Source organism: Pseudomonas sp. NFIX49 (assembly GCF_900115915.1).
In the GTDB taxonomy this organism is placed as follows: domain Bacteria; phylum Pseudomonadota; class Gammaproteobacteria; order Pseudomonadales; family Pseudomonadaceae; genus Aquipseudomonas; species Aquipseudomonas pharyngis.
In genome coordinates, this window is the sequence record NZ_FOYE01000001.1 from 1 (window position 1) to 919,595 (window position 919,595).

Annotated in this window: 827 protein-coding genes, 11 tRNA genes, 1 other RNA gene, 10 pseudogenes and 2 riboswitches (1 of these 851 running past the window's edge); of the genes and pseudogenes, 499 read left to right on the forward strand and 350 right to left on the reverse strand. The window is 60.2% G+C overall.

Annotated features, from left to right (window positions below):
• The 9 genes from BMZ46_RS00005 to BMZ46_RS00045 form a co-directional block, all read right to left on the reverse strand.
• On the reverse strand, positions 1-266 hold a 266-nt coding region (locus BMZ46_RS00005; protein ID WP_139217031.1), incomplete at its 3' end, for a helix-turn-helix domain-containing protein.
• 105 nt (positions 267-371) lie between these two features.
• On the reverse strand, positions 372-1,472 hold the full coding sequence (gene ychF / locus BMZ46_RS00010) for a redox-regulated ATPase YchF (protein ID WP_007951727.1): 1,101 nt from the start codon (positions 1,470-1,472) through the stop codon (positions 372-374).
• A 22-nt stretch (positions 1,473-1,494) separates the two neighbouring features.
• A complete protein-coding gene (pth, locus tag BMZ46_RS00015) occupies positions 1,495-2,079 on the reverse strand; it encodes an aminoacyl-tRNA hydrolase (RefSeq protein ID WP_074690974.1) in 585 nt (194 codons plus the stop codon).
• A 171-nt stretch (positions 2,080-2,250) separates the two neighbouring features.
• The gene (locus tag BMZ46_RS00020) at positions 2,251-2,853 is read right to left on the reverse strand and encodes a 50S ribosomal protein L25/general stress protein Ctc (RefSeq protein ID WP_011335926.1); all 603 of its coding nucleotides are present in this window, start codon (positions 2,851-2,853) and stop codon (positions 2,251-2,253) included.
• 141 nt (positions 2,854-2,994) lie between these two features.
• Positions 2,995-3,936, reverse strand: a complete 942-nt coding sequence (locus BMZ46_RS00025; protein ID WP_003171603.1) for a ribose-phosphate pyrophosphokinase — start codon at positions 3,934-3,936, stop codon at positions 2,995-2,997.
• Between the two features lie 47 nt (positions 3,937-3,983).
• Positions 3,984-4,058: transfer RNA gene (locus tag BMZ46_RS00030), tRNA-Gln, on the reverse strand.
• A gap of 37 nt (positions 4,059-4,095) precedes the next feature.
• Complete coding sequence (gene ispE, locus BMZ46_RS00035; protein WP_074690975.1) at positions 4,096-4,947, reverse strand: 4-(cytidine 5'-diphospho)-2-C-methyl-D-erythritol kinase; 852 nt, start codon at positions 4,945-4,947, stop codon at positions 4,096-4,098.
• A 3-nt stretch (positions 4,948-4,950) separates the two neighbouring features.
• Entirely contained in the window at positions 4,951-5,568 is a 618-nt protein-coding gene (lolB, locus tag BMZ46_RS00040) for a lipoprotein insertase outer membrane protein LolB (RefSeq protein WP_074690976.1), read from the reverse strand.
• A gap of 3 nt (positions 5,569-5,571) precedes the next feature.
• Positions 5,572-7,296 (reverse strand): tetratricopeptide repeat protein, encoded by a 1,725-nt coding sequence (locus BMZ46_RS00045; protein ID WP_039766343.1) that lies wholly within the window; start codon positions 7,294-7,296, stop codon positions 5,572-5,574.
• A 182-nt stretch (positions 7,297-7,478) separates the two neighbouring features.
• Between BMZ46_RS00045 and hemA the strand changes: the two genes are divergently transcribed.
• The 6 genes from hemA (at position 7,479) to BMZ46_RS00075 (ending at position 12,839) form a co-directional block, all read left to right on the forward strand.
• Positions 7,479-8,765, forward strand: coding sequence for a glutamyl-tRNA reductase (gene hemA, locus BMZ46_RS00050; RefSeq protein WP_039766341.1), 1,287 nt, complete (start codon positions 7,479-7,481; stop codon positions 8,763-8,765).
• Entirely contained in the window at positions 8,762-9,844 is a 1,083-nt protein-coding gene (prfA, locus tag BMZ46_RS00055; protein WP_007951714.1) for a peptide chain release factor 1, read from the forward strand. The genes hemA and prfA overlap by 4 nt, the downstream gene beginning before the upstream one ends.
• A complete protein-coding gene (gene prmC / locus BMZ46_RS00060; RefSeq protein ID WP_074690977.1) occupies positions 9,845-10,675 on the forward strand; it encodes a peptide chain release factor N(5)-glutamine methyltransferase in 831 nt (276 codons plus the stop codon).
• The gene (locus BMZ46_RS00065) at positions 10,669-11,424 is read left to right on the forward strand and encodes a molybdopterin-synthase adenylyltransferase MoeB (protein ID WP_039766333.1); all 756 of its coding nucleotides are present in this window, start codon (positions 10,669-10,671) and stop codon (positions 11,422-11,424) included. Before prmC ends, BMZ46_RS00065 begins: the two co-directional genes overlap by 7 nt.
• Positions 11,417-12,208 (forward strand): glutamate racemase, encoded by a 792-nt coding sequence (gene murI, locus BMZ46_RS00070; protein WP_074690978.1) that lies wholly within the window; start codon positions 11,417-11,419, stop codon positions 12,206-12,208. Before BMZ46_RS00065 ends, murI begins: the two co-directional genes overlap by 8 nt.
• A 112-nt stretch (positions 12,209-12,320) precedes the next feature.
• Positions 12,321-12,839 (forward strand): acyloxyacyl hydrolase, encoded by a 519-nt coding sequence (locus BMZ46_RS00075; protein WP_039766327.1) that lies wholly within the window; start codon positions 12,321-12,323, stop codon positions 12,837-12,839.
• A gap of 57 nt (positions 12,840-12,896) precedes the next feature.
• On the opposite strand, the gene BMZ46_RS00080 is transcribed toward BMZ46_RS00075, so the two are convergent.
• The 12 genes from BMZ46_RS00080 to BMZ46_RS00135 all read right to left on the reverse strand — a co-directional run bounded on the left by BMZ46_RS00080 (position 12,897) and on the right by BMZ46_RS00135 (position 22,926).
• The gene (locus BMZ46_RS00080) at positions 12,897-13,202 is read right to left on the reverse strand and encodes a YkgJ family cysteine cluster protein (RefSeq protein ID WP_007951707.1); all 306 of its coding nucleotides are present in this window, start codon (positions 13,200-13,202) and stop codon (positions 12,897-12,899) included.
• 52 nt (positions 13,203-13,254) lie between these two features.
• Entirely contained in the window at positions 13,255-13,746 is a 492-nt protein-coding gene (locus BMZ46_RS00085; RefSeq protein ID WP_039766325.1) for a DUF2878 domain-containing protein, read from the reverse strand.
• The gene (locus BMZ46_RS00090) at positions 13,739-15,010 is read right to left on the reverse strand and encodes an SAM-dependent methyltransferase (protein WP_074690979.1); all 1,272 of its coding nucleotides are present in this window, start codon (positions 15,008-15,010) and stop codon (positions 13,739-13,741) included. Before BMZ46_RS00090 ends, BMZ46_RS00085 begins: the two co-directional genes overlap by 8 nt.
• Complete coding sequence (locus BMZ46_RS00095; protein WP_074690980.1) at positions 14,997-15,812, reverse strand: DUF1365 domain-containing protein; 816 nt, start codon at positions 15,810-15,812, stop codon at positions 14,997-14,999. Before BMZ46_RS00095 ends, BMZ46_RS00090 begins: the two co-directional genes overlap by 14 nt.
• Positions 15,809-17,056 (reverse strand): NAD(P)/FAD-dependent oxidoreductase, encoded by a 1,248-nt coding sequence (locus BMZ46_RS00100; RefSeq protein ID WP_074690981.1) that lies wholly within the window; start codon positions 17,054-17,056, stop codon positions 15,809-15,811. Before BMZ46_RS00100 ends, BMZ46_RS00095 begins: the two co-directional genes overlap by 4 nt.
• The gene (locus BMZ46_RS00105) at positions 17,053-17,835 is read right to left on the reverse strand and encodes an SDR family NAD(P)-dependent oxidoreductase (protein WP_039766318.1); all 783 of its coding nucleotides are present in this window, start codon (positions 17,833-17,835) and stop codon (positions 17,053-17,055) included. Before BMZ46_RS00105 ends, BMZ46_RS00100 begins: the two co-directional genes overlap by 4 nt.
• A complete protein-coding gene (locus BMZ46_RS00110; RefSeq protein ID WP_039766317.1) occupies positions 17,832-18,254 on the reverse strand; it encodes a nuclear transport factor 2 family protein in 423 nt (140 codons plus the stop codon). The genes BMZ46_RS00105 and BMZ46_RS00110 overlap by 4 nt, the downstream gene beginning before the upstream one ends.
• Complete coding sequence (gene phrB / locus BMZ46_RS00115) at positions 18,247-19,692, reverse strand: deoxyribodipyrimidine photo-lyase (RefSeq protein WP_170844874.1); 1,446 nt, start codon at positions 19,690-19,692, stop codon at positions 18,247-18,249. Before phrB ends, BMZ46_RS00110 begins: the two co-directional genes overlap by 8 nt.
• A gap of 20 nt (positions 19,693-19,712) precedes the next feature.
• On the reverse strand, positions 19,713-20,654 hold the full coding sequence (locus BMZ46_RS00120; protein WP_074690983.1) for a MerR family transcriptional regulator: 942 nt from the start codon (positions 20,652-20,654) through the stop codon (positions 19,713-19,715).
• Positions 20,654-21,616 carry a YbgA family protein gene (locus tag BMZ46_RS00125; RefSeq protein ID WP_074690984.1) on the reverse strand — a complete coding sequence of 321 codons (963 nt, stop codon included), beginning with the start codon at positions 21,614-21,616 and terminating at the stop codon, positions 20,654-20,656. The genes BMZ46_RS00120 and BMZ46_RS00125 overlap by 1 nt, the downstream gene beginning before the upstream one ends.
• Before the next feature lie 111 nt (positions 21,617-21,727).
• The gene (locus BMZ46_RS00130; protein WP_039766311.1) at positions 21,728-21,943 is read right to left on the reverse strand and encodes a TIGR02450 family Trp-rich protein; all 216 of its coding nucleotides are present in this window, start codon (positions 21,941-21,943) and stop codon (positions 21,728-21,730) included.
• Positions 21,940-22,926: an NAD(P)/FAD-dependent oxidoreductase gene (locus BMZ46_RS00135; protein WP_039766309.1), complete on the reverse strand. Its 987-nt coding sequence runs from the start codon at positions 22,924-22,926 to the stop codon at positions 21,940-21,942. Before BMZ46_RS00135 ends, BMZ46_RS00130 begins: the two co-directional genes overlap by 4 nt.
• 197 nt (positions 22,927-23,123) lie before the next feature.
• Between BMZ46_RS00135 and BMZ46_RS00140 the strand changes: the two genes are divergently transcribed.
• Both BMZ46_RS00140 and hemH read left to right on the forward strand, forming a co-directional pair.
• The gene (locus tag BMZ46_RS00140) at positions 23,124-24,026 is read left to right on the forward strand and encodes a TIGR01777 family oxidoreductase (RefSeq protein WP_039766308.1); all 903 of its coding nucleotides are present in this window, start codon (positions 23,124-23,126) and stop codon (positions 24,024-24,026) included.
• Between the two features lie 13 nt (positions 24,027-24,039).
• Positions 24,040-25,065: a ferrochelatase gene (gene hemH / locus BMZ46_RS00145; protein ID WP_039766307.1), complete on the forward strand. Its 1,026-nt coding sequence runs from the start codon at positions 24,040-24,042 to the stop codon at positions 25,063-25,065.
• Between the two features lie 159 nt (positions 25,066-25,224).
• Here the strand turns inward: hemH and BMZ46_RS00150 are convergent, their stop codons facing one another.
• Positions 25,225-26,499 (reverse strand): uracil-xanthine permease family protein, encoded by a 1,275-nt coding sequence (locus BMZ46_RS00150; RefSeq protein ID WP_039766305.1) that lies wholly within the window; start codon positions 26,497-26,499, stop codon positions 25,225-25,227.
• Between the two features lie 2 nt (positions 26,500-26,501).
• Positions 26,502-27,140, reverse strand: a complete 639-nt coding sequence (upp, locus tag BMZ46_RS00155; protein ID WP_007951682.1) for a uracil phosphoribosyltransferase — start codon at positions 27,138-27,140, stop codon at positions 26,502-26,504.
• Between the two features lie 164 nt (positions 27,141-27,304).
• Between upp and BMZ46_RS00160 the strand changes: the two genes are divergently transcribed.
• The 3 genes from BMZ46_RS00160 (at position 27,305) to BMZ46_RS00170 (ending at position 28,779) form a co-directional block, all read left to right on the forward strand.
• On the forward strand, positions 27,305-27,862 hold the full coding sequence (locus tag BMZ46_RS00160) for a hypoxanthine-guanine phosphoribosyltransferase (protein WP_007951681.1): 558 nt from the start codon (positions 27,305-27,307) through the stop codon (positions 27,860-27,862).
• Positions 27,863-27,948: 86 nt separating this feature from the next.
• Positions 27,949-28,428 carry a hypothetical protein gene (locus tag BMZ46_RS00165; protein ID WP_074690985.1) on the forward strand — a complete coding sequence of 160 codons (480 nt, stop codon included), beginning with the start codon at positions 27,949-27,951 and terminating at the stop codon, positions 28,426-28,428.
• Positions 28,429-28,491: 63 nt separating this feature from the next.
• A complete protein-coding gene (locus BMZ46_RS00170; protein ID WP_065261225.1) occupies positions 28,492-28,779 on the forward strand; it encodes a PA4642 family protein in 288 nt (95 codons plus the stop codon).
• 74 nt (positions 28,780-28,853) lie between these two features.
• Here BMZ46_RS00170 and mqo read toward each other — a convergent pair whose 3' ends face one another.
• Both mqo and BMZ46_RS00180 read right to left on the reverse strand, forming a co-directional pair.
• Entirely contained in the window at positions 28,854-30,362 is a 1,509-nt protein-coding gene (mqo, locus tag BMZ46_RS00175) for a malate dehydrogenase (quinone) (protein ID WP_074690986.1), read from the reverse strand.
• A 700-nt stretch (positions 30,363-31,062) separates the two neighbouring features.
• A complete protein-coding gene (locus BMZ46_RS00180; RefSeq protein ID WP_039766297.1) occupies positions 31,063-31,296 on the reverse strand; it encodes a hypothetical protein in 234 nt (77 codons plus the stop codon).
• 190 nt (positions 31,297-31,486) lie between these two features.
• On the opposite strand from BMZ46_RS00180, the gene BMZ46_RS00185 reads away from it, so the two are divergent.
• Entirely contained in the window at positions 31,487-32,071 is a 585-nt protein-coding gene (locus tag BMZ46_RS00185) for a YajG family lipoprotein (RefSeq protein ID WP_007951676.1), read from the forward strand.
• Positions 32,072-32,126: 55 nt separating this feature from the next.
• On the opposite strand, the gene BMZ46_RS00190 is transcribed toward BMZ46_RS00185, so the two are convergent.
• A complete protein-coding gene (locus BMZ46_RS00190) occupies positions 32,127-32,333 on the reverse strand; it encodes a hypothetical protein (RefSeq protein WP_039766399.1) in 207 nt (68 codons plus the stop codon).
• Positions 32,334-32,526: 193 nt separating this feature from the next.
• Between BMZ46_RS00190 and BMZ46_RS00195 the strand changes: the two genes are divergently transcribed.
• On the forward strand, positions 32,527-32,805 hold the full coding sequence (locus tag BMZ46_RS00195) for a hypothetical protein (protein ID WP_007951673.1): 279 nt from the start codon (positions 32,527-32,529) through the stop codon (positions 32,803-32,805).
• A 49-nt stretch (positions 32,806-32,854) separates the two neighbouring features.
• On the opposite strand, the gene BMZ46_RS00200 is transcribed toward BMZ46_RS00195, so the two are convergent.
• Positions 32,855-34,018: a 1-acyl-sn-glycerol-3-phosphate acyltransferase gene (locus tag BMZ46_RS00200; RefSeq protein ID WP_170844873.1), complete on the reverse strand. Its 1,164-nt coding sequence runs from the start codon at positions 34,016-34,018 to the stop codon at positions 32,855-32,857.
• 142 nt (positions 34,019-34,160) lie between these two features.
• On the opposite strand from BMZ46_RS00200, the gene BMZ46_RS00205 reads away from it, so the two are divergent.
• From BMZ46_RS00205 to BMZ46_RS00215, 3 genes are read left to right on the forward strand one after another with little or no spacing between them, the layout of a single operon-like run.
• Positions 34,161-34,343 (forward strand): CPXCG motif-containing cysteine-rich protein, encoded by a 183-nt coding sequence (locus tag BMZ46_RS00205; RefSeq protein ID WP_020799766.1) that lies wholly within the window; start codon positions 34,161-34,163, stop codon positions 34,341-34,343.
• Positions 34,344-34,352: 9 nt separating this feature from the next.
• Entirely contained in the window at positions 34,353-34,613 is a 261-nt protein-coding gene (locus tag BMZ46_RS00210; protein ID WP_011335895.1) for a putative signal transducing protein, read from the forward strand.
• 36 nt (positions 34,614-34,649) lie between these two features.
• On the forward strand, positions 34,650-35,273 hold the full coding sequence (locus BMZ46_RS00215; protein ID WP_074690988.1) for an SOS response-associated peptidase: 624 nt from the start codon (positions 34,650-34,652) through the stop codon (positions 35,271-35,273).
• Between the two features lie 150 nt (positions 35,274-35,423).
• On the opposite strand, the gene BMZ46_RS29685 is transcribed toward BMZ46_RS00215, so the two are convergent.
• Positions 35,424-36,266, reverse strand: a complete 843-nt coding sequence (locus BMZ46_RS29685) for a methyl-accepting chemotaxis protein (protein WP_371850996.1) — start codon at positions 36,264-36,266, stop codon at positions 35,424-35,426.
• Between the two features lie 15 nt (positions 36,267-36,281).
• A pseudogene (locus tag BMZ46_RS29690) lies at positions 36,282-37,625 on the reverse strand (HAMP domain-containing protein); the annotation flags it as partial.
• 203 nt (positions 37,626-37,828) lie between these two features.
• On the opposite strand from BMZ46_RS29690, the gene BMZ46_RS00225 reads away from it, so the two are divergent.
• Positions 37,829-38,647, forward strand: coding sequence for a M48 family metallopeptidase (locus BMZ46_RS00225; RefSeq protein ID WP_039766290.1), 819 nt, complete (start codon positions 37,829-37,831; stop codon positions 38,645-38,647).
• A 44-nt stretch (positions 38,648-38,691) separates the two neighbouring features.
• On the opposite strand, the gene BMZ46_RS00230 is transcribed toward BMZ46_RS00225, so the two are convergent.
• From BMZ46_RS00230 to BMZ46_RS00240, 3 genes are all read right to left on the reverse strand, one after another.
• A complete protein-coding gene (locus BMZ46_RS00230; protein ID WP_007956837.1) occupies positions 38,692-39,276 on the reverse strand; it encodes a TMEM165/GDT1 family protein in 585 nt (194 codons plus the stop codon).
• 88 nt (positions 39,277-39,364) lie between these two features.
• Positions 39,365-39,487, reverse strand: a riboswitch (yybP-ykoY riboswitch).
• 40 nt (positions 39,488-39,527) lie between these two features.
• Positions 39,528-40,526, reverse strand: coding sequence for a class I SAM-dependent methyltransferase (locus BMZ46_RS00235; protein WP_074690990.1), 999 nt, complete (start codon positions 40,524-40,526; stop codon positions 39,528-39,530).
• Positions 40,527-40,559: 33 nt separating this feature from the next.
• A complete protein-coding gene (locus tag BMZ46_RS00240) occupies positions 40,560-41,525 on the reverse strand; it encodes a 2-hydroxyacid dehydrogenase (RefSeq protein ID WP_074690991.1) in 966 nt (321 codons plus the stop codon).
• A gap of 91 nt (positions 41,526-41,616) precedes the next feature.
• Between BMZ46_RS00240 and BMZ46_RS00245 the strand changes: the two genes are divergently transcribed.
• From BMZ46_RS00245 to BMZ46_RS00275, 7 genes are all read left to right on the forward strand, one after another.
• Positions 41,617-42,246: a LysE family translocator gene (locus BMZ46_RS00245; RefSeq protein WP_074690992.1), complete on the forward strand. Its 630-nt coding sequence runs from the start codon at positions 41,617-41,619 to the stop codon at positions 42,244-42,246.
• A 156-nt stretch (positions 42,247-42,402) separates the two neighbouring features.
• Positions 42,403-44,085, forward strand: a complete 1,683-nt coding sequence (locus BMZ46_RS00250) for a fatty acid--CoA ligase (RefSeq protein WP_074690993.1) — start codon at positions 42,403-42,405, stop codon at positions 44,083-44,085.
• A 336-nt stretch (positions 44,086-44,421) separates the two neighbouring features.
• The gene (locus BMZ46_RS00255) at positions 44,422-46,311 is read left to right on the forward strand and encodes a DUF1302 domain-containing protein (protein WP_039766283.1); all 1,890 of its coding nucleotides are present in this window, start codon (positions 44,422-44,424) and stop codon (positions 46,309-46,311) included.
• A gap of 27 nt (positions 46,312-46,338) precedes the next feature.
• On the forward strand, positions 46,339-47,703 hold the full coding sequence (locus tag BMZ46_RS00260; protein ID WP_039766281.1) for a DUF1329 domain-containing protein: 1,365 nt from the start codon (positions 46,339-46,341) through the stop codon (positions 47,701-47,703).
• 187 nt (positions 47,704-47,890) lie between these two features.
• Positions 47,891-50,626, forward strand: a complete 2,736-nt coding sequence (locus BMZ46_RS00265; RefSeq protein ID WP_039766279.1) for a winged helix-turn-helix domain-containing protein — start codon at positions 47,891-47,893, stop codon at positions 50,624-50,626.
• A gap of 101 nt (positions 50,627-50,727) precedes the next feature.
• Entirely contained in the window at positions 50,728-51,372 is a 645-nt protein-coding gene (locus BMZ46_RS00270) for an MBL fold metallo-hydrolase (protein WP_074690994.1), read from the forward strand.
• Between the two features lie 114 nt (positions 51,373-51,486).
• Positions 51,487-52,218, forward strand: a complete 732-nt coding sequence (locus tag BMZ46_RS00275; RefSeq protein ID WP_007956806.1) for a YiaD family glycine zipper/OmpA-like lipoprotein — start codon at positions 51,487-51,489, stop codon at positions 52,216-52,218.
• A gap of 67 nt (positions 52,219-52,285) precedes the next feature.
• Here the strand turns inward: BMZ46_RS00275 and BMZ46_RS00280 are convergent, their stop codons facing one another.
• Positions 52,286-52,720 (reverse strand): Z-ring associated ZapG family protein, encoded by a 435-nt coding sequence (locus BMZ46_RS00280; protein WP_039766275.1) that lies wholly within the window; start codon positions 52,718-52,720, stop codon positions 52,286-52,288.
• Positions 52,721-52,864: 144 nt separating this feature from the next.
• Between BMZ46_RS00280 and BMZ46_RS00285 the strand changes: the two genes are divergently transcribed.
• The 3 genes from BMZ46_RS00285 (at position 52,865) to zapE (ending at position 56,059) form a co-directional block, all read left to right on the forward strand.
• Complete coding sequence (locus BMZ46_RS00285) at positions 52,865-53,494, forward strand: alpha/beta hydrolase (protein WP_039766397.1); 630 nt, start codon at positions 52,865-52,867, stop codon at positions 53,492-53,494.
• 24 nt (positions 53,495-53,518) lie between these two features.
• Positions 53,519-54,874 carry a tryptophan--tRNA ligase gene (locus BMZ46_RS00290; protein ID WP_074690995.1) on the forward strand — a complete coding sequence of 452 codons (1,356 nt, stop codon included), beginning with the start codon at positions 53,519-53,521 and terminating at the stop codon, positions 54,872-54,874.
• A gap of 90 nt (positions 54,875-54,964) precedes the next feature.
• Positions 54,965-56,059: a cell division protein ZapE gene (zapE, locus tag BMZ46_RS00295; protein WP_039766273.1), complete on the forward strand. Its 1,095-nt coding sequence runs from the start codon at positions 54,965-54,967 to the stop codon at positions 56,057-56,059.
• A gap of 62 nt (positions 56,060-56,121) precedes the next feature.
• On the opposite strand, the gene BMZ46_RS00300 is transcribed toward zapE, so the two are convergent.
• Positions 56,122-57,018, reverse strand: a complete 897-nt coding sequence (locus tag BMZ46_RS00300; protein ID WP_170844884.1) for a GlxA family transcriptional regulator — start codon at positions 57,016-57,018, stop codon at positions 56,122-56,124.
• Between the two features lie 246 nt (positions 57,019-57,264).
• On the opposite strand from BMZ46_RS00300, the gene BMZ46_RS00305 reads away from it, so the two are divergent.
• Positions 57,265-58,401, forward strand: coding sequence for an acyl-CoA dehydrogenase family protein (locus BMZ46_RS00305; protein ID WP_007956797.1), 1,137 nt, complete (start codon positions 57,265-57,267; stop codon positions 58,399-58,401).
• A gap of 50 nt (positions 58,402-58,451) precedes the next feature.
• Here BMZ46_RS00305 and BMZ46_RS00310 read toward each other — a convergent pair whose 3' ends face one another.
• Positions 58,452-59,492, reverse strand: coding sequence for an NADP(H)-dependent aldo-keto reductase (locus tag BMZ46_RS00310; RefSeq protein ID WP_074690996.1), 1,041 nt, complete (start codon positions 59,490-59,492; stop codon positions 58,452-58,454).
• A 244-nt stretch (positions 59,493-59,736) separates the two neighbouring features.
• On the opposite strand from BMZ46_RS00310, the gene rplM reads away from it, so the two are divergent.
• The 7 genes from rplM (at position 59,737) to BMZ46_RS00345 (ending at position 64,622) form a co-directional block, all read left to right on the forward strand.
• Positions 59,737-60,165 carry a 50S ribosomal protein L13 gene (gene rplM, locus BMZ46_RS00315; protein WP_003228062.1) on the forward strand — a complete coding sequence of 143 codons (429 nt, stop codon included), beginning with the start codon at positions 59,737-59,739 and terminating at the stop codon, positions 60,163-60,165.
• Positions 60,166-60,179: 14 nt separating this feature from the next.
• A complete protein-coding gene (gene rpsI, locus BMZ46_RS00320) occupies positions 60,180-60,572 on the forward strand; it encodes a 30S ribosomal protein S9 (protein ID WP_039766266.1) in 393 nt (130 codons plus the stop codon).
• A 268-nt stretch (positions 60,573-60,840) separates the two neighbouring features.
• A complete protein-coding gene (gene petA / locus BMZ46_RS00325) occupies positions 60,841-61,434 on the forward strand; it encodes a ubiquinol-cytochrome c reductase iron-sulfur subunit (protein ID WP_007917031.1) in 594 nt (197 codons plus the stop codon).
• Positions 61,434-62,645: a cytochrome b gene (locus BMZ46_RS00330; protein ID WP_007956792.1), complete on the forward strand. Its 1,212-nt coding sequence runs from the start codon at positions 61,434-61,436 to the stop codon at positions 62,643-62,645. Before petA ends, BMZ46_RS00330 begins: the two co-directional genes overlap by 1 nt.
• Positions 62,645-63,427: a cytochrome c1 gene (locus BMZ46_RS00335; RefSeq protein WP_074690997.1), complete on the forward strand. Its 783-nt coding sequence runs from the start codon at positions 62,645-62,647 to the stop codon at positions 63,425-63,427. Before BMZ46_RS00330 ends, BMZ46_RS00335 begins: the two co-directional genes overlap by 1 nt.
• A gap of 147 nt (positions 63,428-63,574) precedes the next feature.
• Positions 63,575-64,192, forward strand: coding sequence for a glutathione S-transferase N-terminal domain-containing protein (locus BMZ46_RS00340; protein ID WP_011335872.1), 618 nt, complete (start codon positions 63,575-63,577; stop codon positions 64,190-64,192).
• A gap of 16 nt (positions 64,193-64,208) precedes the next feature.
• Positions 64,209-64,622, forward strand: a complete 414-nt coding sequence (locus BMZ46_RS00345; protein ID WP_074690998.1) for a ClpXP protease specificity-enhancing factor — start codon at positions 64,209-64,211, stop codon at positions 64,620-64,622.
• Positions 64,623-64,673: 51 nt separating this feature from the next.
• On the opposite strand, the gene BMZ46_RS00350 is transcribed toward BMZ46_RS00345, so the two are convergent.
• The 4 genes from BMZ46_RS00350 to BMZ46_RS00365 all read right to left on the reverse strand — a co-directional run bounded on the left by BMZ46_RS00350 (position 64,674) and on the right by BMZ46_RS00365 (position 68,118).
• On the reverse strand, positions 64,674-65,252 hold the full coding sequence (locus BMZ46_RS00350) for a BON domain-containing protein (RefSeq protein ID WP_011335871.1): 579 nt from the start codon (positions 65,250-65,252) through the stop codon (positions 64,674-64,676).
• Positions 65,249-65,842, reverse strand: a complete 594-nt coding sequence (locus BMZ46_RS00355; protein WP_007928463.1) for a phosphoheptose isomerase — start codon at positions 65,840-65,842, stop codon at positions 65,249-65,251. Before BMZ46_RS00355 ends, BMZ46_RS00350 begins: the two co-directional genes overlap by 4 nt.
• 102 nt (positions 65,843-65,944) lie before the next feature.
• The gene (locus tag BMZ46_RS00360; RefSeq protein WP_039766259.1) at positions 65,945-66,307 is read right to left on the reverse strand and encodes a YraN family protein; all 363 of its coding nucleotides are present in this window, start codon (positions 66,305-66,307) and stop codon (positions 65,945-65,947) included.
• Positions 66,307-68,118 carry a penicillin-binding protein activator gene (locus tag BMZ46_RS00365; protein WP_039766257.1) on the reverse strand — a complete coding sequence of 604 codons (1,812 nt, stop codon included), beginning with the start codon at positions 68,116-68,118 and terminating at the stop codon, positions 66,307-66,309. The genes BMZ46_RS00360 and BMZ46_RS00365 overlap by 1 nt, the downstream gene beginning before the upstream one ends.
• Before the next feature lie 177 nt (positions 68,119-68,295).
• Between BMZ46_RS00365 and rsmI the strand changes: the two genes are divergently transcribed.
• The 18 genes from rsmI (at position 68,296) to lpxC (ending at position 87,849) form a co-directional block, all read left to right on the forward strand.
• Positions 68,296-69,201, forward strand: coding sequence for a 16S rRNA (cytidine(1402)-2'-O)-methyltransferase (gene rsmI / locus BMZ46_RS00370; protein WP_074690999.1), 906 nt, complete (start codon positions 68,296-68,298; stop codon positions 69,199-69,201).
• A gap of 73 nt (positions 69,202-69,274) precedes the next feature.
• An RNA gene (gene rnpB, locus BMZ46_RS00375) (RNase P RNA component class A) lies at positions 69,275-69,628 on the forward strand.
• A 403-nt stretch (positions 69,629-70,031) separates the two neighbouring features.
• Complete coding sequence (mraZ, locus tag BMZ46_RS00380; protein WP_007917012.1) at positions 70,032-70,487, forward strand: division/cell wall cluster transcriptional repressor MraZ; 456 nt, start codon at positions 70,032-70,034, stop codon at positions 70,485-70,487.
• Complete coding sequence (rsmH, locus tag BMZ46_RS00385; protein WP_074691000.1) at positions 70,484-71,431, forward strand: 16S rRNA (cytosine(1402)-N(4))-methyltransferase RsmH; 948 nt, start codon at positions 70,484-70,486, stop codon at positions 71,429-71,431. The genes mraZ and rsmH overlap by 4 nt, the downstream gene beginning before the upstream one ends.
• Positions 71,428-71,721, forward strand: a complete 294-nt coding sequence (ftsL, locus tag BMZ46_RS00390; protein WP_007956777.1) for a cell division protein FtsL — start codon at positions 71,428-71,430, stop codon at positions 71,719-71,721. Before rsmH ends, ftsL begins: the two co-directional genes overlap by 4 nt.
• Positions 71,721-73,460 carry a peptidoglycan D,D-transpeptidase FtsI family protein gene (locus BMZ46_RS00395; protein WP_170844883.1) on the forward strand — a complete coding sequence of 580 codons (1,740 nt, stop codon included), beginning with the start codon at positions 71,721-71,723 and terminating at the stop codon, positions 73,458-73,460. Before ftsL ends, BMZ46_RS00395 begins: the two co-directional genes overlap by 1 nt.
• Positions 73,460-74,923 (forward strand): UDP-N-acetylmuramoyl-L-alanyl-D-glutamate--2,6-diaminopimelate ligase, encoded by a 1,464-nt coding sequence (locus tag BMZ46_RS00400; RefSeq protein WP_039766252.1) that lies wholly within the window; start codon positions 73,460-73,462, stop codon positions 74,921-74,923. Before BMZ46_RS00395 ends, BMZ46_RS00400 begins: the two co-directional genes overlap by 1 nt.
• Positions 74,916-76,283 (forward strand): UDP-N-acetylmuramoyl-tripeptide--D-alanyl-D-alanine ligase, encoded by a 1,368-nt coding sequence (murF, locus tag BMZ46_RS00405; protein ID WP_074691001.1) that lies wholly within the window; start codon positions 74,916-74,918, stop codon positions 76,281-76,283. Before BMZ46_RS00400 ends, murF begins: the two co-directional genes overlap by 8 nt.
• Entirely contained in the window at positions 76,283-77,365 is a 1,083-nt protein-coding gene (gene mraY / locus BMZ46_RS00410) for a phospho-N-acetylmuramoyl-pentapeptide-transferase (protein WP_007956769.1), read from the forward strand. The genes murF and mraY overlap by 1 nt, the downstream gene beginning before the upstream one ends.
• A 5-nt stretch (positions 77,366-77,370) precedes the next feature.
• Positions 77,371-78,717: a UDP-N-acetylmuramoyl-L-alanine--D-glutamate ligase gene (murD, locus tag BMZ46_RS00415; protein ID WP_039766248.1), complete on the forward strand. Its 1,347-nt coding sequence runs from the start codon at positions 77,371-77,373 to the stop codon at positions 78,715-78,717.
• Positions 78,714-79,931: a putative lipid II flippase FtsW gene (gene ftsW, locus BMZ46_RS00420; RefSeq protein ID WP_039766247.1), complete on the forward strand. Its 1,218-nt coding sequence runs from the start codon at positions 78,714-78,716 to the stop codon at positions 79,929-79,931. The genes murD and ftsW overlap by 4 nt, the downstream gene beginning before the upstream one ends.
• Positions 79,921-80,991, forward strand: coding sequence for an undecaprenyldiphospho-muramoylpentapeptide beta-N-acetylglucosaminyltransferase (murG, locus tag BMZ46_RS00425; protein WP_039766246.1), 1,071 nt, complete (start codon positions 79,921-79,923; stop codon positions 80,989-80,991). The genes ftsW and murG overlap by 11 nt, the downstream gene beginning before the upstream one ends.
• Positions 80,984-82,444 (forward strand): UDP-N-acetylmuramate--L-alanine ligase, encoded by a 1,461-nt coding sequence (murC, locus tag BMZ46_RS00430; RefSeq protein ID WP_011335862.1) that lies wholly within the window; start codon positions 80,984-80,986, stop codon positions 82,442-82,444. Before murG ends, murC begins: the two co-directional genes overlap by 8 nt.
• Positions 82,441-83,415, forward strand: a complete 975-nt coding sequence (locus tag BMZ46_RS00435; protein ID WP_074691002.1) for a D-alanine--D-alanine ligase — start codon at positions 82,441-82,443, stop codon at positions 83,413-83,415. Before murC ends, BMZ46_RS00435 begins: the two co-directional genes overlap by 4 nt.
• Positions 83,416-83,419: 4 nt before the next feature.
• A complete protein-coding gene (locus tag BMZ46_RS00440; protein ID WP_039766241.1) occupies positions 83,420-84,286 on the forward strand; it encodes a cell division protein FtsQ/DivIB in 867 nt (288 codons plus the stop codon).
• 15 nt (positions 84,287-84,301) lie between these two features.
• A complete protein-coding gene (gene ftsA, locus BMZ46_RS00445; RefSeq protein ID WP_039766239.1) occupies positions 84,302-85,561 on the forward strand; it encodes a cell division protein FtsA in 1,260 nt (419 codons plus the stop codon).
• Between the two features lie 67 nt (positions 85,562-85,628).
• A complete protein-coding gene (ftsZ, locus tag BMZ46_RS00450) occupies positions 85,629-86,825 on the forward strand; it encodes a cell division protein FtsZ (RefSeq protein WP_007956754.1) in 1,197 nt (398 codons plus the stop codon).
• Between the two features lie 112 nt (positions 86,826-86,937).
• On the forward strand, positions 86,938-87,849 hold the full coding sequence (gene lpxC, locus BMZ46_RS00455) for a UDP-3-O-acyl-N-acetylglucosamine deacetylase (protein ID WP_007956752.1): 912 nt from the start codon (positions 86,938-86,940) through the stop codon (positions 87,847-87,849).
• Positions 87,850-87,910: 61 nt separating this feature from the next.
• Here lpxC and BMZ46_RS00460 read toward each other — a convergent pair whose 3' ends face one another.
• The 7 genes from BMZ46_RS00460 to BMZ46_RS00490 all read right to left on the reverse strand — a co-directional run bounded on the left by BMZ46_RS00460 (position 87,911) and on the right by BMZ46_RS00490 (position 97,801).
• The gene (locus BMZ46_RS00460) at positions 87,911-89,416 is read right to left on the reverse strand and encodes a sensor domain-containing diguanylate cyclase (RefSeq protein ID WP_074691003.1); all 1,506 of its coding nucleotides are present in this window, start codon (positions 89,414-89,416) and stop codon (positions 87,911-87,913) included.
• 108 nt (positions 89,417-89,524) lie between these two features.
• Positions 89,525-90,841: an OprD family porin gene (locus BMZ46_RS00465; RefSeq protein ID WP_074691004.1), complete on the reverse strand. Its 1,317-nt coding sequence runs from the start codon at positions 90,839-90,841 to the stop codon at positions 89,525-89,527.
• A 196-nt stretch (positions 90,842-91,037) separates the two neighbouring features.
• Positions 91,038-91,259, reverse strand: coding sequence for a hypothetical protein (locus BMZ46_RS00470; protein WP_039766234.1), 222 nt, complete (start codon positions 91,257-91,259; stop codon positions 91,038-91,040).
• Positions 91,260-91,502: 243 nt separating this feature from the next.
• On the reverse strand, positions 91,503-92,867 hold the full coding sequence (locus BMZ46_RS00475; protein WP_074691005.1) for a heavy metal sensor histidine kinase: 1,365 nt from the start codon (positions 92,865-92,867) through the stop codon (positions 91,503-91,505).
• Positions 92,857-93,534, reverse strand: coding sequence for a heavy metal response regulator transcription factor (locus BMZ46_RS00480; RefSeq protein ID WP_011335857.1), 678 nt, complete (start codon positions 93,532-93,534; stop codon positions 92,857-92,859). The genes BMZ46_RS00475 and BMZ46_RS00480 overlap by 11 nt, the downstream gene beginning before the upstream one ends.
• Positions 93,535-93,542: 8 nt before the next feature.
• The gene (locus BMZ46_RS00485) at positions 93,543-96,644 is read right to left on the reverse strand and encodes a multidrug efflux RND transporter permease subunit (RefSeq protein ID WP_074691006.1); all 3,102 of its coding nucleotides are present in this window, start codon (positions 96,642-96,644) and stop codon (positions 93,543-93,545) included.
• Positions 96,641-97,801 (reverse strand): efflux RND transporter periplasmic adaptor subunit, encoded by a 1,161-nt coding sequence (locus BMZ46_RS00490; protein WP_074691007.1) that lies wholly within the window; start codon positions 97,799-97,801, stop codon positions 96,641-96,643. Before BMZ46_RS00490 ends, BMZ46_RS00485 begins: the two co-directional genes overlap by 4 nt.
• 995 nt (positions 97,802-98,796) lie before the next feature.
• On the opposite strand from BMZ46_RS00490, the gene BMZ46_RS00500 reads away from it, so the two are divergent.
• The 4 genes and pseudogenes from BMZ46_RS00500 to BMZ46_RS00510 all read left to right on the forward strand — a co-directional run bounded on the left by BMZ46_RS00500 (position 98,797) and on the right by BMZ46_RS00510 (position 101,283).
• On the forward strand, positions 98,797-99,156 hold the full coding sequence (locus tag BMZ46_RS00500) for a DUF6124 family protein (RefSeq protein ID WP_074691009.1): 360 nt from the start codon (positions 98,797-98,799) through the stop codon (positions 99,154-99,156).
• A 135-nt stretch (positions 99,157-99,291) separates the two neighbouring features.
• Complete coding sequence (locus BMZ46_RS00505; RefSeq protein WP_039765632.1) at positions 99,292-99,519, forward strand: hypothetical protein; 228 nt, start codon at positions 99,292-99,294, stop codon at positions 99,517-99,519.
• Positions 99,520-99,666: 147 nt separating this feature from the next.
• Positions 99,667-99,948: pseudogene (locus tag BMZ46_RS29695) on the forward strand (PAS domain-containing protein); the annotation flags it as partial.
• Positions 99,949-100,155: 207 nt separating this feature from the next.
• Entirely contained in the window at positions 100,156-101,283 is a 1,128-nt protein-coding gene (locus BMZ46_RS00510) for a methyl-accepting chemotaxis protein (RefSeq protein ID WP_371855243.1), read from the forward strand.
• Here BMZ46_RS00510 and BMZ46_RS00515 read toward each other — a convergent pair.
• From BMZ46_RS00515 to norR, 5 genes are all read right to left on the reverse strand, one after another.
• The gene (locus tag BMZ46_RS00515; protein WP_074691011.1) at positions 101,253-102,002 is read right to left on the reverse strand and encodes a YkgJ family cysteine cluster protein; all 750 of its coding nucleotides are present in this window, start codon (positions 102,000-102,002) and stop codon (positions 101,253-101,255) included. The two genes, BMZ46_RS00510 and BMZ46_RS00515, sit on opposite strands and share 31 nt — an antisense overlap.
• An 87-nt stretch (positions 102,003-102,089) precedes the next feature.
• Positions 102,090-102,407: a hypothetical protein gene (locus BMZ46_RS00520; protein ID WP_007956738.1), complete on the reverse strand. Its 318-nt coding sequence runs from the start codon at positions 102,405-102,407 to the stop codon at positions 102,090-102,092.
• 61 nt (positions 102,408-102,468) lie between these two features.
• Positions 102,469-102,927, reverse strand: a complete 459-nt coding sequence (locus BMZ46_RS00525) for a GNAT family N-acetyltransferase (RefSeq protein WP_074691012.1) — start codon at positions 102,925-102,927, stop codon at positions 102,469-102,471.
• Between the two features lie 27 nt (positions 102,928-102,954).
• Positions 102,955-103,857, reverse strand: a complete 903-nt coding sequence (locus tag BMZ46_RS00530; RefSeq protein WP_011335848.1) for a chemotaxis protein CheV — start codon at positions 103,855-103,857, stop codon at positions 102,955-102,957.
• A gap of 147 nt (positions 103,858-104,004) precedes the next feature.
• Positions 104,005-105,561: a nitric oxide reductase transcriptional regulator NorR gene (gene norR / locus BMZ46_RS00535; RefSeq protein ID WP_074691013.1), complete on the reverse strand. Its 1,557-nt coding sequence runs from the start codon at positions 105,559-105,561 to the stop codon at positions 104,005-104,007.
• Positions 105,562-105,724: 163 nt separating this feature from the next.
• Here norR and hmpA point away from each other — a divergent pair, with 163 nt between their 5' ends.
• The 9 genes from hmpA to BMZ46_RS00585 all read left to right on the forward strand — a co-directional run bounded on the left by hmpA (position 105,725) and on the right by BMZ46_RS00585 (position 114,598).
• Positions 105,725-106,906, forward strand: a complete 1,182-nt coding sequence (hmpA, locus tag BMZ46_RS00540) for an NO-inducible flavohemoprotein (RefSeq protein ID WP_074691014.1) — start codon at positions 105,725-105,727, stop codon at positions 106,904-106,906.
• A 210-nt stretch (positions 106,907-107,116) separates the two neighbouring features.
• Complete coding sequence (locus BMZ46_RS00545) at positions 107,117-107,677, forward strand: ester cyclase (protein WP_039765648.1); 561 nt, start codon at positions 107,117-107,119, stop codon at positions 107,675-107,677.
• Positions 107,678-107,702: 25 nt separating this feature from the next.
• A complete protein-coding gene (locus BMZ46_RS00550) occupies positions 107,703-108,212 on the forward strand; it encodes a disulfide bond formation protein B (RefSeq protein WP_007956723.1) in 510 nt (169 codons plus the stop codon).
• An 825-nt stretch (positions 108,213-109,037) separates the two neighbouring features.
• Positions 109,038-109,979: a ubiquinol oxidase subunit II gene (gene cyoA, locus BMZ46_RS00560; RefSeq protein WP_074691015.1), complete on the forward strand. Its 942-nt coding sequence runs from the start codon at positions 109,038-109,040 to the stop codon at positions 109,977-109,979.
• Positions 109,980-109,982: 3 nt separating this feature from the next.
• Positions 109,983-112,013, forward strand: a complete 2,031-nt coding sequence (cyoB, locus tag BMZ46_RS00565) for a cytochrome o ubiquinol oxidase subunit I (protein WP_007956721.1) — start codon at positions 109,983-109,985, stop codon at positions 112,011-112,013.
• Positions 112,014-112,016: 3 nt separating this feature from the next.
• Positions 112,017-112,643 (forward strand): cytochrome o ubiquinol oxidase subunit III, encoded by a 627-nt coding sequence (locus tag BMZ46_RS00570; RefSeq protein ID WP_007956720.1) that lies wholly within the window; start codon positions 112,017-112,019, stop codon positions 112,641-112,643.
• Positions 112,643-112,978 (forward strand): cytochrome o ubiquinol oxidase subunit IV, encoded by a 336-nt coding sequence (cyoD, locus tag BMZ46_RS00575; protein ID WP_007956718.1) that lies wholly within the window; start codon positions 112,643-112,645, stop codon positions 112,976-112,978. The genes BMZ46_RS00570 and cyoD overlap by 1 nt, the downstream gene beginning before the upstream one ends.
• A 10-nt stretch (positions 112,979-112,988) precedes the next feature.
• A complete protein-coding gene (cyoE, locus tag BMZ46_RS00580) occupies positions 112,989-113,876 on the forward strand; it encodes a heme o synthase (protein ID WP_039765651.1) in 888 nt (295 codons plus the stop codon).
• Between the two features lie 230 nt (positions 113,877-114,106).
• Positions 114,107-114,598, forward strand: coding sequence for a RidA family protein (locus BMZ46_RS00585; RefSeq protein WP_074691016.1), 492 nt, complete (start codon positions 114,107-114,109; stop codon positions 114,596-114,598).
• 69 nt (positions 114,599-114,667) lie between these two features.
• Here BMZ46_RS00585 and BMZ46_RS00590 read toward each other — a convergent pair whose 3' ends face one another.
• The 4 genes from BMZ46_RS00590 to BMZ46_RS00605 all read right to left on the reverse strand — a co-directional run bounded on the left by BMZ46_RS00590 (position 114,668) and on the right by BMZ46_RS00605 (position 117,489).
• Positions 114,668-115,372, reverse strand: a complete 705-nt coding sequence (locus BMZ46_RS00590) for a hypothetical protein (protein ID WP_039765656.1) — start codon at positions 115,370-115,372, stop codon at positions 114,668-114,670.
• Positions 115,373-115,545: 173 nt separating this feature from the next.
• Positions 115,546-116,070, reverse strand: coding sequence for a hypothetical protein (locus tag BMZ46_RS00595; protein WP_074691017.1), 525 nt, complete (start codon positions 116,068-116,070; stop codon positions 115,546-115,548).
• 63 nt (positions 116,071-116,133) lie between these two features.
• Positions 116,134-116,538, reverse strand: a complete 405-nt coding sequence (locus tag BMZ46_RS00600) for a GNAT family N-acetyltransferase (RefSeq protein WP_074691018.1) — start codon at positions 116,536-116,538, stop codon at positions 116,134-116,136.
• A gap of 45 nt (positions 116,539-116,583) precedes the next feature.
• Entirely contained in the window at positions 116,584-117,489 is a 906-nt protein-coding gene (locus tag BMZ46_RS00605) for a LysR family transcriptional regulator (protein ID WP_039765662.1), read from the reverse strand.
• A 102-nt stretch (positions 117,490-117,591) separates the two neighbouring features.
• Here BMZ46_RS00605 and BMZ46_RS00610 point away from each other — a divergent pair, with 102 nt between their 5' ends.
• A complete protein-coding gene (locus tag BMZ46_RS00610; protein WP_074691019.1) occupies positions 117,592-118,764 on the forward strand; it encodes an aspartate aminotransferase family protein in 1,173 nt (390 codons plus the stop codon).
• Between the two features lie 8 nt (positions 118,765-118,772).
• Here BMZ46_RS00610 and BMZ46_RS00615 read toward each other — a convergent pair whose 3' ends face one another.
• The 7 genes from BMZ46_RS00615 to BMZ46_RS00645 all read right to left on the reverse strand — a co-directional run bounded on the left by BMZ46_RS00615 (position 118,773) and on the right by BMZ46_RS00645 (position 123,369).
• On the reverse strand, positions 118,773-119,027 hold the full coding sequence (locus BMZ46_RS00615; RefSeq protein WP_011335833.1) for a Txe/YoeB family addiction module toxin: 255 nt from the start codon (positions 119,025-119,027) through the stop codon (positions 118,773-118,775).
• Positions 119,024-119,278, reverse strand: coding sequence for a type II toxin-antitoxin system Phd/YefM family antitoxin (locus BMZ46_RS00620; protein WP_039765667.1), 255 nt, complete (start codon positions 119,276-119,278; stop codon positions 119,024-119,026). The genes BMZ46_RS00615 and BMZ46_RS00620 overlap by 4 nt, the downstream gene beginning before the upstream one ends.
• Positions 119,279-119,477: 199 nt before the next feature.
• Positions 119,478-121,397 carry an alkaline phosphatase D family protein gene (locus BMZ46_RS00625; protein WP_074691020.1) on the reverse strand — a complete coding sequence of 640 codons (1,920 nt, stop codon included), beginning with the start codon at positions 121,395-121,397 and terminating at the stop codon, positions 119,478-119,480.
• Between the two features lie 71 nt (positions 121,398-121,468).
• A complete protein-coding gene (locus BMZ46_RS00630) occupies positions 121,469-122,215 on the reverse strand; it encodes a hypothetical protein (protein WP_074691021.1) in 747 nt (248 codons plus the stop codon).
• A gap of 119 nt (positions 122,216-122,334) precedes the next feature.
• Positions 122,335-122,706, reverse strand: a complete 372-nt coding sequence (locus BMZ46_RS00635; RefSeq protein WP_074691022.1) for a hypothetical protein — start codon at positions 122,704-122,706, stop codon at positions 122,335-122,337.
• A 155-nt stretch (positions 122,707-122,861) separates the two neighbouring features.
• Entirely contained in the window at positions 122,862-123,191 is a 330-nt protein-coding gene (locus BMZ46_RS00640; RefSeq protein WP_074691023.1) for a hypothetical protein, read from the reverse strand.
• A gap of 93 nt (positions 123,192-123,284) precedes the next feature.
• Positions 123,285-123,369: transfer RNA gene (locus tag BMZ46_RS00645), tRNA-Leu, on the reverse strand.
• Positions 123,370-123,477: 108 nt separating this feature from the next.
• On the opposite strand from BMZ46_RS00645, the gene queA reads away from it, so the two are divergent.
• The 6 genes from queA to BMZ46_RS00675 all read left to right on the forward strand — a co-directional run bounded on the left by queA (position 123,478) and on the right by BMZ46_RS00675 (position 129,562).
• Positions 123,478-124,527, forward strand: a complete 1,050-nt coding sequence (gene queA, locus BMZ46_RS00650) for a tRNA preQ1(34) S-adenosylmethionine ribosyltransferase-isomerase QueA (RefSeq protein WP_074691024.1) — start codon at positions 123,478-123,480, stop codon at positions 124,525-124,527.
• Positions 124,528-124,541: 14 nt separating this feature from the next.
• Positions 124,542-125,657 carry a tRNA guanosine(34) transglycosylase Tgt gene (tgt, locus tag BMZ46_RS00655; RefSeq protein ID WP_161794909.1) on the forward strand — a complete coding sequence of 372 codons (1,116 nt, stop codon included), beginning with the start codon at positions 124,542-124,544 and terminating at the stop codon, positions 125,655-125,657.
• Positions 125,658-125,700: 43 nt separating this feature from the next.
• Positions 125,701-126,036, forward strand: a complete 336-nt coding sequence (yajC, locus tag BMZ46_RS00660; RefSeq protein WP_007956696.1) for a preprotein translocase subunit YajC — start codon at positions 125,701-125,703, stop codon at positions 126,034-126,036.
• Positions 126,037-126,100: 64 nt separating this feature from the next.
• Positions 126,101-127,969, forward strand: coding sequence for a protein translocase subunit SecD (secD, locus tag BMZ46_RS00665; protein ID WP_039765691.1), 1,869 nt, complete (start codon positions 126,101-126,103; stop codon positions 127,967-127,969).
• Positions 127,970-127,978: 9 nt separating this feature from the next.
• Positions 127,979-128,893: a protein translocase subunit SecF gene (gene secF / locus BMZ46_RS00670; protein ID WP_039765696.1), complete on the forward strand. Its 915-nt coding sequence runs from the start codon at positions 127,979-127,981 to the stop codon at positions 128,891-128,893.
• A 120-nt stretch (positions 128,894-129,013) separates the two neighbouring features.
• Positions 129,014-129,562 (forward strand): glycine zipper 2TM domain-containing protein, encoded by a 549-nt coding sequence (locus tag BMZ46_RS00675; protein WP_007956693.1) that lies wholly within the window; start codon positions 129,014-129,016, stop codon positions 129,560-129,562.
• A gap of 100 nt (positions 129,563-129,662) precedes the next feature.
• Here the strand turns inward: BMZ46_RS00675 and suhB are convergent, their stop codons facing one another.
• A complete protein-coding gene (suhB, locus tag BMZ46_RS00680) occupies positions 129,663-130,481 on the reverse strand; it encodes a type III secretion system regulator SuhB (RefSeq protein WP_007941397.1) in 819 nt (272 codons plus the stop codon).
• 145 nt (positions 130,482-130,626) lie between these two features.
• Between suhB and trmJ the strand changes: the two genes are divergently transcribed.
• The 21 genes from trmJ to BMZ46_RS00785 all read left to right on the forward strand — a co-directional run bounded on the left by trmJ (position 130,627) and on the right by BMZ46_RS00785 (position 149,415).
• Positions 130,627-131,397 (forward strand): tRNA (cytosine(32)/uridine(32)-2'-O)-methyltransferase TrmJ, encoded by a 771-nt coding sequence (gene trmJ, locus BMZ46_RS00685; protein ID WP_007956692.1) that lies wholly within the window; start codon positions 130,627-130,629, stop codon positions 131,395-131,397.
• A gap of 2 nt (positions 131,398-131,399) precedes the next feature.
• Entirely contained in the window at positions 131,400-132,176 is a 777-nt protein-coding gene (cysE, locus tag BMZ46_RS00690) for a serine O-acetyltransferase (protein WP_007956691.1), read from the forward strand.
• Between the two features lie 168 nt (positions 132,177-132,344).
• Entirely contained in the window at positions 132,345-132,836 is a 492-nt protein-coding gene (iscR, locus tag BMZ46_RS00695) for a Fe-S cluster assembly transcriptional regulator IscR (RefSeq protein ID WP_007956690.1), read from the forward strand.
• A 50-nt stretch (positions 132,837-132,886) separates the two neighbouring features.
• Positions 132,887-134,101 carry an IscS subfamily cysteine desulfurase gene (locus BMZ46_RS00700; protein ID WP_007956689.1) on the forward strand — a complete coding sequence of 405 codons (1,215 nt, stop codon included), beginning with the start codon at positions 132,887-132,889 and terminating at the stop codon, positions 134,099-134,101.
• A 101-nt stretch (positions 134,102-134,202) separates the two neighbouring features.
• A complete protein-coding gene (gene iscU, locus BMZ46_RS00705; protein ID WP_003227907.1) occupies positions 134,203-134,589 on the forward strand; it encodes a Fe-S cluster assembly scaffold IscU in 387 nt (128 codons plus the stop codon).
• Positions 134,590-134,623: 34 nt separating this feature from the next.
• Complete coding sequence (gene iscA / locus BMZ46_RS00710) at positions 134,624-134,947, forward strand: iron-sulfur cluster assembly protein IscA (protein ID WP_003227904.1); 324 nt, start codon at positions 134,624-134,626, stop codon at positions 134,945-134,947.
• Positions 134,948-134,955: 8 nt separating this feature from the next.
• Positions 134,956-135,477, forward strand: a complete 522-nt coding sequence (gene hscB, locus BMZ46_RS00715; RefSeq protein ID WP_039765708.1) for a co-chaperone HscB — start codon at positions 134,956-134,958, stop codon at positions 135,475-135,477.
• A gap of 51 nt (positions 135,478-135,528) precedes the next feature.
• Positions 135,529-137,394: a Fe-S protein assembly chaperone HscA gene (gene hscA / locus BMZ46_RS00720; protein WP_074691025.1), complete on the forward strand. Its 1,866-nt coding sequence runs from the start codon at positions 135,529-135,531 to the stop codon at positions 137,392-137,394.
• Positions 137,394-137,735, forward strand: coding sequence for an ISC system 2Fe-2S type ferredoxin (gene fdx, locus BMZ46_RS00725; RefSeq protein WP_007956685.1), 342 nt, complete (start codon positions 137,394-137,396; stop codon positions 137,733-137,735). Before hscA ends, fdx begins: the two co-directional genes overlap by 1 nt.
• 14 nt (positions 137,736-137,749) lie before the next feature.
• The gene (gene iscX / locus BMZ46_RS00730) at positions 137,750-137,950 is read left to right on the forward strand and encodes a Fe-S cluster assembly protein IscX (RefSeq protein ID WP_027619659.1); all 201 of its coding nucleotides are present in this window, start codon (positions 137,750-137,752) and stop codon (positions 137,948-137,950) included.
• Positions 137,951-138,038: 88 nt separating this feature from the next.
• The gene (gene ndk, locus BMZ46_RS00735; protein WP_039765715.1) at positions 138,039-138,464 is read left to right on the forward strand and encodes a nucleoside-diphosphate kinase; all 426 of its coding nucleotides are present in this window, start codon (positions 138,039-138,041) and stop codon (positions 138,462-138,464) included.
• 28 nt (positions 138,465-138,492) lie between these two features.
• The gene (gene rlmN / locus BMZ46_RS00740) at positions 138,493-139,641 is read left to right on the forward strand and encodes a dual-specificity RNA methyltransferase RlmN (RefSeq protein WP_007964428.1); all 1,149 of its coding nucleotides are present in this window, start codon (positions 138,493-138,495) and stop codon (positions 139,639-139,641) included.
• 12 nt (positions 139,642-139,653) lie between these two features.
• A complete protein-coding gene (gene pilW, locus BMZ46_RS00745; RefSeq protein WP_007956682.1) occupies positions 139,654-140,412 on the forward strand; it encodes a type IV pilus biogenesis/stability protein PilW in 759 nt (252 codons plus the stop codon).
• Positions 140,412-141,470 (forward strand): RodZ domain-containing protein, encoded by a 1,059-nt coding sequence (locus BMZ46_RS00750; protein WP_074691026.1) that lies wholly within the window; start codon positions 140,412-140,414, stop codon positions 141,468-141,470. Before pilW ends, BMZ46_RS00750 begins: the two co-directional genes overlap by 1 nt.
• A 3-nt stretch (positions 141,471-141,473) precedes the next feature.
• A complete protein-coding gene (gene ispG / locus BMZ46_RS00755; RefSeq protein ID WP_007956680.1) occupies positions 141,474-142,583 on the forward strand; it encodes a flavodoxin-dependent (E)-4-hydroxy-3-methylbut-2-enyl-diphosphate synthase in 1,110 nt (369 codons plus the stop codon).
• A gap of 22 nt (positions 142,584-142,605) precedes the next feature.
• Positions 142,606-143,895: a histidine--tRNA ligase gene (hisS, locus tag BMZ46_RS00760; protein ID WP_039765722.1), complete on the forward strand. Its 1,290-nt coding sequence runs from the start codon at positions 142,606-142,608 to the stop codon at positions 143,893-143,895.
• Between the two features lie 41 nt (positions 143,896-143,936).
• The gene (locus tag BMZ46_RS00765; RefSeq protein ID WP_011335807.1) at positions 143,937-144,578 is read left to right on the forward strand and encodes a tetratricopeptide repeat protein; all 642 of its coding nucleotides are present in this window, start codon (positions 143,937-143,939) and stop codon (positions 144,576-144,578) included.
• Entirely contained in the window at positions 144,571-145,722 is a 1,152-nt protein-coding gene (gene bamB, locus BMZ46_RS00770) for an outer membrane protein assembly factor BamB (protein WP_074691027.1), read from the forward strand. Before BMZ46_RS00765 ends, bamB begins: the two co-directional genes overlap by 8 nt.
• 136 nt (positions 145,723-145,858) lie before the next feature.
• Positions 145,859-147,331 carry a ribosome biogenesis GTPase Der gene (gene der, locus BMZ46_RS00775; protein ID WP_007956675.1) on the forward strand — a complete coding sequence of 491 codons (1,473 nt, stop codon included), beginning with the start codon at positions 145,859-145,861 and terminating at the stop codon, positions 147,329-147,331.
• A 156-nt stretch (positions 147,332-147,487) separates the two neighbouring features.
• Positions 147,488-148,636: a pyridoxal phosphate-dependent aminotransferase gene (locus tag BMZ46_RS00780; protein ID WP_074691028.1), complete on the forward strand. Its 1,149-nt coding sequence runs from the start codon at positions 147,488-147,490 to the stop codon at positions 148,634-148,636.
• Entirely contained in the window at positions 148,624-149,415 is a 792-nt protein-coding gene (locus tag BMZ46_RS00785; protein WP_074691156.1) for an amidohydrolase, read from the forward strand. Before BMZ46_RS00780 ends, BMZ46_RS00785 begins: the two co-directional genes overlap by 13 nt.
• 195 nt (positions 149,416-149,610) lie before the next feature.
• Here BMZ46_RS00785 and leuA read toward each other — a convergent pair whose 3' ends face one another.
• From leuA to BMZ46_RS00810, 4 genes are all read right to left on the reverse strand, one after another.
• Entirely contained in the window at positions 149,611-151,290 is a 1,680-nt protein-coding gene (leuA, locus tag BMZ46_RS00790) for a 2-isopropylmalate synthase (RefSeq protein ID WP_064599237.1), read from the reverse strand.
• Between the two features lie 367 nt (positions 151,291-151,657).
• Positions 151,658-152,479 carry a peptidoglycan DD-metalloendopeptidase family protein gene (locus BMZ46_RS00800; protein ID WP_039765736.1) on the reverse strand — a complete coding sequence of 274 codons (822 nt, stop codon included), beginning with the start codon at positions 152,477-152,479 and terminating at the stop codon, positions 151,658-151,660.
• 3 nt (positions 152,480-152,482) lie between these two features.
• Entirely contained in the window at positions 152,483-153,862 is a 1,380-nt protein-coding gene (gene xseA / locus BMZ46_RS00805; RefSeq protein WP_074691029.1) for an exodeoxyribonuclease VII large subunit, read from the reverse strand.
• A gap of 10 nt (positions 153,863-153,872) precedes the next feature.
• The gene (locus BMZ46_RS00810) at positions 153,873-154,760 is read right to left on the reverse strand and encodes a LysR family transcriptional regulator (RefSeq protein WP_074691030.1); all 888 of its coding nucleotides are present in this window, start codon (positions 154,758-154,760) and stop codon (positions 153,873-153,875) included.
• A gap of 100 nt (positions 154,761-154,860) precedes the next feature.
• Here BMZ46_RS00810 and BMZ46_RS00815 point away from each other — a divergent pair, with 100 nt between their 5' ends.
• The 4 genes from BMZ46_RS00815 to guaA all read left to right on the forward strand — a co-directional run bounded on the left by BMZ46_RS00815 (position 154,861) and on the right by guaA (position 159,602).
• Complete coding sequence (locus tag BMZ46_RS00815; protein ID WP_074691031.1) at positions 154,861-155,628, forward strand: sulfite exporter TauE/SafE family protein; 768 nt, start codon at positions 154,861-154,863, stop codon at positions 155,626-155,628.
• A gap of 163 nt (positions 155,629-155,791) precedes the next feature.
• Positions 155,792-156,340: a hypothetical protein gene (locus BMZ46_RS00820; RefSeq protein WP_011335799.1), complete on the forward strand. Its 549-nt coding sequence runs from the start codon at positions 155,792-155,794 to the stop codon at positions 156,338-156,340.
• A gap of 115 nt (positions 156,341-156,455) precedes the next feature.
• Positions 156,456-157,925 carry an IMP dehydrogenase gene (guaB, locus tag BMZ46_RS00825; RefSeq protein ID WP_011335798.1) on the forward strand — a complete coding sequence of 490 codons (1,470 nt, stop codon included), beginning with the start codon at positions 156,456-156,458 and terminating at the stop codon, positions 157,923-157,925.
• Between the two features lie 99 nt (positions 157,926-158,024).
• Positions 158,025-159,602: a glutamine-hydrolyzing GMP synthase gene (gene guaA, locus BMZ46_RS00830; RefSeq protein ID WP_064599229.1), complete on the forward strand. Its 1,578-nt coding sequence runs from the start codon at positions 158,025-158,027 to the stop codon at positions 159,600-159,602.
• Between the two features lie 83 nt (positions 159,603-159,685).
• Here guaA and BMZ46_RS00835 read toward each other — a convergent pair whose 3' ends face one another.
• Together BMZ46_RS00835 and BMZ46_RS00840 are read right to left on the reverse strand one after the other, a co-directional pair.
• A complete protein-coding gene (locus BMZ46_RS00835; RefSeq protein WP_074691032.1) occupies positions 159,686-164,053 on the reverse strand; it encodes a membrane-targeted effector domain-containing toxin in 4,368 nt (1,455 codons plus the stop codon).
• A 203-nt stretch (positions 164,054-164,256) separates the two neighbouring features.
• Positions 164,257-167,382 (reverse strand): membrane-targeted effector domain-containing toxin, encoded by a 3,126-nt coding sequence (locus tag BMZ46_RS00840; protein WP_074691033.1) that lies wholly within the window; start codon positions 167,380-167,382, stop codon positions 164,257-164,259.
• A 31-nt stretch (positions 167,383-167,413) separates the two neighbouring features.
• Between BMZ46_RS00840 and BMZ46_RS29275 the strand changes: the two genes are divergently transcribed.
• Genes BMZ46_RS29275 through tadA form a run of 3 tightly spaced genes read left to right on the forward strand, consistent with a single transcriptional unit; the run spans position 167,414 to position 169,453 of the window.
• Positions 167,414-167,566, forward strand: coding sequence for a hypothetical protein (locus BMZ46_RS29275; protein WP_158248865.1), 153 nt, complete (start codon positions 167,414-167,416; stop codon positions 167,564-167,566).
• 13 nt (positions 167,567-167,579) lie between these two features.
• On the forward strand, positions 167,580-168,956 hold the full coding sequence (locus BMZ46_RS00845) for a multicopper oxidase family protein (RefSeq protein WP_074691034.1): 1,377 nt from the start codon (positions 167,580-167,582) through the stop codon (positions 168,954-168,956).
• Positions 168,956-169,453, forward strand: a complete 498-nt coding sequence (tadA, locus tag BMZ46_RS00850) for a tRNA adenosine(34) deaminase TadA (protein ID WP_039765748.1) — start codon at positions 168,956-168,958, stop codon at positions 169,451-169,453. The genes BMZ46_RS00845 and tadA overlap by 1 nt, the downstream gene beginning before the upstream one ends.
• 134 nt (positions 169,454-169,587) lie before the next feature.
• Here tadA and cmoB read toward each other — a convergent pair whose 3' ends face one another.
• The 5 genes from cmoB to lon all read right to left on the reverse strand — a co-directional run bounded on the left by cmoB (position 169,588) and on the right by lon (position 175,139).
• Entirely contained in the window at positions 169,588-170,544 is a 957-nt protein-coding gene (gene cmoB / locus BMZ46_RS00855) for a tRNA 5-methoxyuridine(34)/uridine 5-oxyacetic acid(34) synthase CmoB (protein ID WP_074691035.1), read from the reverse strand.
• Positions 170,541-171,248 (reverse strand): carboxy-S-adenosyl-L-methionine synthase CmoA, encoded by a 708-nt coding sequence (cmoA, locus tag BMZ46_RS00860; protein ID WP_219736936.1) that lies wholly within the window; start codon positions 171,246-171,248, stop codon positions 170,541-170,543. Before cmoA ends, cmoB begins: the two co-directional genes overlap by 4 nt.
• 215 nt (positions 171,249-171,463) lie before the next feature.
• Positions 171,464-172,108 (reverse strand): lysoplasmalogenase, encoded by a 645-nt coding sequence (locus BMZ46_RS00865; RefSeq protein ID WP_170844872.1) that lies wholly within the window; start codon positions 172,106-172,108, stop codon positions 171,464-171,466.
• A gap of 2 nt (positions 172,109-172,110) precedes the next feature.
• On the reverse strand, positions 172,111-172,503 hold the full coding sequence (locus BMZ46_RS00870; protein WP_039765755.1) for a protease inhibitor I42 family protein: 393 nt from the start codon (positions 172,501-172,503) through the stop codon (positions 172,111-172,113).
• Between the two features lie 212 nt (positions 172,504-172,715).
• A complete protein-coding gene (gene lon, locus BMZ46_RS00875; protein ID WP_074691037.1) occupies positions 172,716-175,139 on the reverse strand; it encodes an endopeptidase La in 2,424 nt (807 codons plus the stop codon).
• Positions 175,140-175,601: 462 nt separating this feature from the next.
• Between lon and BMZ46_RS29655 the strand changes: the two genes are divergently transcribed.
• Complete coding sequence (locus BMZ46_RS29655) at positions 175,602-175,844, forward strand: hypothetical protein (RefSeq protein WP_166742311.1); 243 nt, start codon at positions 175,602-175,604, stop codon at positions 175,842-175,844.
• A 184-nt stretch (positions 175,845-176,028) separates the two neighbouring features.
• On the opposite strand, the gene BMZ46_RS00885 is transcribed toward BMZ46_RS29655, so the two are convergent.
• The 3 genes from BMZ46_RS00885 to BMZ46_RS00900 form a co-directional block, all read right to left on the reverse strand.
• Positions 176,029-176,403, reverse strand: a complete 375-nt coding sequence (locus BMZ46_RS00885; RefSeq protein ID WP_074688510.1) for a DUF6124 family protein — start codon at positions 176,401-176,403, stop codon at positions 176,029-176,031.
• Positions 176,404-176,815: 412 nt separating this feature from the next.
• Entirely contained in the window at positions 176,816-179,227 is a 2,412-nt protein-coding gene (locus tag BMZ46_RS00895; protein ID WP_039765764.1) for a glucose/quinate/shikimate family membrane-bound PQQ-dependent dehydrogenase, read from the reverse strand.
• Between the two features lie 135 nt (positions 179,228-179,362).
• Entirely contained in the window at positions 179,363-180,724 is a 1,362-nt protein-coding gene (locus tag BMZ46_RS00900) for a carbohydrate porin (RefSeq protein WP_074688505.1), read from the reverse strand.
• A 301-nt stretch (positions 180,725-181,025) separates the two neighbouring features.
• Here BMZ46_RS00900 and BMZ46_RS00905 point away from each other — a divergent pair, with 301 nt between their 5' ends.
• Both BMZ46_RS00905 and BMZ46_RS00910 read left to right on the forward strand, forming a co-directional pair.
• Positions 181,026-181,256 (forward strand): VF530 family protein, encoded by a 231-nt coding sequence (locus BMZ46_RS00905; RefSeq protein WP_007956650.1) that lies wholly within the window; start codon positions 181,026-181,028, stop codon positions 181,254-181,256.
• A 1-nt stretch (position 181,257) separates the two neighbouring features.
• Positions 181,258-181,896 carry a Pr6Pr family membrane protein gene (locus BMZ46_RS00910; protein WP_074688503.1) on the forward strand — a complete coding sequence of 213 codons (639 nt, stop codon included), beginning with the start codon at positions 181,258-181,260 and terminating at the stop codon, positions 181,894-181,896.
• 18 nt (positions 181,897-181,914) lie between these two features.
• Here BMZ46_RS00910 and BMZ46_RS00915 read toward each other — a convergent pair whose 3' ends face one another.
• Together BMZ46_RS00915 and BMZ46_RS00920 are read right to left on the reverse strand one after the other, a co-directional pair.
• Complete coding sequence (locus BMZ46_RS00915; RefSeq protein WP_074688501.1) at positions 181,915-182,700, reverse strand: siderophore-interacting protein; 786 nt, start codon at positions 182,698-182,700, stop codon at positions 181,915-181,917.
• Complete coding sequence (locus BMZ46_RS00920) at positions 182,697-183,272, reverse strand: PadR family transcriptional regulator (RefSeq protein WP_039765773.1); 576 nt, start codon at positions 183,270-183,272, stop codon at positions 182,697-182,699. The genes BMZ46_RS00915 and BMZ46_RS00920 overlap by 4 nt, the downstream gene beginning before the upstream one ends.
• Before the next feature lie 501 nt (positions 183,273-183,773).
• Here BMZ46_RS00920 and BMZ46_RS00925 point away from each other — a divergent pair.
• The 6 genes from BMZ46_RS00925 (at position 183,774) to BMZ46_RS00950 (ending at position 190,681) form a co-directional block, all read left to right on the forward strand.
• Positions 183,774-184,274 carry a CS1 type fimbrial major subunit gene (locus tag BMZ46_RS00925; RefSeq protein WP_074688499.1) on the forward strand — a complete coding sequence of 167 codons (501 nt, stop codon included), beginning with the start codon at positions 183,774-183,776 and terminating at the stop codon, positions 184,272-184,274.
• 83 nt (positions 184,275-184,357) lie between these two features.
• On the forward strand, positions 184,358-186,880 hold the full coding sequence (locus tag BMZ46_RS00930) for a CS1-pili formation C-terminal domain-containing protein (protein WP_039765779.1): 2,523 nt from the start codon (positions 184,358-184,360) through the stop codon (positions 186,878-186,880).
• A gap of 4 nt (positions 186,881-186,884) precedes the next feature.
• Complete coding sequence (locus BMZ46_RS00935) at positions 186,885-188,099, forward strand: hypothetical protein (RefSeq protein ID WP_039765781.1); 1,215 nt, start codon at positions 186,885-186,887, stop codon at positions 188,097-188,099.
• Positions 188,100-188,143: 44 nt separating this feature from the next.
• Positions 188,144-188,887 (forward strand): pilus assembly protein, encoded by a 744-nt coding sequence (locus BMZ46_RS00940; protein ID WP_039765783.1) that lies wholly within the window; start codon positions 188,144-188,146, stop codon positions 188,885-188,887.
• A 34-nt stretch (positions 188,888-188,921) separates the two neighbouring features.
• Complete coding sequence (locus tag BMZ46_RS00945; protein WP_052266521.1) at positions 188,922-189,422, forward strand: CS1 type fimbrial major subunit; 501 nt, start codon at positions 188,922-188,924, stop codon at positions 189,420-189,422.
• Positions 189,419-190,681 carry a hypothetical protein gene (locus BMZ46_RS00950; protein WP_254778404.1) on the forward strand — a complete coding sequence of 421 codons (1,263 nt, stop codon included), beginning with the start codon at positions 189,419-189,421 and terminating at the stop codon, positions 190,679-190,681. The genes BMZ46_RS00945 and BMZ46_RS00950 overlap by 4 nt, the downstream gene beginning before the upstream one ends.
• A 68-nt stretch (positions 190,682-190,749) precedes the next feature.
• Here the strand turns inward: BMZ46_RS00950 and BMZ46_RS00955 are convergent, their stop codons facing one another.
• On the reverse strand, positions 190,750-195,633 hold the full coding sequence (locus BMZ46_RS00955) for an NEL-type E3 ubiquitin ligase domain-containing protein (RefSeq protein ID WP_254778403.1): 4,884 nt from the start codon (positions 195,631-195,633) through the stop codon (positions 190,750-190,752).
• A 316-nt stretch (positions 195,634-195,949) separates the two neighbouring features.
• On the reverse strand, positions 195,950-199,093 hold the full coding sequence (locus BMZ46_RS00960) for a transglycosylase domain-containing protein (protein WP_074688493.1): 3,144 nt from the start codon (positions 199,091-199,093) through the stop codon (positions 195,950-195,952).
• Positions 199,094-199,407: 314 nt separating this feature from the next.
• Between BMZ46_RS00960 and BMZ46_RS00965 the strand changes: the two genes are divergently transcribed.
• The 5 genes from BMZ46_RS00965 (at position 199,408) to BMZ46_RS00985 (ending at position 207,985) form a co-directional block, all read left to right on the forward strand.
• Complete coding sequence (locus tag BMZ46_RS00965; protein WP_074688491.1) at positions 199,408-202,587, forward strand: dermonecrotic toxin domain-containing protein; 3,180 nt, start codon at positions 199,408-199,410, stop codon at positions 202,585-202,587.
• Positions 202,588-202,888: 301 nt separating this feature from the next.
• Entirely contained in the window at positions 202,889-204,310 is a 1,422-nt protein-coding gene (locus BMZ46_RS00970) for an amino acid permease (RefSeq protein WP_039765788.1), read from the forward strand.
• Between the two features lie 172 nt (positions 204,311-204,482).
• A complete protein-coding gene (locus BMZ46_RS00975; RefSeq protein ID WP_074688489.1) occupies positions 204,483-205,988 on the forward strand; it encodes a glucosyltransferase domain-containing protein in 1,506 nt (501 codons plus the stop codon).
• 108 nt (positions 205,989-206,096) lie between these two features.
• On the forward strand, positions 206,097-206,471 hold the full coding sequence (locus BMZ46_RS00980; protein ID WP_039765793.1) for a GtrA family protein: 375 nt from the start codon (positions 206,097-206,099) through the stop codon (positions 206,469-206,471).
• The gene (locus BMZ46_RS00985; RefSeq protein ID WP_052266524.1) at positions 206,468-207,985 is read left to right on the forward strand and encodes a glucosyltransferase domain-containing protein; all 1,518 of its coding nucleotides are present in this window, start codon (positions 206,468-206,470) and stop codon (positions 207,983-207,985) included. The genes BMZ46_RS00980 and BMZ46_RS00985 overlap by 4 nt, the downstream gene beginning before the upstream one ends.
• 38 nt (positions 207,986-208,023) lie before the next feature.
• Here BMZ46_RS00985 and BMZ46_RS00990 read toward each other — a convergent pair whose 3' ends face one another.
• Both BMZ46_RS00990 and BMZ46_RS00995 read right to left on the reverse strand, forming a co-directional pair.
• The gene (locus BMZ46_RS00990) at positions 208,024-209,643 is read right to left on the reverse strand and encodes an FMN-binding glutamate synthase family protein (protein ID WP_039765795.1); all 1,620 of its coding nucleotides are present in this window, start codon (positions 209,641-209,643) and stop codon (positions 208,024-208,026) included.
• Positions 209,644-209,679: 36 nt separating this feature from the next.
• Entirely contained in the window at positions 209,680-210,480 is an 801-nt protein-coding gene (locus BMZ46_RS00995; RefSeq protein ID WP_011335770.1) for a helix-turn-helix transcriptional regulator, read from the reverse strand.
• Between the two features lie 125 nt (positions 210,481-210,605).
• On the opposite strand from BMZ46_RS00995, the gene BMZ46_RS01000 reads away from it, so the two are divergent.
• Together BMZ46_RS01000 and BMZ46_RS01005 are read left to right on the forward strand one after the other, a co-directional pair.
• Positions 210,606-211,421: a carbon-nitrogen hydrolase family protein gene (locus BMZ46_RS01000; RefSeq protein WP_039765796.1), complete on the forward strand. Its 816-nt coding sequence runs from the start codon at positions 210,606-210,608 to the stop codon at positions 211,419-211,421.
• A 213-nt stretch (positions 211,422-211,634) separates the two neighbouring features.
• Entirely contained in the window at positions 211,635-212,960 is a 1,326-nt protein-coding gene (locus BMZ46_RS01005; protein WP_039765797.1) for an APC family permease, read from the forward strand.
• A 7-nt stretch (positions 212,961-212,967) separates the two neighbouring features.
• Here BMZ46_RS01005 and BMZ46_RS01010 read toward each other — a convergent pair whose 3' ends face one another.
• Genes BMZ46_RS01010 through BMZ46_RS01030 form a run of 5 tightly spaced genes read right to left on the reverse strand, consistent with a single transcriptional unit; the run spans position 212,968 to position 221,267 of the window.
• Entirely contained in the window at positions 212,968-214,371 is a 1,404-nt protein-coding gene (locus BMZ46_RS01010; RefSeq protein ID WP_074688487.1) for an ATP-binding protein, read from the reverse strand.
• Complete coding sequence (locus BMZ46_RS01015) at positions 214,368-216,182, reverse strand: DAHL domain-containing protein (RefSeq protein WP_039765801.1); 1,815 nt, start codon at positions 216,180-216,182, stop codon at positions 214,368-214,370. The genes BMZ46_RS01010 and BMZ46_RS01015 overlap by 4 nt, the downstream gene beginning before the upstream one ends.
• A complete protein-coding gene (locus tag BMZ46_RS01020; RefSeq protein ID WP_039765802.1) occupies positions 216,179-217,126 on the reverse strand; it encodes a cytochrome-c peroxidase in 948 nt (315 codons plus the stop codon). The genes BMZ46_RS01015 and BMZ46_RS01020 overlap by 4 nt, the downstream gene beginning before the upstream one ends.
• Entirely contained in the window at positions 217,123-218,997 is a 1,875-nt protein-coding gene (locus tag BMZ46_RS01025; RefSeq protein ID WP_074688485.1) for a putative bifunctional diguanylate cyclase/phosphodiesterase, read from the reverse strand. Before BMZ46_RS01025 ends, BMZ46_RS01020 begins: the two co-directional genes overlap by 4 nt.
• On the reverse strand, positions 218,994-221,267 hold the full coding sequence (locus BMZ46_RS01030) for a GGDEF/EAL domain-containing response regulator (protein ID WP_074688484.1): 2,274 nt from the start codon (positions 221,265-221,267) through the stop codon (positions 218,994-218,996). Before BMZ46_RS01030 ends, BMZ46_RS01025 begins: the two co-directional genes overlap by 4 nt.
• Before the next feature lie 256 nt (positions 221,268-221,523).
• Here BMZ46_RS01030 and BMZ46_RS01035 point away from each other — a divergent pair, with 256 nt between their 5' ends.
• Genes BMZ46_RS01035 through BMZ46_RS01050 form a run of 4 tightly spaced genes read left to right on the forward strand, consistent with a single transcriptional unit; the run spans position 221,524 to position 224,569 of the window.
• Positions 221,524-222,882: a response regulator c-di-GMP phosphodiesterase, NosR family gene (locus BMZ46_RS01035; protein WP_039765807.1), complete on the forward strand. Its 1,359-nt coding sequence runs from the start codon at positions 221,524-221,526 to the stop codon at positions 222,880-222,882.
• A gap of 57 nt (positions 222,883-222,939) precedes the next feature.
• On the forward strand, positions 222,940-223,374 hold the full coding sequence (locus tag BMZ46_RS01040; protein WP_039765809.1) for an NUDIX hydrolase: 435 nt from the start codon (positions 222,940-222,942) through the stop codon (positions 223,372-223,374).
• Between the two features lie 23 nt (positions 223,375-223,397).
• Positions 223,398-224,036: a LysE family translocator gene (locus tag BMZ46_RS01045; protein ID WP_039765811.1), complete on the forward strand. Its 639-nt coding sequence runs from the start codon at positions 223,398-223,400 to the stop codon at positions 224,034-224,036.
• 2 nt (positions 224,037-224,038) lie between these two features.
• Positions 224,039-224,569 carry a GNAT family N-acetyltransferase gene (locus BMZ46_RS01050; RefSeq protein WP_039765813.1) on the forward strand — a complete coding sequence of 177 codons (531 nt, stop codon included), beginning with the start codon at positions 224,039-224,041 and terminating at the stop codon, positions 224,567-224,569.
• Here the strand turns inward: BMZ46_RS01050 and metR are convergent.
• On the reverse strand, positions 224,553-225,470 hold the full coding sequence (gene metR, locus BMZ46_RS01055) for a transcriptional regulator MetR (protein WP_007953158.1): 918 nt from the start codon (positions 225,468-225,470) through the stop codon (positions 224,553-224,555). The two genes, BMZ46_RS01050 and metR, sit on opposite strands and share 17 nt — an antisense overlap.
• 111 nt (positions 225,471-225,581) lie before the next feature.
• Here metR and metE point away from each other — a divergent pair, with 111 nt between their 5' ends.
• Positions 225,582-227,894, forward strand: a complete 2,313-nt coding sequence (gene metE / locus BMZ46_RS01060; protein WP_074688482.1) for a 5-methyltetrahydropteroyltriglutamate--homocysteine S-methyltransferase — start codon at positions 225,582-225,584, stop codon at positions 227,892-227,894.
• Between the two features lie 62 nt (positions 227,895-227,956).
• Here the strand turns inward: metE and BMZ46_RS01065 are convergent, their stop codons facing one another.
• Complete coding sequence (locus tag BMZ46_RS01065) at positions 227,957-228,457, reverse strand: hypothetical protein (RefSeq protein WP_074688480.1); 501 nt, start codon at positions 228,455-228,457, stop codon at positions 227,957-227,959.
• Between the two features lie 246 nt (positions 228,458-228,703).
• Between BMZ46_RS01065 and BMZ46_RS01070 the strand changes: the two genes are divergently transcribed.
• Entirely contained in the window at positions 228,704-229,738 is a 1,035-nt protein-coding gene (locus tag BMZ46_RS01070) for an alpha/beta fold hydrolase (RefSeq protein WP_074688478.1), read from the forward strand.
• A gap of 1 nt (position 229,739) precedes the next feature.
• Here the strand turns inward: BMZ46_RS01070 and BMZ46_RS01075 are convergent, their stop codons facing one another.
• The 11 genes from BMZ46_RS01075 to BMZ46_RS01125 form a co-directional block, all read right to left on the reverse strand.
• Complete coding sequence (locus BMZ46_RS01075) at positions 229,740-230,069, reverse strand: GlpM family protein (protein ID WP_166742312.1); 330 nt, start codon at positions 230,067-230,069, stop codon at positions 229,740-229,742.
• A gap of 20 nt (positions 230,070-230,089) precedes the next feature.
• A complete protein-coding gene (locus BMZ46_RS01080; RefSeq protein ID WP_235375867.1) occupies positions 230,090-231,370 on the reverse strand; it encodes a two-component response regulator AauR in 1,281 nt (426 codons plus the stop codon).
• A 44-nt stretch (positions 231,371-231,414) separates the two neighbouring features.
• Positions 231,415-233,328: a two-component sensor histidine kinase AauS gene (locus BMZ46_RS01085; RefSeq protein WP_039765823.1), complete on the reverse strand. Its 1,914-nt coding sequence runs from the start codon at positions 233,326-233,328 to the stop codon at positions 231,415-231,417.
• A gap of 64 nt (positions 233,329-233,392) precedes the next feature.
• Positions 233,393-234,127: an amino acid ABC transporter ATP-binding protein gene (locus BMZ46_RS01090; protein WP_007953170.1), complete on the reverse strand. Its 735-nt coding sequence runs from the start codon at positions 234,125-234,127 to the stop codon at positions 233,393-233,395.
• On the reverse strand, positions 234,124-234,795 hold the full coding sequence (locus tag BMZ46_RS01095) for an amino acid ABC transporter permease (RefSeq protein ID WP_007953172.1): 672 nt from the start codon (positions 234,793-234,795) through the stop codon (positions 234,124-234,126). The genes BMZ46_RS01090 and BMZ46_RS01095 overlap by 4 nt, the downstream gene beginning before the upstream one ends.
• Complete coding sequence (locus BMZ46_RS01100; protein ID WP_074688475.1) at positions 234,795-235,541, reverse strand: amino acid ABC transporter permease; 747 nt, start codon at positions 235,539-235,541, stop codon at positions 234,795-234,797. The genes BMZ46_RS01095 and BMZ46_RS01100 overlap by 1 nt, the downstream gene beginning before the upstream one ends.
• Before the next feature lie 194 nt (positions 235,542-235,735).
• Positions 235,736-236,650 (reverse strand): glutamate/aspartate ABC transporter substrate-binding protein, encoded by a 915-nt coding sequence (locus tag BMZ46_RS01105; RefSeq protein WP_039765825.1) that lies wholly within the window; start codon positions 236,648-236,650, stop codon positions 235,736-235,738.
• 340 nt (positions 236,651-236,990) lie between these two features.
• Complete coding sequence (gene glpD, locus BMZ46_RS01110; protein WP_074688474.1) at positions 236,991-238,529, reverse strand: glycerol-3-phosphate dehydrogenase; 1,539 nt, start codon at positions 238,527-238,529, stop codon at positions 236,991-236,993.
• A gap of 328 nt (positions 238,530-238,857) precedes the next feature.
• Positions 238,858-239,613 carry a DeoR/GlpR family transcriptional regulator gene (locus BMZ46_RS01115; RefSeq protein ID WP_007953179.1) on the reverse strand — a complete coding sequence of 252 codons (756 nt, stop codon included), beginning with the start codon at positions 239,611-239,613 and terminating at the stop codon, positions 238,858-238,860.
• 239 nt (positions 239,614-239,852) lie between these two features.
• Positions 239,853-241,355, reverse strand: a complete 1,503-nt coding sequence (glpK, locus tag BMZ46_RS01120) for a glycerol kinase GlpK (RefSeq protein ID WP_039765827.1) — start codon at positions 241,353-241,355, stop codon at positions 239,853-239,855.
• A 78-nt stretch (positions 241,356-241,433) separates the two neighbouring features.
• A complete protein-coding gene (locus BMZ46_RS01125) occupies positions 241,434-242,285 on the reverse strand; it encodes an MIP/aquaporin family protein (protein WP_039765828.1) in 852 nt (283 codons plus the stop codon).
• Positions 242,286-242,645: 360 nt separating this feature from the next.
• On the opposite strand from BMZ46_RS01125, the gene ybaK reads away from it, so the two are divergent.
• Both ybaK and BMZ46_RS01135 read left to right on the forward strand, forming a co-directional pair.
• Positions 242,646-243,116, forward strand: coding sequence for a Cys-tRNA(Pro) deacylase (gene ybaK / locus BMZ46_RS01130; protein ID WP_074688473.1), 471 nt, complete (start codon positions 242,646-242,648; stop codon positions 243,114-243,116).
• A gap of 89 nt (positions 243,117-243,205) precedes the next feature.
• Positions 243,206-243,988 (forward strand): PhzF family phenazine biosynthesis protein, encoded by a 783-nt coding sequence (locus tag BMZ46_RS01135; protein WP_074688471.1) that lies wholly within the window; start codon positions 243,206-243,208, stop codon positions 243,986-243,988.
• 49 nt (positions 243,989-244,037) lie between these two features.
• Here BMZ46_RS01135 and BMZ46_RS01140 read toward each other — a convergent pair whose 3' ends face one another.
• Positions 244,038-245,147, reverse strand: coding sequence for an ABC transporter ATP-binding protein (locus BMZ46_RS01140; RefSeq protein ID WP_074688469.1), 1,110 nt, complete (start codon positions 245,145-245,147; stop codon positions 244,038-244,040).
• On the reverse strand, positions 245,144-246,064 hold the full coding sequence (argF, locus tag BMZ46_RS01145) for an ornithine carbamoyltransferase (protein ID WP_039765834.1): 921 nt from the start codon (positions 246,062-246,064) through the stop codon (positions 245,144-245,146). Before argF ends, BMZ46_RS01140 begins: the two co-directional genes overlap by 4 nt.
• A 406-nt stretch (positions 246,065-246,470) precedes the next feature.
• Here argF and BMZ46_RS01150 point away from each other — a divergent pair, with 406 nt between their 5' ends.
• The 3 genes from BMZ46_RS01150 (at position 246,471) to grxD (ending at position 249,437) form a co-directional block, all read left to right on the forward strand.
• Complete coding sequence (locus BMZ46_RS01150) at positions 246,471-246,761, forward strand: hypothetical protein (RefSeq protein ID WP_039765836.1); 291 nt, start codon at positions 246,471-246,473, stop codon at positions 246,759-246,761.
• A gap of 131 nt (positions 246,762-246,892) precedes the next feature.
• Positions 246,893-248,998 (forward strand): molybdopterin oxidoreductase family protein, encoded by a 2,106-nt coding sequence (locus BMZ46_RS01155; RefSeq protein WP_074688467.1) that lies wholly within the window; start codon positions 246,893-246,895, stop codon positions 248,996-248,998.
• Positions 248,999-249,095: 97 nt separating this feature from the next.
• Positions 249,096-249,437: a Grx4 family monothiol glutaredoxin gene (grxD, locus tag BMZ46_RS01160; protein ID WP_039765841.1), complete on the forward strand. Its 342-nt coding sequence runs from the start codon at positions 249,096-249,098 to the stop codon at positions 249,435-249,437.
• Between the two features lie 106 nt (positions 249,438-249,543).
• Here grxD and bfr read toward each other — a convergent pair whose 3' ends face one another.
• The gene (gene bfr, locus BMZ46_RS01165) at positions 249,544-250,020 is read right to left on the reverse strand and encodes a bacterioferritin (RefSeq protein ID WP_011335740.1); all 477 of its coding nucleotides are present in this window, start codon (positions 250,018-250,020) and stop codon (positions 249,544-249,546) included.
• A 199-nt stretch (positions 250,021-250,219) separates the two neighbouring features.
• The gene (locus BMZ46_RS01170; RefSeq protein ID WP_007953193.1) at positions 250,220-250,438 is read right to left on the reverse strand and encodes a bacterioferritin-associated ferredoxin; all 219 of its coding nucleotides are present in this window, start codon (positions 250,436-250,438) and stop codon (positions 250,220-250,222) included.
• Between the two features lie 291 nt (positions 250,439-250,729).
• On the opposite strand from BMZ46_RS01170, the gene BMZ46_RS01175 reads away from it, so the two are divergent.
• A complete protein-coding gene (locus tag BMZ46_RS01175; protein ID WP_007953195.1) occupies positions 250,730-251,332 on the forward strand; it encodes a peroxiredoxin in 603 nt (200 codons plus the stop codon).
• Positions 251,333-251,406: 74 nt separating this feature from the next.
• Here the strand turns inward: BMZ46_RS01175 and rnt are convergent, their stop codons facing one another.
• Together rnt and pyrC are read right to left on the reverse strand one after the other, a co-directional pair.
• The gene (gene rnt / locus BMZ46_RS01180; protein WP_007953196.1) at positions 251,407-252,081 is read right to left on the reverse strand and encodes a ribonuclease T; all 675 of its coding nucleotides are present in this window, start codon (positions 252,079-252,081) and stop codon (positions 251,407-251,409) included.
• A complete protein-coding gene (pyrC, locus tag BMZ46_RS01185; RefSeq protein ID WP_039765844.1) occupies positions 252,078-253,124 on the reverse strand; it encodes a dihydroorotase in 1,047 nt (348 codons plus the stop codon). The genes rnt and pyrC overlap by 4 nt, the downstream gene beginning before the upstream one ends.
• 160 nt (positions 253,125-253,284) lie before the next feature.
• On the opposite strand from pyrC, the gene BMZ46_RS01190 reads away from it, so the two are divergent.
• Positions 253,285-254,193 carry a flagellar protein MotY gene (locus tag BMZ46_RS01190; protein ID WP_007953200.1) on the forward strand — a complete coding sequence of 303 codons (909 nt, stop codon included), beginning with the start codon at positions 253,285-253,287 and terminating at the stop codon, positions 254,191-254,193.
• Between the two features lie 129 nt (positions 254,194-254,322).
• On the forward strand, positions 254,323-255,540 hold the full coding sequence (locus BMZ46_RS01195) for an argininosuccinate synthase (protein WP_007953201.1): 1,218 nt from the start codon (positions 254,323-254,325) through the stop codon (positions 255,538-255,540).
• 133 nt (positions 255,541-255,673) lie between these two features.
• On the opposite strand, the gene BMZ46_RS01200 is transcribed toward BMZ46_RS01195, so the two are convergent.
• Positions 255,674-256,255 (reverse strand): hypothetical protein, encoded by a 582-nt coding sequence (locus BMZ46_RS01200; RefSeq protein WP_039765847.1) that lies wholly within the window; start codon positions 256,253-256,255, stop codon positions 255,674-255,676.
• A 393-nt stretch (positions 256,256-256,648) separates the two neighbouring features.
• Between BMZ46_RS01200 and BMZ46_RS01205 the strand changes: the two genes are divergently transcribed.
• Positions 256,649-257,275 carry a response regulator transcription factor gene (locus BMZ46_RS01205; protein ID WP_007953203.1) on the forward strand — a complete coding sequence of 209 codons (627 nt, stop codon included), beginning with the start codon at positions 256,649-256,651 and terminating at the stop codon, positions 257,273-257,275.
• Between the two features lie 81 nt (positions 257,276-257,356).
• Here the strand turns inward: BMZ46_RS01205 and BMZ46_RS01210 are convergent, their stop codons facing one another.
• From BMZ46_RS01210 to metG, 8 genes are all read right to left on the reverse strand, one after another.
• Positions 257,357-257,536 (reverse strand): PA3496 family putative envelope integrity protein, encoded by a 180-nt coding sequence (locus tag BMZ46_RS01210; protein WP_039765850.1) that lies wholly within the window; start codon positions 257,534-257,536, stop codon positions 257,357-257,359.
• A gap of 107 nt (positions 257,537-257,643) precedes the next feature.
• Positions 257,644-258,282 (reverse strand): endonuclease III, encoded by a 639-nt coding sequence (gene nth / locus BMZ46_RS01215; protein WP_074688465.1) that lies wholly within the window; start codon positions 258,280-258,282, stop codon positions 257,644-257,646.
• Entirely contained in the window at positions 258,279-258,860 is a 582-nt protein-coding gene (locus BMZ46_RS01220; protein ID WP_074688463.1) for an Rnf-Nqr domain containing protein, read from the reverse strand. Before BMZ46_RS01220 ends, nth begins: the two co-directional genes overlap by 4 nt.
• Entirely contained in the window at positions 258,857-259,462 is a 606-nt protein-coding gene (locus BMZ46_RS01225) for an RnfABCDGE type electron transport complex subunit G (RefSeq protein ID WP_039765857.1), read from the reverse strand. The genes BMZ46_RS01220 and BMZ46_RS01225 overlap by 4 nt, the downstream gene beginning before the upstream one ends.
• Positions 259,459-260,442, reverse strand: coding sequence for an RnfABCDGE type electron transport complex subunit D (locus BMZ46_RS01230; protein WP_074688461.1), 984 nt, complete (start codon positions 260,440-260,442; stop codon positions 259,459-259,461). Before BMZ46_RS01230 ends, BMZ46_RS01225 begins: the two co-directional genes overlap by 4 nt.
• Complete coding sequence (gene rsxB / locus BMZ46_RS01235; protein WP_074688459.1) at positions 260,429-261,643, reverse strand: electron transport complex subunit RsxB; 1,215 nt, start codon at positions 261,641-261,643, stop codon at positions 260,429-260,431. The genes BMZ46_RS01230 and rsxB overlap by 14 nt, the downstream gene beginning before the upstream one ends.
• A complete protein-coding gene (locus BMZ46_RS01240; RefSeq protein WP_074688457.1) occupies positions 261,640-262,209 on the reverse strand; it encodes an electron transport complex protein RnfA in 570 nt (189 codons plus the stop codon). Before BMZ46_RS01240 ends, rsxB begins: the two co-directional genes overlap by 4 nt.
• Positions 262,210-262,340: 131 nt before the next feature.
• Positions 262,341-264,392, reverse strand: a complete 2,052-nt coding sequence (metG, locus tag BMZ46_RS01245; protein ID WP_039765864.1) for a methionine--tRNA ligase — start codon at positions 264,390-264,392, stop codon at positions 262,341-262,343.
• A gap of 155 nt (positions 264,393-264,547) precedes the next feature.
• On the opposite strand from metG, the gene apbC reads away from it, so the two are divergent.
• Positions 264,548-265,642 (forward strand): iron-sulfur cluster carrier protein ApbC, encoded by a 1,095-nt coding sequence (gene apbC, locus BMZ46_RS01250; RefSeq protein WP_064383825.1) that lies wholly within the window; start codon positions 264,548-264,550, stop codon positions 265,640-265,642.
• 67 nt (positions 265,643-265,709) lie between these two features.
• Here the strand turns inward: apbC and BMZ46_RS01255 are convergent, their stop codons facing one another.
• A complete protein-coding gene (locus tag BMZ46_RS01255) occupies positions 265,710-266,468 on the reverse strand; it encodes an SDR family oxidoreductase (protein WP_011335726.1) in 759 nt (252 codons plus the stop codon).
• A gap of 160 nt (positions 266,469-266,628) precedes the next feature.
• On the opposite strand from BMZ46_RS01255, the gene BMZ46_RS01260 reads away from it, so the two are divergent.
• The 4 genes from BMZ46_RS01260 to groL all read left to right on the forward strand — a co-directional run bounded on the left by BMZ46_RS01260 (position 266,629) and on the right by groL (position 270,149).
• Entirely contained in the window at positions 266,629-267,360 is a 732-nt protein-coding gene (locus BMZ46_RS01260) for a HugZ family pyridoxamine 5'-phosphate oxidase (RefSeq protein WP_074688455.1), read from the forward strand.
• 65 nt (positions 267,361-267,425) lie between these two features.
• Positions 267,426-267,902 carry an FxsA family protein gene (locus BMZ46_RS01265; RefSeq protein ID WP_064599125.1) on the forward strand — a complete coding sequence of 159 codons (477 nt, stop codon included), beginning with the start codon at positions 267,426-267,428 and terminating at the stop codon, positions 267,900-267,902.
• A 257-nt stretch (positions 267,903-268,159) separates the two neighbouring features.
• Complete coding sequence (locus tag BMZ46_RS01270) at positions 268,160-268,453, forward strand: co-chaperone GroES (protein ID WP_003227685.1); 294 nt, start codon at positions 268,160-268,162, stop codon at positions 268,451-268,453.
• 49 nt (positions 268,454-268,502) lie between these two features.
• The gene (gene groL, locus BMZ46_RS01275; RefSeq protein WP_039765873.1) at positions 268,503-270,149 is read left to right on the forward strand and encodes a chaperonin GroEL; all 1,647 of its coding nucleotides are present in this window, start codon (positions 268,503-268,505) and stop codon (positions 270,147-270,149) included.
• Positions 270,150-270,224: 75 nt separating this feature from the next.
• Here groL and BMZ46_RS01280 read toward each other — a convergent pair whose 3' ends face one another.
• Entirely contained in the window at positions 270,225-270,968 is a 744-nt protein-coding gene (locus tag BMZ46_RS01280) for a phosphatase PAP2 family protein (protein ID WP_074688453.1), read from the reverse strand.
• Positions 270,969-271,186: 218 nt separating this feature from the next.
• Here BMZ46_RS01280 and colR point away from each other — a divergent pair, with 218 nt between their 5' ends.
• The 5 genes from colR (at position 271,187) to BMZ46_RS01305 (ending at position 274,912) form a co-directional block, all read left to right on the forward strand.
• A complete protein-coding gene (gene colR / locus BMZ46_RS01285; RefSeq protein ID WP_007953224.1) occupies positions 271,187-271,870 on the forward strand; it encodes a two-component system response regulator ColR in 684 nt (227 codons plus the stop codon).
• Positions 271,860-273,134, forward strand: coding sequence for a sensor histidine kinase (locus tag BMZ46_RS01290; RefSeq protein ID WP_074688451.1), 1,275 nt, complete (start codon positions 271,860-271,862; stop codon positions 273,132-273,134). Before colR ends, BMZ46_RS01290 begins: the two co-directional genes overlap by 11 nt.
• A 161-nt stretch (positions 273,135-273,295) precedes the next feature.
• Positions 273,296-273,964, forward strand: a complete 669-nt coding sequence (locus tag BMZ46_RS01295) for a class I SAM-dependent methyltransferase (RefSeq protein ID WP_039765880.1) — start codon at positions 273,296-273,298, stop codon at positions 273,962-273,964.
• Positions 273,965-273,968: 4 nt separating this feature from the next.
• A complete protein-coding gene (locus tag BMZ46_RS01300; protein WP_039765881.1) occupies positions 273,969-274,682 on the forward strand; it encodes a lipopolysaccharide kinase InaA family protein in 714 nt (237 codons plus the stop codon).
• A gap of 2 nt (positions 274,683-274,684) precedes the next feature.
• The gene (locus tag BMZ46_RS01305; RefSeq protein WP_011335717.1) at positions 274,685-274,912 is read left to right on the forward strand and encodes a hypothetical protein; all 228 of its coding nucleotides are present in this window, start codon (positions 274,685-274,687) and stop codon (positions 274,910-274,912) included.
• A gap of 63 nt (positions 274,913-274,975) precedes the next feature.
• On the opposite strand, the gene BMZ46_RS01310 is transcribed toward BMZ46_RS01305, so the two are convergent.
• The 10 genes from BMZ46_RS01310 to BMZ46_RS01360 form a co-directional block, all read right to left on the reverse strand.
• A complete protein-coding gene (locus tag BMZ46_RS01310) occupies positions 274,976-278,005 on the reverse strand; it encodes a multidrug efflux RND transporter permease subunit (RefSeq protein ID WP_074688449.1) in 3,030 nt (1,009 codons plus the stop codon).
• 13 nt (positions 278,006-278,018) lie between these two features.
• The gene (locus BMZ46_RS01315; RefSeq protein ID WP_074688447.1) at positions 278,019-279,167 is read right to left on the reverse strand and encodes an efflux RND transporter periplasmic adaptor subunit; all 1,149 of its coding nucleotides are present in this window, start codon (positions 279,165-279,167) and stop codon (positions 278,019-278,021) included.
• Between the two features lie 147 nt (positions 279,168-279,314).
• Complete coding sequence (locus BMZ46_RS01320) at positions 279,315-280,415, reverse strand: DUF1513 domain-containing protein (protein ID WP_039765884.1); 1,101 nt, start codon at positions 280,413-280,415, stop codon at positions 279,315-279,317.
• Positions 280,416-280,429: 14 nt separating this feature from the next.
• Positions 280,430-281,494, reverse strand: a complete 1,065-nt coding sequence (locus tag BMZ46_RS01325) for an imelysin family protein (RefSeq protein WP_074688445.1) — start codon at positions 281,492-281,494, stop codon at positions 280,430-280,432.
• Between the two features lie 26 nt (positions 281,495-281,520).
• Entirely contained in the window at positions 281,521-282,948 is a 1,428-nt protein-coding gene (locus BMZ46_RS01330; protein WP_074688443.1) for a di-heme oxidoreductase family protein, read from the reverse strand.
• A 277-nt stretch (positions 282,949-283,225) separates the two neighbouring features.
• Complete coding sequence (locus tag BMZ46_RS01340) at positions 283,226-284,572, reverse strand: imelysin family protein (protein WP_074688440.1); 1,347 nt, start codon at positions 284,570-284,572, stop codon at positions 283,226-283,228.
• Positions 284,573-284,767: 195 nt separating this feature from the next.
• A complete protein-coding gene (locus tag BMZ46_RS01345) occupies positions 284,768-286,819 on the reverse strand; it encodes a putative bifunctional diguanylate cyclase/phosphodiesterase (RefSeq protein ID WP_039765890.1) in 2,052 nt (683 codons plus the stop codon).
• Between the two features lie 354 nt (positions 286,820-287,173).
• Positions 287,174-287,770, reverse strand: coding sequence for a superoxide dismutase (locus tag BMZ46_RS01350; RefSeq protein WP_003227660.1), 597 nt, complete (start codon positions 287,768-287,770; stop codon positions 287,174-287,176).
• A gap of 176 nt (positions 287,771-287,946) precedes the next feature.
• Positions 287,947-288,549 carry a LysE/ArgO family amino acid transporter gene (locus BMZ46_RS01355; protein ID WP_074688438.1) on the reverse strand — a complete coding sequence of 201 codons (603 nt, stop codon included), beginning with the start codon at positions 288,547-288,549 and terminating at the stop codon, positions 287,947-287,949.
• Positions 288,550-288,554: 5 nt separating this feature from the next.
• Entirely contained in the window at positions 288,555-288,956 is a 402-nt protein-coding gene (locus BMZ46_RS01360; protein WP_074688436.1) for an ACT domain-containing protein, read from the reverse strand.
• Positions 288,957-289,052: 96 nt separating this feature from the next.
• Here BMZ46_RS01360 and BMZ46_RS01365 point away from each other — a divergent pair, with 96 nt between their 5' ends.
• The 4 genes from BMZ46_RS01365 to BMZ46_RS01380 all read left to right on the forward strand — a co-directional run bounded on the left by BMZ46_RS01365 (position 289,053) and on the right by BMZ46_RS01380 (position 293,004).
• The gene (locus tag BMZ46_RS01365; protein ID WP_074688434.1) at positions 289,053-289,940 is read left to right on the forward strand and encodes a LysR family transcriptional regulator ArgP; all 888 of its coding nucleotides are present in this window, start codon (positions 289,053-289,055) and stop codon (positions 289,938-289,940) included.
• Positions 289,941-290,048: 108 nt separating this feature from the next.
• Positions 290,049-291,041: an NAD-dependent epimerase/dehydratase family protein gene (locus BMZ46_RS01370; RefSeq protein ID WP_039765898.1), complete on the forward strand. Its 993-nt coding sequence runs from the start codon at positions 290,049-290,051 to the stop codon at positions 291,039-291,041.
• Positions 291,042-291,157: 116 nt separating this feature from the next.
• Positions 291,158-292,033, forward strand: coding sequence for an ATPase (locus tag BMZ46_RS01375; protein ID WP_074688431.1), 876 nt, complete (start codon positions 291,158-291,160; stop codon positions 292,031-292,033).
• A gap of 122 nt (positions 292,034-292,155) precedes the next feature.
• On the forward strand, positions 292,156-293,004 hold the full coding sequence (locus BMZ46_RS01380; protein WP_074688429.1) for a cache domain-containing protein: 849 nt from the start codon (positions 292,156-292,158) through the stop codon (positions 293,002-293,004).
• A 44-nt stretch (positions 293,005-293,048) separates the two neighbouring features.
• On the opposite strand, the gene BMZ46_RS01385 is transcribed toward BMZ46_RS01380, so the two are convergent.
• Entirely contained in the window at positions 293,049-294,566 is a 1,518-nt protein-coding gene (locus BMZ46_RS01385) for an MDR family MFS transporter (RefSeq protein WP_074688427.1), read from the reverse strand.
• A gap of 79 nt (positions 294,567-294,645) precedes the next feature.
• Entirely contained in the window at positions 294,646-295,830 is a 1,185-nt protein-coding gene (gene pobA / locus BMZ46_RS01390; protein ID WP_371855244.1) for a 4-hydroxybenzoate 3-monooxygenase, read from the reverse strand.
• Positions 295,831-296,017: 187 nt separating this feature from the next.
• Between pobA and BMZ46_RS01395 the strand changes: the two genes are divergently transcribed.
• On the forward strand, positions 296,018-296,914 hold the full coding sequence (locus BMZ46_RS01395) for a helix-turn-helix domain-containing protein (RefSeq protein WP_039765907.1): 897 nt from the start codon (positions 296,018-296,020) through the stop codon (positions 296,912-296,914).
• A gap of 8 nt (positions 296,915-296,922) precedes the next feature.
• On the opposite strand, the gene BMZ46_RS29285 is transcribed toward BMZ46_RS01395, so the two are convergent.
• Together BMZ46_RS29285 and BMZ46_RS01405 are read right to left on the reverse strand one after the other, a co-directional pair.
• Positions 296,923-297,099, reverse strand: a complete 177-nt coding sequence (locus BMZ46_RS29285) for a hypothetical protein (protein ID WP_166225760.1) — start codon at positions 297,097-297,099, stop codon at positions 296,923-296,925.
• Between the two features lie 152 nt (positions 297,100-297,251).
• Complete coding sequence (locus BMZ46_RS01405; RefSeq protein WP_217634493.1) at positions 297,252-298,154, reverse strand: LysR family transcriptional regulator; 903 nt, start codon at positions 298,152-298,154, stop codon at positions 297,252-297,254.
• 115 nt (positions 298,155-298,269) lie between these two features.
• Here BMZ46_RS01405 and BMZ46_RS01410 point away from each other — a divergent pair, with 115 nt between their 5' ends.
• Together BMZ46_RS01410 and BMZ46_RS01415 are read left to right on the forward strand one after the other, a co-directional pair.
• A complete protein-coding gene (locus BMZ46_RS01410) occupies positions 298,270-299,148 on the forward strand; it encodes an MBL fold metallo-hydrolase (RefSeq protein ID WP_039765911.1) in 879 nt (292 codons plus the stop codon).
• Between the two features lie 46 nt (positions 299,149-299,194).
• Positions 299,195-299,809: an NAD(P)-dependent oxidoreductase gene (locus BMZ46_RS01415; RefSeq protein ID WP_074688419.1), complete on the forward strand. Its 615-nt coding sequence runs from the start codon at positions 299,195-299,197 to the stop codon at positions 299,807-299,809.
• A 174-nt stretch (positions 299,810-299,983) separates the two neighbouring features.
• Here the strand turns inward: BMZ46_RS01415 and BMZ46_RS01420 are convergent, their stop codons facing one another.
• On the reverse strand, positions 299,984-300,862 hold the full coding sequence (locus BMZ46_RS01420; protein ID WP_074688417.1) for a LysR substrate-binding domain-containing protein: 879 nt from the start codon (positions 300,860-300,862) through the stop codon (positions 299,984-299,986).
• Positions 300,863-301,001: 139 nt separating this feature from the next.
• Between BMZ46_RS01420 and BMZ46_RS01425 the strand changes: the two genes are divergently transcribed.
• The 6 genes from BMZ46_RS01425 (at position 301,002) to BMZ46_RS01450 (ending at position 308,303) form a co-directional block, all read left to right on the forward strand.
• Positions 301,002-302,639 (forward strand): 5-guanidino-2-oxopentanoate decarboxylase, encoded by a 1,638-nt coding sequence (locus BMZ46_RS01425; protein WP_074688416.1) that lies wholly within the window; start codon positions 301,002-301,004, stop codon positions 302,637-302,639.
• Positions 302,639-304,087: an aldehyde dehydrogenase family protein gene (locus BMZ46_RS01430; RefSeq protein ID WP_074688530.1), complete on the forward strand. Its 1,449-nt coding sequence runs from the start codon at positions 302,639-302,641 to the stop codon at positions 304,085-304,087. Before BMZ46_RS01425 ends, BMZ46_RS01430 begins: the two co-directional genes overlap by 1 nt.
• Positions 304,088-304,304: 217 nt before the next feature.
• Positions 304,305-305,408: an extracellular solute-binding protein gene (locus BMZ46_RS01435; protein ID WP_074688414.1), complete on the forward strand. Its 1,104-nt coding sequence runs from the start codon at positions 304,305-304,307 to the stop codon at positions 305,406-305,408.
• Positions 305,409-305,479: 71 nt separating this feature from the next.
• Positions 305,480-306,388 (forward strand): ABC transporter permease, encoded by a 909-nt coding sequence (locus BMZ46_RS01440; RefSeq protein WP_039765919.1) that lies wholly within the window; start codon positions 305,480-305,482, stop codon positions 306,386-306,388.
• Complete coding sequence (locus BMZ46_RS01445) at positions 306,385-307,233, forward strand: ABC transporter permease (protein WP_007960165.1); 849 nt, start codon at positions 306,385-306,387, stop codon at positions 307,231-307,233. Before BMZ46_RS01440 ends, BMZ46_RS01445 begins: the two co-directional genes overlap by 4 nt.
• A 14-nt stretch (positions 307,234-307,247) precedes the next feature.
• Positions 307,248-308,303 (forward strand): ABC transporter ATP-binding protein, encoded by a 1,056-nt coding sequence (locus BMZ46_RS01450; RefSeq protein WP_074688412.1) that lies wholly within the window; start codon positions 307,248-307,250, stop codon positions 308,301-308,303.
• A gap of 85 nt (positions 308,304-308,388) precedes the next feature.
• On the opposite strand, the gene BMZ46_RS01455 is transcribed toward BMZ46_RS01450, so the two are convergent.
• Positions 308,389-309,531 (reverse strand): IS481 family transposase, encoded by a 1,143-nt coding sequence (locus BMZ46_RS01455; protein ID WP_074688410.1) that lies wholly within the window; start codon positions 309,529-309,531, stop codon positions 308,389-308,391.
• Positions 309,532-309,809: 278 nt separating this feature from the next.
• Complete coding sequence (locus tag BMZ46_RS01460; RefSeq protein WP_039765922.1) at positions 309,810-310,739, reverse strand: AraC family transcriptional regulator; 930 nt, start codon at positions 310,737-310,739, stop codon at positions 309,810-309,812.
• 337 nt (positions 310,740-311,076) lie between these two features.
• On the opposite strand from BMZ46_RS01460, the gene BMZ46_RS01465 reads away from it, so the two are divergent.
• Together BMZ46_RS01465 and BMZ46_RS01470 are read left to right on the forward strand one after the other, a co-directional pair.
• Positions 311,077-311,430 carry a putative quinol monooxygenase gene (locus BMZ46_RS01465; protein WP_011335690.1) on the forward strand — a complete coding sequence of 118 codons (354 nt, stop codon included), beginning with the start codon at positions 311,077-311,079 and terminating at the stop codon, positions 311,428-311,430.
• Between the two features lie 43 nt (positions 311,431-311,473).
• A complete protein-coding gene (locus tag BMZ46_RS01470; RefSeq protein WP_007960172.1) occupies positions 311,474-311,716 on the forward strand; it encodes a hypothetical protein in 243 nt (80 codons plus the stop codon).
• A 4-nt stretch (positions 311,717-311,720) separates the two neighbouring features.
• On the opposite strand, the gene BMZ46_RS01475 is transcribed toward BMZ46_RS01470, so the two are convergent.
• Complete coding sequence (locus tag BMZ46_RS01475; RefSeq protein WP_011335689.1) at positions 311,721-312,350, reverse strand: flavin reductase family protein; 630 nt, start codon at positions 312,348-312,350, stop codon at positions 311,721-311,723.
• A gap of 125 nt (positions 312,351-312,475) precedes the next feature.
• A complete protein-coding gene (locus tag BMZ46_RS29660) occupies positions 312,476-312,751 on the reverse strand; it encodes a hypothetical protein (protein WP_074688408.1) in 276 nt (91 codons plus the stop codon).
• 348 nt (positions 312,752-313,099) lie between these two features.
• Here BMZ46_RS29660 and BMZ46_RS01485 point away from each other — a divergent pair, with 348 nt between their 5' ends.
• Positions 313,100-313,855 (forward strand): COG4705 family protein, encoded by a 756-nt coding sequence (locus tag BMZ46_RS01485; protein ID WP_074688406.1) that lies wholly within the window; start codon positions 313,100-313,102, stop codon positions 313,853-313,855.
• 129 nt (positions 313,856-313,984) lie between these two features.
• Here the strand turns inward: BMZ46_RS01485 and BMZ46_RS01490 are convergent, their stop codons facing one another.
• The 7 genes from BMZ46_RS01490 to BMZ46_RS01520 all read right to left on the reverse strand — a co-directional run bounded on the left by BMZ46_RS01490 (position 313,985) and on the right by BMZ46_RS01520 (position 330,508).
• Complete coding sequence (locus BMZ46_RS01490) at positions 313,985-315,304, reverse strand: MFS transporter (protein WP_074688404.1); 1,320 nt, start codon at positions 315,302-315,304, stop codon at positions 313,985-313,987.
• A gap of 295 nt (positions 315,305-315,599) precedes the next feature.
• Positions 315,600-316,928, reverse strand: coding sequence for a sigma-54-dependent transcriptional regulator (locus BMZ46_RS01495; RefSeq protein WP_074688402.1), 1,329 nt, complete (start codon positions 316,926-316,928; stop codon positions 315,600-315,602).
• Positions 316,928-318,688 (reverse strand): sensor histidine kinase, encoded by a 1,761-nt coding sequence (locus tag BMZ46_RS01500; protein WP_074688400.1) that lies wholly within the window; start codon positions 318,686-318,688, stop codon positions 316,928-316,930. The genes BMZ46_RS01495 and BMZ46_RS01500 overlap by 1 nt, the downstream gene beginning before the upstream one ends.
• 79 nt (positions 318,689-318,767) lie before the next feature.
• The gene (locus BMZ46_RS01505; RefSeq protein ID WP_254778402.1) at positions 318,768-321,530 is read right to left on the reverse strand and encodes an RHS repeat domain-containing protein; all 2,763 of its coding nucleotides are present in this window, start codon (positions 321,528-321,530) and stop codon (positions 318,768-318,770) included.
• A gap of 55 nt (positions 321,531-321,585) precedes the next feature.
• Positions 321,586-324,369 (reverse strand): RHS repeat-associated core domain-containing protein, encoded by a 2,784-nt coding sequence (locus BMZ46_RS01510; protein ID WP_052266525.1) that lies wholly within the window; start codon positions 324,367-324,369, stop codon positions 321,586-321,588.
• On the reverse strand, positions 324,366-328,745 hold the full coding sequence (locus BMZ46_RS01515; protein ID WP_368086113.1) for a SpvB/TcaC N-terminal domain-containing protein: 4,380 nt from the start codon (positions 328,743-328,745) through the stop codon (positions 324,366-324,368). Before BMZ46_RS01515 ends, BMZ46_RS01510 begins: the two co-directional genes overlap by 4 nt.
• Before the next feature lie 239 nt (positions 328,746-328,984).
• Positions 328,985-330,508, reverse strand: a complete 1,524-nt coding sequence (locus tag BMZ46_RS01520; RefSeq protein ID WP_007960181.1) for a fumarate hydratase — start codon at positions 330,506-330,508, stop codon at positions 328,985-328,987.
• Between the two features lie 367 nt (positions 330,509-330,875).
• Between BMZ46_RS01520 and BMZ46_RS01525 the strand changes: the two genes are divergently transcribed.
• Genes BMZ46_RS01525 through BMZ46_RS01535 form a run of 3 tightly spaced genes read left to right on the forward strand, consistent with a single transcriptional unit; the run spans position 330,876 to position 333,689 of the window.
• Positions 330,876-331,982: a GGDEF domain-containing protein gene (locus tag BMZ46_RS01525; protein WP_074688393.1), complete on the forward strand. Its 1,107-nt coding sequence runs from the start codon at positions 330,876-330,878 to the stop codon at positions 331,980-331,982.
• Complete coding sequence (locus BMZ46_RS01530) at positions 331,975-332,910, forward strand: iron-sulfur-binding ferredoxin reductase (protein ID WP_074688391.1); 936 nt, start codon at positions 331,975-331,977, stop codon at positions 332,908-332,910. The genes BMZ46_RS01525 and BMZ46_RS01530 overlap by 8 nt, the downstream gene beginning before the upstream one ends.
• 29 nt (positions 332,911-332,939) lie before the next feature.
• Positions 332,940-333,689, forward strand: a complete 750-nt coding sequence (locus tag BMZ46_RS01535; RefSeq protein ID WP_039765938.1) for an enoyl-CoA hydratase-related protein — start codon at positions 332,940-332,942, stop codon at positions 333,687-333,689.
• Positions 333,690-333,972: 283 nt separating this feature from the next.
• Here BMZ46_RS01535 and pyk read toward each other — a convergent pair whose 3' ends face one another.
• A complete protein-coding gene (gene pyk / locus BMZ46_RS01540) occupies positions 333,973-335,424 on the reverse strand; it encodes a pyruvate kinase (RefSeq protein WP_039765940.1) in 1,452 nt (483 codons plus the stop codon).
• Between the two features lie 235 nt (positions 335,425-335,659).
• Between pyk and BMZ46_RS28925 the strand changes: the two genes are divergently transcribed.
• The 3 genes from BMZ46_RS28925 (at position 335,660) to BMZ46_RS01550 (ending at position 337,034) form a co-directional block, all read left to right on the forward strand.
• Positions 335,660-335,950, forward strand: a complete 291-nt coding sequence (locus BMZ46_RS28925) for a hypothetical protein (protein ID WP_134334336.1) — start codon at positions 335,660-335,662, stop codon at positions 335,948-335,950.
• Positions 335,951-336,068: 118 nt separating this feature from the next.
• Positions 336,069-336,455, forward strand: coding sequence for a tetratricopeptide repeat protein (locus BMZ46_RS01545; protein WP_039765946.1), 387 nt, complete (start codon positions 336,069-336,071; stop codon positions 336,453-336,455).
• Between the two features lie 219 nt (positions 336,456-336,674).
• Positions 336,675-337,034 carry a PilZ domain-containing protein gene (locus BMZ46_RS01550; RefSeq protein WP_039766204.1) on the forward strand — a complete coding sequence of 120 codons (360 nt, stop codon included), beginning with the start codon at positions 336,675-336,677 and terminating at the stop codon, positions 337,032-337,034.
• Positions 337,035-337,192: 158 nt separating this feature from the next.
• Here the strand turns inward: BMZ46_RS01550 and BMZ46_RS01555 are convergent, their stop codons facing one another.
• Positions 337,193-337,594, reverse strand: coding sequence for a DUF6124 family protein (locus BMZ46_RS01555; protein WP_074688389.1), 402 nt, complete (start codon positions 337,592-337,594; stop codon positions 337,193-337,195).
• A gap of 480 nt (positions 337,595-338,074) precedes the next feature.
• On the opposite strand from BMZ46_RS01555, the gene BMZ46_RS28930 reads away from it, so the two are divergent.
• From BMZ46_RS28930 to BMZ46_RS01575, 4 genes are all read left to right on the forward strand, one after another.
• Positions 338,075-341,272: an Ig-like domain-containing protein gene (locus BMZ46_RS28930; RefSeq protein WP_139184853.1), complete on the forward strand. Its 3,198-nt coding sequence runs from the start codon at positions 338,075-338,077 to the stop codon at positions 341,270-341,272.
• Between the two features lie 134 nt (positions 341,273-341,406).
• Positions 341,407-345,012 carry a Tc toxin subunit A gene (locus BMZ46_RS01565; protein WP_074688386.1) on the forward strand — a complete coding sequence of 1,202 codons (3,606 nt, stop codon included), beginning with the start codon at positions 341,407-341,409 and terminating at the stop codon, positions 345,010-345,012.
• A 12-nt stretch (positions 345,013-345,024) separates the two neighbouring features.
• Positions 345,025-349,128, forward strand: a complete 4,104-nt coding sequence (locus BMZ46_RS01570; RefSeq protein WP_074688385.1) for a Tc toxin subunit A-related protein — start codon at positions 345,025-345,027, stop codon at positions 349,126-349,128.
• Positions 349,125-353,444 (forward strand): hypothetical protein, encoded by a 4,320-nt coding sequence (locus BMZ46_RS01575; RefSeq protein WP_074688382.1) that lies wholly within the window; start codon positions 349,125-349,127, stop codon positions 353,442-353,444. Before BMZ46_RS01570 ends, BMZ46_RS01575 begins: the two co-directional genes overlap by 4 nt.
• A gap of 8 nt (positions 353,445-353,452) precedes the next feature.
• On the opposite strand, the gene BMZ46_RS01580 is transcribed toward BMZ46_RS01575, so the two are convergent.
• Genes BMZ46_RS01580 through BMZ46_RS01605 form a run of 6 tightly spaced genes read right to left on the reverse strand, consistent with a single transcriptional unit; the run spans position 353,453 to position 360,172 of the window.
• On the reverse strand, positions 353,453-354,784 hold the full coding sequence (locus tag BMZ46_RS01580) for a DUF58 domain-containing protein (protein WP_074688380.1): 1,332 nt from the start codon (positions 354,782-354,784) through the stop codon (positions 353,453-353,455).
• Entirely contained in the window at positions 354,781-355,782 is a 1,002-nt protein-coding gene (locus tag BMZ46_RS01585; RefSeq protein ID WP_074688378.1) for an AAA family ATPase, read from the reverse strand. Before BMZ46_RS01585 ends, BMZ46_RS01580 begins: the two co-directional genes overlap by 4 nt.
• On the reverse strand, positions 355,779-356,945 hold the full coding sequence (locus BMZ46_RS01590; protein ID WP_074688376.1) for a DUF4350 domain-containing protein: 1,167 nt from the start codon (positions 356,943-356,945) through the stop codon (positions 355,779-355,781). Before BMZ46_RS01590 ends, BMZ46_RS01585 begins: the two co-directional genes overlap by 4 nt.
• Positions 356,942-358,486 (reverse strand): DUF4129 domain-containing protein, encoded by a 1,545-nt coding sequence (locus BMZ46_RS01595; RefSeq protein WP_074688374.1) that lies wholly within the window; start codon positions 358,484-358,486, stop codon positions 356,942-356,944. Before BMZ46_RS01595 ends, BMZ46_RS01590 begins: the two co-directional genes overlap by 4 nt.
• Positions 358,473-359,450: a stage II sporulation protein M gene (locus tag BMZ46_RS01600; RefSeq protein ID WP_074688528.1), complete on the reverse strand. Its 978-nt coding sequence runs from the start codon at positions 359,448-359,450 to the stop codon at positions 358,473-358,475. Before BMZ46_RS01600 ends, BMZ46_RS01595 begins: the two co-directional genes overlap by 14 nt.
• Positions 359,447-360,172 (reverse strand): RDD family protein, encoded by a 726-nt coding sequence (locus BMZ46_RS01605; RefSeq protein ID WP_074688372.1) that lies wholly within the window; start codon positions 360,170-360,172, stop codon positions 359,447-359,449. The genes BMZ46_RS01600 and BMZ46_RS01605 overlap by 4 nt, the downstream gene beginning before the upstream one ends.
• Before the next feature lie 180 nt (positions 360,173-360,352).
• On the opposite strand from BMZ46_RS01605, the gene sbcB reads away from it, so the two are divergent.
• On the forward strand, positions 360,353-361,783 hold the full coding sequence (sbcB, locus tag BMZ46_RS01610) for an exodeoxyribonuclease I (protein ID WP_074688370.1): 1,431 nt from the start codon (positions 360,353-360,355) through the stop codon (positions 361,781-361,783).
• 101 nt (positions 361,784-361,884) lie between these two features.
• Here the strand turns inward: sbcB and mvaT are convergent, their stop codons facing one another.
• Positions 361,885-362,262, reverse strand: a complete 378-nt coding sequence (gene mvaT, locus BMZ46_RS01615) for a histone-like nucleoid-structuring protein MvaT (RefSeq protein ID WP_007951234.1) — start codon at positions 362,260-362,262, stop codon at positions 361,885-361,887.
• Positions 362,263-362,601: 339 nt separating this feature from the next.
• Between mvaT and purU the strand changes: the two genes are divergently transcribed.
• Positions 362,602-363,450, forward strand: coding sequence for a formyltetrahydrofolate deformylase (purU, locus tag BMZ46_RS01625; protein ID WP_011335666.1), 849 nt, complete (start codon positions 362,602-362,604; stop codon positions 363,448-363,450).
• Positions 363,451-363,508: 58 nt separating this feature from the next.
• On the forward strand, positions 363,509-363,685 hold the full coding sequence (locus tag BMZ46_RS29290) for a hypothetical protein (protein ID WP_007951232.1): 177 nt from the start codon (positions 363,509-363,511) through the stop codon (positions 363,683-363,685).
• On the opposite strand, the gene BMZ46_RS01630 is transcribed toward BMZ46_RS29290, so the two are convergent.
• The 5 genes and pseudogenes from BMZ46_RS01630 to BMZ46_RS29705 all read right to left on the reverse strand — a co-directional run.
• Positions 363,669-364,667, reverse strand: a complete 999-nt coding sequence (locus tag BMZ46_RS01630; protein WP_074688366.1) for a glucosaminyl phosphatidylglycerol flippase — start codon at positions 364,665-364,667, stop codon at positions 363,669-363,671. The genes BMZ46_RS29290 and BMZ46_RS01630 overlap by 17 nt on opposite strands.
• Positions 364,664-365,440, reverse strand: coding sequence for an N-acetylglucosaminyl phosphatidylglycerol deacetylase (locus BMZ46_RS01635; RefSeq protein ID WP_074688364.1), 777 nt, complete (start codon positions 365,438-365,440; stop codon positions 364,664-364,666). Before BMZ46_RS01635 ends, BMZ46_RS01630 begins: the two co-directional genes overlap by 4 nt.
• Entirely contained in the window at positions 365,433-366,545 is a 1,113-nt protein-coding gene (locus BMZ46_RS01640; RefSeq protein ID WP_074688361.1) for an N-acetylglucosaminyl phosphatidylglycerol synthase, read from the reverse strand. Before BMZ46_RS01640 ends, BMZ46_RS01635 begins: the two co-directional genes overlap by 8 nt.
• A 287-nt stretch (positions 366,546-366,832) precedes the next feature.
• Positions 366,833-367,597, reverse strand: coding sequence for a methyl-accepting chemotaxis protein (locus tag BMZ46_RS29700; RefSeq protein WP_371855245.1), 765 nt, complete (start codon positions 367,595-367,597; stop codon positions 366,833-366,835).
• Positions 367,598-367,690: 93 nt separating this feature from the next.
• Positions 367,691-368,722: pseudogene (locus BMZ46_RS29705) on the reverse strand (cache domain-containing protein); the annotation flags it as partial.
• A 187-nt stretch (positions 368,723-368,909) separates the two neighbouring features.
• On the opposite strand from BMZ46_RS29705, the gene BMZ46_RS01650 reads away from it, so the two are divergent.
• Positions 368,910-370,397, forward strand: coding sequence for a helicase HerA-like domain-containing protein (locus BMZ46_RS01650; protein ID WP_039766209.1), 1,488 nt, complete (start codon positions 368,910-368,912; stop codon positions 370,395-370,397).
• An 11-nt stretch (positions 370,398-370,408) separates the two neighbouring features.
• Here BMZ46_RS01650 and BMZ46_RS01655 read toward each other — a convergent pair whose 3' ends face one another.
• On the reverse strand, positions 370,409-370,864 hold the full coding sequence (locus BMZ46_RS01655; RefSeq protein ID WP_074688359.1) for a DUF721 domain-containing protein: 456 nt from the start codon (positions 370,862-370,864) through the stop codon (positions 370,409-370,411).
• 307 nt (positions 370,865-371,171) lie between these two features.
• Here BMZ46_RS01655 and secA point away from each other — a divergent pair, with 307 nt between their 5' ends.
• The 4 genes from secA to BMZ46_RS01675 all read left to right on the forward strand — a co-directional run bounded on the left by secA (position 371,172) and on the right by BMZ46_RS01675 (position 376,889).
• A complete protein-coding gene (gene secA / locus BMZ46_RS01660; RefSeq protein WP_039765979.1) occupies positions 371,172-373,910 on the forward strand; it encodes a preprotein translocase subunit SecA in 2,739 nt (912 codons plus the stop codon).
• Positions 373,911-374,032: 122 nt separating this feature from the next.
• The gene (gene argJ / locus BMZ46_RS01665; protein WP_074688357.1) at positions 374,033-375,250 is read left to right on the forward strand and encodes a bifunctional glutamate N-acetyltransferase/amino-acid acetyltransferase ArgJ; all 1,218 of its coding nucleotides are present in this window, start codon (positions 374,033-374,035) and stop codon (positions 375,248-375,250) included.
• A 62-nt stretch (positions 375,251-375,312) separates the two neighbouring features.
• Complete coding sequence (locus BMZ46_RS01670) at positions 375,313-375,945, forward strand: glutathione S-transferase family protein (RefSeq protein WP_039765983.1); 633 nt, start codon at positions 375,313-375,315, stop codon at positions 375,943-375,945.
• Positions 375,942-376,889, forward strand: a complete 948-nt coding sequence (locus BMZ46_RS01675) for a Nudix family hydrolase (RefSeq protein WP_074688355.1) — start codon at positions 375,942-375,944, stop codon at positions 376,887-376,889. The genes BMZ46_RS01670 and BMZ46_RS01675 overlap by 4 nt, the downstream gene beginning before the upstream one ends.
• A 50-nt stretch (positions 376,890-376,939) precedes the next feature.
• Here the strand turns inward: BMZ46_RS01675 and BMZ46_RS01680 are convergent, their stop codons facing one another.
• Genes BMZ46_RS01680 through BMZ46_RS01690 form a run of 3 tightly spaced genes read right to left on the reverse strand, consistent with a single transcriptional unit; the run spans position 376,940 to position 380,527 of the window.
• On the reverse strand, positions 376,940-377,524 hold the full coding sequence (locus BMZ46_RS01680) for a cob(I)yrinic acid a,c-diamide adenosyltransferase (protein WP_039765988.1): 585 nt from the start codon (positions 377,522-377,524) through the stop codon (positions 376,940-376,942).
• Positions 377,525-377,527: 3 nt separating this feature from the next.
• The gene (locus BMZ46_RS01685) at positions 377,528-379,564 is read right to left on the reverse strand and encodes a sensor histidine kinase (protein ID WP_039765991.1); all 2,037 of its coding nucleotides are present in this window, start codon (positions 379,562-379,564) and stop codon (positions 377,528-377,530) included.
• Positions 379,565-379,609: 45 nt separating this feature from the next.
• A complete protein-coding gene (locus tag BMZ46_RS01690) occupies positions 379,610-380,527 on the reverse strand; it encodes a putative 2-dehydropantoate 2-reductase (RefSeq protein ID WP_074688353.1) in 918 nt (305 codons plus the stop codon).
• Between the two features lie 140 nt (positions 380,528-380,667).
• Here BMZ46_RS01690 and BMZ46_RS01695 point away from each other — a divergent pair, with 140 nt between their 5' ends.
• On the forward strand, positions 380,668-381,153 hold the full coding sequence (locus tag BMZ46_RS01695) for a YajQ family cyclic di-GMP-binding protein (RefSeq protein ID WP_011335651.1): 486 nt from the start codon (positions 380,668-380,670) through the stop codon (positions 381,151-381,153).
• Positions 381,154-381,290: 137 nt separating this feature from the next.
• Positions 381,291-382,130, forward strand: a complete 840-nt coding sequence (locus tag BMZ46_RS01700; RefSeq protein WP_007951217.1) for a mechanosensitive ion channel family protein — start codon at positions 381,291-381,293, stop codon at positions 382,128-382,130.
• A 123-nt stretch (positions 382,131-382,253) separates the two neighbouring features.
• Here the strand turns inward: BMZ46_RS01700 and BMZ46_RS01705 are convergent, their stop codons facing one another.
• The gene (locus BMZ46_RS01705) at positions 382,254-383,597 is read right to left on the reverse strand and encodes an OprD family porin (RefSeq protein ID WP_074688352.1); all 1,344 of its coding nucleotides are present in this window, start codon (positions 383,595-383,597) and stop codon (positions 382,254-382,256) included.
• A gap of 75 nt (positions 383,598-383,672) precedes the next feature.
• On the opposite strand from BMZ46_RS01705, the gene BMZ46_RS28935 reads away from it, so the two are divergent.
• From BMZ46_RS28935 to BMZ46_RS01715, 3 genes are all read left to right on the forward strand, one after another.
• The gene (locus BMZ46_RS28935; RefSeq protein WP_134334327.1) at positions 383,673-384,026 is read left to right on the forward strand and encodes a hypothetical protein; all 354 of its coding nucleotides are present in this window, start codon (positions 383,673-383,675) and stop codon (positions 384,024-384,026) included.
• Positions 384,027-384,494: 468 nt separating this feature from the next.
• Entirely contained in the window at positions 384,495-384,920 is a 426-nt protein-coding gene (locus tag BMZ46_RS01710) for an HIT family protein (RefSeq protein ID WP_039766001.1), read from the forward strand.
• 3 nt (positions 384,921-384,923) lie between these two features.
• A complete protein-coding gene (locus BMZ46_RS01715) occupies positions 384,924-385,130 on the forward strand; it encodes a SlyX family protein (RefSeq protein ID WP_039766003.1) in 207 nt (68 codons plus the stop codon).
• 84 nt (positions 385,131-385,214) lie between these two features.
• Here the strand turns inward: BMZ46_RS01715 and BMZ46_RS29665 are convergent, their stop codons facing one another.
• Positions 385,215-385,817 (reverse strand): cold-shock protein, encoded by a 603-nt coding sequence (locus BMZ46_RS29665; protein ID WP_039766005.1) that lies wholly within the window; start codon positions 385,815-385,817, stop codon positions 385,215-385,217.
• A 308-nt stretch (positions 385,818-386,125) separates the two neighbouring features.
• On the opposite strand from BMZ46_RS29665, the gene BMZ46_RS01725 reads away from it, so the two are divergent.
• The 19 genes from BMZ46_RS01725 (at position 386,126) to nadA (ending at position 401,232) form a co-directional block, all read left to right on the forward strand.
• Entirely contained in the window at positions 386,126-386,596 is a 471-nt protein-coding gene (locus tag BMZ46_RS01725; RefSeq protein WP_039766007.1) for a Dps family protein, read from the forward strand.
• Positions 386,597-386,837: 241 nt separating this feature from the next.
• Positions 386,838-387,179, forward strand: coding sequence for a ribbon-helix-helix domain-containing protein (locus BMZ46_RS01730; RefSeq protein ID WP_074688349.1), 342 nt, complete (start codon positions 386,838-386,840; stop codon positions 387,177-387,179).
• Positions 387,180-387,298: 119 nt separating this feature from the next.
• Complete coding sequence (locus tag BMZ46_RS01735; RefSeq protein WP_007951210.1) at positions 387,299-387,520, forward strand: FmdB family zinc ribbon protein; 222 nt, start codon at positions 387,299-387,301, stop codon at positions 387,518-387,520.
• A 108-nt stretch (positions 387,521-387,628) separates the two neighbouring features.
• Positions 387,629-389,404: an aspartate--tRNA ligase gene (gene aspS / locus BMZ46_RS01740; protein ID WP_039766011.1), complete on the forward strand. Its 1,776-nt coding sequence runs from the start codon at positions 387,629-387,631 to the stop codon at positions 389,402-389,404.
• Positions 389,405-389,528: 124 nt separating this feature from the next.
• Positions 389,529-390,275, forward strand: a complete 747-nt coding sequence (locus BMZ46_RS01745; protein ID WP_003227527.1) for a YebC/PmpR family DNA-binding transcriptional regulator — start codon at positions 389,529-389,531, stop codon at positions 390,273-390,275.
• Positions 390,276-390,415: 140 nt separating this feature from the next.
• Complete coding sequence (gene ruvC / locus BMZ46_RS01750; RefSeq protein WP_007962095.1) at positions 390,416-390,943, forward strand: crossover junction endodeoxyribonuclease RuvC; 528 nt, start codon at positions 390,416-390,418, stop codon at positions 390,941-390,943.
• A gap of 114 nt (positions 390,944-391,057) precedes the next feature.
• A complete protein-coding gene (gene ruvA / locus BMZ46_RS01755; RefSeq protein WP_007951205.1) occupies positions 391,058-391,666 on the forward strand; it encodes a Holliday junction branch migration protein RuvA in 609 nt (202 codons plus the stop codon).
• Positions 391,667-392,728, forward strand: a complete 1,062-nt coding sequence (ruvB, locus tag BMZ46_RS01760; protein WP_011335643.1) for a Holliday junction branch migration DNA helicase RuvB — start codon at positions 391,667-391,669, stop codon at positions 392,726-392,728.
• Between the two features lie 127 nt (positions 392,729-392,855).
• Positions 392,856-393,323 (forward strand): tol-pal system-associated acyl-CoA thioesterase, encoded by a 468-nt coding sequence (gene ybgC / locus BMZ46_RS01765; protein WP_007951203.1) that lies wholly within the window; start codon positions 392,856-392,858, stop codon positions 393,321-393,323.
• Positions 393,313-394,008 carry a protein TolQ gene (gene tolQ, locus BMZ46_RS01770; protein WP_039766018.1) on the forward strand — a complete coding sequence of 232 codons (696 nt, stop codon included), beginning with the start codon at positions 393,313-393,315 and terminating at the stop codon, positions 394,006-394,008. The genes ybgC and tolQ overlap by 11 nt, the downstream gene beginning before the upstream one ends.
• A gap of 23 nt (positions 394,009-394,031) precedes the next feature.
• Positions 394,032-394,484 carry a protein TolR gene (tolR, locus tag BMZ46_RS01775; RefSeq protein ID WP_162130475.1) on the forward strand — a complete coding sequence of 151 codons (453 nt, stop codon included), beginning with the start codon at positions 394,032-394,034 and terminating at the stop codon, positions 394,482-394,484.
• Entirely contained in the window at positions 394,484-395,563 is a 1,080-nt protein-coding gene (gene tolA, locus BMZ46_RS01780; RefSeq protein ID WP_064383749.1) for a cell envelope integrity protein TolA, read from the forward strand. The genes tolR and tolA overlap by 1 nt, the downstream gene beginning before the upstream one ends.
• 17 nt (positions 395,564-395,580) lie before the next feature.
• Positions 395,581-396,861: a Tol-Pal system beta propeller repeat protein TolB gene (gene tolB / locus BMZ46_RS01785; protein WP_166742344.1), complete on the forward strand. Its 1,281-nt coding sequence runs from the start codon at positions 395,581-395,583 to the stop codon at positions 396,859-396,861.
• 52 nt (positions 396,862-396,913) lie between these two features.
• Positions 396,914-397,411, forward strand: coding sequence for a peptidoglycan-associated lipoprotein Pal (gene pal / locus BMZ46_RS01790; protein WP_003178634.1), 498 nt, complete (start codon positions 396,914-396,916; stop codon positions 397,409-397,411).
• Between the two features lie 6 nt (positions 397,412-397,417).
• Positions 397,418-398,257, forward strand: coding sequence for a tol-pal system protein YbgF (gene ybgF, locus BMZ46_RS01795; RefSeq protein ID WP_074688345.1), 840 nt, complete (start codon positions 397,418-397,420; stop codon positions 398,255-398,257).
• A 165-nt stretch (positions 398,258-398,422) separates the two neighbouring features.
• Positions 398,423-399,070 carry a 7-carboxy-7-deazaguanine synthase QueE gene (gene queE / locus BMZ46_RS01800; protein WP_007951198.1) on the forward strand — a complete coding sequence of 216 codons (648 nt, stop codon included), beginning with the start codon at positions 398,423-398,425 and terminating at the stop codon, positions 399,068-399,070.
• A gap of 1 nt (position 399,071) precedes the next feature.
• Positions 399,072-399,764, forward strand: coding sequence for a 7-cyano-7-deazaguanine synthase QueC (gene queC / locus BMZ46_RS01805; protein WP_007951197.1), 693 nt, complete (start codon positions 399,072-399,074; stop codon positions 399,762-399,764).
• A 63-nt stretch (positions 399,765-399,827) separates the two neighbouring features.
• Positions 399,828-399,903: transfer RNA gene (locus tag BMZ46_RS01810), tRNA-Lys, on the forward strand.
• A gap of 270 nt (positions 399,904-400,173) precedes the next feature.
• Positions 400,174-401,232: a quinolinate synthase NadA gene (nadA, locus tag BMZ46_RS01815; protein WP_039766022.1), complete on the forward strand. Its 1,059-nt coding sequence runs from the start codon at positions 400,174-400,176 to the stop codon at positions 401,230-401,232.
• 56 nt (positions 401,233-401,288) lie between these two features.
• Here nadA and BMZ46_RS01820 read toward each other — a convergent pair whose 3' ends face one another.
• From BMZ46_RS01820 to arcD (BMZ46_RS01875), 12 genes are all read right to left on the reverse strand, one after another.
• The gene (locus BMZ46_RS01820) at positions 401,289-401,777 is read right to left on the reverse strand and encodes an RDD family protein (RefSeq protein ID WP_074688343.1); all 489 of its coding nucleotides are present in this window, start codon (positions 401,775-401,777) and stop codon (positions 401,289-401,291) included.
• Between the two features lie 97 nt (positions 401,778-401,874).
• On the reverse strand, positions 401,875-402,087 hold the full coding sequence (locus tag BMZ46_RS01825) for a cold-shock protein (RefSeq protein WP_007951194.1): 213 nt from the start codon (positions 402,085-402,087) through the stop codon (positions 401,875-401,877).
• A gap of 404 nt (positions 402,088-402,491) precedes the next feature.
• A complete protein-coding gene (gene gcvT / locus BMZ46_RS01830) occupies positions 402,492-403,616 on the reverse strand; it encodes a glycine cleavage system aminomethyltransferase GcvT (RefSeq protein WP_074688341.1) in 1,125 nt (374 codons plus the stop codon).
• 51 nt (positions 403,617-403,667) lie between these two features.
• Positions 403,668-405,044: an L-serine ammonia-lyase gene (locus BMZ46_RS01835; RefSeq protein WP_074688339.1), complete on the reverse strand. Its 1,377-nt coding sequence runs from the start codon at positions 405,042-405,044 to the stop codon at positions 403,668-403,670.
• Positions 405,045-405,164: 120 nt separating this feature from the next.
• Positions 405,165-408,017 (reverse strand): aminomethyl-transferring glycine dehydrogenase, encoded by a 2,853-nt coding sequence (gcvP, locus tag BMZ46_RS01840; RefSeq protein WP_074688337.1) that lies wholly within the window; start codon positions 408,015-408,017, stop codon positions 405,165-405,167.
• Positions 408,018-408,027: 10 nt separating this feature from the next.
• Entirely contained in the window at positions 408,028-408,411 is a 384-nt protein-coding gene (gene gcvH, locus BMZ46_RS01845; RefSeq protein WP_074688335.1) for a glycine cleavage system protein GcvH, read from the reverse strand.
• A 306-nt stretch (positions 408,412-408,717) separates the two neighbouring features.
• Complete coding sequence (locus BMZ46_RS01850) at positions 408,718-410,226, reverse strand: sigma-54-dependent transcriptional regulator (protein WP_039766033.1); 1,509 nt, start codon at positions 410,224-410,226, stop codon at positions 408,718-408,720.
• Between the two features lie 314 nt (positions 410,227-410,540).
• Positions 410,541-410,903: a DUF5064 family protein gene (locus tag BMZ46_RS01855; RefSeq protein ID WP_039766036.1), complete on the reverse strand. Its 363-nt coding sequence runs from the start codon at positions 410,901-410,903 to the stop codon at positions 410,541-410,543.
• Positions 410,904-410,965: 62 nt separating this feature from the next.
• Entirely contained in the window at positions 410,966-411,895 is a 930-nt protein-coding gene (arcC, locus tag BMZ46_RS01860) for a carbamate kinase (RefSeq protein WP_039766038.1), read from the reverse strand.
• 149 nt (positions 411,896-412,044) lie between these two features.
• Entirely contained in the window at positions 412,045-413,055 is a 1,011-nt protein-coding gene (locus BMZ46_RS01865; RefSeq protein WP_039766039.1) for an ornithine carbamoyltransferase, read from the reverse strand.
• A 69-nt stretch (positions 413,056-413,124) separates the two neighbouring features.
• Positions 413,125-414,381: an arginine deiminase gene (arcA, locus tag BMZ46_RS01870; protein WP_074688333.1), complete on the reverse strand. Its 1,257-nt coding sequence runs from the start codon at positions 414,379-414,381 to the stop codon at positions 413,125-413,127.
• A 34-nt stretch (positions 414,382-414,415) separates the two neighbouring features.
• On the reverse strand, positions 414,416-415,843 hold the full coding sequence (gene arcD, locus BMZ46_RS01875) for an arginine-ornithine antiporter (RefSeq protein ID WP_039766045.1): 1,428 nt from the start codon (positions 415,841-415,843) through the stop codon (positions 414,416-414,418).
• Between the two features lie 448 nt (positions 415,844-416,291).
• Between arcD (BMZ46_RS01875) and arcD (BMZ46_RS01880) the strand changes: the two genes are divergently transcribed.
• Positions 416,292-417,719 (forward strand): arginine-ornithine antiporter, encoded by a 1,428-nt coding sequence (gene arcD / locus BMZ46_RS01880; protein ID WP_074688331.1) that lies wholly within the window; start codon positions 416,292-416,294, stop codon positions 417,717-417,719.
• On the forward strand, positions 417,716-418,567 hold the full coding sequence (locus BMZ46_RS01885; protein WP_074688329.1) for a DNA-3-methyladenine glycosylase family protein: 852 nt from the start codon (positions 417,716-417,718) through the stop codon (positions 418,565-418,567). Before arcD (BMZ46_RS01880) ends, BMZ46_RS01885 begins: the two co-directional genes overlap by 4 nt.
• A 230-nt stretch (positions 418,568-418,797) precedes the next feature.
• Here BMZ46_RS01885 and BMZ46_RS01890 read toward each other — a convergent pair whose 3' ends face one another.
• The 9 genes and pseudogenes from BMZ46_RS01890 to gap form a co-directional block, all read right to left on the reverse strand.
• The gene (locus BMZ46_RS01890; protein ID WP_074688327.1) at positions 418,798-420,147 is read right to left on the reverse strand and encodes a CoA transferase; all 1,350 of its coding nucleotides are present in this window, start codon (positions 420,145-420,147) and stop codon (positions 418,798-418,800) included.
• 197 nt (positions 420,148-420,344) lie between these two features.
• Complete coding sequence (locus tag BMZ46_RS29710; RefSeq protein WP_371855246.1) at positions 420,345-421,100, reverse strand: methyl-accepting chemotaxis protein; 756 nt, start codon at positions 421,098-421,100, stop codon at positions 420,345-420,347.
• A gap of 102 nt (positions 421,101-421,202) precedes the next feature.
• A pseudogene (locus tag BMZ46_RS29715) lies at positions 421,203-422,561 on the reverse strand (HAMP domain-containing protein); the annotation flags it as partial.
• A 102-nt stretch (positions 422,562-422,663) separates the two neighbouring features.
• The gene (locus BMZ46_RS01900) at positions 422,664-423,059 is read right to left on the reverse strand and encodes a YbaN family protein (protein ID WP_039766063.1); all 396 of its coding nucleotides are present in this window, start codon (positions 423,057-423,059) and stop codon (positions 422,664-422,666) included.
• 168 nt (positions 423,060-423,227) lie between these two features.
• Positions 423,228-423,824, reverse strand: a complete 597-nt coding sequence (locus BMZ46_RS01905) for a biliverdin-producing heme oxygenase (RefSeq protein ID WP_074688323.1) — start codon at positions 423,822-423,824, stop codon at positions 423,228-423,230.
• Between the two features lie 111 nt (positions 423,825-423,935).
• A complete protein-coding gene (locus BMZ46_RS01910) occupies positions 423,936-426,521 on the reverse strand; it encodes a TonB-dependent receptor (protein WP_074688321.1) in 2,586 nt (861 codons plus the stop codon).
• Between the two features lie 122 nt (positions 426,522-426,643).
• Positions 426,644-427,609 carry a FecR family protein gene (locus BMZ46_RS01915; protein ID WP_074688319.1) on the reverse strand — a complete coding sequence of 322 codons (966 nt, stop codon included), beginning with the start codon at positions 427,607-427,609 and terminating at the stop codon, positions 426,644-426,646.
• 123 nt (positions 427,610-427,732) lie between these two features.
• Positions 427,733-428,251: an RNA polymerase sigma factor gene (locus BMZ46_RS01920; protein WP_039766069.1), complete on the reverse strand. Its 519-nt coding sequence runs from the start codon at positions 428,249-428,251 to the stop codon at positions 427,733-427,735.
• A gap of 101 nt (positions 428,252-428,352) precedes the next feature.
• Positions 428,353-429,354 carry a type I glyceraldehyde-3-phosphate dehydrogenase gene (gene gap / locus BMZ46_RS01925; protein ID WP_007951174.1) on the reverse strand — a complete coding sequence of 334 codons (1,002 nt, stop codon included), beginning with the start codon at positions 429,352-429,354 and terminating at the stop codon, positions 428,353-428,355.
• A gap of 220 nt (positions 429,355-429,574) precedes the next feature.
• Between gap and edd the strand changes: the two genes are divergently transcribed.
• From edd to BMZ46_RS01980, 11 genes are all read left to right on the forward strand, one after another.
• On the forward strand, positions 429,575-431,401 hold the full coding sequence (edd, locus tag BMZ46_RS01930) for a phosphogluconate dehydratase (RefSeq protein WP_074688317.1): 1,827 nt from the start codon (positions 429,575-429,577) through the stop codon (positions 431,399-431,401).
• Positions 431,398-432,351 (forward strand): glucokinase, encoded by a 954-nt coding sequence (locus BMZ46_RS01935; protein ID WP_074688315.1) that lies wholly within the window; start codon positions 431,398-431,400, stop codon positions 432,349-432,351. The genes edd and BMZ46_RS01935 overlap by 4 nt, the downstream gene beginning before the upstream one ends.
• 172 nt (positions 432,352-432,523) lie before the next feature.
• Entirely contained in the window at positions 432,524-433,255 is a 732-nt protein-coding gene (locus BMZ46_RS01940; protein WP_074688312.1) for a response regulator, read from the forward strand.
• 31 nt (positions 433,256-433,286) lie between these two features.
• Positions 433,287-434,714 (forward strand): ATP-binding protein, encoded by a 1,428-nt coding sequence (locus BMZ46_RS01945; protein ID WP_163976892.1) that lies wholly within the window; start codon positions 433,287-433,289, stop codon positions 434,712-434,714.
• Positions 434,715-434,891: 177 nt separating this feature from the next.
• Positions 434,892-436,151, forward strand: a complete 1,260-nt coding sequence (locus tag BMZ46_RS01950; protein ID WP_039766082.1) for a D-mannose isomerase — start codon at positions 434,892-434,894, stop codon at positions 436,149-436,151.
• Between the two features lie 118 nt (positions 436,152-436,269).
• Positions 436,270-437,571: an ABC transporter substrate-binding protein gene (locus tag BMZ46_RS01955; protein WP_074688308.1), complete on the forward strand. Its 1,302-nt coding sequence runs from the start codon at positions 436,270-436,272 to the stop codon at positions 437,569-437,571.
• A 109-nt stretch (positions 437,572-437,680) separates the two neighbouring features.
• Positions 437,681-438,589, forward strand: a complete 909-nt coding sequence (locus tag BMZ46_RS01960) for a carbohydrate ABC transporter permease (RefSeq protein WP_007951166.1) — start codon at positions 437,681-437,683, stop codon at positions 438,587-438,589.
• Positions 438,582-439,427: a carbohydrate ABC transporter permease gene (locus BMZ46_RS01965; protein ID WP_007951164.1), complete on the forward strand. Its 846-nt coding sequence runs from the start codon at positions 438,582-438,584 to the stop codon at positions 439,425-439,427. Before BMZ46_RS01960 ends, BMZ46_RS01965 begins: the two co-directional genes overlap by 8 nt.
• Before the next feature lie 2 nt (positions 439,428-439,429).
• The gene (locus tag BMZ46_RS01970) at positions 439,430-440,590 is read left to right on the forward strand and encodes an ABC transporter ATP-binding protein (protein ID WP_039766088.1); all 1,161 of its coding nucleotides are present in this window, start codon (positions 439,430-439,432) and stop codon (positions 440,588-440,590) included.
• Positions 440,591-440,722: 132 nt separating this feature from the next.
• Entirely contained in the window at positions 440,723-442,069 is a 1,347-nt protein-coding gene (locus tag BMZ46_RS01975) for a carbohydrate porin (RefSeq protein WP_074688306.1), read from the forward strand.
• A gap of 116 nt (positions 442,070-442,185) precedes the next feature.
• Positions 442,186-443,040 (forward strand): D-hexose-6-phosphate mutarotase, encoded by an 855-nt coding sequence (locus BMZ46_RS01980; protein WP_039766094.1) that lies wholly within the window; start codon positions 442,186-442,188, stop codon positions 443,038-443,040.
• 133 nt (positions 443,041-443,173) lie between these two features.
• Here the strand turns inward: BMZ46_RS01980 and BMZ46_RS01985 are convergent, their stop codons facing one another.
• Positions 443,174-444,034: a MurR/RpiR family transcriptional regulator gene (locus tag BMZ46_RS01985; RefSeq protein WP_169842436.1), complete on the reverse strand. Its 861-nt coding sequence runs from the start codon at positions 444,032-444,034 to the stop codon at positions 443,174-443,176.
• 226 nt (positions 444,035-444,260) lie between these two features.
• Between BMZ46_RS01985 and zwf the strand changes: the two genes are divergently transcribed.
• The 4 genes from zwf to BMZ46_RS02005 all read left to right on the forward strand — a co-directional run bounded on the left by zwf (position 444,261) and on the right by BMZ46_RS02005 (position 448,027).
• Positions 444,261-445,727, forward strand: a complete 1,467-nt coding sequence (gene zwf / locus BMZ46_RS01990) for a glucose-6-phosphate dehydrogenase (RefSeq protein WP_039766097.1) — start codon at positions 444,261-444,263, stop codon at positions 445,725-445,727.
• Positions 445,714-446,427, forward strand: a complete 714-nt coding sequence (pgl, locus tag BMZ46_RS01995; protein ID WP_039766099.1) for a 6-phosphogluconolactonase — start codon at positions 445,714-445,716, stop codon at positions 446,425-446,427. Before zwf ends, pgl begins: the two co-directional genes overlap by 14 nt.
• A 17-nt stretch (positions 446,428-446,444) precedes the next feature.
• Positions 446,445-447,110: a bifunctional 4-hydroxy-2-oxoglutarate aldolase/2-dehydro-3-deoxy-phosphogluconate aldolase gene (locus BMZ46_RS02000; protein WP_039766101.1), complete on the forward strand. Its 666-nt coding sequence runs from the start codon at positions 446,445-446,447 to the stop codon at positions 447,108-447,110.
• A gap of 200 nt (positions 447,111-447,310) precedes the next feature.
• Positions 447,311-448,027 (forward strand): intradiol ring-cleavage dioxygenase, encoded by a 717-nt coding sequence (locus tag BMZ46_RS02005; RefSeq protein ID WP_074688304.1) that lies wholly within the window; start codon positions 447,311-447,313, stop codon positions 448,025-448,027.
• Here the strand turns inward: BMZ46_RS02005 and BMZ46_RS02010 are convergent.
• Positions 448,024-449,205 (reverse strand): aminotransferase class V-fold PLP-dependent enzyme, encoded by a 1,182-nt coding sequence (locus tag BMZ46_RS02010; RefSeq protein ID WP_074688302.1) that lies wholly within the window; start codon positions 449,203-449,205, stop codon positions 448,024-448,026. The genes BMZ46_RS02005 and BMZ46_RS02010 overlap by 4 nt on opposite strands.
• 30 nt (positions 449,206-449,235) lie before the next feature.
• Complete coding sequence (locus BMZ46_RS02015) at positions 449,236-449,472, reverse strand: DUF3820 family protein (protein WP_003213031.1); 237 nt, start codon at positions 449,470-449,472, stop codon at positions 449,236-449,238.
• A gap of 204 nt (positions 449,473-449,676) precedes the next feature.
• Between BMZ46_RS02015 and BMZ46_RS02020 the strand changes: the two genes are divergently transcribed.
• The gene (locus BMZ46_RS02020; protein ID WP_039766107.1) at positions 449,677-450,144 is read left to right on the forward strand and encodes a PA2169 family four-helix-bundle protein; all 468 of its coding nucleotides are present in this window, start codon (positions 449,677-449,679) and stop codon (positions 450,142-450,144) included.
• 68 nt (positions 450,145-450,212) lie between these two features.
• Here BMZ46_RS02020 and BMZ46_RS02025 read toward each other — a convergent pair whose 3' ends face one another.
• Positions 450,213-450,683: a MaoC family dehydratase gene (locus BMZ46_RS02025; protein WP_003227420.1), complete on the reverse strand. Its 471-nt coding sequence runs from the start codon at positions 450,681-450,683 to the stop codon at positions 450,213-450,215.
• Between the two features lie 43 nt (positions 450,684-450,726).
• Positions 450,727-451,671 carry an alpha/beta hydrolase gene (locus tag BMZ46_RS02030; RefSeq protein ID WP_074688300.1) on the reverse strand — a complete coding sequence of 315 codons (945 nt, stop codon included), beginning with the start codon at positions 451,669-451,671 and terminating at the stop codon, positions 450,727-450,729.
• Positions 451,672-451,919: 248 nt separating this feature from the next.
• Between BMZ46_RS02030 and fadD2 the strand changes: the two genes are divergently transcribed.
• Both fadD2 and fadD1 read left to right on the forward strand, forming a co-directional pair.
• The gene (gene fadD2 / locus BMZ46_RS02035) at positions 451,920-453,608 is read left to right on the forward strand and encodes a long-chain-fatty-acid--CoA ligase FadD2 (protein WP_074688298.1); all 1,689 of its coding nucleotides are present in this window, start codon (positions 451,920-451,922) and stop codon (positions 453,606-453,608) included.
• 345 nt (positions 453,609-453,953) lie between these two features.
• Positions 453,954-455,651, forward strand: a complete 1,698-nt coding sequence (fadD1, locus tag BMZ46_RS02040; protein ID WP_074688296.1) for a long-chain-fatty-acid--CoA ligase FadD1 — start codon at positions 453,954-453,956, stop codon at positions 455,649-455,651.
• Between the two features lie 168 nt (positions 455,652-455,819).
• Here the strand turns inward: fadD1 and BMZ46_RS02045 are convergent, their stop codons facing one another.
• Positions 455,820-456,197 (reverse strand): hypothetical protein, encoded by a 378-nt coding sequence (locus tag BMZ46_RS02045; protein WP_007951149.1) that lies wholly within the window; start codon positions 456,195-456,197, stop codon positions 455,820-455,822.
• Positions 456,198-456,394: 197 nt separating this feature from the next.
• Between BMZ46_RS02045 and BMZ46_RS02050 the strand changes: the two genes are divergently transcribed.
• The 3 genes from BMZ46_RS02050 (at position 456,395) to def (ending at position 458,256) form a co-directional block, all read left to right on the forward strand.
• Positions 456,395-456,586 (forward strand): CsbD family protein, encoded by a 192-nt coding sequence (locus tag BMZ46_RS02050; RefSeq protein ID WP_064598911.1) that lies wholly within the window; start codon positions 456,395-456,397, stop codon positions 456,584-456,586.
• Between the two features lie 177 nt (positions 456,587-456,763).
• Positions 456,764-457,714, forward strand: coding sequence for a YihY/virulence factor BrkB family protein (locus tag BMZ46_RS02055; protein ID WP_039766115.1), 951 nt, complete (start codon positions 456,764-456,766; stop codon positions 457,712-457,714).
• Positions 457,715-457,716: 2 nt separating this feature from the next.
• Positions 457,717-458,256 (forward strand): peptide deformylase, encoded by a 540-nt coding sequence (def, locus tag BMZ46_RS02060; protein WP_039766116.1) that lies wholly within the window; start codon positions 457,717-457,719, stop codon positions 458,254-458,256.
• On the opposite strand, the gene BMZ46_RS02065 is transcribed toward def, so the two are convergent.
• Positions 458,257-458,676 carry a GNAT family N-acetyltransferase gene (locus tag BMZ46_RS02065; RefSeq protein WP_074688294.1) on the reverse strand — a complete coding sequence of 140 codons (420 nt, stop codon included), beginning with the start codon at positions 458,674-458,676 and terminating at the stop codon, positions 458,257-458,259.
• A 350-nt stretch (positions 458,677-459,026) separates the two neighbouring features.
• Here BMZ46_RS02065 and BMZ46_RS02070 point away from each other — a divergent pair, with 350 nt between their 5' ends.
• The 6 genes and pseudogenes from BMZ46_RS02070 to BMZ46_RS29725 all read left to right on the forward strand — a co-directional run.
• On the forward strand, positions 459,027-459,968 hold the full coding sequence (locus BMZ46_RS02070) for a fatty acid desaturase (protein WP_074688292.1): 942 nt from the start codon (positions 459,027-459,029) through the stop codon (positions 459,966-459,968).
• Positions 459,969-459,975: 7 nt separating this feature from the next.
• On the forward strand, positions 459,976-460,767 hold the full coding sequence (locus BMZ46_RS02075) for a phosphate/phosphite/phosphonate ABC transporter substrate-binding protein (protein ID WP_074688290.1): 792 nt from the start codon (positions 459,976-459,978) through the stop codon (positions 460,765-460,767).
• Positions 460,768-460,894: 127 nt separating this feature from the next.
• The gene (locus BMZ46_RS02080; protein WP_074688288.1) at positions 460,895-461,440 is read left to right on the forward strand and encodes a sigma-70 family RNA polymerase sigma factor; all 546 of its coding nucleotides are present in this window, start codon (positions 460,895-460,897) and stop codon (positions 461,438-461,440) included.
• Positions 461,437-462,450 (forward strand): ABC transporter substrate-binding protein, encoded by a 1,014-nt coding sequence (locus tag BMZ46_RS02085; RefSeq protein ID WP_074688286.1) that lies wholly within the window; start codon positions 461,437-461,439, stop codon positions 462,448-462,450. Before BMZ46_RS02080 ends, BMZ46_RS02085 begins: the two co-directional genes overlap by 4 nt.
• A gap of 588 nt (positions 462,451-463,038) precedes the next feature.
• Positions 463,039-463,809: pseudogene (locus BMZ46_RS29720) on the forward strand (PAS domain-containing protein); the annotation flags it as partial.
• A 120-nt stretch (positions 463,810-463,929) separates the two neighbouring features.
• A pseudogene (locus BMZ46_RS29725) lies at positions 463,930-464,358 on the forward strand (methyl-accepting chemotaxis protein); the annotation flags it as partial.
• A gap of 46 nt (positions 464,359-464,404) precedes the next feature.
• Here BMZ46_RS29725 and BMZ46_RS02095 read toward each other — a convergent pair.
• The 4 genes from BMZ46_RS02095 to BMZ46_RS02110 form a co-directional block, all read right to left on the reverse strand.
• Entirely contained in the window at positions 464,405-464,866 is a 462-nt protein-coding gene (locus BMZ46_RS02095; protein WP_074688282.1) for a hypothetical protein, read from the reverse strand.
• A 154-nt stretch (positions 464,867-465,020) separates the two neighbouring features.
• Positions 465,021-465,587 (reverse strand): hypothetical protein, encoded by a 567-nt coding sequence (locus tag BMZ46_RS02100; protein WP_074688280.1) that lies wholly within the window; start codon positions 465,585-465,587, stop codon positions 465,021-465,023.
• Positions 465,588-465,740: 153 nt separating this feature from the next.
• A complete protein-coding gene (locus tag BMZ46_RS02105) occupies positions 465,741-467,162 on the reverse strand; it encodes an MFS transporter (protein WP_074688278.1) in 1,422 nt (473 codons plus the stop codon).
• Positions 467,163-467,287: 125 nt separating this feature from the next.
• The gene (locus tag BMZ46_RS02110) at positions 467,288-467,728 is read right to left on the reverse strand and encodes a PACE efflux transporter (RefSeq protein WP_074688277.1); all 441 of its coding nucleotides are present in this window, start codon (positions 467,726-467,728) and stop codon (positions 467,288-467,290) included.
• A 121-nt stretch (positions 467,729-467,849) separates the two neighbouring features.
• Between BMZ46_RS02110 and BMZ46_RS02115 the strand changes: the two genes are divergently transcribed.
• Positions 467,850-468,722, forward strand: a complete 873-nt coding sequence (locus tag BMZ46_RS02115) for a LysR family transcriptional regulator (protein WP_074688276.1) — start codon at positions 467,850-467,852, stop codon at positions 468,720-468,722.
• A 127-nt stretch (positions 468,723-468,849) separates the two neighbouring features.
• On the opposite strand, the gene BMZ46_RS02120 is transcribed toward BMZ46_RS02115, so the two are convergent.
• Complete coding sequence (locus tag BMZ46_RS02120) at positions 468,850-469,881, reverse strand: HTH-type transcriptional regulator GntR (RefSeq protein WP_007951123.1); 1,032 nt, start codon at positions 469,879-469,881, stop codon at positions 468,850-468,852.
• Positions 469,882-470,098: 217 nt separating this feature from the next.
• Between BMZ46_RS02120 and BMZ46_RS02125 the strand changes: the two genes are divergently transcribed.
• Together BMZ46_RS02125 and BMZ46_RS02130 are read left to right on the forward strand one after the other, a co-directional pair.
• On the forward strand, positions 470,099-470,632 hold the full coding sequence (locus tag BMZ46_RS02125; RefSeq protein WP_011335582.1) for a gluconokinase: 534 nt from the start codon (positions 470,099-470,101) through the stop codon (positions 470,630-470,632).
• Between the two features lie 82 nt (positions 470,633-470,714).
• Entirely contained in the window at positions 470,715-472,067 is a 1,353-nt protein-coding gene (locus BMZ46_RS02130; RefSeq protein ID WP_011335581.1) for a GntP family permease, read from the forward strand.
• Positions 472,068-472,259: 192 nt separating this feature from the next.
• Here the strand turns inward: BMZ46_RS02130 and alaC are convergent, their stop codons facing one another.
• The gene (gene alaC / locus BMZ46_RS02135; protein WP_074688274.1) at positions 472,260-473,468 is read right to left on the reverse strand and encodes an alanine transaminase; all 1,209 of its coding nucleotides are present in this window, start codon (positions 473,466-473,468) and stop codon (positions 472,260-472,262) included.
• 139 nt (positions 473,469-473,607) lie between these two features.
• Between alaC and BMZ46_RS02140 the strand changes: the two genes are divergently transcribed.
• From BMZ46_RS02140 to BMZ46_RS02150, 3 genes are all read left to right on the forward strand, one after another.
• Positions 473,608-474,270, forward strand: coding sequence for a LysE family translocator (locus tag BMZ46_RS02140; RefSeq protein ID WP_039766147.1), 663 nt, complete (start codon positions 473,608-473,610; stop codon positions 474,268-474,270).
• Between the two features lie 68 nt (positions 474,271-474,338).
• The gene (locus BMZ46_RS02145; RefSeq protein WP_039766149.1) at positions 474,339-474,833 is read left to right on the forward strand and encodes a GyrI-like domain-containing protein; all 495 of its coding nucleotides are present in this window, start codon (positions 474,339-474,341) and stop codon (positions 474,831-474,833) included.
• 317 nt (positions 474,834-475,150) lie between these two features.
• Positions 475,151-475,639, forward strand: coding sequence for a GNAT family N-acetyltransferase (locus BMZ46_RS02150; protein WP_074688272.1), 489 nt, complete (start codon positions 475,151-475,153; stop codon positions 475,637-475,639).
• Positions 475,640-475,817: 178 nt separating this feature from the next.
• Here BMZ46_RS02150 and BMZ46_RS02155 read toward each other — a convergent pair whose 3' ends face one another.
• Both BMZ46_RS02155 and BMZ46_RS02160 read right to left on the reverse strand, forming a co-directional pair.
• A complete protein-coding gene (locus BMZ46_RS02155; RefSeq protein ID WP_074688270.1) occupies positions 475,818-476,423 on the reverse strand; it encodes a pyridoxamine 5'-phosphate oxidase family protein in 606 nt (201 codons plus the stop codon).
• Between the two features lie 17 nt (positions 476,424-476,440).
• Positions 476,441-476,926 (reverse strand): GNAT family N-acetyltransferase, encoded by a 486-nt coding sequence (locus tag BMZ46_RS02160; protein WP_074688267.1) that lies wholly within the window; start codon positions 476,924-476,926, stop codon positions 476,441-476,443.
• Between the two features lie 142 nt (positions 476,927-477,068).
• Here BMZ46_RS02160 and BMZ46_RS02165 point away from each other — a divergent pair, with 142 nt between their 5' ends.
• Genes BMZ46_RS02165 through BMZ46_RS02175 form a run of 3 tightly spaced genes read left to right on the forward strand, consistent with a single transcriptional unit; the run spans position 477,069 to position 479,116 of the window.
• Complete coding sequence (locus BMZ46_RS02165) at positions 477,069-477,494, forward strand: YybH family protein (protein ID WP_039766156.1); 426 nt, start codon at positions 477,069-477,071, stop codon at positions 477,492-477,494.
• Positions 477,495-477,534: 40 nt separating this feature from the next.
• Positions 477,535-477,879: a YciI family protein gene (locus tag BMZ46_RS02170; RefSeq protein ID WP_007951101.1), complete on the forward strand. Its 345-nt coding sequence runs from the start codon at positions 477,535-477,537 to the stop codon at positions 477,877-477,879.
• The gene (locus BMZ46_RS02175) at positions 477,872-479,116 is read left to right on the forward strand and encodes an RNA polymerase sigma factor (RefSeq protein WP_074688265.1); all 1,245 of its coding nucleotides are present in this window, start codon (positions 477,872-477,874) and stop codon (positions 479,114-479,116) included. The genes BMZ46_RS02170 and BMZ46_RS02175 overlap by 8 nt, the downstream gene beginning before the upstream one ends.
• Positions 479,117-479,311: 195 nt before the next feature.
• On the opposite strand, the gene BMZ46_RS02180 is transcribed toward BMZ46_RS02175, so the two are convergent.
• Positions 479,312-480,037, reverse strand: coding sequence for an SDR family oxidoreductase (locus BMZ46_RS02180; protein WP_064598864.1), 726 nt, complete (start codon positions 480,035-480,037; stop codon positions 479,312-479,314).
• Between the two features lie 111 nt (positions 480,038-480,148).
• On the opposite strand from BMZ46_RS02180, the gene BMZ46_RS02185 reads away from it, so the two are divergent.
• Positions 480,149-480,985, forward strand: coding sequence for a LysR family transcriptional regulator (locus tag BMZ46_RS02185; RefSeq protein ID WP_074688263.1), 837 nt, complete (start codon positions 480,149-480,151; stop codon positions 480,983-480,985).
• A gap of 1 nt (position 480,986) precedes the next feature.
• Here the strand turns inward: BMZ46_RS02185 and BMZ46_RS02190 are convergent, their stop codons facing one another.
• A complete protein-coding gene (locus BMZ46_RS02190; RefSeq protein WP_074688261.1) occupies positions 480,987-481,841 on the reverse strand; it encodes a LysR family transcriptional regulator in 855 nt (284 codons plus the stop codon).
• Positions 481,842-481,929: 88 nt separating this feature from the next.
• Between BMZ46_RS02190 and BMZ46_RS02195 the strand changes: the two genes are divergently transcribed.
• On the forward strand, positions 481,930-482,367 hold the full coding sequence (locus BMZ46_RS02195; protein WP_074688259.1) for a multidrug/biocide efflux PACE transporter: 438 nt from the start codon (positions 481,930-481,932) through the stop codon (positions 482,365-482,367).
• Between the two features lie 59 nt (positions 482,368-482,426).
• Here the strand turns inward: BMZ46_RS02195 and BMZ46_RS02200 are convergent, their stop codons facing one another.
• Positions 482,427-483,182: an SDR family NAD(P)-dependent oxidoreductase gene (locus tag BMZ46_RS02200; protein WP_074688257.1), complete on the reverse strand. Its 756-nt coding sequence runs from the start codon at positions 483,180-483,182 to the stop codon at positions 482,427-482,429.
• Positions 483,183-483,302: 120 nt separating this feature from the next.
• Here BMZ46_RS02200 and BMZ46_RS02205 point away from each other — a divergent pair, with 120 nt between their 5' ends.
• Complete coding sequence (locus BMZ46_RS02205) at positions 483,303-484,199, forward strand: LysR family transcriptional regulator (protein ID WP_039766172.1); 897 nt, start codon at positions 483,303-483,305, stop codon at positions 484,197-484,199.
• Between the two features lie 54 nt (positions 484,200-484,253).
• On the opposite strand, the gene BMZ46_RS02210 is transcribed toward BMZ46_RS02205, so the two are convergent.
• Positions 484,254-485,867, reverse strand: coding sequence for an inorganic phosphate transporter (locus BMZ46_RS02210; RefSeq protein WP_074688255.1), 1,614 nt, complete (start codon positions 485,865-485,867; stop codon positions 484,254-484,256).
• Positions 485,868-486,123: 256 nt separating this feature from the next.
• Positions 486,124-487,146 carry a transporter gene (locus BMZ46_RS02215; RefSeq protein WP_074688253.1) on the reverse strand — a complete coding sequence of 341 codons (1,023 nt, stop codon included), beginning with the start codon at positions 487,144-487,146 and terminating at the stop codon, positions 486,124-486,126.
• Between the two features lie 222 nt (positions 487,147-487,368).
• On the opposite strand from BMZ46_RS02215, the gene BMZ46_RS02220 reads away from it, so the two are divergent.
• A complete protein-coding gene (locus BMZ46_RS02220; protein WP_074688251.1) occupies positions 487,369-487,812 on the forward strand; it encodes a hypothetical protein in 444 nt (147 codons plus the stop codon).
• Positions 487,813-488,104: 292 nt separating this feature from the next.
• Here BMZ46_RS02220 and BMZ46_RS02225 read toward each other — a convergent pair whose 3' ends face one another.
• On the reverse strand, positions 488,105-488,410 hold the full coding sequence (locus BMZ46_RS02225) for a PepSY domain-containing protein (RefSeq protein WP_074688249.1): 306 nt from the start codon (positions 488,408-488,410) through the stop codon (positions 488,105-488,107).
• A gap of 138 nt (positions 488,411-488,548) precedes the next feature.
• Positions 488,549-489,676, reverse strand: a complete 1,128-nt coding sequence (locus BMZ46_RS02230; protein ID WP_074688247.1) for a glycerophosphodiester phosphodiesterase — start codon at positions 489,674-489,676, stop codon at positions 488,549-488,551.
• A 217-nt stretch (positions 489,677-489,893) separates the two neighbouring features.
• On the opposite strand from BMZ46_RS02230, the gene BMZ46_RS02235 reads away from it, so the two are divergent.
• On the forward strand, positions 489,894-490,220 hold the full coding sequence (locus tag BMZ46_RS02235) for a DUF2025 family protein (protein WP_039773311.1): 327 nt from the start codon (positions 489,894-489,896) through the stop codon (positions 490,218-490,220).
• A 56-nt stretch (positions 490,221-490,276) separates the two neighbouring features.
• On the opposite strand, the gene BMZ46_RS02240 is transcribed toward BMZ46_RS02235, so the two are convergent.
• Entirely contained in the window at positions 490,277-490,591 is a 315-nt protein-coding gene (locus tag BMZ46_RS02240; RefSeq protein WP_074688245.1) for an antibiotic biosynthesis monooxygenase family protein, read from the reverse strand.
• Positions 490,588-491,295 (reverse strand): CTP synthase C-terminal region-related (seleno)protein, encoded by a 708-nt coding sequence (locus tag BMZ46_RS02245; protein ID WP_074688243.1) that lies wholly within the window; start codon positions 491,293-491,295, stop codon positions 490,588-490,590. The genes BMZ46_RS02240 and BMZ46_RS02245 overlap by 4 nt, the downstream gene beginning before the upstream one ends.
• 42 nt (positions 491,296-491,337) lie before the next feature.
• Between BMZ46_RS02245 and BMZ46_RS02250 the strand changes: the two genes are divergently transcribed.
• A complete protein-coding gene (locus BMZ46_RS02250; RefSeq protein ID WP_371855242.1) occupies positions 491,338-492,252 on the forward strand; it encodes a LysR family transcriptional regulator in 915 nt (304 codons plus the stop codon).
• A gap of 6 nt (positions 492,253-492,258) precedes the next feature.
• On the opposite strand, the gene BMZ46_RS29730 is transcribed toward BMZ46_RS02250, so the two are convergent.
• The 4 genes and pseudogenes from BMZ46_RS29730 to BMZ46_RS02265 form a co-directional block, all read right to left on the reverse strand.
• Entirely contained in the window at positions 492,259-492,819 is a 561-nt protein-coding gene (locus BMZ46_RS29730; protein ID WP_371855247.1) for a methyl-accepting chemotaxis protein, read from the reverse strand.
• Positions 492,805-493,584, reverse strand: a pseudogene (locus BMZ46_RS29735) (PAS domain-containing protein); the annotation flags it as partial. The pseudogene BMZ46_RS29735 and the gene BMZ46_RS29730, both read right to left, overlap by 15 nt.
• Positions 493,585-493,753: 169 nt before the next feature.
• Complete coding sequence (locus BMZ46_RS02260; RefSeq protein WP_074688524.1) at positions 493,754-494,806, reverse strand: diguanylate cyclase; 1,053 nt, start codon at positions 494,804-494,806, stop codon at positions 493,754-493,756.
• 146 nt (positions 494,807-494,952) lie between these two features.
• Entirely contained in the window at positions 494,953-495,561 is a 609-nt protein-coding gene (locus BMZ46_RS02265) for a TetR/AcrR family transcriptional regulator (RefSeq protein ID WP_074688239.1), read from the reverse strand.
• A 213-nt stretch (positions 495,562-495,774) separates the two neighbouring features.
• On the opposite strand from BMZ46_RS02265, the gene BMZ46_RS02270 reads away from it, so the two are divergent.
• Positions 495,775-496,848, forward strand: coding sequence for an MBL fold metallo-hydrolase (locus BMZ46_RS02270; protein WP_074688237.1), 1,074 nt, complete (start codon positions 495,775-495,777; stop codon positions 496,846-496,848).
• A gap of 113 nt (positions 496,849-496,961) precedes the next feature.
• The gene (locus BMZ46_RS02275; RefSeq protein ID WP_074688235.1) at positions 496,962-498,479 is read left to right on the forward strand and encodes an amidase family protein; all 1,518 of its coding nucleotides are present in this window, start codon (positions 496,962-496,964) and stop codon (positions 498,477-498,479) included.
• A gap of 49 nt (positions 498,480-498,528) precedes the next feature.
• On the opposite strand, the gene BMZ46_RS02280 is transcribed toward BMZ46_RS02275, so the two are convergent.
• The 4 genes from BMZ46_RS02280 to BMZ46_RS02295 form a co-directional block, all read right to left on the reverse strand.
• On the reverse strand, positions 498,529-498,849 hold the full coding sequence (locus tag BMZ46_RS02280) for a helix-turn-helix domain-containing protein (RefSeq protein WP_039773303.1): 321 nt from the start codon (positions 498,847-498,849) through the stop codon (positions 498,529-498,531).
• A gap of 2 nt (positions 498,850-498,851) precedes the next feature.
• Positions 498,852-499,205 carry a type II toxin-antitoxin system RelE/ParE family toxin gene (locus BMZ46_RS02285; protein WP_074688233.1) on the reverse strand — a complete coding sequence of 118 codons (354 nt, stop codon included), beginning with the start codon at positions 499,203-499,205 and terminating at the stop codon, positions 498,852-498,854.
• A 42-nt stretch (positions 499,206-499,247) separates the two neighbouring features.
• Positions 499,248-499,565 (reverse strand): helix-turn-helix domain-containing protein, encoded by a 318-nt coding sequence (locus BMZ46_RS02290; protein WP_074688231.1) that lies wholly within the window; start codon positions 499,563-499,565, stop codon positions 499,248-499,250.
• A gap of 93 nt (positions 499,566-499,658) precedes the next feature.
• The gene (locus BMZ46_RS02295; protein ID WP_074688228.1) at positions 499,659-500,426 is read right to left on the reverse strand and encodes an AraC family transcriptional regulator; all 768 of its coding nucleotides are present in this window, start codon (positions 500,424-500,426) and stop codon (positions 499,659-499,661) included.
• Positions 500,427-500,538: 112 nt separating this feature from the next.
• Here BMZ46_RS02295 and BMZ46_RS02300 point away from each other — a divergent pair, with 112 nt between their 5' ends.
• The 3 genes from BMZ46_RS02300 (at position 500,539) to BMZ46_RS02310 (ending at position 503,413) form a co-directional block, all read left to right on the forward strand.
• Positions 500,539-501,354, forward strand: coding sequence for a sulfite exporter TauE/SafE family protein (locus BMZ46_RS02300; RefSeq protein WP_074688226.1), 816 nt, complete (start codon positions 500,539-500,541; stop codon positions 501,352-501,354).
• Positions 501,355-501,410: 56 nt separating this feature from the next.
• A complete protein-coding gene (locus BMZ46_RS02305; protein ID WP_074688224.1) occupies positions 501,411-502,130 on the forward strand; it encodes a DUF6933 domain-containing protein in 720 nt (239 codons plus the stop codon).
• An 86-nt stretch (positions 502,131-502,216) separates the two neighbouring features.
• Positions 502,217-503,413, forward strand: a complete 1,197-nt coding sequence (locus BMZ46_RS02310; RefSeq protein WP_074688222.1) for a hypothetical protein — start codon at positions 502,217-502,219, stop codon at positions 503,411-503,413.
• Positions 503,414-503,416: 3 nt separating this feature from the next.
• Here BMZ46_RS02310 and BMZ46_RS02315 read toward each other — a convergent pair whose 3' ends face one another.
• The 3 genes from BMZ46_RS02315 to BMZ46_RS02325 all read right to left on the reverse strand — a co-directional run bounded on the left by BMZ46_RS02315 (position 503,417) and on the right by BMZ46_RS02325 (position 505,868).
• The gene (locus BMZ46_RS02315; RefSeq protein WP_074688220.1) at positions 503,417-504,403 is read right to left on the reverse strand and encodes a hypothetical protein; all 987 of its coding nucleotides are present in this window, start codon (positions 504,401-504,403) and stop codon (positions 503,417-503,419) included.
• A gap of 171 nt (positions 504,404-504,574) precedes the next feature.
• A complete protein-coding gene (locus BMZ46_RS02320) occupies positions 504,575-505,081 on the reverse strand; it encodes a BRO-N domain-containing protein (RefSeq protein WP_074688217.1) in 507 nt (168 codons plus the stop codon).
• A gap of 322 nt (positions 505,082-505,403) precedes the next feature.
• Positions 505,404-505,868 (reverse strand): very short patch repair endonuclease, encoded by a 465-nt coding sequence (locus BMZ46_RS02325; protein WP_074688215.1) that lies wholly within the window; start codon positions 505,866-505,868, stop codon positions 505,404-505,406.
• Positions 505,869-505,896: 28 nt separating this feature from the next.
• Between BMZ46_RS02325 and BMZ46_RS02330 the strand changes: the two genes are divergently transcribed.
• The 5 genes from BMZ46_RS02330 (at position 505,897) to BMZ46_RS02350 (ending at position 514,977) form a co-directional block, all read left to right on the forward strand.
• The gene (locus tag BMZ46_RS02330; protein ID WP_074688213.1) at positions 505,897-507,513 is read left to right on the forward strand and encodes a DNA cytosine methyltransferase; all 1,617 of its coding nucleotides are present in this window, start codon (positions 505,897-505,899) and stop codon (positions 507,511-507,513) included.
• Positions 507,514-507,783: 270 nt separating this feature from the next.
• Positions 507,784-509,214: an ATP-binding protein gene (locus BMZ46_RS02335; RefSeq protein ID WP_256574382.1), complete on the forward strand. Its 1,431-nt coding sequence runs from the start codon at positions 507,784-507,786 to the stop codon at positions 509,212-509,214.
• Positions 509,204-511,942 carry a Z1 domain-containing protein gene (locus tag BMZ46_RS02340; RefSeq protein ID WP_074688209.1) on the forward strand — a complete coding sequence of 913 codons (2,739 nt, stop codon included), beginning with the start codon at positions 509,204-509,206 and terminating at the stop codon, positions 511,940-511,942. Before BMZ46_RS02335 ends, BMZ46_RS02340 begins: the two co-directional genes overlap by 11 nt.
• Positions 511,929-512,879 carry a PD-(D/E)XK motif protein gene (locus BMZ46_RS02345; RefSeq protein WP_170844870.1) on the forward strand — a complete coding sequence of 317 codons (951 nt, stop codon included), beginning with the start codon at positions 511,929-511,931 and terminating at the stop codon, positions 512,877-512,879. The genes BMZ46_RS02340 and BMZ46_RS02345 overlap by 14 nt, the downstream gene beginning before the upstream one ends.
• Positions 512,880-512,892: 13 nt before the next feature.
• Positions 512,893-514,977 (forward strand): AIPR family protein, encoded by a 2,085-nt coding sequence (locus tag BMZ46_RS02350; protein ID WP_139217032.1) that lies wholly within the window; start codon positions 512,893-512,895, stop codon positions 514,975-514,977.
• A gap of 168 nt (positions 514,978-515,145) precedes the next feature.
• Here BMZ46_RS02350 and BMZ46_RS02355 read toward each other — a convergent pair whose 3' ends face one another.
• Both BMZ46_RS02355 and BMZ46_RS02360 read right to left on the reverse strand, forming a co-directional pair.
• Positions 515,146-516,396, reverse strand: a complete 1,251-nt coding sequence (locus tag BMZ46_RS02355; protein ID WP_039772059.1) for a ribonucleotide-diphosphate reductase subunit beta — start codon at positions 516,394-516,396, stop codon at positions 515,146-515,148.
• A 555-nt stretch (positions 516,397-516,951) separates the two neighbouring features.
• Positions 516,952-517,212 (reverse strand): DUF2790 domain-containing protein, encoded by a 261-nt coding sequence (locus tag BMZ46_RS02360; protein WP_011335542.1) that lies wholly within the window; start codon positions 517,210-517,212, stop codon positions 516,952-516,954.
• 452 nt (positions 517,213-517,664) lie between these two features.
• On the opposite strand from BMZ46_RS02360, the gene acs reads away from it, so the two are divergent.
• The 7 genes from acs to argR all read left to right on the forward strand — a co-directional run bounded on the left by acs (position 517,665) and on the right by argR (position 525,422).
• Positions 517,665-519,620, forward strand: coding sequence for an acetate--CoA ligase (acs, locus tag BMZ46_RS02365; protein ID WP_007951065.1), 1,956 nt, complete (start codon positions 517,665-517,667; stop codon positions 519,618-519,620).
• A gap of 558 nt (positions 519,621-520,178) precedes the next feature.
• Entirely contained in the window at positions 520,179-520,952 is a 774-nt protein-coding gene (locus BMZ46_RS02370) for an ABC transporter substrate-binding protein (protein ID WP_011335541.1), read from the forward strand.
• Positions 520,953-521,043: 91 nt separating this feature from the next.
• The gene (locus BMZ46_RS02375) at positions 521,044-521,733 is read left to right on the forward strand and encodes an ABC transporter permease (protein WP_007951063.1); all 690 of its coding nucleotides are present in this window, start codon (positions 521,044-521,046) and stop codon (positions 521,731-521,733) included.
• Complete coding sequence (locus BMZ46_RS02380; protein WP_039772064.1) at positions 521,730-522,428, forward strand: ABC transporter permease; 699 nt, start codon at positions 521,730-521,732, stop codon at positions 522,426-522,428. Before BMZ46_RS02375 ends, BMZ46_RS02380 begins: the two co-directional genes overlap by 4 nt.
• A gap of 1 nt (position 522,429) precedes the next feature.
• Positions 522,430-523,542 carry a succinylglutamate desuccinylase/aspartoacylase family protein gene (locus tag BMZ46_RS02385; RefSeq protein ID WP_074688203.1) on the forward strand — a complete coding sequence of 371 codons (1,113 nt, stop codon included), beginning with the start codon at positions 522,430-522,432 and terminating at the stop codon, positions 523,540-523,542.
• Between the two features lie 23 nt (positions 523,543-523,565).
• Positions 523,566-524,330 carry an ABC transporter ATP-binding protein gene (locus BMZ46_RS02390; RefSeq protein ID WP_003227281.1) on the forward strand — a complete coding sequence of 255 codons (765 nt, stop codon included), beginning with the start codon at positions 523,566-523,568 and terminating at the stop codon, positions 524,328-524,330.
• 111 nt (positions 524,331-524,441) lie between these two features.
• Positions 524,442-525,422 (forward strand): transcriptional regulator ArgR, encoded by a 981-nt coding sequence (gene argR, locus BMZ46_RS02395; RefSeq protein ID WP_011335538.1) that lies wholly within the window; start codon positions 524,442-524,444, stop codon positions 525,420-525,422.
• A gap of 56 nt (positions 525,423-525,478) precedes the next feature.
• Here argR and BMZ46_RS02400 read toward each other — a convergent pair whose 3' ends face one another.
• A complete protein-coding gene (locus BMZ46_RS02400) occupies positions 525,479-533,437 on the reverse strand; it encodes a dermonecrotic toxin domain-containing protein (RefSeq protein ID WP_254778401.1) in 7,959 nt (2,652 codons plus the stop codon).
• Positions 533,438-533,505: 68 nt separating this feature from the next.
• Here BMZ46_RS02400 and BMZ46_RS02405 point away from each other — a divergent pair, with 68 nt between their 5' ends.
• The 7 genes from BMZ46_RS02405 to astE all read left to right on the forward strand — a co-directional run bounded on the left by BMZ46_RS02405 (position 533,506) and on the right by astE (position 541,212).
• Positions 533,506-534,726 (forward strand): aspartate aminotransferase family protein, encoded by a 1,221-nt coding sequence (locus BMZ46_RS02405; protein WP_074688199.1) that lies wholly within the window; start codon positions 533,506-533,508, stop codon positions 534,724-534,726.
• A 131-nt stretch (positions 534,727-534,857) separates the two neighbouring features.
• Positions 534,858-535,877 carry an arginine/ornithine succinyltransferase subunit alpha gene (gene aruF, locus BMZ46_RS02410; protein ID WP_064598807.1) on the forward strand — a complete coding sequence of 340 codons (1,020 nt, stop codon included), beginning with the start codon at positions 534,858-534,860 and terminating at the stop codon, positions 535,875-535,877.
• 51 nt (positions 535,878-535,928) lie between these two features.
• Positions 535,929-536,954: an arginine N-succinyltransferase gene (gene astA, locus BMZ46_RS02415; protein WP_027612638.1), complete on the forward strand. Its 1,026-nt coding sequence runs from the start codon at positions 535,929-535,931 to the stop codon at positions 536,952-536,954.
• Entirely contained in the window at positions 536,951-538,420 is a 1,470-nt protein-coding gene (astD, locus tag BMZ46_RS02420) for a succinylglutamate-semialdehyde dehydrogenase (protein WP_170844879.1), read from the forward strand. The genes astA and astD overlap by 4 nt, the downstream gene beginning before the upstream one ends.
• Positions 538,421-538,493: 73 nt before the next feature.
• Complete coding sequence (gene astB / locus BMZ46_RS02425; protein WP_064598800.1) at positions 538,494-539,840, forward strand: N-succinylarginine dihydrolase; 1,347 nt, start codon at positions 538,494-538,496, stop codon at positions 539,838-539,840.
• Positions 539,841-539,899: 59 nt separating this feature from the next.
• The gene (locus tag BMZ46_RS02430; RefSeq protein WP_074688195.1) at positions 539,900-540,190 is read left to right on the forward strand and encodes a topoisomerase II; all 291 of its coding nucleotides are present in this window, start codon (positions 539,900-539,902) and stop codon (positions 540,188-540,190) included.
• 11 nt (positions 540,191-540,201) lie between these two features.
• The gene (gene astE / locus BMZ46_RS02435) at positions 540,202-541,212 is read left to right on the forward strand and encodes a succinylglutamate desuccinylase (protein WP_007951052.1); all 1,011 of its coding nucleotides are present in this window, start codon (positions 540,202-540,204) and stop codon (positions 541,210-541,212) included.
• A 131-nt stretch (positions 541,213-541,343) separates the two neighbouring features.
• Here the strand turns inward: astE and BMZ46_RS02440 are convergent, their stop codons facing one another.
• The gene (locus BMZ46_RS02440) at positions 541,344-541,853 is read right to left on the reverse strand and encodes a 6,7-dimethyl-8-ribityllumazine synthase (RefSeq protein WP_039772077.1); all 510 of its coding nucleotides are present in this window, start codon (positions 541,851-541,853) and stop codon (positions 541,344-541,346) included.
• A gap of 102 nt (positions 541,854-541,955) precedes the next feature.
• Positions 541,956-542,127, reverse strand: a riboswitch (FMN riboswitch).
• Between the two features lie 197 nt (positions 542,128-542,324).
• Between BMZ46_RS02440 and ltaE the strand changes: the two genes are divergently transcribed.
• The 7 genes from ltaE to BMZ46_RS02475 all read left to right on the forward strand — a co-directional run bounded on the left by ltaE (position 542,325) and on the right by BMZ46_RS02475 (position 548,294).
• Positions 542,325-543,329: a low-specificity L-threonine aldolase gene (ltaE, locus tag BMZ46_RS02445; RefSeq protein ID WP_039772078.1), complete on the forward strand. Its 1,005-nt coding sequence runs from the start codon at positions 542,325-542,327 to the stop codon at positions 543,327-543,329.
• Between the two features lie 146 nt (positions 543,330-543,475).
• Positions 543,476-546,100 (forward strand): alanine--tRNA ligase, encoded by a 2,625-nt coding sequence (gene alaS, locus BMZ46_RS02450; protein WP_074688193.1) that lies wholly within the window; start codon positions 543,476-543,478, stop codon positions 546,098-546,100.
• Positions 546,101-546,190: 90 nt separating this feature from the next.
• Positions 546,191-547,432: an aspartate kinase gene (locus BMZ46_RS02455; protein ID WP_007951048.1), complete on the forward strand. Its 1,242-nt coding sequence runs from the start codon at positions 546,191-546,193 to the stop codon at positions 547,430-547,432.
• 187 nt (positions 547,433-547,619) lie between these two features.
• Positions 547,620-547,808, forward strand: coding sequence for a carbon storage regulator CsrA (gene csrA, locus BMZ46_RS02460; RefSeq protein WP_002554426.1), 189 nt, complete (start codon positions 547,620-547,622; stop codon positions 547,806-547,808).
• Between the two features lie 62 nt (positions 547,809-547,870).
• A tRNA-Ser gene (locus BMZ46_RS02465) sits at positions 547,871-547,961 on the forward strand.
• A gap of 107 nt (positions 547,962-548,068) precedes the next feature.
• Positions 548,069-548,145, forward strand: a tRNA-Arg gene (locus BMZ46_RS02470).
• A gap of 72 nt (positions 548,146-548,217) precedes the next feature.
• Positions 548,218-548,294: transfer RNA gene (locus tag BMZ46_RS02475), tRNA-Arg, on the forward strand.
• Positions 548,295-548,313: 19 nt separating this feature from the next.
• On the opposite strand, the gene BMZ46_RS02480 is transcribed toward BMZ46_RS02475, so the two are convergent.
• Positions 548,314-548,832: a SmpA/OmlA family hypothetical protein gene (locus BMZ46_RS02480; protein ID WP_039772082.1), complete on the reverse strand. Its 519-nt coding sequence runs from the start codon at positions 548,830-548,832 to the stop codon at positions 548,314-548,316.
• Positions 548,833-549,152: 320 nt separating this feature from the next.
• Between BMZ46_RS02480 and mgtE the strand changes: the two genes are divergently transcribed.
• A complete protein-coding gene (gene mgtE / locus BMZ46_RS02485; RefSeq protein ID WP_007960287.1) occupies positions 549,153-550,595 on the forward strand; it encodes a magnesium transporter in 1,443 nt (480 codons plus the stop codon).
• 113 nt (positions 550,596-550,708) lie between these two features.
• Here the strand turns inward: mgtE and BMZ46_RS02490 are convergent, their stop codons facing one another.
• Positions 550,709-551,035, reverse strand: a complete 327-nt coding sequence (locus BMZ46_RS02490) for an Arc family DNA-binding protein (protein ID WP_003178899.1) — start codon at positions 551,033-551,035, stop codon at positions 550,709-550,711.
• A gap of 389 nt (positions 551,036-551,424) precedes the next feature.
• On the opposite strand from BMZ46_RS02490, the gene phnN reads away from it, so the two are divergent.
• Entirely contained in the window at positions 551,425-551,994 is a 570-nt protein-coding gene (phnN, locus tag BMZ46_RS02495; RefSeq protein WP_074688191.1) for a phosphonate metabolism protein/1,5-bisphosphokinase (PRPP-forming) PhnN, read from the forward strand.
• On the opposite strand, the gene BMZ46_RS02500 is transcribed toward phnN, so the two are convergent.
• Positions 551,969-552,148 carry a PA3371 family protein gene (locus tag BMZ46_RS02500; protein WP_039772086.1) on the reverse strand — a complete coding sequence of 60 codons (180 nt, stop codon included), beginning with the start codon at positions 552,146-552,148 and terminating at the stop codon, positions 551,969-551,971. The genes phnN and BMZ46_RS02500 overlap by 26 nt on opposite strands.
• A gap of 20 nt (positions 552,149-552,168) precedes the next feature.
• Positions 552,169-552,396: a hypothetical protein gene (locus BMZ46_RS02505; RefSeq protein ID WP_039772088.1), complete on the reverse strand. Its 228-nt coding sequence runs from the start codon at positions 552,394-552,396 to the stop codon at positions 552,169-552,171.
• 284 nt (positions 552,397-552,680) lie between these two features.
• On the opposite strand from BMZ46_RS02505, the gene BMZ46_RS02510 reads away from it, so the two are divergent.
• Positions 552,681-552,757: transfer RNA gene (locus BMZ46_RS02510), tRNA-Arg, on the forward strand.
• 55 nt (positions 552,758-552,812) lie between these two features.
• On the opposite strand, the gene BMZ46_RS02515 is transcribed toward BMZ46_RS02510, so the two are convergent.
• A complete protein-coding gene (locus tag BMZ46_RS02515; RefSeq protein ID WP_074688189.1) occupies positions 552,813-554,453 on the reverse strand; it encodes a methyl-accepting chemotaxis protein in 1,641 nt (546 codons plus the stop codon).
• Positions 554,454-554,819: 366 nt separating this feature from the next.
• Here BMZ46_RS02515 and BMZ46_RS02520 point away from each other — a divergent pair, with 366 nt between their 5' ends.
• The 7 genes from BMZ46_RS02520 (at position 554,820) to BMZ46_RS02550 (ending at position 563,942) form a co-directional block, all read left to right on the forward strand.
• A complete protein-coding gene (locus tag BMZ46_RS02520; RefSeq protein WP_074688187.1) occupies positions 554,820-556,220 on the forward strand; it encodes a cytochrome c in 1,401 nt (466 codons plus the stop codon).
• Positions 556,221-556,223: 3 nt separating this feature from the next.
• The gene (locus BMZ46_RS02525) at positions 556,224-556,778 is read left to right on the forward strand and encodes a sugar dehydrogenase complex small subunit (RefSeq protein WP_074688185.1); all 555 of its coding nucleotides are present in this window, start codon (positions 556,224-556,226) and stop codon (positions 556,776-556,778) included.
• The gene (locus BMZ46_RS02530) at positions 556,775-558,409 is read left to right on the forward strand and encodes a GMC family oxidoreductase (protein WP_039772094.1); all 1,635 of its coding nucleotides are present in this window, start codon (positions 556,775-556,777) and stop codon (positions 558,407-558,409) included. Before BMZ46_RS02525 ends, BMZ46_RS02530 begins: the two co-directional genes overlap by 4 nt.
• Before the next feature lie 345 nt (positions 558,410-558,754).
• Positions 558,755-560,359 carry a tetratricopeptide repeat-containing response regulator gene (locus BMZ46_RS02535; protein ID WP_064598688.1) on the forward strand — a complete coding sequence of 535 codons (1,605 nt, stop codon included), beginning with the start codon at positions 558,755-558,757 and terminating at the stop codon, positions 560,357-560,359.
• On the forward strand, positions 560,356-561,048 hold the full coding sequence (locus BMZ46_RS02540) for a sensor histidine kinase (protein ID WP_074688183.1): 693 nt from the start codon (positions 560,356-560,358) through the stop codon (positions 561,046-561,048). Before BMZ46_RS02535 ends, BMZ46_RS02540 begins: the two co-directional genes overlap by 4 nt.
• A gap of 219 nt (positions 561,049-561,267) precedes the next feature.
• Positions 561,268-562,509 (forward strand): glutamine synthetase family protein, encoded by a 1,242-nt coding sequence (locus tag BMZ46_RS02545; protein WP_170844878.1) that lies wholly within the window; start codon positions 561,268-561,270, stop codon positions 562,507-562,509.
• A gap of 68 nt (positions 562,510-562,577) precedes the next feature.
• Positions 562,578-563,942: an MFS transporter gene (locus BMZ46_RS02550; protein ID WP_074688178.1), complete on the forward strand. Its 1,365-nt coding sequence runs from the start codon at positions 562,578-562,580 to the stop codon at positions 563,940-563,942.
• A gap of 60 nt (positions 563,943-564,002) precedes the next feature.
• Here BMZ46_RS02550 and BMZ46_RS02555 read toward each other — a convergent pair whose 3' ends face one another.
• The 4 genes from BMZ46_RS02555 to flgA form a co-directional block, all read right to left on the reverse strand.
• A complete protein-coding gene (locus BMZ46_RS02555) occupies positions 564,003-564,749 on the reverse strand; it encodes a flagellar brake protein (protein ID WP_039772106.1) in 747 nt (248 codons plus the stop codon).
• A 95-nt stretch (positions 564,750-564,844) separates the two neighbouring features.
• On the reverse strand, positions 564,845-565,312 hold the full coding sequence (locus BMZ46_RS02560) for a flagella synthesis protein FlgN (protein WP_074688176.1): 468 nt from the start codon (positions 565,310-565,312) through the stop codon (positions 564,845-564,847).
• Between the two features lie 48 nt (positions 565,313-565,360).
• The gene (gene flgM / locus BMZ46_RS02565; RefSeq protein ID WP_007960324.1) at positions 565,361-565,687 is read right to left on the reverse strand and encodes a flagellar biosynthesis anti-sigma factor FlgM; all 327 of its coding nucleotides are present in this window, start codon (positions 565,685-565,687) and stop codon (positions 565,361-565,363) included.
• Between the two features lie 206 nt (positions 565,688-565,893).
• Positions 565,894-566,655, reverse strand: a complete 762-nt coding sequence (gene flgA / locus BMZ46_RS02570; RefSeq protein WP_064598681.1) for a flagellar basal body P-ring formation chaperone FlgA — start codon at positions 566,653-566,655, stop codon at positions 565,894-565,896.
• Positions 566,656-566,737: 82 nt separating this feature from the next.
• Here flgA and BMZ46_RS02575 point away from each other — a divergent pair, with 82 nt between their 5' ends.
• From BMZ46_RS02575 to flgE, 6 genes are all read left to right on the forward strand, one after another.
• Positions 566,738-567,670: a chemotaxis protein CheV gene (locus tag BMZ46_RS02575; protein WP_011335509.1), complete on the forward strand. Its 933-nt coding sequence runs from the start codon at positions 566,738-566,740 to the stop codon at positions 567,668-567,670.
• A 47-nt stretch (positions 567,671-567,717) separates the two neighbouring features.
• A complete protein-coding gene (gene cheR / locus BMZ46_RS02580) occupies positions 567,718-568,545 on the forward strand; it encodes a protein-glutamate O-methyltransferase CheR (protein WP_007960327.1) in 828 nt (275 codons plus the stop codon).
• Positions 568,546-568,781: 236 nt separating this feature from the next.
• Complete coding sequence (gene flgB / locus BMZ46_RS02585) at positions 568,782-569,189, forward strand: flagellar basal body rod protein FlgB (RefSeq protein ID WP_007960328.1); 408 nt, start codon at positions 568,782-568,784, stop codon at positions 569,187-569,189.
• Positions 569,190-569,192: 3 nt separating this feature from the next.
• Positions 569,193-569,636, forward strand: a complete 444-nt coding sequence (gene flgC, locus BMZ46_RS02590) for a flagellar basal body rod protein FlgC (protein ID WP_007960329.1) — start codon at positions 569,193-569,195, stop codon at positions 569,634-569,636.
• 15 nt (positions 569,637-569,651) lie between these two features.
• Positions 569,652-570,380 (forward strand): flagellar hook assembly protein FlgD, encoded by a 729-nt coding sequence (flgD, locus tag BMZ46_RS02595; protein WP_039772111.1) that lies wholly within the window; start codon positions 569,652-569,654, stop codon positions 570,378-570,380.
• Positions 570,381-570,410: 30 nt separating this feature from the next.
• Positions 570,411-571,724 (forward strand): flagellar hook protein FlgE, encoded by a 1,314-nt coding sequence (flgE, locus tag BMZ46_RS02600; protein WP_039772113.1) that lies wholly within the window; start codon positions 570,411-570,413, stop codon positions 571,722-571,724.
• A 651-nt stretch (positions 571,725-572,375) separates the two neighbouring features.
• Here flgE and BMZ46_RS02605 read toward each other — a convergent pair.
• Positions 572,376-575,270 (reverse strand): ribonucleoside-diphosphate reductase subunit alpha, encoded by a 2,895-nt coding sequence (locus BMZ46_RS02605; protein WP_011335505.1) that lies wholly within the window; start codon positions 575,268-575,270, stop codon positions 572,376-572,378.
• 736 nt (positions 575,271-576,006) lie between these two features.
• Between BMZ46_RS02605 and BMZ46_RS02610 the strand changes: the two genes are divergently transcribed.
• Positions 576,007-576,729: a response regulator gene (locus BMZ46_RS02610; RefSeq protein WP_074688174.1), complete on the forward strand. Its 723-nt coding sequence runs from the start codon at positions 576,007-576,009 to the stop codon at positions 576,727-576,729.
• Positions 576,726-578,336 carry an ATP-binding protein gene (locus BMZ46_RS02615; RefSeq protein ID WP_039772898.1) on the forward strand — a complete coding sequence of 537 codons (1,611 nt, stop codon included), beginning with the start codon at positions 576,726-576,728 and terminating at the stop codon, positions 578,334-578,336. The genes BMZ46_RS02610 and BMZ46_RS02615 overlap by 4 nt, the downstream gene beginning before the upstream one ends.
• 6 nt (positions 578,337-578,342) lie before the next feature.
• Here BMZ46_RS02615 and BMZ46_RS02620 read toward each other — a convergent pair whose 3' ends face one another.
• Positions 578,343-579,068, reverse strand: coding sequence for a 4'-phosphopantetheinyl transferase family protein (locus tag BMZ46_RS02620; protein ID WP_039772897.1), 726 nt, complete (start codon positions 579,066-579,068; stop codon positions 578,343-578,345).
• Between the two features lie 210 nt (positions 579,069-579,278).
• Complete coding sequence (locus BMZ46_RS02625) at positions 579,279-580,070, reverse strand: dienelactone hydrolase family protein (protein WP_039772896.1); 792 nt, start codon at positions 580,068-580,070, stop codon at positions 579,279-579,281.
• A 142-nt stretch (positions 580,071-580,212) separates the two neighbouring features.
• Here BMZ46_RS02625 and BMZ46_RS02630 point away from each other — a divergent pair, with 142 nt between their 5' ends.
• The 3 genes from BMZ46_RS02630 to BMZ46_RS02640 all read left to right on the forward strand — a co-directional run bounded on the left by BMZ46_RS02630 (position 580,213) and on the right by BMZ46_RS02640 (position 582,943).
• The gene (locus BMZ46_RS02630) at positions 580,213-580,818 is read left to right on the forward strand and encodes a hypothetical protein (protein ID WP_064598671.1); all 606 of its coding nucleotides are present in this window, start codon (positions 580,213-580,215) and stop codon (positions 580,816-580,818) included.
• A 104-nt stretch (positions 580,819-580,922) separates the two neighbouring features.
• On the forward strand, positions 580,923-581,600 hold the full coding sequence (locus tag BMZ46_RS02635; protein WP_039772894.1) for a response regulator transcription factor: 678 nt from the start codon (positions 580,923-580,925) through the stop codon (positions 581,598-581,600).
• Positions 581,597-582,943 (forward strand): ATP-binding protein, encoded by a 1,347-nt coding sequence (locus tag BMZ46_RS02640; RefSeq protein ID WP_039772893.1) that lies wholly within the window; start codon positions 581,597-581,599, stop codon positions 582,941-582,943. The genes BMZ46_RS02635 and BMZ46_RS02640 overlap by 4 nt, the downstream gene beginning before the upstream one ends.
• Positions 582,944-582,947: 4 nt before the next feature.
• Here BMZ46_RS02640 and BMZ46_RS02645 read toward each other — a convergent pair whose 3' ends face one another.
• Complete coding sequence (locus BMZ46_RS02645) at positions 582,948-583,946, reverse strand: AraC family transcriptional regulator (protein WP_039772892.1); 999 nt, start codon at positions 583,944-583,946, stop codon at positions 582,948-582,950.
• Positions 583,947-584,299: 353 nt separating this feature from the next.
• Here BMZ46_RS02645 and BMZ46_RS02650 point away from each other — a divergent pair, with 353 nt between their 5' ends.
• Positions 584,300-585,634 carry a dicarboxylate/amino acid:cation symporter gene (locus tag BMZ46_RS02650; RefSeq protein WP_074688172.1) on the forward strand — a complete coding sequence of 445 codons (1,335 nt, stop codon included), beginning with the start codon at positions 584,300-584,302 and terminating at the stop codon, positions 585,632-585,634.
• Between the two features lie 145 nt (positions 585,635-585,779).
• Entirely contained in the window at positions 585,780-586,961 is a 1,182-nt protein-coding gene (locus tag BMZ46_RS02655) for a CaiB/BaiF CoA transferase family protein (protein ID WP_074688170.1), read from the forward strand.
• Between the two features lie 110 nt (positions 586,962-587,071).
• Here BMZ46_RS02655 and BMZ46_RS02660 read toward each other — a convergent pair whose 3' ends face one another.
• Complete coding sequence (locus BMZ46_RS02660) at positions 587,072-587,566, reverse strand: SprT family zinc-dependent metalloprotease (RefSeq protein WP_007957760.1); 495 nt, start codon at positions 587,564-587,566, stop codon at positions 587,072-587,074.
• A 160-nt stretch (positions 587,567-587,726) separates the two neighbouring features.
• The gene (locus tag BMZ46_RS02665) at positions 587,727-588,329 is read right to left on the reverse strand and encodes a Yip1 family protein (protein WP_007957761.1); all 603 of its coding nucleotides are present in this window, start codon (positions 588,327-588,329) and stop codon (positions 587,727-587,729) included.
• 289 nt (positions 588,330-588,618) lie between these two features.
• Here BMZ46_RS02665 and ttcA point away from each other — a divergent pair, with 289 nt between their 5' ends.
• Together ttcA and BMZ46_RS02675 are read left to right on the forward strand one after the other, a co-directional pair.
• Positions 588,619-589,443, forward strand: coding sequence for a tRNA 2-thiocytidine(32) synthetase TtcA (gene ttcA / locus BMZ46_RS02670; RefSeq protein ID WP_064598661.1), 825 nt, complete (start codon positions 588,619-588,621; stop codon positions 589,441-589,443).
• Positions 589,444-589,511: 68 nt separating this feature from the next.
• A complete protein-coding gene (locus BMZ46_RS02675) occupies positions 589,512-590,186 on the forward strand; it encodes a DNA-3-methyladenine glycosylase I (protein ID WP_074688168.1) in 675 nt (224 codons plus the stop codon).
• Positions 590,187-590,315: 129 nt separating this feature from the next.
• Here the strand turns inward: BMZ46_RS02675 and BMZ46_RS02680 are convergent, their stop codons facing one another.
• The 3 genes from BMZ46_RS02680 to arsC are packed head-to-tail and all read right to left on the reverse strand — an operon-like array spanning position 590,316 to position 591,689.
• Positions 590,316-590,741, reverse strand: coding sequence for a DUF2069 domain-containing protein (locus BMZ46_RS02680; RefSeq protein WP_074688166.1), 426 nt, complete (start codon positions 590,739-590,741; stop codon positions 590,316-590,318).
• A 1-nt stretch (position 590,742) separates the two neighbouring features.
• Positions 590,743-591,339: an NAD(P)H:quinone oxidoreductase gene (gene wrbA / locus BMZ46_RS02685; RefSeq protein ID WP_007957765.1), complete on the reverse strand. Its 597-nt coding sequence runs from the start codon at positions 591,337-591,339 to the stop codon at positions 590,743-590,745.
• Positions 591,336-591,689 (reverse strand): arsenate reductase (glutaredoxin), encoded by a 354-nt coding sequence (gene arsC / locus BMZ46_RS02690; RefSeq protein ID WP_011335489.1) that lies wholly within the window; start codon positions 591,687-591,689, stop codon positions 591,336-591,338. The genes wrbA and arsC overlap by 4 nt, the downstream gene beginning before the upstream one ends.
• Positions 591,690-591,803: 114 nt before the next feature.
• Here arsC and BMZ46_RS02695 point away from each other — a divergent pair, with 114 nt between their 5' ends.
• Positions 591,804-592,271, forward strand: a complete 468-nt coding sequence (locus BMZ46_RS02695; RefSeq protein ID WP_074688164.1) for a TlpA disulfide reductase family protein — start codon at positions 591,804-591,806, stop codon at positions 592,269-592,271.
• A 142-nt stretch (positions 592,272-592,413) separates the two neighbouring features.
• Here the strand turns inward: BMZ46_RS02695 and BMZ46_RS02700 are convergent, their stop codons facing one another.
• Positions 592,414-592,818, reverse strand: coding sequence for an META domain-containing protein (locus BMZ46_RS02700; RefSeq protein WP_007957769.1), 405 nt, complete (start codon positions 592,816-592,818; stop codon positions 592,414-592,416).
• Complete coding sequence (locus tag BMZ46_RS02705) at positions 592,818-593,252, reverse strand: hypothetical protein (protein ID WP_007957770.1); 435 nt, start codon at positions 593,250-593,252, stop codon at positions 592,818-592,820. The genes BMZ46_RS02700 and BMZ46_RS02705 overlap by 1 nt, the downstream gene beginning before the upstream one ends.
• A gap of 133 nt (positions 593,253-593,385) precedes the next feature.
• Between BMZ46_RS02705 and BMZ46_RS02710 the strand changes: the two genes are divergently transcribed.
• Complete coding sequence (locus tag BMZ46_RS02710; protein WP_074688522.1) at positions 593,386-593,826, forward strand: hypothetical protein; 441 nt, start codon at positions 593,386-593,388, stop codon at positions 593,824-593,826.
• A gap of 10 nt (positions 593,827-593,836) precedes the next feature.
• Here the strand turns inward: BMZ46_RS02710 and BMZ46_RS02715 are convergent, their stop codons facing one another.
• Positions 593,837-594,826 (reverse strand): 2-hydroxyacid dehydrogenase, encoded by a 990-nt coding sequence (locus tag BMZ46_RS02715; protein ID WP_039772878.1) that lies wholly within the window; start codon positions 594,824-594,826, stop codon positions 593,837-593,839.
• A gap of 83 nt (positions 594,827-594,909) precedes the next feature.
• Positions 594,910-597,663 carry a response regulator gene (locus BMZ46_RS02720; protein ID WP_074688520.1) on the reverse strand — a complete coding sequence of 918 codons (2,754 nt, stop codon included), beginning with the start codon at positions 597,661-597,663 and terminating at the stop codon, positions 594,910-594,912.
• Positions 597,664-597,879: 216 nt separating this feature from the next.
• Between BMZ46_RS02720 and BMZ46_RS02725 the strand changes: the two genes are divergently transcribed.
• The 7 genes from BMZ46_RS02725 (at position 597,880) to BMZ46_RS02755 (ending at position 606,181) form a co-directional block, all read left to right on the forward strand.
• Entirely contained in the window at positions 597,880-598,602 is a 723-nt protein-coding gene (locus BMZ46_RS02725; protein WP_074688162.1) for a response regulator transcription factor, read from the forward strand.
• Entirely contained in the window at positions 598,589-600,013 is a 1,425-nt protein-coding gene (locus tag BMZ46_RS02730; protein ID WP_074688160.1) for a sensor histidine kinase, read from the forward strand. The genes BMZ46_RS02725 and BMZ46_RS02730 overlap by 14 nt, the downstream gene beginning before the upstream one ends.
• Positions 600,014-600,153: 140 nt before the next feature.
• Positions 600,154-601,056, forward strand: a complete 903-nt coding sequence (gene cysM, locus BMZ46_RS02735) for a cysteine synthase CysM (RefSeq protein ID WP_039772872.1) — start codon at positions 600,154-600,156, stop codon at positions 601,054-601,056.
• A complete protein-coding gene (rlmD, locus tag BMZ46_RS02740; protein ID WP_074688158.1) occupies positions 601,056-602,441 on the forward strand; it encodes a 23S rRNA (uracil(1939)-C(5))-methyltransferase RlmD in 1,386 nt (461 codons plus the stop codon). The genes cysM and rlmD overlap by 1 nt, the downstream gene beginning before the upstream one ends.
• An 88-nt stretch (positions 602,442-602,529) precedes the next feature.
• The gene (gene relA / locus BMZ46_RS02745) at positions 602,530-604,773 is read left to right on the forward strand and encodes a GTP diphosphokinase (protein ID WP_007957789.1); all 2,244 of its coding nucleotides are present in this window, start codon (positions 602,530-602,532) and stop codon (positions 604,771-604,773) included.
• Between the two features lie 5 nt (positions 604,774-604,778).
• Positions 604,779-605,612: a nucleoside triphosphate pyrophosphohydrolase gene (gene mazG, locus BMZ46_RS02750; RefSeq protein ID WP_074688518.1), complete on the forward strand. Its 834-nt coding sequence runs from the start codon at positions 604,779-604,781 to the stop codon at positions 605,610-605,612.
• A 26-nt stretch (positions 605,613-605,638) separates the two neighbouring features.
• Entirely contained in the window at positions 605,639-606,181 is a 543-nt protein-coding gene (locus BMZ46_RS02755) for a DUF2058 domain-containing protein (protein ID WP_007957793.1), read from the forward strand.
• A 97-nt stretch (positions 606,182-606,278) separates the two neighbouring features.
• On the opposite strand, the gene BMZ46_RS02760 is transcribed toward BMZ46_RS02755, so the two are convergent.
• The 6 genes from BMZ46_RS02760 to BMZ46_RS02785 all read right to left on the reverse strand — a co-directional run bounded on the left by BMZ46_RS02760 (position 606,279) and on the right by BMZ46_RS02785 (position 613,695).
• The gene (locus BMZ46_RS02760; protein ID WP_039772867.1) at positions 606,279-606,467 is read right to left on the reverse strand and encodes a hypothetical protein; all 189 of its coding nucleotides are present in this window, start codon (positions 606,465-606,467) and stop codon (positions 606,279-606,281) included.
• A gap of 278 nt (positions 606,468-606,745) precedes the next feature.
• Complete coding sequence (gene fabB, locus BMZ46_RS02765) at positions 606,746-607,966, reverse strand: beta-ketoacyl-ACP synthase I (protein ID WP_007957797.1); 1,221 nt, start codon at positions 607,964-607,966, stop codon at positions 606,746-606,748.
• A gap of 11 nt (positions 607,967-607,977) precedes the next feature.
• Entirely contained in the window at positions 607,978-608,493 is a 516-nt protein-coding gene (gene fabA, locus BMZ46_RS02770; RefSeq protein WP_003227150.1) for a 3-hydroxyacyl-[acyl-carrier-protein] dehydratase FabA, read from the reverse strand.
• Between the two features lie 247 nt (positions 608,494-608,740).
• Entirely contained in the window at positions 608,741-610,642 is a 1,902-nt protein-coding gene (locus tag BMZ46_RS02775) for an ATP-binding protein (RefSeq protein WP_039772865.1), read from the reverse strand.
• Positions 610,639-611,571 (reverse strand): ABC transporter substrate-binding protein, encoded by a 933-nt coding sequence (locus tag BMZ46_RS02780; protein WP_039772863.1) that lies wholly within the window; start codon positions 611,569-611,571, stop codon positions 610,639-610,641. Before BMZ46_RS02780 ends, BMZ46_RS02775 begins: the two co-directional genes overlap by 4 nt.
• Entirely contained in the window at positions 611,572-613,695 is a 2,124-nt protein-coding gene (locus tag BMZ46_RS02785) for a TonB-dependent receptor plug domain-containing protein (protein WP_074688155.1), read from the reverse strand.
• Between the two features lie 196 nt (positions 613,696-613,891).
• Between BMZ46_RS02785 and BMZ46_RS02790 the strand changes: the two genes are divergently transcribed.
• The 9 genes from BMZ46_RS02790 (at position 613,892) to BMZ46_RS02830 (ending at position 621,765) form a co-directional block, all read left to right on the forward strand.
• Complete coding sequence (locus tag BMZ46_RS02790; protein WP_039772860.1) at positions 613,892-614,917, forward strand: NAD(P)H-dependent glycerol-3-phosphate dehydrogenase; 1,026 nt, start codon at positions 613,892-613,894, stop codon at positions 614,915-614,917.
• Between the two features lie 18 nt (positions 614,918-614,935).
• The gene (locus tag BMZ46_RS02795) at positions 614,936-615,283 is read left to right on the forward strand and encodes a DUF4389 domain-containing protein (RefSeq protein ID WP_039772859.1); all 348 of its coding nucleotides are present in this window, start codon (positions 614,936-614,938) and stop codon (positions 615,281-615,283) included.
• On the forward strand, positions 615,280-615,732 hold the full coding sequence (gene sixA, locus BMZ46_RS02800; protein WP_007957806.1) for a phosphohistidine phosphatase SixA: 453 nt from the start codon (positions 615,280-615,282) through the stop codon (positions 615,730-615,732). The genes BMZ46_RS02795 and sixA overlap by 4 nt, the downstream gene beginning before the upstream one ends.
• Positions 615,733-615,813: 81 nt before the next feature.
• The gene (locus BMZ46_RS02805; protein ID WP_074688153.1) at positions 615,814-617,469 is read left to right on the forward strand and encodes an AMP-binding protein; all 1,656 of its coding nucleotides are present in this window, start codon (positions 615,814-615,816) and stop codon (positions 617,467-617,469) included.
• A 31-nt stretch (positions 617,470-617,500) separates the two neighbouring features.
• Positions 617,501-617,944 carry a hotdog fold thioesterase gene (locus tag BMZ46_RS02810; RefSeq protein WP_074688151.1) on the forward strand — a complete coding sequence of 148 codons (444 nt, stop codon included), beginning with the start codon at positions 617,501-617,503 and terminating at the stop codon, positions 617,942-617,944.
• A gap of 118 nt (positions 617,945-618,062) precedes the next feature.
• Positions 618,063-618,869 carry an alpha/beta fold hydrolase gene (locus tag BMZ46_RS02815; protein WP_039772855.1) on the forward strand — a complete coding sequence of 269 codons (807 nt, stop codon included), beginning with the start codon at positions 618,063-618,065 and terminating at the stop codon, positions 618,867-618,869.
• On the forward strand, positions 618,866-619,720 hold the full coding sequence (locus BMZ46_RS02820; protein WP_074688149.1) for an alpha/beta hydrolase: 855 nt from the start codon (positions 618,866-618,868) through the stop codon (positions 619,718-619,720). The genes BMZ46_RS02815 and BMZ46_RS02820 overlap by 4 nt, the downstream gene beginning before the upstream one ends.
• Positions 619,721-619,847: 127 nt before the next feature.
• On the forward strand, positions 619,848-620,654 hold the full coding sequence (locus tag BMZ46_RS02825) for a DUF4892 domain-containing protein (RefSeq protein ID WP_007957816.1): 807 nt from the start codon (positions 619,848-619,850) through the stop codon (positions 620,652-620,654).
• Positions 620,655-620,724: 70 nt separating this feature from the next.
• The gene (locus tag BMZ46_RS02830) at positions 620,725-621,765 is read left to right on the forward strand and encodes an AI-2E family transporter (RefSeq protein ID WP_039772850.1); all 1,041 of its coding nucleotides are present in this window, start codon (positions 620,725-620,727) and stop codon (positions 621,763-621,765) included.
• Between the two features lie 695 nt (positions 621,766-622,460).
• Here BMZ46_RS02830 and xopAW read toward each other — a convergent pair.
• The 3 genes from xopAW to BMZ46_RS02850 form a co-directional block, all read right to left on the reverse strand.
• The gene (gene xopAW / locus BMZ46_RS02840) at positions 622,461-623,318 is read right to left on the reverse strand and encodes a XopAW family type III secretion system calcium-binding effector (protein WP_074688147.1); all 858 of its coding nucleotides are present in this window, start codon (positions 623,316-623,318) and stop codon (positions 622,461-622,463) included.
• A gap of 110 nt (positions 623,319-623,428) precedes the next feature.
• On the reverse strand, positions 623,429-624,478 hold the full coding sequence (locus BMZ46_RS02845; RefSeq protein WP_074688145.1) for a sensor histidine kinase: 1,050 nt from the start codon (positions 624,476-624,478) through the stop codon (positions 623,429-623,431).
• A complete protein-coding gene (locus tag BMZ46_RS02850) occupies positions 624,478-625,227 on the reverse strand; it encodes a response regulator (protein ID WP_074688516.1) in 750 nt (249 codons plus the stop codon). The genes BMZ46_RS02845 and BMZ46_RS02850 overlap by 1 nt, the downstream gene beginning before the upstream one ends.
• Before the next feature lie 295 nt (positions 625,228-625,522).
• Here BMZ46_RS02850 and pyrF point away from each other — a divergent pair, with 295 nt between their 5' ends.
• A complete protein-coding gene (pyrF, locus tag BMZ46_RS02855) occupies positions 625,523-626,221 on the forward strand; it encodes an orotidine-5'-phosphate decarboxylase (RefSeq protein ID WP_007960372.1) in 699 nt (232 codons plus the stop codon).
• Between the two features lie 52 nt (positions 626,222-626,273).
• Here the strand turns inward: pyrF and BMZ46_RS02860 are convergent, their stop codons facing one another.
• On the reverse strand, positions 626,274-627,278 hold the full coding sequence (locus BMZ46_RS02860; protein WP_039772847.1) for an NADP-dependent oxidoreductase: 1,005 nt from the start codon (positions 627,276-627,278) through the stop codon (positions 626,274-626,276).
• 228 nt (positions 627,279-627,506) lie between these two features.
• Here BMZ46_RS02860 and BMZ46_RS02865 point away from each other — a divergent pair, with 228 nt between their 5' ends.
• The 4 genes and pseudogenes from BMZ46_RS02865 to BMZ46_RS29745 all read left to right on the forward strand — a co-directional run bounded on the left by BMZ46_RS02865 (position 627,507) and on the right by BMZ46_RS29745 (position 631,938).
• Positions 627,507-628,268, forward strand: coding sequence for an SDR family oxidoreductase (locus tag BMZ46_RS02865; protein WP_007917441.1), 762 nt, complete (start codon positions 627,507-627,509; stop codon positions 628,266-628,268).
• A gap of 196 nt (positions 628,269-628,464) precedes the next feature.
• The gene (locus tag BMZ46_RS02870) at positions 628,465-629,865 is read left to right on the forward strand and encodes an aminotransferase-like domain-containing protein (RefSeq protein WP_039772846.1); all 1,401 of its coding nucleotides are present in this window, start codon (positions 628,465-628,467) and stop codon (positions 629,863-629,865) included.
• 987 nt (positions 629,866-630,852) lie between these two features.
• Positions 630,853-631,077, forward strand: a pseudogene (locus BMZ46_RS29740) (HAMP domain-containing protein); the annotation flags it as partial.
• On the forward strand, positions 631,075-631,938 hold the full coding sequence (locus tag BMZ46_RS29745) for a methyl-accepting chemotaxis protein (RefSeq protein WP_371855248.1): 864 nt from the start codon (positions 631,075-631,077) through the stop codon (positions 631,936-631,938). The pseudogene BMZ46_RS29740 and the gene BMZ46_RS29745, both read left to right, overlap by 3 nt.
• A gap of 616 nt (positions 631,939-632,554) precedes the next feature.
• Here BMZ46_RS29745 and BMZ46_RS02880 read toward each other — a convergent pair.
• Positions 632,555-633,313: a hypothetical protein gene (locus BMZ46_RS02880; RefSeq protein ID WP_011335462.1), complete on the reverse strand. Its 759-nt coding sequence runs from the start codon at positions 633,311-633,313 to the stop codon at positions 632,555-632,557.
• Positions 633,314-633,701: 388 nt separating this feature from the next.
• On the opposite strand from BMZ46_RS02880, the gene BMZ46_RS02885 reads away from it, so the two are divergent.
• From BMZ46_RS02885 to BMZ46_RS02900, 4 genes are all read left to right on the forward strand, one after another.
• Positions 633,702-633,777: transfer RNA gene (locus tag BMZ46_RS02885), tRNA-Glu, on the forward strand.
• A gap of 2 nt (positions 633,778-633,779) precedes the next feature.
• Positions 633,780-633,855, forward strand: a tRNA-Gly gene (locus tag BMZ46_RS02890).
• 104 nt (positions 633,856-633,959) lie between these two features.
• A tRNA-Glu gene (locus tag BMZ46_RS02895) sits at positions 633,960-634,035 on the forward strand.
• Between the two features lie 2 nt (positions 634,036-634,037).
• A tRNA-Gly gene (locus tag BMZ46_RS02900) sits at positions 634,038-634,113 on the forward strand.
• A 343-nt stretch (positions 634,114-634,456) separates the two neighbouring features.
• On the opposite strand, the gene BMZ46_RS02905 is transcribed toward BMZ46_RS02900, so the two are convergent.
• The 9 genes from BMZ46_RS02905 to BMZ46_RS02945 form a co-directional block, all read right to left on the reverse strand.
• Positions 634,457-636,022 carry a type VI immunity family protein gene (locus BMZ46_RS02905; protein WP_074688141.1) on the reverse strand — a complete coding sequence of 522 codons (1,566 nt, stop codon included), beginning with the start codon at positions 636,020-636,022 and terminating at the stop codon, positions 634,457-634,459.
• Between the two features lie 2 nt (positions 636,023-636,024).
• On the reverse strand, positions 636,025-636,903 hold the full coding sequence (locus BMZ46_RS02910; RefSeq protein WP_074688139.1) for a VRR-NUC domain-containing protein: 879 nt from the start codon (positions 636,901-636,903) through the stop codon (positions 636,025-636,027).
• The gene (locus BMZ46_RS02915; RefSeq protein ID WP_074688137.1) at positions 636,903-639,269 is read right to left on the reverse strand and encodes a type VI secretion system Vgr family protein; all 2,367 of its coding nucleotides are present in this window, start codon (positions 639,267-639,269) and stop codon (positions 636,903-636,905) included. Before BMZ46_RS02915 ends, BMZ46_RS02910 begins: the two co-directional genes overlap by 1 nt.
• A 25-nt stretch (positions 639,270-639,294) precedes the next feature.
• Entirely contained in the window at positions 639,295-639,552 is a 258-nt protein-coding gene (locus BMZ46_RS02920) for a PAAR domain-containing protein (RefSeq protein ID WP_074688135.1), read from the reverse strand.
• Positions 639,553-639,581: 29 nt separating this feature from the next.
• The gene (gene icmH, locus BMZ46_RS02925) at positions 639,582-640,403 is read right to left on the reverse strand and encodes a type IVB secretion system protein IcmH/DotU (protein ID WP_074688133.1); all 822 of its coding nucleotides are present in this window, start codon (positions 640,401-640,403) and stop codon (positions 639,582-639,584) included.
• Between the two features lie 517 nt (positions 640,404-640,920).
• A complete protein-coding gene (locus tag BMZ46_RS02930; RefSeq protein WP_074688131.1) occupies positions 640,921-642,660 on the reverse strand; it encodes a dipeptidase in 1,740 nt (579 codons plus the stop codon).
• A 196-nt stretch (positions 642,661-642,856) separates the two neighbouring features.
• Positions 642,857-643,495: a LysE family translocator gene (locus BMZ46_RS02935; RefSeq protein ID WP_011335460.1), complete on the reverse strand. Its 639-nt coding sequence runs from the start codon at positions 643,493-643,495 to the stop codon at positions 642,857-642,859.
• 1 nt (position 643,496) lies between these two features.
• Positions 643,497-644,267, reverse strand: a complete 771-nt coding sequence (locus BMZ46_RS02940) for a 2OG-Fe(II) oxygenase (RefSeq protein WP_007952184.1) — start codon at positions 644,265-644,267, stop codon at positions 643,497-643,499.
• A 90-nt stretch (positions 644,268-644,357) separates the two neighbouring features.
• Complete coding sequence (locus tag BMZ46_RS02945) at positions 644,358-644,984, reverse strand: serine-tRNA(Ala) deacylase AlaX (protein ID WP_039770710.1); 627 nt, start codon at positions 644,982-644,984, stop codon at positions 644,358-644,360.
• Positions 644,985-645,074: 90 nt separating this feature from the next.
• Here BMZ46_RS02945 and BMZ46_RS02950 point away from each other — a divergent pair, with 90 nt between their 5' ends.
• Positions 645,075-646,070 carry a LysR family transcriptional regulator gene (locus BMZ46_RS02950; protein WP_064598590.1) on the forward strand — a complete coding sequence of 332 codons (996 nt, stop codon included), beginning with the start codon at positions 645,075-645,077 and terminating at the stop codon, positions 646,068-646,070.
• A 53-nt stretch (positions 646,071-646,123) separates the two neighbouring features.
• On the opposite strand, the gene BMZ46_RS02955 is transcribed toward BMZ46_RS02950, so the two are convergent.
• A complete protein-coding gene (locus BMZ46_RS02955; protein WP_039770706.1) occupies positions 646,124-646,531 on the reverse strand; it encodes a PA2817 family protein in 408 nt (135 codons plus the stop codon).
• Positions 646,532-646,605: 74 nt separating this feature from the next.
• Positions 646,606-649,053 (reverse strand): acyl-CoA dehydrogenase, encoded by a 2,448-nt coding sequence (locus BMZ46_RS02960; protein ID WP_074688129.1) that lies wholly within the window; start codon positions 649,051-649,053, stop codon positions 646,606-646,608.
• 248 nt (positions 649,054-649,301) lie between these two features.
• Here BMZ46_RS02960 and BMZ46_RS02965 point away from each other — a divergent pair, with 248 nt between their 5' ends.
• The 4 genes from BMZ46_RS02965 (at position 649,302) to BMZ46_RS02980 (ending at position 652,470) form a co-directional block, all read left to right on the forward strand.
• Positions 649,302-649,961 (forward strand): transglutaminase-like domain-containing protein, encoded by a 660-nt coding sequence (locus BMZ46_RS02965; protein WP_039770701.1) that lies wholly within the window; start codon positions 649,302-649,304, stop codon positions 649,959-649,961.
• 43 nt (positions 649,962-650,004) lie between these two features.
• Positions 650,005-650,628 carry a glutathione S-transferase family protein gene (locus tag BMZ46_RS02970; RefSeq protein WP_039770700.1) on the forward strand — a complete coding sequence of 208 codons (624 nt, stop codon included), beginning with the start codon at positions 650,005-650,007 and terminating at the stop codon, positions 650,626-650,628.
• 133 nt (positions 650,629-650,761) lie between these two features.
• The gene (locus BMZ46_RS02975) at positions 650,762-651,694 is read left to right on the forward strand and encodes an ABC transporter ATP-binding protein (protein ID WP_039770736.1); all 933 of its coding nucleotides are present in this window, start codon (positions 650,762-650,764) and stop codon (positions 651,692-651,694) included.
• A complete protein-coding gene (locus BMZ46_RS02980; protein WP_007950763.1) occupies positions 651,691-652,470 on the forward strand; it encodes an ABC transporter permease in 780 nt (259 codons plus the stop codon). Before BMZ46_RS02975 ends, BMZ46_RS02980 begins: the two co-directional genes overlap by 4 nt.
• Before the next feature lie 54 nt (positions 652,471-652,524).
• On the opposite strand, the gene BMZ46_RS02985 is transcribed toward BMZ46_RS02980, so the two are convergent.
• Complete coding sequence (locus BMZ46_RS02985; RefSeq protein ID WP_064598575.1) at positions 652,525-653,043, reverse strand: DUF2062 domain-containing protein; 519 nt, start codon at positions 653,041-653,043, stop codon at positions 652,525-652,527.
• A gap of 136 nt (positions 653,044-653,179) precedes the next feature.
• Here BMZ46_RS02985 and BMZ46_RS02990 point away from each other — a divergent pair, with 136 nt between their 5' ends.
• The 12 genes from BMZ46_RS02990 to BMZ46_RS03045 all read left to right on the forward strand — a co-directional run bounded on the left by BMZ46_RS02990 (position 653,180) and on the right by BMZ46_RS03045 (position 664,632).
• On the forward strand, positions 653,180-655,423 hold the full coding sequence (locus BMZ46_RS02990) for a DNA internalization-related competence protein ComEC/Rec2 (protein ID WP_074688127.1): 2,244 nt from the start codon (positions 653,180-653,182) through the stop codon (positions 655,421-655,423).
• A gap of 78 nt (positions 655,424-655,501) precedes the next feature.
• On the forward strand, positions 655,502-656,137 hold the full coding sequence (locus BMZ46_RS02995; RefSeq protein ID WP_163976130.1) for a MotA/TolQ/ExbB proton channel family protein: 636 nt from the start codon (positions 655,502-655,504) through the stop codon (positions 656,135-656,137).
• On the forward strand, positions 656,134-656,562 hold the full coding sequence (locus tag BMZ46_RS03000) for an ExbD/TolR family protein (RefSeq protein WP_064383505.1): 429 nt from the start codon (positions 656,134-656,136) through the stop codon (positions 656,560-656,562). The genes BMZ46_RS02995 and BMZ46_RS03000 overlap by 4 nt, the downstream gene beginning before the upstream one ends.
• A complete protein-coding gene (lpxK, locus tag BMZ46_RS03005; protein WP_074688124.1) occupies positions 656,562-657,572 on the forward strand; it encodes a tetraacyldisaccharide 4'-kinase in 1,011 nt (336 codons plus the stop codon). Before BMZ46_RS03000 ends, lpxK begins: the two co-directional genes overlap by 1 nt.
• A 24-nt stretch (positions 657,573-657,596) precedes the next feature.
• Positions 657,597-657,782: a Trm112 family protein gene (locus BMZ46_RS03010; protein WP_003179363.1), complete on the forward strand. Its 186-nt coding sequence runs from the start codon at positions 657,597-657,599 to the stop codon at positions 657,780-657,782.
• Entirely contained in the window at positions 657,779-658,543 is a 765-nt protein-coding gene (kdsB, locus tag BMZ46_RS03015; RefSeq protein ID WP_074688122.1) for a 3-deoxy-manno-octulosonate cytidylyltransferase, read from the forward strand. Before BMZ46_RS03010 ends, kdsB begins: the two co-directional genes overlap by 4 nt.
• On the forward strand, positions 658,543-659,007 hold the full coding sequence (locus BMZ46_RS03020) for a low molecular weight protein-tyrosine-phosphatase (RefSeq protein ID WP_074688120.1): 465 nt from the start codon (positions 658,543-658,545) through the stop codon (positions 659,005-659,007). The genes kdsB and BMZ46_RS03020 overlap by 1 nt, the downstream gene beginning before the upstream one ends.
• Positions 659,004-660,023 carry a UDP-N-acetylmuramate dehydrogenase gene (gene murB / locus BMZ46_RS03025; RefSeq protein ID WP_074688118.1) on the forward strand — a complete coding sequence of 340 codons (1,020 nt, stop codon included), beginning with the start codon at positions 659,004-659,006 and terminating at the stop codon, positions 660,021-660,023. Before BMZ46_RS03020 ends, murB begins: the two co-directional genes overlap by 4 nt.
• 247 nt (positions 660,024-660,270) lie before the next feature.
• Positions 660,271-660,741 (forward strand): (2Fe-2S)-binding protein, encoded by a 471-nt coding sequence (locus BMZ46_RS03030; protein WP_039770687.1) that lies wholly within the window; start codon positions 660,271-660,273, stop codon positions 660,739-660,741.
• Positions 660,738-663,059: a xanthine dehydrogenase family protein molybdopterin-binding subunit gene (locus tag BMZ46_RS03035; protein WP_074688116.1), complete on the forward strand. Its 2,322-nt coding sequence runs from the start codon at positions 660,738-660,740 to the stop codon at positions 663,057-663,059. Before BMZ46_RS03030 ends, BMZ46_RS03035 begins: the two co-directional genes overlap by 4 nt.
• Complete coding sequence (locus tag BMZ46_RS03040; RefSeq protein WP_074688114.1) at positions 663,059-664,039, forward strand: XdhC family protein; 981 nt, start codon at positions 663,059-663,061, stop codon at positions 664,037-664,039. Before BMZ46_RS03035 ends, BMZ46_RS03040 begins: the two co-directional genes overlap by 1 nt.
• Positions 664,036-664,632 (forward strand): nucleotidyltransferase family protein, encoded by a 597-nt coding sequence (locus tag BMZ46_RS03045; RefSeq protein WP_074688112.1) that lies wholly within the window; start codon positions 664,036-664,038, stop codon positions 664,630-664,632. Before BMZ46_RS03040 ends, BMZ46_RS03045 begins: the two co-directional genes overlap by 4 nt.
• Before the next feature lie 67 nt (positions 664,633-664,699).
• Here BMZ46_RS03045 and rne read toward each other — a convergent pair whose 3' ends face one another.
• Entirely contained in the window at positions 664,700-667,924 is a 3,225-nt protein-coding gene (rne, locus tag BMZ46_RS03050) for a ribonuclease E (protein WP_074688110.1), read from the reverse strand.
• A gap of 699 nt (positions 667,925-668,623) precedes the next feature.
• Between rne and rluC the strand changes: the two genes are divergently transcribed.
• From rluC to sppA, 3 genes are read left to right on the forward strand one after another with little or no spacing between them, the layout of a single operon-like run.
• Positions 668,624-669,586: a 23S rRNA pseudouridine(955/2504/2580) synthase RluC gene (gene rluC, locus BMZ46_RS03055; RefSeq protein ID WP_039770677.1), complete on the forward strand. Its 963-nt coding sequence runs from the start codon at positions 668,624-668,626 to the stop codon at positions 669,584-669,586.
• The gene (locus BMZ46_RS03060; RefSeq protein ID WP_039770675.1) at positions 669,573-670,235 is read left to right on the forward strand and encodes an HAD-IA family hydrolase; all 663 of its coding nucleotides are present in this window, start codon (positions 669,573-669,575) and stop codon (positions 670,233-670,235) included. Before rluC ends, BMZ46_RS03060 begins: the two co-directional genes overlap by 14 nt.
• Before the next feature lie 24 nt (positions 670,236-670,259).
• Complete coding sequence (sppA, locus tag BMZ46_RS03065; RefSeq protein ID WP_039770673.1) at positions 670,260-671,249, forward strand: signal peptide peptidase SppA; 990 nt, start codon at positions 670,260-670,262, stop codon at positions 671,247-671,249.
• A gap of 47 nt (positions 671,250-671,296) precedes the next feature.
• Here the strand turns inward: sppA and BMZ46_RS03070 are convergent, their stop codons facing one another.
• Positions 671,297-671,875, reverse strand: coding sequence for a Maf family protein (locus tag BMZ46_RS03070; RefSeq protein ID WP_074688108.1), 579 nt, complete (start codon positions 671,873-671,875; stop codon positions 671,297-671,299).
• Between the two features lie 106 nt (positions 671,876-671,981).
• On the opposite strand from BMZ46_RS03070, the gene BMZ46_RS03075 reads away from it, so the two are divergent.
• The 27 genes from BMZ46_RS03075 (at position 671,982) to BMZ46_RS03205 (ending at position 696,602) form a co-directional block, all read left to right on the forward strand.
• On the forward strand, positions 671,982-672,509 hold the full coding sequence (locus tag BMZ46_RS03075) for a YceD family protein (protein WP_003204262.1): 528 nt from the start codon (positions 671,982-671,984) through the stop codon (positions 672,507-672,509).
• A gap of 13 nt (positions 672,510-672,522) precedes the next feature.
• Positions 672,523-672,705 carry a 50S ribosomal protein L32 gene (rpmF, locus tag BMZ46_RS03080; protein WP_003179396.1) on the forward strand — a complete coding sequence of 61 codons (183 nt, stop codon included), beginning with the start codon at positions 672,523-672,525 and terminating at the stop codon, positions 672,703-672,705.
• A gap of 4 nt (positions 672,706-672,709) precedes the next feature.
• Positions 672,710-673,720: a phosphate acyltransferase PlsX gene (gene plsX, locus BMZ46_RS03085; protein ID WP_074688106.1), complete on the forward strand. Its 1,011-nt coding sequence runs from the start codon at positions 672,710-672,712 to the stop codon at positions 673,718-673,720.
• Between the two features lie 125 nt (positions 673,721-673,845).
• Positions 673,846-674,784 carry an ACP S-malonyltransferase gene (gene fabD, locus BMZ46_RS03090; RefSeq protein WP_007950787.1) on the forward strand — a complete coding sequence of 313 codons (939 nt, stop codon included), beginning with the start codon at positions 673,846-673,848 and terminating at the stop codon, positions 674,782-674,784.
• 16 nt (positions 674,785-674,800) lie between these two features.
• On the forward strand, positions 674,801-675,544 hold the full coding sequence (gene fabG / locus BMZ46_RS03095; protein WP_007950790.1) for a 3-oxoacyl-ACP reductase FabG: 744 nt from the start codon (positions 674,801-674,803) through the stop codon (positions 675,542-675,544).
• A 196-nt stretch (positions 675,545-675,740) separates the two neighbouring features.
• Positions 675,741-675,977: an acyl carrier protein gene (acpP, locus tag BMZ46_RS03100; protein WP_003175607.1), complete on the forward strand. Its 237-nt coding sequence runs from the start codon at positions 675,741-675,743 to the stop codon at positions 675,975-675,977.
• 108 nt (positions 675,978-676,085) lie between these two features.
• Positions 676,086-677,330 carry a beta-ketoacyl-ACP synthase II gene (fabF, locus tag BMZ46_RS03105; protein ID WP_007908259.1) on the forward strand — a complete coding sequence of 415 codons (1,245 nt, stop codon included), beginning with the start codon at positions 676,086-676,088 and terminating at the stop codon, positions 677,328-677,330.
• Positions 677,330-678,145, forward strand: coding sequence for an aminodeoxychorismate lyase (gene pabC / locus BMZ46_RS03110; RefSeq protein ID WP_074688103.1), 816 nt, complete (start codon positions 677,330-677,332; stop codon positions 678,143-678,145). Before fabF (BMZ46_RS03105) ends, pabC begins: the two co-directional genes overlap by 1 nt.
• Positions 678,146-678,148: 3 nt before the next feature.
• On the forward strand, positions 678,149-679,330 hold the full coding sequence (gene mltG, locus BMZ46_RS03115) for an endolytic transglycosylase MltG (RefSeq protein WP_074688101.1): 1,182 nt from the start codon (positions 678,149-678,151) through the stop codon (positions 679,328-679,330).
• Positions 679,331-679,349: 19 nt separating this feature from the next.
• A complete protein-coding gene (gene tmk, locus BMZ46_RS03120; RefSeq protein ID WP_007950797.1) occupies positions 679,350-679,982 on the forward strand; it encodes a dTMP kinase in 633 nt (210 codons plus the stop codon).
• Positions 679,975-680,958, forward strand: coding sequence for a DNA polymerase III subunit delta' (locus BMZ46_RS03125; protein WP_039770660.1), 984 nt, complete (start codon positions 679,975-679,977; stop codon positions 680,956-680,958). Before tmk ends, BMZ46_RS03125 begins: the two co-directional genes overlap by 8 nt.
• Before the next feature lie 42 nt (positions 680,959-681,000).
• A complete protein-coding gene (locus BMZ46_RS03130; protein ID WP_039770657.1) occupies positions 681,001-681,357 on the forward strand; it encodes a PilZ domain-containing protein in 357 nt (118 codons plus the stop codon).
• Positions 681,358-681,372: 15 nt separating this feature from the next.
• Positions 681,373-682,158 carry a TatD family hydrolase gene (locus BMZ46_RS03135; protein WP_039770654.1) on the forward strand — a complete coding sequence of 262 codons (786 nt, stop codon included), beginning with the start codon at positions 681,373-681,375 and terminating at the stop codon, positions 682,156-682,158.
• Between the two features lie 341 nt (positions 682,159-682,499).
• Positions 682,500-683,138, forward strand: a complete 639-nt coding sequence (locus BMZ46_RS03140) for a TetR/AcrR family transcriptional regulator (protein ID WP_007950805.1) — start codon at positions 682,500-682,502, stop codon at positions 683,136-683,138.
• Positions 683,139-683,276: 138 nt separating this feature from the next.
• Positions 683,277-684,245 (forward strand): GTP 3',8-cyclase MoaA, encoded by a 969-nt coding sequence (locus BMZ46_RS03145; protein ID WP_039770652.1) that lies wholly within the window; start codon positions 683,277-683,279, stop codon positions 684,243-684,245.
• A gap of 121 nt (positions 684,246-684,366) precedes the next feature.
• The gene (locus tag BMZ46_RS03150; RefSeq protein WP_007950810.1) at positions 684,367-684,972 is read left to right on the forward strand and encodes a DUF4823 domain-containing protein; all 606 of its coding nucleotides are present in this window, start codon (positions 684,367-684,369) and stop codon (positions 684,970-684,972) included.
• A gap of 15 nt (positions 684,973-684,987) precedes the next feature.
• A complete protein-coding gene (locus BMZ46_RS03155; protein ID WP_074688100.1) occupies positions 684,988-685,548 on the forward strand; it encodes a DUF1285 domain-containing protein in 561 nt (186 codons plus the stop codon).
• Between the two features lie 102 nt (positions 685,549-685,650).
• Positions 685,651-686,367, forward strand: coding sequence for a FadR/GntR family transcriptional regulator (locus BMZ46_RS03160; protein WP_007950814.1), 717 nt, complete (start codon positions 685,651-685,653; stop codon positions 686,365-686,367).
• A gap of 25 nt (positions 686,368-686,392) precedes the next feature.
• Positions 686,393-687,268: an SMP-30/gluconolactonase/LRE family protein gene (locus tag BMZ46_RS03165; protein ID WP_039770647.1), complete on the forward strand. Its 876-nt coding sequence runs from the start codon at positions 686,393-686,395 to the stop codon at positions 687,266-687,268.
• 270 nt (positions 687,269-687,538) lie between these two features.
• Positions 687,539-688,357, forward strand: coding sequence for an SDR family oxidoreductase (locus BMZ46_RS03170; protein ID WP_074688099.1), 819 nt, complete (start codon positions 687,539-687,541; stop codon positions 688,355-688,357).
• Positions 688,358-688,500: 143 nt separating this feature from the next.
• On the forward strand, positions 688,501-689,505 hold the full coding sequence (locus BMZ46_RS03175; protein WP_074688098.1) for a substrate-binding domain-containing protein: 1,005 nt from the start codon (positions 688,501-688,503) through the stop codon (positions 689,503-689,505).
• A 56-nt stretch (positions 689,506-689,561) separates the two neighbouring features.
• Positions 689,562-691,106 carry an L-arabinose ABC transporter ATP-binding protein AraG gene (araG, locus tag BMZ46_RS03180; RefSeq protein WP_039770641.1) on the forward strand — a complete coding sequence of 515 codons (1,545 nt, stop codon included), beginning with the start codon at positions 689,562-689,564 and terminating at the stop codon, positions 691,104-691,106.
• A gap of 12 nt (positions 691,107-691,118) precedes the next feature.
• Positions 691,119-692,087 carry an L-arabinose ABC transporter permease AraH gene (gene araH, locus BMZ46_RS03185; RefSeq protein WP_011335422.1) on the forward strand — a complete coding sequence of 323 codons (969 nt, stop codon included), beginning with the start codon at positions 691,119-691,121 and terminating at the stop codon, positions 692,085-692,087.
• 284 nt (positions 692,088-692,371) lie between these two features.
• Positions 692,372-693,085, forward strand: a complete 714-nt coding sequence (locus BMZ46_RS03190; RefSeq protein WP_074688095.1) for a GntR family transcriptional regulator — start codon at positions 692,372-692,374, stop codon at positions 693,083-693,085.
• Positions 693,082-694,080, forward strand: a complete 999-nt coding sequence (locus BMZ46_RS03195) for an ADP-ribosylglycohydrolase family protein (RefSeq protein ID WP_074688093.1) — start codon at positions 693,082-693,084, stop codon at positions 694,078-694,080. Before BMZ46_RS03190 ends, BMZ46_RS03195 begins: the two co-directional genes overlap by 4 nt.
• 133 nt (positions 694,081-694,213) lie before the next feature.
• On the forward strand, positions 694,214-695,680 hold the full coding sequence (locus BMZ46_RS03200; protein WP_074688091.1) for a purine-cytosine permease family protein: 1,467 nt from the start codon (positions 694,214-694,216) through the stop codon (positions 695,678-695,680).
• Positions 695,673-696,602, forward strand: a complete 930-nt coding sequence (locus BMZ46_RS03205; protein ID WP_074688514.1) for a PfkB family carbohydrate kinase — start codon at positions 695,673-695,675, stop codon at positions 696,600-696,602. The genes BMZ46_RS03200 and BMZ46_RS03205 overlap by 8 nt, the downstream gene beginning before the upstream one ends.
• A gap of 60 nt (positions 696,603-696,662) precedes the next feature.
• On the opposite strand, the gene BMZ46_RS03210 is transcribed toward BMZ46_RS03205, so the two are convergent.
• The 4 genes from BMZ46_RS03210 to BMZ46_RS03225 form a co-directional block, all read right to left on the reverse strand.
• Positions 696,663-697,043, reverse strand: a complete 381-nt coding sequence (locus BMZ46_RS03210; protein ID WP_074688089.1) for a Rho termination factor N-terminal domain-containing protein — start codon at positions 697,041-697,043, stop codon at positions 696,663-696,665.
• A gap of 90 nt (positions 697,044-697,133) precedes the next feature.
• Entirely contained in the window at positions 697,134-697,388 is a 255-nt protein-coding gene (locus BMZ46_RS03215; protein ID WP_011335416.1) for a hypothetical protein, read from the reverse strand.
• Between the two features lie 52 nt (positions 697,389-697,440).
• Entirely contained in the window at positions 697,441-697,785 is a 345-nt protein-coding gene (locus BMZ46_RS03220) for a hypothetical protein (RefSeq protein ID WP_039770633.1), read from the reverse strand.
• Between the two features lie 82 nt (positions 697,786-697,867).
• The gene (locus tag BMZ46_RS03225; protein WP_092163853.1) at positions 697,868-698,530 is read right to left on the reverse strand and encodes an HD domain-containing protein; all 663 of its coding nucleotides are present in this window, start codon (positions 698,528-698,530) and stop codon (positions 697,868-697,870) included.
• Between the two features lie 117 nt (positions 698,531-698,647).
• Between BMZ46_RS03225 and BMZ46_RS03230 the strand changes: the two genes are divergently transcribed.
• The 10 genes from BMZ46_RS03230 to BMZ46_RS03270 all read left to right on the forward strand — a co-directional run bounded on the left by BMZ46_RS03230 (position 698,648) and on the right by BMZ46_RS03270 (position 706,999).
• Complete coding sequence (locus BMZ46_RS03230; protein WP_041475599.1) at positions 698,648-699,127, forward strand: GNAT family N-acetyltransferase; 480 nt, start codon at positions 698,648-698,650, stop codon at positions 699,125-699,127.
• 159 nt (positions 699,128-699,286) lie between these two features.
• Positions 699,287-699,949 carry a hypothetical protein gene (locus BMZ46_RS03235; RefSeq protein ID WP_074688085.1) on the forward strand — a complete coding sequence of 221 codons (663 nt, stop codon included), beginning with the start codon at positions 699,287-699,289 and terminating at the stop codon, positions 699,947-699,949.
• A complete protein-coding gene (locus BMZ46_RS03240; RefSeq protein ID WP_074688083.1) occupies positions 699,946-700,440 on the forward strand; it encodes a PAAR domain-containing protein in 495 nt (164 codons plus the stop codon). The genes BMZ46_RS03235 and BMZ46_RS03240 overlap by 4 nt, the downstream gene beginning before the upstream one ends.
• Positions 700,441-700,446: 6 nt before the next feature.
• Positions 700,447-701,187, forward strand: coding sequence for an alpha/beta hydrolase family protein (locus BMZ46_RS03245; protein ID WP_074688081.1), 741 nt, complete (start codon positions 700,447-700,449; stop codon positions 701,185-701,187).
• Positions 701,180-701,674 (forward strand): hypothetical protein, encoded by a 495-nt coding sequence (locus BMZ46_RS28965; RefSeq protein ID WP_074688079.1) that lies wholly within the window; start codon positions 701,180-701,182, stop codon positions 701,672-701,674. The genes BMZ46_RS03245 and BMZ46_RS28965 overlap by 8 nt, the downstream gene beginning before the upstream one ends.
• Before the next feature lie 148 nt (positions 701,675-701,822).
• Positions 701,823-702,812: a 2-dehydro-3-deoxygalactonokinase gene (locus BMZ46_RS03250; RefSeq protein ID WP_074688077.1), complete on the forward strand. Its 990-nt coding sequence runs from the start codon at positions 701,823-701,825 to the stop codon at positions 702,810-702,812.
• Positions 702,813-702,831: 19 nt separating this feature from the next.
• On the forward strand, positions 702,832-703,452 hold the full coding sequence (locus BMZ46_RS03255; protein WP_039770628.1) for a 2-dehydro-3-deoxy-6-phosphogalactonate aldolase: 621 nt from the start codon (positions 702,832-702,834) through the stop codon (positions 703,450-703,452).
• A 48-nt stretch (positions 703,453-703,500) separates the two neighbouring features.
• A complete protein-coding gene (gene dgoD, locus BMZ46_RS03260) occupies positions 703,501-704,649 on the forward strand; it encodes a galactonate dehydratase (protein WP_007950849.1) in 1,149 nt (382 codons plus the stop codon).
• Positions 704,650-704,824: 175 nt separating this feature from the next.
• The gene (locus tag BMZ46_RS03265) at positions 704,825-706,135 is read left to right on the forward strand and encodes an MFS transporter (protein ID WP_074688076.1); all 1,311 of its coding nucleotides are present in this window, start codon (positions 704,825-704,827) and stop codon (positions 706,133-706,135) included.
• Positions 706,136-706,195: 60 nt separating this feature from the next.
• Positions 706,196-706,999, forward strand: a complete 804-nt coding sequence (locus BMZ46_RS03270) for an IclR family transcriptional regulator (RefSeq protein ID WP_039770626.1) — start codon at positions 706,196-706,198, stop codon at positions 706,997-706,999.
• A gap of 4 nt (positions 707,000-707,003) precedes the next feature.
• Here the strand turns inward: BMZ46_RS03270 and BMZ46_RS03275 are convergent, their stop codons facing one another.
• Positions 707,004-708,056: an NAD(P)-dependent alcohol dehydrogenase gene (locus BMZ46_RS03275; RefSeq protein ID WP_039770621.1), complete on the reverse strand. Its 1,053-nt coding sequence runs from the start codon at positions 708,054-708,056 to the stop codon at positions 707,004-707,006.
• A 191-nt stretch (positions 708,057-708,247) separates the two neighbouring features.
• On the opposite strand from BMZ46_RS03275, the gene BMZ46_RS03280 reads away from it, so the two are divergent.
• Entirely contained in the window at positions 708,248-709,138 is an 891-nt protein-coding gene (locus BMZ46_RS03280) for an AraC family transcriptional regulator (RefSeq protein ID WP_074688074.1), read from the forward strand.
• 66 nt (positions 709,139-709,204) lie between these two features.
• Here the strand turns inward: BMZ46_RS03280 and BMZ46_RS03285 are convergent, their stop codons facing one another.
• Positions 709,205-710,869, reverse strand: coding sequence for an electron transfer flavoprotein-ubiquinone oxidoreductase (locus tag BMZ46_RS03285; RefSeq protein ID WP_074688072.1), 1,665 nt, complete (start codon positions 710,867-710,869; stop codon positions 709,205-709,207).
• A 525-nt stretch (positions 710,870-711,394) separates the two neighbouring features.
• On the opposite strand from BMZ46_RS03285, the gene BMZ46_RS03290 reads away from it, so the two are divergent.
• The 10 genes from BMZ46_RS03290 to BMZ46_RS03335 all read left to right on the forward strand — a co-directional run bounded on the left by BMZ46_RS03290 (position 711,395) and on the right by BMZ46_RS03335 (position 720,836).
• Positions 711,395-712,144 carry an electron transfer flavoprotein subunit beta/FixA family protein gene (locus tag BMZ46_RS03290; RefSeq protein WP_007950859.1) on the forward strand — a complete coding sequence of 250 codons (750 nt, stop codon included), beginning with the start codon at positions 711,395-711,397 and terminating at the stop codon, positions 712,142-712,144.
• Positions 712,145-712,146: 2 nt separating this feature from the next.
• Positions 712,147-713,076: an electron transfer flavoprotein subunit alpha/FixB family protein gene (locus tag BMZ46_RS03295; RefSeq protein ID WP_074688070.1), complete on the forward strand. Its 930-nt coding sequence runs from the start codon at positions 712,147-712,149 to the stop codon at positions 713,074-713,076.
• Between the two features lie 81 nt (positions 713,077-713,157).
• Positions 713,158-713,994 (forward strand): substrate-binding periplasmic protein, encoded by an 837-nt coding sequence (locus BMZ46_RS03300; RefSeq protein ID WP_074688068.1) that lies wholly within the window; start codon positions 713,158-713,160, stop codon positions 713,992-713,994.
• Positions 713,995-714,003: 9 nt separating this feature from the next.
• Positions 714,004-714,360, forward strand: coding sequence for a DUF4398 domain-containing protein (locus BMZ46_RS03305; protein ID WP_170844868.1), 357 nt, complete (start codon positions 714,004-714,006; stop codon positions 714,358-714,360).
• Positions 714,357-715,169 carry an OmpA family protein gene (locus BMZ46_RS03310; RefSeq protein ID WP_039770613.1) on the forward strand — a complete coding sequence of 271 codons (813 nt, stop codon included), beginning with the start codon at positions 714,357-714,359 and terminating at the stop codon, positions 715,167-715,169. Before BMZ46_RS03305 ends, BMZ46_RS03310 begins: the two co-directional genes overlap by 4 nt.
• A 201-nt stretch (positions 715,170-715,370) precedes the next feature.
• A complete protein-coding gene (locus tag BMZ46_RS03315) occupies positions 715,371-716,810 on the forward strand; it encodes an aminotransferase-like domain-containing protein (protein WP_039770612.1) in 1,440 nt (479 codons plus the stop codon).
• Between the two features lie 74 nt (positions 716,811-716,884).
• Positions 716,885-717,361, forward strand: coding sequence for a translation initiation factor 2 (locus tag BMZ46_RS03320; RefSeq protein WP_074688066.1), 477 nt, complete (start codon positions 716,885-716,887; stop codon positions 717,359-717,361).
• A 166-nt stretch (positions 717,362-717,527) separates the two neighbouring features.
• Entirely contained in the window at positions 717,528-717,782 is a 255-nt protein-coding gene (locus tag BMZ46_RS03325; protein WP_007950870.1) for a YkgJ family cysteine cluster protein, read from the forward strand.
• Positions 717,783-717,823: 41 nt separating this feature from the next.
• The gene (locus BMZ46_RS03330; RefSeq protein WP_074688064.1) at positions 717,824-718,429 is read left to right on the forward strand and encodes an START domain-containing protein; all 606 of its coding nucleotides are present in this window, start codon (positions 717,824-717,826) and stop codon (positions 718,427-718,429) included.
• Positions 718,430-718,742: 313 nt separating this feature from the next.
• Positions 718,743-720,836: an LTA synthase family protein gene (locus BMZ46_RS03335; protein WP_074688062.1), complete on the forward strand. Its 2,094-nt coding sequence runs from the start codon at positions 718,743-718,745 to the stop codon at positions 720,834-720,836.
• A 61-nt stretch (positions 720,837-720,897) separates the two neighbouring features.
• Here BMZ46_RS03335 and BMZ46_RS03340 read toward each other — a convergent pair whose 3' ends face one another.
• Positions 720,898-721,056, reverse strand: coding sequence for a DUF3309 family protein (locus BMZ46_RS03340; RefSeq protein ID WP_169432680.1), 159 nt, complete (start codon positions 721,054-721,056; stop codon positions 720,898-720,900).
• A 256-nt stretch (positions 721,057-721,312) separates the two neighbouring features.
• Here BMZ46_RS03340 and BMZ46_RS03345 point away from each other — a divergent pair, with 256 nt between their 5' ends.
• The 3 genes from BMZ46_RS03345 (at position 721,313) to csrA (BMZ46_RS03355) (ending at position 722,849) form a co-directional block, all read left to right on the forward strand.
• Positions 721,313-722,128 (forward strand): SDR family oxidoreductase, encoded by an 816-nt coding sequence (locus BMZ46_RS03345; protein ID WP_039770605.1) that lies wholly within the window; start codon positions 721,313-721,315, stop codon positions 722,126-722,128.
• Between the two features lie 64 nt (positions 722,129-722,192).
• Positions 722,193-722,525, forward strand: coding sequence for a YnfA family protein (locus BMZ46_RS03350; protein ID WP_007950874.1), 333 nt, complete (start codon positions 722,193-722,195; stop codon positions 722,523-722,525).
• Positions 722,526-722,663: 138 nt separating this feature from the next.
• Positions 722,664-722,849 (forward strand): carbon storage regulator CsrA, encoded by a 186-nt coding sequence (csrA, locus tag BMZ46_RS03355; protein WP_039770603.1) that lies wholly within the window; start codon positions 722,664-722,666, stop codon positions 722,847-722,849.
• 6 nt (positions 722,850-722,855) lie between these two features.
• Here csrA (BMZ46_RS03355) and BMZ46_RS03360 read toward each other — a convergent pair whose 3' ends face one another.
• The 4 genes from BMZ46_RS03360 to BMZ46_RS03375 all read right to left on the reverse strand — a co-directional run bounded on the left by BMZ46_RS03360 (position 722,856) and on the right by BMZ46_RS03375 (position 727,916).
• Positions 722,856-723,083 carry a YheU family protein gene (locus BMZ46_RS03360; protein ID WP_003192759.1) on the reverse strand — a complete coding sequence of 76 codons (228 nt, stop codon included), beginning with the start codon at positions 723,081-723,083 and terminating at the stop codon, positions 722,856-722,858.
• A 59-nt stretch (positions 723,084-723,142) separates the two neighbouring features.
• A complete protein-coding gene (locus BMZ46_RS03365; protein ID WP_074688060.1) occupies positions 723,143-724,333 on the reverse strand; it encodes an osmoprotectant NAGGN system M42 family peptidase in 1,191 nt (396 codons plus the stop codon).
• A 61-nt stretch (positions 724,334-724,394) separates the two neighbouring features.
• Positions 724,395-726,140: an N-acetylglutaminylglutamine synthetase gene (gene ngg, locus BMZ46_RS03370; RefSeq protein ID WP_074688058.1), complete on the reverse strand. Its 1,746-nt coding sequence runs from the start codon at positions 726,138-726,140 to the stop codon at positions 724,395-724,397.
• Between the two features lie 3 nt (positions 726,141-726,143).
• Positions 726,144-727,916 (reverse strand): N-acetylglutaminylglutamine amidotransferase, encoded by a 1,773-nt coding sequence (locus BMZ46_RS03375; protein ID WP_074688056.1) that lies wholly within the window; start codon positions 727,914-727,916, stop codon positions 726,144-726,146.
• A gap of 296 nt (positions 727,917-728,212) precedes the next feature.
• On the opposite strand from BMZ46_RS03375, the gene BMZ46_RS03380 reads away from it, so the two are divergent.
• Positions 728,213-733,045 carry an NEL-type E3 ubiquitin ligase domain-containing protein gene (locus tag BMZ46_RS03380; RefSeq protein WP_074688054.1) on the forward strand — a complete coding sequence of 1,611 codons (4,833 nt, stop codon included), beginning with the start codon at positions 728,213-728,215 and terminating at the stop codon, positions 733,043-733,045.
• Between the two features lie 18 nt (positions 733,046-733,063).
• On the opposite strand, the gene mnmC is transcribed toward BMZ46_RS03380, so the two are convergent.
• A complete protein-coding gene (mnmC, locus tag BMZ46_RS03385) occupies positions 733,064-735,043 on the reverse strand; it encodes a bifunctional tRNA (5-methylaminomethyl-2-thiouridine)(34)-methyltransferase MnmC2/FAD-dependent 5-carboxymethylaminomethyl-2-thiouridine(34) oxidoreductase MnmC1 (RefSeq protein WP_074688052.1) in 1,980 nt (659 codons plus the stop codon).
• A 172-nt stretch (positions 735,044-735,215) separates the two neighbouring features.
• On the opposite strand from mnmC, the gene pap reads away from it, so the two are divergent.
• Positions 735,216-736,730 carry a polyphosphate:AMP phosphotransferase gene (gene pap / locus BMZ46_RS03390; RefSeq protein ID WP_074688050.1) on the forward strand — a complete coding sequence of 505 codons (1,515 nt, stop codon included), beginning with the start codon at positions 735,216-735,218 and terminating at the stop codon, positions 736,728-736,730.
• 102 nt (positions 736,731-736,832) lie between these two features.
• Positions 736,833-738,017, forward strand: a complete 1,185-nt coding sequence (locus BMZ46_RS03395) for a thiolase family protein (RefSeq protein WP_074688048.1) — start codon at positions 736,833-736,835, stop codon at positions 738,015-738,017.
• A gap of 137 nt (positions 738,018-738,154) precedes the next feature.
• Here BMZ46_RS03395 and BMZ46_RS03400 read toward each other — a convergent pair whose 3' ends face one another.
• Positions 738,155-738,349, reverse strand: a complete 195-nt coding sequence (locus tag BMZ46_RS03400) for a DUF6316 family protein (RefSeq protein ID WP_074688046.1) — start codon at positions 738,347-738,349, stop codon at positions 738,155-738,157.
• Between the two features lie 213 nt (positions 738,350-738,562).
• Between BMZ46_RS03400 and BMZ46_RS03405 the strand changes: the two genes are divergently transcribed.
• A complete protein-coding gene (locus BMZ46_RS03405) occupies positions 738,563-739,522 on the forward strand; it encodes a DMT family transporter (protein ID WP_039770584.1) in 960 nt (319 codons plus the stop codon).
• A 36-nt stretch (positions 739,523-739,558) separates the two neighbouring features.
• On the opposite strand, the gene BMZ46_RS03410 is transcribed toward BMZ46_RS03405, so the two are convergent.
• The gene (locus BMZ46_RS03410) at positions 739,559-740,953 is read right to left on the reverse strand and encodes a class II fumarate hydratase (protein ID WP_074688044.1); all 1,395 of its coding nucleotides are present in this window, start codon (positions 740,951-740,953) and stop codon (positions 739,559-739,561) included.
• Between the two features lie 193 nt (positions 740,954-741,146).
• Between BMZ46_RS03410 and BMZ46_RS03415 the strand changes: the two genes are divergently transcribed.
• The 7 genes from BMZ46_RS03415 (at position 741,147) to BMZ46_RS03445 (ending at position 749,149) form a co-directional block, all read left to right on the forward strand.
• Positions 741,147-741,665 carry a DUF2059 domain-containing protein gene (locus tag BMZ46_RS03415; RefSeq protein WP_007950895.1) on the forward strand — a complete coding sequence of 173 codons (519 nt, stop codon included), beginning with the start codon at positions 741,147-741,149 and terminating at the stop codon, positions 741,663-741,665.
• 12 nt (positions 741,666-741,677) lie between these two features.
• Positions 741,678-741,977, forward strand: a complete 300-nt coding sequence (locus BMZ46_RS03420) for a BolA family protein (protein ID WP_007950896.1) — start codon at positions 741,678-741,680, stop codon at positions 741,975-741,977.
• A gap of 117 nt (positions 741,978-742,094) precedes the next feature.
• Positions 742,095-743,036 (forward strand): oxygen-dependent tRNA uridine(34) hydroxylase TrhO, encoded by a 942-nt coding sequence (locus tag BMZ46_RS03425; RefSeq protein WP_011335384.1) that lies wholly within the window; start codon positions 742,095-742,097, stop codon positions 743,034-743,036.
• A 35-nt stretch (positions 743,037-743,071) separates the two neighbouring features.
• Positions 743,072-743,674 (forward strand): DsbA family protein, encoded by a 603-nt coding sequence (locus tag BMZ46_RS03430; protein WP_170844877.1) that lies wholly within the window; start codon positions 743,072-743,074, stop codon positions 743,672-743,674.
• Complete coding sequence (locus BMZ46_RS03435) at positions 743,667-745,484, forward strand: ABC transporter ATP-binding protein (protein ID WP_074688040.1); 1,818 nt, start codon at positions 743,667-743,669, stop codon at positions 745,482-745,484. The genes BMZ46_RS03430 and BMZ46_RS03435 overlap by 8 nt, the downstream gene beginning before the upstream one ends.
• 361 nt (positions 745,485-745,845) lie before the next feature.
• Positions 745,846-748,308: an EAL domain-containing protein gene (locus BMZ46_RS03440; RefSeq protein ID WP_039770576.1), complete on the forward strand. Its 2,463-nt coding sequence runs from the start codon at positions 745,846-745,848 to the stop codon at positions 748,306-748,308.
• Positions 748,309-748,354: 46 nt separating this feature from the next.
• Positions 748,355-749,149, forward strand: a complete 795-nt coding sequence (locus BMZ46_RS03445; RefSeq protein ID WP_039770573.1) for an iron-containing redox enzyme family protein — start codon at positions 748,355-748,357, stop codon at positions 749,147-749,149.
• Between the two features lie 61 nt (positions 749,150-749,210).
• Here the strand turns inward: BMZ46_RS03445 and BMZ46_RS03450 are convergent, their stop codons facing one another.
• The 5 genes from BMZ46_RS03450 to BMZ46_RS03470 all read right to left on the reverse strand — a co-directional run bounded on the left by BMZ46_RS03450 (position 749,211) and on the right by BMZ46_RS03470 (position 754,096).
• Positions 749,211-750,137, reverse strand: coding sequence for a GGDEF domain-containing protein (locus BMZ46_RS03450; RefSeq protein ID WP_074688038.1), 927 nt, complete (start codon positions 750,135-750,137; stop codon positions 749,211-749,213).
• Between the two features lie 362 nt (positions 750,138-750,499).
• Positions 750,500-751,240 carry a YciK family oxidoreductase gene (locus BMZ46_RS03455; protein WP_039770568.1) on the reverse strand — a complete coding sequence of 247 codons (741 nt, stop codon included), beginning with the start codon at positions 751,238-751,240 and terminating at the stop codon, positions 750,500-750,502.
• Between the two features lie 89 nt (positions 751,241-751,329).
• Positions 751,330-752,001: an N-acetylmuramic acid 6-phosphate phosphatase MupP gene (gene mupP / locus BMZ46_RS03460; RefSeq protein ID WP_074688036.1), complete on the reverse strand. Its 672-nt coding sequence runs from the start codon at positions 751,999-752,001 to the stop codon at positions 751,330-751,332.
• A gap of 4 nt (positions 752,002-752,005) precedes the next feature.
• On the reverse strand, positions 752,006-752,704 hold the full coding sequence (gene ubiG / locus BMZ46_RS03465; RefSeq protein WP_039770564.1) for a bifunctional 2-polyprenyl-6-hydroxyphenol methylase/3-demethylubiquinol 3-O-methyltransferase UbiG: 699 nt from the start codon (positions 752,702-752,704) through the stop codon (positions 752,006-752,008).
• Positions 752,705-752,761: 57 nt separating this feature from the next.
• Positions 752,762-754,096 (reverse strand): TRZ/ATZ family hydrolase, encoded by a 1,335-nt coding sequence (locus BMZ46_RS03470; RefSeq protein ID WP_039770563.1) that lies wholly within the window; start codon positions 754,094-754,096, stop codon positions 752,762-752,764.
• Positions 754,097-754,204: 108 nt separating this feature from the next.
• Between BMZ46_RS03470 and mtnA the strand changes: the two genes are divergently transcribed.
• The 35 genes from mtnA (at position 754,205) to fabF (BMZ46_RS03645) (ending at position 795,912) form a co-directional block, all read left to right on the forward strand.
• Positions 754,205-755,281 carry an S-methyl-5-thioribose-1-phosphate isomerase gene (mtnA, locus tag BMZ46_RS03475; protein WP_074688034.1) on the forward strand — a complete coding sequence of 359 codons (1,077 nt, stop codon included), beginning with the start codon at positions 754,205-754,207 and terminating at the stop codon, positions 755,279-755,281.
• Positions 755,282-755,705: 424 nt separating this feature from the next.
• Positions 755,706-758,369, forward strand: coding sequence for a DNA gyrase subunit A (gene gyrA, locus BMZ46_RS03480; RefSeq protein ID WP_074688032.1), 2,664 nt, complete (start codon positions 755,706-755,708; stop codon positions 758,367-758,369).
• A gap of 64 nt (positions 758,370-758,433) precedes the next feature.
• Positions 758,434-759,519, forward strand: a complete 1,086-nt coding sequence (serC, locus tag BMZ46_RS03485; RefSeq protein WP_039770557.1) for a 3-phosphoserine/phosphohydroxythreonine transaminase — start codon at positions 758,434-758,436, stop codon at positions 759,517-759,519.
• Positions 759,519-760,613 carry a prephenate dehydratase gene (pheA, locus tag BMZ46_RS03490; protein WP_007950913.1) on the forward strand — a complete coding sequence of 365 codons (1,095 nt, stop codon included), beginning with the start codon at positions 759,519-759,521 and terminating at the stop codon, positions 760,611-760,613. The genes serC and pheA overlap by 1 nt, the downstream gene beginning before the upstream one ends.
• 12 nt (positions 760,614-760,625) lie before the next feature.
• The gene (gene hisC / locus BMZ46_RS03495) at positions 760,626-761,738 is read left to right on the forward strand and encodes a histidinol-phosphate transaminase (protein ID WP_074688030.1); all 1,113 of its coding nucleotides are present in this window, start codon (positions 760,626-760,628) and stop codon (positions 761,736-761,738) included.
• 28 nt (positions 761,739-761,766) lie between these two features.
• On the forward strand, positions 761,767-763,974 hold the full coding sequence (locus BMZ46_RS03500) for a bifunctional prephenate dehydrogenase/3-phosphoshikimate 1-carboxyvinyltransferase (RefSeq protein ID WP_239065558.1): 2,208 nt from the start codon (positions 761,767-761,769) through the stop codon (positions 763,972-763,974).
• Positions 763,971-764,660: a (d)CMP kinase gene (cmk, locus tag BMZ46_RS03505; protein WP_039770555.1), complete on the forward strand. Its 690-nt coding sequence runs from the start codon at positions 763,971-763,973 to the stop codon at positions 764,658-764,660. The genes BMZ46_RS03500 and cmk overlap by 4 nt, the downstream gene beginning before the upstream one ends.
• Positions 764,661-764,779: 119 nt before the next feature.
• The gene (rpsA, locus tag BMZ46_RS03510) at positions 764,780-766,465 is read left to right on the forward strand and encodes a 30S ribosomal protein S1 (RefSeq protein ID WP_039770554.1); all 1,686 of its coding nucleotides are present in this window, start codon (positions 764,780-764,782) and stop codon (positions 766,463-766,465) included.
• Between the two features lie 210 nt (positions 766,466-766,675).
• Positions 766,676-766,954, forward strand: a complete 279-nt coding sequence (locus tag BMZ46_RS03515; RefSeq protein WP_039770553.1) for a hypothetical protein — start codon at positions 766,676-766,678, stop codon at positions 766,952-766,954.
• A gap of 151 nt (positions 766,955-767,105) precedes the next feature.
• Complete coding sequence (gene ihfB / locus BMZ46_RS03520) at positions 767,106-767,396, forward strand: integration host factor subunit beta (RefSeq protein WP_039770552.1); 291 nt, start codon at positions 767,106-767,108, stop codon at positions 767,394-767,396.
• Between the two features lie 30 nt (positions 767,397-767,426).
• Positions 767,427-767,666, forward strand: coding sequence for a LapA family protein (locus BMZ46_RS03525; protein WP_039770550.1), 240 nt, complete (start codon positions 767,427-767,429; stop codon positions 767,664-767,666).
• Positions 767,667-767,890: 224 nt separating this feature from the next.
• Complete coding sequence (gene rfbB / locus BMZ46_RS03530) at positions 767,891-768,967, forward strand: dTDP-glucose 4,6-dehydratase (protein WP_074688026.1); 1,077 nt, start codon at positions 767,891-767,893, stop codon at positions 768,965-768,967.
• Complete coding sequence (gene rfbD / locus BMZ46_RS03535) at positions 768,964-769,857, forward strand: dTDP-4-dehydrorhamnose reductase (RefSeq protein WP_074688024.1); 894 nt, start codon at positions 768,964-768,966, stop codon at positions 769,855-769,857. Before rfbB ends, rfbD begins: the two co-directional genes overlap by 4 nt.
• Positions 769,854-770,774, forward strand: a complete 921-nt coding sequence (rfbA, locus tag BMZ46_RS03540; protein ID WP_052266588.1) for a glucose-1-phosphate thymidylyltransferase RfbA — start codon at positions 769,854-769,856, stop codon at positions 770,772-770,774. Before rfbD ends, rfbA begins: the two co-directional genes overlap by 4 nt.
• A 61-nt stretch (positions 770,775-770,835) precedes the next feature.
• On the forward strand, positions 770,836-771,798 hold the full coding sequence (locus tag BMZ46_RS03545; RefSeq protein WP_039770543.1) for a UDP-glucose 4-epimerase family protein: 963 nt from the start codon (positions 770,836-770,838) through the stop codon (positions 771,796-771,798).
• A complete protein-coding gene (locus BMZ46_RS03550) occupies positions 771,795-772,805 on the forward strand; it encodes an MraY family glycosyltransferase (protein ID WP_039770541.1) in 1,011 nt (336 codons plus the stop codon). The genes BMZ46_RS03545 and BMZ46_RS03550 overlap by 4 nt, the downstream gene beginning before the upstream one ends.
• A gap of 527 nt (positions 772,806-773,332) precedes the next feature.
• On the forward strand, positions 773,333-774,187 hold the full coding sequence (locus BMZ46_RS03555; RefSeq protein ID WP_074688022.1) for a dTDP-4-dehydrorhamnose reductase family protein: 855 nt from the start codon (positions 773,333-773,335) through the stop codon (positions 774,185-774,187).
• Between the two features lie 16 nt (positions 774,188-774,203).
• Entirely contained in the window at positions 774,204-775,214 is a 1,011-nt protein-coding gene (locus tag BMZ46_RS03560) for a polysaccharide biosynthesis protein (protein ID WP_039770539.1), read from the forward strand.
• Entirely contained in the window at positions 775,207-776,328 is a 1,122-nt protein-coding gene (gene wecB, locus BMZ46_RS03565) for a non-hydrolyzing UDP-N-acetylglucosamine 2-epimerase (protein WP_039770538.1), read from the forward strand. The genes BMZ46_RS03560 and wecB overlap by 8 nt, the downstream gene beginning before the upstream one ends.
• Positions 776,329-776,480: 152 nt before the next feature.
• Positions 776,481-777,638, forward strand: a complete 1,158-nt coding sequence (locus tag BMZ46_RS03570) for a methyltransferase domain-containing protein (RefSeq protein WP_074688020.1) — start codon at positions 776,481-776,483, stop codon at positions 777,636-777,638.
• Positions 777,635-778,849: a glycosyltransferase family 4 protein gene (locus BMZ46_RS03575; RefSeq protein ID WP_039770536.1), complete on the forward strand. Its 1,215-nt coding sequence runs from the start codon at positions 777,635-777,637 to the stop codon at positions 778,847-778,849. The genes BMZ46_RS03570 and BMZ46_RS03575 overlap by 4 nt, the downstream gene beginning before the upstream one ends.
• Positions 778,846-780,069: a glycosyltransferase gene (locus tag BMZ46_RS03580; protein WP_039770534.1), complete on the forward strand. Its 1,224-nt coding sequence runs from the start codon at positions 778,846-778,848 to the stop codon at positions 780,067-780,069. The genes BMZ46_RS03575 and BMZ46_RS03580 overlap by 4 nt, the downstream gene beginning before the upstream one ends.
• Positions 780,066-780,863, forward strand: a complete 798-nt coding sequence (locus BMZ46_RS03585; RefSeq protein WP_074688018.1) for an ABC transporter permease — start codon at positions 780,066-780,068, stop codon at positions 780,861-780,863. The genes BMZ46_RS03580 and BMZ46_RS03585 overlap by 4 nt, the downstream gene beginning before the upstream one ends.
• Positions 780,864-780,871: 8 nt before the next feature.
• Positions 780,872-782,254, forward strand: a complete 1,383-nt coding sequence (locus tag BMZ46_RS03590) for an ABC transporter ATP-binding protein (RefSeq protein ID WP_039770728.1) — start codon at positions 780,872-780,874, stop codon at positions 782,252-782,254.
• 7 nt (positions 782,255-782,261) lie between these two features.
• Positions 782,262-783,308 carry an acyltransferase gene (locus BMZ46_RS03595; RefSeq protein ID WP_081353093.1) on the forward strand — a complete coding sequence of 349 codons (1,047 nt, stop codon included), beginning with the start codon at positions 782,262-782,264 and terminating at the stop codon, positions 783,306-783,308.
• A 53-nt stretch (positions 783,309-783,361) separates the two neighbouring features.
• The gene (locus BMZ46_RS03600) at positions 783,362-784,165 is read left to right on the forward strand and encodes a glycosyltransferase family 2 protein (RefSeq protein WP_080770644.1); all 804 of its coding nucleotides are present in this window, start codon (positions 783,362-783,364) and stop codon (positions 784,163-784,165) included.
• A gap of 29 nt (positions 784,166-784,194) precedes the next feature.
• Positions 784,195-786,627 carry a hypothetical protein gene (locus BMZ46_RS03605; protein WP_074688014.1) on the forward strand — a complete coding sequence of 811 codons (2,433 nt, stop codon included), beginning with the start codon at positions 784,195-784,197 and terminating at the stop codon, positions 786,625-786,627.
• A 68-nt stretch (positions 786,628-786,695) separates the two neighbouring features.
• Positions 786,696-787,694 carry a lysylphosphatidylglycerol synthase transmembrane domain-containing protein gene (locus BMZ46_RS03610; protein WP_052266585.1) on the forward strand — a complete coding sequence of 333 codons (999 nt, stop codon included), beginning with the start codon at positions 786,696-786,698 and terminating at the stop codon, positions 787,692-787,694.
• Between the two features lie 49 nt (positions 787,695-787,743).
• Complete coding sequence (locus tag BMZ46_RS03615; RefSeq protein WP_074688012.1) at positions 787,744-788,766, forward strand: glycosyltransferase; 1,023 nt, start codon at positions 787,744-787,746, stop codon at positions 788,764-788,766.
• Between the two features lie 5 nt (positions 788,767-788,771).
• Positions 788,772-789,791 carry a glycosyltransferase gene (locus BMZ46_RS03620; RefSeq protein ID WP_039770527.1) on the forward strand — a complete coding sequence of 340 codons (1,020 nt, stop codon included), beginning with the start codon at positions 788,772-788,774 and terminating at the stop codon, positions 789,789-789,791.
• Complete coding sequence (locus BMZ46_RS03625; protein ID WP_039770525.1) at positions 789,788-791,014, forward strand: glycosyltransferase family 4 protein; 1,227 nt, start codon at positions 789,788-789,790, stop codon at positions 791,012-791,014. Before BMZ46_RS03620 ends, BMZ46_RS03625 begins: the two co-directional genes overlap by 4 nt.
• 147 nt (positions 791,015-791,161) lie before the next feature.
• The gene (locus BMZ46_RS03630) at positions 791,162-793,156 is read left to right on the forward strand and encodes a polysaccharide biosynthesis protein (protein ID WP_039770523.1); all 1,995 of its coding nucleotides are present in this window, start codon (positions 791,162-791,164) and stop codon (positions 793,154-793,156) included.
• A 110-nt stretch (positions 793,157-793,266) separates the two neighbouring features.
• Positions 793,267-793,602 carry a ComEA family DNA-binding protein gene (locus BMZ46_RS03635; protein ID WP_039770521.1) on the forward strand — a complete coding sequence of 112 codons (336 nt, stop codon included), beginning with the start codon at positions 793,267-793,269 and terminating at the stop codon, positions 793,600-793,602.
• 214 nt (positions 793,603-793,816) lie between these two features.
• Positions 793,817-794,611: an SDR family NAD(P)-dependent oxidoreductase gene (locus BMZ46_RS03640; protein ID WP_039770519.1), complete on the forward strand. Its 795-nt coding sequence runs from the start codon at positions 793,817-793,819 to the stop codon at positions 794,609-794,611.
• Positions 794,612-794,637: 26 nt separating this feature from the next.
• On the forward strand, positions 794,638-795,912 hold the full coding sequence (fabF, locus tag BMZ46_RS03645; RefSeq protein ID WP_074688010.1) for a beta-ketoacyl-ACP synthase II: 1,275 nt from the start codon (positions 794,638-794,640) through the stop codon (positions 795,910-795,912).
• On the opposite strand, the gene BMZ46_RS03650 is transcribed toward fabF (BMZ46_RS03645), so the two are convergent.
• Positions 795,909-796,466, reverse strand: a complete 558-nt coding sequence (locus BMZ46_RS03650) for a TetR/AcrR family transcriptional regulator (protein ID WP_039770515.1) — start codon at positions 796,464-796,466, stop codon at positions 795,909-795,911. The genes fabF (BMZ46_RS03645) and BMZ46_RS03650 overlap by 4 nt on opposite strands.
• Before the next feature lie 175 nt (positions 796,467-796,641).
• Between BMZ46_RS03650 and BMZ46_RS03655 the strand changes: the two genes are divergently transcribed.
• Positions 796,642-797,493: an urea carboxylase-associated family protein gene (locus BMZ46_RS03655; protein ID WP_074688008.1), complete on the forward strand. Its 852-nt coding sequence runs from the start codon at positions 796,642-796,644 to the stop codon at positions 797,491-797,493.
• Between the two features lie 45 nt (positions 797,494-797,538).
• On the opposite strand, the gene BMZ46_RS03660 is transcribed toward BMZ46_RS03655, so the two are convergent.
• Positions 797,539-797,706: a DUF2897 family protein gene (locus tag BMZ46_RS03660; RefSeq protein ID WP_064598378.1), complete on the reverse strand. Its 168-nt coding sequence runs from the start codon at positions 797,704-797,706 to the stop codon at positions 797,539-797,541.
• A gap of 119 nt (positions 797,707-797,825) precedes the next feature.
• On the reverse strand, positions 797,826-799,190 hold the full coding sequence (eat, locus tag BMZ46_RS03665; RefSeq protein WP_039770512.1) for an ethanolamine permease: 1,365 nt from the start codon (positions 799,188-799,190) through the stop codon (positions 797,826-797,828).
• Positions 799,191-799,492: 302 nt separating this feature from the next.
• Between eat and kdpF the strand changes: the two genes are divergently transcribed.
• The 6 genes from kdpF to BMZ46_RS03695 all read left to right on the forward strand — a co-directional run bounded on the left by kdpF (position 799,493) and on the right by BMZ46_RS03695 (position 807,698).
• Complete coding sequence (kdpF, locus tag BMZ46_RS03670) at positions 799,493-799,582, forward strand: K(+)-transporting ATPase subunit F (protein ID WP_007950940.1); 90 nt, start codon at positions 799,493-799,495, stop codon at positions 799,580-799,582.
• Positions 799,583-799,590: 8 nt separating this feature from the next.
• Entirely contained in the window at positions 799,591-801,285 is a 1,695-nt protein-coding gene (kdpA, locus tag BMZ46_RS03675; RefSeq protein ID WP_039770510.1) for a potassium-transporting ATPase subunit KdpA, read from the forward strand.
• A gap of 4 nt (positions 801,286-801,289) precedes the next feature.
• Positions 801,290-803,353, forward strand: a complete 2,064-nt coding sequence (kdpB, locus tag BMZ46_RS03680) for a potassium-transporting ATPase subunit KdpB (RefSeq protein WP_371855249.1) — start codon at positions 801,290-801,292, stop codon at positions 803,351-803,353.
• Between the two features lie 272 nt (positions 803,354-803,625).
• Positions 803,626-804,171 (forward strand): potassium-transporting ATPase subunit KdpC, encoded by a 546-nt coding sequence (kdpC, locus tag BMZ46_RS03685; RefSeq protein WP_039770506.1) that lies wholly within the window; start codon positions 803,626-803,628, stop codon positions 804,169-804,171.
• Between the two features lie 128 nt (positions 804,172-804,299).
• Positions 804,300-806,951: a sensor histidine kinase gene (locus BMZ46_RS03690; RefSeq protein ID WP_074688006.1), complete on the forward strand. Its 2,652-nt coding sequence runs from the start codon at positions 804,300-804,302 to the stop codon at positions 806,949-806,951.
• 48 nt (positions 806,952-806,999) lie between these two features.
• Positions 807,000-807,698 (forward strand): response regulator, encoded by a 699-nt coding sequence (locus BMZ46_RS03695; RefSeq protein ID WP_039770498.1) that lies wholly within the window; start codon positions 807,000-807,002, stop codon positions 807,696-807,698.
• Here the strand turns inward: BMZ46_RS03695 and BMZ46_RS03700 are convergent.
• Positions 807,695-808,732 carry a patatin-like phospholipase family protein gene (locus BMZ46_RS03700; RefSeq protein ID WP_011335324.1) on the reverse strand — a complete coding sequence of 346 codons (1,038 nt, stop codon included), beginning with the start codon at positions 808,730-808,732 and terminating at the stop codon, positions 807,695-807,697. The two genes, BMZ46_RS03695 and BMZ46_RS03700, sit on opposite strands and share 4 nt — an antisense overlap.
• Positions 808,733-808,949: 217 nt before the next feature.
• Between BMZ46_RS03700 and BMZ46_RS03705 the strand changes: the two genes are divergently transcribed.
• The 3 genes from BMZ46_RS03705 (at position 808,950) to BMZ46_RS03715 (ending at position 810,989) form a co-directional block, all read left to right on the forward strand.
• Positions 808,950-809,228, forward strand: a complete 279-nt coding sequence (locus BMZ46_RS03705) for a hypothetical protein (RefSeq protein WP_007950948.1) — start codon at positions 808,950-808,952, stop codon at positions 809,226-809,228.
• A 77-nt stretch (positions 809,229-809,305) separates the two neighbouring features.
• Positions 809,306-810,073 (forward strand): CHAD domain-containing protein, encoded by a 768-nt coding sequence (locus BMZ46_RS03710; protein WP_074688004.1) that lies wholly within the window; start codon positions 809,306-809,308, stop codon positions 810,071-810,073.
• Positions 810,074-810,194: 121 nt separating this feature from the next.
• On the forward strand, positions 810,195-810,989 hold the full coding sequence (locus tag BMZ46_RS03715; protein ID WP_074688002.1) for an acyl-CoA thioesterase: 795 nt from the start codon (positions 810,195-810,197) through the stop codon (positions 810,987-810,989).
• Position 810,990: 1 nt separating this feature from the next.
• On the opposite strand, the gene BMZ46_RS03720 is transcribed toward BMZ46_RS03715, so the two are convergent.
• The 3 genes from BMZ46_RS03720 to BMZ46_RS03730 all read right to left on the reverse strand — a co-directional run bounded on the left by BMZ46_RS03720 (position 810,991) and on the right by BMZ46_RS03730 (position 813,873).
• Complete coding sequence (locus BMZ46_RS03720; RefSeq protein ID WP_039770492.1) at positions 810,991-811,356, reverse strand: Mpo1-like protein; 366 nt, start codon at positions 811,354-811,356, stop codon at positions 810,991-810,993.
• Between the two features lie 120 nt (positions 811,357-811,476).
• Complete coding sequence (locus tag BMZ46_RS03725; RefSeq protein WP_039770490.1) at positions 811,477-812,958, reverse strand: methyl-accepting chemotaxis protein; 1,482 nt, start codon at positions 812,956-812,958, stop codon at positions 811,477-811,479.
• Positions 812,959-813,066: 108 nt separating this feature from the next.
• Positions 813,067-813,873 (reverse strand): TatD family hydrolase, encoded by an 807-nt coding sequence (locus BMZ46_RS03730; RefSeq protein WP_074688000.1) that lies wholly within the window; start codon positions 813,871-813,873, stop codon positions 813,067-813,069.
• Positions 813,874-814,108: 235 nt separating this feature from the next.
• On the opposite strand from BMZ46_RS03730, the gene BMZ46_RS03735 reads away from it, so the two are divergent.
• The 3 genes from BMZ46_RS03735 to BMZ46_RS03745 all read left to right on the forward strand — a co-directional run bounded on the left by BMZ46_RS03735 (position 814,109) and on the right by BMZ46_RS03745 (position 816,631).
• Entirely contained in the window at positions 814,109-815,530 is a 1,422-nt protein-coding gene (locus BMZ46_RS03735) for an MltF family protein (RefSeq protein ID WP_074687998.1), read from the forward strand.
• A 107-nt stretch (positions 815,531-815,637) separates the two neighbouring features.
• Positions 815,638-816,072, forward strand: a complete 435-nt coding sequence (locus BMZ46_RS03740; RefSeq protein ID WP_074687996.1) for a DoxX family protein — start codon at positions 815,638-815,640, stop codon at positions 816,070-816,072.
• 250 nt (positions 816,073-816,322) lie between these two features.
• Positions 816,323-816,631, forward strand: coding sequence for a hypothetical protein (locus BMZ46_RS03745; protein ID WP_011335317.1), 309 nt, complete (start codon positions 816,323-816,325; stop codon positions 816,629-816,631).
• Between the two features lie 3 nt (positions 816,632-816,634).
• Here BMZ46_RS03745 and greB read toward each other — a convergent pair whose 3' ends face one another.
• From greB to BMZ46_RS03760, 3 genes are read right to left on the reverse strand one after another with little or no spacing between them, the layout of a single operon-like run.
• Positions 816,635-817,132: a transcription elongation factor GreB gene (greB, locus tag BMZ46_RS03750; RefSeq protein WP_039770483.1), complete on the reverse strand. Its 498-nt coding sequence runs from the start codon at positions 817,130-817,132 to the stop codon at positions 816,635-816,637.
• Positions 817,133-817,166: 34 nt separating this feature from the next.
• The gene (locus tag BMZ46_RS03755) at positions 817,167-819,671 is read right to left on the reverse strand and encodes an ABC transporter permease (RefSeq protein WP_074687994.1); all 2,505 of its coding nucleotides are present in this window, start codon (positions 819,669-819,671) and stop codon (positions 817,167-817,169) included.
• Positions 819,671-820,354 carry an ABC transporter ATP-binding protein gene (locus BMZ46_RS03760; RefSeq protein ID WP_074687992.1) on the reverse strand — a complete coding sequence of 228 codons (684 nt, stop codon included), beginning with the start codon at positions 820,352-820,354 and terminating at the stop codon, positions 819,671-819,673. Before BMZ46_RS03760 ends, BMZ46_RS03755 begins: the two co-directional genes overlap by 1 nt.
• 10 nt (positions 820,355-820,364) lie before the next feature.
• Here BMZ46_RS03760 and BMZ46_RS03765 point away from each other — a divergent pair, with 10 nt between their 5' ends.
• From BMZ46_RS03765 to BMZ46_RS03775, 3 genes are all read left to right on the forward strand, one after another.
• Positions 820,365-820,970: an arylesterase gene (locus BMZ46_RS03765; RefSeq protein ID WP_007955652.1), complete on the forward strand. Its 606-nt coding sequence runs from the start codon at positions 820,365-820,367 to the stop codon at positions 820,968-820,970.
• Between the two features lie 57 nt (positions 820,971-821,027).
• A complete protein-coding gene (locus BMZ46_RS03770; protein WP_003226812.1) occupies positions 821,028-821,321 on the forward strand; it encodes a hypothetical protein in 294 nt (97 codons plus the stop codon).
• A 109-nt stretch (positions 821,322-821,430) separates the two neighbouring features.
• A complete protein-coding gene (locus tag BMZ46_RS03775) occupies positions 821,431-822,402 on the forward strand; it encodes a L,D-transpeptidase family protein (RefSeq protein ID WP_039770479.1) in 972 nt (323 codons plus the stop codon).
• A 123-nt stretch (positions 822,403-822,525) separates the two neighbouring features.
• On the opposite strand, the gene oprI is transcribed toward BMZ46_RS03775, so the two are convergent.
• Entirely contained in the window at positions 822,526-822,777 is a 252-nt protein-coding gene (gene oprI, locus BMZ46_RS03780) for an outer membrane lipoprotei OprI (RefSeq protein WP_025113130.1), read from the reverse strand.
• 637 nt (positions 822,778-823,414) lie between these two features.
• Between oprI and BMZ46_RS03785 the strand changes: the two genes are divergently transcribed.
• Positions 823,415-823,696, forward strand: a complete 282-nt coding sequence (locus BMZ46_RS03785; protein WP_007955658.1) for a GNAT family N-acetyltransferase — start codon at positions 823,415-823,417, stop codon at positions 823,694-823,696.
• A 68-nt stretch (positions 823,697-823,764) separates the two neighbouring features.
• Here the strand turns inward: BMZ46_RS03785 and BMZ46_RS03790 are convergent, their stop codons facing one another.
• Positions 823,765-824,841 carry a 3-deoxy-7-phosphoheptulonate synthase gene (locus BMZ46_RS03790; protein ID WP_007908583.1) on the reverse strand — a complete coding sequence of 359 codons (1,077 nt, stop codon included), beginning with the start codon at positions 824,839-824,841 and terminating at the stop codon, positions 823,765-823,767.
• A 130-nt stretch (positions 824,842-824,971) separates the two neighbouring features.
• Positions 824,972-825,415 (reverse strand): PilZ domain-containing protein, encoded by a 444-nt coding sequence (locus tag BMZ46_RS03795; protein ID WP_039770477.1) that lies wholly within the window; start codon positions 825,413-825,415, stop codon positions 824,972-824,974.
• Between BMZ46_RS03795 and BMZ46_RS03800 the strand changes: the two genes are divergently transcribed.
• From BMZ46_RS03800 to cysB, 5 genes are all read left to right on the forward strand, one after another.
• Positions 825,414-825,800, forward strand: coding sequence for a thioredoxin family protein (locus tag BMZ46_RS03800; protein ID WP_039770475.1), 387 nt, complete (start codon positions 825,414-825,416; stop codon positions 825,798-825,800). The two genes, BMZ46_RS03795 and BMZ46_RS03800, sit on opposite strands and share 2 nt — an antisense overlap.
• The gene (locus BMZ46_RS03805; RefSeq protein WP_074687990.1) at positions 825,800-826,753 is read left to right on the forward strand and encodes a putative 2-dehydropantoate 2-reductase; all 954 of its coding nucleotides are present in this window, start codon (positions 825,800-825,802) and stop codon (positions 826,751-826,753) included. Before BMZ46_RS03800 ends, BMZ46_RS03805 begins: the two co-directional genes overlap by 1 nt.
• 23 nt (positions 826,754-826,776) lie before the next feature.
• Positions 826,777-827,682 carry a 5'-nucleotidase gene (locus tag BMZ46_RS03810; RefSeq protein WP_039770472.1) on the forward strand — a complete coding sequence of 302 codons (906 nt, stop codon included), beginning with the start codon at positions 826,777-826,779 and terminating at the stop codon, positions 827,680-827,682.
• A 98-nt stretch (positions 827,683-827,780) separates the two neighbouring features.
• Positions 827,781-828,284: a universal stress protein gene (locus BMZ46_RS03815; protein ID WP_007955683.1), complete on the forward strand. Its 504-nt coding sequence runs from the start codon at positions 827,781-827,783 to the stop codon at positions 828,282-828,284.
• Between the two features lie 113 nt (positions 828,285-828,397).
• Entirely contained in the window at positions 828,398-829,372 is a 975-nt protein-coding gene (gene cysB / locus BMZ46_RS03820; RefSeq protein WP_003183769.1) for an HTH-type transcriptional regulator CysB, read from the forward strand.
• An 8-nt stretch (positions 829,373-829,380) separates the two neighbouring features.
• Here cysB and BMZ46_RS03825 read toward each other — a convergent pair whose 3' ends face one another.
• Both BMZ46_RS03825 and BMZ46_RS03830 read right to left on the reverse strand, forming a co-directional pair.
• Positions 829,381-829,863, reverse strand: coding sequence for a GreA/GreB family elongation factor (locus tag BMZ46_RS03825; RefSeq protein ID WP_074687988.1), 483 nt, complete (start codon positions 829,861-829,863; stop codon positions 829,381-829,383).
• A 2-nt stretch (positions 829,864-829,865) separates the two neighbouring features.
• The gene (locus tag BMZ46_RS03830) at positions 829,866-830,273 is read right to left on the reverse strand and encodes a hypothetical protein (RefSeq protein ID WP_039770468.1); all 408 of its coding nucleotides are present in this window, start codon (positions 830,271-830,273) and stop codon (positions 829,866-829,868) included.
• A gap of 124 nt (positions 830,274-830,397) precedes the next feature.
• On the opposite strand from BMZ46_RS03830, the gene earP reads away from it, so the two are divergent.
• The gene (gene earP / locus BMZ46_RS03835) at positions 830,398-831,540 is read left to right on the forward strand and encodes an elongation factor P maturation arginine rhamnosyltransferase EarP (RefSeq protein WP_039770466.1); all 1,143 of its coding nucleotides are present in this window, start codon (positions 830,398-830,400) and stop codon (positions 831,538-831,540) included.
• A 48-nt stretch (positions 831,541-831,588) separates the two neighbouring features.
• On the forward strand, positions 831,589-832,158 hold the full coding sequence (locus tag BMZ46_RS03840) for an elongation factor P (RefSeq protein WP_007955690.1): 570 nt from the start codon (positions 831,589-831,591) through the stop codon (positions 832,156-832,158).
• A 65-nt stretch (positions 832,159-832,223) separates the two neighbouring features.
• Here BMZ46_RS03840 and BMZ46_RS03845 read toward each other — a convergent pair whose 3' ends face one another.
• From BMZ46_RS03845 to BMZ46_RS03860, 4 genes are all read right to left on the reverse strand, one after another.
• Positions 832,224-833,237 (reverse strand): alpha/beta hydrolase, encoded by a 1,014-nt coding sequence (locus BMZ46_RS03845; protein WP_039770463.1) that lies wholly within the window; start codon positions 833,235-833,237, stop codon positions 832,224-832,226.
• A 33-nt stretch (positions 833,238-833,270) separates the two neighbouring features.
• Positions 833,271-833,690, reverse strand: a complete 420-nt coding sequence (locus BMZ46_RS03850) for an organic hydroperoxide resistance protein (RefSeq protein ID WP_034155242.1) — start codon at positions 833,688-833,690, stop codon at positions 833,271-833,273.
• A 271-nt stretch (positions 833,691-833,961) separates the two neighbouring features.
• Positions 833,962-834,426 carry a MarR family winged helix-turn-helix transcriptional regulator gene (locus BMZ46_RS03855; RefSeq protein ID WP_074687986.1) on the reverse strand — a complete coding sequence of 155 codons (465 nt, stop codon included), beginning with the start codon at positions 834,424-834,426 and terminating at the stop codon, positions 833,962-833,964.
• An 83-nt stretch (positions 834,427-834,509) separates the two neighbouring features.
• On the reverse strand, positions 834,510-835,466 hold the full coding sequence (locus BMZ46_RS03860; RefSeq protein WP_074687984.1) for a LysR family transcriptional regulator: 957 nt from the start codon (positions 835,464-835,466) through the stop codon (positions 834,510-834,512).
• A 112-nt stretch (positions 835,467-835,578) separates the two neighbouring features.
• Between BMZ46_RS03860 and BMZ46_RS03865 the strand changes: the two genes are divergently transcribed.
• Positions 835,579-836,328 (forward strand): sulfite exporter TauE/SafE family protein, encoded by a 750-nt coding sequence (locus BMZ46_RS03865; RefSeq protein WP_011335299.1) that lies wholly within the window; start codon positions 835,579-835,581, stop codon positions 836,326-836,328.
• Here BMZ46_RS03865 and BMZ46_RS03870 read toward each other — a convergent pair.
• Entirely contained in the window at positions 836,318-837,172 is an 855-nt protein-coding gene (locus BMZ46_RS03870; protein ID WP_170844876.1) for a LysR substrate-binding domain-containing protein, read from the reverse strand. The two genes, BMZ46_RS03865 and BMZ46_RS03870, sit on opposite strands and share 11 nt — an antisense overlap.
• 97 nt (positions 837,173-837,269) lie before the next feature.
• Here BMZ46_RS03870 and BMZ46_RS03875 point away from each other — a divergent pair, with 97 nt between their 5' ends.
• The gene (locus BMZ46_RS03875) at positions 837,270-837,485 is read left to right on the forward strand and encodes a DUF1127 domain-containing protein (protein ID WP_039770454.1); all 216 of its coding nucleotides are present in this window, start codon (positions 837,270-837,272) and stop codon (positions 837,483-837,485) included.
• A gap of 64 nt (positions 837,486-837,549) precedes the next feature.
• On the forward strand, positions 837,550-838,776 hold the full coding sequence (locus BMZ46_RS03880; RefSeq protein ID WP_074687982.1) for a winged helix-turn-helix domain-containing protein: 1,227 nt from the start codon (positions 837,550-837,552) through the stop codon (positions 838,774-838,776).
• Between the two features lie 127 nt (positions 838,777-838,903).
• Here the strand turns inward: BMZ46_RS03880 and BMZ46_RS03885 are convergent, their stop codons facing one another.
• Positions 838,904-840,250 carry a class II 3-deoxy-7-phosphoheptulonate synthase gene (locus BMZ46_RS03885; protein WP_074687980.1) on the reverse strand — a complete coding sequence of 449 codons (1,347 nt, stop codon included), beginning with the start codon at positions 840,248-840,250 and terminating at the stop codon, positions 838,904-838,906.
• Positions 840,251-840,400: 150 nt separating this feature from the next.
• On the opposite strand from BMZ46_RS03885, the gene BMZ46_RS03890 reads away from it, so the two are divergent.
• Positions 840,401-841,156 (forward strand): spermidine synthase, encoded by a 756-nt coding sequence (locus BMZ46_RS03890; protein WP_039770449.1) that lies wholly within the window; start codon positions 840,401-840,403, stop codon positions 841,154-841,156.
• A gap of 3 nt (positions 841,157-841,159) precedes the next feature.
• Here BMZ46_RS03890 and BMZ46_RS03895 read toward each other — a convergent pair whose 3' ends face one another.
• A complete protein-coding gene (locus BMZ46_RS03895) occupies positions 841,160-841,951 on the reverse strand; it encodes a crotonase/enoyl-CoA hydratase family protein (RefSeq protein ID WP_074687978.1) in 792 nt (263 codons plus the stop codon).
• Between the two features lie 422 nt (positions 841,952-842,373).
• Between BMZ46_RS03895 and BMZ46_RS03905 the strand changes: the two genes are divergently transcribed.
• Positions 842,374-844,047 (forward strand): DEAD/DEAH box helicase, encoded by a 1,674-nt coding sequence (locus BMZ46_RS03905; protein WP_007955707.1) that lies wholly within the window; start codon positions 842,374-842,376, stop codon positions 844,045-844,047.
• Between the two features lie 77 nt (positions 844,048-844,124).
• Here BMZ46_RS03905 and BMZ46_RS03910 read toward each other — a convergent pair whose 3' ends face one another.
• A complete protein-coding gene (locus tag BMZ46_RS03910) occupies positions 844,125-844,892 on the reverse strand; it encodes a DODA-type extradiol aromatic ring-opening family dioxygenase (RefSeq protein ID WP_074687976.1) in 768 nt (255 codons plus the stop codon).
• Between the two features lie 102 nt (positions 844,893-844,994).
• Between BMZ46_RS03910 and BMZ46_RS03915 the strand changes: the two genes are divergently transcribed.
• Positions 844,995-845,651: a thiopurine S-methyltransferase gene (locus tag BMZ46_RS03915; RefSeq protein ID WP_074687974.1), complete on the forward strand. Its 657-nt coding sequence runs from the start codon at positions 844,995-844,997 to the stop codon at positions 845,649-845,651.
• Between the two features lie 56 nt (positions 845,652-845,707).
• Here the strand turns inward: BMZ46_RS03915 and htpX are convergent, their stop codons facing one another.
• Both htpX and BMZ46_RS03925 read right to left on the reverse strand, forming a co-directional pair.
• A complete protein-coding gene (htpX, locus tag BMZ46_RS03920; RefSeq protein WP_074687972.1) occupies positions 845,708-846,595 on the reverse strand; it encodes a protease HtpX in 888 nt (295 codons plus the stop codon).
• A 303-nt stretch (positions 846,596-846,898) separates the two neighbouring features.
• On the reverse strand, positions 846,899-848,110 hold the full coding sequence (locus BMZ46_RS03925) for a pyridoxal phosphate-dependent aminotransferase (RefSeq protein WP_007955711.1): 1,212 nt from the start codon (positions 848,108-848,110) through the stop codon (positions 846,899-846,901).
• A 225-nt stretch (positions 848,111-848,335) separates the two neighbouring features.
• Between BMZ46_RS03925 and msrB the strand changes: the two genes are divergently transcribed.
• The 3 genes from msrB (at position 848,336) to BMZ46_RS03940 (ending at position 849,777) form a co-directional block, all read left to right on the forward strand.
• Positions 848,336-848,731 (forward strand): peptide-methionine (R)-S-oxide reductase MsrB, encoded by a 396-nt coding sequence (msrB, locus tag BMZ46_RS03930; protein WP_039770441.1) that lies wholly within the window; start codon positions 848,336-848,338, stop codon positions 848,729-848,731.
• A gap of 102 nt (positions 848,732-848,833) precedes the next feature.
• Entirely contained in the window at positions 848,834-849,319 is a 486-nt protein-coding gene (locus tag BMZ46_RS03935) for a glutathione peroxidase (protein ID WP_011335290.1), read from the forward strand.
• Positions 849,316-849,777: a MarR family winged helix-turn-helix transcriptional regulator gene (locus tag BMZ46_RS03940; RefSeq protein WP_039770440.1), complete on the forward strand. Its 462-nt coding sequence runs from the start codon at positions 849,316-849,318 to the stop codon at positions 849,775-849,777. Before BMZ46_RS03935 ends, BMZ46_RS03940 begins: the two co-directional genes overlap by 4 nt.
• Here the strand turns inward: BMZ46_RS03940 and BMZ46_RS03945 are convergent.
• Entirely contained in the window at positions 849,761-852,082 is a 2,322-nt protein-coding gene (locus tag BMZ46_RS03945; RefSeq protein WP_039770438.1) for a hybrid sensor histidine kinase/response regulator, read from the reverse strand. The genes BMZ46_RS03940 and BMZ46_RS03945 overlap by 17 nt on opposite strands.
• Before the next feature lie 165 nt (positions 852,083-852,247).
• Here BMZ46_RS03945 and BMZ46_RS03950 point away from each other — a divergent pair, with 165 nt between their 5' ends.
• Positions 852,248-853,138 (forward strand): ATP-binding protein, encoded by an 891-nt coding sequence (locus BMZ46_RS03950; protein ID WP_074687970.1) that lies wholly within the window; start codon positions 852,248-852,250, stop codon positions 853,136-853,138.
• Complete coding sequence (locus BMZ46_RS03955; protein WP_039770434.1) at positions 853,135-853,617, forward strand: GAF domain-containing protein; 483 nt, start codon at positions 853,135-853,137, stop codon at positions 853,615-853,617. The genes BMZ46_RS03950 and BMZ46_RS03955 overlap by 4 nt, the downstream gene beginning before the upstream one ends.
• On the opposite strand, the gene BMZ46_RS03960 is transcribed toward BMZ46_RS03955, so the two are convergent.
• From BMZ46_RS03960 to BMZ46_RS03995, 8 genes are all read right to left on the reverse strand, one after another.
• Entirely contained in the window at positions 853,618-856,560 is a 2,943-nt protein-coding gene (locus BMZ46_RS03960) for an HD domain-containing phosphohydrolase (RefSeq protein WP_074687968.1), read from the reverse strand.
• Between the two features lie 49 nt (positions 856,561-856,609).
• The gene (locus tag BMZ46_RS03965) at positions 856,610-860,254 is read right to left on the reverse strand and encodes a transporter substrate-binding domain-containing protein (RefSeq protein ID WP_074687967.1); all 3,645 of its coding nucleotides are present in this window, start codon (positions 860,252-860,254) and stop codon (positions 856,610-856,612) included.
• Between the two features lie 8 nt (positions 860,255-860,262).
• Positions 860,263-860,889 (reverse strand): response regulator transcription factor, encoded by a 627-nt coding sequence (locus BMZ46_RS03970; RefSeq protein WP_039770429.1) that lies wholly within the window; start codon positions 860,887-860,889, stop codon positions 860,263-860,265.
• A 359-nt stretch (positions 860,890-861,248) separates the two neighbouring features.
• Positions 861,249-862,577 carry a deoxyguanosinetriphosphate triphosphohydrolase gene (locus tag BMZ46_RS03975; RefSeq protein ID WP_039770427.1) on the reverse strand — a complete coding sequence of 443 codons (1,329 nt, stop codon included), beginning with the start codon at positions 862,575-862,577 and terminating at the stop codon, positions 861,249-861,251.
• Positions 862,578-862,645: 68 nt separating this feature from the next.
• On the reverse strand, positions 862,646-863,809 hold the full coding sequence (locus tag BMZ46_RS03980; protein ID WP_074687965.1) for an EAL domain-containing protein: 1,164 nt from the start codon (positions 863,807-863,809) through the stop codon (positions 862,646-862,648).
• Between the two features lie 123 nt (positions 863,810-863,932).
• Entirely contained in the window at positions 863,933-864,271 is a 339-nt protein-coding gene (locus BMZ46_RS03985) for a hypothetical protein (RefSeq protein ID WP_039770424.1), read from the reverse strand.
• A complete protein-coding gene (locus tag BMZ46_RS03990; protein ID WP_074687963.1) occupies positions 864,268-864,654 on the reverse strand; it encodes a phage holin family protein in 387 nt (128 codons plus the stop codon). Before BMZ46_RS03990 ends, BMZ46_RS03985 begins: the two co-directional genes overlap by 4 nt.
• Before the next feature lie 2 nt (positions 864,655-864,656).
• The gene (locus tag BMZ46_RS03995) at positions 864,657-864,971 is read right to left on the reverse strand and encodes an ElaB/YgaM/YqjD family protein (RefSeq protein ID WP_007955729.1); all 315 of its coding nucleotides are present in this window, start codon (positions 864,969-864,971) and stop codon (positions 864,657-864,659) included.
• A gap of 318 nt (positions 864,972-865,289) precedes the next feature.
• Here BMZ46_RS03995 and BMZ46_RS04000 point away from each other — a divergent pair, with 318 nt between their 5' ends.
• Entirely contained in the window at positions 865,290-866,498 is a 1,209-nt protein-coding gene (locus BMZ46_RS04000; protein WP_039770423.1) for an ammonium transporter, read from the forward strand.
• Here BMZ46_RS04000 and BMZ46_RS04005 read toward each other — a convergent pair.
• The gene (locus BMZ46_RS04005; protein ID WP_039770422.1) at positions 866,495-868,207 is read right to left on the reverse strand and encodes a cation:proton antiporter; all 1,713 of its coding nucleotides are present in this window, start codon (positions 868,205-868,207) and stop codon (positions 866,495-866,497) included. The genes BMZ46_RS04000 and BMZ46_RS04005 overlap by 4 nt on opposite strands.
• 190 nt (positions 868,208-868,397) lie before the next feature.
• On the opposite strand from BMZ46_RS04005, the gene BMZ46_RS04010 reads away from it, so the two are divergent.
• From BMZ46_RS04010 to BMZ46_RS04020, 3 genes are all read left to right on the forward strand, one after another.
• Positions 868,398-868,634 (forward strand): glutaredoxin family protein, encoded by a 237-nt coding sequence (locus BMZ46_RS04010; protein ID WP_007955734.1) that lies wholly within the window; start codon positions 868,398-868,400, stop codon positions 868,632-868,634.
• A gap of 164 nt (positions 868,635-868,798) precedes the next feature.
• Complete coding sequence (locus BMZ46_RS04015; protein WP_039770421.1) at positions 868,799-869,116, forward strand: transcriptional regulator; 318 nt, start codon at positions 868,799-868,801, stop codon at positions 869,114-869,116.
• 69 nt (positions 869,117-869,185) lie between these two features.
• Positions 869,186-870,079 (forward strand): pseudouridine synthase, encoded by an 894-nt coding sequence (locus BMZ46_RS04020; RefSeq protein ID WP_074687961.1) that lies wholly within the window; start codon positions 869,186-869,188, stop codon positions 870,077-870,079.
• Between the two features lie 81 nt (positions 870,080-870,160).
• On the opposite strand, the gene BMZ46_RS04025 is transcribed toward BMZ46_RS04020, so the two are convergent.
• Positions 870,161-870,382 carry a YgdI/YgdR family lipoprotein gene (locus tag BMZ46_RS04025; protein ID WP_039770418.1) on the reverse strand — a complete coding sequence of 74 codons (222 nt, stop codon included), beginning with the start codon at positions 870,380-870,382 and terminating at the stop codon, positions 870,161-870,163.
• A 78-nt stretch (positions 870,383-870,460) separates the two neighbouring features.
• Positions 870,461-871,063 carry a molybdenum cofactor guanylyltransferase MobA gene (mobA, locus tag BMZ46_RS04030; protein WP_074687959.1) on the reverse strand — a complete coding sequence of 201 codons (603 nt, stop codon included), beginning with the start codon at positions 871,061-871,063 and terminating at the stop codon, positions 870,461-870,463.
• Between the two features lie 81 nt (positions 871,064-871,144).
• Here mobA and moaB point away from each other — a divergent pair, with 81 nt between their 5' ends.
• On the forward strand, positions 871,145-871,684 hold the full coding sequence (gene moaB, locus BMZ46_RS04035; RefSeq protein WP_039770415.1) for a molybdenum cofactor biosynthesis protein B: 540 nt from the start codon (positions 871,145-871,147) through the stop codon (positions 871,682-871,684).
• Positions 871,668-872,894: a molybdopterin molybdotransferase MoeA gene (gene glp / locus BMZ46_RS04040; protein WP_074687957.1), complete on the forward strand. Its 1,227-nt coding sequence runs from the start codon at positions 871,668-871,670 to the stop codon at positions 872,892-872,894. Before moaB ends, glp begins: the two co-directional genes overlap by 17 nt.
• Before the next feature lie 56 nt (positions 872,895-872,950).
• Here the strand turns inward: glp and BMZ46_RS29295 are convergent, their stop codons facing one another.
• Entirely contained in the window at positions 872,951-873,259 is a 309-nt protein-coding gene (locus BMZ46_RS29295) for a hypothetical protein (protein WP_170844867.1), read from the reverse strand.
• 314 nt (positions 873,260-873,573) lie between these two features.
• Here BMZ46_RS29295 and yegS point away from each other — a divergent pair, with 314 nt between their 5' ends.
• Entirely contained in the window at positions 873,574-874,491 is a 918-nt protein-coding gene (gene yegS / locus BMZ46_RS04050) for a lipid kinase YegS (protein WP_039770721.1), read from the forward strand.
• Here yegS and BMZ46_RS04055 read toward each other — a convergent pair.
• The 3 genes from BMZ46_RS04055 to BMZ46_RS04065 form a co-directional block, all read right to left on the reverse strand.
• Positions 874,475-875,134 (reverse strand): response regulator transcription factor, encoded by a 660-nt coding sequence (locus tag BMZ46_RS04055; protein ID WP_039770409.1) that lies wholly within the window; start codon positions 875,132-875,134, stop codon positions 874,475-874,477. The genes yegS and BMZ46_RS04055 overlap by 17 nt on opposite strands.
• A complete protein-coding gene (locus BMZ46_RS04060; protein ID WP_039770407.1) occupies positions 875,131-876,024 on the reverse strand; it encodes a sensor histidine kinase in 894 nt (297 codons plus the stop codon). The genes BMZ46_RS04055 and BMZ46_RS04060 overlap by 4 nt, the downstream gene beginning before the upstream one ends.
• A 481-nt stretch (positions 876,025-876,505) precedes the next feature.
• Positions 876,506-876,976, reverse strand: a complete 471-nt coding sequence (locus tag BMZ46_RS04065; RefSeq protein WP_039770405.1) for a hypothetical protein — start codon at positions 876,974-876,976, stop codon at positions 876,506-876,508.
• A 453-nt stretch (positions 876,977-877,429) separates the two neighbouring features.
• Between BMZ46_RS04065 and BMZ46_RS04070 the strand changes: the two genes are divergently transcribed.
• Both BMZ46_RS04070 and BMZ46_RS04075 read left to right on the forward strand, forming a co-directional pair.
• Entirely contained in the window at positions 877,430-878,365 is a 936-nt protein-coding gene (locus tag BMZ46_RS04070; RefSeq protein ID WP_003226705.1) for a chemotaxis protein CheV, read from the forward strand.
• 90 nt (positions 878,366-878,455) lie between these two features.
• Positions 878,456-879,262, forward strand: coding sequence for an MOSC domain-containing protein (locus BMZ46_RS04075; RefSeq protein ID WP_074687955.1), 807 nt, complete (start codon positions 878,456-878,458; stop codon positions 879,260-879,262).
• Positions 879,263-879,333: 71 nt separating this feature from the next.
• Here the strand turns inward: BMZ46_RS04075 and BMZ46_RS04080 are convergent, their stop codons facing one another.
• The 9 genes and pseudogenes from BMZ46_RS04080 to BMZ46_RS04115 all read right to left on the reverse strand — a co-directional run bounded on the left by BMZ46_RS04080 (position 879,334) and on the right by BMZ46_RS04115 (position 888,625).
• Positions 879,334-879,618, reverse strand: a complete 285-nt coding sequence (locus BMZ46_RS04080) for a pyrimidine/purine nucleoside phosphorylase (RefSeq protein WP_007940055.1) — start codon at positions 879,616-879,618, stop codon at positions 879,334-879,336.
• An 80-nt stretch (positions 879,619-879,698) separates the two neighbouring features.
• Positions 879,699-880,241, reverse strand: a complete 543-nt coding sequence (locus BMZ46_RS04085; RefSeq protein WP_039770400.1) for a 3'-5' exonuclease — start codon at positions 880,239-880,241, stop codon at positions 879,699-879,701.
• A gap of 69 nt (positions 880,242-880,310) precedes the next feature.
• Positions 880,311-880,661, reverse strand: a pseudogene (locus BMZ46_RS29750) (acetyl-CoA carboxylase biotin carboxyl carrier protein subunit); the annotation flags it as partial.
• Positions 880,662-880,789: 128 nt separating this feature from the next.
• Positions 880,790-882,272 (reverse strand): annotated as a pseudogene (locus tag BMZ46_RS04090) (acetyl/propionyl/methylcrotonyl-CoA carboxylase subunit alpha); the annotation flags it as partial.
• 79 nt (positions 882,273-882,351) lie between these two features.
• Positions 882,352-883,149: an enoyl-CoA hydratase/isomerase family protein gene (locus BMZ46_RS04095; RefSeq protein ID WP_074687952.1), complete on the reverse strand. Its 798-nt coding sequence runs from the start codon at positions 883,147-883,149 to the stop codon at positions 882,352-882,354.
• Positions 883,146-884,303, reverse strand: a complete 1,158-nt coding sequence (gene atuD, locus BMZ46_RS04100) for a citronellyl-CoA dehydrogenase (protein WP_074687950.1) — start codon at positions 884,301-884,303, stop codon at positions 883,146-883,148. The genes BMZ46_RS04095 and atuD overlap by 4 nt, the downstream gene beginning before the upstream one ends.
• Before the next feature lie 29 nt (positions 884,304-884,332).
• Positions 884,333-885,949 (reverse strand): geranyl-CoA carboxylase subunit beta, encoded by a 1,617-nt coding sequence (gene atuC / locus BMZ46_RS04105; RefSeq protein WP_074687948.1) that lies wholly within the window; start codon positions 885,947-885,949, stop codon positions 884,333-884,335.
• 3 nt (positions 885,950-885,952) lie between these two features.
• Complete coding sequence (locus tag BMZ46_RS04110; protein ID WP_039770395.1) at positions 885,953-886,822, reverse strand: SDR family oxidoreductase; 870 nt, start codon at positions 886,820-886,822, stop codon at positions 885,953-885,955.
• A 12-nt stretch (positions 886,823-886,834) separates the two neighbouring features.
• A complete protein-coding gene (locus tag BMZ46_RS04115) occupies positions 886,835-888,625 on the reverse strand; it encodes an acyclic terpene utilization AtuA family protein (protein WP_074687946.1) in 1,791 nt (596 codons plus the stop codon).
• A gap of 194 nt (positions 888,626-888,819) precedes the next feature.
• Here BMZ46_RS04115 and BMZ46_RS04120 point away from each other — a divergent pair, with 194 nt between their 5' ends.
• From BMZ46_RS04120 to BMZ46_RS04135, 4 genes are all read left to right on the forward strand, one after another.
• Positions 888,820-889,443, forward strand: a complete 624-nt coding sequence (locus tag BMZ46_RS04120; RefSeq protein ID WP_007955773.1) for a TetR/AcrR family transcriptional regulator — start codon at positions 888,820-888,822, stop codon at positions 889,441-889,443.
• Positions 889,444-889,534: 91 nt separating this feature from the next.
• On the forward strand, positions 889,535-890,329 hold the full coding sequence (locus BMZ46_RS04125) for a substrate-binding periplasmic protein (RefSeq protein WP_074687944.1): 795 nt from the start codon (positions 889,535-889,537) through the stop codon (positions 890,327-890,329).
• A gap of 149 nt (positions 890,330-890,478) precedes the next feature.
• Positions 890,479-891,288: a carbohydrate binding domain-containing protein gene (locus BMZ46_RS04130; protein WP_074687942.1), complete on the forward strand. Its 810-nt coding sequence runs from the start codon at positions 890,479-890,481 to the stop codon at positions 891,286-891,288.
• Between the two features lie 89 nt (positions 891,289-891,377).
• Positions 891,378-892,391 carry a GNAT family N-acetyltransferase gene (locus BMZ46_RS04135; RefSeq protein WP_074687940.1) on the forward strand — a complete coding sequence of 338 codons (1,014 nt, stop codon included), beginning with the start codon at positions 891,378-891,380 and terminating at the stop codon, positions 892,389-892,391.
• 72 nt (positions 892,392-892,463) lie between these two features.
• Here the strand turns inward: BMZ46_RS04135 and BMZ46_RS04140 are convergent, their stop codons facing one another.
• Complete coding sequence (locus BMZ46_RS04140; RefSeq protein ID WP_011335256.1) at positions 892,464-893,018, reverse strand: RNA polymerase factor sigma-70; 555 nt, start codon at positions 893,016-893,018, stop codon at positions 892,464-892,466.
• Positions 893,019-893,398: 380 nt separating this feature from the next.
• Here BMZ46_RS04140 and BMZ46_RS04145 point away from each other — a divergent pair, with 380 nt between their 5' ends.
• The gene (locus BMZ46_RS04145; protein ID WP_074687938.1) at positions 893,399-906,400 is read left to right on the forward strand and encodes a non-ribosomal peptide synthetase; all 13,002 of its coding nucleotides are present in this window, start codon (positions 893,399-893,401) and stop codon (positions 906,398-906,400) included.
• A 159-nt stretch (positions 906,401-906,559) separates the two neighbouring features.
• Entirely contained in the window at positions 906,560-907,372 is an 813-nt protein-coding gene (locus BMZ46_RS04150) for an alpha/beta fold hydrolase (RefSeq protein WP_074687936.1), read from the forward strand.
• A 31-nt stretch (positions 907,373-907,403) separates the two neighbouring features.
• Here the strand turns inward: BMZ46_RS04150 and dsbG are convergent, their stop codons facing one another.
• Genes dsbG through dsbD form a run of 3 tightly spaced genes read right to left on the reverse strand, consistent with a single transcriptional unit; the run spans position 907,404 to position 910,752 of the window.
• On the reverse strand, positions 907,404-908,174 hold the full coding sequence (dsbG, locus tag BMZ46_RS04155; RefSeq protein ID WP_074687934.1) for a thiol:disulfide interchange protein DsbG: 771 nt from the start codon (positions 908,172-908,174) through the stop codon (positions 907,404-907,406).
• On the reverse strand, positions 908,150-909,022 hold the full coding sequence (locus BMZ46_RS04160; protein WP_074687932.1) for a TlpA disulfide reductase family protein: 873 nt from the start codon (positions 909,020-909,022) through the stop codon (positions 908,150-908,152). The genes dsbG and BMZ46_RS04160 overlap by 25 nt, the downstream gene beginning before the upstream one ends.
• Positions 909,022-910,752, reverse strand: coding sequence for a protein-disulfide reductase DsbD (gene dsbD / locus BMZ46_RS04165; RefSeq protein WP_074687930.1), 1,731 nt, complete (start codon positions 910,750-910,752; stop codon positions 909,022-909,024). The genes BMZ46_RS04160 and dsbD overlap by 1 nt, the downstream gene beginning before the upstream one ends.
• 153 nt (positions 910,753-910,905) lie before the next feature.
• Here dsbD and BMZ46_RS04170 point away from each other — a divergent pair, with 153 nt between their 5' ends.
• The 5 genes from BMZ46_RS04170 to BMZ46_RS04190 all read left to right on the forward strand — a co-directional run bounded on the left by BMZ46_RS04170 (position 910,906) and on the right by BMZ46_RS04190 (position 915,363).
• Positions 910,906-911,586, forward strand: a complete 681-nt coding sequence (locus tag BMZ46_RS04170) for a response regulator (protein WP_011335250.1) — start codon at positions 910,906-910,908, stop codon at positions 911,584-911,586.
• Positions 911,586-912,908, forward strand: a complete 1,323-nt coding sequence (locus tag BMZ46_RS04175; protein ID WP_074687928.1) for an ATP-binding protein — start codon at positions 911,586-911,588, stop codon at positions 912,906-912,908. Before BMZ46_RS04170 ends, BMZ46_RS04175 begins: the two co-directional genes overlap by 1 nt.
• A 107-nt stretch (positions 912,909-913,015) precedes the next feature.
• Positions 913,016-913,501 (forward strand): GNAT family N-acetyltransferase, encoded by a 486-nt coding sequence (locus tag BMZ46_RS04180; RefSeq protein ID WP_074687926.1) that lies wholly within the window; start codon positions 913,016-913,018, stop codon positions 913,499-913,501.
• 142 nt (positions 913,502-913,643) lie between these two features.
• Positions 913,644-915,056, forward strand: coding sequence for an aspartate aminotransferase family protein (locus BMZ46_RS04185; protein ID WP_074687924.1), 1,413 nt, complete (start codon positions 913,644-913,646; stop codon positions 915,054-915,056).
• Positions 915,057-915,138: 82 nt separating this feature from the next.
• Entirely contained in the window at positions 915,139-915,363 is a 225-nt protein-coding gene (locus BMZ46_RS04190) for an MbtH family protein (protein WP_038364139.1), read from the forward strand.
• Between the two features lie 105 nt (positions 915,364-915,468).
• Here BMZ46_RS04190 and BMZ46_RS04195 read toward each other — a convergent pair whose 3' ends face one another.
• The 6 genes in view from BMZ46_RS04195 to BMZ46_RS04220 are tightly spaced (at most 34 nt apart) and all read right to left on the reverse strand, a layout consistent with a single transcriptional unit that may run on beyond the window.
• Entirely contained in the window at positions 915,469-916,368 is a 900-nt protein-coding gene (locus BMZ46_RS04195) for a metal ABC transporter substrate-binding protein (RefSeq protein ID WP_039770373.1), read from the reverse strand.
• Positions 916,369-917,268 (reverse strand): metal ABC transporter permease, encoded by a 900-nt coding sequence (locus tag BMZ46_RS04200; protein ID WP_064598224.1) that lies wholly within the window; start codon positions 917,266-917,268, stop codon positions 916,369-916,371.
• Positions 917,268-918,011 (reverse strand): metal ABC transporter ATP-binding protein, encoded by a 744-nt coding sequence (locus tag BMZ46_RS04205; protein WP_074687922.1) that lies wholly within the window; start codon positions 918,009-918,011, stop codon positions 917,268-917,270. Before BMZ46_RS04205 ends, BMZ46_RS04200 begins: the two co-directional genes overlap by 1 nt.
• Positions 918,008-918,937, reverse strand: coding sequence for a metal ABC transporter substrate-binding protein (locus BMZ46_RS04210; RefSeq protein ID WP_074687920.1), 930 nt, complete (start codon positions 918,935-918,937; stop codon positions 918,008-918,010). Before BMZ46_RS04210 ends, BMZ46_RS04205 begins: the two co-directional genes overlap by 4 nt.
• A 34-nt stretch (positions 918,938-918,971) precedes the next feature.
• The gene (locus BMZ46_RS04215; protein WP_074687918.1) at positions 918,972-919,538 is read right to left on the reverse strand and encodes a DUF6162 family protein; all 567 of its coding nucleotides are present in this window, start codon (positions 919,536-919,538) and stop codon (positions 918,972-918,974) included.
• Positions 919,535-919,595, reverse strand: the 3' end of a protein-coding gene (locus BMZ46_RS04220; protein ID WP_039770363.1) for a hypothetical protein. 281 nt of this gene lie beyond the right edge of the window; the window shows 61 of its 342 coding nt (coding positions 282-342); its start codon lies beyond the right edge, outside the window; the stop codon is at positions 919,535-919,537. The genes BMZ46_RS04215 and BMZ46_RS04220 overlap by 4 nt, the downstream gene beginning before the upstream one ends.

Genomic DNA, 919,595 nt, shown 5'->3' on the forward strand with positions numbered 1-919,595 from the left:
TCAAGCTCTTTGATTCTCTGCTCGGGAGTTAAGGGCAAAGTGGGCTCGTCCATCGGTCGGTTCCTTTGGGAACGAATGGAGGCGCCTTGGCTCCAGTCTTGCCGACCATGCTTGCGTAACCAAACCAACACCGTCGACCGACCCTGAATTCCGTAGCGCCGTTGAGCCTCTTTATAACTCAACTCGCCTTTTTCGACTTGGTCGACAACCGACAATTTAAAAGTCAGCGTGTAATCGCGTTGACTGCGTTTTGCGCCCGAATCCATTGCACCCTCCTGATAAGAAGCCAGAAGGTGTAAACCTTATTCAGGACGAGACATCAGGCACAAAAAAGCCGCGTATCAAACGCGGCTTTTTCTTGGGTGCTGCTTTTACACGTTGAAGCGGAAGTGCATCACGTCGCCGTCCTTGACGATGTAATCCTTGCCTTCCAGACGCCATTTACCGGCTTCCTTGGTACCGGCTTCGCCCTTGTACTGGATGAAGTCGTTGTAGGCGATCACTTCGGCGCGGATGAAGCCTTTCTCAAAGTCAGTGTGGATCACACCAGCGGCTTGCGGTGCGGTGGCACCGACGCGGACGGTCCAGGCGCGGACTTCTTCGACACCGGCGGTGAAGTAGGTCTGCAGGTGCAGCATTTCGTAGCCGGCGCGGATCACGCGGTTCAGGCCAGGCTCTTCCAGGCCCAGGGCCTCGAGAAACATGTCTTTCTCTTCGCCGTCGTCCAGCTCGGCGATTTCCGCTTCGATCTTGTTGCAGACCGGAACAACCATCGCGCCTTCTTCTTCGGCGATGGCCTTGACCACGTCCAGGTGCGGGTTGTTCTCGAAACCGTCTTCAGCGACGTTGGCGATGTACATGACCGGCTTGGTGGTCAGCAGGTGGAAGCCCTTGATGATCGCTTTTTCGTCGGCGCTCATGTTCTTCATCAGGCTGCGCGCAGGCTTGCCTTCGCTGAAGTGCGGGATCAGTTGTTCCAGCAGAGCCTTCTGGGCCACTGCATCCTTGTCACCGCCCTTGGCGTTGCGCGCGACTTTCTGCAGTTGCTTCTCGCAGCTGTCGAGGTCGGCGAAGATCAGTTCCAGGTCGATGATTTCGATGTCGCGCTTCGGGTCGACGCTGTTGGAAACGTGGATCACGTTCTCGTCTTCGAAGCAGCGCACGACGTGAGCGATCGCGTCGGTTTCGCGGATGTTGGCCAGGAACTTGTTGCCCAGGCCTTCACCTTTCGACGCGCCGGCAACCAGGCCCGCGATGTCGACGAATTCCATGGTGGTCGGCAGGATGCGCTTCGGATTGACGATGGCCGCCAGAGCGTCCAGACGTGGATCCGGCATCGGCACGATGCCGCTGTTCGGCTCGATGGTGCAGAAGGGGAAGTTCTCGGCCGCGATCCCGGATTTGGTCAGGGCGTTGAACAGGGTGGACTTGCCGACGTTAGGCAGGCCGACGATGCCGCAATTGAATCCCATGGTGTTTCCCCTCGGATTAGAGTCAGGCCTTCTGGCTGTGCAGGTTTTTCATCGCGCGGTTCCATTCACCGGCGAGGATATCCGGCAGCACGCCGAGGGCAAAGTCGATGCTGGCATCGAGTTTTTCCTGTTCGGCGCGTGGCGCACGACCCAGGACGAAATTTGAAACCATACTGGCGACGCCCGGGTGGCCGATGCCAAGCCGCAGGCGGTGGAACGTATTCTGATTACCCAATTGCGCAATGATGTCGCGCAACCCGTTGTGACCGCCATGGCCGCCGCCGACTTTGAGTTTGGCGACGCCCGGAGGCAGATCGAGTTCGTCATGTGCCACCAGGATTTCTTCGGGCTTGATGCGGAAGAAACCGGCGAGTGCCGCCACGGCCTGGCCGCTGCGGTTCATGTAGGTGGTGGGAATCAGCAGACGAACATCCTGACCCTGATGCGAAAAACGCCCGGTCAGGCCGAAATACTTGCGATCGGCCACGAGATTCACGTTCTGTGCGTAGGCGATGCGCTCAACAAAAAGGGCCCCTGCGTTATGCCGGGTCTGTTCGTATTCAGCGCCTGGATTTCCCAGGCCAACGATCAGTTTGATGGCAGTCACGATAGGGGCCCTTCCTTTGAGTGGTGGATAACATCGCCGCGATCAGGGAAGGCGGCGAAAGTGGACGAAAAATGCTCATTTACCATGGATGTAAACTCCGCGTTCCCGCCCGCTTTCTCGCTACGTTCCAGTCCGCGATGTTACCTGCTCACTCAGGCATGACAGAGTGAATTACTCTGCTGCGCCTTCTTCGGTAGCTTCTGGAGCAACACGTGGAGCGTGGACGTTGGCAACAGCCTTGTCATCGCCGTGTGCCAGAGCAACGAACTCAACGCCTTTAGGAGCCTTGATGTCCGACAGGTGAACGATGGTGCCGATTTCAGCGTTAGCCAGGTCGACTTCGATGAACTCAGGCAGATCTTTCGGCAGGCAGGAAACTTCGATCTCGGCAACAACGTGCGAGATTTCGCCGCCTTTCTTCACTGGAGCAGCTTCGTTGATGAAGTGCACAGGAACGATAGCGGTCAGTTTCTGGCCAGCTACAACGCGTACGAAGTCAGCGTGCATCACGTGGCCTTTGGCCGGGTGACGTTGCAGGGCCTTGATGATCACGTTCTGCTTGGTGCCACCAACGTTCAGTTCGATAACGTGGCTGTAGGCAGCTTCGTTTTCGAGCAGTTTGGCAACTTCTTTGGCCAGCATGCTGATGGATTCAGGGGCTTTGTCGCCACCGTAAACAACAGCTGGAACCAGGGCAGCGAGACGACGCAGGCGGCGGCTCGCACCTTTCCCCAGGTCGGAACGCAGTTCAGCATTCAAAGTAAAATCGTTCATTTTGTATCTCCAAAATAGCCATGACCGAGTGGCGTTTGCGACCAGCGCCGAACACGGTATGGGCAAAAAAGCCCCGCCCCGGCAGGAATGCCGGGGCGGGGCGCTTTTCGTCAACGAGACATTTCGAGAAGGGCAGGGCCCTTAACGGAACATCGCGCTGATCGATTCTTCATTGCTGATGCGGCGAACCGCTTCGGCAACAACCGGTGCGATATCCAGTTGACGGATACGTGCACAGGCTTGTGCTGCAGCGGACAGCGGGATGGTGTTAGTGACCACCAGCTCGTCCAGCACGGAATTTTCGATATTCTCGATGGCCCGACCCGACAGCACAGGGTGTGTGCAGTAGGCAAAGACCTTGGCTGCGCCATGCTCTTTCAGGGCCTTGGCCGCATGGCACAGAGTGCCGGCGGTATCGACCATGTCATCGACCAGGATGCAGGTACGCCCTTCGACATCACCGATGATATGCATCACTTCAGAGTGATTGGCTTTCTCACGGCGTTTGTCGATGATCCCGAGATCCACGCCCAGGGATTTGGCAACGGCACGTGCACGCACGACGCCACCAATGTCCGGGGACACGATCATCAGGTTCTCGAAGCGCTGATCTTCGATGTCATCCACCAGAACCGGGGAGCCGTAGATGTTATCTACCGGAATATCGAAGAAGCCCTGAATCTGGTCAGCATGCAGATCAACCGTGAGAACACGGTCGATGCCGACTACGGTAAGCATGTCAGCAACGACTTTCGCGCTGATAGCCACACGTGCGGAACGCGGACGGCGATCCTGACGGGCATAACCAAAATAAGGAATAACAGCAGTGATACGAGTAGCCGAGGAGCGGCGGAAGGCATCAGCCATCACTACCAGTTCCATCAGGTTATCGTTGGTCGGAGCGCAAGTCGGCTGAATAATGAAGACGTCTTTACCGCGAACGTTTTCATTGATCTCGGCTGTAATTTCGCCGTCGGAGAATTTACCGACAGAGATGTCACCGAGAGGGATATGCAGCTGACGTACGACACGCCGAGCCAGATCGGGGTTAGCGTTCCCCGTAAAGACCATCATCTTGGACACGCGCAGTACCTGAAGGCTGAGGGTATACCTGGATGAGTATAGGAAAATGGCAGGGGCGGCTGGATTCGAACCAACGCATGGCAGGATCAAAACCTGCTGCCTTACCGCTTGGCGACGCCCCTGTATCTGTTGCTTGCAAGTGCCGGGCACTTGATTCCTTTAGAGCAGACTTTGCAGCTTGCGATGCAACATCGAAACGTTGCTTCCTTTTGCTACAAACCCTGTAAGGGTCTCTGTCAGAAGGGCCGAGACTTTATCAGCTTCAGCTTTGCTTGGGAAGCCCCCAAACACACAACTTCCAGTTCCGGTGAGTTTTGCTTCGGTAAAATTACCTAACAAATTCAATGCGTTACGTACTTCTGGATAACGCCTCGAGACCACCGGCAAGCAGTCATTTCGACTGTTTCCCTCGGGAACGGGGCGCACTTTAATGGGCGGCGTGTTACGTGTCAACAAAGGATCTGAAAAAATTTCTGCCGTACTAACAGAGACTTGCGGAACGAGCACGACGTACCACGGTTCGTCGGGCTCGACCGGGGTCAGTTTCTCGCCGACACCTTCGGCGAAAGCTGCGTGGCCACGCACGAACACCGGCACGTCCGCGCCCAGTGTCAGGCCCAGTGCAGCCAGTCGATCTTCATCCCAACCCAGTTGCCACAAATGATTGAGGCCGAGCAGGGTGGTGGCCGCATTCGAGCTGCCGCCACCAATGCCGCCGCCCATGGGCAGGATCTTGTCGATCCAGATATCCATGCCGAGCGAGCATCCGGATTGTTCCTGCAGTTTCTTCGCCGCGCGCACGATCAGGTTGCTGTCGTGGGGCACGCCATCGAATTCGGTGTGCAGGCGGATCACGCCGTCGTCACGCACGGCGAAGGTAATTTCGTCGCCGTAGTCGAGGAACTGAAAAAGCGTCTGCAACTCGTGATAACCGTCTTCACGGCGACCGAGAATGTGCAGCATCAGATTGAGTTTGGCCGGCGAAGGCAAAGTGAGGCGTGGAGCGGTCATGCGTTATTGCCCCAATTTGCGCGGTTGCCAGGTCTTGATGACCAGCGTCACGTCCAGATCGGTGCCGTGCAGCTTGATTCGCTCGGGCAGCCAGTAACCGTTCTGTTCGGCATAGCTGAGGTATTCGACCTGCCAGCCATCCTGATCCAGATTGGCCAGACGGCTGTTGCCATCCAGGGTCAGACGGCTTTTGCTGTCCGGTGCCGGGAGGCCGCGAACCCACCACGCCAGATGCGAGACCGGCAGTTTCCAGCCCAGTTGCTCTTCGACCAGTGCTTCCGGAGTCGGCGCTTCATAACGGCCCTGATTCGCCACTTCCAGCGACACCGCGCCCGGACGGCCGGTCAGTCGCGCCGCGCCACGACCCAGCGGGCCGGACAGGCGGATGTCGTAGTAATCCTGACGTTGCAGCCAGAACAACGTGCCGCTGCCCGAATCTTTCGGGGCGCGGATGCCGATCTTGCCGTCGATCTGCCAGGCGTCGAGGCCGGTCAGTTGTTGTTTGTGCTCGCGCCATTGGCCTGGATTGCCGTGGCCTTCGACCGATTCACGGGCGCCGAAGCCCGCGCAACCGGCGAGCAGGGCGATGAAGCTGAAAACTATGACGTGGCGCAAAAACATGAGTTAAAGAGTCTCGGATCCGGTCAGGCGCTTGATGGTGCTGCGCAGGATGGTGCTGTCAGGCTGGTCTTTGAGGAACTTGCCCCAGATTTGTTTTGCTTCGCGCTGTTTGCCCTTGGCCCACAGCACTTCGCCCAGATGCGCGGCGACTTCATGATCGGGGAAACGCTCGAGGGCCTGACGCAGGTATTTCTCGGCGTCTTCCAGATTGCCCATGCGAAAGTTCACCCAGCCGAGGCTGTCGAGCACTGCCGGATCTTCCGGGTTGATCTGGTGCGCCTGCTCGATCAGCGCCTTGGCTTCGGCGTAGCGGGTAGTGCGGTCGGACAGCGTGTAGCCGAGGGCGTTGAGGGCCATGGCGTTGTCCGGATCGCGCTTGATGATCAGACGCAGGTCTTTTTCCATCTGCGCCAGGTCATTGCGTTTTTCCGCCTGCATCGCGCGGGTGTAAAGCAGATTCAGATCGTCCGGGTACTGCTGCAAGGCTTGTTGCAGGACTTTCCAGGCCTTGTCGCCCTGATTATTGGCGGACAGGGTTTCGGCTTCGATCAGGTACAGCTGGATCGCGTAATCTGGCTGCTCGTCACGCTCGGCGGCCAGTTTGCTCTGGGCTTCGGCGGTCTTGCCGTTGTTCATCAGAATATCGGCCTGACGCAGTTGCGCCGGCAGATAGTCGTTGCCCGGGCCGACCTGGGCATACTCAATGAGCGCGCCTTGCGGGTCGTTGCGCTCTTCGGCGATGCGGCCCAGGTTCAGGTGCGCCGAGTCGACATGGCTTTCCCGGGCGATCAGGTCTTCCAGATAGCCCTTGGCCTCGTCCCAGGCCTTGGCTTCCAGGCAGACCAGCGCCAGGGAATAACGCAGTTCGTCGTCTTCCGGGTATTGCTGAACCAGGGTGGAGAACTCGACCTTGGCGTCGTCCATCCGGTCCTGTTCCACCAGCATCCGCGCGTAGGTCAGGCGCAGGCGCTTGTCGTCCGGATACTTCTTGATGCTCTTTTGCAGCAGCGGCAGCGCTTCGTCGCCGCGATTCAGCCCTTGCAGCAGGCGCGCGCGCAGCAGGATCGGGGCGATCTCGCCGTCTTCCGGCGGATGGTCTTCGAGCAGGGCAAGCGCACCTTTGGTGTCGCCATCCTGCTGCATCAGCAGGGCCTTGCCGAAAATCAGCTGATTGTTGTTCGGGTGACGCTGCAACAGGCGGTCGAAGCTTTTCATCAGGCCGTTGCGGGTTTCCTGATCGGTGTCGGCAGCCGACAGCGCGAGGAAGTCGAAATGGGTGTCGCCCTTGCCCTGCAGGACTTTCTCCATATAGACCATCGAGTCGTCATAGCGCCCGGCGCGGGCCAGTTGCACGGCGGCGGCGCGTTGCGCTTCGAGGTCGTCCGGGGCGTTTTTCGCCCAGATCAGCGCGGTATCGAGGGCCGGTTGGTCGGCGCCCAGGTACTCGGCGATGCGGAACGCACGCTCGGAAACGCCCGGATCCTGGGTGTTGATGGCCTGGGTCACGTAGTTGTCCAGGGCAATATCGAAACGATTGCGCTGGCCAGCGAGCTCGGCGCTCAGCAGGCTGAACACCGTCTCCTGGCTGAACGAGCTGTAAACCTTGGGCTTTTCAGGGGCCGGCGTGGTGTCTTCGACCGGTGAGGCACCGTCCTGCGGAACGGGGGCCAAGGCCTGGCAGCCGCTGAGGAAGACAAAAGCGAGGAGCAACGCGGAAGATCTATTCATATAGGAAGAGGACGACTAACCTGCGGTCGGATCATCATGACACAAGCCTTCGGCCAAACATAACCGAGTCTCGATTGTGGCCATTATAGGGGCCGGCAATTGGGACAATAGTCAGCGGTAGTTGTTCTGAATCTGACGAAGTAGGACAATTGCCGGCTTCACGTCACCATCAGCGACCTTGAATGGCCTTCCTTGCACTCGGTATCAACCACAAGACTGCTTCAGTAGACGTCCGCGAGCGCGTGGCCTTTACCCCTGAGCAGCTGGTGGAGGCCTTGCAGCAGCTCTGCCGACTCACCGACAGCCGCGAAGCTGCGATCCTCTCCACCTGCAATCGCAGTGAACTGTATATAGAGCAGGATCACGTGTCGGCGGACATCGTGTTGCGCTGGCTGGCCGAATACCATCAATTGAGCCTCGAAGAGCTGCGGGCGAGTGCTTATGTGCATGAAGACGATGCGGCCGTTCGTCACATGATGCGCGTCGCCTCCGGGCTCGACTCGCTGGTGCTGGGCGAACCGCAGATTCTCGGCCAGATGAAATCGGCCTACGCCGTGGCCCGCGAGGCCGGCACCATCGGGCCGCTGCTCGGGCGATTGTTCCAGGCGACTTTCAATGCCGCCAAGCAAGTCCGTACCGACACCGCCATCGGTGAAAACCCGGTATCCGTGGCGTTTGCCGCCGTCAGCCTGGCCAAGCAGATTTTCAGCGACCTGCAGCGCAGCCAGGCCCTGCTGATCGGTGCCGGCGAGACCATCACTCTGGTCGCCCGCCATCTGCATGAACTGGGGGTCAAGCGCATCGTGGTCGCCAACCGGACGCTGGAGCGCGCCAGCCTGCTCGCCGAGCAGTTCGGTGCCCACGCGGTGTTGCTCTCGGACATTCCGGCCGAACTGGTACGCAGCGACATCGTTATCAGTTCTACCGCCAGTCAGTTGCCGATCCTCGGCAAGGGCGCGGTGGAAAGCGCGCTGAAGCTGCGCAAGCACAAACCGATCTTCATGGTCGACATCGCCGTTCCCCGTGACATCGAGCCGGAAGTCGGCGAACTCGACGACGTTTACCTCTATAGCGTCGACGATCTGCACGAAGTGGTCGCCGAAAACCTCAAGAGCCGTCAGGGGGCAGCGCAGGCGGCCGAAGAGATGGTTTCGGTCGGCGCCGACGATTTCATGGTGCGCCTGCGCGAGCTGGCGGCGGTCGATGTGCTCAAGGCCTATCGTCAACAGAGCGAACGCCTGCGCGACGAAGAACTGCAAAAGGCCCTGCGCCTGCTGGCCAACGGCGGCAACGCCGAAGATGTGCTCGGGCAACTGGCCCGCGGCCTGACCAACAAACTCCTGCACGCCCCGAGCGTGCAGTTGAAAAAGCTTTCTGCCGAAGGCCGCCTCGATGCGCTGGCCATGGCTCAGGAACTCTTTGCCCTTGAGGGCTCACCGGATAGCTTTTCGGATAAAAAACCGCAATGAAAGCGTCACTGCTCAATAAGCTGGACATTCTCCAGGACCGTTTCGAGGAGCTGACCGCGCTGCTCGGCGACGGCGAAGTCATTTCCGACCAGACCAAATTCCGCGCCTATTCCAAGGAATACGCCGAACTTGAGCCGGTGGTACAAGGCTATAAAAAGCTGCTCGGCGTACAAAGCGATCTTGAAGGCGCACAGGCGCTGCTCAAGGACAGCGACCCGGACATGCGTGAAATGGCCGTGGAAGAAGTCCGCGAAGCCAAGGAGTTGCTGATCACGCTGGAATCCGACCTGCAACGCATGCTGCTGCCCAAGGATCCCAACGACGGGCGCAACGTGTTCCTCGAAATCCGCGCCGGCACCGGTGGCGACGAGGCGGCGATCTTCTCCGGCGACCTGTTCCGCATGTACTCGCGTTACGCCGAACGGCGTGGCTGGCGGGTGGAGATCCTTTCGGAAAACGAAGGCGAACACGGTGGCTATAAAGAAGTCATCGCCCGCATCGAAGGCGACAACGTTTACGGCAAGCTGAAATTCGAATCCGGCGCGCACCGCGTACAACGTGTACCCGCCACCGAATCCCAGGGCCGTATCCACACCTCGGCCTGCACCGTGGCGGTATTGCCCGAGCCGGACGAGCGTGAAGCCATCGAGATCAACCCGGCGGATTTGCGCGTCGACACTTACCGCTCCTCCGGGGCCGGTGGTCAGCACGTCAACACCACCGATTCGGCGATCCGCATCACCCACATCCCGACCGGCACCGTTGTCGAGTGCCAGGAAGAACGTTCCCAGCACAAGAACCGCGCCCGGGCGATGGCCTGGCTGGCGGCCAAGCTCAACGACCAGCAGACTGCTGCGGCGGCCAACGCCATCGCCAGCGAACGTAAATTGCTGGTGGGTTCCGGTGACCGCTCCGAGCGCATCCGCACCTACAATTTTGCCCAGGGCCGGGTCACCGACCATCGCGTCAACCTGACCCTGTATTCCCTCGACGAAATCCTCGCCGGTGGCGTCGAAGCGGTGATCGAGCCGTTGCTGGCCGAATACCAGGCCGACCAGCTCGCAGCGATAGGTGAGTAAATGACCATCATCGCCAGCCTGTTGCGCGCCGCCGAACTGCCGGATTCGCCTACAGCGCGTCTGGACGCCGAATTGCTTCTGGCCGCCGCGCTGGGCAAGTCGCGCAGTTTTCTCCACACCTGGCCCGAGCGCATCGTGCCCAGCGAAGCCGCACTGGTCTTCGCCGAGTACCTGCAACGCCGCCGCAGCGGCGAGCCGGTGGCCTACATTCTGGGCCAGCAAGGTTTCTGGAAGCTCGATCTGGAAGTCGCACCGCACACGCTGATCCCGCGCCCGGACACCGAACTGCTGGTGGAAGCTGCGCTGGAGCTGCTGCCGGCGACCCCGGCCAAAGTGCTTGACCTCGGCACCGGCAGCGGCGCGATTGCCCTGGCCCTGGCCAGCGAACGCCCGGCGTGGAAAGTCACCGCCGTGGATCGTGTGCTGGAAGCCGTGGCCCTGGCCGAACGCAATCGCCAGCGCCTGCACCTGAACAATGCGACGGTGCTGAGCAGTCACTGGTTCAGCGCCCTTGAAGGCAAGCGTTTCGAGTTGATCATCAGCAACCCGCCGTACATCCGCGCGGCCGATCCGCATCTGGTGGAAGGCGATGTGCGCTTCGAGCCGGAAAGCGCCTTGGTGGCCGGCATCGACGGGCTCGACGATCTGCGGCTGATCATCGCCCAGGCGCCGGCGCATCTCGAGGCCGGTGGCTGGCTGATGCTCGAACACGGCTATGATCAAGCCGACGCCGTGCGCGATCTGCTGCTGACGCAAGGTTTCGAAGAAGTCCACAGCCGCACCGATCTGGGCGGCCATCAACGGATCAGCCTGGGGCGCCTGCCGTGCTGAATGATCAGGAATTGTTGCGCTACAGTCGGCAGATCCTGCTGCAACACATCGACATCGATGGCCAGTTGAAGCTCAAGGACAGCCGGGTATTGATCGTCGGCCTCGGCGGTCTCGGCGCGCCGGTGGCGTTGTACCTGGCGGCGGCGGGTGTCGGTGAGTTGCATCTGGCGGATTTCGACACGGTCGACCTGACCAACCTGCAACGCCAGATCATCCACGACACCGACAGCGTCGGCATGACCAAGGTCGACTCGGCGCTCAAGCGCCTGAGCGCGATCAATCCCGAAATCAAACTGGTGCCTCATCGTCAGGCGCTGGACGAGGATTCCCTCGCCGCAGCCGTGGCGGCAGTGGATCTGGTGCTCGACTGCTCGGACAATTTCTCCACCCGCGAAGCGGTCAACGCCGCGTGCGTGACGGCGCGCAAGCCCTTGGTCAGCGGCGCGGCGATCCGCCTCGAGGGGCAACTCTCGGTGTTCGACCCGCGTCGCGCCGAAAGCCCGTGCTACCACTGCCTGTACGGTCACGGCAGCGAAGCCGAACTCACTTGCAGCGAAGCCGGCGTGGTCGGGCCGCTGGTCGGTCTGGTCGGCAGCCTGCAAGCGCTGGAAGCCTTGAAGTTGCTGGCGGGTTTTGGCGAACCACTGGTGGGCCGTCTGCTTTTGATCGATGCGCTGGGGTCGCGCTTCCGTGAGCTACGGGTCAAGCGCGACCCCGGCTGCAGCGTCTGTGGTTCGCAGCATGCGTGAAGCGCCGATCGCCGTATTCGACTCCGGCGTAGGTGGCGTGTCGGTACTGGCGGAAATCCAGCATCTGCTACCGAATGAATCGCTGCTGTACCTCGGCGACTGCGGCCACATCCCTTATGGCGAGAAAACCCCGGAATTCATCCGCCAGCGTTGTAGCGTGATGGCCGGTTTTTTCCGCGAGCAGGGCGCCAAGGCGCTGGTGATCGCGTGCAACACCGCCACCGTGGCCGGCGTCGCCGATCTGCGCCGGGATTTTCCTGACTGGCCGATTGTCGGCATGGAGCCAGCGGTCAAACCGGCCGCTGCCGCCACCCGCAGCGGCGTGGTCGGCGTACTTGCCACCACCGGCACCTTGCAGAGCGCCAAGTTCGCCGCGTTGCTCGACCGCTTCGCCACGGATGTGCGGGTTATCACTCAGCCGTGTCCCGGACTGGTCGAGCGCATTGAAAGCGGCGACCTGCACAGCCCCGAGTTGCGTGCATTGCTCAAGCACTACGTTGACCCGCTACTGGCCAACGGTTGCGACACGATCATTCTGGGCTGCACCCATTACCCGTTTCTCAAGCCGATGCTCAAGTCGATGATCCCCGAGAGCATCAGCCTGATCGATACCGGCGCGGCGGTAGCGCGGCAACTGCAGCGGCTGCTGGCCGAGCGTGATCTGCTCGCCGTAGGTCCGAACCGACCGGTCAGATTCTGGACCAGTGCCGATCCCGCGTCTTTACGCAACACCTTGGTCCTGCTGGGGCAGGCCGCAGGCGAAGTCGAAAAATTCACCTTGTAAAAAAAATGTGAAATAACTAAAAATTCAGCTGAACTTCTGACCAAGCGCAGATTTCTATAGCGCAGAGTGACCTAGAAAACCAAACGATCGTTCCGGAAAAGGAAGTTTCAAAGTGAAGCGACTATTCTGCTTGGCCGCGATTGCGGCTGCACTGATGGGGCAAAGTTTTACCGCACAGGCTGCTGGCGTCGAGTTTGCAGTGGGTGCTACCAGCGATTCGACCATGACTTATCGCCTGGGCATGAATTTCGACTGGGACAAGAGCTGGCTGCAAAGTGACGTCGGTCGTCTGACCGGTTACTGGAGCGGGGCCTACACTTATTGGGAAGGCGACAAGACGTCGAGCAACAACAGCCTGTCGTTCTCGCCGGTATTTGTTTACGAGTTTGCCGGTCAGTCGGTCAAACCGTATGTCGAGGCAGGGATCGGCGTGGCGCTGTTCTCCAACACCGAATACGAAGACAACAAGCTCGGCGGCTCCTTTCAGTTCGAAGACCGTATCGGTTTCGGCCTGCGCTTCAATGGCGGGCATGAGGTGGGGATCCGTGCGACGCACTATTCCAACGCCGGTCTGAGCAGCGACAACGATGGGGTGGAAAGCTACGCATTGCATTACACGATGCCGCTGTAAGCACCCGGAAAGTCAGTTCAAGAAAAAAGGAGCGCCAGGCGCTCCTTTTTTTTGTGCTCAGCGGTACGCCGTAGCAATCCCCTGGCGTTCGTCGATGCATTCCGGTGCGCCCATTTCAAACTCGCGACAGATCAGCGGGCGCTTCTCGTAAATCGTGCACATCATCGTGTCGCGATCCAGCGCCGCGCACCAGCCGTCGTCCAGACGCAGCATCACCTCACCACCCCAATCGTCGGTATCGATAAAACGCTCGGGTACGCCGGTGTCGGTGATCAGCATCACTTCAAGCTGACAGCAGCAGGCCGCACAGGTCGAGCAGGTGACCTCGGGCTCGGCAATTTGTCGATGGGGAATGGTTTTCATGGCGCCAGTGTACGGCAGTGACCGATGAGCGTGTGAAAGGCCTGACAGGCGTTTAACGCGCCAGCCGCCGGGACAACTGGTGCAGCAGCGGAAACAGCAACGCCCACAGCAGCGCGATGCCGATCAGGGTAGGGAGCTCACCGAACGGAAACTGCACGCCGGCCAGTCGTCCGCCGGCGCCATAGGACAGCGCGCCACCTGCCGCGCCGAGCAGACTGGCCAGCCACCACGGCGTCGCGCTCCATTGCAGACAATGACGCAAAGTCGTGGCAAACAACGCCCAGAGCAACATCAGCCATAGCGGAATCAGCGGCGACAGGTCCTTGAACTCGAATACCCCAAGGCCGCGCAGTACGCTGTCTACAGCCGTGCCGATGATCACCACACCGAGGATCAATCGACCTTCCTGCGCCCAGTTGCTGATCCAGCGCAGATGGATCACCAGCACCGCCAGCGCCAGCAGCAACCAAAGGCTGTCGCCACCGAGCACGCAGGCCAGCCAGCCGATCTGGAACAGCACCGCGTTGGCCAACCGTTCAAGCATCGAACCGGCCCAGCAAAGGCGCGGTCATCGCCGCCGGTTTGGCCAGCACCAGTTGTGCGGTGCCGATGGTGCGCTCGAGAAATCCACCCTCGCAGTAACACAGGTAGAACTCCCACAGCCTGAGGAAGTAATCGTCATAGCCCAGTTCGCTCAGACGGCCGTGAGCATGGCGAAAGTTCTCGTGCCACAGACGCAGGGTGCGGGCATAATGCAGGCCGAAATCTTCCATGTGCAACAGGTTCATGTCGGTTTCGCGGCCGACGATTTCGAGCATTTTCTGCACGCAGGGCAGGGCGCCGCCGGGGAAAATGTAGCGCTGGATGAAGTCCACGCCACGGCGCGCCTGTTCGTAACGCTGTTCGCGGATGGTGATCGCTTGTAGCAGCATCAGGCCGTTGCTCTTGAGCAACTGCGCGCATTGCTTGAAATAGGTCGGCAGGAAGCGGTGGCCGACCGCCTCGATCATTTCGATCGACACCAGTTTGTCGTACTGGCCGGTGAGGTCGCGGTAGTCCTTGAGCAGCAGCGTCACTTGATCCTGCAAACCGAGGCGTTCGATGCGGGCCGCGGTGAAGGCGAACTGCTCCTTCGACAGCGTGGTGGTGGTGACTTTGCAGCCGTAGTGCTGCGCCGCGTAGAGCGCCATGCTGCCCCAGCCGGTGCCGATTTCCAGAAGGTGGTCACCGGGTTTGAGCGCGAGTTTCTGGCAGATCCGCTCCAGTTTGTTCAGTTGCGCCTGCTCCAGGCTGTCGTCGGGGCTGAGAAACTGCGCGGCGGAATACATCATGGTCGGGTCGAGGAACTGCTCGAACAGGTCATTGCCGAGGTCGTAATGCGCGGCGATGTTTTTCTGCGAGCCCTTGCGCGTATTGCGGTTGAGCCAGTGCAGCCCGCGCACCAGCGGGCGACCGAGCCGGGCCAGGCCACCTTCCATTGCGTCGAGCACTTCAAGGTTGCTGACGAAGACCCGCACCACGGCCGTCAGGTCCGGCGAGCGCCAGTAGCCATGGATGAAGGCTTCGCCCGCACCGATCGAACCATTGCCGGCGACCAGGCCCCAGACGGCCGGATCCAGAACTTGAATCTCGCCCACCAGGGCGCTGCCCGGCGTGCCGAAGACGTGGCGCTCGCCGTCCTCGATGACGATCAGTTGACCCTGCTTGAGCTGCTCCAGCTGGCGCAGTACTCCCCGGCGCAGCAGCGAACCGCTCAGGCCGTGAGGGCTGAACAGGCTGGCTTTGGCCGAGACGCTAGTGGATTTCATGGTGGCGTTCCTCGGTCGGTACAGTGGCGGTTCGAAAACGGTCGTCGGCGCGTTGGTGGTCATACACCGGGGTGCGCTTGAGCAACAGGCGCAGCGCCTGCCAGTAGATCGCCAGCGCGGTTTTGGCAGTCATCCAGGGAAAGCGCCACAGATGCCGGTGCAAGTGGTGTCGATCAAGGGGTTCACGTCGCAGGTCGAGGGTGGCGTCGAACAGTTTTTGCTCGCCTTGCCAGTCGGCCATGTGCACACCCAGGACCTGCGCGGCAGGGCTGAAGCTCATGCGGTATTCCAGGTCCGGCGGCAGGAATGGCGAGACATGAAACGCCTTGGCCACGGCAAAATGCTGGTGGAAGTCCTGCAGATGGGGCGGCGCTCGAGCCGGCAGCACGTAGTGATAACGCTCGCGCCACGGCGTGTTGCGCACTTCGCAGAGAATCGCCGCCAGTTGGCCGTCGGCCTCGTGGCAATAGAAAAAACTCACCGGGTTGAACGACAGACCCCAGCTGCGCGGCTGGGTCAGCAGGCAGATCGAACCTTGCGGTGCATGGCCCACGGCTTCGCCGACCAACTGGCGCACCGCATCGCTCAGGCGCACGCCCCGGCCGGTGAAGGTTTTCAGGTAGTCGGTTTCGCGGAATGAAAACGGCGCAAAGCGGCTGGTGCCTGCCAGGCGGGACAGGCCCAGTACGGTCTCCTGTTCAGCCAGATCGAGATACAGCATGCCGATCCGATAACGAAACTCATGACGGCGCGGGGCAAATCGCCGATGGGCGATCCAGCCACTGTAGAGCGCGCTGTTCACAGGCTTTCTCCGAAGGCTGCGGCCACGCGCAGGGCGCTGACCACGCCGTCCTCATGAAAACCGTTGGCCCAGTAGGCGCCGCAATAATGCGTGTGTTGCGCGCCGTCGATTTCAGCCCAGCGCTGCTGTGCCGCCACGGCCGCGAGGCTGAATTGCGGGTGAGCGTAGGTGAAGCGCGCCAGCACCTTGGACGGCGTGATGCCAGCGCTCTGGTTGAGGCTGACGCAGAACGTGGTGCCGCTCTGCAGGCCTTGCAGAATGTTCATGTCATAAGTCACGGCCGCCCGGGTATGACCCGCTCCGCCGAGGCGATAATTCCAGCTGGCCCAGGCCCGTTTGCGCGTGGGCAGCAAGCGGGTGTCGGTGTGCAGCACCACTTCGTTGTCGGCGTAGGGCAGGGCGCCGAGGATTTCCCGTTCGACCTTGTCGGGGTTGCCCAGCAGTCGCAGGGCCTGGTCGCTGTGGCAGGCCAGCACTACTTTGTCGAAACGTTCGATACCGGCCGGGCTGTGGATAACCACACCGTGCGCATCGCGATCGATCCGGCCCACCGGGCAGTTCAGGCGGATGCGTTCCTTGAACGATGCGGTCAGCGGTGCGATGTAGGCACTTGAGCCACCCTCGATCACCTGCCATTGCGGACGGTTACTGACCGACAACAGCCCATGGTTCTCGAAAAAACGCACGAAGAACTGCAACGGAAAATTGAGCATTTCAGCCATCGGCATCGACCAGATCGCCGCGCCCATCGGCACGATGTAATGCAGGATGAAGCGCTCGCCGTAACCGCCGGCCTTGAGGTAATCGTCGAGGGTGGTGTCGGTGGCGATCCGCTGTTCGGCAAGGTCGCGCCGAGCCTCTTTGTTGAACCGCAGGATGTCGCGCAACATGCCCCAGAATCCGGGGGACAGCAGATTGCTGCGTTGGGCGAACAAGCTGTTCAGGTTGTTGCCGTTGTATTCCAGGCCGGAGTCCGGGTCGTTGACTGAAAAGCTCATTTCGGTGGGTTTGAACGTCACACCCAGTTGGCCAAGCAGACGAATGAAGTTCGGATACGTCCAGTCGTTGAACACGATAAATCCGGTGTCCACCGCGTACTCGCGCCCGTCCACGGTGACCGGCACCGTGTGGGTATGGCCGCCGATCCGGGCGTCGGCTTCGAACACGGTGATTTCGTGTCGGCGTGCGAGCAGGTACGCGCAGGTCAAACCGGCGATGCCGCTGCCGACGATGGCGATTTTCATGTCGCATCCCTTAGCGGCGGGCTGCTGCGCACCATGCGTTTGCCAATCGCCAGTTGTACGCGTGCAGGCATTTTCGACAGGGGCCACAGGACCGCCATGAACAACGCCGGAAAGGCGATTTCCAGTGGCCGGTCTTTCAGCTTGGCGAAGATATGCCGCGCGGCTTTATCCACAGGCCAGCTGAGCGGCATCGGGAAGTCATTCTTGGCGGTCAGCGGCGTGTCGACGAAACCGGGACTGATCACCGTGACTTCAATGCCTTCGTCCGCCAGATCTATGCGCAGGGATTCGAACAGATAACGCAGCCCGGCCTTCGACGCGCCATAGGCTTCTGCCCGTGGCAGCGGTACATAGGTCACCGAGCTGGCCATGCCTACCAGATGCGGTGCCGTGCCTTTGCGCAACAAGGGCAGCGCGGCTTCGATGCAATAGCTGCTGGCGAGCAGGTTGGTACGCACCACGTGCTCGATGATCGAGGCGTCGAACTGGTGAGCGTCGACGTATTCGCAGGTCCCTGCATTGAGGATGACGGTATCCAGCGAGCCCCAGTCCGCGGCTATCTGTTCGCCAATTTCGCGTACGGTCTGGCTGTTGGTCAGATCGCCGGGCACCACCAGAACCTGTCCCGGATACCGTTGTGACAGAACCTTGAGCGGCGCGACCTGGCGGGAACTGACCGCCAGCTGTGCACCGCTTTTGAGAATGTCTTCCGCGAGTGCTGCGCCGATGCCACTGCTGGCACCGGTCAGCCAATAACGCCGTGGAGCTGTACGACTCATCCCAATCTCCTTTTCAGCCAGGCAATCACCCGACCCAATACGGGTAAATGTTCATAAAGCAGCGCTCCGGCATCGAAATAATCCCGGTGGCGGTAAACCTTGTCGCGCCAGAGCAGATGCGAGCAGCCGGCGACGCGGATCAGTTGCCCACCGCTCAGACGCGGGTGGCGGTAGCTCATGACCCAACGCAAATAGCCTTCGCCTTCGCCGATCTGGTCGAAGCCGTGGAAATCGAAGCGCAGTTCGTTGACGTTGGCGTACAACTCGCTGAAGTAACCGCGCAATTGCGTCAGTCCCTGCACTTCATGCAGTGGATCGGTGAAGTGAATGTCCTCGCTGTACAGTTCGTCCAGGGTGCGCAAATTGTCTTTGTTCAACTGTGCGAACCGCTGGGCGAAACTGCGTAGAAATTCACTCATCACTCGCTCCTTGAGATGCGCGCGACGGCAGGTTCTTGAACGCTGCCAGCGCCCGCTCCCGTGATGCACTCAGATTAACGATCGGCGCCGGATAGTCGGCGACGCCGAACAACCCGCCAGCACTGGCCGGGTTGTGCACTTCTTTCTTGTTCAGCCCGGCCAGCTCCGGCAACCAGTGCTTGATGAACAGACCTTCGCTATCGAATTTTTCCGACTGGCTGAGCGGGTTGAAGATGCGGAAATACGGCGCCGAATCGGTGCCGGTCGAGGAACTCCACTGCCAGCCGCCGTTGTTGGCGGCCAGATCGCCGTCGATCAGGTGGCGCATGAAGAAACGCTCGCCTTCGCGCCAGTCGATCAACAGGTTCTTGGTCAGAAACATCGCCACTACCATCCGCAGGCGGTTGTGCATCCAGCCGGTTTCCAGCAGTTGGCGCATGGCTGCATCGATGATCGGCAAGCCGGTGCGCGCCTCTTGCCAGGCGGCCAGATCCTCCGGGGCGTCGCGCCAGGCCAGGGCTTCGGTTTCCGGACGGAATGCGCGATGCCGTGAAACCCGCGGATAACCGACGAGAATATGTTTGTAGAACTCGCGCCACAGCAGTTCGTTGATCCAGGTGACGGCGCCGACCTTGCCGCTTTCGAACTCGCCCTGATTGCTCTGCAGGGCAGCGTGCAGGCATTGGCGCGGCGAGATCACACCGGCGGCCAGGTAGGCCGAAAGCTGGCTGGTGCCGGGTTTGGCCGGGAAGTCTCGTTCGCTCTTGTAGTAGTCGATCTGTGCATCGGCGAACGTGTCGAGGCGACGCCGGGCTTCGGATTCACCGGCGGGCCACAGGGCGCGCAGGGATTCGCCGGGTGTCGGGAAACTTTTGATGGCTGCCGGGACCGGGTCGCTGGTGATATTCAGCGCCGATTGCTTGCCCGGCGGCTGTTTCAGCGACGGCATCGAGCGGTGCAGGCGTTCGTAGCAAACCTTGCGGAACTGGCTGAACACCTGAAAGTAAGTGCCGGTTTTGGTCAGCACGCTGCCGGGCTTGAACAGCAATTGGTCGAGATAGCTGTGGAAGGTGATGCCTGCCGCTTGCAACGCTTCGGCAACTGCCTCGTCGCGACGGCTTTCGTTGATGCCGTATTCCTCGTTGACATGCACTGCCTCGATCTTCAGTTGTCGGCACAGTTCGAGCAGCACGGCGGGTGCCTGATCCCAGTGAGGCGCGGTGCGGATCAGGAGCGGGATGTTCAGGTCGCCAAGGCTTTTGCTCAATTCACGCAGATTGCGCAGCCAGAAATCGATCTTGCACGGAGCATCATCATGTTCCTGCCATTGCTGCGGGCTCAACAGGTACACGGCGACGGTCGGGCCACGCTCGGCGGCGGCCGCGAGGGCGGTGTTGTCATGTTGGCGCAAGTCGCTGCGCAGCCAGATCAATTGCATGTCGGTCTCTGTCGAAATCATTAAATCAACCCACGCTCAATGAGTGCCCGATGTGCCGAAAGGGGGTCTTCGGCCAGGAACAGATCAGCGAGTTCGGAAGTCTTTGTGGACAGCTCGGCGTGGTGGATACACACCGTTGGTCCGACAATCAGTTTTGGGCAGCTGACACCGTTGAACAGTTTCGGTAGCTGCGCCAGGTTCAGGGCTTTGCTGGAATACAGCAGTACGCCACGGGCTTGCAGGGTATCGGTTGCCAACGCCAGTTCGCCGGCCGGCAGCGGCCAATCGAATACCTGCACCGGGCAATCGGCGCTGCTGATCAGCCAGGCGCAGAGCCACAGATGCGGCTCCAGTGGCAGGTCCGACTGGTTGATCAGCAGCAGCGGCGCGGTGCGCAACTGACGATTGTTATGGTAGATGCGTGCGCCGAATTTGCTGCGCAACCAGGCATAAAAGAACACCCGCTCCATCTGCGCGCCGAACTGGCCCTGCCAGCGCTGTTCAAGATCGCTTAGCAGCGGCAGCAGCAATTGCTCGCATAGAGTGCGTGGCGGATACAGCGCCATCGCCTGGTTGATGCCGTCGTCGAGGCTGCGCTCGTTCAGGTGGGTAACCGCCAGCAGGGCGGCCTGGCGCAGTGGATGCCATTCGTCCTGCGCCGGTTCGTTGAACGTCTGCGCGGTGTCGAGCAGCGGTTTGACCTGGCTGACCGCTACGCCACGGTTGAGCCAGGTAAGGATGTTCTGGATACGTTGCACATGCTCGGCGTTGTACAAGCGATGACCCTTGGGCGTGCGCTGCGGAACGATCAGCCCATAGCGCCGTTCCCAGGCGCGCAGGGTGACGGCGTTCACGCCGGTCTGACGGGCGACTTCGCGGATCGGCAGCCAGCCCTCGTCGAGGGCTTTCTTGAAGTCGGCGCCGAGGTCTTCACGGGCGCTGGTGTCGAGTGAGTCATTCATCAAATGGCGTTTCGCAGGCTGAGGTTTTCCGGATGCGGTTGCAGGTACACCTGCTGCGCAATGTAGGGATCCGGGTGGAGGCGAAAGTGATGCTTGAGCAGGGTCAGCGGCACCACCAGCGGAACGATGCCGTGCCGGTACTGGCCGATGATGTGCTGCACTTCCTGTTTGTCTTCAGGGCTGATCGCCTGTTTCAGGTAGCCACTGATGTGCTGCAGGACGTTGCTGTGGGTACGGCGGGTGGCGCATTTTTTCAGTGCCGCCATCAGTTCGCTGAAATAGCGCGGGCCCAGCTCGGCCGGGTCGGTCTGGCCCATGTTGCCCAGCAGATTGCCCAGCGCCTTGTATTGCACCGGGTTGTGGGCCATCAGCAGGTATTTGTAGCGCGAGTGAAATTCGGTCAGTGCACGGCGGCTCAAGCCCTGCTCGAGCACCTGCTGCCATTCGCGGTAGGCGAGCACGCGGGTGATGAAATTCTCCCGCAGCACCGGATCGTTGAGACGCCCGGCTTCTTCCACCGGCAGATCCGGATGCTGTGCACAGAACGCCTCGGCGTAAATGCCACGCCCACCACCATTCACCGGTGCGCCGTTGGCGTGGTAGACCTTGACTCGCTCAAGTCCGCAGGACGGCGATTGCTGCATGAAGATGTAGCCGCAGATGTCATTGAGCTCCCCGGCCATTTTCTCGCCGTAGGCGGCCAATGGCTGGGTGACGTTGATCGACGGATTGACGGTGCCGACTGCATCAGGCTTTTGCGGATCGCCCACCAGACGAATCGGCTCGCGGGGAATCCCCAGGCCAATCGCTACTTCAGGACAGACGGGAACGAATTCGAAATGCTCGGCCAGGGTGCGGCTGCACAGCCGCGATTCCTTGTGCCCGCCGTTGTAGCGCACTTCGGCGCCCATCAGGCAGGCGCTGATGGCGATTTTCGGTAGGGACGTCGATGAGTCGGACATGCAGCAACCTCGAATCTGAACCTGTACAGACAAATAGGTTTGTACACCATGCTTTCAGCATAGATTTATAGGTGTACAAGTCAAACTGTTTGTATAAGTTTTTTGAGGTTTTTAGCGCCAGCCCATTTTCCAGCGTGAATCATCCTGCAGGGCATGCCAGTCGCATTGCTCGGTACGCCGGGTCAGCACCGCCTGCAGTTCGATTTCCAGCACCGTGCCGTCCTCGTCGCGGAACAGTTCGGTCACCAGAAAATGCTTTTCACGGTTTTGCGGGTGAGCTGCTGTCCATTTCGACAGCAGCAATTTGCGCGGATTGATGCGATTCACTGCAGGTGTTCGTGCAAGCGTCTTGCCGCCTCCTGACCGCTGAGCCATGCCCCTTCGACCCGACCCGACAGGCACCAGTCGCCACAGGCATACAGGCCCAGGTCGGCGTCGGCCAGGGTGCCCCATTCATGACTGCTGGCCGGCCGGGCATAGAGCCAGCGGTGGGCGAGGCTGAAGGTCGGGGCCGGCATGGCGCTGTGCAACAACTCGGCGAAGGCACCGTGCAATTGTTCGATCACCGCTTCCTTGGGCAGATCGATGTGCTGCCGGCTCCAGGCACTGGTGGCGTGCAGGACCCAGGTGTCGCACGTGGTGTCGCGTCCCGGTTTGCTGCGGTTGCGAGCCAGCCAGTCGAGGGCGCTGTCCTGGACGAAGCAGCCTTCGATTGGCGTATCCAGCGGTGTATCGAAGGCGAGGGCGACGGCCCAGGTCGGGTCCATTTTCACGCCGGCGGCGGCACCGGCGAGTTTCGGTGCGGAGGCCAGCAGGGCAGTAGCCTGAGGCGCCGGTGTGGCGACCACCACGTGGCTGAACGGCCCGTGGGTGAAACCTTCGGCATCTTGCAGGTGCCAGTGTTCTTCGCCGCGATAGACCTCGGTGATCCGGCAGGCGAAATGCACTTCCAGGCCATCGAGCAGGCCCCGGGTGATGGCGCTCATGCGCGGCGTGCCGACCCAGCGGGTCTGTTCGTCCGGCGACAGGTTCAACTGCCCGCCATGAAAGGTGTAGAGCTGCGGTGCCCATTCGGCGACCCAGCCTTTGCTTTGCCAGCGCTGGACTTCGGTCACGAAGCGCCGATCACGGGCAGTGAAGTATTGCGCACCCATGTCCAACGAACCGGCATCGCTGCGCTTGCTCGACATGCGCCCGCCGCTGCCGCGACTTTTATCGAACAACTGAACGGTATGCCCGGCATCTGTCAGCGCCTGGGCGGCGGAGAGTCCGGCAATGCCGGTGCCAATGATTGCGATAGGTACAGTCATAGGGGCCTCGTTTACCTTTCTGTACAGACTACGCCGTGGATGAAACCTGTACAATTATGTTTTTTGGTATAACTTCCAGCGTTCTTGTTCTGACAGCTTGGCCTATGGTTAAACAATAGAGCCTGCCCGATAGAAAAGATCCCTGTTTATAAAAATAGACTAGTGATCGGGGTAAAACGCCACGCGAGGAAGAAGTCATGCACATATTGCTGACCGGCGGTACTGGATTGATCGGACGTCAGCTTTGCCGGCACTGGTCCGCACAGGGGCATCGCCTGACGGTCTGGAGTCGTCGTCCGGAAAAAGTCGCGAAAATCTGTGGCGCCCAGGTGCGTGGCATTGCGCGTCTGGAGGACCTTGGCGACGAACCGGTCGACGTGATCGTCAACCTGGCCGGCGCGCCGATTGCCGACCGGCCGTGGACCCATCGGCGCAAGGCGTTGTTGTGGAGCAGCCGGATCACGCTGACCGAAGCGTTGCTGGCGTGGCTGGAACATCGCGGGCAGAAACCGTCGCTGCTGATCTCGGGCTCGGCCGTGGGTTGGTACGGTGACGGCGGCGAGCGCGAGTTGACCGAGGACTCCCCACCGGTGATTGACGATTTCGCCAGCCAGTTATGCATCGCCTGGGAGGAAACCGCGCAACGCGCCGAAGCGATGGACATTCGCGTGGTGCTGGTGCGCACCGGGCTGGTGCTGTCGGCCGAGGGCGGCTTTTTGTCGCGCCTGCTGCTGCCGTTCAAGCTCGGGCTGGGCGGGCCTTTGGGCAACGGTCGGCAGTGGATGCCGTGGATTCATATCGATGACCAAATCGCCCTGATTGATTTTCTTCTGCACCGCGATCAGGCGAGCGGTCCTTATAATGCGTGCGCGCCGAAACCTGTGCGCAATCGCGAATTCGCCAAGACCCTGGGCAGCGTGTTGCACCGCCCGGCGTTCATGCCGATGCCGGCCCTCGCCTTGAAGGTCGGGCTCGGCGAGATGTCATTGCTGTTGCTGGGTGGCCAACGGGCCACGCCCAAACGCTTGCTGGAAGCGGGATTCACTTTCCGGTTCACGGATTTACGCGCGGCCCTGGACGATCTTTCCAGCCGCCTCTGAAATAGGACGTTGCATGACCGATCACGCCTTGCTTCTGGTCAACCTGGGTTCGCCGGCCTCCACTTCGGTGGCCGACGTGCGCCGCTATCTCAATCAATTCCTGATGGATCCTTACGTGATCGACCTGCCGTGGCCGGTGCGGCGTCTGCTGGTGTCGCTGATTCTGATCAAGCGCCCGGAGCAGTCGGCCCACGCCTACGCCTCGATCTGGTGGGACGAAGGGTCGCCGCTGGTGGTACTCAGTCGTCGCCTGCAACAGCAGATGAAGGCGCAGTGGACTCACGGTCCGGTTGAGCTGGCCATGCGTTACGGCGAGCCGTCGATTGAGACAAGCCTGTTGAAGCTGGTCGCGGCGGGGCACAGACGCATCACCCTAGCGCCGCTTTATCCACAGTTCGCCGACAGCACCACCACCACGGTGATCGAAGAAGCCAAGCGGGTGGTGCGCGAGAAAAAACTCGATGTGCAACTGTCGGTGTTGCAGCCGTTCTACGATCAACCGGAATACCTCGACGCCCTGGTGGCCAGCGCCAAACCGCACTTGCAGCAGGATTACGATCACCTGTTGCTGAGCTTCCATGGTTTGCCTGAGCGGCACCTGACCAAGCTCGACCCGACCGGCAATCATTGCTTCAAGAATGAAGATTGCTGCAAAAACGCCTCGGCTGCCGTATTGGCCACCTGTTATCGCGCCCAATGTCTGCGCACAGCGGCGTTGTTCGCTGAGCGTATGGGGCTGCCGGACGGCAAGTGGTCGGTGTCGTTTCAGTCGCGGCTGGGCCGGGCGAAATGGATCGAGCCCTACACCGAAGCGCGGCTGGATGAGCTGGCCAAAAGCGGCGTGAAGAAGATTCTGGTGATGTGCCCGGCGTTTGTTGCCGATTGCATCGAGACCCTGGAAGAGATCGGCGATCGCGGCAAGGAACAGTTCTGCGAAGCGGGGGGAGAGGAGCTGGTGCTGGTGCCGTGCCTGAATGATGACCCGCAATGGGCGAAGGCGTTGGCAACACTTTGTGAACGGGCGCCATTGGCCCTTTAATGATCGTCGATGATTGATCGTTCCCACGCTCCGCGTGGGAATGCAGCCCGTGACGCTCCGCGTCACTGGACGCGGAGCGTCCCCAGAGGCGTTCCCACGCAGAGCGTGGGAACGATCAGTGTGGGGTGATCCGCGCGGGAACGATCTTGAAGCCAATGCTTAGATCAGCGGCTCATCCGCCTTCTTCTGCTTCCAGCCATCATTACCCGGCAGCAGCAGGTTCAACGCAATCGCCACCACCGCGCACAGCGCGATGCCTTTGAGACCGAAGTCGTCGGGACCGGTGCCGGTGCCGACCAGCACGCCACCGATACCAAACACCAGGGTCACCGAAACGATCACCAGATTGCGCGCCTCACCCAGGTCGATCTTGTGACGGATCAAGGTGTTCATCCCCACCGCCGCGATCGAACCGAACAGCAGGCACAGAATCCCGCCCATCACCGGCACCGGAATACTTTGCAGCAGGGCGCCGAACTTGCCGATGAACGCCAGGCTGATGGCGAAGATCGCCGCCCAGGTCATGATTTTCGGGTTGTAGTTCTTGGTCAGCATCACTGCGCCGGTGACTTCCGCGTAGGTCGTGTTAGGCGGGCCGCCGAACAGGCCGGCTGCGGTGGTGGCGATACCGTCACCGAGCAGGGTGCGATGCAGGCCCGGCTTCTTCAGGTAGTCGCGACCCGTCACGCTGCCGACGGCAATCACGCCGCCGATGTGTTCGATGGCCGGGGCCAAAGCTACCGGGACGATGAACAGGATTGCCTGCCAGTTGAACTCCGGTGCGGTGAAGGCCGGCAGGGCGAACCACGGTGCCGCGGCAATTTTCGCGGTGTCGACTACGCCGAAGTAGAAGGACAGGGCAAAACCCACCAGCACGCCGGAAATGATCGGCACCAGACGGAAGATGCCCTTGCCGAACACCGCCACGATCAATGTGGTCAGCAGCGCCGGCATCGAGATCATCATGGCGGTCTGGTAATGGATCAGTTCCGAACCGTCGCCGGCCTTGCCCATCGCCATGTTCGCGGCAATCGGCGCCATGGCCAGACCGATGGAGATGATCACAGGGCCGATCACCACCGGCGGCAGCAAACGGTCAATGAACCCGGTGCCTTTGATCTTCACGGCCAGGCCGAGGAAGGTGTAGACGAAACCGGCCGCCATCACGCCGCCCATGGTCGCGGCGAGGCCGAACTGGCCCTTGGCGAGAATGATCGGGGTGATGAAAGCGAAGCTCGACGCCAGGAATACCGGCACCTGACGCCCGGTGACGATCTGGAACAGGATCGTTCCCAGACCCGCGGTAAACAGTGCCACGTTCGGGTCCAGGCCCGTGATCAGTGGCATCAGCACCAGGGCGCCGAAAGCCACGAACAGCATCTGTGCGCCGGACAGCACGGTGCGCCAGAGCGGATCGTTGAACTCTTGCTGCATGCTTACGCGTCCTTCTGCTTGGTGCCGAAGATCTTGTCACCGGCATCGCCAAGCCCAGGAATGATGTAGCCGTGCTCGTTGAGTTTCTGATCGATGGACGCGGTGTAGATGATCACGTCCGGGTGAGCTTTCTCGACAGCGGCGATGCCTTCCGGCGCGGCAACCAGCACCATCGCACGGATGTCCTTGCAACCGGCCTTCTTCAGCAGGTCGATGGTCGCAACCATGGAGCTGCCGGTGGCAAGCATCGGGTCGATGATCATGGCCAGGCGTTCGTCGATTTCCGGAACCAGTTTTTCCAGATAGGTGTGGGCCTGCAGGGTTTCTTCGTTACGGGCAACGCCGACGGCGCTGACCTTCGCACCCGGGATCAGGCTCAGCACGCCTTCGAGCATGCCGATGCCGGCACGCAGGATCGGCACGACGGTAATCTTCTTGCCGGCGATTTTCTCGACCGACACGGTGCCGCACCAACCTTCGATATCGTAGGTTTCCAGCGGCAGGTCTTTGGTCGCTTCATAGGTCAACAGGGCACCGACTTCCTGCGCGAGTTCGCGGAAATTCTTGGTGCTGATGTCTGCACGGCGCATAAGGCCAAGTTTGTGACGGATCAGCGGATGGCGGATCTCTTGGATGGACATGGGGAAAGGCTCCGGCGGCGGGCAAAAAAACCGGCCTAGATTAATCTATCCGAGGATGATGTCCTATAGGACATACAGTACGTTAGTCCACAAATGCTTGATTCGGCCCCGGTTGATGCGTACCTTTGCTCGCTTTTCCGAAACAGACCCCCCTGGAGAGCGCCATGTCCGCTGATCTCGAGCATATCCGTCAAATCATGCGAGAGGCTGACTGCCTGTACACCGAAGCTGAAGTCGAGGCTGCCATTGCCCGTGTCGGTGCACAAATCAACGAACAACTGGCCGACAGCAACCCGGTGGTGTTCTGCGTGATGAACGGCGGCCTGATCTTCTCCGGCAAACTGCTGACCCATCTGCAGTTTCCGCTGGAAGCGTCCTACCTGCACGCCACCCGCTATCGCAACGAAACCAGCGGCGGCGACCTGTTCTGGAAAGCCAAGCCTGAAGTCTCGTTCATCGACCGCGACGTGCTGATCATCGACGACATCCTCGACGAAGGTCACACCCTGGGCGCGATCATCGACTTCTGCCGTCACGCCGGCGCGCGCAAAGTGCACACCGCGGTGCTGATCGACAAGGATCACGACCGCAAGGCCCGTCCTGACCTGAAAGCCGACTTCGTTGGTCTGCCGTGCATCGACCGTTACATCTTCGGTTACGGCATGGACTACAAAGGCTACTGGCGCAACGCTAACGGGATCTTCGCCGTCAAAGGCATGTGAGAACCCCTGAAAGATCGCAGCCCCGGGCTGCGATCTTTTGCTTTAAAGGCTGCTAAAGTGCTCGGCCCCGCCCCCCGGAGCCTGTCATGAGCCTCTTGATCCGCAGCTGCGCCGCCCTGTTGCTGACCCTCAGCCTGCCCCTGGCCGCCGCCCCGATGCACAGTCAATTCCTGCCGCCGGACGACCTGACCCTGCGTGATGCGGAACCCGAGCAGCAGCAACTGTTGCAGGTTACCGACTATTCCGTGGTGGTCGGCGCCCAACGCCAGTCCAATCAGCAGCCAATCCCGGTGACCTCGGCGTTGATGATCCGCCTGAAGGGCAAATCCCTGAACAAGGGCGCGACGATCAATCAGGTGCTGGTCAACTTTGATGGCGAAAGTAAAAGCCTGAAAAAACCTGTGTATGACGACAAGAGCAAGACTCTCACGCTCTACTACCCGCTGGCCCAGTACCGGGTGGTGATCGATCTGTTGCGCAACGATACGGTCTACGTGCAATTTCTCAGTTACGCCAACGGCCACATCTGGGCCGATTTGCACACCGGCAGTACGCGCTCGCGTTGAGCCTTGTGCCTGCGCAGGGGTAAACTGCCCGCCCCGTGAAATGTCTGCGAGCTGGAGTCGGCAATGCGTAAAGATAAGAAGCAAGTGATTGGTGACGAGATCGGCGATGAGCAGATCAAGCTGTTCCTCGATTTTGAGCCGGTCGACGCCACTTCGCCGTCGCTGCACAAACTGGTCAAGGCCTACCGTGGCCTGCGCATCGACGATTTCGAGCGTTTCCTGACGTTCTTCGTCGAAGCCGGTTATGACGTCGATGGCAAGGACGAGCACGGCAAGACTTTCATCGACCAGATCCGCGATCAACGCAACGCTGCGGAATACATCGAGCTGATCGAGAAAGCGCGCGGCTGATATCCGCGGCGTTCCCAAGGCATAAAAAAACGCCCCGCACTCACTGAGTGCGGGGCGTTTTTTATGTCGCAATATCAAGCGAAGCTTGGGGTCTCGCTGCTTTCTTCCACCAGTTCAAGCGCAATGTTGTTCTGCGTGTTGATCTTGCGATACAGCGCAGCGTCGGTTTCCAGGACCTTTTCACGGGCCGGGAAGATTTCCGCCAGTTTGGCAGCCCATTCACCCTTGGCCTTGGCCGGGAAGCACTTCTCGATCAGTTCCAGCATGATCGATACGGTCACCGAAGCACCCGGCGAAGCACCGAGCAGGGCGGCGAGGGAGCCGTCCTTCGCGGCCACCAGTTCGGTACCGAACTGCAGGATGCCGCCTTTTTTCGGGTCTTTCTTGATGATCTGCACCCGTTGGCCGGCCACTTCCAGGCGCCAGTCTTCGGCTTTCGCCTCGGGGTAGAAACGGCGCAGGGATTCCAGGCGCTGTTCCATCGACTGCATCACTTCGCTGACCAGGTACTTGGTCAGGTCCATGTTGTTTTTCGCCACGGCCAGCATCGGCCCGATGTTGCTGGCGCGAACCGACAGCGGCAGGTCCATGAAGGAGCCATGCTTGAGGAACTTGGTGGTGAAGCCGGCGTATGGCCCGAACAGCAGGGATTTCTTGCCGTCGACCACGCGGGTGTCCAGGTGCGGTACCGACATCGGAGGCGAACCCACGGCGGCCTGGCTGTAAACCTTGGCCTGGTGATGCTTGACCACTTCCGGGTTGTCGCAGCGCAGCCACTGGCCGCTGATCGGGAAGCCGCCGAAGCCTTTGCTTTCTTCGATGCCCGAAGCCTGCAGCAGCGGCAGGGCCGCGCCACCGGCGCCGAGGAACACGAACTTGGCGTCGACTTCACGGCTGCTGCCGCTGTTGACGTCCTTGATGCTGACGGTCCAGCCATTGCCGTTACGCTTGAGGCCGGTCACGCGCTTGCAGTACTTGACCTGGGCATCGGGGGCGCTGGTCAGGTGCTTGAGCAACTGATTGGTCAGGGCGCCGAAGTTGACGTCGGTGCCGTTGATCACGCGGGTGGCGGCGAGTACCTGGTCTTTTGGACGACCCGGCATCATCAGCGGCATCCACTCGGTCATCTTCGCCTTGTCTTCGGTGTATTCCATGTCGGCGAAGGCGTGGTGCTTGCGCAGCGTATTGAAACGTTCCTTGAGGAACGACACGCCTTTCTCACCCTCGACGTAACTCAGGTGCGGCACCGGGCTGATAAAGGATTTGCACGAGCCGAACGTGCCTTTCCTGGTCAGGTACGACCAGAACTGCTTCGACACCTCGAACTGGGTGTTGATGTGCACGGCTTTCTTGATGTCGACGGTGCCGTCGGCAGCCTGCGGCGTGTAGTTCAGCTCGCACAGGCCGGCGTGGCCGGTACCGGCGTTGTTCCATGGGTTGGAACTCTCCGCGGCACCGGAATCCATCAGCTCGACGACTTCCAGCTTGATCGCCGGGTCGAGTTCCTTGAGCAGTACTGCGAGGGTGGCACTCATGATGCCGGCCCCAACCAGAACTACGTCGACTGCTTCGTTATGCGCCATTTAACGCGTCTCCAAAATCTGCAGCACCAAATTGTCGGCATGGCTGCCAGGCGTCCAGGGCAGGTCAGTTGAGCCCCGGGTATCCTTGGTCAGGTGTGCCATGTCCGAATCTTCGCAATTTTTCGCAACTTCGACGGATGCGTGCGGCCTGGCTTCAAGAGTCCCATGAACTCATTTCGGCACGGGGCTGGCAATTCGACTTATGGTCGAGACATCCGTTTGTGCAACCAAATCCGTAGCGGACAGGCTTCAGGCTCCGGTAGTCGAGGCGTTCCCGTTCCTGTGTCGTTGGGCTGTTTCAGACGCTAATGGTGCATGTTCAGACGCAAAACTATTCATTTGCTCGCCACACTCTTGTGAAGTTGTGAAAACCCGTTTTTTTCACGCTCTTTTGAAGACGTGAACCTCAAAAAGGGCTGTCCGGGGCTGGCACCGTGCCCGGAGGGGCAAACAACTCAGTGGCCGAGCGTCATGACAGCTCTGCAGATTCGCGAAAAGCGGGATTTGCCAGGGAAACAGCAAGCACGCCAGCTTCACTCGATCTGTGTGGGCGGCTCTCTGTGGGCGATTTGGATGCCAATGCAAGCGCATTGACGCTGTTGCGGGGCCCGATCAGGAGACGTCCTTATAATCGGGGGGAGATTGTATCGAAGAAATGCGCGGAGTTGGTCGAGTTTAATGACTTTTATTAGGCATCCGGTCAGATGCTCAACATCGCCTGAGCCCGTGCGCGTGGGCGCTGCTGTTCGACCCGGGCGCTGGCGGGCAGTGGCTGGTGCAGCCAGTTGAGACGGATTTCCTCGATTTCCACCCAGCCGTCACCCATTGGTTGCAGGCTGCATTGCTTGAAGGCCTGGCAATGGCCGTTGCGGTCGAGCAGGGCGAAGCTGCGGTGCAGTGGGCGTGGGGCGAACAACGAGATCAGATAGCGCATGGCAGTGCTCCTTTTGGGGATCTGTGAGGAAGATTGGCAAAGGGCCGTGACGCGCACGTGTATGGGGGGTGACGAATGTGTGACAGGAACCGCTGGCAGCGGGTTTTGTCAGAGATTTCAGTGCTGGTGACCCACAGTGGCCCACCGCTATACTGCCGGCCTGTCTGTGCCTGATTCTGGAGAGAAGAGCATGTTGCAACGCCTGTTGTTCGGTTTGATCACTGTGACCAGTTTGACCCTGGTTGGCTGCGCCCACAGCCCGCAACAACTGAGCCCGGAACCGAAGCTGACCACTCAGCTGGCACCGGTCGGCCATGGCCAGCCTGTCGTGGTTCGCGTCGTCGACGGTCGTCCGTCGCCAACTCTCGGCACCCGTGGCGGCCTGTACCCGGAAACCAGCGCCATCACCGTGCAGCGCGAGCAGATCCTGCCGAAGTTGCAGGCCCAGGCTGAAGCCGCCGTGCGTCTGCTCGGGTTCACCCCGACCAACAACGCGCCCAATGCACCGCAACTGACCGTGACCCTGGCCGAACTGAAATACCAGTCGCCGAAGGAAGGCATGTACGTGACCGAAGCCACCATCGGCGCCACCTTCCGCTCCGACGTGCAGAACGCCAACCGTCGCTATAGCGGCCGTTACGGTGCCTCGCTGGACCAGCGTTTCGGCATGGCGCCGAACCAGGAAACCAACACCAAACTGGTCAGCGATGTGCTGAGCGATGCGCTGACCCGTCTGTTCAAGGATCCGACCGTGGGTCAGGTCCTCGCCGAGTAAGTATCCGGTTGCTGTGAAAAAGCCCGGAGCCAGTGATGGCTCCGGGCTTTTTCGTTCAGGCGGCTTGTGAATAGAAGTCGAGAACGCTGACGCCGGTCAGCAAATCAGTCTCGGGCAAGTCCGCGTGCTGATGGCCGCCGAGGGCGCAATACACCAGCCAGTGGCGGTCCTGAACATTGAAGGCCAGGCTGCCGACGAGGGTTTGCTGCTCGTCGGACGGGGAGATGAGGTACAGGCGATCCTGGTTTTCAGCGTGAAGCATGTCGCGTTCCATGTCGGTTTCGAGGCGCGCAGGGTGACTGAAACTAATGACGATGCCGTGACACAGGACAGCCATCGGTCGATTGATGGGTTATTTGTCGTAAAGGGTAGGGCAGTCAGGGAGTGTTTCGGTAGAATCCGCGCCGCGGTCGTCGGTCTGGCGCTCGCCATACCGGTTTAGATTGAGGTCTGTGATGTCGCTGCACTTGATGACGCTGTTTACCGCCCATCCCGCCAAACTGATCAACCTGCTCGCCCTGCTGCTGGCCTTCCCCGGCAGTTGGTTGCTGCACGCGACCCGTCGCCGTGAACAACGGGCGATGGCCAGTATCGCGGCCCAGCGTCAGAGTCAGCCGAATCAGGAGCCGGTGCTCGATTGGGCGACCCTGCGCATGAACCGCTTCTTCTACCGCTTCGGTTTTGCCTGCCTGGGCCTGGCGCTGCTGGTGTCCTGGATCAGTACCCGCTTCTGAACGAAGAACGGCGCCCGAAGGCGCCGTTCTTGTATCCGGCCGACACCGCTTACAGCGGCAGTCCAGCCTTGACCCGGTATTGATTACGCACCGGCGTCGCATATTGCAGCACCAGATACGGACGATGTTCCTCGGGGCAGGCGTCCAGACGGCTCCGCCATTCTTCCTGGGCCTTGGCCAGTTCCTCGGCACCAAACACCTCGGCAGCCTTCGGCACGTTCAATTGCGGATCGGCATCCGCCCACTGCGCGTACGCCAGGTAATGCACCGGGAACAACCGGTAGCCGCCGAGAATCTGCTTGTCCATTTCGACCGCCAATTGCTTGGTGTCTTCGAACAGCTCGGTGATCGGCGCGGCGAAGTTCACGTGCACCCGGCCCTTGTAGCCGGTGATGCCCTTGGCGATGCTCACGTCATCTTCGCCCGGCGCCTTGCTGTAGGTGCCGGTGGTGGCGCGGATGTACAGCTCGCGGGCCTTGGCCTGGTCGCACGGGTCGTATTCATAGCTGATCGACACCGGGGTCAGGTTCAGCGACTGGATGACTTCGCCGAACGGCTCGTCCTTGCGACTCATGTGGAACATCTTGAGGATCGCAGACTCGGTACGGTCGTCGCCGTCCTTCGCGCGGCCTTCGGCCTGGGCGATCCAGATCGAGGCGCAATCGTTGCGGATCGAGTGGTTGATGTACGCCGACAGCAGTTGATACGCGGCCATTTTCTCGCGGCGCCCGGTGATCGAACGGTGCACGATGAAGCTCTTGTTCAGACGCATCAGATCGCTGACAAACGGCTTTTGCAGCAGGTTGTCGCCAATCGCGATGCGCGGCGTCGGCAAGCCGGCGTGGTACACGGCGTAGTTGACGAAGGCCGGGTCCATCACGATGTCGCGGTGGTTGGCGATGAACAGATAAGCGCTGCCGGACTTGAATTGCTCGACACCGGTGTAGGTCACGCCGTCGGTGGCGCGCTCGATGGTGTGATCGACGTAGAACTCGACCTTGTCCTGCAAAGTGGCCACGGAGGTCACGTCGGCAAACTCACGACGCAGCCGATGGGCTATAAGTGGTTTGAGCATCCAGCCGAAGGCACCGGCAAAACGCGGGAAGCGGAAGTGGGTGAGGATATCTAGAAACGCCTTGTCGCCGAGCAGTCGCGCCAGTACCGCAGGTACTTCGCTGTCGTCGTAAGGTCGGATGGCATCGAATTCGCCCATCATGCTCTCTTGTTGGAAACGGCTAGGGTAAGTAAAGGTTTTGATCGAAAACCAACGGGGCACGGTCTGAAAAAGTAGCCAGACAAAAATAGCCCTGCAAATAGACCGGCGATTATACGCACAAGTCACCCGGGAGACCGCGATGCTGGAAAGCGCACTATATGAATGTCCGTATTGTGGTGAAGAGGTCGAGACGACGGTGGATCTCTCCGGTGGCGACCAGACCTATATTGAAGACTGTCAGGTGTGTTGTCGGCCGATCACCTTTGTGTTGCAGGTCCATGGAGAGGACTGGTTTCTGGAAGTCTTCAGCGAAAACGAGTGAGGCGCGGCCATGCAGCGAATCTACGAACCGGAAAACCTGATGGAAGGCGAGATGCTCAAGGGTATGCTCGCCAGCGAGGGCATCGAGGCGCATCTGGTCGGGCGCGATCTGCTGGGCGGCACGGGCGAGTTGCCGATCTTTGGCCTGTTGGGCCTGTCGGTCGATAACGACCAGGCCGAATACGCCCGTGAGCTGATCAGTGCGTACAATGCCGCGCTGCCGCTGCCCGGCGATGAACCGGACAGCTATCCCGGGACGCTGGTCTGTTAGGCTGGCGTTCGTTTTATTTGTGAGTCGTGCTGCCCCATGTGTGGACGTTATGCCCTGTTTCGCTGGAACCGCGATTTCGCGAGCCTGCCAGGTTTTCCTGCCGATCAGCAGGCGCAGTGGAACATTTCCCCCAACGATTCGGTGTTGATGCTGCGCGCCGAACCCGGCGGCCAGCGCACGCTGGCCCGTGCCCGTTGGGGGCTGACACCGCCGTGGCTGACCGACATGTCGCGCACGCCGGCTCATGCCCGGGCCGAAACCGTCGCCGAACAGCCGATGTTCCGTGAAGCCCTGCGCTTGCGTCGTTGCCTGCTGCCGGCCAACGGGTTTTACGAATGGCGCGGCAACGTGCGCAAGCGGCCGTACTGGCTGACACCGGGAGAGGGGGCTTCGTTGTTTTTTGCGGCGATCTGGGAGGCGTATCCGGTGCAGGAACAAGTCTGGCTGAGCACGGCGGTGATCACTCAGTCGGCGGCCAGTCAGCGCCGGCCGTTGATTCTCGATGAGGCGGGGCAGGCGGCATGGCTTGATCCTGAAACGCCGTTGCATGTCCTGCAAGGCCTGCTCGCCAGTGAACCTGCCACCCTGCGCGAGCGGGTGCTGGCGAACCTGGTCAATGATCCGAAGCTCAACGGGCCGGAGTGCCTGACCCCGGCCTGATCGGTCAGACCTTCGATCGTTCCCACGCTCCGCGTGGGAATGCAGCCCGGGGCGCTCCGCGCCCCAGATCCAGAGCCGAACGCGGAGCGTCCGTTGAGGCATTCCCACGCGGACGGTTCGACGCCTCGACGTGGGAACGATCACTGTCGGCTAGACCTTGAACTGGTTGATCAACCGCCGCTGCTGCTCCGCCAGTTTGGTCAGATCCGCACTCGCCGAACTCGATTCATCCGCACCACCGGCCACCTCATTGGCCACCTGACCGATGTTGATCACGTTGCGGTTGATGTCGTCGGCCACCGCGCTCTGTTCTTCGGCGGCGCTGGCGATCTGGGTGTTCATGTCGTTGATCACCGAAACCGCCTGAGTAATCGTTTCCAGTGCTTCGGCCGCCTTGGCCGCGTGCTGCACGCTTTCGTCGGTGCGGTTCTGGCTGTCTTCCATGACCCGCACCACATCGCGGGTGCCCTGTTGCAGTTGCTGGATCATGCTCTGGATTTCTTCGGTGGCCTTCTGGGTCTTCTGCGCCAGGTTGCGCACCTCATCGGCCACCACCGCAAAACCGCGTCCTTGTTCACCGGCACGGGCCGCTTCGATCGCTGCGTTGAGGGCCAGCAGGTTGGTCTGCTCGGCGATTCCGCGAATGGCGATGAGGATTGCGTTGATGTTCTCGCTGTCCTTGGCCAGCGTCTGTACTACGTCCACAGCCTTGCCGATTTCCACGGCCAGTACGCCAATCGAGTTGGAGGTGTCGCGCACGATCTGCATGCCCTGGCTGGCCGCCTGATCGGCATGGCTGGCGGCTTGTGCTGCCTGGGTCGCGTTACGCGCCACGTCTTGCGCGGTGGCGGTCATTTCCTGCACAGCGGTGGCGACTTGATCGATCTCGGCCATCTGTTTCTGAATGCCGATATTGGTGCGGATCGCGATGTCCGCCGTGTGCTCCGAGGAATCGCTGACGCTCTGCACCGACGACACCACCTGCGTGATCATCCCCTGCAATTTGGCGAGGAAGGTATTGAAACCTTTGGCGATTGAACCGAGTTCGTCTTTGCGATCACTGGTCAAACGACGGGTCAGATCACCTTCGCCCTGGGCGATGTCATCGAGCATGGTCACCATCTGTTTGAGCGGACGGGCGATGCCGTGGCCCACCAGCCAGATCACCAGCAGGCCGAGGCCGGCAATGATCAGACCGACCATGGCCATGCCGAAGGTGTCGGATTTGCGCTGGGCGTCGAGGTCGCCTTGGAGCTTTTGCAGATCGGCCATCACCGCGTCGAGCGGCAGTTGCAGCATCAGCGTCCAGCGTGCGTCGGTCTGGCCGATGCCGAACGGCAGGTACAACTCGATCCGGCCTTGCTCTTTATTGACGGTGTAAGTCACTTCGCCGCGCTTGAGATTGGCCATGTTGGCAATCTGCTGGGCGTCGAGGATGTCGCTGACCTTCTCGCCGAATTTGCTCGTGTCCTTGGTGTAGGCGACGATCCGGCCGTTGCCGCCGATCAGGGCCATTTGCCCGGCGCCGCTGTACAGTTTCTGGTTGGCGCTCAGGAGCATTTCCTGGATGAAGTTCACCGACAGATCGGCGCCGACGATGCCCTGGAAGGCGCCGTTGAGCATGATCGGTTCGATAAAGGAGGCGAGCATGACGATCTTGTCGCCGACCTTGTACGGGGCCGGATCGATCACGCAGGATTTTTTGGTTTCTTTCGAGCACAGGTAGTACTCGCTGGCGCGCACGCCGGTGGACAGGACTTTCTGGTCGTCGACGTCCACCAGTTTGTCCAGGCCCAGGGTGCCGTCGTCATTGCGAAACCACCACGGCAGGAAGCGCCCGTTGCCAGGATCAATCCCGACAACCTGGGTGCCGACGTAGGCCGCGTCATTGTGATCCAGTGCGTTTTTTTCCCAGCCGATGTAAGTGCCGAGAATCTTCGGATTCTTCTCGACGTTTTCCTTGATCAGGCTGATCAGTTGCTCACGGTTGACGGTCAGTCGCGGCTGACCATCGGCACCCGGTGTGCCGAGCAGGGCGTTGACCCGCACCAGTCCGCCGGCAATCAGCAGCGGCGCTTCGAGTTCGCGCTGGATCTGGCTGACCTGAGTCTGCGCCAGCGAGGTCAGGCGCTGTTCGATGACTTGCTCGAACTGGGCCTGGGTCCGTTGCTGGACCATTTCCTGGGTGCGGGCACCGGAGAACAGCGCATACAGCACCAGCGCGGCGACCACGCTGAGCACGATGGCGCCGGCCAGGGCGGCCACGGAAAACTGGATCGACTTGAACTTCATGGGAGCTCCGCACGCGAGAGGACGTCTGCGCTGTTGTATCGGCAGCCACGATTGCGCCATGAGGTGCGGAGCAAGTGATTACAGCCGGATGTCGCAAATGGACCAGTGCACGACGCAGTTGCAGCGGGCTCGGCGGTGGATGTGAATTTTTTCCTGCAGGGTTGGCGGGCGTGTTCTGAAAACAGGTGCATCACGTCCGTTGTATCTGGCGCCGATACAATTACCCGCCTAGGATACGCGACAGGTTTTCAGGGAGCTTTTGAATGAACAAGACATTGGTTGTAAGTGCACTGAGCGCAGCGCTGTTGCTGGCCGGTTGTCAGTCGGTCAACACCACCAGCGGCGGTGCCGTGGGCGTGGAACGCAAGCAGTACATGTTCAGCATGCTGTCCTCGCAAGAGGTCGACCAGATGTATGCCCAGTCCTATCAGAAGACCGTGGGCGAGGCGTCCAGCAAAGGCGTACTGGACAAGACCAGCAACGATGCCAAGCGTGTTCAGGCGATTGCCAACCGCTTGATTGCCCAGGCACCGAACTTCCGTCCGGATGCGGCGCAGTGGAAATGGGAAGTGAATCTGATCAAGAGCGACGAGCTCAACGCCAACTGCGGGCCTGGCGGCAAGATCATTTTCTACACCGGGCTGATCGACAGCCTGAAACTCACTGACGATGAAATCGCCGCAGTCATGGGCCATGAAATCGCCCACGCCCTGCGCGAGCACGGTCGGGAAGCGATGTCCAAGGCCTATGGCATCGAAATGGCCAAGCAGGGCGCCGGTGCGTTGCTCGGCCTGGGTCAGGACAGCCTGGCGCTGGCCGACACCGTGGCCAACTACGGCATGACGCTGCCCAACAGCCGCGCCAACGAAAACGAAGCCGACCTGATCGGTCTGGAGCTGGCTGCACGTGCCGGTTACAACCCGAACGCCGCCATCACTTTGTGGGACAAGATGAGCAAGGCCTCTGAAGGCGCGCCGCCGGAGTTCATGAGCACTCACCCGTCTTCCAGCAGCCGCACGGCTGCGTTGCAGGCGGCGATTCCGAAGGTCATGCCGCTTTACGAGAAAGCGCCCAAGTCCTGAGGCCAGGATCGCTCCCGCACTCAGTGCGGGAGCAGTCTGCGGAATCAAACCCAGCCGCTGCTCTGCATCGCCTTGTATACAGCGACAATCGCCAGGATCAGGAACGCTGAGGCCGCCAGTCGACGAATCAGGGTCAGCGGCAGTTTTTCCGCTGCAAAATTACCCGCCAGTACCACCGGCACGTTGGCGATCAGCATGCCCGCCGTGGTGCCGATGATTACCAGCCACAGCTCCGGGTATTGGGCTGCCAGCATCACGGTGGCGATCTGAGTCTTGTCACCGATTTCCGCGAGGAAGAACGCAATCAGCGTGGTCAGGAATGGCCCGAACTTGCGGGCGGTGCTGGCTTCATCGTCATCCATCTTGTCCGGTACCAGCGTCCACAGGGCGGTGGCGGCGAAACTTGCGGCGAGAATCCAGTGCAGGACGGAATCGGAGAAGAAGCTGCCGAACCAGGCGCCGACCGCACCGGCTGCCGCGTGGTTGGCCAGGGTCGCAGCCACGATACCGGCGATGATCGGCCAGGGTTTGCGGAAGCGAGCGGCGAGAATCAGCGCGAGCAGTTGCGTCTTGTCGCCGATTTCGGCCAAGGCAACGATTGCGGTGGGAACGAGTAACGAGTCCAGCATCAGGATTTCCTAAGGGGCGGGTCGACACGGCTATGACACGTACAGCCTTCCCGCCCCGGGTAAGGTGTGCGTGTCATAGGTCTTGTCAAACCCTGCGATCCGTCTGCTGCGGACGCTTGGGTCGCATACGCCATGATCTGAGGATCAAGTATGTTGACGTATGCCGGACGAGCATGGCGCTCGTGGGAGACTACTCCCCTAGGACGGAGCGGATTCTGCCTAGGCGGAATCCATTCGGCAAGTGCTAATTTTCAGCCGCGCTTGGCCCGGTAAATCCGAAATCCATTACCTTCGGCCTTGATCGCACAGACCCCGAGATGCTCTTCGATCAGCGGTTGATATTTCAGGAAACTGTTGGCAACCAAGCGAAGTTCGCCGCCGTTTTTTAGATGTTTGGCCGCTTTTCGTAGCAAGTTTTCGGTAGCGAAATAGTCGGTATGCACACCGACATGGAACGGCGGGTTGCTCAGAATCGCGTTCAAACCCATCGGCGCGGCGTCGATGCCGTCACCGGTCAATACTTCGGCTTCCAGACCGTTGGCCGCCAGGGTCAAACGGCTGCTGGCGGCAGCGAAGGCATCAACGTCGAGCAACGTGACCTGATTGTGCGGGTAACGACGCTTGACCGCCGCGCCGAGCACGCCGGCGCCGCAACCGAAGTCCAGCAAATGACCGCTCGGCAGTTTGTCCAGATGTTCCAGCAGCAGGGCGCTGCCGCGATCCAGTCGGCCGTGGCTGAATACGCCCGGCAGACTGATGACTTTCAACGGGCCTTCGGCCAGCGGCAATTCGTAGGTCTGCGCCAGGCTTTCCAGCGGCTTGGCTTGCGGGGCGTTGGCCACGGTCACTTGCCACAACTGGCAATGGCGCGCGCTGTCGAGCTTGCGCGGCTTGCCGAACGGGTTGAGCTGTTTGGAGGCGCCTTCAATGCCGCTGCGTTTTTCCCCGACCAGATACACCTCGCGCCCGGCCAGGCGTGAAGCCACGGCATTGAGGATGTAATCGGTCAGGTCCTTGGCCTTGGGCAGAAACACCACGGCGTTGGTGAATTCGCGTTCCGGCACGTTCACGCCAAAATGGCTGCGGCCTTCGAAGCGGGCTTCGAGCGCGGCCTGATCGCCTGCGTGCCAGCACCAGCCAAACGCCTCGGGCAGGCGCCCCAGCAGATCATCGGCAGGCAAACCGGCCAGCAACACCGAACCCTGGAATAACTCGGCCTGACGAAGCAGTACTTCACTGCGCGGATCCATAACTGCTCCTGTGAAAAAAAGTGCCGCAGTTTATCAACTGACGACCCGCAGCGCCTTACCGCTGTAGAACGCCTGGGTGTTTTCCACCAGTTGGCCGACGATTCGCTGCCGCGCTTCGCGGCTGCCCCAGGCGTTGTGCGGGGTGATGATCAGGCGCGGGATGTCGGCGGCCAGCAGCGGATTGCCGTTGGTCGGTGGCTCGACGCTCAATACATCGGTGGCCGCGCCGCCCAGATGACCGCTGCGCAGGGCATCGGCCAAGGCCTGTTCGTCAATCAGCCCACCACGGGCGGTGTTGACCACGAACGCGCCAGGTTTCATCGAGGCGAGTTCGCGGGCACCGATGAAGTGCCGAGTGTGTTCGTTGAGCGGGCAGTGCAGGGTGAGAGCGTCGATCTGCGGCAGCAATTCTTCCAGCGGCAAGCGATCCGGACGGGCCGGTCGCCCCGGAATCTGCCCCAGCAACACGCGCATGCCGAAGGCTTCGGCCAGACGCGCGACCGCGCCGCCGAGTTCGCCGTGTCCAAGCAGACCGAGGGTTTTGCCTTCCAGCTCGACGATCGGGTAGTCCAGCAGGCAGAACTGTTTCGCCTGCTGCCAGCGTCCTTCGCCGACGGCTTTCTGATAATCGGCCAGGCGCGTGGCGAGATTGAGCAGCAGCATGATCGTGTGCTGCGCCACCGACGGGGTGCCGTAACCCTGACAGTTGCACACTGTGATCCCATGGGCGCGGGCGGCGGCCAGATCGACGTTGTTGGTCCCGGTGGCGGTGATCAGGATCAGCTTCAGCTGTGGGTTGGCGGCCATGGCGGCGGCGTCGATCAGGATCTTGTTGCTGATCGCCACGGTTGCACCTTGCAGGCGCTCGCTCACTTGCGCAGGCAGCGTCTGGGCGAACAGTTGCAGACCGCTGAAGCAGTCACGCAAAGGGCTCAGATCGAGATCGCCAAGATCCAGCGAAGGGTGATCGAGGAATACGGCGCGGTGGGCGTTCGTCATCAACTGTACCTGTCGTGCTTTGAAGGGAAGGCGTAATCTGCCGAGCCTACCAGATGAAACAACTCGTTACGCTTGGCCGAAAGGAGCCCCCATGTACTGGACCGAATTCTTGACCGTTGCCCTGATTCACCTGCTGGCCGTCGCCAGCCCCGGTCCTGATTTTGCCGTGGTGGTGCGTGAAAGCGTGACCCATGGTCGACGCGCCGGGACCTGGACCGCGTTGGGCGTGGGCACGGCGATTTTCCTGCACGTCGGTTATTCCTTGCTGGGGATCGGCCTGATCGTTTCCCAATCAATCGTGTTGTTCAACGCCCTGAAATGGGCGGCGGCCGCGTACCTGCTGTACATCGGCTTCAAGGCCCTGCGTGCGCAACCGGCGAAAACCGTGACCGATGATCTGCACAAAGAGGCCGGCGAGCGCACCGCACGTGGCGCGTTCACTTCGGGTTTCGTGACCAACGGCCTGAACCCGAAAGCCACGCTGTTCTTCCTGTCGTTGTTCACCGTGGTGATCAACCCGCACACACCGCTGACAGTACAGGCCGGTTACGGCATTTATCTGGCCGCCGCGACCGCCACCTGGTTCTGCCTGGTAGCGATGTTGTTCAGCCAGCAGCGCGTGCGCGCCGGTTTCGCCCGCATGGGCCACTGGTTCGACCGCACCATGGGCGCGGTGCTGATCGCCATCGGCGTGAAACTCGCGTTCACCGAGATGCATTGATCCTTCTGCGCTGTCATCTGTTTCGGCAAATGCTGGCGCAAAGCTAGCATTTGTACGGCTCTGCAAATCATTCCTTTGGCTGATTTGGCTGACGTATAACGGTTCTAGAGTACGAAACTCCAAAGCCAACACCGTGCAGTCAGAAAAGGGATTCTTATGTTGCAGACTCGCGTCATTCCGCCCGCCGAAGGGGCGTACCAGTATCCACTGCTGATTAAACGGCTGCTGATGTCCGGTGCCCGTTACGAGAAAACCCGCGAGATCATCTACCGTGACCAGCTGCGCTACAGCTATCCGACCCTGATCGAGCGGGTCGCGCGGCTGGCCAACGTACTGACGGCGGCCGGGGTCAAGGCCGGTGACACCGTGGCGGTGATGGATTGGGACAGCCATCGCTACCTGGAGTGCATGTTTGCGATTCCGATGATCGGCGCGGTGATCCACACCATCAACGTGCGCCTGTCGCCGGAGCAGATCCTCTACACCATGAACCACGCCGAGGACCGCTTCGTGCTGGTCAACAGCGAGTTCGTCGGGCTGTACCAGGCTATTGCGCCACACCTGTCCACGGTGGAGAAAACCCTGCTGCTGACCGATCTGCCGGATAAAACCGCCGATCTGCCGAACCTGGTGGGCGAATACGAGCAACTGCTGGCGGCCGCGAGTCCGCAGTACGACTTTCAGGATTTCGACGAGAACTCGGTCGCCACCACGTTCTACACCACGGGCACCACCGGCAATCCGAAAGGCGTGTACTTCACCCATCGGCAACTGGTGCTGCACACCATGGGCGTGTCGACCATCATGGGCGCCATCGACAGCGTGCGGCTGCTGGGCACCAACGACGTGTACATGCCGATCACCCCGATGTTCCACGTGCATGCGTGGGGTCTGCCGTATGTGGCGACCATGCTCGGGCTCAAGCAGGTTTACCCGGGGCGTTACGACCCGGAATTCCTGGTCGAGTTGTGGCGCAAGGAAAAGGTCACGTTCTCCCATTGCGTGCCGACCATCCTGCAGATGGTGCTCAATGCCAAGGGCGCGCAGGGCACCGATTTCGGCGGCTGGAAAATCGTCATCGGCGGCAGTGCGCTCAATCGCACGCTTTACGAAACGGCCAAGAGCAAGGGCATTCAACTGACGGCTGCTTACGGCATGTCGGAAACCGGGCCACTGGTTTCGTGCGCGCATCTGAATGATGAGTTGATGGCGGGCACCGAAGACGAGCGCACCACCTATCGGATCAAGGCCGGCGTGCCGGGGCCATTGGTCGAAGCGGCGATCGTCGATACCGAAGGCAATTTTCTCCCGGCCGACGGCGAGACCCAGGGCGAACTGGTACTGCGCGCACCGTGGCTGACCGAGGGTTACTTCAACGAACCGCAGAAGGGCGCCGAGCTGTGGGCCGGCGGCTGGCTGCACACCGGCGACGTGGCGACGCTCGACGCCATGGGTGTGATCGACATCCGCGACCGGATCAAGGACGTGATCAAGACCGGCGGCGAATGGATCTCCTCGCTGGACCTCGAAGACCTGATCAGTCGTCACGTCGCGGTACGTGAAGTAGCAGTGGTGGGGATCGCCGATCCGCAGTGGGGCGAGCGTCCGTTTGCCTTGCTGGTGGTTCGTGAAGGTCACGCCATCGGGGCGCGCGAGCTGAAGGAACACCTCAAGCCGTTCGTTGAACTGGGGCACTTGAGCAAGTGGGCGATACCAAGCCAGATCGCGCTTGTTACTGAAATTCCCAAGACCAGTGTCGGCAAACTCGACAAGAAGCGCATCCGCCTCGACATCACCGAATGGCAGGCCAACAACAGCACCTTCCTCTCGACGCTCTGAGCGTCCGCTGGCGCGCCGAAAACGGCGCGCCAGACCCACCAAGCAAGCGCTTGGCTTGTGAAATTCGAATTTTCAGCCATCCTTGCCGTGCCGACATGTGTCGGACTGGCGAAAGGACTGTTCCAGAGTGGCCGGCAGCTGCAAATCACACTTTAGAGGGATCAAGCAGTACCACCTGCTGGCTATAGTCCGCTCAAGGATTTTTAAGAACGGGGCACACGCACAAACGGGGCGATGCAACATTGAAGCGATTTCGGGAAGCCTCTGGCACCCGGTCCTTCAGGCGTTTTTAAAAGTACTCACTGCCATAACAATAATGCACATGGAGTAGCGTCGATGACCTCAGTAAACCAGTTCTGGCGCCGGGCAAAGCTGCCTCTGGCCGTCAGTCTTGCTTCTTCGCTCGCCGGGCCCGCATTCGGCGTCAGTTTCAACGTCGGTGAAATCGAAGGCCAGTTCGACTCCTCCCTGTCGATCGGTGCCAGCTGGTCCACCCAGAGCCCGAACAAGAACCTCATCGGCGTCAACAACGGCGGTCACGGTCTGTCCCAGACTTCCGACGACGGCCATGCCAATTTCAAGAGCGGCGAAACCTTCTCGAAGATCTTCAAGGGCATCCATGACCTCGAACTGAAATACGGCGACACCGGCGTGTTCGTCCGAGGCAAATACTGGTACGACTTCGAACTGAAGGACGAGAGCCGCGAGTTCAAGGACATCAGCGACAGCAACCGCAAGGAAGGCGCCAAGTCCGCCGGCGGTCAGATCCTCGACGCCTTCGTCTACCACAACTACGCGATTGCCGATCAGCCGGGCTCCGTGCGTCTGGGCAAACAGGTGGTGAGCTGGGGTGAAAGTACCTTCATCGGCGGCGGCATCAACTCGATCAACCCGATCGACGTTTCCGCTTTCCGTCGTCCGGGCGCCGAGATCAAGGAAGGCCTGATCCCGGTCAACATGTTCTACGTGTCCCAGAGCCTGACCGACAACCTGTCGGCCGAAGCCTTCTATCAGCTGGAGTGGGACCAGACCGTCGTCGACAACTGCGGTACGTTCTTCTCCCAGCCGGACATCATTGCCGACGGTTGCACCGACAACCTGCGGGTGCTGAACAAGCGCTCGCAGATCCCGGCCATTGCCCTGGGGCCATTGGCGGCCAACGGCGTCAACGTCAATGAAGAAGGCGTGCTGGTGCCGCGCGGCGGCGATCGCGATGCGCGCGACAGCGGCCAGTGGGGCGCGTCCCTCAAGTACATGTTCGAACCGCTGGACACCGAATTCGGTGCCTATTTCATGAACTACCACAGCCGGGCGCCGATCTTCAGTGCCACCGGTGCGCCGCAGTCGGTGTACAACACCGTAGCCGCATTGCCAGGCCCGTTTCAGGCGCTCGGGCCACTGTTGGTCGCGGGCAACTCGAAGTACTTCGTCGAATACCCTGAAGACATCCGCCTCTACGGTCTGAGCTTCTCCACCACCTTGCCTACCGGTACGGCGTGGAGCGGTGAGATCAGCTATCGCCCGAATGCACCGGTGCAACTGAACTCCACCGACATCCTGTTCGCCGGCGTGCGTCCGCTGGGTGGCCCTTACGCCAACGCATCGCTGCTCAATGGCGTGCCGGGTCAGGATCTGCATGGCTACGAGCGCAAGGAAATCACTCAACTGCAAACCACCTTCACGCACTTCTTCGATCAGGTCATGGGCGCCAGCCGTCTGACCCTCGTGGGTGAAGTGGGCATGACTTACGTGGGCGGCCTCGAAAGCCGATCCGACAAGCGCTATGGCCGCGATCCGGTCTATGGCCCGGGCGAGCTGCCAGCCACCGGTACCACCAATACCTGCGTCAACATCCTCAACAACGGCACCATCAACGGCGCCGGACCAGGTTCGCCGCAGAACAACCGCAGCCGCAATTGCGACAACGACGGTTTCACCACGTCGATGTCCTGGGGCTACCGCGGCCGTGCGATCTGGGAATACAACGATGTCTTCGCCGGTGTGAACCTCAAGCCGAACGTGGCCTGGTCCCACGACGTCAGCGGCTACTCGCCAGGCCCTGGCGGCAACTTCGAGGAAGGTCGCAAGGCCGTCAGTCTGGGCGTCGATGCCGAGTATCAGAACACCTACACCGCGAGCCTGGCGTACACCAACTTCTTCGACGGCAAGTACACCACCGTGGATGACCGCGATTTCGTGGCGCTCAGCCTCGGCGTGAACTTCTAAGCACTGCATTTCAGGACGAACGAATTTATGAAAATAACAAAGAGTCTGTTCCACGCCGGTGTTCTGAGCCTGTCGCTGCTGGCGACCGGCGTCATGGCGGCGGTGCCTGCCGCCGAAGCGGACAAGCTGGGCAAGAGCCTGACCCCGATGGGCGCCGAAATGGCCGGTAACGCCGACGGTTCGATCCCGGCCTGGAAACCGATGCCGAAGAATGCCGGCACCGTCGACAGCAAAGGCTTCCTGTCCGATCCGTACGCCAGTGAGAAACCGCTGTTCACCATCACCAAGCAGAACGTCGATCAGTACAAGGCCAAGCTCGCGCCGGGCCAGTACGCGATGTTCCAGCGCTATCCCGACACCTTCAAGATGCCGGTCTATCCGTCCCATCGCGGTGCCACCGTGCCGGATGCCGTGTTCGCAGCCATCAAGAAGAACGCCACCACCACGACCCTGGTGTCGGGCGGCAACGGCCTGGAAAACTTCGATACCGCCGTGCCATTCCCGATTCCGAAAACCGGTGTGGAAGTCATCTGGAACCACATCACCCGCTATCGCGGCGGCAGCGTGACGCGTCTGGTGACCCAGGCCACGCCGCAACCGAACGGCTCGTTCAGTCTGGTGTACTTCCAGGATCAGTTCGTGTTCCGCGACAAGATGAAGGATTACGATCCGGCGAACCCGGGCAACATCCTGTTCTACTTCAAGCAGAAAGTGACCGCGCCGGCACGTCTGGCCGGTGGCGTGCTGCTGGTGCACGAAACCCTCGACCAGGTGAAGGAACCGCGTTCGGCGTGGGTCTACAACGCCGGTCAGCGTCGTGTGCGTCGCGCACCGCAAGTGTCGTATGACGGCCCGGGTACTGCGGCGGATGGCCTGCGTACTTCCGACAACCTGGACATGTTCAACGGCGCACCGGATCGCTACGACTGGAAACTGGTGGGCAAGCAGGAGATGTACATCGCCTCCGACAGCTACAAGCTCGACGATCCGAAACTCAAGTACACCGACATCATCAAGGCCGGGCACATCAACCAGGATCTGGCGCGTTATGAACTGCGTCGCGTCTGGCACGTGACCGCGACCCTGAAGGAAGGTCAGCGTCACATCTACGCCAAGCGTGACTTCTTCATCGACGAAGACACCTGGCAAGCCGCTGTCATCGACCACTACGACGGTCGTGGCCAACTGTGGCGCGTCGCCGAAGCGCACGCCGAGAACTACTACGACAAGCAAGTGCCGTGGTATGCCCTGGAAACCCTCTACGATCTGCAATCCGGCCGTTATCTGGCGCTGGGCATGAAGAACGAAGAGAAGTCGGCGTATGACTTCGGCTTCACCGCCACCACCAGCGACTTCACCCCGGCCGCCCTGCGTCAGGATGGTGTTCGCTAAGCTCCTGTAAATCGAGGCCGCATCCTCGTGAAAACGCCCCGACTGGTTCGGGGCGTTTTTTTTGCTATCAGTTTTTCCGTAGGCTTTTTGTAGCCATTTGTAGCAACGACCTTCATAACCGCTCCGTTTAAGGCTAGTCTGCGGACATCTGCTACGCCGCCAACAGCCATACGAACAAGAGCCGGCCATGACTGATCTGTCCCCACTTCCGGGTCCCGCAAGCGTTGCCGTCGCGGCACTGGACGGGCGTTTTTTTCGCCCGCCGCTACCCGATGGCTACGTGCTGCGACCCCGTTTGTGCGAGCGCCTGAGTGCGGGGCTCGGAGGGCGCCTGTTGCTGGTCAGCGCTCCGGCCGGTTTTGGCAAGAGTTCGCTGGCGGTGGAGTTCTGCCAGAGTTTGCCGGCGCACTGGCAAAGTCTGTGGCTGGGCCTGAGCGCTCGCGACAGTGACCCGGGACGCTTCCTCGAGCGCTTGCTCGAGGGCCTGCAGGACTACTTTCCCGAACTCGGCAGCCGCGCACTCGGTTTGTTGAAAATGCGCCAGCGTCATCAGCCGTTCGCCTTCGAAGAATGGCTCGACGGCTTGCTCGATGAGCTGGCACTGCACCTGCTGCCGACCTCGCCGCTGCTGCTGGTACTCGACGATTACCACCTCGCCCAAGGGCCGGTCCTCGATCGTTGCTTGCAATTTTTCCTCAACCATTTGCCCGATGGTCTGCTGGTCATGGTCACCAGTCGGCAGCGCCCGGACTGGCACCTGGCCCGTCTGCGGCTGTCGCGCCAGTTGCTGGAGCTGCACGAGCAGGATCTGCGCCTGACCCACGATGAGGCCCTCACGTTACTCGATCGCCACAGCAGCTCCTTGCGCGGCGAAGCCCTGGAAAACCTGATCCAGCGCAGTGAGGGCTGGGTGGCGGGGTTGCGTTTCTGGTTGCTGGCGATTTCTGAAGCAGGTACCGAATCGGCGTTGCCGCAGGCTTTGAACGGCGGGGAAGGGCTGATCCGTGAATACCTGCTGGAGGAAGTCATCGACTGCCTGCCCGCCGAGGTGCAGGCGTTTCTTTATGACACCGCACCGCAGGAGCGCTTTTGCAGCGAGCTTTGCGATGCTGTGCGCGAAGCCCACGACAGTGCCGAAATCCTGCGTTTCCTGCTGGCGCATCAGGTGTTTCTGGTGCCGCTGGACGAGCACGGTCATTGGTATCGCTATCACCATCTGTTTTCCGATCTGTTGCGCAGTCGGCCGATCACCCGGGCGATAGTCCCGGCCGCCACGCTGCACTTGCGCGCGTGCCGCTGGTTCAATGCCCAGGGCCTGCTGGATGAAGCGGTGGAGCAGGCCCTGCGCGCGGGGCATCTGGATGTCGCAGCCAATCTGGTACAGAACCTGTCCGAGGAACAACTGCTGGCCGAGCAGAACGTCGGCATGCTGCTGCGCTGGAAAATGGACTTGCCTGACAGCCTGCTGATCAGCACCCCGCGCCTGATCGTGTTGTACAGCTGGGCGTTGGGGCTGGCCTGTCAACTCGACGCGGCCGAAGAACTTGCCAGTCACCTGAGCCGGTTTCTGCCGGCGCCATCGGCAACCGCCCAGAAGTCGATGCTCGCCCAATGGCTGGCGCTCAAAGGCATCATCGCCCGTGGACGGGGCCATCGCGAGCAGACCATCGAGTATTGCAGCGAGGCACTGGAAAGCCTGCCGGCCAAGCGTTACGGTCAGCGCCTGATGTGTCTGTCGACCCTGTCCAATCTTGCGATTGCCGATGGTGATCTGTGGCGTGCACGGGGCTTGAACCGTGAGTCGCTCGAACTGGCGCAGCGCGTCGGCAATCCCTTGTTCGAGGCGCTGGCGCACTATGATCGTGCCCGCGTCCTGCAGGCGCGCGGCGAAATCCTGCGCGCGCTCGATGAAGTGCACCAAGGGCTGGAGCGCCTGCGCGGATTGTCCGCACAGCGTTTGTACGCCGTGCGTGCGCGACTGACGCTGTATGAGGGTTTTCTGCTGGCCATGCGGCTGCAGCCGCAGGCGGCAAGGACGCGATTGCAGGCGGGTCTGACTGAAGCAAGGGCCTGTCGTGACATCAGCGTGCTGATCGGCCATTGCGTGATCGCCCGTCTGGACGGAAACAATGGAGATTTCGCCAAGGCCTTCGCCGAGCTGGCTGAGGCCGAACGTCTTATGCATATCTGGGACGTGCCGCCAATCTACTACCTGGCGATGATCACCCTGGTCAAATGCGAACTGTGGCTGGCCCAAGGGCGCATCGATCTGGCCGAAGCGTGGCTGGCGCGACTGGGCCAGACCTACACCGGTGAACGCGCGGCGGCACCGCCGGAATTTCATCCACAGCTGCCGCTGCACGTCGAACTGCAACAGGCGTTGCTGGACGTCATACAGGGGCAACCGATGCTCGCCGAAGGGCGATTGAACGTGCTGCTGGAGAACGGCCAGCAAACCGGACGGCAACTGCTCAGCGTGATGGCACTGACGCAAAAAGTGGCGTTGCTGCTGGCAGCCGGACGCGAGCCTGAAGCGCGCAAGGCGTTGAGTCAGGCACTGGAAGCTGCGTCCGGGGGCGTCCTGCAGCCTTTCGATGTGCTGGTCAAAGAGCATGCTGACTGGTTGCGCGGGCAACTGTCACTGACTGCACCGACAGCTGCCGGTCAGCAATTGCTGGAACATTTCCCCCAAGCGCCGGCTCGCCCTGCAGCGGAATCCACGACGACCGAATCGCTCAGCAGCCGTGAGCTCGCCGTCCTGAGGTTGATCGCGCAGGGCTGTTCGAACCAGGAAATCAGCGATCAGCTTTTCATCTCGCTGCACACCGTAAAAACCCATGCCAGTCACATCAACAGCAAGCTGGGTGTGGAACGGCGTACGCAGGCGGTGGCGCGGGCGAAAGAGCTGGGGGTGTTGAACTGAATCTGCTGTTTTGCGCTGTGTCGGCATCCTGCGAGCCAACAACGTAAAATGGCGGAAATCGGCCTCTGCGCGTTGTCTTCAATTTCTGTTCAGGATCCCCCATGACCGCTGCAAATCCCGCGCTCATCCGCGAAACCTTTCCCGTCGGCCCGCTCCAGTGCAACTGCACGATCATCGGTGACCCAGTTACCAAAAAAGCCATCGTCGTCGACCCGGGCGGCAACCCTGACCTGATCATGGCCCGGCTCGATGCTCTGGGCCTGAAAGTGGTCAGCATCATCCACACCCACGCGCACCTCGATCACTTCCTGGCGTCCGGGCAAATGAAAGAAAAGACCGGCGCGACCTTGCACCTGCACAAAGAGGATCAGTTCCTGTGGGACAACCTCGAGATGCAATGCCAGATGTTCGGCGTGCCCTACACCCCGGTGCCGTCACCGGATCGCTGGTTGAGCGACGACGAGGAGCTGGCCTGCGGCTGTGGCGTGGCGCTGCACACACCGGGGCATACGCCAGGTTCCATGAGCTTCTGGTTTTCCGAGGCTAAGCTGTTGATAGCCGGCGACACGTTGTTTCGTCGCGGAGTAGGGCGCACGGATTTGTGGGGCGGCGATCAGGCGACCATCGTGCGATCGATCAAGCAGCGGCTGTATACCCTGGATGAAGACGCGACCGTTGTGGCCGGGCATGGTCCGGATACGCGTCTGGGGGATGAAATGCGCGAGAACCCGTTTGTGCGTGCCTAAACATTTTGTCACGGGTGCCCAGTGGAATTTTTGTGCATTGTCATGATCCAACGCCCGCACGGGCCAGTTGCCAATGTCCGCTGCACCACAGAATGCAAAATGTAGGAGCACTCCATGTTCACCACGCGTCGTTTGATTATTGTCGCTACTGCCGTGGCCGTTTTGTCCGGCTGCGCCTCGCCCAACCCGTATGACAATCAGGGTCAGGCCGACGGTGGCTCCCAGGGCATGAGCAAAACCGCCAAATACGGTGGCCTCGGTGCTTTGGCCGGCGCGCTGGCCGGTGCCGCCATCGACCACAACAACCGCGGCAAGGGTGCGCTGATTGGCGCGGCCGTGGTCGGTGCCTCGGCCGCCGGTTACGGCTACTACGCCGACCAGCAGGAGAAAAAACTGCGCGCCAGCATGGCCAATACCGGGGTTGAAGTGCAGCGTCAGGGCGACCAGATCAAGCTGATCATGCCGGGCAACATCACGTTCGCCACCGATTCGGCGAACATCGCTTCCAGCTTCTATCAGCCGCTGAACAACCTGGCCAACTCGCTCAAAGAGTTCAACCAGAACCAGATCGAAATCGTCGGCTACACCGACAGCACCGGCAGCCGTCAGCACAACATGGACCTGTCCCAGCGTCGTGCGCAGAGCGTGGCCACCTACCTGACTTCGCAAGGCGTCAGCGGTGCCAACCTGAGCGCCCGCGGTGCCGGCCCGGATAATCCGATTGCCAGCAATGGTGACGTCAACGGCCGGGCGCAGAACCGCCGCGTCGAGGTCAACCTCAAGGCGATCCCGGGCCAGCAGTACGGTGGTCAGCAACAACCGGGCACGGTTCAGCAGTACCCGTAACCGTCAGGTACAAAAAAGCCCCCGGACAAGTGATTGTCCGGGGGCTTTTTGCTGGCGCGAAGGCTGATTACTTCTTCAGGCCGTAATGCTCATCAAGCATGCCCGGCGAGTTCGGGGTCTTCGGCGCGTAGTCACGCGGCGGTTCCTGATCCCGTGGTGGCGTCAGGCGTTCCCGTGGAGCCTGTGCTGCTTCGGAATGCAGCGAGGCCAGCAGACGCTGACGAGTCTGCTCGTCCAGGGCCAGGCGGTTGGCGCCCTCGGCGAGGTGATCCTGCACTTCCTGATAGCTCTGGGTCAGTTTCTTGACCAGATTGGCGGTGCTGTTGAAGTGGGTTACCACTTCGTTCTGATAACTGTCGAAACGTTCCTGAATATCGTCCAGTTGACGCTGTGTGCGGCTTGGCGCGGCGTTCGGCGCAACGCGAGCGATCAGGAAACCAATGGCGACACCCACAACCAGGGCAAGAGTCGGTAACAACCAAACTAAGAGCGAGTGTTCCACGAGTCCTTCCTCTATAAACGGCTTTGCTTTACGTTAACGGCTCGAACCTGCGCTGTATACCGCGATTCACTCGCAATAGACTGGCACAGACAATTTGCTAGACGAGTCGACCCGATCCGAGGTCACGGAGTTCCTTCCTTGCTGATGCGTGAAACCCCTGTAGTGATTGATGGCCCGGTGGGTCAACTTGAGAGCCTTTACCTCGACAACGAGCAGCCACGCGGCATCGCGTTGATCTGCCACCCCAACCCGGTGCAGGGCGGCACCATGCTCAACAAGGTCGTCTCGACCCTGCAGCGCACAGCACGCGACGCCGGCCTGATCACCTTGCGTTTCAACTATCGCGGCGTCGGTGCCAGCGAAGGCTCCCATGACATGGGCACCGGTGAAGTCGATGACGCCCAGGCCGCTGCCGCCTGGTTGCTGGAAAAGCATCCGGATCTGCCGCTGACCCTGTTCGGTTTCTCCTTCGGCGGATTTGTTGCAGCAAGTCTCGGCGGCCGTCTCGAAGCCCAAGGCATTCAGCTCAAGCATCTGTTCATGGTCGCGCCGGCGGTGATGCGCCTGAGCGAGCAGGATCAACTGCCGCAGCAGGGCGAGTTGACCGTGATCCAGCCGGAAACCGACGAAGTGATCGATCCGCAGCTGGTCTACGACTGGTCTGACAAACTCCAGCGCCCCCATGAGCTGCTGAAAGTGGCAGAATGCGGACACTTTTTTCATGGCAAGCTGACCGATCTCAAGGATCTGATCCTGCCGCGTCTCTCGAATTGATTGCAGTCTGACAAGCGATTACCCATGACGAACCGTACCCGCATCCTCACCGGCATCACCACCACCGGCACCCCGCACCTGGGCAACTACGCCGGCGCCATCCGCCCGGCGATTCTCGCCAGCCGCGACAGTAATGCCGATTCGTTCTACTTCCTGGCCGACTATCACGCCCTGATCAAGTGCGATGACCCGCTGCGCATCCAGCGCTCGCGTCTGGAAATCGCCGCGACCTGGCTGGCCGGTGGCCTGGATGTGGATCGCGTGACGTTCTACCGTCAGTCCGACATCCCGGAAATCCCCGAGCTGACCTGGCTGCTGACCTGCGTCGCCGCCAAGGGCCTGCTCAACCGCGCCCATGCTTACAAGGCTTCGGTGGACAAGAATGTCGAGACCGGCGAAGACCCGGATGCCGGCATCACGATGGGTTTGTACAGCTATCCGGTACTGATGGCGGCGGACATTCTGATGTTCAACGCGCACAAGGTGCCGGTCGGTCGCGATCAGATCCAGCACGTGGAAATGGCCCGTGATATCGGCCAGCGTTTCAACCACCTGTTTGGCCAGGGCAAGGAATTCTTCACCATGCCTGAAGCGCTGATCGAGGAAAGTGTGGCCACGTTGCCGGGCCTGGACGGTCGCAAGATGTCCAAGAGCTACGACAACACCATCCCGCTGTTCACCAGCGCCAAGGACATGAAGGACGCGATTTCACGGATCGTTACCGACTCCCGTGCGCCAGGCGAAGCGAAAGATCCGGACAACTCGCACCTGTTCACCCTGTTCCAGGCGTTCGCCACACCGGCGCAGGCTGACGAGTTCCGCAGCGAGCTGCTGGGCGGTCTGGGTTGGGGCGAGGCGAAGAACCGTCTGTTCCAGTTGCTCGACAACGAGCTGGGCGAATCCCGCGAGCGTTATCACCAGTTGATCGAACGTCCGGCAGATCTGGAAGACATCCTGCAACACGGCGCCAAAAAGGCCCGTGCGGTGGCGACGCCGTTCCTCAACGAGCTGCGCGAAGCGGTCGGCCTGCGCTCCTTCGTCAATCAGGTTCAGGTGGCCGCGACCACCAAGAAGAAAGCCGCGAAAGCCGCACGTTTCGTCAGCTTCCGTGAAGACGACGGCAGCTTCCGTTTCCGTCTGCTGGCGGCTGACGGCGAGCAACTGCTGTTGTCGCGCAACTTCGCCGACGGTAAAACCGCCGGTCAGGTGACCAAGCAGCTGCAATCGGGTCAGGCGCTGGATGTACGTAGCGAAGACCTGGGCTTCAGCGTGTGGCTGGAAGGCGAGTGCGTCGGCGACAGCCCGGCGTTCGCCGACGTGGCTGCGCGGGATGCGGCTGTCGAGGCGTTGCGGATCGCTCTGACACCGGTTCAGGAATAATCAACGGGCCGGCCCGACCAAGGGCCGATTGCCATTCCCACGGGCCATCGCTACAGTGACGGCCCGTTTTTGTTGCCTTGCTAACGAATTATGACGCCCCTAGAACGATATCAAGCTGATCTGAAACGCCCGGACTTCTTCCATGATGCGGCGCAGGAAACTGCCGTGCGTCATCTGCAACGCCTGTACGACGATCTGATCGCGGCCGAGCAGAACAAGCCGGGTTTGCTGGGCAAGCTGTTTGGCAAAAAGGATCAGACGCCGGTCAAGGGTCTGTATTTCTGGGGCGGCGTGGGTCGCGGCAAGACTTACCTGGTGGACACCTTCTTCGAAGCGCTGCCATTCAAGGAAAAGACCCGTACCCACTTCCACCGCTTCATGAAGCGCGTGCACGAAGAGATGAAAACCCTCGGCGGCGAGAAAAACCCGCTGACCATCATCGCCAAGCGCTTCGCGACCGAATCACGGGTCATCTGCTTCGATGAATTCTTCGTCTCCGACATCACCGACGCCATGATCCTCGGCACGCTGATGGAAGAACTGTTCAAGAACGGCGTGACCCTGGTCGCCACTTCGAACATCGTGCCGGACGGCCTGTACAAGGACGGGCTGCAACGCGCGCGCTTCCTGCCGGCCATCGCGCTGATCAAGCAGAACACCGAAATCGTCAACGTCGACAGCGGCGTCGACTACCGTCTGCGCCATCTCGAACAAGCGGAACTCTTCCACTTCCCGCTCGACGAAGCTGCTCACGAAAGCCTGCGCAAGAGCTTCAAGGCACTGACTCCGGAATGTACGGCGGCAGTGGAAAACGATGTGCTGATCATCGAGAACCGCGAAATCCGTGCCCTGCGCACTTGCGACGACGTGGCCTGGTTCGACTTCCGCGAACTGTGCGACGGCCCGCGCAGCCAGAACGACTACATCGAGCTGGGCAAGATCTTCCACGCCGTGCTGCTCAGTGGCGTGGAGCAGATGAGCGTCACCACTGACGACATTGCCCGACGCTTCATCAACATGGTCGACGAGTTCTACGACCGTAACGTCAAACTGATCATTTCTGCCGAAGTCGAGTTGAAAGACCTGTACACCGGCGGACGTCTGACGTTCGAGTTCCAGCGTACCCTCAGCCGTCTGCTGGAGATGCAATCCCACGAATTCCTGTCGCGGGCACACAAACCTTAAGCGGATTCGGCAAACAAAAAGGGCCTGCAGATGCAGGCCCTTTTTTGTGTCTGGTCGAATCGTCAGGCAGCTTGCTGGAACTGCTGTCGGTACTGGTTCGGCGACAGTTCGGTGTGCTGGCGGAACAGCCGTGCGAAGAAGCTCGCATCGTCGTAGCCGACTTCGTAGCTGATGGTCTTGATGCTCTTGCGACTGCCGGAGAGCAAGCCCTTGGCGGTCTCGATGCGCAGCCGTTGCAAATAGTGCAGCGGCTTGTCACCGGTGGCGGTCTGGAAGCGGCGCATGAAGTTGCGGATGCTCATGCCGTGCTCGCGTGCCACGTCTTCGAAGCGGAACTTGTCGGCGAAATGCTCTTCGAGCCAGTGCTGGATCTGCAGGATGATCACATCCTGATGCAGCTTCTGTCCGCCGAAACCAATGCGGCCCGGTGCATAACTGCGCTGCACTTCATAGAGAATGTCGCGAGCTACTGCCTGGGCCACATTGGCGCCGCAGAAGCGCTCGATCAGGTAAATGTAGAGATCGCAGGCCGAGGTGGTGCCGCCGGCGCAATACAGGTTATCGGCGTCGGTCAGGTGCTTGTCCTGATTGAGATAGACCTGCGGAAAACGCTCGGCGAAGGCATTGAAAAAGCGCCAGTAGGTGGTCGCTTCCTTGCCGTTGAGCAACCCGGCTTCGGCCAGCCAGAACACCCCGGTGGCCTCGCCGCAGAGCACTGCGCCCCGGGCATGCTGTTCGCGCAGCCACGGCAGGATCTGGGGATAACGCTGGCACAGGGTATCGAAATCGTCCCAGAAGGCCGGAAGGATGATGACGTCGGCGTTTTCCAGGCCGCCGTCCACCGGCATGATCACGTCACTGAAGCTGTTCACTGGTTTGCCGTCGGGGCTGACCAGGCGGGTTTCGAACGCCGGAGTCAGGCCGTGGCCCAGTTGTTTGCCGTAACGCAGGCTGGCCAGGTGGAAGAAATCCTTGGCCTGCATGAGGGTGGAAGCGAAAACCCGGTCGATCGCCAGGATGCTGACGCGCCGCAAGGGCGTGGAGACTTGCTTGGACATAATTCAACTTTTGTTTTTATAAGGGAAAGTGGTCACCAGACGGCTGGATCGTCTTATTTTTTGTCGGATGTGTCCAGTGTCCTGTATCGGAAGCGAGGCTTAGTCTCTGAAGGTCTGATCCCTCAAACAATAAAGAAAAGGTGACGCATGATTCCCAGAACCTTGTTCAGCTCCGAGCACGAATTGTTCCGCGACAGCGTACGAACATTCCTCGAAAAAGAGGCCGTGCCGTTCCATGGGCAATGGGAAAAACAAGGCTACATCGACCGCAAACTGTGGAACAAGGCGGGGGAGGCGGGGATGCTCTGTTCGCACCTGCCGGAGGAATACGGCGGGTTGGGCGCAGATTTTCTTTACAGCGCGGTTGTCATCGAGGAAGTGGGGCGGCTGGGTCTGACCGGCATTGGCTTCTCACTGCATTCGGACATCGTTGCGCCGTACATCCTGCATTACGGCAGCGAGGCGCTGAAGCAGAAGTACCTGCCGAAACTGGTGTCCGGCGAGATGGTCACCGCGATCGCCATGACCGAGCCGGGCGCCGGCTCCGACCTGCAAGGGGTCAAGACCACGGCGGTGCTGGATGGTGACGAGTATGTGATCAACGGTTCGAAAACCTTTATCACCAATGGCTTCCTGGCGGATCTGGTGATCGTCGTCGCCAAGACCGATCCCAAGGCCGGCGCCAAGGGCACCAGCCTGTTTCTGGTGGAGGCGAACACCCCGGGCTTCGACAAGGGCAAGCGCCTGGAGAAGGTCGGAATGAAGGCTCAGGACACGTCGGAATTGTTCTTCCAGGACGTGCGCGTGCCGAAGGAAAACCTGCTGGGTCAGGCCGGGGCGGGATTTGCCTATCTGATGCAGGAGCTGCCGCAGGAGCGTCTGACTGTGGCGATTGGCGGTCTGGCTTCAGCCGAGGCGGCGCTGCAATGGACGCTGGATTACACCCGCGAGCGCAAGGCGTTCGGCAAGTCGATTGCCGACTTCCAGAATACCCGCTTCAAACTGGCGGAAATGGCCACCGAGATTCAGATCGGCCGGGTGTTCGTCGACCGCTGTCTCGAATTACATCTGCAAGGCAAACTTGACGTGCCGACGGCGGCGATGGCGAAGTATTGGGGCACCGATCTGCAATGCAAGGTGCTCGACGAGTGCGTGCAACTGCATGGCGGTTACGGTTTCATGTGGGAATACCCGGTGGCCCGGGCCTGGGCGGATGCGCGGGTGCAGCGGATCTATGCCGGCACCAATGAAATCATGAAGGAGATCATTGCGCGGTCGCTGTAATGCAGTGTGATCGCTCCCACGCTGAGCGTGGGAGCGATCTTCGTCTTGGATCAAGGCGCCGGGTTCGGATGATCCTTGTGAATGGCTTCGATCCCTTCCAGCACTTCCTTCGACAGTTTCAGCTCGTAGCTGGCGATGTTGCTGTCCAGTTGCTCCAGCGTCGTCGCCCCGATGATGTTGCTGGTGACGAACGGTTGCTGGTTCACGAACGCCAGGGCCATTTGCGCCGGATCCAGACCGTGTTCCCGAGCCAGTGCCACATAACGGCTGCACGCCGCTTCCGATTGCGGGTTGAAATAGCGGCTGAAGCGGCTGTAGAGGCTCAGGCGGCCTTTCGGCGGACGCGCCCCACCTTCGTACTTGCCCGACAGGAAACCGAACGCCAGCGGCGAATAGGCGAGCAGGCCGCACTGTTCGCGGATGGCGATTTCCGCCAGGCCGATCTCGAAGCTGCGGTTGAGCAGGTTGTACGGGTTCTGGATCGACACTGCGCGCGGCCAGCCCCGGGCTTCGGCCAGAGCGAGAAAACGCATGGTGCCCCACGGCGTTTCATTGGACAGGCCGATGTGGCGGATCTTGCCGGCCTTCACCTGCTCATCGAGTGCTTCGAGGGTGTCTTCCAGCGGCGTCAGGTTGGCTTCGGTCTGGTGCTTGTAGCCCAGTTGTCCGAAAAAGTTGGTGCTGCGCTCCGGCCAGTGCAATTGATACAGATCGATGTAGTCGGTTTGCAGGCGCTGGAGGCTGGCGTTCACGGCTTCGGTGATGTGCTGGCGGTTGTGGCGCAGATTCTTGTCGCGGATGTAGTCGATGGTGTTGCCGGGGCCGGCGATCTTGCTGGCGAGGATCCAGTCGGCGCGGTCGCCGCGGCTCTTGAAGTAATTGCCGATGTAGCGCTCGGTGGTGGCGTAGGTTTCGGCTTTCGGTGGCACCGGGTACATCTCGGCGGTGTCGAGGAAATTGATCCCGGCCTCTTTTGCCCGTTCGATCTGGGCGAAGGCTTCAGCTTCAGTGTTCTGCTCGCCCCAGGTCATGGTTCCGAGGCAGATTGCACTCACGTTCAGGTCGGTACGGCCTAGCTGGCGATAGTCCATCGGGTGCTCCTTGGGCAAAACAAGCATAAAAGCAGGTTGAAATTTTTTTCGCAATCTGCATAATTGCCGACCTCTTTCTGCAGTGGAAGTGATGCCCCGCCGCCGAAGAATCTTGCCGTTGAACGGACGCGCCGACCCGAGCCCCCGAAAGCGTCTGTATCCGGCTGCCTTTGACTTGTCAAAGTACGCACTATTCAGTAAGATCCGCCGTCTTATTTACAGGCGGCCCCTGAGGCTATAAAGAATGAAAACTTTTACTGCTAAACCGGAAACAGTAAAGCGCGACTGGTTTGTCGTCGACGCTGCTGGTCAGACCCTGGGTCGTCTGGCCACCGAAATCGCGAGCCGTCTGCGTGGCAAGCACAAGCCTGAGTACACTCCTCACGTTGACACCGGCGACTACATCGTCGTAATCAACGCTGAGCAGATCCGTGTTACCGGCGCTAAAACCACTGACAAAATGTACTACTCCCACTCCGGTTTCCCGGGCGGCATCAAGTCGATCAACTTTGAAAAGCTGATCGCCAAGGCCCCTGAGCGCGTGATCGAGACCGCGGTTAAAGGCATGCTGCCTAAAAACCCACTGGGTCGCGACATGTACCGTAAGCTGAAAGTCTATGCGGGCGCTGCACACCCTCATACTGCTCAGCAGCCCCAAGAACTGAAGATTTAACGGAATAGTTCATTATGTCGGCGACTCAAAATTACGGCACTGGCCGTCGCAAGACCGCAACCGCACGCGTTTTCCTGCGTCCGGGTACTGGTAACATCTCCATCAACAACCGCTCCCTGGACACGTTCTTCGGTCGCGAAACTGCCCGCATGGTAGTTCGTCAGCCGCTGGAACTGACTGAGACTGTCGAGAAGTTCGACATCTACGTCACCGTCATCGGTGGTGGTGTAAGTGGTCAGGCTGGCGCAATCCGCCACGGCATCACTCGCGCTCTGATGGACTACGACGAAACCCTGCGTGGCGCTCTGCGCAAAGCTGGCTTCGTTACTCGCGACGCTCGTGAAGTTGAACGTAAGAAAGTTGGTCTGCGTAAAGCGCGTAAGCGTCCGCAGTACTCGAAGCGTTAATTTCGCTTCCACGTTCAAAAAGAACGCCCGATTCCTCACGGAACCGGGCGTTTTTTTATGCGTGCGATTTCTTGAATAATTGCGCTGTGACAACTTGCCACATTCGTAGACCCCCTATACTACAAGGCTTGAGGGCCAGCCCTCCGGGTAATTACCTTGTCAGAATTGGGGGTTTTCATTACCATTCGGCAAAATTTTTATAAGTACATAGTTTCAATTTAGTAGACGCCTGATTTAACAGGCCACAAAGCTGATGGGAGAGGACTGAATGAGCAATGACGGCGTGAATGCAGGCCGGCGTCGCTTCTTGGTAGCAGCCACATCCGTGGTGGGTGCTGCAGGAGCGGTGGGGGCTGCGGTCCCGTTCGTGGGGTCATGGTTTCCCAGTGCCAAGGCGAAGGCTGCCGGAGCACCGGTGAAAGTGAATGTCAGCAAAATCGAGCCAGGACAGCAGATGATTGCTGAATGGCGCGGCCAGCCGGTGTTCATTGTCCGCCGTACCGAGGAAATCCTGGGGAATCTCAAAAAGATCGAAGGCCAACTCTCCGATCCGACCTCCAAAAACTCCACGCAACCCACTTATGTCGACCCTGAAGTGCGTTCGATCAAGCCGGAAATCCTGCTGCTGATCGGGATCTGCACTCACCTGGGTTGCTCGCCGACCTTCCGTCCCGAAGTGGCACCCGCGGATCTGGGCAAAGACTGGGTAGGCGGTTATTTCTGCCCTTGCCACGGTTCCCACTACGATCTGGCTGGCCGCGTCTACAAGTCGCAACCTGCGCCTTTGAACCTGCCAGTACCCCCGCATTCCTATGAGACCGATGACCTGATTGTCATTGGCGTCGATACGGAGAAAGCGTGATGAGCAAGTTCATGGATTGGGTTGATGCACGCTTCCCTGCCACCAAAATGTGGGAAGACCATCTCAGCAAGTATTACGCTCCAAAAAACTTCAACTTCTTCTACTTCTTCGGCTCGCTGGCGCTGCTCGTTCTGGTCAACCAGATCGTCACCGGCGTCTGGCTGACGATGAGCTACACCCCGTCGGCGGAAGAAGCGTTCGCTTCCGTCGAATACATCATGCGCGACGTCGAGTACGGTTCGATCCTGCGCCTGCTGCACTCCACCGGCGCTTCGGCGTTCTTCATCGTGGTCTATCTGCACATGTTCCGTGGCCTGCTCTACGGTTCGTACCAGAAACCGCGTGAGCTGGTGTGGGTCTTCGGTATGTTGATCTACCTGGCGCTGATGGCCGAAGCCTTCATGGGTTACCTGCTGCCCTGGGGCCAGATGTCCTACTGGGGTGCCCAGGTGATCATTTCGCTGTTCGGTGCGATCCCGGTCATCGGCAACGACCTGACCCAGTGGATCCGTGGTGACTACCTGATTTCCGGGATCACCCTGAACCGCTTCTTCGCCCTGCACGTGGTTGCGCTGCCGATCGTAATTCTCGGTCTGGTGGTGCTGCACATCCTGGCGCTGCACGAAGTCGGTTCGAACAACCCGGACGGCGTGGACATCAAGAAGCACAAAGACGAAAACGGTATCCCGCTGGACGGCATTGCCTTCCATCCTTATTACACCGTGAAAGATATCGTCGGCGTCGTGGTGTTCCTGTTTATCTTCTGCTTCATTGTGTTCTTCTTCCCGGAAATGGGCGGTTACTTCCTCGAAAAGCCTAACTTCGAGCAGGCCAACCCGTTCAAGACGCCAGAGCACATTGCACCGGTCTGGTACTTCACACCGTTCTACGCAATCTTGCGGGCGGTCCCTGACAAGCTCATGGGCGTTATCGCCATGGGTGCCGCGATTGCGGTGCTGTTCGTCCTGCCATGGCTGGACCGCAGCCCGGTCAAGTCGATGCGCTACAAAGGCTGGATGAGCAAGATCTGGCTGGTGGTGTTCTGCATTTCGTTCGTGATCCTCGGCATTCTGGGCGTTCTGGCCCCGACGCCAGGCCGTACGCTGCTGTCGCAGGTCTGCACCTTCCTGTACTTCGCCTACTTCATTCTGATGCCGTTCTACACCAGGCTCGAGAAGACCAAACCGGTTCCGGAAAGGGTGACTGGCTGATGAAAAAGTTATTTTTTGCTCTGATTTTTGCTGCTCTGCCATTGCTGTCTTTCGCGGCCGAACACGGTGGTCCGGAACTGGAAAAGGTCGACATCGACGTTTCCGACAAGGCTGCCTTGCAGGATGGCGCGCGTACCTTCGCCAACTATTGCATGGGTTGCCACAGTGCCAAGTTTCAGCGTTACGAGCGTGTCGCCGATGACCTCGGCGTTCCGCACGAAATGATGCTGGAGAAGCTGGTGTTCACCGGTGCCAAGATCGGCGATCACATGAGCATCGGCATGCAACCGGCCGACGCCAAGACCTGGTTCGGCGCAGCGCCGCCGGACCTTACGCTGGTGGCTCGTGTTCGCGGCACCGACTGGCTCTACGGTTATCTCAAGTCGTTCTACGAAGATCCTGCACGCCCATGGGGCGTGAACAACAAGGTCTTCCCGAACGTCGGCATGCCTAACGTGCTGGTCGGCCTGCAAGGTCGCCAGGTCGTGGGTTGCAAACAGGTACAGATCGTCGAGGACGGCAAGAAGCAATATGACCCGCTGACCGGTACGCCTCTGACTCATGAAGCGTGCGATCAGCTGACCATCGTGCCGAAAACCGGAACCCTCAACGAAGAGCAGTTCGATGAGAAGGTCAAGAATCTGGTAACCTTCCTGGCTTACTCGGCTAACCCGGTTAAGCTGCAACATCAGCGCATCGGTACTTACGTCTTGCTGTACCTGGCGTTCTTCTTTGTGTTCGCCTACCTGCTCAAGCGTGAATACTGGAAAGACGTGCACTGATACGCTTCAAGCAATTGCTGTTAATCGCGCGCGCCCAAGGGCGCCTCTGAAAACGCAACGTCTGGTTCGCCAGCGGTTGCGGGAGGCGCCCTCTGGGCGCGCGCGTTTTTCCGGCTCCGACTATTTCAACAAGCGAGGAGGATCGCCATGGGCGTGACCAATCGGTTGGCCTGTTACTCCGACCCCGCCGACCACTATTCCCACCGAGTGCGCATCGTGCTTGCAGAGAAGGGTGTCAGCGCCGAAATCATTTTTGTGGAGGCTGGTCGTCAGCCGCCTAAACTGATTGAAGTGAACCCTTACGGCAGTCTGCCCACGCTGGTCGATCGTGACCTGGCGTTGTGGGAGTCGACCGTGGTGATGGAGTATCTGGATGAGCGTTACCCGCATCCACCGTTGATGCCTGTGTACCCGGTGGCGCGTGCCAACAGCCGTCTGCTGATTCATCGTATTCAGCGCGATTGGTGTGGTCTGGTGGATCTGATTCTGGATTCGCGCACCAAGGAAGCGGCCCGTGCCGTGGCGCGCAAGGAATTGCGTGAAAGCCTGACCGGCGTGTCGCCGCTGTTTGCCGACAAGCCGTTTTTCCTCAGTGAGGAACAAAGTCTGGTGGATTGCTGCCTATTGCCAATACTCTGGCGTTTGCCGATTCTGGGTATAGAACTGCCGCGGCCGGCCAAGCCGCTGCTTGATTATATGGAGCGTCAATTTGCGCGTGAGGCATTCCAGGCGAGTCTGTCTGGTGTCGAACGCGACATGCGCTAAGGCTTAAGGAGCCGCTATGAACTCCAGTCGACCTTATCTGGTCCGCGCGCTCTACGAGTGGATTGTAGATAACGATTGCACCCCGCACATGCTGGTCAATTCCGAGTACCCGGCGGTGCAGGTGCCACAGGGATTTGCCAGCGACGGGCAGATTGTCCTGAACATTTCGCCGAGTGCCGTACGGCACTTGCACATGGACAACGACGTTGTGACCTTCGAAGGTCGTTTCGGTGGTGTCCCGCACAGTCTGTACGTGCCGATTGCTGCAATCCTGGGCATCTACGCCCGGGAAAACGGTCAGGGCATGGTGTTCGATCTCGAGTCACCGATGGATGACGAGGACGAGATCGAGCATGACGACGACGTTCCGCCACCGGACAGCGAGCCGCCGCGCCCAAGCGGCCGGCCAAGCCTGAAAGTGGTGAAGTAATAAAAAAGGCGATCCGGTTGGATCGCCTTTTTTTTGCCTGCGAGTTGCGAATCAGTCGATGTATTCGAACAACTTCACAATCTTCTGTACGCCGGAAACGCCCTGCACCAGGTTGGTCGCCTGGGCGGCTTCCTGTTTGGTCAGCAGGCCCAGCAGGTAGACGATGCCGTTCTCGGTCACGACCTTGATCCGCGAGCCGGGAATGCTGGCGTCGGTGAGCATCTGGGTCTTGATCTTGGTGGTCAGCCAGGCATCGTTCTGGCGGGCCAGCAGGGAGGAGGGCTGCAGCACTTGCAGTTCGTTATGGACCTTTTTCACGCGCTGAACGTTGGCGGCGGCCTGTTCGGCCTTTTCCTTGAGGTCTGCGCGCGGGGTCTGGCCAGCCAGCAAAACGACGCCGTTGAAGCTGGTGACGACGATGTGCGAGTCGTTGTCCAGGGCCGGATCGGCCTTGGCCACGTTAACGCCGACTTTGGTTTCGATCAGCGAGTCATCGATCTTGCTGCCGAAAGTGCGGGTGCCGCGGTCGTCTTCGATCGGCGCTTCACGGCTGGCATTCACCACAGAGGTGCAGCCGCTGATGCCGAGGCACAGGGTCAAGGCCAGAAGGCCAAGGCGATTAGGGGTCATTCTTCACTCCCGAACAGTTGGCTGTCGATCAGATCACAAAGGCAATGGATCGCCAGCAAGTGGACTTCCTGAATACGTGCGGTGACGTTGGCCGGTACGCGAATCTCGACGTCTTCGGGCAGCAGCAGCGAAGCCATGCCGCCGCCATCGCGTCCGGTCAATGCTACGACAATCATTTCGCGATCATGTGCGGCCTGGATCGCCTGAATAATGTTCGCCGAGTTGCCGCTGGTCGAAATTGCCAGCAGCACGTCACCCGGCTGGCCGAGTGCGCGGATCTGCTTGGAGAACACTTCGTTATAGCTGTAGTCGTTGGCGATCGAGGTGATGGTCGAGCTGTCGGTGGTCAGCGCGATCGCCGGCAGGCTAGGGCGCTCACGCTCGAAACGGTTGAGCAGTTCCGAGGAGAAGTGCTGGGCATCGCCGGCCGAGCCGCCGTTGCCGCATGAGAGCATTTTCCCCTCGTTGAGCAGGGCGTTGACCATCACCTGGCTGGCTTGCTCGATGTGCGGTGCAAGTACGTCCATCGCCTGTTGCTTGGTGTCGATGCTGGCCTGGAAAAGCTGGCGAATTCGGGATTGCATGTCCATCTGTGTGACCTTAATTAGCGCGGCTGTCCGGCACGTGAATGTGCAGCCCGCAAAGCAAAGAGCAAAAATGTTGAGTGAAAGTGTCCGGGTCGGAGCAGGCGGTCAACTGTCGAACGCATTCTGCAACCAGTTCAGCTGACCCTGGTGGCTGTCGATGGCCACCACGTCGAAGCGGCAGGGGGAGTTGGCCCAACGCGACTCGCGCTGAAGAAAATACTGTGCGGCGAAAATCAGTTTCTGCCGTTTGCGCTCATCGATGCTGTCGAGTGCGCCACCCCATTGAGTGTTCTTTCGGTAACGGACTTCGACGAATACTACTGTATCGCCATCAAGCATGACCAGATCAAGCTCACCGCGTTTGCATAACCAGTTCTGCGCCAGCAGGCGCAGCCCCTGGTGTTGCAGATGCTCGAGCGCCTGGCGCTCGGCATCCTTGCCGCTTTGCAGGTGTGACCTGTCGGGCATCAGCGTGGAGTGTCCGGCAGGCGCTGGATCTGACCGCTGACGAACTGCGCCCATGGCAACTGACGTACGACCCGTTGGGACTGGGTCATGCCCAGGCTGCCCGACTGACCTTCGATACGGCTGTCCGGCAGTGCCTTGAGCTGATCCAGTCGTGGCGCCAGACGATAGGCATCAACGCCCATCGCGTACAGGCGGCCGAGGCTGCCGGCAGCTTGCGGCCATTGCGCGGTGACCTGCTGACGCAGCGGATCGCTGGTTTCCAGCAGCCACGGGGTTTCGCAGAAGCGCACGCCGTTCATGTCGTTGTACTGGTTCACGTCTCCGCTGGCGCTGAACACGTGGGAGGTCGCGTAGACCGGCACGTCACCGGCGTACTGGAAGTTCAGGGTAGGCTTGATCTGCTGCGCCTGCTGCGGAGTGGCGGCAAGGAAGATGAATTCGATGTCCTGGCGACGCGAAGGTTGAGCGGCAACGTTGGTGCCGACGGCGTTCTGCAGACTCTTGGCACGGGCTTCGCTCTGACGCAGTTGGAACATGTCGGCGATTTGCTGGGCCAGTTGTATTGGCTGGTCAACGCGTTCGGTGGCGACGATGCTGCCGCCATTCGCTTGCCAGTCCTGGCTGAAGGCGCGCAGGACGCGGTCGCCCCATTCGCCTTTCGGCACCATGATGGCGGCGCGGTGCAGGCCATCGGCACGGGCGCGGCGGGAGACTTCGCGGGCTTCGTCTTCAGCAGCCAGGCCGAACTGGAACAGCTGCGCCGGGCCTTGATCGCCTTCGCTGTAGTTCAGGGCGAGGGTGGTGATCGGCAATTGCGGGCGAGTGCTCAGCTGTTTGACCAGCGGCTTCTCCAGCGGGCCGACGACCAGTTGCACGCCATCGGCCTGGGCCTTGCGGTAGAACTCGTCGAGGTTGGTCAGTTTCGAGCTGTCATAGAACTCGATGGCCGGTGGTTTCTGGCCGGCTTGCTGAGCCTGATAGTGCGCGGCCATGAAACCGTCACGCAGGGCCTTGCCGACCGAGGCCAGTTGGCCGTCCTGTGGCAACAGCAGGGCGATCTTGCTCAGTGGCTGGCTGGCCAGCTCCTTGAGTTTGGTCAGGGGCAGCGGCAGGTTGATCGCGGCCGGGTGCTTTGGATGCTGGTTGCGCCAGTTGTCGATGGCGGCTTGCTGCTGTTCCAGGGTGCCGGCGGTTTTCACGGCCAGGGCCAGGCTCATCCAGCCGCCGAGGTCATCGGTGGTGTTCGCTTGCAGTTGATCGGCCGGCAGCGATGCAATCAGGGACCAGATCGCTTCATGGTTCTTGCTGGCGGCTTCGCCTTCCAGCATCGGCGCGATGAAGATGCGTTCGCGGGCGGCGGCCAAGGTCTGGCCGTCGGCTTCAAGGGCACGAGCGTGAACGGTGCCGGCGCGAACTTGCAGCGGTACGGACATTTCGCTCAGGCGTTGCAGGCTTGGATGGCTCAAGGCGGTCAGCGCGGCTTTCGGCTGATTGCGGGTCATGGCCAGTTCAGCAGACAGGGTGCTGGCGAATGCCTGCTGGCCCGGCTGGAGTTGTTCCATCGGCACTTGCTGCAGGATTTGCGCGGACTGTCCGGCATTGCCTTGGCGGTACGCCATGTCTGCCGCACTCAGGCGCAGCAGCGCAGCCTTGTCCGGCGATTTGGCCTGGGCAGCCTGTTCGAGCAGTTGCTCGATGGTGGCATCCGGGGTCCGTGGAAGTTCGCCAAGGCTGGAGGAAGGGGAGCTGGCGCAAGCCGCCAACAAGGCAGCGAGGCAGAGGGCAGTGAACAGCCGCAGGCAAGCGATCATGTAAGTGTTCCTGATACTCGATCAAATTAGCGTCGAATTGTACCCAAGCACTGGCCGGGGCGCGATGTTACTGGCGTGAAACCGTCAATTTAGCTGATACAAAGAGTGCGCAGCCTCACAATGGTGCGACAAACCGTGTCCGACCCGGACGCATCGTCCGGCGCACGACGCGCTACAATGGCGGCTTTTACCGATCATGAGGTGTGCGCTTTGACTGCTCCAGGTCCTTTGAATTCCGCTGCGGGCTCGCTTTATGTGGTGGCGACGCCCATCGGCAACCTGGATGACATCAGCGCCCGGGCGTTGAAGATCCTGCGCGAGGTGGCGCTGATCGCCGCCGAAGATACGCGCCACTCCCAACGCCTGATGCAGCACTTCGGCATTTCCACGCCGCTGGCAGCCTGTCATGAGCACAATGAGCGGGACGAAGGCAGTCGTTTCATCACCCGTCTTCTGGCAGGAGACAACGTCGCGCTGATTTCCGATGCCGGTACGCCGCTGATTTCCGATCCCGGTTATCACTTGGTACGGCAGGCCCGTGCCGCCGGGATCAATGTGGTGCCGGTGCCAGGCGCGTGCGCTTTGATCGCGGCGTTGTCGGCTGCCGGTCTGCCGTCTGACCGTTTTATCTTCGAAGGCTTTTTGCCGGCCAAGGCCGTGGGGCGCAAAGCGCGCCTGGAAGCGATCAAGGAAGAACCGCGCACGCTGATTTTCTACGAGGCACCGCATCGCATTCTTGAATGCCTGCAGGATATGGAGGCGGTGTTCGGCGCTGATCGTCCTGCATTGCTCGCTCGTGAGATCACCAAGACTTTTGAAACCCTCAAGGGATTGCCGTTGAGCGAGTTACGGGCGTTCGTCGAGGCGGACAGTAATCAGCAGCGCGGCGAATGCGTTGTGGTAGTGGCGGGCTGGACCGCGCCGGAATCCGAAGACGCCGTCAGCAGCGAGGCGATGCGCATCCTCAATCTGTTGCTGGAAGAGATGCCGCTCAAGCGTGCGGCGGCCTTGGCGGCGCAAATCACCGGTGAGCGCAAAAACGTGCTGTACCAGGTGGCGCTGGATCAGCAAAAAGACGCGTAACCCGTCGCGCAGACCGGTTTGCGGGCTATTAGCGCTTGTTCTTCGGCGGCTCTGCCGTTAACCTGCGCGGCGGAGAGTCGATCGGACAGTCGCTGCCCTCTATGAAAATTAGGGGGGGGAGGAAAGTCCGGGCTCCATAGGGCGAAGTGCCAGGTAATGCCTGGGAGGCGTGAGCCTACGGAAAGTGCCACAGAAAATAACCGCCTAAGCGCTTCGGCGCCGGTAAGGGTGAAAAGGTGCGGTAAGAGCGCACCGCACGTCTGGCAACAGTTCGTGGCTAGGTAAACCCCACTTGGAGCAAGACCAAATAGGGTCCCAAGGCGTGGCCCGCGCTGGGACCGGGTAGGTTGCTAAAGATGTCCAGTGATGGCCATCGTAGACGAATGACTGTTCAAGACAGAACCCGGCTTACAGATCGACTCTCCACCTTTTTCTTTTCCCTGCTTGAATTAAAGGCGACAGGGCTGTTTATTATCAGCAGGTCTGCGCTGGAAACCCGGCAGCGGCAAACGCTGTAATAGCCATTTCCCACCTTGCTTCAATCAACAGCAGAAGCGCTTTTGTAATACCGAAAAAATCTTACTCTTAACAAATTACTTTAACTTTCGAGCGCAGCTTTCAGTGCTGCTTCAAGTTATTGGATAAAAGCATCCGCCAGATTCTCGTTGCTCATCCTTTTATGCTCCTAAATCTCCGTTCTGTAAGGGTTTTCCTTTAATCCGCGCCTTGACGGTGTGGTGGGCGCATTCCTATAGTGTGCGCAAGTGGCGGAAAGTGGCATGAAGTGGGTTTTTTGAGCTCAAAACGATAAAAATTGGAGAAACGCAGACGTGTTTCGCGGAGCTAACGCTATCAGTCTCGATGCAAAGGGCCGTCTCGCCATGCCGAGCCGGTACCGTGACGAGCTCGATTCGCGCAGTTCCGGCCAGTTGATCGTGACCATTGATGCCGTTGATCCATGTTTGTGTGTCTACCCGCTCGATGAGTGGGAAATTATTGAAACCAAGTTGCGCGCGCTTCCTTCGCTTCGCGAAGAGAACCGTCGTCTGCAACGTTTATTGATTGGTAATGCCGTTGACCTTGAGCTCGACGGCAGTGGTCGTTTCCTGGTGCCGCCGCGCCTGCGCGAATACGCGAAGCTCGACAAGCGCGCGATGCTGGTGGGCCAACTGAACAAGTTCCAACTGTGGGACGAAGATGCCTGGAACGCGGTTTCTGCCGCTGACCTGGCTGCCATACAACAACCGGGCGCCATGCCTGACGAACTGCGTGATCTGATCCTGTGACTATTGATAGCGGCTTTAACCACATCACCGTACTGCTTGACGAAGCCGTCGAGGCTCTCGCCGTACGTCCTGATGGCTGCTATCTGGACGGCACGTTCGGTCGCGGCGGGCACAGCCGGTTGATCCTGAGCAAGCTCGGGCCGGATGGTCGGCTCATCGGATTCGACAAGGATCCTCAAGCGATTGCCACCGGGCAAACGCTAGCGGCCGAAGACGGCCGCTTTGTCGTTGTGCAGCGCAGCTTTGCCGAGCTCGGTTCGGTGGTTGCCGAGCAGGGCCTGGTCGGCAAGGTCAGCGGCATTCTGCTGGATCTGGGTGTGTCCTCTCCGCAGCTCGATGATGCCGAGCGCGGCTTCAGCTTCCTCAACGACGGTCCGCTGGACATGCGCATGGATCCGTCCCGTGGCATCAGCGCAGCCGAGTTCGTCAACACCGCGCCGGTGGAAGAAATCGCCCGTGTGTTCAAGGAATACGGCGAAGAACGTTTCTCTGGTCGCATGGCCCGTGCCGTGGCCGAGCGCCGTGACATCACGCCGTTCGAGCGCACCGCCGATCTGGCCGAAGTCCTGAAAGTCGCCAACCCGGCATGGGAAAAGGGCAAGAACCCGGCAACCCGCGCTTTTCAGGGCCTGCGCATTCACGTCAACAACGAACTGGGCGATCTGGAAGCGGGTCTTGAAGCCGCGCTCGAATGCCTGGAAGTGGGCGGCCGTCTGGTCGTGATCAGCTTCCACTCGCTGGAAGACCGTATCGTCAAACTGTTCATGCGCAAGCTGGTGAAAGGCGAAGCCGACAACCTGCCGCGCAACCTGCCGGTTCGCCACGTTGCGTTCGAACCGAAAATTAAAGTCCATGGCAAAGCGCAGACGGCCTCCGACGCCGAACTCAAAGCCAACCCACGTTCCCGTAGCGCCGTCATGCGCGTCGCGGAGAAGCTGCGGTGAGCAAGCTTTTCGCCAAGCCACTGCCCGGCGGCAGCTTCTTCATGCTGCTGCTGTTCATCGGCGTGCTCGTGTCGGCCATCGGCGTGTCTTACAGCGCTCACTGGAACCGGCAATTGCTCAACACCCTGTACAACGAACTGAGCGTGCGCGACAAGGCGCAGGCCGAATGGGGGCGCCTGATCCTGGAGCAAAGCACCTGGACCGCCCACAGCCGGATCGAAGTACTGGCCACCGAACAACTGAAGATGCACATTCCCGGCGCGGCTGACGTGAAGATGGTGGCGCCATGATGAAACTCGAGGGGGCTCTTTTCCCATGGCGTTTCCGTCTGATGGTGGCACTGCTCGGCGTGATGGTTGCGGCCATCTGCTGGCGCATCATCGACCTGCAAGTGGTTGACCGAGACTTTCTCAAAGGTCAGGGCGACGCGCGCAGTCTTCGGCACATTCCGATTCCGGCTCACCGTGGTCTGATCACCGACCGTAACGGCGAGCCGCTGGCCGTCAGTACGCCGGTGACCACCCTGTGGGCCAACGCCAAGGAAATGCAGACAGCGAAAGAAAAATGGCCGGCACTGGCCGCCGCGCTGGGGCAGGATCCGAAAGCCCTGGCCGAACGTCTCGAAGCCCAGGCCAACAAGGAATTCATTTATCTGGTGCGCGGGTTGACCCCCGAGCAGGGCCAGGCCGTGCTCGACCTGAAAGTGCCGGGCGTCTACGGCATCGAAGAGTTCCGCCGGTTCTACCCGGCCGGTGAAGTCACCGCACATATGGTTGGGTTCACCGACATCGATGACCACGGTCGTGAAGGTGTCGAACTGGCCTACGATGAATGGCTGGCCGGCGTGCCCGGCAAGCGGCAAGTCATCAAGGATCGGCGCGGACGGCTGATCAAGGATGTCCAGGTCACCAAGAACGCCAAGGCCGGCAAGCCCTTGGCGTTGTCGATTGACCTGCGCCTGCAATATCTGGCCAACCGCGAGCTGCGCAACGCGATCATCGAGAACGGCGCGAAGGCCGGCAGTCTGGTGATCATGGACGTGAAGACCGGCGAGATTCTCGCCATGGTCAACCAGCCGACCTACAACCCGAACAACCGTCGCAACCTGCAACCGGCGATGATGCGTAACCGCGCGATGATCGATGTGTTCGAACCCGGTTCGACCATGAAAGCGATCTCGATGAGCGCCGCGATCGAAACCGGCCGCTGGAAACCGAGCGACACCGTCGAGGTGTATCCGGGCTCCCTGCAGATCGGCAAATACACGATCAAGGACGTATCGAAGACCGAAGGTCCGGTACTCGACCTGACCGGCATTCTGATCAATTCCAGTAACGTCGGCATGAGTAAGGTCGCGTTCGATATCGGCGGCGAAACCATTTTCCGCCTCGCACAGAAAGTCGGCCTCGGCCAGGACACCGGCCTCGGCTTCCCGGGCGAACGTGTCGGCAACCTGCCGAACTACCGCGAGTGGCGCAAGGCCGAGACCGCGACGCTGTCCTATGGCTACGGTATCTCGGTGACCGCGATCCAGCTGGTGCACGCGTTCTCGGCGCTGGCCAATAACGGGCGTCTGGCACCACTGACCCTGATCAAAACCGACAAGGCGCCGCAGACCACCCAGGTGCTGCCGGAAGCTGTCGCCAAAACCATGCAAGGCATGCTGCAACAAGTGATCGAAGCCCCGCGCGGCGTGTTCCGTGCGCAGGTGCCGGCGTATCACGTGGGCGGCAAGTCCGGTACCGCGCGTAAAACATCGGTTGGCACCAAGGGCTATGCCGAAAACTCTTACCGCTCGCTGTTCGCCGGTTTCGGCCCGATGAGCGATCCACGCTATGCAATCGTTGTGGTGATCGATGAACCGACCAAGGCCGGTTACTTCGGTGGTCTGGTCTCGGCGCCGGTGTTCAGCCGCGTGATGTCGGGCACCCTGCGCCTGATGAACGTTACCCCGGACAACCTGCCGACCACACAACAGGCCAACGCCACCCCGGTCGTTCCGCTGAAAGCCAATGGAGGGCGCGGCTGATGTCTCTGAGTCTGAACAAGATTTTCCCCCACGCCGGCCATGATCTGTTGATCCGTGAACTGGCGCTCGACAGTCGCAATGTACGCGCGGGTGATCTGTTCCTCGCGGTGCCGGGCGGCAAGTTCGACGGGCGTGCGCACATCGCCGACGCCTTGCAGCGCGGTGCTGCTGCGGTGGCCTATGAAGTGGAAGGCGCCACCGTGCTGCCGATCACCGAAGTTCCGCTGATTCCGGTCAAGGGCCTGGCGGCGCAACTGTCTGACATCGCCGGGCGTTTTTACGGTGAGCCAAGCCATCACCTGAATCTGGTGGGCGTGACCGGCACCAACGGCAAGACCAGCGTGACCCAGTTGGTGGCGCAGGCGCTGGACCTGCTCGGCCAGCATTGCGGCATCGTCGGCACCCTCGGCTCCGGTTTTCATGGCGCGCTGCAAAGCGGCCTGCACACCACGCCGAATCCGATTGCCATGCAAGCGACCCTGGGCGACCTGAAAAAGGCCGGCGCCAAAGCCGTGGCCATGGAAGTTTCGTCTCACGGTCTGGATCAAGGCCGGGTTACCGCGCTGGCATTCGACGTGGCAGTGATGACCAACCTGTCCCGTGATCATCTCGATTACCACGGCACCATGGAAGCGTACGCCGAGGCCAAGGCCCGGCTGTTCGCCTGGAATGACCTGAAGTGCCGCGTGATCAATCTCGACGACGATTTCGGCCGGCAACTGGCCGCTGAAAAGCGCGAGTCACGTTTGATCACTTACAGCCTGCTCGACAGCAGCGCCTATCTCTATGTGCGTGAAGCGCAGTTCGACGACGAAGGCGTGCGCGCCACGCTGGTCACGCCGCAAGGCGAACGCCATCTGCGCAGCACGCTGCTCGGCCGTTTCAACCTGAGCAACGTACTGGCCGCCGTCGGCGCCTTGCTCGGTCTCGATTACGCCCTCGACGAAATTCTCAAGGTGCTGCCAAAGCTCGAAGGCCCGGCCGGTCGCATGCAGCGTCTCGGCGGCGGCACTCAGCCACTGGTGGTGGTCGATTACGCCCACACCCCGGACGCGCTGGAAAAAGTTCTGACTGCGCTTCGCCCGCACGTCAAAGGCCAGCTGCTGTGCCTGTTCGGCTGCGGCGGTGATCGCGATCGCGGCAAGCGTCCGCTGATGGCCGAAGTGGTCGAGCGTCTGGCCGACCGTGTGCTGGTGACCGATGACAATCCGCGCACCGAAGACCCGGCGGTGATTTTCGATGACATCCGCGCCGGTTTCACGGCTGTGGACAAGGTGACGTTCGTGGCCGGTCGTGGCCAGGCCATCGCGCAACTGATTGCCGGCGCTTCGGCGGATGACGTGATCGTTCTGGCCGGCAAAGGTCACGAGGACTATCAGGAAATCAACGGCGAGCGCCATGCATTCTCTGATCTGGTCGAGGCGGATCACGCCCTGACCGCGTGGGAGGTGGCCCATGCTTAAGGCCCTGAAACTCAGCGAGCTGACCAGCGCGCTCGACGCCCGCCTGATCAGCGCCGACGCCAGTTTTGACGGCGTGAGCATCGACAGCCGCGCGATCAAGGCTGGCCAACTGTTTATCGCCCTGACCGGCCCGCGTTTCGACGGTCATGACTATCTGAATGAAGTCGCCGCCAAAGGCGCCGTTGCGGCATTGGTCGAGCGCGAAGTCGCCGACAGCACGCTGCCGCAATTGCTGGTCAAGGACACTCGCCAGGCTCTCGGCCAGCTGGGTGCCTTGAACCGTGCCGCGTTCACCAAACCGGTCGCTGCGGTTACCGGCTCCAGTGGCAAGACCACGGTCAAGGAAATGCTCGCAAGCATCCTGCGCACACGCGGTCCGGTGCTGGCGACCCGTGGCAACCTGAATAACGATCTGGGTGCGCCGCTGACCCTGCTCGAACTCGCCCCGGAACACAGCGCGGCGGTGATCGAACTGGGCGCCTCGCGTCTGGGTGAAATCGCCTACACCGTGGGGCTGACCAAGCCGCACGTGGCAATCCTCAACAACGCTGGGACCGCCCACGTCGGTGAGTTCGGCGGGCCGGAGAAAATCGTCGAAGCCAAGGGCGAGATCATCGACGGGCTGGCGGCCGATGGCGTCGCCGTGCTGAACCTCGATGACAAGGCGTTTGGTATCTGGAAAACCCGCGCCGGCGCGCGCAAGGTGCTGACGTTTGCCCTGAGCAACACTCAGGCGGATTTTTACGCCAGCGACCTGGCCACCGATGCCCGTGGTTGCCCGGCGTTCAACCTTCACACTCCTGAAGGTGTGGAACGGGTTCAACTGAACCTGCTCGGCACCCACAACGTCGCCAACGCCATGGCCGCCGCCGCTGCCGCTCACGCCCTGGGCGTGTCGCTGTTCGGCATTGCCACCGGGCTTGGCGCGGTACAACCGGTCAAGGGTCGCACCGTCGCGCAACTGGCGAAAAACGGCATGCGCGTGATCGATGACACTTACAACGCGAACCCCACCTCGATGTGCGCGGCCGTTGATATACTCGCCGGCTTTTCCGGTCGCACCGTTCTGGTGCTCGGGGATATCGGCGAGTTGGGCGACTGGGCGGAGCAGGGGCACCGCGACGTGGGCGAATACGCCCGGGGCAAGGTTTCCGCGCTTTACGCCGTCGGGCCGAACATGGTCCACGCCGTGAACGCATTCGGTGAAGAGGCGCAGCACTTCGGCACACAAGCCGAACTGATCCAGGCCCTCGGCGCCGAGCAGGACACAAACACCACCATTTTGATCAAGGGTTCGCGCAGCGCAGCGATGGAAAACATCGTTGCGGCCCTGTGCGGGTCCAGTCTGGAGAAACATTAATGCTGCTGCTGCTAGCGGAGTATCTGCAACAGTTCTACAAAGGCTTCGCGGTCTTCCAGTACCTGACCCTGCGCGGGATCCTCGGTGTGCTGACCGCGCTGGTCTTGTCGCTGTGCTACGGCCCGTGGATGATCCGCACCCTGCAGAACCGTCAGATCGGCCAGTCCGTTCGTAACGACGGCCCGCAATCGCACCTGTCCAAATCCGGTACGCCGACCATGGGTGGCGCGCTGATTCTGTCTTCGATCGGCGTCAGCACCTTGCTGTGGGCTGACCTGAGCAACCGCTACGTGTGGGTTGTGCTGCTGGTGACCCTGCTGTTCGGCGCCATCGGCTGGGTCGACGACTACCGCAAGGTGATCGAGAAGAACTCCCGTGGTCTGCCGAGTCGCTGGAAATATTTCTGGCAGTCGGTGTTCGGCCTCGGTGCGGCGATCTTCCTTTATATGACTGCCAGCACTCCGGTGGAAACCACCCTGATCCTGCCGATGCTCAAGGACTACAGCATTCCGCTGGGCGCGGGTTTCATCGTGCTGACGTACTTCGTGATCGTCGGTTCGAGCAACGCAGTCAACCTCACCGACGGCCTCGACGGCCTGGCGATCATGCCGACAGTGATGGTGGGCGGTGGCCTGGGCATCTTCTGCTACCTGTCGGGTAACGTGAAATTCGCTGAATACCTGCTGATTCCTTACGTACCGGGCGCAGGCGAGTTGATCGTGTTCTGCGGCGCATTGATCGGTGCCGGCCTGGGTTTCCTGTGGTTCAACACCTACCCGGCACAAGTCTTCATGGGCGACGTCGGCGCACTGGCGCTGGGCGCGGCCCTGGGCACCATCGCGGTGATCGTCCGTCAGGAAATCGTCCTGTTCATCATGGGCGGCGTGTTCGTGATGGAAACCCTGTCAGTCGTCATTCAGGTTGCCTCCTTTAAGCTGACCGGTCGCCGTGTGTTCCGCATGGCGCCGATTCACCACCACTTTGAACTCAAGGGCTGGCCCGAGCCGCGCGTGATCGTCCGTTTCTGGATCATCACCGTGATTCTCGTGCTGATCGGCCTTGCCACCCTGAAGCTGAGGTAGAACGAGTGTCTCTGATCGCTTCTGACCACTTCCGCATCGTTGTCGGCCTCGGCAAGAGCGGCATGTCCCTGGTTCGCTTCCTGGCGAACCGGGGCGTGGCGTTTGCCGTGGCCGACACGCGGGAAAATCCACCGGAACTGGCCACGCTCCAGCGTGACTATCCGCACGTGGAAGTGCGTTGTGGCGAGCTGGACGTCGAATTCCTGTGCCGTGCCGACGAGCTCTACGTGAGCCCCGGCCTGGCGCTGGCGACCCCGGCCCTGCAAGCCGCCGCGGCCCGTGGCGTGAAGCTGTCCGGCGACATCGAGCTGTTCGCGCGCAACGCGAAGGCGCCGATCGTGGCCATCAGCGGTTCCAACGCGAAAAGCACCGTCACCACGCTGGTCGGCGAGATGGCGGCTGCGGCCGGCAAGCGCGTGGCCGTGGGCGGCAACCTCGGTACGCCGGCGCTGGATCTGCTCAGCGATGACGTCGAGCTGTACGTGATGGAGCTGTCGAGCTTCCAGCTGGAAACCACCGACCAGCTCAACGCCGAAGTGGCGACCGTGCTCAACATCAGCGAAGACCACATGGATCGCTACAGCGGTCTGCCGGCCTACCACCTGGCCAAGCACCGGATCTTCCGGGGTGCGAAGCAGTTCGTGGTCAACCGCCAGGACGCCTTGACCCGTCCGCTGATGGGCGAGGGCCAGCCGTGCTGGACCTTCGGCCTGACCAAACCCGATTTCAAGGCGTTCGGCCTGCGCGAAGAGAATGGCGAGAAATACCTGGCCTTCGAATTCCAGAACCTGATGCCGGTGCGCGAACTGAAGATTCGCGGCGCCCACAACCAGTCCAACGCCCTGGCGGCGCTGGCGCTCGGCCACGCGGTCGGGCTGCCGTTCGACGCCATGCTGGCGGCGCTGCGCACCTTCGCCGGTCTCGAACACCGTTGCCAGTGGGTACGTGATCTGGACGGCGTCGGTTACTACAACGATTCCAAGGCCACCAACGTCGGCGCTGCGCTGGCCGCCATCGAAGGTCTGGGTGCGGACATCGACGGCAAGGTCGTGCTGATCGCCGGTGGCGATGGCAAGGGTGCCGACTTCAAGGACCTGCGCGATCCGGTGGCGGCCCACTGCCGCGCCGTGATCCTGATGGGTCGCGACTCCGACAAGATCGGCGAAGCGATCGGCGATGCCGTACCGCTGATTCGTGCGACCACGCTGGTCGACGCGGTCGCCCAATGCCGCGCCGCCGCCCAGCCGGGTGACGTGGTGCTGCTGTCGCCGGCCTGCGCCAGTTTCGACATGTTCAAGAACTACGAAGACCGTGGTCACCAGTTCGTCCGCGCTGTGGAGGATCTGGCATGAGCTTGAGAAACATCATCAAGCCATACCCGTCGCCGCTCATTACCGGACGCGGAATCGACCTCGACTTCCCGATGCTCGCCGGTTGCCTGGCGTTGCTCGGTCTGGGCCTGATCATGATCGCCTCGGCATCGACAGAAGTCGGCGCGGCGCAGTCGGGCAGTGCTCTCTATTACATGACCCGTCACCTGATCTACGTGGTGCTGGGCCTCGGTGCCTGCATCGTCACGATGATGATTCCGATCGCCACCTGGCAGCGCCTCGGCTGGATGATGCTGATCGGTGCGTTCGGTCTGCTGGTGATGGTGATCATCCCGGGGATCGGCCGTGAGGTGAACGGTTCGATGCGCTGGATCGGTTTCAGCTTCTTCAACGTACAGCCGTCCGAGATCGCCAAGGTGTTCGTGGTGATCTACCTCGCCGGTTACCTGGTGCGTCGCCAGAAAGAGGTGCGCGAGAGCTGGATGGGTTTCTTCAAGCCATTCATCGTGCTGCTGCCGATGGCGGGCTTGCTGCTGATGGAGCCGGACTTCGGTGCCACCGTCGTGATGATGGGCGCTGCGGCGGCGATGCTGTTCCTCGGCGGGGTCGGGCTGTTCCGGTTCTCGCTCATGGTGGTGCTGGCCGTTGGTGCGGTGGTGTTGCTGATTCAGATGCAGCCGTACCGGATGGCGCGTCTGACCAACTTCGCCGACCCGTGGGCCGACCAGTTCGGCGCCGGTTATCAGTTGTCGCAAGCCTTGATCGCATTCGGTCGCGGTGAATGGCTGGGCGTTGGCCTGGGCAACAGCGTGCAGAAGCAGTTCTACCTGCCGGAAGCGCACACCGACTTCGTGTTCTCGGTGCTGGCCGAAGAGCTGGGCGCTGTGGGCTCGCTGTGCACCGTGGCGCTGTTCGTGTTCGTGTGTATTCGCGGCATGTACATCGGTCTGTGGGCCGAGAAAGCCAAACAGTTTTTTGCCGCTTATGTTGCCTACGGTCTGTCGTTCCTGTGGATCGGCCAGTTCCTGATCAACATCGGCGTGAACGTCGGCCTGCTGCCGACCAAGGGCCTGACCTTGCCGTTCCTCAGTTATGGCGGCAGTTCCCTGGTGATCTGCTGCGCCTGCCTTGGCCTGTTGCTGAGGATCGAGTGGGAGAGTCGGACCCACCTGGGCAGTGAAGAGATGGAATTCCATGAGAGCGACTTCGCCGAGGAGCCGAACCATGGGCGCTAACGTATTGATCATGGCCGGCGGCACCGGTGGCCACGTGTTCCCGGCGCTGGCCTGTGCCCGCGAATTCCAGGCGCGCGGCTACACCGTGCACTGGCTCGGCACGCCGCGCGGGATCGAGAACGATCTGGTACCGGCTGCAGGTATTGAACTGCACCGCATCAACGCCACTGGCCTGCGTGGCAAGGGCAAGCTGTCGCTGCTCAAGGCGCCGTTCATGCTGCTGAAATCGGTGTGGCAGGCGCGGGCGATCATTCGCCGCTTGCGTCCGGTGTGCGTGGTCGGATTCGGCGGCTATGTGACCGGCCCCGGTGGTCTTGCCGCCAAACTGGCCGGCGTGCCGGTGATCGTTCATGAGCAGAACGCCGTGGCCGGCACCGCCAATCGGTTGCTGGTGCCGTTCGCCGCCCGGGTGTGTGAAGCGTTCCCCGACACCTTTACCCTGTCGGACAGCCGCCGTACCACCGGGAACCCGGTGCGCAGCGAGCTGTTCCTCGAAACACCGCGCCCGGCCCTGGCCGGACGCAAGGCGCGTTTGCTGATCCTGGGCGGAAGCCTGGGCGCAGAGCCGTTGAACAAGTTGCTGCCTGAAGCCCTGGCACAAGTCGCTGCCGACTTGCGTCCGGAAGTGTTCCATCAGGCTGGCAGAAACCACGATGAAGTGACTGCAGAGCGCTACCGCGCCGCCGGCGTGGATGCGCAGGTGCAGCCGTTCATCAAAGACATGGCCCAGGCCTATGGCTGGGCTGACCTGGTGGTGTGCCGCGCCGGCGCACTGACCATCAGTGAACTGGCCGCCGCCGGTCTGCCATCGATGCTGGTGCCCTTGCCCCACGCGATCGACGATCACCAGACCCGCAACGCCGATTATTTGGCCCGTGAAGGCGCTGCCTTCCTGATGCCGCAAAGAACGACTGGTGCCGCGGACCTTGCCGCGCGCCTGACAGAGGTCTTGATGCAACCGCAACGACTCGAACAAATGGCCCAAGCGGCCCGCCGTCTCGCGAAACCCGAAGCCACCCGCAGCGTGGTCGATACCTGTCTGGAGGTGGCCCATGGTTGAGAATCAGAAAGCCATGCCGCAACCGGAAATGCGCCGCATCCGTCGCATCCACTTCGTCGGGATCGGCGGCGTGGGTATGTGCGGTATTGCTGAAGTGCTGCTGAACCTGGGCTATGAAGTGTCCGGTTCCGACCTGAAAGCTTCGCCGGTGACCGAGCGCCTGGAATCCTTCGGTGCGCAGATCTTCATCGGCCACCGTGCCGAGAACGCCGCTGCCGCCGATGTGCTGGTGGTGTCGAGCGCCGTCAACACCTCCAACCCGGAAGTCGCGACTGCGCTGGAACGCCGCATCCCGGTGGTGCCGCGTGCCGAAATGCTCGCCGAACTGATGCGCTACCGCCACGGCATCGCCGTCGCCGGTACCCACGGCAAGACCACCACCACCAGCCTGATCGCATCGGTGTTCGCGGCCGGTGGCCTGGATCCGACCTTCGTCATCGGTGGCCGTCTGAACGCCGCGGGCACCAATGCCCAGCTCGGCACCAGCCGTTACCTGATCGCCGAGGCCGATGAAAGCGACGCCAGCTTCCTGCACCTGCAACCGCTGGTGGCCGTGGTCACCAACATCGACGCCGACCACATGGCGACCTACGACGGTGACTTCAACAAACTGAAGAAAACCTTCGTCGAGTTCCTGCACAACCTGCCGTTCTACGGGCTGGCGGTGATGTGCCTGGACGATCCGGTGGTGCGTGAAATCCTGCCGCTGGTCAAGCGTCCGACCGTGACCTATGGCTTCAGCGAAGACGCCGACGTGCGCGCGATCAATGTTCGTCAGCAGGGCATGCAGACCTTCTTTACCGTGCTGCGCCCTGATCGCGAGCCTCTTGATGTGTCCGTGAACATGCCGGGCAACCACAACGTGCTCAATTCCCTGGCGACCATCTGCATCGCCACCGACGAAGGCGTCAGCGATGAAGCCATCGTCCAGGGCCTGTCCGGGTTCCAGGGGGTCGGCCGACGCTTCCAGGTCTACGGCGAGCTGCCGGTGGACGGCGGCAACGTGATGCTGGTCGACGACTACGGTCACCACCCGACCGAGGTCGCAGCAGTCATCAAAGCCGTGCGTGGTGGCTGGCCGGAGCGCCGTCTGGTGATGGTCTACCAGCCGCACCGTTACAGCCGCACCCGCGACCTGTATGACGATTTCGTCAATGTCCTGGCCGACGCCAACGTGCTGCTGCTGATGGAAGTTTATCCGGCCGGCGAAGAGCCGATTCCGGGCGCGGACAGCCGCAAGCTGTGCAACAGCATCCGCCAGCGCGGTCAGCTCGACCCGATCTACATCGAGCGCGGCGTCGATCTGGCGCCACTGGTCAAGCCGCTGCTGCGTGCCGGCGACATTCTGCTGTGCCAGGGCGCCGGTGACATCGGCGGCCTCGCACCGAAACTGTTGAAAAGCGAGTTGTTCGCCGGTGCCGTGGCGGCATCGGTCGAGGGGAAGTTGAAATGACTGCTGCCTACGCCAACCTGTTCTCCACCATCGCCCCGAAGGATTTCGGCCGTGTGGCCGTGCTGTTCGGTGGCCTGAGTGCCGAGCGTGAAGTCTCGCTGAAGTCCGGCAACGCCGTGCTCAGTGCGCTGCAAAGCGCGGGTGTGGACGCGTTCGGCATCGACGTCGGCGCCGATATCCTGCAGCGCCTGCTGAGCGAAAAGATCGACCGTGCGTTCATCATCCTCCACGGTCGCGGCGGTGAAGACGGCAGCATGCAGGGCCTGCTTGAAGTGGCCGACATTCCGTACACCGGCAGCGGCATCCTGGCTTCGGCACTGGCGATGGACAAACTGCGCACCAAGCAGGTCTGGCACACGCTCGGGATTCCGACGCCACGCCACGCTGTGCTGCGCAGCGAGGCCGATTGTATTTCGGCAGCGACGGAACTGGGCTTCCCTTTGATCGTCAAACCGGCGCATGAAGGTTCAAGTATCGGGATGGCCAAAGTGACTTCCGCGTCCGAGTTGATCGACGCATGGAAAGCGGCCAGTACCTACGATTCGCAAGTGTTGGTCGAGCAATGGATTCACGGTCCGGAGTTCACCATCGCCACCCTGCGTGACCAGGTGTTGCCTCCTATCGCCCTGGGTACGCCACACACGTTCTACGACTACGACGCCAAGTACATCGCCAACGATACCCAGTATCGGATTCCGTGCGGGCTCGATGCCGCCAAGGAAAAAGAACTCATGGACCTCACGGCGCAAGCCTGCGAGGCGCTGGGTATTGCCGGTTGGGGCCGGGCGGACGTGATGCAGGACGCCGACGGCAAGTTCTGGTTCCTGGAAGTCAACACCGCTCCCGGCATGACCGATCACAGCCTGGTACCGATGGCGGCGAAAGCGGCCGGTCTGGATTTCCAGCAGCTGGTCCTGGCCATTCTGGCCGCCAGTGTCGATGCCGATGGCAAGAAAGAGGCGCGAGGTTAAGACCATGCAAGGCGCTCATCTCAGACATCAGCCACCCGCACCCGGCCGCAAGCCGGTGCCGCGGGGTGCCAGCCGAATGGTGGCCAAAGAGCCGATGTCCGCGCGCCTGCCAAAAGCCAACTTCGGCTTTTTGAAAGGTCTGTTCTGGCCGGTGCTGCTGGTGGCTCTGGGGTTCGGCACTTACGAAGGCGCACAGCGTCTGCTGCCGTACGCCGACCGGCCAATCACCAAGATCGCGGTGCAGGGCGACCTGAGTTACATCAGTCAGCAAGCGGTGCAGCAGCGGATCGCCCCGTACGTGGCGTCGAGCTTCTTCACCATCGACCTGGCGAGCATGCGCACCGAGCTTGAGCAGATGCCGTGGATCGCCCACGCCGAAGTACGTCGGGTGTGGCCGGACCAGGTGGTGATCCGCCTGGAAGAGCAACTGCCGGTGGCCCGTTGGGGCGACGAGTCGTTGCTCAACAACCAGGGCCAGGCGTTCACGCCCAAGGAACTGGCGAACTACGAACACCTGCCGCAGCTGTTCGGCCCGCAGCGGGCCCAGCAGCAAGTGATGCAGCAATACCAGGTACTGAGCCAGATGCTCCGGCCATTGGGCTTCTCGATTGCGCGGCTGGAGCTGCGTGAACGCGGCAGCTGGTTCCTGACCACCGGTGCCGGCAGTTCCGGCCCCGGGATCGAGCTGCTGCTGGGACGCGGCAACCTGGTGGAAAAGATGCGCCGCTTCATTGCCATCTATGACAAGACGCTCAAAGAACAGATTACGAACATTGCGCGCATCGATCTGCGCTACGCCAACGGCCTCGCTGTTGGCTGGCGGGAACCAGTAGCGCCGACGACAGCCCAACCCGCTGTCGCAAAGAATTAAGAAGAGGCAGGACCCATGGCAAACGTGCAAAGCGGCAAAATGATCGTCGGTCTCGATATCGGCACCTCCAAGGTGGTGGCGCTGGTCGGCGAGGTTGCGGACGACGGCTCGCTGGAAATCGTCGGGATCGGCACTCATCCGTCCCGCGGCCTGAAGAAAGGCGTGGTGGTCAACATCGAGTCCACCGTGCAGTCGATCCAGCGCGCGATCGAGGAAGCCCAACTGATGGCGGGCTGCCGCATTCACTCGGCGTTCGTCGGCGTGGCGGGCAATCACATTCGCAGCCTGAACTCCCACGGCATCGTCGCGATTCGTGATCGCGAAGTCAGCTCGGCTGACCTGGAGCGCGTACTCGACGCCGCCCAGGCGGTGGCGATCCCGGCCGACCAGCGTGTGCTGCACACCCTGCCGCAGGATTACGTGATCGATAACCAGGAAGGCGTGCGCGAGCCGCTGGGCATGTCCGGCGTGCGTCTGGAAGCCAAGGTTCACGTGGTCACCTGCGCCGTCAACGCCGCACAGAACATTGAAAAATGCGTGCGTCGCTGCGGTCTGGAAATCGACGACATCATTCTCGAGCAACTGGCCTCGGCCTACTCGGTCCTGACCGACGACGAAAAAGAGCTGGGCGTGTGCCTGGTCGATATCGGCGGCGGCACCACCGACATCGCGATCTTCACCGAAGGCGCGATCCGCCACACGGCGGTGATCCCGATTGCGGGCGACCAGGTGACCAACGACATCGCCATGGCGTTGCGCACCCCGACCCAGTACGCCGAAGAGATCAAGATCCGCTACGCCTGCGCCCTGGCCAAACTGGCCGGTGCCGGCGAGACCATCAAGGTGCCGAGCGTCGGCGACCGTCCGCCGCGCGAACTGTCCCGTCAGGCTCTGGCCGAAGTGGTCGAGCCGCGTTACGACGAACTCTTCACCCTGATCCAGGCCGAGCTGCGTCGCAGCGGCTACGAAGACCTGATCCCGGCCGGCATCGTGCTGACCGGTGGTACGTCGAAGATGGAAGGCGCCACCGAACTGGCCGAAGAAATCTTCCACATGCCGGTCCGCCTGGGCGTGCCTCATGGCGTGAAAGGTCTGGATGACGTGGTACGCAACCCGATTTATTCCACTGGCGTTGGCTTGTTGATGTACGGCCTGCAAAAGCAGTCCGACGGGATCTCGTTCTCGGGCATCGGCAGCCGCGACAGCTACAGCAACGATGAGCCGCAGGCGCCGTTGCTGGACCGTTTTAAGAAGTGGATTCAAGGCAACTTCTAACGCTTTACCGCAGCACCGCAACAAACAGCAGTAGGCGAAAAAACTAGAGAATGTAAGGAGAGGGAAAATGTTCGAACTCGTAGACAACATCCCCGCAAGCCCGGTAATCAAAGTTATCGGTGTTGGCGGTGGCGGCGGCAACGCTGTCAATCACATGGTCAAGAGCAACATCGAAGGCGTGGAATTCATCTGCGCCAACACCGATGCTCAAGCGCTGAAAAACATCGGCGCGCGCACCATTCTGCAATTGGGTACCGGCGTGACCAAAGGCCTGGGCGCCGGCGCCAACCCGGAAGTCGGCCGTCAGGCTGCGCTGGAAGATCGCGAGCGCATCGCTGAAGTGCTGGCCGGCACCAACATGGTGTTCATCACCACCGGCATGGGCGGCGGTACCGGTACCGGTGCTGCGCCGATCATTGCCGAAGTGGCCAAGGAAATGGGCATCCTGACCGTTGCGGTCGTGACCCGTCCGTTCCCGTTCGAAGGTCGCAAGCGTATGCAGATCGCCGACGAAGGCATCCGCATGCTCTCGGAAAGCGTCGACTCGCTGATCACCATTCCGAACGAAAAACTGCTGACCATCCTCGGCAAGGACGCAAGTCTCTTGTCGGCTTTCGCCAAGGCTGACGATGTACTGGCCGGTGCCGTTCGCGGTATCTCCGACATCATCAAGCGTCCGGGCATGATCAACGTCGACTTCGCCGACGTACGTACCGTGATGAGCGAAATGGGCATGGCGATGATGGGCACTGGCTGCGCCAGCGGTCCGAACCGTGCACGTGAAGCCACTGAAGCGGCCATCCGCAACCCGCTGCTGGAAGACGTGAACCTGCAAGGCGCACGCGGCATCCTGGTGAACATCACTGCCGGTCCTGACCTGTCCCTGGGTGAGTACTCCGACGTGGGTTCGATCATCGAAGCCTTCGCTTCCGAGCACGCGATGGTCAAGGTCGGTACCGTTATCGATCCGGACATGCGCGACGAACTGCACGTGACCGTGGTTGCCACCGGTCTGGGCGCGAAAATCGAGAAGCCTGTGAAGGTCATCGACAACACCGTTCACACCTCGATGGCCGCTGCTCAGGTGCAGCAACCGGCACCCGCTCGTCAGGAGCAGCCAGCGGTGAATTACCGTGACCTGGACCGTCCGACCGTCATGCGCAACCAGGCTCAGGCCGGTGCTGCGACTGCCGCGAAGATGAATCCGCAAGATGACCTGGACTACCTGGACATCCCGGCCTTCCTGCGTCGTCAGGCCGATTGATGAAATGTATCAGGGGTATTCAGGTGATTGGTGTTCAGCAAAGGCTCGGTCTGCTATCATCGCCAGCCTTTGTTGATACCAGTTCGCAATTTGCGCTGAAGCGGCCCATGCCATGATTAAACAACGCACACTGAAAAATATTATCCGTGCCACCGGTGTAGGTCTGCACTCCGGGGAGAAGGTTTACCTGACCCTCAAGCCTGCACCTGTCGACACCGGGATCGTCTTTCGTCGTGCCGATCTCGATCCGGTTGTCGAGATACCGGCTCGCGCGGCCAACGTCGGCGAGACAACCATGTCGACGACGCTGGTCAACGGTGACGTGAAGGTAGACACGGTGGAGCACTTGCTCTCGGCCATGGCTGGCCTGGGCATCGATAACGCCTACGTCGAGCTCTCCGCGTCTGAAGTCCCGATCATGGATGGCAGCGCAGGACCTTTCGTATTCCTGATTCAATCGGCTGGCCTGGAAGAACAGGACGCCGCCAAGAAATTCATCCGCATCCTGCGTGAAGTGACAGTGGAAGACGGCGACAAGCGCGCCACTTTCGTCCCTTTCGAAGGGTTCAAGGTGAGCTTCGAGATCGATTTCGATCACCCGGTTTTCCGGGACCGCACCCAAAGTGCAAGCGTGGATTTTTCCAGCACTTCGTTCGTAAAAGAAGTCAGCCGCGCCCGTACTTTCGGTTTCATGAGTGACATCGAGTACCTGCGCAAGCACAACCTCGCACTCGGCGGCAGCGTGGAAAACGCGATCGTGGTCGATGCCGATGGCGTACTGAACGAAGACGGCCTTCGCTACGAAGACGAATTCGTGAAGCACAAGATCCTCGATGCGATTGGCGACCTGTACCTGCTGGGCAACAGCCTGATTGGTGAGTTCAAGGGCTTCAAGTCCGGCCACGCACTGAACAACCAGCTGCTGCGCAAGTTGATTGAGCAGAAAGATGCCTGGGAAGTCGTGACGTTCGAAGACGCCAGCACTGCACCAATCTCTTACATGCGCCCGGTTGCGGCGGTGTAAGTAAAAAACCTCTCTAGTTTTTTGAAGGCCACCTTTGGGTGGCCTTTTTTTATGCCTGTTTTCAGGCGACGACGACCCGGTTTCTCCCACCTTCCTTGGCTTGATACAACGCCTTGTCCGCCGCGAACAACAGCTGCTCCAGACTGATTTCGCTCGTCGACGTCCAGGTACTGATACCGACGCTCACGGTCATCGGTGACTGGTCTTGATTCAGGCTTGGCAATTGCTCCACCGCTGTACGAATGTGTTCGGCGATCTGCTGCGCCCCGGCACTGTCGGTTTCCGCGAGGATCACCGAAAACTCCTCACCGCCATACCGAGCCACCAGATCCGCCGGACGCCGCACATTGGCGGTGATCACCCTGGCCAGTTCACGCAACGCCTGATCTCCGGCCTGATGCCCGTGCCGGTCATTGAAGGCCTTGAAGTGGTCGGCGTCGATCATCAGCAATGACAGTGGCTTGCCCGAGCGCTGGGCGCGGAACCACTCGTGGCGCAGTGACTGATCGAGCATTCGCCGGTTGGCGACCCCGGTCAGGGCATCGGTCGCCGCGAGCTGCGCCAGTTCATGTTCGGCCCGCTGACGCAGGCGCAGCTCTCGGGCCAGCAGCCAGGTCAGCCATAGCAGACCGGCACACAACACGCCGGTGGCGCCGCTGATCAGGATCGCGGTGCGTCGCCACGCGCCGAACACTTCCTCGCTGGACAGGGCAACGATCACCGTCAGCGGCAGATTGCCGACCCGCGAATAGGTGTACAGCCGTTGCTGATAATCCATGCTCGAAGTGCTGTTGAAACTGCCATTGCCGTTGCTGTCGCGCAGAATCCGCACCACATTGGGCCGGGCGGCAAAGCTCTTGCCGATCGAATCGCTCTGCAGATAAGGCTTCTGCGCCAGCAGGATGCCGTCGTTGTTGATGATGTTGAGAGTGCTGTCGATGCCGATGTCGAGGCTGTTGAACAACTGATCGAAGTAATCCAGTTTCATCGACGCCACGGCCACGCCCAGAAACTCACCGGTGTCTGAAGAAATGCGCCGACTGAAACTGATCCGCCACTGGTTGGCGTCATCGCAGTCGCAGCGGGGTTTGAACGGACGGCTGATGAACATGCCGGTGTCGCGGTTGAAGGCGTGGGCGAGGAAGTAGTCACGGTCGGCGAAATTGCCCGGCAGCGGATCGACCCGCGAGGAGTCGGCAATCACCTCGCCATACTTGTCGAGCAACAGGATGTCGCCCTTGAAGCGCGCCGTGGTGGAGCGATCGAACAGTGCCAGATGGCGGATCTGCGGCGACACGTCTTTCAGGTCGTCACGCTGGGCGGCGGCGATCAGCCCTTGCAGCGTCAGGTCATACAGCTCGACGGTGCGCAGTACATCGGCGTCGATCAACTGGGCGATGGTGGTGGCGCCACGGGTGGCCGATTCCTGGGCGTTGGCGCGTTCACGGATCAGCAGGAACGTGACGATGCAGACAATCGCGATCACGCTCAGCAGGCTGCCTGAGATCAACAGCAGCTCGGAGCGTCCGGTCGTGCCGGGAACGGTAGGGGTGCGGCTCGCGATCATGGTCCGGTTTTCGGTTGGAGATTCTTCTAAGCGTAGTTGTACCCGCTCGCTGCCACAGGCAAGAAAAAGGCCAGCGCATCAGGCTGGCCTTTTATCGTGGTGCCGATCTTAGAAGACGTTGATCGGGTAGTCGATGATCACACGGTATTCATCGGTGTCCGTATCGATTGCGCCGTAACCGTTGCCGCCGCGGTTGGTCGCCCATTGCAGGCATACCGCCAGGTCTTTGGCCTGGCCGCTCTGCACCACGTATTTGAGGTCGATGTCGCGCTCCCAGTGTTTGGCGTTGCGGCCTTCGGCGCTGTACCACGAGGCGTAACCCTTGCTGTCCGGATCGGCCTTGGTCAGGTCCAGCGTACCGCGTGAGTAGGACAGCGACGAGGTCAGCCCCGGCAGGCCGACGCCGGCGAAGTCGTAGGCGTACTTGAGTTTCCACGAGCGCTCGTTCGGGCCGTTGAAGTCCGAGTACTGCTGCGAGTTGTCGAGGTAGACGCTGTCGCCCTGGCTGATGTAATCGAACGGCGTGTTGCCGTTGACCCGCTGATACGCGGCGGTAACGCTGTGGCTGCCGATGCCCACGGTGAAATGCAGGCTGTAGGTGTTGTTGTCGATGTTGCCCAGCAGCGCGTCGCCGGTGTCCTGGGTGTGATAGAAGTGCAGGCCCGGGTTGAGGGTCACCCGATCATTCAGCGCCCAGGTGTAGTCGAGGTCGTAGTAGTACTGGTTCCAGATGTCCTTCAGCTCGGAAGCGTACAGGCTGCTGGTCAGGCCTTCGACGCCGCTCCAAGCCACGCCGGCCCAGTTCAGGTGCTGGCTCTTGTCGTCGTCGGCGAGGGTGCCGTAAGAAGTGCCGATGCGTTTGTGACCGCTCTGGTTGTAGGGCTTGGTGAAGCTGGCCTGGCCGCCTTCGATCATCCAGCCGTCGAAGCTGTGGTTGGTCAGGCTGATGCCGCGAAAGGTCTGCGGCAGCATGCGCGTCTCGCCACCGGCGATCACCGGGTTGGCGAGGAACAGATCGCCGGCTTTCAGCTCGGTATCGAACGCGCGCATCTTCAGGGTGCCACCCGCCGTGGAGAACGAACCCGGCGCTTTGCCGCTGCCGTCACTGACCGGCAGGATGCTGGAGTTGTCCGTACCACCACCGCCGTCGAGTTTCAGGCCGAGCATGGCGTGCGCATCGAGGCCGAAGCCGACCGTGCCTTCGGTGTAGCCCGACTCGAATTTGCCGAGAAACCCCTGGCCCCACTCGATGTTGTCGTCCGTCTGCTGCAGGCGGTTGCGGTTCATGTAGTAGTTGCGGGCATTGAGGTTCAGGCTCGAGCCTTCGACGAAACCTTGCTGCTCGGCTTCGGCAGCATGGGCGGCGGGGGCAATCGTTGCGGCAATTGCAATGAACAGCGGGGTGAAGCGAACTGGGTAACGCACGTGCGGTAAAGCTCCTTGGGTCAACTGACACTTCAATGTCATGAGGTGCGGGATGTTTCCAGTTGTCAAAGACGTACCAGACAGCTTTCAGACCACAACGAAAAAAGGCCGCTGAAAATCAGCGGCCTGCAAGGACGACGGTTGAACGGGAAGAGCCAAACAACCGCGTCGAGGGAAACGTTGCGCAGTGCGCGACTCAGCTGTCTTTCTCGGAGGCTTGAGCCTGAGAATTTAAGGCCTGCGGGGCTTGCGTAGCGTCCTGAGCCTTGGCCATCACTTCTGCCTGATGCTGTTCGAATGCGTGAGCGCGAGCGGCGTTTTGCGCTACAAACGTCTGGGATTCTTCAGCCATCGCCATCGGCGACAGGATCAATGAGGACAAAACGAAAGCGCTGGCAATACCCATACTGTTGGACATCTTGAAAACCTTCTTGCTTGGCAAGTGCTGTTTGGTGCGGGCAAAGATAAGGTTGCCGGGCGTTGTGAAACAGCGTGATTTTCATAAATGACTGTTACAGCGGAAGCAAAGATCAACGGGTGATCATTCCAGGACTCGGCTTGGGAACACCTTGATGGAAGCTCTGTGTTCGGCTTTGGAGTGGAACGCGGAGCGTCCCGGGCTGCATTCCCACGCGGAGCGTGGGAACGATCGGGAGAGGGGTCAGACGGGGAGGTGGATTCCGAAGGTGTTCATCCCGCGATCACTGCGCACAAACACATCGCCGCCGTGCATTAACGCGATCGCCTTGACGATCGCCAGCCCCAACCCGTGATTGTTGCCACTGTTGCTGCGCGACGCATCGACCCGGTAGAAGCGCTCGAACAAGCGCGGTAAATGCTCGCTGGCAATCGGCGAACCGGGGTTGGCTACGCCGATGCTGACCTTATGTTCCTCGACCGCGATCTGCACCTCGATCACTTGTCCCGGCGCGGTGTGTTGCACTGCGTTGCTCAGTAGATTGATCAGGGCTCGGCGCAAGTGGGCGATCTCGATCTGCACCTGGGCATCGCCGCTGACGTGGACCTGGACCTGCGCATCCTCAAGGATGAAATCGAGGTATTCGAGGGTGGTCGCCACTTCATCGGCCAACGAAGTCGACGTCAGTTTGGTGGCCTTGCTGCCCTGATCGGCGCTGGCCAGGAACAGCATGTCGTTGATGATCGAGCGCAGGCGCTCCAGCTCTTCGAGGTTGGATTGCAGCACTTCGAAATAATGCTCGGCGGAGCGCCCGCGAGTCAGGGCGACCTGGGTCTGGCCGATCAGGTTGGTCAGCGGCGAGCGCAGTTCATGGGCGACGTCGGCGTTGAAGGATTCGAGCCGCGAATAGGCTTGCTCAACCCGCTCCAGCGTCGAGTTGAACGAGTCGACGAACTGCTCCAGTTCCGGCGGCAACGGCGACAGTCGCAGACGCCCGGCCCGCAACGGCGGTGCCAGCCGCTGGGCTTCGTGGGACAGTTTGATCAGCGGTTTGAGGCCGATTCGCGCCACCCAGTAACCCAACGCCGAGGCCAGCAGCACGCCGATCACCGCCAGACTCACCAGCGCGATCAGCAACTGATGCTGGGTCTGGTGAAAGGTCTCGGTGTCGATGCCGATCATGAAGCGCAGCGGGGGGCGTTGATCCTTGGCCGGCAGTTCGGTGAGCAGCACTTTCAGCGGATAGGGATGGTCGGGCAGTTGCAGATCGCGCATGCCCAGCGGGCCTTGGGCAAACGCGCGGATCAAGGCATTCGGCTCGCCAAACTCGTAGCCCGGATTGCCGCTGACCACCCAGAAACGGATGCGCTTGTCCTCTTCGCCGAGCAGCTTGAGCTTGGCGTTGATCTTCACCCAATGCTCGGGGGTGCCATAGCGGTTGAGCGCCGATTCCAGAACGCTGTAACGCGCATCGAGCTCCGCTTCCGGCAGCAGGCCCAGGCCTTTGTCCACTTGTTGATACAGCGCGCCGCCGATCAACAGAAACACCAGCAGCGCCACCAGCGTGAACATCCCGCTCAGGCGCAGGGCGATAGAGTTACTGGACACCACGGCTCTCCAGCACATAACCCATGCCCCGGATGGTGTGCAGCAGTTTCTCGTCGAACGGCCCGTCGAGCTTGGCGCGCAGGCGCTTGATCGCGACTTCGACCACGTTGGCGTCGCTGTCGAAATTAATGTCCCAGACCATTTCCGCAATCGCGGTTTTCGAGAGGATTTCACCCTGACGCCGGGCCAGCACGCTGAGCAGTGAAAACTCTTTCGCGGTCAGGTCCAGCCGAGTGCCGGCGCGGGTGGCCTTGCGGCTGATCAGATCGATCCACAGGTCGGCGATGCTCACCTGTACCGGTTCGTGGCCGCCGCTGCGGCGGGTCAGCGCTTGCAGGCGCGCCACCAGTTCGAGGAAGGAAAACGGTTTGCCGAGGTAATCGTCGGCGCCGTCGCGCAGGCCTCGGATCCGGTCTTCGACCCGCTCGCGGGCGGTGAGCATGATCACCGGCGTCTGCTTGCGCGCACGTAGCGCGCGCAATACGCCAAAGCCATCGAGGCCCGGCAGCATCACGTCGAGGACGATCACCGCGTAGTCGCTTTCCAGCGCCAGGTGCAGGCCCTCGACGCCGTCGCGGGCCCGATCCACGGTGTAACCCTGTTCCGTCAGGCCGCGGTGCAGGTAGTCCGCGGTTTTTTCTTCGTCTTCGATAATCAGAACGCGCATGACCCGCCTCAGTCTGTCGTTGCCAGCGCCGCGACGGGCGCAGGTTTGGGCTTGTGGAACAGCCGCTCGAGCCACAAGTATATGACCGGCGTGGTGAACAGCGTCAGCATCTGGCTGACCAGCAGGCCGCCCACCACAGCGATTCCCAGTGGCTGGCGCAGTTCGGCACCGGTGCCGTAACCGAGCATCAGCGGCAGGGCGCCAAGCAGCGCGGCGAGGGTGGTCATGATGATCGGCCGGAACCGCGTGATACACGCTTCGAAAATCGCATCCTGCGGCGATAGCCCGCGATGGCGCTGTGCTTCCAGGGCGAAGTCGATCATCAGGATGCCGTTTTTCTTGACGATACCGATCAGCAACACCAGCCCGATCAGCGCCATGATCGAAAAGTCCTGGCCGCAGATCCACAGCATGATCACCGCACCCAACCCCGCCGCCGGCAAGGTCGAGATGATCGTCAGCGGATGGACGAAGCTCTCGTAGAGCACGCCAAGGATGATGTACACCGCCACCAGCGCCGCGAGAATCAGCCACGGCTGACTTTTCAGCGAACTCTGGAACGCCTGGGCCGCACCCTGGAAGTTGCCGCTGATCGCGGTCGGCATGCCGATCTCGGCCTTGGCCTGATTCAGCAGAATCACCGCGTCGCCCAATGCCACGCCGGGCGCCAGGTTGAAGGACAGGTTGGCGGCCGGGAACATGCCGTCGTGGGCAATCGACAGTGGGCCGATGGTCGGCGCGTCGAACCGGGCCAGCGCCGACAGTGGCACCATTTCCCCGCTCAGCGGCGAGCGCAGGTAGAAATAGTTGAGGCTTTCGGCCTTGCCGCGCTGTTTGGTGTCCAGCTCCAGAATTACGTTGTACTGGTTGACCTGGGTCTGGAACTCGTTGATCTGCCGCTGGCCGAAGGCGTCGTACAGCGCCTCGTCTACATCACTCGCGGTCAGGCCGAAACGCGCGGCGGCGCTGCGGTCGATGCTGATATGGGTGATGCTGCCGCCCAGTTGCAGGTCGTTGGAGATGTCACGGAACGCCGGAATGCTGCGCAGTTTTTCGGTGAGTTTCTGGGTCCAGGTCGCGAGGGTCGGCCCGTCGTTGCTCTTGAGCACGTATTGGTACTGCGCACGGCTCGGGCCGGAGCTGAGGTTGATGTCCTGGCCGGCGCGCAGGTAAAGCACGATGCCTGGGACTTTCATCAGTTGCGGACGGATGCGGTCGATGAACTGGCTGGCCGAAACATCGCGGTCACCGCGTTTTTTCAGGGCGATCCAGAAGCGACCGTTGGCGATGGTCTGGTTGCTGCCGGACACACCGACCGAATGGGAAAACGCCTGCACGGCCGGGTCGGCGGCGACGATTTCGGCCATTGCCAGGTGTTTTTTCACCATGTCGCTGTAGGAAATATCGGCGGCGCCTTCGGTGGTGCCGAGGACGAAACCGGTGTCCTGCACCGGGAAGAAACCCTTGGGGATAAACACGTAGCCGCCAATCGCCAGCGCGACGGAAATGCCGAACACGCCGATCATCAATTTCTGGTGAGCGAGGGCGCGGCGCAGGCCTTTTTCGTACCAGCTGAGCAGGCGTTCGCTGAAGCCCGGTTTGTCATGGGCGTGATGCACCGGTTTGCGCATGAACAGCGCCGCCAGCGTCGGCGCCAACGTCAACGACACCACCACGGAAATCATGATGGTCGAGGTGGCCGTCAGGGCGAATTCCTTGAACAGCCGCCCGACCACGCCGCCCATGAACAGCAACGGAATGAACGCCGCCACCAGCGAGAAACTGATCGACACCACGGTGAAACCGATCTCGCCGGCGCCCTTGATCGCGGCGTCGCGCATGCTGTCGCCGGCCTCGAGGTGACGGTGAATGTTTTCCACCACCACGATGGCATCGTCGACCACGAAGCCCACGGCCACCACGATGGCCACGAGGGTCAGGTTGTTCAGGCTGAAACCGAGCAAATACATCAAGGCGAAACTGGCGGTCAGCGACACGCCGAGCACCGCCGAGACAATCATCGTCGCCGACAACTGGCGCAGGAACAGCGCCATGACCGCCACCACCAGCAGGATCGCGATCAGCAGGGTGATTTCCACTTCATGCAGCGAGGCGCGGATGGTCTGGGTGCGGTCGATCAGGGTTTTGACCTGCACCGAGGCCGGCAGCATGGCTTCGAGGCCGGGCAGGGCGGCCTGAATCCGGTCTACGGTTTCGACGATGTTGGCGCCGGGCTGGCGGGAGATCACCAGGTTCACGCCCGGCCGATCACCGGCCCAGGCCTGCACGTAGGCATCTTCCGAACCGTTGACGACTTTCGCGACATCCTTGAGGTGAACCGGGGCGCCGTCCTTGTAGGAAACGATGAGCTGGCTGTATTCCTCGGGGTGGAACAACTGGTCGTTGGTCGACAACGTGGAAATGCTCGATTCGCCGTACAGCGCGCCCTTGGCGAGGTTGAGGCTGGTCTGCTGGATCGCCACACGAATGTCGGCGAGGGTCAGGCCGATGGCCGCCAGTTTGTCGGCCGAGGCCTGCACGCGGATTGCCGGACGTTGCTGACCGGTGATGTTGATCTGGCCTACACCGTCGATCTGACTGATCTGACGCGCAAGGAGGGTTTCCACCAGGTCGCTGAGTTCAGTGCCGGGCATTTGCGTGGAGCTGACGCTGAGGATCAGCACCGGGCTGTCGGCCGGGTTGACCTTCTTCCAGGTCGGCAGGGTCGGCATGTCTTTCGGCAGTTTGCCCGCGGCGGTGTTGATCGCGGCCTGCACTTCCTGGGCGGCGGTGTCGATGCTCTTGTCGAGGGTGAATTGCAGGGTCAGCAACGTGGAGCCCAGCGCACTGCTGGAGGTCATCTGGGTCATGCCGGGGATGGCGCTGAATTGCACCTCCAGCGGCGTGGCCACGGATGAAGCCATGGTGTCGGGGCTGGCGCCGGGCAGTTGGGCGGAGACCTGGATCGTCGGAAATTCCGCTTCCGGCAGTGGGGCAATCGGCAGGCGCGGGAAGGCAATCACCCCGACCAGCACCAGCGCGATGGTCAGCAGAATCGTCGCCACCGGGTGATCGATGCACCAGGTCGAAACGCCTTTGTGCTGCTTCATGGCTTGGGCTCCGCTTGCACCACCTGCGGCGGTTCGCTCATGACCTGCACGGTCGAACCGGGCTTGAGCCGCGACTGGCCATCACTGACCAATACGTCGCCGGGCTTCACGCCTTTGATGATGTCCTGGCCGCTGCCCTGGTAAACCATTTGCACCTGCACCGCTTCAACCTTGTCGCCGTTGACCCTGTACACGAAGTGTTGATCGAGGCCGCGTTGTACGACGGTGGGCGGAACCACCAGCGCATCTTTATCCAGCGCTGTCTGAATCTTTACCGTCACCAGCAGGCCCGGCCAGAGTTTCTGGTTGGGGTTGTCGAACTCGGCCTTGGCGCGGATGGTGCCGGTGTTGGCGTTGATCTGATTGTCGATCAGGGTCAGGTGACCTTCGCCGAGCAGATTGCCGGTTTCGCCATCGGTGTCGGCGCCGATGTAGGCCTTGACCAGTGCGCGCTGCGGGTCGCTGATCAGGCCTTGCAGGGTTGGCAGCATTTGCTGGGGCAGGGAAAACTCGACGGCGATCGGGTCGATCTGGGTCACGGTGAACAGACCCTGGGTGTCGGTCATGCGCAGGAAGTTGCCTTCGTCGACCGTACGAATGCCAACGCGGCCGGTGACCGGGGAGCGAATCTGGGTGTAGGAAAGTTGTACCTGTGCCGCGTCAATCGAAGCCTGATTGCCCTGGGCGGTGGCCTTGAGCTGGTTGACCAGTGCCTGTTGCTGGTCGTAGGTCTGCTTCGATACACCGTCGTCGACGCTGAGCAGTTTGTAGCGCTTGAGGTTGACCAGCGCCACTTGCAGTTGTGCCTGGCTTTCGCCCAGTTGTGCGCGGGCCTGGTCGAGGCTGGCGCGGATCGAGCGGTCGTCGATGGTGGCGAGCAGGTCGCCCTGTTTCACCAGTTGCCCCTCTTTGACCAGGAGCTTGGTGAGGATGCCGTCGATCTGTGGGCGCACTACGACGCTGTGCAGTGAGAGGACCGAGCCGATGCCGCTGGTGTAGCGGGGGACGTCTTTTTCGCTGACGGCGACGACTCTGACCGGGATGGCGGTGGGGGCTGCCAGTTTGGCCGGGGCGGGTTTGTATGCGTACCACAGACCTGCGGCTGCGAGGGCGATCAACAGGGTGGCGAGCAGGGCCTTTTTCTTCTGGATTTGCATGCTTGTGGGGCGCCAGGGGGACGGGGTTTGGGCAGGTTTTGTCTTTATAAACTTGTTTGGGGGTCAGGAGGGTGACGGCTGGCTGACGGCGCTGTCAGTTTCGGCTTTTGACTTGGCGGCCTTTGGGCCGGCCAGGCTTTGGATGTTCTTTGTGAATATCCGTTTCTTCGGGTGCTGCGGCTGGCGGTTCCGCCCTTACGGCGGGTCACTTTGGCAAACGCCGGAATGCCGGCCCAGCCCAAAGTAACCAAAGGGCTTGGCCCCTGCGTTCGGCGCCTCGCTGTGGCTCGGCGTTCCTTCGTTACGGGATTCATCCGGGGGCATCGCCTACGGTTTGCTTCGCTGCACCTCCTCTCGATGCATGCGGCTTCGCCGCACGGTCGCTGCGCTCCCACCCCCGGATAAATCCCTCCACTCAGCCTGCCGATGGGGCCGGCAGGTCAAGAGCGGTACTCGAGCTAACGCTCATTGTGTTGAGTGGTGGGAAGCGAGAAGCAAATGCGGACTGCTTTTGCTTTGATCGTTCCCACGCTCCGCGTGGGAATGCCGCTCGGGACGCTCCGCGTTCCATTTTCGGATGTTTGGAAACGTGTCGGGTGTACCGATTGTTTTGATCGTTCCCACGCTCCGCGTGGGAATGCCGCCCGGGACGCTCCGCGTTCCATTTTCGAATGTTTAAAAGTTGTGTCTGTTTCGGCGATCCTTCCCACAACGTTTTCAGGTTGTCCGTCGGAAGTGCGCTCTCTAGTCTCTGGCTGTCGCTGCCAATCCAGCGAACAGGCGTGGAAACCTGATTTCAAGTAGTTGCAAAGCATCTCCCCGTAATCGTTGCCGATGTCTTCTTTCGTCTGCAAACTGCGTCGCGGCGGCTGTGCGCAGGCAGACTTCGGTCTGGCCGGTTGCCTACTTATCGGTTTTCCACCCTGCGTACAGCTGCCACCTCTTGTCGTGTGGAAACGACAAGGGATGGCTCCATAGCCAAGTAGGAGTTTTTCATGGACAAACTGATACCCGACCCACCCCTCGAATCACCCACCCCACTCGAAGAGGCCATGCGCGCCGAAGACCTCGCCCGTAACCGCGAAGCCATCAAACGCGCCCTCGACTACTACCTCTGCCCCAACCCCACCAAACCGCGCCCGAGCACGATGTATATGGTCACTCCCAACGTCGACACCGAAAGCCTGCTGGCCAATGCCTGCGAGTCCCTGGCGTCGGCCAGTACCATCGCCAGCAATTTCGCCAATGAGCTTTCGGGCCCGCAGCGCAGTACGGCACTGGGAATCCAGCAGATCGTCATGCTGGCCGAGCTGGCGGTGAACCGGGCGCTGGATCGGGTTGATCCGCAAACGTGATCCGCTAGTCGAAGAGTCCCGAAAAGGAACCGGTCGTACCCTTTTTGGGGCTCTTTAAAGTCCGCTCACGCAGGTATACTGCGCGCTTTCGCGGCTCGTCCACCGGGCCGGACTTTTTTGCTTCGCGGAGCTTTCATGACTTCCCCAATCGACAACGCTGTGAGCGATGTCCCGGCAGAGCTGGCCGAGGCCGGCGAATCCAAGCCAACCATTCCTGCGTTCAAGTTTCCGTTCAAGCCAGGTGAGCTGGCGGCGGCTAAAGCGGCCAAGCAGCCGCAATTCAAGGGCAAGGACGGTGATCGTCACGCCAAGATTCCGGGTGTGGCGCCTTCGGGTACTCGCCGTTCGATGGGCAAGCGCTGATTCATTCCCGCCTCGGCCATCACTGTGATTTTCGGTCACAGTGATGGCTAATTGCTCAGTTCCTGAGCCAGATCAACGTTTAACCAGTGAGTGCGCTTAGAGTCAGCAGCCCTGCCGACTCTTTCCAATAAAACGAGCGCGCTTTCCATGAAGATCAATCTCCCGGTGACCGGGCGCAATGTCGATGTTGCGCCGGATGCGAACATTCTCTCGACCACCGATCTGACCAGCGCGATCACCTACGCCAACGACGACTTCATCAGGATCAGCGGTTACAGCCGCGACGAGCTGCTGGGTGCGCCGCACAATTTGCTGCGTCATCCGGGCATGCCGGCGCAGGCGTTTGCCCATATGTGGCAGACGCTCAAGGGTGGGCGGTCGTGGATGGGGCTGGTGAAGAATCGTTGCAAGAACGGTGATCATTACTGGGTCAGTGCCTATGTCACGCCGGTCACGCAGAACGGTGCGGCGGTGGAGTATCAGTCGGTGCGCACGCGGCCGGATGCGCGGCAGATTGCGGCGGCGGAGCGGGCGTATGCGCAGTTGCGCGAGGGGCGGATGGCGCGGTGGCAGTGGCTGCCGAGCCTGAGTTTGCGGGCGAAGATCATGGCGTTGACCAGTTCGGTGCTGGCGCTGGTGCTGGGGATTGAAGCCTGGCTGCGGCCGGAGTCTCTGGGCATCGAAGCCGCTGCGCTGGTAGCCGGCAGTGGTGCGTGTGCGCTGGGCGTGGGTTGGTTATTGCGGCCGCTGGAGCGTCTGACCGAGCGTGCGCGGTTGATTGCCGACAACCCCTTGAGCCAGGGCATTTATACCGGGCGGCGGGATCAGTTCGGGCAGATCGAGTTTGCCTTGCAGATGCTTGAAGCGCAGGTCGGCGCGGTGGTGGGGCGGATCGGCGATGCGTCGCAGCGGCTGGCCGGGCATGCGGCGCAATTGGTGGATCATCTGCACAGCAGTCACACCAGCACCTTGGCGCAGCAGGCGGAAACCGATCAGGTGGCGGCGGCGATTCATCAGATGGCGGCCAGTGTGGCCGAGGTGGCCAGCCATGCGCAGCAGGCGTCGGTGGCGGCGGATATGGCGGGGACGGAAACCCGTGAGGGTCATCTGCTGGTGGGCGAGAGTCGCAGTGCGGTGTTGCGGCTGGCCGAGGAGTTGGGGCGGGCGACCGAGGTGATTCATCAGCTCGAAGGCCACAGCAGCGAGATTTCCGGGGTGCTGGAGGTGATTCGCAGCATCGCCGAGCAGACCAATCTGCTGGCGCTCAACGCCGCAATCGAAGCGGCGCGGGCCGGGGATGCCGGGCGTGGGTTTGCGGTGGTCGCTGATGAGGTGCGTGGCCTGGCCCAGCGCACTCAGCAGTCGACCAATGAGATTCAAAGGATGATCAGCACCCTGCAAAACGGCGCGCGGGATGCGGTGCTGGTGATGCAGCAGAGCAGCGAGCATGTGGATAACAGCGTCGAACAGGCGCAGCGTGCGGCCCGGGCCCTGGACGGGATCAGCGGGCGGGTCGAGCAGATTACCGAGATGAGTCTGCAGATTGCGGCAGCGGTTGAAGAACAGAGTGCGGTGAGTGAGGACATTAACCGCAACATCGTCAGTATTCGCACGGCGTGTGAGTTGACGGTGGATGAGGGGCGCCAGAGCCAGCTCAACTCACAGGATGTGGCGGGGCTGGCGGGGGATTTGCGTTCGCTGGCGCGGGAATTCTGGGGGCGGCGGCAGGGCGCTCAGGCTGCTCGCAACGAGATGAACGCGTAGGTCTGCGGCGGTTCGGACACCACTTGTGCCCCGGCCGCCCGTACTTGCCCGGCGATGTCGTCGCCGGAGACATGGAACAGCCATTCACTGGAAACTTCGCTCAATGGCTGCGCCGTGACCTGATCGATCACCGAGGCAAACGCGCCCATGTCCGGCAGATACGCGGTAAACCCGTCGCCCTTGAGCGCGGTGGTGCGGATGCCGAGCAGGCCGCAGATCACGTCCTTGGTCTGGATGTCATCCCGATCGGCCTGACGGGAGCGCTGGATCAGCGTCACCAGTTCCTGATCCACCAGTTCGCCGCCGACGATCAACTGCGGCCCTTGCTCCCACGATTCTGGCGGGCAGTCCTTGGCGGCAGGGTTCAGCGGGATGTGCGGATTGATTTCGGCGGGATAAATGCGGCACACCAGCGGTCGGCGCTCGTAGATGCGGCACAGCTTGTCTTCGTCAAGATTCCGGCAGGGACCGACGTTGTAGGCGGCGAAAGTGATCGCCACATGGGCGTCGGACATTCCGCTGCGTACTACCGCCGAACGCCGCTGAGCGTGTTCACGCTGCTGTTCCGGCAGGCCCAGGCCGTTGGCAAGAAACGCCTCCACCAGCACGATCACCTGACCGCCGTCAGCCGCCCACATGCGGGCTTCGGCCAGGGTCAGGGGCACATGATGATCGGTGCAGCATTTGCCGCAACCTACGCAGGAAAAGGTCGTATTCATTGAGCGGGCAATCTTCAATCAGGGTATGAATCGGCGACATAAAGCCGCCGTACAGGCCCGGAGTGAAGCAAGTTGTGCGCCATTCGCTCAGGGTTTGGCGGTGGGGCGGATCGAGTCCCATTCGGTGACGAACGCGGTTTTGGACTTTTTGTTGTACAGGCACAGCTCGGTGCCTTGCTGGCCCTTCATGTGTTTTTGCGGGTACTGGCCTTGCAGCAACAGCGCCGTGTAGCCGACACGGTCATCGAATTGCGCGGCGTTGCCGACCGGTTTGGCGTTTTTCAGGCCGCTGGCCTTGGTGCAGCTGGCGAGCACGGTTTTGTCGTAGGCCGCCCAGGCGTCGGGGCTGGAGGCGTGGGCCAACGGGGCGATGAGGCAAAGTACGGAGAGGGCGAGGCGTTTCATGGTTCGGGCATCCTTGGAAGTTGATCGCCAAGGTTGGAGTATGCCGCAGGATTTTAGTTTGTCAGTCCGGCACCCATTCCCGGCGAACCACATACATTCCAGACATTTCGTACAAGCGTTGCGCTCGCCGGTTGTCTTCCAGCACCTTCAGATCGACAAACCCTTCACGCCGATCCTGAAACGCCTTGAACGCATGAAGCAGCAACGCCCGACCCAATCCACGTCCCTGGGCGCGAGGGTGCACCACCAGATTCTTGATGTAGGAACTGGTCCAGCATTGCGCCACGCCAATGACGCCTTCGGCATCGCTGGCGATGAAACACAGTGCCGGATCGTATTCCGGATCGTTTTCGAACTGCTGTTGCCAGACGCCCAGCGCCGGCACCCGACCACCGCCTTCGCGGTAGCCGATCTGCATCAGTTCATGCACGGCGGATGCGCGTTCGGCGCTGTAAGTCGTGAGTTCGATGCCGTTCGGCCATTCGATGGTCGGCACGTCCTGGCTCAGGTCGCGCCGCATCAGAAAACAGAACGTCTCGCTCAAGACTCAGTGACCCTGGGCTGCGACGTGTTTGGCCGCTTCGATCAGGCAGTGGGTCAGCTCGGGCGAGGAGAACTTGGTCAGCACGCCGTTGGCCCCGGCGAGGCGAGCCTTTTCGCTGTTCATCGCGCTGTCCAGCGAGGTGTGCAGCAGCACGTAGAGGTGGGCGAAGTCCGGGGTTTCGCGCAGGGTACGGGTGAAGGCGTAACCGTCCATCTCGGACATTTCGATGTCGGAGACGATCAGGTTGATTTGCTGCGCCGTGCCTTGCAGGTCCAGCAGGCAGTCGATGGCTTCCTTGGCGCTGCGCGCGGTGTGGCATTGCAGGCCGAGGTTGCGCAGGGTGTGCACCGATTGCTGCAGCGCCACCTGGCTGTCGTCGACCACCAGAATCCGCGCGTTGCCCAGCACTTCGGCGTCTTCCATGCTCAGCTCGGTCGGGGCCATTTCGATCTGCGCCGGGGCGATGCCGTGGATGACTTTTTCAATGTCCAGCACCTGCACCAGCGTGCCGTCCACCGAAGTCACGCCGGTAATGTAGGCGCGCGAACCGCCGGAACCGAACGGCGGCGGTTTGATGTCGGTGGTCAGGCAATGCACGATCTTGCTCACCGCCTGCACATGCAGACCCTGTTTCGAACGGCTGACGTCAGTGACGATCAGGCAGCCGCCGTTCGGGTCTTCCAGCGGCCGCTCGCCGATGGCGCGGCTCAGGTCGATCACCGACAGTGAAGCACCGCGCAGGGTGGCGATGCCTTTGACGTGCGGGTGCGACTCCGGCAGCTTGGTCAGCGGCGGGCAGGGGATGATTTCACTGACCTTCAGCAGGTTGATCGCCATCAGCTTGCCGCTGCGCAAGGTAAACAGCAGAAGCGAAAGTGAATCTGCGCGGGCTTTGTTGGAAGACATAAAAACCTTCTGTGGAGAAAGGTGGGTGGGCGAGGGTGGCAGTCGCCAGAAACTATTGATGCCGGGTTATCGGCGTCAAAAGGTTGGGCTTTAGGTTAGTTGTCGGGTGGCGTTCCGATGAAGGAGCTTTTGAGCTTGAAGCACATTTCAGCTTTTCATCCCCAACCGCTTCGCCATCCGCCCCAGATTCGCCCGGTCCAGCCCCAGCTCCCGCGCCGCACTGGCCCAGTTGTCCCGATTGCGCTCAAGCGCTGCACTGATCAACTGCCGCTGATACTGCTCGGTGGCGGTGCGCAGGTCGCCGCTGATCAATGGCAGAGCGGCAGTCGCTTCGGACGGCGCCGATGAGTTATCCACAACCTCGCGCGGCAGATCGAGATCCAGCGCACTGAGGCTGAGAATCTTCGGCCGCACCTTGCAGTTGCCCAGCGCCTTCAGTGCGCTGCGTCCGATCAAGTGTTCCAGTTCCCGCACGTTGCCCGGCCAGGTGTAAGCCAGCAGTGCTTCCTGGGCGTCGCTGTTCAGGCGCAGGCTGTTGAGGCCCATGCGCGAGCGGTTCTGTTCCAGGAAATAACCGCTGAGCAACAACACATCGCGGCCCCGGTCACGCAGCGCCGGCACTCGCAACGGGTAGACGCTGAGGCGATGGTAGAAGTCGGCGCGGTAGCGGCCGCTGCGCACTTCTTCGGCCAGGTCGCGGTTGGTCGCGGCGATCAGGCGCACGTCGACCTGATGTTCCTTGTCCGAACCCAGACGCTGCAACTGACCACTCTGCAAAACCCGCAACAGCTTGGCCTGGACGGTCAGCGACAACTCGCCGACCTCATCGAGAAACAGCGTGCCACCGTTGGCCAGTTCGAACTTGCCGCGCCGGTCGCTGGTGGCGCCAGTGAAGGCGCCGCGCACGTGGCCGAACAGTTCGCTTTCCACCAGCGTGTCCGGCAGGGCCGCGCAGTTGAGGCTGATGATCGGTTTGTCGGCGCGCTTGGAGGCAGCGTGGATCGCCTGGGCCACCAGTTCCTTGCCGACTCCGGTTTCGCCAGTGATCAACACGGTCAGGTCGCTGCCGCCGACCAGATTGATTTCTTCCACCAGTCGTTTATGCGCCTTGCTCTGGCCGATCATTTCGCGGTTCTGCTGGCCGCTGGCCTGGCGATAGACCTCGGCGCGCTGGTGTTCGTCTTCGGCGCGGATCGCCAGACGTTCGATGCGTTCGGCGGCATTCACAGTGGCCGATGCGAGACTGGCGAAGGCTTGCAAGGCATCGAGTTCGATAGGTTCGAAGCGTTCGGGGTCGAGGGCGTCGAGGGTAATCAGGCCCCAGAGTTTTTCATCGACGAACAACGGACAGCCGAGGCAGTCGTGAACTTCGAGGTGGTCGTCGAGACCGTCGACCAGTCCGTCGTACGGATCGGGCAGATCGCTGTCGGCGGCAAAACGGGTCGGTCCTTCACCGGCCAGCAGCACTTCAAAGCGCGGGTGTTCGCTGACCTTGAAGCGGCGACCGAGGGTGTCGGTACTCAAACCGTCCACGGCCAGCGGCACCAGCCATTCACCATCTAGGCGCAGCAGTGCGGCGGCATCGCAGGGCAGCAGGGCGCGCATGGCTTCGAGCAGGCGTCGATAGCGCTCGCCTTCGGGCAGTTCGCGGGACAGGTCGGAGACCAGTGGGAGCAGGGCGGTGAGCAATGATTTGGCGGACATGGGCTTGTAGTCAAAGAGACACGTTGTAGTCGAAGCGACTATAGAGTGGCTTGTGTCGATCTGACTACATAATTTTCAAGCTATTGATTTATATGAAAAAAATAATTGGCACGAATACTGGAATGAACAAGGCACTTTTAGAGAAAGCTCAGGAGTCACCCTTATGCTTAGCGTCCAGGATCGTGCCATCGTCAAATCCACAGTACCTCTGCTGGAAAGCGGCGGTGAAGCGCTGATCACGCATTTCTACCGCATGATGCTCTCCGAGTACCCGGAGGTTCGCCCGCTGTTCAACCAGGCTCACCAAGCCAGCGGTGACCAGCCTCGCGCCCTGGCCAACGGCGTGTTGATGTACGCCCGTCACATCGATCAACTCGACCAGTTGGGCGATCTGGTGGCCAAGATCATCAACAAGCACGTTGCGCTGCAAATCCTGCCGGAGCACTACCCGATCGTTGGCACCTGCCTGCTGCGCGCCATCTCCGAAGTGCTCGGCGAAGAAATCGCCACCCCGCAAGTGATGAGTGCCTGGGGCGCGGCCTACGGTCAGTTGGCCGAGATCCTGATCGGCGCCGAAACCGCCATTTATGACCAGAAAGAGCAAGCCGTCGGCGGCTGGCGCGGGGCGCGGGAGTTCATTGTCGCGGCCAAGGTCGAGGAGAGTGCGGAAATCACCTCGTTCTACTTCGAACCGGCGGACAAGGGCCCGATTCTCGCAGCCGAGCCAGGCCAATACATCGGCATGAAGCTGATCCTCGACGGCGAAGAAATCCGCCGCAACTACTCGCTGTCGGCCCTGGCCAACAAAGGCCAGTACCGCATCAGCGTCAAGCGTGAACCGGGTGGTCGAGCTTCCAATTATTTGCACGATCAGTTGCATGTCGGTTCCAGCATCCAACTGTTCCCGCCATCGGGCGAATTCACCCTGACCGCCAGTGATAAACCGCTGGTGCTAATCAGCGGCGGCGTCGGTATCACGCCGACGCTGGCGATGCTGGAAGCGGCGCTGGAAACCGAGCGTCCGGTGTACTTCATTCACAGTGCGCGCAACGGCAGCGTGCATGCGTTCCGTGACTGGATCGACGGGCTGGCCGCGCGCCATCCGCAGCTCAAGCGCTTCTATTGCTACGCCGAAGATGACGGCGTGAGCCCGGCGGCGGACAAGGTCGGGTTGTTGAGCGAGGAGCAACTGGGCGAGTGGCTGCCGGCGGAGCGTGATGTGGACGCTTACTTCCTTGGGCCGAAAGGTTTCATGGGGGCGATCAAGCGTCACCTGAAGGCACTGGGTGTGCCGGAGAAGCAGAGCCGGTATGAGTTCTTCGGGCCGGCTGCTGCTCTGGAATAATCCGGAACCGGGTTGCCCTCATTCGCGAGCAGGCTCGCTCCCACATTGAAATGCATTCAAATATGGGAGCGAGCCTACTCGCGATTGGCCGTTACACGGCCCTGATTCTTAAATTCTGTTTAAAGGTTAATCGTTTCTTAACCGGTTTATCGTTTATTCACCGATGCTGATGATAGGCGCTCGTTCGTTTACATGATCAGGATCGTCCCCATGTCGCACTTCGCCTCTTCCCGTCGTTTCAGCCTGGCCACTTTGGGCCTGTCGGTTGTCTTGCTGTCCAGTCCATTCGCGTTCGCCGAATCCGCGTTGATCCAGCCGCAGACCCTGATCGTCGATCAGAGCCTGCCCAAGGCCAAGCGTGATGCGATGGAACTGGCGGCGCGGCGTTATGGCAGTTTCTGGAACACGGGCGAAGAGGCGTTGGCCACCGCTGCCCTGTCGCCGCAGTTCGTCGACAAGACCCCGCCGGAAGGCCGGGTACAGGGGCCGACCGGGCCGCTGCTGGCGTCGAAGTTCTTTCGCACGGCGGTGCCGGACTTGAGCTGCGAGATCGAGCAAATGATCGTCGCCGGGGATCGCGTGGTGGTGCACCTGCACTTTCGCGGGCATTTCACCGGCACGTTCAAGGCTCTCAAAGGGCAGGGCCAGCGTGTAGACTTCCGGGCAACCGATATTTATCAGATCGACAACGGTCGCATCGCGGCCAATTGGCATATCGAAGACAACATCAGCCTGATGGCGCAACTGCAAGCGCAGCCGCCGGCCAGCTGAACCATGGACATGAAAGGGAAACGCGATGAGCGAGGAAACGATTCGATTGGGACGTGAGCGGCGCTATCTGGTGTTGCTGGGCATCATCTGCCTGGCGCTGATCGGCGGCGCGCTGTACATGCAGATCGTGCTGGGCGAGGCGCCGTGCCCGCTGTGCATCCTGCAGCGTTATGCGTTACTGCTGATTGCGTTGTTCGCGTTCATCGGCGCGGCCATGCGCACCCGGCGCAGCATCACCGTGTTCGAGGTGCTGGTGGTGATTTGTGCCATCGCCGGCGCTGGTGTCGCCGGGCATCACGTGTACACCCAGTTCTATCCGGCGGTGAGCTGCGGCATCGATGTGTTGCAGCCGATCGTCGATGACCTGCCGCTGGCGAAGATCTTCCCGCTGGGCTTCCAGGTCGACGGTTTCTGCTCGACGCCGTACCCGCCGATCCTCGGCCTGTCGCTGGCGCAATGGGCGCTGGTGGCCTTCGTGCTGGTGGTGATCCTGGTGCCGCTGCTGACCTCGCGTAACCGAAAAGCGTTGCGCTGAATCAACTTTTCGGCGCGTGCGCCGATAAACCAAACGCCTCGATTTGCGGTGACGCAGATCGAGGCGTTTTGCATTTCAGGGTCTGTGTGAAAACACCGTGACGAACGGCAAGGAAGGGTGCGACAGGTGTGCGACATGTTGTCACACACGCCCTGTCGCAGCGCGTTTCACAGGTCCGGATTGGAGTGCTGTTACAAAAAAGGATTGGTCTGTTTCAGCGTTTTTCTGTTTTTGCACGCGTGTGCCGGATCAGGCAGTTTTAACAGACTCGGGCAGATGGCCAAAAGCCTTGGCATATCGGGCTTTGCGCGGATCGCGCCGTGGGAAAAAGCTTTCGGAGCTGTCTGAACTGAGGCCGATAGGCCTACATTTTTTGGTGTTTTTGTTGAGAATCGATTTCGATAACATGGGTCACTTTTGCAAAAAAAGCGATGGATTGTTGCTCAGAGCGATAAAAATTATTTCGGGATAAGACATGGTGTATAGGGCGCTACCTATCTACAATCGCCCGCACTGAATTCCCGGCACTGTTCAGCCTTTATTAAGGAGGCGAGCAGGAAGTCGGGTGTCGGGCAGCCGAGAGGCTTGCGAGACACCCAGGTGTCGGTGCCTTTCCAACTTTCCGCACCAAATGGAATTGGTCTGTAACAAGGCCTTTGACCACGAATTCGAATAAGAACTGACCGCTGTCCCAGGTTTTGTCGAGCGTCTGACGCGCGACGGGCGGCCCTTATTCAATCCAAAGAAAATGCCAACCCTTGGCAGGGTGAAGTGTTGGCGATCAAAACCCAACTGCATTGCGCAAGCTGCTTTAGAGGTCGTGAGATGAGTAAAAACAGGTACCCCAGATTACTAGGCCTAGTGCCGCTGCTCGGCACGTTGTTGCTGGGAGGCTGCAACATGACCTTGCTCAATCCAACGGGCCAGGTCGGCCTGGAACAGCGCAACCTGATCATCACCGCCACGCTGCTGATGCTGTTGGTCGTTGTGCCGGTCATCGTCATGACCTTCCTGTTCGCCTGGAAGTACCGCGCCTCCAACAAGAACGCCGTCTACACCCCGAAATGGTCGCACTCGACCAAGATCGAAGTGGCAGTCTGGACCATCCCGGTCCTGATCATCATTGCCCTGGGTTACATCACCTACAAGTCGACCCACTCGCTGGATCCGTATCGTCCGATCGAATCCGACGTCAAGCCGGTGACCATCGAAGTGGTCGCGCTGGACTGGAAGTGGCTGTTCATCTACCCGGAACAAGGCATCGCCACGGTCAACAAGATCGTGTTCCCGGCGCACACGCCAGTTAACTTCCGGATCACTTCGGACGCGGTGATGAACTCGTTCTTCATCCCGGGCCTGGGCGGCCAGATCTACGCGATGGCGGGCATGACCACCAAGCTGCACCTGATCGCTGACCGCAACGCTGAAATGGACGGTATCTCCGCCAACTACAGCGGCGCTGGTTTCACCGGTATGAAATTCAAAGCGATCGCAACTTCTCAGGAAGATTTCGTCGCCTGGGTAAGTGAAGTCAAAAAGGCACCTAAACAGCTTGAAGCCGCTGAATACGCAGCCCTTGCCAAGCCAAGCCAGAACAATCCAGTCGAGCTCTACTCCTCGGTCACGCCGAACCTGTTCCAGACCATCGTCGACAAGTACGAAGGCATGAAACCAGGCAAGCCGCTGAAGCACGAGAAGAAAGAGAAAGAAGTGGCGGCAACGGATATGGACTCGAATTCGCATTCAGCTGCCGGGGCAGAGGAGTAAACGATGTTTGGTAAATTAAGTTGGGAAGCGATCCCTTTCCACGAGCCGATCGTGATGGTCACCATCTCGATGATCGCGCTCGGTGGTCTGGCGTTGTTCGCTGCAATCACCTACTTCAAGAAGTGGACTTACCTGTGGACCGAGTGGCTGACGTCGGTCGACCACAAGAAAATCGGCGTGATGTACATCATCGTCGCCATGGTCATGCTGCTGCGCGGTTTTGCCGACGCCATCATGATGCGTACCCAGCTGGCCATGGCCACCGAGGGTTCGCCTGGCTACCTGCCACCTGAACACTATGACCAGATCTTCACCGCTCACGGTGTGATCATGATCATCTTCATGGCGATGCCATTCTTCACCGGCCTGATGAACCTTGCAGTGCCGCTGCAGATCGGCGCGCGTGACGTTGCGTTCCCGTTCCTGAACTCCCTGAGCTTCTGGCTGCTGGTGTCCGGCGTCGTGCTGATCAACCTGTCCCTGGGCGTCGGCGAATTCGCCAAGACCGGCTGGGTTGCCTATCCACCGCTGTCGGGTCTGCAATACAGCCCTGGCGTGGGGATGGACTACTACATCTGGGCGCTACAGCTATCGGGTCTGGGTACAACGTTAACGGGGGTTAACTTCCTCGCGACCGTGCTGAAAATGCGTACCCCTGGCATGAAACTGATGGACATGCCGATCTTCACCTGGACCTGCACCTGGGCAAACGTTCTGATCGTGGCTTCGTTCCCGATCCTGACCGCTACCCTGGCACTGCTGACCCTTGACCGTTACATGGATTTCCACATTTTCACCAATGAACTTGGTGGCAATCCAATGATGTACGTCAACCTGTTCTGGGCATGGGGCCACCCTGAGGTTTACATCCTGATCCTGCCGGCATTCGGCATTTTCTCGGAAGTCATCTCGGCCTTCACCGGCAAGAAACTGTTCGGCCACCACTCGATGATCTACGCCTCGGGCGCGATCTCGGTACTGGGCTTCATGGTTTGGCTGCACCACTTCTTCACCATGGGTTCGGGTGCCAGCGTCAACGCCTTCTTCGGTCTGGCGACGATGCTGATTTCCATCCCGACGGGTGTGAAACTGTTCAACTGGCTGTTCACCATCTACCAGGGCCGTCTGCGCTTCACCAGCCAGGTGCTGTGGACCCTGGGCTTCATGGTGACCTTCGCCATCGGCGGCATGACCGGCGTACTGCTGGCCATCCCGGGTGCTGACTTCGTTCTGCACAACAGCCTGTTCGTGATCGCTCACTTCCACAACGTGATCATCGGCGGTGCGGTATTCGGCTACATCGCAGGTTTCGGCTTCTACTTCCCGAAAGCGTTCGGCTTCAAGCTGCACGAAGGCTGGGGTAAAGCAGCGTTCTGGTTCTGGATCTCGGGCTTCTTCGTCGCGTTCATGCCGCTCTACGCTCTGGGCTTCATGGGCATGACCCGTCGTCTGAACGCCACCACCAACCCTGAGTGGGTACCGTACCTGTACGTTGCCATGTTCGGTGCGGTGATGATCGCTGTGGGTATCGCCTGCCAGCTGATCCAGCTGTACGTGTCGGTGCGTGACCGCAACAAGCCGGAAAACATGTGCGAACACGGTGACCCGTGGAATGCCCATACCCTGGAATGGTCGACCTCGTCGCCACCTCCGTTCTACAACTTCGCTGTACTGCCAAAGGCAGACTGCATCGATCCGTTCACCGAGGCCAAGGAAAACGGTACCGCGTACAAGGCCCCGGCCAAGTACGAACCGATCCACATGCCGAACAACACTGCCACTGGCGTGGTGATGGGCGCACTGCTGACCGTGTTCGGTTTCGCGATGATCTGGCACATCTGGTGGTTGGCGATCGCCAGCCTGGCCGGCACTGTCATCTACTTCGTGATCCACGCAGCACGTGACGATCAGGGCTACATGGTGCCGGTTGAAACGATCGAGCGCATCGAAGCCGAGCAGCACAAGCGTCTGGTAGCGGCCGGGAAGATCCCTGCTTCCGCAACCCGTGTTGAAACCAAGTTGGAACAGGCTTAAACAATGTCGAACTTAGTGACCAATGCTGGACACGCCCATGGTCATGACCATGGGCACGATGACCATCACCACGACTCGGGCGAGATGACCGTATACGGTTTCTGGCTCTACCTGATGACCGACTGCATTCTGTTTGCGTCGATCTTCGCGGTGTACGCGGTACTGGTAAACAACGTCGCCGGTGGCCCGTCGGGCCACGACATCTTCGAACTGCCATACGTGCTGGGCGAAACCGCTCTGCTGTTGTTCAGTTCGATCACCTACGGCTTCGCCATGCTGGCGTTGTACAAGGGTAAAAAGCAGCAGGTTCTGGGCTGGTTGTTCATGACCTTCCTGCTCGGCGCAGGCTTCATCGCCATGGAGATCAACGAGTTCCACCTGCTGATCTCCGAGGGCTTCGGTCCTAGCCGTTCGGGCTTCCTGTCGGCGTTCTTCACGCTGGTCGGTACCCACGGTCTGCACGTGTCCGCCGGTCTGATCTGGATGGGCATCATGATGTACCAGGTCAACAAGCACGGCCTGACGGCGACCAACAAGACCCGTCTTAGCTGCCTGAGCCTGTTCTGGCACTTCCTGGACGTGGTGTGGATCTGCGTATTCACCGTTGTTTACCTGATGGGGACCCTGTAATGGCTAATGCACACTCCCATGACAGCCATGATGCTGGCCACGGCAGCGTAAAGTCGTACGCCATCGGCTTCATCCTGTCGGTAATCCTGACCGTCATCCCGTTCGGCCTGGTGATGTTCCCGACCCTGCCGAAGTCGACGACGCTGGCAATCGTCCTGCTGTTCGCCGTGATCCAGGTGATCGTTCACCTGTATTACTTCCTGCACCTGGACCGTTCCATCGCTCAACGTAACAACGTGATTGCGTTCGTCTTTACGGCCATCGTGATCGTGCTGCTGGTCGGTCTGTCGCTGTGGATCATGTTCAGCATCCACACCTACATGATGGCGAAGTGAGGTAAACCCGATGTCGCTCAAGCACTTTATCCAAATCACCAAACCGGGGATCATTTTCGGTAACGTGCTTTCTGTGGCAGGCGGGTTCTTCCTGGCCTCGAAAGGGCATGTCGATCTGGCCGTGTTTCTGGCAGCCATGATCGGCACTTCCCTGGTCGTGGCCTCCGGTTGCGTGTTCAACAACTGCATCGACCGCGACATCGACCTGAAGATGGAACGCACCAAGAACCGGGTGCTGGTCCAGGGCTTGATCTCCCTGAAACTGGCCCTGGTCTATGCGACCGTCCTGGGTGTCGCCGGCGTTGCGTTGCTGTACAAGGTGGCCAACCCGTTGGCTGCCCTGTTCGCCGTGATCGGCTTCATCATCTACGTCGGCTTCTACAGCCTGTATCTCAAGCGCAAGTCGGTTCACGGCACGCTGGTGGGCAGTCTGTCGGGCGCCATGCCGCCGGTGATCGGTTACGTGGCCGTGACCAACAGCTTCGACATGGCCGCGCTGACCCTGCTGGTGATGTTCAGCCTGTGGCAGATGCCGCATTCCTATGCCATCGCGATCTTCCGCTTCAACGATTACCTGGCCGCATCGATTCCGGTGCTGCCAGTGAAGCGCGGAATCCAGGTGGCCAAGAAGCACATCCTGTTCTACATCCTGGCCTTCCTCGTGGCGACGTTGATGCTGACCTTCAGCGGTTACGCCGGCATGAGCTACCTCGCCGTCGCCGCGGCCATGGGCATGTACTGGCTGTACATGGCCTGGACCGGCTACAAGGCGGTGGATGACACGGTCTGGGCACGCAAGCTGTTCGTGTTCTCGATCTTCACCATCACCGCGCTGAGCGTCATGATGTCCCTGGACTTCAAGGTGCCGACCGAGCTGCTGCTGACGTACGCGCCGTAAGGTTCGAACGTTGTACGAGAAACCCCGTTCATCGAGAGATGAGCGGGGTTTTTTGTTGCTCGGATGATGGATAAACGACGTCCTTTGTCGCGAACAGACTCTCTCCCAAAAGGGTGGGGTAATCAGCCATTCCCTCGAAACGACTAGCTAGAAATCGACAGGTTGCGATCAACAGGCAAAAGTCCTAGATTCGGATCCAACTACATGCATCGATCAAGAGGCTGGGCGAAATGACTGAGAGGATGACCTGCGACGAGCGCTTCATTGCCCTGGCAAAAGAGCTGAACTACGACATCAATGGCGAGAACACGGTGGGTGGCAATTACGCGCCGTTGATCCGTCATCGCGATGAGATCTACATCAGCGGCATGGTGCCGCGCACCGAGGGCAAGATTCAGTATCCGGGGCGGGTGGGGCAGGAATTGACGCTCAAGGATGCGCAGGCCGCGGCGAGCATCAGTGCGATGCGGTGTCTGGCCTTTATCGTCGATGCAGTCGGTTCGCTGGACAAGGTCAGGGCGTTGTTGCGGGTCACGGTGTACGTGAAGTCCACGCCGGATTTTGTCGATCTCAGCGAAGTCGCCAACGGCGCCTCGGACGTATTCAGTTATGTGTTGGGCGATGTCGGGCGCCATACCCGCACTACCGTCGGCGTCTATCAGTTGCCGAAGAACGCAGCCATCGAAGTCGACATGATTGCCGCCGTGCATCCATCGGCATAACCGCCAATCTGCGGACAACAAAAAGCCCCGCCTGACATTCAGAGCGGGGCTTTTTCGTCAGCGCCGGTGTTACTGGGCGGCGATGCTGTAACCGTCGAACGCGGTCTGCTGTTGCAGGGCGGTGATGATGTTCTTGCGGTTGATTGCGTGCTCGGTGCCGGCATTGTCGACGAAGGTTTCGCCTTCGATTTCCGCCTCGTCGCCTTCGCCGACGAAGGTGAAACCGAGGAATTCAAGCGCCTCGCGATCCACGCTCAGACGCGAACGCGGTGTGCGCATTGGCAGGGTCACGCTGATGCCGTCCTTGCTGATGCTGAACACTTCGACGTCTTTCTTGGCGCGTGCGGCCTTGCTCTTGCCGCCGCTCGGGTTGCTGATCGCCTGATGGGTCTGGTTCAGAACCTTGAGGGCCAGCCCGTAGACGATTTCCTGGAACGCCGGATCGTCCTTGAAGCTGGACAGGATGCGGCTGATCGGGAATTTGCTGCTCAGATCTTCGAGGGCAGCGATGTCGGCAGCCTCAGCGTCCTTCAGGCGCTTGAGTTCGCCCATCAGCTCATAGGCCTGGTCGTCATCGAAGCGGTCGTGTGCCTGACGGATCGCGGCGCGCAGTTCGCGGATTTGATCGCTCTCGCGGCTCGACTGGAACGCGTCCAGCACCATCTCGCTGATGATCTTCGCCTGTGGGATATGTTGTGAAAGATTGATGGAGTTTTCGTATTCCGCTTTGGACGACAGAGTGACTACGGATTCAGCGGTGTTGAAATCGGACATTGAAATTTCACTACTTTTTTAACTTGAGATGAGACGAGAAAGCGCTGGGGGCTTTTTCAGGCCGACTAATTTAGGGGAGCGCAGCGGCGTTGTCACGGAGCAAGGGGCCGTTGGTGCCGATTATTTGTCCGGATGATTTGTGTTGAGCAACCTGGCACCGCGAGCGCTCTGCCTTATTCATTGGCGATGGCATTCCTCGGCAACCGCCGGGACGCCAGTGCACGCAGTGTCCAGTAGAACTTCAACGAGCGGGTGCCGATCAGGCCGCCCAGGAACCCCGAAATAATCGACTTGATCAACAGCATGTCCGGGGAGGCGGAACGCTCTGGATGCACGTCATGCTGGTAATTGAAGTAGTAGTTCGCAGAAAAGAACATCAGGTACATGATCAGGATTTTTACCGTGCCCGGCATGATCAGCCCTTTCGCAGAGTCGTCGAGCACCACGCCCCGGCGGGAGAACACCAGCCAGGCCGACAGGCTGCCCAGCAACAGCGCGGCGAACCAGGTGCTGAAAAACAGGCCGGGGTTGATCGTCAGGTTCAGTGAGTACAGCGACCATGCCAAAAACGCCGGGGGCGTTATCAGCATCGAGGCACGGCTCTCGCGTCGGGGAGAAAACGACTTGATGCCGAAATAAACCACCAGCAGAAAAATCAGGTAAACCCGTATCGGAGTGTTTTGCAGAATCGTGAGCATTGCGCAGCATCCATGCTGAAAAGGAGGAGGGTGGAGCATAGTCGGGGTCACGGTAATCGTCGGCTATTTCAGTCGCAAACGCTCCATCGCGATCACCGAGGTTTCAAACCCCAGGCTGGCAAAAAAAGCTTCCGCACCTTCGCGGCCGGCACGCAGAACCCAGGTAATGTCGGTGTTGTCGCCCATCACATGTTCCACCAGCGCCCGCCCGATGCCCGCGCGCCGATGTTGCCCGTCGACCACCACCATCGACAGGTAACCGTTGGAGATCTCATCGGTGATGCCACGGGCGAAGCCGACAATCTGCTGGCTGCTCAATGCAACGGCAGTGCGTTGGGAGTTCTGGATGAGTTGTGCGAAATGTTCGGCGGTGCCGGTGCGATGAGCCCAGCCGTGCCGCTCGAGAAACTGCCTTGCTGCCTCCACTTCCGTGGGCATGAGGTCGCGTATTGAAATGTCTTTGTTCATTTGTTCATCCCGTCCCTGGTGTATTTCCAACAGTAGTCGCGTTGCCTACGGCCTGCCCCACATCTGCATGGCGAACTCGACAAAGCGACGCAGTTTCGGCAGCCGATAGCGATCCGGCGCGTAGAGCAGATGCATCGGGCGATTCGGCGGCTGATAGTCCGGCATCACGACGACCAGTCTGCCGTCGCGCAGGTCCTGTTCCACCAGTGCGTCCGGCAGCATCACGATGCCCATGCCGGTGCGCGCGGCCTGATGCAGGCCGGCGGAGCTGTTGATCAGCATCGGGCCTTTGACGTCGACCATGATTTCGCCGTCCGGGCCGCTGAGGCGCCACTGCTTTTCCACCGATTGCCAGTCATCGCCGGCAGGGTAGGCGAAGGACAGACAGTCGTGCTGGCGCAGTTCTTCAGGCGTGAGCGGCATACCGCGTCGGGCCACGTATTCCGGGGAGGCGCAGACGGTCAGGGTGTAGTCGATCAGCGGGCGGGCGATCAGGTTGGATTGATCGAAGTGGCCCAGTCGGAAGGCCACGTCGAGACCGCTTTCCAACAGATCCGGGCGGCGATTGGTCAGGATCACGTCGAGTTTGACCTGCGGACATTGCAGGGAAAATTCGCTGAGCGCCGGGGCCAGGCGTTCGACGCCAAAGGTCAGCGGCGCGGTCACCCGCAGGATGCCGCGCGGTTCATCCAGCGTCTGTTCGGCGAGGCGTTCGGAGTCGGCGACCAGACCGAGCACTTCCAGGCAGCGCTGGTAGTAAACGCTGCCGAACTCGGTCAGCCGCTGGCGGCGGGTGGTGCGTTGCAACAGTTGCACACCGAGCCGGTGCTCCAGCGCCCGCAGGTGATTGCCCACCATGGTCGTGGACATTTCGCACTGCAGCGCGGCCGCCGTCATGCTGCCGGACTCCACAACCTTGACGTACACGCTCATCGACTGGAACAGATCCATTATCAAGTCCGGCTTTTAAATGATTGAAGTTTTGCCGAGTTTATCCAGTTCAGGTGGATAACCATACTGCCAGCACCTCTCACCTCGCTGGAGTTTGCCGACATGACCGCCGCCCTGATGAACACCTATCAACCGCTGGACCTGAGCTTCATCAAAGGCCTGGGCACCCGACTGTGGGATCAGGCGGGCCGCGAGTATCTGGACGCGGTGGCAGGCGTGGCGGTGACCAATGTCGGCCACTCGCACCCGCGCATCGTGTCGGCGATCAGCGAGCAGGCGGGTTTGCTGCTGCACACTTCCAATCTCTACAGCATCGACTGGCAACAATCGCTGGCGCAGAAGCTGACGCGGCTGGCGGGGATGGAGCGGGCGTTCTTCAACAACTCCGGTGCCGAGGCCAATGAAACCGCACTGAAACTGGCGCGCCTTTACGGCTGGCGCAAAGGCATCGAGCAGCCGCTGGTGGTGGTGATGGCCAACGCGTTTCACGGGCGTACCCTCGGCACCTTGTCCGCCAGCGATGGCCCGGCGGTGCGCCTGGGCTTCAATGAGTTGCCCGGGGATTTCGTCAAAGTGCCGTTCGGCGATCTTCAAGCGCTGGAGCAGGTGCAGCGCAAGCATGGCCAGCGGATCGTGGCGATTCTGGTCGAGCCGATTCAGGGTGAAAGCGGCGTGCAACTGGCACCGCCCGGCTACCTCAAGGCCCTGCGCGAGTTGTGCAACCGCCACGCCTGGCTGCTGATGCTCGACGAAATCCAGACCGGTATCGGCCGTACCGGCCGCTGGTTTGCATTCCAGCACGAAGGCATCGTTCCCGACGTCATGACCCTCGCCAAGGGCCTGGGCAACGGCGTGCCGATCGGCGCCTGCCTGGCACGGGGCCGGGCGGCGGATCTGTTCACCCCCGGCAGCCATGGCAGCACCTTCGGCGGCAATCCATTGGCGTGCCGGGTGGGTTGCACCGTGCTCGAGATTATCGAGGAACAAGGCCTGCTGGAAAATGCCAGGGTCCAGGGCGAGCGCCTGCTGACCCGCTTGCGCGCAGAGCTGGCGGACAATCCGAATGTGCTGGCGATTCGTGGGCAAGGGCTGATGATCGGCATCGAACTGAAACAGCCGGTCCGCGACCTGACATTGATTGCTGCACGGGATCATGGACTGCTGATCAACGTCACTCGGGGCAAGACGATCCGGCTACTGCCGCCGCTGACGATTGATGAGCGGGAGGTGGGGATGATTGTCAGAGGGGTTGGCCGTTCCCTGAGCCATGTCTGATCCCTCGGTCAGTAGTGAAATCTGCAAGTTATGACGCAGATTTCGCCGTCTACGATCGCGTAGACCAAGCGATGCTCGGCAGTTATCCGCCGTGACCAGAAGCCGCTCATGTTGTGCTTGAGCGGCTCCGGTTTGCCCAAGCCTTCAAAGGGTTGGCGCTGGATCGCTTTGATCAAAAGATTGATTCGTTTGAGACCGGCCTTATCGTTTTGTTGAAACCATAAGTAGTCTTCCCAGCCCGTTGGCGTGAACTGGATTTTCATTCTTCAATCAGTTGCCTGACTTTGGCTTTTCCAGCGCGCATTTCGCCAATTGATTTGATCAAGCGCTCGGCATTGGCCGGAGAACGCAGCAGATAAGCCGTTTCTTCCAGCGCGTTGTATTCGGCCAGAGACATCATCACTACAGGCTCGCCTTTTTGGCGGGTTACCAGAAGTGGGGCGCAATCTTCATTCACGCGATCCATGGTTTCAGCCAAGTGCGCACGAGCTGTGGTGTAGTTGATAGTGTCCATGTTGTAGTCCTCGCTTGATGCAAAGAACGTACAGAAATGAGTACAGGATGACAAGGCGATACCTATCAGTGGTTGTGCCACAGACGGGCTGCCTGCGGTGTGCTGAGTATCACCGAAGTCTCGTCGAGACGTTTCTGGGTCTTCTGTAAGCTGATTCCGACGAGCCTGCGATCCCTCTCACGGTCTACGTGAGATTTTTCTAATCAGGGTAGTCCGACAAATCCGGCGCCAGCATCCGGGTCTTCGGTGCGCCATTCGAGTTGTGCTGGATGATGTCTTTCGGCTGCCCCTGTTGATTGAAAAACACCTGACCAATCCCCGCCGAGTTCCACAACCGTTCACCCGCTTCGGCGTGTTCCGGCACGTACGGGACGATGCGCATGCTGCGGCGTTTGGTCAGCCAGTTGAGTGGCGAGCGCGGTGAATAGAGCCAGCGGTTGAGACGGTCGAACCATTCCAGCAGGGTAGGCGGGAATTCGTTCTTGATGCCGCTGCTGGTTATCTGCCAGATGCGCGGGCCGGCCTTGCGGTGTCGGATCAGGACTTCGTAGACGAAGGAATAATGCACGTCGCCTGACAGCACCACGTAACTGCCCGGTGTACGCGAGTGTCGGAAAATGTTCAGGATCACCTGGGCCGCGCCGCGATGGGCCATCCAGTTTTCCGCGTCCACCAGCAGCGGATAACCGCACCAGCTGAATACTCGCTGCACGGTTTCGATCAGCTTCACGCCGAAGATCGGTGCCGGCGAAACGATGATCGCTGAAGGATGGTCGAGCAGTTCCTGCTGCAGTTCGCTCAAGGCTTCCCAGTCCAGCAAACCCGACGGTTGCTTGAGCGCCATTTCGCTGCGCCAGCGTCGGGTGCGAGTGTCGAGCACCACCAGCGCCGGGCTGGTCGGCAAGACGAAATGCCATTGTTGAAAGCGCAGCAGTTCCTCAATCAATTCGTCCTGCACGGGAGCGTCGAGATAGTGATCGTCACCGCTGGCGCTCAGGCCGCGGGTTTTCTCCAGCACTGCGCTGAATGCATCCGGATTGTTGCCCCAGCCCTGACACAGCATGTAGGCGATCAGCGCGTTGCCGATGATGCGTTTGGAGAATGGGTGGCCGTAGGCCGTTTCCTCCCATTGTGCGGACAGGTTCCAGTCGTCGGTGATGTCGTGGTCATCGAAGATCATCAGGCTCGGCAAATGCGCCAAGGCCCGGGCCACCTGGCCGAGGCCGGCCTTGAACCCGTCGATGCGGGTCTGTTCGAGGGCATAGCGCTTGAGGCGGTCAGGCGTCAGTGCTGGCGGCTGCGGATTGACCAGTGCCCAGGGCGTAGGCGACCACACCAGCAAATACATAGCCATGACTTCGGCAAACGTCACGAGGTGATTGTCGGCGCTGCTGCTGGTGAAAATCGGCTTGCGTGCACCGCCGAAGAAACGCTCGCGCAGTGTCTCGTTGCTCTCGAGTGCCGGCAGTAAATCCGCGCGGTGGTAGTAGCTGGCGGGGTGTTCGTAAAGCTTCGCGCTGTCGCTGACCACCGCGCCTTCGAGGTGTTCACCGAACAGACCGAGGCGCTCGATCAAGGCATGAATCGCCCGCAACATCGGACCGGCCACATCGTCGGCGTAAACCTGATCACCGCTCATCATCAACAGCGCTGGGCGTTGCTGCGGATCGGTTTCAGCGGCCAGTAACCGGTCAACGCAAAGCAAACCGTCGGCGGCCGGATGATGGGGCTTGCGGCAGGAACCGTGGAGCAACTGGTCAATGCGCGAGCGCAGGACGAAGTTCGGGCTGGTGGCGTTGTCGTAGAGCAGGTGCGGCGCCCAGTCGGCGATCGGCTGCTGGCCATCGATCAACAGGTCGTAGTCGATGCGGGTGTCGCAGGGCAGGGCGGTTTCCAGCGGAACGTCGATCAGGTGAACAAACGCCCGGGTGCCTACCGGAATGACCGTGCATTTCCCGGCATCCAGTGGAATGTCTCCTACGCCTTGCAGACGCAAGGTCAACGACAGCTCGCGGCTGCCCACCAGCCAAAGCACTAAGCGCGTTGGTTCCAGCCGGCGCAGCAGTGGCCCGGCCAGAACAGCGGGCAACGGGCTCAGGTCATCAGGTGTCGGAGGCATCGGGGGAAAAGCTCAAGGCGCACAGGCCGGCGATGATAGCGCAGCCGGCGCCTCGAACCCTTAAATCAGGCTTAAGAGCCTGTTTTTTCCAGCTTCAGCGCCAACAGGCGCCATTCGGCAGGTGTCGCGTCGACGCTTGGCTGTTCCTGTACGGAACAGTCGAAGCGGTACGTCACATCGTCGCCATTCATGTTCCGCGCGGTGACGGTGTTGCTGAAGGAGTAAACCTGATCCTTGAAGCGCTGCGGCGTGAGGCTTTTGCTGTCAGCAAACCGGGCAGAGGCGGGGAAGCGCAAGGTGCTGGTCACGAACGGGCTGCACATGACATACGCGAGCATCGACTTGTCGCCCTGGGCGTCGGCGCGCAGTTTTTTGCTCAGCGCCGTCAGGGCCTTGCGCCCCTCATCATCACTCTGGTCGATCACGGATTGCACCGACATCGACTTCGGCGCGCGACTGGCATAGTTCGGCAACAACGCGGAATCCGCTGGAGAGGGCTTGTTGTCCGGCTCGATAGCGGCAAACACCGGCGCATCTTTCTGCGCAGCAGGGCTTGCAACCGCCTCGGCCTCCGGCAGCAACGAGGTCGGCTCGGCTTCCTGCTGTGCCACGACGTTTTCAGTCTGCGCGGCGTCGTAGCGATGCGCCGACGGGAACAGTGAAAAAGTGATCGCCAGCACCACCATCGAAACAATGAAACCGCCCGCGACACCGACCAGGTTGGCGTAAAACAGATTCCAGCTGCCGCGGTTTTTCACCACCCAGCGCCACATGAAACCCCAGGCCGCGACAAATGCCAGAAAACGCAGAAACTCCATTCGATCCTTTCCTTTTAACCTTTCGCAAAACCCGGAACACGACGGGGGCGTCAAGATACCAAACCTGGTGCATCGCGCCATCAACGCGTCGATCGTTACTCCATGGCATGGATATTCAGTCAAGCGCCTGGATAGATAAGTCGGGTGGTCAGTAGCAGGGCAATAGCTCCCGCCGCGGTCCCATAGACAGCCCCGATCAGATGACGGAGCAGACTGGACTCAGGTCGCTTGAGCTGTGCGGCCCACATCCACATGCCGACCAGTGCTCCCGCGCCGCTCATCACAATCAGCAGGCTGCGCGCCGGAATCGGTGGCATCGCCATATTCGCGCCAGCGAAGATCCACTGGTACAGGATCACAAACACCCAGCCTACGATCCAGCCGCTGATGAAGCCGGCGCAGTTCGCTACCAGCAAATTCCAGCGGCCCCTTTCGCCCACGACCCAGATCCAGGTCACAACGTGGACAAACATGAAAAGCCAAGCGTCCATTGCGATCTTTTTCCTGAAAGACATTTCACTTGAGAGGACGTCAGTGCCTCTATTTTCAATAAGGTCGCAAGATAGCAAAATAGTATCATGGCGCCACTATCTTCATCCTCCCCAACTGAAGTGCCAGATGCCACTGCCGGCATTTCTGTAAGGCCTTACAGTACGTCTTTCAAATAGCCCTTGAGTGCAAGGAGCGGTGCGTCCAACTGCTCCATCGAACGTGCCTGGTTGAAATCGGCGGACAGTTTGTGCAACTCCCGCCCCAACGGCTTTTCCAAACCGCCCAGGGCATCCATCGCCAGCGCCAGGCACTCATTCATCTTGAACTGGATCGTCTCGACATCACCCCGGCGCACCAGCAGTTCGAACACGTCTTTCTGATAGTCGCCCATGACCATGTCATCGCGCAGAATCGGGCTCAGGTCTTCTTCCTCATACGCGAGTTTGAGGGAGAACAGGGCGACGGTTTCCAGTGACGTTTCCATGGGGTGAACCTGTGTGAGATCTCGCCGGAGGGCCAGCGGCACTTTCCGACAGACGAAAAAAAAGGCCTTGCTAAGCAAGACCTTTTCTAATTTTGGTGCCCCGAGGGAGACTCGAACTCCCACTCCTTTCGAAAACGGATTTTGAATCCGCCGCGTCTACCAATTCCGCCATCAGGGCTCAATGGCGGCGAAGTATAGAGAGGTGCCTACCGTTGGTCAATCACGTTTCATGGTCAATTTTCGATATTTCCGCTAGACTTTCCGGCCCTGCTAGACGAACCCCATCATGCGCGTTGCTGACTTTACCTTCGAGCTTCCTGATTCGCTGATTGCCCGCCATCCTTTGGCCGAGCGTCGCGGTAGTCGCCTGTTGACCCTGGATGGGGTCAGCGGCGCCCTGGCACACCGTCAATTCACTGATCTGCTGGAGCATTTGCGCCCCGGCGATCTGATGGTGTTCAACAATACCCGGGTGATTCCGGCGCGCCTGTTCGGGCAGAAGGCCTCCGGCGGCAAGCTGGAAATCCTCATCGAACGCGTGCTCGATTCCCACCGCGTGCTGGCCCATGTGCGTTCCAGCAAGTCGCCGAAGCCGGGTTCGAAGATCCTGATCGACGGCGGTGGTGAAGCCGAGATGCTGGCGCGTCACGATGCGCTGTTCGAGCTGGGGTTTGCCGAAGAAGTGCTGCCGCTGCTTGATCGCGTCGGGCACATGCCGTTGCCTCCTTATATAGACCGCCCGGATGAAGGTTCGGATCGCGAGCGCTATCAGACCGTGTATGCCGAGAAGCTCGGCGCGGTGGCGGCGCCGACTGCCGGGCTGCATTTCGATCAGACGCTGATGGAGGCGATCGCCGCCAAGGGCGTCGAGACTGCGTTCGTCACGCTGCACGTTGGCGCCGGCACCTTCCAGCCGGTGCGTGTCGAGAAGATCGAAGATCACCACATGCACACCGAGTGGCTGGAAGTCGGTCAGGACGTGGTCGATGCAGTCGCCGCTTGCCGTGAGCGCGGCGGTCGAGTCATCGCTGTCGGCACCACCAGCGTGCGTTCGCTGGAAAGCGCCGCCCGCGATGGCGTACTTAAACCGTTCAGCGGCGACACCGACATCTTTATCTTCCCGGGCCGGCCGTTCCATGTGGTCGATGCGCTGGTCACCAATTTCCATTTGCCTGAATCCACGCTGTTGATGCTGGTTTCGGCCTTCGCCGGTTATCCGGAAACCATGGCTGCCTACAAAGCCGCGGTCGATAACGGATACCGCTTTTTCAGCTACGGTGATGCGATGTTCATCACCCGTAATCCCGCGCCGCGCGGCCCAGAGGAAACAGTATGAGTCGCACCTGTCGTATGTCTTTCGAGTTGCTTGCCACCGATGGCAAGGCTCGTCGTGGTCGTCTGACCTTCCCTCGTGGCACCGTCGAGACCCCGGCCTTCATGCCGGTGGGCACTTACGGCACGGTCAAGGGCATGTTGCCGCGTGACATCGTCGCCACCGGCGCGGAGATCATTCTGGGCAACACCTTCCACCTGTGGCTGCGCCCGGGTACCGAAGTGATCAAGGAACACGGCGACCTGCACGATTTCATGCAGTGGAAAGGCCCGATCCTGACCGACTCCGGCGGTTTCCAGGTGTTCAGCCTCGGCGCCATGCGCAAGATCAAGGAGGAGGGCGTGACCTTCGCCTCCCCGGTCGACGGCTCGAAAGTGTTCATGGGCCCGGAAGAGTCGATGCAGGTCCAGCGCGACCTGGGCTCGGACATCGTGATGATCTTCGACGAATGCACCCCGTACCCGGCTGACGAAGACGTGGCCCGTGTGTCCATGGAGCTGTCGCTGCGCTGGGCTCAGCGTTCGAAGAATGCCCATGGCGACAACACGGCGGCGCTGTTCGGCATCGTCCAGGGCGGCATGCACCAGGACCTTCGCATGCGCTCGCTGGAAGGCCTGGACAAGATTGGCTTCGATGGCCTGGCCATCGGCGGTCTGTCGGTGGGCGAACCCAAGCATGAAATGATCAAGGTGCTGGACTACCTGCCGGGCATGATGCCGGCTGACAAACCTCGTTACCTTATGGGCGTTGGCAAACCGGAAGATCTGGTTGAGGGTGTGCGCCGCGGTGTGGACATGTTCGATTGCGTGATGCCAACCCGTAATGCCCGCAATGGGCATCTGTTCATTGATACAGGCGTGCTGAAGATCCGTAACGCGTTCCATCGCCATGATGATTCGCCGCTGGATCCGACCTGCGATTGCTATACCTGCCAGAACTTCTCCCGCGCTTATCTGCATCATCTGGACAAGTGCGGCGAAATGCTCGGCAGTATGCTCAATACCATCCACAATTTGCGCCATTATCAGGTGCTGATGGCTGGTTTGCGCGAGGCTATTCAACAGGGTACATTGGCCGCCTTTGTCGATGCCTTCTACGCCAAACGCGGGCTTCCCGTTCCGCCTTTGGACTGAGTTTTCTGACCCCAAGATTCAACATTTGCAACTGGAGTGCTAAATGAGCTTTTTTATCTCTAATGCCATGGCTGACGCGGCTGCACCGGCTGCAGCGCCTATGGGCGGCGGCTTCGAGTGGATTTTCCTGGTGGGCTTTCTGGTCATCTTCTACCTGATGATCTGGCGTCCACAGGCCAAGCGCGCCAAAGAGCAGAAGAACCTGCTGAGCAGCCTGCAGAAGGGCGACGAAGTGGTCACCACCGGCGGCATCGCCGGCAAGATCACCAAAGTGGCCGATGACTTCGTGGTTCTGGAAGTTTCCGACACCGTGGAAATGAAGTTCCAGAAGGGCGCCATCGCCGCCACGCTGCCAAAAGGCACGCTGAAAGCGATCTAAGGTTCCAACTTCTACTCAATCGACGGGGCGCGCAAGGCGCCCCGCGTTCATAACGGGCGGCGTGATGCTGAACAAATATCCTCTGTGGAAATACATTCTGATCCTGGCGGTGCTGGCGATCGGTCTGATTTATTCCGCTCCGAATCTATACCCCGATGACCCGGCCATTCAGATCAGCGGCGCCAGCACGGCCCTGCAGGTCAACCAGGCCGATCTGGATCGCGTAAGCACCGCGCTCAAGGAATCCGGGATCAACGTCAAGGCTTCGAGCCTGGCTGCGAACGGCAAGGGCGGTCTGATCCGTCTGACCAAGGCTGAAGACCAACTGCCGGCCAAAGACGTTGTCCGCAAGGCATTGGGTGATGACTACGTCGTCGCGCTGAACCTGGCACAAACCACCCCGCAATGGCTGCGCAGCGTGGCCGCGCACCCGATGAAACTGGGTCTGGACTTGTCCGGTGGTGTGCACTTCCTGCTGGAAGTGGACATGGACAAAGCGCTCGACGCCCGCCTGAAAGTCTACGAAGGCGACGTCAAGAGCCTGTTGCGCAAAGAGAAACTGCGTTATCGCAGCCTGCCGCAACTCAATGGCGCCATTCAGCTGGGCTTCAGCGATGCTGACTCCCGCGAACAGGCCCGTGCGCTGATCCGCAAGAATTTCAACGATTTCGACATTGTTCCGGCCGACCTCAACGGTCAACCGGTGCTGCGTCTGGCGATGACCCCGGCCAAGCTGGCGGAAATCCGTGAATACTCCATCAAGCAGAACTTGACCACGGTACGTAACCGCGTCAATGAGCTGGGTGTTGCCGAGCCAATCGTCCAGCGTCAGGGTGCCAACCGTATCGTGGTTGAGCTGCCGGGCGTGCAGGACACTGCCGAAGCCAAGCGTATCCTCGGCAAGACGGCCAACCTCGAGTTCCGTCTGGCAGCAGAGCCGGGCGCTTCGAAAGCCACTTCCGAGACCTTTGAGTTCCGTGAGGGCAACCGTCCTCCGGCGCAGATCGAGCGTGGTCTGATCATCACCGGTGACCAGGTGACTGACGCCAAGGCCGGTTTCGGCGAGCACGGCACCCCTGAAGTGAACATCCGTCTGGATGGTCACGGTGGCGAGCTGATGAGCCGCGCGACCCGCAGCAACGTCGGTCGCAGCATGGCGGTGATCTTCATCGAGCAGCGTCCGGTCACCACTTACACCAAACAAGTGGTCGACGGCGTCGAGAAAGACGTCGCGGTGCAGACCTTCAAGGAAGAGAAGAAGATCATCAGCCTGGCGACCATTCAGTCGCCGCTGGGTGCGCAGTTCCGTATCACCGGCCTGAACGGCCAGGGCGAGTCGTCCGAGCTGGCGCTGCTGCTGCGTGCCGGTGGTCTGGCTGCTCCGATGTACTTCGCTGAAGAGCGCACCATCGGCCCGAGCCTCGGTGCGGACAACATCACCAAGGGTATCGATGCATCGCTGTGGGGCATGCTGTTCGTCTCGCTGTTCATCATCGCCATCTACCGTTTCTTCGGCCTGATCGCCACCGTCGCACTGGCGGTGAACATGGTGCTGCTGCTGGCGCTGATGTCGCTGCTGGGCGCCACGCTGACCCTGCCGGGTATCGCCGGTATCGTGTTGACCATGGGTATGGCGGTCGACGCCAACGTACTGATCTTCTCGCGGATTCGTGAAGAGATCGCCGCCGGCATGACCGTGCAGCGTGCAATCAACGAAGGCTTCGGTCGGGCATTCACTGCGATTCTCGACGCCAACCTGACCACCTTGCTGGTCGGCGGTATTCTCTTCGCCATGGGCACCGGCCCGGTGAAGGGCTTCGCAGTCACCATGTCCCTCGGGGTTCTGACTTCGATGTTCACGGCCATCATGGTCACCCGCGCGATGGTCAATCTGATCTTCGGCGGTCGTGACTTCAAGAAGTTGTGGATTTAAGGGGCTGCCATGTTACGTACAATCAACTTCATGGGCGTCCGCAACTTTGCGTTCGGCGTCACCGTATTCCTGACCTTGCTGGCAATCTTCAGTGTGTTCCACAAGGGCATGAACTGGGGTCTGGACTTCACCGGCGGTACGCTCATCGAGCTGACCTACGAGCGTCCGGCCGATGTCACCAAGGTGCGCGAGCAACTGGTTTCTTCCGGTTATCACGAAGCCGTGGTGCAGAACTTCGGCGCGACCACCGATCTGCTGGTGCGCATGCCGGGTGAAGACCCGCAGCTGGGCCATCAGGTGGCGGATGCGCTGCAGAAAGTCGGTGGCGACAACCCGGCGACCGTCAAGCGCGTCGAGTTCGTCGGCCCGCAGGTCGGTGAAGAGTTGCGCGACCAGGGTGGCCTCGGCATGCTGCTGGCGCTCGGTGGCATCCTGATCTACCTGGCTTTCCGCTTTCAGTGGAAGTTTGCGGTCGGCGCCATCGTGTCGCTGATCCACGACGTGATCGTGACCGTGGGTATCCTGTCGTTCTTCCAGATCACCTTCGACCTGACGGTGCTGGCGGCGGTACTGGCGATCATCGGTTACTCGCTCAACGACACCATCGTCGTGTTCGACCGGGTGCGTGAGAACTTCCGCGTACTGCGCAAGGCTACGTTGATCGAGAACATCAACATCTCGACCACCCAGACCCTGCTGCGGACCATCGCGACCTCGGTTTCGACCTTGCTGGCGATCGCGGCACTGCTGTTCTTCGGCGGTGACAATCTGTACGGCTTCTCCCTGGCGCTGCTGGTGGGTGTTCTGGCGGGTACCTACTCGTCGATCTACATCGCCAACGTGGTGCTGATCTGGCTGAACCTGTCGACGGAAGACCTGATTCCGCCGGTCAACACCGAGAAGGAAGTCGACGACCGTCCATAACGGCCATCGTTTTCCCGGCGGTCAGTCAAAAAAGACGCGAGTTGAACTCGCGTCTTTTTTTTTGCTCCAAGGCTGGGAGAAGCGCGGGCGCGTCCCGCATGTGATGGTCAGGAGGTTCATGTGAACAAGTCGTTGCTGGTTGGTGCGGTATTGGGTGCTGTCGGTGTGACTGCCGGGGGCGCTGTTGCCACCTACAGCCTGGTTAAAAGCGGCCCTGAGTATGCGCAAGTGCTGGCCGTAGAACCGGTCAAAACACAGATCAAGACTCCACGTGAAGTGTGCAAGGATGTGACAGTGACCCGGCAGGCGCCGGTGAAAGATCAACACCAGATTGCCGGCACCGTGGTCGGTGCGCTGGCAGGTGGTCTGCTGGGTAATCAGATCGGCGGCGGCACGGGCAAGAAGATTGCCACGGTGGCCGGTGCGGTCGGTGGTGGTTACGCCGGCAACAAGGTTCAGGAGGGTATGCAGGAGCGTGATACCTACACCACGACTCAGACTCGCTGTAACACGGTGAATGACATCAGCGACAAGGTTGTGGGCTACGACGTCCGGTATTCGCTGGATGGGAAGGAAGGCAAGGTGCGGATGGATCGTGATCCGGGCAACCAGATCCCGGTCGACAAGGAAGGCAAGCTGATCCTGTCGCAGAACGAGCCAGGCCAGTGATTGGTTGACGGCTTATAAGAAAAGCACCCTTCGGGGTGCTTTTTCATGCCCATAAAAAAAACACCCCGAAGGGTGTTTTTTTTTTGGTTTCGCGAAACGCTTAGCGCTTCAGCGAGGCCGGCAGGTGCGGCTGGATCGCCGTCAGAACTGCCTTGAAGCATTTGGTGTTGCCGGCAACGACGTGGCCTTTTTCAAGGAAGTCGTGACCGCCGGTGAAGTCGCTCACCAGGCCGCCTGCTTCCTGAATCAGCAGGGCGCCAGCGGCCATGTCCCACTCGGACAGACCCGACTCCCAGAACGCGTCGAAACGGCCGGCGGCTACGTAAGCCAGGTCCAGGCTTGCCGAACCGGCGCGGCGGATGCCGGCAGTCTGGCCAACCAGGGCGCGGAACATGCCCAGGTAGTTGTCGAGGTTGTCCATCTGGTCGTCACGGAACGGGAAACCGGTGCCGAGCAGGGCGCCGTCCAGGCTGGTGCGACCGCTGACACGCAGGCGACGACCGTTCAGTTGAGCGCCGCGACCACGGCTGGCGGTGAATTCTTCCTGGCGAACCGGATCCAGAACGACGGCGTGTTCCAGGCGACCACGGTATTTGCAGGCAATGCTGACAGCGAAGTGAGGAATGCCGCGCAGGAAGTTGGTGGTGCCGTCCAGCGGATCGATGATCCACAGGTATTCTTCGCCTTCGATGCCGGTGCCGGCGTGCAGGCCGGTCTCTTCACCCATGATCGAGTGATTCGGGTAAGCCTTGCGCAGGGCGTCGATGATTTTCTGTTCGGCGGCGCGATCGACCTCGGATACGTAATCCTTGGCGTCTTTTTCGTCGACCTTGATGGTATCCAGGCGCTCGATGGAGCGGAAGATCAGTTCACTGGCGCTGCGGGCGGCGCGCAGCGCGATATTCAGCATGGGCTGCATGGATGTGTCACCTAAGGTTGTTAAAGAAAGCCGCGCATTCTATCAGAACTTTTCTTCAGGTGAAGGTCGCTGTTCGCTTTCATAGCTTAACGGTAGGCTGTTCTGTAAGATTTGCACCCCTTTGCCGAGTCCGAGAGCGCCCGCCGTGCTGCAAAATATTCGTGTCGTCCTGGTCAACACCAGCCATCCGGGAAACATCGGCGGGACCGCGCGCGCCATGAAAAACATGGGCCTGTCGCGTCTGGTGCTGGTTGATCCGCGCGTCTTTCCGCATCACGAAGCCGATGCCCGTGCTTCCGGTGCCGGTGACATCCTTGAAAACGCGCAAGTCGTCGCCACCTTGGAAGACGCCCTGGTCGGTTGCAACCTGGTGCTCGGCACCAGCGCCCGTGACCGGCGCATTCCCTGGCCATTGCTGGATCCGCGCGAGTGCGGGACCAAAGTGGTCGAGGAGGCCGGGCAGGGCGCGGAAATCGCGCTGGTGTTCGGTCGTGAAGATTCCGGCCTGACCAATGACGAGCTACAGCGATGTCACTATCACGTGCACATTCCCTCCGATCCTGAGTTCAGCTCGCTGAACCTTGGGGCGGCGGTGCAGGTGTTGAGTTATGAGGTGCGCATGGCGTGGTTGGCCGCGCAAGGTCAGCCGACCAAGATCGAGAAGGAAGAAGTGGCCTCCGTGAAAAGCGCAGAGCTTGCGACCATGGATGAGCTGGAGCGGTTCTATGAACACCTGGAGCAGACTCTGGTGGCCATCGAATTCCTCGATCCGGAAAAACCACGGCACTTGATGGCGCGCCTGCGCCGGTTGTATGGACGCAGCTCGGTCAGCCGGGCGGAAATGAATATTTTGCGTGGCATCCTCACGGAAACCCAGAAAGCGGCCCGTGGCGAGCTCCTTAAGCGGAAGGATTAATGATGTTCGAGCGTTTGCGTGAAGATATCCAGAGCGTATTCCACCGAGACCCGGCGGCGCGTAACGCTTTTGAAGTCCTGACCTGCTACCCCGGCATGCATGCGATCTGGATTCATCGACTGGCCGGCATGCTCTGGCGCAACGATCTGAAATGGCTGGCGCGACTGGTGTCGAACTTCGGTCGCTGGCTTACGGGGATCGAGATCCATCCGGGTGCCAAGGTCGGTCGACGCTTCTTCATCGACCACGGCATGGGCATCGTGATCGGAGAAACCGCTGAAATCGGCGATGACGTGACGATCTATCAGGGCGTGACTCTGGGTGGCACCAGCTGGAATAAGGGCAAGCGCCACCCGACCCTCGGCGATGGCGTGGTGGTGGGGGCGGGCGCGAAGGTGCTCGGTCCGTTCACTGTGGGCGCCGGCGCCAAGGTCGGTTCCAATGCCGTGGTCACCAAGGAAGTGCCTCCGGGCGCCACCGTGGTGGGGATTCCGGGGCGTATCATCGTCAAGTCCGATGATGAGGCCGACGCCAAGCGCAAGGCGATGGCCGAGAAGATCGGCTTCGATGCCTATGGCGTCAGCGAAGACATGCCCGACCCGGTGGCGCGCGCCATCGGCCAGTTGCTCGATCACCTGCAAGCGGTGGACGGACGTCTGGAGGGAATGTGCGGCGCGCTGAAGGATCTGGGCAGCAATTACTGTGCGAAAGATCTGCCCGAGCTGCGTGAGGAAGACTTCGCCTGCGTCAAGGGCAAGGACGAATCCAAGCTCCACTGACGCACTTGCAGGGCTGCTGCCGACCGGTGTGCCATTAGGCCGCAGACCCTGCTATCATTCGCGCGCTCTTTTGCGGGTAAACCCGACTAAAGCACTAGGTCTTATAGTTGACTTAAATGCTCGGGAATTGCATACTCCCGCCCATTCCGAACTCCGTGGTAATTGTCCATGCGACTGACTACAAAAGGCCGATACGCCGTGACCGCCATGCTTGACCTGGCGTTGCACGCGCAACACGGGCCGGTGTCCCTGGCCGATATCTCCGAGCGCCAAGGCATCTCCCTGTCCTATCTCGAACAGCTTTTCGCCAAGCTGCGCCGCAGTAACCTGGTTTCCAGCGTTCGCGGTCCGGGCGGTGGCTACCAGTTGTCCCGCGACATGCAGGGCATCCAGGTGGCTCAGGTGATCGATGCGGTGAACGAATCGGTCGATGCAACAAAATGCCAGGGCCAGGGCGACTGCCACTCCGGTGACACCTGCCTGACCCATCACCTGTGGTGCGACCTGAGCCTGCAGATTCACGAATTTCTCAGCGGTATCAGCTTGGCCGACCTCGTAACTCGCCGTGAGGTGCAGGAAGTGGCCCAGCGTCAGGATCAGCGTCGTTGCAATGGCAAGGCGCCGCGCCTGGACAAGATTGAAGCGTCCGCCGTCGAATGACAGCCAGAGAGCTAGCGGCACGCCAGCCAGCCTGATTTAGGAGATAGTCCATGAAATTGCCGATTTACCTCGATTACTCTGCGACCACCCCGGTCGATCCGCGCGTTGCGCAAAAAATGAGTGAATGCCTGCTGGTCGACGGAAACTTCGGTAACCCGGCGTCCCGTTCCCACGTGTTCGGCTGGAAAGCCGAAGAGTCCGTCGAAAACGCCCGTCGTCAGGTGGCCGATCTGGTCAACGCCGACCCGCGTGAAATCGTCTGGACCTCCGGTGCCACCGAGTCCGACAACCTGGCAATCAAGGGTGCGGCACATTTCTACGCCTCCAAGGGCAAGCATCTGATCACCTCCAAGATCGAGCACAAGGCTGTCCTCGACACCATGCGCCAACTGGAGCGTGAAGGTTTCGAAGTCACCTACCTCGATCCGACCGAAGATGGCCTGATCACCCCGGCCATGATCGAAGCCGCGCTGCGCGAAGACACCATCCTGGTGTCGGTAATGCACGTGAACAACGAAATCGGCACCGTCAACGACATCGCCGCCATCGGCGAGCTGCTTCGTTCCAAAGGCATCCTGTTCCACGTCGACGCCGCTCAGTCCACCGGCAAGGTCGAAATCGACCTGCAGAAACTGAAAGTCGACATGATGTCGTTCTCCGCCCACAAGACCTACGGCCCTAAAGGCATCGGCGCGCTGTACGTCAGCCGCAAGCCGCGTGTGCGCATCGAAGCGACCATGCACGGCGGCGGTCACGAGCGTGGCATGCGTTCCGGCACCCTGGCGACTCACCAGATCGTCGGCATGGGCGAAGCGTTCCGTGTGGCCAAGGAAGACATGGCTGCCGAAAACGTCCGTATCAAGGCGTTAAGCGACCGCTTCTACAAGCAGGTCGAGCACCTGGAAGAGCTGTACGTCAACGGCAGCCTGACCGCCCGCGTTCCGCACAACCTGAACCTGAGCTTCAACTACGTTGAAGGCGAGTCGCTGATCATGGCGCTCAAGGATCTGGCGGTTTCGTCCGGTTCGGCCTGCACCTCGGCGTCGCTTGAGCCTTCGTACGTGCTGCGCGCCCTGGGCCGCAACGACGAACTGGCACACAGCTCGATCCGTTTCACCTTCGGCCGCTTCACCACCGAAGAAGAAATCGACTACGCCGCGCAGAAAGTCTGCGAGGCCGTTACCAAGCTGCGCGCTCTGTCGCCGCTGTGGGACATGTACAAAGACGGCGTCGATATCTCGAAGATCGAGTGGGCGGCACACTAAATATTGAAGCCGCCGGATACAGATCCTGTAGCGACGCGGCGGTTCACGCAGCGCAGTTGCAGGGTCTCAAGAGCGGCCCTGATGAGTGAGGATTGAGAATCATGGCTTACAGCGAAAAGGTCATCGACCACTACGAAAACCCGCGCAACGTCGGCAAGATGAACGCGGAAGATCCTGATGTCGGCACCGGCATGGTCGGCGCTCCGGCGTGCGGCGACGTGATGCGTCTGCAAATCAAGGTCAACGATCAGGGCGTTATTGAAGACGCCAAGTTCAAGACCTACGGCTGCGGTTCGGCTATCGCCTCCAGCTCCCTCGCTACCGAGTGGATGAAGGGCAAGACCCTGGACGAAGCTGAAACCATCAAGAACACTCAGCTGGCCGAAGAACTGGCCCTGCCGCCAGTGAAAATCCACTGCTCGGTTCTCGCTGAAGACGCCATCAAGGCCGCCGTTCGCGATTACAAGCAGAAGAAAGGCTTGATCTGACTTTCAAGATTTGGCGACGAGTAAGGAGTCAACGATGGCTATCAGCATGACAGAAGCGGCTGCTCGACACGTGCGGCGCTCCCTCGATGGGCGCGGCAAGGGTGAAGGGATTCGTCTGGGTGTTCGCACCACGGGCTGTTCCGGCCTTGCCTACGTGCTGGAGTTTGTCGACGAGGTGGTTGCAGAAGATCAGGTGTTCGAGAGTCACGGCGAGAAAGTGATCATCGATCCCAAGAGCCTGGCCTACCTCGACGGCACCGAGCTCGATTTCGTCAAGGAAGGGTTGAACGAGGGCTTCAAGTTCAACAACCCCAACGTACGCGGTGAATGTGGCTGCGGCGAAAGCTTCAACATCTGAGGCTTGTCGTGGGTATTCCTTGTCATTTCGCTTTATTCGAGTTGCAGCCGGGCTTCCGTCTGGATCTTGAGCAGTTGGCCACGCGCTATCGCGAGCTGGCGCGCGCCGTTCATCCTGACCGCTTTGCCGATGCTTCCGAGCGCGAGCAGCGGTCGGCGCTCGAGCAGTCTGCGCGGCTCAACGATGCCTACCAGACGCTCAAGAGTCCGGCCCAGCGTGCACGCTACCTGCTGACCATCAGCGGGCATGAAGTGCCGATGGAAGTCACTGTCCACGATCCCGAGTTTCTTCTGCAGCAGATGCAATGGCGCGAAGAGCTCGAAGATCTGCAGGACAGTGCCGACCTGGACGGTGTCGCGGCTTTCAAGCGTCGCCTGAAAACCGCCCAGGAAGAGCTCAACGAAAGCTTCGCAGCCTGTTGGGATGATGCAGCGCAGCGCGAACAGGCCGAACGCCTGATGCGGCGCATGCAGTTCCTCGACAAGCTCACCTACGAAGTGCGCCAGTTAGAAGAGCGCCTCGACGATTAACCCAGTGCCGCTCCGGTCGCACGCCTGATATACAGATAAGTCCTGATCACGATGGCCCTACTGCAGATCGCCGAACCCGGCCAAAGTCCTCAACCGCACCAGCGTCGTCTGGCTGTGGGAATCGACTTGGGTACTACCAATTCGCTGGTCGCTGCGTTGCGCAGTGGTCTTTCCGAGCCGCTGGCCGACGCCGAAGGGCGGGTCATCCTGCCTTCCGCCGTGCGTTATCACGCCGATCGCGTCGAAGTCGGCGAGTCAGCCAAGCTGGCCGCATCCTCCGATCCCCTGAATACCGTGCTGTCGGTCAAGCGCCTGATGGGTCGTGGTCTGTCCGACGTCAAGCAATTGGGCGATCAACTGCCGTACCGCTTTGTCGGCGGCGAATCGCACATGCCGTTCATCGACACCGTGCAGGGCCCTAAAAGCCCGGTCGAAGTCTCCGCCGATATCTTGAAAGTATTGCGTCAGCGCGCTGAGGCCACCCTTGGCGGTGAGTTGGTGGGCGCGGTGATCACCGTTCCGGCGTATTTCGACGATGCTCAGCGCCAGGCTACGAAGGACGCGGCGAAACTTGCCGGTCTGAACGTGTTGCGTCTGCTCAACGAGCCGACCGCTGCGGCGGTGGCATACGGTCTGGATCAGCATGCCGAAGGCCTGGTCGCCATTTACGATCTGGGTGGCGGTACCTTCGATATTTCGATTCTGCGCCTGACTGGCGGCGTCTTCGAAGTCCTGGCCACTGGCGGCGATAGCGCGCTGGGCGGCGATGACTTCGATCATGCGATTGCCGGCTGGATCATCGAGAGCGCCGGTTTGTCCGCCGACCTCGATCCGGGCGCACAGCGCAGCCTGCTGCAAACCGCCTGCGCAGCCAAAGAAGCCCTGACGGATGCCGACAGTGTTGAAGTTGCCTACGGCGACTGGAAAGCACAGCTGACCCGCGAAGCCTTCGACGCGCTGATCGAGCCAATGGTCGCCCGCAGCCTGAAAGCCTGCCGCCGCGCCGTCCGTGATTCCGGCGTCGAGCTGGAAGACGTGCACGCCGTGGTCATGGTCGGTGGCTCGACCCGCGTTCCACGTGTTCGCGAAGCTGTCGCCGAAGCCTTCGGTCGTCAGCCACTGACCGAAATCGACCCGGATCAAGTGGTGGCCATTGGTGCCGCAATCCAGGCCGATACACTGGCCGGCAACAAGCGCGATGGCGGCGAACTGCTGCTGCTCGACGTGATCCCGCTGTCCCTTGGGCTGGAAACCATGGGCGGCCTGATGGAGAAGGTGATTCCGCGCAACACCACCATCCCCGTCGCTCGCGCCCAGGACTTCACCACTTATAAAGACGGCCAGTCGGCCATGGCGATCCACGTACTGCAGGGCGAGCGTGAGTTGATCTCCGATTGCCGTTCCTTGGCTCGCTTCGAATTGCGCGGCATCCCGGCGATGGTGGCCGGTGCGGCGAAGATTCGCGTGACCTTCCAGGTCGATGCCGACGGCCTGCTCAGCGTCTCTGCCCGTGAACTGGGTTCGGGCGTTGAAGCGAGCATCCAGGTCAAGCCGTCCTATGGCCTGACCGACGGCGAAATCGCCAAGATGCTGAAAGATTCGTTCCAGCACGCCAATGACGACAAAGTCGCCCGCGTTCTTCGCGAGCAGCAGGTCGATGCCCAACGCCTGATCGAAGCGGTGCAGGGCGCTCTTGAGGCGGATGGCGAGCGCTTGCTCGACGCCGAAGAGCGCATGGTCATCGAGTTGCAAGTGCAGGAACTGACCGAACTGATGAAAGGTACCGATGGTTACGCCATCGAGCAGCAGACCAAGCGTCTGTCGCAAGTGACCGATGCTTTTGCAGCCCGTCGTATGGATCAGACGGTGAAAGCCGCTCTGTCCGGGCGCAATCTGAATGAAATCGAGGATATCTGATGCCGCAGGTCATTTTTCTGCCCCACGAGAAGTTCTGCCCTGAAGGCATGGTCGTTGACGCTGCGCCTGGCACGTCGATCCTCGAACTGGCTCACGAGCACCACATCGAGATGGAAAGCGCCTGCGGTGGCGTCTGCGCCTGCACCACTTGTCACTGCATCATCCGCGAGGGTTTCGACTCGCTGGAAGAAGCCGACGAGTTGGAGGAAGATTTCCTTGATCGTGCCTGGGGTCTGGAAGCCCAGTCGCGCCTGGCTTGTCAGGCTATCGTCGGTGAAGAAGACATCACCGTCGAAATTCCGAAATATTCGCTTAACCATGCGGCCGAAGCGCCGCACTGACTGGTAAGACTGTCATGAGCTACGGTTGGAATGATGTTCAACGTATTGCAGAAGAGCTGGCTGAGGCCAAGCCGGATGTCGATCCGCTTTCTGTCAATTTCGTCGACCTGCAGCGATGGATCATGGAACTTCCCGACTTTGATAACACCTCTGGCCGTGTTGGCGAGAAAGTGTTGGAAGCGGTTCAGGCTCTCTGGATCGAAGAAGTAGACTGATCGTCCTCGCAGGTTAGGCAATACCCAAGAACCCGCGTATAATTCGCGGGTTTAATTTTTCGCAAATTACCGTTTCTGGAGTTACACCATGGCTGTTCAACGTACTTTCTCCATCATCAAGCCTGACGCCGTTGCTAAAAACGTGATCGGCAAGATCACCACTCGCTTCGAAGACGCTGGCCTGCGCGTTGTAGCTTCGAAACTGAAGCAACTGTCCAAAGCCGAAGCCGAAGGCTTCTACGCTGAGCACAGCGCTCGTGGTTTCTTCGGCGACCTAGTTGCCTTCATGACTTCGGGTCCAGTTGTCGTTCAGGTTCTGGAAGGCGAAAACGCCATCGCTCGCAACCGTGAGCTGATGGGCGCTACCAACCCTAAAGAAGCTGCTCCAGGCACCATCCGTGCTGACTTCGCTGAATCGATCGACGCCAACGCCGTTCACGGTTCGGACTCCGAAGCCGCTGCTGCTCGCGAAATCGCTTACTTCTTCGCAGCTACTGAAGTAACCACTCGCTAAGCATTGGCTTAAGAGTGAAGGTGAATCCATGACGACATCGACTGTTAAAACCAACCTGCTGGGTCTGACCCAGCCGGAAATGGAAAAATTCTTCGACTCAATCGGGGAGAAGCGTTTCCGTGCCGGTCAGGTAATGAAATGGATTCACCACTTTGGCGTCGATGATTTCGACGCCATGACGAACGTCAGCAAGGCCTTGCGCGAAAAGCTCAAGGCTGTTGCTGAGGTCCGTGGTCCCGAAGTGGTCAGCGAGGACATTTCCAGCGACGGCACCCGTAAGTGGGTGGTGCGCGTGGCGTCCGGCAGCTGTGTCGAGACCGTTTACATTCCCCAGGGCAAGCGCGGCACTCTGTGCGTTTCGTCCCAGGCAGGCTGTGCCCTGGACTGCAGTTTCTGCTCCACCGGCAAGCAAGGCTTCAACAGCAACCTCACCGCCGCCGAAGTCATCGGTCAGGTGTGGATTGCCAACAAATCCTTCGGCAGTGTTCCGGCTACCATCGACCGCGCCATCACCAACGTGGTGATGATGGGCATGGGCGAACCGCTGCTGAACTTCGATAACGTCGTGGCCGCCATGCATCTGATGATGGATGACCTGGGCTACGGGATCTCCAAGCGCCGCGTGACCCTGTCCACGTCGGGTGTGGTGCCGATGATCGATGAGCTGGCCAAGCACATCGACGTATCCCTGGCGTTGTCCCTGCACGCACCGAATGACGCATTGCGTAACCAATTGGTGCCGATCAACAAGAAATATCCGCTTAAGATGCTGCTCGAGTCGTGCCAGCGCTACATGTCCGCCCTTGGCGAGAAACGTGTGCTGACCATCGAGTACACCTTGCTCAAGGACGTCAACGACAAGCTTGAGCACGCCGTGGAAATGATCGAGCTGCTCAAAGATATTCCATGCAAGATCAACCTGATTCCGTTCAACCCGTTCCCGCATTCCGGGTATGAGCGGCCGAGCAACAACGCCATCCGCCGGTTCCAGGATCAGCTTCACCAGGCCGGTTTCAACGTCACCGTGCGCACCACCCGTGGTGAAGACATCGACGCGGCTTGTGGTCAATTGGTAGGGCAGGTGCTGGATCGCACCCGTCGCAGCGAACGTTACATCGCCGTGCGTGAGTTGAGCGCCGACAGCGATCTGGCACAGAACGCCGCGAACACTAACTAAGAGAGGATCTCTATGTCCCTGCGCTTTGCGCTGCTGTTGCTGTTGGCCAGCCTGTGTGCTGGTTGTGTCCTGTCGGGCGATTACAACCCGATGAAGACCAGCAAGGGCCGTGACGAAGCGCGGGCTGCCTACGTGCAGCTGGGGCTGGGATACTTGCAGCAGGGCATGACCGAACGGGCCAAGGTTCCACTGAAGAAAGCCCTGGAGCTGGACGGTTCGGATCCCGACGCCAATGCCGCGCTGGGGCTGGTGTTTCAGGCCGAGATGGAACCTGCGCTTGCTGACGAACACTTTCGCAAAGCCTTGTCCTCCCGTCCCGCCGATGCGCGCATCCTCAACAACTACGGCAGTTTTCTCTACGAAGAACAGCGTTACAAGGAAGCCTACGAGCGTTTTGAACAGGCGGCCGCCGATACCCTGTATCCTGAGCGTTCGCGGGTGTTCGAGAACCTCGGCATGACGGCGGCGAAGCTCGGACAGCGTGATCTGGCGCAGCAGCAGCTGGAAAAAGCACTGCGTTTGAACCGTCAGCAGCCACGGGCATTGCTGGAAATGGCTGAGTTGTCATTCGAAGACAGGCATTATGTGCCCGCGCGTGACTATTACGACCGTTTCAGCCAGCTCTCCGAGCAAAATGCACGTAGTCTGTTGCTCGCCGTTCGGTTGGCAAAAGTATTTGAAGATCGCGACAAGGCCGCCAGTGCGGGCCTGCAATTAAAACGACTCTATCCCGGTACGCCGGAATATCAGCAATACCTGTCGGAGCAATGATGAAAGCGGCGCATCCCGAAGTTGTAGCAGCGAATCGCGTTAACCCCGGTGAGACCCTGCGCCAGGCCCGCGAAAGCAATGGCTGGTCGCTGGCCGAAGTGGCCCTCAAGCTCAACCTCACCGTGACTTCCCTGAGCAATCTTGAAGCCGGCGCATTCGACAAGTTGCCCGGGCATACCTTCGCTCGCGGCTACATTCGCGCGTACGCCAAATTGCTCGGCATGGATCAGACCGTTCTGGTCCAGCAATTCGACCAGTCCACCGGCACTGACTCCCAAGGCAGCAACGTCCACGCTCTGGGTCGTATTGAAGAGCCGGTACGGGTTTCCCATACCATTTTGCGTATCGTCAGCCTGTTGCTGCTGATTGCGGTCATCGGCGGCGGTTTCGTCTGGTGGCAGGATCAGACCTCGTTGCGTACCAAGGACCTGATCGGCCTGGCACCGGAGCACGTCGAAGTCGAAGGCGCCGACGGCACCACCCAGATTCATCCGCTGGACGAGCCGGAAGACCAGGCCGTCGCGGAAGGCGAAGCCGAGGGCTCGACCGCTCTGGCACTGCCTCAATCGGAATCCACGGCTGAATCGACCGGCGCCGAGACCGAGGCCGCAGCTCCTGCGACCGCACCGGTTGCTCCGGCACCTGCTGCGCCAGCCGCGACTCCGGCTGCACCGGCTCATACGCCAGCGCCTGTGGTTGCTGCTCCTGCAAATCCGGCACCTGCCGCTCCGGCCACGCCTGCACCGACCGTTGCTGCCCCGGCAGCTCCGGCCGTCGCGGCACCCGCGCCGACAGCGCCCGTAGCTCCGGTTGCAGGTCAAGGCCAGGTTCAGGTGCAGTTCATCGCCGATTGCTGGACTCAAGTGACCGATGGCAGCGGCAAAGTGCTGTACAGCGGCCTCAAGCGTAAGGGCGACAGCCTGTCTGTCGTCGGCAAGCCTCCGTTTGCCGTGCGTCTGGGCGTTGCCCGTGGCGCGCAGGTCAGCTACAACGGCCAGCCGGTCGATGTCGCTCCGTTCACCAGTGGCGAGACCGCTCGCCTGAAGTTGGGTCAATAAGTCATGCACGGCGAATCTCCAATCAAACGTCGCGAATCGCGCAAGATCTGGGTCGGTAACGTGCCCGTGGGCGGCGATGCCCCTATCGCTGTGCAGAGCATGACCAACAGCGACACCAATGACGTCGCTGCCACCGTCGCACAGATCAATCGTCTGGAAGCCGCCGGCGTCGATATCGTCCGCGTTTCGGTACCGGACATGGACGCCGCCGAGGCGTTCGGCAAGATCAAGCAACTGGTCAAGGTGCCGTTGGTTGCCGACATCCATTTCGACTACAAGATCGCTCTGCGCGTGGCCGAACTGGGTGTGGACTGCCTGCGCATCAACCCGGGCAACATCGGTCGCGAAGACCGTGTGCGTGCGGTGGTCGATGCCGCCCGTGACCGCGGGATCCCGATCCGCATCGGCGTCAACGCCGGTTCCCTGGAAAAAGACCTGCAAAAGAAATACGGCGAGCCGACGCCAGCTGCGCTGGTCGAGTCCGCCCTGCGTCACGTCGAACACCTCGAACGCCTGAATTTCCAGGACTTCAAGGTCAGTGTGAAGGCTTCTGACGTGTTCATGGCCGTTGAAGCCTACCGCCTGCTGGCCAAGGAAATCGTCCAGCCGCTGCACCTGGGCATCACCGAAGCCGGTGGATTGCGCTCCGGTACAGTGAAATCCGCCGTGGGCCTAGGTATGCTGCTCGCCGAGGGGATTGGCGATACTATCCGCATCTCGCTGGCGGCCGACCCGGTCGAGGAAGTGAAGGTCGGTTACGACATTCTCAAGTCTTTGCATCTGCGTTCCCGTGGCATCAACTTCATCGCCTGCCCGAGCTGCTCGCGGCAGAACTTCGATGTGGTCAAGACCATGAACGAGCTGGAAGGGCGCCTTGAAGACCTGCTGGTGCCGCTGGATGTCGCGGTGATCGGTTGCGTGGTCAACGGCCCCGGCGAAGCCAAGGAAGCCCATATCGGCTTGACCGGCGGCACGCCAAACCTGATTTACATCGACGGCAAGCCGTCGCAGAAACTGACGAATGACAATCTGGTGGACGAGCTGGAAAAGCTGATCCGCGAGAAAGCGGCCGAGAAGGTCGAAGCTGACGCAGCGGTTATTGCGCGCGGCTGATCGAACGAACTAAGGAATTTCTGTGAGCAAGTCTCTGCAAGCCATTCGTGGCATGAACGACATCCTGCCGGAACAGACGCCGGTATGGCGCTATTTCGAAGGCACCGTTTCGCGTCTGCTGGATAACTACGGTTACAAGCAGATCCGCATGCCGATCGTCGAGTTCACCGAGCTGTTCAAGCGCTCGATCGGTGAAGTGACCGACATCGTCGAAAAAGAGATGTACACCTTCGAAGACCGCAACGGCGACTCGCTGACCCTGCGTCCGGAAGGCACGGCCGCGTGCGTGCGTGCGGTGCTCGAGCACGGCATCACCGGCGGTGGCCAGGTGCAGAAACTCTGGTACATCGGCCCGATGTTCCGTCACGAGCGTCCGCAGAAAGGCCGTTATCGCCAGTTCCACCAGATCGGTCTGGAGGTGTTCAACCTCGACGGTCCGGACATCGACGCCGAACTGATCATCATGACCTGGCGCCTGTGGGGCGAGCTGGGCATCCGCGATGCGGTCAAGCTCGAGCTCAACAGCCTCGGCACCAGCGAGTCCCGCAGCCGTTATCGTGAAGCGCTGGTCGAGTATCTCTCGGCGCACCACGACAAACTGGACGAAGACAGCCAGCGTCGCCTGAAGACCAACCCGCTGCGGGTGCTCGACACCAAAAATGCCGACACCCAGGCCGTGCTGGTCGATGCGCCGAAAATGGCCGACTACCTGGATGACGAATCCCGTGCCCACTTCGAAGGCCTGAAGGCCCGTCTGGATGCCGTCGGCATTCCTTACGTGCTCAACCCGAAGCTGGTGCGTGGTTTGGATTACTACAGCAAAACCGTATTCGAATGGGTCACCGACAAGCTCGGCGCCCAGGGCACCGTCTGCGCGGGTGGGCGCTATGACGGTCTGGTCGAGCAGATGGGCGGCAAGCCGACCCCGGGCGTCGGTTTCGCCATGGGCATCGAGCGTCTGGTGCTGCTGCTGGAAACCCTGGAGCAGATCCCGGAAGAAATCTCCCGTCAGGTTGACGTCTATCTCTGCGCCTTCGGCGAAGAAGCGGAGCTGGCCGGTCTGGCCCTGGCCGAGCGGGTACGCGACCAACTGCCCAACCTGCGCCTGCAAGTCAATGCCGGCGCCGGCAGCTTCAAGAGCCAGTTCAAGAAAGCCGACAAGAGCGGTGCGCTGTACGCACTGATCCTCGGTGACGACGAAATGGCCCAGCAAGTGGTAGGTTTCAAACCCCTGCGTGGCCAGGGCGAACAACAAAGCATTGCCTGGGATGCGCTCGCTGCACACCTGGCCACCTGCGTCGTGCAGGGTTGAAGCTGTCCAAACAGCCGATTTAGCGATTAAGGAGTATTGGGGTGTCGAGTACCGAAGACGAACAGTTGGCGGATTTGAAGGACTGGTGGACACGCAACGGCAAACCTCTGGTCACCGGCGGCCTGTTGGCGCTGGTCATCGTGTTCGGCTGGCAGGCTTATCACAAGTATCAGAGCAACCAGTCGCAAGGCGCCTCGGTGCTCTATCAGCAATTGCTGGAAACCACGCTGACCCCGGATGGCAAGCCTGACGCCGCGCGTGTTGCGGATCTGGCCGGCAAGCTCAACAGCGAATTCGGCGGTTCTGCCTACGCGCAGTACGGCAGCCTGTTCGTGGCCAAGGTAGCTGTCGACAGCGGCAAGCTGGACGACGCGGCGACCGAACTCAAGGCCATCGTTGCCAAACCGGCCAACCCGGCGCTGGGCGAAATCGCCCGTCAGCGTCTGGCGCAGGTACTGGGCGCACAGAACAAGGCCGACGAAGCCCTGAAACTGCTCGAAGGCGATGCCGACAAGTCGTTCCTGGCCACTCGCGAAGAACTCAAGGGCGACCTGCTGGTACAGCTGGGCCGTACCGACGAAGCGAACGCGGCGTATCAAAAAGCCAAGGCGGCACTGTCGGATGAAGCGGCGGTCGGTGGCCTTCAAATCAAGCTGGACGACCTGGCCAAAGGGGATGCGTGACGTGATCCGTTGGAAGCATGCAGCATTGCTGGCTCTGGCCATTCTGGCCGCGGGTTGCAGCAGCAACAGCAAAAAAGAACTGCCACCGGCCGAGCTGACCGACTTCAAAGAAGAAGTGGTCCTGCACAAGCAGTGGAGCCGCTCGATCGGTGACGGTCAGGGCGAAACGTACAACATGCTGGTGCCGGCGATCGACGGTGACACCATCTACGCGGCCGACGTGACCGGTATCGTGATGGGCCTGGATCGCAGCAACGGCGACGTGAAATGGAAGAAAGACCTTGAACTGCCTGTGTCCGGCGCCGTTGGCGTGGGTTACGGTCTGGTCATGGTCGGCACCCTGCGCGGTGAAGTCGTTGCCCTCGACGCCATCAACGGCGAAGAGAAGTGGCGCTCGCGCGTCAACAGCGAAGTTCTCGCGCCACCGGCCAACAACGGTGACGTGGTAGTGGTACAGACCCAGGACGATCGTCTGATCGGCCTGGACGCGTCCACCGGCAACCAGCGTTGGGTGTATGACAGCACGCCGGCCGTACTGACCCTGCGCGGCACCAGTGCACCGATCGTCACCAACCGCCTCGCGGTGGCTGGCCTGTCGACCGGTAAAGTGGTCGCGCTCGACATTTCCAACGGCGTGCCGGTCTGGGAACAGCGGATCGCGATTCCACAAGGTCGTTCGGAGCTGGAGCGCGTGGTCGACATCGACGGCGGTCTGCTGCTGTCCGGCGGTACCCTGTACGTTGCCAGCTATCAGGGTCGCGTTGCGGCACTGGATCTGGAAAGCGGCCGTCAGCTCTGGCAGCGCGACGCGTCGAGCTACGCCGGCGTTGCCCAGGGTTTCGGCAACGTCTACGTGAGCCTGTCGTCGGGTACCGTTGAAGGCGTCGACGAGCGTTCCACCACAGCACTGTGGAGCAACGACTCGCTGGCCCGTCGTCAACTGTCGGCGCCGGAAGTCTTCTCCAGCTACGTTGCAGTCGGTGACCTGGAAGGTTACCTGCACCTGCTGAGTCAGGTGGACGGTCGTTTCGTCGGCCGCGAGCGCATCGACAGCGACGGCCTGCGTGCCCGTCCGCTGGTGGTGGGTGACACGATTTACGTGTATGGCAACAGCGGCAAACTGGAAGCCCTGACCATCAAGTAACAACTATGCTTGGGGTTAACTCCCCAGGCGGCCTTGCTTCTGCAGGGTTTGCAGCACCTACGGGTGTTGCCCCGAGCACCAGCCGCTGCCTCGCAGCGGCTTTTGTATTTTCTGAAATAACGAAGTGGAGAGCCGCATGGTTCCCGTAATCGCCCTGGTGGGCCGACCGAACGTCGGCAAGTCCACCTTGTTCAACCGCCTGACCAGGACTCGCGACGCCATCGTCGGCGACTTGTCCGGTCTGACCCGTGATCGCCAGTACGGTGAGGCCAAGTGGCAAGGGCGTTCCTACATTCTGATCGACACCGGCGGTATCTCCGGTGACGAGCATGGTATGGACGAAAAAATGGCCGAGCAGTCGCTGCTGGCCATCGAAGAAGCGGATGTCGTTCTGTTCCTGGTAGATGCCAAGGCCGGTTTCACCGCCGCTGACCAGATGATCGCCGAACACTTGCGCAAACGTAACAAGCGTTCCCACGTGGTCGCCAACAAGGTCGACAACATCGACCCGGAAATGGCCCGCGCCGAATTCGCCCCGCTGGGCATGGGCCACGCGATCCCGATCGCCGGCGCCCACGGTCGCGGCATCACGCAATTGCTGGAAGCCGCCCTGAGCGACTTCCCGCGCGATGATGACGAGCCGGCCGAAGGTGAAGAGGAAGAAGTGGTCGCCGAAGGCGAGGAAGCCAAGCGCATTCCTGGCCCGAGCGAAAAAGACGGGATCAAGATCGCCATCATCGGCCGGCCGAACGTCGGCAAGTCGACCCTGGTCAACCGCATGCTCGGTGAAGACCGGGTAATCGTCTACGACCAGCCCGGCACCACCCGCGACAGTATCTACATCCCGTTCGAGCGTAACGACGAGAAGTACACGCTGATCGACACCGCCGGTGTACGCAAGCGCGGCAAGATCCACGAAGAAGTCGAAAAATTCTCCGTGGTCAAAACCCTGCAGGCGATCAAAGACGCCAACGTGGTGATCTTCGTGATGGACGCCCGCGAAGGCGTGGTCGATCACGACCTCAACCTGCTGGGCTTCGCTCTTGAAGCAGGTCGTGCGCTAGTGATCGCGATCAACAAATGGGACGGCATGACGCCAAGCGAGCGCGACTTCGTGAAGGTCGAGCTGCAGCGTCGGTTGTTCTTCGTTGACTTCGCCGATATCCACTTCATCTCGGCACTGCACGGTACTGGCGTGGGCAACCTCTACGCCTCGGTGCAGAACTCGTTCAAGTCCGCGGTCACCCGCTGGCCGACCAGCCGCCTGACGCAGATTCTTGAAGACGCGGTCAGCGAACACCAGCCGCCGATGGTCAACAGCCGCCGGATCAAGCTGCGTTACGCTCACCTGGGTGGTGCGAACCCGCCGATCATCGTGATCCACGGCAACCAGATCGAGAAAGTGCCGAAGTCGTACGTGCGCTATCTGGAAAACACTTACCGCCGTGTACTCAAACTGGTCGGTACGCCGATCCGTATCGAGTTCAAGGGCGGCGAGAACCCGTACGAAGGCAACAAGAACACGCTGACCGACCGCCAGGTCAACAAGAAGCGTCGTTTGATGTCGCACAACAAGAAAGCCAGCAAGAAGCGCCGCGACAAGAAGTAAAAAGAGCAGCTGCGGGTTTCGAGCTGCAAGCTTCAAGTTAAAGCGTGGAAGTAAAGAAGGGCTCTGTTCAGAGCCCTTTTTTGTGGGCGATGGATTGATGCTTGAAACTTGTCGCTTGCAGCTTGAAACTTGCAGCTCACCTGCAAGGGGCTCCCGATGATCACCAGTAAGCTGCCGAATGTCGGCATCACTATTTTCACGCAGATGTCTCAGCTCGCGGCGCAGACCGGAGCGATCAACCTTTCCCAGGGTTTTCCCGATTTCGACGGCCCGCAGGCACTGCGCGACGCGGTCGGTCGACACATCGCCAGCGGCCACAACCAGTATTCGCCCATGACCGGCTTGCCGGCGCTGCGCCAGCAGATCGCGGCGAAAATCGCCCGCAGTTATGGCGCGAACGTTGATGCCGATACCGAAGTAACCGTGACCCCCGGCGCGACCCAGGCGATCTTCTGCGCCATCCAGGCGGTTATCCACAGCGGCGACGAAGTCATCGTGTTCGACCCGGCCTACGACAGCTATGAGCCCGCAGTAGAACTGGCCGGCGGACGCTGCGTGCATGTGCAACTTGGGCTGAAGGATTTCTCCATCGACTTCGACAAACTCAGCGCAGCCCTGAGCCCGCGAACGCGGATGATCATCCTTAACACCCCGCACAACCCGAGCGGTGCCTTGATCAGTCGCGCCGAGCTGGATCAGTTGGCGGCGTTGATCCGAGATCGCGACATCTACGTGATCAGCGACGAAGTCTATGAACACCTGGTGTTTGACGGCGTGCCGCACGTCAGCGTGCTGGCCCATGAAGAGCTGTATCAGCGCGCCTTCGTGGTCAGCTCGTTCGGCAAGACCTATCACGTCACCGGCTGGAAAACCGGTTACGTCGTGGCGCCGCCGGCCCTGACGGCGGAGCTGCGCAAGGTGCACCAGTACGTCAGTTTCTGCGGCGTGACCCCGTTGCAGTTTGCTTTGGCCGATTACATGGCCGAGCATCCGGAACACGTCGAAGAGCTGCCGGGCTTCTATCAGGCCAAGCGCGATCTGTTCTGTGATCTGCTGGCGCCGTCGCGATTCAGTTTCACCCGTGTCACCGGCACCTATTTCCAGTTGGTCGATTACTCGCAGATTCGCCCTGATTTGAACGATGTCGAAATGGCGATGTGGATGACCCGTGAGCATGGCGTGGCGAGTATTCCGGTGTCGGTGTTCTACCAGAATCCACCCGAAGGCCAGCGCCTGGTGCGCCTGTGCTTTGCCAAACGTGAGGAGACGCTGCGGGAAGCGGCGGCCAAGCTATGCGTGATCTGAGTGCGTTGCCCGACCTCAATCTGGCGCTGATCCAGACCAGTCTGGCCTGGCATGACCGTCAGGCCAATCTCGAGCATTTCGATGTGTTGCTGGAGCAGGCGCGCGGTGCCGATCTGATCATCCTGCCGGAAATGTTCACTACCGGATTTTCCATGGAATCCGAAACCCTGGCCGAAGCCGAAAACGGTCCGACCAGCAAATGGCTGCGGGCCCAGGCAGCGAAGCTGAACGCAGTCGTCACGGGCAGCGTGATCATCCAGGCCGCCGACGGCAGCCACCGCAACCGCTTGCTGTGGGCGCGGCCGGACGGCGAAGTGCTGCATTACGACAAACGCCACCTGTTCCGCATGGCCGGCGAGCACAATCACTACACCCCCGGCGAGCGCCAGGTGCAGTTCGAGCTCAAGGGCTGGCGGGTGCGTCCGCTGATTTGCTACGACTTGCGCTTCCCGGTGTGGAGTCGCGACGCTCAGGACACCGACCTGCTGCTGTACACCGCCAACTGGCCGGGCGCACGGCGTCAACACTGGAACCGGTTGCTGCCGGCCCGGGCCATCGAAAACCTGTGCTATGTGGCGGCGGTCAACCGGGTGGGTACCGATGGCAAGGGTTTCGCGTATACCGGCGACAGTCAGGTGCTGGATTTCCAGGGCGAGACGTTGCTGGCGGCGGGGGAGGCTGACGGGGTGTTCAAGGTGGTTCTGGAAGCGGCTTCGCTGGCGGCTTACCGCGAGCGGTTCCCGGCGAATCTGGACGCGGACACCTTCGAGTTCACCTGATAGCCCAGATCACCTAGATCGTTCCCACGTCGAGGCGTCGAACCGTCCGCGTGGGAATGCCTCAAGGGACGCTCCGCGTCCAGTGACGCAGAGCGTCACGAGCTGCATTCCCACGCAGAGCGTGGGAACGATCAGATAGAAAATAAAAAGGCCCCGGAGTTCGCACTCAGGGGCCTTTTGCATTGCAGCGGTCAGTTACGCCGCTTTCGCTTCCGGCTGGCTCAGCGAGCGGTTCAGCGCGCTGAACAGGGCCTTGAAGCTGGCGGTGGTGATGTTTTCATCGATGCCCACGCCGTGCACCGCACGCTCGCCGTTCACACGCAGTTCGATGTAGGCCGCCGCCTTGGCGTTGGTGCCCGCGCCGATGGCGTGTTCGTTGTAGTCCATGATCTCCACCGGAATCGGCAGACCGGCCACCAGCGCTTCCAGCGCGCCGTTGCCCTTGCCGCGCCAGTGCAGATTGGTTTCGCCCTGACCCTTGCTCGCCACTTCCACTTCGACGGCGCTGTTGCCGTTTTCTTCCTGCAGGCGATGGCTGACCAGCGCGTACGGGGTGTTGGCTTGCAGATATTCGCTGTGCAACAGCGCGTGGATTTGCTGGGCAGTCATTTCCAGACCCAGGCGGTCGGTTTCACGCTGCACGACCTGGCTGAATTCGATCTGCATGCGACGTGGCAGGCTGATGCCGTATTCCTGCTCCAGCAAGTAGGCGATGCCGCCCTTGCCCGACTGACTGTTGACGCGGATCACCGCCTCGTAGCTGCGGCCGATGTCGGCCGGGTCGATCGGCAGGTACGGTACTTCCCACAGTGCGTCGGATTTCTGCTGGGCGAAGCCCTTGCGGATCGCGTCCTGGTGGGAGCCGGAGAACGCGGTGTGCACCAGGTCGCCGACGTATGGGTGGCGCGGGTGAACCTGGATCTGGTTGCACTCTTCAACGACTTTGCGCACGCCGTCGATGTCGGAGAAGTCCAGTTGCGGGTCGAGGCCCTGGGTGTACATGTTCAGTGCCACGGTCACGAGGTCGACGTTGCCGGTACGCTCGCCGTTGCCGAACAGACAGCCTTCGACGCGGTCGGCGCCGGCCATCAGGCCCAGCTCGGTGGCGGCCACGCCGGTGCCACGGTCGTTGTGGGTGTGCAGGCTGATGATCACGCTGTCACGACGGTTGATGTTGCGGTGGAACCACTCGATCTGGTCGGCGTAGACGTTCGGCGTCGCGCATTCAACGGTGGCCGGCAGGTTGAGGATGATCTTGTGCTCAGGCGTCGGGTTCCAGACCTCGATCACCGCGTCACAGACTTCCTTGGCAAATTCCAGTTCGGTGGCGCTGAAGGTTTCCGGCGAGTACTCGAAGGTCCACTCGGTGTCCGGCTGCATGGCGGCGTATTTGACGAACAGCTTGGCGGCGTTCACGGCGATGGCCTTGATCCCGTCCTTGTCCTGGTTGAAGACGATGCGACGGAAAGAAGGGGAGGTGGCGTTGTACAGGTGAACGATTGCCTTCTTCGCCCCGCGCAGGGATTCGAAGGTGCGCTCGATCAGGTCTTCACGGCCCTGGGTCAGCACTTGAATAGTGGTGTCGTCCGGGATGTGGCCGTCTTCGATCAAAGTGCGCACGAAGTCGAAGTCGGTTTGCGAAGCGGCCGGGAACGACGCCTCGATCTCCTTCACACCCACCTGCACCAGGGTTTTCCAGAAGCGCAGTTTTTTCACCGCGTCCATTGGCTCGATCAACGACTGGTTGCCGTCACGCAGGTCGGAGCTGCACCAGATCGGCGCGGCATTGATGGTTTTCGACGGCCAGGTACGGTCCGGCAGGTTGATCACAGGAAACGCGCGGTATTTCGAAGACGGGTCTTTGAGCATGCTCATCGGGAAATTCCTTATTGTCTGGGCCGAAAAGAGGCGGCCTGCCGGTGGAACGAACGTTCTTGGAAAAGCGTGGGACGAGGCGCAGCGATTCAGCCCGGCAGTCGTGCGCTGACGAGGCACAGGCTGCGGTGCTGGCGAAGCTGAATGAGGGTGTGAGAGGTTTTCATGCCCTCAACCCTAACCGCGAGGGATGAGGATGGCAAGCAGTCGGAAAAAATTGAGAGGAATACCCGGAAAGTGGTTTTTTCCGAGATTTTATTCTCTGAATCAAAGTGAATGTTTGCAGAGATTGCGCAGTCCGTTCGTCGTGCGCAATCCCTGTGGGAGCGACCTTGCTCGCGATGGGGCCAGTCGCTTCACCCACAAATCAAGGCTGGAATGCCCCAATGAAAATCGCCGGATCGACCCGCGCATCGTTCAGGCTGACGTTCCAGTGCATGTGCGGCCCGGTCGCCCGACCTGTAGCGCCAACCTTGCCCACCACCGCACCGCGCGCCAGTTGCTGGCCGTTCTGCACATCAATCTTCGACATATGGCAGAACATGCTGATGAAGCCCTGGCCGTGGTCGACGAACACTGTGTTGCCATTGAAGAAGTAGTTGCCGATCAGAATTACCTTGCCCGCTGCCGGGGTCTTGATCGGCGTGCCGGCCGGCACTGCGAAGTCCAGACCTGCGTGCGGATTGCGCTCTTCACCGTTGAAGAAACGGCGCACGCCGAACTTGCTCGACAGCGGTCCGTTGACCGGTTTGTCCAGCAGCAGATTGCTCGGCGTGTTCGGACTGAAACTGCGGTAGGCCTTGATCTGCTCGGCCAGTTCGCCCTCGATGCGCTTGAGGTTGGCGGGGTTCGGATTGACCTGCTGGGTATTCTTCAGGGTGATGTGCTGTTCCGGGTATTTCTTGTTGCCGACATTGAAGTTGAGGTTACGGCCGCCACTGCTGATCTGCTGAACGCCGGGTTTGACGGTCAACGGAACACCGACAATCGCCAGCCAGTTGTTCTGTTCCTTGACCACCAGCACCGGTTTGCCCTGATACGTGGCTTTCGGCGCTTGCGCAGCGGTCCCCAGATCGACGACAGCCACGCCGCCCGGCACCGGTTTGTTCAGCAGGCGGGTGATGTAACTGTCGGCGTGGGCGTTGAAGGTCAGGCACAGCAACAGCAGCGGAGCAAGAAAACGCGGCATGGATCAGTCCAGTAAAGAAAGGGTGACAGGCGTCAGGTGATTGTCCTCGACGCGCACTTGCAGTTCGCCTTCGCCCAGTCTGGCCTTGAGGCGCTGGCCGGTGTGGGTCTGCGCGGCGTTACGAATCGCGTTGCCGCGCTCATCCAGCAGAATGCTGTAGCCACGACCGAGGGTCGCCAGCGGGCTGACCACGTGCAGGGTCTGCATCTGGCTTTGCAACTGAAGTCGACGGCGTTTCAGACCTTCGTTCATGGCGCGTGGCAGGCGTTCAGCGAGACTGTCGAGGCGCTGGCGCAACAGGGCCAGCTGGCGTCCCGGATGTTGCCCGGCGAGGCGGGTTTCCAGACGAATCAGGCGTTCGCGGCGGGTATTGAGCTGGCGCTCGAAGGCGCGGCGCATGCGCATGTCCAGATCATCCAGACGTTGTGCCTGTTGGCGCAGACGTTCGCCGGGATGGCGCAAGCGGCGGGTCATGCCTTCAAGGCGCAGGCGATCGCGCATCAGGCGGTCACGCATGCGCATCACCAACCGGCGATGCAGGCTTTCGACCTGCCGGATCAGGTGGCTGGAATCCGGGGCAAGCAGTTCAGCAGCGGCGGACGGCGTCGGTGCACGCACGTCAGCCACGAAGTCGCTGATCGACACATCGGTTTCATGGCCGACCGCACTGACGATCGGCGTGACGCAGGCATCTACCGCCCGGGCCACCGCTTCTTCGTTGAAGCACCAGAGGTCTTCCAGCGAGCCGCCGCCACGGGCCAGGATCAGCGCGTCGAACCCACGGGCATCCGCCAGTTTCAGGGCGCGGACGATCTGCGCGGTGGCTTCGCGGCCCTGAACGGCGGTGGGAATCAGCGTCAGTTGCACTTGCGGCGCACGGCGGCGGAACACGCTGATAATGTCGCGGATCACCGCGCCAGTCGGTGAACTGATGATGCCGATGCGCTGCGGATGTGCCGGCAGCGGCACTTTGCGCTCGGCACTGAACAGGCCTTCGGCGCTGAGCTTTTCCTTCAAGGCATCGAAGGCCAGGCGCAGGGCACCGTCACCGGCCGGCTCCACGGTGTCGAGGATCAACTGATAGTCGCCACGCCCTTCGAACAGCGAGACCTTGCCGCGCACCTTGACTGCCAGGCCATCCTTCAGCGCCTGACGCACCCGCGCCGCATTCTGCCGGAACAGCGCGCAACGCACCTGCGCACCGCTGTCCTTGAGCGTGAAATACACGTGGCCTGACGCCGGGCGGGCGAGGTTGGAGATTTCGCCTTCGACCCAGATGTTGCTGAACACGTCTTCGAGCAACACCCGCGCGCGGCCGTTGAGTTGGCTGACGGTCAGGATTTCGCGGTCGAGGCCGAGTCTTGCAAAGGGATCTTTAATCATGGGGCGCAGTTTAAAGGCATTCGCCGGTGAATGTCTGGAGGAAGTGTTGCTCCAGAGGTGTGGGATTTTGCCGAGAAGCGAGGGCGACGGTGCTCTGGCAATCGCCGGTCAGCGGCAGAAATCTCACGCCGGCGGGCGCGATGTCCTGCATTGAATCCGGCAGCAGAGCGATGCCGAATCCGGCCTGGATCAACTGCAATTGCGTGGTCTTGCGCGACATCACCCGTGCAGGCTGAGGAAAAAAGCCGTGACGCATGCACAGGTCGGCGCACAAATAACTCAGCCCGCCGCGCTGTGGGTGCGGGATGGAAATGAATGCTTCGTCCTTCAATTGCGCCAGATCGACTGCCTCCGTCGACGCCAGTCGATGATCCGCCGGCACAGCAAGCAGCAGACGTTCGGTGTAGAGCGGCACAATCTGAACACCCTCGCGCTGGCGCAGCACCGGCAGACGCAGCAGGCCGATATCGAGCCGGCCCTCGGCCAGTTCTTCAAGTTGCGCCTCCGAGGAGAGCGTGCCGATGTCCAGCGAAACGCCGGGTTGTTGCTCCAGGTATGCGCTCATGTCGCGCAACAATTGGCCGCTGATCGGCACGGTGCTGGAGTGACAAAGGCGCAAGGTGCCGCGCTGCCCTTGGCCGATTTCCGTGGCCAGGGTGCTGGCCTTGTTCAGTTCATTGAGCAGATTTTTCGCCCGGGGCAGGAACGCTTCGCCAGCGGCGGTGAGCCGGGGCTGGCGCGCGGTGCGTTCGAACAGCGGCGTTTGCAGGCGGGTTTCCATGTCCTTGATCTGCCGGCTCAGCGCCGACTGAGCAATGAACAGCCGTTCGGCTGCCGCGCTGAAGCTGCCGCTCTCTACGATTTCCACGAAGTAGCGCAATTGACGGGTTGAAAGCACGAGGCATGCCTTTTCGAGATGGCTTGGCGGTTTCGAAGATATTAGTCGCAACCCTCGGCGCTGGCTAAAGTCATCGCAGGCTTATAAAGGAAGCGAACGGATGAGCGTGGCGGGGTTGTTGAGCGAATGGTCGTGGGGCGCCCAGGGCTGGGTGGTGATCGGATTGGCCATCGCGCTGGCCTACATCGTGTTCGGGATTGCCGGTTTTGGCACGGCGCTGGTGGCGGGGCCGATTCTGATTCTGTTCATGCCGCTGTCGAAGATCGTGCCGTTGCTGGTGCTGCTGGATTTCGTCGCGGCGTTCGGCAATCTGCTGCCGTCGCGGCGAGATGTAGCGAAACCGGAATTGCTGCGGCTGCTGCCGTGCATGGCGGTGGGCTGCACGCTGGGGGTGATTTTCCTGCTTAACCTCAAGTCCGATCTGCTGTTGCTGTTGATGGGATTGTTCATCAGTGCTTATGCGATCTACAGCTTGTGGATCAAGGCTCGGCCGGCGCAGTTATCTGCTGGGTGGGCGTTGCCGATGGGCACCGTGGGCGGGCTGTTCGGGGCATTGTTTGGCAGCGGCGGCTTTCTTTATGCGATCTACCTCAACAGTCGATTGCCCAAGGACGCGGCGCGGGCCACGCAAAGTGCGCTGATCAGTTGCAGCACGGTGGTGCGTTTGAGCCTGTTCGCCATCGCCGGGGTGTATGCCGAGCTACCCTTGTTGATGCTTGCGCTGTGCCTGTTGCCGGCCATGGCGTTGGGCTTGTGGGTCGGACGGCGCTTGACCATGCGCCTGTCCCGCGAGGCCTTCGTGCGGCTGGTGACCTGGCTGGTGCTGGCGAGCGGGATTGCGCTGATCGGCCGCTATTTAAGCACTTGACCGGATTGTCTCAGGGATTAAGCTGCCGGCCTTTAGGGCCTCTTCGCGGGCAAGCCCGCTCCCACAGATTTCTCAGATGTACACAGGATGTGTGAGCGACTGAGAACCTTGTGGGAGCGGGCTTGCCCGCGAAGGCGTCAGAAGCCATACCGCAGGACTTTTCATGAATTCGCAGAGCATCATCGTCCCGAAAATTTCCAACCTGCCGGTGCACGAGCCCCGGGCCCGGGCGATCCTGCGCTGGCTGGTGCGCAAGAACATCGTCAAGGAAGAGCTGAGCACCTGTGGACGCACTGGCAATCGCATGGCCTACGCCATCGCCGATGGTGCCCGCGCGGTGGTGCTGCATCCCGAGGCGCTGCCGTTCGGTGAGCCGATCAATGGGCTGGAAGTCATCACCAAACGCTGCATCTACACCCCGGCCAAGGGTTTTCTCGAAGAGGCCGGTTGCGCCGAGTGCCGGCAGGAGATCGGCGAAGCGCTGTTCGAAAGTCTGGAAGACTGGATGCCGGGCCGCACCGACAACTTCACCTGCCCCGAATGCGGGCATGAAGACGATATCAACGGTTTTCTGTATTTACAGGAATGCGGGTTTTCCAACCTCGGTTTCATCTTCAACAACTGGCTGGAGGCGGGGTTCAAGCAGAGTTTCATCGACGAATTCGCCGACTGGCTGGATCAGCCGGTGAGCTGGGTCAAGGTCGAGCTGTAAGGGCAACTTTTCCCGTACATCAGCAACATTGATATAAGACAAGTTTTACATTGAGCCCGGTAGGGTGTCTGAGTATAATGGCGCGCTTCCATTTTCCCGCTCGGGAGCCCCCGCGATGCTGCGTATCAGCCAAGAAGCTCTGACCTTCGACGACATTCTCCTAGTGCCCGGTTATTCCGAGGTGCTTCCTAACGAAGTCAGTCTGAAGACCCGCCTTACCCGTGGCATCGAGCTGAACATTCCTCTGGTTTCTGCCGCCATGGACACCGTCACCGAAGCCCGTCTGGCAATCGCCATGGCTCAGGAAGGTGGCATCGGCATTATCCACAAGAACATGACCATCGAGCAGCAAGCTGCCGAAGTTCGCAAGGTCAAGAAGTTCGAAGCCGGTGTGGTCAAGGACCCAATCACCATCGAGGCTGACGCCACGGTTCGTGATCTGTTCGAACTGACCCGCATGCACAACATTTCCGGCGTTCCGGTGCTGCACGATGGCGACCTGGTCGGCATCGTCACTTCCCGTGACGTACGTTTCGAAACCCGTCTGGATGCCACCGTTCGTGAAGTGATGACGCCGAAAGAGCGTCTGGTCACTGTTCGCGAAGGCGCCGACAAGAACGAAGTCCGCGAGCTGCTGCACAAGCACCGCCTGGAAAAAGTCCTGATCGTCGACGACAAGTTTGCCCTCAAAGGCATGATGACCGTCAAAGACATCGAAAAAGCCAAGGCCTACCCGCTGGCCAGCAAGGACGACCAGGGTCGTCTGCGCGTTGGCGCTGCGGTCGGTACCGGTAAAGACACCGGTGACCGCGTTGCAGCCCTGGTCAATGCCGGTGTGGACGTGGTGGTGGTCGACACCGCGCACGGTCACTCCAAGGGCGTGATCGACCGCGTTCGCTGGGTCAAAGAGAATTTCCCTGAAGTGCAGGTGATCGGCGGCAACATCGCCACCGGCGCAGCCGCCAAGGCCCTGGCCGAAGCTGGCGCCGACGCGGTCAAGGTCGGTATCGGCCCTGGCTCGATCTGCACCACCCGTATCGTCGCCGGTGTCGGCGTTCCGCAAATCAGTGCCATCGCCAACGTTGCCGCTGCCCTCGAAGGCACTGGCGTTCCGTTGATCGCCGACGGCGGCATCCGTTTCTCCGGTGACCTGTCCAAGGCCATCGTTGCCGGTGCGTCCTGCGTGATGATGGGCTCGATGTTCGCCGGTACCGAAGAAGCGCCGGGTGAGATCGAACTGTTCCAGGGCCGTTCCTACAAGGCTTATCGCGGCATGGGTTCGCTGGGCGCCATGTCCCAGGCTCAAGGTTCTTCCGACCGTTACTTCCAGGACTCCTCGGCAGGCGCCGAGAAACTCGTTCCGGAAGGCATCGAAGGCCGTGTTCCTTACAAGGGCACCCTGAGCGCGATCATTCACCAGTTGATGGGCGGTCTGCGTTCCTCGATGGGTTACACCGGCAGCGCCAACATCGAAGAAATGCGCACCAAGCCCGAGTTTGTGCGGATCACCGGTGCCGGCATGGCCGAGTCCCACGTTCACGACGTGCAGATCACCAAGGAAGCGCCAAACTACCGCGTAGGTTGAGGCTTCAAGCAAAACGTTAAATGACCGGGGCTGTTTTATTCAGCCCCGAGTTGTTTCTGAATCAAGACTGTTTCTGAATTACTTAGACGAGACTGAATCATGGCCCTCGACATTCACGCTCACCGCATCCTGATCCTCGACTTCGGTTCGCAATACACCCAACTGATCGCCCGCCGCGTGCGCGAGATCGGTGTGTACTGCGAACTGCACCCGTTCGACATGGACGAAGATGCGATCCGCGAATTTGCGCCAAAAGGCGTGATCCTCGCCGGCGGTCCCGAGTCCGTGCACGAAGCCAACAGCCCGCGCTGCCCGCAAGCGGTGTTCGATCTGGGCGTACCGGTCTTCGGTATCTGCTACGGCATGCAGACCATGGCCGAACAACTGGGCGGCAAGGTTGAAGGCTCCGAGCTGCGTGAGTTCGGTTACGCCCGCGTTGACGTGGTCGGCAAGAGCCGCCTGCTCGACGGCATCGAAGACCATATCGACGCTGACGGCCTGTTCGGCCTCGACGTGTGGATGAGCCACGGTGACAAGGTCACCAGGATGCCGAGCGATTTCCACATCCTGGCCAGCACCCCGAGCTGCCCGATCGCCGGCATGTTCAACGACGAGCGCGCCTACTATGGCGTGCAGTTCCACCCGGAAGTGACCCACACCAAGCAGGGCGGTCGCATCCTGTCGCGTTTCGTTCTCGACATCTGCGGCTGTGAAGCCCTGTGGACCCCGTCGAAGATCGCCGAAGACGCCATCGCCAACATCCGCGCACAGGTCGGTACCGACAACGTGCTGCTGGGTCTGTCCGGCGGTGTGGATTCCTCGGTGGTTGCGGCGCTGCTGCACAAGGCCATCGGTGATCAACTGACCTGCGTCTTCGTCGACAACGGCCTGCTGCGTCTGCACGAAGGCGAGCAAGTGATGGCCATGTTCGCCGAGAACATGGGCGTCAAGGTGATCCGCGCCAACGCGGAAGACCAGTTCCTGAACAACCTGGCCGGCGAAGCCGATCCGGAGAAGAAGCGCAAGATCATCGGCCGTACCTTCATCGACGTGTTCGATGCCGAATCCTGCAAGCTGGACAACATCAAGTACCTGGCTCAGGGCACCATCTACCCGGACGTGATCGAGTCGGCTGGCGCGAAAAGCGGCAAGGCCCACGTGATCAAGTCGCACCACAACGTGGGCGGCTTGCCGGAAGAGATGAACCTGAAACTGGTCGAGCCACTGCGCGAACTGTTCAAGGACGAAGTCCGTCGTCTGGGCCTGGAACTGGGCCTGCCGTACGACATGGTCTACCGTCACCCGTTCCCGGGCCCGGGCCTGGGCGTGCGCATCCTCGGCGAAGTGAAGAAGGAATACGCCGACCTGCTGCGTCGCGCCGACCACATCTTCATCGAAGAACTGCGCAAGGCCGACTGGTACCACAAGGTCAGCCAGGCCTTCGTCGTGTTCCAGCCGGTGAAATCGGTTGGCGTGGTCGGCGATGGCCGTCGTTACGCCTGGGTCGTGGCCCTGCGTGCCGTGGAAACCATCGACTTCATGACCGCACGTTGGGCTCACCTGCCTTACGAACTGCTGGAAACCGTCAGCGGCCGCATCATCAATGAAATCGAAGGCATTTCGCGCGTGACTTACGACGTGTCGAGCAAGCCGCCGGCGACCATTGAGTGGGAGTGATCCCGCTTAAGCCCTGAAGGCATAAACGCACCCAATACAAAAAACCGTGTGAATCAGTGATTCACACGGTTTTTTGTTTTTGATTACAAGGGTTTTGACCAGCCGGCCAGCTTCATGCCGCGTTGATCAAGTGCCTTGAGCAGTGCATGGATGCTGTCGAAACGTTTTTCATGGAGGTTGGGCCATGAGGGACGCTCGATGAAAAAGCGACCGGATTCGAATTCGATCGGAGTCAGCACCATCCGGTTCTCGCGGGATCGGTGGCAAAGGAAGGTTTGCCGAGGTTCTCGCTTCAAGGTGTAGAGCCCAGGTCGGGCCAGCAGTTTTTCCAGTTCCGGTCTCGTTTGCGCATACCAGGGCGTCTCCACCTGCAGCCGCAGGTCGCCCTTGGCCAGGCCGGCGGAGGCGCCACTGTGGTCGAGAAACGTTCTGCCCGGATCGGGCTCGATGCCGTTTGAGTGCCCTTGGGCAACATCCTCGACGCGCAAACCAATGGCACCCTCCAGTTCACTGACTCCCGCAACGCCCTCAAAGGTATTGGAATGAGAGTTCCCCATCAGCGCCACCCACCGGTGCGTGCCTCTTGTTGTCTGGTCGGCGCTTATCACTGTCCGGGCGTGGAAGTTCATCATTTTTTGCCGGATCGCCAGTTCGTAGGTCTGCATGCCGTCCAGTTTGTAACTGGCCATGCAGTCTATGGCCTGAACCCGGATGCCATGCTTGTTTGACTCCAGCACCAGATTGAGAAAGGTATAGCGTCCGGATGGATCGGTCAGATGCCCGAGGTCCTGACTGATCAAATACCACTCAAGATTCCGGGGCATTACCGATGTCCTGGCAAAGTTGTCCAGAGCCGCCTGGTGAAAGTCTGTCAGCAGATGTTCCAGATAGATGGTTTTTACACCGTGTCTGGCCAGGGTTTGCATATTGTCGATGAGAAACTGTTTGGCGCCGATCTCTGAATGGCTCTCGCCGACGACCAGTCCCGAAAACTCTTCGAATAGCCGGGCGATGATTGTGGGACCCGACGAGGCGGGGTCCAGCGGCGTAGCGACCGGGCGCTGAGGCAGGCGCAGATCCGCGTAGAAGCGTATGGCATCCTGTAGCAGTCGTTTTCTCAGGGCTTTGAAGTTCGCATAGGCCTCGGCGGATTCACTGACCGTAAACTCGTCTGACAGCAGGCGAGGTTCATGGCCGATGACCGCTTCTGTCAGGGCCTGACGGTGTTGAGGCAGGATGTCATACGGCGAAGTGACCTGCGGAGTATCCGTTACGGTGGATGACGGGAAAGGCATCCTCTGCGCGCTGCTTGCCGACACAGAAGGAATGGGCGGCTCGCCGATGGCTGGTGATTTGCCAGGTATGGCTTTGGGATCGATACGCACCCGCCTCAGACTCAGGCCTTCATCTTCAAGGGCTTCGGACAGTGCTTGAATGCTCTCGAAATGACGACCCGTGACAGAAGTCCAACGTGGTCGTGTCACGAAAATGCCACCTTCATCTCGCTGGACAGGGGTGTTCACCAGTTGGCCGTTGCCACTGCGGTGGACCAGCATCAACTGGCCGCGCTCGACCTGAACCATGAACATGCCTTTGCGTGGCAGCGCTTCATCGAGCGTGCGCGCGGTGGTTGTCGCGGCAGTGGCATGCAGTTGAAGGCGCAAGTCACTCTTTATCAGGTCGACAGGCCGTTGCAGCAAATCGAATACTTTTTTACCAGGGTCGACCGTGATTCCGCGAATCGGATCCAGAGAAACTGCCTCGACACGCAGCGATGCAGCGCCTACCAGTTCACTGAGCCCGGGAACGTTTTCGAAGGTGCTGGCGCGTTCCTGATCCACCAGCGCGACCCAGCGATGAGAGCCCCTTGCTGCCTGATCGGCCCGGATCACGGTATCGGAAAAGTAGTTCATCATTTTCCGGCTACTGATATCGGATGTTTGCTCCATGAGCGGAAAGCGCCGGCTGGCCATGCAGTCGAGGGCCTGCACGCGGATATGATTCTTCTGTGCGCTCCTGACCAGTTCAGTGTACGTGTGGGCAGAAGCTGGATCTGTATCGAGCCGTGAATCCAGAAGTTTCAGATAATCCTCCAGCGCGGGAGACATCTTGCCGGTCTTGTGGAAGGCATCGAGATCCACCTGATGAAAATCGGTCAGCAGATGATCCATGTACAAGGTCTTGACCTTCTGTTTGCTCATGACCTTCAGGTTGTCGATCAGCACTTGCCGGGCGCCGGTGGTGTTGTCCTGGCCGATTACCAGTCCGGGCGTTTCCTTGAGCACGCGCTTGCTCATCTCGGAAAAGGACGTGCCGGACTTGAATGCAGGCAGGGGTGGACGTGGGGGCTGATTCGGGGCGGCGTAGAAGTTGATGGCGTCGTCATAAAGATTGCGGCGTGTGGATTTGAACGTCTGATACAGGCGGTCACTCCCGTTGACGCTGTCCAGCGGAAAGTCATCGACACGGGCTTCTGCCAAGGGCTGCATCGTCGTTCTGGAGGCGCCGGGGACATCATAGGGCATCGGTTCTGTCGATACTTCGGGCAGCGGATCGGCAGTGTGCCCCCAGGGCCACTCACCGAAAATTTTCATGCCGCCTCTGAGTCCGGGCCGAGCGACAGGCTCCCACTGGCGTGCTTCGTTCAGGCGCACCGGCACGTTGCGATAGAACGAGTAGGGATTGGCCGGATCGATGATGACCCAACCCCGCAACTGCCCGACATAGCGAACCTGATAAAAGCCGTCGCCCGAGGCGCGGCGCATGTAGATGTACTGTTTACCGGAGGGCGTACGAATAATTTCCTTGAATTTTGGATTGCCGGCCTCAATCCGCGAAGCCTCGGTGGGCACGGTCTTGAATGAAGCGAGGAAATCCTCGGGCTGCGCAGGTAGAACCTGTTTCGGTGCGATCTCTGCCAGTTCAGGCAGTGGCGAACGGATAGCGGCCGCTGCGGAAAGTTTTTCTTCTGTGGTAATGGACAGTCCGGTTTCAGCAATGGACTCTTGCGACGCGATGACGGTATTGGTCTCGGCGATCTCCGGCAGTCGACCACTGCCCTTGATAAAGGTGGCGTTGAACAGCGTATCGATGGCAGAGAATATCGCTCCGGTCACGGCGGCCTTTCGCGCCTGAGGCGTTTTGCCATTCACGGCCTGATCGATTTGCAGACCGACGCTGGCAATGCCGGCGCCAACGACCGCCAGCGCCACTGGCCAGCCAACGGCAGCCAATGGGCCAAACATCCGGTTGAATGCGCTGAGATAACCGATCCACAGCTTTTTGCGCAGGTCGCCATTGGAATGCATCATGAATTCCGCATCGCTGATCATCCGCGCCTGCGTTGCCGTCGACAGGAAGGAAAAAATGTCCTTGTCCAACGCTTCGCCGGTATGGGCAACCAGCGTGTGATCGTTGCTGTCCCAGGTACTGACCAGCAGATCCAGGACATGGCTGAGCCCGACATTTTCGATATGCGGGGCGCGCCAGAGCTCCGAAACGATGCCTGCCAGAGGCCCCAGTACCCAGAGCCAGCGGCGATTGGCGACCGCACGCCAGGAGGTATCTTCCATGATGTCGTGATCGGCAACCTGGAAATGCGCCATGAAGCGTTTTCGATCCGAAGGCTTTCTGATCTGCGACAGCACCCACCAATGCAGGTCGCGAGCGTTCTGCAAGGCGTGCACGCCCCAGATTTCTCCCGGTACGTACAGGATGACGCCGCCCTTTCCATCGCTGATGCACAGGATATCGGTCGCAACGAAGCCGCCGATTTTCAGCAGACCCACGCGCAGGCCATCGGGCGGCAGTACCTCAACCTCAAGCATTTTGCGCGTGACCGGCCAGCTCACATTGCCGGCGATGGCTTTGACTGCCACCCTGAAATTGTCATCCGACAGTCGACCGCTTTCACGATCCTCCATCGCCTTGGCCAGGAAGGTGCATTTGGCCAGTGTCCGGAATGTCGTGCCGTGTTTGCTCCAGAAAGAGTCCACCTTTTGCCGGTAGCGGTCAGCGAAATTGATCGCCCAGAACGCCTTTAGTACATCGCTGCTGTGCAACCGGACTTCGTTGGTTTCGTTGTAGGTGCCGGCATCCGGTCCGGCGCTATAGAAACCGGCATCGGAATCCAGCAGGTCGGCGTTGTCCTGGTCGTGCACGCTGAATCGCTGGATCACCAGTTGCGGCAAGGTCATCGATTCGCGCGGGACTTCGAACAGGTGTTCCCAGCCGGTGAAAGTTCGGGGGCTGCTCTGGGCGGCCCGGAATCGATGCCAGTAAACCTGCTCCGGCTCCAGTCCTCTGATGCCATGACGATCAAGAATGTCCCTGGCAATCGCGCAGGCCATTTCGTACATGTCGGGGCAGGCCTCGACCAGTGCCGGGACCAACGCCCTTAGCGCTTTTCGGTCGTCGGAGTTGGGCAGCGTGATGTCGTTGGTTGTGTCCACAGTCTTTCCTTGAGCGTGGTGGTTGAAAAAAACACCGCGATCATTTCAAGCCAAGGCGTGATTTGTCTGTCAGACGCCGGGACAGTTTGTTGTCGTATCAAGTCAAACGGCAGACAGGAAAATTCCGCAACGAAGTGATCCTGACCCGGGCAGGCCGGATGAGGCCTGTCCGGTGTCGGGAAAACCATCGACACAGCGTTCGATCAGTTTGGAAGGCGGCTTTGGAGCTGCAGTCCCATTTGTTTCAACGCGCTGGATAACTGTTCAAGATTGTCGAAAGGGACACGATGGATTGAGCCCCAGGTTGGCCGATCTATGTAATACCGTCCATCAGCGAACGTCTCGATCGGGGTTTGCACCAGCTCTCCATTAACGCTGCGGTGAAACAACCGATAGGTGCCTTGAAAGCGCTCAAACATATACATGCCGGCGCGATAAAGCAGTTGGTGTATTTGCAACTCGCTTCGGCTCACAGAGGGTGCTTCCATTTTCAGAAGCACATCGGCGTACAGGGGATCGGAATTTCCGCCCATCATGGTTGGCAGCGGGTATGGGCCTCGCTCGATCTCAATACCAGGGTCTGTCGTCAACCGTTCGCCTTGTCCCGGATCCACCTCTTCGATTCGCACCCCGATGCCGCCCTCCAGTTCGCTGATACCGGCAAAGCCTCTGAAGGTGTTGGTGTTTTCTGCTCCGGTCAGCACCACCCATTTACCGACCACATTCAGCGACTGGTCCATGAACATGATGTCGGTTGTGAGATGGTTGGTCGCGATCTGCTCTTCGGGGCGCGGGAGAGATACGGGTCTTTTATATACTGCCGCACAGTCGGTAGCCTGGACTCTGATCCCGTTCTGCCGGGCGCTTTTCACCAGCGCCAGTTCGTCAAACTGCGCTGCCGGGTCGGTGCCGAGCCGGCTTAGATACTTTTCCAGGTCTTTGGACATGACCCCGGACTGGAAGTAACTGTTCAGGTCGGCCTGGGCGAAATCGCTGAGCAAACGGCGCACGTAGAGGGTCTTGACCCCTTGGCGAGCCAGAGCGGGCATGTTCTGAATCATCAGGCGCATGCTGGTGATGCGGCCCGGGGTTTCGCCGATCACCAGGCCTGGCGCTGCTTCAAGTGCCTGGGCACTGAAGTCCGCGAAGGTCGTTGAGGCGGTGACAGCCGGTATCGCCGGGCGGGGCGGCAAGGTCGCCCAGGAAAGATTGTGGAAGAAACGTCTCGCGGAAATCAGCAGTGCTCTGGCCTTCTCGGCGAAATGGGGGGCGTATCGATCCGCTGCGATCAACGTACCGTCCGGACCGACCTGCATCTGAATATGCGTTTCGCGCAGTTGCATGGCCCAGCGTTTCAGTTCTTGCCGGCGTACGGTGTCGACGTCGTAAGGTGTTCTGACGAGGCGGATGTCGTTCGAAGCCGGGGCCGGGGCCGAGGTTGAAGTCGAAGGCAGAGGCTCGGTGGTCAGTGGCGTCTGCGGATCGGATTGCGCGGGGAGCTGTTCCGGTTCTTCGGGTGCGGGCTCGCGTGCGTCGAGTTCCATGGCCACCTCCAGGGTGCATTGCTTGCCGAGACACTGCCCCCCGCCCTTGAGCCCCAGTTGAGTCATCCGCTCCCAGACGCCTTCACTGTTCAATCGCACCGGCAATGCATGAACCAGCTGGTTAGGTTTGACCGGGTCGACGATCGCCCAGAATCCGCCACCTTGTGAATCGTTGAAGTAGCGAACGTAATAAGCGGTGTCATTCATCACGATTGCACAGGAAGGCTCGGTGTTCAGTCGGTAAATCCCCTGATACTTGCCGGGCTCCGAGACTGGCGTCAGTCCGTCCAGCACTTCGTTGGACTGATACTTCTGCGGGATCCTCGACCCCGGCAGGTTTTCGGACGGGGCTGGCGACAATTCCTCCACGGCTGAAACAAGTTCGTTCGGCTGTTCCGACTCCAGTTCCGATGCCGTGCCGGCTTCAGGCATTTCGCTTGCTTCGATCGCTTGCGAAAATTCACCAGACTCCGTCTCCGCCAGTGCCCCGGTTCCCTTCAAGAATGGAATATTGAGCAGCGCATCGATGCCACTGAGCACCGCTGCGAGAACGCCCTCCTTGCGCTCGCCGGCAGTTTTGCCGTTGACTGCCTTGTCAATGTTCAGCCCCATGTTGGCCAGGCTGGCACCAATCACCGGTAATGCAACAGGCCAGCCCACGATGGCCATCGGTCCGAACACTTTCAACCCGGCACTGAGGTAGCCGATCCACAACTTTTTGCGCAGATCGCCATTCGAAGTCAGGGAAAAGTCGGCCTCGGCGAACATCGCATCGCGAGTGGAATCACGAAGCCAGGTGAACGCATCCTCTGTTATCGCCCGATCTGCGGCATTGACCAGGTGATGGTCTCCGTGGCTCCAGGTGCTGACCAGTCGATCTGTCAGATCGTTGATGTTCTCGCTGATCGAGTGTCGGTCAGCCAGCTGGAAATGGCCGAGAAAATGTTCACGGGGCACATTCTCTTTCAACTGTTGCAGGGCCCACCAGTGCAGGTCGGCGGGCGTGTCCAGTACATGGAATGCTTCGCTGTCTCCGGGTACATAAACGATCTGCCGTCCCTGCGAGTTGATGATGCGCAGGAGGTTGGTAGCGACATGACCGTCGATCTCCAGCATGCAGACCCGAAGGCCATGACCGGGTTCGAATTCGCTCTGCAGGGCGTGCAGGTCGACAGGCCAGGTCAGAGAGCCGCACAACGCCGTTATCACTGTCTGAAAATCTTCGTCGTTCAGATGACCGAGTTCCCGCGCTTCAACGGCCTTATGGAGGAAGTTGCATTTGGCCAGGGCACGGAACTCGCTGGCGTGGCTGCTCCAGAAGGTGTGTAGCTCGTTGCGGTAGCGCTCGCTGAAGTTGATGTGCCAGAAGTCGTTCAAAACCTCGTTGCCGTGCAGGCGCACTTCGTTGGTTGCATCGAAATTTTCGGTGTCCGGCCCTGCGGTGTAGAAACCGCCGTAGAGATCCAGCAGGTCAGCGTTGTCCTGATCCGTGGCGCGGAACCGGTGAATCACCAGTTGCGTCAGGGTCAGGCTCTCATAGGGTTTTTCGCCGTAGTGCTGCCAGCCGGTGAAGGAGACGGACAGGCTCTGTGCGGTTCTGAACCGGTGGTAATAGACGTGATCGGGGTCGAGGCCGGTGATGCCGTGTCTGGTCATCAGCTCTGTGGCGACCTGACGGGCCGTGTCGTTCAGGCTCGGGCAAGCGGTGACGACCTGCGTGGCCATGTGCCGGAGGGCGGCCTTGTCGGCGGCGTTGGGCAGTGTGCGGGTTTCTGCTGGGTTCATTGGCTCTGATCCTTGAGAAGAGAGCCCGAGAATGAGCCGTTCGTTCGAGGACAGTGCGGTACATATGTACCACCCGCAGGTGAGCGAATCTGCGGCCATCCGCCGCGTCACCCTTACTGTTTCCCAGGCGCAGGTGTATCGTATTCGCCTTTTGCGGGCGTCCCGGCCTGCGGCTGATCTGTGAGGTAGTTGTGTCCATGTCCTTTTCCCGTCGACAAATCCTCGGTGGCCTGGCCGGTCTGGCAGTGGTTGGCGCGGGAGCCGGTGGTGCGACGCGTTACTGGCTGGGCAAGGTGGCCGACGCCGATGCGGGGCATGATTATGAGTTGATCGCCGCGCCACTGGACGTCGAGTTGGTGCCAGGGCACAAGACTGAAGCCTGGGCCTTCGGCCCGTCGGCACCGGGCACCGTATTGCGCGTGCGTCAGGGTGAGTGGCTGCGTGTGCGCTTCATCAACCATCTGCCGGTGGCGACGACCATTCACTGGCACGGCATCCGTCTGCCGCTGGAAATGGACGGCGTGCCGTACGTTTCGCAATTGCCGGTGCTGCCGGGCGAATACTTCGATTACAAATTCCGGGTGCCGGATGCCGGCAGCTACTGGTATCACCCGCATGTCAGCAGCAGCGAAGAACTCGGTCGCGGGCTGGTCGGGCCGCTGATTGTCGAAGAGCGCGAGCCGACCGGGTTCAAGTACGAAAAGACCCTGAGCCTGAAAAACTGGCACATCGATGATGAGGGCAACTTCGTCGAATTCAGCATCCCGCGCGAAGCGGCCCGTGGTGGTACGGCGGGTCGGCTGTCGACCATCAACGGCGTACCTACGCCGGTGATCGAGTTGCCAGCCGGGCAGATCACCCGCGTACGCCTGCTCAACCTCGACAACACCCTGACCTATCGCATCAACATTCCCGGCGTCGAAGCGCAGATCTATGCGCTGGACGGCAACCCGGTCGAGCCGCGCCCATTGGGCAAGGAATACTGGCTTGGCCCGGGCATGCGCATCTGCCTGGCGATCAAGGCACCGCCGGCCGGCGAGGAACTGTCGTTGCGCAACGGCCCGGTTCGCCTCGGCACTTTACGTTCGGTGGCCAACAATGACGCGCCAACCGACTGGCCGAAAGCGCTGCCGGCCAACCCGGTGGCCGAGCCGGACCTGGCCAATGCCGAGAAACTCAACTTCAATTTCGAATGGGTCGGGTCGGTGTCGGTGAATGTCGACAACGGCAAGCCGCCGAGCCTGTGGCAGATCAACGGCAAGGCCTGGGACATCACCGACAAGACCTGCGCTGACCGGCCGATCGCCAGCCTGAAACTGGGCCAGAGCTATATTTTCGAACTGAAGAACATGACCCAGTACCAGCACCCGATCCACCTGCACGGCATGAGCTTCAAGGTGATTGCGTCGAACCGGCACAAGATCGTGCCGTACTTCACCGACACTTATCTGCTGGGCAAGAACGAGCGTGCGCAAGTGGCGCTGGTGGCGGATAACCCGGGGGTATGGATGTTCCACTGCCACGTGATCGACCACATGGAAACCGGCCTGATGGCCGCCATCGAGGTGAAGTGATGCGCCAGATTCGCCCCGCGGCGATCATCGACCGCAGCCGTGATCGCGACTTCATGCGCGAGGCGCTGGAGTTGGCGGCCCAAGGCGCAGCCCTCGGCGAAGTGCCGGTGGGCGCGGTGCTGGTGCAGGATGGCGAAATCATCGGGCGCGGCTTCAACTGCCCGATCAGCACCAGTGACCCGAGTGCTCATGCGGAAATGGTCGCGATCCGCGCCGCCGCTCAGGCTGTGAGCAACTATCGACTGCCGGGCAGCACGCTCTACGTGACGCTGGAACCGTGCAGCATGTGCGCCGGGCTGATCGTGCATTCGCGGATTGCGCGTGTGGTGTACGGCGCGCTGGAGCCGAAGGCCGGGATTGTGCAGAGTCAGGGGCAGTTCTTCACTCAGGGCTTTCTCAACCATCGAGTGTTGTATGAAGGGGGAGTATTGGCGGAGGAGTGTGGTGCGGTGTTGACTGAGTTTTTCCGGGCGCGGCGCGCGAAACCGGCAGACTGAAGAACAACATCAAACCCTGTGGGAGCTGGCTTGCCAGCGATGGCGTCGGCACATCAAGCATTGATGTGGACTGATCCACCGTTATCTCTGGCAAGCCAGCTCCCACAGTTTTTTGCAGTGTCTGGAAGGGATCGTTACTTCTTCGCGACAATCACCGCCCGCATCGGCGCCGGCAGCCCTTCGATCGTCTTGCTGTGATCATCCGGATCAAGGAAGTCGCTCAACGACTGATACTTCATCCACTCGGTCCCGCGCTGTTCTTCAACGGTGGTGGTGCTCACATCCACGCATTCCACATCGGTGAAACCGGCACGACGCAGCCACAATTCCAGCGCCGGCACCGACGGCAGGAACCACACATTACGCATCTGCGCATAACGGTCTTCCGGCACCAGCACTTGATGTTTGTCGCCTTCGACCACCAGCGTTTCCAGCACCAGTTCGCCACCCTTCACCAGGCAATCCTTCAGTGCCAGCAAATGCTCGATCGGTGAGCGGCGGTGATAGAACACGCCCATGGAAAACACCGTGTCGAAGCCTTCCAGATTCGGCGGCAGGTCTTCGAACGGGAACGGCAGGTGCCAGGCATTCGGCTCTGACAGATAACGCTGCACTGCCTGGAACTGGCAGAAGAACAGCCAGTTCGGATCGACGCCGATCACGCTGTCGGCGCCGGCACCGAGCATGCGCCACATGTAATAGCCGTTGCCGCAACCGACATCGAGGATGCGTTTGCCCTTCAGATCCAGATGCGGGGAGACCCGCGACCACTTCCAGTCCGAGCGCCATTCGGTGTCGACGTGCACGCCGAACAGATCGAACGGCCCCTTGCGCCACGGCGACAGGCCCATCAGCGCGGTGCGCATCTGGGCGCGGGTTTCGTCGTCGCAATCGGTGTCCAGCTTCAGGCCGTCGAGCAGGTCGACTTCGGTCGGCTGGATCTTCGGCAGGGCGTCCAGCGCACTTTGCCAGCGCTCCAGATCGCCGTGGCCTTTTTCCATTTTCTTGTCGAGCTGCACTTGCAGGGTGTTGGCCCATTCGGCCAGCGGCGTGCCGGCCAGACGGCGGGCGAGGGGGGACAGATCAATCATGGCAAGGCAATCAACGAGGCAAAGTTAAGACACTGGAACCACGGCACGACTTTCGAGAACCCGGCGGCCAGCAGGCGCTCGCGGTGTTCTTCGAGGCTGTCGGGCTTCATGACGTTTTCGATGGCGCTGCGCTTCTGGGCGATCTCCAGTTCGCTGTAGCCGTTGGCGCGTTTGAACGCGACGTGCAGGTCGGTCAGCAGCGCGTGTTCTTCGGCATCGTTGAAACGCAGCTTCTCCGACAGAATCAGCGCGCCGCCCGGCAGCAACGATTGGCGAATGCGCGAGAGCAGCGCCGTGCGCTGATCCGGGGCGATGAATTGCAGGGTGAAGTTCAGCGCCACCACCGAAGCTGGTTTGAAATCGAGGGCGAGGATGTCGCCTTCGATCACTTCGACCGGCAGCAACTCCTGGAACATCGAATCCTGACCGTTGAGGTATTCGCGGCAGCGCTCGACCATGGCGGCCGAGTTATCCACCGCGATCACCCGGCAACCGTCGGTGCGCACATGGCGACGCAGGGCTTGGGTCACCGCACCGAGCGATGAGCCGAGGTCGTAGAGCACGCTGTTCGGTTGGGCGAACTGCGCTGCGAGCACACCGAGGTTTTCGACGATGGTCGGGTAACCCGGCACCGAACGCTTGATCATGTCCGGGAACACCCGCACCACGTCTTCGTTGAAGGCGAAGTCAGGCACCTGGGCCATCGGCTGGGCGAAAATGCGATCGGGTTCTTTGCTCACGGCGGTTCCGGCGGTGTCGATGAAAAGGCCGGCATTTTAGCCAAACTGACGCGCAGATGCGCGGGTTGTCTGATAAACCGCTTTGCAGCGGGTGATCGTTCCCACGCTCCGCGTGGGAATGCATCCCGTGACGCTCTGCGTCACTTACGCAAAGACGCAGCGCGTAGTAACGATCGGTTTCAGAGGTCGGGACGTTTGGTTTGGGAGAACGCCGATGCCGCAATCCCCCACTGCCCCAGCCAGTAGCTGAGGATGATGATGTAAGGCGCCGCATTGAACGGTGACACGAACCGGTTGATGCCGATCACGCTATCGGAGAACACGAACGCCACCGCGCCGCCCGCCGCCAGCAACGCCGAACGCTGAGGTACGCCGCTGCCGAGCCGGGCCAGGGCGCGCCAGAGCATGGCGCTGATGGCCGTTCCGTAAACGATCACCGGCACGGTCAGCGGCCCCAATCCGCTGGAGATCAGGATGCCCAACAGCACAGCGCCGACACTGAGCGCCAGGATCAGCGGCAGCAGGGCCAGGCGCCGGCAATCGCTGAGGTAAGCCTTGAGATACGCCAGATGCGCGACCAGAAACGCACCCAGGCCAAACACGAACAAATCCCCCGGCCACGCCAGCAGCACATCGCCGATCAACGAGAAAATCAGACCGAGGCTGATCCAGCGGCGATAGTCGCTGGGCGACGCATCATGCAACCAGCCAAGCAGGGCCAATACCGGCAACGGTTTGACCAGCAGACACAGCAGCGCCGCATGGGTGCTGAGGCCATAGAGAAAGGTCACTGCGCCCATCAGCGCGAGGATCAGCCAGCCCACGATCAGTTCACCGAAATGGCGCAGTCAAAGGTCTCCACCGGCAACACTTCCGGCGCCCAGGGTTGCTGCGAAGTCAGGCGCAGACGCCCGGTGCCAGGGGCGAAAGCCTGGAAGCGCCAGGTCGAGAGACCGGCCGCGCCGACCACGCCGGCATCTTCCGGATTGCTGTAGACCTCGGGGCTGAGGGCGCGCAATACGCCGCCGGCGGAATCCTGGATGGCCCAACGGTAGCCGGTGGTGGGGTTGCTCGGGAGCATGACGATCAGGTTCTGCCCGTTGGTCAGCCGCACCGGGCATTGGCTCTGTTTTTCCACGGTCACGTTGGTTTTCGGTTGCGTGGCGCAGGCGGCCAGCAGAGCGATGGACAGCGGGACAAACAGGCGAAGGGGGGACATGGATTCAGTGGCTCCGGCGTTGGCGACGAACGGCGAGCATAACTGAAGATGAGACAAAGTGTGACAACGCCAGGCTTGGCGTGATCGTTCCCACGTCGAACCGTCCGCGTGGGGATGCATCCTGTGACGCTCCGCGTCACGCTTGTGAAGGGACGCAGAGCGTCCCGGGCGGCATTCCCACGCAGAGCGTGGGAACGATCAGCAGGGGAGCGTTAGAAAAGCACCTTCGCCACATCCGCAAACTTCTTGGCGAAATGCACGGTAATGCCTTCCTTCAGGTAGTCCGGCAACTCTTCAAAGTTTCCGCGATTCGGCTCCGGCAGAATCAACTCGAAGATCTTCTGCCGCCGCGCCGCAATCACCTTCTCGCGCACCCCGCCAATCGGCAGTACATGCCCGGTCAGCGTCAGCTCGCCGGTCATCGCCACACCTTTTTTCGGCGGCTGGTTACGGGCGAGCGAGAGCAGGGCACTGGCCATGGTCACGCCGGCGCTCGGGCCGTCTTTCGGTGTCGCACCTTCCGGCACGTGCAGGTGAACGAAGGCTTCGTCGAAGAATTTCGGATCGCCACCGAAGGATTTGAGGTGCGAGCTGACGTAGCTGTAGGCGATCTCCGCCGACTCCTTCATCACATCGCCCAGTTGCCCGGTGAGTTTGAAACCGCGATTGAGCGTGTGAATCCGCGTGGCTTCGATCGGTAAGGTCGCGCCGCCCATGCTGGTCCACGCCAGACCGGTAATCACACCAGTGCCGGACAGCACTTGCTCGTTGCGAAACACCGGATGGCCGAGGGACGCTTCGAGGTCTTTCGGGCCAATCTTGATCACGGCTTTCGGCTCGTCGATCAGCTTCATCACTGCTTTGCGCACCAGTTTGCCCATCTGCTTTTCCAGCTGACGCACGCCGGCTTCACGGGCGTAACCGTCGATCAAGGCTTTGAGGGCGGTGTCGCTGATGCTCAGGCTGCCCTTGGACACGCCGGCCTTTTCCAGCAGTTTCGGCCACAGGTGACGCTTGGCGATGGCGACTTTTTCTTCGGTGATGTAGCCCGAGAGGCGAATCACTTCCATCCGGTCCAGCAACGGGCCGGGAATCGAATCCAGGGTGTTGGCGGTGCAGACGAACAGGACTTTCGACAGGTCCATCCGCAGGTCCAGATAGTGGTCGAGGAATTCGACGTTCTGTTCCGGATCAAGCGTTTCCAGTAGCGCCGAGGCCGGGTCGCCCTGGTAGCTCTGGCCCATCTTGTCGATCTCGTCGAGCATGATCACCGGGTTCATCACTTCGACGTCTTTCAGCGCCTGCACGAGTTTGCCCGGCTGCGCGCCGATGTAGGTGCGACGGTGGCCCTTGATTTCGGCTTCGTCGCGCATGCCGCCGAGGCTGAAGCGGTAGAACGGCCGGCCGAGGGATTCAGCGATGGATTTACCGACGCTGGTTTTACCCACGCCCGGCGGGCCGACCAGCAACACGATGGAGCCGCTGATTTCGCCTTTATAGGCACCGACCGCGAGGAATTCGAGGATCCGGTCCTTGATGTCCTCGAGCCCTGCGTGGTGCTTGTCCAGCACCTTGCGCGCGTGCTTGAGGTCAAGCTTGTCCTCGCCGTACACGCCCCATGGCACCGAGGTCGCCCAGTCGAGGTAATTGCGGGTGACCGCGTACTCCGGCGATCCGGTTTCGAGGATCGACAGTTTGTTCATCTCTTCTTCGAGGCGCTTCTGTACCTGCGTCGGCAGGACCTTGCCTTCCAGGCGCTGCTCGAACTGTTCGAGGTCGGCGCTGCGGTCGTCCTTGGTCAGGCCGAGTTCCTGCTGGATGACCTTGAGCTGTTCCTTGAGGAAGAACTCGCGCTGATGCTCGCCGATCTTGCGGTTCACTTCGGCGGAGATTTCTTTCTGCAGGCGTGCGACTTCGACTTCCTTGCGCAGCATCGGCAGGACTTTTTCCATGCGCTTGAGCATTGGCACGCAGTCCAGCACTTCCTGCAGCTCATTGCCGGTCGCCGATGTGAGGGCGGCGGCGAAGTCGGTCAGCGGCGACGGATCGTTGGGGCTGAAGCGGTTGAGGTAGTTCTTCAGCTCTTCGCTGTACAGCGGGTTGAGCGGCAGCAGTTCCTTGATCGCGTTGATCAGCGCCATGCCGTAGGCCTTGACCTCGTCGGTTGGCTCGGTGGGCTGGTGCGGGTATTCGACTTCAACGAGATAGGGCGGGCGGTGGTGTTTGAGCCAGGTCTTGATGCGTACGCGGCTCAGGCCCTGGGCGACAAATTGCAGTTTGCCGTTTTCGCGGCTGGCGTGGTGCACCTTGACCAGGGTGCCGTATTGCGGCAACGCCTTGGTGTCGAAGTGGCGCGGGTCTTCCTGGGGCGTGTCCATGAAGAACAGGGCCAGGGAGTGGTGTTCGGATTTGCTGACCAGTTCGAGGGTTTCGGCCCAGGGTTCTTCGTTGACGATGACCGGCAGGACCTGGGCCGGGAAGAACGGGCGGTTGTGGATCGGGATGATGTAGACCTTGTCCGGCAGGTTCTGGCCGGGCAGGGCGAGGCCTTTGCCGGGGACGTGGTGTTCGATGTGTTCGGCGTCGGTTTCGGTGATGTCGTCGGGGTTCTCGGGGAATTCTTGCTGGTCGCTCATGGGGCACCTGCGCAATTGGGTATGGCTGTTAGATGGGGCAGGGGTTGGGTGGTTTCAATGGGGGTGGGTGTTTCTGCTTGTGTGTTCAGGGTTTTGACAGGGTTTTGGGGGGTGGGCTTGGCGGCCTTTGGGCCGGCCATGCTGTATTGGGGTTGTGTGCATATCCGTTTCTGCGGGTGTTGCGGCTGGCGGTTCCGCTCTTACAGCGGGTCACTTTGGCAAACGCCCCAAAGTAACCAAAGGTCTTGGCCCCTGCGTTCGGCGCCTCGCTGTGGCTCGGCGTCCCTTCGTTCCGGGATTCATCCGGGGGCATCGCCTACGGTTTGCTTCGCTGCACCTCCTCTCGATGCATGCGGCTGCGCCGCACGGTCGCTGCGCTCCCACCCCCGGATAAATCCCTCCACTCAGCCTTCCGATGGGGCCGGCACGTCAAGAGCTTTACTCGAGCTAACGCTCATCGTGTTGAGTGGTGAAGAGCAGGGGAGAAAGGAGAAGGTGGTGGTGGTGGTGGTGGTGGTGGTGGTGGTGGTGGTGGTGGTGGTGGTGGTGGTGGTGGTGGTGGTGGTGGTGCGAAGAGGAGGGAGTCGATTGGGGGCTTTAAAACCTGAGTGCGACTCGGTTTTTCACGTCGGCGTACCTCTCCCAAACAACGCGGTCAGTCCCCTCTCCCTCCGGGAGAGGGCTAGGGTGAGGGCAGCGTCATGACTGACTCACCACAAGCCTGACTCCCGCAGAGACCTCATCAGCATTTATGCCGGATATCGACTGACCTCGACGTTATTGATCGTTCCCACGCTCTGCGTGGGAATGCAGCCCGGGACGCTCTGCGTCCCAATCGATCTGCCAGCGAATGCGGTCTGTGGCTGGCAGTCGATTTTGTCAGGGTCGCTTAGCTGGGTGTTGGGTAACGTTGTACTTCGACGTTATCCAGCACCCGATTCACCGCCAGTTCCGCCAGCATGATCACCTGCTGAATCCCGAGGATCCGATGTCGCTGCGGCGTATCGACAAAAGCCGCTACATCACTGGCCATGACGCTTGCTGTAGCCAGGGACTCACAGGCATGGGCCAACAGGCTTTCATCGTCCATGTCTGGCGAGATCTGGAACATCTGGCTCGGTCGGCGACCGGGGCATTTTTTGGGGATGGGATTGAAATGGTGGTCGAGCGCGCGTTCGGCGGCTTCGTGGAGTTTCTTTGAATCAGGGGATTCGTAGGGCGAGGTGTCGTTTGATTCGGGGGGATTGGGTGTTGGTTTTTTCATGGTGGAACTCCAAGTGACAAATTGAGCTACCACGAATCGCTGCGAAACGATGGAGGGTGGCAGCTGTGCGCGGGTTCGCAGACCGGATCACTCGGAAAACTCCGGCATACCCGAAGGTATCCCGCGCACAGCCACCATAAGCAAACGAGAAATACCGAAGCACTCCAGTTTGGGGTGGCGATTATGCACCAAGTGAACTGCACGGACTGCGACGCCCGTTCGCTGAATGTTTCAGCGACCCCCAAAGCCTATCCACCCCATTTCCGAGCCACAACCGACGCGACATGTCAGAAACATCCCCTGCAAACACCCCGTCTGTAGGACATAAACACCCCGTTTAAAAAAACGCAGCCCACAAAAAAAGGCGACACCCCTCACAGGGCGTCGCCTTTCCTTTTACCGCCGTTACAACTTACTCCGGCAGTTTGTACGCGATCACATAGTCACCCATCTTGGTGCCCAGCGAGCCGTGACCGCCCACCACGAGCAGGACGTATTGCTTGCCGTCCTTGCCGGTGTAGGTCATCGGGGTCGCTTGGCCGCCGGCAGGCAGACGCGATTTCCACAGTTCCTTACCGGTGTTCACGTCGTAGGCGCGCAGGTACTGGTCGAGGGTGCCGCTGAGGAAGCCGACGCCGCCGGCAGTGACGATCGAGCCGCCCATGCTTGGTACGCCCAGGGTGAAGCCGATCGGGATTGGCGAGCTGTCGCGGCTGGTGCCGTTTTTGCGTTTCCAGACGACTTTGCCGGTGGTCAGGTCGATACCGGCGACGTAGCCCCAGGCCGGGGCCTGGCAGGGTACGCCCAGTGGCGACATGAACGGGTGCATGATCACCGCGTATGGCGCGCCGGTGTTCGGTTGCACGCCAGCGGTTTCGCTCTCGCGTTTGCTGCCGGCCGCGACTTTTTCGCGAGGCACCATTTTCGAGACGAAGGCCATGTAGTTCGGGCTGGTGAACAGCATCTGGCGAACCGGGTCGACCGAGACGCCGCCCCAGTTGAACACACCGACGTTACCCGGGTAGATCAGGCTGCCCTGTTCCGACGGAGGCGTGTATTGGCCTTCGTAGCGCAGTTCCTTGAACTGGATGCGGCACAGCATCTGGTCGAACGGGCTGGCGCCCCACATGGCTTTTTCGGTCAGTTCCGGGGCCAGCAGGTTCAGGTCCGAACGGGCCTGGGTCGGGGCGGTGTGGTCGCCTTTCACGGCGCCTTGGGGAACCGGGATTTCCTTGATCGGAATGATCGGCGTGCCGTCACGACGGTCGAGGACGTACAGGCTGCCCTGTTTGGTCGGGGCGATCAGCGCAGGTTTGATGCCATCGGCGGTTTTCATGTCCAGCAGGGTTGGCTGACTGCCGACGTCCATGTCCCACAGGTCATGGTGGGTGAACTGGTAGTTCCAGCGCACTTTACCGGTGGCCAGGTCCAGAGCCACGACGCCGGCGCTGAATTTCTCGGCGCCCGGGGTGCGGTCGGCGCCCCATTGGTCCGGGGTCTGGTTGCCCAGTGGCAGGTAAACCATGCCGAGTTTCTCATCGACGCTGGCCAGCGACCACATGTTGGCCGAGTTGCGGCTGTAGGTTTCGCCTGGCGCCAAAGGCTCGGTGGCGTCTGGCTTGTCGCTGTCCCAGTTCCACACGAGGTGACCGTCACGCACGTCGAAAGCGCGGATCACGCCGGACGGCTCGTTGGTCGATTCGTTGTCGGTGACGTGGCCGCCCATGATCACCAGATCACGGGTGATCGCGGCAGGCGAGGTGGAGTAGTAGCCACCGGCGGTGAACGGGCCGATACCCTGGGTCAGGTCAACCACGCCGTTGGTGCCGAAGCCTTCGCAGATCTTGCCGGTGTCGGCGTTCAGTGCGATCAGGCGTGCATCGGCGGTCGGCAGGTACAGGCGACGCGGGCAAGCCTGGGCGACGGCTTTGCCGGCCTCGGAGATGACGGCGGACGCCGCGTTTTCAGACTTGGCGTAAGCGGCTTCGTCGTAGTACGACACGCCACGGCAGGTCATGTGGGCGAAGCCCTTGAAGCCGACCGGACTCTTGATCTGCGGGTCGAAACGCCACAGTTCCTTGCCGGTGTCCGGGTCCAGCGCCAGCACTTTGCTGTGGGCGGTGCAGGCGTAGAGCATGCCGTTGGCTTTGAGCGGGGTGTTTTCGTTGGTCAGCTCGACCGGGTCATCGGCGGTCGGCAGGTCGCCGGTCTGGATGCGCCAGGCTTCCTGCAGTTTGCCGACGTTGGCCGGAGTGATCTGCTTGAGTGGCGAGTAGCGGTCACCGAACTCGGTGCGGCCATAGGCCTGCCAGTCGCCATCAGGCATGGCTGGCGCGGTGCTGGTGGTGTCGGCGGTGTCGCGACCCAGTTCGCCAAAGATTTCGCCCGGGTGGGTGAAGAGGCTGGCCAAAGCGGTGACGCCGGCCAGAATCACAGCCACGGTCAGGCCGCCGGTGCCCATCGGCGCAGGGCCTGCGAGCAGCAGCGGACGACGGAACCACGGCAGCAGCATCACAAAACCGAGGACAAACCACAGCGCCAGACGCGGCACCAGTTGCCACCAGTCCAGGCCGACTTCCCACAGCGCCCAGACAGTGCTGGCGAACAGCACGATGGCGTACAGGCCCAATGCTGCGCGACGACGCATCAGCATCAGAATGCCGGTCAGCGTGATGCCGATACCGGCCAGCAGGTAATACAGCGAGCCGCCGAGCGTACTCAGCTTGATTCCCCCGGCCAGCATGGCCAGGCCCATCAGCAGAAGCAGAATGCCGAGCAGGTTCGGCAGAAGACGGCTTCGACTCGAAGCACCTTCAGTGCTCATAGTGTGATTCTCCGTGACGTTTATGTAGTCCCGCGCTGTAGTCACTTTAGATGACGATTGGGCGCAGGCATGGTTCAGATAAAAACTTGTCTTGCTATCGAATTTCTTTCGCAGGACTGAGCCGCGTGCGCTGGATTAGAACGACGACTGGATCTTGATCCCGCCGATCAGCGCGTCGTCGACCTTGTCCACACCGCCCGGATGGCGGATGTATTGCAGGTTCGGGCGCACGGTCAGCCAGTTGGTGACGTGCACGCCGTAATAGAGTTCGGCGCTGTATTCGGTGTCCTGTGGTGGCAGGAAGGACGGATCGTCGTAGTCGTAGACAGCGCGGGCCTGATTGGTCGCCTCGGCGTTCTTGCGGTAGGCCGGGTTGACGTGAACGCGGGCAAGGGCGAAACCGATGTCATCTTTTGCACGGGCGTCGAACAGGCCTTTGTAGACCACGCCGGCCTGGACGTAGTTGTCGATGGCGTTGGTCTTCTTGTCGTGCATCGTGCCGTTGGCAAACACGCTCAGACCACGGGAGTTGTCGCTGGCCACGCTGGTGATCTGCTGCTGCACGCCGAGCCACACGCCATGCTTGCTCGAAGCGCTGCGATAGGCTTCGCCGCTCAGGGCAGCGGGCTGGCCGTTGCTGTCTTTATAGGCATCGGTGGCCTTGGCGTTGCTGTAGTAGTAACCGGCGCGGTATTCGCCCAGCAGGCCGTTGAGCTTCGGTTTCCACACCAGTTCGATCGGCAGGATCGCGCCCTGGGTGCCGCTGCCACTGAGCTTGAAGCCGTTGCCACGATCAAGGTTCGACGGGTTCTGCTCATAGGCGCCGACTTGCGCGTACAGCTCTGGCGTCAGGTGGTATTTGACGCGCAGCGCCCATTGACTGACCGGCCAGTTGTACCAGATGCCGCCGACCCAGTTGCCGACCTGCGAACCGCAGAACGCCAGGTTCTGGAAGTCGCACGGGAAGCTGTTGAAGTCTTCGCCTTCACCGAAGCGGCCGACCTTGATGTCGAGCTTCTGGTCGAAGAATTTCTGCTGGTACCACATCTGCGTCAGGCGGGTGGTCTGGCCACGGCCCCAGACCTCCTGGGCCGAGGTGAAGCCACCGACGCGCGGGTCGTTGATGCGGTCGTTGCTGATGTTGTTGCCGCTGCGTTTGGTCACGGTCAGCTGAAATTCAGCGTCGTTCCAGCCCAGCAGTTTTTGCAGGTCCAGATGGGTGCCGAGGCCCCATTGGTCGCTGTAGCGCGCGGTGCGGTCGTGGTCGTAGCCGCCGTGCAGATTGCTGCCCATTTCGCCGGTGTAGTCGAGCTTGAAGTCGATACCTTTTGCCGCGAGTTCGCTGCGGGTGCCGTTCCAGTCACCAAGCATCCACGGTGATTCACTGTCGAAGGCCGGGGCGGCCTGGGTGCAGGTGGCGAGGCCAAGGGCGGTGCAGCCGCCGATCAGGCGCAGGGTGGAGATAGCGCTGTCTCGGGAGAACGGAAAATCGGGCATGAATAGGGTCTTTCTTGATCTTTTTGGGGGATAAGCTGGCCGCTACGATTTGACGCAGGCAGTGAAGCGGTTCAGCAGAAGGGCGGCAGGATAATGTCCTGTTACAAAAACACAAAGGGCTTTTGCAGACATGAACCCTTTCGGATTCGGTAACAGTGCGGCAATACAGCGCATTGCGGGCATTGGCGCAGACCTGCGATCTTCTCCGGTTGGCCTACATTTAACCCAAGGCCTTCCACCCGCCCATGCCCTCGGCTAAGGTGCGCGGCTTCTGCATTTTCACTTCGCCCAAAGGCCCGGCATGAACGACCACAATCCCGATCCGCTGCACGGCGTGACCCTCGAACAGATCCTCAATGCACTGGTGACCCACTACGAATGGTCGGGCCTGGCCGAGCGCATCGACATCCGTTGCTTCAAGAGCGATCCGACCATCAAGTCGAGCCTGACCTTTTTGCGCAAGACGCCATGGGCGCGGGAGAAAGTCGAGCGGCTGTACGTGAAACTGATGCGCACCAAGCGACCACTCTGAGATGGACGCCGTATTGCGGCGACGCCTGATTACTTCGGCTGCGGTGCTGGGCTGGGCCGGGCTGGTGATTCAGCTGTACCTGATTTTCTTCGCCCGGCTGAGCGTCGGCGCCAGTCTGCTGGGCGGGCTGGTGAGTTTTTTCAGTTACTTCACCGTGCTCACCAACACCCTGGTGGCGGTGGTGCTGACCTGCGCGGTGACCGAGCGCGAATCCGCTGCGCGGCGCTGGTTTCTGCAACCGTGGGTCAGCAGCGGGATTACCGTCAGCATCGCGGTGGTGGGCCTGGCTTACAGCATTCTGCTACGACATCTGTGGCATCCGCAGGGTTGGCAATTTATCGCCGACGAATTGCTCCACGACGTGATGCCGCTGCTGTTTCTGGCTTATTGGTGGTTGTGCGTGCCGAAGGGCAGCTTGCGTCTGAAGCACCTGCCGCTGTGGCTGATTTATCCGCTGGTGTACTTCGCCTATGCGCTGTTGCGCGGGCATTTGCTGGGGGCTTACGCGTACCCGTTCATCGACGTGGCGCTGTTGGGTTATCCACAGGTGTTCGTCAACGCCGGGGGGATTCTGCTGGGGTTTGTGCTGATTGCGTTGCTGGTGATTGGCATCGACCGCTGGCAGGGGCGGCGCCTTTAGCAGCGCCGCCGCTCGTATTCACTCTTCTTCGGAGCCTTCTGCGCGCCAGTAACCGACCGCTTTGACGAACTTCTCGTCGAGTCCGTGCTCATCGAGCAGCACCCGGCGGATCTGCCGCGAAACCTTGGTCTCGGTCGCCACCCACGCATACAGATTGCCCTTGGGCACCTGCAATTGTTTGACGGTGGTCAGCAGATTGTCCTTGCCGCCCTCGCGCAGTACCCAGATCACATTGACCTGCGCCGCGCTTTCCAGGGGTTGCTGCTCCTTGCCGTTTTCCACTTCGATCACCACCAGCGCCTTGCGATTGGTCGCCAGGCCTTCGAGGCGGCGGGCGATGGCGGGCAGGGCGGTTTCGTCGCCGATCAGCAGGTAGCTGTCGAAAATGTCCGGCACGATCATCGAGCCACGCGGGCCGCCGATGTGCAGGAATTGCCCGGGCTTGGCCTGTTCCGCCCAGGTCGAGGCAGGGCCGTCGCCGTGCAGGACGAAGTCGATGTCCAGCTCAAGCTTGTCGAGGTCGTAGCGGCGCGGGGTGTAGTCGCGCATTTCCGGCATCGGCACGTCGCTCTTGCCGGCGCCGAGCACCAGGGTTTCCAGCGCCGCAGCCTGTTCGGCGTTCTGCGGGAACAGCAGTTTGACGTGATCGTCAGTACCGAGGCTGATGAAGCCGGTCAGTTCCGGCCCGCCGAGGGTGATGCGACGCATGCGCGGAGTCAGGTCGACGACGCGCAAGACTTCCAGGCGACGACGTTTGATTTCATGCATGACGCGGTGAATGGTTTGGGTATCGACTGCGGTCATTCGGCTTTCTCCGGGGCAGATTGAACGGCGGGGCCGTCGACGATGGCTTTGGCGGTGTCATTGAGCAGGTCGCGCACCCGCAGGATTTCTTCCGGGCTCCAGCGTCCGTGGTGCATCTGCAGGGCATGGCGCAGGTTGTGCACCGCTTCATGGATTTCCGGCGGCCGGTCGTGGCCGCGTAGCGAGCGCTTGCTGACGTCGATGCGCATGCGCACGCCGTCCAGGGCCACCGCCTGTTCGCTCAGGGACTGGCGACCGGCATCGGTCACGGCGTAGCGTTTTTTCCCGCCCTCGGCATCGCCGCTGATCATTTCGCTTTCTTCAAGGAAGGTCAGGGTCGGGTAGATCACGCCGGGGCTGGGGCTGTAGGCGCCGTCGAACATGGTTTCGATCTGGCGGATCAGGTCGTAGCCATGGCAGGGCTGTTCGGCGATCAGCGCCAGCAACAGCAGTTTCAGATCGCCGGGCGCAAACACCCGTGGTCCGCGACCGCCGCGTTCGCGACCGTGGCGTTTTTCGAAGCCGTCACGGCTGTCGCCATGCTCGCGGTGGGGGGAATGATGGTCTCTCATCTCAGTCTTCTCTCGTCATATTTAGATACAACGTAAGATATATCTTTAGGTTGCGGCAAGCGTTTTTTTCACATCGCGCTTGCGCCCTGACGAGTGGCTGCCCAGCCTCAAGAGCTTTTTCGCGAGCCCACGAAGCGAGTGGCTTTCTGTAAACGCAATGACCACAAAGTTAAAGTTGTCACTCTATAAATGATTGAGCATATGCTCTAGAAAGTGCCATTATCGCCGGGTTTGTTAGTTGCAATTGCTGTATGGTTTTTTATCAGAAAGTGTATGTAGGGTCTGGCTTACAGTTAGTGACATGAATATTTGAAAATGCGCGTTTTTTCTTTCTGGATGTGAGCATGTTTAACTACATGTTCGTGGGAAGTTGCCTGCTTACTTTCCGGTGATAACCGTCGATCATGCCCCGGCGTTGAAAGTTCAAACCGGCACGAACCGTCCGGGCGAGCGTTGTTTTGAACTTTCAATGCTCCATCCTTTTAAAAAGACAGGGTATGAATGATGTTCAAGAAAATCGCAATGGCTGCTCCACTGGCTGCACTGGCACTGGGTTCTTCCATGGTATTTGCCGCCGGTGAAGCGCGTCACTCCATCAGCCTGGTGGCCCACGTGCCAACCAACGGTTTCTACGTGGTGCCGGTCGACCCTGACCTGGTCAGCAAGGATCAGGACATGAGCTTCAGCCCGATTACCGGCACCATGAAACCGGTCAACGGCTTCTTCGATGTGCGCAACAACAACGGCTCGGTACACGGTTCTCTGGAAGGTGTACCGAAACTGGTCGGTGGTTCGAGCGTTATCGATCTGGAAGTCAAGTTCAATAATGTGGTGCTCACCCAAACTCCGCAAATGGTCGTCGGTGAAGCCGAGTCCAATGTGAACTATCGTGCACCGGTAAGTATTACCGCCAAAGGCACTAACTACACTCCGGGTGACTACACCGGTTCGGTGACCATGATGTTTGACGCTGTTACTCCGGTGGCCGGTGTCAAGCTCTGACTTCTGAAAAGTAACGAAAGCCGACTGACAGAACTTTCTGTCAGTCGGGCTTCCTGTGTGTTTTGTAATCAGAGTAACTGTTCATGTTTCCGATGACGCCCATCGCGGCTGCGCTTGCGTTGCTGTTTTGTGCCGCAGCTGTGGCGGCACCTGCGGCTTCCGGTACGACACCGCGAAGCCTGTTGGCTCAGGCCAAAGGTTTGCCGACGGATTTTGAAGAGCACTTTTTTGATGTTCCCCTGGCCGTGCGGGTGGAGCTCGATCAGCAACCGCTGGGCGAGGCCATGGTGGTCTTGTCCCGTGACGATCGCCTGACACTGCTGGAATTCACCGATACCCATGACAGTCGTTTCAGTGCTGCAGAACGCGACGTCTGGGCCAGCTACCTGAAACCGGGGGTTGCCCTCGGCGCCTGCACCGGGCAGTGCCCCGAACAGATGCTGGCGGTGCACTACAACCTGGAGAGCTCGCTGGTATCGATCGTCACCGAAAACGCCGAGCGCGACACCGAGGCCAAGCGCTTCTACGACCAGCCCGACGGCGGCAGCAGCGGTCTGATCGTGCGCAACCAGCTCAATCTCAATGGTGGCCAGGAACAGGATCTGGGCGGGCGTTTCGGCCTGGAAGCCAGCGCCAGCCTCGGGAACTGGAGCCAGACATTCAACATGCAGCTGGCCCGTCTGGGCGGACCGGATGACCAGCTGTATCACGCCGTGCATGAACTGCACACGCAGCGTGAGCTGCAGGGCAGTTTCGTGCGTCTGGGCTACTTCACGCCGGCATCCGAAGGCCTGACCCGTCAGCCCCGCACATTTGGTACAAGTCCTGATACGACCGTGGGCGTGATGTACGGCAGTTCGGACAGCCTGGCGATCAATTCGCCAAAGCCGAGCATCTATCCCATCTATGTGACGGCCAACCGTCAGGCATCGGTGGAGGTCTATCGCGACGGGCTGTTGATCAATACGCAGTCGGTGCCGGCAGGCTTGCAGACCCTCGACACCCGGCCGTTGCCCGGCGGAATCTATGAAGTCGAAGTGCGCCTGATCGAGGATGGCCAGACCACCTCGACCACCCAGGAGCTGGTGTACAAGCCGAACAACTGGCGCAACCTCGACGAGCGCTGGCGCTACAACCTGTTCGCGGGGCAGGAAGCCAAGCTGCTCAGCAACTGGGACCGCCAGGCCAGCGGCGACCCCACGGCGGGGGCGTCGATCAATTACCTGTGGCACCCACGGGTGATTCTCGGACTCTCGGCTCGCCAGATCCGCGAAAAGCTGCAATACGGCACCTCCATCGACTGGACGCTGGCCAACAGCGTCAGCCTGTACGCCAACGTTTACCAGACTGAAGACCACGGCACCGGTCTGGACGTGCAGGGGCTTTACAACTACGGCGCCGGCAGCCTTGTGATCAGCCATAACCGCAGTTGGCTGGATACCACCGACATCTATGACACGCTGCCTGACGGCACGCGAGTGCGTCAGCGCAATGTGTTCATCGGCCAGACCAGCAATTCATCGCTGGCACTCAATCACCGGGTCAGCAGTAAAAGCTCGATCAATGCCCGTGTGTCCCACAGTGAAGGCAACACCGAAGGATTCGGCGTGGATCTGGGCTGGACTCAGCGCACCGTACTGTTCGGCAGCGATGCCAATTGGCGGCTTTCGCTGTTCGATCGTCCCGGCAGCTTCAGCAGCGGCGATGCGCGCAATCGCGGGGTCGACCTGAGCCTGAATCTGGCGCTGGGCGGGCCGGGTCAGCAGATCACCGGCAGCATCGGCTCACGCACGGCGCGAGAGGGTGGGCGCGACAATAATGCATCCCTCGGCTGGCGCATGAATCTGCAGGATCACGTGCTGCAAAACGTCTCGGTGACCGCGCTCAGCGACACTTATGGCCTCGGCCTGTCCAGCCTGGCGAGCTTTCGCACGGACTCGGTCAACGGTGACGGCTTCGTGCAGCGCTCGTCGTACAACGGCAATTTCACCGGCGGTCTGAACCTGGACAGCACACTGGTGATGGGCGGCGAGCGGATGGTGCTGACCAGCCAGCATGACATGCGCGGCGCCGGCATGATTGTCGACGTCGAGTCCGATATCGATGACATCGCGCTGCGTGCCGATGACTACAGCGGCGGCAGCGCACCGCTGCGACCGGGCCGCAACTTCATCCCGATCACGGCCTATCAGAACAGTTCGGTGAGCTTCGACTTCGAGGGCAATACCGTTCCGGCCGCCACGATCGAGCCGGCTCGCACCCGCTATCACATGAACAAGGGCGGCGTGGAGTACCGCAAGGTGCGCGTGATGAGAACCATGACCGTGCTCGGGCGGCTGGTCGACGCCCAGGGACGTCCGCTCAAGGGCCATCATGTGATCAACCACGCCAGTCGCGGGGTGACAGAGGTCGACGGTTTCTTCTCGATGGAAATGAACGCCGGCTCCCCCACGCTGGAGGTGCGTCAGGGGCAACAACTGCTCTGCCAGTTCCGCCTCGACGCCGATCGCCACCGCAGCGAAAACAATGTGTTGATGATCGGTGATCTGCGTTGCACGCCCGATACGTTGGCCGATGTCAACGCAACCGATCAGAAGGCAGGTTGAATCCATGAAAAAGTCTACATGGTGGCTCGGGTTGCTCGCAGCGGCGAGCACCTTTCCTGCAGGTGCCGTGAATCAGGAGATCCGCGCCCTGTTTCAGCCCGATCCGGCGCATCCGAACAAGAACGTGTTCATCAACAAGACGCCGAGCAGCGGTTATTGCGCCATCTATCCCGAACAATGCGCCGACAACCAGGTGTTCAGTATCGAGTTGCCCGTGCGTTTCACCTCCAGCCGCTTCATGACGGCCGGCTTTCCACTTTCACTGAAAGTGCCCGCCAGCTGGAGACAAGTGACGGTCACCAATCAGGACACCCGGGAAACCGAAATTGTCGAAATGCGGGTCACGGGCATCGGCTCCCGGTTCGAGCTGAGCGACAGCGCCGCCAATCTGGTCGGTGTATCGGACATCCTTGAAGGTCATCAAAAACTCTGGACCACCAGCAGTTGGGTTTATGCACCGGCTCCGTGTCAATACAGCGGCGTGGGTGCTTACTCGCCCACTGCTTATCGGTTCTTCTGGAAAACCCCCGTGGAAGCTGCCTGTACCAAGGTGGCGGCTTACCTCATTCCCGGGATGGTTTTCCCAACCCTGGATTTCGCCTATGAACTGCGCACACCCAATCCGCTGCGCATGTCATCCGGGCTCTACACCGGGTCTTTGAATTACACCCTTGGGCCAGGAGGGGACTTCGACGTCGGCTCGCAAATGTATCCGGATGACAGCCTTCTTACGCTGGATTTCGTCCTGGACGTTCAACACACCCTGAAGGTCGATCTGCCACCCGGTGGCAACAAGGTGTCCCTGGAACCTGCCGGCGGCTGGCAGAGCTGGCTGGAAAGCGGTCGCCGACCGAGCCGGATCTACCGCGACCAGCCGTATTACCTGTCGGCCTCGTCACGTTTCAAAGTGATGATGCAATGCAACTCTCTGGGCGGTACGGAATGCCATATGGGCAGTCCGACGGGACGCAGTGCCAGGGTGGAAACGACGATGACGGTACCGCCGGGGATCTCCGGCCCCGGTGGTGCCGACGGCTGGAGCGGCAGATTGCAATACAACACCTGGATTGGCCCGTTCCAGCCTGTTCAGTACGTCGATCGCAAGGCGGGCAACCTGCGTTTCGAGATACCCGAACGATATTTCTACAGTTTTCTGCAACCCGGGGTCAGCGACACGCTCACGGGCCATATCACCATTATCTGGGATTCGGAAATCTGACGAGCCGGATCGATCTCTTTTCATTTTCAAAAGGGTTGAAAACGATGACACGCCTGTTTCTGCTTTTACTGCTCGGTCTGCCTGGCGGGCCCGTACTGGCCGGGCCGCAAATCAATGTCGGCACGGTGTATGACTACCTGGACGGCAACAAGAGCACCTATCTCAAACGTGTGTTCAACAGTGGTGACAGCACGGCGTTCGTCAAGGTCAACGTGCTGGAAATCGTCTACGACGCCGAAGGCAAACCGCAGGAAGTCCCGTTGGAAAATGCAGCCGACGGAGGCTCTCGCGATGGCGTGATGGCGAGTCCGGCGCGTTTGATCGTTCCGGCCGAGGGCATGCAGGGAACGCGGCTGCTGTACATGGGCGAGCGGACACGCGAGCGCTACTTCCGTGTGCGTTTCGTACCGGTGGTGCCGGAAAAGGAAGACGCCTTCGTGGTGGGGGACGAAGAGCGCGAGGACTATGCCAAAAGCATGTCGGCAGGGGTGAACCTGATGACCGGCTTCGGCACGATTCTGTTCGTGCGCCCCAAGGACACTCGCTTCCAGACGACCGTGGAGGAAAACGACCGCCGTTACGAACTGCGCAACAACGGCAACTCCGTGGTGATCGTCGATGAGTTCAAGAGCTGTTCGCTGAGCAATGACACCGATTGCGGGGCGGTGACCAAACACCATGTCCTGGCTGGCAAGTCGTTCGGGTTCGACAAGGAGAAGGGGCGTGAATACCGCTTTTTTCTGATCGAGGGTGACAGCAAGAAAGCACTCAAGGTCGCGAGTCGATGATCCGCCCTCCAAGGACGCAGCAGGTAACAAAGACATGAACAAACAATGCGCGCGCCTGGCGCTGATGGTCGCCGGCAGTCTGATGAGTGCTCTGGCCGGTGCGGCCCGGGAAGAACACGTCTTCGAAGTGTCGCTGACGATTCCGAGCCGGCCGTTCTACATCATTCCCAGCGAACCGGACTGGGTGCATCGCACGCAGCAACTGCACTGGGACTATCCCTCCGAAACTCTGAGCACCCTGAGCAAGCATTTCGACGTGCGGCACGACACCAGTGCAATCGAGGCGCGTCTGGACAGCCCCGCCTACCTGTCGAACGGCCGCTCGGGTGAAGAGATCTGGCTCAAGGTCAGTTTCAATGGCGTTGTGTTGGGACCCGAGGTGCCCCCGCGAGAAGTGGTCTCGAAGGAAGACGCGGCCATCGGTAAACGGGTCCTGCTGGAAATCGAACCGGTGAAGCCTGCCGGTGGGTATCGACCAGGAGACTACAGCGGCAATGTGATGCTGCTGTTCAATGCACGGGCACCCGGCGCATGAACATCACCCGACTCCCTTTATTGTTCGGCCAAAGATTTTTAACGATGAATAGATCCACAGCAGGGATAGGCCTGGCTGCGCTGCTGGGTATGTCAGTGACGCACGCTGCGAATCAGGAAATCCGGGCGGTGTTTCAACCCGACCCTTCCAAACCCGGAAAAAACATGTTCATCAACACGACGCCGAACAGCGGCTATTGCGCGGATTATCCCGCGCAATGTGCGGCCAATAAAATGTTCAGTATTCGTACGCCGCTGATTTTCCAGGCCATTCGTTCTCTGATGCCCGGAGATGAGGTGTCGCTGCGTGTCCCTTCCAACTGGCGTCAGGCGGTGGTGACCAACCGGGATACACAGGAGACAGCCATCGTGGAGGTGCGCATGATGGGTGTCGGTTCCCAATACTATCTGAGCGATCCGGCGACCAGTCTGGTCGGGGTTTCTGACCCGGCTGAGGCCCATGGCTTGCTGTGGGGGACTAACTGGGCCAACGCAGCCCCCCCCTGTCAGAATTCCGGTGTCGGTTATTACACCGCCACGACCTTCGGCTTTTTCTGGAAAACGCCGGTCGAGGCAGCCTGCGTCAAAGCCGCTGCCTACCGGATTCCGTCGATGGCGTTTTCCACACTGGATTTCGCCTACGAGTTGCGTACACCCAATCCTCTGACAATGTCCACCGGGCAATACACCGGCTCGATACCTTATATCCTTGGCTCGGGTGGACAAATCGACTTCGGCCCTTTGTTGAGGCCCGTGGACAGCCACCTGATGCTGGACTTTGTTCTGGATGTGCAGCACACCCTTAAAGTCGACCTGCCACCGGGCGGAAACAAGGTCTCGCTGGAGCCTCAGGGTGGCTGGCAGCGCTGGCTCGCCAACGGCAGCCGTCCTGCGCAGATCTACCGTGACCAGAATTTTTTTATCTCCGCCTCCGCCCCTTTCAAGGTCATGATGAAGTGTGATTCCTTCCAGGTTTTCGGACCCGATTGCCGCCTGGTCGGAGAGTCGGGCGCCACCTGGGTTCACACACTGCTCAGTCTGCCCGGCGGTATTACCGGGCCTGGCGGAGTACCGGTCAGGAATGTGCAGTTGATGAACAATGCCTGGGTGGGGCCGTTCCAGCCCGGCCACTACGTGGAGCGCAAGTCGGGCAACCTGCGGTTCGAGATGCCTCAGGAGGCCATGGATTTCATGTTTCGTCCCGGCGTCAAGGGTACGTACAAGGGGGACATCACCGTCATCTGGGATTCGGAAGTGTAGGCACAGGGTGTTGCCCCGGGAAGGCCTTGGCAACCGGGCCTTCCGGAGGCTGGGCGGGCTGACGTGTATCAGATGCCAGCCCGGGCCATCGCTTCACGCGTCAGTTGTCTGCTCAGTTCCCGTTCCTGATAACCGATGTCCCGTTGCCGGCTTTCGAACTCTTCCTGACTCATCTCCTCGCCGGTCAGCACTTCATCCAGCGGGACGGACAGTTTTTCGGCCAGTTTGACAAGCCGCTTGAGCACGTCCGTCGGTTCCTGACCCTGGCTTTGCGCTTCCTGCCACTCCTTCGTCAGGGACAATAATTCCAGCTTGTCCTGATGAAGCTCGGTGTTGCGAGCGAAATCACTCGGATATTGCTTGCGCAGGTATTGCTCCCAGAAGGGTTGCTCGATCATCTGGTTGACCAGACCGTCGCCCGCTTCCGCGTCGATGATCGTAGCGTATGCCTGATCGATGGTTTTATCCGTGACGCCGGCTGTCGGGCGAAAGTTCATGGCTTCGGATTGCCATGGCAGTTCCAGGCGTTTGGCCAGCCCGGTTTCATAAGCCAGGTGGACCTCGACCTCATCGGGATTGCCTCCTCTTTGCCGGATATCGGCCCGTGCAATCCCGGTGACTTGCTCAAGGCGGGCGGAGCCTTTGGCCAGTTTCACCAGCTTGCCTTCGACTTCGTCAGCGCTGACTGAAAAGTGCCGGGCCTCCGAAGCCAGCACCTTCACCCCCATGTTGTTGAAGAGCTGCGCACCGGCATCTGCGCAACCTTCGGGTTCGGTGGACATGAGGAACAGTTCTTCGCGTAACGGGGTGTCGATTTCAATGGCATTGACCATGCGCCAGACACGATCGGTGAGTTGCGCTTTCGCACGGCCTCCCTGCTTGTAGTCGGCCGATCGAGTAAGTCCTTCCAGCACGGTGAAGAAGCCGAGGGAATCGGGTTCGTTCACCAGATAGTGCCAGGCCTCCGGTCGATAGGCACCGGTACCGGGAGATTCGCTGTACATCGATGCATCGCTGGGCGGTATCCACATCAACATCAGATCTTCGGCGGGCTGCTGATACCTTACCCTGGGACTCATCCCCACTGATTCGCGGTACAGTCCGTACGACTTGCGTACCTCTGGCGTAAGCTTTGTCCGATCGACCCGGGTGCGGGCAATGAGAAAGGCCTTGTCCGAGCCCGGGGCAACTTCGGGAATCGAGTGGAGCCGGTTTTTCAGCAGATCGAGGAAAAAGCCCTTGGGCCTGGGATGGCTGAACAGCCCCGCCGGCCAGGCGGTGATATTCGTATTGGCCAGGTTCAGCACCTTGAGTTTCGGCATATGCTGAATGGGCGGCGAGTCGCCCAGGGGATTGTTGTCCAGCCTCAGGGTTTCCAGATGCTCGAGGTTCTGCAGCTGTTCGATGGCGGGCGGAGTCAGTTCGATCATGTTGTCACTCAGGCGCAGGGTTCTGAGCTGACGCTGTTGGCCGATGCTGTCGGGCAGCGTTCTCAAACCGCAGTTTCTGGCGCTGAGCTGCTGCAGATTGGGGAAGTCCTTGAGCAGGCCGCTTGGTCCGGGTGAGAACTGCTGGCGATCCAGATTCACCGTAGTGACTTGTTGCAGAAAGGGTTTGAGATCATTCGGCATCTGTTTCCACCAGCGCTCGAGGTCGCTTGGCAGGACTTCCGTGGACAGGTCAAGGGCATACCCGTCTTCCAGACTGGAGCTGCGTTCACCGAAAACCTCGGACTTTCGGTCGAAACACTCCATCAGGCGCTCCGCGATGAGCCTGCCACCCTTGCGCTCGTAATCCCAATAGGCGTCCGGCAAGCGTCCGCCGTCATCCGGGTCATAGTCCTCCAGATAGCGCTGGCGCCAGTTCTCGAGTTTTTGCTTCAGCTCCTCGCGCTCCTGTTTCAGGCGTGCGATTTCCTGATGCGGGTCGCCTTTGGCATGCAGTGAGCGGGTGAATGCGGCCACCTCGTTTTCATCGAAGTGCGGATACATCTCCTGCACTTTGGTTTCGACGGTTTTTTCCGCGAACGGCCAGACCTTCGACAATCCCGGACCTCGTACCAGCAACTCGGTGTCCCGTGGCACAACGGCGCGCAGGGGGGGGCGGGCGAGCAGAGTCCGACGTTCGGTCGGGGGGGCGGTTTTGACCGTGACCCATTGTCTGAACATTTCTCCCTGGTCAGTGCGATAGCCCAGCGCAGCACGTTTGTCTTCGGGCAGGGCCAGCAGGACAGCTTGATAGAAATCATCGGCGTCATGCTGCTTTCGCTGAGCGGCATCCAACACTTCGTAGCGGCCGCGATCGTCTCTGATCAGCGTGCGCACGGTGCCCGCTTCTTCGGGGCCGGTACTGGAACGTAGTGGCCCGTCAGGGGTTCCGTCCCGGACTTCGATACGCAAGTCGCCGAAGGTGTCGGTGTGAATCTTCAGGGTATTGAGGATGAGCCGTTCGGTATCCGGTACCAGCAGCGCGGGTTCGTGCAGGCCCTCGACGGCGCGCGTCGCACGGGTTTCGAAAGCGCTTTCACGGGCCATGTTCTTCACGCGCAGCGGAATACGCTGTTGTTCGGCGATGATTTGCCGCTCGCCATCCGTTGCCCGTTCCAGCAATGGACGCGCCACCGAGGACGGCAGTTGTGGAAATTCGCTTTGCAGCAGGTGCACCTGTGGATCGTCGGAGCGGTCCTGAAGACGGTATTGGTAATCGAAAATCTCGGGTGTCCGGGTTTCCACGGCGTGCGCCAGTTTGTCCCGCAAAGCCTGGACCTGCCGGTCGCGGGGATAGGGACTGCCCAGCAGGGCAGTCATGTCCTGTTCACTCAAAAACGCCGTCAGTCGCTCCGGCAGTCGGCCGCTTGTCATGTCCGCCAGGCTGATGTTCAGGGTGTTCTCAGGCGTGACGCCTGAATGACCGTACTGGCGAAAGGCGCCACTGAGGTCCGCGTTTTCATAGACTCTCAAGCCCTTCTCGACGGGCCATCCCGGCAAGCTTGGGGCAATGGTCTCGAACCAGAACGAACCGGCGGGCAGCGGCTGTCCGGTGCGCACCAGGTGGCTCAAGCCACGGGTACGTTCCCAGGTCTTGAAGCGGGTGAGGGTGTCTGCCAGCAACGGAGGCGGGGCGGCGTTTTCGACGTGCATGCGACGCAGCGAGTCGTCGGAGGTACCGCTGATGCTGCGCAGCTTTTCCAGTTCGGCGGGGTTATAGCCCTCGGTGGAGTGCCCCAGACGCTGCATCAGTCGCGATCCCTCCCAGTCTTGCGGCTTTTCGCCTTCCAGAGTCCAGGCCCCCTGGCCGTTATGCCGGGCTTCGGGCCAGTAAGCCTGGGCGCGTGTCGGGTGAACGATGCGATGCGTCTCGCCCTGCGGGTCGAGTTGCACTTCGTAGTGTTTGCCTTCGATGGGCAGGAAGGTCTTGCCCGAATGACGATGCAGGCCAAGTGCATCGGGTTTTGATGTCTCTGGCAGCGCCAGGCCCGGTTGCTCGTAGGGCGTGAGGTCGGGGTGCCACAGGCGCGTCTTGCCGTCGATCGAACGCACCGGTTTCATATTCTCGACCAGGGGCGACAATTTGAGCCGGAATGCACTGCCGATGTCCGAGCCGGCGTGGAATGCCGCCAGTTGCAGGATATCGGTGATCACACCCAGCACATGCTCGCCGAATTCGGCGTAGTGCCCCTGAATCAGATCCCCTACCCCTTCGATCGCTTCGTTGATGATTTGAAACGCGGTATAGGCCAGCATGGCTTCGCCCAGCAATGGCACGAAAGGGGTCACGACCAGCAACGCTACACTGAAGATGTCGGAAGCGATTTTCTTGAAGTTTTCCCACCAGGCCCAGCGTGCGCGGCTGTCTGCGTCCGCTGTGGACACGGCGATGACTCGGGCGTCGTTGAGGATCTTGTTGAGTTGTTGCTGGTAGAGGTAAGTCCACAGCGGTTCGGTGATCGGGGGCGCGCTGAATTGCAGTTGTGGTTTGTCCACAGGCGTTTCACGCCAGGAGGGGCGGGGATCGCCTCGTTCCTTTGGATACCATTTGATGTAAGTGAGCCGCTGTTGAAGGTCGGCGAAGAAATGGCCGCGCTGTTCGTGATCGACGAACTGACTGAAAAACTGGCGATACGTGATACCGCTGGACTGCGCGGTCTGGTTGTCTCTCAACTGGCGGCTCAGTTCTTTCATGAATTCGATCGTCGAGGGGTACTCCTTGAGCGGGTGTTCGGGATCCTGTGGCACGTAGGCGATCATTGTCTGCGAGTGCTGCTTCTGATCGGGATCGGGCCGGATGATCAGGATCCCGGTGAAGTTCAGGTCCATCATGCCCAGCTCGCATACCTTCATGGCTTGCTCGCCCAGCTTCAGGTGCTCCTGACCTTCGAGCAGGTCTCGAATGAGTAAATGGGCCTGCCGGCCGATATCTTTTTTGGCCAGCGCAATGTGCGCGGCAGCCTTGAGCGCCGCTTGCTGGCTGCGCTGGACTTGCAGTTTCAGAAAAGCCTGGGCGACCGGCTCCCTGTTGAGCAGATGTTCTTCGAGGTGGGCCTTGTATTGCGCACCGATATCCAGCTCCCGACACAGTGACTGGAACTGGCTCACACTGATGATTTTGTCGATCGGTGAAATATCGAACAGCTCACGGGCCGCATCGGTCTTTTCCAGGAACGCGGAGTGTTTCTCGAATGTTTCGTCGTAGGCAAAGTTGTGCAGTGCTGCATCCAGCAATGAAACTGTTCTTGCGGTATAGCCGGGTATAACTTGAATGACCCACCAGCTGCTTTCCCGGGAAACGTATAACCGCAGATAAGTATTTTTTACGTCGACATCGATGTTGAATTTTTCAAGCAGCTTTGCCTTCAGCAACGGTTCGGCGAAAGCCTGAATGTCCTTCAGTTTTGCGAGCGTATGGTCGATTGTGTTCTGTGCACTCCAGGCTTTCCTGTTGGCGCTGCTCATGCGTTCGAGGTGCTTGGGATTTGCTTCGCTTATCCACTTTTCATTGCGCAGGGGCACTCGCCTCAGTACGTGACTTCGATGCAATTGCATATCGAGAAAAACGGAGTCGATGTTCGACTTAATCAAGTCGTAATGTTGCCCTTTGTTTTCAATTGTTGCGGTCATTGCTAAAGCCTTGAGTCAGTCGGAAGTTTCAAGGCTAACGTTCGGGGGCGGGAATGATTAGTTTAAAAGCTGGTTGTACAAGTGCGGTTTTAATAGCGGGTCCGATTGAATATTGGAATGTTTAAAACATATAAATAACACCCGGGCGTTTTCAATCCGGCACAGAGGCGCGCGCATTCAGGGAAGCCACTCTCGATGCCTCGGGCGGCAGACATTGCGAGTCGCTGCCCGGTTGCAGATAGGGCATCAGAATCGGCGCCATGCCCTTGAGCACCTGCACCGGCAGGGCCGAGGTGAATTTGAAGTTCTCCGCCGAGCGCCCCGGCACGAACGCGGTGAGCGTGCCGAAATGGTGGTCGCCGATGTAGAACACGAAGGTCGCGGTGCGGTTGATCGACTTCGAGCTGAGAATCCGCCCACCGGAGCCGATCGCCTCGATCCGGTTGTCGCCGGTACCGGTCTTGCCACCCATGACCAGCGGTGTTCCATCGTTCAGTTTGAAACTGCCGGAAACACGTTTGGCGGTTCCCGAGTCCACCACTTGCGACAGCGCTTCGCGCATCGCCGTGGCGACTTCGGACGGCATCACCCGTTTGCCCACATGAGGGTCATTGACCAGTTTGGTTTCGTAAGGCGTGCCGGCGGCAAAGTGCAGGCTGTCGATGCGCAGTGTCGGCATGCGCACACCGTCGTTGAGGATGGTGCCGATCAGCTCTGCCAGTGCGGCGGGGCGGTCGCCGGAGCTGCCGATGGCGGTGGCCAGCGACGGCACCAGATGATCGAACGGATAGCCGACTTTCTGCCAGCGCTGATGGATCTCGAGGAACGCCTCGATCTCCAGCATCGTGCGGATCCGGCTGTCACGGGCACCCTTGTGCCTGCTCTTGAACAGCCAGCTGTAGACTTCCTGACGCTCGAACTGGCTGGCCTTGACGATGTCCTTGAAGGTCGCGTCGGGGTGGTTGAGCAGGTAGCCGATCATCCACAGGTCCAGCGGGTGAACCTTGGCGATGAAGCCCTGATCCGGCAGGTCATAGGTGCCGGGGCCGTAGGCCAGGTAGAGCCGTTCCAGGCGTTCGTCGGTGAGTTTTTCGGTGAGCTTGGCGCCTTTCAAATGCGAACGCACGAAGCTGTTGAAATCCTCCTGGCTGGCGTTGGGCAGCAGGTAACGGTGCACGGCAGCCATGCGGATCGGGGTCGGGCGCATGCTGTCGAGGAAGGTGTCGAGCCGGGCCTGGGTGTCCTTGTTGCGGTACTTCTTCCAGAACTTGAGCAGGAACGAAGTGCCTTCGCGGTCGGCGAACGAGGCGAGGTATTCCTGACGTCGCGGGTCGCGGTCGTCCTTGAGCAGCTCGGCGCTGTTGTTGGGGCCGGAGTAGGTGGTGTAACGCACCAGGTCACGCATCAGACGAATGAACGGCAGGTTGATCGACTCACGCAGGGCATCGCGCAGGGTCGGCAGGCGGCCGTTGTCTTCCTTGCGAAAGTTATGGAACGTGTGCAGCCCGCCACCGGTAAAAAAAGCTTCGCCGGGACTGGCTGAGTATTTGCGATCAAGGGCTGCGCCGAGCAATTTCGACAGGTCGCGATCCTTGTTCTGGATCAGGTAATCGACCACCCACCGGCTCAGGCGATCCTGTTCCGGCACGTCGACTTTTTTCAGTTCCTGCAAGGTCATGGCGCCGTACTTGTCATGCAGCTCGGCGATGATTTGCAGGTAGGTGGTCAGCACCCGCATCTTGGCGGTGGAGCCCAGTTCCAGCTTGCTGCCCTCGTTGATATCGAACGGTTGGTCAGTGCTGTCGGTCTGCACCCGCACGCGCGAGCCGTCCGGCGTCAGCTCGAACAGGGTGAAGCTGTAGCGCACCTGAGTGGTGCTGGTGGGCGTCAGCAGGCGTTCGCCCATCAGGCCGACTTCGGTCGCATAGGCCGGGTCGGCCAGTCGTTTCAGATAGGCGGTGGCCTGGGTTTGCAGTTCGCCTTGCAGGGTGCTGGTGGCGGACAGGTCGAGGCGGTCGAGGTCATACAGCGGACGGTTGAGCATCGACGCCAATCGACTGCGGGCGACACTGATGCCTTTGTTGGTTTCGATTGGCTGGATGGTCGGTTGGGTCTGCCAGTCGCGATAGCTGATGGTGCTGGCCAGCGCCGCATCGGCCAGGGCGGCGTCGATCACGCCGTTCTGTTTGAGCAGGCGCAGGTGGCTGTTGGTCAGTTCGACCAATTCTTCGCGGCCCTTGGTCAGGTAATGCGAAGGGCGGCGCTGGGCGATCATCAGCGAGAGCATTTCGCGCAGAGCCAGGCCCTTGTCCGCCATGGACTGCGGATCGGTCGCCGAGCTGGAGAGTTTGCGGTTGGCCTCGTTGAAATCGGCGCCGTACCAGACCCGCAGGCCCTCGGCCATGCCGTGCACTTCGCCATGCCCCGGCACGGCCGACAGCGGCACGCTGTTGAGGTAGTCACGAATGATGTTCTGCCGTGCCGGCAAGGTGTCCGGGCCGCCCTGATAGGCGCGCACGCTGGCGGAAATCATCTGGCGGATCTTCTCTGCACCGGACACCGTCAGACCATCGGGCGAGTGGCGGTATTTCTCAAGCTGGGTGGCCAGGGTACTGCCACCGGCCGACTGCCCCGGCAAGTGCAGCAACTTGGCGACTTGCGACCACGCGGCCATGCCGAAGCGCGGCCAGTCCACCGCCGGGTTGGCCAACGGTTGTTTTGGATCGAGCAGAAAACGGTTTTCGATGAACAGCAGGCTGTTGACCACCACCGGTGGAATCGACTCGAAACTCGCGTACAGCTGTTGCGGATAGTTGTACTGATAGAGCGGCGCGGCGCGGCAATCGGTGATCGACAGGCCGGCCTGGATCTTCTCGGAATAGGGCACGAACAGGCCCTTGTCGGTGTAGTTGAGCAGGGCCGGAGAGAAGCGCGTCTGCTCGGTGATCACGTAGTTGCGCTTGATCAGCCGTGGCAGGAACTCGTCCAGCGAGCTGTACCCCAGACGCAGGTCGAACGGCCCGTTGCCCGGATAGCGGATCGCTTCGCTGGGCCCCGGCTGCAATTCGTATTTGAGTTTGGCGGCGTACTGGCTGACCTCGCGGGACTGGAAACGCGAGGTGCGCATTTCCTTCATCGCGGCCAGGCCCACGACAATCGCGATGATCACCACCAGAAGCCAGAAAGCCTTCCACCCGTGCCGGTTACGACGGGGTTTCTCAGGTACAGGCGCTTCATCCACACGTTCAGTCGGAACCACTTTTTCACTCGAATCGGTTTGCCACAAAGCGCCCATAGTCGATTGATCCATTCACGCAGATTGATCGGACTTGACTGAAGCTTAGTCGCTGGTTGGCGTCGGTGAAAAAATTGTGAAGGTCATCGAGCGGAGACGGGATCGAGCGACGGGGCGGTGAGGATCCGAGGCGCACAGGTATCGTCGCGTCTGTATCGGGAAACATAACAAGCTGAGCAAAAAGTTTCTGACTGACGCTCGCCAATCTGGAAAAAAGTTGTCTGGATTTGCAATTAATTGATGTGTTTTTCAAGTGTCAAATTCAAGTTGGGTGTTGTTTATTAAATGCTCATTTCTTAAGTTGGAGTTTCATCGTGGGTACGTACTTCCGGTCTTTTGCACGCTTCGCGCCTGCAGTAATTAATAATGTTGAAAGTTTAACCGATGAGTATTCGGAAGTGGTCCTGGCAGCAATTCCACCCGCGCTTGTTAATATGTCGAAGTCCAATCTTGAGATGTTGAAAAAGATTACACCGTCGACACCTGATTGGCTGAAAAGCGCTTCGCCTCAACAACGGGCGGAGGCACGCAGGGCCATAGAGGAAAGCGTGGCCGCGCACACTGCATTCAGTGCCCTGATGGACCAGGTCAAGTCCCCGGAGGCGTTCGCCGAGCCACTGCTCAGGGCGAAGCTGAAGGACGAGACGGGATTTGATATTGAGCTGCAGAACTTTTGGCTGGCATTCTCTCCTTCTTCGATCCCCTCTTCGCATCCTCCGACTGAACGTTACACGTTTTTGCAAGCAGCCCTTCACAACTTCGATGAAGAAGAAACGGACTTCAGGTCATTTTCCCGTATCGGTTGGGAAGCCTATCAACCGACCGATATGCGGATCAGTGCACTTCGTTTCATCGAATTGTGTCGAGAGCTGGATGTCGGCCAGCTTTATCAGGCCCATATCCGGCAAGCACTGAAGCTGGATGATGCGACGGGTCTTAAAACGCTGAGTGATGCCTTCACTGCTTATCAGAGCGCTTCGTTGAAAGCGTCAAGTCATGTTGCTGTGCTCAAGGGCGATATTGAGGCCAGACATCATCGGGCCCTGCTTGAAGTAGCTGACGGCAAAAAAGATGTGAAGGTTGACGGCAAGTCTCTCTGGTATCGCGGCATTAGCTTCATGAATATGCCATTGGAAGGTTGCGCGATTTTCGAGATTGCCGATCCGGAAGACGATAGCGTTCTCGATAAATTGCTGCCAACTGTTGATGGATTCTGGCCAAACGACTTGATCGTCTGGATTCCTGATGATCCCGATCATCCGCTGAAACTTTATCCGAAGCTAACGGCACTCAAGTCTCAACTTGTCAGCCAGTTTGTGCGCAAGCCCCAGGATGAAGAGGCCGACCCGCAAGCACCGACCGACTATCAGGTGTTTTTTAGCCGCTTCGTAAAACATAAAGACCGGCCGAAGTTTTTTTCCAGCTTTACCGAACTCGTCACTGCGAACGGTCCGAAAATCCGTCGTCAAAAAAAGGAGCCGGACTTTCTCCTGCAGGAGCTGATAGTGAGCCCTTCAGGCGATCGCTGGGATACGAGCCTCGACATCTGGCAGGTATCTTTCAGACGCTTCAGGCATCGATTATTGGCTGATGCACGCAGTGCCGCTGTGCCTACCGCTGACGCTGATGCTCGCGGGCGCCGTGCCTGGCTTTCACAACTCCTGGACATTGGTTTGATGGCGTTGAACCTGGTGTCTTTCGTGGTGCCCGCAGTCGGGGTTCTGATGCTCGGCGTCACGGCGATTCAGCTCATGGATGATGTTTTGGAGGGAATTGAGGATTTGAGCCTCGGCGACCGGGAAAACGGTTGGCAGCTCATCCACGGGGTTCTGGTGAATCTGGCGATCATGGGGGCCGGGGCCGCGTTGATCGGGAAACTTGCATCGGGAGGCCGCACGGAGTTTTTGCCGATCGAACTGGAAAATGGACAGAAACGGCTCTGGAAACCAGACCTGGCGGCTTACCGGAGCAAAGTGTCGCTGGCCGATGTCGAGCCCAATGCTCGCGAGCAGTTTCTCGTCGCGAACAAACTGTATGTACGCGTCGAAGGACACGTTTATGAAAAACGTTTCGATCCAGTAACCAACGCTTGGCGCATCGTCCATCCTCGCAACCCCAACGCTTATCAGCCTTTGCTTTCCGAAAGTGCAAACGGCTGGAATCACGGCCCGCACCGCCCCGTACCGGCACTGTCGCCCGAACTCCCCCCCGTTGCGCCCGTTGACGGGCACGTTCTAACGGGCGAAGGGGCTTCGCTTGACGTCGCTCCCGCACATCCCCCGGCGGTGTCGGGCATCGATAACCGAGTCAATGCCCGATACGCAGTCGAGGAGTCGCTGATTCTTGGACTTCAACCGGCCAAAGGTGTTTATCGCAGTGTCGACGGGCAATGGTGCTACATCCGCAACATCGACGATGCCGGCGTCGTCTCGGTGTATCGGATCCGTGATTCGTTCAATCTCAACGCCGAGATCATGGACGTCAACATTGTTGATCCGCAGAGTAATCGTGCGACAGAGCTGCGCCTGCGCGAGGTCGCGCCCGATCAATGGCAACCTCTGTCGTTGAGAGGGGGGGCCAGGCCTGACAACTTACTGGCTAAAATAGCTGCTTTCGAGCGCAAGCAACTGCCCAACGGTCTATGGGAGCCGAAAATCCTAGTGGTTTCCCTGTCCGACACGAGGTATTTGCCAAGTGATTGGGGGCCCATGCATGAGCTTCCGTTTTCCATCGAACCGACCAGCATTCACCAGGCACTCGAGATGTCCGAGTTGGGTCGACTGCCTGTTGCAACCGACTTGATGGAAGGCCCCACGGGGAAATTGTCGCCGGGAATCGCGTCGCAGCTCGACATGCGAGAGGGAGGGGGCAGCTTCCTGTTTACCATGCAGCGCATGAAGTATTCCGGTGCCGTCGAAGGGGAGTTCAATGCACTCAAAGTCATCGACCTTGAGGCGGGCGAACGCCCTGAGGGTACGAATGCGATTTCTGCGTATTGGTCGCCGCAGGGAGGCTACGTCGATGTCCCCATTCACCCTGGATGGGGGCAACCGGATCATGTTTTCACACCCGGTTTCAGCGGTTGCTCCCTGGTGGTGGAACAGATGGATGAAAACCTGCTTCGGGTCCGGCATGTCGAGGCCAGCCATGAAGCTGCCCAATACGTCGATCTGGCCCCGCAAGAGCATGGATGGGGGCTGAGTGCCGCCATGGAGCTTCCGGACTACGGACTCCGTCTGGACCAGAACGGCAATCCCGACTCGATACTGACGGGCTTCGCCTTCATGAAGTACGACCGAACGGCTCGCGTCTGGAAACTGCACTATCAATCCAATCAGGGGGCGACCGCCATTGGCCAATATTCGAAGGAGCAACCGGGCTGGTTTTCCCGTCCCAATACGGTGGTACGAGTCTATGGCCGGACGAAAGTCTTGAAGGTCGATACCCGGCCAGTGACGACCATCGAAAGGTCTGTCGCACCGGCCGGCCTGTGACGTTGCACCATTGCTGTGCAATACTCGCCGGCCATTTGCGCGGTGAATAATCCTCGAAATGCAGGATGGTTTGTCTCGTAAACCTCGTATTTGACGAGGTTTACGTCTGAATCAGATGCCTTATAGAGTGAAAAAACCTGTCGCAAGCTTTTTATACTGCACGCCCCGCTGATCCCGCAGGTTGCTTCTGCGGGACGGTTCTGCCCACGAAGCAGGGCCGGTTCTACCCCAGGCGCAGGCTTATCGGCCGACGCTTGAACACTCGGTGGTCACATCCAATAACAAGACGAGGAAGTCCCCCATGCCAGTCGGCAATCACCCGCCCCATGGCGAAACCGCTCAAGGCGGCCCGCTCAAACGCGAACTCGGTGAACGGCATATTCGCCTGATGGCGCTCGGCGCCTGCATCGGTGTCGGTCTGTTTCTCGGTTCGGCCAAGGCCATCGAAATGGCCGGCCCGGCGATCATGCTCTCGTACATCATTGGCGGTCTGGCGATCCTGGTGATCATGCGCGCCCTCGGCGAAATGGCCGTGCACAATCCGGTGGCCGGCTCCTTCAGCCGCTATGCACAGGATTACCTCGGCCCTTTGGCGGGCTTTCTCACCGGCTGGAACTACTGGTTCCTGTGGCTGGTGACCTGCGTCGCCGAAATCACCGCGGTGGCGGTGTACATGGGCATCTGGTTTCCCGATGTGCCGCGCTGGATCTGGGCGCTGGCGGCGCTGGTCAGCATGGGCTCGATCAACCTGATCGCGGTGAAGGCCTTCGGTGAATTCGAGTTCTGGTTCGCCCTGATCAAGATCGTCACCATCATCGCCATGGTGCTCGGCGGCATCGGCATCATCGCTTTCGGTTTCGGCAACGACGGCGTGGCGCTGGGGATTTCCAACCTGTGGGCCCACGGCGGCTTCATGCCCAACGGCGTGACGGGCGTGTTGATGTCGCTGCAGATGGTGATGTTCGCCTACCTCGGTGTGGAGATGATCGGCCTGACCGCCGGTGAAGCGAAGAACCCGCAGAAGACCATCCCGAATGCGATCGGCTCGGTGTTCTGGCGGATCCTGCTGTTCTACGTCGGCGCGCTGTTCGTGATCCTGTCGATCTACCCGTGGAATGAAATCGGCACCCAGGGCAGTCCGTTCGTGATGACCTTTGAACGTCTGGGCATCAAGACCGCCGCCGGCATCATCAACTTCGTGGTGATCACTGCGGCGCTGTCGTCGTGCAACGGCGGCATCTTCAGCACCGGGCGCATGCTCTACAGCCTGGCGCAGAACGGCCAGGCGCCGGCCGGTTTCGCTCGCACCTCGAGCAACGGCGTACCGCGTCGGGCGTTGCTGCTGTCGATCTTCGCGCTGCTGCTGGGCGTACTGCTCAACTATCTGGTACCGGAAAAAGTCTTCGTCTGGGTGACTTCGATTGCCACCTTCGGCGCGATCTGGACCTGGGTGATGATCCTGCTGGCCCAGCTGAAATTCCGCAAAGGTCTGAGCGCCAGCGAACGGGCCGGCCTCAAATACAGAATGTGGCTGTATCCGGCCAGCTCGTATCTGGCACTGGCCTTCCTGGTACTGGTGGTCGGCCTGATGGCGTACTTCCCGGATACCCGCGTGGCACTTTATGTGGGCCCGGCGTTCCTGGTGCTGCTGACCGTGTTGTTCTACGTGTTCAAGCTGCAACCGAGCGATGCGTCCCAGGGCGCGGTGCGTTCGGCTTCGTAATTCGTTGTTGTGGAACCCTGAAAGCCCCGGTCGAAAGTCCGGGGCTTTTTCGTTGGGGGCAAGGTTGAGGCCGCTGGTCTGAAAACGCCGCAAAAAACGACTTCTGATTCAGAGTCATGTTCGAAGGTTTAGCTGCGTTGTTTCCAGCGCAGCCGTGAACAGAGGCGCGGGTATGAGGATCAGCGATTTTCTCGTACGAGAACTCGGCCGCCGTCAGGTCGTGCTGTTCTTCCTGCTCGCCACGCTGCTGTACATCCTGCCGCTGATCCTCGCCGACTTCCCCTACATCGACGACAACTGGCGCACCCTCGCTGCCGGCAACGCCTGGGCGGGGCAGGGGCGGTTGTTCATGGACTGGCTGTATCAGGCGCTGAGCGTCACCGGCGCTGCGCCGAATATTTTCCCATTGCCGCTGTTGCTCGCCACGGTCGCCATGTCGTTCGCGTTGACCCGGCTGACCTTCCACTATTTTCCCGAACCGACCCTGGCCTGTTGTCTGGTGGTGTTGCCGCTCTGGTACAACCCGTTCCTGTTGCAGAACCTGTCCTATCAATATGACGGCGCCGGCATGGCCCTGAGCCAGGTCACGGTGATTTATGCGATCACTTTTTATGGCACTTCACGCATTCAGCGTTGGCTGGTGCCGTCGGTGCTGCTGGCGCTGGCGATCGGGTTGTATCAGATCAGCCTGAATGTGTTTCTTGGGTTGTGCTGCCTGGAATTGCTCAGGAATGTTCACCGGCGAGTGCCATGGAATGAACTCTGGCACCGGTCGGGCTGGCGGCTGGCGCAACTGCTGCTGGCGGTGTTGATCTACAGCGTCACGGCCTATCCATTCACTGACGCCGGACGCACGCAATTGCTGAATGCGAGCGCCGATCCGTTGCTGCAGATCGGCATCAATATCGGTCGGGTGATGGAGAAGGTTGCGCTGCTGTTTCACGGCGGCTACACGGCAATTTTTATTGTGCTGGTGCTGTGTGCTGTGTTCGGCGCCGTGCAGTTGGGGCGGCAGATTCGCGAGCGCAACCTGTCGCGCGCCAGGGCTTTGCTCCTGGGCTCCAGCTGCCTGCTGGCATTGCCGCTGATTGCGCTGCTGGTGCCGGGCATGACGCTGCTGTTTCGCGATTTCAACGAAGGTGCACGCACCCTGATGGGGTTCGGCGTGCTGTTGATGTTGCTGTTCTATCTGACCTGGCTGGGTTTGATGCCGCTGCACCAACGGTTGCCTTTGATGCTGGGGATTCCGCTTCTGGCCACGCTGTCGCTGTCCTTCGCTTATGGCCGGGTGCTGACGATGGAAAAAACCTTCGCCAGCAGTGCGCTCTACAGCCTGAGCCACGACATCTCGTCCCATCGCGAATTGCGCGAAGCCAAACGGATTTATATCTCGGTGACGTACTCCGACCGCTGGCTGGCGGGAGCGGTGGGTACGTTCAAGCAGTTGCCGGTGCTGCAATACCTGCTGAATATCGACTACTTCATGCTCGCCGAAAACCTGCCCTCGGCGGGCATCACCAATGTGGTTGCAGAACGCGAGCGACGCAACGCGACCCATGTCGGCCTGATGGGCTATCCACCCTTGGTGGACAGCCTCTATTACCGCCTCTACCTGATCGGTGATTACGGATTCATCGTGATGAAAGAACCGCCCCATGGCCGGCTGTTGCAATGGTAACCGTTAGTCAGAAACCAGCGCCTACCTGTAATTTCTGACAGTAGACCGCACCCGTACCTTGCCCTAGCGTGAAAGCTCCGCCCGTTGCAGTGACAGCAAGGATTCACGATGAGGATCTTGTGGAAAGGATTTCCCGCCCAAACGGCAATCGGCCTCGCCGCAACGCTGGTCCACTGGCAGGTTTTTTTCGTACTGACCAGTGCGGTTCAGCTCGATCAGGCGGCCAGCAACTTCGCTGCGTTTTGCATCGCCGCATCCTTCGCGTTTTACATGAACGCGCTCTACACGTTCGAGACCGGAACGTCGGTGCTGGCGTACCTGATATTTATCAGCGTGATGGGGGCGTTGAGTTACGGCACAGGCGTGATCGCCGATGCACGGAGTCTGCCGGGGCTGGTGACGGTGTCGGTGTTTTCACTGCTGGATCTGTTGCTGGGGTACTGCTTTTTCCGGTTTGTGTTGTTTCGGGGGCGGCAGTCATGAAAAGCGCTTCTGCTAATGCGAACGAACACTTTCTGAGCAGGCCCTGGAGCGCACAGGAAATCTATTTCTTTTTTCAGATAGCAACCTTGCTGCATGTTTTTCCCATTTTGTTCGCCGACTACTTGTACATCGATGACCAAGGGCGATCGATGCTCGGAATCAAGGGCTGGACTGAAGACGGCCGACCGTTGGTGGAGTTGCTGTATTCCGTTCTGACATTTTCCTCATCGTTGAATATTTTTCCATTACCGTTACTCATTGCCACCGTTGCCATGTCTTTTGGACTGAGGCGACTGGTCACTCACTATTTTTCTACTCCGGGGTTTGTTGAGTGCCTAGTGGTTTTACCCCTGTGGTTCAGTCCGTTTTATTTACAGAACCTTTCATATCAATATGACGGGCCGAGCATGACGTTGGGCCTGGTTGCAGTGATTTATGCAATCACTTCAAATCCGGCATCGGCTGTGGGGCGGGTAGTACTCTCCGCGATATTGATTGCTCTGGCGCTTTCTTTTTATCAGGTGTGTCTGAACGTTTTTATCGGTCTGGCGTGTATCGATGTCTACCGCTGCATGATCTCTGGTACAGCGTCTGAAGTGCGGAAGGAACTCTTGCTGAGAACCGGACAATTGGCAGGGGGATTGCTTGTTTACTGCTTGAGTTCGTATCAGTTGATAAGCGGTAGCCGTCAGGGATTTGTCGAGATTGATAATTCCACGGTGAGAGAGTTGCTCATGCGAATTGATACTTTCAATCAGCACATGTTTCTTCTATTCAATATTGGCAATGTTTGGTTTTTTTCGTTGCTCATCTTTGTTGCAGCTTTGTGTTTTGTGCTCACGGGGTATCGTTGTGTCGCTCGACAGGAGGGCGGCTGGGCCAAGTCGAACACGTTGGTGTTGTACCTGATGACATTGCTCGGGGCTGTGTCTGCGATTTATGGCATCGGACTTCTCGTGCGCTATCCAAACTTTGGTGCGCGGAATCTGATGGGGTTTTCTTCTATGTTGGTTTTTTTGATGTTTTTGAACCGACAAGGATTGATGCAAGTAAACCGATACCTGACATACCTGTTGGTCATTCCGATTGCTTTTATGCTTAGCTTCTCTTTTTCCTATGGTCGGGTCATGGTGGCGAAAAAACAATTCGAACAAGTTGTCGTTCAGAACCTAAACTATGACGTTGTTTCTCATGCAAATCTTCGAGCTCTGGAGCGGATCAATTTAATCGCCGATACCCGTTATTTGTGGATTCCTGGTGCAAAAAAAACAATTGATGCTTCACCTGTGCTTCCTTACATACTTGGTCTGGATTTTATCTTGCTGCCAGAAAATATGCTCAGGGCTGGACTGACAAATGTTTTTGGCGGTGTAAAAGACGAACGCGATACAGTGGGGTGTGGGACGTGTCAGCAAGTTCTAAGTAATCGCTATTACGACATCTACATATTGGACAAAACCGGTTATGTGTTTATGAAACGCTGGAATGAGGTGAAAGATTCCGATCACCTCTGATCCAGCGTTTTACCTTGAAGGAAGGTACATAGATTCGGCTACGCAGCCATTCCATCCTGCGGCTCAAAACTGTCCGCCCGCGCCATCTGCCACATCCGCGAATAGAACTCGCCGTTCACCTCTCCGGTGAGCAATTCCCCCGGTTTCAGGAACACATGCAGCTGCGAGAACAGTTTGATTTCAGTGGCCGACATGCGCCGCACCAAATGCTTGGCCGACAGTTGCGACGGATGGTCGAGGCCGGCGGCAGCGAGCATTTCTGCCAGGGCCTTGAGCGTATTGCGGTGGAAGTTGTAGACCCGCTGGGCCTTGTCCGGCACCACCAGCGCGCGCTGGCGCAGGGTGTCCTGGGTGGCGACGCCGGTCGGGCATTTGTTGGTGTGGCAGCTTTGCGACTGGATGCAGCCGATGGCGAACATGAAGCCCCGCGCGGAGTTGGCCCAGTCGGCACCGATGGCCAGCACGCTGGCGATATCGAAAGCGCTGACGATCTTGCCGCTGGCGCCGAGCTTGATCTTGTCCCGCAGATTCAAGCCCACAAGCGTGTTGTGCACGAACAGCAGACCTTCGCGCATCGGCACGCCGATGTGGTCGGTGAACTCCACCGGCGCGGCGCCGGTTCCGCCTTCCTTGCCGTCGACCACGATGAAGTCCGGCAGGATGCCGGTTTCCAGCATGGCCTTGGCGATGCCCATGAATTCCCACGGATGGCCGAGGCAGAACTTGAAGCCCACCGGTTTGCCGCCGGACAGTTCACGCAGTTGCTGGATGAAATGCATCATCTCGATCGGCGTGGAGAAGGCGCTGTGGCGCGATGGCGAGATGCAGTCTTCGCCCATCAGGATGCCGCGGGTGTCGGCGATTTCCTGGGTCACTTTGTGCTTGGGCAGAATCCCGCCGTGGCCGGGTTTGGCGCCCTGGCTCATCTTTATTTCGATCATCCGCACTTGCGGGGTCTGCGCCTGGGCGGCGAAGCGTTCCGGGTCGAAGCGGCCGTCGCTGGTGCGGCAGCCGAAATAGCCGCTGCCCAGTTCCCAGGTCAGGTCGCCGCCATGTTCGCGGTGATAGGGGCTGATGCTGCCTTCGCCGGTGTCGTGGGCGAAGTTGCCGAGTTTCGCACCCTGGTTCAGCGCGCGGATCGCGTTGGCACTGAGGGAGCCAAAACTCATGGCCGAGATGTTGAACACCGACGCCGAGTACGGCTGGGTGCATTGCGGGCCGCCGACGGTGACGCGGAAACTGCTCGGGTCGCTCAGCGGCGCCGGGCGCATTGAGTGGCCGATGAATTCGAAGCCGGACTGATAGACGTCGATCAGGGTACCGAACGGTTTGTCGGCGGTTTCATTCTTGGCCCGCGAATACACCAGCGAACGCTGGGCGCGGGAGAAGGGCAGGGCGTCGCTGTCGGATTCCAGCAGGTACTGGCGGATTTCCGGGCGGATGCCTTCGACCAGATAACGGATATTGCCCAGGATCGGATAGTTGCGGCGCACCGCGTGCGGGCTCTGCAGCAGGTCGAACAGACCGATCAGGCTCAGCACCCCGGTGACGGCGGTGATCGGCCACAGCCAGTCATGTTCGAGAAAGGGCAGGCTGGCGAGGGTGAACATCACGCAGACGGCAAAGAAGGCGTAGCGGCTCAGGAGTGACAGGCTCATACGGTTTCCTTGGTTCGGATGGTTTTTTTGCGGCAGTCAGGCGTTCTGCGCCTGTAGAAAGATCGAAAACAGCTCCGACTGGGATTTGATCCCCAGCTTGCTGTACATGTGTTTCTTATGGACTTTCACGGTTTCAACAGAGATTTCCAGCTTACGGGCGATTTCTTTACTGGAGCAACCGCTGAGCATCAGGCGCCCGACATCCAGTTCCCGGGCGGTCAGTTGCGCGCCCTTGAGCTGCTGCACCGACGCTTCGAGCTGCACCCGCCAGTCCGGTTGCGCAGGCGCCGGGGCCAATGCCACGGTTTCGTTGATTTCATAAGGCAGGCGCTGGCGCAACAGGCCGAGCACCCACGGCTGGATCAGTGACAACAGGGCAATCTGCTCGCCGGTGAAGCGTTGCTGGCTGCCCAGCGACAGGCACAGCGTGCGGTCGCCCTCGAGCTGGCAATTGAACTGGATTTCGTCGGCCACCACATTCAGACGAAAGTATCGCTGGTAATACTCGGTCAGTTCGAAGTGCTCCGGCGCGACCTCCGACAGGCGATACAGCCCGGTGCGCGATTGTTCGCGGCAGGCGATGTAGAACGGGTCGAGCAGGTACAGACCGCGCAGGTAGTCCTGAAACAACTGGTCAGGACTGCCGTCTGCGCCGGGGCATTCGGCGAACACCTGCGGGTGGCGGTCGGCGCTGAACAGCAGCGCCACCCAGCTATCGAACGGCACGTACTGGTCGAGCAGGCGCACCAGTTGCGCCCAGAAATTCGGCTTGTCGAGGGCGTCGATCAACTGCCCGACGGCGCGGTGCCAGGTGATGTCGTCAAACGAAAGAGTCATGCCTCTACCCCTATCGGGTTACCCCGGCCGCGTAATTCCCTGGCCGGTCGAATGCGAAGCATACTGGCCCACAGACAGCCGCCGGGCAATCTTTCGGCACCCGGCGCCCATAACAAGGACTGCCCATGAAAGTCGAACTCGCCCAACTGGCGGGCCGTGACAAAGACACGGCGTACAACCTCGAACGCGCCCTCGCGGCGATTGCGGCCTGCGCCGCCGACACGCAATTGATCGTGTTCCCCGAGACCCACCTGATGGGCTTCCCGACCGCCGACACCGTGGCGCAAATCGCCGAGCCGCTGGACGGCCCGACCGTCAACGCCGTGCAGGCCGCCGCCCGCGAACGCAACCTCGCCGTGGTGATCGGCATGGCCGAGAACGACAACGGCCGCTTCTACAACACTACGCTGCTGATTACCCCTGAAGGCATCGCCCTGAAATACCGCAAGACCCATCTCTGGGCTTCGGATCGCGGTGTGTTCGAGGCCGGCGACCGTTACGCCACCTGCCTGTGGAACGGCGTGCGGGTCGGTCTGCTGATCTGCTACGACATCGAGTTCCCGGAGTCGGCCCGGGCCCTGGCGCAATTGGGTGCGGAGTTGCTGATCGTGACCAACGGCAACATGGACCCGTACGGGCCGACCCACCGCACCGCGATCATGGCCCGGGCCCAGGAAAATCAGGCGTTTGCGCTGATGGTCAACCGCGTGGAAGCCGGGGATGACGGGTTGATGTTCGCCGGCGGCAGTGCGCTGGTGGATCCGCTGGGCACGCTGCTGTTCGAAGCCGGGCGTGAGGAAGGGCGGTTCAGTGTCGAGCTGGATTTCGGCCAGCTGGAACTGGCGCGCAAGGATTATCGGTATCTGGATGACCAGCGGTTGAGGTTGCCGGGGGAGGTGGTTGAACACGCCTCGGGAGTACGCGAGCTGCTGATCCCTTGACCCGTTGTACCCGATCGTTCCCACGCTCTGCGTGGGAATGCAGCCCGGGACGCTCTGCGTCCCAAGAGCGGACGCGGAGCGTCCATTGAGGCATTCCCACGCAGAGCGTGGGAACGATCAATCTCCAGTCGAACAAAAAAACAAGCAACACCCGAAACATTCGCCGAACTCGGCCTCTGCCATAAATCCAATAAAATCCGGAGTAAGTCGCCCATGGCTCGTTTGCAACGCACCCTTTCGCTGGGGTCGGTGGTGCTGTTCGGCATCGCCTACATGACGCCGATCATTGTTCTCGGCACGTTCGGCATCCTCGCCCAGTCCACCGCCGGCATGGTGCCCGCCGCGTATCTGGCGGCGCTGGTGGCGATGTTTTTCACCGCCATGAGTTACGGGCGCATGGCCGCCGCGTTCCCGGTGGCCGGCTCGGCCTACAGCTATGTGCGCAAGGCCATCAGCCCGAAACTCGGCTTCATCGCCGGTTGGGCGGTGCTGCTCGATTATCTGTTTCTGCCGATGGCGATCTGGCTGATCGGCGCCGCGTACCTGGCTTCGGCGTTCCCGTCGATTCCGCAGTGGATCTGGGTGCTGGCGTTCATCGGCATCACCAGCGCGATCAATATCATCGGCCTGAAACTGGCCAACGGCATCAACGCCTTGCTGATGCTGGTGCAGTTTCTGGTGCTGATCGCCTTCGTCGCACTGTGCGTGCATTACGTCGGCGGCGATGCCAGCACGCCGTTGTGGTCGATCAAACCGTTCTTCAACGGCGACATGCAGATGCCGCTGATCATGAGCGGCGCGGCCATTGCCTGCTACTCGTTCCTCGGCTTCGATGCAGTCAGCACCCTCACCGAAGAAACCCGCGATCCGCGCCGCACCATCCCTCGGGCAATCATGCTGATCACTCTGATCGGCGGGCTGATTTTCGTCGGTGTCTCGTACTTCGTGCAGATCGCCCATCCGTCGTTCCAGTTCGACAGCGTCGACTCGGCGGCCTACGAAATTGCACGCAACATCGGCGGTGATCTGTTCGTGTCGATCTTCCTGATCGGCCTGATCGTCGGTCAGTTCGCCTCGGGCCTGTCGGCGCAGGCCAGCGGTTCGCGTTTGTTGTTTGCGATGGGCCGTGACGGTGTGTTGCCAAAGTCGTTCTTCGGCACCCTGCACGCGCGCTTCGGCACACCGGTCAACAGCATCCTGCTGTGTGCCGTGGTGGCGTTGCTGGCGCTGAAACTCGACGTGACCACCTCGACCTCGTTCATCAACTTCGGCGCGTTCCTGGCGTTCAGCCTGGTCAATCTGTCGGTGATTTTTCACTACTGGATCGGCGGGGATAAAAAAGGTCTGCGCGAACTGGTGCTGTTCCTGGTCTTCCCGTTCATCGGTCTGCTGGCGGACTTGTGGCTGATGGTCAGCCTCGATCACCTGGCGGTGTATCTGGGCCTGAGTTGGCTGGCGATTGGTGTGCTGTATCTGGCGGTGCTGACCGGTGGCTTCCGTCGCCAACCACCGGAGATGGACTTTCAGGAAGCGGCCTGATCAGGCATCAGGCCGCCGGCCGGGTTTGGCGCAACGGCAGTTGCACGCGGAACGTCGTACCGAATCCCGGTTTGCTGCTGACGGAAATGTCACCGCCGTGTTTTTTTACAATGCCATAGGACAGGGACAGGCCCAGGCCCGTCCCCTGGCCGACCGGTTTGGTGGTGAAGAACGGGTCGAAGATCTTTTGCAGGGTTTCGGGTGCAATGCCCGAGCCCGTATCGGCGACTTCGATGACTGCCGATTCTCCCTGCACGCCAGTGCGCAGGGTGATGGTGCCGCGCTCCGGACCCATGGCCTGCGCCGCGTTGACCACCAGGTTCATGATGACCTGATTGATTTGCGAGGGCAGGCATTCGATGTCCGGCAGCTCCTGATATTCCTTGATCACATCGGCCTTGTACTTGAGCTCGCTGGCGACAATGTTCAGGGTCGATTCGATGCCCTGTTGCAGATTGGCCCATTGCCATTCCTGATGGCTGTCGACCCGGGAGAAATCCTTCAGGTCCCTGACGATCTGGCCGACCCGAGCGATGCCTTCCTTGGATTCCCTGATCAGCACCGGAATGTCTTCGAGCAGAAAATCCAGTTCGAGGTCCTCGCGCAATTGCTGCAACTGCCCAGCCAGTTCGGCGGGCAGGGTTTGCCCGGCGGTGTGATAGGCGCCGAGCATGGTGAGCAGTTGCTGGAAATAGCCGTCGAGCGTGCCGAGGTTGGAGGAAATGAAACCGATCGGATTGTTGATTTCATGGGCGACGCCAGCGGCCAGTTGCCCCAGCGAAGCGAGCTTCTCCGATTGCACCAACTGGCCTTCCAGCTGTTTGCGTTCGTCGATTTCCCGCTGCAAGGCTTCGCTGGCCTGCTTGAACTGGGCGGTACGCTGATCCACCAGATGTTCCAGGTGATGCATTTGCAGCGACGCGCGCTCGGTCATCTGCCATTTGGTCAGAAGGGTGTTGGCCATCTGCTGGACTTCGATGTTGTCGAAGGGTTTTTTCAGAATCAGCAGCCGGTCATGGGCGTGCAGACGATCCAGCAATTCGTCCCAGGAATAGTCGGAATAGGCGGTACAGACCACCACCTGCAACTGCGGATCCTGCTGCCACAGCGCTTCGATGGTTTGCGCCCCGTCCCAGCCGTCGGGCATGCGCATGTCGACGAACGCCAGGGCGTAGGGACATTGTTCCTGCAAGGCCAGGTTGAGTTTGGCCAGGCCTTCTTCCCCTCCGTAGGCCGAGTCCAGTTCGAAAACCGCTCGCCGGGGTCTGGCGGTTTCGCCGAACAGCGCGGCTTCCATTTCGTCCATCTCTGCGGACTGCGCTGAAGCCGGGGCGAGGATCTTGCGAAAGTCTTCGTGGATCGACGGCATGTCATCGATCAGCAGAATGCGGCGGTTCGACAATTCGCTCATGCGTTCTCCGTTACCGCGATCAGCGGAATCTGCAAGGTGAACAGGGCGCCCTGGCCAGGTCCGTCGCTGTGGGCCGTGAGGTGGCCGTTCATCTCGATGGCCGCCAGGGCGCAACTGTGCAGGCCGAAGCCGTGGCCCTCTTTGCGGGTGGTGAAACCGTGGGCAAAGATCCGCGTCATGTTTTCCGGGGCGATACCTTCGCCATCGTCCTTGACGCTGATTTCCAGATAATTCCCGTCGACGATTTTTACGCCCAGGGTGATGGTGCGCGGGCGGTTGCTGAGGTCGGACATCGCGTATTTGGCGTTGCTGATCAGGTTGATCAGGATCAGCAGCAAACGGTGTTTGTCACCCATCACCTGCGGCACTTCGGCGTAGTCCTTGACCACTGTGACGTGGTGCCGGGTCAGGGCTCCGGCGTTCATGCGCAGGGCGTCTTCGAGCAGTTCGCTGATGTACAGCGGCTCGGTCAGGCTGCTGGCCCCGGCATAGGATTGCTGGGTGGCGACGATGTCCTTGATGTGATCGACACTTTTGTTCATCTGGTTCAGTTCGTCGACCATTTCCTGCTGTTCCTGGGCGATGGCAACGACCAGTTGATTGAGATAACCGGGCAGCAATTTGCCCTTGGGGTCTTCGCTGAGGAACTGGCCGAGGTCGTCGGGGTGTTCGTTGATCAGCTGCATGGCCTTGCCCAGCCCCAGGGTCTTGCTGTTGCGTAACTTGCGCGCGATCAGGTCGGAGGAAATGTTCACGCTGTTGAGCACGTTGCCGACGTTATGCAGCACGTTGGTCGCGATCTCGGCCATGCCGGCCTGGCGTGCGGCGTCGAGCAGTTCGCTCTGGGCGTTCTTGAGCTCCCGGGTGCGTTCCTCGACCCGTTGCTCCAGAACATCGTTGGCGGTTTGCAGGGCTGCGTTGACCCGGTTGATCTCGGCGAAACTGCGGATCAGACGGATGGCCAGCCACAGCAGCGACAGCATCAGCAGGACCGAGAACAGCAGCAGATAGAAGTGATATTTCCTGTCGATTTTTTCGACCCGCTGCTGATCCCGGTTGAGCATGTTGGTGATGTTGTCCAGGCGCTCGGCCACCGGAACCGCCTCAATCTCCTCGAGCAAGCGGTTGACGATCGGCTGCTCGCGCAGGATCAGGCTGATGTGATTGCTCAGGATCCTGATCGGGGCTTGAAAGTCCTGGGGCAGGCGTTGCGCGTTCACCGCCAGTTTGTTCAGGCCCAGGACGATATCGGCGGCCTTGTCGTCGGAGGTGACCTGAGAGAACTCAAGTGCGCTGAGCAGCAGGTCATAGGTATCGGTGGCGATGTTCTGCACCTGAATCTTGTCGAGATCGGACAGGCCGGCCAGTTGTGCCTGAATGTCATCTTCGGCGGTCGGCAGGAACGCCAGAGAGTTGCGCAGCAAGGCGTTGTGCGACTTGAACTGCTCCACCAGCCGGGTCTTTTCCTGCATCGCCTTGAGAAAACTCTCGTGGGCTTCGTCCCATTGTGTCGAGTCGTTGCGCCCGTGCCCGGACTCCATGGTGTCGAAGCGTTCCCACAGGCGGTTCATCTCGCTCATCGGCGAGACCAGCGGGTCGTAATTGTGGGAGATCGCCACCCGGGCCTTGAGGATTTCGTTTTCCCACAGCGAGTCCTGCTGCTTGATCTGGCGGATCAGGTCCCGGGATTCGGTGTAGGCCGTCGTCTGCTCGGTGCTGGACTTGAGGTAGAGAAACACCAGGATCGAGGCCAGCAGCACGGCGACGAGCCCGATCAACATCAGGCTGACACGGCGTGAAACCTTCATCATGGCTGGCCCTCCGGATGGCCGGTCAGGGTCTTGAGAAACAGGATGATCAGGGTCTTGTCTTCTTCGCTCGGCATGCGCCCCAACTGATACTGGAACATCACGTCCACGGCCCGTTCGAGGGTGGGCGCCGAGCCGTCATGGAAGTACGGTGCGGTCAGCGCGACATTACGCAGGCTCGGCACCTTGAACACGGCGCGGTCGGCTTCGTCGCCGGTCACGTTGAAACGGCCCTGGTCGGCCACCGTCGGGTTACCGCGATCGGCGATGTAGTCGCCGAACACGCCAAATTTCTGGAACATGTTGCCGCCGATGTTGACGCCCTGATGGCAGGCAATGCAGCCGTACTCCTTGAAACGCTGATAGCCGTATTTTTCTTCGAGGGTCAGGATATCGGTATTGCCCAGCAGGTACTGATCGAAACGGGAGTCGGGGGTCAGCAGCGTGCGCTCATAGGTGGCCAGCGCATTCTGGATATTGGCCCGGTTCACGGCATCGGGGTAGGCGGCACGAAAGCTTTGACCATAGGCTGCGTCGTCAGCGATCCGTTGCACGACGGTGTTCCAGTCGCTGCCCATTTCGTGGGGGCTGGTGATCACGACGTTGCTTTGTTCTTCCAGGGTTTCGACGCGGCCGTCCCAGAACTGGCGGAAATTGAGGCTGGCGTTGAATACGGTCGGCGTGTTGACCGCCACCGGTTGCCCATCGAAGCCGTTGGAGAAGGCGCGGGTGTCGGCGCCGCTTTTATCCAGTTGATGGCAGCTGGCGCAGGACAGCGTGTTATTGATCGACAATCGCGGGTCATGGAACAACTGGCGCCCCAGCTCGACCCGCCTGGCATCCAGGTGCGGCATTGGCGGCAAAGGTTTCAGCGGCTCGTCCAGCGGTGCGGCGATGGCATTTGCGCACAGACCGAGCAGTAGAACCAACGACCCCGGGCGATTCATGAAACACCCCACGTGCCAGGCTGAGCAGACTCCAGCAACCGGGCGAAGGCCTCTGCCGGCAAGGCCTTGCTGAAATAAAAGCCCTGGCCCTCCTCGCAGTGGTGAGCCCTGAGAAACTCCAACTGTTGTGCTGTTTCCACACCTTCGGCAATGACGTTGAGGTTCAGGCTCTTGCCCAGGCTGATGATCGCGCCGACCAGGGCGGCATCACCGCTGTCATGGCTCAGGCCGCGAATGAACGACTGATCGATTTTCAGCACATCGATGGGAAAGCGGCGCAGATAGCTCAGGCTGGAATAACCGGTGCCGAAGTCATCGATGGCCAGCCGAACCCCCAGCGCCTTCAGCCTGCCCAGCGCGTTCATCGTTGCATCGACGTTCTGCATCAGCACACTTTCGGTGATCTCCAGTTCCAGCAGACGGGGATCGAGCCCGGTCTGTGCCAGTACCTGCTCGATGCCCTCGACGAAATGGCGCTGGCGAAAGTCGATGGCCGAGGTGTTGACCGACATGCGGATCGGCGGCAAGCCCGCCTGTTGCCAGTCCCGGGTCTGCCGACAGGCTTCGCCCAGCACCCATTTGCTCAGCGGCACGATCAGGCCACTGTCTTCGGCCACCGGTATGAAATCCGACGGATAGACCCAGCCATGTCCCGGTTTTTGCCAGCGCACCAGTGCTTCGGCGCCGACCACCCGGCTACTGACCAGGTCGATTTTCGGCTGGTAGTGCAGGACGAATTCGTGCCGCTGCAGGGCCTGGCGAATGCCCGTTTCGATGCCTTGCTGTTCCCGGGCACGCTGGTTCATCGCCTCGATAAAGAAAGCGATCTCGCTCGGCCCGGTTTCCTTGGCGTTGCGCATGGCCGTTTCAGCTTTTTTGATCAGTTCGATGGCTTCGAGCCCGTCGTCGGGATAGATGCTGATGCCCAGACTGGCCGTGATGCTCACGGGATGCCCGACAATCGTCTGTGGAATACGGATGGCGCCCAGCAGTTTCTCGGCAATGCTGCGGGTCTGCTGCGGGTGGTTGATGTCGCTGAGCATTACCACGAACTCGTCGGAGCCATAACGAAAGACCGAATCCGATTCGCGCACGCAGGCGAGCAATTGCTGGCCGACCCGTTTGAGCATCTCGTCGCCCGCCGGGTGGCCCAGGGCATTGTTGATGCGCTTGAAGCGATCCAGCCCGAGAAACATCACCACCAGTTGTTTGTCATGGCGCCGGCAGGCGGCCAGCGATTGAGTCAAACGGTCACCGAGCAAGGTGCTGTTGGGCAGGCCCGTGAGGCTGTCGTACTGCAACAGGTGCGAGACCTTGAGCAATTCATGCACGCGGGCTTCGATGGTCTGCTCGAGACTGAGCATTTTCAGCGCCGCATCCTGGGCCAACTGCCATTTCCAGGTCAGGGCATTGGCCATCTGGCGGATTTCCAGGGTGTCGAACGGTTTTTTCAGGATCAGCAACTGATCGCCGAATTCCAGTCGTTCGGCCATGGCCTCCCAGCTGTAGTCGGAATAGGCGGTGCACAAGGCGATTTGCAGATTCGGATCGACCGCCCACAGTTTTTCGATGGTTTCCAGACCGTCCCAACCGGGCGGCATGCGCATGTCGGTGAACGCGAGGGCATAAGGCCGGCCTTCTTCCACCGCATGCTGCACCAGTTTCAGCGCTTCCTGCCCCTGATAGGCGGAGTCGAGCTGGAACGTCAGGTGCGATGATTGCCGGGTGCCGAACAGCGTTTGCTCGAGCGTATCCAGGTCTGCTGCACCGCTGGTGTCCGGGGTCAGTATCTTGCGAAAGTCATCATGGATCGCCGGGGTATCGTCGACGATCAATATGCGCCGGTTGGTCTGCGCAAAAGGTGTTTTCATCCCTCGTCCTCCCTGGGCAGCGGGGCGGTCGCGTTCCCGTCCTTCAGCAGGCGGGCCGCCTGTTCGGGGCTGACAGCCTCCCTGAAGCAAAGGCCTTGCACGTTTTTCAGCGGGACCGAAGAGGCGAGGGCGTCATCCCGATCTGTGGGCTGGACGCTTTCGGCGCTGATGTCGATCGCCAGATCCCGGGCGAAATTGACGATCGCTCGCAGGGTATTGGCGCTGCCTTCATCCTGGGCTGCACTGTCGATCAGGGATTGGGCGAGTTTGAGGTGATTGACCCGGTAGGTTTTCAGGTAATCGAACGATGAGTATTCGGTGCCGAAATCGTCGATGGCGATCTTTACCCCAAGCTCACTGAGGCGCGGCAGCACATCGTTGTGGGTCCATTTGGTCTGGGCCAGGGTCGCTTCGGTGACATCGAAACGCAGATCCCACGGTGCCAGTTCCCAGCGGGCGGTGGTGCGCAGCACGTCATAGATGAGTTCCGGGCCGCTCTTGAGTTGCGCCAGGGAAATCCTGATCGCCATCACCGGAGGCGCCACTCCCTCGTTTTGCCACTGGCGCATCTGCCAGCAGGCGTGATCCAGGATCCAGCGACCGAGCGGGATGATTGCGCCGGTCTTTTCCGCTGCCGGTACGAAGGCCGACGCCGGCAGCAGACCAAGCCTGGGATGTTGCCATTTGACCTGCGCGGCCATGCCGAGAATCTTGCCGCTGTGCATGTCCACTTCCGGCGTGTAGTCGAGCTTCAGTCCTCCCCGAGTCAGGGCCGTCATCAACTCCTCGGCCAGGGTCATGCGCTCGGCGACTTCGCGAGTGATTTGCTCGGAATGGAACTGGTACTGATTGCGCCCCGTTTCCTTGGCGCGGTACAGCGCCATGTCGGCGCCGGCCAGCAGACTGTCGGCATCCAGACTGTTGGCGCGGTACAGGCAGATGCCGATACTGACGGAAATGCGCAAGGCATTGCCTGCCAGTTGGTAGGGCTCCAGCAGCGCATCGCGGATCTTGGTCGCGATGGCAGCAGACTGGGTCGGGTCGCTGACGTCCAGTTGCAGGATCGCGAACTCGTCTCCGCCCAGCCGTGCGACCACGTCATTTTCCCGTACATTGGATTTGATCCGTTGCGCCACTGCCTGCAACAACAGATCGCCGACCGGATGACCGAGGGTGTCGTTGATCCGCTTGAAGTGATCCAGATCCAGGTAAAACACCGCAAAAGGTGCCGCTCCCCGACGCGCGGCGGCGAAGGCCTGATGCAGACGCTCGATCAGCGTGGCGCGATTGGCCAGTCCCGTGAGACCGTCGGTGCGGGCCAGCAGGTTCATCTTTTCTTCGGCCAGCCGGCGTTCGGTGATGTCAAGAATGATCCCCTCGACTTCCAGCAACCGGCCGTCGTGATCGCGCACCGGGATGTAGCGGTTTTCCACCCAGCGCCAGTCGCCCGCGCCGGTACGCAGGCGAAACTCGATGGAGGCGCCTTCGGCATGCCGATCGAGCACCCGGCCCATGGCGGTATCGACACTGAGCTGATCGTCCGGGTGAATCAGCGTCTGCGCCCAGTGGGCCGAACCCACCAGATCAGCCGCGACATGGCCGTAGCGGGTGATGTTGTGGGAGATGTACATCAGCGGAAACGACGGTTCACCGCGCAACCGGTAGAGGATGGTCGGGCTGTTCTGCACGATGATGTTGGCGTCGGACAGTTCCCGGGTACGCTCCTGAACTGCCTGCTCCAGCAGGTTCATCTTCATGGCGGCGTCTTCGGTCATTTGCCACTTGACCGTCAGGGCGCTGGCCATCTGCCGGATTTCGATCGCGTCGAAGGGTTTTTTCAGGATCAGCAGGCGATCGGTCAGGGCCAGCCGCCGGTCGATGTCTTCCCACGAGTAATCGGAGTAGGCGGTGCACAGGGCCACCTGCAGCTTGGGATCGACCTGCCACAGCCGCTCGATGGTTTCCAGGCCATCCCAGCCCGGCGGCATGCGCATGTCGATGAAGGCCATGGCGTACGGGCGCCCGGCGGCGAGTGCGGCTTCGACTTTGTCCAGCGCTTCGCGGCCCTGATAGGCCGAGTCCAGTTCGAAACGGTCTTTCGGTGCGACGGGGGCGGAGGACGCATCGCCGAACAGCAGGCTTTCCGTTTCATCCAGGCTGTCGGCTTCAGCCGTGGCCGGTTTGAGGATCTTGGCGAAATCGTCATGGATCGACGCGGTATCGTCGACGATGAGCACGCGGCGGTTGGTGTGTCCGGGTTGCGCACTCATGACGCAATACCCGTGTGTTCACGCACATTCGTCATCGGGAGCATCCTTTTCCCCTCATCACATGCCTGCGCGCAGGTCGATGGTGTCGTCCAGCGACTTGAGCATAGTTGCCAGGGCGCAACTTTGCCTGGCGTGGTGTAACAGGGGATTTACACGCGCCCTGCGAAAATCATCTAGCCTGTGATTCAAGCGCGGGCAAGCAGGGGAGGTCTGCCGGCGCGGCAGTCATGTCCAACGTTTTTCACGAGGCTTCGCCATGGAAGAGCCGTCCGCCCCGATTTCGCCGCCCCGGCCCAAAGTGCTGCTGGTCGATGACGAAGAACCGATCCTCAACAGCCTGCGCCGCCTGTTGCGCGGTCAGCCTTATGACGTCTTGCTGGCCACCAGCGGTGCCCAGGCGCTGGAAATACTCGAACAGCAACCGGTGAATCTGGTGATGAGCGATGCGCGCATGCCCAACATGGATGGCGCCACGCTGCTGGCGCGCGTTCATGAGCTGTACCCGGCGACTGCGCGGATCATGCTCACCGGCTACGCCGACCCTTCGGCGATCATCAAGGCCATCAACGAAGGGCAGATCCACCGTTACATCAGCAAACCCTGGAACGACGAGGAAATGCTGCTGACCTTGCGTCAGGCCCTCGAGCATCAGCATCTGGCACGCGAGCGCGAACGTCTGGAAAAACTGACGCGAGTGCAAAACGAACAATTGAAATTGCTCAACAGCACCCTGGAAAAACACGTCGCCGCCCGTACCGCCGAACTGCAGCAGACCGCCGACATGCTCGACCTCGCCTACGAGGAGCTCAAACACAGTTATGTGACCGGCACCGAAGTGTTCTCGCTGCTGGCGAATTTGCGTCTGCCGCCGGCCAAGCAGACCAACCGGCAGATCATCGAGCTGGTACGCGGCTACTGCAAGGTTCATCGGCTGGACGAAGCCGCCAGCCGCGACCTGACCATGGCGGCGGCGCTCTACAACATCGGCAAACTGAGCTGGACCGACAGCATGATGACCACGCCCTCGGACCTGCTGCACTCCACAGAGCGCGACCGCTATCGGGCTTATCCGAAACAGAGCGAATCGCTGTTGATGACCCTGGATCCGATGAAGGATGCCGCGCGGCTGATCCTGCACCATCAGGAACACTGGGACGGCACAGGCTTCCCCGACCGTCTCAAGGGCGAAGCCATTCCCATGGGCTCGCGCCTGTTGAAACTGGCGGTGGATTTCGTCGAATTGCAGCGCGGGTTGATTCTCGAACGGCAGATGAACAGCGATGAAGCGCTGTTGTACCTGCGCCAGTACGCCGGCAAAGTCTATGATCCCGAGCTGATCGAGGACTTCGTCAAGGTGTGTGCGACGGTCAGCGATATCACGCTGACCGATCCGAGCGTCAGGGTGCTGGGCACCCGGGAGCTGGCGGCCGGGATGATCCTGGCGCGCAACCTCAATGCCGACAACGGCATGTTGCTGCTCAACGCCGGCAAAGTGCTGAGCGCTCCGCTGGTTGAAAAACTGATCAGTTTCGAGGCCATGGAGGGCGGCAAATACAAGGTATTCGTAAAGGTGCCGCAAGAGCCTGAGACGACGCTTGCGGCCCAGGGTGGATGACGCTGGCGCGGCCGGCATGGGATCCTTGCGGCTTTTCTCAAGGCCGGTGGCTGACCCATGACTTCTGTATCCGCAGTTCCCCCCCGCATCATCCGTATCGCCGCCGCGCTGCTGATCGGTCCCGACGGCCAGACCCTGCTGGTGCGCAAGCGCAATACCACGGCGTTCATGCAGCCGGGCGGCAAGATTGAAGCCGATGAACTGCCGGTGCATGCGCTGGCCCGTGAGCTGGAGGAAGAACTGGGACTGGTGATCGATCCGGCGCAGGCTAGCTTTCTCGGCCAGTTCTCGGCACCCGCTGCCAACGAGCCGGGATTCGTTGTGCAGGCCGAACTCTTTCAACTGACCATCGACGCCGGGGTGTCTCCGGCCGCCGAGATCGAGGAGGTGATCTGGATCGACCCGGCCACCGACGGCGATGTGGTTCTCGCCCCATTGACACGCGACCTGATCCTGCCGTTTTATCGAGCCTCGCTGACTGCGATCGCCTGATCATTCGTGCAAAGGACTTCGTCATGATCCCGCTTCAAGACCTGTTGATTTTCGCCGCCGCCGCCCTGCTGATGGTACTGACGCCGGGGCCGAACATGATCTACCTGATCTCGCGGTCGATCTGCCAGGGACGTCGCGCCGGGGTGACCTCGCTGCTCGGCGTGGTGGCGGGGTTCTTCGTGCATCTGTTCGCGGCGGCCGCCGGTTTGACCGCGGTGTTTCTCGCCGTGCCGATGGCCTATGAAGTGTTGAAGTGGGCCGGCGCGCTGTACCTGTTGTGGCTGGCCTGGCAGGCGGTGAAACCCGGCGCCCGCTCGCCGTTCGAGGCGCAACAGTTGCCGGCGGATTCTTCGCGCAAACTGGTCACCATGGGTTTTCTCACCAGCGCACTGAACCCGAAAATCGCGGTGTTCTACCTCTCGGTATTCCCGCAGTTCATCACCCCCGAGCACGGCTCGGTGTTCACCCAGAGCCTCATCCTCGGCCTGACCCAGATCAGCGTCAGTTTCAGCGTCAACCTGTTGATCGCGCTGTTCGCAGCGGGGATCGCTTCGTGGTTCGTCAACAATCCGACCTGGCTGGCGGCGCAGCGTTATTTCATGGGCTTCGTGCTGGGCGGCCTGGCCGTGCGGCTGATGCTTGAACAGCGCAAGGCCGCCTGAACATGTGGATCGAGCGGCTGGACGCCAGTCATGCGCTGGCCTATCGCGAATTGATGCTGGAAGCCTATGACCGGCATCCGCAGGCGTTCACCTCCAGCGTGCGCGAACGTGCAGTGATGCCGTTGAGCTGGTGGGAATCACGCCTGACCAGCAAGCTCGACGCAGTGTTTGGCGCGTTCGAAGAGGGCCGGCTGGTGGGGATCGTCGGCCTGGCGTTCGAGCCTCGGGAGAAGGCCCGGCACAAGGCAACGGTGTTCGGCATGTATGTGTCGGCCGAGTTTCGTCAGCGCGGGCTGGGGCTGAAATTGATGGAGGCGGTGCTGGGGGAAGCGCAGCAGCATCCGGCGCTGAAAGTCATTCAATTGACCGTCACCGCCGGTAATGACGCGGCGTTTCATCTGTACCAGCGCTGCGGCTTCATCCAGTTCGGCCTCGAGCCGATGGCGGTGCGGGTCGGCGAGGACTATTTCGACAAGATCCACATGTGGTCCCAGCCTTTCGTGCCAACCGCCAGTCTCAACGAACCGCGCTGACCCCATCCAGGGTCGAGAACGAGGTGTCCTTGGCCGTCAGCAGGAAATCGCGCATGTACGGCGCGTCCAGCATGTCGGCGCGGATCGCCGCGTACAGCGTCGCGAACAGACCTTTCTCGCCCAGCCGCTTGCCCTTCACGTAACCGCGCGAGCTGTATTCATGCAGCGCCCAGTGCGGCATGCCGCACACGCCACGGCCGCTGGCTACCAGCTGCATCATCATCACCGTCAGTTCCGAGGTGCGCACCTGCGCCGGCTCGATGTCGGCCGGTTCGAGGAAGCGGGTGAAGATGTCCAGCCGGTCGCGTTCGACCGGGTAGGTGATCAGGGTTTCGGTCAGCAGGTCTTCGGGGACGATGTACGGTTTGCTCGCCAGCGCATGCTGATTGGCGACCGCGAGCATGGCTTCGTAGGTGAACAGCGGCACGTAGGTGATGCCGGCGATTTCCAGCGGGTCGGACGTCACCACCAGATCCAGGTCGCCGCGAGCCAGCGCCGGCAGCGGGGCAAACGAGAAACCCGAAGCGAGGTCGAGTTCGACTTCCGGCCAGGCATCGCGGAACTGGTCGATGGTCGGCATCAGCCATTGGAAGCAGCTGTGGCATTCGATGGCCATGTGCAGACGCCCGGCGGTGCCGCCGGCCAGGCGCCCGATATCACGCTCGGCGGCGCGCAGCAGCGGCAGGGTCGCGTCCGCCAGTTGCAGCAGGCGCAGGCCGGCGCTGGTGAAGCGCACCGGTTTGGTCTTGCGCACGAACAACGGCATGCCCATGCGTTCTTCCAGCTCCTTGAACTGGTGGGACAACGCCGACTGGGTCAGGTGCAGGCGGTCGGCTGCATCGACCAGGCTGTCGGCTTCGCGCAGGGCATGCAGGGTTTTCAGGTGACGGATCTCAAGCACTGCAGGCTCCATGAGGAAAATTTGTGATCAACACGAAAAGGTTGAGTTTGTCTCATGTTGCCCTGGCTGTCGACAATGGCGCCATCTTTTACGCAATGGAGAACACTCGACATGGCCGTGGCACACACCCTGGGTTTCCCGCGCATCGGCGCCGACCGCGAATTGAAAAAAGCCCTCGAAGCCTGCTGGAAAGGCGATCTCGATCAGGCCGCTCTGAATCAGGTCGGCCGCGAGCTGCGCGCCAGGCACTGGCAATTGCAGAAGGACGCCGGCATCGACCTGCTGCCGGTCGGCGACTTCGCCTGGTACGACCAGGTGCTGACCCACTCGCTGACCTTCGGTGTGATCCCCGAGCGCTTCGACGGTGTGCGTGACGAACGCGGTCTGCCGACCCTCGACACCTTGTTTGCCATGGCCCGTGGCGCCACGTCTTCCTGCTGCGGCGGTGAGCACGGCAAGACCCAATACGCCCAGGAACTGACCAAGTGGTTCGACACCAACTACCACTACCTGGTCCCGGAATTTACCGCCGACCAGCCATTCAAGCTGAGCTGGGAACAGCTGTTCGATGAAGTCGAAGAAGCCAAAACCCTCGGTCACAACGTCAAACCGGTGATCATCGGCCCGCTGACTTATCTGTGGCTGGGCAAGGCGAAAGGCAACGATTTCGACAAGCTCGATCTGCTTGAGCGCCTGCTGCCGGTGTACAACCAAATCCTCGGTCGCCTCGCCGCCCAGGGCGTGGAGTGGGTGCAGATCGACGAGCCGATCCTCACTCTCGACCTGCCGCAGGCGTGGAAAAGTGCCTTCGAACGCGCCTATCACATCCTTCAGTATTCGCCGCTGAAGAAACTGGTGGCGACCTATTTCAGCGGTCTGCAAGACAACCTCGGCCTGGCCGTCGGTCTGCCGGTGCAAGGCCTGCACATCGACGCCGTACGTGCGCCCGATCAGCTCGGTCAGGTGCTGGATCGTCTGCCGACCTACAAGATTCTCTCGGTCGGTCTGGTCAACGGTCGCAACGTCTGGCGCTGCGAACTGGAGCAGGCGCTGGCGCAACTGCAGCCGGCGCAGGAGCGTTTCGGCGACAACCTGTGGGTCAGCAGTTCCTGCTCGTTGCTGCACAGCCCGGTGGATGTCGAGCGTGAAGACAAGCTCGATCCGGAACTGAAAAGCTGGCTGGCATTCGCCGTACAAAAGTGCAGCGAAATCTCGGTGTTGCGTGATGCGCTGAACGACCCGCAAGCGCCGAACGTGCAAAACGCACTGGCCGCAAGCCGCGCGATTCAAGAGAGCCGCGCCCGCTCGCCGCGTATTCACAAGGCCGACGTGCAAGCGCGGATCGAGGCGATCAATGCCAGCGACAGCCAGCGCCATTCGCCGTTTGCCAAACGCATCGCCGCACAGCAGGCGCGTTTGAAATTGCCGAAGTTCCCGACCACCACTATCGGTTCTTTCCCGCAGACTGGATCGATTCGTCTGGCCCGTCAGGCGTTCAAGCAGGGCAAGCTGTCGGTCAACGACTACCACGATGCCATGCGCAGCGAAATCCGCCACGCGGTGCAGGTGCAGGAACGTCTGGGCCTCGATGTACTGGTGCACGGTGAAGCCGAGCGCAACGACATGGTCGAGTACTTCGCCGAACAGCTCGACGGTTATCTGTTCACCCGTTTCGGCTGGGTCCAGAGCTACGGTTCCCGCTGCGTCAAACCGGCGGTGATTTATGGCGATCTGTCCCGTCCGAACGCCATGACCGTGGACTGGATCACCTATGCCCAGAGCCTGACGGACAAGGTGATGAAAGGCATGCTGACCGGTCCCGTGACCATGCTGATGTGGTCGTTCCCCCGCGAAGACGTGTCGCGCAAAGTCCAGGCGCAACAACTGGCGCTGGCCCTGCGGGACGAAGTGGTGGATCTGGAAAACGCCGGGATCAGGATCGTGCAGATCGACGAAGCGGCGTTCCGCGAAGGCCTGCCGCTGCGCCGTGAACAATGGCAGGAATACCTCGACTGGGCGGTGCAAGCGTTCCGTCTGACTGCGTCGGGTGTGAAGGATGAAACCCAGATCCACACCCACATGTGCTACAGCGAATTCAACGATGTGATCAAGGCGATCGCCGACATGGATGCCGACGTGATCACCATCGAAACCTCGCGTTCGGACATGGAATTGCTCGAGGCCTTCGAAGCGTTCGACTACCCGAACGACATCGGCCCGGGTGTCTACGACATTCACTCGCCGCGTGTGCCGGACACCGCCGAGATGGTCAAACTGATGAGCAAAGCCGTGAAGCGCATTCCGGCGCAGCGTCTGTGGGTCAACCCCGATTGCGGCCTGAAAACCCGCGCCTGGCCGGAGACCGAAGCGGCACTGGTCAATATGGTCGCCGCGGCGCGGCAGTTGCGCAGTCAGTTGGCGTAATACCTCAGAACCGGCTCACATCGAAAAACCGCTGAGGCTCTGCATTCAGCGGTTTTTTTCGCTCAGCTCCAGCGTTGGGGGAGAGTCTGCCCCGGTGTGTAAATCACATTGTCGATGTAAAGCGAACCTTTGTTTTTATAAGGATCTGAGGGACCCGAGAATCGAACTTCGACCCTCTTTACGTCAGCCGGCATATTGCCGCTGTAGTTAAAGACTGTATCCGTGGGTTGCAGCGGCGCCAGGCCAAAGTCCGCCTGAATCAATTGACCGCCTGCGTCGAAGCCCGAAATGAAATAAACCAGGAACGGGTGAGTAACGTAATCAAATGGAGGCAGGTAGTACTGGGCAGTGGGTGCGGATGCACTGAAACTCAGGGTAAAAGACCCGGAGGGGGCTTCGAACTGGGTATAGAGCAAGATGCCGTCATCCACTCCAGGGTGCAGTTGCGCCTGGTAGCTGCGGTTGTGATTGACCACGTCGGCTTTGCCGTGAAGAGCCTGTGCGATCCATGGGGTAAACCTGCCCGACTCGAAATCCCCGTTTGTAATGAGATTCGCGCTCATATTGCCTCCCTGATGCGTTGATGGCCGCCTGTCGGCCGAGAATTCATGCTGTGTCAAAGGCAGTTTTTTAACGACTGTCAGATCTGACAGTCCCGACAAGCGGTAGGTGCCACAGGCAGTTGCTGGACTCTCGCCGATTCGACCGCTCGGCACTCTTCATCAAACTGTCATCGAACTGTGGCAGCGCGCTTGAACAAACTTCATCAGACTCGCGTTCTACTGGGGTTCTGCGTTTCGGTGTTTTTCATGTTCAAGGGATTTTTTGCAATCGCGGCGTTGTTGGCCGCGGTTTTTTGCGTTCCGGCGTCCTACGCGGCGTCGCGTTGCGACGTCAATGTACCGACCGAACGGGTCGATCTGGATCAGGTGAGCCTGGCGTACCAGAGCATCGGCCGTGCGTCGGATCCGGCGCTGTTGCTGGTGATGGGCCTGGGCGGCCAGTTGATCCACTGGCCGGATGAAGTGGTGGTTGCGCTGTGTCAGCAGGGCTTTCGGGTGATCCGTTATGACAACCGCGATGTCGGTCTGTCGACCTGGCGCCAGACGCCGGTGGAAGCCAACCTGACCTTTGAAGTGCTGCGCTACAAGCTCGGCCTGCCGGTGGCGGCGCCTTACAGCCTGACCGACATGGCCGACGATGCGCTGGGCCTGATGGATGCGTTGCACGTCGAGCAATTCCACGTGCTCGGCGCGAGCATGGGCGGGATGATCGCCCAGCACATGGCGGCGATGGCGCCGCAACGGGTCGAAAGCCTGACGCTGATCATGACCAGCTCCGGTGCCGAAGGGTTGCCGGCGCCGAGCGCGGCGCTGGTGCAATTGCTGTCACGGCGCGGCGCGCCCAATCGCCAGATTGCCCTGGAGCAACAGGCCGATCTGCTGGCCGCACTGGGCAGCCCTTCGGTCAGCGATGACCGGCAGGCCTTGCTGCATCAGGCGGCGCTGTCCTATGACCGGGCGTTCAATCCCGAGGGCGTGAAGCGCCAGATCATGGCGATCCTTGCCGAACCGAGCCGGGTGGCGTTGCTCAATCAACTGCGCGTCCCGACCCTGGTGGTACACGGCACGGCTGATCCGTTATTGCCGGTGATGCACGGCGTGCACCTGGCGGCGCATATTCGCGGCAGTCAGCTGCGGCTGATTCCGGGGCTGGCGCACCGCTTTCAGGAAGCGTTCAAGGAACCTTTGCTGGCGGCGGTGTTGCCGTATCTGCGCGAGCATCGCGAAGACACGTCGCACTGGGCGCAGATCGAACCGGTGGCGGAACACAACCTGCTCTGACTCAGGCGTGCAGCCGCACCCACACCGACACCAGCAGCGTCGCTGCCATCAACCACGCCACCGCCGCCACCGCCAGCGAAGCTTCGAGGCGCATGCGGTCGACCATCACGTACAGCGTCGCCAGATACACGAAGTACGGAATGATCGACCACATGCCGAAGACGATGGTGGTCTTCAGGTCGTCTATCGAACGGCCCTTGCCGACGATGTAGTGGGCGATCAGGGCGAAGGTCGGGAACAGCGGCACCAGCCCTGCGATGTAGTAGTTTTTGGTCTTGGCCAGCATGGCGAGGATCACCACCACGGCCGCGCCGAGCATTGCCTTGAAAATCAGATCCACATCGTTCTCGCTTAATGGCTCAAGCCGTATTTCTTCACTTTGTCGAACAGCGTGGTCTTGGCCATCCCCAGTTCCAGGCTGGCCTGGGTCAGGTTGCCGCCGCTGCGTTGCAGGGCATCGCTGAGCAGGTTGCGTTCGAACGCTTCCACTGCTTCGGCGAATGCCAGACCCTGGCCCGCGCTACCCGCGCCGGTTTTCTTGAACGCTGGCAGGCCGAGGGCAAAACGCTCGGCGACGTTACGCAGTTCGCGCACGTTGCCCGGCCAGTCATGGCTCATCAGGCTCGACAACGTCTGGTTGTCCAGCTCCGGCAGCGCCCGGTCGAAACGCAGGGCCGATTGCTGGGTGAAGTGTTCGAACAGTTGCAGGATGTCTTCGCGGCGCTCGCGCAGGGGCGGCAGTTCCAGCGTTACCACGTTGAGGCGGTAGTACAAGTCGCTGCGAAATTCCCCGGCCTTGCTTGATTCGTCGAGGTCGGACTTGGTGGCCGCAATCACCCGGCAATCCACCGCCACGCTCTGGTTCGAGCCGAGGCGTTCGAGGGTGCGTTCCTGCAACACCCGCAGCAGTTTGATTTGCAACGGCAGCGGCATGCTTTCCACTTCATCGAGGAACAGCGTGCCGCCGTCGGCGTGTTCGATCTTGCCGATCCGCCGTTTGCCGGCGCCGGTGAAGGCATTGGCTTCGTGGCCGAAGATTTCGCTTTCGAACAGGTTTTCCGGCAGCCCGCCACAGTTCAGCGCAACGAACTGTTTGCTGTGACGGCGGCTGAAATCATGCAGGCAGCGGGCGACCAGTTCCTTGCCGGTGCCGGTTTCGCCTTCGATCAGCACATTAGCCGAGGTGTCGGCGACGTTGGCGATCAGTTCCCGCAGGTTCTGCATGGCCGGCGAGCGCCCGATGATCCGTCCTTCAAGTGAGTCGCGCTCGGCCAGTTGCCGGCGCAGGGACGAGACTTCGCGATTCAGGCTGCGTTGCTCCAGCGCACGACGGGCCACATCGACCAGACGCTCGGGGGAGAACGGTTTTTCCATGAAGTCATAGGCGCCTTTCTGCATCGCGCCGACCGCCATGGAAATATCGCCGTGGCCGGTGATCAGCACCACCGGCAGGCTGCGGTCGCGTTGCTTGAGTCGGGTCAGCAGTTCCAGGCCGTCGATGCCCGGCAGGCGAATGTCGCTGATGACGATCCCGGCGAAATTGTCACCGACTTGCTCCAGCGCTTCTTCGGCACTGCCGACGCCGATGCAGGGAATGTCTTCCAGCGTCAGCGCCTGCTGGCAGCCGAGCAGGACATGGGGGTCGTCTTCGACGATCAATACACTGAGGTCGTTGTTCATATTGGCTCGGCAGGAGTAGGGCTTACCAACGGTAAACTGAGGACGAAGGTGGTACCACCGCTGGCCGGGTGTTCGACACCCAGATGCCCGCCGGTGGCGGCGGCGAGGCTGGCCGACAGGGTCAGGCCGAGGCCCAGGCCCTGTTCGCCGGGCTTGGTGGTGAAGAACGGTTCGAACAGATGCTTGCGCGCTTCGGCGTCGATGCCGTGGCCGTTGTCGCGCACGCGCAGGCGATATTTGCCGTTGAATTCTTCGCCTTCCAGCCACAGTTCCGGCAGCGGTTGCGCCTGCATGGCGTCGAGGGCGTTGCCGATCAGGTTGACCAGAATCTGTTCCAGGCGCGTCTGGTCGATCTGCACCTGCACATCGTCGAACTGGCGATGCACTTTCAGGGCGGCACTTTCCACACGGGCGCCGAGCACTTGCAGGGCGGCGTCCACTGCTTTGCCGAGGCTGGCGCGGCCCTTGTCGTCGCCACGTCGGGCAAAGGAGCGCAGGCTGGCGGTGATCCGGCCCATGCGGTCGATCAGGTCGTTGATGGTCTTGAGGTTGGTGCTGGCGACATCGAGCTGGCCGCGCTCAAGGAAGCGAATGGTGTTGCCCGACAGCGTGCGCATCGCCGCCAGCGGCTGGTTCAGTTCGTGGGCGATGCTGGTGGACATCTGGCCGATGGCGGCGAGTTTACCGGCCTGCACCAGTTCGTCCTGGGCGCGGCGCAGAGTCTCTTCGGCCTGACGCCGTTCGCGGATCTGGCTCTTGAGCCGGTCGTTGCTGGCGCGCAGGTCGGCGGTGCGTTCGGTAATCCGACGCTCCAGCTGATTGTTGGCTTCCTGCAAGGCTTCGCGGGCGGCGAGGCGGGTGGCGATGACCTTGCGCCGTTCGTTCCAGGCGATCAGCAGGAATGCCACCAGGGCAAACGCCACGGCCACCAGAATCCCCTGATTGATTGCCTCGCGCCGCAGATCCTGCAACGGCGTGAGCAGGGTGAAATTCCACGGGGTATCGCTCAACGGTCGGGTTTGCGCCAGGTAGCTGATGTTTTCTTCATCGCCATCCTGTTGGCTCGGCACTTCGCTGTTGGCCGGGAAGGTGAGTTTTTCCACGCCTTCGGATAGGGTTTCCCGGGCCAGCGGTTGCAGCTCGTTCAGCGGGAACCAGTAGTACTGCAAGCTGCGGGCGAGTTTTTCCTTGGTCTCGTCGCTCAGCGGTATGACCGATTTCAGGCGCCGGGCCGGATCGCTGGACAGAATGATGATGCCGTTTTCATCGCTGACGAAGGCTTCGAGACGCGCCCGTTGCCAGCGTTCTTCCATGGCTTCCAGGCGTACCTTGACCACGGCGACGCCGATGATCTTGCCGTGCTCTTCGAGGCCGTGGGCCAGGTAATAACCGGGTTCGCCGTTGGTGCTGCCGATTCCGTAGAAACGTCCGGGCTGGCCGCGAATGGCGTTCTGGAAGTAGGCGCGGAACGACAGGTCTTCACCAAGGTAGCTGTCGACGTCGCGCCAGTTGCTGGTCGCCATGACGCGGCCGGTGGTGTCCATGACGTAGATGGCCCGACTGCGGCTGCGTCGGTTCAGGCCTTCAAGGTAATCGTTGACCGTTTGCCGGTGTTCCGGGGTCGGGTCGTCCAGCAGCTGCGAAACGCTCGATTCGAGCTCCAGCAGGCTGGGCAGGTAGGTGTATTTGCTGATCTCGCTTTCGACCGCGCGGGCGTGCAGTTCCAGTTGGCGCTGGCCGTTTTCGCCGAGGCTGCGGATGCCGAAATGTTCACTGGTCCAGAAGCCGATGTAACCCAGTCCGATCATCAGAGCGATGACCAGCGGCGGCAGGAACAGGTGGCGGATCAGACGGGGTTTCACGGCAAGTGATGGCGGCGTGGCGCGATAGAGAGTGGGGTCGCATTTCATCACAGATGCCTTGGGTCAACCACCTGCATTCCCCGACAGTGGATGTCGGGGAATGCAGCAGTTTTTAGTGCTGCAGGATTTTCTCGAGGAAATGCTGCGCGCGTTCGGAGCGTTGGCTGATGTCGCCAAAGAACTCTTCTTTCTTGCAGTCTTCGATGATCTTGCCGGCGTCCATGAAGATCACGCGGTCGGCCACTTTACGGGCGAAGCCCATTTCGTGGGTCACGCACATCATGGTCATGCCTTCGTGGGCCAGCTGCACCATCACGTCGAGCACTTCGTTGACCATTTCCGGATCCAGCGCCGAGGTCGGTTCGTCGAACAGCATGACGATCGGGTCCATCGCCAGCGCACGGGCGATCGCCACGCGCTGTTGCTGACCACCCGACAGTTGCCCCGGATGCTTGTGGGCATGAGCCGACAGGCCGACGCGCTCGAGCAGTTGCAGACCCTTTTTGGTCGCCTCTTCCTTGCTGCGGCCCAGCACCTTGATCTGCGCGATGGTCAGGTTTTCGGTGATGGTCAGGTGCGGGAACAGTTCGAAATGCTGGAACACCATGCCGACGCGCGAGCGCAGTTTCGGCAGGTTGGTCTTCGGATCGGCAATCGACGTGCCGTCGACCACGATGTCGCCTTTCTGAAACGGCTCCAGTGCGTTGACGCACTTGATCAGGGTCGACTTGCCCGAACCGGACGGGCCGCAGACCACGATCACTTCACCCTTTTTGACCTCGGTGCTGCAATCGGTCAGCACCTGGAAGTCCCCATACCACTTGTTGATGTTTTTGATAGAGATCATACGGCGAACCTTTTTTGCAGACGCTTGACCAGCACCGAGGCGGCAAAGCTGATGGTGAAGTACACGAGACCTGCGAAGATCAGGAACTCATTCGAGCGGCCAATGATGTCGCCACTGGCGCGCGAGGCGTTGAGGAAGTCCACCAGGCCCACGGTGTAGACCAGCGAGGTGTCCTGGAACAGGATGATGCTCTGCTGCAGCAGCAGCGGGGTCATCTTGCGGAACGCCTGGGGCAGGATGATCAGGCGCATCATCTGGCCGTAGGTCATGCCCAGTGCCTGCGCCGCGCCCATCTGGCCTTTCGGGATCGACTGCACGCCGGCCCGGACGATTTCGCAGAAGTACGCCGCTTCGAACATCATGAACGCCACGATGCACGAGGTGAACGCGCCGATCGGGGTGTCTTCGCCGGTGATCCAGCGCAGCACGAACGGCACTGCCAGATAGAACCAGGTGATCACCAGCAGCAGCGGGATCGAACGGAAATAGTTGACGTACGCACCGGCGATGCTCGACAGCAGTTTGCTGTGGGACAGGCGCATCAGCGCGAGGATGGTGCCGAGGATGATCCCGCCGACCACGCCCAGCGCCATCAGCTTGAGGGTCATCAGCATGCCGTTCCACAGGCCGGGAATGGCCGGAACGATGCCACTGAAATCGAATTCCATTATTTACCCCCCACGGAGATCAGGCCGGGCACGGCGACTTTCTTCTCGACCATGCGCATCAGCAGCATCAGGCTCATGTTGAGGGTGAAATAGATCAGGGTCGCCAGGGTGAAGGCTTCAAACAGGTTGGCCGAGAATTCGGCGGTCTGTTTGGTTTGCGCCAGCAGCTCCATCAGACCGATCAGGGACGCCACGGAGGAGTTCTTGAACACGTTCAAAAATTCCGAGGTAAGCGGCGGAATGATGATCCGGTAGGCCTGGGGCAGCAGCACGTTCCAGTAGATCTGCGGCAGCTTGAAACCCATGGCGCGGGCGGCGGATTCCTGGCCGCGTGGCAGCGCCTGGATGCCGGTGCGAACCTGTTCGCAGACACGGGCGGCGGTGAACAGGCCCAGGCACACGACAACGCTCAGGTAGGCCGAGGTGGTCGGGTTCAGGTCCTGCTTGTACCACTCCTGCAGATCCGGCGGCAGCAGATCGGGCACCAGGAAGTACCAGATGAACAGCTGAACCAGCAGCGGCACGTTACGGAACAGTTCGACGTAGCAGGTCGCGATGCCCGACACGATGCGGTTCGGCACGGTGCGCATGATGCCCAGCAGCGAGCCGAGTATCAGGGCGATCATCCAGGCCACGATGGCGATGGCGATGGTCCAGCCCAGACCGGAAATGAACCAGTCGAGATAGGTCTCGCTGCCCACGCCGGTGGACTTGAAGAACACGCCCCAGTCCCAGTTGTAATTCATTAGGGTCTCCCCTCGATTCGATCGATGTACAAGTGCCCGCCTGGGGAAGCTCCGTTCCCGCCCTGATTGTGAAAATCAGGCACACGCGATCGGCTCGACAGCCACCGGTTCGAGTGTTTCCAATAAGTGCCAGCAGGGAGTGACCATCCCCTGAAAAGGCAGGCGCCTCCTCAGGGGATAAGGTTAGTCAGAAATCAGGATTTCTTGTCGTCAGCCGCTTTGTCGGTCGGATTGGCGATCAGGGCCTTGAGCTCGTCGCTCATCGGGAAGTTCAGGTTCAGGCCTTTTGGCGGAATCGGCTGCATGAACCATTTTTCGTAGATCTTGTTGATCTCGCCCGACGCGTAGGTCGCCTTGATGGCGTCGTCGACAGCCTTTTTGAACGGCGCATCGCCCTTGCGCATCATGCAGCCATAGATTTCGTACGACTGTGGAGTACCGGTCACGGCCCAGTCGGAGGCTTTCTTGGCTTTGGCGGCTTCGCCGGCCAGCAGGGCATCGTCCATCATGAACGCAACGGCACGACCCGATTCCAGCATCTGGAAGGACTCACCGTGGTCCTTGGCGGAAATCACGTTCATGCCCATCTGCTTGTCAGCGTTCATCGCCTTGAGGATACGCTCGGAAGTGGTGCCGGCGGTGGTCACGACGTTCTTGCCTTTCAGATCGTCGAAATCCTTGTACTTGGAGTCAGCCTTGGACAGCAGACGGGTACCGATTTCGAAGATGCCGACGGAGAAGTCGACCTGTTGCTGACGCTCGACGTTGTTGGTGGTGGAGCCGCACTCGACGTCCACGGTGCCGTTCTGCACCAGCGGGATACGGGTTTGCGAAGTGACGAGGTTGTATTTGACCTGCAGGTTTGGCAGGTCCAGGTCTTTCTTGATCGCTTCGACGATGGCCAGCTGGATATCGTGGGAGTAGCCGACCGGCTTGCCGGAAGCGTCAGCGATGTAGGAGAAAGGAATGGAAGCGTCACGGTGGCCCAGGGTGATGACGCCGGACTCTTTGATCTTCTTAAGGGTGCCGGTGAGTTCGGCAGCGAAAACTGGTGTGCTGATCAGAGCGGCAGCAATGGCTGCGCCCAGGATATGGGGAACGATGCGCATCAAATTTTCCTCGACATTGTTTTTTTTATGGAGCCGGTTGAGCGGGCCCTTTTGAGCTTCGAATGCCTGACGGCTCCTGTTGTGTTGGCGCAACAGGCATTCGTCGAAGGAGTGTAGAGCATGAGTCGTGCCAGACCAGTCGCTACACGTTAATGCATTGATTTATAACGTTATTAAAGTTTTGTGATGGTGTTTTTCCGTGGATCTGATCCGGTTAACCGAATTGACCGTCAGGTCGCGTTCGGAAAACCGAACGTCTGCGACACGCCTTGTTTCAGCCTGAATGCAAAAAGCCCCTGAATCTTTCGATTCAGGGGCTTTTTGTTCAGCGACGAACGAATCAGGCCGCTTCGATCTTGCTGCGGTTCTGTTCGACCTTGTTCAGGTACGCCGCCAGTCGCTCTTGCTCGGCCGGTGTGGTGAACAGGCCCAGTTTGCTGCGACGCCACAGGATGTCGTGCGCGGTGGTGGCCCATTCTTCGGTGCACAAGTAATCGACTTCACGGGTATAGAGGCCGCCGCCGATGTGTTCGCCCAGGTCGGCGAGGGTGTCCACGCCTTCGAGCATGCGCCAGGTGCGGCTGCCGTAGGTAGTGGCCCAGCGACGGGCAATTTCGGTCGGTACCCAGTCGAACTTGTCGCGGATCTGCGCGCTCAAGGCCTGTGGCGTGGTCATGTCTTCGCCGCCGGGCAGGGTGGCGGTGGCCGTCCAGCTCGGGCGCATCTGGGTGAAGAACGGCATCAACTGCGCCATCGCCGACTCGGCGAGCTTGCGGTAGGTGGTCAGCTTGCCGCCGAACACCGACAGCAGCGGCGCTTCTTCGGTACTGCCGGACAACGCCAGGGTGTAGTCGCGGGTCACGGCCGACGGGTTATCGGATTCGTCATTGCACAGCGGACGCACGCCTGAATAGGTGTGCAGGATGTCGTCACGGCTGATCTGCTTCTTGAAGTGGGCGTTGACGACTTTCAGCAGGTAATCGGTTTCGCCATCGGTGATCGCCACGTTGGCCGGATCGCCGGTGTACTCGCGGTCGGTGGTGCCGATCAGAGTCAGGTTGTTCAGGTACGGAATGGTGAACACGATGCGCTGATCTTCGTTTTGCAGGATGTGCGCGTGATCGCCTTCGTACAGTTTCGGCACGATGATGTGGCTGCCCTGGATCAGGCGGATGCCGTACGGCGATTCCATCTTCAGGTCATCACGGATGAACTTGGCGACCCACGGACCGGCGGCGTTCACCAGCGCTTTGGCGGTGATCGAAAACAGGCTGCCGTCGGCGCGTTCCAGGTTCAGGTGCCACAGGCCCTTGGCGCGGCGGGCACTGACGCAACGGGTCTGGGTGTGAATGTGCGCGCCTTTTTCACGGGCAGCCATGGCGTTGAGAACCACGAGGCGGGCGTCGTCGACCCAGCAGTCGGAGTATTCGAAGCCTTTGCTGATTTCGCTTTTCAGTGCACTGTCGGCGCCGAACTTCAGGCTTTTCGAGCCCGCCAGTTTTTCGCGCTTGCCGAGGTGGTCATAGAGGAACAGGCCTGCGCGAATCATCCACGCCGGACGCAGGTGCGGGCGGTGCGGCAGCACGAAACGCATTGGCTTGACGATGTGCGGGGCCTTGGCCAGCAGCACTTCGCGCTCGGCCAGAGCTTCGCGCACCAGGCGGAATTCATAATGTTCGAGGTAGCGCAGGCCACCGTGGATCAGCTTGCTGCTGGCCGACGAGGTGTGGCTGGCCAGATCGTCCTTTTCGCAAAGGAACACCGAAAGACCGCGACCGGCGGCATCCGCTGCGATCCCCACGCCATTGATCCCGCCGCCGATGACGGCGATGTCGTAGATCTCGGAGATAGGGGGCGTACGCAAGGTAGATGTGGACATCGGCTGGCCTCGGGCTCTTTTGATTTTCTGTCTTGGAAATCGAACATGAATGTTCATTTGCGAAAATGGTAGCCCATAAAGACGCGCGCAGCCAGTCGACTTCGATTGAAAAAACTCATCGAAGGGTCGAGAAAGGAAAATATTCGAACATGAAATGCGCGTTAGAGTACTGATCGTTCCCACGTCGAGGCGTCGAACCGTCTGCGTGGGAATGCATACATTGACGCTCTGCGTCGGCTTCTGAATGGGACGCAGAGCGTCCCGGGCGGCATTCCCACGCAGAGCGTGGGAACGAGAATTCGCCGGGAGGGAGTTATGCGGGAGAGGGTTAAACGACTTCCAGACGAATCTTGTGCTGGCTCAGCAGTTGCGCCAGGGCCGGCACCGGCTGCTGATCGGTGACCAGGCAATCGATCAGGCTGATCGGGCCGAGGCGGATCATCGCGTTACGCCCGAACTTGCTGGAGTCCGCCGCCAGGATCACCTGCCGGGCATTGGCGATGATCGCCTGGGACACCCGCACTTCCTGGTAATCGAAGTCGAGCAGGCTGCCGTCTTCGTCGATGCCGCTGATACCCACCAGCGCAAAGTCGACCTTGAACTGGTTGATGAAGTCCACGCTCGCCTGACCCACCACGCCGCCGTCGCGACGCACGTTGCCGCCGGTCAGCAGCACATCGAAATCATCCTTGGCGCTGAGCATCGAAGCGACGTGCAGGTTGTTGGTGATGATCTTCAGGTGGCTGTGATTGAGCAGGGCGCGGGCAATCGATTCGGTCGTCGTACCGATATTGATGAACAGCGAGGCGTGATCGGGAATCTGTGCGGCGATGGCTTCGCCGATGCGTTGCTTTTCATCGCGCATCTGATCGGCGCGCATCGCGTAGGCGGTATTTTCGACGCTGGAATCATAGGCGGCGCCGCCGTGGTAGCGACGCAGCAGATTGGCTTCCGCCAGTTGATTGATATCGCGGCGGATGGTTTGCGGGGTAACAACGAACAGCGTGGCCATTTCCTCGATGCTCACATAGCCGCGTTCGCGGACCAGCTCGAGGATTTGCTGCTGACGGGGAGGCAGATTCATGGGGCTTCCTTTGGGCTGCCGTGCAAAATTTGCCCATGATGACGCAGGAATCCGCTCCCTACCAGTTTCCAAACAACGTGAAAGCTACTGCGCTCGGCAATCCTGCGTTAAAAACAGGCTCGGACTGCTCATTTACAAACCCGTAAACTCCGCGTCCTCGCCTGTTTTTGCCTTGTCTTGCCTTCGCTCGCTACGCTTTCACGCTGTTTGGACCAGCCTTAGTCAGTCCTCAGACTGGCTTATTCAGCGTCTTCACGTTCCCAATCACGGGTACGGCTGACGGCTTTTTTCCAGCCTTTATAGAGCTTCTCTTTGGCCGCTTCGTCCAGGCTCGGTTCGAACTCGCGCTCGATCACCGCTTTGCCGCGCAGTTCTTCCAGGCTGCCCCAGAAACCGCAAGCCAGGCCAGCCAGATAAGCTGCGCCGAGCGCCGTGGTTTCGCGCATTTTCGGACGTTCGACTTGAGTGCCGAGGATGTCGGCCTGGAACTGCATAAGGAAGTTGTTCGCCACCGCGCCGCCGTCCACACGCAGGGCCTTGAGGCGTTCGCCGGAGTCCTGTTGCATGGCGTCGAGGACGTCGCGGGTCTGGTAGGCAATCGATTCCAGCGCAGCGCGGATGATGTGATCCACACGCACGCCACGGGTCAGGCCGAACAGGGCGCCACGGGCATACGGGTCCCAGTAGGGCGCGCCGAGGCCGGTGAAGGCTGGCACCAGATACACGCCGTTGCTGTCCTTCACTTTATTGGCGAAGTATTCGGTGTCGTGGGCGTCGTTGACGATTTTCAGTTCATCGCGCAGCCACTGCACGGTCGAACCGCCGTTGAATACCGCGCCTTCCAGGGCGTAAGCCACTTCGCCGCGCGGGCCGCAAGCGATGGTGGTGAGCATGCCGTGCTGGGATTTCACCGCTTTGTCGCCGGTGTTCATCAGCAGGAAGCAACCGGTGCCGTAGGTGTTTTTTGCCTGGCCCGGCTCGACGCACATCTGACCGAACAGCGCAGCCTGCTGGTCGCCGGCGATACCGCCGATGGCGATGCCGCTTTTGGTACGGCCGTAGATTTCCGAGGAGGCTTTGACTTCCGGCAGCATCTCGCGCGGGATGTCGAGGATCTCCAGCATCTTCGCGTCCCACTCCAGGGTGTGGATGTTGAAGAGCATGGTGCGCGAGGCGTTGGTGTAGTCGGTGACGTGAACCTTGCCGCCGGTGAATTTCCAGATCAGCCAGCTATCGACAGTGCCGAACAGCAGTTCGCCGTTACGTGCGCGTTCACGGCTGCCTTCGACGTTGTCGAGGATCCACTTCAGTTTGGTGCCGGAGAAGTACGGATCGGTGACCAGGCCTGTGGTGTCGCGGATGTAGTCTTCATGACCGTCGCGCTTGAGCTGCTGGCAGATCTCGGTGCTGCGGCGGCATTGCCAGACGATAGCGTTGTACACCGGACGGCCGGTGGTCTTGTCCCAGACCACGGTGGTTTCACGCTGGTTGGTGATGCCGATGGCTGCGACCTGGTCATGGTGCAGGCCGGCCTGGGCCAGTGCTTCGACCATCACCGCGCTCTGGGTGGCGAAGATTTCCATCGGGTCGTGTTCGACCCAACCTGCTTGCGGGTAATGCTGGGCGAATTCCCGTTGTGCGGTGCAGACCACGTTCGCGTCGCGGTCGAAAATGATCGCGCGGGAGCTGGTCGTACCCTGATCGAGGGCAATGATGTAGTTCTTGTTCTGAATGTCGGTCATGTCGATTGCCTTGGACGAAATAAGGGAGAGTGGGCCGTGGCGCGGGCTCTATAAGGGCAGGAGCCCGCGCCGACTGTTTCAAGAAGTTCTTGGTTTGCCGTCAATGGCCGGTTCTGCATCCTTTGTAGCAGGTGTGACGCCGGTCAGGTGACGGGCAATCAGCCCGCGATACCCGGCAGCGCCGAGGCAGGCACCGACAATCGGTGCAAAAATCGGAATCAGGAAGTACGGGATTTCACGTGCGCCAGTGAAGGAAATTTCACCCCAGCCGGCGAAGAAAGTCATCAGTTTCGGACCGAAGTCCCGGGCCGGGTTCATCGCGAAACCGGTCAGCGGGCCCATTGAGCTGCCGATCACGGCAATCAGCAGACCGATCAGCAGCGGCGCCAGCGGGCCTTTCGGCAGGCCGTTGTTATCGTCGGTCAGGGACATGATCACGCCCATCAGGATCGCGGTGATGATCACCTCGACCAGGAACGCCTGGGCAGTCGATAGCGCAGGGTTCGGGAAGGTGGAGAACACCGACGCCAATTCCAGGCTGGCTTCAGTGCCACGAACCATATGGTGAGTTTGTTCGAAATCGAAGAACAGGTTGCTGTACAGCGTGTAAACCAGCAGCGCGCCGCAGAAGGCACCGGCGATCTGGGCCAGAATGTAGAACGGCAGTTTGCGCTTTTCGAAGTCGGCAAAAATGCTCAGAGCAATACTGACGGCGGGGTTCAGGTGCGCACCGGAAACGCCGGCGGTGAGGTAGATCGCCATGCTAACGCCGACGCCCCAGATGATGCTGATTTCCCACAGACCGAAACTGGCGCCCGCGACCTTGAGCGCGGCGACGCAACCCGTACCGAAAAAGATCAGGAGTGCAGTGCCCAGAAACTCGGCCAGGCACTGGCTCGAGAGCGATGGTTGCTGTAACGCAGTTGTCATTGAAAACCTCGGTTTTTGTTGTTGTCTGGCGCGTTGCCGACAGGGCAAGGCGCGATTTTCGCCGAGGCAGGATCCCCATCCTGTTCCCGGTTTACTGCTGGGTGCTGCGATGACGATAATTCTTACATTATTCAGATTCGAAAAAATATAGACAAGAAACAAACCTGTCAAAGGTCGAAAGTGAACCGCCAGTCACAAATAAACTATCAGTCACGTGAATGATCCTGCGGGTCACCCGGCCTGCGCGGTTGTTACTGGCCTGCAAACCCCGGGAAACGTGGCGCGTGGTAGAGCCTTTTGCCCAACGATGGCCTAAAATCCGCCGCAGGATTTTTTGCCACTGCCGAGCCCGGAGCTGCCATGACCCCTGCGTTGGACTTGTTGAAAAAAGTTCGTGCCGAACATCGCGTGCACAGTTACGAACATGACCCGAAGGCCGCGTCGTATGGCCTGGAGGCCGCGGAAAAACTGGGGCTCGATCCGGCGCAGGTGTTCAAGACGCTGCTGGCAGCCAGTGAGAAGGGAGAGTTGCTGGTGGCGGTGGTGCCGGTCGTCGGAAGTCTCGACCTCAAGGGGCTTGCTCACGCCGCCGGCGTGAAAAAAGTCGAGATGGCCGACCCGGCCGCCGCGCAGCGTTCCACCGGTTACCTGCTGGGCGGCATCAGCCCGCTGGGGCAGAAAAAACGCCTGCGTACCTTCATCGATAATTCGGCCCAGCCTTTTGCGAGCATTTATGTCAGCGCCGGTCGGCGCGGGCTGGAAGTGGAGCTGGCGCCGGCGGTTTTGGCAGAGCACACCCAGGCGAAATTTGCCGACATCGGTCGCCCTTGATGTCTGTATGAAGAAAATTGGCCGGCACTGTCACTGGCGCGGATCCGGCCGGCGCTGCATGCTCGTTCGACTGACACAGGGAGAAGGTTATGCAGCTCGAGTTTCATCAGGTCGACGCGTTCAGTGATCGGCCGTTCAGTGGCAATCCGGCAATGGTCTATCGGCTCGACGCGTGGCTCGCGGACGACCTGATGCAGAAGATCGCCGCCGAGCACAATCTGGCGGAAACCGCGTTTCTGGTGCGCGAGGGGCAGGCATGGCACATCCGCTGGTTCACGCCGACCACCGAGGTGCCGCTGTGTGGTCATGCGACCCTGGCCAGCGCCTACGTGCTGTTCGAGATCTATAAGGAAAACGCCGAGCGTCTGGACTTCACCTGCAAGTCCGGGTCGTTAAGCGTCAGCCGCGAAGGCGGCCGGTTGTGGCTGGATTTCCCGGCCATCGAAGCGGTTGAGAAAGGTGTCACCGTGGAGATCGAGCGGGCGCTGAATGTTCAGGCGGTGGACGTTCTGAGTTCCAACGAGCTGTTTGTGGTGCTGGAGTCCGAGCAGGCGGTGCTCGATTGCCAGCCGGACATGGTCGCCCTCGCCAAGCTGCCGTGGTTGGGTGCGATCGTCACCGCCCGGGGCAATCAGCATGATTTTGTCTCGCGCTATTTCGCTCCGGCCATCGGTATCAATGAGGACCCGGTGACCGGTTCGACCCACTGCAGCCTGATTCCGTACTGGTCGAAACGTCTGGGCAAATCCAGCCTCACTGCATGCCAGCGCTCGGCGCGGGGCGGCGAGCTGTTTTGTCGGCTGGAAGGCGAGCGGGTGAAGATCGGCGGCAATGCGACGCTGGTGGCCAGCGGCACATTGATGCTGGGCTGAGAGCAAAAAATAAGGGAGCCATCAGGCTCCCTCGTTGTTTGTGTGCAGATCAGTGCGCAGTACTGTAACGGCGAACGCCGTTTTCCAGCGCCGGAATCTGCGCAGCGGTGCTGCCGGAAGCCTGGAACAGCACCAGATGTTCCGCCGCCACACGAATCCCGACATCCGCTCCCACCTGATGATCGGCGTGGCTCGGGAAGATCGATTCCAGCTGTGCGCCGGTCGGCAGTTGCAGGCGATACAGGGTCGAAGCGCCGAGGAAGGTCTTGCCGACGATCCGCGCTTTCAGCGAACTGTCCGGCGCGTAAACGATGTCGTCCGGACGCAGCAGCACATCCACCGCGCCACCGATCGGCCAGGTGTAGGCGCGATTGCCGCGCAGTTCACCGAGTTCGGTCTGCACCGACTCCGGGCTGCCGAGCTGGCCGCGAATGAAGTAACCCTGACCGATAAAACTGGCCACGTACGGTGTCGCCGGCTCGTGATAGAGGTTGTACGGCGTGTCCCACTGCTCCAGCCGGCCTTCCTTGAATACACCGACGTGATCGCTGACGGCGAAGGCTTCTTCCTGATCGTGAGTCACCAGAATTGCACTGGTGCCACGGGTCTTGAGGATGTCGCGCACTTCGTGGCTGAGCTTGCGGCGCAACTCGCCATCGAGGTTGGAGAACGGCTCGTCGAGCAACAACAGTTGCGGCTCCGGCGCCAGGGCGCGGGCGAGGGCGACACGTTGTTGCTGGCCGCCCGACAGCTCATGGGGGAAGCGTTTGCCGAGGTTCTTCAGGTTGACCAGTTCCAGCAGCTCCTCGGTCACGCGCTCCTTGTTCGGGTGTTTGCGGATACCGAAGGCGATGTTGTCCGCGACACTCAGGTGCGGGAACAGCGCGTAGTCCTGGAACACCATGCCGATCCGGCGTTTTTCCGGGGCGAGGGTAAAACCGGCGCTGGAGATGACCTCACCGCCGAGAGAAATTTCCCCTTCGTGCACCGGTTCGAAACCGGCAATCGCACGCAGGGTGGTGGTCTTGCCGCAGCCGGAGGAGCCAAGCAGGCAGCCGATGTCACCGGCGTTGAGGTGCAGATTGAGGTTCTGCACCACACGTTGATCTTGATAGCCGCAAGCGAGGTTGCGCAGGTTCAGCAGTAATTCATGACTCATGCGTGGTGATATGCCGGTTCGACAAGGAACTCGAGCAGGGCCTTCTGTGCGTGGAGACGGTTTTCTGCCTGATCCCAGGCGACGGAGCGCGGGTCATCGAGCAGGTCGAGGCTGATTTCCTCACCGCGGTGAGCGGGCAGGCAGTGCATGAATAGCACGTCATCGGCTGCCAGGTCGAGCAGGGCACGGTTGACCTGAAACGGCGCAAACAGCTTCAGGCGCTTGGCGGTCTCCTCTTCCTGGCCCATGGAGGTCCAGACATCGGTGCTGACCAGGTGCGCGCCGCGCACGGCGTCTTTCGGGTCGCGGACGATGGTCACGCGGTCACCGGCCTTGGCCACGAATTCAGGATTCGGCTCATAGCCTTCAGGGCAGGCCACGCGCAACTGGAAGTCGAACTGGATCGCCGCTTCTATATAGCTGTTGCACATGTTGTTGCCGTCGCCGATCCAGGCCACAGTCTTGCCCTGGATCGAGCCGCGGTGTTCGAGGAACGTCTGCATGTCGGCCAGCAACTGACACGGATGCAGGTCATCGGACAGGCCGTTGATCACCGGCACGCGGGAGTTGGCGGCGAATTCGGTCAGGGTGCTGTGGGCAAAGGTACGGATCATCACCGCGTCGAGCATGCTCGACATGACGATGGCGCAGTCGCCGATCGGCTCGCCACGGCCCAGTTGGGTGTCGCGCGGCGACAGGAAGATCGCCTGGCCGCCGAGCTGGATCATGCCGGCTTCGAAGGAGATGCGTGTGCGGGTCGAGGACTTCTCGAAGATCATCCCCAGGACGCGGTTTTTCAGAGGCTCGAACAGTACGCCGCGGTTACGCAGGTCCTTGAGCTCAACGCCTCGACGGATCACGCTGACCAGCTCTTCGGGCGTGCAATCCATCAGGGAGAGAAAGTGCCTTGCGCTCATCATTGACTACCTTTTTGCTACAAACCGCAGATGCTCAAAGCCTTGTTTATCGGAACAACGGGCGAGACCTGCGGCGTAAGCCGCACGGGGGCGACGAAATAGGGGAAGGCGCGATATTGACACTAAATGTCGCGTTTTTCCAATAGGCTACGGTTTTTGCAGAAATGCGCCGGGATGTCAGCAGTGCGAACACTGTGATTTCCGGTCAGTTTTCGAGAGGGCAGCGAGGTATTTGTACACTGGCCCCACCGGGCTTGGCAATCCGGCGCGGCGGGGATGGCAGCGCTCTGGTCGGTTTGCGACCGGTGAGGCACCGGTTCGCTTGGTCGGATGCGCAGGTTGAAACATTTGCTAAAGCAAAGTGCTGGGTTATAAATAAATCACGAGCGACGCAGGAAGCCTCCGCATGGAATCGAAAGAAAAACTGTTAATGGAACTGCTGGGCCACACGGCACGCTCATTGACCCACCTCACCGCCTCGATGACCTCGATGTCCTTCGAACTGATGCGCAGCGAAGACGACGTGGTCAAGGCCGCCAGTCGACAGATGATCGACCGTATGGCGACCATCAGCGCCGGGCTCGACGAGCATTGGCGACTGATCGGCGAACTCACCGGCGTCCACATCGCCCACGAGCAGATAGAGACCATCCAGGAAATCCAGCTGGCCGCACCGCCACAGCTTCCGGCGAACTGACGCGGGTCTATCGGCCGGCCTGATGGCCGCCGATTCACAAGACGAACGTCGCTGGCGCTGCATCGGGCTGCGGGCCATAGTTTTGTTCCCGCAGGCGTGATTGCCTGCCCAGAACAAGACAGAGACTGGCCATGACCAAGACTCTCCATCACCGTGCCTGCCACCTGTGTGAAGCCATCTGCGGCTTGACCATCGAAACCACCGAAACTGACGGTCAGGTGCAAATCACCTCGATCAAGGGCGATGCTCAGGACACGTTCAGTCGTGGGCACATCTGCCCCAAGGCCGTGGCGCTGCAAGACATCCAGAACGATCCGGATCGCCTGCGCCAGCCGATGCGCCGGGTCGGCAGCGAATGGTTGCCCATCGAGTGGGACGAAGCGTTCGAGCTGGTCGCCGAAAAACTCTCGGCGATTCAGGAGCGTCATGGGCAGAACGCGGTCGCCGTGTATCAGGGCAATCCCAGCGTGCATAACTACGGGCTGATGACCCACAGCAATTACTTCCTCGGTCTGTTGAAAACCCGCAACCGCTATTCGGCGACGTCGGTCGATCAGCTGCCCCATCACCTGACCAGCTACCTGATGTACGGCCACGGCCTGCTGCTGCCGATTCCGGACATTGATCACACCGATTTCATGCTGATCCTGGGCGGCAATCCGCTGGCATCCAATGGCAGCATCATGACCGTGCCGGATGTCGAGAAGCGTCTGAAGGCGATTCAGGCCCGGGGCGGCAAAGTGGTGGTGATCGATCCTCGGCGCAGCGAGACGGCGGCGATGGCTGATCAGCATCTGTTCGTGCGTCCGGGTGGCGACGCGGCGTTGCTGTTTGGTGTGCTCAATACTCTTTTCGCCGAGGGCCTGACTTCGGACAGTCATCTGCCGGTGGACGGTATGGACGAAGTCCGCGCGGCGGTAGCGGGTTTCACCGCCGAAGCCATGAGCCCGTTGTGCGCCGTTCCCGCCGAACAGATCCGCCAACTGGCCCGGGACTTCGCCGCCGCGCCAAGCGCTGTTTGTTATGGCCGGATGGGTGTTTCCACTCAGGCCTTTGGCACGCTGTGCCATTGGGTTGTGCAGTTGATCAATCTGGTCACCGGCAACCTGGACCGCGTCGGCGGTGCCTTGTGCACCGAGCCTGCGGTGGATCTGGTGGCGTCGACTTCGGGCGGGCACTTCAATAAATGGCAGAGCCGCGTGTCCGGGCGTCCTGAATACGGCGGCGAGTTGCCGGTCTCGGCGCTGGCCGAAGAGATGCTCACCGAAGGCGAGGGGCAGATTCGCGCGTTGATCACCGTGGCCGGTAACCCGGTGTTGTCCACGCCCAATGGCCGGCAGCTGGAGCAGGCCCTGGACGGGCTGGAGTTCATGGTCAGCGTCGACCTGTATATCAACGAAACCACCCGTTACGCCGACCTGATCCTGCCGTCGACTTCGGCGCTGGAAAACGATCACTACGACACCACCTTCAACCTGTTCGCCGTGCGCAACGTCAGCCGTTTCAACCGGGCAATCCTCGCCAAACCCGAGGGGGCACTGCACGACTGGGAGATCTTCGTCGGCCTGGCCAAGGCCTTTGCCGCGAAGACCGGCAAGGAGCTGAAACCGACGATGCCGCCGGCGAAGATGATCGATATGGGATTGCGCATGGGCGCCTATGGCGATGCGTCGGAGTACAAATTGTCGCTGGCGACGCTGTTTGATCATCCGCACGGCGTTGATCTGGGAGCACTGAAGCCCAACCTGACACCGCGATTGAAGACCGCCAATCAACGAGTTCAGGCGGCGCCGCCGGAAATCCTCGCCGACCTGGCGCGCTTCGCCGCGTTGCAGGCGCCGGCCGCCGATGAGCTGTTGATGATCGGCCGCCGTCATGTGCGCAGCAACAATTCGTGGATGCACAATTACCATCGATTGGTGAAGGGCAAGCCGCGTCATCAGTTGCTGATGAACCCGGCCGATCTCGCCAGTCGCGGGCTAAGTGACGGGCAGCTCGTGCGGGTCAGTTCACGGGTCGGGCAGATCGAGGTCGAGGTGCTGGGCAGTGCCGACATGATGAAAGGCGTGGTCAGCCTGCCGCACGGATGGGGCCACGCCCGTCCGGGTGTGCAGATGGCGATTGCCAGCGGCCAACCCGGCTCCAGCGCCAATGACCTGACCGATGAATGCCAGCTCGACGAGCTGTCAGGCAATGCGGCGCTCAATGGTGTGCCGGTGACGGTGGCGGCGGCTTGAGCAAGTCTGTCGGGGAGACCGAGCAGGGCGCTCGGGATTCCGTTACAATGCGCCACCGTGCCGACCCATGAGTCGGAAAGTTCAGCCGAGGTGCTCCATGGATATCATCGAAACGATTAAAGAGCAGATTGCCAACAACACCATTCTGCTTTACATGAAAGGCTCGCCGAATGCCCCGCAGTGTGGCTTCTCCGCGAAAGCTGCGCAGGCTGTGATGGGCTGTGGCGAGAAGTTCGCCTACGTCGACATCCTGCAGAACCCGGAAATCCGCGCCAACCTGCCGAAGTACGCCAACTGGCCGACTTTCCCGCAGCTGTGGGTAGCCGGTGAACTGGTCGGCGGCAGCGACATCATGGCTGAAATGTTCGCCAACGGTGAGCTGCAGACTCTGGTCAAGGAAGCATCCGCCAAGGCTGCTGCGGCCAAGTCCGAAGCCTGATTGGCTTCTGCCCGGATTTCGGCGAGTCTGAAGTCCGGGCAATAAAAAGCCCCGCCTCTCGAAAGAGGGCGGGGCTTTTTAGTGTCTCGAGTTTAGCGCTGGCTGATTACTCGTCTTCGCCCATCTGCGATTGCAGATAGTTCTCAAGACCTACTTTATCGATCAGGCCCAGTTGGGTTTCCAGCCAGTCGATGTGTTCCTCTTCGGATTCGAGGATGTCTTCGAGCAGTTCGCGGCTGCCGAAGTCACCGACGGATTCGCAGTGGGCGATGGCGGCCTTGAGGTCGGCATGGCCGGTCTTCTCGATACGCAGGTCGCACTCCAGCATTTCCTTGGTGTGCTCGCCGATGTGCAGCTTGCCCAGATCCTGCACGTTCGGCAGGCCTTCAAGGAACAGGATGCGCTTGATCAGCTTGTCCGCGTGCTTCATCTCGTCGATGGATTCGTGGTACTCGTGTTTGCCGAGCTTGTTCAGGCCCCAATCTTCATACATGCGTGCATGCAGGAAGTACTGATTGATCGCGACCAGCTCATTGGCAAGGATCTTGTTGAGATGCTGGATGACTGTTACGTCGCCTTTCATGATGGGAGTCCTGCCCTAAGTAACGGTATATAAGGCAGAGTTTGAGCTTGGTATTTATAAGTGTCAAACCTAAGTTATTGAATAATAAATGAAAATTAATCGGAATAAGAATGTTTGTGTTCCGCGTCTGGGCGCTAAGCAATTGATTTTCAGGCATAAAAAAACCGGACATAAGTCCGGTTCTTCAAATTCGGGATAATTACGCGGCTGTAAATTCTGCCGGGTAGGGGATCGCAGCCTGGGCGGTTTGCAGCTTGGTCAGGGTTTCGCGAACCACTTCCTTCGCCAGGCACGCGCATTTGCCGCATTGGCTGGCGACGCCGGTGGCCTGACGGACTTCTTTATAGCTGCAGCAACCTTCATAGATCGCTTCGCGGATTTGTCCGTCGGTGACGCCAGTGCAGAGGCAAACATACATAAGTGAGAACCGTCGCTGGTTGTGACTCAATTGCGATGGATCTTAATGTTAACGAGAATGATTGTCAAAGTGCTTTCCGAAGGGTTTTCATCGCCAACGGCTGTGACTGACGAACGGTGGTACATGGCTGAATGCCAGCCGGGATTTCGCGAAAAACCTTTAAGGACAGTCGAAAAACGCAGTGTATGATGGTCGGCCCTTGCGAAGGGGGTTCGTGTCACAGGGCTGTCGCCTGAGGGTGGCAGGCTGGCCCGAACCCTGAACTTCAAGTTTCTACACCAGGAGATATCAATGAGCGTACTCGTAGGCAAACAAGCCCCTGACTTCACCGTCCCGGCCGTACTCGGCAATGGCGAGATCGTTGACAGCTTCACCCTGTCCTCGGCCATCAAAGGCAAATACGGCCTGGTGTTCTTCTACCCGCTGGACTTCACCTTCGTCTGCCCGTCCGAGCTGATTGCTCTGGACAACCGCATGGCCGACTTCAAGGCTCGCAACGTTGAAGTGATTGCCGTGTCGATCGACTCGCACTTCACCCACAACGCCTGGCGCAACACCCCGGTCAACAATGGCGGCATCGGTCAGGTGAAATACACCATGGCTGCCGACATGAAGCACGACATCGCCAAGGCCTACGACGTTGAGTCCGAAGGCGGCGTGGCTTTCCGTGGCGCGTTCCTGATCGACGACAAAGGCGTTGTCCGCTCGCAGATCGTCAATGACCTGCCGCTGGGCCGTAACATGGAAGAGCTGATCCGTCTGGTTGACGCGCTGCAATTCCACGAAGAGCACGGCGAAGTCTGCCCTGCCAACTGGAAAAAAGGCGACAAAGGCATGAACGCTTCGCCAGAAGGCGTTGCGGCTTACCTGACCGAGAACGCTGCTGCCCTGTAAGGCGCAACGTCGAGGTACAAAAAAACCGGCTCTTGAGCCGGTTTTTTCATGTGCGGGATTCAACCCGGCGACCCTCAGTCGTCGAAGTCTTCCCAGCCGCCCATCTGTTTCCAGCGGTTGACGATGCCGCAGAACAGCTCGGCCGTCTTCTCGGTGTCGTAACGCGCGGAGTGCGCTTCACGGCCGTCGAAGTCGATGTCGGCGGCCTGACAGGCCTTGGCCAATACGGTTTGACCGTAGGCCAGGCCGGCGAGGGTTGCGGTGTCGAAGCTGGAGAACGGGTGGAACGGATTGCGCTTCATGTCCAGCCGCGCGACGGCCGCGTTGAGGAAGCCCAGATCGAAGCTGCTGTTGTGGCCGACCAGAATCGCCCGTTTGCAGCCGTTGGCCTTCAAGGCCTTGCGCACGCCACGGAAGATGTCGGTCAGCGCCGTTTCTTCGCTGACGGCCATGCGCAACGGGTGATCGAGCTTGATCCCGGTGAACTCCAGTGCCGCCGCTTCAACGTTGGCGCCTTCGAACGGCTCGACGCGGAAGAAGTAGGTGTGATCCGGGTAGACGAAACCCTTTTCATCCATGGCGATGGTGGTCGCGGCAATCTCCAGCAGAGCGTCGGTGGCCGAGTTGAAGCCACCGGTTTCTACGTCGACGACAACCGGCAGGTAGCCGCGAAAGCGTGCTGCCATTGGGTGGCGCGAACCGCCGCCACCTTGACCGTCCAGTTCGTCGTCGAAATGGTCTTCACTCACGCGTGTTCCTCCAGCAGGCGCCAGCGCAGTTTTTCACCGGCGCGCAGCGGAATAACGGTCAGCTCGCCGAAAGGCAGGCTGGTCGGGGCGGTCCATTCGTCACGAACCAGGGTGATGCGATCGGTGTTTGCCGGCAGGCCGTAGAAACGCGGGCCGTTGAGGCTGGCGAACGCTTCGAGCTTGTCCAGCGCATTGCGCTGTTCGAAGGCTTCGGCATACAGCTCGATGGCGGCGTACGCGGTGTAGCAGCCGGCGCAGCCGCAGGCGGCTTCCTTGGCGTGCTGGGCGTGCGGCGCCGAGTCGGTGCCGAGGAAGAACTTCGCACTGCCGCTGGTGGCGGCGTCGAGCAGGGCTTCCTGGTGTGTGTTGCGCTTGAGGATCGGCAGGCAATAGAAGTGCGGCCGGATCCCGCCCACCAGCATGTGGTTGCGGTTGTAGAGCAGGTGATGCGCGGTGATCGTTGCGCCGACGTTTGCGGACGCCTCGTTGACGAACTGCACGGCATCGCCGGTGGTGATGTGTTCGAACACCACTTTCAGTGTCGGGAAACGCTCGACCACGCGGCGCATGTGCTCGTCGATGAAGATTTTTTCGCGGTCGAACACGTCGACGTCGCCACGGGTGACTTCACCGTGGATCAACAGCGGCATGCCGACTTCGGCCATGGCTTCCAGCGCCGGGAAAATCTTGTCGATGCTGGTGACCCCGGAATCGGAGTTGGTGGTGGCGCCGGCCGGATAAAGCTTGGCGGCGTGCACGAAACCGCTGGCCTTGGCCTCACGGATTTCTTCGGGCTGGGTGCGGTCGGTGAGGTACAGCACCATCAGCGGCTCGAAACGACTGCCGGCCGGGCGGGCAGCGAGAATCCGCTGGCGATAGCCGTCGGCTTCAGCGGCGTTGCGCACCGGAGGTACCAGGTTGGGCATGATGATGGCGCGACCAAAGGTGCGCGCGACATCCGCAACGGTATTGGTCAACACGGCACCATCGCGAAGATGAATGTGCCAGTCGTCGGGACGCAGCAGGGTCAGGCGGTCGGACATGAGGGGATTCCAGGCGGGTCAAACTGAGGCGAATGCTACCGGAAAAGACTCTTGCAGGCACTCGCTATCAAGTTTTGCGACGAGCGTCCGATATCCCATAGGTATGCCGTAAAGATGTATGTCTCGGTCTTTTTCGTTGTAGAAGCCAATGGAGCCTCCCGTGCGCCAGCGATATTTAGCCTTGCTCAGTGTGTTTGCCAGCCTTCCCGCGATGGCACTGACTTACCAGACCCGTCTGGAGAACATTGAGTGGACGGTCGAGGGCGACAAGTTCGAGTGCCGTCTGACGCAGCCGATCACCGACTTCGGCTCGGGGCAATTCGTGCGCAAGGCCGGCGAGCAGGCGACCTTTCGCCTGAACGCCTACAACGCCATGCTTGGCGGCGGTTCGGCGACCTTGCTGGCGGCGGCTGCGCCGTGGCAGCCGGGTCGTGGCGATATCAATCTGGGCACGGTTCGACTGGGCAGCGGCAACGTGCTGTTCAACAGTTCTCAATCCCAGGCCGGGCAACTGATCAGCGGTTTGATGGACGGTCGCAGCCCCGTGGTGCGCCGGGCCTCGGGCGATGGTCGGGTGTCTGAAGTGCGCCTGCTGCCGGTCAAGTTCAGCAAGGCTTTTAATGACTACCAGACCTGCGTGGCGAAACTGCTCCCGCAGAATTTCGATCAGGTCAAACAATCGCAAATTGGTTTCCCCGGCGAAGGCATCGAACTGGACGCCGCCGCCAAGGCCAAGCTGCAAGTGATGCTCGAGTACATGAAGGCCGATCCGACGGTCAATCACATCGAACTCGATGGCCACTCCGATAACAGCGGCAATCGCCTGACCAATCGTGAATTGTCGCGCCGCCGTGCGCTGGCCGTGGTTGATTTCTTCAAGGCCAATGGCATTCAGGAATCGCAGATCACCGTGCGTTTCCATGGTGAGCGCTACCCGTTGGTGCCGAACACCAATGCCGCCAACCGGGCCAAGAACCGCCGGGTCAACGTGCACCTGGCGCGAGTGGCACCGACCACTGCTCCGGCGCCCCAGGCCAGCACGCCTGCCAACACGGCGGCGACTTCCTGACCTTCCGGTCATCGTCGCCCTCTCGACAGATTCTGTCGCTTTGTCGTCTTAAGCTGTCGCGCCTCTGTAAATTATCGCGTTTGAGCGGTAGACTCCTCGGCTTTCCGTAGAACCCCGTGGAGTGATGGCATGGCGGACGTAAACAAGGTCGTTCTGGCGTATTCCGGCGGCCTGGACACTTCGGTGATCCTCAAGTGGCTGCAGGATACTTATAACTGTGAAGTCGTGACCTTCACCGCTGACCTGGGTCAGGGCGAAGAGGTCGAGCCGGCTCGCGCCAAGGCGCAGGCCATGGGCGTCAAAGAAATCTACATCGACGACCTGCGCGAAGAATTCGTGCGTGACTTCGTGTTCCCGATGTTCCGCGCCAACACCGTTTACGAAGGCGAGTACCTGCTGGGTACTTCCATCGCGCGTCCGCTGATCGCCAAGCGTCTGATCGAAATCGCCAACGAAACCGGCGCCGACGCCATTTCCCACGGCGCCACCGGCAAAGGCAACGACCAGGTGCGTTTCGAACTGGGTGCCTATGCACTCAAGCCAGGCGTGAAAGTAATTGCTCCATGGCGCGAGTGGGACCTGCTGTCCCGCGAGAAGCTGATGGACTACGCCGAGAAGCACGCGATCCCGATCGAGCGTCACGGCAAGAAGAAATCCCCGTACTCGATGGACGCCAACCTGCTGCACATCTCCTATGAAGGCGGCGTGCTGGAAGACACCTGGACCGAGCACGAAGAAGACATGTGGCGCTGGACCGTCTCCCCGGAGAAGGCTCCTGACACTCCGCAATACCTGGAACTGACCTACCGCAACGGCGACATCGTCGCGCTGGACGGCGTCGAAATGACCCCGGCCACCGTACTGGCGACCCTGAACAAGATCGGTGGCGAGCACGGCATCGGCCGTCTCGACATCGTCGAGAACCGTTACGTCGGCATGAAGTCCCGTGGCTGCTACGAAACCCCGGGCGGCACCATCATGCTGCGCGCTCACCGCGCCATCGAATCGATCACCCTGGACCGCGAAGTCGCTCACCTCAAAGACGAGCTGATGCCGAAATACGCCAGCCTGATCTACACCGGCTACTGGTGGAGCCCTGAGCGTCTGATGTTGCAACAGATGATCGACGCTTCCCAGGTCAACGTGAACGGCGTTGTGCGCCTCAAGCTGTACAAGGGCAACGTGATCGTGACCGGCCGCAAGTCCGACGATTCGCTGTTCGACGCCAACATTGCGACCTTCGAAGAAGATGGCGGCGCCTACAACCAGGCCGATGCGGCGGGCTTCATCAAGCTCAACGCATTGCGCATGCGCATCGCAGCCAACAAGGGCCGCAAGCTGTTCTGAGTCATTCGGTCCGGATGTGAAACAAAGGCCTTGTCGTAAGACAAGGCCTTTGTGTTTCTGGGTACTCCCTTCTTCAAACTGATCCGGATAAATATTATCGCTGCTTTTGCTGTGCCCGCTTCCTGCGGCGCGTTCAAACCTTTTCCACCTGGATCATGCTCATTGAATCCACGTCGTAAGAAATGCAGTAGGTAGTTCCGGCGCCTTTCTTTCCCTGTTTAAACGATTTGAAGACGTCTTCTGTTAATGGAGTGTCCGGTATCGAGTGGATCAGGAACAGGAATATTCTGAGTGAATGCTTGGAGGGGGGCGGGATTTTTTCCAATAGCGCGGCTATGTCAAGTTCGACATTTCCTCCCCTGATATCCAAGATATATAGCGTAGTGAACGACTTGTGTATTTTTACTGTGTGTAATTCTATACCGGGCTGTGTGGTTGTTCCCTGCAAGTGGGATGAAGTTTCCTCGAATGCCTTTAAAAAATTGTTGTCGTTTTCAAAGTCTGATGGTGCATAAAGGGAGCGATAGTTGAAGTTAAGAGTTATGAAGAACAGGAACGCCAGGAAGAAAGGAAAGCTGATCAGAAGCCAGATGTAGATCTTCCGCTCTTCGTTATCGAGAAAGGGCAGGGAGACCGCTGCCGAGGTCTCGGTTATCAATGCAAATATGGCAATGACGCTTATAGGGTTGGTGATCTTTCTTTTGGTTTTTAACATGTGTTCTACTCATGAAGTTGCTGTTCTCGTCGTGGGGGTTTCTAGTGGTTTGTATAGCTGGGTGTTAGATTGATGATGCTGCGCTAGTTAGCTGGTGTTTATCTGAAATATGGTTAAATTAATACAGGTATGTTGTTTCAGGTTTTTATTTTTTTGGTGGGTTGTTTTTGATAGCTTGTCAAAGTGTTGTCACGTTGCGAACGGTGGGTGCGGGCTTTAGGTTCTCACCAGGCTGTAATTTTTTCCGGTGGTCCTTTTCTGTAGGAATAATCTTTATTGGCTGTAGGAGGTGTCTTTTGATGCCGGTGTGAATGAACTTCTCCATGCCATGAGTGAAATGACTGCGTTATTGTGCCGGTTCTAAAAATTCGAACAGCGAAACTGGACTTGCCCATGAATAAAGTGCTGATCGTGGATGATCACCCCGTCATTCGTCTTGCGGTGCGTATGCTGATGGAACGTCATGGCTACGAAGTCATTGCAGAAACCGACAATGGAGTGGATGCATTACAACTTGCCCGTGATCAGATGCCGGATATCGTAATACTGGATATCGGCATACCGAAACTGGATGGACTGGAAGTCATTGCGCGCCTTACGACAAGCGCGATGCCGTTGAAAGTACTTGTGCTGACATCCCAGTCGCCTGGGCACTTTTCCATGCGCTGCATGCAGTCGGGGGCGGCGGGTTATGTTTGCAAACAACAGGACCTGACAGAGTTGTTGAGCGCCATCAAGGCGGTTCTGTCCGGATACAGTTACTTTCCGAACCAGGCGTTGCATACCGTGCGGACCAGCCTGGGAAATGCCAGCGAGGCCGATATGGTCGATCGTCTGTCGGGGCGGGAAATGATGGTTTTGCAGCAACTGGCGCGCGGCAAGACCAACAAGGAAATTGCCGACGGGATGTTCCTCAGTAACAAGACCGTGAGTACCTACAAGACCCGATTGCTTTTAAAGCTCAATGCGCGCTCGCTGGTGGATCTGATCGAACTGGCGCAGCGCAACGGCCTGGTCTGAGGTTTTCAATGGCTGACGGATCATGGGCGGATCGGAATCAGCGAGTAGGGAAAAGCCTCCGTTTCGGGAGGCTTTCAAATGTCAGAGATCAAAATCGTAATCGGCCAATTGCTTCTGCAGTCGGCGCTCCTCAAGCAGGTTGTCGATGGTTCGGCGCTTGCTGAGATTGGTCTTGGCAACTTCAACCACCGGTTCGGCGTCTTCGGCTTCGGCAGCGATGAAATCGTCGTCTACATCCAGTTGTTCTTTGCTGTCAGTCATAAGGTCAACTCCAGGCTAAGACTGCCTTTGGCGCCCCTTATATCGATATTCCAGCAGATGGTAAAAAAGATTTTTTCAATCGATAAATCAATAACTCCAATAGCCGCTCAATCGTCGGAAGTCTTGTGCTTGTACTCGCACAAATCTTCGATCCGACAGCTGCCACAGCGGGGCTTGCGTGCCAGACACACATAGCGTCCGTGAAGAATGAGCCAGTGGTGCGAGTCGAGCAGGTATTCCTTTGGCACGAACTTCATCAGCTTCTTTTCCACCTCGACCACATTTTTTCCCGGTGCAATGCCGGTGCGGTTGCTGACCCGGAAAATGTGGGTGTCAACGGCCATGGTCAACTGTCGGAACGCAGTGTTGAGCACGACATTGGCGGTTTTGCGGCCAACGCCCGGCAAGGCTTCCAGTTCTCCGCGAGTCTGCGGGACTTCGCCATTGTGCAGCTCGACCAGCAGGCGGCAGGTCTCGATCACGTTTTTGGCCTTGCTGTTATAGAGGCCGATGGTCTTGATGTATTCGGACAGACCTTCAACGCCTAACGCGTGAATGGCCGCCGGCGTATTCGCCACCGGGAACAGTTTGGCCGTCGCCTTGTTCACCCCGACGTCAGTCGATTGCGCGGACAGAATCACTGCGATCAACAGTTCGAAAGGCGAAGAATAGGCCAGCTCGGTCTTGGGTTCGGGGTTGTCCTCGTGAAACCGGCGGAAGATCTCCAGACGTTTTGCGGCATTCATGGGTGATGCGTTTCCTCGGGTAGGTCGGCAGGGCGAGCCCAGGCCTGACGGGCAGCCAGTAACAGTCCAAGCAATATGAAGGCGCCGGGCGCCAGCGTCGTGAAATGCAGACCGTCGCCGAACAGAATCAAACCTTGCCAGTGTTCCGACAAATGATGGCCGATGCTGCCCTGACCGATCAGCTCACGCAACATCGCAAGCGCAATCATCAGCGCGACAAACAGCCCGCACTGTTTCAGACGTTCACGTACAGGCTGGCGAAAAAATCCATTGTGCTCCAGCACAACGCACTGCAAGCCAATCAACCCGGCATAAAGACTGATCAATTGATGCCACTGCAGCGCAACGCGTTGCAGAACAATATCGGCGCAGCCCGCCAGGGTCGCGGCCAGCACCAGGCTGACCGGCAACAGGCTCTCGCTGCTCAGGCGCGAGCGCAGCGGTGCCATGCACAAACCGTAAACGCCCACGATAACGGTGAACATCAACAGAGTCGCCAGCGCAGCCGCCACGGAGTCGGTGGTGCCGATCAACAGCACCAGCATCATTGAGTTCGACAGAGTCGCTGACGTATTCATGGCGCGCTCCCGAGCAGAGTCGTCCGGTGTTCATCGAAGTAACGCAGGGCATCGTGGATGGCATTGATCGCCGCGCGAGACGTAATGGTTGCGCCCGCGATCTGGTCGAATTGCCCCTGATCCTTCTTCAAGGCCCATCCGGCGTCCGTCGGTTGGTTGCTCGATTTTCCGCTAAAGCGCTGAAGCCAGCCGTTTGGCCAGTCACCGATATGCCCACCCAGCGAAGGTGTTTCGTTTTGCTCAAGAGTTTTCACGCCGAGCAATCGGCCTTTGGCGTCGATGGCAATCAGCAACTCGATATTGCCGGCATAACCTTGGGTCTGGCTGCGCAGCAGCACCGCCACGGGTTGTCCGTTTTTGCTCGCCCGATAAGCGCCCGGCAACTGACTGTGGCTCAGGTTGATGTCGGTCAGCGCCAGAGGTTGTTCAAGCGGCTGATTGTCGTAACTGTCGGCCGGCAGGACGTCCAGCAGCTTGCGACTTTCAAGCAGACGCTGTTCGGCGGCGATCTGCGGCGCATTGCTGCGTTGCACCAGCCATGTCACGCCGAAACCAAGCGCGCCAATCAACGCCAGTGTGATCAGGCTGCTCGTTCGGTTCATGGCGTCACCTGCGTCTGACGGGCCATCGCGAAGCGCTCCAGCGCCGGCACGCACAGGTTCATCAACAGCACCGCAAACGCCACGCCGTCGGGGTAACCACCCCAGGTGCGAATCACGTACGTCAGCAGCCCCACGCCGATGCCGAACAGCAGGCGGGCGAGCGGACTCTTCGCCCCCGACACCGGTTCAGTGATGATGAAGAACGCCCCGAGCATGGTCGCGCCGCTCAGCAGGTGAAACAGTGGCGAGCCGTGGGAGTCCGATCCCGAACCGTTCCAGCACAACAGGCTGATCACGAACAGGCTGGCGAGCATGCCGACCGGCGCGTGCCAGCCAAACACTCGACGCTGCAACAAAAACAGTCCACCGGCGAGGAACGCCAGATTGATCCATTCAACGCCGTGCCCGCCAAAGCGACCGAATGCCGGATTACCGGCAAACAATTCATCCATGGTCAGGCTTTTATTGATGCGCACACTGTCCAGCGCGGTGGCCTGAACCCAGGCATCCGGCTGGGCGCCAAGATTGAACACCTGGCCAAAAGCCGCCGTCAGCTCCATGCCGTGGGCCGGCCAGTGGGTCATCGGTTGAGGGAACATCACCATGGCCAAGGCGAAGCCGAGCATGGCCGGATTGAACGGGTTTCGGCTCACACCACCGTACAGATGTTTGCCCAGCAGCAGGCCGGAGGCGATGGCCGTGACCGTCAGCCACCACGGGCAATAGGGCGGCAGCGCGATCGCCAGCAGCGTGGCGCTGACCACCGCGCTGCCATCGGTCAAGGTGAATTGCAGCGGTTGCTGGCGCAGATGAGCCACAGCGGCTTCGACACCCAAAGCCGTGACGACGGACAGGACCAGGTTGATCAACACGCCCCAACCGTAAAACCAAAACAGCGCCAGCAACCCCGGCAATGTCGCCAGCAAAACCAGCTTCATTGCCTGTTGCAGGCGTTCGTCTCTGGTTTCAAGGGATGACATGGGCTTGTACCTGCCGCTCTGCTTCTTGCAGGCGGGCGCGGGCCTTTTCGAGGATGTCGGCGGGCGTGCCGTCGCGCCGTTGCAGTTTGTCAAGGTCGGCGCGAGCGTAAGCCAGTTCGGTTTTCAGCTGACGAAGCTGGGCGTCGATCGGACGTTTCTCGACACGCACCAGCTCGGGCGCCGGTTGATCGCTGGTGGCTTCGGCATTGTGCAGCGCCCGTTCGGCGTCATGCAGCGCTTGCTCCAGCGCGGCGATCTCGGCTGGCGTGGCCTCTGCGGTTTGTGCCTTTTTCAGCTCGGCGCGGCGCATCGCCAGCTGGATTTTTGCCCGTTTCAGATCGGCGTCCTTTGCCGGGGCGGCCACGACGGGTGCAGGTGCCGCGTTGCTTTCCAGCTTCGCCAGTGCCTGTTCGGCCGCTTCGAATTGCTGTTGCAGGACGATCAATTGCGATTGCTGATCGAAGGTCGGCGGATGACCGAATGCCTTGAGCGACTTGTTCAATTGCGCCCGGCTCATGGCCACGTCGATCTTGGCTTTTTTCAGCGCAGCATCGGCGGTCGCGGCTTTTTGTGCGCGGACCCGTTCCAGCGCCGCCTGCACCGGATCGAGCGTGGTGGCGGCGACTTCGACCTGGGCCGCGCGCTGCGCCCGGGCTTCGCGTTCGGCCTGCTTCTGCTGTTCTTCGCGTTGCAGGCGAGCGTTGCGCCGTTCGAAGCGCTGGCGGGCGTGATCACGTTTGGCTGCACGAGCCTGTTGTTCTTCAAGGCTGGTGGCCAGGCCACCCACTACCGGCAGCGTGCCCAGCGGCAGTGGATGCATCTCGATGCAGTCGACCGGGCATGGCGCCACGCATAGATCGCAGCCGGTGCATTCGTCGATGATGACCGTGTGCATCAGTTTTGCCGCGCCGACGATGGCGTCGATCGGGCAGGCCTGGATGCACTTGGTGCAGCCGATGCATTCGGCCTCGCGGATATAGGCCACTTGCGGCGGCGCCGAACCGCGACTGATGTCCAGCTCCAGCACCGGGATTTTCAACAGTTCGGCCAGCGCCGCGATGGTTTCGTCGCCACCCGGCGGGCACTTGTTGATCGGCTCGCCGTTGGCGATGCCCTCAGCGTAGGGTTTGCATCCGGGATGGCCGCACTTGCCGCATTGGGTCTGCGGCAGCAAGGCATCGATGCGTTGAATCAGACTCATGTTTTGATCAGTCCACTGAATCCGAGAAAAGCCACGGCCATCAGTCCGGCGCCGATCAACAGGATCGGCAGGCCACGAAAGGGCAGGGGAATATCGTTGTCGGCCGTGCGCTCGCGCAAATCGTTGAACAGGCTCAACACCAGCCAGAAACCCAGACCGGCGCCAAGGCTCAGCGCTGTCGCATGCAACAGACCCGTGTCCGCTTGCGCGTTGATCAGCGTCAGTCCCAGCACTCCGGCATTGCCCAGCAGCAGCGGCCACAAACCATCGAATGGCAGCGCGGGGAGCCAATAAGCCAACAGCTTCAGCAACGGCGTGATCAGCAAGATGCTCAACGGCATAAACACAAACAGGCGCAGGAATTCCAGTTGCAACGGCACCAGCAGCCAATGCCAGAGCACGTAACCCGCCACACCGACAAGCAGCATCAGACACAACGTCGCCAGCCCCAGCGCGTGCACCTGACGGCGTTCGCCCGCCATCAGCGGATCGACGCCCAGCGGCCAGTGCAACACGAAGTTGTTGATCAGCGCAGCACTGAAGAGCGTAAGCACGAGTTCGGTCATGGGTCTGCCGGTGGAAGCGGGCGTGTGTCATTTAAGGTTAGGCATTATCCGGCAGCCGTGAAGGGCGGGCCAGATATGAAAAATCCCACAGGCGCACGGAGCACGCCTGTGGGATTTGTCAGGGCAGAATCTTACTTGATGCGCTGACCCGGTTTGGCGCCGCTGTCCGGGCTCAGCAGGTAAATTTCTTCACCGCCAGGGCCGGCCGCCATCACCATGCCTTCGGAGATGCCGAACTTCATTTTCCGTGGCTTGAGGTTGGCGATCATCATGGTCAGGCGGCCGTCGAGCTTCGACGGATCCGGGTAAGCACTCTTGATCCCCGAGAACACGTTGCGTTGCTCGTCACCGATATCCAATGTCAGGCGCAGCAGCTTGTCTGCCCCTTCAACGTGTTCGGCCTTGACGATCAGCGCGACGCGCAGGTCGACGGCGGCGAAGGTGTCGAAGTCGATTTCCGGCGACAGCGGATCCTTGGCCAGTTCGCCATTGCCGGCAGGCGCGGCGGCGCCGGTGTCGGTCTGGCTGGCGGTCAGGTCTTCTTTCGAGGCGTCGGTCATGGCTTGCACTTTTACCGGGTCGATGCGGGTCATCAACGGCTTGAATTCGTTCAACTGGTGGTTGGCCAGCAGGGTGGTATGGTCGTTCCAGGTCAGCGGGGCGACGTTGAGGAACGCCTCGGCATCGGCGGCCAGCACTGGCAGCACCGGTTTGAGGAAGATCACCAGCTGGCGGAACAGGTTGATCGCCGTGGCGCAGACCGCCTGGACTTCATCCTGCTTGCCTTCCTGCTTGTTCAGCGACCATGGTGCCTTGTCGGCGATCCAGGCGTTGGCGCGGTCGGCCAAAGCCATGGTTTCGCGCATGGCACGGGCGAAGTCGCGGGCCTCATAGGCGTCGGCGATGCTCGGCGCGGCAGCCAGGAAGGCTTCGGTCAGTTCCGGTGCGGCGTTGGTGTCCACCAGCAGACCGGCGTTGCCCTTCTGGATGAAACCGGCGCAACGGCTGGCGATGTTGACGACTTTACCGACCAGGTCGGAGTTGACCTTCTGCACGAAGTCTTCGAGGTTCAGGTCGAGGTCGTCCACGCCACGGCCCAGTTTAGCCGCGTAGTAATAGCGCAGGTATTCCGGCGACAGGTGATCCAGGTAGGTACGGGCCTTGATGAAGGTGCCGCGGGACTTGGACATCTTCTGACCGTTGACGGTCAGGTAGCCGTGCACGTTGATCCCGGTCGGCTTGCGCAAACCCGCACCTTCGAGCATCGCCGGCCAGAACAGGGCGTGGAAGTTGACGATGTCCTTGCCGATGAAGTGGTACAGCTCGGCGGTGGAGTCCTTGCCCCAGAACGCGTCGAAGTCCAGCTCCGGCGTGCGGTTGCACAGGTTCTTGAAGCTGGCCATGTAGCCGATCGGCGCGTCCAGCCACACGTAGAAGTACTTGCCCGGCTCGCCCGGGATCTCGAAACCGAAGTACGGCGCATCGCGGGAGATGTCCCACTGTTGCAGGCCAGCGTCCAGCCATTCGGCGATCTTGTTGGCCACGGCGTCCTGCAGGGTGCCGCTGCGGGTCCAGGCCTGGAGCATTTCCTGGAAGTCCGGCAGCTTGAAGAAGAAGTGCTGGGAATCCTTGAGCACCGGGGTGGCGCCGGAGATGGCCGACTTCGGATCCTTCAGGTCGGTCGGCGCGTAGGTTGCACCGCATTTTTCGCAGTTGTCGCCGTACTGGTCTTCGGTGCCGCATTTCGGGCAGGTGCCCTTGATGAAGCGGTCGGCCAGGAACATTTTCTTTTCCGGGTCGAAATACTGGGTGATCGAACGTTGGGCGATGTGCCCGGCGTCACGCAGTTTCAGGTAGATCTGGCTCGACAGCTCACGGTTTTCTTCGGCGTGAGTGGAGTGGAAATTGTCGAAGTCCACCAGGAACTCGGCAAAGTCGGCGCTGTGTTCAGCCTGGACGTTGGCGATCAGTTGTTCCGGGGTGATGCCTTCCTTTTCCGCGCGCAGCATGATCGCCGAACCGTGGGCGTCGTCGGCGCAGACATAAATGCACTGATTGCCGCGATGCTTCTGGAAGCGCACCCACATATCGGTCTGGATGTATTCCAGCATGTGGCCAAGGTGGATCGAACCGTTGGCGTAGGGCAGGGCGCTGGTGACGAGAATCTTGCGTGGTTCGGACATGTGGGGCTTCGCTACTTGATGAAACGGAGGTCGGCCACTATAAAGCGCCGGGAAAGATATTTCACCTCTGCAAATCGTTGCCGGGCATGCCGTCCGGAGGACAGAAGGGGTAGGATACCCGCCATCTTTTCCCAGTCTTGTTATCGGAGTTGCCCATGAGTGCCGTCACTCGCGCAGCGGTGGAAGCCGTCCTCAGCCAATACACCGACCCTTACCTGAACCAGGATCCGGTCAGCGCCGGTTGCGTGCGCAACATCGAAATCACCGGCGATCGCGTCAGCGTACAGCTGGAAATCGGTTATGCCGCCGGTCTGTTCAAGAGCGGCTGGGCGCAATTGCTGCAACTGGCCATCGAAAACCTCGACGGCGTGGTGACTGCCAAGGTCGAGGTCAACAGCGTGATCGCCGCGCACAAGGCCCAGGCGCAGATTCCGGGGCTGGCCAATGTCAAGAACGTGGTCGCCGTGGCATCGGGCAAGGGCGGGGTGGGCAAATCCACCACCGCCGCCAACCTGGCACTGGCGCTGGCCCGTGAGGGCGCGAAGGTCGGGATTCTCGACGCCGATATCTACGGCCCGAGCCAGGGCATCATGTTCGGCATTCCCGAGGGCACCCGCCCGCAGGTCAAGGATCAGAAATGGTTCGTGCCGTTGCAGGCCCACGGCGTGGAAGTGATGTCGATGGCGTTCCTGACCGACGACAACACGCCGATGGTCTGGCGCGGGCCGATGGTGTCGGGCGCGCTGCTGCAACTGGTCACGCAAACCGCCTGGGGCGACCTGGATTATCTGGTGATCGACATGCCGCCAGGCACCGGCGACATCCAGTTGACCCTGGCGCAGAAAGTGCCGGTGGCTGGCGCCGTGATCGTCACCACACCGCAGGATCTGGCGCTGCTCGACGCACGCAAGGGCGTAGAGATGTTCCGCAAGGTCAACATTCCGGTGCTGGGCGTGGTGGAAAACATGGCCGTGCATATCTGCTCGAACTGCGGTCATGCCGAGCATCTGTTCGGTGAGGGCGGTGGAGAGAAGCTGGCGACCCAGTTCGGCGTCGAGCTGCTGGCTTCGTTGCCGCTGTCGATGCTGATCCGCGAACAGGCCGATGGCGGCAAGCCGACGGTGATTTCCGAGCCGGACAGCCAGATCGCCATGGTCTATCAGGAACTGGCCCGCCACGTCGGCGCGCGGATCGTGTTGCAGGAAGCAGCGTCGCCGGCAATGCCGAACATCACCATCAGCGACGATTGATGCCTGCGGTTTAAACAAAAACGCCCCGGTGCCTGTGCACCGGGGCGTTTTCATTGCGTGGCAGGGGTCAGATACGCAACCCGCCGTCCATCTCCAGAATCCGGCCGGTGTAGTAGTCGTTCTCGAAGATGTACGCCGCCGAATGGGCGATCTCTTCCGGTTTGCCCATGCGCTTGAGCGGAATGCCCGAGGTCATTTTTTCCAGCGCTTCTGGCTTCATGCCCAGGGTCATCTCGGTTTCGATGAAGCCCGGTGCGATGCCCGCCACGCGAATGCCGTAGCGCGCCAGTTCCTTGGCCCAGGTCACGGTCGCCGCAGCGACGCCGGCCTTGGCGGCGGAGTAGTTGGTCTGGCCGACGTTGCCCGCACGCGAGATCGACGAGATGTTGATGATCGCGCCGCTGTTCTTCAGCTCGACCATTTTCGCCGCCACTTCACGGGTGCAGAGGAACACGCCGGTCAGGTTGACGTCGATCACCGCCTGCCACTGGGCCAGGCTCATCTTGGTCATCTCGCCGTCCTTGACCTTGAGCAGCAGGCCGTCGCGCAGGATCCCGGCGTTGTTGATCAGGCCGTGGATCGCGCCGAAGTCTTCGGCGACCTGGGCAACCATGTGCGTCACCTGCTCTTCGTTGGCGACGTTGCACAGGTAGCTGCGCGCCTCGACACCCTTGGCCTTGCAGGCCGCGACCGCGTCGTCGAGTTTTTCCTGGTTCAGGTCGACCAGCGCCAGCTTCGCGCCCTTGCCCGCGAAATACTCGGCCATCGAGCGGCCCAAGCCTTGGCAACCGCCAGTGATAATGATTACTTTGTCGTTGAGTTGCATTCGCATGCCCCCGAGAGCAGGTCAGAGTGGTCCTTACAGGTAGCCTCTCGATCTGCACCGGCCAGCAGCCTGTTGCACATGAGAACTGCCCGATGGCGAGTGGGACAAAACCCATGCGCCTGTCCGTTTTGTCGACGGATTCTATTTAAGGAGTCATAAATTGAGCGTTGAAGCGGCTAAGAATGCCCGAGAATTGCTTCTCAAGGAATACCGTGGCGTGCTGTCGACCCACTCCAGATCGATGCCCGGTTTTCCGTTCGGCTCTGTGGTTCCCTACTGCCTGGACGACCAGGGCCGGCCGCTGATCCTGATCAGCCGCATCGCCCAGCACACTCACAATCTGCAGAAAGATCCGAAATGTTCGCTGCTGGTGGGCGAGCGCGAGGCTGACGATGTGCAAGCCGTTGGTCGCCTGACCTATCTGGCCGAGGCGGAAAAACTCGAAGACGCTGCCGCCATCGAAGCCGCCGCCGAGCGTTACTACCGCTACTTTCCCGATTCGCAGAATTACCACAAGGCCCACGATTTCGATTTCTGGGTGCTCAAACCGGTGCGTCATCGCTACATCGGCGGTTTTGGCGCGATCCATTGGGTCGACCAACTGACCCTGGCCAACCCGTTCGCCGGCAAGGCCGAAATCAGCATGGTCGAGCACATGAACAGCGACCACGCCAAGGCCATCGCGCATTACGTGGACCTCGCCGGTCTGCCGAAAACCGTACCGGCGCAACTGGCCGGGATCGACACCGAAGGCATGCACCTGCGCATCGGTCAGGCGCTGTACTGGCTGCCGTTTCAAGCGCCCTGTCATACGCCGATACAAGTGCGCGAGGCCTTGGTTTCTCTGGCTCACGCCGAGGTCTGGCCAAAAAATGCGCTGGCCGACGCTTGAATTCACGAAAGGGCGACGTCATCTAAGGCTTACTGCAAGGCATTTCTTGCGTTGAGGAAACTTTGATGCGCCCTTTTTTGTTGCTCTTTCTGCTGTTCCCGGTGTTGGAGCTGTTCGTATTCGTCAAAGTGGCAGGGGCTATCGGGTTTTTCCCGGCCCTGCTGCTGATCATTCTCGGCTCGATGTTCGGCGTGTTCGTGCTGCGCGTCGCCGGGCTGGCCACCGCATTGCGTGCCCGTGAAAGCCTGAACCGCGGCGAGCTGCCTGCGCAAACCATGCTCGAAGGCCTGATGCTGGCCTTGGCCGGCGGTCTGCTGATCCTGCCGGGCTTCATCAGCGACGTGGTCGGTCTGGTGTTGCTGTTGCCGTTCAGTCGTCGACTGGTCGCCAACAAAATGCGCCAGCGCGCCGAGGAACAGGCCATGCGCCAGCGCGCGTTCGCCGATGACCTGCAACCGCGCGGCGGTCCCGCGCCGCGCCAGCCTCTTGGCCGCGAAGGCGATGTGATCGAAGGCGAGTTCGAACACCGCGACAGCAAGTAAATTCTGCATCGACACGGCACCTTCGGGTGCCGTGTTCGTTTATGGCACGAATTCATGCAGCCGCATGAAAATTTTTTGTCCCCAGCCCTTGTAATAAGCTTATGCGCCCTTATGTATCGGTCACCGCAAGGTTCCGGCATATGAGTCGGACAGACTTTCGCGGCTCGCTCGACGAGCCGCAACCGGCGCAGGCCGGATTCGTTAAACCCGCCGGGACTACACCGGCCGATGAAAACCACAATTAGGAGAGATCGACAATGAAGCTTCGTCCTCTGCATGACCGCGTCGTTATCCGTCGCAGCGAAGAAGAAAAGAAAACCGCTGGCGGTATCGTCCTGCCAGGTTCGGCTGCTGAAAAGGCCAACCACGGTGTGATCGTCGCTGCAGGTCCAGGCAAGACTCTGGAAAACGGTGAAGTGCGTGCGCTGGCCGTTAAAGTCGGCGACAAGGTTGTGTTCGGTCCTTACTCCGGCAGCAACACTGTGAAAGTCGACGGCGAAGACCTGCTGGTAATGGCTGAGAACGAGATTCTCGCTGTACTGGAAGGCTGATACCCCGCTCATTTTCCCGCTACTACAAAGTATTTAAGGAATATCGATCATGGCTGCTAAAGAAGTTAAGTTCGGCGATGCCGCTCGCTCCAAGATGCTCAAAGGCGTCAACGTTCTGGCTGACGCGGTAAAAGCGACCCTGGGCCCGAAAGGCCGTAACGTGATCCTCGAGAAGAGCTTCGGCGCTCCGACCATCACCAAGGACGGCGTTTCCGTCGCCAAGGAAATCGAACTCGAAGATCGCTTCGAAAACATGGGCGCGCAGCTGGTCAAAGACGTTGCCTCCCGTGCCAACGATGACGCCGGTGACGGTACTACCACCGCTACCGTTCTGGCTCAGTCGATCGTCAACGAAGGCCTGAAAGCCGTCGCTGCCGGCATGAACCCGATGGACCTGAAGCGCGGTATCGACAAAGCGACCATCGCGATCGTCAAAGAACTGAAAGCCCTGTCCAAGCCATGCGCTGACACCAAGGCCATCGCTCAGGTCGGCACCATCTCCGCCAACTCCGACAACTCCATCGGCGACATCATTGCCGAAGCCATGGAAAAAGTCGGTAAAGAAGGCGTGATCACCGTTGAGGAAGGCTCGGGCCTGGAAAACGAACTGTCGGTTGTAGAAGGCATGCAGTTCGACCGTGGCTACCTGTCCCCGTACTTCGTCAACAAGCCGGACACCATGGTCGCCGAGCTCGACGGCCCGCTGATCCTGCTGGTCGACAAGAAGATCTCGAACATCCGCGAAATGCTGCCAGTACTGGAAGCCGTAGCCAAAGCCGGCCGTCCACTGCTGATCGTGGCCGAAGACGTTGAAGGCGAAGCCCTGGCGACTCTGGTTGTGAACAACATGCGTGGCATCGTTAAAGTCGCAGCCGTCAAGGCTCCAGGCTTCGGCGACCGTCGCAAGGCCATGCTGCAGGACATCGCCGTTCTGACCGGCGGTACCGTGATCTCCGAAGAGATCGGCCTGAGCCTGGAAAGCACCACCCTGGAGCACCTGGGCAACGCCAAGCGCGTCACCCTGTCCAAGGAAAACACCATCATCGTCGACGGTGCTGGCGTTCAAGGCGACATCGAAGCCCGCATCGCTCAGATCCGTGCCCAGGTTGCCGAAACTTCCTCGGACTACGACCGTGAAAAACTGCAAGAGCGTCTGGCCAAGCTGTCCGGCGGCGTTGCAGTGATCAAGGTTGGCGCTGGTTCCGAAGTCGAAATGAAAGAGAAGAAAGCCCGCGTTGAAGACGCCCTGCACGCAACCCGCGCAGCCGTTGAAGAAGGCGTGGTACCTGGCGGTGGCGTTGCGCTGATCCGTGCTCTGGAAGCCCTGACCGAACTGACCGGCGACAACGCTGACCAGAACGTCGGTATCGCTGTGCTGCGTCGCGCTGTCGAAGCGCCGCTGCGTCAGATCGCTGCCAACTCCGGTGACGAGCCAAGCGTAGTCGTCAACGAAGTCAAGAACGGCAAAGGTAACTTCGGTTACAACGCTGCTTCCGGCGAATACGGCGACATGATCGAAATGGGCATCCTGGACCCAACCAAGGTCACCCGTTCGGCTCTGCAAGCTGCAGCCTCCATCGGCGGTCTGATCCTGACCACCGAAGCAGCTGTTGCTGACGCACCGAAGAAAGAAGGTGCAGCTGGCGGCGGTATGCCAGACATGGGCGGCATGGGTGGCATGGGCGGCATGATGTAAGCCAGCCTTACCCCTGTAACGAAAAACCCCGTCTGCGTGAGCAGACGGGGTTTTTTATTGCCCGCGTTTCAGGATTCAGGCGTTGACCGGCCGGGCCTGTGTTGCTGTTTCAGCCTTTACTGCCGGTCGATACAGAATCCAGTAATACGACCCCAGACAGATCAGCCAGCAGAAGATCGCCGTCCACACGTTGTGGGAAAAGAAGTGCGCGCCCTGCATCATCCGGCTGATCGAAAACACCGAACCCAGTGCGAAGGCAAAGATGAATGCCTGGCGTGCCAACCGTGGGCGACGATCACGCAGCACGAAGAACAGCGCAAACAACGTAAAACCGGTGGCCGCATGACCGCCGGGCCAGCAACGACCGGGCTTGTCGGTCGGCGGGCGATGCTCCAGCAGTTTGCTGTAGGTTTCGTGGCCGCCGAATTGTTCGAGACTCCAAGGGCATTGCACCGCTGTCACCGCTTTCACCGGCGTGACGAAAGAGGTGGCCAGACCCAGCGACAACACCAGGCAGCCCAGCTCACGCTTGAACGGTTTGAGCCGCTCGATAAAAAACGCGCCGATGAACCCGAGGATGGCAAACACCGAAAAGGCGATCACCACTTGTTTAGCGCGGTCGTGGAGGATGTCTTCGAGAAAATAACTGTGCCGGCCGATGAAGTCGCCCGCGACCGGATCGTAAAACAGCCGGGCCAGATCCATGTCCAGATCGGTCAGCTCCAGCAACACCAGAATGACCGCCGCAACGGCGGGAATACCCAGGCAAAGCCATAAATTCAAAGGCCTTGAAGCAGGGCGGGCAGAGATTGAAACCATGGCAATTCCTTCATCGGTAAGGTCTTCAAAGAAGCACAACCGCGTGAGTCTGCGCCCGGTTCTGTCGGCGATTTGTCGGCCGCTCGTGAAAAACTCGTCAAGTCCGGCGATCCGTGCAATTAAGTCAAATCAACCTGCCCAGCGCCTAGCCGTGAGCCACACTTGGCCGTAAGCTGCGCGGGCCAAGACGGCCGCTACCGTGTACGGAGGAGGTGCCCATGCGAATTCTATTGGTCGAAGACAACCGCGATATCCTGGCCAATCTGGCCGATTACCTGGGGCTCAAAGGCTACACCGTCGATTGCGCCCAGGACGGTCTGTCGGGGCTGCATCTGGCCGCCACCGAGCATTACGACCTGATCGTGCTCGACATCATGCTGCCGGGCATCGACGGCTACACCCTGTGCAAGCGCCTGCGCGAAGACGCCCGTCGTGATACGCCGGTGATCATGCTCACCGCCCGCGACCAGCTAGATGACCGCTTGCAGGGCTTCAAGTCCGGGGCCGACGATTATCTGGTCAAGCCGTTTGCGCTGTCGGAACTGGCGGCCCGGGTCGAAGCCGTGATGCGCCGCACCCAGGGCGGCGGCCGTCGTGCCCTGCAGGTCGGTGATCTGAGCTACGACCTCGATACCCTCGAAGTGACCCGCGAAGGCAAGTTGCTCAAGCTCAACCCGGTCGGCCTCAAATTGCTGGCGGTGCTGATGCAGAAGAGCCCGCATGTCCTGCGTCGGGAAATTCTCGAAGAAGCGCTGTGGGGCGATGACTGCCCGGACAGCGACAGCCTGCGCAGCCATGTCCACCAATTGCGTCAGGTGATCGACAAACCGTTCGCCAAGCCATTGCTGCACACAGTGCATGGCGTGGGCTATCGCTTGGCCGAGGGCCGCGATGGAGTTTAAGCAAAGCCTTGCCCAGCGGATCATCATCGCCTTTGCGCTGATGAGCGCGCTGGTAGCCGGGGCGTTCGCCATGGGCATCGTCGCGACCGTGCACCTGGTCGAGGAAAAACTGATTTCCGCCGGGCTGGGGGGCGACCTGCAACGCCTGCTGTTGATGGACAACGTCTCGGACTGGAGCCATCGACCAGAACCGGATCAGTTGTTTTATTTCAGTGGCGGGCCGGGCGATTTCGAGCTGCCCAAGGACCTGCGACACCTGGATTCAGGTTTCCATGAAGTCTTTCGCGAGCAGCTGTCGTATCACGCAATGGTCGAGATCGTTGATGGTCGGCGTTATGTGCTGCTGCAGGATCAAAGCGATTTTGAAGAGCGTGAGCGAGTGCTGTTCGCCGTGGTGCTGGTGGGCTTCGTGCTCAGTCTGGCACTGGCGGTGTTCCTCGGCTGGGTGCTCGCCCGCAAGGTGATGGCCCCGGTGGTGCGGCTGGCCCGCCAGGTACGTCATCGCGATCAGTTGCTCGGACTGGCGCCTCCGCTGGCGCCGGACTACGCGGCGGACGAGGTGGGCGAGCTTGCGGTGGCGTTCGATGCGACCCTTGGACGCTTGCGACAGGCGCTGACGCGGGAGCGACTGTTCACCAGCGACGTCAGCCACGAATTGCGTACACCACTGATGGTGTTGGCCAGCTCCTGTGAACTGCTGCTGGAAAACCCGGGTATCGATCAGCGCGGCAAGGCTCAGGTTCAGCGCATTGCGCGGGCCAGTGAGGAAATGCGTGAACTGGTGCAGACCTTCCTGATGCTGGCACGGGCCCAGCGTGAAGATGCAGGCGCAGCCCCTCAGCAAAACCTGTCGCAGGTGGCCGACAGCTTGCTGTGCCTGTGGCGCGAACCCATCGAATCCAAGGGTTTGCAGCTGATTTTCGAGCCGGGAAATCCGCCCGACACCCGTTATAACGCGACGTTGCTCAATGCCGTGATGGGCAACTTGTTGCGTAACGCCTTGCACTACACCGAACACGGATTCATTCGCTTGACCCTCAATGCCAACGGATTCGTGGTCGAGGATTCGGGCGTGGGCATTCCCGAGGAAAAGCGCGAAGCCATGTTCCAGCCTTTCGTGCGCGGCAACGAAAAGCGCGGCGAGGGCCTTGGTTTGGGCCTCTCACTGGTTCAACGCATTTGCGAGAACCAGGGCTGGAGTGTCACTTTGAGCACGATGGAACCCAATGGCTGCCGTTTCGAGGTGGATCTGGGCAAGCGCTAAGAGCGTTGCATCTGACGCGAGAGTGCCTCCAATCTGTCTAAATCCTGTATAACCTTGAAATAGTTTGCCGATTTACATGACGTTTTTTTCACAAAGGGATGACCTGACGCTGACACGCCGCTGCTTAAGGTGGCGTCATCAGTAATTCAGGAGTTCTGGTGATGGCCGGCCCGATCAAGCTCGATTTTTCCGAAAAGTACGACGACAAGCATGCGCAGAAGTACCTGCGTAAACATCAGGACGGTTTGGGGCGTCGTTTGTCCAATTGGCGAGATCAGCAGTTGGCCCGCAAGGCATTGACCCTTGTTGGCGAGCCGGGCCTGGTACTGGACCTGCCCTGCGGTGCTGGACGTTTCTGGCCGCTGCTAGCGGAAAAGCCCAACCGGGTGATCATCGGGGCGGACAACTCCGAGTCGATGATCAAGACCGCCATGCAGGCACAACCGGCGGATGTGGTGAAACGGGTACAACCCTTGCACACGTCTGCGTTCGACATTGCCTTGCCTGATAACGCCGTCGACAGCATTTTTTGCATGCGACTGCTGCATCACATTGGCGAAGCCGAGCACCGCCGGGCGATTCTGCGCGAGTTCGAGCGTGTCACCCGGGACAGCGTGATCATTTCGCTGTGGGTGGACGGCAATTTCAAGGCCTGGAAACGCAAGCGTGCCGAGCGCAAGCGTGGGCAGGAGGGTTACCAGAACCGGTTTGTGTTACCGGCAGCAACAGTTGAAAAGGAATTCGAAGAAGCAGGATTTCGGATCCAGGAACAACTGGACTTTATTCCGCTCTATGCCATGTGGCGAGTTTACGTATTACGCAAGAGGTAAGAGGATGGCAGTGCAATTTGCAGCAGAAGGGGAAGTCGCTCCCGAGGATCGCTTCGACTACTACTGGAACCAGCGTGGCGAGTGGGTCGAGGAACCCAATGTCCGCCGTGGTGGCGAAAGTGGTGTGCAACGGGTCGTGGGGCGCGATGGCCAGCTGCTGTATGCCAAACGCCAGACCGGACATATTTATCGCAGTTGGCTGCACCCGTTCGGGCGGCCGACCGTGTTGCGCGAGCTGGATGCATTGACCGGGGTTTCCCGTCTCGGGGTCCGGGTGCCCGAAATCGTGTTCTGCGGTGCCCAGCCCGATCCGAAATTCAAATGGCGTGCGCTGTTGGTGACCAAGTCCCTCGATGGCTTTCAGGAGCTTGAACATTGGGAAGCCGGTGGCGGTCGCGAGCAATATGGCGAAGCAGTCTATGAGCGCGTGCTCAAGGACCTCGCCGAAAATCTGGCACGCATGCACAAGGGCCGTTGGCAGCACAGCTGCATCTACATCAAACACGTGTTTGTGCGGGTGACGGGCGAAGGTGAATCGGCGAAGGTCGAAGTCGCCCTGATCGATCTGGAAAAATGCCGTCAGCGTCTGACCGCTCATCGCGCGGCCGCCCATGACATGAAGCAACTGCGCCGCCACTCGTCGTTCAGCGCTACCGACTGGAAAAAACTCGTCTACTTTTATGAGACGGCGTTTGGCAGCGCTATCAAAGGTTTATAGCGATGAAACTAGAAATTGCACGAGGTTTGTTTCTGGTAGGAGCCTTGGCAGTTGCATCATTGGCGGTGGCGGCCTGGGAACAGCCACGCATGCAGGTCATTGGCGCATCGGCCAGTGATCCGCATTGCCCGATGCCACGGGTGGCGAAAGCTGCCGTGGCCACACAACCCGATCATGATCTATTGCTGTTCATGTTCGGACTTTCTCAAGGGATGAGGCCGCAGAGTTGAATCGATTGAAATCTCTTTCACAAGAGCCAAAGGCCTCGTTGATGCGAGGCCTTTTTTATTGCGTCATTCCTTGGGGTCGGGTTTCGCCAGCACGGTGTAAACACACGGCAGGACAAACAGCGTAAACAGCGTCCCGATCGACATCCCCGTGGCAATCACCGTCCCGATGTCGAAGCGGCTGACGGCACCGGCGCCGGTGGCCACGATCAGCGGCACCATGCCGAACACCATAGCCGCCGTGGTCATCAACACCGGGCGCAGACGAATCGCTGCCGCTTCTTCCACCGCCTCGCGAGGTGTCAGGCCTTTCTCCTTGCGTAACTGGTTGGCGAACTCGACGATCAGGATCCCGTGCTTGCTGATCAGCCCGATCAGCGTCACCAGCCCGACCTGGGTGTAGATGTTCATGCTCGACCAGCCGAGAAACAGCGGAATCAGCGCCCCGCAGATCGACAGCGGCACGGTCACCAGAATCACCAATGGATCGCGGAAGCTTTCGAACTGCGCCGCCAGCACCAGGAAAATGATCGCCAGGGCCAAGGCAAAAGTTACCCACAGCGCACTGCCTTCCTGGACGAACTGCCGCGATGCGCCGCCGTAATCGAAAGCAAAACCGGCCGGGGCTTCTTCCCGGGCGATCTGCAACACGCTGTCGATGGCTTCGCCCATGCTCACCAGCGGGAACCCGGACAGCTTGGCCGCGTTGAGTTGCTGGAACTGGTTGAGCTGTCGCGGTCGCGCACGGTCGGTCACGGTGATCAGGGTCGACAGCGGCAGCAGTTCGCCCTGGGTGTTTTTCACGTAGTAGTTGTTCAGCCAGTCCGGGTTGTCGCGGTAGGCCCGTTCGACCTGGGCGATGACCTTGTAGCTGCGGCCTTCGATGGTGAACCGGTTGATCTCGGCTTCGCCGAGCAAGGTCGCGAGGGTGCCGCCCAGATCCTGCATCGACACGCCCATCTGCGCAGCCTTGGCGCGGTCGATGTCGACCACGACTTCGGGTTTGTCGAAAGCAAGATCAAGGTCGACGAAGGCGAACTTGCCCGACTCCATGGCGCGCTTCTTGATCCGGTCGGCCACTTGCAGCAACAGCTCGTAGTCATTGGCGGTGTTGATCACGAATTCGAACGGCAGGCCTTCACCGGTGCCGGGCAGGGACGGCAGGTTGAAACCGAAGATCTGCAGGCCCGGAATGTCCTCGAGTTTGCCCTGTACCTCGGGGAGGATTTCCATTTGCGTGCGGCTGCGCTCGTTCCAGGGCTTGAGCAGGAAGCCGCCGATGCCGCTCTGCACGCCGTTATAGCCGTTGATCTGGAACGATGAGTAGTACTCCGGGAACTCCTTGAAGATCTTGATGAACTCGTCGGTGTAGGTGTTCAGGTAGTCGAGGTTGGTCGGCTGCGGGGCGTTGGCCATCATGAAGATGATGCCCTGATCCTCGTCCGGCGCCAGTTCCGACTTGGTGAACTTGAGCAGCACCGGAATCAGGCACAGCACGATCACCGCAAACACCAGCACCACCGGCCGGGTATTGAGCGTGCCGTGCAGCATGCTCTGATAGCGCCGCTTGAGGCTGTCGAAAATCCGGTCGAGGCGGTGGGCCAGGCCCGTGGGGTTTTCATCGTGGCGCAGCAGCATGGCGCACATCATCGGCGACAGGGTCAGGGCGACGACGCCGGAAATCACCACCGCCCCGGCCAGGGTCAACGCAAACTCCTTGAACAGCGCCCCGGTCAGCCCGGTCAGGAAGCCGATCGGTGCGTAGACCGCCGCGAGGGTGATGGTCATCGACACCACCGGCATGGCGATTTCCCGGGCGCCTTCGAGTGCGGCCTCCAGTGGTGTCTTGCCTTCCTCGATGTGCCGGTGGATGTTTTCCACCACCACAATCGCGTCGTCCACCACCAGCCCGATGGCCAGCACCATCGCCAGCAGGGTCAGCAGGTTGATCGAGTAGCCCATCATCTGCATGAAGAACATCACGCCGATCATCGACAGCGGAATGGTCACCACCGGAATCACCACCGAACGCAGCGCACCGAGGAACAGGAACACCACCACGATCACGATCAGCACCGCCTCGAACAGGGTTTTCACCACTTCGTCGATGGAGGCCTGGATGAACAGCGTGGCGTCGTAGGCAATCTCGCTCTTGAGGTTGGGCGGCAGCTGGGCTTCCAGCTCCGGCATGATCTTGCGTACTTCCTTGATCACTTCCAGCGGGTTGGCCCCGGGCGTGGCCTTGATCCCGATGTACACCGAGGGCGTGCCGCCGAACGAACTGATCGAGTTGTAGTTTTCCGCGCCCATCTCGACCCGTGCCACATCGCTGAGCAGCACCCGGCTGTCGCCGCTGACCTTGAGCGGAATCTTGCCGAAGGCTTCGGCGGACTTCAGTTCGGTGTTGGCGTTGATGCTGGTGACCACGTACTCGCCTTTCACTTCGCCGGCGGCGGAGAGGAAGTTGTACTGGCGCACCGCATTGGTCACGTCGCTGGCACTGAGGCCGAAACCGGCGAGTTTCACCGGGTCGATCCACAGGCGCATGGCGAACACCTGGTTGCCGAGAATCTCCGCCTCGGCCATGCCCGGCAGGGTCGCCAGTTTCGGCTGGATCACCCGCGACAGGTAGTCGGTGATCTGCGGGTTGCTAAGCTCCTTGCTGAAGAAGCTGATGTACATCAGCGCCGAGGCGTCGGCGGCTTCCTTGCTCAGCACCGGATCTTCGGCGTCCTGAGGCAGCTTGTTCTTCACCTCGTTGGCCTTGGCCAGCAGTTCGGTGAACAAACGGTCGCTGTTGGAGCCGATGCGCGCGTAGATCGAAATCACCGAGAAGTTCTGGCGACTGACCGAGGTCATGTAGTCGATGCCCTCGGCGCTGGCCAGGCTCTGTTGCATCGGCTGGGTGATGTAGCCCTGAATGGTTTCGGCGTTGGCCCCGGGGTACGCGGTGGTCACCGTGATCAGGGCGTTTTCCATTTGCGGATACTGGCGCAGCGGCAGCTTGCTCCAGGCCTGGAAGCCCAGCAGCACAATCAGCAGGCTGACCACGGTGGCGAGCACCGGGCGGCGGATGAACGGATCGGTAAAGGCCATGGGGTTTCCTTGATCAGTCGGCGCGGGGCGGACTGTTCTGCTCGCCGAGGGTCTTGTCGTCGCTGATGGCAATGTGGGCGCCGTTGTCCAGTTTGATCTGGCCGGCCGTCACCACCTGTTCGCCGCTCTGCACGCCCTTGTTGATCATCACCTGGCCATCGCGGCGTTCGCCGGTCTCGACGAACCGACGCTCGGCGATCAGCACCGATTGGCCCTTGTCGTCTTTCTCGACGGTGCCGTCTTCGGCTTTCTTCTGGGTGACCACGTACGTCGAGTTGCCGTAGAGGGTGTAGGTGATCGCGCTTTCCGGGACCACGATGTGTTTCTGCGGATCCGGCAGCAGCACCTCGATGCTGGTGAACATGCCCGGCAGCAACTTGCCATCGGGGTTGGCCAGGGTGGCGCGCACGAGGATGTTACGGGTGGTGCTTTCGACGATCGGGTTGATGGCGCTGATGGCGCCGGTGAAATGCTGGCCGGGATACGCCGCGACCGTGATCTGTACCGGTTGACCGATAGCCAGTTTCGGCACCGATTGTTCGGGCACGTAGAAGTCGGCGTAGAGACTGCTCAAATCCTGCAGGGTGGCGATCTTGGTGCCGCTGGCGAGGTAGTCGCCGATGTCGACGAGGCGGATGCCGATGGTGCCGCTGAAGGGCGCGACGATGCGTTTTTTCGCCAGCGCCGCATTGAGCTGATTGACCGTGGCCTTGTTCTTTTGCAACTGGGCCGAGAGCCGGTCGAATTCGCCTTTGGAGATGGCGCTGCTGCCGACGAGCTGGCTGCCGCGACCGTAATCCAGCTGCGCGAGGCCGAGATCGGCCTTGGCGGTTTCGAGGAAGGCGGCTTCGACGGCGCTGTCCAGTTGCAGCAAGGGCTGGCCGGCCTTGACCTTCTGCCCCGATTCGAACTTCAGCTCGGTGACGGTGCCGGCGTTCTCCAGACTCAGGTCGACGCCTTGCAGCGCCTTCAGCGTGCCGACGGTGGGCAGACGCATCTGCCACGGGCGCTCGACGGCGGTGGCCACGGCGACGCTGATCGGCGGCTTCGGTTTGGAAAAGCCCTGGATCATCGTATAGATCGAGAAGGCCTTGTAACCGGCGAGAAGCAGAACGATCAGCAGTACAACACCCAACATGATCAGCATGCGGCGACGCAGCATATTTCCAGTTCCTTGGAGAAAATCAGGCGAGACAGGCGGGCACATTACCCCGAGTCCGGCAGGGATTCCAACTGCCAGTTTTTACCGGGTGTAAGGGAAGAAGGTGGAGAAAAGCGGGGCCGCCGACCGAACGGTCGGCGGCGAATTTCAGGCCATCAGATGAAGATGGTTGTCCCAGAGCCCTGCGGGCAAATCCAGCGGTTTGGCCAGCAGATCGTCCTGACGGCAATCGTAGTAGCGGCAACGTCCCTGACCGGAGGTCACGACAAACCCGTCCTTCACCGCACCGACGCCGGCGCAGTCGGGCAACGGGGCGTCGAGGCGCACTTCGCCGCTGTCCAGATCCCAGATGAAGAAGCGGTTGCCGCGCGGTGCGGTCAATGCCACCAGACGCAGGTCGCTGTGCACGGCGACGCTGGCGGTGTAATGACCCATCGACTGCAACTGATGGTCCGGCACCGGGAACGCCACGAATGGCTGACCGGGACGTTTGATCGCCAGCAGCTCCGAACGCTCGTGGGAAGGCCCCATGAATTGCTGGCCGGCAACGATGGTACCGTCGCTGGCAATCCCCAGGTGGCGCACGCTGTTCATCTGCTGGGCGAGGGTTTCCTTGCTCAGCAGAGTACCGTCGCGTTGCATCAGCACCAGGCTCGGCTCCATGGCGTCGAGGTTCATGTCGACCCGGCTTTCGGCCTCGGTGCGGATCCCGCCGTTGGCCACCACCAGGGTTTCACCGTCGGGCATCCACGACACCTGATGCGGGCCGAGACCGTGGGTGGAAAGCTCGCCGCTGTGCACCAGCCGTTCGCCTTCGAATTTGTACACTCCGAGCAGGCCACGGCCCGGATCGGTGGTGTCGTTTTCGGTGGCGTACAGGTAATCGCCGCTGTGATGGATCACTGCGTGGCCATAGAAATGCCGGTTCGGCTGCGACGTCACGGTTTGCAGCAATGCACCGCTGCGCAGGTCGATCAGGTAGCTCTCGGTGCCCGGCCGGCGAGCGACGAACAGCGCGATCGGCAGCGTCGGGTGATTGATGATGTCGTGGCAGCGCTGGCCGACTTCCGTGGCGAACACCTGGGTGCCGTCCAGCCGATAGCCGACGGCGTAATGCTTGCCGTCGGTGTCGTCCCGCGCCGACAGCAGCAGCGGGCTTTGGTCCTTGCGTTTGAACAGCGTCCAGCCGCCCAGCGTCACTGCTCCCAGCAGCAAACTACCTAAAGTCAGAGCCTGGCGTCGCAGCATGGCACGTGCCCTCATCAGTCACCGTCGTTGGCGTTGAAGCCCAGTTGGATGCCCAGCGCCTTGGCCAGCTCGCCTTCGTGCAGGCGGTGGACGACGTTGAGGCTGTCGTAGATGTCGTTGAGCTGCTGGCGACCGGCGTCATCGTTAAGCATTTCGGTCAGCGAGCGCTGGGTACTGCCGAACAGTTTGAGCGACGCCGCGTAGGCTGCATCGATCTTGTCCGCCAGCGGCTTTTGCTCAGCCGGCAGCAGGCCGCGCAGGCCTTTGTTGTCGACGCCTTCCCAGACGGTTTTGGCCGCTGCGAGGCTGGCTTCCAGCGCCTCCATGGACGACTGGCTGCGCCATGCGTCAGCCTGGAACGGCTGAGGCACGCCCTTGCTCTGGCGACCCATCGGCGTGCCAAGTTTTTTCTTCAGGGTGTCGAGAGCGGTGACCTGTACCCGCAGCAGATCGGCGATCGCTTCGTGGGAGTCGGCGTAGCGCTGGTTGGGGAACTTGCTCATCTGCGCGAGCATGCCGTCGGTGTTGTTCCAGCTGCTGAGGATCTCTTCGGCCAGTTGTTTCTGACGCTCGCCGATGGCCACCAGCAGTGGGCAGTATTTGGCTTTCTGCGCGTCGTTGGCGACGTCAGGTTTGGCGTCGAACAGGATGTACTCGTAAGCGGACAGGCCTTGAACCACGACGCTGGACTTGGCCAGTGCGGCGGCGTCGATCTGCGGCTGCGCGGTAACCAATTGCTCGACCTGACGGCCGACCAGGTTTTTCTTGTCCGGCCAGAACTGCACCTGCCAGGAACGGTTGCCCTCGGCCAGCGGGCCGATCAGCAGCGGTTGCAGCTCGGCCCAGGCTTTCTGCGCGTGCAGGAAGTCGGCGCGGGCGGTGTCCAGCGACTCTTTGCCCTGGCAGTAGGCGAGGGCACTGACGGCCAGTTGCTTGTCGGCTTCGACCCAGCGGGTGTAGGTCGGCAGGATCACCGATTTGGCGATGGCCGCCGAGGTGACGGCTTGCGGATCCTGCGGCGAGCACGCGCCGAGGGCCAGTGCGGCAAGGCTGGTGAACAACAGCTTGGGACGGAACATGTCGGGCTCCCGATTCGTTCAAGTGTTTAAAGTGAGTTCAAGAACGCCAGCAGCGCGGCACGCTGCTCGGCGTTGAAAGACAAAACCTGTTGCTGCGCCGCTTTCGCTTCGCCGCCGTGCCAGAGCACGGCTTCGAGCAGGTTGCGGGCGCGGCCGTCATGCAGAAACTGGGTGTGGCCGCTGACCGTTTGCGTCAGGCCGATGCCCCACAGCGGCGGGGTGCGCCAGTCGCGGCCGGAGGCCTGGAATTCGGTACGGTTGTCCGCCAGGCCTTCGCCCATGTCATGGAGCAGCAGATCGCTGTACGGACGAATCACTTGATGGGCCAGTTCAGGTTCGGCTGCGTTGGCGGCGGTGGTGTATTTCGGCGTGTGACAGGACTGGCAACCCGCCTGGAAAAACAGATTCTTGCCGGCCAGCACTTGCGCATCGTTGACGCCACGGCGGGCGGGAACGGCGAGGTTGCGGCTGTAGAACAGCACCAGGCGCAGGATGTTGTCGCTGACTTCAGGTTCGCCGTCCGGGCCGTTGCCGTTCGGCGCCTGTTTGCAGGCGGTTTGCGCGTCAGTGCAGTCATCAAACGGTCTCAGGCTGGTCGTGAGGCCCATATCACCAGAAAACGCGTGAACATTTTGTTGATTGAGGTTCGGTTGGCCGGCTTTCCAGCCAAATCGGCCCATGACGGTCTTTTGCTGCTCATCGTCCCAGACCCGGTTTGGCCGGCCGTTGATGCCGTTGTTCTCTTTGGCCTGTGCGGCGGCGTTGGCGAGGATCGCTTCTTCCGGGATCGCTTCGAGCAGGCCGAGACCGATCATCTGCGGCGCAACGCGGGCCGAGAAACGTGTGTCCGGGTGCATCGGGCCGTAGCCGAGCTGGGTGATCTGCAGGACCGGTTTACGCAGCTCGACCTCGGTGCCGTCCTTGAAGCGGACCGGCACTGGCGTGTAATCGACCCGCACCTTGCCTTCCGGCGCGACACCGGGGACGGCCATGTCCTGGAACTGGCCACCGTAGACCGGCTCGGGCACCACGCCCACTTGCTCGATGACCTTGGCATAGGCCGGTGCATCGGGAATCGACAGGCGCACCAGCATCGACACCGCATTGGCCGCATCCGGCGTCGGCGGATGGCCGCGGCCGTCCTTGATGTGGCAGTTCTGGCAGGCGTTGGTGTTGAACAGCGGGCCGAGGCCATCGCGGGCGGTGGTAGTCGACGGTGCGATAACCCACGGGCTGCGAAAGAAGCTGTTGCCGACGCTGAAGTCCACCCGGCGCGATGGCGGCAGATTGGCCGACGGCAGGGAAAACGCGTTCTGATCGCTCTTGCGCACGGTCGCCGCACCGCCGGAACGGGCCTCACCCGGCTCGGCCTTGGTGAAACGCGGGGCGTCATCGCAGGCACTCAGGCCCAGGGCCAGAAACAGTGCGGACAAGCGAAGAGGCAGCGAGGGCATCAGACTTCCTGCAAGAGGGGCGAATTTAAAGGCGCAAAGTCTAACAGGGCGAGGGGGATTGAATAAGAGGAATTATCGTTTGCTTGATGCAGGGCAGGAGGTTCACAAAACTTTGATCGTTCCCACGCTCTGCGTGGGAATGCCTCAACGGACGCTCTGCGTTCGGCTTTTGATTTGGGACGCAGAGCGTCCCGGGCTGCGTTCCCACGCAGAGCGTGGGAACGATCAGCGAAAAAAGGCGACCCGAAGGTCGCCTTTTTTAACGCGGACGCTGTGATCAGAACTCGTGATCGGCGTTGTCCGGGTTCAGGTCGCTGATGCCGAGCTTGCCGGCAGCGGCTTCGATCGAACCGGTCTGCTTGACCAGCGAAGCGATGGCGTCGCGGACGATCTGGTTGCCGGCGGTGTTGCCGGCCGCGATCAACTGGTCGTAGTGCTCACCCTTGTTGGCGTGATCGACCATGACCTGAATCCTGGCTTCGGTGGCGGCCAGATCGGCTTTCAGCGCGGTGTCGGCAGCCGGGTCGACCTTGGCCACCAGCGACGACAGGCTGGCGCCGGTCAGTTTGGTGCCGTCGACGCGGGTGTACTCGCCCAGGTAAACGTTGCGAATGCCCTTGGCATCGTAGAAGTGCGAGTTGTGGGTGTTGTCGCTGAAGCAATCCTGTTCGTCTTCCGGGGAGTTCGCTTCCAGGGACACCTTCATGCGCTCGCCAGCCAGTTCGCCCAAGGACAGGCTGCCCATGCCGAACAGCATTTTGCGCAGGCCGCTTTCAGCCGGTTCGGCTTCCAGGGTGGCGCGGTAGTTATCGGCCACGTTCGGCTTCCAGTTGGCGACCATTTCTTCCAGGTCGCTGACCAGCAGCTGGGTCACGGCTTTCAGGTAGGCACGACGACGGTCGTTGTGACCGCCGGTGGCGTCTTTGCCTTCCAGGTAGTCCGACGGTGGACGGTTGCCGGCGCCAGGGCCGGTGCCGTTCAGGTCCTGGCCCCAGAGCAGGAATTCGATGGCGTGGTAGCCGGTGGCAACGTTGGCTTCAGAACCGCCCAGCTCGTTCAGGCTGGCGAGTTTTTCCGGGGTAATGTCCTTGACGTCGACCTTGTCTTCGCCGACCTGTACTTCGGTGTTGGCGATGATGTTGGCGGTGGCGCCCGGGTTGCCCAGTGCATGCTCGTAGGATTTGTCGACGTAGTCGATCAGGCCTTCGTCCAGAGGCCAGGCGTTCACCTGACCTTCCCAGTCGTCGATGATGGTGTTGCCGAAGCGGAACACTTCGCTCTGCAGGTAAGGAACGCGGGCGGCGACCCAGGCAGCCTTGGCGGCTTTCAGGGTGTCGGCGTTCGGCTTGGCGAGGAATGCGTCGATGGCGGTTTGCAGGGTTTTCGCGGTGGATTCGGCATCGCTGTAAACGGCGAAGACCATGTCGGCATAGTGCGAGACAACGGCTTTGCCGGCGGCCTCGTCGACTTTACCGGCAGCAGCAGGCGCAGCCGGTGCAGCGGTGCTGGCAGCCGGAGTCGGCGCAGGAGCGGCGGCCTTTTCTTTGTCTTTACCTTCGCCGCAACCGGCGAGGGAAATAGCGATGGCCAGCAGACTGGCGGTAGCCAGAGGCATACGAATCATGGCGAACATCCTGCTTCGGTGATTGAGTGGACAGGCGCGGGGGGGCGCAAAACTGCGACATAATGCAAATCTTTCGCATTATGTGTAAAGGGTTGTAGCTGGAAATATTTCTTATTTGCGCGGGGTCTGCGCTGGATCAACAGCGAGGTTGATGCCCGGCAGAACCCGGGTTGCGTCGGGCCTGGCAGGCACGTTTCAAAGGATGGCCGCGTTGCTGCGCTGGGCCTGCTTGAGATAAATGCCCAACTCGCGCGCCGGCAGCGGTTTGCTGTAGTGGTAGCCCTGACCTTCGTGGCAGCCTTCGGAAATGATGTAGGTTTCCTGTTCGGCGGTTTCCACGCCCTCGGCGATCACCTGCATGCCCAGGCTCTTGCCCAGTTGGATGATGGCGCGAACGATGGTCGCATCATCGTCGTCATCCAGCAGGTCCTGAACGAAGCTCTTGTCAATCTTGATCTTGTCCAGCGGCAGACTCTTGAGATAACTCAGCGAAGAATAGCCGGTGCCGAAGTCGTCGATAGCGATCAGTGCGCCGGAGCGGCGCAGGCTCAGCAGGTGCTGCGCGGCGGTGCTGATGTCTTCCATCAGGCCGGTTTCGGTGACTTCCAGCTCCAGGCTGCGTGGCGGCAGGCGGTACATCTGCAGCAGGTTGTTGACCACCCGTGGCAGCTCGGCGTGGTGCAGTTGCACGGTGGACAGGTTGACTGCCATGCGCAGGTCGACGAAGCCCTGATCGTGCCAGTCGCGCAGTTGCTTGCAGGCCTGATCCAGCACCCATTCGCCGATGGCGATGATGGTGCCGTTCTGCTCGGCCAGCGGGATGAACAGGTCCGGCGGCACCAGACCGTGTTCCGGATGTTGCCAGCGGATCAATGCCTCGACCCCGACCACGCGATGATCGCGGTAGCTGATCTGCGGCTGATAGACGAGGTAGAACTGGTCGCGTAACAGCGCGTCGCGCAGGTCTTTTTCCAGCTCGCGACGGCGGCGCATCTCGCTGTCGACGCTGGCGATATAGAACTGATAGCGATTGCGCGAGCGGGTCTTGGCCAGGGTCATGGTCTGCTCGGCTTTCTGCAGCAGCTTCTCGGTGCTGTCGCCGTCTTCCGGGAACAGGGTGATGCCGATGGTCGCGCGCAGGCGGATTTCCTGATGATCGAGGGCGAACGGCGCTTCCAGGTCATCGAGGATGCTTTGCGCCAGCTCCGCCGCTTCGTAAGGCTGTTCGATATCGGCCTGCACCAGCGCGAACTGGTCGCCACCGAGACGGGCGAGGGCGCCGAGGCGACCGCTGTGGGCGCGAAGCCGGTCGGCGAGGGCCAGCAGCAACTGGTCACCGGTCTGGTAGCTGAATTGTTCGTTGATGCCTTTGAAATCGTCCAGACCTACGCAAAGGACGGCGACCCGCCGTTGCAGCTTGCCGGCATCCACCAGAATCTTGTCCAGCTGCTGCTGCAATTGCTGGCGATTCGGCAGGCCGGTGAGGAAATCGTACTGGGCCATGCGCAGCAGGCTGTTTTCCGCTTCATGGCGCAGGTGGGTATTGCGTTCGATGGATTCGAGTAGCTGGTTGGCGGTGTTGATCCAGATCCCCAGTTCGTTTTTTTCGTGACCCTTGAGCTGCGGAATCTTGTGTTCGCTGGGGCGGTCCGGGTTGATCTCGGTGAGGTGTTCGATGATCCGCGACAGCGGTTTGGTCAGCAGCCAGTGATAGACCAGATACAGCACCAGGCCCATGGCCAGGGCGCGCAACACACCGGAAATGAAGATGATCACCGAACTGACAATGAAACCCTGACCGTAGGTGGCCGTGTCGAGGGTGATGCTCAGGTCGCCGTAATATTCGCTGTACGGCCCGCGCCCCACCAGTTGGGTGGTGAACGTGCGTTCCTGGCCGAGGATCAGGTCGGTCAGCCAGCGGCTGTTGGATTGCTGCAGCTCACGCGACTTTTGCGCGAGCATCGCTTCGTTGGGGTGGCCGATGGAGGCCTGACGCACGGCGTCGTCCTGGAACAGGCCTTCGATCACCTGCATGCCCATCTCCCGGTCCAGGCTGTAGACCGCCTGGGTGGAGGGATCGCGGAACATGTCGAGGATGCGTTCGGCGTCGCCGGCGACGGCCTGACGCGTTTTATAGGCATCGAACACGATCTGCGCGCAGCTCAAGACCACGCCGACGATCAATGCCGACAGGAGCACGACCCGGAGCAACTTCACCGACAAGCTGTTCTTGAGTTCCAGCTTCAAAGGGTTATTCCTTGTTCCGTGCGGGTAGCGTCAAGTTGCCATGAGTATTGGCAATCCCGTGTTGGCAGTCAAAGGGACAATCGAGCCGCGGAAAATTTGTCCGTGGCCTTGGCCGATATGCTGCTGTTTGGAGTATTTGCCCTGGTTGTACTGTGTCGGTAGTTTCGGTCTCCAACTTGAGGGACGTCGGACAATTTTTCCTCTTTTGATGTTAGTTCGCCGTGGCTTGGGAGCAAGGCGAGAAGGGCTGCTTCATGTGTGGGAAAAAGCCTTGTTTGTGATGCAACGCACTCACGATTATTCCCGCAGGTATAAAAAAACCCGGCAAAGCCGGGTTTTTGTCTGGCGTGCAGCTTAAGCGGTGAAGGTCTTGCCTTCGAACTGCTCGGCCACGAACTTCCAGTTGACCAGGTTCCAGAACGCCTCGACGTATTTTGGACGCAGGTTACGGTAGTCGATGTAGTAAGCGTGTTCCCAGACGTCGCAGGTCAGCAGCGGGGTGTCGCCGCTGGTCAGCGGGTTGCCGGCGCCGATGGTGCTGGCCAGGGCCAGGGAACCGTCAGCCTTTTTCACCAGCCAGCCCCAGCCGGAACCGAAGGTGCCGATTGAGGTTTTGCTGAACTCTTCCTTGAACTTGTCGAACGAACCGAAAGCCGCGTTGATGGCTTCAGCCAGTGCGCCGGTTGGTTGACCGCCGGCGTTTGGCGCCAGGCAGTTCCAGTAGAAGGTGTGGTTCCAGACCTGAGCGGCGTTGTTGAAGATGCCGCCCGAGGAAGTCTTGACGATTTCTTCCAGGGTCTTGCCTTCGAACTCGGTGCCTGGCACCAGGTTGTTCAGGTTCACGACGTAGGTGTTGTGGTGCTTGTCGTGGTGGAATTCCAGGGTTTCCTTGGAAATGTGCGGCTGCAGGGCATCGTGTGCGTAAGGCAGCGGCGGCAATTCGAAAGCCATGATGATTCTCCTAATCAGGTCTGTTGCGGTGAGCGCAAGGCCGATCACGGGCGGCCAGAAATGCACCGGCGAGTTTTTACTCTTTGCGGCGCAGGGTTCGGATCATAGCACCGGGGGTGCGGCTTAACCACGCAACAACTGTGTGGGATAGAGGTTCCAGAGCTGTTTGGAATAAATCATGAAGCCAATATCAATTGCCCCGCCACCGTGAACATCATCATCGCCACCAACAGATCGAGAATCCGCCACGTACTCGGCCGTGCCAGCCACGGGGCGAGCCATGCCGCACCGAACGCCAGGGTGAAGAACCACAGCAGCGAAGCACTTGCTGCGCCCACGACATAGGCGCCGGGCACCGACTGTTGTGCGCCGAGAGAACCGATCAGCAGAACGGTGTCGAGATAGACGTGCGGGTTGAGCAAGGTCACCGCCAGTGCGCTGAGCATCACCGCCCGCAGCGAACGTACGGTCTGGTTTTCACCCTGTTGCAGGCTCTGTTTCGAAAACACCCTGCGCAACGCCTGGCTGCCGTACCAGATCAGAAACACCGCGCCGCCCCAGCGGGCGACCGCCAGCAACGTCGGGTTCTGCGCCAGCACCGTGGCCAGACCGAACACACCGGCCGCCACCAGCAACGCATCACAGGCGACGCACAGCGCGGCGACCGGCAGGTGATGTTCACGCCGCAGGCTCTGCGCCAGGACAAAGGCATTCTGTGTACCGATCGCCATGATCAGCCCGAACGCCACCAGCAAACCGTTGGTATAGCTTTGCCACATGACGATTACTCCGCGTTGGCTGCGAGATCGCGCAGCACTTGCATGGCACGTTCGGCGTCGGCCTGACCGACGAACAAATGGTCGTGGTAGTAGCCGGCAATCACGTTGCAGTTGATCCCGGCCTTGCCCAGTGCGGTGGCGAAGGCGGCGGTCAGGCCGACGGCTTCCAGTGCCGAATGCACGTTCAGCGTGATCCACGCCGCGACATAGTCGAAGCTGAACCCGGCGCGCTCGGCGTGGGAGCGTTCGAGAATCACCGTCAGGCCTTCCTGTTCACGGAAACTGCCTACGACTTCCAGGCCGCTCGGCAACTCGCCGTCGGACAAGGTGCAGAACACGAATTCGCCGGCATTGAGCTGCGGGCTCATGCTCCGCAGCAGGGTGGTCAACGAGGTTTCGCCAGCCATGGGGGTGATCCTTGATAAAGAGTGCTTGCTGGCTATTCTCCCGGTTGACGCTGTATAAGAAAAACCAATAGTGCTGATCGCTCATTAGGAAAACTGATGTTTGACTACAAATTGCTTTCCGCTCTGGCCGCCGTGGTCGAGCAGGCCGGATTCGAACGGGCGGCGCAGGTGCTGGGCCTTTCGCAATCGGCGATTTCCCAGCGGATCAAACTGCTGGAAGCGCGGGTCGGCCAGCCGGTTTTGGTGCGTGGCACACCGCCGTCGCCGACCGAGATCGGTCGGCGCCTGCTCAACCATGTGCAGCAGGTACGTCTGCTTGAGCGAGATTTGCAGACGCTGGTGCCGGCGCTGGACGAAGAAGGCCTGCCGGAGCGTCTGCGCATCGCGCTGAATGCCGACAGCCTCGCCACCTGGTGGGCCGAGGCGGTGGGCGACTTCTGCGCCGAACAACATCTATTGCTCGATCTGATCGTCGAAGACCAGACCGTCGGCCTCAAACGCATGCGCGCCGGTGAAGTGGCCGGTTGCCTGTGCGCCAGTGAGCGTCCGGTTGCAGGCGCGCGCAGTGTGTTGCTCGGAGCGATGCGCTATCGGGCGCTGGCCAGCCCGGCGTTCATCAAGCGGCATTTTCCCGACGGCGTGCGGGCCGAACAATTGCCGCGCACCCCCGCATTGGTCTTCGGCCCGGACGATTTTCTCCAGCATCGATACCTCGCGTCCCTCGGCGTCGATGGCGGTTTCGAACATCACCTTTGCCCGTCGTCCGAAGGTTTTATTCGCCTGACCGAAGCCGGGCTCGGCTGGGGGCTGGTGCCGGAATTGCAAGTGCGCGAGCAACTGGAGCGCGGCGTGCTGCGCGAACTGTTGCCAGATAAACCGATCGACGTGCCCTTGTACTGGCATCATTGGCGCAATGGCGGTCAGTTGCTCGGGCTGTTGACCGAGCAATTGGTGCGCTCGTCGGCGCAATGGCTGGTGGCCTGAAAGCAGTTGTGAGCGTCAAGCTGCAAGCGGCAAGTAAAGCGCTTGCGTACTGTTTTTACCTTGCAGCTCGAAGCTCGAAGCTTGCAGCTGGTTTTGTTGGAGCTCTACATGAAAATTCTGGTCACCGGCGCAAGCGGCTTCATCGGCGGACGCTTTGCGCGTTTCGCCCTGGAGCAGGGCCTGGACGTGCGGGTCAACGGTCGCCGGGCCGAGGGTGTCGAGCATCTGGTGCGTCGCGGTGCCGAGTTCGTTCAAGGCGATCTGAGCGATCCGGATCTGGTGCGGGAATTGTGCAATGACGTCGAAGCCGTGGTGCATTGCGCCGGCGCGGTCGGCCTTTGGGGCCGCTATCAGGACTTCCATCAGGGCAACGTGCAAGTCACCGAAAACGTGGTCGAAGCCTGCCTGAAGCAGAGGGTTCGGCGGCTGGTGCATCTGTCGTCGCCCTCGATCTACTTTGACGGTCGCGACCATCTCGGCCTGACCGAAGAGCAAGTGCCCAAGCGCTTCAAGCATCACTACGCCGCGACCAAATACCTGGCCGAGCAAAAGGTCTTCGGCGCCCAGGAATTCGGCCTCGAAACCCTCGCCCTGCGACCGCGTTTCGTCACCGGCGCCGGTGACATGAGCATCTTCCCGCGCTTGCTGAACATGCAGCGCAAGGGCCGTCTGGCAATCATCGGCAATGGTCTGAACAAGGTCGACTTCACCAGCGTGCACAACCTCAACGAAGCGTTGCTCAGCAGCCTGCTGGCCGACGCTTCCGCGCTGGGCAAGGCCTACAACATCAGCAACGGCGCCCCGGTGCCGCTGTGGGATGTGGTCAATTACGTGATGCGCAAGATGGAAGTCCCGCAGGTCACCAAGTACCGTTCCTACGGTCTGGCCTACAGCGTGGCGGCGCTCAACGAAGGCGTGTGCAAGCTCTGGCCCGGGCGTCCCGAGCCGACCCTGTCGCGCCTGGGCATGCAGGTGATGAACAAAAATTTCACCCTCGACATCAGTCGCGCCCGGCATTATCTGGACTACGATCCGAAAGTCAGTCTGTGGACGGCCCTCGATGAGTTCTGTGGCTGGTGGAAGGCTCAGGACATTCGTTGATACGAATCTGCCGGCCGGCACTGAACCGCGCTACGGCTTGAGGGTCAACCCCAGCGGCCGCGGGGTTTATACTTCGCGCCAATCTGCCATCACCGCGTTTCACAAAGGTTGCCTCAATGTCCATGCGTAACGATGCCCACGACGATTTCGACGATGTACCGAGCCTGCGCGCCGATACCCTCGATGACGACGATTTTCCGGTCACCGCCCGCACCACCGTGCATTCGCGCACGCCGCCGGTGGTCAAGGTCAAGGCCGCCAGCACCGGGCCGTTATGGGCACTGGTTGGCGCGCTGTTCTTCGCATTCATTGGTCTGGCCTGGTGGAGCTTCCAGCAGATTTCGCTGATGGAGCAGCAACTGGTGGCGACCCAGGAAAGTTTCGCGCGCATCAGTGAGGAAGCGGCGGGGCGTCTGCAGGACATTTCCGGCAAGGTCGTGGCCAGCCAGACCAACGTCACCACCGACAGCGAAGCCCTGAAGCTGCAGATCAAACAGCTGCAAAGCGCGCTTCAGGATCAGAGCAAACAGCAGCAGGGCGTGGCCGGGCAGGCGACGGACCTGGACAAGCGCCTGGCGCAGATGACCGCCCAGACCACCGAACAGCAGAACGCCAACACCCAGTTGCAGGCACAGGTCAAAGCCCTGAGCGCCGAACTGGCCACGCTGAAAAGCACCCCGGCCGACACCAGCAAGGTCGACGCCCAGCTCAAGAACTTCGATGCCCAGGTGAAGGGGTTCGATGCGCAGTTCAGGAGCCTCGGTGCCGACATCACGGCCTTGAAAAAACAAGGCAATCCGAGCGCCGCCATCGACCGTCTGGAGCAGGAAATCGTCATCCTCAAGAGCGAGCAGGACAACCGTCCGGCTGCTGCGCAGGGTGGCACCAACACTGCCGAGTTCGACGCGTTCCGCGCGCAGATGACCCGCAACATCAACACCCTGCAAGCGCAGATCCAGAACCTGCAACAGCAACTCAACGCGCGTCCGTAAGCCTCTTGTGTGGCGAGGGCGCGCGCCCTCGCCACAGCAACATTCAGAAGCTTTCTGAATATCCATACATGCCTTCAGGCCGTCTACGCTCTTGAAACACCAACAAGAACGAGGGATGCGTCATGGGGTTTGTGCACAAGCTGGCCTGGCTCGGCGCGGTGCTGCTGTTGAGTTTCGGTCAGGCCAATGCGGCCACCACGGAAAAAGACGACAGCAAGGCCGCCATCGCCTTGCTGGAAAAGGCTCTGGCCTATTACCACGACAACGGCGACAAGGCGTTTGCGGCGTTCAGCCGTCAGGGCGAATTCGTCGACAAGGATCGCTATGTGTTCGTGGTCGATACCAGGGGCGTGATGCTCGCCAGCGGTGGGCCGTCATCGGCGTTGATCGGGCGCGACGTCAGCGAAGTGCTCGGGCCGGACTTGCAGAAGTCCTTCAAGGACGCCTTGAAAGTGCCGGAAGGCAACGGCATCCAGCAGGCCGAATACCGCTGGCAGAACTGGTCCGACGGCAAGGTCGAGCGCAAGCACGTTTACTATCAACGCGTCGGTCAGCGGATTCTGGCGGTGGGTTATTACCTGCCGCGCGCGTCGGCGGAACAGGCAAAAGCGTTGCTCGACAAGGCTGCTACCGATTTGACCAAGGATGAGAAGGGCACGCTGTCCGCGATCAACTCGCTCAAGGGCGGTTACCTGCAGGACGACCTGTATGTGTTCGTGGTCAATCTCGACAACCACCGCTACGTCGCCCACGGCACCAATCTGCGGTTGATCAACACCGATTTCGCCAAGGTCGACGATCCCGAAGGCAAACCGGTGGGCGAACCGATTCTGGCGCTGATCGGCAAACAGGATGAGGGCGAGTACGAGTACCGCTGGAAAAACCCGGTGACCGGCAAGGTCGAGAACAAACATGCCTACCTGAAGAAGGTCGGGAACATGCTGGTGGCGGTCGGTTATTACAGTGCTTGATTGCTGAAAGCTCCCACGCGGCGCGTGGGAGCGATCGGCATCAATCAGCGGGCGCCGTGCTCACGGCCCCGCAGCAACCGGTTCGGCATCGCAATCGCCGCCGCCAGCCCGAGCAGCGAGACCGCCGCGCTGACCATCAGCAAATGCCGGAACGTCACCAGCAATTCGGCACGCAAGGCGTTCTGCGCATCGCCGGGCGCCGCGTTCAGGCCATCGAGCAGCACGTTGCCGGAATGCCCTTCGCTCATCAGCGAGCTGCCGGCCAGGTGGGCGAAACTGGAGTCCTGCAACAACGCCAGCAACAGCGCCGACATCAACGCCACGCCTACCGCACCGCCCAGGGAGCGGAACAGGTTGGTGGTGCTGGTGGCGACGCCAATGTCCTTTTGCTCCACCGAATTCTGCGTACCGACCAGCGAGGTCGGGAACTGCATGCCGCCGGCGATCCCGCTGAGCAACATGAACAGGCTGCTGAGCAGCGTCGCATCCGGCGGGCTGAAGGCCATGCCGAGGATCGAGATCGGCATCAGCAGCGCGCCGGTCAGAATCTGCGGTTTGTAGCGCCCGGTAATCGAGGTGCGACGTCCGGCGAAATACGCGCCGATCGGCAAACCCATCGCCAGCGGCAGCAAGTGCAATGCCGCGCTGTCGGCCCCCGCGCCGGTCACGCTCTGAAAGCGCAGCGGCATCAGCACAATCAACGAAATCGCCTGGAAGCTGCAAAAGAAAATCGTGCACCAGCACAGCAGAGCGCTGCGGTTGGTGAACAGGTGCATCGGCAGCAACGGCTCCCGGGCGCGCCGCTCATGCCAGACGAACACCGCCAAAACCGCCACCGCGCAAGCGAACAGCCCGAGCACTTCGCTGCTGCGCCACGCGTAACCCTGGCCGACCTGAGTGATCGCCAACAACAGCGCCGTCAGACCGATGATCATCAACAGTGTGCCGAGATAATCGATGACCGGTTTGCGCTGGGGAATCGGCAGGCCGATCAGGTTGCGTCGCGCCACCCAGTACGCGCCGAGGCCCAGCGGCAGGTTGATCAGGAACACCCAGCGCCACGACAGGTACTCGGTCATGTAGCCGCCGAGCACCGGGCCGGCAACGCTGGCCACCGCGTACATGCTGGAGAAATAGCCCTGATAACGCCCGCGTTCGCGGGGCGGCACGATGTCGCCGATGATCGCCTGACTCACCGAAATCATCCCGCCAGCGCCGATGCCCTGGAAAATCCGCGCCAGCACCAGTTGCTCCATGCTCTGGGCCATGCCGCAGAACAGCGAGGCGAGGGTGAACAGGCCCATGCCGAACAGCATCAGTTTGCGCCGCCCGTACAGATCGCCGAGCTTGCCGTAGATCGGCACCGCCACGGTCATCGCCACCATGTAGCCGGAAATCACCCAGGCCAGCAGGCTGACGTCCTTGAACTGTGCGGAAATGGCCGGCATGGAAACGGCGACGATGGTCTGGTCGAGCGCGCCGAGAAAGATCGCCATCATCAGCGCGACCAGTACGCTGCGAATGGCCGGTTTGGGCGTTTCGGGATGGTTGAGATTGGTCACGGGCAAAACCTGCGGGCAGTGAGGGTCCCGCAGATCGCCAGGCGAGCGGGGATGCTCGCCAGTGTAAGTCGGTAGGAAGCTATTCGATAGCCTCATAAGGAAGCCCGACGTAATTTTCTGCAATGGTTTTTTGACCGGCCTCCGAGCTGACAAAGTAGTCCAGTTCCGAAGCACAGATCCGCTGGCTGAAATCATCGTGCTCGTCGAAGCGGTGCAGCATCGAAGTCATCCACCAGGAAAACCGCTCGGCTTTCCACACCCGGCGCAGGCAGATCTGCGAGTATTTCTCCAGCAAGTCAGTGCGACCTTCGCGGTAAACCTTCAGCAAAATCCTGAACAGCGTGCTGACATCGCTGGCCGCCAGATTCAGCCCCTTGGCGCCGGTCGGCGGAACGATGTGCGCCGCGTCCCCAACGAGAAACATCCTCCCGTATTGCATCGGCTCGACCACAAAGCTGCGCAGCGGCGCGATGCTCTTTTCAATCGACGGGCCGGTCACCAGCTTCTGCGCCAGATCCTCCGGCAGACGCTTGCGCAGTTCATCCCAGAAACGCTGATCCGACCAGTCGTCGACGTTTTCCTCGGCCGGCACTTGCAGGTAATAACGGGTGCGGGTCGCCGAGCGCATGCTGCACAGGGCGAAGCCGCGCTCGTGGCGGGCGTAGACCAGTTCATCGTGAATCGGTGGCGTGTCGGCGAGAATCCCCAGCCAGCCAAACGGATAAACCCGTTCGAAGACTTTCAGGCAATCCTCGGGAATCGACTGCCGGGCCACGCCGTGGAAACCGTCGCAACCGGCGATGTAATCGCAATCGACGCGCCAGGTTTCGCCGTCCTTTTCGAAGGTGACATAAGCTTCGTCGCTTTTCATGTCACAGGGAACGACATGGCTGGCTTCGTAAATTGTCTGCCCACCGGTCTCCCGACGAGCGGCCATCAGGTCGCGAGTGACCTCGGTCTGGCCATAGACCATCACGGTTTTTCCACCGGTCAGGGCTTGCAGGTCGATGTGGATCCGGCGCCCGTCGAGGGCCAGTTCGAAACCACCGTGCACCAGCCCTTCGGCGTCCATCCGCTGACCCACGCCAGCCTCGCGCAACAGCTCTACCATGCCTTGTTCAAGCACGCCGGCGCGGATTCGGCCGAGCACGTAGTCAGGTGTCTGGCGCTCCAGAATCAGGGTGTCGATGCCGGCGTTGTGCAGCAGTTGGCCGAGCAATAATCCGGACGGACCGGCGCCGATGATGGCGACTTGGGTTTTCAGCGTTTTCATTGTTTTTATGACTCGCAAGCTTCACGCGACAACGGCCGGTGAATGAGTTTCAGGATTCGAGTGCTTGCATTTTTCCCTTGCGGGTCTGTCAATTGAAGGTGAAAACTGAGCCGATACCTGTACATTCTGCCAATCGGTGCGATTATCGCCCGCAAACCTCGAGGCCTGGATTGAAGTGATGAACAAGCCTGACCTGCCTTCGATTCCGGTGTTCAAGCTCTACGGTGAAAGCCTGGACTGGCCGACCCCTGACTTGCTGCACTGTGAAACCATTTCCAAACGCAGCCGCGAACACCAATGGGAAATCAAACCCCACCGCCACGCCGATTTGTGCCAGTTGCTCTTCGTATTCAAAGGTCAGGCAGAGCTTGAAATCGAAGGCCAACGCACGCAACTGAACGAAGCCGCGATCCAGATCCTGCCGCCGTTATCGGTGCATGGATTCCGTTTTTCCGAGGACGTCGAAGGATTCGTCGTCACCCTCGCCACACCGTTGATCAACCATTTGCAGGCGCAACTGGGCAGTTCGGTGCAGGCCCTGGCCCAGGCCGAAAGCTATCCGGCGGGCAAGGACGCGGAGTACCTCAACAGTCTGTTTGCCGCGTTGCAGGCCGAGTACAACGGCCATCAACCGGCGCGGGAAATGCTCATGCATTCGCTGGTCAGCGTGATCATGGTCTGGGTCAGCCGCCAGGCGATCCACCGTCACAACGCCACGCAACGCCCGCAGCGTCAGCGCGAATACCTCAACGGGTTCATTCAGCTGGTGGAAGAAACCTACCGCCAGCACGTCAAGGTCGAAGACCTGGCCCATCGGCTGGGGATTTCCGTCTCGCACCTCAACGGCACCTGCCGCGAACTGGCTGGGCAACCTGCGTTGCAGATCATGCATGAACGTCAGCTACTGGAAGCCAAGCGCCTGCTGACTTATACCAGCATGACCATTTACGAGATGTCCGAGGTGTTGGGGTTTTCCGATCCGACCAACTTCACGCGCCTGTTCCGGCGCCGGGTGGGGATCTCGCCAAAGGCGTTCCGCGACCGCTTGAAGGCCGAGCAGAACGACGACGCCTGAACCTGGTATCAGCGCAGGGCGTTGAGGGTGGCGTTGTGAGGGATGCAGCGCTCGAAGTTGCAGCTCGCGTACTCACGGGGCAGTTGTCGCAACTGCTCCACGCGCCATGCCGCGGTGCCGTACAGCGCCAGCGTGGCCGCACAGGTGATGAAAATCGCGAAGTATCTTCTTGTTCTGGTGTTCATGGCGTTGACCTCTGAACGAATACCCTTGGGTACTACTTTCAGCATAGGCCACGGCAGAGCAGCTGCAAGCTTTGAGCTTTGAGCTTCAAGAATGAAGCAGACTCTCCGCTTGCAGCTTGCAGCTTGCAGCTTGCAGCTTGCAGCTTGCAGCTTTATAGCTGATCCCATTGCGGGTTTTCGGGAAAACGCTGCACCAGAAAGTCCAGCATGCAGCGCAACGCTGCCGGCATGTGCTTGCGTGAGGCATAGACGGCGTAGATGTTCATCTGCCGGGGCTCGGCGTGGGGCAGCAGGCGAACCAGTTCGCCGCTGTGCACATGCACCCCGGCCTGATAGGTCGGCAGCATCGCCACGCCAGCGCCGGCCAGGGTCGCGCGCAGCAGGGTGCTGGCCTCGTTGGCGCTGATGTTGCCCTGCACCGGCACCGAAACCGGTTCGCCATCTTCCTCGAAATGCCACAGGCTCTTGCCGAAATAGGAATGGGTCAGGCAGTTGTGCCGGCTCAGATCTTCAACCCGCTGCGGCTGCGGATGTTCCCGCAGATAGGCGGGTGCGGCGCAGACCACCGAACGGCAGACCGTCAGGCGCCGGGCGATCAGGTTGGGGTCGAGGTCGTTGCTGGTGCGGATCGCCAGGTCGATGCGTTCGTCCACCAGGTTCACCGTGCGATCGAGCATTTGCAGGTCGATGCTCACCCCCGGATACGCTTTGACGAACGCCGCCATGGCATCGGCCAGTTGCGCCTGACCGAACGAGGTGCTGACGCTGATCCGCAGCAAACCCCGTGGCGCATCGGCGGGTTCGCTGACGGCGGCCTGCATGTCACCGGACAGCTCCAGCATCTGCCGGCAGCGCGGCAGGATTTCGTTGCCGGCGGCGGTCAGGCTCAACTTGCGGGTGGTGCGGTGCATCAGGCGCGCGCCGACCCAGTTTTCCAGTTCCGCCAGATAGCGCGACACCACCGGCCGCGACAGGTCCAGGTGATCGGCCGCTGCCGACTGACTGCCCAGATCCACTACCGTGACGAATACCCGCATTGCTTGGAGACGATCCATGATTTGCCCGCTTTCAGAAACAAACTATGTTCAAGCATCGCATTTTTTGTAACGAGTCTGGCAACTAAGCTCTGTCCCCATCGCCAAGCACGGCATTCGAACAGCGGAGCAACCCATGATCGGCTTCACCACCCTCAAGCGCGTTTTACTGGCCACCGCCACCCTCGGCTTTGCTGCCCACGCAGCGGCCGCGAATCTGACCCTCGATGTCTACAACCCGGGCACCCACGCGATCTTCCCGGTGACTTCGGTACTGGTCAGCGGCGAGAAGGACGCGATTCTGGTGGACGCGCAGTTCGGCAAATCCCAGGCCGAGCAAGTGGTGGAAAAGATCCGCGCCAGCGGCAAGCAACTGACCACCATCTACATCAGCCACGGTGACCCGGATTACTACTTCGGTCTCGACACCCTGACCAAGGCATTCCCGGATGCCAAAGTGCTGGCCTCGCAACCGACCGTTGATCACATCAAAAAGACCGTCGACGGCAAACTCGCCTTCTGGGGTCCGAAAATGGGCGCCGACGTGCCGGCCAAAACCATCGTGCCTGGCGTACTCAAGGGCGACAGCCTGATGCTCGAAGGGCAGAAATTGCAGGTGGTCGGCCTGGACGGCAAACAACCGGATCGCAGCTTCGTGTGGATCCCTTCGTTGAAAGCGGTGGTCGGCGGTGTGGTCGTCGCCGAGAACATCCACGTGTGGATGGCCGACACCCAGACCGCGCAATCCCATGCCGACTGGCTGCAAACCCTGCACTCGATCGAAACCCTGAAACCGAAAACCGTGGTGCCGGGTCACTACCTGGGTGACAGCGCCCGTTCGCTGGCAGCGGTGAAATTCACCGCCGACTACATCAAGGCGTTCGACGCAGAAACTGCCAAGGCCAAAGACTCTGCCGCGCTGATCTCCGCGATGAAAAAACGCTACCCGTCACTGGGCGAAGAAAGCTCGCTGGAGCTGAGCGCCAAAGTCGCCAAGGGCGAAATGCAGTGGTAACCCGATTCTGAAAAACGCAGCACTCTCAAGCCAACTGGAGAATGTCATGAGCAAGATCGCAATCATTGGTGCCACCGGCCGTGCCGGCAGCCAATTGCTGGAAGAAGCCCTGCGTCGCGGCCACAGCGTCACCGCCATCGCTCGGGATACCTCGAAGATCGGTGCCCGCGCCGGTGTGGTCAGCAAGAATGTCGACGTGCTGAATGCAGCCGCGTTGCAGGACGCCGTCGCCGGTCACGATGTGGTCATCAGCGCCGCGCATTTCGCCACGGTGCCGGCCAGCGCGCTGATCGGTCCGGTGAAACAGGCTGGGGTGAAACGTCTGCTGGTGGTCGGCGGTGCCGGCTCGCTGTTGCTGCCGGACGGCACCCGCGTGATCGACAGCGCCGGTTTCCCGGCCGAGTACAAGGCTGAGGCCAGCGCCGGTGCGGCGTTCCTTGAGGCCTTGCGTCAGGAAAAGGAACTGGACTGGACGTTCCTGTCGCCGTCGGCGCTGTTCTTCGAAGGCGAGCGCACCGGTAAATTCCGCGTGGGCAAGGATGACTTGCTGGTGAGTGCTGACGGTCAGAGCTCGATCACCTTTGCCGATTACGCGATTGCGCTGATCGACGAAGTGGAAACGCCGAAGCACTCGCGTCAGCGGTTTACGGTCGGTTACTGACCGTATGATCGTTCCCACGTCGAGGCGTCGAACCGTCCGCGTGGGAATGCCTCACTGGACGCTCCGCGTCCGCTTCGGCATGGGACGCGGAGCGTCCCGGGCTGCATTCCCACGCGGAGCGTGGGAACGATCAAAGAAGGGGTGCGTGGAAACGATCATCAAGTGAGGGCGGGCTCAGCGGGTATGAGCCTGTTCCACCAACCACCCCATCAATTCCTGCAACTTCGCCGAAGGCTCCGACGCCGGCGCGACGATGTAATAGCCCAATCCCGTCTTCACCTTCAGATCGAACGGCATCACCAGTCGCCCGGCGTTCAAGTCGTCGCCGATCAGTGACCAGTCGCCGATCGCCACCCCTGTCCCGTGGGACGCCATCGACATCGCCTGATCGAGCGTTTCGAAATGCTGACCGCTGGCGATATTGCTCAAGTGCAGTTCGGCGGCTTCAAGCCAGAGTGTCCAGTCGTCATCGGTGTGAGTCGGGTGCAGCAGCAGATGCTGTTGCAGATCTGCCGGTGTGTGCAGGGCCGGCCCGCCGTTGAGCAGCGTCGGTGAGCAGACTGGCGTCAGTTGTTCATCGAACAGATGCAGGGTCGCAGGAGAGTCGTGTGGCGCGGTGCCGTAGATCACCGCCGCGTCGAACTGCTCGCGATGAAAATCCACCCCGTGTTGCAGCGACGCCGTGAGTTTCACCGGCACGTCCGGACGCTCGCGCTGCCATTGCAGCAGGCGCGGCAACAGCCAGCGCATCACGCAGCTCGGCGCCTTGAGCTGCAGGGTCTCGCGTTTGGCGCCGATCTGCTCCACCGAATCGCCGATCAGGCTGAACACCTGCTGCACCCGTGGCAGCCATTCGCGACCTTCGGCCGTCAGCTCCAGGCCCCGGGCCAGGCGAATGAACAGCTCATAACCCAGATGTTCCTCCAGCCCGGCGATCTGCCGGCTCACCGCACCCTGGGTGATGTGCAACTGCTCGGCGGCCCGGGTGAAGTTGCAGCACTGCGCGGTAATCAGAAACGTGTGCAGGGCGGGCAGGGGAGGCAGTCGTTTCATGTGGATCCAAGGTATGACGTGAGGACATGGCTAGTATGAGCTTTTATCGATTGTTGCGGCTACGGGTCGCCCGTTTCAATGAGGCCAATCACCGGTTCCTTTAAAGCCCGGTGCCTCAACGAACAAGAAGGGCAAAGACATGGCGACGTGTGGCGAAGTACTGGTCAAGTTACTCGAAGATTATGGGGTCGAGCAGGTGTTCGGCATTCCCGGGGTGCATACCGTGGAGCTGTATCGCGGGCTGGCCCGTTCGAGCATCAACCACGTCACCCCGCGCCACGAGCAGGGCGCCGGCTTCATGGCCGACGGCTACGCCCGCACCAGTGGCAAACCGGGTGTGTGCTTCATCATCACAGGTCCAGGCATGACCAACATCACCACCGCCATGGGCCAGGCTTACGCTGATTCGATCCCGATGCTGGTGATTTCCAGCGTGCAGTCACGCAGCCAACTGGGCGGCGGACGCGGCAAGCTGCACGAACTGCCGAACCAGAGCGCACTGGTCGGCGGCGTGGCGGCGTTCTCCCACACGCTGATGTCGGCGTCCGAATTGCCGGGCGTATTGGCCCGTGCTTTCGCGCTGTTCCAGGCCGGGCGTCCGCGTCCGGTGCACATCGAAATTCCGCTGGATGTGCTGGTCGAAGAAGCCGACGAACTGCTGACCAGCGTGCCGGTCAACATCGACCGCGCCGGTGCTGCGCCGGCCGCCGTGAGCCGCATGACTGAACTGCTGGCCGGCGCCCAGCGTCCGCTGATTCTCGCCGGCGGCGGCGCCATCGACGCAGCTGCCGAGCTCACCGAACTGGCCGAGCTGCTCGATGCACCGGTGGCCCTTACCATCAACGCCAAAGGTATGTTGCCGTCCAGCCATCCGCTGTTGATCGGTTCGACCCAGAGCCTGGTGGCGACCCGCGCCCTGGTGGCCGATGCCGACGTGGTCCTGGCGATCGGCACCGAACTGGCGGAAACCGACTACGACGTCACCTTCGCCGGCGGCTTCGAAATCCCCGGCAAGCTGCTGCGCGTCGACATCGATCCGGACCAGGCCGTGCGCAATTACCCGCCGCACGTGGCGCTGGTGGCCGACTCGCGCAACGCGGCGCAAGCGCTGCTCAGTGCGCTGTCGCACAAACCGCTGGCCGAGCGCCGCAACGACTGGGGTCAGGTACGCGCCGCGCGTCTGCGTGAAGACCTGGCCGCAACCTGGGACGCGCCGACTTTGGCCCAGACCCGTTTCCTCGAAACCGTGCTGCACGAATTGCCGAACGCGGTGTTCGTCGGCGACTCCACGCAACCGGTGTACACCGGCAACCTGACCTTCAACCCGGAGCGTCCGCGCCGCTGGTTCAACTCGTCCACCGGTTACGGCACCCTCGGTTACGCCTTGCCGGCGGCGATTGGCGCATGGCTCGGCGGCTCTCTGGAACATGGCGCGCGTCCGCCGGTGGTGTGCCTGATCGGCGATGGCGGTCTGCAATTCACCCTGCCGGAACTGGCCAGCGCCGTGGAAGCGCGCACCCCGGTGATCATCCTGCTGTGGAATAACCAGGGTTACGAAGAGATCAAGAAATACATGGTCAACCGCGCCATCGAGCCGGTGGGCGTCGACATTTACACCCCGGACTTCATCGGGGTAGCCAAAGCCCTGGGTTGCGCGGCGCAATCGATCAGCTCCGCCGAACACCTGCGCGGTGCACTGCGCGCCGCCACCGATCGTCAGGGCCCGACCCTGATCGAAATCGACCAGACCCAATGGATGAAGGCGGTGGCCCAATGATGAATTTCCCGACCACACTCGACGGCCTGTACATCAACGGCCAATGGTCCGCCGGGCGCGAACACCTGCGCGTGATCAACCCGGCCACCGAAGCACTGCTGACCACGGTCAACGGCGGTGACGAAAGCGCTGTCAATCAAGCGGTAACGGCGGCGACCGAAGCCTTCAAGGGCTGGTCGAAAACCACCGGTGCCGAGCGCGGCGCGATCCTGCGCAACATCGCCAATGGCGTGCGCAACGGTCGCGAACATCTGATGAAGTTGCAGTCGAGCAACAACGGCAAACCGCAGTTCGAAGCGGGCATCGATGTCGATGACGTGATCGCCACCTTCGAATACTACGCCGAACTCGCCGAAGGCCTCGATGCGAAACAGGACAGCAACGTGCCGCTGCCCAGCGACGACTTCAGCGCACGTCTGCGCCGCGAGCCGTGCGGTGTGGTCGGGCTGATCGTGCCGTGGAATTTCCCGATGGTCACCACCGCGTGGAAACTCGCCCCGGCCCTGGCCGCCGGTTGCTGCGTGGTGCTCAAACCGTCTGAAGTCACGCCGCTGCCGGAGCTGGAGCTGGCGACCATCATCGCCGAATCCGGTTTGCCCAAAGGCGTGTTCAACCTGGTGTGCGGCACCGGTCTGGCAGTCGGCGCGCCGCTGTCGGCGGACCCGCGCATCGCCAAGGTTTCCTTCACCGGCAGCAACGCCGTGGGTGTGCAAGTGATGCAGCGCGCCGCTGAAACCGTGAAGGGTGTGAGCCTGGAACTGGGCGGCAAGTCCTCGCTGCTGATTCTGGAAGATGCCGACCTGGATCTGGCGGTGGAGCTGGCTTGCGGTGGCGGCTTCTTCAATGCCGGGCAGATGTGCTCGGCCACCAGCCGGGTGCTGGTCGCCGATGAACTGGCCGATGAGTTCCTGATTCGTCTGAAGGCCCGCGCGGAAAAAATCCGTGTCGCCGATCCGTTCGATCCTGACGTCGAGATGGGCGCACTGGTCAATCAGGCGCAGTACCAGCGTGTGCTCGGTCATATTGACCGTGGCCTCAGCGCCGGGGCCAAGCTGATCTGTGGCGGCAATCGTCCCGCCGATCTGCCGCGCGGCTATTTCTTGCAGCCGACGATCTTCACCGAAGTGCCCCTCGACAGTGCGCTGTGGTGCGAAGAGATTTTCGGCCCGGTGATCTGCGTGCGCAGTTTCGCTTCGGAAGCAGAAGCGATTGCCCTGGCCAACGACAGCCAGTTCGGTCTGGTCGCCAGCGTGGTTACCCGTAATGCCGAGACCGCGGATCGGGTCGCCAACGCCTTGCAGGCGGGGCTGGTGTGGCTCAACGCGCCGCAGGTGATCTTCCCGCAGACGGCGTGGGGTGGCTACAAACAGAGCAGCATCGGCCGCGAGTTGGGGCCGTGGGGCCTGGCGGCATTTCAGGAAATCAAGCACGTGATCCGCGCGCTCTGAATGCCCGAAAAAGGTCAGCGCATGCTTCGCAACGAGGCATGCGCCGGCGTCATGGCTCCAATGAGTTTTTATCGATAGTCAGGTGTTTTGCACGACCTCAGGATGAACCCGCAGACCACGCTCAAGCCCTTTGAAACCGGGCGCTTGAGCAATATCGGTCAAGCAGATGCAAGGGTTGCGATCAATCTCATACTTACAAGAATAATGGGAGTCCCAAATGGGCGAGCACGATCTGAACAGGCGTCAATTCATCAAAACCGTCGGCGTGGCTTCGGTGGCTGCGGCGGCCATGAGCATGCCCTTCATCCGGGCCAGTGCCAGCGACACCCGCTTTGCCGGCAAGACCCTGCGCCTGTTGACCTGGTCCGATGACACGGGCCTGGCTGCACTGCGCAACATCGCTGCAACGTTCGAAGCCAAGACCGGCGCCAAAGTGATTGCCGACCGCACCGGCAGCACCTCGGAAATGGTCGCCAAACTCAAGGCCGGCGGTGACCGTCCGCAGTACGACATCATCACTCTGGCTGGCGTTGGCGCCGAAGGTCTGGCCGCTGCCGGACTGCTGGAAAAACCCGATCTCAACCGCATTCCCAACCTGGTCGACGTCCCGGAAAAATACCGCACCGGCGCCAACGGTCACGGCATCGGCTACCTGCTGTGGTGCAACAGTCTGGTCTATAGCACGCGCACCCAGAGCACCGCGCCGGACAGCTACGCGGCACTGTGGGACGCCGATCTGGCGCCGAACATTTTCCTGCCGCCGCCGAACTGGACCGAAGCGATGGACCTGATCATCATCGCCGCGAAACTGGCCGGTGGTGACGAGCACAACATCGAACCGGGCTTCAAGAAACTCGCCGAGCTGAAAGACCGCGTAGTGACCCTGGGCGAAAACCCCAACCAGATCGCCGAGCTGTTTCGCACCGGTTCCCTGGACATGGGTGGCCTCTACGCCCCGGCTTTTTTCCCCAAACAGATCCGCGACCCGAACTACGGCCTGGGCGCCACGTTCGGCATGAAGGAAGGTTTCTACACCGACCTGATGCTCTCGGTAATGCCGAAGAACCGTCCGGGCGAAACCGACCTGGCCTACGCCTTCATCGATCACTCCCTCGACCCGCTGGTGCAGGGCAAGATGGCCGAAGACATCTTCAACGGCCCGGTCAACGCCAAGGCGATCATCTCCGCCGAAGCGCGCAAGAGCCCTTTCATCCTCACGCCGGAGCAGATCGCGGAGAAGGCGATCATGCACGACAACGCCTTCCTGGCGACCGTGCATGACCAGTGGATTCGTCGCTACACGGAAATTTTTTCTTCCTGACGCCGACCTTCCGGGGCCCCGCATGATCGGGGTGCCCGGGAGATTCGTTTTCCATTGACGAGATCATTGCTATGGAACATCAATCCCTGACCCAACCGGTCGGCACGGGTGACGTGCGCCCGGCGCGCGGTGTTTCGCCGACGGCGCGGGCGTGGTTTTTCCTCACGCCGTCGATGCTGTTTCTCGGCGTGCTGATTGCCGCCAGCCTGCTGGTGCTGCGCATGAGCGTCGGCACCAAGGGTGCGGAGTGGTCCGGTTTCAGCCTGGCCAGTTACGCGCAGTTGCTCGAACCCTACTACCTCAAATCGTTGCTGCTGACCTTGCGTCTGGCGCTGATCAGCGCGGTGATCGCCGTGGTGCTGGCGATCCCGGTGGCGTACACCATGTCGCGCCTGACCTCGCCATTCGTGCGGCGGATTTTTCTGGCGGCGGTGCTGTTGCCGTTGCTGGTCAACCTGCTGCTGCAAAGCTATGGCTGGCTGGTGATCCTCGGCCCCGGCGGCATGCTCAACCAGACCCTGATGGGCCTGGGTCTGATCAAGCGCCCGATCATGTTGCTGTACAACCAGAACGGCGTGTTGATGGGCCTGGTGCAGACCGCGTTTCCGCTCGCCGTGCTGCCGATTGCCAGCGCCATGCGCGGTGTCGCCCGCAGTTACGAAGAAGCTGCCGCGACCCTCGGTGCCAGTCGTTTTCAGGTGTTCCGTCAGGTGGTGCTGCCGATGAGCCTGCCGGGAATCATCACCGGCGCGACCCTGGTGTTCGCCTACAACGCCAGCAGCTTCGTGGTGCCGTTGCTGCTCGGCGGTCGGCGCGTGCCGATGCTCGCGGTGATGGTGCATGACCAGATCGCACCACTGATGAACTGGCCCGCCGCATCCGCCGCCGGGGTGGTGCTGATCGTCACCACGCTCGCCATCATGACCTTGTCCGAATACATCACCGGCCGCCGTCGCCGTCTGCTGGAGGCTTCGCAATGAGTGCGCTGATCAAGAAGCGTCAGTCGCTGTTGCCGGGCGACACCGGCAAGTTCGCCGGCATTCTGTCCGGGATCATTTTGTTCCTGGCCGTGTTGCCGATTCTGACCATGATCGTGATGTCGTTCAGCGGCGCGTCGAACCTCGATTTCCCGCCGAGCAGCTACAGCCTGCAGTGGTACAAGGCGGCGTGGCACACCTTCGTCTCGCCGGACGCCAGCGATGTGTTGAGCCTCGGCCAGGCCATGGGCACCAGCTTGCTGGTGTCGTGCCTGACGATGATTTTCGCCACGCTGATCGCGGTGCCGGCGGCCTATGCGCTGACCCGCTGCGAGTTCCGTGGCAAGGGCGTGGCGCTGCAATTGATGTCGCTGCCGCTGGTGTTCCCGATGGTGGTGCTGGGGCTGGCCTTGCTGCTGGTGTTCGACAGCCTGCCGTTCCACATGACCACCTCGCGGCTGGTGATCGCCCACGTGATTCTGGCGCTGCCGTTTGTGGTGAAGAACTGCACGGCGGCCATGCTCTCCATCGGCAGCGAAGTCGAAGAGGCGGCGCAGATGCTCGGCGCTTCGCCGCTGCGGGCCATCGTCGATGTGGTGGTGCCGTTGATGAAGTCGGGGATTCTGGCGGGGATGCTGCTGGCGTTCATCGTCTCGTTCAACGAATTCACCGTGACCTATTTCCTCTACACCATCGACGTCATGACCGTGCCGATCTGGATGTACAGCCGTACCGTGTCATCGCTCGACCCTACCGTGTTCTCGTTTGCCGTGCTGATCGTGCTGATCGACTTCGTCCTGATCTGGGCGCTGGAGAAGCTGGTCGGTGAGGGCGGCGTTTCCTTTTGATTGTGAGGTGCAATATGACTGGACTGATTCTGGAAAACGTCGAGAAACACTACGGCTCGGCCTGCGCGGTAAAAGACGTCAACCTGCATTTGCCCGAAGGCAAACTGGTGTGCTTCCTCGGCCCGTCGGGCTGCGGCAAGACCACGTTGCTGCGGATGATCGCCGGGCTGGAAACCCTCACCGGCGGCGAGATCCGCCTGGACGGCGAGGACATCGGCCACACCCCGGCGCACCTGCGCAACTTCGGCATGGTGTTCCAGTCGCTGGCGCTGTTTCCGCACATGACCGTGGGCGAAAACATCGCCTATCCGCTGAAACTGCGCGGTGTGAGCAAGGCCGATCAACAGGCGCGGGTGGTGGAGTTGCTGGAACTGATCCAGCTGCAGCCGATGATCGATCGCCCGGTGGCCAAGCTCTCCGGTGGTCAGCGTCAGCGAGTGGCGATTGCCCGGGCGATTGCCTCGCACCCGAAAATCCTGTTGCTCGACGAACCGCTGTCGGCGCTGGATGCCAAGTTGCGTGAGTCGATGCAGGTGGAAATCCGTCAGCTGCAACAACGCCTGAACATCACCACAATCATGGTTACCCACGATCAACGCGAGGCCATGACCATGGCCGATATCGTGGTGGTGTTGGGTGAACATCGGGTGCAGCAGGTGGGTACGCCGATTGAAATCTATCGGCACCCGGCCAACGAATTCGTCGCGGACTTTATCGGCTCCGGCAATATCTTCCCGGCCACCGCGCTGGGCGATGGCAAGGTCGTGCTGCCGGGGGGCGATGCCCTGCAAGTGCCGATCTGCAGCAGCATCGTGATCGGGCAGAAAGTGAAAATGCTGATCCGCCCCGAAGACCTGCAACTGTCGGCGCCGCAGGCCACGGCGGGCAATCGCCTGCTGGGCAAGGTGACGTTTGTGCGGGATATCGGCGCGACCATCGAGACTACGGTGGAGTGTTCAGGGGTGACGTTCACGGCGCTGAGCACGCCGTGTCAGGGCTTCGGTCTGGGGATCGGGCATCCTGTTTCGGTGACGTTGCCGAGTGAGGCGTGTCGGGTGCTCGGCGCTTGATACGGACTTGCCCCCTCACCCCAGCCCTCTCCCTGTATGTACCTGAGACATGGTGAACACATGTTCGGAGACATGGTGGACGGTTTTAGATCCTCTTACCTGCCGTAACAATCTGCAAGTTCAAGTCGATTCGGGCGATACGATGTCTACTCCAGTAGACATCGTGGATGCCATCCTCCGCTGTTTCCCTGATCGCTATCGACAGCCCGTAAAACGCTTTTCCGATTGAGTATTCACGGTTCCTCCAGTAGATCTCGCCCTTCACCTGGACCTTTCTGACCACATCTCCGTCGGCATATTCCGGCGCCGTTTGCTGCTCCTGATACTCCCGAGGGCTGCTGCTGTAGCGAGTCGCCGGTACCTGCATATCCAGCGCTTGATGAGGACGTTTCTGGTTGTAGACATCACGCCAGATATCAAACGCCTGTTGTGCGCTGTTGAGGTCCGTGAAGTGCCGACCTTGCAGGACTTCACTCTTCAGGCTGCGGTGGAAACGCTCCAGCTTGCCCTGGGTCTGCGGATGATAAGGCCGGGAGTGACCTACCTTGATGCCCTGACTCATCAGCCAGACTTCCAGCGCGGTATAAACCCCAGTCTGGTCACCCCAGGGCGAACCGTTGTCCATCGTCATGCGCAAAGGCAGGCCGTAACGCCGAAAGACCCGGATTAGATGCTCCTGGACGGTGTCGCGCTGCTCGTTGGCGCACGCGGCGATGCACATCGAAAACCGCGAGTGATCGTCCAGTATCGTCAACGGATGGCAACGCCCCTGACTCAGGCCGAAATGGCCCTTGAAGTCCATCTGCCAAAGATCGTTGGGCGCTTCATGCTCGAACCGGATAAACGGTTTGATCTCGGCAGCCTTTGGATCAACGCGCGAATGACGCTGTAAAACTGCATGCACGGTGCTGACGGAAGGCATCACTAAACCCTTGTCTTCCAGCACGCGTTTGAGCTTGCGAGCGCCCCAAGCCGCGTACTCCTGACTCACGGTCAGAATCTGCTTCTCCACCTCGTCAGCACAACGTTTGGGTGACGTCTTGGGTCGTCGCGACTGATTGCTCAGCCCCTCAGCCCCTGATTTTTCAAACCTGCTGAGCCATTTGTAGGCAGTGCTAGGGCTGATGTTGAATCGACGGCAAAGCTGCCGAACATTGGCCCCTTCTTGCCGAGCCAAAAGCACGAATTCTGTACGAAGCTGCACGGTAGACACCTCTTGCCAAGACACAGGCCATCTCCTTCGTGATGAGCAATGTGTCTATTTAAAAGTGTCCACCATGTCTCCGAACACCTGTCCACCATGTCTCCGGTACATACACTCCCCGAGGGAGAGGGAGCCGACCGAGGTGTCTGGCGCTGTCCGTCGACCTGAGAGATCGAGTCGATTATGGATTCGGTAAAGTAATTTCAGGTCGGTGTATTTCGTGAATATCCCCCAATCGGTTCCCTCTCCCTCCGGGCGGTCCGACGTTTCGGGAGGGCTAGGGTGAGGGGGAGCTTTTGAGTTCACACCGAAAGCCGCAACCGCGCCAGATCCCTCAACGGCGGCGCCCCAAATAACCGGCTGTACTCACGACTAAACTGCGACGGACTTTCATACCCCACCCGATACCCCGCCGCCGACGCTTCCAGCCCCTCAGCCAACATCAAACGCCGCGCCTCTTGCAGGCGCAGCTGCTTCTGATACTGCAACGGGCTCATCGCCGTCATCGCCTTGAAGCGGTGATGCAAGGTCGAGACGCTGAGGTTCACTTCCTTCGCCAGGTCATCAATGCGCAGCGGCTGTTCGAAGTTGCCGTTGAGCCATTTGATCGCCTGGCTGATGCGGTGGCTCTGGCTGTTGGCGATGGCGATTTCGTATAGCCGATGGCCCTGCGGACTGCGCAACAGGCGATAGAGAATCTCCCGGCGGATCAGCGGCGCGAGCATGGCGATGTCTTTCGGCGCGTCGAGCAGACGGGCCAGGCGCAGCACCGCATCGAGCATGGCGCTGTCGATCTTTTCCACATACAAACCGCGCCCGGTCGGCCGGGTCGGCACGCCCATCGGGCCGGCATCGGCGATCAGCGCAGTGATCTCCGCCGGATCGATGTCCAGGCGCACGGCGAGGATCGGTTCCTCCGGCGAGACATTCACCACCCGACCGCTCAACGGCATCGAGACCGACACCACCAGATAATTGAGCGGGTCGTAATTGAAGAACTCATCCGCCAGCCGTACCTCTTTGCGCCCCTGGGCCATGATGCACAGCGCCGGTTGCGCAAGCACCGGGGCGAAGTCATGGGACTGGGTGTGGCGCGACATGAACAGCGAACCGACGGCAGTGGCATAACTGCCATCTTCGGACGTGTTGCGGCGGATGATCGCCGCCAGTTCCGCGCGCTGCTTTTCCATGTCGGCATCGGGTGGCGCTTGAAAACGATCGAATGACGTCACGTGCGGCATCCTCGGCAAAGTCGGTGGGAATGGAGCAGAGCATAAGTTTGTGCAAGCCAGGGCGGTAGACACATCCTGCGAAATGCTTGCCTGATCCTGCATTGGGTTGTTGGCCCATCCAGCCATAGCAGGACGCAGGTGGTCAGAGTTGCCCGAAACCGGTGTGACAGGACGGTGACAGGAATTTACGACCTGTTACAGGTCTGCAAGACAGTCTCGCAGGATTGTGCAACTCGACGGCAGGAATCGACTAACGGCGAACGGGGGGCGGCCCTTAACCTTGAATCCTGTCGCAGCCCGTCCCCGGCTGCCACGCGACTCCCTGGGAGGGTTGAACATGTCCAAGCAGATTCCCGTCAGTCATATGGCCTTCGTTCGAGCGCGTGCCGGACGTTCGGCGGAACTCGGCATGCGCCTGAGCGCCCTGATCGAACCGTCTCGCGCCGCCCCCGGTTGCCTGAGCTTTGCCTTACAGCATTCGCAGTGTGATCCGGATTTGTGGCTGGTTTCCGGTTTCTGGAGCAACCAGCAATCGATGACCGCTTACTTCAGCAGCCCGTCGATGGAAATCTTTGCCGAGCTGGTGCAGGACCTGGTGGTCAACAGCCTGGATTTCCACACGTTCAAGGAAGTCTCGGCTGCACAGGCCGTAGGGCAATGCACTGCGCCGATACACAAACTCGCCGGTTGAATGTTTAATGTCCGGCTTATCTGACTGAGCCAGGACCTGCGATATGGCACGTAAAGAGTTCGAACACTTCGAAGCGGTTTCCGCTGTAGTCCCCGTCGAGTTGGGCGGCAACAAGGGTTATCACGCGGCGATTGCCGTCAAGGCCCTGGTCGACGGCGGCGCACCGCGTTTTCACAAACTGCTGAACGATCAGGTTTTTCCCGGCGCCATCGCCGCCGATGAAGCCGCGATCAACGAACTGGACAAGCTCAAGGGCGTCACCGACGACGCCGAGCTGATCTGGTAAGCGCTTACTTCGTCGCCCCCGGGCGCCACATCTTGAACAACGCCTCCGGCCCCAGCTGGAAATAGTCCGCCGGCCCGCCGCCCCGCAGTATCGGTTCGGCGGCGGCGGTGTCGTAGATCCCGTCCTTCAACAGCCATTTGGCAATGTGCACGGCAACCACTTCGCCGAGCACCAGCCAGCTCGGCACGGTCTCGCCGTCGGCGCGCTGCAACTGAATGATCTGGGTGACCTTGCACTCGAAGGACACCGGGCTTTCGGCCACGCGCGGCACGGCAATCACCTTCGACGCCACCGGCGTCAGCCCCGCCAGTTCGAATTCGTTGACCTCGGGCCCGACCATCGCGCAGCTCTGATTCATCTGCTCGGCCAGCGGGCGGGTGGCGAGATTCCAGACGAATTCGCCGGTCTGCTCGATGTTGTTCAGGCTGTCTTTGCGACCGACGCTGGAGAACCCGATGATCGGCGGAATGTAGTTGAATGCGTTGAAAAAGCTGTAGGGCGCCAGGTTCAGCCGGCCCTCGGCATCCTGCGACGAAATCCAGCCGATGGGACGCGGGCCGACGATGGCGTTGAACGGATCGTGCGGCAGGCCGTGGCCGTTGGCCGGTTCGTAGAAATGGATGTCATCGGGCATGGCGGGTGTTCCTGGAAACGGCTGTCAGAGAGCGGCCATAGTGCAAGGACGGGCGGCTGATTTCCAGCCCTCCAGACATGACTAAGCCCGGCCGAAGCCGGGCTGTGGTGTGTGCATCCTGCCGATCAGCTGATAGCAGCGGCAGTACCGGTTTTATCGAAACCGTCTGCGGCGATAGCGTTGGCAGTGCCGGTCTTGTCGAAACCATCAGCAGCAACGGCTTTGCCGACGTTGGTCTTGTCGAAGCCGTCGGCAGCGTAGGTGCCGGTGTGGCTGGTTTCGATGGCGGCGCTGGCGCCGGAAATGAAGTCGGCGGATTTGGTTTTGTCCGAACCGTCGGCGGCAAAGGTGTTGGCGGCCAGTACGGACAGGGTCAGGGCGAGGATCAGTTTGGTTTTCATGGTCGTTCTCCAGATTCGAAATTTGTTGGCGATGTGTTTCGCATGGGGTTCATGCTACGCCAACTAAATTGATTAAAAAGCGCAAAATAATGCTAAAAACAATCGATTAAATTGATATTAAGGGCGGCGCATTCAATTCGCTTCCGTCGTCGGAGCGAGCGTCGCGCAGTTAATTGATCAGGTAGGGGAAGGATGCGGCAGGGGCATTAACCGGTGATTAATCGCCGTTTTTGGCGTGTGTGACAGATTTTTCATGGATTCCCGACCGGTTTTTCACCCGCGCAACGCCAGTCTGCCCACGGCCATAAAGCCAAAAACCGGCCGTCACACACTGGAGCGTTGCCTGCGATGAACAAACTGCCTCAAATCACCCTGGCCTTCTGGGTCATGAAAATCTGCGCGACGACCCTGGGGGAAACCGCGGGGGATTTGTTGTCGATGACCCTCAATGTCGGTTACGCCATCAGCTCGCTGATCCTGATCAGCGTGTTTGTCCTGACCCTGATCACGCAATTGATGTCCAAGACCTACAAGCCGCTGCTGTACTGGATCGTGATTCTGTCGACCAGCACCGCCGGCACCACCATGTCGGACTTCATGGACCGCACGCTGGAACTGGGTTACGCCACCGGTTCCATGATCCTGATCGCGATCCTGCTGGCGATCTTCGCGGCATGGCGCCTGAGCGGCGACTCGCTCAACGTCACCAAGGTGCAGAGTTTTCGCGGCGAGATGTTCTACTGGATGGCGATTTTGTTCTCCAACACCCTGGGCACCGCGCTCGGCGATTACCTGGCGGACGACTCGGGTCTGGGCTTTGCCGGTGGCGCGCTGTTGATCGGCTCGGCGATTGGCGTAGTCGTGCTGCTCAAGTACTTCACGAAGATTTCGCCGGTGGCGCTGTTCTGGGTGGCGTTCGTGCTGACCCGGCCGTTTGGCGCGACCTTGGGCGACTTGATGACCAAGTCCCATGAGAAGGGTGGGCTGGACTTTGGCACCATCGGTTCGTCGGCGGTGCTGGCGGGGATTCTGCTGGTGATGATCGTCGGGGCGTCGTATGCGCAGAAGCGTTATGGCAAGCCGCAGGTTGCCGAGTCGGCATGAGACCGAGTTGACGTCAATCGCGAGCAGGCTCGCTCCCACATTGGATCGGCGTAAATCTGATCCTGTGGGAGCGAGCCTGCTCGCGATGGGGCCAGAACAGCCACCAGTGCAGTGGCTGAATAAACCCGGTCAGTCAGTGACGATCCGCGAATGTTTCTGCGTGTCTTTCATGGTGATGTACACCAGCAGGGACACCGCGATGCACGCGGTCACGTACCAGTAGTAACCGGTTTCCATGCCGATGCTCTTGAACCACAGCGCGATGTATTCGGCGGTGCCGCCGAAGATCGACACGGTCAGTGCGTACGGCAGGCCGACGCCCAGGGCGCGGATTTCGGTCGGGAACAGTTCGGCCTTCACCACCGCGTTGATCGAGGTGTAGCCGCTGACGATGATCAGCGCCGCCATGATCAGGAAGAACGCGCCCCACCAGGTCTGGATGGTGTGCAGGGTCATCAGGATCGGCACGGTGAAGATCGTCCCGAGCACGCCGAAGGCGATCAGGATCGGCCGACGACCGATTTTATCGGACAGGCCGCCGATGATCGGTTGCAGGCACATGAACAGGAACAGCGTGGCGGCGGAAATGGTGGTGGAGTCGGAGATGCTCATGCCGACGGTGTTCACCAGGTATTTCTGCATGTAGGTGGTGTAGGTGTAGAACGCCAGCGTCCCGCCCATGGTCAGGCCGACCACGGTCAGCAGTTCCTTCGGATGGCGCAGCAAGGTGCGCATCGCGCTTTCCCTGGACTTTTCCTTCTTGGTGAACGACTCGGTTTCTTCCATGCCACGACGCAGGTACAGCGCCACGATTGCGCACAGCGCGCCGATGGCGAACGGAATACGCCAGCCCCACGCGTACAGCTCTTCGGTGGTCAGGAACTGTTGCAGCACGATCAGCACGCCCAGCGCGATGAGCTGGCCGGAAATCAAAGTCACGTACTGGAAGCTGGAGAAGAAGCCGCGACGATCCCTGGTCGCCATCTCCGACAGGTAGGTCGCCGAGGTGCCGTATTCGCCACCGACCGACAGGCCTTGCAGCAGACGGGCGAACACCAGCAGGATCGGCGCGCCGACACCGATGGTTTCATAGCCCGGGCTCAGGGCGATGATCAGCGAGCCGAAGCACATCAGGTAAACCGAGGCCATCAGGGCTTTTTTGCGTCCGACCTTGTCGGCGTACAGGCCCATCAGCCAGCCACCGATCGGGCGCATCAGGAAGCCCACGGCGAAGATCGCGGCGGTGTTGAGCAGTTGGGCGGTGGTGTCGCCTTTGGGGAAGAAGGCTTTGGCGAAGTACAGCGAGAAGGCGGCATAGACGTACCAGTCGTACCACTCGACCATGTTGCCGACGGAACCGCTGAAGATCGACTTGATGCGACTGGCGGTGGTTCGTTCTTTGGCCGGCACGGCAGCCGACCCAAGGGGCAGGGCGTTGGAGTTATCCATTGAAGGATCCTTCGTTTAATTGTTTTTGTGGAGCGCGTTGGAACGCAGCCTGCGAGGGCTATAGCAGGAGCTGTGCCAACGGGGGGAGGGCCGGTTTAGAGGGGCTGGGGAGATGGGTTGAGCGGGATTTTGCCGATGATCCGGAATGAATGAGCGGATTTCCGCTCATTCAGCGTGATCGTTCCCACGCTCTGCGTGGGAATGCAGCCGGGGACGCTCTGCGTCCCAAAGCGGACGCAGAGCGTCCATTGAGGCATTCCCACGCGGAGCGTGGGAACGATCAATCATCAAGCGATCAGTCGGGTACGAACATCTCCCGGGTCAGTCCATGGCGCTGCATCTTTTCATTGAACGTGCGGCGCGGCAGTTGCAGCTCTTCCAGCACGGCTTTCACATCCCCCTTGTGCCGGGTCAAAGCTGCCCGCAAACACTGCGCCTCAAACGCCTCCTGCTGCGCCGCCAGCGACTGGCCGGGATCGATACCCTGCACCGGTTCATCCAGCCCCAACACCTGACGTTCGGCCACGTTCGCCAACTCGCGCACATTACCCGGCCAGTCATGACTCAGCAGGTGACTCAACTGCGCACCACTGAGCGGCGGGAACGTCCGGCCCAACCGCTGGGCGGCGCTCTGGGCGAAGGACTCGAACAACAACGGAATGTCTTCGCGACGATCACGCAGCGGCGGCAGGCGCAATTCGGCGACGTTCAGCCGATACGCCAGGTCTTCACGAAAACGCCCGGCCCGCGCTTCATCCAGCAAATCGGGTTTGGTCGCCGCGACGATCCGCAGGTCCACCCGAATGCTCTGGTTCGACCCCAGCCGCTCCAGTTTCTGTTCCTGCAACACCCGCAGCAGTTTCACCTGCTGGGCCAGCGGCATGCTTTCGATTTCATCGAGAAACAGCGTGCCGCCGTCGGCGTATTCCAGCTTGCCGATGCGCTTGCCCGAGGCCCCGGTGAACGCGCCGCTCTCGTGCCCGAACAACTCGGCTTCGAACAGTTGCTCGGGGATCGCCGCGCAGTTCAGCGCCACGAACGGCTTGTCGGCGCGCGGGCCGAAGTCGTGCAGGCAGCGGGCGACCAGTTCCTTGCCGCTGCCGGTTTCGCCACGGATCAGCACGTTGACCGGCAGCGTCGCCAGGTCCAGCACCTGCCGGCGCAAGGTCTGCAAACCACGGGATACACCGAGCAACGTCGCATCCAGCCTGGCGCGGTTGTCGGCCTGTTCGTGCAGGGCGCGGTTTTCCAGCACCAGCCGACGCTTGTCCAGCGCCCGGCGCAGGCTGCCGAGCAGGGTCTCGGGGCTGAAAGGTTTTTCCAGAAAGTCGTAGGCGCCGTCGCGCATCGCTTCGACCGCCATCGGCACATCGCCGTGGCCGGTGAGCAGAATCACCGGCAAATCGGCATCCCGGCGCTGCACCTCGGCCAGCAGCTCAAGACCGCTCAGCCCGGGCATGCGCACGTCGCTGACAATCACCCCGGCAAAATGCGCGGGCAGCGCCGCCAGGCATTCCTCGGCACGGCTGAACAGCTGCACCTCGAACCCGGACAGGCTCAGCCATTGCTCGACGGCATTGCGAATGCTGCTTTCGTCATCGACCACCATCACCGAATTGAGCATCAGATGTGCGCCTCCAGATCGATCGGCAAGGTCAGGCTGAACACCGCGCCATTATCACCATTCTCGGCGCACAGGCGCCCGCCGGATTCATGGACGATGGCGAACGATACTGCCAGCCCCAGACCCAGCCCGTCACCCACAGGTTTAGTGGTGAAGAACGGATCGAACACCTGACCCAGATGTTCTTCGGCGATGCCGCCGCCGTTGTCGATGACGCTCAGGCGCCACAGTTGCTCGTCGGCTTCCAGACGGATTTCCAGACGTTTGCACGGCTTGCCTTGCATGGCATCAAGGGCGTTGCGCAGCAAATTGATCAGCACTTGTTCGAGGCGGATCGCATCGCCGCGCACCCACGCCGGGCGGGTCAGGTGCAGCACCAGACTGACCTGTTCATCGCGCAGACGCGCATCGAGCAATTGCAGGGCCTGATCGACCACTGTCGCCAGGTCCAGCCGTTCGCGCAAGCCGCTGGGGCTCTTGCGGGCGAAGGTTTTCAGGTGGCCGGTGAGGGCGGCCATGCGCGTGAGCATTTCATCCACCGGTTTGAGCGCCTTGTAGGCGTCATCAACCCGGCCATGATCGAGCAGCAGACGCAGGGTCGCCAGTTGCATGCGCTGGGCGGTCAACGGCTGATTGATTTCGTGGGCCAGCGCGGCGGACATCTGCCCCAGTGCCGCCAGTTTCGCTGATTGCACCAGACCGTCCTGCGCCGTGCGCAAATCCCGGGTGCGTTCCTCGACCAGTTGCTCAAGCTCTTCGCGGCTGCGCTGGCGCATCTTCGCCAGACGCCAGCGCTGGTTGAGGAACAGCAACAGGAACACCAGCGCCAGCCACACTCCGGCGGCGGCGAGCCCGGCATTGCGCTGGTCTTCAAAGGACAGTTGCGGGCGGCGCAGCAGATGCAGGGTCCAGCCTTCGGCGGTCAGCGGGAGCGATTCCCACAGGTAATCCGCCGTGCCTTGCGGGCCTTCGACGCGGCGCAGATCACTGTTGTTATCGAAGCTGCGCAGCGCCAGATGTGTCAGCGGCACCAGCGACTGTTTGTCGTATTGGCGGGTAGTCTTGATCTCGCGGTAATCGGCCGGGCTCAGCGGGTGCAGCAGGCGATAGCGCCAGCCGGGCTGGTTGGCGATGAAGATGATCCCGCGCGCATCGCTGACCAGCAGGGTGTCACTGCCCTGGCTCCATTCGCGTTCGAGTTCGGGGAATTCGAGCTTGACCACCATCGCCCCAAGGAACTCGCCGTTGTCGCCGAGCACCGCGCTGGACAGGAAATAACCGGGAATCCCGCTGGTCACGCCGACCGCGTAGAAACGCCCGGTGCCCTGGGTGCGGGTCTGACTGAAATAGGGGCGAAAGCCGTAGTTGTGACCGACGTAACTGCTGGGCAGACGCCAGTTGCTGGCGGCCACCGCGAGGCCGGTGCGGTCGAGCAGTTCAAGGGTCGAGGATTGGGCGGCGCCGTTGATCTTTTCCAGCTTCAGGTTGAGCGCTGCCTGCTGTTCGGCGCTCACGGGACCGGCCAGCGCCGCACGCAGCTGCGGGTCCAGTGCAAGCACGGCGGGCAGGGCGCGATAGCGGTCGATCAGGGTGTGCAGCGAGTTGGCATACAGCGCCAATTGCTGATTGGCCCGAGCCGCGTCTTCTTCAAGCGCCTGACGCTCGGCGTGGCGGATCGCGAGCGTCGCGGCGAGCGCGGCACCGGCGATGATCAGCAGGGTGTACAGCATCAGACGCAATGGGCGGGAAGTCGTGAGCATAGGGGTATCAGGCGCTGGACGGGCGAGCACGATAGCACGCACATGTACTGCTTGAGGTGCCGGGCGTGGCGACACGCGATCATGCAGCCCTGATCAGGTTCTGAGTCCGTCTCAGTTGCGCGATAGTGTGTCCCGTGGCGTCCGCCAGACTGGCCATCGAGTCTCCGGGAGCGCTGCCGAACACCTTATTCAGCGGTCGGTAAGTATGGATCGACTCGCGATTGGCGTTTGCGAAATGGTTCTGAAGCTCGCCGAGCGAGGCATTCAACACATTGACCATTCCGTCGATGTTAGCGTCCGCGTTGGCTTTTTTCTCCGGACTCAGTGGCTCTCCCGCCCCGGCGACTTCATGGAGTATCTCGAAAGTGCCCGCGATCGTGCTTAGAGCGGCACTGATCTCACTGGCAAAAGGTGTTTTGGTAATTTTCATGACAACGCTGGCAACGACAGGCCCCACTTCCTTGCCGCCCCGGAGCCAGCCTTTTCTGTTCATGGCAATCATGCCCTGGACGATGGCTCGGAACTTGTTCAGGACGTAAGAACCGTAGTTCATGGTCTTGTACTCGCCTTTTTTCACGATCCGGGCCGAGCTCAGCTTACTCGACTTGAATTTGACCGAGGCGCTCAGGCCCATCCTTTCCGAGACAAAGTCCAATCCCATGCTTACCGATTTTTTGACGACGAATCCCAGGAAAATGCCCAGCGCTACGCCGACCGGTCCGGCGACACTGCCCATTACCGCGCCGACAGCACCCAGGCCGATACCCGCCCCATAGCTGAGTGTCTGATTACCGAGATGCGTGGCTGTACGAATAGCGGCAGACTTGCCATGCGCTTGCGCAGACTGGTGGTTGAGAATCTGTTGTTCGGCTTCCTGAGCCCTGCGTGTCGTGAGCTCGAGGATCTTTTTATGTCGGTCGACCGCCCGTGACAACGTCATATTGGCTTGATATTGGGCCTGTTTCGCCGCACTCGCAGCCTTTCTGGTATCGCGTTGTTCAGACGTTTCGATAGCCGGGAAGCTGAGCCAGGTCTGTCCGTCGGCATCGACACGGGCTATGGGGTTGTTACCTACGAACGCATACATATTCAATCCATCCACCGCATAGGCCGGATCGGCGCTGATCCAGCGTCCCAGCCACGGTGCGTAGTACCGGGCGCCGTAGTAGTACAGGCTGGTGGCATCCATTTCCTTGCCTGAATAACGTACGGTTTTGTAACCGACCTCGATGGCGGAACGCTTGGTATAGAACGCTGTTACTCCGAACGGCCGATAGCCTTCCTCGCTGATCAACTGCGCCTGAGCATCCAGCTCCTTGACCGCCGACCCCAAGTGATCGGCCAAGGTGAATCGCAGCTGATCAGCGCCGATGTTCGCCGGATCTTTCTCCCAGTGCAGGCAGCGTGCGCCGCCTGGGCCGATGTCGAGGATGATGACGTGCAGTTCTTCGCCATTGTCTTTGGTGCGGATTTCCAGTTCCGGCAGATAGCGCACTTCGTGGAAGTGGCTGACTTTCGTAGTGTGGGTCTCGTGGCGTTTGTAGATCCGTTTGCCCAGGCTGTAACCGTAACACTCTTCGTCGTTGGCGCTGCTGCCGTTGCGGTCGACCAGGGTGACTTTTTCCAGTTCACCGTGAAGGTTCCACTGCATGGGCTGGCCGGGTTGCAGGGTCAGCAGATTGCCGGCCGGGTCGAACAGCTTGGCGAATTCAGGTGGTGGATCACCGGGTTTCCAGCGCACGCCATGGTTGCTGGCGGGATCGATGCTCGTCTCGAAGGTATGGTTGGCACCGTCGCGCACATGGGTGGTCTTGACGAGATTGTCGCCAGGACCGTAATCGTAGGTTTCGATGAAATTGCGCCGGTCGTTGGGATCAGTCGGTTGTGGCCGGCCGGGGTTGTCCTTCGGTGGAGCATCGCTGTAACCGGTGGCGCGGATCAGTCGGTACAGCGAGTCGTAGCTGAATTCACGATGGCCATCGACCAACTGGTTGCGAAAAAACGTCGGGATGTAGGCGTGATCGAGAATGCGGGTGATGTTGCCCACCGCGTCGTATTCGTACTCGTAATCCTGAAGTTTTTCCCCAGACGACTTTTTCGCGTAATGGCGATGCAGGCGGCCATCGGCGGCGCGGTAGTTCCAGCGGCTGATGACGCCATTGCCGGCGTGTTGCTCGGTGATCTGTCCGTCGGCGTTGTATTGAGCACTGTTCAACACGGTGTGCCAGTTGAGCTGGCCGTTGGTCTGGAGCCGGGTGTGTATGAGCTGCCCGGCAACGTCATAAGTCGGTTGCTGCTTGTGGCCAGCGGCGTCGATCGTCTCCAGTACCGTGTTCAGCGGGCTGAAAGTGCGTCGGCTGACAAAGGCTTTGTCATCGTGAAAGGTGCGGGTTTCTCGCAGTGCCGGGCCGGTCAGTGCGTAGCTGTGAAACTTCAGCGAGCCCGACGCGTCTTCCAGCTCGATCATCTGTCCGCGCAGGTTGTGACCGGCATCCTCGGTGGCATCGGCGTAAGTCATCTTTTCTACGCCGGCCATCGCGTTTACATCGCGCCTCACCGCCCGCAATTGATCATCGTATGTTGTACGCCAGTGATTGCCTCGCGCATCCCAGCGCTGCTGTTCCTCTCCGGCAAGCCCTGGCAAGATCACACCAAGACCGGCATCGACGCTGTCGATCTTGAGAGGCTGATCACTCAAGCCGAATACATTCACGAGGTTGGGCACGGACAGCCGCGGGTCCTGCTGTTCGACCAGTCGCCCGGCGATGTCGTGGCGCAGGCGGGTGACGAGCGCTTCCACGGGGACGTCGGCGACCGTGCGCAGATAGGCGACCTGGCGCACGGGCAGGCCTCGTCCGTCATTCACGGTGAGCGAAGGGGTGTTTCGGTGGATTGAGCTATCTGCCGCCATTGTTCCACCAGTGGACTACTTTGTTGCTTGGAGCGCGATGGGATAAATTTATGCTCGCATACTGGCGGTACCGTTTGACGGTAGTGCGGGTTTCGTGAAGGCTGTTCAGTGCCTTTTCCCGATATTTTTTTATATCGGATCGACTGACCGCTCTGCTATCGGTTGCCCCCACTTTGCTGAGACCGATATCAATCAAGTAATCCAGATCGTTCGCATAAAATTGCCCGACGCCCATTTCGTTAAATATGGCCTCGGCGATGTCTGCCGCTTGAACAATCGATTTTTCGAGGTTGTCGAGTAACGAGTCATAGGCATCCAACTCTATCGCGGTCAATTGCTGTTCGGCCTTGGTTGCGTCCTTGGCTACGCGCATGAGTTCGAAAATTTCTGATACCCCAGGCAATATCGCACCGCCTCCGGAGTCTCGAACGATGCTGAACAAAGTCCTGATATTCTCCGACCGTTCTTCCCACGTTCCCGGATTGACTGTGAATCTATCAAGTGGTCCGGGAGACGTTCCGCTGCTTTGATCCCGGATAGAGCCAGGTTCCAGATTCGCATGCCTTGGCAAAATCGGTGCGTTCATCTTGAGTGGGGCCATTATTTTTTCGTAAGCCCCGACGGCGCTGTCAGCCGTGAAGTTTCCCAATGACAGCCCTTGCAGTTCGCCAGGAATTGTACTTTCTTTGAACGCATGACCGGTTACTGCCCAGGCAGAGAAGAAACCAACGGTAGCCCGGCCAGCGAGAGAAATGAAGTTTTTGAGTACCTTCAATCGAAACTTTGCCGGCGAAGTCAGATCGCCAAACTGTTGGTTTACCTCGTCCAGGTTCTGTTGCGCAGTGGATAAATAAGCTACTTGGTCATTGATCATCTGACGTTGCTCTGAGGGTTTTCTTTGGGTGCCACCGTTATCGAAATAAGTGATCGGATTGTTCCCGACAAACGCATACCGGTTCAGCCCGTCGTTATCTCCCGCAGGATCGCTGCTGATCCAGCGACACAACCACGGCGCGTAATACCGTGCTCCATAGTCGTACAGACCGGCGATATTCATTTCCTTGCCCGAGTAGCGGATGAACTTGTAATCCACCTCAATCTGCGAACGTGCCGCCAGCGTAGCCGTAGCACCGTAGGGGGTGTAGGTCTCCTTGCTGATCATCTGCGCTGAATCATCCAGCTCCATCACAGACGAGTTCAATGGGTCTGTCAGGGAGTAGCGCAGCTGATTGTTGGTGATGCCCACCGGCTGTTTGTCCACCCAGTGCAGACACGTAACGTGTCCGACGCCGGTCGCAACGGTGATGAGATGCAGGAGTTCGCCGTTTTCCTTGCTGCGGACCTGCAGGTTCTGCAAGTAGCGAACGTCCACGAAGTGGCTGACTGTGCCGCTGTAGGTTTCCAGCCGTTTGTGCACGCACACGCCCTGGCTGTATCGATATTGCTCGGTGTCTGGCGGTCCGCTGGCGTGTTCGACCAGGGTTACCGATTGCACCTGATTGCGGCTGTTCCACTGGATTGGCTGGCCCCGCTGCAGGGCTTTCAGGTTGCCGGCGGAATCGAACTCGACGTCGAAGTCCGGAATCCGATCGCCTTCTTTCCATCGCACCGCGCGATTGCTGCCAGGGTCGACGAACATCTGGCGATGGTAGGTTTTGCCGTCGCGGACATGGGTCACGCAGGTCAGGTTTCCGCCTTTGTCCACGTCATAGGTCTGGACATAATTGCGCCGGTCATTGGGATCTGTTGGCTGCGGCAGGCCCGGATTGTCCCTGGGCGGCGCATCGTCATGGCCGGTGGCACGGATCAGACGTGACAGGGAGTCATAATCGAACTCGCTAACGCCGTCGACCCGCTGGTTGCGGAAGTAGGTCGGTGTGTAGGTGTGGTCACGAATGACGGTGATGTTGCCAATCCGGTCGTGACGGTACTCGTCATCCTTGAGAGTCTGCCCCGAAGCTTTTTGCGCGTAGTGCCGACATAGCCGTCCGTTGGCATCGTTGTAAATCCAGTGGCTGGTGACGCCGTTTGCGCTTTGTTGCTCGATGACCTTGCCTTCGGCGTTGTATTGCATGTCATTCAATATGGGCTGCCAGGCTTGCCCGCTGATTTGCAGTTGCACTTTGGTGAGCTGTCCGGCCGCATCGTATGTCGATTGTTGCCGGTGACCACCTGCATCGATGCTCTCGAGCAATGCACCGAGCGGGCTGAACAGCAGCCCGCTGGTGAACGTCCGGGCATCCTCGAAGGTGCGGGTTTCGCTCAATAGCTGGCCGGTCAGTGCGTAGCTTCTGAATTCGACCGTGCCGGCCGGATCTTTCTGCTCGATCAAGTTTCCGCGCAGGTTGTATCGGGGATCGGCAGTCGCGGCGGCATAGCTGTTTTTTTCGATATCCGCTGCGCCATTCTCTTCAAGACTGACCAGACGCAGCTGTGGATCATGACTCATGCGTCGATGATTGCCACGGGCGTCCCAGGTCTGCCGGGGTTCCCCGGCCAGTCCCGGCAGCGTGATGTTCACACCGGCATCGACGTTGATCGTGTTCAACGCCTGCCCGTTCAGTGCAAACACGGTCCGGGTATTGGGCGTGGGCAGGCGCGGGTCGCGTTGCGCCACCGCGCGGCCGGCCACGTCATGCTGTTGGCGGGTGACAAGCGCCTGAACGGGGCCGTCCGCGACCTTGCGCAGGTATTCGACCTGTCTGATGACCTCGCCGCGCGGGCCGATGACAGCCACCGACGGTGTGTTCCGGTGCACGCTGGCGTTCATGGCTTGACCTTCTTCGCCGGTTTGGCAGGCTTCGCAGGCTTCGCAGGCTTCGCAGGCTTGGCCGGTGGCGGTTCTTCCGTGTCGTTGAAGTCATAGCTGAGCGTGAACCACGGGTGCAGGATGTCGAACGCCAGATGGCCCAGCGCATTGATCGTCTGGATCGGCCGGCCCAAGGCGTCGTAGAACATCCGGTCGTGGTAACCGTGCTCGCGCATTGAGCTGTCATTGATGTAGCTATGGGTATCGAGGAAATAGGCGCGATAGACGCGGATGGTTTCGCCTTTGTGGTTGTATTCCACCCGCCCGCTGACTCGCCAGCGCGGATCGGCCGGTGCCGTGCGCGGCTGGCCACGGTCCAGCGCAAGGCTCTTTCCGGGCGTGGCCACAAACGCATCGCCCGGCGGGACGAGTTGTTTGCTTTGCAGCGGGCGGCCGAAGCCGTCGATGTAAGCGATGACCATCTGAATCAATTGCAGCAGATCGGTGTGGTAACGGTCGGCAACCAGGCTGAGGCTGTGTACCGGCTGCCGTGGGCCCGTGCGGATGATTCCGAGCAGGGTCTGTTCGCTGGCCGTGCGTTGTTTTCGCTGGTTCAGCCAGCGCAGGGCCGAGGCGCGGATATGTCCATCGGGCAGAATCAGCCCCTTGGCGATCCATTCCTTTCTTTTGCGCGGCAGCGTTCCGGGCGGCAGCACTGGCATCCAGCTGAACAGGTCGGTGCGCACCACGCTAGCAGCGCACTTCAGCACTTCCTCAGGGTTGGCAAGCGCATATTCGACACTCAGATTCTTCTGTTCGGGGTACTCGGCCAGTGGCTTGAAGCCGGCCGGTTTGCCGTCTTCGGTGCCATGAAAACTGTGCACCATGGGCTGGCCACCCGGCTCATAAAGCACTTCCTGGATGTTGCCGTTGGCGTCCGTGATGCTCAGGGGCAGGAGCGTGTGAGGGTCATGAACGATCGTCGTCGTGCAGCCATCCGGGAGGGTAATGGCAATGGTGAAGAGGTGATTGTCGTCCCAGGTGATGTGCGTCTCGCCATGGCTGGCGGTTTGTTGCACAGCGGTGATGTGGTAGAAACCCGTGGCATCGGTGTAAGTGAAGAATCCGCTTTCGGCCGACCACAGGTTTTTCAGTTTGTCCTCTTCCGAATCTTCTGGGAAAAACAGATTCATCGGCTCATAGCCGATCTTGCGCAGCTCATCCCGAATGACAATCGGGGTATCGGCGTAGGCCTCCAGCGCCTTCTTGTCGAACACGGCCTGTTTCGTCGGTCCTGCCAACGGTGGGTAAAGCATCTCGCCGGCGGCCTTCAGATAGGAATGTTGCGACAGCGAGGTCAGTTCGCGTTCGGCTTTCCACTTGGCGCTGTCTTTATGCCGATCGAAATTTTCGAAACTGATGTCCGCTGCGCGCAAACCGTCCGGCAGATCGCCTTTGGGCAGCTTCATCGCATTACCGCGCTGGCGGCTGGGCAAGCCGAGCAGCCAGTGGCCGTCAGTGATCAGGTTGATGTATTCGGCAAGTGTCTCTGTCAGATAAAAAAATTCCTGTTGCTCATCATGGCTGTCCATCCAGGCGAGCTGTTGATCCTCCTGCTCGAAGGGCGGAGGGTCATTTTTCGTGCGGCGGCGTGCACAGGCCACTGTGAAACCGTGAGTCAGTCGACCGTACTTGTCCCATGCCATGTTGACCACGTGCTGGCAGGTCGGGTCGTTCATGACGCGTTCGTATTGATGGCTGCGGGTTTCCTGCTCGAGCACCTGCAGGCAGGCCGGTTTGCCCACGATTTGCCGAACCCGGTAGCGACACTCGGTCAGGGAAAACAATCGGACGGGCGGGGAGTCATCAGCCTGGGACACTTCGCTGCGCAGCAGTTGTCCGCTGAGGGCACGAGCGATTTCATTTTCTTCGACGGGGTAGGGCTTGCGAATTACGTCAGTGCCTTTTACCGCGTTTAAACGCGAATACACGGTGGCACCCAAGGGGGTGGCCTCTGTATCCAGCTCACAGATGTTCCTGAGTATCGGGTTGATGCATTGGCCGGTATGAAACCAGTGCGTCACGCGCGTCGGCGCCGTATGGCCACTTTCGGCCTTGCCCGGTTCGAGTTCGCTGTCGATCTGACAGACCCGGCCGAAGCCGCGAAACTCGCGTTCGATACCGTCGTAGTAACCCTCGAAGTATTCAAAAAACTGGCTCAGTAGATTGCCGGTGATTTCATCCAGTTGTTGCAGGCACTGGAGCACCATCTGCGGAAACGGCAGCCGACACACCGGTTTTCTGCATGCCTCCAGCTCCGACTGTTTTTCATCCAGCCAGAATTGCGCACTGCTGCGGTGTTTGAGCGTGGCGCTGTAGCCCATGTTGTTGTTGCAGCCGGTAAGCAGGTACGGCCGTTCGCTGGTGAAGTGATACACAAAGTGCTGCGGTTTCATGTGCGGCACGGTCAACAGCAGGCTGGCGCAGCCAATGCCTTGCAGGTCGGCGAAAGTCACCTGGCAGTGGTTGTCGTAGCGCACGCCTCGGGGCCATGGAACGCACACTGGCGTCGAAGCCAGACCATTGCCGCCATGGTTGAACCAGATTTCGAAGTGGTCCGAGCACAGGTAAATGAAGGCCGGGGCACCGGAACCGTCCAGATCGGCGATGCGAACCCGGTCGGCATTGAATTCGCCGTAGTCGAACTTCAAACCGCTCAGCTTGAACCCCTCTGCAAACCGACCATGACCCAGGCTGATCCAGCAACGGATTTCATCATGGCGGATCCGGCACAGTTCCATGCCGCTGGCGCCCATCCCGCTGAACGACACCAATTCGTTACGGGCGTCGCTGAACAGCGGCAATCTGTCCGGGGTATGGGGCATATTCTGGCCGTGTGCAAAGCCTTTTTCCCGCAGGTTGGCATAAACCCGGACGCTGTTCGGGCCTATCAGTGCGAGGTCGTCCAGACCGGCGCCGCTCAAGTCGCCCATCTGTGCCAGTTGATGGAAAAACTCCACGGGGAACTGGCTGAACGGTTTGAACAACGACCAGGTGCCGTCCGGACCAAGCGTGTAATACCCACTGCCGCCGGGATGGGCGACGACCCAGTCCAGATGGCCATCACCCGTGAGGTCGGTGAGGATCTGCACCAGCGGTTTGTTGCTGTCGGCGTTCGGAATCAGCGGCAGCAGGGTCCAGGGGCCGTAGACGATTTCGTCCGTGCCGGGAGTGCCACGCAGGGGTTCGCGGTAGTACCAGGCGTTGTCGTATTGGCAGAGAAAACCGGGCAGGCCTTCGCCGTAAAGATCGACGCAATGGTAAGGCTGACCGTCATTGAGGCCTGGCATGTGGTCGAGTGCCAGAAAGGCCTGGGGGAACGTGTTGAGTTCGAATGGCTTGTAGCAGTACTCGATTGGAGGGGAGTGTTTGACGCGGCCCTCAGCGTCGTAACTCATGTAATGTGCCGCTGTCAGGTGGTTGTATAGATGCGATGTCGGTTTATGTTCCAGCAATAGACGATTGACCAGCACCCGCTTGGAGCCAATGTTGTTGAACAACAGAGTTTGCTTGCACAGGCGCCGGGTGCCGACTGGAAAACCGTAGCGATGCATGCGAAACGGATCACTGCGCAGCGACCATTTTTTTCCGTCTGGTTCGTCAAACGGTGGTACGTCATCCAGTCCGACGGGACGTTCGCCATAGTCAATGATCAGGTGGAAAAACCAATCCAGAATCTCTGGTTTTTCATGTTTGAGGCACAACAGTTCGTCACTGGCGGTCTTGTTGCCATAACAGACCTGACACAGGTAACGCTGGGCCGAATAGTCGAATCGCGGATCAGGGTCTGTATCGTCAGTCTTGTACTTGTAAAAGATGTGCTCACCCAGGGCATTCATGATTTCCACCAGTAACCACACGGCAATGTGGGTCGGGGCGTCAGGATCGTGAATGCACGAATCCAGAGTGTTGCCGTAGCAGTGCTGTGAGCCGTCGGCGTGCAGGACTATCCAGAAGGCGTGGCCGTCGTCACCGGTCCAGAGCTCGTAGCGGGCGAAGGTACTTTCCAGACGAGGGATATAGCGCACCACCGAAAACTTTCTGGCCTGCCGGCCTTTGCCGCGTGTACGGCGGGTCGACTTGATCTTGCCGCGCGTCGTCCGTTCGGGCTGCAGGTCGGTGCCGTCAGCATGCATGACGTCGCCGTCCGTATATTCAGGTACGCCCTTGCTGGTCTTGTGCGAGATGACTGCATACGGCAGATCCCAGCCAAGTCCGTACGTGCTGTTGCCCCCATTGCCGTCATAAACCAGTTGCAACTCGGGAACCAGCGTGCGGCCGGGGGCAGACAGTGATGGCAGCGGCAAGGTGTGAGAGCGCTGCCCGGTCTCACCCATCTCACTCCAACTGCGCCCATTCGTTGCAATGGACGCTGTCTTGGCGATGGACGGAGGAGTGACGAGCGCATCTGCATCAAGGGCCATGGCACCGCAACCTGTAAACGTCGAGGTTCCACGCTAACAGAGGGCATAGGGCGTGACACCTGTCAGATCTGACAGGTGCCGACTGACGGCAGGCGAAAAAAAACCGGGCGGTCATCGCTGACCGCCCGGTTTTTTACAAGCAGATGAAGCGCTTACTGCACTTCCACCGCCAGGCTTTCGCTGATCTTCTGTTGCCAGATCGCAGGACCGGTGATGTGTACCGATTCACCTTTGCTGTCCACCGCTACGGTGACCGGCATGTCCTTGACCTCGAACTCGTAGATCGCTTCCATGCCCAGCTCGGCGAACGCCAGAACCTTGGACTTCTTGATCGCCTGCGCCACCAGGTAAGCGGCACCGCCGACGGCCATCAGGTACACAGCCTTGTTGTCCTTGATCGCGTCGATCGCGGTAGGGCCGCGCTCGGACTTGCCGATCATGCCCAACAGGCCGGTCTGCTCGAGGATCTGACGGGTGAACTTGTCCATCCGCGTGGCGGTGGTCGGGCCCGCCGGGCCAACCACTTCGTCACCGACCGGATCAACCGGGCCGACGTAGTAGATGAAGCGACCTTTCAGATCAACCGGCAGGGTTTCGCCCTTGTTCAGCATCTCGACCATGCGCTTGTGCGCGGCGTCGCGACCGGTGAGCATCTTGCCGTTGAGCAGGACGGTTTCGCCCGGCTTCCAGCTCTGCACGTCTTCCGGGGTCAGAGTGTCGAGGTTGACGCGACGGGCCGACGGGCCGGCTTCCCAGACGATTTCCGGGTAGGCGTCCAGCGGTGGCGCTTCCAGCGAGGCCGGGCCGGAACCGTCGAGCACGAAGTGCGCGTGACGGGTGGCGGCGCAGTTCGGGATCATGCACACCGGCAAGGAGGCGGCGTGGGTCGGGTAATCCATGATCTTCACGTCGAGCACGGTGGTCAGGCCACCGAGACCCTGGGCGCCGATGCCCAGCTGGTTGACCTTCTCGAACAGCTCCAGACGCATTTCTTCGATGCGGTTCTGCGGGCCACGGGCTTTCAGCTCGTGAATGTCGATGGATTCCATCAACACTTCTTTCGCCATGACGGCGGCTTTCTCGGCGGTGCCGCCGATGCCGATGCCCAGCATGCCCGGCGGGCACCAGCCGGCGCCCATGGTCGGAACGGTCTTGAGTACCCAGTCGACGATCGAGTCGGACGGGTTGAGCATGGCCATTTTCGACTTGTTCTCGGAACCGCCGCCCTTGGCCGCCACGTCCACTTCCACGGTGTTACCCGGAACGATGGAGTAGTGGATGACCGCCGGGGTGTTGTCCTTGGTGTTCTTACGCGCACCGGCCGGGTCGGCCAGGATCGAAGCACGCAGGACGTTTTCCGGCAGGTTGTAGGCGCGGCGCACGCCTTCGTTGATCATGTCGTCCAGGCTCATGGTCGCGCCATCCCAACGCACGTCCATGCCCACCCGCACGAACACGGTCACGATGCCGGTGTCCTGGCAGATCGGCCGGTGGCCGGTGGCGCACATGCGCGAGTTGATCAGGATCTGCGCCATCGAGTCACGGGCCGCTGGCGATTCTTCGCGCAGGTAGGCTTCGTGCATCGCCTGGATGAAGTCCACGGGGTGGTAATAGGAAATGAACTGCAGGGCGTCGGCAACGCTCTGAATCAGGTCGTCTTGCTTGATCACGGTCATGAGTCGCGCTCCTCTAAAAGACGGGAACATTCTTTAAGGGCAGCTGAAAGTCGCGAGCTTCGAGCGGCAAGCTGAAGCAGTGTGTACTGCTTTGAACTTGCCGCTCGAAGCTCGGAGCTCGAAGCTGCCCTTCAGGGTCGGCACGCCGGGGCTGCTGGCGCGACGCTAAAAAGGCGCGGCAGTATACCGCGCCTCGGTGGCGGGCACATCTGCCGGGAGTTATTCGTTGGTCGCATGGCTGCAGGTTTTTGACGCCAAATACCCGGCCCGAAAATCAATGGTCATTTATCGACTACGCCACTAAAGTGGCAGCCGGTCTGTGGAGTAGGACACTCGGTCAGCCTCTTATCGCACGGTGAGTCAACGATTGACCCATAACGCCATTCAACGTCTTTTGCTCAAACGCTTCGCCCTCGCTGCAGCCACCTATGGATTGGCTTTGCTGCTGCTGTGGCTGGCGTATTTCACCGGTCACTACAACGACTCGCTGGCCGGTGTCGCCGTCGGCAGTGCGCTGGTGGTGATCAGCCAGGCGATCCTGTTCGCCCTGTTCTTTTCCGGCTGCAACCTGCGCTTTTCCGACCCTAGCCTGACCGAAGCCCAAGTGCTGCTGGGCCTTGGCTGGCAGACGTGGCTGATTGCTCATCTGGAGGAGGCCCGGGGCGAGTTTCTCGTTTTCTATGTGCTGGTCCTGCTGTTCGGCCTGTTCCATCTGTCACAGCGGGCGTTCGTACGCTGCGCCATGCTGGTGTTCTTCAGCTTCTGCGCCATCACGCTGTGGGACGGTTACCACTTCCGTCTGCACGATCCGGCGCTTTCCGCGTTGCAGGCCTGCATCCTGCTGATCGTGCTGGCCTGGCTGGTGATCTATGCGCGCTTCGTCCAGACCTCCCGGCAACGCATGCGCCAGCGGCGGTTCGCCTTGCAGGCGCATCAGGACACCCTGCGCGGGATGATGCGCCAGCTCGAAGACCTGGTGGCCACCGACGAACTGACCGGGCTGTTCAATCGCCGGCATTTCCTGCGCCTGGCCACCCGCGAGCTGAATGCGATGGAGGCCGACGTGGTGCACGGACTGGCGCTGATCGACCTCGACCACTTCAAACGCATCAACGACATTCACGGCCACGCCGCTGGCGATCAGGTGTTGCAGGCTTTCGCCGGAGTCGCCGGGGCCTGTCTGCGCGACGGCGACGTGCTGGCGCGTTATGGTGGTGAAGAGTTCGTGGTGCTGCTGCCCGATTGCAACGCCGAGCGCCTGACCGCCTGTTGCGAACGCCTGCGCATCGCCTTCACCGACGTTGAACTGGTGGGCCTGAATGTGAAAAACCTGAGTCTGTCTGCCGGCATGACCCTGCTGGAACTGGGCGATGATCTGGACGAGGCCTTGCAGCGTGCCGATCAGGCGCTGTACCGGGCCAAGCGCGACGGCCGCAATCGCTGCGCGGCGGCGTGGGAGAACGTCGATGCCTGAACTGCGGGTCGGTGAACGACAGTGGTCGGTGGCGGCGGGCAGCAACCTGCTCGATGCCCTCAATCAGAACGGTGTGGCGGTGCCTTACAGCTGCCGCGCCGGCAGTTGCCACGCGTGTCTGGTGCAATGCGTGCAGGGCTTGCCTGCTGACAGTCGCCCCGATGCCTTGAGCGCCGAGCAACGTGATCAGGGCTGGCGGCTGGCCTGTCAGTGCCAGGTAATCGAAGACTTGCAGGTGCACACCTTCGATCCCGTCACCGACGGTCGCCCGGCCACGGTCGAGGCGCTGGACTGGCTCGGCGACAGTGTGTTGCGTCTGCGCCTGACACCCCAGCGGCCGTTGCGCTACAGCGCCGGTCAGCATCTGGTGCTGTGGGCCGGCCACGTTGCGCGGCCGTATTCGCTGGCGAGCCTGCCGGAAGAAGACCGTTTTCTTGAATTCCATCTCGATTGCCGCCAGCCCGGCGAATTCAGCGATGCCGCGCGACGCTTGCAGATCGGCGACCCGATCCGTCTCGGTGAACTGCGTGGCGGCGCCTTGCATTACGACCCGGACTGGCACGACCGGCCGCTGTGGCTGCTGGCTGCCGGCACCGGGCTCGGTCCGTTGTTCGGCGTGTTGCGCGAAGCCTTGCGCCATGATCACCGGGGCGCCATCCGCGTCATTCACCTGGCCCATGATGCCGACGGGCATTACCTGGCCAAACCCCTTGAAGCACTGGCCGCGCAGCGGGAAAACCTCAGTGTGGAATTGTGGACGGCGGCCGAGTTGCCGGGCGCTTTGGCGCAACTGCGCCTTGTTTCCCGGCAAACCCTGGCCTTAGTCTGCGGCTCGACGGCCAGCGTCGACGCGTTTGCCAAGCGTCTGTTCCTGGCCGGACTGCCGCGCAATCAACTGCTGGCCGATGTCTTCCTGAGCCGTGGTTGAGCGCTGATTCTTCAGACGCGAGACACGCCATGACCGACGCCATCCTGCTGCACCGCGAACGCGGTTTGCTGACCCTGCGCCTCAACCGCCCGGACAAGAAAAACGCCCTGACCCGCGCCATGTACAGCCAGTTGGCCGACGCGCTGAAACAGGCTGACAGCGACCCCGAAATCAACGCCGTGCTGATTACCGGCAGCGCCGAGTGTTTCACCGCCGGCAATGACATCGCCGACTTCATCCAGCAACCGCCGAGCGACCTCGACAGCCCGGTGTTTCACTTCATGCTCAATTTGCTGGAGTGCCGCAAACCGGTAGTCGCCGCCGTGGCCGGGGCGGCGGTGGGGATTGGCACGACGCTGTTGCTGCATTGCGATCTGGTGTACGTGGCGCGGGATGCGCGGCTGCGTATGCCGTTCGTCAATCTCGGTTTGTGCCCGGAGTTCGGTTCCAGCCTGATCCTGCCGCGTTTGCTCGGGCAGGCCAAAGCGTCGGAGTTGCTGCTGCTCGGTGAGGGCTTTACCGGTGAGCAGGCGGCGCAATGGGGGATCGCAACCGAGGCGCTGGGCAGTGGCGAAGCCGCGTTGGCCAAGGCGCGGGAGATGGCGCTGCGGTTTGACGAGTTGCCGGCCGAGGCGGTGCGCATCAGCAAGCAGCTGATGCGCGCGCCGGATCGCGAATTGATTCGCAAGGTGATCGAGGAGGAGGGCGCACTGTTCACCCAGCGGCTGCGCTCGCCGGAGGCGTTGGCGGCGTTGACCGGGTTCATCAAACGCCATTGAGATATCCGCCGACCGCTCCGCGCATCGATCGCCCCCGCACTCCCGCGCATCGAACGCGGCCACACTGCGCGCACGGACCGCCGCCGCACTCCGCGCACCGATCGTTCCCACGCTCCGCGTGGAATGCAGTCCGGGACGCTCCGCGTCCCATGCCGAAGCGGACGCGGAGCGTCCATTGAGGCATTCCCACGCAGAGCGTGGGAACGATCAACAACGATCAGTCTGAAATGAAAAAGCCCCGCCATTCACATGGCGGGGCTTTTCGTTTTCAGCAGCCGGTCACTCAGACCTGCGGGTCGCCCACGTGCAGGATTTTCATGCCGTTGGTGCCGCCGGTGGTGTGGTAGCTGTCGCCCTTGGTCAGGATGACCCAGTCGCCTTTCTCCACTACGCCGCGCTTGACCAGTTCGTCGATGGCCTTCTGGCTGACTTCGTGCGGTTCCAGCGAAGCCGGGTCGAACGGTACGGTGTACACGCCACGGAACATCGCCGCGCGAGCCTGGGCTTCACGGTGCGGGGTGAAGCAGTAGATCGGCACCGAGGAGCGGATACGCGACATGATCAGCGGGGTGTAGCCGCTTTCGGTCAGCGCGATGATCGCCTTGACGCCCGGGAAGTGGTTGGCGGTGTACATGGTCGCCAGCGCGATGCTCTCGTCGCAGCGCTCGAATTCCTTGCCGATGCGGTGGCTGGAAGTTTTGCTGGTCGGGTGCTTTTCAGCGCCGACGCAGATGCGCGCCATCGCCTGCACGGCTTCCAGCGGATAAGCGCCGGCAGCGGATTCGGCAGACAGCATCACGGCATCGGTGTAGTCGAGCACGGCGTTGGCCACGTCGGACACTTCGGCGCGGGTCGGCATCGGGTTCTGGATCATCGACTCCATCATCTGGGTCGCCACGATCACCGCCTTGTTGTGGCGGCGTGCGTGCAGAATGATTTTCTTCTGGATGCCCACCAGTTCAGCGTCGCCGATTTCCACACCCAGGTCACCACGGGCAACCATCACAGCGTCGGAAGCCTTGATCAGACCGTCGAGGGTTTCGTCGTCGGCCACGGCTTCGGCGCGTTCGATCTTCGCCACCAGCCAGGCGGTGCCGCCGGCTTCGTCGCGCAGTTGACGGGCGTAGTTCATGTCGGCAGCGTCACGCGGGAAGGACACGGCGAGGTAGTCGACTTCCATTTCAGCGGCGAGCTTGATGTCGGCCTTGTCTTTTTCAGTCAGGGCCGGAGCGGTCAGGCCACCACCGCGACGGTTGATGCCTTTGTGGTCGGACAGCGGGCCGCCGATGGTCACCACGCAGTTCAGCTCGGTCGCGGTGGCGGTTTCAACGCGCATGACCACGCGGCCGTCGTCGAGCAGCAGCTCGTCGCCCACGCCGCAGTCCTTGACCAGGTCCGGGTAGTCGATGCCGACCACTTGCTGGTTGCCTTCGGTCAGCGGATGGCTGGTGGAGAAGGTGAACTGGTCACCGATCTTCAGCTCGATGCGCTTGTTGGCGAATTTGGCGATACGGATTTTCGGGCCTTGCAGGTCACCCAGCAGGGCGACGAAGCGGCCGTGCTTGGCAGCGAGGTCACGCACCAGCTTCGCGCGAGCCTTGTGCTCGTCGGGGGTGCCGTGGGAGAAGTTCAGACGGGCGACGTCCAGGCCAGCCAGAATCAGCTGTTCGAGAACTTCCGGCGAGTTACTGGCCGGGCCAAGGGTAGCGACGATTTTGGTACGACGGACGGACATGCAAAGACTCCTCAGGTTCAAGCGCCAGCGAAGGCTACTATGCTCGAAGGGTGTAGTCATTGTTCGTTTGCACTACTTATTGGTTTCTTTATTGAAACGAACATTTTTGAACATTCGGCCGGCGTAGGCCTACCGCTCGTCGAGACTGTTATTTCTAACAGGTGGCGTGCATTTTTCGGATCGATATAAGAAGACCGAACTCGTCAATGGTTGACGAGCCCATGAGGTGATGGATATGAGCGCAGCCAACAGTTCACCGGTAACACCGGTGGTAGATGTTCCGCAAGATGGCAGCAAAACGGGGCTCTTCGTTAGATTCGAAGGCACGGGAACTCCTGGAAACTCTGTGCGTGTTTACAGCACGAAGGATTCCTTGAATCCATTATTTTCACAGGTAGTCAGCCCGTTGGGTTCGTGGCTGAACCATCAGGACTTTTCCTCATTGAGTTTTTATGCGGTCGAAGTGTCAGCTGACGGAAAGGATATTTCGCCTCCCTCACCCATCGTGAACATCTCGCTGACGTAAATCTCGTTGAGCACCCAACATGGCGCCGAGCCTCAGCCCTCGGCGACCATTACACTGCAATGGTGATTGAAGATTTTGTGCACGGGGTCGATACAGAGCACAAGACAGGAGAACCCCCATGCGATTCGTGCCCATTGCCGCCCTTGCCCTCAGCGTCCTCGCCGCTTCGGGCTGCACCCGTTGGTCGATGAACCATCATTTGAACAACGCCTACAGCGCCTATGACCGGGGCAATTGCGAGCAGGTGATGCTTGAACTGTCCAAGGTCGAACGCGCCAGCCGCGCCCGCCCTTATGTGTGGCCGGAAGTGTCGATGATGCGCGGCCAGTGCCTCGAACGGCAGAAAATGTTCGTCGATGCGGCGCAGACCTATCAGTTCATCATCGCCTCGTACCCCGACAGCGAATACGCCTACCGCGCCCGCGCACGTCTGGAAACCCTGCAGAGCCTGGGTCACTACCCGACTCGCAGTGCCGCCGCCGTGGTGCGTCCAACCCGGTTCTGATGGCGGTCGTCATACAAAGTCTGGCTGGTTGTACAAGGTGAGCTATAGTCCAAGGACACCGGTTTAGAGCCAGAACTCCAGATCGGCGCAACACCTGCGACTGGCATGTGAAGTACGTGGCAAGCGCCACACCGGGAGCGGGGAGAGCGGGCCTGAAGATCAGGTTCGTTCCGAAGCACAATGCGGCCCGGGCATCGGGCCATGCATGGCGATACGTTCATGTTTACCGACCGTCGAATCGAACGGCACCAGCTGCCGTATTTTCTGCGAGTGTTCAACAGCGTCACCGATAAACCCGTCGGGTTTCTGGGCAACGTCTCTGAAGACGGTTTGATGCTTATCAGCCAGTTGCCGATGATGATCGGTGCGGAATTCAATCTGCGCCTGAAAATTCCCCTGGGGGAGGGCCGCCAGCAGGTCATCGACCTGACGGCGTGCTGTCTGTGGTGCCACGAAGACGCGACCCCTCAGCATTACGACGCCGGCTTCAGCCTGTACCGCACGCCGCCCGAGTATGGGCAACTGGTCGAAGCGTTGAAGCAGTACTTCAGCTTTCAGCCGCTGCCGGCCTCGGCCTGACTCGAAACCTTCAAAAACATCGTCGGAACGCCGCCCGGAGCAAGCCCGCTCCCACAGTTCCTGCGGCAGTCACAATTTTTTGTGAATGACACGAAACCCTGTGGGAGCGGGCTTGCCCGCGAAGGCGCCAGTACTGACACCGCCTATTTGACGGCTGGCTAGCCGATAGCAATCGCCCGCTCGTTATCCAGCGTCCTCTCCGCCAGCAGCAATCCCATCTCGCTCAACTGATAGATCGCCATCGCCAGGTGCCGCGGCTTGTCGTCCAGGCTGTCGGCCAGATCCAGCAACAGAATGCTGACCGAGGAAAAGGTCTCGTAGGTCTGGATGGCAATCGCCTCGGGGTTGATCTCGGGATCGACCTTGAACATCTGCATGCCGCGATCCACCGAGTTGCGTGGCTTTTCAGGTTTGGGATTGAGGTAGAAGTCGAGAGCCTTGTGGGCGGCGTCGTGGAGTTTTTTCGAGTCGTTGGAGGTGTAGGGGGAGACCGGGTCGGATTGATCGGTCGGGTCCTTTGGATCGGTGTCCAGCGGTGGATTTGGAGTTGCTTTGAACATGCCTAACTTCCTTTTAAGTTGGGCCGCCACCTCGTCGCGACTAAACGAGGGGGTGGCAGCTGTAAGCAGGTTAGTCGACCGGGGAAGTAAGGCTTTTTCCGGCGCGTCCGAGGACGCCCTGCTCACAGCCACCATCGAGTGCGGGGATAGGGAGTACCCGACTTTATGGCGCGTTTGCAAACCTTACCTTACCCCGGGCGACTAAACCCGGCCGCTGATTGGCAGCGACGGGAGTCAAGTTACGGGGCAACGCCAAGGCGCACAAGCCGGCGGATTCTGAGGGATTTGTAGGCAATGGCACAAGGTGTCGTAGCCCGCTGTTACGACTTGCAGGACGCTGCCGGACCGGGTTGTGGGAAGAGTTACCGTTTGTCGGGACTGTCAGATCTGTCAGGTGTGGGAGTACAAAAAGTTGCCATTAATGAGTGAGCCAATTTTTCGCATGCACCGGCACCTTCCTGAACCGTGTTGGAGAAGATCATGGATACCGACGACGAAAAAGATGTTCCTGACAGCGGGGTGGAACCAAAGAGCAAGGACGACGATGATTTCGAATCCTCGGGACCCGATGAAAACCGACTGTTTGTCGCCAAAACGTTGAGGGCCGAGAAGTCAGGACTCTGGGCAGAGCTTAAAGTCGAATATTTTTGGAATGCCAATGGCACCTCGTTTGATTGCCGAGCAAAACAATATCGTGCCAAGAACGGCGGTACTAGCGGCAGGCTTTGGTTTTCTCTCTACCAGAGCCCTCCAGGATCGACTGAAGGTTACTCAACGAATCAGAATGCTTCACAGAATGGCAGCTGGATGAATTTGAACTTGGGAGCCGATATACCCATTAGCACACGGAAAGCGCGAATAGGTTTTACTTTTACTTATCGGGATACATCGTCCGGGATTGAAATTCCAGTCGATTTGGAAACTGCCGAATATATTACTTGGACACCTCCAACTCCACCCCCGACACCGGTGATTGGCTCCCGGAACTTCGCTAATTCAACATTTGATGTCACTGGAACGCAAGGTCTTGCCGGGGCCCTTATGGTACTTGATCACGGAGGTGGAACGTTGGCAGCGCGCGTTCAGCCAACCGGCGGAGAATGGTTAGTGCCGCTGACTGTTGCGGACAACAGAAACTCTCAGAAGATGGTGGCGTATCAGCAAGTTGAAGGTGTAAATTCGCCTCGTAGTGAGTTGACATACATGTATCGAGCAAAACTGACCTACCCAACGGCTGGAGCCGTGGTGCCAATGAAGGACCTTGTCTATAAAGCCATCGGTGCACCAGGGTCGGCAATGCTCGCATTGAATGCTTCGAATATTTATGAAAGTTGGGCAAATCGAGATCTAATTGATCCGTCCGGATTATGGGCAGGCCCCTCTATCAAAGTCTTGCCCTCTGGCGACGCAGTGGTAAAAGTCCGTTTCTACGACGATCCAGCCAACAATCGCTATGGCTACACCGAGTCAGTTGCATTCAAAGTACTGGGCTATCCGCGAATTACTCTCCCCACAGCGGCTTCGACTCAGAACCCAAACTTTGATCTCAGTGGCGATAATGGTTTGGCTCAAAGTAAGGTCGCTGCCTATTACGATCTGACGAACGATTCTGTCGGTGAAAGTCAGGTGAGAAGTGACGGTACCTGGACCATACCTGTGACAGTCAGATCGGGTCCGGTTTCATTGGTGGTCGAACAATCTTTTGGAGGCAAGAGTTCCGGACGCGGTAATTTGCGCACGTTCAAGATACCCCCTCCAACACCGACCAAACTGACGGTACAGGTCGATGCCCAAAGCAATGTGACCCTCGGAGGTGTCGGATATATCGGGGCGACGTTCCATCTCTACGTTCAGAGCAACATGACGGCTTTCCACTCTTTTCCCGTAACAACTTCGCCCTGGACGGTTCTCTTTCCCGATTGGTTGCCGGGTGATTCGCTGATCGGCGGTCGACAAAGTCTGCCCGACACTACAGGGCAGCCGATCTATTCGGATTGGGCGCCGGAGAACACCCGGGTCGTGGTGCCTGTACCCCCTCCGACCTTGACTTTCAGCGTCAGCCCGAACGGCATTCCCAGGTTCTCCGGTACGGGCAGGAACTGGTCCGATCAACCGCGCTCCCTTGTAGAGGTCCGGTTGGTAGGCGGCAGTTCTGCGAACGTGCCAATCGCCGAGGTTGGCACGGATACGCGATGGTCCGCCACGGCAACCGCACGCTGGGCTCCCGGTACGTATGCGGTTACGGCCATTCAGAGGTTCAAGGCGCTGCAATCAGAACCGGTTGATCCTGTTTCCGTGGTCATCCCCGCGCCCCTTGCCGTTATCGAAAAAGTGATCCCGAAGGGTTTGTTTGCAGAGGTCGTTGGCCAATGCTGGCGGGGAGCCGAGTTGACGATCACGTTCAGCGACAATCCTGCCTTACATACGGTTGTGGATACGGACGAAAACGGGCAGTGGGAGTTCCAGCGCTCCACGGCGTTTCGCCCCGGCAGGCACACGGTCTCAGTCAAGCAGACTTTCGGTGGGGAAACCTCCAACCCGGTGTCCATGCCCTTCGAGATAGCGGTGAGCGTACCGGTAATCAATCCGCCACCCGGTGGGCAGACGGATCATTTGCCGGTGTTGCACGGCACCGGCGGGATCGACGGTTTCACGATCATGGTTTTCGATTACGTGACTCGAGAGCCGCTGGGAGAGGCGATCGCAACAGGGGATGTCTGGTCGGTACCGCTCAAGGAACTCGACTATCTGACATACGCCGTTTTCGCCATACAGGTGCAGGGTGACCTGCGATCGCCACCCAGTAATCCGGTCGATTTCACAGTGGTGTTGTTTGCACCAAGGATCACCTTTCCAGAAACAGGCAAATCGGTCCCCCAGACATTTACGGTAGAAGGCTCTGCCAGAGCGGGAAATGGATTCGACCGGACTGAGGTCAATGTGTACGTCGACGGCGTTCCCCATCCTGTTTATCCGCATTTTGACGATGGATATTTCAACAAGGTTTTCACACTGCCTTTGGGGTCATGCGTACTGAACGCCAAGCAGTACTTCAAGGATCAGGAGTCGCCGCTTGGCCAGGATGTAGTTGTCACTGTTGTTCCTGACATGGCACTCATTGAAACACCAGGCACCGATGAGGGTGTCGGACAGATTGTGGTGGTCTGTGGATTCGGATATCCGGGATATATAGTCGTGGTTGCCTTGCCTGATGGTACGGAGTTGGGGCAGACCGAGGTTCAGGAGGACGGGACGTGGTGCTGTCAGGTCGAGCTTCCTGGAACCGGCACCGAGTTTTCAATCGTTACCGAGCAGCGCCAGGGCGAATTCCGCTCGGGTTGGTCTGATCCCAGATCCGTGCAGCGACTTGAGGCCGCACCCACATTCAATGAACCGTCAGAGGGCGAATGGAAGAGCGCAACACCCGAATTTGCGGGCGGTGCTCGGGCGGGCTCGAAGGTTGATGTGGTCGCCTGGTACGACCCCGACAAGAAACATGTCAACGCTCTTGTGACCGACGGTGAACATTGGGCCGGTGTATCCGAGCGAAATCTGCCTGGCGGCCCGCACTGGGCACGTGCCGTGCAGGTCGTGGGTGGAAAACGCTCCATGCCCGCTGACAGCAAACGATTCGAAATATCTGACGAGCCGTCAAGCCTTCATCCGAACCCCGAGTGATCCGACCAATGGTCGCGTCTACTGTCAGTTCTGACAGTAGACGCCGCCCGTGCGATGGCGCCAAATCCGTTGCAGGCACTATGCGAAATGCGCCGTTCCTTCACTGGAAACGGTTCGGACCCAGGAGCATCAACATGAACCGCTCTCCCGCTCAGATCGCTCAGAAGATGTTCACGCAAGCGGTCGGTAAACCCAAACGCTCGTCCACGACGGCACTGACACGTTTTTTCAAGGCGGGGGGATCGGTCGCCGTACTGGCGCAGAAAGGCGTCGACGGGTTGATGCACGACTATGGCCTGACCCGGCAACAGGCCGGCGAGTTCCAGCAGCGCCTCAATGTGCTGTCGACCGCGGTATTGCGGCAATTCATCGAGCACCAATTGACCGCGAAAGACTCCCGGCCCGCTGCGCGCAAGGGGCTCAATAACGGTCCGACTTACGCCTTGTTGTTCAATCCGAACTTCGACAACTTGTGCCCGCCGGGAGCGATCGAAGCCATTCACTCGCCTGCGGCGTATCTGACAACCCTGTTGCATTGGGCGTTGCATCGACTGGGCATGACCGATGGCACGGACTTTCCGCTCGTTGGCCGGCGTACGGACCTCGAAAATCTGTTGATCGATGTCAAGGCCGTCCATGGTGTAGTGTCGTCGGTGGAAGTGATCAGCCACATCATGGAGCGCTTCATCACCGCCACGCTGGGGTCTATTCAAAACCTCGACGAGGCGTTGAGCCAGAAGGCATTTCCCCGTGAGCTGCCCTTTCACTGGCCCTGGGTCAACCTCGATCATGTACTGAAGGGGCATGGCGAATCGGTGGGCAGCGTGGTGCGTCTGTGCGATTTGCAGTATCCGTACTTGCTTCGTTCGACACCGTGGAGCGACAAGTCGGATGACGCCCTCGTTCAAGCTTCACGGTTGAGTCCATCACAGCGGACAATCCTGACCGAGGCGAGTCATTTTCCAGACGGGGCAGACGAGTTCTACCTGAAATACCTCGGTCTCAAGGACATTTCGGTGGGCAATCTAAGGCTCGTCGCCGTTTTCAACGAACGAATGAAACTGGGTACGCCGGCGCTTGAGGCATTGCTTTCGATTGAAGGTTTTGCTCCCGCCCTGTCCGAAAATGCGCCGCGTTCCCCGATGAGCCCTGGCCCATACCCTGTAACAGGCCGGGATCATGGGTCTGTGTTCATACATGAGGCCAAGTCCCCTCACATCAGCATCGTCAATACCGGCGTGGACCTGCTCAACCGTTTCGAGGATATGGAGCCCGACCGAGTTGACCGTGCCAATCGTATAGTGCGACTGACTGACTGGTTGCAGTTGGCCAGTCACGAAACCGATCGACTGATCGTTGCGGCAATGCTCGCCGAGGAGCCCTCGCCGTCCCCCTCTCGCTATTGGATTACTGCCAATACGCTGCGAGCTCTCGGGCTGTTCCAGGAACTTCGGGAGATTTTTGGATGCCCCGCAGAAGACTTCGCCGCCTTTCTCGGGCCGCTTTCCGTTTTCGGGCGCGGTACGGAGCGTGCCCAATACGATCGAATTTTCAACAGTGGTGCCGCCAGTTCTCGTCCTTTGGTACTGGATGACCGATCCTTCCCGGTGATTCCCGAGACCGCTGCCGACCTGCTTACGGTCAAGCAACTGTGCGCAGGCCTGGGCATTGATCTGGAAACCTATTTTTACCTTGCCAACCTGATTGCCGCCGCTCACGGTCTGACGGATCTCCAATGCAGCTTGCCGATCGTCTCCAGTTTTCATCGCATGGTCCGGCTGCCCCGGTTATTGGGGATCACTCCGATCGAGGCGGTCCTGTTGTTGAACCTGATGGGAGGGCAGGCGTGGGTGAACACGCTGGCCGGCGTGCCGCAGATCAACAACCAACAATCAGCCGAGACGCCGGACGTACTGAGTGTGATGCATGCCCTGATGGATTGCGTGCAATGGGCGCAAACCGCAGAGTTGCCGGTGCACTGGGTGGTGCAACAAGCATCGGTCTGGCCACCGAGTCGCCCCGATGAAAGACAACTCGCGCTGTTCGATCAATTGCGTCGGCAGGTCCCGGTGGCTCGGGTGACGGAAGAAGTACTGAAAATGGCCGGTATCGAACCTTTGTCGAACAATCGCCAGTGGTTGCGGGCGCTGGCGGCGTTGGTTGACGAACAGGGACTGATTCGTGATTTTGTTGAATCAGCGGATAAGAGCTACGAAGACCATGCCCGGGAAATGACGGAGCGGGCCGTGGTGTCGGAGACGGGAAGCCTCGATACAGGTCTGGTGGAGCTGATTCTGGCGGTCGTGCTGCGTTGCCGAGCCAGTCAGAACAGCATGGTGCAGGAAGGGTTGGCTGCGTATAGCGGTCTGAAGCCGGATATGGTTCTGCAGGTGCTTGGCTGGTCCGGTGCAAATGTGCATTTTGTATTGGCTCAAGTGCTCGCATTGCCGGAAGCTTTCGAGGACAGCGGCACTATGCTGCGGCGGGAAGACCCGCCGAGCGATCCTGTTCTGCAGGTGTTGGCCGAGTTCTCGAGACGTAGTGCCGTGGTCGCGAGGCTGGAACTCAGCAGTGAATTCCTGAATCACTTCATCGCGACCGGGTATCGCGAATGGTTCGGTCTCAATTCGGTCGACGCATTCGACCTTTCAGCGCTGTATTACCTGACAGTCTACAAACGTGCCCTGGGCATGAGCGATCAGCCGGAAACGAGGCTGGTTGACTATCTGCACCGCATAAACGCGTTACCGGCCAACCTCAGCAATCACGGTCTTGAGCTGGTTCAGGAGCGTGCCGCGAAGAGGCTCGCCGAGCTGTTCAACTGGAGCGTGGATGAAGTGCGCATCTGCGCCGCCCATGTGAACCCGTCGAAAGGCCTGGTCGTGACCCTGCAACAACTCGATGTGCTGACACGCATTCGCTTGTTGGCCAAAAAGACCGGTCAGAGTGCCAGGACACTCCTCGAGCTCGCGACGCTGTCACCGGACAGCAAATATGCCGACTATGAGCACGCCGCAGACCTTTTCAGAGCCAGCCTGACGACCACGACCGAACCGACTTATGCTGACGACGTCATGGCCGTGGAACTGGACGTGATCGTGCGCTGGACGACGGAGCCCGATCCCGTCAGGTTGATCGCCAACAAACCGGACGAATTTGCCGAATTTACCGTAACGGTAAAGAACCGCGAAGACCAGGCGCGATTGAACGTCAATGTTCATTGCGCCACCACGCTGGGCCGGTTTGAAACCTCAATGATCACCACCGACAGTAACGGCACGGCGAAAGTGAAGTTTTTCCCGGGCAGCCGGATGGGCAGCGTCACTCCCGTTTTCTGGCTGGATCTGGGTGAGCAAACGGCCGCAGCGAGGGTCGAGATCGGGCCGGATATGGCCTCACTCCATTTGAAATCCCAAAACTCTTTCCCCGTGCCCGACAGCACGGTGCTGATCGGAACGCCGGTGACCTACCGCGCCATCGCTCTGGACGACTACGACAACCCCATCGCAGGCACATTGGTGGCCTGGATACTCGATCCACCGACGAAGGGTGTGATCAAAACTGTTACTGACCAGCAAGGACGCACCGAGTTGACGTTCACCAGAGGCGAGCCGCTTACCGTGGGGGTTAAAGCGAAGGCTGAAAACTCGACGACCGTTACGTTCCGCGATGTGACGTTTGTCGCAGCCCTTCCCGCGCGCCGACGAGTACCGGCGCCCCGCAAACAACGCAAACAGTGACAGGAGACGGTGATGCTCAATAAAATTTCAGGTGAGCTGTCAGCCCTGCGTCGCAATGCGTTGATTGATTTCTGTCTTCACGCAAAGCATGACAAGGCCAATCATCCCTTTCCGATGAATACCCAATCGGCGGATGATCTCTGGGAATGGCTGCGCTCCGACCCGCTGGACAGCGATGAGATTGAAACCTCATGGGTAGCGGAGGCCGTGAGCTGTTTGCAGGCTTACATTCATGCGGTGTTCCAGAAACTCGAACCGGGGTACGACGGGCGGGAGTTCGAGCCCACCCTTCTGGAAGAGTGGGAGCTGGCCGGCAGTTACGGGTCGTGGTCTGCAATGATGCTGCTGTTGTGCACACCTGAGGATTACATCACGCCCTATGTGCGCATCCGTAAAACCGAGTTGTTCAGAGCTCTTGAAAGTCATGTGAATCAGACCTCGATCACTGACGACTCGGTGCTCAAGGGCGCACAGCGCTATTTACGCAGCTTCGAAGAAACCTGCAATCTGAACGTACTGAGCGGATATCTGGATGGTGCCAATCCGCTGGACACACGTTATTACCTGGTGGGCAGGGAACGCGTTGCACCTTATGGCTGGTTCTGGCGTGAGGCCAATATCAAACTCGCGGTCGACTCGCCATCGGTCAACCCGACTGACTGGCGAGAATGGAAATCTGCCGACATTCCCACCGATGACACCGTGCTGGACTGTCGGATGGTCTTTTGGGAGGGCCGGTCATGCATGGTCTGGCTTCAATGGCGCCCGGGTCTTTTCGATAAAACAGGTGAGATGCAGCGCCCCCATGAGCTGGAACTCAGGGTGGCGTTTATCGCGCTGGACGACAGCTGGTCGCCACCCATTCGCTTGCATCTGCTGCAGACGGACAAGGACGTGTCGAAGGGGTGCCGGTTGGTCGCGGTGATCTTGCGCGACGAGATCGATACCTCGTATCCCAAGGGCAGGCTGGCGGTGCATGTGACCAATGCCCAGCCCAAGGCACTGACGTCGTCAGCGCGGTCTGTCGCGATTTATGAAACCCGTGACTCGCTGTTTCGCAAAGTGAAGGATGAAACGGCGGTCATGGATTACCTGGCCAATCACCTGTTTGTCGATCCCCATACGCTTCAGCAAAAGATGCAGCCGAAGCTGTTTCCTTCCGTTGACAGCCAGATCACCAAACCCGGCACGCTGGCCGAGTACCTTGGGATCAAGGCTTATATCGTGCGTAACAGCCCTACCGGGTACTCGCTCTGGGTTCAGGGCTATTGTGCTCATGTCTCATATGGCGATGGCACTGGGATAGATTTCACGCTGACCGTCAAGGGTTCCACCGGTGATGACCCGGAGCTGCCTACCGACAAGTATCCGTCCTCCGGCGGATGGGCAACGAAATGGCTGGAAATCAAACGGACGGCGTTCAACAGCAGCACGATCACCGTGACGCTGACAGGCGCCGCAGACAATGGTGAGCGAACCCTCGTCCTGAGGGTCCCCGCCAAGCTCGGTGAGCATGGACCTCTGCCGTATATCCATGACACCGATGCGCAGGGCGCCCAGTTTCTGGCCTTCAATCAACCGTCGAGTGTTCTCAAGCTGAAATACGTCCGGCTCAATACGTTGATCGGGCACGAACTGGTGCTGCAATCCAGTGTATCGATCGGGGCGTTGCTGGACTGGGCGACGCAGTTTCCGAAGGAGCCGCCTTTGCCCGAGGGCCAGGTCGAGCCGAACGGTCCGTTCGATGGCGCCAACGGTCTGTTTTTCTGGGAGCTGTTTTTTCACTTTCCGCACCTGATTGCCGCCCGGCTGCGTGACGAGAACCGTTTTGAAGCGGCCCAGCGATGGCTGCATTACATATTCGACCCTCAGTCGCCTGCGAAACCGGCGGACGGTCATGTCCCGCCAAAACCACCATACTGGAATTGCCGGCCTCTGGACGCGGAAAAGCCCGACATCGCCTGTGAAGTCTTCGCACCGGGGGATCCGGATGCTATCGCCTATTCATCGCCCTGGCATTACCAGGTCGTGATTTTCCTCGACTACGTGAACAACCTCATCGCCTGGGGCGACTGGCTCTTTCGCCAGATGACGCGAGACAGCCTGACGGCTGCCAAGCTGCAGTATGTTCGGGCCAGATCGCTGATGGGGGCCAGGCCGGATACCCGTAGCGTCAATCGCTGGTTTGCAAAGGAGCTTGGTGAACTTGTGGGAGAGATGCAGACCCGACCGGCCCTCGCGGATTTTGAAAAGACACTGCAGCTGCGAGCAGAGGATTTACCTGTCAGGGCTGCGCGTACTCAGCATTTGGGTGTCTACGGCACGCGTTCTTTCAAGATGCCGGTCAGCCCGCGCTTGCTGACGTTCTTTGACCTGCCTGATCAGCGTATCGCCAACATTCGTCATGGTCGGACAATTGACGGCAAGCTTGCATCCATCCCTCTTTTTACCGCCATGGATCCAAGGGAGTTGTTGAGCCGCCTGGCAGCCGGTAACGCGGGACCGGTGCGACCGATGGGTGGGCAGTTACGAGTGGCAGTCTATCGCTGGAACGTACTGTTCGATGCAGCGTTGCAGATGGTGCAGCACTTGCAGGAGCTGGGGAACGAAGTGCAGCGCCTGCTTGAACAGCAGGATCGTGTCCAGCAGGAGACGATGCAGCAACGCCACTTGACTGAGTTGGGCGAATTCGCTCGTCGGGCACAGGAAGAATCCATCGCACGTGAGGTCGAGAGTCTTACGGCGCTGCAGCACAGTAGAGCCATGGCCGAGGAGCGTGAACTGCATTACGCCGATCTGTACGACAAGCACATTTCTCCCGATGAGTTCAAAGTCATGGAGCATGTTGAAGCTGCTTCGGGCTTGGCTTCTCTGGCCACCGGCTTTCAGATGGGGGCGGCGGTTATCCATGCGTTCCCCAACATTTTCGGAGTGGGCGCCAATGGCGGTCATCAGCCAGGTCACCTGGTAAGCGCCGTGGGGTTTGGTTTCCAGATCGCTGCAGACGTGCAGCGCGCCAATGCCGACAAGACGGCTACCTCCGAAAGCTATCGTCGCCGCCGAGAGGAATGGCAGTTGCTGCGCAATCAGGCGATTACTGAAAAAAATGCGATCAGTGCCCAGATTGCGGGCCAGGAACGGGCGATCAATGCAGCAAGGATCAATCTGGAACACACCCTGGCCGTGAATAGTCAGGCGCTCAAACTGTTCGAGTTCCTGCAGACCCGGGCGACCAACCTGGAGCTCTACCAGTGGCTGATGGGGCAACTGCAGACCCTGCACTTTCAGGCGTATGACGCCGCTGTTGCACTGTGCCTGAGCGCTCAGACAGCCTTGCGAGCGGAAACCTGTGAGTTCGATGCCTATCAACTGGACACCTATGTCTGGCGCGACCAGCGGCGCGGCTTGACGGCTGGCGCGACATTGCAGTCCGGACTGTTGCGAATGCGGTCGGAATATTTGCAACGCCATGAGCGACGCCAGGAGATCGTCAAGACCGTTTCGCTGCAACGGTTGTTCGACGATCCGGCGACCCGGCCCAAGGGTTATGACAACTGGACTGATGCGCTGGGGCAATTGGTGGATAAGGGCATACTGGATTTCGAGCTGATTCAGCTGCTGTTCGACCGCGATTACCACGATCATTACTGCCGCCAGATTTTACGCGTTGAAGTCACTCTGCCGGTGCTCACGGGGCCGTTCGAAAATGTGGTGGCGAACCTGATGCAGGTCGGCAGCTATATCGCCACAAAACCGTCGACCGAATCGCTGGAGTATCTGCACTCCGGTGAGGGCGTTGCGCCTGTCGACGTGCTGATCAATCTGAGCAGTGGGCAGCAGGTTTCCCTGTCCTCTGGTTTGGACGACATGGGCATTGTCTCTCTGAGAGCTGACGAAGGCATGACGCTGCCGTTTGAAAACACTGGTGCCGTCTCGCGCTGGCGGATCGTGTTTCCCTGGCATTTGAAGCAAAAGCCGATGCTGTTATCGCTGACCGATATCGTGCTCAAGGTGTTTTACACCGCCAAGGTCGGGGATCTGGCGTTCTCCAGAAAAGTACAGGAACTGGTTAACGAAGCTGAGCGCAAGGTCGAGACCAAGGGAACGCAATCATGAGCGAAAGAGATATCGACACGGAATATAACTTCGTTAAGAACGGCGACATGACTCAGGGCTATGCCCACTGGGTCGATGTGGTCAATCCGGGAGGTGTTGGTATTCGGGAAGACACATGGGGAGACGACATCGTATCGATCATGACGCTCACCCACCGCGCTGCGGTTCGGCAAAGGATGATCGTGCCGATCGGACAGCAGGAGGAGGCCCGGTATAGCCTGCGTTTTCTCTACGAGAACACCTATTCGTCATCGCCCGGGCTAGTGGTGCTCAATAAAAGAGGGAGTGTAGAAAAGTTTGAAATCGAATTGCCGGTGAAGGCGAGGGTGCAGGATGCCGATCCTTTGGCGGTTGATCTGACCGAGATGCGCGAGGATTTGCCGGACAGTCTGGGTTTACAAGCGGGTGATGAGCTGGAGATCAATTTGAGCAGCCCGGCAAGGGGTGTGGGCGAACCCAGCTCTGTGGAAATTCGTCTGACCGGGATAGAGGTAAAGCTGATTCTTCCGGCGCTGGCGTTGGAGGCAGTCATCAATGATGGCAAACGTTTCGTCGCGGGCAGCGTCCTGCCGATCTGCCTGGGGGCTACCGGGGATCAGCGTCACAGGGTTTCTTTTGAGGTTGACCCGCAGAGTGTCTGGAAAAATCTCGAGGCCAGCCTGTGGCTTGAGGGCAACCCGCAAGAGGCCATTACCGCTGAGCCCGAGTTGGGAAAAGCTCAGCCCATCAGTCTGGACTGGCTGCTGGATTGTCCGGAGCCGTCAGGCAAAGAACCTCATGAACTGAAAGCGAAGATCTACAGCAAATACTCGGCGCCACCTTGTACGCTGTTGGTTTCCTGGGGGCATCATCTGTTGGAGCTGCTCGCGCTCAAAGAGGCCGAGACGTACCCGGTCGTCGAGTACAACCAATCGGTGGAACTGCAGGTTCGGGTCAGATCTCTCTATACCCAAGACCCGGTTGCGAGTGAGGTGGTCTGGCGAGTAGAGGGTGAGGCGGGGAAGGTTCTGCACCGGGCACCCACCGATGCTCAAGGCCGTGCGACGTATCTTTACACTCCAACCGAGGAGGGGGTGAGCTGGGTTACCGCCTCGGTTGCCAGTCTTTTGTCCGACGATGGTGAAGCGACGCATACCTTCGAGGTTCGGGCGTTTGCCACTGATCCATTCAAAACCTTGCAGGCCCGGTTCAATGGAGGGACTCCGGCCGTCTGGGGAGCGCAAACCCGCTATCCGGAGCGCGGCGAGCGCTTCCTCGTCAATCTGGACATGCCTGCGGAGCATCCTTTGAGCGCTGCCCGGTTTTTTCTGATCTGGGCAAAAGGTGATTCTCAAGCGGACGTGGGGGCAACCGCTCAACCGGACTTCGGGGCGCCAGCGCCTGTTGTTGACGGTACAGTCCTCTGGACAACGACCTTCGAGGACAAGCGCGACGGCCAATTTGACTGGGCCCTCGGTTGTTCCAGGTTGCAGCATTTATCGCCAGGCAATGCCCTGTCGCTGGCGTACAACAGAGTCAAGATCGGCGGGATCTGGGGACCGAACAAGTCGCCGGTGGTGGACGAAGGCGACATCGTCACCTGTATGGTGAAAGTGCAAAGGAGTGATGGACTACCGATCGGCAATGTCGAGGTCGAGTTTAATACACAGACCGGGACGGTCAGATCACTGACGGGCGTGGATGGTTGGGCAAGTGTGGATCACCAGCCAATCGATTCCAATGACTACTCAATTACTGCGCGGATACAGCGCCACGAAGACGCGCCAGTGGAAGAACATTCATTCGCCGTCAAGCCTCTGCTCACCAACGCATGGAAAGGGCAGGTCAACGTGTTTTTGGACGGGAAGCCGGTCGATCCACTGATTCAGGGCGTGGTCTGTTGGCGTGGCAGAGCGCGCAAGCTGCGTATTGATCCCGTTGCGAACAGCAGCTTTATCGGCAAGCCGATTTTACTGGCGTGGAATGGGAATACGCCCCCTTTGCCGGGACTCCAACTGAGTCCGGAAGCCGGTGTCGCTCGAGTGATGAGCGCTGACGGTCTTGAGTGGGACATCATTGCTGACCCGGACAAGAGTGGACTCTCGACCCTGGCGTTCCGCAGTTCCCATTTGCAGGAAGAGTACGAGTTTCCCGTTCGGCTGCTGGACAACAATCTCGCCACTGAGATCCAGGCGATGCTCGACCATGTTCCAGCTGAATCGGGTAAGGACACGTTGTATCCCTGCCTGGGGGCGACTCACCAGTCGATACTCATGCCGCGTGGGCTCAGCGCTTTACATGGATTGCCAGTGAAGTCGGCTATCACACCATTGGCACCGGGAATGGTGGTCAAGCCGCCACTGATTGACGATGTCTTTATGACGGCGGGGGGCGCGGAAAGGCAACTGGACTTCACCAGTAGTGCCGTCGGTGTCGAGATGACTCAGACCACTACCATCGTGATCGATGGAGAGTCGCTGACGACAAGGACTCAATTGAAACTGGGCCATAACAAACTCAAGATTCTTGCCAGGCGCGGTCCGGCGGTTTATCCCGTCATGAGCAAAGGCGAGCGTGCCCGGATCGAGGTTCGGCTGGGTTCGTCGTTCAATGATCAGCCGGTCGAGGGTGCAGAAATCGTGATGCAGATCGGGAGTTCCGAGCCGGTTTTCTTACGGACAGACACCGATGGCTGGGCGCGGCATGATGCCCTGCCGAATCAGGCGGGTGTAAGTCGTGTCACCGCTGTCGTCACAAACCCTTACGATGGTTCAACGGCCCAAACCAGTGCTGAACTCAATGCCTTGGCAACGGATCCTTGGCGGGATCTCTTGATAGCCATCAACGATTCAGAGCAGCATGCGTGGGCCGGAAGGTCACTCTTTCCAAGGCGCGGTGAAGAGTTCGGTTTTCGCCTTCTTGCCAATGATGGCAGCCCTTTGCGCGATCAAATGTTGGCGCTCGGTCTGGTCAAACCCGGCAGGAGTGAGCTCGGGCTTGAATTCAACCGGCCGTTGGGTGAGTTCCACCCGTTGAGTGAGTCGGGGCTGGAGTTTCGGTTCAAGGATGGAGATGTGAAGGATGCCAGTGTGTCTTTTCAGTTGGCAGCCTCTTGCTTGCTGGAACGATCTTCTGTTCAGCACCTGTCTTTGGGAAATCGAGCCTTTGTCGCCCGGATTACCGCGACCAGTAGTGTTCATGAGGTCGTTGATTGGGGAGCAGCAGTGAAGGCTGAAGTCACCGTAAAGCATGCGTTGACCGGAAAGGCCATGAGAGGTTTACCGATCCGGTGGGAGTTGTCGGAGCAGGAATCGCGGGTAACTTCCACCAACTATTGGGGTGTCGCTCGGATCAGCTTTGTTCCCGAAGTAGCAGGGGCCGGTTTCATCACCGCTACGGTTGCGGGCGGCGCTGATTCGGCGTCAGTCAACTTTCGTTATTCAATGAGCGAACCGTGCCGGATTAAAGAGTTGGTCGTTGATTCGCCAAGTGGTCATCCCGGGCAATCAGTGTCGGCGCATGTATTGGTGGTTTCGGCCCTCAGTGAGAAGGCGCTGTCGGGAATCGAAGTGAGGTGGCAACACGGCGGTCAAACATTGCCTTCGACGTTCACCGATGCGCAAGGCAAGGCAACGATCGAGTTCTGGAGGGTGCCAGGTGAAACCCGATTGATCGCATCGGTTCAAAGCGGTTTGGTCGGTAGCAATGTGAAGTCGTTGATGGTGTCTGCTCCGCAGGATGAATTGGTCGTAGCAGAGTTGACCAGTGAAAAAACCAGTTTTTGGCTGGGAGATACCATGACAGCACAAGCCCTGGTGCACTATGAGCAACACGGGGGAGTCGCACCCGGCGTACCGGTGGTTTGGCACTTTCCGCATTTGCAGTCGCGCACGTCCATGACCAATGAAAACGGGCTGGCAAAGGTGGAGGTGACTGCTGCGCATGTTGGCTTGCATCAGTTGGCTGCCCATGTCCGCGAAGGTGCCGCCGGATCGAAGACTCTGGGTTATGAGGTTCTGGATCCACTTGATTCTCCTGATCATGCGGATATCGAGTCAGTGACTGCTTCGATCAGTCCGGTACTTATTAACACATACACCACAATGACCGCGCTGATCGTGGGAACGAAGTCCCGACAACCCATGGCCAACAGGAAAATTTTCGTTTCCAGAAATGGGCAAGCAAGCCAGGAAGCGCGCACTGACAGTCAGGGCAACTTCTCGCATTCCTGGTCGCCGACTTCAACCTCCGAGCAGGTTTCTCTCTGGGTAACCCTGGAAAACCCCGGCGGTAGTTCGGTCAGCAAGGGGGTGACTGTGCCTGTTGTGGAACGTTGATCCGGCAGTCACAAGACTTCGCTTTTTTTCCAGGCCAGATATCGCGCCACCAACTCGGCGCCCAGTTCCGAGGGTCGGGCATTGATGATCGGTACTCCGTGAGTCCTCAACTGCTCGTGGAGTCTTGCCGTGCCGTTCAAGTAATCCACCGTTGCACAATAGGCCAGCGCATCCGTCAGCGATTGAACCGGAGTCAGCCGCACGTCTTCGAGCCTTTCTTCGTACAGGCTGGCGATGAGTACGCGGTGTTGCTTGCCCAGTTGTGTCATGGCACTCAGCAGTTCTTCATTGCTCTCATCCCGCACATTCGTCACCAGCACCACCAGCGCCCGACGCTTTTGCCTTATCAGTAACTGATTCACCGCCGCCGTATAATCCGCAGAACGTCGTGTGCTATCCAGATCGTAAACACCGTTGAGCAACACCTTGAGCTGCCCCGCACCTTTGACCGGTGCAATAAACCGCGACTGCTCGCTGGCGAAGGTGTACAAGCCCACCGCATCCCCCTGCCGCAACGCCACATAACTCAACAGCAGACACGCATTCAACGCATGATCAAAATGCGACAGCTCCCCATCCTGACTGCGCATCTGTCGCCCGCAATCGAGCATGAAAACAATCTGTTGATCCCGTTCGTCTTCGTACTCCCGGGCAATCGGTGTGCGATGGCGGGCGGTGGCTTTCCAGTCGATCTGGCGCAGGCTGTCGCCTTCGCGAAATTCCCTGAGCTGATGGAATTCCATTCCCAGGCCACGACGCTGGCGCTGACGCACACCGAGCTGGCTGAGCCAGTTGTCGACCGCCAGCAACTGGCCGCCGTAGAGACGGGCGAAGTCGGGATAGACGCGGGTGTGGTCGGTGATGGTCAGCAGGCGTTTGCCGGACCACAGGCCTAAGGGGCTCGGCAGGTTGAGTTCGCAGGTTTCGAAGGTGTAGTGGCCGCGTTTGAGCGGGCGCAGGCGATAGCCGATCAGGCTGCGCTGGCCGGGTTGCAGCTCGGTGGAAAGCGGCAGGTTTTCGTGGCTGAGGCCATCGGGTACATGGTCGAAGAGTTGAATGGTCAGTGGCTGGGCGAAGTCGTGTTCGACGTCCAGCCGGATTTCGCTCCAGCGACCGAGGGCCAGGCTGCCGGGCATCTGTCGTTGCACGCGGGGCGAGGGCAGGCGCTTGAGACGCAGCGCGTCCAGCAGGCTCAGCGCAAACAGCGCCAGCAACAATCCCCAGTTGATCGAGAGCAGGCTGGCGGGTACGTCGAAGTTCAGCGCCTGCAACGTGCCCAGCACTATGCTGATGGTCAGCAGGATCGCCAGCCAGATCAACAACAGGCGCGAGGGTTTCACAGGCGCGGCGCCGGTACTTGGTCGAGCAGTTGCTGAAGGACTTGATCGATTTGCAGCCCTTCGATGTCCAGCTCCGGTGCAAGGCGTACGCGATGGCGCAACACCGCCAGTGCGCAGCCCTTGATGTCGTCCGGGATCACGAATTCGCCGCCGCGCAACAGGGCTCGGGCGCGGGCACAGCGCACCAGTGCAATGGAGGCGCGTGGCCCGGCGCCGAGGCTCAGCCCCGGCCAGGTGCGGGTGCTGCGCGCCAGACGCACGGCGTAATCGAGCACCTGATCGTCCAGCGGCAAATCGCTGGCGATGCGCTGCAGGGCTTGCACGTCCTTGGCCTGCAGCACGGTGCGCAGCGGTTGCACATCGAGCATGTCGGCGCGAGTCGAGCGGCTGACCTGCCGCACCATGTCCAGCTCCTGATCGGCGTCGGGGTAATCCACGCGCACCTTGAGCATGAAGCGATCGAGCTCGGCTTCCGGCAGGGGATAGGTGCCTTCCTGTTCGATCGGGTTCTGCGTGGCGAGCACCATGAATGGCTGGGCAATCGGCAAGGCCCGGCCTTCGAGGGTGACCTGACGTTCCTGCATCGCTTCGAGCAGGGCGGCTTGGGTCTTGGCCGGGGCGCGGTTGATCTCGTCGGCCAGCAACAGGTTGGTGAACAGCGGGCCCTTGCGCAGTTTGAACTGCTCGGTCTGCAGGTCGTAGACCGCGTGGCCGGTGACGTCGCTGGGCATCAGGTCCGGGGTGAACTGGATGCGCGCGAACTCGCCGCCGAAGCACTTCGCCAGGGCGCGTACCAACAAGGTTTTGCCGAGGCCGGGAACGCCTTCGAGCAGCACGTGGCCGCCGGCGATCAGCGCGGTCAGCACGTCGTCGATCACCGGGTTCTGGCCGATCAGCGCTTTTTGCAATTCGCCGCGCACGGCCTGGGCCAACTGGCTGGCGCGCTGGCGTTGCTGGGCCACGTGGCTGGGCGAGCCGGGTTCGATGTGTTCGGTCATAGCGTGTTCCTCAAGGCTTGCAGGTGGGCGACCTGACGGCAGAATTCGGCGCTGGACAGGCGCCGCTTCGATGCCGGGCTCAGGGCCTGGCTGATGGCACGGGTCGGTTGGCGGGTCAGGCGCGACAGCACCAGCCATTGTTCGGCGACATTCAGTTGGTCGAAACCGGGATGTCGATGACGGGCGCGGCGCAGAACGTCCTGCTGCAACGCTTGCAGCAAGGTCTGCTGGCCGTTGTGACGCAGGATGAAATCGCCACTGGCGCGCAGGTGTTCCATCAACTGTCGACGACCACTCGGAGACGGCGCCTGCACCGGGCCGTGACGCACGCCGACATGCCACAGCCACAGACCTATCAACGCCAGCAGGGCGACGATGGCTTGCGGGAAATAGCGCCAGAGCAGGGTCAGTAGATTGTCGTGTTCAGTGTTGTACAACAAGGTCACGGCCGTGTCGGCGCTGAGGTACCAGAGCAGCCAGGCATTGTCGTGTTGCGCAATGGCCGGGGTTTTCCACAGATCGGCATCGGTGACCACGGTGATCGTGCCGAGGCCGAAAGCCAGTTGCATCATGTGCGTGGCTTTCGCGCTGTTGGCCCAGGCCTGGGCGAGGTTTTTCGGGTCCTCGAGATGGAAGGCGGTGTCGAATCCGGCGTAGGCGGGTGCGTCCTCGTCTTCCAGATAGAGTTTAGTCAGATTCGGGAACGGGTCTTCGGCGTCATCCGGCGGCGGATCCTTGAGATCCTTGCTGAAGAGTTGATGCAGTTGCACGCGGTCGAGCAGCAGGTCGTTGCTCTGGCCGGTCTTTTCATCCCAGATCGACTCGGCGACAAACACCAGCCTTCCGCCGGCCCGGGCCCAGTTCAGAACCTGATCGACCTGGCGTGGAGTCATTTTCGAGCGGTCGTTGAACATCAGCAGCGTGTGCTGGCGCGGATCGATGTCGGGCAACACGGCAAGGCTTTCGGCATGACTGACGTCGATCCCGCGCTCGCGCAGAAACATCTCCGCTGCCAGATAAGGATTGGCTTGCGCAGCGGGGGACGGGCCGTGATCGACTTCGGCCTGGTACGGCGTGGCCTTGAGGTACAGATAAATGCCCAGCGCACCGAGCAGCGCGACGATCAACGCGCCGCCCAAAAGCCAGAGTGCGCGCCGGTTCAACGGGCAACTCCGTGGCCGAACAGGGACCGCCAGCCATCACACAATTCCTGTTGCAGATGCGCCGCCGGCACGCGGTGCCCGTAGGCCATGTTCTGCCAGTGACCGGTGAGGTGACGGCTATAAGTGAGCAGATCCGGGCGCTGCAACTGTTCGATCCGGGCCAGCACTTCGTTTTCGGTATCGGCGGGTTTCAAGGTCAGGTTGAAGTCGTGCAATAGATGACTGAGCAATGCCCGGTACAGCAGACCCAGTGCCGCGCGCGGCTCGGTTTGCCAGAGCTGTTCCGCGTGGCTGGCGATGTCATCGGGCAGGCTTTGCTTTTGCAGGTCCAGACCGAAGGCCTGTTGCGGCAAGGGTCTTTTGTTCGGTTCGGGCAAGCGCGGACGACGGCCGACGAAGGTTTGCAGAAGATCTCGATAACGCCAGACCAGCCAGCCGAGCCCGGCGATCACCGCGCCCCACAGCACGACTTCGATCGCCTTGGCCAGGCCGTCGAGGTGTCGACCGTCAAGCCACTTAAGCAGGGTTTTCAACCATTGTGGTGCCTCGCCTTCCTTGGGTTTTTCGGCAGCAGCGGGATCTTCGCCAAAGCGATAACGGGTAACGGTTTCCTTGTTCTTGAACGGCGGTTGTTCGAGCAAGGCCTTGATGCTGTCGCGTGATGCCTCGCTGGTCAGCGGCTGGTTCAACAGACGCGGTGCATCTGGAGCCGTGGCAGGTTCGGCAGCCCAGGCTGAGGGCAACCCCGGCAACAGCAGACACACCACCAGCAGTAAGCCGATTGCGCTGCTGTTCAAACGCTGGCGCAAGCGGCGGAATACCAGTTCGATGTCCCAGGCTTCGAGGACGGTGCGGCGGTTCAGATACAGGCTGAATCCGCAGGCGACATATACCGGCTCCCAGATCACCAGAATCAGCGCATAGAACGCGTTGGTCAGATGCTCCAGCCAGCGCCATTCGTAGTCGGCCGCGAAGATCAGGCTTTGCCAGTCCCAATCGGTTTCGACCTGTTGCGGCAGCAGCAGATAGAACAACACCATCAGCCCGATCCACAGCGCCGTTTCAAGATGCACGCCGATGATCGTCAGCCACTGCGCGGCGCCGGCATTGCGTTGCAACAACACCTGCAAACGCTGCTGGCGGGCCGTGCCGTCGAGGCCTTCGAGTTGCAGCACGGGCAGCAGGAAGCTGCGGCTCAGGCTGAAGCGGCGCCAGGTCAGGCTGGTGAGCAGTTGCGGCTTGAGCAGGCGCGGCCATTGGCGCAAGGCCTGTTTCAAAGTGGGCGTTTCGCCGAACAGCGCCTTGGACAGGATGTACAGCGGCAAGCGTTCGTAGGCCGGTTTCAGCCACCAGAAGATGAACACGGCGATTGACGGCGAATCCCACAACAACAGGCTGAGCACCGCGAACAGCGGCAGGGTGACGATCGCCCAACTGGTCATCAGCAGGCGCCGGTGCTGCTGGCTCATGAGCACGCCCAGATCCATGGCTTCCCAGGTGGTGCGCGGACGGATCGCCACGGTGGCGTCACTCAGGCGCATGACGGGTCCTTCCGGCGAACAGCAGATAGATCGCCACGCAAATCCAGAGCCCGGCGCCGACCAGGTATTTGGTCTGCGGCGTGACTCCGGTACGCGACGACCAGTAGGCTTCGATAAACGCGGCGATCAACAGAAACAGCATCACGCCGCAGATCAGCAGGATGCTCTGGAGCGCCGCAATCTGCAGGGCTTCGATTCGTGTCAGGCGTCCCGGCGCGATCAATGCCCAACCCAGTTTCAGTCCTGCCGCGCCGGCCAGAGCAATGGCGCTGAGTTCGAACGCACCGTGTCCGATCACGAACGACCAGAAGGTCTGGCCGAAGCCGATTTCACTGAGATGCCCGGCCACCGCGCCGATGATCAGCCCGTTGTAGAACAGGAAAAACGCACTGCCCACCCCCAGCAGCAAACCGCTGGCGAAGGTCTGAAAGGCGATGCCGATGTTGTGCATGATGTAGTAGCCGAACATCACCCAGTCTTCGCTCGCCGCGCGCTCGGCCGAACGCCCGAGATGGCCGGCGGCCGGGTCATACATGCTCTGCATCTCGCGCACCTGATCGGCGGGAATCAGGTTGTAGACCAGCTCCGGAAACAGGAAAACCAGGACACCGAAACCGATCAGGCTGCCGAAGAACAGCAGTGCGGCGACCAGCACGAAGCGCCATTCTGCGCGGACTAATCGTGGAAAACCGGCCAGGATGAAACCCAGCACGTTAGCGCCGAGCTGGCTGCGATGACGGTAAAGCTGTTGATGGCCGCGCAGTACTTGCTGTTGCAGGGAGTCGACGAGAAAGCTGCTGTAACCGCGTTCCTGTGCCAGGGCCAGATGCTGGCAGAGTCGCCGATAAGCCTTTGGAAATTCCGCAACCTGCGAAGTGTCCTTGCCGCGTTCAAGTCGTTCGAGGGCGAGGCTGAAACGCTCCCATTCGGCCTTGTGGCGGGATTCGAAAAGGCTTTGCTTCATGTCGGACCCAACAGGCCGCGAGCGATGCCGTTGAGTTCACCAACGGCTTTCGGTGCGCTGATGTGCAGTGGCTGAGCAAGCAATGCAGCGAGTTCGTTGACCCGCGCCGTCGACAGTTCGCCCTGGCGTTCGGCGAAGGCGAGCAGGGCGCGTTGTTCAGTCAGGGTCAGCGGGATCGGCGAGCGGCGGGGTTCGGCATCGGGCAACTGCGGGCGCTTGAGAGGGCGTTCGCTGTAGATCACCAGCGTGCCGGCCGCGATGTCGCCGAGGCGTTTGAAGGTCGGGTGTTGCAGGCAACTGATCGCACCGAGGAAATAGCCGAACGGCATCAGGTCGACAAAACGCAGCAGGTTGCGCAGCAGCGACGCCGACCAGCCGACCGGTGTGCCGTCGTCGTGCACTACTCGCAAGCCCATCCATTGCTTGCCCGGCGAACGGCCCTGACGCAGCACTTCGAACAGCACCATGTACCACCAGCTCACCACGAACAGCAGCAGTGAGCCCAGGCCGATACCGAGTTTGCCGAGCAGCGCCAGCACCATGAGCAGCAGGCCGAGGATCAGCCCGCGCAACCCCAGATCGATGGTGAACGCCACGGCGCGCACCATCAGGCCGGCGGGACGCAGCGGCAGGTCGATGCCTTCCGGCGTTTCGACCTGATGCCGTGTGTCCAGTGGCGGGGCCAGCGGTGCTTTCCTTGGCGGTGCTGTGGTCTCGAGCATGGGCTACCTGATGTTGCCGGATCGGGATGCAAGTGCGTCCGATGCTAGCAGTCTCTCGGGGGGAAACGACATAACTATGTCATACACATCTTTCAACCAAAGGTGACTGAATGATGCGGTGCTGGCCGCGACAGCAGTCGAACGCCTAGACTTTGCCGATCTTCAGTTCAGGAACCGCCCGTGACTTCCATTTTCTGGTACGACTACGAAACCACCGGCATCAATCCCCGATGCGACCGCCCGTTGCAGGTGGCCGGGATCCGCACCGACCACGAACTCAACGAAATCGACGCGCCGGTCAATCTCTACTGCCAGCCCAGCGAAGACATCCTGCCGCACCCGGCGGCGTGCGCAATCACCGGCATCACCCCGAGTCGCCTCGCCGAACAGGGCTTGAGCGAAGCCGACTTCATGACCCGGGTCCACGCCCAGCTCGCGGCTCCCGGTACCTGCGGCGCGGGTTACAACACCTTGCGCTTCGACGACGAGATGACCCGCTACAGCCTGTACCGCAACTTTTTCGATCCCTACGCCCGTGAATGGCAGGGCGGCAACAGTCGCTGGGATCTGATCGATGTGGTGCGCGCCGCCTACGCATTGCGCCCGGACGGGCTGGTCTGGCCGACCGACGACGAAGGCAAGGTGACGCTCAAGCTCGAACGTCTGACCGCCGCCAACAACATCGACCACGGCAATGCTCACGAAGCGTTGTCGGACGTACGCGCCACCATCGCCCTGGCCCGGTTGATCCGCGAGAAGCAGCCGAAGCTGTATGACTGGCTGTTCCAGCTGCGCAGCAAACAGAAGGTCATGGACCAGATTCGCCTGTTGCAGCCGATGGTGCACATTTCCGGACGCTTCTCCGCTGCGCGCAGTTATGTCGGCGTGGTGCTGCCGCTGGCCTGGCATCCGCGCAACAAGAACGCGCTGATCGTGTGTGATCTGCACCTGGATCCGCAGGGTCTGCTCGACCTGGATGCCGAAACATTGCGTCAGCGCCTGTATACCCGCCGTGACGATCTGGCCGAAGGCGAGTTGCCGGTGCCGCTCAAACTCATCCACATCAACAAGTGCCCGGTGGTGGCGCCGTTGGCGGTGCTGCGTGCTGAAGATCAACAGCGTCTGGGTCTGGACATGGCGTTGTATCAGGCGCGTGCATTGCGACTAAGTGACGCACAACAAGTTTGGAAAGATAAAGTCTCGGCGATTTATGCCAGCGAAGATTTCGCCTCGAGTGAAGATCCCGAACAACAGTTGTACGACGGATTTATCGGTGATCGCGATCGTCGTTTATGTGAGCAAGTGAGGGCGACCGATCCTGCTCAATTGGCGCGAGAGCAATGGCCGTTCGATGACGAACGTTTGCCCGAATTGTTGTTTCGATATCGAGCACGTAACTTTCCCGATACGTTGAATTTCGAAGAGCAAGAACGCTGGAAAATCTTTTGCCGGCAACGCTTGTCCGCGCCGGAGTGGGGCGCTCCTAATACCTTGCAATCTTTTGCCGAGGCCATGGAGCAATGGCTGCTTAGTGCTGCGCCGATGCAGGCCGAGGTGTTGGTTGAATGGCAGAACTATGTCCAGGCATTGCGCAAACGTTTGGATCTTTGAAATCGAACATGTCCGGCGCTTGAATGCCGGGCATAAAAAAACGCCAGCATTCGCTGGCGTTTTTTTGTGTCACAGAAGCGCTCTGCGACAAGGGTTGCGGCTTAGCCCAGCAGGGTAGCCCAGCCTTCAACCACGTCACCGCCCCACTTGGCTTTCCACTCTTTCAGAGTTTTGTGGTTGCCACCTTTGGTTTCGATGACTTCGCCGTTGTGCGGGTTTTTGTATTGTTTAACTTTGCGAGCACGCTTGGTGCCGGTAGTTTTGGCTGCGCCGCCACGTGGAGCCTTGGTTTTGGACTCTGGATCCAGCAGCGCGATGATGTCGCGCAGGGATTTGGAATATTCGCCCATCAGTGTGCGCAGTTTGCCTTCGAATTCCAGCTCGGCTTGCAGTTTGTCGTCTTGCGACAGGTTCTTCAAACGGGCTTGCAGCTCTTTGATAGCTTCTTCGGTGGCACGATATTCGTTGATCAAGGACATGATTACTACCTTATGTGGGAGTGCGCGATGGCAGGGGACAGTGCGGCAATAATAGTCAGGCTGTTTCATCAAGTAAACATTTAACCGGGGTTTTTATTTGAATTAGTTACGTTGAAAAGCCCTGAATTGAATGTTCAGTTAAATATTGTGATGGAGTCTTCACAGATATTCACACAGCTCCGTTCAAGCATGGCTATTGCAACGCCATCATTCTGGCGTTTACGCGCGTCAAAAAAGCTGCGACGGGCTGCCGTGAGGCTCCGAGGGTCATCAATACTGCAGTTTTCCCGCGCAGTCGCTAGAATGGCGGCCTTTGCGAAGTTCTGGAGTTTCCCCCTCATGCGCACTTTTCGGTTGGTGATTTCTTGCCCGGACCGCGTTGGCATCGTTGCCAAAGTCAGTAACTTTCTGGCGGCCCACAATGGCTGGATCACCGAAGCGAGCCACCACTCGGATAACCAGGTCGGCTGGTTCTTCATGCGTCACGAAATCCGTGCCGATTCCCTGCCTTTCGGTATCGAGGTGTTGCGCGAGAAGTTTGCACCGATCGCCGAAGAGTTCTCGATGGACTGGCGCATCACCGACACCGAGCAGAAAAAACGCGTGGTGCTGATGGCCAGCCGCGAATCCCACTGCCTGGCTGATCTGCTGCACCGCTGGCACAGCGACGAGCTGGATTGCGAGATCTCCTGCGTGATTTCCAACCACGACGACCTGCGCAGCATGGTCGAGTGGCATGGCATTCCTTATTACCACGTGCCGGTCAATCCGCAGGACAAGCAACCGGCCTTCGACGAAGTGTCGCGTCTGGTCAAGCAGCACGATGCCGAAGTGGTGGTGCTGGCGCGCTACATGCAGATCCTGCCGCCGGACATGTGCCGCGAATACGCGCACAAGGTGATCAACATTCACCACAGCTTCCTGCCGTCGTTCGTCGGTGCCAAGCCGTACCACCAGGCTTCGATGCGCGGCGTGAAGCTGATCGGTGCGACCTGCCACTACGTGACCGAAGAGCTGGACGCCGGCCCGATCATCGAGCAGGACGTGGTCCGCGTCAGCCACAGCGACAGTATCGAAGACATGGTGCGTTTCGGCCGTGACGTCGAGAAGATGGTGCTGGCCCGTGGCCTGCGCTATCACCTGGAAGACCGCGTGCTGGTGCACGGCAACAAGACCGTGGTGTTCTGATTCAGGTTCGCTCCCACGCAGAGCGTGGGAGCGATCCATGGACCGTGAGGAATGACCGATGAGCGATCCACTGGACAAAGCCACTTCCAAGGCACCCGCCACCTTGGGCGAAGGCTGCTTGAGCCGCTATGACCCGGATGACCTGAGCCCGGAGGACGGCACGGAGTTTCCCGGTGCTGCCGAACTGTGGGAACAACTCAAGGACGAAGAGGATGACCTCAAGAAGCCTGTCTGACGCTCAGCAGTTTTTTCAGCAATGGCCGGCCCAGCATCAATAGAAACACCGGGCCACCGACCAGAAGATAGAAGTAATACGTCACCACCCGCCAGATCAGGATCGCCGCCGCCGCGGTCGATTTGCCGACCATTGGCGCCAGCAGCGCCGCCGAGGTCAATTCCGCTGCACCGGCACCGCCCGGCAACAGGCTGAATTGCCCCGCCCCCAGCGAAAGCATCTGGATCAGAAACGTCCAGGCCCACTGCACATCCGCCCCCAGACCGCGCAACGCCAGATACAGCACGCTGTAACGCAGCGACCAATGCACGCAGGTCAGGACGAACACCTTGATCAATGTCGCCCAGGGCAACTTCAGCGCATCGGTGAAAGCTGCCAGAAAGTGCAGTAACTGCCGCGCCCAGCGCCGTCGAGTTCGCGGTTCGATGTTCATCCCGGCCAGCAGTCGTCCGCTCAAGCGGATCAAACGGCGGTGATAGCGCGCAACCAATATGCAGCTCAGCAAGCCCCCGGACAATGACACGGCGCTGACAATCAGCAGCCATTCCATACGATCACTCAGATGCTGGAACAGCGCGTAGATCAGAATTCCGCTCAGGGCGCAGAGAAAAAACAGCAGATCGCTCAACTGATCCATCGCAAACACGGCGCTGCCCCGGGCCGGGCGCACGCCGCTGCGCGCCAGCAGCGCCATGATCGTCAACGGCCCTCCGCTGCCGCCGGGCGTGGCGCACCAGGCGAATTCGGCCGCCATCACCACTCCGAGGCTTTTCACGGGCGTGACCCGGTCACGCTGATCGCCGAGCAGCAGCCGCAGGCGCAAGGTGTTGATGCCCCAGCACAGCAGCACCATGGCGAACATGATCAACAGCCAATTCAGCGGAAAAGCCTGCAAGCGCTCCCAAGTCTCGCCGCCGCCGAGCAGGACGGGCACCGCCACGGCCACCAACAGGCCGATCAGCAACAGAATGCCGCGACTCAAGCGGCACGCTCGGCTTGAGTGTGCTGGCGTGTCAGCCAGTCGATTTTGGTCATGGGCACGCGTCCGTCCGCCAGCAGTCGTTCAAGGGTGCGCCACCAGTAATCCCGGGAAAAGCGGTGACGCATGTCCACCGGGTGCAAGCCTAGACGAATCACCGGCGCCTGACGCCAGCGCTGCTCACGCTGTTCGCTGACGATCTTCGACACCCCGCGACGCCAGGCACTGCGCGCGCTCCACACCAGTCCGGGGGCCTCGACCGCCGCGAAATCCGGCAAGTGATAAAGATGCTGCGGATCGCTGGTGTAGCGTAGCGGCAATTCGCGCAGTGCCTCGCGCGTGCCTGCGCTCATCAACCAGGCGGGGGCGACGAAACCGTGCAGCGGCCAGCCGTGGCGCCGAAACAGATCGATCCCGGGACGCAGGCGGGCGAGGGCGGCTTCCTGGGACAACTGATAGAACTCGCCTTCATGGGTGTAGACCCGCCGCATGAACCAGTCGCGAGCGGTGCGCGGGCCGGGCTCGGTGTCCTCATGAAAGTGGCCGTGCAGGGCCAGTTCATCGCCGCGGGCGACGCGCTCGTCGAGCATGCGACAGAACTCCGGGTGGGCCTCAAGGGCATCGTGGCGATGGAAGTCCGGGACCACCAGCCACGTCATCGGGACGTTGCCCAACCGGTCAACGGCTTCGACAAACTCTCGATAATCGGCCCACGTGGAGGGTGCCACGTCATGCAGCACCAGCATTACCGCCGGGCGCTCGTGTGATTCAGCCATTGGCCACCCGAGGAACCGAATCGCCGAGTACCGCGTGGTAATGGCTCAGCAGGCTGTCGACCACCGTGTCCCAGGCGTAATGCCGTTCGACATGTTGGCGTGCCTGTCGACCGATTACGTCAGTCCCGCGACTGAACAGTTCGCGCACGGCATTGGCCATGGCTTGCGAATTGTTCGGCGCGCAGAGCAGCCCGCAACATTCGCTGACGATTTCCTCGAACGCCCCGGCTGCCACCGCCACCACCGGAATGCCACAAGCCATGGCCTCCAGGATCACCAGACCGAAGGTTTCCTGATCGCCTGCATGGATCAGCGCGTCGGCACTGGCCATCAACCGCGCGACCTGTACGGCAGGGCAGAACCGGTCGATCACGCTGACATTGTCCGGGACGGACGCCGGCATCGACGAGCCGACCAGCAACAAGTGATAACGCGGGCCCAGACGTTTCATGCAGTCGAGCAGCACCGGCAGGTTTTTCTCCTTGGAACCGCGACCGGCAAAGATCAGCAGGCGCGTGTCCTCGGCGATCCCCAGTTCGGTGCGTACCCCGTCGTCGCGGGCATCCGGATGGAAGGTTTGCAGGTCAACGCCCAACGGCTGCACATATACGTTGCGCACCCCCAGTCTGCTGAGCTTGTCGGCCATGACCTGGCTGGGTGCCAGCACCCGGTCGAAATTGCCGTACAACTTGCGCACATACGCATCGACATTCGGCGTGACCCAATGGCCCATGCGGTTACCCACCAGCAGTGGCAGGTCCGAGTGGTAGAAACCGATCACCGGCACATCCAGTTGTCGCCGTGCATCGAGCGCGGCCCAGGCGGTGAGGTACGGGTCGCCGACTTCGATCAGATCGGGTTGCAGATCCTGCAAAACGTTTCGCCAAGGAGCCAGGCGCAGGGGAAAACGATAGCCCTTGCCGAAGGGCAGGGCAGGGGCGGGAACCGTATAAACGCCGTCAGACTCACCAAAATCCGCCCCGGGGATCAGCAGGCTGTGGCGGATGCCGGGCTTGACCCCCAGCCGACGGTGCTTGGCATCCAGATAGGTGCGCACGCCGCCGCTGGCCGGGGCGTAGAACATGGTGATGTCAGCGATATGCACGGTGAACGTCCCTCCGCAGTGATCTCCCTTGGTTGACCTTTATCAAGAATAGATGTTCGGTCGGGGTTTCGCGGTGGGGGGCGGCAGGGGGATTTGTGCTGGGGTTGAGGGCGTCAGGCCCTCACCCTAACCCTCTCCCAGGGGGAGAGGGGACTGACCGAGGTGTTTGGTCGTGATACATCGACCTGAAAGTTTCGCGCCGAGCTCAGGACCTGAAAACCCTGAAGATCTGCTCCCTTTCCCCCTCGCCCCCTTGGGGGTGAGGGGGTAGGCTTTTGATCTTGATCTTAGATCCGGAAACTACCCACCAACTGCTTCAGTCTCGAAGCCTGCTGCTCCAGATCCGAACAGGCACGCAACGTCGCCTGCAAGTTCTCGACGCCTTCCTGGTTCAGCGTGTTGATCTCGGTGATATCCACGTTGATCGACTCGACCACCGCCGTCTGCTCTTCCGTCGCGGTCGCCACCGACTGGTTCATGCCGTCGATTTCACCAATGCGCTGGGTCACGCTGTTCAGGCGCTCGCCGGCGAGGTTGGCGATGTCCACGCTGTCCTGGCTGTGGCGCTGGCTGTCGCTCATGGTGCTGACGGATTCGCGGGCGCCGACTTGCAGTTCCTCGATCATGGTCTGTACCTGTTGCGCCGATTCCTGGGTGCGGTGGGCGAGGTTGCGCACTTCGTCCGCCACCACCGCAAATCCGCGCCCGGCTTCCCCGGCACGCGCTGCCTCGATGGCCGCGTTGAGCGCCAGCAGGTTGGTCTGCTGGGAAATGCTGGTGATCACTTCCAGAATCTGGCCGATGTTCACGGTCTTGCTGTTCAGCGATTCGATATTGCTGCTGGAGGCGCTGAGCATGCTCGACAGTTGGTTCATCGCCTTGATGCTGCGCTCCACCACTTGCTGACCGTCTTCGGCCAGGCCACGGGCGTCGCTGGCCTGGGTCGAGGCCTGGGCGGCGTTGCGGGCGATTTCCTGGGCGGCGGCGCCGAGCTGGTTGATCGCCGCCGCCACGCTGTTGGTACGCGAGGCTTGCTGGTCGGAGTTGTACATCGACGAGTTCGAGGCGGCGACTACCCGCAAAGCGACTTCGTTGACCTGGCCGGTGGCCGACGACACTTCGCGAATCGAGCCGTGAATACGCTCGACGAAACGGTTGAACGCGGTACCAAGCACGCCGAATTCGTCCTGGTTCTGGATGGTCAGGCGCTTGGTCAGGTCGCCTTCGCCGTCGGCGATGTCTTCCATGGCGCGAGTCATGACATGCAGCGGCTGGATCAGGATGCGGATCAGCATGCCGAGCAGGGCAATGATGATCGCCACTGCAATCACGGTCGCGATCACGGCCGAGGTGCGGAATTCGCTGAGCATCGAGAAGGCTTTGTCTTTGTCCACCGACAGGCCGATGTACCAGTTCACCGACGGCAGGCCTTTGATCGGGGTGAAGTTGACGATGCGGGTCTGGCCGTCGACGGTGACTTCAGTGAAGTCACTGCTGATGCGCGGGGTGTCCTGCGGATAGGCTTCCTTCAGGGACTTCATCACCAGGGCCTTGTCCGGGTGCACCAGGATCTTGCCGTCGGCGCTGACCAGGAACGCGTAGCCCATGCCGGAAAAATCTCGGGCGCTGAGGGTGTCGATCAGGGTTTGCAGGCTCAGGTCGCCGCCCACCACGCCCACGCTCTGGCCGGCCTTTTTCGCGGCGGTGGCGATGGAAATGATGGTCTGGCCGGTGGCCGCGTCGATGTACGGTTCGGTCAGGGTCGAAGAACTGCTGCTTTCGGCACCCTTATACCAAGGGCGAACCCGTGGATCGAAACCGTCCGGCATCTTCGCATCCGGGCGGATGGTGAAGTGCCCGGTGGCATCGCCCAGGTAGGACGCCATGAAGGTCGACGTCAGGGCTTTCTGTTCCAGCAGGCTGGCGACGGCGGCAGGCTCGGGATTGATGGCGATGTTCTGCGCCGCGTTCTCGATCAGCAGGATGCGCCCGCTGAGCCAGGTCTGGATGTTGTCGGCGGTGACCTCGCCCATCTCGTTGAGGTAATTGTCCAGGTCCTCGCGGATCGCATTGCGTTGCAACCAGTCGTTGTACAGCGTGAACGAGGCGAAGGCGGCGATGACGATGAGGGCGGCGGCAAGCAAAATTTTATGGCTGAAACGCAGATTTTTGTTCATGGCTTGGGGTTCCGCTAAGGTCTTATTATTCAGGGCGTGCTTCTATAGATGCTCGCTAGGTGGGCTTGATGGGTACAAGCAGGTATTTCCGCTTCTCCTTAGGGAAATCTCCGATGCGGATGTCAGTCGCATCTGTCACCTTTAGCTATCGGCCATGCTCGACAAAGATTAACCATTGGGTGACCAAATGCCTGACTCCTTGCAACTCGTAATCGGCGCCGACCTCGCCGGGCAACCGATCGCCCAGGCCATGCGCCTGGCCAACCGTCACGGGCTGGTGGCCGGGGCCACCGGTACCGGCAAGACCGTCACCTTGCAGCGCCTGGCCGAGGCGTTCAGTGACGCCGGCGTCGCGGTGTTCGCCGCCGACGTCAAGGGCGACCTGTGCGGCCTCGGTGCTGCCGGCAATCCCCAGGGCAAGATTGCCGAGCGCATCGCCGGCATGCCGTGGCTCAATCACAAGCCTCAGGCGTATCCCGTGACCTTGTGGGACATTCACGGTCAGTCCGGTCATCCGTTGCGCACCACGCTGAGCGAAATGGGCCCGCTGCTGATCGGCGCCCTGCTGGAGCTGACCGACAGCCAGCAATCGGCGTTGTACGCCGCTTTCAAGGTGGCGGATCGCGAAGGCCTGTTGCTGCTGGATCTCAAAGACCTGAAAGCGCTGCTCAATCACCTCAAGGACAATCCGCAGCTGTTGGGCGAAGACGCGGCGCTGTTCACCACCGGCTCCAGCCAGGCGCTGTTGCGGCGTCTGGCGACGCTGGAGCAGCAGGGTGCCGAGGCGTTGTTCGGCGAGCCGGCGCTGCAACTGGAGGACATTCTGCAGCCGACCGCCGATGGTCGCGGACGCATTCATCTGCTCGACGCCAGTCGTCTGGTACATGAGGCGCCGAAGGTCTACGCGACCTTCCTGTTGTGGCTGCTGGCCGAGCTGTTCGAGCAACTGCCTGAACGCGGCGATGCCGACAAACCGTTGCTGGCGCTGTTTTTCGATGAGGCGCATTTGTTGTTCGGTGACACGCCCAAGGCGTTGCAGGAACGCTTGGAGCAAGTGGTGCGGCTGATCCGTTCCAAAGGTGTGGGCGTGTATTTCGTCACTCAGTCGCCGGGCGATCTGCCGGACGACGTGCTGGCGCAACTGGGGCTGCGGATCCAGCACGGCCTGCGCGCGTTCACCGCCAAGGAGCAGAAATCCCTGCGGGCGGTAGCGGATGGCTTCCGGCCGAATCCGGCGTTCGATGCATTGTCGGTACTCACCGAGCTCGGGATTGGCGAGGCACTGGTTGGCACGCTGCAAGAGAAGGGCACACCGGAAATGGTTCAGCGAGTGCTGGTGGCGCCGCCGCAATCACGAATCGGGCCGTTGACCGAGACCGAACGCACGATGCTGATTGCCGGTTCGCCGTTCAAGGGCCGTTATGACAAGCCGATCGATCGCGAGTCGGCCTATGAAATCCTGATGGGTCGCAAAGGACTGGCGCCGGAGGCGGAAGCGGCACCGGGCAAACCGGCCGCTGAAGAGCCGAGCCTGGCGGACAAGGCTGGAGAATTCCTCGGGACGGCGGCGGGGCAGGCGCTCAAGTCGGCGATGCGTCAGGCGGCGAATTCGCTGGGTAAACAGTTGGTGCGTGGTCTGATGGGGTCATTGCTCGGGGGCAGCAAACGCCGCTGATCAACCAAGGCTCAGGATTTGGGTTTGGCGTGGGCGGCCAGTCGTTCCAGTGCCGCTCGCAGATTCGGATCGCTGATCCCGTCGGCGGTGGCCTGGATGGTCGCCGCCGCATCCGTCGACAGGTCGATCGTCGGCCCGTTCGCCTCGCGCTGGAGGGTCGGTGGGCGCACGGCGAACCTGATCCGCGTCAGATTGGCGAACTCATCGAACATCTGCAGTTGCCGTTGCAGGCGTTTCTGCTGATAGCGCAGACGTGTGGCCCAATGGCCGTCGGTGACGATCAGCAGCAGCTCGCCTTCACGCCACTTGGCCACGTGGCAGTGCGCGCGGGCGGCAGGTTGCAGCTGGCTTTCGAGCAGACGTTGCAGATGGGCCAGACGCTGGGCATGACCGAGGATGGCTTTCAACGGCCTGGCTTCGCGTAGCAGAACGGCGGGCGCTCTGGCTGTGAGAGGGCGAAATGCCATGATCTAGAACCTGAAGTGACAGAGGCGCCATGGTAGCAGATGGCACCCATTTCACTCGCCCATTGCTTTTGTCCCTGCTTTGCCCATTAAATCAACGACTAACTTCTTCCCTGTACGGCTTGAAGTTGAGCAAAACGCCCCTATTTTAAGTGAGCCCCGTCAAAGCGCAGTGCCAGCATCGTGGAATATCCCCACTTTCCTCACCACCGTTTCCGGGTAGAATGCTCGTTCGCATGCGGCCATGAGGGCTGCACGGGCGACTCACGGGGCCGCCCTCCATCCCTTTAGTGTGGAAGATCCTGCCGATATGTTTGCGCCTTTGTTAAAGAAACTTTTTGGAAGCAAGAACGAGCGTGAAGTCAAACGCATGCTCAAGACGGTGCAGCTCGTCAATGCCTTCGAAGAGAAGATGGTCGCCCTCTCGGACGATCAACTGCGCGCCAAGACCGCAGAGTTCAAGGACCGCATTGCCAAGGGGGAGACCCTCGACAAGCTGTTGCCGGAAGCCTTTGCGGTCGCCCGCGAAGCCGGCAAGCGTGTCATGGGCATGCGCCACTTCGACGTCCAACTGATCGGCGGCATGACCCTGCACGAAGGCAAGATTGCCGAAATGCGCACCGGTGAAGGCAAGACCCTGGTGGGTACCCTGGGCGTTTACCTCAACGCGCTGTCCGGCAAGGGCGTGCACGTTGTGACCGTGAACGATTATCTGGCCCGCCGCGACGCCAACTGGATGCGTCCGCTGTATGAATTCCTCGGTCTGAGCGTCGGTATCGTGACGCCGTTCCAGCCGCCGGAAGAGAAGCGCGCCGCCTACGCTGCCGACATCACCTACGGCACCAACAACGAATTCGGGTTCGACTACCTGCGCGACAACATGGCGTTCAGCATGGAAGAGAAATTCCAGCGCGAACTCAACTTTGCCGTGATCGACGAAGTCGACTCCATCCTCATCGACGAAGCGCGTACTCCGCTGATCATTTCCGGTCAGGCCGAGGACAGCTCCAAGCTGTACATCGAGATCAACAAGCTGATCCCGAAACTCAAGCTGCACGTCGAAGAAGTCGAAGGCGAAGTCACCCAGGAAGGCCACTACACCGTTGACGAGAAGACCCGTCAGGTCGAACTCAACGAAGCCGGTCACCAGTTCATCGAAGACCAACTGACCAGCATTGGTCTGCTGGCCGAGGGCGAGAGCCTGTATTCGGCGCACAACCTGAGCCTGCTGACTCACGTCTATGCCGGTCTGCGTGCGCACAAGCTGTTCCATCGCAACGTCGAATACATCGTGCAGGACGGTCAGGTCGTGCTGGTCGACGAACATACCGGTCGTACCATGCCCGGTCGTCGTCTGTCCGAAGGCCTGCACCAGGCCATCGAGGCCAAGGAAAACCTGAACATCCAGGCCGAGAGCCAGACCCTGGCATCGACCACATTCCAGAACTACTTCCGCCTCTACGAAAAGCTGTCCGGCATGACCGGTACCGCCGACACCGAAGCGTTCGAATTCCATCAGATCTATGGCCTGCAGGTCATCGTGATCCCGACCAACAAGCCGTTGGCCCGTAAGGACTACAACGACCTGGTGTTCCTGACCGCCGAAGAGAAATACGCGGCGATCGTCAATGACATCAAGGAAAGCATGGCCGCCGGCCGTCCGGTGCTGGTGGGTACTGCGACTATCGAAACCTCCGAGCACATGTCCGCATTGCTCGAGAAGGAAGGCATCGAACACAAGGTTCTGAACGCCAAGTTCCACGAAAAAGAAGCTGAAATCATCGCGCAGGCCGGTCGTCCGGGCGCACTGACCATCGCTACCAACATGGCCGGTCGTGGTACCGACATCCTGTTGGGCGGCAACTGGGAAGTTGAAGTCGCGTCGCTGGAAAACCCGACCCCTGAACAGATCGCCCAGATCAAGGCCGACTGGCAGAAGCGTCACCAGCAAGTGCTGGAGTCCGGCGGTCTGCAGGTGATCGCGTCCGAGCGTCACGAATCCCGTCGTATCGACAACCAGCTGCGTGGCCGTGCCGGCCGTCAGGGCGACGCCGGTTCCAGTCGCTTCTACCTGTCGCTGGAAGACAGCCTGATGCGCATCTTCGCCTCCGACCGGGTGAAGAACTTCATGAAAGCCCTGGGCATGCAGCCTGGCGAAGCCATCGAACACCGCATGGTGACCAACGCCATCGAGAAAGCGCAGCGCAAGGTTGAAGGCCGCAACTTCGACATTCGCAAGCAGCTGCTCGAGTTCGACGACGTCAACAACGAACAGCGTAAAGTGATCTATCACATGCGTAACACGTTGCTGGCTGCGGACAACATCGGCGAAACCATCGCTGACTTCCGCCAGGACGTGCTGAACGCCACCGTCAGCGCGCACATTCCACCACAATCGCTGCCAGAGCAGTGGGACGTGGCCGGTCTGGAAGCGTCGATCGCCAGCGACTTCGGCGTGAAGCTGCCGATCCAGCAATGGCTCGACGAAGACGATCACCTGTACGAAGAAACCCTGCGCGAAAAGCTGATGAACGAGCTGATCGCCGCGTACAACGAAAAAGAAGACCAGGCTGGCGCCGAGGCCCTGCGCTCGTTCGAGAAGCAGATCGTGCTGCGCGTTCTGGACGACCTGTGGAAAGACCACCTGTCGACCATGGATCACCTGCGTCACGGCATCCACCTGCGTGGTTATGCGCAGAAAAACCCGAAACAGGAATACAAGCGCGAGTCCTTCACGCTGTTCTCCGAGCTGCTGGATTCGATCAAGCGCGACTCGATCCGTGTGCTGTCGCACGTTCAGGTTCGCCGCGAAGATCCGGCCGAGGAAGAGCAACGCCTGCGTCAGGAAGCCGAAGCACTGGCCGCCCGCATGCAGTTCGAACATGCTGAAGCGCCAGGTCTGGATCAACCGGAAGCACTGGTCGGTGAAGAGGTCGACGTGGCCCTTGCCACCGCCCCGGTGCGCAACGAGCAGAAGCTGGGCCGCAACGAACTGTGCTACTGCGGTTCGGGCAAGAAATTCAAGCACTGCCACGGGCAGATCCAGTAAAACCCGTTTCAATCGCTGAAATACCCGCGCCGCGACCGGCACCAGCCGTCGCGGCGTTTTGCCATTTACACCACCGTCACTACGCTTGGCGGTGCTGACATCATTGAGTAAGGAGCGCATTCATGGCTGTTGGTCTTGGTCCTTTGCCAACGTTGCACCCGGTTGCCGGTTTTGAACTCGGTATCGCTTCGGCCGGCATCAAGCGCCCGGGGCGCAAGGATGTCGTCGTGATGCGTTGCGCCGAAGGTTCCACCGTGGCGGGCGTGTTTACGTTGAACGCTTTCTGTGCAGCGCCGGTGATCCTGGCCAAGAAACGCGTGCAGAACGCTGTGCGCTACCTGTTGACCAACACCGGCAATGCCAACGCCGGCACCGGCGAACCGGGCCTGGCTGCCGCCGAGCGCACCACCGCCAAACTGGCTGAACTGACCGGCGTGGATGCCAGCCAGATCCTGCCGTATTCCACTGGCGTGATCGGCGAGCCGCTGCCGGTCGAGAAGATCGAAGGCGCCCTGCAGGCCGCGCTGGACGACCTGTCGGAAAACAACTGGGAAGCCGCCGCCACCGGGATCATGACCACCGACACGCTGCCGAAAGGCGCCAGCCGCCAGTTCCAGCATGACGGCGTGACCATCACCGTCACCGGCATCAGCAAGGGCGCGGGCATGATCCGTCCGAACATGGCGACCATGCTCGGTTACATCGCCACCGACGCCAAAGTCTCCCGCGACGTGCTGCACAACCTGATCCTGGACGGCGCCAACAAGTCGTTCAACCGCATCACCATCGACGGCGACACCTCGACCAACGATTGCTGCATGCTGATCGCCACCGGCAAGGCTGCGCTGCCGGAAATCACCCGTGCCGAAGGCGAGCTGTTCACCAAGCTGAAACAAGCCGTGTTCGAGGTGTGCATGGACGTGGCCCAGGCCATCGTGCGTGACGGCGAAGGCGCGACCAAGTTCGTGACCGTTGAAGTCAACGGCGGCGGCAATCACCAGGAATGCCTGGACGTCGGCTACACCGTGGCCCACTCGCCGCTGATCAAGACGGCACTGTTTGCGTCCGACCCGAACTGGGGCCGAATCCTCGCTGCCGTTGGTCGTGCCGGCGTGCCGGGTCTGGACGTGAGCAAGATCGACGTATTCCTCGGCGAAGTGTGCATCGCCCGCCGTGGCGCCCGCGCCGCGACCTACACCGAAGCCCAGGGCTCGGCGGTGATGCAACAGGAAGAAATCACCATCCGTATCGAACTGGGTCGCGGCGATTGCAGCGAAACCATCTGGACCACCGACCTGTCCCACGAGTACGTGAAGATCAACGCCGAATACCGCACCTGATCCCTGCCGAAGAAGGAGGTCTGCGGACCTCCTTTTCTTCTGTCCCATGAAAGGACCCGAACATGAGCCTTCACCTGATCATCGGCGACAAACTGCTTTCCTCCTGGTCCCTGCGCGCGGCGCTGGCGCTTGAACTGACCGGCGCGCCCTACACCGAAGAACTGGTCAAACTCGGCAAGCCCGACACCCGCGAGCGGTTGCTTACCCATTCGCCGACCGCCAAGGTGCCGCTGCTGAAAACCGCCCGCGGCACCATTGCCGATTCGCTGGCGATTGCCGAATACCTGGCCGAACAGTTTCCTTCCGAGCAACTCTGGCCGACCGATATCTTCGCCCGAGCCCAGGCGCGATCCGCCTGCGCGCAGATGCACAGCGGCTTTTTCGCCATGCGCAATCACATGCCGTTCAATCTGAGCCATGACGCGCCGCTCAACCCGGTGCCGCCGGAAGTGAAGGTCGACATCGAACGCATGCTCGCGCTGTGGGCCGAATGCCGTGCTGCCGCGACCGAGCCTGGCCCTTACCTGTTTGGTCGGGTGTCGCTGGCCGATGCATTCTTCGCCCCGATTGCCGTGCGTCTGCGCACCTATCAGGTGAAGCTGCCGGCCGACGATCAAGCCTATGTTGAAACCGTCTACCAATGGCCAGCCTTCAAGGCCTGGCAAAAGGCCGGACTGGAGGAATTGCAGTCGTGAAACGTGTACACGTCGCCGCCGCCGTCATTCGTGACGACAGCGGCAAGATTCTGATCGCCCGGCGTGCCGATACCCAGCATCAGGGCGGCCTCTGGGAATTTCCCGGTGGCAAGGTCGAAGCCGACGAGTCGGTGCAAACCGCGCTGGCTCGGGAGCTGCACGAAGAGTTGGGCATCGTCGTCGGTGCCGCCCGGCCGCTGATCAAGGTGCGTCATGATTACCCGGACAAGCAGGTGTTGCTGGATGTCTGGGAGGTCTCGAGCTTCACTGGCGAACCCCATGGCGCCGAAGGCCAGCCATTGGCCTGGGTTTCGGCCAAGGAGCTGACGGATTACGAATTCCCGGCAGCCAACCAGCCGATCGTCGCGGCGGCGCGTTTGCCTGCCGAATACCTGATCACCCCGGAAGATCTGGAAACCCCGGCCTTGCTGCGCGGCATCCAGAAGGCAATCGCCGGTGGCATCAAGCTGATCCAGCTGCGCGCGCCCAATGGTTATGACCCGAAGTACCGCGACCTCGCGGTAGACGCGGTCGGCCTGTGCGCCGGCAAGGCGCAGTTGATGATCAAGGGCCCGTTCGAATGGCTGGGCGATTTCCCGGCCGCTGGCTGGCACATCACCTCGGCGCAGTTGCGCAAGTACGCGGCAGCGGGGCGTCCGCTGCCGGCAGATCGCTGGTTGGCGGCTTCCTGCCATAACGCTGAAGAACTGGCACTGGCCGAGCAGATGGGCGTGGATTTCGTCACCCTGTCGCCGGTGCAGCCGACCCTGACTCACCCGGATGCGCAGCCGTTGGGCTGGGAGCAGGCATCGACGCTGATCGAAGGTTTCAGCAAGCCGGTATTTCTGCTGGGCGGAGTCGGTCCGGCTGAACGCGAAAAAGCATGGGATGCCGGAGCTCAGGGTGTGGCGGGGATTCGGGCGTTCTGGCCTGAGGCTCTATAAGAGGCTCAGGCCTCATCGCTGGCTTGCCAGCGATGACTGACTTAGAGGCGCTACACCTCTGTGGGTTTCGCCGCCGGTTGCCACAGAATCTCGGCAATACCCTGGCGCCGGGCGATCAGCCTGGCCGCCACAAACAACAGATCCGACAAGCGATTGATGTACGCCAGACCAACTCCGGCCAACGGTTCGATCGCATTCAAATGCTGGCAACGCCGTTCGGCACTGCGCGCCAGGCTGCGACAGACATGGGCCTGGGCAATCAGCATCGAACCGCCCGGCAGAATGAAATTCTCCAGCGGCCCCAATTCCTCGTTCCATACATCAATGGCGGCTTCCAGCCGTTCGATTTCCGCCGTGTTCAGCGCCTGATATTCCGGCATCGCCAGTTCACCGCCTAAGTCGAACAACCGATGCTGGCAGGGCGCCAACACGTCGATCAGTTCATTCAGTCCGGGGCAGGTTTCGCGCTCGGCGATCAACCCGGCCAGTAGCACACCGACCTGACTGTTCAGCGTATCGACCTCGCCAATGGCCTCGATGCGCGGGTGATCCTTGGGCACCCGGCGGCCGTCGCCGAGTCCGGTTTCGCCCTTGTCGCCGGTGCGGGTGTAGATCTTCGACAAGCGAAAGCCCATGGTTTACCTCGGTAGTTGATTGGTTTCGGCGGCGATGGGCGCCGGTTGCGCCAGCGGCAGACGCAGGGTGAAGCAGGTGCCTTGCCCCGGCGCCGACTGTACTTCCATCTGGCCTTTGTGGTTGTTGGTGATGATGAAGTACGACACCGACAGCCCGAGGCCCGTGCCCTGGCCGATTTCCTTGGTGGTGAAGAACGGCTCGAAGGTGCGCTTGCGTACGTTCTCGCTCATGCCGATGCCGTTGTCCTCGACCTGAATCTCGGCCCATGGCGGATTGAGCCGGGTGCGCAGGGTGATTCGCCCTGGCTCGCTGTCATCTTCGCGCTGGTGGATCGCCTGCGCGGCGTTTTTCAGCAGGTTCAGCAGCACCTGTTCGAGTTCGTTGGCAGTGCCGGGCACCGGGCCCAGCGCCGGGTCGAACTGGCGAATGATCGCCTGCCCCTTGAAGTCGAAGCCGATGGCCAGGTCGAAGTCGTTGCCGGCGATCTCCACGGCTTGATCGATCAGGGCCGGCAAGTCGCACGGCGCCATCTGGCGGTTGCTGCGACGGCTGAAACTGAGCATGTGCGTGACAATTTTCGCCGCCCGGGCACCGGCCTGCTGGATGCCGTCGAGCAGTTGCGGGACTTCCCGACCTTGCAGGTAACGGTTCACGGTATCGAGTTCGATGCCCAGTTGCTCGGCCTGCTCGAGGTTCTTCGGCAGGTCTGGCGACAGGCGTCGGCGGATGTTCTGCACGTTGTGCAGGATCGCCCCCAGCGGGTTGTTGATCTCGTGGGCCATGCCGGCGGCGAGGCCACCGACCGACAGCATTTTCTCCGACTGCACCATCATTTCCTCCAGCGACAGGCGCTGAGTGATGTCGTCGATCCGGATTACCACGCCGCGCCCGGCGCCGCCCATCAGCGGGTAAAAGGTGAGGGCATAGTGCTTGGGCTCGTCGTCCTTGAACCACGTCACCCGTTCGATTTTCGCCACCGTGTGTTGCTCTACGGTCTGCTTGAGTTGCGGCAGGAACGGCTTGAGCGGCTCGAAGGCGAGGAAGATTGGCTGGTTCAGCGCTTCGTCCAGTCGTGTGCCGGAAAGCGCGCTGGCCTCCTGGTTCCATTGGGTGACATAGAGCTGTTCGTCGAGGGCGATCAGCGCCGAGGGCATGGAGTCGATGATGCTGTTGAGGTAGTTCTGGAACCCGGTGAGTTTTTTCTCGATCTTGCTGCGCACCTGGACTTCCAGTTCCAGCTTGCGGTTGGTGTGGCGGGTTTCTTCAGCCAGACCCTGGGCCTGATCGTAGGCCGCCTGGGAGTCGTCGCGGGCGCGCTTGAGTTGCTGCTCCCGGGCCTCGATGCGCGAGAGCATGGTGTTGAACGCTTCCGCCAGACTGCCGATTTCGTCATGGTTACCCCGGGAGGCGCGCAAGGCGTAGTTCTCTTCGCGGGTGACCTGGCGGGACAGTTCTTCGAGCTGATGGATCGGCCGGGTGATCAGGCGCTTGATCTGCCGGGCGATGACCAGCCACAGCAGCACACTGAAAATCAGGATCCCCAGACTGGCCGTGAGGGTGCCGGTGTAGAACGCCACCGGCAGCTCGCTGCTGGCCACCAGTAACAGATGGCCTGGCGCAGTGCCGGGGCGGGGCAGGGTGATGAGTTGGTTGCTGCGAAACTCGGTCAGTTGCCAGGCTTCGATGTGCCGGTAGCGTTCCGGCAGGTTGAGTTTGTCGCCATGCTGCAACTGCGCCAGACGTTCGCCTTTGCCGTCGTACAGAGCCGCGGCGCGCAGCGGGGAATAGCTGTCGAGTTCCTTGAGCAGACGTTCGGCGCTTTGTGGCGACTGTAAGGCGTCGGCCACCAGGCTCGGGTTCGACACCAGCCGGCCGATGGTCTGCAACGCCTGGGGCGCCATGCTTTCCTGGGAAATGTAATAGGCGGCGCTGATAAAGGTCAGGTTGGCGACCAGCAACACAGTGGTCAACAGCACCAGCAGGGCGGCCAGCAGTTTCTGGCCGACCGGCAGGTTTTCAAGACGCTGGCGCAATGGCATCAGGTTTATCGCAGCAAAGGAACAAGTGGCCAGCGTAGCCGCTGCTCAGTCGACGGGCAATCCGAGACTGTGCAGATGAGCGCTCAGGCGCTGCTGCAATTGCTTAAGATGCGGAAGGTTTAACTGATGACGTTCTGCAACCTTGCAGGCATGTCCAAGCAGATAGCTGATCTCGGTGCGGCGCTTGCTGGCCACGTCCTGATACATGGACGAGAAATTCGCCGCCGTGGCCTGGATCACCCGTTCGACTTCCTGTTGCAGATTGTCCGCCGCGGCCGGTTGCCCGCAGCGTTCGAGCAGTTCGGTCAGTTCGCCGCACAGGGTGGCGACTTCGCAGTGATGTTGCTGCAAGCCGCCATTGCGGCAGTCGTGCAGCACCGTCAGCGGATTGATTGCACAGTTGAGTGCCAGCTTGCGCCACAGACGGGTGAGGATGTCGGCGCTCCATTCATGGGGGATTTTCGCCGCCTCGAGATCGTCCAGCCAGATCGGTGCTACCGGATGACCGGCGTCCCCTAGCCAGGTGTAGCCATGGCCGGCGAACACCACGCGCCAGTCGCCGTCGCGGAAAGCGCCTTCGGTGCTGGAGGCGCTGATACAGCGGGCTTGCGGGACTCGCGCGGCGACCGCTTCCTGGCTGCCGAGGCCGTTCTGCAAAAGGATCAGTTCGGCGTCCGCTGCCAGACGGTGGGCAAGTCCGGCCACAGCCGCTTCGGCGTCGTAGGCCTTGCAGGCCACCAGCAGGCGGCGGATGGGGCCGGGACTGTCCGGGGTTTCGCCGGGGATGGCGTAGCTGCTGGCCACGCCTTGTTCGACGAGAGTCAGGCCGCCTGCTGTTGCATAGTCGTGCAAGCGGTCAATGTCGCGCAGGATCAACCGAACCGGCAGGCCGGCACGGGCCAGGCGTGTGGCCCAGAGCGTGCCGAGACTTCCGGCGCCCAGGACATGCCAGGGGGTGGACATCAGTTTTTCACTCGGTAAGGTACAGGCATGCAAGGCTCGCCGTGTCGGTGGGAAAAGACCCGTTATAATGAGCCCGATTTTAACCGCAAGCCAAGCGCGCCGCGTCCCGTACGAGCGCGCCTTTTTATTGGAGAACTTACATGCCGTCGTTCGACGTGGTATCCGAACTGGACAAACACGAACTCACCAACGCGGTCGAGAACGCCGTGAAGGAACTCGATCGTCGTTATGACCTGAAAGGCAAGGGCAGCTTCGAATACAAGGAAAAGGACTTGACCGTCCACCTGACCGCTGAAGCCGATTTCCAGCTGGAAGCGATGATCGAGATTCTCAAGCTGGCCCTGGTCAAGCGCAAGATCGACGTGCAGTGCCTGGAAGTCAAAGACTCCTTCGCCTCGGGCAAGCTGATGAAGCAGGACGCCGTCCTCAAGGAAGGCATCGACAAGGAACTGGCGAAGAAAATCGTCGGCCACATCAAGGAAGCCAAGCTCAAGGTGCAGGCCGCCATCCAGGGCGAGCAGGTGCGTGTGACCGGCAAGAAGCGTGACGACCTGCAGGAAGCCATCGCGGCCCTGCGTGCCAAGGAATTCGGCATGCCACTGCAGTTCAACAACTTCCGCGACTAAGCTTTTCGGTCGGGAACCTCTCGGCGTTTAATGCGTCCGAGGCCCAAGCAACGGCAGAAACGATTGAGCCCTGTTCGGTTCGGTCTTTCTGCCGCTGGTTTTTACAGCCCGGGAAGCCGGCAATCAGGAGATAAAACATGGATTTGAATGCTGAGGTGGACAACCTGGTCAAGGCATCCCAGGCGTGGATTCCGATGATCATGGAATACGGCAGCCGTGTGCTGCTGGCGGTGATCACCCTGGCCATCGGCTGGTGGCTGATCAACAAGGTCACGCAAAAGCTCGGCGGCCTGCTGGCCCTGCGCAATGCCGACCTGGCGCTGCAAGGTTTCATCAGCAGCCTGGCCAACATCATTCTCAAGGTGCTGCTGATCGTCAGCGTGGCGTCGATGATCGGCGTCGAGACTACCTCGTTCGTCGCGGCAATCGGTGCGGCCGGCCTGGCCATCGGTCTGGCGTTGCAGGGCAGCCTGGCGAACTTCGCCGGCGGCGTGCTGATTCTGTTGTTCCGTCCGTTCCGCATCGGTGACTGGATCGAAGCTCAGGGTGTGGCGGGTACCGTCGACAGCATCCAGATTTTCCACACCGTGCTGCGCACTGGCGACAACAAGACCATCATCGTCCCGAACGGCAACCTGTCGAACGGCATCATCACCAACACCAACCGTCAGCCGACCCGCAAGGTTGTGTTCGACGTAGGTGTGGATTACGAAGCCGATCTGCAAAAGGCCCGTCAGGTGCTGCTGGATCTGGCCAAGGATGATCGCGTGTTGCAGGATCCGGCACCTCAGGCCGTTATTTCGACACTGGGTGACAGTTCGATCACTGTTTCCCTGCGGGTATGGGTTAAAACTGCGGATTACTGGGATGTGATGTTCATGTTTAACGAACAGTCCCGTGATCGTTTAAAAACTGCCGGCATTGATATTCCTTTTCCACAACGAGTGATTCGTGTGGTTCAGGAATCGGCAGTGTAATGATAGGTTGCTAATTAATTGCCTGACTTATCGGTCAGGCATCTATTACAAGTGACAGGCAATAAAAAAGGCCCATCCGAAGATGGGCCTTTTTGTTTTGTTACCGCAACTAACTCGGTGCGATTACAAAAGCGACAGCGGGTAGTCGACGATCAGACGGAACTCTTTGATGTCGCCTTCGCCTTGGTCAGCGTTCGCGTTATGCCATGCTTGACGAACGCGGAAGGAGAGATCTTTGGCCGGGCCGGACTGAACAACGTACTTGACTTCCAAGTTGGTTTCGTTGTGTTTGCCATCAGCGCCGTAGAGTGGATCACCGTTGGATTTACGGTAAACACTGTTGGCGGCCAGACCGGTACCATCGATATCCCAGCCTTTAACGTAACGGGTCATGAAGCTCAGACCAGGCACGCCGTACTCGGCCATTTTCAGGTCATAACGGATCTGGGCGGATTTTTCTTTCGGACCGTTGAAGTCAGAGTACTGGATGGAGTTGGCGAGGAAGATCGAGTCGCCGCCACGGTTGTTCTTGCCCACACCGACGTAGTCGAATGGCGTGTCACCGTTAACTTTCTGGAAGGCCAGAGTAATGGTGTGCGCCTTCAGGAAGGAGAGTGCGGTTGCCAGGGAGAAGGTGGTGTTGCTGATGTCGCCTGCTTCCTTGTCACCGGTGTCGGTGGTGCGGTAGATGTTGAAGTCAGTGTTCAACGAAGTGTCGCCACCGAATGGGGTGGTGAGGTTCACGTTCGCGTAGTACTGATTCCAGACGTCTTCCAGCTTCGCGCCATACAGGGACGCGGTCAGGTTGTCGGTAATGCCGTACTTGCCGCCGAAGTAGTCGATGGTGTTGGCTGTAACGCCAGCATAGTTGGCCCACAGGTCGCCTTCACGGGAGTTGCGATCCTGGCTGGTCGACGAGTAGAAGTGACCGGCTTCGAGGTCAAGATCTTTGACTTCGCTGCTCTGCAGTTGGAAACCGCTGGCAGTTTGCGGGAGGATACGGGAGCCGCCTACAGCGAATACCGGAGCGGTGCTTGGCTGCATGTCGCCGACTTTCAGCTCGGTTTTCGATACGCGGAATTTCACGGCTGCGCCGGCTTTGCCCTGGCTGTCGTTGACGTGACCGTCAGCGTCGCGGCTCATGTTGCCGGTACCGCCGGTGCCATCACCGCCGTCCAGTTTGATTGCCAGGTAACCGAAAGCGTCAACGCCTACACCCACGGTGCCCTGAGTGTAACCGGAGCTGAAGTTGCCCCAGATACCCTGAGTCCAGTCTTTCTGGTCGTTGCCGCCGTCTTTGTTATTGCGGTTGAAGTAATAGTTGCGAATCAGCAAGTCAGCTTTCGCGTCTTCAACGAAGCCTTTCGCTTCAGCCTGGTCACTTACAAACGGGGCGGCCGTAGCCATTTGAGTACTGGCTGCTGCAGCAACTGCCAGTGCGATCATGCTCCACTTCATCACGCGCATCGTGATTTGCTCCTTTGGTTTTAGAAGAGTACTGCCGTCCCACCTGTTTTATTATCTGGGCGGCTCTTTCTTTTTGTGTCGGCGCAAACTTATATCACGCCGACCATGTTGGCGATACTTGCGAATCCAACCTTTCAGCTTCTTTACGAGCGTGTCGCAAACGGCTTGGTAGATGTCGCAAATTTACAGTCCAAATGCAATGGGACTGACAACTTCAGCGCTGTTTTACAGAGCTTGAGCATCGGTAAAAAAGAGTCCCTTGGCAAAACGCTTGAATCTCCATCGGGCAACCCTGCCACTGTTTTTATGGGGCTCAAGGCATCCACTTCTTGTGGTGCGCTTATAGTCCATATGGGTATGAATGCAACAAGCGTGCACAAACCGCTGAATTGTTCCGGTTTTTTTCAAGGTGCTCGTCCGGTGCTGTAAAAACCTCATAAAACCGGGGGCTTCGAGGGCCTTTCAAACAGGCTTGACGCCATCCTTCGCATGGTGTTGCTCCCTGAAAGTCGCAGCGCGACAACCAAAAACGTTACCGGTTCACCCCGTCAGTGAGTATTCGGCGGATGCCCGACGCACTGAGCGTAGACGTGCTGTGCGGTTTTGGTGCAAAAAATTTCAATGGCTGTACTGAATTCATACAGTTGAGCCGTCGATGGTGCGTAAACGTTGCTTCCTGAACCGGTCATTTCCCGCGTTCGAATACAGTGCTGGTTCTGTTCTGGTGCGCTCGTGCCACAAATGTCACTTTGCAGGGCGCGTAAGATTCCTTGCCGTGGCGCATTCGCCGTGAAGGGCACGTCAATCGCAGGTATGCTGCCGTCCAGTCGCTTGGCGCAGCGCATTCACAGCGGGGCGCTAAGCTGAAAACAGGTCATTTCGCCGGGAGTGCGCGCAGTGTTTGCTTTAGATCCACGACTTCAACAGGACACGCTGACCATCGGCGATTTCCCGCTTTGTCGACTGCTGTTGTCCAACGACGCCAACTACCCGTGGTTCATCCTGGTGCCTCGCCGCGACGATATCAGCGAGTTGTTTCAGTTGGATGTCGCCGACCAGCAGCGCTTGTGGCAGGAAACCACGGCCCTGGCCGAGGTGCTCAAGGATTCCTTCGACGCCGACAAGATGAATGTCGCGACTCTGGGCAACGTGGTCAGCCAGCTGCATATGCATGTGATCGTGCGTAAACGGGACGATGCCGCCTGGCCGGCGCCGGTCTGGGGCAAGCACCCCGCCAGGCCTTACAGTGCCGAGCAAGTGGCTGCGATCCGCGAGCGCCTGCGTCTGGTGCTGGACGAAGATTTCACCTTTCTGGAGGGCTGAGTGATGAGCCTCGAACAACGTGTTACCGAGCTGGAAAGTCGCCTGGCGTTTCAGGATGACACCATTCAGGCATTGAACGATGTGCTGGTGGAGCAGCAGCGGGTGGTTGAGCGTCTGCAATTGCAGATGGCAGCTGTACTCAAGCGTCAGGAAGAGATGGTCGGCCAGATCGGGTCTTTTGAAGAAGACGCGCCACCGCCGCACTATTGAGAGGTCTGTGGGCATGCTCCCGTGAATAAAAAAACCGCGAACAGCCAGGCTGTACGCGGTTTTTTTATTGCCGGGAAGCGTGAATCAGCGACGCGGCAGGGCGGCGATCACGTCTTCGGCCTGCAGGCCCTTGTCACGGTTCATCACCGAGAACTCCACGCGCTGGCCTTCGACCAGGACGCGGTGGCCTTCGCCACGGATGGCGCGAAAGTGCACGAAAATATCATCGCCGGAATCCCGGGAGATAAAACCGAAGCCCTTGGAGGTGTTGAACCACTTGACGGTGCCGGTATCGCGGTTGCTCATGTCGTAGCTTTGCGTGGCGGCGGTCGGTGAGGATTTGTAGAAGCTGACGGCCAGGTGCAAAACCACAGCGACCAGTGCGATCACCAGGCTGAACAGCACGGCTGGCTGGCCGGCGATGACAGGCATCGGCGCGATCAGGGTCAGGGTTTGCAGGACGACGGTCAGGACCAGCAAGGCGCTGACCAGGTTTTGCAGATGCTGGCGCGGACCTTTGTTCCAGTAAGGGATGACTGGCGCAAGGATCAGGTTCAGCAGGCCGAAAAAGGCCAGGTAAAGTGCATCGGGTTGTTGCAGGTAAGGTACCGCTTCGGACTTCAGGCTAGGTATGAAGGACAGCAGCAAGGCTGCTGCGCCCATTAGCAGGTGGACGATTTTCAACATTTTTATTGACTCACGTTATGACGGCTCACAAGGAAGAGCTGAAGGCGCACGGTTCGCTTCGGAACAATAAAGAGGCGTTGGACACGTACCCGGCATCAGCCTATGCGCAGGCCCGGAAAACGGGGCGTAGCGACACACTGCCTATTTAACAGCAAAGCCTGCGGGTACTCAAATTACGCCGGCCAGCGGCAGGCGTCGGACGATTTGTCGCGTCTATCGGGGTCATGCGGGGGCTGCGGGGCTGGGGTGGCCTTGCTACAGTGGAGCGGCACCTGTTGGATGAATTCAATCGCCTTTAGGGGGTAAACATGGCAATCGATATCGGTATCAGTGAAGAAGACCGCAAATCCATCGTCGAAGGGCTCTCGCGCCTGCTGTCGGACACCTACGTGCTGTATCTGAAGACCCACAACTTCCACTGGAACGTCACCGGGCCGATGTTCCGGACCCTGCATCTGATGTTCGAGGAGCAATACAACGAACTGGCTCTGGCGGTCGATTCGATTGCCGAGCGCATCCGCGCGCTGGGTTTTCCCGCGCCGGGTGCCTATGCGACTTACGCCCGTCTGTCTTCCATTAAAGAGGAAGTCGGCGTGCCAAGTGCCGAAGACATGATCAAGCAGTTGGTGGAAGGCCAGGAAGCCGTCACCCGAACCGCACGAGGCATTTTCCCTCTGCTGGACAAGGTCAGTGACGAACCTACCGCCGATCTGCTGACCCAGCGCATGCAGGTGCACGAGAAAACCGCCTGGATGCTGCGCGCATTGCTCGAAGCCTGATAACAGGAAGCGCATGAACCCCGGTTCGTGCGCTTTCCTCTTTTCTCCTGGAAATATCTTTCCCTTCTGTAGGAAACAGGGAGGACGATCCACCGCTCCATGATCCTCCTTGTCGCGTTGGCTTATCCTACATGGATGGTCAAAAAGTCATCTGGAACTGCCTTTGCACCTGCGCTTTTAATGAGTTCACAGGATGTTGCCTTGATAACAGGCGCAGAAATGACAAAGGAGTGTCAACGATATGGAAGATGGAGGCAGGCGAAGAGAGATCGCAGTCGGTACGCAGCGAGAGAGCGCCACGGAGCCCTTGCTCGGCGGGTTCGACATGGCGTTGATCCGGCCGTTATCCCGCTCGGTGCGTTTGAACGGGTTCGCGACCTGTATGCGGCTGGAACAGGTTTACTGGAATATTTTGGGCCGGATGGCCGAAGACAATTGCTGTTCGGTCGGCACGCTATTGTCCCGTGTCGATCGTGAAGTGCACCTGCGTCATGGCGGGGTGAAAAACTTCAGCGGTCTGGTGCGGGTTGTGTGTGTGATGCATGGCCTGCGGGATTCTCCGGGGGTGCATGGCGCGGGATGACACTGACGAGACGGCCTGTGCAGTCTTCCGGCTGCACAGGCCGCATTTAATGGCTATAATCCCGCCCTTTCGCCGCACAGCCCTGCGCGTGCTGGCAATCTGATTGCCGAGACAACCCCATGCCGATGTACGATTACCAATGTGCTTCCTGTGGTCATCAGTTGGAAGCCATTCAAAAGATCAGCGACGCACCACTGGTCGATTGTCCTGCCTGTCAGGCACCGGAACTCAAGAAGCAGCTGTCGATGCCGGGCTTTCGCCTCAGCGGCAGCGGCTGGTACGAAACCGATTTCAAGACCGGCGCGAAGAAGAATCTGGCCGGTGGCGACAAATCTGACTAGGGTTCAAGCCCAGGTCGAACGACACGCGCGAGTTTCCACAGGTTGCACAGTGCTTGAGTGCAGCGGGATCTCCACCGAATTTCGAATTACGAGAAGCGAACCACTACCATGATGCGCAGCCATTATTGCGGCCAACTGAACGAAAGCCTGGAAGGCCAGGAAATTACCCTTTGCGGATGGGTTCACCGTCGTCGCGACCACGGCGGGGTGATTTTCCTCGATATCCGTGATCGTGACGGTCTGGCTCAGGTAGTGTTCGATCCGGATCGCGCCGAGAGCTTCGCCGCCGCCGATCGCGTGCGCAGCGAATACGTGGTGAAGATCACCGGCAAGGTGCGTCTGCGTCCGGCCGGTGCCACCAACGCCAACATGGCGTCGGGCATGATCGAAGTCCTGGGCTACGAGCTGGAAGTGTTGAACGAAGCGGAAACCCCGCCGTTCCCGCTGAACGAATACTCCGACGTCGGCGAAGAAACCCGCCTGCGCTATCGCTTCCTGGACCTGCGTCGTCCGGAAATGGCCGAGAAGCTGCGTCTGCGTTCGCGCATGACCACCAGCATCCGTCGCTACCTCGACGAAAACGGCTTCCTCGACGTCGAAACGCCGATCCTTACCCGTGCCACGCCGGAAGGCGCGCGCGACTACCTCGTACCGAGCCGTACCCACGCCGGTTCGTTCTTCGCGTTGCCGCAATCGCCACAGCTGTTCAAGCAACTGCTGATGGTCGCCGGCTTCGACCGCTACTACCAGATCGCCAAGTGCTTCCGCGACGAAGACCTGCGTGCCGACCGTCAGCCTGAGTTCACTCAGATCGACATCGAGACCAGCTTCCTCGACGAAAAAGACATCATGGGCCTGACCGAAGGCATGATCCGCAACCTGTTCAAGGAAGTGCTGGATCTGGAATTCGGCGAATTCCCGCACATGACGTTCGAAGAAGCCATGCGCCGTTACGGTTCCGACAAGCCGGACCTGCGTAACCCGCTGGAGCTGGTCGACGTGGCCGATCAGCTGAAAGAAGTGGACTTCAAGGTCTTCAGCGGCCCTGCCAACGATCCGAAATGCCGTATCGCCGCACTGCGCGTTCCAGGCGGGGCGAGCATGCCGCGCAAGCAGATCGACGACTACACCAAGTTCGTCGGCATCTACGGTGCCAAGGGTCTGGCGTACATCAAGGTCAACGAGCGTGCGGCCGGTGTTGACGGTCTGCAATCGCCGATCGTGAAAAACATCCCGGAAGCCAACCTGAACGTGATCCTCGATCGCGTTGGCGCAGTCGACGGCGACATCGTGTTCTTCGGCGCCGACAAGGCCAAGATCGTCAGTGAAGCCCTGGGCGCGCTGCGTATCAAGCTCGGTCACGACCTGAAGCTGCTGACCTGCGAATGGGCGCCGATGTGGGTCGTCGACTTCCCGATGTTCGAAGAGAACGACGACGGCAGCTTCTCCGCTCTGCACCACCCGTTCACCGCACCGAAGTGCTCGCCGGAAGAGCTGGAAGCCAACCCGGCCGGCGCTCTGTCCCGTGCCTACGACATGGTGCTGAACGGCACCGAGCTGGGTGGCGGTTCGATCCGTATCCACCGCAAGGAGATGCAACAGGCGGTATTCCGTCTGCTGGGCATCAACGAAGCGGAACAGGAAGAGAAGTTCGGCTTCCTGCTCGACGCCCTGAAATACGGCGCGCCGCCGCACGGTGGTCTGGCCTTCGGTCTGGACCGTCTGGTGATGCTGATGACCGGCGCCCAGTCGATCCGTGAAGTGATTGCCTTCCCGAAAACCCAGAGTGCTGCCGACGTGATGACGCAGGCGCCGGGTGTCGTGGATGCGAAGGCATTGCGCGAATTGCACATCCGTTTGCGCGAAACGCCAAAGGCCGAGTAAGACGGGCCTGAAGGCGCATCTTCGGATGCGCCTTTTTTCTTTCTGCAGTGATTGAAAACAAGATTTTTTTGCTGGCCGATGCATCTGCATGGCGGGCATTGTTCAAGAGAATTCGGAGCGAGTTATGGCAGGTCATTCCAAGTGGGCGAACATCAAGCACCGCAAAGAACGCCAGGATGCCAAGAGAGGCAAGATCTTCACCAAGTGGATCCGCGAGCTGACCGTGGCGGCCCGTCAGGGCGGCGGTGATCCGGGCTCCAACCCGCGTCTGCGTCTGGCGCTGGACAAGGCGCTGGGCGCCAACATGAGCCGGGACATCATCGACCGTGCCGTGGCCCGTGGCGCCGGCGCGACCGAGGCCGACAACGTTGAAGAACTGACCTACGAAGGTTACGGCCCGGGCGGCGTGGCGGTGATGGTCGAGTGCATGACCGACAACCGTAACCGCACCGCAGCAGCTGTTCGCCATGCGTTCAGCAAGTGTGGCGGCAACCTCGGTACCGACGGTTCGGTAGCCTATCTGTTCGAACGCAAGGGCCAGATCAGCTTTGCCCCGGGCGTTGACGAAGACGCGCTGACAGAGGCCGCGCTGGAAGCCGATGCCGACGACGTGGTCAGCCACGAAGACGGCTCGATCGATGTGTTCACCTCGTTCACCAGTTTCTACGCGGTACGCAATGCCCTGGAGGCCGCCGGTTTCAAGGGTGATGACGCGGAAATCGTCATGCAGCCGACCACCAGCGCCGAGCTGGATCTGGAGGGCGCCGAGAAGGTGCTCAAGCTGATCGACATGCTGGAAGACCTGGACGACGTGCAGAACGTCTATTCCAACGCGGACATTCCGGAAGACGTGGCCGCTCAGCTCGGTTAAGAGCGACTAGGCTTCAATGTGGGAGCTGGCTTGCCAGCGATGGCGTCGGCACATCAGGTAATGATGGCGCCTGACACACTGTCATCGCTGACAAGCCAGCTCCCTCATTTGTTTTTGTGTTTCTTCGAACCAGCAGGCTTATGACTTTAATTCTTGGTATCGACCCCGGTTCGCGCATTACCGGTTACGGCATTGTTCGCGATACCGGACGTGGCGGCTGCATCTATGTCGCCTCGGGTTGTATCCGCACTGGAGCCGGCGAGCTGCATGAGCGTCTGCAGATCGTTTATCGCGGCGTGCGCGAAATCATCCAGACCTACGGTCCGGTCACCATGGGCATCGAAAAGGTGTTCATGGCAAAAAACGCCGATTCGGCGCTGAAGCTCGGGCAGGCCCGGGGGGCCGCTATTGTTGCCGGCGCCGAAGAATGCCTGGAAATAGCCGAGTACACGGCCACCCAGGTCAAGCAGGCCGTGGTCGGCACGGGTGCCGCTAATAAAGAGCAGGTGCAGATGATGGTCATGCACATGCTCAAGCTGACCAGCAAACCGCAAATCGATGCATCGGATGCCCTGGCCATTGCCATTTGTCATGCCCACACACGCTCGAGTCTGTTACCGCACGGCTTGGGAACGGCACGCAGTCGTGGCGGGCGCCTGCGTCTCTGATAGCATCAGCAGTCATTTTTACGGAATGTGGATTTCGTGCCTGGGTTGTCGGCCGTGAATCCATGCTCTGTCAGTCGCCAGCCCACGGCTGGCCAACGCTCAAGGATCTGAAACGTGATTGGACGCTTGCGCGGCACTCTGGCTGAGAAACAGCCGCCGCACCTGATTCTGGATGTAAACGGCCTCGGGTATGAGTTGGAAGTGCCCATGACTACCCTTTATCGCCTGCCGTCGGTCGGTGAACCGCTGACCCTGCACACCCATTTGGTCGTACGCGAAGACGCGCAGTTACTCTATGGTTTTGCCGGCAAGCGTGAGCGAGACTTTTTTCGCGAGTTGATCCGTCTCAATGGTGTAGGGCCGAAACTGGCCCTGGCCTTGATGTCGAGTCTGGAAGTCGACGAACTGATCCGCTGCGTGCAATCGCAGGACACCTCGGCGCTGACCAAGGTGCCGGGCGTGGGCAAGAAAACCGCCGAGCGTCTGCTGGTCGAACTGAAGGATCGCTTCAAGGCCTGGGAAACCTCGCCGGCCATGTTCGCCCTGGTGCCGAACCAGCCGGACGGCCCGGCGCCGGTCAACACCGCCGAGAACGATGCGGTCAGTGCACTGATTTCCCTGGGCTACAAGCCACAGGAAGCGAGCAAGGCGATTTCCGCGATCAAAGAGAAAGGCCTGAGCAGCGAAGACATGATTCGACGTGCCCTGAAGGGAATGATTTAAGTGATTGAAGCTGATCGTCTGATCGCCGCCACGCACAGTCCGCGTGAGCGCGAAGAAGTCCAGGATCGGGCGATACGTCCCGTCAGCCTGGCCGAGTACATCGGCCAGCCGACCGTTCGCGAGCAGATGGAACTGTTTATCCAGGCCGCCCGTGGCCGTAGCGAATCCCTCGACCACACCCTGATCTTCGGTCCGCCGGGGCTGGGTAAAACCACGCTGGCCAACATCATCGCCCAGGAAATGGGCGTGTCGATCAAGAGCACTTCCGGTCCGGTGCTGGAGCGTCCGGGGGATCTGGCGGCGCTGTTGACCAATCTTGAGCCGCACGACGTGCTGTTCATCGATGAAATCCATCGTCTGTCGCCGATCGTCGAAGAAGTACTGTACCCGGCCATGGAAGATTTCCAGCTCGACATCATGATCGGTGAGGGGCCGGCGGCGCGTTCGATCAAACTCGATCTGCCACCGTTCACCCTGGTCGGTGCAACCACGCGGGCGGGCATGCTGACCAACCCTTTGCGTGACCGTTTCGGTATCGTCCAGCGCCTCGAGTTCTACAGCACCGCTGACCTGGCGACGATTGTCAGCCGTTCGGCGAATATCCTCGGTTTGCCGCTGGATCCGGAAGGCTCTTTCGAGATTGCCCGCCGCGCCCGTGGCACGCCGCGGATCGCCAACCGTCTGCTGCGCCGGGTGCGGGATTTCGCCGAAGTCCGGGCCAAGGGCCATATCACCAAGTCCGTCGCAGATCTGGCGCTGAACCTGCTGGACGTCGACGAGCATGGTTTCGATCATCAGGACCGACGTCTGCTCTTGACCATGATCGAGAAGTTTGACGGCGGCCCGGTGGGCATCGACAGTCTGGCGGCGGCGATCAGCGAAGAGCGCCACACCATTGAAGATGTGCTTGAGCCGTACCTGATTCAGCAGGGCTACATCATGCGTACGCCGCGGGGCAGGGTGGTGACCCGCCACGCGTACCTGCATTTTGGTTTAAACATCCCGACACGAATGGGCGAAATGCCCGTGGTAGACGAGTTTCTCGATGCCGTGGACGATTGATACACATTTATTGTCGATTTATTCAGCGTTTGTACTGTCACAGGACGGTACTTTTGCGGTAAAGCCTTCCAACAATGAAAAACAGTTGCCTGGCTGGATTGGCAACCCGAGGAGTAAGCACTAGAGTATGCGCGCGCAAAACGGGCTTGAGCCGTTCGCACATCGTTGTCGCGTTTATTACGAGGACACCGATGCGGGCGGCATCGTGTATTACGTTAATTACCTCAAGTTTATGGAACGGGCTCGAACCGAACGGCTCCGGGAGCTGGGCTTTGCTCAGTCGGCGCTGGCCGGGGAGGACCTGTTGTTCGTCGTGCATTCCAGCGAAGCGCGTTATCACGCGCCGGCGCGACTGGACGACGAGCTTCTGGTAAGCGCTGATGTAATCGAATTGAACCGTGCCAGCCTGCGCTTCCGACAGCAGGTCAGGCGGGCAACGGATAATGTGCTGCTCTGCGAAGGGCAGTTTCTGGTGGCCTGTGTGCGCACTAACAGTTTGAAACCCCGGGCCCTTCCCGAAGACCTGCGTGCGGCCTTTGCCGACGCGGTCGGCACGGGTACACACTCAAAGCAGGAGATAAAGCGTGGAAGCTAACGTCGTCGACCATTCCTCCATGTGGAGCCTGGTCAGCAATGCCAGCATCGTGGTGCAGTTGGTAATGTTGACTCTGGTGGCCGCATCGGTGACCTCATGGATCATGATCTTTCAGCGCAGCAATCTGATACGCGCCGGTCGACGTGCCCTCGAGAGCTTCGAGGAGCGCTTCTGGTCGGGTATCGACCTGTCCAAACTCTACCGTCAGGCCGGCAGCAACCCGGATCCGGATTCGGGTGTCGAGCAGATCTTCCGTGCCGGCTTCAAGGAGTTCTCTCGTCTGCGTCAGCAGCCAGGCGTCGATCCTGAAGCGGTGATGGAAGGTGTGGCCCGTGCCATGCGCGTCGCCATCTCCCGCGAAGAAGAAAAGCTCGAGCAGAGCCTGCCGTTCCTCGCCACCGTCGGTTCGGTCAGCCCGTACATCGGTCTGTTCGGTACCGTCTGGGGGATCATGAACTCCTTCCGTGGTCTGGCCAGCGCCCAGCAGGCCACCCTGGCCACCGTGGCACCCGGCATCGCCGAAGCCCTGATCGCCACCGCGATCGGTCTGTTCGCCGCGATCCCGGCCGTTATCGCTTACAACCGTTTCTCTGCCCGCAGCGAAACCTTGCTGAGCCGCTACTACACCTTCGCCGACGAGTTCCAGGCGATCCTGCACCGCAAAGTGCACACCAGCGAAGAATAAGCAGGTATTTCCCGATGGCTTTAATCACTCGAGCCCGACACAAGCGCAAGCCGGTCGCCGAGATGAACGTAGTGCCTTACATCGACGTGATGCTGGTGCTGCTGGTCATCTTCATGGTGACTGCGCCAATGCTCAATCAGGGCGTGAAAGTGGATCTGCCCAAGGTTTCCAGCGAAGCCTTGCCGCAGGACAACAACACCCAGGTGCTGACCATTTCGATCAAGTCGGACAAGACCTACTACTGGAACCTTGGCAGCGAAGTCGACACCGAGAAACAGCAGGACCGGGCCATGACCCTGCCACAGATGACCGACGCGGTGACCAAGATCATTCGCGCCGGCACTGAAGGTGGCAAGCGTACCCAGGTCTTCATCCGTGGCGACAAGTCCGTCGATTATGGCTCCGTCATGGGTGCCATGGGCGGGTTGCAGAAAGCCGGGGTCGGTAACGTTGGCTTGATCACCGAGGCGCCCTGATGCAGCAACAGCGAGAGCCGTCCGCCTCGGAAAGCTACTTCTGGCCTAGTGTCTGGGCGATTGGCTTGCACGTGCTGGTGTTCGGCATGCTGTTTGTCAGTTTCGCGCTGACCCCGGAGCTGCCGCCAGCCAAGCCGATTGTTCAGGCGACCCTGTACCAGCTGAAATCGAAAAGTCAGGCAACCACTCAGACCAATCAGAAGATTGCGGGTGAGGCGAAGAAATCCGCCGCGCGCCAGACCGAAGTCGAGCAGATGGAGCAGAAAAAGGTCGAGCAGGAAGCGGTGAAGGCTGCGGAACAAAAGAAAGAAGAAGCGGCTCAAAAGGCCGAGGAAGCCAAGAAGGCCGATGAGGCGAAGAAAGCGGACGAGGCGAAGAAGGCTGATGAAGCCAAGAAAGCCGACGACGCCAAGAAAGCCGCCGAAGCCAAGAAGGCAGAAGAGAAACAATTGGCTGATATAGCCAAGAAGAAAGCCGAAGAAGAAGCCAAAAAGGCTGCTGAAGAAGAGGCCAAGAAAGCGGCCGCTGAAGAAGCCAAGAAGAAGATCGTCGAAGACGCGAAAAAGAAAGCCGCCGAAGACGCCAAGAAGAAAGCTGAAGCTGAAGAGGCGAAGAAGAAAGTCGCCGAAGACGCGAAGAAGAAAGCTGCTGCCGATGCTGCGAAGAAGAAAGCGCAGGAAGCGGCACGTAAATCCGCCGAAGACAAAAAGGCTCAGGCCCTGGCAGATTTGCTTTCCGACACGCCGCAGCGCCAGCAGGCCTTGGCCGATGAGCAGGGCGACGAAGTCGCGGGCAGTTTCGATGACCTGATTCGTGCGCGGGCAGCAGAAGGCTGGGCGCGTCCACCTTCAGCACGCAAAGGCATGACGGTTGTGCTGCAGATCGGCATGTTGCCGGACGGTACGGTGACCTCGGTCAGCGTGGCCAAGTCCAGTGGCGACGGTCCGTTCGATGCGTCAGCAGTGGCAGCGGTCAAGAATATTGGACGTTTGACGGAAATGCAGGGAATGAAGCCGAGCGATTTCGCTCCGTATCGTTCATTCAAGATGACATTCACACCTGAGGATCTAGCCTTGTGAGAAACCTTCTTCGAGGAATGCTGGTCGTGATCTGCTGCATGGCAGGGATCGCGATGGCGGATGAAAAGAACATTCTGGTCACCAGCGGCAGCGATCGGGCGACTCCGATCGCCGTCGTACCGTTCGGCTTCCAGGGCGGTGCCGTCCTGCCGGATGACATGGCTGAAATCATTGGTAACGATTTGCGTAACTCGGGCTATTACTCGCCGATTCCAAAGCAAAACATGATCAGCCAGCCAAGCCAGCCGAGCGAAATCATCTTCCGTGACTGGAAGGCGGTGGGTGCACAATACATGATGGTCGGCAGCATCGTGCCGGCCGGTGGCCGTCTGCAGGTGCAGTGGGCTCTGTTCAACGTCGCCACCGAGCAGAAAGTGGCTGACGGCAGCGTGTCCGGTACCACCGAACAGCTGCGCGACATGGCGCACTACATCTCCGATCAGTCGTTCGAAAAACTGACCGGTATCAAAGGTGCATTCTCGACTCGCCTGCTGTACGTCACGGCCGAGCGTTTCTCCGAGAAGAACACCCGTTACACCCTGCAGCGTTCGGACTATGACGGCGCCCGTGCCGTGACCCTGCTGCAATCCCGTGAGCCGATCCTTTCGCCGCGTTTTGCACCGGACGGCAAGCGTATCGCCTACGTGTCGTTCGAACAGAAGCGTCCGCGCATCTTCATGCAGAACATCGACACCGGTCGCCGCGAGCAGATCACCAACTTCGAAGGCCTGAACGGCGCGCCAGCCTGGTCGCCGGACGGCAATCGCCTGGCGTTCGTGCTGTCGAAAGACGGTAACCCGGACATCTACGTGATGAACCTCGGTTCGCGTCAGATCACCCGCGTGACTGCGGGTCCTGGCATCAACACCGAACCGTACTGGGGCAAGGATGGTTCGACCATCTACTTCACCTCCGACCGTGGCGGCAAACCGCAGATCTACAAGACCAGCGCTGGTGGCGGCGGTGCCGAGCGTGTGACGTTCGTGGGCAACTACAACGCCAACCCCAAGCTTTCGGCGGATGAAAAGACCCTGGTGATGATCCATCGTCAGGACGGTTTCACCAATTTCAAAGTGGCGGCTCAGGATTTGCAGCGCGGAAGTGTAAAAATCCTCACTGATAGCACTCTGGACGAGTCGCCTACTGTTGCGCCCAACGGCACCATGGTAATCTACGCCACCCGCCAGCAGGGCCGGGGAGTCTTGATGCTCGTGTCCATTAATGGACGCGTGAGGCTCCCGCTTCCTACCGCTCAAGGCGAAGTCAGAGAACCGTCCTGGTCCCCTTACCTGAACTGACGCGGCGCTTTACGTTTTACTTAACACACTGGGGTTCATTAGGAGTTTCACGATGGAAATGCTGAAGTTTGGTAAATTTGCTGCGCTGGCTCTGGCCATGGCTGTAGCTGTAGGTTGCTCGTCCAAAGGCGGCGACAACGCCGGTGAAGGCGCTGTTGATCCAAACGCTGGTTACGGCGCAAACACTGGTGCAGTTGACGGTTCCCTGAGCGAAGAAGCTGCTCTGCGCGCAATCACCACCTTCTACTTCGAATACGACAGCTCGGACCTGAAGCCAGAAGCCATGCGCGCTCTGGACGTTCACGCCAAAGACCTGAAAGCAAACGGCGCTCGCGTTGTTCTGGAAGGCAACACCGACGAACGTGGTACTCGTGAGTACAACATGGCACTGGGCGAGCGTCGTGCGAAAGCCGTTCAGCGCTACCTGGTACTGCAAGGTGTTTCCCCAGCTCAGCTGGAACTGGTTTCCTACGGCGAAGAGCGTCCAGTTGCTACCGGCAACGACGAGCAGTCCTGGGCTCAAAACCGTCGCGTCGAACTGCGTAAGTAATTCGATATGCGAACGTGCCGTCGTGCTGTAACTGTTCTGGCTCTCAGCCTCGCGCCGCTTGCGGCGTGGGCTGCGGTTCCTGTGGTCGATGACAACTCCGGTTATAACAATAGCGGGAGCAGTTATCCGCCTGCAGGTTACGGTACGAACGGCGCCTATGCCGGGGGAGCGGCTTCGGCCCCTGCCTCGGCACAAGGCATGCTGTTCAACCAACTGCAACAAATGCAGGATCAGATATCTCGCCAACAAGGCGTGATCGAAGAACTGCTGAATCAGGTTGCGCGCATGAAGCAGGAATCCCTGGAGCGATACCAGGATCTTGATCGGCGCATAGGATCCGGCGTTGCACCAGCCGCGACTCCCGAGAATTCTTCTGCCGGTGGCGATGCAAGTGCTGCTGCCGGTGCTGCTGCTGGAGCCGGCGCCGCTGCTGCCGCCCAGGCACCTGCCGCAGGTAGCGAACCGGCTGATCCGGCCAAGGAAAAGCTGTATTACGATGCCGCTTTCGACCTGATCAAGGCCAAGGATTTCGACAAGGCCAGCCAGGCGTTTGCCGCATTCCTGCGTAAATACCCGAACAGCCAATACGCAGGCAACGCCCAGTACTGGCTGGGTGAAGTGAACCTGGCCAAAGGCGATCTGCAAGGTGCAGGTCAGGCTTTCGCCAAGGTTTCGCAGCTGTATCCCAAGCACGCCAAAGTGCCGGATTCGCTGTACAAGCTGGCTGACGTGGAACGCCGCCTCGGTCATACCGACAAGGTCAAAGGCATTCTGCAGCAGGTGGTGGCCCAGTATCCGGGCACGTCCGCCGCTCAGTTGGCCCAGCGCGATCTGCAACGCATGTAAAAGCGTTTGACCCGTTTGGAAGAAACCCGCGCTTGTCGCGGGTTTTTTCGTTAGAATTCACGCCCTTTTATGAAACACGCTTTTGGTGATCTACGCGTTGGCGGGGTTGCCAGAGGTGCCTGACGGAGGCGGACAGCCTGTTTAGCTGTTACGCCCGTGGCGACTATGCAAGACACATTGAGAATCACCGAAGTTTTCTACTCGTTGCAGGGGGAAACGCGGACTGCCGGGCTGCCCACTGTTTTTGTGCGCCTGACCGGTTGCCCATTGCGTTGCCAATACTGCGACAGCGCCTACGCGTTCAGCGGTGGCACGATCCGCACCCTCGACGACATCCTCGAGCAAGTGGCCGGCTTTCGCCCGCGCTACGTCTGTGTCACTGGCGGTGAGCCGTTGGCACAACCCAATGCCATCCCTTTGCTCAAGCAGTTGTGCGATGCCGGCTACGAAGTCTCGCTGGAAACCAGCGGCGCCCTCGACATCTCGGCGGTTGATCCGCGGGTCAGTCGGGTGGTCGACCTGAAGACGCCAGACTCCAAAGAAGCCCATCGCAACCGTTACGAGAACATCGAACTGCTGACGCCCAACGATCAGGTGAAGTTTGTCATCTGCTCGCGGGAGGACTATGACTGGGCGGTATCGAAGCTGATCCAGTACGGTCTGGAACGACGTGCGGGTGAAGTGCTGTTTTCTCCAAGTCACCACGACCTGAATGCTCGGGATCTGGCGGACTGGGTGGTGGCGGATAACCTGCCAGTGCGCCTGCAACTGCAGCTGCATAAATATCTATGGAATGATGAGCCGGGGCGCTGAGATGACTGAACAACTGAACACTAGCCAAAAACGTGCGGTAATCCTGCTGTCGGGTGGCCTGGACTCGGCCACTGTCGTGGCCATGGCCCGCGCTGAAGGCTACGCCTGCTACACCATGAGTTTCGATTACGGTCAGCGTTCCCACGCCGAGCTGCATGCTGCTGCTCGCGTTGCCCGCGATCTGGGCGTGGTCGAGCACAAGGTGATCGGCCTGAACCTGAACGGCATGGGCGGTTCGGCCCTGACCGACACCAGCATCGATATCCCGGAAGAGCTGGGCGAAGGCATCCCGGTGACTTACGTGCCGGCGCGCAATACAGTTTTCCTGTCGCTGGCCCTGGGTTGGGCTGAAGTGCTCGGCGCCCGTGACATCTTTATCGGCGTCAACGCGGTGGATTACTCCGGTTACCCGGATTGCCGTCCCGAGTTCATCGAGTCGTTCGAGCGCATGGCCAATCTGGCGACCAAGGCCGGGGTGGAAGGCAATGGTTTCCGCATCCAGGCACCGCTGCAGAATCTGAGCAAGGCGCAGATCGTCCAGGCGGGGGTGAAGCTTGGCGTTGATTACGGGCTGACTGTTTCCTGCTATCAGGCTGACGATGACGGGCGTGCTTGTGGTAAATGCGACAGCTGCCGACTGCGTGCAGAAGGCTTCGCGGCGGCCGGAATCAGCGACCCGACACCTTATTTTTGATTTTTTTCAAATTAGGTGTTGAATAGTCCTTAAAAATCAGTATTATACGCGCCACCACACAGCGGGTCGTTAGCTCAGTTGGTAGAGCAGTTGGCTTTTAACCAATTGGTCGTAGGTTCGAATCCCACACGACCCACCATTTTTGCTGTTTTAAAAGTCTGGAAGGCCCACGAAAGTGAGGATTTCCGGATTTTTTTTTGCCTGCGATTCAGGCATGCCTCCCTTCGTTTCTTTCCGCCGTGACGCAGGTCAGAATCATCTTTTGTATCAACGGGATATTCTGTAGCCTTGCGCAGCTTCATTGCTGTCCGTGCCTGATAATACTCACTTTCCCGGCGGTACCCTCAAGCGGTCCGGAGCCGGGTGTATACTCGACTTTCGCGCGAACGCGCCTGCAGGTCTTGCGAACATGACGCAGATTTCCGAACGCCTTCTGGTACAAGCCCACCTCGACGCCAAGCAGCCCAAGCCGCTGACAGCCGAGGAAGAGGCTTATTACCGTTCTGCCATCGCCGCCGAGCTCAAGGCTCAGGACGCGGTGCTGGTTGCCCACTTTTATTGCGATCCGATCATCCAGGCCCTCGCCGAAGAAACCGGCGGATGTGTTTCCGATTCCCTGGAAATGGCCCGCTTCGGCAATGCCCATCCGGCCAAGACCGTGGTGGTTGCCGGCGTGAAATTCATGGGCGAGACCGCGAAGATTCTCAACCCTGAAAAACGTGTGTTGATGCCGACCCTGGAAGCCACCTGCTCGCTGGATCTGGGTTGCCCGGTGGATGAGTTCTCGGCGTTCTGCGATCAGCATCCGGAACGCACCGTGGTGGTATACGCCAACACCTCGGCCGCCGTCAAAGCCCGGGCCGACTGGGTGGTGACCTCCAGTTGTGCACTGGAAATCGTCGAAAGCCTGATGGACAACGGCGAAACCATTATCTGGGGTCCGGACAAGCACCTGGGCACCTACATCCAGCGTCAGACCGGCGCCGACATGCTGCTCTGGGATGGTGCATGCATCGTCCACGAAGAGTTCAAGTCCAAGCAGCTGGAAGACATGAAAGCGCTGTACCCGGACGCCGCCATTCTGGTGCATCCGGAGTCGCCGACCTCGGTGATCGAGTTGGCGGACGCCGTCGGTTCCACCAGTCAGCTGATTGCCGCCGCTCAATCGCTGCCGAACAAGACTCTGATCGTCGCTACCGACCGCGGCATCTTCTACAAGATGCAGCAGCTGTGCCCGGACAAGGTCTTCATCGAGGCGCCAACCGCCGGTAACGGCGCGGCATGCCGCAGTTGCGCACATTGCCCGTGGATGGCCATGAACACCCTTGAACGCACGCTGAAGTGCCTGAAGGAGGGCTCGAACGAGATCTTCGTCGACCCGGCCCTGATTCCTCAGGCGATTCGTCCGCTCAAGCGCATGCTCGATTTCACTCAGGCCGCGCGGATGAAGCTGGCCGGCAACGCCTGACCTTGAGGCAAACAAAAACGCCCCGATTGGATCGGGGCGTTTTTGTATCTGGAGGATTATTTGGTTTTCTTCGGAATTCGCACGAGCTGTGTGTCGGAGTAGATGTCATGCCAGGCGCGTTTCTGTTTGTCGAACAGCGACCAGAAGAATCCAAGGCCCAGGCACAGCCACGACGCAATCGACACCATGAACCGCAGCAGCGCCTGCCACAGGCTGATCGCAGTGCCATCGGCGTTCTGCACGCGAATGCCCCAGACCTGCATGCCCAGGGTCTGCCCGGCGTGGGTCCAGAATTTGGCAAAGAAGCCAAACAGCACCAACAGCAACACCGTGGAGTACAGCGGATCGCCATCCAGCTGCCCGGCGTCGGTCATGGCGCGCAGGCGCTCTTCGCCGATGATTGCCGCCTGGATCAGCTTGTAAACAAAACCGGTCACGATCAGCAGAGCGGTGCACAGCAAAAAGTCATAGAACATCGCTGCCAGACGACGACCCAGGCCGACGGCGGGGAAATCGCCCTGGGGGGTGAGCAGGTGTTTCGACATGGCAGCCTCTGGACGGAAAGTGAAGCGCCATTTTACGGATTTGCGCCCACAAAAAAGCCCCTGATATCAATATCAGGGGCTTTTTCGTTACAGAAAATCAGGCTTCTGCGATGACTTCATCAGCTTGCATGCCTTTCTGGCCCTGCACAGCAACGAAGGTCACTTTCTGGCCTTCTTTCAGGCTCTTGAAGCCGTTGCCCTGAATGGCGCGGAAATGCACGAACAGATCCGGACCGCTTTCTGGAGTGATAAAACCAAAACCTTTCTCGTCGTTAAACCACTTGACGGTACCGCTCTGACGTGTGGACATTTCTTATTTCCTTTGACGCAAAAATTGATGACAGTCTCCTTCTCATGAAAGAGTACTGGGGCTGGTTGCAGGAGAGTAAGAAGACGTCGAACGGGATGTAGCTAACTTGTAGGCTACTGCCCAGGTCACGATTCCAAGCTGACCCATGCAAACACAGTGGACAAACTCTACGCCAACTACGGGAGAAAAAACAAGCCCCGCGAAGGCCCCGGTTTTCCTGCGCTTGCTGGCACTTAGTCGATTCACTAGTCCGGCTTATACGATTAGCCTGTTCAATTGTTTTCGAACGTTATAAGCCAAGTTCAAATTCGAATCGTATGTAAGTGGAGTGCACTGTTTTATGGCGATTGCGTTACACATTAGTGCACGCACAATGCAATCGCGTTACTTATAGAAACAGTCGATCAACCGCGATAGTAGCGTTGTGGAACAAATGGCATTTTGCTTACAAGCAATGGCACCTTTTTCCCACGAACAATTGCCCAAACGGGCGTATCGAGTGCGACGTAAGCGCTGTCCAGGTAACCCATGGCCAACGGACCGCCCAGGGTCGGGCCGAACCCGCCGCTGCACACGCTACCGACGATTTCGCCAGCGTCGTTGACGATTTCTGCACCTTCACGGACCGGCGTACGCTCTTGCGGCAGCAGGCCGACGCGTTTGCGCGACACGCCGTTTTGCTGTTGAGCGAAGACTTGCTCCGCACCCGGGAAACCACCGGCGCGGGCACCATCGGCACGCCGAGGTTTGGAGATTGCCCACAGCAAGCTGGCTTCGATCGGCGTGGTCTCGGTGTTCATGTCGTGGCCGTACAGGCACAGGCCGGCTTCCAGGCGCAGCGAGTCACGGGCGCCGAGACCGATGGCGGCGACTTCCGGTTCGGCCAGCAGGGCGCGGGCGAGTTTTTCCGCATCGGCTGCCGGAACCGAGATTTCGAAACCGTCTTCACCGGTGTAGCCGGAACGGCTGACAAAGCAGTCAACGCCCAGCAGCTTCACGCGGGTGAATTGCATGAAAGTCATTTTCGCCACTTCCGGCGCCAGGCGTGCCAGCACGGTCACGGCGGCCGGGCCTTGCAGGGCGAGCAGGGCGCGTTCTTCGAACAGTGGCTCGATCTTGCATTGATCGCCGATGTGTTTTTGCAGATGGGCCAGGTCCTGGTCCTTGCACGCGGCGTTGACCACCAGGAACAGCTCGTCATTGCCGAGGTTGGCGACCATCAGGTCATCGAGAATGCCGCCGGTTTCGTTGGTGAACATCGCGTAGCGCTGCATGCCGACCGGCAGGTCGATGATGTCTACCGGCACCAGGGTTTCCAGTGCTTTGGCGGCATTGGCGCCGGTCAGGCGGATCTGGCCCATGTGCGATACATCGAACAGCCCGGCCTGCTCACGGGTGTGCTGGTGTTCCTTCATCACGCCCAGCGGGTATTGCACCGGCATGTCGTAGCCGGCGAACGGCACCATGCGGGCGCCGAGTTCGAGGTGCAGAGCGTGCAGCGGGGTTTTCGACAGTTGTTCGGTGGACATGCGTGACTCCTTGATTCACACCAACCCTTTCCCGGAGGAAGAGGGGGCTAATTAACACTCGATAATGTTGACCGCCAGACCGCCGCGGGCGGTCTCCTTATATTTGCTTTTCATGTCGGCGCCGGTCTGCCGCATGGTGCGGATGACCTTGTCGAGGGAGACGAAGTGCTGCCCGTCTCCGCGCATGGCCATGCGCACGGCGTTGATCGCCTTGACCGAACCCATGGCGTTGCGCTCGATGCACGGCACCTGTACCAGCCCGCCGATCGGATCGCAGGTCAGGCCGAGGTTGTGTTCCATGCCGATTTCAGCGGCGTTTTCCACTTGTTGCACGCTGCCGCCGAGGACTTCGCACAACGCCCCGGCCGCCATCGAACAGGCCACGCCGACCTCGCCCTGACAGCCGACTTCGGCGCCGGAAATCGAGGCGTTTTCCTTGTACAGAATGCCGATGGCTGCCGCGGTCAGCAGAAAACGCACCACGCCGTCATCGTTCGCGCCGGGAATAAAGCGCATGTAGTAATGCAGCACCGCAGGAATGATCCCCGCTGCGCCATTGGTCGGTGCCGTGACCACGCGCCCGCCATTGGCGTTTTCTTCGTTGACGGCCAAGGCGTAGAGGTTGACCCAGTCCAGCACCGACAGCGGATCGCGCAGCGACGATTCCGGGTTCTTGCACAGTTGCCGGTGCAGCGCCGCCGCCCGCCGCTTGACCTTCAGGCCTCCCGGCAGGATGCCTTCGTTGCGACAGCCGGCGGCCACGCAGTCCTGCATCACTTGCCAGATTCTCAGCAGGCCGGCGCGGGTTTCCGCTTCCGGGCGCCAGGCGCTTTCGTTGGTCAGCATCACCTGACTGATCGACAGACCGTAGGTGGCGCAGTGACCGAGCAAGTCCTTGGCACTCTTGAACGGGAAGGTCAGCGCGGTGGCGTCTTCGACGATACGGTCGGCGCCAGCCGCATCTTCGTCGACCACGAAACCACCGCCGACCGAGTAGTACTCGCGGCTGCGGATCTGCAATCCCGCCGCATCGAAGGCACGGAAGATCATGCCGTTGGGGTGATAGGCCAACGGCTTGCGGATCATTGCCAGGTGTTCTTTCTCGTTGAACGCAATGCTGTGTTCGCCAAGCAGGTTCAAACGCCCGTTGCCACGAATCTCCGAGAGACGGGTGGCGACGGTTTCGGTATCCACGGTGTCCGGGTGTTCACCTTCCAGGCCCAGCAGCACGGCCTTGTCGCTGCCGTGGCCCTTGCCCGTGGCGCCGAGGGATCCATACAACTCGACCCTGACGCTGGTGGTGGCCGACAACAAGTTCTCCCGGCGCAGGCCTTCGGCGAAGCGCGCAGCTGCGCGCATCGGGCCGACGGTGTGGGAGCTGGAGGGGCCGATGCCAATCTTGAACAGGTCGAACACGCTTAACGACATGAGAGGCTCCTGCGGAGCAGTTGTAAGCGGCAAGCTTCAAGCTGCAAGCAAGAGCGGTCGGCTTTTGACTTGTTGCTTGAAGCTTGCAACTTGAGGCTTGAAGCTTATAGCTGCTTCTTTTTAAGCGTAGCTTTCGATCGACGGGCAGGCGCAGACCAGGTTGCGGTCGCCGAACACGTTGTCGACGCGACCGACCGGCGGCCAGTACTTGCCTTCGATCAACGACGCCACCGGGTACACCGCCTGCTCGCGGCTGTACGGGTGAGTCCACTCGCCAACCAGTTCCGCTGCGGTGTGCGGAGCGTTCTTCAGCGGGTTGTCGTCCTTGTCCAGGGTGCCGTTTTCCACTGCGCGGATTTCTTCGCGGATGCGGATCATGGCGTCGCAGAAGCGGTCCAGCTCTTCCTTGGATTCGCTTTCGGTCGGCTCGATCATCAGCGTGCCGGCCACCGGGAACGACATGGTCGGGGCGTGGAAGCCGAAGTCGATCAGACGCTTGGCGACGTCATCGACGCTGATGCCGCTGCTGTCTTTCAGTGGACGCAGATCCAGGATGCATTCGTGCGCCACCAGACCGTTGCTGCCGGTGTACAGCACTGGATAGTGCTCTTCCAGGCGACGGGAAATGTAGTTGGCATTGAGGATCGCCAGTTGCGAAGCGCGCTTCAGGCCTGCGCCACCCATCATGCGAATGTACATCCAGGTGATCGGCAGAATGCTCGCGCTGCCGAACGGTGCTGCGCAGACCGCGCCTTCCTTGCGTTCCATGTGGCCGTGGCCTGGCAGGAACGGAGTCAGGTGCGATTTCACGCCGATCGGGCCGACGCCCGGGCCGCCACCGCCATGCGGGATGCAGAAGGTCTTGTGCAGGTTCAGGTGCGACACGTCGCCGCCGAACTTGCCTGGTGCGCAGAGGCCGACCATCGCGTTCATGTTGGCGCCGTCGATGTACACCTGGCCGCCGTTGTCATGAATGATGCCGCAGATTTCGCGGATGCCTTCTTCGAACACGCCGTGGGTCGACGGGTAGGTGATCATCAGTGCGGCGAGGTGTTCGCGGTGCTCGATGGCCTTGGCGCGCAGATCTTCGATGTCCACGTTGCCACGGGCGTCGCACGCGGTCACGACCACGCGCATGCCGGCCATTTGTGCGGTCGCCGGGTTGGTGCCGTGGGCGGACGACGGGATCAGGCAGATGTCGCGACGGTCTTCGCCGCGGCTCTGGTGATAGGCGCGAATCGCCAGCAGACCTGCGTACTCACCCTGGGAACCGGCGTTCGGTTGCAGGGAGATCGAGTCGTAACCGGTGGCGGCGCAGAGCATCGCTTCCAGCTCGTCGGTCAGTTGCTGGTAACCGGCGCTTTGCTCGGCCGGGGCGAACGGGTGCAGGGCACCGAATTCGGCCCAGGTCACCGGGATCATTTCGCTGGCGGCGTTGAGTTTCATGGTGCACGAACCCAGCGGAATCATGGTGCGATCCAGTGCCAGGTCTTTGTCCGCCAGTTTGCGCAGGTAGCGCATCAGCTCGGTTTCCGAGTGATAACGGTTGAACACCGGGTGGCTGAGGATCGGCGACTGACGCACCAGTGCGGCTGGAATAGTGCTTTGCGCGGCAGCGGCGAGAGCCGCGAAATCCGGCAGGGTCTTGCCGTCGGCGAACAGGCCCCACAGGGTTTCGATGTCGGCCTGGGTAGTGGTTTCGTCGACCGACAGGCCCAGACGCTGAGCGTCGATCACACGCAGGTTGATCTGTTGAGCGCGAGCCTTGTCATGCAGCGCGGCGGTTTGCGCGCCGGTGGCCAGGGTCAGGGTGTCGAAGAAGCTCGCTTGCTCGACGGTCACGCCCAGTGCGCTCAGGCCCTTGGCCAGAATCGCGGTCAGGTGATGCACGCGGTTGGCGATCCGGGTCAGGCCTTTCGGGCCGTGGTACACGGCGTACATGCTGGCGATGTTGGCCAGCAGCACTTGCGCGGTGCAGATGTTCGACGTGGCTTTCTCGCGGCGGATGTGTTGCTCGCGGGTCTGCATCGCCAGACGCAGGGCCGGTTTGCCGAAACGGTCAACCGAAACACCGACCAGACGGCCCGGCATGTCGCGCTTGAACGCATCTTTAGTCGAGAAGTAAGCCGCGTGCGGGCCACCGAAGCCCAGCGGCACGCCGAAACGCTGGGCGCTGCCGATCGCCACGTCCGCGCCGAACTCGCCCGGCGGGGTCAGCAGGGTCAGGGCCAGCAGGTCAGCGGCTACCGCGACCAGTGCGTTGGCGGCGTGGAAGCGTTCGGTCAGTTCGCGATAGTCGAACACATCACCATTGCTGGCCGGGTATTGCAGCAGCGCGCCGAAGAACGGCGTCACGTCGGTCAGCTCACGCTCATCGCCCACGACTACGTCGATGCCCAGTGGCTCGGCACGGGTGCGCAGCACGTCGAGGGTTTGCGGATGGCTGTGGATCGAGGCGAAGAACTGGTGGCTGCCCTTGTTCTTGCTCAGGCGTTTGCAGAAGGTCATGGCTTCGGCAGCGGCGGTGGCTTCGTCGAGCAGGGAAGCGTTGGCGATCGGCAGGCCGGTGAGGTCGCTGATCAGGGTCTGGAAGTTCAGCAGCGCTTCGAGACGGCCCTGGGAAATTTCTGGCTGGTACGGGGTGTAAGCGGTGTACCAGGCCGGGTTTTCCAGCAGGTTGCGCAGGATCGGCGACGGCGTGTGGCAGTTGTAGTAGCCCTGGCCGATGTAGGTCTTGAACAGTTGGTTCTTGCCGGCGATGCCTTTGATCATTGCCAGGGCATCGGCTTCGCTCAGGCCGTCGTCGAGGCCGAGCACGCTGGTGCCCTTGATGCTTTCCGGGATGACGCTGGCGCTCAGGGCTTCGAGCGAGTCGAAGCCGAGGCTGTTGAGCATGGCTTGCTCGTCACCGGCGCGCGGGCCGATGTGACGGGCGATGAATTCGTTGGCGGTGCCGAGATTTACTTGGGTCATGTCAGGTTCCTCAGGCTTCGGCTTGGGCTTTGATCAGGCGGTCGTAGGCGTCCTGATCCAGCAGCTTGGCGACGGCCGAAGCGTCGGCCGGCTTGAAGCGGAAGAACCAGCCTTCGCCCAGCGGATCTTCGTTGACCAGCTCAGGGCTGTCTTCCAGGGCCGGGTTGGTGGCCAGGACTTCACCGTCCAGCGGCATGTAAACGCCGCTGGCGGCTTTTACCGATTCCACGGTGGCGGCTTCGGCGCCTTTGTCGTACGCCTGCAATTCAGGCAGTTGCACGAACACCACGTCGCCCAGGGCGTTCTGCGCGAAAGCGGTGATGCCAACGGTGACAGAACCATCGGCTTCGGCGCGCAGCCATTCGTGATCTTCAGTAAAACGCAACTCGCTCATGGAATCTCCTAGGGGCCAGACTCGTCTGGTGGACGCGGTGGAATACTCGGGCGGCAATGCCCTGATTTTATGAGCGGTTACTTAGCAAGAACGCGGCCAACGTAAAAATATCGTTATAAATCAATTGCTTGATGGTTTTTCGGGCGAGCGCAAATACGTTGGCTGTAGCGAAATCGCTACAGCGTGGGGCGAAGAAAAAAGCTGAACCGGATCAAAGCCTTGCACAGCGGTGATCGGAGGAGGGTGTAGCGATATCGTTCCGCTGTAGCGCTTTCAGTACAGATGGAGGTCGCTTTTGGGGCGAAGTCAGGGTTTGTTGGGGATGCCGTATTTGCGCAGTCGATGCGCGATTGCGGTGTGCGAGGTCTGCAGGCGGCTGGCCAGTTGGCGGGTCGAGGGGTAGCTGACGTAGAGTTTTTCCAGCAGCGATTTCTCGAAGGCTTCCACCGCTTCTTCCAGGCTGTCGACGTCGGTGTCGGTCTGGCGTGCCACGGAGGTGCCGGCGATGTCGAGGTCGCCGATGTCCACCAGGCTGCTTTCGCAAATGGCGGCGGCGCGGAAGATCACGTTCTGTAATTGCCGCACGTTGCCCGGCCAGCGGTTGCCGAGCAGCGCCGGGTAAGTGCCCGGAGCGAGGCGGCAGACCGGTCGCTGGATCTGCGCGCAGGCCTGCTGCATGAAATAGCGCGCCAGCAACAGAATGTCCTGACCGCGTTCACGTAGCGGCGGTACTTCGACGTTGAGCACGTTGAGGCGGTAGAACAGGTCTTCGCGGAACAGGCCTTCGCTGACCATTTTCTCCAGGTCGCGGTGGGTCGCGCTGAGAATCCGCACGTTGACCTTCACCTCACGGTCACCGCCAACCCGACGGAAGCTGCCGTCGTTGAGAAAACGCAGCAGTTTGGCCTGCAAGTACGGCGACATCTCGCCGATTTCGTCGAGGAACACCGTGCCCTGGTTGGCCAGCTCCATCAGCCCCGGTTTGCCGCCGCGTTGTGCGCCGGTGAAGGCGCCGGGGGCGTAGCCGAACAGTTCGCTCTCGGCGAGGTTCTCCGGCAGGGCCGCGCAGTTCAGTGCGAGGAAGGGTGCGCTGTGCCGGGCGCTGATGGCGTGACAGGCGCGGGCCACCAGTTCCTTGCCGGTGCCGGTTTCGCCCTGGATCAGCAGCGGCGCATCGAGGGCCGCTACCCGTTGGGCGCGGGCCTTGAGGGTGCGGATTGGCGGCGATTCACCGAGCAGCGCATCGAAACCTTCGGCATGGTCGTGATGCAGCGCCGACAGTTGTTCGCCGATGCGGTTGGGTTGATACAGCGTGAGCAGGGCGCCGGCGTCGGTGATCGGCGTGGCGTCGAGCAACAGGGTCTGGCCATTGACGGTGATTTCCCGCAGCGGCAGGCGGAAGCCTTGTTCGAGCAAGGTTTCGAGCAGACCCGGATCGTTGAACAGTTCCGAAACGCTTTCGCCCGCCGGCTCGCGACCGTACAGGGCGATCAGCGCCGGGTTGGCCAGCAGCACCTTGCCGGCGCTGTCCAGCGCCAGTACCGGGTCGGTCATCGCCGCGAGCAACGCATCGAGCTGCAAGTGCCGACGCTGGCCGGGGAGGATGTCGACCACGGTCACTGCTTCTACACCACGCACGCGAAACAGCGCATCTTTGAGTTCTTCGAGCACTTGCGGGCTCAGGGTCGGGGCGTCGATGTAGACGTTGGGCGGGATCATCTCCACTGCATCCAGATTGAGATTGCGCCCGCCGAGGATAGCCAGGACTTCCTGGGTGATGCCGACGCGGTCGATGAAGCTGACGTGGATACGCATGGGGCGGTTCTGGGTTCTGGAGTGCGGAGGGGGGCAAGTATGCCTTGATGGGGGACTGGGGTGAAATCTTGAGATCGGCGTCGTGCTCGAAAATCACCCCTCACCCCAGCCCTCCCGAAGCGTCGGACCGCCCGGAGGGAGAGGGAGCTGACCGAGGTGTATTGCGTGATACATCGACCTGAAGAATCGAGTCGATTATGGATTCAGCGAAGAGCTTTCAGGTCGGTGTAACCCTGAAGCATCCCCGGATCAGTCCCCTCTCCCTCCGGGCGGTCCGACGCTTCGGGAGGGTTAGGGTGAGGGGGCTTTTGGGGTTACTCGAAATGCTCGGGATTGACCGGATCCCCGGACTGCATATTCAGCTGCTTGCGGATGTCCTCAAACATCAGGTCGTAATGCTTATGCACCGAGCCGATCTGGCTGTGGCTCTTGGGAATGCCGTACTTTTCGGCAATCTGCGTCACGTTGCGAGCGAAGTTGTAGGCTTCCTCCTTGGGCAGAAAGAACGGTTCGTTGACCTCTTTGCCCTGCATGCTGCCATGCAGGGTGAACTGTATCCCTTTGCCTTTCTGGGGATCGGTGAACACTTCATAGTCGAGGTGCACGTTGTAATTGACGTCGTCGTCAGTCAATGCATGCCGCTCGATATGCAAATGACCGGGTTCGAACTGGGCCATGGTTTTCTCCTTTCAAGGCATGGGAGAAGGGCAGACCTGAGGTCTGCCCCCGGAGTTTCTTTTTATCGGTAGGTGATGCCCGGCGCTGCCGTGCTGACCCGCGTACCGGCGGTACCCTGGACGATGGCTTCGATGTCCGAGAGCGAACCGATCACCGCGACCTTGCCAGTATGGCGCGCAAACTCGCAGGCTGCCTGCACCTTCGGCCCCATGGAACCGGCGGCGAAGCCCAGGCGTTCGAGTTCGTCCGGGTGGGCCTGGGCAATCGCTTTCTCGGTGGGTTTCTTGAAGTCGATGTACGCCGCGTTGACGTCGGTGGCGATCACCAGTAAGTCCGCCTCCAGCTGTTCGGCCAGCAGCGCCGAGCACAGGTCCTTGTCGATCACCGCTTCGATGCCTTTGAGATTGCGGTGCTCGTCGTACATGGTCGGAATCCCGCCACCGCCGGCGCAGATCACGATGCTGCCCTTGTCCAGCAGCCACTTGATCGGGCGGATTTCAAAGATGCGTTTGGGCCGGGGGCTGGCCACCACACGGCGGAACTTGTCGCCGTCCGGGGCGATGGCCCAGCCTTTTTCGGCGGCGAGTTTTTCTGCTTCGGCTTTCTCGTAGACCGGGCCGATCGGTTTGGTCGGGTTCTTGAAGGCCGGGTCGTTGGCATCGACTTCGACCTGGGTGAGCAGGGTGGCGAACGGGACTTCGAAGTCCAGCAGGTTGCCCAGTTCCTGTTCGATGATGTAGCCGATCATGCCTTCGGTTTCGGCACCGAGCACGTCCAGCGGGTAAGGGGTGACGGAGGTGTAGGCCGCCGCTTGCAACGACAGCAGGCCGACTTGCGGGCCATTGCCGTGGGCGATGACCAGTTGGTTGCCGGGATGGATCTTGGCGATTTGCTCGGTGGCGATGCGGATGTTGGCGCGCTGGTTGTCAGCGGTCATCGGCTCGCCACGGCGGAGCAGGGCGTTACCGCCCAGGGCTACGACGATACGCATGGTGCATGTCCTTTTCGTGTTGATCGCTGATCGTTCCCACGCTCCCGCGTGGGAATGCATCCCGTGACGCTCTGCGTCACAGCGGACGCGGAGCGTCCGGGGGCGGCGTTACCACGCGGAGCGTGGGAACGATCAGTGCCAAAGCCGGGTTACAGATCAGCCAAAGTCGACACCAGAATCGCCTTGATGGTGTGCATGCGGTTTTCCGCTTGCTCGAAGGCGATGCAGGCTGGCGACTCGAACACGTCGTCGGTCACTTCGATGCCGTTTTTCAGGTGCGGATACTGTTCGGCGATCTGTTTGCCGACCTTGGTATCGCTGTTGTGAAACGCCGGCAGGCAGTGCATGAACTTGGTGCGCGGGTTGCCGGTGGCTTTCATCAGCTCGGCGTTGACCTGATACGGCAGCAGTTGCTGGATACGCTCGGCCCAGGCTTCCACCGGCTCGCCCATTGATACCCAGACGTCGGTGTGGATGAAGTCCACGCCTTTGACCGCCGCTTTCGGATCTTCGGTCAGGGTGATGCGCGCGCCGCTTTCCTCTGCGTACTTCTTGCAGCGATCCACCAGGTCGTCATGCGGCCACAGGGCTTTCGGCGCGCAGATGCGCACGTCCATACCGAGTTTGGAGCCCACCAGCAGCAGCGAGTTGCCCATGTTGTTACGCGCGTCGCCCAGGTAGGCGTAGCTGATCTCGTGGATCGGCTTGTCGGCGTGCTCACGCATGGTCAGCACGTCGGCGATCATCTGGGTCGGGTGATATTCATCGGTCAGGCCGTTGAACACCGGCACGCCGGCGAACTTGGCCAGCTCTTCGACGATTTCCTGTTTGAAGCCACGGTACTCGATGGCGTCGTACATGCGACCCAGCACGCGGGCGGTGTCTTTCATGCTTTCCTTGTGGCCGATCTGCGAAGAGTTCGGGTCGATGTAGGTGACGTTGGCGCCCTGATCATAGGCGGCGACTTCGAATGCGCAGCGGGTACGGGTCGAAGTTTTTTCGAAGATCAGGGCGATGTTGTTGCCCTTCAGGTGTTGCTGCTCGGTGCCGGTGTATTTGGCGCGTTTGAGGTCGCGGGACAGGTCGAGCAGGTAGCGCAGCTCACGTGGGGTGTGGTGTTCCAGGCTGAGCAGGTTACGGTTGTGAATATTGAAAGCCATGATGGATCTCCTTGGGTTTCGGTTATCCCCCTGGCCGCGCTGGATCAGCGCCGGCCAGGGCTCAAAGGTTTAGTAGTCGATTGGGTCGCGCACGATCGGGCAGGTCATGCAGTGGCCGCCGCCACGGCCACGGCCCAGTTCGCCGGCGCTGATGGTGATGACCTCGACCCCGGCCTTGCGCAGCAGGGTGTTGGTGTAGGTGTTACGGTCGTAGCCGATGACCACGCCCGGCTCCACGGCCACCACGTTGTTGCCGTCATCCCATTGCTCGCGTTCGGCGGCGAAGCTGTTGCCGCCGGTTTCGACGACGCGCAGTTTCGGCAGGTTGAGGGCTTTGGCCACGACGTCGAGGAACGTGCCTTCTTCGCGACGGATGTCGATGCCGCCCTGTTTGCTTTCGTCAGGGCGCAGGGTGAAGGCGACGATCTGGTTGACCACTTCCGGGAAGATCGTGACCAGGTCGCGGTCGCAGAAGCTGAACACGGTATCGAGGTGCATCGCTGCGCGGGACTTCGGCAGGCCGGCGACGATGACTTTTTCCACGGCCTTGTTCTTGAACAGGTTCAGCGCCAGTTGGCCGATGGCCTGACGGGATGAACGCTCGCCCATACCGATCAGCACCACGCCGTTGCCGATCGGCATCACGTCGCCGCCTTCGAGGGTGGAACTGCCGTGATCCTTGTCCGGGTCGCCGTACCAGATCTCGAAATCGGCGTTGGTGAATTGCGGATGGAATTTGTAGATGGCGGTGGTCAGCAGGGTTTCCTGACGGCGCGCCGGCCAGTACATCGGGTTCAGCGTCACGCCACCGTAGATCCAGCAGGTGGTGTCGCGGGTGAACTGGGTGTTCGGCAGCGGCGGCAGAATGAAACTGGAGTGGCCGAGGAAGTCGCGGAACATCTGGATGGTCTTGCCACCGAAGCTGTCCGGCAGGTCATCGGCGGACACACCGCCAATCAGGAATTCGGCGATGTGTCGCGGCTCCAGGCTTTTCAGCCAGAATTTGACTTCGTTGATCAGGCCCAGGCCCACCGAATCGGCAGTGACCTTGCGTTCGAGGATCCAGTCCAGCGCTTCAGGGATGGCGACGATGTCGGTCAGCAGGTTGTGCATTTCCAGCACGTCGATCCCGCGCTCACGCATCTTGGTCACGAAGTCGAAGTGGTCGCGCTTGGCCTGGGCGACCCACAGCACGTCGTCGAACAGCAGTTCATCGCAGTTGTTCGGGGTCAGCCGCTGATGGGCCAGACCTGGGGAGCAAACCATGACTTTGCGCAGTTTGCCGGCTTCGGAATGGACGCCGTACTTAGCTTTTTCCGTGGTCATTTCAGTGATCCTCCAGAGTGAAAACGTTGGGCAATTACAGAGTCAGGAAGCCGTCATACAGTCCGTAGGCTGCCACCAGGGCGCCCACGACCACTGCGGCGAAAATCAGCTTCTCGACGTTGGTGAAAACCGGTTGTTTGAGTTCGAGCTTGGCCTTGGCGAACAGGATCGCGCCGGGGGCATAGAGCAGGGCCGAGAGCAGCAGGTACTTCACGCCACCGGCGTAGAGCAGCCACACCGCATAGATCAGGGCGATACCGCCGATGATCAGGTCCTTGCGCCGTTCGGCCGCGAAGCCTTCGTAACTTTCGCCGCGCACCGCCAGCAGCAGGGCGTAGGCCGCCGACCACAGGTATGGCACCAGAATCATCGAAGTGGCGAGGTAGATCAGCGACAGGTAAGTGCTGGCCGAGAACAGGGTGATGATCAGGAACAGCTGCACCATCGCGTTGGTCAGCCACAGGGCGTTGACCGGCACGTGGTTGGCGTTCTCCTTGCGCAGGAACTCCGGCATGGTGTGGTCCTTGGCGGCGGCGAACATGATCTCCGCACACAGCAGCACCCACGACAGCAACGCCCCCAGCAGCGAGATGATCAGGCCGACGCTGATCAGCACCGCACCCCAGTGACCGACCACGTGTTCCAGCACGGCGGCCATCGACGGGTTCTGCAGTTTGGCCAGTTCCGGCTGGGTCATGATGCCCAGCGACAGCACGTTCACCAGCACCAGGAACAGCAGCACGGTGATGAAACCGATCACGGTGGCCTTGCCGACGTCCGAACGTTTTTCCGCCCGGGCCGAGAAGATGCTCGCGCCCTCGATGCCGATGAACACCCATACGGTGACCAGCATCATGTTGCGCACCTGGTTCATCACGCTGCCCAGATCCGGGTTTTTCACGCCCCAGATGTCGGCGGTGAAGATGTCCAGTTTGAAGGCGAAGATCGCGATCAGCACGAACAGCAGCAGCGGCACGACCTTGGCGACGGTGGTCACCAGGTTGATGAACGCCGCCTCCTTGATCCCGCGCAGCACCAGAAAGTGCACGCCCCACAACAGCACAGAGGCGCCGATCACTGCGGCAACGGTGTTGCCTTCCCCAAAAACCGGAAAGAAATACCCGAGGGTGCTGAACAGCAGAACGAAGTAACCGACGTTGCCCAGCCAGGCACTGATCCAGTAGCCCCAGGCCGAAGAAAAGCCCATGTAATCGCCGAAACCGGCCTTGGCGTAGGCGTAGACACCGCCGTCCAGGTCAGGCTTGCGATTGGCGAGGGTTTGAAAGACGAAAGCGAGGGTGAGCATGCCGACAGCGGTGATGGCCCAGCCAATCAGAACCGCGCCGACGTCGGCACTGGCGGCCATGTTTTGTGGCAAAGAGAATATCCCGCCACCGATCATTGAGCCGACTACCAATGCAACCAGTGCACCTAGTCGTAGTTTTCCGGGAGCTTCAGACATTGCATGACTCCATTGCAGGAGAGAAGAGTTCACAGCGTAGTTCTGTTAGCTATTCAAACAGCTGACTTAGATCAGTGCATGGTCACATTCCATTGTTAATGAATGACTTATGAAACCTCTGATGGCATAAGGCTTCTGCCTGTGAGGCCTGTCCTAGAGGCTTTCGGCATATGTAGTTGGGAACTTTTCCTATTACTTTCGAGTTATCACGCTAGTCCGTTTTCAAGGTTTGGCAAATTTTTCACCTCTGTTTTCAGTACAGAATCGAATTATCAGGATTCGCACACAAAACTGCCTATCCGTGCTAGGCATTAGTGCCATCCGCTATATATAAAAGGCGTTGATTGGCGTTATTCAATAAACGTACTTACGCTCTAACCGTTTGGTTAATACCGGTTACATCACCATGGGCGGCCAATGCCGACCTCGGGAACCTGGAGACGCTGGAATGTCGCAACCGACGCAAAAGCTGCGCCTTGGCGCACTGATCGCCCTGGTGGTGGGTTCGATGATTGGCGGGGGGATTTTTTCCCTGCCGCAAAACATGGCAGCCCGGGCCGATGCCGGCGCCATTCTGATCGGCTGGGGCATCACGGCGATCGGCATGCTCACCCTGGCTTTCGTGTTTCAGACCCTGGCCAATCGCAAACCGGAACTGGACTCCGGCGTGTATGCCTACGCCAAGGCCGGGTTCGGCGACTACATGGGCTTTTCTTCGGCGTGGGGTTACTGGATCAGTGCCTGGCTGGGCAACGTCGGGTATTTCGTGTTGCTGTTCAGCACCCTCGGCTACTTCTTTCCGGTGTTCGGCCAGGGCAACACGCCAATCGCCATCGGTTGCGCCTCGGTGTTGCTGTGGGCCGTGCATTTTCTGGTGATGCGCGGGATCAAGGAGGCGGCGCTGATCAATCAGTTGACCACCGTGGCCAAGATCATTCCGCTGATCATGTTCGTGGTCATTGCCGCCGTGGCGTTCAAGGCCGAGATTTTTACCCGCGACATATGGGGCCGCAGCAACCCGAATTTCGGCGGCGTGATGGATCAGGTGCGCAACATGATGCTGGTCACCGTGTTCGTGTTCATCGGTATCGAAGGCGCCAGCGTTTACTCGGCCCGGGCGGAGAAGCGCACCGATGTGGGCCGTGCCACGGTGATCGGTTTCCTCGGTGTGCTGGCGCTGCTGGTGCTGGTCAATGTGTTGTCGCTGGGGATCATGAGCCAGCCGGAACTGGCGACCTTGCAAAACCCGTCACTGGCGGCGGTGCTGGAACACATCGTCGGGCCATGGGGCGCGTTGCTGATCAGCGTGGGCCTGGCCATTTCGTTGCTCGGTGCGTTGCTGTCGTGGGCGCTGTTGTGCGCGGAGATCCTGTTCGCCACCGCCAAGGACAATACGATGCCGGCGTTCCTGAAGAAGGAAAACGCCAACCATGTGCCGGTCAACGCGTTGTGGCTGACCAACGTGATGATCCAGATTTTCCTGCTGATCACGCTGTTTTCCGCCGGCACCTATACCAGTCTGATTTACCTCGCCTCGTCGATGATTCTGGTGCCGTATCTGTGGTCGGCGGCCTATGCGGTGCTGTTGAGCGGGCGGGGAGAAACCTATGAACATGCCTCTGCCGAACGCACCAAGGATCTGCTGATCGGCGGCATCGCGCTGTGTTACGCGGTGTGGCTGTTGTATGCCGGCGGGGTGAAATACCTGCTGTTGTCGGCGCTGTTGTATGCGCCGGGGGTGATCCTGTTCGCCAAGGCCAAGCATGAGCAGGGCGAGCCGTTGTTCACCACGCTCGAGAAGGGGATTTTCACCTGCGTGATCGCCGGGGCCGGGCTTGCGGCGTATGGGTTGTACAGCGGCGTGTTGTCTCTGTGAGGTTACGGCTCGACTATCACGGATCTTGCGACTGGCCGGCGATGCTCCGGTTTCTCGCGGCCCGCGCGGTGGCGGGGATGGAGACAGTAGTCGATGGTGTGTATTCGCGCAGCATCGGGCTGAATGGGTTTCACGGCAGGGTTTCGGTCTGGCCCGGTGACGGTGATGCGCTGGAGGTGGAACTGGATTTCCCGGATCCGTCGGCGGTTCCCGAGATTGTTGCGCGCTTGCGACGGATGTTTGATCTGGATGCGGATCTACCGACGATGCAGCAGCATCTGGCGACGGATCCGCTGCTGGCGCGGCTGATCGCCGAGCGTCCGGGGTTGCGGGTGCCGGGGGCGTGGGATGGTTTGGAGTTGGCGTTTCGCGCGGTATTGGGGCAGCAGATCACCGTGGTCGCGGCGATTCGGCTGGCGGGGAAACTGGTGGCGCAGTATGGCGAGCCATTGCGTTCTGTAGTGCAGGGCCTGACTCACGTTTTTCCTCAGGCAGAGGTTTTGGCGAACGCTGATCTGGCGGCGCTGGGCATGCCGAAAAGTCGCGGGCGCACCTTGTCCGGGGTGGCGCAGGCGTCATTTGACGATCCGCTGCTGTTTGCCTCCGGGACGGCGCGGTTGCTGGCGCTGCAAGGGATTGGCGACTGGACGGCGCAGTACATTGCCCTGCGGCAGTTGCGGGACATGGACGGGTTTCCGACCGGGGATGTGGGGTTGCTGCGGGCGCTGGAAGTGCTGGAAGGCGTGCGGATGACGGCGCGGGAGTTGTCTGTTCGGGCAGAGGCCTGGCGGCCATTTCGGGGGTATGCGGCGCAGGTGTTGTGGGCGTCTTGGAGTCGCTTTGACTGAGTCTTTCGTTTCCGACTTGAAACCGCTGCCCTCACCCCAGCCCTCTCCCGGAGGGAGAGGGAGCCGATTGGGGGATATTTGAGAAGTACATCGACTTGAACGTTCTGCATCGAATCCAAAATCGACTCGATCTCTCAGGTCGATGCATGGCGCCAGACAACTCGGTCGGCTCCCTCTCCCCCTGGGAGAGGGCTGGGGTGAGGGCAGCGATCTCAAACCATGCACAAATCTCAAAACCACTGCGGACGATGCGACCCTAACTCAGTCGCCGGCAAAGCCCACTGCAACGGCGCTCCAGCAATACGCAGCGGCGCTTGAAGCCGACGTGCCGGCCCCCATGGCGTGTGTTCCATCTGCAAGCTCTGGTCCTTTGCCTCCTCCGGACGCAACGCTTCGTCAGTCCCAGCCCCATGCTCAACCAACAGCTTCGCCGTCCGCGCCAGCGACAACCGTGCCGATCCACCTCGACCACTGCGTAACCGTTCAGTCAGCAACCGAATCACACTCGCCGCCATCAGATACCCCGTCGCATTATCCAGCGCCTGCACTGGCAACGGCGTCGGTTTGTCAGCCTGCTTCCAGCGCTGTCCGGCCTCGGCGATTCCGCTGCTCATCTGCACCAGACTGTCGAAGCCCCGACGGTTCTGCCACGGGCCGCTCCAGCCGTAGGCGTTGAGGCAAACGTCGATCAGCCCCGGCGCGAGTTGCCGGCGACGTTCAACGCCGAAGCCGAGATGTTCAAGGGCGTCGGCACGATAACCGTGCAGAAGAATGTCGGCATCCTTGAGCAGGCTTTCAAACACTGTGCGATCTGCCGGCACATGCAGATCCAGTCGCGCACAGCGTTTGCCGAGGGTCACTTCCGGCACCACACCGGGTTCGTTCCAGGTCGGCGGGTCGATGCGCAGCACATTGGCGCCGAGCCCCGCGAGGAAGCGGCTGGCGGTCGGGCCGGCCAGTACGCGGGTCAGATCGAGCACCTTGAGCCCGGCCAATGGCCGCGCCACCGAGCCTTGCCAGGGTTGATGGTTTTCTTCTTTCCCATTCCCGAAATGCACCAAGGGTTCGGCATTCACCGCCAACCCTTGCGGATGTTTTTGCCACTGTTCCCAACTGCGCATTTCAGCCGCACAACCCTTGGCCTCGACCACCGCTCGCTCCAGATCGGCACTGGCCCATTGCGCGACTTTCGCCGCCATCGCCGCGCGGTCGGTACAGGCGCCGAGCACGCGTTCAGCAGCGGCGCGGTGATGCGGGGCGTTGGTGTGCAGGCGGATCCAGCCGTCTCGGGTTGCGTAGTCGCCGGCCACCGGATCCCACAGCGGCGGCACTTCCCAGCCGATCGGTCGCAGCGAGGTGGCGAACCAGAACGAGGCGAGGCGGCGGTCGACTACTACCGTGGGCAAGTGGCCGGTTTGCTGCTGAAGCAGTTCGGCGACGGCTTGCCCGGCAGCGGCAATGCTCGCGCAGGCCAGGTCGGTGACGGCGAACGCCGAGGGCAGGGCGCCCTCGCCGGTGAACGGAATCGGCGTGGGGGACAAGCCGAGCGCGGCTTGAATGGACGTGAGCAGATCGGTCATCGAAGGCCCTCCGGAAGAGGGCCTGATCATAGTGCAAAAGAATATCGAGTTAGATGAAAACCCTAATCTCCCTAGTCAACACAAATCCCTGTGGGAGCTTGCCTGCAAGCGATAGCGGAGTGTCTGCCGATAGATGTCTCGACTGATCCACCGCCATCGCTTGCAGGCAAGCTCCCACAAGGGATGAAAGTGATGTTCTAGACGCGGAACTGATCCATCAATTTCATCTGCTGGCTGGCCAGGGCGTTGAGCTGGCTGCTGATCGCCGCCGATTCGTTGGCCTGTTCGGTCAGGGTTTCGGTGACGGTACGGATCGCCGAGACGTTGCGGTTGACCTCTTCGGCCACCGCGCTTTGCTGTTCGGCGGCGCTGGCGATTTGCAGGTTCATGTCGCTGATCACGGTGACCGCGTCGCTGATCTTGCCGAGGGCGTCCACGGCCTGACGGATCTGCCCGGCGTTGTTGTGGGCCTGGGTCTGGCTCGAGTGCATGGTCGCGACCACGCCACGGGTGCCGGTCTGGATGCGTTCAATGACCACGCGAATTTCTTCCACCGAATCCTGAGTACGCTTGGCCAGGTTACGGACTTCGTCGGCCACCACCGCAAAACCACGACCGCTTTCACCGGCACGGGCTGCTTCGATCGCGGCGTTCAGCGCCAGCAGGTTGGTCTGCTCGGCAATGCTGCGGATCACTTCCAGCACCGAACCGATCTGCTCGCTGTTGACCGCCAGCTCTTCGACCTCGGTCACCGCTTTGCTGACTTCGTCCGCCAGTTGATTGATGTCGCGGGTACTGCGCTCGATGATCGACATCCCGTCCTTGGCCGACTGGTCGGCGCCCTTCGCCGCGTTGGCCGCGTTCGAAGCACTGTTGGCCACGTCGTGAGCGGTGGCGCTCATTTCGTTGGAGGCGGTGGCCACCTGATCGATCTCGCGGAATTGCACCTGCATGCCTTCACTGGTCTGGCGGGCGATTTCCGACGATTGATCGGCGGTGCCGCGAGCCTCGGTGATGCTCTGTTTGATCTGGGCGATGGTCGGTTGCAGCTTGTCGAGGAAGCGGTTGAACCAGTTCACCAGTTCGCCCAGTTCATCCTGCTTGGTGTAGTTCAGGCGCTGGGTCAGGTCGCCTTCGCCGCTGGCGATGTTCTTCAGCATCTCGGCAACGCTGTTGATCGGACGGGTCACACCGGAGGCGGTGAGCCAGATCAGCAGCAGGCCGATCAGACCGGCGATCACTGCAACTGCGAGGGCGGTAATGGTGCCGGTTTGCTGCGCGTCGTCGAGCACTGCCTGGAGCTTGACCGAGTCGGCCAGCAGCACTTGTTTCGGCAGGTCGATGACCACGCCCCAGGCCTTGGAGTCGGCAATCGGGTTGACCGGATACACGGCGCGGATCAGATCGCCCCGTTCGAGAATCTTCGGTGTGCCGGCACTCAGCAGTTGCAGCACGTCCTTGCCCTCGGCGCCGAGGGTGTCGCCGATGCTTTTGCCGACCTTGCCGGCATCCGCGCTGTAGGCACCGAGCACGCCGCTGCCGGAGACGATCAGCATGTGCCCGGCGCTGTTGAACAGGTCACGCTGAGAGTCCACGGCCGCTGCTTGCAGGGCGTCGAGGGCGATGTCGACACCGACCACGCCGATGGCCTTGCCGTCCACCAGCAGGGGCACGGAAATGGTGGTCATGAGCATTTCCTTGCCGCCCACGGTGTCGGCGTAAGGGTCGAGCAGGCAGGTGCGTTTGTTGTCGCGAGGGCAGGTGTACCAGCTGTTGTAAGGCGTGCCGCTGACGCTGAGGGTGGTCTTGTTCATGTCGTCTTCGACCATGATCGTGTTCAGCGACGGACCCGCAGCACGGCTCCAGTAACTGGCGAAACGTCCCGCCTCGTTGGACTGACGCGCGGCATCGTTGGCGAATTCGCTGTCCTTGCCGTCCAGTCCGTTGTGTTCGAACGCCAGCCAGATGCCAAGCACCTTGCTGTTGCGCTCGAAGGCGGTTTTCAGGCTCTGGTTCAACTCTTCACGCAGGGCGCCGGCGTCCAGCGAACGCTTGGCGGCCATCACTCGCATGTCCTTGATCTGGTCGGCCAGCGCGGTGATCGCCAACAGGCTCTCGCCGAAGGTTTTCTGCACCCGCACCGCTTGCTCGGCAGCCTTGGCCTGCAACAGGTTCTGCACACTGGCGGTGAGCATCTTGCTGCTGGAAGCACTGACCAGTTCGTCGTTCTGGTTGGTCTGGTAAATGTTGATGCCAACGATCAGCGCCACCACACCGAGCAGGCACAGGCCGGAGAGCAGGACGATTTTCAGGCGGATGGACAGAGAGTCGAACATGGGACGTTCTCGCGAATGGATGAGCTGTTGGCTAAGGGGCAGGAAGGTGCCGGGTTCGCCAAATCCATTCAGCGCCATTCAATGCTCATCGGCGCGAGGCGCAGAGGCATGAACTACCAGCCGACGAGCGGTCACGGCTAAACGTTTGCGCGGGTAAATACCCTGAAAACAAGAGAAAAATCAGGAAATCTTCGGCAACGCTTCCGGTCGCGACCAGATCCACAGGTTGCCCAGGGTCATCCCGGCAATCGCCAGATAAATCGGCCAACCGTGATCGAGCATCACCAGCATCAGCGTGGCGCACAGCAGCATGCTGACCGTAGCGCTGACCTTGGCCTTGCGGGCGATGATCTTGCCGTTGCGCCAGTTGCTCAGGATCGGGCCGAACAGTCGATGGTTTTCCAGCCAGCCACTTAGACGCGGCGAACTGCGAGTCGCGGCCCAGGCGGCGAGCAGGATGAACTCGGTAGTCGGCAGGCCGGGCACGACGATGGCGATCAGGCCGATGCCGAGGCTGACATAGGCGAGCAGGCCAAACAGCAGGCGGGCGAGTCGGGAGGCGGCGGGTTGGGGCATGGGCTCAGCGAGAGGCTTATGTGACAAGGTGGGAATCTTACAGACTTACGCAATTCCTTGTGGGAGCTGGCTTGCCAGCGATAGCGTCCGGTCAGTCGACAGGGATGTTGTCTGACGCGCCGTCATCGCTGGCAAGCCAGCTCCCACAGGGTTTTACAGTGGTCAGGATCAGGCCGGCTCGGCTTCTGTGGCGTAAGCCTGTTCCAGCAGCACGGTGAAGCGGTTGAACGCATCAATCGCGCCTTGCTCCACTTCGGCTTCTTCTTCAGCGCTGAATTGCAGTGAATCGAGGGTGCGCACAAAGCTCTTCCAGCCTTCTGCACGACCGCCTTCAGGTTCGCCCAGGTGGCGGGCGCCGAAGGTTTCGCTCAGGTCCAGCGCGACAGCGCGTTTGATCAGGAACGCGGCGCCGAGCTTGGAGCCCTCGGAGACGAAGATCCAGCCCAGGGCGCGGGCCTTGCTCGGGTTTTTCACCGCGCCGGCGACTGGCGCAGGCACTTCGGTGTCGAGGTCGGCGAGGTCGGCCATGGCGGCTTCGGCGCGGCAGCGGGCCGGCAGGTCAGGGACGATGGCGGTCAGTTCGGCATCGTTGTACAGCGACACCAGTTCCGACTGGAACAGGTACTGCGCGACCACGAAGCGGGCGAAATTGGCGCGGGTCTCGAACGGTGCGTGGGCCTTGACCAGTGCATCGAGCTTGCTGTGCGGCTCGTGGGTGATCTGGTTCAGGCGTTGCGAACGCAGGGCTTTTTCCGGGGTGCTCATGAGATGTCCTTGAAAAGAAGAGGCGCTTGATAACGAGACGTACGGGCAAGCGCCGGACAGTAAAAAAACCTCACGGCGCGGCAATGCATGCGCGCCGTGAGGTCATCCGGATCAGATATCCCAGACCAGGTTGATCGCGAAATTGCGACCCGGCTGGGTCAGGCGATCAAGGTTGGCCGGTTGTGTCACCGACGCTTCGCCGACGCTGTCGTAACCGCGCACGTCATCCCACAGCCAGTATTTCTTGTCGGTCAGGTTGTAGATGCCGCCGCTGACGGTGACGTCGTCGGTGACTTTGTAATAACCGGCCAGATCGAGAATGCCGAAGCCCGGCGACTTGAATTGACTGCTGACACCGTCCGGCGATTTGAAGTTGCTGTCGTCGACGCGATCCTTCTTCTTGACCACGGTCCAGCTCAGCAGGCCGCCGTAGTTGTCCTGGTCATAACCGAGGCCGAATACGCCGGTCAGCGGGTTGACGCTGTTCAACGGTTCGCCGTTGTCGTTGTTGCGTCCGTAGGCGTAAGCAATCGAGCCTTGGGTGTACAAGCCTTGCGGCGCGCCGAAGGAATCGAGGTTCAGACGACCTTTGACTTCGGCACCCTTGATGGTGGCGTGCTTGATGTTGCTGGACTGGAACGTCAGCTCGCTGTAGCCCGGGGTGACGGCGTCTTCGTTAATGAAGTCGCGGTACTTGTTATAGAACACCGCCACGTCGAACGAGCCTTGCTCGAAGTTGCCGCGCAGGCCGGTTTCATAGCTTTTGCTTTTTTCCGGTTCCAGGTCCGGGTTCGGCGCCACGTTGTAGCCGGTGGTGCTGTTCTCGAAGCGCCCATACAGCGCTTTCGCGGTCGGGGTGCGGAAGCCTTCGGCGTACTGACCGTACCAGGTGTAGTTTTCGGTCAGGGCGTAGGTCAGGCCGAATTTCGGCGAGACTTTGTGCCAGGTTTTGTTCGAATCGCTGACCGTGCCCTGGCCGTCGGCGGCCACGGTGTTAAGGAACTCCTGGGTGATGTGTGGCTTGAGTTGGGTGTAGTCGTAGCGCAGGCCCGGCAGGAAGGTCCAGTTGTTCCAGTTGATCTGATCCTGGGCGAACAGGCTGTAGGTGTTGATGGTCGGGTCCGGGAAGTCGCTGGACTTTTTCAGCACGTCAGCCGCGCTGGTGGCGCCGATGGCGGTGCAGCCGCGACCGACCGCCAGGCACTTGCCGTCGCCGCTGCGCGATCCGGTGACTTTCTGCTGCTTGATGGTGGTGCCGTAAGTCAGCACATGATCGGTGTCACCGATGGCGAATGCCTTGTCCAGTTGCGCGTCGAAGACCCACTGTTTCTCTTCGTAAATCGTGTCGCGGGTGCGCAGCACTTTGCGGGTGATCGGGTAGTAGAACTCGTCGGTGCTCTGATCGGTCTTGGCGGTCTGGTGGTTGAGGCTCCACTTCACGTTGTCCGCCAGCAGGCTGTTCAACTCGAAGCTGTGCTCCAGGCCGAAACGCTCGCGGGTGATGGTGTCGTTGCCGGTGCGCCACTGGTACATGCCGCCGGGCAGCACGCTGTCCGGGATTGTCGGGGCACCGTTGAAGTAAGGGCCGCCGTAAGCGCTTTTCTGATCGGTGTCGCGATCATCCTTGTACTTTTCGTAGGTCAGGCCCAGGCGCGAACCTTCGTTGTAGTTCCAGCCGATCTTGGCCAGCACGTTGGTGGCTTTCACGTCTTCCGGGTTGGCGGCGGTGCGTTCAAGGCCGGTGCCGTTGTTGCTGCCGTAGGAATCGGTTTCGTGACCGTCGCGCTGGCTGTAGTGCAGCAAGCCGTCGAACTGGTCGGTGCGACCGGCGACGGTGGCGGATTTCAGCCAGCTCTCGTCGGCGGAGCTGTAGCCGGTCTTCAGGCGGGCGCCGACGTCTTTGCCGGGCTTGATGATGTCGTCCGGGTCGAGGGTGTAGTAACTGACGGCGCCGCCGATGGCGTTGCTGCCGTACAGCACCGAGGCCGGGCCACGAAGGATTTCGACGCGTTTGACGATTTCCGGGTCGACGTAATTGCGCTGGGTCTTGGCGTACGGGCCGTTGAAGAAACCGTCCGGCACTTCGACGCCGTCGACCTGGGTCAGGATGCGGTCGCCGTCGATGCCGCGAATGTTGTAGCCGCTGATCCCGCCGCGCTGGCCGGCGCCGCCGACGGAGACGCCCGGCTCGTAGCGCACCAGATCCTTGATGGTATTGACGTTGTTGCGGTCCAGATCCTCGCGGGTCTGCACGCTGACGGTGGCCGGCACGCTGTTAATCGACTGTTCCTGACGGGTGGCGCTGATGGTCACCTGATCAAGATTGAGTGCGCCGCCGCTGGCGCGTTTTTCCAGCACGACGTTGTTGTTGCTCAGTTTGCGGAAGCTCAGGTTGGTCCCCACCAACAGGCGCTCCAGGGCTTTTTCCGGTGGCAGCGAACCGCGCACGCCCGGCGACGACACGTCTTGACCCAGTTCCGCCGGCAAACCGACCTGCCAGCCGGTGACAGCGGTGAACGCGTTGAGCGCCGACACCAGCGGCTGCTGGGCAATGGCGAACGAGTAGTCGCCCATGTTGCGCGTCGGCTGTTCGGTGGCGGCCATCAGCGGCGCGGTGCCGGCCATCAGGATGGCGGCGGTCAGCAGCGACAGCACGCGGGAAGGGGAAGAAGTCTGGCGGGTAAGGCGTGAGGACATCGATAGCGCTCCGTGTCGCACGAATCTTTATAGGTGCTGATTGATCTCGCGAGATGCGAATCAATTGCATTGGCTATAACGAGACGAGCGAGCTTCGGCTATCGAGTAAAAATAATTCTCATTTAGTTCAAGATCACCAGCGCCGGGAATTCCCGAAGCTTGGCCGAGGTGATGTGAGCGAGCGAACGCACCACATCCAGCGGCTGGTCGAGACGGTAATTGCCGGTGACGGCGACGTCGGCCAACTGTTCGTTGGCGTTGATGATGAAGCCCGGGTAGTAGCGGCGCAGTTCGGCCAGCACCTGGTTCAGCGGGCAGTTTTCGAAGATCAGCCGACCTTGCACCCAGGCCAGATCGGTGGCGGCGTCGACCTTGGCCGGGCGGTCGAAACCGTTCGGGCCGATGCGGATGCTTTCCCCGGCGGACAGCCGCACCCGCGCATCATCACGGGTCGCCCGCAGATCGACATCGCCGCGCTGCACCCGCACCTGCGCCACGCCGTCCAGATAACGCACGGCGAATGCGGTGTCGCGCACGCTGGCCTTCACCGGCCCGGCGTCGATTTCCAGCGGCTGGCTGCGGCTGGCCGGGATCTCGAAAAACGCTTCGCCCTGATACAGCCGCGCGACTCGCTGCTGATCGTTGATCGTGCTGGAGAACGCGGAATTGGTGTTGAGCAGGACTTTCGAGCCGTCCTCGAGCTGCAGGCGCTGACGCTCGCCGACCACGGTCAGGTGATCGGCCTGCAGACGCATCGGCAGGTTGCTGAAACTGAACAGCCCGAGCAGCAGAACGGCGGCGGTGGCCAGCGGTTTCCAGTGCGGGCGCAGGCGTGTGAGGACGGTGACTTTCTTCGGTTTGGTCGCGAGGTTCTGTGCGCACTGGGCGATCTGCGGGCCGTCCCAGATTGCCTGGGCCTTGGCGAACGCCTCGGCATTCAACGGGTCGGCCGCCAGCCAGGCATGGAATTGCCGGGTCTGCTCCTCGTCCGGACTGCCGAGCACGATGAGCCAGTCCAGAGCCTGGTCCATTGCGCTGGCGGCGTCCTGCGCCGATGAAGGCGAAGGGGAGCGGTGGATGTCCGTCACGGTGGTTCCTCGGCAGTGTCTGTGCACGGCTGTTTTTTAGTGAAGCGTAAAAGTCGGGCAAGGGTAACAAAGCCCGATGATCAGTGCAGTCGATCCTGAGGTTTACAGAAAAGTCCTACTGCATCAGTCGCCGTTCAAGCGTTCGGCGACACCGATGCAGATGGTCATGATCAGTTTGAGTTCTTTCTGCACCGTGCTGAGGGACACGTTCAGTTCTGCGGCGATTTCCTGATAGCTGCGCCCGTGCAGGCGGCTGAGGATGAAAATCTGCTGTTGGCGGGGGCTGAGTTCAGCGAGACTCACGTTCAGGCGCTCCAGCAATTGTTCGGCGTGAGCGGCGTCTTCGGCACTGCTGGCGGGGGCGGCGACGCTGTGCACCACCTCCTGCGGCACGTCGTCGACCATGGTGCGCGAATGAATCTTGCGCGCGCGCAAATGGTCCAGCGCCAGATTGCGCGCGGTCTGGAAGACAAAGGGTTCAAGGTGATCGATGGCCCGTTCGCTCAGCGCCCGGGTGACGCGCAGGTAGGTTTCCTGCAACAGGTCTTCGGCGGTGCTGTGGTTGTTGACCATCCGTTCCAGGGTCCGCAGCAGCGAAGTGCGCTGGGCGAGGAAGACGTGATTGAAGTGTGATTGACTCACGGGATGACCTGATCCATTTCGGGCGAATGATAATGCTTATCATCCGCCCGAGTGGTCAAGTGTTGATTTCAGATTGAAATCAAACCTGTGGGAGCAGGCGTTTATTCCGCGTTGCACAGCGCCAGGCAGTTATCGAGCATGCGGTTGGAGAAGCCCCACTCGTTGTCATACCAGGCCAGCACTTTCAGCAGTTTGCCGCTGGATTTGGTGTGGTTGGCGTCGAAGATCGACGACAGCGGGTTGTGGTTGAAGTCGCTCGATACCAGCGGCAGGGTGTTGTAGCCGAGAATCTTCGAGTGCTGGCTCGCGGCTTTCATCAATGCGTTGACTTCATCGGCCGAGGCTTCGCGCTTCAACTGCACGGTCAGGTCAACCAGTGACACGTTGATTACCGGCACGCGCACGGCCATGCCGGTCAGCTTGCCAGCCAGTTCCGGCAGCACCAGGCCCACGGCTTCGGCAGCGCCGGTCTTGCTCGGGATCATGTTCTGGGTGGCGGAGCGGGCGCGGTACGGGTCGGTGTGATAAACGTCGGTCAGGTTCTGGTCGTTGGTGTAGGCGTGAATCGTGGTCATCAGACCGCTTTCGATGCCCAGTTCGCGGTGCAGCACTTGGGCCACCGGGGCCAGGCAATTGGTGGTGCACGACGCGTTGGAAATGATCTGGTGCGACTGGCGCAGGATGTCGTGGTTCACACCGTAAACGACGGTAGCATCGGCGCCTTTGGCCGGGGCCGAGATAATCACTTTGCGTGCCCCGGCGGTAATATGCGCAGCGGCTTTGGCGCGGTCGGTGAACAGACCGGTGCATTCGAACACCACGTCAATCTTTTCCGCGGCCCATGGCAGGTCGGCCGGGTTGCGGATGGCGCTGACCGAAATGCGGTCTCCGTTGACGGTCAGGCTCTCGTTGTCGTGAGCCACTTCGGCGTCGAATGTGCCATGAACGGTGTCGTATTTGAGCAGATGCGCATTGATCGCGCTGTCGCCCAGATCGTTGATGGCGACGATCTGCAAATCCTGACGATAGCCTTGGGTATACAGTGCGCGCAGGACATTACGGCCGATGCGGCCAAAACCATTGATTGCGATTCGAAGAGTCATTGAACAGCGCCGCCGTCGTTTTGTTGTTGGAATTACAAGATTATTCGCATAAAAATAGAAAACAAGCCTTTTTAGTGGCAATATTTTGTTTTATCTACAACGAGTGACCTGAATCAACTGGTCCGAATGATCAAGAAAACCGTTCGTCATCCCACGCGAACGGGCTTTTGATCAGCATAGACAATCAGGTCGCCACATCCGTTAGCCTGGAGTTCTACACATGCATCCCCGCGTTCTTGAGGTCACCGAACGGCTTATCGCCCGCAGCCGCGCCACGCGTCAGGCTTACCTTGCGCTGATTCGCGGCGCCGCCACCGACGGGCCGATGCGCGGCAAACTGCAATGCGCCAACTTCGCCCACGGCGTGGCCGGGTGTGGCAGCGAAGACAAGCACAGCCTGCGGATGATGAACTCGGCGAACATCGCAATTGTTTCGTCATATAACGACATGCTTTCGGCGCACCAGCCGTACGAAGTCTTCCCGGAACAGATCAAGAACGCCCTGCGCGAAATCGGCTCGGTCGGCCAGTTCGCCGGCGGCACGCCTGCGATGTGCGACGGCGTGACCCAGGGCGAGCCGGGCATGGAGCTGAGCCTGCCGAGCCGCGAAGTGATCGCGATGTCGACGGCGGTGGCGCTGTCTCACAACATGTTCGATGGCGCGCTGATGCTCGGCATCTGCGACAAGATCGTGCCGGGCCTGATGATGGGCTCGCTGCGTTTTGGTCACCTGCCGACGATCTTCGTACCGGGCGGGCCGATGGTCTCGGGGATTTCCAACAAGGAAAAAGCCGACGTGCGGCAGAAGTACGCCGAAGGCAAGGCGACTCGCGAAGAGCTGCTGGAATCGGAAATGAAGTCCTACCACAGCCCGGGCACCTGCACTTTCTACGGCACCGCCAACACCAACCAGCTGCTGATGGAGGTGATGGGCCTGCACTTGCCGGGCGCGTCCTTCGTCAACCCGAACACACCACTGCGCGACGCCCTGACCCGCGAAGCCGCGCACCAGGTCACGCGCCTGACCAAACAGAACGGTAACTTCCTGCCGATCGGCGAAATCGTCGACGAGAAGGCGCTGGTCAACTCGATCGTCGCGCTGCACGCCACCGGCGGTTCGACCAACCACACCCTGCACATGCCGGCCATCGCCATGGCGGCGGGCATTCAACTGACCTGGCAGGACATGGCCGACCTCTCCGAAGTCGTGCCGACCCTGAGCCACGTCTATCCGAACGGCAAGGCTGACATCAACCACTTCCAGGCGGCGGGCGGCATGTCGTTCCTGATCCGCGAACTGCTCGAAGCCGGCCTGCTGCACGAAGACGTCAACACCGTGCTCGGCCACGGCCTGAGCCAGTACACCAAGGAGCCGTTCCTCGATAACGGCAAGCTGGTGTGGCGCGAAGGCCCGACCGACAGCCTCGACGAAAACATCCTGCGTCCGGTGGCCCGTGCGTTCTCGGCAGAGGGCGGCTTGCGCGTGATGGAAGGCAACCTCGGTCGCGGCGTGATGAAGGTGTCCGCCGTCGCGCTGGAAAACCAGATCGTCGAAGCACCGGCCATGGTGTTCCAGGATCAACAGGATCTGGCGGACGCCTTCAAGGCCGGTTTGCTTGAAAAAGATTTCGTCGCGGTGATGCGCTTCCAGGGCCCGCGCTCCAACGGCATGCCGGAGCTGCACAAGATGACGCCGTTCCTTGGTGTGCTGCAGGATCGCGGCTTCAAAGTGGCACTGGTGACGGACGGACGTATGTCCGGCGCATCCGGGAAAATTCCGGCGGCCATTCATGTCAGCCCCGAAGCTTATGTCGGCGGCGCTTTGGCGCGCGTGCAAGAGGGCGATATCATCCGCGTCGATGGCGTCAAAGGCACTTTGGAACTCAAGGTGGACGCCGCCGAATTCGCAGCGCGCGAACCTGCCAAAGGCCTGTTGGGCAACAACATCGGCAGCGGTCGCGAACTATTCGGCTTCATGCGTTTGGCCTTCAGCTCGGCGGAGCAGGGCGCCAGCGCCTTCACTTCTGCCCTGGAGACGCTTAATTGAAACTGGCTTTGGTCGGTGACATCGGAGGCACCAACGCGCGGTTCGCGTTGTGGAAAGATCAGCAGCTCGAATCGGTTCAGGTGCTGGCCACGGCCGACCACGCCAGCCCGGAAGAGGCGATCAGCCTCTACCTCGGCGGGCTCGGTCTGGCGCCGGGCGCTATCGGCTCGGTGTGCCTGTCGGTGGCGGGGCCGGTGAGCGGCGATGAGTTCAAGTTCACCAACAACCACTGGCGCCTGAGTCGCAAGGCGTTCTGCCAGACCTTGCAGGTCGAGCAGTTGTTGCTGATCAACGATTTCTCGGCGATGGCGCTGGGCATGACCCGTTTGCAGCCCGGCGAATTCCGCGTGGTTTGCGAAGGCACGCCGGAGCCGTTGCGTCCGGCAGTGGTGATCGGCCCGGGCACTGGCTTGGGCGTCGGTACGTTGCTTGATCTCGGTGAAGGGCGGTTTGCCGCGTTGCCGGGAGAGGGCGGTCACGTCGATCTGCCGCTGAGCAGTCCGCGTGAAACCCAATTGTGGCAGCACATCTACAACGAAATCGGCCACGTCAGCGCGGAAACCGCGTTGAGCGGTGGCGGCTTGCCGCGGGTCTACCGGGCGATCTGCGCGGTGGATGGTCATGAGCCCAAGCTCGACACGCCGGAAGCCATCACTGCGGCAGGTCTTGCAGGCGACCCGATCGCCCTGGAAGTGCTGGAGCAGTTCTGCTGCTGGCTCGGTCGCGTGGCCGGCAACAACGTGCTGACCACGGGCGGCCGTGGCGGGGTGTACATCGTGGGTGGCGTGATTCCGCGTTTTGCCGATTTCTTCCTCGAAAGCGGTTTCGCCCGCAGCTTCGCCGACAAGGGCTGCATGAGCGATTACTTCAAGGGGATTCCGGTGTGGCTGGTGACAGCGCCGTATTCCGGTCTCGTCGGTGCAGGAGTGGCGCTCGAACAGGAAGGCTGAAGAGCGTTCCCACGTCGAGGCGTCGAACCCTCTGCGTGGGAATACAGCCCGTGACGCTCCGCGTCACTGGACGCGGAGCGTCCCTTGATACATTCCTACGCAGAGCGTGGGAACGATCGGTCTACACATCAGGCATAATCCGCCCAATTCCAACAACAAGGATGCCTTCGAAGTGAGCTCAGTCAACAAGTCGATTTTGTTGGTCGATGACGACCAGGAGATACGCGAGTTGCTGGAAACCTACCTGACCCGCGCGGGTTTTCAGGTACGGGCCACGGCGGATGGCGCCGGTTTTCGTCAGGCGCTCAATGAAGCGCCGAGCGATCTGGTGATCCTCGATGTGATGCTGCCCGATGAAGACGGCTTCAGCCTGTGCCGCTGGGTGCGCCAGCATCCGCGTCAGGCCCAGGTGCCGATCATCATGCTCACCGCCAGTTCCGACGAAGCCGACCGGGTCATCGGCCTGGAGCTCGGCGCCGACGATTACCTCGGCAAACCTTTCAGCCCTCGCGAACTGCAAGCCCGGATCAAGGCCCTGCTGCGTCGCGCCCAATTCGGCCAGGATCGCGGCGGCAGTGAAGTGCTGGCGTTCGATGAATGGCGGCTGGACATGGTCAGCCATCGGCTGTTTCACGCCGACGGCGAGGAAGTGATTCTGTCCGGCGCCGACTTCGCCCTGTTGAAACTGTTTCTTGATCATCCCCAGGAAATCCTCGACCGCGACACCATCGGCAACGCCACCCGTGGCCGCGACCTGATGCCCCTCGACCGGATCGTCGACATGGCCGTCAGTCGTTTGCGCCAGCGTCTGCGCGACACTGAAAAACCGCCACGCCTGATCCGCACCGTGCGCGGCAGCGGCTACCAACTGGCAGCCAATGTGGTTGCCGGCAATGGTCACTGAGTTCCTGCGCACCACCGCGCGCAAAGTGCCGATGCCGCGTTCGCTGCTCGGGCGGATGCTGCTGCTGACGTTGCTCGCGGTGTTGTTCGCCCAGACGCTGTCCAGCGTGATCTGGGTGTCCCAATTGCGTGCGACGCAGCTCGAAGGGTTGGTCACCAGCGCCCGCAGCCTCGCCCATTCGATGACCGCCAGCGTCAGTTATTTCCGCTCGTTGCCGGTGGCCTATCGGCCGCTGGTGCTCGATCAATTGCGCAGCATGGGCGGCACGCGTTTTGTGGTGACGCTGAATGACAAACCGCTGGGCATGGAAGTGCTGCCGGTGACGCCGCGCAAGGCCGCGGTACTGAAAGCGGTGGATGAAGTGCTGCGTCAGTCGCTGGGCCAGGACACCGACATTCTGGTGACCTTCGTCAGCCCCGATGACTTACGGATCTTCAACGCCGGGTTGAAACTCGATGAGTTGCCGCGTTCGTGGGCGCATTACGCACTGACCCTGGAACCGGTGAATCCGCCGGTGCTGGTGACCCAGATTCAGTTGGCGCCGGGTGAATGGCTGTACATCGCCTCGCTGCTGCCCGAGCCCTACACCAGTCTCGAAGAGCAGGGCCTGCCGACCCAACAGGTGTGGTTCATCGTCTTCACCAGCGGTTTTCTGTTGTTGTTCATCGGCCTGCTGGTGCACTGGCAGAGCCGGCCGCTCAAGCGTCTGGCACGGGCCGCGCGGGACTTGTCGCTGGGCGCCGATGTCGAGCCGGTGGCCGAGGGCGGCGGTAGCGAAGTGGTCGAAGTGGGCCGCGCCTTCAACACCATGCGCGAGCGGATCAGCCGTTACCTGACCGAGCGCAGCCAGTTGTTCAGCGCGATTTCCCATGACCTGCGCACACCGATTACGCGACTGCGCCTGCGGGTCGAACTGCTGGAAGACGAAACGCTGCAGACCAAGTTCGGCCGTGATCTGGATGAGCTGGAGCTGCTGGTCAAAGGCGCGCTGCAATGCGTTAAGGACACCGACATTCACGAAAACATCGAGCCGGTGGACCTGAACCATGTGCTCGACTGTCTGGTGGAGCCGTATCTGGCGCCGGCCGGCAATGGTCGCGTGACGCAGCAGGGGCGGGCGTTGGCGGCGTATCCGGGCAAGCCGCTGGCGCTCAAGCGTTGCATCGGCAACCTGATCGACAACGCGTTGAAGTACGGGCAGAACGCCCACCTGCACATCGATGACGATGATCGCGCGTTTGTGCTGCATGTCGACGATGAAGGGCCGGGCGTGCCGGAGCAGCGGCTGGAGCAGGTGTTCGAGCCGCACTTCCGCTTGGCGGGACAGCAGCAGGGTTACGGTCTCGGTTTGGGGATCGCCCGCAACATTGCCCATAGCCATGGCGGTGAAGTGACGCTGCAGAACCTGCGCGAAGGCGGATTGCGCGTGACCCTGCAATTGCCGCGTTCGGCGGATTAGTCAAAAGCTTGCCTTCACCCCAGCCCTCTCCCTCCGGGAGAGGGCTGGGCGGGCGGCGTTCCGATGAGGGCTGGCTCTTTGTCACGAGCCGGTGACAAAACCCGCCCCCTTCGTTACAAGCCCCTCCCGGCCCGTTGTTTAGACTGCCCGCAGTCATAACAACAAAAAAGGCCACCCATGGATCATTTCAATCCGGGCTTCAGCAGTTGGCTGAACGCCCCTGCCCACCAGCAATGGCTCGCCGATGAAGGCCTGCGCCTGCTGGCATTTGCCAAGGCTTCACGGCTGCCCGAAGGGTTTGGCAATCTCGATGAGCGCGGCCAGCTTCAGGCCGGCGCGCAAGCCGAAACCATGAACACCGCACGCATGACCCACAGCTTCGCCATGGCCCACATTCAGGGCCTGCCGGGGTTCGCCGAGCTGGTCGATCACGGCATCGCGGCCCTGCGCGGCCCGTTGCGTGATGCGATGCACGGCGGCTGGTTCGCTGTCGCCGAACACCGTGACGGCAACACCGGCAAGAACGCCTATCTGCATGCTTTCGTCGCCCTCGCGGCCAGTTCCGCTGTGGTCGCCCAGCGTCCCGGCGCGCAGGCGTTGCTGGATGACGCCATCGACATCATCGACACCTATTTCTGGAGCGAGGAAGAGGGCGCCATGCGCGAGTTCTTCAACCGCGACTGGCGCGAAGAAGAAGCCTATCGCGGCGCCAACAGCAACATGCACGCCACCGAAGCCTTCCTCGCCTTGGCCGATGTGACCGAAGACCCGCGCTGGCTGGTGCGTGCGCAACGCATCGTCGAGCGGGTGATTCACGGGCACGCCGCAGCCAACGATTACCTGGTGATCGAGCATTTCGATCGCAACTGGCAGCCGCTGCGCGACTACAACCATGACAATCCCGCCGATGGTTTCCGTCCCTACGGCACCACGCCGGGCCATGGTTTCGAGTGGGCGCGGCTGTTGCTGCACCTCGAAGCCGCGCGGGTCCAGGCCGGCATGCTTACGCCCGGCTGGCTGGCCACCGATGCGCAAAAGCTGTTCGAACAAAACTGCCGTTATGGCTGGGACGTCGATGGTGCGCCGGGCATCGTCTATACCCTCGACTGGAACAACAAAGCGGTGGTGCGTCATCGCCTGCACTGGACCCACGCCGAGGCCAGCGCTGCCGCCAGTGCGTTGCTCAAACGCACCGGCGATGCGCAGTACGAAACCTGGTATCGCCTGTTCTGGGAATTTTGCGAAATGTATTTCATCGACCGCTGCGACGGCAGTTGGCACCACGAACTTGATCCGCAAAACCGCCCGAGTGCCGATATCTGGGCGGGCAAACCGGATCTGTACCACGCCTGGCAGGCCGTTCTGATTCCGCGTCTGCCGCTGGCACCGAGCATGGCCAGTGCTCTGGCACACCTGTCTCGAAGCGTTCCTGTGTAACCATGTGGTGACATTCGCGCGTCCCTTCGTTACCTGCGGGGGGAAACGCTCTGTTTAAACTCGTGTGCAGCGCAAGCACCAGACTTGCATGCATAACAACAAGAAAGGTACATCTCAGATGAATGCGATTTCTCGCCTCGCTACTGTCATTTCTGTCGCCTCCCTGTTCCCGCTCGCTGTGCTGCCCCTGAGTGTTTCCGCTGCCGAATCCAAAGGTTCGGTGGAAGTCGTGCATTGGTGGACGTCCGGTGGCGAAAAAGCTGCCGTCGATGTGCTCAAGGCACAAGTCGAGAAAGACGGTTTCACTTGGAAAGACGGCGCTGTCGCCGGCGGTGGCGGTGCGACTGCCATGACCGTGCTGAAAAGCCGCGCAGTAGCCGGCAACCCGCCAGGCGTTGCCCAGATCAAGGGCCCGGACATCCAGGAATGGGCGTCGACCGGTCTGCTCGACACTGACGTGCTGAAGGACGTTTCCAAGTCCGAGAAGTGGGACAGCCTGCTCGACAAGAAAGTCTCCGACACCGTGAAGTTCGAAGGTGATTACGTGGCCGTGCCGGTGAACATTCACCGCGTGAACTGGCTGTGGATCAACCCGGAAGTCTTCAAGAAAGCCGGTATCGAAAAAGCCCCGACCACCCTCGAAGAATTCTACGCCGCCGGCGACAAGCTGAAAGCGGCGGGCTTCATCCCGCTGGCCCACGGCGGTCAGCCATGGCAGGACAGCACCGTGTTCGAAGCGGTCGTGCTGTCGGTGATGGGTGTTGATGGTTACAAGAAAGCCCTGGTCGACCTGGACAACGCTGCCCTGACCGGTCCGGAAATGGTCAAGGCCCTGACCGAGCTGAAGAAAGTCGCGACCTACATGGACCCGGACGGCAAAGGCCAGGACTGGAACCTGGAAGCGGCCAAGGTCATCAACGGCAAGGCCGGCATGCAGATCATGGGTGACTGGGCCAAGTCCGAATGGACCGCCGCCAAGAAAGTCGCCGGCAAGGACTACGAGTGCGTAGCGTTCCCGGGCACCGACAAGGCGTTCACCTACAACATCGACTCGCTGGCCGTGTTCAAGCAGAAGGACGCGGGCACCGCGGCCGGTCAGCAGGACATCGCCAAAGTCGTGCTGGGTGAAAACTTCCAGAAAGTCTTCAGCATCAACAAGGGCTCGATCCCGGTGCGTAACGACATGCTCGCCGACATGGGCAAGTACGGTTTCGACTCCTGCGCCCAGACCGCTGCCAAGGACTTCCTGGCAGACGCCAAGAGCGGCGGCCTGCAACCGAGCATGGCGCACAACATGGCGACCACGCTGGCCGTGCAGGGTGCGTTCTTTGATGTCGTGACCAACTACATCAACGACCCGAAAGCCGACCCGGCCGACGCTGCCAAGAAACTCGGCACTGCCATCAAGGCTGCCAAGTAAGCGGTAGCGACGAGCTGCGAGCTACAAGCTGCGAGACAAGAGCGCTGCTCTGCTGGTCTTGCAGCTCTCAACTCGTAGCTGCTCTTCTCTTTTTTTATTGGATCTTCCCATGAGTTCTGTTGCTGTGTTCAGCAAGGCCTCGCCGTTCGACGCATTGCAGCGCTGGCTACCGAAACTGGTGCTGGCGCCGAGCATGTTCATCGTTCTGGTGGGCTTCTATGGCTATATCCTCTGGACGTTTGTCCTGTCGTTCACCACGTCGACGTTCCTGCCGAACTACAAGTGGGCAGGCCTGGCGCAATACGAGCGTCTGTTCGACAACGACCGCTGGTGGGTGGCGAGCAAGAACCTGGCCGTGTTTGGCGGCATGTTCATCGGCATCACCCTGGTAATCGGCGTGACACTGGCGATTTTCCTCGACCAGAAAATCCGTCGCGAAGGCTTTATCCGCACCATTTACCTGTACCCGATGGCGCTCTCGATGATCGTGACCGGTACTGCGTGGAAATGGCTGCTCAACCCGGGCATGGGCCTGGACAAATTGCTGCGGGACTGGGGCTGGGAAGGCTTCCGTCTCGACTGGCTGATCGACCCGGATCGCGTGGTGTATTGCCTGGTGATCGCGGCGGTCTGGCAAGCCTCGGGCTTCATCATGGCGATGTTTCTCGCCGGTCTGCGTGGCGTTGATCAGTCGATCATCCGTGCTGCCCAGATCGACGGCGCGAGCATGCCGCGCATCTACTGGAAAGTGGTGCTGCCAAGCCTGCGTCCGGTGTTTTTCAGTGCGGTGATGATCCTGGCGCATATCGCGATCAAGAGCTTCGACCTGGTGGCGGCCATGACGGCCGGCGGCCCGGGTTATTCCTCCGATTTGCCGGCGATGTTCATGTACTCGTTCACCTTCAGCCGTGGACAGATGGGCATGGGCTCGGCCAGTGCAATCCTGATGCTCGGTGCGATCCTCGCGATCATCGTGCCTTACCTGTACTCCGAGCTGAGGACCAAGCGTCATGACTAGTCTCGCCTCCAAACCAGCCATCAGCCTGAGTCGCATCGCGATCTACGCGGTGCTGATCCTCGCGGTCCTGCTGTATCTGGTACCGCTGGTGGTCATGCTGCTGACCAGCTTCAAGACCCCGGAAGACATTTCCACCGGCAACCTGCTGAGCTGGCCGACCGTGGTCAGCGGCATCGGCTGGGTGAAAGCCTGGGCGACCGTTGACGGCTACTTCTGGAACTCGATCAAGATCACCGTTCCGGCCGTGATCATCTCCACCGCCATCGGTGCGTTGAACGGTTATGTGCTGTCGTTCTGGCGCTTTCGCGGTTCGCAGCTGTTCTTCGGTCTGCTGTTGTTCGGCTGCTTCCTGCCGTTCCAGACCGTGCTGCTGCCGGCGTCGTTCACCCTCGGCAAGATGGGCCTGGCGAGCACCACCACGGGCCTTGTGTTCATCCATGTGGTCTACGGTCTGGCGTTCACCACGCTGTTCTTCCGTAACTACTACGTGAGCATTCCGGATGCGCTGATCAAGGCGGCGCGCCTCGATGGCGCGGGCTTCTTCACGATCTTCCGCCAGATCATCCTGCCGATGTCGACGCCGATCATCATGGTCTGCCTGATCTGGCAGTTCACCCAGATCTGGAACGACTTCCTGTTCGGCGTGGTGTTCTCCAGCGGTGATTCGCAACCGATCACGGTGGCGCTGAACAACCTGGTCAACACCAGCACCGGGGCCAAGGAATACAACGTGGACATGGCGGCGGCGATGATCGCCGGGCTGCCGACCCTGCTGGTCTATGTGGTCGCAGGCAAGTATTTCGTGCGCGGGCTGACGGCCGGCGCAGTCAAGGGGTAATCATGGCTACGCTCGAACTTCGCAATGTAAACAAGACCTACGGTGCCGGCCTGCCGGACACCCTGAAGAACATCGAACTGTCGATCAAGGACGGTGAGTTCCTGATCCTCGTCGGGCCTTCGGGCTGCGGCAAGTCGACCCTGATGAACTGCATCGCCGGCCTGGAAACCATCACCGGCGGCGCGATCATGATCGGCGACCAGGACGTCAGCGGCATGAGCCCCAAGGATCGCGACATCGCCATGGTGTTCCAGTCCTACGCGCTGTACCCGACCATGAGCGTGCGCGAGAACATCGAGTTCGGTCTGAAGATCCGCAAGATGAGCCAGTCGGCGATCGACGAAGAAGTTGCCCGCGTGGCCAAGCTGCTGCAGATCGAGCACCTGCTCAATCGCAAGCCGGGCCAGCTCTCCGGCGGTCAGCAACAGCGCGTGGCGATGGGTCGTGCGCTGGCGCGTCGGCCGAAGATCTACCTGTTCGACGAACCGCTGTCCAACCTCGACGCCAAGCTGCGCGTCGAGATGCGCACCGAAATGAAACTGATGCACCAGCGCCTGAAAACCACCACGGTCTACGTGACCCACGACCAGATCGAAGCGATGACCCTGGGCGACAAAGTGGCGGTGATGAAGGACGGGATCATCCAGCAGTTCGGTACGCCGAAAGAGATCTACAACGACCCGGCCAACCTGTTCGTGGCGAGCTTCATCGGTTCGCCGCCGATGAACTTCATTCCGCTGCGCCTGCAACGCAAGGACGGCCGTCTGGTGGCGCTGCTCGACAGCGGCCAGGCCCGTTGCGAATTGCCGATGGCGATGCAGGACGCGGGTCTCGAAGACCGCGAAGTGATCCTCGGCCTGCGCCCGGAGCAGATCGCGCTGGCGAACGGCGAGGGCAATGGCCTGCCGAGCATCAAGGCTGAAGTGCAGGTCACCGAGCCGACCGGTCCGGACACCCTGGTGTTCGTCAACCTCAACGACACCAAGGTCTGCTGCCGTCTGGCGCCGGATGTGGCGCCGCAGGTGGGCGAAACCCTGACCCTGCAGTTCGATCCGTCGAAAGTGCTGCTGTTCGACGCCCAGTCCGGCGAACGCCTGGGGATTGCGGGCCTGCCGAAAACCGAATCGCACAGCGCCAACGTGGCCCAGTTCAAGGGTCGCTGATGAACACAGGCGGGAGCGGGCAGGCCCGTTCCCGCAGGGAGCACGCGGTGCGTGGCCTGTCGCGCGCCGCATCCGATGTAAACCGCGTTAAATAAGAAGAATAGTTAATAACAATAAAACGAGGATGTAGGGATGAAGAAGAACAACAACGCTCAGCGAATCGGCCAGTTGTCAGCAGTTGCGGCAATGATGCTGGCCGGCAGCGTCCACGCGGCTGACGCGTTCAGCTCCGATTCGGAGTGGATGACCGGGGACTGGGGTGGCGAGCGGACCAAGCTGATCGAGCAAGGCATCGACATCAAGATGGACTACGTCGGTGAGGTGGGCGGCAACCTTCACGGCGGCTACAACAACGACAAGACGGCGCGTTACTCCGACCAGTTCGGTCTGGGCGTGGCGCTGGACCTGCAAAAACTGTGGGGCTGGGACAACACCCAGGCCAAGATCCAGCTGACCAACCGTAATGGCGAAAACATTTCCAACGACCGTGTTGGCGATCCGCGTGCCGGCACACTCAGCTCCTCGCAGGAAGTCTACGGTCGTGGCCACATGGTGCGTCTGACCCAGTTGTGGATCAAACACCAGTTCTTCGACAACAAACTCGACATCAAGGCCGGTTACTTCGGCGAAGGCGAAGACTTCAACACCTTCCCGTGCGAGTTCCAGAACCTGGCGTTCTGCGGTTCGCAAGTGGGTAACTGGGCGACCAACATCTGGTACAACTGGCCGGTCAGCCAGGCGGCCATTCGCGTCAAATACAACATCAACGACGAACTCTACGCACAGATCGGTGCGTACAACCAGAACCCGTCGCAGCTGGAACACGGCAACGGCTTCAAGTTGAGCGGCAGTGGCACCAAAGGCACCGTATTGCCAGTGGAACTGGTCTGGTTGCCTAACCCGAACAGCCTGCCGGGCGAATACCGTGTCGGTTACTACAAGAGCACGGCTGATGCCGACGACGTTCGCGAAGACGTCAACGGTTTCGACGCAGCGACCACCGGTGATGCCTACCGTACCCACAGCAGCAAACACGGTTACTGGTTCGTTGCGCAACAGCAACTCACCAGCCATAACGGTGACAAGAGCCGTGGTCTGAGCATCGCTGCCAACGCCACGTTCCACGACAAGGACACCAACTTCATCGACAACTATCAGTCCGTGATGTTTGTGTACAAAGGCCTGTTCGATGCGCGTCCGAAGGATGACTTCGGTATCGGTGCTGCGCGTATTCACGTCAACGATGACGTGAAGAAAAACGCCGAGCTGCTCAACGTCTCCAACGGTGTTTCGGACTACGACAATCCGGTGTTCTCGCCGATTCGCGAAACCGAATACAACTACGAGATCAACTACGGCTTCCACGTGACCAACTGGCTGACCGTGCGCCCGAACCTGCAATACATCACTCATCCGGGCGGTGTGGATGAAGTGGATAACGCTTTGGTCGCTGGCCTGAAAATTCAGTCTACGTTCTGACGCGTCTGCGATAAGCTCCTCTCTATGTGCGCATATTTGCGGACAGCCAAGGCTGTCCGCTTTTTTTTGGACAGGGGTGTCGCAGCCCATGAAAGTTGAATCTGGAACCGTGGCCCATGCATGAGCATCCGCTGCAACGCTTCTTCAAATCCTTGCGTGAACGACCGGTGTTCGCCTGGGAGCGCTATCAGATGCGCGATGTGCTGGTGATCGATCATCCGCTGTGTCAGGCGGTGTTCAGTCGCCAAGGCGCGCAATTGCTGCATTTTCAGCCGCGCGGGCAAAAACCGTGGTTGTGGTGCGCGGCGAAATGGCCGCATGTCGGCGCGATTCGTGGCGGCGTGCCGGTTTGCTGGCCATGGTATGGCCGTCACCCGAGCGAAAACGCGTGGCCGTCTCACGGCTGGGCGCGACTGCTGGACTGGAAACTGCTCGACAGCAGCACCGGCGATGACGGCGTGCGCCTGCATTGGCAATTGCAGTTGTGCGATTGGCAGGTGGACCTGCACGCGCACCTGGGCGAACGCATGGAATTGCGCCTGAGCACCGAGCATCAGGACGACATGCCGTGCCAGTTGAGCCAGGCTTTGCATGCTTACTGGCGTATTGGCGATGTGAGTGAGATAGCGCTGTCTGGGCTCGAAGGGGCGCAGGGTTACGACCAGTTGAACCGTGAGATTTGTCAGCAGGAAGGCGAGTTGCGGGTCGATGGCGGCTGTCAGCGGGTGTTCCAGCATGACGGCGAATTGCAGCTCAAGGATCACGCCTGGCAGCGCGAGTTGTGCATCGATACCGGCGACAGCGCGGACACCGTGGTGTGGCATCCGGGGACGCGGCCGTTGCTCGGCGTGACCTGGGATGAGATCTCGGAGTTTGTCTGTGTTGAAGCGGCGGCGGGTGGCACCGACAGTCTGCATCTGGCGCCGGGGGAGAAGGCGCATCTGAGTTTGCAGGCGTGGGCTGCTGCGTAATGATCGCTCCCATGCAGAGCGATGATCGTTCCCACGCTCCGCGTGGGAATGCAGCCCGTGACGCTCCGCGTCACTGGACGCAGAGCGTCCCTTGAGGCATTCCCACGCAGAGCGTGGGAACGATCAGCGCGAACTAGTTGAACTCGTCACCCACCGGATACCGGCTCGCATTCAAGCTCTCTTTGATCTTGCGCAGATGCGGCTGGAAATCCACCCCGCGACGCAAGGTCATCCCCGTCGCCAGTACATCCAGCACGGTCAACTGAATGATCCGCGAAGTCATCGGCATATAGATGTCGGTGTCTTCCGGCAGCGGAATATTCAGGCTAAGCGTACTGGCCTTGGCCAGCGGCGAGTTCTCGGCGGTCAGGCCCAGCACCGAAGCGCCGTTCTCCCGGGCGATGCGCGCCACTTCCACCAGTTCGCGCGTGCGGCCGGTGTAGGAAATGATCACGAACAGCTCGCCGGTGTGCGCCACCGAGGCAATCATCCGTTGCATCAGCACATCGGCGTGGGCGGTGACTGCCAGGTTAAAGCGGAAGAACTTGTGCTGCGCATCCAGCGCCACCGGCGCCGAAGCACCCAGGCCGAAGAAGTGGATCTGCCGGGCCTGGATCAACAGGTCGACGGCGCGGCTGATCAGGTTCGGGTCCAGTGCCTGGCACGCGCTGTCCAGGGAGGCGATCGCACTGCCGAAAATCTTCTGCGTATAGGCCTCGGGATTGTCGTCAGCTTCCACTGCGCGGCTGACATAGGCCGCGCCGCTGGCCAGGCTCTGCGCCAGTTGCAACTTGAGTTCGGGGTAGCCGCTGACGCCGAACGAACGGCAGAAACGGTTGACCGTCGGTTCACTGACCGACGCCGCCTGGGCGAGGGCGGCGATGCTGAAGCGGGTGGCCTGCTGTGGGTTGAGCAGGATCACTTCGGCGACTTTGCGTTCGGCCTTGTTCAGCTCTTCAAGGCGACTCTGGATCTGTTCCAGTAAATTTCGCACGCGGTCCATAAGAATTCCTAGATTCACCGGCGCCGATAAGCGCGCGGCTATGCAAATTGGGCCTTTGATGTGGCCCGTGACGGTGGCCTATCCTACTGATGGCTCCGACCGACCACCACTCGGAATCTGTATTTTGCGAAAATGTTGTGGTTATTACTACATTTTCCCTTGAGTGATGCCTTGAAAAAAGGTATTTGTAGCTTAACTTGATAAAAGAACAAACATCATGCCTTCGATTACGGTTGAACCGTGCACCTTCGCCTTGTTCGGCGCCTTGGGCGATCTGGCCCTGCGCAAGCTGTTTCCTGCCCTTTATCACCTTGATGGCGCCGGCCTGTTGCACGAGGACACGCGCGTTATCGCACTGGCCCGTGAGACGGGCACCGAGCAGCAACACCTGGCGTTCATCGCCGCCGAGCTGCGTCGTTATGTGGGCAAGGAGCTGGACGAGGCCGTGGCCGAGCGCTTTCTGGCGCGCCTGACCTACCTGCACGTCGACTTCCTCAAGGCTGAAGATTACGTGGCGCTGGCCGAACTGGCCGGCAGCACGCAACGCATGATTGCCTACTTCGCCACTCCGGCGGCGGTGTACGGCGCGATTTGCGAGAATCTGGCGAACGTCGGTCTGGCGGAAAACACCCGCGTGGTGCTGGAAAAACCGATCGGCTCCGACCTCGAATCCTCGCGCAAGGTCAACGACGCCGTGGCGCAGTTCTTCCCGGAGAACCGCACCTACCGCATCGACCACTACCTGGGCAAAGAGACTGTTCAGAACCTCATCGCCCTGCGTTTCGCCAACAGCCTGTTCGAAACCCAGTGGAACCAGAACTACATCTCCCACGTGGAAATCACCGTGGCCGAGAAAGTCGGTATCGAAGGCCGCTGGGGTTACTTCGACAAGGCCGGCCAGTTGCGGGACATGATCCAGAACCACCTGCTGCAACTGCTCTGCCTGATTGCCATGGATCCGCCGGCCGACCTGTCCGCCGACAGCATCCGCGATGAAAAAGTGAAAGTGCTCAAGGCCCTGGCGCCAATCAGTCCCGAAGGCCTCACCACGCAGGTGGTGCGCGGCCAGTACATCGCCGGGCACAGCGAAGGCAAGTCCGTGCCGGGCTACCTCGAAGAGCCGAATTCCAATGCCCAGAGCGATACCGAAACCTTCGTTGCCCTGCGTGCCGACATTCGCAACTGGCGCTGGGCCGGCGTGCCGTTCTACCTGCGCACCGGCAAGCGCATGCCGCAGAAACTGTCGCAGATCGTCATCCACTTCAAGGAACCGTCGCACTACATCTTCGCCCCCGAACAGCGCCTGCAGATCAGCAACAAACTGATCATCCGCCTGCAACCGGACGAAGGCATTTCCTTGCGCGTGATGACCAAAGAGCAAGGCCTGGACAAGGGCATGCAACTGCGCAGCGGTCCGCTGCAACTGAATTTTTCCGACACCTGGCGCAGCGCTCGGATCCCCGATGCCTACGAGCGGTTGTTGCTGGAAGTGATGAACGGCAATCAGAACCTGTTTGTCCGTAAAGATGAAATCGAAGCCGCGTGGAAATGGTGTGACCAGCTGATCGCCGGGTGGAAAAAATCCGGCGACGCGCCCAAGCCGTATGCGGCCGGGTCGTGGGGGCCGATGAGCTCCATTGCATTGATCACGCGGGACGGGAGGTCGTGGTATGGCGATATCTGATGTGAAACTGCCCGAGGGCGTGAATGCCCGCGAATTCAAGAGCCCGGTGCTGCTCGCCGAAGGCCTGGCGCTGAATGTCGCCAAGCAATTGAGCGAAGCGCTGGCGGCACGTGGCAATGCGGTGCTGGTGGTGTCCGGCGGTCGTAGCCCGGTGGCGTTTTTCCAGCACCTGGCCAAGCAGGAACTGGACTGGTCGAAGGTCGTCGTGACCCTCGCCGACGAGCGCTGGGTGCCGGTCGAACATGCCGACAGCAACGCCGGTCTGCTCAAGCAATATCTGCTCAGGGGCCCGGCGGCCAAGGCTCAGTTCCTCAGCCTCTACAGCGCGGCGGCCAACGTCGAGCAGGCTGCGGAGCAGGCTGATCGTTTGCTCGCCGAATTGCCGCCCATTGACGTGCTGGTGCTGGGCATGGGTGATGACGGTCACACCGCATCACTGTTCCCGGACAGCCCGAACCTGGCCGAAGCCCTGCAAGCCGACGGCACCCGTCGCTGCTGGCCGATGCTCGCACCAAGCGTGCCACGCCAGCGCCTGACCATGAGCCGGGCGCTGCTGGCGTCGGCGCGGCACAAGATTCTGTCGATTTCCGGTCAGTCGAAACTGACCACCCTGAATGCCGCACTGGCATCCAACGACGTCGCCGCCATGCCGGTTCGCGCGTTTCTGCAACCTACGTTAGAGATTTACTGGTGCCCATGAGCCAAGGAACAGCCGCTATGAAAATTCCATCCCCGACCGTTTCCATGGCGGACAAAGTTGCCCTGATCGACAGCCTCTGCGCCAAGGCGCGGATCCTGCCGGTGATCACCATCGCCCGCGAACAGGACGTGCTGCCATTGGCCGACGCCTTGGCCGCCGGTGGTCTGACCGCGCTCGAAGTCACCCTGCGTTCGCAGTTCGGCCTCAAGGCGATCCAGATCCTGCGCGAACAGCGCCCGGAACTGGTGACCGGTGCCGGCACCGTGCTCGACCGCAATATGCTGGCCGCGGCCGAAGCTGCCGGTTCGCAATTCATCGTCACCCCGGGCATCACCCGTGATCTGCTGGAAGCCAGTGTCGAAAGCCCGATCCCGCTGCTGCCGGGCATCAGCAATGCCTCCGGCATCATGGAAGGTTATGGCCTGGGTTATCGCCGCTTCAAGCTGTTCCCGGCGGAAGTCAGCGGCGGCGTGGCTGCAATCAAGGCACTCGGCGGCCCGTTCGGCGAAGTGAAATTCTGCCCGACCGGCGGCGTTGGCCCGGCCAACATCAAGAGCTACATGGCGCTGAAAAACGTCATGTGCGTGGGCGGTAGCTGGATGCTCGATCCTGAGTGGATCAAGAACGGCGACTGGGCCCGCATTCAGGAATGCACCGCCGAGGCGCTGGCGCTGCTGGACTGATACTTTTCAATTAGTTGCAACCCTACACTTCGTTGTGTGTTCTACGGCTTTAACGGTGCGCTTGGTCGGTGCGCCGTTTTTTTTTGCCCGCAAAAAGCTTTTGTTATTTCGAGAAACGTTATTTCGAGATACATAGTTACCGCACCAAGCTTCGAATGTGGCGTTAACCTGCGTTCATCTTATGGAAGAGAGAACGCGTCATGGACAACCAGCCTTCAGCTCCATCGGTTTATCAACTGGCCCCCGAGCAAGTCGCGGGGCCCTATTTTCGCAATCCCAAACTGCTGCGCCGCAACATCAGCGAAGGCGCCGAGGGCCTGCCGTTGCTGCTGCGCCTGACCATCGTCGATGCCATGACCGCCGAGCCGGTCAGCGGTGCGCTGGTGGATATCTGGCACTGCAACGCCCGCGGCGCGTACTCCGGCTGGAGCCGGGTGAACCCGGATCTGGAAGTCGACGTCGAGGACATCGGCTCGATCCCGCGAACCGACGACGACACCTATCTGCGCGGCGGTCAGTTCAGCGACCACAAGGGCAGGGTGCGCTTCACCACGATCTATCCGGGTTTCTACGCCGGGCGAGCCCTGCACATTCACGTGGCGGTGCGTATCGTCTGCGGTAATGAGTATCTGGATGAGCGCAATGTGGCCTGGGTCGGCCAACTGTATTTCCCGGAGGTGGTCTCCCGCGGCGTGCTCAACAACAAGGCCTATCGCGGGCGAGGCTCGGCGCCGGTGTGTAACGCCGACGATGCCTACTACACCACTATGGGCGGAGAAGCATCGACCCTGACCGTCTGGCCGATCGGCCGCGACTCGCACGAGGACGGCTACTTCGGCCACCTCACGATCGGCATCGACACCTTTGCGGTATCGTCGCAGATCAAGCCCGAGGACTTCGACAAGTACACGGTTTAACGCAGTTCGTTCAGCGCCTGAACCAGGAGCTGGATTTCCGCCGCCGTGGTGGTCAGCGACGGCGTGATACGGATACATGGCCCACAGGCCGAGCCATTGCGCACCACGGTGAACAGGTTGTAGTCGTTGAGCAGGCGTTCGACCATCACCTGCTGGTCGGCATGCCGGGTAAAGCGTAGCGAGGTGATGCCGCAATAGAGACGCGGATCGTCCGGGGTCGTGACTTCGATGCCCGGCAGATTGCGCACGGCGCTCACCCACAGGTTGCGCAAGTAATTCATCCGCGCGCCTTTGGCGGCCGCGCCACCCAGTGCGCGGTGTTCCTCGAACACCAGTGGCAAGGTCATCAACGCCGGAATGTTCGGCGTGCTGTAAGGCGTGCGCGAACGGATGTCGTCAGCCGAAAAATGCATCTCGCCCATGTCCGGGTCGATGTCGGCCAGGCGCTGCGGGGCGATGTAGATAAAGCCGAGGGTCAGCGGCGAGCCGATCCACTTGTGCAGGTTGTACCCGGCGAAGGCGATGCCCAACGCTTCGAGGTCGAACTCAATCTGCCCGATCGCATGGGCGCCATCAAGGATGATATCGACGCCATGCTCCCTGGCCAGCGAGGCAATGGCCTGCACCGGCATTACCAGCCCGGTGCGGTGGGTAACGTGAGTCAGCGCCATCAGCTTGAGCTTCGGATAGCGGGTAAAGGCTTCGCGGTAAGTCGCCAGCAGGCTGTCGAAGCTGGCCGGGTGGGCGTGCTCGATCTCGATCACTTCGACCCCGCGATGCTGCGCCAGCCAGCGCATGGCGCCCTTGACCGTGTCGTACTCCAGGTCGCAGATCAGCACCTGGTCGCCCGGCTGCAGGCGGTTGTAGTTGCGGATCAGAGATTGCAGGCCGGCAGTGGCGTTGTGGGTGAACGCCACGCTTTGCGCGCGGACGCCGATCAGCTCGGCCAGTTGCGCGCGGATATCGAGGCTGTCGTGCTGTTCGAAACGCTGGCGAACGTAGATCGAGTTGCTGTTGTTGATCAGCTCGATGTTGCGCTGGTACTCCTCGACCACGGTGCGGGACATCCGTCCGAAGTAACCGTTCTCCAGGTTCACGGGGCCGGGATGGCGGTCGTATCGGTCAGCGAAGGTTTGCCAGAAGGCTTCGTCTCGGGCGCGGCGGGTGTTATCGGGCATGGTCGACTCGACTCGGATCAGGGTGACGCCTCAGTGGCGCGGGGCAGGTTTGCCATGTTTGGCGCGCAGCGGTTCGAGCAGTTCCGACAGGCCGTTGTGATCGATTTCCTGCATCAGGGCCAGCAGCCCGCCCAGTTCGCCATGGGGAAATCCTTCCCGGGCAAACCAGTTCAGGTACGGGCCCGGCAGGTCGGCAATGATCCGGCCCTTGTACTTGCCGAAGGGCATTTCGCGGGTGATCAACAGTTCGAGCTTTTCGGGGTTCATCGTTGGAATCGTCTGGGTTGGAAAACACGTTGGAAAATACAGGCATTCTGCATGCAGGCCAAATGACAGATCATGCAAATAACAGGCATACAGATTTTCGTTTTATTTATAACTTATTGAAAATTAACGATTAATTTCTTTTCGAAAAGCTGGCACGACCACTGCAACACTCCTTGCATCTTTCACCACGCAAGGAATTGAAAAATGACTGACATGAATAAAGAAGCCATCTCCGTCCTCAACGACCTGATCGAAACCAGCAAGGACGGTCAGGAAGGGTTCAAGACCTGCGCTGAAGACATCAAGCACCCTGAACTGAAAACCCTGTTCACACAGCGCTCCGCCGATTGCGCAACGGCTGCGGCCGAGCTGCAAGCCGCCGTGCGTTCGATGGGCGGCGATCCGGAAACCTCGACCAGTGTCAGCGGTGATCTGCACCGTCGCTGGGTCGACGTCAAAGCAATGTTCACCGGCAAGGACGAAGAAGCGGTGCTCAACGAAGCCGAGCGCGGTGAAGACCACGCCCTGAAGGCTTATCGTGAAGCAATCGAGAAGATCAACAAGCACAACCTGGTCGGCATCCGTGATCTGGTCGAACGCCAATACCACGGCGTGCAACGCAATCACGATCAGGTGAAGGCGCTGCGTAACCAGGCTCGCGCACGCTCGTAAGCGTTCGAGGCCAACAAAAACGCCAGATGGTCTGGCGTTTTTTTGTGCCCGGATTTAACCGAGGACGATCAGCCGATGCTGATGGCCGGCAACGTCGGGAGGGTTACGGTCTGTTGCTTGCGCGGCGCCAGGATCTCGGCCTCGCCGTCCACCACCAGCTCATCGCGCTGGTTGAATACGCGCGTGGCGATGCGCACACGGAATTTCGGCAGTTTCTCGAGGATTTCCAGGCGTACGGTCAGGGTGTCGCCGATCTTCACCGGTTTCTGGAAGCTCATTTGCTGGCCGATATAAATGGTGCCCGGCCCAGGCAGCTCGCAAGCCACTGCCGCACTGATCAGCGCGCCGCTGAACATGCCGTGGGCGATACGTTCCTTGAACATGCTGGCGGCGGCGAACTCGGCGTCCAGGTGCACCGGGTTGTGGTCGCCGGACATCGCGGCGAACAGCTGAATGTCGCGTTCCTCGACAGTCTTGCTGTAGCTCGCGGTCTGGCCCACTTCGAGGGCTTCGTAAGGGATGTTGGTAACCTGGGTCATGGGTCTGAATTCCTGTGACGGATGAAATGAATCCACAAAAAAATTATTCGCTGCGGTGCGGCCGGCGATGGCTCAGGGCCTGTTCGATCCAGGCCAGCACATCGGCGGTCACTTCGTCGCGGTTGCTCTCGTTGAACAATTCGTGCCGCGCCTGCGGGTAGATCGTGAGTTGCAGGTTCTGGCTGCCGGCCGCGCGCAAGGCATTGGCCAGATCAGTCAGACGCTTGCCTTCGCTCACCGGATCACATTCGCCGCCGATCACCAGCAGCGGCAGGCCCGGATCGATCTGGGCGAGATTGGACGCTTTGCTGATTTGCTGCAACCCGCCGAGCAGGTCGATCCATAGTTGATTGGTGCAGCGAAAGCCGCACAGCGGGTCGGTGGCGTACTTGTCGACCTCGGCCGGGTCGCGACTGAGCCAGTCAAACGCGGTGCGCGCCGGTTTGAATTTGTTGTTGAACGAGCCGAACGACAGCCACTCGATCAGCGCGCTGCGACCCTTGGCGCCTTGGCGCAGCTTTTCGAACCGGGCGATCTGCCGGGCCGCACGGTACAGCGAAACCGGCTGGAAATTCGAGCCGCTGAGAATCGCGCCGTGCAGGCTGGCGCTGTGATGCAGCAGATAAGCCTGGGCAATGTAGCTGCCCATGCTGTGCCCGAGCAGCACGATCGGTACTCCCGGATGGCGCTGGCCGATGTGCTGGTTGAGGCTGGCCAGATCGCCGACCACCTTGCACCAGCCATCGTCATCGGCGAAATGCCCCAGAGTCCCATGATCGGCGGTTTTGCCATGCCCGCGCTGGTCGGGTGCGTACACACCGTAGCCTTCGGCGCAGAGCGCCTCTGCCAGCCGAGCGTAGCGTGCGCTGTGTTCCGCCATGCCGTGGGCCAGCAGAATCACCGCCTTCAGCGGCGTGTTCGGCAGCCACAGGTTGACGAAGAGGCGGCTGCGGTCACTCGCGTCCAGCCAGAAGGTGTCGTGGATCATGGCGATTCCTTTTGCGGCCTGTTTTTGCTCAAGCGTCTTGCAGAGGTTGCATTGTATAGCGCGTCCGATCAGCTCACGCCACGGCAGGAAGATTCACACGATCAATGACGACCTTGCCCATATTTGCCTGATTGACCATAGCTGCTAGTGTCCGTGAAGCCCCGCTTTTTGCTCTCGGCTTTTTCACGGACGGAAAGAAATGACAGCGAAGCGGCCCCGGATCGGCTCAGGTAAAGAGGACAAGAACAATGCAACCTGATTTCTGGAATGACAAACGCCCGGCGGGCGTACCCCTGGACATCGACGCGGGTGAGTTCAAGTCGGTGATCGAGGTGTTCGAGCGTTCCTGCAAGAAATTCGCTGATCGCCCGGCGTTCAGCAACATGGGCGTGACCCTGACCTACGCCGAGCTGGAGCGCCAGAGCGCCGCGTTCGCCGGTTATCTGCAAGCCCACACCGATCTGGTGCCGGGGGATCGCATCGCGGTGCAGATGCCCAACGTCCTGCATTATCCGATCGCCGTGTTCGGAGCCCTGCGCGCCGGGCTGATCGTGGTCAACACCAACCCGCTGTACACCGCGCGGGAAATGCGTCACCAGTTCAAGGACTCCGGCGCCCGGGCGCTGGTGTACCTGAACATGTTTGGCCAGAAAGTTCAGGAAGTGCTGGCGGACACCGACATTCAGTATCTGATCGAAGCGAAGATGGGCGACCTGATGCCTGCCGCCAAGGGCTGGCTGGTCAACACCGTGGTCAGCAAAGTGAAGAAGATGGTGCCGGCGTATTCGCTGCCCCAGGCGATTTCCTTCAAGAGCGCTCTGCGCATGGGCCGGGGCCTGGGCATCAAGCCGCTGAAGGTCGGCCTGGATGACATCGCCGTCCTGCAATACACCGGTGGCACCACCGGCCTGGCCAAGGGCGCAATGCTGACCCACGGCAATCTGGTGGCGAACATGCAGCAGGTTCGCGCCTGCCTTGGTCAGTTCGGCAGCGACGGCCAGCCGCTGTTGCGCGAAGGGCAGGAGGTGATGATTGCGCCGCTGCCGCTGTACCACATCTATGCGTTCACCGCGAATTGCATGTGCATGATGGTATCGGGCAACCACAACGTGCTGATCACCAACCCGCGGGACATCGGCGGCTTCATCAAGGAACTGAAGAACTGGAAGTTCTCGGCGCTGCTGGGGCTCAACACCCTGTTCGTCGCGCTGATGGATCACCCGGACTTCAAGACCCTGGATTTCTCCACCCTCAAGCTCACCAACTCCGGCGGCACCGCGCTGGTCAAGGCCACGGCCGAACGCTGGGAACAGATCACCGGTTGCCGGATTACCGAAGGTTACGGCCTGACCGAAACCTCGCCGGTGGCCTGCACCAACCCTTACGGCGAGCTGTCACGAATCGGCACGGTCGGCCTGCCGGTGCCGGGCACCTTGTTGAAAGTCATCAACGACGACGGCGTCGAGCAGCCGCTGGGCGAGCGCGGCGAGCTGTGCATCAAGGGCCCGCAGATCATGAAGGGCTACTGGAACAAACCCGAGGCCACCGCCGAAGTGCTGGATGCCGAGGGCTGGTTCAAGTCCGGCGACATTGCTGTGATCGACCCGGACGGTTTCGTGCGCATCGTCGACCGCAAGAAAGACATGATCATCGTCTCCGGTTTCAACGTGTACCCGAACGAAATCGAAGACGTGGTGATGGCCCACCCGAAAGTTGCCAACTGCGCAGTGATCGGCGTGCCGGACGAGCGTTCCGGCGAGGCGGTGAAGCTGTTTGTGGTGGCGCGGGAAACCGGGGTGAGCCTGGAAGAGCTTAAGGCCTACTGCAAAGAGAATTTCACGGCGTACAAGGTGCCGAAACACATCGTGCTGCGTGAGTCATTGCCGATGACGCCTGTCGGGAAAATTCTGCGCAGAGAGTTGCGCGATATCGCATAAAAGAATTGCGCTTCACTCTATCGCGAGCGGGTTCGCTCCCACAGGATCATCAGTGAACCTGTGGAAGCGAGCCCGCTCGCGATTTTTTGTTTCAAGGCTCCGAAAACCGGGACTTTCAAGGTGTTATAGGATTTTTGCTCTAAAATGACTGCCAGTAGTTCTTGAGTCATTAAAATGACTGTAGGGGCCGCTTTTGGCTCTAGTCGACCCTTGGCAAAGCTGCTACTCTCGGCGCGCTTTGTGACTTCTCGGCCTTGTAAAAAGCCAGACTCACCAATAAACAAACACCAATAATAATCGCATCAAATGCGGTGCTGAATTCGCGTTGCTGAGGAGTGGGCTTCCATGATCGAAGACTTTTGGAAGGATAAGTACCCCGCTGGAATTGCTGCCGACATCAATCCAGACGAGTACCCGAATATTCAGGCAGTGTTGAAGCAATCCTGCCAACGCTTCGCCGACAAACCGGCGTTCAGCAACCTGGGCAAGACCATCACCTACGGTGAACTGTACGAATTGTCCGGTGCGTTTGCCGCTTATCTGCAACAGCATACCGATTTGCAGCCCGGTGATCGAATCGCCGTGCAACTGCCCAACGTGCTGCAGTACCCGGTCGCCGTCTTCGGCGCCATCCGCGCCGGGCTGATCGTGGTCAACACCAACCCGCTGTACACCGCGCGGGAAATGGAGCACCAATTCAACGACTCCGGTGCCAAGGCGCTGGTGTGCCTGGCGAACATGGCGCACCTGGCCGAAGCCGTGGTGCCGAAAACCGGCGTCAAACACGTCATCGTCACCGAAGTCGCCGACCTGCTGCCGCCGATCAAGCGCCTGCTGATCAACAGCGTCATCAAGTACGTGAAGAAAATGGTTCCGGCCTACCACCTGCCCAAAGCCGTCAAGTTCAACGACGTGCTGAGCAAGGGCCAGGGCCAGCCGGTGGCTGAAGCCAACCCGGACAGCGGCGACGTCGCGGTGCTGCAATACACCGGCGGCACCACCGGCGTGGCCAAGGGCGCGATGCTCACCCATCGCAACCTCGTCGCCAACATGTTGCAATGCAAGGCGCTGATGGGCTCCAACCTCAATGAAGGTTGCGAGATCCTGATCACGCCGCTGCCGCTTTACCACATCTATGCATTCACCTTTCATTGCATGGCGATGATGCTGATCGGCAACCACAACATCCTGATCAGCAACCCGCGTGACCTGCCGGCGATGGTCAAGGAACTGTCGAAGTGGAAGTTCAGCGGTTTCGTCGGCCTCAACACGCTGTTCGTGGCCCTGTGCAACAACGAAGGTTTCCGCAAGCTGGATTTCTCGGCGCTGAAAGTCACCCTGTCCGGCGGCATGGCCCTGCAACTGGCCGCAGCCGAGCGCTGGAAAGCGGTCACCGGTTGCCCGATCTGTGAAGGTTACGGCATGACCGAAACCAGCCCGGTGGCCACGGTCAACCCGATTCAGAACATTCAGATCGGCACCATCGGCATTCCGGTGCCGTCGACCCTGTGCAAAGTCATTGACGACGCCGGTGTCGAGCAGCCGCTGGGCGAAATCGGCGAGCTGTGCGTCAAGGGCCCGCAAGTGATGAAGGGCTACTGGCAGCGTCAGGAAGCCACCGATGAAATGCTCGACAGCGAAGGCTGGCTGAAGACCGGTGACATCGCGCTGATCCAGCCGGACGGCTACATGCGCATCGTCGATCGCAAGAAAGACATGATTCTGGTGTCCGGTTTCAACGTGTATCCGAACGAACTGGAAGACGTGCTGGCGGCCCTGCCGGGCGTGTTGCAGTGTGCGGCCATCGGCGTTCCGGACGAAAAATCCGGCGAGGCGATCAAGATCTTCATCGTCGCCAAACCGGGTGTCACCCTGACCAAGGAACAGGTGATGGAGCACATGCGCGCCAACGTCACCGGCTACAAGGTGCCGCGCTCCGTGGAGTTCCGCGATGCGTTGCCGACCACCAACGTCGGCAAAATCCTGCGTCGCGAACTGCGTGACGAAGAGCTGAAGAAGATCAAGGCGAAGAACGCCGCGTAAAACAAAAAGCCCCGCAGATGCGGGGCTTTTTGTTGGTTTACCGCTTGATCGTTCCCACGCTCCGCGTGGTAACGCATCCCGGGACGCTCTGCGTCCCTGCCGTGCTGGACGCGGAGCGTCCTGGGCGGCATTCCCACGCAGAGCGTGGGAACGATCAGCTTGAGTGTCTTATTGGCGGAACGGCGCGAAGTTCACATTGGTGCCCGCCGGGCGCATGTCCTGCAGGTACGAGTCCTTGTCGGCGCTCAGTTCCAGGCTCAGGGCAGCCTTGCGTTTGCCTTCGTTTCGGATCACCAGGCCTTCGAGCTTCTCGCGCAGGAACACGGTCGGCACTTTCAGGTGCAGCAGTTCGTCGGTGGCCGGGGTGTGCATCAGCAGGTGGATCCACTCGTACTGACCGATCGCCAGGCGCGACACCGGCAAGTCGAACCACCAGATGTTGCGGTTGCGGTTCAGTTCGGCGAAGTGGCAGTTGTTGGTGCCGAGCACGGCACCGCCCAGTTCCTGGTTGCGACGGGCGATGGCCTGCTTTTTATCGAGTTTCATAACATTCCTGCGGGATCGGTTCTGTGGCGCCTGGCGCCCTTATGGAGGGCATTCTCGGGGCAACGCTCGCAAACATAAAGCCCAACCTGCACGCCGCGACGAAATGAAGCCCTGAAAATAAATGAAACTTGGCGCAAACCGAGCCAGTCAATCTTTACGTACTGACTTTCCCCGTTAATGTTCCAAGGAGAATCACCATGGGTAGCACGAGCGATAAAGTGAAAGGCATGGCCAACGAAGCGGTCGGCAACGTCAAGCAGGGTGTCGGCAAAGCCACCGACAACACCAAACTGCAAGCCGAAGGCAAAGTGCAAGAGAAGAAGGGCGAGGCCCAGCAAGCAGTGGGCAAGGCCAAGGATGCGGTCAAGAAGGGCGTCGACAAGGCCTGATCCGGCCTTGAACGAAACAGCGAAGCGGCCATCCAAGGATGGCCGTTTTCGTATCCCGCTCACATGCGGTCACGGATCACAGTGTTTCAAAGTCGCCAAGTAAGCTACTTTGATGAGAGAAAAACGGCCCCTGAGTCGCCACGACTTCAACCTGTTCTGCGGCGAAAGGAGACGCGAATGATTTTTCCGGACATGAAAGGTCTGCCCCTGCACCGGGTGATGGTGCGCACGGTCACCGAATTCGTCGACGACGAGATGTCGACCTATGCCTCGGCACTGGCCTACCAGATGCTGTTTTCGCTGTTCCCGTTCATTCTGTTCCTGATTGCCCTGATCGGTTTTCTGCACCTGCCGGACTTCTTCTCCTGGCTGCGCCTGCAATCGGAGCTGGTGTTGCCGCCCCAGGCGCTGGAGCAGGTCAACCCGGTGATCGATCAACTGCAGCAATCCAAGGGCGGCCTGCTTTCGGTGGGTATCGTCATCGCCCTGTACACCGCGTCTGCCGGCGTGCGCCTGATGATGAGCGCAATGAACGCCGCCTACGACGTGGTCGAGGGCCGGCCTCTGTGGAAGCGGTTTCCGCTGTCGATCATCTACACCGTCGGCATCGCCGGCATGTTGCTGGTGGCCGCAGCGCTGATGGTGCTCGGCCCGCAGGTGATGGGGTGGATCGCCGCGCAGGTCGGTCTCGAAGAAGTGATCGTCACCCTGTGGACCATCGCCCGCTGGCCGGTGATCGTGATTCTGATGATGGTGGCCGTGGCGCTGATCTATTACGTGATGCCCGACGTCAAACAGGAATTTCGTTTCATCACCCCCGGCTCGGTGCTGGCGGTGGTGGTGTGGATCATCGCGTCCTTGGGCTTCGCGTTCTACGTCAAGACGTTCGCCAACTACAACGCCATGTATGGCAGCATCGGTGCAATCATCGTGCTGTTGCTGTATTTCTACATTTCCGCCGCCGTGTTGTTGCTCGGTGCGGAGATGAATGCGGTGATCGAACACATGTCCAGCGAGGGCAAGGATTCGGGCGAGAAAGTCCCCGGCGAACTCGATGAACATCCCAAACAACACGTTTCCGGCCTCGGGCGCGATCATTCGCTCAAGCCGAACACTGACGAAGCCTGATCATGATCCGTGAAATCCTGAAGATGGGCGACGAACGCCTGCTGCGCATCGCCCCGCCAGTGCCCGCCGAAATGCTCGACAGTCCCGAGCTGTGGCAATTGATCGACGACATGTTCCAGACCATGGAAAGCGTCGGCGGCGTTGGCCTGGCCGCGCCGCAGATCGGTGTCGATCTGCAACTGGTGATCTTCGGTTTCGAGCACAGCGAGCGTTACCCGGACGCCGAAGCAGTGCCGCAGACGATCCTGATCAACCCGCTGATCACGCCGCTCAGTCCGCTGATGGAGGAGGGCTTCGAAGGCTGCCTGTCGGTGCCGGGTCTGCGGGGCGCGGTGGATCGATACCAGCGGATCCGTTACGAAGGCGTCGACCCCAAGGGTGAGCCGATCTCGCGGGAGGCCTCAGGGTTCCATGCGCGGGTGGTACAGCATGAATGCGATCACCTGATCGGGCGCCTGTACCCGTCGCGCATTACCGATTTCAGCAAGTTCGGTTTTACCGAAGTGATGTTTCCGGATCTCGATCCCAACGCTGACGACTGACTAGCCCGCGCGCGGTGCCAGTTCCATGGCAATCATCGGCTTGCTCCGCGCATACCGGCTCAAGCGCTCGGCCATGGCCTGGGGCAGGTCAGGATCGAAAGTGAAGCCGCGCCGCTCGTAGAATTCGCGCAAGTCCGGGTGGCAGAACAACCACACCGGCCCCTCGACGTCCTTCACCGCTTCGGCAATCAGCTGTGCGGCAATGCCTTGCTCGCGGCAGGCCGGATCGACGAACAACCCGGTCAACCAATGTCCGCCGAACACCGGCCGCAGGCACAGCGCCGCCACGATTTCCTCCCGCCGCGCCACCCATAATTGCGCCTCGCGCACGGCTTTCATCGACGATTGATGCTGGCGGTAGAACTTGTTCATCAGAGGCCAGGACAGGTCGTCGAGCTGGCTGTAACGGATGTCGGTCATGAATCGGACTGCCGGTGCAAAAGCTGCGGATTATAAAACAACGTGCCCGCCGGGATAGGTGTATACCTGATCTCACATCCCCTCTGAGTGGAGTACGCATCATGTCCAAAGGTATGGATTCGAAAAAAGCCGCGAAGAAGAAACCGGCCAAGACCGCCATCGAAAAACGCCACGAGAAGAGGGCGAAAAAAGTCGACATTTTTGGCCATTGATCACGCCGTACGGGAGCCCGGATCCGGGCTCCTGTCTTGTCCTTGAAATCAGCGTCCTTAAAAAAACCGCAAAAATAATCTGCAAGATTTCCCGTTGGTGTTGCACAGAACGATCAGACCCTCGTTCCGAGCCACGCCATGCCCCACTATTTCGACGATGCCCATCGCCAACAGATCGAAACCCTGCGCCAGCGCTTCACCGCCCGCACCGAGTGGCCGACCTGGCTGCTGCTGATCGGCGTGTACGGCGGCTGGTTCGCGATTGTGCTGGGCAGTGAATGGCTCGGCCTCGGGTGGAGCACGCTGCTGCTGATTCCGTTACTGGTGCTGTGGCTGTCGGTGCAGCACGAATTGCTCCACGGTCATCCGACGCGCTGGACCTTCGTCAACAAAATCCTCGGCTATGCGCCATTTGCGGTGTGGTATCCCTACACGCTCTATCGCGACAGTCATTTGCAGCACCATCGCGACGAAGACCTGACGATTCCCGGCGTCGATCCCGAAAGCCGTTACCTGAGCGCCGAGCGCTGGCAGGGCCGTTCGTTGTTCGAACGCAGTCTGCACTGGCTGAACAAGACCGTATTGGGCCGCTTCATTCTTGGTGCGCCGCTGGCGTTGCTGGCGCTGGCCGGTGAAGAACTGCAACGTCTGAAAAGCGGCGAGCGCCAGGCTTGGCTGATGTGGTTGACCCACGGCGCCTTGACCGTGCTGATGCTGTTCTTCATCGCGCGCTACAGCGTGTTGCCGGTGTGGCATTACCTGTTTTTGATCAGTGTGCCGGCGCTGTCGATCGCGATGGTCCGCTCCTACTATGAACACCGACCGCACGAGAGGCCGGAACAGCGCACGGTACTCAACGAAGCCGGATGGCCATGGCGCTGGCTGTTCCTGAACCTGAATTTCCATCTGGTACACCACGACTTGCCGAAGCTGTCATGGTACGACTTGCCCAAGGCCTATCGCATGCGCCGGGAGCAATGGGTGGCGCGCAGCGGCGGGTTTCTGGTGCAAGGTTATGGGCAACTGTGGCGCCGGCACGGCATCAAGCCGATCGACAGCCCGCAGCATCCTTTTATTTGAGGCCAGCATGACGTCAGGTTACGCAGAACTGTTGATGTACATCGCACCCGAGCCGATTCGCGCGGCGAACGAGCAGTGGCTGGCGCGGATTCTCGAACACCTGGGCCGTTCGCGGCTCGATGCCGAAGGCCTGTCGCTGCTTGAACTCTGGCGTTCGCCTGAGTTGCTGCTGACCCAGACCTGCGGCTATCCGCTGATGACCGCGCTGCGTGGGCAGGTCAGGATTGTCGGCCGTCCGCGCTACGAATTGCCCGACGCCAGCGCCGGCAACCATTGCAGCCTGATCCTCGCCCGCGCCGAGGATCCGCGCCGCAATCTGGCGGAGTTCTTCGACAGTCGCGGGGTGATCAACAGCGAGGACTCCAACAGCGGCATGAACCTGTTGCGTCAGCGTTTGGCGCCGCTGCATCGGGACGGTCAGTTTTACGCCTCTGTGGGCATCAGTGGCGGGCATCGCGAAAGCCTGCGCTGGTTGCGCGAAGACCGCGCCGATCTGGCAGCCATCGACAGCGTGACCTTCGCGTACCTGGCGCAGTACGCCGCCGCAGAGGTCAGCGGCTTGCGGGTGGTGGCACGCAGTGCGTTCAGCCCGACCTTGCCCTTCATCACCGCTGCCAGCACGACGGACGAACAGATTGAACACCTGCGCCGGGCGATGAATCGCAGCCTTCAAGACCTGCCCGATGTGGCCCGCATCCTCGGTTTGCCCGAAGTCCTGCCCGCCAGTGAAAGTGATTACCTCGTCCTGCTGGATTATCAGCGCGAGGCCGAAGAACTGGGTTATGGTCGCTTGCGCTAGCAGTCTCTTGTAATTCACTAATGGAATATAAAAATTCTTTTTAAGTATTTTTAACGCATAAGGCGCCTTGCTAGGATCGCGCCACCGGACGACCGGACATTCAGCGACCCTTGACCAAGGAGCCCCCATGTCCGGCGCCGACTCATCCCATCGCAATCATGTGCACACGTTGTTTGGCGACCATTACCAGTGGTTGTGCACACGTCTGCGTCGGCAATCGAATGATGCGGCCACCGCCGAAGACATCGCCGCCGAAACCTTCGCGCAACTGCTCGAAGCCCCGGGCCTGACCGCCATCCGTGAACCCCGCGCCTTGCTCACCACCATCGCCCAACGCCTGCTGTACGAGCGCTGGCGGCGGGGCGATCTGGAGCGTCGACATCTGCACCAACTGCAACAGGGCGACCTCGATCACCCGCCGTCTCCCGAAGAACTCGCCGACCTGTCGCAAAGCCTCAAGCATTTGGACCGCACGCTCCAGCGCCTGCCGGGCAAAGTCCGCTCGACCTTTCTGCTGGCGCGCATTGACGGCCTGACCTACCCGCAAATCGCTGCCGAACTGGGCATCTCCCAGCGTTCGGTGAGCCTGTACATGACCCGTTCCCAGGCACTGTGCAACCGCCACAGCGCCAACCAAACCCTGATTTCCTCCCAGAACAAGAGGTCCGCATGAGATCGCTCAAAACCCTGCTCGGCAGTTCGCTGCTGGCCCTGACCCTGACTGCCGGCCACGCCGTGGCAGCGGAAAAAACCGCGCCGATTCACTTCGGTGACATCACTTGGGAAAGCGGCAGCTTCATCACCGAAGTGCTGCGCCTGATCGTCGAGAAAGGCTACGGCTACCCGACCGACACCCTGCCGGGCAGCACCGTCAGCCTGGAGGCGGCGCTGGCGAAAAACGACATTCAGGTGATCGGCGAAGAGTGGGCAGGGCGTAGTCCCGCGTGGGTCAAGGCTGCCGCCGAGGGCAAGGTGTTTGGCCTCGGCGACACGGTGAAGGGCGCCACCGAAGGCTGGTGGGTGCCGGAATACGTGATCAAGGGTGACCCGGAGCGCGGGATCAAACCGCTGGCGCCGGAACTGAAATCCGTGGCCGATCTGCCGCGCTACAAGGATGTGTTCAAGGACCCGGAAGACCCGAGCCGCGGGCGCTTCCTCAACAGCCCGACCGGCTGGACCTCTGAAATCGTCAACAGCCAGAAACTCAAGGCGTATGCGTTGAACGACAGTTACGTCAACTTCCGCACCGGCTCCGGCGCGGCGCTGGATGCCGAGGTGGCGTCGTCGATCAAGCGGGGCAAACCGGTGCTGTTCTACTACTGGTCGCCGACGCCGCTGCTCGGTCGCTTCAAACTGGTGAAGCTGGAAGAGCCACCGTTCGACGCCGAAGCCTGGAAAACCCTGGCCGATGCCACCAACCCCAATCCGAGAGGCACCCGCTCGATGCCGGCGAGCCTGGCGATTGGCGTGTCGGCGCCGTTCAAGGCGCAGTATCCGGAGCTGGTGACGTTCTTTGAAAAGGTCGACTTGCCGATCGATCTGCTGAACCAGACCCTGGCCGGGATGAGCGAAAAACGCCAGCAGCCACGCCAGGTGGCCGAAGCGTTTCTGCGCGATCAACCGCAAGTGTGGAAACCGTGGGTGCCAGGTGAAGTGGCGAACAAGGTGAGCGGCAGCCTGTAGTTCTTTCCTGATATTCCTGTAGCGTCTGTTACTCCGTCTTCGCGAGCAGGCTCGCTCCCACAGGTGTTGCGCCACTTTGAATATTGCGCAGGATCCTGTGGGAGCGAGCCTGCTCGCGAAAGCGATAGATCAAACAAGCCGAATTCGCTGAACCGTTTCTCGTCCGCTTCCTGTCCGAACTCCCGCATTACTGGCCGACTAGTGGCCTTGCGCAAGGCCTTGCGCTGTCTATGCTCATTCATAACTAACTATGTCGACCGCCATTCAAAGCGCTCCGACGGCAATCGGTTAGCCGTGAACAAAGCTGCCAGAGTGCGCAATCCAAGGCACCGACACTTGACCGACAAGGAGCTGTTTTTTAAATGGAAGTTCTTCTGCATGTTAGGAATGGCCCGCCCGCGGGCTATCAAGAAAAGGATGTCTTGATTAGAGCGTCGCTGCATGGACTCTTTGATTAATCATCGTTTATCACCTGACAACTTCCTCCCGTGGAGGAAGGCGTGTGCCTGTTCTGTGGAACGTAGTGGTGGATTCTGAAAGACCTGAACTTTCATCAAATCAAAAGAACGCGCGGAAGGTGATAGAGACATGTTCAACCTACATCACAAGGCTGATCTGCAGGAAATCGAACGTTTCAGCTGTGCCCTGACCGAAGCCAACGCCAAGCTGGCGGCGATCAGCCGTTCGATGGCAATGATCGAATTCACCCCCGAGGGCATCGTTCTGGATGCCAATGAGAACTTCTGCAAGACCATGGGCTACAGCGCCGATGAAGTGCGTGGCAAACATCACCGGATCTTTTGTGAAGAGGCGTTTTACCGCAGCGAGGAATACGCCAAGTTGTGGCGTGACCTGGCCCGTGGCGAACCCATCAGCGGGACTTTCCTGCGCTTGAACAAGAGTGGGCGGGAGATCTGGCTCGAAGCCAGTTACATGCCGGTGTATGGCCCGGACAAACAGGTCCGAAGTGTGATCAAAGTGGCGTCGGACATAACGGCGCGCGTGAACAAGGAAAAGGAAGAAGAAAGCATGCTCGCTGCCATCGGCCGTTCGATGGCAGTGATCGAGTTCACCCCGGAAGGCAATGTGATCACGGCCAACGACAACTTCCTCAAGACCATGCAGTACTCGCTCAACGAGATCGTCGGCCATCACCACAGCCTGTTCTGTCATCGGGTCGAAGCCGAATCCGCGCAATACAAGGCGTTCTGGGCATCGCTCAATCGCGGCGAATATCACTCGCACCGCTTCGAGCGCAAGAACAAGTCCGGGCAAACCGTTTACCTGGAAGCGTCGTACAACCCGCTGTTCGACGCCAAGGGCCGCTTGTACAAAGTGGTGAAGTTCGCCAGCGACATCACTCACCAGATGACTACCTTGCAGACCGCTGCGGAATCGGCCCACAGCACTTCGGTACAAAACGACGCCTGCGCGCAAAAAGGCTCACAGGTCGTGCAGCAAACGGTGCAGATCATTCAGGACATTTCCCGCGACCTCAACGAAGCGGCGCTGAGCATCGATGCAGTCAGCAAGCAGTCGGACATCATCGGCACCATCGTCCAGACCATTCGCGGGATTGCCGACCAGACCAACCTGCTGGCGCTCAACGCCGCCATCGAAGCGGCGCGCGCGGGTGAACACGGGCGTGGTTTTGCGGTGGTGGCGGATGAAGTGCGCAGCCTCGCGGCGCGAACCAGCCAGGCGACCGTGGAGATCGTCGACGTGGTGCGCAAGAACCATGAGCTGTCACTGAGCGCAGTGTCGAGCATGCAGTCGAGCCTGAGCCGCACCGGGCTCGGGGTGGAACTGGCGAACGAGGCGGGGGATGCGATTCGGGAGATTCAGCAGGGCTCGCGGCATGTGGTGGATGCGATCAGTCAGTTCAATGAGACGTTGAGATTAGAGTAGCGACTTGGGAATTGCCCCTCTGTATAGAGGGGCAAAATTTTCTCGATCACTCTTTTTCGGTCAAGGAAAAGCTACCAATGGCATTTGCATAATTGGACGCGTTGTCACGCTCTTCTGCCCTGAACTTGAAGGTTCCTCTTGCAAACCTTTTCGTAACGTCTACTTCCAGAATTGTTATTTCCCCGCCCTCTGTAACTGCAGGCCAAGAGCTGACCAATCCGCTTTGATTATAAAAACCAGTGACGCTAAGGTCCTTTGTGAAGGGATATGTGCCAGTTTTGATCTCACCATTGATGTCCACTTGGGCACCTCGTAACCCGTTGGGACCTACTTGGAAACCGCCGACACGTAGCTTTTTTGAGGTGACGATGAAAAAGAGCTCAGTAGTGGTGATGGTTTCTTCCGGGCCACCGTTTTCGCTCACTTTTAAACCAAATAGCCCAACTGCGTTGTTTTCCACGTTCATTTTTAATTCCTTTTCTTGGCTGAGCTGCTGGCGGAGCGGCATTGCTCCTTCACGGTTGATGTTGTTTCAGCTTTGATGGGGAGGACAACTGTCAGAACTTACAGGTATCGACTCTCGGGAGTAAGAAATCGACTAGCGGTAACCGGACGGTGAGGTCAGAGTCTCGAGTGAGACTCTGCTGAGGGAAGGGATCTTCTTAGAGCGAAGCGAGGAACTTGTCCGCCGACTCGTCGCTGATCTTCGCCGAGTTGGCGTCTTGCTTGTTCTGCTTCTCGGCTTCGGCCAGCTTCATCTTGTCCTGCAGTCGCTCGGCGATTTCTTTGCCGATGGCCAGTTGTTTCTCCGGCGGCATGGCTTTGATGTCGTCCTCGGTCAGGCCCATTTCCTGGAGGATACTGTCGCGCAGACGCTGTTCCGGCGTTTTGCTCATGTAGTCCTTGAACTCATCCATAGCCGATGAGCCCGTGGATTTGCTCGGCGAAGTATCGGAGGTTTGCAGGGCGACACGGGTCTTGGCGAACGCTTCGTCGACGTTGTCGCTGATACGCGTGGCTTCGCTGACTTGCTGGGTCGCCAGTTGGGTGGCTGATTCCTGCACTTTGGCGTTGGCTTCGGCGGTTTGCGCCTGGGCCTGGTTTTGCAGGGTTTGCAGCATCGCCCCGTGCAGTCCGCCTTGCAGTCCGGCTGCGGCGGTGGCGGTGGCGTCATCATTCAACTGCTTGGGCAGATGAATGATTTGTTGTTGTTTTGCACTGACCAACATGATGAGAGAACCTGTAGGTAATGACTGTCAGTCCTTGGCAGCAAATACCGTGCCCATCAAATAAGTCCTTTTATTTCAAATGCTTGTGATTTTTCGTGAGCAGGCAAAGCGGTCATCCCTTGCCGGTGGGCGGCAGAGGATGACCGTTGTCCGTCAGCGATGGGCGATGTTTTCCAGCGCCAGATTGCGGGTGCGGGGGCCGAAGTAGCCGATGGTCAGCATCACGATCAGCATGCTGGCGACGATGAACGCCAATACGCCCGGCGTGCCGAAATGATCGAGGAACAGACCGATCAACAGGCTGCTGAACACCGTCGACAAACGACTGAACGAATAGCAGAAGCCCACCGCCCGGGCGCGGATGTTGGTGGGGAACAGTTCGCTCTGATAGGAGTGATAACTGAAGCTCAGCCAGGCGTTGCAGAAGGTGATCATCACCCCGCAGAAGATCAGGCCGAAGGCGCTGGTCTGCAACGCGAACAGGGTGCCGAAAGTCATGGCGCCGAGGGCCGAGCCGACGATCTGCCACTTGTTCTCGAAGCGGTTGGCGAATTTGACGAACAGCAACGGCCCGAGCGGGTAGGCGAGGGTGATGATGAAGGCGTACATCAGGCTGTGAGTGACGCTGACACCCTGACCGGAGAGCAACGCCGGCAGCCAGTTGCCGAAGCCGAAGAAACCGATGGCTTGGAAGATGTGGAAGACGATCAGCATCAACGCGCGGCGGCGATAGGGCGGTTGCCAGATATCGGCGAAACGGCCCTTGCCTTCAACGTCGACGGCTACCGCTTCCGGCGCATCCAGTGCCTGACGGTGATCCTTCTCACAACGCGCCTCGATACCGTCAAGAATCCGGTTCGCCTCATCGAAACGGCCATGCTGGGCCAGCCAGCGCGGTGACTCCGGCAGACGCTTGCGCAGCCACCAGATGAACAGCGCAAACACCGCACTGGCCAACACCACCCAACGCCAGCCGGAAACCCCGAACGGCGCCTGTGGCACCAGCCACCAGGACATCAGCGCCACCGCTGGCACCGACAGGAACTGCACGAAAAACGCGAAGGCAAACGCCGAACTGCGCATGCGTTTGGGCACCAGTTCCGAGAGGTAGGCGTCGATGGTCACCAGCTCGATGCCGAGGCCGATGCCCACCAGAAAACGCATGCAGATGATCCCCAGCGCCGAACTCTGCACGCCCATCAGCACCGTGGCCACGGTGTACCAGACCAGCGCGAAGGTGAAGATCGCGCGCCGCCCGAACCGATCCGCCATCGGGCTCAGCAGGCTGGCGCCGAGAAACAAACCGAGGAACGTTGCCGAGGCGAACGCGGCCTGATCGGAGAAACCGAAAACGCCCTGATTGCCGGTGGCGAAAATGCCGTCGCGGATCAGGCCGGGGCTGATGTAGGCGGTCTGGAACAGGTCGTACAGTTCGAAGAAACCACCGATCGACAGCAGCGCCACCAGCCGCCAGATCGTGGCGACTGCCGGGAGGCGGTCGATGCGGGCGGAAATCTCGGCGGCGCGTATCGGGTCGATGCCGTCGCGTTGCGCGGCGGGGGCGTGTGCAGTCATGGGCAGATCCATTTTTTATTGATGGAAAAGCTTAGCCTGCTATCGGAAATCAAGGATTGTTTATATCGGCGGTTGGTGAGGGAAAACCGCCGATTTCTTGCAATATCCGCTTACCAATTAACGATTTATGTCGCGGGCTGCGGATCCGGTAGTGCCGACGCCGGAAGGCCGAACACCTTATCGAACAGCCAGTTGAACGCGAAGGTGTAGCAAGGGATGAACACGATCAGCGCCAGATCCAGCAAAAAGGCCTGCACCAGACTGATGTTCATCCACCACGCGATCAGCGGAATCAGAAACACGATCAGCGTCAGCTGGAAGCCGACGGCGTGGGCGATGCGCCGTTTCACCGTGCGGGTGCGCGACACCTGGCGGCTTTCCCAGCGCTCGAACAGCAAGGTGTAAATGAAATTCCAGGTCACGGCGATGCTGGTGATGATCACCGCCAGCGGGCCGGTGCTGCCGGGCGAGGTGCCGGACAACAAGGCCAGGCCCAGGGCGGAGAAGGTCATGCCGATCACTTCATAGAGCGACACATAGACCAGTTTGCGTTTGACGCCTTGCATGGGGAATTGCCTCTTTCTTGCGACTTGTGGCCAGTGGGGCTGGCGAAGGCGACGAAAGATAGCTTCAATGCAGGTGACAGAAAAAGTCAGTAGCTTTCAGTTTTATTGATAGGTGTGTGAAGTGAATTTCAACAGTGAAAGCATCGAACTGTTTCTCGCCGTGATTGAGCGCGGCTCGTTTTCCGCAGCGGCCAGGGCATTGGGCAAAGTCCCGTCGGCGGTGAGCATGGCCATCGGCAATCTGGAGGCCGAACTCGGTTACTCGTTGTTCGACCGCAGCCACCGCGAACCGCAACCGACGGCAATGGCGCTGTCGCTGGTGCCCCATGCGCGGCTGATCGCCGATCAGCTCAAGCAATTGCAGGTGCATGCGGTGCAGTTGTCGCTGGGGCTGGAGAGCAAGTTGTCGATAGGTGTGGCGGCGGATATCGACCGCCGACGTTTGCTGACAGCGATCAAGGACATCAGCGAGCGTCATCCGCTGCTCGACATTGAAGTGCTGACTGCACCGCAAGATGACGTGCTGGCGATGCTTCACAGTGGTCGAATCAGCGTGTGTCTGGCGTTCGCCGGGTTGAGCGTGAATGTGCTGGAGCGTTTTCAGTTCGTCGGCAGTGAACGGATGATCGCCACGCTGGCGGCGGACAGCCCTTTGTTGCAGGGGCAGGATCTGTTTCTCGAGGACTTGGTGCATGTGCGGCAGATCGTCGTCGGCAGTCGTGATTTGCCGATCAGCGAAACCCGGCCACTGGTGGCCGAATCCCACTGGCGCACCGACAACCTGGAAACGGCGCTGGAGATGGTCGAGGCAGGGTTGGGCTGGGGCAATTTTCCGCTGTCGGTGGTGCAGCCCTGGTTTGATAGCGGACGGCTGAAACGCCTGAATTTCCGCAACATCGAAAACGGCCTGGTGCTGCCGGTGCATGCGGTATGGCTCAAGAGCCAGCCGCTACAGAAGGGTGCGGCGGCATTGGTTGAAATACTCGGACGGTGATCGTTCCCACGCTCCGCGTGGGAATGCCTCAATGGACGCTCTGCGTCCGGCTCTGGAAGGGACGCGGAGCGTCCCGGGCTGCATTCCCACGCGGAGCGTGGGAACGATCAAACAGAAGGCTCAGAGCTCAGGTGCTCTCGCGGATTTTGAGTTCGAAGCCCATGTCTTCGACCGGCCGCGCCACGCTGTTGCCCGCCATCAATGTCAGCATCTGTTCCGCTGCACGCTTTCCGATCGCTTCGCGGGGCGTGTTGATGCTGCTCAGGCGCGGCACCATGTGCTCGGACATCGGCAAGTCGTTGAAACCGAGAATCGCCACCTGCTCTGGAATCTTGATCCCGTTGCGCAGCGCTTCGAGCAAGGCGCCCTGAGCCAGGTCGTCATTGCCGAAGAAGATCGCATCGACATCCGGATGCGCCGCCAGCAATTGCAGGAACAACTCGCCACCCAGACCTACGGACGATGAACGCGGGGTCAGCACTTCCAGATCCGGGTCGTAGCGCCCGGCCTTCTGCAACGCCTTGCGAAAGCCTTCACCGCGCAGCAGGGTGCGCTGATCGAGTTGCGCACCGATGTATGCCAAGCGCTTGCGGCCACGGGACAGCAAATGTTCGGCAGCCGTTTCGCCGGCGCTGAGCTGCGAGAAGCCGACGCAGTTCACCCCGGCGGCGCTGTCCAGTTCCATCATGTAGACGCAGGGAATGTTGCTGGCCTCGATCATCCGCCGCGAACTTTCGGTGCGGTCGAAACCGGTCAGCAGCAAACCGCGTGGCTGATAGGCCATGTAGTTGCGCAGCAGGTTTTCTTCTTCATCGCGGGAATAGTGGAAGTTGCCGATCAGCACTTCGAAGCCCTTCGGCGTGAGCACCCGATGAATGGCTTCCAGGGTGTCGATGAACAGCAGGTTGGACAGCGAAGGCACCAGAACCACCACCGAATGGCTCTGGGCCGAGGCCAGAGCGCGGGCGGCGGGGTTGACCACATAGTTGAGTTCCAGCGCGGCTTTCTGCACTTTTTCCACCAATTCGGTGGCGACCGTGCTGACCCCACGCAGGGCGCGGGAGGCGGTAATCGGGCTGACGCCGGCCAGGCGGGCGACTTCATTAAGGGTGGGACGGCCGGTGGTGCGGGTGTTTTTATCGTTTTTAGGGGTGGTCATCGGGCGGCTTGCCAAACAAAAATCAAGGCACTAAGGTAGCGCTGTCCTTATGCAGCTGCAAATGCGTAAGCGAGGTCCTGCCTGATCCTCGCTTTTTGGCGTACGGACAAAACCTGCTGCAACCCAAAAAAAACGACAAGAAGGCGTCGGCAACTTCTGCCTGTGCACTAGAGTCATAGCTAGCAAAGGTAGCGCTGTCTGCGCGCTGAGGTGTTACATGAATCATCCCATCACCGCCCTGGTCATCATGGGCGTTGCCGGTTGCGGCAAGACGTGCGTCAGCGAGGCCCTGTGCCAATTGAGCGGCGCCACTGCCATTGAAGGCGATACTTTCCATCCGGCCGCGAACATCGAAAAGATGAGCGCGGGGATCCCCCTGAACGACGAAGACCGTGCCGGCTGGCTCGACAGCCTGTGCGATGAACTGCGTCGCGTCGATGCCCTGGGCGAGCGCCCGGTGCTGACTTGCTCGGCCCTCAAGCACAGTTATCGCGAAGTGCTGCGCAGCGCCTTGCCGGGCCTGGGCTTCGTGTTCCTCGAATTGACGCCTGAAGTGGCCGCCGAACGTGTGTCCCACCGTCCGGGCCACTTCATGCCGGCCACCCTGATCGAAAGCCAGTTCGCCACTCTCGAGTCGCCCAAGGGCGAGCCGTTGACCCTGGCTCTGAATGCTTCGATCCACAGCGTTGAAGAACTGGCGGCGCAAGCCCACGTCTGGTGGCAGGCCCATGGCCTGAAACAGGCGGTATGAGTGTGATTGCGAAGATAGCGCTGTCCTTTCGACTTCTGATTAAACCGCTTTAATAACAACAACAAACCAGGAGACACCCCCAATGTTTGGCATGTCCCATGACGCCTACCTGCTGCTCGATGCAGTGGTCACGGTGATCGGACTCATCGTCCTGATCACCAAATTCAAGATTCACCCCTTCATTGCCCTGACCATCGCCGCCGCGTTCCTCGGCCTGACCTCCGGCATGCCGATCGGCACCATCATCAAGGCGTTCCAGGACGGCTTCGGTGGCGTGCTCGGTTTCGTCGGCATCATCCTCGCGCTGGGTACGATGCTCGGCAAGATGATGGCCGAGTCAGGCGGTGCCGATCAGATCGCCCAGACCCTGATCCGCGCGTTCGGCAAGGACAAGGTCCAGTGGGCGATGATGTTCGCGGCGTTCCTGGTGGGCATTCCGCTGTTCTTCGAAATCGGCTTCGTGTTGCTGATTCCGCTGGTGTTCATTGTGGCTCGCCGCACCGGTGTGTCGATCATCAAGATCGGCATCCCGCTGCTCGCCGGCCTGTCCGCCGTGCACGGTCTGGTGCCGCCGCACCCGGGCCCGCTGCTGGCCATCGGCGTGTTCGGTGCCGACATCGGCAAGACCATTCTGTACGGTCTGATCGTCGCGCTGCCGACCGCCATCATTGCCGGTCCGATCTTCGGTACGTTCATCGCCAAGCACATTCCCGGTACGCCAAATCAGGAACTGGTCGATCAACTGGCCCGTGAAAACGATTCGGCCAATCTGCCGAGCTTCAGCATCACCCTGGTCACCGTGCTGCTGCCGGTGTTCCTGATGCTGCTGAAAACCTTCGCTGACGTGGCGCTGCCGGACGGTCATTTCTTCCGCACCTGGATGGACATGATCGGTCACCCGATCTCGGCACTGTTGCTGGCATTGCTGCTGTCGCTGTACACCTTCGGTCACAAGCAGGGCATCGGTTCTCAGCAGATGCTCAAATGGCTGGATGCGAGCCTGGCGCCGACCGCGGCGATCATCCTGATCATCGGTGCCGGCGGCGGATTCAAGCAGATGCTGGTGACCAGCGGCGTGGGCGACGTGATCGGCCACATGGCGGTCAGCGCGCAGATCTCGCCGATCCTGCTGGCGTGGCTGGTGGCGGCGGTGATCCGCATCGCGACCGGTTCGGCCACCGTGGCGACCATTACTGGCGCGGGCATTGTGGTGCCGGTGGTAGGGATGATTCCGGGCGTGAACCGTGAGCTGCTGGTGCTGGCCACCGGTGCCGGCTCGCTGATCCTGTCCCACGTCAACGACGCCGGTTTCTGGCTGGTGAAGCAGTACTTCAACATGACCGTCGCCGAGACCTTCAAGACCTGGACCGCGATGGAAACCATCCTGTCGGTGGTGGGTTTGGGCTTTATTCTGTTGCTGTCGCTGTTCGTTTAACCTCGAACGCAAGACACAAAAAAACCGCAGCGATGCGGTTTTTTTGTGGGTGCAATTCGCGAGTGATCGTTCCCACGCTCCGCGTGGGAATGCCTCAATGGACGCTCTGCGTCCGCTTTCGGCAGGGACGCGGAGCGTCCCGGGCTGCATTCCCACGCGGAGCGTGGGAACGATCAGGTGGGGAGGAGGCAGTTACTTAGTGCCCAGGCCATCAGCCCGAAACATCCCGCGAATCCCGCGTACGGCCTGACGAATCCGATCCTGGTTTTCGATCAGCGCAAAGCGCACGTGATCGTCGCCGTACTCACCAAAACCGACACCCGGCGAGACGCAGACCTTGGCCTCGGCCAGCAGTTTCTTGGCGAATTCCAGCGAGCCGAGGTGCGCGTAGGCGTCGGGAATCTTCGCCCAGACGTACATCGAAGCTTTCGGGTTCTCGACCATCCAGCCCAGCTCATGCAGGCCTTTGACCAGCACATTGCGGCGCTGGCGATATTGCTCGGCGATGTCGCGCACGCATTGCTGATCGCCTTCCAGCGCAGCAATCGCGGCCACCTGCAGCGGGGTGAAGGTGCCGTAGTCGTGGTAGCTTTTGATCCGTGCCAGCGCGCTGACCAGTTCCGGATTGCCGACCATGAAACCGATCCGCCAGCCCGCCATGTTGTAGCTCTTGGACAGGGTGAAGAACTCCACCGCAATGTCCTTGGCGCCCGGCACCTGCATGATCGACGGGGCTTTCCAGCCGTCGTAGACGATGTCGGCGTAAGCCAGGTCGTGCACCACCAGCACGTCGTACTGTTTGGCGAGAGCAATCACCCGCTCGAAGAAATCCAGCTCCACGCACTGCGCGGTCGGGTTCGACGGGAAGCCGAGGATCATCATCTTCGGTTTCGGGATCGAGCCGCGAATCGCCCGTTCCAGCTCGGCGAAGAAATCCACGCCCGGCACCAGCGGCACCGACCGCACCTGGGCGCCGGCAATCACGGCACCGTAGATGTGAATCGGGTAGCTCGGGTTCGGCACCAGTACGGTGTCGCCCTGATCCAGGGTCGCCAGCATCAGGTGCGCCAGGCCTTCCTTGGAACCGATGGTGACGATGGCTTCGCTTTCCGGGTCGATCTCGACCTCGTAGCGTTCCTTGTACCAGTTGGAAATCGCCCGGCGCAGGCGCGGAATGCCCTTGGACGTGGAGTAACCGTGGGTGTCTTCGCGTTGTGCAACCTGCACCAGTTTTTCAACGATGTGCGGCGGCGTGGCGCCGTCGGGGTTGCCCATGCTCAAGTCGATGATGTCTTCGCCGCGACGTCGGGCAGCCATCTTCAGCTCGGCGGTGATGTTGAAAACGTAAGGGGGGAGTCGATCTATGCGCGCAAAGCGGCGCGGCGAACCTTGTTCAGCCATTGTTGCCTCGGATAACGTAAGCGCCCGGAACCGTCCGAGCGACGCTGGTCACTGCGGTGACCTGTGGCGGACGATAAGGGCAGCGATGGCAGACTGTCCAGCGCATTTGTAAACAAATTTTTCCCAAGGAAATCGGTTAATGGAATTCACCAGCGGCTTCTTGCTGAGCCTTTCGCTGTGCCTGGATATCGGCGTGGCCAACATCGCGATGATCACCCTGGCGATGCAGCGCGGCTATTTTCAGGGCTTCGCGCTGGGTCTCGGCACCTGCGTCGGCGACCTGATCTACGCGGTGCTGGCGCTGGCCGGAATGACCGTTCTGCTGCAATACGAAACCGTGCGCTGGGTGCTGTGGATCGGTGGTTCAGCGCTGTTGATCTACTTCGCGGCGAAGATGATCTATTCGGCGATCCACCACGAGGCGCAATTGGCGGCGACCGCCGAAGTCGGCCAGAACTCCCATCGCAAGGAATTCTTCCGTGGGATCTTTCTCGCCATGTCATCGCCGAGCGCCATCCTCTGGTTCGCGGCCGTGGGCGGCACGTTGATCGCCCGTTCCGGTGGCGGCGGTCCTTTGAGCTCGGCGCTGTTTCTCGGTGGTTTCCTGTGCGCCGGGCTGCTGTGGTCGGCGGGACTGTGTTTTGCCGCGAGCCATGGCGGCAAGTTGCTGGGCGACAAACTGCTGCGCTATTCCTACATGGCATCGGCAGCGATCTTCTGCTATTTCGCGGTCTACGTGATCGTATCCGGTTATAACGAGTTCGTCGGTTCCGGCGCCGCCGAGGCCCTGCATACGCTGTAAATGTGCGAATCGGGTTTGGCTTCTATACTCCCAGCCGAACCCACTTTTTTCGTTCAAGGAGTCGAGTCATGGATGAGCAAAAACGCGTCGAAGTGGCTGAACCTCGCTTCGAACATGGACACTTCCTGCTGATTGCAGGATTTCGCGATCGCTTCACCAAAGAGACCGTTCGGGACATCTCTGCACTGTGGGAAAAACTCATCCCGCACATCGGGCATATTCCGGGGCAGAAGAGCGAAGTGACTTACGGTGTCTGCAGCAATTTCGACGGTAATGGCGGTTTTGACTACATGGCCGGGGTCGAGATCAGCAAGCTCGATGAGTTTCCACAGGAAAAGTATCCGTGGATCGAAATCCTGCCACGCCAGTACGCGGTGTTCGAACACAAGGGTTCGCTGGATCAGCTGCCGCAGACCATTGACTACATCTACAACACCTGGCTGCCGAATTCCGAATACAAAGGGCTCAACGCCCCGGAGCTGGAACGCTACAGCGCCGATTTCAATCCAAAAACCAATACCGGCAAGCTGGAAATCTGCGTCCCGGTGGAAAAGAAAACCTGACGAATAACCGGCAGCGCGAACCCGCTTCGCGCTGCCGATCAGGCTTTATTTGCCCTTGATCCGTCGTGCCCGCAACAGGTCGATGCCCAGAGTAATAAAGCCGAAGAAGCTGATGCCCAACACCATCAACAAACCGATTTCCACGCTGCTCATAAACGGTTCCCCCCTCGGGTGATCAGAGACAGGCACCAGAAATAGACCGTCCCGAATCCGAAGAAAAGCGCTTATACGCAGGCTTTACGCCGCCCGTGCGGATCGATATGAACACCTTATTCCTTTATCCTTGGCGGCCTTGTTTCCTCTGATTTCGAGTCGCCATGAACGCCGTCATCCGCCACGTCACCGCCGCCGACCTGGACCGCTGCTACGCCATCGAAACCCTCGCCTATGAAGGCGACGAAGCCGCGACCCGCGAAAAGATCGCCACGCGCATCGCCACCTGGCCGGACGGTTTCATCGTCGCCGAAGTGGACGGGCAGGTAGCCGGCTTCATCAACTCCGGCGCGGCATTTGACGTGCAGATGTCCGACGAGGCGTTCAAGGAACTGATCGGCCACGACCCGGCGGGGCCGAACGTGGTGATCATGTCGGTGGTGGTGCACCCGGACTATCAGGGCCAGGGCCTGGCCAAGCGTCTGCTGGGCGAATTTATCGAACGCATGCGCGAGCAGGGCAAGGCGACGATTCATCTGATGTGCAAGGAGCGGCACATCCCGCTGTACGCCGGATTCGGTTTTGCCTACATCAAACCGTCCGAGTCCGACCACGGCGGGATGGCGTGGCACGAGATGATCCTGCCCCTCTGAAGAAGAACCCCTGACCTGATCGTTCCCACGCTCTGCGTGGGAATGCAGCCCGGGACGCTCCGCGTTCCTGCCGCACCACTGATGCAACGCCTGGCACCGTCGTGACGCAGAGCGTCAAAGTCTGCATTCCCACGCAGACGGTTCGACGCCTCGACGTGGGAACGATCGGTGGGCGGGGTCAGTAGAGGGTGTCACGTACTCTGGCCGGGGCCTCGCGATCATAGGCCTCGGCATCAAACTGCCCATCATTCAGACGCTTGTGAAACGCACCCGCCGTCGGCAGCGCCGAGCGCGGTAAGTGGGTTTGCGGATTCCACGCATCCGAACGCACGAATGCCTTGGAGCAATGAAAAAACGCCGCCTCCACCGTCACCAGCAACACCGTGCGCGCCGGTTTGCCGTTCACCGCGAAGCTATCCAGTAACTGCGGATCAGCGCTGATGGACGCGGTGCCGTTGACCCGCAACGTCTCGCCAATCCCCGGAATGATGAACAGCAGCGACACCCGCGGATCGTGCAGCACGTTGCGCAAGGTATCGATGCGGTTGTTGCCCGGGCGATCCGGCAGAGCCAGAGTGCGCTCGTCGATGATCCGCACAAACCCCGGCGTATCGCCGCGCGGAGAACCGTCGATGCCATCAGCGCCAACCGAGCTGACAATTACCAGCGGCGAAACCCGGACCATCGCCTGATAGTCCTCGTTGAGAAAGCCGATCTGCTTGCGCACCGCCCGTTCGTGGGGCAAGCCGTAGATGGCTTCCAGCGCTTCGATTGAATCGATCATCGTTGCTCCCTCGACGATTAGAAGAACAGCCCCATGCGCCGCTCGTAACCGATGCGGCCCTTGTACGCTTCGCCGCTGTCGACGAAGCCGTACTTGGCGTACAGCGCAATCGCAGCGTCATTGTCGGCGTCCACCGACAGTTCCAGCCCTTTGATCTCCGGCCAGGCCTGACGCGCAACTTCCGGCAACGCCAGCAGGCAAGCCTTGCCGTAACCCTTGCCCTGGGCGCGGTGATCGACCTGCAACGCATGCAGGGTGGCGCTGTGTTCATCGGCCCATTCCGGCAACACCGGCGGGCGTTTGAGCAGCAGGAAGGCCACTGGCACGTCTTCGGCCAGCAGCGCAAAACCCTTCACGCCGGGGCCGGGCTTCGACAGCAGGGTGTGCAACGCACCGTGGATGTCGCCGGAGAACTTGATCTGCTCGGCGTGGATTTCAATGGCCTCGACCTGTTGGCGTTGGGTGGCGTTCAGGCTTTCGTAAGGCACGAGTCGGGCTGACACGGGAATTTCCTTTTTCCTACAAAGATGAGCCTCGGATTCTAGCGAGTTTGTCTTCTCCGGAATTTTTTTGTTTCAACTGTCGATCCGGCAAATCGCCGAACGACTAAGGGTGTCTTCACAACAAAAACCAGGGAGAAACACCATGAGTACGCAAGCGCAGATTCAAAGCCTGATCGATACCTACCGCGAGGCGGTGATGACCAAGGACGTGGAAAAAGTCATGGCCCTGTACGCCGACGACATCGTTTCCTTCGATGCGATCAAGGCCCTGCAATTCAAGGGCAAGCCGGCCTACCGCGCGCACTGGGTGGATTGCATGGAAATGTGCCCCGGCCCGCACATTTTCGAGTTCCACGAAATCGCCATCGAGACCGCCGACAACATCGCCTTCGCCCACTGGGTCGCTAATTGCGGCGGGACCAATGAAAAGGGCGAAACCCAGAGTTGCTGGATGCGCGTCACCGCCTGTTACCGGCAGGTCGGCGGGGCGTGGAAGATCGCCCACGAACACTGGTCGGCACCGTTCGATCCGATGACCGGCGCGACCCTGTTCGATGCGAAACCCTGATCTTCAGCCATAGTTGATCCGTCCGATTCAGGAGAACGCCATGAAGTATTTATGCCTGGTCTACAGCGATGAGCGCCTGCTGCATTCATCGCCCGACAGCCCGGAAGATGCCGAGTGCTGGGCCTACGCCGAGTCGATTCAGGGCAGCGGCCGGATGGTCGCCGCCGAAGCGCTGGAGTCGGTGCAGACCGCCACCACGGTGCGCATGCGCAACGGCAAGCTGTCGATCACCGACGGCCCGTTCGCCGAGACCAAGGAGCAGTTGGCCGGTTTCTACCTGATCGACGCGCGGGACCTCAACGAAGCGATTCAGGTCGCCGGCAACATTCCGGCGGCCCGGGTCGGCAGCGTCGAAGTGCGTCCCGTGCGCCAGTTGAATGTCTGAAGTCAGGGCGCGGGTCGAGCAGGTCTATCGCGAAGACTCGCGGCGGATCCTCGCGACCCTGATCCGCCTGCTCGGCGATTTCGACCTCGCCGAAGAAGCCTTGCACGAGGCGTTCTTCGTCGCGGTCGAACGCTGGCAGCGTGACGGCGTGCCGGACAATCCGCGGACCTGGCTGGTCTCTACCGGGCGCTTCAAGGCCATTGACGTGTTGCGCCGTCGCGCGCGGTTCAAGGCCTCGCAGCCGTTATTGCTGGCGCAACTGGAAGAACTGGAGCAGTCCGAATGGGACGCCGAAGACGTGGAAGACGATCGCCTGCGCCTGATCTTCACCTGCTGCCACCCGGCGCTGGCGGCGGACGCGCAGGTGCCGCTGACCCTGCGTGAAGTCTGCGACCTCACCACCGAGGAAATCGCCCGCGCATTCCTCTCGGCCCCGGCGGCGATTGCCCAGCGCATCGTGCGGGCCAAGGCGAAGATTCGCGATGCGAAAATCCCTTATCAAGTTCCAGCCCTCAGCGAATTGCCCGAGCGCCTCGACAGCGTGTTGCGGGTGATTTATCTGGTGTTCAACGAAGGCTATTCGGCATCCGGCGGCGCCCAGGTGACCCGCGAAGACCTGACCCGCGAGGCGATCCGTCTCGGGCGGTTGCTGCTGGAGTTGTTGCCGGATCCGGAAGTCATGGGCTTGCTGGCGTTGATGTTGTTGCATGAATCGCGGCGTTCGGCGCGCTCTTCGCCTGATGGTGAACTGATTCTGCTGGATGATCAGGATCGCGGATTGTGGAATGCCGAGTTGATTGCCGAAGGCTGCGATCTGGTGGAGCGGGCGCTGAGCACCGGACGCTTCGGGCCGTACTGCCTGCAAGCGGCGATTGCGGCGGTGCATGCCGAAGCGCCAACCGCTGTGGAGACGGACTGGGCGCAGATCGTCGGGCTGTATGACGTGTTGCTGCGGGCGGTGCCGTCGCCGGTGATCGAGTTGAACCGGGCGGTAGCGGTGGCCAAGCGTGACGGGGCGCTGGCGGGGTTGACCCTGGTTGAGGGGATTTTGAGGCGCGGGGATTTGCAGGATTACCACTTGGCGCATTCGGCGCGGGCGGAGTTTTGTCGGCAGTTGGGGCGGGTTGAGGAGGCGCGGGCGGCTTACCGGCGAGCCTTGGAATTGACTCGGCAAGAGCCGGAGCGGCGGTTTATCGAGGGGCGGCTTTCGGCTTTGGACCGCTTGCCCTCACCCTAGCCCTCTCCCAGAGGTAGAGGGGACCGATCCGGGGATATTGGGGATATACGCCGACCTGAACGGTTCGCTGTGAATCCATAATCGACCAGATCTTTCAGGTCGATGTATGACGTAAGACACCTCGGTCAGTCCCCTCTCCCTCCGGGAGAGGGTTAGGGTGAGGGCGCTTTTGATTTTGCCTTTCGCCTTTAGCTTTTAGGCCTGCTGCCGAGTCGCAGCCATCACAATCTCCCGAATACAAACCCCCTGCGGCTGCCCATACGCATAAGCAATCGCCGTCGCCACATCCTCAGCACTCAACACCGTGCCACCCATGTCCTGCTTCCAGGCCTGATACCCGGTCTTGATCGCCTCATCCGTGGTGTGGCTCAGCAACTCGGTCTCCACCGCACCCGGCGCAATCGTGGTCACCCGCACGTTATGCGGCGACAGCTCTTCACGCAGATTCTCCGACAGCCCATGCACCGCAAACTTGGTCCCGACATAGGCCACATGGTTGGGGAAGGTCTTGCGCCCGGCCACCGAGCTGACGTTGATGATGGTGCCATGCTTGCGCTCGATCATCCCGGCCACCACCGCGTGCACGCCGTTGAGCAGGCCCTTCACGTTGACGTCGAGCATCTGGTCCCACTGCGCCGGATCCTGTTTGCTCATCTCGCCCAGCAGCATCACCCCGGCGTTGTTGATCAGTGCATCGGCCGGGCCAAATTGCGCTTCGGCCTCGGCAACGGCGGCCAGCAAAGCGCCGCGGTCAGTGATGTCGACGCGGCGGCTGAGGGTGTTCGGCAGGGCCAGTGCTTCGAGGCGTTCGATGCGCCGGGCCAGCAACAGCAGCGGATGGCCGGCAGCGCTCAAGCGGCGGGCGGTGGCTTCGCCGATGCCCGAGCTGGCGCCGGTGATGATGATCAAGGGCTTGCTCATGGTTGAACTCCTGAGATAAGAAAAACAAATAACCAGATTCGTGACGCAGTATATTTAGCCCGCTGGAGGCTGAAAAATGCCTTATTCCTCTGTCTGCTATCGGAATTTCCTATGGATATCCGCCATCTCAAAGCCTTCCTCGCGGTGTTCGAGGAACGCAACATCACCGCTGCCGCGCAACGGCTGTTCATCAGTCAGCCCACGTTGTCGGTGACCATCAAACAGCTGGAAGAGGAGCTCGGCGCAACGCTGTTTGTGCGTCAGCCTCGTGGTGTGGACGTCAGCGACGAAGCGCGACTGCTGTACCCGCAGGCACGCCGGATGGTGGCCGAATCCGAGGCGCTGAGCCGGATGTTTCGCGGCCGCGAAAATCGCGCACCGCTGACCCTCGGCATCGAGGGCGACATCGCCGCCAGCCACATCGAAGCCTTCGTGCGGATGGCTCATCAGGCGATGCCCAATCTGCTGCTGACCCTGGAGGAGGGCTGTCATGGCGACGGTCGGTTGGCGGTCGAGGAAATGTGCTGCGAGGACGAACTGTTCCTGCCGCTGTGGGAAGAGTCCTATGTGATGGCGCTGCCTCTCGATCATCCGATGGCAAACGCGCAAGCAGGCTGGGCGCCGATCGAGGACTGGATCACCTGCCCACAGCATCCTTCACATCAGCGGTTGATGGCGCTGTACGGACGCTCGCCGGAAGCGGTGGCGGGACATGCCGGTTCACTGCAACAGGCGTTGCACATGGTGGCGGCGGGTGTCGGCGTGGCGATGTTGCCGCAGTCGCTGGTGAGCGGGCACGAGCGCATCGTCGTGCGCGCGCTGCACCTGCCGGCGCCGACCCGGCGGGTGGGATTGTGTTACGCGGCGCAGGCGCTGGAGTTGCCGACGATGCGCGGGTTGCACGAGTATTTTCAGGTGAACCGCCCGGCAGCGATCGAGGCGGCCTGAGCTACTCCAGCATCTTGCTCAGCAACCAGCTCCCCGCCGGCCCCGGCGGGTACAGCCGCGACCACAGGGCATCGACGAACACCGGTTTCGGCCAGCCACGCACCTTCAGTTCCACCAGCAAGTCATTGCCGAAACGCTCCACCAGCCAGCGCGGCAGCGGCGCCCAGCCGAAGCCTTTCTCGGCCATTTCCAGCAACATCAGATAACTCGGCGCCGACCACACCCGGCCTTTGCCGCGACTGTCATAGGGATTGACGATGGTCGCCAGGCGCAGCTCGCGATGCTGTTCAAGGATCGTTTGATCGATGGATTCCTGTGTCGCCAACGGATGGCCGCGCCCCACGAACAAGGCGATTTCCGTACGCTCGGCGACGGTCGCGCTCGCCAGATCCGGTGGGTAGTTGTCCTGCATCTCGGCGAACGCCAGGTGCGCCCGCCCGCGCTGCACCAGTTCGATCAAGTCATCGCATTCGGCGATCAGGCATTCAAGCTCCAGGTCCGGATAACGTTGTTCGAAGCCCACCAGTGCCGCTTCGAAACGGTCGGACTGATAAGTGTCGGAAATCGCCACCGTCAGTTTCGGCTCGACGCCCTGAGCCAATTGCCGGGCGGTCATTTCCAGGCGGCTGGTGGCCGCCAGAATCGCCTCGGCCCGTTGCAGCATCACGTGCCCGGCCGGGGTCAGCGTCGGTTTGCGGCTGCTGCGGTCGAACAGCACCAGATCCAGATCAATCTCCAGACTCGCCACCGCCGCACTCACGGTCGACTGACTGCGCCCGAGCTTGCGCGCTGCCGCTGAAAACGAGCCTTGAGTCGCCGCCTGGACAAACGCCAGCAACACTTCCTGAGAAGCCATGAACTATCGCCTTGATCGATGGTTATTGGTTATGAAGTATCGGTGTGGTGCTGGATCGTGGCAACCATCTTCACAGAGGACTTCGGCCATGACTGCCAACAAATCCATCACTGAACGTATCTTCCAGGCCATCGGTTTCGAATTGCTGGCGATCCTGATCTGTACCCCGTTGCTGGCGTGGATCATGGGTAAACCGCTGGTGGAAATGGGCGCCGTCACCATCGCCATCGCGTTGCTGGCCCTGGGCTGGAACGTGGTGTTCAACGGCTTCTTCGACCGGATGCTCAAACGCTGGAACATCGCCCACAACGCCTGGGTGCGGGTGGCGCACGCGCTGCTGTTCGAGGGCGGGTTGATCGTGATGGGCGTGCCGCTGATTGCCTGGTGGCTGTCGGTCAGCCTGTGGCAGGCGTTCCTGCTCGACATCGGCGTGCTGCTGTTCTTCCTGCCATACACCTACGTTTATCACTGGGGTTATGACGTGGTGCGCGAACGGCTGGTGATGCGCAGCGTTTGCCAGAGCTGAAAACAAAAAATCGCCGCCTGTGAGGGCTGCGATTTTTTTTGTCCGGACTTTGTGCAGGTTTAGAGAAACATCCCGCCCGACGCTTCAATCCGCTGACCGTTGATCCACTGCGCTCCCGGCGACAGCAGCAGCGCCAGCGCACCGCCAATGTCATCCGGCTGCCCGGCACGGCCCAGTGCGGTGTTACTGGCGACCATCGCGTTCAGCCCCGAATTGTCGCGCACCGCGCCGCCGCCGAAGTCGGTTTCGATGGCGCCCGGTGCCAGGATATTCACCGCGATCTGCCGCGCCCCCAGCTCCTTGGCCTGATAACGGGTCAGCACTTCCATCGCGCCTTTCATCGCAGCGTAAGCGGCATAACCCGGCAGGGTGAAACGCGCCAGACCGCTGGAGATGTTGATGATCCGCCCGCCATCGTTGATCAGCGGCAGCAGTTGCTGAGTCAGGAAGAACGGCCCTTTCAACTGCACGTTCATCAGCAGGTCGAACTGCTCCGGCGTGGTGTCGGCGAACGACGCATGCACACCAATCCCGGCGTTGTTGATCAGGAAATCGAAGCGCGGACGCTCCAGCTGTTGCAGCGCCTGCTCGACTCGCACAGCGAAATCGGCAAAGCCTTCGCTGCGGCCGACATCCAGTTGCAGCATCACGGCGTTGGCGCCGAGTGTTTGCAGTTCCTGCACCAGCGCCTGGGCTTCATCGGCGCGGCTGTTGTAGGTGCCGATGATGTCCACGCCTTGCGCGGCGAGGTGCAGGGCGGCGTTCTTGCCCAGGCCACGGCTGGCACCGGTGATCAATGCGATTTTGCGGTTCATGGGTTTTCCTCGATGGCGGTGACGGTTGATGGGGCAAAGTTTATTTATCCGCCATGAGGTGATAAACAGACTGAAACCGGAATCACTGGTCGAACTGTCCGAACAATCAATGGGTGGCCCATGAACAAACTGGAACTGCTGCGCACCTTCGTCCGGGTCAGCGAATTGTCGAGTTTTACGATGGCGGGGGAGAGTCTCGGGCTGCCGCGCTCGACGGTGTCCGAGCAGGTGCAGGCGCTGGAAAGCCTGCTCGGCACGCGCCTGCTGCAACGCACCACGCGCAAGGTCCAGGCGACTCAGGACGGCCTCGCGCTGTATGAGCGGAGCAAGGATCTGCTGTCGCACATGGACGAAATCGAAAACCTGTTCCGTCAGGACGAAGCGTCGCTGACCGGGCGGATCCGGATTGACATGCCGAACATTCTGGCGCGGCGGCTGATCATGCCGAAGTTGCCGGAATTCATGGCCCGTCATCCGAACCTGGAACTGGAAATCAGCAGCACCGATCGTCGGGTCGACCTGCTCGCCGAAGGTTTTGATTGCGTGCTGCGCATCGGCGCGCAGCCCGATCAATCGGTGGTGGCGCGGCATCTGGGGGATTTCAGCATGATCAACTGCGCCAGCCCCGCGTATCTCGAGCGTTACGGCGTGCCGCAGACTCTGGAAGACTTGGCGCAGCATCGGCTGGTGCACTACGTCGGTGTGCTGGGTTCGCGTTCGGAAGGGTTTGTCTACGAGCAGGACGGACAGGTCCACCGAGTGCCGATGGCCGGCAGTGTGACGGTCAACAGCACCGATGCCTACGAGTCGGCATGCCTTGGGGGCTTCGGTCTGATTCAGGTGCCGCGTACCGGGATGAACACCTATCTGGATACCGGTGAGGTGGTGACGGTGTTGCCGCAATACACCGCGCCGGCGATGGGCATATCACTGTTGTACGCGAGGCAGCGGCATCTGCCATTGCGGGTGCGGGTGTTCATGGACTGGCTGGGGGATTTGATTCGTTCGACGCTCTGATTCCTGCCGCAAATCCCTGTGGGAGCAAGGGCTCTCACAGGGATTTGGGGTGGATCAGAAAATCTGGGTAAACAGCCAATACAGGCTGCCCGACAACAGAATCGCCGCCGGCAACGTCAGTACCCACGCCATCAGCAGATTGCGGATGGTCTTCATCTGCAAACCGCCACCGTTGGCGACCATGGTCCCGGCCACACCGGACGAAAGCACATGAGTGGTCGACACCGGCAGACCGAACATGTCGGCAGCGCCGATGGTCAGCATCGCCACGGTTTCCGCCGAGGCGCCCTGGGCGTAGGTCAGATGGGTCTTGCCGATCTTCTCGCCGACCGTGACCACGATCCGCTTCCAGCCGACCATGGTGCCCAGCCCCAAGGCAATCGCCACGGCGATCTTCACCCACAGCGGAATGAACCGCGTGGCGTTGTCGATCTGCTGTTTGAACAGTTGCAGCTTGCCGCTGGTGTCGGCGTCGAAGCTGCCGACATTGTTCTTGTCCATCAGGCGAATGGTTTCGCTGGCCAGGTACATGTCGTTACGCACGTTGCCCATGGCCTCGGCCGGGACTTTCGCCAGCGAGCCGTAGCCTTTGACTTCTTCACCGATGTGCCCGGTCAGGACGGCGAGGGCGGGGATCAGTTGCGGCGTGGCTTCCTTGCTTCGCACGTAGTCGGAGAGCACGGCGCGTGGATCGGCCGGTGCCGGCAGTGGCGCACTTTTCACCAGCGCTTGCTGGGTCACTTGAGCGACAGCGGCGAATTGCAGCGATTGTTCTTCCGGCATGGTGCGGTTCAGTGCATAAGCCATCGGCAGGGTGCCGACCAGAATCAGCATGATCAGGCCCATGCCTTTCTGGCCGTCGTTGGAGCCGTGAGCGAAGGACACGCCAGTGCAGGTCAGGATCAGCAGACCACGAATCCACCACGGCGGCGGGGTGTTGCCTTCCGGTGCCTTGTACAGCGAACGGTTCTTCACGAACGCGCGCAGCGCCAGCAGCAACAGCGCTGCGCAACCGAAACCCACCAGCGGCGACAGCAGTAGCGCGTAACCGATCTTGGTCGCCTGGGCCCAGTCCACACCGCTGGTGCCGTCGCGACCATGCATCAACGCGTTGGCCACGCCGACGCCGATGATCGAACCGATCAGCGTGTGCGATGAAGAAGCCGGCAGGCCCAGCCACCAGGTGCCGAGGTTCCACAGGATCGCCGCGATCAGCAGGGCGAAGATCATCGCGAAACCGGCGGACGAGCCGACTTGCAGAATCAACTCTACTGGCAGCAGCGCAATGATGCCGAATGCGACTGCACCGCTGGACAGCAGCACGCCGAGGAAGTTGAAGAATCCCGACCACACCACGGCCACATTCGGCGGCAGAGAGTGGGTGTAGATCACCGTGGCCACGGCGTTGGCGGTGTCGTGGAAGCCGTTGACGAACTCGAAGCCCAGTGCAATCAACAGCGCTACGCCGAGCAGCAGGAATGGGGTCCAGGTGGTGACCACCGTGCCGAGTTCGTGCATGTCGTGCATCAGGCTGTAGGCGGTGAACAGCATTCCCATGGCCAGCACGGCGAAGAACACCACGTAAGTGAAGGGGCCGGTTTTTTTGTCGAGCGCCGGCCTGCCACTGGCAGCGGAGGCCGGGCTGGCGGTCAGGGAGGGAGTAGCCATGGGCGGACAATCCTGAGCGGGGGAAGGAGTGTTGCCCATGATCGTTGCTAAATATTACAGAGAGGCTGCGACAGATCAGTGTTTGGCGGATTAGCCGCGCCGCTGGTCTTCTGACTGAAGACGGTGATCGTTCCCACGCTCTGCGTGGGAATGCATAAGGTGACGCTCCGCGTCACAGGGACGCGGAGCGTCCCGGGCGGCATTCCCACGCAGAGCGTGGGAACGAGCGTGCGACTGTAGCGGCGCTGAAGAAAGGTCAGTAATCCCGGCGCTTGCGAAACGCCCAGCGCCCGGCAATCACGGTGAACGTCGCCACCAGCGCCACCAGAATCCAGAACCCTTCCGGATCGGTGGCCAGCGGCACGCCGCCAACGTTCATGCCGAAGAAACCGGCAATGATGTTGATCGGCAGCGCCAGCACCGTGACCACGGTCAGAGTGAACAGCGTGCGGTTGCTCTGTTCGTTGAGGTTGGCGGCGATCTCTTCCTGCAACAGCTTGATTCGCTCGCCCAGAGCCGTGAGGTCGTTGATGATCAGCGCGAACTCCTCGGTGGATTTGCGCAGCTCCTTCACGTCTTCCTTCTGCAACCAGGGCGGCGGCCGGTTGAGCAGGCGCAGCAGCGAACCCGGTTCCAGCGCCAGCAGCCGTTGCAGGCGCACCAGCACTCGCCGGTTGGCGCCGAGTTCGGCGCGGTTGGTCGACAGTCGCGAGGACAGCAATTCGTCTTCGACCTGATCGACACTCATGCTGGTCTTGCGCACGATCTGGGTCAGCACTTCGCCCTGGTCGCGCAGCAGGTGCACCAACAGTTCCGACGGCGAACGAAAGCACTCGCCGGCCTTCACCGAAGAACGCAGCTTGTCCACCGAGTGCAGCGGTTGCAGACGCGCACTGACAATCAGTTTGCTGCGCACGCAGACCCACAGCGTCGACACGTCCGACGACACCATGCTGCTGAGGTTGAACACCACATCGTTGACCACCGCCAGCAACGCCGAATCGACATGCTCGATGCGGGTCGAACGCGAACCTTCGTGCAGCGCTTCGAAAAATTCCTCGGGCAATTGCAGATGGCTTTTCATCCAGCGCTCGCACGCGGCGTGGGCCAGGTTCAGGTGCAGCCAGAGAAACTCATCGCTGTCGCTATCGTCTTGCAGGCAGCGCAGGGCGGTGGCCGAATCCACCTCGCGCCCGCGTTCGCCGGGGCGAAACCGAAAGCCGTAAAGCAGGCCGAACAGGTCAGGGTCACGATGACTGATATCGAGGCTGTGGTTCATGAAGGCTCGCTGCGAGGAGGCGTCTGTCGCGGGATTTGCAGATTCACCTGAGCCGCATCATCGCAATGTCACATGACGCTTGTGTGACGGCAGGGTGACGTGAAATCTGACCGGCCAGGGACTGTGTACCGGTTCGGATACCGAGTCGGTACACAGTCGATCTCAATTCGTGCAGGCCGCCGCCGATGCCCGGTTATCTATCACCGGCATTGGAGATTCCCCATGGTCAGCATCACGTCTGTTTCGATCAATCAGACCGTCACCACGCCCACCAGCAAAACCTCGATTGCCGACACCGGTGACGACACCTCGACCACCGCGGCGGCCAGCACCGGCGTGAAAGCCGACACCAGCAAAGTCACGGCGGGCGGTGGTGCGGCGCCGGCGGGCGACAGCAGTTCCAGCAGCGATGAATCGGATACGGTGAAGGAACTGCGCAAGCAGATCGCCGAGTTGCAGAAGCAGTTGCAGGAAGAGCAGCAGGCGTTGCAAGCGGCTCAGGCCAAGCAGGAAAGTCAGGACGCCAAGGCTGCGGATGTCGCGGCTGCGCAATCGCAGATCGCGACGACGTCGGCTTCGTTGCAGACGGCGACGGCGGCGTTGTTGGCGGCTTTGCAGGATTCGGACAGCGGTACTTCCGGTTCGTTGGTCAGTACGACCGCGTGAAGCCTTTTCCCCTCATCGGAACGCCGCCCGCCTAGCCCTCTCCCAAAGGGAGAGGGGACTGACGGAGTTGAATGTTCGAGTTACACCGACCTGACAGTTCTGAGTCGAACTCAGGTTTGAACAGCATGAAGATCGGCTCCCTTTCCCCCTCGCCCCCTTGGGGGCGGTCCGACGTTTCGGGAGGGCTGGGGTGAGGGGATGGTTCTCACAGGCGAAACCGGAGTTTCGTCAAACGCCAGACACAAAAAAGCCGCACAACCCAAAAGTCGTGCGGCTTTGTCTTATCAGCCAATCAAGTGTCTTGCTTGTTGCTCAGCACCTTGCCGGTGGTCGCATCGAAGTCCACATCGAACTCCTTGCCATCAGCAGCACGCAGTTCAACTTCATACTCATAACCATTGAAGTGGTTATCCAGATCCGTGTCGGTAATGGTCGCGCCCGGATGCAGTTTCAGCGCTTCTGCGTTCATCGACTCCAGCGATTTGATCTTGCCGGACTTGACCAGCTCAGGGATCTGGTCAACGCGAACGTCAGCCTGAGCCAGGCCAGCGGTGAGGGTCAGGGCGGCAGCGGTAAACAGGGCAGTCAGGGTTTTCATCGGTTATTCCTTTGGGTGATTCGTTTAAGTGAGTTCAGGTTAATCACCGCAACTTAATTCACCCTTAAAACGCAGCGAGCAGGCCGGACTCCCCGAGGGAGCGAGCCTGCTCGCGATACTGACGCCCGAATTTGCAGATCAGAAGCCGTTGTTCTTCAACACCTGATCCACACTGGCGGCGGCCGGGCGTTTGTAGAACTTCAGCAGCTCGCTGGCGCGGTTGGTGAAGATACCGTCGACGCCAGAGGCCATGACTTTTTCGAAGTCCACCGGCTCATCCACGGTGTAGACGTGCACCAGCAGGCCCTGATCGTGGGTGTATTTGTTCATCCATGGCTGCACCAGATCCGAATAGCTCTGATCGCCGCCGTGGGTCAGCTTCGCCGAAGGGCCGGTGCCGATTGCACCCTGTGCCTTGGCGTAGTCGATCCACTGCTTGAACTCGGCTTCGGATTTCGGCTCTTGCTTGCCGTAGAACGCGTTCTTGTCCTTCTCGCCGGATTCGGCAAAGGTCACTTTGGATTTCGGCTCGATGCTGCCTTCGCCGACCCACAGCAACAGGATTTTCGGCACCTGCGGCATTTCCTTCTGCAGCATTTCCAGGCTGCTCTTCTCGAACGTTTGCAGGATCACCTTGCCGTTGCTCTCGCCGACGCTGGCGACGTTTTTAGCCTGTTTGGCGCCGGCCGGTATCAGCCAGCCGCGGGCCTGGAGTTTTTCCTTCAGGTCATGTTCGATCCCCGGGAACAGCTTCGGCTCCTTGGTTTCGATGTACAGACCCGGCTTGTGCTTCGGGTTGGCCTGGGCGATGTCGATGATTTCATCGAGGGTCAGAATCTTCAGGCCGACGTAGGACGGGCGGGCGCGATCCGGGTACTTGGCGTTGTACCAACTGCCGGCGTCGAGGGTTTTCAGTTCGGCCATGGTGAAGGCATTGGCCGGGCTGTCCTTGCGCTCCGGGAACTTGGTCGCGACGTCGGTGGTGCGCTGCAGGTTGTCGTCGTGCAGGGCGAACAGCACGCCGTCCTTGCTGCGCTGCAAGTCCATTTCCAGGTAATCGGCGCCCAGGTCGCGGGCCAGTTTGTAGGACGCAGCGGTGGATTCCGGGGCATCGAAGGACGCGCCACGGTGGGCGATCACCGCCGGGTGCGGAATGCCCTCGGAGGCAGCGAGCGCAACCGGGGTTGGCTGGCCGGCGGCGTGGGCCTGACCGAGGCCGAGCATCAGGCTCAGCAGCAGTGCGCTTTTGGTGAACGTGGCGGGCATGTCGAGGTCCTTTCGCAGGTATTTTCGAAGATGTACCTTTTAGCAACTCAAACGAAAACGTGCTATCGCGAGACCGACATAAACGTACTGAAAGCGAAAATTTGCGCACTTTTGTGCGTTCGTTTGCAGTACGCTTGTGCACGGCAACCGCCCCGGCAGAGGGCGCGCCACGCATTGCCCTGCGTGTAGACCATCGATCCTTTTCGTGAGGTTTACCATGCGCATCACATCGCAACTCATCTGCCAGGCCGCCGACGACCTCAAGGGCTTCGTCGGCCTCAACCGCAAGACCGGCCAGTACATCGTGCGCTTCAGTGAGGACTCGTTCGGCATGGACGTGGCCGATGACGGCATCATTCCGTGCAGCGAATTCGTCTGGGCACCCACCACCGAACAGACCATGACCCTCAAGCGCGAACTGATCCAGTTGCTGCTGGACCAGAACATCGATGACCGGATCAACATTACCGAGCCGTTGCGCGTTTATATGAGTAAACGCGAAGTGCCGGAGATTGAGGCGGTGCGTAGTCTGGTGAAGGGCTGAGATGCTTCGGTGAATCATTTGCCGCCATCGCCAGCCTGCTGACGATGGCGCAATATTCATTTCCCGAACCGATACTCCCGCTCCACCCGACACACCCGCGTATGAAACGCCGAATACCACTCGGCCCGTCCACGCGCCTGAATCACCCGGTGCTCCGGATGCTCGCGCCACGCCAGAATTGCCGCCTCACTCTCCCAGTACGAAACCGTAATCCCCGCCCCGTCCGCGCCCCGGATCGAATCGATGCCGAGAAAACCCGGTTGCTCGGCAACCAATTGCATCATGCGCTCGGAGGCCTCGGCATAGCCGTTGTCGCCCTCGGTGCGGGTCGACGTGAAGATCACGGCGAAACACTCAGTGTCCGGTTTCATCGACAGTGCTCCGAGCAGGCTTCGACAAACGCCCGCACCAGCGGTGGCAAGTTCCCCTTGAGCGCCGCACGTTCCGGCTGGAACAGCGTGGCGACAAAGAACACATGGTTTTTCAGTTCGATGGCGCGCAGATCGCCTGCCGAATCGTGACCCACGGCGTGTAGTTCATGGGTCAGCAACTCCCGTTCGAACTGCGGATTCACACCGTAGCGGCAGCGATAACCTTCGCGAATTACCGACGTTTCGTACGCCCTGGCGATCAACGAACCGGGCACCAGATGAATGCTGTCCACTGCTTCCACCAGCGAGCAGGTCAGCGGTGTGAGCACTGCGCGGCTCGAGTCAGGCGAAGTTTCGCCATGCTCGGCGTCGGCCCAGCCCAGCACGTTGCGGGAAAACTCCAGCACCGCATGCTGAAAACCGCCGCAGGTGCCGAGGAAAGGGCGCTGCTGCTCGCGGGCAAAGCGGATGACCCGCAGGGCGCCGTCTTCACTTTTATAGGGGCTGGCCGGCACACACCAGAAACCGTCGAATGGTTCCAGCGGCGTCTCGGGCAGGATTCGGTCGGTGGCCAACCATTCGAATTCGACCGGACGGCGAAGGTGTTCCGCCGCCAGTCCAAGGGCGACCGGGATGGCCTGGTGGGCGGTGACTTGCGGATCGTAATCACCAATCAGGGCGATGCGCAGGGCTCTGGATTCCATGAGGACTCGCTGTGCTTGTTGAGGGATGACGCTCACTATAGATTGGCGTTCACGCACTCTAAATTGGCGTTTGCCCAAGTGATCAATGCAGCCGCGCAATACCAACTGGATTTCCCGGATCTGGCCCTGATTCTCGCCTTAGTGCGCGGCGGCTCTCTGGCCCGGGCCGCGCAGTTGTTGAAGGTCGATGTGTCGACGGTGTTTCGCGCCGTGCGCCGACTGGAAGCATCACTCGGCCAGCAACTGTTCGAAAAAAGCCGCGCCGGTTACCTGCCCACCAGCCTCGCGCAGACCCTGGCCGAGCAGGCCGAACGCGCCGAGCAAGCTTTGGAAGCGGCGCGAATCGGCGTGGAGCAGGGCGGTGAAGTGGTCAGCGGTACGGTGCGCCTGACCTGTACCGATTCGGTGTTGCAAGGTCTGCTGCTGCCGGCGCTGGCGCAGTTCATGCCGAACTATCCGGCGCTGACCATCGAGCTGAGCACCTCAAACGATTTCGCCAACCTCAGCCGCCGCGATGCCGACATCGCCCTGCGCCTGACGCGTACACCGCCGGAGCATCTGGTCGGACGTGAGCTGGCGAAGATTTCCTACCGTGTCTGCGCCAGTCAGCGTTATCTACAAAAGGTTGAAGCGACCGATCTGGCGGCACTGACCTGGATCGCCCCGGACGACTTTTTGCCTGATCACCCGACCGTCGCCTGGCGCCGTCAGCAGTTGCCCGGTGTGACGCCGAGCTATCGCTGCAACAGCATGTTGTCGGTGACGGAACTGGTCCGCGCCGGACTGGGCGTGGCGGCGTTGCCGGACTTTCTGATCGATGATGGTCTTCAAGCCCTGAGCGAACCCTTGCACGGTTACGACACCGCGCTGTGGCTGCTCACCCGCCCGGACTGCCGCGCATTGCGCTCGGTGGTCACGCTGTTCGATGAACTGGGGCGGGCGCTGCGGTTGCCGTGATCGCGTTTAACCCGGCGCCCGGTCATTGGCGAACATGCTCACGGCTTCCACCGCTTCGCTGGCGCCGTCACGAATCTGCAAAATCACCGTACCGGCCTGATCCGCCAGTTCGACACCCTGCGCCGCGCGACCACGGGTGCCGTCCATGCTCTTGATCGCCTGACGGGTTTCGGTCTGGATCAGGCCGATCATGTTGGAAATTTCCGCTGTCGAGCCGCTGGTGCGTGCCGCCAGTTGCCGAACTTCATCGGCTACAACGGCAAAGCCACGACCCTGCTCGCCGGCACGCGCAGCTTCGATGGCGGCGTTCAGGGCCAAAAGGTTGGTCTGATCGGCAATAGCGCGGATGGTGTTGACAATGGCGGTGATCTGCTCGGAGCGCTCGCCGAGTTGCGCGATCAGGGTTGAGGATTCGGCGATGTCGTCGGCAATTTCGCGCATTTCACTGGCCGCTTGCTGAATCACTTGCGTACCTTGCTCGGCAACTTTTCGGGTGGTCACCGAGATGTGATAGGCGGCGCTGGCACTGCGCGCATCCTGCTCGTGCTGCTCGACCCGAGCGGTCACGTCCGACGCGAACTTCACCACTTTGCACAAGCGGCCGGCAGCGTCATAGACCGGGTTGTAGTTGGCTTCAAGCCACACGGTCTGCCCGCGTTTGTCGACGCGTTCGAATTGGCCCTGAAACAGTTCGCCCTGATTCAATCGGCGCCAGAAATCCTGGTAGGCGCTGCTGTTGACCAGTTGCGCGGGGCAGAACAAACGGTGATGTTTGCCTTTGAGTTCGGCGAGGGTGTAGCCCATGCGCGTCAGAAAATTCTGATTGGCAGTGAGAATATTGCCGTCGAGATCGAATTCGATCACCGCCATGGCGCGGTCGATCGCCTGCAATTTCGCATTGGCTTCGCTTTCCTGCTGCACTTTGGCGGTGACATCCATGGCGTACTTGACCACTTTCACCACGCGACCCGAGTCATCCTTGATCGGGTTATAGCTGGCTTCGAGCCAGATTGGTCGGCCCTGGCTGTCAATACGTTCAAAGGTGCCGGACTGGAACTGGCCGCTTTTCAATCGCGACCACAACTCGGTGTACTGATTGCCACGGGCAAACTCGGGATAACAGAAATGGCGATGGGGCTGGCCGACTACCTGTTCACGGGTGTAACCCATGGTTTTCAGGAAGTTGTCGTTGGCGCGCAGAACGACACCGTCGACATCGAATTCGATCACTGCCATGGAGCGGTTGATCGCCTCCAGCAGGCCGGCTTGTTGGTTGATGGTGTTTTGGAGATCGACGAGGGCAGTCTTGTGGCGGTTGAAAATCATGTTCATGGCACTCTGGAAATAGGACTGAAGGTGGGGTCCCTGTTTCCGCGTCAGCCAGCCAGATATCTCGATGGCTGGAAGCAGTGTGCCAGCATCCCGGCTGGCGGATTAACTTATACAAAACTTTATAAACTTGTACAAGAAATCGATTTTTCTCAATTTTGTACAAGTTTTTTCAGGCGGGTGATCGGCTCAACGCTACGCTGATTGTGTTACGTCCCGTGTGCTTGGCCGTGTACAGCGCCTTGTCGGAATCTTCGAACCACTCAAGGGCATCGGCGTAAGAGGTTTGATAGCGAGCAAGCCCGATACTCAGGCTGACTCGCAGCTCGGGGACGTCGGGATCGCGGTATCGATCCATTCCCTGACGCAGTTGCTTCATCAGCGCTTCGGCCTTGCTCAGGGGCAGGTTGGGCAGGATCACGCAGAATTCGTCGCCGCCGTATCGTCCGGCCAGCTCGCTTCCGTCGAGCACGAACTTCAGCTCGTGACTCAATTGCCGCAGCACCGCATCGCCGACGATGTGTCCGTAACTGTCGTTGATCGACTTGAAATGATCGATGTCGATCAGCGCCAGAATCGCTTGGGAATTGTGCTGCCGGCACTGCTGGAACTTGAGATGCAGCAGGTCTTTCCAGGCGCCGTGGTTGAGCAGGCCGGTCAGGCTGTCGGTGCGGCTCAGGGCGCTCAGAGTGCGTTTGTGTTCGGCGAGTTTGATCGCCAACCGATAGCAAACCATTCCCAAAGCCAGCGGATAAAGCGTCAGCATCGGCAGGCAGGCCCAGACTTGAGTCTGCGTGGCCGTCAGAGTGAACTTGACCCCGAACATTGACCAGCCCAGCAGCACGCCAATCACCTGGGCGAGCGCGCCAAGCCAGAACAGGCGCACGCCACCGGCGGCCACGTTGTTCATGGTCATCATCGACAGAATGGTCACGGTGGTCAGTGGGTTGAACTGGAAACAGGCGGTCCAGAAACCGCCGAACACCGAGTCATAGAGCAGGTTGCGGCGTTCGGCGCGATAGGGAAAGGCCGAGCGGGTCGACCATTGATAGGCCACATGCGGCCAGAGAAAGCCGTTAAACAGCAACAAGGTCCAGAGCCAGGACGGCATGTTCAACGGATACACCGCGGCGCCCACACTGAAGAAGCCGATGCCCAGCCCGATGGCTCGCGGCAGGTAAATGCGTCTGGCGAATGACAAGCCTTTGCCGCGTTGGTTTTCCATGGTGTTCTGCGCCAGATTCATTCTGAAACACTTTGCAGTGTAATTCTTCAGCGTGACCGTTCATCGGCCAATGGCAGGCATTGTCATTTATTCCAGCGGGAAAATTCAGTGTCCTTGTGAGCCATTTACCGTGGCGCAGGCCTGATCTAGAGCTGATAGCAGGCCAGGAACATGTCGATTGCAGAATCGACCACGGCATTTTGCATCGTGCTCTCGAGCGAGGGCTGGCCCAGGGAGATCTGCGGCCAGAAGGCAAAGGTTTTCAGCAGCCCCTGCACTTGATGGGCGGCGAACTCTGGATCGACCGGTTTCAATCGACCATCCGCCTGGGCGGCACGGATCCACACGGTCACGCTTTCCTCACGTTCGCCCATGCGCGCCACCATGTTCTGCGCGCGTTCCGGCGAGTGGATCGCAGCCGCGATGGCGACACGGGCCAGATTCATGAAGTTGTCGTCCGCCATCATTTGCAACTTGGCCAACAGCATCGTTCGCAACTGATCCCGCAAGGGCTGATCGGCCTGATACGACACGGCCTGCTCGGTGCTGATCCGTGCCCACAACTGGTTGAGAATTTCGGCGAAAAGCTCTTCCTTGCTGGGGAAATGGTTGTACACCGTACGCTTTGATACCCCGGCCGTGGCCGCGATCTTGTCCATGCTGGTGACCTCAAACCCGTTGGTTCGGAATTCGGCGATCGCGGCCTGGATGATGGCTTCGCGTTTACGGTCGGTGAGGCGCGTTGGAGCTGTCATAAATTCGATTCGGCAGAAAAAGGTGAAATTACACTCGGCAGTTTACTTGTCACCGGGTTTGATGCAACCTAGAAAGTACACCGATCAGTGTAATGTTGCCTTAATCGGTACAACCTAAAACCAGATGTCCGGCTGATGCGTGCGTGCCTTGGCCATTTATCGTCCCACCGTGGAAAGCCGTGAATTGCGCGGTGTTTCCGGAGTCATTCAGTCATGGCCAAATCCATTGCTTCTGCGGGCAGTCAAACCCCTGAACCTTCGCGTCAGGCCGATGGTGTGTTCCGTAACCACGCGCCGGTGCAGCGTGAAGGCTTGCGCAAAATGCTGCGGATCATGTGGAACATGATCTTCCACAAACCACGCAACACTCGGCCGGCGGCAGCCATTCCGGTGCAGCCACTGACCCGCGCTGACCTGATCGCGGCCCCCAACCACAGCGTTTATCGCCTCGGCCACTCGACCTTGCTGCTGAAGCTGCAAGACAAGTTCTGGATCACCGACCCGGTGTTTGCCGAGCGCGCTTCGCCTGTGCAATGGGCCGGCCCGAAACGCTTCCACCAGCCACCGATCAGCATCGACGAGTTACCGCCGATCGAAGCGGTGATCCTGTCGCACAACCATTACGACCACCTCGACTACGAGGCCGTGTTGAAACTGGCAGACAAGGTCAACGTGTTCCTGACCCCGCTGGGCGTCGGCGACACCCTTATCAAGTGGGGCATCGATGCCGACAAGATTCGCCAGTTCGATTGGTGGCAGGGCACAGAAGTCGCCGGCATCCGCTTCATCGCCACTCCGTCGCAGCACTTCTCCGGTCGTGGCCTGTTCGATGGCAACCAGACCCTGTGGGCTTCGTGGGTGATCATCGATGGCGACACGCGGATTTTCTTCAGTGGTGACAGCGGTTATTTCGACGGCTTTAAACGCATTGGGGAACAGTACGGCCCGTTCGACGTGACCCTGATGGAAACCGGCGCCTACAACGTCGAATGGCCCCACGTGCACATGCAGCCGGAAGAAACCCTGCAGGCCCACATCGACCTCAAGGGCCGCTGGCTTTTCCCGATCCACAACGGCACATTCGACCTGGCGATGCATGCCTGGTATGAACCGTTTGATCGCATTCTTGCGCTGGCCTGGGAACGCAGCGTGTCGATTACCACGCCGAAAATGGGCGAGGCGTTTAACCTGATGCAACCGCAACGTGGGGACGCGTGGTGGTTGGAAATGGAACAAGAGGTGTCAGAAAAGGGGCGCGTTGCTTGTAGCGGCTACAAGGCTGGGTGAGTTTTCCTACCAGCACTGGTTCTTGTTGCTGACAGCCGTTTCCTTCGGCTTCGGTAGGCTTGGTCGCGAGTGAAATGACTCACTCGTGATTGGCTTAAACAAGGATTAGAAAAATGAAATTCCGCTTTAAACGCAGCATGAATACGCTGGCGCGAACCATCCTGCTTTCGCTGACCAGCAGCGTCGCCCTCGCAGCGCCTTCCAGTGCAGCACTTGAATACGCAAGCGCCAGCGAGCTGAGTGCAATGATGGTCAACAACGAATTGACCTCGGTCGCATTGGTTCAACACCTCATCACACGCATTGCGGATATGGACAAGCAAGGCCCGTCCCTCAATGCCATTATCGAAATGAATTCCCAGGCTCTCGACATCGCAGCCGCGATGGACGATGAGCGTGCGCAAGGCAAGAGTCGTGGCCCGTTGCACGGTATCCCGGTGCTGTTGAAGGACAACTTCGATACCGCTGACGGCATGCAAACCAGTGCCGGCTCGTTGGCCATGGTCGGACAACCGGCGGCTCAAGATGCTTTCACGGTTAAACAACTGCGCGATGCCGGCGCCATCCTGCTGGGCAAGGCCAATATGAGCGAGTGGTCGGGCATGCGTGATATGTCTCTGCCCCTGGGGTGGAGCGGGCGTGGCGGTCAGGGGAAAAATCCTCATGTGCTGAGTGAAAGCACCTGTGGTTCCAGTTCCGGACCGGCGGCTGCGGTAGCCGCCGGTTTCACCCCACTGGCGTTGGGGACTGAAACCAATGGTTCGATCAGTTGCCCGGCGTCGGCCAACGGTGTGGTTGGCGTCAAACCGACGCTGGGTTTGTTCAGTCGCTCCGGCATCGTGCCGATCACCCGCCTGCAGGACACGCCGGGCACGCTGACCCGTACCGTGCGCGATGCCGCGCTGCTGTTCAACGTCATGCAAGGCATTGACGTTTCGGACAGCGCCACTGCCGACGCGCCCACTGGCGTCGACTACACCGCACTGCTTTCCAGGAACGCCTTGCGAGGTAAACGGATCGGTTATCCGATCGCGTACACAGGGTCCCACGATACGAAGCTGAGCCCGAGTCTGGAGATGCTGGTGGCTATGGCAACTCTGGAGGAGCAGGGCGCCACGCTGGTCCCGCTGACTGTGCGTCTTCCGGATATCGATGACTACATCGATGGCCTGATGGGCGGGATGAAGCATGAACTGCCCGAATATCTCGCCAGCCGCCAGGGGATGCCGATCAATTCATTGCAGGCATTGATCGATTTCAACCAGGCCATCCCCGGTGAGGAGCAACACGGCCAGCAGATGCTGGAGGCCATCAACGCGTCGGCGCTTTCCCACCAGGAGGCGAGCGTACTGATTACCACCATCAGCCAGAACTTCAAAGACGCTATCGATGAGCAGGTGCGTGAGCACAAACTGGATGCCCTGTTCGCCGAATCGGACGGCTTTTCCCAGTTCTCCGCTGCGACCGCAGGCTACCCGGCAATCACCTTGCCCTCGGGCATGAGCGATGACGACACGCCGACCTCCGTGTTCTTTTACGGCCAGCCGTGGAGCGAGCCACAGTTGTTTGCCATGGCATACAGCTACGAACAGGCTTCGATGGAACTGCGGTATCCGCGGTTCAAGGAGTAAACACCTTGTTGGCAGTGCGTTGTCTTCGACTATTTGGAGCACTGCCGTATCAAGCGAACACCACCTCAATTCGGCCCTCTTTGCGAGAGCGGGGGGCCGGTTTGACCACAATCTGCACATCTCGGCCGAGGTGGGAAAGGCATTCCATCATCTTGGCCTCACTGATGCCGCGGAATTTTCCTCTCAGCATTTCGGATAGCTTGGGTTGTGATAACCCCAAGATTTCAGAAGCTTGAGATTGAGTGAGATGACGCGCTTTGATGATTTCACCGATCTTTGCGGCGAGTTGAGACTTGACCTGCATTTCACTGGCGTCGGGCAAGCCGAGGTCTTGATAGACGTTGCCGCTGCCTTCTTCGATTTCAATCATTTCTAAGTTCCTTTCGCGTGGTCCTGAGCGGCTTGAAGTCTCTTTCGGATCAGATCGACATCGCACTGCGCGGTTTTTGTACCGGTGGTCGACTTTTTCTGAAAACAATGCAGGACGTAAATTGCATTGCCAAAACGGACCGTGTAAACGGCGCGGTAGGTATTCGTATCAAAGTCCTCAATCAACTCGAGGACACCCGCGCCTCCAAACCCCTTCAGAGGTTTTGCATCTGGATGTCTGAGACCGCTTTGGGCCAAATCCAGTGCGTAACCAAAAACATCCTGTACATCAGTGGGCATCTGCTTGAGATCTTTCTTGCTACTGCTAACCCACAGGAGTGGCTTCCTTGTACTCATGCGAAAAATATACCTATATTGGGATAATCTCAATCAATTGGTTCAGTCAGCCATCGCATAATCTCCATGACTCGCTGATTCCGGCATCGCACTTCTGACATTTCCCCCACGCCCCGGCGCAAACCCCGGAAAGAACACCAACCCCTGCGCCTCGAACCGATAGGTCAACGCCAGCCGCACCGCATCCGCCACGTCCTGCTGCGCTTCGAATCGCTGTATGTCGTCTACTGAAACCTTGGCCTCTCGCGACAACTGTTCAACGCTCCAGCCCAACATCCCTCGGGCCTGGGCGCAATGGGTGGGGGTGAACTGGAAAAGGGCGATACGTTCGAGGATGAGGTTCATCGCTGAAGAGGCCATGGTGTGCTCCGGGCTCGAGAGTGCTGATGGAAAATGTACTGTGTTTTTGTACAGTTGTTTTCGGCCGGGATCAAATGCATTTTTTGATTTGCCCTAGTTCGCCGTCTCCAACCAGACGGACGGTGCCTGACCGAGGATCCGGCGGAACATCGTCGAGAACGCCGCCGGGCTGTCATAGCCGAAATCCAGGGCAATCCGCGTCACTGCTTCACCCGCCGCCAGCCGTGCCAGTGCCAATACCACGCAGGCGCGCTGGCGCCATTGACTGAAACTCAGGCCGGTCTGCTGACGAAACAGTCTGTTGAAGGTGCGTAAGCTTACGTGCAGCTGATCGGCCCAATGCTGGGGTGATTGGTGAGCATTCGGCTGATGCAGAAAGGTCTGACACAATTCGAGCAGTCTTCCGTCAGACGGCAGCGGGATATGCAACGGTAACGGTGCACTGCGCACCAATTCATGCAGCAACAGATCGATCAGCACTCCGTCGCGCCCGGTCAGGTCATAGGCCAGCGGCAGCTCCACTGCTTCCATCAGCAAGTGCCGCATCAACGGCGACACACTGATCACCTGACAACGCTCGCCCAGATCCACCGCCCCCGGCTCGATATACAAACTGCGCGTGCTGACCCCCAGCATCAACACCTCATGCGCCACACCCGGCGGAATCCACACCGCTCGCTGCGGCGGCACCACCCAGTTGCCATCATGCGTGCTGACCTGCATCACCCCCGTCGCGCCGTACAACAATTGCGCCCGTCGATGCGTATGACGTGGCAACAGATAGCCGTGGGAATAATCCGTACCGATCGCCACCACCGGGCGTGGCGTGTCATCCAGCAGATTGATCGAAACATTGCGCATCGAGCGGCACCCGGCAGTTGGCGTAAACGCGAACATTATTGGCTGACTTGCTGAAGCAGGCCAAGCACCGACGCTCTATCGTCGACCGCTCCCCAACCACGGACGACGCGCCATGTTCTACCTCTTGCTGACACTTTTCGGCTGCCTGACCGGCATCACCGCCGTGCTCTTCGGCTTCGGCGGCGGCTTCGTCGTCGTGCCGCTGCTGTACCGCATGCTCACCGCGAGCCACGGCGCCGACGACCCGATCAACCAATCCGCCATGCACATCGCCGTCGCCACCTCGACCTGCGTGATGATCGTCAACGCCCTGGTCGCCACCGGCAAACATCGCCGTGCCGGCAACCTCATCCGTGATTACCTGTGGCCCTTGGGCGGGTTCATCGGGTTGGGCGCGGTCGTTGGCGCAATCGCAGCGGTGTGGGTCAGCGGCGAAGTCATTCGCTATGCCTTCATCGCTTATCTCGGCGTAACGATTGTCGATTGTCTGCTGCGACGCGGCTTTCTTACGCAATCCGAAGGCGTTATCCCACGGCGACTGGGAACGCTGGAATCGTCCGGCGGCGGTGTAGGCATCGGCGCCATCGCAACCTTTCTCGGTGTAGGAGGAAGCGTCATGACCGTGCCGTTGTTGCGGCGTTGCGGGTTGAGCATGTCGCAGGCGACTTCGATGGCCAATCCATTGAGCGTGCCTGTGGCATTGGCGGGGACGCTGACTTACATGTTGTTGGCGGGGTTCAGCGAGACAGAAATCGGGCCATGGTTTGTCGGGTATGTGGATCTGCTGGCGTTTGCGGTGCTGACGCTCGGATCGTTGCTGGGGATTCGACTGGCCACGCCGTGGATCGGGCGGATACCTGATCGGGTGCATGCTTGGGTTTATATTGGATTGTTGGTTATTGTGATGTTGGGAATGTCGGCGAAGTAGTTCGCAAGTCGACATTCCATCAATCGACCACTTCCAGTATTTATTAGAGATCAAGGATGCTGATCTTCAATTGCACCGAAGCTGCCAGCAAGTTCTTCAGTCGTGTCCACCAGGGCAAAAAGATCACCCCGGTGGATTTCGCCCCGCCGTCATCAACCATCGAAGATGATGAGAGGGACAGTGGTGTCGAACAGTGGCTGGTGCACGTGATCACCGTGCAACGAAAGCATGTACTGTTCGCCATGCATATCAAGACTCGCTATTGCATGGTTTTCGCCGACATGAAAAAGGCGGATCTGGATGCATTTGTGGGGCAATTCGCTGATCGCTGGTTCAACGGTGTAATGCTTCATGCAACCCATCACGGGCTCTCCGAGTGGATTGATATCGAACCGTTGATTGAGCGATTCCAGTGGATGTGTCGACCGCAGCAGTTCTATCGCCGCAGCCATCGCAGCGCACAAAAACACATCGATGAAATTGCCTGGGTCTTCCAGGACAAGGCCGCAGGGGCCGGTTGTTTACCGCCTCATGAAGTCGCAGCCATGGTGTTCGACGCGCAGATGAACGACACCCCGAGAAACAGCAAGGGCGCCAAGGGTTACTACTACCCGGATGAGGAGATGACCGTTCATTGGCTTCGTCGTTATTGCGCTCTGGATGAGGACGAAGTTCAAGCGGCAAAGACGCGCCGCATGCAAGTGTATCGGGAGATAGCAGCAGTCGAGCGCGAAGCCTGGCTGGAAGAGTACAACCGACAAAACTCGATTACTTAAGCCACCCCCGCCATAATCCGCCCCGCATTCACTAGCGCCGGCACTCACGTCCCGGCGCGACCTCCGACTCACTCAGGGATCGATCCATGCTCAAGGGACTGTTGCGCCTGGCGCCATACGCCGCCGTGCTGTTTTCACTGCTTTCCACCGCTCAGGCTGACGACGGCAGACGTGTGTTCACCGGCACGCTGGGCAAGACGCCGATTGTGGTTGAGCTCAATACCCAGCAGCAGGACGAAGTGACCGGCCGTTACTTCTACGAGAAGTACCACCGCGATCTGCCCCTCAGTGGCGCGTTGCAGGACAGCACGCTGACGTTGGTCGAGGGCAACAATCGCTACGGCGATGACAAGCCTTTGCCGACCCTCAAGCTTGAAGAAACCGCCAACGGTTGGCAGGGTGAATGGCAAAGCCCTCAGGGCAAAAAGCTTGCGGTGCAACTCTCCGAGGCGAAACTCGCGGCGCCCACCTCTACCACGTTGCCCTTCATCGCCACGCTGCCCGCCAGTGAACCGTACGAATATCTGCGGCTACAGGGGCTCAAGCTCAAAGCCATGAAAAAAGAAGATTTCATGGGCTACACCCTGCAATGGTGGACGGAGCCTGAGTCGAAGATTGCTTTGTTTACCGTGGAGTCCGGCCTGCCGAAAGATGACCTGCAGCGGGTCAACCAACAGTTGCTCGGGCGCTTGTGGAGCGAGGTCATCAGCTATCACGGCTGCCAGTTGCAGGGCGGAGAAAACGTCGAGTTCATGCAGCAGGCCCAACCGCAACTGATCTCGCCGGCCGTGGTCAGCCTGAATATTTCGACCAGTTATTATTGCGGCGGCGCGCATCCGGACTTCGGCGATTCGCCGCTCAACATCGACGTGAACACCGGCCATCCGTTGTCGCTGGAAGATGTGTTGTGGGTAGGCGAGGGCAAACCTTTGCTGCACGCCGAGCGCGACAGCTTGGGCGATCAGCCGCTGAACGAAAAAGAAAGTGCAGCGCGCTCGACTTACCAGCGCGAAGTGCTGGTGCCGTGGCTGATCAAACAACTCACCGCGCTCTACCCAGATGAAATGAAGAAACCGGCGGAGAGCGATGAAGACAGTTGCGACTACACCGATGAAAGCATCTGGGGTTATCCGTCCTGGCACTTCACCCCGAAAGGCCTGTACCTGGGCGCCTACTTCGCTCGCGTCGCCCGCGCCTGCGATGCGCCGGAGTGGTCGATCCTGCCGTACTCCCTGATCAAACAACACCCCGGCGCCGTCAAACTGCAACTTCCCCAAGGCTAACCATCACGCCAGCCCCGGCGCTTCACGAATGATGAAGTGATCCAGGTTCTCGATATTGGCATTGAAGACCTCGAAAGGCTTTTCGGGGTTCTTCTTGCCCGGCACCTGCTTCAACTCCGGCGTCACACCATAGAAGAAGCAGAACAACTCCTTGTCACTGTCGATCGCGTGCTTGATCTCTTCGAGAAACGCCTTGCGCTTGCGGTAGTTGTCGATCAGCTTCTTGTTGAGATAGACACTGACCGGATAAGGCTTCTTCTTGCTGTCATCCGGCTTCTTGAACCAGACCTTGTCCTCGAAATCGATCCGGAAACTGGCGCTGTGAAAGTCCTCGATCTTCTTGATCCGGCCCCAGTAAATCAGCCCCTTGTTGTCCATCAAGTACTCGATCTTCTTGAAGAACGAACTGTACGGCGCCGTATGCTCGCCAATCTTCAACGGCATGCGCTTGAGCAAATCCTTGTCCGCGAAGTTCGACACAAAACACTCCACGGGGTGAGCGAAAACACTGGTCTTGTCCGGCGCCGTCTCCCGACTCGGCGCTTCTTTTGAGGGGGAGGTCGCCACCCGCACCGGATCATCCCGCAACACATCCGCCGTCCCCGCTGGCGCAGCAGGCTTGCGCACATACTCACGGCGCGTCAGCAACAACTCCGACGGGAAATGCTCCTCCCGCCCGTCATCCGTTTCCCCATCCGCCGCCTCAACCCCAGACGCCGACGTCTTCAAACTCACATACGGACAACCCGCCACATGCTGCGTACCGGGCAGATTCTTGAAGTGCGGCGTGCGCACGTAATTCACATTCTTGGCGTTGAACGTACCCAACTCGTTGGACGCATCGAACGCCGCACGACAGGCGTCGTTGGGGCACTGGAAATGTTCCTTCGCAGAATCGAACGCCACCGTCTCATCGAAATTGAGATCGCGAACGTCATAGATCGACAGTTTGTCGTCGAGGCTGAGGCAGTAGGCGAGGTCGAATTTCATGGTGGGGCTCGGGTCCTTGAGTGGGGGAGGGGTATTAATAGCGGGTGGTGGGGTGGGTTGCACTGATTGTTTTCAGAATGATGCGGAATCAGTCTGCTGACGATTGTCTTCTCAGGAACTACGGGCCATAAAAAACCGCTGCTTGAAAACTCAAGCAGCGGTTTTTTGATGTCAGCTACGCACCATTCGTGAAGCTTTACGCCACCAGGATTCCTGACGATTAAACGGATCCTCCGCCAGCAAACATGGCATATCCCTTAGCCGAATCCACGGTTCATCCTGCCAGTGCAGTGTGCTCAACGACATCTTGGGCCAGCTCAAAACACTCAGTATCGGACGCTCAACCGAGCGCATCGGACGGGCATCTCGCAGCGCAGGAACAACCTGATGTGTCACCCACTCCCGAAGCTGCCGATATTCGGGACAGTAGTGATAGATCAGCAGCGCATACACACCTGACTCGCTCACCATCAGATGTTCTCCGGGCTCGCCGTAGATCTCCACGCACATCATCTGCCGCTGATCGGCGTCGAGTTTGCGCAGCTGTCGCTCATCCAGATATTTGCCCATCAGTCGCCCCAATTCATGGACGCAGAACCAGGCTTGGTTCTCCACCAGAAGGGCATGCAGGTGGGTTTTGTTACGGACAAATCGAGTTGGAATAAGTGGTTCAGACATGGCGTGCCTCCCGAGTCGGGAGCACGGGAATCGAACGGCGGGTACAGCGATTCGCCTTCATCGTGAAGGCTGAGTAGTCAGGCATTTCCATTTACCTCTGGCTGCTTTCTTAGGGCATTCGTTAAGGGTGTCGGGAGCTAAGAAACCCACCAGAGACGGGCCGGACATATTCCCCTTTCGGGTCTTGTATTCGCCCACTCCCGACATAACGGGACTTTTCGCAGGCGTAGAGAAACCGCAGACGAAAAAAAGCCGCATGACTGTCGGGTGCGGAGGACCGCTCTGGTTTGTAGAGTTTCTTAGGCTCGTCTGAAGGGTAGAATTAACCAGAGAACGCGTCAAGCTGAGCTTTTTTGGTGGGTCGCTGGACGTTTTTTTTGATAGCCTCGAGCTCATTCGAGAGGTTTAGCAAAGCAGATCCGGCACCTTTTAGCTCGCACTCCCACACGATTAATACGATCCAACCCATAGCTTCAAGGGACGCCCGATGCCTTGCATCCCGATCAACATTTTTCTTGAATTTCTCATTCCAAAATTCAGAACGAGTTGAAGGATATGTTGAATATCGGCAACCAGGATGTCGGTGCCAGAAGCAACCATGTACAAATATACAGGTCATCAATTTGGGCAGTACAATATCTGGCTTTCCAGGGAGGTCTTTTCTATGAAGGCGGAACCGATAGCCAAGAGCGTGCAAAAAACGTCGAACTTTGAGTTCAGGCTGCGTGTTTTTTCCATGAATACCAGACATCATTCTCGAACGTGTCACTTGATCCACGACATCCATCTTGATTACTCCTTTGCAGAATCATCATATGAATACTAAACAACCTTTGCAGGTCGTCGACCTTTTTGCTGGGCCGGGCGGATTAGGCGAGGGTTTTTCTTCCCTCAACGAAGGGCGTAGCTTTCAAGTAATAGTGTCCGCAGAAATGGATTCTAATGCTAGGTCGACATTACGACTTAGGGCTTTCTACAGGGCTTTGAGAGAGAGAAACCCCGAGGCTTTAAGCGACTACTATAATTACTGTGAATCTTCTGAGGTTAGCCAGCCTTGGTCGGAAAGAAGCCGAGCTCAATGGATTGAGGCCGATAATGAAGCTCGACAAATTCGTCTAGGGAGTCCGGAAGGTAATGCAGAGCTGGACTACATTCTTGAAAAAAAGCTAGATACTAGTCGCCCTTGGGTTCTGATCGGTGGGCCTCCTTGCCAAGCCTATTCAATAGTAGGTCGTGCTCGGAACAAGGGTAATTCCGAATATAAAGCAGAGGATGACCAACGGCATTTTTTATATCGTGAATACTTGAGGATAATCCAGAGTAAGCGTCCTGCAATATTTGTGATGGAAAACGTAAAGGGGATTTTGTCATCCCAAGTCGGTGGTAAAAAAATATTTCCCCAAATTCTCAGAGATTTGGCTGATCCTGATTTGGCACTGGGAATTGTAGGTTCTAATAAACCAAAGTACAAAATTTGCTCGTTGGTCAGTGAAGATGTCTACGAAAGTGGCACTGATCCGCTTTCGCTAAATTTAAACAACTTTGTTATTAAGTCAGAGGATTATGGTATTCCTCAAAATAGGCATCGGGTGATACTTGTCGGTGTTTCTGAGGAGTTTTCAGGGCAGCTAAATGGGTTCAAGCTTAAAGCTAAGAGCAGTCCTTCGGTAAGTCAGATGATTAAAGGACTGCCAAAGTTAAGGAGCACTCTGTCTAGAGGAGGGGATACAGCTGATTTATGGTGCGGCGAGGTGATATCTCATCTAGATGATCTCTATCGCACACTTGTAATGAAAGGGGTTGATCCTCTACTAGAGAAAAAAATTAAAATAGTAAGAAATTCATTTGCTGGCGCCAGATATACTAATGGTGCATTGCGATTAAGCAAGGGGATAGAGAGTGGCCAAGAGTTTGAAGATCCATCGCTTGAGAAGTGGTTCAATGATAAAAAACTAAATGTTTGGCTGAATCATGAAGCCCGCGGTCACATGACTTCTGATCTTAAACGATACTTATACGCGTCTATTTTTGCAGATGCACACAAGGCTTCTCCGAAGGGGCATAAAGAGTTCAATCTGCCTGGTCTCGCTCCAGACCATAAAAATTGGGAAACGGGAAAATTTAGTGATCGCTTTAGAGTGCAGGTGAGAGATAAAACTTCGTCGACCATAACTAGCCATATTTCTAAGGATGGGCACTATTTTATTCATTATGATCCCCATCAATGTAGAAGCTTGACTGTGCGTGAAGCTGCTCGACTTCAAACTTTTCCAGATAATTATTTTTTTCTAGGAAATAGGACTCAGCAATTTCACCAAGTTGGGAATGCTGTTCCACCCCTTCTTGCCCAACAAATAGCTGAGGTGGTGGAACGAATGGTCAACGGAAGCCCCGAGCAGGAGTCAAAGCGAGTCCAAGATAATTTTTCTTAAAAAATAAGAACTTGTCGCATAATCGATAAATAGATCTTGGAGTGATGACTCTGCAATGAGGGAGCCATGTTCAATTGACTACTTGATCTTTTTTTTTGGTTATGCACAAATGATGGCTTAATCATGGCGCGTAATCATGGCGCCATTAGATTTGCAAATGAAACAAGGAGTGTTGATGCGTTTTTTTTATTTGGAACTGCGCTTTCTTAGAGATGTAAGGAAATGAGGGAGATTGAGCACCCCCCTCACGCCGCGTCATTGCTAGAGTCAATGAGGTCTATAGGGTATACATTAGAGTCTGCATTGGCGGACATTTTGGACAATAGTCTATCCGCGAATGCCAAGAATATAGATATCCAATTCCGACCACATGATGATCCGTATCTAGCAATTATTGATGACGGGGACGGTATGTCGCCTTCCGTTCTTCAGCAAGCTATGCGTCACGGCAGTACCAATCCGTTGGATAAACGTGCCGCCGATGACATGGGCCGTTATGGCCTAGGGTTAAAAACCTCTTCTCTATCACAGTGCAGAAAAATGACGGTTATTTCCAAGCAGGATTCTACCGTAACTGGTTTGTGTTGGGATTTAGACGTTGTAATAGATCGTCAGTCGTGGGTGATTTTGGAACTAGAGGATGAAGATCTTTCGAGTGTTCCGCATATGGAAATGTTGATTAAAAGAAAGAGCGGTACTTTAGTTTTATGGCAAAAGTTAGATAAGTTAATTGCCGGAGAAGTTTCTGCTGAAGCCGCTTTGGTAGGGAAGATGAGTCATGTGTACGACCATTTATCTTTGGTTTTTCATAGATTTCTATCGAAAGAAGATAAAAAAGCGCGGGTTAATATTTCTATAAATGGAAGGGATCTTCCGCCCGTCGATCCGTTCTTAGTAAATCATCAGGCAACTCAGCAATTGGAACAAGAGTCTTTTGCCATAGAGGGCGAAAAGGTTATTGTAAAGCCATTCATTATTCCTCACTACAGCAAGCTATCTGTAAAGGAAATTGAACAAGCGGGAGGGACGGATGGTATTCGCAATCACCAAGGCTTTTACATTTATAGGAATAGGCGTTTAATCATATGGGGTACTTGGTTTCGGCTTGCAGGTAAGGATGAGTTGAGTAAGCTGGCTCGCGTTAGAGTTGATATACCAAATGCGTTAGATCATTTGTGGACTCTTGATATTAAGAAGTCTGCGGCTCATCCGCCAGAGGCAGTCCGTAGAAATCTAAAAAGAACTATAGATAGAATCAGGGCTGTAAGTGGTCGAACAATAACATTTCGAGGTCGGATTTCGGAAAAGTCCGAATTTACCTCGACCTGGAACGAGGTGGTAGATAGGAGTGGTGTTCGATTTGACATAAATCGAGAACATCCTCTTATAAAAGAGTTTCAAACTGTGCTGCCGGGAAAGTATGCAGAACAATTGTTTGAGATGATTCTAAAAGTTATTGAAGGATCTTTTCCTGCGGACGCGCTGTATTCTCGGATGGCTTCTGATATGAAACCCGGGTTTAATGGCGAATATTTAGAAAGTCAGCTTAGAGAAATGGCTACAACGCTATTTGAAGGAATGGCTCTTGAATCTCCTGTTCGAGCCCATTTGCTAAGTACATTACATGTAATAGAACCCTTCAATCTTTACCCCGCGCTTACAAAAAAAATTGTAGAGGAGCTGAAAAATCTTGAACAGTAAACCCGAAGATTTCCTTTCTGTTAATGCGCAACGGCTTGAAGTGGCAGTATCTACATCTCTCACCGTGGATCGTGTACCCACAGAAAGCGAGATATTAGACTTGGCAAGCGCATTGCGAAAAATGGAAATTTATAGTGTTTCGGATCAAGAGTTTGAAATAGTAATTAAAAAGCTTCACGTGGCCTTAGCATTGGATATGGGGCTAGGTAGTTACGTAGTAAATGAGCACGACCCATGGCTACAAGCAAGGAAAGCACAGATAAACCCGTTCTATTGGAGTCGATATAGGACGGATCTAATTAAACAGGGGTGGGGGGCAAAGGTAGTTACATCACTTGATAAAGTAACTGATGAGATATTAGATTTGATGGGGAATCCGGCAGGGAAGACTGGCTGGCCTCGTCGCGGGCTTGTGATGGGAGATGTGCAATCAGGTAAGACTTCAAATTATACCGGTTTGATATGTAAAGCAGCAGATGCGGGATATAAGCTAGTAATTCTCCTGACAGGAACTTTGGAAAGTCTACGTAGACAGACACAGGAGCGGTTAGATTCAGGTTTTGTAGGGTTGGACAGCTCGGGTGTTGTGAATAGTGACAGCCGAAGTCGTAGGCGAAAAGAAATAGGCGTAGGCTTAATAAATGCTACGAGGAGTGCGGGCGTTTTTACCTCCACGGTAGGTGATTTTAAGGCAATTACTGTAAACCAACTTGGATTCAAGTTGCGAGACTATAATGAGCCCGTGTTGCTGGTGGTTAAGAAAAATAAAAGAATTATAGAAAATTTAACGGAGTGGTTGATAAATTTTAACGCAGAGGCTTCGGGAAAAATCGATCTGCCATTGCTTCTCGTTGATGATGAGGCAGATAACGCGTCAATCAATACCAGTCCAAAAAAAGCAACCGCCATCAATAGCGGAATTCGTACTCTTCTGAATATTTTTCCAAAGTCAAGTTACGTTGGGTTTACCGCTACGCCATTTGCGAACGTGTTTATTAATCCTGAAACTACTAATGAAATGGAGGGGGATGATCTCTTTCCGCGTGATTTTATTTATGCCCTGGACGCTCCTACTAACTATTTAGGTGCGTCGGCCATTTTTGGGGATGATCCACGGATTGATTGTCTCGAAGAAGTCTCTGATGCGGAGGGTTCATTTCCAAAAGGTCAGAAGTCAGATGGTTTCATCGATGAAGTTCCAGATTCACTTATGGAAGCTGTTAAATGCTTCTTAGTTGTCAATGCAATAATGGATCTTCGATCGGGAATGCCCAAGCATAGATCGATGTTAATCAATGTAAGTCATTTCACTCTCATACAAGATCAAGTAAAAGATATTGTCGACTTTGCTATTAGGGGAATGCAGGAAGATATTAGGAGCTATTCGTCGCTAAGAGTAGAAGAAGCCGTAAAAAATAAAACAATTGGTGAGTTGCGTGCTGTCTATGAGAAGTATTATGGTGATAGTGGTTGTACTTGGGAGCAGGTTCAGCGCGAGCTAGTTACTTCGGTGTTGCCAATTGAAGTCAGATCTGTAAACCAAAAGAGTGGCGGCGCTAGTTTGAATTATGCGCTATACAAAGAGAATGGTCTCAGAGTTATCGCTGTAGGGGGAAATAGTCTCGCCAGGGGGCTCACGCTAGAGGGGCTTTGTGTAAGCTATTTTTATAGATCGACACAGATGTACGATGCTCTGCTGCAAATGGGGCGTTGGTTTGGATATAGAACCGGCTACGAGGATTTGATGAAAATCTGGATGCCACGAGAAACAATTAACTGGTATTCATTGATTTCCGAGGCTACCGACGAATTGAGAGGCGAAGTTCGCCGCATGCAGCTTTCTCGTCTGAAGCCAATAGATTTTGGGCTGCGAGTACGTTCTCATCCAGAATCACTGATAATCACTGCCAGAAATAAAATGCGTGATTCCGAACAGATTGTTCACACGCTTTCTATCAGCAAGGAAAGTCTCGAGTCTGCACGGTTACTCAGCGATGCTAACGCTATATCTTCTAACCATAAGGCTGCGCAAGCACTAGTTAAAAAAGTTCTATCTTCTAATTTTAAAGTGGATCAAGCGCATAATTTTCCTGTTTGGGTTGGTGTGGATAAGAGTGTTGTTGTTGATTTCTTGAACAGCTTTATAAGCCATCCACTTAATCTAAGACTTCAATCTAAAGATCTCGCGGATTTCATAGAAAAAACTGATGATCCTAGACTGGAGAATTGGTACGTCGCTATCCCGAAAGGTAGCGTGAGTGCCTACGAGATAGTTCCGGGGCTTTTGGCATCTCGCAGAAGTCGAAAAATTGAAGTTGATCTAGAAAAGCAGTCGCTATTAGTCAATGAAAAGAAAATGAGGGTTGGATCTGCTGCGGACGAAAAAATTGGTCTGACGGTAGAGGAAATTAAAGAAGCTGAACGAATTTTTCGAACGATTCCTGATAATGCAGATAAGAAAAACGTGCCGGGTAAGGCTTATAACGAAGTTAGAAGAAACCCTTTGCTGCTTGTTCATTTGGTGAGTCCAGAATTTGGCGACCAAAAACACGTGCCCTTACTAGCAGACGGTTCGTTGGTAGCTATCGGTTTGAGTTTTCCCGAACTTGCTGTAGGTAGCCAAAAAATGACCTACCAGATTAATATGGTTGAGTTGAGGACGCTTCTTACAAAAGAGGTGGAAAGCTTCGAAGGTGATGAAGGTGAAGATGAAAATGTCGACGAATAAGTGTTTGTCAATATGGCAATCTTTAAAGCCAGAACCCCCACAATCTATATTTAAGCGATTCGATGCCACACACCCTTTGGATTTTTACTTGGGTTTAGATGGCGAAGGGCGACATCTATTGTTATTCGTTTGTTCGGAAGAACCTCCTCACCTGATGGATATGAGGACAATCACATTAAAGAAAAGTCTTCGAGATGACGGTAGATGGGCTTTGCTATGGATTCTAGAGGATTTTGTGCTTCTAGAAATGTTTTCTTTACTTAGTGAGGATTTGATTGAGCATTCCAGAAATATTGACGGAAGAATTAGTCCTTTGAACTTTGTGCTTCGGCGGCTAAGTAGTTGGCGCAGTTTACTAGATCGCGCCTCTGATAATATTTTGTCTATGACTAGTATTAGGGGGTTGTGTGGCGAGTTAGTTTTTTTGGATCAGCTCATTGACCAGCTTGGAGGCAATCAAGCAGTCATGTCATGGGTCGGCCCCTTTGGGGCCGATCAAGATTTTCAATTTGGTAGTGCTGGGTGGGAAGTAAAAACAATAAGGCCTGATGCTGAAAGGTTAATGATTTCCTCAGAGCGACAGTTGGATAGTGCCGATAAAAACATACAACTAATGGTCGTTGAGATTGCTGACGTTAGCAGTAGCTCGGATGGTATGTTTACTTTGAATATTCAAGTTTCAAAATTGCGAAAAAAATTATCAAGTTGTTATGAGGCTTTGCTCGAATTTGATAATAGGTTATTAATTGCTGGGTATGTAGCTAGAGAAGAGTATGGAAGTGTTTTTTTCAAGATCCGCGGCTTGGCTAGTTTTACTATAGCTGAAGGCTTTCCTCATGTTAGCAGAGAAATGGTACCTGCCGGGGTTGTGAATATCTGCTACGAAATTGAACTGAAAGAATTAGAAAGTTTTTTGATAGAACGAGTCGCTTATTAATCGGAGGTGTGTCGTGACGCTGCAAGAGTTTCATCGGGAGTTTCTTGAGTCCGTCCGATCTCGCGCAGAGTCTGCTCGAGATTTTCTGAGCGCTAGTTTTATTGATGAATGTGGCTATAGACTGACTGAATCAGAGCAGTTTTCTAGTTTTGAAAGTTGCAGATTTGAAGGGGTGAGTAATAAGAAAAAGCTGCGCGTTGATGGCTATTATTTGGATGACGCAGATAATTCGGTATCATTGTTGATTGGGAGCTTTTCAAATGAGGATGAAATTTTAACGTTTAATACCGATGAGGTAAAAAAAGCATTTCTTACGGTTAAGAACTATGTTCAAGAATCTCTAGATGGTTTTGTTACTGACGGTGCGTTTGACGAAAGTCAACCAGGATACGGCTTGGCATGCGATTTGATGGACTGGCAATCTAAAATCACAAAGTTTAGATTTTATTATGTATCCGATGGGCAGTTGAAGTCGCGTTTGAAAGATTGGCCAGAGGATACTATAAGTGGCATCCCTACGGAATTTCACATCTGGGATGTTGCGAGGTTTCACGTTGCTTATGTTTCTGCCACAGGTCGAGATGAGCTTGTGGTGAGTTTTGAGGGCTCCGGACAGAGTGGGTTGAGCTGTCTTGCTGCAGCCGAATCTGATGGTGATTATAAAGCTTATCTCTGCATGATTAGCGGTGATATGTTGGCGGATATCTACGAGGATTATGGTAGCCGGTTATTAGAAGGGAACGTTCGTACATTTTTAAGTGCAAAAGGTAAAGTTAACTCAAAAATTCAGCATACCATCAAGACTCAGCCAGAAATGTTTTTTGCATTCAATAATGGTATTGCTGCTACCGCAGAGAACGTAGTTTTGAAAGCGGAGAGTGGTGGTACTAAAATAATTAGTGCAACAAACTTACAAATAGTAAATGGTGGGCAGACTACTGCATCGCTTGCTTTGGCTAAGCGAGGTAGTTCAGGAAAGAAAGATGGCGTAGATTTGTCTAGAGTCATGGTCCAAATGAAACTGTCTGTGTTGCCTCCAGAAAAGGCTGGGGAATTAACTCCTGAAATAGCTCGCTATGCCAACAGCCAAAATAAGGTCAGCGATGCGGACTTTTTTTCTAACCACCCTTATCATGTAAGGCTGGAGGAGTTTTCTCGACGAATTTTTGCACCCTCCACTGGTGGCGCGCAGCATGGTACTCACTGGTTCTATGAGAGAGCTCGTGGTCAATATTTAAATGAGCAAGCTAAACTGGCCGGCGCAGATAAATCGAAATTCATCTTACAAAATCCACGTAAACAGTTATTTTCTAAAACGGATGTAGCGAAGCTAGAGAATACTTGGCGGGAGCTGCCTCATAAAGTCAGTATGGGAGCTCAGAAAAATTTTATGGTTTTTGCAGACGTCATTGCTAAAGCATGGATGTCTGATGGGAAAGCGTTTAATGAAGATTATTATAAAAATATAGTGGCATTGGCAATTATTTTTAAACAAACTGAGAGTCTTGTGTCTCAGCAAGAATGGTATCAAGGCGGCTATCGAGCAAATATCGTAACGTACTCACTGGCTAAACTTCATAATATGGTTGCTGAACAAGCCTTGGGTAAACAGCTGAATCTTCGCAGTACGTGGGATAAGCAATCCGTAGTTGGGCCGTTGTTGCAGCAGATCGAACAAATTGCTAAAAGAGTGTTTGATGTTCTCACTGATCCCGATCGACCTAAAGAGAACGTAACTGAATGGGCAAAAATGCAGGCTTGTTGGGAACAAGTGAAAGATTTGTCGATTGATTTTGTTCCGGGGTTTGTTGATTCTCTACAAGATTTGCGGAATAGTGCTGAGGAAGCTATTACTTCCAAAGAGTTGCAAAAGACAGACAATGGAATTGCGATTCAAATTTCCGTGATTGAAACACCTTCTTATGAATGGTCTCGAATGCTCACGTGGGGCCTAAGAGGGGCAAGGCTCACTCCAAAGCAAGAATCCCTCCTGAAAGTTGCTATACAAATCCCTAATAAACTACCTACGGAAAAACAATGCATTGAGATCTGGAGGATTAGAGCCTCACTTATCGATCAGGGATATATTTCTTTGTGAGGGTACAAGGTGGTTAGCGATTAAGTTTAAGTTGTCTTGATTTTTCATTTGGTTCATGTTTGGTTTTTTGCACTTTTCAGTGTTAAGTTCAGAGGTGCAAAAAAAAGCCCCGAATTATTCGGGGCTTTTTTGGTGATATCCTTTTGTCGGCTTAAGTATTAGCAGATATCAATCCCAGCTCAACGCCCCACCAGTCTGATACTCAATAACTCTCGTCTCAAAGAAATTCTTCTCTTTCTTCAAGTCCATAATCTCGCTCATCCAAGGGAACGGGTTAGTCGTCCCTGGGTACTCTTCCTTCAAACCGATCTGCGACAGACGACGGTTAGCGATGAACTTCAGATAGTCCTCCATCATCGCAGCATTCATACCCAACACACCGCGAGGCATGGTGTCGCGGGCGTATTCGATTTCCAGTTGAGTGCCCTGCAGGATCATCTGCGAAGCTTCTTCCTTCATTTCGGCGTCCCACAGGTGTGGGTTTTCGATTTTGATCTGGTTGATCACGTCGATGCCGAAGTTCAGGTGCATGGATTCGTCGCGCAGGATGTACTGGAACTGCTCGGCGACGCCGGTCATTTTGTTGCGGCGGCCCATGGAGAGGATCTGGGTGAAGCCGCAGTAGAAGAAGATGCCTTCCAGAACGCAGTAGTAGGCGATCAGGTTGCGCAGCAACTCTTTGTCGGTTTCGACGGTGCCGGTGTTGAATTCCGGGTCGGAGATGGCGCGGGTGTATTTCAGGCCCCAGGCGGCTTTTTTCGCGACCGACGGGATCTCGTGGTACATGTTGAAGATCTCGCCTTCATCCATGCCCAGCGATTCGATGCAGTACTGGTAGGCGTGGGTGTGGATCGCCTCTTCGAAGGCCTGGCGCAGGATGTACTGGCGGCATTCCGGGTTGGTGATCAGGCGGTACACGGCCAGGGCCAGGTTGTTGGCCACCAGGGAGTCGGCGGTGGAGAAGAAGCCGAGGTTGCGCATCACGATGCGGCGCTCGTCGTCGGTCAGGCCTTCCGGGTTTTTCCAGAGGGCGATGTCGGCGGTCATGTTGACTTCTTGCGGCATCCAGTGGTTTGCGCAACCGTCCAGGTATTTCTGCCAGGCCCAGTCGTACTTGAATGGCACGAGCTGGTTGAGGTCGGCGCGGCAGTTGATCATGCGCTTTTCGTCAACGGCGACACGGGCGGCGGAGCCTTCGAGTTCGGCGAGGCCTTCGGCGACGTCGAGGGAATCCAGTGCAGCCTTGGCGCGGGCCACGGCGGCCGAGTCTTCGGCGGTCACGGCGCGGGCTTCGAGGGCGGCGGCACCGCCGGCGGTGTCGAGGCGGTCCATGTTGGCTTCGCTAGCGTGGCCGGCATTGGCGCCTTTCACTGCTGCTACTTCACTGTCTTCTTTGTCGAATTCGTCCCAGCTCAGCATGACGTGTCGTCTCCTGCGTGAGGGCCTGTGCCCGTGTGAAAACTGATTGGTTGGTTTTTCACACGGCCGTACAGGCCGCGTTGGATGTCGTTTTTTGCAGCGGTGCTACGCAGGCAATAAACAGAAAATTTTTACGGGTTTCCGAGAGCCTCTGACGGGCGCAGGTCAGCGTTGTCGCTGCTGCGGGGCTTCAGAATGGCTTTGATCCCTGTAAGGGAATATTGCTGACCCGATTAGGGCGGCATTATAGGGAAAAAAACACGGGCGTGGGGGAGGGCGAAACAGCGCAGGGCGGTCGAGCGCGCGGGTGATTTCGATCGGAGCGAGGGTTTACAGGGCTTTCGCCGGGATTGGCCCCGGAGAATTTTTTTTCATTAATTTTTTGGCGTGTGATTGATTGCTCAAAAAACGAGCAAAAAAACGCGTTTTTCACTATATCTTGTGTTTTGCAACCCTTTTGCGCCGCTTCAAACACAACTGAGCCCGACCGAAGCCGGGCTGGAATCGACCCTCGATGTTGCGCTGAGTGATCCGATTCGGTGCAGTCTCAACGCATCAATTGGTGCAGCCGTTGCCCATGATGCTGTAACGCAGAATGTGACGCTGACCCTTGGAGTCGTCGTATTCCATTTTCGCCGGAACAACTTCGCAGACATTCGGAACTTCGCTCATGGAAACAACTTTGGCGATGTCCAGGTGAGTGGAGTAAGTGTATTCCTCGATAGCCGGTTGTTGCTGGGCGACATCAGTCGGAACCTCGTCTGCCATGGCGGTTGCGCACAGACTGCTGAGGGCCAGAACCAATAAAGCTTTCATTTGAAATTTACCTTCTTGAGGTCGAGTGGGGTCACGCAACCTTTGTGGGGTTGCGTGTGGAACTTCATCGTTTTGCTTTGTTACTTCAGAACTGGATTAACGGCCTTCGTGGGGGCTGTAACCTTGTTAATCGCTTTGCCTTGTCGGCGAGGTGAATTTTAGGGAGGCGGGGCAGGGGTAAACAGACCCGGTTTTGATAAACACCTTTGGCAGATTTGGTAACAATCCTTGGATGCGGTGTTACCGGCGCTGCGGCTTTCCCGGGAAACCGGGTCGTCCGAATCGCTGGCAGGCCAGCTCCCACAAGGGTTGCGGGGTTTGCTTCAGGGGTGTCTGTGGCATTTCTGGATGTTTTGTAGGGGCTTGTTACTACCATCGTCGAATGGTTCTATACGGGCGCCCCGGCTACAACAGGGTCATACAAAAACAACTATTACACCGAGGTAGGAAAGATGAGTGCGGCTTCCCTGTATCCCGTTCGTCCCGAGGTTCTGGCCAATACGCTGACCGACGAGGCGACCTACAAAGCCATGTACCAACAGTCGGTCGTCAACCCTGACGGCTTCTGGCGTGAACAAGCCAAGCGCCTCGACTGGATCAAGCCTTTCACCACGGTGAAACAGACTTCGTTCGACGATCACCATGTCGACATCAAGTGGTTTGCCGACGGCACCCTGAACGTTTCCTACAACTGCCTCGACCGTCATCTGGCCGAGCGCGGCGATCAGGTCGCCATCATCTGGGAAGGCGACGATCCTTCCGAAAGCCGCAACATCACCTATCGCGAACTGCACGAACAAGTGTGCAAACTCGCCAACGCCCTGCGTGGCCAGGACGTGCACCGCGGCGACGTGGTGACCATTTATATGCCGATGATCCCCGAAGCCGTGGTCGCCATGCTGGCCTGCACCCGGATCGGCGCGATTCACTCGGTGGTGTTCGGCGGTTTCTCGCCGGAAGCCCTGGCCGGTCGCATCATCGACTGCCGCTCGAAAGTGGTGATCACCGCTGACGAAGGCATCCGTGCCGGCAAGAAAATTTCCCTCAAGGCCAACGTCGACGACGCGCTGACCAACCCGGAAACCAGCAGCATCCAGAAAGTCATCGTGTGCAAGCGCACCGGCGGCGACATCAAGTGGAACCAGCATCGCGACATCTGGTACGAAGACCTGATGAAAGTGGCGGGCACTGTCTGCGCGCCGAAAGAGATGGGCGCCGAAGAAGCGCTGTTCATTCTTTATACCTCCGGCTCTACCGGCAAGCCGAAGGGCGTGCAACACACCACCGGCGGCTACCTGTTGTACGCAGCGATGACTCACGAGCGCGTATTCGACTACCGTCCGGGCGAAATCTACTGGTGCACTGCCGACGTCGGCTGGGTCACTGGCCACTCCTACATTGTCTACGGCCCGCTGGCCAACGGCGCGACCACGCTGCTGTTCGAAGGCGTGCCGAACTATCCGGACATCACCCGGGTGGCGAAGATCGTCGACAAGCACAAGGTCAACATCCTCTACACCGCGCCGACCGCGATCCGCGCGATGATGGCCTCCGGCACCGCCGCTGTTGAAGGCGCGGACGGCAGCAGCCTGCGTCTGCTGGGTTCGGTGGGCGAGCCGATCAACCCGGAAGCCTGGGACTGGTACTACAAGAACGTCGGCAAGTCCCGTTGCCCGATCGTCGACACCTGGTGGCAGACCGAAACCGGCGGCAACATGATGAGCCCGCTGCCGGGTGCTCATGCGCTGAAACCGGGTTCGGCCGCACGTCCGTTCTTCGGTGTGGTGCCGGCGCTGGTGGACAACCTCGGCAACATCATCGAGGGCGAGGCCGAAGGCAATCTGGTGATTCTCGATTCGTGGCCGGGTCAGGCGCGCACGCTGTACGGCGACCACGACCGTTTCGTTGACACCTACTTCAAGACCTTCCGTGGCATGTATTTCACCGGGGACGGCGCCCGCCGTGATGCCGATGGTTACTACTGGATCACCGGTCGTGTGGACGACGTGCTCAACGTCTCCGGCCACCGCATGGGTACCGCCGAGATCGAAAGCGCGATGGTCGCTCACCCGAAAGTCGCCGAAGCGGCAGTGGTCGGTGTGCCGCACGACATCAAGGGGCAGGGCATTTATGTCTACGTCACCCTGAAAAATGGCGAAGAGCCGAGCGAGCAACTGCGTCTGGAGCTGAAAAACTGGGTGCGCAAGGAGATCGGGCCGATCGCTTCGCCGGACGTGATCCAGTGGGCGCCGGGGCTGCCGAAGACCCGTTCGGGCAAGATCATGCGCCGCATCCTGCGCAAGATCGCTACGGCTGAATACGAAGGGTTGGGCGACATCTCTACCCTGGCCGATCCGGGTGTGGTGCAGCATCTGATCGATACGCACAAGACCATGAACGTCGCGTAAGCGGCGGGTCTGAAGGCTGAAAAGCCCCGTCCGGCATTGCGCCGGGCGGGGCTTTTTGTTTTCCAATAATTATCGGTTTCATCCGTCAGACACTTCCTACTGTTACCCGTCCGCCTTCAAGTAACTGAATGTGTAACCGCCCGCTCCGCAACGGGGCATCCGGAAACGCATCGCCCCGTTTTAGAGCCTCAAAACACCCGGTGAAAAATAAGACATAACCCCGCGCTTGCCGGATTAGAAGGGTTTGCGAATAATAGGCCCGCAATTTGCAGCATAGATCGGTTCACTGTCTTTCGCTCTTGCATGAAATTGCAGGGCTGTCAATGTGCTCAAGCGGGTTTCTCGGTGCATCTGTAATTAGTTGTCGCATTGAAGAAATATCGGCTTCGGGCCTGTCGTTAGAATGCCGATCACTCGCTCGTCGTGGCTTGCGTTGAAGCCGTCGCGGTTTTGACTGGAACTGTCCCACGCACGCAGCAACCGATTTCGTTACACCCATTCGCATATTGGGCTGTCGCTCACTCTGCCGTTTTTGCCCTTTACCGATGGAGTCCCAAGATGAAGAAACTTGTGCTGCTTGGCGCCCTGGCACTGTCCGTGCTGTCCCTGCCGACATTCGCCGATGAAAAGCCTCTGAAAATCGGTATCGAAGCGGCTTACCCTCCATTCGCCTCCAAAGCGCCGGACGGCAGCATCGTCGGTTTCGACTACGACATCGGCAACGCGCTGTGCGAAGAAATGAAGGTCAAGTGCCAGTGGGTCGAGCAAGAGTTCGACGGTCTGATCCCGGCACTGAAAGTGCGCAAGATCGACGCGATCCTGTCGTCCATGTCCATCACTGACGACCGCAAGAAGTCCGTGGACTTCACCAACAAGTACTACAACACCCCGGCCCGCCTCGTGATGAAGGAAGGCACTCAGGTCAGCGAAGGTCTGGCTGAGCTGAAGGGCAAGAACATCGGCGTGCAGCGTGGTTCGATCCACGAGCGTTTCGCCCGCGAAGTCCTGGCCCCGCTGGGTGCCGAGATCAAGCCGTACGGCTCGCAGAACGAAATCTACCTCGACGTGGCCGCCGGCCGCCTCGACGGCACCGTGGCGGACGCTACGCTGTTGAATGACGGCTTCCTGAAAACCGACGCCGGCAAAGGCTTCGCGTTCGTCGGCCCGGCGTTCACCGACGTCAAATACTTCGGCGACGGCGTTGGTATCGCGGTACGCAAGGGCGACGCCCTGAAAGACAAGATCAACACCGCCATCGCGGCCATCCGCGAGAACGGCAAGTACAAGGCAATCCAGGACAAGTACTTCGACTTCGACATTTACGGCAAGTAAAGACGTCGCTCGACCCGTCCGAAATGGCGCAAGCAACAGGATCTCTGCGGTTTGCGCCATTTTTTCATCCCAACTTTCGAGGACCTGAATCATGTTGAAAGGCTACGGGGCTGTCATCCTCGATGGCGCTTGGCTGACGCTTCAGCTCGCCTTGTCGTCCATGGCCCTGGCCATCGTTCTCGGGCTGATCGGCGTCGCGTTGCGCCTGTCGCCGGTGCGCTGGCTGGCGTGGCTGGGCGATCTGTATTCCACGGTGATTCGCGGGATTCCCGACCTGGTGCTGATCCTGCTGATCTTCTACGGCGGTCAGGACCTGCTCAACCGCGTCGCACCGATGCTCGGCTATGACGACTACATCGACCTGAATCCGCTGGCCGCCGGTATCGGCACCCTCGGTTTCATCTTCGGAGCGTACCTGTCGGAAACCTTCCGCGGCGCGTTCATGGCGATCCCCAAAGGTCAGGCCGAAGCCGGCATGGCGTACGGCATGAGCAGCTTCCAGGTGTTCTTCCGGGTGCTGGTGCCGCAGATGATTCGTCTGGCGATTCCGGGCTTCACCAACAACTGGCTGGTATTGACCAAGGCCACCGCGCTGATTTCCGTGGTCGGTCTGCAGGACATGATGTTCAAGGCCAAGCAGGCGGCCGACGCCACCCGCGAGCCTTTCACCTTCTTCCTCGCAGTGGCGGCGATGTACCTGGTGATCACCAGTGTCTCGTTGCTGGCGCTGCGTCACCTTGAGAAGCGCTACTCGGTAGGCGTAAGGGCGGCTGATCTATGATCTTCGACTACAACGTCATTTGGGAGGCCCTGCCGCTGTACTTCGGCGGTCTGGTCACCACCCTCAAGTTGCTCGCGCTGTCGCTGTTCTTCGGTCTGCTCGCGGCCCTGCCGCTGGGGCTGATGCGTGTCTCCAAGAACGCTGTGGTCAACGGCGCGGCGTGGCTCTACACCTACGTGATTCGCGGCACGCCGATGCTGGTTCAACTGTTCCTGATCTACTACGGTCTGGCTCAGTTCGAAGCGGTGCGTGAAAGCTTTCTCTGGCCGTGGCTGTCCAGCGCAACGTTCTGTGCGTGCCTGGCGTTCGCGATCAACACCAGCGCCTACACCGCCGAAATCATTGCGGGCAGCCTGAAGGCCACGCCGAACGGCGAGATCGAAGCGGCCAAGGCCATGGGCATGTCGCGCTTCAAGATGTACAAGCGCATCCTGCTGCCATCGGCCCTGCGCCGGGCGCTGCCGCAGTACAGCAACGAAGTGATCATGATGCTGCAGACCACCAGTCTGGCGTCCATCGTGACCCTGATCGACATCACCGGCGCGGCCCGTACCGTCAACGCGCAGTTCTACCTGCCGTTCGAGGCGTACATCACCGCCGGCGTGTTCTACCTGTGCCTGACCTTCATTCTGGTGCGCCTGTTCAAGCTGGCCGAGCGTCGCTGGCTGAGCTACCTGGCCCCGAGGAAGCACTGATATGGAACGCATCGACCACGTTCTACCGTGGAGCCACCTGGGCAGCGAGCGCCGGATTTCGGTTTTTCGCTTCGGCAGCGGCGAGCGCAAGGCCTACATCCAGGCCAGCCTCCACGCTGACGAACTGCCCGGCATGCGCACCGCCTGGGAACTGAAAAAACGCCTCGGCGAACTCGAAGCCAAGGGCCTGCTCAACGGCATCATCGAACTGGTGCCGGTGGCCAACCCGCTGGGTCTCGGCCAGTTGCTGCAAGGCAATCATCAGGGCCGTTTCGAGGCCGGCAGCGGCAAGAATTTCAACCGTGATTTCGTCGAGCTCAGCGTGCCAGTGGCCGCCAGGCTGGAAGGACAGCTCGGTGATGATCCGCACGCCAACATCCGTCTGATCCGTCAGGCAATGGCCGATCATCTGGCCGCATTGCCCGAGGCCAGCAGCCAGTTGCAAGGCATGCAGCGCATCCTGCTGCAACACGCCGCCACCGCCGATGTGGTGCTGGATCTGCATTGCGACTGCGAAGCCGCGCTGCACATGTACGCCTTGCCGCAGCACTGGCCGCAGTGGCGTTCGCTCGCCGCGCACCTGGATGTGAAAGTCGGCCTGCTGGCGGAAGATTCCGGTGGCAGTTCGTTCGACGAGGCTTGCTCGTTGCCGTGGCTGCGTCTGTCGCGCCTGTTCCCGGACGCGCAGATTCCACTGGCGTGCCTGGCGACCACCGTTGAACTCGGCGGTCAGGCTGACACCACGCCGACGCAGGCCGAGGCTTGGGCAGAAGGCATTCTGGCGTTCCTCGCCGAGCAGGGCCTGATCCGTGGCGAGTGGCCGAACGCGGCGCACGAGCCGTGCGAAGGCATGCCGTTCGAGGGCACTGAATTGCTCCTGCCGCCGCATCCCGGCGTGGTGAGTTTTCTGCGCAAGCCCGGCGAGTGGGTTGAAGCCGGTGACAAGATTTTCGAAGTGATCGATCCGCTGTCGGATCGGGTCAGCACGGTGTGTGCTGGTACGTCCGGGGTGCTGTTTGCCATTGAGCGGCTGCGTTACGCCCAACCCGGTTTCTGGCTGGCCAAAGTGGCGGGGCGCGATGCGCTGCGCGACGGCCCTTTGCTCAACGACTGACTGTTTTTGTGAGAACCGACCGCATGTACAAACTTGAAGTCCAAGACCTGCATAAACGCTATGGCAGTCACGAAGTGCTCAAGGGCGTTTCCCTGAAAGCGGCCGCCGGCGATGTGATCAGCATCATCGGCTCCAGTGGCTCCGGCAAAAGTACTTTCCTGCGCTGCATCAACCTGCTCGAGCAGCCGCACGCGGGCAAGATCCTGCTCAACAACGAAGAGCTGAAACTGGTGGCGAACAAGGACGGCGCGCTGAAAGCCGCTGATCCGAAACAGCTGCAACGCATGCGTTCGCGCCTGTCGATGGTGTTCCAGCACTTCAACCTGTGGTCGCACATGACCGCGCTGGAAAACATCATGGAAGCGCCGGTTCACGTGCTGGGCGTGTCCAAGGCCGAAGCCCGCGAGAAAGCCGAGCACTACCTGAACAAGGTCGGCGTGGCTCATCGTAAGGACGCGTTCCCGGGGCACATGTCCGGTGGCGAGCAGCAGCGTGTGGCGATCGCCCGGGCGCTGGCGATGGAACCGGAAGTGATGCTGTTCGACGAACCGACTTCGGCCCTCGACCCGGAACTGGTCGGCGACGTATTGAAAGTCATGCAGGCCCTCGCTCAGGAAGGCCGGACCATGGTGGTGGTGACCCACGAAATGGGCTTCGCCCGTGAAGTGTCGAACCAGCTGGTGTTCCTGCACAAAGGCGTCGTGGAAGAAAGCGGCAACCCGCGTGAAGTGCTGGTCAATCCGCAATCGGAACGTTTGCAACAATTCCTCTCGGGCAGCCTCAAGTAATCGCTCCCGTTATGCACCAGATTAGGTCATGCTGCGCAGCGCGCCAGATGGTCTAATTTGGTTGCAGCCGATTTCGGTTTTTCCCTCTGTTTACGTTTCGGATCGCCCGCCATGACTGCCCATCGAATTGGTTTCCTGATTTGGCCCAGCACTAAAGCTCTGACTTTGGCGCTGGCAGAGGAGGCCTTGCGTGTTGCCCAGCGTGTGCATCCGGACGTGGTTTACGAGTTGTCGTTCCTGCAGGCCGAAGCACCGGCCGAAGGTGAATGGCAACTGCCCGGCGAACCTTGGGCGGGCAAGCTCGAAAACTTCCAGAAACTGTTCCTGCTCGCCGATGAACCACCGACCACTTTGGCGCCGGCACTCAGCAGCGCGCTCAAGCAACTGGTGCGCGCCGGTTGTGTGATCGGCGGTCTGTCGGCCGGTGTGTATCCGCTGGCGCAACTCGGTCTGCTCGACGGTTACCGCGCCGCCGTGCACTGGCGCTGGCAGGACGATTTCGCCGAGCGATTCCCGAAAGTCATCGCCACCAGCCATCTGTTCGACTGGGATCGCGATCGTCTGACGGCGTGCGGCGGCATGTCGGTGCTCGATTTGCTGCTCGCTGTTTTGGCCCGTGATCACGGTGCTGAACTGGCCGGTGCGGTCTCGGAAGAACTGGTGGTCGAACGCATCCGCGAAGGTGGCGAGCGTCAGCGCATTCCATTGCAGAACCGTCTCGGCTCCAGCCATCCGAAGCTCACCCAGGCGGTGCTGCTGATGGAAGCCAACATCGAAGAGCCGCTGACCACCGACGAAATCGCCCAGCATGTGTGCGTGTCCCGTCGCCAGCTGGAGCGGATCTTCAAGCAATACCTCAACCGCGTGCCGAGCCAGTACTACCTGGAACTGCGCCTGAACAAGGCCCGGCAGATGTTGATGCAGACCAGCAAGTCGATCATCCAGATCGGCCTGTCGTGCGGGTTCTCCTCGGGGCCGCATTTCTCCAGCGCCTACCGCAACTTCTTCGGCGCCACGCCGCGGGAGGATCGCAACCAGAGGCGCAGCAGCAGCCCTTTCGAATTGTCCTCGGTGCCACCCGAGCGCGGATGACCCGCAAGACCAACGCCATGGATTCCGATTCCATGGCGTTGTCGTTTTCAGGGCTTTCAATCTTCCATGGCGACACCGGGACGAGTTACAGGAGCCTGCTGTCCGACCACGTTGTCGACATTCAGCGTATGTCCCGTTTCCTGGTAATACATACGAATGCGGTTCATGGCCTCGGCGGAGAAGGGGTTGCCGCGCAGGTCGTAACGATCACCGATGTAGGCCGGTACTTCCAGAAGTTCGTCCGGAACTTCGGTGATTTCATTGCCTGACAGGTCGATTTCCATCCAGTTGTGATTTTCGAGCACGCCCCTGGGGATTTCGCGGATGCCGGTGGTGCTCAGGTCGAGATCGCTCAGGCGCTGCAGATTGCTCAGGTCGGGCGTCAGTGTCAGGGGGTTGTCCTGCAGATGCAGGAGCTCAAGCGAATGCAGCCCGGCCAGCCCGTTGACTTCATGCGAGGTCAGGGTGATACGGCAGGCGGGCAGACTCAGGGTGGTGAGCCGGTTCATCCTGAAGATGGCCTCGGGCACCGTGCCGAGGTCGTAGCCACGGATATCGACATGTTCAAGGTTGGGAAACGCGTCCAGGAACCGGCCGAGGCGTGGCCAGTGGTCGGCGGTATTGACCAGGTAAAAGTCCGACACATGGCTGAGCTCGACCTGCAATGTCGGCAGTTCACCCCGAACCGAAACGGTCGAGGTGAATCGATGCTCGGCAACGCTCCCACCCTCCACCGGAATCTTGCGCCAGCACATCAACAACCCTTCCGCGAGGAGCGCCCTGTTGTATTCCTCTTGCAGGCGCTCCTGCGTGCTCAGCGGCAGTCCGGTCAGCGGATGGTCGGGAATGTCGGCTTCCCATGCAGCGAGATTTCCCCGCAGCGTTTCGAGCTCTGCTTCCAGGCGCGTCAACTCGTTTCGGCCGTCCGCCAGCGTGCCGTCCAGACGATAGACGAAAGTGCTGGCGTGCTCATCGTCCAGCGCCGGATAGAGTGTGCGGGCGCGGGCGATATCCGCCGGCTCGGCCAGCACGCCCAGATCCTCGCCGTTGCGACGAAAGTAATCCTTGATGCGCTCACGAGTGCCGGCGCTCAGCGGGTTGTCCCCAAAGTCGTAGCCGGCGCCTGCAGTGGCTGGCAGTTCGAAGACGCCCACGGGAATGTCAGTGATTTGATTGTTGTTGAGTACCACGGTCTCGATGTTCGGCAGATCCAGCAGACCCTCGGGCAGTTCGCGGATGCCGGTGCTGGCCAGATCCAGATACTCAAGGGCTGTCATGCGTCGCAAATCGGGCGCCCGGCCCAGCGGATTGCGGTAGAGATCCAGGCTGGTGAGTCGGGTCAGCGCCGAAAGAGCCGTCCGGCCCTCGTTGTCCAGTACCAGGTCGCAATTGCTTAACACCAGCTCTTCAAGTGCAGGCATCCCGGTGATCGCTCGCGGAAACTGTCCCAGTCCCAGGTCGCGTAACTCCAACGCCTTGAGCCCGCTGAAACACTGGAGAAACCGGTCGTTGACCCGCAGTTGCGTATTGCCCGTGAGCGACAGGCTCAGCACATGGCTGAAGTCTGTGCGCAATGGAGGCAGGTCGCCGACAAACCCAATATTCAGGTTCAGCGTCTGTGACCTGATCTCGGGCTGTTCTTGCGACCGTTCACGCCAGAACGCTTCGAGTTCCCGGCAGAACGTTTCGCGATCCGCCTGTTCTGCCAGTCGCAGATCGTTACTCAGCAACTCACCGGTGGCCGGGAAGCGCTCGGGTACATCGACAACCCAAGCGGTGAGATCTTCGTCAAGTTGTTGCCACTGCGTTTCCAAGTTCGCAATCTGCATCCGGCCGTCCTCAAGCGTTCCCGGCAACAGATACAGCACGCGATTGGCATCCTCGCGATCCAGGTCTGGAAAGAGCGACAGGGTCCGGTCCAGATCCTCTTGAGGCATGAAGACTCCAAAATTCTGCCGTTTCTCCTGGAAGTAGACCTTGATGCGTTCGAGGCTGGCCGCACTCAGCGGATTACCGGTCAAGCTCAGTTGCGCGGGGTGTGGTGACGGGATATTGAACACGCCATCGGGCAGCTCGCTGATCAGGTTGTTGTCCAGGATGGCGGCACTCAGTCGTGGGTGATCGAACATGCCGTCCGGCAGGCGGGTGATTGCCGTGTCTGTCAGTCGCAAATGCACCAGTGCCGTCATGCCCGACAGCGAGGGCGGGGCGCCCAATGGGTTGCGGCTCAGGTTCAGGTATTGCAGCCGGCTCAGGGAGGAAAGGCTGGCCTGTGTCTGCGGGGTCAATGTCAACGCACAGTTTTCGATGATCAGGCGCTGCAACGACGGCATGCGTTCACAGGCCGGGGGAAGTTGATTGAAGGAGAAGTCATGCAGTTCCAGATGTCGCAGTCCGCTGAACGAGTCGAGGAAGGTGTCCATTGCGTTCAGTGCATTGTTGCCTCTGAACGAGAGGTCGGAAACGTGACTGAAGTCCGCCGACAGGGCAGGCAGGTCACCGATGAGCGCAACGTTCAGGATCAGTGTGTCGTTCCTTTGCCTGGGGGTGTCCGGTGTTCTCGCACGCCAGAACTGTTCCAGTTGCCGGGCGAATGTCGTTCTTTGCGTGTGCTCCGCGAACATTTGCGCCGGACTCATCGTCTCCCCGGTAATCGGGTGTCTGGTCGGCGTCGCATTGATCCAGTGCGCGAGGTCCGACGAGAGCTGTTCAATCTCCGCCTGCCAGTGCCTGAGCCGGGAGCGGCCATGCTCGATATCGCCAGGCAAGCCATAGAACACTTCACTGGCTTCTTCATCGTCCAGACCGGGGAACAACGATTTGGTGATGCCAATGTCCGTCGGGTCGGCGAGGACGCCGAAGTCCGGGCCGTGCTCGCGGGAATAGGTCTTGATTCTTTCCCGCGTCTCGGCGGTCAACGGGTTGCCGGAAAAATCGAGCCCTTCGCTGGCGCGGGCCGGGAGCGAGAAAAAGGCGTCGGGAATTTCTGTTATGCGGTTTTCGCTGACGATGGCGGTTTTCAGTTTCGGATGACCCGCCAGGCCGGGCGGCACTTCCACTATGCCGGTATTGGACAGATCAAGGTAAGTCAGTTCGCCCAGTTCACTCAGATCGGGTGCGCTGCCAAGCGGGTTGTCAGGCAGTTCCAGCAGTTCCAGTTCGGGCATCGCTGCCAGTGCCGCCTGGATTTCGGCGGTGAATTTCAAGTCGCAGTTGTTCAACGTCAGCGTTGTCAGAGCGCTTTGCTGCGCCAGGGACTGGGACGCACCTTCGAGTGTGAAGTCCTGAAGAATCAGACTGGTCAGGCGTGGGAAGGTGCGCAGAAAGGCGCCGATGCTGCTGATGCCCTTGTTGCCGGTCATGGACAGCGTGGTGATGTGGCTGAAATCGGCCGTGAGCTCGGGCATCTCCCCCCTGAACGTCGCTTGAGCGGTGAACACTTCCGCCCTCATCAGTGAATGCGCTGTCGAGCGATGACGCCAGAGCCGTTCCAGCCGCCCGGCGAACACGTCTCGCGCCGAGTGCTCGGCGAGTCGCTCATCGAAGCTGAACAGTTCGCCCGTGAGCGGGTTGCGGTCGGGTATGTCCCTGACCCAGGCGGCCAGGTCGGCGGTCATCTGTGCAATCTCGGTTTCCCAGCGAGTCAGCTGGATCTGCCCTTGAATGAGCGACCCCGGCAATCGATAGACCAGCTCACTGGCCTGACGATCATTGAGATCGGTGAACAGGGCCTTGGTCCGGTCGATCTCCGATTGTGCGGCCCGCACGCCCATGTGGTTGCCTGTCCGGTTGAAGTAGACCTTTATCCGTTCCCGCGTGACGCTGGAAAACGGGTTGCCGGAAAAATCGTATCCAGCGGTGGTGCCGGGGGAGAACTCGAACATGACCTCGGGAAGAGCGGTGAGCCGGTTGTTGGCAAGCCAGACACTTTTGATCCGTGGGTGAGCCAGCAAGCCGTGGGGCAATTCGGAAATTCCGGTATCGGTCAGGTTGAGGTGATGCAGTGCCGACAGGGCATTGACGTCCATCGTGATGCCCAGGGGATTGCCTTGCAGGTCAAGGGCGGTCAGCTCATTGAGCGATGACAGCAGCAACTGGTTTTGCGGAGTGAGAGTAATGCCGCAATGGCGCAGCCTCAGTTGTCGCAGCGAGGTCATGGTGGTGATCGGGTGCGGCAGGTCATCCAGGTCGAAGTGATTCAATGCCAGTCGTCGCAGGCGTGTGAAACCTTGCAGGAATCGGACGATCTGGCCATTGCTGTCGGAGCCTGTCAGCTCAAGGCTGGTGACATGATCGAAATTCGCGCTCAGGACCGGCAGTTCGCCCGTCAGAGGCTCTGCAAACTGCAATCGGAAACCGCCCGGCTCCGACGTTTCCCTGCGCCAGCAGCGACGCACTGCATGGGCGAATTGTTGGCGGTCGCGCTGGGCGGCTGCGTGTCGGATCGGTGAAAGGGCCTGTCTTGTGTCCGGATCGACCCGCGGAGTATTGATCGTCCATTGGGTCAGGTCGCTGTCCAGTTGTGCGTACTCGAGCTGAAGGCGCGACAGTTCCGCGAGCGGGCCGTCAGGGTGATTTCGAAGGTGCTGCACCATGGCAGGCATATCGTCGTCCGCCATGCCTGGATAAACCTGCCTGATGCGGTTTTCCAGGGTGCGCGGACTTTGCGGGTTTTCCCGGGCATAGCCTTGTGTACCGACCAGTCGCAATGTGTCGACGACCTCTGGCTGCTGGGGGATATCGGAAATCGTCAGGCGCAGGTCGTTCCGATTCACTGGATTGTCACGAATGGCTTGCCTGAGTTTTGTGCCTTCGCCGATCTGCAGGTTCAGGGCCTGTCGTTGCGCATCCGGCAATGCCTGCAACACGCAGGTGTAGAAATCGGTGGGCGCGTGCAATTCCAGCCCTTGATCATCAAACGGTTGCCAGTGGCCATCGGTTCTGCGCACCAGCACTTTCCGGACAGCGGCCGATTGCGGACCGGTGCTGTCCAGCAATGCTCCCTCGGGGGATCCGGCCCGGACTTCGAGTCGGACATCCTTCGACCATCCCGACAGCCTTTTGAGACTGTGCAACGCCAGCGTATCGGTATCCGGGTTGTGCACCGAGTCCAGCTCCAGGCCTTCATAGGCACGGGCGATGCGCAGTTCGTGGGTCGCGGCGGTGGCAAGATGTTGTTGGCGCTCCGGCCATTCTCCGGCGTCGATGGCCAGCAGTTCGGTACCCGTGGCCGTGTGCAGCAATTCTTCGGTGAGCCTGGCGGGCAGGTGCGGCTCCTTCACTGCAACCTTTTTCACCAGCGCATCTTCGCGATGTTGAAGCGCCTGATAGCGTGCCTCGAACAATGCCGTACGGCGCGATGTCGCGATCTGCGCGATCCGGCTTCTCAGTTGGCGAGTGCGGGCATCCAGGGCGATCATCTGGCCGAACTCTTCCGCCAGCAGGGCGTTGATGTCCTGTTCGCCGAGCGACTGCAGCAAGGTCTTGAGCAGGTCGCCGTCGACCAGTCGATCCTGGGGAAGGTCAATGATCGGCAGATGTTCATCGGCGGAGGATTGCCAGAGAACTTCTCCTTGCCCATCGATCAGGCGCAGGCGTCGGGTGCCAGGCAGCAGCTTTTGATCATTGAGCAGCTGGAGCTGCAGCAGCGGATCGGCACGAAGGTAATCCTCGGCCTGGTCGCTGGCCATCCTGCTGATGAAATCCTGCAGATCCTGATCGATCCGAAAGCGCTGGATCGTGTCGGCCAGCAGCGGGGGGACGCGCTCGTGATCGACGTGCATCCTGCGCAAGGCATCTTCGTGGCAACCGCTGACCTTGAGGATCTGTTCGCGACGGGTGGGGGAGAACGGCTCGATGTTCGGACCCAGACGCTGCAATGCAACCGCCTTATCCCATTCCAGCGGTCGATCGAGTTCGGTATGAAAGGCGCCTTCGCCATTATGAAAGACGACCGGGCGGTAAGCATCCGGTCGGGTCGGGTGTTCGATCTGCAACTTGTCGGGATGGGCGTGATCGCTGACCGCGTAATGCTTCTGATCGACCGGCATCAGTTTTTTGCCCTGATGCCAGTGCAACCCTTGCTGGTCGGGTGCGGCACCTTCTGGGGGCACGATCGGGCTTTCGTAGGGTTTGAGGTCCGGTTTCCAGTACAGGGTCTTGCCGTTGCGCAATTTGACGGGCTGGAACCGGTCAGCGAATGAGACGACGCTCGGTGGCAGTACCTTGGGCAGCTCCGTCATGGCGATGCCGCCGCCGATGGCGAAGGCTCCCAGTTGAACCAGCGATTCGAGGGCGCTGAACAATTGTTCACCGGCCTCGGTGACGGCCCCCTCGGCCCAGTCGACAATGCCTTCGAAGACCTCGTCGAGAAATTGCCAGGCCATGTAAGCCATCATCATTTCGCCCAGGAACGGCACGAAGGGCAGCACGACAAACGAGGCGATCTGGAGGATCGAGGAGGCTATGTCGACGAGGGAATCCCAAAGCGCCCAGCGCGCTTTTCGGTCGGCGTAGGCAGTCGGGACGGCAAGGGTGGCCGCGTCGTTGAGTATTTTATTCAGTTTGCGTTGGTAGAGGTGTTCCCAGAGGTCTCCGGTGATGGGCGAGACAGCCAGTTGCAGCTTGGGCTTTTCGATCGGTGTGTCTCGCCAGGGGGGCAGTTGGCTGCCTGACTCCGGTTTATGCCATTTCACCTGGCTCAGGCGCCGGTTCAGATCGGCAAGGAAATGCCCTCGTTGTTCGTGGCCGACGAACTGGACAAAAAAGCGTTGGTACTCCGGCGAACGCAACTGGCGGGCCAGTTCCTTTTCCATGTCCGCACTCGAGGCGTACTCCTTGATCGGGTGTTCCGGGTCGCCCGGTATGTAGGCCACTACTCCGAGTGCGACCCTCGCCTGTTCCAGATCCGCCGCGAAAACCACGATGCCGGTGAGGGGGGCCGACATCATCGTCAAATCCTGGCAGCGCAAGGTGTGACCGTTGATGCGCATGCCCTGTATGCCGTCGAGCATCCCGTTGATCAGCCGCAACCAGTTCTCGCCGATGTCTCCGTTGATGCGTGCCAGTTGCAGGGCCGCTTTCAGGGCGGTTTTCTGACTCTCCCTCAGCCTGTCGGGCAGGATGGCGGCAACGACCGGGTTGGAGATGCCCAGACAGTCTTCAAGATAGGCCTTATAGCTGGCGCCGATATCCAGCTCCCGGCAGAGGCTGATGAAGGCGGGAATGCTGATCTTCGCGCGGATCTGCGGCAAGGTTTCGAACTGGCCGGTCTGGGACGGGCGAGTGATGAAACCGGAGTCCGTGTCGTAGGCCTCGTCCCGGGTCTCGTCCTTCTGGAAGTTGTGCAGTGCGGCATCGATCAGGGAAACCGTCCAGCTGCGCACACCTGTCCTGATGCCGAAAATGGGCGTGGTGGCAGGTAGATAGAGGCGCAGGAAGGTTTCCTTCACGTCCAGCTCCAGGCCGAATCGTGACTTGAGTGCCGCCTTGAGCAGGGGCTCGGCATAAGCGCTGGCGTCCTGCACTTGCTCAAGTCTCTGGTCGATGCCGTTTTGCACCTGCATATGCCCGGCAATCGCGGCGCGCAATTGATCGTGCTGTGCCTGGGGGGCTTTCCTGATGCTGTCGGTGACGGCGCGCCGGTTGTTCTTCAATGCCGCGCGCCGGCTGGAAGAGGCCTGGCTCAGCCATTCGGGGATCGCATCCACCAGAAGTTGATAGTGTGAGGGGGAATTGCCGGGTATGACGCCCGGTTGTGGTTCGGTCGGTGATTGCATGGGATTGCGCCTTGGCGTCTGGAAATGAGCCAAGCAAATCAAAAAGTCCCGAGCGGGGTGCGGTATATAGATATGACCTCGCTGTGGCCTGCAATTGATATCTTCTCGGGCCTGCTGCAATTGTCGTCGACGGTTTAAACTGCGCCTTTGCGACGGTATATGTCGCATTGCCGTAAACCCGGGAAAATCCGGGGTTTGCGCTATAAGAAGTTGTCGCTTGGCGACAAGGCCGGGCACAAAACTGTCCTTACAATCCCCCCATCGCTCGCCAGTTTCAGGCGGGTGGCCCTCATCAGGAGACTCCGATGTCCGTTGAGCACGCTGCGGTACAACGCGCCGATTTCGACCAGGTTATGGTTCCCAACTACGCGCCTGCCGCTTTCATTCCGGTGCGTGGCGCCGGTTCCCGCGTCTGGGATCAGGCCGGCCGCGAGCTGATCGACTTCGCCGGCGGTATCGCCGTCAACGTATTGGGTCACGCGCATCCGGCGCTGGTCGGTGCCTTGACCGAGCAAGCGAACAAGCTGTGGCACGTGTCCAACGTGTTCACCAACGAGCCGGCCCTGCGTCTGGCGCACAAGCTGATCGACGCCACCTTTGCCGAGCGCGTGTTCTTCTGCAACTCCGGCGCCGAAGCCAACGAGGCGGCCTTCAAGCTGGCCCGTCGCGTCGCGTTCGACCGTTTCGGCACCGAAAAATACGAAATCATCGCCGCGCTCAACAGCTTCCACGGCCGCACCCTGTTCACCGTGAACGTCGGTGGCCAGTCGAAGTACTCCGACGGTTTCGGCCCGAAGATCACCGGCATCACCCACGTGCCGTACAACGATCTGGCGGCGCTGAAAGCCGCTGTTTCGGACAAGACCTGCGCGGTTGTTCTGGAGCCGATCCAGGGCGAAGGCGGCGTGCTGCCGGCCGAGTTGGCTTACCTGCAAGGTGCCCGTGAACTGTGCGACGCGAACAACGCGCTGCTGGTGTTCGACGAAGTGCAGACCGGCATGGGCCGCACCGGCAACCTGTTCGCCTACCAGCATTACGGTGTGGTCCCGGACATCCTGACCAGCGCCAAGAGCCTGGGCGGCGGTTTCCCGATCGCCGCGATGCTGACCACCGAAGCGCTGGCCAAGCATCTGGTTGTCGGCACTCACGGCACCACTTACGGCGGCAACCCGCTGGCGTGCGCCGTGGCCGAAGCGGTAATCGACGTGATCAACACCCCTGAGGTGCTGAACGGCGTCAACGCCAAGCACGACAAGTTCAAGACCCGCCTGCAACAGATCGGCGAGAAATACGGCCTGTTCACCCAGGTGCGCGGTCTCGGTCTGCTGATCGGTTGCGTGCTGAGCGATGCCTGGAAAGGCAAGGCCAAGGACATCTTCAACGCCGCTGAACAAGAAGGCCTGATGATTCTGCAGGCCGGCCCGGACGTGATCCGTTTCGCCCCGAGCCTGGTGGTTGAAGACGCGGACATCGACGCCGGTCTGGATCGCTTCGAACGTGCTGCGGCGAAACTGACGCAAGCCTGATTCATGCAAGACCGCCCGGCGTCTGTCGTGATCGACAGGCGCCGGGACCATTTTCCTGTGCCGGGCCTGCCCGGCATTTTTTTCCCGAGTCGGCGCTTTCGCCGACCTGAAGTAGAGAAAGGAGTGACACCATGCTGGTGATGCGCCCCGCGCAAATGGCTGATCTGGGCGAGGTACAGCGTCTGGCTGCGGACAGCCCGATTGGTGTCACTTCCTTGCCGGATGACGTTGAACGCCTGAGCGACAAGATCGCTGCGAGCGAAGCCTCGTTTGCCGCCGAGGTGAGCTTCAACGGCGAGGAGAGTTATTTCTTCGTCCTCGAAGACACTGCCACCGGCAAATTGGTGGGCTGCTCGGCAATCGTCGCGTCGGCCGGTTACTCCGAGCCGTTCTACAGCTTTCGCAACGAGACCTTCGTGCATGCTTCCCGCGAGCTGAAGATCCACAACAAGATCCACGTCCTCTCGCAATGCCACGACCTGACCGGCAACAGCTTGCTGACCAGTTTCTACGTGCAGCGCGAGCTGGTGGGTTCGCCGTGGGCCGAGCTCAACTCCCGTGGCCGTCTGCTGTTCGTCGCCAGCCACCCTGAGCGGTTCGCCGATTCGGTGGTGACCGAGATCGTCGGTTACAGCGACGAGAACGGCGACTCGCCATTCTGGGATGCCATCGGTCGCAACTTCTTCGACCTGAACTACGCCGAGGCCGAGCGCCTGTGTGGCCTGAAAAGCCGGACGTTCCTCGCCGAGTTGATGCCGCATTACCCGATCTACGTGCCGCTGCTGCCGGACTCCGCTCAGGAAGCGATGGGCCAGGTACACCCGCGTGCGCAGATCACCTTCGACATCCTGATGCGTGAAGGCTTCGAGACCGATCACTACATCGACATCTTCGACGGTGGCCCGACCCTGCATGCGCGTGTTTCGGGGATCCGTTCGATCGCCCAGAGCCGTGTGGTGCCGGTGAAGCTCGGCGAGCCGGTCAAAGGTGCCGGGCGCCAGTATCTGGTGGCCAACGCCCAGTTGCAGGATTACCGCGCGGTATTGCTTGAGCTGGATTACGCGCCCGGCAAACCGGTGACCCTGGATCTGGAAGCGGCCGAAGCCCTGGGCGTCGGTGAAGGTGCCAGCGTGCGCCTGGTGGCGGTTTAACGCCTTAGCGAGTTTCACGGGTGGCCACGGCGGCCCGTTTGAGGAGATAGCATGATTGTTCGTCCCGTACGCAGCAGCGATTTGTCCGCTCTGATCGACCTGGCCCGCAGCACCGGCACCGGCCTGACCACCTTGCCGGCCAACGAAGAGCGCCTGACCCACCGGGTCGGCTGGGCCGAGAAGACCTTTCGCGGTGAAGCCGGCCGTGGCGACGCGGACTACCTGTTCGTGCTCGAAGACGACAACGGTCGCGTGGTGGGGATTTCCGCCATCGCCGGCGCCGTCGGTCTGCGCGAGCCTTGGTACAACTTCCGCGTCGGCCTGACCGTCAGCGCCTCGCAGGAGCTGAACATCTATCGCGAGATCCCGACGCTGTTCCTGGCCAACGACCTGACCGGCAACTCCGAGCTGTGCTCGCTGTTCCTGCACGCCGATTACCGCACCGGCCTCAACGGCCGCATGCTGTCCAAGGCGCGGATGCTGTTCATCGCCGAATTCCCGGAGCTGTTCGGCAACAAGATCATTGCCGAGATGCGCGGTGTATCCGATGAAGCCGGCCGTTCGCCATTCTGGGAAAGCCTGGGCCGTCACTTCTTCAAGATGGAATTCAGTCAGGCCGATTACCTGACCGGCGTCGGCAACAAGGCGTTCATCGCCGAACTGATGCCGAAATTCCCGCTGTACACCTGCTTCTTGTCGCCGGACGCGCGCAACGTCATCGGCCAGGTGCACCCGGATACTGAGCCTGCGCTGGCAATGCTCAAGAGCGAAGGCTTCAGCTATCAGGGTTACGTCGACATCTTCGACGCCGGCCCGGCCATCGAGTGCGAGACCAGCAAGATCCGCGCGGTGCGTGACAGCGAGGCGCTGGTGCTGGCCATCGGCACGCCGGGCGACGACGCCACGCCGTTCATCATCCATAACCGCAAACGCGAAGATTGCCGCATCACGGCTGCGCCGGCCCGTCTGGCCGCCGGCACCCTGGTGGTCGATCCGCTGACCGCCAAACGTCTTCAACTCAACGCTGGCGATCAGGTTCGCGCCGTGGCGTTGTCCGCTGCCCGGGAGTCGAAATAATGAATTCGCTATACATCGCAGGTGAGTGGCTGGCCGGTCAGGGCGAGGCCTTTCAATCGTTGAACCCGGTGACCCAGCAAGTGCTGTGGTCGGGGGAGGGCGCCACCGCCGCTCAGGTCGAGTCGGCCGTGCAGGCTGCGCGTCAGGCATTCCCAAGCTGGGCCCGGCGTACCCTGGAAGATCGCATCAGCGTGCTCGAAGCGTTCGCCGCTGCACTGAAAAATCACGCTGACGAACTGGCCCGCACCATCGGTGAGGAAACCGGCAAGCCGCTGTGGGAAGCCGCGACCGAAGTCACCAGCATGGTCAACAAGATCGCGATCTCGGTGCAGAGCTACCGCGAACGTACCGGCGAGAAGAGCGGCCCGTTGGGCGACGCCACCGCCGTATTGCGCCACAAGCCCCACGGCGTGGTCGCGGTGTTCGGCCCTTACAACTTCCCTGGCCATTTGCCGAACGGCCACATCGTGCCGGCGCTGCTGGCCGGTAACAGCGTGCTGTTCAAGCCAAGCGAACTGACCCCGAAAGTCGCCGAGCTGACGGTCAAGTGCTGGATCGAAGCCGGTCTGCCGGCCGGTGTCCTGAACCTGCTGCAAGGCGCCCGCGAAACCGGGATCGCTCTGGCAGCGAACCCGGGCATCGACGGTCTGTTCTTTACCGGTTCGAGCCGTACCGGCAATCACCTGCACCAGCAGTTCGCAGGTCGTCCGGACAAGATCCTCGCGCTGGAAATGGGCGGCAACAATCCGCTGGTGGTCGATCAGGTCGCCGACCTCGACGCAGCGGTGTACACGATCATTCAGTCGGCGTTCATTTCCGCCGGTCAGCGTTGCACTTGCGCCCGGCGTCTGCTGGTGCCGGAAGGCGCGTGGGGCGACAGCTTGCTCAAGCGTCTGGTGGAAGTCAGCTCGACCATCGAGGTCGGCGCGTTCGACCAGCAGCCGGCGCCGTTCATGGGCTCGGTGGTTTCCCTTGGCGCGGCAAAAGCCTTGATGGATGCCCAGGCGCATCTGCTGGCCAATGGTGCGGTGTCGTTGCTGGCGATGACTCAGCCGCAGGCGCAGTCGGCGCTGCTGACTCCGGGCATCGTTGATGTGACGGCGGTTGCCGATCGTTCCGACGAAGAACTGTTCGGTCCGCTGCTGCAAGTGATTCGCTACACCGATTTCGAAGCCGCGATTGCCGAAGCCAACAACACCGCGTTTGGCCTGGCCGCTGGCCTGCTGTCGGATTCCGAACAGCGCTACCAGCAGTTCTGGCTGGAAAGCCGTGCCGGGATCGTCAACTGGAACAAGCAACTGACGGGTGCCGCGAGCAGCGCACCGTTCGGCGGTGTCGGCGCTTCGGGCAACCATCGCGCCAGCGCCTACTACGCGGCGGATTACTGCGCGTACCCGGTGGCCTCGCTGGAAACCCCGAGCCTGGTGTTGCCGGCGGCCCTGACGCCTGGCGTGAAGATGGTGTGAGGCGCGTCGCGCCTCGATTGCACTCGATTGTTATTTGATGCCTATAAAAACAGATTCTCGTGGAGCCTCGCTGATGAAATCCTATGAAGTCAATTTTGACGGTCTAGTGGGGCCGACCCATAACTACGGTGGTCTGTCCTACGGCAACGTTGCGTCCCAGAGCAACAGCCAGCAGTCTTCGAACCCGAAGGAAGCGGCGCTGCAAGGCCTGGCGAAAATGAAAGCGCTGATGGAAATGGGCTTTCAGCAGGGCGTGCTCGCACCGCAGGAGCGCCCGGATGTGGCTGCTCTGCGCCGCCTGGGTTTCAGCGGCACCGACGCTCAGGTGATCGAGCGCGCCGCCAAAGAAGCGATGCCGCTGCTGGTCGCCAGTTGCTCGGCGTCGAGCATGTGGGTGGCCAACGCCGCCACGGTCAGCCCGAGTGCCGACACCGCTGATGGTCGCGTGCACTTCACCGCCGCCAACCTGAACTGCAAATATCACCGCAGCATCGAGCACCCGACCACCAGTCGCGTGCTGGGCGCGATGTTCGCCAACCAGCAACACTTCGCTCACCACGCCGCGTTGCCGGCGGTGGCGCAATTCGGTGACGAAGGCGCAGCGAACCACACGCGTTTCTGCCGTGAGTACGGCGAGGCTGGCGTTGAGTTCTTCGTGTTCGGTCGCAGTGCGTTCGACACCCGCTATCCGGCACCGCAAAAGTATCCGGCGCGCCAGACCCTCGAAGCGTCGCAAGCAGTCGCTCGTTTGCACGGCCTGCGTGACGACGGCGTGGTCTACGCGCAGCAGAACCCGGCGGTGATCGATCAGGGCGTGTTCCACAACGACGTGATCGCGGTGGGCAACGGCGAGGTGCTGTTCTATCACGAGGACGCGTTCCTCGACACCGATCAGATGCTGGCCGAACTGCAAGCCAAACTGGCCAAGGTCGGCGGCAAGTTCCAGTCGGTCTGCGTGCCGCGTTCGGCGGTCACCGTGGATGACGCGGTGCGTTCCTACCTGTTCAACAGTCAGTTGCTGTCGCGCCCTGACGGTTCGATGCTGCTGATCGTGCCGGAAGAGTGCCGTGGCAACGAGCGCGTATGGAATTACCTGCAAGGCCTGACCAGCTCCGGCGGCCTGATCCGTGAAGTGAAAGTCTTCGACCTCAAGCAAAGCATGCAGAACGGCGGTGGCCCGGCGTGCCTGCGTCTGCGCGTCGCGCTCAACGAAACCGAGCTGGCGGCCGTCAACCCAGGGGTTATCATGACCGCCCCGTTGTACGGTTCGTTGACCGCATGGGTTGAAAAGCACTACCGCGACCGCCTGACCGAAAGCGATCTGGCGGATCCGCAGTTGCTGCTTGAATGCCGGACGGCACTGGATGAACTGACGCAAATCCTTAAACTGGGCGCGGTTTATCCATTCCAGATCAATTGATGACCGATACTCCGCCTCGTCGCGGCGAACGGTTCCATCTCCCCAAGAGAGCGTAAAACATGAGCGATTCCCTGCAGCTGATCCTTGAAGACACTGACGGCACGCAACTGCAAACTTCCTGCACCCGCGTCGCGGTCATGTGGCAAGGCAAAGAGCTGTGGATCCAGCAGGACGGCCGCGGCCAACTGTTGATCGGCGTGGACGTCGAAGAGGGCGACGAAGAGTACGCCAACCTGCTGTTGCGCCCATTGGCGACTAATCTGGTAAGTCTGCAACTGGAGATGGAACCGGCTGACCTCGGTGACGATGAAGGCCACGTGCACGGCCCGGATTGCAATCACGACCACTAAGGAAACGCTCTATGCTCGCCCTCGGCAAACTGCTTGAACTGACCCTCGCCGGCCGCGAACCGGCGGAGAAGACTCAACTGACTGTCGAAGGCGTGCGCATGCGCTGGTTGAGCGAGGGGGCGCTGGAAGTCCGGCCACCCGAAGCGCGCGACAATGGCCTGGACCTGCTGCTGTCGGCAGGCATCCACGGCAATGAAACGGCACCGATCGAACTGCTCGACCGGCTGCTGCATGACATCGCTCGCGGCGATCTGAAGCCGCGCGCACGTATTCTGTTCCTGTTCGGCAACCCGGAAGCGATTCGCAAGGGCGAGCGTTTCGTCGAGCAGGACGTCAATCGGCTGTTCAATGGCCGTCACGAACAAAGCAGCGGTTCCGAAGCCCTGCGTGCCTGCGAGCTGGAACGGCTGGCGGCAAGTTTCTTCAGCCTTCCTGATCGTCAGCGCCTGCACTACGACCTGCACACGGCGATTCGCGGTTCGAAGATCGAGCAGTTCGCTTTGTATCCGTGGAAGGAGGGTCGCCAGCATTCCCGTCTTGAACTGGCCCGCCTGCGCGCCGCCGGCATGGAAGCGGTGCTGCTGCAGAACAAACCGTCGATCGTGTTCAGTTCCTACACCTACGACAAGCTCGGGGCCGAGTCCTTCACCCTGGAACTGGGCAAGGCGCGGCCATTCGGGCAGAACGCCGGGGTCAATGTGTCGCTGCTGGAAACCCGCCTGAAGCAGATCATCGAAGGCACCGAACCGGAGATGGCCGAGCAGGGCCTGGACGGTCTGCAACTGTTCAGCGTGGCCCGGGAAATCATCAAGCACAGCGATGCGTTCCGGCTGAACCTGCCGGCGGACATCGAAAACTTTTCGGAACTGGATGTGGGTTATGTGCTGGCCGAAGATCTGGCCAATACCCGCTGGATCATCGAAGAGCAGGGCGCACGGATCATCTTCCCCAATCCCAAGGTCAAGAACGGCCTGCGAGCGGGCATTCTGATCGTGCCGACCACTGACGAAAATCTTGCCTGATGATCGTTCCCACGCTGCGCGTGGGAATGCAGCCCGGGACGCTCCGCGTCCCAAAGCGGACGCAGAGCGTCCATTGAGGCGTTCCCACGCAGACTGTTCGACGCCTCGACGTGGGAACGATCATTGTGGGGTCAGACCGCTACAGCACGCGGCTCGGTGCGGCGCAACGCTCGCACCTTCTGCAGCGTATCGGCGCAGGTCTTCGCCGCTTCCTGACCCTTGTGCACGAAATGCTCGAAGAAGAACTTCTGGTGCTCTTCGCCGGCATGGAAGTGGTGCGGGGTCAGCGACACCGAGAACACCGGCACTTCGGTTTCCAGCTGCACCTGCATCAGGCCGCTGACCACCGACTGGGCGACGAACTCGTGACGGTAGATCCCGCCGTCCACCACCAGGGCCGCCGCGACGATACCGGCATAACGACCGGTCTTGGCCAGCAGCTTGGCGTGCAGGGGCATTTCAAAGGCGCCGCCGACTTCAAAGAAATCGATGTCCGATTCCTGATAGCCCTGAGCGATCATTTCGGCGAGGAAGCCTTTACGGCTCTGGTCGACAATTTCCTTGTGCCAGCAGGCCTGGATGAACGCGACGCGCTCGCCGTGAGGGTGTTTGCTTTTGCTGTCGATAGCGGTGGGTTGCATGTTCTGACTCCTGTTTGTGTGAAAAACAGGGCGTTATGAATCGAAAGGGATTCAAGGGTACGCACGCTCGCGCATACACGGCGGACGGCCCTTTGGCGTCAATCCCGTTCTCTCTTCATCCGGACTGTGACCGTCGGCCCCGGAATCACACCGGGTCTGCTGACCTTGCCGCCGCTCACGGCTTTTGCCGTGTCCGTCACCAAGCGCTCGCGGGCTATGCGCATTGCGCGCAATTACCGCCGGTGGGGAATTGCACCCCGCCCTGAGAACGTTTCGCCGCCCTTTATCGGGCGGCGCAGCGTTTTTAACACAGATTGCCAGGCCGTGCATTGCGCCTTTGTGATGATTGCCATCTGATTATTCGAAGCGTGAAAACGACTTTTCCTTGCGCAAGGGTTGATTAATCCGCGCCATGCCCGCAGTAATTCGTCTTCGAAAAGGGATTTTCCCTGCTGACTTGAGGCCAGGTTCATGAGCGTTATCGATCTTCGCAGCGACACCGTCACTCAACCGACCCCCGCCATGCTCGACGCGATGACCCGCGCCGACACCGGCGATGACGTGTATGGCGAAGATCCGACGGTCAATCGTCTGGAAGCGGAACTGGCAAAACGACTGGGTTTCGCCGCCGCGCTGTTCGTCCCGACCGGCACCATGAGCAATCTGCTGGGCTTGATGGCGCACTGCGAGCGCGGTGACGAATACATCGTCGGTCAACAGGCGCACACCTATAAGTACGAAGGCGGCGGCGCAGCGGTGCTCGGTTCGATCCAGCCGCAGCCGCTGGAAGTGCAGGCCGATGGCTCGCTGGACCTGGATCAGGCGGCAGCGGCGATCAAGCCTGATGACTTCCACTTCGCCCGCACCCGCCTGCTGGCGCTGGAAAACACCATGCAGGGCAAAGTGCTGCCGCTGGAATATCTGGCCCGGGCCCGTCAGTTCACTCAGGACAATGGCCTGCAACTGCATCTGGACGGCGCGCGGCTGTATAACGCGGCGGTCAAGCTCGGAGTCGATGCTCGGGAAATCACCCAGTATTTCGATTCGGTCTCGGTGTGCCTGTCCAAAGGCCTCGGCGCGCCGGTCGGTTCAGTGCTGTGCGGTTCGTCGGCGTTGATTGCAAAGGCCCGGCGCCTGCGCAAAATGGTCGGTGGCGGCATGCGTCAGGCCGGACTGCTGGCGGCGGCGGGGCTGTATGCGCTGGATCACAATGTGGAGCGTCTGGCCGACGACCATGCCAACGCGCAGTTGCTGGCCGAAGGCCTGCGCGAGGCCGGTTTCAGTGTCGAGCCGGTGCAGACCAACATGGTTTACGTGCAGATGGGCGACCGCGCCGAGGCGATCAAGGCCTTTGCCGCCGAGCGCGGGATCAAATTGAGCGCTGCCGCCCGTCTGCGGATGGTCACGCACATGGACGTCAATCGCTCGCAAATCGAGCAAGTGATCGCGACATTCGTCGAGTTTTCGCGCAAGTGACAGCGTTAGCGGCCCAATTGACCGTTTCTATCGTATAAACACGCTGTACCCCGCGCGCAGGGCCGATATAATGCGGCCCTTTGCCGTCGTTTCGTCTGTTGACGTTTCGTACAGGCCTTTGGCCGCAGCCTCCGTGGAAGAACCTAATGAAAAGCGCAGAAATCCGTGAAGCCTTCCTTCGCTTCTTCGAAGAGCAAGGCCACACCCGTGTAGCCTCCAGCTCTTTGATTCCGGGCAACGACCCCACCCTGCTGTTCACCAACGCGGGGATGAACCAGTTCAAGGACTGCTTCCTGGGCCAGGAAAAGCGCGCGTACACCCGCGCCGTCTCCAGCCAGAAATGCGTGCGCGCCGGCGGCAAGCACAACGACCTGGAAAACGTCGGTTACACCGCCCGTCACCACACCTTCTTCGAAATGCTGGGTAACTTCAGCTTCGGCGACTACTTCAAGCGTGATGCCATCACCTACGCCTGGAACTTCCTGACCTCCGAGAAGTGGCTGAACCTGCCGAAGGAAAAGCTGTGGGTCACCGTCTACGCCAGCGATGACGAGGCCTACGACATCTGGACCAAGGAAGTCGGTGTGCCGGCCGAGCGCATGGTGCGCATCGGCGACAATAAAGGCGCGCCTTACGCGTCCGACAACTTCTGGACCATGGGCGATACCGGCCCGTGCGGTCCTTGCACCGAGATTTTCTACGATCACGGCGCCGACATCTGGGGCGGCCCACCGGGCTCGCCGGAAGAAGACGGCGACCGTTACATCGAAATCTGGAACAACGTGTTCATGCAGTTCAACCGCACCGCCGACGGCGTGTTGCACCCGCTGCCAGCCCCGTCGGTGGACACCGGCATGGGTCTTGAGCGGATCAGTGCCGTGCTGCAGCACGTTCACTCGAACTATGAAATCGACCTGTTTCAGAGCCTGCTGGCCGCATCGGCCAAGGCCATCGGCTGCAGCAACGACAACCAGGCGTCCCTGAAAGTCGTGGCGGACCACATCCGTTCCTGCGGCTTCCTGATTGCCGACGGCGTACTGCCGTCCAACGAAGGTCGCGGTTATGTGCTGCGCCGGATCATCCGTCGCGCCTGCCGTCACGGTAACAAGCTGGGCGCCAAGGGCAGCTTCTTCTACCAGATCGTTGCCGCTCTCGTGGCCGAGATGGGCGAAGCGTTCCCGGAACTGAAATCCCAGCAGGCGCACATCGAACGCGTACTGAAAGCCGAAGAAGAGCAATTCGCCAAGACCCTGGAGCAGGGCCTGAAAATCCTCGAGCAGGATCTGGCCGAGCTCAAAGGCGACGTGGTGCCGGGCGACGTGGTGTTCAAACTCTACGACACCTACGGTTTCCCGATGGACCTGACCGCAGACATCGCCCGCGAGCGCAGCCTGACCATCGACGAAGCCGGCTTCGAGCGTGAAATGGAAGCCCAGCGCGTCCGTGCACGTTCCGCCAGCTCGTTCGGTCTGGACTACAACAGCCTGGTCAAGGTTGACGTCGACACCGAGTTCACCGGTTATCACGCCACCAGCGGTTCGGCGAAAGTCGTTGCTCTCTATAAAGATGGCCAGTCAGTGGACGTCTTGAGTGAAGGGCAGGGAGGCGTTGTGGTGCTGAACCAGACGCCTTTCTACGCCGAATCCGGCGGCCAGGTCGGCGATTGCGGTTACCTGCAGGCCGGCAACAGCCGTTTCGACGTGCGCGACACCACCAAGACCGGCGGCGCGTTCCTCCACCACGGTGTACTGGCGTCGGGCAGCCTGATCGTTGGCGCACCGGTGGAAACCCACGTCGAGGCCGACGTGCGTCACGCCACTTCGCTGAACCACTCGGCCACTCACTTGCTGCACGCTGCGCTGCGCAAAGTGCTGGGCGACCACGTTCAACAGAAGGGCTCGCTGGTCGACAGTCAGCGCCTGCGTTTCGACTTCAGTCACTTCGAAGCGATCAAGCCTGAGCAGATCAAGGCGCTGGAAGACATCGTCAACGCCGAGATCCGCAAGAACTCCGCCGTTGAAACCGAAGAAACCGACATCGAAACCGCCAAGCAGAAAGGCGCGATGGCACTGTTCGGCGAGAAGTACGGCGACAACGTGCGCGTGCTGAGCATGGGCGGTGATTTCTCCGTCGAGCTGTGCGGCGGTATCCACGCCAACCGTACCGGCGACATCGGCCTGCTGAAAATCATCAGCGAAGGCGGTGTGGCATCGGGCGTGCGTCGTATCGAAGCGGTCACTGGCGCTGCGGCGCTGGCTTACTTGAACGCTGCTGAAGAACAACTCAAGGAAGCGGCCAGCCTAGTCAAGGGCAGCCGCGACAACCTGATCGACAAGCTGTCGGCGGTGCTGGAGCGCAACCGTGCGCTTGAAAAGCAGCTCGAGCAGTTGCAGGCCAAGGCCGCTGCCGCTGCCGGCGACGATCTGTCGGCTTCGGCTGTGGACGTCAAGGGCGTGAAAGTGCTGGCCGTGCGTCTGGATGGTCAGGACGGCAAGGCGCTGCTGGCGCTGGTCGATCAGCTGAAAAACAAACTCGGCCGCGCAGTGATCCTGCTCGGCAGTGTCCATGAGGAAAAGGTCGTACTGGTTGCAGGTGTAACCAAGGACCTGACTGGCCAACTCAAAGCCGGTGATTTGATGAAACAGGCTGCTGCGGCAGTGGGCGGGAAGGGCGGTGGTCGTCCGGACATGGCGCAGGGCGGCGGTGTCGACGCCGGCGCACTGGATGGCGCACTGGCGCTGACCGTTCCATTCGTCGAGCAGGGTTTATAAGACGGCCCGTCGGGCCCGCAGTCTAGTGGCGGGCCCGGCGGCTGTTCGAGTGATTATTGGGCGCCCTTCATGGGCAGAGGCGGCTTTGAAATGGCTTTGATCGTACAGAAATTTGGAGGCACCTCGGTCGGCACTGTCGAGAGAATCGAGCAGGTCGCCGACAAGGTTAAGAAATTCCGCGATGCCGGCGATGACCTGGTGGTTGTGCTGTCTGCAATGAGCGGCGAGACCAACCGTCTGATCGATCTGGCCAAGCAAATCAGTGGCGAAGATCAACCGGTTCCGCGTGAACTGGACGTGATCGTTTCCACCGGTGAGCAGGTGACGATCGCCCTGTTGGCCATGGCGCTGATCAAGCGCGGTGTGCCGGCGGTGTCGTACACCGGCAACCAGGTGCGGATCCTGACGGACAGCGCGCACAATAAAGCGCGTATCTTGCAGATCGATGACCAGAAGATTCGCGGTGACCTGAAAGCAGGTCGCGTGGTGGTGGTCGCCGGTTTCCAGGGCGTCGACGAGCACGGCAACATCACGACCCTGGGTCGTGGCGGTTCCGACACCACCGGCGTGGCGCTGGCCGCTGCGCTGAAGGCTGATGAGTGCCAGATCTACACCGACGTCGATGGTGTCTATACCACTGACCCGCGCGTGGTATCGGTTGCTCAGCGTCTGGACAAGATCACCTTCGAAGAGATGCTGGAAATGGCCAGCCTCGGTTCCAAGGTGCTGCAGATCCGCGCGGTGGAATTCGCCGGCAAGTACAACGTTCCGCTGCGCGTACTGCACAGCTTCAAGGAGGGTCCGGGCACCCTCATTACTATTGATGAAGAGGAAACCATGGAACAGCCGATCATTTCCGGCATCGCTTTCAACCGCGATGAAGCCAAGCTGACCATCCGTGGCGTGCCAGACACCCCGGGCGTGGCGTTCAAGATTCTCGGCCCGATCAGTGCCGCGAACATCGAAGTCGACATGATCGTGCAGAACGTCGCGCACGATAACACCACCGACTTCACCTTCACCGTGCACCGCAACGACTACCAGTCCGCGCAAACCGTGCTGGAAAACACCGCTCGCGAGATCGGTGCCCGTGAAGTGGTGGGTGACACCAAGATTGCCAAAGTCTCGATCGTCGGCGTCGGCATGCGTTCCCACGCAGGCGTGGCCAGCCGCATGTTTGAATCCCTGGCAAAGGAAAGCATCAACATCCAGATGATCTCGACCTCGGAAATCAAGGTTTCCGTGGTGATCGAAGAGAAGTACCTGGAACTGGCCGTGCGCGCCCTGCACACGGCTTTCGAGCTCGACGCTCCGGCCCGTCAGGGCGAGTGATGCGTTGTCTGAAGGGCGCGGTCTGACCGCGCCCTTTATTTTTTGAATGGCGCGAGCCCCCGAACTGTTCTTTTGCTCGCGCTGGTCAATACTCAGGCATGTAGGGCTACGATCGCTCCGGTTGTAGGTCGGGTGCCTTTTTTTTGCAGACTGTTGTCCCTGAAATGATTCGCGTGAGGAGAAAGGTATGCTGATTCTGACTCGTCGGTGCGCAGAAAGCCTGATTATCGGTGATGGCGAAATCACCGTGACCGTGCTCGGCGTCAAAGGAAATCAAGTGCGTATCGGCGTCAATGCCCCGAAAGAGGTGGCCGTGCACCGTGAAGAAATCTATCTGCGTATAAAGAAAGAGAAGGACGAAGAACCAAGCCATTAATTTTTATCGATTTTTATGTTTGCAAACGGGGAAGAAGGTGGTTAATATACGCCCCGTGTTGCGGAGAGCTGGCCGAGTGGCCGAAGGCGCTCCCCTGCTAAGGGAGTACACCTCAAAAGGGTGTCGGGGGTTCGAATCCCCCGTTCTCCGCCATTATTTGCTTAGTACGTTGTAATCTGGCTTTTTCTGTAAGTTGTTGAATTTATTAGAAAAAGTGGTTGGAATAGAGATTAGACGGGCTATAATGCGGCGCAACAAATGCACTCGTAGCTCAGCTGGATAGAGTACTCGGCTACGAACCGAGCGGTCACAGGTTCGAATCCTGTCGAGTGCACCATTTAAGAGTCAATTACAGCGATGTAAATGACTCGGCTTCAACCAGTTGTGATCTGGTCTAAAAACACAAAATGCACTCGTAGCTCAGCTGGATAGAGTACTCGGCTACGAACCGAGCGGTCACAGGTTCGAATCCTGTCGAGTGCACCATATACCGAAAAGCCCGCGTTTAACGCGGGCTTTTTGCTGTCCTGGATTTGGCTTTTCCTGTCACGCATCCTTTTTCATCAAAATCGATTTGAGCACTGCGCCCTCGCTTGAGGTCGTAACGATAACTCGTTGCCGAATTGCGGATGCTCACCTTGTCGGGTTTGCCCAAAGCGCTTTCAACATCCTGTTGGCTCATGCCGGCGATGATTCGTTGATTGATGATTGCTTCACGCTTTTGTCGCGCGTCGATCAGATCTCCGCATTTGTCCTGGGTGCGCCCGACGACGGCCATTTCTCGCTTTCTGATATTCATACCGGATATTTCTTCATGCCGGGCTTCGGGTATCAGGGTGACTGTCGAGCCAGGGGAGTAGGGGTGAACTTCCTGCAATGAAAGGTGCTCATCGTTCGCGCAGCTCAATGTGGTGAACGTGACGCTGCCATCGGAAGCTTCGCAGCGATGAAGTGTCGTTGCGCTCCCGATGGTGGGCAGGCAGAGCAGGGCGGTCAGCATGAATCGGGATGTTTTCGATGGCATTCGGCGTCCTCCATGACGATCCTTCTCAAGCGTAGCTGGCAGTTTTTTCAGCGCCGGTGTGTTTTCTTTTCAGAATGAGTCGTCGCAGTGTGAAGGATCAGGACAGTGCTTAGCTTTGTCTCGCAAGCGCTTGTTTCAGCCACGATTTTTTAACGTTTAAAACCGTCAGGCGGTGTATCATTGCGCCCGTCAGCCCCGCCGGGGCTTATGGAAAACCTCCATGGACTTACCCAGTAGTTATTCAGTAACCCGTTTTACCAATCATGAATTGACTGATTGATCCTTCCGGCGTGCCCCGCTGCTGGGAGTGGAGTTCGCCTATGTCCGAAATCGAAGTAAAGAAAACACAGGAAAGCCTGCAGGATCGCCTGGCTCAGGTCGTCGAGCTGCTGCAGCGCCAGCGGGTCGTCGAAGACCTGACTCATCGCCAGGAAGGCCCGCATCATGATCGGGTCGAGAACCTGGTCCACCGGCAAAACCTCGTCGAGCTGCAACGCAAGCTCGATGATCTGCACTCCGCCGACGTCGCCTACATTCTTGAAGCCCTGCCGCTGGACGATCGTCTGACGCTCTGGCAACTGGTCAAGGCCGATCGCGACGGCGACATTCTTCTCGAAGTATCCGATTCCGTCCGTGAAACGCTGATCGCCGACATGGACGATCACGAGCTCCTGGCTGCCGCCAAGGACATGGATGCCGACGAACTTGCTGACCTGGCCTCCGAGCTGCCGCGAGACGTCGTCCATGAGCTGATGGAGACTCTGGACCAGCAGCAACGCGAACGTGTGCGTTCGGCTCTCTCCTATGACGAGGAGCAGGTCGGTGCGCTGATGGACTTCGAGATGGTGACCATCCGTGAGGATGTCAGTCTTGAAGTGGTTCTGCGTTACCTGCGTCGTCTGAAAGAGCTGCCGGGCCATACCGACAAACTGTTCGTGGTCGATTACGACGGTGTGCTCAAGGGCGTGCTGCCGATCAAGCGTTTGCTGGTCAATGATCCGGAGAAACAGGTTTCCGAAGTCATGGCGAGTGACCCGGTGAGTTTTCACCCGGACGAAGACGCCTACGACGCCGCTCAGGCGTTCGAACGTTACGACTTGATCTCGGCCCCGGTGGTCGACAAGAACGGCAAGCTGATCGGCCGTCTGACCATCGACGAAATGGTCGACCTGATTCGTGAGGAGAGCGAAAGCGAAGTCCTCAATATGGCGGGTCTGCGTGAAGAGGAAGACATCTTCGCCTCCGTCTGGAAGTCCCTGCGCAACCGTTGGGCGTGGCTGGCGATCAACCTGATCACGGCGTTCGTCGCATCGCGGGTGATCGGCCTGTTCGAAGGTTCGATCGAGAAGCTGGTGGCCTTGGCAGCGCTGATGCCGATCGTGGCGGGCATCGGCGGTAACTCCGGCAACCAGACGATTACCATGATCGTTCGCGCTATGGCCCTCGATCAGGTCAGCACCGGCAATACCTCGCGCCTGATGCGCAAAGAGCTGGCCGTTGCGTTGATCAACGGTTTGGTCTGGGGCGGGGTGATCGGTGTGGTCGCTTACTTGCTCTATGGCAGCTGGTCGCTGGGTGTGGTCATGACGGCCGCCATGACATTGAACCTGCTGCTGGCAGCGTTGATGGGGGTGTTGATCCCGATGACCCTGGCCAAGATGGGGCGCGATCCGGCGATGGGCGCCAGCGTGATGATCACGGCCATGACCGACAGTGGTGGCTTCTTCATCTTCCTGGGGTTGGCGACGATCTTCCTGCTCTGACCGACAGTATTGAAACAGCCCGCCGATTGGCGGGCTTTTTTTCGTCCATGAAAAGCCGAATTGCGGGCAAAAAAAAGCCAGCATTCATGCTGGCTTGAGGTGTTCGGTGTGGCTCAGGATGCGTCTGCGGCCATTTCGGCGTCGTGGGCGATCAGAGAAACCAGTGCGTTCTGCTGGCGATGGGAGAGTTGGCGGAAGCGTTGCAGCAACTCGCGTTCGTGCAGCGACAGCTCCGGGCTGTCCAGGCGCATGCTCAGCTCTTCGCCCAGTGCACCTTCCTGAATAAGACTCTGCTCAAGGCGCGCAATGATCTCGGAGTTCATGCTGCGATGATGATTGCGAGCCACCTCGGCAATGCGTTCACGCATTCCGTCTGGCAGACGTACGACGAACTTGTCAGCCGTACGGCTGGAATAAATTGCCTGTTTCAATGGGCGCATATATTTAACCGGTTAGTTCAGGGGAGCGGTTCTCGGGATTGGCCGCAGGATGTGTTCTAGGACAAGCATCCGCGCCAAATGGTTCAACCTGAATTGTTAAGAGGCGCGCATCATGCCTCAAAATTGCCAGATCATTGGCGTCAATTCTGTGACAAATATTGATCCGGGTAAAGGCGTAATGCCAGCACCAATTATCAGAAATGCGGACTGGTTTGAAAAGAAAGCATCTGCCCGTATTGCTGACCGCGTCCTGAAACACGTCGTCTGATGCCCGAAGACGTCAGAACGTGCATGCTATGCAGGTTGAATCGTTGTTCCTTACCTTGTACAGGATAGTGGCAAATGGCCGATTTACTAGGGGCAAATGTCCGCCGGAGGGCGTTTTCAGGATGGATGGCAGGCTGATTTACCTCATGGGACCTTCCGGCTCCGGCAAGGACAGTCTGATCGAGGCAGCGCGTGAGCCTTTAAGGGCGTTGAACTGCGAAATCATCAGGCGAGTGATCACCCGTTCGGCCGAATCCGTGGGTGAGGATGCAATCGGTGTGGCGCCGCAGGAGTTCGAGCGACGTCAGCGTGCCGGCGAGTTTTCACTGGCGTGGCAGGCTAACGGTCTCGCCTACGGCATTCCGGTGGAAATGGATCAATGGCTGAAAACCGGCAAACACGTCCTGGTAAACGGCTCTCGGGCAAACCTTCGACAAGCGCTGGAAAGTTACCCGACTTTGGTGCCGGTGTTGCTGACAGTTCGGGAGGATGTTCTGCGTGAGCGCCTGCTCCGGCGTGGCCGGGAGACGCTTGAACAGATCGATGCGAGGCTGGCGCGCAATACGCTGTTCAAGGACAGGCGTTCAACTGATAGTCCTGTGCACCTGATCGACAACTCGGGCGCTCTGGCCGATGCAGTCAATCATCTGCTGGAGCTGGTCAGGTTCAGCGCAATACCGGATCAAACTTGATCTTGCGCCCGGCCACCAGTGCCAATACGAACAGCGCCGAAAAGACGCCGCAACCGATCAGGGCCAGGGATATTTCGGTTTCCTCGAACAGCGAAAAATGCCCGAGGCCACTCAATAAGGCGAGGATCAGAAATCCTGCAGCTGACTTGGACATGCTGTACTCCTGAAGATATTTCAAAAAACCAGACGTTCAGTCGAATGCGTCGGCAACGCCTGTTCAGACTCGCTGACTGCTTGCGGGGCAAAGCTCTTATCGCTCAACACCGCCCATTGCGGCGCCTTCTGCACTTGCAGGTAGTGCGGCATGCGTCCGGCCACTTTTTCGTTATCCGTGGGGGCGAAGTGAAAGCCGACCAGGACGGCCAATGCGATTGCATTTGCGAACACGAGGGCGCTGTTCATGAGACGAGTCTCCGATTGTTCTTGTATAAGAACCGGTAAAGCAGCCGTCGTGCCAATAGTCTAACCGCTGTTAAGTCCTTTAAAAACAAGCATTTAACAGGGTTTTTCGGATGTGCCGCATTGCATTTTGCAATGGTGGCTTTTTGCGGCGATGCAAATTGCACGGTAAAACGTCCGGCACCCTTGCAAGGCGCCTGCCTACACTTAAAAAGCCCTGCGGACGACATGACAAAACAGGGCCCGGCCGTTAACATGCACGCCGTCTGTCGCACCGACAGATTTGTGTCCCAGTAGCTCAATTGGATAGAGCATCCCCCTCCTAAGGGGAAGGTTGGCAGTTCGAACCTGCCCTGGGACACCATCTATTGAAAAAGCCCCGCGCAGAGTGATCTGGCGGGGCTTTTTTTGTCGCGAGTTTACAAGCGGAAGCGACTGACCAGGGTGTTGAACGACGCCGCCAGGTTGGACAGTTCCTGGGTCGAGGCGCTGGTCTGATGCGCGCCTGCCGCCGTCTGGGTGGAGAGATCCTGGATGTTGACCAGATTTCGGTCCACTTCCCGAGCTACGTGTGCCTGTTCTTCCGAGGCTGTGGCGATGACGAGGTTGCGATCATTGATCTGCGAGATGCCGTCGGCGATCAGCTCCAATGCCTGGCCGGTCGCTTGCGCCAGTGACTGGGTTTCGCTGACCAGCGCCTGGCTTTTCCCCATGGCGCCGACGGCTTCGTCTGCACTGTTGCGAACGTCGTTGATCATGCCTTCGATTTCCCCTGTCGAAGCCTGGGTTCTTGCCGCCAGGGCTCGTACCTCGTCGGCGACCACGGCAAAACCTCGACCTTGCTCACCCGCGCGCGCAGCCTCGATGGCGGCGTTAAGCGCCAGTAGATTGGTTTGCTCGGCAATCCCCCGGATCACATCGAGAACTTTGCCGATGTCTCGAACTTTCTCCGCCAGATCCTTGACCATGGTGGTGGAGGTGGCGATTTCCGTGGTTGCATGGTTGATCGCGGCAACGGCGTTTCGCGCTTGATCGCGTCCGTTACTGGCTTCCCGGCTGGTGGTCTGGGAGGCCTCGGAGGTGGATACCGCATTGCGCGCAACTTCCTCCACGGCGGAGGTCATTTCCGTGACAGCCGTCGCTGCCTGCTGGATCTCGTCGTTCTGACGAATCAGTCCGCGGCTTCCATTGTCTGTGACGGCGGTGAGTTCTTCGGCAGCGGAAGCCAGTTGATCCGCCGCGCTGGCGATCTGCTGAATAGTGCTTTTCAGACTGCCCTGCATCTCGGCCAGGGCCGTGAGCAACTGGCCGGCCTCGTCGCGGCCGGTGCTGACGATGTTTTGAGTCAAGTCGCCCCCAGCGATGCTTCGGGCGCTTTCAACGGCTTTGGAGATGGGGCGGCTGATCAGTCGGCTGATGAACAGGCCAAGCAAAATCGCCGCGACGAAGGCCAGCACGATGCCGATGTACAGCGAGGTCTTGGCGGAGGACTCCGTCAGAACCGATCGTTTTGCGGCTTCGCTGACCTGCATGTCGTTGGAGTTGGTCATGATGGTCAATTCGTCCATGACGACGCGATAGTTTTTCTGCAGGTCGCCGAGCAGCAGTTCGCGGCCATTTTCCAGGTCGCCGGCCTTCATCAGGCCCAGATACCTTTGCACGATCGCTTGGTAAACGGGCCAGGCTTTCTCCATCCGGTCACCGGCTGCACGTTCGTCGTCGGCAAGCTCGGTTTTCCGGTATTCGGCAAAGGCTTTTTCACTCGCCACCTGGTTGGCGCTCATCGAGGCGAGAAATTCGTCTTTGGTGTTCTGGGGCAGGTTGGCGGCAGTGGCGACGTAAAGCCGATACATGTCACGGGTCTGTCCGACAGCCTTGATTTTGGTCTGCGCGATGTTGGCGACGGCGACGAGGTTGTTGCCGAACACCGATCTGAGGCTTGTCGAGAGTTCGGTCACTCCCCGGCTTCCCAGCAGGCCCACCCCCAGGGTGATGAAGGCGCACGCCGCGAAGGCCGTGATCAATTTCGTGGAAAGTCTTGCGTCATTCAACCAACTCATAAGGGGCATCCTGCTGACATGTGGGGGCGGAGCAATATCGAGCGCAGCTCGTAAGCAAATGGCTTGTCGTCGTACATCTTTCGGCTGCGGAGTCCACAACTGTAGGGTTACCAGTTGTTTGTTATTTAAATATATTCCGCATTAAACACCCTTGTAACCAGCGTTTTAGAGCATTCAGCACATACATACAAAAGATGGCACTTGGCCTTTTCTATTTATTGCAAAGTGTTACATTGTGTGGAATATTCCAATAAATACGTACGACATCGTACCTCTTCGTCCTTGTCGCTCAAGATGACGAGGACGCTGTGTTCGTGATTTCCAGAACCGTGAAAAAAAAGAACGAAGCAGCCTAGGGTAGGACTCATGTCGCGTCGCATTGATAAAGGGAAACGCAGGGGGTACGCCTCTGCCGGATTGGTTACGCTGCTGATCGCCATAGCTGGCACCGCGTACGGCGAGGCGCTCGACAGCACCGCGTCGGTGGGCAAGCGTCTGGCGGTAGCCGCTGACTGTGTGGCTTGTCATACGGCACCAGGCGGCAAGGCTTTTGCGGGCGGCTATCCGCTCAGTTCACCGATGGGCACGATCTACTCGACCAACATCACGCCTTCGAAAACGGCGGGCATCGGCAATTACACGTCTGAGCAATTCGCCCGTGCGGTCCGTGACGGGGTGGCGGCCGATGGCACTCGGCTGTACCCGGCGATGCCCTATACCTCTTATTCGAAGATGACCGACAGCGACATTGCTGCGCTCTACGACTACTTCATGCATGAAGTGGCGCCGGTCGATACGCTGAACCAGAAAACCGCTCTGGATTTCCCGTTCAATATCCGCGCATCGATGATTGGCTGGAACGCGCTGTTCCACAGCAAAACACGCTTCACGCCGGATCCGGCCAAGTCTGCCGAGGTCAACCGTGGCGACTATCTGGTCAACGGCCTGGCTCACTGCGATACCTGCCATACACCGCGCAATGTCCTGATGGCTGCCGACAGCGCAAAACCGTTGGCCGGCGGATCACTGGGCAGTTGGTATGCCCCCAATATCACTTCCGACAAAGTCAGCGGCATCGGTGCCTGGTCGAGCGACGAGATCGTGGCCTATCTGCGTACCGGTCACGTCGAGGGCAAGGCCCAGGCGGCAGGCCCAATGGCCGAAGCGGTGGAGAACAGTCTGCAGCATCTGAGCGATGTGGATCTCAAAGCCATCGCGGCCTATCTGTTGCAGACCACGCCGATCAAGACCGGGGAGAGCAAGGCCCGGCACGAGTACGGTCAGGCCTCGGTCGATGAATTGACGCTGCGCGGAGGCAAACCGGGGGATAACCCGGGCTGGCACATATTCAGTGGCACTTGCGCCAACTGCCATCAGCCGAACGGTCAAGGCACGCGGGAATACCCATCGCTGTTTCACAACACCGCCACCAGTCGCAGCGACAACCTGATCGCGACCATCGTGTACGGCGTGCATCGTGAAGTCGACGGTGTGGCCATCGACATGCCGGGTTTCGGCCCTGACGCGCTGTTCACCGACCGCCTGAACGACCAGCAGATTGCCGACGTCAGCAACTACGTGCTGTCGCGCTACGGCAATGCCGACACGGTTGTCACCGCCGCCGATGTGGCACAGCTACGCAACGGTGGGCCCCAGGCGCCACTGGCAGTGATGGCGAAGTTTACGACCCCGGTCATCATTCTCGTGTGCTTGTTGATCGGCCTGGGCGCATGGGCCTTGATTGCACGTCGGCGCAAGGAGGCCTGAGCAATGGACACTTCAATGACGCAAAAACACGAAAAAACTCAAACCGAAAGCTCGGCCGGGCTCACTCGCCGCAATCTGTTGCGCGGTTCCGTGACGCTGGGCCTGGCCGCGATGATCGGCAGTGCGCTGCCCTGGCAGTCGGTGCTGGCAGCCCAGGTATCGAGCGACGATTTCATTGCGCTGTCGCAGTTTCTGGTCAGCCGTGCGGTCAATCCGGTTCTGGCCGCTCGTTATTACGCCGCGCTGGACAAGCGCGCGCCGAATTTCTCGACCAACGTGATTGCCTTGAAGCAATTGATCGGCGCACAGGGTTACAAGCATGTCGATGAATACCTGGCGCAGCCGAATCCGGATCCGTCGCTGCGGGCCACGGCCACCAGCATCATTTCTGCCTGGTATCTGGGCATCGTCGGTGAGCCGGCGGATGCGGAGCTGATCAGCTATTCCCTCGCCATGATGTATCAGCCCACTCACGGCATTCTCATCATTCCAACCTACGGTGGCGGCCCGGATTCATGGGGTCCCAAACCAGCAGTCATTCAGGACTCGACAGTATGAGCAGCGATCAATTCGATGCCGATGTGGTGATCATCGGTTCCGGTGTCATGGGCGGTCTGATCGCCACGGGCCTGGCCAAAGCGAACAAGTCGGTGATCGTGCTCGAGGCCGGTCCCCGGGTGAATCGCCGTGATGTGGTGGAAACATTCCGCAATGCCCCGGTAAAACTCTCGCTGGCCAATGCCAAGCTGCAGGGCGCCGGGTCGCCCTATCCGAGCCTGCCTCACGCGCCCTCTACCTATGGCGACTATCTGCAGCAGGTAGGGCCAGTGAAATACAACACTTCTTACTTGCGTGTGGTGGGCGGCACCACCTGGCACTTCGGTTCCTCGCTGTGGCGCATGCTGCCCAACGATTTTCGTCTCAAGTCGTTGTATGGCCGTGGTCGTGACTGGCCGATCAGTTATGACGAACTGGAACCGTATTACGCTCGGGCTGAAATCGAACTGGGCGTTTCCGGTGTCGACGGCCAGGACGAAAGCGGGCAGGGCGGGGACGCCTATCCGCCGCGCTCGATTCCCTATCCGATGGAGGGCCTTAAACCGAGCTACATGTTCAAGCGCCTTTCCGAATTGCTCAGCAAGGGTGGGTATAACCCGATCCTCGAGCCGAATGGCCGGGCGACCCGTCCCTATGGCAAACGGCCTCCCTGTGCCGGCAACAACAACTGCAACCCGGTGTGCCCGATTGCAGCCAAGTACGACGGTTCGATGCATATCGATGAGGCCGAGCGCCATGGCGCCAAGGTGCTGGACAACTCCGTCGTCTACAAGATCGAGGCGGGCGACGACGGCAAGATCACCGCGATCTGGTACATGCGTCCCGACAAGTCCAAACACAAACTGACCGCCCGGGCCTTTGTACTGGCGGCATACGGTATCGAGTCGCCGAAGCTGCTGTTGATGTCGACCTCGGAAAAGTACCCGAACGGGATTGCCAACTCCTCGGATCAGGTCGGGCGCAACCTGATGGACCACACCGGCATCAGCATGAACGTCATGACCAAGGAAGACATGTGGCCGGGCGAAGGGCCGACGCAATTGCTGGTCTATCTGAACAGCCGCGATGGTGCGTTTCGCAACGATTACCCGAGCTACAAGATCAAGGTGCGCAACACCGTGCCGACGTCGCAGATCACTTCGAACCTGATTGCCAAAGGCGTGCTGGGCTCGAAGCTCGATGAGCAGATCCGCCTGCAATCGGCGCGCTCCCTGAACTGGGCTGTCGACTTCGAAACCCTGCCACTGCCGGAGAATCGGGTCACCCCGAGCAAGACCAAGTTCGACGCCATCGGTCTGCCGGTTCCCGAGATCTACTACAGCGTTCCCGACTACTGGCACGCCGGCAAAGAGAAGGCTCTGGAGGACTTCAAACAGTTTGCGAAACTGCTCGACGCCGACATCCTCAGCACCGACACGGGCTTCCAGAATCGGCAGCACATCATGGGCACCACCATCATGGGCGATGATCCGAAAGACTCGGTGGTAGACCGCGATTGCCGCAGTCACGACCATTCCAACCTGTTCATCGCAGGCACGAGCGTCATGCCATCGTCCTCCTGCGTGAACCCGACGCTGACAGGTGCGGCGTTGAGTATTCGGATTGCCGATGTGTTGGTGGCGGAGGTCTGAGAAGCGCCCTGAAGTACAAAGCCCCACGCAGAGAAATCTGGTGGGGCTTTTTTGTTTTTGGTGCAGTCCAGTCTGGCGGTTGGAGCGAGCAGGTTAAATGCAAGCTTGCAGGCCGACACGATTCAGCATTCCTTGATGTACCCGCGTTCGAAGTTGAGAACCGCCGCGCAATTAAGTCACTGCGCAACGAATCTTGAACCCCCGCTTCAAGAGAACCACTGATCCGGCCGATAACCCGTTCGGTGACTACAGAGTCGCGCGAAATCGCTTGATAGCATTTGGCCGGCAGCTATCATCTGCGCGCCTGGAAATGGTCCATCTTCTTCAATTGCCTGGAAATCCTCGATGCTGTCGTATCACCAAAAGAGTTTTCTGATCGTCGATGATTTCTCGGATTTCCGCAGTTCCGTGCGTTCGATGTTGCGCGAGTTGGGTGTCAAGGATGTGGACACCGCCGACACGGGTGAGCAGGCGCTGAAAATGTGCGCGCAGAAGTCCTACGATTTCATCCTTCAGGACTTCCACCTCGGTGACGGCAAGAAGAACGGTCAGCAGGTGCTGGAAGACCTGATGATGGAGAAGCTGATCAGCCACGAAGCGGTGTTCGTGATGGTCACGGCCGAGACCAGTCAGGCGATGGTGCTCAGTGCCCTGGAGCACGAGCCGGACGCGTACCTGACCAAGCCGTTCAACCGTTCCGGCCTGGCTCAGCGCCTGGAGCGTCTGGAGCAGCGCAAGACCCTGCTCAAGCCGATTCTGCAAGCCCTCGACCGTGGCAAACCGATGGAAGTGCTCAACGCCTGCATCGCCCTGTGCAAACAGGACATCCGCTATTCGCCGCTGTGCCTGCGTTATCGCGCCGATGCGTTGCGCGACATGAACCAGAACGAAGCGCTCGAGCGCCTTTACGACAGCATCATCGCTGACCGGCCGTTGCCGTGGGCGTTTGCCGGGTTGGGCAAGTTGCTGTTCAAGCGTGGGCAGGTCAGTCAGGCCAAGGGCGTTTACGAAAAAGCCCTGAAGGTCTTCCCGATGATGCCGGCGCTGTATGACGGCATGGCTGACGTGCTGGTCGCCGAAGGCGATACCAAAGGCGCGCAGCAAGTGCTGGAGGAAGCGATTCGCCTGTCGCCGCTGGCGGTGCGCCGTCAGGCATTGCTGGGCAAGCTGGCGATGGCCAACGAAGATTTCGACACCGCTTCCCGGGCTTATCGCCAGGCGGTGAATCAGGGCGCGCAATCGCGCTTCAAGGATCCGGAAAGCAATCTCGGCCTGGCCCATGCCTTGATCAGCAAAGGCAGCGAGCGCGGGCTCGATACCCGAACGCGTCTGGAGATCAACACCACCCTCAGCGCCGTGGCCAAGGAAAACCCGACCGATCCGGGCCTGCAGATTCGTGCGCGTCTGATGAAGGCTACGAGCCTGTTGCTCAACGATGCCGAGACCGCCGAAAAACTCACCGAACAAGCGCTGATGCGCCTCGACGGCATGGAGCAATTCATGAGCCCCGAGGCCGCGTTGCTGGTGGCCAAGCAATTGCAGATGCTGGGTCAGGCCGAGGCGGGCACTTCGATGCTCAAGAGCTGTGCGGAAATCTACGGCGATGACCCGACGGTGATGAAAGACATCGCCAAGCTCACCGACGACCCGACTATTCTCAGCTCCAGCAACGCCGCCGCCGACCTCAACCGGCAGGGCGTGCGCGTGTACAAGACCGGCAACCTGGTGGAGGCCCGCGAGGTGTTCCGCAAGGCGCTGAAGATGCAACCGAAGAACATCAGTATTGCGCTGAACATGGCCCAGTCGCTGCTGCACGGCACCGACACCAATGTGCCGTCGGCGGAGCTGGAAGAATGTCGGGCCTGCCTGAAACTGGTGGGCATGATGCCCGATACCGACGCGCGTTATCCGCGTTATCAGAAGCTGAAAAGCAAGGCGTTTGGCGAATGAACCAAGACGAGCAGGCACTGGATTTTTCCACGGTGATCGCCTCCACCGTGCACGACATGAAGAACTCTCTGGCGATGCTGATGCAGGCCCACAGCCAATGGCTGGCACGCTTGCCCGCAGCGCAGCGCCAGGGGCCGGAGCAGGGCGTGATCGACTTCGAGTTCGCCCACCTCAACGGCATGCTGGTGCAGCTGCTCGGGCTGTACAAGCTCGGGGTCAATCAGATGCCGTTGCAGCCGGCCTATCACGAGCTGGACGATTTCATCGAGGCGCAACTGGCGGCCCATCAGGAAGTGTTCGCCAGTCGTGGAATCATTGCCACTTACGAAGTCGATCCGCTCAGTCCGCTGGGTTTCTTTGATCGCGAACTGATCGCCTCGGTGCTGGGCAACTGCATCAACAACGCCATCCGCTACGCCCGCGAATCGCTGCTGATCACCGTCAGCGATGAGGCGGGGCAACTGGTGTTGAGCATCAACGATGACGGCGACGGTTACCCGGCCGAAATGCTCGAGCGCCAGTCCGATTACGTGCAGGGCATCAACCACAGCAGTGGCAGCACCGGCCTCGGTCTGTACTTCGCCGGACGCATCGCCGCGCTGCATCAGCGCAACGGTGTAGGCGGTCGGACCGAGATCCGCAATGGCGGCCCGTTGGGCGGCGGCGTGTTCAGTATTTACCTGCCCTGAATCACCGATTCATCGACCGGAATTCTTTTTGTTGGCTGCTGCTTGATATTCCGAACAGCCGAAGCCTATTTTGTCCGGGTCGCCGTTCGCGGCTCGCACAATAACAAGGATTGCGTCATGACAACCGATGGCCAGCGTTCACTCGCGCAGCGATTGACGGGCATTGATGAGATTGAATGTGTCACGCCGGATTTGAACGGCGTGCCACGGGGCAAGGTAATGACCGCCGAGGGCTTCCTCGAAGGGCGGCGTCTGCAGTTGGCCCGGGGGGTGCTGCTGCAATGCATCATGGGCGGTTATCCTGCCGCGAAATTCTATGGCAGCGATGACGGCGATCTGGCGCTGGTGGCCGATCCTGCGCAGATCCATCCGTTGCCATGGAGCGAAGAGCCACGGGCCTTGGCAATCTGTGATGCCGACGAACTGACCGGCGAAAGCTCCAACCTGTCGACCCGTGGCCAGCTCAAAAAAGTCATTGCCCGCTACGCGGCCCTCGGTCTGGCGCCGGTGGTGGCAACCGAACTCGAATTTTTTGTGTTCGCTCCGAACACCGACCCGACCCAACCGTTCCAGCCGCCAGTCGGTCTCGACGGGCGTCGCGAGGACGGGCATTCGGCGTTCAGCGTCAGTTCCAACAACGGTCTGCGACCGTTCTTCAGTGAAGTCTATAAATGCATGGCGGCTCTGGGCCTGCCACGCGATACCTTCATGCACGAAATGGGCGTCAGCCAGTTCGAGATCAACCTGCTGCACGGTGATCCGCTGCTGCTGGCCGACCAGACCTTTCTGTTCAAGCATCTGCTCAAGGAAGTCGCGCTCAAGCACGGCCTGACCGTGGTGTGCATGGCCAAGCCGCTGGCGCACACGCCGGGCAGTTCGATGCACATTCACCAGAGCATCGTCGAGATCGACAGTGACAAGAATGTGTTCAGCGACACCGACGGTCAGCCAACCGCGATGTTCCGCCACTTCATCGGCGGGCAGCAGGCGGGCATGGCCGACTTCACCGCGCTGTTTGCGCCGAACGTCAATTCGTATCAACGGCTGTGCCATCCGTTTGCCTCGCCGAACAATGCCTGCTGGTCCCACGACAACCGCGCCGCCGGCCTGCGCATTCCGGCCAGTTCGCCGGTTGCGCGTCGGGTCGAGAACCGTTTGCCGGGGGCCGATGCCAACCCGTACCTGGCGATTGCCGCAAGCCTGGCCGCCGGCTTGTACGGCATCGAGCATGAACTCGAGCCAAGCGAAGCGATTCAGGGCGAGTTCGACGTGCCGGACAATCTTTCGCTGCCGTGTACCTTGCACGCGGCGCTCGAACGTCTGAAACGCAGCCAGCTTGCAAAGGAACTGTTCGGCACGGAGTTCATCGAAGGCTACATCGCTTCGAAGACCATGGAGTTGACCAGCTTCTTTGATGAAATCACTCCCTGGGAGCGCCGTGTTCTAGCAGCCCAGGCCTGACGAAATGTCGCCGTCGGGCTATCGTTTGATAGCCCGATACTTACTGCAAGGAGCCGCTCGGAACGCCGATGCGCCAAATCTGGAAATCCTTTCGAGCGCTGTATTTCGCCTCGCTGATGATGTTGATCGGCTCGGGCCTTCTTTCTACTTATCTGGCTTTGCGTCTGGCTGCCGACCATGTCGACGGGTTGTGGGTCGGTGCGTTGATGGCAGCCAACTATTTCGGTCTGGTGCTGGGCGGCAAGATTGGTCACCGGCTGATTGCCCGGGTCGGGCATATCCGCGCCTACTCGGCGTGTGCCGGGATCGTCGGCGCGGCGGTGCTTGGACATGGTCTGGTGGACTGGCTGCCGGCCTGGCTGGTGCTGCGGACCATTGTCGGCCTCGGCATGATGTGCCAATACATGGTCATCGAGAGCTGGCTGAACGAGCAGGCAGACGCCAATCAGCGCGGTCTGGTGTTCAGCGGCTACATGATCGCGTCGTACCTGGGGCTGGTACTCGGTCAGCTGATTCTGGTCATGCACCCGGGCCTTGGTCTGGAACTGCTGATGCTGGTCGCGTTGTGTTTTGCCCTGTGTCTGGTGCCGGTGGCACTGACGCGGCGGATTCACCCGGCACCGCTGCATCCGGCGCCGATGGAGCCGCGCTTCTTTATCAAGCGCGTGCCGCAGTCGCTGAGTACGGTCCTCGGGGCAGGGCTGATCATCGGTTCGTTCTACGGTCTGGCGCCGCTGTATGCCTCGCAGCAGGGGCTGTCCACCGAACAGGTCGGTCTGTTCATGGGTAGCTGCATTTTTGCCGGGCTGGTGGTGCAGTGGCCGCTGGGCTGGTTGTCCGACCGCTATGACCGGGCGCTGTTGATCCGCTGTTTCGCGCTGTTCCTCGCGGTTGCTTCGTTGCCGCTGGCGATCCTGCCGCAAGTGCCGCTGGAGATACTGTTCGTGGTCGGCTTCCTCTGTTCGCTGGTGCAGTTCTGCCTGTACCCGTTGGCGGTGGCGTTCTCTAACGACCACGTCGAAGGCGAGCGTCGGGTGTCGCTGACGGCGATGCTGCTGGTGACTTACGGCGTGGGGGCGAGTATCGGGCCGCTGGCGGCCGGGGTGCTGATGAAGCTGTTCGGGCCGCAGAGTCTGTACGCGTTCTTCACCTTTTTCGCGCTGGTGCTGGTATGGCGGATCCGGCCGAAAGCCGTGACCAATCTGCACCAGGTCGATGATGCGCCGCTGCATCACGTGGCGATGCCGGACAGCATGTCCAGTTCGCCGCTGGTGGCAGCGCTTGACCCGCGGGTTGACGAGCAGGTGGTGCAGGAGCAGATGCAGAATACGGTCGCTCCGGAGCCTGAACCTGAACCCGAGCCAGAACCTGTCGCGTCAACCGACTCGACAATCGAAGGCGAAGGGCCGGACATCAGCCCCGCCAGGCCGTGATTCAGGCATAAAAAAACGGGCAGTCACCGCAGTGACTGCCCGTTTTTTCATGCATGCCGATCAGAGGTCGTCTTTATCGAACCGACGCGCTTCGCGTTGCAGTTGATAAACGAAACGCTCGACGTTGCGCGCCGCCGGGCCGCTGATGTTGTGAAAGCGCAGGCCGGCGAAGGTGATGTTGAGTTTTTCTTCGAAGTGCAGGTAACGCAGCTCGACCGAAGTCGGCTGGTTGCCGAACAGCGGCGCGGCGATCAGGCGATCATAAACCTGGCCCAGTTGCAGGCGGTCGGTGATGTCGCCTTCGAAGCGCAGTTTGCAGCCGGTGGCGGAGATATCCAGCAGTTTGCCGCCGATAGGCGACTTGAGCTTTTCGCCGCCCAGTTCGACGCTGACCAGGTCGGTCAGCTTCAAAGCGGCGCGGAACGCATTGCGGCGCTGGTGATAAACCACTTCGGTGGGCAGGTCGCCGGTGTAGAAGCGATCGCCACTGGATTCTTCGATGTTCAGCGTGCCGTTGCATTCCCAGGCAATGCGCACGCCGTCATGAAAACCTTCGACCTTGAACGGCTCGCCGGCGAGCAGGAAGCGTTCGCCATCGCGCGGGATCATCTCGTCCAGGGCAATCGTGGCGGTTTCCCGGTCAACCTTGATCAGGTAGCTCTGGAAGCGCTGGCTGCGCTCGTGGAAGGTGATGATCAGAGGATCATGGCTTTCTTGCAGCTGGCGCAGGTTGCTGGAGATTTCCAGAGGTGTAGTGAGCACCTTTGGGGGCTGCGGAGCATCATCCGCGCTGAGGACGTTGGACACGTTAAATCAATCTCCAGACAAAATTTGACTACGGCTGGCCAGTATTTTGCCAGCATGTTTCGCACGTTGATAGGGCGCAAGCATAGAAGAAAGCATCACGCCTGGCTGAGCGCGCGCGGTTTCTGCAGTTTGGAGAAGGTGCCACTGGCATCGTAGAGCGCGGGTGGCTCGCCGCCGGTGAGGATTTTCAGCTGATTGGCCGTGGCGGCCTGTTGCATGATGATCGACTGGCCATTCCTGGCATTGGCTGCCTGGCACTGGGCGATCAGATCGGTCAGGACATCGCTCTGGCTGAGCAACTGGTCGCCGATGCTCGACTGGCTGGCCAGTTGTTCCAGGCCGGCGCGGTCGAGCGACAGATTGAGACTGGCGAGGATTTCGCTGCGCTTGCGGCCATGCTGTTCGAGCAGAATGATCAATGCCTGCTTGTTCGCCAGAATTTCTTCCAGCAGAGGCATGTCGCGACCGTGCAAGGCGAGGGACTCGGTTTGCAGTAACTCCAGCAATTGTTGAGCTGGAGCAAAGTCGTCGATGATCAGTTGCAATAAATAAGTGTCGTGCATGGCTGGCCTTGGGTTTTAAGCGTCCAAAAGCCTGGCGCTGACCGAGGCCTAGCGCTGGGCTTCGAAATTGAGCAGTTTGCTGGCTACACGGTTGCTGTCGACTTTATAGCTGCCATCGGCAATCGCTGCTTTCAACTCGGCCACGCGGGCCTTGTCGACGGCAGGCTGATCACGCAGCTTGTCAGTGACCTTCTGCAACTGTTGAGCCTCATTGCTGAGGTGTACCGATTCCCCGCTTTTTGCGGTACTGGCCTGTTCGGCCGGGGTATTCAGCGGCGCGGAGGTGCCGGTTTCGGCGGTTTCCTTGGCGTTGCTGGTACGTGTACTGCCCGTAAGTGACGAGGAGCTGTTCAAACGGCTGAAATCGATGACCATGTTAAAAACCTCTGGGAATTTGGACGCTTGCCATGTTCTCGGCCATCCCCTGGAAAACTTTAGGCCCATTTAGCAATGAGCTTGCATGCGCCGTTGCAGATCCTGCTGCGGCACAGTTTAGGGAACAGCTCTGGCCAGCGCCAGTTTTCTGCCAAACGCTCAGGGGCTTTTCAGATATCCGTTCATGCCGCCGCTCACATCGCCGCTTACATGGCCACTTCCACCTGGCCGGGCGCTACAACCTGCGCCTTGATGACCCGTTGGGAGTTGAGGTTCTTCACTCGAATCTGTTCTTTCAGGCCGCCGTTGGCCAGCGCTTCGCCCGGCATCCGGACGGCGAGGGTACCGCTGCGGGCGGTGATCACCACTTGATCGCCCTTGCGAACCACTTCCGCCTGTTCCAGATGCACCAGGGTAATGACTTGATCGGCTACCGTTGGTCGGGTCAATTTCTGGCCGATGGCTTCATCCACCGACGTCAGGAAACCCTGATTGATCGTGCTGACGTCGCGCTCGCGCAAGGTCACGTCCTGCGGCTCGATGATGCCGGCGCGCTTGAGTGGCCGCGTGGTGGTGACAATCTCGCGAAACAGGCGGACTTGAGCGGGCACGAACACCGTCCAGGGGGAGGCGCCTTCGCAGCGGACCTTGACCGTGACACGGCCCAGAGGACGTGCCGGACTCTCCAGTGTCGCTGTCAATTCCTTGTCGCACATAGGCATGCGCATGCGTGGATCGAGCTGGTTGACCTCGATTTCATATCGGCCTTCCGTTTGACTGGTGGCGAGATAGTCTTCTACGGTGAATTCAAGAAAGCCCTGAGTGACGCCGATAAGCATGTCAGGCATGGTAACCGCATCAGCAACGGCAGGGCTGCCAGCGAAAGACAGGCAAACGGCGGACATCGCGCAAAGCCCTCTGCGGAGGGGAGATGTCAGGCGTCGGAAAAATGTCGTTTGAGCGTTCATACGAGTTAAAAAGCAAGCGCCGTGCCGTTTAGCAATGAATGTGCGTCGCAACAACACTTGGCGTTGGTGTAGGAGTCTGGGCATGGCTGGTGTAATGGATTCGGTGAACCAGCGCACGCAACTGGTGGGGCAGAATCGCCTGGAGCTGTTGTTGTTCCGTCTCGACGGCCAGCAGCTCTACGGGATCAACGTGTTCAAGGTTCGGGAAGTGCTGCAGTGCCCGCAACTGACGCTGATGCCCAAGTCCAGTCCTGTCGTGTGCGGGGTGGCGAATATCCGGGGGGCGACCATTCCGATCCTTGATCTGGCGATGGCGACCGGCTCCGGTGCTTTGAAAGACAAGAACAGTCCGTTCGTGATCATCACGGAATACAACACCAAGACCCAGGGTTTCCTGGTGCGCTCGGTGGAACGTATCGTGAACATGAACTGGGAAGAGATTCATCCGCCGCCCAAGGGCACCGGACGCGATCACTACCTGACCGCTGTGACTCGGGTCGACAATCAGTTAGTCGAAATCATCGACGTCGAGAAGGTGCTGGCGGAAGTTGCGCCGACACCGGAAGCGATTTCGGTCGGCGTGGTGGATGTCGAGACCCAGAGCAAGGCGTTGTCGCTGCGGGTGCTGACGGTCGATGACTCGTCGGTGGCGCGCAAGCAGGTGACGCGTTGCCTGCAGACGGTCGGTGTCGAAGTGGTGGCGTTGAACGACGGCAGGCAGGCGCTGGATTACCTGCGCAAGCTGGTCGACGAGGGCAAGAAGCCGGAAGAAGAGTTCCTGATGATGATCTCCGACATCGAAATGCCGGAGATGGACGGGTACACCCTGACGGCCGAGATCCGCAGCGACCCTCGCATGCAAAAGCTTCATATCATCCTGCATACTTCGTTGTCGGGTGTGTTCAATCAGGCGATGGTCAAGAAAGTCGGTGCCGATGACTTCCTGGCCAAATTCCGTCCTGATGACCTGGCATCCCGGGTAGTCGACCGGATCAAAGCAGCAGACATCAGCTAAGGGCCTTCTGCCCCTGGCGTTCAACACGATTTAAGAGGCGGCATCATTTGTCTACGGGTAATTTGGATTTCGAACAGTTCCGGGTTTTCCTGGAAAAAGCCTGTGGCATTTTGCTCGGTGAAAACAAGCAGTATCTGGTCTCGAGCCGTCTCAACAAACTGATGGAGCAGCAAGGCATCAAGTCCCTGGGTGAGCTGGTTCAGCGCATCCAGACCCAGCCACGCAGCGGTTTGCGCGAGCAGGTGGTCGATGCCATGACGACCAACGAAACCCTGTGGTTTCGCGACACCTATCCGTTTGAAGTCTTGAAGAACAAGGTACTGCCCGAGGCGATCAAGGCCGCTCCCAACCAGCGTCTGCGGATCTGGTCGGCGGCCTGCTCGTCGGGTCAGGAACCCTATTCGCTGTCGATGTCGATCGACGAGTTCGAGCGGACGAACATCGGTCAGTTGAAGATGGGCGTGCAGATCGTCGCCACGGATCTGTCCGGCAGCATGCTGACCAACTGCAAGACCGGCGAGTACGACAGCCTGGCGATCGGTCGCGGTCTGTCCGCTGATCGTCTGCAGCGCTACTTCGACCCGAAAGGGCCGGGGCGCTGGGTGATCAAGGCGCCGATCAAGAACCGGGTGGAATTCCGCTCGTTCAACCTGCTCGACAGCTACGCAAGCCTGGGCAAGTTCGACATCGTGTTCTGCCGCAACGTGCTGATCTATTTCTCCGCCGAGGTGAAGAAGGACATCCTGTTGCGCATCCACAGCACGCTGAAGCCGGGCGGTTATCTGTTCCTTGGCGCTTCCGAGGCGCTGAACGGTCTGCCGGATCATTACCAGATGGTTCAGTGCAGCCCGGGGATCATCTACCAGGCGAAGTGAAACACCGGCGCCACAAGAAACGGGAGTCCTCAGGGGCTCCCGTTTTTTTATGCCTGAAGGTTTTGCCGGTGGCAGGCGGCAGAAAAGCGGCATCCGGCGGAAACCGGTTGCCGCTTTTCTGGCATTGCCGCTTTGCCGATTGCGTGCAAAGCCCCGTAATCCGGGGCTTTCTCAAACTGGCACGCCGCTTGCTACAACCCAGTTACGAAAAATCCGGTCACCTGAAGGTTCCCGACATGAGCATCAGCTTCGATAAAGCGCTCGGCATTCACGAAAAGGCTCTGGGCTTCCGCGCCCAGCGTGCCGAAGTGCTGGCCAACAACATCGCCAACGCCGACACCCCGAACTACAAGGCGCGGGATCTGGAGTTCTCCAAAGTGCTTGAAGCACAGAGCCAGAAGAACGCCAACGGCACCATCGCCCTGAACATGACCAACAGCCGTCACATCGAAGCTGAAGGCCTGGGCAATGGCGACGAGTCGCTGATGTATCGCACGCCGATGCAGCCGTCGATCGACCAGAACACCGTGGACGCCCAACTGGAACAGTCGAACTACGCGGAAAACGCCGTCGGCTTCCAGGCCAGCTTCACCCTGCTCAACAGCAAATTCAAAGGGCTGGTCTCAGCCCTGCGCGGAGAGTAATCCATGTCCCTGTCCAGCGTTTTCAACATTGCCGGCAGCGGCATGAGCGCCCAGACCACTCGCCTCAACACCGTGGCTTCGAACATCGCCAACGCCGAGACCGTCTCGTCGAGCATCGACCAGACTTATCGCGCCCGTCACCCGGTGTTCGCCACCATGTTCCAGGGCGGCCAGAGCGGCGGCAGCAATTCGCTGTTCCAGAACCAGGACGCGGCCGGTCAGGGCGTGCAGGTGATGGGCGTGGTCGAAGACCAGAGCAACCTCGAAGCGCGCTACGAGCCGAACCATCCGGCGGCCGACGCCAAGGGCTACGTCTACTACCCGAACGTCAATGTGGTGGAAGAGATGGCTGACATGATTTCCGCGAGCCGGTCGTTCCAGACCAACGCCGAAATGATGAACACCGCCAAGACCATGATGCAGAAGGTACTGACCCTCGGTCAGTGATAAGGGGCGACTGCCATGAGTGTTACCGATACCACCAGCAGCCTGACGATGAACGACATACTGGCCAACTCTTCGAAGAAGACCAGTAGCACCACCACCGGCGGCATCGCTTCGGCCACCAACAGCTCGACCGGCGGCCAGGCCCTGGGCAAGGACGCGTTCCTGCAACTGCTGGTGACCCAGCTGAAGAACCAGAACCCGCTCGACCCGCAGGACAACAGCGCATTCGTTGCCCAGCTGGCGCAGTTCAGCAGCCTCGAGGGGATCACCACCCTCAACAGCACCGTCAGTTCGCTGGCCGGCAACTACAACTCGTCGCAAGCCCTGCAGGCTTCGTCGCTGGTGGGTCGCAATGTGATTGTGCAGACCAATACGGTTCAGCTGGACGATCCGAGCAAAGGCATGACCGGTTCGGTCACTGTTCCGTCGTCGATTGCCGGCGGTACCGTCACTATCACCGACAGCAGCGGCGCCACCGTTCGCACCATTGATCTGGGCAGTCGCGCCGCAGGCGATGCGAGCTTCACCTGGGACGGCAAGGACAAGGACGGCAACCTGGTGAAAACCGGTACCTACACCGTCAAGGCCAACGCCTCGATCAACGGCACCGCGACCGACCTGGCGACCTATCTGCCAGCCACGGTCACCAGCGTGACGATCAGCCAGACCGGCGGCGAGCTGATGCTCAACCTGTCCGGCAAGGGCACCGTCGCTCTGTCCAAAGTACAAACCATTGGTATATAGAGCCGACTAACCGGCACAAAGGAGTGGAATATGTCTTTCAATATCGGCCTTAGCGGTCTCTATGCAGCCAACAAGCAACTGGACGTGACCGGCAACAACATCGCCAACGTCGCGACCGCCGGTTTCAAATCGTCCCGCGCAGAATTCGAAGACGTCTACTCGGCGACTCGCCTGGGCAGCGGCAGCAAGGTCATTGGTAACGGTGTGCGTCTGGCCAACGTTTCCCAGCAGTTCACCCAAGGCGACATCAACAACACCGGCAACGTGCTGGATATGGGGATCAATGGTTCGGGCTTCTTCACCCTGAGCAACAACGGTTCGATCTCCTACACGCGTGCCGGTACGTTCAAGGTCGACAAGGACGGCTTCATCACCAACACTGACTACACCTCGCGTCTGCAAGGCTACGGTGTGGACTCCAACGGCAAGATCATCAACGGCGTGTTGACCGATCTGAAGATCGACACCTCGAACCTGGCGCCGAAGTCCACCTCGCTGGTGACCTCGACCATTAACCTGAACTCGACGGCTCCGGTGATCGACGACACAGTAGCGGCCGGCAAGTTCGACCCGACCAACCTCGCGACCTACACCAAGTCGTTCAGCACTCCGATCTATGACAGCCAGGGCAACTCCCATGTCATGGATCAGTACATGGTGAAGACAGGCGCCAACACCTGGAAGGTCTACACCCTGGTGGACGGTCGCAACCCGGATGCTACCGGCAGCGATCCGAAAGTCACTGCGCCTGTCGCATCGACCATGACCTTTGACTCCACTGGCAAGCTGACTCAGGTCAGCACTCCGCCTGCCGTGATCAGCAGCGACCTGAAACTCACTGGCTGGGTACCGGGCACTGTCACCAACGGTGTGTGGACGGCCAACGGTGCTTCGGCTAACCCGGCCGGCATTACCATTTCGATGGCCAAGACCACTCAATACAACGCTGACACCGCGCGTTCGATCCCGACTCAGGATGGTTACGCCACTGGCCAGATCACCAACCTGACCATCGACGGTACCGGTACGCTGTTCGCCAACTTCAGCAACAACCAGAGCAAGGCCATCGGCCAGGTTGCGCTGGCGAGCTTCACCAACGAGCAGGGCCTGCAGCCGATCGGTGGTACCAGCTGGAAAGAGACTTTTGCTTCGGGTATTCCGGGCTACGATGCGCCGGAGACCGGTACGCTGGGGTCGGTGGTTTCGAATTCGCTGGAGGAGTCGAACGTTAACCTGACCAATGAGCTGGTTGATCTGATCAAGGGCCAGAGCAACTATCAGGCGAACGCCAAGACCATTTCGACTCAGAGCACTATCATGCAGACCATTATTCAGATGACCTGATTTCTGGGTTTTGGCTGGTTAAGGAGCCCCTCTTTTTGAGGGGCTTTTTTTTGGCTGCGGTTTGGGGTGTTTATCCGTTTCTGCGGGTGTTGCCGCTGGCGGTTTCGCCCTTACGGCGAGTCCCTTTTGCAAACGCCCAAAAGGAACCAAAACGCTGGGCCCCGGCGTTCGGCACCTCGCTTTGGCTCGGTGTTCCTTCGTTACGGGATTCATCCGGGGGCATCGCCTACGGTTTGCTTCGCTGCACCTCCTCTCGATGCATGCGGCTGCGCCGCACGGTCGCTGCGCTCCCACCCCCGGATAAATCCCTCCACTCAGCCTTCCGATGGGGCCGGCACGTCAAAAGCGGTACTCGAGCTAACGCTCATCGTGTTGAGTGGTGGAGGCAAAGGCAAAGGCAAAGGCAAAGGCAAAGGCAGGCGCGGGATGTTTGCTTTTTAAGGCTTGAGTTCAGCTCGGTCTTTCACGTCGGCGTATCTCTCCCAAACCCCTCGGTCAGTCCCCTCTCCCTCTGGGCGGTCCGACGTTTCGGGAGGGCTAGGGTGAGGGCCGCTTTTGCTTTTATCGCGGGCAAAAGAAAACCCCCGACAAACCAGAAGTCTGTCGGGGGTTCTCGGGTCAGGCGTTTTGCAACGCCCGATTCAGCTCAGCTTATTGGCAAGCTTCGCAATCCGGCTCGTCGATGGCGCAAGCCTTCGGTACTGGAGCAGGGCCGGCAGGGGCTGCCAGGACCGAGTCGTCGCCGTGGTTGCCGCCGCTGGAAACAGCGTTCAGCTTGCCGGTGTTGATGGTCGACTTCTCGGTGCTGGTCGCGGCCAGGGCACGGAGGTAGTAGGTGGTTTTCAGGCCACGGTACCAGGCCATGCGGTAGGTCACGTCCAGTTTCTTGCCCGATGCGCCGGCGATGTACAGGTTCAGCGACTGGGCCTGGTCGATCCACTTCTGACGACGGCTGGCGGCGTCAACGATCCACTTGGTGTCCACTTCGAACGCGGTTGCGTAGAGCTCTTTGAGTTCTTGCGGGATGCGCTCGATCTGCTGAACCGAACCGTCGTAGTACTTCAGGTCGTTGATCATGACCGAGTCCCACAGACCGCGAGCCTTCAGGTCGCGAACCAGGTACGGGTTGATCACGGTGAATTCGCCCGACAGGTTCGATTTCACGTACAGGTTCTGGTAGGTCGGTTCGATCGACTGCGAGACGCCGGTGATGTTGGCGATGGTCGCGGTCGGTGCGATGGCCATGATGTTCGAGTTACGGATGCCTTTCTGTACACGGGCGCGAACCGGGGCCCAGTCCAGGGACTCGGTCAGGTCGACGTCGATGTACTTCTGGCCACGTGCTTCGATCAGGATCTGTTGCGAATCCAGCGGCAGTACGCCTTTGGACCACAGCGAACCCTGGAACGTCTCGTACGAGCCGCGCTCGTCGGCCAGGTCACAGGAAGCCTGGATCGCGTAGTAGCTGACCGCTTCCATCGACTTGTCGGCGAACTCGACGGCAGCGTCGGAACCGTAAGGGATGTGCTGCAGGTACAGCGCGTCCTGGAAGCCCATGATGCCCAGGCCGACCGGACGGTGGCGGAAGTTGGAGTTCTTCGCCTGCGGTACCGAGTAGTAGTTGATGTCGATCACGTTGTCGAGCATGCGCACGGCGACGTCGATGGTGCGCTTGAGCTTGGCGGTGTCCAGCTTGCCGTCGACGATGTGGTTCGGCAGGTTGATCGAGCCCAGGTTGCAGACCGCGATCTCGTCCTTGTTGGTGTTCAGGGTGATCTCGGTGCACAGGTTCGAGCTGTGAACCACGCCGACGTGCTGCTGCGGGCTGCGCAGGTTGCACGGGTCCTTGAAAGTCAGCCATGGGTGGCCGGTTTCGAACAGCATCGACAGCATCTTGCGCCACAGGTCTTTGGCCTGGATGGTCTTGAACAGCTTGATCTTGCCCGGGTATTCGGTCAGAGCTTCGTAGTACTCGTAGCGCTCTTCGAAGGCCTTGCCGGTCAGGTCGTGCAGGTCCGGTACTTCGGACGGCGAGAACAGGGTCCACTTGCCGTCATCGAAGACACGCTTCATGAACAGGTCAGGGATCCAGTTGGCGGTGTTCATGTCGTGGGTACGACGACGGTCATCACCGGTGTTCTTGCGCAGCTCGATGAACTCTTCGATGTCCATGTGCCAGGTTTCCAGGTAGGCACACACAGCGCCTTTGCGCTTGCCACCCTGGTTAACGGCGACGGCGGTGTCGTTCACCACCTTCAGGAACGGAACCACGCCCTGCGACTTGCCGTTGGTGCCCTTGATGTACGAGCCCAGTGCACGAACCGGGGTCCAGTCGTTGCCCAGGCCGCCGGCGAATTTCGACAGCATGGCGTTGTCGTGGATCGCGTGGTAGATGCCCGACAGGTCATCCGGCACGGTGGTCAGGTAGCAGCTCGACAGCTGTGGACGCAGGGTACCGGCGTTGAACAGGGTCGGGGTCGAAGCCATGTAGTCGAACGAGGACAGCAGGTTGTAGAACTCGATCGCACGGTCTTCTTTCTGCTTCTCTTCGATCGCCAGGCCCATGGCCACGCGCATGAAGAAGATCTGCGGCAGTTCGAAGCGCACGCCATCCTTGTGGATGAAGTAACGGTCGTACAGGGTCTGCAGGCCCAGGTAGGTGAATTGCTGGTCGCGCTCGTGGTTGATCGCCTTGCCCAGTTTTTCCAGGTCGAAGGAGGCCAGCACAGGGTTCAGCAGTTCGAACTCGATACCTTTGGCAACGTAGGCCGGCAGGGCCTTGGCGTACAGGTCGGCCATTTCGTGGTGAGTGGCGCTCTCGGCCACGCCCAGGAAGCCCAGGCCTTCGGCACGCAGGGTGTCCATCAGCAGGCGGGCGGTCACGAACGAGTAGTTCGGCTCGCGCTCGACCAGAGTACGCGCGGTCATCACCAGCGCGGTGTTGACGTCGTTCAGGGCCACGCCGTCGTACAGGTTCTTCAGGGTTTCGCGCTGGATCAGGTCGCCGTCGACTTCGGCCAGGCCTTCGCAGGCTTCGGTGACGATGGTGTTCAGGCGGCCCATGTCCAGCGGCGCAAGGCTGCCGTCGGCGCGGGTGATGCGGATCGACGGATGCGCCTGTACCGGAGCTTCGGCGGTGGTGCGGGTGGCGCGTTCCTTGGAGCGGGCGTCACGGTAGATCACGTAGTCGCGAGCCACTTTCTGCTCGCCGGCACGCATCAGGGCCAGTTCGACCTGGTCCTGGATTTCTTCGATGTGGATGGTGCCGCCCGACGGCATGCGACGCTTGAAGGTCGCGGTGACCTGTTCGGTCAGGCGGGCAACGGTGTCGTGGATTCGCGACGAAGCGGCAGCGGTGCCGCCCTCAACTGCGAGAAACGCTTTGGTGATAGCGACGGTGATCTTGTCATCGGTGTAAGGAACGACAGTGCCATTACGCTTGATCACGCGCAGTTGGCCAGGCGCGGTGGCAGCCAGATCCGAATTCGAATCGGCGGCCTGCGGCAAGGTGCCCTGCGGGTTCTCGCGAGTTGTGTCGGTTTGCATGGGGGGTGATCTCCACATTCTCTATGTTTGTTTGGGCACCATCATGGTGCTCACCGTTCTGGTCCGAAGCACTACAACCGACGGGCGTCGGGCATAACAACTTCGGACCAGTAGGAAAAAGGCTAATGACGCCGCATCCTTGCCGAAGTTTTCGGCCACGAGCCAAGGCTCGAGCCGGATTACTTCCAGGGTGACAGTAATGACTGCAACACCCGTACCGTTCCGGTCGTTGCCAACCTGAAAAACGGTGCCATCCGCGAGTGCGGTTTGGGCTTTGAAAAACTTGCTTGGTTCAACCGGAAACCGGCAATAAAGCACTTGAGTTTCAGGTCCGAAATGTGGTTGGGCTCTGGAATGGAAAACCCTATATGTAGGGTCTGTCCTCGCGCCGTGCTACAAGATAATGCGTTTCGAGGGGGCTTGCAACGTACGAGCTGTGGATAAACCTGTGCGTAAATTGTGTAAGAAACCAGGAATTCCCGTGTAGGCCGCGAACCTGCTGAGCTAGACCGTCTGTCACTGTTTTTCACCGCAAAAAAATGCCGCGGCGGAATTTTGAGGGCGCGAACCCTATCACAAAAATCCGCCTTGTCCGAACGCATTTACCGACTTGTGTTCTGGCTGTACGCCGTTTATACAATCGGCCCATGCGCACGCATTCTTATCCTCCTTAAAGATGACAAAAAGACGGGAGGATCCTTCCTTTATAAGCAGTTTCGGCAAGCAGAGGTCACCCGTGGAGCAAGAAGCCTGGCAGGTATTGATCGTCGAGGATGACCAGCGTCTGGCTGAACTGACCCGTGAATACCTGCAAGCCAACGGATTGCGCGTGGACATCGAAGGCAACGGTGCGCTGGCGGCGGCACGGATCATCAAGGAGCAGCCGGACCTGGTGATCCTCGACCTGATGCTCCCCGGTGAAGACGGCCTGAGCATTTGCCGCAAGGTGCGCGATCGCTACGACGGGCCGATCCTGATGCTAACCGCGCGTACCGATGACGCCGACCAGATCCTAGGCCTCGACCTCGGCGCCGACGACTACGTCTGCAAACCGGTGCGCCCGCGGCTGTTGCTGGCGCGCATCCAGGCATTGTTGCGCCGCAGTGACACACCGGAGCCGGCGGCAGGCAATCCGCGTCGGTTGCAATTCGGTCCGCTGGTGGTGGACAACGCGTTGCGCGAAGCCTGGCTCAGCGACAGCGGCATCGAGCTGACCAGTGCCGAATTCGATCTGCTCTGGCTGCTGGTGTCCAACGCCGGACGGATCCTGTCCCGGGAAGAAATCTTCACCGCGCTACGCGGCATCGGCTACGACGGCCAGGACCGCTCGATCGATGTGCGCATCTCGCGCATCCGCCCGAAGATCGGCGACGACCCCGATCACCCGCGTCTGATCAAGACCGTGCGCAGCAAAGGTTACCTGTTCGTGCCGGAAGCCTGCGTAGAACTGCCGCTGTGAATTCGATCTTCCTGCGCATCTATGGCGGCATGTGCGCGGCGCTGATTCTGGTGGCAGTGCTCGGCGTGCTGGCGCTGCACCTGCTCAATCAGGTGCGCAGCGAGCAATACCGCGAGCGTCTGGCCCACGGTACGTTTTCGCTGATGGCCGACAACCTGCAACCGATGAACGAAACCGAGCGCCATCGCGCCTTGCTGGTATGGGAGCGGCTGCTCGGGATTCCGCTGGCAGTGAAAACCTTTGCCCAGACCGATCTCGACCTGACCCAGCGCACCCGGGTGCAGCGCGGGCAGGCGCTGGTCGAACAGACCGGCCCACACGCGGCCAAGGTCTATCGCCTGGTCAGCGACAAGGAGCAACTGGTGCTGGTGGGTGAGGTGCAGCAGATCAGCGAGCAACTGGCCCGGGCGACCATTTATCTGTTGGCCGATGAACTGGTGCGGGTGCCGGTGGGCGAGCAGCCCAAACGACTGGCGCAGCTGAAAGAAGACAAAGGCTTCGGCTTCGATTTGCGGTTGGTCACGGTCAGCGATGCCGACATGGACGAAGACCAGAGCCGTCGGGTGTCCGAAGGCGATACGGTGATGGCGCTGGGCAAGGGGGGCGATTCGATCCGGGTGTTCGCCGGTATGGTCGGCACGCCGTGGGTGCTGGAAATCGGGCCGCTGTATCAGATGAACCCGTACCCGCCGGAATGGCTGGTGCTGATCGCCGCCCTTGGCCTGACTCTGATCGGCCTGATCGTCTATTTATTGGTGCGTCAGCTTGAACGGCGTTTGCGCGGACTCGAAGCTGCCGCTACGCGCATCGCCAAAGGCAGCCTGGAAACCCGGGTGCCGGCCCGGGGTGCCGACTCGGTGGGCAAACTGGCGGCTGCGTTCAATGGTATGGCCGAGCACTTGCAGCAGTTGCTCGCCATTCAGCGTGAACTGGTGCGCGCGGTGTCCCACGAATTGCGCACGCCGGTGGCGCGCCTGCGTTTCGGTCTGGAGATGATCGGTTCGGCGACCACCCCGCAGGCGCTGGAAAAATACCGCGAGGGCATGGACCACGACATCGAAGATCTCGACAAACTGGTCGACGAAATGCTCACGTACGCCCGGCTGGAACAGGGCTCGCCGGCGTTGACCTTCCAGCGCATTGACCTGGATGCGCTGGTCAATCAGGTGATCGAAGAGCTGGCGCCTCTGCGTGCAGAAGTCACGGTGCAACGCGGCTTGTGCCTGTCGGCGGCGGATTGCGATGACGCCTGGGTCGAGGCCGAGCCGCGTTACCTGCACCGCGCCTTGCAGAATCTGGTGAGCAACGCCATGCGCCATGCGCGTTCGAAGGTCACGGTCAGTTATCAGGTCGGGCAGATGCGTTGCCGGGTGGATGTCGAGGACGACGGCCCCGGTGTGCCGGAAACCGCCTGGGAGAAAATCTTCACGCCGTTCCTGCGCCTGGACGACAGTCGCACCCGGGCGTCCGGCGGACACGGCCTGGGCCTGTCGATCGTGCGGCGGATCATTCACTGGCACGACGGCCGGGCGCTGATCGGCAAGAGCAAGAGTCTGGGCGGAGCGTGCTTCAGCCTGAGCTGGCCGAGGAATCAGGAGCGGCGCTAAAAAACTTCAGGCAGGAATGCTGACCAGACTCAGCAACTGCCCGTCCTGCACGCCAAATTGCGCATCGAGTTCAGTGCCGTTGCGCCATTCGCCGGACAGGTCCGTCAGCAGCCGCAGCCGCACCTGACCTTGTTCATTCCACTCCAGCACCTCGGCGTGTTCGAAGTAGAAGCGCTGCTGCACGATCGGGTACAGCGCCTTGAACAGGCTTTCTTTCACCGAGAAGGTCAGGGTCACCCACAACGCAATCTGATCTCGGGAGCCGGCGGCCATGCGCTGCATTTCCGGCGGGGTCAGGATCTCTCCGGCCAGTCGTTCGGCGCGTTCGGCGTTGAGCAGGTTTTCCAGGTCCATGCCCAGTCCGCGCCAGTGCTGCTTGTTGGCGACAATCGCCGCCGCACGGCCGGTGCTGTGGGTGATCGAGCCGCAGATGTGTGCCGGCCACACCGGAGCACGATCTTCGCCGATCGGCGGAACAGTGCTTGAGCCTTCCAATTGCTGCAACGCGGCCCGGGCGCAAATCCGCCCGGCAAGGAATTCCGCCTGCCGCTTGGCCACCGAACGCTGAATGCTTGGCGGCGGCTCGATGGCGCTGCGGCGGAAGTCATCGCCGAGCAGTTGCGACGGGTCGAAATGGGTGGTCAGCAGCACGGTGTCGGGCAACACCGTCGGCAGCGGCCAATGGGCATCGAGCGGAGTGCAGCAGGCGGGGAGGAAAGGGCTGGCAGTCATGTCGGGCATTTTGCCGGGTTGTCTTCGGGCTGGATAGTGCCGACATGATGATCGTTCCCACGCAGAAGCCTGGAGCCATGATCGTTCCCACGCTCTGCGTGGGAATGCATACAGTGACGCTCTGCGTCACACCGCGAAGGGACGCGGAGCGTCCCGGGCTGCATTCCCACGCAGAGCGTGGGAACGATCAGCGCGAGGGGGCGACCGGGTTCAGCCGAAAATCTTCTTCAAGAACGCCTGCATGTCCGACCAGGATTTTTCATCGGCGGCCTTGTTGTAGCCGATATCCGGGCCACCGTGATCGCCGTGGCTCAGGCGATCTGCGTCAGGATTGCTGAACCCGTGCTTGGCGCCGTCGAGGCTGACGAATTGATAGTCGGCGCCGGCCTTGTCCATTTCCGACTTGAACGCCGCGACGTTGTCCGGAGTGACCATGCTGTCCAACGCGCCATGTTCGACGAGGATTTTCGCCTTCACAGTGCCAGGCGCAGCCGGGGTCTTGGTGGCCAGCGCGCCGTGGAAACTCACCACGCCGGCCAGCGGCACACCCTGACGCGCGGCATTCAGCACTACGCCACCGCCGAAGCAGTAACCGATAGCGGCGATTTTATCCTTGTCGGTCTGCGGCTGTTTCTTCAACAGATCCAGCCCGGCCTGAAAGCGCTTGCTGGCCGCATCGGCGTTTTGCGTGGCCGCTTGCATGAACGCCATCGCGTCTTTCGGGTGCTCGGTGTTCTTGCCCTCACCGTACATGTCGATGGCCAGCGCGCTGTAGCCGAGCCCGGCGAGATCCCGGGCGCGGCGCTTGGCGTAGTCGTTCAGTCCCCACCATTCATGCACCACCACCACGCCGGGGCGCGGGCCCTTGATCGCGTCGTCGTAGGCGTAGTAACCGATCAGCTTCGTGCCGTCGGCGCTCTGATAGGGGATTTCCTCGGTCTTGATCGCAGCCTGGCTGAGGCTGCTGAAGACGAGAAGGGCGAGGGTCAATAGCAGGCGCATGATCGGGTCTCCTGACAATAAAGGGTCAAAACAGCCTAGTTCATTTCATTCAGGCCAGGTTCAGAGAGCGTTCAGGGGCGGTACAGGGGGGCCTCAGTAACCTTGCGCCATACCCAAACAGCACTGTGAAAGAGGAAACTCCATGACTCGTTTAAATAAACTGCTGCTGGCTTTTACCGTAATGAGCGCCAGTATCGCGGCCCACGCCGACACCACCAGCAACTTCGCCGGCCTGACCTTTGGCCAGACCAGCGACAAGATCAAAAAATCCAACGCCCTGAACGACAACCTCGGCCACCCGGATGCCACCGCGGCCATCGACGGTAACAACACCTACGGCCTGCGTCTGGGTCAGCAAAACAGCCAGGGTCGCTACTACGCCACCTACGACAACGTGTCCGGCTCGCACAATGGCATTAAACTGCGCCAGGAAAACCTGCTGGGCAGCTACGATCTGTTCTACCCGGTGGGTGGCAGCACCAAATTGTTCGGCGGTGCCACGGCGGGTCTGACCAAGCTGACCCAGGATTCGCCAGGCTACAGCCGCGACAGTGACATCGGTTACGCCGTCGGCGGTCAGTTCGGTGTGCTGCAGCAAGTCTCGCAGAACACCTCGGTCGAACTCGGTTACCGTTACCTGCGCAGCAACGCCAGCACCGAGATGAAAGAGAGCGGCGGCAGCAAGCAAGGCTCGCTGGACTTGACCAGCAGCGCCCAGACTTACCTGTCGGCCAACTACGCTTTCTAAGCGATTGGCGTCAGGCCCGCGCCGGGTCGTCCTTTGAGAGGCGACCCGGCGCAGCCATGTGAGGCGAAAGCCTTTGGAGTTGTCGATTTACCCGGGAGAGCGTCATGAAACTGTTGGTCGTCGAAGATGAAGCGCTGTTGCGCCATCACCTGCAAACCCGCCTGACGGAGAGCGGTCACGTGGTCGAGTCCGTGGCCAATGCCGAAGAGGCGTTGTACCAGACCGGGCAATTCAACTTTGACCTGGCGGTGATCGACCTCGGCCTGCCGGGCATGGGCGGGCTCGACCTGATCCGTCAGTTGCGCTCGGGCGGCAAGACCTTTCCGATCCTGATCCTCACCGCGCGCGGCAACTGGCAGGACAAGGTCGAAGGCCTGGCCGCCGGCGCCGACGATTACGTGGTCAAGCCGTTCCAGTTCGAAGAGCTCGAAGCGCGGCTCAATGCGTTGCTGCGCCGCTCCAGCGGTTTCACCCAGTCGACCATCGTCGCCGGCCCGCTTTTGCTGGATCTGAATCGCAAGCAGGCGAGTCTCGACGAGCAACCGCTGGCGCTGACGGCCTACGAATACCGGATCCTCGAATACCTCATGCGCCATCACCAGCAAGTGGTGCCCAAGGATCGGCTGATGGAGCAGTTGTACCCGGATGACGACGAGCGCGATCCGAACGTGATCGAAGTGCTGGTCGGCCGTCTGCGCCGCAAGCTCGAAGGCCCGGCCGGATTCAAGCCGATCGACACCGTGCGCGGCCTCGGTTACCTGTTCAATGAGCGCTGCACTTGATCCGTTCCCTTCGCGTCCGGCTGATGCTCGCCGCCACCACCCTGGCGGTGTTGTTCATGCTCGCGTTGCTCCCGGCGATGCAGGGCGCGTTCAGCCTGGCGCTGCAGGACTCGATCGAGCAGCGGCTGGCGTCCGACGTCACCACGCTGATCTCCGCCGCGCGGGTTGAAAACAACCACCTGATGATGCCGGCACAGTTGCCCGACGAGCGCTTCAACCTCACGGACAATCGCCTGCTTGGCTACATCTATGACCGCGAAGGCCATCTGGTCTGGCGTTCGAAAGGCACCCAGGAAGAGAAGATCAACTACACGCCGCGCTACGACGGCCTCGGCAACGAGTTCGCGCGGATCCGCGAAGCCAACGGTCAGGAATTCTTTGTCTACGACGTCGAAGTCAAACTGCTCGGCGGCAAGAGCGCAGCCTTCAGTATCGTGGCCCTGCAACCGGTGCGCGAATACGAAACCACCCTCGAAGGTCTGCGGGAAAATCTCTACCTCGGTTTCGGCGCGGCGCTGCTGGTGCTGCTCGCACTGCTGTGGATCGGCCTGACCTGGGGCCTGAAAGCCTTGCGCCGGCTCAGTCAGGAACTCGACGAGATCGAAGGCGGAACCCTCGAAAGCCTCAGCGAACAGCATCCGCGCGAACTGTTGCGCCTGACCGGCTCCCTCAACCGCCTGCTGCACAGTGAGCGCCAGCAACGCAGCCGTTACCGCGACTCCCTCGACGATCTGGCCCACAGCCTGAAAACCCCGCTGGCGGTATTGCAAGGCGTCAGCGAAGACATGGCCCAGCGACCCGAAGACCGCGACCAGGCGTGGGTGCTGCAAACCCAGATCGAACGCATGAGCCAGCAGATCGGCTACCAGTTGCAACGCGCCAGCCTGCGCAAAAGTGGCCTGGTGCGCCATCAGGTGCGCCTGCGTCCGGTGCTGCAAAGCCTGTGCGACACGCTGGACAAGGTCTACCGCGACAAACACGTGCGCGTGGCCTTCGATCTGCCGGAGCACTGTTACGTGCCGATCGAGCAGGGCGCCTTGCTGGAGATGATGGGCAACCTGCTGGAAAACGCCTATCGCCTGTGTCTGGGCGAAGTGCGCATCAGCGTGCGCGAAAGTCTGGACGGAATCGAACTGTGCATCGAAGACGACGGACCCGGCGTACCACCGGATCAGCGCGCACGGATTCTCGAACGCGGCGAACGCCTGGACCGCCAGCATCCGGGGCAGGGGATCGGGCTGGCAGTGGTCAAGGACATCATTGAGAGCTACAGCGCCAAGCTGACCCTGGGGGATTCGCCGATGGGCGGGGCGGCGTTCAGGATTCATTTTCCGGCGGTGTGACCGCTCACTGCTCCTGCGCTCGATAAGCCCCCGGCGTCAGCCCCGTCCACTTCTTGAACGCCCGATGAAACGCCGACGGCTCGGAAAACCCGAGTTGTTCGGCGATCTGTTGCAACGACAGATCCGCGCGCCCCAGGTGATAAATCGCAATGTCCCGCCGTAACTGGTCCTTCAATTCCTGAAAACTGGTGCCTTCTTCGCGCAGATGCCGGCGCAGGGTTTGCGGGCTGATGTGCAGGTGCGCGGCCACGGCTTCCAAGTCCGGCCAGCGCGTGCTGTCGTGGCTGAGCAAGCGGCGCAGCCGGCTGCTCAGGCTGTTGCCGTCGTCCGGGCGGGACAGCAGGTCGGCGGGGGAGCGTTCGAGAAAATGCTTGAGGGTGCGTTCGTCCTGCAACAGCGGCATGTGCAGGTAGCGACTGTGAAACACCAGGCTGCTTTGCGTTGCGGAAAATTCCAACGGGCAGGAGAACAGCAAATCGTATTCCGCCCCGTGCGCCGGTTTCGGGTAGCTGAAGTTCGCCTGTTCGAGGCGAATCCGCTGGCCGATCAGCCAGCTGCCGAGGCGATGCCAGATCACCAGCAGGCTCTCGCTGAGAAAGTGATCCGGGTCCCACAATTGCGCATCGTCGAGACTCAGGCGCACCCATTCGTCTTCATGGCTCAGGGTCAGGCGCGGGGCTTCGGGGAATAGGCTATAAAACAATAAGCCGCGTTGCAGAGCCTTTTCCAGGCTGCGGCAATGAATAATCGCGTGGCACATCATGGCGAAGCTGCCGGGTTTGCTCGGTGCGTTGCCGAAGCCCAGGTATTCGTCGTCCAGGGCCAGCCACAGGTTCTGGATCAGCTGGGTGAATTGCTCCGGGGCGATCCGCGCGCGCGGCTCGTCGAGCAGTTCGGGGCTGATGCCCAGTTGCTGCAGCAGGTCCGAATAGTCGTAACCCGAGCGCCGCGCGCCACCGAGGGCGGCGCGGGCAAAGTGACTGGCGATGGTGCGTTCGCGCATGAGCGGCAGGTCCTTCCTCTGGCGACCGATGGTAGCGGCTGCCTTTGATCGGTAACAAGGCGGATTTCCGCCAAATTGTAGGACGAGGTCGGGCGAGTTGGCGGAAATCCGCCACACTTGAGTCACCGAACGGTGACACAGAAAAACCCGTATCCCCTGATATCAAAAGGCTTGCAGCGATTTGCACCAAAGTGGCACGACGTTTGCGATAAGAGCCACAGAAGCGTGCGCCGAGCCGGTCCGGAAAAGCGCCGTTCGACACAACAAATCCCTCCAGTGCAGGAGGGTTCGCAATTCAGGTTTCGCGTTCAACAGATGGATGTTGCCACGCGGGACTCTTGAGGAACTTTGCAATGACGACTCGTCAGCCACTGTACAAATCCCTGTATTTCCAGGTGATCGTTGCCATCGCCATCGGCATCCTGCTCGGTCACTTCTACCCACAGACCGGTGTGGCGCTCAAGCCACTGGGTGACGGGTTCATCAAACTGATCAAAATGGTCATTGCGCCGATCATCTTCTGTACCGTTGTCAGCGGCATCGCCGGCATGCAGAACATGAAATCCGTGGGCAAGACCGGCGGCTACGCGCTGCTGTACTTCGAAATCGTTTCCACCATTGCCCTGCTGATCGGTCTGGTCGTGGTCAACGTTGTGCAGCCGGGCGCCGGCATGCACATCGACGTCACCACCCTGGACGCCTCGAAAATCGCCACTTATGTGACGGCCAGTAAAGACCAGAGCATCGTTGGTTTCCTCCTCAACGTGATCCCGAACACCATCGTCGGCGCATTCGCCACCGGTGACATCCTGCAAGTGCTGATGTTCTCGGTGATCTTTGGCTATGCGCTGCATCGCCTGGGTTCGTACGGTCGTCCGCTGCTGGACCTGATTGATCGTTTCGCCCACGTCATGTTCAACATCATCAACATGATCATGAAGCTCGCGCCGCTGGGTGCGCTGGGTGCCATGGCCTTCACCATCGGTGCCTACGGTGTCGGCTCGCTGGTGCAGTTGGGTCAGTTGATGATCTGCTTCTACATCACCTGCATCCTGTTCGTGCTGGTGGTTCTGGGCGCGATCTGCCGGGCCCACGGTTTCAGCGTACTGAAGCTGGTGCGCTACATCCGTGAAGAGCTGTTGATCGTACTGGGTACGTCCTCGTCGGAATCGGCGCTGCCACGCATGCTGATCAAGATGGAACGTCTGGGCGCGAAGAAATCGGTGGTAGGTCTGGTCATCCCGACCGGCTACTCGTTCAACCTCGACGGTACCTCGATCTACCTGACCATGGCGGCCGTGTTCATCGCTCAGGCGACCGACACCCACATGGACATCACCCATCAGATCACCCTGCTGCTGGTGCTGCTGCTGTCCTCCAAAGGCGCAGCCGGTGTGACCGGTTCGGGCTTCATCGTACTGGCGGCCACCCTGTCGGCCGTAGGTCACCTGCCGGTGGCCGGTCTGGCGCTGATCCTCGGTATCGACCGCTTCATGTCCGAAGCCCGCGCCCTGACCAACCTGGTCGGCAACGCCGTAGCGACTATCGTCGTGGCCAAGTGGGTCAAGGAGCTGGACACCGACGTGCTGCAATCCGAGCTGGCCTCGGGCGGTCGCGGTATCTCTGATGAGCGTCAAGAAGACGACCTGGGCGTGGCCGAAGGCCCGACCCCGAGCAATGTGAAGTAAGCATCGCTCGAATGGAAAAACCCGCTTCGGCGGGTTTTTTCTTGTCTGCTGTTTGAGCGCAACGGTCAGCGCAACTGATGCATCCGGTAATTGCCCCATCGCCGATGGCTGCCTAGGCTGCATGCATCGTTGATGGAGAATGCCCATGTCTGCACCGCTGGCCTCACTGAAGATTCTGGATTTCTCGACCCTGCTGCCGGGGCCGTTCGCCTCGCTGCTGCTGGCGGACATGGGCGCCGAGGTACTGCGCATCGAATCGCCGACCCGCCTCGACCTGGTGCGGGTGTTGCCGCCCCACGATCACGGTGTCTCGGCCAGTCACGCTTATCTCAATCGCAACAAGCGCAGCCTGGCCCTGGACCTCAAGCAGCCCGAGGCGCTGGAGCTGGTGAAGCAGTTGCTGGTGGATTACGACATCGTGCTGGAGCAATTCCGACCCGGAGTGATGGAGCGGCTGGGGCTGGGTTACGAGACGCTGAAGGCGATCAATCCGAAGCTGATTTACGTGTCGATCACCGGTTACGGCCAGACCGGACCGTACAGGGATCGCGCCGGCCACGACATCAACTACTTGGCGCTGGCGGGGCTCTCCAGTTACACCGGGCGCGCCGACAGCGGGCCGTTGCCGCTGGGCATGCAGGTGGCGGACGTCGCGGGCGGCTCGCTGCACGGGGTGATCGGTCTGCTGGCAGCGGTGATTTCCCGCCAGCAAACCGGGCAGGGCACGCATCTGGACGTGAGCATGACCGACTGCGCGTTCAGCCTGAACGCCATGGCGGGTGCCGGCTATCTGGCCTGCGGCGAGGAGCCGGGCTGGGAAGATCAGATGCTCAATGGCGGCAGCTTCTACGATTACTACCGCTCTCGCGACGGGCGCTGGATGTCGGTGGGCAGTCTGGAGCCGGCCTTCATGCAGCAACTGTGTGCGGCGTTGGGCCGGCCGGAACTGACGGCGCAGGGCTTGTCGCCCAAGCCCGAGCAGCAGCGGGCGCTCAAGGACGCCTTGAAGGTCGAGTTCGAGAAGCATGACTTTGCTGAACTGTGCGAGCTGTTCGCCGGGATCGATGCCTGTGTCGAACCGGTATTGAATCTGGGCGAGGCGGTGCAGCATCCGCAATTGCAGGCGCGGGAACTGGTGACGCAGGTGTCGCGTGGGGATGGCACGGTGCAGGCGCAGATCGCCTGTCCGCTGAAGTTTTCCGTAGCGTTGCCGGCGCCGCGGCATGTCGGCGCGGCGCTGGGGCAGCATACGGATCAGGTGTTGGCGGAGTTGGGGGTGAGCCCTGAGCGGATTGCCGAACTACGTGCCGCGAAAGTGGTTTTGTAGCTCGTTCCCACGCTCTGCGTGGGAATGCCGCCATGGACGCTCTGCGTCCACTGTGACGCAGAGCGTCACGGGATACATTCCCACGCAGAGCGTGGGAACGAGGTGGGGACTTACTCGACCCGCATCTCGCCACTGAACACCAGCGTGTTGCGGCAACGCCGGCACAGATAGCGCCGCCCCTGCCGGACCAGACTATGGCGCTGCGCCGAAAACGGAAAATCGCTATCCGCACACGGGCACTTATAGATATAGCGGGTCACGCTGCGGCGTTTGACTTCATAGGTATGGCAGCGGTCCGGCGGCAATTCGTAAACGCCGCGCATGATCAGTTGCCACTCCTCGCCGTGGGGCTGGATGCGGTCGCCGAACAGCTGGTGGGCGATCAGGTGCGCGACTTCGTGGGCCACGGTCTGCTTGAGGAAATGTTCGGTGTTCTCCCGGTACAGCTGCGGATTGAAGCGCAGCAGGTTCTCGTGCAGATGCGCGACTCCGGCTTTTTGCCCGCGCAGCTTGAGGCTCACCACGGGGCGTTTGAAGGGACGTTTGAAAAAGGATTCAGCGAGTTGGAAACAGTCTTCGACGCGGGTATTGAGTTGCTCGGGCATGCTTGATGGATCTCCAGAGGCGTCGAGTATGCCGCAACCCCGGGGCGTTGCGAATCGTCGAACTGCCGAATGGTCGTCGCTCTTTTTCAACCGGCACGAGAAGGCCGCCTTGCGGCGGCCTGTGTTGGCGGATCTTGTTTTTCTCGGGATGAACCGATTGCTAATTGGTGTAGACGGGCCCCACGCCCAGTCCCCAGACAATCACGGTGAACGCCATGATGGCCACCAGCACCACCAGACCCACCGCCAGTACCGAGCTGGAAAACAGGAAACCCTCGTCGGACGGAATGTTCATGAAGGTCGGCAGCCCCACATACAGCAGGTACACCGTGTAGCAGATGGCCGCCGTGCCGACGATCATCCCCAGCCACATGTGCGGGTAGAGCGCCGCCAGCCCGCCGACGAACAACGGTGTCGCGGTGTAGGTGGCAAATGCCACGCAACGGGCCAGGCTCGGGTTGGCGTCATAGGTGCGGGCCATCCAGTGCACGAAGGCACCCATGACCGCGACCCCGCCGAGCATTGCCAGATAAGACATGATCGTCATCCACAACGCGCTTTCGACGGTGAGCATCACCGGTGCGCGGTTGCCGATCACCCAGCCGACCTGGGTGGTGCCGATAAATGCCGAAACAGCGGGGATCGCCGCCAGAATCAGCGTGTGCGTCAGGTACATGTGGCTGATGCTTTCTTCCTGGTCGCCACGGATTTCCTTCCATTCCTGATCGGGGTGGGTAAAAAGTCCCACTACGTGATGGATCATGCCAGTCACTCCTCTCGTTATTGCCATCGCCCCCCAGCGGAGCGCCTACGGGCCAATGCGGCCGAGCAAATACAGGTCTTCAGATTGTGTGCGACCTTATGTCGCAGTATAGAAAGGTCTTAACCGCACGGGTGATAGGGGCTTAGAGCAAATCGCGCTGTAAAACCTCGGGGTAATCGCGTCGAGGTCTGTGTAGAAGGGCGCTGCGAGCGGCGACAACCTGTGGCCACAAGCCCAGTGTTTTTGCGTAAAATGCCCGCCTTTCGTCACACCTCACGGATTTCGCGTCATGGGCACTCTTACGGTCAACCAGAACAAACTGCAAAAGCGCCTGCGCCGCCTGGCGGGCGAAGCCGTCACCGACTTCAACATGATCGAAGACGGCGACAAGGTCATGGTCTGCCTGTCCGGAGGCAAGGACAGCTACACCATGCTCGACGTGCTGATGCACCTGCAGAAGGTTGCACCGATCAAGTTCGAGATCGTCGCCGTGAACATGGACCAGAAGCAGCCGGGCTTTCCCGAGCACGTGCTGCCGGCCTACCTGAAAGAGCTGGGCATCGAGTATCACATCGTCGAGAAGGACACCTACTCGGTAGTCAAGGAGCTGATCCCGGAAGGCAAGACCACCTGCTCGCTGTGCTCGCGCCTGCGTCGCGGCACGCTGTACACCTTTGCCGACGAAATCGGCGCGACCAAAATGGCTCTCGGTCATCATCGCGACGACATCGTCGAGACATTCTTCCTCAACATGTTCTTCAACGGCAGTCTCAAGGCCATGCCGCCGAAGCTGCGCGCCGACGATGGTCGCAACGTGGTGATCCGTCCGCTGGCCTACTGCAACGAGAAAGACATCCAGGCCTACTCGGACTTCAAGCAATTCCCGATCATCCCGTGCAACCTTTGCGGCTCCCAGGAAAACCTGCAGCGTCAGGTGGTCAAGGAAATGCTGGTGGACTGGGAACGCAAGACCCCGGGCCGTACCGAGAGCATTTTCCGCAGCCTGCAGAACGTGATCCCGTCGCAACTGGCTGACCGTAACCTGTTTGACTTCACCAGCCTGAAGATCGACGAGACGGCGGCTTCGCGTTTCGTCAATGTGGTGAACCTGTAAGTGATCTGATCGCTCGAAAGAAACGGCGCTCGCGGGCGCCGTTTTCAATTCATTTTTTAGGAGAGGGCATGCGCGACTACAAGTGGCTGCACGAATACTGTCTGAACCGCTTCGGTTCGGCGGCTGAACTGGAAGCCCATCTGCCCGTTCCCAAGACCCCGGCGCAACTGCGCAAGATCAGCGACGACCGTTATCTCTCGACCATGGCCCTGCGGGTATTTCGTGCCGGGCTCAAGCACAGTCTGGTGGACGCCAAGTGGCCGGCCTTCGAGGAAGTGTTCTTCAAGTTCGACCCGGAAAAGGTCGTGTTGATGAGTGCCGAACACCTTGAGCGGCTGATGCAGGATGCGCGGATCATCCGTCACCTGGGCAAGCTGAAAAGCGTGCCACGCAATGCGCAGTTCATTCTGGACGTCGAGAAAGAGAAGGGCAGTTTCGGTGCGTTGCTGGCCGACTGGCCGGTGACCGACATCGTCGGTTTGTGGACCTACCTGAAAAAGCACGGCCATCAATTGGGCGGGCTGTCGGCGCCGCGGTTTTTGCGGATGGTCGGCAAGGATACGTTTGTGCCGAGCTACGACGTGGTCGCGGCGCTGAATGCTCAGAAGATCGTCGACAAGGTGCCGAGCAGTCTGCGGGATCTGGCCACCGTGCAGAATGTGTTCAACCAGTGGCATGAAGAGAGTGGCGGACGGCCGATGAGCCAGATCTCGATGATGCTGGCTTACACCGTCAATCATTGAGCCTAGGGTGATCGTTCCCACGCTCTGCGTGGGAATGCCGCCCGGGACGCTCTGCGTCCCTGAGACGCGGAGCGTCTCTTGATGCATTCCCACGCGGAGCGTGGGAACGATCTTGGAGTTGGAGCGCAGTCAGGCGACGGAGATTTCGCCTTCGCCCGCCAGTTTGCGGTTCAGCTGATACCGCCACCGCACATACAGCAACGCCGAGCAGAACACCGCCAGACTGGCGATCATTTCCAGCACGCCGAACAGCTGCCGGCTCGGGTCGTATGCGGCCAGCGCGCCCTTGATGAAATACAGGTTCACCACAAAGCACATCCACGAATGCCCGCGTGCGCTGCCCATGATCATGCCCGGTGCGAGCACGACCCATGGGATCAGCTCGATCAGCAGAATCACCCACGGCCGCGCGCCGTGCAGGTCGGCGAACACCAGGTAATACGCGGCGAGCAATCCAGCCAGGCCGAAAAAGCACAGCAGACTGATCACCCGCATGGCCCGCACCCGTGGCTCCAGCCACTCGACGGCGGGCAGGACTTTCGGCTTTCTGGCCATCTCAGTTCCCCAGTTTCTGGGCGGTCTTGGCCAGACGTGCGCCGAGTGCGCGGCACAGCGCCACTTCGTGCTGATCGAGACCACTTTTGCCGTCGGCCCCGGCGTGATGGCTGGCGCCGTACGGCGTGCCGCCGCCCTGGGTTTCCAGCAGCGCCGATTCGCTGTAGGGCAGGCCGGTGATCAGCATGCCGTGGTGCAGCAGCGGCAGCATCATCGACAACAGGGTAGTTTCCTGGCCGCCATGCAGGCTGGCGGTGGAGGTAAACACCCCGGCCGGTTTGCCGACCAGCGCGCCGGTCAGCCACAGGTTGCTCGTGCCATCGAGGAAATACTTGAGCGGCGCGGCCATGTTGCCGAAACGGGTCGGGCTGCCGAGGGCCAGGCCGGCGCAGTTCTTCAGGTCATCCAGCGTGGCGTACAGCGCGCCTTCATCCGGAATGTCCGGTGCCACGGCTTCGCACTCGGTGGAGATCGCCGGCACGGTGCGCAGGCGTGCTTCGAGGCCGGCCTGCTCGACGCCACGGGCAATCTGCCGGGCCATCTCGTTGGTCGAGCCGCTGCGGCTGTAATACAGAACCAGAATGTACGGCGCACTCACGGCAGCAGCTCCAGGATCTGCTCCGGTGGACGGCCGATGACGGCTTTGTCGCCGGCTTCGAGAATCGGTCGCTCCATCAACTTCGGATGTGCCGCGATGGCTTCGATCAGTTGTTTTTCGGTGAGACTGGCGTCGGCCAGGTTCAGGGTCTTGTATTCGTCTTCGCCGGTGCGCAGCAGTTGCCGTGCGCTGATTCCCAGCTTGCCGAGCAGCGCCTTGATCTGCGCGGCGTCCAGCGGGGTTTCGAGGTAGCGCACCACGTTTGGCGTCAGGCCGCGGGCTTCGAGGAGTTCGAGCGCACCGCGGGATTTCGAGCAGCGCGGGTTGTGATAAAGCGTCAGATCGGTCATGGGCGGGTCGCTTCTTGCGTAGAGTGGCGGCTATTCTAACTGTGCAGCGCGCAATCCAGAACCTTGGGAGGCGATGGGTCGCAGGCGCATTCAATTTTTCACAAGGAACACGACATGACACGGGCACTGGCAGCGGCATTGACGATCATCGGGGCGTTGATGCTGGGGGGCTGCGGTAACGACTACGGCATCGACCAGAACGGGCAGAAAGTGGCGTCCGAGCGCCTCGACAAACAATGGGTCGTGCTCAACTACTGGGCCGAATGGTGCGGCCCGTGCCGCACGGAAATCCCGGAACTCAACCATCTGGCCGAAGAGCTCAAGGGCAAGAAAATCGGCGTGTTCGGGGTCAACTTCGACAACGTGCAGGGTGACGAGCTGAAGAGCGCCAGCGAAAAACTGGGCATCAAATTCACCGTACTGGCGCAGGACCCGGCGGAACTGTTCGAACTGCCGCGCAGTGAGGCCTTGCCGGTGACCTACATCATCGACAACAAGGGCAAGGTGCGGGAGCAGTTGATGGGTGAGCAGACGGCGGCGGGGGTGATGGCCAAGCTTGAGGCGTTGCAGGCGACCAACTGATTCGCCTTGGCTGTTCGTCGCTGATCGTTCCCACGCTCCGCGTGGTAACGCCGCCCCGGACGCTCCGCGTCCGCTGTGACGCAGAGCGTCACGGGATGCATTCCCACGCAGAGCGTGGGAACGATCATTCAGGGCAGCAGGATCAGCCTTCTTCCAGCCACCAGCGCAATGGCTTGCCTTCAGCCGGCCAGAAGCGCATCTGCTCGATCGGCGAGATATCCCAGCGTTCCACGTGTTCCAGGGCCTGGAGGAAGCGTTGCTCCTGCTCCATGAGCGCCGGTGCGCAGAGTTTGCGGGTCTTGCCGATCTTGCCGAAGCTCAGCTTGTCGCCTTCCAGGGTGTACGGCGCGAACCAGTGGTTGCAGCCGCCATTGCCATACGCCCGCCCGTCATCGCCGAGGGTCACGGTCAGGTGGCTGTAATCCATCAGCGGACGCTCGCCGATCCATTCCAGAATGTAGCTACGGTTCTGTTGCAGTTGCACAGGCTCCGCGGCGCAACCCATCAGGCCGGCGCCGACAGCGGCGGTCAGGGCCAGGTGTTTCATCACGCCGGCTCCTGGCATTTCGGGCACAGATGCTTGTCGCCGACGGCTTTCCAGCCCAGCTCCGCAATACGTGCCGTGGCGGCCGGTTTTTCCGCAGGCTTGCCCAGTTTGGCGTCCACGGCGAATTCGAAGCTCAGCTCCTTGGCGCAGCTGTCGCAGTTGACCTGCCAGGTGTGGATCGCCAGTTCACCGAACACCGGGCCGGTGGTCATGGCAGTCCATTGACCCGGCGGGTTGATCAGGTGGCGGACGGTGTCGACGGTCAGGCGCATGGACAAGTCCTTGCTGCCTTTGAGGGTCACGACCAGCACGTCGCCGATGCGGATCGAGCCACCGTTGCCGGTGACCTGATAACGGCCCGGAACCAGGGCGCGGCATTCGGTGAGGGTGTGTTGCGGGTTCATCAGGGTGTAGCGGAAATCGTGTTCGACCATGGGTCCTCCAAATATGCGCGACATGCTAGCACGGGCTTGATTGCAGAATGATGCGCGCGTGCAACCTTCGATCAGGTTCAAATCGACACCGCAGTCGTGGCAAACTGCCGCCTTCATTTTCAAGGAACGGAACATGGCGCTGATCGAATGTTATGAATGCAAGCGGAGCATCAGCTCCGAAGCCACGGCGTGCATTCATTGCGGGGCTCCGCTGGCAGAGGCGCAGGCGTCTCACGCCGAAAAGGGCGCGTCGACGATTTCCTTTGGCAGCCTGCCGCGTAACAAGGCAGTGCCCGAGGCCCACGTTCCGCCACCGGCCCCCGAGCGGCCGAAGATCATGCCGGCCGCGGCGGGGCGACGTCGTCGTTCGCAGCCTGTCGAGCCCGTGGCAAACCCGGACGGCTCGCGTCCGGTGGAAGGCTGGCTGAAGATCATGGCGTTTCTGATGCCGCTGGTGTTTGTCTGGTTCCTGCTGCGCAGCGGGCACTCCCTCAAGCAACGTTTACTGGGGTTCGGCTGGCTGGCGCTGTTGATCCTGTGCGTAGCGATTACCCCGACGCCACCTCCGGTCTGAGTCCGACCGTTCAGCCCTCGACCTGGTTCTGCGGCGTACCCGCCGCCCAGGTCGCGATGTTGTGCAGGGTGGTCGCGGCAATCGCGCCCAGCGCCTCATGGGTCAGAAACGCCTGATGGGCGGTGACGATCACATTGGGGAACGTCAGCAGCCGCGCCAGCACGTCGTCCTGTAGCGGCAGGTCGGAACGGTCCTCGAAGAACAGCTGCGCCTCCTCTTCATACACATCCAGTCCCAGATAACCGAGCTGGCCGTCCTTCAGGGCGTCGATCAGCGCCGGCGTGTCCACCAGACCGCCGCGCCCGGTGTTGATCAGCATCGCCCCCGGTTGCATGTGCGCCAGCGAATCACGGTTGATCAGGTGTCTGCTCTGTTCGTTGAGCGGGCAGTGCAGGCTGATGATCCGCGCTTGCGCCAGCAGGTCCGGCAGACTCAGGTAGCGCGCGCCCAACGCTTCGACGGCAGGGTTCGGATAAGGGTCGTAGGCCAGCAGTTCGCAGCCGAAGCCATGCATGATTTTCGCGAAGGTCGCGCCGATCTGTCCGGTGCCGACGATGCCGACCGTCTTGCCCACCAGATCGAAACCGGTGAGCCCGTGCAGGCTGAAATCGCCTTCGCGGGTGCGGTTGTAGGCACGGTGCAGGCGTCGGTTGAGGGCGAGGATCAACGCCACCGCGTGCTCGGCCACCGCGTGGGGCGAGTAGGCCGGTACACGCACGACGGCCAGCCCGAGGCGTTTGGCGACGGCCAGATCCACATGGTTGTAGCCGGCCGAACGCAAGGCGATCAGGCGAGTGCCGCCGGCGGCCAGACGTTCCAGCACCGGCGCGCTCAGGTCATCGTTGATGAAGGCGCAGACTACTTCGTGATGTTCGGCCAACGCTGCGGTATCGAGACTGAGCCGGGCGGGCTGAAAGTGCAGTTCGATCCCGTCCGGGCAGTCGGCGGCGAGGAAACTGTCGCGGTCGTAGGTCTGGCTGCTGAAAACGATCGTGCGCATGAAATCCTCCTGGAGCATCGACGCGGGCGCAAATCACCCGCGACAACTGTAGCCGCGTCGGCGTTGACCGGCATTGCCGTGGATCAGGCGCTGATCTTCGCCTGGGCCGCCAGACGATTGATCGCCCGTTCCAGCTCGTCCAGCGCGGTCGAGGCCTTGGGATCCTGCTGCTTGAGCAGGGTTTCGCTGCGCTGGCAGGCGGCGCGCAGTTGCGGCACGCCGCAGTAACGGGTGGCACCATGCAGGCGGTGCACCCGTTCGAGCAGACCGTTCTGATCCTGACTGTCGCGGGCGGTGCGAATGGCTTCGCGATCGGCCTCGAGCGAAGCCAGCAGCATCGCCAGCATGTCCGCCGCCAGATCCGCCTTGCCGGCAGCCAGGCGCAAACCTTCTTCGTGATCGAGAATCGGCAGTTCCTGATTACCCAGCAGGCTTTCGCCGCCACGATCCGGCGCCTGATTGCGCAATGCCAGGCCGGTCCACTTCAGCACGACCTGCGCCAGTTGCCGCTCGCTGATCGGCTTGGTCAGGTAGTCGTCCATGCCGCTTTGCAGCAGCGCGCGTTTTTCATTGGCCATGGCGTGGGCGGTGAGGGCAACGATCGGCAGCGGCGTGCAGTGCCGCTCGCTTTCCCACTGGCGAATCGTCTCGGTGCTCTGGCGTCCGTCCATGCCGGGCATCTGCACGTCCATCAGCACCAGATCGAAGGTTTCGTTCTGCACCGCCTTGACCGCGGCATAACCGCTTTCCACGGCCAGCACCTTGGCGCCCATGTCTTCGAGCAGCGTCTGCACCAGCAACAGGTTGGCCGGGTTGTCGTCGACGCACAGCACTTTCGGCGCGCGGCTCGACAACGGTTCGCCCGGTTCGCTGCGCTGCTGGCGCGGGTTGACCATGTCCGACAAGGCCCGGCGCAGTTTGCGGGTGCAGGCCGGTTTCGATTGCAGCTGACTGTGAGGGTTGGGCACCGAAAGGTGATAGAGCGTCAGCTCGGTGGTCGGGCACAACACCAGCACCCGGCAACCGAGGTGCTCAAGGTCCCAGATGTGCTGGTTGAGGCGCTCCGGCGGCATGTCGTTGCTGGTGATGCCGAGCACCGCCAGATCGATGGCCTGATCGGTCTGATGGGCGCCGGTAACGCCATTGGTCAGGCTTTCCAACGTGTTGAACGGCGTGACGTCGAGGCCGCAGTCTTCCAGTTGATGCTGCAGGGCCTGACGCGCCAGTTCGTGATTTTCCAGCACCGCCACCCGGCGCCCGAGCAACGGCGCGGCGGGCAGGTCTTCGGCATCGTCGCGGGTCTTGGGCAGGTTCAGGCTGATCCAGAATTCCGAACCTTCGCCCGGCGTGCTGTCGACGCCGATTTCGCCGCCCATCTGCTCGATCAGGCGCTTGGAAATCACCAGCCCCAGGCCGGTGCCACCGGGTTGGCGCGACAGCGAATTGTCGGCCTGGCTGAAAGCCTGGAACAACGCGCGCACATCCTGGTTCGACAGGCCGATGCCGGTGTCCTGAATGCTGATGCGCAACTGCACGCTGTCGTCGTTTTCTTCTTCGAGCATGGCGCGGGCGACGATGGTGCCCTCGCGGGTGAACTTGATTGCGTTGCTCACCAGATTCGTCAGGATCTGCTTGAGCCGCAGCGGATCGCCGACCAGCGACAGCGGCGTATCGCGGTACACCAGACTCACCAGTTCCAGCTGCTTGGCGTGGGCGGCGGGGGCGAGAATGGTCAGGGTGTCCTGCAACAGGTCGCGCAGGTTGAACGGAATATGGTCGAGCACCAGTTTGCCGGCTTCGATCTTCGAGAAATCGAGGATCTCGTTGATGATCCCCAGCAGGCTGTCGGCGGATTTTTCGATCGTGCCCAGGTAGTCGAGCTGGCGCGGGGTCAGTTCGCTTTTCTGCAACAGGTGGGTGAAACCCAGAATGCCGTTGAGCGGCGTGCGGATCTCGTGGCTCATGTTGGCGAGGAATTCGGATTTGATCCGGCTCGCTTCCAGCGCTTCCTTGCGGGCCAGGTCCAGCTCGATGTTCTGGATCTCGATGGTTTCCAGGTTCTGGCGCACGTCTTCGGTGGCCTGATCGACGCTGTGCTGCAATTCTTCCCGGGCGTTCTGCAGGGTGCCGGCCATGCGGTTGATGCCGGACGCCAGTTCATCCAGTTCCTGACTGCCCAGCGGTGGCAGGCGGGTTTCCAGGTGACCGTCCTTGAGCTGCGCGACGGCCTGTTTGATCTGGCTCAGCGGGCGGTTGATCGTGCGGCCCATGCGCAAGGCCAGCAGCGCGGCGCCGGCCAGCCCCGCACCAATCAGCAACAGACTGGCGAACAGGCTCCGATAGCCGCGCAACAGCATGCCGTTGTGCGACAGCTCCAGCTCGACCCAGCCGAGCAGGCGGTCGGACTCTTGCGGGATCAGCTCGCCGGCGAGGTTGCGGTGTTTGCCGAAGACCGGCAGCAGATAGCGGGTGGCATCGTTGCCGCTGCGTCGCAGCAGGTGCGCGCTGTCGCCGCTCGGCGCCTGGTTGAGCATGGTCGGGCCGGCGTGGGCGAGGGGAGAGCGATCGGGCGCGAGGAAGGTGACGGCGCGCACGTCTGGTTGTTCGAGGGACTGGGTGGCGATGCGCTCGAGCAGTTCGGCATCGCCGCGGCCCATGGCCGGTGCCACCAGCGGAGCCAGTTGCTCGGCGATCATTTCGCCGCGCTGCATCAGTTGGGTTTGCAGGTCGGACTGCTGCGTCCAGGTGAAATACCCGCCCAGCACCAGTGCCATCAGGCTGGTCGGCAACAGGGTCAGCAACAATACGCGACCTTTGATTCCCAGTTTCTTGAGCACGCCTTTCTCCTGCATCCCGCTGATCGTTGACTCACACGTGCGTCCGGCACGCGGTATCGGCGCAGTGTAGCGATTTGCTTGCGGGCAATCTTGGGAAAAATGATGTCGTGTTTGTTCACTTGCAGGCCGGTCATCTGTCCGACAGGTCAAGCTTGGGTTGCCGGGCGCCGGGCAATCTTGAATAATCGCCCAACTGAGAATTATTTGCAGATAGTCATGACTCCTGTCTCTATTGGCCAACCCCGCATTCTTTCCATCGAAGACGATCCCGTCCTCGGTGCCTATGTCCATGAACAACTGGGCCGCAGCGGCTTCCAGGTCACCTGGTGCCAGAACGGCAGCGAAGGCCTGAGCATTGCCCGGCGCCAGCCGTTCGATGTGGTGTTGATGGACATTCTGTTGCCGGGGCTGGATGGATTGAACGTCCTGACTCAACTGCGTCAGAGCCATTCCACGCCGGTGCTGCTGATGTCAGCCCTCGGTGCCGAAGCCGACCGTATCAGCGGTTTCCGCCTCGGCGCCGACGACTATCTGCCCAAACCCTTCAGCATGGCCGAGCTGCATGTGCGGATCGAAGCGATCCTGCGCCGTGTCGCCCTCGACCGTCGTCCGGCGGCTATCGCTCCGGCGGTGCCGGTCGGCGGACTGCGTTTCGACGATGAGCAGTGCGATGTGTTCTACGTCGACCAGCCCGCCGGCCTGACTCGCAGCGAATACCGCCTGCTGGAAACCCTCAACCGCAACGACGAGGAAGTGCTGAGCAAGGCCTTCCTTTATCAGCACGTTCTGCAACGCGGCTATGCGGCCCACGACCGCAGCCTCGACATGCACATCAGCCAGATCCGCCGCAAACTCAAGTCGGTCGGTTACACCGAGCGGGAAGTACGCACGGTGTGGGGCAAGGGTTACGTCCTGAGTGCCGTCGATGAAAGTGTCTGACCTGCCGGGCCGGCACTCGCTGTTCTGGAAACTCGCCTGCCTGCTGGTGGCGTTCTGTCTGTTGATGATCTGGCTGAGCTGGTCCTGGGGCCGGTACATGGAACAGCGCAACCAGTTCCTCTCCGACGACGCCCGTCGCACGCTGAGCCGTTATGCCTCCGAGGCCGAGCGCGCCTGGCAGCAGGGCGGGCGCGATGGCATCGATAGCTGGTTGCAGAGCATGGAGTTGCGCGAAGCCGGCTGGGTCGGCGTGATCGGCGGCAACCTGCAGTCGCTGGGCAGCCAGCCGTTGAACGCTCAAGAGCTTCAACGCCTGACCTTCCTGCGTGGCCTTGACTGGCCGATTCACAAAAAGGGCCGGCCGTGGATGCGGGTCCCATTTCCCAATGACCCGACCGCCGGCAGTCTGGTGATCGAGTTGCCCGAGCGATTTCTGCCGGGCAAATACCGGGTGTTCTGGCGGGTCATCACCAATGGTGTGATTCCCGGTCTGTTCACCTTGCTGCTGTGCGTCGGCCTGTATCGCCTGCTGGTGGTGCCGCTGAACAATCTGCGCGAGCAGGCCAATGCGTGGCGCGCCGATCAACTGAATGTGCGGTTGTCGAGCGGCATCACTCAGCGCCCCGATGAGCTCGGTGAACTGGCCCGCGCCTTCGACTCGATGTCCGAACGCCTGCAATCCACCGTGGCCCTGCAACAGCAACTGCTGCGCGACCTGTCCCACGAACTGCGCACGCCCCTGAGCCGGTTGCGGGTTGCCAGCGAAAGCGAGCAGCAGCTGCAACCGTTGCGCGAACGTATCGGTCGCGAAGTCGACGTGATGCAGCGGCTGGTGGAAGACACTCTGCAACTGGCCTGGCTCGACACCGAACGCGCGCCGTTGCCGGATGAAGCGATCCAGATTCAGGCGCTGTGGGAAATGCTCACGGAAAACGCCTGCTACGAAAGCTGCTGTCCGATGGGCCGGTTGCGGTGCGGGGTGGAGGCTTCCTGCTGGGTGCGCGGCAATCTCAACACCCTGGCCCAGGCCCTGGAAAACATTCTGCGCAATGCGATTCGTCATTCGCCACCGGGCGGCATCGTGCGGCTCGACGGTCGACGGGACGGCGATTACTGGCACCTGTGGCTGGAGGACGAGGGCGGCGGCGTGGCCGAGGCGGATCTGGAGCGGATCTTCTCGCCCTTCATCCGACTCGACGGCTCGCGGCCGGGAGACGGTGGATTTGGGTTGGGGCTGAGCATCGCCAGGAACGCGGTGCAACGCCAGGGCGGAACCCTGTGGGCCGAGAACGGGCCATCGGGATTGCGACTGAATCTGCGGTTGGTGGCGGATGACAGTGCTGTCAGTCCCGACGTCTTCGCTGGCAAGCCAGCTCCCACCGTGGACTTGAACCGCCCGCAGATTGTGTGAGCGGCACAGGAAAGTCTCACCACTGGTCAGACTTTTCTGCTTATTCCAATAAACCATAAGCACCACACTTTGCGTGATATGGCCTGCGCAGGTTTGCCGGTATGATAGGCGCCCCCGCTGTCCGGATTGCGAAAAACGCCATGACCTTGCAGTACCCAACCATCGCCGATTGCGTCGGCAACACGCCGCTGGTGCGTTTGCAGCGCCTGCCCGGTGTCACCAGCAACACCCTTTTGCTCAAGCTCGAAGGGAACAACCCGGCGGGTTCGGTCAAGGATCGTCCGGCGCTGTCGATGATCACCCGTGCCGAGTTGCGCGGGCAGATCCACGAAGGCGATACGCTGATCGAAGCGACCTCGGGCAACACCGGGATCGCCCTGGCGATGGCCGCCGCGATCAAGGGTTACAAGATGATCCTGATCATGCCGGACAACTCCAGCGCCGAGCGTAAGGCGGCGATGACCGCTTACGGCGCGCAGCTGATTCTGGTCAGCCAGGAAGAGGGCATGGAAGGCGCTCGCGATCTCGCCCAGCGGATGGAAGCCGAAGGCCGTGGCAAGGTGCTGGATCAGTTCGCCAACGGCGACAACCCTGAAGCGCACTACACCACCACCGGCCCGGAAATCTGGCGTCAGACCCAGGGCTCCATCACCCATTTCGTCAGCTCCATGGGCACCACCGGCACCATCATGGGCGTGTCGCGCTACCTCAAGGAACAGAACGACAACGTGCAGATCATCGGCCTGCAACCGATGGAAGGCTCGGCCATTCCCGGCATCCGCCGCTGGCCGCAGGAATACCTGCCGAAGATCTACCAGGCCGACCGCGTTGACCGCATCGTCGACATGGCGCAAAGCGAAGCCGAGGACGTCACCCGGCGTCTGGCCCGCGAAGAAGGCATCTTCTGTGGCGTGTCCTCGGGCGGTGCGGTGGCAGCGATGCTGCGCCTGTCCAAAGAAGTTGAAAACGCGGTGATCGTCGCGATCATCTGCGACCGTGGCGACCGTTACCTGTCGACCGGCATTTTCGACGCGCCCAACTGATGGCCAAGCATGAGAGAGGCCTGCGCTTCCAGCCCACCGGCGGCAGCAAGGCCGCGCAAATCCCGACCGGCAAAAAGCAGCGCCTGAGCATCGAGCGCCTGGCCAATGACGGTCGCGGCATCGCGTTTTTTGAAGGCAAGACCTGGTTCGTCCTCGGCGCTCTGGCGGGTGAGGAGGTCGAAGCGCGGGTGCTCGGCGCCCACGGCAAAGTGGTCGAGGCGCGCACCGAGCGCGTGTTCAGCGCCAGTCAATTGCGTCGTCCCGCACCTTGCCAGCACGCCGGCCGTTGCGGCGGTTGCAGCGTCCAGCATTTGCCCCACAACGAACAGCTTGCCCTGAAACAGCGCATGCTCGCCGAGCAGTTGTCGCGAGTCGCCGGTGCCGAGCCCGAAGAGTGGGCGGCGCCGTTGACCGGCCCCGAATTCGGCTACCGTCGCCGCGCCCGGATCGCCGTGCGCTGGGACAGCAAGGCCAAACAGCTTGAAGTCGGTTTCCGTGCCGCCGGCAGTCAGGATATCGTCGCGATCAGCGAATGCCCGGTGCTGGTACAGCCCTTGCAGCCGATCATGACCCGCTTGCCGGAGATGCTGCGACGCTTGAGCAAACCTCAGGCGCTGGGGCATGTCGAATTGTTCAGCGGCTCGTCACTCGCCGTCCTGCTGCGTCACATGGCGCCGCTGTCCGAGGCCGACCTGACGATCCTCAAGGATTTCTGCGCGTTCCATGAAGCGCAGCTCTGGCTGCATGGCGAAGGCGAACCGCAGCCGGTGGATGATGCACAGTCGCTTGGCTATCACCTGGAACAGTGGGATCTGCAATTGGCTTACCGGCCGGGGGATTTCATCCAGGTCAATGCCGGGGTCAACGAGGCCATGGTCGCCCAGGCGCTGGACTGGTTGAAACCGACGAGCGATGAGCGCGTGCTCGACCTGTTTTGCGGCCTCGGCAACTTCGCCCTGCCGCTGGCGAAAGCTGCGCGTGAAGTGGTGGCGGTCGAAGGCGTGCAGACCATGGTCGATCGCGCGGCAGCGAATGCCGCCAGCAACAATTTGCATAACACAAAGTTTTTTCAGGCCGATTTATCCCAGCCTTTGACCGATGCCCAGTGGATCGGAAACGGCTTTTCTGCGGTACTCTTGGATCCACCGCGCGACGGTGCTTTCGAGGTGGTGCGCAAGCTGGCGGCCTTGGGCGCCAAACGGTTGGTGTACGTGTCGTGCAACCCTGCAACTCTGGCGCGCGATACGGTCGAATTGATCAAGCAGGGCTACCGGTTAAAACGTGCCGGGATTCTCGATATGTTTCCTCAGACGGCACATGTCGAGGCCATGGCGTTATTTGAAGCGAGCCAGGATGGCTCGTCTGATCCGACTGGTCGTCCGTAGCGCTCGCCTTGGCCCCGCGAGCGCGAACGGGCATTGACGGTCAGTGATTTGACGCATTGAATCTGCGTCGTAGGGAAGGTAAAGCAAGATGGTACAGGTGAGAGCACACCAGCCGATCAACACTGACGGCAGTATCAATCTCGAGGCTTGGCTCGATCACGCGGTCAGTGTCGATCTGGCACTGGATCGCGAAGCCTTGAAAGAGGCCTGCGAGTACGCTCGCCAGGCCGAGCAGCAATCCAATGCGGCGAAGAATCTCTGGTCCGAAGGCAGCGGCAGTTTCAGCACCGGCCTTGAGATCGCCGAGATCCTCGCCGACCTCAAGCTCGATCAGGATTCGCTGGTTGCCGCGGTTCTGTATCGCGGCGTACGCGAAGGCCAGATTGAACTCGCAGCGGTCAGCCAGCGCTTCGGCCCGGTGGTCGCCAAGCTGATCGACGGCGTGCTGCGCATGGCGGCGATCAGTGCCAGCCTCAGCCCGCGCCAGTCGATGGTGCTTGGTACCCAGGGCCAGGTGGAAAACCTGCGCAAGATGCTGGTGGCGATGGTCGACGACGTGCGTGTCGCGCTGATCAAACTCGCCGAACGCACCTGCGCGATCCGTGCAGTGAAAACCGCCGACGACGAAAAACGTAACCGGGTCGCCCGGGAAGTGTTCGACATCTATGCGCCGCTCGCGCATCGACTCGGCATCGGTCATATCAAATGGGAACTGGAGGACCTGTCCTTCCGTTACCTGGAACCCGATCAATACAAACAGATTGCCAAGCTGCTGCATGAGCGGCGGCTGGATCGTGAGCGTTTCATCGCCGACGTGATGACCCAGCTCAAGGACGAACTGCAGGCCACCGGCGTCGAAGCCGACATCAGCGGTCGGGCCAAACACATCTATTCGATCTGGCGCAAAATGCAGCGCAAGGGTCTGGAGTTCAGCCAGATCTACGACGTGCGTGCGGTGCGCGTGCTGGTGCCGGAAATGCGCGACTGCTACACCGCGCTCGGTATCGTCCACACCCTGTGGCGGCATATCCCGAAAGAGTTCGACGACTACATCGCCAACCCGAAAGAGAACGGCTACCGCTCGCTGCACACGGCGGTAATCGGCCCGGAAGGCAAGGTGCTGGAAGTCCAGATCCGGACCCATTCGATGCACGAAGAGGCCGAACTCGGTGTCTGCGCGCACTGGCGCTACAAGGGCACCGACGTCAAGTCCGGCTCCAATCACTACGAAGAGAAAATCTCCTGGCTGCGTCAGGTCCTCGAGTGGCACGAAGAGCTGGGCGACATCGGTGGTCTGGCCGAACAGCTGCGGGTCGATATCGAGCCGGACCGGGTCTACATCTTCACCCCGGACGGTCACGCCATCGACTTGCCGAAGGGCGCGACGCCACTGGACTTCGCCTACCGCGTGCACACCGAAATCGGTCACAACTGCCGTGGCGCGAAGATCAACGGGCGCATCGTTCCGCTCAACTACAGCCTGCAGACCGGTGAACAGGTCGAGATCATCACCAGCAAGCACGGCACTCCGAGCCGTGACTGGCTGAACCCGAATCTGGGCTACGTCACCACGTCCCGGGCGCGGGCGAAGATCGTGCACTGGTTCAAGTTGCAGGCGCGCGATCAGAACGTCGCGGCGGGCAAGACCCTGCTCGAGCGCGAGCTCAATCGCCTCGGCCTGCCGGCGGTGGATTTTGACAAGCTGGCCGACAAGGCCAACATGAAAACCGCCGAAGACATGTTCGCCGCCCTCGGTGCCGGCGACCTGCGTCTGGCGCAACTGGTCAACCTGGCGCAACAGCTGGTCGAGCCGGAACGCGGCAACGAACAGCTGGAACTGATCCCGCGCAAGGCCACCGGCTACAAGCCGGGCAAGCGCGGCGACATTCAGATCCAGGGCGTCGGCAACCTGATGACGCAGATGGCCGGCTGCTGCCAGCCGTTGCCGGGCGATGCGATCGTCGGTTACATCACCCAGGGCCGTGGCGTGAGCATTCACCGTCAGGACTGCGCCTCGGTGCTGCAACTGGCCGGGCGCGAGCCGGAGCGGATCATCCAGGTCAGCTGGGGGCCGGTGCCGGTGCTCACCTACCCGGTGGATATCGTCATCCGCGCCTACGACCGATCCGGTCTGCTGCGTGACGTTTCGCAGGTGTTGCTCAACGAGCGGATCAACGTGCTGGCGGTCAACACCCGCTCGAACAAGGAGGACAACACCGCGCTGATGTCCCTGACCATCGAGATTCCGGGTCTGGACGCGCTGGGGCGGTTGCTGGGGCGGATTTCCCAGTTGCCGAACATCATCGAAACGCGGCGTAACCGGACTCCATGAAACCGATCTACAGCCTTGAAGATCTGCTGCACCTGATGAACCGTCTGCGCGACCCGCAGTATGGTTGCCCGTGGGACATCAAGCAGACTTACGCGACCATCGTCCCGCACACCCTTGAAGAGGCCTACGAAGTCGCCGACGCCATCGAGCGCGGCGACTTCGACCACTTGCAGGGCGAGTTGGGCGATCTGCTGTTTCAGGTGGTGTATTACAGCCAACTGGCGCGGGAGGAGGGACGGTTCGAATTTGCCGGGGTGGTCGACAGCATCACTCGCAAGCTGATCCGTCGCCATCCGCACGTGTTCCCCACTGGCGATCTGTATGCGCCGCTGGACGTGCCGCGTCTGAACGAGGAGCAGGTCAAGCAGCGCTGGGAGGAGATCAAGGCCGAAGAGCGTGCCGAGAAATCCGCCGAGCCGCAGCAACTGTCACTGCTCGACGATGTGCCGGCTGCATTGCCGGCCCTGTCCCGCTCGGCCAAGTTGCAGAAGCGCGCAGGGCAGGTCGGTTTCGACTGGCCGGATGCGTTGCCGGTGCTGGACAAGGTCCGTGAAGAACTCGATGAAGTGCTCGAAGCCATGTCCGAAAATGACCCGCAAGCGGTGGCCGACGAGATCGGCGATCTGCTGTTTTCGGTGGTCAATCTGGCCCGGCACCTGAAGGTCGATCCGGAAACTGCGTTGCGTGGCGCCAACGCCAAGTTCGAACGACGTTTCCGTTTTATCGAACAGGCATTGCGCGAAACCCACCGACCCATGGAAGATTGCACCCTCGAAGAGTTGGACGCCCTGTGGGGCGAAGCCAAACGTCAGGAAAAGAATTCGCCCAGCTGTGGCTGAGCCGTTGCCCAAGTGAGTAAGCATCAATGAGCCTTTCCCTTCGCGACCAGTTGCTCAAGGCAGGACTGGTCAACCAAAAGCAGGCCAAGCAGGTCAGCAAAGACAAACAGAAACAACAGCGCCTGGCCCACAAAGGCCAGATCGAACTGGACGACTCCCAGCAGCGTGCTGCCCAGGAAGCCCAGGCCGAGAAGGTCAAGCGCGACCAGGAGCTGAACCGTCAGCAGCAGGAGAAGGCCGAGGCCAAGGCCCGCGCCGCCCAGGTCAAGCAGTTGATCGAGGTCTCGCGTCTGCCGAAGCTGACCACCGAGGACTACTACAACTTCGTCGACGACAAGAAGGTCAAGCGCATCTCGGTCAACACGCTGATGCGCAACAAGCTCAGCAGCGGTTCGCTGGCGATCGTGCACCACGCCGGCGGCTACGAAGTGATTCCTCGTGAGGCCGCCCTGAAGATTCAGGAGCGCGATCCACAGCGCATCGTCCAGCTCAACGAGAAGGTCGAAGAGGTCAATGCCGAGGACGATCCGTACGCGGCCTACGTGATCCCTGATGATCTGATGTGGTAATCGGGTCTCGCCGGGCTGCGAAGCGGCCCTGAAGCACTCAACAACGACAAACCCCGCTCATGGCGGGGTTTGTCGTTTTCAATGCTGTGGTTTTGTTTCAGGCGGATTTCCGATCCCGCTGCTGTTCCTGCAGTTCCAGTTCGGCCTTGTAGTTGTGGGCGTCGATCTCGTTGTGGAACATGCCGACCAGCAAGTCTTGTTGATGCACATCCCAGATCCGTACGCCGGCGGCTACGCCTTCATGGGACATGTGTGAATCGTCGCGTTCAGTTACTTTTACAGTCATCTGCTAGCTCCAAATCTCAAGTTATCTGCAGCAAGGCGTGTGCAGGACTCTGTTATAGATTTTGTTAGCCTGCTAAGTAAACGCCCGATTCGTGCAATGTATTCTTGCGAAATCTGCAACAGCGCTGGAGCCCGCAGAAACCGCGACATTCAGTCGCAGGGCGGTAAGTTGCATGACAAACGTTTCATCTTGGCGCCGCTGAAAATGCCTTTCTCCAGGCAAAAAAAAACGCCCCGAACCAGTCGGGGCGTTTTCATGTGCGGCTCAGCGGGAGGGAATTACTTGCCTTCCCAGCGCTTCAGCACGAGGGTGGCGTTGGTGCCACCGAAGCCGAAGCTGTTGCTCATCACGGTGTTGATGGTGGCGTTCTCGCGGGTCTTGGTCAGCACCGGCAGATCGGCCACTTCAGGGTCCAGTTCGTCGATGTTGGCCGAACCGGCGATGAAGTTGCCTTCCATCATCAGCATGCAGTAGATCGCTTCGTGAACGCCGGCGGCGCCCAGGGAGTGACCCGACAGGCTCTTGGTGGAGCTGATAGCCGGGGCCTTGTCGCCGAACACTTCGCGCACACCTTTCATTTCCGCGACGTCGCCGACCGGAGTCGAAGTGCCGTGGGTGTTCAGGTAGTCGATCGGGGTGTCGACGGTGGACAGCGCCTGCTGCATGCAGCGGATCGCGCCTTCGCCGCTTGGAGCCACCATGTCGTAGCCGTCGGAAGTCGCGCCGTAGCCAACGATTTCCGCGTAGATCTTCGCGCCACGGGCGAGAGCGTGTTCCAGTTCCTCGACCACCACCATGCCGCCACCACCGGCGATGACGAAACCGTCACGGTCGGCGTCGTAGGCGCGGGAAGCTTGTTCCGGGGTGTCGTTACGCTTGCTGGACAGTGCGCCCATCGCGTCGAACAGGAACGACTGGCTCCAGTGCTCTTCTTCACCGCCACCGGCGAACACGATGTCCTGCTTGCCCATCTGGATCTGTTCCATGGCGGTACCGATGCAGTGAGCACTGGTGGCGCAGGCAGAAGCGATGGAGTAGTTCAGGCCCTTGATCTTGAACGGTGTGGCCAGGCACGCCGAAACGGTGCTGCTCATGGTCCGCGTTACACGGTATGGGCCGACGCGCTTGACGCCTTTCTCGCGCAGGATGTCCAGCGCTTCCATCTGGTTCAGGGTCGATGCGCCGCCGGAACCTGCGATCAGGCCGGTACGCGGGTTGGACACCTGCTCTTCGGTCAGACCGGAGTCGGCGATGGCGTCTTTCATGGCCAGGTAGGCGTAAGCCGCTGCGTGGCCGACGAAGCGATAGATCTTGCGATCGATCAGCTCTTCAAGGTTGAGGTCGATGGAGCCGGAAACCTGGCTACGCAGACCCATTTCGGCGTATTCCGGGTTGAACCGGATGCCAGGGCGGCTTGCACGCAGGTTAGCGGAGACGGTCTCTTTGTCATTGCCCAGGCACGAAACGATGCCCAGACCAGTGATAACGACGCGGCGCATGCGAATAACCCTTAGAAGTTGTCAGTGGAGGTGAACACGCCGACGCGAAGGCCTTCGGCGGTGTAGATTTCGCGACCGTCGACAGTCACCGAACCGTCGGCGATGGCCAGGTTCAGTTTGCCCTTGAGGACGCGCTTGATATGAATGTTGTAGGTGACTTTCTTGGCGGTCGGCAGGACCTGACCGAAGAATTTCACTTCGCCCGAACCCAGCGCTCGGCCGCGGCCCGGCAGGCCTTGCCAGCCCAGGAAGAAGCCGACCAGTTGCCACATGGCGTCCAGACCCAGGCAGCCCGGCATCACCGGATCGCCTTCGAAGTGACACGCGAAGAACCACAGGTCAGGGTTGATATCCAGCTCGGCGACCAATTCACCTTTGCCGTACTTGCCGCCTTCTTCGCTGATCAGGGTGATGCGATCCACCATCAGCATGTTCGGGGCGGGCAGTTGCGCGTTACCTGGGCCGAACAGCTCACCGCGACTGCAGCGCAGCAGGTCTTCCCGAGTAAAGGCGTTTTGTTTGGTCATGCGAGCTCCTCAATAATCCCATGCGGCAGGTGGGGCAAATCTTCCCGGCCGATCGACGCGTTCATGCCTCGAACCGGCAGCCTACTCATAGACTATTGCGTTGTGGTGAAAGTCACAGCACCAAGGACATGAATGTACACTTGTGCACTGAAATTTTTAATCAAGCCCCTTTTGAGGCCCGTTCGGGTGCCTAAGACTGCCGCACTTTCGCTTTTCACGCCAGTCGCAGATGCTCGAAAGGGCCTCTCTACTGCACCCAGCGCTGCAGAATCTGCTGCAGGTCATTGCGTTTGAATGGCTTGGCCAGGTAATCGTTCATCCCCGCCGACAGGCAGTTTTCGCGATCACCCTGCAACGCGTTGGCGGTCAGGGCGATGATCGGCACCTGGCCGCAGCCGGGCAGGCGGCGGATCTGTCGGGTCGCCTCGTAACCGTCGATGAGCGGCAGGCGGCAATCCATCAGGATCGCTTCGAAACGGCTGTCCCCGGCACTGCGCACCGCCTGCACGCCATCGGTGGCGACGCTGACGGTAAAGCCCAGGCTGCGCAGCATCGCTTCGATCACGGTCTGGTTGACCGGGTTGTCCTCGACCAGCAACACATGGCGTCCTTCGCCGTGACCGTTACCGTTCAATGCGCGCGGTGCCGCCAGCGCGGGCAGTGCCTGCTTATATAGGGCCAGTGGTATTTCCAGGGTGAACACCGAGCCGCGACCTTCTTCACTCTGGGCACGCAAGGTGCCGCCCATCCGCTCGGCGAGGGTGCGGGCAATCGGCAGGCCCAGGCCGGTGCCGCCATAACGACGGGAAATCGAGCTGTCGGCCTGCTGGAACGCGTTGAACATCAGCTCCAGGCTCTGCGGCGAAATCCCGATGCCACTGTCACGCACCGCGCAGGTGAACCACAACAACTCGTGATCCAGCGACTGCCACTGCGCCTCGATGCTGACGCGCCCCTGCTCGGTGAACTTCAGCGCATTGCCCACCAGGTTGACCAGAATCTGCCGGATCCGCGTCGGATCGCCCTGTACCTGCAAGTCGTGCATGTCATCGGGGATCCGCAGTTGCAGGGCCAACCCGCGTTGCGCCGCGCTGTGCTGGAAGGAATGGGCGCAGGCGCCGATCAGGTCGGCTAGGTTGAACGGAATGTGCTCCAGCTCCAGCTCCGAACGTTCGATGCGCGAGAAATCCAGAATGTCGTTGATCACCTTGAGCAAGTGCTCGGTGGACTCGGAAGCCAGCGCCGCGTACTCGACCTGCTCCTCGGTCATGTCGGTGGTTTCCAGCAATTGCAGCATGCCCAGCACGCCGTTCATCGGAGTGCGCAGCTCATGGCTCATCATCGCCAGGAAATCCGATTTGGCGTTGTTGGCCTTTTCCGCCTCTTCGCGGGTCTGGATCAGTTGCGCCATCGCCTGATGCTGTTCGCGGCTGGCCTGCTCCAGCGCCTGGGCCAGGTTGTTGATGTGCTGGGACAGTGCGCCCAGCTCGGTGTCATCGACGATCGGCAGCGGGGTTTTGTAGTCGCCCTCCTGAATCGCCTTGACCGCATTGCCGATGTCGCGGATCGGCTGCGACAGGCTGCCGGCCAGTCGCCGCGCCAGCACAAAGGTGAAGAGCAGGGCGAACAACGCCAGAATCCCGGCCTTGAGCAGGATCTCCTGTTGGCGCTGACTGAAGGCATCGTTGGACAGACCGACGATCACCCGCCCCAGATAATCCTCGCTGGCCACCCCGGGGCTGCTTTTGCCGTCCTGAAAGAAATCGTTGTGCAAGGCGATGCGTTGCAGCCGCACCGGTGCCTGGAACACCTCGACCTGATGCGGACGATTGTGCGCATCCGCCGGCTGTTCGACGTAGGCCAGAATCCGGTTGGCGCTGTCCTGCACTTCCAGAAACCGCACGTTCGGCGTGGCCAGCGTGGCCTTGAGCAGGCTTTCCAGGACTTCGTTATTGCCGGAAATCACCCCGTACTCGGTGGCCGGTGCGAGTTGGTTGGCGATCAACTGGCCGGTGTGGTTCAGCTCCTGACGCAAATCCTGAATGCGCACGAAGGTGAAAAAGCTGATCAGCAGCAAGGTCAGCAACAGCGCAGGGCCCAGACTGATCAACTGAGTGCGGGTGTTGATGTCCCAACGGCGGAAAATCATGGGCGGCGCTCTCCTTCGGCCAGCTCTGCGGCGACAGACGCTTCATTGATCGGTTCTATCCCTAAGGAACGAGCCACCTGCGCATTACTTGAGACTTTAAAACGTCCGGGGTAGAGCGTGCGCGGCCAGGTGGCCGGTGGCCGGTCCAGCAATTCGTCGAGGACGGCCAGCCAGTCGTTCTGATCGCTGTAGGTACTGGCCAGGCTGCCGGCGCGAACGAACGAGACATTCGGCCCGACCAGTGCCAGTTGCCGAGAGTAACTGCTGAGCAACAGGTTCTTCGCGGTTTTCGGGTTGTACAGGTCAGGGTCGTCGAGGCCCAGCAGCACGTCGCTGCTTTTCAGCACGGTCTGCAAGGGGCGGCTGTCATGGGTGTTGTCCCAGCGCTGCGGGACGATTTGCAGATTCAGCGGCTGGGCGGCCGATTGCAGCTCCTTGAGCAGGAACTCGCTGTGCTGATCGAACAGCACGCCGACGCGCCCGGCCTGGGGCAGAATCCGGCGGATCAGTTGCAACTGACGACTCAGCGGCGGATCGGCCCACAGCAGGCTCAAGTGGGGTGGTTGCGCGTCGCCGAAGCGTTGCCGGGCCTGCAAACGGCTGATGCGCAGGACCAACGTCGCCGGCCCTTGGGATTCCTGCATGCGCCAGTCGAGGCTCGGCAGATCCAGCAGAATCAGGCGCAGGCTCGACGGCAACTTGCCCGGCGCCGGCAGGCTGGCCAGCGGCTGGAAATGCACGCGGTCGGTCGGGCGCAGTTCGCTCAGGGCCTGAACGAAGGACTGCACACCGGGGCTTTCCTCGGCGCCGGTCAGCAGAATATCGGCCGCCTGCACGGCCACGCCATGCAGCCACGCTGTCAGGAACAGACACAGCCCGGCCAGCCATTGGCCGAGCGTTGGCATCTTCCGTGACATGGCGTAACGCATCTAGAACTCCAGCTCGGCGCTGAAATACACCACGCGGCGTTCGTCGTAATTGTTGTCGACGAAGGTGGTCGGCTCATGGTCGAGGCGTTGTTGCAGCACGCCGGCCAGTTGCAGCTGGGCCTTGCCCAGGGCGATGCGTTTGGCGATCCGCGTGTCCACCCGCTCGAAGCGGTAACCGTTGAGCGCGTTGTCACCGTAATAGAAGAGGGCGCTGTTCCAGCCGTGGCCCCAATCGCGCAGCCAGCCCGCCGAACCGCTGTTGCGCGCGGTGAATTGCTGATCCAGCGGATTGCTCGCCTCGGCGTCGACGAAGGCGTATGTCAGGCGCAAGCGGTCAGCCGCACTCAGGCGCCAGTCCAGTTGCGTCTCGGTGCCGCGAAACCGCGAATCGTTGGCGTTGCTGGCGATGTACTGATTGTTGCGCAGCGGCTCGCTGATCATCCCGGTGATTTCGTCGTAGAACAGCTTCACGTCCAGCGCCAAGCCCCACTCCGGGAAATAGCCGTTGTAGCCCAGTTCCCGCGAGCGCATGTGCTCCTGGTCCAGATCGCCGGGGCCCCGGGTCTTGACGAAGTAGCGTGCCGAAGACTGGCCATAGGCGGCGGGCCGCAGGTTGGTCACCTGATAACTCCAGTTGACGTTGTTCTCGAACATGTCCGGCGAACGGATGGCTTCCGAATACACCGCGCGCAGGCTGTGGCGTGGATTGAACAGGTAGTTGACCGCAAACCGGGGCGTCAGCGAGCTGCCGATCAATTGCGTGTCTTCGAACATGGCGCCGCCCTGCAACAGCCAGTGTTCGCTGGCGCGCCATTCGAGTTGGCCGAAAGCGCGCCAGGTGGTGTCGTCCAGCGTGCCGTTGAAATAGGTCTCGGAATCGGCCCGGTCGTAACGATAGTTCAGGCCGCTGACCAGACGCAGGCTATCGGACAGGCTGAGGGTGTCCTGCAATTCCAGGTCGTAGCGCGATTCCCGGGCACTCTGATCAATGTCGCCGCACAGAGTCTGGCGCGCGCCGTTGCGCCACTGATCCAGCACCTGATTGGCCAGGGTCATTTCCTGTGGCGTGCCGGCGGGTGCGCCGGGCCCGGTGAACAGCGTCATGTTGCGGGCCAGGCGTTCGGTGTAGTTCGGATTGAGTTGCCACAGCTCGGTCAATTGCGGGCTGAACGACACTTCGGCGTCACAGGCGCGCCAGGTCTGCTGGCGATCCCAGTGTTGCGCCGAGCCTTGCACATAAAGGCTGTGATCGGGGTTGATGTCCAGGTTCCAGCGCACCGAACCGGCGTAGTCCTTGGCAACCACGTCGGAATTGTTCCCGGCAGCGGTAATTCCGGAGAACACCGGGCGGTAGGTGTAAGGCCGCTGATTGGTCCCGTCCTTGGCATTGACCTGCCAGTCCAGGCTCTGGTTGTCGCTCAGGGTCTGGCTGACCGCGAGGCTGAAGCGGTTCAAGCGACGGTTGTCGCGGTAATCGGCGCCGGTGCGGTCGCTGTCAAAGCCGTCGTCCTCCTGGCCGGACAGCGACAGACGCAGGTCGCCGCCATTCCAGCCGGTGCTCTGGCTGGCATAGAAATCGTTGATGCCGCGTTGGCCGCGGGTCAGCTTCAGTCGTGTGCCGTGGCTGTCCGCCGGGTTGCGGGTGATGATGTTGATCACCGCCATCAGCGCGTTGGCGCCGTAGCTGACGGTGTTCGGGCCGCGAAAGACTTCGATGCGCTCGATGTCTTCCATGGCCACCGGGATATCGCTCCAGTCCACGGTCGCCAGACCGGCGCGGTACACCGAGCGGCCGTCGATCAACACCTGCATGCGCCGGGCTTCGCTGGCGTTGGTCCCGTGATAGTTCACCGCCGCCTGATTGCCGCTGATATTGCCGACCATCATCCCCGGCACCAGGCGCAGCAGTTCACTGATGTCCCGGGCGCCACTGGCGGCAATCAGTTCGCTGTCGAGCACGGTCATGCTGCCGGGTACTTCCGCCGGTGACTGTTTCAGGCGGGTGGCGGTCAGGATCTGCGGCAAGGCCTCACTGTCGACAAACAGGTCGTCCGCCAACAGCACCGGGCTGAACAGCAGCGCCAGCAGCAGGGACGAACGCGGGGAAGGGGGGCCAGAAAACACGACGCAGCCTTGATAGCAAAGAATTGGCGCGCATGTTAACCGAGGTCGACGACTTTTCCAGTCACGTTGCAGGCATTTTCCTCGGTTTTATTGGTCTTCTTCCTACAAGTGCGGGTAATTGACGCCGGGGCTGTCCGAGAAGGGGACGCTCCGTATAATGCCGGCATCGCCACTGGTATGGATTAACGGATTACATATGACTGAACAGCGCCCGATTGCGGTCCTGGGAGGCGGAAGTTTCGGTACCGCCGTGGCCAATCTGTTGGCCGGGAACGGCCATCATGTCCGGCAGTGGATGCGTGACCCCGAACAGGCCGAGGCCATCCGGGTCAATCGCGAGAACCCGCGTTACCTCAAAGGCATCAAGATTCTGCCCGGCGTGACGGCGGTCACCGACCTGCAGGAAACCCTCGACGCCTGCGATTTGTGTTTCGTCGCGTTGCCGTCCAGCGCGCTGCGCACGGTATTGGCGGCACACGCCGAACGCCTGAGCGGCAAGATGCTGGTCAGCCTGACCAAGGGCATCGAAGCCCACACCTTCAAACTGATGAGCCAGATCCTCGAAGAGATCGCCCCGCAGGCACGTATCGGCGTGCTGTCCGGGCCAAACCTGGCGCGGGAAATCGCCGAGCACGCGCTGACTGCCACCGTGGTTGCCAGCGAAGACGAAGAACTCTGCAAAGCCGTGCAGGCCGCGTTGCATGGCCGCACTTTCCGCGTCTACGCCAGCGCCGACCGTTTCGGCGTGGAATTGGGCGGCGCACTGAAAAACGTCTACGCGATCATCGCCGGCATGGCGGTGGCGCTGGAAATGGGCGAGAACACCAAGAGCATGCTGATCACCCGCGCCCTGGCCGAAATGACCCGGTTTGCGGTGAATCAGGGCGCCAACCCGATGACCTTCCTCGGTCTGGCCGGTGTCGGTGACCTGATCGTCACTTGCTCGTCGCCGAAAAGCCGCAACTACCAGGTCGGTTTCGCCCTCGGTCAGGGCTTGAGTCTCGACGAAGCAGTGTCGCGCCTGGGTGAAGTGGCCGAAGGGGTCAACACCCTGAAAGTGCTCAAGGCCAAGGCCCAGGAGGTCGGCGTGTACATGCCGCTGGTCGCCGGACTGCATGCAATCCTGTTTGAAGGGCGCACGCTTGAGCAGGTGATCGGTCTGCTGATGCGTGCCGAACCGAAAACCGATGTCGACTTTATTTCCACAAGTGGTTTCAACTGATTCAGCAGGGAGCAGGCCATGAACGATCCGAAAACCGAAGCCAAATATGAATCCATCCTCCTGCGGGTGTTGTGGATGATTGTTTACATCCTGGTCTGGCAGGTGGCGCAGTTCATCCTCGGCGCGGTGGTGCTGGTGCAGTTGATCTATCGTTTGTTCTATGGCGCCCCAAGCGCCAGCCTGATGAATTTCGGCGACAGCCTGAGCCAGTTTCTGGCGCAGATCGGCCGTTTCGGCAGCTTCCACAGCGACCAGAAACCCTGGCCGTTCGCCGACTGGCCGGCGCCGCGTACGCCGGAAGGTGAAGCGCCACACGTTGTCGCGCCGGCACCGCATCCGGCCCGGGATGAGGAACCCAAGCTATGAAACTCTGGGTATTGCGTCACGGTGAGGCCGAGCCCTATGGCTCGCGCCCCGACTCCGAGCGAGAACTCACCGCCCACGGTCGCAAGGAAGTGTTGAGCAGCGCGGCCCGTTTGATGGGTCAGCCGCTGACCGCCATCTACGCCAGCCCGTACCTGCGGGCGCAGCAGACGGCGCAACTGGTGCGCGAGGCGCTGGGCTTCGAGCCGGAAATCCGTACAGTCGAGTGGTTGACCCCGGAAGTTGACCCGGACCGCGTGGCCGAGCAACTGGTGTCGGTGAGCAACGTGCTGCTGGTCAGCCACAATCCGCTGGTGGGCAATCTGCTCAGCTACCTGCAACACGGTGCGGGCTACCCACCGGAAAAGGTCAGCACCGCCGGGCTCGCCGAGCTTGAACACAGCGAGTTGCTGATCGGCTCGATGACGCTCAACAGCCTTAAACATCCCTGAAATTTTTTGTATGAAATAGTCAACCAAGCACTTGCTTGGTTGACTACGCTTGCTCCAGACCAAAAAACAGGAGCGAGTCGAATGTCTTCCGCCTTCCGTTTGCCGCTGGACGTGTTTTACGAACGCGAGGCCCGGCACCCGCGTCAGCGTTTTCTGGTGCAGCCGATCGGCGGCGGGCAGGTCGAGACACTGACCTGGGCCGACGTCGGCCATCAGGCCCGCTGCGCGGCGCACTGGCTGCGCTCCCGGGAATTGCCGCAAGGCAGCCACATCGCCCTGATCTCGAAAAACTGCGCGCACTGGATCATCGCCGATCTGGCGATCTGGATGGCCGGGCATGTCTCGGTGCCGCTCTATCCGAACCTCACCGCCGAGTCGGTGAATCAGGTGCTGACCCACTCGGAAAGCGTGCTGGCGTTCATCGGCAAGCTCGATGACTGGCCGAGCATGTCAGCGGGCATACCGGCCGGCCTGACCACCGTCAGCCTGCCGCTGCATCCACCGGGCACATTCGATTTCAACTGGGATGACCTGCAACGCAGCTCGCCGATCCAGGACGATCCGCGTCCCGCCGCCGAGCAACTGGCGACCATCATTTACACCTCCGGCACCACCGGCCTGCCCAAGGGCGTGATGCACAGCTTCGCCAATCTCGGGTTTGCGACGACGCGCGGCACGCAGCTGTTCGGCCTCAATGAGAACGACCGGCTGCTGTCGTATCTGCCGCTGTGTCATGTGGCCGAACGGATGTTCGTTGAACTGGCGTCGATCTATACCGGGCAGACAGTTTTTTTCGCCGAAAGCCTCGACACCTTTCTTGCCGATCTCAAGCGGGCGCGGCCGACGGCGATGTTCGGGGTGCCGCGGATCTGGACCAAGTTCCAGATGGGCGTCTACAGCAAGATCCCGGCAAAACGTCTGGATTTCCTGCTCGGTCTGCCCTTTATCGGCAAACGGATCGGCCACAAGGTATTGGCGGGGTTGGGGCTGGATGCGTTGCGCGTGGCGCTGTCCGGTGCGGCGCCGGTGCCGCTGACCCTGTTGCGCTGGTATCAGAAACTCGGGCTCGACGTGCTGGAGGTCTACGGCATGACCGAAAGCTGCGGTTATTCGCACATCTGCCTGCCGGGGCAATACAAGGAAGGCTGGATCGGCCGGCCGTGCCCCGAAGTTGAAGTGCGGATCGACGAGTCGGGCGAAGTGCAGGTGCGCAGCCAGGCGAACATGCTCGGCTATTTCAAGGAACCGCAGAAAACCGCCGAGACCCTCACCGAAGACGGCTTCCTGCGCACTGGCGACAAGGGTGAGCAGGATGCGGAAGGGCGTTTGCGCCTGACCGGGCGGCTCAAGGAAATCTTCAAGACCAGCAAGGGCAAATACGTCGCCCCGGCGCCGATCGAAAACCGTCTGGCGGTGCATTCGCGGATCGAGCAGGTCTGCGTGGTCGGCGATGGCCTGAGTGCGCCGCTGGGGTTGTGCGTGCTCTCGGCGGTGGGCCGGGAAGAGCCCCGCGCGCCGCTGCATTCGAGCCTGGAAAAATTGCTGGAGGAGGTCAACGCCGTGCTCGACAAGCACGAGCGCCTGCGTCGGCTGGTGGTGGTCAAGGACAGTTGGGCAGTGGAGAACGGCTTCCTCACCCCGACCTTGAAGATCAAACGCAACATCATCGAAGACACCTACGGGGCACGTTTCGAAGAATGGAGCGAGCGCAGCGAGGCGGTGCTGTGGCAGGATTGAGCGTCGATCAAAACAACAAAGGAAGCCTGCGATGACCTTGTGGCGCACCACTCCGAACATCGAGCAGTTGAACGCAATCCAGAATAACACCATCGGCGAAGTGCTGGACATTCGCTTCGAGTCCTTCGACGAAGAATCGCTGACGGCCAGCATGGTCATCGACCATCGCACCCATCAGCCTTACGGCCTGTTGCACGGCGGCGCCTCGGTGGTGCTGGCGGAAACGGTCGGGTCGATGGCCAGTTACCTGTGCATCGACGCCAGCAAGTTCTATTGCGTGGGTCTGGAAATCAACGCCAACCACTTGCGCGGCTTGCGCAGCGGACGAGTGACGGCGGTGGCCAAACCGATTCACATCGGCCGCACCACCCACGTCTGGGACATCCGCCTGACCAGCGATGAAGGCAAGGCCAGTTGTGTGTCGCGCTTGACCATGGCAGTGGTGCCGCTGGGAGAACAACCGCCGGCGCGTTAATGGCCGCAGCGTCATAGCCCTGACCGGACTGTCATCATTCCTGGCAGTTACGGTCATTGCTGTGGGACGCGGTCTTACGGACAATCAACGCCTGTTTTCCGCTCATGGATTTGCCGGTATGTCGCAACCGATCTTCTTCGCCCACGCCAACGGTTTCCCTTCGGGCACCTACGGCAAACTGTTCGCGGCGCTGGCGCCCGAGTACCGGGTCGCGCATCTGGAACAACATGCCCATGACCCGCGTTTTCCGGCGGGTGACAACTGGTATCACCTGGTCGATGAACTCATCCATCATCTTCAACAGCAAGACGAGCCGGTGTGGGGCGTTGGCCATTCCTTCGGCGGCATGCTGCATTTGCACGCCGCACTGCGTTGCCCAGAACTGTATCGGGGCGTGGTGATGCTCGATTCACCGGTGCTGACCCGCACCGATCAATGGGTGATCCGCGCCGCCAAGCGCTTTGGTTTCATCGACAAACTGACCCCGGCCGGCCGCACGCTGGGGCGCCGCGAAGAGTTTGCCGATCTGGACAGTGCCCGCGGTTATTTCGCTGGCAAGACGTTGTTCCGCAGCTTTGATCCGGAATGTTTCGATGCCTATCTGCAACACGGTCTGCACAAGGTCGGTGACAAGCTGCGTCTGCGCTTCGATCCCGCGACCGAGATCAGCATCTATCGCGGCGTGCCGCACACCAGTCCTGCGCATACCCGGCAATTGAAAGTGCCGCTGGCGGTGGTGCGTGGACACAAGAGCCGCGTGGTGATGAACCATCACACCCGATTTGTCGGACGCCTGCCTCAGGGCGAGTCGCTGACCGTACCCGGCGGGCACATGTTTCCGCTTGAGCGTCCGCAGGACACCGCACAATTACTGAAAAACCTGTTCAATCGCTGGGAGCGCCGGCAAGACAAGGATTGCGCATGAACCCCGCCGTTGAAGAAGTGCGCCTGAGCCTGCCGCATATCGAACTGGCGGCACACCTGTTCGGCCCGGAAGACGGGTTGCCGGTGATCGCCCTGCACGGCTGGCTGGATAACGCCAACAGCTTCGCGCGCCTGGCGCCGAAGCTCAAAGGCTTGCGCATCGTGGCGCTGGACATGGCTGGTCACGGGCATTCCGGGCATCGTCCGAACGGCGCCGGTTACGCGCTGTGGGATTACGCCCACGACGTGCTGCAGGTCGCCGAGCAACTGGGCTGGAAACGTTTCGGCCTGCTCGGGCATTCCATGGGTGCGATCGTGTCGCTGGTGCTGGCCGGGTCGTTGCCCGAACGCATCACCCATCTGGCGTTGATCGACGGGGTGATTCCTCCTACCGACAAAGGCGAAAATGCCGCCGAGCGCATGGGCATGGCCTTACAGGCGCAGCTCGATCTTCGGGAAAAGCGCAAACCGGTCTACAACACCCTCGACCGGGCGATCGAAGCGCGGATGAAAGGGCTGGTGGCGGTCAGTCGCGAAGCCGCCGAACTGCTGGCGCAACGCGGTCTGATGCCGGTGCCCGGCGGTTACACCTGGCGCACTGACAATCGTCTGACGTTGCCGTCGCCGCTGCGTCTGACCCAGGAACAGGCGATGGCGTTCGTCCAGCGCATTGCCTGCCCCGCGCAGTTGGTGGTCGCCGCCGACGGCATGCTGGCCAAACATCCCGAGCTGCTGGAACGTCTACCCTTTGCCCGGGAACAGCTGCCGGGCGGGCACCATCTGCACCTGAACGATGAGGCCGGGGCCGAGCTTGTCGCAGACTGTTTCAATCGGTTCTTCGCCATTCCTTGACTTGCTCCCGGCAACTGTCGAGGCTGGGCGGGTTGAAATGGGAGACAACCAAGATGGATTTCTACACCGCTGCGACTTCGAACTGCCCTCAAGGCACCCAGGCCATGCCCCTGCGATGAGCCTGTCCATGCGATCTATCAGTCTGCTGGCGCTGTGCTGTTTCAGTCCCTTTCTATTCGCTGCCGACCTGCCGGGCAGTCAGGATCTGCCGATCGTGCCGCGTGTGGCCGATGCGCAGATCGTCGACTATCGCCCCGCCGTGGAGCTGGAGCGGATCTACCCGCTCGGCTCGATCCGCAAGATCAGCGGCCAGTTGCGTTTCGACGGCCAGGTCAGCGCCCGGGGGCAAACCACCTCGGTGACCTATGAATTACCGCCGGAACATTCCGCCACCGAAGCCTTTACCCTTGCCCGCGAAGCCCTGCAAAAGCAGGATGCCCAGCTGTTGTTCTGGTGTCAGGCCCGGGATTGCGGCGAGAGCAGCCTGTGGGCCAACGAAGTGTTCGGCAACGCCAAGCTGTACGGTGCCGACGAGCAGCAGGCCTATCTGCTGCTGAGGCTCGCGGCCCCGCGCGACAACACGCTGGTGGCGCTGTACAGCATCACCCGCGGCAATCGCAAAGCCTATCTGCACGTTGAACAGTTCGAGGCGCTGGCCCCGCTGGGTGACCTGCTGCCGACTTCGGCCACGCTGCTGCGGGAACTGAAAAGCACCGGCGAACTGGACTTTCCCAAGCTCGCCGGCGATCCGGATGACACTTGGCTGCGCTTGCTGTCCCGTGGTTTGAACCTCGACACCACCTTGCGGGTGACGGTGTCCGGGCCCAAGGCCGAGGCCTGGCGGCAGGCGCTGATCGGGCAGGGCGTGCGCGCCGCGCGAATGGAAACCGGCAGTGTCGACGGCGAAGGTCTGCGCATCGATCTGTTGCGATAAGGTGTCTTTGGCGGACACGCTCGACGTGTTCGCCTACTCTTTGCCTGACTGATTTTTTTCGAGATTTCACATGCCCAATAATGATCGTCTGTTGGTGCAGATCCTGTTGCTGGTGCTGTTTGGTGCCAGTTTCTGGGTGATGGCGCCGTTCTGGTCGGCGCTGTTCTGGGGCGCGGTGCTGGCGTTTGCCAGTTGGCCGCTGATGCGCTTGCTGACCCGCTGGCTCAATGGCCGGGAATCCCTGGCGGCCCTGGTTCTGACCATGGGCTGGATGTTGCTGGTAGCGGGGCCGCTGGTGTGGCTCGGCTTTAACCTGGCCGATCACGTACGTGACGCTACGGCGTTCATCAAGGATGTGCAGGTCGACGGGCTGCCCGAGGCGCCGAGCTGGCTGGGTGGCGTGCCTTTGGTGGGCGAACGGCTGGTGGGGATCTGGAACAGCATCGATCAGCAGGGCGCGGCGCTGATGGTGACGGTCAAACCCTATCTGGGGCAGGTCGGCAACTGGCTGCTGGCGCGCAGTGCGCAGATCGGCAGCGGGATTCTCGAGCTGACCCTGAGCATTGTCTTCGTGTTCTTTTTCTACCGCGACGGGCCGCGGCTGGCGGCATTCGTGCACAGTCTGCTGGAGCGCTTGATCGGTGATCGGGCCGGATACTACATCGATCTGGTGGCCGGTACCGTGCAACGGGTGGTCAACGGGGTGATTGGTACAGCGGCAGCGCAAGCGGTGCTGGCGCTGATCGGGTTCCTGATTGCCGGCGTGCCGGGGGCGCTGGTGCTGGGGATCGTGACGTTTCTGCTCAGTCTGATTCCGATGGGGCCGCCGCTGGTGTGGATTCCGGCCACGGCATGGCTGGCCTGGAAGGGCGAGTACGGGATGGCGGTGTTTCTCGGGATCTGGGGGACGTTCATCATCAGTGGCGTGGATAACGTGCTCAAGCCGTATCTGATCAGCCGGGGCGGGAATCTGCCGTTGGTGATTGTGTTGCTTGGGGTGTTTGGCGGGTTGATTGCGTTTGGGTTTATCGGGTTGTTTATCGGGCCTACGCTTTTGGCTGTTGCTTATAGTTTGTTGACGGATTGGAGTAAGAGTCAGGCTCGGGTTTGAGGCTTTGGACTTGGCGGCCTTTGGGCCGACCAGGTTTTGGGTTGACTGTGTACATATCCGTTTCTTCGGGTGCTGCGGGTGACGGTTTCGCCCTTACGGCGAGTCCCTTTTGGCAAACGCCCCAAAAGGAACCAAAAGGGCTTGCCCCAACGTCCGGCGCCTCGCTGTGGCTCGGCGTTCCTTCGCTCCGGGATTGATCCGGGGGCATCGCCTACGGTTTGCTTCGCTGCACCTCCTCTCGATGCATGCGGCTGCGCCGCACGGTCGCTGCGCTCCCACCCCCGGATAAATCCCTCCACTCAGCCTGCCGATGGGGCCGGTACGTCAAAAGCGGTACTCGAGCTAACGCTCATTGTGTTGAGTGGTTGGAACAAAAGCAAAAGCCAAAGCCAAAGCGAAAGCGAAAGCGAAAGCGAAAGCGAAAGCGAAAGCGAAAGCAGATTCTGGTGCTGGTGCTGGTGCTGGTGCCAATGTCGATGCAGGAGCAGGTGCTGGCGCAGTAGTGAACTTATGTGTTTCAAAACCCGAGTTCACCTCGGTATTTCACGTCGGTGTAGTTCGCTTAAACACCTCGGTCGGTCCCCTCTCCCTCTGGGAGAGGGCTAGGGTGAGGGCAGCTTTGATGACACACCGCAAAGCCAAAGCAAACCACTCACCCAGCCAACCTCAGTCGTCCCTTAAATCCTCACCCAATCTCAAGTCGCCACATTCAAATACTTGCCCACCGACGCAGTGCTTTCGAGCGAGTACTGCTTGCTCAGATTGGCAATCATGCGGTTCAGCGCTTCGGTGGTGGTTTGAGTATTGCTGGCGGTCTGTTCGTCGTCCGGGCGTTCGCGACCTGCATGCAGTGCAGCTTTCAGTTCGTCGCTGCTGACGTCTCCGCTGCTGTCGCTGTCCAGCATCTTGAGCAGGGCGGCGGCGGTGTCGGTGTTGTTCGAGGAGGTGCTGTCGCTGACTTGCAGCGCGCTGTTCAGTTCGGTGGCGGTAACCGTGCCGTCGCCGTCGGCATCGAGTTGGCTGAAGAGTTCGTCGCTGGAGGCTTGAGGCGGCGGGGGTGGCGGTGGGGTGAGGCTGGCGGCGAGTTCGTCCTGGCTGACGACGCCGTCTTCGTTCTTGTCCAGGGCCGAGAAGATTTTGCTGCTGTCGGCACTGCTGCCGGCGCTGGTCAGGCCGTTGCTCAGTTCGTCGCTGCTGATGGCGCCGTCGCCGTCGGCGTCCAGGGCGCTGATCAGGGCGTCGGCCAGTTCAGTGTTGGGGGCCTGGTCGCCAGGAGGCGGTGGGGGCGGGGCCATGGCGGTCATTTCTTCGGCGCTGAGGCTGCCGCTGGCATCGCTGTCCAGATCGCCGAACTGTTTGTTCAGGCTGACCAGCAGGCCGTCGTTGGACTTCTGCGACAGGGCGCTGCCGAGTTCGTCCTGATCCACCGCGCCGTCGCCGTTGCTGTCGAGTTTGGCGAACAGTTCTTTTTGCAGCTGCTGGCTGCGGGCGTTTTGGGTGGAGGTGCTGCTGGTGCTGGTATAGCTCGTGTAGTTGCTGACGCTACCGATCATCGGGCTCACTCCTTGGACTGGAAAACCGGTGGGTGTACCGGCTTATGCAGCCTCAAGGTGCAAGGTGTCGTGGGTATGTGAGGTTTGTACCGGCCGGCACACAGTCAAACTCAGTGGCGAGGCAGCTGGATCACGGCGGTCAGGCCGCCGCCGGGCGTTTCTTCCAGGGTCAGTTGTCCGCCCTGGCGCTGCGCCGCTTCCCGGGCGATGGTCATGCCCAGGCCGACGCCGCCGGAGTTGCGGTTGCGTGAGCCCTCGAGGCGGAAGAACGGCTCGAATACCGCTTCACGCTTGTCCGCCGCGATGCCCGGGCCGTGGTCGATGACGCGGATCAGCAGTTGTTCGCGCTGGTCTTGCAGTTCGATGTGCGCTTGGCCGGCGTAGCGCAGGGCGTTGTCCATCAGGTTGTTGATGCACGAGCGCAGGGCCATCGGTTGTACCTGCAAGGGGGCGCAGTGGCCGCTGACCTGTACGTCGGCGCCTTGGTCCTGGGCGTTTTCGCACAGTGATTCGACCAGCGCCTGCACGTCCATCAACTGCAAGGCTTCGCTGGTGCGCTGTTCGTGCAGGTAGGTGAGGGTGGCGTCGAGCATGCCGATCATGTCGTCCAGATCCTGGCGCATCTGGCCCTGCAGTTTGTCGTCGCTGATATTTTCCAGACGCAGTTTCAGTCGCGACAGCGGGGTGCGCAGGTCGTGGGAGACGGCGCCGAGCATCCGCGCCCGTTGCTGCACCTGTTCGCGGATGCGCTGCTGCATCAGGTTGAAGGTGTACGCAGCCTGCCGTGCTTCCCGCGGGCCGGTTTCGTCCAGTGGCGGGCTGTCGAGGTCTTCGCTCAGGCGCTCGGCCGCATCGCTCAGACGCTGGATCGGCCGGGTCAGCAGCTTGGCGCCGTACCAGGCGGCGATGATCAGCGAGATGAACTGGAAGGTCAGCGGCACGACCGGCCCGCCGAACCAGGGTCGCGGCGGACGGGGCGGGTAGCGTGGATCCTGAGCCGGCTGTTGACCGTCGAGGTTTTGCGAGAACTCCGGCGGCGGTGGCGGGGGCGGTGGGCCGTAGAGGCGGAACCAGGCGAAGGCCAGCAGGTGCGCCAGGACGATCGCCACCAACAGCATGCCAAACAGGCGGCCGAACAGCGTGTCGAAGCGCGCCCGCATCAGCCGATGTCTCGCGCGTCGAACAGGTAGCCTTCACCCCGTACGGTCTTGATCAGTTGCGGGGCTTTCGGGTCGTCGCCGAGTTTTTGCCGCAGACGCGAGACCAACAGGTCGATGCTGCGGTCGAAGGCTTCGATCGAGCGGCCACGGGCGGCGTCCAGCAACTGTTCGCGGCTGAGCACCCGGCGCGGACGTTCGATGAATACCCAGAGCAGGCGGAATTCGGCGTTGGACAGCGGCACCACCAGGCCATCGTCGGCGATGAGCTGGCGCAGGACGCTGTTCAGGCGCCAGTTGTCGAAGCGAATGTTCGCACGCTGTTCGGTGCGGTCGTCGCGCACCCGACGCAGAATTGTCTGGATCCGTGCCACCAGTTCGCGGGGTTCGAACGGTTTGGCCATGTAGTCATCGGCGCCCAGTTCCAGGCCGATGATCCGGTCGGTGGGCTCGCAGCGGGCGGTGAGCATCAGGATCGGGATATCGGATTCAGCGCGCAGCCAGCGGCACAGCGACAGACCGTCTTCGCCGGGCAGCATCAGGTCGAGCACTATCACGTCGAAATGCTCGGCCTGCATCGCCTGGCGCATGGCCGCGCCGTCGGTGACGCCGCTGGCGTGAATGTTGAAGCGGGCCAGGTAATCGATCATCAGTTCACGGATCGGCACGTCATCGTCGACGATCAGGGCGCGGATGCTCCAGCGCTTGTCGTCTTTCTGCTCGTCGTTCACGGAGGCTTGGGAGTTGTGCATGAGGCTGTTCATCTGCCAGTAGGCCGCCAACCACAAAGATAGGCTGCGAGGTTGTGGTTTCAGCATAGGCGTCCGGCCGTGAGGCGGGAAGGGCTGCTGTAAGGACTTGTTGCGGCTGGCGAGGCTAGCGCGGGCGCATGTTGTCGGCGTGTCGGTTGTGTATCGGGTTCGACACAATACCCTGCAAGGCTATGCTGATCACGGTTGGCGCGACGATTTACCGATCATCGGGTGCCGCGCCGCCGCCGGTTCCGCTACAATGCGCGCCGATTTCGACTTGCCTGAGAGCCCATCCATGTCCGCCTGCCAGACTCCTATCATCGTCGCCCTGGATTTCCCTACCCGTGACGCCGCACTGAAGCTGGCCGACCAGTTGGACCCGAAACTGTGCCGGGTCAAAGTGGGCAAGGAACTGTTCACCAGCTGCGCCGCGGAAATCGTCGGCACCCTGCGTGACAAGGGTTTTGAAGTATTCCTCGACCTTAAATTCCACGACATTCCCAACACCACGGCGATGGCGGTCAAGGCCGCTGCCGAGATGGGTGTGTGGATGGTCAACGTTCACTGCTCCGGCGGCCTGCGCATGATGGCGGCCTGCCGTGAAGAGCTGGACAAGCGCAGCGGCCCGCAGCCGTTGCTGATCGGCGTGACCGTGCTGACCAGCATGGAGCGCGAGGATCTGGCGGGTATCGGTCTGGACATCGAGCCGCAGGAGCAGGTGCTGCGTCTGGCGGCGCTGGCCGAAAAGGCCGGGATGGACGGTCTGGTGTGCTCGGCGCTGGAAGCCACTGCGCTGAAAACCGCGCATCCATCGCTGCAACTGGTGACCCCGGGGATTCGTCCGGCGGGCAGCGCCCAGGACGACCAGCGTCGCATCCTGACCCCGCGTCAAGCGCTGGATGCCGGTTCCGACTATCTGGTGATCGGCCGTCCGATCAGCCAGGCGGCGGATCCGGCCAAGGCGCTGGCCTCGGTGGTTGCCGAACTGGCCTGAGCGAACAGCTGAAGCATCAAAGAAGGGAGCCCGATGGCTCCCTTCTTTGTTTTCAGACCTTCAACACCAGCTTGCCGAAGTTCTCGCCGCTGAACAGTTTGCCCAAGGTTTCCGGAAAGGTTTCCAGGCCTTCGACGATGTCTTCCTTGCTCTTGAGTTGACCTTTGGCCATCCAGCCGGCCATTTCCTGGGCGGCGCTGGCGTACCGCGCGGCGTAATCCATCACCACAAAACCTTCCATCCGCGCGCGGTTGACCAGCAGCGACAGGTAGTTGGCCGGGCCTTTGACAGCTTCCTTGTTGTTGTACTGGCTGATCGCGCCGCAGATCACCACGCGTGCTTTCAGGTTGATACGGCTGAGCACGGCGTCGAGTATATCGCCGCCGACGTTGTCGAAATACACGTCCACGCCTTTCGGGCATTCGCGTTTGAGACCGGCCAGCACGTCTTCGCTCTTGTAGTCGATGGCGCCGTCGAAGCCCAGTTCGTCGATCAGGAACTTGCACTTGTCGGCGCCACCGGCGATGCCGACCACCCGGCAGCCTTTGATCTTGGCGATCTGACCGGCGATGCTGCCGACCGCGCCCGCTGCACCGGACAACACCACGGTGTCACCGGCCTTCGGTGCGCCGACATCGAGCAGGGCGAAGTAGGCGGTCATGCCGGTCATGCCCAGTGCGGACAGATAAACCGGCAGCGGTGCCAGTTTCGGATCGACCTTGTAGAAACCTCTTGGCTCACCGAGGAAATAATCCTGCACGCCAATGGCACCGTTGACGTAGTCGCCGACGGCAAACCCCGGATTGTTTGACGCGACGACTTTGCCTACGCCCAACGCGCGCATGACTTCGCCCAGACCCACCGGCGGGATGTAGGACTTGCCTTCGTTCATCCAGCCGCGCATGGCCGGGTCGAGGGACAGGTATTCGTTCTTGACCAGAATCTGCCCCGCCGCCGGCTCGCCGACCGGTACTTCCTGATAGGTGAAGGTCTCGCGGGTGGCGGCGCCCACCGGGCGTTTGGCGAGCAGGAACTGGCGATTGGTCTGGTTGGTCATGACAGGCACTCGAATTGAATGAAGCCTTGTTGATAGACCTTCATGGGCGATGCCGCAAGGTTGGCTCACGGGGCGAATGCAGGTTGATCCAGTACGGTGATAGTCCCCGGCGGGGTTTCATCACTGCGATTCATGCAAGCCTAACCGGCCTTTTGATAGTGCTGACGTCACTCAGGCCCCTGTGGCTATGCTGCCTTCATCAATCCCCCCGCATTCGAGGACATAACAATGAGCATGACGTTTTCCGGTCAGGTCGCCGTCGTCACCGGCGCGGCCAACGGCATTGGCCGCGCGACGGCCCAGGCGTTCGCCGCCGAAGGTCTGAAAGTGGTGGTGGCCGATCTGGATGCGGCCGGGGGCGAGGGCACCGTGGCGCTGATTCGTACAGCCGGTGGCGAAGCGACCTTCGTGCGCTGCAACGTGACCGTCGAAAGCGAAGTGAAAAATCTGATGGACGAGGTGATCAATACCTATGGCCGTCTCGACTACGCCTTCAACAATGCCGGGATCGAAATCGAGAAAGGCAAACTGGCCGAAGGCTCGATGGACGAGTTCGACGCGATCATGGGCGTCAACGTCAAGGGCGTCTGGCTGTGTATGAAGTATCAGTTGCCGTTGCTGCTGGCGCAGGGCGGCGGGGCGATCGTCAACACCGCGTCGGTGGCTGGATTGGGCGCCGCGCCGAAGATGAGCATCTATGCCGCCTCCAAGCATGCGGTGATCGGTCTGACCAAATCGGCTGCGATCGAATACGCCAAAAAGAAAATCCGCGTCAACGCCGTATGCCCGGCGGTGATCGACACTGACATGTTCCGCCGCGCCTATGAGGCCGACCCGAAGAAAGGCGAATTCGCCAACGCCATGCACCCGGTCGGCCGCATCGGCAAGGTCGAGGAAATTGCCAGTGCCGTGCTGTATCTGTGCAGCGACGGTGCGGCTTTTACCACCGGCCATTCGCTGGCCGTGGATGGCGGCGTGACCGCCTTCTAAAGTGGCGTCGACCGAGACAAAGAATGACCCGCCCACTGGCGGGTTTTTTTTCGCCTCGGGAGCGGTTCCGTGAGTCCGCTAAACAATGTGTTTCAAATGGTGAGAACGGAGCCTTTTGGCGGTTTTGTCGCACAGCCTCAAGGGCGTGGCTGTGATTTACTGCCGCCAGCAAAAACGGACAGGAGTTTGCGTGCTCATGGAATTGAGAATTGACCGACAGGCAATGGTGCCGGTCGTACAGCAGATTGTTGACGGGTTGACCGAGTGGATCATGCAGGGGCAGGTGCCGCCGACGACGCGTCTGCCCTCCGTGCGCGAGATCGCACGGTGCAATTTGCTCAGCCAGTCCTGCGTCATGGAGGCTTGCGAGCGGCTGGTGGCGCAAGGGGTTCTGGCCTCGCGTCAGGGCTCGGGATTCATGGTGGCGGCTTCGTCGCCCTATTGTTGCAAGGCGATCGATGGCTCCGGGTGTGAGGGGGAGCGCACCGGGGGCGATCCGGCCCTCCGATGGCGCGGCGGTTTGACGCTGGGGAGTGGCGTCCTGCCAGAGAGTTGGCGCGAGCCCGATGATCTCGGCTATGCGATCCGCGAGGTGACACGCGCCGACATGGCCAGCCTGTTCAACTACAGCACGCCTCTTGGGCTGCCGGCGTTGCGCGAACAGATTGTCAGGCGCCTCGGATTGCTGAATATCAAGGCTGCTGACGAGCAGGTGATGACCACCGCCGGCGCCAGTCACGCACTCGACCTGATCGTGCGGACCTTGTTCAAGGCCGGTGATTGCGTCGTGGTAGAAACCCCCGGTTATGCGCCGCTGTTCGATCTCCTGCGCTTGCACGGCGTGCGCATGCTGGAGGTTCGCCGTACGGCGGGCGGGCCGGATGTCGAGGCGCTCGAGGTGTTGTTGCAACAGTTTCGGCCCAGCGCGCTGTTCGTCAACAGTCACCATCACAATCCCACGGGCAGTTGCCTGCTGCCGGCGGTCGCCCGACGCATCCTGGAGTTGAGCAGGATCTACGATCTGCGACTGATCGAAGACGATGTATACGCCGATCTGCACAACGGCAGCGGTACTCGCCTGGCAGCACTGGATGACGAGGGGCGGGTGATTTACGTCGGCAGTTTTTCCAAGACCCTGAGCAGCTCGCTACGGGTGGGTTTCGTGCTGGCCGATGGCGAGCTGATCGAGCGGATGGCGCGGGTCAAGATGATCAGTTGCATGGGGACCCCGAGGTTCTGCGAGGCGGTGCTGGCCGGGATGCTGGCCAGTGGCGCCTATCGAAAACTGGTACAGCGTCAGCGTCAGCGGCTTTCCACTGATCGTGCGGCTGCTCTTCAGACGCTGGAAGACGCTGACTGGGAGGTGTTCGGCAAGCCCACGGGCGGCCTGTTCATCTGGGCTCGTTCACCAGTGGCCGATGAGGCGCGCCTGCGCTGGCATGCTCTGCGATGCGGTGTGCAGTTGTCCTGCACAACGTCGTTCAGTCCCAGTGGCGAAGCCTGCGACTGGCAGCGGATCAACGTGGCTTACGCCTGCGATCCGCGGGCACGGCAGTTTTTTCGCGATACAGCCATGGATCGACCTCGAACGTTCTGAAAACGACGCGTGCGTAGCTTTTTGCCATTATTCCGACGCCAGAGACTTGTGCTGGTTCAAGGCCGTTGCGAATCTTCGGCTACAGACTATGGCAGGGGACTACGCGCAATGATTTCGGCCGTGCAAGGACGTTTTGCCAACCTCGGTATGGCAAAAAAACTGGGTATCGGGTTTGTGCTGGTGTTGTTGCTGACTGCACTGGTGGCGGCGATTGGCGTCTGGTCCCTGCAGACCATCAGTCAGCGCTTCGACGGCCTCAAGCAGATGTCATCGCTCAACAGTGGCCTGCTCAAGGTGCGACTGCTGGAGCAGGACTACGCCTTGCACGGCAACCCGAAAACCGTCGATGCCTTGCATGAGGGGGTCGACGGCTTGATTGCCATGGCCGACCAACTCAAGGTTTTGTCGCCGGGCAATGAGTCGGTCATGAACGACGTCCAACAGTCATTGGGCGCTTACCGCAAGGCGTTCGATGAGTTCGTCTCGTTGTCCCAGGCCAAGGACCTGGCGCTGGAGATGGCCAGTTGGTCGGTGTCCAGCGTTGCCAACAATCTCGATGTGTTGCAGGCCGGTCTGGCCGACGACGGCGCGTACACCCTGAAAGACAGCGAGGGCAAGGACGGGGCGCAATTCATCGAGCAGGCCGGCCAGGTCAGTCAGGTCTCACGCTTGATGTTGCAGGCGATGAACGAGGCGCGGGTACGCCTGGATCAAAGCCGCAAGGGTGATGACAGCGCAGGTCAGGGCAATATCGAGCAGGCTGCCCAGGCTCAGGCCCAGGCCGAACAGCTCAAGTCCACGGTCAAGGACGAAGGCTATCTGACGGTGCTCAATGAAGTGTCGGGGCACATTGCCGGTTTCAGCGACAAGCTGGCCGAGTACACCGGGTTGCTGGCCCAGGAAAAGACTGTCTATCAACAGCTGCACCAACGGGCCGACGAAGTCGTGGCACGGGTCCAACAGGCCTATGTCGCGCAAGACGGCGCCATGCAGAGCGAACTGAAAAAGAATTCGGTGCTGATCATCGGCTCATCGGCGTTGGCATTGCTGGTCGGGCTGATTGCGGCGTGGGTGATTACCCGGTTGATCGTTGCACCGTTGCGCAGCGTGATTCACGTGGCGCAACAGATTGCGGCCGGTGATTTGAGCGCAACGATCGAGGTCTCCCGCCGTGATGAAATCGGTCAATTGATGCTGGCCATGCAGCAGATGGGCGCGGGCTTGAGCACGATTGTCAGCGGGTTGCAGGCGGGAATCGAACAGTTGGCCAGTTCGGCGCAATCGCTGTCGGCGGTGACCGAGCAGACCAACCTGGAGGTCAGCAGCCAGAAAGAGGAAACCGAACAGGTGGCGACGGCGATGAACCAGATGACCGCCACCGTGCACGATGTGGCGCGTAATGCCGAAGAAGCGGCGCTCGCGGCGCAGACCGCCGATGGCAAGGTTGAAAGCGGTCAGCAGGTGGTGCGTCAGAGCATGGCGCGGATCGAGCAACTGGCGGATTCGGCGACGTCGGCCAGTTCGAGCATCGAAAGCCTCAGTGCGGAAATCCAGAACATCGGCACGGTGCTGGAAGTGATCAAGAGTGTCGCCGAGCAGACCAATCTGCTGGCGCTCAACGCGGCGATCGAAGCGGCGCGGGCGGGCGAGCAGGGCAGGGGCTTTGCGGTGGTCGCCGATGAGGTGCGGGCGCTGGCCCGGCGCACGCAGCAGTCGACCGAGGAAATCGAGCGGCTGGTCAGCGCCTTGCGCTCGGCGGCGCATTCGTCGGTGCAGCAGATTCAGAGCAGTGGCGAACTGGTGAAATTGGCGGTGAGCGATGCGTTGCAGACCGAGAGTGCGTTGGGGAGTATTGCGGCGGCGGTTTCGTTGATTCAGCAGATGAATCAGCAGATTGCGGCGGCGGCCGAGGAGCAGAGTTCGGTGGCCGAGGAGATCAATCGCAGTGTGACGAGTATTCGGGCGAGTGCGGATCAGTCTTCGATTGCCATGCGCGGGAATGCGGCTTCGAGTGTTGAGCTGGCGCAGTTGGGGAGTGAGCTCAGGGGCATGGTTGGGCATTTTCGGCTTTGATTTGGACTTGGCGGCCTTTAGGCCGACCAGGTTGTTGGTTGTTTGGGGTGAATATCCGTTGCTTCGGGTGCTGCCGCTGGCGGTTTCGCCCTTACGGCGAGTCCCTTTTTCAAACGCCAAAAAGGAACCAAAAGGCTGGGCACCGGCGTTCGGCCCCTCGCTGTGGCTCGGCGTTCCTTCGTTCCGGGATTCATCCGGGGGCATCGCCTCCGGTTTGCTTCGCTGCACCTCCTCTCGATGCATGCGGCTTCGCCGCACGGTCGCTGCGCTCCCACCCCCGGATAAATCCCTCCACTCAGCCTTCCGAAGGGGCCGGTACGTCAAAAGCGGTACTCGAGCTAACGCTCATCGTTTTGAGTGGTGGGAAGCCAAAGCCAAAGCAGAAGCAAGAGTAGAAGAAGCAGAGGATGCAGAAGGTGCAAGGTGCAGCAGAGTGAGTTGCATACTTTTTAAAACCTGAGTTCACCTCGGTATTTCACGTCGGCGTACCTCTCCCGAACAACTCGGTCAGTCCCCTCTCCCTCCGGGAGAGGGCTAGGGTGAGGGAAAGCTTTTGATCTTCTTCTTTCAGGCAATAAAAAAGCCACCTCCCGGTGGCTTCTCTCTTTGACTGCACTCAGTCGTAAATCACTTTCTTCTTCCAGTCCGCGTCAGCCTCGACATCTTTGAGGCCGGCAGTCAGTTGGTTTTCTTCGCCTTCGACCGGGGCGATTTTGTCCATGACCTGGGCGTTGGCGCGGGCCAGGAGTTTTTCCAGGTATTGGAGTTGTTCGGCGTAGATTTGCGGGTCCTGCTGTTTGCGCAGGTATTGCACGCCGCGTTCGAAGGCGAGGCGGGCCTGGCCGGGCTGGTTTTGCTGGAGGGCGTGCTGGCCGAGGTTGTTGAAGAACTCGATGTGCAGCAGCACGAGGATGTGGCGTACTTCGCGGATCCAGTGTTTGGCTTCGTTCGGTGGCAGGAAGCCGTCCTGGGCGGCGCGGGTGATCTGGCCGTGGAGGGCTTCGAGGAGGAAGCGGACGTCCTTGGCTTTTGCTTCGGTCTGGATCGGGGCCGGCGGGTTGTTGACCGGGATCGATTCGCCCTGGGCGACCAGGGCGCTGAGTTCGGTGATGCGGGCCTTGGTGGTGGCGCTGGTCTTTTCCAGGTTCAGCAGGCGCTGGCAGACGTTCAGCTCGAGGCGAGTCAGCAGCAGTTTGAGGGCCGGGGTCATGAACTGGCCGGGGAAGGTTTCGGTCAGTTCGCCGCAACGGCGCAGGCGGTCGTTGAGTTCGACCTTGGTGCGGGCCTTCTCCAGTTTGGTGTTTTCCACCACATGGTTCATGTAGCCAATGGCGATCAAGATTGCGATCCCGGCTATGACTAGCAGGGTGATCATGAGTGGTGTCACCGGTAAGACCTCTTTATAGGGTTCGCGTGCGAGTGTAGTGGCTTGGCATACAGGAGCCTAGCGCCGCTCGACGGGTTTGGATCGGCGAAGCTGAATCTGTATCGGCCAGGAACCGGCTTATATAAATGCTGGCCCTTGGGGTGCAGATTGCCATCACCTGTGCCGTGGACTATAGCGCCTTGGCGAGTGTCGGAATATAGGCGTCAATCGTCGGGCGACGCAAAAGCCGGAAACGGTGCGTAAAGCAGGTCGAAGTCATTGATTTAAATAAATTTATATCTGGGGGTTGACGACCTTTCAATCCATCCATAGAATGCGCGCCACTTGCAGCGTAAAGCACACAGCGAAACGCGGCAGGGAGTGAATGTTGTAGTGTGTCCCCTTCGTCTAGTGGCCTAGGACACCGCCCTTTCACGGCGGTAACAGGGGTTCGAGTCCCCTAGGGGACGCCAATGCGGGAATAGCTCAGTTGGTAGAGCACGACCTTGCCAAGGTCGGGGTCGCGAGTTCGAGTCTCGTTTCCCGCTCCAATTTTAAACAGCAACGCTTCAGGGCGGTGCTGAGTGAAACCAGAGCCAACTCTTCGGAGGCGGATCTGGACACCGAAACACACACCATGTGTTCCGGGTAGCGTGTCCCCTTCGTCTAGTGGCCTAGGACACCGCCCTTTCACGGCGGTAACAGGGGTTCGAGTCCCCTAGGGGACGCCATTGCGGGAATAGCTCAGTTGGTAGAGCACGACCTTGCCAAGGTCGGGGTCGCGAGTTCGAGTCTCGTTTCCCGCTCCAAATTCACAAAAACGCCGCTCAATAGAGCGGCGTTTTTGTATGCATGCGATTTGTGGTTAGCTGACTTCAATTCCAATGCAAAAAGGCCCGCTGAAGCGATTCGGTGGGCCTTTTTGCATTGGGTGTCTGTTTACCAGGACATCATCAAACCATCGTTGTCAGGCGCAGGAGGCGGTAAACGCGGCAGCTACCAAAACTTTCAGGCTGTCGTCGCGTCGTGGCGCTGCTTCAAGGCCCTGAACCCGAAGCCTGGACGAAAAAGCACGCTGTCGCAGATTGCCCTGTATTTTTCGGCCACTGGCGCGCGAACCGAGTTGTCGTATTGGGCTGCTGTCCGTCGCTATCACGATGGCTCCAGTCCCATCCAGAGCCAGACTACTCGCTCACCATCCACTGTCGGCATCAGAACGCCATGCTCGATGACTTGCTTACTCCCCGGCTTATACTCACACACCCAGGCGCCCGGATACGGACAGGGTTGACCGCTGTTCGCACGCATGCCGCTGACCGTCCAGTGCCAGCGCACGACCCGACCCTCGTGGGCGGGTAACGGTTCGTTCAACTGAACATCGCGAGCGATGAAACGGTCGCTTTCAACTTCCCAGCGCCCTTCGCGAGGAGCCGGATCATGGGTATTGGCATAGCGGGCAGGCTCTGGTGGTGTTTGATCAAGGTCACGCTGCCATGTCACCAAATCGTCTGTGGATGCTGCATCGAGGTTTTGCATCATTTCGCCCTGTTTGAACGCTCGCCGGGTTTCCGCCTGTCCTGGAACCAGCCACCATCCGTCTTGAATACAAGCTGTTCCAGCTACCATACGAAGAGGCATTGGCGTAGAGATTTGGACGGAAGGCATGGGCGATGGAGCGATGAAGCGCATTGCTGGCGTAGGCCAATCGCTGTCGGTGTCAAAGCGGGATATCCAGCGACGGCTGTCAGCGTCAGTGAAACGCTCGTTGGGGTCGCCGTCCCATTGGCCGAAGCCCAGCAATCCCAAGTCGTCGTTGCGGATCGGCTTGAGCAGTTTGTTCAAGAGCATGGGCAGTTCGGGCACACCTTTTTCAACCGGATACAAATCTGGCTGTTCGCCCAGTTCGATCCATTGGCCGCTTTGTAATTCGGTAATGCTGATACGTGGGTGAGAGAGTGTCGTACGTACTTGCTCGCGGGTCAGGTCAAGTTTTTCGCGCCAGTGGTCTGCGAGCAGGAAGGCCCAGGTGGGAGGGCGGATGCCGTGGACCAGTTCACTGTTCATACAGAAGGCGTAGTCGATATCCAGGCCGTAGAAACTCGGGGTGAGTGCCCGCTCCCAAGTGGTGATGGCTGATCGCGTACCAAATTCAAGCGGGTTGGCCATGGCGAAGCCGCTGTAGACCTGATGCGCCTTGAGCAGGTCAATGGTCTTAAGCACAAAGCGGCGCCACGCTTCGCGGGTGTCCAGCCACCATTGCCAGCGGTAATAGAACGTGATTGAGGAATAAGGGTTATAACTACCTTCGTATTCTAAAAATGATGTTCGCCAGAAGTAACCTGCCGTTGTGGGTGACGTGGCATGGTTTTTTTCATCAGTGAAGTTAAAGACAAAAGTTTTATCGCTAGAAATTTTCCTGGCCTGTTCACGAAGATCTGGCAAGCGTGTAGAGCCATATGGATGTGGACGTTCTGAAACGGGGTGGGTGCCAACGGTGTAAGGTTTGCCAAGGAGTTGTTCGAAGGCTTCGTGGATATCCACCATCATCAGCGCTGCTTCTTGGTGGTTGTCTGGAGCAGGGGGGAAGTAGAAACTGATGAAAGGGCTGACGCTGTGTCGAGCATCGTCCGTACCCCAATCAGTGTTTGGCCACTCCTTGAGCTCTGCAATAAATTCATCACGCTCATCTTCATCAAACAAATTATGGGTAGTGCTCACGTTCACCTCCTGTTTTTGGCGCCCTTGGATGTAGGGGGTTGTTTGTTATCCGTTTCAGGGCCAGTGCAATCTTCCGGAACGCGTAGCAAGGCCACTTTCTCCCGCCCAATCTTTTCTCGGTTGACGCCTGTTTTGGGTCTCATCAGTCGCGCGTAATCGTTTATTTGTGTTTGTTTTACCCAATCCCCCGGAAACTTGATCTCGACTGCCGCAAATACATTTTCGATCTCGAACGGTTCCTGGCGGTATTCCACGACCACCAGATCAGGTGCCAGAGAACGCGGGCGGGGCCAGAATGGCTGTATCGCGCTTCCAAACCGTTTGGGGCGAGTTGCTGGATCGCCAAGCAATGCTTTTTGGCTGCTTTGGTTGTAGTTCGGCTCCGCCTTGAGTGGGCTTCGCCATTCCAACGCCTCGTCCACGGACTCAAAGAACAGCGAGGCGGTGAACTGCTTGAGTGCAACCTCAATTATGGTTTCCACCCTATCGCCGGCGATCTTTTTGCGAATGCGGCGTGGCACCTTGATTGGCATCTGTAGGGCAACTGTGCAGACTTGGCTGATGGCTGGGCGAAAAGGCACTTTACGTTCGATGTATTCCTTGAAATTCAAGTTCTCCTTGCCTCTGCGAGAAGCCGTGCTATTGCCGCCCCGGTCCACCGTGGCAAACGTGGAGCTTTTGACGTCGATTTCACGCGTCATTGCTTCGATAGTTGCTCGAAGCATGTTTTTAATCTGCTTTCTTCGCTCCTTAATCTCTACTGCGAGTTGGTCCAACTCGGCGGCGGTTTTGGCGTTTTCATAAGCCTGGTTTGCTCGGTAGGCCCGATAGGCTCTGTCGATAACGTGAGCGAGCGTTCGGGCAATGGGGACTACTGGCATCAGTCGAGGCCTTCGCTGTAATGAGCAAGAAAGTCTTCAGGAAACATGACTTTGGTCTCTGCGGGTGGAGCTTCATCATCGAAAGCCATCAGATAGGGTTGCCAGGTTTCGGTGATTCGCTGATCGTCGCGCATGACTGCTTTATGGGCCTGCACGGATTTGGATGCCTCGGTAACAGTCCAGTCAGTTCCCCCTTGGGGGCAGGTCAGGCCTTCGGTGAGTAGGGTGGCGCCATCAGTGATGCGATATCGATAGCCCGCGAAAACACGTTGATCGTTCTTCAGCAACGTGTAACGTCCCAGGAATGCTCCAAGCGGTGCGGGAGGCGATTGTGGATTGCCAAGCGGATTGCCCGTACCGATTGCATCTGTGGTGACGGGGCCTTTGATCTTGATGGTCAGCCCATCAAGGGTAATGCCATCGCTATCAATCGTGATGCTGCCACCGGGGGCTTTCAGAACAATGCGTTCGCCCGAGGTGACAACGAACACTGTCGTTTTTTGCTCAATGCGTTGCCCTGCGGACAGGTAGTAGCGGTTCCGGACTGATTGCTCAGCACTGCCTCCGATCTGGATGTTATGGTCAGCGGCAATTCTGTCATTCCGATTGTTGGCAATTTCCTCGAATCGGTCCCCACCGATGGTGGCGTGATAATTACGCCCCAGCGTCTGAATTCGATCACGGCCCAGTTCCAGATGCTGATCCTGCACAATAGCAATGTGTTCATCGTTACCTACTCGCTCGCTGCGGTTACGGCCGATTTCAACCTGCTCGTCGTGTTCGACCTTCTCGCTTCGGTCGTTACCCACGTAGGTGGTGTTGTTGTGCTTGATATGGACGTTCTTGTCTTTTTCGGCGTGGATAAAGACTTCCTGCTGCCCCAGTTCATCCTCAAAGCGCAGCTCATTGAACCCCGAGCCCTTATGAGTGCGGCTTTTGATGGTCATCCGCGTTTTGTGTTTGGGCAGCTCGTACGGCGGCAGATTGGTCTGCCGGTACGCCCGTCCGGTGGCAATCGGCTGGTCCGGATCACCGTCGAGATAGCTGATGATCAGTTCCTGGCCCACACGCGGAATCGCCATCGCGCCCCAGGTGGCGCCCGCCCAACCTTGCGCCACACGAATCCAGCACGAACTCTGATCGTTGTTTTTATCCGCACGGTCCCACGGGAACTGCACCTTGACCCGGCCCCATTCGTCGCAATAAATCTCCTCACCGGGAGGCCCAACCACCGTGGCGATCTGCGGGCCTTCGATGCACGGTTTGTCGCGCATCGGGGCTTTCCAGTCCGAGGTCCAGCGGATGGCGCTGGCCTTCATTTCATAGGATGTGCCGAGGCCACTGCCAAATGATTCTTCCTGCAGGCTGGTGTGCTGCTTGCCCTCGTGCTGGATGGCAATGGTGCGCCAGCGATCGTTGAAATCGTCGCGGGGATGCTCGTTGAGGTCGAAGGCCAATCCCGGTTGCAGGCGAGCATCGTCGCCTTCCACATGGGCCAGTTTGGCGTCATTGCGCAGGGCGGCCAGCCGGGTTTTGGTAAAGGGTTTGCCAGCGATGTCGCGCTTGTAGCGGCCGGGATAGTCGTAGCGTTCGTAGTCCTTGTGCTGGTTGTTCAGATCCTGATCGCCCGTCGCGGTGTGCTGCTGGTTGTAGCGCGGGTGGGTGAAGGTGTAGTCGCGCTGCACCTGCACGGCGGTGCGGACCTGTTCGGTGTAGTGGAAGCGATTCAACGCCGGTTCCGAGGCGTCTCCACCGGCCATCGGCTGGTAGATCACCGGACAATCGGTGTGGGTGCCGATGGTGCCCAGGCCGCCGACGCGGTCGGTGAGGACGAGGGTGTGGCCGTCGGCGCGGTGTTCGAAGGTGTAGAGCAGGCCCTCTTCGGCGGCGAGGCGGGCGATGAAGTCGAGGTCGGTTTCACCGGCCTGTGCGCAGTATTCGCGGGGTTGGTGCTCGAAACAGATTTCGCTGCGGATGTCGGTCAGTTTTTGTTCGGTAAGGACGCGGGTGATGATGTCGGGCACGGTCTGGCCCTGGAAGATGCGCCAGTTGGAACGCAGGTCGAAACGCTTCAGGGTCGGCTCGACCACGGCGGTATAGCGGGTGCGGCGAAAGCCGGTGTCGCCCTGGGTGAACAGGCTGACCAGGCCGTGGACGTAACGTACAGGTGTTTCGCCACGCCAGATCGTGAATAGCCCCGCCAGATCGAGCATGCGGTAGAAGTCGATGGCCGGGTGGTGACTGACCAGCTTCAGCTCAAGTTTGAAGGGCTGGGAAAGGCCCTCTTCAAGGTTGAACGAGACCACTTCGAAGGGATCGCCCCGCAGCGGTTCGAAGGTGTAACGCAGGTCGCTTTGACGGGGCATGAAACCTCCTTGTAGTCAGTGCGGGTCAGTTGATCAGCCAACTGTCATCGCCGTTTTCCAGGGTGCCTTCGTGGTCGGTGCTGTCGCCGACGCGGGCCACGGCTTTTCCGTTGATGTTCATTGAAGGCGAGCCACTGGTGATTACGGCTCCACAACTGAGTGTGTCGCCAGCGCGGGCTACAGCCCGGTCGTTGACAGTGAAACTCTCTGACCCACTGGCGACAGTGACTGGGCCACACACTGGACACGCATGGTCGTGACCGACCAAAACGACAGCAGGCATAGAGCCTCCTTATGGTTTTCACATGGGGGTTAGAGCTTGAGGATTTTGTCCAGCGAGGCAAGGACCTCTTGGGTGATGGCGTTCAGTCGCAGGGTATAGATCGTGTAAGCCATGACTAGTACGGCGGCGGCCAGTGCCCATGGCGTCCACAATGGCCACGTGCGTTTGATCCGGTAGTTACGCGGCGCAACGTTGGTCAACGGGTCGATCAGGCGCTTGGGTGTTTCGCCGCGCAGGGGGCGCAGCAGGCCGTGCAGCTGGTTGATGATTTTTTGTATTTCGTCATCTCCCTTGGCATGGGCACCATATTTGCCTTTGAGACCAGAGATCAGGCACTGGTACATGAACTCCAGCACATGCTGGTACCGGGCCGCTTCGGGGATCATGTTGTTCATGACGGTAAAGAATTTTTCGCCGCCCCACGTCTCCTCATGAAACTGACTGAGCAGTGAGCGCGCACTCCAAGTGGAAGACTTGCCCCAAGTAGTGCTCATGACTACTTCATCCAACAACAGGCACAGACTGTAGGAGTAGGCCTTGAGCATGCCGGCGTCGTAGTCGAGCTGATTGACTTCTTCCATGATCGTGGTGATTTGGTTGCTGACGCTTCGGTACAGCGCGGGCACATCGTCGTGCTGGTACAGACGGCGCAGGCGAATGACCAGTCCGATCAGGGGCGTGGCAGCGTCGCATAACGGGTTCCAGGCCAGGCCACGCATATCGAATTCGGGATCTGCGAGCAGTGGTTCAGATTTGGTGCCAGTAGACGTCGGTTCAAGAGTGTTTTCGGGCGAGGTGGCAGCAGGTGTTGGTTCAGTGTGGGTGGCTCTGTTCGAAATGGCGTCACTCATCGCGTGCACTCTATTTTATCTATCTAGTTGCGTTGCAGAGCTGCAACGCCTAAGTCCTGCATGGAAGCCACTCTAGGCAGACAAGATTTGGAGCTTCAATAGGGCGTGGACGATCAAGAGCTGTCCTACAAATGCTGGCGTAATAGGCTGTCAGTTTTGACTGTCTTTGGTGGGCGCTTTTCGGTGGCGGATGCGGCTAGAGATCTGCGAATGGGTTGGGCATACTCGGTACAGCGTTCCACGGACGTGCCTGGACTGCTGGCTATCGGCCTTTCATGTAGGGGTTGTCAGCTTGCCGAAGTAGTACGCAATGTCAATCAACGAGGCGTATCTAAAACATCCTGGAAATCAACGGATTGCTCGAAAAAACGAGTGTCTCGTTTCCCGCTCCAAATTCACAAAAACGCCGCTCAGTGATGAGCGGCGTTTTTGTTTGTGCGGTTTTTGTCAGGCAATAGAAAAGGACCTCGCGGTCCTTTTTTTGTGGGCCCGCCAATGTGGCGAGCCCGGTACGCGATCAGAGCTTCGGCAATTGCCCGATGCGTCCCATCATTTCGGTGACGATCTGCAGGTCCAGCAGGAACTGGTCAACGGTCTTGAATTCGCCATCGGTGTGACCGGTGTACTTGACCTCCGGTCGCGCCAGGCCGAATTGCACGCCGTTCGGCAGTTCATGCACCGAGGTGGCGCCGGCCGACGTGCCGAATTCGTGTTTCATGCCCAGGTTTTCGGTGGCCACGGCCAGCAGTGCCTTGACCCACTCGCCTTCAGGGTTGCGGTACATCGGTTCGGCGATCGAATAATCGAAGTTCACCGCGACATGGTTTTTCTTGCTCCAGGCTGCCAGTTTGTCGGCGATCTCGGTCTTGAGCACTTCCGGCGATTTGCCCTTCGGTACGCGCAGGTTGACCGCGAGTTTGAAGGTTTTGTCGTCCATGCCGACGTAGGTCAGCGAGGTGGTCAGCGGGCCCATGAAGTCATCGGCGAAGCCGACGCCCAGTTTGCCGCCCTTGTAATCCAGGCCCCAGTTGTCGGCGGCGTAGTGCGCAGCGTCGGTGATGTGGTTGTGCTTGAAGGCGATCTTGCCGTCCACGCTGTGGATGAAGTCGAGCATGCGCGCGACCGGATTAACGCCGGATTCCGGCTCGGACGAGTGCGCGGAAACACCGGTCACGGTGAGTTTGACGTCTTTGCCATCGACCTTGGCATTCACTTCGAAATCGCCGCCATTGCGCTTGGCATATTCAGTGCCGGCCTTTTGCAGGCTGGCCGCCAGCTCGGCGGGTTTGTCAGTCACCAGCGTGACGACCGAAACCGATGGAATCTGGTTGGTCGCCAGGCCTCCGGTCATTGAGGTGATTTCCGCGCCTTTACCCTCGGCCTTGCGCTTGGCGAACTTGGCCATGACGGTGCCGTAGCCTTTTTCCGCAATCACTACGGGATAGCCGCCATCCAGTGCCAGGTTGTACTCGGGCGTCGGGTTGCGTTCGAAGTAGTAGGGAATCGCGTCACCGGTGGTTTCTTCGGTGGTGTCCACCAGCAGTTTGAAATTGCGCGCCAGTGGCAGCTTCTCTTCCTTGATCACCTTCATGGCATACAGCGTCACGACGATGCCGTTTTTATCGTCCTCGGTGCCGCGGCCGTACATGCGGTCGCCGATCAGCGTGACCTTGAACGGATCAAGTTTGGTGCCGTCCTTCAGCACCCAGTTTTCCGGCGTTACCGGCACCACGTCGGCGTGAGCGTGAATGCCGACGACATCCTTGCCGCTGCCGTCGAGGGAGATTTCGTAAACGCGGTTGTCGATGTTGCGGTAGTTCAGGCCGAAAGACTCAGCCAGATCCTTGATCTTGCCGGCGATCTTGATGAATTCGGGGTTGTCGTGCTGATCGACACCGTCCTTGCGGAAGGTCGGGATTTCCACCAGTTCGCGCAGGGTTTCCAGGGCGGCTTTGCCGTACTTCACACGGGTGTAGAGGCCGAGCAGGCGATGGATTTCGTTTTGCTGTTCAGCGGTCAGCGTCTTGTTGTCGAGGAAGGCGCTGATGGCCGGGCGCAGATCGTCGGTCTTGCTCAGGTCGTTCTTGGCCAGATCACCGAGAAATGCTCTGAAGTCACTGACCTTTGCCTCATTGAAGGTCTTGAGAATGGTCGCGCTCTGCTGCTCGGTAAGGTTGGCTTGGGCTGGCAGCGTGACGGACGAAAGGCTGGCCAGAATCAGCGTCGACGCGGCCAGTTGCTTGAGTGAAAAATCCATTGCTAAGGGCATTCCTTTGCAGGCAGTGAGTAGGAGGTGTCTGATCGAAGCGTCAGACGGTTTTGCAAACTAACACCACCAGCGAGTGATAGGGGAGCCCCCGAAGTGGGACGCGTCGCACAGAAATGCAAAAGCGGCGCAGAATCGAAAAAGCCCGTCCAGTCTGTCTGGATCGGGCTTCTGCGATAAGCGCGCTTTACATCGACAACACCAGACGCCCGGCAAACAGGATCAGAATCACCCCCATGCTGCGCTCGAACCAGTGGCCCATGCGCATGAACAGCACGCGCACTTTGCTGCTGGAAAAGAACAGCGCGACGATCACGAACCACAACGCATTCACCCCGCACATCCACAACCCGTACAGGGCCTGGATTTGCAGCGGCGTGCTGGCGCTGATGATCGTGGTGAAGATTGCAAGGAAAAACAGAGTGGCCTTGGGGTTGGTGGCGTTGGTCAGGAAACCGGTGGAAAACGCCTTGAACAGCGATTGCTCGACCAGCGGTTCGTCACTGGTCTTTTCGCCTTCCATTGTCGTCTTGGGTTTGCTGCGGATCAGGCTGACGCCCAGATAAAGAATGTAAGCACCGCCGACCACTTTGGCGACGGTCAGCAACCACGGCGTGGTGTGCATCAAGGCGCCGACGCCCAGCAGGGTGTACAGCACGTGCACGGAAATCCCCGCGCCGATGCCCAGTGCCGTGCAGATGCCGACCAAACGGCCGAAACGCACACTCTGGCGGATGGTCACGGCGAAGTCCGGGCCGGGAGCGACCACGGCCAGAAAGTGGATGGTGGCCAGCGCCAGAAACTCGCCCAGGTAATTCGATGTCATTTCAGCTCCAGAAAGTCAGGGGTGAAGCATTGCCGCGATAGCCGACAAAAAACGAAAGGCTCAAGCGCGGATCGGCCACGCCCGGCGTTACCGAGTGCATGCGGCGCGAATTGAACATGATGAAATCCCCCGGTTCCGGGCGTACTTCGAGGGCGGGCGGGCCGAGCAGCGCCGGGTCGATGCCGTAGCTGTCGCCGCGCATTTCGTCGAAGCGGTCCGGGGAAATGTCGTCTTCCCACATCTGCAATGCGCCGCCTTCGGTTGGCATGTTGAGGTAGACGTTGCAGGCGAACTGCGCCTCGAGGCTGCGGGCCTGAAAACTTTCCGGGGCGTCCTTGGCGAAGATGTCGTGATGGGCCAGGAAGCACACGCCCGGTTTCACCACCCGGGACAGGCCGACGTACATCTTGCGACCGTAGAGGTTTTCCAGGTGGGCACCCGCCGGCCAGGATTCGTCGAGCATGCAGCGCAGGGTGTCGACCGGCGACGAGTAGGGCGCGCAGCGGTTGCGCAGTTCGGCAATGTTGCTGGTGGCGCGCTCGAAGTAGTCCTCGATCAGCAGCGGCTGGTTTTCCGCCTCGTAGAACGCCATGCCGATACGACCGATACTGGGCGCGTTGATGTAGCCCTCGAAGCCGGGGGCGAGGATCTTGTCGCCAATCTGGATCGCCTGCGCCTGGGGCAGAAAGCCTTTGACGCGGATGGCAAGGACTTCTTCGTTGGCCAGTTTTTTTATGCACGTCTCATCGAGACGCTCGACGTCAAGCATCATGGTTTCAGGTCCATCTATCGAATAGTCAACGGAACCGGCGAACGCGGTTCCCCCGGCGTCGGACGCTGCATCTGACAGCGCCCGAAATCCTCAATCCACGCTGTAGTGGACGGACAACGTGCCTTTCTTCTGCGAAAGGGACGCGATCGTGACTGTGCCCAAATCCTTCAGGCTGCGTACATGGGTGCCACCGCAGCCATAGGCTGGCAGTTCACCGAAACCGATTTCCCGCGCGCCTTCGCGCAGGGACGTCAGGCGCGGCAGGTCGTGTTCGATCCATTGGCCGATGCCGTATTGAACGGTTTGCACATCGACTTCCTGCGCCGAATCTCCGGGTTTGAATTGAACCCGGCCCTCGTCCGGCCAGTGGTGCGCCTTGATCGGCATCCAGCCCATGGCCTGGACGAAGTGGCCGATCAAATGTCCGGCAGAGTGCATGCGGGTGTTGAAGCGTCTGCGCTCTTCATCGACACGGATCTGGGTCATGCCCAGTGGCACCGGTTGATCGACAAAATGAATGATCCGGTCCGGTTCCTGGACGACGCGCAGAACCTGACTGTCTCCGATCCAGCCGGTATCACAGGGTTGGCCACCGCCCTGGGGATGGAAAAGCGTGGCGCGCAACACAACGGCGAATTCGTTCTCGTGGGGCGTGCAGTCGAGGACTTCCACATTGGCCTTGAGGTCATCACTATGGAAAAAGAGGCGAAGCGTCATATTCCATGCCCTTATTAAAGTTTCTTTTTTAATTATATGAATCGTGCAATAACGTGATAATCCGTTCAAACATCAAAGGACTGTTGCGCTGTGAGCATAAATCTCCCGCTGCCGCTGCTCGGTGAAATGGCGATTTTCGTCAAGGTCGTCGAGACCGGCAGTTTCTCCGAAGCCGCTCGCCAGTTGGGCTCATCGCCCTCGGCAGTCAGTCGCAGTATTTCCCGACTGGAGAAGGCGCTGGCCACGCGTCTGCTGCAACGCACCACGCGCAAACTGCGCTTGAGCGATGGCGGGGAAGAGGTGTTCAAGCGCTGCCAGGAAATGGTCAGCGCGGCGAAGTCGGTGATGGAGATCAGCGGTCAGTTCACCCACGAAGCCGAGGGGCTGGTGCGGGTCAGCGTGCCGAAAGCGGTTGGGCGCTTCGTGATTCATCCGCACATGCCGGAGTTTCTGCGGCGCTATCCGAAGGTCGACGTGGAGCTGTTGCTGGAGGACCGCCAGGTCGATCTGATCGATGACCATGTCGACCTGGCCATTCGCATCACGGATCGTCCACCGGCGGGACTGGTGGGACGACAACTGCTGACCATCGACCATTTGCTCTGCGCCACACCGCAATACCTGGCCGAACACGGGACGCCAACTCATCCCCACGACTTGCTCAATCACAGTTGCATTTACCTGGGCGAGACCCCGAGTGATGCGCGCTGGAAATTCAAGAAAGGTACGAAAGCCGTTACCGTCGGCGTGCGCGGCCGGTATGCCGCCAATCACACCGGCGTGCGTCTGGGCGCCGTGTTGCAACACATCGGTATTGGCAGCCTGCCGTATTTCACCGCCCGTTATGCGCTGGAGCAGGGGCTGATCGTACAAGTGTTGCCGGACTGGACATTCCTGGCGTCGTACCACGGCGGATTGTGGTTGCTGCATTCGCCGACGCGCTATCTGCCGCCGAAGCTGCGGGTGTTCATCGACTATCTGGTGGAGTGCCTGGAGAAAGAGCCGACCTTGAGCAAGCCGGGGAAGTCCGGCGGTTCAAAACCGTTGGCCGAGTACGAATTGCCCGAGAGTGAGGGGTTACTCTGACCCAATAAAAAAAGGCCCGCCTGGACCATGCGGGCCTTTTTATTGGGCGAAAATCAGTGCTTGCTGTCCTGGGCGGACATCGCCAGCAGCTGTTTTTCCTGGTTCCAGTCGAACGGTTCGTCGTTCTGTTCGGCTTCGTAGCGGCGTTCTTCCAGTGCCTGATACAGGTCGATTTCTTCGTCGGACAGGTAATGCAGGCAGTCGCCGGCGAAGAACCACAGTAGATCCCGCGGGATCAGGTGGGCAATTTGCGGGTAACGGGTAATCACTTGAGTCAGGATGTCCTGGCCCAGGTATTGGCTTTCGATCGGCTCGATCGGCAGTGACGCCAGCAGTTCGTCGAAACGCTCCAGGAACAGGGCATGGCTTTCTTCGGGAACCTGATCGGCCTCACCTACGGCGACCAGAATACTGCGCAGATGGTCGAGCAAAACCAGATGATCGGCAACGACGTTGGACACGAGATAAGTCCTCAAGAGCAAAACGGGCGCGGGAGTATAAAGCGCCCGCGCCCGTTTTTCACTGATTGAAGGGATCAGCGGATTTTGCCTTCCGCGGGTTTGAGTTGCTCCTTGTCGAAATCATCGACATCGATCACCTTGCGCCGCGCCGCTTCGGCATCACGCAGGGTCTGGGCTTCCACGGCCTGCAACACGCCGGCTTCCAGTGCCGCATCGATGGCGTGTTCGCCTGCTACCGGTTTGACCTGACCGCTCTTGAGCGACGAGTGCAATTTCTTGTGCAGCGGTTGCGCAGCGTTCAACTGATCGCAGGCGTGTTGCAGCGCACCGACCGCATCGTCGGCCGATTGTGGGCGATAGCAACCGGCAAGCAGTTCTTCCAGCGCCGGATCGCCCTTGGCCCGGCCGATGACCGCAGCCACCTCGGCACCGAGTTTGTCCGACGGGCCTTTGTGACGGCGGCCGAACGGGAACACGATCACGCGCAACAGGCAGCCAAAGACTCGGTTCGGGAAGTTGGTCAGCAGTTCATCCAGCGCCTTTTCCGACTGGCCGAGGCTTTCTTCCATGGCCCATCTGAACAGCGGTTCCATGTACGCCGGGGAATCGAGGTCGTGATAACGCTTGAGCGCCGCCGACGCCAGATACAGGTTGCTCAGTACATCGCCCAATCGTGCCGACAGACGCTCGCGGCGTTTCAGTTCGCCGCCCAGCAGCATCATGCTCAGGTCGGCGAGCATGGCAAACGCGGCAGCCTGACGGTTGAGGGCGCGGAAATAACCCTGGCTGAGCTTGTCTCCCGGTGCATGTTCGAAATGGCCAAAACCTAGGTTCAGCACCAGCGTGCTGGCGGCGTTGCTCACGGCAAAGCCGATGTGCTTGAGCAGCAGGTCATCGAATTCCTTGAGTGCCTGATCTTTGTCCTCGCGCCCGGCGAGGGCCATTTCCTTGAGGACGAACGGATGGCAGCGGATGGCGCCCTGGCCGAAGATCATCAGGTTGCGCGAAAGAATGTTCGCGCCTTCCACCGTGATGAAGATCGGCGCGCCGTTCCAGCTGCGGCCCAGGTAGTTGTTCGGGCCCATGATGATCGCCTTGCCGCCGTGTACGTCCATGGCGTGGCTGATGCACTCGCGACCGCGTTCGGTGAGGTGGTACTTGAGGATCGCCGACAGCACCGACGGCTTCTCGCCCAGATCCACCGCGTTGGCGGTCAGCATCCGCGCGGCGTCCATCATCCAGGCGTTGCCGCCGATCCGTGCCATGGCTTCCTGAATGCCTTCGAATGCTGAGAGTGGCACGTTGAACTGCTCGCGAATCTGCGCGTACTGCCCGGTCACCAGACTGGTGAACTTGGCCGCGCCGGTGCCCACTGCCGGCAGCGAGATCGAGCGCCCGACCGACAGGCAGTTCATCAGCATCATCCAGCCTTTGCCGAGCATGTCCTGGCCGCCAATGAGGAAGTCCAGCGGGATGAATACGTCCTTGCCGGAGTTCGGGCCGTTCATGAACGCAGCGCCCAGCGGCAGGTGGCGACGACCGATTTCCACGCCGGGGGTGTCGGTCGGGATCAGCGCCAGGCTGATGCCGAGGTCTTCCTTGTCGCCGAGCAGGTGATCCGGGTCATAGGCCTTGAAGGCCAGGCCGAGCAAGGTCGCGACCGGGCCGAGGGTGATGTAGCGTTTTTCCCAGTTCAGGCGCAGGCCGAGGGTTTCCTGACCTTCCCATTCGCCTTTGCAGATGACCCCGGTGTCGGGCATCGCACCCGCGTCTGAACCCGCGAGCGGGCCAGTCAGCGCAAAGCACGGAATGTCGTCGCCCCGGGCCAGCCGTGGCAGGTAATGATTGCGTTGTTCGTCGGTGCCGTAATGCAGCAGCAGTTCAGCCGGACCGAGGGAGTTGGGCACCATTACGGTGGAGGCAAGATCGCCGCTGCGGGTCGCCAGTTTCATCGCCACCTGGGAGTGGGCGTAGGCGGAGAAACCCTTGCCGCCGAACTCCTTGGGAATGATCAGGGCGAAGAAACCGTGTTCCTTGATGTGGGTCCAGGCTTCGGGCGGCAAGTCCATCGACTGGCCGATCTGCCAGTCGGTGACCATCGCGCAGAGTTCTTCGGTCGGGCCGTCGATGAATGCCTGTTCTTCTTCGCTCAGTTGCACCTTGGGATAGGACAGCAGCTTGTCCCAGTCCGGACGGCCGCTGAACAGTTCGCCGTCCCACCACACCGTGCCGGCGTCGATCGCGTCGCGCTCGGTCTGCGACATCGGTGGCAGGGTTTTCTGGAACCAGCTGAACAGCGGCGCGGTGAAGTGTTTGCGGCGCAGGTCAGGCAACAGCAGCGGGGCGGCGACCAGGGCCAGCACGACCCAGAAAATCAGCAGCAACCAGCCCGGTGCGTGGCTGAAAATCCCCATCGCCAACAGGTAAGCGGCCACGATGCCCAGTGCCGGCAGCGGGGCGATGCGCCGGTGGGCCAGATACGCCACGCCGACGATCAGAACCAGTATCCACAACAACAGCATATTTAATCCTCCGTGAACCAGGGCGAACCGACCCTCCAGAGCTTAGACGGCATCTGCAAAACGGGGCGGTCAGAGCAAGGTGATTGAAATCGTGGGAAACCCCGGATGTCTTTTGTAGGTTCGGTGGGCAACACGCGTGGGAAATCGTTCGCCGCTTCCGCGTCTTTACGTGCATGTTTGGCCGAAACGTCGTTATCTCTGTGCTGAACCTCTCGCTAGACTCGGGGCTCAATCAGGAGAATGTCGTCATGCACGAGTATCTGAGCCCCGGCCGCTTCATCGATAGTGACCACCCCTCGGTGGTGGAGTTCGCCGAGCAGCACCGTGGTGCCAGCCGCGATCCACTCGCGCAGGCGATCAGTCTTTATTACGCCGTGCGCGAGGCGGTGCGTTACAACATGTATACCTTCAGCCGCGACCCGCAGACCTTGCGCGGCAGCTACGCGCTGGCGGCAGGTGAAAGTTATTGCGTGCCCAAGGCCACGTTGCTCGCCGGTTGTGCGCGCCATTGCGGGATCCCCGCACGCATCGGTCTGGCGGATGTGAAAAATCATCTGTCGACGCCGCGTCTGCTTGAACTGCTGAGAAGTGAAGTGTTCGCCATGCATGGTTATACCGAGCTGTTTCTCAATGATCGCTGGGTGAAAGCCACACCCGCGTTCAACCAGAAGCTCTGCGAAATGTTCAACGTTGCGCCGCTGGAATTCGACGGCATGAACGACAGCGTTTTCCACCCGTACAACAGCGATGGTGCGCTGCTGATGGAGTACCTGGTCGATCACGGCCAGTTCGCTGATGTACCGGAATCTTTTTTCTTCGAACATCTGCAGAAATGTTATCCGCACCTGTTCAACGATCAGCAGACGCCACTGTCCAGTGACATGCGCGGTGATGTCGGCCGCCTCTGATCCGGCGTATGCTGCCTGCCCATTTACTGGAAAAGAGGCGGTCATGCTGAAGATCTGGGGTCGCAAGAATTCGTCGAATGTCCGAAAGCCCTTGTGGGCTGCCGAAGAGCTCGGGTTGGCCTACGAGGCCATCGATGCCGGTGGCGCGTTTGGTGTGGTCGACACGCCGGAGTATCGGGCAATGAACCCGAACGGGCGGGTGCCGGTCATTCAGGACGACGGTTTCGTGTTGTGGGAATCGAATGCCATCGTGCGTTACCTGCTGGCAAAACATGCAGCCGACACTTCGTGGTATCCGGCGGATCCGCAGATCCGCGCCACCGCTGACAAATGGATGGACTGGACGACTTCCAGTTTTGCAGGACCGTTTCGCACGGTGTTCTGGGGCGTTTTGCGTACCCCGGCAGACAAGCAGGACTGGCCGGCAATCCATGCGGCGATCAAGGAATGTGACGGCTTGCTGGCGATGGTCGATCAGGCACTGAAGCACCAGCCGTATCTGTCCGGCAATGAAATCGGCATGGGCGATATTCCGCTCGGCAGTTTCATTTATGCCTGGTTCGAGATGCCCATCGAGCGCGCGCCACAGCCGAATCTTGAAGCCTGGTACGCGCGGTTGAAGCAGCGTCCGGCGTATCAGAAAGCTGTCATGACCGCGTTGACTTAATACCTACTATCGACACACTTGACTGTACTTGTGCGGCGACGGCAAGCACCATTGCGCTCGAGCGCTGCGGTTGTCCTCCTCGCCGCCGGCTTTTTATCAGTCCTTTTTTCCTTACTGGGTGCGTAAATCCGATATGAGTTCCGCTCTGTCCATCCGGCAGCTAACCAAAACCTACGGCAACGGGTTCCAGGCCTTGAGTGGTATCGATCTGGACGTCGCCGAAGGTGACTTCTTCGCCTTGCTCGGCCCCAACGGCGCCGGCAAATCCACGACCATCGGCATCCTCTCGACCCTGGTCAACAAGACCAGCGGCACCGTGAATATCTTTGGCCACGACCTGGACAAGAACCCGGCGGCGCTCAAGCGCTCGATCGGCGTGGTGCCCCAGGAATTCAACTTCAACCAGTTCGAAAAGACGTTCGACATCGTCGTGACCCAGGCCGGTTACTACGGCATTCCGGCGAAGGTCGCCAAGGAACGCGCCGAGCAGTATCTGACCCAACTCGGCCTGTGGGACAAGCGCGATGTGCCGTCGCGTTCGCTGTCCGGCGGCATGAAGCGGCGTCTGATGATCGCCCGTGCGCTGGTGCATGAACCGCGTCTGCTGATCCTCGACGAGCCGACTGCCGGCGTCGACATCGAGCTGCGCCGCTCGATGTGGACGTTCCTCACCGAACTGAACCAGAAAGGCATCACCATCATCCTCACCACCCACTACCTGGAAGAGGCTGAGCAGTTGTGCCGCAACATCGGCATCATCGACCACGGCACCATCGTCGAGAACACCAGCATGCGTCAGCTGCTCGGCCAGCTGCATGTGGAAACCTTCCTGCTCGACCTGAAGAGCGATCTGGCGGTTGCGCCGCAACTGGTCGGCTATCCGGCCCGGCTGGTAGACGCTCATACGCTGGAAGTCCAGGTCGACAAGTCCATGGGCATCACTGCGCTGTTCGGCCAGCTGGCCCTGCAGAACATCGAAGTGCTGAGCCTGCGCAATAAAACCAATCGCCTCGAGGAGCTGTTCGTGTCCCTGGTGGAGAAAAATCTGTCGAAGGTGGCGGTATGAGTTCCGAGCTGCGCCCCAACCTCGTTGCCCTCAACACCATCGTTTATCGCGAGGTCAGACGCTTCACCCGGATCTGGCCGCAGACTCTGCTGCCGCCGGCGATCACCATGGTCCTGTACTTTGTGATCTTCGGTAACCTGATCGGCCGGCAGATCGGCGACATGGGTGGCTTCACCTACATGGAGTACATCGTGCCGGGGCTGATCATGATGTCGGTGATCACCAACTCCTACGGCAACGTGGTGTCGAGTTTCTTCGGCAGCAAGTTCCAGCGCTCCATCGAAGAACTGATGGTCTCGCCGGTTTCGCCGCACACGATCCTGATCGGTTACACCATTGGTGGTGTGCTGCGAGGCCTGATGGTGGGCGTGATCGTGACGATTCTGTCGCTGTTTTTCACCCATCTGCAGGTACACCATCTCGGTGTGACGGTGCTGGTGGTGGTGCTGACCGCGACGATCTTCTCGCTGCTGGGCTTCATCAACGCGGTGTTTGCACGCAACTTCGATGACATCTCGATCATCCCGACCTTCGTGCTGACCCCGCTGACTTACCTCGGTGGCGTGTTCTACTCGATCACCTTGCTGCCGCCGTTCTGGCAGACCGTGTCGCTGGCCAACCCGGTGCTGCACATGGTCAACGCCTTCCGTTACGGCATCCTCGGTGTGTCGGACATTCGCATCGGTATCGCGATCACCTTCATGCTGGTGGCGACCGTGGTGTTGTATATCGGTTGTTCGCGGTTGCTGGTGAGCGGGCGCGGCATGCGCACCTGATCCCTTCGACGCTGCAACGAAAAACGGCCTCCCACAGTGGAGGCCGTTTTGCATTCACGCCTGACGTCTTTTCTTGCGCCGCGCCCATTGCCGGGCCACCCACCAGCGCCAGTACAGCATCACCAGACAGTAGGCGAGGGCGCCCAGTGCCAGCCCGACCACCACAGAACCCAGCAGGAACGGTTGCCACAAGGTCGAGAGCTCACCGCTGATCCATTCCCAGGTCAACTCGTCCGGAAGTGTGCGGGCCGGAACGTCCATCAGCCAGGCCCCGGCCTGATAGGTGCAGAAGAACACCGCCGGCATGGTGATCGGATTGGTCAGCCAGACCAGGCTGACCGCAATCGGCATGTTGCCGCGCACCATGATCGCGAGGACGGCGGCCACCAGCATTTGTGCGGGAATCGGCAGGAACGCGGCAAACAGGCCAACGGCCATGGCGCGAGCCACCGAGTGTCGGTTGAGGTGCCAGAGGTTCGGGTCATGCAGCAGCGTACCGAGAAAGCGTAAGGATTTGTGTTCCCTGATGCTCGTCGGGTCGGGCATGTAACGTTTGAATAAGCGCCGGGGCATAAGGCTTCTCGGTCGGTTAAGGCGGCAAGTATGTCTGGATTCTACGAACCGCCCATTCAGACTTTGTGACAATTGATAACGACGCCCTTGCCCCGCAGCCGCTATGCCTGAAGGTGGGACTCTCAAGGACGGGCTTATGCGCACAGGGATGATGGCGCTGGCGGTCGGTCTGCTGGCAGCGGTTTTTTTACCGGCCCTGCCGCCGGTCGGGTTATTGCTGGTGTTGCCGTGGGTGGCGCTGATGCTGCTGCCGTTTCGCAGCTATTCACTGGCGTTTTTGCTGCTTGGATTTACATGGGCGGGTTTCAACGCGCAGATGGCGTTGAATGATCGACTGCCTTCCCGGCTGGATGGCGAAACGCGCTGGGTGGAAGGGCGGGTCGTCGGCTTGCCGCAGAACGCCGAGGGCGTCGTGCGCTTCGAACTGGCCGATGCGCGCTCGCGTCACGACAAACTGCCATCGCTGATGCGTCTGGCCTGGTACGCCGGGCCCGAAGTCAAAAGCGGCGAACGCTGGCGATTGGCGGTCAAGCTCAAGCGTCCCGGTGGCCTGCTCAATCCGGATGCGTTCGATTACGAGGCCTGGCTGCTGGCGCAACGCATTGGTGCTACCGGGACGGTGAAGGATGGCCAGCGTCTGGCGCCGGCGCAGTGGGCCTGGCGCGACAGTATTCGCCAGCGCCTGCTTGCCGTTGACGCCCAGGGTCATAACGGCGCCTTGGCCGCGTTGGTGCTCGGCGATGGTTCCGGCCTCAGTCGCGAAGACTGGCAAATCTTGCAGGACACCGGCACCGTGCATCTGCTGGTGATTTCCGGCCAGCACATCGGGCTGTTGGCAGCGTTGATGTACGCGCTGGTTGCCGGGTTGGCCCGATTCGGATTTTGGCCGCTGCGTTGGCCCTGGCTGCCCTGGGCGTGCGGTCTGGCATTCGCGGCGGCGCTGGGTTACGGCCTGCTGGCTGGATTCGATGTGCCGGTACGACGGGCCTGCGTGATGGTTGCGCTGGTGCTGTTGTGGCGTTTGCGTTTTCGCCACCTCGGTGCCTGGTGGCCGTTGCTGCTGGCCTTCAACGGCGTGTTGTTGATGGATCCGCTGGCCAGTCTGCGTCCGGGATTGTGGCTGTCGTTCGTGGCCGTGGCCGTATTGATCTTCACCTTCGGTGGCCGTTTGGGACCGTGGCGCTGGTGGCAGACCTGGACACGCGCGCAGTGGCTGATCGCAATCGGATTGTGCCCGGTGCTGCTGGCGTTGAGTCTGCCGATCAGTCTCAGCGGGCCGCTGGCCAATCTGCTGGCGGTGCCGTGGGTCAGTTTTGCGGTGCTGCCGCCGGCGTTGCTCGGGACTTTGTTGCTGCCAATTCCTTATGTCGGTGAAGGGCTGCTGTGGCTGGCCGGTGGACTGATCGATGGATTGTTCCGGGCACTGGCCCTGATTGCCGGGCGTTGGCCAGCTTGGGTGCCGACGACGATGGAAGGGTCGGTCTGGGCGCTGGGAGGTCTTGGTGCAGTGCTGTTATTGCTGCCCCGAGGCGTTCCTTTGCGCCCGCTGGGCTGGCCGTTGCTGCTGGTGCTGGCATTCCCGCCCCGGGAACGACTGGACGAAGGCATCGCCGATGTCTGGCAACTCGACGTCGGCCAAGGCTTGGCGATTCTGATCCGCACGCGCCATCACGCCTTGCTGTACGACAGCGGCCCGCGCTTCGGTGATTTTGATGTCGGCGAGCGGGTGGTGTTGCCAGCCTTGCACAAGCTGGGCGTCGAGCGACTCGACCTGATGCTGCTCAGCCATGCCGATGCCGATCACGCAGGTGGCGCACTCGCCGTAGCGAAAGGATTGCCGGTCAGCCGGGTCATCAGCGGCGATCCGCAGGGGTTGGCCGAAGCGCTGAACGCCGAAGCCTGTGAAAGCGGTCGGCAATGGCAGTGGGACGGCGTTGCCTTTCATCTATGGCAATGGGCAGAAGCCCATGACAGCAACCAGCGTTCCTGCGTGTTGCAGATCGAAGCCAACGGCGAGCGGCTGCTGCTGACCGGTGACATCGACACCAATGCCGAGCGGGATTTGCTCAACAGCGCGCTGGCGGTTCCGACCCAGTGGCTGCAAGCCCCGCATCACGGCAGCCGCAGTTCCTCATCGATGGCCTTGCTCAAGGTTTTGCAGCCCCAGGCCGTGCTGATTTCCCGAGGGCAGGGCAACTCGTTCGGCCATCCGCACCCGACGGTCATTGCCCGTTACCGCAAGCAGGGAATACACATCCACGACAGCGCCGAGCAGGGCGCCATTCATCTGCAACTGGGGCGGTTTGAGCCGGCCCGGTCGATGCGTCAACAACGCCGGTTCTGGCGCGACCCGCCGTTGCCGGGGACGGAGTACCGTTGAGCACGGTCGTCGGGGCGACGGGTCTTTATCGCGAACCGGTATGGTAAAGTGGCGCACTTTTTCGAGGGGGCTGTCACTGTGTGGGAATTGGTCAAATCCGGCGGCTGGATGATGTTGCCGATCATTCTGAGTTCCATCGCCGCCATGGCGATCGTCGCCGAGCGCCTGTGGACCCTGCGCGCCAGTCGCGTCACCCCTGAGCATTTGCTGGGTCAGGTCTGGGTCTGGATCAAGGACAAGCAGCTCAACAAGGAAAAACTCAAGGAATTGCGCGCCAACTCGCCGCTGGGGGAAATCCTCGCCGCGGGCCTGGCCAACTCCAAGCATGGTCGCGAGATCATGAAGGAGTGCATCGAAGAGGCCGCCGCCCGGGTCATCCACGAGCTGGAACGCTACGTCAACGCGCTGGGCACCATCGCTGCCATGTCGCCGTTGCTGGGTCTGCTGGGCACGGTGCTGGGCATGATCGACATTTTCAGTGCCTTCACCGGCTCCGGCATGACCACCAATGCTGCGGTGCTGGCCGGCGGTATTTCCAAGGCGCTGATCACTACCGCTGCGGGTCTGATGGTCGGTATTCCGGCAGTGTTCTTCCACCGTTTCCTGCAACGCCGCATCGATGAACTGGTGGTGGGCATGGAACAGGAAGCGATCAAACTGGTGGAAGTGGTGCAGGGAGACCGTGACGTCGATCTGGCCGGGGGCAAAGCGTGAAATTCCGTCGCAAGCCCCGGGAAACGATCGACATCAACCTCGCGTCGCTGATCGACGTGGTGTTCATCCTGTTGCTGTTTTTCGTCGTGACCACCACCTTCACCCGCGAAACCCAACTGCGTGTCGACCTGCCGGAAGCGGTCAGCGGCTCGCCGGCCGAGGATCAGCAGGTCAAGCAACTGGATGTGGCCATCAGCGCCGAAGGCGTGTTTTCGGTGAACAACAGGATTCTGCCGAAAAACGATCTGGCCACCCTGATGGAAGCCATGCAGAAAGAATCCAACGGCGACACCAACATGCCGTTGTCGATCAGTGCTGACGGCAAGGCTCAGCATCAATCCGTGATCACCGCCATGGACGCGGCCGGCAAGCTCGGTTTCAGCCATCTGCGCATGACCACGGTCGAGGCGGCGCCCAAATCCTGATGGCCATGTCCGATCGTCTGCTCGCCGCGTGGTATCAGGGGCACCCGGCCCTGACGCTGTTGCGGCCGCTGGAGTGGCTGTACCGCCGCGTGGTGGCCGGCAAGCGTCAGCGTTTTCTCGATGGCGAAGGTGAGATCTACCAGTCGCCGGTGCCGGTGATCGTGGTCGGCAACATCACCGTCGGTGGCACCGGCAAGACCCCGATGATCCTGTGGCTGATCGAGCACTGCCGACGCCACGGGCTGCGGGTCGGTGTGGTCAGTCGTGGTTACGGCGCCAAACCGGCGCAACTGCCATGGCGAGTCCAAGCCGATCAGACTGCCGACATCGCCGGCGACGAGCCGTTGCTGATCGTGCAGCGCACCGGCGTGCCGCTGATGATCGATCCCGATCGCAGCGCCGCCGTCAGAGCCCTGCTGGACAGCGAGCCGCTGGACCTGATCCTGTCCGATGACGGCATGCAGCATTACCGCCTCGCGCGGGATCTGGAACTGGTGCTGATCGACGCCGCCCGAGGGCTTGGCAACCGGCGCTGTCTGCCCGCCGGCCCCCTGCGCGAACCGGTCGAGCGCCTGCAAAGCGTTGACGGTGTGCTGTTCAATGGCGCCCTTGAGGATCGCGACGGCGGTTTCGCCTTCCGTCTCAAGCCCTCGGCGCTGGTCAACCTGCGCAGCGGTGAACGCCGGCCGCTCGATCATTTTCCGCCCGGCCAGGCCGTGCACGCGGTGGCCGGGATCGGCAACCCGCAACGTTTCTTCAATACCCTCGAGGCGCTAGACTGGCGGCCTGTGCCCCACGCCTTCGCCGACCACGCCGAATACAGCGTGCAGGCCTTGAGTTTCACGCCGTCATTGCCAGTGGTGATGACTGAAAAGGACGCGGTGAAGTGCCGTGCCTTCGCCGCTGCCGACTGGTGGTACCTGGCGGTCGATGCTGTGCCGTCACCGGCCTTCGTGGCCTGGTTCGACACGCAGTTGATGCGCCTGTTGCCGGATCGTCTTTTGCCTTAATCCGTTTTTATCCAGGGAATGTTCATGGACACCAAATTGCTCGACATCCTCGCCTGCCCGGTCTGCAAAGGCCCGCTCAAGCTCAGCGCCGACAAGACCGAACTGATCAGCAAGGGCGCCGGTCTGGCGTATCCGATCCGCGACGGCATCCCGGTCATGCTGGAAAGTGAAGCCCGCACCCTGACCACCGACGAGCGTCTGGATAAATGACCACCGCCTTCACCGTTGTCATCCCGTCGCGCTACGCCTCGACCCGTCTGCCGGGCAAACCGCTGCTGGACATCGCCGGCAAGCCGATGATCCAGCACGTCTGGGAACAGGCCAGCAAAAGCAGCGCCAGCCGCGTGGTCGTGGCGACCGACGATGCGCGTATCGTCGAGGCCTGCAAGGCTTTCGGCGCCGAAGTGGTGCTGACCCGTGAAGATCACAACTCCGGTACCGATCGTCTGGCTGAAGTGGCGGCGAAGCTGGGCCTGGAGCCGGATGCCATCGTGGTCAACGTGCAGGGTGACGAACCGCTGATCCCGCCGAGCGTGATCGATCAGGTCGCCGCGAATCTTGCGGCCCACACCGAAGCGCGCATGGCCACCCTGGCCGAGCCGATCGAAGACGTGGAAACCCTGTTCAACCCGAACGTGGTCAAGGTCGTCAGCGACCTCAACGGTCTGGCGCTGACCTTCAGTCGAGCGACCCTGCCATGGGCCCGCGATGCTTTCGCCAAGAGCCGCGACGTGCTGCCGGAAGGCGTGCCGTATCGTCGCCACATCGGCATTTATGCCTACCGCGCAGGCTTCCTTCAGGACTTCGTGAACTGGGGACCGTGCTGGCTGGAAAACACCGAATCCCTCGAACAGCTGCGTGCCCTGTGGCACGGCGTGCGGATTCATGTGGCTGACGCGTTGATCGCGCCGCCGACCGGGGTCGACACCGCCGAAGACCTCGAGCGCGTCCGTCGCCTGCTGGAGGCCTGATGCGCGTTCTGTTCGTGTGCCTGGGCAACATCTGCCGTTCGCCCACCGCCGAAGGCGTGTTGCGCCACAAGTTGCGTGAAGCGGGGCTGGCGGATCAGGTCGAAGTGGCCTCTGCCGGCACTGGCGACTGGCATGTTGGCAATCCGCCGGACAAGCGCAGCCAGGCGGCGGCCAAGCTGCGCGGTTATGACCTGTCGGCGCAACGCGCGCAGCAGGTCAGCCGCGCCGATTTCGCCAGCTACGACCTGATCCTCGCCATGGACAACAGCAACCTGCGCAATCTCAAGGCGCTGCAACCGTCCACCGGCAAGGCCGAGCTGGACTTGTTCCTGCGCCGCTACGAAGGTGAAGTCGACGAGGTGCCGGATCCGTATTACGACGGCGATCAGGGCTTCGAGCAGGTGCTGGATCTGATCGAGCGTGCCTGCGATCAGTTGTTGATTGAAGTGAAGAGGCGGTTATGAGTTTGCAGATACAACCGCAGGTTTCCCTGAAGCCCTTCAATACCTTCGGCGTTGATGTGCGCGCACAGCTGTTTGCCGAAGCCCACAGTGACGCCGATGTGCGCGAAGCCCTGGCGTATGCGAGTGCCCATGATGTGCCGTTGCTGGTGATTGGCGGCGGCAGCAATCTGTTGCTCACGGCGGACATTCCGGCGCTGGTGCTGCGTATGGCCAGCCGTGGCATCCGCGTCATCAGCGACGACGGCAATCGTGTGGTGATTGAAGCCGAAGCTGGCGAACCGTGGCACCCGTTCGTGCAGCACACGCTGGCGCAGGGTTTTTCCGGGCTGGAGAATCTCAGCCTGATCCCCGGCACTGTCGGTGCTGCGCCGATGCAGAACATCGGTGCCTACGGTGTCGAGATCAAGGATGTGTTCGCCGGCCTGACGGCGCTGGATCGCCAGACCGGCGAGCTGCGCGACTTCAGCCTGGAGGAATGCCGGTTCGCCTACCGCGACAGCGTGTTCAAGCAGCAGCCGGGACGTTGGCTGATCCTGCGGGTGCGCTTCGCGCTGGATCGAGTCGCGCATCTGCACCTGGAATACGGCCCGGTGCGTCAGCGCCTGACCGAGCAGGGCATCGAGCAACCGACGCCGACGGATGTCAGCCGCGCGATTTGCAGCATCCGCAGCGAAAAACTGCCGGACCCGGCGGTGCTCGGCAATGCCGGCAGCTTCTTCAAGAACCCGCTGGTGTCGGCGGCCGTGGTCGCACAGATCAAGGCGCAGCATCCGGATCTGGTGGCCTACGCGCAACCGGACGGGCAGATGAAGCTGGCGGCCGGCTGGTTGATCGAGCGTGCCGGCTGGAAAGGTTTCCGTGAGGCCGATGCCGGCGTGCATAAATTGCAGGCGCTGGTGCTGGTCAACTACGGTGCGGCGACCGGGCTGCAATTGCTCGATCTGGCACAGCGGATCCAGAAAGACATTTCAGAACGTTTCAATGTCGAGCTGGAAATGGAGCCCAACAGGTATTGAGGCTACGCTTTCAAGGCTGAACCCAAAGCCCTGCACTTGTTTAAAAAGTGCAGGGCTTTTTTGTTAATCGCGGGTTAACGTAGCCAGCTAACGATACCAACCATTTGCTCCACCAAAGGCCCGGTGCAGACATTCCCGTCGGCACAAGAGAGCCTGATTAGCCTGAGCCGATCTGCGCGAACCACTACCGTCCCTGCGGTGGCAGATGGCTCGACCCCATAACCTCCAAGAATATGCGGGCGTGCCCATGATTACCCTGAAACTCAATGGTCAAGATCATCCACTCGATGTCACCGAGGACATGCCGCTGTTGTGGGCGATCCGCGACGTCGCCGGTTACAACGGCACCAAGTTCGGCTGCGGCATGGGCCTGTGCGGTGCATGCACCATTCATATCGACGGCGCGCCGGCGCGCAGTTGCATCACCCCGATCGGTTCGGTGGTCGGGCAGAACGTGACCACCATCGACAACCTGCATGCCGACCCGGTCGGTCAGATCGTCCAGCAAGCCTGGCTCGACACCGCTGTGGCCCAATGCGGTTACTGCCAGGGCGGCCAGATCATGTCCGCCACCGCGTTGCTCAAGACCAACCCGAACCCGAGCGACGAGCAGATCGAAGAAGCGATGGTCGGCAACATTTGCCGCTGCGGTACCTATAACCGGATCAAGACCGCGATCCGTCAGGCATCCACTCACCTGAAGGAGGCCAAGGCATGAGCCGTCTACCGAACGATTTTGCCCTGAGCAACCTGAGTCGCCGGGGCTTCCTCAAGGGCGTCGGCGCCACGGGTGCGCTGGTGCTGGCGGCGAGCTGGGGCTGGCAGGATGCGCTGGCCGAAGACAAGCCCAAGCAGTTCGGCGCCGATGGCATGCCCAACGGCTGGATCGACGATCCGAAGGTCTACGTCAGCATTGCCGCCGACGGCACGGTGACCGTGGTCTGTAACCGTTCGGAAATGGGCCAGGGCGTGCGCACCAGCCTGACCATGGTGGTCGCCGATGAACTGGAAGCCGACTGGGCGCACGTCAAGGTTCAGCAGGCGCCGGGTGATGAGGTGCGCTTCGGCAACCAGGACACCGACGGCTCGCGCAGCATGCGGCACTGGTACGAACCGATGCGCCGTTGCGGCGCCGCCGCCCGTACCATGCTGGAACAAGCCGCCGCTGCGCAGTGGAAGGTGCCGGTCGGCGAATGCCGCGCGCAACTGCATAAAGTCATTCACACACCGTCCGGGCGTGAGCTGGGTTACGGTGAGCTGGCCGCTGCGGCCAGTGCGCTGACGGTGCCGGCCCGTGACAGTCTGCGGCTCAAGCAACCGTCGGAATTCCGCTACATCGGCAAGGAAGGCACCAAAGCCATCGACGGTGCCGACATCGTCAATGGCCGCGCGGTGTACGGGGCCGACGTGCATTTCGACGGCCTGCTGTTCGCGGTTATCGCGCGTCCGGCGGTGTATGGCGGCAAGGTCAAGTCGGTGGATGACAGCGCCGCGCTGAAAGTGCCGGGCGTCCTCAAAGTCATCCAGATCGAGCCCCGGCCATTGCCTTCGGAATTCCAGCCATTGGGCGGCGTGGCCGTGGTGGCCAGCAACACCTGGGCGGCATTGAAGGGCCGTGAAGCGCTGAAGATCGAGTGGGACGATGGCCCGAACGCCACTTATGACTCGGTCGCCTATCGCAAAGAGATCGAAGGCGCTTCGCTGAAACCGGGCAAAGTGGTGCGCAATACCGGCGACATCGACAAAGCCATCGGCAGCGCCGCCAGCACGCTCGAAGCCTCTTATTACTTGCCGCATCTGGCCCAGGCACCGATGGAGCCGATGGTCGCCATCGCCCGTTACAAGGATGGCACTTGCGAAGCCTGGGCACCGAGCCAGGCGCCGCAGGTCACCCGCGAGCGGATCGCTGAACGCCTGGGGCTGCCGTTCGATAACGTCACTTTCAATGTCACGCTGCTGGGCGGTGGATTCGGGCGCAAGTCCAAACCGGACTTCGTCGTTGAGGCTGCTGTGCTCGCCAAGGAATTCCCCGGCAAAGCGGTGCGTGTGCAGTGGACCCGGGAAGACGACATCCACAACTCGTATTTCCACACTGTGTCCGCCGAATACCTCAAGGCCGGTGTGGGCAAGGACGGTTTGCCGTCCGCCTGGTTGCACCGCACGGTGGCGCCGAGCATCACCGCGCTGTTCGCACCGGGCATGAACCACGAAGCCGCCTTCGAGCTGGGCATGGGTTTCACCAACATGGCCTACGCGATTCCCAACGTGCGCCTGGAAAACCCTGAGGCCACGGTGCACACGCGGGTGGGCTGGTATCGCTCGGTGTCGAACATTCCCCATGGCTTCGCGATCCAGAGCTTCGTCGATGAACTGGCGCACAAAGCCAAGGAGGATCCGCTCAAGTACCAGATCAAATTGCTCGGCCCGGATCGGCAGATCGACCCGCGTACGCTCAGTGAAGAGTGGAATTACGGCGAATCCCCCGAGCGTTATCCGATCGACACCGGGCGCATGCGCACCGTGCTCGAAACGGCAGCCAAGGCGGCGGGGTGGGGGCGTCAATTGCCCAAGGGTCGTGGTCTCGGATTGGCGGTGCATTACAGCTTCGTCACCTATGTGGCGGCGGTGATCGAAGTCGAGGTCAAGGACGACGGCACGCTGATCGTGCACAAGGCCGATATCGCCGTGGATTGCGGCCCGCAGATCAACCCCGAGCGCATCCGTTCGCAGTTCGAAGGCGCCTGCGTGATGGGCCTGGGCAACGCCGTGTGGGGCGAAATCAGCTTCAAGGACGGCAAGGTGCAGCAGGACAACTTCCATATGTATGAAGTCGCGCGCATGTCGTTGGCGCCGAAGGAAGTCGCGGTGCATCTGGTAACGCCGCCGGGCGAGGTGCCGCTGGGTGGCGTCGGCGAACCGGGCGTGCCGCCGATTGCGCCGGCGCTGTGCAATGCGATCTTCGCCGCCACCGGCCAGCGCATCCGTAACCTGCCGGTGCGTTACCAGTTGCAGGGCTGGCAGAAGGCGCAAGCGTAATGGACAGCGCCGATCTTAATGTCCTGCGCAGCGTGCTCGAATGGCGCCGCGCCGGACAGCGGGTAATGTTGTTCAGCGTCGTGCAGACCTGGGGCACCGCGCCCCGGGCACCCGGCGCAATGCTGGCGTTGCGCGAAGATGGCGTGGTGATCGGTTCGGTGTCCGGCGGGTGCGTCGAGGACGATCTGATAGCCCGGCTGCACGACGGACGGATTCCCGCCGACGGGCCGCCGGTGCAGTTGATCACCTACGGCGTGACGCAGGAAGAAGCGGCGCGCTTCGGCCTGCCTTGCGGCGGCACCCTGCGCCTGACCGAGGAGCGGGTCGGCGATCCGGCGTGGGTCGCCGAGTTGCTGGATCGCTGCGAGGCCCACGAAATCGTCGCGCGCGAGCTGAACATCGGCACTGGCGAGGTGGTGTTGCGACCGGCCGGCAAGACCGATGTCTTGAGTTTCGACGGCCAGACCCTGCGCGCCATTTACGGCCCGCGCTGGCGCCTGCTGTTGATCGGCGCCGGGCAGTTGTCGCGGTATGTGGCCGAGATGGCGCGATTGCTGGATTTCGAAGTACTGATCTGTGATCCGCGCACCGAGTTCGTCTATGGCTGGGAAGAGCAGCATGGACGTTTTGTCCCCGGCATGCCGGACGAAGCAGTGCTGAATATCCAGACCGATGAACGCACGGCGATTGTCGCGCTGACTCACGACCCACGGCTGGATGACATGGCGTTGCTCACGGCGCTCGACTCCAAGGCGTTCTACGTCGGCGCACTCGGCTCACGGGTCAACAGCCGCAAGCGTCGGGAAAACCTGGCTGAGCTAGGCTTGTCGGAAGCGGCCATCGCCCGTTTGCACGGGCCGATCGGTTTGCATATCGGCAGCCATTCACCGGCGGAAATCGCCCTGTCGCTGTTGGCGGAAATCGTCGCGATCAAGAATGGTGTCGAGCTCAAGCAGAAGAAGACACTGGAGAGCGTATGAGCCGATCCATCGGAGTGATTGTGCTGGCGGCGGGCGAGGGCAGCCGCTTTCGCGAAGTGGCGGGTGTCGACAAGGACAAGCTGCTGGCTGATTGCACCGGGCGCGACGGCGCGGTGCGTTCGGTGATCGAGCAGGTGTTGGTGAACCTGCCGGCGAGTCTCGACCAGCGGGTGCTGGTGACGACCGAGGCGCGGCCGCAGGCGATGCGCATGGCGCAGGCTTACGGGTGTGACATTGTCTCGATCGAGTCCACGGGAATGGGCGACAGCATCGCGGCGGGTGTGGCGGCTTGCCCGGAAGCCGATGGCTGGCTGATTGTGCTGGGCGACATGCCGTTCATCCTGCCGTCGAGTATTGAGCGGGTCGTGGCGGCGATGGCCGAGGATGCGGTCAGCGTACCGACGTTGAACGGTGATTATGGGCATCCGGTCGGGTTTGGTCGTTCGTACGGAGCGGGGCTGATGGCTTTGTCCGGTGATCGAGGCGCGCGACCGTTGTTTGCCCAAGGTCGGGTGATTGAAGTCGCGGTGGATGACCCAGGGGTGTTGTGGGATGTCGATGTGCCGGATGCGCTGGTTTTCCAGCTGTCCTGATAAAACCTTGAGGCATAAAAAAGCCCCGCCTGGATCACCAGGCGGGGCTTTTTAGTGGCTTTTGGAATCAGACGAGGGGTTTAGGCTCGTGTTCTTTTTCCTGGGCCTCTTCGTGTTGCTCGACCGCTTCCTGAACGGAGCGTGGTGCTTCGGCAATCACGGCTTCAACGGCAACTTCCTCAGCGACCGGGGCAGGAGCCGCCTCGACCACGTCGGCAGCTGGAGCAGCAGCGGCGGCAGCCAGCTCGGCTTCCTTCTGCAGACGCTCTTCTTCACGCTTGCGACGACGCACTTCGCGCGGGTCGTTCGGCGCGCGGCCGCTTGGGGTCAGGGCGCTGACCGGAGCAGCTTCAACCACTGGCGCTGGTGCTTCGGCTACTACTGGCGCTTCAACCACAGGGGCTTCAACGACCGGTGCCGGTTCAGCAACAACTACTGGCTCGGCAGCCTTGGCTTCTTCAACAACAGGCGCTTCAACCACTGGCGCTGGTGTTTCAGTGACAGCCGGCTCGGCGACCCAGTTGAACGCGGTCTGTTCTTCGCGAACTTCACGCACGGTTTCGGTCACGGTTTCAGCGACGGTTTCGACAACCGACTGTTCAGCGACGGCTGGCGCTTCAAAGGACACAGCTGGTTCGGCAGCGACTTCAACCTGAGGCTGAGCTTCGCGAGCCGGAGCTACTTCGACTTCCGGAGCAGCAGGTGCTACGACCGGAGTGGTGGCTTCAACAACCGGCGCTTCTACTGGAGCAGTTTCCAGTGTTGCAGCGGTAGCGCGTTCAGCTTGCTCGTGGGCCTGAGCTTCAGCCGGAGCGCTGATCACGGTGCTGGCAACAGCAGCGGTAACAGCCAGACCAGCAGCCAGATCGGCAGTGCTTGGCGCCTGGGCGTTTTCGCCGGTCTCGGACTCTTCCGAACCTTCGATCACGTTGCCATTGGCATCACGCTGACGCTCGCGACGGTTGCTGCGACGACGCTGACCACGGGAGCGGCGGCGTGGACGATCGCCTTCGGCGTTCTCCGAACCGTCTTCCGGCAGTTGCTCTTCGTTGGTGGTGGTTTCTTCTTCAGCGACGGCAGCAGCGGCCTGTTCGGCGCGCGGTTGACGCTCTTCACGCGGAGGACGTGGCGCACGTTCTTCACGTGGCTGACGGGCCGGACGCTCTTCAGCGGTGGCGGCGGCAGCAACGGCCGGAGCGGCATCCAGCGGCTCGCGCAGTTCACGTACGCGTTCTTCACGCTCGCCACGCGGCTTGCGATCTTCACGCGGAGCACGTGGTGCACGTTCTTCGCGAGGCGCGCGTGGTGCGCGTTCTTCGCGGGCTACCGGTGCTTCGTCACGGGATTCGCGTGGCTCGCGGACTTCACGTGGTTCGCGCGGTTGACGCTCTTCACGCGGCTCACGTGGTGCGCGCTCTTCACGCGGTGCACGCTCTTCGCGCGGCTTGCGTTCTTCATCGCGGCGACCGTTACGGTTGCGGCTCTGCTGACGACCGTTGCGACGCTCTTCGTTGCGGGCCGGACGCTCGGTGGCTGGTTTTTCAACCACGACCGGAGCAACCGGCTCTTCCTTGGTGGCGAACAGGCTGACCAGCGACTTCACCAGGCCTTTGAACAGGCTTGGCTCTGGCGCAGCAACCGGAGCAGGTGCCGGGGCCGGAGCGGCGACTTCGGTCGGAACCGGAGCGTTGGCGCGGGCCGGAGCGGTCTTGACCGCGGCTTCCTGGCGAACCAGGGTGCGGGTCGCGGCGGCTGGCTGGACGTCTTCGACATCGGCGGCAGCGGCAGCGATTTCGTAGCTGGACTGGTTGGTTGCGGCTTCCGGGCTGTCGTCACGCAGGCGCTGAACTTCGAAGTGCGGGGTTTCGAGGTGATCGTTCGGCAGGATGACGATGCGGGCGCGAGTGCGCAGTTCGATCTTGGTGATCGAGTTGCGTTTTTCATTGAGAAGGAACGCGGCCACCGGGATTGGCACTTGAGCGCGAACTTCGGCGGTGCGGTCTTTCAGGGCTTCTTCTTCGATCAGACGCAGGATCGCCAGGGACAGCGATTCGACGTCACGGATGATGCCGGTGCCGCTGCAGCGCGGGCAGACGATGCCGCTGCTTTCGCCCAGCGAAGGACGCAGGCGCTGACGGGACATTTCCAGCAGGCCGAAGCGCGAGATGCGGCCGATCTGCACGCGGGCGCGGTCGGCTTCCAGGCATTCGCGGACTTTCTCTTCCACGGCGCGCTGGTTCTTGGCAGGGGTCATGTCGATGAAGTCGATGACGATCAGGCCGCCGATGTCGCGCAGGCGCAACTGACGGGCGATTTCTTCGGCGGCTTCAAGGTTGGTCTGCAGGGCGGTTTCTTCGATGTCGCTACCTTTGGTGGCGCGCGCCGAGTTGATGTCGATGGACACCAGGGCTTCGGTCGGATCGATGACGATGGAGCCGCCGGATGGCAGTTCGACGACGCGCTGGAAAGCGGTCTCGATCTGGCTTTCGATCTGGAAACGGTTGAACAGCGGAACGCTGTCTTCGTACAGCTTGATCTTGCTGGCGTACTGCGGCATCACCTGGCGGATGAAGGTCAGGGCTTCGTCCTGGGCTTCAACGCTGTCGATCAGCACTTCGCCGATGTCCTGGCGCAGGTAATCGCGGATGGCGCGGATGATCACGTTGCTTTCCTGGTAGATCAGGAACGGCGCGGAACGATCCAGCGAGGCTTCTTTGATGGCGGTCCACAGTTGCAGCAGGTAATCGAGGTCCCACTGCATTTCTTCGCTGCTGCGGCCAAGGCCGGCAGTGCGCACGATCAGCCCCATATCGGCCGGAGCGACCAGACCGTTCAGCGCTTCACGCAGTTCGTTGCGCTCTTCGCCTTCGATGCGACGGGAGATGCCGCCGGCACGCGGGTTGTTCGGCATCAGAACGAGGTAACGACCGGCCAGGCTGATGAAGGTGGTCAGGGCTGCGCCCTTGTTGCCACGTTCTTCTTTTTCGACCTGAACGATGACTTCCTGGCCTTCGCTCAGGACGTCCTTGATGTTGACGCGGCCTTCAGGGGCTTTCTTGAAGTATTCGCGGGAGATTTCTTTGAGGGGCAGGAAGCCGTGGCGCTCGGAGCCGAAATCGACAAAGGCAGCCTCAAGGCTTGGTTCGATGCGAGTGATGCGGCCTTTATAGATGTTGGCCTTCTTCTGCTCGCGTGCACCGGATTCGATGTCCAGGTCGTAGAGGCGCTGGCCATCTACCAGTGCAACACGCAACTCTTCGGGTTGAGTTGCGTTAATCAGCATTCTTTTCATGTAGTACCGTCGGTTTCCGGGCTGCCGGAAACGGCGTTCGGCACACACGACTTCTCACGGTCGGTGTCAGGTGCGTCGGGAGTGGTTGGCCATTCCCGTGTCCAGCGATGTCCGGCCAATTGGGCCGTTATCGCGACGTACGCGTCCTGCTTGCTGTGGCTACTTAAGCACTCAGTCAGGAGGAGGAATCAACCGGTGGCTGTGGACGAGATGAAGCGTCTTGATAAAACCTGTTGCTACACAGTCCAGCGGTTGTGCATCTCCACCCTACACGTATCCCTGATAATTCGGGTGCTGCCGCGCGCAGAATCCGCAGCGGGTTGGCATTTACCGTGAGCTCCGAAAGGGGAGGTCACGCATCATGGCTAATTCAGGCGGTGTTTCCGGAGTCTTCGCTCGGGGTCATCCGCGGCTGACTGCACTTTGTGAACTGGCCGTGAATATGGCTCGCGTGGCGAGTCAAAACTCTGCTTTGCGGCGTGATTCAGGCCTCATGTCACCTGCGCTTGTTACAGCTGCAAACTCCACCGTTACGTAGCAAAAGCCCCGTAGGACGGCCTCGCGTCCTGGTGAATTGCGTTGGTCAGGGCCGGTTTTTGACCGTGATTCCTCTGTCCAGGCCGCTTTTGGCGGCGTTCGCGACTATAGCAGCAATGATTAAGTGCTTCAATTCCATAAAAAATTGTTATTATCCGCGCCATGACGACTACTGCCCCTACGACTCCAGGCGTTCAACTGCTTGAGGTCTCGCCGGAATATGCCGGCCAACGAATCGACAATTTCCTCCTCGCCCGGCTCAAAGGCGTGCCCAAAACCTTGATTTACCGCATTTTGCGCAAGGGCGAAGTGCGCGTGAACAAAGGTCGGATCAAGCCCGAATACAAGCTGCAGGCCGGCGATATCGTGCGCGTGCCGCCAGTGCGCGTGCCTGAGCGTGACGAACCGGTGCCTTTGGCCCAAGGCCTGTTGCAGCGCCTGGAAGCCTCGATTGTCTACGAAGACAAAGCCCTGATCGTGATCAACAAGCCCGCCGGCATTGCGGTTCACGGTGGCAGCGGCCTGAATTACGGCGTTATCGAAGCCTTTCGTCAGTTGCGCCCCGATGCCAAGGAGCTCGAGCTGGTTCACCGTCTCGATCGCGACACCTCCGGCCTGCTGATGATCGCCAAGAAACGCAGCATGTTGCGTCACTTGCATGCCGCGTTGCGCGGTGACGGTGTCGACAAGCGCTACATGGCACTGGTTCGCGGCAACTGGGCGACCTCGATCAAGCAGGTCCGTGCGGCGCTCGGCAAGAGCAATCTGCGCTCCGGTGAGCGCATGGTCGAGGTCGACGAGGAGGAGGGCAAGGAGTCTGTGACCGTGTTCAAGGTCCTGCGTCGCTTCGGCGATTTTGCCACTTTGATCGAGGCCAAACCGATCACCGGTCGCACGCACCAAATCCGCGTCCACACGTTGCACGCCGGGCACTGCATTGCCGGCGACACCAAATACGGCGATGACGGTTTCAGTAAGGAAATCCGTGATCTGGGCGGCAAGCGCCTGTTCCTGCACGCCTACATGCTGACCGTGCCGCTGCCCGATGGCGGTGAACTCAAGTTGCAGGCACCAGTCGATGAAATGTGGGCCAAGACTGTGGAGCGATTGAGTGCGCCCATCTGATTACAAGCTGCTGATTTTTGATTGGGACGGCACCCTGGCCGATTCCATTCATCGGATTGTCGAGGCGATGCACTCGGCGTCCGGGCGTTCAGGTTTCGAGTTGCGTGATGATTTTGCCGTTAAAGGCATCATCGGTCTGGGCTTGCCCGAGGCGATCCGCACCTTGTATCCGGAAATCAGCGATACCGAAATGACCTTGTTTCGCGAGTATTACGCGGATCACTACATCGCTGCAGAAGCCGTGCCTTCGCCGTTGTTCGAAGGCGTAGTCGAGTCGATGGCGTCCTTTCGCGAGCAGGGCTATCACCTGGCTGTCGCGACCGGCAAAAATCGTCGCGGGCTGGATCGGGTGCTCAAGGCCAATGGCTGGGAAGATTATTTCGATATCACCCGCGCAGCCGATGAAACTGCAAGCAAGCCGCACCCTCTGATGCTGGAGCAGATCCTTGCGCATTGCGGTGTGCGTGCCGAGCAAGCGCTGATGGTCGGTGACTCGTCCTTTGATCTGTTGATGGCGCGCAATGCGGGGATGGATTCGGTGGCGGTCAGTTATGGCGCGCAATCGATCGAATCACTGCAACAGTTCGAGCCGCGACTGTCGATCGACCATTTTTCCGAATTGCACGCCTGGCTGGGGCAGCAGGCTTAATACGTTTTTGCTGGGGTGGATGGCATGACCGACGAATGGAAAGCACCGGCCAAGGCAACTGCCGACGACGGTGATGCGAAAAGCTGGAAGCTGCTGGAAAAGACCTTGCTTGCCGGCGTGCAGGAGCAGCGTCGTTCGCGGCGCTGGGGCATCTTCTTCAAGTTGCTGACCTTTGTTTATCTGTTTGTTGCACTGATCCTGTTCACGCCGTTGATGGACATGGAAAAAAGCGCCACCCGCAGTGGTAACTACACCGCACTGATCGACGTCACCGGCATGATTGCCGACAAGGAACCGGCCAGCGCCGACAATATCGTCGGCAGCCTGCGCGCGGCGTTTGAGGACAAGAAGGTCAAGGGCGTAATCCTGCGCATCAACAGTCCGGGCGGCAGTCCGGTGCAGTCGGGTTATGTGTATGACGAGATCAAGCGCCTGCGCGGCCTGCATCCCGACACCAAGCTGTACGCGGTGATTTCCGACCTGGGCGCTTCCGGTGCCTATTACATTGCCAGTGCGGCGGATCAGATTTATGCCGACAAGGCCAGTCTGGTGGGTTCCATTGGTGTGACGGCAGCCGGTTACGGCTTTGTCGGCACCATGGAAAAGCTCGGTGTCGAGCGCCGCACTTACACCTCCGGCGAGCACAAGGCGTTCCTTGATCCGTTCCAGCCGCAGAAGCCGGAAGAAACGGCGTTCTGGCAGAGTGTGCTGGATACCACGCACAAGCAGTTCATCAACAGCGTCAAGCAGGGGCGTGGTGATCGCCTGAAGGACAAGGAGCATCCGGAGCTGTTCTCCGGGCTGGTCTGGTCTGGCGAGCAGGCGCTGCCATTGGGGCTGATCGATGGTCTGGGCAATGCCAGCTCGGTGGCGCGTGACGTGATTGGCGAAAAGGAGTTGGTGGACTTCACCGTTCAGGAATCGCCGTTTGATCGCTTCTCGAAGAAGCTCGGTGCCAGCGTTGCCGAGAAACTGGCAATGTGGATGGGTTTTAACGGCCCGTCGTTGCGCTGATCGGTTGCTGCAAGGAAAAACCGGCCTGAGGGCCGGTTTTTTGTGGGTCAGGGAATTTGTACGCCTTCGATCAACAGCATGTCGATCAGGCGAATCAGTGGCAGGCCGATCAGGCTGGTGGCGTCCGGGCCTTCGGTGGATTGGAAGAGGCTTACACCCAAGCCTTCGGCCTTGAAGCTGCCGGCGCAGTCGTAGGGTTGTTCGGCGTGCAAATAGCGCTCGACGCGGGCCTGATCCAGTACGCGCATGTGCACCGTGAAAGGCACGCAGTCGACCTGGCAGTGGCCGGTCTGGCTGTTGAGCAGGGCCAGGCCGGTGAGGAAGGTCACGCTGGCGCCGCTGGCGGCCATCAGTTGTTCGCGGGCATTTTCGAAGGTGTGCGGCTTGCCGATGATGCGCTCGCCGAGTACCGCAACCTGATCGGAGCCGATGATCAGGTGAGCAGGGTGGCTGTCGGCCAAGGCTCGGGCTTTCTGTTCGGCGAGGCGCTTGACCAGCTCGATTGCCGACTCGTCCGGGCGATGGCTTTCATCGATATCCGGCGAGCTGCAGACGAACGGCAGGCGCAGGCGGCTGAGCAATTCCCGACGATAGGTCGAGCTTGAAGCGAGTAATAAAGGCAGCATTCGCATCTCCAGAGGCAGGCGGCAGATTCTAGCGGAGCCGCGCAAGTGACGGACAGGGCACAATTTCCTTTGACATGGGTGGGTGCATCCCTATAATGCTGCGCCTATGTTGAATGACCCGATTCCACCTCACGTTGACCCGCGCAAATTGGCTGACCGTGGCACCACCCTCCAAGGTGAACTGCTGCTGGCCGATTTGAAGAGACTCTGCGACCCGCTTTCCGACGATGTCGGTACGGTGCAGGCCAAATTCGTTTTTGAACGAGATGAACGTAAATCTGTGGTGATCCACAGCTTTATCGACACCGAAGTCAAAATGGTTTGCCAGCGTTGTCTTGAGCTGGTCACCCTGCCGATCCACAGCGAATGCAGTTACGCCGTGGTGAAGGAGGGTGCGAATACCCAGTCGTTACCGAAAGGTTATGACGTGCTGGAACTGGGCGAAGATCCATTGGATCTGCAGTCACTGATCGAGGAGGAGCTTTTGCTCGCCTTGCCCATTGTGCCTGCTCATCATCCGGAAGAATGCCAGCAGCCGGCGGGAGCAGATGAGCCCGAACCGAGCGAGGACGAGGTAACGCGGTCCAACCCGTTCAGTGTATTGGCGCAGTTAAAGCGTGACCCAAACGTTTAGGAGTTAATCAATTATGGCTGTTCAGCAGAACAAAAAATCCCGCTCTGCCCGTGACATGCGCCGTTCGCACGACGCTCTCGAGGCTAGCACCCTGTCTGTAGAAAAAACCACTGGTGAAGTTCACCTGCGTCACCACGTATCGCCAGAAGGCGTATACCGTGGCCGTAAAGTGATCGACAAGGGCGCTGACGAGTAATCACTTGTCCGCTCAAGTCATCGCGATTGACGCAATGGGCGGGGACTTCGGTCCCCGCAGCATTGTTCAGGCCAGCCTCGCTTGCCTTTCTGCTACACCCTCGCTGCACCTGACCCTCGTCGGTCAACCCTCCCTTCTTGAAGAACTGATCACCGGCCAATCGGCTGCCGATCGTGCGCGCCTGACAATTGTTCCGGCGTCCGAAGTCATCACCATGGACGAAAAACCTGCCCAGGCCCTGCGTGGCAAGCCGGACTCGTCGATGCGTGTCGCCCTTGAGTTGCTGCGTGATGGTAAGGTCCAGGCCTGTGTCAGTGCCGGCAATACCGGGGCACTGATGGCCCTGTCGCGATTCGTGCTCAAGACCCTGCCGGGGATTGATCGTCCGGCCATGGTCGCCGCGATCCCCACTCAGAAAGGCTACTGCCAGTTGCTTGATCTCGGCGCCAACGTCGATTGCAGTGCCGAGCATCTGTTGCAGTTTGCTGTAATGGGGTCCGTGGCGGCGCAGACGCTGGGCATTGCCCGTCCGCGCGTTGCGCTGTTGAATATCGGCACTGAAGACATCAAGGGTAATCAGCAGGTCAAGCTGGCTGCGACGTTATTGCAGGCTGCGCGGGGTATCAATTACATCGGTTTCATCGAAGGTGACGGCTTGTATCGCGGCGAGGCGGATGTGGTGGTGTGCGACGGTTTTGTCGGCAATATCCTGCTCAAGTCCAGCGAAGGCCTGGCGACGATGATCGCTGCGCGCATCGAGGCCTTGTTCAAAAAAAACCTCGCTTCCCGTGCTGTTGGTGCTCTGGCGCTGCCATTGATGAAGCGTCTACAGGCTGATCTGGCGCCGGCGCGACATAACGGCGCAAGCTTCCTCGGTTTGCAGGGCATTGTTGTGAAAAGTCACGGTTCGGCCGGGGTTCAGGGGTTTCAGAGTGCGATTCAGCGAGCGCTGATTGAGATTCAGGAGAATCTTCCCGAGCGCCTGCACGGCCGTCTGGAGGATTTGTTGTCTTAGGCGTTTTCGTCGGACAATGCTTAAATGTGACCGCCCGGTTCAAAGGGCCATCCAACTGTCAGTTTCTTGCGTCCCTCTAGCGGGATGCCATTTTTCCGACGACAAGATCATTAGGGGCTTGTTACATGTCTGCTTCCCTCGCATTCGTCTTTCCAGGACAGGGTTCGCAGTCCCTCGGCATGCTGGCCGAGCTGGGCGCGCAACATCCGCTGATCCTTGAAACTTTCAAAGAAGCATCTGATGCTCTGGGCTACGACCTGTGGGCGCTGACCCAGCAGGGCCCGGAAGAGCTGCTCAATCAAACCGACAAAACCCAACCGGCCATTCTGACCGCTTCGATCGCCCTGTGGCGTCTGTGGCTGGCTGAAGGTGGCGCGCGTCCGGCCTTTGTTGCCGGTCACAGCCTGGGTGAATACAGCGCGCTGGTCGCTGCTGGCAGCTTGAGCCTGGCCGACGCGGTAAAGCTCGTCGAGCGCCGTGGCCAATTGATGCAGGAAGCCGTACCGGCCGGGCAGGGCGGCATGGCTGCCATCCTCGGTCTGGAAGATGCTGACGTTCTCGCTGCCTGTGCCGAAGCGGCGCAAGGCGAAGTGGTCAGCGCGGTGAACTTCAACTCCCCGGGCCAGGTAGTGATCGCCGGTGCCAAGGCGGCAGTTGAACGCGCCATCGAGGGTTGCAAGGCCCGTGGCGCCAAGCGCGCCATGCCGCTGCCGGTCAGCGTGCCGTCGCACTGTGAACTGATGCGCCCGGCTGCCGAGCGCTTCGCCGAGTCCATCGCTGCCATCGACTGGCAGGCGCCGCAGATCCCTGTGGTACAGAACGTCAGCGCCCAGGTGCCGGCGGATCTGGAAACCCTCAAGCGTGATCTGCTGGAGCAACTCTACAAGCCGGTTCGCTGGGTTGAATCGGTCCAGACCCTGGCCGCCAAAGGCGCGACCAACCTGGTCGAATGTGGCCCTGGCAAAGTGCTGGCCGGTCTGAACAAACGTTGCGCCGAAGGCGTTTCGACTTCCAACCTCAATACCCCAGACGCTTTCGCTGCTGCTCGCGCAGCGGCTGTCTGAATCAGGAGAAGCTTGCATGAGTCTGCAAGGTAAAGTTGCACTGGTCACCGGCGCAAGCCGTGGCATCGGCCAGGCTATCGCACTGGAACTGGGTCGTCAGGGCGCCATCGTTGTTGGCACCGCGACTTCCGCTTCGGGCGCCGAGCGTATTGCTGCGACCCTGAAGGAAAACGGCATTCAGGGCGCAGGTTTCGAACTGAACGTCACCAGCGACGAATCGGTCACCAAGGTGCTGGCGAGCATCCAGGAGCAGTTCGGTGCGCCGGTAGCGATTCTGGTCAACAATGCCGGCATCACCCGCGATAACCTGATGATGCGCATGAAAGACGACGAGTGGTACGACGTGATCGATACCAACCTGAACAGTCTGTATCGCCTGTCCAAGGGCGTTCTGCGCGGCATGACCAAGGCGCGGTGGGGCCGAATTATCAGTATTGGCTCGGTGGTGGGTGCCATGGGCAACGCTGGCCAAGTAAACTATGCAGCCGCCAAGGCCGGTCTGGAAGGTTTCAGTCGTGCCATGGCGCGTGAAGTCGGTTCGCGTTCGATTACGGTCAACTCGGTAACCCCAGGGTTCATCGACACCGATATGACGCGCGAGCTGCCTGAAGCACAGCGTGAAGCCTTGCAGACGCAGATTCCGCTGGGCCGTCTGGGACAAGCTCAAGAGATCGCGTCCGTGGTCGCTTTTCTTGCATCCGACGGTGCGGCATACGTGACCGGGGCTACAATCCCGGTTAACGGCGGGATGTACATGTAATTCAAATGTGACGGATTGCTTCAAAAAAATGTCATACGAGCTGTCTAAAATCCGTTATAAAGCTGCAATCTATTTATAGGCAGAGGGCCGCAGGGTTTGAGGAGTGAAGCTTTCAGTTGAAAAGCTGAAAAGTCTTTCTATACACTTACCCACTGGCCAGCTGCCTGAATTTGTCCATTAGGAGTGAAAACAAGGTATGAGCACCATCGAAGAGCGCGTCAAGAAAATCGTTGCCGAGCAACTGGGTGTTAAAGAAGAAGAAGTGGTCAACACCGCTTCCTTCGTAGAAGACCTGGGTGCCGACTCCCTTGACACCGTTGAGCTGGTGATGGCTCTGGAAGAGGAATTCGAGACCGAAATCCCTGACGAAGAAGCTGAGAAGATCACTACTGTACAAGCTGCAATCGACTACGTTACCAGCCACCAGGCGTAATAGTTTGTAATCGTTGCTTGCTGTCATGGAAAAACCGCACTGCCATCATGGCGTGCGGTTTTTTCTTTAGGCCTGATGCAAAGTCGTCATTTGAAAAAGGAGAGTGCTGTGTCGCGTAGACGCGTCGTAGTCACCGGTATGGGTATGTTGTCGCCACTGGGCACGGATGTGCCGAGCAGTTGGCAGGGCATTCTGGCTGGCCGCAGTGGCATTGGTCTGATCGAACACACCGACCTTTCTGCCTATTCCACCCGCTTTGGCGGCTCGGTAAAGGGCTTCAATGTCGAGGAATACCTGTCGGTCAAGGAAGCGCGCAAGCTCGACCTGTTCATTCAGTACGGTCTGGCGGCCGGCTTTCAAGCCGTACGCAATGCCGGTCTGGAAGTCACCGATGCCAACCGTGAACGCATAGGCGTGGCCATGGGTTCGGGTATCGGCGGTCTGACCAACATCGAAGAAACCAGCCGCACCCTGCACGAGACCGGCCCGCGCCGGATTTCTCCGTTCTTTGTGCCTGGCTCGATCATCAATATGATTTCCGGTTTCCTGTCCATCCATTTGGGTGCACAGGGGCCTAACTACGCCATCGCCACGGCGTGTACCACCGGTACGCACTGCATCGGCATGGCGGCGCGCAACATCATGTACGACGAAGCCGACGTGATGATTGCCGGCGGTGCCGAGATGGCCGCGTGCGGTCTGGGCATGGGCGGCTTTGGTGCTTCCCGTGCGCTGTCGACCCGCAACGACGAGCCGACCCGCGCCAGCCGTCCGTGGGACAAGGGCCGTGACGGCTTCGTGCTGTCCGACGGTGCCGGCGCCCTGGTGCTCGAAGAACTCGAGCACGCCAAGGCCCGTGGCGCAACCATCTACGCCGAGCTGATCGGCTTCGGCACCAGTGGCGACGCCTTCCACATGACTTCGCCACCCGCCGACGGCGCCGGTGCTGCACGCTGCATCACCAACGCGCTGCGCGATGCGAAGATCAACGTCGATCAAGTGCAATACATCAACGCCCACGGCACTTCGACCCCGGCCGGCGACCTCGCTGAAGCCAACGCGATCAAGTCGGTGTTCGGTGATCACGCCTACAAGCTGGCTGTCAGCTCCACCAAGTCCATGACCGGTCACCTGCTGGGTGCGGCGGGCGCGGTCGAGGCGATCTTCAGCGTGCTGGCGATCAACAGCCAGGTGGCACCGCCGACCATCAACCTCGATGAGCCGGACGAAGGCTGCGACCTCGATTTCGTGCCGCATACCGCGCGCAACATGGACATCGATGTCGTGCTGTCCAACTCGTTCGGATTTGGCGGCACCAACGGCACGTTGGCGTTCCGTCGGTTCGCCGGCTGATGGACTGCTGGGTCGACGGTCTGCCGGCTGACGCTCTGTCGCTGAAAGATCGCGGCCTGGCTTACGGCGACGGTCTGTTCGAGACCATCGCCGTGCGAGGCGGCCAGCCGTTGCTGCTGGATCGGCATCTGACGCGTCTGGCCGACGGCTGTATGCGTCTGGCCATTGCGACGGATGTCGAGCTGATTCGCCATGAGCTGCAATCCTATGCTGCCGCGATGGGCGAGGGTGTGCTCAAGCTCATCCTCACCCGTGGCGACGGATTGCGCGGTTATGCGCCGGATCCTTCGGCGCAGGGCCGACGCATTCTGCAAGGCAATCCTCCCGCCGCTTATCCAGCGGCTCACGCCGAGCAGGGCGTTCGCCTGTTTCCGTGCAGCACGCGCCTGTCGAGGCAGCCGTTGCTCGCCGGGCTCAAACACCTCAATCGACTGGAACAGGTCATTGCCCGCGCAGAATGGCAGGACAGTGAGCATGCCGAAGGTTTGATGCTCGATCAGGCCGGTCGGGTGATCGAAGGTGTGTTCAGCAATCTGTTCCTGGTACGTGACGGTGTGCTGATTACGGCGGACCTGAAACGCTGCGGTGTGGCCGGCGTGATGCGCGCAGAAATATTGTTTCAGGCCGAGTCCCTGGGCATTCCCGTGCAAATCACCGACATCCCCCTCGAACAGCTGCAATGGGCTGATGAAGTCTTTGTCTGCAACAGCGTGTATGGCGTCTGGCCGGTACGCGCCTGTGCTGCTCTGAGCTGGCCGGTTGGCCCGCTCACCCGTAAACTGCAAACCATTGCCCGCGCGCTACTGGATGCCTGATTCGTGAGACGTAAACTTTTGCTGCTGCTGGAAACCGGACTGGTTCTGGCAGGGCTGCTGTTGGGCGCCAGCGCCTGGAAGATTCATTCGGCACTGGAACAGCCCCTGAACATTACGCAGGAAGAACTGCTGGATGTGCCCAAGGGATCCACCCCGACCCGCACTTTTCTTGGACTCGAAGCCGATGGCGTCATCAAGGACGCGTTCTGGCTGCGGGTCTATTGGCGGTTCAATCTCGCTGGCACGCCGATTCATACGGGCGAGTACCGTATGCAACCGGGCATGACCGTCAACGGCCTGATCGACCTGTGGAAGCGTGGCGATGTGGTTCAGTACAGCCTGACGCTGGTCGAAGGCTGGAATTTCCATCAAGTGCGCGCCGCGCTGGCCAAGGATGAAAAGATCGAACAGACTCTCAATGGTCTGAGTGACAGCGAGGTCATGGCCAAAATCGGTCACAAGGGTCTGTTCCCTGAAGGCCGCTTCTTCCCCGACACCTACCGCTTCGTGCGCGGTGTGACCGATACCGAACTGTTGAAAAAGGCCTTCGACCGCCTCGACGAAGTGCTGGCCAAGGAGTGGGAAAAACGCTCCGCCGAGGTGCCTTACACCGAGCCCTATCAGGCGCTGATCATGGCGTCGCTGGTGGAGAAGGAAACGGGCGTGCCTCAGGAACGTGGCCAGATTGCTGGCGTCTTCGTACGTCGCATGGCGCTGGGCATGCAGTTGCAGACCGATCCGACGGTGATCTACGGCCTGGGCGACCGCTACAACGGCAAGCTGACCCGTGCTCATCTCAAGGAAGCCACGCCGTACAACACCTACATGATTCCCGGCCTGCCGCCGACGCCGATCGCCATGGTCGGACGTGAAGCCATTCACGCGGCTCTCAATCCGGTGGATGGCACCAGCCTCTACTTCGTTGCCCGTGGCGATGGCAGCCACGTGTTCTCCGATGATCTGGACGCGCACAACAACGCGGTGCGCGAGTACCAGCTCAAGCGGCGCGCGGATTACCGCTCGAGCCCGGCGCCTGCAACAGCGCCCGAGGCCGCTCCGGAAGCCGAGGAGGCGATACCTGCCGCCTCACCCGATACTGCACCGGAATCGTTGCCGCAGCCGCCCGCTCAAGCGCCTGCACCGACGCCGGAACCGGAAGCCTCCGCTCCCCAAAACACGCAATGACTTTGATTAAGGACTGCCTGTGACTGGCTTGTTTATTACCCTGGAAGGCCCGGAAGGCGCCGGCAAAAGCACCAACCGCGAATACCTCGCCGAGCGCCTGCGCGCCGCCGGTATCGAAGTGGTGCTGACCCGCGAGCCCGGCGGTACGCCGCTGGCCGAGCGCATTCGTGAGGTGTTGCTGGCCCCGGTCGACGAAGTGATGAACCCGGACACCGAGCTGTTGCTGGTGTTCGCCGCCCGTGCCCAGCATCTGGCTGAAGTCATTCGCCCGGCGCTGGCCCGTGGTGCGGTGGTGCTGTGTGACCGTTTCACCGATTCGACTTACGCCTATCAGGGCGGTGGTCGCGGCTTGTCGCTGGAGCGCATCGCGGCGCTGGAGACTTTCGTGCAGGGCGACCTGCGTCCCGACCTGACGCTGATTTTCGATCTGCCGGTGGAAATCGGCCTCGCTCGCGCCAGCGCTCGGGGTCGTCTGGATCGTTTCGAGCTGGAAGGCCGTGAGTTTTTCGAGGCCGTGCGCAGTGCATTCCTCAAGCGCGCGGAAGCCGATCCGGCGCGCTACGTGCGGATCGATGCCGGTCAGCCGTTGGCCAAGGTTCAACAATCGCTGGATACCCTGATTCCGAACTTGCTGGAGCTGAGCCGTGGCTGAGGCCTATCCGTGGCAGGACAGCCTCTGGCAGCAACTGGCCGGGCGCACTCAGCACGCTCACGCGTATCTGCTGCACGGGCCGGCCGGGATCGGCAAGCGCGCGCTGGCCGAACGACTGATGGCCAGTCTGCTGTGCCAGCGTCCGACGCCTGAAGCCTGCGGTGAGTGCAAATCCTGCCTGCTGCTCAAGGCCGGCAGCCACCCGGACAATTACATTCTCGAACCGGAAGAAGCGGACAAGGCGATCAAGGTCGATCAGGTGCGCGATCTGGTCAGTTTCGTGGTGCAGACCGCGCAACTGGGCGGGCGCAAGGTGGTGCTGATCGAGCCGGTGGAGTCGATGAACATCAACGCCGCCAACGCCTTGCTCAAGAGCCTTGAAGAGCCGTCCGGCGATACCGTGCTGTTATTGGTCAGCCACCAGCCGAGCCGGTTGTTGCCGACCATCAAAAGCCGCTGCGTGCAGCAGGCCTGCCCGCTGCCGAGCGAATCCATGAGTCTGCAGTGGCTGGCTCAGGCACTGCCGGAATGCTCCGAAGACGAACGTGTCGAACTGTTGACCCTGGCCGCCGGTTCGCCGTTGGCCGCCGTCACGTTGCAGGGGCAGGGCGTGCGTGAACAGCGCGCGCAGGTGGTGGAAGGCGTGAAGAAGCTGCTCAAGCAGCAACAATCGCCGACGCAACTGGCCGAGGAGTGGAAAAACATTCCGATGCTGCGTCTGTTCGACTGGTTCTGCGACTGGTCGAGCCTGATCCTGCGCTATCAGTTGACCCAGGATGAATCGGGTCTCGGCCTGACCGACATGCGCAAGGTCGTGCAGTATCTGGCGCAGAAAAGTGCCCAGGCTAAAGTGCTGGATATTCAGGACTGGATTCTCGCCCAGCGCCAGAAAGTCCTGAGCAAGGCCAACCTCAATGCGGCGTTGCTGCTGGAAGCGTTGTTGGTGCAATGGGCGAGCTTGCCTGGTCAAAGATAAGAATGTGTACCTAGACTCTGAGCATCAGCAGTGGAGGTCAACATGAATGAACCTGTCAGCCCGGGGCCGCGCAACGGCATCTTGTCCCTGACCATCAAGGACAAGTCGGTCCTCTACGCCGCCTACATGCCGTTCATCAAGAACGGCGGCCTGTTCATCCCGACCAACAAGAACTACAAGTTGGGCGACGAGGTGTTCATGCTGCTGAACCTGATGGACGAGGCGGAGAAGATTCCGGTGGCCGGCAAAGTCGCCTGGATCACCCCCAAAGGCGCGCAGGGCAACCGCGCGGCCGGCGTCGGCGTGCAATTCAACGATGGCGACAACACCGCCCGCAGTCGCATCGAAACTCATCTGGCCGGAGCCCTGAAATCCGACCGTCCCACTCATACGATGTAAGTTGCAGTCCTTTTTATGCTCGTAGATTCCCATTGTCACCTTGATCGCCTCGACCTCGCCGCTCACGACGGTTCCCTGGATGCCGCGCTGGATGCGGCCCGCGAACGCGGCGTCGGGCATTTCCTGTGCATCGGCGTCAGCGCCGACAACGCGGCCGACGTCAAAGCCCTGGCCGAGCGTTACGACGATGTCGATTGTTCGGTCGGCGTGCATCCGCTGGATGTGCAGCCGGGCGCGGCGCCGGCGCTGGACTGGCTGCTGCATGAGCTCAATCACCCGAAAGTGGTGGCGATCGGTGAAACCGGTCTGGACTATCACTACGAGCCGGAAGCCGCCGAGTTACAGCAGGAATCGTTCCGTCTGCACCTGCAAGCCGCGCAGCAGACCGGCAAACCGGTGATCATCCACACCCGTGGCGCCCGTGCCGACACGCTCGAGTTGTTGCGCGAAGCCGCGTTGCCCCAGGCCGGTGTGCTGCATTGCTTCACCGAAGACTGGGACATGGCCAAGGCAGCGCTGGACATGGGTTATTACATTTCCCTGTCGGGCATCGTCACCTTCCGCAATGCCGATGCGTTGCGCGATGTAGCGAGCAAGGTTCCGGTCGATCGCCTGCTGGTGGAAACCGATTCACCGTACCTGGCGCCGATCCCGTATCGCGGCAAGCCGAACCTGCCGCAATACGTGCGGGAAGTGGCAGAGTTTCTGGCGATGCTGCGCGGCGAGAACTACGAGCGTTTTGCCGAGCAGACTACCGAGAACTTCAAGCGACTGTTTCCAATGGCGAATGTAAAAGCCTGAATCGCAGGCAAAAAAAACCCGGGTTCTGGGGGGTGAATCCGGGTTAAGACCATTAGGAGTAAAACAAAGGCACGCGGTCCCTTGGTACCTTTACCGGCGCGACACTTGGGGGAGATGTCGCCCGACAGTTCAAGTATTGATCAGTCTGGCGCCGAGTCCAGTTGGCTGGCCGGGGTTTTTAAACAAATTTGGAATACGTTCGCTTCGGTTATGTTCTCATTCCCCTCGAAACGTTCGTGAAATGAACAAGAAACACAGATATGGTCGGATGATCCGTGCATTTTTGCGCAAGTTAGGCATAATACGCGGCTTCGAATTTTGACCCCTACAGACCTTTTCTTATGCACAAAGAACCTCGTAAGGTCCGTGAGTTTCGTCGCCGCGAGCAAGAAATTCTCGATACCGCGCTCAAGCTGTTCCTCGAACAAGGTGAAGACAGTGTCACCGTCGAGATGATTGCTGATGCCGTGGGTATCGGCAAAGGCACGATCTACAAGCACTTCAAGTCCAAGGCCGAAATCTATCTGCGCCTGATGCTCGATTACGAGCGCGACTTGAACGAGCTGTTGCACTCGGCCGATGTCGACAAGGACAAGGAAGCGCTGTCCCGTGCCTACTTTGAATTCCGCATGCGCGACCCGCAGCGCTATCGCCTGTTCGATCGCCTGGAAGAGAAGGTGGTCAAGGGCAATCAGGTGCCCGAGATGGTCGAGGAGTTGCACAAGATCCGTGCCTCGAACTTCGAACGCCTGACGCTGCTCATCAAGGGCCGCATCAGTGAAGGCAAGCTCGAAGACGTGCCGCCGTACTTCCACTACTGCGCATCCTGGGCGCTGGTGCACGGCGCGGTGGCGCTGTATCATTCGCCGTTCTGGAGCAATGTGCTGGAAGATCAGGAAGGTTTCTTCCAGTTCCTGATGGATATCGGCGTGCGCATGGGCAACAAGCGCAAGCGCGACCCTGAAACGCCAAGCAGCTGAATCATTCAGTTGCCTTATGCGCCGTGTTTTTCGCTACATGGCGCAGTACCGCAGGAATATACTCAGGCATAGGGCTTGCTAAAACTTGAATTGTGAGTCAAGTTTTAGCCGCTCGATTTTCCATCGCCGGAGTGCTTCATGATCGTTGACCGTCAAGGCAGGCGTTTTCGCAATTTGCGGATCAGTCTGACTTCAGCCTGCAATTACGCCTGTACCTACTGCGTGCCCAACGGCAAGCGGCTGGTGGCTGCGCAGGATGAACTGTCGGCCGAGGCCATGGCGCGTGGCGTAGCCTATCTGATCGAAGCCGCGGGCATCGAGCGTCTGCGCATCACCGGCGGCGAGCCGCTGGTCAGCCCCAAACTCGAATCTTTCATGAGCGCCGTCGGCAGGATGGGCCTGGAAGACATCAGCCTGACCACCAACGGCCAGCTCCTGGCGAAAAAACTTCCGCTGCTGGTCGATGCCGGCCTGCGGCGCATCAACGTTTCCCTCGATACCCTGGACGCCGGCGCGTTCCGCAGCATCGCCCGTGGCGGCGATCTGGCCACCGTGCTGGATGGCATGGATCAGGCGGCAGCGGCGGGGATGAAGATCAAGGTCAACATGGTGCCGTTACGCGGGCAGAACCTCGACCAGGTGCTGCCGCTGCTCGATTACTGCCTTGAACGCGGCTTTGAGCTGCGCTTCATCGAGCTGATGCGCATGGGCCACCTGGCCACTGATTCCAACGCCTTTCTGCAGCAGTTCGTCAGTCTGCAACAGCTGCTGAGCCTGATCGGCGAACATTACGAGTACGCGCAAACCGACGCTCCGGTGGATGCCACGGCAGTTCGCTATGCGATTCCCGGTCTGGGCAATTTCGGCGTGATCGCCAACGAAAGCGTGCCGTTCTGCCGAACCTGTTCGCGCCTGCGCCTGTCGTCCACCGGATGGCTGCATGGCTGCCTGTCGTCGAGCAACCGCCACTACGTCGGAGACCTGCTCGACAAACCACGTCATGAGGCGCTGCCGGCGTTGCAGCGACTGCTGGTCAAGGCGCTGGGCGACAAGCAGGAGGTCGCGTTCTCCGGCGGCGCGACCGTCATGAAGATCATCGGCGGCTAAGCATCCCGCCACAAAAAGTCCTGTTTCAAAGCGGATACCTGCACATTTCCAAGGACTGGCGCAAAAGCTGCATCCTACGGCCATTCGCCGGTTTTCCGTCACCGGCTTCTGGAGGATTAGGATGCGTAGCCTGGTTTTGCTGCTGGCCGTTTTGGCGCTGGGCGGCTGTATGACTGTCAGTGACATGGCCGAAGGGACTCGCTACCAGATGAGCGACGCGGGCTTGCTGGATCACAGCGACAGCCGTCGCGTAAACAATTTCCGCATTCAGCCGGATTCGTTCATCTACATCGCGCAAGGCTCGTTCGCGCCGCCGGGTGGTTCTTACCCGCGTCCCAATGTCGTCGCCGAAGAGGCCTTCAAGGGTTTCGTCGAATATTTCCCGATGGTCCGCCGCGCACGCGCGCCGGAAGGCCTCGACCAGGCAATGGGCGAAGCGCGCGACGCCGGTGCCCACTACCTGCTGTACACCCGTTTCGCCAAGGCCGACGACCGCATCGGCAACTCCGATGAATGGCTGGATCAGGAAGCTGTGGATCGTCTCGGTATCGACGGTGGCGTGATTCAGATCATGTTGATCGAGACCAGCACCCAGTATTTGATTGATACTGCACGGATCAAGAGTCGTGGCGGTTTACTGACGTTCCACGACAACAAGCCCGAAGACCTGATCGGCCCACCGCTTGCGCAGTACGCGCGCAGCCTGCTGGGCGTCGGGGACCAGTAATTCAGGGAGTACGCCATGAGTGGCCCGCAAAAAGCCAATGACCTGCTGGGGCAAATCCCCAAAACCAAAGGCTTGCCGCCGGTGCACTTGTGGAACCCGGATTTCTGCGGCGACATCGACATGCGCATCGCCCGCGACGGCACCTGGTACTACTTGGGTACGCCGATCGGGCGCAAGCCGATGGTCAAGCTGTTCTCCACCATCATCCGCCGCGATGGCGATGACTATTTCCTGATTACCCCGGTTGAGAAGGTCGGGATCAAAGTGGATGACGCGCCATTCGTGGCGATTGCCGTCGAGGTGGAAGGCGAGGGTGAAACGCAAGTGCTGCGCTTTACCACCAACGTCGATGAAACAACGGAAGCCGGCCTGGAGCATCCGATCCGGGTCGAGATCGATCCAGCGACGCAGGAACCTGCGCCTTACGTGCATGTACGCACCAATCTCGAAGCGCTGATCCATCGCAATGTTTTCTACCAATTGGTCGAGATGGCAGTCAGCCGTGAAATCGATGGTCAGCGCTGGCTGGGCGTCTGGGGCGGCGGCGAGTTCTTCCGCATCGGCCTCGAACCTTAAAAAAACCGCAGTCTGTGAAAGCAGGCTGCGGTTTTTTGTCGTTGACTCTCAATCATATGATGATTAGCGTAGGCACCCACAGCGAATGGCTTCGGGGTGTCCATGTCGAGCAGTTTTCACGCATCAACGGTTGACTGGCTGGGCGCCTGGATTGCTGCCGGCCAGGTGAAACCGGGGCAGGCGATCAAGGTCGAGGCCGATCTGGGCGAGCAGCTCGGGGTCAGCCGCACCGTGATCCGCGAAGCCATCAAGACCCTGGTCGCCAAAGGCATGCTCGAAGTCGGGCCGAAAGTCGGCACGCGGGTGCTGCCGATCAAGCGCTGGAACCTGTTCGATCCGCAAGTCGTGGGCTGGCTGTCGCGCAGCGGCCTGCCGGAAAACTTCGTCGATGACCTGCTCGACCTGCGCCGCACCATCGAACCGATGGCGGTGCGCTGGGCCTGCGAGCGGGCGACCGTTGAACAGGTGCAAGCCGTGCAGCAGGCCTACAACGCGCTGGAACGGGCGGTCGACAGCGGCATCGATTACAACCGCGCCGACCAGTTCTTCCACGAATGCATTCTCGCCGCCAGCCACAATCAATTCATCGAGCAAATGGTGCCGGCCCTCGGTGCGCTGCTCGCCGTGTCCTTCGAAGTCTCGGCGGCTGATCCCGACGAATTGCGCCGCACACTGCCCATTCACAAAGACATGGCCGACGCCATTGCCGCCCGGGATGCCGCGCGCGGGGTGTGGGCCTGCATGACCCTGATCGACAATGCCGACCTGGCCATCAAGCGGTTTTACCCGCAGGTGATGGCCGACAAGAAAGCCAGCTGACAAAAACAACAAGACAGGAGGTTGCATGACGTGGACTGCGGTGACAGAACATCGGGCGCAACTGGGTGAAGGCCCGTTCTGGGACGCGCCAACCCAGGCGCTGTACTGGGTGGACATCGCCGGCAGGCAGGCGCTGCGGCTGATCGGGCAGAACGTGCAGATCTGGCAGATGCCGGAGCACGTCTCGGCGTTCATTCCCTGCGCCAGCGGCGACGCGCTGGTGACCCTGAGCAGCGGCGTCTACCGGCTCGATCTGGATTCCCCCGGACTTGAGCCGCGACTGACGCTGTTCTGCGTCGCCGACCCGCAACCGGGCAACCGCGCCAACGAGGCACGTTGCGACGGCCAGGGCCGCTTGTGGCTCGGCACCATGCAAAACAACATCGGCGAGCAGGGCGAGGATCTGCCGATCACCCGTCGTTCCGGCGGTCTGTTCCGGATTGATCCGGATAAGAGGGTCACGCCATTGCTGCGCGGCCTGGGCATTCCCAACACGCTGCTCTGGAGCGACGACGGCACCACGCTGCTGTTCGGCGACAGCCTCGACAGCACCTTGTACCGCTATTTTATTCACACCGACGGCAACCTCGACACCGCCCAGCCCTGGTACAGCGCCGATCAGAACGGCGGCCCGGACGGTTCGGCGATGGACGCCGAAGGCTGCGTGTGGAACGCCCGCTGGGACGGCAGCTGCCTGCTGCGCCTGACGCCGGATGGCCAGATTGACCGCAAGATCGACCTGCCGATCAGTCGTCCGACCAGTTGCGTATTCGGCGGCGCCGACCTGAAAACCCTGTACATCACCAGCGCCAAAAGTCCGCTGAATCATCCGCTGGACGGCGCCGTACTGTCACTGCAAGTGGATGTCGCCGGAAAGCTCTGTACGCGATTCGCCAGTTAAATCCCAAAATATGGGATGCAAAATTATATATTGAGATTATTTGGCGGTCGGGTTTATAGTCGGCTCCAGCAGTAACACGCACTCACACTTAAAAAGAACAAAACAGGTGAAGTGATGCAGCGAATTTTCATCGCACTCCACAGCGGAGTCAGCGCTTCGGGCCGTTTCGGTACCGCGGCGTGCGCGCGCCTGTTTTGTTCCATAAGCCTTCCAGACCGGACATCGTCAGATGCCCGGTTTTTTTATGCTTTCGAACAGGAGTCCTGATTCATGGCTGAACCCCTTTCCTTGCCGCCGGTGCCTGCACCGCCAAAGGGCGAGCGTCTGAAAAACAAGGTTGTGCTGCTGACCGGCGCCGCCCAAGGCATCGGCGAAGCAATCGTCGCGACCTTCGCCTCGCAGCAGGCCAAACTGGTGATCAGCGATATCCAGGCCGAAAAGGTCGAGAAAGTCGCCGCCCACTGGCGCGAGCAGGGCGCCGATGTACAAGCGATCAAGGCCGATGTATCGCGTCAGCAGGATCTGCATGCCATGGCCAAACTGGCCATCGAGCTGCACGGTCGCATCGATGTGCTGGTGAATTGCGCCGGGGTCAACGTATTCCGTGATCCGCTGGAAATGACCGAAGAAGACTGGAAACGCTGCTTCGCCATCGACCTCGACGGCGCCTGGTATGGCTGCAAAGCCGTGCTGCCGCAGATGATCGAACAGGGTGTCGGCAGCATCATCAACATCGCCTCGACCCATTCGACGAACATCATTCCCGGCTGCTTCCCGTACCCGGTGGCCAAGCATGGCCTGCTCGGCCTGACCCGCGCGCTGGGCATCGAGTACGCGCCGAAGGGTATTCGGGTCAACGCGATTGCGCCGGGCTACATCGAAACCCAGCTCAACGTCGATTACTGGAACGGCTTCGCCGACCCACACGCCGAACGCCAGCGCGCCTTCGATCTGCACCCACCGAAACGCATCGGCCAACCGATTGAAGTGGCGATGACTGCTGTATTCCTGGCCAGTGATGAAGCGCCGTTCATCAACGCCTCGTGCATCACCATCGATGGTGGTCGCTCGGTGATGTACCACGACTGAAAATCAGGATTTCAGGTGGAAAGGTCCGCCTGAAATTCAATCATCATACGATATGACTATTGTCGTCATGATTCGCAGGAAACGCTTCGACCGCTTTAACGTTTTTCAAATAACGCTCAAGAAAAATAACAAGGAGTCTGCTTATGAAACGTCGTTTCGGGATTCGTACCCTGTGCAGTACCGCGCTGGCGGTTACTGCGTTCAGCCTGAGCAGTTCGCTGCTGGCCGCCGAAGCCGTGAAGATCGGTTTTCTGGTCAAACAAGCCGAAGAGCCATGGTTCCAGACTGAATGGGCCTTCGCCGAGAAAGCTGCCAAGGACAAAGGCTTCGAACTGATCAAGATCGCCGTGCCGGACGGCGAGAAAACCCTTTCTGCCATCGATAGCCTCGCGGCCAACGGCGCCAAGGGCTTCGTCATCTGCCCGCCGGACGTATCGCTCGGCCCGGCGATCATGGCCAAGGCCAAGCTCAATGACCTGAAAGTGATCGCCGTCGACGACCGCTTCGTCGATGCCAATGGCAAATTCATGGAAGACGTGCCGTACCTCGGCATGGCTGCCTTCGAAGTCGGCCAGAAGCAGGGCGCCGCCATGGCCGCCGAGGCGAAAAAGCGTAACTGGGACTGGAAAGACACCTACGCGGTGGTCAACACCTACAACGAACTCGACACCGGCAAGAAGCGCACCGACGGCTCGATGAAGGCGCTGGAAGATGCGGGCATGCCGAAAGATCACATTCTGACTGCCGCTCTGAAAACCCTCGACGTACCGGGCAGCATGGACGCCACCAACTCGGCGCTGGTCAAGCTGCCGGGCGCGGCGAAGAACCTGATCATCGGCGGCATGAACGACAACACCGTGCTCGGCGGCGTGCGCGCCACCGAAGCCGCCGGGTTTGCCGCGACCAACGTGATCGGTATCGGCATCAACGGCACCGACGCCATCGGCGAACTGAAAAAGCCCAACAGTGGCTTCTACGGTTCGATGCTGCCGAGCCCGCACATCGAAGGCTACAAGACCGCCGAGATGATGTACGAGTGGGTCACCACCGGCAAGGAACCGCCGAAGTACACCGCGATGGACGACGTCACCCTGATCACCCGCGACAACTTCAAGCAGGAGCTGGAGAAGATCGGCCTGTGGAACTGACGGCAGCGGCGGCCCGGGCAGCCGGGCCGCTTGAACGGTGTGATGAGGTGGCTTAAATGCACGCGCAAGTACAGACACAAGAACACAGCGCCAGCGGCAGCCTGCGTTTCAACGGGATCGGCAAGACCTTCCCGGGCGTGAAGGCGCTGGACGGCATCAGTTTCGTCGCTCACCCCGGACAGGTTCACGCCTTGATGGGCGAGAACGGCGCCGGCAAATCGACCCTGCTGAAAATCCTCGGCGGCGCCTACATTCCGAGCAGCGGCGAGCTGCAGATCGGCGAGCGGACGATGGCGTTCAAGTCCACCGCCGACAGCATCGGCAGCGGCGTGGCGGTGATTCACCAGGAGTTGCATCTGGTGCCGGAAATGACCGTGGCCGAGAACCTGTTCCTCGGTCACCTGCCGGCCAGCTTCGGCCTGATCAATCGCGGCGCGCTGCGCCAGCAGGCATTGGCATGCCTCAAAGGCCTGGCCGATGAAATCGACCCGCAGACCAAGGTCGGACGCCTGTCCCTCGGTCAGCGGCAACTGGTGGAAATCGCCAAGGCGCTGTCCCGTGGCGCCCATGTGATTGCTTTTGACGAACCGACCAGCAGCCTCTCGGCGCGGGAAATCGACCGGTTGATGGCGATCATCGGTCGGCTGCGCGACGAGGGCAAAGTGGTGCTCTACGTCTCCCACCGCATGGAAGAAGTGTTCCGCATCTGCGACGCGGTGACGGTGTTCAAGGATGGTCGCTACGTGCGCACCTTCGACGACATGAGCCAGCTGACCCACGATCAACTGGTGACCTGCATGGTCGGGCGCGACATTCAGGACATCTACGATTATCGCGGTCGCCCGCGCGGTGCCGTGGCGCTGAGAGTCGATGGCTTGCTCGGCCCGGGCCTGCGTGAGCCGATCAGTTTCGATGCGCACAAAGGCGAGATTCTGGGCCTGTTCGGACTGGTCGGGGCCGGGCGCACCGAGCTGTTCCGGCTGCTCAGCGGTCTGGAGCGCAACACCGCCGGACGCCTGGAATTGCGCGGCCATGAACTGAAACTGCGTTCGCCCCGCGATGCGATTGCTGCCGGGATTCTGTTGTGCCCGGAAGACCGCAAGAAGGAAGGCATCATCCCGCTCGCCAGCGTCGCCGAGAACATCAACATCAGTGCGCGCGGTGCGCATTCCGGGCTCGGCTGCCTGCTGCGCGGGATCTGGGAAAAGGGCAACGCCGAGAAACAGATCAAGGCCCTGAAAGTGAAAACGCCCCATGCCGGGCAACAGATCAAGTTCCTGTCCGGCGGCAATCAGCAGAAAGCCATTCTCGGCCGCTGGCTGTCGATGCCGATGAAAGTCCTGCTGCTCGACGAGCCGACCCGGGGCATCGACATCGGTGCCAAGGCCGAGATCTACCAGATCATCCATAACCTGGCCGCCGACGGTATTTCGGTGATCGTGGTGTCCAGCGATCTGATGGAAGTCATGGGTATTTCCGACCGCATTCTGGTGCTGTGCGAGGGCGCCCTGCGTGGCGAAGTCAGCCGCGACCAGGCCAACGAATCCAACCTGCTGCAACTGGCTTTGCCGCGCCAACGCGCTGACGGCGTGGCGAACTGAGAGGTGACTATGATGACAACCCAAAACGAAACCCTGCCGACCGAGCGCAAACCTCTGGATATGCGGCGCTTCCTCGATGACTGGGTGATGCTGCTGGCGGCGGTGGGCATTTTTGTCGCCTGCACCCTGCTGATCGACAACTTCCTTTCGCCGCTGAACATGCGTGGCCTGGGTCTGGCGATCTCCACTACCGGGATCGCCGCGTGCACCATGTTGTATTGCCTGGCGTCGGGGCATTTCGACTTGTCGGTGGGTTCGGTGATTGCCTGCGCCGGGGTGGTTGCGGCGGTGGTCATGCGCGACACCAACAGCGTGTTTCTCGGTGTCAGCGCGGCGCTGGTGATGGGCCTGATCGTCGGCTTAATCAACGGCATCGTGATCGCCAAGTTGCGGGTCAACGCGTTGATCACGACGCTGGCGACCATGCAGATCGTCCGTGGCCTGGCTTACATCTTTGCCAACGGCAAAGCGGTGGGCGTCTCGCAGGAGTCGTTTTTCGTCTTTGGTAATGGTCAGTTGTTCGGCGTACCGGTGCCGATCCTGATCACCATCGTCTGCTTCCTGTTTTTCGGCTGGCTGCTGAATTACACGACCTACGGGCGCAACACCATGGCAATCGGCGGCAACCAGGAAGCAGCGTTGCTGGCGGGGGTGAATGTTGATCGAACCAAGATCATCATCTTCGCGGTGCATGGGGTGATTGGTGCACTGGCAGGGGTGATTCTGGCATCGCGGATGACTTCGGGTCAGCCGATGATTGGCCAAGGTTTTGAGCTGACGGTGATTTCGGCCTGCGTGCTGGGCGGGGTGTCGCTGAGTGGTGGGATCGGGATGATCCGGCATGTGATTGCCGGGGTTTTGATTCTGGCGATTATCGAGAATGCGATGAATCTGAAGAATATCGACACGTTTTATCAGTATGTGATTCGTGGGTCGATTTTGTTGTTGGCTGTTGTCATTGACCGTCTGAAACAGCGCTGAGATCAAAGGCTCCCTCACCCCCCCGCCCTCTCTCGGAGGGAGAGGGAGCTGACCGAGGTGTCTTGCGCTCTACATTGACCTGAAGAATTCAGTCGATTATGGATTCAGCGAGCGGGCTCAGGTCGGCGTATCTCCCAAATATCCCCCATTCAGTTCCCTCTCCCTCCGGGAGAGGGCTAGGCGGGCGGCGTTCCGATGAGGGCGCTCTTGATCTTCCCGCCTTCCGTCACCCCACCCAAAATTTCCCTTGCCCGTCTCAACCCGTTTCGGTTATCACTTTGTACATGATTAGACAGGTACGATTTGACAAGAAACAACGGGTGGTCGACGAGCTCGTCCGACGCATCGAAAGCGGCCTCATGGAGGACGGCTTTCTGTTGCCCGGCGAGCATCAGTTGGCTCAGGAATTCAACGTCAGCCGTGGCACGTTGCGCGAAGCGCTGGCCGAACTGAAACGGCGCAAATACATCGCTACGCAAAGCGGAGTCGGTTCCATCGTCACGTTTGACGGGGTAGTGCTCGACCAGCGCAGCGGCTGGGCCCAGGCCCTGGCTGACAGCGGGGCGATGATCAATACCGACGTGCTGCGTCTGGAGGCCGTGACCCGTGCGGATCTGCTTGCACGTTTCGGCTCCGATCAATTCATTCTTCTCGAACGTCGCCGCCGTTCCAACGATGGCACGGCGGTGTCCCTTGAACGCTCTCTGATGCCCGCCAGCGGAGGCCTGGAAAGCCTGCCGCGGGTCGGCCTGATCGACAACTCCCTGACCATCACCCTGGCCGCCTACGGTTACATCGGCGAGCGCGGCGATCAGTGGATCGGTGCCGAACCGCTCAAAGCCTTGGACGCCGAACTGCTCGGCCGTCCGGAGGGCACGGTGTTCCTCAAGGCATTGCGCACCACCTACGACCGGCAAAACCGTTTCATGGAACAGGTCGAAAGCCTGCTCGACCCGGTGCATTTCCGTCTGCACCTGCAATTTGGAGAATCGAAATGACCGCCCTCGACCGTGCCTTGGGCGCGTTTTATGGCCTGGCCCTGGGCGACGCGCTGGGCATGCCGACCCAATCCCTGAATCGCGAAACCATCAAGCAGCGCTTCGGCCAGATCACCGATCTGCAAGACGCCGGCCCCTTGCAGCCGATTGCCGCGAACATGCCCAAGGGCTCGATCACCGATGACACCGAACAGGCGATTCTGGTCGGCGAGTTATTGGTCGCAGGCAAGGGCCGGATCGAACCGGCGGTGCTCGCGCAACGGCTGATCGAATGGGAAGCCGAGATGCAGGCCAAGGGTTCGCAGGACTTGCTCGGCCCGTCGACCAAGCGTGCGATTGAAATGATTCTCGCCGGCCACTCGCCGGAAGAGGCCGGGCGCTACGGCACCACCAACGGCGCCGCGATGCGCATCACCCCGGTGGGCATCGCGGCGGATGTCGCCGACCCCGGGCGCTTCATTGCGGCGGTGGTGCAGGCCTGTCAGGTCACTCACAACACCACGCTGGGGATTTCCAGCGCGGCGGCGGTGGCGGCGGTGGTCTCGGCCGGCATCAACGGTCTGGATCTGGGTGAGGCGCTGAACCTCGGCCAGCAAATCGCCCAGCAAGCGGAGTCTCACGGGCACTGGGTGGCCGGCGGGCGCATCGCCTCGCGGATCAGTTGGGCGCGCAGCATCAGTGTCGAGAGCGACCCGGTGTTGCTCGCGGATCTGCTGTACGACGTGATCGGCACCTCGGTGGCCTCGCAGGAGTCGGTAGTGGTGTCATTCGCCCTCGCGCAGCAAGTCGCGGTCGGTGAAATGACGCCGTTCGATGCGCTATGCATGGCCGCGAGCCTGGGTGGCGACACCGACACCATCGCCGCGATTCTCGGTGCCATGCTCGGGGCCTGCCTGGGCCTGCAGAGCTGGCCGGCGCCGATGATCGAGACGGTGAAGGCCGTCAATGGTCTGGAGCTGGAACCGTTGGTGACAGGGCTGTTGGCCTTGCGCTGATTGGACTGACGCCATCGCAAACCCTGAATATTCACCCGCAATGGATCGCGCAGACAGGCCCAGGAAGGGCGGGATGTCTTTTCGTTCTGCGTCATTGCCACAATCACAATAAAGGCAAACAGGAGCATTTCTCATGAGTTCATCGACCGCCGGACAAAGCGCCGGGCAACTGGAAACCCGGGGCATCGAACCGGTGCCGGAAGGTGAGTGCAACGGCCATCCGCTGCAACTGTTCTGGGTCTGGTTTGCTGCCAACATTTCCATCCTCGGCCTGCCGCTGGGCGCCACGCTGGTTGCGTTTCGCGGCCTGGCGATCTGGCAGGCAATCATCGTCGCCATTCTCGGCGCTGCCGGTTCGTTCGCGGTGGTGGGGATCATCTCGATTGCTGGCCGTCGCGGTCGTGCGCCGAGTCTGACTTTGTCGCGGGCAATCTTCGGTGTACGCGGCAATATCGGCCCGACGCTGGTGTCGCTGATGTCGCGCCTGGGCTGGGAAACCGTCAACACCACCACGGCGGCGTTTGTGCTGCTGTCGTTGTGCTCGATCCTGTTCGGCTCGCCGGTGGAAGCCAAAAGCGCGCCGGTGCTGACCCTGATCTTCATCGCGATTTTCGTGCTGCTGACCTTGTCGGTATCCGGCCTCGGCCACGCCACGTTGCTGGTGATCCAGAAGTGGGCCACCTACGTGTTCGGCGCGCTGAACATTCTGGTCGGCGGCTTCCTCTGCGCGACCATCGACTGGAGCGCGGTGTTCAACGCCACGCCGGCGCCGATCAGCGCGATGATCATCGGCATCGGCACCATGGCCGCCGGCACCGGGATCGGCTGGGCGAATGCCGGCGCCGACATGTCGCGCTATCAGCATCGCAGCGTCAAAGCCGTGCGCCTGGTGGCTTCGGCGGCGTTCGGCGCGGGAATTCCGCTGGTGCTGCTGATCACCCTCGGCGGCCTGCTCTCGGTGGGCAACAACGACCTGGCATCGGCGACTGATCCGATCGTGGCGATCCGCGACATGCTGCCGACCTGGATGGCCGTGCCGTACCTGATCACTGCATTCGGTGGCCTGCTGCTGTCGAACAACCTGTCGGTGTACTCCGCCGGTCTGACCACGCTGACCCTCGGCCTGAAGGTCAAGCGCGTATACGCGGTGGTGGTCGACATCGTGGCGATCTTCGCCGGTTCGATCTACTTCATGCTGATCGCCGACAGTTTCTACGGCCCGTTCATTACCTTCATTTCCCTGCTGGCAGTGCCGATCACTGCGTGGGTCGGGATCTTCGTGGTCGACCTGATTCACCGTCACTACTACAGCCCGAAAGACCTGCTCGACGTCAGCCCGAGCAGCGCCTACTGGTACAGCGGCGGCATCGAGTGGCGCGCATTCGGCGCGTGGGCGATCGCCATCGTGCTGGGCTTCAGTTTCACCACCATCGGCACCACGGCTGAAAATGTCTGGTTCAAGGGTTTCCTGTCCGACTCCTGGCTGGGCCACAACGGCCTCGGTTGGATCGTGACGTTCGTGGTCGCCGGCGGCATTTACTTTGTACTCGGCGGGGCAAGAGATCGCCGCGCTGCGCAATCCGAGAATGCTCATGCCTAAGATGTTGCACACCGGCCAGGTCATCATCGACCTGGTCATGGCCGTGGATGCGCTGCCGCAGATCGGCGGCGACGTGCTGGCGCAGTCCGCCAGTTTCGAAGCCGGCGGCGGCTTCAATGTGATGGCTGCCGCCGCGCGCAACGGCTTGCCGGTGGTCTATCTGGGTCGCCACGGCAATGGTCGTTTCGGTGATCTGGCGCGGCAGGCGATGAATGCCGAAGGCATCCGTATCGGCATCGAACAGCCTGCAGAACGCGACACCGGCATCTGCGTGGCGCTGACCGATGCGTCGGCCGAGCGCAGTTTCATTTCCTACATCGGCGCCGAAGGTGAAGTCACGGCGGCGGAACTGAACAGCGTTGCCGCCGAGGCGGGGGACTACGTCTACGTCAGCGGCTACAGCCTGCTGCACAGCGGCAAGGCCCAGGCGTTGCTGGACTGGACGCTGGCGCTGCCGAAGACGATCAATGTGGTGTTCGATCCGGGCCCGCTGGTGGAATCGCCGGACTCACCGATGATGCAGGCGTTGCTGCCGCGCATCGATGTGTGGACCAGCAACAGCGTCGAGGCGCTGCGTTTCACGGGCGCGGCTGACATCGAAACCGCGTTGGACCGCTTGGCCGTGCACCTGCCACAGAAAGTGCTGATGGTCGTGCGCGACGGCCCGCAGGGGTGCTGGATTCATCAGCGCGGCGAGCGTCAGCATGTGCCGGGTTTCAAGGTGCAGGCAGTTGACAGCAACGGCGCGGGCGATGCGCATGCCGGCGTATTCGTCGCCGGGCTGGCGCAAGGACTGGCCGCTCACGAAGCCGCAAGGCGCGCCAACGCTGCGGCTGCGTTAGCGGTCACTCGCTGGGGCCCGGCGACCGCTCCTGGCACGGCCGAGGTTGATGTGCTGATCAGCAAAAAATGCACTGACTGATCGATCGCAATCGCTGGCTTGCCAGCGATAAGGCCTTCATCCGTTACATCCAGTCTGGACCTAGCCGGCTCTGCGCAACGCCGCAATCAACTCATCTTTACGCATCGACGAACGCCCGGGGATTTTCCGCTCCCGGGCCTCCTTGCGCAGGCTGTCGACCGTCTGCACTTCGCGTGAAGCCTTGCTGTCGCGCGAATGTCCCTCACGACTCACCGCCGCGCGCCGCGCTGATTCCTTGCGATCCTCGGCCTTGGCGCTGGCCGGTTTCCGACGCCCGGAACCTCCGGCCTTCTCGCCGCCGCCGGACTGTTTGTTCACTGTCGCCCAAGCGCGGGCCTCGGCTTCGTCCTTGGACATCCCTTTGTTCTGATAGCTGTCTTCGATGTGTTCGGCTTTGCGCTTCTGTTCTTCAGTGTATTTGGCTTTGCTTCCACGAGGCATGGCGAGTCTCCTGGTGGCTGGATGAATCTCTGCATGAGGTCTGGCGCAGGCGGCGCATTCAACCACTGCCTGCGCCAGTGACCGCAAGCGTCAGGTATCGAGTTTACGCGCCGCTTCCACACCCGCAGCGCTGAGCTTGATCGGCAGATTCAGCGAATGCTCTCCCGCTTCATTGCAAGTGATGTGTCCGTGGTGAATCAGTCCACGCTCCTGCAGGGCGGCGAGGGCACTGGCCACGACTTTCTCGCCGCGATAATTGTCCAGAACCTCTTTGCCGAGGCCGCTCGGGTGGGCATGCAACAGGCGGGTGAGGACTTCTTTTTCCAGGTTTTTATCGACGTTCATGGTTACCTCTTCAGGGAAGTGGATCAGACACGTTGCGTGGATGAAGCACGGATCACTGTCCTGCGCCTTCAGAGCCCGAACCACCCGTGGTGGTTTTCGAGCCGACGCCGGGACCGGCGTTGTCGGGGGCGGCCGGAGCGTCGGGGGTGTTCATGCCGCCCTGGCGACCGGGATCGCTGCCCTGGGTGCGAGGATCGGTTCCCGTCGCGGGTGGCTGATTGATCAGCGGTACACCCGAACCGTCGGTATTCATACCGGGGGCACTGTTGATGGCGGGAGCTCTTGGCTGGGTAACCGGATCGGTCGGCCCGGTACCGGCAGCGGTGGTCGAGGCGGCGAATACCGCCGGGCTGAGGAGGGTAGCGAATACAAGTGCAGTCAACCTTGACGAGATCATAGGGTGTCTCCAGTGATTGAAATCCTTACCTCCTTTTGGTCTGCCCTCGTGAAAGATTGGTGCCTGATGATCGACGAACGGTTCAGAAGGGCTGAGTGCTTTCGAGGCCGATCTCTTCCTTGAATTGCTCCATGAAACCTTTCAAGCGTCGATGACGGAGCTGTGCCAGACGTTGACCGGCAACGGTGTGGAAACCGTCGGCAAGGTGCAGCAGTTTGGTCTGGAAATGGTCGAGGCAGAATCTCTTGTCGTCGTAGTCCCTTTCCCGGGCCTCGGGATCGTGCGGGTCATACAGCGCGCTGCCCATCCGTCCGGCCGTGTAGAAGGTGCGGGCAACGCCGAGCATGCCGAGGGAGTCGAGACGGTCGGCGTCCTGCACCAGTCGCGCTTCGAGGGTAAGCGGGGTGATGTTGGCGGAAAAGCTGTGGGCCTCGATGGCGTGGGTGACGGCGTCGATTTTGGCTTCGGGCCAATGCATGTTCGCCAGCACCTTCGAGGCTTTTTCCGCGGCCAGACGCGATGCCTGTGAGCGCAGCGGCGAGTTCTTTTCCACCGCCACACAATCGTGCAGCAGCACGGCCGCGAGCAGCACTTCAAGGTCGCCGCCTTCGTCGGCCTGCAAGGTGCGCGCGTTGTGCCAGACCCGTTGCAGATGCGACAGATCATGAGCGCCGTCTTCCGACGGTTCCAGTGCGTGGGGCAGCAGTTCGGCGGCGAGTGAGGCCAGTGGTTCGAATGCGTTCATGAAAATCCTTCAGACCAGTCGAAAATCCCTGTGGGAGGGTAGTGCTTGCTTTGCCATGTGACGAGCGTCGCGCGCCGCCTTAGTATGGCGTTTTCCTTTTTCCGACAAGGCCCGTCCATGACGATCGAAATCCGCCCGGCGACCCCCAGCGATGCACCGCAAATCCTCGCGTTCATCACTGAACTTGCAGACTTCGAAAAGGCCCGTCACGAAGTCATCGCCAGCGTCGCCGACATCGAGCGCAGCCTGTTCAGCGAAGGCGCCACGGCCCATGGCCTGATTTGCCTGCGCGACGGCTTGCCAATCGGTTTTGCGGTGTTCTTCTTCAGCTATTCGACCTGGCTGGGCAGCAACTGCCTGTACCTCGAAGACCTCTACATCACCCCGGAACAACGGGGCGGTGGCGCCGGCAAAACCCTGCTGCGCCACCTCGCGAAAATCGCCTGCGCCAACGACTGCGGCCGCTTCGAATGGAGCGTGCTGGACTGGAACACCCCGGCCATCGAATTCTACAAATCCCTCGGCGCCCAGCCGCAGGAAGAGTGGGTGCGTTACCGCATGGATGGCAAGGTGTTGCGCGAGTTTGCCGAGGGCTGAACAAATAGTGGCAATCTGATTGCTGATTCGATTGTCCAAACCGCTCTGGTCCGGCATTCTACGCGCCATTTTTGCGCGCTCACGGACGACACCTGCAATGCCTCTGGCACTCTTTCTCCACGCCCGTGGAGCCTTCGCTGCGTCAACGAGTGACCGGCGATGAGCGGACTACGGGCGTCGATCCGCCTGTATGGCCTGATCAAAAACCTCGGCTCAAGCGACAACCCGAACCGCCAACCGGTGGACATCCTCTGCACCGTCAACCGCTTGGGGGGCACAGCCATCCGTGCGTTTGTCTCGCGCCTCGATGCCGAGCTGATGACACGCAGTGCGGGCTACGAAAACTACCGGGTGATACCGCTGCGCACGTTCGATCCGAACGGATTCATCGATGCCCATCAAGGCTGGCTGACCCTGCACGTATGCTGCGGTTTTGTCGCGCCTGCGGGGCAATCGATTTTCCACCAAGGCGTGCTGTCGCCGATGGGCTGGTATGTCTACTCGGAAACCGGCCGCTGGACAGCCGAGCGCTATCTGGATTTCGGCCCGCAAATGGCCGAGCTGCTGCAAACCACCTACGACCAGCATCGACTGACCGGCTACAACACCTGGCTCAACCAACTCGATGACGCCACAACTGCCGAGTTGAACTGGTTTGCCGACGAAGCCTGGCAACAACTGCAAACCCTCACCCCCCCGAACAGCCGCGAGCATTGTCACGCGCTGTTTGATTCGGTCGACAACCGCTGGCGTTTCGCCGCGACCGACGTCGACCTCTATCAGCCTCATCCGAAACCTCTGAAGCAAGGAGCTTTGAATTGAGTGGTAAACCCGCTGCACGCGTCACCGACCCAACCGCCTGCCCACTGCCGGGCCACGGCAACAACCCGATCGTCTCTGGTTCGCCGGACGTGTTCTTCGACGGACTCCCCGCTGCGCGCATGACCGATAAATCGGCGTGCGGCAGCCCGATTACCGGCGGTGTTTCCGCCACGGTCTTCATCAACGGCCTGAATGCGGCGATGCTCGACAGCACCGGTGGACATGGCAATGTCGTGGTCGGTGGGTCGGGGACGGTGATTATTGGCCAGAGCGGGGGAGGGGCTGCGTTTAGTGGGTTGCTGCCGATGCCGGTGCATTTCAATGATCGGATGCAGGTGATTAACGAAATTACTGGTGAGCCTATGCCAAATCACCCTTACGCGATTCAACGCGCTGATGGGAGCGTGGAGCACGGCGTAACCAATGACGCGGGCTTCACCCATACGGTGAGTTCGCATTTGCCTGAGTCGATCAAGCTGTTCGTGGAGTAGGAATATATGACCGCTGAAAATCCTGCTCTGAAAGGGTGTAAAAGACTGGTCGTGACCCACGATCTGACCTGCAAAACGGACGGAACAGTCAAGCAGGCCACGATCACTCCCAAAAAGATTGTTCTGTTTTTTGTGGGTGGTGCGGGTGATAAAGAAAGTTATTACGGCACAGGCCCCAATAATAACGTTGCTGACGTCATGAAGGTGTTTTTCAGGGATATGGAGGCTGAGGGTATTTGTTCTGATAATTATGACGCCCACCATATTGGTTATAACTATTTTATTAGTGATGATGATCTGAAAAAGAATGTGTTGGAGAAAATTACTGATGTGACCACGCCTGTATATATCATTGGGCATAGCTTGGGCGGATGGAATGGTGCGCACCTGTCAGCTGTATTGACTGATAAGGGGTATCGAATTCCGTGTCTGGTTACACTCGATCCGGTTGGCGAAGGAAAAATCGTGTGGGGGGTTTCTAACATCTACCGTCAAGAGCCGAAGCCGAAGGCGGAATATTGGGTTAACGTCAGAGCCGATGCCAAAGACTGGAATTTTTCCGATCTCGTAGCCGATTTTGGAGAGCAATGGGATATGAAAAATGGGCCCAATATGAACGGTCGAGTGAATGTGAATCACGCCGATGCCTGGGTTATCTACACATCAGCCCTGCAAAGTGGGATATCGGCCAGAGACGCTTTGATGCAGGTTGTTGTTACTCATTTTAAAGGACGGAAATGTGCGTAATATAATTTTATGCATGGCTTTCTTGCTTTGCACTTCCTGTGCGATGAATCATGATAAGCCCATTGCTCATTTACAATACGTTGGTGTTGAACGTTATTTGGATAGGGGCATTTATCAGGTGCGTTTCTCGTCCGATGTTGATGTTGTCAATCTTTTCAAATCAAGAATAAGCCAGACGCTGCTGTGCTCTTTTGAGGGCGATTTTGATTTTTCGGCACCTCACTCTGCGGGTAGATATGGAGAGGGTTTTATCGAGCCTGAAATTTCAAGTGCCGGGCCGGTATTCAGAGCGGATGTTTTATTTTTCGAAAGAAAAAACGATACCAGTGAAAAAATCATTGCGGGTGAGGCATTGAGGTCTTTATTAGTGGGCCGAGAGTCTATTGTCTGTAAGGTCAGAATTAATTCCTACTCCTATAAAATATATTTGTCGGAGGACATGAAGGTTCCAACGGCAGATCTATTAAGAGAGATCGATAAATTTTAAACGGGCTGCGATTGCTGCTCAGCGAGCTGTCCGATTTTTTAGGAATTCGAATCCCAAAATATGGGATGCAAAATTACATATTGAGATTTCCAGCCTGAGAGGTCTATAGTCCAGCTCACTCACTGCCAATAACAAAACAGGTGAAGCGATGCTGGCGCAATTGATCGCGCTCGATTGGGGGACGACCTCACTACGTGCTTACAAACTCGCTGTGGGCGGGCAGGTGCTGGCGCAGCGCTCGCTGTCGTTCGGGATCATGCAGTTGCCGAAGACGCCACGGGTCATCAACGGTCGCGAATGCGCCGAGGGTTTTGAACTGGCGTTCGACGAGGCGTGCGGCGACTGGCTCGACGGGCAACTCGGCTTGCCGGTGATTGCCTGCGGCATGGTTGGCAGCGCCCAGGGCTGGCGCGAAGCGTCCTACCGCGATACGCCGGCCAACGTCGCCGATCTCGGAAAATCCCTGCAAACCGTACGCAGTCTTCGCGGTGTCGATGTGCACATCGTGCCGGGTGTGATTCAGCGCTCGACGCTGCCGAACGTGATGCGCGGCGAGGAAACCCAAGTCCTCGGCGTCCTGCAGAATCTGCCGGTCGAGGCGGGCAATGATCTGCTGATCGGCCTGCCCGGCAGTCATTCGAAATGGGTGGAAGTGGCCGATGGCTGCATCACCCGCTTCGACACCTTCATGACCGGCGAAGTGTTCGCCGTGCTCAGCGAGCACAGCATTCTCGGCCGTACCCAACAGCACAGCGCGACGTTCGACGCCGATGCCTTCGAGCGCGGCGTGCAGGTGGCGTTATCGGCGGAGGGCGAGATCGGCGTGCTGTCGACCCTGTTCAGCGCCCGGAGCCTGGGCCTGACCGGCGAACTCAGCGCCACCGCGCAACCGGACTATCTGTCCGGCCTGCTGATCGGCCACGAGCTGACAGCATTGGCCGCCGTGCAACGACGCCGGCGCAACAGCAAACATCTTCCTTCGATCATCCTCATCGGCAACGCGCAGTTGTGCGCCCGTTACAGCCGGGCCCTCGACGCCTGCGGTTTCGCCCGGGTGACCCTGGCCGAGCAAGCCACCGAGCGTGGTCTGTGGCAACTGGCGCTCGCCGCCGGACTGATCGATTCCTCATCCCGTTAACCCTGACTGGAGGCCTGACATGCTCAAGCAAGCACTGGCGCAAAACGGTCTGATCGCGATCCTGCGCGGCCTGCATCCGCAGGAAGCCGCATCTGTCGGAGAAGTCCTGTACGCGGCCGGATTTCGCGTCATCGAAGTACCGCTCAATTCCCCCGCGCCGTACGAAAGCATTCGTATCCTGCGTAAGACCTTGCCTGCCGATTGCCTGATCGGTGCCGGCACGGTGCTGACCCCGGAACAGGTCGAACGGGTGAAAGAGGCCGGCGGCCAGGTGATCGTCATGCCCCACAGCGATGCCAAGGTGCTGCGGGCCGCGAAAGCGGCGGGGCTGTACCTGTCGCCGGGCGTCGCCACGCCGACCGAAGCCTTTGCGGCGCTGGAGGAGGGGGCGGACATTCTCAAGCTGTTCCCGGCCGAACAGATGGGCCCGGCAGTGGTGAAAGCCTGGCTGGCGGTGTTGCCGGTCGGGACGATTCTGGCCCCGGTCGGCGGCATTACCCCGGAGAACATGCAGGCATTCATCGACGCTGGCGTCAAAGGCTTCGGCCTCGGGTCTGGGCTGTTCAAGCCGGGCATGACGACTGAGCAAGTGGCGGCCAATGCCAAGGCCTACGTGGCGGCCTGGAAAGCCCTTCGCTAAGACTTTTCCGGCGCTGCGTGCGCTGCATCTAACAAGAGAGACAAGCAGATGAAAATCACCAAACTCACCACCTTCATCGTCCCGCCGCGCTGGTGCTTCCTGAAAGTCGAAACCGACGAGGGCGTGACCGGTTGGGGCGAGCCCGTGGTCGAGGGCCGGGCCCACACGGTTGCTGCAGCGGTCGAGGAATTGTCCGACTACCTGATCGGCAAAGACCCACGCAATATCGAAGACATCTGGACCGTGCTGTACCGCGGCGGCTTCTACCGGGGCGGCGCGATCCATATGAGCGCGCTGGCCGGCATCGATCAGGCGCTGTGGGATATCAAGGGCAAGGCGCTGGGCGTGTCGGTCAGCGATCTGCTCGGCGGTCAGGTGCGGGACAAGATCCGTGTGTATTCGTGGATCGGCGGCGACCGTCCGGCGGACACTGCGCGGGCGGCGAAAGAAGCGGTGGGTCGTGGTTTTACAGCGGTGAAAATGAACGGCACCGAGGAGCTGCAGTTTCTCGATACCTTCGAAAAAGTCGATCTGGCGCTGGCCAACGTTGCCGCCGTGCGCGATGCGGTGGGGCCGAACGTCGGCATCGGTGTCGACTTCCATGGCCGGGTGCACAAACCGATGGCCAAGGTCCTGATGAAGGAACTCGACCCGTACAAACTGATGTTCATCGAAGAGCCGGTGCTCAGCGAAAACTATGAAGCGCTGAAAGAACTGGCACCGCTGACCAGCACCCCGATTGCCCTCGGCGAGCGGCTGTTTTCGCGGTGGGACTTTAAACGTGTGTTGAGCGAAGGTTACGTCGACATCATCCAGCCGGATGCGTCCCACGCCGGTGGCATCACCGAGACTCGCAAAATCGCCAACATGGCCGAAGCCTACGACGTGGCGCTGGCACTGCACTGCCCGCTGGGGCCGATTGCACTGGCGGCGTGTCTGCAACTGGACGCCGCTTGTTACAACGCGTTTATCCAGGAGCAGAGCCTGGGCATCCATTACAACGAGAGCAATGACCTGCTCGACTATGTGAAGGATCCACGGGTGTTCGATTACGACAAAGGCTTCGTGAAGATCCCCAACGGCCCGGGCCTGGGGATCGAGATCAACGAGGAATACGTGATCGAACGCGCGGCGGTCGGCCACCGCTGGCGCAACCCGATCTGGCGTCATGCCGATGGCAGTTTTGCCGAGTGGTGAGTCGCTGATTTCCTTCTAAGCGATCGTTCCCACGCTCCGCGTGGGAATGCCTCAATGGACGCTCTGCGTCCGCTCTTGGGACGCAGAGCGTCCCGGGCTGCATTCCCACGCGGAGCGTGGGAACGATCTCGCCAACAACCCTCGACCTCAATAAACATAAGAAGAGGCGCTCCCCATGCCACCGCAAACCCTCACCGGGCAAGCGACGTTAGTCACGCCCAGCCGCAAGCGATTTTTCATCATGGTGTTGCTGTTCATCACCGTGGTCATCAACTACCTCGACCGCAGCAACCTGTCGATTGCCGCCCCTGCACTGACGACGGATCTGGGCATCGATCCGGTGCACGTCGGGCTGATCTTCTCGGCCTTCGGCTGGACTTACGCCGCCATGCAAATCCCCGGCGGCTGGCTGGTGGACCGGGTGCCGCCGCGCATCCTTTATAGCGTCGCACTGTTGCTGTGGTCGCTGGCCACGGTGATGCTCGGTTTCGCCGCCAGTTTCATCGCGCTGTTCGTACTGCGCATGGCGGTCGGTGCGCTGGAAGCGCCGGCGTATCCGATCAACAGCCGCGTGGTGACGACCTGGTTCCCCGAGCGTGAGCGGGCCACGGCCATCGGGTTCTACACCTCCGGGCAGTTTGTCGGGCTGGCGTTCCTGACCCCGGTGCTGGCGTGGCTGCAACATGAATTTGGCTGGCACATGGTATTTGTCGCGACCGGCGCGGTGGGCATCATCTGGGCGGCGATCTGGTACGCGGTGTATCGCGAACCGCGTGATTTCAAAGGCGCCAACGAAGCGGAAATCGACCTGATCCGCGAGGGCGGCGGGTTGGTGGACATCGCCGCCGAAACCGCCAAGGTGAAGGCGAAATTCAGCTGGACCGATCTCGGCATTGTCCTCAGTAAACGCAAGCTGTGGGGGATCTACCTCGGCCAGTTCTGCCTGAACTCGACGCTGTGGTTTTTCCTGACGTGGTTCCCGACCTACCTGGTGAAATACCGCGGCATGGACTTCATCAAGTCCGGCCTGCTGGCGTCACTGCCATTTCTCGCCGCGTTCATCGGCGTGCTGTGCTCCGGGTTCTTTTCCGACTTCCTGATTCGCCGCGGCTGCACCGTCGGCTTCGCGCGCAAGTTGCCGATCATTGGCGGGCTGTTGATTTCCACCTCGATTATCGGTGCCAACTTCGTCGAGTCGACGCCGTTGGTGATTGCCTTCCTGGCGCTGGCGTTTTTCGGCAACGGGCTGGCGTCGATCACCTGGTCGCTGGTTTCGACACTGGCGCCGGCGCGGTTGCTGGGCCTGACCGGCGGGGTGTTCAACTTCATCGGCAACCTGTCGGCGATTGCCACGCCGATTGTCATCGGCTTCCTCGCCAGCGGTGATTCGTTCGCCCCGGCGATCACCTACATCGCGGTTCTGGCATTGATCGGTGCTTTGTCCTACGTGCTGCTGGTAGGCAAGGTCGAGCGCATCAAGTTGTAGTCGGCTATGTCGGGCGACCATAATGCCGCCCGTTCCCTCGCTCAACGCTAAAGGCTGGATATGCAGGAAGACGCCCCAAAAACCGCCAAGGACGCCGCGCCGACCGGCACCCAGACCCTGCTTCGCGGGTTGGGTGTGGTGCAGGCCGTCGCCAGTGGCGCCCGTGATCTCAAAGAGATTGCCCGCCTGATCGGTACCACGCGCAGCACCACCCATCGTCTGGCCAGTTGTCTGGTGGATGAGCGCTACCTGCGCGTCGTGCCGCAAGTCGGTTATCTGCTGGGGCCGAAGTTGATCGAACTGGGTTTTCAGGCGCGTGAAGAATTGCCGCTGGTGACCCTGGCCGGGCCGTATCTGGACGAGTTGTCGGCGCTGACCGGCGACACCGTTCACCTGGGGATTCGCGAAGGCGACGAGGTGCTGTACCTGTTGAAGAATCCGGGGCGCAACGGTCCGGAAATGCGTTCGCGGGTCGGCCATCGCATGCCGTTGGCGCGGACCGGGATCGGCAAAGCCTTGATGCTGGATGACGCGCCGCAGGACTGGCAGCGCCTGTACGACATCAGCCTGCCGGCGGGTGGGAAAAGTCAGTTCTGGCCGCAGCATCCCCAGCAGTCGTGGGAGCAGATGGAGCAGCGGATGACCGAGTACGTGGCCGGCGGCTACGCGTTCGATCTGGAAGACAACGAACCGTCGATCCGCTGCGTGGCGGCGCCGATCCGCGACGCGAGCAAGCGCATCGTCGCAGCGATCAGCATCGCCAGCACCGTGCCGTACATGCCGCTGGAAAAAATGGCCGAGCTGATTCCCCTGATCAAAGGGGTCACGGCCCGGCTCTCGGCAGAACTTGGCTTGAAGGTCTGAGGAATCAGAGCTTCAGAGTCGCCATGTCGATGACGAAGCGATACTTCACATCACCGGCGATCATGCGGGCGTAGGCTTCGTTGATCTGGCGGATGTCGAGCATTTCGATGTCGCAGCTGATGTTGTGCTCAGCGCAGAAATCCAGGACTTCCTGGGTTTCGGCAACGCCACCGATCAACGAGCCGGCCAGTACCCGGCGACCCAATACCAACTTGGCGGCGTGGACCGGCGGATCGATCGGTTCGATCAGCCCCACCAGTATGTGCACACCGTCGAAGCGCAGGGTGTCGAGGTACGGATTCAGATCGTGCTGCACCGGAATCGTGTCGAGCAGGAAGTCGAAACGACCGGCAGCGGCTTTCATCTGCTCTTCGTCGGTGGAGACGATCACGTGATCGGCGCCCTGACGACGACCTTCCTCGGCCTTGCTTGCCGAACGGGTGAACAGCGTCACTTCGGCGCCCATGGCCTTGGCGAACTTGATGCCCATGTGGCCGAGGCCGCCCATGCCGAGAATCCCGACCTTGTCGCCGGCCTTCACGCCGTAGTGCTTGAGCGGCGAGTAGGTGGTGATGCCGGCGCAGAGAATCGGTGCAGCGGCCGCCAGGTTCAGCTTCTCGGGAATGCGCACCACGAAGTGTTCGCTGACCACGATGCTGTCCGAATAACCGCCCATGGTGTTTGTTCCATCGACCCGGTCCGGGGTGGCATAGGTCATGGTCGGGCCTTCGAGGCAGTATTGCTCGAGGTTCGACTGGCAGGCTTCGCAGGTGCGGCAGGAGTCGACCATGCAACCGACGCCAACCAGATCGCCTACCTTGTGTTTAGTGACATTCGCACCGACGGCGGTGACTTTTCCGACGATCTCGTGGCCGGGCATCAACGGGTAAACGGCGATGCCCCATTCGTTGCGCGCCTGGTGGATGTCGGAGTGGCAGACGCCGCAGTACAGGATTTCGATGGCGACGTCGTCGGCCCGAGGGCTGCGGCGTTCGAACTTCATCGGGGCGAGGGGCGTGGTGGCCGTTTGAGCGGCATAGCCGATGGCGGTGTACATGTGAAACCTCGCAAAAGCAGTGACAAGTGAGGCGGCGCATTCTGGGCGCCGTACGCTTGTCCGGCCATGGCGATTCCTCCGGGTGTCATGCCTAATCCTCCGGCATGCGGGGTTGATCGGTCGCATTGGCAAAAGGATCTGCGATGATGCTTTTATCCCTTTTTCCATGATTTTTTCTGAAGAGCCACCCGATGCAATTGACCCGTCACCTTGATGCCAACGCTACCCTGGTTTCGCTGATCGAACCGCTGGCGCTGCGCGATGGTTACAGCCAGACCGGGCTGCCGGGCGTGCAGGTGTTGCGCGCCAGTTGCGACGTCGCCCGTGGCCCGCACATTTATGAGCCGAGCCTGATGATCATCGCCCAGGGCAGCAAACTGGCGTATCTGGGGCCGCGCACCATGGAGTACGGCGCCGGGCATTACCTGATTCAGGCCTTGCCGGTGCCGTTCGAGTGCGAGACCTATGCGTTGCCGGATGCGCCGTTGCTCGGCGTATCGGTGGCGATCGACCGGGTGCTGCTCGGTGAACTGGTGCTGGCCATGGGGCTGGCGCCAGGGCGGCATATTCCGGCGCAGACCCCGGAGTCGATGACCTCGGTGGTGCTCGACGATGACATGCGTGGTTGTGTCGAACGCTTGCTACGTTGTCTGCACGATCCGCTGGAATGCCAGATTCTCGGCCCGGCGCGGGTGCGGGAGTTGTTGTTCGTCGCGTTGCGCGGACCTCAGGCTGATGTGCTGCGCGCGCTGGTCGAGCAGCAGGGGCAATTTGCGAGGGTGGCGGCTTCGATCAGTCATCTGCATGCGCATTACACCGAGCCGTTGAATGTCGAGACATTGGCCGGTTGCGCGAACATGAGCGTGTCGACCTTTCATGAGCATTTCAAACGCAGCACGTTGCTGTCGCCGGTGCAGTATCTGAAGCGTTTGCGTTTGTTGAAGGCGCAGACGTTGTTGATCGCCGAAGGACTGGGAGTGGCGCAGGTGGCGCATCGGGTGGGGTATCAGAGCACGTCGCAGTTCAGCCGCGAGTACAAACGTTATTTCGAACGCAGTCCGGGAGATGAGCGCGCGGCATGATTCCCGACAAATCGCGGGCAACAAAAAGGCCCCCTTTTCGGGAGCCTTGATGTTCAGCGATTCGACTTACATGTTCGGGTAGGTCGGGCCGCCGGCGCCTTCCGGCGCAACCCAGGTGATGTTCTGCGAAGGGTCCTTGATATCACAGGTCTTGCAGTGCACGCAGTTCTGGGCGTTGATCTGGAAGCGTTTCTCGCCGTCTTCCTTGGTGATCACTTCATACACGCCGGCCGGGCAATAGCGCTGCGCCGGTTCGTCGTACAGCGGCAGGTTCTTCGCCAGCGGAATGCTCGGGTCGGTCAGCTTCAGGTGGCACGGCTGTTCTTCTTCATGGTTGGTACCGGAGATGAACACCGAGCTCAACTTGTCGAAACTGATCTTGCCGTCGGGTTTCGGGTAGTCGATCTTCTTGCAGTCGGCCGCGAGCTTGAGGCAGGCGTAGTCCGGCTTGGTGTCGTGCAGGGTGAACGGCAGTTTGCCGCCGAAGATGTTCTGGTCCAGCCAGTTGAAACCGCCGCCGACGATGGCGCCGAACTTGTGGATCGCCGGGCCGAAGTTGCGGCTGGCGAACAGCTCCTCGTAGAGCCAGCTCTTCTTGAAGGCGTCGACGTAGGTGGTCAGTTCTTCGGTGCCGTCCTTTTCTGCGAACAGCGCGTCGGCCACGGATTCAGCGGCGAGCATGCCGGACTTCATCGCGGTGTGGCTGCCCTTGATCTTGGCGAAGTTCAGGGTGCCAAGGTCACAACCGATCAACGCGCCGCCCTTGAAGACCATTTTCGGCAGCGAGTTCAGGCCACCCTTGCAGATCGCGCGCGCGCCGTAGCTGATGCGCTTGCCGCCTTCCAGATATTGCTTGAGCACCGGGTGATGCTTGAGGCGCTGGAATTCGTCGAATGGCGACAGGTAGGTGTTGCTGTAGGAAAGATCGACGATCAGACCGACCACCACCTGGTTGTTTTCCAGGTGATAGAGGAAGGAGCCGCCGGTGTTCTCGGTGCCCATGATGTCCATCGGCCAACCGGCGGTGTGGACCACCAGGCCTGGCTGGTGTTTGGCCGGGTCGATTTCCCAGATTTCCTTCAGGCCGATGCCGTAGTGCTGGGCGTCGGCTTCGCTGTCCAGGTTATAGCGCTTGATCAGTTGCTTGCCGATATGGCCACGGCAACCTTCGGCGAACAGCGTGTATTTGCCACGCAATTCCATGCCCGGAGTGTACAGGCCTTCTTTCGGATGACCTTCGCGGTCGACACCGAGGTCGCCGGTGATGATCCCGCGTACCACGCCGTTTTCATCGATCAGCGCTTCCTGAGCGGCGAAGCCCGGGTAGATTTCCACGCCCAGGTTCTCGGCCTGCTGAGCGAGCCAGCGGCACAGGTTGCCGAGGGAAATAATGTAGTTGCCTTCGTTGTGCATGGTCTTGGGCACAAAGAAATCAGGGATTTTTTGCGCGCTTTCGGCGTTTTTCAGCACGAAGATGTCATCGCGGGTGACGGGCGTGTTCAGCGGGGCGCCGAGTTCTTTCCAGTCCGGGAACAGTTCGTTCAGGGCCCGTGGTTCGAATACGGCACCGGACAGGATGTGTGCGCCGACTTCGGAGCCTTTTTCGACCACGCAGACGCTGATTTCCTTACCGGCTTCGGCGGCCTTCTGCTTCAGACGGCAGGCGGCGGACAGGCCAGCGGGGCCGGCACCGACGATGACCACGTCGAATTCCATGTATTCGCGTTCCACAGGCTATCTCCTACTCAAGGCTCAACAGTTTTTTTTCTAATTTGGAGGTTCGGTGTCGTATCCGTTATTGCCTTTACGTTAACGTCAAGGGTAATAATGGGCAAACCACCTTTCTCTCTAGGCGGCGCATTATATCTACACCACTCTGAGCGTCCAATACAAACGTTTGTTTGAATCGGCTCCAGCCCAGAGAAATCAAAGAAGCGCGGCTTATGACAGGGCATTTTGGCGTATTGACCAGAATGGGCGTTCCGGTCAAGATACGGGCGGTTTTGCGCTCGCCGTAGGCTGAATGGTGGTTTCAAGAGCACCTCTAAAGACAGGGCGTAGGCGGTAACCGGTGATGCGCAGCGCAGGTTCGGCGCGCAGTTTACACACCGCGAAGCGGCATGACTCGTCGGTCACGACTGACGAACGGTCATCCCGCTCAGCCGGCGTTTTTAGAGGTGCCCTTGTGCCCGATGAGCATCAACCGCCAGGTTCGCCTAGGCGACTTTCTTTTCACCGGAGAGTAACGAGGAATCCATGAAGGTTCTTGTAGCTGTCAAACGCGTTGTGGATTACAACGTCAAGGTTCGCGTCAAGGCGGACAATTCCGGCGTAGACCTCGCCAACGTCAAGATGTCGATGAACCCGTTCTGCGAAATCGCAGTGGAAGAAGCCGTACGCCTGAAAGAAAAAGGCGTTGCGACTGAAATCGTCGTCGTCTCCATCGGCCCGTCCACCGCTCAGGAACAGCTGCGTACCGCACTGGCTCTGGGTGCCGACCGCGCCATCCTCGTCGAATCCGCTGAAGACCTGACTTCCCTGGCCGTGGCCAAGCTGCTCAAGGCCGTGGTCGACAAGGAACAGCCTCAGCTGGTGATCCTGGGCAAACAGGCCATCGACAGCGACAACAACCAGACCGGCCAGATGCTCGCTGCACTGAGCGGCTACGGTCAGGGCACTTTCGCCTCGAAAGTCGAAGTCTCCGGCGACAGCGTTGCCGTGACCCGCGAAATCGACGGCGGCGCGCAGACCGTTTCGCTGAAACTGCCGGCGATCGTCACCACCGACCTGCGTTTGAACGAGCCGCGCTACGCGTCCCTGCCAAACATCATGAAAGCCAAGAAGAAGCCTCTCGAGACGCTGACTCCGGACGCTTTGGGCGTTTCCACCGCCTCCACCAACAAGACCCTGAAAGTCGAAGCGCCGGCTGCACGCAGCGCGGGCATCAAGGTCAAGTCGGTGGCTGAACTGGTCGAGAAACTGAAAAACGAAGCGAAGGTAATCTGATCATGACTATCTTGGTAATCGCCGAACACGACAACAAGGTGCTGGCTCCGGCCACCCTGAACACCGTGGCTGCCGCTGCCAAAATCGGCGGCGACATCCACGTTCTGGTTGCCGGCCAGGGCGCTGGCGCCGTGGCTGAAGCCGCTGCGAAAATCGCGGGCGTGAGCAAAGTCCTGAATGCTGATAATGCCGCTTACGCGCATCAGTTGCCGGAAAACGTTGCTCCGCTGGTGGCCGAACTGGGAGCTGGCTACAGCCACATCCTGGCTGCCGCTACTTCCAACGGCAAAAACATCCTGCCGCGCGTTGCTGCCCAGCTGGACGTTGACCAGATCTCCGAGATCATCTCGGTAGAAAGCGCTGACACCTTCAAGCGCCCGATCTACGCCGGTAACGCCATCGCTACCGTGCAATCGACCGCTGCGATCAAAGTGATCACCGTGCGTGCCACCGGTTTCGACCCGGTCGCCGCTGAAGGAGGTTCGGCTACCGTTGAATCGGTTGCCGCTGCTCACAACGCCGGCACTTCCAGCTTCGTCAGCGAAGAGCTGGCCAAGTCCGATCGTCCTGAGCTGACCGCTGCCAAGATCGTCGTTTCCGGCGGCCGCGGCATGCAGAACGGCGACAACTTCAAACACCTGTACGCCCTGGCCGACAAGCTGGGCGCTGCCGTCGGTGCTTCCCGCGCCGCGGTCGACGCAGGTTTCGTACCGAACGACATGCAGGTCGGTCAGACCGGCAAGATCGTTGCGCCACAGCTGTACATCGCGGTCGGTATCTCCGGCGCGATCCAGCACCTGGCCGGCATGAAAGACTCCAAAGTGATCGTTGCGATCAATAAGGACGAAGAAGCGCCGATCTTCCAGGTGGCCGATTACGGCCTGGTGGCGGATCTGTTCGAAGCCGTACCCGAGCTGGAGAAGCTGGTCTAATCCGGCTGCTTCACTTATAAAGAGCCCGACCTTTTGGTCGGGCTTTTTTTTTGTCCGGGATTTGAGTGGGAGCGTTTCGCCATGGATCTGCATCGTCGGTTGAGCTGCTCGTGGTTGCTGGGGCTGGCATTGTTGCCGGGCTTGTCAGTGGCGGCGGGCAAGTGCGAGCGGCTGGTTGTCACCGGCAGCCCGGATGCGCCGCCATACCTCTGGCAGGATCCGCAGAACCCCAAACAACTGATGGGTGCCAGTGCCGATCTGCTGAAGCAAGTGGCCCAGGAGCTGGGGATCAAAGTCGATCTGCTGTACGCCGGCAAGCGTTCCCAGGCCCTCGACGAAGTGCGCAGCGGACGTATGGACATGCTGGCCGACGCGCCGCTGACCTTCAATGAGCTGGAAAACCTCGACTACATTCACCCGCCGTTGCTGGAAAACGATTACCTGGTGTGGACACGCAAGGGCTCGACGCTGGTTTACAGCGAAGCCAAGGACCTGCACGGGCATACCGGAGGCTTGTCGGAAAAGTCTCGAATGACCCCGGCATTCGGCACTTTCGCCGAGCAGCAATTGACCCTGACCCGTACGGCAAACCTGACACAGGCGTTTCAGAAACTTCTGCTGGGCGAGGTGGAATATGTACTCGCCGGTCGCTACTCAGGCATGGCGGCCGCGCAGGCACTGGGCATGGCCAATGATCTGCTGGCTTTTGAACAACCCATCGACCGCCCCGGTCTGTTCCTGGCGGTTTCGCACAACTCGGCCTGCAACGATCCGTGGTTGCGCGGACAGCTGGCCAAAAAGATGACAGAATTGCCCGCGTCCGGCCTGACGGAAGCCGCGCTGCAACGCAACATCGAGCGCTGGAAGGCGCAGCAGCAACAGCCGCCGCAACCACCTGTCAGCGCCCCAAAACAGTAGGGATTCTTAGTGAGTAATCGACTTCTTTTCGCGGCCATGGCCGTTCTGGTCCTGGCCGGTTGCGCCAGCGATCCGGCACCCAACGAACAAATGCGCCTGACCGAGCAGGCCCTTGAGCAAGCCAAAGCCGTGGGCGCCACCGCCGAAGACGTGCCGGAAATGAAACTGGCCGAGGACAAGTTCAACCGGGCCAAAGGCAGCATGGCGGGTGAGTCTTACAAGAATGCGCGGATGCGCTTCGAACAGGCCGAACTCGACGCGCGCCTGGCGGAAGCCAAAGTCCTGACTCAGAAGAGCGAAGAACAAGTGAACGTGCTCAACACCCGCATCGTCCGACTGCGCAAGCAACTGGGGGATGCCCAATGAGCCTGAAGTCCAAAGCCCTGGGCACTTTGATCCTCGCCGGTTGCGCCAGCCTTTACGGCTGCGCCGGTCAGCACAGCGAATCGGCATTGCAGCAGGCCAGCGCCGACTTCCAGAAGGTCAAGGAAGATTCCAACGTGCTGCGTATCGCGCCGAAAGACGTGATCCGCGCCGGTGAATCCCTGGCCCGTGCCGATCGTCTGTCGACGTACTGGGGCAGCGGCTCGGACGTGGTGCATTACGCCTACCTGAGTCAGCGCTACAGCGAAATCGCCCGTGAGCACACCAACCAGGTCCTCAACGAAGAGCGGGCAGCGAAACTGGAACTTGAACGCCAGCGCCTGCAACTGGCCCTGCGCGAGTCCAAGCTGCTGAGTGTGCAACAGCAGGGCAAATGGCTGGAAGAACAGATCGTTGCACTGGCCACTACCCAAACCGACCGTGGTCTGGTGATGACCCTGGGTGACGTGCTGTTCGACACCGGTGAGGCCGAACTGAAAAACTCGGCGAACCGCGTGGTACTGAAGATCGTACAGTTTCTGCAACTGAACCCGAAACGCGTCGTGCGCATCGAGGGCTACACCGACAGCACCGGCGGCAAGCAGGAAAACCTCAAGCTTTCCCGCGACCGCGCACAGTCGGTGGCCGACGTGTTGACGGACCTGGGCATCGACGAAAAACGCATTCAGGTCGAAGGTTACGGCGACGAATACCCGGTGGACGCCAATGCTTCCGAACGTGGGCGTGCGCAGAACCGTCGAGTGGAAATCGTGTTCTCCGACGAAAAAGGCCAGCTCGGCGCCGCCCGCTGAGGGTGGCGTTACTGGAAAGCCCGGGCTGTCAGGCAGCACCGGGCTTTTTTACGTCTGTCGATTACCTCACAAAGCAGTACAGATTTAACCGACACAGCACTGTATGGTTGACTAATATGGCAACTGTCCCAGTACACTTCCAAACTGTTCCGGTATTGTTTCACACAAGAATAAAACGCCCGTGAAATCGAGTGCTGCGTCATGACCAATCTCTTGCTCTACCAACGTATTGCTCAACAGCTGGCCGAAGATATCCGCCGTGGCGTCTATCAACCGGGCGAGCGCGTGCCTTCGGTGCGCAAGATGAGTTCGCAGCTCAACGTCAGCCATGCCACGGTGTTGCAGGCTTACGCCAATCTCGAGGATCAGGGCCTGATCCGCGCGCGACCGCAGTCCGGCTACTACGTGCACCAGACTCCCGCACTGACCGCGCCCACACCGGACATTGCCCGGGTGGAACGGCCAGGCCTTGTCACCCGCAGCAGCATCATTCAGCAAGTATTGGTCGAATCCCGTCGTGAAGGCGTGTTCCCGCTGGGTGCGGCGGTGCCGAGTGTCGATTATTTGCCGGTGCGCGCCCTGCATCAGCAGTTGGCCAAGGTCACCCGGTTTCACAGTCCCAGGGCGTTCAGCTACATGTTCAGCCCCGGTTTCGAGCCGCTGCGCCGGCAGGTGGCGATCCGCATGCGCGATGCAGGCGTGGTGGTTGATCCCTCGGAAGTGGTGATCACCCACGGTTGCGTCGATGCATTGCAGATGTCGTTGCGGGTGCTGACTCGCCCCGGCGACCTGATCGCCGCCGAGTCACCGACCTATTACGGACTGCTGCAACTGGCGGATCTGCTGGGCTTGAAGGTCATCGAGATCCCCAGCGACCCCGCCACCGGCATGAGCCTCGAAGCCCTGCAACTGGCGGCGAACCAATGGTCGATCAAGGCGCTGGTGCTGACCACGCGCCTGAGCAATCCACTCGGCGGCACCATGCCCGAAGAGCGGCAGAAACAACTGCTGCGCCTGGCTTCGGACTTCGATATCCAGATCGTCGAAGACGACATCTACGGCGAGTTGATGTTCGAGCAGGGCCGCACCAAGTCGCTCAAGGCCTACGACCGGCTCGACCGGGTGATCTATTGCTCGAGTTTCTCCAAGACGTTATCGCCCGGTGTGCGCATCGGCTGGATGATCGCCGGCAAGTACCAGCAGGAAATCCAGCGCTTGCAGACTTTCAGCACCCATTCCGCGTGCAGCGTCACCCAAATGGCTATCGCGGCCTACCTGGAAAACGGCGGCTATGACCGGCATTTACGGTACATCCGCCAGGAATACCGGAAAAATCTCAGCGCATTCCAGCTGGCGGTTCAGCAGCACTTTCCCGAAGGCACACAGATGACCCGGCCGACCGGCGGATTCATTCTGTGGGTCAGCCTGCCGGGACGGGTCAACACCCAGGAATTGCACGTGCGGGCGCTGCAACAGGGCATCAGCATTGCGCCGGGGTTGATCTTCAGCAACACCGAGCAATTCAACCACTGCATCCGGTTGAACTGCGGCATCCCGTGGAATCGCGAGGCGGAACGGGCGCTGATGACCCTCGGCATGTTGGCAACGCAGCTCTGCCAGGAGATGGCCGGCGGATTTTGAAACAATGGCGGAGCTTGTCATGTGACGTCCAACAGGCGAGCATATGGCCCTCTGCCGTTAGCTTCGTTGGGTTCATGAAAGCGAAATTTTCTGCCGCCTGGGTTGTGCTCTGCCTGCTGATGATGGGTCAGGTCCCTGGCGCCATGGCGGCGGCTCAGGAAAAGACGCCGGCGACTGCCACGGCAAAAAAACCGGTCACGGCCAAGAAAACCGTTCCAGCGAAAAAAACACCGCAGAAAAAGGCTGCTCCCGCCAAGAAGCGCGCCCCGGTAGCCTCCAAGTCGAAATCGGCGAAGGAGGTGGCCAAGACGCCGCTGCCGCCTGCGAAGCTCGATTTGAGCCTGCCGAAAGACATGGTTCAGGAATTGAAGCCTCCCGGTTCCGTGACGCTGCCCAAGCGTGAGCCGATCCTGCCGCAGATGTTCGGCGACAAGAACAGCGGGTTCCAGCTGAACGGCCGTTTGCTCAGCAACGAAATGCAGCTGCAACTGCGCAATGAGGAGCGCCGGGAAGTCGAAGGTGCAGCACTGGATTTCGAGTTCAAGCAATAAATCTTCCCCATCGGTGACCCGCAGACCAGACGCTTTGTCGGAGACTGGTCAGTCACTTTCGTTTCTGCGTAAAAACCCCGGTTCAGGCAATTTAAAACAGCCGTTTAAGCGGTTACCCTGTTCCGCGTCCCTTTAACACATTGCCCGCTGCGAGGAACGCGTCGTCATGAAATGCCGTGAAGGCTGTGGCGCCTGCTGCATTGCCCCTTCCATCAGTTCACCGATTCCAGGCATGCCCGATGGCAAACCTGCCGGTGAACGCTGCGTGCAGTTGTCGGTCGATAACCTGTGCAACATTTTCGGCCGACCGGAACGCCCGGCGGTCTGTTCAGGATTCAAGGCCGATCCCGAAGTCTGCGGCAGCAGCCAGGAAGACGCGATCAGACTGCTCGGCTGGTGGGAGCAGATGACGGCGGCGTGATGTGTCAAACGAACGGAACTTCAACAATAAGGAATAAGACTATGGGTTCGCTGCATCGTATCGCTGTGTTGTGTGGTTTGACTGCCGTGCTGGCCACCTCGGCCGCCCAGGCTGAAGACTGGAAAGTCGCCAAGAACGAGGACGGCATCAAGGTCTCTCTGAGCGAAGTGCCGGGTTCGGACTACAAGTCTTATCAGGGCGTGACCATGATGAAGACCACCATCGCCAAACTGCGCGCCTTGCAGGAAGACGTTTCCGGTGCGTGCGCCTGGATTCACGAGTGCAAGACCCAGAAACTGCTCAAGCACGAAGGCGACCAGAGCTGGACCTACACCCAGTTCAATACGCCATGGCCGGTTACCCCGCGCGACTCCATCCTGCATGTCACCACCGTTGAAGGTGCCGATGGCAGCCTGACCCGTAATCTGGAAGGCGTGCCGAAATACCTGCCTGACGAAAAGGGCTTTGTGCGGGTCGCTCAGGTCAAAGGCTTCTGGAAGTTCGTGCCAAAGGGCGATCAGGTTGAAGTGACCTATCAGGTTCACACCGAGCCGGGCGGCAGCGTGCCTTCCATGATCGCCAACAAGTTTGTGGTCGACGCACCGTTCAATACCCTGAAAGCCTTGAAAGAACGCGCCGAGAAGTAAACATCGCGTTCATCTGTAAACGCCCCGAAGAACTCGGGGCGTTTTGTTTTGCAGGTTTATTGTGTTTCCGGATATGCGTTGAACGAAATTTTCACAAAGTCTCCAAGACAATTCGCCCGCGCTGTTTGTACCTGTCCCGCCGCGCTGTGCCTTGAATGAAAGTGTCCGGCAGCGGGTACTAATCAATGGCAATGCCGCCGGTGATCGTGCAACATTTGCGCTCCGCGCAAGCCCCGGGGCCTGGAATGGTCAACAGAGGGCAGGGCGCAGCTGAATTTTTGCAACTTCAACTTCCAATGGGTCCTAAAACGACATGGCAAACCCGGACGCCCTGAGTCAGCAGCGATCTTCCAGTCGCCTGCTGCAACCGACCGTCAAATCGCATCTGGCCTACACGCTTCTGTGCGCGCTGGTCATGATGGTGATGTTTTCCGTGCTGCGCCTCGCGCTGCTGGTCTACAACCGCGAGATGATCCTCGACACCCCGGCCTCGACTTTCCTCGAAGCCTTCGCCAACGGCCTGCGCTTCGATATTCGCCTGGTGGTGTATGTCTGCATTCCGCTGGTGCTGGCGTTGTTCAGTGCCCGGGCCATGGCAGCGCGCGGGTTCTTCCGTCTGTGGCTGACCGTCGCTTCGAGCATCGCGCTGTTCCTCGGCCTGATGGAGATGGACTTCTATCGCGAGTTCCACCAGCGCCTCAACGGCCTGGTGTTCCAGTACGTGAAAGAAGACCCGAAAACCGTGATGAGCATGCTCTGGTACGGTTTCCCGGTGGTGCGCTACCTGCTGGCGTGGGCCGTGGGCACGCTGATCCTGACCCTGGCGTTCAAGGGCGCCGATCGTCTGACCCGTCCGCGTGGCCCGTTCAGCGGCGGTAACGTCGGCACCCGTCAAGTGGCGCCATGGTATGCGCGTCTGGCGGTATTCGTGGTGTGCCTGCTGATCTGCGTGGTCGCCGCTCGCGGCACCCTGCGTCAAGGCCCGCCGCTGCGCTGGGGTGACGTTTACACCACCGATTCGAACTTCGCCAACCAGCTCGGCCTCAACGGCACGCTGTCGCTGATCGCGGCGGCCAAGGACCGGATGGGCGAGGATCGTGACAACATCTGGAAAGCCACGCTGCCGCAGGATCAGGCGCAGAAAGTGGTGCGCGAGATGCTGGTGATGCCGGACGACAAACTGGTGGATGCCGATATCGCCGCCGTGCGTCGTGAATACACGCCGCCTGCCGACAAGACCCTGCCGATCAAGAACGTCGTCGTGATCCTGATGGAAAGCATGGCCGGTCACTCGGTGGGCGCACTGGGCGCGCCGGGCAACATCACGCCGTACCTCGACAAGCTGTCGAAGGAAGGCCTGCTGTTCGACCGCTTCTTCTCCAACGGCACGCATACCCACCAGGGCATGTTCGCCACCATGGCGTGCTTCCCGAACCTGCCGGGTTTCGAATACCTGATGCAGACCCCGGAAGGCAGCCACAAGCTGTCCGGCCTGCCGCAGTTGCTCAGCGCTCGCGACTATGACGACGTGTACGTCTACAACGGTGACTTTGCCTGGGACAACCAGTCCGGTTTCTTCAGCAACCAGGGCATGACCAACTTCGTCGGCCGTAACGACTTCGTCAACCCGGTGTTCTCCGATCCGACCTGGGGCGTGTCCGACCAGGACATGTTCGACCGTGGTCTGGTGGAGCTCAAGGCGCGGGAAAACGGCAAGCCGTTCTATGCGCTGCTGCAGACCCTGTCCAACCACACGCCGTACGCCTTGCCGACGCCGTTGCCGGTCGAGCGCGTCACTGACCGTGGCCCGCTCAACGAGCACCTGACCGCCATGCGTTACGCGGACTGGGCGCTGGGCCAGTTCTTCGAGAAGGCCCGCAAGGAGCCGTACTTCAAGGAAACGCTGTTCGTCATCGTCGGCGACCACGGCTTCGGCAACGAGCGTCAGATCACCGAAATGGATCTGGGCCGCTTCAACGTGCCGATGCTGATGATCGCACCGGGCATCCAGGAAAAATTCGGTACCCGTGACCACACCGTGGGCACTCAGATCGACATCGTACCGACCATCATGGGTCGCCTCGGTGGGGAAGTGCGCCATCAGTGCTGGGGCCGCGATCTGCTGAACCTGCCGCAGGGTGACACCGGTTTCGGTGTGATCAAACCGTCGGGCAGCGAGCAGACTACTGCCATCGTCACCGCTGACCAGATCCTGGTGCTGCCGAAAGAGAAGGAAATGGCGCCGAAGATCTATCAATACGAACTGGGTGCAAACCCGCACGCCGAAGTGGTACCGGATGCACCGCGCACTGCCGAGCTGAAACTCAAGCTCGAAGCGTTCCTGCAAACGGCGACCAAGAGCCTGATCGACAACACCGCCGGTGTGGTTAACGGCAAGCCGGACTGATCAGTCGGCACAATAAAAAAGAGGCCCTTCACAGGGCCTCTTTTTTTTGTCGGTCAAACAGTTATATCCGACCGAGTAACAACAGCACCAACAGGACTACCAGCACTACGCCGATAATGCCCGAAGGGCCATAACCCCAACTTCTGGAGTGCGGGAAGACCGGCAGACCACCGATCAGCAACAGGATCAGGATGATGATTAGAATTGTGCCCATGTCTATTTCCTTGTTGATAGTGTCTGTGAAGTCTTGGTGTTCAAGGGCAGCTGGAAGTTGAACTAAATCCAGCCGGCTTACAAATTCCGACTGGTGCGCATGAAAGAAAATTCAATGTTTTTTTAAGGTATTTGGCTCGCTCGCTTATTTCGTTTGTTGTCGCGGTTTGCCCTCGCCATTCAGCAATCTGATGGAGCGTGGGTCGCTGCGTATCCTTCGCTACACTCCGCGCATCTTCCCCGGAACAACAAGGCTGTCTGCTATGCAAAATCGCATGATGATCACTGGCGCGGGCTCTGGCCTGGGTCGCGAAATCGCGCTGCGCTGGGCGCGTGAAGGCTGGCAACTGGCCTTGTCCGACGTCAGCGAGCCCGGTTTGCAAGAGACCCTGAAATTGGTTCGCGAGGCCGGTGGCGACGGCTTCATCCAGCGCTGCGACGTGCGCGATTACAGCCAGCTGACGGCGTTCGCCCAGGCCTGCGAAGTGAAACTTGGCGGCATCGACATCATCGTCAACAACGCCGGTGTGGCCTCGGGCGGTTTCTTCAGCGAGCTGTCGCTGGAAGACTGGGACTGGCAGATCGCGATCAACCTGATGGGCGTGGTCAAGGGCTGCAAGGCGTTCCTGCCGCTGTTGGAGCAGAGCAAGGGCAAGATCATCAACATCGCCTCGATGGCCGCGCTGATGCAGGGCCCGGCGATGAGCAACTACAACGTGGCCAAGGCCGGAGTGGTGGCGCTGTCGGAAAGCCTGTTGATCGAACTGGCCCAGCAGGAAATCGGTGTGCATGTGGTCTGCCCGTCGTTCTTCCAGACCAATCTGCTGGATTCTTTCCGTGGCCCGACACCGGCGATGAAAGCCCAGGTCGGCAAGTTGCTGGAAAGTTCGCCAATTACCGCCAGTGACATTGCCGATTACATCTACAAGCAGGTCGCAGCCGGCGAGTTCATGATCCTGCCCCACGAACAAGGGCGCATGGCCTGGGCGCTCAAACAGAAGAATCCGCAGTTGCTGTACAACGAAATGACCGCGATGGCGGAAAAGATGCGCGCCAAGGCCAAACAGAACAACGGCTGAACTTGCCCGGGGTTCGCCGCATCGTTAGGGTGGCCGCAACAGTCACCCTGACGAGATGTCTTGCATGCTCAATTACCTGTGGTTCTTCCTCGCCGCGCTTTTCGAAATCGCCGGCTGTTTCGCGTTCTGGATGTGGCTGCGCCAGGGCAAGAGCGCCTTGTGGGTGATCCCGGCACTGATCAGTCTGACTCTCTTTGCGCTGCTGTTGACGCGCGTCGAAGCGACCTACGCCGGTCGCGCCTACGCCGCTTACGGCGGCATCTACATCATTGCTTCGATTGGCTGGCTGGCGGTGGTCGAGCGCATCCGCCCGTTGGGTTCGGACTGGATCGGTGTAGCGCTGTGTGTGATCGGGGCGAGTGTGATCCTGTTCGGGCCGCGGTTTTCCGCGAGCTGAATATTGCAGGCCTGAAGGAAACGTCTGAAGGCTGGCGCGCCTTGGCGCGTAGGGAATGACTGAATTGCCCGGCATGCATTGTAGGGCGCTCGAAAGCCGCGCATCTTCAAGGCTCGCAAACCTTGAAGGACACCTCCCATGCTTGTACTCAGCCGTGTTGTCGGGGAACTGATTTCCATCGGCGACAACATCACTCTGCGCGTTCTGGCGGTCAACGGATCCAGCGTGCGGTTCGGCGTCGAAGCGCCGGAGCAGATCGGCGTGCATCGCGCCGAGGTCTACGAACGGATCCAGCGCAAACAGGCCAGCGGCAAGGGCCGCTGACCGTTTTCAGTCGAACAGGTGCTTGGGCACGTCGTGCTTGAGCATCAACTGGCATTGCTCGCTTTCCGGATCGAAGACAATCAATGCCTGGCCTTTGGTCAGCGCCTGGCGAACCCGCAGTACGCGGGTTTCCAGCGGCGTATCGTCACCGTTGTCGGTACCGTCGCGGGTGACGAAATCCTCGATCAGGCGGGTGAGGGTGTCGACTTCGAGCGCGTCGTAGGGAATCAGCATGGGCACCTCGGCTAAATCAATGTCGGGATGCTACGGCGAATGATCGACGAGGGCCAGACTCAACTGTCCGAGCGTTGCCCCACCAGACTGTCCACCGACGGCACACGGGTGTCACTCTCCATCTGCGTTTCGTGTTCGATCTGATGGCTGAAGCGGTCCAGTGACCCGGTGGCCGGTTGTGCATCGCTGGCGAACACCGGCGGACTCAGAATGTACGCCCCCAGCAAACGACTGAGCGCCGCAAGGCTGTCGATGTGCGTGCGTTCGTAGCCGTGGGTCGCGTCGCAACCGAAGGCGAGCAGTGCGGTGCGGATGTCGTGACCGGCAGTCACCGCCGAGTGGGCGTCACTGAAGTAATAGCGGAACAGGTCGCGGCGCACCGGCAGTTCGTGCTCCCCCGCCAGGCGCAACAGGTGCCGAGACAGGTGATAGTCGTATGGCCCGCCGGAATCCTGCATCGCAACGCTCACCGCGTGTTCGCTGGAGTGTTGGCCCGGCGCGACCGGGGCGATGTCGATGCCGACGAATTCGCTGACGTCCCACGGCAAGGCTGCCGCCGCGCCGCTGCCGGTTTCCTCGGTGATGGTGAACAGCGGATGGCAGTCGATCATCAGTTCCTGACCGCTGTCGACGATGGCTTTCAGTGCTGCCAGCAGCGCGGCGACACCGGCTTTGTCGTCCAGATGTCGGGCGCTGATGTGGCCGCTTTCGGTGAACTCCGGCAATGGATCGAAGGCCACCACATCGCCGACACTGATGCCCAGCGAATCGCAATCGGCGCGGGTCGCGCAGTAGGCGTCCAGACGCAGCTCGACGTGATCCCAGCTGATCGGCATCTCATCCACGGCCGTGTTGAAGGCATGCCCGGACGCCATCAGCGGCAACACGCTGCCGCGAATCACGCCGTTGTCGGTGAACAGGCTGACGCGGCTGCCCTCGGCGAAGCGGCTTGACCAGCAGCCCACCGGCGCCAGGGTCAGACGCCCGTTGTCTTTCACCGCGCGCACGGCGGCGCCGATGGTGTCCAGGTGCGCCGACACTGCACGGTCGGGGCTGTTTTTCTTGCCCTTGAGGGTGGCGCGGATCGTGCCGCGACGGGTCATCTCGAAGGGAATGCCGAGTTCTTCCAGACGTTCGGCGACATAACGCACGATGGTGTCGGTGAACCCGGTAGGGCTGGGAATGGCGAGCATTTCCAGCAGGACTTTCTGCAGGTAATTCAGATCCGGTTCGGGAATTTGGATGGTCATGGAAACTCCTGTTGCGGGGCGTCATTCGCGCGTTGAACGCGGGAATGACGCTGAAGAGAGATCAAACGGCCGGCTGACTGTGCGGAAACAACAGATCGACAAACCGCTCGGCTGTCGGTTGCGGCTCATGGTTGGCAAGACCCGCCCGCTCGTTGGCTTCGATGAACACGTACTCTGGTTGATCCGCCGCCGGCACCATAAGGTCGAGCCCGACCATGGGGATTTCCAGCGCCCGGGCCGCGCGCACGGCGGCCTCGGCCAGGGTCGGGTGCAGAATCGCCGTGACGTCTTCCAGCGTGCCGCCGGTGTGCAGATTCGCCGTGCGCCGCACGAACAGATGCTCACCGGCCGGCAGGATGCTGCTGTAGTCGTAACCGGCCGCGTGCAGGGTGCGTTGGGTTTCGTGGTCCAGCGGGATTTTGCTTTCGCCGCTGGTGGCTGCTTGCCGGCGCCGGCTCTGGGCTTCGATCAGCGCGCCTATGGAATGATGACCGTCGCCGACCACTTCCGCCGGCCGGCGAATCGCCGCTGCAACCACCTCGAAACCGATCACCAGAATCCGCAGGTCGAAGCCTTCATGGAAGCTTTCGAGCAATACGCGAGTGTCGAACTGCCTGGCCGCTTCGATGGCCTGCTGCACTTCCTCGATGGTCTGCAGATCCACCGCCACGCCTTGGCCCTGTTCGCCATCCAGCGGTTTGACCACCACTCGCTGGTGTTCATCGAGGAACGCCAGATTGTCGTCCGCGTTCCCTGCCAACTGCTGCGACGGCACATTCAACCCGGCGGCTTTCAACACTTTGTGGGTCAAGCTCTTGTCCTGGCACAGGTTCATGCTGATGGCGCTGGTCAGGTCGCTCAGTGATTCGCGGCAACGCACCCGGCGCCCGCCATGACTGAGGGTGAACAGCCCGGCATCGGCGTCATCCACTTGCACGTCGATGCCACGTCGATGGGCTTCCTCGACGATGATCCGCGCGTAAGGGTTGAACTGCGCCTCCGGGCCGGGGCCGAGAAACAGCGGCTGATTGATGCCGTTCTTGCGCTTGATGGCGAACGTCGGCAGGTTGCGAAAACCGAGTTTGGCGTAGAGGTTTTTAGCCTGGCGGTTATCGTGCAGCACCGACAGATCGAGATAGCTCAGGCCGCGGCTCATGAAGTGTTCGATCAGATGACGCACCAGCACTTCGCCGACCCCGGGGCGCGAACACTGCGGATCGACCGCCAGGCACCACAGGCTGCTGCCGTTTTCCGGGTCGTTGTAAGCCTTCTGGTGATTGAGGCCCATGACGCTGCCGATCACCGCGCCGCTGTCGTCGTCTTCCGCCAGCCAGTACACCGGGCCGCCCTGATGGTGCGGGGTGAGCAAGGTGGCGTCGATCGGCAGCATGCCGCGCGCCTGATACAGCTGATTGATCCCCTGCCAGTCCGCGTCACTTTGCGCACGACGGATGCGGAAGCCGCGAAACACGCGGGTGGCCTGACGATAATCGCTGAACCACAAGCGCAGGGTATCGGACGGGTCGAGAAACAATTGAGTCGGTTCCAGCCCGAGAATCTGCTGCGGCGCGGCAACGTACAAAGCAATGTCGCGCTCCCCCGGCTGCTCGTTGAGCAGTTCCCGGGCAAGGCTTGCCGGATCGGGGAAGGTGTGACCGATGAGCAATCGGCCCCAGCCGCAATGCACCGCGATCGGTTCGGCGGCAGGCTCGCTGCCATCTTCGGCCAGGCGCGCCTGCAAGCGTTCGTAGGACGGCGTCTGACCGCGCAGCAGGCGTTGGCTGTAAGCCGTGGCGTGAGGTTTCATCGATCAGATTCCTTGTTCGCTGAGCCACAGGTTCAGGGCTGCCAGTTGCCACAGTTTGGAACCGCGCAGAGGCGTGAGTTGACCTTGTGGATCAGTGAGTAATTTGTCGAGCATCGCCGGGTTGAACAGGCCGCGATCCTGACTCGGGTCGAGCAGCAGTTCGCGCACCCAGTTCAGAGTGTCGCCCTGCAAATGCTTGAGTCCCGGCACCGGGAAGTAACCTTTCTTGCGGTCGATCACCTCGCTCGGAATCACCTGTCGCGCGGCTTCCTTCAGCACCTGCTTACCGCCGTCCGGCAGTTTGAACTGGCCCGGAATGCGAGCCGACAATTCCACCAGTCGATAGTCGAGAAACGGCGTGCGCGCCTCCAGGCCCCAGGCCATGGTCATGTTGTCGACGCGTTTGACCGGGTCGTCCACCAGCATCACCGTGCTGTCCAGGCGCAGAGCCTTGTCGACCGCCGCATCGGCGCCAGGCTGTGCGAAATGTTCCTTCACGAAGTCGCCGGCGGCGTCATTGGCAGTCAGCCATTTCGGCTGCACGGTCGCGGCGTAATCGTCGTAGCTGCGGTCGAAAAACGCTTCGCGATAAGCCGCATACGGATCGGCCGCGCCGTCGACTTGCGGATACCAGTGATAACCGGCGAACAACTCGTCGGCGCCCTGGCCGCTTTGCACAACCTTGCAGTGCTTGGCCACTTCGCGGGACAGCAGATAGAAGGCGATGCAGTCGTGACTGACCATCGGCTCGCTCATGGCGCGGAACGCCGCGGGCAGTTGCTCGATGATCTCTTTTTCGTCGATGCGCAGTTGATGGTGCTGGGTGCCGTAGTGTTTTGCGATCAGGTCTGAGTACTGAAACTCGTCACCGCGCTCGCCACCGGCATCCTGGAAACCGATGGAAAAGGTCGAGAGGTTTTCCACGCCGACTTCGCGCAGCAGACCGACGAGCATGCTCGAATCGACGCCGCCGGAAAGCAGTACGCCGACATCCACCGCTGCCCGTTGGCGGATCGCCACGGCTTCGCGGGTGCTGTCGAGCACGCGGTCACGCCAGTCTTCCAGGGTCAGGTTTTTCTCGTCGTCGTGTGGGCCGTAGGGCAGGGTCCACCAGGTTTTCTGCTCGGTGGTGCCGTCCGCTTCAATGCGCATCCAGCTCGCGGGTGGCAGCTTTTCGATGCCTGCCAGCAAGGTGCGCGGCGCAGGGACCACGGCGTGGAAATTCAGGTAATGGTTGAGCGCCACCGGATCGAGGATCGGGTTGATGTCGCCGCCCTTGAGCAACGCCGGCAGGGCCGAGGCAAAGCGCAGGCGCTGACCGGTGCGCGACAGGTACAGCGGCTTCACACCGAGACGGTCGCGGGCGATGAACAGGCGCTGGGCATCGCGCTCCCAGATGGCGAAGGCAAACATGCCGTTGAGTTTCGGCAGCAGCGCCTCGCCCCAGGCGTGATAACCCTTGAGCAGCACTTCGGTGTCGCCGCCGGAATAGAACGCATAACCCAGCGCTTCGAGTTCGGCACGCAGTTCCGGGAAGTTGTAGATCGCGCCGTTGAAGGCCAGGGACAGGCCCAATTGGCTGTCGATCATCGGCTGCGCCGAGCCGTCCGACAAGTCCATGATTTTCAGGCGTCGATGGCCCAGGGCAATCGGCCCCTGGGCATGAAAGCCCCACGCGTCGGGGCCGCGAGGCGCCAGGTGATGGGTGATTCGCTCGATGGCTGCAAGGTCTGCAGGTTGTTGATCAAAACGTAACTCGCCAGCTAATCCGCACATAAGGTCCTTACCGGTTTTTCCGTTGGGGAAGGTGTCGCAGTACCGCGCCGAAATGGCCGGTACTCAGAAACTGACCCGGCTGGGATGTGGGAGTTTTAGAACGATCAGTTATAAGTGCATCGGCCTGACCGATGGGCCATTAGCTTCCCGCTTCAGTTCATGGGTAGTAGATAAATATTGAAAACATGCAGATGTCTGCTTGTTTGCCGGCTTGATCACGTAGTTTTTCGTGTTTTTTTTCCAAGGGCCGGACCGGTAGGGTAATTGTTCCGAAGCGCAATAAAGGAATATTGCCCATGTCGAGTACGAAGTCGGACACCCCGACACCGTTGACCCAGAAACAGATACTGAGTTTTTTGCTGGAAGCTACCGGCGATCTGGATACTGCCCAGGCCTTGCAGAAAATCCTGCCCCCCAGCCTTCTCAAAGGTTCCAGCTCTACACTCGCCACGCTGGACCAGACCGCGCGTGAGTTACACGCCGCTCAGGCGGAGGTCGAAGCCGATCTTGGCCGCTTGCAACCTTTGAACAGCTTTTGCGCCGCGCTGTTGACCAGCGCCCTGAAAGCGCGCTGGCCAGTGCAGTTTGATGTCGAAAAAGACTACCTGGAATTGCCGGGGGACTACTGCGGCTGTGAGCCCGTCACCCCGCCCGGCGGAGGACCACCGGTCACGCCGCCGGCAACCCCGACGCTGCTGGAAGCGGCGATGCAGAACTTCACCAAGCGTGAGGCGCAGGATGATTTCTTCCCCACAGGCAGTGTGGTGCGCATCTCTGGACAGCCTGCAGGGATTGCGGGACTGACACCGACAGCGTTCGCCGCACTCTGTCGTGAGCTCGATCTGGGGAAGAAATACCAACAGCATTTTCAGCAGGTTTTCGGCATCAGTGAGGTTGATGGAAAACCGGTTGCCACCGGTCCCATGGTCCGCGACATCACTGCCCTGAAAAAACAGTTGCTGCAACTGGATCTGCATCTGGCGCTATTGAAAGAGCACATCAGCCAGGACGCGTACGAAAGTCTGGAGCGCCTGCTCGCGGCCGGGGGTATCGCTGATGCAAAAAGCCTGAACTACAAGGGCCGGCCGTTGATCATGCAAGGCATCGAACTGCTCGACTGTTGCATCTGGGGTGTCGTGGTATTTTCCGAGCGCTCGGTCGAGTCGGACCCGGATCAATGGTGCTTGGTGTACATGCCCGGCGAGCCCTCTCAACCGTTGTACGAGTATGCGAGTTTCTCGGCGTTCCTCGTGTACCTGGAATACCAATTGGGGATGGCCAGTTACAGGAGCTACTTCACTCATTGCATCGGCGAGGTGGACAAGGCGGATTTCTTCAAAAACTTCGCGGACGCTCGCAGCCTGGATCGCGCCAAATATTTGCCGATCAACGTTTCGCTGCTCGACTTCATGTACCAGAGCCATATCGGCAAACTGCAGATCGATGCTCGCGCGCTCGCTGTACCGACCGCCGATGTGGATGAAGAGGCGCGCAAGAAGCGCCTGCTCGAGTATCTGGAAATCGGCCTGACGGTCGCCAATGTGGCCGGGATTTTCATACCGGTCGTAGGGCAACTGATGATGGGTGTTGCCGTGGGGCAAATGCTTGCGGAAGTTTATGAGGGCGTTGAGGACTGGTCGCGGGGAGATCGTGAGGAGGCGTTTTCACACCTGCTCAGCGTGGCTGAAAACATCGTGCTGATGGTCAGCGTGGGGGCCGGTATCAGGGGATTGAAAACACTGGCGATCAAGACGGTGCGCAAGCATCCGGATTTCTTCCAGCCGTTCATGGCCATATTGGACCGTGACGGTCAGCCTCGATTGTGGAAACCGCAGTTACTCGGTTATGAACAGCCGCTTCCGACAGGTGCCGAACCAGAACCCGATACTGCAGGCTTGTTCCGGGCGAACGACAAGCAGTTTGCCCATTTCGACAATCGGGCTTACGAGGTAGCGCTGGAGCCTGCATCCAATACCTGGGAAGTCCGACACCCTGTGCGTGCACAGGCTTATCAGCCGGTATTGAAGCGCAATGATCGCGGAGGCTGGCGTCATGACTTCGAACAGACCGAGCGCTGGAGCGGGGCGTACACGCTCAAACGCATTGATCCTGGTCTTGAGGGTTGGGAAGACAGTCGTCTGGAGATGGCCCGTCGGTTGACCGACACCCGGATCGATGAACTGCATCGCCTGAGCGATGACAACCGGCCGCTACCTCCTCGCCTGCTGGACATGATCGAGCGTTTCAAACTTGAGCGCAGAGTGCGCGACTACATTGCCGCCATGGAGCGTGGCGAGGCGAGCGATCGGCGTTACGTCAACGAACAGCTGCATGCATTACCCCGGCTTGCCAACTGGCCGGCCGATCGCTACGTCAAAGTCGTGGATGAACAAGGGCGGATCACCGCGACCTATCCGCCCGGATCGATTGACGACGATACCGTGAGCGTCATTGTGAAGCATGCGCGACTGGAGAAGGGCGAGCTGCTGCAAGCGGTCATCGATGTTCTGCATCCCAAAGAAGTGGATGCCTTGGTGGGGGCTGACGTAGCCCCCGCCGATGCCAGTCAGCAGTTGGCGAAAGTGATCGGGGCGGCGATCAAGGCCGATCGAAGGTCGACTTTCGACCATCTCTACAGCCGATACGATCAAGACGTTGCCGGAGAATTGCTCAAGTTGCGCAGGGCCTTTCCCGATTTGCCGGTGCGCGCTGCCCGAGAGCTGCTCAAACGGACGCCAAGCGTTGAACGGATGCACCTGCGCAGCACCGGGCGGGTGCCCATGGGGTTGGCGCAGCGGGCGCGTCAGGCTTTGAGCGATGGGCGAGTGGATCGGGCATTGGCAGGTTTTTACCTGGCCGACATTGCCAATGCCGATACCGGGAAACTGGCGATCGGTTTGCTACCCCGTCTTGCTGGTTGGGATCCTGAGTTCTATCTGGAACTGCGGGCGAAATCCTTGAGCGGTCAGGTCCTGGAAACGCTGGGCGAAAAACCGCTGGTTACGTCGAGTTCATGCACGCTGGTCAGACTCGACAATGGTTACGAAGTGTTTGGCAGCGACAGGAAGTCACTCGGCAAGATCGCGTCCGGACCGGAAGATTTCTATCAGGCGATTCTCAAAGGTCTTTCAGCGCAGCAGCGCAAGGCCATCGGATTTGTGCAACCGACGCCGGAAAATGGCGGGCGCCTGCGCGGCAAACTGTTGGAGAGTGCTCTGGATGAACGTGAGGCATGCGCCCGGGTGTTGGCAGGCGGTCAGGGGCAAACGGAGACCGCCGAGCCTGTGTGCACGCCTGCCGACTCTCCCGCCGGGTCGAACACTCATTCGCGTCGTTTATTGCGGCAGGTGAAAAAGCTCTATCCCTTGTTTACCGACGTACAAGCCAATGAGTTTCTTGACCAGTTGGGTAGCGACCATCTGACCAGGGCGATCCGGGTTCGGCAGTTGCGGGAGGATCTGAGCCGACTACAGGGCGTGATGGATACCTGGATCCAGGATGAGGCAGCCATGAAGGCCCTGGGCGGTGATCTGAACGAAATTCGTGAATGCCGGCAAATCGTTGCGTTTGAAATCGAAGACTGTTTTCGCCGTTTGATCTCCCTGCCCGATGACGCCGGGCGTCTCGTCTATGGTTTGAAGCTCGATGGCATGCGCTTCGGCAAGTTTCCGACCTTGCCGGTCGGTTTGACCTTTGATCATGTCAGGCAATTGTCTCTGCAAGACATGTTGCTGGATGACGATGCCGCTTATTTCCTCAAAGCGTTCACGAACGTCGAGTCCCTTGAACTGGATCGCAATAAGATCACCCGATTGCCCGAGATCATTTCGCATATGCCGAACCTCAGGCGGCTGAGCCTGGCCGGCAATCGGCTTCAACTCACCGAGCACGCCCTGGTGAAGCTGGCCGGGTTGCGCACCTTGCAAAGACTGAATCTGAGCGGGAACCCCCTCGGCGCTACGGTGGATGTGGGCAACCTGTTCGATCTGACTTACCTCTCCTTGCGTAATACCCGCGCCACGGAGCTGCCAAAAGGCCTGCAGTTTCTACCCAATCTGGATCGGGTGGATCTGCGGGATAACGAAATCCGTGAACTGCCTGCCTGGCTTTTTGAAACGCCCAGACGCTTCAGTGAAACGATCAATTTGCGGCGTAACCCGATTTCCGAAGTCAGCCGAACGTACCTTGAAAACTACCGCACGACGGTCGGCGTCGGCATGGGTTACCTGGATAACGATATCGCGCGACTGGACGAAAACCAGGCACGTACGATCTGGCTGACCCAAACGGGAGGAGAAAAGGGCTCCCGGCATCTGCAGATGTGGAACGCACTCAAGGATGACCCAAGGGCCGAAGGCCTGTTCGCGCTGCTGGCGGAGTTGGGCAATTCCGCCGAGTCAGCCAATGTGCGCGAGGATATGCACCGGCGGGTCTGGACGGTTCTGGATGCAACGCAGACCGATGCCGAATTGCGGGAGCAGATTTTCGATCTGGCGGCCAACCCGATCAATTGCACGGACAATGCGGCGTTGAACTTCAGCCACCTGGAAGTTGCAGTGCACGTCCACCATGTGACCCGTGGTCCCAGGGGGCAACGCCCTTCGACGAAGGCGCTGATGAGGCTGGCGAGGGGACTGTTCCGGCTTGAGCAGATTGACCGGATCGCCGCGGAACACGCGCAGGTCCGTGCGGCACCTGACCCGCTGGAAGTGACCCTTGCCTACCGCTCCGGTCTGGCGCAGGCACTCGAATTGCCCGGGCAACCTTCGCACATGCATTACGCCTCACTCGCGGAGGTGACAGGGGCGGATCTGGTGGAGGCCATCAATCGAATCCAGACTGCTGAACTGTCTCCCGAGTGGCTGGCGTTTCTGGTTCGCCAGCCTTGGTGGAACGAATACATGAAAAGCAGTTTTGCCCAACAGTTCGACGATGCGCGCGCGCCTCACCAGGAAGAAGCCCTTGCGTTGTTCGAGAAAGCCGAAGAACTCAGCTCGGCCGACTATCTCAGCGAAATGAACCTGTGTGCCGCCCGGCAGGAACAGACGGAAAGCGCCTTGCTCGAGCGGTTGACCGAGCAAGTGCTACGACTGGTCGAGGGCAATGTCTGCCTGTTGCCCGGTGGTTGATTCCAATCCCGGACTCGGTCATTTGCCCCGGATCAGCCACCGCAAGGCAAACCGGTTCGGATGACACGCCTCTGCGACACCTCTGGGCAGGGGCAGCGGTTCGTTGTCCAGCCAGGCCGCCAGCAGTTCACCGGACAGTGGCGCGGTGATCAGCCCCCGGGAACCGTGGCCACTGTTGACGTACAGACCGTCCAGCCATGGGCAGGCAATGTCCGGCACTTGCCGGGCATCCTTGCTCAAGGCGCGATAGGCCTCGGTGAAGGCTTCGCGATCGGCGAGCGGGCCGACGATCGGCAGGTAATCGGGGCTGGTGCAACGGAAGGCTGCCCGGCCCTGAAGACTTTCGGCGTCGAGCTCGCTGACGTGCAGGCGCGCGACCAGATCGGTGGAGATCTCTTCGAGCATCGCCAGATTGCCCAGGTGTTCGGCGGTGGTCGGAGTCAGGTCGTCGCTGTTGAAATCGAAACTGGCGCCGAGGGTGTGCTCGCCCAGGCGTGCCGGTACGACGTAACCTTCGGCGCACACCACCGTGCTCAGCGCCTGACTTTGCGTGGTCTGCGCCAGGCGGGTGATCTGCCCGCGAATGCGCTTGAGGGGCAGGTCGGCGCTCTGGGGGAAACGCTTGATGTCGGCGGCGCCGGCCAGCACCACGACGGGCGCTGTTGCGATCAATCGTTCATTGTCGAAGGCTTGCCACTGACCGTCGATCTTGCGCAACTCCACGGTTTCCTGATGGGGCAGCAGCGTGACGCCCGGTTGTGTCGATTGCGCCTGACACAACGCTGGCGGATGCACCCAGCCGCCCTCGGGGTAATACAATCCGCCATGGGCCAGACCGATCCCGGCGCGGGCCTGTGCTTCGGGTTGATCGAGCCACTGCAGAAGATCCTCGGGAAACGCGGCCGCCAGCTGCGCCTGACGCTCGCGTTCCTTTTCATTGAACGCCAGTTGCAGCACGCCGCAGTCATCCCAGTCGGTGCCGCGCTGCAGGGTTTCCAGCAGACGTCGGGTGTAGCCAAAACCGCTGACGATCAACTGCGACAGTGCGGTGCCGTGGGCGGACAGTTTCAGGTACAACACGCCTTGCGGATTGCCCGAGGCTTCCTGGGCCACCGCGTCATGCCGCTCCAGCAGACTGACCTGCCAGCCCCGCGCCGCGAGGCTGGCCGCCGTGGCACAACCGGCCAGACCGGCGCCGATCACCAGGGCTCGACGGTCACCTGTCAACGGCGTCGGGCGGGCGAACCACGGTTTTGCCGCCGCAGGTGGTGCAACACCCTCGGGCCAGCCGAGAAATTCGCCGCGCAGGATTTCCCATTTGTGGCCGATGCCCGGCGTGCGTTTCATCTTGAAGCCGGCGGCGTTGAGCAGCCGGCGCACCCAACCGGTGCTGGTGAACGTGCTGATGGTCGAGCCGGGCGCCGCCAGCCGCGCCAGTTCGGCGAACAGTTCGGCGGTCCACATCTCCGGGTTTTTCGCCGGGGCGAAACCGTCGAGAAACCACGCGTCGATCTGGCCGTCCAGTTGCGGCAACTGCTCCAGCGCGTCACCGATCAGCAGCGTCAGGGTCACGCGACCGTTATCCAGAACAATGCGCTGAAAGCCTTGATGGATGGCGACGTAATGCTTGAGCAGTTGATCGCAGAAATGCTTCAGGTCAGGCCACAACGCCAACGCCCGCAGCAGGTCGGTTGGGCTCAACGGAAACTTTTCGACGCTGACAAAATGCAGCCGCGCACCGGCCACCGCGTGCTGTTCGAACAACTGCCAGGCGCAGAGGAAATTCAGCCCGGTGCCGAAGCCGGTTTCACCGATCACCAGTCGCCCACCCGCCGGCAGTGCGGCGAAGCGCTCGGCCAGACGGTTCTGTTCGAGGAACACGTAGCGGGTTTCATCCAGCCCCGACTGGTCGGAAAAATACACATCGTCGAACACTCGCGAACGCGGGCGTCCCTGGTCATCCCAGTCGAGTTGGGCGTGGGGCAATACAGGTTTCATGGCAGGCTCGGCAACGACAAGGCGGCCATTCTAGCCGATCACGCAGGCGGCGCTTGATCCATGGCAAGCCTTGCCGACGATCACTCAAGGACAATCCGCCGCCGGCGGGAATTTCTGTGCCGCGTCCGAGCCCAATCCGCTAGTCTTGCTGAATCCTGGAAGGAGCCGTCCCATGTTCGAATCCGCTGAAATCGGTCACGCCATCGACAAAGACACCTACGAAGCCGCCGTGCCCGCCCTGCGTGAAGCCTTGCTTGAAGCCCAGTTCGAGTTGCAGCAGCAAAAGCGTTTCCCGGTGATCATTTTGATCAACGGCATCGAAGGCGCCGGCAAGGGCGAGACGGTGAAGTTGCTCAACGAGTGGATGGACCCGCGCCTGATCGAAGTACGCACCTTCGACCAGCAGACCGATGAAGAACTGGCACGGCCACCGGCCTGGCGCTACTGGCGGATGCTGCCGGCCAAGGGGCGGATGGGGATTTTCTTCGGCAACTGGTACAGCCAGATGCTGCAGGGCCGGGTGCACGGGTTGTTCAAGGATCCGCGACTGGATCAGGCAATTGCCGGCGCCGAACGCATGGAAAAGATGTTCTGCGATGAAGGCGCGCTGATCTTCAAGTTCTGGTTCCACCTGTCCAAGAAACAGATGAAGGCGCGGCTCAAGGCCTTGGCCGACGACCCGCTGCACAGTTGGCGCATCAGCCCGCTGGACTGGCAGCAATCTCAGACTTACGACAAGTTCGTCAAATACGGCGAGCGTGTGTTGCGTCGCACCAGCCGCGATTACGCGCCGTGGCATGTCATCGAGGGTGTCGACCCGCACTACCGCAGCCTGACGGTCGGCAAGATTCTGCTCGAAGGCCTGCAAAACGCCTTGAAGCGTCCCGATGTGCATCCCCATGAGGTCAACGCTGCCCCGATTGGAACTTCAGTCGATCAGTTGAACCTGCTCGACAGCCTCGACCTGACCCAGCGTCTGGACAAGAAAGACTACGAAGAACAATTGATCACCGAGCAGGCAAGGCTGTCGGGGCTGATGCGTGACAAACGCATGCGCCGGCATGCGCTGGTGGCGGTGTTCGAAGGCAACGATGCGGCGGGCAAGGGCGGTTCGATTCGTCGAGTGGCGGCGGCACTCGATCCGCGTCAATACAGCATCGTGCCGATTGCCGCGCCGACCGAAGAGGAACGGGCGCAGCCGTATCTGTGGCGGTTCTGGCGGCACATTCCGGCGCGGGGCAAATTCACCGTGTTCGACCGCTCGTGGTACGGCCGGGTGCTGGTGGAGCGGGTCGAGGGCTTTTGCAGCACTGCCGACTGGATGCGCGCCTATGGCGAGATCAATGACTTCGAGGAGCAACTGGCCGATGCCGGAGTGATCGTGGTCAAGTTCTGGCTGGCCATCGACAAGGACACGCAGATGGAACGCTTCCAGGAGCGCGAAGAAATCCCGTTCAAGCGCTTCAAGATCACCGAAGACGACTGGCGCAACCGTGACAAGTGGGACGCCTATCGTGCCGCCGTGGGCGACATGGTCGACCGCACCAGCACCGAAATCGCGCCGTGGACCCTGGTCGAGGCCAATGACAAGCGCTGGGCCCGGGTCAAGGTGCTGCGCACGATCAACCGGGCACTGGAAGAAGCTTTCGAGAAATCCGACAAGCGAGCCAAAAAGCACAAGGACTGAACCGATGGGCCCGCATACGCGAGGTGAATGATCGTCGCGGTCGGCGATTGGGTGGACTTATGCTCGTTCCACTCTCAACCGACTGCAACAATGAGGTATGCCATGCGTGAAGTGGTGATCGTCGACAGCGTACGGACCGGCCTGGCCAAGTCCTTTCGCGGCAAGTTCAACCAGACCCGTCCCGATGACATGGCGGCCCATTGCGTCAATGCGTTGCTTTCGCGCAACGACATCGACCCGGCCAGCGTCGAGGACTGCATCGTCGGCGCCGGCTCCAACGAAGGCGCCCAGGGCTACAACATCGGCCGCAACGTGGCGGTGCTCTCGCAATTGGGCACTAGCACGGCGGGCATGACCCTCAATCGTTTCTGTTCTTCGGGTTTGCAGGCGATTGCGATTGCCGCCAACCAGATCGCGTCGGGTTGCAGCGACATCATCGTTGCCGGCGGCGTCGAGTCGATCAGCCTGACCCTGAAAAGCGTCAACACCGATCACCTGATCAACCCGTTGCTCAAGCAGCAGACGCCGGGCATCTACTACACCATGGGCCAGACCGCCGAAGTGGTGGCGCGCCGTTATGGCGTCAGTCGCGAGGCGCAGGATCGTTACTCGCTGCAAAGTCAGATCCGCACCGCCCAGGCGCAGGCAGCAGGCCTGTTCAACGATGAAATCGTGCCGATGCCGGTGAAGTACCGGGTTGAAGACAAGAACAACGGTGAAGTGCAGATCCTCGATGGCATCGTCGACCGCGATGACTGCAATCGCCCGGACACCACCTATGAAAGCCTCGCCGGGTTGAAACCGGTGTTCGCCGAGGACGGTTCGGTGACCGCCGGCAACTCGTCGCAGTTGTCCGACGGTGCCTCGATGACGCTGGTGATGAGCCTGGAAAAAGCCCTGCAACTAGGGCTCAAGCCAAAAGCGTTTTTCCGTGGGTTCACCGTGGCCGGGTGCGAGCCGGACGAAATGGGCATCGGCCCGGTGTTTTCGGTGCCGAAGCTGCTCAAGGCCAAGGGCCTGCAGGTGGCGGATATCGATCTGTGGGAATTGAACGAAGCGTTCGCCTCGCAATGCCTGTACGCCCGTGACCGGCTGGAAATCGACAACGAGAAGTACAACGTCAACGGCGGTTCGATTTCCATCGGTCACCCGTTCGGCATGACCGGGTCACGGCAGGTCGGGCATCTGGTGCGTGAGTTGCAGCGGCGCAATCTGCGCTACGGGATCGTGACCATGTGCGTGGGCGGGGGGATGGGGGCGACCGGGTTGTTTGAGGCTGTGCGCTAGGCCTTGAACGATGCGTTGACCGGCAAATCGTAATCGCGGGCAAGCCCGCTCCCACAGTGTTTCGAGTGTGCTCACAATTCAGTGGCCAACCCGGAACCTGTGGGAGAGGGCTTGCCCGCGATTGGGTTCAGCACGGCTTATCTGGTGGAATCCATCAGTCGCATCCGCTCGATGTAAGCCTTTATTTCCTGCTCGGCTTTCTCGTGGCTGTCGAATGGCCCTTCGAGGGTGTTTTCCCGGGTGCTGAAATACAGTTCGCCGTTGACCCGGCACACGCGGTCGCTGCGAAAGTGCGTGGCGGGGGCGGTGTCCTGGGCGCGCATGCCTAACATGACGGGTCTCCTTGGTGAGTGATGTCCCGGGCTGGATCCAATGAGCTTATGCCTGAACCACTTATCCCGCCCGGCCAGCCGATCAACGGCCCAGCGTCAATTTTCTGCTGCGACCTGCACAGTTTCATTTGCGGCTGAAACGCAACTGTCCCTGTGTAGGGCTGGTCCGTGCGCCTAGAATGAGCGCTCCTGTCTCTGGCGCTTGGGGTTCTCATGCACGTTTCATCGGGTCGTTGGGTGTACGGCATGTTCCTGGCGTTATTGACGGCGTTTCTGTGGGGAATCCTGCCGATCAAGCTCAAGCAGGTGCTGGTGGTGATGGACCCGGTCACGGTGACCTGGTTTCGCCTGCTGGTGTCCGGCGGTTGCCTGTTCATTTATCTGGCCGCGACCAAACGCTTGCCGAGCCGCAAGGTGCTGGGGCCGAAGGGCGGCTGGCTGGTGCTGATGGCGGTGCTCGGGCTGGTGGGCAATTACGTGCTGTACCTCATGGGCCTGAACCTGCTCAGCCCCGGCACCGCGCAACTGGTGGTACAGATGGGGCCGATCATGTTGCTGATCGCCAGTCTGTTTGTGTTCAAGGAGCGCTTCAGCATCGGTCAGGGCATTGGTCTGGCGGTGCTGCTGATCGGGTTCGCGCTGTTCTTCAATCAGCGTCTGGCGGAATTGCTCACGTCTTTGTCTGATTACACCGCTGGTGTGTTGCTGGTGCTGCTGGCTTCGACCGTCTGGACCTTCTATGCGCTGGGCCAGAAGCAATTGCTGACGGTGTGGAATTCGTTGCAGGTGATGATGGTGATCTACCTGTTCTGCGCCCTGTTGCTGACACCTTGGGTGCATCCGCTCGAAGCACTTTCGCTGAACCCGTTGCAGGGCTGGCTGCTGCTGGCGTGCTGCATGAACACCCTGATCGCCTACGGCGCATTTGCCGAGGCGCTGGCGCATTGGGAAGCTTCGCGGGTCAGTGCGACGCTGGCGATCACGCCGTTGGTGACGTTCGGTGCGGTGGCCGTGGCGGCGGGGGTGTGGCCCGAGTATGTGCATGCCGAGCAAATCAATCTGCTGGGGTATGGCGGGGCGGTGCTGGTGGTGCTGGGGTCGGCACTGGTAGCGCTGGGGCCTTCGCTGATTGCCGGGCTCAAGGCCCGGCGGGCGAAACTGTTGGTCGGATGACCTTCCCATGCCGGGCACGGGAAGGATCGGCATGACTCAGCCCTTGGCCCCGGCCTCGATCATGTTTTCCGGCCGCACCCAGGCATCGAACTCTTCATCGGTCAGATAACCCAGCTCCAGCGCCGCTTCGCGCAAGGTTTTGCCTTCGCTGTAGGCCTTCTTGGCGATTTCCGCCGACTTGTCGTAGCCGATGTGCGGGTTCAGCGCCGTCACCAGCATCAGGCCGCGTTCCAGATGTTTCGCCATGACTTCGGCGTCCGGCTCAAGACCGGCGATGCAATGCTGCTGGAAGTTGCTGCAGCCATCAGCGAGCAGGCGAATCGATTGCAGCAGGTTGTGGATGATCACCGGTTTGAACACGTTCAGTTGCAGGTGACCCTGACTGGCGGCGAAACCGATCGCCACGTCATTGCCCAGCACCTGACAAGCTAGCATCGACAACGCCTCGCACTGGGTCGGGTTGACCTTGCCGGGCATGATCGAACTGCCCGGTTCGTTGGCCGGCAAGCGCACTTCGGCAAACCCTGCGCGAGGGCCGGAGCCCAGCAGGCGCAGGTCGTTGGCGATTTTCATCAGCGCCACGGCGAGGGTTTTCAGCGCACCGGACAGCGTGGTCAGTGGCTCATGGCCGGCGAGGGCGGCGAATTTGTTCGGTGCGGTGACGAATGGCAGACCGGACAACGCCGCCAGTTCAGCGGCAATCGCTTCGCCGAAACCGTGGGGCGAGTTGAGCCCGGTGCCGACGGCGGTGCCGCCCTGCGCCAGTTCGCAGACCGCCGGCAACGCTGCGCGAATCGCCCGTTCGGCGTAATCCAGCTGCGCTATGAAGCCGGATATCTCTTGGCCGAAGGTGATCGGCGTGGCGTCCATCATGTGGGTGCGACCGGTCTTCACCAGTTTCATGTGCCGCGCCGACAGCTCGGCCAGACCGCCCGACAGCTCGGCAATGGCTGGCAGCAGTTGGCCCTGTACCGCTTGCGCGGTGGCGATGCTCATGGCCGTGGGGAAGCAATCGTTGGAGCTCTGCGAGCGGTTGACGTGATCGTTCGGGTGCACCGGCGTCTTGCCGCCGCGCGGGTTGCCGGCCAGTTCGTTGGCGCGGCCGGCGATCACTTCGTTGGCGTTCATATTGCTTTGCGTACCGCTGCCGGTCTGCCAGACCACCAGCGGGAACTGGTCGTCGTGCTGGCCGTCGAGCACTTCGTCGGCGGCCTGTTCGATCAGGCGGGCGATGTCGGCAGGCAGGTCGCCGTTGCGGTCGTTGACCCGGGCCGCGGCTTTCTTGATCAGGGCCAGGGCGTGCAGTACCGGCAATGGCATGCGTTCCTGACCGATGGCGAAGTTGATCAGCGAGCGTTGCGTCTGAGCGCCCCAGTAAGCGTCGTCCGGGACCTCGATCTGGCCCAGGCTGTCGGTTTCGATACGGCTCATCGTGCACACTCCTGTTGGTCTGTTTGCGCAGTTTAGGCCGGTGTCGGCCCGGGTGGTTCCATCCGGTCGATTGTTGACCGGCAAATCCCCGCCAATCAAGCGCGGCAAGGCCCGGGGGTTGAGCCGCAGCGTTATTCAGGCGCAGAATGGTCGCCCTTGGGGTTTTACCTCGCCTAGCTGAAAAGGAAACTCGATGACTCGTCTTCGTGCCATCTGCACCGCGGTTGCCCTGGTCTGCGCCAGCGGCCAGGTGCTTGCCGATACCGCCAGCCACAACGCCAGTGCCGAAGCTTTCCTGACCCTGGCGCACGCTGACAAGCTGGGCACTCCGGTGTACATGCAGGTTCAGCAGATGTTCGCCCAGCGTTTTGAACAGACCAAGGCGCCGGAATCCAAGAAAGCCGTTCTGGATACCTATCAGGCCAAGGCCAATGCCGCTCTGGACCAGGCCATTGGCTGGAACAAGCTGAAACCGGACATGGTCAAGCTCTACACCAGCAACTTCAGCGAATCCGAGCTGAAAGACCTGGTTGCGTTCTACCAGTCGCCACTGGGCAAGAAAGTCCTGGAAAAAATGCCGCAGCTGACCCAGCAATCGGCCCAAATGACCCAGGCCAAACTGGAAAGCGCCGTACCGGTGGTCAACAAGCTGCTGGACGACATGACCAACGAGCTGGCTCCTAAAGGCGCGGCTCCGGCCAAGAAGAAGTAAGCGGAGTTCGTGATGACCATGCAACAACGCATCGAATCGACGCTGGCGCTGCTTCAGCCTGAGCATCTGCAAGTGCTGGACGAAAGCCACATGCACAGTCGCGGGTTGCAGACCCACTTCAAGGCAGTGGTGGTCAGTGCGCAGTTCGAAGGCCTGAACCGGGTCAAGCGCCACCAGAAAGTCTACGGCACGCTCGGCGAGCTGATGGGCGAGTTCCATGCGTTGGCGCTGCACACCTACACCCCGCAGGAATGGGCAGAGACAGGCGTCGCTCCGGCGTCGCCGACCTGTGCCGGCGGCAGCAAGCATTGAGCCTTGCAGCAATGAACTGAGGTTTTTTGCTAGAATCCGCAACGCGCCGCTGACCCGGCGCGTTTTTTTTCGCATCCGGTTCACCCTTTACGAGGGTAGCCACCTGGAGAAATACCCATGACACAACCGATTGTCGTGGCGGCACTGTACAAGTTCGTCACCCTCGAAGATTACGTCAACCTGCGCGAGCCGCTGCTGCAAGCGATGGTCGACAACGGCATCAAAGGCACCCTGCTGATCGCCGAAGAAGGCATCAACGGCACGGTTTCCGGCAGCCGTGAAGGCATCGACGGCCTGCTGGCCTGGCTGCGCAACGATCCGCGCATGGTCGATATCGATCACAAGGAATCGTACTGCGATGAGCAGCCGTTCTACCGCACCAAGGTCAAGCTCAAGAAAGAGATCGTGACCCTGGGCGTCGAAGGCGTCGACCCGAACAAGAAGGTCGGCACCTACGTCGAGCCCAAGGACTGGAACGCACTGATCAGCGATCCGGAAGTGCTGCTGATCGACACCCGCAACGATTACGAAGTGTCGATCGGCACCTTCGAAGGCGCCATCGATCCGAAAACCACCAGTTTTCGCGAATTCCCCGACTACATCAAAGAACACTTCGATCCGGCCGTGCACAAGAAGGTCGCGATGTTCTGCACCGGCGGCATTCGCTGCGAGAAGGCCTCGAGCTACATGCTCGGCGAAGGCTTCGAAGAGGTCTATCACCTCAAGGGCGGCATCCTGAAGTACCTCGAAGAAGTACCGCAGGAAGAAACCAAATGGCAGGGCGACTGCTTCGTCTTCGACAACCGCGTGACCGTGCGTCATGACCTGAGCGAAGGCGACTACGATCAATGTCATGCCTGCCGTACCCCGGTCAGCGTTGAAGATCGCGCCTCCGAGCATTACGTGGCCGGCATCAGCTGCCCGCATTGCTGGGACACCCTGAGCGAGAAGACCCGCCGCAGCGCCATCGACCGCCAGAAGCAGATCGAACTGGCAAAAGCGCGCAACATGCCGCACCCGATCGGCTACAACTATAAGCAAGCATCCACCGAGGCTTAATCATGTCTGCACGCCTGCTCTATGTGATGGATCCGATGTGTTCGTGGTGCTGGGGATTTGCCCCGGTGGCCAAGGCATTGGTGGAGCAGGCGCAGGCCGCCGGGGTGGAACTGCACCTGGTGGTCGGCGGGTTGCGCACCGGCAGTGGAGCGGCGCTGGAACCGACCACCCGGCGCTACATTCTCGAACACTGGCAGGCGGTCACCGAGGCCACCGGCCAGCCGTTCAAGCTGGAAGGCGCGTTGCCGGACGGTTTTGTCTACGACACCGAACCTGCCTGCCGGGCCATCGTCACCGCGCGCAGCCTGGCGCCGGATTGCGCGTGGAAACTGGTCGGGTTGATCCAGCACGCGTTTTACGCCGAAGGTCGTGATGTCACTCAGGCCAGCGTTCTGGTGGAGCTGGCCGAGAAGGCCGGCGTCCCGCGTATCGAATTTGCTGCCCTGTTTGATCATGCCGATCAGCACAAGGCGACCCAGGCCGATTTCACTTGGGTTCAGGATCTGGGCATCGCCGGATTCCCGACCCTGCTCGCCGAGCGCAACGGCCAGCTGGCGTTGCTGACCAACGGTTACCAGCCGCTCAGTGAACTGTCGCCGTTGCTCGGTCGATGGCTGGAGCGCGCGGCCTGTGTCTGACCCGGCCGATGACACGCCAGCCGTCAAGCGTGTCGACCGGCTGAGCTGGGCTGAAGTCCGGCGACTGGCACTTCATCACAAAAAATCCCTGTGGATCGCCAACGGCGTGGCCGTACTGGCGACGCTGTGCAGCGTGCCGATTCCGTTGCTGTTGCCGTTGCTGGTGGACGAAGTCCTGCTCGGCCATGGCGATGCTGCGCTGAAAGTCATGAACCACGTGCTGCCCTCAATGTGGCAGCAAGCGGCGGGTTACATCGGCCTGATGCTGGTGGTGACGCTGACCCTGCGCTGCAGCGCCCTGTGTTTTGGCGTGTTGCAGGCGCGGTTGTTTGCGCGGCTGGCCAAGGACATCGTGTATCGGATTCGCGTGCGGTTGATCGAGCGTCTGAAACGGATCTCGCTGGGTGAATACGAAAGCCTGGGCAGCGGCACGGTCACCACGCACCTGGTCACCGACCTGGACACCCTCGACAAATTTGTCGGCGAAACCCTCAGCCGTTTTCTGGTGGCGATGCTGACGCTGGTCGGCACCGCCAGCATCCTGATGTGGATGCACTGGAAACTGGCGCTGCTGATCCTGCTGTTCAACCCGCTGGTGATCTACGCCACGGTGCAGTTGGGCAAACGGGTCAAGCATCTGAAGAAACTGGAGAACGACAGCACCTCGCGCTTCACTCAGGCGCTGAGCGAAACCCTCGATGCGATCCAGGAAGTGCGCGCCGGCAACCGCCAGGGCTTCTTCCTCGGACGGCTGGGGCTGCGCGCGCAGGAAGTGCGCAACTACGCGGTAAATTCGCAGTGGAAGACTGACGCCTCCAACCGCGCCAGTGGCCTGCTGTTCCAGTTCGGTATCGACATCTTCCGCGCGGCGGCCATGTTGACGGTGCTGTTTTCCGACCTGTCGATCGGGCAGATGCTCGCGGTGTTCAGCTATCTGTGGTTCATGATCGGCCCGGTCGAACAGCTGCTGAACCTGCAATACGCCTACTACGCCGCCGGCGGAGCGCTGTCGCGGATCAACGAACTGCTGGCCCGCGCCGACGAGCCGCAATACCCCGGCGGCGTCGATCCGTTCAAGGGCCGCGATACCGTCGGGATTCAGGTGCAGGGTCTGAGCTTCGGTTATGGCGACGAACTGGTGCTGGATCAATTGAACCTGTCCATCGCCCCCGGTGAGAAAGTAGCGATTGTCGGTGCCAGTGGCGGCGGCAAAAGTACCCTCGTGCAATTGCTGCTGGGCCTGTACACACCGCTGGCCGGGACGATCCGTTTCGGTGGGTCGACCCAGCAGGAAATCGGCCTGGAAACGGTTCGGGAAAATGTCGCGGTGGTGCTGCAGCATCCGGCGCTGTTCAACGACACCGTACGCGCCAACCTGACCATGGGCCGTACCCGCAGTGACGAAGCCTGCTGGCAGGCACTGGAAATCGCCCAGCTCGAACCTATCATCCGCGCCTTGCCGGACGGCCTGGACAGCATCGTCGGCCGCTCCGGCGTGCGTCTGTCCGGCGGCCAACGGCAACGTCTGGCCATCGCCCGGATGATCCTCGCCGAGCCCAAAGTAGTGATCCTCGACGAGGCGACGTCAGCCCTCGACGCCGCCACCGAATACAACCTGCACCAGGCCATGGCGCGCTTCCTCCATGGCCGCACCACGCTGATCATTGCCCACCGCCTGTCAGCGGTAAAGCAGGCGGACCGGGTGCTGGTGTTCGACGGCGGGCAAGTGGCCGAGGATGGCGACCATCAGCAACTGATTGCCGATGGTGGGTTGTACGCCAAGCTGTATGGGCATTTGCAGCGGTTGTAGGTCAGCCCTGCAACACCTTGAGTCTTTGACATATCGTTCGCATTACGCTTTTTTTGGTGTGCTGGCATTGGCGTGTGCCTGCCTGTCGAGCAATAACGAAGTGCTGATGCTGCGCCTGGGTGCGCAGCTCTGCCCGGGTAGTTTTGCGTGTAATTGAAGCTCGGTATGAGCGCCTGTAACGAAGGTCTGAAGTACCTGGTGAATCGTTCTCACCAGTGACCATGGCCATGCATAAGTCTATTCTGCGTTTGTCCTGAACTGAGGCGGATCCGTCGCTTGCCGGAACCCCGAACGCCTCCTAGTCTTGGGGGGATGCTCGCAAAGAGAAGGACGACCAGGCAGTGCTCATGCAAGGAATCCCATGAAGCAAAAGCGGACTCTCGGAACGCCACGGTTGTTGGGCATCGTCTGGCCATTCATTGCCGTCGTGTTGTTTCAAGCCTTGCTGGGGGGCGTGAGCCTTTACGTCCTGTCAGCCGTTCGCGGCTATGTCGCGGGCGAAAGTCTCTGGTCCAAGGGCCAGAAAGACGCGATCTATTACCTTAACCTGTACGCCGACAGTCGTGACGAGGCGATCTACCTCAAGTACCAGAACGCCATTGCCGTGCCTCAGGGCGGTCATCAATTGCGTCTGGCACTGGACAAGCAACCGCCCGACCTGCAGGCGGCACGCGAAGGCATTCTCAAGGGCGGCAACCATCCCGACGACGTTTCCAGCCTGATCTGGCTGTACCTGAATTTCCGTCACTTCAGTTATCTCGAAACCGCCATCGACCGCTGGACGCTGGGCGATGCCTATCTGGTGGAGCTCGATGGCGTGGCGCAGGAGATGCATCAGCGCATCACCGCCAATGCCGCCACCGAGGCCGATATCCGCCGCTGGAAGGACCGGATTTTTGCCATTAATGACGGGGTGACTCCGGCCGCCAAGGCGTTCAGCGATGCCCTGGGTGAAGGCTCGCGAATGATCCTGCGCCTGCTGCTGTTCACCAACCTCGCCACCGCGCTGGGCCTGATCGTGCTGGCGCTGCTGCGCACCCGCAAGTTGCTCAAGCAACGGCATGCCTTTGCCGAAGCGCTGCAACTGGAAAAGGACCGTGCGCACGTCACGTTGCACTCGATTGGCGACGGGGTGATCACCACCGACGTGAGCGGGGCCATCGAATACATGAACCCCGCCGCCGAAGCCCTGACCCACTGGAAAGCCGAACAGGCGGCCGGGCTGCCCCTCGCGGCACTGTTCAATCTGCTGGACGACAACGCCCAGACCGAGGGGCTGACCCTGATCGAGCATATTCTCAGCGGTCAGCTCAGCGGTGGCAGTGAACACTCCAAGCTGATTCAGCGGCTCGATGGCAGTACCGTGTCGGTGACTCTGGTCGGGGCTCCGATCCGCAATTCCGACAAGGTCAGCGGCACCGTGCTGGTGCTGCATGACATGACCCAGGAGCGGCAATACATCGCCAATCTGTCGTGGCAGGCCACCCACGATGCACTGACCGGGCTGGCCAACCGTCGCGAGTTCGAATACCGCCTCGAACAGGCCCTGCATAACCTGACGCGACAGGCCGGGCGGCATGCGCTGATGTTCCTTGATCTCGATCAGTTCAAACTGGTCAACGACACCTGCGGGCATGCGGCCGGCGATGAATTGCTGCGGCATATCTGCGCGTTGCTGCAATCCGGCTTGCGCGAGGGTGACACCCTGGCGCGGCTGGGGGGGGACGAGTTCGGCATCCTGCTGGAGAACTGTGCCCCGGAGGCCGCCGAGAAGATCGCGGAGAGTTTGCGCCAGACCGTACAGAACCTGCATTTCGTCTGGAAGGGGCGGCCGTTCCTGACCACGGTGAGCATTGGCCTGGTGCATGTGGCGCAGACGCCGACCACCCTCGAAGCCTCGTTGCGGGCTGCCGACATGGCCTGCTACATGGCCAAGGAAAAGGGCCGCAATCGGGTGCAGGTCTACCATGCCGACGACTCGGAACTGTCCCTGCGCTTCGGCGAGATGGCCTGGGTTCAACGTCTGCACATGGCACTGGAAGAAAACCGCTTTTGTCTCTACGCCCAGGAAATCGCGCCATTGGGCTCGGTTGCCGGTGGTACCCGCGGGCACATCGAGATTCTGCTGCGTCTGCATGATGAAGCGGGCCGGATGATTCTCCCGGACAGTTTCATACCGGCGGCCGAGCGTTACGGATTGATGACATCGCTGGATCGCTGGGTTGTGCAGAATGTATTTAAGGTTATTGCCCAATGTATTAACGATAAGTGTCAGGGTCCTCTGGCAATGTGTGCGATTAATCTTTCAGGCATTACTATCGGAGATGACGCGTTCTTGCACTTTCTGCGGGAACAGTTTGATAACTACGGCATACCGCCTGAAATGATTTGTTTTGAAATTACAGAAACCAGTGCCATTGCAAATCTGGGTAGTGCAATCAGATTTATCAATGAACTCAAAGGCTTGGGTTGTTACTTTTCCCTGGATGATTTTTGCGCCGGAATGTCTTCATTCGCTTATCTGAAACATTTGCCTGTAGACTTCCTGAAGATCGACGGGAGTTTCGTAAAGGATATGCTGGACGACCCGATTAACCGCGCTATGGTCGAAGTGATCAATCACATCGGGCATGTCATGGGTAAGCAGACAATTGCCGAGTTTGTCGAGACAGCGCAGATCGAGCAGGCATTGCTTGAAATCGGCGTGGATTACGCTCAGGGTTATGTTATTGAACGCCCGCAGTTGTTTACCTGTGACAGTTTGCAAAGTCGGCCCGCCAGACCGCAGCCGTTGTTGTTCAAGGCGCCTGGCACATTCCGTTGAAGTCTCTTGCCGATCCTTACAATCACAAATCAAAAGGAGCCGAACAGTGATCGACACATTCAACCGAACCGGACCACTCATGGAAGCTGCAAGTTATCCCGCCTGGGCGCAACAGTTGATCCAGGATTGCAGCGAGAGCAAACGCCGGGTTGTCGAACATGAACTTTATCTGCGCATGCGTGATAACAAGCTCAGCGCCAGAACCATGCGCCAGTACCTGATCGGGGGCTGGCCCGTCGTTGAGCAATTCGCGTTGTACATGGCGCAGAACCTGACCAAAACCAAATTCGCCCGCCACCCGGGCGAGGACATGGCGCGGCGCTGGCTGATGCGCAACATCCGCGTCGAACTCAACCACGCCGATTATTGGGTGCACTGGAGCCGGGCCCATGGGGTGAGCCTGGAAGACCTGCAAGCGCAACAAGTGCCACCGGAGTTGCATGCTCTGAGCCACTGGTGCTGGCACACCAGTTCGGCGGATTCACTGATCGTGGCCATCGCGGCCACCAACTACGCCATCGAAGGCGCAACCGGGGAGTGGTCGGCGCTGGTGTGTTCGACGGGTGTCTATGCCGCCGCTTTCCCTGAAGAAGATCGCAAGCGGGCCATGAAGTGGCTGAAGATGCACGCCCAGTACGATGACGCGCACCCGTGGGAAGCGCTGGAGATTATCTGCACCCTCGCCGGGCTAAACCCGAGCAAAGCCTTGCAGGCGGAACTGCGACAGGCCATCTGCAAGAGTTACGACTACATGTACCTGTTCCTTGAGCGCTGCATGCAGCTTGAGCTGTCGGAGCGGGTGTTGGTCGGGCGTGAGCGTCGGGCGCTGGTCGAGAGCTGATTTGGGCGACACCCATAAAAAACGGGAGCCTTGGCTCCCGTTTTTTGTTGGCGCAGAAAATCTAGCCTGCCATGGTCAGGCGATTGCGGCCTTCGCGCTTGGCGACATAGAGCGCGCTGTCGGCGCGACGCAACAGGCTGTCGGCGGATTCGCCCGGCAACAGGGTCGAGCAGCCGAGGCTCACGGTCAGTTCGATCAATTGATTATTGGCGTAGTAATCCTGGGTCTGCGCCGCCTGACGAAGGCGCTCGCCGACCATGGCGGCCGCATCGCGACCGGTGTTGGACAGCAGGATCAGAAATTCTTCCCCGCCATAACGGAACACCATGTCGACATTGCGCAACTGGCCCTTGATTGACGCGGCCACGGCTTTGAGGACGTCATCGCCGGCGCTGTGACCATGAAGGTCGTTGACCTGTTTGAAGTGGTCGATATCCAGCATCAGCACCGACAGTGGTTGCAGGTGCCGGCGCGACATTTCGATTTCTCGCAGCAGCGTCTGCTCCATCGCAATGCGGTTACCGGCTCCGGTCAACGGATCACGCAGGGCGCTCTGAGTGGCGGCGCGGTAAAGCAATGCATTGCGCATCGGGTACAGCAGGGCCGACAGCAGTGATTCGAGATAACCCAGTTCCTGTTCGTTGAAGCGCTGGTTGCGGCGGAACACCAACTCACCCATATGCTCGCCTTCGTGGCTGAGGCTATAGCTGGCCGAATGGTGCCCGCGAGCACCGAACTCCAGGCGCAGGTCGCTGCCGTCGTGCACGTAGGTCAGGGCGTCCAGGGGCACCAGGCGCTGAACTTCGCGGAAAAACAGACCGAGGATGCGTTGAGGCTCAAGGCTGGTTTGCAGTTGCAGGCTCATGTGCTGGCGCAATTGCGCCAGGCTGACAGGTCGCGCCAGCAGGGGAGGCTGCTGACCAAAGCCCAGGCGTTGCAATTTGGCACTGTCGAAGTCAATTGCAGTGGTCTGGGAGGGTGATTTCATATGGCGTGAGCCCCTAAGCAGTAAGTCTGTCTTACAGGCTGGGTGAGAGCGGCTATGGGCTGCGCGTCATACTGATCCATCAGTCCCGTAGGACATTTGGGGTAAGTTTAGTCTGCCCGATGACGATTAGTCAGCTATCGCATCAGGCCCTGCCCGGCTGCCTTCACACGGCGTGCTTTGAGGAGATGTAGAGCGAAAGTCATGCCATACGGTTCATATTTTTTGAAAACCGTTGAGAATCAATAGTTTGGATTTTTTAGAGCGGAGTAGGTGGTGGTTGTTTGACAGAGTTGGAGGTACTGAAGGCGGCAATTGCCTGCCGCGACGGGATTCCGTCACGGCAACAATTGCGACGTATGGCATTACTGGGCGTTGAAGGCCTGGCCATTGATACCCGTGCTGTCCGGGCCCATCAGGTACAGATAGACCGGCATGATTTCTTCCGGTGTCGGGTTGTTCAGTGGGTTCTCACCGGGGTACGCCTGTGCGCGCATGCTCGTGCGGGTGCCGCCCGGATTGATGCTGTTTGAGCGTACCGGCGCCACGCCGTCGATTTCATCGGCCAGAGTCTGCATCAACCCTTCAGTGGCAAACTTCGACACGCCATAAGCGCCCCAGTAAGCCCGGCCCTTGCGCCCGACGCTGCTGGAGGTGAACACCACCGAAGCATCCTGTGAAAGCTTCAGCAGCGGCAGCAGGGTGCTGGTCAGCATGAACATCGCGTTGACGTTGACCTGCATGACACGCATGAAGTTTTCACCGGACAACTGCTCGATCGGCGTGCGCGGCCCAATGATCGAGGCGTTGTGCAACAGGCCGTCGAGGTGGCCGAACTCGGTCTCGATCATCGCCGCCAGCTCATCGTATTGATGGGGCAGGGCGGTTTCGAGGTTGAACGGGATCACGGCGGGCTGTGGATGCCCGGCTGCTTCGATCTCGTCATAGACCTGGGTCAGATTGGCTTCGGTCTTGCCCAGCAGCAGCACGGTCGCGCCGTGGGCGGCGTATGTCCTGGCGGCCGCCGCACCGATGCCACGACCGGCACCGGTGACCAGAATGACCCGATCCTTGAGCAATTCGGGGCGAGCGGTGTAATCAAACATAAAAAACCTCATCAAGAGTCAGATCGTTCCCGCGCCGAACGTCGAACCGCCCGCGCGGGAATGCAGCCAACGACGCTCCGCGTCAGGTCTCAGCAGCTGCAGAGTGCGTTATCCAGCACCTTGCGCAATTCCAGCGGATGATCCACCACCACGTCCGCGCCCCAGTGCCGAGGGTTGTCGTCCGGGTGGATGTAGCCATAGGTCACGGCAGCGGTTTTGGTGCCGGCGTCACGGCCGGATTCGATATCGCGCAAATCATCGCCGATGAACAGGACGGTCGACGGATCCAGATCAAGCATCTTGCAGGCCAGGGTCAGCATCTCGGGATCCGGCTTGCTGTTCTTCACGTGATCCGGGCAGATCAGCAGTGCGGAGCGCTCGGCCAGCCCCAGTTGCTGCATGATCGGCTCGGCGAAGCGCAGCGGCTTGTTGGTGACCACGCCCCAGACCAGATTGGCCTTCTCGATGTCGGCCAGCAATTCGCCCATGCCGTCGAACAGCTTGCTGTGCACGGCGCAGCCCACCAGATAGCGCTCGAGGAACTCCAGGCGCAACTCCTCGAAGCCCGGCGACTCCGGATCCATCGAGAACGTCACCGCGACCATGGCCTTGGCGCCGCCGGAGATTTCATCGCGGATGTGTTTGTCGTTCATCGGCGGCAAGCCACGATCCGCGCGCATCGCCTGGCAGATGGCGATGAAGTCCGGTGCGGTATCGAGCAGAGTGCCGTCCATGTCGAAAAGGACTGCTCTGATGGCCATCGGCTTACTCCTCGCGCAGGGTCTGGATCATGTAGTTGACGTCAACGTCCGCCGCCAGCTTGTAGTGCTTGGTCAGCGGGTTGTAGGTCAGACCGATGATGTCCTTGACGGTCAGGCCGGCCATGCGGCTCCAGGCGCCCAGCTCGGACGGGCGAATGAATTTCTTGAAATCGTGAGTGCCGCGCGGCAGCAGCTTCATGATGTATTCGGCACCGATGATGGCGAACAGGTAGGCCTTCGGGTTGCGGTTGATGGTGGAGAAGAACACCTGGCCGCCGGGCTTGACCATGCGGAAGCAGGCGCGGATCACCGAGGACGGATCCGGTACGTGCTCGAGCATTTCCAGGCAGGTGACGACGTCGAACTGCTCGGGCATTTCTTCGGCCAGGGCTTCGGCGGTGATCTGACGGTATTCGACGTTCACGCCGGATTCCAGCTGATGCAGTTGCGCGACCGCCAGAGGCGCTTCACCCATGTCGATACCGGTCACGGTCGCGCCGCGCTGGGCCATGGCTTCGCTGAGAATGCCGCCGCCGCAACCGACGTCGAGGACCTTCTTGCCGGCCAGATTGACACGCTCGTCAATCCAGTTGACCCGCAGCGGGTTGATGTCGTGCAGCGGTTTGAACTCGCTTTCGCGGTCCCACCAGCGATGGGCCAGGGCTTCGAATTTGGCGATTTCGGCGTGGTCGACGTTGCTCATGATTCAATCCTCTAAAACTTGAAAAAGGCTGTAGCCCCGGAGTGTGCCCCGGGGTGTTTACGATTCGGTGTGGCCGCTGATGCGTCGGCCCCAGGCCCGGGCGGTTTCGCCGAGCTGCTGTTCGTCCAGTCGGGTCAGTCGGCGGTCTTCGAGCAACTGCCTGCCGGCAACCCACAGGTGTTTCACGCAGTCGCGGCCGGTGGCGTATATCAGTTGCGAGACCGGGTCATAGATCGGTTGTTGCGCCAGGCCGGACAGGTCGAAGGCGACGATGTCTGCGGCCTTGCCGAGCTCCAGCGAGCCGGTCTCGGCTTCGATTCCCAGGGCTCGCGCGCCGTTCAGCGTGGCCATGCGCAGCGCCCGGTGGGCGTCCAGTGCGGTGGCCGAGCCGGCGACAGCTTTGGCCAGCAGCGCGGCGGTGCGGGTTTCACCTAGCAGGTCCAGGTCATTGTTGCTCGCCGCACCATCGGTGCCGACCGCGACATTGACCCCGGCCTGCCACAGGCGCTCCACCGGGCAGAAGCCGCTGGCCAGTTTCAGGTTCGACTCCGGGCAGTGGATCACGCTGGTGTTGCTTTCTACCAGCAACGTCAGGTCGTCATCGCTGATCTGGGTCATGTGCACGGCCTGGAAACGCGGGCCGAGCAGGCCGAGGCGACCGAGGCGGGCCAGCGGGCGTTCGCCGCGCTGTTCGACCGCTTGCTGTACTTCGAACGCGGTTTCGTGGACATGCATATGGATCGAGGCGTCCAGTTCTTCGGCAATCACGCGGATTTTTTCCAGGTTCTCGTCGCCCACGGTGTAGGGTGCATGAGGGCCGAAGGTGATCTTGATGCGCTCGTGATGCTTCAGGTCGCCGAACAGTTCGACGCCCTGACGAATGGCTTCATCGGCACTGGCGGCACCCGGAATCGGAAAGTCGAGGATCGGAATCGCGATCTGCGCACGGATTCCGCTGTTGTGCACGCGCTCGCTGGCAACCTTGGGGAAGAAGTACATGTCCGAGAAACAGGTGATGCCACCTTTTATCTGCTCGGCGATGGCCAGGTCGGTGCCGTCACGCACAAAATCTTCATCGACCCATTTACCCTCGGCCGGCCAGATGTGGTTTTCCAGCCAGGTCATCAGCGGCAGGTCGTCGGCCAGACCACGGAACAGCGTCATTGCGGCGTGGCCGTGGGCGTTGATCAGGCCAGGGCTGAGCAGAACGTCCGGCAGTTCGCGGACTTCGGCGGCGTTACACTTCAGCGCTTCGGCACGCGGGCCGATGAACACGATGCGGCCGTCGCGAATGCCCAGGCCGTGCTCCTTGAGCACAACGCCTGCGGGTTCGACGGGTACCAGCCAGGTCGGCAGCAATAATAAGTCGAGCGCAATGGCAGGTTTCGGCATCGAGGGTCGGTTCCAGTGCTTTTGTAAAGGATGGCGAAGTATACCCGAGCGTCTTCGCGGGGGGATCGCTATAATCGGCGGCTTTTGTTCATGAGTGCGGGGTGAGGGATGCGCGATCGACTGTTGGCTGCGGAGAAAGTAAAGGCCATCGATTGGCGTGATGGCGCGCTCCACCTGCTGGATCAGCGCGTTTTGCCGTTCGAGGAAAACTGGGTCGCCTACACCAGCGCCGCCGGCGTGGCCGAAGCGATTCGTTCGATGGTGGTGCGCGGTGCGCCGGCTATCGGCATCAGTGCCGCCTACGGCATCGTGCTGGCGGCCCGTGCCCGGATTGCCGAGGGCGGCGACTGGTACGCGGCGCTGGAAGAGGATTTCATGCTGCTGGCCGATTCCCGGCCGACAGCGGTCAACCTGTTCTGGGCGTTGAATCGCATGCATGACCGGCTGGACCGTTTGAAGGAAAACGCCGATCCACTGGTGGCGCTGGAAGCCGAGGCCATCGCCATTCATGAAAGCGATCGCGAGGCCAACCTGACCATGGCTCAGCTCGGCGTCGACCTGATCCGCAAGCATCAGGGCAATGCCCAGGCAATTCTGACGCACTGCAACACCGGTGCCCTGGCCACCGGCGGTTTTGGTACGGCGCTCGGGGTGATTCGTGCTGCGTTCATCGAAGGCATGGTCGAGCGCGTCTACGCCGACGAGACCCGGCCGTGGCTGCAAGGCTCGCGCCTGACCGCGTGGGAACTGGCCAACGAAGGCATTCCGGTGACCCTGAACGCTGACTCCGCCGCTGCGCACATCATGAAAACCAAAGGCGTGACCTGGGTGATCGTCGGCGCCGACCGGATTACCGCCAACGGTGACGTGGCGAACAAGATCGGCACCTATCAACTGGCGGTCAACGCCATGCACCACGGCGTGCGTTTCATGGTGGTGGCGCCGAGCTCGACCATCGACATGAATCTGGCCAGCGGTGATGACATTCCGATCGAAGAACGCGACGGCGCCGAGTTGCTGGAGGTTGGCGGCAAACGTGTCGGGGCTGACGTTGAGGCGTTCAACCCGGTGTTTGACGTGACCCCGGCGGACCTGATCGATGCGATCGTCACCGAAAAAGGCATCGTCGAGCGCCCGGACACCGCGAAAATGGCGCAGTTGATGTGCCGCAAGCGCCTGCATTGATTGGCTTGATGTCTGCGTTATCTTCTTCGCGAGCAGGCTCGCTCCCACAGGTTTTGTGATCGCCGCAGAACCCTGTTGGAGCGAGCTTGCTCGCGAAGGGGGCTTGAAAGTCAATAAACATCCGTAATTTCGTACCGAAATTTGCATTCAGGGAGGCTCTGAGCCTCTCTCGTCCCCGTTAAGCCTGTCATCGGTCATCTAACTATGCTCCATGCGCATCTGGGGGATAGGTGCGTGGCGGCTCTTGTGATAACATCCGGCGTTTTCCGAGGCAGTCCCACGGGGTTGTCTTCACTGCGCAAATCCAGGGTCAACTTGTCGATTTGTCGTAAGTCGACGCATGGCACTCGGCCTGCATCGACGAGCTTCGTGCGTCCCCTATGGATATGGCGAAGTTTCACCAGAAAAAGGAATCAGGCTTCTCATGGGCGAACTGGCCAAAGAAATCCTCCCGGTCAATATCGAAGACGAGCTGAAACAGTCCTATCTCGACTACGCGATGAGCGTGATCGTCGGTCGTGCACTGCCGGATGCGCGCGATGGCTTGAAGCCCGTGCACCGTCGCGTGCTGTTCGCGATGAGCGAGCTGGGCAACGACTTCAACAAGCCGTACAAGAAATCTGCCCGTGTCGTCGGTGACGTGATCGGTAAGTATCACCCGCACGGTGATACCGCGGTGTACGACACCATCGTCCGCATGGCGCAGCCTTTCTCCCTGCGTTATCTGCTGGTCGACGGCCAGGGCAACTTCGGTTCGGTCGACGGCGACAATGCCGCGGCCATGCGATACACCGAAGTGCGCATGACCAAGCTGGCGCACGAGCTGCTGGCCGACCTGCACAAGGAAACCGTGGACTGGGTGCCGAACTACGACGGCACCGAACTGATCCCAGCGGTCATGCCGACCCGCGTGCCGAACCTGCTGGTCAACGGTTCCAGCGGCATCGCCGTGGGCATGGCGACCAACATTCCGCCGCACAACCTCGGTGAAGTCATCGACGGTTGCCTGGCCCTCATCGACAACCCCGAGCTGACCGTCGATGAACTGATGCAATACATCCCCGGCCCGGACTTCCCGACTGCCGCGATCATCAACGGTCGCGCCGGTATCATCGAAGCCTACCGCACCGGCCGTGGCCGCATTTACATGCGCGCCCGTTCGATCATCGAAGACATCGACAAGGTCGGTGGCCGTCAGCAGATCGTCATCACCGAACTCCCTTACCAACTGAACAAGGCGCGTCTGATCGAGAAGATCGCCGAGCTGGTAAAAGAGAAGAAACTCGAAGGCATCACCGAACTGCGCGACGAGTCCGACAAGGACGGTATGCGCGTCGTGATCGAACTGCGTCGCGGCGAAGTGCCAGAGGTGATCCTCAACAACCTCTACGCCCAGACCCAGCTGCAATCGGTATTCGGCATCAACATCGTTGCGCTGATCGACGGTCGTCCACGGATCCTGAACCTCAAGGACCTGCTGGAAGCTTTCGTTCGTCACCGCCGCGAAGTGGTTACCCGCCGTACCGTGTTCGAACTGCGCAAGGCGCGCGAGCGTGGTCACATCCTCGAAGGTCAGGCCGTTGCCCTGTCGAACATCGACCCGGTCATCGCCCTGATCAAGGCTTCGCCGACCCCGTCGGAAGCCAAGGAAGCGCTGGTCAGCACGCCGTGGGAATCCTCGGCTGTGGTCGCTATGGTTGAGCGTGCCGGTGCCGATTCGTGCCGCCCGGAAAACCTCGATCCGCAATACGGTCTGCGCGACGGCAAGTACTTCCTGTCGCCTGAGCAGGCGCAAGCCATTCTGGAACTGCGTCTGCACCGCCTGACCGGTCTGGAACACGAAAAGCTGCTGGCCGAGTATCAAGAGATCCTCAACCAGATCGGCGAGCTGATCCGCATCCTCAACAGCGCCGTGCGCCTGATGGAAGTGATCCGCGAAGAGCTGGAAGTGATCCGCGCCGAATACGGCGACGTGCGCCGTACCGAAATCCTCGATGCCCGTCTCGACCTGACTCTGGGCGACATGATCCCGGAAGAAGAGCGCGTCGTGACCATCTCCCACGGTGGCTATGCCAAGACCCAGCCGCTGGCTGCGTACCAGGCCCAGCGTCGTGGCGGTAAAGGCAAATCGGCTACCGGCGTGAAGGATGAGGACTACATCGCTCACCTGCTGGTCGCCAACAGCCACACCACGCTGCTGCTGTTCTCCAGCAAGGGCAAGGTGTACTGGCTGAAGACCTACGAAATCCCTGAAGCATCCCGCGCCGCCCGTGGTCGTCCGCTGGTCAACCTGCTGCCGCTGGATGACGGTGAATACATCACCACCATGCTGCCGGTCGAGGAATACACCGAGGGTCACTACATCTTCATGGCGACCGCCAACGGCACCGTGAAGAAGACGCCGCTGGAATCCTTCAGCCGTCAACGCAGCGTCGGTCTGATCGCGCTGGAGCTGGACGAAGGCGACGTGCTGATTTCTGCCGCCATCACCGATGGCGAACGTGAAGTGATGCTGTTCTCCGACGGCGGCAAGGTGACCCGCTTCAAGGAATCCGACGTTCGTGCCATGGGCCGTACCGCCCGCGGTGTGCGCGGCATGCGTCTGCCGGAAGGACAGAAGCTGATTTCGATGCTGATCCCGGAAGAAGGCAGCCAGATCCTCACCGCTTCCGAGCGTGGCTACGGCAAGCGCACCGCGATCACTGAGTTCCCTGAGTACAAGCGTGGCGGTCAGGGCGTGATCGCCATGGTCAGCAACGAGCGTAACGGCCGTCTGGTCGGTGCGGTTCAGGTGCTCGACGGCGAGGAGATCATGCTGATTTCCGACCAGGGCACGCTGGTGCGTACCCGTGTCGACGAAGTCTCCAGCCTGGGTCGTAACACCCAGGGCGTGACCCTGATCAAGCTGGCCAAGGATGAAACCCTGGTCGGTCTGGAGCGGGTTCAGGAGCCTTCGGAAGTTGAAGGTGACGAGCTGGAAGGCGAAGAAGGTGTCGAGCTGGAAGAAGGCGTGATCGGCGCCGAACCGGACGATGCGGTCGACAACCTGCAGGCGGACGCCGCAGACGAAGAAGAGTCGCAAGACTAACCAAATCGTAGCAGGGCAGAGTGTTTGCTCTGTCCGCTACCGTGATTGCATAGCGAGAGTGGATGTGAGCAAACGAGCCTATAACTTCTGCGCAGGTCCCGCTGCGCTGCCTGAAGCTGTCCTGTTGCGTGCCCAGTCCGAGATGCTCGACTGGCACGGCAAGGGTCTGTCGGTCATGGAAATGAGCCATCGCAGTGATGACTACGTGGCCATCGCCGAGAAGGCCGAACAAGACCTGCGCGACCTGCTGTCCATCCCCTCCAATTACAAAGTGCTGTTCCTGCAGGGCGGTGCGAGCCAACAGTTCGCCGAGATTCCGCTGAACCTGCTGCCCGAGAACGGCACCGCCGACTATGTCGAAACCGGCATCTGGTCGAAGAAAGCCATCGAAGAAGCGCGTCGCTTCGGCAATATCAACGTTGCCGCCAGCGCCAAGCCTTATGACTACCTGGCCATCCCTGGTCAGAACGAGTGGAAGCTGACTCCGGGTGCGGCCTATCTGCACTATGCGTCCAACGAAACCATCGGCGGTCTGCAGTTCGACTGGGTTCCCGAGGCCGGTGACGTTCCGCTGGTGGTCGACATGTCCTCCGATATCCTCTCGCGTCCGATCGATGTGTCGCAGTACGGCCTGATCTACGCCGGCGCGCAGAAGAACATTGGTCCGAGCGGTCTGGTTGTCGTGATCGTCCGTGAAGACCTGCTGGGCCGCGCCCGCAGTTCGTGCCCGACCATGCTCGACTACAAGGTCTCGGCCGATAACGGTTCGATGTACAACACCCCGGCCACCTATTCCTGGTACCTCTCGGGCCTGGTTTTCGAGTGGCTGAAGGAGCAGGGCGGCGTCGCCGCGATGGAACAGCGCAACAAGGCGAAGAAAGATCGCCTGTACGCCTTCATCGACAACAGCGACTTCTATACCAACCCGATCAGCGTCAACGCCCGTTCGTGGATGAACGTGCCGTTCCGCCTGGCTGACGAGCGTCTGGACAAGGCGTTCCTGGCCGGCGCCGACGCCCGTGGCCTGCTCAACCTCAAGGGTCATCGTTCGGTCGGCGGCATGCGTGCCTCGATCTACAACGCCCTGGGTCTGGACGCCGTCGAAGCGCTGGTCGGCTACATGGCTGAATTCGAGAAGGAGCATTCCTGATGTCCGAGCAGGAGCTCAAGGCGCTGCGCGTTCGCATCGATAACCTGGATGAGAAGATTCTCCAGCTGATCAGTGATCGCGCGCGCTGCGCCGAAGAAGTTGCCCGGGTCAAGATGGCCAGTCTGGCCGAAGGCGAGCAGCCCGTGTTCTATCGTCCCGAGCGTGAGGCGCAGGTCCTCAAGCGCGTCATGGAGCGCAACAAGGGGCCGCTGGGCAATGAAGAGATGGCGCGTTTGTTCCGCGAAATCATGTCTTCGTGCCTGGCCCTCGAGAATCCGCTGAAAGTCGCTTATCTCGGTCCGGAAGGCACCTTCACCCAAGCGGCGGCCATGAAGCACTTTGGACACGCGGTGATCAGCAAGCCGATGGCGGCGATCGACGAAGTGTTCCGTGAAGTGGCGGCCGGTGCGGTGAATTTTGGCGTGGTGCCGGTGGAAAACTCCACTGAAGGCGCGGTCAACCACACCCTCGACAGCTTCCTCGAGCACGACATGGTGATCTGCGGCGAAGTCGAGCTGCGGATTCACCACCACCTGTTGGTCGGTGAAAACACCAAGACCGACAGCATCAGCCGCATCTATTCCCATGCCCAGTCGTTGGCGCAGTGCCGCAAGTGGCTGGACGCCCATTACCCGAATGTCGAGCGCGTGGCGGTGTCCAGCAACGCCGAGGCGGCCAAGCGGGTCAAGGGTGAGTGGAATTCGGCGGCGATCGCCGGTGATATGGCGGCCGGGTTGTACGGCCTGACCCGTCTGGCCGAGAAGATCGAAGATCGCCCGGACAACTCCACGCGCTTCCTGATGATCGGTAACCAGGAAGTGCCGCCGACCGGCGACGACAAAACTTCGATCATCGTGTCCATGAGCAACAAGCCCGGCGCGCTCCACGAGCTGCTGGTGCCGTTCCATGACAACGGGATCGACCTGACCCGGATCGAAACCCGTCCGTCGCGCAGTGGTAAATGGACCTACGTGTTCTTCATCGACTTCGTCGGCCATCACCGTGATCCGCTGATCAAGGGTGTACTGGAAAAGATCAGTCAGGAAGCAGTAGCACTCAAGGTGCTGGGTTCCTACCCGAAAGCAGTTCTTTAAGGGGTGGTAGCAATGAGTGGCAACTTCCTCGCTCTGGCACAGCCGGGCGTGCAACAACTTTCGCCATACGTACCGGGCAAACCCGTGGACGAGCTGGCTCGCGAACTGGACCTGGATCCGGCGAGCATTGTCAAACTGGCGAGCAACGAAAACCCGTTGGGCGCCAGCCCGAAAGCGCTGGTCGCAATCCGCGAAGCGCTGGATGAGCTGACCCGTTATCCGGACGGCAACGGTTTTGCCCTGAAATCCCTGCTGGCCGAGCAGTGCCGTGTCGAGCTGAACCAGGTGACCCTGGGTAACGGCTCCAACGACATTCTCGAGCTGGTGGCGCGCGCCTATCTGGCGCCGGGCCTGAATGCGGTGTTCAGCGAGCACGCGTTCGCGGTGTACCCGATCGCGACCCAGGCGGTCGGCGCTCAGGCCAAGGTCGTTCCGGCCAAGGATTGGGGGCATGATCTGCCGGCCATGCTGGCCGCGATCGACGCCAACACTCGCGTGGTGTTCATCGCCAACCCGAACAACCCGACCGGCACCTGGTTCGGCGCCGAAGCGCTGGACGAGTTCCTGCAGGATGTGCCGGAGCATGTGCTGGTGGTGCTGGACGAGGCCTACATCGAATATGCCGAAGGCAGCGATCTGCCGGATGGTCTGGATTTCCTCGCCGCTTACCCGAATCTGCTGGTCTCGCGCACGTTCTCCAAGGCCTATGGTCTGGCGGCGCTGCGCGTTGGTTATGGCTTGTCCACCCCGGTGGTAGCGGACGTGCTGAACCGCGTACGCCAGCCGTTCAACGTCAACAGTCTGGCCTTGGCTGCGGCGTGTGCGGCGTTGAAAGACGAGGAATATCTGGCGCAGAGCCGTCAGCTCAACGAATCCGGCATGCATCAGCTGGAAGCGGGTTTTCGCGAGCTGGGTCTGAGCTGGATTCCGTCCAAGGGCAACTTTATCTGCGTCGACCTCGGTCAGGTGGCGGCTCCTGTATTTCAGGGCCTGCTGCGCGAAGGCGTGATCGTGCGTCCGGTGGCCAACTACGGCATGCCGAACCATCTGCGGGTGACCATCGGTCTGCCGGCGGAAAACAGCCGCTTCCTCGAAGCGCTGCGCAAGGTTCTGGCTCGTGGGTGATGTCACTGCGCTGCAATCTGCTGCACCTATGATCGGGCGCCTGGTGGTGGTCGGTCTGGGGTTGATCGGTGGTTCGTTTGCCAAAGGCTTGCGTGAAAGCGGCGTGTGCCGCGAAGTGGTCGGGGTCGATCTCGACCCGCAATCGCGCAAGCTGGCGGTCGAGTTGGGCGTGGTGGATCGTTGCGAAGACGACTTGATGGCGGCTTGCCAGGGCGCGGACGTGATCCAGTTGGCGGTGCCGATCCTGGCCATGGAAAAAGTGCTGGCCCGTCTGGCCGGCATGGACCTGGGGCAGGCGATTCTCACGGATGTCGGCAGCGCCAAGGGCAATGTGGTGCGCGCGGCGACCGAAGCGTTCGGCGGCATGCCGGCGCGTTTCGTGCCGGGGCATCCGATTGCCGGCTCCGAGCAGAGCGGGGTGGAAGCCTCCAACTCAGAGCTGTTCCGCCGTCACAAAGTGATTCTGACCCCGCTGGAGCAGACCGATCCGGATGCGCTGGCGGTGGTGGATCGCTTGTGGCGCGAGCTGGGCGCCGACGTCGAGCACATGCAGGTCGAGCGTCACGATGAAGTGCTGGCCGCGACCAGTCATTTGCCGCACCTGCTGGCCTTCGGTCTGGTCGATTCGCTGGCCAAGCGCAATGAAAACCTTGAGATCTTCCGTTACGCTGCGGGCGGTTTCCGTGATTTCACAAGAATCGCCGGAAGCGACCCGGTCATGTGGCATGACATCTTCCTCGCCAACCGCGAGGCTGTCCTGCGCACTCTCGATACATTTCGCAGCGACCTCGACGCCTTGCGCGACGCGGTCGATGCAGGGGATGGGCACCAATTGTTGGGCGTCTTCACGCGCGCCCGGGTTGCCCGCGAGCATTTCAGTAAAATCCTGGCCCGCAGGGCCTATGTGGACGCTATGAATTCCAACGATCTGATTTTCCTGGCTCAACCTGGTGGCCGCCTGTCCGGTCGGATTCGCGTACCAGGTGACAAATCGATTTCCCACCGTTCCATCATGCTCGGTTCCCTGGCTGAAGGCGTCACTGAAGTCGAAGGCTTCCTCGAGGGCGAAGACGCTCTGGCGACCCTGCAGGCGTTCCGCGACATGGGCGTGGTCATTGAAGGCCCGCATCACGGTCGCGTGACCATCCACGGTGTCGGCCTGCACGGCCTGAAGCCTGCGCCGGGCCCGATCTATCTGGGCAACTCCGGCACTTCGATGCGCCTGCTGTCCGGCCTGCTGGCCGCGCAGGATTTCGACAGCACCCTGACTGGTGACGCTTCGCTGTCCAAGCGCCCGATGAACCGCGTCGCCAACCCGCTGCGGGAAATGGGCGCCGTGATCGAAACCGCTGCCGACGGTCGTCCGCCGATGACCATTCGTGGCGGTCACAAGCTCAAGGGCCTGACCTACACCATGCCGATGGCCAGTGCCCAGGTTAAATCCTGCCTGCTGCTGGCGGGTCTGTACGCCGAAGGCAAGACCACTGTCACCGAGCCGGCACCAACCCGTGATCACACCGAGCGTATGCTGCGCGGCTTTGGCTATCCGGTGAGCGTCAGCGGTGCCACGGCATCGGTTGAGTCTGGTGGCAAGTTGACCGCGACCCACATCGAAGTGCCTGGCGACATCTCGTCGTCGGCGTTCTTCCTGGTGGCCGCGTCGATCGCCGAAGGTTCGGAGCTGGTGCTCGAGCACGTCGGCATCAACCCGACACGCACCGGCGTGATCGACATCCTGCGTCTGATGGGCGCCGACATCACTCTGGAAAACCAGCGTGAAGTGGGTGGCGAGCCGGTTGCCGACCTGCGTGTGCGAGCAGCTAAACTCAAGGGTATCGAGATTCCGGAAGCGCTGGTTCCACTGGCCATCGACGAGTTCCCGGTGCTGTTCGTGGCCGCGGCCTGCGCCGAAGGGCGCACCGTGCTGACCGGCGCCGAAGAGCTGCGGGTCAAGGAATCGGACCGTATCCAGGTCATGGCGGACGGTTTGCTGGCGCTGGGCGTCAAGTGCGAACCGACCCCGGACGGCATCATCATCGACGGCGGCCAGATCGGCGGCGGCGAAGTGCATGGTCATGGCGATCACCGCATCGCGATGGCATTCAGCGTGGCCTCGCTGCGCGCCACGGCACCGATCCGCATCCATGACTGCGCCAACGTCGCGACATCGTTCCCGAACTTCCTGGCGCTCTGCGCGCAGGTCGGCATTCGTGTGGCGCAAGAGGCTCAGTCGTGAACAACATTGCACCGGTCATCACCATCGACGGGCCAAGCGGCTCGGGCAAAGGCACCGTAGCCGGGATTCTGGCCAAGCGTCTGGGCTGGAACCTGCTGGACTCCGGTGCGCTGTATCGCCTGCTGGCATTTGCTGCGCACAACCACGGTGTCGACCTGACCAATGAAGAGCTGCTGAAGAAACTGGCTGCTCATCTGGATGTGCAGTTCATCGCGGCGACCGACGGTCAGTTGCAACGCATCATTCTGGAAGGTGACGAAGTCAGCGATGTCATCCGTACTGAAAGCGTCGGATCAGGCGCTTCCCAGGTAGCCGCATTGCCGGCTGTGCGCGAGGCGCTGCTGCAGCGCCAGCGTGCTTTCCAGGAATTTCCGGGTCTGGTGGCCGATGGTCGCGACATGGGCACAGTGGTGTTTCCCGATGCGCCGCTGAAGATTTTCCTGACCGCCAGTGCCGAGGAGCGGGCGCGCCGCCGATATTTGCAGTTGAAGGGCAAAGTCGAGGGTGTTAGTCTGTCGAGTCTGCTAGATGAGATCCGTGCGCGCGACGAGCGTGACACCCAGCGAGCGGTGGCCCCGCTCAAGCCGGCGGCTGACGCCATACAGCTGGATTCCACGGAGTTGTCCATCGATCAGGTGCTTGAACGCATCATGAGTGAGATCGCCATTCGCGATATCGCCGGGTGACCAAGAAGGCTGCAGGGGACCAGTCATAGTCCTGTGGCGCTTCTTTTAAATGAAACTAACCCACATTGTCTGGGATGTGGAGATGGGCGTATTTTTCGCCCTAATCAACAGGAATTAAAATGAGCGAAAGCTTTGCGGAACTCTTTGAAGAAAGCCTAAAGACCCTGAACCTTCAGGCAGGCTCCATCATCACCGGTGTTATCGTTGATATCGATTACCAGGCTCGCTGGGTAACCGTTCACGCTGGCCTGAAGTCCGAAGCACTGATCCCGCTGGAGCAGTTCTACAACGACGCTGGCGAACTGAACATCAACGTCGGTGACGAAGTTCACGTTGCTCTGGACTCGGTTGAAGACGGTTTCGGTGAAACCAAGCTGTCCCGTGAAAAAGCCAAGCGCGCTGAATGCTGGATCGTTCTGGAAGCAGCCTTCGCAGCTGAGGAAGTGGTCAAGGGCGTTATCAACGGTAAGGTTAAAGGCGGCTTCACTGTCGACGTTAACGGCATCCGTGCGTTCCTGCCAGGTTCCCTGGTTGACGTCCGTCCAGTGCGCGACACCACGCACCTGGAAGGCAAAGAGCTGGAATTCAAGGTCATCAAGCTGGACCAGAAGCGCAACAACGTTGTCGTTTCCCGTCGCAGCGTCCTGGAAGCCGAGAACTCCGCCGAGCGTGAAGCTCTGCTGGAATCCTTGCAGGAAGGCCAGCAAGTCAAAGGTATCGTCAAAAACCTCACCGATTACGGCGCATTCGTCGATCTGGGTGGCGTGGACGGCCTGCTGCACATCACCGACATGGCCTGGAAGCGCATCAAGCATCCTTCCGAGATCGTCAACGTTGGTGACGAAATCGACGTCAAGGTTCTGAAATACGATCGCGAACGCAACCGTGTTTCCCTGGGCCTGAAGCAACTGGGCGAAGATCCATGGGTTGCTATCAAAGCTCGTTACCCAGAAGGCACTCGCGTTACCGCTCGTGTAACCAACCTGACCGACTACGGCTGCTTCGCTGAGCTGGAAGAAGGCGTTGAAGGTCTGGTACACGTTTCGGAAATGGACTGGACCAACAAGAACATCCACCCTTCGAAAGTCGTACAAGTCGGCGACGAAGTGGAAGTCATGGTTCTGGACATCGACGAAGAGCGTCGTCGTATCTCCCTGGGCATCAAGCAGTGCAAGTCGAACCCATGGGAAGACTTCTCTGGCCAGTTCAACAAGGGCGACAAGATCTCCGGCACCATCAAGTCGATCACCGATTTCGGTATCTTCATTGGTCTGGACGGCGGCATCGACGGTCTGGTTCACCTGTCCGACATCTCCTGGAACGAAGTGGGCGAAGAAGCCGTACGTCGTTTCAAGAAGGGTGATGAGCTGGACACCGTTATCCTGTCGGTTGACCCAGAGCGTGAGCGTATCTCCCTGGGTATCAAGCAACTGGAAAGCGATCCGTTCTCCGAGTACGTCTCGGTTAACGACAAAGGCGCAATCGTGACTGGCACCGTGAAAGAAGTTGACGCCAAAGGCGCCATCATCGTTCTGGCCGACGATATCGAAGCGACTCTGAAAGCCTCCGAAATCAGCCGTGACCGCGTTGAAGACGCGCGCAACGTTCTGAAAGAAGGTCAGCAAGTAGAAGCCAAGATCATCAGCGTTGATCGCAAGAGCCGCGTAATTCAGCTGTCGATCAAATCGAAAGACGATGCTGAAGAGAAAGAAGCCATCCAGAGCCTGAAAGCAGCTCCGGAAGGCGAAGCAGCCGACACCACCATGGCGGCACTGCTGCGTCAAGCAATGGCCAAACAGAACTGAGTTCTGTCTGATCATTAAAAAGGGCGACTTCGGTCGCCCTTTTTTGTGCCTGCTATTTGGTGGGGGGGGGAGGGCTGCTTTCCGGTTAATCGGTGAAACCATTTCCTTAGCCGGGAGGTCTGTTTCTTTAATCGGATCAATCGTCTATTCGCGTCTAGGCTTAGGCTGAAGATCGCAGTAGTCGGGCAGGCGCCTGGCATAAGGAAGTGAATGAACAAGTTTATAGTTCTGTTGGGTTTGCTGGTGTTGGCAGGCTGTACTACCAGCGCCAAGACCCATGCGGTGCGCGGAGTGAGTGGCATCGAGGTTGACTGCTCCGGCTTGGGTTCAGGCTGGGAAAGGTGTCAGAAACGCGCTGCCAAGGAGTGCAAGGGGGCGGGTTACAAGGTGATCACGCGGTCTGATGATGCCCGGGAAGAGGATGAGTTTCCCTTTGGCTTCAATCCGGCAGGCTACGTCACCCGAACCATGTTGGTGATTTGTCGGTGAGGGAGCGTTGGCGGGCTTGTGATCCGATGCCCTGAAAATGGGCGTTTCGGCGAACGGAAAGATATGTCAAGCCCTGGGCTGTTCAAAATCTTCCGGGCGTGCTAAAACCTTTCAAGCGCTGACCTAGCTGCTTGAAAAAGAAGGGAAAAATATGACGAAGTCGGAGTTGATCGAACGAATTGTCACCCATCAAGGGCTGCTCTCATCCAAAGATGTGGAGTTGGCCATCAAGACTATGCTTGAGCAAATGTCCCAATGCCTGGCTACTGGAGATCGTATCGAGATCCGTGGTTTTGGCAGCTTTTCCTTGCACTATCGTGCTCCGCGGGTAGGGCGCAACCCCAAGACTGGCCAGTCTGTCAGTCTTGACGGCAAGTTTGTTCCGCATTTCAAGCCGGGAAAGGAATTGCGTGATCGTGTTAACGAAGAGGAGGAGGCGTGATCGCCGCCGTCAATAATCAAGGAGTCGCGCATGCGTAACCTCAAACGCATTCTTCTTGGCGTGCTTGTTCTTTTGCTGATGCTGGTAATACTGGCATTTGTTCTTGAAAACCAGCAGTCGGTTTCGTTGCTGTTTCTCGGCTGGGCTGGTCCACAATTGCCCGTGTCCCTGGTGATGGTCCTGGCGCTTTTGGCAGGGATGCTGATTGGTCCCGTGCTGGGGTGGTTTTTAGGGCGATCCTCCAGAGCTGCGCGCAAGCGCCTTGTCTGATGGGGCGGTTGGGGCGCACCCCTGAAATTGCGCCGCTTCCTGTCTGCATCCATTAGTAAAACGTTCATTAAGCTGTAAAATGCAACCCTTGTTCGATAGTGGCTAAATCCCACTTCGGCACAGACTGATTCCGGCAATGGCCCTCATCTCCAGACGGCTTGCGCATCCATGGATTAGACGGTGCTCCGATCGGTGCCGTCAGTGACTCAAGGGTATGTTCTTTCGTGAAAATTCTAGTGACTGGTGGTGCTGGATTTATCGGCTCGGCAGTAATTCGGCATATTATTGCCAATACTTCTGATGCGGTTGTAAACGTCGATAAGTTGACCTACGCCGGCAATCTCGAGTCATTGGCCGAAGTTAGCGATAGTCCCCGTTATGCGTTCGAGCAGGTCGATATCTGTGATCGGGAGCAGATTGACCGTGTTTTTCGTGAGCATCAGCCTGATGCGGTCATGCACCTCGCTGCAGAGTCCCATGTAGATCGTTCGATCTCCGGTCCTTCGGAGTTTATTCAGACCAACATTATCGGCACTTACAATCTGCTCGAAGCGTCGCGTCTGTATTGGCAAGGCCTGGAGCAGGACCGCAAGTCGCTGTTTCGCTTTCACCATATTTCGACCGATGAAGTGTACGGTGATCTTGAGGGGGTGGATGATCTGTTTACTGAAACCACACCTTATCAGCCAAGTTCTCCTTACTCTGCCAGTAAGGCAAGTTCCGATCATCTGGTGCGCGCATGGAGTCGCACCTACGGGTTGCCGGTTCTAATTACCAATTGCTCGAACAATTATGGGCCTTGCCATTTTCCGGAAAAACTTATTCCACTGGTTATTCTCAACGCCCTTGAAGGCAAGGCGTTGCCTGTTTACGGCAAAGGTAATCAAGTGCGTGATTGGTTGTATGTCGAGGATCATGCTCGAGCGTTGTACAAAGTTGTGACTGAAGGTGTTGCAGGGGAGACCTATAACATTGGTGGGCACAATGAGAAGCAGAATATCGAAGTCGTTAAAACACTCTGCGCGTTGCTCGATGAGTTGTGCCCGGAGTCGCCACATCGTCCTCACGCTGGCTTGATCACCTACGTCCAGGATCGCCCGGGGCACGATCAACGCTACGCGATCGACGCAAGCAAGATCCAGCGCGAGTTGGGCTGGGTGCCATCGGAAAGTTTCGAAAGCGGTATTCGCAAGACTGTCGAGTGGTATCTGAAAAATACCCAGTGGGTCGCGAACGTGAAGAGCGGCAGCTATCAGCAGTACATCGACCAGCATTACCGTAACCGCCCGGTTCAAGCATGAAAATTCTGTTGCTCGGAAAAAATGGTCAGGTCGGTTGGGAGTTGCAGCGTTCTCTTGCCCCATTGGGGGAACTGATCGCGCTTGACCGGCTTGGCCAGGCTGGCTTGTCCGGGGATCTTTCGGATCTGCAGGCTCTGCGCGCAACGATTCGCCAGGTGGCTCCCGATGTTGTGGTCAACGCCGCGGCCTATACCGCAGTGGACAAGGCTGAATCCGATACTGAAATGGCTGACAGGATTAATGCGCGTGCAAGTCAGGTCATTGCCGAAGAAGTTGCATCCCTGGGCGCCTGGCTGATTCATTACTCTACCGACTATGTATTTGACGGGCAGGGTGATGCACCTTGGCGCGAGGCGGATCAGACAGCCCCTCTCAACTACTACGGCTTGAGCAAGTTGAACGGTGAGAACGCCATTATCGCCAGTGGCTGCCGCTATCTGATTTTTCGCACGAGTTGGGTTTACGCGGCACGAGGCAATAACTTCGCGAAAACCATGCTTCGGCTGGCCGCAGAGCGAGAGACGTTGAACGTTGTCTCTGACCAGATCGGTGCGCCTACAGGGGCTGACCTGATTGCCGACGTGACGGCCTTGGCGCTGCAAAAAGCACTGCGGCAGCCAGAATTGGCAGGTATCTATCACCTGGTGGCTGCCGGTCAGACGTCATGGCGCCAATATGCCAGCTATGTAATCGATTTCGCCCGGGCCCACGGCGAGAATGTTCTGGTCAAAAGCGTTGCCCCAGTGTCAAGTACTTCATTTCCGACTCCCGCTCGACGTCCCCTTAATTCCCGTCTGGATACTCAGAAAATCCGGGAGAATTTTTCTCTGAACTTGCCGGAATGGGAAGTCGGAGTTACTAGAATGCTGATGGAAGTTCTGAATAAATGATGGCTACAACTCGTAAGGGAATTATTCTGGCCGGTGGCTCGGGCACTCGTTTGCACCCACTGACGCTCGGTGTATCCAAACAGATGCTACCGATTTACGACAAGCCGATGATCTTCTATCCGCTTTCAGTGCTGATGCTTGCGGGGATGCGCGAGATCCTGATTATTTCCACGCCTGAAGATTTGCCGAGTTTTCGCAAGTTACTGGGCGATGGTAGTCGATACGGTATTTCGCTTTCATTTGCCGAACAGCCTAGTCCTGATGGGTTGGCGCAGGCTTTCATCATCGGCGAGGAGTTCATTGGTGATAGCCCGTGTTGCTTGATCCTCGGCGACAATATTTTTTACGGTCAGCATTTCTCCGACAAACTGCGTTCGGCAACCCATCAGGAGTCGGGAGCGACGGTATTTGGTTATCACGTTTCTGATCCGGAGCGTTTCGGTGTGGTCGAGTTCGATGCCGAAGGTCGTGCGCTGAGCATTGAAGAAAAGCCGGCCCAGCCAAAGTCCAATTACGCGGTCACCGGGTTGTATTTCTACGATAATCGGGTCGTTGAAATCGCTAAAAACATCCAGCCTTCTGCGCGTGGTGAACTTGAGATCACTGATGTCAACCTGGCTTATCTGCACCAGGATGCGTTGAAAGTCGAGTTGCTGGGGCGTGGTTTTGCCTGGCTGGATACCGGAACTCATGATTCGTTACTGGAAGCCAGTCACTTCGTTCATACCATCGAGCAGCGCCAGGGTTTGAAAGTGGCCTGTCTGGAAGAGATTGCCTACTACAACGGTTGGATTAGTGCCGATCAATTGCGGAGTCAGGCACAGACACTCGGTAAAACCGGTTACGGTCAATATTTAAGCAAGCTCCTGCCTCCTGCTGGAAATAAGGAAAATGCCCCGCCGAAAACCTCGAATTGATTGCATGTCGATTCGGGGCAGACACAAGCGCAGTTTCAGGATGAATATAAAGGGGAATTGAGTGAATAAATCCAGGGTGCTTGTGACAGGTGCAAGCGGATTTGTAGGGCGTGCGCTGAGCGAAAAACTGCTGGCGAGTGAAAGTTTCCTCCCTGTTTGCGCTGTTCGTGACCTGGCTTCGGGACCCTTGCAGGCCGAGCGAATTGTTTACGAGTTGGAAAGTGGGCTTTCGGTTGAGGCGATGCGTGGCGTCGACACTATCATTCATGCCGCTGCGCGCGTACATGTCATGAAGGCGGCGCAGTCCGATGATCTGACTGCGTTTCGCAAGGCAAATGTCGAAGGCACTTTGAAGCTCGCGCGCAGTGCTGCGCAGGCGGGGGTTCGACGGTTCATTTTTATCAGCTCGGTCAAGGTCAACGGTGAGCAGACCCTTCCCGGTAAACCTTATCTGGCCACTGATGTGCCCGCACCAGTAGATGCATACGGCATTTCCAAGTCGGAAGCGGAAACCGCGTTGCGCGATTTGGCCGCAGAGACCGGACTGGAAGTCGTGATTATTCGACCGCCCCTGGTCTATGGGCCTGGTGTGAAGGCCAACTTTCAAAAGATGCTGGGTTGGGTTGATTCCAGGCTGCCATTGCCGTTCGGCTCGATTACCAATCAGCGCAGTCTCGTTGCGCTGGAGAATCTGCTGGACCTGATCGTGCATTGCATCAGGCATCCGGGTGCGCCGGGCAACACCTTTCTTGTCAGTGACGGCGCAGATTTGTCCACGACTCAATTGCTTCAGGGCGTGGCTCGAGCGCTGGGCGTGCGTTCGGCATTGGTACCCGTTCCTCAGCGGCTGTTAGCCGCCGGGCTGATCCTTCTGGGTCGGCGAGCGCTGGCGACACGCTTGTGTGGGTCGCTGCAGGTCGATATCAGGCACACCTGCGAACTGTTGGGATGGGCGCCGCCGGTTGGAAGTCAGCAGGCGTTGGATCGTGTAGCCAAAGACTATCTGGAAACTAAAAAGAAATGAGTTGGTTATTGCTGGTTGGGGTATTCCTCGCTTCTTGGTCGCTCACGTTCGTCCTGCGCAGCTACGCACTGCGCAACAAACTCATGGATGTACCCAATGCGCGCAGTTCCCACAGCATCCCGACGCCCAGAGGCGGCGGTGTTGCCATCGTGGTTTCATTTTTGGCGGCGTTGTCGGTCTGTGTGCTGACTGGAGTGTTGCCTCAAGGGCAGTTCATTGGTTTGTTTGGTGCGGGTATCGCTGTCGCCCTGATTGGTTTTGCCGATGATCATGGGCACATTGCCGCGCGCTGGCGATTGCTTGGGCATTTTGCTGCGGCTATCTGGATTCTGATTTGTTTTGGTGGGTTGGCCCCGCTGGATATGTTCGGTTTCAAAATCGACCTCGGATGGTTTGGGGCGGTTCTGGCATCGATTTATCTGGTCTGGGTGCTCAATCTCTACAATTTCATGGATGGCATTGATGGCATCGCCGGCGCCGTGGCGATTTGCGTGACGGTGGCCGGAGCCATTCTGTATTGGTTGTGTGGGTTCACTCAGGAAGTCTGGGCGCCGCTGCTGCTCGCGAGTGCCTGTGCCGGATTTCTGGTCTGGAATTTCCCGCCAGCGAAGATTTTCATGGGCGATGCAGGGAGTGGTTTTCTCGGCATAGTGCTCGCAGGCATGGCGCTTCAGGCTGGCTGGGTCGAGCCGCAACTATTCTGGAGCTGGCTGATATTGATGGGGGTGTTCATCGTTGATGCCACCTACACCATGCTGCACCGACTGATTCGTGGCGAGAAAATCTACGAGGCTCATCGCAGTCATGCCTATCAATATGCTTCTCGCCAACACCTCAGCCACAAGAAGGTAACGGTGGCGGTCATTCTGATCAACGTCCTTTGGCTGACGCCTCTGGCTTTTTGGGTGGGGAAGGGCGGAATGGATGGCGTAAGCGGCCTTTTGCTCGCCTATCTGCCATTGATTGTGCTCGCGATCCGATACAGCGCTGGCAAAGCGGAAGCTTGACTGGGAGCGACGGGCTTGGCCGCCTATTCTTAAAGCGCTGCAATGGGTGTAACCACCGTGCAACACGGTGTGCTGCATGAATGGCAAGCGGTCGCCCGGCGCTCAATAATGGAAAATTGTATGGTAAACTTCGCTGGTTTTTATAAGGTGATGGCATAAGGCTAGCAGCTGGTGCGATTTTTTCCTTGTAAGACCCCGGCAGCGCCGCTGCCGGCATGGGTTTGTGTGTGTATTCGGCAGTACCTCTTTGCAGGCGTACTCGAAGCCTGAACCGCATTTCCTGGGCTGCATGGATGAACAGCGGGTTCCTGGCAGGCGTTTCCGGGGCGTGATTGACCTGAGTTCTGGTGTTTCCGGAGCCGGGTCGATTTTTTTGGTTACCGGATTTGCCGAGGGGGCTCTGCCTCGCATTGAGTAGAGATTCGCGATACGCCCTCCTTTGGAAGCAGCGCATCAAGACGTCCAACTGATGAGTAGGAACCAGGTCACGAACAGCAGTTCTGGCCTGGGAAGTGAGGAGTAAGGTAATGAAAGTTTTGGTGTTGGGTGTTTCCGGAATGCTGGGTAACGCAGCCTACCGAGTCTTGTCCGCTAACCCCGAGTTGAGGGTTTTCGGTACGGCTCGAAGTGAAGGTGCCCGCAAGTTTTTTTCACCGGCCTTGGCCGAGAACATCGTACTGGGCGTTGATGTCGAAAGTCAGGACTCTCTTATCAAGGCTTTCGGTACGGTCCGTCCCGATGTCGTGATCAACTGCGTAGGTCTGGTCAAGCAACTGTCCGATGCCAACGATCCACTGATGGCCGTGCCGATCAATACGCTGCTCCCGCATCGTCTTGCCGCATTGTGCAAGGCCGGTGGCGCCCGACTGGTGCACATCAGTACCGATTGTGTCTTTTCCGGGAAGAAGGGCGGCTATCTCGAATCCGATTTTCCGGATGCCTATGACCTCTATGGTCGCTCCAAATTGTTGGGCGAAGTGGATTATCCACACGCGATTACTTTGCGCACATCGATCATCGGTCGCGAATTGTCCGGCGCCCGCAGCCTTGTCGGCTGGTTCCTCGCGCAGCAAGGCAAGGTTGACGGTTTTACCGGTGCCGTGTTCTCCGGTCTGCCGACCATGGAGCTGGCGCGAGTGATCAACGAGTTCGTCCTGCCACGACCGCACTTGCACGGCTTGTACCATGTAGCCGCCAAACCGATTAATAAGTACGACTTGCTAAAGCTTGTAGCGAGCACTTATGGGAAAGACACGGAGATTGTCCCTTCCGATAGGCTGACAATTGATCGTTCGTTGAATGCAGACCGTTTTGCGGAGGCGACAGGCTACGTTGCCCCGGAATGGCCTGTATTGATCAAAAACATGCATGACTTCAATTAAGCGCAAGGTTTAGACAATGTTTGATAATAAAGTATTGATGATTACCGGTGGCACAGGCTCATTCGGTAATGCTGTTCTTAATCGTTTTTTGAAAACCGACGTCAAAGAAATCCGTATTTTCAGTCGTGACGAGAAAAAACAAGAGGATATGCGGATTGCGCTGAACAATCCGAAGCTCAAGTTCTACATTGGTGACGTTCGCAACTTCGACAGCATTCGTGGCGCGATGAAGGGCGTTGACTACGTTTTTCACGCAGCAGCATTGAAACAGGTCCCATCGTGCGAGTTTTACCCGATGGAAGCTGTGCGCACCAACGTACTCGGTACCGAAAACGTCATGCAGGCAGCGATCGAGAACAATGTCGAGCGCGTTATCGTGCTCAGCACGGACAAGGCTGTCTACCCGATCAATGCGATGGGCATTTCCAAGGCAATGATGGAAAAGCTCATGGTTGCCAAGGCGCGCATGCAGTCGGAAGGCGAAACCGTTTTCTGCGCTACCCGTTACGGCAACGTCATGGCTTCCCGCGGCTCGGTAATTCCGCTGTTTATCGAGCAACTGCGCGATGGCAAGCCGATCACCATCACCGATCCGACCATGACGCGCTTCCTGATGTCCCTGGAAGACTCCGTCGATCTGGTACTGCATGCATTCGAACACGGCGAACAGGGCGATATCTTCGTTCAGAAAGCGCCTGCATCGACCATTGAAGTGCTCGCACAGGCACTTAAAGAACTGTTCCAGAAAGACAACGAAATTCGCATCATCGGCACTCGTCACGGTGAAAAACTGTTCGAGTCGCTGGTTGCACGTGAAGAGTTGGCGAAAGCCGAAGACATGGGTCAGTACTACCGTGTGCCGGCCGACAATCGCGATCTGAACTACGCAAAGTACTTCGTGGAAGGCGAGGCCGAGGTTTCCGCGCTCGAAGATTACACTTCCCACAATACCGAGCGCCTGGATATCGAAGGCGTGAAGAAGTTGCTGTTGAAGCTTTCCTACATTCAGGAGCAACTTAATGCTTAAGGTAATGACGATTGTCGGGACCCGTCCTGAACTGATCAAGATGTCGCGTGTGATCGCCGAATTTGACGAGCACACGAAGCATATCCTCGTCCACACCGGGCAAAACTTCGACTACGAGTTGAACGAGGTATTTTTCGAGGAAATGGGTATCCGCAAGCCGGATCACTTCCTCGGGGCCGTCGGCGCCAACGCCGCGCAAACCATCGCACGCGTCATCGAGAAAGCCGATGAAGTGCTGGAAGCCGAGAAGCCGGACGCCTTGATGCTCTACGGCGATACCAATTCCTGCCTGGCCGTCATTGCTGCCAAACGCAGAAAAATCCCCGTCTTCCACATGGAGGCCGGTAACCGCTGCTTCGACCAGCGTGTTCCGGAAGAGCTGAACCGCAAGGTTCTCGACCATTTGAGCGACATCAATCTGGTGTTGACCGAGCATGCTCGTCGCTATCTGCTCGACGAAGGCATTCCACCGGATCGCATCATCAAATCCGGCTCCCACATGGAAGAAGTGCTTAATCACTTCATGCCACAGATCGAGGCATCGCCGATTCTCGACGAGCTGGGTCTGAAGTCGAAGCAATTCTTCGTCGTGAGCACTCACCGCGAAGAAAACGTCGACACGCCGGCAAACCTGCAGGATCTGCTGGACACCCTGAAGGCGCTGGTTGAAACCTACGACATGCCGGTTATCGTTTCCACCCACCCGCGTACTCGTCAGCGTCTGGAGGCTCTGGGCCTGGACGGCCTGGATTCGCGAATCCGGTTCCTCAAGCCGTTCGGTTTCTTTGCCTACATCAAGCTGCAGAAGGAAGCGTTCTGCATCCTGTCCGACAGCGGCACCATCACCGAAGAAGCTTCGCTGCTCGGTTTGACCGCAGTGACCATCCGCAACGCCCACGAGCGTCCGGAAGGCATGGACCAGGGCACGCTGATCATGAGCGGCCTGAAGTCGGAGCGGGTTCTCGATGCCGTGCGTATCGTGACCAGCCAGGATCAGGCAGGTGCCGTGCGTCGCGTGGTTCCAGACTACGAAGGTGGCCTGGTATCGCAGAAAGTTTTGCGAATTGTTTTGAGTTATACAGATTTTATCAATCGGACTGTTTGGTCGAAGTAAACGTGGGGGCATCTACTCCTGCTGTACATGTGACGTTGTAGATGCCCTGGTTTTTTGTTTGATGAGTTTGTACCGATCAACACTGATTAATAATCAGCTCGGCAAGCGGTAGTGTTTGTTAAAGCTTGTTAGATGCTAAAGGATGAAGAAACGTGAATACGACTGTCGATGCAAGTGTTGTCTGGTGTGATCGGGATGAGTTCCATAACAAAGCTGCCGGTTTTATCAAGTCCGTATCCACAGTCCTCGATATCGGTTGTGGCATCCGCCCGCAACAGTACATCACCCCGGAATTGTTGATCTGTGTCGAGCCGCACCTTGAGTACGTTGAAGTGCTCAAGACAAGCCTCAAGGACGCGAACGCAGTCATTATCCCTCTGGACGCCAGCAAGGCGTTGGCCGGGATGCCGGATCGCTCGATCGATTCGATTTTTCTCATCGACGTTATCGAGCACATGGACAAAGACGTGGGCGCTCAAGTGCTGCTTGAGTGTCAACGTGTAGCGCGTCAGCAAGTCATTATCTTCACTCCCTTAGGCTTCATGCCTCAGGAAATTCACGCTGGCGATGTGGATGGCTGGAACCTTCACGGCGGTGAGTGGCAGGATCATAAATCCGGTTGGTACCCTGAAGAGTTCGCTGGCTGGGATGTCATTGCCTGCAAGCATCTTCATCTGCGGGATTACCTCGGACAGGACATTACTCCTCCGTACGGCGGTTTCTACGCTGTTAAAAATATCCAGAAAGTGGCCAATCACTTCAACGATCTTTATTCCAATGATGTGGTGGAGAGTCAAACTTCTAACCTGCCTTGGTTGCTGGAGTCCTTTCCGCTTCTGGGTGAAAAGGTCGTGGCCCGTGACATCAGCACCAGCCATCTGAAATGTGGGATTGCATCCTGTCAGCGCACGACTGAGCTGTTCATAGAGCTCGGTGCAACCGAGCCTCAGGATGTCATTTTCGCGAAGGCCGCTCAGGAAAAATCTGAAGCGCTATTGCGAGAGACTCGTCAGCACAACGAACGTATCAAGGCGTTCTCCGAGCAATTCGCACGTTTGAATGACTTGGGGGCCGAATTCGCTGGTTTGTCTGCTCAGGCTGCAGAGTTGTCTGCTCAGGCTGCAGAGTTGTCTGCGAAGAGCGAAGAGCTTGCATTCAAAGAGAGTCAAATTCAGGCAAGAGAGAATGAACTCCAGCAACAGGCAACTGCATTGTCTGCACGCGCCGAGCAGTTAAACGCTTTGGAACGAGGCATTACTGAAAGCCTGTGTTGCAAGGTCAGCCGTAAAGTAAGAGCTCTGTTTAAATGAAAGTTCTTCAGGTCAATGGCTACGAGTCCCCTGGTCGTCGCTTTAATGGTCTTTCCATTACGCCGCTGCTAAAAAAATACGATGTCGAGTCTCGGCATCTTATTTGGGAAAAGGACACTCAGAACCCGGACGTGCTGACGTTCGAGGGGAAAAATACAAGGAAAATCAACCGGATCCTCAATCGGGTTGAGCGTTTGACCTCGATGCAATCAGTGCTTTACACGAATGCCAAGCAGATGATGAAAATGCCAGCGTTCGAGGAAGCGGATGTGCTGCACCTGCACATTATCCACTCGGGCTATCTGAGCCTGGGCGACTTGCCCGAGATCACTCGGCGCAAGCCTACAGTGTGGACACTGCATGACCCGTGGGCGATGACAGGTCATTGCGTCTATCCGTTCGAGTGCAAACGCTGGATGACCGGTTGTGGCAAGTGCCCCGACCTGGATATCCACTTCCCGCTGTTGATGGACACCACACGTTTTTTGTTTCAGTACAAAAAACGTGCGTACAACAAATCGAAGTTCGATGTCATCGTGGCCTCCAAGTGGATGCGCGATATGGTCGAGGCTTCTCCTCTTTTCGAGGATGTTGATATCCATCAGGTGCCTTTTGGCCTGGATCTGGACTTTTTCAATCCGAATGCTTCGCCGGATGCACGCAAGCGCTTCGGCATTCCCGATGATGCCTTGGTCATTTGTTTCCGGGCGGTCGATAACCAGTTTAAAGGCTTGCCTTACATCATCCAGGCGCTGGAGCGCATCAGCGCCAACCAGCCGGTATGTCTGTTGACTCTCAACAGCAAAGGTTTGATGGAGCAATTCAAGGATCGATTCCAGCTTGTTGAGTTGGGTTGGACCAATGATGAAGAACTGGCCCGTGATGCGTTCGTTGCATCCGACATCTTCCTCATGCCTTCGATTGTGGAAGCCTTTGGCGTCATGGCCATTGAAGCGTTCGCCTGCGGCAAGCCGGTGATCGTGTTCGAAGGCACATCGTTGCCGGAAGTGACGTTTGCACCGGAAGTCGGGGTGTCGGTGCCGATGCACGATGGCGAAGGGCTTTATCGCGCTCTGCAGCATCTGATCGACAATCCGGCGGAGCGTGAAGAACGCGGTCGCAAGGGACGAGAGATCGCCGAAAAGCATTATGGCGACGACTTGTACGCACAGCGGCTGGCGGAGATCTATAAAACGGTTGCTGCTAAATGAAAGTACTGCTTTTAACTGATATACCACCGTGCCGTAACTTTACAGCAGGTCTGGTGCTGGATCGGTTGGTCGGCTTTTTGCCCAAGGATCAGGTTGCCATCTGCGCAGTGGTTAACCCTGCGCTGAACCCGGAGATTCCTGCGGAGCTCGACGAAGTCCCCAAGCTTCTTCTTCGCAAGCCGCGGGAAGCCGCGGTACGTGTATTGCCGCGCAAGGCCGGGATTCTCTCGGCTTTTCCGTTCGAGCTGGTCCAGGCCAATCGTGTTCAACGCGAGCTGCTTCCGCAGATCGTCGAATTTGCCAAAACGCAGAAAGTCGATGCTGTGTGGGTTGTTCTGCAAGGGCAGACCATGGTGCGCCTGGCTCGCCAGGTGACCCAGGCACTCAATGTGCCACTCCTGACTCAGGTCTGGGACCCGTTCGGCTGGTGGCTGCAAGCGAATCTCATCGACGGTTTTACCCGTCGCCGCTTGCTCAAGGAGTTCGACCAGGTCATCAAAGGCAGTGCGTCCTGTGCGACCGCATCGTGGGCGATGTCCGAGAATTACACGAACAAATACCGTGTCGTGAATGCTCCGGTGATTGCGGGGTTGCCTCGTGAACTGGCCTTGCAGCCGGCTACGAAAGTGCATGATCGCGATGAGTTCATCATTGCCATGGCCGGTCAGTTCTACGCGCAGACGGAATGGGAATGCCTGCAACATGCATTGAATGCCTGTAACTGGAAAGTTGCAGGCAAGCGTATTCGTGTGCGGGTGATGGGGGGCGCGTTCAAGGTGTTTACCCAAAGTCCTTCGAATTTCGAGTATCTGGGCTGGCAAACTCAGGACGAGACGATTCGACTGCTGGCCGATTCTGATCTTCTCTACATGCCTTACTGGTTCTCCGGTGAGTACCACGAAGAGTCGAGCAACAGTTTTCCATCGAAGCTTGTTACTTATTTCGCTTCAGGCCGGCCGGTGTTTTGTCATGCGCCGAGTTACGCCTCTCCGGCGAAGTACATCAAGGCCAATGATGCCGGTTTCCTGTGCGAGTCGCTGGATACCTCCGTCATCATCAGTCAGTTGGAAAGGGCTGTGCAGGACAGCGAGGCTTACGCTCGTTTTGCCGCCAACGGCTATTCATGCTTCATGAAGGATTTCACGCTGGAGCGCATGAAAGAGTCATTTCTTGCGTTTCTGGGAAATCACACCAAAGCATCAATAGGGCTTTCTAATTGAGTCAGAATATCTTTACTGCTCATTTCCGGCATTTCGATCTCATCAAGCAACTCATCAAACGCGATGTGGACATGCGATTCAAGGGCGCCCTGCTGGGTGTCCTGTGGCCGCTGATCACGCCGCTGCTGACGTTGGCGATGTACGCGGTGGTGTTCGGATATTTCCTGCCTTCTCGCTGGCCTGGCGTTGAGGGAATTACCGGTTTTGCATTAATGCTGTTTCCCGGTCTGATTGTCTTTACGTTCTTTGCCGAATGCGTAAACCGTGCGCCCAACCTGATTACTTCGAATCCCAACTTCGTCAAGAAAGTGGTGTTTCCGGTCGAGTTGCTGGTCTGGGTACCTATCGGCTCGGCGGTTTTTCAGTTGTGCCTCAGTATCGTCGCATGGGCGGCCATTGCACTGTTCGTCAACGGCAGCCTTCAGTGGACCATCGTGTTTCTGCCAGTCGTCATTGCGCCGCTGGTGCTTTGCCTGTTGGGCATTACCTGGTTCCTGAGCGCGCTTGGAGTGTTCCTGAGAGATATTGCGCAACTGACGATCGTCATCACCCAGGCATTGATGTTCTTCTCGCCGGTTCTGTATCCGCTCGACAAGCTGCCGCAGTGGGCCAGTCACCTGATCATGCTCAATCCGCTGTCGTTCATTGTTGAACAGGCGCGGTTGGTGATGATCAACGGCGCGATTCCCAATTTTCCGGGCCTGTTGATCTACACCTGCGTCAGTCTGGTCGTTTGCTGGCTCGGCCTGCGTTTCTTCAGATCTGTCAGACACGGCTTTGCGGACGTTTTATGAGTATGGACATGACTACAGAAGTAAAGCCGCAGCCCGTCATCGAAGTGGTTGGTCTGGAAAAGGCATACCACATCTACGATGCGCCACATGATCGTCTGAAGCAGATCTTTCTGGGCTGGAAGCGCAACTACTATCGAGACTTCCTGGCGCTGAAGGATGTCAACTTCGAAGTGCTCAAAGGGCAGTCAGTAGGTGTTATCGGTCGAAATGGTGCCGGTAAAAGTACTCTCTTGCAGCTGTTGACCGGCACCCTGACACCCACGAAGGGCTCGGTGAAAATCAACGGTAAAGTCGCGGCAGTCCTTGAACTGGGTTCGGGTTTCAACCCTGAATTCAGCGGGCGCGAGAACATCTATCTGTATGCCAGTCTGTTCGAGTTGAAGAAGTCGTGCATCGAAGAGCGCTTTCAGAAGATTGTCGATTTTTCCGAACTTGGCGACTTCATCGATCAGCCGGTAAAGGCGTATTCCAGTGGCATGCAGGCGCGTCTGGCGTTTTCGGTCATCGCCCATGTCGATGCAGATATTCTGATCATCGATGAAGCGTTGTCTGTAGGGGACGCATTTTTCGCACAGAAGTGCATGCGTTTCCTGCGGCAGTTCCAGGAGCGCGGCACGATTCTGTTCGTCAGCCATGACCTGGCCGCTGTCACCGCTTTCTGCGATCACGCGATCTGGCTGGAAGGTGGAGTCGTTCGCGATGCCGGCACGGCGAAAGATGTCTGCGAAAAATACTTCGCCCAGCTTTACATGCAGCATACCGGCGCCGAGGGCGCAGCCCCCGTTGCAGAAGTTGCAGTAGAAGACGAAGAGTTTGAAGAGGTCATCGAGGAGGAGCCGGAAGGCGAGATCATCGAGCAGCGCATCGTCATGCAGGATGATGAAACGATTTACAACGGTGCTCAGGAAATTGAATCTTTCGGTTTCAATCCGCAGTCATCGACGTTTGGCACAGGTGGCGCAGAAATTCTCAACGTCAGCTTTACCAATGCAAAAGGACGTCAGCTGACCGTTTGTGAAGGTGGTGCGGACGTTGTTGTGAAAGTTACGGCCAAGGCCACTCACGACGTTGATTTGCCGATTATCGGCTTCATCATCAAAGACCGGCTGGGGCAGCCGTTGATCGGTGGCAACACCTATCACTCCTACAAGGAGTCGCCTATCAGAGTCCGGGCCGGTAAACGGGTCGACGCTGCGTTTCATTTCAAGTTGCCAATACTGGCGGTGGGTGATTATTCGATCGTTGCAGCGATTGCCAACGGCACGTTGCATGAGCATGTGCAGCTGCACTGGATGCATGACGCGGTCCTTTTCAAAGTAGTTGCTACCAGCATCGACGGCGTGATCGTCGGGGCACCACTGGACAAAATCATTCTTACCTCCAAGGATTGAGCCAACAATGACTCAACAACAAGATCCAGGACGTTTAGCCTGGGCGGATGCATGTCGACTGATTGCAATGTTCGGCGTGTTGATCATTCATATTTCGGCGCCGATTTTCTACGACTTCAGAAATATCGAACTGAACAGTTTTCTGGTGGCCAACGCACTTGACTCGATTGCACGTGTAGCTGTTCCTCTGTTTGCGATGCTTTCTGGTGCGCTTCTACTGGGCCGGGACATGTCCAAAGGACTTGGAGGGATTGTTTCCAGAGTTCTAAAGGTTGCCATTCCATTAGCCTTCTGGAGCGTATTGCACGTTTTCTGGATCAACTACTGGACCGGCAAACCGATGGATATTCCGAATGCGCTGACTCAAGCCCTGCGCGGGCCGGTGATGTATCACCTGTGGTTCGTCTACATGACTATCGGTGTCTACATCCTTCTGCCGGTCCTGCAACCCATTTCCGTGGCACTGTTGAGCAGCAAGCGGCTGGCCGCTTACTTCTTCGGAGTTTGGTTCCTGATCAACTCGGCGACGGTCTATTTCCCGGTCAGCATCCTGCCTCACCTGACGTTGACGAGCTTCCTCAATTGGCCGGGTTATTTCCTGCTGGGGTTCTATATCGTACGTTCGGATATCCTGAACAAAATTCCCGCGTGGTGCAGTGCTCTGGTCTTTTGCCTGGCAAGCCTGGCGACATTCCTGCTCAGTTGGCGCTTCAACTCGCTGTCGCCGACTCCGGACGAAACCGCATTCCTGTACTTCAGTCCTAACGTGCTGATTGCATCGTGTGCCGCATTTCATTTGATCCGGAAAATTCGCGTAGCCCCGCTACTGGTGCGGCCGGTTGCGTTCTTGTCCAGCATCGTTTTCCCGGTCTACTTCATGCACCTGCTGGTAATTGATCTCATCAAGGCCGGGATGTTCGGGTTTACGTTGAATCTTGCATCGATGTCGACATTCTCCGCGATTTTCAGCCTGTCGTTGTCCACGTTTGCGGTGTGCCTGATTCTGGCTGCACTGACTCGTGTGATACCGTACTCCGCAAAACTGGTTGGTTAACTATTTAATTCTGATAAAAGCCGCACTTAGACGGCTTTATTTGAGAGAGCAAAATGACCGTAAACGCAGCTATTCCTTCATCGCCCGACAACGTCCAGTCACCGAACGCTTCGGTAGAAGACCCGATCGACCTCACGATCGTTATTCCGTGCCTGAACGAAGCGGAAAACATCGTGGGTATCCTCGATAGCGTGAAGGCAGCGGTCGCCAATCAGGCGTTCACTACCGAAGTCATCGTTGTCGACGATAAAAGCGACGACGAAACCTACAGTCTGGCGATGGCGTGGGGCAATGCGAACAAGGACGAATTGCCGGTTCGCGTGATCAGCCGTTCTCTGCATCGTCGTGGTTATGGTGCAGTGGTCCGTTTCGGTGCAGCGCACGGTATCGGTCGCTACTGCATCTTTGTCTCGGCGGACGCTGTTGACCCGATCCATTTGATCCCGGCGCTGTACAACGAGATGGAGAAGGGTGCAATTCTTGCTCAGTGCTCTCGTTACATTCAGGCAGGCGATGACGGCACCATTCCGTTCAAATACAAATTCTTCCAGTTCTTCTTCCGTATCGGAGTGCGCATCGCACTGGGTCAATACATTCCCGATTCGACTTACGCATTCAAGATGTTCCGTCGTCGGGAAACCCTGGGCGTAGGTCTGAGCCAAAACCGGTTCAGCATCAGTCCTGAAATTACCTTCAAGTCGATCTTGATGGGTGGGGAAGTCAAATACATCGCGGGCGCTCAGGGTGTACGTGAACGTGGTGTATCAAAGTTTATCTTCCGCAAGGAAGGTCTTGGTTTCGGGTATTGCTTGATCCGGGCGTTTTTGCATAAAACCAAATTGGTTTACTGGTTCTGATACCTATAAATTAAGAAAATGGAAGTCCCGTGTATAATTTTTTTGCTGCTGTAAAAGATCGAATCAGAGTTAGTCGTAAAACTGTTGAAGCTTGCCTGGTTGCCTTGTTGCTGTTGTTGGCAGCATTTCCAGACGTGATATTCAAGGATGCCAGTCTGCGATTGACCGATCAGATTACGGGAGCGTACACGGCAGTTCCCCTTAAACCCTTCTACACCATCCCCAATACAACGGGATGGTGGGCTGGGTATAACGATAATGGTGGCGCGACCTATCAATCTGAACCCATGATGCAATTCATGGTTAACAGTATTCGCGATGGCCAAACTCCTTATTGGAACCCGTATTCAGCAGCCGGAGCACTGGGGCCAGAGGCGCTTGTAGATCAGAAGTTTTCTGCAATGACCCTGGTAAATGCTCTGCTGGGAGGCGGGTCGCTTACCTATAACATTGTTATCTTGCTGGCACTTTATTTCGGGGTGTTCTTCACTTATCGAATTGTCAGGGAGTTATTGGGGCTTTCCGCAGTTGCGGCACTCGCCGCGAGCGTCTTTTATCTGTTAAACGGATACATAACGGCGAATCTCGGTTCGAACGTAACGCAAAGTTATCTGTATGTACCGATCTGCCTGTATGCGGCGATGGCGTTTGTCTCGCGGCTCTCGGTACTCCGCTGGTGCATGGCGGTTCTTGCGTTTTCGCTGTTTTTCTCCTGTACTTTCATGCCGACCACCATTACGTCCCTGATTGCGATGGGCTGTATCATCCTCGGCTTCTTGGTCAACTGCGTGCAAAGTGGGAATTACTCCGCGAAGACCGCGGTAGCTGCCTCGTTTTTTCTGGGTATGAGCCTGTTCGGGGCATTTCTGCTCCTTGCACCACTCTATTTTCCGTTCCTGGAAAACCTGAAAAGCCTTGGCACTCTTGAGGACTATTCCAAGCGGTACTTCTGGGGATTGCGTTACCCCAACGCCATCATGTCGTTCTTTTCGTCGTCGCATCTGTTCGAATCGTATAACGCAGCTGAACCGCTGGCAGCGTCCTTCAATGGACACGGTTCATTCATCGGCAATACGGTTTTCCACAGTGGTGTTGTTGCAACCGGGCTTGCAGGGTGTGCGCTTGCCAAGCGCATGCCGCAATTCAAGTGCCTGGTCGCGATCTGCATTGCCGTGGCGGGTTTTGTCGGCGTACGGCTTTTTGATCCGGTCTGGATTCAGGTTCTGTTTGCCCATCTACCCATCATCGGGCATATCGGGAGCCAGTACTGGTGGCCGGTCATCATGTTCCCGCTGATCATCCTGGTCGCATTTGGGGCGCATAACCTGCAGGCGAAGAATGTCCGCATTCTGCCTTGTCTGGCGCTGATGGCGTTTGGTATCTGGGCGTTTATCAAGATCTACGGCGTTTTCGGCCTCCAGGAGCCACGCCTGGAATACAAGATTCAATCGCTGGAGTTATTGGCAGCGGCGGTGACGCTTATCGTCGCTGTAGCGTTGTTCGCCAGATTCATATCGAGTCCGACGATTCTGCGCGCGGTGCTGGGTAGCGTAGTGGTCGTCATGTTCGTTGAACTCATGCTCATGGGTAAGATGGTACGTTTCGAAAGAAATGACCTGTTTTCCAACATGCCGCCCGCTCTGCAGTTTGTAAAAGACAACATTGGCAATTACCGGACAATGAACTTCGGCCAGGGTGGACTCTATCCGGAGTTGGGTTCGGCGTTCAAAATCCAGGAAGTCAGCACGCTCAATCAGGGCGGCTTGCCGGAATTCCGGGATTTCTTCTACGCGTCGATCAATCTCGAGAACTCGCAGCGACTGGGTTATCACGAAACCACCCCGCTGGGCTCGTTTCCATCTCTGATCCTGATTCAGGACAAGCCGCAAACCAACACGATCAATTGGGATGCGATGAATTTCCTCGGGGTCAAGTATGCGCTTTTGCCTTTGACTTACACGGCATACGAAACGGAACTGAAAGCGCGCGGTTTCGAGGAGGTTTATCACAGCCTGGCCACTCGAGTGATGGAGAACAAGCGTGTGTTGCCGCGTGCATTTGCCATTAGCGCAAACGATATGGCGGGGAACGATAGTGTTGATCTGCCTTCCGACTATGCACAGCACCTTGCGCCGGTTTCCATAGATTCCTATCGAAATGGCGAGGTGATTCTTTCCGGGGAAGCGGATCACGAGTCGCTGGTGGTTCTGTCGGACACCTGGCACTCCAACTGGACTGCGGTTCTGAATGGGAAAAAGGTGCCTATTCTCAAGGTGGACAAGGCATTCCGTGGAGTAGTTGTACCCGCCGGCAGCTTCTTTATTCGAATGGAATATCAACCCAAGTCACTGCCTTGGGCGATTGGCTCTTCAATCATGATGATTGCGCTGCTGTTGTTCCTGACGTTACGCCGCAAGCGCTTCAACTCTAAAATCAACGCGCTGTTGCTTAAAACTGTCTGATTCTGGATTTATCTCATCTCGTGTCGGCGAGAACGCCGTACACTTGAAAGACAACAAGGTTAAGAATGATGTTTCGTTCGCTGTTCAAGAAGAGTCACGTTTTGCTTTTGATCAAACTATCGCTTGCGGTGGTTCTGGTCTGGGTTTTGCTGAACAGCGGGCAACTCGACTTCCGTTCGATCCTGGTGGTTTTTGATAATCTGGATTTGTTCATTCCGGCGCTGGTCTGTCTTTTTCTGGGTATCGTCATCAGTGGCTTTCGCTGGTGGTTGCTGCTGCGCGCCACGGGCAACAATATTCCTTTGAGCACGGTTCTGAACCTCCAGCTGATTGGTAGCTTTTTCTCTACCTGGTTGCCTGGCGCGGCGGGTGGGGATGCGATCAGAGGCGTACAAGTTTTTCGCTTGTTGAAGAATGGTAGATCGACCGCATTGCTGTCGATTGTTGCTGATCGTGTTTTTGCAATGATCGGATTGATTTCCATCGCCGTGCTGGTTTCGTTTCTTCTGCCGAAGGCCATTTCACCAGATGCCGAGATTTTTCAATATGCAGGGCTGATTCAGACGTTGGCTTACGTATTGATTGGCGGGATGGTTTTCGGATTACTGGGGATCTATCTGGCTCTTCGTTTTTCCGTCATTGACTATCTGCCCATCAAGATTCGTCATTACCTGCATCCGTTCGGAGTTACGATTCTCATGTACCTTCGTGCGTGGCCGACTTTGCTCCTGTGCCTGGCGGTATCGGTGCTTGCAACGGGTATTGTGATTATCGGCATGATCACCATCGCTTCGATATTTCCCTACGCGGCCAATCCCCAGATCACTGCCATCGCCGGAGTGTTTGGCAACCTGTTTTCCGTGATTCCGATTACGCCCGGCGGTGTAGGCGTGGGTGAGTCGGTTTTTTCCAGAGTCTGTGCAGAGCTCGCCGCTCGGGCCGCGCCGTTCGCTACCATCTACTTCAGCTTTCGAGTCGGCATGTTGATCGTCAATATTCCAGGCATGATCGTATCGTTGTTCTACAGCACCGCGAGGCACCGCAAGAAAGCGGACACACTGAATTGATCGTTGGGTACGCTGATTTCGAAATGCGGTAAAAAATACGGGTGCCGTGATGAGTCTATCCAACAGCGATAAGTTGATAACTGAAGAGTTCAAGCCTCGGGTGTCGATCGTTATACCTGTGTACAACGGTGCGGACTTTTTGGCCGAGTCAATCCAGAGTGCCCTTGACCAGACGTATGCTGATGTTGAAGTGATCGTTGTCAATGATGGCAGCAACGATGGTGGTGCGACCGAGCGCATTGCCCGGTCTTTTGGCAGTGCGATACGTTATCTTGAGAAAAACAATGGTGGTGTAGCGTCTGCGCTGAATCTGGCAATCCAGCATATGACAGGCGAGTACTTTTCCTGGCTGAGCCACGATGACCTGTATGTCGAGGATAAGATTGCCAGACAGATTGCTTTCCTGTCCGGTCGTGAGCCTGAGCACACAATTGTCTATTCCGATTATTTCATTTTTACGGGCCTCGAAAAGAACAGGGCCGCCCGGATCTACATGCCGAGTGTGCAACCCGAGTTTTTTCGGTACTGGATCACTGCGCAAAGTGCATTACATGGCTGCAGTCTGCTGATTCCGCGGACTGCATTTGATGTGGCTGGCTCATTTCACGAAGGATTGCGAACCACTCAAGACTACGAGTTGTGGTTCCGGATGGCGGGCAGATATCGTTTCCTTCATCTACCTGAAGCACTGATCAGTGCCCGCAGCCATGAGAATCAGGATACCAACCGAATCGCCGACGTTGCCTTCCGCGAGGCGGGGGATCTTTATCTCGGGTTTGTGAAGTCGATGAATCCTTCAGAAATTCCAGGGAAGTCGCCTTCAGAGATTGGAGCCAGCTACCTGCGTCTGGCCTCGGGTCTATGGCAGCGAGGCTTTAACGATGCGGCGGCTTACAGCGTCAAAATGGCGCGTCAGTACGGTGTTTCTTTCGCGCATGTGCTTGCCTCACAATTGATCGCGGTTTTTGCCAGGAGCTTGCGGCGATACGCCCGTGCCATGCTTACGCCTCAGAGCCGGCAGGTCATTCGCAAGGCCGTCACGTGTTTAGTGCCCTCCCACAGAGGCCGTTAGTTCTCTTGAATATTCCTAAAAGACTGTTTCTTCATGCACCGAATGTTCATGTCGGCGGGGGCCTGAACTTATTGCAGGCGTTCTATGGCGCGGCGGAGTCGAGTATTGATTTCGAGCAACTGGATGTCCGGGCAAAAGCCGGCCTGAAAGCGGGGCGCGCTGAACGGCATTGGGTGCGCCCGACGTTGTTTTCCCGGTTGGCTGCTGAGTGGCGTCTGCGCAACCGCGTGAAAGCGGGCGATGCAGTCTTGTGCTTTCACGGGTTGGTTCCGCTGTTTCCTTTGAAAGGGCAAGTGACGGTCTTCCTGCAAAACAGGATCCTTCTCTCTTCAGACAGCCTCAAATCCTATCCGATCAAAACGAGGGTTCGCCTCTGGGGCGAGCGCTTGATGCTGAGGGCGTTTACCACGCGTATCGACAAATTCGTTGTACAGACGCCATCCATGGCGGAGCAGGTTCGCGGGTTTCTGGGGGAGCAAACCCCGGTGGTCGTCTGCCCGTTTGTGCTTGCTGAAGTTGATCAGGCTGATGTGTCTGCTGAAAAAATCTACGATTTTGTCTATGTGGCCAGTGCGGAACCCCATAAAAATCATCAGAAACTGATTGCCGCGTGGTGCCTGCTGGCAGAACAAGGGCTGCGCCCGAGCCTGGCGTTGACCGTGCCGTTCGATACTGCTTTGTCATTCCAGATCGAGGAGTTGAAGCGGAAGTGGGACTTGAATGTTTTCAATCTTGGCCAGTTGAGTTCCAGCGAAGTTTGCGCGTTATACGACCAGTCGAGCGCATTGATTTATCCCTCTACCACCGAGTCCTTGGGATTGCCGCTGATCGAAGCCAATGCACGTCAGCTGCCGATCATCGCCGCCGAACTGGATTATGTCCGGGATATCGTCGAGCCAGTGCAAACATTCGATCCATCTTCGCGCACGTCGATTGCCCGGGCGGTAAGACGCCACCTCGAGTCTGACGAGCCTGCACAGTTGATACATGGGCCCGAGGTGTTTCTGAGAGAAGTCATGCAATGAAGGTTCTGGTATGGACACAGTATTTCTGGCCAGAAAACTTCCATATAAATGAAGTGGTGGCGGAGCTGACAAGCCAGGGAGCGGAAGTCACTGTGCTGACAGGGAAGCCCAACTATCCCGAAGGCAGGATTTTTCCCGGATATCGTTCGCTGGGTTGTCAGGCCGAGGACTACAAGGGCGCGAAGGTCATACGCTTGCCCCTTTTTCCGCGCGGGAAAAATTCGGCCAAGGGACTGATACTGAATTATCTGTCCTTTATTCTTTCCGGCTACTTGCTGGCTCCTTGGGTATTGCGCGGATTGAAGTTCGACGTTGTCTTCGTTTATGCGCCGTCTCCTTTGTTGCAGGCGTTGCCGGCCATTTACGTGTCATGGCTCAAACGTGCACGTCTGGCCTTGTGGGTTCAGGACATCTGGCCCGAATCCTTGAAGGCGACCGGGTTCATTAACAATGACAAGGTCCTCAAGGGTATTGAGTACGTTGTACGTTACATATATCGATACTCCGACTCGATCCTCATCCAGTCAGAAGGCTTTCGTGATTCTGTTCAACGCCTCTGCCGTGATTGGTCGAAGATCAGGTTCTTCCCTAACTCTGCGCTGGAACCGGTTACCTCAAAGACGCCGGATAACTTCAATGTCAGTCGTCTCTGCGGTCACTTTTCGGTGGTCTTTGCCGGCAATATTGGCGTGGCACAGTCTTGCCAGACGATTGTCGAGGCGGCGAAGATTTTGCGGGAATACTCCGATATTCGCTTCTTTCTGGTCGGAAGCGGCAGTATGGAAGCCACCATTGCGGAAAAGATTCGTGATGAAAGGCTGGATAACGTCGAGTTGACGGGGCGTGTTTCTTCTGAAGAAATCACCAGCGTTTATGCTGCGTCTTCTGTTTTGCTGCTAACGCTGCGAGACGATCCTATTTTCGCCCAAACCATCCCCAGCAAGTTCCAAAGCTACCTCGCCGCCGGCAAACCCATTATTGCCAGTTGCAATGGTCAGACCGCTTTGATGCTGGCCGAGGCGGACGCCGGTTTGAGTTGTACCGCGCAGGATCCACAAGCGCTGGCTGATGCGGTTCTGGCGCTCTATAACACCAATCAGCAACGCCTTGCCGAGATGGGGCAGCGCGGACGCGAGTTTTTCCTCAACCACTTTTACCTGCCCGGTCGGGTCTCCGAACTGATCGAGTACTTCAATGACCTTTCGCTGCGCAGGTCCCGCTGAGCTTCGAGTTTTGCTCTGCTTGTTCGAATGGCGGAATAACGGCGACCTCGACCTCTTGTCATAATATATCTGTGACGTCGATCCTTACCTACGTACAATGCGTTCACCGATTGATGCAAGGAGTGGGGCACATTGGAACAGGGGCTTATGGATAGACTGCGCATGTTTTTGCTGAAACTACCGCGGCGACAAAAGCGGTTGATCCAGGTGCTGACGGACGTCGTTCTTGTCTGGCTGGCGCTGTGGATGGCATTTATCGTGCGTTTGGGCATTGATGAAATGATCAATCCCTTCAAGGTCCATGTCTGGCTGTTTATCTGTGCGCCGATCGTCGCGATCCCCCTGTTTATCCGCTTCGGCATGTACCGCGCAGTGATGCGCTACTTCGGCAATGATGCGCTGGTGGCCATTATCAAGGCTGTCAGTCTGTCATCGCTGATTCTCGCGTTGGTGGTGTATTGGTACAGCAACCACGAAGCCGTGGTTCCGCGCTCGATCATTTTCAATTACTGGTGGCTGAGCCTGGTCATCATCGGCGGCTTGCGCCTGTGCATGCGACAGTACTTCATGGGTGACTGGTTCACGGCTGCCCAGCATGTGCCTTTCACCAATCGCGATGACGGGCTGACCAAAGTGGCGATCTATGGTGCAGGCGTAGCTGGCAACCAGTTGGTGGCGGCATTGCGTATGGGGCGGGTCATGCGTCCTGTCGCCTTCATCGATGATGACTCGAGTATTGCCGATCGCTCCATTTCAGGATTGCAGGTCTACAAACCCAAGCATATCCAGCAGATGATCGATGTCACCGGCGCGCAGGAAATTCTCCTCGCATTGCCATCTTCCACCCGCGCGCGGCGCAGGGAAATTCTCAATCTGCTGGAAGGCTTTCCGCTCCACGTGCGCAGCGTGCCCAACTTCACCGATTTGGCTAGCGGCCGAGTCAAGGTGGAAGATATCCAGGAAGTCGATATTGCCGACTTGCTCGGCCGCGATGCGGTGCCCGCGCAACATGATCTGCTGGAACACTGCATCAAAGACAAGATCGTCATGGTGACAGGGGCCGGCGGCTCGATTGGCTCGGAACTTTGCCGACAGATATTTTCACTGAACCCGACCACGTTGATTTTGTTCGAGCACAGTGAGTTCAATCTTTACAACATTCTTTCCGAACTGGAGCAGCGCGGGATTCGTGAATCGATAGGTGTTCGGTTATTGCCGATCCTCGGTTCCATTCGGCACGCGGACAAGTTACACGATGTCATGAAGACCTGGCGGGTCGATACTGTTTATCACGCCGCCGCTTATAAACATGTACCGATGGTTGAGCACAACATTGCCGAAGGCGTGTTGAACAATGTCATTGGCACTTTGAATACTGCGCAGTCGGCCCTCAAGAGTGGCGTTGCCAATTTTGTGTTGATCTCCACTGACAAGGCGGTACGTCCGACCAATGTCATGGGAAGTACCAAGCGATTGGCCGAACTCACCCTGCAGGCGTTGAGCCGTGAAATCGCTCCTGTGCTGTTCGGCGACAAGGCCAATGTGTCCAGGGTCAACAAGACCCGTTTCACCATGGTCCGTTTCGGCAATGTTCTGGGATCTTCCGGGTCGGTGATCCCGCTTTTTCACAAGCAAATCCGCTCCGGTGGGCCATTGACGGTCACCCATCCGAAGATTACCCGATACTTTATGACGATCCCGGAAGCCGCGCAGTTGGTGATTCAGGCAGGCTCCATGGGACAGGGTGGAGATGTTTTCGTCCTGGACATGGGCGAGCCGGTGAAAATTGTCGAACTCGCGGAGAAAATGATCCATCTTTCAGGTCTGAGTGTGCGCTCAGAGCGCAATCCTCAGGGCGATATCGCGATCGATTTCACAGGATTGCGTCCGGGGGAGAAGCTCTATGAAGAGCTGCTGATCGGCGATAACGTGTCTGCCACTGATCACCCTATGATCATGAGCGCTAGTGAGGATTACCTTTCCTGGGAAGTGTTGAAGGGCCGTTTGAGCGAATTGCTCGATGCCGTGGAGCTCGATGATTATGCGCGTGTCCGCCAGCTCCTGCGCGAAACCGTCAGCGGCTATACCCCCGACGGCGAGATCGTCGACTGGATTCACCAGCAGCGCCGTCTCGAACCCTGATTGTTTCACATCCTGTAACGGACGCATTTTTGACTTGTCCCGATCATCGCCTAAGTTTGGAGAGCAGCTGCGGAAAAGCTGCTTTCTCAATTGATGATGGAGCGTCACTTATGCGTACCGGATATTTCTACTCCCTGATTTTTGCCTTGCTGACCAGCGCCTCTATTGCTGCCATTGCTGCGCCTCTGGCTTCTTCAGAAGCGAACAAGGCAGCCGTGGTGATGGACGCGTCAGCCACTTCTGAAAATCAGAAGGTCGATCTGAACGGTGCCGACGCGGCCACTCTGCAAAAGGAATTGGCAGGCGTGGGCGAGGCCAAGGCGAAAGCGATTGTTGCTTATCGTGAAACAAATGGGCCATTTGCGTCCGTGGATGAACTGCTCGAAGTGAAGGGTATCGGCAAGGCGATTCTGGATCGTAATCGCGACAAGCTGGAAGTGAACTAAGCTGATTGTTCAACGCCAAGGGGCCGGTCATTGACCGGCCCTTTTTGCTTCCAGGTGGAGCACAACACAGGAGGGCTACAGCCTTTCCGTCGGGAAATAGAAAATTATGGCTGTCATATTGCCTTGAGATTATGCCTATAATAATTTCAGTCGCCACTGAAGCCTTCTGCTTTTCAGCGGTCGTTCATTCCTCACGCATCCCAGGAGTATCGTCATGAATTCCCCGAAATCCCAAGGTACGGCGCTGGTCACGGGCGCTTCTTCCGGTATTGGTGCGGTGTACGCCGAGAGACTGGCGGCGCGTGGTTTCGATCTGCTGCTGGTCGCTCGTGACAAGGCGCGTCTGGAATCGGCTGCGAGCAAACTGCGAGACGTCCATGGCGTTGAGGTTGAAGTGCTCAAGGCCGATCTGACGCAAAAGGATGATGTGATCAAGCTTGAGCAGCGTCTGCGCAGCGATTCCAGCATCACGCTACTGGTCAACAATGCTGGCGTAGCATCCAACGGATTGCTGGCCAACGCCGATCCCGATGAACTGGAGAAGCTGATCCAGCTGAATGTCACGACCCTGACCCGACTGGCTTCGGCCGCCGCCGCTGCTTTCACCAGCGCCGGGCGCGGCACGATCATCAACATTGCATCGGTGGTTGCCCTGTTTCCTGAGCGTTTCAATGCCACCTACAGTGCCAGCAAGGCTTATGTATTGAGCCTCTCCCAAACGCTGAATGCGGAACTCGAAGGCACTGGTGTCAAGGTGCAGGCGGTTCTGCCCGGAGTGACGCGCACCGAAATCTGGGAGCGTTCGGGTCTGGATGCCACCAATATTCCGACGGAAATGGTCATGGAGGCGGGCGAGATGGTCGATGCCGCGTTGTCCGGTCTGGATCAGGGCGAGCTCGTCACGATTCCTTCGCTGCCCGATGCCGGGGAATGGCAAGCCTTCGTCGCCGCGCGTCATGTGATGGCGCCCAATCTGTCCCATAGCTCGGCCGCCAGTCGTTACAAGTAAATCAAGTCGAGAGAGGTCAACCCGATATGGATCAGCGTCGAGTAGTTGTCACGGGTATGGGCCTGGTATCGCCCTTGGGAAGCAGCGTCGAAGTGGTCTGGCAGCGCTTGCTGGCCGGGCGTTCGGGATTGCGAAACCTGCCGGACGCGGTCATCGCCGATCTGCCGACCCGGGTCGGCGGCGTGGTGCCGACGATGGAGGAGGATGCCGAAGCCGGTTTCGATCCGGATCGCGCCACACCGCCCAAAGAACAGAAGAAAATGGACCGTTTCATTCTGTTCGCGATGGAGGCTGCGCGGCAGGCGCTTGAACAGGCCGGCTGGCACCCGGCCGAATCCGGCGCTCAGGAACGCACCGCCACGATCATCGGCTCCGGTGTCGGCGGCTTCGGCGCTATCGCCGATGCGGTGCGCACCACCGACAGCCGTGGCCCGCGACGGTTGTCGCCGTTCACCATTCCCTCGTTTCTGGTCAACCTTGCGGCGGGGCACGTTTCGATCCAGCACGGTCTCAAGGGCCCGCTCGGTGCACCGGTTACCGCGTGTGCCGCCGGCGTGCAGGCGATCGGTGATGCGGCCCGGCTGATTCGTGCCGGTGAGGCCGACATCGCGGTGTGCGGCGGTGCGGAAGCCTGCATCGATCGCGTCAGTCTTGCCGGTTTTGCGGCAGCGCGGGCTTTGTCCAGTGGCTACAACGACACCCCTGAGCGCGCCTCGCGTCCGTTCGACAGCGGACGTGACGGTTTCGTGATGGGCGAGGGCGCCGGGCTGCTGGTGATCGAGTCGCTGGAGCACGCGTTGGCAAGGGGCGCGCAACCATTGGCCGAACTGGTCGGTTATGGCACCAGCGCCGATGCCTATCACCTGACCGCCGGGCCGGAAGACGGCAGCGGTGCACGGCGGGCGATGACAGTGGCGCTGGCCCAGGCCGGTATAGCGCCGGATCAGGTGCAGCATCTGAATGCGCATGCGACCTCGACACCGGTGGGCGACCTCGGTGAACTGGCGGCGATCAAATCGGTTTTTGGCGCACAAAACTCAATTGCCGTGACCTCGACCAAATCCGCGACGGGGCATTTGCTGGGTGCGGCGGGAGGTCTGGAAGCAATCTTCACGCTGTTGGCGATCCGCGATCAAATCGTTCCGCCGACCCTCAACCTGGAAAATCCCGATCCGGCCAGCGAAGGCGTGGACATCGTCCACGGTCAGGCGCGGTCGATGCCGATCGAGTATGCGCTGTCCAACGGGTTCGGCTTCGGCGGGGTCAATGCCAGCGTGCTGTTCAAACGCTGGCAGGCTTAGTCTTCCGAGTGTTTGAGGTGTTCGCGGGTGACATCGAGGATCTGCTGCGCAAATTCAGGATTCGCGACACTGCGTGACAGCAGGAGCGCCCCGGCCAGCGTCGCCATGATGACGATGCTGCGCTCGGCGGCGTTCTCGCCTTCAAGGGTGCCTTCGATCTGGTCCAGGCGAGCCTTGAGTACTTCGTCGCTGGTCGGGCTCGGTTGGCCGCGCAACCCCAGCTCCGATGAAATGGTCAGCAGCGGGCAGCCTTCATGCGGCGTGGTCTGGTGCCACTCGGACAGGTAAGTGTCGATGAAGGCTTCCAGCGGTTTTTCTTGAGCGAAGAGTTCGGCACACAGCCCCGCGACCTGATCACCGGCTGCCTGCAGGGCTTTCTCCACGAGGTCGTCTTTCGATTTGAAATGCGAATAAAAGCCGCCATGGGTCAGGCCCAGCGCTTTCATCAATGGCTGCAGTCCGGTCGCACCGATGCCGTCCTTGCGAAACCGCTCGGACGCTTCCTTGATAATGCGCTGATGGGTCTGGGCTTTATGATCCTGCGAGTAACGCATTTAAACTCTCCGCAACAAGAGCGCCATCTTAACCAATGCAAATTGAATGGTGACTGTACTTCTACTTCTAAAAAAAAGTCCGGTGACTCCGACATGTTCGTAACAGCCATCAGCGGTTGGCACGGATAGTGGTTGCAGCTTGCAAAGTTGCCATCGCTTGAGGAGCAGGAGAATCATGTACGAAGACTACCCGGCCGCCTATCAGGTCAGCAAAGGCTCGGCGTTACAGGTCAATACACCTTTCTACGAACGGATTCGCGACCGCAAGGACGGGCGCACGCTGATCGAGCAATTCGAGGTGCCGATCCGCACCGGGCGGGCCTGGCACGTGCCGGCGGGGCATGTGTTTCGTGTCACCACACCGGTCGGGCCCCAGGTGGGCGATTTCAATGTGTGGAACGCACACGATCCGCGCGAACGGATGTGGGCGGCCCGCACCCGGCAACTGCAGGGCGCGCATGTCAGCACTCATGACCGCCTCTGGTCGAACCTGCCTTTTCTGCGACCGCTGGTGACCATCACCGATGACAGCCTGGCCGACTATGGCATCGACGAGCACGGCGGGCGCCTGCACGATTTGCTCGGCACGCGCTGCGATCCGTATGTGAACAAAATGCTCACTGGCGAGGACTTCCATCATCACTGCCATTCCAACCTGACCCGCGCCGTGTTGCCCCATGGGCTGACCGAGTTCGATGTGCATGACGTACTGAACATCTTTCAATGCACCGGCCTGAATCACGATGACCTGTATTTCATGAAGGCCTGTCCGGCGCAGAAGGGCGATTATCTTGAGTTCTTCGCCGAAATCGACTTGCTGTGCGCGTTGTCGACCTGTCCCGGTGGTGATCTGTCATTGGCGATGTGGGGGCCGGATGCGCAGGATCCGCTGACCGTCTGCCGCCCGCTCGGTGTGGAAATTTATCGTCTGGACGAGGCGCTGCTCGAAGGCTGGAGCCAGCCGGAACGTGCAGCGTACAAAGGCCTGCATGGCTTGCACATTGCCAAGGCCGAGTGGGAAAAGTAACCGCGACAAAAAACAAACCCCGCCGATTCAGGCGGGGTTTTTCGTTCAGCGGTCCTGCGCGTCCTTGATGTCCGCTTCGGCGTTGCGTTCAGCAACACGCTTGCGTTGTTCTTCGGTCAGTTCGACCTTGTTGGCGGTGTCTCGCAACATCATCAGACCGCCGACGATCGAGCCGATTGCAACGACCAGAATCAACCAGGCATACCAGGGCATAACGGCTCTCCTTAAAGGCAGGTCGACGGGCGAGGGTTTCGCCGTGCGACGCTGCATACCACTTTGAGCGAAGTGCATTCGCAGTGGTTCCATTCTAGGCCGGTTATGCCCGTCGCGGTTTACAGTCCGGTGAGCATGGCGTCTGCCGGAGCGTTGGCGCGCAATTGGCCGGTCAACAGGAAGTAGCCGAAACCGACCGCCATGAAGCCGAGAAAGATCAGCCCGATCAGCGCATTGAACCAGGCCATCGCAACCAGGCACACCACGGCCAGCGCCAATGCAATCAGCGGAATCAGCGGATAGCACGGCGCACGGAAGGTGCGCTCCAGATTCGGTTCGGATTTACGCAGTTTGAACAGGCTGAGCATGCTCATGATGTACATCACGATCGCGCCGAACACCGCCATGGTGATCATCGCGGCAGTGAGGGTCATGCCGCCGAGGTTGATCAGGCCGTCGCTGTAGATCGCCGCGATGCCAATCACGCCGCCGGCGATGATCGCCCGGTGCGGGGTCTGGAACCGCGAGAGTTTAGCCAGCGAGGCGGGCAGGTAACCGGCGCGGGCGAGGGCGAAGAATTGCCGCGAATAGCCAAGGATGATCCCGTGGAAACTCGCCACCAGCCCGAACAGACCGATCCACACCAGCATATGCAGCCAGCCGGAGTTGTCGCCGACCACCGCTTTCATTGCCTGAGGCAGCGGGTCGTTGATGTTCGACAGGGTGCGCCAGTCGCCGACGCCGCCTGCAAAGAACATCACGCCCATGGCCAGCAACACCAGCGTCAGAATGCCACTGATGTAGGCCTTGGGAATCGTGCGTTTCGGGTCCTTGGCTTCTTCGGCCGCCATGGCTGCGCCTTCGATGGCGAGGAAAAACCAGATCGCAAATGGAATCGCCGCGAACATCCCGGCAATCGCCGGAGCGCCGAAGATGTCCGAACCGGCCCAGCCGTTGAGGGCGAAGTTGCTGAAGCTGAACGCCGGGGCGACCACGCCCATGAACACCAATAGCTCGGCGACGGCCAGGACGCAGACGATCAACTCGAAGGTCGCGGCCAGTTTCACGCCAAGAATATTCAGACCCATGAACACGATGTACGCGCCGACCGCCGCGTGTTTCGGATCGAGGGCCGGAAACTGCACGTTCAGGTACGCACCAATCGCCAAGGCAATCGCCGGCGGGGCGAAGACGAACTCGATCAGCGTCGCCAGTCCGGCGATCAATCCGCCTTTTTCACCGAAGGCGCGGCGACTGTAGGCAAACGGCCCGCCCGCGTGGGGGATCGCCGTGGTCAGTTCGGTGAAGCTGAAGATGAAACAGGTGTACATGGTCGCGACCATGAACGAAGTCACCAGGAAACCCAGGGTTCCCGCGACGCCCCAGCCGTAACTCCAGCCGAAGTACTCCCCGGAAATCACCAGCCCCACCGCGATGCCCCACAGGTGCAACGTGCCCAGCGTGGGTTTGAGTTGTGTGTTCATGCATTTGCTCCCTGAACGGTTTGGAAAGCTCGGGGAAGGGCGTGTGCAGTGGGCGTGCCATTTTGTATTGGCGGGTCGTAATGGGATGAAAGCTGTCGTATCGGGGATGTTCGCGGCTCGATGGCCACATTTGCGTGCGCCAGTCAGGTGCGCCGCCAGCCGGATACAGTCGTAAAGAAGGCATAAACCCACTCTTTACGCTTTCTTTATGCCCCGCCCACACCCTCGCTCTCGTTCCTTTACAGCCTCCTTTCCGACAATGCCTCCACACGCGGCAATACGCCGTAACACGGAGATCTTCCATGAGCGTTCTGGACGGGGTGTCACTGCTGCTGGCAGTGGGGCTGTTCATTTATCTGTTGGTTGCGCTGTTGCGCGCGGATCGGACTTAGGAGCGGCTATGCACAGTTATGACTATTGGCTGATCCTCGCTTTCTTCGCGGTGGTCTTGCTGCCGGCGCCGTTCCTCGGGCGCTTCTACTACAAGGTGATGGAGGGCCAGCGCACTTGGCTGACGCCGATTCTCGGCCCGGTCGAGCGCGGCTGTTACCGCATCGCCGGGGTCAATCCGCAGGACGAACAGAGCTGGCAGAAGTACACGCTGGCGCTGCTGGCGTTCAACCTCGCCGGTTTTCTGCTGCTGTTCGCGATCCTGCTGTTCCAGGATCACCTGCCGCTGAACCCGCAAAACCTGCCGGGCCAGGAGTGGACCCTCGCGTTCAACACCGCCGTCAGCTTCATGACCAACACCAACTGGCAGGCCTACAGCGGCGAAGCGTCGCTCAGCTACCTGAGCCAGATGGTCGGCCTCACCGTACAGAACTTTGTCAGCGCCGCCACCGGCCTCGCCGTGCTGGTTGCGCTGTGCCGTGGCATCGGGCGCAAGTCCACCAAAACCCTCGGCAACTTCTGGGTCGACATGACCCGCGCCACCCTCTACGGCCTGCTGCCGCTGTGCCTGCTGCTGGCGCTGTACCTGGTGTGGCAGGGCGTGCCGCAGACCTTCGCCCAATATGTGAATGCAGTGACGATGCAGGGCGTTGATCAGGTGATCCCGCTCGGCCCGGCTGCCAGCCAGATTGCGATCAAGCAACTGGGCACCAACGGCGGCGGATTCTTCGGCGTCAACTCGGCGCATCCGTTCGAGAACCCGACCGCCTGGAGCAACCTGTTCGAAGTCGCGTCGATCATCCTGATCCCGGTCGCGCTGGTGTTCACCTTCGGCCACTACGTGAAGGACCTGCGTCAGAGCCGCGCCATCATCGGTTGCATGCTCGCGCTGTTCATCATCGGCGGCGCCACTTCGCTGTGGGCCGAATATCAGCCGAACCCGGCGCTGAACAACGTTGCCGTCGAACAGACCGCACCGCTGGAAGGCAAGGAAGCACGCTTCGGCACCACCGCCACGGTGCTCTGGTCGGTGACAACCACGGCGGCGTCGAACGGTTCGGTCAACGGCATGCATGACAGCCTCAACCCGCTCAGCGGCATGGTCGCGCTGGTCAACATGATGGTCGGCGAAGTGATCTTCGGCGGCGTCGGCGCGGGGCTCTACGGCATGTTGCTGAACGTGCTGATCGCGGTGTTCCTCGCCGGCCTGATGATCGGCCGCACCCCGGAATACCTCGGCAAGAAACTCCAGGCCCGTGAAGTACAGCTGCTGGTGGTGACCCTGCTGGTGATGCCGGTCGGCGTGCTGGTACTCGGCGCGATCGCTGCGAGCCTGCCCGGCCCGGTGGCGGCGGTGAGCAACCCCGGTCCGCACGGTTTCAGTCAGTTGCTCTACGCCTACACCTCGGCCAGTGCCAACAACGGTTCGGCGTTCGGCGGCTTCGGCGCCAACACCGCGTTCCACAACCTGATGCTCGGCCTGGGCATGTTGATCGGTCGCTTCGGTTACATCCTTCCGGTACTGGCTTTGGCCGGCAGCCTGGCGATGAAGAAAACCGCACCGATCGGCCAGAACAGCTTCCCGACCCACGGCCCGCTGTTTGTGACCCTGCTGACCGTGACCATTTTGCTGGTGGGCGGCCTGACCTTCTTGCCGACCCTCGCACTGGGCCCAATCGCTGAACACCTGAGCATGGGCTTCTAAGGAGCTGATGATGAATATGCCCGCAATCAAACCCGCCGTCGTCAAGGCGCCGGAACAAGCGAAAACCGCGATCAGCGCCCTGTGGCGTCCGGCGCTGGTGCAAGCGTTCGTCAAGCTCGACCCGCGCCAGTTGCAGCGCTCGCCAGTGATGCTGGTGGTCGAACTGACAGCGATCCTGACCACCGTGCTGTGCTTCATTCCCGACAGCAGCGTGCCGACTTTCGTCGCCGCGCAAATTGCCCTGTGGCTGTGGTTCACCGTGCTGTTCGCCAACTTCGCCGAAGCGCTGGCCGAAGGTCGCGGCAAGGCTCGCGCCGACAGCCTCAAGGCTGGCAGCGAAGGCCTCAGCGCCCGACGCAAACTGGCCAACGGCAGCTTCCAGGTCGTACCGGCCACCAGCCTGCGCAAGGGCGATGTGGTGCGCGTCGAAGCGGGGGAGATGATCCCCGGTGACGGCGAGGTCATCGAAGGCATCGCGGCGGTCAACGAAGCGGCGATCACTGGCGAATCGGCGCCAGTGATTCGCGAGTCCGGTGGCGATCGTTCCGCCGTCACCGGCAACACCCGGCTGGTGTCCGACTGGCTGCTGGTGAAGATCACTGCCAACCCCGGTGAATCGACCCTCGACCGCATGATTGCGCTGGTCGAAGGCGCCAAACGCCAGAAGACCCCGAACGAAGTGGCACTGGACATCCTGCTGATCGGCCTGACCCTGATCTTCCTGCTGGTGGTCGTAACCCTGCAGCCGTTCGCCCACTTCGCCAACGGCAGCCTGCCGCTGGTGTTCCTGGTGGCGTTATTGGTCACGCTGATTCCGACCACCATTGGCGGGCTGCTGTCGGCCATCGGTATCGCCGGGATGGATCGTCTGGTGCGTCTGAACGTGATCGCCAAGTCCGGCCGTGCGGTGGAAGCAGCGGGTGACGTGCACGTGTTGCTGCTGGACAAGACCGGCACCATCACTTTCGGCAACCGTCGTTGCAGCGCGGTGTATGCGGCGCCGGGCGTGAATGCCCGTGAGCTGGCCGAAGGCGCGCTATTCGCCTCGCTGGCTGACGAAACCGCTGAAGGCAAGTCCATCGTCGAGTACCTGCGCGGCTCCAATCCGCAGCCGGAACCTTCGCCGGAAACCCTGACTGCCGTGCCGTTCAGTGCGGAAACCCGCTTGTCCGGTGTGGACTACCAGGGCCGTGTATTCCGCAAGGGCGCGGTGGATTCGCTGCTGGCCTTCCTCGGTCAACAACGCAAGGATCTGGCCCCGGCGCTGTCCCGGGAAATCGACAAAATCGCCCAGAGCGGCGGCACCCCGTTGCTGGTCTGCGCCGACGGCAAGCTGCTCGGTGCCATCCACCTGAAAGACGTGGTCAAGCCAGGCATCCGCGAGCGTTTCGCCGAGCTGCGCAAGCTGGGGATCCGCACGGTGATGGTCACCGGTGACAACCCGCTGACTGCTGCCGCGATTGCCGCTGAAGCAGGCGTCGATGACGTACTGGCCGAAGCGACGCCAGAGAAGAAACTGGCGCGCATCCGTCACGAGCAGAACGACGGTCGTCTGGTCGCGATGTGTGGTGACGGCGCCAACGACGCCCCGGCGCTGGCCCAGGCTGACGTCGGCATGGCGATGAACGACGGCACACAAGCCGCGCGTGAGGCGGCCAACATGGTCGACCTCGACAGCGACCCGACCAAGTTGCTGGACGTGGTGCAGATCGGCAAGGAATTGCTGGTGACCCGTGGCGCGCTGACGACCTTTTCCATCGCCAACGACGTGGCCAAGTATTTCGCGATCCTGCCGGCCCTGTTTGCCGCGATCTACCCGCAGCTCGGCGTGCTGAACATCATGCAGTTGAGCAGTCCGCAGAGCGCGATCCTGTCGGCCATCGTGTTCAACGCTTTGATCATCGTGGTGCTGATTCCGTTGGCCCTGCGTGGTGTGCGGGTGCAGGCGGCGAGCGCGGCGGCGCTGCTGCGACGCAATCTGCTGATCTATGGCCTGGGCGGGATTGTGGTGCCGTTCGTGGGGATCAAGGCGATCGACATGCTGTTGACGGCGTTGCATCTGGTTTGAGTGAGCGGTGTTTGCTGGATCTCTACACGGCTTGAGATCCAGCCCTCATCGGAACGCCGCCCGCCTAACCCTCTCCCGGAGGGAGAGGGGACTGACCGAGGTATTTGTAAGAGCTACATCGACCTGAGATATCGAGCCGAACTCAGGATTTGAAAAGCACAAAGATCGGTTCCCTTTCCCCCTCGCCCCCTTGGGGGAGAGCGCTGGGGTGAGGGGGAGGGATCTTCCTGACACCCCACCAAAGTTTGCCCAATGAATTCGAGGATTTTGAAATGTCCACAATGATCCGTCCGGCCCTGAGCCTGCTGGTGCTGATGACCCTGGTCACCGGCGTTGCCTATCCACTGGTGGTGACCGGCGTTGCCCAGGTCGCCTTCCCCGAGCAGGCCAACGGCAGCCTGGTGCGCGATGCCGAAGGCAAGGTGCGCGGCTCCTCGCTGATTGCTCAGGATTTTGTCGGCGATGCCTGGTTCCATCCGCGTCCTTCGGCTGGTGCCTTTGCCACCGTGTCGAGCAGTGCGAGCAACCTGTCGCCAAGCAATCCGGCGCTGGCCACTCGGGTGATCGACGACGCCAACAAGCTGCAGGTGCCCGGTCAGGGCCCGGTGCCGTTGGCGCTGCTGACCACCTCCGGCAGCGGTCTCGATCCGCACTTGCCACCGGCGGCGATTGCCTATCAACTGGCGCGTGTTGCCGCCGCGCGTAATGTGCCGGTAGCGACTTTGCAGCAACTGCTCGACGCGCACATCGAACAGCCGTTGGTGGGCCCGCCGGTGGTGAATGTGCTGGCGCTGAACATGGCGCTGGAAAAGCTCTGAATCGGTGGCGCGGCCAATCGCTGGCAAGCCAGCTCCCACAGGAGCACGCATTCCCCTTGTGGGAGTTGGCTTGCCAGCGATGACGGCAGTCCAGGCAATACACAAACATCAGGAAGAGAGCTTCAAGCATGAGTGACTCCGGCCGTGCCGACGCGCTGTTAGCAGACTTGCCCCGCGACGGACGCGGCCGGCTCAAGGTTTTCCTCGGCGCCGCGCCGGGCGTGGGCAAGACCTACGCGATGTTGCAGGCGGCCCACAGCCAATTGCGCCAGGGCGTGAAAGTCATCGCCGGGGTGGTCGAAACCCACGGCCGCGCCGAAACCGAAGCGCTGCTTGGCGGCTTGCCGCAACTGCCGCTGGTGCGCTCGGAATACCGTGGCGTGACGCTGGAGGAAATGGACCTCGACGGTCTGCTCGCCGCCAAACCGAAACTGGTACTCGTCGACGAGCTGGCCCACAGCAACGCCCCCGGCAGTCGTCACGCCAAACGCTGGCAGGACATTCAGGAACTGCTCGCCGCCGGCATCGACGTGTACACCACGGTCAACGTCCAGCACCTGGAAAGTCTCAACGATCAGGTGCGCGGCATCACCGGTGTGCAGGTTCGTGAAACCCTGCCGGACTGGGTGTTGCAGGAAGCCTATGAGCTGCTGCTGATCGACCTGCCGCCCCGCGAACTGCTCGAGCGCCTGCGCGAAGGCAAGGTCTACGTGCCGGAGCAGGCACGGGCGGCGATCGATGCATTTTTTACCCAGACCAACCTCACCGCGCTGCGCGAACTGGCGATGCAGACCGCTGCCGCGCAAGTCGATAACGATCTCGCTCAGGGCTATCGCCAGCTCGGCCAGGCCGCGCCGGCGGTACGCGGGCGCTTGCTGGTCGGCGTCGATGGCGATGCCCAGGCTGAACGGCTGGTGCGTCACGCCAGTCGGGTGGCCCAGCGTCGGCATTTGCCGTGGAGTCTGGTGCACGTCGACAACGGCAGCGTGCGCGACGAGCAATCGCGCCTGCGCCTGCAAAGCGCCCAGCAACTGGCGGAACGCCTCGGCGGCGAAGTGGTGCTGCTGCGGGCCGGCGAGGTGGCGAAAACCCTGATCCAGCATGCGGCGGAACGGCGGGCGAGTCTGGTGCTGGTCGGTCAGTCGCGGCCGCGCCTGCGCAGGCGTCTGTTCGGTGGTGGGCTGGCGGCGCGTTTGCTGCGTCAGGCCCATGGCCTGGAAATCAACGTGCTGGACAGTGATCAGGAACAGCATCAACCGCGCCCGCGTGTCGCGCCGACGCTGGTGTGGTTCGACTACGCGCTGGCGCTGGTCGCGACGCTGTTGGCCAGTGCACTGGCGTGGGCGGTCTCCAGCGTGCTGCCGTTGCCGAATATCTCGCTGGTGTTTCTTGCGGCGGTGCTTCTGGTGGCGGTGCGCAGCAGTCTCGGCCCGGCGCTGGCCTGTGCGGCGCTGTCGTTTCTGACCTATGACTTTCTGTTCATCCCGCCGAATTTCTCCTTCAGCATCCAGCGCGAAGAAGACGTGCTGACCTTGCTGTTCTTCCTGCTGATGGCGGCGCTCACCGGCAATCTCGCGGCGCGTCAGCGGCGGCAATTGCAGGCGCTGCGCGATACCCAGGAAGAGACCACTGAACTGCTCGACCTGTCGCGCAAACTCACCGCCGCCACCGACCGTCAGGCCGTGGTCAGCGCCGCAGCCCAACACCTCAATGGCTGGAGCGATCTGCAGCTGTGCCTGCTCAATCGCGACGGGCAGGGCGGCTGGAAAGTCGAAACCGGCGGGCCGCTGCAATTCACTGAATCCGAGCGCGCCGCCGCCGACTGGGCCTGGCAACACGATCAACCGGCGGGCATGGGCACCGGCACCTTGCCGTTCGGGCGCTGGTGGTGGTGGCCGCTGTCAGTGGAGGACGGACCGCTGGCGCTGCTCGGTGTATGCGCCAAAGAAGGCCAGACCTTGAGCGGCCAACGCCGTCGTTTGCTGACCGCGTTGAGCCAGCCCCTGGCTCAAGCATTGGCCCGGGCGCAACTCGCCGATGACCTGGAAGCCGCGCGTCTGCACGGTGAAACCGAACAATTGCGCAGCGCCTTGCTGGCCTCGGTGTCCCACGATCTGCGCACGCCGCTGACCTCGATGCGCGGCAGCATCGACAGCCTGCTGGCCCTCGGCGAAGCGATCCCGCTGGAGGATCGCCGCGAGCTGCTCGAAGGCACCCGCGATGAAGCCGAGCGTCTCGACCGCTACATCCAGAACCTGCTGGACATGACCCGTCTCGGCCACGGCGCCCTGAAGCTGGCGCGGGACTGGGTGTCGCCGGCGGACATCGTCGGCAGTGCGCTCAATCGTCTGCGGGCGGTGCTGTCGTCGTTGCAAGTGAGCACCGATGTACCGGCCGAGTTGCCGCTGCTGTACGTGCATGCCGCGTTGATCGAGCAGGCACTGGTGAACGTGCTGGAAAACGCCGCCCGCTTCTCGCCATCCCACGGCCGTCTGCAATTGCGCGCCGGGGCGGATGACAGCGAAGTGTTTTTCTCGGTCAGTGACGAAGGGCCGGGGATTCCGGTCGATGAGCGGGCGAAGATTTTCGACATGTTCTACACCGCCGCCCGGGGTGATCGCGGCGGGCAGGGCACGGGGCTGGGGCTGGCGATCTGTCAGGGCATGGTCGGCGCCCACGGCGGGCGGATCAGTGTCGGCGACGGCATCGACGGGCGCGGCACTTGCATCACCCTGCACCTGCCGTTGCAGACGCAACCGGGGATGGACGGTGAAGCCTGATCCGCGCTGCGCTACTCTCTTGCCACTCTTTTGTGTTGATGTGAATTCATGAGCCAGACCGCGACCATTTTGGTCATCGATGACGAACCGCAGATCCGCAAGTTCCTGCGTATCAGCCTCGCTTCCCAGGGCTACAAAGTGCTGGAGGCAGGCACCGGCGCCGAGGGCCTGGCCCAGGCGGCGCTGAATAAACCCGATCTGCTGGTGCTCGACCTCGGCCTGCCGGACATGGACGGCCAGCAAGTGCTGCGCGAGTTTCGCGAATGGGCCACGGCGCCGGTGCTGGTGCTGTCGGTGCGCGCCAGCGAAGGGCAGAAGGTCCAGGCGCTGGATGGCGGCGCCAATGACTACGTGACCAAGCCGTTCGGCATTCAGGAATTTCTCGCCCGGGTGCGCGCGTTGCTGCGTCAGGCACCGGCCGGGGAAGCGCAGCAGGCCGCGTTGAATTTCGGCCCGCTGACCGTGGACCTGGCGTATCGCCGGGTGCTGCTGGACGGCGTCGAAGTCGCCTTGACCCGCAAGGAATACGCAGTGCTGGCGCAACTGGCGCGGCATCCCGGGCGGGTAATCACTCAGCAGCAATTGCTCAAGGACATCTGGGGCCCGACCCACACCGAGGACAGTCATTACTTGCGGATCGTGGTCGGGCATCTGCGGCAGAAACTGGCGGACGATCCGACCCGGCCCCGGTTTATCGTGACCGAGGCCGGCGTCGGTTATCGCTTGTTGAGCGAGAGCAGCCTTTAGTTTTGTTCGCTCTCGTAGCGATCCAGCGTATCCCGGGCAATCTCCCGGCCCAGCGCGATCAATTCGGGCGCCTTGTAGAACTCAAAGAACCGGCACACCCGTTTCGGCACGTTGATCAGGATGTCCGGCGGATACCCGGCGATCTTGTACTGCGCCAGCGAGGTCTGCATCACCTCGAAACTCTGGTTGATCAGATCGAGCAATGAAGCCGGCCCGACGTTATCGACGATGAACGATCCGGTGGCGGATTTCGGTGCGCCGTCGCGTTCAGGCGCGGCGGCGGGTTGCTGGGCTTCCGGCTCGGCACTTTCGACCCACGGATTGATTTCCGCCGCTTCGGCACGCAACGCTTCCTGTTCCAGCAACAGCAATTGCTCGGCCTGTTTGCGGCGGAACGGCATCTTCGAACCGAGTGAACTGATCAGACTGTCGAAGCGCGTGCGGAACGCGGCGGGGCGCTGGATCACCGGCAATTTGTAATGGCGCTGGTTGGTCGAGTTGAGATTGACCGCGATGATCAGGTCGCAATGGCTCGACACCACCGGCACGATCGGCAACGGGTTGAGAATGCCGCCGTCCACCAGCATCCGGTTGCCCTGCATCACCGGAGTGAACAGGCTGGGAATCGCCGCCGAGGCGCGCATCGCCTGATGCAGGCAGCCTTCCTGGAACCAGATTTCCTGTTGATTGGTGAGGTCGGCGGCCACCGCCGTGTAGGGGATGCGCAGGTCTTCGATGTTGATTTCGCCGACGATCTTGCGGATCTGGCCAAAAACCTTTTCGCCACGGATTGCGCCGAGACGAAAGCTGACGTCCACCAGGCGCAGCACGTCGAGATAATCCAGGCTTTCGATCCAGTTGCGATACTCGTCGAGCTTGCCGGCGGCGTAGATTCCGCCGACCACGGCCCCCATGGAACAGCCGGCAATACAACTGATGTCATAGCCCCGTCGTTCAATCTCTTCAATGACCCCGATATGGGCATAGCCCCGGGCGCCACCGGAGCCCAGCACCAGCGCGACACGCTTTTTCATCAAACTTCCTCCCGACAAGGTTGCACAATGCACCCATCGAGGGCCGGGCTTCAATCGCCGGGGTCGTTCGGGGCGGCGATGGCGTCGTTTTTTCGATACTTCATGACCCGTCGGCGTTATCTTTTGCAGTGCGGTGCAATTGCGGGACGCAAGGCACTTTTTCCCTGCCGCACCGTCTTACCTGCACGACTGTTGACCTATCTTTGAGGTGTGAGTGATGAAAGCCTGGATCTGTGTGCCGTTGATGGCGCTGGCATTGGCCGGTTGCGCCGGCAAGACCGCTTACCGCGACAGCTGCGGCAGCCAACTCGACGCGGCGTGGCATGAACTGGATCTGGCCAAGGCCGAAGGTTTTGCCGGCACCGTCAGCTATTCCAAGGCGCTGTCGCTGTTGACGGCGGCCAAGACCCAGCAGCAATTCGAAGGCTTCGAAGGCTGCACCAAGAAAGCCGAAAAAGCACGTTTCTACATTCGCGAGTCCCGCGCCGGGCGCTAAGCTGCTGACGTAGCGCAAGGGCAGGTCGCTTGCGCCGGCGCACACTCGTGCAAAGTCATTGAATTCAGGAGCAAGCGATGTCTGCGTTGGTTGATCGGCTGGTGGCCCATGTCCTGAGCCTGGAAGTGCGGCTGCTGGCCTGTCAGGCGCGTCTGACCGCGCGGACCGACCCTGAAGCGCTGCACGACCTGCGCACTACCGTACGGCGCTTGCGCAGTCTGTTGCGACCGTTGCGCGGCTTGCCCGGTGTCGAACAGCTGGAAAGCGCGGCGGCCAGCGTCGGGCAATTGACCACGCCGTGGCGCGACCGCGAGGTGCTGGCGGCCTGGCTGATCAAGCATGATCAGCCGGAAGCTGCACAGCGCCGGATGGCGCAAATGGCCGAGGCGTACCCGACGCTGGCGGCCAGCGCCGAAGTGGCTTCGCTGCTGATGATCATCGATGCCTTTCCACGTTTTCTGCGTGCGTCCCAGCGCCAGGGATTGCTCAAGCGCCTGGACAAACGCATCGAAAAACGTCTGGGCAAACAGTGGAAGCACCTCGACGTGGCGCTGCACGACCCGGCCCACGACCGCCATCGCCTGCGCCTGCTGATCAAGCGCGTGCGTTATGGCATCGAGGCCTATCCGGAACTCGATCGTCTGCCGGAAGCCGCATTGCCCCGTTTGAAATCCGCGCAAGGCGCCCTCGGTGACTGGCACGATTGCTGGCAATGGCTGGCCCGCGCCGAACAGGAACCGGATCTGCAACCCTGCGTCGCCACGTGGCAGGCAACCATGGCCAAGGCCGAAATCAAGGCTGACCGGGTGCTGGAAAAACTCAGCGCAGCCTGCTTCAAGTCCTGAAACCCGCTGGCGCGCAGCACCGCTGTCTTATCTGTCAGTCTCTTTGACCGGAATGGACGCTGCGCCGCTCTGCCGCGCTGGTTAAGATCCGGTCATTCCCTTTTTCGTGTCCGAGGTTTCCATGCGCTTTTGCGATCTGATCGATGCTGTCCGTCGTCAACCGGAGGTCACGATTCCGGCGGAGTGGGGGCAGGGCCGGGCCAGTTTTGGCGGCTTGGTGGCCGCGCTGCAATTTGAAGTGATGCGAACCAGGGTGCCTGCCGATCGGCCGGTGCGTTCGCTGGCGATCACTTTCGTCGGCCCGGTGGAGCCCGAAGTGCCAGTGAGCTTTGAAGTCGAGGTGCTGCGCGAAGGCAAAGCGGTCAGCCAGGTGCTGGGGCGCGCCGTGCAGAACGGTCAGGTGGTGACGATGGTGCAAGGCAGCTTCGGGGCTTCGCGGTCGTCGGAAGTGGCGGTTGAAGCCTATCCGGCGCCGGAGATGAAACACTGGGACGACTGCCAGGAACTGCCGTACATCAAAGGCGTAACCCCCGAGTTCATGCGTCATCTGGCGATGCGCTGGAGTGTCGGCGGCATGCCGTTCACCGGCACTCAATCGCGGCTGATGGGCGGCTGGGTGCGTTTGCGTGGGGATGTGAAAGAAGAGCCGGTCAACGAGGCGCACCTGCTGGCGCTGGTCGATGCCTGGCCACCCGCGCTGTTGCCGTACCTGAAGAAACCGGCACCGGGCAGCACCCTGACCTGGACCATCGAATTCGTTCAGCCGTTACGGGATTTGAGCACGCTGGATTGGTGCCAGTATCTGGCGGACATCGAATATGCGGCTGACGGTTATGGCCATGTCGCCGCCAAGCTGTGGAGCGCGAAGGGTGAACTGATTGCCATGAGTCGGCAGACGGTGACGATCTTCGCCTGACTCAATGGCGGCGATGGCGTTCACGCCAGGCGCGATACCAGCCGCCACTGAGGAAGAACCGCGGAAACGTCAGAAACTGCTCGACCAGCAGCCGCGAGACAGCGTCCTTGCGATCACTGAACGGCTCGGAGGCTTGCGCCTCCAGGCTGTGACCGTGACGCTGCAGACCCAGCGCCGCGATGATGCCGATCACACCGATCGCCACGCTGGCCAGACTCAGGCTGAACACACCTGAGACGATCAACAGAAACGCAACGATGAACAGCGGCACGGCAATCAGGTGCAGCACCAGATTGGTTGGGTGCTGATGGTTGTTCGGGTACGCGCGCCATTGCCACGCGGGAAGGTTGGGGTGACGTTTGCCCATGTTGCTGCTCCTCGATCCATGTTCAGTACATGGTTGAAGAATAGGCCCGGGCAGCGAGGGCGGCGAATCAAGGTTGGCTATTGAAGTGATAGGAACAATGGCCAATCTTGATGTTGTCTCCTAGAGCTTCAATTGGCCGATCGCCTTGTTCAGTTCCCCGGCCAGCGTCGCTAACTCGTTGCTGGTAGTCGCCGAATCCACGGTCTGTTGCACGGTATTTTCGGTCACATCACGAATGCTCACCACCGCGCGGTTCATCTCTTCAGCCACCTGACTCTGCTGTTCCGCCGCCACCGCAATCTGCGTGTTGCTCTCGCGCATTTGCGCCACCGCTCCGGTAATTTCCGCGAGCGCTTCTCCCGCCTCTTGCGCCTGCTGCACGCAGTCGTCGGCCTTGTACGAACTCTCCTGCATGAAGTCCACCGCATCGCGGGTGCCCGCCTGCAATGCCGAGACCATGGTGGTGATTTCATCGGTGGAGGTCTGTACGCGTTTGGCGAGGTTGCGCACTTCATCGGCGACCACCGCGAACCCGCGACCCATTTCCCCGGCACGGGCCGCTTCGATGGCGGCATTGAGCGCCAGCAGATTGGTCTGCTCGGCGATGCTGTGGATCACGCTGACCACGCCGTTGATCTTCTGGCTGTCCTCGGCCAGGCGCTGGATCATCTCGGCAGTCTGCTGCACGCCGCTGGACAGGCCGGCAATCGAATGCTGGACGCGGGTCACCACTTGCTGGCCGCTGCCGGCCAGGCCGTCGGCGGTCTGCGACAGGTCGCGTGTGGCGCCGGCGTGCTGGGCGATGTGGTAGACGGTGGCGGTCATTTCGTTGATCGCCGTGGCGGCCTGATCGGTTTCGCTCTGCTGGCCGAGCATGCCGTGACGCACCTCGTTCATGCTCGACGCCAGTCGCGCGGCGCCGACGTCCAGTTGCCGCGCAGTGTTGGCCACGGTGGTCACCACTCGCTGATAACCGGCCTGCATCGCATTGAACGCGTTGGCCATCTGCCCGACTTCATCCTTGCAGGCCAGTGGCACCCGGGCGGCGAGGTCGCCGGTTTTCTCCACGTGCAGCATCACGTCCTTGAGAGTGTTGAGCTGGCTGAGCAGGAAACGGATCAACAACTGTGAAGCGCCGAGCATCGCCAGCATCAGGATGAACACCGCCACCGCGTAGTTGGCGAAGCGCTCGCTGAATACCTGGCTGAGGCTGGGGGCGTAGGCGATCACGGCGACCTGCTGGCCATCGGCGCGGCTGAAGACCTCGGCGCCGAGCAGCGGGTTTTCGCCGAACAACGGCAAGTGACTGATCTCGATCCAGCCGCTGCTGTCGGTGATTTCCAGCAGTGGCTGATCGTTGAGGCGCGGCGCTTCACCGCGTTTGAAGGTCAGTACCTGATCGGATTTGGGCAGCGGCTGCCCGGCCGGCCAGGCCTTGAGCAATTGCGCCTGGGCCTGGGCCGAGGTTTGCGCGGCGTGGCTGCGGGCCTGTTGTTCGAGCTGCACGGCGTACAGCACCAGCAACAGGGTGGTGACAAAGGCGACCGCGTTGACCGCCCAGAATTTGTATTTCAGCGAGATATTGCTAAGCCAGGCACCCATGGAGGTCTTCTCTGATAGCGGAAACAGTTTTGGCAAGGTGCCATTATTGTGCCGCTACCCAGGTGCCCGGTTCTTGATATGCATCAACAACCGATGCATCTGCCTCTTTCAGGGCAGGATAGGTAAACCGTAGAACGCCCGCGCGCAGGCGGTGGTGTGGGCCGCCAGATCTTCCTCGGTTTCGCCTCGATGCAACGCGACCTCATGTAACACTTCGGTCAGATACGCCGGCTCGTTGCGTCCGTTTTTCGGCTTTGGCCGCAGTGTGCGTGGCAGCAGATACGGTGCATCGCTTTCCAGCATCAGGCGACCGCGTTTGATCTCCTTCACCAACGGATGCAAATGGGTGCCGCGACGCTCGTCGCAGATCCAGCCGGTGATGCCGATGTGCAGGTCCAGATCGAGGTAGCTGAACAAGGCTTTCTGCTCGCCGGTGAAGCAATGCACCACGGCGGCGGGCAATCGGTCGCGGAAGTCACGGAGGATTTCCAGCAGGCGCTGGCTCGCATCACGCTCGTGCAGGAACACCGGCAATTGCAGTTCGGCGGCCAGCGCCAGATGTTCTTCGAGGACTTTTTCCTGCTGCGGGCGCGGCGAGAAATCGCGGTTGAAATCCAGTCCGCATTCACCCACCGCCATTACGTTCGATTCCTGCAGCAGGCTGCGAAGACGCCGTGCGCTGTCGGCGTTCCAGTCGCTGGCCGAATGCGGGTGAATGCCGGCGGTGGCAAACAGTCGCTGGCCGTCCGGATCCAGTTGCTGGCACAGTTCCAGCGCCTGTTCGCTGCCCTCGACACTGGTGCCGGTCAGCACCAGTTGGCAGACCCCGGCAGCGTAGGCGCGGTCGAGCACGGCCTGGTGTTTGTCGGCGAAACTGGGGTTGGTCAGGTTGACGCCGATATCGATGAGTTGCATGGTGCTACCTCGGGCCGAAGGCCGGAAAGCATATCAGAGCTGTAGATTTATAAGAAAAGCCAAGAACTACAACGGCTTATGGCTGTCTGTTGAGGCCGCGTAGCAGGCCGGGTTGGCAGAATTGCCATCACTGTGCCAGTCTCTCGCACTTTATCAGCGCTCCAGGCGCTCTGTTTTCGTCGGTGTTTTACGACCGCTCAGCGGTGAAACGCCCCGTATTCTTTCCGGAGAGTGGATGATTCGTCCCTCGGTTTTGCTCCTGCTGTGTGGTTCGCTGCTGTTGCCGATGACGGCGGTCGCGCGGCTGCCCGGACCACTGCAAGCCGTGCCGGCCGCCAAGGTTCGCGACCTGACCGAAATCCGCAGCAGCCGCGTCTTGCGGGTGCTGGTCAACCAGAGCCGCAACAGTTCCGGCGAAGTCCAGGGCCAGGCCATCGGCATCGAATACCACCGGCTGCGCGCCTTCGAGCAATACCTCAACGGCCACGCTCGCGACGGCCAGGAAATCACCCTCAAGATCATCCCCAAAGCCAAGGATCAATTGCTCGGTGCGTTGCAGCGTGGCGAAGGCGATCTGGTGGCACCGGGCGAACTGCTCGAGCTGCAACCGGGCCACGCAGTCGCCAGTAGCGAGCCGATTGCCAGCAACGTGCCGCTGGTGCTGGTCGGCATCAAGGGTGAAAAGCGCTACACCAAGGTTGAACAACTGGCCGGCAAAACCCTGGCGTTGCCCACCGGCAGTGCGGCGGGGGAGGCGGTCAGCCAGCTCAACCAGAAACTGGCGCTGCACAAACTGGCGCCGATCAAGATCGAATGGGTCGATCCAACGCTGGCGGTCGAGGATGTGCTTGAGATGGTTCAGGGCGGGATTTTCCACCTGACCATCGTCGAGCAACCGATTGCCGAGCGTTGGGGCAAGATCCTGCCCAAGCTGCGTTTCGACCGGCAGGTAATGATCAACGAGCCGGGCGAGGAATACTGGTTCGTGCGCCGTGATGCGTCGATGTTGCGGGCGAGCATCGACCGCTTCCTCACCGGCTACAAGAAGCCGGCGAACGAAGATGCGGCCTTCCTGCGGATCTACCGCCGTCTCTATCAAGTGCACTATCCGTTGGCCAAGGCTGACCGTCAGCGTCTGGAAAAACTGCGACCGACACTGCAGAAGCACGCCGAAGCGCAAAACATGGACTGGCTCAACCTGGCGGCGCTGGCCTTCAAGGAATCGGCGCTGCAGCCCAACGCGCGCAGCGGCAGCGGGCCGACCGGGCTTATGCAGATCACCCCGTCGGCGGCACAGCGGGTTGGCGTCAACAACATCCAGAATCTCGATGCGAATGTGCAGGCCGGGGCCAAGTACCTGGCGATGATCCGCCGCAAGTTCTTCAACAGTCCGAAACTCAATGAGCGCGAGCGCATGGCGTTCACCCTGGCGGCCTACAACATTGGTCCGGAGCGAGTGCAAGGCATGCGTGCCGAAGCGCGGCGTCGCGGCCTGAATCCCAACCAGTGGTTCTTTCAGGTCGAGCGCATCGCCATGGAGCAGGTGGGAATGGGCCCCGTCAGCTATGTTAATAGCGTGAACAAGTATTACTTGGCGTTCGACCGGGAGCGGGAGTCGTTGGAGCCCGGGGGGCAGAAAGTTGTCTCACGCAAATGATCAAATAAGTTGATTGTTATGGCGGAATTTTTGCGCTTTTAACATGAAAATAACTGATTAATATAGCGGCCAACCAACAAGCACTTCTGACAACAAGGAAACGCAACATGAGCTCTCTGATCAACAAGGTTCTGTTCACCCGCGCCGGCTACGGTCTGACCATTCTGCGCATTGCCGTCGGCGTGATCTTCGCTGCCCACGGCTCGCAGAAACTCTTCGGTCTGTTCGGTGGCTACGGTCTGGCAGGCACCGCGCAATACATGGAAAGCATCGACCTGACCCCGGGTTACCTGATGGCCACCCTGGCCGGCGGTACCGAGTTCTTCGCTGGTCTGGCGCTGATCATCGGCCTGCTGGTTCGCCCGGCGGCGTTGGGTCTGACCTTCCTGTCTCTGGTGGCGATCTTCACCGTACACATCAGCAACGGACTGTTCATGGCCAACAACGGTTACGAGTTTGCCCTGGCTCTGCTTGGCGGCAGTCTGGCAGTACTGATCGAAGGTGCCGGCAAGCTCTCGGTGGATCGCGCCATCGCCGGTTGACCGCTCTGGCTCAAGCAAAAGGCCCGCATTCTGCGGGCCTTTTTTGTTGCGGCTGATTCTTGACACTGGGCGGTCACGTTCTCTAGGATGCCGCTCATGCGCCGATTTAAACAGCTACTTGCGGGGCGCCAGGTGACTATTCTTCAGTTGCCGTCAGAAGCCGGAACAGGGCTTCGAAATACCGCTAAAGCGCTGGTTCGGTGTTGCCTCTCACCTGCCATGCAGACTTTTGAGGCAGAGACACGACACGATGAATGCACTACGCCCTCCAGCACGTCCCGCGCCGATCACGGCACATATCACCCAGCGCAATCCGAAAATCCTGCTTGGCGGCAAACATCAGCCGACGCTGTTGCGTTATCTCGATGGCTGGCCACGTCGCAGCGGCGGTCCTGCCGCATTCCTGATCCAGTTCGTTGAAGACGGTGAGTCGCTGGCGCGTTTTGCCGATGACAGTTTCGATCTGGCCGTCATTCAGGCCCCGAGCCGTGAAGAGGCGCCGGAAATGATTCGCCAATTAACCCGCGTCGCACGCCAGGGCCTGATCACCCGGCGCTGAGTGTCAGGGATATTCGATCGCCACGATGTAGACGAACTGTTCGCCGGTTGGCGTCTGTACCCGAACTTCGGCATCCAGCGCCTTGCCGATCAAGGCGCGGGCCAGCGGTGAGTCGATGCTGATCAGGCCGAGTTTCAAGTCCAGTTCGTCCGGGCCGACGATGCGATAGCGCGACTGTTTGCCGTCCTCGTCTTCGATGGTCACCCAGGCGCCAAAGTAGACCTTGTTCGGGTCACTCGGTTTTTCGCTGACCACTTTCAACGCCTCAAGGCGTTTGGTGAGAAAGCGCACGCGGCTGTCGATCTCGCGCAGCATTTTCTTGCCGTAGGTGTACTCGGCATTTTCCGAACGATCACCCTGAGCCGCCGCTTCGCTGACCGACTGCGTCACCTGCGGTCGGCGCACATGCCACAGCTCATGGAATTCGGCGCGCATCCGCGCTTCACCCTCGGGGGTGATCAGCGCGGTGCCGGCGGTGCGGGGAGGGCGATAACGGCTCATGGCAACTTCTTTTGATGGAGATCGCTGGAGTCTATCAACCCTCGCGCAACACTGTCAGCGGGCTGGCGTTCAGCGCACGTCGCGTGCCGAACACGCCGGCGCCACCGATCAGCGCCGCGCCGATCAACGGCAACAGCAGCAACCACGGATGGGGATGCCATGGCAGGTCGAAGGCGAAGCGATACAGCACCAGACTCACCACTTCCGAACCGATCGCCGCGAGCAACCCGCTGACCGCTCCGAGCAAGCCGAACTCGATTCGTCGCGCCTTGATCAGCAACTGGCGCTCGGCACCCAGCGCACGCAGCAGTGCGCCCTGGCGAATGCGTTCGTCCAGCGTTGCCTGCAACCCGGAAAACAGCACCGCCATCCCCGCCGCCAATACAAACAACAACACATACTCCACCGCCAGGGTGACCTGGGCGAGGATGCTGCGCAGCTGTTCGAGCAAGGCTTCGACCTGCAGGATGGTCACCGCCGGGAATGTTCGCGACAGCTCGACGATCTGCTGATCGTGACCGGGCGCCAGATAGAAGCTGGTCAGGTAAGTCGCCGGCAGATCCTTCAGAGTGCCGGGCTGGAAGATCATGAAGAAGTTCGGCTGGAAGTTGTCCCAGTTGATCTCCCGCAGGCTGGTGACCTTCGCTTCACGATTGACCCCGCCGACGCTGAACACCATGTGATCGCCCAGTTTGAGCTTGAGGCTTTCGGCCACCTTGCCTTCCACCGAGACGCCCGGAACATCGTCCGAAGGCCGGCCGGTCCACCACGAACCGGCGGTGATCTTGTTGCCCGCCGGCAGATCGGCCGCCCAGGTCAGGCTCAGGTCGCGCTGGATCGCGCGGTCGCCGGCCGAATCCTTGCTGACAATCTGCTGCACCGCTTCGCCATTGATGCTGATCAAGCGTCCCGGCACCACCGGGTACAACGGCGCGGCCTGGGCCGAGACATTGATCAGGTGATCTGTGAAGGCCTGTTTGTCTGCCGGCAGGATGTTCAGGGCGAAATAGTTGGGTGCGTTTTTCGGCAACTGGTTCTGCCAGGTGTCGAGCAATTCGCCGCGCAGCAAGGCGATCAGCGCCATGGACAGCAGGATCAGCCCGAAGGCCAGTGACTGGCCGGCTGCCGCCAAGGGATGGCGCAACAACTGACCCAACCCGAGGCGCCACGGCAGAGACGCGCGAGCGAGCAGGCGACGCAGGCTTTGCAGCAGCAAAAGCAGCAAGCCGCCGAGTACCAGCGCGGCGACCACACCGCCGCCGAGCAGGGCGAACGTCAGCAGCAGGTCCAGACTCAGGCGCCACATGATCAACCCGAGCGCGCCGAGTGCCGCGCCATAGACCATCCAGGTGCTCGATGGAATCGGCAGCATGTCCCGACGCAATACCCGCAACGGCGGCACGCGGCCCAGTGCGGCGAGCGGTGGCAGGGCGAAACCGGCCAGCGCCACCAGCCCGGTGCCGATGCCGGCCAGTGCCGGCAGCAAGCCACCCGGCGGTACGTCGGTCGGCAGCAGATCATGCAGCAGCGCGAACAAGCCCAATTGTGCGAGCCAGCCGAGCAGGGCGCCGCCGAGGCTGGCGAGCAGGCCGAGCACCGTCAATTGCAGACTGAACAGCACCAGGGTTTCCCGGCGTGACAGACCCAGGCAACGCAGCAGGGCGCTGGCATCGAAGCGGCGACTGGCGAAGCGGTTGGCCGACAACGCCACCGCCACCCCGGCCAGAAGCACGGCGACCAGACTGGCCATGTTCAGATAGCGTTCGGCCTTGCCCAGTGCACCGCCGATCTGCCGGTTGCCATCGCGGGCATCTTGAATTCGCTGGTTGGCGGCAAGGCCCGGTTTGATCAGTTGGCGATAGGTTTCCAGCGCTTGCGGCTCACCGCGCCAGAGCTCGCGGTAGCTCACCCGGCTGCCGGGTTGCACCACGCCGGTGGCGGCGAGGTCGTCGAGGTTGATCAGCACCCGTGGCGTCAGGCTGTAGAAGTTACCGGCGCGATCCGGTTCGTAAGTCAGCACTCGCGTCAGTTTCAGCGTCTTCATGCCGACGTCGATGCTGTCGCCGATCTTCAGGTCCAGCGCTGTCAGCAGGCGCGCTTCGACCCAGGCTTCACCGGGCTGCGGCTCGCCTCCAGCCTCCTCTGTCGCGTAAGGGACGGGAGCGCTTTTCAGTTCGCCGCGCAGCGGATAGGCGCGGTCGACGGCTTTGATACTGGAGAGCTGAATGCCGTTGTCCGTGGCGATGACGCTGGAAAACTCCACCACCTGCGCATGATCCAGGCGCAGCTCGGTGCCGCTCCGGATTTGTTCCGGACGAGCCGGCGAGCTGCCTTCGAGCGACAGGTCGGCCCCGAGAAACTCGGTGGCGCGCAGCATCATCGCGCCGTTGAGGCGGGCGCCGAAATAGCCGATCGCGGTACTCGCCGCGACCGCCACCACCAAGGCGAAAAACAGCACCCGCAGTTCACCGGCGCGGGCATCGCGCAGCAGTTGGCGCAGGGCGAGGCTGAACAGACGCAACAGCGGCAGACGTGCCATCAAGGCTCCAGAGGGGCGACCAACAGGCCGGCTTCAAGACGGATCAGGCGCCGGCAACGATGGGCCAGGCGTTCGTCGTGGGTCACCAGCACCAGGGTGGTGCTGCGTTCCTTGTTCAATTCGAACAGCAAGTCGCTGATGCGCTCGCCGGTGTGGCTGTCGAGGTTGCCGGTGGGTTCGTCGGCGAACAGCACGTCCGGCTCGGCGGCGAAGGCCCGGGCAATTGCCACGCGCTGCTGCTCACCACCGGAGAGCTGACGTGGCGAGTGAGTCAGGCGCTGGCCGAGGCCGACCCGTTGCAGCAGTTCGGTGGCGCGGCTTCGGGCGTCTTTGCGGCCGTCGAGCTCCAGCGGCAGCATGACGTTTTCCAGCGCGTTCAGACTGTCGAGCAATTGGAACGACTGAAAGACGAAGCCCACGTGCTCGGCGCGAATGCGCGCGCGCTGGTCTTCGTCGAGATTGCTCAGGCCTTGCCCGGCGAGCGTCACTTCGCCGCTACTCGGCAGATCGAGGCCGGCGAGCAGACCCAGCAGGGTGGATTTACCGGAACCGGACGCGCCGACGATGGCCAGGCTGTCGCCCTTGTTCAGTTCCAGGCTGAGTTCGTGCAGGATGGTCAGTTCACCTTCCGCGCTGGGAACCACTTTGCTAAGGTTCTTCGCGGTGAGAATGCTTGCGCCCATGGAGAATCCGATGCGTGTGTGGTTTTTGAGTGCTGGCCTGGCCTTGATGTGCATGGCCCAGAACGCAGCGGCGGGTACAGTCCTGATCGTTGGCGATAGTATCAGCGCGGGTTTCGGACTGGATACCCGGCTTGGGTGGGTGTCGTTGCTTGAACAGCGGCTCAAGACCGAAGGTTTTGACGATAAGGTGGTCAATGCGTCCATCAGTGGCGACACCAGCGCCGGAGGCCAGGCGCGGCTGCCGGCGCTGCTTGCAGAGCACAAGCCGGAACTGGTGATCCTCGAATTGGGCGGCAACGATGGCCTGCGCGGAATGCCGCCGACGCAATTGCAACAAAATCTTGCTTCGATGATCGACAGCTCTCGCCAAAGTGGTGCCAAGGTGCTGTTGCTCGGCATGCAATTGCCACCCAACTACGGCAAGCGCTATACCGATGCCTTTGCCGAGGTCTACGGCAAACTCGCCGAGGAGAAGAAAATCCCGCTGGTGCCGTTTTTCCTCGACGGCGTGGGCGGGCATCCGGACCTGATGCAGGCCGACGGTCTGCACCCGGCGGCCGGGGCTCAGGGCAAGTTGCTGGAAAATGTCTGGCCGACGCTAAAACCGCTGCTATGAGGCTTTTCTAGCGGCAGGCTTTCGGCTAATGTGGCGCCCCCTTATTTGGAGCCCCCGATGCCGCGTCCTGCCTGGTCCCTGTTCGCCTACCAACTGATCGAGCCTGACGAACAGCTGGATCTGTTCGCCTGCCAGGAAGTGCGGGTGCATCTGGTGACCCGTCAACTGGAACTCGGTGGTTCGGCGGACCGCACCCTGTGCGGCAGTCTGCTGCCGGCGCAACCGCGCTGGTCGAGCGTGGATCGCCGGGTGTTCCAGGATCAGCGCCTGTGCTCGCTGTGCCGGGCGATCCTCGAATCGCAGAAGCGCGGCACTTCGCCTATCTGGCCTGAGCTGCGTTTCGAGCTCTGAGTCCTTTTTCGTCGATATCGCGGTCTATCGGCGCATCTCCCCGAATTCCCTGGGCGCGGTGTACAATCGCGCTCTTATACCCTTGTCGATCTTGCGAAGGATTCTCCGGATGTTGCCGCGTTTTCCTGCCGTCACCCGCTGCCTGTCTCTTGCCGCCCTGTGTGTGGCCGGTCCCGTTGCCGCACTGGAGTTTCCCCTGCCACCACCCGGTGAGGACATCATCGGCCAGGTGCAGGTGATCAAGGCCAAGTACGAAGACACTTTTGCCGATCTGGGCACCACCTACGATCTGGGTTATTCGGAGATGGTCGCGGCCAACCCGGGCGTCGATGCCTGGTTGCCGGGTGCCGGTACCGAAGTGGTTTTGCCGACCCGCTTCATCCTGCCGCCGGGGCCGCGTGAAGGCATCGTGATCAACCTGGCCGAATACCGTCTCTACTACTACCCGAAGGGCCGGAACGTGGTGTACACCTTCCCATTGGGAATTGGTCGTGAGGGCTGGGGTTCGCCGATTGCCCACACTTCGATCACTGCCAAGACTCCGAACCCGACCTGGACGCCGCCTGCCTCGATCAAGGCCGAGCACGCCGCCGATGGCGATCCGTTGCCGAACGTGGTGCCCGCCGGTCCCGACAACCCGCTGGGCCCGTTCAAGTTCACCCTGGGGACTCCAGGCTACCTGATCCACGGTTCGAACAAGAAGTTCGGCATCGGCATGCGCACCAGCCACGGTTGCTTCCGCATGTTCAACAACAACGTGCTGGAAATGGCCAGCATGGTGCCGGTGGGTACGTCGGTGCGGATCATCAACGATGCGTACAAGTTCGGTCGCAGTGGCGGCAAGGTCTATCTGGAAGCGCACACGCCGATTGACGACAAGGGCAACCCGTCGGTGGTCGACAAGCACACCGCCGTGATCAATGCGATGCTCAAGCGCGAAGACATCACCAACAATCTGCGCATGAACTGGGATGTGGTGCGTGATGTGGTGGCGGCCGAAGATGGCCTGCCAACTGAAATCGGCACGCCGAACACTTCGGCGCCGATGGTCTCCAGCGCACCGATCGACCTCCAGCAATAAGCTGTAAGACAGAACCCGCCGAGGCTATTGCATCGGCGGGTTTTTTGTCGCCCGTAGAAAACAGCGGGCACAAAAAAGCCGACCCAAAAAATGGGTCGGCTCGATAACAATCCCGGAGGATTATTACTTGCGGCTAGCTTTGTCCAGCATGCGCAGAGCACGCTCGTTAGCTTCGTCGGCGGTCTGTTGTGCTTTTTGAGCAGCAGCCAGAGCTTCATCAGCTTTACGGTAAGCTTCATCTGCACGAGCCTGGGCGCGAGCAGCTGCGTCTTCAGTAGCGGTCAGACGTGCTTCGGTTTCTTTCGATGCGCTGCTGCAACCGGTAGCCAGAACTGCGGCCAGAGCCAGAGCAGAGAATTTCAGAACGTTGTTCATCGTGTTCCCCTTCAAGGACTTTCAATTAAGTGGCTGTCTCCTCCGATTGAGGAAATAGCCGGCGTACATACTACCCATTACTTGTAGTAAGTAAACTGACGTAAGGCAAGAAGCAAAAAAAATTGTAGGCGTTGATTCTTTTTCGAGCAACTTTTAACTGCGCTGTATAAAAAATATCCAGCTGTAAGCCGCGAGATGAGCGAGTTAATGAGAAAAAGTTCCCGGTGCCGTGCGCTGTTTTGCAGGTAGTGGCCAAAGTCTGTCTATATGGATTCGTCCACACTTTTGTTGCGAATTTGCGCAGCGCCTCGCATATCTTTGTCCATGTTGAGGTGACTTTAAAACAGGCGGCTCGTCTTAAGTCTCAACATCCGGCGATGTTCAGCCTTTCGGCTCGGGAAGATCGTCTCCCGAACCGGCCCTGAGTCCACCGGAACTGCCCCGTCAATTCGCACGATGACGAGCGTACCTTGAGCATTTTCGCCAATGGTGCCTACTATTTGATACGTGCTCGGGTTGCGCGAGATCGGTGCAGTTCTTCTCGGTGTCCATCAGGCACGGGGTGGCGTAGATGTTCCTTCGCCGGGAAAACATCGGTAAGGTAGGGGTCAGAATTCGAGACCCGCGAGGAGTAGTGATGAGCGAGGCGTTGTCCATCCACCATGACCAGGCTGGTCATCAGTTCGAGACCAATGTGGACGGTCATCGTGCCTACCTGACCTACATGGATCTGGGGAAACAGACCCTGGATATCTACCGCACCTTCGTGCCCAACGCGCTGCGTGGCCGAGGCATTGCGGCAGCCCTGACCGAGCGGGCGCTGCAATACGCCGATGAAATGGGTTACACGGTCATTCCTTCGTGCTCCTACGTGGAGCGCTACATGGAGCGTCATCAGCGGCGCACCGCCAAGATCTGACTGACCTCACCGCACACACAAAAACGCCGGGCAATGCCCGGCGTTTTTTTGTGCCTGCGAAACGGCTCTCAGCTGCGCTGACGTTTGGGCAGTACATCCTTGAGCTTGGCGTGCATGCTGCGCAAGGTGTTCTCGGTAGCAGACCAGTCGATGCAGGCATCAGTGATCGACACGCCGTATTGCAGGTCGGCGAGGTCTTTCGGGATGGCCTGGCAGCCCCAATTCAGGTGACTTTCGACCATCAGGCCGATGATCGACTGATTGCCTTCGAGGATCTGGTTGGCGACGTTCTCCATCACCAGCGGTTGCAGGGCCGGATCCTTGTTGGAGTTGGCGTGGCTGCAATCGACCATGATGTTCGGCTTGATCTTCGCCTTGTTCAGCGCCTGCTCACACAGGGCGACGCTCACCGAATCGTAGTTCGGCTTACCGTTGCCGCCGCGCAGCACCACGTGGCCGTAGGCGTTGCCCTTGGTGGTGACGATCGACACGCCACCTTCCTGGTTGATGCCCAGGAAACGGTGCGGGCTGGAGACCGACTGCAAGGCGTTGATCGCCACGGTCAGGCCGCCGTCGGTGCCGTTCTTGAAGCCGACCGCCGAGGACAGGCCGGAAGCCATCTCGCGGTGGGTCTGGGATTCGGTAGTCCGTGCGCCGATGGCCGACCAGCTGATCAGGTCCTGCAGATACTGCGGGGAGATCGGGTCGAGGGCTTCGGTCGCGGTCGGCAGGCCTTTCTCGGCCAGGTCCAGCAGAAGCTGGCGACCGATGTGCAGACCGTCCTGGATCTTGAACGAGTCATCCAGGTACGGGTCGTTGATCAGGCCTTTCCAGCCGACGGTGGTCCGTGGCTTCTCGAAATACACGCGCATGACCAGATACAGGGTGTCCGAGACTTCTGCCGCCAGCACCTTCAGGCGATCGGCATATTCATGGGCAGCCTTGATGTCGTGGATCGAGCAGGGGCCGATCACCACGAACAGACGATGGTCGGTGCCATCGAGAATGTTGCGGATGACTTCGCGACCCTTGGTGACGGTGCGCAGGGCCGCGTCGCTCAGAGGGATATCACGCTTGAGCTGATCGGGAGTGATCAGGGTCTCGTTGGAAGCGACGTTCAGGTCGTTGATCGGTAAATCAGCCATCGTTTACTCGTCAGGTCACGGGTGCCGGCCGCCAGCGATCCCCGCGCGGCGGAGCACAGCGGATTTAAGCGCGTCGGGGAGCCGAACCTTATCGCGTTAGGCGCCTGCTAGACAATGGGCAAGTCACTGTTCAGTCCAGCACAGGCTGCGCGAAAGCCTTGCGAACGGTGTCGTGGGAGAACTCGTCGGCGTGTTGTTCGACCCATTGCAGGGCCAGGGCCTGAATATCCTGGAGGTCTTCGTGGGCGTAGTTGAGTCGGCAATAGCGTTCGATCTGACACACCTGCTCACCCATTCGGGCGCTGAACAGCGTCTGTTCGTCGGTGAAGGCGATGCCCACCAGATAGCCTTTTTTACGTCGCAGGCACCAGGCCACGTAGCCCGGATAACAGATGTCGGCGTTGAGGGTGGGCATGCGCACTTGCAATGCGGTGCCATGGCGCCAGGCACGGTGGTAATTGCAAGCGATGCCGCCGAGGCTGATAGTGTGCAGCCGTTGACGCGAAATACACTCCGGTGTGAGCAAGGTCAACTCAACGGGTACTTCATCCGGATGAGGAATAAACCGTCCCATGAGCACAGACTCCCTGTGTCGGCCATTTGACATTGTTTCCCCCAGTATAGTGGTCGAATCGCAGCTGACCGATTTCGACGCCGACCAGCGGCTGCTGACGATGAGCGGCGTTTCGCTGGTGATTTTCACCAGCGTCGGCTGCGCCAGTTGCCGCTATGCCCGCGAAGTGTTGCCGGGGCTCGATCTGGTCGTCGATCGCGTGTGCTGGATCGATGCCGGTGACAACGGCGGACTGGTCGAGCGTTATCAGGTCTTTCATTTGCCGGCGCTGTTTGTGGTGCGCGACGGCGAGTTCTTTGGGGCGGTACACACGCGCCTGAATGCCGATGAGCTGAACGCAGCCGTGGCGCAGGCGCTGGGTCGAATTGCAGAGGAGTTGCCGTAATGGGAGCAGTGAACAAACCGGTGGTGGGGATCATTGGCACCGGCGCCATCGGCGGGTTTTACGGGGTGATGCTCGCCCGGGCCGGGTTCGATGTGCACTTTCTGTTGCGCAGTGAATTTTCCGCAGTCGCCGAACGCGGCTTGCAGGTGGACAGTGCCGTGCATGGTGCGTTGACGCTGAGCCCGGTGCAGGCCTATTCGTCGGCTGAAGACATGCCGCCCTGCGACTGGCTGCTGGTCGGCGCCAAGACCACCAGCAATGCCGGGCTGGCGCCGTCGATCATTCAGGCGGCGAAACCCGGCGCGAAAGTGCTGGTATTGCAAAACGGCCTCGACGTCGAAGACAGCTTGCGGGCATTGCTGCCCGACTCCCTGCATTTGCTGGGCGGCTTGTGCCTGATCTGCGTCCACCGCGAAGGGCCGGGCCAGGTCACCCACCAGGCGCTGGGGGCGGTGAACGTCGGTTATCACAGCGGCCCGGCAGCGGATGACGCGGCGCGCATGGCAATCGTCGAGGAGGGCGCCAGTCTGTTTAGGGCCGCCGGTCTCGATTCCCAGGCGATGCCGAACCTGCATCAGGCGCGCTGGCAGAAACTGGTGTGGAACATTCCCTATAACGGGCTTTCGGTATTGCTCGGCGCCGGCACCACGCCGTTGATGGCCGACAATGACAGTCGCGCATTGATTCAGGCACTGATGGCTGAAGTGGTGCAGGGCGCCAAGGCCTGCGGCCACGACATGCCGCCCGGTTACGCCGAATACCTGTTCATGATGACCGAGAAAATGCCCGACTATTGGCCGAGCATGTATCACGATTTCCTGCACAAGCGACCGCTGGAGCTGGAGGCGATCTACGCTCGTCCTTTGGCGGCGGCAAAAGCGGCAGGCTGCGAGTTGCCGCGTATCGAATCGTTGTATCGCACATTGAGCTTTATCGACCGGCGCAACGTTTAAACCGGTCGCATTGGGGGAAAGGCATGGCCAAGAACATCGATGACAAACTGGTGCTGGCGATCTCGTCCCGTGCCCTGTTCGACCTCAGTGAGAGTCACAAGGTCTACCTGTCGAGCGGCGTCGAAGCCTATCGGCAATATCAGATCGAACACGAAGACGAAATCCTCGCGCCGGGTGATGCCTTTCCGCTGGTGGAAAAACTGCTCAATCTCAACAGTCGCCTCGGTCGCGCCCGGGTCGAGGTGATTCTGGTGTCGCGCAACAGCGCCGACACCGGCCTGCGCGTTTTCAACTCCATTGGTCACTACGGCCTGGCGATCTCCCGTGCGGCGTTCGTTGGCGGGCGCAGTCCTTATCCGTACCTGAAGGCTTTCGGTTGCGACCTGTTTCTCTCCACCCATGCCGAAGACGTACGCGCCGCGCTGGATGCCGGTTTCGCGGCGGCGACCATTCTGTCCGGCGGCGCCAGTCGTGCGGCCAGCGACGAATTGCGCATCGCCTTCGACGGTGATGCGGTGCTGTTTTCCGACGAGTCGGAGCGCGTCTATCAATCCGGTGGCCTCGAAGCCTTCCAGGCCAAGGAGCGTGAATCCGCTCGCGAACCGTTGCGCGGCGGGCCGTTCAAGGGCTTTCTCGCGGCGCTCAATCTGTTGCAGCGCGAGTTCTCCGATGAGGAGTGCCCGATCCGCACCGCACTGGTCACCGCGCGTTCGGCTCCGGCCCATGAGCGGGTGATCCGCACCTTGCGCGAGTGGGACATTCGTCTGGACGAGTCGCTGTTCCTCGGCGGCCTGACCAAATCGGCGTTCCTCGAAGCCTTCGCCGCCGACGTGTTTTTCGACGATCAGGCCGGCCACTGCGAGCTGGCCCGGGAAGTGGTGGCGACCGGTCACGTGCCCCACGGCATCAGCAACGAACCGGCGGTCTAAAGCCCTCGTGGTTCAAGACGTTGCGTCGCACGTCGTACTCGCCAAGGCACTGCTAAGCTGAATCAAATCTCCGCCATGTTGGCACGCGAGGAGGTCATATGATTCGTTCGATGCTGTATGCCACTGACCTCGGTCTGTACGCACCGTTAGTGATGCAGCATGCCCTGGCGATGGCGCGAACGTTCAATGCCGATCTGTACGTGGTGCACGCGGTGGAGCCCATGGGGCTGTTTGCCGAATCGGTGTTGCAGAGCTATCTCGACGAACAGGCATTGAACGAATTTCACAGTCAGGGTCTGAAAACGGTCATTGCCAATATCGAGCAGCGGGTGCTCGACAGTTTTCGCGAAGAACTGGGGGACGAGGGCGAGCAGGACCTGCAGCGGATACGCGCAGTACGGGTGCTGCAGGGCGATCCGTCACAGGTGATTCTCGATCAGGTGCAGAAACTCTCTGTCGATTTGCTGATCGTAGGAAGTCACAGCCACGGGGTCGGGGCGGAAACACCTTTGGGGCGAACGGCGGCCCGGCTGCTGCAATTGTCCAAGGTGCCGGTTTATCTGGTGCCGCTGGTGGAGCGTCGGCGTCGGGAGGATCGCTGAAGCAGGAATAATGGCACTTTGATAAAAAAGTTCTAGATTTATTCTTCAAACCATTAATATAGTTATATACCGTCGCTGATGCCCGTGGCGTCTACCTGCTTTGAGGGATTCATATGAAGCTTCAACAATTGCGCTACATCTGGGAAGTGGCGCACCACGACCTCAACGTTTCCGCTACAGCCCAAAGCCTCTACACCTCGCAACCGGGCATCAGTAAACAAATCCGTCTGCTGGAAGACGAACTGGGCGTCGAAGTGTTCGCCCGCAGCGGCAAGCACCTGACCCGTGTCACGCCAGCCGGCGAGCGCATCATCACCACTGCCGGTGAAATTCTGCGCAAGGTCGAAAGCATCAAGCAGATCGCCCAGGAATTCTCCAACGAGAAGAAGGGCACCCTGTCGATCGCCACCACTCACACCCAGGCACGCTATGCGCTGCCGCCGGTGATCAGCAATTTCATCAAGCAATACCCGGACGTGGCGCTGCACATGCACCAGGGCTCGCCGATGCAGATCGCCGAGATGGCCGCTGACGGCACCGTCGATTTCGCCATTGCCACCGAAGCGCTGGAGCTGTTCGGCGATCTGGTGATGATGCCGTGCTATCGGTGGAACCGTTGCGTGGTCGTGCCTCAGGGCCACCCGCTGACCAAACTGCCGAAGCTGACCCTTGAAGCGCTGGCCGAATACCCGATCGTGACTTACGTGTTCGGTTTCACCGGCCGTTCGAAACTCGACGAAGCCTTCAGCCATCGCGGCCTGACGCCAAAAGTGGTGTTCACTGCTGCCGACGCCGACGTGATCAAAACCTACGTACGTCTGGGCCTGGGTGTTGGCATCGTGGCGAAAATGGCGGTCGACACCAAACTGGATAACGATCTGGTGGTGCTCGATGCCAGCGAACTGTTCGAGTCCAGCGTGACCAAGATCGGTTTCCGCCGCGGCACCTTCCTGCGCGGCTTCATGTGCGACTTCATCGAGAAGTTCGCGCCGCACCTGACCCGCGAAGTCATGGCCAAGGCCATTCAGTGCCACAACAAGCAGGAACTGGAAGAGCTTTTCGATGGTGTCGAACTGCCCGTCCACTAAGTCCCCGTCTACAGCACCTCGGTGACAGCAAACTGTTGCCGGGTGCCCGCCACCAGAATCTCCACCTCGTCACCCTCGAACTTGCCCAGCAGGCTTTTGCCCAGCGGCGAGCGCGGGGTGATGACGGTAATCGGCTGACCCACCACATCGACTTTCAGACCCGCCGCATCCGGCGCCAGAAACAGCCATTGCTCGCGACCCTTTTCGTCTTCCAGACCGAGCAGGGCGCCGATCTCAATCCCGCGTTGATCGTCATACGCGCGCAGCGTCAGGTTCTGGCACAGCGCCAGTGACTGACGAATTTCCTCGACCCGTTTCGCCTGGCCCGCCGCCAGATACGACGCCTCGAGGCCCAGAGTGTCGTACTTGTTTTCGGCGATGTTCTCTTCGTGGGTTGCGGTTTCGTAAGCGGTTTGCGCCGCGCGTTCGGCGATGTCGAGATCGACGCGCAGCTTGTCGAGAATCAGTTGGTGAACCGTCTGTTTATTCATGATCAATCGCAGAATTGCAGGACGTTGGCGCGGCTCTTTTCGCTGGGGGCCGTCTGATCCTGTTGCAGCCAGAACTGGCATTTGGGGTTCGACAGATTACGTGTGCTGCCACGGGCCTGGTCCAGGCGTGCCTGCTGTTCGTTCTTGCGCAGGTTTTCTTCGTACTGTTCGAACAGGCGGTTTTGTGGCTCAGGTTCTGGCTGCGGCTGGGCGGCTACCGGAGGCTTGCTCAGTTGTTGCACCGCTTCCGCCACCGGCTGCAATTGACGGCTGAACAACAGCGAGGCGAGCCAGCAAGTAAGTGCAATGGCCAGGAAACCCAGCCACAGACCCAGGGCAATGCTGCCAGTCAATTGCAGCGCGCTAAGCTGAACAGGTAACGGGCGACGCGGGTTGGGACGATAGGGCATGGCTGCCTCCTGGCGGATGTATGCGGGCGAGCAGCGATTGTCGCACGAAGATTAATTGCCGTCGGCTCTTCTGCGCGAAGACATTTATGCGGACAATCGGCGCTTTTGCCAACGGGAGCCTTGAATGCCGCCACTGAACACCCGCTGGGACATTTTTTGTACGGTCGTCGATAACTACGGCGACATCGGCGTGACCTGGCGTCTGGCCCGGCAACTGGTCAGCGAGCAGGCAATGACGGTGCGATTGTGGGTCGATGACCTGCGCGCTTTCGAACGCATTTGCCCGGAAATCGACATCGGCCTCGATCAGCAATGGCAGCAGGGCGTCGAAGTCCGGCACTGGCCGGCTGAGTGGCAGGAATCAGCAGCGGCCGACGTGGTGATCGCGGCTTTTGCCTGCCAGTTGCCGAGCATTTACATGGACGCCATGGCCGCACGGGAACAGTCGCCGTTGTGGATGAACCTCGACTATCTCAGCGCTGAAGACTGGGTGGTTGGCTGCCACGGTCTGCCGTCGGTGAAGTACAAGTCGGTGCAGAAGTACTTTTTCTTTCCGGGATTTCAGCCGGGGACCGGCGGCTTGCTGCGTGAGAGCGGTTTACTGGAGCGGCGTCAGCAGTTTCAACAGAATCCCGAGGCGCAGCGACAATTCCTGCACGCTCTGGGAATAGCTCCTGCGCCCGGTGCGCAGCTGATTTCGCTGTTTGCCTACGAGAATGCCGGACTCGCCAGTTGGCTGGATGTGCTCGCGGCGGACGCTACGCCTATCCATCTGCTGGTGCCGGAAGGACGGATTCTCGGCGATGTCGCCCGTTGGCTCGGAGTCGAGTCGCTGCCGGTCGGGGCAATGCACGTTCGTCAGTCGCTGACCTTGCAGGTGCTGCCGTTCGTCCGTCAGGATCAATACGATCAATTGCTCTGGTGCTGCGATTTCAATGCGGTGCGCGGCGAGGACTCGTTCGTTCGGGCGCAGTGGGCGGGGCGGCCGATGCTGTGGCACATCTATCAGCAGGACGAAGACATCCACCTCGACAAGCTCGATGCCTTCCTTACGCTTTACACAAAACGCCTTTCGCCCGCTGCCGCCGAGGCGATGAACGGTCTCTGGCGCGCTTGGAGTGCCGGCCAGCCTATCGGCGACCACTGGCTTGAGGCCCGTAAACACTGGCCCGAACTGCAGGAAAATGCCCGCGCGTGGTGTCTGGAACAAGCCTTGCAGGCCGATCTTGCGACGGCGCTGGTACAGTTTTACCGAAATTGGATATGATACGCGGCCTAGATTTTTGTAAATCCCATCCAAATTCGGATATTCGCAATGAAAACTGGTAAAGAACTCAAACCCGGTACCGTGATCCGTATCGACAACGATCCTTGGCTGGTTCAGAAAGCTGAATTCACCAAGTCGGGCCGTAACAGCGCGATCATGAAGACCAAGCTGAAGAACCTGCTGACCGGTTACAAGACCGAAACCGTTTACGGTGCGGACGACAAGCTGGACGACGTGATCCTGGACCGCAAAGAAGCGACCCTGTCCTTCATCAGCGGTGACTCCTACACGTTCATGGACACCACCGACTACACCATGTACGAGCTGAACGCCGAAGACATCGAAAGCGTTCTGCCATTCGTGGAAGAAGGCATGACCGACGTTTGCGAAGCCGTATTCTTCGAAGGCCGTCTGGTTTCCGTAGAGCTGCCGACCACCATCGTGCGTCAGGTTGACTACACCGAAGGTTCCGCTCGCGGCGACACTTCCGGCAAGGTGATGAAGCCTGCCAAACTGAAGAACGGTACCGAGCTGTCGGTTGCTGACTTCATCGAAATCGGCGACATGATCGAGATCGATACCCGCGAAGGCGGTTCCTACAAAGGCCGTGCCAAATAAGCACTGCTTTTTGCGGAAAGAAAAAGCCCGACCATTGAGTCGGGCTTTTTTGTGCCTGATGAAAATTACTTCTTCAGGTGCTGCTTCAGTTCTTCCGAGGCCTGCAGCATCGCCGAGCGCACCGCCGGCACCTGGCTGACCACGTTGAGCAAACCGTAGTCGTGGATCATGCCGTTGTAGCGCACCGAGGTCACCGGTACGCCGGCTTCGTCGAGTTTGCGGGCATAGGCTTCACCTTCGTCACGCAGCACGTCGGCCCCCGCAGTCTGGACCAGCGCAGGCGGCAGACCTTTCAATTGCGCAGTGGTTGCCCGCAAAGGCGAGGCGTAGACCTCGTTCCGCTGGTTGGCGTCGGTGGTGTAGTTGTCCCAGAACCACTTCATCATGTTGCGAGTGAGGAAGTGCCCCTCGGCGTACTGGTTATACGAACCGGTATCGAAATTGGCATCGGTCACCGGCCACAGCAGCACCTGGAATTTGATCGCTGGCGTGCCTTTGTCTTTGGCCATCAGGGCGACGACTGCCGCCATGTTGCCGCCGACGCTGTTGCCCGCCACCGCCAGACGCTTGCCGTCGACGTTGATTTCTTTGCCGTGTTCGGCCACCCACTTGGTGGCGGCGTAAGCCTGGTTGATCGCCACCGGGTAATGCGCTTCCGGCGAAGGGGTGTAATTGACGAACACCGCCGCCGCCCCCGAGCCGACCACCAGATCCCGCACCAGGCGTTCGTGGGTCGGGAAATCTCCCAGCACCCAGCCGCCGCCGTGGAAGAACATGAACACCGGCAGCTCGCCCTTGACCCCGGCCGGCCGGACGATGGTCAGGCTCAACGGTTGGCCATCGACCTGGATGGTTTTCTCGCTGACGTCCGCTTTGGGTAGCGTCAGTTTGACCCCGGACTGCGCGCCCGTCAGCACGGCGCGGGCATCCTTGGGCGTCATCTGTTCCATCGGTTTGCCGGTGCCGGCATTCAGCACATCAAGGAACGCCTGGGTGTTGTGTTCAACCTCCCCGGCGAATGCGCTGTGGATGGACAGGGCGAGAAGAGTACCGGTCAAGACTTTGCTGAAAGTGTTCATGTTCATTTCCTGTACGGGCCTGAGTGTCAGTGATTACACGGTGACGTGCAGACGCACATCGACGTTGCCGCGAGTGGCGTTGGAGTACGGGCAGACCTGGTGAGCCGCGTCGACCAGGCTTTGTGCGTCAGCCTGTTCCAGGCCCGGCAGACTGATGTGCAGGTCGATGTCCAGACCGAAACCGCCAGGGATCTGGCCGATGCCGACGTGAGCGGTGATCGAGGCGTCGTCCGGGATTTTGCGTTTGGTCTGACTGGCGACGAATTTCAGGGCGCCGATAAAGCAGGCCGAGTAGCCGGCGGCGAACAGTTGCTCAGGGTTGGTGGCTGCGCCGCCAGCACCGCCGAGTTCTTTCGGAGTGGCGAGTTTGACGTCGAGGATGTTGTCGCTGGAAATCGCACGACCGTCACGGCCGCCAGTGGAGGTTGCGATTGCGGTGTAGAGAGTTTGCATGGTGTGAGCCTCAGTAAGTGTGGTTTGTTGCGCTAATTGTTTGCGCGCTAACTAGGTGCGAAGTAAATGTACTGCGCGAATATTTAGTGCGCAAGATAAATTTTTGAAGAAAGCACGAATTAGCGCTTGGATTGGGAAGTGACGTGATCTCAAGCTTTTGATATTTAAGGATTTTTTGAATGTAAAACGAGATGAAAAATTTTTCGGTGATAAGCGGGGAAGGGGCGATACGCCTGCAGGCGCAAGGCTGCGCCCACAGGAAAGGACGATCTTAAGCGAGGCTGTCCTGCAAATGACCACGCAAGGCCTGCAACTCGGCTTGCAGGTTTTGCAGGCGCTCCAGCGTGAAGCCACTGGCCCCCAGGATGCATTGTGGAACGGTCCGGGCCCTGTCTTTCAAGGCGCGTCCCTGGGCAGTCAGTTCAACGATCACCACACGCTCATCCTCACGACTGCGGGTCCGGCTGAGCAAACCTTCACCTTCCAGCCGCTTGAGCAACGGGGTCAGCGAGCCCGGATCGGTCAGCAGGCGCGTGCTGATTTCTCCGACGGTCAAACCATCCTTCTCCCACAGCACCATCATCGCCAGGTATTGCGGATACGTCAGGCCAAGCGCTTGCAACAGCGGCTTGTAGACCTTGGTCATCATCAGCGAAGTGGAATGCAGGGCGAAGCAGGCCTGATTGTCGAGCAGCAGGTCTTCGCAGTGATCGGAGGTGTTGCGGTCGGTGGTCATGTCAGTGCCTTGAACGGTGATGCAGATGAATCTAGCGCTCGAATCTTTAATGCGCCAGACAATTGTGCCCGGTGGCGAACCGATCAATGCCGGCCCAGTTCTCGTTGCAGTGCCAGATCCCACAGCGGCACGGGGCTGAACCGGGTTTTGAGGTATTCCAGCAGCAGGCGGCTGCGGGAGCTGGCCTGTTGCTCCAGTCGCAGCGCATAGATGCCGGTGCTCTCCGGTTTTGGCAGGCCGTTTTCACAGAACAGCGGCAGCAACTCGCCGCGCAACAGGTATTCGCTGGCCAGCCAGGTCGGTAGATGCGCGATCCCGAGTCCCGCCAGCGCGCCGCACACCAGCGCCTCGGCGTTGTTGGCGCTCATGCGCACCCGCGCCGGGCGGTGCAGTTGCATCTGCCCGTTCTGTTCGAAGCGCCAGGCGAAGGGCGGGGCGAGGCCGTCCCAATCGAGGCCGTCATGCTCGCTCAATTGCGCGGGTTCGCTCGGCACACCGCGGCGCTTGAGATAGTCGGGGCTCGCGCAGGCGATGCGGACCATGCTCGCCAACGGTGTGGCCACCAACCGGGTGTCAGCCATTTGCCCGGCGCGCAACACCAGATCGACCTTGCCCAGGTTTGAACCGTCCATGTCGACGAAGCTGTCGATCAGATGCAGTTGCACATCCAGCCCCGGGTACAGCACCAGAAAATCGGCAATCACCGGCGCCAGATGCCGACGCCCGAACGCTGCTGGCGCATCCACCCGAATCAGTCCCTCCGGCGCGCTGCTCAGGGACACCGCTTCAGCCCGGGCAAGTTGCAACTCCGCCACAATCCGCCGCGCCCGTTCGGCAAACGCCAGACCTGCCGGCGTGGCGCGCACCGCGTGAGTGCTGCGGATGAACAACTGGCTGCCGACCGCGCTTTCCAGACTGTCGATACGCCGGGCAACGGCGGAGGGCGTCAGCGGATGCCGGCGCGAAGCCGCAGAAAAGCTGCCGCTCTCGAGTACATCGAGAAACAGCCCCAGTTGTTCGGTCAATTGATTGGGATTCATGAATCAGCTCATTGCCTATGCGGATTTAGCACAGCCATTGTGCGTTGCTGTGCGTTTCCGTGCCAGCGCCGACTGCGTAGGATGAGTCGCTTGACGTATGAGGAATTCTGCTGTGATCGAGTTTTTGCTGTACCTGTTGTTTGGCGCCGCCCTCGGTACTCTGGGTGGGATCTTCGGTATTGGTGGCGGGCTTATCGCCATTCCGCTGCTGGGCGTGTGGTTTGGGCTCGATCAGCAGATCGCCCAAGGCACGGCGCTGGTGATGGTGGTGCCGAACGTGATGCTGGCGCTGTGGCGTTATCACCAGCGTAACCGCATCGAACTCCGCCATGCGTTGCCGCTGGCGGTGATGGGATTCTGTTTCGCGTGGATCGGCTCGATCTGGGCCGTGGGCATCGACGCGCAGACCATGCGCATCGGGTTTGTCGCGTTCCTTGTGGCGCTGTCGGCTTACAACCTGGTGCGCATGTTTGGCGCGCGCCCGGCGGCGACTTCCGAGATGCGCTATTCATGGCCGTGGCTGGGCGTGCTCGGCGCGGCGTCAGGCGCCATGGGTGGTTTGTTTGGTGTCGGCGGGGCGGTGGTGGCGACGCCGGTGCTGACCAGTCTGTTCGGCACTACTCAAGTGGTCGCTCAGGGGCTTTCGCTGGCGCTGGCACTGCCGAGCACCGGCGTCACGCTGGTGACGTACGCGGTGCACCACGAAGTGGACTGGATGATCGGCCTGCCGCTGGCCATCGGCGGTCTGGCCAGCATCAGTTGGGGCGTGAAAGTGGCCCACGCGATGCCGGAAAAACTCCTGCGCGGGCTGTTCTGCGGGTTCCTGGTGCTGTGTGCGGTGATGCTCGCCTTTAAAGTTTGAAGCCTTCGACGATGTGCTCGGCCAGGCATTCGGTGATCGGCGAGGGGTTGTTGAGGTTGCGGATCAGCATGATGCTGGCCTCGGGCAGCAGCGGCAGATTTTCGGCATCTCCAAGAATCCGCATGTCGGGGGTAATCAGGCTTTCCAGCTGCGCGGTGATCGCCAGACCCGCGCTCACCACTGCCATCAGCGCCGACAGGCTGGTGCTGTTGTAGGCGATCCGGTATTCGCGGCCCATCGCGTCCAGCGCATTGCAGGCCCACAGGCGGCAGAAGCAATCACTGTTGAACATCGCCAGTGGTAGCGGCGTCTGCTCGTGGGCGCTGAAATTCTGCGCCTCGGCCCACACGAAGCGCTCCTTGCGCAGCAACTGGCCGATCTCGTTGCCCGGCTCGCGGGTGACGATCGACAGATCGAGGTCCGTGCGTTGCAGCAATTGTTTGGTTGACTCGCAGTGCACTTCGATCTGGATCAGCGGATAGAACTGCGCAAAACGCGACAGAATCCCCGGCAGAAAGCGCATAACGTAATCGTCCGGCGTACCGATCCGCACTGTGCCGACCATGTGCGGCTCGCGCAGGGTGTTGAACACTTCGCTGTGCAATTTCAGGATGCGCCGCGCATAACCGAGCAACACCTGGCCTTCAGCGGTCAGGCGCACTTGACGCCCGTCGCGCTCGAACAACTGGCGCTGCAACACGTCCTCTTCCAGACGCTTCATCTGCATGCTCACGGCCGATTGGGTGCGGTTGACCATTTCGCCGGCGCGGGTAAAACCGCCCTGATCGGCAATTGCGACAAAGGTGCGCAGGACATCGGTATCGATACTGGGATATGCCGACAATTGATGAATCTCCGTGATGCATGCCATCAGAAACATTCGTTGGATTGATCGTAGCTCTGGCGGGAGACTTGAGCCATCCCAAAAAGGAGGCAACACGATGAAAGGTCAAAGAGAGTACGCAGGCGAAGAAAAATTTTCCGGCCATATCGTTTCCGATCTGTTGCACAAGTTTAGCCGGTGGTACGAATTGCACCGTGAGCGCGAGCTGCTCGCCAGCCTGAGCGACGAAGCGCTCAAGGACATCGGGGTCAGCCGTGCCGATGTCGAACACGAGTCGGTGCGGCCGTTCTGGGACGATCCGATGCATAAATGATGAGGCCATCGCTACACAAACCACTTTCAGGTGAGGTAGGTTGCGAGCAGACATGGAGGTACACATGCCCGCGACACTGTCCTTTTCCCTTAAACAGGCTCGACGTCTGGCACTGGCTGCCCAAGGGTTTCACGGGCGCCAGCTGCCGGCTGTCAAGGCCATGCACCTCAACCGGCTGATCGAACGCCTCGGTCTGTTGCAGATCGACTCCGTCAACGCCGTGGTGCGCTCGCACTACCTGCCGCTGTTTTCCCGTCTTGGTTCCTACTCTGCTGACTTGCTCGACCAGGCTGCCTGGAGTTCGGGGCGACGTCGTTCGCTGTTCGAATACTGGGGCCATGAAGCGTCGCTGCTGCCGTTGTCGATGTACCCGTTGATGGGCTGGCGCATGCAGCGGGCCAGGCGCGGTGAGGATATTTATCAGCAACTGGCGCGGTTTGGTCGCGAGCAACAGGACACCATTCGCCGGGTACTGGCGTCGGTCGAGGAGCAGGGCGCACTGGGCGCCGGCAGTCTGTCGACCCGCGAGGAAAAGGCCGGGCCGTGGTGGGACTGGAGCGCGGAAAAGCACGCACTGGAATGGCTGTTTGCCGCTGGCGAAGTCACCGTCGCCGGACGCCGTGGTTTCGAGCGATTGTATGACTTGCCGGAACGGGTGATTCCGGCTTCCGTGCTGCAACAGCCATTGCCCGATGAGGCTGAGTCGCAGCGCGGTTTGCTGCTGCATGCAGCGCAGGCGCTCGGTGTCGGCACGGAAAAAGACTTGCGTGATTACTTCCGCCTGAATCCTTCCGATGCCCGCCCGCGTCTGGCCGAACTGGTCGAGGACGGACAACTGCTGACTTGCGAAGTCGCCGGATGGCGGCAGATCGCTTATTGCCTGCCCGAGCCAAAAGTCCCACGCAAGGTCGAGGCCAGTGCATTGCTGTCGCCGTTTGACTCACTGATCTGGGAGCGTAGTCGGACCGAGCGGCTGTTCGATTTTCGCTATCGGCTGGAGATTTATACGCCGCAGGACAAGCGGGTCTACGGCTATTACGTGTTGCCGTTCCTGCACAACGAACGGATTGCCGCGCGAGTTGATCTGCGCGCCGAACGGGCGGCGGGGCGGTTGGCGGTGCATGCGGTGCACGAGGAAGAAACGGGGCTGGACGAGGCGGGGATGCTGGCCCTGGCGCTGAACCTGCGGCGCATGGCGGACTGGTTGGGGCTCGCGCGGGTGCAGCTCAATTGTCAGCGGGAAAGTGCCGGTCGGCTCCGGATGGCTATGGTTCAGATCGGCTGCGACTGAACCGGCCTCATCGCTGGCAAGCCAGCTCCCACAGTGGCCGAGTCGTTAATTAAATGTACGACTTCGATACTGTGGGAGCCGGGCTTGCCCGCGATGAGGCCAACTCAGACGCTAAAGATATCGAACCTTAGCGACGAACCTGCTTCAGGGTTTCGGCGATCAGAAACGCCAGTTCCAGCGACTGATCGGCATTCATCCGCGGATCGCAGTGGGTGTGATAGCGATCCGACAAACCATCTTCAGTGATCGGCCGCGCGCCACCGATGCACTCGGTGACGTTCTGCCCGGTCATCTCGATGTGGATGCCGCCGGCGTAGCTGCCTTCCGCTTCATGAACTTGGAAGAACTGCTTCACCTCACCAAGAATCTGCGCGAAGTCGCGAGTCTTGTAACCGCTGCTGGCCTTGATGGTGTTGCCGTGCATCGGGTCGGAGCTCCACAGCACCTGCTTGCCTTCACGCTGCACCGCACGGATCAGCGCCGGCAGGTGATCGCCGACCTTGTTCGCGCCCATCCGCGCGATCAGGTTCAGACGACCCGGATCGTTGTCCGGGTTGAGCACGTCGATCAGGCGGATCAGGTCGTCGGGGTTCATGCTCGGGCCGACTTTGACCCCGATCGGGTTGTTCACCCCGCGCAGGAATTCGACGTGGGCGCCGTCGAGCTGACGGGTGCGGTCGCCGATCCACAGCATATGCGCCGAGCAATCGTAGTAATCGTTGGTCAGGCTGTCGCGGCGCACGAAGGCTTCTTCGTAGTTCAGCAGCAGCGCTTCGTGGGCAGTGAAGAAACTGGTCTCGCGCAGTTGCGGCGAGCTGTCCATACCGCAGGCGCGCATGAAGGCCAGGGTTTCATCGATGCGGTCGGCCAGATGGCTGTACTTTTCGGCCAGCGCCGAGTTGGCGATGAAGTCCAGGTTCCACTTGTGCACCTGGTGCAGGTCGGCAAAACCGCCTTGGGCGAAGGCGCGCAGCAGGTTGAGGGTGGCGGTGGACTGGTGATAGGACTGCAGCAGACGCTCCGGGTCCGGTACGCGGCTGGCGGCGTCGAAACCGATGCCGTTGACGATGTCGCCCCGGTAGGCCGGCAGGGTTACGCCGTTGATGGTCTCGTCGTTGGCCGAGCGCGGCTTGGCGAACTGGCCGGCCATGCGCCCGACCTTGACCACCGGGCAACCGGCGGCGAAGGTCATGACGATTGCCATTTGCAGCAGCACTTTGAAGGTGTCGCGAATCTTCGCGGCGGAGAACTCGGCGAAGCTTTCGGCGCAGTCGCCGCCCTGCAGCAGGAACGCCCGGCCCTGGGTGACTTCGGCAAACTGACGGCGCAGCTCGCGCGCTTCGCCGGCAAACACCAGCGGCGGATAGCTGGCCAGCGTCTGCTCGACCTGGCGCAGATGCGCGGCGTCGGGGTATTGGGGTTGTTGCTGGATCGGCAGGGCGCGCCAGCTGTCAGGGCTCCAGGGTTGGCTCATCACGGTCTCTAAGGTTCTACGCACGGACGGCCATGTTAGCAGCAATTAGTGCGTGACCTGCTCCCGCCGCTTCGCCGACAATCGCCGCTTTGCCACGGCACCGCAGCGGTGCCATCGCGTCACCGCGCCCGGTGACCACCAGGAGACGAAATGACTGAGGAGCGCGTCGAGCTGTTGCTCGCCGAGGTACAGGATGAGTTCGGCGTGATTCGCGTGCTGGAAGTGGCCGACTACCGCTTTCTGGAGTTCGGCGATGCCATCGAGCAAAGCTGCGTGTTTACCGCCGACCCGAGCTGGCTGGAGTACGACTACACCCGGGCGATGCTGATCGGCGCGCTGTGCCACGAGCAGCCGGAGAGCGCGCTGTTCCTCGGCCTGGGCGCGGGCACGCTGACCCAGGCCTGCCTCAAGTTCCTGCCGCTGGAAGACGTCGAAGCCATCGAGCTGCGCCCGGACGTGCCGCGTCTGGCCATCGAATACCTCGGGCTGGATGACGATCCACGGCTGTACATCCGCGTCGGCGATGCCCTCGAACTGCTGCCGACCGCTGAACCTGCGGATCTGATCTTCGTCGACCTGTACACCGATGTCGGCCCCGGCGCCGGGCACCTTGCGTGGAATTTCCTCGGGGACTGTCAGAAACGTCTGAATCCCGGTGGCTGGCTGGTGATCAACCAATGGGCCACCGACGACGGCAAACCGTTGGGCGCGGCGCTGTTGCGCGGGCTCTATCACCGGCATTACTGGGAGCTGCCGGTGAAGGAGGGCAATGTGATTCTGATCGTGCCGGCAGATCTCGATCAGGCGCTGGACATGCAGGCGCTGACGGCACGAGCTGAAGCGCTGGCGCCGAAGCTGGGCTACTCGTTGCAGTCGTTGATCAACTGCATCCGTCCGGCAACCTGATCTTCAAAGGCCTTTGAAAATCCCCGGTCTGCGCTCCACCAGCGAGCGCACACCTTCCTTGGCATCTTCGGTGGCCAGCAACTTCTTTACCAGCGGCGGCAAGCTCTTAGCCGCCGCAGTTTCGCCTTCATAGCGTGCCTGACGCGCCGACATCAGCGTCGCCTGCACGCCCAGCGGCGCCTGCCGGGCAATCCGTTCGGCCAGTTCGATGGCGCGCGGCAGCAGATCCTCGCTGGCCATGACCTCTTGCACCAGACCCAGGCGCAACGCATCGTGGGCATCGAATTCGTCGCCGGTCAGCAGCCAGCGCATCGCGTTGCCCCAGCCGGCGATCTGATGAAAGCGTAACGTCGCGCCGCCGAACGGAAAGATCCCGCGCTGCACTTCCATCTGGGCGAAGCGGGTGTTGCTCGCGCACAGGTTGATGTCGGCGGCGAGCATCAGCTCGATGCCGATGGTCAGGCAATAACCCTGCGCGGCAACAATCACCGGTTTGCTGACCCGTGGCCCGACGAACACGCCCCATGGATCGCAGCCGCCGGGCGGCACTTGCCAGCCTTGAGCGAGAGCGGAACTGGCATTCACCAGATCAAGCCCGGCGGTGAAATGCTCGCCATGCCCGAACACCACCGCCACCCGTGCGTCGCTGTCGGCCTCGAATTCGCCGTAGGCCAGGGCCAGGTCGTTGAGCAGGTCGAGGTCGAAGGCATTGCGCTTGGCGACGCGGTCCAGACCGATCAAATGCACGTGGCCGTGACGCGCACGGCTCACGCGGCCGGGGCAGGGCTGATTCATGGGTGTTTCCTCGCAGGGGAAGAAAGGGTGCAGCGACCAGATGCCGCACATCGGTGAATCGTTTAAGCGCCATCGCCCGCAGGGCCGGGGTGTTTGAAAAATAGACCTTTGCCCGATTATCCGCAAAACCCCATTACACAGCGGTGACAACTGTATTTCTCCGATAAAAAAAGCTCCCTTTTTGGGCAAATTCCGGTATAGTGCGCGCCGGCCTTTAACCGGGCCGCGTTTAGGTAGCGCAATTCCCCGAAGTCAGCTTCGGCTGCACGTCCGCACTGCGGGCTCTTCCTTGACGATTCTTTTTCATTCATTCGTTTTCGCAAATCCCCGCCGACAAAGCTGCCAGGGCGACTCTTGAGTCTCAACACGGCATGTGCAGCTTTGGAGCATGGGTCTTTGCGGATGCACTTAGAGGCAGACCCATGACCCAGGAAATCGGCGGCTTCGCCGCTCTTGAACTTCATCCCAATATTGTCGCTGCAGTAGTCGCTACCGGCTATGAAGAGCCTTCGGCCATTCAGCAGCAGTCGATCCCGATCATCCTCGCCGGTCACGATATGATTGGTCAGGCGCAAACCGGTACCGGTAAAACCGCTGCCTTTGCCCTGCCTATCCTGCACCGCATCGATCCGTCCAAGCGCGAGCCGCAAGCTCTGATCCTGGCCCCAACTCGTGAGTTGGCGCTACAAGTTGCAACCGCTTTCGAAACCTACGCCAAGCAAATGCCGGGCGTAACTGTTGTGGCTGTCTACGGCGGCGCGCCGATGGGCCCACAATTGAAAGCAATCCGTAATGGCGCACAGATCGTTGTCGCCACTCCGGGCCGTCTGTGCGACCACCTGCGTCGCGACGAAAAAGTGCTGCAGACCGTGAACCACCTGGTTCTCGACGAAGCAGACGAAATGCTCAAACTGGGCTTCATGGACGACCTCGAAGTGATCTTCAAGGCCATGCCGGAAACTCGTCAGACCGTATTGTTCTCGGCGACCCTGCCGCAATCGATCCGTGCCATCGCCGAGCGTCACCTGCGCGATCCAAAGCACGTGAAGATCCAGAGCAAGACCCAGACCGTTACCGCGATCGAACAGGCTCACCTGTTGGTTCACGCTGACCAGAAGACCTCTGCCGTTCTCAGCTTGCTGGAAGTGGAAGATTTCGACGCTCTGATCATGTTCGTGCGCACCAAGCAAGCGACCCTGGATCTGGCCAGCGCCCTCGACGCCAAAGGCTACAAAGCCGCCGCGTTGAACGGCGACATCGCCCAGAACCAGCGTGAGCGCGTGATCGACTCGCTGAAAGATGGCCGTCTGGACATCGTTGTAGCGACCGACGTTGCCGCCCGTGGTCTGGACGTTCCGCGCATCACCCACGTGTTCAACGTGGACATGCCGTACGATCCGGAATCCTACGTGCACCGTATCGGCCGTACCGGCCGCGCCGGTCGCGAAGGCCGCGCGCTGCTGCTGGTGACGCCACGTGAGCGCCGCATGCTGCAGGTAATCGAGCGTGTAACCGGTCAGAAAGTTGCCGAAGTGCGTCTGCCGGACGCCCAGGCCGTTCTTGATGCCCGCATCAAGAAGCTGACCAACAGCCTGTCGCCGCTGGTGGCTGACGCCGAATCGACTCACGGTGATCTGCTGGATCGCCTGACCGCCGACATCGGTTGCACCCCACGCGCCCTGGCTGCCGCACTGCTGCGCAAGGCCACCAATGGTCAGGCGCTGAACCTGGCAGCGATCGAGAAGGAACGTCCACTGGTGCCGAACAGCGCGCCACGTGGCGACCGTCCTGAGCGTTCCGGTGATCGTCCGGACCGTGGTGACCGCGAGCGTCGTGCTCCGATGCCACTGGGCGAAGGCCGTGCCCGTTGCCGTACCGCGCTGGGCGCGCGTGACGGTATCGCGGCGAAAAACCTGCTGGGCGCCATCCTCAACGAAGGTGGTCTGGCACGTGAAGCCATCGGTCGCATCCAGGTGCGTGACAGCTTCAGCCTCGTCGAGCTGCCGGAAGATGGTCTGGACAAACTCCTGACCAAGCTGAAGGACACTCGCGTTGCCGGTAAGCAGTTGAAGCTGCGTCGCTACCGCGAAGATTGATCCGCCTCTGGGCTGATTGATCGAACATAAAAAATCCCCGACTGGTTCGGGGATTTTTTATGCCTGCGATTTGGGCATCAGCCGAAGCGGTAGATGTCCATGCCCAGTGCGCCCATGGTGAAACCTTGATGGGCAATGCTGAAATCACCGCCGGCACCTCGGGCGAAGTACAGCGGCAACAGGTGCTCGTCGCTTGGATGGTTGCGTACTGCGTTCGGTGCCTGCTGACGGTAATCGTGCAGGGCGGCTTCGTCGTTGGCGGCCAGCTTGTCGACTATCCAGTCACGGAAGTCCCGCGCCCACGGTTCGACGCTCTCCGGGCCGGCGTGCCAGTCCAGTTCTCGCAGGTTGTGGGTGATGCTGCCGGAGCCGATCAACAGAATGCCCTGTTCGCGCAGCCTGGCCAGCGCCTGGCCGACGCGGTTCTGTAGCGCCGGACCGCCACGACTCGGTAGGGAAACCTGCACCACCGGGATGTCAGCCTGCGGGTACATCAGCGACAGCGGCACCCACACACCGTGATCGAACGGTCGTTGTGGATCGAGGCGTGCCGGCAGGTCGTTGGCGGTCAGCAGATCGGCAACCCTACGGGCGAGTTGCGGATCGCCCGGGGCCGGATACTGCACTTCAAACAGCGCGCGGGGGAAACCGCCGAAGTCGTGCCAGGTTTCCGGTTGCGGATGGCCGCTGACCAGCAGCTCATGGCTTTCCCAGTGGGCGGATACGATGACGATGGCTTTCGGGCGTGGCAGTTCGGCCGCCAACCGCGCCAGGGCCGGGCCGCTGGCGCCGGGCTCAAGTGCCAGCATGGGCGAGCCATGGGAGATAAACAGGCTGGGAAACATGGAAAGGTTCCTGAGCGTTAAGATGGTTCATCTTCAGTCAGTTCATTGATCTAATTCCAATATAAGTTTTAACGCCTTTTGATCGAATTCTTTGGAGGATGCATGCAGCCGGAGTTTTGGCACAAGAAGTGGGAATCGAACCAGATCGGCTTTCACCAGCCGGAGGTGAACCCTTATTTGCAGCGGCACTGGCCCGATCTGGCCATCCCGGCGCAGGCGCGTGTGCTGGTGCCGTTGTGTGGGAAAAGCCTGGATCTGCTGTGGCTTGCCGGGCGTGGGCATCGGGTGCTCGGCGTCGAGCTGTCGGAGAAGGCCGTGGAAGACTTCTTCCGTGAGCAGCAATTGCAGCCGCAGATCAGTGAAGAGGGCAGCTTCAAGGTTTATCGGGCCGGCGCGATCGAGTTGTGGTGCGGGGATTTCTTCGCCTTGTCTGCGAACGATGTGGCCGATTGCACGGCGTTGTATGACCGTGCGGCGCTGATCGCCTTTCCGGCGCCAATGCGTGAGCGCTATGCGGCGCATTTGTTGAGCATCCTGCCGACGGGGCTGCGTGGTTTGCTGATCACGCTGGATTACGATCAGGCTCGGATGTCCGGGCCGCCGTTTGCGGTGACAGATGCCGAGGTGCAGCAGCTGCTCGGTGGCGACTGGGCGGTGCAGGCGCTGGAAGAACAGGACGTACTGAGCGAAAGCGGGAAGTTCCTGCAGGCGGGTGTGACACGGCTGGAAGAGCGGGTGTACCGCCTGACTCCTCAGTAACAGAACAACAAAAAAGGCCCGCATCGCTGCGGGCCTTTCTGTTGGAGCGGGGCTGATCAGCCGCGACGACGCAGGGCGTCGATACGATCTTCCAGCGGCGGGTGGCTCATGAACATGCGAGCAAACCCCTGTTTGATACCGCCGTTGATGCCGAAGGCATTCAGGGTGTCAGGCATGTGCACCGGCAGGCCCTGTTCGGCGCGCAAGCGTTGCAAGGCGTTGATCATCGCCCCCGTACCGGCCAGGCGGGCGCCGGCATCATCGGCACGGAACTCGCGTTTGCGCGAGAACCACATCACGATTGCGCTGGCCAGAATGCCCAATACCAGTTCGGCGAAAATGGTCGCGATGTAATAGGCCATGCCCTGGCCTTCTTCGTTCTTGAAAATCACCTTGTCGACGAAGTTGCCGATGATCCGCGCGAAGAACATCACGAAGGTGTTCACCACGCCCTGTATCAGCGCCAGGGTGACCATGTCGCCGTTGGCCACGTGGCCGATCTCGTGGGCCAGCACGGCCCGCACTTCATCTTCCTTGAAACGCTCGAGCAAGCCCTGGCTGACCGCGACCAGTGCGTCGTTCTTGTTCCAGCCGGTGGCGAAGGCGTTCGCTTCATAGGCCGGGAAAATACCGACTTCGGGCATCTTGATCCCGGCTTCCCGGGACAGTTGCTCGACGGTTTGCAGCAGCCACTGCTCGTGACGAGTACGTGGCTGGGTGATGATCTGGGTGCTGGTGCTCATTTTCGCCATCCACTTGGAGATGAACAGCGAGAACAGGGAACCGGCAAAACCAAAGACTGCACAGAAAACCAGCAGCTGACTGAGGTTGAGATCAACCCCGTTGGCCGCCATGAACCCGTTGAAGCCGAAAAGGCTCAGGGTGATGCTGGCTATCAGCACGACCGCCAGGTTAGTGGCCAAAAACAGCAGGATGCGCATCATGGTTGTAGAAGTCTCCTCAAGCTAAAGATGTAGCGTACTGCGGGGTATATAAGGTGCGGCACCTGGCGATTCAACCGAGTGACTATTTCAAACTGTGTCCTACACCGGATTCGTCGGACATGGGATATTTCCCACTGCCGAATCCGCTATGGATGACAGGCACGCGGCACCCGGTCTCATTGCGTCAGGCACGCATGATTCGTATGACTCGCAAGTGTAGAAGGTGCTGGAGGAGGGGAGCAGCAGAAGTGTTGCTGAATCAGACAGTGCGCAACGTTCGGGCCGTTGCGCACTGAGCGCCGGTTACTGGCGGTACGACTTGAGGAAGTTGCCAATGCGACCGATGGCCATGTCCAGGTCATCGACCCGCGGCAGCGTGACCACGCGGAAGTGGTCAGGCCACGGCCAGTTGAACGCCGTGCCTTGCACCACCAGCAGCTTCTCGGAGAGCAGCAGGTCGAGCACGAATTTCTCGTCGTTGTGGATCGGACAGACTTTCGGGTCGATCTTCGGGAACGCGTACAGCGCACCCATCGGCTTCACGCAGCTCACGCCGGGAATGTCGTTGAGCAGTTCCCAGGTACGGTTGCGTTGTTCCAGCAACCGGCCTTGCGGCAGAACCAGATCGTTGATGCTCTGATAGCCACCCAGGGCGGTCTGGATCGCATGCTGGCTCGGCACGTTGGCGCACAGGCGCATGTTGGCCAGCATGTCGATGCCTTCGATGTAGCTGTGGGCGTTGTGTTTCGGCCCGGAAATGGCGATCCAGCCGGAGCGGAAACCGGCCACGCGATACGACTTGGACAGACCGTTGAAGGTCAGGCACAGCAGGTCCGGGGCCAGCGAAGCGGTGCAGATGTGCACGGCGTCGTCGTAGAGGATCTTGTCGTAGATTTCGTCGGAGAACACCACCAGGTTGTGCTGACGGGCCAGTTCCAGCATGCCCAGCAGTACTTCCTTCGAATACACCGCGCCGGTCGGGTTGTTCGGGTTGATGATCACCATCGCCTTGGTGTTCGGGGTGATCTTGGCCTTGATGTCGGCCAGGTCCGGGAACCAGTCGGCACCCTCGTCGCACAGGTAATGCACCGCGTTACCGCCGGCCAGGCTCACGGCAGCGGTCCACAGCGGGTAGTCCGGCGCCGGCACCAGCACTTCGTCGCCGTTGTTGAGCAGCGCCTGCAGCGACATCACGATCAGCTCGGACACGCCGTTGCCCAGGTAGATGTCTTCGATGCCGACACCTTCGACCTGCTTCTGCTGGTAGTACTGCATCACCGCCTTGCGCGCGCTGAACAGGCCTTTGGAATCGCTGTAGCCCTGGGCGGTCGGCAGGTTGCGGATCACATCCTGGAGAATTTCGTCCGGCGCTTCGAAACCAAAGGGTGCCGGGTTGCCGATGTTCAGCTTGAGGATGCGATGGCCTTCCTCTTCCAGTCGTTTGGCGTGCTTGAGCACCGGGCCGCGAATGTCGTAGCAGACGTTGGCGAGCTTGTTCGATTTGCTGAACTGCATGGCGATGTGATCCCGAAAATGAACGATCCAGGCGGCGGGTGGACAACCGTGCTGGGAATCCTGCGTCTTCACACAGGCAAGTGTCTCGAGCGGCGGTTTCCAACAATCCGTTTGAATGCGCAGGAACCCGCTGCCAGACTGGCGTGTGACGAGGCGCAATCATACGTGCCGCCCGATCCGTGGAAAAGGTACAGATCGGGCTTTTTCAGCCGCTGAGGTGTGATGATGGAAAAGATTGAAAAGACCCTGGAAGAATGGCGGGCGATGCTCGACCCTGAGCAATACAACGTGTGTCGTCTCAGTGCCACCGAGCGACCGTTCTCCGGTAAATACAACGCCACCAAGACTGACGGTGTCTATCACTGCGTCTGCTGCAACGAGCCGTTGTTTGATTCCAGGACCAAATTCGATTCCGGTTGCGGCTGGCCAAGTTTCTACGCGCCGATCGGCGACAGCGCCATGACCGAAATCCGTGACACCAGCCACGGCATGATCCGCACCGAAGTGAAATGCGCCAAATGCGATGCGCACCTGGGCCACGTCTTCCCTGACGGCCCGCCGCCGACCGGCTTGCGTTATTGCATCAACTCGGTGTGCCTGGACCTGGTGCCGCGCGAGTAACCGATATGGGCGATCCACGGGTCGCCTTTCGAACAATTAAATTGCACACAATTCAATTGCTCGCTATTTTTGCCGTCTATCCATTTCTCAAGAGTGCGCACCATGAGCGATAACCTGCTGAATATTCCGTGCACCACCATCAAGGGCGAGCAAAAGACCCTCGCCGATTTCGCCGGCAAGGCGGTGCTGGTGGTCAATACCGCCAGCAAATGCGGTTTCACGCCGCAGTACAAAGGCCTTGAGGAGCTGTGGCAGACCTACAAGGATCAGGGCCTGGTGGTGCTGGGCTTCCCGTGCAACCAGTTCGGCAAGCAGGAACCGGGCAACGAGGGCGCCATCAGCGAGTTCTGCGAGCTGAATTACGGTGTCAGCTTCCCGCTGTTCAAGAAGATCGAAGTCAATGGGACCGGTGCGCACCCGCTGTTTGTGCAATTGAAGAAACGCGCGCCGGGCGTGCTGGGCTCCCAGGGCATCAAGTGGAATTTCACCAAGTTCCTGATCGGCAAGGACGGCCAGTTGGTCAAGCGCTTCGCCCCGGCCACCAAGCCGCAGGATCTGAGCCGCGAGATCGAAGCGCTGCTCAAATGAACAGCCTGTCCGCCGATTCGCTGAAGCTCGACAGTCAGCTGTGCTTCAAGTTGTATGCCGCGTCGCGGGCGGTGATCCGTGGCTACAAGCCGATGCTCGATCAGCTCGGCCTGACTTACCCGCAATATCTGGCGATGCTGGTGCTGTGGGAATGGCAGCAAGTCGCACCGGAGCAACCAACGGTCAAGGCGCTGGGTGAGCGGCTGGCGCTGGACTCCGGGACGCTGACGCCGCTGCTCAAGCGTCTGGAGCAACTTGAGCTGGTCCAGCGTCAGCGCTCGGCCCGGGACGAGCGTGAGGTCCATCTGAGCCTCACGCTGCAAGGGCAGGCGCTGCGTGAACAGGTCGGGCCTTTGAAGGAGCGGCTGTTGTGCGACAGCGGGGTGGACCTTGACCGGCTCAACGAGCTGCGTGAGGGACTCGATCACCTGCTGGGCCAGATCAAAGCGTTGTCGTAGTCGGTATCCACTGATCCAGCAGCGCCGCCAGTTCTTCACGGCGAAACGGCTTGGCCAGATAATCGCTCATGCCCGCCGCCCGGCAACGCTCGCGCTCTTCGGCCATCGCGTTTGCGGTCAGGGCGACAATCGGCAAGTGCGGCCAGCGACCGCTCTGACGAATCTGGCGGCTGGCTTCATAGCCGTCCATCACCGGCATGTTGCAGTCCATCAGCACCAGATCGAACTCGTCGTGTTCCAGCTGATCCAGCGCTTCTACACCATGGGCTGCGACCACGACATCACAGCCGAGCTTGCCCAGCATGCCTTTGGCCACCAGTTGATTGACCGGGTTGTCCTCCACCAGCAGCACCCGACCGCGCCGCTGAGACGAGACGCTCTCAAGGCGAGCGCGGTCGTTGGTGGTGAGGTCCGGCAACAGCGTTCGGCGCAGATTCTGATACAGCGCGTTGCGGGCCAGCGGTCGCGCCTGCTGCTGCAGCGGGGCGAGGGCGGCGGCTTCTTCACCCGGCAGGAAGCTGCCATAAGCGGTCACCAGCAGAATCGGTGCCGTCATCGCCGGGCGCAGGCCGAACAGGCATTCGGGGCAATCGGTGATGATGACGTCGGGGGAGAGGCCGAGCAGCGGGTCGTCCAGGGTTCGCTGCTCATAGGTCAGCCCCCAGACCGGCAGCAGGCTTTCCAGCAGTTCCGCCAGGCCGCTGACCGCGTTGGTGATCGCGAGCACTTTGCCGTGCAACGCTGGTGGAATCACCGCACGGGTGTGGCAGGGCAGCGGCAGTTCGGCGCAGAACTGACTGCCGAAACCCACTTCGGAGCTGATGGTCAGGCGCCCCTGCATGGCTTCGCACAGGTTGTAGGTCAGCGCCAGCCCGAGCCCGGTGCCGCCGTATTGGCGGGTGATGCCGGCGCCCGCCTGGGTAAACGGCTGGAAAATCTTCACCTGCGCTTCCTGAGCGATGCCGATACCGGTGTCGCAGACTTCGATGCGTACCCCTTCCTTCCAGGTGGACAATCGCACATCGACGCGGCCGAAGCGGGTGAATTTCAGCGCATTGGACAGAAGATTGCTGACGATCTGCCTGACCCGGGTAGGATCGCCGAGCACCAGCGCCGGGAAGTAAGGATCGATCAGGCAGGTCAGCTCGACACTCGGTGCGGCGTTCTGTGACAGCAGGTTGGCGGTGTCTTCGATCAGTGAGCCGAGATCGAAGGGAATGTGTTCCAGCTCAAGTTGCCCTGCATCGAATTTGGACAGGTCGAGAATGTCGTTGAGCAATTCCACCAAAACCTTGCCCGAGTCGTGGGCGATGGACAGTTGCTGCTGCTGTTCGGCGTTGAGCGGGCCATCGAGCGAGAGAGCGATCATCCCCAGCAGGCCGTTGAGCGGAGTACGGATCTCGTGGCTCATGTTGGCGAGAAATGCCGAGCGTGCCTCGGCCATGTCCAGCGCCGTGCTGCGAGCCACTTCCAGCTCCTGGTTGGACTGGCTGAGTCGTGCATTGATCGCCTTGAGCTCTGCGGTACGCGCCGACACGATGTCTTCGAGTTGCGCGAGGTAGTCAGTGAGGCGGTTTTCCGCATTGCGTCGCTGCTGGATTTCCGTGGCGATGTTCTCGAACTGCTGGTTGGCGACCTTGACCAGCACGCCGATCTCGTCATTGGCATGCCCGGCTGGACATTCCAGGGTGGTCGGCTCGGCGCTGCGCGGGTCGCGACCGCTGAGTTCGCGGATTACCCGTACCAGCGGTTTGGTCAGCATCACATAGAACAGCGCGAGCAGAATTCCGGTGAGAATCAGGCTGCGGGCGAAGCCGTTGAGCAACGTGACCTCGGCACGGCGCAGGAAGCGGCTGCCGAACGCGTAGGTGTCGACTTCCAGTTTCAGGGTGCCGAGGGATTCGTTGGGCAAGTGATCGAGATAGAGGCGGTCTTCGAACTGACGTTTGGCGCCGAACAGGAAGTCGCTGATCATCCGGTAGCCGCTTTGCAGCTCCGGCCGTTTGACGTTGGCCAGCACCGTCTGATTGTTGTCGGTCAGTTGCGCCGAGATGATCGCTGGCGAGCGCAGCAGGCCCAGGGTCAGTTCTTGCGCCAGTTCGGCGTCGATGTTGTAGGCGATGCGCGAGGCCGGGTTATGGCTGATTTCCAGCAACGACAGGATTTCACGGTTGATGGACGCGTCTTCACTGGCATAATCGATGCCGATTTGCAGCAGGCTGAGCAGCGTGCCCAGAATGAACCCGACCAGCACGGTAAGCCGGGCCTGTTTGTACGACAGCCGGTGGGTGAATTTGATATCCATGGGGTGTTGAACCACTTCCGTTTCCCTTCGCTGCTCAAGCATAGTCGATCATGCACGGATTCCGGGTTCCCGAAGCGCCTTGTAACAAGGCCCGGGACAGGTTTCGAACGCTGTCTGTCGTCGCTGCACCGCCATCATTACTGTGAACGAGCCCGAGGAGAAGACGTGGATTCCCGATTGAATGCTTTTCTTGAGCGCGCCGAGTCGGTTCTGGCGCGGATCGAACCACTGCTGCCGGCTCCACGCCCGGTCATCGACTGGGGCACCTGCCTCGCCGCGCGCTGGCAACGTGACGGTCGCAGCGGTTATCTGCTGCCGCTGGAAGTCAGCCTCGACATGCGCCTGTCGGACCTGATCGGCGTCGACCGGCAGCTGGAGCAACTGGGCCGCAACACTCAGCAATTTCTCGACGGCATGCCGGCCAACCATGCGCTGCTGTGGGGGTCGCGCGGTACCGGTAAATCGTCGCTGGTGCGCGCGTTGCTGGCTGAACACCCCAAGGCCGGTTTGCGTCTGATCGAAATCGAGCGTGATCACCTGGCGGACCTGCCACGGGTGGTGGAGCAGATCGCCAAGCTGCCGCAACGTTTTGTGCTGTTCTGCGATGACCTGTCGTTCGAGTCCGGCGAAGGCGACTACCGCGTGCTGAAAAGTGTGCTGGACGGCTCGCTCGAACAGGCGCCGGACAACGTGTTGTTGTACGCCACCTCCAACCGCCGCCATCTGGTGCCGGAGAAGGAAAGCGACAACGAAAACTGGAAGCGCGTCGATGGCGAACTGCATCCGAGCGAAGCGGTGGAAGACAAGATCGCGCTGTCGGATCGCTTCGGCCTGTGGCTGTCGTTCTATCCGTTTACCCAGGAACATTTCCTCAACGTCGTCGAGCACTGGATCGGCCAGTTGGCCGCCAAGGCCGGCCTGAGCTGGGAACGCGACGAACAACTGGACATCCTCGCCGTGCGCTGGGCAACCGGCCGCGGCAACCGCAACGGACGTTGCGCGTACCAATTCGCCCGTTATTGGGTGGGACTGAAATTGTTGGAGCACAAGGCATGATTGATTTGCAGCAGAGCGGCCAGGGTCTCGAAGGCTATGGCATGTTGGCCGCGCAACTGGAGTCGCTGCTGGCGGACGAGCGCGATTTCATCGCCAACGCCGCGCAGTTTTCGGCGTTCCTGTTCAACCAGCTCGATGACCTGAACTGGGCCGGTTTCTACCTCAATCGCAACGAAGAGCTGGTGCTCGGCCCGTTCCAGGGCCAGATCGCCTGCGTGCGTATTCCGTTCGGTCGGGGCGTTTGCGGCGCGGCGGCTGCCAGCCTGCAGACGCAGCGGGTCGAAGACGTTCATGCGTTCCCCGGCCATATCGCCTGCGACAGCGCGTCGAACAGCGAACTGGTGGTTCCGTTGGTCAAGGACGGTCGCCTGATCGGTGTGCTCGACCTCGACAGCCCGAAGCTCGCGCGTTTTGGTACCGACGATCAGGCCGGGATCGAACAGCTGGCGGCGATCTTCCTGCGTCTGACCGATTGCTGATCACGTCGTCAGGCCTGCCTTGAGCAGCACGGCCGCCGGGTCCACGGCATCGATCTGCCGTGGATCGAGAAAACGCGTGGCGTATTGCAGATACACGCCATCGCGAATGAACAGCTCGAACAGCTCGGCATCGATGTGTGCGTCGCGGCACATGGTGGCCATGATCCCCAGTGCTTCGCTCAGGGACTTGGCCTTTTTGTACGGGCGATCGGCGGCGGTCAGCGCTTCGAAGATGTCGGCAATCGCCATCATGCGCGCCGGCAGGCTCATGTCTTCGCGCTTCAGGCGCTTGGGATAACCGGTGCCGTCCATTTTTTCGTGATGCCCGCCGGCGATTTCCGCGACGCTGTTCAGATGCCCGGGGAAGGGCAGGTGACTGAGCATCAGGATCGTCTGCACCATGTGGTGGTTGATGATGTAGCGTTCTTCGCGGGTCAGCGTGCCCCGGGGGATGCAGAGGTTGTACAGCTCGCCGCGATTGTATTTGTAGGGCGGCACATCGAGTTTGAAACCCCACGGATTGTCTTCCGGGATCAGCTCGCTCTCGGCGCGCTCCAGCAGATGTTCGGGCTTGTCCGCCAGCAGCGGTTCGGTGACCGGCAGGGTCGGTGCCGGGGTGCGTGCCTGACGCCGGTTCTCCTCCCATGACAGGCCCAATCGATCATCCAGCGTGCGCGTCCAGGTGCGTTGCGCGATGTCTTGCAGACGTTGCAGGTCACCCTCGAGCATGGTTTCACTGCCCAGATTGCAGCGGGCGACGAACGCAAAATCATCATCCAGTGCCGTCAGGGTGGCCTCGCGCAGACCGGCCAGTTGCTGTTCTTCACCACCCAACGCCAGGGCTTGCCAATAGTTGATCCAGGCATCGCGCTTGAGGACTTCGAAGCGGGTGCGGATTTCGTGAAGGCGATCGTTCAGGGTCTCCAGCTTGGTGGCTTTGTCGACCACGTATTCCGGGGTCGTGACCTTGCCGCAGTCGTGCAGCCATGCAGCGATGTGCAAGGCCTCCCATTCGTCTTCGCTCGGCTGGTAATCGCTGAAGGCCGGGGCCTGACTGGCTGCAGCGGCACGGGCGAGCATCAGGGTCAGTTCCGGCACGCGCTGGCAATGCCCGCCGGTATAAGGACTCTTGGCATCAATGGCGCCGGCCAGCAGTTGAATGAACGCATCCAGCAGTTGTTTCTGTCTGGCTTGCAGGCGTTGACTCTCGATACTCACCGCGGCCGCCCCGGACACCGCTTGCAGAAAGGCGATGCGATCTGGCCGGAGTTTTTCCAGGTCACTCGGCGTGCCGCCATCGTCGATCAGCAGCACCAGCAGGCCGACGGTTTCGTTGTGCCGGTTATGCAGACGGATTCCAACCAAATGCACCCTCGGTGAACCCATGGCCAGCAGCACTTTCTGCAGGTCGGTGGCCTGTTCGAAACCCAGGTTGCTCACGACCGTGTCGGCGTTGGCCAGTTGCCGGAACCATTCGGGGCTTTGCGAGGCATCAAGACTGCGGCTTTGCAGATCGAATGCCGCCAACGGTTGAGACGAGTCTGCGACCACCAGGCCGTAGGGCTCCATGCGATTGCCATCGTTCTCACGCAGATAAATCAGCCCCGCCTGGGCCTGGGCGATCTGCACTGTCTCGAACAGTACCCGTTCCAGCAGCGGGTCGAAGCGGGTTTCGGCGGTCAGGCTGTCAGTGATGCGAAAGAAGCTGGCCAGGGTGTCTTTCATGCGAGCCATCGACAGGCTCAACTGGTCAATCTCCAGCACCAGCGATCGGCGGGTCACCGGGAAGTTGAAGTCGAAGCTGCGAATTGCATCGGCTTCCTTGACCAAGGCATGCAAGGGCGTCACCAGAACCCGCGAGATCAGCCAGCCCAACGGCAGACATAGCAGCAAGGTAGCCAGCGTGATGAGCGCTCCTTGCCAGCGCAGGCGATAGGCGTCGACCAGCAGTTCGTCTTCGGGCACCAGTAAAGCCATCTGTAAACCTTTCGGCCCGCCTTCCTGCAGCTGGCTGCGGGCGACGATCCATTGTCGGCCATCCACTTCGAGCCGATTGCCCTGGTGCCCGGACAACAAGGTGTGCAAGGCGGGGCTCAAATCGGCGGCCTTGGCCAGGCGCGCCGTGCGGTCATCGACGATCAGCCGGCGGCTGTCGGGGTAAGCCACGGCGTTGCCGTCGGCGTCGAACAGGACGATTTCCGTGGCCGGTGTCACCACGTGTTTGATGAGGGTCGCGGAGAGTGCATCAAGGGTCAGGTCGGCGCCGATCACGGCGTCTTCACCGCTGCGTCGGGCCAGCGTCGTGCCAACGTTGTGGGTGGAGAAAAAGACGTAGGGTTCGGTGGTGATCTGTTCGGCCTGCTGCCGTGCGTTGATGTACCACGCCCGGCTGCGAGGATCATAAGGTTCGTCGGGGTGGTCCTGTTGGCCGACCGGGGACAGTGCCTGGTCGAAGAACAGTGATTGTGAATGTGTCTGGCCGCTGGCGTCATGTTCGATGCTCCAGACTTGAAACGCTGCTGCGTCCGGTGCCTTTAGCAGGGTTTTCAGCGCTGGCGTGCGCAAGGGGCGGACCATGAAAAAGTCGCCGTTTTCATAACCCAGGTAGAGCGAGGCCAGATCCGGATTGTCCATCAGGGACTGACTGAACGGCTTGAGCAGCGCGATGCGCGATTCGAGGCTGAAAGATCCGGCGGCGGGGGTCTCTGCCAGCAGGCTCAGCAGGTGCCGGATCGGTGCATAAGTGGCCTGCAGGTCGAGACGTACATCCTGTTCGATCCGGCTGAACAGCTTTTCACTACTCGACAGAATGATGTGTGTGGTCTGGTGGTAGTTGAACAAACCCAGCACCACTCCGGTGAGCAACAGCAGAAAGGTGAACATGACGCTGATGTGCACATGCAGCGGAAACCGGCGTTGTTCCGGGCGCAGTGGGCTGGGCATTGCAGACTCTCCGTGTAGGTTAAGCACACTGCTCAGCCTTCAAGCATAGTTAAGCCCCGGCCATTTTGCTTTTGGCGATCCGAGCCAGTTGCTGTTCCAGTGCCTGCTCCAATTCCAGGATGGCGAGGTGGCTGGCCTGGCAATGACGCTCGATTTCTTCCCACGGCAGTACTTGCAGGCAGGCCTGCTCAAGCGCATCACAGCAGTTGATCAGGCGCGAGGCCTGGGCAATGCGTGCGGCGCCTTTGATCTTGTGTGCGATGACGGCCAGCGCGGAGGGATCCCGGGTGAGGCACAGGGCCTGCAACTCCTCCCGATCAAGGCGACTGCTGTTGAGCAGTTCTGCCAGCAATCGGTGGGTTTGAGAGGGGTTGTCACCGGTCAGCAGCGTCAGCCCCTGCAGGTTGAAAGCCGGAGCGGCGAACACCGGCTGAATGCTCTTGATCCATTGGCTCAGGCTGTTGAGGCTCAGGGGTTTGAACAGACATTCGTTCATGCCTGCCTGCTTGCAGCGCAGGATCTCTTCGGGCTGGGCATTGGCGGTGAACCCCAGCACCGTGCAAGCCGGGCGGCGGGTCAGCTTTTCGTGCTGACGAATCGCGCGGGTCAGCTCGTAGCCGTTCATGACGGGCATGTTGCAATCGGCAATGACCAGATCGAACTCCCCGCTCTTCCATTCATCCAGCCCGCGCAGGCCATCTTCCGCGATACAGAATCGATGGCCGAGGTATTCCAGTTGCTGGCACATCAGCAGTCGATTGGCCGGATGGTCATCGACCACCAGAACCGTTAACGGGATGAGGGATGGCTGAATCTGTGATTCATCTTCAGCTCTCGCCACTTGTGCAGGCAGAATGGTCACCGGTAGCGATACCCGAACCTGGGTGCCAATTCCGGGCAGGCTGCTCAATCGCAGTTTTCCACCCATCATTTCGCACAGGTTGCGGCTGATGACCAGCCCGAGCCCTGCGCCGCTGACGGCCCGTTGCCCATCGTTGCCGGCCTGGGCAAAAGGTTCGAACAACCGCAACTGATCCTGCGTCGTGATCCCGATGCCGCTGTCCTGTACGGTCAGCTGCACCATCGAACCTTCGGGGTCATCCGTGGGAAGAACATCCAGCGTGATTCTGACCTGCCCCGCGTCGGTGAACTTGATGGCATTGCTGATCAGATTCGACAGCACCTGTTTGAAGCGCAGAGGGTCGAGTTGCACATCGACATTCAGCTCAGGGGGAGAGACGGACACAGTCAGTGAAAGCTGTTTTTGTCGGGCGAGCCCTTCGAAGATTCTGACCACCGAACCCACTGTGTCGATCAGGTTGATTCGCTCGGGTTTCAGACTCAGTCGCCCGGATTCAATGCGCGCAATGTCCAGTATGTCGCCGATCAGGCCCAGCAAGTCCCTGGCCGAATGGTAGGCTGTTTCGATGCCGGAGCGATCCGGGTGTGCCTGATCCATGCGCTTGAGTGTCAACTCGAGCATGCCGATCACTGCGTTCATCGGCGTGCGGATCTCATGACTCATCGTTGCCAGAAACGTACTCTTGGCCCGGTTGGCATCGTCTGCCCGTTCCTTGGCTGCGCGAAGTTCATCGAGCAGTTCGCGGCGCTCACTGATGTCGATCCAGCCGCCGATGATTCCCCGGACGTCGCCACTGGAGTCTCGGTAGGGCAGAATCCAGTGATAGATCGTCAGTCGTCGGTTGCCGATGTGCAGCGGCCGGTCAAGCACAAGCGGTTTGCCTTCGGCCACTACCCGCTGATAGTCGGCCTGATACGCCTGTGCCTCGAAAGCGTTGTTCAGCGCACCCTGCATGACATCTTTGCCGATGACGTCTTCGCGCCGGGCATTGAACGCCTGGAGATAACTGTCATTGCAGCTTTGCAGCAGGCCCTGTCGGTCACGCACGTAGATTGGGTGGGGCGTCCCGTTGACCAGTGAACTCATGAATTCCAGTTGGTCGTTCAAGGCCCGTTCCGCCGATTTACGCTGTTTGATCTGGCGGCGCATGTAGGCATTCCAGAGCAGCGACAGCAGCAACAGCAGGCAGGCGCCGCCGATCAGCTGATAAAAGAAACGCCGGTACTGATGCCAGGTGCCTTGCGAAATGTTTGAGTAGCCCCGCCAGCGACCATTGATAATGCCCAGTTCTTCGGGTGTGATGCTCATCAGCGTCTTGTTGATGATCGAGTTCAGTTCTGTGTTGTCCCGGGCTGTCGCCAGAGAAAAAGCCGCCTGACGTGTGCCGATGGTGGTGGTGATCTGCAGGGGATGTTCGAAGGTTCGTGATGCAATGAAGTAGTTTGCGATGACCAGCGAGTTCACTGCGCCTTCGACCTGACCTTCATCGAGCAGCGCCACAGCACTGTAAGTATCCGGCGTCTCGATCAGCTGAATGCGGGGAAACTCGGTGCGCAGGTACTCGATCATCGGATTGCCTTGAGCGATCGCCAGACGTTTGCGTTTCAGTTGCCCCAGGTGCGTAGGGCTGTCGGCGGCCTTTCGGGTTAGCAACACGTATGAATTTTCCAGATAGGGACGGCTGAATTGCAGGGTTTCCTCACGCTGGGCGGTCGGCAGCAAAGCTGCGATCAGGTCAGCCTGGTGGTGTTCGACCTGCTTGATCATTTCGGCATCGCTGCGGCTGCGGCGGATTTCGAAGCGCAGTCCGGTGCGCAAGCGAATGAGTTCAAGCAAGTCGGCGCTGATGCCGCGAAAATTGCCGTCACTGTCAAAGAATGTCAGGGGCGCGAAAGCCTCGTTGACCAGTACGCTCACCACCGGATGATTTTTCAGCCACTGCTCTTCGCGTCTGGTCAATTGCAGCTTCTGGTCGGTCAAAAGTGTGTCGCTGCCCACGCTCCAGCGTTTGGCGATATTTTCGCGCTCGCTGCCCGGTACGGCCTTGAGCGCCGTATTGATGATAGCGAGCAGCTGTGGATTGTTGCGATGTACGGCGAAGCTGAAGCCGTGGGCCTCATGCTTGCCGAAACTGGCCATGCGAATATTGTTCAGGTAACCCTTGTTGATCATGTAATGGGTGGAAATGGTGTCGCCGAGAAACACGTCCGCCTGATCGAACGCTACGGCGTTGATTGCGTTCTGGTAGGACGGATAAGAGGTGATGAGGGCTTTGGGATACATCGCCTTGACATCATCCAGCGGGAGGTAGTGATACAGCATGCTCAGCCGCAGTCCTGCCAGGCCTTCGGTCAACGTGCGGGTTTCGCCCTCGCGTGTGACGAGGACCGGTTGATCGATGGCGTAAGGCCTGGACAGTACTATATTGGCGTTTTCTGCTTCGAATCCGTTGGCAGTACCGAGCATGTCGATGTGGCCGTCCATCAATGCCTTGATGGCGGCCTCCCGCGAGGCGAAACGTTTGACCCTGATCGGCAGACCGGTTGCCTGACCAATCAGTGAAGCGTAATCCGCCGTGAAGCCTTCGTAGTCTTGTCCGCTGGGCGTCATGTCGAACGGAGGGTAATCCGGAGCTGAAGTCCCCAGAACCAACTCATTGCGAGCGTGCAGCCACGCCACTTGCGATGGATCGAACAAGGCCTGCACCGTTGGTTCGACCGAACGACCGAGCAGGGTGAGGTCTTTCGAGGTGGGTGATGCGGCTGTTGCAGAGATGCAGAAACCCAGACATGCACTCAATGCAATCAGGAGACTCACTAAACGGCTGGACATGTTGGCTCTCACACGAGTGCGTTACGTTTGGCCATTTCGATAAGTTCTACGAGAGACTTGGCCTTCAGTTTTTGCATCAGTCGTTTCTTGTAAGTGCTGACTGTCTTGTTGCTGAGAAACATGCCTTTGGCAATTTCCTTGTTTGTACGGCCTTGGGCGAAAAGTTGCAAAACCATGAGTTCCCGATCATTGACTGATTTGAAAAGTTCCAGTTCTGCATAGCGCACGTCGTCATGACGAACAGGGTTCAAGGCCTGGCTGGGGAAGTAGTTGTAACCGGAAAGAACAGCTTTGATCGCACTGACCAGTTCACTCAGGTCTTCCTGCTTGCACACGTAACCCGATGCACCTGACTGCATACAGCGAATGCCGAACAGAGTCGGGCATTGCGCAGTCAGTACCAGCGTCTTGAATGGCGAGCTCATGGCATTGAAGCGGGCCAGGACTTCCAGGCCATCGAGCTTGGGAATGCTGATGTCGAGAATGATCAGGTCGGGCATGCATTCGCGAATCATCTGCATGGCATCGACACCGTTATCGGTTTCTCCGACGACTTTATAACCTTCATGCTCGAGCAGCATTCGAACGGCGAGGCGGATGACCGGGTGATCGTCGACAATAAAAACGGAGTTCATAATCAAATCCCATACGAGCGCAAATAAAGGGCGAACCTTAGCTCAATCGAATGAACAGCCGCATGAACCCTCAGGGCGTTAGCGGCAATCTAGGATAAGTCCTACAAATAAAGAGGAATCAGACTACGGGTTAACTAGGTTTGGCGTAGGTAAGCGCGTGAGATGTTCAATGGCGGGAATTTATAAAGTTTATGGCGGCCAGAGAAAGTTTACCGGCTAAAGGCTTTCAATGAGTGTCATTAGTTGACTTCTGGTTATCTTTGTCCCTTGCAACTGAATACACCTGCAGAGGGAAAATGATCGGCATATGCGTCTGCGTTGCCCGACCGCCCTATTGCGGATCGGCCGGGCAGCAGGCGTCAATGGCTGGAGCGTCCGGTCATTTCCAACGCCATGTCACTGGCGTAGCTGTCGGTCATGCCGGCGATGAAGTCGATCATGCGCAGGAACGACGCGTGCAAGGGGCCGTGCGGATCCGGTGCGTTGTTGCCCAGCAGATCGAGAATCCGGCGGCTCTTGAACGACGGCGTGCGGCCGTTGTGCTGTTCCAGGGCCGCACCACAGAAGGCGTTGAGCAGAATCTCCAGGGTCGTGTAGGCGCCGATCTCGTGCAGGGTCTTGCGCTTGTCCTGGAAGATTTTCTTGCGGGCGATGTCCTTGGCGTTCAACACGCAACGCTTGGCCGGGCCGTGCATGTGTTCCACCAGATCCCCCGACAGCGTACCGGCCAGCAGTGCGTCCTGTTGTTCGACGAAGGCCCGGGCGGCGGCGTTGGTCAGGTGTTCGATGGCCTTGCCGCGCAGGATCGCCAGTTTGCGCCGGCGCGAATCCTGCGGGCCGAGCTGGCGATAGGTTTCCGGCAGGTCATCACCGACCAGACCGAGCAGCAGCGACTCGACTTCGGCGTAATCGAGCAGCTCCATTTCCAGGCCATCCTCCAGATCGATCAAGGCGTAGCAGATGTCGTCCGCCGCCTCCATCAGATACACCAGAGGATGGCGCGCCCAACGTTGCTCTTCCAGTTGCGGCAGACCCAGCTTGTGGGCGATCTGCTCCAGCAACGGCAGCTCGCTCTGGTAGCAGCCGAACTTATGCTTCTTGTAACCGAGGGAGTCGGCGTGACGAGCGGTCCACGGGTACTTCAGATAAGTCCCAAGGGTGGCGTAAGTCAGTCGGGTCCCGCCGTCGAACTGGTGATACTCCAGTTGCGTGAGTACCCGGAAGCCTTGGGCGTTGCCTTCGAAATTCAGGAAATCCCCTCGTTCGGCATCGCTCATCGCATCCAGCCAGCCGCGGCCCGCAGCCTGCTGAAACCAGTGACGGATCGCATCTTCGCCGGAGTGGCCGAACGGCGGGTTGCCGATGTCGTGTGCCAGACAGGCCGATTGAACCACCATGCCCAGATCGCTCGGATCGCACCATTCAGGCAAGGCGCGACGCAGGGTTTCGCCGACGCGCATGCCCAGCGAGCGGCCGACGCAACTGACTTCCAGCGAGTGGGTCAGGCGCGTGTGAATGTGGTCGTTGCTCGACACCGGATGCACTTGGGTCTTGCGCCCCAGACGGCGGAAGGCGCCGGAGAAGATGATGCGGTCATGGTCTTTATGGAACGGGCTGCGGCCAAGTTCCTGCGAGCTGTGCAACGGTTTGCCGAGACGTTCGCGGTTGAGCAGGGTATGCCAATCCAAGGCTGATTCTCTCCGTCTGGTGACTGATTCCCTAGCTTCCCGGTTCAGGCTGGCATCTGCAAGCGCAACTACAGCCCCGCCGCATCGATGTCGATCAGCAGCAGGCGCTCGCCGTTATCAAAAAACTGTCCGGCGGTCAGGCAATACTGGTTGCTGGTGGCGTCGCGATAGGTGTTGGAAAGGGTCAGGCGCCGTTCCTCCCAGCCTTCGGCCAGCAGGTGATAGAAGTAGGGGCGCCACGACCAGTTGTGACCCAGATAGCGATTGTCGGCGACCCAGCCGCTGGGGCGCCACTCCAGGTTTGGCGTCAGTTGGGTGCCGTGGCGGTCACATTGATAAAAACGCAGCAGCCAGGGAAAGGCGTCGAGCTGTGGCAGTGCACTGAGTGGGGCGCGGGCCTGGGCCCAGGTTTGGAGGATGGTCATGAGTTCACTGAGCTGCTGGCGCATGAACATCAGCTTGCTGCGCTCGGCCAGCTTCTGACGCACGTAAGACTGGCGCAGCTCGGCAAAGCGCTCCACGAAGTCATTCGTACCAAAAAGCGCCTCCTGCGCCCGGGCAAACAAAAATCCCTGCACGTAACGCGATCCGCACTCCAGCGCGAAATTCAGTTGTGCCGCAGTTTCCACGCCTTCGGCAATGATCCAGCAGCCGGTTTTTTCGGCCATTTGCGCGAGGGCCTTGACCACGTCACTGCTCGGCCCGCCCAGTGCGGCGGCCTGGAACAGACGCATGTCGAGTTTGAGAATGTCCGGTTGCAGCGCCAGCACGCGATCAAGCTGCGAATAACCGGCGCCGAAATCGTCGATGGCGATCCGGGCGCCGGCATCGCGGTAGCGCGCCACGACTTCGGTCAGGCGCTGGCTGTTACCGCCCAGTTCAGTGATCTCGAAAACAATCCGTTGCGGGTCGATACCGTGCCGCGCGAGTTGTTTCAGGCTCGGCAGTGCCTGGTCGGTACGCAAGCGACTGATCCAGCGCGGTGACATGTTCAGGCTGAGAAACCAGTCCGGTGGTGCTTCGTGCAGTCGGCTCAGCGCGTTGTCGCGGATCTGCCGGTCCATTCTGCGCAGCGCGATGGCCGGAGTGCGCGGATCGGCGAACAGCGGTCCGACCGACGCCAGTTGGCCATCGGCCTGGCGCAGACGACCCAGTGCCTCGACGCCTGCAATGCGTCCGGTGGCGGTATCGATGAAAGGTTGAAAGCAGGCGAGCGGTTGCCCGTCGATCACGGGGCCTCCTTGTCGTTCTTGTTCTGGTCGAATTCTGCCGGCCGGACAGGCAAGCGGGATTGAACCTCCGGATAAGAGATTCAATCCCGCCGGTATTGCAAGAATGCAGCCAGATGCGAAGGTTCAGCGCTTGCTCGAGCTCTGCATGACCAGTTTGATCAGCGGAGCGAGGCTGGTGCCCAGGCGGATCAGTCGGGTCAAACCGCCTACGCCACCGCTTTTGGCCCCTTTACCGGTGATGAAGCCCAGCAGTGTCACGGCCGCCACGCCCCACAACGGCGCGTGCTTGATGCCGAAACCACCCTGAAGGTTTTGCGTCATGCCACGCATGCGTTGCAGTGGTTGCAGGACCTGGCCGGTTTCATGGCGGATTTCCTGACGGTGCATTTCCATGCGCAGGCGGATCAGTGCCTTGCGCATTTCCCGGCGTGAGCTGTTGTGCGGAAGTTCAGGCAGGTTCATGGCAACAGGCGCTCCCGATCATTGGCCAGTTCTTCCAGCGTGCCGTGGAAAGGCGAGGATTCATCGAAGATCGCGGCTTTGAGACGCAGCGCGCAAAAGATTGCCGCCAAGGTGTAGAACACGCACAGACCAATAATTGCGGCCAGGCGATACGTGTCCCAGAACACGATCAGGACAAGCGTCGACAGGCCGACCAGCAACAGCAGCGCAAACACCAGTGCCAGGCCGGCGAACAGCAACAGGCTGACGGTGCGTGCTTTCTGTTCCTGCAGTTCGATGCCGAACAATTCGACGTGGCTGTGCAGCAGGCCGAGAACGGCAGCACCCAGGCGACGCGTGGAAGAGGCGGTGCCCGCATTCGGGCCGGATTCACCGATCGACATGATCAGCGCCGAGTGGCCAGCAGGCCGATCAGAAAGCCGACGCCGGCGGCGATGCCCACCGATTGCCACGGGTTGGCCGATACATATTCCTCGGTGGCAGTGACCGCCGCCTGACCGCGCTCGCGCAGGGTGTCTTCGGTCAGCTTCAGGGTTTCCCGCGCGCGCAGCAGGCTTTCGTGGATCTGTTCGCGCAACTCATCGGCCTGATCACCGGCCAGCGTGGCGGTGTGCTCCAGCAAGCGTTCAGTGTCGCTGACCAGGGTCTGGAAGTCGTTCATCAGGATTTCTTGAGCAGTCTTTGCCTTGATGCTGGCCATGGGGGATCTCCGTAAGTGGCGTTCTGAAGCGGTGTTCTGAAGCGTTCGAGTATGAGCCAAGTGTGAAGGTTCAGTACAAGTGCTTGGTACAGCTTTTGCTGTGTCGTGGTGCGTCGATCGGTGGCAGTGCGCTGTTGCCGGGCGTAAAACCGGGCAAACCTTGGCCCGGATGATGAAGGTTCATGTCAGCCCATCGACCTTGTGCGCCAAAGCGGTTCACCGACCTGCCGGATCAGTGACTGCGTGGTCGCAATTTGGTGCATGAAATGTGCGCATGAACCGCTTTGGTGCCTTTTTCAGCCTCGGGTCTGCCTCCTCATGGAAAATCTGCAAAGCGCTGTGGACACGCTGGTTCACAGTTCCAACACGTTGTTCATTCTGATAGGTGCGGTCATGGTGTTGGCCATGCACGCCGGTTTCGCGTTTCTGGAGGTCGGAACGGTTCGCCAGAAAAACCAGGTTAATGCACTGTCGAAGATTCTCAGCGACTTCGCGGTGTCGACCCTGGCCTATTTCTTTATAGGCTACTGGCTTTCGTACGGGGTGACCTTCCTGCAACCGGCGGCGGTGCTCAGTGCCGATCATGGTTATGGACTGGTGAAGTTTTTCTTCCTGCTGACCTTTGCGGCAGCGATCCCGGCGATCATTTCCGGCGGCATCGCCGAGCGAGCGCGGTTTGTGCCGCAACTGTGCGCCACGGCGCTGATCGTTGCGTTCATCTACCCGTTTTTCGAAGGCATGATCTGGAACGGCAACTACGGTGTGCAAGCCTGGCTGACCGCACAGTTCGGCGCTGGTTTCCATGATTTTGCGGGTTCGGTGGTGGTGCATGCCATGGGCGGCTGGTTGGCGTTGGCGGCAGTGCTGCTGCTCGGGCCGCGCAACGGACGCTATCGCGATGGCAAGCTGGTGGCGTTCGCGCCGTCGAGCATTCCGTTTCTGGCATTGGGGTCGTGGATTCTGATCGTCGGCTGGTTTGGCTTCAACGTGATGAGCGCGCAAACCCTGCAGGGGGTCAGCGGGCTGGTGGCGGTCAACTCGCTGATGGCCATGGTGGGCGGAACGGTGGCGGCGCTGATCGTCGGGCGCAACGACCCTGGCTTCCTGCACAACGGCCCGTTGGCGGGGTTGGTGGCGGTGTGCGCCGGTTCCGACCTGATGCATCCGGTCGGTGCGCTGGTGACCGGCGCGATTGCCGGCGCCCTGTTTGTCTGGTGCTTCACGGCGGCGCAGGTCAAATGGCGCATCGATGACGTGCTGGGTGTCTGGCCGTTGCACGGTCTGTGTGGCGTGTGGGGCGGCATTGCCTGCGGGATCTTCGGCTCGACCGCGTTGGGCGGGCTCGGTGGCGTCAGCCTGATCAGCCAGTTGATCGGCACCGCCCTCGGTGTGGCAGTGGCGTTGATCGGCGGTTTCGCCGTCTATGGCTCGATCAAGGCGCTGCATGGTCTGCGCCTGAGCCAGGAACAGGAGTACTACGGCGCCGACCTGTCGTTGCACAAGATCGGCGCGGTAAGCCAGGACTAGGTCTCCTCATCGTCGGCTCCGGGGTAAAAGCCGTGAAGCAGGCGATAACGATCGATGCGCACCTGATCGACTTTCTCCTGCACCCGGTGTGCAGGAAATCCGAGCAGGATCAAGGCATGGGAACCGAGCATCAGGCTCGACTCCAGCAGTTCCGGCACCACTTCGCTGGCGCCGGCCGCCTTCAGCTCGGCCGACTGGCTGTCGTCCCGGGTGCGCACCAGAATCGGCACTGTCGGGTTGAGGCGTCTTGCCTCCTTGAGAACCCGCAGAGCCACGTCGGCTTGATCCACAGCAATCACCAGCAACCTGGCGCGCAGCAAACCGACGGCGGTCAACAGATCGCCGCGGGTTGAATCGCCGTAGTGGACGTCGCGCTCGGCGGTGGCGGCTTCCTGGATCCGCACCGGATCGTTGTCCAGCGCGACGTAGGTTTGCCCGGCATTGCGCATGAAACGCCCGATCGACTGACCGACACGGCCGTAGCCACAAATCACCACATGCCCGTTGAACCCCGCATTGAGGGCGCTGATTTCCTCGATCTGCGCTTCCTGGTTGGGTTTGCGGTGCAGGGCGGCGGCGATGCGCGGTGCGGCGCGTAACAGCAGGGGCGTCAGCAGCATCGAGCAGAAGGTGGCGGCGAGCAGCAGCGCACCGAGTTCGGCGGGGAGCAACCGGGTTTGCTGCATCTGTGCCATCAGGGCGAAGCAGAATTCACCGCCCTGGGCGAGGGCGAGGCCGCTGCGCCAGGCCGTTTCACTGTCGCTGCCGCGCCATTTCACCAGCAGCGCCACCACCAGGCCTTTGATCACCAGTAAACCCAGGGTCATCCCGATAATCAGCAGGCTGTGGCTGGCGAACAGTTGCAGGTCGATCAGCATGCCGATGCTGACGAAAAACAATCCCAGCAGAATGTCGCGAAACGGCCGGATATCGGCCTCGATCTGATGTCGATAATGGCTCTCGCCCAGCAGCATGCCCGCGAGGAACGCGCCGAGGGCCGGGGACAGGCCCAGCAGGTGGGTCAGCCAGGCCGTCAGCAGCACAATTACCAGTGCCAGCAGTACGAACAGCTCCGCCGAGCGGGACGCTGCGACTTCCTGAAACAGGCGGGGAAGCAGCCAGCGGCTGGCCAGCAACAAACCGAAAAACAGCAACACGGTCTTCAGCAAAGTCAGGGGCAGCGCCCAGTACCAGGCCTGATCACTGCTGCCGGCGAACACCGGCACCAGCGTCAGCAGCAATACGGCCACCACGTCCTGGAACAACAGGACTCCTACCGCGTTCTGGCCATGGCTGCTGAAGATTTCGCCGAGGCTGCTGAGTTCCTTGGTCACAATCGCCGTGGATGACAACGACAGGCCAGCGCCCAGCAGCAAGGCCGGTGTGGCGGGCATGCCCAGGAGCATCAGCACGCTTCCCAGCAGCAGTGTGGTGATCAGCACCTGCTGGCTGCCCAGGCGGAAAACCACCTTGCGCAGGGCAATCATTTTCGACAGGGAGAATTCCAGCCCCAGGGAAAACAGCAGAAACACCACCCCCAGTTCGGCAAGGTCAGGCAAGTGTTCGCTTTCATTGATCCAGTCGAACGCCTTCGGCCCGACCATCAATCCCACGCACAGGTAACCCAGCACAGGTGGCAGGCGCAGGCGACGGAACAGGGCAATCATCACCAGGGACGACGCCAGAATGATCAGCAGATTGGCAAACACACGACACTCCGGAACAGGTCAGGCTCTTCAAGCGTAGAGGTAAAAAACACCGGAGCATCGCGTAAACGGCAATTTTGTGGGCTGATTTACATCAGGGTTTTGCGAAGAGCGGATTTGAGCCCGGTGGGCAGGTCGACGGGCCTTGCGGGCAGGCCTAGAATGATCACTCGATTTTTGGGGTTGAGCGCACATGCTTCCTGAATGCCAGTTGTTCGGCACCCTGGGGTGCCATTTGTGTGAAGTCGCCGAGGCTGAACTGATGCCTTTTGTCGAGCATGGTCTGCTGGTGGAGCTGGTGGATATTGCTGACGATGAGTCGTGGTTCGAGGCCTACAGCCTGCGAATCCCGGTCTTGCGCAGGGTCGATACCGGCGCGGAACTGGGATGGCCGTTCAGCGCCGATCAGGTGGTGGCATTCCTGCGTTAATGACTTTTTCTCGTTTGCGTTGATGGCGTTCGTCACCTTCGCTAATCACGGCTTGGCACTTTTCGGGTTATTCGGTTACTGTATGCGCATACAGTAATTGAGTTGGCCTGCCATGCCGTTTTCGGGCATTCGCCAGGGCAAGCCGGATGTCAGAGGGAGTCACCGTGGTCAATGTCGAACAGTTGAAAAGCAGCGTGAACGGGATGTCGGTTGACGTGGTGCGCGAGGCCGTCCACGAATTGCGCCTGGACGGTCTGGTCACGGGAGGCAAGACTCCCTTCAACAAGCTGCATTTCAATACGTGCTTTGCCGAGATCGAGGCCTTGTTTCAGCGCGCCGGTTATCACAAGCAACTGGATGTGGTCGGTTATCAGGGATTGTTGTACGCCTTGTACGACCCAGGCCGCTGGGAGGCCGTCGATGTTCTGCGCTGGCTCAAGGAATTCACCGAGGCGGCGGCGCTCAAATCGATCCCCGCCTGATTCCGCGCTAGGTCTGCTGCGCCGGGTGTTGGATAATGCCGCTCTGCTTTGAAGGTTCGAGTTTTCCGTATGTCCAGCACACCCACATTTTCCGCCGCACAGAATCAGGCCAGCACGCTGTATCTACCCCCCGGTAGCTGGCGGACAGTGTTCGACTGCCTGTGTGAGCATTTCAGTGCCATTGGGCGCGATCAATGGCTCGACCGAATCGCCCGGGGCCGGGTGCTCGATGGCGAGGGTCAGCCGATTGCGCTGGACTTGCCCTACAAGGAAGGGCTGCGCATTCACTACTTTCGTGAAGTACCGGATGAAAAGCCGATCCCGGTGGTCGAGTCGATCCTGTATGCGGACGACCATCTGGTGGTGGCGGACAAGCCGCATTTCCTTCCTGTGACCCCGGCAGGCGAGTACGTCGAGCAGACGTTGCTTCGCCGATTGATCCGGCGCCTGAACAATCCCCATCTGGTGCCGCTGCATCGGATTGACCGGCACACGGCCGGGCTTGTGATTTTCTCGGCCAACCCACAGACGCGGTCGGCGTATCAGTCGCTGTTCCCGACGCGGCAAATCGAAAAACGCTATGAAGCCATTGCGGCTGCGTTACCTGGGCTGGACTTTCCGTTGGTACATAAAAGTCGTCTCGTCGATGGCGAACCTTTCTTCCGCATGAAGGAGGGGGCGGGTGCAAGTAACACCGAAACGGCGGTGGAGGTGCGTGAAAGGAATGGTGATCTCTGGCGCTACGGCCTGTATCCGGTGACCGGCAAGAAGCATCAACTGCGGGTACACATGACGGCGCTGGGGGCGAGCATCTGCAATGATCCGTTTTATCCCGACGTGCTAAAAGACGTTGAGGATGACTACGCCAATCCGCTGAAACTTCTGGCGCAAGGCCTGCGATTCATCGATCCGGTTACGGGGCAGCCCCGCGAGTTCGAGAGCCGCATCACGCTGGACTGGTGACCCCGCTATCGATTGTTTTCGGTCAGACACGAAAAAGCCCGCATATTGCGGGCTTTCTGTATCGGGTGTCGAACTGAAGAATTAAAGCTCTTTGACAGTACGAACCTGATCCTTGTTGATGCGAGTGTGCTTGCCGTCCAGTTGTTCGAACTCGTAGAAGCCCGAATCTTCATCATATTTAGGGGCGTCGACAGCCTGGATTTCGCGACCGTCATTCAAGGTGATCACTGTTGGCGAAGCGCAACCGGCGAGGGTGGCGAGGCCCAGTGCGAGCATGAAAGTGGCGAGGGTCCGTTGAGTCATGAGTGTGTCTCCGAAGGGAAATTCTTTTGGTTACTGAGCTTGAGACGTATACAAGGCGTGCAAGTTCCTTGAATGCTGTCAGTCTGACACAGTGTTGTGCGAACTCAACAGTTCAGGGGTGTTGAGATTGGCCAGGCGTGGGTCGTTGTCAGGGCAAACCAGGGCTTGGGCATCAAGCGTGCGCATTAGCCGGCCAGGGCTGCGTTCTCCGGCGCTCCAGGCGTTTTCGAAGGCGGGCAGGAGTGCCACGGGGATTACACAAAGCAGCGGTTCCCAGTGATCGTCATGTCGCAACATTAAAGGTTTTTCAGAATTCAGACTGGCCGCCTCGCGCATGCTCTGCAGCAACGCAAGATCGATGCGCGGGACATCGCAGGGCAGTACCAGCAGGTGGGTGTGGCGCGCGGCTTTCAAGCCGGCGCGAATGCCGGCCAACGGACCGGGGAAATCTCCCTCGTCATCGCATACCAACTGGTCGGCAAATGGCGCATAGCTTTCACGATTGCGGTTGCAGGAGATGATCAGATCATCGGTCAACGACCGAACTTTACGATGAAGATGCGCGATCAACGGTTCACCGTGCCATTCCACGAGCCCCTTGTCCTTGCCGCCCATGCGCTGTCCGCGCCCACCTGCCAGTAACAGAATGGAGCAAGGTGGTAATGGCGTGTTCGAGGTCATGGCAACTCTCCGCAGGGGCGGCGAAAAAAGGGGGCGCTGTGATATAACACCGGGCTGTTTCTCCTACAACTGGACGAGCCTATGAAAGCCAAGGCTGATGTACCTTTCGCACCGCTCAATATCGCAGTGTTGACGGTCAGCGACACCCGAACCCTGGAAACCGATACCTCCGGCCAGGTCTTCGTCGACCGTCTGACGGCCGCCGGCCACCATCTGGCGCAGCGCGTGCTGCTCAAAGATGACCTGTACAAGATCCGTGCGCAAGTTGCCTACTGGATTGCCGAAGACGTCGTGCAAGTGGTGCTGATTACCGGCGGTACCGGTTTTACCGGCCGCGACAGCACCCCGGAAGCGGTTGCTTGCCTGCTGGACAAGCAGGTCGATGGTTTTGGTGAGCTTTTTCGTCAGATATCGGTTGCCGACATCGGCACTTCCACCGTGCAATCTCGGGCTTTGGCGGGACTGGCCAACGGCACGTTGGTCTGCTGCCTGCCTGGTTCGACCAATGCTGTGCGCACCGGTTGGGATGGCATCCTCGCCGAGCAACTGGACTCACGTCACCGCCCATGCAATTTCGTCACTCATTTGAAAAAGGCAGCGCCTTGTGAATCCCGTGGGTAAGCCGGGCAAGACCGGCAGTCTGATGCCGGTCGAAGAGGCATTGACGCGATTGCTGGAAATGGCCGAGAGCTCGCGGATTGTCGAGTACGAGTTTTTGCCACTGGCGCAGGTTCAGGGGCGAGTGCTGGCGCAGGATCTGATTTCGACGCTGGATCTGCCACCTTGGCCGAACAGCGCCATGGACGGTTATGCCTTGAGTCTGGCCGACTGGACCGGTGAGCCGTTGCCAGTCAGTCAGAAGATCTTCGCTGGACAGGCACCGGAACCTTTGAAACCAGGCACCTGTGCCCGGATCTTTACCGGCGCGCCGGTGCCTGCGGGGGCCGACTGTGTCGAAATGCAGGAAAACGTCGAGATTCATGCCGATGAGCGCGTGAGTTTCATCGAGACGATGGTGGCCGGGCAGAACATTCGCCCGCAAGGCCAGGAAACGACCGTCGGTGAACTGGTCTTGTCTGCAGGAACTCGGCTCGGTCCGATCGAGCTGGGGCTGGCTGCCTCGCTGGGTTGTGCAGGGCTTGAGGTCGTTCGCCAGGTTCGTGTGGCGGTTTTGTCCACCGGAGACGAGTTGGTCGAGCCGGGCACGACGTTGGGGCCGGGACAGATCTACAACAGCAACCGGGTGCTTTTGTGCAGCTGGTTGCAGCGCCTGGGATATGAAGTGGTTGATGCCGGCATTCTGCCTGATGATCTGGCCACTACCCGCGCGCGACTTGGGGAACTGCAGGATGTAGACCTGATTCTGTCGACCGGTGGCGTATCGGTCGGAGAGGCGGATTTCCTCGGAATCGCATTGAGGGAGGAGGGCGAACTGACACTCTGGAAGCTGGCAATCAAACCCGGCAAGCCATTGACGGTCGGGCATTTTCGCGGTGTTCCGGTGATTGGGTTGCCGGGCAATCCTGCCTCGACACTGGTGACTTTCGCCTTGTTGGCCCGACCTTATCTGTTACGTCGCCAGGGCGTGCAGGATGTCGAGCCGCTGAAAGTTTCGGTGCCCGCCGGATTTGTCTGGCCTCATGCCGGTAACCGCCGTGAATTTCTGCGAGGGCGCCTGGAGCAGGGGCAAGCGATTATCTACCGTAACCAGAGTTCGGGCGTTCTGCGCAGCGCTGCCTGGGCCGAGGGGCTGGTGGAGGTACGGGAGGGCCGAGTCCTGGCCGTAGGAGACCAGGTGCCATTCATTCCACTCAGCGAGCTTCTCGGTTGATCGCAGGTATTTAAAAGGCAGGCACAGTGGTTACACGATGCCTGCCTTTCTGCCAGTCAACGACTGATCAGTGCAACGAGCTGGTCGAACCGGCTATTGGCGATCCAGCCCACCAGTCCGAGCACCATCGCTGTCGCACCTGCCGAGTAGGCAAGGCGGTGCTTGATGGCTTTGACGTCTCCTCTGACTTCGTCCATGTCGCGTCGAATGTACTTGAGGTGAGTTTCCAGCTCGGTGACACGAGGTTCCATATTGTTTTCTCCGGTATTTCTGGCGCTGCATTTGAATTCGTCTTTGAGGCTGGCGCGACTTTCGGAGAGAGAGGCAACCGGACTCACGGCTAGTCCTGCTTCACGGCTTTGCATGGAAACGTCCACCTGCTGCCGTGGGGCTCTCTTGGCGAATGCCGAAATGCAAAATATCGAAAGTCCTGAAACTGTTTCCACTCATTACATGCACATCCTTGTGTAATTGAATTGAAGATCGCTAACGCCGACACACGTTGTACCAATGGCCGGGCTGGGTCAATTGAGCCGATTCCTTACGTTCTGTACGAAAAAGTACCGGTATGTAGGACGAGGAGGGCGAGCTTCAGGAATTAATCAGAAGAAGTACGACTTTTTTATCGATCTAGAGGGTCAAGATGTCGCGTACCAATTTGATTCCGGGAGTGACCGCAATGAGTGAACGCAAGGCATTGTTGATTCTGCATGGCAAGCAGGCACTCAACGAGGCGGTTCGTGCCGCTGTCGAGAACAAGCGAGAGCAAGGCTGGGAGCTGGCTGTGCGTCTGACCTGGGAGGCCGGCGATGCGCAGCGGTTGGTGGAAGAGGCGCTGGCGGCGGGATACCGCCAGATCATCGCCGGCGGTGGGGATGGCACCCTGCGTGATATCGCCGAAGCGCTGGCGGCGCAGCCAGGCAAAGCCGGTCTGGTGCTTTTACCGCTGGGAACTGCCAACGACTTTTCCCACGCGGCAGGTATTCCGATGGAGCCGACCGAGGCGCTTGAGTTGCTTGAAGCGCCCGCCCACGACATCGATCTGGGTGAAGTCGGTGGGCAGATCTTCCTGAACATGGCGACCGGAGGATTCGGCAGCCAGGTAACGGCCAACACGTCGGAAGATCTGAAAAAGGTATTGGGTGGCGCAGCTTATTTGTTCACCGGTTTGACGCGGTTCAGTGAACTGCATGCCGCGTACGGTGAGTTGCAGGGGCCGGATTTCCATTGGCAAGGCGAGTTGCTGGCCCTCGGGATCGGCAATGGCCGTCAGGCCGGCGGCGGACACGTGTTGTGCCCCGAAGCGCTGGTGGACGATGGTCTTTTGGATATCAGCATCCTGCCGGCGCCGCAGGAGTTGGTTGGCACACTGAAAAATCTGCTCAGCGACGGCTTCGGCATTGACAACATGTTTGTGCGCGCCCGTTTGCCATGGGTTGAAATCAAGGTCGCCGAAGGGCTTTACATCAATCTCGACGGCGAGCCCCTGGAGGGCGAAAGTTTACGGTTTGCGGCGCGCCCCGGGGCGTTGCGTGTGCATCTGCCGAAGGACTCACCGCTGCTGAGCGTCACTCCCAGGCTCAATCGTCCAGACTAATGATCTGTTCTCGCACGGCAAACAGCACCAGGCCCGCCACATCGTAGATCTGCAGGCGTTTCATGATCTGCGAGCGGTGGGTTTCGACCGTCTTGATGCTCAAGCCCAGGCCGTTGGCGATTTCTCGCGTGGATTTGCCACGCACGATCAGGCGCAGGATTTCCAGCTGGCGTGCGGTCAGGTTGTGCGACTCGGCGACTTCCGGCTGTTGTTTCAGGTTGCGGGTCAGTGCCTGATTGATCACGGTATGGGCGATGGCAGGGCTCAAGTAGCGCTCGTTGTTGCGCAGGGCTTCGAGTGCATGTTCGAGCTCGGTGGCCGTGGTGTCCTTGAGCAGGTAACCGTGAGCACCGGACTCCAGCGCCTGCATGATCAGCGCGGGGTCGGTGTGCATCGACAGAATCAGCACTTTGCTCTGTGGGCGTACTCTTCTGAGTCGCTGCAGGGCTTCCAGCCCGCCGGTTTCTTTCATGGAAATGTCCAGCAATACGATATCGGGGGACAGCAGCTCGACCATCTCGAGCAGCTGCGAGCCATCATTGGCCTCGCCGATGACTGCATAGCCGGGAATATCCAGCACCAGGGCACGCACGCCGGCCCTGATCAGCGAGTGGTCATCCACCAGAAGTAAGTTACAAGTCAACGCATAACCTTATTCGTACTGGCCCGCTCGAGTGCCCGGGGCGCCCAGGGGAATAGTGCTTCGATTTGAGTACCTTTGCCGGGCTCGCTGGTCACACTGAGTGTACCGCCCAGTTGCTCGATGCGTTCTGCCATCCCGGCCATGCCGCGCTGTCCTTCGCGACCAGGGTTCGCCGCCGGGGAAAAACCCAGGCCATCATCGCTGATCAGCAGGGTCAGGCCCTGTGGCAGACGTTGCACGCGGATCAACAGGTTTTTGGCCTGCGCATGGCGAAGAATGTTGGTCACCGCTTCCTGAGTGATGCGAAACGCTGCGACGGCCATCTCTTCGGGGATTCCATTCAGGCGCTGCTGGCAGTCCAGGCTCCAGTGCACCGAAGTATTGGCCAATACCTTGAGCAGGTGTGCACGCAGGCTCGCTTCCAGACCAAGGCTGGTCAATTGCCGCGGGTTGAGAATGGCCGAAACGTCGCGCACCTTGTTGAGGGTTTCTTCCAGCGTCTCGCAAAGTACCGAACAGTGTTCCTGCATATCCGCGGGCAAGCGGCGCTTGAGCCATTCGCTTTGCAGTTTGGCGGCGGTCAACAACTGGCCGATATCGTCATGCAGTTCGCGACTCAGGCGATGGCGCTCGTTTTCCTGGACTTCCAGCAAACGGTCGGCCAGTTCCTGAGGCTGGAACTTGATGGATTTGCGCGACAGGCGATGTTGTGTCCAGACGCAGCCTGCAGCCGCCACGTTGATCAACAACAGGCCGAGCGACAGCTGCGCGGACAATCCATAGGTCAACACACTGCCCAGAGCCGAGCCTGTACACAGCAGGAGGGTAATCCTGCGGGCATTTTCTCGGGAGGGAGGCCATGTGGTGATTGACTTGAGACTGGCGTACATAGCGGATGGAGCCAATGGATGTTCGCTGCGGGCAGACCGGTCAGAAGGACTGGCGGTCTCTGTCTGGAAAACGTTCATTCAGGTTGTTGATTTCAAAACGGTTCAGTGATCAATAATTGAGCGCCAACTTCGGTGGAGACCGATCATTGAAGTCACAATGCCATTAATTGAAACAACTAACGGCCGGCATAATACCACTTAACATACCGTTGGTCGCGTTTGCCCTATATGTCCAAAGAGTCAGGAAACAGGCCATGTTGGACGAAGGTTCCATAATGGAAAGTTGAAATACCTGACCCGATAATTATCGATGCGGTCGCAAGTTTTCTTTTACACAGGAAAACCCTGATATCAGCAGAGGGTAGTCTGCATTCAGCGAGAGTAATTATTTATCGGGAGGGTCGCAGGCAGGCATGAACTATTCATTTGCGACATTCGACTGCGAAAGCTGACCGGCTCAAGCGGCCCAAGGTGTGCCCGATTACGCTTGCCGTTCCGACCAGGCTACGAGGGTCAGGGACTTGCCGTTGTGCGGCAATTGAAAGTGTGTCTGGCCGACCTGGCAGGCAAAGGCTTCGATGAGCGACACCTGCTCGCTTTCATCCAGACCCAATTGCCCGGTACTTGGATCAACCAGCTCCAGTTGCCAGGCCATCAGGGTGAAGCAATCCTTCAGTGCTTCCAGGGCCTGTGCATGCAAATCCACGTGACCCTGCACCTGGGTGAGCAAGCCATGCAGGTGCAGGGAGAATTCGGATACCGCCTCCAGCCCCAGGGCATCGGCCTTGTTCGCCAGTTTGAGGAGGGTGCTGAGCATGCAGTCGATGGCGTCCTTGTCATTGCTGATCAGCTGCAGATGGCTGAGGCATTCTTCAGACTTGGCCAGGAGCGTTTCAGCCTCGACGAGAAATTCGGGGAACCGCTGCGCCCATTCACTACGGTCGTTCGGCATGCTTATCTCCACCACGTCATGTCTGATGAGGGAATGCCGTGTGTGTCGACGATCATGAACCGTCGCGAGACCGCGCCCCGGTGTGCATTGGCACAAAACTGGGGATTCAAGAGGATGTGTTTCCACTGAACTGCGATCGCACACAATAGCCTGACTCCGTTCATGCAATGAGAATGGCGTCACATTAATGGCTATTGGATATCGCGAATATCAGGTTAGGCCTGATTGTTCCTAGGGGATTCCCTTAGGCACGGGAACCTGTGGCGCAAATCAGGGTCGCGCCGAAGAGAATGTAGCAGATGATTTCTGCGGAGCCAGTAAAGCATGATGTTAATGTGACATCAATGCCTGTTCATGGCATTTTGTTGGCGATTTTTGACGGGATCAAGATCCGCCAGATTCAGCCGATAACCCCCAATAGTGAATTCATCAGAACAAGCCCAGGAGTCATTGATGGCCGGCATTCTCGACACGGTAGACCAACGCACGCAACTGGTGGGTGAGAATCGCCTGGAAATTCTCATGTTTCGACTGGCGGGACGCCAATTGTTCGCGATCAACGTGTTCAAGGTGCAGGAAGTGCTGCAGCTGCCAAAACTGACCCTGATGCCCCAGCGTCACCCGTTTGTCTGCGGTGTGGTCAACCTGCGCGGCCAGACGCTGCCGGTGATCGACCTGTCCCAGGCGATCGGCATGCGTCCGTTGGTGCCGGGCCCGAACAGCACAATCATCGTCACTGAATACAACCGTTCGGTGCAGGCGTTCCTCGTCGGTGGCGTGGACCGCATCGTCAACATGAACTGGGAAGCCATCCTGCCGCCGCCGACCAGCGCCGGTCGTCAGCATTATCTGACGGCCATCAGCAAGGTCGACGATCAACTGGTGGAGATCATCGACGTCGAGAAAGTCCTCGCCGAAATCGTGCCGTACAACGCCAAGGTTTCGCGCGACAAACTGGACGATCCGGTGCTGGAACGCGCCCGTGGCCGCGAAGTATTGCTGGTGGACGACTCCAACGTGGCGCTCTCGCAATTGCGCGACACCCTCGGCCAGTTGGGCGTGAAGATGCACATCGCCAGCGACGGCCTGAAAGCCCTGAACATGCTCAAGGCCTGGGCGGACACCGGGGTGAACATGACCGACAAACTGCTGATGGTGTTCACCGACGCGGAAATGCCGGAAATGGACGGCTATCGCCTGACCACCGAAATCCGTAACGACCCGCGCCTGCGTGGCCTTTATGTGGTGTTGCACACTTCGCTGTCCGGCAGTTTCAACGACTCGATGGTGAAGAAGGTCGGGTGCGACAACTTCCTCTCCAAGTTCCAGCCGGACAAGCTGGTCGATGTGGTGCGCCAGCGTCTGATGCTCGACGAAGTGCCGGCCTGATCAACCTGTCGAGGCTGACCCTGCGTCAGCCTTTGATTCGCTGACAAAGCTCGTATAGGGTGGCGTTTTTGACCCACCAGGGAGCTGGCCATGCTGCGTCTGAGCGCGCTTTATCGTTACCCGTTGAAATCCGCCAAGGGCGAGGTCCTGCAAGGGATCGGCCTGGACAAACTGGGGCTTGAGGGTGACCGACGCTGGATGCTGGTGGACGAGGCCAGCGGGCGGTTCCTGACCCAGCGTGCCGAAGCGAAAATGAGCCAGCTCTCGGCGCTGTGGAACGCCAGCGGTGGCCTGACGCTCAGCGCGCCGGGGCATTCGGCAATCGATGTTGCCTTGCCCGGCAGCGACGACAACCTGCGTGGCGTGACCATTTGGCGTGACACCCTGCGTGTGCCGGATGCCGGTGAAGAGGCGGCCCGCTGGGTCAGCGATTTCATTGGCAAACCGACGCGCCTGGTGCAAGTGCCGCTGGATCGCGCCCGGACGACTCAGGCCGGGTACGGCAATGACGACGATCAAGTGGCATTCGCCGACGGCTTTCCACTGCTGCTCATTGGTGAGGCATCGCTGCAACACCTGTCGCAGGCGGTCGGGCGTCCGCTGGAAATGCTGCGGTTCCGGCCGAATCTGGTGATCGAAGGCAGTGATGCTTACGCCGAGGATGGCTGGAAGCGGATTCGGATCGGCGATGTCGAGTTCCGCGTGGTCAAGTCGTGTTCACGCTGCATTCTCACCACGATCGATCCGCAGACTGGAGAGCGCAGCGCTGACCGCGAACCCCTGGCGACCTTGCAGAAGACCCGTGCCCAGGCCGACGGCGCGATGTTCGGCCAGAACCTGGTCAACGACAGCAACGGCCGGCTTGAAGTCGGCATGCCGGTGGAAATCCTCGAATAACCGGCCCTGAAACGAAAAATGCCCGTGTCCCTGGACACGGGCATTTTTTATGACCGCCGAAAACCGTGGTTTCAGCCGCGGTATTCGCACAGGTAAGCGGTGTCGACGGCGACTTTCAGCTGGAACTTGCTGTTGGCGGGCACGTTGAACTGGCTGCCCGCGGCGAAAGTTTCCCAGTCGCTGCTGTCCGGCAGTTTGACGGTCAAGGCGCCCGAAACCACGTGCATGATTTCACGCTGGCTGGTGCCGAATTCGTATTCGCCCGGGGCCATGACGCCGATGGTCGCAGGGCCTTCAGCGGTGCCAAAAGCGATCGACTTGACGGTGCCGTCGAAGTACTCGTTGACTTTAAACATGGGCGATTCCTCTCGAAAGGGCTTAAAAGGGTCAAAAAGGGGCGGCCAGTATGCACAAGGCTCCGGGCGTCGTCATCTGTCTAGAGTGGCAATACCAGTGGCAACAGGCGTGCGGTATTGCGCGCATCCTCCAGTGCCCGGTGTTGTTGACCGCTGAATTGCATCCCCGCCAGTTGTAACGCGCCATTGAGGCCCAGAGGCCGTTCGAGGCGCCGGGCCTTGGCAAAGCGCTGTTTGAGGTTCATGTGCGGCACCCGGCTCAGGGCGCTGTCGAGTTGCAGGCGCTGCCATTCCTGAAGCAACTGCTTGCGGTCGTAATCGCCCCAGCTGGCCCAGCCTTCAAGGCGCGTCTGGTGCTGACCGAGCCAGCGCTCGAACGCAGGCCACACTTCGCTCAACGGCTGCGCCGCGTCGATGTTGGCCTGGGTGATGTGCGTGAGTTCGCGGCAAAAGGGCGTCAACAAGGGGCGCCGCGTCGGTTTGACGAAGCGCTGAAAGTGATCCTGCTCGCGACCCGCGCGATCCACCAGGGTCGCGCCGATCTCGATGATCTCCATTTCCGTAACCGGCCAGCCACCCTCATCGGTGGTGGCTTCCAGATCTATGACCAGCCAATGGGGCATCGCAGGGTTCCTGATTTCCGCGTCCTGATTATTCAGAGCGTAGTCAAACCTTGCGGATGCGCGCGGCGACTACTCGACCTGCAACAGAACCTGACGATTTTTTACCTGATCGCCGACCTTGACCTGCACCCGCTTGAGCACGCCGTCGATGCCGGCCTTGAGCGGGTGCTCCATTTTCATCGCTTCCAGCACCACCAGCAGTTGGCCCTTGCTGACCGGGCTGCCTTCGCTGACGAGCACATCGATGATGGCGCCATCCATCGGCGCTTTCAATGTGCCGGAACTGACGCTGGTCTGACTGTCGATCACCGCTTGAGTTCGGTCCACCAGATGCAGGCTGCCGGGGTGGGTGAACAGCCAGAGCTGGTCGTCGCGCAGGCGACAGGCATGGCGCTGACGCAGGCCATCGATTTCCAGTGTCACGGCCACGGCGGTGTGCTCGACCAGCGTGAGTTTGATGACACGTTCGGCGACCTGCACTTCAAACGTGTTGTCCGGTCTGGCGCGCAGTTGCACGTTCCATTCGCGGGCGTCGAGGCCGATGCGATAGAGCAACGGCGCGCCGGCGTTGTTGCGCCATCCGGACAACAGGGCGCGATGTTGTTGCGCGGCGGATTGGTAAAAAATCACCGCCGCGATGGCCAGCTCTTCGGCACTGGGCGAATAGGCGTGCAGGCAATCGTGATCGGCGAAATGTTGAGGGATGAAGCCAGTGCCGAACTCACCGCTGATGAATTGCGGATGCTGCAAAAGGCTGGCGAGCAAGCGCTGATTGCTCTGCACGCCAAGCAACACGCTGTCCTGCACGGCGCGCAGCAGTTTGCGCCGTGCCTCTTCACGGGTCGCGCCGTGGGCGATCAGTTTGCCGAGCATCGGGTCGTAGAACGGTGAAATCCACTGTCCTTCGATCAGGCCGTGATCGACCCGCGCGCCGCGATCCAGTGCCGGCGCCCAGGCTTCGACACGCCCGGTCTGCGGCAGAAAACCCTGGGCCGGGTCTTCGGCGTAGAGGCGCACTTCCATCGCGTGGCCATCGAGTTTCACCTGCGCCTGGGTCAGTGGCAAAGGCTGCCCCTCGGCGACTGCCAGTTGCCACGCGACCAGATCCAGCCCGGTAATCAACTCCGTCACCGGGTGCTCGACCTGCAACCGGGTGTTCATCTCCAGAAAGTAGAACCGGCCATCGGTATCAAGCAAAAACTCCACGGTGCCGGCACCTACGTAGTTCACCGCACGCCCGGCCTTGAGTGCCGCTTCTCCCATCGCCTGGCGCAGTTCTTCGGTCATCACCGGGCACGGCGCTTCTTCGATGACTTTCTGGTGGCGACGCTGTATCGAACAGTCGCGCTCGCCGAGGTAGATCAGGTTGCCGTGATGGTCGCCGAGCAGCTGCACCTCGACATGTCGCGGCTCGATCAACGCCTGTTCGAGGATCAGTTCATCACTGCCGAAACCGTTCAATGCTTCCGAACGGGAGGTGCGCAATTGCGCTGGCAATTCCTCGACGCTGTGCACCAGACGCATGCCGCGCCCGCCACCGCCGGCGCTGGCCTTGATCATCAACGGGTAACCGATGCGTTCGGCTTCGCGGGTCAGCGTCACGTCGTCCTGCTCGGCGCCTTGATAGCCGGCGATGCACGGGACGCCGGCGGCGAGCATGGCGATTTTCGACTGTCGTTTGCTGCCCATCAGTTCGATGGCTTCGACGCTGGGGCCGATGAAGGTCAGGCCGGCCTGTTCGCAGGCGCGGGCGAATTCGGCATTTTCCGAGAGAAAACCGTAGCCCGGATGGATGGCGTCGGCGCCGCTGCGCCGGGCGGCGTCGAGAATGGCCGGGATGTTCAGGTAGGACTGCTGCACGGGTGCCGGGCCGATGTTCACGGCCTCGTCCGCCATTTGGACATGCAGTGCGTCAGCGTCGGCATCGCTGAAAACGGCGACGGTGCGATAACCGAGGGCCTGGGCAGTGCGCTGGATGCGGCAGGCGATTTCACCGCGGTTGGCGATCAGGATTTTGTGGAGGGCTGGCATGATAATTTTCCTGAGTTTTTGGCGGTGAATTGAAGGGCCTCATCGCGGGCTTGCTCCGGGCGGCGTTCCGACGAAGCTTTCAGGAGGCCCACCTCGGTTTGCGTTTTTGCACAAACGCCATCGTGCCTTCTATGCCTTCGGCGCCGGTCACCGCTGCGCTGAACCACTGCGCGGCTTCGTCCAGCAACTCACTCGACGGCTGGCCGGCGCTGGCCAGCAGCAGTTTTTTCGTCATGGCGTTCGCTTCGGGGGCACAACACAAGACGTGATCCAGCACTTCATCCAGTCGCTCGGCGAGCGCCTGTGGATCCTGTTCGACAAAATGCACCAGCCCCAGACGCCGGGCCTGATGGCCGTCGAAGCGGGCGGCGGTCAGGGCCAGGCGGCGGGCTTCAGTCAGGCCGATGCGCTGCACCACGAACGGTGCGATCTGCGCCGGCAGCAGGCCTAGGCTGGTTTCCGGCAAACCGAATTGCGCCTGATGATCGGCTATCGCGATATCACTGACACAGGCCAGCCCGAATCCGCCCCCGAGCACTGCGCCCTGCAGCACGGTGATCAGCACTTGCGGTGCGTGCTGCGCTTCTTCCAGCAACGACCCGAACGCCCGGTTCAGGTCGCGATAGGCATCACTGCCCTGAGCACGGGCGTTGGCCATGTCCTTGATGTCACCGCCGGCGCAGAAATGCCCGCCGGCACCGCTGAGCACCAGTGCGCGGACGCTGCGGTCATCGCACACGCTGGTCAGCACGGCGCGCAACTCGGCGACCATTTGCAGGCTCATGGCGTTGCGGCTGTCCGGGCGATTGAGGGTGATGTGCAACACGCCGTTGTGCCGCTCCAGCAGCAGCGTCTGGCAATCGGGCAGGGCGCTCATTTCTTTTTCCCCGGCAGGATGCCCATCAGTTTGCAGATGATCCCCAGCATGATTTCATCGGCGCCGCCGCCAATCGACACCAGCCGCACGTCGCGGTAGGCGCGGGCTACCGGGTTGTCCCACATGAAGCCCATGCCGCCCCAGTATTGCAGGCAACTGTCGCTGACTTCACGGCCGAGACGCCCGGCCTTGAGCTTGGCCATCGAGGCCAGTCGGGTGACGTCCTGGCCTTTGACGTATTGCTCGGTGGCCTGATAGACCAGCGCCCGCAGGCATTCGATTTCGGTCTGCAATTCGGCGAGGCGGAAGTGGATCACCTGGTTGTCGATCAGCGCGTTGCCGAAGGTTTTGCGTTCCTTGCAGTACTCGATGGTGCTGTCGACGCAGTATTCCAGGCCCTTGATCATGTTGGCCGCGCCGAACAGACGTTCCTCCTGGAACTGCAGCATCTGCATCATGAACCCGGCGCCTTCATGGCCGATGCGATTGCGCTGGGGCACGCGCACGTTGTCGAAAAACACCTGGGCGGTTTCCGAGCTGCGCATGCCGAGCTTGTCCAGATGCGAACTGAGGCTGATGCCCGGCGTGTTCATCGGCACCATGATCAGCGATTTGTTGACATGCGGCTTGTCGTCCGAGGTGTTGGCCAGCAGGCAAATGAAATCGGCGCTCGGCGAGTTGGTGATCCACATTTTGCTGCCGTTGATCACATAGTCGTCGCCATCCTTGCGCGCTGTGGTCTTGAGCCCGGCGACATCGGAGCCGGCGCCGACTTCCGAGACGCCGATGCAACCGACCTGCTCGCCGGTGATCGCCGGACGCAGGAATTCTTCGCGCAGTTCATCGGAGCCGAAGCGGGCGAGGGCGGGGGTGCACATGTCGGTTTGTACGCCGATCGACATCGGAATGCCGCCGCAGTGGATGGTGCCGAACTCTTCGGCGGCGACGATCGAATAGCTGTAATCCAGGCCCATGCCGCCGAATTTTTCCGGCTTGGAAATCCCCAGCAGACCGAGGTTGCCGGCCTTGCGGAAAATCTCGTGGATCGGAAAGCGCCCGGCCTTTTCCCATTCATCGACATGGGGGTTGATCTCGTGCTCGACGAACTGGCGGACGGTGCGGCGCAGAGCTTCGTGTTCCGGGGTGAAGATCATTTTTATTGTTCTCCTTTAATCCGTGGCGGTCAGAACCGGCTGACGCCGAAGCTGTTGGGTTGCAACGTGCGGATGTCGGCTTCGTGGCAGATGTCCAGCAGGTAACCGAGCAGGGTGCGGGTGTCGCGCGGGTCGATCAGCCCGTCGTCCCACAGGTTGGCGCTGCCGTAGAGGGCGGTGGACTGGCTGTCGAGTTTCTGCGCGGTGACCTGCTCCAGCATGTCGAGCATTTTCGGATCGGGCACCAGACCGTCCTTGAGCTGTTTGGCTTCGGTGACGATGCGCAACACCTTGCCGGCCTGGGCGCCGCCCATCACGGCGGTGCGGCTGTTGGGCCAGGCGAAGATGAAGCGTGGATCGAGCCCGCGTCCACACATCGCGTAGTTGCCCGCGCCGTAAGAACCTCCGACCACGATCGTCAGTTTCGGCACCCGCGCATTGGCCACGGCCTGGATCAGTTTCGAGCCGTGCTTGATCACGCCGTGCTGTTCCGATTCGGTGCCGACCATGAACCCGGTGGTGTTGTGGAAGAATAGCAGCGGTGTCTGGCTCTGATCGCAGAGCTGAATGAACTGCGCCGCCTTGCTCGCACCGTTGGGCGTGATCGGGCCGTTGTTGCCGATGAAACCGCAGGCGCGGCCCTGGATTTTCAGGTGGCCGCAAACGGTCTGTTGATCGAACTCGCCCTTGAACTCCAGGAAGCGCGACTCATCGGCAATCCGCGCAATGATTTCGCGTACGTCGTAAGGTTTTTTCGGGTCGTCCGGGATCAGGCCGAGCAGTTCGTCGATGGGGTACAGCGGCTCTTTGAATTGCGGCTCGGGCAGCCACGGCAGTTGCTCGTTCCAGTTCAGCAGGCTGACGATTTCCCGCACCTGACGCACGCCGTCGGCGTCGTTTTCGGCCAGGTATTCGGCGGTGCCGGCGACTTGCGCGTGCATCTCGGCGCCGCCCAGTTCTTCGTCGGTGGCGACTTCACCAGTCGCTGCTTTAAGCAACGGCGGGCCGGCAAGAAACAGCTTGGCCTTGCCGCGCACCACCACCACGTAATCCGACAGCCCCGGCTGATAGGCACCGCCGGCGGTGGCCGAGCCGTGCACCACAGTGATCTGCGGCAAACCCATGGCCGACATCCGCGCCTGATTGGCAAAGCTGCGTGCGCCTTCGACGAAAATTTCTGCCGCGTAATTGAGGTTGGCGCCGCCACTTTCGGCGAGGGTGATGACCGGCAGTTTGTTTTCCTGGGCGATCTGTTGCAGGCGCAGGGATTTTTTCAGGCCTGACGGGGAAATCGTTCCGCCCTTGATCGCGCTGTTGTTCGCCACGATCAAGGCGCGCACGCCGGACACGTAACCGATGCCGGCGATCAAGCCGCCACCGGCGGAGCTGCCGTCCTTGTCGTCGTGCAGTTTGTAGCCGGCCAGGCTCGCCAGTTCGAGGAACGGCGCGCCGGGGTCGAGCAACAGATTCAGACGTTCACGGGGCAGCAGTTGCCCGCGCTTGTCGAATTTCGGTTTGGCCTCGGCCGCCTTGTTCAGCAGGTTCTGTTCGAGCTGCTGGACTTGCTCGATGGCGGCGAGCATCGCTGCGCGGTTGCGGGCGAAGGCTTCGCTGTGTGGGTCGAGTCGGGATTGAATGACCGGCATGGCTTACTCCTTGTCCTTCAAGACATCCGGCATGTAAGCCCGGTGAAAACCGTTGAAGGATTCGCTGTGGGTCGCCTTGTGCAACGGCCACGCACGACTGCCCAGACTGGCCGCGCCGTCGATGCGCAAGGTGCTGCCGCTGATGAACGCGGCAGCCGGGCTGAGCAGAAACACGATCGCCGCGCTGACTTCCGATTCGGTGCCGATGCGCTTGAGCGGCACGTGTTCGCGCAAGGTCGGGATCACCGCTTTGAACGCGCCTTCGTAAGTGTCCATGCCGCTGGAAGCGATCCAGCCCGGGGCTACCGCATTCACTCGAACGCCGGCATAACCCCATTCGAACGCCGCGGTTTTGGTGAAATTGTCCATGCCCGAACGCGCGGCGCCTGAGTGGCCCATACCGGGCATGCCGCCCCACATGTCGGCGAGCATGTTGACGATGTTGCCGCCGTGTTTGCTCATCGACTGGTTGAACACTTCCCGGGCCATCAGGAAACCGCCGACCAGATTGGTCCGCAGTACGGTTTCGAAGCCTTTCTGATTGATCGAGGCCAGGGGCGACGGATACTGCCCTCCGGCATTGTTGACCAGCCCGTGGATCGGCCCGTGTTCGCGGATCAGTTCGCTGACCAGTGTCTTCACCGCTTCTTCGTCACGAATATCGCAGGCCTTCCAGTGGGCGCGACCGCCGTCCTCGGCAATCTCGGCGGCGACGGTTTGCAGCTTTTCCGGCTTGCGTCCGACCAGCACCACGTTGGCCCCGAGCGCCGCCAGTTCATGGGCGGTGCAACGCCCGATGCCACTGCCGCCGCCGGTGACGATGACGGTCTGACCGCTGAACAGATCAGCCCTGAAAATCGATTCGAACGCCATGGTGCCAATCCTCTAGTCGAGCTGTTCGGCGATGCTCTGCGGCACCGGGATCTGGATTTCCAGTAGTTGTTGGGCGAAGGCCTTGCCTTGCGGGTCGATGCGCAGGCTCGCCACGCCACCACCACCGAGGGCGTTTTCCAGCAGAAAGTTGAGGCTGTGGGTGCCCGGCAGATACCAGCGTTCGACCCGGCCGTGAATCGGGTCGAGGACATGGCTCATCCAGTCCACGACCACCGCCGGGGTCAGCGCTTCGGCGATCCACGGAAGGTATTCGGGACGGCGCGGCATGACGCCAATATTGCTGTGATTGCCCTTGTCGCCGGAGCGCGCCACCGCCAGCTTCACCAGTGGCACACTCGCGTCGGCGCGGCCCTGGGGTTTGGGCGTTTCGTGGGGCAGGGGCAGATCCTGACTGTCGAGGGCGGCGGGGACGGGCAGGGCGAGCGGGTGAGATTCGCCGGCGATGTCGATCTGCAAGGTGCAGGCGCTTTTGTCGATCAGGAACGAGAACAGCCGGATCAGCGGATACACCGTCGGCCGCCCGCCGACGATACCGGTGAGGCCCGGCGCCATGCCGGTGGCGGCCTGGGCGATCTCCCGGGAGAACAGGATCAAGGCTTGTTTGTTCGGGTGGCGCACGGCGAGTTTGATCACCACTTCGCGGCTGTCCCGACGCTGGCCGTGAGGACCGTAGGTGGCTTCGCTGCCGAGCAGTTCGACATCGGTTTCGGTGTAGGGACCGAGGCCTTTCTGTTCGAGCATTTCCGAGGTCTTGTCGAGGATCGCCTGGCTGACGCGCCGGGCTTTCTCCACGGCATCGATGCCGGCGATCAGGCAACTGGCGGTGCAACGGAATCCGTCCGGGTACGTTGCGCTGACCTTGTATTGGTCGCTGGGCGGCAAGCCTTTGGCACCGTGGACCCGGACGGCGTTCTTGCCTTGTTGCTGGAGTTTGACCTGGCTGAAATCGCAGACCACATCGGGCAACAGATAGGCCTGCGGATCGCCGATTTCGTAGAGCATCTGCTCGCCGACAGTCAGCGGCGTGACCAGCCCGCCGGAGCCTTCGGGTTTGCTGACGATGAACTGACCGTCGGCGCTGACCTCGACGATCGGGAAACCGATGTGTTCGTAATCCGGGACGTCGCGCCAGTCGGTGAAATTACCGCCGGTGCACTGCGCGCCACATTCGATGATGTGCCCGGCCAGGGCGGCTTGCGCGAGTTTGTCGTAGTCGTGCCACGACCAGTCGAATTCATGCACCAGCGCGGCGCTGACCACTGCGCTGTCGACCACCCGGCCGGTGATGACGATGTCGGCGCCCAGGCGCAGTGCTTCGACAATGCCCGGCGCGCCGAGGTAAGCGTTGGTCGACACGCACATCGGCGGCAGCGGGGCGCCGCTGAACATTTCAGTAATGCCTTGGGAGGCGAGGTGTTTGAAGTGGGGTTGCAGGTCATCGCCCGACAGCACGGCGATTTTCAACGATACGCCGGCCTTGTCGCAGGCCGCTTGCAGCGCGGCGGCACAGGCCTTTGGATTGACCCCGCCGGCATTGCTGATAACGCGAATGTTCTGTTCGGCCAGTTGCGGCAGCAGGGGCGCGAGGACTTCGATGAAATCGCCGGCGAACCCGGCCTGCGGATCCTTCATGCGGGCGCCGGCCATGATCGACATGGTGATTTCGGCGAGGTAGTCGAAGACCAGATAATCCAGCTGTCCTGCGGCCACAAGCTGCGCGGCGGCGGTCGAGGTGTCTCCCCAGAATGCGCTGGCGCATCCGATGCGAACCGTGGTGGGCATTTTGATCTCCGACTCAGCAACCTGTGACAGAAGTGCATCGAGGCTACCAAGCAAGCGCTTGGTTTGTAAACAGCTGAAATTATCTTCTGCCCAAGCGCTTGCTTGGTCACCGCCGGCGGCTTAAATTGCCCGCGCAACCCCGCCGTTTCTGCGGCGTGCGGCGCATTTGACTGATCGACTGTAGGAGAGAACGGGTGGACGAGCAAAAAGCCCTGAGGGTCATGCGTGAACTGGTCGATGCCGGGCAGCTGACCGATCCGGACAGCGCTCGCGGCAAATTGCTGCAAGTGGCGGCCCACCTGTTCCGCAACAAAGGCTACGAGCGCACCACCGTGCGCGATCTGGCCGGTGCCGTGGGGATCCAGTCCGGCAGCATCTTTCATCACTTCAAGAGCAAGGATGAAATCCTGCGGGCGGTGATGGAGGAAACCATCCGCTACAACACGGCGCTGATGCGCGCAGCCCTTGCCGATGCCGCCGATGTGCGCGAGCGGGTGCTGGCGCTGATCCGCTGCGAATTGCAGTCGATCATGGGCGGCAGCGGCGAGGCGATGGCGGTGCTGGTGTATGAGTGGCGCTCGCTGTCCGAAGACGGTCAGGCCAAAGTGCTGGCGCTGCGCGACATCTACGAAGACCTCTGGCTGCAAGTGCTGGGCGAAGCCAAAGAGGCGGGGTTCATCCGTGGCGACGTATTCATTACCCGGCGTTTTCTCACGGGCGCATTGTCCTGGACCACCACCTGGTTCCGTGCCGGCGGCAGCCTGAGCCTCGATCAACTGGCCGAAGAAGCGCTGATTCTGGTGCTCGAAGAGCGCTAGGCGCTTTCTATCGGGTCGGGAAACTGGCTAACTTGGCGAAACCGCCTAGCTTGAATGCAATGATCGGTACTTTTTCGGGGAGTGGGGTGTTTTGAAGTCTTCGCCAATTCGGACGGCCGCCGGGCTGATGCTCGCAGCGCTGGCTGCATTATGGGTATTGCCTGCTCCGGCGGCGCAAGTGGTTCGGGTGGGCGCGGCGCATTTTCCGCCCTACACCATTCGCCCGGAAAACGGCGCCGACACCGGCCTGCTGCCGGAACTGGTCGCGGCTTTGAACAGCGCCCAGAGCGACTATCGTTTCGAACTGGTGCCCACCTCGATTCCTCGCCGGTTCGGCGATTTCAAGGATGGCCGCACCGACATGGCGATCTTCGAGAACCCGGAGTGGGGCTGGAAAGACATTCCCCACATCACCGTCGACATGGGGCTTGAGGACGCAGAGATTTTCGTCGCCCAGAACAAGCCCGGACGCCAGCAGAATTACTTCGCTGATCTCAAGGGCAAACGGCTGGCGCTGTACAGCGGCTATCACTACGAATTCGCCAACTTCAACGCCGATCCCAAGTACCTCGCCGAAACCTACAGCGCCACGCTGACCTATTCCCATGACAGCAACCTGTTGATGGTGCTGCGCGGTCGGGCGGACATTGCGCTGGTCACTCGCTCGTATCTGTTCGATTACCTGCTGCGCAACGAAAAAGTGCGCGATGAATTGCTGGTGTCGCAGCGCATCGACCAGATCTACCATCATTACGCGATTCTCAGTCCGAAAGCGCCAATCACCGGTGAGGCGTTCGGCAAGTTGCTGCAAGGGCTGCGCGACAGTGGGCAGATGCTGAAGATCTTCGATCCGTACAAGATTGCGGTGGTGCCGGTCCCTAAATAGCCAGTGCACTGCGATCGCAGGGACTGCCGTTTATCGGTTTTGCGTTGTCACCTGTCAGATCTGACAGTAGACGGCCCGTGTCTGCCGGGGGTTTGATTCCTGTCAGGTTCTACTCGTTGTGAGGAGGACCCCACACAGAGGAATACCTCATGCCGGCCCCATATCCTATTTCCCTGCATTGCGTGCCCACGCCCGTAGCCGAACAAGCTGTCGGCGATGTCCTGACTCTGAACAGGCCTGAGGAATCGACCGGTGTGAAGGTTGAAGTCTCGCGATGGCCGTTCATGACCGAGAACCAATTGGCGACATTGCATGCCTGTGGGCAGAACACGGATGGCACTGCGCTGATGTTGTGCGTCGCTGATGCCGAGCCAGTTACTCGGAAAGAGTATGAAGAGGGCTGGCATAGAACGATTGAGTGGAGTTATCTGCAGGATCTGAAACACAACAGCCATCTGGTGTTTGTTTTTCAGGTCGCATTGAATAGTGTTGGCTGTGATTGCCCACTGTTGTTTCCGCCACTGAGTCTTCAGATACGGGAGCCCATCGATGATATGACTACATTCGAAAATGGTGACTGGAACAATTGGGAGGTTGGTTCGGACATGCGTCTGGGAGATGTGATTCTGAGGAATGGAATTCTGATTTCGGATACCGCGTCTAAGCCCGCTGGCGAGCTCCTTGTTAAGAAGTTAACCGGTCTCGCAGTAGGTCACAGGTATGATTTCAGCTTGTCGGTAAGACGTAGAAATAGCATCGCACCTGTCCCTATCCTGTCACTTGAAGCCGGTTCTAATTCGGTGACAGAACAGACTCCCTTCGCTCTGACAAGTTGGCAAATTCTTTCCGGTACTTTTGTCGCGACAGAGCAAGATACGACGCTTCGGGTAAAAAGTTATGCATCCGGCAATGATGGAAACGATTTCGAAATCGACAACATTCGCGTCAGAGAGCTGTGAGTCGTCTGATTTCAATCGCAAAGACTAAATTTTCATAAACGGCTCACGTCCCATCGTTGAACTGTCGACGATTATCGTGAGCCCGACCCATGTCCAATCTGAATGACCTGACTGCCCTGGCCTTGCCTTCGGGCAGTCAACTGATAGCCGATGCCACTGAAAGCCGTCTGAGCCTGAGCCTGGACGGGCAACCGCTGATTCGCCTGCGCCTCGATCGTGAAGGCCGGGGGCCGATCCAGATCGATGAACGCTTTGCATTGCCACCAGGCCAGGCGCTGTGGGCCGCCTGCTATTGGCTGTTTGCCCGGGATCCGGCGCGCCAGCAATTGATCTGGCAACTGGATCAGCCGCCGACCGAAGCCTTGCTCAGCGGTTTGCTGGTGAGTACTGAAGTGGCGGGTGAATATCGCTGCGAGCGCACGCTGTTCTGGCAACTGCCGCAACCCTGGCTTGGGGCTTCGCTGACTGGCAGCTACCCGCAGCAGATGGTCATCAGCAACGGCAAACGCCATCCGCTGCGACCGGTGAAACCGAGGGGTGAGGTTTATCGGCGTTTCGATGCGCGTCTCGGTGCGTGGATTTCCCTGCGTACGGTTGAGATCGAGCAGGATCTTGCGCGTTTCAATCGCTGGCAGAACAGTCCGCGAGTCGCCAGTTTCTGGCAGGAGGAGGGCAGCCTCGAGCAGCATCGCGAGTACCTGAGCAAGCTCGAGGCCGATCCGCACACGCTGACGTTGATTGGCTGTTTCGACGACCAGCCGTTCGCTTATTTCGAAGCCTACTGGGCCAAGGAAGATCGCATCGCGCCGTTCTACGATGCTGACAATTACGACCGCGGCATCCACATGCTGGTCGGGGAAGAAAACCATCGCGGGCCGCACAAAGTGGCGAGTTGGCTGTCGGCGCTGGTGCACTACCTGTTTCTGGATGATCCGCGCACTCAGCGGGTGGTCGCCGAACCCCGTGCCGACAACGCGAAGATGATCGGCCACATGCACAACCAGTGCTTCCACTGCGAGAAGGAATTCGACTTTCCGCACAAGCGCGCGGCGCTGATGATCCTCGGGCGCGAACGGTTCTTCGACCGGTGCACGCTGGCGTGACATTTCCCTGAAAACAAAAAAGATCGCAGCCCTTCAACGAAGGCTGCGATCTTTTTTTGCGGCCGATTTTTATCAGCGACGGTTTGCGGTCACTGCATCAGCGCGACTGCTCGACACCTTGCGGCAATGCACCAGCGCGTCGCGAATCATGAAGTTGACCAGGGTCGGCGAAACGCCGAGTTCCTTGGCGATGTCCTTCTGCGGCACGCCGTGCAGGCGGTACATCTCGAACGCATAGCGAGTGCGGACCGGCAGCTCGGTCAGCGCATCGGCGATGTGTTCCAGGGTCGAGAAGTTGATGTGTGAGGTTTCCGGCGAGGCGCCCTGAATGACCACGTTCAACCCTTCCTCCTCGGGGCCGGCGTACTTCTGCTCCAGCGCCTGCTTGCGGTAGTGATCGATGGCCAGATTGCGCACGATCTGGAACAGATAACTCAGCTGGGCCTTGATCGACGACGTGATCGGCGGCGCCGATTGCAGTCGGAAGAACGCATCCTGCACCACATCTTCGGCGCGTGACCGGCAGCCGGTAATGCGGGCTGCAATCTTGACCAGAATCAGTCGATTGTCGACGAATGCCTGAAGTAGCGGTGAATCGCACCTGCTTGTGGATACTTGTTCCGTCATGGAAATCACCTTGCTGCCAATAGGTTAGTGGGACGCCTGGGGGACGGGGCCGTCCTACACATCGAGCGACAAATTATGTTGAATGATAATGATTGTCAATTGAGAAAGAGAACTAATGATCCATAACAGTGCTATCTGAGAACTGCGACACGCCGCCGCACTCGCCCAAGCGCCCAGCCCCATTGGCGATCCAGCCTGCCGACTAATTATTTCAAGACGTCATCCGTTCTCATTGGTGAATGGATCCGGGTACGCAGCCCCGGACCTACCGCATTCCAATGCCGTGCACGGTCGGCGAAGACCGTGTCCCGCATGCCTTGCACGGGCATGCCGCAGCCAACCCGATTCCACCAGCAAGCCGAATTCAGGCAGGAAACCTCATGACCGACGCGTTCGAACTCCCCAGCACCCTGGTCCAAGCCCTTCAGCGCCGTGCGGCCCTGACGCCGGATCGGCTGGCCCTGCGCTTTCTCGCTGAAACCGAGGAGCAGGCTGTGGTGCTCAGTTATCGCGAACTCGATCAACGCGCACGCGCCATCGCCGCCGCGTTGCAGACCGAGGCCGGATTCGGTGATCGCGCGGTATTGCTGTTCCCGAGCGGTCCGGATTACGTCGCGGCGTTCTTCGGTTGCCTGTACGCGGGTGTGATCGCGGTGCCGGCCTATCCGCCGGAATCGGCCAAGCGTCACCATCAGGAACGCCTGCTGTCGATCATCGCCGACGCCGAACCGCGTCTGCTGCTGACCAGCGCCGACCTGCGCGACGCCCTGCAGCAAATCGAAGGCGCGCCGCCGCTGTTGTGCGTCGATACCCTCGACGCTTCGCTGGCCGAGCGTTGGGTCGAGCCGGCCCTGCCGACAGACCATATTGCTTTCCTGCAATACACCTCCGGCTCCACCGCGCTGCCCAAAGGCGTGCAGGTCAGCCACGGCAATCTGGTGGCCAACGAACTGCTGATCCGCCACGGTTTCGGTATCGACGTAAACCCCGACGACGTGATCGTCAGCTGGCTGCCGCTGTACCACGACATGGGCCTGATCGGCGGTCTGCTGCAACCGATCTTCAGTGGCGTGCCGTGCATCCTGATGTCGCCGGCGTACTTTCTCGGCCGGCCGTTGCGCTGGCTTGAAGCGATCAGCCAATACGGCGGCACCATCAGCGGCGGCCCGGACTTCGCTTACCGTCTGTGCAGCGAGCGGGTCAGCGAATCGGCGCTGGAACGCCTCGACCTGAGCCGCTGGCGCGTGGCCTATTCCGGCTCCGAGCCGATCCGGCTCGACACCCTCGAACGCTTCGCCGAGAAATTCACCGCGTGCGGTTTCAGCGAAAGCAGTTTCATGGCGTCCTACGGTCTGGCGGAAGCGACCCTGTTCGTCGCCGGCACACCGCGCGGCACAGGGATTCCGGCGTTGCGCGTCGACGATCAAGCCCTGGCGCAGAACCGTGCCGAGCCGGGCGAGGGCAGCCCGATAATGAGCTGCGGCATCAGCCAGCCGGAACATGCGGTGCTGATTGTCGAGCCGAACACCCTTGAAGAACTGGCCGACAACGCCGTGGGTGAAGTCTGGGCTGCCGGCCCGAGCATCGCCCTCGGCTACTGGCGCAACCCCGAGGCGACGGCCAAGACCTTCGTCCAGCACGCGGGCCAGACCTGGCTGCGCACCGGTGACCTGGGCTTCATTCGCGACGGTGAACTGTTCATCACCGGTCGCCTGAAAGACATGCTGATCGTGCGCGGCCACAATCTCTATCCGCAGGACCTCGAAAAGACGGTCGAGAACGAAGTGGAGGTGGTGCGCAAGGGCCGTGTCGCGGCGTTCGCGGTCAATCAGAATGGCGAGGAGGGCATCGGCATCGCGGCGGAAATCAGCCGCAGCGTGCAGAAAATCCTCCCGCCTGAAGCGCTGATCAAAGCCATTCGCCAGGCCGTGGCCGAGGCGTATCAGGAAGCACCGAGCGTGGTTGTGCTGCTCAATCCGGGCGCGTTGCCGAAAACTTCCAGCGGCAAGCTGCAACGTTCGGCCTGCCGCAATCGTCTGGCTGATGGCAGCCTCGACAGCTACGCCGTATTCCCCTCAGCCACTGCTGAAACCGCTCAGGACTCGACCGCGTCCGCCTCCGAACTGGAAGCGTTGATCGGCAAAGTCTGGGCCGAGCAACTCAACGTCAAACAGGTCAACGCCGACGATCATTTCTTCCTGCTCGGCGGCAACTCGATCGCCGCCGCCCAGGTGATCGCCAAGGTCCGCGAAGAACTGAGCCTGGAGCTGAACCTGCGCCTGCTGTTCGAAGCACCGACCCTGTCCGCGTTCGCCGCAGCCGTGGCACAGCAGCAACAGGACGGCGGCAGCGCCCAAGGCGAAATCACCGCACTGTCGCGCAACGAAGCCTTGCCGCAATCCCTGGCGCAAAACCGACTATGGATCACCTGGCAGCTCGATCCACAAAGCAGCGCCTACAACATTCCCGGTGCCTTGCGTCTGCGTGGTGAACTGGACGAAGACGCATTGCGCGCCAGTTTCCAGCAACTGATAGAACGCCACGAATCCCTGCGCACGCGCTTCTTCGAGCGCGACGGCGTGGCCCTGCAACAGGTTGAAGCAGCGGGCGAATTCAACCTGCAACTGATCGACATCAGCGACCTGCCCGTCGCCGAACGTGAAGCCCGCGCACTACAGATCCGCGAGGGCGAAGCCCGCACCCGGTTCGATCTGGAGAAAGGCCCGCTGCTGTGGGTGACGCTGGTTCGTCTCGATGACGAGGATCACCAGTTGCTGGTGACCCTGCACCACATCATCGCCGACGGCTGGTCGCTGAACGTGCTGATCGACGAGTTCTCGCGCCTGTACGCCGCCGCGTCCCAAGGCCAGCGCGCGGAACTGGCGCCGCTGCCAACCCAATACGCCGACTACGGTAGCTGGCAGCGCCAATGGCTGGCGCAAGGCGAGGGCGAACGGCAACTGGCGTACTGGAAAGCGCAGTTGGGGGACGAGCATCCGACCCTGGAACTGGCGACCGACCATCCGCGTTCTGCCAAACAAATTCACAGCGCCGCACGCCACAGCGTTCGCCTGGGGATGAGCCTCAGCGACGCCATTCGCCAGACGGCCCAGGCCTATCAATCCACACCGTTCATGCTGCTGCTCTCGGCTTTCCAAAGCCTGTTGCATCGCTACAGCGGCCAGCGCGACATCCGCATCGGTGTGCCCAACGCCAACCGTCCGCGTCTGGAAACCCAGGGCCTGATCGGCTTCTTCATCAACACCCAGGTGCTGCGCGCCGACGTCGATTCGCGTCTGCCGTTCACCGAACTGCTGGCGCAAACCCGCCAAGCTACACTCGGTGCTCAGGCGAATCAGGACCTGCCGTTCGAACAGCTGCTGGAAGCCTTCCCGGAGGCGCGTGAACAAGGTCTGTTCCAGGTCATGTTCAACCACCAGCAACGCGACCTGAGTGCGCTCAAACGTCTGCCGGGCCTGCTCGCCGAAGAACTGCCGTGGCACAGCCGCGAGGCCAAGTTCGATCTGCAACTGCAGAGTGAAGAAGACCGTAACGGTCGGCTGACGCTGTCCTTCGACTATGCCGATGAGCTGTTCGACGCCGCAACCATCGAGCGCCTCGCCGAGCATTTCAGCAACCTGCTGCGTGCTGTCTGCGAACGTCCGCAACAATCCATCGGCGATCTGCAACTGCTGACCGCCGCCGAAAATACTCAGCAAAGCGAATGGAGCATCGCTCCGTGCACCCCGGCGCAACAATGGCTGCCGGAGCTACTGAATGAACAGGCCCGTCAGACCCCGGAACGCACGGCATTGGTGTGGGACGGCGGCAGCCTCGACTTCGCCGAACTGCACGCGCAGGCCAACCGTCTCGCCCATTACCTGCGCGACAAGGGCGTCGGCCCGGACGTGTGCGTGGCCATCGCCGCCGAGCGTTCGCCGCAACTGCTGATCGGCCTGCTGGCGATCATCAAGGCTGGTGGCGCCTACGTGCCGCTGGACCCGGATTACCCGGCCGAGCGTCTGGCCTACATGCTCAGCGACAGCGGCGTCGAACTGCTGCTGACCCAGACGGCATTGCTCGACCGCTTGCCGGCCAGCGAAGGCGTCAGCGTGATCGCCATGGACACCCTGCACCTGGAGAACTGGCCGAGCCAGGCACCGGGTCTGCATCTGCACGGCGACAATCTCGTCTACGTGATTTACACCTCCGGCTCCACCGGGCAGCCGAAAGGTGTGGGCAACACGCATGCGGCGCTGGCCGAACGTCTGCAATGGATGCAGAACACTTATCGCCTGAACGACACCGACGTGCTGATGCAAAAGGCGCCGATCAGTTTCGACGTGTCGGTGTGGGAATGCTTTTGGCCGCTGATCACTGGCGCGCGTCTGCTGATCGCCGGCCCGGGCGAGCACCGCGATCCGCATCGCATTGCGCAATTGGTTCAGCAGTACGGCGTGACCACGCTGCACTTCGTGCCGCCGCTGCTTTCGCTGTTCATCGACGAACCGTTGAGTGCCGAATGCACCAGCCTGCGCCGCGTGTTCTCCGGCGGTGAAGCGCTGCCGGCGGAACTGCGCAACCGCGTGTTGGCGCAACTGCCGGCGGTGCAGCTGCACAATCGTTACGGCCCGACCGAAACCGCGATCAACGTCACCCACTGGCATTGCAGCGTGGCGGATGGCGAGCGTTCGCCGATTGGCCGTCCGCTGGGCAACGTCGTTTGCCGGGTGCTCGACAGCGATCTCAATCCAGTGCCGGCCGGTGTGCCGGGTGAACTGTGCATCAGCGGCATCGGTCTGGCTCGTGGTTACCTCGGCCGTCCGGCGCTGACGGCCGAGCGTTTCGTGGTCGATCCGCTGGGCGAGCAGGGCGCGCGTCTGTACCGCACCGGTGACCGCGCACGCTGGACGAATGATGGTGTGATCGAATACCTCGGCCGTCTCGATCAGCAGGTCAAACTGCGTGGTTTCCGCGTCGAGCCGGAAGAAATCGAAGCCCGTCTGCTGGCTAAGGACGGCGTGGCGCAGGTCGCCGTGCTGGTGCGCGAAACCGTCGCTGGCCCGCAACTGATCGGTTACTTCACCGCCACCGACGCCAGTGAAGATCAGGACGGGCAAATCGCTCGCCTGAAAACCGCACTGGCCGCCGAGCTGCCGGAATACATGGTCCCGGCGCAACTGATGCGTCTGGACGCAATGCCCCTGAGCCCGAGCGGCAAACTCGACCGCCGCGCCTTGCCCGAGCCGCAATGGCAGGTGCGCGAACACGTCGAGCCGGTCTCCGAGTTGGAGCAACAGATCGCCGCGATCTGGCGCGAAGTGCTCGGCCTGAAGCAGGTCGGCCTGCGCGACGACTTCTTCGCCCTCGGCGGTCACTCGCTGCTGGCCACGCAAATCATCTCCCGCACCCGTCAGGCCTGTGACGTCGAGCTGCCGTTGCGTGCCTTGTTCGAACACAGCGAGCTCGGTGATTTTGCCGAGCAGATCCGCCAGATCCAGGCCAGCGGTCGCACCAACAAACAGCCGCCGATCAACAAGGTTGATCGCAGCCAACCGGTGCCGCTGTCCTACTCGCAGCAGCGCATGTGGTTCCTCTGGCAGATGGAACCGGACAGCCCGGCGTACAACGTCGGCGGCATGGCGCGCCTGCGTGGCGTGCTGGATGTCGGGCGTTTCGAGGCAGCATTGCAAGCGTTGATCCTGCGTCACGAAACCCTGCGTACCACGTTCCCGAGCGTCGATGGCGTGGCCCGTCAGCAAGTGCATGCCGAGACCGGCGTGCGCATGGGCTGGAAGGATTTCTCGAAACTCGCCGCCGATGTGCGCGAGCAGAAAGTCCAGCAACTGGCCGACGACGAAGCGCACCTGCCGTTCGATCTGGAAACCGGTCCGCTGCTGCGCGCCTGCCTGGTCAAGACCGCCGAGCAGGAGCATTACTTCGTCCTGACCCTGCACCACATCGTTACCGAAGGCTGGGCGATGGACATCTTCGCCCGTGAGCTCAGCGCATTGTACGAAGCGTTCGTCGATGACCGCGAATCGCCGCTGGAACCGCTGCCTGTGCAGTACCTCGACTACAGCGTGTGGCAGCGCAACTGGCTGGAGTCCGGCGAGCGTCAGCGTCAGCTTGACTACTGGACCGCGCAACTGGGCCGCGAACATCCGCTGCTGGAATTGCCGGGCGACCGTCCGCGTCCGCCGGTGCAAAGTCATCAGGGCGAGCTGTTCCGTTTCGACCTCAGCGACGATCTCGCCGCGCGGGTGCGGGCCTTCAACGCGCAGAACGGTCTGACCCTGTTCATGACCATGACTGCTGCACTCGCGACCTTGCTTTACCGCTACAGCGGCCAGACCGATCTGCGGATCGGCGCGCCGGTGGCCAACCGGATCCGCCCGGAAAGCGAAGGTCTGATCGGTGCGTTCCTCAACACCCAGGTGCTGCGTTGCCAGCTCGACGGCCAGATGTCGGTCGGCGAATTGTTCGAGCAGGTGCGCCACACCGTGATCGAAGGTCAGTCCCATCAGGACCTGCCGTTCGACCATCTGGTGGAGGCGTTGCAGCCTCCGCGCAGCGCCGCCTACAACCCGTTGTTCCAGGTGATGTGCAACGTGCAGCGCTGGGAGTTCCAGCAGAGCCGCATGCTCGCCGGCATGACCGTCGAGTACCTTGCCAACGATGCGCGGGCGACCAAGTTTGACCTCAACCTGGAAGTCACCGACCTCGACCATCGCCTTGGTTGCTGCCTGACCTACAGCACTGACTTGTTCGACGAGCCGACGATTGCGCGCATGGCCAAGCACTGGCGCAACCTGCTGGAAGCGCTGATCGCTGACCCGCAGCAGCGTCTCAGCGAACTGCCGTTGCTTGATGCGCCTGAGCAACAGCAATTGCTCGACAGCCTTGGTGTCGAGCCGGGCGAGCGTCGTCTCGACCAGTGCATTCATCATCTGTTCGCCGAGCAGGCGCTGGCGCGCAAAGATGCGCCGGCCCTGACTTTCGCCGGGCAGACCCTCAGCTACGCCGAACTCGACGCTCGCGCCAATCGCCTGGCCTGGGCCCTGCGTGAGCGCGGTGTCGGCCCGCAAGTGCGGGTCGGTCTGGCGCTGGAGCGTTCGCTGGAAATGGTCGTCGGCCTGCTGGCGATCCTCAAGGCCGGCGGCGCCTACGTGCCGCTGGACCCGGAGTACCCGCTCGACCGTTTGCATTACATGATCGAAGACAGCGGCGTCGGCCTGCTGCTCAGCGACCGGGCGATGTTCAAAGCCCTCGGCAAACTGCCGGCGAACGTGGCGCGCTGGTGCCTGGAGGATGACAGCGCCGCGCTGGCCGATTACCCGGCCACCGAACTTCCGTTCATGAGCTTGCCGCAGCATCAGGCGTACCTGATCTACACCTCGGGTTCCACTGGCAAGCCGAAAGGCGTGGTGGTGTCCCACGGTGAAATCGCCATGCATTGCCAGGCGGTGATCGAACGCTTCGGCATGCGTCCGGACGACTGCGAACTGCACTTCTATTCGATCAACTTCGACGCCGCTACCGAGCGTCTGCTGGTGCCACTGCTCAGCGGTGCGCAGGTGGTGCTGCGTGCGCAAGGCCAGTGGGACGCGGAAGAAATCTGCGGCCTGATCCGTGAACACCGGATCAATATTCTCGGTTTCACCCCGAGCTACGGCAGCCAGTTGGCGCAGTTCCTCGCGACGCAAAACGAGGTTTTGCCGGTGCGGATGATCATCACCGGCGGCGAAGCACTGACTGGCGAACACCTGCAACGGATTCGCGCAGCGTTCAAGCCGAGTCTGTTCTTCAACGCTTACGGCCCGACCGAAACCGTGGTCATGCCGCTGGCCAGCCTTGCGCCGGAAGTGCTGGAAGAGGGCGCCGGCAGTGTGCCGATCGGCAGCGTGATCGGTGATCGCGTGGCCTACATTCTCGACGCCGATCTGGCGCTGGTGCCGCAAGGTGCGACCGGTGAATTGTTCGTCGGCGGCGCCGGTCTGGCGGTGGGGTATCACGAGCGTGCGGGCATCACTGCCGAACGTTTCGTCGCTGACCCGTTTGCCGTCGATGGCGGGCGCATGTACCGCACCGGCGACCTGGTGCGCCAGCGCGCCGATGGTCTGGTGGAATACCTCGGGCGGATCGACCATCAGGTGAAGATCCGTGGTTTCCGCATCGAGCTGGGCGAGATCGAAACCCGCCTGCTCGATCACGATTCGATCCGCGAAGCGGTGGTGCTGGCGCTGGATGCGCCGAGCGGCAAGCAACTGGTCGGCTATCTCGTGACCGAGGTCGCTTCGCGAAGCGAAGCCGAGCAAGCCGAACTGCGCGATGCGCTGAAGGCGCACCTGAAGACTCAACTGCCGGACTACATGGTGCCGACCCATCTGATTCTGCTGGCGAGCATGCCGCTGACCGCCAACGGCAAGCTCGACCGCCGCGCCTTGCCGGCGCCGGACCCGGAGCTCAATCGTCAGGATTACGTGGCGCCGAGCAACGAGCTGGAGCAGACCCTGGCGCAGATCTGGTGCGAGGTGCTCAACGTCGAGCAGGTCGGTCTCAACGACAATTTCTTCGAGCTGGGCGGCGACTCGATCCTGTCGATTCAAGTGGTCAGCCGCGCGCGCCAGCAGGGCATTCACTTCAGCCCGCGCGACTTGTTCCAGCACCAGACCGTGCAGACCCTGGCCGCTGTTGCCAGCCGCAGTGAAGCCGTGACCGCCGAGCAAGGTCTGGTGACGGGCGAATCGCGTCTGACCCCGATCCAGCACTGGTTCTTCGACACCGAGATTCCCGAGCGTCAGCACTGGAACCAGGCGTTGCTGCTGGAGCCGACGGTGGCGCTGGAACCTCATCGTCTGGAGCAAGCGTTGCTGGCGGTGATCGAGCAGCATGACGCCCTGCGTCTGCGCTTCAGCGAGGTCAACGGCGCATGGCAAGCGACCCATCAACCGGTGACCGATGCTGCCGTGCTGTGGCAGGTTCGCGTGCCGTCGATGGACAAGTGCGCCGCGCTGTTCGCCGATGCCCAGCGCAGCCTCGACCTTGCCCAGGGCCCGCTGCTGCGTGCCGTGCTGGTCGATGGGCCGGACGCTCAGCAACGACTGTTCATCGCGATCCATCACCTGGTCGTCGACGGTGTGTCGTGGCGGGTGCTGCTCGACGATCTGCAAACCGTGTATCGCCAGCTCGACGCCGATCAGTCGGTGAAACTGCCGGCCAAAACCAGCGCCTTCAAGGACTGGGCGGCGCGCTTGCAGGCTTACGCCGGCAGCGAATCCCTGCGTGAAGAACTGAGCTGGTGGCAAGCGCAACTGGCCGGCCCGAGCGCCGATTTGCCGTGCGAACGTCCTGAGGGCGGTCGCGAGAATCGGCATGCGCAAACCGTCAGCGTGCGTCTGGATGCCGAGCGCACTAAGCAACTGCTGCAACAGGCACCGAGCGCCTATCGCACGCAGGTCAACGACCTGTTGCTGACCGCGCTGGCCCGCGTGCTGTGCCGCTGGAGCGGGCAGCCGTCGGCGCTGATTCAACTGGAAGGCCACGGCCGCGAAGCCCTGTTCGACGAGATCGACCTGACCCGCACCGTCGGCTGGTTCACCAGCGCCTATCCGCTGCGCCTGACCCCGCACAATATCGAAGAGGCTGCGGGGCAGGGCGCTTCGATCAAGGCGATCAAGGAGCAACTGCGCGCCGTTCCGCACAAAGGCCTCGGTTATGGCGTACTGAGTTATCTCGCCGATGACGCCAGCCGTCAAAGCATGGCGGCGTTGCCGAACGCACCGATTACCTTCAACTACCTCGGCCAGTTCGACCAGAGTTTCGGCAGCGACGCGCTGTTCCGGCCACTGGATGAGTCGGTCGGCGCCGCCCACGATCCGCACGCACCGTTGCCGAACGAGTTGAGTGTCGACAGTCAGGTGTATGGCGGGGAACTGCTGCTGCGCTGGACCTTCAGCGCCGAACGCTACGACGCGCAGACCATCAACGAGCTGGCCGATGCCTACGTCGGCGAGTTGCAGAGCCTGATCGAACATTGCCTGCAGGACGAGGCCGGTGGCCTGACGCCGTCGGACTTCCCGCTGGCGAAACTGACCCAGGCGCAACTTGACGCACTGCCGGTGCCGGCGGCGCACATTGAAGACGTGTACCCGCTGACGCCGATGCAAGAAGGCATGCTGTTGCACACCTTGCTCGAGCCGGGCACCGGTCTGTACTACATGCAGGATCGCTACCGGATCAACAGCGAACTCGATCCCGAGCGTTTCGCCCAGGCGTGGCAAGCGGTGGTCGCCCGTCACGAAGCGCTCCGTGCCTCGTTCTGCTGGAACGTCGGCGAAGACATGCTGCAAGTGATTCATACGCCGGGGCGCACGCCGATCGAGTACCTGGACTGGAGCGCCATCGCTGACGCCGAGCAAGAGCCGAAACTGCAAGCGCTGCTCAAGGCCGAGCGCGAGGCCGGGTTCGATCTGCTCAATCAGGCACCGTTCCACCTGCGTCTGATCAAGGTCGGCGCGGCGCGTTACTGGTTCATGATGAGCAACCACCACATCCTCATCGATGCCTGGTGCCGCTCGCTGCTGATGAACGATTTCTTCGAGATCTACACGGCCCTCGGCGAAGGTCGCGAAGCACAATTGGCGGTGCCGCCGCGTTATCGCGATTACATCGGCTGGCTGCAACGCCAGAGCCTGGCCGAAGCGCGTCAGTGGTGGCAGCAGAACCTGCAAGGGTTCGAGCGCACCACGCCGATCCCGAGCGACCGTCCGTTCCTGCGTGAACACGCCGGCGAAAGCGGCGGCATGATCGTCGGTGACCGCTACACCCGACTGAATGTCGAGGACGGCGCCCGTCTGCGTGAGCTGGCCCAGGCCCATCAACTGACCATCAACACCTTCGCCCAGGCGGCGTGGGCACTGGTGCTGCGCCGCATGAGCGGTGATCGCGACGTGCTGTTCGGCGTGACCGTGGCCGGACGCCCGGTGGAGATGCCGGAGATGCAACGCACCGTCGGCCTGTTCATCAACAGCATCGCGCTGCGGGTGCAGATCCCGGCGGACGATCAGCGTGTCAGCGTGCGCCAGTGGTTGAGCGGTCTGCTCGACAGCAACATGCAACTGCGCGAGTACGAATACCTGCCGCTGGTGAACATTCAGGAGCAGAGCGAACTGCCGAAAGGCCAGCCGCTGTTCGACAGCCTGTTCGTGTTCGAAAACGCCCCGGTGGAAGTCTCGGTGCTGGACCGTGCGCAGAGCCTCAACGCGACCTCGGACTCGGGCCGTACCCACACCAACTTCCCGCTGACCGCCGTTTGCTATCCGGGTGATGACCTCGGTCTGCATCTGTCCTACGACCAGCGTTACTTCGACGAGTCGACCATCGAGCGCATGCTCGCTGAGTTCAAGCGTCTGTTGCTGGCGCTGGTCGATGGCTTCCATGGCGACATGGCCGACCTGCCGCTGCTGGGCCATGAGGAACAGGACTTCCTGCTCCACGGCTGCAACCAGAGTGAGCACGACTATCCGCTGGAGCAGAGCTACGTCGAGCTGTTCGAAGCCCAGGTCGCCGCGCATCCGCAACGCATCGCCGCCAGTTGCCTCGATCAGCAACTGAGCTATGCCGAGCTGAACCGGAACGCCAACCGTCTCGGTCATGCACTGGTCGCGGCCGGGGTGCAGATGGATCAACCGGTGGCGCTGCTGGGCGAACGTAATCTCGATCTGCTGGGCATGATCATCGGCAGCTTCAAGGCCGGTGCCGGTTACCTGCCGCTGGATCCGGGCCTGCCGAGCCAGCGTCTGCAACGCATTATCGAGCTCAGTCGCACTCCTGTTTTGGTGTGCACCGAGGCTTGCCGTGAACAGGCGACGACCTTGCTGGATGAGTTCAGCTGCGCCAACCGCCCACGCTTGCTGGTGTGGGAAGAGGTTCAGGCCGGTGCGGTATCGTCGGCGAATCCGGGCCTCTTCAGCGGCCCGGACAATCTGGCCTACGTGATCTACACCTCGGGCTCCACCGGGTTGCCGAAAGGCGTGATGGTCGAACAGCGCGGCATGCTCAACAACCAGTTGAGCAAGGTGCCGTACCTGAACCTGAGTGACGCCGATGTGATCGCCCAGACCGCTTCGCAAAGCTTCGACATTTCGGTCTGGCAATTCCTCGCCGCGCCGCTGTTCGGGGCGCGGGTGGACATCGTGCCGAACACCATCGCCCACGATCCGCAAGGCTTGCTGGTGCATGTGCAACAGCAGGGCATCACCGTGCTGGAAAGCGTACCGTCGCTGATCCAGGGCATGCTCGCTTCGGATCGTCTGAGCCTCGACGGGCTGCGCTGGATGTTGCCGACCGGTGAAGCAATGCCGCCGGAACTGGCGCACCAATGGCTGCTGCGTTATCCGGAGATAGGTCTGGTCAACGCCTATGGCCCGGCGGAGTGCTCGGACGACGTGGCGTTCTTCCGTGTCGACCTGGCCTCGACTCGCGGCAGTTACCTGCCGATCGGTACGCCGACCGACAACAATTTGCTGTACCTGCTCGATGGCGCGCTGGAGCTGGTGCCGCTGGGTGCGGTGGGTGAGTTGTGCGTGGCGGGCACCGGGGTCGGTCGTGGTTATGTCAGCGATCCGCTGCGCACCGCGCCGGTGTTTGTGCCGAATCCGTTCGGTGCGCCGGGCGAGCGTCTGTACCGCACCGGCGACCTGGCGCGTCGTCGCAGTGACGGGGTGCTGGAGTACGTCGGTCGGGTCGACCATCAAGTGAAGATCCGCGGTTACCGGATCGAACTGGGTGAAATCGAGGCGCGTCTGCACGAGCAACCGGAAGTCCGTGACGGCGCGGTTGGCGTGCAGGAAGGCGTCAATGGTAAGCATCTGGTCGGCTACCTGGTGGCCGCGGATTCCGCACTGAATCAGAGCGAACGCCTGGAGCGGATCAAGCAGCGCCTGCGCGCCGAACTGCCGGAATACATGGTGCCGCTGCACTGGTTGTGGCTCGACCGGTTGCCGCTCAACGCCAACGGCAAACTCGATCGCAAGGCCCTGCCGGCGCTGGAGATCGGCCAGTTGCAGAGCCAGGATTACCTGGCGCCGCGCAGCGAACTGGAACACACCCTGGCCGATATCTGGGCCGAGGTGCTGAAGGTCGAGAAGGTCGGGGTACGCGACAACTTCTTCGAACTCGGTGGCCACTCGTTGCTGGCCACGCAGATTGCCTCGCGGGTGCAGAAAGCCTTGCAGCGGGATGTGCCGCTGCGAGCGATGTTCGAGTGCAGCACCGTGGAGGAACTGGCCGGGTACATCGAAGGACTGGCGGCCAGCGACATTACCGAGGAGAAGGTTGATCGTCTCAATGACCTGATGGCAGAGCTGGAAGGCTTGTAGTTTTCAGCGTCTGTACCGGCCTCATCGCTGGCTTGCCAGCGATGGCGTCGGTGCGTTCAACGCAATTGCGTCTGTGCATGGATGTACGTTTGTATAGTTGACGATCGAGATCCGGCAGCCCAGTCTGCCGGTTCTCTTTTTTTGTCGCGGGGGTGATCGATGGCTTTCTTCGAAGTTGACGGACAGGCGCTTCACTACATTGATCAAGGCACGGGCCCGGCGGTGCTGCTGGCTGGCAGCTACCTGTGGGACCAGGCCATGTGGGCCCCGCAGATTGCTGCACTGTCGGCGAACTACCGGGTGATTGCCCTGGATCTGTGGGGCCATGGTGAATCCGGTCGTTTGCCGCAAGGCACCGCTTCGCTGGACGACATCGCCCGTCAGGCACAGGCGTTGCTCGATCATCTGGACATCGACCGGGTGACCCTGGTCGGGCTGTCGGTTGGCGGCATGTGGGGTGTGCGCCTGGCACTGTCGGCGCCGCAGCGGCTCAACGGTCTGGTGCTGATGGACACTTACGTCGGCGTCGAGCCGGAGCCGACCCGTCAGTACTATTTCTCGCTGTTCAAACAGATCGAGGAAAGCGGCGGGATCTCCGAGCAACTGCTGGATATCGTGGTGCCGATCTTCTTCCGCCCGGGCATCGATCGGGCGTCGGCGCTGTATCAGGATTTCCGCGCAAAACTCGCCGGCTATTCCGCCGAACGCCTGCGCGACAGCATCGTGCCGATGGGGCGCATCACCTTTGGCCGTGACGATCTGTTGCCGCGTCTGGGCGAGCTGAATGCGGCGACCACGCTGGTGGTCTGTGGCGATCAGGACAAACCACGTCCGCCGTCGGAAGCACGGGAAATGGCTGAGCTGATTGGCTGTCCGTGTGTGCTGGTGCCGGAGGCGGGGCATATCTCCAATCTGGAGAATCCGTCGTTCGTGACCGACACGCTGCTGAAGTTTCTGACTGAGCTGAAGTAACGAAAACGCCCACGCATTGCGTGGGCGTTTTTTATTTCGGGCCGAGAATCTTCGCCAGCTTGTCCGGCGTCGGTGCACCTTGCTGCTGTTGCAGCTCGCTTTTGTCGTCCATGTAGAAGATCGCCGGGGTGGCCTGCAAGTCCAGGTCTTCCATCAACTGCATGTTCGCCGCGAGTCTGGTCTGCACGGCGACCGGAATGTCCTTCAAGGCCTTGAGGGTGCTGGCCTTGCCGGCCTTCTCGTGATCTTCCAGGGCTTTGCTCGGATCCTTGGCGGCGAGCAGGGCGGCGGCTTTGGCCGGGCTGTCTTCGCGGATGATGCCGACCATGATGTGTCGCAGCTGCACCTTGCCGGCCTTGACCCATGGGCGGGCCTGTTCCCAGAACATGTTGCAGTACGGGCAGTTCGGGTCGCTGAACAGGTACACGGTGCGCGGGGCATCCTTGTCGCCGTCCTGAATCCAGTTGCTCGCTTCGAACTTGGCCCAGATTTCCTTGGCCATCGGCGCGTAGACCAGTTTTTGCAGTGGCGCGCTGCTCAAGTCGTTGCCGTCGGCGTCGTACAGGTTGCCCAGCAGCACGTGCTTGCCGTCCGGCGTCAGGTACAGCGCCATACCGCGGTTCTGGTATTGCGCGGCGTAACCGCGCAAGCCGTCCGGCGCGTCGAACTGGCCGACGATCCTGGCGCCCTTGGCTTCGATCTTCTTGATCGCTTCAGGCAGTTCTTCAGCAGCCTGGACCGACGGCAAGTGCAGCAGGGCGGCGCCCAGGGTCAGCGTCAGCAGGTGGCGGAGGCGGGGCATGGCAGTTTCCTTGAAGAAGAGGTGGCCGGATTCAGGCTGGATGCCGGGGTGTCGAAGCTTTCCAGAGCACGGGCCAGGCTGGCGTTGGACAATTCGCCCAAATGGCTGCCCAGCAGGCGACCGTCCGGGCTATAGAACAGCGTAGTCGGCAGGGCCATGGAGCCCACGGCCTGGCCGAGGCGTCCGCTGCGGTCGAACAGCACGTTGTTCAGGCTCAAACCCTGGGTTTCGAGAAACGTGGCGACGCTTTGCATGCTTTCGGCCTGGTTGACGAACAGGAATGTCAGGTCCGGGCGTTGTTGCTGGGCGTTTTCCAGCACCGGCATTTCCCGGCGGCACGGCGGACACCAGGTGGCCCACAGATTGATCACCAGCGGCCCGCCCTGATAGTCGGTGAGTTTCACGGTTTCCCCGGCGGCGTTGCGCAGAGTGATGTCCGGCAGGCGCGTGCCTTGCTCGTAGATATTCAGCGACAGGGTCGCCAGCACCCAGAACGCCACACCGCTGACCACACCGAAACCCAGCGGTCGACGCAAACCCGGCCGGCGCCAGCCGCGATAGAGTGCCGCGAGCAACAGCACGATCACCCCCGGCCAGGCGAGAAAACCGCCGTCGCGCAGGTCGATGATCTGCCACAGATCGTTGCGATAGTGGCCCCAGTACACAGCGACAAACGCAATGCGCGCCGCCAGCATGCCGAGCAGAAACAGGCTGAACAGCGCCGACTCGGGGTTGTCACCGCCGCGCTTGGCCACCCGCCAGCCGACGAAGGTCGCCAGCGCCAGCGCGCTGATCAGCAGCAGGTGGTTGAGGGCGATGGCAAAGGTGCCGAGGGTGAAGGTCAGCATTAACGGGCGTCTCGGGTGGTGGTCCAGCGTTGCAGGAAAGTATCGGCATCGACCTCGCCGGTGATGCGCTGGCTGCGGCGCTCTTCACCGTCGGCGCCGATCCACACGAAACTCGGTGGCCCCGGCACTTTATAACGGCCGAGCAGTTCGCGGCTGGCGGCATTGTCGGCGGTGACGTCGAGCCGTAGCAAGCGCACATCGCTCAGGGCCTGCATCACCCGTGCCTGGCCGAACACCTGTTTCTCCATGATTTTGCACGACGTGCACCAGTCGGCGTAGTAATCGAGCAACACCCACTGGCCTTGCGCTTTGGCGGCGTCGAGCTCGCGCTGCAGGGCAGCGGGATCCTTGATCGTCGTGAAGGCTTCGTGGCCGCTGGGCGCCGCAGATCCGACGCGGCCGGCGCTGTACACCTGCAACGGCTGATACGGATCGTCACTGCCGCCCGCCGCCCCGACCACCAGCAGACTGCCCCACAGGCCCAGCAACAGCGACCCGGCACCGAACAGCTGCGCCACGCGACCAAAGCCATCGGACTGTTTCCAGGCGCTGTAAGCGGCGATCAACAGCAGCGCGCCGCACAGGCCCAACCACAGCGACGGATCCAGCACCGGGCGCAGCATCAGCAGCGCGGTGGCAAGGAACAGAAAACCGAATATGCCCTTGAGCAGATTCATCCACGCGCCGGGCTTGGGCAGGAAGCGATTGCCGACCGTTACCAGCAACAGCAGCGGGACGCCGATGCCGATGCCCAAAGCAAACAGGATCAGGCCTCCGTGCAGCGCGTTGCCGCTTTGCGCGATGTAGAGCAGGGCGCCGGCCAGCGGCGCGGTCATGCACGGGCCGACCAGCAGACCTGACAGCGCGCCCAATACGCCGGCGCCGATCAGGCTGCCGCCGCGCTGGCTGCGCGAGGCGTGTTCCAGTCGATCTCGCAGGGCCACCGGCAATTGCAGTTCGAAGAAGCCGAACATCGGCAGCGCCAGAACCACAAACACTGCCGCGAACGTCCCGAGCAGCCACGGGTTCTGCAACCACGCCTGCAGGTTGGCACCCAGCAGCGCGGCAATGACGCCCATCGCCGCATACACCAAAGCCATGCAAACCACATAACTGCCGGCCAGCGCGAAACCGCGTCGCGGCGTGGCGCCGCTGCCCACGACCATGCCCGCCAGAATCGGCAGCATCGGCAACGAGCACGGCGCAAACGCCAGCAGCAGACCGAGACCGAAGAACACCAGCAGACTCCAGCCCAGCGAATGCTGTTGCAGACCGCTGGCCAGTGCCTGATCCGGCGCCTCATCTGTCGTTGCTGCGGCTATGCCGCCGAGGTCGATCACTCGGGTCTGCGGGGGATAGCAAAGACCGGCGTCGGCACAGCCCTGATAACTGACCTTGATCTGGCCCTGGGCGGCAGGCGGGATTTTCAGCTCGAGGCCCTGACGATAAACCGGTTGCTCGCCGAAATACTCGTCGCTGTGGGACTCGCCTTCGGGCAGGGCCGGGACGCTTTCCGTCGCCAGCCCGTCGAATTTCAGACGCTTCTGATACAGGTAATAGCCATCGGCGATTTGCCAGAACAGCTGGGTCTCGCCGGAATCCAGACGCTCCGAGGTCAGCACGAACGCCTTGTCGACCGGCAAAAACTCCGGTTTTGACGCAAAAGGATCATTCCCTGCCTGGGCCAGACTCGAAATCAACAGTGCAAAAAACAGCAAAAAATGACGCATGGAGGAGCCTTGTCCCTGTGCAATTGAGGGGCACAATGGGCGGCGGCGATTAACCGATGATTAACCGCGACGCCCTTGTCGCGGTGGCGTTCGGGGCATAATGTCGGCTTAATCGGCCAGCGGCCTAATCAGCACTTTTCCACGGGATTCACCATGCACGTACTGGTTTGCGAAGACGATGAGTTGATCGCCAGCGGGATCGTCGCCGGGCTGACGGCGCAGGGCCTGACCGTCGAGCACGTCAACACCGCCTCCAAGGCACGGGCGATCCTCAAGGTTGCCGAATTCGACGTGATGGTGCTCGATCTCGGCCTGCCGGACGAAGATGGCCTCAAGTTGCTGCAACAACTGCGTCAGCAAGGCCTGGAGATTCCGGTCCTGATCCTGACTGCGCGGGATTCGGTTACCGATCGTGTCGACGGTCTTCAGTCCGGTGCCGACGACTACCTGCTCAAGCCATTCGACCTGCGCGAGTTGTTCGCCCGCCTGCAAACCCTGCTGCGCCGGGTGGCCGGACGCAGTGTCAATCTGATCGAACACGGCGCGCTGACTTACGATCCGAGCAGTCGCGAAACCACCCTGGCGGGGCGTCCGGTGGATCTGTCGCGGCGCGAGCAGTCGTTGTTGCAAGCCTTGCTGCACAACCGTGGCCGGGTGCTGTCCACCGAGCAGTTGAAGGACAGCGTCTATGGTTTCAACGATGAACTGGAGAGCAACGCGCTCAACGTGCACATCCATCACCTGCGCAGCAAGCTGGGCAAAGGCATCGTCGAAACCGTACGCGGTCTGGGCTATCGCCTGGGCCCGGCCGATGGCGGAGAACCCGACAAGTGATGAGCCTGCGCCTGCGCCTGAGCCTGACCCTCGGCGCCGCATTCGCGCTGATCTGGGCATTGGCGGCCGCCTGGATGCTCAGCGACCTGCGCAACCAGATGATGTTTTCCCTCGACCAGCGCCTGGTGGCGTCGGCGCGGATGGTCGCCGGGTTGCTGGAACAATTGCCGGCTGTCCCGAGCAAAGGCGAGGGCACTCATTTCAGCGCCGAGCAACTGAACATTCCCGGCGGCATGGCCTGTCAGGTCAGCTCGTTGCGCGGGGAAATCCTCGCCCGCAGCCACAACAACCCGGAACAGGCGCTGGAAGCCCAGAAGATGGGCTTCCACGATCAAATGATCGACGGTGCCCCATGGCGCAGCTTCACCCTGGCTCGGGGCGATGTGCGGATCACCACCGCCGACCGGGTGATCGAGCGTGAAGCCCTGAACATGTCGATTCTGCTGGCGGCCTCGGTGCCGGTCGGCGTGGCGTTGCTTGGCTGCCTGTGCCTGTTGTGGCTGGGGATCGGTCAGGGTCTGGCACCGTTGAATCGCTTGCGCGAAGCCTTGATGCGCCGCAATGCCGACTCGCTGGAGCCGTTGCAGTTGCAGTCATTCCCCAGCGAACTGAAACCGCTGCTGGAAACCCAGAATCAGCTGTTCCAGCGCATCGGCAAGACCATCGAGCGCGAGCGTCGCCTGACCGGCGATGCCGCCCACGAACTGCGCAGCCCGCTGACGGCGATCAAGACCCACCTGCAAGTGGCGCGCATGACCGATGGCAGCGCCCGCGATCAGTCTCTGGCCCGGGCCGAGGAGGGTGCCGACCGCCTGCATCGGACCCTTGAGCAGTTACTGTTGCTGGCGCGGGTCGAAGGCAGTCTGTCGTTCGACGACGGTGTGCAGTGCAGCGCCGAGCAGGTAGCGAAACTGGCGATCCAGGACTCGGCCGGCGACCAGCGCCAGCGGATAAGACTGCACCTGCCCGAGCGTTTGTCCGAAGCTCCACTGCAAATGCCGGCCGTGCTGTCGATCGCGGCCCTGCGCAATCTGCTTGACAATGCCCTGCGTCATACGCCGACGGACGGCGCGGTGGATCTGAGCCTGGAAACTACCGCCAATCGCGTGCGTTTCGTGGTGCGCGACCATGGGCCGGGGATTGCCCCGGACGATCTGCAACACCTGACCCAACGCTTCTGGCGCAACGGCCAGAGCACCGGCTGCGGACTGGGGCTGGCGATTGTCCAGGCGATCGTTCAGCGCTGCGCCTGCACCCTGCATTTCGACAGCCGTCCGGATGGTTTGCGGGTCGAGCTGAGCATGCCGCTGCAACCGGTCTGACAGTTTGCCGGGCACATCAAATGTAACCTCTCTCCATTAGTCATCCGCCGGCCGCGACGTTATTGTCGCCCCAGCCTTTGACTCAATGGATTGAGGGAAACAGCGCCATGGAAGCACCCATTCACATCTGTCCCGCCACTCTTGCCGACGCCGGCGTCATCAGCCGGATTCTCGAACGCTCGATCCGCGTCGGTTGCGCGCTTGACCATCGCAACGATCCACAACTGGTCGATCGCTGGGTCCGCCGACAATCGGCGGAGCACATCAGCGCGTGGCTCGCCGATCCCCGTCATTATCTGAATATTGCGCTGTTGCAGGACAAACCGGTCGGCGTCGGCATGGCCGCGGCCAATGGCGAGATCACGTTCTGTCATGTGCAGCCGGAGTGGTTTCGTCGCGGTGCGGGTCGCGCATTGATGGGCGATCTCGAAGGCTGGTTGAGAATTCGTGGCCAGCCTCGCGTCAGGCTCGCCAGCACGCGAACCGGCGAGGCGTTCTATCGGCGTCTGGGTTATCGCGAAGCGGCGTCTCCCTTTGCACATCACGGCATTTTGGCCCTGCCGATGCACAAGGCGCTGGCATTGTCGGCCTGACATTCGATCAAGGGTGTAAATCCTCGACACGCTGGTGCGTTTCCAGAACAGGAAAACCTGCATGTGCGCCCCGCGACCGGAACGCGCACCTGCCCGGTGTGCAGTTTTGGTCACTATCCATAGCGTATTGAGGGGTCGAAAGATGTCAGTCGCCACCAGCCTTATCGAAGAGCCGTCGGCCCGGATCGCCTCCGCGTCGGCTGAAACGCTGTATCAGTTCAATGAGTCGCCGTTGCTGGCCCGTCAGAGCCAGCAGGAATCCAATGCTCGCAGCTACCCGCGCCGGATTCCCCTGGCGCTCAAGCGCGCCAAAGGCCTGTACGTCGAAGACGTCGAGGGCCGCAGCTTCATCGATTGCCTGGCCGGCGCCGGCACCCTCGCGCTGGGGCATAACCATCCGGTAGTGATCGAGGCCATTCAGCAGGTACTGGCCGATGAGTTGCCACTGCACACCCTGGATCTGACCACGCCGGTGAAAGACCAGTTCGTGCAGGACCTGTTCGGCCTGCTGCCTCCGGCATTGGCCAAGGAAGCGAAAATCCAGTTCTGCGGCCCGACCGGCACCGACGCCGTGGAAGCCGCGCTGAAACTGGTGCGCACCGCCACCGGGCGCAGCACCGTGCTGTCGTTCTCCGGCGGTTACCACGGCATGAGCCAGGGCGCCTTGAGCCTGATGGGCAGCCTGGGGCCGAAAAAACCGTTGGGCGCATTGCTCAGCAACGGCGTGCAATTCATGCCGTTCCCTTACGACTACCGTTGCCCGTTCGGCCTCGGTGGCGCGGCCGGTGTGAAAGCCAACCTGAGCTACCTGGAAAACCTGCTCAATGATCCAGAGGCTGGCGTGCAATTGCCGGCAGCGGTGATCGTCGAAGCGGTGCAGGGCGAGGGCGGCGTGATCCCGGCGGACATCGAGTGGCTGCGTGGTTTGCGCCGCATCACCGAAAAGGCCGGTGTTGCACTGATCGTCGACGAAATCCAGAGCGGTTTCGCCCGCACCGGCAAGATGTTTGCCTTCGAACACGCCGGCATCACGCCGGATGTGGTGGTGCTGTCCAAGGCCATTGGCGGCAGCCTGCCGCTGGCCGTGGTGGTTTATCGCGACTGGCTCGACACCTGGCAACCGGGCGCTCACGCCGGTACGTTCCGTGGCAACCAGATGGCGATGGCCGCCGGCTCCGCGGTGATGCGTTACCTGGTCGAGCACAAGGTCTGCGAACACGTTGCCGCCATGGGCGAACGCCTGAGCGAACACCTGCGCATTTTGCAGCGCGATTTCCCGCAACTGGGCGACATTCGTGGTCGTGGCCTGATGCTCGGTGTCGAACTGGTCGATCCGAACGGCGCACCGGATGCGCTGGGGCATCCACCGACCTTCGCACGTCTGGCGCCGCTGGTTCAGCGCGAATGTCTCAAGCGTGGGCTGATTCTGGAGCTGGGCGGGCGGCATGGTGCGGTGGTGCGATTCCTGCCGCCGCTGGTGATCACCGCCGCGGAAATCGACCGCGTCGCCGAGATCTTCGGCCGTGCGTTGAGCGCCGCGACCGCCGGCCTGTAAATTTTTCGCCGCGTCGAACGTTCTTTCTACATACCCGGCTGCACCGTCGTGCAGCCCACCCTTACAGCGATGGAGACACAGCATGACGTCAGTATTCGACCGCGAGGACATCCTCTTTCAAGTCGTGGTCAACCACGAAGAGCAGTACTCGATCTGGCCGGACTACAAGGCCGTGCCGCAAGGCTGGCGCACCGTTGGCAAGAGCGGCCTGAAGAAGGAATGTCTGGCCTACATCGAAGAAGTCTGGACCGACATGCGTCCTCTGAGCCTGCGCCAGAAGATGGAAGCGCAAGCGGCTGCCCAGTAAGGCGCCGGACAAAAAGAAACCCGCTGGACTGGAATCAGTCAGCGGGTTTTTTCATGTCCGGCATTCGATCGTTCCCACGCAGAGCGTGGGAACGATCGCTGAACCTCAGGCGCCGCTCAAGCCCTTGAGCAGCACATCCACATTGCCTTCCAGCTCTGCCACCGGATCCGCTGCATCGGTGCTCAGCACCAGCAGTTGACTGCCCGATTCGGCAATCGCCGCTTTCACCGCATCCGAAGGCTGGCGATGGTGCAGCACCACTGCTACGTCGTTGTCTTTCAAAGTCGCGGTCAGTTTTTTCAGCTCCTCCGGCGTCCATTCTGCATCCGGTCGAGCGTCCTGTCCGATCAACTCCAGATTGAGGCTGCCGATCAGGTAACCGAAGTGATCGCTCAGGCTCATCACGCTCAGGTTGTCGGCACGGGCCAGACGCGCTTCGCTGTCGGCACTGAGTTTCAGCAGACGCTGTTTCAGCGCCGCCAGATTGGCCTCGATCTTCGGTTTGTCCTTCGGTGCCAGGCGCACCAGATCCGCCGCCATCACGTCAGCCATACGCCCCATGTTGTTGCTCGCCAGCCACGGCTGACTGTTCAGGCCGTCGACCTTGAGCCCCGGTTGCACGGCAATGCCGGGCAGGGCGCCGTCCACCGGGCGGGCAGCATCGACTTCGACGATGCGGATGTTGCTGCGGCGGGCGATCGGATACAGCGGGTCATCGGCCCACAGCGAGCGCACGCCGATCACGGCATCGGCGCCAGTGGCCAGTTTGCTCAGCGCCGGGGCGCCGCGACCGGTGAAGTAGGCGGTCTGGCGGCTGCCTGGCAGGTTGGCCGGTGCTGCGCGTTCGAGGCTGATGTCGGTGCCTTTGATCAGGACTTCGCCCAGACCATAAGTGATCGGCAGCGAGGCCAGCACCCGCAATGGTTTCTCGGAAGCCAGCAGAGGGCTCGAAACCACGCCGCTTAGGGCGATGGCCAGAGCAAGTTGTCGTAATGAAAAAGCCATTTATCCAAGGTTCCCTTTCAGACTGGGGACGACGCCCCGGGCAATTGCGGCGAGGGCGAAGGCGATACCGGCGACCAGAATGATCGCGGCGCCGGACGGAATCGGCAGGTCGAACACGATCGGCGCAAGAATCCCGCACAGCGTGCTGACCGTGGCGATCAGCACCGAACACCAGAAAAAGCCCTTGAGCGACTGGCTGAGCAAACGAGCCGCCGCCGCCGGAATCACCAGCAGCGCACCGACCAGAATCGCGCCGATGACTTTCACGGCGGCAACGGTGATCAGCGTCACCAGAATCACGAACAGGTAATCCAGGGTTTTCACCGCGACACCGCGCACCGCCGCCAGTTGCGGGTTGAAGCTGGCCAGCATGATCCGGTTGTACAGCGGTAGGGCCAGCGCCATGACCAGTGAACCGACAATCGCCAGCACCAGCAGGTCGTTACCGTTGACCGTCAGCACCGAGCCGAACAGCACGTTTTCCAGAATGTGCACGTTGATCTTGCCTGCCAGAATCAGCAGCAGGCTGGCACCCAGAGCGAGAGACACCGACAGGAATACGCCAATCAATGTGTCCGGGGCCAGCCCGGTACGGTTGCGCAGGTAATTGAGCAAAATCCCGAACAACAGGCAGTAGCCGAACAGGCTGCCGTAAGGCCCGGTGTAGGGTTCGCCGAGCAGAATGCCGATGGCCACCCCGGTCAGTGCCGCGTGGCCGACCGCCTCGGAGAAAAACGCGAAGCGCTTGACCACCACCAGCGTGCCGAGGCCACCCAGTACCGGGCCGATCAGCAGACCGGCGAGCAAGGCATTGACCACAAATCCATAGGCCAGGGCTTCCGGCAGGTAACCGGATGAGGCCCAGCCTTGCACCGTCAAACGAAAGGCTTCGTAACTCATCAGGCAGCGCTCCGTGGATGGGTCGAGAACAGGGTCAGCAGGCGCTCCGGAGTCAGGGCCTGTTGCGGCGTGGCGTCGAACAGCACCCGGCGGTTGAGGCCGGTGACGCGATTGGCCAGACGCCCGACCGCTTCTAGATCGTGCTCGATCCACAGCACGGTGATGCCCGCCGCACGCCAGTCACCGAGCAAACGTTCGAACACCTGGATCCCGGCTTCGTCGAGGGCCGACATCGGTTCATCCAGCACCAGCAATTGCGGCGCCGGAATCAGGCCTTGGGCAAGCAGTACCCGCTGGCGTTCGCCACCGGACAGCGCACCCATCCGGCGCTTGCGCTTGTCCTGCATGCCGACCCGCTCCAGCGCATCACCGATGGCGCCGGCGTAGCGTTTGCTCAGGCCGAGAAAGGCCGGGCGCCGCTGACACATGGCAGCCATGAAGTCGTCGACGGTCATCGGCAGGCCCCGATCGAATTCCAGCGCCTGCGGCACGTAACCGATGGTGCCGGGCTCGCCGGGCCATTGCAGACTGAGCCGGCCCTGATGGGGCATCTGCCCGAGCAGGGTCTTGATCAGCGAACTCTTGCCGCCGCCGTTGGGGCCGACCAGCGCATGCACGCTGCCGGGCTGCACCTGGAAGGAGACTTTGTCCAGAATCGTCGTGCGCCCAAGAGTCAGGCTGACGTCGGCGAAATCCAGGGTCGGGCCGTTAAGGGTGATTGAGAGGTTTTCCTGAGCCGTCATGCGCCGGACTCCTGAATCGCCCGCACTACGGTGTTGAGGTTGCCGGTCATTTCCTTTTCGTACTTGTCGGCGGTGTACTCGCCATAGGAAATGTGCGACAGCGGGTACAGCTTCACACCGGATTCACGCTGGATGGTTTCGACGTAGGTGGACGGGAAATCCATCTCGGAGAAGATCACTTTCACGTCCAGCTCGCGCAGTTGGTCGATGGTTTTCTTCAACTGGCTCGGGCTTGGCTCGATGCCGTGGGCCGGCTCGACCACCGCGGTGACTTCCAGGCCGAATTCACGCAGCAGGTAGTCATAAGCGGCGTGCACCGTGGCCACTCGCAGTTCGGCGTTCGGCGCCTGGGTCAGCTTGGCCAGGGCGTCGGCGCGCATCTGCCGCAGGCGTTTGCCGTAGGCGCGGGCGTTCTGGGTGTAAGCCTTGGCATTGTCCGGGTCGAGCTTGCCCAGCTCACGGGCGATGTTGTTGACCTGGGCAATCGAGGCGCTGATCGAAAGGAAGGTGTGCGGGTTCACCACTTTGCCGGCACCGCGCGCGGCAACCCCGGTGGCGGCCAGCAACGGCACGTTTTCGTTGGCTTCGATGGTCTTGATGTTCGGCGTTTCGCTGGCGGCGATCATGCGATCGGCGAAGTCGTCATGGCCAACGCCGTTGAGCACGATCACATCCAGCCCGCTGATGCGCTTGATGTCTTCGGCGCGCGGCTCGTAGGCGTGCGGGTTGAAGCCGGCGGGAATCAGCGGCACGACCTCGGCCTTGTCGCCGACGATGTTCGCCACATAGCTGTAATACGGATGCAGGGTGATGCCGATGCGCAGGCGCTTGGCATGATCGGCGCTGGCCAGCGGGCTCAGCAGGCAGGCGCACAGACCGATCAGCAGCAGGCGCAGGAAAGGACGGCGTTGAGATGAACTAGGCATGGGCAAGCGGTCTTCTCTCGGTAAAGGCGAGGGTTCAATGGCGATGTTCGCGGGTCACCCCGGCATCGAATTGCGCGACGATCTGTTTCCATCCGGCAGCGGTCAGCGCTGCGTCTGACAGGTCTTTCGGCGCTTGCAGGTCGGTGGCGCGGTTGAGCCAGATGTCCGGCGCGGCGTCGTTCAGGCGCATCAGAAACGAACCGGCCACGGCTGGTGCCTGGCTGTGGCCGAAGTAGGCGCGGTCCGCCAGCAACTGCCAGGCGTGACCGCCTCGACTGACCGAGCTGGCGTCCTGGGCGAACGGTGCAAAACCTTCATCGGCCAGGTTCTGCGGGCTTGGCAGCGTTTGCTGTTCTTCACGCAGCAGGCGGATCTCGTCGAGGGTCACGCGCAGATCCGCATAGATGCCCTGCTCGCTGGCGCCAAGGTCGCGACGGGCGTCCAGTTGATGGCTTGAAACCGGCTCCGGTTCGCGGGAAACGCCGCGCCATGTCACTACCGAGCCGGCAACCGCGATAATCAGCAGGCACATCAGCAGCACATTGAGGGTTTCGTGCCCGGCACCGGCCGGGCGGACAACCTGGGTGGTCGGCGTGGTCATGGGGCTTCGATATCCGCTTGGTCGATTTCGACCACGTGGCCAGGGCCGGCGTCGAAC

Coding starts and splice junctions, on each gene's coding strand:
- BMZ46_RS02605 (WP_011335505.1), bottom strand. CDS start 575,270: ATGCAAACCGACACAACTCGCGAGAACCCGCAGGGCACCTTGCCGCAG.
- BMZ46_RS00605 (WP_039765662.1), bottom strand. CDS start 117,489: ATGGATCTGTTCCAGTCGATGAGCGTGTACGTCAAGGTTGTGGAGTCC.
- BMZ46_RS03840 (WP_007955690.1), top strand. CDS start 831,589: ATGAAAACTGGTAAAGAACTCAAACCCGGTACCGTGATCCGTATCGAC.
- BMZ46_RS03745 (WP_011335317.1), top strand. CDS start 816,323: ATGAATGCACTACGCCCTCCAGCACGTCCCGCGCCGATCACGGCACAT.
- BMZ46_RS01555 (WP_074688389.1), bottom strand. CDS start 337,594: ATGTTCAAAGCAACTCCAAATCCACCGCTGGACACCGATCCAAAGGAC.
- BMZ46_RS02225 (WP_074688249.1), bottom strand. CDS start 488,410: ATGAAAACCCTGACTGCCCTGTTTACCGCTGCCGCCCTGACCCTCACC.
- dsbD (WP_074687930.1), bottom strand. CDS start 910,752: ATGCGTCATTTTTTGCTGTTTTTTGCACTGTTGATTTCGAGTCTGGCC.
- BMZ46_RS01635 (WP_074688364.1), bottom strand. CDS start 365,440: ATGGCTGAATCACACGAGCGCCCGGCGGTAATGCTGGTGCTGCATGAC.
- fabD (WP_007950787.1), top strand. CDS start 673,846: ATGTCTGCTTCCCTCGCATTCGTCTTTCCAGGACAGGGTTCGCAGTCC.
- arcD (WP_074688331.1), top strand. CDS start 416,292: ATGTCGCAACCGACGCAAAAGCTGCGCCTTGGCGCACTGATCGCCCTG.
- argF (WP_039765834.1), bottom strand. CDS start 246,064: ATGAGCGCAAGGCACTTTCTCTCCCTGATGGATTGCACGCCCGAAGAG.
- BMZ46_RS02815 (WP_039772855.1), top strand. CDS start 618,063: ATGTCGCAACCGATCTTCTTCGCCCACGCCAACGGTTTCCCTTCGGGC.
- BMZ46_RS00265 (WP_039766279.1), top strand. CDS start 47,891: ATGACTGATCTGTCCCCACTTCCGGGTCCCGCAAGCGTTGCCGTCGCG.
- BMZ46_RS02320 (WP_074688217.1), bottom strand. CDS start 505,081: ATGTCTGAACCACTTATTCCAACTCGATTTGTCCGTAACAAAACCCAC.
- pheA (WP_007950913.1), top strand. CDS start 759,519: ATGTCCGAGCAGGAGCTCAAGGCGCTGCGCGTTCGCATCGATAACCTG.
- BMZ46_RS04140 (WP_011335256.1), bottom strand. CDS start 893,018: ATGACGGAACAAGTATCCACAAGCAGGTGCGATTCACCGCTACTTCAG.
- BMZ46_RS29745 (WP_371855248.1), top strand. CDS start 631,075: ATGGGCGCGGGCTTGAGCACGATTGTCAGCGGGTTGCAGGCGGGAATC.
- BMZ46_RS01210 (WP_039765850.1), bottom strand. CDS start 257,536: ATGACTGACAGCAAAGAACAACTGGATGTAGACGACGATTTCATCGCT.
- BMZ46_RS03715 (WP_074688002.1), top strand. CDS start 810,195: ATGCGCTTTTGCGATCTGATCGATGCTGTCCGTCGTCAACCGGAGGTC.
- BMZ46_RS02100 (WP_074688280.1), bottom strand. CDS start 465,587: ATGTTGGTCAGTGCAAAACAACAACAAATCATTCATCTGCCCAAGCAG.
- BMZ46_RS02700 (WP_007957769.1), bottom strand. CDS start 592,818: ATGAAACACCTGGCCCTGACCGCCGCTGTCGGCGCCGGCCTGATGGGT.
- BMZ46_RS29660 (WP_074688408.1), bottom strand. CDS start 312,751: ATGAAAACCAAACTGATCCTCGCCCTGACCCTGTCCGTACTGGCCGCC.
- petA (WP_007917031.1), top strand. CDS start 60,841: ATGAGCAATGACGGCGTGAATGCAGGCCGGCGTCGCTTCTTGGTAGCA.
- cyoA (WP_074691015.1), top strand. CDS start 109,038: ATGAGTAAAAACAGGTACCCCAGATTACTAGGCCTAGTGCCGCTGCTC.
- hemH (WP_039766307.1), top strand. CDS start 24,040: ATGACCGATCACGCCTTGCTTCTGGTCAACCTGGGTTCGCCGGCCTCC.
- fabG (WP_007950790.1), top strand. CDS start 674,801: ATGAGTCTGCAAGGTAAAGTTGCACTGGTCACCGGCGCAAGCCGTGGC.
- BMZ46_RS03425 (WP_011335384.1), top strand. CDS start 742,095: ATGACACAACCGATTGTCGTGGCGGCACTGTACAAGTTCGTCACCCTC.
- BMZ46_RS01380 (WP_074688429.1), top strand. CDS start 292,156: ATGGGGTTTGTGCACAAGCTGGCCTGGCTCGGCGCGGTGCTGCTGTTG.
- murF (WP_074691001.1), top strand. CDS start 74,916: ATGCTTAAGGCCCTGAAACTCAGCGAGCTGACCAGCGCGCTCGACGCC.
- BMZ46_RS03210 (WP_074688089.1), bottom strand. CDS start 697,043: ATGCCTCGTGGAAGCAAAGCCAAATACACTGAAGAACAGAAGCGCAAA.
- BMZ46_RS04060 (WP_039770407.1), bottom strand. CDS start 876,024: ATGTACGCCAGTCTCAAGTCAATCACCACATGGCCTCCCTCCCGAGAA.
- flgD (WP_039772111.1), top strand. CDS start 569,652: ATGAGTGTTACCGATACCACCAGCAGCCTGACGATGAACGACATACTG.
- BMZ46_RS03500 (WP_239065558.1), top strand. CDS start 761,767: ATGATCGGGCGCCTGGTGGTGGTCGGTCTGGGGTTGATCGGTGGTTCG.
- BMZ46_RS03310 (WP_039770613.1), top strand. CDS start 714,357: ATGAGCCTGAAGTCCAAAGCCCTGGGCACTTTGATCCTCGCCGGTTGC.
- BMZ46_RS02285 (WP_074688233.1), bottom strand. CDS start 499,205: ATGAGTACAAGGAAGCCACTCCTGTGGGTTAGCAGTAGCAAGAAAGAT.
- rplM (WP_003228062.1), top strand. CDS start 59,737: ATGAAAACTTTTACTGCTAAACCGGAAACAGTAAAGCGCGACTGGTTT.
- BMZ46_RS02280 (WP_039773303.1), bottom strand. CDS start 498,849: ATGATTGAAATCGAAGAAGGCAGCGGCAACGTCTATCAAGACCTCGGC.
- rfbD (WP_074688024.1), top strand. CDS start 768,964: ATGAAAATTCTGTTGCTCGGAAAAAATGGTCAGGTCGGTTGGGAGTTG.
- BMZ46_RS01955 (WP_074688308.1), top strand. CDS start 436,270: ATGAATGCGATTTCTCGCCTCGCTACTGTCATTTCTGTCGCCTCCCTG.
- ngg (WP_074688058.1), bottom strand. CDS start 726,140: ATGAAACCTCACGCCACGGCTTACAGCCAACGCCTGCTGCGCGGTCAG.
- BMZ46_RS01450 (WP_074688412.1), top strand. CDS start 307,248: ATGACTGGACTGATTCTGGAAAACGTCGAGAAACACTACGGCTCGGCC.
- BMZ46_RS00620 (WP_039765667.1), bottom strand. CDS start 119,278: ATGGACACTATCAACTACACCACAGCTCGTGCGCACTTGGCTGAAACC.
- BMZ46_RS03755 (WP_074687994.1), bottom strand. CDS start 819,671: ATGGCACGTCTGCCGCTGTTGCGTCTGTTCAGCCTCGCCCTGCGCCAA.
- BMZ46_RS02260 (WP_074688524.1), bottom strand. CDS start 494,806: ATGGAAAACCAACGCGGCAAAGGCTTGTCATTCGCCAGACGCATTTAC.
- BMZ46_RS02240 (WP_074688245.1), bottom strand. CDS start 490,591: ATGAAACCGGACACTGAGTGTTTCGCCGTGATCTTCACGTCGACCCGC.
- BMZ46_RS03230 (WP_041475599.1), top strand. CDS start 698,648: ATGACGATCGAAATCCGCCCGGCGACCCCCAGCGATGCACCGCAAATC.
- BMZ46_RS00215 (WP_074690988.1), top strand. CDS start 34,650: ATGTGTGGACGTTATGCCCTGTTTCGCTGGAACCGCGATTTCGCGAGC.
- BMZ46_RS03195 (WP_074688093.1), top strand. CDS start 693,082: ATGACCGCCCTCGACCGTGCCTTGGGCGCGTTTTATGGCCTGGCCCTG.
- BMZ46_RS00600 (WP_074691018.1), bottom strand. CDS start 116,538: ATGAACAAAGACATTTCAATACGCGACCTCATGCCCACGGAAGTGGAG.
- BMZ46_RS02200 (WP_074688257.1), bottom strand. CDS start 483,182: ATGAACCGCAAAATCGCATTGATCACCGGTGCCAGCCGTGGCCTGGGC.
- BMZ46_RS02230 (WP_074688247.1), bottom strand. CDS start 489,676: ATGCCCGCCACGTTCACCAAAAGCGCACTGCTGCTGAGCCTGATGCTC.
- colR (WP_007953224.1), top strand. CDS start 271,187: ATGCGAATTCTATTGGTCGAAGACAACCGCGATATCCTGGCCAATCTG.
- BMZ46_RS02520 (WP_074688187.1), top strand. CDS start 554,820: ATGTCGCGTCGCATTGATAAAGGGAAACGCAGGGGGTACGCCTCTGCC.
- BMZ46_RS02030 (WP_074688300.1), bottom strand. CDS start 451,671: ATGATCCACGACACCTTCTGGCTGGACGCGAGTGACCGCAGCCGCCTC.
- fabB (WP_007957797.1), bottom strand. CDS start 607,966: ATGCGCCGCGTCGTTATCACTGGTCTGGGCATCGTTTCGTGCCTGGGC.
- dgoD (WP_007950849.1), top strand. CDS start 703,501: ATGAAAATCACCAAACTCACCACCTTCATCGTCCCGCCGCGCTGGTGC.
- BMZ46_RS03020 (WP_074688120.1), top strand. CDS start 658,543: ATGCGCGTTCTGTTCGTGTGCCTGGGCAACATCTGCCGTTCGCCCACC.
- wecB (WP_039770538.1), top strand. CDS start 775,207: ATGCTTAAGGTAATGACGATTGTCGGGACCCGTCCTGAACTGATCAAG.
- BMZ46_RS02085 (WP_074688286.1), top strand. CDS start 461,437: ATGAGATCGCTCAAAACCCTGCTCGGCAGTTCGCTGCTGGCCCTGACC.
- BMZ46_RS01050 (WP_039765813.1), top strand. CDS start 224,039: ATGTGGATCGAGCGGCTGGACGCCAGTCATGCGCTGGCCTATCGCGAA.
- BMZ46_RS03635 (WP_039770521.1), top strand. CDS start 793,267: ATGCGTACCGGATATTTCTACTCCCTGATTTTTGCCTTGCTGACCAGC.
- BMZ46_RS29290 (WP_007951232.1), top strand. CDS start 363,509: ATGAGCGATCCACTGGACAAAGCCACTTCCAAGGCACCCGCCACCTTG.
- bfr (WP_011335740.1), bottom strand. CDS start 250,020: ATGAAAGGCGACGTAACAGTCATCCAGCATCTCAACAAGATCCTTGCC.
- BMZ46_RS00135 (WP_039766309.1), bottom strand. CDS start 22,926: ATGACTGTACCTATCGCAATCATTGGCACCGGCATTGCCGGACTCTCC.
- BMZ46_RS00210 (WP_011335895.1), top strand. CDS start 34,353: ATGCAGCGAATCTACGAACCGGAAAACCTGATGGAAGGCGAGATGCTC.
- BMZ46_RS01045 (WP_039765811.1), top strand. CDS start 223,398: ATGATCCCGCTTCAAGACCTGTTGATTTTCGCCGCCGCCGCCCTGCTG.
- lpxK (WP_074688124.1), top strand. CDS start 656,562: ATGGCCATGTCCGATCGTCTGCTCGCCGCGTGGTATCAGGGGCACCCG.
- BMZ46_RS00090 (WP_074690979.1), bottom strand. CDS start 15,010: ATGAAATCCACTAGCGTCTCGGCCAAAGCCAGCCTGTTCAGCCCTCAC.
- BMZ46_RS02405 (WP_074688199.1), top strand. CDS start 533,506: ATGTCCGTTGAGCACGCTGCGGTACAACGCGCCGATTTCGACCAGGTT.
- BMZ46_RS00285 (WP_039766397.1), top strand. CDS start 52,865: ATGCGTGAAACCCCTGTAGTGATTGATGGCCCGGTGGGTCAACTTGAG.
- BMZ46_RS04170 (WP_011335250.1), top strand. CDS start 910,906: ATGCACGTACTGGTTTGCGAAGACGATGAGTTGATCGCCAGCGGGATC.
- BMZ46_RS01240 (WP_074688457.1), bottom strand. CDS start 262,209: ATGACCGAACTCGTGCTTACGCTCTTCAGTGCTGCGCTGATCAACAAC.
- BMZ46_RS00400 (WP_039766252.1), top strand. CDS start 73,460: ATGTCTCTGAGTCTGAACAAGATTTTCCCCCACGCCGGCCATGATCTG.
- argR (WP_011335538.1), top strand. CDS start 524,442: ATGACTGCCCATCGAATTGGTTTCCTGATTTGGCCCAGCACTAAAGCT.
- BMZ46_RS02695 (WP_074688164.1), top strand. CDS start 591,804: ATGACACGGGCACTGGCAGCGGCATTGACGATCATCGGGGCGTTGATG.
- BMZ46_RS01225 (WP_039765857.1), bottom strand. CDS start 259,462: ATGAACCGAACGAGCAGCCTGATCACACTGGCGTTGATTGGCGCGCTT.
- BMZ46_RS02490 (WP_003178899.1), bottom strand. CDS start 551,035: ATGCGCCCATTGAAACAGGCAATTTATTCCAGCCGTACGGCTGACAAG.
- BMZ46_RS03730 (WP_074688000.1), bottom strand. CDS start 813,873: ATGCAACTCATCGATATCGGCGTCAACCTGACCAACCCCAGTTTCGCC.
- BMZ46_RS02880 (WP_011335462.1), bottom strand. CDS start 633,313: ATGATCACCCTGCTAGTCATAGCCGGGATCGCAATCTTGATCGCCATT.
- BMZ46_RS03235 (WP_074688085.1), top strand. CDS start 699,287: ATGAGCGGACTACGGGCGTCGATCCGCCTGTATGGCCTGATCAAAAAC.
- BMZ46_RS03805 (WP_074687990.1), top strand. CDS start 825,800: ATGGGAGCAGTGAACAAACCGGTGGTGGGGATCATTGGCACCGGCGCC.
- hisC (WP_074688030.1), top strand. CDS start 760,626: ATGAGTGGCAACTTCCTCGCTCTGGCACAGCCGGGCGTGCAACAACTT.
- BMZ46_RS02000 (WP_039766101.1), top strand. CDS start 446,445: ATGAAAATTCCATCCCCGACCGTTTCCATGGCGGACAAAGTTGCCCTG.
- BMZ46_RS03910 (WP_074687976.1), bottom strand. CDS start 844,892: ATGTTTCCCAGCCTGTTTATCTCCCATGGCTCGCCCATGCTGGCACTT.
- BMZ46_RS03855 (WP_074687986.1), bottom strand. CDS start 834,426: ATGACCACCGACCGCAACACCTCCGATCACTGCGAAGACCTGCTGCTC.
- BMZ46_RS02515 (WP_074688189.1), bottom strand. CDS start 554,453: ATGAGTTGGTTGAATGACGCAAGACTTTCCACGAAATTGATCACGGCC.
- BMZ46_RS03130 (WP_039770657.1), top strand. CDS start 681,001: ATGAATGAACCTGTCAGCCCGGGGCCGCGCAACGGCATCTTGTCCCTG.
- kdsB (WP_074688122.1), top strand. CDS start 657,779: ATGACCACCGCCTTCACCGTTGTCATCCCGTCGCGCTACGCCTCGACC.
- BMZ46_RS01205 (WP_007953203.1), top strand. CDS start 256,649: ATGAATAAAGTGCTGATCGTGGATGATCACCCCGTCATTCGTCTTGCG.
- BMZ46_RS03265 (WP_074688076.1), top strand. CDS start 704,825: ATGCCACCGCAAACCCTCACCGGGCAAGCGACGTTAGTCACGCCCAGC.
- BMZ46_RS03365 (WP_074688060.1), bottom strand. CDS start 724,333: ATGACCATCCAAATTCCCGAACCGGATCTGAATTACCTGCAGAAAGTC.
- arsC (WP_011335489.1), bottom strand. CDS start 591,689: ATGACCGATCTGACGCTTTATCACAACCCGCGCTGCTCGAAATCCCGC.
- BMZ46_RS02820 (WP_074688149.1), top strand. CDS start 618,866: ATGAACCCCGCCGTTGAAGAAGTGCGCCTGAGCCTGCCGCATATCGAA.
- BMZ46_RS01020 (WP_039765802.1), bottom strand. CDS start 217,126: ATGAATCGCCCGGGGTCGTTGGTTCTACTGCTCGGTCTGTGCGCAAAT.
- BMZ46_RS00635 (WP_074691022.1), bottom strand. CDS start 122,706: ATGGACGCTTGGCTTTTCATGTTTGTCCACGTTGTGACCTGGATCTGG.
- BMZ46_RS03640 (WP_039770519.1), top strand. CDS start 793,817: ATGAATTCCCCGAAATCCCAAGGTACGGCGCTGGTCACGGGCGCTTCT.
- murB (WP_074688118.1), top strand. CDS start 659,004: ATGAGTTTGCAGATACAACCGCAGGTTTCCCTGAAGCCCTTCAATACC.
- BMZ46_RS03550 (WP_039770541.1), top strand. CDS start 771,795: ATGAGTTGGTTATTGCTGGTTGGGGTATTCCTCGCTTCTTGGTCGCTC.
- BMZ46_RS02390 (WP_003227281.1), top strand. CDS start 523,566: ATGTACAAACTTGAAGTCCAAGACCTGCATAAACGCTATGGCAGTCAC.
- BMZ46_RS02220 (WP_074688251.1), top strand. CDS start 487,369: ATGGTCAGCATCACGTCTGTTTCGATCAATCAGACCGTCACCACGCCC.
- BMZ46_RS02500 (WP_039772086.1), bottom strand. CDS start 552,148: ATGTCCAAGTCAGCTGCAGGATTTCTGATCCTCGCCTTATTGAGTGGC.
- BMZ46_RS01855 (WP_039766036.1), bottom strand. CDS start 410,903: ATGGCCCAGTTCGAACCCGGTCATTTGCATATCGAGCGGCATGCATTG.
- BMZ46_RS01105 (WP_039765825.1), bottom strand. CDS start 236,650: ATGCGCATCGTTCCCCATATCCTGGGCGCAGCCATTGCTGCCGCTCTG.
- BMZ46_RS01065 (WP_074688480.1), bottom strand. CDS start 228,457: ATGAGCGCGAATCTCATTACAAACGGGGATTTCGAGTCGGGCAGGTTT.
- BMZ46_RS03615 (WP_074688012.1), top strand. CDS start 787,744: ATGAGTCTATCCAACAGCGATAAGTTGATAACTGAAGAGTTCAAGCCT.
- eat (WP_039770512.1), bottom strand. CDS start 799,190: ATGAACACACAACTCAAACCCACGCTGGGCACGTTGCACCTGTGGGGC.
- BMZ46_RS03735 (WP_074687998.1), top strand. CDS start 814,109: ATGATTCGTCCCTCGGTTTTGCTCCTGCTGTGTGGTTCGCTGCTGTTG.
- BMZ46_RS01025 (WP_074688485.1), bottom strand. CDS start 218,997: ATGAAAACACCTTTTGCGCAGACCAACCGGCGCATATTGATCGTCGAC.
- BMZ46_RS02015 (WP_003213031.1), bottom strand. CDS start 449,472: ATGAACCCCGAAAAGCTCGAACTGTTGATCACCCGCGAAATGCCCTTC.
- BMZ46_RS01350 (WP_003227660.1), bottom strand. CDS start 287,770: ATGGCTTTCGAATTGCCGCCGCTGCCTTACGCACACGATGCCCTGCAG.
- cmoB (WP_074691035.1), bottom strand. CDS start 170,544: ATGATTGATCTGTCCCCCCTCGCCCGCCGTCTGGCCGGCACGCCGCTG.
- BMZ46_RS02210 (WP_074688255.1), bottom strand. CDS start 485,867: ATGGCTACTCCCTCCCTGACCGCCAGCCCGGCCTCCGCTGCCAGTGGC.
- BMZ46_RS01220 (WP_074688463.1), bottom strand. CDS start 258,860: ATGAATACGTCAGCGACTCTGTCGAACTCAATGATGCTGGTGCTGTTG.
- BMZ46_RS02110 (WP_074688277.1), bottom strand. CDS start 467,728: ATGCAAGGCGTCAAACGCAAACTGGTCTATGTGTCGCTCTATGAAGTG.
- BMZ46_RS04080 (WP_007940055.1), bottom strand. CDS start 879,618: ATGTTTAAAGTCAACGAGTACTTCGACGGCACCGTCAAGTCGATCGCT.
- BMZ46_RS03515 (WP_039770553.1), top strand. CDS start 766,676: ATGAACAAGTTTATAGTTCTGTTGGGTTTGCTGGTGTTGGCAGGCTGT.
- BMZ46_RS02430 (WP_074688195.1), top strand. CDS start 539,900: ATGAGCGATTCCCTGCAGCTGATCCTTGAAGACACTGACGGCACGCAA.
- BMZ46_RS02915 (WP_074688137.1), bottom strand. CDS start 639,269: ATGCCCCGTCAAAGCGACCTGCGTTACACCTTCGAACCGCTGCGGGGC.
- BMZ46_RS02045 (WP_007951149.1), bottom strand. CDS start 456,197: ATGAAACTCGATAAAAAGCAGGCCATCGCCCGTCGCAACCAGGAACTG.
- BMZ46_RS01465 (WP_011335690.1), top strand. CDS start 311,077: ATGTCCAAGCAGATTCCCGTCAGTCATATGGCCTTCGTTCGAGCGCGT.
- BMZ46_RS01705 (WP_074688352.1), bottom strand. CDS start 383,597: ATGCGCGTGATGAAGTGGAGCATGATCGCACTGGCAGTTGCTGCAGCA.
- BMZ46_RS01280 (WP_074688453.1), bottom strand. CDS start 270,968: ATGGTTTCAATCTCTGCCCGCCCTGCTTCAAGGCCTTTGAATTTATGG.
- BMZ46_RS04000 (WP_039770423.1), top strand. CDS start 865,290: ATGGAAAATCTGCAAAGCGCTGTGGACACGCTGGTTCACAGTTCCAAC.
- BMZ46_RS02620 (WP_039772897.1), bottom strand. CDS start 579,068: ATGACTGCCAGCCCTTTCCTCCCCGCCTGCTGCACTCCGCTCGATGCC.
- BMZ46_RS01405 (WP_217634493.1), bottom strand. CDS start 298,154: ATGGATCGTCTCCAAGCAATGCGGGTATTCGTCACGGTAGTGGATCTG.
- BMZ46_RS29665 (WP_039766005.1), bottom strand. CDS start 385,817: ATGTTGAAAATCGTCCACCTGCTAATGGGCGCAGCAGCCTTGCTGCTG.
- BMZ46_RS02810 (WP_074688151.1), top strand. CDS start 617,501: ATGACCTTGTGGCGCACCACTCCGAACATCGAGCAGTTGAACGCAATC.
- cmoA (WP_219736936.1), bottom strand. CDS start 171,248: ATGGCCCAGGTGCCTGACTTCGCCTTCAACGAAGACGTGGTGCGGGTG.
- BMZ46_RS03275 (WP_039770621.1), bottom strand. CDS start 708,056: ATGTACACCGCCATCGGCTATGCCGCTCAAACGGCCACCACGCCCCTC.
- BMZ46_RS03625 (WP_039770525.1), top strand. CDS start 789,788: ATGAAGGTTCTGGTATGGACACAGTATTTCTGGCCAGAAAACTTCCAT.
- xseA (WP_074691029.1), bottom strand. CDS start 153,862: ATGATTAAAGATCCCTTTGCAAGACTCGGCCTCGACCGCGAAATCCTG.
- secA (WP_039765979.1), top strand. CDS start 371,172: ATGTTTGCGCCTTTGTTAAAGAAACTTTTTGGAAGCAAGAACGAGCGT.
- BMZ46_RS01410 (WP_039765911.1), top strand. CDS start 298,270: ATGATCGGCTTCACCACCCTCAAGCGCGTTTTACTGGCCACCGCCACC.
- rsxB (WP_074688459.1), bottom strand. CDS start 261,643: ATGAGTCTGATTCAACGCATCGATGCCTTGCTGCCGCAGACCCAATGC.
- BMZ46_RS00515 (WP_074691011.1), bottom strand. CDS start 102,002: ATGAATACGACCTTTTCCTGCGTAGGTTGCGGCAAATGCTGCACCGAT.
- BMZ46_RS00995 (WP_011335770.1), bottom strand. CDS start 210,480: ATGACTCTTTCGTTTGACGACATCACCTGGCACCGCGCCGTCGGGCAG.
- BMZ46_RS01035 (WP_039765807.1), top strand. CDS start 221,524: ATGGAAGAGCCGTCCGCCCCGATTTCGCCGCCCCGGCCCAAAGTGCTG.
- BMZ46_RS02930 (WP_074688131.1), bottom strand. CDS start 642,660: ATGGATTTTTCACTCAAGCAACTGGCCGCGTCGACGCTGATTCTGGCC.
- BMZ46_RS00185 (WP_007951676.1), top strand. CDS start 31,487: ATGTTGCAACGCCTGTTGTTCGGTTTGATCACTGTGACCAGTTTGACC.
- BMZ46_RS01550 (WP_039766204.1), top strand. CDS start 336,675: ATGTTTACCGACCGTCGAATCGAACGGCACCAGCTGCCGTATTTTCTG.
- BMZ46_RS01340 (WP_074688440.1), bottom strand. CDS start 284,572: ATGATTCGTATGCCTCTGGCTACCGCCAGTCTGCTGGCCATCGCTATT.
- BMZ46_RS00525 (WP_074691012.1), bottom strand. CDS start 102,927: ATGCGGCGCGACCTGAGCCAGGACGTGCCGACCATCGAATGGCCGAAC.
- BMZ46_RS03760 (WP_074687992.1), bottom strand. CDS start 820,354: ATGGGCGCAAGCATTCTCACCGCGAAGAACCTTAGCAAAGTGGTTCCC.
- BMZ46_RS02330 (WP_074688213.1), top strand. CDS start 505,897: ATGAATACTAAACAACCTTTGCAGGTCGTCGACCTTTTTGCTGGGCCG.
- BMZ46_RS00260 (WP_039766281.1), top strand. CDS start 46,339: ATGAAAATAACAAAGAGTCTGTTCCACGCCGGTGTTCTGAGCCTGTCG.
- BMZ46_RS01330 (WP_074688443.1), bottom strand. CDS start 282,948: ATGCCCTCGCTGCCTCTTCGCTTGTCCGCACTGTTTCTGGCCCTGGGC.
- BMZ46_RS02335 (WP_256574382.1), top strand. CDS start 507,784: ATGAGGTCTATAGGGTATACATTAGAGTCTGCATTGGCGGACATTTTG.
- mgtE (WP_007960287.1), top strand. CDS start 549,153: ATGTCCGAAATCGAAGTAAAGAAAACACAGGAAAGCCTGCAGGATCGC.
- BMZ46_RS01510 (WP_052266525.1), bottom strand. CDS start 324,369: ATGAACGCCAGCGTGCACCGGAACACACCGTCGGTGGCTGTCATCGGC.
- bamB (WP_074691027.1), top strand. CDS start 144,571: ATGCGTGACGTGATCCGTTGGAAGCATGCAGCATTGCTGGCTCTGGCC.
- icmH (WP_074688133.1), bottom strand. CDS start 640,403: ATGAGTGACGCCATTTCGAACAGAGCCACCCACACTGAACCAACACCT.
- BMZ46_RS00395 (WP_170844883.1), top strand. CDS start 71,721: ATGAAACTCGAGGGGGCTCTTTTCCCATGGCGTTTCCGTCTGATGGTG.
- BMZ46_RS00150 (WP_039766305.1), bottom strand. CDS start 26,499: ATGCAGCAAGAGTTCAACGATCCGCTCTGGCGCACCGTGCTGTCCGGC.
- iscU (WP_003227907.1), top strand. CDS start 134,203: ATGGCTTACAGCGAAAAGGTCATCGACCACTACGAAAACCCGCGCAAC.
- BMZ46_RS03765 (WP_007955652.1), top strand. CDS start 820,365: ATGCGTGTGTGGTTTTTGAGTGCTGGCCTGGCCTTGATGTGCATGGCC.
- BMZ46_RS03595 (WP_081353093.1), top strand. CDS start 782,262: ATGACTCAACAACAAGATCCAGGACGTTTAGCCTGGGCGGATGCATGT.
- der (WP_007956675.1), top strand. CDS start 145,859: ATGGTTCCCGTAATCGCCCTGGTGGGCCGACCGAACGTCGGCAAGTCC.
- BMZ46_RS03150 (WP_007950810.1), top strand. CDS start 684,367: ATGCGTAGCCTGGTTTTGCTGCTGGCCGTTTTGGCGCTGGGCGGCTGT.
- BMZ46_RS00240 (WP_074690991.1), bottom strand. CDS start 41,525: ATGACGAACGCCCACCGCGCCGTATTCCTCGATCACCCTTCGCTGGAT.
- zapE (WP_039766273.1), top strand. CDS start 54,965: ATGACGCCCCTAGAACGATATCAAGCTGATCTGAAACGCCCGGACTTC.
- gcvP (WP_074688337.1), bottom strand. CDS start 408,017: ATGACCCAAGTAAATCTCGGCACCGCCAACGAATTCATCGCCCGTCAC.
- BMZ46_RS03960 (WP_074687968.1), bottom strand. CDS start 856,560: ATGCCCAGCCCACTGCGCCCGGAACAACGCCGGTTTCCGCTGCATGTG.
- BMZ46_RS00800 (WP_039765736.1), bottom strand. CDS start 152,479: ATGCCGCGTTTTCTTGCTCCGCTGCTGTTGCTGTGCCTGACCTTCAAC.
- ubiG (WP_039770564.1), bottom strand. CDS start 752,704: ATGAGCAACGTCGACCACGCCGAAATCGCCAAATTCGAAGCCCTGGCC.
- BMZ46_RS02345 (WP_170844870.1), top strand. CDS start 511,929: ATGTCGACGAATAAGTGTTTGTCAATATGGCAATCTTTAAAGCCAGAA.
- BMZ46_RS03045 (WP_074688112.1), top strand. CDS start 664,036: ATGAGCCGATCCATCGGAGTGATTGTGCTGGCGGCGGGCGAGGGCAGC.
- norR (WP_074691013.1), bottom strand. CDS start 105,561: ATGTCCGCCAAATCATTGCTCACCGCCCTGCTCCCACTGGTCTCCGAC.
- apbC (WP_064383825.1), top strand. CDS start 264,548: ATGAGTGCCGTCACTCGCGCAGCGGTGGAAGCCGTCCTCAGCCAATAC.
- BMZ46_RS02705 (WP_007957770.1), bottom strand. CDS start 593,252: ATGGTCGAACACGATTTCCGCTACACCCTGATGAACCCGCAACACACC.
- BMZ46_RS02965 (WP_039770701.1), top strand. CDS start 649,302: ATGCACGAGTATCTGAGCCCCGGCCGCTTCATCGATAGTGACCACCCC.
- BMZ46_RS01575 (WP_074688382.1), top strand. CDS start 349,125: ATGAGCGAAAGAGATATCGACACGGAATATAACTTCGTTAAGAACGGC.
- BMZ46_RS01650 (WP_039766209.1), top strand. CDS start 368,910: ATGCCTGACTCCTTGCAACTCGTAATCGGCGCCGACCTCGCCGGGCAA.
- BMZ46_RS29285 (WP_166225760.1), bottom strand. CDS start 297,099: ATGAACACCAGAACAAGAAGATACTTCGCGATTTTCATCACCTGTGCG.
- BMZ46_RS01475 (WP_011335689.1), bottom strand. CDS start 312,350: ATGCCCGATGACATCCATTTCTACGAACCGGCCAACGGCCACGGCCTG.
- BMZ46_RS00615 (WP_011335833.1), bottom strand. CDS start 119,027: ATGAAAATCCAGTTCACGCCAACGGGCTGGGAAGACTACTTATGGTTT.
- BMZ46_RS00970 (WP_039765788.1), top strand. CDS start 202,889: ATGCCAGTCGGCAATCACCCGCCCCATGGCGAAACCGCTCAAGGCGGC.
- purU (WP_011335666.1), top strand. CDS start 362,602: ATGCGCACTTTTCGGTTGGTGATTTCTTGCCCGGACCGCGTTGGCATC.
- BMZ46_RS01910 (WP_074688321.1), bottom strand. CDS start 426,521: ATGTCCTCACGCCTTACCCGCCAGACTTCTTCCCCTTCCCGCGTGCTG.
- BMZ46_RS00950 (WP_254778404.1), top strand. CDS start 189,419: ATGAACATCACCCGACTCCCTTTATTGTTCGGCCAAAGATTTTTAACG.
- pgl (WP_039766099.1), top strand. CDS start 445,714: ATGGCGATATCTGATGTGAAACTGCCCGAGGGCGTGAATGCCCGCGAA.
- relA (WP_007957789.1), top strand. CDS start 602,530: ATGGTACAGGTGAGAGCACACCAGCCGATCAACACTGACGGCAGTATC.
- BMZ46_RS03815 (WP_007955683.1), top strand. CDS start 827,781: ATGATTCGTTCGATGCTGTATGCCACTGACCTCGGTCTGTACGCACCG.
- BMZ46_RS01195 (WP_007953201.1), top strand. CDS start 254,323: ATGGCGGACGTAAACAAGGTCGTTCTGGCGTATTCCGGCGGCCTGGAC.
- BMZ46_RS03945 (WP_039770438.1), bottom strand. CDS start 852,082: ATGGATATCAAATTCACCCACCGGCTGTCGTACAAACAGGCCCGGCTT.
- yegS (WP_039770721.1), top strand. CDS start 873,574: ATGAGTGAACGCAAGGCATTGTTGATTCTGCATGGCAAGCAGGCACTC.
- BMZ46_RS00470 (WP_039766234.1), bottom strand. CDS start 91,259: ATGTCCAACAGTATGGGTATTGCCAGCGCTTTCGTTTTGTCCTCATTG.
- BMZ46_RS02780 (WP_039772863.1), bottom strand. CDS start 611,571: ATGCGTTACGCCATGTCACGGAAGATGCCAACGCTCGGCCAATGGCTG.
- BMZ46_RS00900 (WP_074688505.1), bottom strand. CDS start 180,724: ATGCCCGATTTTCCGTTCTCCCGAGACAGCGCTATCTCCACCCTGCGC.
- BMZ46_RS03790 (WP_007908583.1), bottom strand. CDS start 824,841: ATGGCTGATTTACCGATCAACGACCTGAACGTCGCTTCCAACGAGACC.
- BMZ46_RS01680 (WP_039765988.1), bottom strand. CDS start 377,524: ATGGGCTTTCGCTTGTCGAAGATCTACACCCGCACCGGCGACAAGGGC.
- ndk (WP_039765715.1), top strand. CDS start 138,039: ATGGCTGTTCAACGTACTTTCTCCATCATCAAGCCTGACGCCGTTGCT.
- mobA (WP_074687959.1), bottom strand. CDS start 871,063: ATGACCTCGAACACGCCATTACCACCTTGCTCCATTCTGTTACTGGCA.
- BMZ46_RS00930 (WP_039765779.1), top strand. CDS start 184,358: ATGTTTCCGATGACGCCCATCGCGGCTGCGCTTGCGTTGCTGTTTTGT.
- BMZ46_RS00140 (WP_039766308.1), top strand. CDS start 23,124: ATGCACATATTGCTGACCGGCGGTACTGGATTGATCGGACGTCAGCTT.
- BMZ46_RS01270 (WP_003227685.1), top strand. CDS start 268,160: ATGAAGCTTCGTCCTCTGCATGACCGCGTCGTTATCCGTCGCAGCGAA.
- BMZ46_RS02025 (WP_003227420.1), bottom strand. CDS start 450,683: ATGACCCAGGTTACCAACATCCCTTACGAAGCCCTCGAAGTGGGCCAG.
- rne (WP_074688110.1), bottom strand. CDS start 667,924: ATGAAAAGAATGCTGATTAACGCAACTCAACCCGAAGAGTTGCGTGTT.
- BMZ46_RS02845 (WP_074688145.1), bottom strand. CDS start 624,478: ATGCGGGCGCGCTTCGACACGCTGTTCGGCCGCCTGTTTGGCATGCTG.
- sppA (WP_039770673.1), top strand. CDS start 670,260: ATGACCGACGAATGGAAAGCACCGGCCAAGGCAACTGCCGACGACGGT.
- BMZ46_RS01000 (WP_039765796.1), top strand. CDS start 210,606: ATGAAAGTCGAACTCGCCCAACTGGCGGGCCGTGACAAAGACACGGCG.
- BMZ46_RS01835 (WP_074688339.1), bottom strand. CDS start 405,044: ATGTCGTTAAGCGTGTTCGACCTGTTCAAGATTGGCATCGGCCCCTCC.
- ruvC (WP_007962095.1), top strand. CDS start 390,416: ATGACTTTAATTCTTGGTATCGACCCCGGTTCGCGCATTACCGGTTAC.
- upp (WP_007951682.1), bottom strand. CDS start 27,140: ATGTCCATCCAAGAGATCCGCCATCCGCTGATCCGTCACAAACTTGGC.
- BMZ46_RS00225 (WP_039766290.1), top strand. CDS start 37,829: ATGAACAAGACATTGGTTGTAAGTGCACTGAGCGCAGCGCTGTTGCTG.
- flgC (WP_007960329.1), top strand. CDS start 569,193: ATGTCCCTGTCCAGCGTTTTCAACATTGCCGGCAGCGGCATGAGCGCC.
- BMZ46_RS03315 (WP_039770612.1), top strand. CDS start 715,371: ATGACCAATCTCTTGCTCTACCAACGTATTGCTCAACAGCTGGCCGAA.
- lon (WP_074691037.1), bottom strand. CDS start 175,139: ATGAGCGACCAGCAAGAATTCCCCGAGAACCCCGACGACATCACCGAA.
- BMZ46_RS03320 (WP_074688066.1), top strand. CDS start 716,885: ATGAAAGCGAAATTTTCTGCCGCCTGGGTTGTGCTCTGCCTGCTGATG.
- BMZ46_RS01490 (WP_074688404.1), bottom strand. CDS start 315,304: ATGGATAACTCCAACGCCCTGCCCCTTGGGTCGGCTGCCGTGCCGGCC.
- BMZ46_RS04065 (WP_039770405.1), bottom strand. CDS start 876,976: ATGCCGAACGACCGTAGTGAATGGGCGCAGCGGTTCCCCGAATTTCTC.
- BMZ46_RS02075 (WP_074688290.1), top strand. CDS start 459,976: ATGACGTCAGGTTACGCAGAACTGTTGATGTACATCGCACCCGAGCCG.
- xopAW (WP_074688147.1), bottom strand. CDS start 623,318: ATGATCGGTAGCGTCAGCAACTACACGAGCTATACCAGCACCAGCAGC.
- BMZ46_RS03875 (WP_039770454.1), top strand. CDS start 837,270: ATGAAAGGTCAAAGAGAGTACGCAGGCGAAGAAAAATTTTCCGGCCAT.
- BMZ46_RS01600 (WP_074688528.1), bottom strand. CDS start 359,450: ATGAAGCAAAGCCTTTTCGAATCCCGCCACAAGGCCGAATGGGAGCGT.
- ftsZ (WP_007956754.1), top strand. CDS start 85,629: ATGTTCGAACTCGTAGACAACATCCCCGCAAGCCCGGTAATCAAAGTT.
- BMZ46_RS02945 (WP_039770710.1), bottom strand. CDS start 644,984: ATGACGCTTCGCCTCTTTTTCCATAGTGATGACCTCAAGGCCAATGTG.
- BMZ46_RS02355 (WP_039772059.1), bottom strand. CDS start 516,396: ATGCTGAGCTGGGACGAATTCGACAAAGAAGACAGTGAAGTAGCAGCA.
- BMZ46_RS03190 (WP_074688095.1), top strand. CDS start 692,372: ATGATTAGACAGGTACGATTTGACAAGAAACAACGGGTGGTCGACGAG.
- iscR (WP_007956690.1), top strand. CDS start 132,345: ATGCGACTGACTACAAAAGGCCGATACGCCGTGACCGCCATGCTTGAC.
- BMZ46_RS03245 (WP_074688081.1), top strand. CDS start 700,447: ATGACCGCTGAAAATCCTGCTCTGAAAGGGTGTAAAAGACTGGTCGTG.
- BMZ46_RS00885 (WP_074688510.1), bottom strand. CDS start 176,403: ATGAAAAAACCAACACCCAATCCCCCCGAATCAAACGACACCTCGCCC.
- fadD2 (WP_074688298.1), top strand. CDS start 451,920: ATGCAACCTGATTTCTGGAATGACAAACGCCCGGCGGGCGTACCCCTG.
- BMZ46_RS03630 (WP_039770523.1), top strand. CDS start 791,162: ATGGATAGACTGCGCATGTTTTTGCTGAAACTACCGCGGCGACAAAAG.
- BMZ46_RS02105 (WP_074688278.1), bottom strand. CDS start 467,162: ATGACTGCACACGCCCCCGCCGCGCAACGCGACGGCATCGACCCGATA.
- dsbG (WP_074687934.1), bottom strand. CDS start 908,174: ATGCCCCGCCTCCGCCACCTGCTGACGCTGACCCTGGGCGCCGCCCTG.
- flgM (WP_007960324.1), bottom strand. CDS start 565,687: ATGGTCATCGATTTCAGCCGTTTGAACAGCTCCTCGTCACTTACGGGC.
- BMZ46_RS00895 (WP_039765764.1), bottom strand. CDS start 179,227: ATGAGCACTGAAGGTGCTTCGAGTCGAAGCCGTCTTCTGCCGAACCTG.
- BMZ46_RS01565 (WP_074688386.1), top strand. CDS start 341,407: ATGAACCGCTCTCCCGCTCAGATCGCTCAGAAGATGTTCACGCAAGCG.
- BMZ46_RS03795 (WP_039770477.1), bottom strand. CDS start 825,415: ATGGGACGGTTTATTCCTCATCCGGATGAAGTACCCGTTGAGTTGACC.
- rpsI (WP_039766266.1), top strand. CDS start 60,180: ATGTCGGCGACTCAAAATTACGGCACTGGCCGTCGCAAGACCGCAACC.
- BMZ46_RS00330 (WP_007956792.1), top strand. CDS start 61,434: ATGAGCAAGTTCATGGATTGGGTTGATGCACGCTTCCCTGCCACCAAA.
- BMZ46_RS02575 (WP_011335509.1), top strand. CDS start 566,738: ATGGCTGGTGTAATGGATTCGGTGAACCAGCGCACGCAACTGGTGGGG.
- pyrF (WP_007960372.1), top strand. CDS start 625,523: ATGTCCGCCTGCCAGACTCCTATCATCGTCGCCCTGGATTTCCCTACC.
- kdpA (WP_039770510.1), top strand. CDS start 799,591: ATGCACAGTTATGACTATTGGCTGATCCTCGCTTTCTTCGCGGTGGTC.
- BMZ46_RS02070 (WP_074688292.1), top strand. CDS start 459,027: ATGCCCCACTATTTCGACGATGCCCATCGCCAACAGATCGAAACCCTG.
- metG (WP_039765864.1), bottom strand. CDS start 264,392: ATGTCCGAACCACGCAAGATTCTCGTCACCAGCGCCCTGCCCTACGCC.
- BMZ46_RS02990 (WP_074688127.1), top strand. CDS start 653,180: ATGCGCACAGGGATGATGGCGCTGGCGGTCGGTCTGCTGGCAGCGGTT.
- oprI (WP_025113130.1), bottom strand. CDS start 822,777: ATGAACAACGTTCTGAAATTCTCTGCTCTGGCTCTGGCCGCAGTTCTG.
- BMZ46_RS00110 (WP_039766317.1), bottom strand. CDS start 18,254: ATGAGTGAATTTCTACGCAGTTTCGCCCAGCGGTTCGCACAGTTGAAC.
- BMZ46_RS02675 (WP_074688168.1), top strand. CDS start 589,512: ATGCGCGACTACAAGTGGCTGCACGAATACTGTCTGAACCGCTTCGGT.
- BMZ46_RS02755 (WP_007957793.1), top strand. CDS start 605,639: ATGAGCCTTTCCCTTCGCGACCAGTTGCTCAAGGCAGGACTGGTCAAC.
- BMZ46_RS03300 (WP_074688068.1), top strand. CDS start 713,158: ATGGATCTGCATCGTCGGTTGAGCTGCTCGTGGTTGCTGGGGCTGGCA.
- BMZ46_RS00595 (WP_074691017.1), bottom strand. CDS start 116,070: ATGCTCACGATTCTGCAAAACACTCCGATACGGGTTTACCTGATTTTT.
- BMZ46_RS01945 (WP_163976892.1), top strand. CDS start 433,287: ATGCCGCGTTCGCTGCTCGGGCGGATGCTGCTGCTGACGTTGCTCGCG.
- BMZ46_RS00205 (WP_020799766.1), top strand. CDS start 34,161: ATGCTGGAAAGCGCACTATATGAATGTCCGTATTGTGGTGAAGAGGTC.
- BMZ46_RS02235 (WP_039773311.1), top strand. CDS start 489,894: ATGCGCATCACATCGCAACTCATCTGCCAGGCCGCCGACGACCTCAAG.
- BMZ46_RS03455 (WP_039770568.1), bottom strand. CDS start 751,240: ATGTTTGATTACACCGCTCGCCCCGAATTGCTCAAGGATCGGGTCATT.
- BMZ46_RS00780 (WP_074691028.1), top strand. CDS start 147,488: ATGATCACCAGTAAGCTGCCGAATGTCGGCATCACTATTTTCACGCAG.
- BMZ46_RS00550 (WP_007956723.1), top strand. CDS start 107,703: ATGAGCGAGGAAACGATTCGATTGGGACGTGAGCGGCGCTATCTGGTG.
- BMZ46_RS03450 (WP_074688038.1), bottom strand. CDS start 750,137: ATGAAATCACCCTCCCAGACCACTGCAATTGACTTCGACAGTGCCAAA.
- BMZ46_RS03205 (WP_074688514.1), top strand. CDS start 695,673: ATGCCTAAGATGTTGCACACCGGCCAGGTCATCATCGACCTGGTCATG.
- BMZ46_RS01485 (WP_074688406.1), top strand. CDS start 313,100: ATGAACAAACTGCCTCAAATCACCCTGGCCTTCTGGGTCATGAAAATC.
- hmpA (WP_074691014.1), top strand. CDS start 105,725: ATGCTTAGCGTCCAGGATCGTGCCATCGTCAAATCCACAGTACCTCTG.
- BMZ46_RS03830 (WP_039770468.1), bottom strand. CDS start 830,273: ATGCCCTATCGTCCCAACCCGCGTCGCCCGTTACCTGTTCAGCTTAGC.
- BMZ46_RS02180 (WP_064598864.1), bottom strand. CDS start 480,037: ATGAGCAAGCCCTTGATCATCATCACCGGCGCCAGCTCGGGCATCGGC.
- BMZ46_RS03700 (WP_011335324.1), bottom strand. CDS start 808,732: ATGAAAAAGCGTGTCGCGCTGGTGCTGGGCTCCGGTGGCGCCCGGGGC.
- BMZ46_RS00625 (WP_074691020.1), bottom strand. CDS start 121,397: ATGCCTCCGACACCTGATGACCTGAGCCCGTTGCCCGCTGTTCTGGCC.
- prfA (WP_007951714.1), top strand. CDS start 8,762: ATGAAAGCGTCACTGCTCAATAAGCTGGACATTCTCCAGGACCGTTTC.
- BMZ46_RS01085 (WP_039765823.1), bottom strand. CDS start 233,328: ATGAAATGCGACCCCACTCTCTATCGCGCCACGCCGCCATCACTTGCC.
- BMZ46_RS04025 (WP_039770418.1), bottom strand. CDS start 870,382: ATGACTCAACGGACCCTCGCCACTTTCATGCTCGCACTGGGCCTCGCC.
- BMZ46_RS03940 (WP_039770440.1), top strand. CDS start 849,316: ATGAACAGCCTGTCCGCCGATTCGCTGAAGCTCGACAGTCAGCTGTGC.
- BMZ46_RS00815 (WP_074691031.1), top strand. CDS start 154,861: ATGAGCGTGGCGGGGTTGTTGAGCGAATGGTCGTGGGGCGCCCAGGGC.
- phnN (WP_074688191.1), top strand. CDS start 551,425: ATGGATGGCAGGCTGATTTACCTCATGGGACCTTCCGGCTCCGGCAAG.
- groL (WP_039765873.1), top strand. CDS start 268,503: ATGGCTGCTAAAGAAGTTAAGTTCGGCGATGCCGCTCGCTCCAAGATG.
- pyk (WP_039765940.1), bottom strand. CDS start 335,424: ATGTCCGTCCGTCGTACCAAAATCGTCGCTACCCTTGGCCCGGCCAGT.
- mraY (WP_007956769.1), top strand. CDS start 76,283: ATGCTGCTGCTGCTAGCGGAGTATCTGCAACAGTTCTACAAAGGCTTC.
- atuD (WP_074687950.1), bottom strand. CDS start 884,303: ATGATCTTCACCCCGGAACACGAAGCTCTGCGCCGCACCGTCCGCCAG.
- BMZ46_RS02305 (WP_074688224.1), top strand. CDS start 501,411: ATGCTGATCTTCAATTGCACCGAAGCTGCCAGCAAGTTCTTCAGTCGT.
- yajC (WP_007956696.1), top strand. CDS start 125,701: ATGAGCTTTTTTATCTCTAATGCCATGGCTGACGCGGCTGCACCGGCT.
- BMZ46_RS00905 (WP_007956650.1), top strand. CDS start 181,026: ATGAACGACCACAATCCCGATCCGCTGCACGGCGTGACCCTCGAACAG.
- BMZ46_RS02195 (WP_074688259.1), top strand. CDS start 481,930: ATGACTGCCAACAAATCCATCACTGAACGTATCTTCCAGGCCATCGGT.
- BMZ46_RS02300 (WP_074688226.1), top strand. CDS start 500,539: ATGTTCTACCTCTTGCTGACACTTTTCGGCTGCCTGACCGGCATCACC.
- BMZ46_RS03845 (WP_039770463.1), bottom strand. CDS start 833,237: ATGAACACTTTCAGCAAAGTCTTGACCGGTACTCTTCTCGCCCTGTCC.
- BMZ46_RS00125 (WP_074690984.1), bottom strand. CDS start 21,616: ATGTCCGACTCATCGACGTCCCTACCGAAAATCGCCATCAGCGCCTGC.
- cysB (WP_003183769.1), top strand. CDS start 828,398: ATGAAGCTTCAACAATTGCGCTACATCTGGGAAGTGGCGCACCACGAC.
- BMZ46_RS03705 (WP_007950948.1), top strand. CDS start 808,950: ATGAAAGCCTGGATCTGTGTGCCGTTGATGGCGCTGGCATTGGCCGGT.
- BMZ46_RS03030 (WP_039770687.1), top strand. CDS start 660,271: ATGATTACCCTGAAACTCAATGGTCAAGATCATCCACTCGATGTCACC.
- BMZ46_RS03740 (WP_074687996.1), top strand. CDS start 815,638: ATGAGCTCTCTGATCAACAAGGTTCTGTTCACCCGCGCCGGCTACGGT.
- guaA (WP_064599229.1), top strand. CDS start 158,025: ATGGCCCTCGACATTCACGCTCACCGCATCCTGATCCTCGACTTCGGT.
- atuC (WP_074687948.1), bottom strand. CDS start 885,949: ATGCCGGTCATTCAATCCCGACTCGACCCACACAGCGAAGCCTTCGCC.
- BMZ46_RS04085 (WP_039770400.1), bottom strand. CDS start 880,241: ATGCCCCATTGGCTGGTCATAGATCTGGAAGCCACCACCGATGAGGGT.
- BMZ46_RS02920 (WP_074688135.1), bottom strand. CDS start 639,552: ATGCCTGCTGTCGTTTTGGTCGGTCACGACCATGCGTGTCCAGTGTGT.
- BMZ46_RS00985 (WP_052266524.1), top strand. CDS start 206,468: ATGAAAAGCGCTTCTGCTAATGCGAACGAACACTTTCTGAGCAGGCCC.
- BMZ46_RS02865 (WP_007917441.1), top strand. CDS start 627,507: ATGAGCATGACGTTTTCCGGTCAGGTCGCCGTCGTCACCGGCGCGGCC.
- BMZ46_RS02535 (WP_064598688.1), top strand. CDS start 558,755: ATGCTGTCGTATCACCAAAAGAGTTTTCTGATCGTCGATGATTTCTCG.
- BMZ46_RS02935 (WP_011335460.1), bottom strand. CDS start 643,495: ATGACATCGAATTACCTGGGCGAGTTTCTGGCGCTGGCCACCATCCAC.
- BMZ46_RS29685 (WP_371850996.1), bottom strand. CDS start 36,266: ATGATCACGCAGGTGGTGTCGTCGGTGCAGAGCGTCAGCGATTCCTCG.
- fabF (WP_074688010.1), top strand. CDS start 794,638: ATGGATCAGCGTCGAGTAGTTGTCACGGGTATGGGCCTGGTATCGCCC.
- BMZ46_RS29700 (WP_371855245.1), bottom strand. CDS start 367,597: ATGTACAACTCCGACCAGCAAGCCTCGCGTACCAACAGCGTGGCGGCG.
- rpmF (WP_003179396.1), top strand. CDS start 672,523: ATGGCTGTTCAGCAGAACAAAAAATCCCGCTCTGCCCGTGACATGCGC.
- BMZ46_RS03175 (WP_074688098.1), top strand. CDS start 688,501: ATGAAACGTCGTTTCGGGATTCGTACCCTGTGCAGTACCGCGCTGGCG.
- BMZ46_RS01690 (WP_074688353.1), bottom strand. CDS start 380,527: ATGTCCACCCCCTGGCATGTCCTGGGCGCCGGAAGTCTCGGCACGCTC.
- BMZ46_RS03725 (WP_039770490.1), bottom strand. CDS start 812,958: ATGGGTGCCTGGCTTAGCAATATCTCGCTGAAATACAAATTCTGGGCG.
- BMZ46_RS03810 (WP_039770472.1), top strand. CDS start 826,777: ATGGCCAAGAACATCGATGACAAACTGGTGCTGGCGATCTCGTCCCGT.
- BMZ46_RS01970 (WP_039766088.1), top strand. CDS start 439,430: ATGGCTACGCTCGAACTTCGCAATGTAAACAAGACCTACGGTGCCGGC.
- flgB (WP_007960328.1), top strand. CDS start 568,782: ATGAGCATCAGCTTCGATAAAGCGCTCGGCATTCACGAAAAGGCTCTG.
- aruF (WP_064598807.1), top strand. CDS start 534,858: ATGCTGGTGATGCGCCCCGCGCAAATGGCTGATCTGGGCGAGGTACAG.
- BMZ46_RS03350 (WP_007950874.1), top strand. CDS start 722,193: ATGCTCAATTACCTGTGGTTCTTCCTCGCCGCGCTTTTCGAAATCGCC.
- BMZ46_RS03420 (WP_007950896.1), top strand. CDS start 741,678: ATGACCATGCAACAACGCATCGAATCGACGCTGGCGCTGCTTCAGCCT.
- BMZ46_RS00955 (WP_254778403.1), bottom strand. CDS start 195,633: ATGAGCAGCGCCAACAGGAAAGCCTGGAGTGCACAGAACACAATCGAC.
- BMZ46_RS02120 (WP_007951123.1), bottom strand. CDS start 469,881: ATGACCACCCCTAAAAACGATAAAAACACCCGCACCACCGGCCGTCCC.
- BMZ46_RS01965 (WP_007951164.1), top strand. CDS start 438,582: ATGACTAGTCTCGCCTCCAAACCAGCCATCAGCCTGAGTCGCATCGCG.
- BMZ46_RS00085 (WP_039766325.1), bottom strand. CDS start 13,746: ATGCTTGAACGGTTGGCCAACGCGGTGCTGTTCCAGATCGGCTGGCTG.
- BMZ46_RS00305 (WP_007956797.1), top strand. CDS start 57,265: ATGATTCCCAGAACCTTGTTCAGCTCCGAGCACGAATTGTTCCGCGAC.
- BMZ46_RS03140 (WP_007950805.1), top strand. CDS start 682,500: ATGCACAAAGAACCTCGTAAGGTCCGTGAGTTTCGTCGCCGCGAGCAA.
- BMZ46_RS03720 (WP_039770492.1), bottom strand. CDS start 811,356: ATGGGCAAACGTCACCCCAACCTTCCCGCGTGGCAATGGCGCGCGTAC.
- pyrC (WP_039765844.1), bottom strand. CDS start 253,124: ATGTCCGACCGCCTGACCCTGCTGCGTCCCGACGACTGGCACATTCAT.
- BMZ46_RS03650 (WP_039770515.1), bottom strand. CDS start 796,466: ATGCGTTACTCGCAGGATCATAAAGCCCAGACCCATCAGCGCATTATC.
- BMZ46_RS00100 (WP_074690981.1), bottom strand. CDS start 17,056: ATGAAAATCGCCATCGTCGGCAGCGGCATCGCCGGTTTGACCTGCGCG.
- BMZ46_RS01515 (WP_368086113.1), bottom strand. CDS start 328,745: ATGGGTGAGACCGGGCAGCGCTCTCACACCTTGCCGCTGCCATCACTG.
- BMZ46_RS01495 (WP_074688402.1), bottom strand. CDS start 316,928: ATGCTCAATTCGGTGATGGTGGTCGATGACGAAAGCAGCATTCGCAAT.
- BMZ46_RS03395 (WP_074688048.1), top strand. CDS start 736,833: ATGCGTGAAGTGGTGATCGTCGACAGCGTACGGACCGGCCTGGCCAAG.
- kdpF (WP_007950940.1), top strand. CDS start 799,493: ATGAGCGTTCTGGACGGGGTGTCACTGCTGCTGGCAGTGGGGCTGTTC.
- BMZ46_RS03695 (WP_039770498.1), top strand. CDS start 807,000: ATGAGCCAGACCGCGACCATTTTGGTCATCGATGACGAACCGCAGATC.
- BMZ46_RS00785 (WP_074691156.1), top strand. CDS start 148,624: ATGCGTGATCTGAGTGCGTTGCCCGACCTCAATCTGGCGCTGATCCAG.
- BMZ46_RS03850 (WP_034155242.1), bottom strand. CDS start 833,690: ATGCAAACTCTCTACACCGCAATCGCAACCTCCACTGGCGGCCGTGAC.
- BMZ46_RS01695 (WP_011335651.1), top strand. CDS start 380,668: ATGCCGTCGTTCGACGTGGTATCCGAACTGGACAAACACGAACTCACC.
- arcA (WP_074688333.1), bottom strand. CDS start 414,381: ATGACCACGGAAAAAGCTAAGTACGGCGTCCATTCCGAAGCCGGCAAA.
- ybgF (WP_074688345.1), top strand. CDS start 397,418: ATGCGAACGTGCCGTCGTGCTGTAACTGTTCTGGCTCTCAGCCTCGCG.
- BMZ46_RS01315 (WP_074688447.1), bottom strand. CDS start 279,167: ATGCTGCGTCGCCGCATGCTGATCATGTTGGGTGTTGTACTGCTGATC.
- BMZ46_RS03255 (WP_039770628.1), top strand. CDS start 702,832: ATGCTCAAGCAAGCACTGGCGCAAAACGGTCTGATCGCGATCCTGCGC.
- BMZ46_RS03905 (WP_007955707.1), top strand. CDS start 842,374: ATGACCCAGGAAATCGGCGGCTTCGCCGCTCTTGAACTTCATCCCAAT.
- BMZ46_RS01440 (WP_039765919.1), top strand. CDS start 305,480: ATGGAACATCAATCCCTGACCCAACCGGTCGGCACGGGTGACGTGCGC.
- BMZ46_RS03170 (WP_074688099.1), top strand. CDS start 687,539: ATGGCTGAACCCCTTTCCTTGCCGCCGGTGCCTGCACCGCCAAAGGGC.
- BMZ46_RS02480 (WP_039772082.1), bottom strand. CDS start 548,832: ATGCCATCGAAAACATCCCGATTCATGCTGACCGCCCTGCTCTGCCTG.
- BMZ46_RS01090 (WP_007953170.1), bottom strand. CDS start 234,127: ATGATCTCTATCAAAAACATCAACAAGTGGTATGGGGACTTCCAGGTG.
- BMZ46_RS00910 (WP_074688503.1), top strand. CDS start 181,258: ATGGACGCCGTATTGCGGCGACGCCTGATTACTTCGGCTGCGGTGCTG.
- BMZ46_RS03070 (WP_074688108.1), bottom strand. CDS start 671,875: ATGCTGCCTTTATTACTCGCTTCAAGCTCGACCTATCGTCGGGAATTG.
- BMZ46_RS01715 (WP_039766003.1), top strand. CDS start 384,924: ATGAGCCTCGAACAACGTGTTACCGAGCTGGAAAGTCGCCTGGCGTTT.
- BMZ46_RS01290 (WP_074688451.1), top strand. CDS start 271,860: ATGGAGTTTAAGCAAAGCCTTGCCCAGCGGATCATCATCGCCTTTGCG.
- BMZ46_RS01585 (WP_074688378.1), bottom strand. CDS start 355,782: ATGACCGAACACATCGAACCCGGCTCGCCCAGCCACGTGGCCCAGCAA.
- BMZ46_RS03415 (WP_007950895.1), top strand. CDS start 741,147: ATGACTCGTCTTCGTGCCATCTGCACCGCGGTTGCCCTGGTCTGCGCC.
- BMZ46_RS02825 (WP_007957816.1), top strand. CDS start 619,848: ATGCGATCTATCAGTCTGCTGGCGCTGTGCTGTTTCAGTCCCTTTCTA.
- BMZ46_RS02065 (WP_074688294.1), bottom strand. CDS start 458,676: ATGACCGACATCCGTTACAGCCAGCTCGACGACCTGTCCTGGCCTCTG.
- BMZ46_RS03035 (WP_074688116.1), top strand. CDS start 660,738: ATGAGCCGTCTACCGAACGATTTTGCCCTGAGCAACCTGAGTCGCCGG.
- BMZ46_RS02020 (WP_039766107.1), top strand. CDS start 449,677: ATGACTGACATGAATAAAGAAGCCATCTCCGTCCTCAACGACCTGATC.
- astE (WP_007951052.1), top strand. CDS start 540,202: ATGCTCGCCCTCGGCAAACTGCTTGAACTGACCCTCGCCGGCCGCGAA.
- BMZ46_RS00945 (WP_052266521.1), top strand. CDS start 188,922: ATGAACAAACAATGCGCGCGCCTGGCGCTGATGGTCGCCGGCAGTCTG.
- rpsA (WP_039770554.1), top strand. CDS start 764,780: ATGAGCGAAAGCTTTGCGGAACTCTTTGAAGAAAGCCTAAAGACCCTG.
- BMZ46_RS02645 (WP_039772892.1), bottom strand. CDS start 583,946: ATGCGCGAACGCACCATCGCCAGTCACTTTGCCCGCGCCGCCCTCGGT.
- BMZ46_RS01365 (WP_074688434.1), top strand. CDS start 289,053: ATGTTTGACTACAAATTGCTTTCCGCTCTGGCCGCCGTGGTCGAGCAG.
- BMZ46_RS00190 (WP_039766399.1), bottom strand. CDS start 32,333: ATGCTTCACGCTGAAAACCAGGATCGCCTGTACCTCATCTCCCCGTCC.
- BMZ46_RS03985 (WP_039770424.1), bottom strand. CDS start 864,271: ATGAACCTGCCTGAACTTCCGCACAACAGCTCACGCCGGGAAATGCGC.
- guaB (WP_011335798.1), top strand. CDS start 156,456: ATGCTGCGTATCAGCCAAGAAGCTCTGACCTTCGACGACATTCTCCTA.
- BMZ46_RS04110 (WP_039770395.1), bottom strand. CDS start 886,822: ATGGCGTTCGAATCGATTTTCAGGGCTGATCTGTTCAGCGGTCAGACC.
- BMZ46_RS02960 (WP_074688129.1), bottom strand. CDS start 649,053: ATGCTGTTGTTGTGGATACTGGTTCTGATCGTCGGCGTGGCGTATCTG.
- BMZ46_RS04200 (WP_064598224.1), bottom strand. CDS start 917,268: ATGAGTTACGAAGCCTTTCGTTTGACGGTGCAAGGCTGGGCCTCATCC.
- BMZ46_RS28925 (WP_134334336.1), top strand. CDS start 335,660: ATGAGCGCAGCCAACAGTTCACCGGTAACACCGGTGGTAGATGTTCCG.
- BMZ46_RS00485 (WP_074691006.1), bottom strand. CDS start 96,644: ATGAAGCAGCACAAAGGCGTTTCGACCTGGTGCATCGATCACCCGGTG.
- lpxC (WP_007956752.1), top strand. CDS start 86,938: ATGATTAAACAACGCACACTGAAAAATATTATCCGTGCCACCGGTGTA.
- phrB (WP_170844874.1), bottom strand. CDS start 19,692: ATGCAATTGATCTGGCTGCGCAGCGACTTGCGCCAACATGACAACACC.
- BMZ46_RS00105 (WP_039766318.1), bottom strand. CDS start 17,835: ATGAGTCGTACAGCTCCACGGCGTTATTGGCTGACCGGTGCCAGCAGT.
- BMZ46_RS00915 (WP_074688501.1), bottom strand. CDS start 182,700: ATGACCGCAGTCGATACCCAAACCATTCACCGCGTCATGCATGAAATC.
- BMZ46_RS03710 (WP_074688004.1), top strand. CDS start 809,306: ATGTCTGCGTTGGTTGATCGGCTGGTGGCCCATGTCCTGAGCCTGGAA.
- BMZ46_RS00700 (WP_007956689.1), top strand. CDS start 132,887: ATGAAATTGCCGATTTACCTCGATTACTCTGCGACCACCCCGGTCGAT.
- BMZ46_RS00245 (WP_074690992.1), top strand. CDS start 41,617: ATGTACTGGACCGAATTCTTGACCGTTGCCCTGATTCACCTGCTGGCC.
- BMZ46_RS04210 (WP_074687920.1), bottom strand. CDS start 918,937: ATGCCTAGTTCATCTCAACGCCGTCCTTTCCTGCGCCTGCTGCTGATC.
- BMZ46_RS02245 (WP_074688243.1), bottom strand. CDS start 491,295: ATGGAATCCAGAGCCCTGCGCATCGCCCTGATTGGTGATTACGATCCG.
- BMZ46_RS00980 (WP_039765793.1), top strand. CDS start 206,097: ATGAGGATCTTGTGGAAAGGATTTCCCGCCCAAACGGCAATCGGCCTC.
- BMZ46_RS03330 (WP_074688064.1), top strand. CDS start 717,824: ATGGGTTCGCTGCATCGTATCGCTGTGTTGTGTGGTTTGACTGCCGTG.
- BMZ46_RS04195 (WP_039770373.1), bottom strand. CDS start 916,368: ATGGCTTTTTCATTACGACAACTTGCTCTGGCCATCGCCCTAAGCGGC.
- earP (WP_039770466.1), top strand. CDS start 830,398: ATGCCGCCACTGAACACCCGCTGGGACATTTTTTGTACGGTCGTCGAT.
- BMZ46_RS04190 (WP_038364139.1), top strand. CDS start 915,139: ATGACGTCAGTATTCGACCGCGAGGACATCCTCTTTCAAGTCGTGGTC.
- BMZ46_RS01975 (WP_074688306.1), top strand. CDS start 440,723: ATGAAGAAGAACAACAACGCTCAGCGAATCGGCCAGTTGTCAGCAGTT.
- murC (WP_011335862.1), top strand. CDS start 80,984: ATGGTTGAGAATCAGAAAGCCATGCCGCAACCGGAAATGCGCCGCATC.
- BMZ46_RS00080 (WP_007951707.1), bottom strand. CDS start 13,202: ATGAAAACCATTCCCCATCGACAAATTGCCGAGCCCGAGGTCACCTGC.
- BMZ46_RS01425 (WP_074688416.1), top strand. CDS start 301,002: ATGGCGACGTGTGGCGAAGTACTGGTCAAGTTACTCGAAGATTATGGG.
- BMZ46_RS01310 (WP_074688449.1), bottom strand. CDS start 278,005: ATGGCCTTTACCGATCCGTTCATCCGCCGCCCGGTGCTCGCCACCGTG.
- BMZ46_RS04070 (WP_003226705.1), top strand. CDS start 877,430: ATGGCCGGCATTCTCGACACGGTAGACCAACGCACGCAACTGGTGGGT.
- BMZ46_RS01570 (WP_074688385.1), top strand. CDS start 345,025: ATGCTCAATAAAATTTCAGGTGAGCTGTCAGCCCTGCGTCGCAATGCG.
- BMZ46_RS02680 (WP_074688166.1), bottom strand. CDS start 590,741: ATGGCCAGAAAGCCGAAAGTCCTGCCCGCCGTCGAGTGGCTGGAGCCA.
- fdx (WP_007956685.1), top strand. CDS start 137,394: ATGCCGCAGGTCATTTTTCTGCCCCACGAGAAGTTCTGCCCTGAAGGC.
- BMZ46_RS00545 (WP_039765648.1), top strand. CDS start 107,117: ATGTCGCACTTCGCCTCTTCCCGTCGTTTCAGCCTGGCCACTTTGGGC.
- BMZ46_RS00255 (WP_039766283.1), top strand. CDS start 44,422: ATGACCTCAGTAAACCAGTTCTGGCGCCGGGCAAAGCTGCCTCTGGCC.
- mtnA (WP_074688034.1), top strand. CDS start 754,205: ATGCGCGATCGACTGTTGGCTGCGGAGAAAGTAAAGGCCATCGATTGG.
- BMZ46_RS02165 (WP_039766156.1), top strand. CDS start 477,069: ATGAGTACGCAAGCGCAGATTCAAAGCCTGATCGATACCTACCGCGAG.
- BMZ46_RS04135 (WP_074687940.1), top strand. CDS start 891,378: ATGTCCAATCTGAATGACCTGACTGCCCTGGCCTTGCCTTCGGGCAGT.
- BMZ46_RS02385 (WP_074688203.1), top strand. CDS start 522,430: ATGGAACGCATCGACCACGTTCTACCGTGGAGCCACCTGGGCAGCGAG.
- BMZ46_RS03590 (WP_039770728.1), top strand. CDS start 780,872: ATGACTACAGAAGTAAAGCCGCAGCCCGTCATCGAAGTGGTTGGTCTG.
- murG (WP_039766246.1), top strand. CDS start 79,921: ATGGGCGCTAACGTATTGATCATGGCCGGCGGCACCGGTGGCCACGTG.
- BMZ46_RS01325 (WP_074688445.1), bottom strand. CDS start 281,494: ATGTTCCGTCCCAAGCTGTTGTTCACCAGCCTTGCCGCACTGGCCCTC.
- BMZ46_RS01905 (WP_074688323.1), bottom strand. CDS start 423,824: ATGAGCACCCCGGAAAAAGCCCTGCGTTCGCAACGCCTGAACCAGATC.
- ybaK (WP_074688473.1), top strand. CDS start 242,646: ATGACCCCTGCGTTGGACTTGTTGAAAAAAGTTCGTGCCGAACATCGC.
- BMZ46_RS04115 (WP_074687946.1), bottom strand. CDS start 888,625: ATGCCCACCACGGTTCGCATCGGATGCGCCAGCGCATTCTGGGGAGAC.
- araG (WP_039770641.1), top strand. CDS start 689,562: ATGCACGCGCAAGTACAGACACAAGAACACAGCGCCAGCGGCAGCCTG.
- BMZ46_RS02795 (WP_039772859.1), top strand. CDS start 614,936: ATGAACGATCCGAAAACCGAAGCCAAATATGAATCCATCCTCCTGCGG.
- BMZ46_RS02145 (WP_039766149.1), top strand. CDS start 474,339: ATGGATGAGCAAAAACGCGTCGAAGTGGCTGAACCTCGCTTCGAACAT.
- BMZ46_RS01070 (WP_074688478.1), top strand. CDS start 228,704: ATGTTCAAGGGATTTTTTGCAATCGCGGCGTTGTTGGCCGCGGTTTTT.
- BMZ46_RS00195 (WP_007951673.1), top strand. CDS start 32,527: ATGTCGCTGCACTTGATGACGCTGTTTACCGCCCATCCCGCCAAACTG.
- BMZ46_RS01155 (WP_074688467.1), top strand. CDS start 246,893: ATGACCAAGACTCTCCATCACCGTGCCTGCCACCTGTGTGAAGCCATC.
- rlmN (WP_007964428.1), top strand. CDS start 138,493: ATGACGACATCGACTGTTAAAACCAACCTGCTGGGTCTGACCCAGCCG.
- BMZ46_RS00750 (WP_074691026.1), top strand. CDS start 140,412: ATGAAAGCGGCGCATCCCGAAGTTGTAGCAGCGAATCGCGTTAACCCC.
- BMZ46_RS00960 (WP_074688493.1), bottom strand. CDS start 199,093: ATGGGCGCTTTGTGGCAAACCGATTCGAGTGAAAAAGTGGTTCCGACT.
- BMZ46_RS01435 (WP_074688414.1), top strand. CDS start 304,305: ATGGGCGAGCACGATCTGAACAGGCGTCAATTCATCAAAACCGTCGGC.
- grxD (WP_039765841.1), top strand. CDS start 249,096: ATGGATATCATCGAAACGATTAAAGAGCAGATTGCCAACAACACCATT.
- BMZ46_RS03970 (WP_039770429.1), bottom strand. CDS start 860,889: ATGAACTCCGTTTTTATTGTCGACGATCACCCGGTCATCCGCCTCGCC.
- BMZ46_RS01825 (WP_007951194.1), bottom strand. CDS start 402,087: ATGTCCACACGTCAGAGCGGTACCGTCAAGTGGTTTAACGACGAGAAA.
- BMZ46_RS02665 (WP_007957761.1), bottom strand. CDS start 588,329: ATGATCCATCACGTAGTGGGACTTTTTACCCACCCCGATCAGGAATGG.
- BMZ46_RS04175 (WP_074687928.1), top strand. CDS start 911,586: ATGAGCCTGCGCCTGCGCCTGAGCCTGACCCTCGGCGCCGCATTCGCG.
- BMZ46_RS01415 (WP_074688419.1), top strand. CDS start 299,195: ATGAGCAAGATCGCAATCATTGGTGCCACCGGCCGTGCCGGCAGCCAA.
- rsmI (WP_074690999.1), top strand. CDS start 68,296: ATGGCGGCTTTTACCGATCATGAGGTGTGCGCTTTGACTGCTCCAGGT.
- acpP (WP_003175607.1), top strand. CDS start 675,741: ATGAGCACCATCGAAGAGCGCGTCAAGAAAATCGTTGCCGAGCAACTG.
- BMZ46_RS01445 (WP_007960165.1), top strand. CDS start 306,385: ATGAGTGCGCTGATCAAGAAGCGTCAGTCGCTGTTGCCGGGCGACACC.
- hscA (WP_074691025.1), top strand. CDS start 135,529: ATGGCCCTACTGCAGATCGCCGAACCCGGCCAAAGTCCTCAACCGCAC.
- prmC (WP_074690977.1), top strand. CDS start 9,845: ATGACCATCATCGCCAGCCTGTTGCGCGCCGCCGAACTGCCGGATTCG.
- BMZ46_RS00160 (WP_007951681.1), top strand. CDS start 27,305: ATGTCCGCTGATCTCGAGCATATCCGTCAAATCATGCGAGAGGCTGAC.
- BMZ46_RS02940 (WP_007952184.1), bottom strand. CDS start 644,267: ATGATGCTTGACGTCGAGCGTCTCGATGAGACGTGCATAAAAAAACTG.
- alaS (WP_074688193.1), top strand. CDS start 543,476: ATGAAAAGCGCAGAAATCCGTGAAGCCTTCCTTCGCTTCTTCGAAGAG.
- BMZ46_RS03955 (WP_039770434.1), top strand. CDS start 853,135: ATGATTGATTTGCAGCAGAGCGGCCAGGGTCTCGAAGGCTATGGCATG.
- BMZ46_RS03410 (WP_074688044.1), bottom strand. CDS start 740,953: ATGAGCCGTATCGAAACCGACAGCCTGGGCCAGATCGAGGTCCCGGAC.
- BMZ46_RS01535 (WP_039765938.1), top strand. CDS start 332,940: ATGACCGACGCCATCCTGCTGCACCGCGAACGCGGTTTGCTGACCCTG.
- sixA (WP_007957806.1), top strand. CDS start 615,280: ATGAAACTCTGGGTATTGCGTCACGGTGAGGCCGAGCCCTATGGCTCG.
- BMZ46_RS02375 (WP_007951063.1), top strand. CDS start 521,044: ATGTTGAAAGGCTACGGGGCTGTCATCCTCGATGGCGCTTGGCTGACG.
- BMZ46_RS01850 (WP_039766033.1), bottom strand. CDS start 410,226: ATGCGTATCCACGTCAGCTTCATCGACCGCGTCGGCATCACCCAGGAA.
- BMZ46_RS03380 (WP_074688054.1), top strand. CDS start 728,213: ATGTCGAGTACGAAGTCGGACACCCCGACACCGTTGACCCAGAAACAG.
- BMZ46_RS02125 (WP_011335582.1), top strand. CDS start 470,099: ATGAATCATCCCATCACCGCCCTGGTCATCATGGGCGTTGCCGGTTGC.
- leuA (WP_064599237.1), bottom strand. CDS start 151,290: ATGAGCATGCTCAAAGACCCGTCTTCGAAATACCGCGCGTTTCCTGTG.
- BMZ46_RS00630 (WP_074691021.1), bottom strand. CDS start 122,215: ATGGAGTTTCTGCGTTTTCTGGCATTTGTCGCGGCCTGGGGTTTCATG.
- ttcA (WP_064598661.1), top strand. CDS start 588,619: ATGGGCACTCTTACGGTCAACCAGAACAAACTGCAAAAGCGCCTGCGC.
- BMZ46_RS00640 (WP_074691023.1), bottom strand. CDS start 123,191: ATGGAAACGTCACTGGAAACCGTCGCCCTGTTCTCCCTCAAACTCGCG.
- BMZ46_RS02315 (WP_074688220.1), bottom strand. CDS start 504,403: ATGAAATTCGACCTCGCCTACTGCCTCAGCCTCGACGACAAACTGTCG.
- BMZ46_RS03580 (WP_039770534.1), top strand. CDS start 778,846: ATGAAAGTACTGCTTTTAACTGATATACCACCGTGCCGTAACTTTACA.
- BMZ46_RS01320 (WP_039765884.1), bottom strand. CDS start 280,415: ATGCTGCGACGCCAGGCTCTGACTTTAGGTAGTTTGCTGCTGGGAGCA.
- lolB (WP_074690976.1), bottom strand. CDS start 5,568: ATGTTTTTGCGCCACGTCATAGTTTTCAGCTTCATCGCCCTGCTCGCC.
- flgA (WP_064598681.1), bottom strand. CDS start 566,655: ATGAACGCTCAAACGACATTTTTCCGACGCCTGACATCTCCCCTCCGC.
- BMZ46_RS02080 (WP_074688288.1), top strand. CDS start 460,895: ATGTCCGGCGCCGACTCATCCCATCGCAATCATGTGCACACGTTGTTT.
- BMZ46_RS00290 (WP_074690995.1), top strand. CDS start 53,519: ATGACGAACCGTACCCGCATCCTCACCGGCATCACCACCACCGGCACC.
- BMZ46_RS01500 (WP_074688400.1), bottom strand. CDS start 318,688: ATGCTCACGACTTCCCGCCCATTGCGTCTGATGCTGTACACCCTGCTG.
- pap (WP_074688050.1), top strand. CDS start 735,216: ATGTTCGAATCCGCTGAAATCGGTCACGCCATCGACAAAGACACCTAC.
- BMZ46_RS03220 (WP_039770633.1), bottom strand. CDS start 697,785: ATGATCTCGTCAAGGTTGACTGCACTTGTATTCGCTACCCTCCTCAGC.
- BMZ46_RS02655 (WP_074688170.1), top strand. CDS start 585,780: ATGTCTGCACCGCTGGCCTCACTGAAGATTCTGGATTTCTCGACCCTG.
- edd (WP_074688317.1), top strand. CDS start 429,575: ATGCATCCCCGCGTTCTTGAGGTCACCGAACGGCTTATCGCCCGCAGC.
- BMZ46_RS02985 (WP_064598575.1), bottom strand. CDS start 653,043: ATGCCCCGGCGCTTATTCAAACGTTACATGCCCGACCCGACGAGCATC.
- iscA (WP_003227904.1), top strand. CDS start 134,624: ATGGCTATCAGCATGACAGAAGCGGCTGCTCGACACGTGCGGCGCTCC.
- BMZ46_RS01010 (WP_074688487.1), bottom strand. CDS start 214,371: ATGAGCGAATTGTCGAACCGCCGCATTCTGCTGATCGATGACATGCCG.
- BMZ46_RS01125 (WP_039765828.1), bottom strand. CDS start 242,285: ATGACAACTGCGTTACAGCAACCATCGCTCTCGAGCCAGTGCCTGGCC.
- BMZ46_RS03965 (WP_074687967.1), bottom strand. CDS start 860,254: ATGTCCAGCCGTTTAGTGAGTCTCCTGATTGCATTGAGTGCATGTCTG.
- BMZ46_RS03010 (WP_003179363.1), top strand. CDS start 657,597: ATGGACACCAAATTGCTCGACATCCTCGCCTGCCCGGTCTGCAAAGGC.
- csrA (WP_039770603.1), top strand. CDS start 722,664: ATGCTTGTACTCAGCCGTGTTGTCGGGGAACTGATTTCCATCGGCGAC.
- BMZ46_RS02715 (WP_039772878.1), bottom strand. CDS start 594,826: ATGCGCACGATCGTTTTCAGCAGCCAGACCTACGACCGCGACAGTTTC.
- BMZ46_RS01360 (WP_074688436.1), bottom strand. CDS start 288,956: ATGGCTGGCGAAACCTCGTTGACCACCCTGCTGCGGAGCATGAGCCCG.
- BMZ46_RS02295 (WP_074688228.1), bottom strand. CDS start 500,426: ATGCGCAATGTTTCGATCAATCTGCTGGATGACACGCCACGCCCGGTG.
- queE (WP_007951198.1), top strand. CDS start 398,423: ATGCAAGACACATTGAGAATCACCGAAGTTTTCTACTCGTTGCAGGGG.
- BMZ46_RS00180 (WP_039766297.1), bottom strand. CDS start 31,296: ATGCGCTATCTGATCTCGTTGTTCGCCCCACGCCCACTGCACCGCAGC.
- BMZ46_RS01030 (WP_074688484.1), bottom strand. CDS start 221,267: ATGAGTGCGCAACCCGGACACACCAACCGCCGCGTGCTCATCGTCGAC.
- BMZ46_RS02775 (WP_039772865.1), bottom strand. CDS start 610,642: ATGATTTTCCGCCGTTGGGACATCAACACCCGCACTCAGTTGATCAGT.
- BMZ46_RS03250 (WP_074688077.1), top strand. CDS start 701,823: ATGCTGGCGCAATTGATCGCGCTCGATTGGGGGACGACCTCACTACGT.
- BMZ46_RS01700 (WP_007951217.1), top strand. CDS start 381,291: ATGGATTTGAATGCTGAGGTGGACAACCTGGTCAAGGCATCCCAGGCG.
- BMZ46_RS03470 (WP_039770563.1), bottom strand. CDS start 754,096: ATGCCGAAACCTGCCATTGCGCTCGACTTATTATTGCTGCCGACCTGG.
- queA (WP_074691024.1), top strand. CDS start 123,478: ATGCGCGTTGCTGACTTTACCTTCGAGCTTCCTGATTCGCTGATTGCC.
- BMZ46_RS02010 (WP_074688302.1), bottom strand. CDS start 449,205: ATGCCCGATAACACCCGCCGCGCCCGAGACGAAGCCTTCTGGCAAACC.
- alaC (WP_074688274.1), bottom strand. CDS start 473,468: ATGGCTGAACAAGGTTCGCCGCGCCGCTTTGCGCGCATAGATCGACTC.
- BMZ46_RS02860 (WP_039772847.1), bottom strand. CDS start 627,278: ATGACCAACCAGACCAATCGCCAGTTCCTGCTCGCCAAACGCCCGGTG.
- BMZ46_RS01255 (WP_011335726.1), bottom strand. CDS start 266,468: ATGCAACTCAACGACAAAGTAATCATTATCACTGGCGGTTGCCAAGGC.
- BMZ46_RS03280 (WP_074688074.1), top strand. CDS start 708,248: ATGCAATTGACCCGTCACCTTGATGCCAACGCTACCCTGGTTTCGCTG.
- BMZ46_RS02830 (WP_039772850.1), top strand. CDS start 620,725: ATGCCCAATAATGATCGTCTGTTGGTGCAGATCCTGTTGCTGGTGCTG.
- secF (WP_039765696.1), top strand. CDS start 127,979: ATGTTACGTACAATCAACTTCATGGGCGTCCGCAACTTTGCGTTCGGC.
- BMZ46_RS04160 (WP_074687932.1), bottom strand. CDS start 909,022: ATGCTGACCTTCACCCTCGGCACCTTTGCCATCGCCCTCAACCACCTG.
- BMZ46_RS04095 (WP_074687952.1), bottom strand. CDS start 883,149: ATGAGCGCCCTGCCCGATTGCCAGACGCTGCTGCTGGAGCGGCACAAC.
- tolA (WP_064383749.1), top strand. CDS start 394,484: ATGCAGCAACAGCGAGAGCCGTCCGCCTCGGAAAGCTACTTCTGGCCT.
- BMZ46_RS02155 (WP_074688270.1), bottom strand. CDS start 476,423: ATGATCGATTCAATCGAAGCGCTGGAAGCCATCTACGGCTTGCCCCAC.
- BMZ46_RS00230 (WP_007956837.1), bottom strand. CDS start 39,276: ATGCTGGACTCGTTACTCGTTCCCACCGCAATCGTTGCCTTGGCCGAA.
- BMZ46_RS03145 (WP_039770652.1), top strand. CDS start 683,277: ATGATCGTTGACCGTCAAGGCAGGCGTTTTCGCAATTTGCGGATCAGT.
- BMZ46_RS01950 (WP_039766082.1), top strand. CDS start 434,892: ATGGATCATTTCAATCCGGGCTTCAGCAGTTGGCTGAACGCCCCTGCC.
- BMZ46_RS02055 (WP_039766115.1), top strand. CDS start 456,764: ATGATTTTTCCGGACATGAAAGGTCTGCCCCTGCACCGGGTGATGGTG.
- BMZ46_RS02760 (WP_039772867.1), bottom strand. CDS start 606,467: ATGACTGTAAAAGTAACTGAACGCGACGATTCACACATGTCCCATGAA.
- BMZ46_RS01530 (WP_074688391.1), top strand. CDS start 331,975: ATGCCTGAACTGCGGGTCGGTGAACGACAGTGGTCGGTGGCGGCGGGC.
- BMZ46_RS02625 (WP_039772896.1), bottom strand. CDS start 580,070: ATGCGCCTGCTATTGACCCTCGCCCTTCTCGTCTTCAGCAGCCTCAGC.
- BMZ46_RS03770 (WP_003226812.1), top strand. CDS start 821,028: ATGCCGCGTCCTGCCTGGTCCCTGTTCGCCTACCAACTGATCGAGCCT.
- greB (WP_039770483.1), bottom strand. CDS start 817,132: ATGAGCCGTTATCGCCCTCCCCGCACCGCCGGCACCGCGCTGATCACC.
- BMZ46_RS01430 (WP_074688530.1), top strand. CDS start 302,639: ATGAATTTCCCGACCACACTCGACGGCCTGTACATCAACGGCCAATGG.
- BMZ46_RS00250 (WP_074690993.1), top strand. CDS start 42,403: ATGTTGCAGACTCGCGTCATTCCGCCCGCCGAAGGGGCGTACCAGTAT.
- BMZ46_RS01545 (WP_039765946.1), top strand. CDS start 336,069: ATGCGATTCGTGCCCATTGCCGCCCTTGCCCTCAGCGTCCTCGCCGCT.
- gcvT (WP_074688341.1), bottom strand. CDS start 403,616: ATGTCCACCGAACAACTGTCGAAAACCCCGCTGCACGCTCTGCACCTC.
- BMZ46_RS00170 (WP_065261225.1), top strand. CDS start 28,492: ATGCGTAAAGATAAGAAGCAAGTGATTGGTGACGAGATCGGCGATGAG.
- BMZ46_RS03160 (WP_007950814.1), top strand. CDS start 685,651: ATGTCGAGCAGTTTTCACGCATCAACGGTTGACTGGCTGGGCGCCTGG.
- BMZ46_RS01355 (WP_074688438.1), bottom strand. CDS start 288,549: ATGTGGCAAAGCTATACCAACGGTTTGCTGGTGGCGTTCGGGCTGATC.
- BMZ46_RS02360 (WP_011335542.1), bottom strand. CDS start 517,212: ATGAAAGCTTTATTGGTTCTGGCCCTCAGCAGTCTGTGCGCAACCGCC.
- BMZ46_RS01960 (WP_007951166.1), top strand. CDS start 437,681: ATGAGTTCTGTTGCTGTGTTCAGCAAGGCCTCGCCGTTCGACGCATTG.
- zwf (WP_039766097.1), top strand. CDS start 444,261: ATGCCTTCGATTACGGTTGAACCGTGCACCTTCGCCTTGTTCGGCGCC.
- BMZ46_RS02975 (WP_039770736.1), top strand. CDS start 650,762: ATGAGTTCCGCTCTGTCCATCCGGCAGCTAACCAAAACCTACGGCAAC.
- BMZ46_RS01230 (WP_074688461.1), bottom strand. CDS start 260,442: ATGTCATCCCTTGAAACCAGAGACGAACGCCTGCAACAGGCAATGAAG.
- BMZ46_RS00840 (WP_074691033.1), bottom strand. CDS start 167,382: ATGAACCCAGCAGAAACCCGCACACTGCCCAACGCCGCCGACAAGGCC.
- BMZ46_RS03155 (WP_074688100.1), top strand. CDS start 684,988: ATGAGTGGCCCGCAAAAAGCCAATGACCTGCTGGGGCAAATCCCCAAA.
- nadA (WP_039766022.1), top strand. CDS start 400,174: ATGACGCAGATTTCCGAACGCCTTCTGGTACAAGCCCACCTCGACGCC.
- ftsW (WP_039766247.1), top strand. CDS start 78,714: ATGAGCTTGAGAAACATCATCAAGCCATACCCGTCGCCGCTCATTACC.
- BMZ46_RS00585 (WP_074691016.1), top strand. CDS start 114,107: ATGACTGAGAGGATGACCTGCGACGAGCGCTTCATTGCCCTGGCAAAA.
- BMZ46_RS01375 (WP_074688431.1), top strand. CDS start 291,158: ATGTCCATGCGTAACGATGCCCACGACGATTTCGACGATGTACCGAGC.
- BMZ46_RS00335 (WP_074690997.1), top strand. CDS start 62,645: ATGAAAAAGTTATTTTTTGCTCTGATTTTTGCTGCTCTGCCATTGCTG.
- BMZ46_RS01900 (WP_039766063.1), bottom strand. CDS start 423,059: ATGCCCCAACCCGCCGCCTCCCGACTCGCCCGCCTGCTGTTTGGCCTG.
- BMZ46_RS02005 (WP_074688304.1), top strand. CDS start 447,311: ATGGACAACCAGCCTTCAGCTCCATCGGTTTATCAACTGGCCCCCGAG.
- BMZ46_RS01820 (WP_074688343.1), bottom strand. CDS start 401,777: ATGTCGAAACACCTGCTCACCCCCCAGGGCGATTTCCCCGCCGTCGGC.
- cyoB (WP_007956721.1), top strand. CDS start 109,983: ATGTTTGGTAAATTAAGTTGGGAAGCGATCCCTTTCCACGAGCCGATC.
- cysE (WP_007956691.1), top strand. CDS start 131,400: ATGTTCGAGCGTTTGCGTGAAGATATCCAGAGCGTATTCCACCGAGAC.
- hemA (WP_039766341.1), top strand. CDS start 7,479: ATGGCCTTCCTTGCACTCGGTATCAACCACAAGACTGCTTCAGTAGAC.
- BMZ46_RS01115 (WP_007953179.1), bottom strand. CDS start 239,613: ATGAATCTGCCTCCCCGTCAGCAGCAAATCCTCGAGCTGGTCCGCGAA.
- BMZ46_RS00460 (WP_074691003.1), bottom strand. CDS start 89,416: ATGATCGCGAGCCGCACCCCTACCGTTCCCGGCACGACCGGACGCTCC.
- BMZ46_RS00505 (WP_039765632.1), top strand. CDS start 99,292: ATGACTTCCCCAATCGACAACGCTGTGAGCGATGTCCCGGCAGAGCTG.
- cyoE (WP_039765651.1), top strand. CDS start 112,989: ATGTCGCTCAAGCACTTTATCCAAATCACCAAACCGGGGATCATTTTC.
- BMZ46_RS02530 (WP_039772094.1), top strand. CDS start 556,775: ATGAGCAGCGATCAATTCGATGCCGATGTGGTGATCATCGGTTCCGGT.
- BMZ46_RS03375 (WP_074688056.1), bottom strand. CDS start 727,916: ATGTGCGGATTAGCTGGCGAGTTACGTTTTGATCAACAACCTGCAGAC.
- BMZ46_RS02380 (WP_039772064.1), top strand. CDS start 521,730: ATGATCTTCGACTACAACGTCATTTGGGAGGCCCTGCCGCTGTACTTC.
- BMZ46_RS01655 (WP_074688359.1), bottom strand. CDS start 370,864: ATGGCATTTCGCCCTCTCACAGCCAGAGCGCCCGCCGTTCTGCTACGC.
- BMZ46_RS03925 (WP_007955711.1), bottom strand. CDS start 848,110: ATGCAGTTCAGCAAATCGAACAAGCTCGCCAACGTCTGCTACGACATT.
- BMZ46_RS03225 (WP_092163853.1), bottom strand. CDS start 698,530: ATGAACGCATTCGAACCACTGGCCTCACTCGCCGCCGAACTGCTGCCC.
- BMZ46_RS02790 (WP_039772860.1), top strand. CDS start 613,892: ATGACTGAACAGCGCCCGATTGCGGTCCTGGGAGGCGGAAGTTTCGGT.
- BMZ46_RS00310 (WP_074690996.1), bottom strand. CDS start 59,492: ATGGACTATCGCCAGCTAGGCCGTACCGACCTGAACGTGAGTGCAATC.
- BMZ46_RS01135 (WP_074688471.1), top strand. CDS start 243,206: ATGCAGCTCGAGTTTCATCAGGTCGACGCGTTCAGTGATCGGCCGTTC.
- metE (WP_074688482.1), top strand. CDS start 225,582: ATGGCCGTGGCACACACCCTGGGTTTCCCGCGCATCGGCGCCGACCGC.
- BMZ46_RS03995 (WP_007955729.1), bottom strand. CDS start 864,971: ATGGCCAGCATCAAGGCAAAGACTGCTCAAGAAATCCTGATGAACGAC.
- BMZ46_RS00940 (WP_039765783.1), top strand. CDS start 188,144: ATGACACGCCTGTTTCTGCTTTTACTGCTCGGTCTGCCTGGCGGGCCC.
- BMZ46_RS00340 (WP_011335872.1), top strand. CDS start 63,575: ATGGGCGTGACCAATCGGTTGGCCTGTTACTCCGACCCCGCCGACCAC.
- BMZ46_RS01745 (WP_003227527.1), top strand. CDS start 389,529: ATGGCAGGTCATTCCAAGTGGGCGAACATCAAGCACCGCAAAGAACGC.
- BMZ46_RS00845 (WP_074691034.1), top strand. CDS start 167,580: ATGTCCTTTTCCCGTCGACAAATCCTCGGTGGCCTGGCCGGTCTGGCA.
- BMZ46_RS02270 (WP_074688237.1), top strand. CDS start 495,775: ATGGCCAAATCCATTGCTTCTGCGGGCAGTCAAACCCCTGAACCTTCG.
- BMZ46_RS02540 (WP_074688183.1), top strand. CDS start 560,356: ATGAACCAAGACGAGCAGGCACTGGATTTTTCCACGGTGATCGCCTCC.
- BMZ46_RS02650 (WP_074688172.1), top strand. CDS start 584,300: ATGACGACTCGTCAGCCACTGTACAAATCCCTGTATTTCCAGGTGATC.
- astB (WP_064598800.1), top strand. CDS start 538,494: ATGAAATCCTATGAAGTCAATTTTGACGGTCTAGTGGGGCCGACCCAT.
- BMZ46_RS03270 (WP_039770626.1), top strand. CDS start 706,196: ATGCAGGAAGACGCCCCAAAAACCGCCAAGGACGCCGCGCCGACCGGC.
- BMZ46_RS03610 (WP_052266585.1), top strand. CDS start 786,696: ATGTTTCGTTCGCTGTTCAAGAAGAGTCACGTTTTGCTTTTGATCAAA.
- BMZ46_RS03775 (WP_039770479.1), top strand. CDS start 821,431: ATGTTGCCGCGTTTTCCTGCCGTCACCCGCTGCCTGTCTCTTGCCGCC.
- BMZ46_RS04205 (WP_074687922.1), bottom strand. CDS start 918,011: ATGACGGCTCAGGAAAACCTCTCAATCACCCTTAACGGCCCGACCCTG.
- BMZ46_RS01890 (WP_074688327.1), bottom strand. CDS start 420,147: ATGACCGATCTGCTCACGTCCATTCAAGCCGCGCTCGGCTTGTCCCCC.
- BMZ46_RS01420 (WP_074688417.1), bottom strand. CDS start 300,862: ATGAAACGACTGCCTCCCCTGCCCGCCCTGCACACGTTTCTGATTACC.
- BMZ46_RS03935 (WP_011335290.1), top strand. CDS start 848,834: ATGAGCGATAACCTGCTGAATATTCCGTGCACCACCATCAAGGGCGAG.
- BMZ46_RS02440 (WP_039772077.1), bottom strand. CDS start 541,853: ATGCAACCCACCGCTATCGACAGCAAAAGCAAACACCCTCACGGCGAG.
- ltaE (WP_039772078.1), top strand. CDS start 542,325: ATGAGCGTTATCGATCTTCGCAGCGACACCGTCACTCAACCGACCCCC.
- BMZ46_RS00870 (WP_039765755.1), bottom strand. CDS start 172,503: ATGTCCCCCCTTCGCCTGTTTGTCCCGCTGTCCATCGCTCTGCTGGCC.
- BMZ46_RS02130 (WP_011335581.1), top strand. CDS start 470,715: ATGTTTGGCATGTCCCATGACGCCTACCTGCTGCTCGATGCAGTGGTC.
- mupP (WP_074688036.1), bottom strand. CDS start 752,001: ATGGCCATCAGAGCAGTCCTTTTCGACATGGACGGCACTCTGCTCGAT.
- ychF (WP_007951727.1), bottom strand. CDS start 1,472: ATGGGATTCAATTGCGGCATCGTCGGCCTGCCTAACGTCGGCAAGTCC.
- cysM (WP_039772872.1), top strand. CDS start 600,154: ATGACCTTGCAGTACCCAACCATCGCCGATTGCGTCGGCAACACGCCG.
- BMZ46_RS00820 (WP_011335799.1), top strand. CDS start 155,792: ATGAATTCGCAGAGCATCATCGTCCCGAAAATTTCCAACCTGCCGGTG.
- BMZ46_RS01395 (WP_039765907.1), top strand. CDS start 296,018: ATGAACAAGCCTGACCTGCCTTCGATTCCGGTGTTCAAGCTCTACGGT.
- queC (WP_007951197.1), top strand. CDS start 399,072: ATGACTGAACAACTGAACACTAGCCAAAAACGTGCGGTAATCCTGCTG.
- iscX (WP_027619659.1), top strand. CDS start 137,750: ATGAGCTACGGTTGGAATGATGTTCAACGTATTGCAGAAGAGCTGGCT.
- BMZ46_RS03525 (WP_039770550.1), top strand. CDS start 767,427: ATGCGTAACCTCAAACGCATTCTTCTTGGCGTGCTTGTTCTTTTGCTG.
- glpK (WP_039765827.1), bottom strand. CDS start 241,355: ATGACCGACATTCAGAACAAGAACTACATCATTGCCCTCGATCAGGGT.
- BMZ46_RS03335 (WP_074688062.1), top strand. CDS start 718,743: ATGGCAAACCCGGACGCCCTGAGTCAGCAGCGATCTTCCAGTCGCCTG.
- BMZ46_RS02275 (WP_074688235.1), top strand. CDS start 496,962: ATGAAATTCCGCTTTAAACGCAGCATGAATACGCTGGCGCGAACCATC.
- ispG (WP_007956680.1), top strand. CDS start 141,474: ATGCACGGCGAATCTCCAATCAAACGTCGCGAATCGCGCAAGATCTGG.
- BMZ46_RS01520 (WP_007960181.1), bottom strand. CDS start 330,508: ATGACCGTGATCAAGCAAGACGACCTGATTCAGAGCGTTGCCGACGCC.
- BMZ46_RS04010 (WP_007955734.1), top strand. CDS start 868,398: ATGCTTCCTGAATGCCAGTTGTTCGGCACCCTGGGGTGCCATTTGTGT.
- BMZ46_RS03860 (WP_074687984.1), bottom strand. CDS start 835,466: ATGAATCCCAATCAATTGACCGAACAACTGGGGCTGTTTCTCGATGTA.
- BMZ46_RS02805 (WP_074688153.1), top strand. CDS start 615,814: ATGTCTTCCGCCTTCCGTTTGCCGCTGGACGTGTTTTACGAACGCGAG.
- arcC (WP_039766038.1), bottom strand. CDS start 411,895: ATGCGTATCGTCGTAGCCCTGGGCGGTAACGCCCTGCTCCGCCGTGGC.
- BMZ46_RS03430 (WP_170844877.1), top strand. CDS start 743,072: ATGTGTTCGTGGTGCTGGGGATTTGCCCCGGTGGCCAAGGCATTGGTG.
- gcvH (WP_074688335.1), bottom strand. CDS start 408,411: ATGAGCGAGTTGCGTTTTACTGAAGATCACGAATGGCTGCGCGCCGAA.
- BMZ46_RS00990 (WP_039765795.1), bottom strand. CDS start 209,643: ATGAGCCTGTCACTCCTGAGCCGCTACGCCTTCTTTGCCGTCTGCGTG.
- BMZ46_RS02635 (WP_039772894.1), top strand. CDS start 580,923: ATGAAACTGTTGGTCGTCGAAGATGAAGCGCTGTTGCGCCATCACCTG.
- BMZ46_RS00045 (WP_039766343.1), bottom strand. CDS start 7,296: ATGAATAGATCTTCCGCGTTGCTCCTCGCTTTTGTCTTCCTCAGCGGC.
- BMZ46_RS00120 (WP_074690983.1), bottom strand. CDS start 20,654: ATGAATGACTCACTCGACACCAGCGCCCGTGAAGACCTCGGCGCCGAC.
- BMZ46_RS03660 (WP_064598378.1), bottom strand. CDS start 797,706: ATGCCCTGGTATGCCTGGTTGATTCTGGTCGTTGCAATCGGCTCGATC.
- BMZ46_RS02290 (WP_074688231.1), bottom strand. CDS start 499,565: ATGGCCTCTTCAGCGATGAACCTCATCCTCGAACGTATCGCCCTTTTC.
- BMZ46_RS01265 (WP_064599125.1), top strand. CDS start 267,426: ATGCGCCCTTTTTTGTTGCTCTTTCTGCTGTTCCCGGTGTTGGAGCTG.
- BMZ46_RS02310 (WP_074688222.1), top strand. CDS start 502,217: ATGCTCAAGGGACTGTTGCGCCTGGCGCCATACGCCGCCGTGCTGTTT.
- BMZ46_RS00480 (WP_011335857.1), bottom strand. CDS start 93,534: ATGCGCGTTCTGATTATCGAAGACGAAGAAAAAACCGCGGACTACCTG.
- mnmC (WP_074688052.1), bottom strand. CDS start 735,043: ATGAAACCTGTATTGCCCCACGCCCAACTCGACTGGGATGACCAGGGA.
- tgt (WP_161794909.1), top strand. CDS start 124,542: ATGTCTTTCGAGTTGCTTGCCACCGATGGCAAGGCTCGTCGTGGTCGT.
- BMZ46_RS03990 (WP_074687963.1), bottom strand. CDS start 864,654: ATGTCGATCGGTGAATCCGGCCCGAATGCGGGCACCGCCTCTTCCACG.
- BMZ46_RS00345 (WP_074690998.1), top strand. CDS start 64,209: ATGAACTCCAGTCGACCTTATCTGGTCCGCGCGCTCTACGAGTGGATT.
- BMZ46_RS00270 (WP_074690994.1), top strand. CDS start 50,728: ATGACCGCTGCAAATCCCGCGCTCATCCGCGAAACCTTTCCCGTCGGC.
- BMZ46_RS02545 (WP_170844878.1), top strand. CDS start 561,268: ATGACCGCCGAGGGCTTCCTCGAAGGGCGGCGTCTGCAGTTGGCCCGG.
- flgE (WP_039772113.1), top strand. CDS start 570,411: ATGTCTTTCAATATCGGCCTTAGCGGTCTCTATGCAGCCAACAAGCAA.
- BMZ46_RS02730 (WP_074688160.1), top strand. CDS start 598,589: ATGAAAGTGTCTGACCTGCCGGGCCGGCACTCGCTGTTCTGGAAACTC.
- BMZ46_RS04075 (WP_074687955.1), top strand. CDS start 878,456: ATGCTGCGTCTGAGCGCGCTTTATCGTTACCCGTTGAAATCCGCCAAG.
- BMZ46_RS29295 (WP_170844867.1), bottom strand. CDS start 873,259: ATGCAAAGCCGTGAAGCAGGACTAGCCGTGAGTCCGGTTGCCTCTCTC.
- BMZ46_RS29710 (WP_371855246.1), bottom strand. CDS start 421,100: ATGCAGGTGCAATTCCGCGAGATCGATCAGGTGGCCACCGCCTCCAAC.
- BMZ46_RS02630 (WP_064598671.1), top strand. CDS start 580,213: ATGACTCGTTTAAATAAACTGCTGCTGGCTTTTACCGTAATGAGCGCC.
- astA (WP_027612638.1), top strand. CDS start 535,929: ATGATTGTTCGTCCCGTACGCAGCAGCGATTTGTCCGCTCTGATCGAC.
- BMZ46_RS00235 (WP_074690990.1), bottom strand. CDS start 40,526: ATGGATCCGCGCAGTGAAGTACTGCTTCGTCAGGCCGAGTTATTCCAG.
- BMZ46_RS02970 (WP_039770700.1), top strand. CDS start 650,005: ATGCTGAAGATCTGGGGTCGCAAGAATTCGTCGAATGTCCGAAAGCCC.
- msrB (WP_039770441.1), top strand. CDS start 848,336: ATGGAAAAGATTGAAAAGACCCTGGAAGAATGGCGGGCGATGCTCGAC.
- BMZ46_RS01150 (WP_039765836.1), top strand. CDS start 246,471: ATGGAATCGAAAGAAAAACTGTTAATGGAACTGCTGGGCCACACGGCA.
- BMZ46_RS02660 (WP_007957760.1), bottom strand. CDS start 587,566: ATGCCCGAGCAACTCAATACCCGCGTCGAAGACTGTTTCCAACTCGCT.
- BMZ46_RS00440 (WP_039766241.1), top strand. CDS start 83,420: ATGCAAGGCGCTCATCTCAGACATCAGCCACCCGCACCCGGCCGCAAG.
- BMZ46_RS00570 (WP_007956720.1), top strand. CDS start 112,017: ATGTCGAACTTAGTGACCAATGCTGGACACGCCCATGGTCATGACCAT.
- BMZ46_RS00435 (WP_074691002.1), top strand. CDS start 82,441: ATGACTGCTGCCTACGCCAACCTGTTCTCCACCATCGCCCCGAAGGAT.
- BMZ46_RS03135 (WP_039770654.1), top strand. CDS start 681,373: ATGCTCGTAGATTCCCATTGTCACCTTGATCGCCTCGACCTCGCCGCT.
- pilW (WP_007956682.1), top strand. CDS start 139,654: ATGTCCCTGCGCTTTGCGCTGCTGTTGCTGTTGGCCAGCCTGTGTGCT.
- BMZ46_RS03290 (WP_007950859.1), top strand. CDS start 711,395: ATGAAGGTTCTTGTAGCTGTCAAACGCGTTGTGGATTACAACGTCAAG.
- BMZ46_RS04130 (WP_074687942.1), top strand. CDS start 890,479: ATGCCGGCCCCATATCCTATTTCCCTGCATTGCGTGCCCACGCCCGTA.
- fabA (WP_003227150.1), bottom strand. CDS start 608,493: ATGACCAAACAAAACGCCTTTACTCGGGAAGACCTGCTGCGCTGCAGT.
- kdpC (WP_039770506.1), top strand. CDS start 803,626: ATGTCCACAATGATCCGTCCGGCCCTGAGCCTGCTGGTGCTGATGACC.
- BMZ46_RS03890 (WP_039770449.1), top strand. CDS start 840,401: ATGACTGAGGAGCGCGTCGAGCTGTTGCTCGCCGAGGTACAGGATGAG.
- BMZ46_RS01470 (WP_007960172.1), top strand. CDS start 311,474: ATGGCACGTAAAGAGTTCGAACACTTCGAAGCGGTTTCCGCTGTAGTC.
- BMZ46_RS00610 (WP_074691019.1), top strand. CDS start 117,592: ATGACCGCCGCCCTGATGAACACCTATCAACCGCTGGACCTGAGCTTC.
- BMZ46_RS01200 (WP_039765847.1), bottom strand. CDS start 256,255: ATGTTAAAAACCAAAAGAAAGATCACCAACCCTATAAGCGTCATTGCC.
- BMZ46_RS03400 (WP_074688046.1), bottom strand. CDS start 738,349: ATGTTAGGCATGCGCGCCCAGGACACCGCCCCCGCCACGCACTTTCGC.
- glpD (WP_074688474.1), bottom strand. CDS start 238,529: ATGTCCACATCTACCTTGCGTACGCCCCCTATCTCCGAGATCTACGAC.
- BMZ46_RS02525 (WP_074688185.1), top strand. CDS start 556,224: ATGGACACTTCAATGACGCAAAAACACGAAAAAACTCAAACCGAAAGC.
- BMZ46_RS01865 (WP_039766039.1), bottom strand. CDS start 413,055: ATGGCTTTCAATATTCACAACCGTAACCTGCTCAGCCTGGAACACCAC.
- BMZ46_RS01370 (WP_039765898.1), top strand. CDS start 290,049: ATGAAAATTCTGGTCACCGGCGCAAGCGGCTTCATCGGCGGACGCTTT.
- ybgC (WP_007951203.1), top strand. CDS start 392,856: ATGCGCGCGCAAAACGGGCTTGAGCCGTTCGCACATCGTTGTCGCGTT.
- BMZ46_RS03885 (WP_074687980.1), bottom strand. CDS start 840,250: ATGAGCCAACCCTGGAGCCCTGACAGCTGGCGCGCCCTGCCGATCCAG.
- BMZ46_RS02370 (WP_011335541.1), top strand. CDS start 520,179: ATGAAGAAACTTGTGCTGCTTGGCGCCCTGGCACTGTCCGTGCTGTCC.
- BMZ46_RS00350 (WP_011335871.1), bottom strand. CDS start 65,252: ATGACCCCTAATCGCCTTGGCCTTCTGGCCTTGACCCTGTGCCTCGGC.
- BMZ46_RS03690 (WP_074688006.1), top strand. CDS start 804,300: ATGAGTGACTCCGGCCGTGCCGACGCGCTGTTAGCAGACTTGCCCCGC.
- ispE (WP_074690975.1), bottom strand. CDS start 4,947: ATGACCGCTCCACGCCTCACTTTGCCTTCGCCGGCCAAACTCAATCTG.
- BMZ46_RS02265 (WP_074688239.1), bottom strand. CDS start 495,561: ATGACAGCTCCAACGCGCCTCACCGACCGTAAACGCGAAGCCATCATC.
- araH (WP_011335422.1), top strand. CDS start 691,119: ATGACAACCCAAAACGAAACCCTGCCGACCGAGCGCAAACCTCTGGAT.
- BMZ46_RS00165 (WP_074690985.1), top strand. CDS start 27,949: ATGAGCCTCTTGATCCGCAGCTGCGCCGCCCTGTTGCTGACCCTCAGC.
- rluC (WP_039770677.1), top strand. CDS start 668,624: ATGACGACTACTGCCCCTACGACTCCAGGCGTTCAACTGCTTGAGGTC.
- BMZ46_RS02185 (WP_074688263.1), top strand. CDS start 480,149: ATGGATATCCGCCATCTCAAAGCCTTCCTCGCGGTGTTCGAGGAACGC.
- BMZ46_RS02190 (WP_074688261.1), bottom strand. CDS start 481,841: ATGGCTTCTCAGGAAGTGTTGCTGGCGTTTGTCCAGGCGGCGACTCAA.
- BMZ46_RS02325 (WP_074688215.1), bottom strand. CDS start 505,868: ATGGATGTCGTGGATCAAGTGACACGTTCGAGAATGATGTCTGGTATT.
- BMZ46_RS03325 (WP_007950870.1), top strand. CDS start 717,528: ATGAAATGCCGTGAAGGCTGTGGCGCCTGCTGCATTGCCCCTTCCATC.
- BMZ46_RS28930 (WP_139184853.1), top strand. CDS start 338,075: ATGGATACCGACGACGAAAAAGATGTTCCTGACAGCGGGGTGGAACCA.
- BMZ46_RS02170 (WP_007951101.1), top strand. CDS start 477,535: ATGAAGTATTTATGCCTGGTCTACAGCGATGAGCGCCTGCTGCATTCA.
- BMZ46_RS03895 (WP_074687978.1), bottom strand. CDS start 841,951: ATGAATCAGCCCTGCCCCGGCCGCGTGAGCCGTGCGCGTCACGGCCAC.
- BMZ46_RS01140 (WP_074688469.1), bottom strand. CDS start 245,147: ATGAGTCATGAATTACTGCTGAACCTGCGCAACCTCGCTTGCGGCTAT.
- ftsA (WP_039766239.1), top strand. CDS start 84,302: ATGGCAAACGTGCAAAGCGGCAAAATGATCGTCGGTCTCGATATCGGC.
- BMZ46_RS00355 (WP_007928463.1), bottom strand. CDS start 65,842: ATGGACATGCAATCCCGAATTCGCCAGCTTTTCCAGGCCAGCATCGAC.
- mqo (WP_074690986.1), bottom strand. CDS start 30,362: ATGGCGCATAACGAAGCAGTCGACGTAGTTCTGGTTGGGGCCGGCATC.
- argJ (WP_074688357.1), top strand. CDS start 374,033: ATGGCTGTTGGTCTTGGTCCTTTGCCAACGTTGCACCCGGTTGCCGGT.
- csrA (WP_002554426.1), top strand. CDS start 547,620: ATGCTGATTCTGACTCGTCGGTGCGCAGAAAGCCTGATTATCGGTGAT.
- moaB (WP_039770415.1), top strand. CDS start 871,145: ATGAAAGCCAAGGCTGATGTACCTTTCGCACCGCTCAATATCGCAGTG.
- BMZ46_RS02850 (WP_074688516.1), bottom strand. CDS start 625,227: ATGCACAACTCCCAAGCCTCCGTGAACGACGAGCAGAAAGACGACAAG.
- BMZ46_RS03360 (WP_003192759.1), bottom strand. CDS start 723,083: ATGCTGATTCCCTACGACGCGCTCGAAGTCGACACCCTCACCCGCCTG.
- BMZ46_RS02710 (WP_074688522.1), top strand. CDS start 593,386: ATGGCGCTGATCGAATGTTATGAATGCAAGCGGAGCATCAGCTCCGAA.
- suhB (WP_007941397.1), bottom strand. CDS start 130,481: ATGCAGCCCATGCTGAATATCGCGCTGCGCGCCGCCCGCAGCGCCAGT.
- BMZ46_RS00020 (WP_011335926.1), bottom strand. CDS start 2,853: ATGAACGATTTTACTTTGAATGCTGAACTGCGTTCCGACCTGGGGAAA.
- BMZ46_RS02175 (WP_074688265.1), top strand. CDS start 477,872: ATGTCTGAAGTCAGGGCGCGGGTCGAGCAGGTCTATCGCGAAGACTCG.
- BMZ46_RS03880 (WP_074687982.1), top strand. CDS start 837,550: ATGCCCGCGACACTGTCCTTTTCCCTTAAACAGGCTCGACGTCTGGCA.
- BMZ46_RS01095 (WP_007953172.1), bottom strand. CDS start 234,795: ATGGAATTCGATTTCAGTGGCATCGTTCCGGCCATTCCCGGCCTGTGG.
- BMZ46_RS02550 (WP_074688178.1), top strand. CDS start 562,578: ATGCGCCAAATCTGGAAATCCTTTCGAGCGCTGTATTTCGCCTCGCTG.
- BMZ46_RS01015 (WP_039765801.1), bottom strand. CDS start 216,182: ATGATGAAGGTTTCACGCCGTGTCAGCCTGATGTTGATCGGGCTCGTC.
- nth (WP_074688465.1), bottom strand. CDS start 258,282: ATGAATGCCGCAAAACGTCTGGAGATCTTCCGCCGGTTTCACGAGGAC.
- BMZ46_RS00530 (WP_011335848.1), bottom strand. CDS start 103,857: ATGTCTTCCAACAAAGCCCGCGCAGATTCACTTTCGCTTCTGCTGTTT.
- BMZ46_RS02095 (WP_074688282.1), bottom strand. CDS start 464,866: ATGCCGCTCCGCCAGCAGCTCAGCCAAGAAAAGGAATTAAAAATGAAC.
- BMZ46_RS00520 (WP_007956738.1), bottom strand. CDS start 102,407: ATGAAACGCCTCGCCCTCTCCGTACTTTGCCTCATCGCCCCGTTGGCC.
- BMZ46_RS01300 (WP_039765881.1), top strand. CDS start 273,969: ATGGCAGTGCAATTTGCAGCAGAAGGGGAAGTCGCTCCCGAGGATCGC.
- BMZ46_RS03555 (WP_074688022.1), top strand. CDS start 773,333: ATGAAAGTTTTGGTGTTGGGTGTTTCCGGAATGCTGGGTAACGCAGCC.
- BMZ46_RS00935 (WP_039765781.1), top strand. CDS start 186,885: ATGAAAAAGTCTACATGGTGGCTCGGGTTGCTCGCAGCGGCGAGCACC.
- cyoD (WP_007956718.1), top strand. CDS start 112,643: ATGGCTAATGCACACTCCCATGACAGCCATGATGCTGGCCACGGCAGC.
- BMZ46_RS03825 (WP_074687988.1), bottom strand. CDS start 829,863: ATGAATAAACAGACGGTTCACCAACTGATTCTCGACAAGCTGCGCGTC.
- BMZ46_RS02150 (WP_074688272.1), top strand. CDS start 475,151: ATGAACGCCGTCATCCGCCACGTCACCGCCGCCGACCTGGACCGCTGC.
- BMZ46_RS01040 (WP_039765809.1), top strand. CDS start 222,940: ATGACTTCTGTATCCGCAGTTCCCCCCCGCATCATCCGTATCGCCGCC.
- pabC (WP_074688103.1), top strand. CDS start 677,330: ATGGACTGCTGGGTCGACGGTCTGCCGGCTGACGCTCTGTCGCTGAAA.
- BMZ46_RS01725 (WP_039766007.1), top strand. CDS start 386,126: ATGGCAATCGATATCGGTATCAGTGAAGAAGACCGCAAATCCATCGTC.
- BMZ46_RS02725 (WP_074688162.1), top strand. CDS start 597,880: ATGACTCCTGTCTCTATTGGCCAACCCCGCATTCTTTCCATCGAAGAC.
- BMZ46_RS01005 (WP_039765797.1), top strand. CDS start 211,635: ATGGCTCGTTTGCAACGCACCCTTTCGCTGGGGTCGGTGGTGCTGTTC.
- tadA (WP_039765748.1), top strand. CDS start 168,956: ATGCGCCAGATTCGCCCCGCGGCGATCATCGACCGCAGCCGTGATCGC.
- BMZ46_RS03295 (WP_074688070.1), top strand. CDS start 712,147: ATGACTATCTTGGTAATCGCCGAACACGACAACAAGGTGCTGGCTCCG.
- gap (WP_007951174.1), bottom strand. CDS start 429,354: ATGACTCTTCGAATCGCAATCAATGGTTTTGGCCGCATCGGCCGTAAT.
- BMZ46_RS03345 (WP_039770605.1), top strand. CDS start 721,313: ATGCAAAATCGCATGATGATCACTGGCGCGGGCTCTGGCCTGGGTCGC.
- BMZ46_RS02205 (WP_039766172.1), top strand. CDS start 483,303: ATGAACAAACTGGAACTGCTGCGCACCTTCGTCCGGGTCAGCGAATTG.
- BMZ46_RS02980 (WP_007950763.1), top strand. CDS start 651,691: ATGAGTTCCGAGCTGCGCCCCAACCTCGTTGCCCTCAACACCATCGTT.
- aspS (WP_039766011.1), top strand. CDS start 387,629: ATGATGCGCAGCCATTATTGCGGCCAACTGAACGAAAGCCTGGAAGGC.
- secD (WP_039765691.1), top strand. CDS start 126,101: ATGCTGAACAAATATCCTCTGTGGAAATACATTCTGATCCTGGCGGTG.
- BMZ46_RS29275 (WP_158248865.1), top strand. CDS start 167,414: ATGAGCCGTTCGTTCGAGGACAGTGCGGTACATATGTACCACCCGCAG.
- gyrA (WP_074688032.1), top strand. CDS start 755,706: ATGGGCGAACTGGCCAAAGAAATCCTCCCGGTCAATATCGAAGACGAG.
- BMZ46_RS04150 (WP_074687936.1), top strand. CDS start 906,560: ATGGCTTTCTTCGAAGTTGACGGACAGGCGCTTCACTACATTGATCAA.
- BMZ46_RS01100 (WP_074688475.1), bottom strand. CDS start 235,541: ATGAATTACAACTGGGACTGGGGCGTGTTCTTCAAGTCCACCGGCGTG.
- ihfB (WP_039770552.1), top strand. CDS start 767,106: ATGACGAAGTCGGAGTTGATCGAACGAATTGTCACCCATCAAGGGCTG.
- BMZ46_RS04180 (WP_074687926.1), top strand. CDS start 913,016: ATGGAAGCACCCATTCACATCTGTCCCGCCACTCTTGCCGACGCCGGC.
- BMZ46_RS04215 (WP_074687918.1), bottom strand. CDS start 919,538: ATGACCACGCCGACCACCCAGGTTGTCCGCCCGGCCGGTGCCGGGCAC.
- arcD (WP_039766045.1), bottom strand. CDS start 415,843: ATGTCTGAAGCTCCCGGAAAACTACGACTAGGTGCACTGGTTGCATTG.
- BMZ46_RS00365 (WP_039766257.1), bottom strand. CDS start 68,118: ATGATCGCTTGCCTGCGGCTGTTCACTGCCCTCTGCCTCGCTGCCTTG.
- murI (WP_074690978.1), top strand. CDS start 11,417: ATGCGTGAAGCGCCGATCGCCGTATTCGACTCCGGCGTAGGTGGCGTG.
- BMZ46_RS00200 (WP_170844873.1), bottom strand. CDS start 34,018: ATGGGCGAATTCGATGCCATCCGACCTTACGACGACAGCGAAGTACCT.
- BMZ46_RS03915 (WP_074687974.1), top strand. CDS start 844,995: ATGCAGCCGGAGTTTTGGCACAAGAAGTGGGAATCGAACCAGATCGGC.
- BMZ46_RS03075 (WP_003204262.1), top strand. CDS start 671,982: ATGTTGAATGACCCGATTCCACCTCACGTTGACCCGCGCAAATTGGCT.
- mvaT (WP_007951234.1), bottom strand. CDS start 362,262: ATGTCCTTGATCAACGAATATCGTGCCACCGAAGAAGCTATCAAAGAG.
- BMZ46_RS00490 (WP_074691007.1), bottom strand. CDS start 97,801: ATGCAAATCCAGAAGAAAAAGGCCCTGCTCGCCACCCTGTTGATCGCC.
- BMZ46_RS02455 (WP_007951048.1), top strand. CDS start 546,191: ATGGCTTTGATCGTACAGAAATTTGGAGGCACCTCGGTCGGCACTGTC.
- BMZ46_RS01735 (WP_007951210.1), top strand. CDS start 387,299: ATGCCGATGTACGATTACCAATGTGCTTCCTGTGGTCATCAGTTGGAA.
- BMZ46_RS02870 (WP_039772846.1), top strand. CDS start 628,465: ATGGAATTGAGAATTGACCGACAGGCAATGGTGCCGGTCGTACAGCAG.
- BMZ46_RS01605 (WP_074688372.1), bottom strand. CDS start 360,172: ATGCTCGAGACCACAGCACCGCCAAGGAAAGCACCGCTGGCCCCGCCA.
- pal (WP_003178634.1), top strand. CDS start 396,914: ATGGAAATGCTGAAGTTTGGTAAATTTGCTGCGCTGGCTCTGGCCATG.
- BMZ46_RS00975 (WP_074688489.1), top strand. CDS start 204,483: ATGAGGATCAGCGATTTTCTCGTACGAGAACTCGGCCGCCGTCAGGTC.
- BMZ46_RS00500 (WP_074691009.1), top strand. CDS start 98,797: ATGGACAAACTGATACCCGACCCACCCCTCGAATCACCCACCCCACTC.
- BMZ46_RS03200 (WP_074688091.1), top strand. CDS start 694,214: ATGAGTTCATCGACCGCCGGACAAAGCGCCGGGCAACTGGAAACCCGG.
- BMZ46_RS01295 (WP_039765880.1), top strand. CDS start 273,296: ATGGCCGGCCCGATCAAGCTCGATTTTTCCGAAAAGTACGACGACAAG.
- BMZ46_RS01730 (WP_074688349.1), top strand. CDS start 386,838: ATGGAAGATGGAGGCAGGCGAAGAGAGATCGCAGTCGGTACGCAGCGA.
- BMZ46_RS03600 (WP_080770644.1), top strand. CDS start 783,362: ATGACCGTAAACGCAGCTATTCCTTCATCGCCCGACAACGTCCAGTCA.
- rfbA (WP_052266588.1), top strand. CDS start 769,854: ATGATGGCTACAACTCGTAAGGGAATTATTCTGGCCGGTGGCTCGGGC.
- BMZ46_RS01670 (WP_039765983.1), top strand. CDS start 375,313: ATGAGCCTTCACCTGATCATCGGCGACAAACTGCTTTCCTCCTGGTCC.
- BMZ46_RS01175 (WP_007953195.1), top strand. CDS start 250,730: ATGAGCGTACTCGTAGGCAAACAAGCCCCTGACTTCACCGTCCCGGCC.
- BMZ46_RS04185 (WP_074687924.1), top strand. CDS start 913,644: ATGTCAGTCGCCACCAGCCTTATCGAAGAGCCGTCGGCCCGGATCGCC.
- BMZ46_RS03785 (WP_007955658.1), top strand. CDS start 823,415: ATGAGCGAGGCGTTGTCCATCCACCATGACCAGGCTGGTCATCAGTTC.
- tolB (WP_166742344.1), top strand. CDS start 395,581: ATGCTGGTCGTGATCTGCTGCATGGCAGGGATCGCGATGGCGGATGAA.
- BMZ46_RS03575 (WP_039770536.1), top strand. CDS start 777,635: ATGAAAGTTCTTCAGGTCAATGGCTACGAGTCCCCTGGTCGTCGCTTT.
- BMZ46_RS00590 (WP_039765656.1), bottom strand. CDS start 115,372: ATGTCCGATTTCAACACCGCTGAATCCGTAGTCACTCTGTCGTCCAAA.
- BMZ46_RS01170 (WP_007953193.1), bottom strand. CDS start 250,438: ATGTATGTTTGCCTCTGCACTGGCGTCACCGACGGACAAATCCGCGAA.
- acs (WP_007951065.1), top strand. CDS start 517,665: ATGAGTGCGGCTTCCCTGTATCCCGTTCGTCCCGAGGTTCTGGCCAAT.
- BMZ46_RS03040 (WP_074688114.1), top strand. CDS start 663,059: ATGGACAGCGCCGATCTTAATGTCCTGCGCAGCGTGCTCGAATGGCGC.
- rlmD (WP_074688158.1), top strand. CDS start 601,056: ATGGCCAAGCATGAGAGAGGCCTGCGCTTCCAGCCCACCGGCGGCAGC.
- BMZ46_RS02505 (WP_039772088.1), bottom strand. CDS start 552,396: ATGAACAGCGCCCTCGTGTTCGCAAATGCAATCGCATTGGCCGTCCTG.
- BMZ46_RS02560 (WP_074688176.1), bottom strand. CDS start 565,312: ATGCACGACACTTATTTATTGCAACTGATCATCGACGACTTTGCTCCA.
- BMZ46_RS01595 (WP_074688374.1), bottom strand. CDS start 358,486: ATGCGCCTGAGTGACGCCACCGTGGCGATCCGTCCGCGCACCACCTGG.
- BMZ46_RS04145 (WP_074687938.1), top strand. CDS start 893,399: ATGACCGACGCGTTCGAACTCCCCAGCACCCTGGTCCAAGCCCTTCAG.
- BMZ46_RS03215 (WP_011335416.1), bottom strand. CDS start 697,388: ATGAACGTCGATAAAAACCTGGAAAAAGAAGTCCTCACCCGCCTGTTG.
- BMZ46_RS02140 (WP_039766147.1), top strand. CDS start 473,608: ATGGAATTCACCAGCGGCTTCTTGCTGAGCCTTTCGCTGTGCCTGGAT.
- BMZ46_RS00920 (WP_039765773.1), bottom strand. CDS start 183,272: ATGAGAGACCATCATTCCCCCCACCGCGAGCATGGCGACAGCCGTGAC.
- htpX (WP_074687972.1), bottom strand. CDS start 846,595: ATGATGCGCATCCTGCTGTTTTTGGCCACTAACCTGGCGGTCGTGCTG.
- BMZ46_RS03405 (WP_039770584.1), top strand. CDS start 738,563: ATGCACGTTTCATCGGGTCGTTGGGTGTACGGCATGTTCCTGGCGTTA.
- BMZ46_RS00275 (WP_007956806.1), top strand. CDS start 51,487: ATGTTCACCACGCGTCGTTTGATTATTGTCGCTACTGCCGTGGCCGTT.
- BMZ46_RS02215 (WP_074688253.1), bottom strand. CDS start 487,146: ATGAACCACAGCCTCGATATCAGTCATCGTGACCCTGACCTGTTCGGC.
- BMZ46_RS03165 (WP_039770647.1), top strand. CDS start 686,393: ATGACGTGGACTGCGGTGACAGAACATCGGGCGCAACTGGGTGAAGGC.
- BMZ46_RS01685 (WP_039765991.1), bottom strand. CDS start 379,564: ATGCCATTGCGCCAGCGTCTTGAAAACCTGCCGGTCGGCCAGAAACTG.
- BMZ46_RS03800 (WP_039770475.1), top strand. CDS start 825,414: ATGAGCACAGACTCCCTGTGTCGGCCATTTGACATTGTTTCCCCCAGT.
- def (WP_039766116.1), top strand. CDS start 457,717: ATGATCCGTGAAATCCTGAAGATGGGCGACGAACGCCTGCTGCGCATC.
- BMZ46_RS01980 (WP_039766094.1), top strand. CDS start 442,186: ATGCATGAGCATCCGCTGCAACGCTTCTTCAAATCCTTGCGTGAACGA.
- BMZ46_RS03655 (WP_074688008.1), top strand. CDS start 796,642: ATGTACGAAGACTACCCGGCCGCCTATCAGGTCAGCAAAGGCTCGGCG.
- BMZ46_RS03560 (WP_039770539.1), top strand. CDS start 774,204: ATGTTTGATAATAAAGTATTGATGATTACCGGTGGCACAGGCTCATTC.
- fadD1 (WP_074688296.1), top strand. CDS start 453,954: ATGATCGAAGACTTTTGGAAGGATAAGTACCCCGCTGGAATTGCTGCC.
- BMZ46_RS00925 (WP_074688499.1), top strand. CDS start 183,774: ATGATGTTCAAGAAAATCGCAATGGCTGCTCCACTGGCTGCACTGGCA.
- BMZ46_RS04020 (WP_074687961.1), top strand. CDS start 869,186: ATGTCCAGCACACCCACATTTTCCGCCGCACAGAATCAGGCCAGCACG.
- BMZ46_RS03440 (WP_039770576.1), top strand. CDS start 745,846: ATGAAGCAAAAGCGGACTCTCGGAACGCCACGGTTGTTGGGCATCGTC.
- BMZ46_RS00360 (WP_039766259.1), bottom strand. CDS start 66,307: ATGCCCGACAGGTCACACCTGCAAAGCGGCAAGGATGCCGAGCGCCAG.
- BMZ46_RS02050 (WP_064598911.1), top strand. CDS start 456,395: ATGGGTAGCACGAGCGATAAAGTGAAAGGCATGGCCAACGAAGCGGTC.
- BMZ46_RS01305 (WP_011335717.1), top strand. CDS start 274,685: ATGAAACTAGAAATTGCACGAGGTTTGTTTCTGGTAGGAGCCTTGGCA.
- BMZ46_RS02910 (WP_074688139.1), bottom strand. CDS start 636,903: ATGCCAGTAGTCCCCATTGCCCGAACGCTCGCTCACGTTATCGACAGA.